The sequence below is a fragment of the Jeotgalicoccus saudimassiliensis genome (genome assembly GCF_000756715.1).
Taxonomy (GTDB): Bacteria; Bacillota; Bacilli; order Staphylococcales; family Salinicoccaceae; genus Jeotgalicoccus; species Jeotgalicoccus saudimassiliensis.
Genome location: NZ_CCSE01000001.1, coordinates 1 through 922,746, shown reverse-complemented (window position 1 = coordinate 922,746; position 922,746 = coordinate 1). Strand labels below are relative to the sequence as shown.

General features: G+C 42.8%; 892 protein-coding genes, 7 tRNA genes, 1 rRNA gene, 3 other RNA genes, 4 pseudogenes, 6 riboswitches and 2 other annotated features (1 of these 915 only partly in view). Of the genes and pseudogenes, 172 read left to right on the top strand and 735 right to left on the bottom strand.

Features of this window, described 5'->3' with window-relative positions; all coding sequences use genetic code 11:
- From RZ44_RS04475 to RZ44_RS04465, 3 genes are all read left to right on the top strand, one after another.
- Window positions 1–503, top strand: the 3' end of a protein-coding gene (locus tag RZ44_RS04475; protein WP_035808955.1) for an ABC transporter permease. 1,111 nt of this gene lie to the left of the window's left edge; the window shows 503 of its 1,614 coding nt (coding positions 1,112–1,614); its start codon lies beyond the left edge, outside the window; its stop codon occupies window positions 501–503.
- Window positions 504–1,359: 856 nt separating this feature from the next.
- Window positions 1,360–1,716: a YflT domain-containing protein gene (locus RZ44_RS04470; RefSeq protein WP_035808953.1), complete on the top strand. Its 357-nt coding sequence runs from the start codon at window positions 1,360–1,362 to the stop codon at window positions 1,714–1,716.
- A gap of 207 nt (window positions 1,717–1,923) precedes the next feature.
- Window positions 1,924–3,018 carry an acyltransferase family protein gene (locus RZ44_RS04465; protein ID WP_035808948.1) on the top strand — a complete coding sequence of 365 codons (1,095 nt, stop codon included), beginning with the start codon at window positions 1,924–1,926 and terminating at the stop codon, window positions 3,016–3,018.
- 583 nt (window positions 3,019–3,601) lie between these two features.
- Here RZ44_RS04465 and RZ44_RS04460 read toward each other — a convergent pair.
- Window positions 3,602–3,925: a hypothetical protein gene (locus RZ44_RS04460; RefSeq protein ID WP_052108799.1), complete on the bottom strand. Its 324-nt coding sequence runs from the start codon at window positions 3,923–3,925 to the stop codon at window positions 3,602–3,604.
- Window positions 3,926–4,060: 135 nt separating this feature from the next.
- On the opposite strand from RZ44_RS04460, the gene pepF (RZ44_RS04455) reads away from it, so the two are divergent.
- Entirely contained in the window at window positions 4,061–5,866 is a 1,806-nt protein-coding gene (pepF, locus tag RZ44_RS04455; RefSeq protein WP_035808946.1) for an oligoendopeptidase F, read from the top strand.
- A 539-nt stretch (window positions 5,867–6,405) separates the two neighbouring features.
- Here pepF (RZ44_RS04455) and RZ44_RS04450 read toward each other — a convergent pair.
- A complete protein-coding gene (locus RZ44_RS04450; RefSeq protein ID WP_035808935.1) occupies window positions 6,406–7,278 on the bottom strand; it encodes a CvfB family protein in 873 nt (290 codons plus the stop codon).
- Window positions 7,279–7,467: 189 nt separating this feature from the next.
- Between RZ44_RS04450 and RZ44_RS04445 the strand changes: the two genes are divergently transcribed.
- From RZ44_RS04445 to lysA, 8 genes are all read left to right on the top strand, one after another.
- Window positions 7,468–9,069 carry an ABC-F family ATP-binding cassette domain-containing protein gene (locus tag RZ44_RS04445; protein ID WP_035808932.1) on the top strand — a complete coding sequence of 534 codons (1,602 nt, stop codon included), beginning with the start codon at window positions 7,468–7,470 and terminating at the stop codon, window positions 9,067–9,069.
- A 62-nt stretch (window positions 9,070–9,131) separates the two neighbouring features.
- Window positions 9,132–9,311: riboswitch (Lysine riboswitch) on the top strand.
- Window positions 9,312–9,408: 97 nt separating this feature from the next.
- A complete protein-coding gene (locus tag RZ44_RS04440) occupies window positions 9,409–10,386 on the top strand; it encodes an aspartate-semialdehyde dehydrogenase (protein ID WP_035808929.1) in 978 nt (325 codons plus the stop codon).
- A gap of 23 nt (window positions 10,387–10,409) precedes the next feature.
- Entirely contained in the window at window positions 10,410–11,297 is an 888-nt protein-coding gene (dapA, locus tag RZ44_RS04435; RefSeq protein WP_035808926.1) for a 4-hydroxy-tetrahydrodipicolinate synthase, read from the top strand.
- Complete coding sequence (dapB, locus tag RZ44_RS04430; RefSeq protein ID WP_035808924.1) at window positions 11,294–12,007, top strand: 4-hydroxy-tetrahydrodipicolinate reductase; 714 nt, start codon at window positions 11,294–11,296, stop codon at window positions 12,005–12,007. Before dapA ends, dapB begins: the two co-directional genes overlap by 4 nt.
- A 14-nt stretch (window positions 12,008–12,021) precedes the next feature.
- The gene (gene dapD, locus RZ44_RS04425; protein WP_035808914.1) at window positions 12,022–12,738 is read left to right on the top strand and encodes a 2,3,4,5-tetrahydropyridine-2,6-dicarboxylate N-acetyltransferase; all 717 of its coding nucleotides are present in this window, start codon (window positions 12,022–12,024) and stop codon (window positions 12,736–12,738) included.
- Window positions 12,738–13,889: a M20 metallopeptidase family protein gene (locus tag RZ44_RS04420; protein WP_035808911.1), complete on the top strand. Its 1,152-nt coding sequence runs from the start codon at window positions 12,738–12,740 to the stop codon at window positions 13,887–13,889. Before dapD ends, RZ44_RS04420 begins: the two co-directional genes overlap by 1 nt.
- A gap of 19 nt (window positions 13,890–13,908) precedes the next feature.
- Window positions 13,909–14,979: an alanine racemase gene (locus tag RZ44_RS04415; protein ID WP_035808906.1), complete on the top strand. Its 1,071-nt coding sequence runs from the start codon at window positions 13,909–13,911 to the stop codon at window positions 14,977–14,979.
- Window positions 14,969–16,285, top strand: a complete 1,317-nt coding sequence (lysA, locus tag RZ44_RS04410; protein WP_035808904.1) for a diaminopimelate decarboxylase — start codon at window positions 14,969–14,971, stop codon at window positions 16,283–16,285. Before RZ44_RS04415 ends, lysA begins: the two co-directional genes overlap by 11 nt.
- A 413-nt stretch (window positions 16,286–16,698) precedes the next feature.
- Here the strand turns inward: lysA and RZ44_RS04405 are convergent, their stop codons facing one another.
- The 3 genes from RZ44_RS04405 to RZ44_RS04395 all read right to left on the bottom strand — a co-directional run bounded on the left by RZ44_RS04405 (window position 16,699) and on the right by RZ44_RS04395 (window position 19,319).
- Window positions 16,699–17,688, bottom strand: coding sequence for a nuclease-related domain-containing protein (locus tag RZ44_RS04405; RefSeq protein ID WP_035808903.1), 990 nt, complete (start codon window positions 17,686–17,688; stop codon window positions 16,699–16,701).
- A 1,007-nt stretch (window positions 17,689–18,695) separates the two neighbouring features.
- Window positions 18,696–18,896 carry a cold shock protein CspA gene (gene cspA / locus RZ44_RS04400; protein WP_026859816.1) on the bottom strand — a complete coding sequence of 67 codons (201 nt, stop codon included), beginning with the start codon at window positions 18,894–18,896 and terminating at the stop codon, window positions 18,696–18,698.
- Between the two features lie 129 nt (window positions 18,897–19,025).
- A complete protein-coding gene (locus RZ44_RS04395) occupies window positions 19,026–19,319 on the bottom strand; it encodes a DUF1033 family protein (protein WP_035808901.1) in 294 nt (97 codons plus the stop codon).
- A 123-nt stretch (window positions 19,320–19,442) separates the two neighbouring features.
- On the opposite strand from RZ44_RS04395, the gene RZ44_RS04390 reads away from it, so the two are divergent.
- Together RZ44_RS04390 and RZ44_RS04385 are read left to right on the top strand one after the other, a co-directional pair.
- Complete coding sequence (locus tag RZ44_RS04390; protein WP_035808900.1) at window positions 19,443–20,168, top strand: 5-bromo-4-chloroindolyl phosphate hydrolysis family protein; 726 nt, start codon at window positions 19,443–19,445, stop codon at window positions 20,166–20,168.
- A complete protein-coding gene (locus tag RZ44_RS04385; protein WP_035808897.1) occupies window positions 20,161–21,351 on the top strand; it encodes a toxic anion resistance protein in 1,191 nt (396 codons plus the stop codon). The genes RZ44_RS04390 and RZ44_RS04385 overlap by 8 nt, the downstream gene beginning before the upstream one ends.
- Before the next feature lie 809 nt (window positions 21,352–22,160).
- On the opposite strand, the gene brnQ is transcribed toward RZ44_RS04385, so the two are convergent.
- The 28 genes and pseudogenes from brnQ to RZ44_RS04255 all read right to left on the bottom strand — a co-directional run bounded on the left by brnQ (window position 22,161) and on the right by RZ44_RS04255 (window position 48,369).
- Window positions 22,161–23,474, bottom strand: a complete 1,314-nt coding sequence (brnQ, locus tag RZ44_RS04380; protein ID WP_035808896.1) for a branched-chain amino acid transport system II carrier protein — start codon at window positions 23,472–23,474, stop codon at window positions 22,161–22,163.
- A gap of 98 nt (window positions 23,475–23,572) precedes the next feature.
- Window positions 23,573–23,767: a DUF6501 family protein gene (locus tag RZ44_RS04375; protein ID WP_035808894.1), complete on the bottom strand. Its 195-nt coding sequence runs from the start codon at window positions 23,765–23,767 to the stop codon at window positions 23,573–23,575.
- Between the two features lie 69 nt (window positions 23,768–23,836).
- On the bottom strand, window positions 23,837–25,075 hold the full coding sequence (odhB, locus tag RZ44_RS04370) for a 2-oxoglutarate dehydrogenase complex dihydrolipoyllysine-residue succinyltransferase (protein ID WP_035808892.1): 1,239 nt from the start codon (window positions 25,073–25,075) through the stop codon (window positions 23,837–23,839).
- 18 nt (window positions 25,076–25,093) lie between these two features.
- Window positions 25,094–27,892, bottom strand: coding sequence for a 2-oxoglutarate dehydrogenase E1 component (locus RZ44_RS04365; RefSeq protein ID WP_035808889.1), 2,799 nt, complete (start codon window positions 27,890–27,892; stop codon window positions 25,094–25,096).
- A 109-nt stretch (window positions 27,893–28,001) separates the two neighbouring features.
- Entirely contained in the window at window positions 28,002–29,375 is a 1,374-nt protein-coding gene (locus tag RZ44_RS04360; protein WP_035808888.1) for a HAMP domain-containing sensor histidine kinase, read from the bottom strand.
- Window positions 29,372–30,046, bottom strand: coding sequence for a response regulator transcription factor (locus RZ44_RS04355; protein ID WP_035808886.1), 675 nt, complete (start codon window positions 30,044–30,046; stop codon window positions 29,372–29,374). The genes RZ44_RS04360 and RZ44_RS04355 overlap by 4 nt, the downstream gene beginning before the upstream one ends.
- A gap of 666 nt (window positions 30,047–30,712) precedes the next feature.
- Entirely contained in the window at window positions 30,713–31,333 is a 621-nt protein-coding gene (locus RZ44_RS04350) for a GNAT family N-acetyltransferase (protein ID WP_141638979.1), read from the bottom strand.
- Window positions 31,334–31,427: 94 nt separating this feature from the next.
- A complete protein-coding gene (locus RZ44_RS04345; protein ID WP_035808883.1) occupies window positions 31,428–32,051 on the bottom strand; it encodes a phosphatase PAP2 family protein in 624 nt (207 codons plus the stop codon).
- The gene (locus RZ44_RS04340; protein WP_035808881.1) at window positions 32,038–33,126 is read right to left on the bottom strand and encodes an undecaprenyldiphospho-muramoylpentapeptide beta-N-acetylglucosaminyltransferase; all 1,089 of its coding nucleotides are present in this window, start codon (window positions 33,124–33,126) and stop codon (window positions 32,038–32,040) included. The genes RZ44_RS04345 and RZ44_RS04340 overlap by 14 nt, the downstream gene beginning before the upstream one ends.
- 101 nt (window positions 33,127–33,227) lie before the next feature.
- A complete protein-coding gene (locus tag RZ44_RS04335; RefSeq protein ID WP_407927282.1) occupies window positions 33,228–34,805 on the bottom strand; it encodes a S41 family peptidase in 1,578 nt (525 codons plus the stop codon).
- Between the two features lie 96 nt (window positions 34,806–34,901).
- Window positions 34,902–35,615 (bottom strand): purine-nucleoside phosphorylase, encoded by a 714-nt coding sequence (gene deoD, locus RZ44_RS04330; RefSeq protein ID WP_035808879.1) that lies wholly within the window; start codon window positions 35,613–35,615, stop codon window positions 34,902–34,904.
- A 13-nt stretch (window positions 35,616–35,628) separates the two neighbouring features.
- The gene (locus tag RZ44_RS04325; RefSeq protein WP_231856253.1) at window positions 35,629–35,886 is read right to left on the bottom strand and encodes a YozE family protein; all 258 of its coding nucleotides are present in this window, start codon (window positions 35,884–35,886) and stop codon (window positions 35,629–35,631) included.
- Window positions 35,852–36,286: a peptide-methionine (R)-S-oxide reductase MsrB gene (msrB, locus tag RZ44_RS04320; protein ID WP_035808875.1), complete on the bottom strand. Its 435-nt coding sequence runs from the start codon at window positions 36,284–36,286 to the stop codon at window positions 35,852–35,854. The genes RZ44_RS04325 and msrB overlap by 35 nt, the downstream gene beginning before the upstream one ends.
- Window positions 36,286–36,807 (bottom strand): peptide-methionine (S)-S-oxide reductase MsrA, encoded by a 522-nt coding sequence (gene msrA / locus RZ44_RS04315; RefSeq protein ID WP_035808874.1) that lies wholly within the window; start codon window positions 36,805–36,807, stop codon window positions 36,286–36,288. Before msrA ends, msrB begins: the two co-directional genes overlap by 1 nt.
- A 13-nt stretch (window positions 36,808–36,820) precedes the next feature.
- Window positions 36,821–37,372 carry a DUF2140 family protein gene (locus RZ44_RS04310; RefSeq protein WP_035808872.1) on the bottom strand — a complete coding sequence of 184 codons (552 nt, stop codon included), beginning with the start codon at window positions 37,370–37,372 and terminating at the stop codon, window positions 36,821–36,823.
- A gap of 3 nt (window positions 37,373–37,375) precedes the next feature.
- Window positions 37,376–37,852, bottom strand: coding sequence for a dihydrofolate reductase (locus RZ44_RS04305; protein WP_035808871.1), 477 nt, complete (start codon window positions 37,850–37,852; stop codon window positions 37,376–37,378).
- A gap of 10 nt (window positions 37,853–37,862) precedes the next feature.
- Window positions 37,863–38,816 carry a thymidylate synthase gene (locus tag RZ44_RS04300; protein ID WP_035808869.1) on the bottom strand — a complete coding sequence of 318 codons (954 nt, stop codon included), beginning with the start codon at window positions 38,814–38,816 and terminating at the stop codon, window positions 37,863–37,865.
- Window positions 38,817–39,016: 200 nt separating this feature from the next.
- Complete coding sequence (locus RZ44_RS04295) at window positions 39,017–39,457, bottom strand: BrxA/BrxB family bacilliredoxin (protein WP_035808867.1); 441 nt, start codon at window positions 39,455–39,457, stop codon at window positions 39,017–39,019.
- A 1-nt stretch (window position 39,458) separates the two neighbouring features.
- Window positions 39,459–40,570 (bottom strand): annotated as a pseudogene (locus RZ44_RS04290) (conserved virulence factor C family protein).
- Window positions 40,571–40,588: 18 nt separating this feature from the next.
- On the bottom strand, window positions 40,589–40,759 hold the full coding sequence (locus RZ44_RS11140) for a zinc-finger domain-containing protein (protein ID WP_074431614.1): 171 nt from the start codon (window positions 40,757–40,759) through the stop codon (window positions 40,589–40,591).
- A gap of 42 nt (window positions 40,760–40,801) precedes the next feature.
- Window positions 40,802–41,209 carry a ribonuclease HI family protein gene (locus RZ44_RS04285; RefSeq protein WP_035808865.1) on the bottom strand — a complete coding sequence of 136 codons (408 nt, stop codon included), beginning with the start codon at window positions 41,207–41,209 and terminating at the stop codon, window positions 40,802–40,804.
- Window positions 41,210–41,214: 5 nt separating this feature from the next.
- The gene (locus RZ44_RS04280; protein ID WP_035808863.1) at window positions 41,215–42,090 is read right to left on the bottom strand and encodes a 5'-3' exonuclease; all 876 of its coding nucleotides are present in this window, start codon (window positions 42,088–42,090) and stop codon (window positions 41,215–41,217) included.
- A 16-nt stretch (window positions 42,091–42,106) separates the two neighbouring features.
- Window positions 42,107–45,490 carry a dynamin family protein gene (locus RZ44_RS04275; RefSeq protein WP_035808862.1) on the bottom strand — a complete coding sequence of 1,128 codons (3,384 nt, stop codon included), beginning with the start codon at window positions 45,488–45,490 and terminating at the stop codon, window positions 42,107–42,109.
- A complete protein-coding gene (locus tag RZ44_RS04270; RefSeq protein ID WP_035808861.1) occupies window positions 45,491–46,615 on the bottom strand; it encodes a THUMP domain-containing class I SAM-dependent RNA methyltransferase in 1,125 nt (374 codons plus the stop codon). It abuts the gene before it with no gap.
- A gap of 104 nt (window positions 46,616–46,719) precedes the next feature.
- An RNA gene (gene rnpB, locus RZ44_RS11135) (RNase P RNA component class B) lies at window positions 46,720–47,111 on the bottom strand.
- A 56-nt stretch (window positions 47,112–47,167) separates the two neighbouring features.
- Entirely contained in the window at window positions 47,168–47,494 is a 327-nt protein-coding gene (gene gpsB / locus RZ44_RS04265) for a cell division regulator GpsB (protein WP_035808860.1), read from the bottom strand.
- Window positions 47,495–47,506: 12 nt separating this feature from the next.
- Window positions 47,507–48,046, bottom strand: coding sequence for an SLOG family protein (locus RZ44_RS04260; RefSeq protein ID WP_035808858.1), 540 nt, complete (start codon window positions 48,044–48,046; stop codon window positions 47,507–47,509).
- Window positions 48,043–48,369 (bottom strand): DUF1798 family protein, encoded by a 327-nt coding sequence (locus tag RZ44_RS04255; RefSeq protein WP_035808855.1) that lies wholly within the window; start codon window positions 48,367–48,369, stop codon window positions 48,043–48,045. The genes RZ44_RS04260 and RZ44_RS04255 overlap by 4 nt, the downstream gene beginning before the upstream one ends.
- 95 nt (window positions 48,370–48,464) lie before the next feature.
- On the opposite strand from RZ44_RS04255, the gene recU reads away from it, so the two are divergent.
- Window positions 48,465–49,055, top strand: coding sequence for a Holliday junction resolvase RecU (gene recU, locus RZ44_RS04250; protein ID WP_035808853.1), 591 nt, complete (start codon window positions 48,465–48,467; stop codon window positions 49,053–49,055).
- 11 nt (window positions 49,056–49,066) lie between these two features.
- A complete protein-coding gene (locus RZ44_RS04245) occupies window positions 49,067–51,538 on the top strand; it encodes a transglycosylase domain-containing protein (protein WP_035808851.1) in 2,472 nt (823 codons plus the stop codon).
- A 240-nt stretch (window positions 51,539–51,778) separates the two neighbouring features.
- Here the strand turns inward: RZ44_RS04245 and RZ44_RS04240 are convergent, their stop codons facing one another.
- From RZ44_RS04240 to RZ44_RS04080, 33 genes are all read right to left on the bottom strand, one after another.
- Window positions 51,779–52,417, bottom strand: coding sequence for a hypothetical protein (locus RZ44_RS04240; RefSeq protein ID WP_035808848.1), 639 nt, complete (start codon window positions 52,415–52,417; stop codon window positions 51,779–51,781).
- A 122-nt stretch (window positions 52,418–52,539) separates the two neighbouring features.
- Window positions 52,540–53,178 carry an endonuclease III gene (nth, locus tag RZ44_RS04235; RefSeq protein ID WP_231856273.1) on the bottom strand — a complete coding sequence of 213 codons (639 nt, stop codon included), beginning with the start codon at window positions 53,176–53,178 and terminating at the stop codon, window positions 52,540–52,542.
- A 10-nt stretch (window positions 53,179–53,188) separates the two neighbouring features.
- The gene (locus RZ44_RS04230; protein ID WP_035808844.1) at window positions 53,189–53,812 is read right to left on the bottom strand and encodes a DnaD domain-containing protein; all 624 of its coding nucleotides are present in this window, start codon (window positions 53,810–53,812) and stop codon (window positions 53,189–53,191) included.
- A gap of 57 nt (window positions 53,813–53,869) precedes the next feature.
- Complete coding sequence (asnS, locus tag RZ44_RS04225) at window positions 53,870–55,159, bottom strand: asparagine--tRNA ligase (protein ID WP_035808841.1); 1,290 nt, start codon at window positions 55,157–55,159, stop codon at window positions 53,870–53,872.
- Between the two features lie 14 nt (window positions 55,160–55,173).
- Entirely contained in the window at window positions 55,174–56,358 is a 1,185-nt protein-coding gene (locus RZ44_RS04220; protein WP_035808840.1) for a pyridoxal phosphate-dependent aminotransferase, read from the bottom strand.
- A 32-nt stretch (window positions 56,359–56,390) separates the two neighbouring features.
- Window positions 56,391–58,910: a helicase C-terminal domain-containing protein gene (locus RZ44_RS04215; protein ID WP_035808836.1), complete on the bottom strand. Its 2,520-nt coding sequence runs from the start codon at window positions 58,908–58,910 to the stop codon at window positions 56,391–56,393.
- Window positions 58,911–58,922: 12 nt separating this feature from the next.
- Window positions 58,923–59,879 carry a biotin--[acetyl-CoA-carboxylase] ligase gene (locus tag RZ44_RS04210; protein ID WP_035808834.1) on the bottom strand — a complete coding sequence of 319 codons (957 nt, stop codon included), beginning with the start codon at window positions 59,877–59,879 and terminating at the stop codon, window positions 58,923–58,925.
- Window positions 59,833–61,053 (bottom strand): CCA tRNA nucleotidyltransferase, encoded by a 1,221-nt coding sequence (locus RZ44_RS04205; RefSeq protein WP_052108790.1) that lies wholly within the window; start codon window positions 61,051–61,053, stop codon window positions 59,833–59,835. Before RZ44_RS04205 ends, RZ44_RS04210 begins: the two co-directional genes overlap by 47 nt.
- Window positions 61,031–62,194, bottom strand: coding sequence for an N-acetyl-alpha-D-glucosaminyl L-malate synthase BshA (gene bshA / locus RZ44_RS04200; protein WP_035808832.1), 1,164 nt, complete (start codon window positions 62,192–62,194; stop codon window positions 61,031–61,033). The genes RZ44_RS04205 and bshA overlap by 23 nt, the downstream gene beginning before the upstream one ends.
- A 953-nt stretch (window positions 62,195–63,147) precedes the next feature.
- Complete coding sequence (locus tag RZ44_RS04195; protein WP_035808825.1) at window positions 63,148–63,846, bottom strand: zinc metallopeptidase; 699 nt, start codon at window positions 63,844–63,846, stop codon at window positions 63,148–63,150.
- A gap of 55 nt (window positions 63,847–63,901) precedes the next feature.
- The gene (locus RZ44_RS04190) at window positions 63,902–64,480 is read right to left on the bottom strand and encodes a DUF1405 domain-containing protein (protein ID WP_052108789.1); all 579 of its coding nucleotides are present in this window, start codon (window positions 64,478–64,480) and stop codon (window positions 63,902–63,904) included.
- Between the two features lie 48 nt (window positions 64,481–64,528).
- The gene (locus RZ44_RS04185) at window positions 64,529–65,329 is read right to left on the bottom strand and encodes a menaquinol-cytochrome c reductase cytochrome b/c subunit (protein ID WP_052108783.1); all 801 of its coding nucleotides are present in this window, start codon (window positions 65,327–65,329) and stop codon (window positions 64,529–64,531) included.
- Between the two features lie 15 nt (window positions 65,330–65,344).
- Window positions 65,345–66,019 (bottom strand): menaquinol-cytochrome c reductase cytochrome b subunit, encoded by a 675-nt coding sequence (gene qcrB / locus RZ44_RS04180; RefSeq protein WP_026858063.1) that lies wholly within the window; start codon window positions 66,017–66,019, stop codon window positions 65,345–65,347.
- A gap of 11 nt (window positions 66,020–66,030) precedes the next feature.
- The gene (locus tag RZ44_RS04175) at window positions 66,031–66,531 is read right to left on the bottom strand and encodes a QcrA and Rieske domain-containing protein (protein ID WP_035808819.1); all 501 of its coding nucleotides are present in this window, start codon (window positions 66,529–66,531) and stop codon (window positions 66,031–66,033) included.
- 146 nt (window positions 66,532–66,677) lie between these two features.
- The gene (locus RZ44_RS04170) at window positions 66,678–67,106 is read right to left on the bottom strand and encodes a DUF2487 family protein (protein ID WP_035808817.1); all 429 of its coding nucleotides are present in this window, start codon (window positions 67,104–67,106) and stop codon (window positions 66,678–66,680) included.
- A gap of 5 nt (window positions 67,107–67,111) precedes the next feature.
- The gene (locus RZ44_RS04165) at window positions 67,112–67,588 is read right to left on the bottom strand and encodes a YpiB family protein (protein WP_035808814.1); all 477 of its coding nucleotides are present in this window, start codon (window positions 67,586–67,588) and stop codon (window positions 67,112–67,114) included.
- The gene (locus RZ44_RS04160; protein WP_035808812.1) at window positions 67,569–68,840 is read right to left on the bottom strand and encodes a tetratricopeptide repeat protein; all 1,272 of its coding nucleotides are present in this window, start codon (window positions 68,838–68,840) and stop codon (window positions 67,569–67,571) included. Before RZ44_RS04160 ends, RZ44_RS04165 begins: the two co-directional genes overlap by 20 nt.
- Before the next feature lies 1 nt (window position 68,841).
- Entirely contained in the window at window positions 68,842–70,131 is a 1,290-nt protein-coding gene (gene aroA, locus RZ44_RS04155; RefSeq protein WP_035808807.1) for a 3-phosphoshikimate 1-carboxyvinyltransferase, read from the bottom strand.
- Complete coding sequence (aroB, locus tag RZ44_RS04150) at window positions 70,128–71,174, bottom strand: 3-dehydroquinate synthase (RefSeq protein ID WP_035808804.1); 1,047 nt, start codon at window positions 71,172–71,174, stop codon at window positions 70,128–70,130. Before aroB ends, aroA begins: the two co-directional genes overlap by 4 nt.
- 1 nt (window position 71,175) lies before the next feature.
- Window positions 71,176–72,342: a chorismate synthase gene (aroC, locus tag RZ44_RS04145; protein WP_035808800.1), complete on the bottom strand. Its 1,167-nt coding sequence runs from the start codon at window positions 72,340–72,342 to the stop codon at window positions 71,176–71,178.
- Window positions 72,343–72,433: 91 nt separating this feature from the next.
- Window positions 72,434–72,880, bottom strand: coding sequence for a nucleoside-diphosphate kinase (gene ndk / locus RZ44_RS04140; RefSeq protein WP_035808799.1), 447 nt, complete (start codon window positions 72,878–72,880; stop codon window positions 72,434–72,436).
- 65 nt (window positions 72,881–72,945) lie between these two features.
- The gene (locus RZ44_RS04135; RefSeq protein ID WP_035808797.1) at window positions 72,946–73,899 is read right to left on the bottom strand and encodes a polyprenyl synthetase family protein; all 954 of its coding nucleotides are present in this window, start codon (window positions 73,897–73,899) and stop codon (window positions 72,946–72,948) included.
- The gene (locus tag RZ44_RS04130) at window positions 73,896–74,597 is read right to left on the bottom strand and encodes a demethylmenaquinone methyltransferase (protein ID WP_035808794.1); all 702 of its coding nucleotides are present in this window, start codon (window positions 74,595–74,597) and stop codon (window positions 73,896–73,898) included. The genes RZ44_RS04135 and RZ44_RS04130 overlap by 4 nt, the downstream gene beginning before the upstream one ends.
- Window positions 74,597–75,103: a hypothetical protein gene (locus RZ44_RS04125; protein ID WP_052108782.1), complete on the bottom strand. Its 507-nt coding sequence runs from the start codon at window positions 75,101–75,103 to the stop codon at window positions 74,597–74,599. The genes RZ44_RS04130 and RZ44_RS04125 overlap by 1 nt, the downstream gene beginning before the upstream one ends.
- A gap of 60 nt (window positions 75,104–75,163) precedes the next feature.
- Window positions 75,164–75,436 (bottom strand): HU family DNA-binding protein, encoded by a 273-nt coding sequence (locus RZ44_RS04120; protein ID WP_035808793.1) that lies wholly within the window; start codon window positions 75,434–75,436, stop codon window positions 75,164–75,166.
- A 116-nt stretch (window positions 75,437–75,552) separates the two neighbouring features.
- Window positions 75,553–76,272: a hypothetical protein gene (locus tag RZ44_RS04115; protein WP_035808791.1), complete on the bottom strand. Its 720-nt coding sequence runs from the start codon at window positions 76,270–76,272 to the stop codon at window positions 75,553–75,555.
- Window positions 76,265–76,471, bottom strand: a complete 207-nt coding sequence (locus RZ44_RS04110) for a DUF2768 family protein (protein WP_052108781.1) — start codon at window positions 76,469–76,471, stop codon at window positions 76,265–76,267. The genes RZ44_RS04115 and RZ44_RS04110 overlap by 8 nt, the downstream gene beginning before the upstream one ends.
- Window positions 76,472–76,482: 11 nt before the next feature.
- Window positions 76,483–77,538 (bottom strand): NAD(P)H-dependent glycerol-3-phosphate dehydrogenase, encoded by a 1,056-nt coding sequence (locus tag RZ44_RS04105; protein ID WP_035808790.1) that lies wholly within the window; start codon window positions 77,536–77,538, stop codon window positions 76,483–76,485.
- A gap of 16 nt (window positions 77,539–77,554) precedes the next feature.
- Window positions 77,555–78,868, bottom strand: a complete 1,314-nt coding sequence (der, locus tag RZ44_RS04100) for a ribosome biogenesis GTPase Der (RefSeq protein WP_035808789.1) — start codon at window positions 78,866–78,868, stop codon at window positions 77,555–77,557.
- Between the two features lie 90 nt (window positions 78,869–78,958).
- On the bottom strand, window positions 78,959–80,209 hold the full coding sequence (rpsA, locus tag RZ44_RS04095; protein WP_035808787.1) for a 30S ribosomal protein S1: 1,251 nt from the start codon (window positions 80,207–80,209) through the stop codon (window positions 78,959–78,961).
- A 69-nt stretch (window positions 80,210–80,278) separates the two neighbouring features.
- Window positions 80,279–80,860, bottom strand: coding sequence for a lysophospholipid acyltransferase family protein (locus RZ44_RS04090; RefSeq protein ID WP_035808786.1), 582 nt, complete (start codon window positions 80,858–80,860; stop codon window positions 80,279–80,281).
- Window positions 80,861–81,514, bottom strand: coding sequence for a (d)CMP kinase (cmk, locus tag RZ44_RS04085; RefSeq protein ID WP_035808784.1), 654 nt, complete (start codon window positions 81,512–81,514; stop codon window positions 80,861–80,863).
- Between the two features lie 18 nt (window positions 81,515–81,532).
- Window positions 81,533–82,681 carry a LysM peptidoglycan-binding domain-containing protein gene (locus RZ44_RS04080; protein WP_035808781.1) on the bottom strand — a complete coding sequence of 383 codons (1,149 nt, stop codon included), beginning with the start codon at window positions 82,679–82,681 and terminating at the stop codon, window positions 81,533–81,535.
- Between the two features lie 179 nt (window positions 82,682–82,860).
- On the opposite strand from RZ44_RS04080, the gene RZ44_RS04075 reads away from it, so the two are divergent.
- Window positions 82,861–83,115 (top strand): ferredoxin, encoded by a 255-nt coding sequence (locus RZ44_RS04075; RefSeq protein WP_035808773.1) that lies wholly within the window; start codon window positions 82,861–82,863, stop codon window positions 83,113–83,115.
- Window positions 83,116–83,929: 814 nt separating this feature from the next.
- On the opposite strand, the gene RZ44_RS04070 is transcribed toward RZ44_RS04075, so the two are convergent.
- From RZ44_RS04070 to RZ44_RS04030, 9 genes are all read right to left on the bottom strand, one after another.
- Window positions 83,930–84,493 (bottom strand): ECF transporter S component, encoded by a 564-nt coding sequence (locus RZ44_RS04070; RefSeq protein ID WP_231856252.1) that lies wholly within the window; start codon window positions 84,491–84,493, stop codon window positions 83,930–83,932.
- Between the two features lie 6 nt (window positions 84,494–84,499).
- Window positions 84,500–86,140: a sensor histidine kinase gene (locus tag RZ44_RS04065; RefSeq protein WP_231856251.1), complete on the bottom strand. Its 1,641-nt coding sequence runs from the start codon at window positions 86,138–86,140 to the stop codon at window positions 84,500–84,502.
- Between the two features lie 44 nt (window positions 86,141–86,184).
- On the bottom strand, window positions 86,185–86,895 hold the full coding sequence (locus RZ44_RS04060) for a response regulator transcription factor (protein ID WP_035808761.1): 711 nt from the start codon (window positions 86,893–86,895) through the stop codon (window positions 86,185–86,187).
- Window positions 86,896–86,913: 18 nt separating this feature from the next.
- Window positions 86,914–88,119 carry a c-type cytochrome biogenesis protein CcsB gene (gene ccsB / locus RZ44_RS04055; protein ID WP_035808759.1) on the bottom strand — a complete coding sequence of 402 codons (1,206 nt, stop codon included), beginning with the start codon at window positions 88,117–88,119 and terminating at the stop codon, window positions 86,914–86,916.
- A 10-nt stretch (window positions 88,120–88,129) separates the two neighbouring features.
- Window positions 88,130–89,767 (bottom strand): cytochrome c biogenesis ResB family protein, encoded by a 1,638-nt coding sequence (locus RZ44_RS04050; RefSeq protein WP_035808757.1) that lies wholly within the window; start codon window positions 89,765–89,767, stop codon window positions 88,130–88,132.
- An 11-nt stretch (window positions 89,768–89,778) separates the two neighbouring features.
- Entirely contained in the window at window positions 89,779–90,309 is a 531-nt protein-coding gene (locus tag RZ44_RS04045; protein WP_035808755.1) for a redoxin domain-containing protein, read from the bottom strand.
- Window positions 90,310–90,419: 110 nt separating this feature from the next.
- Window positions 90,420–91,142 carry a pseudouridine synthase gene (locus tag RZ44_RS04040; RefSeq protein ID WP_035808753.1) on the bottom strand — a complete coding sequence of 241 codons (723 nt, stop codon included), beginning with the start codon at window positions 91,140–91,142 and terminating at the stop codon, window positions 90,420–90,422.
- On the bottom strand, window positions 91,142–91,675 hold the full coding sequence (gene scpB / locus RZ44_RS04035) for an SMC-Scp complex subunit ScpB (protein ID WP_035808752.1): 534 nt from the start codon (window positions 91,673–91,675) through the stop codon (window positions 91,142–91,144). The genes RZ44_RS04040 and scpB overlap by 1 nt, the downstream gene beginning before the upstream one ends.
- A gap of 2 nt (window positions 91,676–91,677) precedes the next feature.
- The gene (locus RZ44_RS04030) at window positions 91,678–92,388 is read right to left on the bottom strand and encodes a segregation and condensation protein A (RefSeq protein WP_035808750.1); all 711 of its coding nucleotides are present in this window, start codon (window positions 92,386–92,388) and stop codon (window positions 91,678–91,680) included.
- 21 nt (window positions 92,389–92,409) lie between these two features.
- Here RZ44_RS04030 and RZ44_RS04025 point away from each other — a divergent pair, with 21 nt between their 5' ends.
- Complete coding sequence (locus RZ44_RS04025; protein WP_035808746.1) at window positions 92,410–92,955, top strand: DUF309 domain-containing protein; 546 nt, start codon at window positions 92,410–92,412, stop codon at window positions 92,953–92,955.
- A 564-nt stretch (window positions 92,956–93,519) separates the two neighbouring features.
- Here RZ44_RS04025 and deoB read toward each other — a convergent pair.
- The 4 genes from deoB to RZ44_RS04005 form a co-directional block, all read right to left on the bottom strand.
- The gene (gene deoB / locus RZ44_RS04020) at window positions 93,520–94,692 is read right to left on the bottom strand and encodes a phosphopentomutase (RefSeq protein WP_035808743.1); all 1,173 of its coding nucleotides are present in this window, start codon (window positions 94,690–94,692) and stop codon (window positions 93,520–93,522) included.
- Window positions 94,693–94,702: 10 nt separating this feature from the next.
- Entirely contained in the window at window positions 94,703–95,590 is an 888-nt protein-coding gene (xerD, locus tag RZ44_RS04015; protein ID WP_035808740.1) for a site-specific tyrosine recombinase XerD, read from the bottom strand.
- On the bottom strand, window positions 95,583–96,041 hold the full coding sequence (gene fur / locus RZ44_RS04010) for a ferric iron uptake transcriptional regulator (RefSeq protein ID WP_035811534.1): 459 nt from the start codon (window positions 96,039–96,041) through the stop codon (window positions 95,583–95,585). Before fur ends, xerD begins: the two co-directional genes overlap by 8 nt.
- 80 nt (window positions 96,042–96,121) lie before the next feature.
- Window positions 96,122–96,676, bottom strand: coding sequence for an NUDIX hydrolase (locus RZ44_RS04005; protein WP_231856249.1), 555 nt, complete (start codon window positions 96,674–96,676; stop codon window positions 96,122–96,124).
- 110 nt (window positions 96,677–96,786) lie between these two features.
- Between RZ44_RS04005 and RZ44_RS04000 the strand changes: the two genes are divergently transcribed.
- The gene (locus RZ44_RS04000) at window positions 96,787–97,731 is read left to right on the top strand and encodes an alpha/beta hydrolase (protein WP_035808736.1); all 945 of its coding nucleotides are present in this window, start codon (window positions 96,787–96,789) and stop codon (window positions 97,729–97,731) included.
- On the opposite strand, the gene rnz is transcribed toward RZ44_RS04000, so the two are convergent.
- On the bottom strand, window positions 97,682–98,608 hold the full coding sequence (gene rnz, locus RZ44_RS03995) for a ribonuclease Z (protein ID WP_035808733.1): 927 nt from the start codon (window positions 98,606–98,608) through the stop codon (window positions 97,682–97,684). The genes RZ44_RS04000 and rnz overlap by 50 nt on opposite strands.
- Before the next feature lie 105 nt (window positions 98,609–98,713).
- Here rnz and RZ44_RS03990 point away from each other — a divergent pair, with 105 nt between their 5' ends.
- Entirely contained in the window at window positions 98,714–99,559 is an 846-nt protein-coding gene (locus tag RZ44_RS03990) for a helix-turn-helix domain-containing protein (protein WP_035808732.1), read from the top strand.
- Between the two features lie 57 nt (window positions 99,560–99,616).
- Here the strand turns inward: RZ44_RS03990 and RZ44_RS03985 are convergent, their stop codons facing one another.
- Window positions 99,617–100,741: a M20/M25/M40 family metallo-hydrolase gene (locus RZ44_RS03985; protein WP_035808731.1), complete on the bottom strand. Its 1,125-nt coding sequence runs from the start codon at window positions 100,739–100,741 to the stop codon at window positions 99,617–99,619.
- Between the two features lie 85 nt (window positions 100,742–100,826).
- Between RZ44_RS03985 and prli42 the strand changes: the two genes are divergently transcribed.
- Window positions 100,827–100,928, top strand: coding sequence for a stressosome-associated protein Prli42 (gene prli42 / locus RZ44_RS11530; protein WP_171816111.1), 102 nt, complete (start codon window positions 100,827–100,829; stop codon window positions 100,926–100,928).
- A gap of 60 nt (window positions 100,929–100,988) precedes the next feature.
- Here prli42 and RZ44_RS03980 read toward each other — a convergent pair whose 3' ends face one another.
- The 8 genes from RZ44_RS03980 to RZ44_RS03945 form a co-directional block, all read right to left on the bottom strand.
- Window positions 100,989–101,426 (bottom strand): BrxA/BrxB family bacilliredoxin, encoded by a 438-nt coding sequence (locus RZ44_RS03980; RefSeq protein WP_035808729.1) that lies wholly within the window; start codon window positions 101,424–101,426, stop codon window positions 100,989–100,991.
- An 80-nt stretch (window positions 101,427–101,506) separates the two neighbouring features.
- Window positions 101,507–102,754: a dihydrolipoamide acetyltransferase family protein gene (locus RZ44_RS03975; protein WP_035808726.1), complete on the bottom strand. Its 1,248-nt coding sequence runs from the start codon at window positions 102,752–102,754 to the stop codon at window positions 101,507–101,509.
- Between the two features lie 12 nt (window positions 102,755–102,766).
- Complete coding sequence (locus tag RZ44_RS03970) at window positions 102,767–103,750, bottom strand: alpha-ketoacid dehydrogenase subunit beta (RefSeq protein ID WP_035808725.1); 984 nt, start codon at window positions 103,748–103,750, stop codon at window positions 102,767–102,769.
- Window positions 103,743–104,738 (bottom strand): thiamine pyrophosphate-dependent dehydrogenase E1 component subunit alpha, encoded by a 996-nt coding sequence (locus RZ44_RS03965; protein ID WP_035808723.1) that lies wholly within the window; start codon window positions 104,736–104,738, stop codon window positions 103,743–103,745. Before RZ44_RS03965 ends, RZ44_RS03970 begins: the two co-directional genes overlap by 8 nt.
- 13 nt (window positions 104,739–104,751) lie before the next feature.
- Entirely contained in the window at window positions 104,752–106,164 is a 1,413-nt protein-coding gene (gene lpdA, locus RZ44_RS03960; RefSeq protein WP_035808721.1) for a dihydrolipoyl dehydrogenase, read from the bottom strand.
- Window positions 106,157–107,239 carry a butyrate kinase gene (buk, locus tag RZ44_RS03955; RefSeq protein ID WP_035808719.1) on the bottom strand — a complete coding sequence of 361 codons (1,083 nt, stop codon included), beginning with the start codon at window positions 107,237–107,239 and terminating at the stop codon, window positions 106,157–106,159. The genes lpdA (RZ44_RS03960) and buk overlap by 8 nt, the downstream gene beginning before the upstream one ends.
- A 2-nt stretch (window positions 107,240–107,241) precedes the next feature.
- Window positions 107,242–108,339: a Leu/Phe/Val dehydrogenase gene (locus RZ44_RS03950; RefSeq protein ID WP_035808718.1), complete on the bottom strand. Its 1,098-nt coding sequence runs from the start codon at window positions 108,337–108,339 to the stop codon at window positions 107,242–107,244.
- 1 nt (window position 108,340) lies between these two features.
- Complete coding sequence (locus RZ44_RS03945; protein ID WP_052108780.1) at window positions 108,341–109,246, bottom strand: phosphate acyltransferase; 906 nt, start codon at window positions 109,244–109,246, stop codon at window positions 108,341–108,343.
- A gap of 238 nt (window positions 109,247–109,484) precedes the next feature.
- Between RZ44_RS03945 and RZ44_RS03940 the strand changes: the two genes are divergently transcribed.
- Window positions 109,485–109,742: a DUF2627 domain-containing protein gene (locus RZ44_RS03940; protein ID WP_035808717.1), complete on the top strand. Its 258-nt coding sequence runs from the start codon at window positions 109,485–109,487 to the stop codon at window positions 109,740–109,742.
- On the opposite strand, the gene recN is transcribed toward RZ44_RS03940, so the two are convergent.
- From recN to RZ44_RS03870, 14 genes are all read right to left on the bottom strand, one after another.
- Entirely contained in the window at window positions 109,743–111,407 is a 1,665-nt protein-coding gene (recN, locus tag RZ44_RS03935) for a DNA repair protein RecN (protein WP_035808716.1), read from the bottom strand.
- A 14-nt stretch (window positions 111,408–111,421) separates the two neighbouring features.
- On the bottom strand, window positions 111,422–111,874 hold the full coding sequence (ahrC, locus tag RZ44_RS03930; protein ID WP_035808715.1) for a transcriptional regulator AhrC/ArgR: 453 nt from the start codon (window positions 111,872–111,874) through the stop codon (window positions 111,422–111,424).
- Between the two features lie 88 nt (window positions 111,875–111,962).
- Window positions 111,963–112,748 (bottom strand): TlyA family RNA methyltransferase, encoded by a 786-nt coding sequence (locus RZ44_RS03925; protein WP_035808713.1) that lies wholly within the window; start codon window positions 112,746–112,748, stop codon window positions 111,963–111,965.
- Window positions 112,726–114,618 (bottom strand): 1-deoxy-D-xylulose-5-phosphate synthase, encoded by a 1,893-nt coding sequence (dxs, locus tag RZ44_RS03920; protein ID WP_035808712.1) that lies wholly within the window; start codon window positions 114,616–114,618, stop codon window positions 112,726–112,728. The genes RZ44_RS03925 and dxs overlap by 23 nt, the downstream gene beginning before the upstream one ends.
- Before the next feature lie 94 nt (window positions 114,619–114,712).
- Window positions 114,713–115,588: a polyprenyl synthetase family protein gene (locus RZ44_RS03915; protein WP_035808709.1), complete on the bottom strand. Its 876-nt coding sequence runs from the start codon at window positions 115,586–115,588 to the stop codon at window positions 114,713–114,715.
- A complete protein-coding gene (xseB, locus tag RZ44_RS03910) occupies window positions 115,578–115,787 on the bottom strand; it encodes an exodeoxyribonuclease VII small subunit (RefSeq protein ID WP_035808707.1) in 210 nt (69 codons plus the stop codon). Before xseB ends, RZ44_RS03915 begins: the two co-directional genes overlap by 11 nt.
- Window positions 115,780–117,120, bottom strand: coding sequence for an exodeoxyribonuclease VII large subunit (xseA, locus tag RZ44_RS03905; RefSeq protein ID WP_035808706.1), 1,341 nt, complete (start codon window positions 117,118–117,120; stop codon window positions 115,780–115,782). Before xseA ends, xseB begins: the two co-directional genes overlap by 8 nt.
- Window positions 117,121–117,126: 6 nt before the next feature.
- A complete protein-coding gene (nusB, locus tag RZ44_RS03900; RefSeq protein WP_035808704.1) occupies window positions 117,127–117,510 on the bottom strand; it encodes a transcription antitermination factor NusB in 384 nt (127 codons plus the stop codon).
- 26 nt (window positions 117,511–117,536) lie between these two features.
- Complete coding sequence (locus RZ44_RS03895) at window positions 117,537–117,887, bottom strand: Asp23/Gls24 family envelope stress response protein (RefSeq protein ID WP_035808703.1); 351 nt, start codon at window positions 117,885–117,887, stop codon at window positions 117,537–117,539.
- A 400-nt stretch (window positions 117,888–118,287) separates the two neighbouring features.
- On the bottom strand, window positions 118,288–119,031 hold the full coding sequence (locus RZ44_RS10985) for an Ltp family lipoprotein (RefSeq protein WP_081962411.1): 744 nt from the start codon (window positions 119,029–119,031) through the stop codon (window positions 118,288–118,290).
- Between the two features lie 233 nt (window positions 119,032–119,264).
- On the bottom strand, window positions 119,265–120,611 hold the full coding sequence (gene accC, locus RZ44_RS03885) for an acetyl-CoA carboxylase biotin carboxylase subunit (protein ID WP_035811530.1): 1,347 nt from the start codon (window positions 120,609–120,611) through the stop codon (window positions 119,265–119,267).
- Window positions 120,611–121,048, bottom strand: coding sequence for an acetyl-CoA carboxylase biotin carboxyl carrier protein (gene accB, locus RZ44_RS03880; protein WP_035808702.1), 438 nt, complete (start codon window positions 121,046–121,048; stop codon window positions 120,611–120,613). The genes accC and accB overlap by 1 nt, the downstream gene beginning before the upstream one ends.
- 107 nt (window positions 121,049–121,155) lie before the next feature.
- Window positions 121,156–121,713 (bottom strand): elongation factor P, encoded by a 558-nt coding sequence (gene efp, locus RZ44_RS03875; protein ID WP_035808701.1) that lies wholly within the window; start codon window positions 121,711–121,713, stop codon window positions 121,156–121,158.
- 28 nt (window positions 121,714–121,741) lie between these two features.
- Complete coding sequence (locus RZ44_RS03870) at window positions 121,742–122,797, bottom strand: M24 family metallopeptidase (protein ID WP_035808699.1); 1,056 nt, start codon at window positions 122,795–122,797, stop codon at window positions 121,742–121,744.
- A 115-nt stretch (window positions 122,798–122,912) separates the two neighbouring features.
- Here RZ44_RS03870 and RZ44_RS03865 point away from each other — a divergent pair, with 115 nt between their 5' ends.
- The 4 genes from RZ44_RS03865 to RZ44_RS03850 are packed head-to-tail and all read left to right on the top strand — an operon-like array spanning window position 122,913 to window position 125,027.
- The gene (locus RZ44_RS03865) at window positions 122,913–123,473 is read left to right on the top strand and encodes a hypothetical protein (protein ID WP_035808698.1); all 561 of its coding nucleotides are present in this window, start codon (window positions 122,913–122,915) and stop codon (window positions 123,471–123,473) included.
- 15 nt (window positions 123,474–123,488) lie between these two features.
- Window positions 123,489–124,397, top strand: coding sequence for a DUF1385 domain-containing protein (locus tag RZ44_RS03860; protein ID WP_035808695.1), 909 nt, complete (start codon window positions 123,489–123,491; stop codon window positions 124,395–124,397).
- Window positions 124,394–124,612 carry an SA1362 family protein gene (locus RZ44_RS03855; RefSeq protein ID WP_035808693.1) on the top strand — a complete coding sequence of 73 codons (219 nt, stop codon included), beginning with the start codon at window positions 124,394–124,396 and terminating at the stop codon, window positions 124,610–124,612. The genes RZ44_RS03860 and RZ44_RS03855 overlap by 4 nt, the downstream gene beginning before the upstream one ends.
- Window positions 124,613–124,640: 28 nt before the next feature.
- Window positions 124,641–125,027 (top strand): rhodanese-like domain-containing protein, encoded by a 387-nt coding sequence (locus RZ44_RS03850; protein WP_035808691.1) that lies wholly within the window; start codon window positions 124,641–124,643, stop codon window positions 125,025–125,027.
- A gap of 111 nt (window positions 125,028–125,138) precedes the next feature.
- On the opposite strand, the gene gcvT is transcribed toward RZ44_RS03850, so the two are convergent.
- From gcvT to RZ44_RS03810, 8 genes are all read right to left on the bottom strand, one after another.
- Entirely contained in the window at window positions 125,139–126,221 is a 1,083-nt protein-coding gene (gene gcvT, locus RZ44_RS03845; protein ID WP_035808688.1) for a glycine cleavage system aminomethyltransferase GcvT, read from the bottom strand.
- Between the two features lie 74 nt (window positions 126,222–126,295).
- A riboswitch (glycine riboswitch) is annotated at window positions 126,296–126,386 on the bottom strand.
- A gap of 66 nt (window positions 126,387–126,452) precedes the next feature.
- Window positions 126,453–126,959 (bottom strand): shikimate kinase, encoded by a 507-nt coding sequence (locus tag RZ44_RS03840; RefSeq protein WP_052108778.1) that lies wholly within the window; start codon window positions 126,957–126,959, stop codon window positions 126,453–126,455.
- Window positions 126,960–127,119: 160 nt separating this feature from the next.
- Window positions 127,120–127,530, bottom strand: a complete 411-nt coding sequence (locus RZ44_RS03835) for a ComGF family competence protein (protein ID WP_052108777.1) — start codon at window positions 127,528–127,530, stop codon at window positions 127,120–127,122.
- Entirely contained in the window at window positions 127,502–127,759 is a 258-nt protein-coding gene (locus RZ44_RS03830; protein ID WP_035808680.1) for a hypothetical protein, read from the bottom strand. Before RZ44_RS03830 ends, RZ44_RS03835 begins: the two co-directional genes overlap by 29 nt.
- Window positions 127,749–128,180 carry a prepilin-type N-terminal cleavage/methylation domain-containing protein gene (locus tag RZ44_RS03825; protein ID WP_052108776.1) on the bottom strand — a complete coding sequence of 144 codons (432 nt, stop codon included), beginning with the start codon at window positions 128,178–128,180 and terminating at the stop codon, window positions 127,749–127,751. The genes RZ44_RS03830 and RZ44_RS03825 overlap by 11 nt, the downstream gene beginning before the upstream one ends.
- The gene (comGC, locus tag RZ44_RS03820) at window positions 128,158–128,481 is read right to left on the bottom strand and encodes a competence type IV pilus major pilin ComGC (protein ID WP_231856248.1); all 324 of its coding nucleotides are present in this window, start codon (window positions 128,479–128,481) and stop codon (window positions 128,158–128,160) included. Before comGC ends, RZ44_RS03825 begins: the two co-directional genes overlap by 23 nt.
- A 12-nt stretch (window positions 128,482–128,493) precedes the next feature.
- Window positions 128,494–129,549 (bottom strand): competence type IV pilus assembly protein ComGB, encoded by a 1,056-nt coding sequence (gene comGB / locus RZ44_RS03815; RefSeq protein WP_035808679.1) that lies wholly within the window; start codon window positions 129,547–129,549, stop codon window positions 128,494–128,496.
- Window positions 129,512–130,504, bottom strand: a complete 993-nt coding sequence (locus RZ44_RS03810) for an ATPase, T2SS/T4P/T4SS family (RefSeq protein WP_035808678.1) — start codon at window positions 130,502–130,504, stop codon at window positions 129,512–129,514. The genes comGB and RZ44_RS03810 overlap by 38 nt, the downstream gene beginning before the upstream one ends.
- 224 nt (window positions 130,505–130,728) lie before the next feature.
- Between RZ44_RS03810 and RZ44_RS03805 the strand changes: the two genes are divergently transcribed.
- Entirely contained in the window at window positions 130,729–130,977 is a 249-nt protein-coding gene (locus RZ44_RS03805) for a DUF2626 family protein (RefSeq protein ID WP_035808676.1), read from the top strand.
- A 132-nt stretch (window positions 130,978–131,109) separates the two neighbouring features.
- Here RZ44_RS03805 and RZ44_RS03800 read toward each other — a convergent pair whose 3' ends face one another.
- Window positions 131,110–131,721 carry an MBL fold metallo-hydrolase gene (locus RZ44_RS03800; protein ID WP_035808673.1) on the bottom strand — a complete coding sequence of 204 codons (612 nt, stop codon included), beginning with the start codon at window positions 131,719–131,721 and terminating at the stop codon, window positions 131,110–131,112.
- A gap of 99 nt (window positions 131,722–131,820) precedes the next feature.
- Between RZ44_RS03800 and RZ44_RS03795 the strand changes: the two genes are divergently transcribed.
- Window positions 131,821–132,057, top strand: coding sequence for a DUF2759 domain-containing protein (locus tag RZ44_RS03795; protein WP_035808671.1), 237 nt, complete (start codon window positions 131,821–131,823; stop codon window positions 132,055–132,057).
- Window positions 132,058–132,115: 58 nt separating this feature from the next.
- On the opposite strand, the gene argH is transcribed toward RZ44_RS03795, so the two are convergent.
- The 11 genes from argH to RZ44_RS03740 all read right to left on the bottom strand — a co-directional run bounded on the left by argH (window position 132,116) and on the right by RZ44_RS03740 (window position 144,261).
- Window positions 132,116–133,489, bottom strand: a complete 1,374-nt coding sequence (argH, locus tag RZ44_RS03790) for an argininosuccinate lyase (RefSeq protein ID WP_035808668.1) — start codon at window positions 133,487–133,489, stop codon at window positions 132,116–132,118.
- Window positions 133,482–134,690: an argininosuccinate synthase gene (locus tag RZ44_RS03785; protein ID WP_035808663.1), complete on the bottom strand. Its 1,209-nt coding sequence runs from the start codon at window positions 134,688–134,690 to the stop codon at window positions 133,482–133,484. Before RZ44_RS03785 ends, argH begins: the two co-directional genes overlap by 8 nt.
- 90 nt (window positions 134,691–134,780) lie before the next feature.
- A complete protein-coding gene (locus RZ44_RS03780; protein ID WP_035808660.1) occupies window positions 134,781–136,190 on the bottom strand; it encodes a rhomboid family protein in 1,410 nt (469 codons plus the stop codon).
- Complete coding sequence (locus RZ44_RS03775; RefSeq protein ID WP_035808657.1) at window positions 136,180–136,752, bottom strand: 5-formyltetrahydrofolate cyclo-ligase; 573 nt, start codon at window positions 136,750–136,752, stop codon at window positions 136,180–136,182. Before RZ44_RS03775 ends, RZ44_RS03780 begins: the two co-directional genes overlap by 11 nt.
- Window positions 136,753–136,841: 89 nt before the next feature.
- Complete coding sequence (gene phoU / locus RZ44_RS03770; RefSeq protein ID WP_035808656.1) at window positions 136,842–137,495, bottom strand: phosphate signaling complex protein PhoU; 654 nt, start codon at window positions 137,493–137,495, stop codon at window positions 136,842–136,844.
- Window positions 137,496–137,498: 3 nt separating this feature from the next.
- Window positions 137,499–138,332, bottom strand: a complete 834-nt coding sequence (pstB, locus tag RZ44_RS03765) for a phosphate ABC transporter ATP-binding protein PstB (RefSeq protein WP_035808654.1) — start codon at window positions 138,330–138,332, stop codon at window positions 137,499–137,501.
- Between the two features lie 21 nt (window positions 138,333–138,353).
- Entirely contained in the window at window positions 138,354–139,232 is an 879-nt protein-coding gene (pstA, locus tag RZ44_RS03760; RefSeq protein ID WP_035808652.1) for a phosphate ABC transporter permease PstA, read from the bottom strand.
- A 2-nt stretch (window positions 139,233–139,234) separates the two neighbouring features.
- On the bottom strand, window positions 139,235–140,158 hold the full coding sequence (gene pstC / locus RZ44_RS03755; RefSeq protein ID WP_035808650.1) for a phosphate ABC transporter permease subunit PstC: 924 nt from the start codon (window positions 140,156–140,158) through the stop codon (window positions 139,235–139,237).
- Window positions 140,159–140,231: 73 nt separating this feature from the next.
- On the bottom strand, window positions 140,232–141,218 hold the full coding sequence (locus RZ44_RS03750; protein ID WP_035808648.1) for a phosphate ABC transporter substrate-binding protein PstS family protein: 987 nt from the start codon (window positions 141,216–141,218) through the stop codon (window positions 140,232–140,234).
- A 144-nt stretch (window positions 141,219–141,362) separates the two neighbouring features.
- Entirely contained in the window at window positions 141,363–143,474 is a 2,112-nt protein-coding gene (locus RZ44_RS03745; protein WP_081962409.1) for a peptidoglycan D,D-transpeptidase FtsI family protein, read from the bottom strand.
- Window positions 143,475–143,658: 184 nt separating this feature from the next.
- Window positions 143,659–144,261: a superoxide dismutase gene (locus tag RZ44_RS03740; protein ID WP_035808645.1), complete on the bottom strand. Its 603-nt coding sequence runs from the start codon at window positions 144,259–144,261 to the stop codon at window positions 143,659–143,661.
- 133 nt (window positions 144,262–144,394) lie between these two features.
- Between RZ44_RS03740 and RZ44_RS03735 the strand changes: the two genes are divergently transcribed.
- From RZ44_RS03735 to RZ44_RS03725, 3 genes are all read left to right on the top strand, one after another.
- Window positions 144,395–145,135: a DUF1189 family protein gene (locus RZ44_RS03735; RefSeq protein WP_035808644.1), complete on the top strand. Its 741-nt coding sequence runs from the start codon at window positions 144,395–144,397 to the stop codon at window positions 145,133–145,135.
- A 78-nt stretch (window positions 145,136–145,213) separates the two neighbouring features.
- Window positions 145,214–146,341: a flavodoxin-dependent (E)-4-hydroxy-3-methylbut-2-enyl-diphosphate synthase gene (gene ispG / locus RZ44_RS03730; RefSeq protein ID WP_141638977.1), complete on the top strand. Its 1,128-nt coding sequence runs from the start codon at window positions 145,214–145,216 to the stop codon at window positions 146,339–146,341.
- Between the two features lie 119 nt (window positions 146,342–146,460).
- Window positions 146,461–146,652, top strand: a complete 192-nt coding sequence (locus RZ44_RS03725; protein WP_035808640.1) for a hypothetical protein — start codon at window positions 146,461–146,463, stop codon at window positions 146,650–146,652.
- Between the two features lie 64 nt (window positions 146,653–146,716).
- On the opposite strand, the gene RZ44_RS03720 is transcribed toward RZ44_RS03725, so the two are convergent.
- From RZ44_RS03720 to RZ44_RS03700, 5 genes are all read right to left on the bottom strand, one after another.
- Complete coding sequence (locus tag RZ44_RS03720) at window positions 146,717–147,130, bottom strand: Fur family transcriptional regulator (protein WP_035808638.1); 414 nt, start codon at window positions 147,128–147,130, stop codon at window positions 146,717–146,719.
- A complete protein-coding gene (locus RZ44_RS03715; protein ID WP_035808636.1) occupies window positions 147,111–147,956 on the bottom strand; it encodes a metal ABC transporter permease in 846 nt (281 codons plus the stop codon). The genes RZ44_RS03720 and RZ44_RS03715 overlap by 20 nt, the downstream gene beginning before the upstream one ends.
- Window positions 147,953–148,735, bottom strand: coding sequence for a metal ABC transporter ATP-binding protein (locus RZ44_RS03710; protein ID WP_035808634.1), 783 nt, complete (start codon window positions 148,733–148,735; stop codon window positions 147,953–147,955). Before RZ44_RS03710 ends, RZ44_RS03715 begins: the two co-directional genes overlap by 4 nt.
- A 113-nt stretch (window positions 148,736–148,848) precedes the next feature.
- Window positions 148,849–149,754 carry a deoxyribonuclease IV gene (locus tag RZ44_RS03705; protein WP_035808632.1) on the bottom strand — a complete coding sequence of 302 codons (906 nt, stop codon included), beginning with the start codon at window positions 149,752–149,754 and terminating at the stop codon, window positions 148,849–148,851.
- A 12-nt stretch (window positions 149,755–149,766) separates the two neighbouring features.
- Window positions 149,767–151,104 (bottom strand): DEAD/DEAH box helicase, encoded by a 1,338-nt coding sequence (locus tag RZ44_RS03700; protein ID WP_035808630.1) that lies wholly within the window; start codon window positions 151,102–151,104, stop codon window positions 149,767–149,769.
- Between the two features lie 141 nt (window positions 151,105–151,245).
- Here RZ44_RS03700 and RZ44_RS03695 point away from each other — a divergent pair, with 141 nt between their 5' ends.
- Window positions 151,246–152,208 carry a 4-hydroxy-3-methylbut-2-enyl diphosphate reductase gene (locus RZ44_RS03695; protein WP_035808626.1) on the top strand — a complete coding sequence of 321 codons (963 nt, stop codon included), beginning with the start codon at window positions 151,246–151,248 and terminating at the stop codon, window positions 152,206–152,208.
- A gap of 39 nt (window positions 152,209–152,247) precedes the next feature.
- Here RZ44_RS03695 and RZ44_RS03690 read toward each other — a convergent pair whose 3' ends face one another.
- The 7 genes from RZ44_RS03690 to RZ44_RS03660 all read right to left on the bottom strand — a co-directional run bounded on the left by RZ44_RS03690 (window position 152,248) and on the right by RZ44_RS03660 (window position 158,876).
- Window positions 152,248–153,327, bottom strand: a complete 1,080-nt coding sequence (locus RZ44_RS03690) for a Nif3-like dinuclear metal center hexameric protein (RefSeq protein WP_035808624.1) — start codon at window positions 153,325–153,327, stop codon at window positions 152,248–152,250.
- The gene (locus RZ44_RS03685) at window positions 153,311–154,003 is read right to left on the bottom strand and encodes a tRNA (adenine(22)-N(1))-methyltransferase (protein WP_035808622.1); all 693 of its coding nucleotides are present in this window, start codon (window positions 154,001–154,003) and stop codon (window positions 153,311–153,313) included. The genes RZ44_RS03690 and RZ44_RS03685 overlap by 17 nt, the downstream gene beginning before the upstream one ends.
- A gap of 58 nt (window positions 154,004–154,061) precedes the next feature.
- A complete protein-coding gene (locus RZ44_RS03680) occupies window positions 154,062–154,442 on the bottom strand; it encodes a c-type cytochrome (protein ID WP_035808620.1) in 381 nt (126 codons plus the stop codon).
- 97 nt (window positions 154,443–154,539) lie between these two features.
- Window positions 154,540–155,646: an RNA polymerase sigma factor RpoD gene (gene rpoD / locus RZ44_RS03675; protein ID WP_035808618.1), complete on the bottom strand. Its 1,107-nt coding sequence runs from the start codon at window positions 155,644–155,646 to the stop codon at window positions 154,540–154,542.
- A gap of 24 nt (window positions 155,647–155,670) precedes the next feature.
- Window positions 155,671–157,422 carry a DNA primase gene (gene dnaG, locus RZ44_RS03670; protein WP_035808616.1) on the bottom strand — a complete coding sequence of 584 codons (1,752 nt, stop codon included), beginning with the start codon at window positions 157,420–157,422 and terminating at the stop codon, window positions 155,671–155,673.
- 4 nt (window positions 157,423–157,426) lie between these two features.
- A complete protein-coding gene (locus RZ44_RS03665) occupies window positions 157,427–158,251 on the bottom strand; it encodes a pyruvate, water dikinase regulatory protein (protein WP_035808614.1) in 825 nt (274 codons plus the stop codon).
- Window positions 158,252–158,258: 7 nt separating this feature from the next.
- Window positions 158,259–158,876 carry a transcriptional regulator CcpN gene (locus tag RZ44_RS03660; RefSeq protein WP_035808613.1) on the bottom strand — a complete coding sequence of 206 codons (618 nt, stop codon included), beginning with the start codon at window positions 158,874–158,876 and terminating at the stop codon, window positions 158,259–158,261.
- Between the two features lie 297 nt (window positions 158,877–159,173).
- Between RZ44_RS03660 and RZ44_RS03655 the strand changes: the two genes are divergently transcribed.
- Together RZ44_RS03655 and RZ44_RS03650 are read left to right on the top strand one after the other, a co-directional pair.
- Window positions 159,174–160,550, top strand: a complete 1,377-nt coding sequence (locus RZ44_RS03655; RefSeq protein ID WP_035808611.1) for a glycine--tRNA ligase — start codon at window positions 159,174–159,176, stop codon at window positions 160,548–160,550.
- A 79-nt stretch (window positions 160,551–160,629) separates the two neighbouring features.
- The gene (locus tag RZ44_RS03650) at window positions 160,630–161,235 is read left to right on the top strand and encodes an SCO family protein (RefSeq protein ID WP_035808609.1); all 606 of its coding nucleotides are present in this window, start codon (window positions 160,630–160,632) and stop codon (window positions 161,233–161,235) included.
- A 46-nt stretch (window positions 161,236–161,281) separates the two neighbouring features.
- Here RZ44_RS03650 and recO read toward each other — a convergent pair whose 3' ends face one another.
- From recO to lepA, 19 genes are all read right to left on the bottom strand, one after another.
- Complete coding sequence (gene recO / locus RZ44_RS03645) at window positions 161,282–162,025, bottom strand: DNA repair protein RecO (RefSeq protein WP_035808607.1); 744 nt, start codon at window positions 162,023–162,025, stop codon at window positions 161,282–161,284.
- Between the two features lie 14 nt (window positions 162,026–162,039).
- Window positions 162,040–162,945 carry a GTPase Era gene (gene era / locus RZ44_RS03640; protein ID WP_035808604.1) on the bottom strand — a complete coding sequence of 302 codons (906 nt, stop codon included), beginning with the start codon at window positions 162,943–162,945 and terminating at the stop codon, window positions 162,040–162,042.
- Window positions 162,945–163,352, bottom strand: coding sequence for a cytidine deaminase (cdd, locus tag RZ44_RS03635; protein ID WP_035808602.1), 408 nt, complete (start codon window positions 163,350–163,352; stop codon window positions 162,945–162,947). The genes era and cdd overlap by 1 nt, the downstream gene beginning before the upstream one ends.
- 17 nt (window positions 163,353–163,369) lie before the next feature.
- On the bottom strand, window positions 163,370–163,705 hold the full coding sequence (locus RZ44_RS03630) for a diacylglycerol kinase family protein (RefSeq protein ID WP_035808597.1): 336 nt from the start codon (window positions 163,703–163,705) through the stop codon (window positions 163,370–163,372).
- Window position 163,706: 1 nt separating this feature from the next.
- On the bottom strand, window positions 163,707–164,168 hold the full coding sequence (gene ybeY, locus RZ44_RS03625) for an rRNA maturation RNase YbeY (RefSeq protein ID WP_035808595.1): 462 nt from the start codon (window positions 164,166–164,168) through the stop codon (window positions 163,707–163,709).
- A complete protein-coding gene (locus RZ44_RS03620; protein WP_035808592.1) occupies window positions 164,165–165,118 on the bottom strand; it encodes a PhoH family protein in 954 nt (317 codons plus the stop codon). Before RZ44_RS03620 ends, ybeY begins: the two co-directional genes overlap by 4 nt.
- A gap of 182 nt (window positions 165,119–165,300) precedes the next feature.
- On the bottom strand, window positions 165,301–165,936 hold the full coding sequence (locus tag RZ44_RS03615) for a hypothetical protein (protein ID WP_035808590.1): 636 nt from the start codon (window positions 165,934–165,936) through the stop codon (window positions 165,301–165,303).
- A 13-nt stretch (window positions 165,937–165,949) separates the two neighbouring features.
- Complete coding sequence (floA, locus tag RZ44_RS03610; protein WP_035808588.1) at window positions 165,950–166,957, bottom strand: flotillin-like protein FloA; 1,008 nt, start codon at window positions 166,955–166,957, stop codon at window positions 165,950–165,952.
- An 18-nt stretch (window positions 166,958–166,975) separates the two neighbouring features.
- On the bottom strand, window positions 166,976–167,638 hold the full coding sequence (locus RZ44_RS03605; protein ID WP_231856247.1) for an NfeD family protein: 663 nt from the start codon (window positions 167,636–167,638) through the stop codon (window positions 166,976–166,978).
- Window positions 167,639–167,784: 146 nt separating this feature from the next.
- Entirely contained in the window at window positions 167,785–167,961 is a 177-nt protein-coding gene (rpsU, locus tag RZ44_RS03600; protein WP_026858185.1) for a 30S ribosomal protein S21, read from the bottom strand.
- A gap of 101 nt (window positions 167,962–168,062) precedes the next feature.
- Window positions 168,063–168,728, bottom strand: a complete 666-nt coding sequence (gene deoC / locus RZ44_RS03595; protein WP_035808584.1) for a deoxyribose-phosphate aldolase — start codon at window positions 168,726–168,728, stop codon at window positions 168,063–168,065.
- 52 nt (window positions 168,729–168,780) lie between these two features.
- Window positions 168,781–169,497: an RsmE family RNA methyltransferase gene (locus tag RZ44_RS03590; protein WP_035808582.1), complete on the bottom strand. Its 717-nt coding sequence runs from the start codon at window positions 169,495–169,497 to the stop codon at window positions 168,781–168,783.
- The gene (prmA, locus tag RZ44_RS03585) at window positions 169,497–170,432 is read right to left on the bottom strand and encodes a 50S ribosomal protein L11 methyltransferase (protein WP_035808580.1); all 936 of its coding nucleotides are present in this window, start codon (window positions 170,430–170,432) and stop codon (window positions 169,497–169,499) included. Before prmA ends, RZ44_RS03590 begins: the two co-directional genes overlap by 1 nt.
- Before the next feature lie 3 nt (window positions 170,433–170,435).
- Window positions 170,436–171,557 carry a molecular chaperone DnaJ gene (dnaJ, locus tag RZ44_RS03580; RefSeq protein ID WP_035808578.1) on the bottom strand — a complete coding sequence of 374 codons (1,122 nt, stop codon included), beginning with the start codon at window positions 171,555–171,557 and terminating at the stop codon, window positions 170,436–170,438.
- Between the two features lie 83 nt (window positions 171,558–171,640).
- Window positions 171,641–173,482, bottom strand: coding sequence for a molecular chaperone DnaK (gene dnaK / locus RZ44_RS03575; RefSeq protein WP_035808571.1), 1,842 nt, complete (start codon window positions 173,480–173,482; stop codon window positions 171,641–171,643).
- Window positions 173,483–173,510: 28 nt separating this feature from the next.
- Complete coding sequence (gene grpE, locus RZ44_RS03570; RefSeq protein WP_035808569.1) at window positions 173,511–174,125, bottom strand: nucleotide exchange factor GrpE; 615 nt, start codon at window positions 174,123–174,125, stop codon at window positions 173,511–173,513.
- A gap of 3 nt (window positions 174,126–174,128) precedes the next feature.
- Window positions 174,129–175,097, bottom strand: coding sequence for a heat-inducible transcriptional repressor HrcA (hrcA, locus tag RZ44_RS03565; RefSeq protein WP_052108774.1), 969 nt, complete (start codon window positions 175,095–175,097; stop codon window positions 174,129–174,131).
- A 95-nt stretch (window positions 175,098–175,192) separates the two neighbouring features.
- Entirely contained in the window at window positions 175,193–176,305 is a 1,113-nt protein-coding gene (gene hemW / locus RZ44_RS03560; protein WP_035808566.1) for a radical SAM family heme chaperone HemW, read from the bottom strand.
- A gap of 55 nt (window positions 176,306–176,360) precedes the next feature.
- Complete coding sequence (gene lepA, locus RZ44_RS03555) at window positions 176,361–178,184, bottom strand: translation elongation factor 4 (RefSeq protein ID WP_035808564.1); 1,824 nt, start codon at window positions 178,182–178,184, stop codon at window positions 176,361–176,363.
- A 161-nt stretch (window positions 178,185–178,345) separates the two neighbouring features.
- Here lepA and rpsT point away from each other — a divergent pair, with 161 nt between their 5' ends.
- Window positions 178,346–178,591 (top strand): 30S ribosomal protein S20, encoded by a 246-nt coding sequence (gene rpsT / locus RZ44_RS03550; protein ID WP_035808562.1) that lies wholly within the window; start codon window positions 178,346–178,348, stop codon window positions 178,589–178,591.
- A gap of 40 nt (window positions 178,592–178,631) precedes the next feature.
- On the opposite strand, the gene holA is transcribed toward rpsT, so the two are convergent.
- Window positions 178,632–179,594, bottom strand: a complete 963-nt coding sequence (gene holA / locus RZ44_RS03545; RefSeq protein ID WP_052108771.1) for a DNA polymerase III subunit delta — start codon at window positions 179,592–179,594, stop codon at window positions 178,632–178,634.
- A gap of 89 nt (window positions 179,595–179,683) precedes the next feature.
- Here holA and RZ44_RS11130 point away from each other — a divergent pair, with 89 nt between their 5' ends.
- A complete protein-coding gene (locus RZ44_RS11130) occupies window positions 179,684–179,818 on the top strand; it encodes a YqzM family protein (RefSeq protein ID WP_074431613.1) in 135 nt (44 codons plus the stop codon).
- Window positions 179,819–179,828: 10 nt separating this feature from the next.
- Here the strand turns inward: RZ44_RS11130 and RZ44_RS03540 are convergent, their stop codons facing one another.
- The 24 genes from RZ44_RS03540 to RZ44_RS03425 form a co-directional block, all read right to left on the bottom strand.
- Window positions 179,829–182,084, bottom strand: a complete 2,256-nt coding sequence (locus tag RZ44_RS03540; RefSeq protein WP_035808559.1) for a DNA internalization-related competence protein ComEC/Rec2 — start codon at window positions 182,082–182,084, stop codon at window positions 179,829–179,831.
- Entirely contained in the window at window positions 182,081–182,545 is a 465-nt protein-coding gene (locus RZ44_RS03535) for a ComE operon protein 2 (protein WP_035808558.1), read from the bottom strand. Before RZ44_RS03535 ends, RZ44_RS03540 begins: the two co-directional genes overlap by 4 nt.
- Window positions 182,546–182,551: 6 nt before the next feature.
- Window positions 182,552–183,181 carry a ComEA family DNA-binding protein gene (locus RZ44_RS03530; RefSeq protein ID WP_035808556.1) on the bottom strand — a complete coding sequence of 210 codons (630 nt, stop codon included), beginning with the start codon at window positions 183,179–183,181 and terminating at the stop codon, window positions 182,552–182,554.
- 106 nt (window positions 183,182–183,287) lie between these two features.
- A complete protein-coding gene (locus tag RZ44_RS03525; protein WP_171816108.1) occupies window positions 183,288–184,010 on the bottom strand; it encodes a class I SAM-dependent DNA methyltransferase in 723 nt (240 codons plus the stop codon).
- Window positions 184,000–184,338 carry a ribosome silencing factor gene (rsfS, locus tag RZ44_RS03520; protein WP_035808552.1) on the bottom strand — a complete coding sequence of 113 codons (339 nt, stop codon included), beginning with the start codon at window positions 184,336–184,338 and terminating at the stop codon, window positions 184,000–184,002. The genes RZ44_RS03525 and rsfS overlap by 11 nt, the downstream gene beginning before the upstream one ends.
- A gap of 4 nt (window positions 184,339–184,342) precedes the next feature.
- A complete protein-coding gene (gene yqeK / locus RZ44_RS03515) occupies window positions 184,343–184,912 on the bottom strand; it encodes a bis(5'-nucleosyl)-tetraphosphatase (symmetrical) YqeK (RefSeq protein ID WP_035808550.1) in 570 nt (189 codons plus the stop codon).
- Window positions 184,902–185,465, bottom strand: a complete 564-nt coding sequence (gene nadD, locus RZ44_RS03510) for a nicotinate (nicotinamide) nucleotide adenylyltransferase (protein WP_035808548.1) — start codon at window positions 185,463–185,465, stop codon at window positions 184,902–184,904. The genes yqeK and nadD overlap by 11 nt, the downstream gene beginning before the upstream one ends.
- Window positions 185,462–185,755, bottom strand: coding sequence for a ribosome assembly RNA-binding protein YhbY (gene yhbY, locus RZ44_RS03505; RefSeq protein ID WP_035808546.1), 294 nt, complete (start codon window positions 185,753–185,755; stop codon window positions 185,462–185,464). The genes nadD and yhbY overlap by 4 nt, the downstream gene beginning before the upstream one ends.
- Window positions 185,755–186,549, bottom strand: coding sequence for a shikimate dehydrogenase (aroE, locus tag RZ44_RS03500; RefSeq protein WP_035808545.1), 795 nt, complete (start codon window positions 186,547–186,549; stop codon window positions 185,755–185,757). The genes yhbY and aroE overlap by 1 nt, the downstream gene beginning before the upstream one ends.
- Before the next feature lie 2 nt (window positions 186,550–186,551).
- Window positions 186,552–187,658 carry a ribosome biogenesis GTPase YqeH gene (gene yqeH, locus RZ44_RS03495; protein WP_035808543.1) on the bottom strand — a complete coding sequence of 369 codons (1,107 nt, stop codon included), beginning with the start codon at window positions 187,656–187,658 and terminating at the stop codon, window positions 186,552–186,554.
- Between the two features lies 1 nt (window position 187,659).
- Complete coding sequence (locus RZ44_RS03490; RefSeq protein ID WP_035808542.1) at window positions 187,660–188,184, bottom strand: YqeG family HAD IIIA-type phosphatase; 525 nt, start codon at window positions 188,182–188,184, stop codon at window positions 187,660–187,662.
- 182 nt (window positions 188,185–188,366) lie between these two features.
- The gene (locus RZ44_RS03485; protein ID WP_074431612.1) at window positions 188,367–189,068 is read right to left on the bottom strand and encodes a 5'-methylthioadenosine/adenosylhomocysteine nucleosidase; all 702 of its coding nucleotides are present in this window, start codon (window positions 189,066–189,068) and stop codon (window positions 188,367–188,369) included.
- Entirely contained in the window at window positions 189,061–189,537 is a 477-nt protein-coding gene (gene greA / locus RZ44_RS03480; RefSeq protein WP_035808540.1) for a transcription elongation factor GreA, read from the bottom strand. Before greA ends, RZ44_RS03485 begins: the two co-directional genes overlap by 8 nt.
- Before the next feature lie 36 nt (window positions 189,538–189,573).
- On the bottom strand, window positions 189,574–190,194 hold the full coding sequence (gene udk / locus RZ44_RS03475) for a uridine kinase (protein ID WP_035808539.1): 621 nt from the start codon (window positions 190,192–190,194) through the stop codon (window positions 189,574–189,576).
- Window positions 190,195–190,208: 14 nt separating this feature from the next.
- Window positions 190,209–190,817: an O-methyltransferase gene (locus RZ44_RS03470; RefSeq protein ID WP_035808537.1), complete on the bottom strand. Its 609-nt coding sequence runs from the start codon at window positions 190,815–190,817 to the stop codon at window positions 190,209–190,211.
- Between the two features lie 103 nt (window positions 190,818–190,920).
- The gene (gene mltG / locus RZ44_RS03465; RefSeq protein WP_035808536.1) at window positions 190,921–192,048 is read right to left on the bottom strand and encodes an endolytic transglycosylase MltG; all 1,128 of its coding nucleotides are present in this window, start codon (window positions 192,046–192,048) and stop codon (window positions 190,921–190,923) included.
- A gap of 59 nt (window positions 192,049–192,107) precedes the next feature.
- Window positions 192,108–192,413, bottom strand: a complete 306-nt coding sequence (locus tag RZ44_RS03460; protein ID WP_035808534.1) for a DUF1292 domain-containing protein — start codon at window positions 192,411–192,413, stop codon at window positions 192,108–192,110.
- 2 nt (window positions 192,414–192,415) lie between these two features.
- Window positions 192,416–192,847, bottom strand: a complete 432-nt coding sequence (gene ruvX / locus RZ44_RS03455; RefSeq protein WP_035808529.1) for a Holliday junction resolvase RuvX — start codon at window positions 192,845–192,847, stop codon at window positions 192,416–192,418.
- Window positions 192,840–193,103 carry an IreB family regulatory phosphoprotein gene (locus tag RZ44_RS03450; protein WP_035808527.1) on the bottom strand — a complete coding sequence of 88 codons (264 nt, stop codon included), beginning with the start codon at window positions 193,101–193,103 and terminating at the stop codon, window positions 192,840–192,842. The genes ruvX and RZ44_RS03450 overlap by 8 nt, the downstream gene beginning before the upstream one ends.
- Window positions 193,104–193,161: 58 nt before the next feature.
- Entirely contained in the window at window positions 193,162–195,792 is a 2,631-nt protein-coding gene (gene alaS / locus RZ44_RS03445) for an alanine--tRNA ligase (RefSeq protein WP_035808526.1), read from the bottom strand.
- A gap of 247 nt (window positions 195,793–196,039) precedes the next feature.
- A complete protein-coding gene (gene recD2 / locus RZ44_RS03440) occupies window positions 196,040–198,403 on the bottom strand; it encodes an SF1B family DNA helicase RecD2 (RefSeq protein WP_035808523.1) in 2,364 nt (787 codons plus the stop codon).
- Between the two features lie 6 nt (window positions 198,404–198,409).
- Window positions 198,410–199,054: a tetratricopeptide repeat protein gene (locus tag RZ44_RS03435; protein WP_035808520.1), complete on the bottom strand. Its 645-nt coding sequence runs from the start codon at window positions 199,052–199,054 to the stop codon at window positions 198,410–198,412.
- On the bottom strand, window positions 199,054–200,157 hold the full coding sequence (gene mnmA, locus RZ44_RS03430) for a tRNA 2-thiouridine(34) synthase MnmA (protein ID WP_035808518.1): 1,104 nt from the start codon (window positions 200,155–200,157) through the stop codon (window positions 199,054–199,056). Before mnmA ends, RZ44_RS03435 begins: the two co-directional genes overlap by 1 nt.
- A 29-nt stretch (window positions 200,158–200,186) precedes the next feature.
- The gene (locus tag RZ44_RS03425) at window positions 200,187–201,320 is read right to left on the bottom strand and encodes a cysteine desulfurase family protein (RefSeq protein WP_035808517.1); all 1,134 of its coding nucleotides are present in this window, start codon (window positions 201,318–201,320) and stop codon (window positions 200,187–200,189) included.
- Window positions 201,321–201,446: 126 nt separating this feature from the next.
- On the opposite strand from RZ44_RS03425, the gene RZ44_RS03420 reads away from it, so the two are divergent.
- Window positions 201,447–202,454 (top strand): LLM class flavin-dependent oxidoreductase, encoded by a 1,008-nt coding sequence (locus RZ44_RS03420; RefSeq protein ID WP_035808515.1) that lies wholly within the window; start codon window positions 201,447–201,449, stop codon window positions 202,452–202,454.
- Window positions 202,455–203,014: 560 nt separating this feature from the next.
- Here RZ44_RS03420 and RZ44_RS03415 read toward each other — a convergent pair.
- The 4 genes from RZ44_RS03415 to RZ44_RS03400 are packed head-to-tail and all read right to left on the bottom strand — an operon-like array spanning window position 203,015 to window position 206,663.
- A complete protein-coding gene (locus RZ44_RS03415; protein ID WP_035808513.1) occupies window positions 203,015–203,452 on the bottom strand; it encodes a DUF2188 domain-containing protein in 438 nt (145 codons plus the stop codon).
- Between the two features lie 58 nt (window positions 203,453–203,510).
- Window positions 203,511–204,389, bottom strand: coding sequence for a homoserine kinase (gene thrB, locus RZ44_RS03410; protein ID WP_035808506.1), 879 nt, complete (start codon window positions 204,387–204,389; stop codon window positions 203,511–203,513).
- A 1-nt stretch (window position 204,390) separates the two neighbouring features.
- Entirely contained in the window at window positions 204,391–205,452 is a 1,062-nt protein-coding gene (thrC, locus tag RZ44_RS03405; protein WP_035808504.1) for a threonine synthase, read from the bottom strand.
- A 2-nt stretch (window positions 205,453–205,454) separates the two neighbouring features.
- The gene (locus RZ44_RS03400; RefSeq protein WP_035808502.1) at window positions 205,455–206,663 is read right to left on the bottom strand and encodes a homoserine dehydrogenase; all 1,209 of its coding nucleotides are present in this window, start codon (window positions 206,661–206,663) and stop codon (window positions 205,455–205,457) included.
- 147 nt (window positions 206,664–206,810) lie between these two features.
- Here RZ44_RS03400 and RZ44_RS03395 point away from each other — a divergent pair, with 147 nt between their 5' ends.
- Both RZ44_RS03395 and RZ44_RS03390 read left to right on the top strand, forming a co-directional pair.
- Window positions 206,811–208,163, top strand: coding sequence for an aspartate kinase (locus RZ44_RS03395; RefSeq protein WP_035808501.1), 1,353 nt, complete (start codon window positions 206,811–206,813; stop codon window positions 208,161–208,163).
- A gap of 75 nt (window positions 208,164–208,238) precedes the next feature.
- Window positions 208,239–209,924, top strand: coding sequence for an ABC1 kinase family protein (locus RZ44_RS03390; protein WP_052108769.1), 1,686 nt, complete (start codon window positions 208,239–208,241; stop codon window positions 209,922–209,924).
- 113 nt (window positions 209,925–210,037) lie between these two features.
- On the opposite strand, the gene RZ44_RS03385 is transcribed toward RZ44_RS03390, so the two are convergent.
- On the bottom strand, window positions 210,038–210,454 hold the full coding sequence (locus RZ44_RS03385) for an RrF2 family transcriptional regulator (RefSeq protein ID WP_035808498.1): 417 nt from the start codon (window positions 210,452–210,454) through the stop codon (window positions 210,038–210,040).
- A gap of 83 nt (window positions 210,455–210,537) precedes the next feature.
- On the opposite strand from RZ44_RS03385, the gene RZ44_RS03380 reads away from it, so the two are divergent.
- Entirely contained in the window at window positions 210,538–211,836 is a 1,299-nt protein-coding gene (locus RZ44_RS03380; protein ID WP_035808496.1) for a replication-associated recombination protein A, read from the top strand.
- Window positions 211,837–212,244: 408 nt separating this feature from the next.
- On the opposite strand, the gene ssrS is transcribed toward RZ44_RS03380, so the two are convergent.
- A non-coding RNA gene (gene ssrS, locus RZ44_RS11125) (6S RNA) lies at window positions 212,245–212,439 on the bottom strand.
- 59 nt (window positions 212,440–212,498) lie between these two features.
- Window positions 212,499–213,194, bottom strand: a complete 696-nt coding sequence (locus RZ44_RS03375) for a Crp/Fnr family transcriptional regulator (protein WP_035808493.1) — start codon at window positions 213,192–213,194, stop codon at window positions 212,499–212,501.
- 120 nt (window positions 213,195–213,314) lie between these two features.
- Between RZ44_RS03375 and RZ44_RS11235 the strand changes: the two genes are divergently transcribed.
- Genes RZ44_RS11235 through RZ44_RS03365 form a run of 3 tightly spaced genes read left to right on the top strand, consistent with a single transcriptional unit; the run spans window position 213,315 to window position 215,651 of the window.
- On the top strand, window positions 213,315–213,479 hold the full coding sequence (locus tag RZ44_RS11235; protein WP_141638974.1) for a cytochrome c oxidase subunit 2A: 165 nt from the start codon (window positions 213,315–213,317) through the stop codon (window positions 213,477–213,479).
- A gap of 11 nt (window positions 213,480–213,490) precedes the next feature.
- Entirely contained in the window at window positions 213,491–213,982 is a 492-nt protein-coding gene (locus RZ44_RS03370) for a cytochrome c oxidase subunit II (RefSeq protein WP_035808491.1), read from the top strand.
- Window positions 213,975–215,651: a b(o/a)3-type cytochrome-c oxidase subunit 1 gene (locus RZ44_RS03365; protein ID WP_052108766.1), complete on the top strand. Its 1,677-nt coding sequence runs from the start codon at window positions 213,975–213,977 to the stop codon at window positions 215,649–215,651. Before RZ44_RS03370 ends, RZ44_RS03365 begins: the two co-directional genes overlap by 8 nt.
- A 21-nt stretch (window positions 215,652–215,672) precedes the next feature.
- Here RZ44_RS03365 and RZ44_RS03360 read toward each other — a convergent pair whose 3' ends face one another.
- The 26 genes from RZ44_RS03360 to RZ44_RS03235 all read right to left on the bottom strand — a co-directional run bounded on the left by RZ44_RS03360 (window position 215,673) and on the right by RZ44_RS03235 (window position 242,815).
- The gene (locus RZ44_RS03360) at window positions 215,673–216,407 is read right to left on the bottom strand and encodes a YwaF family protein (RefSeq protein WP_035808488.1); all 735 of its coding nucleotides are present in this window, start codon (window positions 216,405–216,407) and stop codon (window positions 215,673–215,675) included.
- A gap of 64 nt (window positions 216,408–216,471) precedes the next feature.
- Window positions 216,472–218,235 carry an aspartate--tRNA ligase gene (gene aspS / locus RZ44_RS03355; RefSeq protein WP_035808486.1) on the bottom strand — a complete coding sequence of 588 codons (1,764 nt, stop codon included), beginning with the start codon at window positions 218,233–218,235 and terminating at the stop codon, window positions 216,472–216,474.
- Complete coding sequence (gene hisS / locus RZ44_RS03350) at window positions 218,236–219,498, bottom strand: histidine--tRNA ligase (protein WP_035808484.1); 1,263 nt, start codon at window positions 219,496–219,498, stop codon at window positions 218,236–218,238.
- A 315-nt stretch (window positions 219,499–219,813) separates the two neighbouring features.
- Window positions 219,814–220,557: an N-acetylmuramoyl-L-alanine amidase family protein gene (locus RZ44_RS03345; RefSeq protein ID WP_035808483.1), complete on the bottom strand. Its 744-nt coding sequence runs from the start codon at window positions 220,555–220,557 to the stop codon at window positions 219,814–219,816.
- A complete protein-coding gene (gene dtd, locus RZ44_RS03340) occupies window positions 220,557–221,009 on the bottom strand; it encodes a D-aminoacyl-tRNA deacylase (RefSeq protein ID WP_035808480.1) in 453 nt (150 codons plus the stop codon). Before dtd ends, RZ44_RS03345 begins: the two co-directional genes overlap by 1 nt.
- A 10-nt stretch (window positions 221,010–221,019) precedes the next feature.
- Window positions 221,020–223,194, bottom strand: coding sequence for a RelA/SpoT family protein (locus tag RZ44_RS03335; RefSeq protein ID WP_035808477.1), 2,175 nt, complete (start codon window positions 223,192–223,194; stop codon window positions 221,020–221,022).
- 106 nt (window positions 223,195–223,300) lie between these two features.
- Window positions 223,301–223,819: an adenine phosphoribosyltransferase gene (locus RZ44_RS03330; RefSeq protein ID WP_035808474.1), complete on the bottom strand. Its 519-nt coding sequence runs from the start codon at window positions 223,817–223,819 to the stop codon at window positions 223,301–223,303.
- A 13-nt stretch (window positions 223,820–223,832) separates the two neighbouring features.
- Window positions 223,833–226,073 (bottom strand): single-stranded-DNA-specific exonuclease RecJ, encoded by a 2,241-nt coding sequence (recJ, locus tag RZ44_RS03325; protein WP_035808471.1) that lies wholly within the window; start codon window positions 226,071–226,073, stop codon window positions 223,833–223,835.
- A gap of 57 nt (window positions 226,074–226,130) precedes the next feature.
- On the bottom strand, window positions 226,131–228,410 hold the full coding sequence (gene secDF, locus RZ44_RS03320; RefSeq protein ID WP_074431611.1) for a protein translocase subunit SecDF: 2,280 nt from the start codon (window positions 228,408–228,410) through the stop codon (window positions 226,131–226,133).
- 99 nt (window positions 228,411–228,509) lie between these two features.
- Window positions 228,510–228,767, bottom strand: a complete 258-nt coding sequence (gene yajC / locus RZ44_RS03315; protein ID WP_035808468.1) for a preprotein translocase subunit YajC — start codon at window positions 228,765–228,767, stop codon at window positions 228,510–228,512.
- A gap of 18 nt (window positions 228,768–228,785) precedes the next feature.
- The gene (tgt, locus tag RZ44_RS03310) at window positions 228,786–229,931 is read right to left on the bottom strand and encodes a tRNA guanosine(34) transglycosylase Tgt (protein ID WP_035808465.1); all 1,146 of its coding nucleotides are present in this window, start codon (window positions 229,929–229,931) and stop codon (window positions 228,786–228,788) included.
- A 789-nt stretch (window positions 229,932–230,720) separates the two neighbouring features.
- Window positions 230,721–231,743, bottom strand: a complete 1,023-nt coding sequence (gene queA / locus RZ44_RS03305; protein WP_035808464.1) for a tRNA preQ1(34) S-adenosylmethionine ribosyltransferase-isomerase QueA — start codon at window positions 231,741–231,743, stop codon at window positions 230,721–230,723.
- Between the two features lie 20 nt (window positions 231,744–231,763).
- Window positions 231,764–232,762, bottom strand: coding sequence for a Holliday junction branch migration DNA helicase RuvB (gene ruvB, locus RZ44_RS03300; RefSeq protein WP_035808462.1), 999 nt, complete (start codon window positions 232,760–232,762; stop codon window positions 231,764–231,766).
- Between the two features lie 13 nt (window positions 232,763–232,775).
- On the bottom strand, window positions 232,776–233,369 hold the full coding sequence (gene ruvA / locus RZ44_RS03295; protein WP_035808460.1) for a Holliday junction branch migration protein RuvA: 594 nt from the start codon (window positions 233,367–233,369) through the stop codon (window positions 232,776–232,778).
- A gap of 10 nt (window positions 233,370–233,379) precedes the next feature.
- Window positions 233,380–234,660: a GTPase ObgE gene (obgE, locus tag RZ44_RS03290; protein WP_035808458.1), complete on the bottom strand. Its 1,281-nt coding sequence runs from the start codon at window positions 234,658–234,660 to the stop codon at window positions 233,380–233,382.
- An 87-nt stretch (window positions 234,661–234,747) separates the two neighbouring features.
- A complete protein-coding gene (rpmA, locus tag RZ44_RS03285; protein ID WP_035808455.1) occupies window positions 234,748–235,032 on the bottom strand; it encodes a 50S ribosomal protein L27 in 285 nt (94 codons plus the stop codon).
- A gap of 10 nt (window positions 235,033–235,042) precedes the next feature.
- On the bottom strand, window positions 235,043–235,363 hold the full coding sequence (locus RZ44_RS03280; protein WP_035808452.1) for a ribosomal-processing cysteine protease Prp: 321 nt from the start codon (window positions 235,361–235,363) through the stop codon (window positions 235,043–235,045).
- Window positions 235,363–235,671 carry a 50S ribosomal protein L21 gene (gene rplU / locus RZ44_RS03275; RefSeq protein WP_035808450.1) on the bottom strand — a complete coding sequence of 103 codons (309 nt, stop codon included), beginning with the start codon at window positions 235,669–235,671 and terminating at the stop codon, window positions 235,363–235,365. The genes RZ44_RS03280 and rplU overlap by 1 nt, the downstream gene beginning before the upstream one ends.
- Window positions 235,672–235,683: 12 nt before the next feature.
- Window positions 235,684–235,756: a sequence feature (ribosomal protein L21 leader region), on the bottom strand.
- A gap of 41 nt (window positions 235,757–235,797) precedes the next feature.
- On the bottom strand, window positions 235,798–236,316 hold the full coding sequence (gene mreD / locus RZ44_RS03270; RefSeq protein ID WP_035808448.1) for a rod shape-determining protein MreD: 519 nt from the start codon (window positions 236,314–236,316) through the stop codon (window positions 235,798–235,800).
- A gap of 5 nt (window positions 236,317–236,321) precedes the next feature.
- Entirely contained in the window at window positions 236,322–237,176 is an 855-nt protein-coding gene (gene mreC, locus RZ44_RS03265) for a rod shape-determining protein MreC (RefSeq protein WP_231856246.1), read from the bottom strand.
- Between the two features lie 60 nt (window positions 237,177–237,236).
- Window positions 237,237–238,391 (bottom strand): aminotransferase class I/II-fold pyridoxal phosphate-dependent enzyme, encoded by a 1,155-nt coding sequence (locus tag RZ44_RS03260; protein WP_035808446.1) that lies wholly within the window; start codon window positions 238,389–238,391, stop codon window positions 237,237–237,239.
- Window positions 238,392–239,198 carry a MetQ/NlpA family ABC transporter substrate-binding protein gene (locus tag RZ44_RS03255; protein ID WP_035808444.1) on the bottom strand — a complete coding sequence of 269 codons (807 nt, stop codon included), beginning with the start codon at window positions 239,196–239,198 and terminating at the stop codon, window positions 238,392–238,394.
- The gene (locus RZ44_RS03250) at window positions 239,199–239,858 is read right to left on the bottom strand and encodes a methionine ABC transporter permease (RefSeq protein ID WP_035808442.1); all 660 of its coding nucleotides are present in this window, start codon (window positions 239,856–239,858) and stop codon (window positions 239,199–239,201) included.
- Window positions 239,851–240,864, bottom strand: coding sequence for a methionine ABC transporter ATP-binding protein (locus tag RZ44_RS03245; RefSeq protein ID WP_035808439.1), 1,014 nt, complete (start codon window positions 240,862–240,864; stop codon window positions 239,851–239,853). The genes RZ44_RS03250 and RZ44_RS03245 overlap by 8 nt, the downstream gene beginning before the upstream one ends.
- A 60-nt stretch (window positions 240,865–240,924) precedes the next feature.
- Window positions 240,925–241,027, bottom strand: a riboswitch (SAM riboswitch).
- Window positions 241,028–241,099: 72 nt separating this feature from the next.
- On the bottom strand, window positions 241,100–241,570 hold the full coding sequence (locus RZ44_RS03240) for a SprT-like domain-containing protein (RefSeq protein WP_035808436.1): 471 nt from the start codon (window positions 241,568–241,570) through the stop codon (window positions 241,100–241,102).
- A gap of 381 nt (window positions 241,571–241,951) precedes the next feature.
- A complete protein-coding gene (locus tag RZ44_RS03235; protein WP_035808434.1) occupies window positions 241,952–242,815 on the bottom strand; it encodes a putative RNA methyltransferase in 864 nt (287 codons plus the stop codon).
- 177 nt (window positions 242,816–242,992) lie between these two features.
- Here RZ44_RS03235 and RZ44_RS03230 point away from each other — a divergent pair, with 177 nt between their 5' ends.
- On the top strand, window positions 242,993–244,168 hold the full coding sequence (locus RZ44_RS03230; protein WP_035808431.1) for a chromate transporter: 1,176 nt from the start codon (window positions 242,993–242,995) through the stop codon (window positions 244,166–244,168).
- 49 nt (window positions 244,169–244,217) lie between these two features.
- On the opposite strand, the gene RZ44_RS03225 is transcribed toward RZ44_RS03230, so the two are convergent.
- The 8 genes from RZ44_RS03225 to RZ44_RS03190 form a co-directional block, all read right to left on the bottom strand.
- Window positions 244,218–245,276 carry an NAD(P)H-dependent flavin oxidoreductase gene (locus RZ44_RS03225; protein WP_035808429.1) on the bottom strand — a complete coding sequence of 353 codons (1,059 nt, stop codon included), beginning with the start codon at window positions 245,274–245,276 and terminating at the stop codon, window positions 244,218–244,220.
- Window positions 245,277–245,380: 104 nt separating this feature from the next.
- Window positions 245,381–246,229, bottom strand: a complete 849-nt coding sequence (locus tag RZ44_RS03220; RefSeq protein WP_035808427.1) for an aldo/keto reductase — start codon at window positions 246,227–246,229, stop codon at window positions 245,381–245,383.
- 180 nt (window positions 246,230–246,409) lie between these two features.
- Complete coding sequence (gene gap, locus RZ44_RS03215; protein ID WP_035808424.1) at window positions 246,410–247,408, bottom strand: type I glyceraldehyde-3-phosphate dehydrogenase; 999 nt, start codon at window positions 247,406–247,408, stop codon at window positions 246,410–246,412.
- Between the two features lie 19 nt (window positions 247,409–247,427).
- The gene (locus RZ44_RS03210; RefSeq protein WP_035808422.1) at window positions 247,428–248,444 is read right to left on the bottom strand and encodes a sugar-binding transcriptional regulator; all 1,017 of its coding nucleotides are present in this window, start codon (window positions 248,442–248,444) and stop codon (window positions 247,428–247,430) included.
- A gap of 390 nt (window positions 248,445–248,834) precedes the next feature.
- Window positions 248,835–249,197, bottom strand: a complete 363-nt coding sequence (locus RZ44_RS03205) for a hypothetical protein (protein ID WP_035808420.1) — start codon at window positions 249,195–249,197, stop codon at window positions 248,835–248,837.
- A 13-nt stretch (window positions 249,198–249,210) separates the two neighbouring features.
- Window positions 249,211–249,897, bottom strand: coding sequence for a RadC family protein (gene radC / locus RZ44_RS03200; protein ID WP_081962346.1), 687 nt, complete (start codon window positions 249,895–249,897; stop codon window positions 249,211–249,213).
- Complete coding sequence (locus tag RZ44_RS03195) at window positions 249,897–250,610, bottom strand: prepilin peptidase (RefSeq protein WP_035808418.1); 714 nt, start codon at window positions 250,608–250,610, stop codon at window positions 249,897–249,899. Before RZ44_RS03195 ends, radC begins: the two co-directional genes overlap by 1 nt.
- Before the next feature lie 241 nt (window positions 250,611–250,851).
- Window positions 250,852–252,087: a hypothetical protein gene (locus tag RZ44_RS03190; protein WP_035808414.1), complete on the bottom strand. Its 1,236-nt coding sequence runs from the start codon at window positions 252,085–252,087 to the stop codon at window positions 250,852–250,854.
- A gap of 216 nt (window positions 252,088–252,303) precedes the next feature.
- Between RZ44_RS03190 and RZ44_RS03185 the strand changes: the two genes are divergently transcribed.
- From RZ44_RS03185 to RZ44_RS03175, 3 genes are read left to right on the top strand one after another with little or no spacing between them, the layout of a single operon-like run.
- The gene (locus RZ44_RS03185; RefSeq protein WP_171816107.1) at window positions 252,304–253,494 is read left to right on the top strand and encodes an amidohydrolase; all 1,191 of its coding nucleotides are present in this window, start codon (window positions 252,304–252,306) and stop codon (window positions 253,492–253,494) included.
- 41 nt (window positions 253,495–253,535) lie between these two features.
- The gene (locus RZ44_RS03180) at window positions 253,536–254,240 is read left to right on the top strand and encodes a DUF5058 family protein (protein ID WP_052108764.1); all 705 of its coding nucleotides are present in this window, start codon (window positions 253,536–253,538) and stop codon (window positions 254,238–254,240) included.
- A gap of 15 nt (window positions 254,241–254,255) precedes the next feature.
- On the top strand, window positions 254,256–254,906 hold the full coding sequence (locus RZ44_RS03175) for a hypothetical protein (protein WP_035808410.1): 651 nt from the start codon (window positions 254,256–254,258) through the stop codon (window positions 254,904–254,906).
- A gap of 692 nt (window positions 254,907–255,598) precedes the next feature.
- On the opposite strand, the gene RZ44_RS03170 is transcribed toward RZ44_RS03175, so the two are convergent.
- From RZ44_RS03170 to RZ44_RS03145, 7 genes are all read right to left on the bottom strand, one after another.
- Window positions 255,599–256,267, bottom strand: a complete 669-nt coding sequence (locus tag RZ44_RS03170; RefSeq protein ID WP_035808408.1) for a type 1 glutamine amidotransferase domain-containing protein — start codon at window positions 256,265–256,267, stop codon at window positions 255,599–255,601.
- Between the two features lie 111 nt (window positions 256,268–256,378).
- The gene (locus RZ44_RS03165) at window positions 256,379–256,996 is read right to left on the bottom strand and encodes an SCO family protein (RefSeq protein ID WP_035808403.1); all 618 of its coding nucleotides are present in this window, start codon (window positions 256,994–256,996) and stop codon (window positions 256,379–256,381) included.
- A gap of 96 nt (window positions 256,997–257,092) precedes the next feature.
- A complete protein-coding gene (locus RZ44_RS03160) occupies window positions 257,093–260,095 on the bottom strand; it encodes an AAA family ATPase (RefSeq protein WP_035808401.1) in 3,003 nt (1,000 codons plus the stop codon).
- Window positions 260,082–261,197 carry an exonuclease SbcCD subunit D gene (locus RZ44_RS03155; RefSeq protein WP_035808399.1) on the bottom strand — a complete coding sequence of 372 codons (1,116 nt, stop codon included), beginning with the start codon at window positions 261,195–261,197 and terminating at the stop codon, window positions 260,082–260,084. The genes RZ44_RS03160 and RZ44_RS03155 overlap by 14 nt, the downstream gene beginning before the upstream one ends.
- A 93-nt stretch (window positions 261,198–261,290) precedes the next feature.
- Window positions 261,291–261,410, bottom strand: a complete 120-nt coding sequence (locus RZ44_RS11120) for a YvrJ family protein (RefSeq protein WP_074431610.1) — start codon at window positions 261,408–261,410, stop codon at window positions 261,291–261,293.
- Between the two features lies 1 nt (window position 261,411).
- Entirely contained in the window at window positions 261,412–261,624 is a 213-nt protein-coding gene (locus RZ44_RS03150) for a DUF2922 domain-containing protein (RefSeq protein WP_035808397.1), read from the bottom strand.
- A gap of 40 nt (window positions 261,625–261,664) precedes the next feature.
- Window positions 261,665–261,868 carry a DUF1659 domain-containing protein gene (locus tag RZ44_RS03145; RefSeq protein WP_035808395.1) on the bottom strand — a complete coding sequence of 68 codons (204 nt, stop codon included), beginning with the start codon at window positions 261,866–261,868 and terminating at the stop codon, window positions 261,665–261,667.
- Between the two features lie 116 nt (window positions 261,869–261,984).
- Here RZ44_RS03145 and RZ44_RS03140 point away from each other — a divergent pair, with 116 nt between their 5' ends.
- Window positions 261,985–262,464, top strand: coding sequence for a DUF2621 family protein (locus tag RZ44_RS03140; RefSeq protein ID WP_035811507.1), 480 nt, complete (start codon window positions 261,985–261,987; stop codon window positions 262,462–262,464).
- 435 nt (window positions 262,465–262,899) lie between these two features.
- Here the strand turns inward: RZ44_RS03140 and RZ44_RS03135 are convergent, their stop codons facing one another.
- The 12 genes from RZ44_RS03135 to RZ44_RS03080 all read right to left on the bottom strand — a co-directional run bounded on the left by RZ44_RS03135 (window position 262,900) and on the right by RZ44_RS03080 (window position 277,925).
- Window positions 262,900–263,397, bottom strand: a complete 498-nt coding sequence (locus RZ44_RS03135; protein WP_035808393.1) for a CcdC family protein — start codon at window positions 263,395–263,397, stop codon at window positions 262,900–262,902.
- 1 nt (window position 263,398) lies between these two features.
- Window positions 263,399–264,103 (bottom strand): cytochrome c biogenesis CcdA family protein, encoded by a 705-nt coding sequence (locus RZ44_RS03130; RefSeq protein WP_035808391.1) that lies wholly within the window; start codon window positions 264,101–264,103, stop codon window positions 263,399–263,401.
- A 79-nt stretch (window positions 264,104–264,182) separates the two neighbouring features.
- Window positions 264,183–265,955 (bottom strand): ABC transporter ATP-binding protein, encoded by a 1,773-nt coding sequence (locus tag RZ44_RS03125; RefSeq protein WP_035808389.1) that lies wholly within the window; start codon window positions 265,953–265,955, stop codon window positions 264,183–264,185.
- Window positions 265,952–267,730 carry an ABC transporter ATP-binding protein gene (locus RZ44_RS03120; RefSeq protein ID WP_035808386.1) on the bottom strand — a complete coding sequence of 593 codons (1,779 nt, stop codon included), beginning with the start codon at window positions 267,728–267,730 and terminating at the stop codon, window positions 265,952–265,954. Before RZ44_RS03120 ends, RZ44_RS03125 begins: the two co-directional genes overlap by 4 nt.
- Before the next feature lie 121 nt (window positions 267,731–267,851).
- Window positions 267,852–269,390: an AbgT family transporter gene (locus RZ44_RS03115; RefSeq protein ID WP_035808383.1), complete on the bottom strand. Its 1,539-nt coding sequence runs from the start codon at window positions 269,388–269,390 to the stop codon at window positions 267,852–267,854.
- A 174-nt stretch (window positions 269,391–269,564) separates the two neighbouring features.
- Entirely contained in the window at window positions 269,565–271,244 is a 1,680-nt protein-coding gene (locus RZ44_RS03110) for a glutathione ABC transporter substrate-binding protein (protein WP_035808380.1), read from the bottom strand.
- Between the two features lie 159 nt (window positions 271,245–271,403).
- Complete coding sequence (locus RZ44_RS03105; protein WP_231856245.1) at window positions 271,404–273,074, bottom strand: glutathione ABC transporter substrate-binding protein; 1,671 nt, start codon at window positions 273,072–273,074, stop codon at window positions 271,404–271,406.
- 83 nt (window positions 273,075–273,157) lie between these two features.
- Window positions 273,158–274,837 carry a glutathione ABC transporter substrate-binding protein gene (locus RZ44_RS03100; protein ID WP_035808377.1) on the bottom strand — a complete coding sequence of 560 codons (1,680 nt, stop codon included), beginning with the start codon at window positions 274,835–274,837 and terminating at the stop codon, window positions 273,158–273,160.
- A gap of 129 nt (window positions 274,838–274,966) precedes the next feature.
- Window positions 274,967–275,209 (bottom strand): YneF family protein, encoded by a 243-nt coding sequence (locus RZ44_RS03095; protein ID WP_035808374.1) that lies wholly within the window; start codon window positions 275,207–275,209, stop codon window positions 274,967–274,969.
- 67 nt (window positions 275,210–275,276) lie between these two features.
- Window positions 275,277–277,262 carry a transketolase gene (gene tkt / locus RZ44_RS03090; RefSeq protein WP_035808371.1) on the bottom strand — a complete coding sequence of 662 codons (1,986 nt, stop codon included), beginning with the start codon at window positions 277,260–277,262 and terminating at the stop codon, window positions 275,277–275,279.
- Window positions 277,263–277,294: 32 nt separating this feature from the next.
- Window positions 277,295–277,519 (bottom strand): DUF896 domain-containing protein, encoded by a 225-nt coding sequence (locus tag RZ44_RS03085; protein ID WP_035808369.1) that lies wholly within the window; start codon window positions 277,517–277,519, stop codon window positions 277,295–277,297.
- 91 nt (window positions 277,520–277,610) lie between these two features.
- A complete protein-coding gene (locus RZ44_RS03080; RefSeq protein ID WP_035808367.1) occupies window positions 277,611–277,925 on the bottom strand; it encodes a hypothetical protein in 315 nt (104 codons plus the stop codon).
- Window positions 277,926–278,067: 142 nt separating this feature from the next.
- Between RZ44_RS03080 and lexA the strand changes: the two genes are divergently transcribed.
- Window positions 278,068–278,685, top strand: a complete 618-nt coding sequence (gene lexA / locus RZ44_RS03075; protein ID WP_035808365.1) for a transcriptional repressor LexA — start codon at window positions 278,068–278,070, stop codon at window positions 278,683–278,685.
- A gap of 155 nt (window positions 278,686–278,840) precedes the next feature.
- Here lexA and RZ44_RS03070 read toward each other — a convergent pair whose 3' ends face one another.
- From RZ44_RS03070 to panB, 3 genes are read right to left on the bottom strand one after another with little or no spacing between them, the layout of a single operon-like run.
- Window positions 278,841–279,830 (bottom strand): CAP domain-containing protein, encoded by a 990-nt coding sequence (locus RZ44_RS03070; RefSeq protein WP_035808363.1) that lies wholly within the window; start codon window positions 279,828–279,830, stop codon window positions 278,841–278,843.
- Window positions 279,831–279,842: 12 nt separating this feature from the next.
- Window positions 279,843–280,682 (bottom strand): pantoate--beta-alanine ligase, encoded by an 840-nt coding sequence (panC, locus tag RZ44_RS03065; RefSeq protein WP_035808361.1) that lies wholly within the window; start codon window positions 280,680–280,682, stop codon window positions 279,843–279,845.
- A complete protein-coding gene (panB, locus tag RZ44_RS03060) occupies window positions 280,683–281,483 on the bottom strand; it encodes a 3-methyl-2-oxobutanoate hydroxymethyltransferase (protein WP_035808359.1) in 801 nt (266 codons plus the stop codon). It abuts the gene before it with no gap.
- Window positions 281,484–281,556: 73 nt separating this feature from the next.
- On the opposite strand from panB, the gene RZ44_RS03055 reads away from it, so the two are divergent.
- Window positions 281,557–282,441 (top strand): ketopantoate reductase C-terminal domain-containing protein, encoded by an 885-nt coding sequence (locus tag RZ44_RS03055; protein ID WP_035808357.1) that lies wholly within the window; start codon window positions 281,557–281,559, stop codon window positions 282,439–282,441.
- A gap of 39 nt (window positions 282,442–282,480) precedes the next feature.
- Here the strand turns inward: RZ44_RS03055 and RZ44_RS03050 are convergent, their stop codons facing one another.
- The gene (locus RZ44_RS03050; RefSeq protein WP_035808356.1) at window positions 282,481–283,938 is read right to left on the bottom strand and encodes a protein adenylyltransferase SelO; all 1,458 of its coding nucleotides are present in this window, start codon (window positions 283,936–283,938) and stop codon (window positions 282,481–282,483) included.
- Window positions 283,939–284,110: 172 nt separating this feature from the next.
- On the opposite strand from RZ44_RS03050, the gene RZ44_RS03045 reads away from it, so the two are divergent.
- Together RZ44_RS03045 and RZ44_RS03040 are read left to right on the top strand one after the other, a co-directional pair.
- A complete protein-coding gene (locus RZ44_RS03045) occupies window positions 284,111–285,214 on the top strand; it encodes a YkvI family membrane protein (RefSeq protein WP_035808354.1) in 1,104 nt (367 codons plus the stop codon).
- Window positions 285,215–285,323: 109 nt separating this feature from the next.
- Window positions 285,324–286,400 carry a YkvI family membrane protein gene (locus tag RZ44_RS03040; RefSeq protein ID WP_035808352.1) on the top strand — a complete coding sequence of 359 codons (1,077 nt, stop codon included), beginning with the start codon at window positions 285,324–285,326 and terminating at the stop codon, window positions 286,398–286,400.
- A 624-nt stretch (window positions 286,401–287,024) separates the two neighbouring features.
- Here the strand turns inward: RZ44_RS03040 and RZ44_RS03035 are convergent.
- Window positions 287,025–287,975 (bottom strand): nuclease-related domain-containing protein, encoded by a 951-nt coding sequence (locus RZ44_RS03035; RefSeq protein ID WP_171816106.1) that lies wholly within the window; start codon window positions 287,973–287,975, stop codon window positions 287,025–287,027.
- 265 nt (window positions 287,976–288,240) lie between these two features.
- Between RZ44_RS03035 and RZ44_RS03030 the strand changes: the two genes are divergently transcribed.
- Window positions 288,241–289,311: a YkvI family membrane protein gene (locus tag RZ44_RS03030; RefSeq protein WP_035808346.1), complete on the top strand. Its 1,071-nt coding sequence runs from the start codon at window positions 288,241–288,243 to the stop codon at window positions 289,309–289,311.
- Window positions 289,312–289,413: 102 nt separating this feature from the next.
- Here RZ44_RS03030 and arcC read toward each other — a convergent pair whose 3' ends face one another.
- The 8 genes from arcC to allC are packed head-to-tail and all read right to left on the bottom strand — an operon-like array spanning window position 289,414 to window position 298,339.
- Window positions 289,414–290,352, bottom strand: a complete 939-nt coding sequence (gene arcC / locus RZ44_RS03025) for a carbamate kinase (RefSeq protein WP_035808342.1) — start codon at window positions 290,350–290,352, stop codon at window positions 289,414–289,416.
- 4 nt (window positions 290,353–290,356) lie between these two features.
- Window positions 290,357–291,121 (bottom strand): oxamate carbamoyltransferase subunit AllH family protein, encoded by a 765-nt coding sequence (locus RZ44_RS03020; protein ID WP_035808340.1) that lies wholly within the window; start codon window positions 291,119–291,121, stop codon window positions 290,357–290,359.
- Window positions 291,122–292,387: a YlbE family protein gene (locus tag RZ44_RS03015; RefSeq protein ID WP_035808338.1), complete on the bottom strand. Its 1,266-nt coding sequence runs from the start codon at window positions 292,385–292,387 to the stop codon at window positions 291,122–291,124. It abuts the gene before it with no gap.
- The gene (fdrA, locus tag RZ44_RS03010; protein ID WP_035808336.1) at window positions 292,387–294,138 is read right to left on the bottom strand and encodes an acyl-CoA synthetase FdrA; all 1,752 of its coding nucleotides are present in this window, start codon (window positions 294,136–294,138) and stop codon (window positions 292,387–292,389) included. The genes RZ44_RS03015 and fdrA overlap by 1 nt, the downstream gene beginning before the upstream one ends.
- Window positions 294,139–294,157: 19 nt before the next feature.
- On the bottom strand, window positions 294,158–295,207 hold the full coding sequence (gene allD, locus RZ44_RS03005) for an ureidoglycolate dehydrogenase (RefSeq protein ID WP_035808334.1): 1,050 nt from the start codon (window positions 295,205–295,207) through the stop codon (window positions 294,158–294,160).
- A 17-nt stretch (window positions 295,208–295,224) separates the two neighbouring features.
- Entirely contained in the window at window positions 295,225–296,253 is a 1,029-nt protein-coding gene (gene allD / locus RZ44_RS03000) for an ureidoglycolate dehydrogenase (protein ID WP_035808332.1), read from the bottom strand.
- Between the two features lie 24 nt (window positions 296,254–296,277).
- A complete protein-coding gene (allE, locus tag RZ44_RS02995; protein ID WP_035808330.1) occupies window positions 296,278–297,069 on the bottom strand; it encodes a (S)-ureidoglycine aminohydrolase in 792 nt (263 codons plus the stop codon).
- 46 nt (window positions 297,070–297,115) lie between these two features.
- Window positions 297,116–298,339 (bottom strand): allantoate deiminase, encoded by a 1,224-nt coding sequence (allC, locus tag RZ44_RS02990; protein WP_035808327.1) that lies wholly within the window; start codon window positions 298,337–298,339, stop codon window positions 297,116–297,118.
- Between the two features lie 171 nt (window positions 298,340–298,510).
- On the opposite strand from allC, the gene RZ44_RS02985 reads away from it, so the two are divergent.
- The gene (locus RZ44_RS02985; protein WP_035808324.1) at window positions 298,511–299,347 is read left to right on the top strand and encodes an alpha/beta hydrolase; all 837 of its coding nucleotides are present in this window, start codon (window positions 298,511–298,513) and stop codon (window positions 299,345–299,347) included.
- Window positions 299,348–299,492: 145 nt separating this feature from the next.
- On the opposite strand, the gene allB is transcribed toward RZ44_RS02985, so the two are convergent.
- The gene (gene allB, locus RZ44_RS02980) at window positions 299,493–300,860 is read right to left on the bottom strand and encodes an allantoinase AllB (RefSeq protein WP_035808322.1); all 1,368 of its coding nucleotides are present in this window, start codon (window positions 300,858–300,860) and stop codon (window positions 299,493–299,495) included.
- Window positions 300,861–301,093: 233 nt separating this feature from the next.
- Here allB and RZ44_RS02975 point away from each other — a divergent pair, with 233 nt between their 5' ends.
- On the top strand, window positions 301,094–302,710 hold the full coding sequence (locus RZ44_RS02975; protein ID WP_035808318.1) for a PucR family transcriptional regulator: 1,617 nt from the start codon (window positions 301,094–301,096) through the stop codon (window positions 302,708–302,710).
- 56 nt (window positions 302,711–302,766) lie between these two features.
- Here the strand turns inward: RZ44_RS02975 and RZ44_RS02970 are convergent, their stop codons facing one another.
- Together RZ44_RS02970 and RZ44_RS02965 are read right to left on the bottom strand one after the other, a co-directional pair.
- Window positions 302,767–304,365 carry an SLC13 family permease gene (locus tag RZ44_RS02970; RefSeq protein ID WP_407927287.1) on the bottom strand — a complete coding sequence of 533 codons (1,599 nt, stop codon included), beginning with the start codon at window positions 304,363–304,365 and terminating at the stop codon, window positions 302,767–302,769.
- Between the two features lie 331 nt (window positions 304,366–304,696).
- The gene (locus tag RZ44_RS02965) at window positions 304,697–305,935 is read right to left on the bottom strand and encodes an MFS transporter (protein WP_035808313.1); all 1,239 of its coding nucleotides are present in this window, start codon (window positions 305,933–305,935) and stop codon (window positions 304,697–304,699) included.
- A 225-nt stretch (window positions 305,936–306,160) separates the two neighbouring features.
- Here RZ44_RS02965 and RZ44_RS02960 point away from each other — a divergent pair, with 225 nt between their 5' ends.
- Window positions 306,161–307,384 (top strand): pyridoxal-phosphate-dependent aminotransferase family protein, encoded by a 1,224-nt coding sequence (locus RZ44_RS02960; protein ID WP_035808311.1) that lies wholly within the window; start codon window positions 306,161–306,163, stop codon window positions 307,382–307,384.
- 60 nt (window positions 307,385–307,444) lie between these two features.
- Here RZ44_RS02960 and RZ44_RS02955 read toward each other — a convergent pair whose 3' ends face one another.
- Entirely contained in the window at window positions 307,445–307,642 is a 198-nt protein-coding gene (locus RZ44_RS02955) for a hypothetical protein (RefSeq protein ID WP_035808309.1), read from the bottom strand.
- A gap of 79 nt (window positions 307,643–307,721) precedes the next feature.
- Between RZ44_RS02955 and RZ44_RS02950 the strand changes: the two genes are divergently transcribed.
- Window positions 307,722–308,300 (top strand): pyridoxamine 5'-phosphate oxidase family protein, encoded by a 579-nt coding sequence (locus RZ44_RS02950; protein WP_035808307.1) that lies wholly within the window; start codon window positions 307,722–307,724, stop codon window positions 308,298–308,300.
- On the opposite strand, the gene RZ44_RS02945 is transcribed toward RZ44_RS02950, so the two are convergent.
- The 30 genes and pseudogenes from RZ44_RS02945 to RZ44_RS02810 form a co-directional block, all read right to left on the bottom strand.
- Window positions 308,301–309,011 carry a tyrosine-protein phosphatase gene (locus RZ44_RS02945; protein WP_035808304.1) on the bottom strand — a complete coding sequence of 237 codons (711 nt, stop codon included), beginning with the start codon at window positions 309,009–309,011 and terminating at the stop codon, window positions 308,301–308,303.
- A 158-nt stretch (window positions 309,012–309,169) separates the two neighbouring features.
- Window positions 309,170–309,298: a hypothetical protein gene (locus RZ44_RS11455; RefSeq protein ID WP_269448265.1), complete on the bottom strand. Its 129-nt coding sequence runs from the start codon at window positions 309,296–309,298 to the stop codon at window positions 309,170–309,172.
- Between the two features lie 130 nt (window positions 309,299–309,428).
- Window positions 309,429–309,695 carry a zinc ribbon domain-containing protein gene (locus RZ44_RS02940; protein ID WP_035808301.1) on the bottom strand — a complete coding sequence of 89 codons (267 nt, stop codon included), beginning with the start codon at window positions 309,693–309,695 and terminating at the stop codon, window positions 309,429–309,431.
- 114 nt (window positions 309,696–309,809) lie between these two features.
- Window positions 309,810–310,073, bottom strand: a complete 264-nt coding sequence (locus RZ44_RS02935; RefSeq protein WP_035808298.1) for a zinc-ribbon domain-containing protein — start codon at window positions 310,071–310,073, stop codon at window positions 309,810–309,812.
- A 128-nt stretch (window positions 310,074–310,201) separates the two neighbouring features.
- Window positions 310,202–310,870, bottom strand: a complete 669-nt coding sequence (locus tag RZ44_RS02930) for a hypothetical protein (RefSeq protein ID WP_035808296.1) — start codon at window positions 310,868–310,870, stop codon at window positions 310,202–310,204.
- Between the two features lie 83 nt (window positions 310,871–310,953).
- The gene (locus RZ44_RS11285; RefSeq protein ID WP_171816105.1) at window positions 310,954–311,118 is read right to left on the bottom strand and encodes a hypothetical protein; all 165 of its coding nucleotides are present in this window, start codon (window positions 311,116–311,118) and stop codon (window positions 310,954–310,956) included.
- Window positions 311,119–311,175: 57 nt separating this feature from the next.
- A complete protein-coding gene (locus RZ44_RS02920) occupies window positions 311,176–311,475 on the bottom strand; it encodes a YdcF family protein (protein WP_035808289.1) in 300 nt (99 codons plus the stop codon).
- A gap of 121 nt (window positions 311,476–311,596) precedes the next feature.
- Window positions 311,597–311,968, bottom strand: a complete 372-nt coding sequence (locus RZ44_RS02915; protein WP_035808287.1) for a hypothetical protein — start codon at window positions 311,966–311,968, stop codon at window positions 311,597–311,599.
- Window positions 311,969–312,039: 71 nt separating this feature from the next.
- Complete coding sequence (locus tag RZ44_RS02910) at window positions 312,040–312,609, bottom strand: YdcF family protein (RefSeq protein ID WP_035808285.1); 570 nt, start codon at window positions 312,607–312,609, stop codon at window positions 312,040–312,042.
- A 20-nt stretch (window positions 312,610–312,629) separates the two neighbouring features.
- On the bottom strand, window positions 312,630–312,977 hold the full coding sequence (locus RZ44_RS02905) for a hypothetical protein (RefSeq protein ID WP_141638973.1): 348 nt from the start codon (window positions 312,975–312,977) through the stop codon (window positions 312,630–312,632).
- Between the two features lie 334 nt (window positions 312,978–313,311).
- Window positions 313,312–315,534: an asparagine synthetase B family protein gene (locus RZ44_RS02900; RefSeq protein ID WP_035808279.1), complete on the bottom strand. Its 2,223-nt coding sequence runs from the start codon at window positions 315,532–315,534 to the stop codon at window positions 313,312–313,314.
- 246 nt (window positions 315,535–315,780) lie between these two features.
- Window positions 315,781–317,427: a heparinase II/III domain-containing protein gene (locus RZ44_RS02895; protein WP_035808277.1), complete on the bottom strand. Its 1,647-nt coding sequence runs from the start codon at window positions 317,425–317,427 to the stop codon at window positions 315,781–315,783.
- A 59-nt stretch (window positions 317,428–317,486) separates the two neighbouring features.
- The gene (locus RZ44_RS02890; protein WP_035808275.1) at window positions 317,487–318,635 is read right to left on the bottom strand and encodes a hypothetical protein; all 1,149 of its coding nucleotides are present in this window, start codon (window positions 318,633–318,635) and stop codon (window positions 317,487–317,489) included.
- A 21-nt stretch (window positions 318,636–318,656) separates the two neighbouring features.
- On the bottom strand, window positions 318,657–320,282 hold the full coding sequence (locus RZ44_RS02885) for a heparinase II/III family protein (protein WP_035808273.1): 1,626 nt from the start codon (window positions 320,280–320,282) through the stop codon (window positions 318,657–318,659).
- A 98-nt stretch (window positions 320,283–320,380) separates the two neighbouring features.
- Complete coding sequence (locus tag RZ44_RS02880) at window positions 320,381–321,439, bottom strand: D-alanine--D-alanine ligase family protein (protein ID WP_035808270.1); 1,059 nt, start codon at window positions 321,437–321,439, stop codon at window positions 320,381–320,383.
- A 180-nt stretch (window positions 321,440–321,619) separates the two neighbouring features.
- Window positions 321,620–322,690, bottom strand: coding sequence for a YheC/YheD family protein (locus RZ44_RS02875; RefSeq protein WP_035808268.1), 1,071 nt, complete (start codon window positions 322,688–322,690; stop codon window positions 321,620–321,622).
- A 326-nt stretch (window positions 322,691–323,016) separates the two neighbouring features.
- Window positions 323,017–324,361: pseudogene (locus tag RZ44_RS11400) on the bottom strand (IS3 family transposase); the annotation flags it as partial.
- Window positions 324,362–324,419: 58 nt separating this feature from the next.
- Window positions 324,420–324,749: pseudogene (locus RZ44_RS11110) on the bottom strand (transposase family protein); the annotation flags it as partial.
- A 456-nt stretch (window positions 324,750–325,205) separates the two neighbouring features.
- Complete coding sequence (locus RZ44_RS02865) at window positions 325,206–326,753, bottom strand: glycosyltransferase family protein (RefSeq protein ID WP_035808266.1); 1,548 nt, start codon at window positions 326,751–326,753, stop codon at window positions 325,206–325,208.
- A gap of 14 nt (window positions 326,754–326,767) precedes the next feature.
- The gene (locus tag RZ44_RS02860) at window positions 326,768–328,375 is read right to left on the bottom strand and encodes a heparinase II/III domain-containing protein (protein WP_035808263.1); all 1,608 of its coding nucleotides are present in this window, start codon (window positions 328,373–328,375) and stop codon (window positions 326,768–326,770) included.
- A gap of 46 nt (window positions 328,376–328,421) precedes the next feature.
- The gene (locus RZ44_RS02855; protein WP_035808262.1) at window positions 328,422–330,815 is read right to left on the bottom strand and encodes a heparinase II/III domain-containing protein; all 2,394 of its coding nucleotides are present in this window, start codon (window positions 330,813–330,815) and stop codon (window positions 328,422–328,424) included.
- A 10-nt stretch (window positions 330,816–330,825) separates the two neighbouring features.
- A complete protein-coding gene (locus RZ44_RS02850) occupies window positions 330,826–333,456 on the bottom strand; it encodes a CgeB family protein (RefSeq protein ID WP_035808260.1) in 2,631 nt (876 codons plus the stop codon).
- Between the two features lie 15 nt (window positions 333,457–333,471).
- Window positions 333,472–334,341 carry a GW dipeptide domain-containing protein gene (locus RZ44_RS02845; protein ID WP_035808257.1) on the bottom strand — a complete coding sequence of 290 codons (870 nt, stop codon included), beginning with the start codon at window positions 334,339–334,341 and terminating at the stop codon, window positions 333,472–333,474.
- A 59-nt stretch (window positions 334,342–334,400) separates the two neighbouring features.
- Complete coding sequence (locus tag RZ44_RS02840; RefSeq protein ID WP_035808254.1) at window positions 334,401–335,882, bottom strand: hypothetical protein; 1,482 nt, start codon at window positions 335,880–335,882, stop codon at window positions 334,401–334,403.
- Between the two features lie 15 nt (window positions 335,883–335,897).
- The gene (locus RZ44_RS02835) at window positions 335,898–337,721 is read right to left on the bottom strand and encodes a hypothetical protein (RefSeq protein WP_035808253.1); all 1,824 of its coding nucleotides are present in this window, start codon (window positions 337,719–337,721) and stop codon (window positions 335,898–335,900) included.
- A gap of 53 nt (window positions 337,722–337,774) precedes the next feature.
- Window positions 337,775–340,393: a glycosyltransferase gene (locus RZ44_RS02830; protein WP_035808251.1), complete on the bottom strand. Its 2,619-nt coding sequence runs from the start codon at window positions 340,391–340,393 to the stop codon at window positions 337,775–337,777.
- Between the two features lie 10 nt (window positions 340,394–340,403).
- Window positions 340,404–341,408 (bottom strand): SH3-like domain-containing protein, encoded by a 1,005-nt coding sequence (locus RZ44_RS02825; RefSeq protein WP_035808249.1) that lies wholly within the window; start codon window positions 341,406–341,408, stop codon window positions 340,404–340,406.
- A gap of 101 nt (window positions 341,409–341,509) precedes the next feature.
- On the bottom strand, window positions 341,510–342,763 hold the full coding sequence (locus tag RZ44_RS02820) for a nucleotide sugar dehydrogenase (protein ID WP_035808246.1): 1,254 nt from the start codon (window positions 342,761–342,763) through the stop codon (window positions 341,510–341,512).
- Window positions 342,764–342,794: 31 nt separating this feature from the next.
- Window positions 342,795–343,424, bottom strand: coding sequence for a ParA family protein (locus RZ44_RS02815; protein ID WP_052108759.1), 630 nt, complete (start codon window positions 343,422–343,424; stop codon window positions 342,795–342,797).
- A 10-nt stretch (window positions 343,425–343,434) separates the two neighbouring features.
- Window positions 343,435–343,956: a hypothetical protein gene (locus tag RZ44_RS02810; protein ID WP_035808242.1), complete on the bottom strand. Its 522-nt coding sequence runs from the start codon at window positions 343,954–343,956 to the stop codon at window positions 343,435–343,437.
- A 93-nt stretch (window positions 343,957–344,049) separates the two neighbouring features.
- Between RZ44_RS02810 and RZ44_RS02805 the strand changes: the two genes are divergently transcribed.
- The gene (locus RZ44_RS02805; protein WP_052108742.1) at window positions 344,050–345,249 is read left to right on the top strand and encodes a hypothetical protein; all 1,200 of its coding nucleotides are present in this window, start codon (window positions 344,050–344,052) and stop codon (window positions 345,247–345,249) included.
- 30 nt (window positions 345,250–345,279) lie between these two features.
- Here RZ44_RS02805 and RZ44_RS02800 read toward each other — a convergent pair whose 3' ends face one another.
- From RZ44_RS02800 to hflX, 5 genes are all read right to left on the bottom strand, one after another.
- A complete protein-coding gene (locus RZ44_RS02800; protein ID WP_035808238.1) occupies window positions 345,280–348,099 on the bottom strand; it encodes a glycosyltransferase family 4 protein in 2,820 nt (939 codons plus the stop codon).
- Window positions 348,100–348,174: 75 nt separating this feature from the next.
- A complete protein-coding gene (locus RZ44_RS02795) occupies window positions 348,175–349,083 on the bottom strand; it encodes an ABC transporter ATP-binding protein (RefSeq protein WP_035808236.1) in 909 nt (302 codons plus the stop codon).
- A 9-nt stretch (window positions 349,084–349,092) separates the two neighbouring features.
- Window positions 349,093–349,902, bottom strand: coding sequence for an ABC transporter permease (locus tag RZ44_RS02790; protein ID WP_035808234.1), 810 nt, complete (start codon window positions 349,900–349,902; stop codon window positions 349,093–349,095).
- A 94-nt stretch (window positions 349,903–349,996) separates the two neighbouring features.
- Entirely contained in the window at window positions 349,997–351,259 is a 1,263-nt protein-coding gene (locus tag RZ44_RS02785; RefSeq protein WP_035808232.1) for a methionine gamma-lyase family protein, read from the bottom strand.
- On the bottom strand, window positions 351,243–352,472 hold the full coding sequence (hflX, locus tag RZ44_RS02780; RefSeq protein ID WP_035808229.1) for a GTPase HflX: 1,230 nt from the start codon (window positions 352,470–352,472) through the stop codon (window positions 351,243–351,245). Before hflX ends, RZ44_RS02785 begins: the two co-directional genes overlap by 17 nt.
- 116 nt (window positions 352,473–352,588) lie before the next feature.
- On the opposite strand from hflX, the gene RZ44_RS02775 reads away from it, so the two are divergent.
- Window positions 352,589–353,074, top strand: coding sequence for a glutathione peroxidase (locus RZ44_RS02775; protein ID WP_035808228.1), 486 nt, complete (start codon window positions 352,589–352,591; stop codon window positions 353,072–353,074).
- 34 nt (window positions 353,075–353,108) lie between these two features.
- On the opposite strand, the gene hfq is transcribed toward RZ44_RS02775, so the two are convergent.
- From hfq to RZ44_RS02395, 76 genes are all read right to left on the bottom strand, one after another.
- Window positions 353,109–353,297 (bottom strand): RNA chaperone Hfq, encoded by a 189-nt coding sequence (hfq, locus tag RZ44_RS02770; RefSeq protein ID WP_035808226.1) that lies wholly within the window; start codon window positions 353,295–353,297, stop codon window positions 353,109–353,111.
- A complete protein-coding gene (gene miaA / locus RZ44_RS02765) occupies window positions 353,298–354,206 on the bottom strand; it encodes a tRNA (adenosine(37)-N6)-dimethylallyltransferase MiaA (RefSeq protein WP_035808224.1) in 909 nt (302 codons plus the stop codon).
- A complete protein-coding gene (locus RZ44_RS02760) occupies window positions 354,193–355,077 on the bottom strand; it encodes an alpha/beta fold hydrolase (RefSeq protein ID WP_035808222.1) in 885 nt (294 codons plus the stop codon). The genes miaA and RZ44_RS02760 overlap by 14 nt, the downstream gene beginning before the upstream one ends.
- An 11-nt stretch (window positions 355,078–355,088) precedes the next feature.
- Entirely contained in the window at window positions 355,089–356,972 is a 1,884-nt protein-coding gene (gene mutL, locus RZ44_RS02755; protein ID WP_035808220.1) for a DNA mismatch repair endonuclease MutL, read from the bottom strand.
- Between the two features lie 3 nt (window positions 356,973–356,975).
- Entirely contained in the window at window positions 356,976–359,519 is a 2,544-nt protein-coding gene (mutS, locus tag RZ44_RS02750; RefSeq protein WP_035808217.1) for a DNA mismatch repair protein MutS, read from the bottom strand.
- A 52-nt stretch (window positions 359,520–359,571) separates the two neighbouring features.
- On the bottom strand, window positions 359,572–360,039 hold the full coding sequence (thiW, locus tag RZ44_RS02745) for an energy coupling factor transporter S component ThiW (protein WP_035808214.1): 468 nt from the start codon (window positions 360,037–360,039) through the stop codon (window positions 359,572–359,574).
- Window positions 360,040–360,190: 151 nt separating this feature from the next.
- Window positions 360,191–360,625 (bottom strand): YlbF/YmcA family competence regulator, encoded by a 435-nt coding sequence (locus RZ44_RS02740; RefSeq protein ID WP_035808212.1) that lies wholly within the window; start codon window positions 360,623–360,625, stop codon window positions 360,191–360,193.
- A gap of 128 nt (window positions 360,626–360,753) precedes the next feature.
- Window positions 360,754–360,844: riboswitch (TPP riboswitch) on the bottom strand.
- A 67-nt stretch (window positions 360,845–360,911) separates the two neighbouring features.
- Window positions 360,912–362,729: an ABC transporter ATP-binding protein gene (locus RZ44_RS02735; protein ID WP_035808209.1), complete on the bottom strand. Its 1,818-nt coding sequence runs from the start codon at window positions 362,727–362,729 to the stop codon at window positions 360,912–360,914.
- Window positions 362,722–364,443, bottom strand: a complete 1,722-nt coding sequence (locus RZ44_RS02730) for an ABC transporter ATP-binding protein (protein WP_035808207.1) — start codon at window positions 364,441–364,443, stop codon at window positions 362,722–362,724. Before RZ44_RS02730 ends, RZ44_RS02735 begins: the two co-directional genes overlap by 8 nt.
- Before the next feature lie 203 nt (window positions 364,444–364,646).
- Entirely contained in the window at window positions 364,647–365,405 is a 759-nt protein-coding gene (locus RZ44_RS02725; protein WP_035808205.1) for a TIGR00282 family metallophosphoesterase, read from the bottom strand.
- A gap of 351 nt (window positions 365,406–365,756) precedes the next feature.
- Entirely contained in the window at window positions 365,757–366,740 is a 984-nt protein-coding gene (locus tag RZ44_RS02720; protein ID WP_035808203.1) for a nuclease-related domain-containing protein, read from the bottom strand.
- 580 nt (window positions 366,741–367,320) lie between these two features.
- Window positions 367,321–368,880 carry a ribonuclease Y gene (gene rny, locus RZ44_RS02715; protein ID WP_035808201.1) on the bottom strand — a complete coding sequence of 520 codons (1,560 nt, stop codon included), beginning with the start codon at window positions 368,878–368,880 and terminating at the stop codon, window positions 367,321–367,323.
- Window positions 368,881–369,046: 166 nt separating this feature from the next.
- The gene (gene recA / locus RZ44_RS02710) at window positions 369,047–370,108 is read right to left on the bottom strand and encodes a recombinase RecA (RefSeq protein ID WP_035808198.1); all 1,062 of its coding nucleotides are present in this window, start codon (window positions 370,106–370,108) and stop codon (window positions 369,047–369,049) included.
- Between the two features lie 169 nt (window positions 370,109–370,277).
- The gene (gene pgsA, locus RZ44_RS02705; protein WP_035808195.1) at window positions 370,278–370,862 is read right to left on the bottom strand and encodes a CDP-diacylglycerol--glycerol-3-phosphate 3-phosphatidyltransferase; all 585 of its coding nucleotides are present in this window, start codon (window positions 370,860–370,862) and stop codon (window positions 370,278–370,280) included.
- 6 nt (window positions 370,863–370,868) lie between these two features.
- Complete coding sequence (locus tag RZ44_RS02700; protein WP_035808192.1) at window positions 370,869–371,744, bottom strand: helix-turn-helix domain-containing protein; 876 nt, start codon at window positions 371,742–371,744, stop codon at window positions 370,869–370,871.
- A 16-nt stretch (window positions 371,745–371,760) separates the two neighbouring features.
- Entirely contained in the window at window positions 371,761–372,582 is an 822-nt protein-coding gene (locus RZ44_RS02695) for a DUF3388 domain-containing protein (RefSeq protein WP_035808190.1), read from the bottom strand.
- A complete protein-coding gene (locus tag RZ44_RS02690) occupies window positions 372,579–373,265 on the bottom strand; it encodes an SDR family NAD(P)-dependent oxidoreductase (RefSeq protein WP_035808188.1) in 687 nt (228 codons plus the stop codon). Before RZ44_RS02690 ends, RZ44_RS02695 begins: the two co-directional genes overlap by 4 nt.
- Window positions 373,258–374,553, bottom strand: a complete 1,296-nt coding sequence (gene yfmH, locus RZ44_RS02685; protein ID WP_035808187.1) for an EF-P 5-aminopentanol modification-associated protein YfmH — start codon at window positions 374,551–374,553, stop codon at window positions 373,258–373,260. The genes RZ44_RS02690 and yfmH overlap by 8 nt, the downstream gene beginning before the upstream one ends.
- Window positions 374,543–375,817 carry an EF-P 5-aminopentanol modification-associated protein YfmF gene (yfmF, locus tag RZ44_RS02680; protein WP_035808183.1) on the bottom strand — a complete coding sequence of 425 codons (1,275 nt, stop codon included), beginning with the start codon at window positions 375,815–375,817 and terminating at the stop codon, window positions 374,543–374,545. The genes yfmH and yfmF overlap by 11 nt, the downstream gene beginning before the upstream one ends.
- Before the next feature lie 15 nt (window positions 375,818–375,832).
- Complete coding sequence (locus tag RZ44_RS02675) at window positions 375,833–378,274, bottom strand: FtsK/SpoIIIE family DNA translocase (protein WP_035808180.1); 2,442 nt, start codon at window positions 378,272–378,274, stop codon at window positions 375,833–375,835.
- A gap of 83 nt (window positions 378,275–378,357) precedes the next feature.
- Window positions 378,358–380,031, bottom strand: a complete 1,674-nt coding sequence (locus RZ44_RS02670; RefSeq protein WP_231856243.1) for a ribonuclease J — start codon at window positions 380,029–380,031, stop codon at window positions 378,358–378,360.
- A gap of 37 nt (window positions 380,032–380,068) precedes the next feature.
- The gene (pnp, locus tag RZ44_RS02665) at window positions 380,069–382,189 is read right to left on the bottom strand and encodes a polyribonucleotide nucleotidyltransferase (RefSeq protein WP_035808177.1); all 2,121 of its coding nucleotides are present in this window, start codon (window positions 382,187–382,189) and stop codon (window positions 380,069–380,071) included.
- A gap of 364 nt (window positions 382,190–382,553) precedes the next feature.
- Window positions 382,554–383,534 (bottom strand): nuclease-related domain-containing protein, encoded by a 981-nt coding sequence (locus RZ44_RS02660; RefSeq protein WP_035808176.1) that lies wholly within the window; start codon window positions 383,532–383,534, stop codon window positions 382,554–382,556.
- A gap of 258 nt (window positions 383,535–383,792) precedes the next feature.
- Window positions 383,793–384,062 (bottom strand): 30S ribosomal protein S15, encoded by a 270-nt coding sequence (gene rpsO, locus RZ44_RS02655; RefSeq protein WP_035808174.1) that lies wholly within the window; start codon window positions 384,060–384,062, stop codon window positions 383,793–383,795.
- A gap of 158 nt (window positions 384,063–384,220) precedes the next feature.
- Complete coding sequence (gene ribF, locus RZ44_RS02650; RefSeq protein ID WP_035808172.1) at window positions 384,221–385,159, bottom strand: riboflavin biosynthesis protein RibF; 939 nt, start codon at window positions 385,157–385,159, stop codon at window positions 384,221–384,223.
- The gene (truB, locus tag RZ44_RS02645; protein WP_035808171.1) at window positions 385,146–386,096 is read right to left on the bottom strand and encodes a tRNA pseudouridine(55) synthase TruB; all 951 of its coding nucleotides are present in this window, start codon (window positions 386,094–386,096) and stop codon (window positions 385,146–385,148) included. Before truB ends, ribF begins: the two co-directional genes overlap by 14 nt.
- Before the next feature lie 177 nt (window positions 386,097–386,273).
- Complete coding sequence (rbfA, locus tag RZ44_RS02640) at window positions 386,274–386,627, bottom strand: 30S ribosome-binding factor RbfA (RefSeq protein WP_035808170.1); 354 nt, start codon at window positions 386,625–386,627, stop codon at window positions 386,274–386,276.
- A gap of 2 nt (window positions 386,628–386,629) precedes the next feature.
- Window positions 386,630–388,726, bottom strand: a complete 2,097-nt coding sequence (gene infB, locus RZ44_RS02635) for a translation initiation factor IF-2 (protein ID WP_035808168.1) — start codon at window positions 388,724–388,726, stop codon at window positions 386,630–386,632.
- 14 nt (window positions 388,727–388,740) lie between these two features.
- Window positions 388,741–389,037 (bottom strand): L7Ae/L30e/S12e/Gadd45 family ribosomal protein, encoded by a 297-nt coding sequence (locus tag RZ44_RS02630; protein WP_035808166.1) that lies wholly within the window; start codon window positions 389,035–389,037, stop codon window positions 388,741–388,743.
- Window positions 389,034–389,318, bottom strand: coding sequence for an RNase P modulator RnpM (gene rnpM / locus RZ44_RS02625; RefSeq protein WP_035808164.1), 285 nt, complete (start codon window positions 389,316–389,318; stop codon window positions 389,034–389,036). Before rnpM ends, RZ44_RS02630 begins: the two co-directional genes overlap by 4 nt.
- Before the next feature lie 11 nt (window positions 389,319–389,329).
- Entirely contained in the window at window positions 389,330–390,385 is a 1,056-nt protein-coding gene (nusA, locus tag RZ44_RS02620; protein ID WP_035808162.1) for a transcription termination factor NusA, read from the bottom strand.
- A 16-nt stretch (window positions 390,386–390,401) separates the two neighbouring features.
- Complete coding sequence (gene rimP, locus RZ44_RS02615) at window positions 390,402–390,869, bottom strand: ribosome maturation factor RimP (protein ID WP_035808160.1); 468 nt, start codon at window positions 390,867–390,869, stop codon at window positions 390,402–390,404.
- Window positions 390,870–390,986: 117 nt separating this feature from the next.
- Entirely contained in the window at window positions 390,987–395,270 is a 4,284-nt protein-coding gene (locus tag RZ44_RS02610) for a PolC-type DNA polymerase III (protein WP_035808157.1), read from the bottom strand.
- 71 nt (window positions 395,271–395,341) lie between these two features.
- Window positions 395,342–397,036: a proline--tRNA ligase gene (locus RZ44_RS02605; RefSeq protein ID WP_035808155.1), complete on the bottom strand. Its 1,695-nt coding sequence runs from the start codon at window positions 397,034–397,036 to the stop codon at window positions 395,342–395,344.
- A gap of 12 nt (window positions 397,037–397,048) precedes the next feature.
- Entirely contained in the window at window positions 397,049–398,332 is a 1,284-nt protein-coding gene (rseP, locus tag RZ44_RS02600; protein ID WP_035808154.1) for an RIP metalloprotease RseP, read from the bottom strand.
- Between the two features lie 5 nt (window positions 398,333–398,337).
- Window positions 398,338–399,465: a 1-deoxy-D-xylulose-5-phosphate reductoisomerase gene (gene dxr, locus RZ44_RS02595; RefSeq protein WP_035808152.1), complete on the bottom strand. Its 1,128-nt coding sequence runs from the start codon at window positions 399,463–399,465 to the stop codon at window positions 398,338–398,340.
- Window positions 399,466–399,480: 15 nt separating this feature from the next.
- A complete protein-coding gene (locus RZ44_RS02590) occupies window positions 399,481–400,266 on the bottom strand; it encodes a phosphatidate cytidylyltransferase (RefSeq protein WP_035808151.1) in 786 nt (261 codons plus the stop codon).
- Window positions 400,256–401,017, bottom strand: a complete 762-nt coding sequence (locus RZ44_RS02585) for an isoprenyl transferase (protein WP_141638972.1) — start codon at window positions 401,015–401,017, stop codon at window positions 400,256–400,258. Before RZ44_RS02585 ends, RZ44_RS02590 begins: the two co-directional genes overlap by 11 nt.
- A 119-nt stretch (window positions 401,018–401,136) precedes the next feature.
- Window positions 401,137–401,694 carry a ribosome recycling factor gene (gene frr / locus RZ44_RS02580; protein ID WP_035808147.1) on the bottom strand — a complete coding sequence of 186 codons (558 nt, stop codon included), beginning with the start codon at window positions 401,692–401,694 and terminating at the stop codon, window positions 401,137–401,139.
- 17 nt (window positions 401,695–401,711) lie between these two features.
- On the bottom strand, window positions 401,712–402,434 hold the full coding sequence (gene pyrH, locus RZ44_RS02575; protein ID WP_035808145.1) for a UMP kinase: 723 nt from the start codon (window positions 402,432–402,434) through the stop codon (window positions 401,712–401,714).
- A gap of 72 nt (window positions 402,435–402,506) precedes the next feature.
- The gene (gene tsf, locus RZ44_RS02570) at window positions 402,507–403,385 is read right to left on the bottom strand and encodes a translation elongation factor Ts (protein WP_035808144.1); all 879 of its coding nucleotides are present in this window, start codon (window positions 403,383–403,385) and stop codon (window positions 402,507–402,509) included.
- Window positions 403,386–403,460: 75 nt separating this feature from the next.
- Window positions 403,461–404,228 (bottom strand): 30S ribosomal protein S2, encoded by a 768-nt coding sequence (gene rpsB, locus RZ44_RS02565; protein WP_035808143.1) that lies wholly within the window; start codon window positions 404,226–404,228, stop codon window positions 403,461–403,463.
- Between the two features lie 148 nt (window positions 404,229–404,376).
- On the bottom strand, window positions 404,377–405,147 hold the full coding sequence (gene codY / locus RZ44_RS02560; RefSeq protein WP_035808142.1) for a GTP-sensing pleiotropic transcriptional regulator CodY: 771 nt from the start codon (window positions 405,145–405,147) through the stop codon (window positions 404,377–404,379).
- 20 nt (window positions 405,148–405,167) lie between these two features.
- Window positions 405,168–406,547, bottom strand: a complete 1,380-nt coding sequence (gene hslU, locus RZ44_RS02555) for an ATP-dependent protease ATPase subunit HslU (protein WP_035808140.1) — start codon at window positions 406,545–406,547, stop codon at window positions 405,168–405,170.
- 16 nt (window positions 406,548–406,563) lie between these two features.
- Window positions 406,564–407,091 carry an HslVU peptidase proteolytic subunit gene (gene hslV, locus RZ44_RS02550; RefSeq protein ID WP_035808136.1) on the bottom strand — a complete coding sequence of 176 codons (528 nt, stop codon included), beginning with the start codon at window positions 407,089–407,091 and terminating at the stop codon, window positions 406,564–406,566.
- A gap of 5 nt (window positions 407,092–407,096) precedes the next feature.
- On the bottom strand, window positions 407,097–407,981 hold the full coding sequence (gene xerA, locus RZ44_RS02545; RefSeq protein ID WP_269448298.1) for a site-specific tyrosine recombinase/integron integrase: 885 nt from the start codon (window positions 407,979–407,981) through the stop codon (window positions 407,097–407,099).
- Between the two features lie 417 nt (window positions 407,982–408,398).
- Entirely contained in the window at window positions 408,399–410,462 is a 2,064-nt protein-coding gene (gene topA / locus RZ44_RS02540; protein WP_035808132.1) for a type I DNA topoisomerase, read from the bottom strand.
- Between the two features lie 93 nt (window positions 410,463–410,555).
- Entirely contained in the window at window positions 410,556–411,359 is an 804-nt protein-coding gene (gene dprA, locus RZ44_RS02535; protein ID WP_035808129.1) for a DNA-processing protein DprA, read from the bottom strand.
- A gap of 157 nt (window positions 411,360–411,516) precedes the next feature.
- Window positions 411,517–412,425: a succinate--CoA ligase subunit alpha gene (gene sucD / locus RZ44_RS02530; RefSeq protein ID WP_035808127.1), complete on the bottom strand. Its 909-nt coding sequence runs from the start codon at window positions 412,423–412,425 to the stop codon at window positions 411,517–411,519.
- Window positions 412,426–412,442: 17 nt separating this feature from the next.
- Window positions 412,443–413,612, bottom strand: a complete 1,170-nt coding sequence (sucC, locus tag RZ44_RS02525) for an ADP-forming succinate--CoA ligase subunit beta (RefSeq protein ID WP_035808125.1) — start codon at window positions 413,610–413,612, stop codon at window positions 412,443–412,445.
- A gap of 218 nt (window positions 413,613–413,830) precedes the next feature.
- On the bottom strand, window positions 413,831–414,589 hold the full coding sequence (locus RZ44_RS02520) for a ribonuclease HII (RefSeq protein WP_035808123.1): 759 nt from the start codon (window positions 414,587–414,589) through the stop codon (window positions 413,831–413,833).
- A 4-nt stretch (window positions 414,590–414,593) separates the two neighbouring features.
- Complete coding sequence (gene ylqF, locus RZ44_RS02515) at window positions 414,594–415,451, bottom strand: ribosome biogenesis GTPase YlqF (RefSeq protein ID WP_035808120.1); 858 nt, start codon at window positions 415,449–415,451, stop codon at window positions 414,594–414,596.
- A gap of 361 nt (window positions 415,452–415,812) precedes the next feature.
- Entirely contained in the window at window positions 415,813–416,793 is a 981-nt protein-coding gene (locus tag RZ44_RS02510; RefSeq protein WP_035808118.1) for a nuclease-related domain-containing protein, read from the bottom strand.
- A gap of 360 nt (window positions 416,794–417,153) precedes the next feature.
- Window positions 417,154–417,501 carry a 50S ribosomal protein L19 gene (rplS, locus tag RZ44_RS02505; RefSeq protein WP_035808113.1) on the bottom strand — a complete coding sequence of 116 codons (348 nt, stop codon included), beginning with the start codon at window positions 417,499–417,501 and terminating at the stop codon, window positions 417,154–417,156.
- Between the two features lie 143 nt (window positions 417,502–417,644).
- Window positions 417,645–418,316: a tRNA (guanosine(37)-N1)-methyltransferase TrmD gene (gene trmD, locus RZ44_RS02500; RefSeq protein WP_035808111.1), complete on the bottom strand. Its 672-nt coding sequence runs from the start codon at window positions 418,314–418,316 to the stop codon at window positions 417,645–417,647.
- The gene (rimM, locus tag RZ44_RS02495; protein WP_035808106.1) at window positions 418,316–418,810 is read right to left on the bottom strand and encodes a ribosome maturation factor RimM; all 495 of its coding nucleotides are present in this window, start codon (window positions 418,808–418,810) and stop codon (window positions 418,316–418,318) included. Before rimM ends, trmD begins: the two co-directional genes overlap by 1 nt.
- 49 nt (window positions 418,811–418,859) lie before the next feature.
- Window positions 418,860–419,087 (bottom strand): KH domain-containing protein, encoded by a 228-nt coding sequence (locus RZ44_RS02490; protein WP_035808104.1) that lies wholly within the window; start codon window positions 419,085–419,087, stop codon window positions 418,860–418,862.
- Window positions 419,088–419,092: 5 nt separating this feature from the next.
- A complete protein-coding gene (gene rpsP, locus RZ44_RS02485) occupies window positions 419,093–419,368 on the bottom strand; it encodes a 30S ribosomal protein S16 (RefSeq protein ID WP_035808102.1) in 276 nt (91 codons plus the stop codon).
- A 99-nt stretch (window positions 419,369–419,467) separates the two neighbouring features.
- Window positions 419,468–420,814 carry a signal recognition particle protein gene (gene ffh / locus RZ44_RS02480; protein WP_035808100.1) on the bottom strand — a complete coding sequence of 449 codons (1,347 nt, stop codon included), beginning with the start codon at window positions 420,812–420,814 and terminating at the stop codon, window positions 419,468–419,470.
- A 13-nt stretch (window positions 420,815–420,827) separates the two neighbouring features.
- Window positions 420,828–421,163 (bottom strand): putative DNA-binding protein, encoded by a 336-nt coding sequence (locus tag RZ44_RS02475; RefSeq protein WP_035808097.1) that lies wholly within the window; start codon window positions 421,161–421,163, stop codon window positions 420,828–420,830.
- A complete protein-coding gene (ftsY, locus tag RZ44_RS02470) occupies window positions 421,153–422,262 on the bottom strand; it encodes a signal recognition particle-docking protein FtsY (protein ID WP_035808091.1) in 1,110 nt (369 codons plus the stop codon). The genes RZ44_RS02475 and ftsY overlap by 11 nt, the downstream gene beginning before the upstream one ends.
- Window positions 422,262–425,810 carry a chromosome segregation protein SMC gene (smc, locus tag RZ44_RS02465; protein WP_035808089.1) on the bottom strand — a complete coding sequence of 1,183 codons (3,549 nt, stop codon included), beginning with the start codon at window positions 425,808–425,810 and terminating at the stop codon, window positions 422,262–422,264. Before smc ends, ftsY begins: the two co-directional genes overlap by 1 nt.
- A gap of 6 nt (window positions 425,811–425,816) precedes the next feature.
- Window positions 425,817–426,578, bottom strand: a complete 762-nt coding sequence (gene rnc, locus RZ44_RS02460) for a ribonuclease III (RefSeq protein WP_035808087.1) — start codon at window positions 426,576–426,578, stop codon at window positions 425,817–425,819.
- Window positions 426,579–426,662: 84 nt separating this feature from the next.
- Window positions 426,663–426,902, bottom strand: a complete 240-nt coding sequence (locus RZ44_RS02455; protein ID WP_026867576.1) for an acyl carrier protein — start codon at window positions 426,900–426,902, stop codon at window positions 426,663–426,665.
- A 36-nt stretch (window positions 426,903–426,938) separates the two neighbouring features.
- Window positions 426,939–427,676 (bottom strand): 3-oxoacyl-[acyl-carrier-protein] reductase, encoded by a 738-nt coding sequence (fabG, locus tag RZ44_RS02450; RefSeq protein ID WP_035808083.1) that lies wholly within the window; start codon window positions 427,674–427,676, stop codon window positions 426,939–426,941.
- Window positions 427,669–428,577: an ACP S-malonyltransferase gene (gene fabD / locus RZ44_RS02445; protein ID WP_035808082.1), complete on the bottom strand. Its 909-nt coding sequence runs from the start codon at window positions 428,575–428,577 to the stop codon at window positions 427,669–427,671. Before fabD ends, fabG begins: the two co-directional genes overlap by 8 nt.
- Window positions 428,570–429,553, bottom strand: a complete 984-nt coding sequence (gene plsX / locus RZ44_RS02440; RefSeq protein WP_035808080.1) for a phosphate acyltransferase PlsX — start codon at window positions 429,551–429,553, stop codon at window positions 428,570–428,572. The genes fabD and plsX overlap by 8 nt, the downstream gene beginning before the upstream one ends.
- Window positions 429,554–429,556: 3 nt before the next feature.
- Complete coding sequence (gene fapR, locus RZ44_RS02435; RefSeq protein WP_141638971.1) at window positions 429,557–430,120, bottom strand: transcription factor FapR; 564 nt, start codon at window positions 430,118–430,120, stop codon at window positions 429,557–429,559.
- 602 nt (window positions 430,121–430,722) lie between these two features.
- On the bottom strand, window positions 430,723–431,349 hold the full coding sequence (locus RZ44_RS02430) for a sortase (protein ID WP_035808078.1): 627 nt from the start codon (window positions 431,347–431,349) through the stop codon (window positions 430,723–430,725).
- Between the two features lie 29 nt (window positions 431,350–431,378).
- Entirely contained in the window at window positions 431,379–433,346 is a 1,968-nt protein-coding gene (recG, locus tag RZ44_RS02425) for an ATP-dependent DNA helicase RecG (RefSeq protein ID WP_035808076.1), read from the bottom strand.
- Window positions 433,346–434,221 (bottom strand): L-serine ammonia-lyase, iron-sulfur-dependent, subunit alpha, encoded by an 876-nt coding sequence (gene sdaAA, locus RZ44_RS02420; RefSeq protein WP_035808073.1) that lies wholly within the window; start codon window positions 434,219–434,221, stop codon window positions 433,346–433,348. Before sdaAA ends, recG begins: the two co-directional genes overlap by 1 nt.
- Window positions 434,222–434,224: 3 nt before the next feature.
- Window positions 434,225–434,890, bottom strand: a complete 666-nt coding sequence (gene sdaAB, locus RZ44_RS02415; protein ID WP_035808071.1) for an L-serine ammonia-lyase, iron-sulfur-dependent subunit beta — start codon at window positions 434,888–434,890, stop codon at window positions 434,225–434,227.
- A gap of 60 nt (window positions 434,891–434,950) precedes the next feature.
- On the bottom strand, window positions 434,951–436,606 hold the full coding sequence (locus RZ44_RS02410) for a DAK2 domain-containing protein (RefSeq protein WP_035808069.1): 1,656 nt from the start codon (window positions 436,604–436,606) through the stop codon (window positions 434,951–434,953).
- Window positions 436,607–436,627: 21 nt separating this feature from the next.
- Window positions 436,628–436,996: an Asp23/Gls24 family envelope stress response protein gene (locus RZ44_RS02405; RefSeq protein ID WP_035808068.1), complete on the bottom strand. Its 369-nt coding sequence runs from the start codon at window positions 436,994–436,996 to the stop codon at window positions 436,628–436,630.
- 225 nt (window positions 436,997–437,221) lie between these two features.
- Entirely contained in the window at window positions 437,222–438,046 is an 825-nt protein-coding gene (locus RZ44_RS02400; protein ID WP_035808066.1) for a prohibitin family protein, read from the bottom strand.
- Complete coding sequence (locus RZ44_RS02395; RefSeq protein ID WP_035808064.1) at window positions 438,043–438,309, bottom strand: hypothetical protein; 267 nt, start codon at window positions 438,307–438,309, stop codon at window positions 438,043–438,045. The genes RZ44_RS02400 and RZ44_RS02395 overlap by 4 nt, the downstream gene beginning before the upstream one ends.
- Before the next feature lie 323 nt (window positions 438,310–438,632).
- Here RZ44_RS02395 and rpmB point away from each other — a divergent pair, with 323 nt between their 5' ends.
- A complete protein-coding gene (gene rpmB / locus RZ44_RS11105) occupies window positions 438,633–438,818 on the top strand; it encodes a 50S ribosomal protein L28 (protein ID WP_074431608.1) in 186 nt (61 codons plus the stop codon).
- Window positions 438,819–438,965: 147 nt separating this feature from the next.
- Here the strand turns inward: rpmB and RZ44_RS02390 are convergent, their stop codons facing one another.
- Genes RZ44_RS02390 through rsgA form a run of 4 tightly spaced genes read right to left on the bottom strand, consistent with a single transcriptional unit; the run spans window position 438,966 to window position 441,804 of the window.
- Window positions 438,966–439,667: a DUF554 domain-containing protein gene (locus RZ44_RS02390; protein WP_035808061.1), complete on the bottom strand. Its 702-nt coding sequence runs from the start codon at window positions 439,665–439,667 to the stop codon at window positions 438,966–438,968.
- Window positions 439,668–439,677: 10 nt separating this feature from the next.
- Window positions 439,678–440,292, bottom strand: coding sequence for a thiamine diphosphokinase (locus RZ44_RS02385; protein WP_035808060.1), 615 nt, complete (start codon window positions 440,290–440,292; stop codon window positions 439,678–439,680).
- A 4-nt stretch (window positions 440,293–440,296) separates the two neighbouring features.
- Window positions 440,297–440,941, bottom strand: coding sequence for a ribulose-phosphate 3-epimerase (rpe, locus tag RZ44_RS02380; protein ID WP_035808059.1), 645 nt, complete (start codon window positions 440,939–440,941; stop codon window positions 440,297–440,299).
- 2 nt (window positions 440,942–440,943) lie between these two features.
- Window positions 440,944–441,804, bottom strand: a complete 861-nt coding sequence (gene rsgA, locus RZ44_RS02375; RefSeq protein ID WP_035808057.1) for a ribosome small subunit-dependent GTPase A — start codon at window positions 441,802–441,804, stop codon at window positions 440,944–440,946.
- Window positions 441,805–441,900: 96 nt separating this feature from the next.
- Between rsgA and RZ44_RS02370 the strand changes: the two genes are divergently transcribed.
- Window positions 441,901–442,203 (top strand): rhodanese-like domain-containing protein, encoded by a 303-nt coding sequence (locus RZ44_RS02370; RefSeq protein WP_035808055.1) that lies wholly within the window; start codon window positions 441,901–441,903, stop codon window positions 442,201–442,203.
- Window positions 442,204–442,258: 55 nt separating this feature from the next.
- On the opposite strand, the gene RZ44_RS02365 is transcribed toward RZ44_RS02370, so the two are convergent.
- From RZ44_RS02365 to gmk, 9 genes are all read right to left on the bottom strand, one after another.
- Window positions 442,259–443,527, bottom strand: a complete 1,269-nt coding sequence (locus tag RZ44_RS02365) for a cytochrome P450 (RefSeq protein ID WP_035808054.1) — start codon at window positions 443,525–443,527, stop codon at window positions 442,259–442,261.
- A gap of 65 nt (window positions 443,528–443,592) precedes the next feature.
- Entirely contained in the window at window positions 443,593–445,584 is a 1,992-nt protein-coding gene (pknB, locus tag RZ44_RS02360; RefSeq protein WP_035808053.1) for a Stk1 family PASTA domain-containing Ser/Thr kinase, read from the bottom strand.
- Window positions 445,581–446,327, bottom strand: a complete 747-nt coding sequence (locus RZ44_RS02355) for a Stp1/IreP family PP2C-type Ser/Thr phosphatase (RefSeq protein ID WP_052108739.1) — start codon at window positions 446,325–446,327, stop codon at window positions 445,581–445,583. Before RZ44_RS02355 ends, pknB begins: the two co-directional genes overlap by 4 nt.
- A 24-nt stretch (window positions 446,328–446,351) precedes the next feature.
- Window positions 446,352–447,653, bottom strand: coding sequence for a 16S rRNA (cytosine(967)-C(5))-methyltransferase RsmB (gene rsmB, locus RZ44_RS02350; RefSeq protein ID WP_035808049.1), 1,302 nt, complete (start codon window positions 447,651–447,653; stop codon window positions 446,352–446,354).
- Entirely contained in the window at window positions 447,653–448,588 is a 936-nt protein-coding gene (gene fmt / locus RZ44_RS02345; protein ID WP_035808047.1) for a methionyl-tRNA formyltransferase, read from the bottom strand. The genes rsmB and fmt overlap by 1 nt, the downstream gene beginning before the upstream one ends.
- A gap of 10 nt (window positions 448,589–448,598) precedes the next feature.
- Entirely contained in the window at window positions 448,599–450,980 is a 2,382-nt protein-coding gene (gene priA, locus RZ44_RS02340; protein ID WP_035808043.1) for a primosomal protein N', read from the bottom strand.
- On the bottom strand, window positions 450,980–452,167 hold the full coding sequence (coaBC, locus tag RZ44_RS02335) for a bifunctional phosphopantothenoylcysteine decarboxylase/phosphopantothenate--cysteine ligase CoaBC (protein WP_035808040.1): 1,188 nt from the start codon (window positions 452,165–452,167) through the stop codon (window positions 450,980–450,982). The genes priA and coaBC overlap by 1 nt, the downstream gene beginning before the upstream one ends.
- Window positions 452,168–452,224: 57 nt before the next feature.
- Entirely contained in the window at window positions 452,225–452,419 is a 195-nt protein-coding gene (gene rpoZ / locus RZ44_RS02330) for a DNA-directed RNA polymerase subunit omega (protein ID WP_035808039.1), read from the bottom strand.
- On the bottom strand, window positions 452,419–453,042 hold the full coding sequence (gmk, locus tag RZ44_RS02325; RefSeq protein ID WP_035808037.1) for a guanylate kinase: 624 nt from the start codon (window positions 453,040–453,042) through the stop codon (window positions 452,419–452,421). The genes rpoZ and gmk overlap by 1 nt, the downstream gene beginning before the upstream one ends.
- Window positions 453,043–453,172: 130 nt before the next feature.
- Between gmk and RZ44_RS02320 the strand changes: the two genes are divergently transcribed.
- Entirely contained in the window at window positions 453,173–454,867 is a 1,695-nt protein-coding gene (locus tag RZ44_RS02320) for an Rqc2 family fibronectin-binding protein (RefSeq protein WP_035808036.1), read from the top strand.
- Window positions 454,868–454,974: 107 nt separating this feature from the next.
- On the opposite strand, the gene pyrE is transcribed toward RZ44_RS02320, so the two are convergent.
- The 27 genes and pseudogenes from pyrE to bshC all read right to left on the bottom strand — a co-directional run bounded on the left by pyrE (window position 454,975) and on the right by bshC (window position 482,365).
- Window positions 454,975–455,580 carry an orotate phosphoribosyltransferase gene (gene pyrE, locus RZ44_RS02315; RefSeq protein WP_035808035.1) on the bottom strand — a complete coding sequence of 202 codons (606 nt, stop codon included), beginning with the start codon at window positions 455,578–455,580 and terminating at the stop codon, window positions 454,975–454,977.
- 1 nt (window position 455,581) lies between these two features.
- Entirely contained in the window at window positions 455,582–456,277 is a 696-nt protein-coding gene (gene pyrF / locus RZ44_RS02310; RefSeq protein WP_035808032.1) for an orotidine-5'-phosphate decarboxylase, read from the bottom strand.
- A 21-nt stretch (window positions 456,278–456,298) separates the two neighbouring features.
- Entirely contained in the window at window positions 456,299–457,210 is a 912-nt protein-coding gene (locus RZ44_RS02305; protein WP_035808030.1) for a dihydroorotate dehydrogenase, read from the bottom strand.
- The gene (locus tag RZ44_RS02300) at window positions 457,207–457,965 is read right to left on the bottom strand and encodes a dihydroorotate dehydrogenase electron transfer subunit (RefSeq protein WP_035808028.1); all 759 of its coding nucleotides are present in this window, start codon (window positions 457,963–457,965) and stop codon (window positions 457,207–457,209) included. The genes RZ44_RS02305 and RZ44_RS02300 overlap by 4 nt, the downstream gene beginning before the upstream one ends.
- A 17-nt stretch (window positions 457,966–457,982) precedes the next feature.
- A complete protein-coding gene (locus RZ44_RS02295; protein ID WP_035808026.1) occupies window positions 457,983–459,245 on the bottom strand; it encodes a dihydroorotase in 1,263 nt (420 codons plus the stop codon).
- Window positions 459,211–460,134 carry an aspartate carbamoyltransferase catalytic subunit gene (locus tag RZ44_RS02290; protein ID WP_052108737.1) on the bottom strand — a complete coding sequence of 308 codons (924 nt, stop codon included), beginning with the start codon at window positions 460,132–460,134 and terminating at the stop codon, window positions 459,211–459,213. The genes RZ44_RS02295 and RZ44_RS02290 overlap by 35 nt, the downstream gene beginning before the upstream one ends.
- Window positions 460,135–461,442: a solute carrier family 23 protein gene (locus RZ44_RS02285; RefSeq protein ID WP_407927278.1), complete on the bottom strand. Its 1,308-nt coding sequence runs from the start codon at window positions 461,440–461,442 to the stop codon at window positions 460,135–460,137. It lies immediately after the preceding gene.
- 18 nt (window positions 461,443–461,460) lie between these two features.
- On the bottom strand, window positions 461,461–461,982 hold the full coding sequence (pyrR, locus tag RZ44_RS02280; RefSeq protein ID WP_035808020.1) for a bifunctional pyr operon transcriptional regulator/uracil phosphoribosyltransferase PyrR: 522 nt from the start codon (window positions 461,980–461,982) through the stop codon (window positions 461,461–461,463).
- 230 nt (window positions 461,983–462,212) lie between these two features.
- The gene (locus RZ44_RS02275) at window positions 462,213–463,118 is read right to left on the bottom strand and encodes an RluA family pseudouridine synthase (RefSeq protein ID WP_035808017.1); all 906 of its coding nucleotides are present in this window, start codon (window positions 463,116–463,118) and stop codon (window positions 462,213–462,215) included.
- A complete protein-coding gene (lspA, locus tag RZ44_RS02270; protein ID WP_035808014.1) occupies window positions 463,115–463,594 on the bottom strand; it encodes a signal peptidase II in 480 nt (159 codons plus the stop codon). Before lspA ends, RZ44_RS02275 begins: the two co-directional genes overlap by 4 nt.
- Before the next feature lie 3 nt (window positions 463,595–463,597).
- The gene (gene ileS / locus RZ44_RS02265) at window positions 463,598–466,336 is read right to left on the bottom strand and encodes an isoleucine--tRNA ligase (protein ID WP_035808012.1); all 2,739 of its coding nucleotides are present in this window, start codon (window positions 466,334–466,336) and stop codon (window positions 463,598–463,600) included.
- Window positions 466,337–466,588: 252 nt separating this feature from the next.
- The gene (locus RZ44_RS02260; protein WP_035808010.1) at window positions 466,589–467,068 is read right to left on the bottom strand and encodes a DivIVA domain-containing protein; all 480 of its coding nucleotides are present in this window, start codon (window positions 467,066–467,068) and stop codon (window positions 466,589–466,591) included.
- A 10-nt stretch (window positions 467,069–467,078) separates the two neighbouring features.
- Entirely contained in the window at window positions 467,079–467,864 is a 786-nt protein-coding gene (locus RZ44_RS02255) for a YlmH family RNA-binding protein (RefSeq protein ID WP_035808008.1), read from the bottom strand.
- A 101-nt stretch (window positions 467,865–467,965) separates the two neighbouring features.
- Window positions 467,966–468,271 (bottom strand): YggT family protein, encoded by a 306-nt coding sequence (locus RZ44_RS02250; RefSeq protein ID WP_035808007.1) that lies wholly within the window; start codon window positions 468,269–468,271, stop codon window positions 467,966–467,968.
- A gap of 11 nt (window positions 468,272–468,282) precedes the next feature.
- Window positions 468,283–468,867, bottom strand: coding sequence for a cell division protein SepF (locus tag RZ44_RS11450; RefSeq protein WP_035808005.1), 585 nt, complete (start codon window positions 468,865–468,867; stop codon window positions 468,283–468,285).
- A gap of 10 nt (window positions 468,868–468,877) precedes the next feature.
- Window positions 468,878–469,507, bottom strand: coding sequence for a YggS family pyridoxal phosphate-dependent enzyme (locus RZ44_RS02240; RefSeq protein WP_141638968.1), 630 nt, complete (start codon window positions 469,505–469,507; stop codon window positions 468,878–468,880).
- Window positions 469,500–470,282, bottom strand: coding sequence for a purine nucleoside phosphorylase YfiH/LACC1 family protein (locus RZ44_RS02235; RefSeq protein ID WP_035808003.1), 783 nt, complete (start codon window positions 470,280–470,282; stop codon window positions 469,500–469,502). The genes RZ44_RS02240 and RZ44_RS02235 overlap by 8 nt, the downstream gene beginning before the upstream one ends.
- A gap of 298 nt (window positions 470,283–470,580) precedes the next feature.
- Window positions 470,581–471,534: pseudogene (ftsZ, locus tag RZ44_RS02230) on the bottom strand (cell division protein FtsZ); the annotation flags it as partial.
- Window positions 471,535–471,558: 24 nt separating this feature from the next.
- On the bottom strand, window positions 471,559–473,046 hold the full coding sequence (gene ftsA, locus RZ44_RS02225) for a cell division protein FtsA (protein WP_035807998.1): 1,488 nt from the start codon (window positions 473,044–473,046) through the stop codon (window positions 471,559–471,561).
- Window positions 473,047–473,150: 104 nt separating this feature from the next.
- Complete coding sequence (locus tag RZ44_RS02220; RefSeq protein WP_052108734.1) at window positions 473,151–474,434, bottom strand: cell division protein FtsQ/DivIB; 1,284 nt, start codon at window positions 474,432–474,434, stop codon at window positions 473,151–473,153.
- A gap of 20 nt (window positions 474,435–474,454) precedes the next feature.
- Complete coding sequence (murD, locus tag RZ44_RS02215; protein WP_035807995.1) at window positions 474,455–475,792, bottom strand: UDP-N-acetylmuramoyl-L-alanine--D-glutamate ligase; 1,338 nt, start codon at window positions 475,790–475,792, stop codon at window positions 474,455–474,457.
- Window position 475,793: 1 nt separating this feature from the next.
- Window positions 475,794–476,756, bottom strand: coding sequence for a phospho-N-acetylmuramoyl-pentapeptide-transferase (mraY, locus tag RZ44_RS02210; RefSeq protein ID WP_035807993.1), 963 nt, complete (start codon window positions 476,754–476,756; stop codon window positions 475,794–475,796).
- An 8-nt stretch (window positions 476,757–476,764) separates the two neighbouring features.
- The gene (locus tag RZ44_RS02205) at window positions 476,765–478,819 is read right to left on the bottom strand and encodes a penicillin-binding transpeptidase domain-containing protein (RefSeq protein ID WP_231856242.1); all 2,055 of its coding nucleotides are present in this window, start codon (window positions 478,817–478,819) and stop codon (window positions 476,765–476,767) included.
- Between the two features lie 79 nt (window positions 478,820–478,898).
- Entirely contained in the window at window positions 478,899–479,276 is a 378-nt protein-coding gene (ftsL, locus tag RZ44_RS02200) for a cell division protein FtsL (protein WP_035807987.1), read from the bottom strand.
- 11 nt (window positions 479,277–479,287) lie between these two features.
- Entirely contained in the window at window positions 479,288–480,217 is a 930-nt protein-coding gene (gene rsmH, locus RZ44_RS02195) for a 16S rRNA (cytosine(1402)-N(4))-methyltransferase RsmH (protein WP_035807984.1), read from the bottom strand.
- An 11-nt stretch (window positions 480,218–480,228) separates the two neighbouring features.
- Complete coding sequence (mraZ, locus tag RZ44_RS02190; RefSeq protein ID WP_035807982.1) at window positions 480,229–480,660, bottom strand: division/cell wall cluster transcriptional repressor MraZ; 432 nt, start codon at window positions 480,658–480,660, stop codon at window positions 480,229–480,231.
- Between the two features lie 139 nt (window positions 480,661–480,799).
- Entirely contained in the window at window positions 480,800–482,365 is a 1,566-nt protein-coding gene (bshC, locus tag RZ44_RS02185) for a bacillithiol biosynthesis cysteine-adding enzyme BshC (protein ID WP_035807980.1), read from the bottom strand.
- Window positions 482,366–482,476: 111 nt separating this feature from the next.
- Here bshC and RZ44_RS02180 point away from each other — a divergent pair, with 111 nt between their 5' ends.
- A complete protein-coding gene (locus RZ44_RS02180; protein WP_035807978.1) occupies window positions 482,477–482,929 on the top strand; it encodes an N-acetyltransferase in 453 nt (150 codons plus the stop codon).
- A gap of 172 nt (window positions 482,930–483,101) precedes the next feature.
- On the opposite strand, the gene rpmF is transcribed toward RZ44_RS02180, so the two are convergent.
- The gene (gene rpmF / locus RZ44_RS02175; RefSeq protein WP_035807975.1) at window positions 483,102–483,275 is read right to left on the bottom strand and encodes a 50S ribosomal protein L32; all 174 of its coding nucleotides are present in this window, start codon (window positions 483,273–483,275) and stop codon (window positions 483,102–483,104) included.
- Window positions 483,275–483,796 carry a YceD family protein gene (locus RZ44_RS02170; RefSeq protein WP_035807972.1) on the bottom strand — a complete coding sequence of 174 codons (522 nt, stop codon included), beginning with the start codon at window positions 483,794–483,796 and terminating at the stop codon, window positions 483,275–483,277. Before RZ44_RS02170 ends, rpmF begins: the two co-directional genes overlap by 1 nt.
- 137 nt (window positions 483,797–483,933) lie before the next feature.
- Here RZ44_RS02170 and RZ44_RS02165 point away from each other — a divergent pair, with 137 nt between their 5' ends.
- Window positions 483,934–485,067, top strand: a complete 1,134-nt coding sequence (locus tag RZ44_RS02165) for a nucleotidyltransferase (protein WP_035807970.1) — start codon at window positions 483,934–483,936, stop codon at window positions 485,065–485,067.
- On the opposite strand, the gene coaD is transcribed toward RZ44_RS02165, so the two are convergent.
- Together coaD and rsmD are read right to left on the bottom strand one after the other, a co-directional pair.
- Window positions 485,054–485,545, bottom strand: coding sequence for a pantetheine-phosphate adenylyltransferase (coaD, locus tag RZ44_RS02160; protein ID WP_141638967.1), 492 nt, complete (start codon window positions 485,543–485,545; stop codon window positions 485,054–485,056). The two genes, RZ44_RS02165 and coaD, sit on opposite strands and share 14 nt — an antisense overlap.
- Window positions 485,546–485,554: 9 nt before the next feature.
- Window positions 485,555–486,127, bottom strand: coding sequence for a 16S rRNA (guanine(966)-N(2))-methyltransferase RsmD (gene rsmD / locus RZ44_RS02155; protein ID WP_074431607.1), 573 nt, complete (start codon window positions 486,125–486,127; stop codon window positions 485,555–485,557).
- A gap of 27 nt (window positions 486,128–486,154) precedes the next feature.
- Between rsmD and RZ44_RS02150 the strand changes: the two genes are divergently transcribed.
- Window positions 486,155–486,526 carry a DUF7147 family protein gene (locus RZ44_RS02150; RefSeq protein WP_035807966.1) on the top strand — a complete coding sequence of 124 codons (372 nt, stop codon included), beginning with the start codon at window positions 486,155–486,157 and terminating at the stop codon, window positions 486,524–486,526.
- 1 nt (window position 486,527) lies between these two features.
- On the opposite strand, the gene RZ44_RS02145 is transcribed toward RZ44_RS02150, so the two are convergent.
- Window positions 486,528–486,791: a DUF2129 domain-containing protein gene (locus tag RZ44_RS02145; RefSeq protein WP_035807964.1), complete on the bottom strand. Its 264-nt coding sequence runs from the start codon at window positions 486,789–486,791 to the stop codon at window positions 486,528–486,530.
- Window positions 486,792–486,878: 87 nt separating this feature from the next.
- Here RZ44_RS02145 and RZ44_RS02140 point away from each other — a divergent pair, with 87 nt between their 5' ends.
- Window positions 486,879–487,799, top strand: coding sequence for a glycerophosphodiester phosphodiesterase family protein (locus tag RZ44_RS02140; RefSeq protein WP_035807961.1), 921 nt, complete (start codon window positions 486,879–486,881; stop codon window positions 487,797–487,799).
- An 84-nt stretch (window positions 487,800–487,883) separates the two neighbouring features.
- On the opposite strand, the gene RZ44_RS02135 is transcribed toward RZ44_RS02140, so the two are convergent.
- Window positions 487,884–488,321 carry a YlbF/YmcA family competence regulator gene (locus RZ44_RS02135; protein WP_035807959.1) on the bottom strand — a complete coding sequence of 146 codons (438 nt, stop codon included), beginning with the start codon at window positions 488,319–488,321 and terminating at the stop codon, window positions 487,884–487,886.
- 127 nt (window positions 488,322–488,448) lie between these two features.
- Here RZ44_RS02135 and RZ44_RS02130 point away from each other — a divergent pair, with 127 nt between their 5' ends.
- Window positions 488,449–488,820: a YugN family protein gene (locus RZ44_RS02130; protein WP_035807957.1), complete on the top strand. Its 372-nt coding sequence runs from the start codon at window positions 488,449–488,451 to the stop codon at window positions 488,818–488,820.
- Window positions 488,821–488,875: 55 nt separating this feature from the next.
- Here RZ44_RS02130 and RZ44_RS02125 read toward each other — a convergent pair whose 3' ends face one another.
- The 7 genes from RZ44_RS02125 to cyoE (RZ44_RS02095) all read right to left on the bottom strand — a co-directional run bounded on the left by RZ44_RS02125 (window position 488,876) and on the right by cyoE (RZ44_RS02095) (window position 495,421).
- On the bottom strand, window positions 488,876–489,337 hold the full coding sequence (locus RZ44_RS02125) for a DUF420 domain-containing protein (RefSeq protein ID WP_074431606.1): 462 nt from the start codon (window positions 489,335–489,337) through the stop codon (window positions 488,876–488,878).
- Window positions 489,338–489,348: 11 nt separating this feature from the next.
- The gene (gene ctaG, locus RZ44_RS02120) at window positions 489,349–490,308 is read right to left on the bottom strand and encodes a cytochrome c oxidase assembly factor CtaG (protein WP_035807954.1); all 960 of its coding nucleotides are present in this window, start codon (window positions 490,306–490,308) and stop codon (window positions 489,349–489,351) included.
- 138 nt (window positions 490,309–490,446) lie between these two features.
- Window positions 490,447–490,788, bottom strand: coding sequence for a cytochrome C oxidase subunit IV family protein (locus RZ44_RS02115; protein ID WP_081962341.1), 342 nt, complete (start codon window positions 490,786–490,788; stop codon window positions 490,447–490,449).
- Complete coding sequence (locus RZ44_RS02110; RefSeq protein WP_141638966.1) at window positions 490,789–491,415, bottom strand: cytochrome (ubi)quinol oxidase subunit III; 627 nt, start codon at window positions 491,413–491,415, stop codon at window positions 490,789–490,791.
- Complete coding sequence (locus RZ44_RS02105; RefSeq protein WP_035807947.1) at window positions 491,415–493,334, bottom strand: cytochrome c oxidase subunit I; 1,920 nt, start codon at window positions 493,332–493,334, stop codon at window positions 491,415–491,417. The genes RZ44_RS02110 and RZ44_RS02105 overlap by 1 nt, the downstream gene beginning before the upstream one ends.
- Window positions 493,335–493,336: 2 nt before the next feature.
- A complete protein-coding gene (gene coxB, locus RZ44_RS02100; RefSeq protein WP_035807943.1) occupies window positions 493,337–494,470 on the bottom strand; it encodes a cytochrome c oxidase subunit II in 1,134 nt (377 codons plus the stop codon).
- A 30-nt stretch (window positions 494,471–494,500) separates the two neighbouring features.
- Window positions 494,501–495,421, bottom strand: a complete 921-nt coding sequence (gene cyoE, locus RZ44_RS02095) for a heme o synthase (RefSeq protein WP_035807940.1) — start codon at window positions 495,419–495,421, stop codon at window positions 494,501–494,503.
- A gap of 319 nt (window positions 495,422–495,740) precedes the next feature.
- Between cyoE (RZ44_RS02095) and RZ44_RS02090 the strand changes: the two genes are divergently transcribed.
- A complete protein-coding gene (locus tag RZ44_RS02090; RefSeq protein WP_035807939.1) occupies window positions 495,741–496,640 on the top strand; it encodes a COX15/CtaA family protein in 900 nt (299 codons plus the stop codon).
- A 105-nt stretch (window positions 496,641–496,745) separates the two neighbouring features.
- Window positions 496,746–497,747 carry a cation diffusion facilitator family transporter gene (locus RZ44_RS02085; RefSeq protein ID WP_035807938.1) on the top strand — a complete coding sequence of 334 codons (1,002 nt, stop codon included), beginning with the start codon at window positions 496,746–496,748 and terminating at the stop codon, window positions 497,745–497,747.
- Between the two features lie 50 nt (window positions 497,748–497,797).
- Here the strand turns inward: RZ44_RS02085 and RZ44_RS02080 are convergent, their stop codons facing one another.
- Together RZ44_RS02080 and RZ44_RS02075 are read right to left on the bottom strand one after the other, a co-directional pair.
- On the bottom strand, window positions 497,798–498,976 hold the full coding sequence (locus tag RZ44_RS02080) for an FtsW/RodA/SpoVE family cell cycle protein (protein ID WP_035807937.1): 1,179 nt from the start codon (window positions 498,974–498,976) through the stop codon (window positions 497,798–497,800).
- Between the two features lie 39 nt (window positions 498,977–499,015).
- A complete protein-coding gene (locus RZ44_RS02075) occupies window positions 499,016–499,306 on the bottom strand; it encodes an Fpa/YlaN family protein (protein WP_035807936.1) in 291 nt (96 codons plus the stop codon).
- 155 nt (window positions 499,307–499,461) lie between these two features.
- On the opposite strand from RZ44_RS02075, the gene RZ44_RS02070 reads away from it, so the two are divergent.
- Window positions 499,462–499,947 (top strand): hypothetical protein, encoded by a 486-nt coding sequence (locus RZ44_RS02070; protein ID WP_052108733.1) that lies wholly within the window; start codon window positions 499,462–499,464, stop codon window positions 499,945–499,947.
- Window positions 499,948–499,980: 33 nt separating this feature from the next.
- On the opposite strand, the gene RZ44_RS02065 is transcribed toward RZ44_RS02070, so the two are convergent.
- Both RZ44_RS02065 and typA read right to left on the bottom strand, forming a co-directional pair.
- Window positions 499,981–500,355 carry a YlaH-like family protein gene (locus RZ44_RS02065; RefSeq protein ID WP_231856241.1) on the bottom strand — a complete coding sequence of 125 codons (375 nt, stop codon included), beginning with the start codon at window positions 500,353–500,355 and terminating at the stop codon, window positions 499,981–499,983.
- Between the two features lie 21 nt (window positions 500,356–500,376).
- On the bottom strand, window positions 500,377–502,206 hold the full coding sequence (typA, locus tag RZ44_RS02060; protein ID WP_035807933.1) for a translational GTPase TypA: 1,830 nt from the start codon (window positions 502,204–502,206) through the stop codon (window positions 500,377–500,379).
- A gap of 136 nt (window positions 502,207–502,342) precedes the next feature.
- Between typA and RZ44_RS02055 the strand changes: the two genes are divergently transcribed.
- The 3 genes from RZ44_RS02055 to RZ44_RS11230 all read left to right on the top strand — a co-directional run bounded on the left by RZ44_RS02055 (window position 502,343) and on the right by RZ44_RS11230 (window position 503,584).
- The gene (locus tag RZ44_RS02055; protein WP_035807930.1) at window positions 502,343–502,534 is read left to right on the top strand and encodes a DUF5325 family protein; all 192 of its coding nucleotides are present in this window, start codon (window positions 502,343–502,345) and stop codon (window positions 502,532–502,534) included.
- A gap of 166 nt (window positions 502,535–502,700) precedes the next feature.
- Window positions 502,701–503,261 carry a hypothetical protein gene (locus RZ44_RS02050; RefSeq protein WP_035807928.1) on the top strand — a complete coding sequence of 187 codons (561 nt, stop codon included), beginning with the start codon at window positions 502,701–502,703 and terminating at the stop codon, window positions 503,259–503,261.
- A 68-nt stretch (window positions 503,262–503,329) separates the two neighbouring features.
- Window positions 503,330–503,584: a hypothetical protein gene (locus RZ44_RS11230; protein WP_141638965.1), complete on the top strand. Its 255-nt coding sequence runs from the start codon at window positions 503,330–503,332 to the stop codon at window positions 503,582–503,584.
- Here RZ44_RS11230 and RZ44_RS02045 read toward each other — a convergent pair.
- The gene (locus tag RZ44_RS02045) at window positions 503,572–504,384 is read right to left on the bottom strand and encodes an inositol monophosphatase family protein (RefSeq protein ID WP_035807926.1); all 813 of its coding nucleotides are present in this window, start codon (window positions 504,382–504,384) and stop codon (window positions 503,572–503,574) included. The genes RZ44_RS11230 and RZ44_RS02045 overlap by 13 nt on opposite strands.
- Window positions 504,385–504,462: 78 nt before the next feature.
- Here RZ44_RS02045 and RZ44_RS02040 point away from each other — a divergent pair, with 78 nt between their 5' ends.
- Window positions 504,463–505,077, top strand: a complete 615-nt coding sequence (locus RZ44_RS02040) for a YktB family protein (RefSeq protein WP_035807923.1) — start codon at window positions 504,463–504,465, stop codon at window positions 505,075–505,077.
- 134 nt (window positions 505,078–505,211) lie between these two features.
- Here the strand turns inward: RZ44_RS02040 and RZ44_RS02035 are convergent, their stop codons facing one another.
- The 21 genes from RZ44_RS02035 to RZ44_RS01935 all read right to left on the bottom strand — a co-directional run bounded on the left by RZ44_RS02035 (window position 505,212) and on the right by RZ44_RS01935 (window position 528,439).
- Window positions 505,212–506,189 (bottom strand): threonine ammonia-lyase, encoded by a 978-nt coding sequence (locus RZ44_RS02035; protein WP_035807921.1) that lies wholly within the window; start codon window positions 506,187–506,189, stop codon window positions 505,212–505,214.
- A gap of 23 nt (window positions 506,190–506,212) precedes the next feature.
- Window positions 506,213–506,809: a 3-isopropylmalate dehydratase small subunit gene (leuD, locus tag RZ44_RS02030; protein ID WP_035807920.1), complete on the bottom strand. Its 597-nt coding sequence runs from the start codon at window positions 506,807–506,809 to the stop codon at window positions 506,213–506,215.
- Between the two features lie 10 nt (window positions 506,810–506,819).
- Window positions 506,820–508,232 (bottom strand): 3-isopropylmalate dehydratase large subunit, encoded by a 1,413-nt coding sequence (gene leuC, locus RZ44_RS02025; protein WP_035807919.1) that lies wholly within the window; start codon window positions 508,230–508,232, stop codon window positions 506,820–506,822.
- Window positions 508,233–508,255: 23 nt separating this feature from the next.
- Window positions 508,256–509,314, bottom strand: a complete 1,059-nt coding sequence (leuB, locus tag RZ44_RS02020; RefSeq protein ID WP_035807918.1) for a 3-isopropylmalate dehydrogenase — start codon at window positions 509,312–509,314, stop codon at window positions 508,256–508,258.
- Window positions 509,315–509,329: 15 nt separating this feature from the next.
- Window positions 509,330–510,886: a 2-isopropylmalate synthase gene (locus tag RZ44_RS02015; protein WP_035811487.1), complete on the bottom strand. Its 1,557-nt coding sequence runs from the start codon at window positions 510,884–510,886 to the stop codon at window positions 509,330–509,332.
- Window positions 510,887–510,925: 39 nt separating this feature from the next.
- Window positions 510,926–511,924: a ketol-acid reductoisomerase gene (gene ilvC, locus RZ44_RS02010; protein WP_035807917.1), complete on the bottom strand. Its 999-nt coding sequence runs from the start codon at window positions 511,922–511,924 to the stop codon at window positions 510,926–510,928.
- Between the two features lie 41 nt (window positions 511,925–511,965).
- The gene (gene ilvN / locus RZ44_RS02005) at window positions 511,966–512,481 is read right to left on the bottom strand and encodes an acetolactate synthase small subunit (RefSeq protein ID WP_035807916.1); all 516 of its coding nucleotides are present in this window, start codon (window positions 512,479–512,481) and stop codon (window positions 511,966–511,968) included.
- A complete protein-coding gene (gene ilvB / locus RZ44_RS02000; protein ID WP_035807914.1) occupies window positions 512,469–514,199 on the bottom strand; it encodes a biosynthetic-type acetolactate synthase large subunit in 1,731 nt (576 codons plus the stop codon). The genes ilvN and ilvB overlap by 13 nt, the downstream gene beginning before the upstream one ends.
- 72 nt (window positions 514,200–514,271) lie before the next feature.
- Window positions 514,272–514,509 (bottom strand) — a binding site (T-box leader).
- A 282-nt stretch (window positions 514,510–514,791) separates the two neighbouring features.
- A complete protein-coding gene (gene ilvD, locus RZ44_RS01995; RefSeq protein WP_035807911.1) occupies window positions 514,792–516,504 on the bottom strand; it encodes a dihydroxy-acid dehydratase in 1,713 nt (570 codons plus the stop codon).
- 24 nt (window positions 516,505–516,528) lie between these two features.
- Window positions 516,529–517,524, bottom strand: coding sequence for a bile acid:sodium symporter family protein (locus RZ44_RS01990; protein WP_035807910.1), 996 nt, complete (start codon window positions 517,522–517,524; stop codon window positions 516,529–516,531).
- 244 nt (window positions 517,525–517,768) lie between these two features.
- Window positions 517,769–518,620 carry a DUF4064 domain-containing protein gene (locus tag RZ44_RS01985; RefSeq protein ID WP_035807909.1) on the bottom strand — a complete coding sequence of 284 codons (852 nt, stop codon included), beginning with the start codon at window positions 518,618–518,620 and terminating at the stop codon, window positions 517,769–517,771.
- A 51-nt stretch (window positions 518,621–518,671) separates the two neighbouring features.
- A complete protein-coding gene (locus tag RZ44_RS01980) occupies window positions 518,672–519,742 on the bottom strand; it encodes an ABC transporter substrate-binding protein (RefSeq protein ID WP_035807907.1) in 1,071 nt (356 codons plus the stop codon).
- A complete protein-coding gene (locus RZ44_RS01975) occupies window positions 519,739–520,524 on the bottom strand; it encodes an ABC transporter permease (RefSeq protein ID WP_035807905.1) in 786 nt (261 codons plus the stop codon). The genes RZ44_RS01980 and RZ44_RS01975 overlap by 4 nt, the downstream gene beginning before the upstream one ends.
- Complete coding sequence (locus RZ44_RS01970; RefSeq protein ID WP_035807901.1) at window positions 520,521–521,318, bottom strand: ABC transporter permease; 798 nt, start codon at window positions 521,316–521,318, stop codon at window positions 520,521–520,523. The genes RZ44_RS01975 and RZ44_RS01970 overlap by 4 nt, the downstream gene beginning before the upstream one ends.
- Window positions 521,319–522,404 (bottom strand): ABC transporter ATP-binding protein, encoded by a 1,086-nt coding sequence (locus RZ44_RS01965; protein ID WP_035807899.1) that lies wholly within the window; start codon window positions 522,402–522,404, stop codon window positions 521,319–521,321. It abuts the gene before it with no gap.
- Window positions 522,405–522,470: 66 nt separating this feature from the next.
- A complete protein-coding gene (locus tag RZ44_RS01960; protein ID WP_035807897.1) occupies window positions 522,471–522,746 on the bottom strand; it encodes a UPF0223 family protein in 276 nt (91 codons plus the stop codon).
- A gap of 64 nt (window positions 522,747–522,810) precedes the next feature.
- Entirely contained in the window at window positions 522,811–524,217 is a 1,407-nt protein-coding gene (lpdA, locus tag RZ44_RS01955) for a dihydrolipoyl dehydrogenase (protein WP_035807895.1), read from the bottom strand.
- A 4-nt stretch (window positions 524,218–524,221) separates the two neighbouring features.
- Window positions 524,222–525,532 carry a dihydrolipoamide acetyltransferase family protein gene (locus RZ44_RS01950; protein ID WP_035807892.1) on the bottom strand — a complete coding sequence of 437 codons (1,311 nt, stop codon included), beginning with the start codon at window positions 525,530–525,532 and terminating at the stop codon, window positions 524,222–524,224.
- Between the two features lie 25 nt (window positions 525,533–525,557).
- Window positions 525,558–526,535, bottom strand: a complete 978-nt coding sequence (locus tag RZ44_RS01945; protein WP_035807890.1) for an alpha-ketoacid dehydrogenase subunit beta — start codon at window positions 526,533–526,535, stop codon at window positions 525,558–525,560.
- Window positions 526,536–526,537: 2 nt separating this feature from the next.
- Window positions 526,538–527,644, bottom strand: coding sequence for a pyruvate dehydrogenase (acetyl-transferring) E1 component subunit alpha (gene pdhA, locus RZ44_RS01940; RefSeq protein WP_035807888.1), 1,107 nt, complete (start codon window positions 527,642–527,644; stop codon window positions 526,538–526,540).
- Window positions 527,645–527,809: 165 nt separating this feature from the next.
- Window positions 527,810–528,439 carry a YkyA family protein gene (locus RZ44_RS01935; RefSeq protein ID WP_035807886.1) on the bottom strand — a complete coding sequence of 210 codons (630 nt, stop codon included), beginning with the start codon at window positions 528,437–528,439 and terminating at the stop codon, window positions 527,810–527,812.
- A gap of 110 nt (window positions 528,440–528,549) precedes the next feature.
- On the opposite strand from RZ44_RS01935, the gene def reads away from it, so the two are divergent.
- The gene (def, locus tag RZ44_RS01930; RefSeq protein ID WP_035807883.1) at window positions 528,550–529,101 is read left to right on the top strand and encodes a peptide deformylase; all 552 of its coding nucleotides are present in this window, start codon (window positions 528,550–528,552) and stop codon (window positions 529,099–529,101) included.
- A 50-nt stretch (window positions 529,102–529,151) separates the two neighbouring features.
- Here the strand turns inward: def and RZ44_RS01925 are convergent, their stop codons facing one another.
- Entirely contained in the window at window positions 529,152–529,424 is a 273-nt protein-coding gene (locus RZ44_RS01925; protein ID WP_052108732.1) for a hypothetical protein, read from the bottom strand.
- 281 nt (window positions 529,425–529,705) lie between these two features.
- Between RZ44_RS01925 and RZ44_RS01920 the strand changes: the two genes are divergently transcribed.
- From RZ44_RS01920 to RZ44_RS01910, 3 genes are all read left to right on the top strand, one after another.
- On the top strand, window positions 529,706–529,924 hold the full coding sequence (locus RZ44_RS01920; RefSeq protein ID WP_035807880.1) for a DNA-dependent RNA polymerase subunit epsilon: 219 nt from the start codon (window positions 529,706–529,708) through the stop codon (window positions 529,922–529,924).
- On the top strand, window positions 529,924–531,603 hold the full coding sequence (gene rnjA, locus RZ44_RS01915) for a ribonuclease J1 (protein WP_035807878.1): 1,680 nt from the start codon (window positions 529,924–529,926) through the stop codon (window positions 531,601–531,603). Before RZ44_RS01920 ends, rnjA begins: the two co-directional genes overlap by 1 nt.
- Window positions 531,604–531,699: 96 nt before the next feature.
- On the top strand, window positions 531,700–532,608 hold the full coding sequence (locus RZ44_RS01910; protein WP_035807876.1) for an acetamidase/formamidase family protein: 909 nt from the start codon (window positions 531,700–531,702) through the stop codon (window positions 532,606–532,608).
- 52 nt (window positions 532,609–532,660) lie between these two features.
- On the opposite strand, the gene RZ44_RS01905 is transcribed toward RZ44_RS01910, so the two are convergent.
- The 10 genes from RZ44_RS01905 to purD all read right to left on the bottom strand — a co-directional run bounded on the left by RZ44_RS01905 (window position 532,661) and on the right by purD (window position 543,490).
- Window positions 532,661–533,326 carry a potassium channel family protein gene (locus RZ44_RS01905; protein ID WP_035807873.1) on the bottom strand — a complete coding sequence of 222 codons (666 nt, stop codon included), beginning with the start codon at window positions 533,324–533,326 and terminating at the stop codon, window positions 532,661–532,663.
- 25 nt (window positions 533,327–533,351) lie between these two features.
- Window positions 533,352–534,371 (bottom strand): cytochrome d ubiquinol oxidase subunit II, encoded by a 1,020-nt coding sequence (locus RZ44_RS01900; RefSeq protein ID WP_407927286.1) that lies wholly within the window; start codon window positions 534,369–534,371, stop codon window positions 533,352–533,354.
- 2 nt (window positions 534,372–534,373) lie between these two features.
- The gene (locus RZ44_RS01895) at window positions 534,374–535,756 is read right to left on the bottom strand and encodes a cytochrome ubiquinol oxidase subunit I (protein WP_035807868.1); all 1,383 of its coding nucleotides are present in this window, start codon (window positions 535,754–535,756) and stop codon (window positions 534,374–534,376) included.
- A 121-nt stretch (window positions 535,757–535,877) separates the two neighbouring features.
- Entirely contained in the window at window positions 535,878–537,176 is a 1,299-nt protein-coding gene (locus RZ44_RS01890) for an MFS transporter (protein WP_035807866.1), read from the bottom strand.
- Between the two features lie 83 nt (window positions 537,177–537,259).
- Window positions 537,260–538,984, bottom strand: a complete 1,725-nt coding sequence (gene ptsP, locus RZ44_RS01885; protein WP_035807863.1) for a phosphoenolpyruvate--protein phosphotransferase — start codon at window positions 538,982–538,984, stop codon at window positions 537,260–537,262.
- Window positions 538,984–539,250, bottom strand: coding sequence for a phosphocarrier protein HPr (locus tag RZ44_RS01880; RefSeq protein ID WP_035807861.1), 267 nt, complete (start codon window positions 539,248–539,250; stop codon window positions 538,984–538,986). Before RZ44_RS01880 ends, ptsP begins: the two co-directional genes overlap by 1 nt.
- A gap of 57 nt (window positions 539,251–539,307) precedes the next feature.
- Complete coding sequence (locus tag RZ44_RS01875) at window positions 539,308–539,784, bottom strand: hypothetical protein (RefSeq protein ID WP_035807859.1); 477 nt, start codon at window positions 539,782–539,784, stop codon at window positions 539,308–539,310.
- Window positions 539,785–539,848: 64 nt separating this feature from the next.
- Complete coding sequence (locus RZ44_RS01870) at window positions 539,849–540,742, bottom strand: formimidoylglutamase (protein ID WP_035807856.1); 894 nt, start codon at window positions 540,740–540,742, stop codon at window positions 539,849–539,851.
- Window positions 540,720–541,976 carry a lipoteichoic acid stability factor AuxA gene (gene auxA, locus RZ44_RS01865; protein ID WP_231856240.1) on the bottom strand — a complete coding sequence of 419 codons (1,257 nt, stop codon included), beginning with the start codon at window positions 541,974–541,976 and terminating at the stop codon, window positions 540,720–540,722. Before auxA ends, RZ44_RS01870 begins: the two co-directional genes overlap by 23 nt.
- Before the next feature lie 251 nt (window positions 541,977–542,227).
- Window positions 542,228–543,490: a phosphoribosylamine--glycine ligase gene (purD, locus tag RZ44_RS01860; RefSeq protein ID WP_035807853.1), complete on the bottom strand. Its 1,263-nt coding sequence runs from the start codon at window positions 543,488–543,490 to the stop codon at window positions 542,228–542,230.
- A 172-nt stretch (window positions 543,491–543,662) separates the two neighbouring features.
- Between purD and RZ44_RS01855 the strand changes: the two genes are divergently transcribed.
- On the top strand, window positions 543,663–544,514 hold the full coding sequence (locus RZ44_RS01855; RefSeq protein ID WP_035807850.1) for a bifunctional 5,10-methylenetetrahydrofolate dehydrogenase/5,10-methenyltetrahydrofolate cyclohydrolase: 852 nt from the start codon (window positions 543,663–543,665) through the stop codon (window positions 544,512–544,514).
- Window positions 544,515–544,573: 59 nt separating this feature from the next.
- On the opposite strand, the gene RZ44_RS01850 is transcribed toward RZ44_RS01855, so the two are convergent.
- Window positions 544,574–545,536, bottom strand: a complete 963-nt coding sequence (locus RZ44_RS01850) for a calcium/sodium antiporter (RefSeq protein ID WP_035807848.1) — start codon at window positions 545,534–545,536, stop codon at window positions 544,574–544,576.
- 94 nt (window positions 545,537–545,630) lie between these two features.
- Between RZ44_RS01850 and RZ44_RS01845 the strand changes: the two genes are divergently transcribed.
- Window positions 545,631–546,359, top strand: a complete 729-nt coding sequence (locus tag RZ44_RS01845; RefSeq protein ID WP_035807845.1) for an immunoglobulin-like domain-containing protein — start codon at window positions 545,631–545,633, stop codon at window positions 546,357–546,359.
- A gap of 47 nt (window positions 546,360–546,406) precedes the next feature.
- Here RZ44_RS01845 and RZ44_RS01840 read toward each other — a convergent pair whose 3' ends face one another.
- From RZ44_RS01840 to RZ44_RS01820, 5 genes are all read right to left on the bottom strand, one after another.
- Window positions 546,407–546,919, bottom strand: coding sequence for a type 1 glutamine amidotransferase domain-containing protein (locus RZ44_RS01840; RefSeq protein ID WP_035807843.1), 513 nt, complete (start codon window positions 546,917–546,919; stop codon window positions 546,407–546,409).
- Window positions 546,920–547,023: 104 nt separating this feature from the next.
- Entirely contained in the window at window positions 547,024–547,695 is a 672-nt protein-coding gene (locus tag RZ44_RS01835; RefSeq protein WP_035807840.1) for a hypothetical protein, read from the bottom strand.
- Between the two features lie 97 nt (window positions 547,696–547,792).
- Entirely contained in the window at window positions 547,793–549,574 is a 1,782-nt protein-coding gene (locus RZ44_RS01830) for an SLC13 family permease (protein WP_035807837.1), read from the bottom strand.
- 85 nt (window positions 549,575–549,659) lie between these two features.
- Window positions 549,660–551,132: a polysaccharide deacetylase family protein gene (locus RZ44_RS10970; protein ID WP_052108731.1), complete on the bottom strand. Its 1,473-nt coding sequence runs from the start codon at window positions 551,130–551,132 to the stop codon at window positions 549,660–549,662.
- Window positions 551,133–551,174: 42 nt separating this feature from the next.
- Complete coding sequence (locus tag RZ44_RS01820; RefSeq protein ID WP_231856239.1) at window positions 551,175–551,972, bottom strand: WecB/TagA/CpsF family glycosyltransferase; 798 nt, start codon at window positions 551,970–551,972, stop codon at window positions 551,175–551,177.
- A 96-nt stretch (window positions 551,973–552,068) separates the two neighbouring features.
- Between RZ44_RS01820 and RZ44_RS01815 the strand changes: the two genes are divergently transcribed.
- Window positions 552,069–552,779, top strand: coding sequence for a glycerophosphodiester phosphodiesterase (locus tag RZ44_RS01815; protein ID WP_052108730.1), 711 nt, complete (start codon window positions 552,069–552,071; stop codon window positions 552,777–552,779).
- A 27-nt stretch (window positions 552,780–552,806) separates the two neighbouring features.
- On the opposite strand, the gene tagH is transcribed toward RZ44_RS01815, so the two are convergent.
- From tagH to RZ44_RS01800, 3 genes are read right to left on the bottom strand one after another with little or no spacing between them, the layout of a single operon-like run.
- A complete protein-coding gene (tagH, locus tag RZ44_RS11500; protein WP_035807834.1) occupies window positions 552,807–554,168 on the bottom strand; it encodes a teichoic acids export ABC transporter ATP-binding subunit TagH in 1,362 nt (453 codons plus the stop codon).
- Window positions 554,169–554,180: 12 nt separating this feature from the next.
- Complete coding sequence (locus RZ44_RS01805; protein ID WP_035807830.1) at window positions 554,181–555,002, bottom strand: ABC transporter permease; 822 nt, start codon at window positions 555,000–555,002, stop codon at window positions 554,181–554,183.
- Window positions 555,003–555,038: 36 nt separating this feature from the next.
- On the bottom strand, window positions 555,039–556,232 hold the full coding sequence (locus tag RZ44_RS01800) for a CDP-glycerol glycerophosphotransferase family protein (protein WP_035807828.1): 1,194 nt from the start codon (window positions 556,230–556,232) through the stop codon (window positions 555,039–555,041).
- A 95-nt stretch (window positions 556,233–556,327) separates the two neighbouring features.
- Between RZ44_RS01800 and tagD the strand changes: the two genes are divergently transcribed.
- Window positions 556,328–556,723, top strand: a complete 396-nt coding sequence (gene tagD, locus RZ44_RS01795; protein ID WP_035807825.1) for a glycerol-3-phosphate cytidylyltransferase — start codon at window positions 556,328–556,330, stop codon at window positions 556,721–556,723.
- Window positions 556,716–557,867 carry a CDP-glycerol glycerophosphotransferase family protein gene (locus tag RZ44_RS01790; RefSeq protein WP_035807823.1) on the top strand — a complete coding sequence of 384 codons (1,152 nt, stop codon included), beginning with the start codon at window positions 556,716–556,718 and terminating at the stop codon, window positions 557,865–557,867. Before tagD ends, RZ44_RS01790 begins: the two co-directional genes overlap by 8 nt.
- A 28-nt stretch (window positions 557,868–557,895) precedes the next feature.
- Here RZ44_RS01790 and RZ44_RS01785 read toward each other — a convergent pair whose 3' ends face one another.
- The 3 genes from RZ44_RS01785 to RZ44_RS01775 all read right to left on the bottom strand — a co-directional run bounded on the left by RZ44_RS01785 (window position 557,896) and on the right by RZ44_RS01775 (window position 563,088).
- Window positions 557,896–560,553, bottom strand: a complete 2,658-nt coding sequence (locus RZ44_RS01785; RefSeq protein ID WP_035807821.1) for a CDP-glycerol glycerophosphotransferase family protein — start codon at window positions 560,551–560,553, stop codon at window positions 557,896–557,898.
- Between the two features lie 100 nt (window positions 560,554–560,653).
- Entirely contained in the window at window positions 560,654–561,844 is a 1,191-nt protein-coding gene (locus tag RZ44_RS01780; RefSeq protein ID WP_035807819.1) for a glycosyltransferase family 4 protein, read from the bottom strand.
- Between the two features lie 80 nt (window positions 561,845–561,924).
- The gene (locus RZ44_RS01775) at window positions 561,925–563,088 is read right to left on the bottom strand and encodes a glycosyltransferase family 4 protein (protein ID WP_035807817.1); all 1,164 of its coding nucleotides are present in this window, start codon (window positions 563,086–563,088) and stop codon (window positions 561,925–561,927) included.
- A 108-nt stretch (window positions 563,089–563,196) separates the two neighbouring features.
- Here RZ44_RS01775 and RZ44_RS01770 point away from each other — a divergent pair, with 108 nt between their 5' ends.
- From RZ44_RS01770 to RZ44_RS01760, 3 genes are read left to right on the top strand one after another with little or no spacing between them, the layout of a single operon-like run.
- Complete coding sequence (locus RZ44_RS01770; RefSeq protein WP_035807815.1) at window positions 563,197–564,603, top strand: LCP family protein; 1,407 nt, start codon at window positions 563,197–563,199, stop codon at window positions 564,601–564,603.
- Window positions 564,604–564,613: 10 nt separating this feature from the next.
- Window positions 564,614–565,087, top strand: a complete 474-nt coding sequence (locus tag RZ44_RS01765; protein ID WP_035807812.1) for a DUF2538 family protein — start codon at window positions 564,614–564,616, stop codon at window positions 565,085–565,087.
- Window positions 565,048–565,521: a GNAT family N-acetyltransferase gene (locus RZ44_RS01760; RefSeq protein ID WP_231856238.1), complete on the top strand. Its 474-nt coding sequence runs from the start codon at window positions 565,048–565,050 to the stop codon at window positions 565,519–565,521. The genes RZ44_RS01765 and RZ44_RS01760 overlap by 40 nt, the downstream gene beginning before the upstream one ends.
- A gap of 20 nt (window positions 565,522–565,541) precedes the next feature.
- On the opposite strand, the gene RZ44_RS01755 is transcribed toward RZ44_RS01760, so the two are convergent.
- From RZ44_RS01755 to RZ44_RS01700, 12 genes are all read right to left on the bottom strand, one after another.
- The gene (locus tag RZ44_RS01755; RefSeq protein WP_171816103.1) at window positions 565,542–567,713 is read right to left on the bottom strand and encodes a glycosyltransferase family 2 protein; all 2,172 of its coding nucleotides are present in this window, start codon (window positions 567,711–567,713) and stop codon (window positions 565,542–565,544) included.
- Window positions 567,714–567,722: 9 nt separating this feature from the next.
- Entirely contained in the window at window positions 567,723–567,932 is a 210-nt protein-coding gene (locus RZ44_RS01750) for a hypothetical protein (RefSeq protein ID WP_035807796.1), read from the bottom strand.
- 12 nt (window positions 567,933–567,944) lie between these two features.
- Window positions 567,945–568,853: an ABC transporter ATP-binding protein gene (locus tag RZ44_RS01745; RefSeq protein WP_081962336.1), complete on the bottom strand. Its 909-nt coding sequence runs from the start codon at window positions 568,851–568,853 to the stop codon at window positions 567,945–567,947.
- 22 nt (window positions 568,854–568,875) lie between these two features.
- Window positions 568,876–570,957, bottom strand: a complete 2,082-nt coding sequence (locus tag RZ44_RS10965) for a hypothetical protein (RefSeq protein WP_052108728.1) — start codon at window positions 570,955–570,957, stop codon at window positions 568,876–568,878.
- The gene (locus tag RZ44_RS01735) at window positions 570,957–571,580 is read right to left on the bottom strand and encodes a hypothetical protein (RefSeq protein ID WP_035807792.1); all 624 of its coding nucleotides are present in this window, start codon (window positions 571,578–571,580) and stop codon (window positions 570,957–570,959) included. Before RZ44_RS01735 ends, RZ44_RS10965 begins: the two co-directional genes overlap by 1 nt.
- Window positions 571,573–571,950, bottom strand: coding sequence for a hypothetical protein (locus tag RZ44_RS01730; RefSeq protein ID WP_035807788.1), 378 nt, complete (start codon window positions 571,948–571,950; stop codon window positions 571,573–571,575). The genes RZ44_RS01735 and RZ44_RS01730 overlap by 8 nt, the downstream gene beginning before the upstream one ends.
- Window positions 571,937–573,085: a glycosyltransferase family 4 protein gene (locus RZ44_RS01725; RefSeq protein WP_035807785.1), complete on the bottom strand. Its 1,149-nt coding sequence runs from the start codon at window positions 573,083–573,085 to the stop codon at window positions 571,937–571,939. The genes RZ44_RS01730 and RZ44_RS01725 overlap by 14 nt, the downstream gene beginning before the upstream one ends.
- Before the next feature lie 12 nt (window positions 573,086–573,097).
- The gene (locus RZ44_RS01720; protein WP_035807781.1) at window positions 573,098–573,907 is read right to left on the bottom strand and encodes an ABC transporter permease; all 810 of its coding nucleotides are present in this window, start codon (window positions 573,905–573,907) and stop codon (window positions 573,098–573,100) included.
- A 138-nt stretch (window positions 573,908–574,045) separates the two neighbouring features.
- The gene (locus RZ44_RS01715; protein WP_035807779.1) at window positions 574,046–575,002 is read right to left on the bottom strand and encodes an acyltransferase family protein; all 957 of its coding nucleotides are present in this window, start codon (window positions 575,000–575,002) and stop codon (window positions 574,046–574,048) included.
- 167 nt (window positions 575,003–575,169) lie between these two features.
- Window positions 575,170–575,976, bottom strand: a complete 807-nt coding sequence (locus tag RZ44_RS01710) for a hypothetical protein (RefSeq protein ID WP_035807775.1) — start codon at window positions 575,974–575,976, stop codon at window positions 575,170–575,172.
- Complete coding sequence (locus tag RZ44_RS01705) at window positions 575,973–577,493, bottom strand: hypothetical protein (protein WP_035807773.1); 1,521 nt, start codon at window positions 577,491–577,493, stop codon at window positions 575,973–575,975. The genes RZ44_RS01710 and RZ44_RS01705 overlap by 4 nt, the downstream gene beginning before the upstream one ends.
- 2 nt (window positions 577,494–577,495) lie before the next feature.
- Entirely contained in the window at window positions 577,496–577,984 is a 489-nt protein-coding gene (locus RZ44_RS01700) for a competence protein ComK (RefSeq protein ID WP_052108727.1), read from the bottom strand.
- Between the two features lie 218 nt (window positions 577,985–578,202).
- Between RZ44_RS01700 and RZ44_RS01695 the strand changes: the two genes are divergently transcribed.
- The 3 genes from RZ44_RS01695 to RZ44_RS01685 all read left to right on the top strand — a co-directional run bounded on the left by RZ44_RS01695 (window position 578,203) and on the right by RZ44_RS01685 (window position 580,168).
- The gene (locus RZ44_RS01695; RefSeq protein ID WP_035807770.1) at window positions 578,203–578,670 is read left to right on the top strand and encodes a sigma-70 family RNA polymerase sigma factor; all 468 of its coding nucleotides are present in this window, start codon (window positions 578,203–578,205) and stop codon (window positions 578,668–578,670) included.
- A gap of 74 nt (window positions 578,671–578,744) precedes the next feature.
- On the top strand, window positions 578,745–578,957 hold the full coding sequence (locus tag RZ44_RS01690) for a DUF2187 family protein (RefSeq protein ID WP_052108726.1): 213 nt from the start codon (window positions 578,745–578,747) through the stop codon (window positions 578,955–578,957).
- Between the two features lie 131 nt (window positions 578,958–579,088).
- A complete protein-coding gene (locus RZ44_RS01685; protein ID WP_052108725.1) occupies window positions 579,089–580,168 on the top strand; it encodes an LCP family protein in 1,080 nt (359 codons plus the stop codon).
- A gap of 46 nt (window positions 580,169–580,214) precedes the next feature.
- Here RZ44_RS01685 and RZ44_RS01680 read toward each other — a convergent pair whose 3' ends face one another.
- From RZ44_RS01680 to RZ44_RS01630, 11 genes are all read right to left on the bottom strand, one after another.
- On the bottom strand, window positions 580,215–581,072 hold the full coding sequence (locus RZ44_RS01680; RefSeq protein ID WP_035807768.1) for a metallophosphoesterase family protein: 858 nt from the start codon (window positions 581,070–581,072) through the stop codon (window positions 580,215–580,217).
- A gap of 19 nt (window positions 581,073–581,091) precedes the next feature.
- On the bottom strand, window positions 581,092–582,441 hold the full coding sequence (locus tag RZ44_RS01675) for a TrkH family potassium uptake protein (RefSeq protein ID WP_035807765.1): 1,350 nt from the start codon (window positions 582,439–582,441) through the stop codon (window positions 581,092–581,094).
- A gap of 115 nt (window positions 582,442–582,556) precedes the next feature.
- The gene (locus RZ44_RS01670) at window positions 582,557–584,005 is read right to left on the bottom strand and encodes a S1C family serine protease (RefSeq protein WP_081962334.1); all 1,449 of its coding nucleotides are present in this window, start codon (window positions 584,003–584,005) and stop codon (window positions 582,557–582,559) included.
- A gap of 78 nt (window positions 584,006–584,083) precedes the next feature.
- Entirely contained in the window at window positions 584,084–584,863 is a 780-nt protein-coding gene (locus RZ44_RS01665; protein ID WP_035807761.1) for a TerC family protein, read from the bottom strand.
- Between the two features lie 255 nt (window positions 584,864–585,118).
- The gene (locus tag RZ44_RS01660; protein WP_035807759.1) at window positions 585,119–586,675 is read right to left on the bottom strand and encodes a peptide chain release factor 3; all 1,557 of its coding nucleotides are present in this window, start codon (window positions 586,673–586,675) and stop codon (window positions 585,119–585,121) included.
- The gene (locus RZ44_RS01655; RefSeq protein ID WP_035807758.1) at window positions 586,665–586,919 is read right to left on the bottom strand and encodes a YueH family protein; all 255 of its coding nucleotides are present in this window, start codon (window positions 586,917–586,919) and stop codon (window positions 586,665–586,667) included. Before RZ44_RS01655 ends, RZ44_RS01660 begins: the two co-directional genes overlap by 11 nt.
- Window positions 586,894–588,393 (bottom strand): UDP-N-acetylmuramoyl-L-alanyl-D-glutamate--2,6-diaminopimelate ligase, encoded by a 1,500-nt coding sequence (locus RZ44_RS01650; RefSeq protein ID WP_035807756.1) that lies wholly within the window; start codon window positions 588,391–588,393, stop codon window positions 586,894–586,896. The genes RZ44_RS01655 and RZ44_RS01650 overlap by 26 nt, the downstream gene beginning before the upstream one ends.
- A gap of 129 nt (window positions 588,394–588,522) precedes the next feature.
- Window positions 588,523–589,368, bottom strand: coding sequence for a twin-arginine translocase subunit TatC (tatC, locus tag RZ44_RS01645; RefSeq protein WP_052108723.1), 846 nt, complete (start codon window positions 589,366–589,368; stop codon window positions 588,523–588,525).
- 11 nt (window positions 589,369–589,379) lie between these two features.
- Window positions 589,380–591,110, bottom strand: coding sequence for a GMC family oxidoreductase (locus RZ44_RS01640; RefSeq protein WP_035807754.1), 1,731 nt, complete (start codon window positions 591,108–591,110; stop codon window positions 589,380–589,382).
- Between the two features lie 137 nt (window positions 591,111–591,247).
- Window positions 591,248–592,045 (bottom strand): gluconate 2-dehydrogenase subunit 3 family protein, encoded by a 798-nt coding sequence (locus tag RZ44_RS01635; protein WP_035807753.1) that lies wholly within the window; start codon window positions 592,043–592,045, stop codon window positions 591,248–591,250.
- Between the two features lie 81 nt (window positions 592,046–592,126).
- Window positions 592,127–593,866, bottom strand: coding sequence for a GMC family oxidoreductase (locus tag RZ44_RS01630; protein ID WP_035807751.1), 1,740 nt, complete (start codon window positions 593,864–593,866; stop codon window positions 592,127–592,129).
- Window positions 593,867–594,154: 288 nt separating this feature from the next.
- Here RZ44_RS01630 and RZ44_RS01625 point away from each other — a divergent pair, with 288 nt between their 5' ends.
- Window positions 594,155–594,547 (top strand): hypothetical protein, encoded by a 393-nt coding sequence (locus RZ44_RS01625; RefSeq protein ID WP_035807749.1) that lies wholly within the window; start codon window positions 594,155–594,157, stop codon window positions 594,545–594,547.
- 27 nt (window positions 594,548–594,574) lie between these two features.
- Here the strand turns inward: RZ44_RS01625 and RZ44_RS10960 are convergent, their stop codons facing one another.
- Both RZ44_RS10960 and RZ44_RS01615 read right to left on the bottom strand, forming a co-directional pair.
- The gene (locus tag RZ44_RS10960; protein ID WP_052108722.1) at window positions 594,575–595,351 is read right to left on the bottom strand and encodes a M23 family metallopeptidase; all 777 of its coding nucleotides are present in this window, start codon (window positions 595,349–595,351) and stop codon (window positions 594,575–594,577) included.
- 100 nt (window positions 595,352–595,451) lie between these two features.
- Complete coding sequence (locus tag RZ44_RS01615) at window positions 595,452–596,552, bottom strand: AI-2E family transporter (protein ID WP_035807725.1); 1,101 nt, start codon at window positions 596,550–596,552, stop codon at window positions 595,452–595,454.
- Between the two features lie 141 nt (window positions 596,553–596,693).
- On the opposite strand from RZ44_RS01615, the gene RZ44_RS01610 reads away from it, so the two are divergent.
- Window positions 596,694–597,419 (top strand): alpha/beta hydrolase, encoded by a 726-nt coding sequence (locus RZ44_RS01610; protein ID WP_035807723.1) that lies wholly within the window; start codon window positions 596,694–596,696, stop codon window positions 597,417–597,419.
- Between the two features lie 66 nt (window positions 597,420–597,485).
- A complete protein-coding gene (locus RZ44_RS01605; protein WP_035807721.1) occupies window positions 597,486–597,998 on the top strand; it encodes a 2'-5' RNA ligase family protein in 513 nt (170 codons plus the stop codon).
- Between the two features lie 29 nt (window positions 597,999–598,027).
- On the opposite strand, the gene fabI is transcribed toward RZ44_RS01605, so the two are convergent.
- The 4 genes from fabI to RZ44_RS01585 all read right to left on the bottom strand — a co-directional run bounded on the left by fabI (window position 598,028) and on the right by RZ44_RS01585 (window position 601,712).
- Window positions 598,028–598,795, bottom strand: a complete 768-nt coding sequence (gene fabI, locus RZ44_RS01600; RefSeq protein ID WP_035807719.1) for an enoyl-ACP reductase FabI — start codon at window positions 598,793–598,795, stop codon at window positions 598,028–598,030.
- Between the two features lie 82 nt (window positions 598,796–598,877).
- Window positions 598,878–600,257, bottom strand: a complete 1,380-nt coding sequence (gene mgtE / locus RZ44_RS01595) for a magnesium transporter (RefSeq protein ID WP_035807716.1) — start codon at window positions 600,255–600,257, stop codon at window positions 598,878–598,880.
- A 21-nt stretch (window positions 600,258–600,278) separates the two neighbouring features.
- Window positions 600,279–601,073 (bottom strand): NAD kinase, encoded by a 795-nt coding sequence (locus RZ44_RS01590; protein WP_035807715.1) that lies wholly within the window; start codon window positions 601,071–601,073, stop codon window positions 600,279–600,281.
- 18 nt (window positions 601,074–601,091) lie between these two features.
- Window positions 601,092–601,712 carry a GTP diphosphokinase gene (locus RZ44_RS01585; RefSeq protein ID WP_035807713.1) on the bottom strand — a complete coding sequence of 207 codons (621 nt, stop codon included), beginning with the start codon at window positions 601,710–601,712 and terminating at the stop codon, window positions 601,092–601,094.
- A gap of 153 nt (window positions 601,713–601,865) precedes the next feature.
- Between RZ44_RS01585 and RZ44_RS01580 the strand changes: the two genes are divergently transcribed.
- From RZ44_RS01580 to RZ44_RS01570, 3 genes are read left to right on the top strand one after another with little or no spacing between them, the layout of a single operon-like run.
- The gene (locus RZ44_RS01580) at window positions 601,866–602,453 is read left to right on the top strand and encodes a CYTH domain-containing protein (protein ID WP_035807712.1); all 588 of its coding nucleotides are present in this window, start codon (window positions 601,866–601,868) and stop codon (window positions 602,451–602,453) included.
- Complete coding sequence (locus RZ44_RS01575) at window positions 602,453–602,821, top strand: globin domain-containing protein (RefSeq protein ID WP_035807710.1); 369 nt, start codon at window positions 602,453–602,455, stop codon at window positions 602,819–602,821. Before RZ44_RS01580 ends, RZ44_RS01575 begins: the two co-directional genes overlap by 1 nt.
- Window positions 602,822–602,877: 56 nt before the next feature.
- Window positions 602,878–603,654: a DsbA family protein gene (locus RZ44_RS01570; protein ID WP_052108998.1), complete on the top strand. Its 777-nt coding sequence runs from the start codon at window positions 602,878–602,880 to the stop codon at window positions 603,652–603,654.
- Window positions 603,655–603,817: 163 nt separating this feature from the next.
- On the opposite strand, the gene RZ44_RS11525 is transcribed toward RZ44_RS01570, so the two are convergent.
- From RZ44_RS11525 to spxA, 5 genes are all read right to left on the bottom strand, one after another.
- A complete protein-coding gene (locus RZ44_RS11525) occupies window positions 603,818–604,009 on the bottom strand; it encodes a hypothetical protein (RefSeq protein WP_035807705.1) in 192 nt (63 codons plus the stop codon).
- A gap of 305 nt (window positions 604,010–604,314) precedes the next feature.
- On the bottom strand, window positions 604,315–606,120 hold the full coding sequence (gene pepF, locus RZ44_RS01560) for an oligoendopeptidase F (protein ID WP_035807704.1): 1,806 nt from the start codon (window positions 606,118–606,120) through the stop codon (window positions 604,315–604,317).
- A gap of 55 nt (window positions 606,121–606,175) precedes the next feature.
- Complete coding sequence (locus RZ44_RS01555) at window positions 606,176–607,150, bottom strand: competence protein CoiA (protein ID WP_035807702.1); 975 nt, start codon at window positions 607,148–607,150, stop codon at window positions 606,176–606,178.
- 65 nt (window positions 607,151–607,215) lie between these two features.
- On the bottom strand, window positions 607,216–607,884 hold the full coding sequence (gene mecA, locus RZ44_RS01550; RefSeq protein ID WP_035807697.1) for an adaptor protein MecA: 669 nt from the start codon (window positions 607,882–607,884) through the stop codon (window positions 607,216–607,218).
- Window positions 607,885–608,056: 172 nt separating this feature from the next.
- Window positions 608,057–608,455: a transcriptional regulator SpxA gene (gene spxA / locus RZ44_RS01545; RefSeq protein ID WP_026860018.1), complete on the bottom strand. Its 399-nt coding sequence runs from the start codon at window positions 608,453–608,455 to the stop codon at window positions 608,057–608,059.
- 370 nt (window positions 608,456–608,825) lie between these two features.
- Between spxA and trpS the strand changes: the two genes are divergently transcribed.
- Window positions 608,826–609,827 carry a tryptophan--tRNA ligase gene (gene trpS / locus RZ44_RS01540; protein ID WP_035807695.1) on the top strand — a complete coding sequence of 334 codons (1,002 nt, stop codon included), beginning with the start codon at window positions 608,826–608,828 and terminating at the stop codon, window positions 609,825–609,827.
- A gap of 558 nt (window positions 609,828–610,385) precedes the next feature.
- On the opposite strand, the gene fabF is transcribed toward trpS, so the two are convergent.
- The 7 genes from fabF to RZ44_RS01505 all read right to left on the bottom strand — a co-directional run bounded on the left by fabF (window position 610,386) and on the right by RZ44_RS01505 (window position 618,794).
- Window positions 610,386–611,627, bottom strand: a complete 1,242-nt coding sequence (gene fabF / locus RZ44_RS01535; protein WP_035807694.1) for a beta-ketoacyl-ACP synthase II — start codon at window positions 611,625–611,627, stop codon at window positions 610,386–610,388.
- The gene (locus RZ44_RS01530; protein ID WP_035807693.1) at window positions 611,627–612,583 is read right to left on the bottom strand and encodes a beta-ketoacyl-ACP synthase III; all 957 of its coding nucleotides are present in this window, start codon (window positions 612,581–612,583) and stop codon (window positions 611,627–611,629) included. The genes fabF and RZ44_RS01530 overlap by 1 nt, the downstream gene beginning before the upstream one ends.
- Before the next feature lie 147 nt (window positions 612,584–612,730).
- Window positions 612,731–614,572: an oligopeptide ABC transporter substrate-binding protein gene (locus RZ44_RS01525; RefSeq protein ID WP_035807689.1), complete on the bottom strand. Its 1,842-nt coding sequence runs from the start codon at window positions 614,570–614,572 to the stop codon at window positions 612,731–612,733.
- A 173-nt stretch (window positions 614,573–614,745) separates the two neighbouring features.
- A complete protein-coding gene (locus RZ44_RS01520; RefSeq protein WP_035811460.1) occupies window positions 614,746–615,621 on the bottom strand; it encodes an ABC transporter permease in 876 nt (291 codons plus the stop codon).
- Between the two features lie 226 nt (window positions 615,622–615,847).
- Window positions 615,848–616,810, bottom strand: coding sequence for an ABC transporter permease (locus tag RZ44_RS01515; protein ID WP_035807688.1), 963 nt, complete (start codon window positions 616,808–616,810; stop codon window positions 615,848–615,850).
- Between the two features lie 8 nt (window positions 616,811–616,818).
- On the bottom strand, window positions 616,819–617,751 hold the full coding sequence (locus tag RZ44_RS01510) for an ATP-binding cassette domain-containing protein (protein WP_035807685.1): 933 nt from the start codon (window positions 617,749–617,751) through the stop codon (window positions 616,819–616,821).
- Window positions 617,748–618,794: an ABC transporter ATP-binding protein gene (locus RZ44_RS01505; protein WP_035807682.1), complete on the bottom strand. Its 1,047-nt coding sequence runs from the start codon at window positions 618,792–618,794 to the stop codon at window positions 617,748–617,750. Before RZ44_RS01505 ends, RZ44_RS01510 begins: the two co-directional genes overlap by 4 nt.
- Before the next feature lie 309 nt (window positions 618,795–619,103).
- Here RZ44_RS01505 and RZ44_RS01500 point away from each other — a divergent pair, with 309 nt between their 5' ends.
- From RZ44_RS01500 to RZ44_RS01490, 3 genes are all read left to right on the top strand, one after another.
- Window positions 619,104–619,304, top strand: coding sequence for a YjzD family protein (locus tag RZ44_RS01500; protein ID WP_035807680.1), 201 nt, complete (start codon window positions 619,104–619,106; stop codon window positions 619,302–619,304).
- A 104-nt stretch (window positions 619,305–619,408) separates the two neighbouring features.
- Window positions 619,409–620,908, top strand: coding sequence for a glycerol kinase GlpK (gene glpK, locus RZ44_RS01495; RefSeq protein WP_035807678.1), 1,500 nt, complete (start codon window positions 619,409–619,411; stop codon window positions 620,906–620,908).
- A 23-nt stretch (window positions 620,909–620,931) separates the two neighbouring features.
- Window positions 620,932–622,587 (top strand): glycerol-3-phosphate dehydrogenase/oxidase, encoded by a 1,656-nt coding sequence (locus RZ44_RS01490; protein ID WP_035807676.1) that lies wholly within the window; start codon window positions 620,932–620,934, stop codon window positions 622,585–622,587.
- Between the two features lie 47 nt (window positions 622,588–622,634).
- On the opposite strand, the gene clpB is transcribed toward RZ44_RS01490, so the two are convergent.
- Window positions 622,635–625,223 (bottom strand): ATP-dependent chaperone ClpB, encoded by a 2,589-nt coding sequence (gene clpB / locus RZ44_RS01485; protein WP_035807674.1) that lies wholly within the window; start codon window positions 625,221–625,223, stop codon window positions 622,635–622,637.
- 164 nt (window positions 625,224–625,387) lie between these two features.
- On the opposite strand from clpB, the gene RZ44_RS01480 reads away from it, so the two are divergent.
- On the top strand, window positions 625,388–626,212 hold the full coding sequence (locus RZ44_RS01480) for an undecaprenyl-diphosphate phosphatase (RefSeq protein WP_035807672.1): 825 nt from the start codon (window positions 625,388–625,390) through the stop codon (window positions 626,210–626,212).
- 52 nt (window positions 626,213–626,264) lie between these two features.
- Here RZ44_RS01480 and RZ44_RS01475 read toward each other — a convergent pair whose 3' ends face one another.
- The gene (locus RZ44_RS01475; RefSeq protein WP_376698663.1) at window positions 626,265–626,561 is read right to left on the bottom strand and encodes a metal-sulfur cluster assembly factor; all 297 of its coding nucleotides are present in this window, start codon (window positions 626,559–626,561) and stop codon (window positions 626,265–626,267) included.
- A 134-nt stretch (window positions 626,562–626,695) separates the two neighbouring features.
- On the opposite strand from RZ44_RS01475, the gene RZ44_RS01470 reads away from it, so the two are divergent.
- The 3 genes from RZ44_RS01470 to RZ44_RS01460 are packed head-to-tail and all read left to right on the top strand — an operon-like array spanning window position 626,696 to window position 629,713.
- Window positions 626,696–627,517 (top strand): Cof-type HAD-IIB family hydrolase, encoded by an 822-nt coding sequence (locus RZ44_RS01470; protein WP_035807665.1) that lies wholly within the window; start codon window positions 626,696–626,698, stop codon window positions 627,515–627,517.
- Between the two features lie 14 nt (window positions 627,518–627,531).
- The gene (locus tag RZ44_RS01465) at window positions 627,532–628,374 is read left to right on the top strand and encodes a DegV family protein (RefSeq protein WP_035807664.1); all 843 of its coding nucleotides are present in this window, start codon (window positions 627,532–627,534) and stop codon (window positions 628,372–628,374) included.
- Between the two features lies 1 nt (window position 628,375).
- Window positions 628,376–629,713, top strand: coding sequence for a CoA-disulfide reductase (locus RZ44_RS01460; RefSeq protein WP_035807662.1), 1,338 nt, complete (start codon window positions 628,376–628,378; stop codon window positions 629,711–629,713).
- Between the two features lie 796 nt (window positions 629,714–630,509).
- Here the strand turns inward: RZ44_RS01460 and RZ44_RS01455 are convergent.
- The 18 genes from RZ44_RS01455 to RZ44_RS01370 form a co-directional block, all read right to left on the bottom strand.
- The gene (locus tag RZ44_RS01455) at window positions 630,510–631,949 is read right to left on the bottom strand and encodes an alpha-amylase family glycosyl hydrolase (protein ID WP_052108721.1); all 1,440 of its coding nucleotides are present in this window, start codon (window positions 631,947–631,949) and stop codon (window positions 630,510–630,512) included.
- A gap of 161 nt (window positions 631,950–632,110) precedes the next feature.
- A complete protein-coding gene (locus RZ44_RS01450) occupies window positions 632,111–632,497 on the bottom strand; it encodes a YisL family protein (RefSeq protein WP_035807655.1) in 387 nt (128 codons plus the stop codon).
- A gap of 54 nt (window positions 632,498–632,551) precedes the next feature.
- Window positions 632,552–633,442, bottom strand: coding sequence for a fumarylacetoacetate hydrolase family protein (locus RZ44_RS01445; protein WP_035807654.1), 891 nt, complete (start codon window positions 633,440–633,442; stop codon window positions 632,552–632,554).
- A gap of 50 nt (window positions 633,443–633,492) precedes the next feature.
- The gene (locus RZ44_RS01440) at window positions 633,493–634,599 is read right to left on the bottom strand and encodes a DUF418 domain-containing protein (protein WP_035807653.1); all 1,107 of its coding nucleotides are present in this window, start codon (window positions 634,597–634,599) and stop codon (window positions 633,493–633,495) included.
- Window positions 634,592–638,047, bottom strand: coding sequence for a helicase-exonuclease AddAB subunit AddA (gene addA / locus RZ44_RS01435; RefSeq protein WP_035807652.1), 3,456 nt, complete (start codon window positions 638,045–638,047; stop codon window positions 634,592–634,594). The genes RZ44_RS01440 and addA overlap by 8 nt, the downstream gene beginning before the upstream one ends.
- A complete protein-coding gene (locus RZ44_RS01430; RefSeq protein ID WP_035807651.1) occupies window positions 638,040–641,519 on the bottom strand; it encodes a PD-(D/E)XK nuclease family protein in 3,480 nt (1,159 codons plus the stop codon). Before RZ44_RS01430 ends, addA begins: the two co-directional genes overlap by 8 nt.
- Window positions 641,520–641,590: 71 nt before the next feature.
- Window positions 641,591–642,121, bottom strand: coding sequence for a signal peptidase I (lepB, locus tag RZ44_RS01425; RefSeq protein WP_035807650.1), 531 nt, complete (start codon window positions 642,119–642,121; stop codon window positions 641,591–641,593).
- A gap of 12 nt (window positions 642,122–642,133) precedes the next feature.
- Entirely contained in the window at window positions 642,134–642,733 is a 600-nt protein-coding gene (locus RZ44_RS01420; protein ID WP_035807649.1) for a TVP38/TMEM64 family protein, read from the bottom strand.
- Between the two features lie 112 nt (window positions 642,734–642,845).
- Complete coding sequence (gene trpA / locus RZ44_RS01415; RefSeq protein ID WP_052108720.1) at window positions 642,846–643,634, bottom strand: tryptophan synthase subunit alpha; 789 nt, start codon at window positions 643,632–643,634, stop codon at window positions 642,846–642,848.
- The gene (trpB, locus tag RZ44_RS01410; protein WP_035807648.1) at window positions 643,627–644,835 is read right to left on the bottom strand and encodes a tryptophan synthase subunit beta; all 1,209 of its coding nucleotides are present in this window, start codon (window positions 644,833–644,835) and stop codon (window positions 643,627–643,629) included. Before trpB ends, trpA begins: the two co-directional genes overlap by 8 nt.
- Window positions 644,828–645,445 carry a phosphoribosylanthranilate isomerase gene (locus RZ44_RS01405; RefSeq protein WP_035807645.1) on the bottom strand — a complete coding sequence of 206 codons (618 nt, stop codon included), beginning with the start codon at window positions 645,443–645,445 and terminating at the stop codon, window positions 644,828–644,830. Before RZ44_RS01405 ends, trpB begins: the two co-directional genes overlap by 8 nt.
- On the bottom strand, window positions 645,435–646,211 hold the full coding sequence (gene trpC / locus RZ44_RS01400) for an indole-3-glycerol phosphate synthase TrpC (protein WP_035807642.1): 777 nt from the start codon (window positions 646,209–646,211) through the stop codon (window positions 645,435–645,437). The genes RZ44_RS01405 and trpC overlap by 11 nt, the downstream gene beginning before the upstream one ends.
- Window positions 646,208–647,251: an anthranilate phosphoribosyltransferase gene (gene trpD, locus RZ44_RS01395; protein WP_081962332.1), complete on the bottom strand. Its 1,044-nt coding sequence runs from the start codon at window positions 647,249–647,251 to the stop codon at window positions 646,208–646,210. The genes trpC and trpD overlap by 4 nt, the downstream gene beginning before the upstream one ends.
- Before the next feature lie 941 nt (window positions 647,252–648,192).
- Window positions 648,193–649,437 carry a Glu/Leu/Phe/Val family dehydrogenase gene (locus RZ44_RS01390; RefSeq protein WP_035807640.1) on the bottom strand — a complete coding sequence of 415 codons (1,245 nt, stop codon included), beginning with the start codon at window positions 649,435–649,437 and terminating at the stop codon, window positions 648,193–648,195.
- 65 nt (window positions 649,438–649,502) lie between these two features.
- Complete coding sequence (locus tag RZ44_RS01385; RefSeq protein WP_035807638.1) at window positions 649,503–650,702, bottom strand: ornithine--oxo-acid transaminase; 1,200 nt, start codon at window positions 650,700–650,702, stop codon at window positions 649,503–649,505.
- A 273-nt stretch (window positions 650,703–650,975) separates the two neighbouring features.
- Window positions 650,976–651,353, bottom strand: a complete 378-nt coding sequence (gene ygs, locus RZ44_RS01380; RefSeq protein WP_035807636.1) for a S1 domain-containing post-transcriptional regulator Ygs — start codon at window positions 651,351–651,353, stop codon at window positions 650,976–650,978.
- Between the two features lie 196 nt (window positions 651,354–651,549).
- Window positions 651,550–651,756: a hypothetical protein gene (locus tag RZ44_RS01375; protein ID WP_035807634.1), complete on the bottom strand. Its 207-nt coding sequence runs from the start codon at window positions 651,754–651,756 to the stop codon at window positions 651,550–651,552.
- Window positions 651,757–651,949: 193 nt separating this feature from the next.
- The gene (locus tag RZ44_RS01370) at window positions 651,950–652,540 is read right to left on the bottom strand and encodes a peptidylprolyl isomerase (protein WP_035807633.1); all 591 of its coding nucleotides are present in this window, start codon (window positions 652,538–652,540) and stop codon (window positions 651,950–651,952) included.
- A 207-nt stretch (window positions 652,541–652,747) separates the two neighbouring features.
- On the opposite strand from RZ44_RS01370, the gene RZ44_RS01365 reads away from it, so the two are divergent.
- From RZ44_RS01365 to mnhG, 7 genes are read left to right on the top strand one after another with little or no spacing between them, the layout of a single operon-like run.
- Entirely contained in the window at window positions 652,748–655,147 is a 2,400-nt protein-coding gene (locus RZ44_RS01365) for a Na+/H+ antiporter subunit A (protein ID WP_035807631.1), read from the top strand.
- On the top strand, window positions 655,131–655,598 hold the full coding sequence (locus tag RZ44_RS01360) for a Na(+)/H(+) antiporter subunit B (protein ID WP_052108719.1): 468 nt from the start codon (window positions 655,131–655,133) through the stop codon (window positions 655,596–655,598). Before RZ44_RS01365 ends, RZ44_RS01360 begins: the two co-directional genes overlap by 17 nt.
- The gene (locus RZ44_RS01355; RefSeq protein WP_035807630.1) at window positions 655,598–655,939 is read left to right on the top strand and encodes a Na(+)/H(+) antiporter subunit C; all 342 of its coding nucleotides are present in this window, start codon (window positions 655,598–655,600) and stop codon (window positions 655,937–655,939) included. Before RZ44_RS01360 ends, RZ44_RS01355 begins: the two co-directional genes overlap by 1 nt.
- Window positions 655,929–657,422: a Na+/H+ antiporter subunit D gene (locus RZ44_RS01350; protein WP_035807628.1), complete on the top strand. Its 1,494-nt coding sequence runs from the start codon at window positions 655,929–655,931 to the stop codon at window positions 657,420–657,422. The genes RZ44_RS01355 and RZ44_RS01350 overlap by 11 nt, the downstream gene beginning before the upstream one ends.
- Entirely contained in the window at window positions 657,423–657,902 is a 480-nt protein-coding gene (locus RZ44_RS01345; protein WP_035807627.1) for a Na+/H+ antiporter subunit E, read from the top strand.
- A complete protein-coding gene (locus tag RZ44_RS01340) occupies window positions 657,899–658,198 on the top strand; it encodes a Na(+)/H(+) antiporter subunit F1 (protein WP_035807626.1) in 300 nt (99 codons plus the stop codon). The genes RZ44_RS01345 and RZ44_RS01340 overlap by 4 nt, the downstream gene beginning before the upstream one ends.
- On the top strand, window positions 658,176–658,592 hold the full coding sequence (gene mnhG / locus RZ44_RS01335; protein ID WP_035807624.1) for a monovalent cation/H(+) antiporter subunit G: 417 nt from the start codon (window positions 658,176–658,178) through the stop codon (window positions 658,590–658,592). Before RZ44_RS01340 ends, mnhG begins: the two co-directional genes overlap by 23 nt.
- Before the next feature lie 433 nt (window positions 658,593–659,025).
- Here mnhG and RZ44_RS01330 read toward each other — a convergent pair whose 3' ends face one another.
- The 15 genes from RZ44_RS01330 to RZ44_RS01260 form a co-directional block, all read right to left on the bottom strand.
- The gene (locus RZ44_RS01330) at window positions 659,026–659,400 is read right to left on the bottom strand and encodes a hotdog fold thioesterase (protein ID WP_035807623.1); all 375 of its coding nucleotides are present in this window, start codon (window positions 659,398–659,400) and stop codon (window positions 659,026–659,028) included.
- Window positions 659,393–660,883: a leucyl aminopeptidase family protein gene (locus tag RZ44_RS01325; protein WP_052108718.1), complete on the bottom strand. Its 1,491-nt coding sequence runs from the start codon at window positions 660,881–660,883 to the stop codon at window positions 659,393–659,395. Before RZ44_RS01325 ends, RZ44_RS01330 begins: the two co-directional genes overlap by 8 nt.
- 12 nt (window positions 660,884–660,895) lie before the next feature.
- Window positions 660,896–661,219 (bottom strand): YuiB family protein, encoded by a 324-nt coding sequence (locus tag RZ44_RS01320; protein ID WP_331709020.1) that lies wholly within the window; start codon window positions 661,217–661,219, stop codon window positions 660,896–660,898.
- A gap of 69 nt (window positions 661,220–661,288) precedes the next feature.
- The gene (locus RZ44_RS01315; protein ID WP_035807621.1) at window positions 661,289–662,500 is read right to left on the bottom strand and encodes an NAD(P)/FAD-dependent oxidoreductase; all 1,212 of its coding nucleotides are present in this window, start codon (window positions 662,498–662,500) and stop codon (window positions 661,289–661,291) included.
- Between the two features lie 115 nt (window positions 662,501–662,615).
- Window positions 662,616–662,975 (bottom strand): HesB/IscA family protein, encoded by a 360-nt coding sequence (locus tag RZ44_RS01310; protein ID WP_035807620.1) that lies wholly within the window; start codon window positions 662,973–662,975, stop codon window positions 662,616–662,618.
- 88 nt (window positions 662,976–663,063) lie between these two features.
- Entirely contained in the window at window positions 663,064–663,309 is a 246-nt protein-coding gene (locus RZ44_RS01305) for a YuzB family protein (protein ID WP_035807618.1), read from the bottom strand.
- Between the two features lie 61 nt (window positions 663,310–663,370).
- On the bottom strand, window positions 663,371–663,613 hold the full coding sequence (locus RZ44_RS01300) for a NifU family protein (RefSeq protein WP_026859969.1): 243 nt from the start codon (window positions 663,611–663,613) through the stop codon (window positions 663,371–663,373).
- 95 nt (window positions 663,614–663,708) lie between these two features.
- Window positions 663,709–664,239 carry a biotin transporter BioY gene (locus tag RZ44_RS01295; protein ID WP_035807617.1) on the bottom strand — a complete coding sequence of 177 codons (531 nt, stop codon included), beginning with the start codon at window positions 664,237–664,239 and terminating at the stop codon, window positions 663,709–663,711.
- 97 nt (window positions 664,240–664,336) lie between these two features.
- Window positions 664,337–665,098: a TIGR01457 family HAD-type hydrolase gene (locus RZ44_RS01290; protein WP_035807615.1), complete on the bottom strand. Its 762-nt coding sequence runs from the start codon at window positions 665,096–665,098 to the stop codon at window positions 664,337–664,339.
- Window positions 665,091–665,519 (bottom strand): DUF86 domain-containing protein, encoded by a 429-nt coding sequence (locus RZ44_RS01285; protein ID WP_035807613.1) that lies wholly within the window; start codon window positions 665,517–665,519, stop codon window positions 665,091–665,093. Before RZ44_RS01285 ends, RZ44_RS01290 begins: the two co-directional genes overlap by 8 nt.
- A 59-nt stretch (window positions 665,520–665,578) precedes the next feature.
- Complete coding sequence (locus RZ44_RS01280) at window positions 665,579–665,926, bottom strand: YutD family protein (protein ID WP_035807610.1); 348 nt, start codon at window positions 665,924–665,926, stop codon at window positions 665,579–665,581.
- Window positions 665,927–665,980: 54 nt separating this feature from the next.
- Entirely contained in the window at window positions 665,981–667,564 is a 1,584-nt protein-coding gene (locus RZ44_RS01275; RefSeq protein WP_035807609.1) for a Na+/H+ antiporter NhaC family protein, read from the bottom strand.
- 74 nt (window positions 667,565–667,638) lie between these two features.
- Window positions 667,639–667,805: riboswitch (Lysine riboswitch) on the bottom strand.
- A gap of 43 nt (window positions 667,806–667,848) precedes the next feature.
- The gene (locus RZ44_RS01270; RefSeq protein WP_035807607.1) at window positions 667,849–669,168 is read right to left on the bottom strand and encodes a bifunctional metallophosphatase/5'-nucleotidase; all 1,320 of its coding nucleotides are present in this window, start codon (window positions 669,166–669,168) and stop codon (window positions 667,849–667,851) included.
- Between the two features lie 11 nt (window positions 669,169–669,179).
- Window positions 669,180–670,001 (bottom strand): sulfite exporter TauE/SafE family protein, encoded by an 822-nt coding sequence (locus RZ44_RS01265; protein ID WP_035807605.1) that lies wholly within the window; start codon window positions 669,999–670,001, stop codon window positions 669,180–669,182.
- A gap of 13 nt (window positions 670,002–670,014) precedes the next feature.
- Window positions 670,015–670,863, bottom strand: coding sequence for a DUF72 domain-containing protein (locus tag RZ44_RS01260; RefSeq protein WP_035807604.1), 849 nt, complete (start codon window positions 670,861–670,863; stop codon window positions 670,015–670,017).
- A 46-nt stretch (window positions 670,864–670,909) separates the two neighbouring features.
- Between RZ44_RS01260 and RZ44_RS01255 the strand changes: the two genes are divergently transcribed.
- The 3 genes from RZ44_RS01255 to RZ44_RS01245 are packed head-to-tail and all read left to right on the top strand — an operon-like array spanning window position 670,910 to window position 673,291.
- Window positions 670,910–671,614, top strand: a complete 705-nt coding sequence (locus RZ44_RS01255; protein ID WP_231856236.1) for an ABC transporter ATP-binding protein — start codon at window positions 670,910–670,912, stop codon at window positions 671,612–671,614.
- Entirely contained in the window at window positions 671,614–672,372 is a 759-nt protein-coding gene (locus RZ44_RS01250) for an ABC transporter permease (protein ID WP_035807603.1), read from the top strand. Before RZ44_RS01255 ends, RZ44_RS01250 begins: the two co-directional genes overlap by 1 nt.
- Window positions 672,365–673,291: a DMT family transporter gene (locus RZ44_RS01245; protein ID WP_052108717.1), complete on the top strand. Its 927-nt coding sequence runs from the start codon at window positions 672,365–672,367 to the stop codon at window positions 673,289–673,291. The genes RZ44_RS01250 and RZ44_RS01245 overlap by 8 nt, the downstream gene beginning before the upstream one ends.
- 41 nt (window positions 673,292–673,332) lie before the next feature.
- Here the strand turns inward: RZ44_RS01245 and xylE are convergent, their stop codons facing one another.
- Genes xylE through xylA form a run of 3 tightly spaced genes read right to left on the bottom strand, consistent with a single transcriptional unit; the run spans window position 673,333 to window position 677,602 of the window.
- Entirely contained in the window at window positions 673,333–674,775 is a 1,443-nt protein-coding gene (gene xylE / locus RZ44_RS01240; RefSeq protein WP_035807601.1) for a D-xylose transporter XylE, read from the bottom strand.
- 20 nt (window positions 674,776–674,795) lie between these two features.
- On the bottom strand, window positions 674,796–676,277 hold the full coding sequence (gene xylB, locus RZ44_RS01235) for a xylulokinase (RefSeq protein WP_035807599.1): 1,482 nt from the start codon (window positions 676,275–676,277) through the stop codon (window positions 674,796–674,798).
- 2 nt (window positions 676,278–676,279) lie between these two features.
- A complete protein-coding gene (gene xylA, locus RZ44_RS01230; RefSeq protein ID WP_035807597.1) occupies window positions 676,280–677,602 on the bottom strand; it encodes a xylose isomerase in 1,323 nt (440 codons plus the stop codon).
- Between the two features lie 133 nt (window positions 677,603–677,735).
- On the opposite strand from xylA, the gene RZ44_RS01225 reads away from it, so the two are divergent.
- Complete coding sequence (locus tag RZ44_RS01225) at window positions 677,736–678,926, top strand: ROK family transcriptional regulator (RefSeq protein WP_035807594.1); 1,191 nt, start codon at window positions 677,736–677,738, stop codon at window positions 678,924–678,926.
- Between the two features lie 89 nt (window positions 678,927–679,015).
- On the opposite strand, the gene RZ44_RS01220 is transcribed toward RZ44_RS01225, so the two are convergent.
- The 11 genes from RZ44_RS01220 to RZ44_RS01170 form a co-directional block, all read right to left on the bottom strand.
- A complete protein-coding gene (locus RZ44_RS01220) occupies window positions 679,016–680,020 on the bottom strand; it encodes an aldose epimerase family protein (protein ID WP_035807592.1) in 1,005 nt (334 codons plus the stop codon).
- A 130-nt stretch (window positions 680,021–680,150) separates the two neighbouring features.
- On the bottom strand, window positions 680,151–680,702 hold the full coding sequence (locus RZ44_RS01215; protein WP_052108715.1) for a thioredoxin family protein: 552 nt from the start codon (window positions 680,700–680,702) through the stop codon (window positions 680,151–680,153).
- A 129-nt stretch (window positions 680,703–680,831) separates the two neighbouring features.
- Entirely contained in the window at window positions 680,832–682,253 is a 1,422-nt protein-coding gene (locus RZ44_RS01210; RefSeq protein WP_231856235.1) for a YfcC family protein, read from the bottom strand.
- 151 nt (window positions 682,254–682,404) lie between these two features.
- Entirely contained in the window at window positions 682,405–683,802 is a 1,398-nt protein-coding gene (sufB, locus tag RZ44_RS01205; protein WP_035807591.1) for a Fe-S cluster assembly protein SufB, read from the bottom strand.
- A gap of 26 nt (window positions 683,803–683,828) precedes the next feature.
- On the bottom strand, window positions 683,829–684,263 hold the full coding sequence (gene sufU / locus RZ44_RS01200) for a Fe-S cluster assembly sulfur transfer protein SufU (RefSeq protein WP_035807589.1): 435 nt from the start codon (window positions 684,261–684,263) through the stop codon (window positions 683,829–683,831).
- On the bottom strand, window positions 684,253–685,479 hold the full coding sequence (locus RZ44_RS01195; protein WP_035807588.1) for an aminotransferase class V-fold PLP-dependent enzyme: 1,227 nt from the start codon (window positions 685,477–685,479) through the stop codon (window positions 684,253–684,255). Before RZ44_RS01195 ends, sufU begins: the two co-directional genes overlap by 11 nt.
- 20 nt (window positions 685,480–685,499) lie before the next feature.
- Window positions 685,500–686,813 (bottom strand): Fe-S cluster assembly protein SufD, encoded by a 1,314-nt coding sequence (gene sufD, locus RZ44_RS01190; protein WP_035807586.1) that lies wholly within the window; start codon window positions 686,811–686,813, stop codon window positions 685,500–685,502.
- Between the two features lie 15 nt (window positions 686,814–686,828).
- Window positions 686,829–687,611 (bottom strand): Fe-S cluster assembly ATPase SufC, encoded by a 783-nt coding sequence (gene sufC / locus RZ44_RS01185; protein ID WP_035807585.1) that lies wholly within the window; start codon window positions 687,609–687,611, stop codon window positions 686,829–686,831.
- Between the two features lie 225 nt (window positions 687,612–687,836).
- Window positions 687,837–688,181 carry a DUF4870 domain-containing protein gene (locus RZ44_RS01180; protein WP_035807584.1) on the bottom strand — a complete coding sequence of 115 codons (345 nt, stop codon included), beginning with the start codon at window positions 688,179–688,181 and terminating at the stop codon, window positions 687,837–687,839.
- Between the two features lie 215 nt (window positions 688,182–688,396).
- The gene (locus tag RZ44_RS01175) at window positions 688,397–688,978 is read right to left on the bottom strand and encodes a DUF4352 domain-containing protein (protein ID WP_231856234.1); all 582 of its coding nucleotides are present in this window, start codon (window positions 688,976–688,978) and stop codon (window positions 688,397–688,399) included.
- Between the two features lie 309 nt (window positions 688,979–689,287).
- Window positions 689,288–689,647, bottom strand: a complete 360-nt coding sequence (locus RZ44_RS01170) for a DUF4870 domain-containing protein (protein ID WP_052108713.1) — start codon at window positions 689,645–689,647, stop codon at window positions 689,288–689,290.
- A 156-nt stretch (window positions 689,648–689,803) separates the two neighbouring features.
- Here RZ44_RS01170 and cyoE (RZ44_RS01165) point away from each other — a divergent pair, with 156 nt between their 5' ends.
- Window positions 689,804–690,709 carry a heme o synthase gene (gene cyoE / locus RZ44_RS01165; RefSeq protein WP_035807581.1) on the top strand — a complete coding sequence of 302 codons (906 nt, stop codon included), beginning with the start codon at window positions 689,804–689,806 and terminating at the stop codon, window positions 690,707–690,709.
- A 29-nt stretch (window positions 690,710–690,738) separates the two neighbouring features.
- On the opposite strand, the gene RZ44_RS01160 is transcribed toward cyoE (RZ44_RS01165), so the two are convergent.
- From RZ44_RS01160 to aroD, 12 genes are all read right to left on the bottom strand, one after another.
- A complete protein-coding gene (locus RZ44_RS01160) occupies window positions 690,739–691,986 on the bottom strand; it encodes a zinc ribbon domain-containing protein (protein ID WP_035807578.1) in 1,248 nt (415 codons plus the stop codon).
- A gap of 62 nt (window positions 691,987–692,048) precedes the next feature.
- Entirely contained in the window at window positions 692,049–692,636 is a 588-nt protein-coding gene (locus RZ44_RS01155; protein WP_035807576.1) for a DUF4352 domain-containing protein, read from the bottom strand.
- A 43-nt stretch (window positions 692,637–692,679) separates the two neighbouring features.
- Window positions 692,680–693,387: a protein kinase domain-containing protein gene (locus RZ44_RS01150; protein ID WP_081962330.1), complete on the bottom strand. Its 708-nt coding sequence runs from the start codon at window positions 693,385–693,387 to the stop codon at window positions 692,680–692,682.
- 75 nt (window positions 693,388–693,462) lie between these two features.
- The gene (locus tag RZ44_RS01145) at window positions 693,463–694,218 is read right to left on the bottom strand and encodes a PP2C family protein-serine/threonine phosphatase (protein ID WP_074431604.1); all 756 of its coding nucleotides are present in this window, start codon (window positions 694,216–694,218) and stop codon (window positions 693,463–693,465) included.
- A gap of 572 nt (window positions 694,219–694,790) precedes the next feature.
- Complete coding sequence (locus RZ44_RS01140) at window positions 694,791–695,633, bottom strand: MetQ/NlpA family ABC transporter substrate-binding protein (RefSeq protein ID WP_035807571.1); 843 nt, start codon at window positions 695,631–695,633, stop codon at window positions 694,791–694,793.
- Window positions 695,634–695,672: 39 nt separating this feature from the next.
- On the bottom strand, window positions 695,673–696,365 hold the full coding sequence (locus RZ44_RS01135; protein ID WP_035807569.1) for a methionine ABC transporter permease: 693 nt from the start codon (window positions 696,363–696,365) through the stop codon (window positions 695,673–695,675).
- Window positions 696,362–697,384, bottom strand: a complete 1,023-nt coding sequence (locus tag RZ44_RS01130) for a methionine ABC transporter ATP-binding protein (protein ID WP_035807568.1) — start codon at window positions 697,382–697,384, stop codon at window positions 696,362–696,364. The genes RZ44_RS01135 and RZ44_RS01130 overlap by 4 nt, the downstream gene beginning before the upstream one ends.
- Before the next feature lie 81 nt (window positions 697,385–697,465).
- A riboswitch (SAM riboswitch) is annotated at window positions 697,466–697,564 on the bottom strand.
- Window positions 697,565–697,598: 34 nt separating this feature from the next.
- The gene (locus tag RZ44_RS01125; RefSeq protein WP_052108711.1) at window positions 697,599–697,838 is read right to left on the bottom strand and encodes a thioredoxin family protein; all 240 of its coding nucleotides are present in this window, start codon (window positions 697,836–697,838) and stop codon (window positions 697,599–697,601) included.
- 31 nt (window positions 697,839–697,869) lie between these two features.
- Window positions 697,870–698,277, bottom strand: a complete 408-nt coding sequence (locus tag RZ44_RS01120) for a toprim domain-containing protein (RefSeq protein WP_035807566.1) — start codon at window positions 698,275–698,277, stop codon at window positions 697,870–697,872.
- A gap of 95 nt (window positions 698,278–698,372) precedes the next feature.
- Window positions 698,373–698,753: a glycine cleavage system protein GcvH gene (gcvH, locus tag RZ44_RS01115; RefSeq protein WP_035807564.1), complete on the bottom strand. Its 381-nt coding sequence runs from the start codon at window positions 698,751–698,753 to the stop codon at window positions 698,373–698,375.
- Window positions 698,754–698,820: 67 nt separating this feature from the next.
- The gene (locus tag RZ44_RS01110) at window positions 698,821–699,177 is read right to left on the bottom strand and encodes a Spx/MgsR family RNA polymerase-binding regulatory protein (RefSeq protein WP_035807562.1); all 357 of its coding nucleotides are present in this window, start codon (window positions 699,175–699,177) and stop codon (window positions 698,821–698,823) included.
- Between the two features lie 215 nt (window positions 699,178–699,392).
- A complete protein-coding gene (aroD, locus tag RZ44_RS01105; protein WP_035807559.1) occupies window positions 699,393–700,109 on the bottom strand; it encodes a type I 3-dehydroquinate dehydratase in 717 nt (238 codons plus the stop codon).
- Between the two features lie 94 nt (window positions 700,110–700,203).
- On the opposite strand from aroD, the gene RZ44_RS01100 reads away from it, so the two are divergent.
- The gene (locus RZ44_RS01100; RefSeq protein ID WP_035807557.1) at window positions 700,204–700,779 is read left to right on the top strand and encodes a membrane lipoprotein lipid attachment site-containing protein; all 576 of its coding nucleotides are present in this window, start codon (window positions 700,204–700,206) and stop codon (window positions 700,777–700,779) included.
- 87 nt (window positions 700,780–700,866) lie between these two features.
- Here the strand turns inward: RZ44_RS01100 and RZ44_RS01095 are convergent, their stop codons facing one another.
- The 9 genes from RZ44_RS01095 to secG form a co-directional block, all read right to left on the bottom strand.
- The gene (locus RZ44_RS01095; protein ID WP_035807554.1) at window positions 700,867–701,277 is read right to left on the bottom strand and encodes an Ohr family peroxiredoxin; all 411 of its coding nucleotides are present in this window, start codon (window positions 701,275–701,277) and stop codon (window positions 700,867–700,869) included.
- Between the two features lie 123 nt (window positions 701,278–701,400).
- On the bottom strand, window positions 701,401–701,601 hold the full coding sequence (locus RZ44_RS01090; protein ID WP_035807553.1) for a CsbD family protein: 201 nt from the start codon (window positions 701,599–701,601) through the stop codon (window positions 701,401–701,403).
- A gap of 88 nt (window positions 701,602–701,689) precedes the next feature.
- Window positions 701,690–703,060, bottom strand: coding sequence for an SLC13 family permease (locus RZ44_RS01085; RefSeq protein ID WP_035807551.1), 1,371 nt, complete (start codon window positions 703,058–703,060; stop codon window positions 701,690–701,692).
- Window positions 703,057–704,244, bottom strand: coding sequence for a glycerate kinase family protein (locus RZ44_RS01080; RefSeq protein ID WP_035807549.1), 1,188 nt, complete (start codon window positions 704,242–704,244; stop codon window positions 703,057–703,059). The genes RZ44_RS01085 and RZ44_RS01080 overlap by 4 nt, the downstream gene beginning before the upstream one ends.
- 154 nt (window positions 704,245–704,398) lie before the next feature.
- Window positions 704,399–704,760: a transfer-messenger RNA gene (ssrA, locus tag RZ44_RS11100) on the bottom strand.
- Window positions 704,761–704,830: 70 nt separating this feature from the next.
- Window positions 704,831–705,301: an SsrA-binding protein SmpB gene (gene smpB, locus RZ44_RS01075; protein ID WP_035807548.1), complete on the bottom strand. Its 471-nt coding sequence runs from the start codon at window positions 705,299–705,301 to the stop codon at window positions 704,831–704,833.
- Complete coding sequence (gene rnr, locus RZ44_RS01070) at window positions 705,298–707,613, bottom strand: ribonuclease R (protein WP_035807547.1); 2,316 nt, start codon at window positions 707,611–707,613, stop codon at window positions 705,298–705,300. Before rnr ends, smpB begins: the two co-directional genes overlap by 4 nt.
- A 21-nt stretch (window positions 707,614–707,634) precedes the next feature.
- On the bottom strand, window positions 707,635–708,384 hold the full coding sequence (locus tag RZ44_RS01065; protein WP_035807545.1) for an alpha/beta hydrolase: 750 nt from the start codon (window positions 708,382–708,384) through the stop codon (window positions 707,635–707,637).
- A 130-nt stretch (window positions 708,385–708,514) separates the two neighbouring features.
- Window positions 708,515–708,745, bottom strand: coding sequence for a preprotein translocase subunit SecG (gene secG / locus RZ44_RS01060; RefSeq protein ID WP_035807544.1), 231 nt, complete (start codon window positions 708,743–708,745; stop codon window positions 708,515–708,517).
- A gap of 229 nt (window positions 708,746–708,974) precedes the next feature.
- Here secG and RZ44_RS01055 point away from each other — a divergent pair, with 229 nt between their 5' ends.
- Window positions 708,975–709,877 carry a nuclease-related domain-containing protein gene (locus RZ44_RS01055; protein WP_035807542.1) on the top strand — a complete coding sequence of 301 codons (903 nt, stop codon included), beginning with the start codon at window positions 708,975–708,977 and terminating at the stop codon, window positions 709,875–709,877.
- On the opposite strand, the gene RZ44_RS01050 is transcribed toward RZ44_RS01055, so the two are convergent.
- The 9 genes from RZ44_RS01050 to RZ44_RS01010 all read right to left on the bottom strand — a co-directional run bounded on the left by RZ44_RS01050 (window position 709,840) and on the right by RZ44_RS01010 (window position 717,186).
- On the bottom strand, window positions 709,840–710,550 hold the full coding sequence (locus RZ44_RS01050; RefSeq protein WP_141638963.1) for a hypothetical protein: 711 nt from the start codon (window positions 710,548–710,550) through the stop codon (window positions 709,840–709,842). The genes RZ44_RS01055 and RZ44_RS01050 overlap by 38 nt on opposite strands.
- Before the next feature lie 80 nt (window positions 710,551–710,630).
- Window positions 710,631–711,929 (bottom strand): phosphopyruvate hydratase, encoded by a 1,299-nt coding sequence (gene eno, locus RZ44_RS01045; RefSeq protein ID WP_035807539.1) that lies wholly within the window; start codon window positions 711,927–711,929, stop codon window positions 710,631–710,633.
- A 36-nt stretch (window positions 711,930–711,965) separates the two neighbouring features.
- Complete coding sequence (gene gpmI / locus RZ44_RS01040) at window positions 711,966–713,489, bottom strand: 2,3-bisphosphoglycerate-independent phosphoglycerate mutase (protein ID WP_035807538.1); 1,524 nt, start codon at window positions 713,487–713,489, stop codon at window positions 711,966–711,968.
- Window positions 713,486–714,241, bottom strand: coding sequence for a triose-phosphate isomerase (tpiA, locus tag RZ44_RS01035; protein ID WP_035807535.1), 756 nt, complete (start codon window positions 714,239–714,241; stop codon window positions 713,486–713,488). Before tpiA ends, gpmI begins: the two co-directional genes overlap by 4 nt.
- Window positions 714,242–714,246: 5 nt before the next feature.
- Window positions 714,247–715,443, bottom strand: coding sequence for a phosphoglycerate kinase (locus RZ44_RS01030; RefSeq protein ID WP_035807531.1), 1,197 nt, complete (start codon window positions 715,441–715,443; stop codon window positions 714,247–714,249).
- 132 nt (window positions 715,444–715,575) lie between these two features.
- Window positions 715,576–715,830 (bottom strand): glutaredoxin family protein, encoded by a 255-nt coding sequence (locus RZ44_RS01025; RefSeq protein WP_035807530.1) that lies wholly within the window; start codon window positions 715,828–715,830, stop codon window positions 715,576–715,578.
- Between the two features lie 3 nt (window positions 715,831–715,833).
- Window positions 715,834–716,295: a threonine/serine exporter family protein gene (locus RZ44_RS01020; protein ID WP_035807529.1), complete on the bottom strand. Its 462-nt coding sequence runs from the start codon at window positions 716,293–716,295 to the stop codon at window positions 715,834–715,836.
- 10 nt (window positions 716,296–716,305) lie between these two features.
- Window positions 716,306–717,094: a threonine/serine exporter family protein gene (locus RZ44_RS01015; RefSeq protein ID WP_035807528.1), complete on the bottom strand. Its 789-nt coding sequence runs from the start codon at window positions 717,092–717,094 to the stop codon at window positions 716,306–716,308.
- Between the two features lie 20 nt (window positions 717,095–717,114).
- A tRNA-Arg gene (locus tag RZ44_RS01010) sits at window positions 717,115–717,186 on the bottom strand.
- A gap of 197 nt (window positions 717,187–717,383) precedes the next feature.
- On the opposite strand from RZ44_RS01010, the gene clpP reads away from it, so the two are divergent.
- Together clpP and RZ44_RS01000 are read left to right on the top strand one after the other, a co-directional pair.
- The gene (clpP, locus tag RZ44_RS01005; RefSeq protein WP_035807526.1) at window positions 717,384–717,968 is read left to right on the top strand and encodes an ATP-dependent Clp endopeptidase proteolytic subunit ClpP; all 585 of its coding nucleotides are present in this window, start codon (window positions 717,384–717,386) and stop codon (window positions 717,966–717,968) included.
- A 93-nt stretch (window positions 717,969–718,061) separates the two neighbouring features.
- Entirely contained in the window at window positions 718,062–718,976 is a 915-nt protein-coding gene (locus RZ44_RS01000; RefSeq protein ID WP_035807523.1) for a TIGR01777 family oxidoreductase, read from the top strand.
- Between the two features lie 578 nt (window positions 718,977–719,554).
- Here RZ44_RS01000 and whiA read toward each other — a convergent pair.
- The 23 genes from whiA to RZ44_RS00890 form a co-directional block, all read right to left on the bottom strand.
- Window positions 719,555–720,499: a DNA-binding protein WhiA gene (gene whiA / locus RZ44_RS00995; RefSeq protein ID WP_035807522.1), complete on the bottom strand. Its 945-nt coding sequence runs from the start codon at window positions 720,497–720,499 to the stop codon at window positions 719,555–719,557.
- A gap of 27 nt (window positions 720,500–720,526) precedes the next feature.
- Window positions 720,527–721,501, bottom strand: a complete 975-nt coding sequence (locus tag RZ44_RS00990) for a gluconeogenesis factor YvcK family protein (RefSeq protein ID WP_035807520.1) — start codon at window positions 721,499–721,501, stop codon at window positions 720,527–720,529.
- A complete protein-coding gene (rapZ, locus tag RZ44_RS00985; RefSeq protein ID WP_035807519.1) occupies window positions 721,488–722,372 on the bottom strand; it encodes an RNase adapter RapZ in 885 nt (294 codons plus the stop codon). Before rapZ ends, RZ44_RS00990 begins: the two co-directional genes overlap by 14 nt.
- Before the next feature lie 104 nt (window positions 722,373–722,476).
- Window positions 722,477–723,412, bottom strand: coding sequence for a thioredoxin-disulfide reductase (gene trxB / locus RZ44_RS00980; protein ID WP_035807518.1), 936 nt, complete (start codon window positions 723,410–723,412; stop codon window positions 722,477–722,479).
- A gap of 60 nt (window positions 723,413–723,472) precedes the next feature.
- Entirely contained in the window at window positions 723,473–724,894 is a 1,422-nt protein-coding gene (locus tag RZ44_RS00975) for a tetratricopeptide repeat protein (protein ID WP_035807516.1), read from the bottom strand.
- Complete coding sequence (locus RZ44_RS00970; RefSeq protein WP_035807514.1) at window positions 724,894–725,376, bottom strand: acyltransferase; 483 nt, start codon at window positions 725,374–725,376, stop codon at window positions 724,894–724,896. The genes RZ44_RS00975 and RZ44_RS00970 overlap by 1 nt, the downstream gene beginning before the upstream one ends.
- Before the next feature lies 1 nt (window position 725,377).
- Window positions 725,378–726,262 (bottom strand): prolipoprotein diacylglyceryl transferase, encoded by an 885-nt coding sequence (gene lgt, locus RZ44_RS00965; RefSeq protein WP_081962328.1) that lies wholly within the window; start codon window positions 726,260–726,262, stop codon window positions 725,378–725,380.
- Complete coding sequence (gene hprK / locus RZ44_RS00960) at window positions 726,259–727,188, bottom strand: HPr(Ser) kinase/phosphatase (RefSeq protein WP_035807512.1); 930 nt, start codon at window positions 727,186–727,188, stop codon at window positions 726,259–726,261. Before hprK ends, lgt begins: the two co-directional genes overlap by 4 nt.
- 101 nt (window positions 727,189–727,289) lie before the next feature.
- The gene (locus tag RZ44_RS00955) at window positions 727,290–728,444 is read right to left on the bottom strand and encodes a DUF4097 family beta strand repeat-containing protein (RefSeq protein ID WP_035807511.1); all 1,155 of its coding nucleotides are present in this window, start codon (window positions 728,442–728,444) and stop codon (window positions 727,290–727,292) included.
- A gap of 12 nt (window positions 728,445–728,456) precedes the next feature.
- Window positions 728,457–731,285, bottom strand: coding sequence for an excinuclease ABC subunit UvrA (gene uvrA / locus RZ44_RS00950; protein WP_035807510.1), 2,829 nt, complete (start codon window positions 731,283–731,285; stop codon window positions 728,457–728,459).
- Between the two features lie 5 nt (window positions 731,286–731,290).
- A complete protein-coding gene (uvrB, locus tag RZ44_RS00945; RefSeq protein WP_035807507.1) occupies window positions 731,291–733,264 on the bottom strand; it encodes an excinuclease ABC subunit UvrB in 1,974 nt (657 codons plus the stop codon).
- 77 nt (window positions 733,265–733,341) lie between these two features.
- Window positions 733,342–733,587, bottom strand: a complete 246-nt coding sequence (locus RZ44_RS00940) for a DUF2198 family protein (protein ID WP_052108709.1) — start codon at window positions 733,585–733,587, stop codon at window positions 733,342–733,344.
- 5 nt (window positions 733,588–733,592) lie between these two features.
- The gene (locus RZ44_RS00935; protein WP_035807506.1) at window positions 733,593–734,228 is read right to left on the bottom strand and encodes a YfbR-like 5'-deoxynucleotidase; all 636 of its coding nucleotides are present in this window, start codon (window positions 734,226–734,228) and stop codon (window positions 733,593–733,595) included.
- Window positions 734,229–734,816, bottom strand: coding sequence for a TlpA disulfide reductase family protein (locus RZ44_RS00930; RefSeq protein ID WP_035807505.1), 588 nt, complete (start codon window positions 734,814–734,816; stop codon window positions 734,229–734,231).
- Between the two features lie 109 nt (window positions 734,817–734,925).
- Window positions 734,926–735,096 (bottom strand): hypothetical protein, encoded by a 171-nt coding sequence (locus tag RZ44_RS11275; RefSeq protein WP_171816102.1) that lies wholly within the window; start codon window positions 735,094–735,096, stop codon window positions 734,926–734,928.
- Window positions 735,097–735,311: 215 nt separating this feature from the next.
- Entirely contained in the window at window positions 735,312–737,027 is a 1,716-nt protein-coding gene (locus RZ44_RS11520; protein WP_052108707.1) for a CHAP domain-containing protein, read from the bottom strand.
- 404 nt (window positions 737,028–737,431) lie between these two features.
- Window positions 737,432–737,770: a c-type cytochrome gene (locus tag RZ44_RS00920; protein WP_035807503.1), complete on the bottom strand. Its 339-nt coding sequence runs from the start codon at window positions 737,768–737,770 to the stop codon at window positions 737,432–737,434.
- A 22-nt stretch (window positions 737,771–737,792) separates the two neighbouring features.
- Window positions 737,793–738,894, bottom strand: a protein-coding gene (gene prfB, locus RZ44_RS00915; protein ID WP_197692999.1) for a peptide chain release factor 2 whose coding sequence is annotated in 2 segments (ribosomal slippage) — window positions 737,793–738,830 and window positions 738,832–738,894 — 1,101 coding nt in all. Because the reading frame shifts where the segments join, the coding sequence is not laid out codon by codon here.
- A 15-nt stretch (window positions 738,895–738,909) separates the two neighbouring features.
- Window positions 738,910–741,435 carry a preprotein translocase subunit SecA gene (gene secA, locus RZ44_RS00910; RefSeq protein ID WP_035807502.1) on the bottom strand — a complete coding sequence of 842 codons (2,526 nt, stop codon included), beginning with the start codon at window positions 741,433–741,435 and terminating at the stop codon, window positions 738,910–738,912.
- A 140-nt stretch (window positions 741,436–741,575) separates the two neighbouring features.
- Window positions 741,576–742,136 (bottom strand): ribosome hibernation-promoting factor, HPF/YfiA family, encoded by a 561-nt coding sequence (gene hpf, locus RZ44_RS00905; protein WP_035807501.1) that lies wholly within the window; start codon window positions 742,134–742,136, stop codon window positions 741,576–741,578.
- A 44-nt stretch (window positions 742,137–742,180) separates the two neighbouring features.
- The gene (locus RZ44_RS00900) at window positions 742,181–742,864 is read right to left on the bottom strand and encodes a ComF family protein (RefSeq protein ID WP_035807500.1); all 684 of its coding nucleotides are present in this window, start codon (window positions 742,862–742,864) and stop codon (window positions 742,181–742,183) included.
- Window positions 742,861–744,105, bottom strand: a complete 1,245-nt coding sequence (locus RZ44_RS00895) for a DEAD/DEAH box helicase family protein (RefSeq protein ID WP_035807499.1) — start codon at window positions 744,103–744,105, stop codon at window positions 742,861–742,863. The genes RZ44_RS00900 and RZ44_RS00895 overlap by 4 nt, the downstream gene beginning before the upstream one ends.
- A 58-nt stretch (window positions 744,106–744,163) precedes the next feature.
- Complete coding sequence (locus tag RZ44_RS00890) at window positions 744,164–745,036, bottom strand: DegV family protein (protein WP_035807498.1); 873 nt, start codon at window positions 745,034–745,036, stop codon at window positions 744,164–744,166.
- A 78-nt stretch (window positions 745,037–745,114) separates the two neighbouring features.
- On the opposite strand from RZ44_RS00890, the gene RZ44_RS00885 reads away from it, so the two are divergent.
- Window positions 745,115–745,744 (top strand): YigZ family protein, encoded by a 630-nt coding sequence (locus tag RZ44_RS00885; protein ID WP_035807497.1) that lies wholly within the window; start codon window positions 745,115–745,117, stop codon window positions 745,742–745,744.
- A gap of 5 nt (window positions 745,745–745,749) precedes the next feature.
- On the opposite strand, the gene RZ44_RS00880 is transcribed toward RZ44_RS00885, so the two are convergent.
- A complete protein-coding gene (locus RZ44_RS00880; RefSeq protein WP_035811431.1) occupies window positions 745,750–746,799 on the bottom strand; it encodes a glycosyltransferase family 4 protein in 1,050 nt (349 codons plus the stop codon).
- A gap of 144 nt (window positions 746,800–746,943) precedes the next feature.
- Here RZ44_RS00880 and RZ44_RS00875 point away from each other — a divergent pair, with 144 nt between their 5' ends.
- Entirely contained in the window at window positions 746,944–747,993 is a 1,050-nt protein-coding gene (locus RZ44_RS00875; RefSeq protein WP_035807496.1) for a GGDEF domain-containing protein, read from the top strand.
- A 27-nt stretch (window positions 747,994–748,020) separates the two neighbouring features.
- Here RZ44_RS00875 and ytxJ read toward each other — a convergent pair whose 3' ends face one another.
- Window positions 748,021–748,341, bottom strand: a complete 321-nt coding sequence (gene ytxJ / locus RZ44_RS00870; RefSeq protein ID WP_035807495.1) for a bacillithiol system redox-active protein YtxJ — start codon at window positions 748,339–748,341, stop codon at window positions 748,021–748,023.
- 106 nt (window positions 748,342–748,447) lie between these two features.
- Here ytxJ and RZ44_RS00865 point away from each other — a divergent pair, with 106 nt between their 5' ends.
- On the top strand, window positions 748,448–748,699 hold the full coding sequence (locus RZ44_RS00865) for a hypothetical protein (protein WP_052108705.1): 252 nt from the start codon (window positions 748,448–748,450) through the stop codon (window positions 748,697–748,699).
- Between the two features lie 5 nt (window positions 748,700–748,704).
- Here RZ44_RS00865 and RZ44_RS00860 read toward each other — a convergent pair whose 3' ends face one another.
- Window positions 748,705–749,601, bottom strand: coding sequence for an EMYY motif lipoprotein (locus tag RZ44_RS00860; protein WP_035807494.1), 897 nt, complete (start codon window positions 749,599–749,601; stop codon window positions 748,705–748,707).
- A 131-nt stretch (window positions 749,602–749,732) separates the two neighbouring features.
- Here RZ44_RS00860 and murB point away from each other — a divergent pair, with 131 nt between their 5' ends.
- Entirely contained in the window at window positions 749,733–750,656 is a 924-nt protein-coding gene (gene murB, locus RZ44_RS00855; protein ID WP_035807492.1) for a UDP-N-acetylmuramate dehydrogenase, read from the top strand.
- A 213-nt stretch (window positions 750,657–750,869) separates the two neighbouring features.
- Here murB and RZ44_RS00850 read toward each other — a convergent pair whose 3' ends face one another.
- From RZ44_RS00850 to nrdI, 9 genes are all read right to left on the bottom strand, one after another.
- Window positions 750,870–751,997, bottom strand: coding sequence for a siderophore ABC transporter substrate-binding protein (locus RZ44_RS00850; RefSeq protein WP_035807491.1), 1,128 nt, complete (start codon window positions 751,995–751,997; stop codon window positions 750,870–750,872).
- Between the two features lie 113 nt (window positions 751,998–752,110).
- Window positions 752,111–752,926, bottom strand: a complete 816-nt coding sequence (locus tag RZ44_RS00845) for an iron ABC transporter ATP-binding protein (RefSeq protein ID WP_035807489.1) — start codon at window positions 752,924–752,926, stop codon at window positions 752,111–752,113.
- Complete coding sequence (locus RZ44_RS00840) at window positions 752,923–753,876, bottom strand: iron chelate uptake ABC transporter family permease subunit (RefSeq protein ID WP_035807488.1); 954 nt, start codon at window positions 753,874–753,876, stop codon at window positions 752,923–752,925. The genes RZ44_RS00845 and RZ44_RS00840 overlap by 4 nt, the downstream gene beginning before the upstream one ends.
- Window positions 753,869–754,834 carry an ABC transporter permease gene (locus RZ44_RS00835; protein ID WP_035807487.1) on the bottom strand — a complete coding sequence of 322 codons (966 nt, stop codon included), beginning with the start codon at window positions 754,832–754,834 and terminating at the stop codon, window positions 753,869–753,871. The genes RZ44_RS00840 and RZ44_RS00835 overlap by 8 nt, the downstream gene beginning before the upstream one ends.
- A gap of 146 nt (window positions 754,835–754,980) precedes the next feature.
- A complete protein-coding gene (locus tag RZ44_RS00830) occupies window positions 754,981–755,652 on the bottom strand; it encodes an SDR family NAD(P)-dependent oxidoreductase (protein ID WP_035807486.1) in 672 nt (223 codons plus the stop codon).
- A 46-nt stretch (window positions 755,653–755,698) separates the two neighbouring features.
- Window positions 755,699–756,112 carry a FixH family protein gene (locus RZ44_RS00825; RefSeq protein ID WP_035807485.1) on the bottom strand — a complete coding sequence of 138 codons (414 nt, stop codon included), beginning with the start codon at window positions 756,110–756,112 and terminating at the stop codon, window positions 755,699–755,701.
- Window positions 756,113–756,631: 519 nt separating this feature from the next.
- Window positions 756,632–757,600 carry a class 1b ribonucleoside-diphosphate reductase subunit beta gene (nrdF, locus tag RZ44_RS00820; RefSeq protein WP_035807484.1) on the bottom strand — a complete coding sequence of 323 codons (969 nt, stop codon included), beginning with the start codon at window positions 757,598–757,600 and terminating at the stop codon, window positions 756,632–756,634.
- A gap of 13 nt (window positions 757,601–757,613) precedes the next feature.
- Window positions 757,614–759,719, bottom strand: a complete 2,106-nt coding sequence (nrdE, locus tag RZ44_RS00815; protein WP_035807482.1) for a class 1b ribonucleoside-diphosphate reductase subunit alpha — start codon at window positions 759,717–759,719, stop codon at window positions 757,614–757,616.
- Window positions 759,703–760,098 (bottom strand): class Ib ribonucleoside-diphosphate reductase assembly flavoprotein NrdI, encoded by a 396-nt coding sequence (gene nrdI / locus RZ44_RS00810; RefSeq protein ID WP_035807481.1) that lies wholly within the window; start codon window positions 760,096–760,098, stop codon window positions 759,703–759,705. Before nrdI ends, nrdE begins: the two co-directional genes overlap by 17 nt.
- Before the next feature lie 365 nt (window positions 760,099–760,463).
- Here nrdI and RZ44_RS00805 point away from each other — a divergent pair, with 365 nt between their 5' ends.
- The gene (locus RZ44_RS00805; RefSeq protein ID WP_035807480.1) at window positions 760,464–761,342 is read left to right on the top strand and encodes a DMT family transporter; all 879 of its coding nucleotides are present in this window, start codon (window positions 760,464–760,466) and stop codon (window positions 761,340–761,342) included.
- A 659-nt stretch (window positions 761,343–762,001) separates the two neighbouring features.
- Here RZ44_RS00805 and recQ read toward each other — a convergent pair.
- From recQ to RZ44_RS00775, 6 genes are all read right to left on the bottom strand, one after another.
- Window positions 762,002–763,792 (bottom strand): DNA helicase RecQ, encoded by a 1,791-nt coding sequence (gene recQ, locus RZ44_RS00800; protein ID WP_035807479.1) that lies wholly within the window; start codon window positions 763,790–763,792, stop codon window positions 762,002–762,004.
- Window positions 763,793–763,972: 180 nt separating this feature from the next.
- Window positions 763,973–764,920 carry a 5-oxoprolinase subunit C family protein gene (locus RZ44_RS00795; protein ID WP_035807478.1) on the bottom strand — a complete coding sequence of 316 codons (948 nt, stop codon included), beginning with the start codon at window positions 764,918–764,920 and terminating at the stop codon, window positions 763,973–763,975.
- 1 nt (window position 764,921) lies between these two features.
- Window positions 764,922–765,179: a hypothetical protein gene (locus RZ44_RS00790; protein ID WP_052108703.1), complete on the bottom strand. Its 258-nt coding sequence runs from the start codon at window positions 765,177–765,179 to the stop codon at window positions 764,922–764,924.
- A gap of 13 nt (window positions 765,180–765,192) precedes the next feature.
- The gene (locus tag RZ44_RS00785) at window positions 765,193–765,399 is read right to left on the bottom strand and encodes a hypothetical protein (RefSeq protein ID WP_035807476.1); all 207 of its coding nucleotides are present in this window, start codon (window positions 765,397–765,399) and stop codon (window positions 765,193–765,195) included.
- A gap of 8 nt (window positions 765,400–765,407) precedes the next feature.
- Window positions 765,408–767,087: an aminodeoxychorismate synthase component I gene (pabB, locus tag RZ44_RS00780; RefSeq protein WP_035807474.1), complete on the bottom strand. Its 1,680-nt coding sequence runs from the start codon at window positions 767,085–767,087 to the stop codon at window positions 765,408–765,410.
- On the bottom strand, window positions 767,065–767,667 hold the full coding sequence (locus tag RZ44_RS00775) for an anthranilate synthase component II (RefSeq protein WP_052108702.1): 603 nt from the start codon (window positions 767,665–767,667) through the stop codon (window positions 767,065–767,067). The genes pabB and RZ44_RS00775 overlap by 23 nt, the downstream gene beginning before the upstream one ends.
- A gap of 155 nt (window positions 767,668–767,822) precedes the next feature.
- Here RZ44_RS00775 and RZ44_RS00770 point away from each other — a divergent pair, with 155 nt between their 5' ends.
- The 3 genes from RZ44_RS00770 to RZ44_RS00760 all read left to right on the top strand — a co-directional run bounded on the left by RZ44_RS00770 (window position 767,823) and on the right by RZ44_RS00760 (window position 770,788).
- Window positions 767,823–769,007 carry an MFS transporter gene (locus RZ44_RS00770; protein WP_035807473.1) on the top strand — a complete coding sequence of 395 codons (1,185 nt, stop codon included), beginning with the start codon at window positions 767,823–767,825 and terminating at the stop codon, window positions 769,005–769,007.
- A gap of 94 nt (window positions 769,008–769,101) precedes the next feature.
- The gene (locus RZ44_RS00765) at window positions 769,102–769,362 is read left to right on the top strand and encodes a GlsB/YeaQ/YmgE family stress response membrane protein (protein ID WP_035807472.1); all 261 of its coding nucleotides are present in this window, start codon (window positions 769,102–769,104) and stop codon (window positions 769,360–769,362) included.
- Between the two features lie 178 nt (window positions 769,363–769,540).
- A complete protein-coding gene (locus RZ44_RS00760) occupies window positions 769,541–770,788 on the top strand; it encodes an amidohydrolase family protein (protein WP_035807471.1) in 1,248 nt (415 codons plus the stop codon).
- A 56-nt stretch (window positions 770,789–770,844) separates the two neighbouring features.
- Here RZ44_RS00760 and RZ44_RS00755 read toward each other — a convergent pair whose 3' ends face one another.
- The 6 genes from RZ44_RS00755 to RZ44_RS00730 form a co-directional block, all read right to left on the bottom strand.
- Window positions 770,845–771,969 carry a 5-methyltetrahydropteroyltriglutamate--homocysteine S-methyltransferase gene (locus RZ44_RS00755; RefSeq protein ID WP_035807469.1) on the bottom strand — a complete coding sequence of 375 codons (1,125 nt, stop codon included), beginning with the start codon at window positions 771,967–771,969 and terminating at the stop codon, window positions 770,845–770,847.
- Between the two features lie 105 nt (window positions 771,970–772,074).
- Window positions 772,075–772,515 carry an ASCH domain-containing protein gene (locus tag RZ44_RS00750; protein WP_035807467.1) on the bottom strand — a complete coding sequence of 147 codons (441 nt, stop codon included), beginning with the start codon at window positions 772,513–772,515 and terminating at the stop codon, window positions 772,075–772,077.
- 7 nt (window positions 772,516–772,522) lie between these two features.
- Window positions 772,523–774,253, bottom strand: a complete 1,731-nt coding sequence (locus tag RZ44_RS00745; protein WP_035807466.1) for an ABC transporter ATP-binding protein — start codon at window positions 774,251–774,253, stop codon at window positions 772,523–772,525.
- Window positions 774,253–775,986: an ABC transporter ATP-binding protein gene (locus RZ44_RS00740; protein ID WP_035807465.1), complete on the bottom strand. Its 1,734-nt coding sequence runs from the start codon at window positions 775,984–775,986 to the stop codon at window positions 774,253–774,255. The genes RZ44_RS00745 and RZ44_RS00740 overlap by 1 nt, the downstream gene beginning before the upstream one ends.
- Window positions 775,987–776,327: 341 nt before the next feature.
- Window positions 776,328–777,317 (bottom strand): zinc-binding dehydrogenase, encoded by a 990-nt coding sequence (locus tag RZ44_RS00735; RefSeq protein WP_035807464.1) that lies wholly within the window; start codon window positions 777,315–777,317, stop codon window positions 776,328–776,330.
- A gap of 25 nt (window positions 777,318–777,342) precedes the next feature.
- Window positions 777,343–777,750: a hypothetical protein gene (locus tag RZ44_RS00730; protein WP_035807463.1), complete on the bottom strand. Its 408-nt coding sequence runs from the start codon at window positions 777,748–777,750 to the stop codon at window positions 777,343–777,345.
- A gap of 371 nt (window positions 777,751–778,121) precedes the next feature.
- Between RZ44_RS00730 and RZ44_RS00725 the strand changes: the two genes are divergently transcribed.
- The 3 genes from RZ44_RS00725 to RZ44_RS00715 all read left to right on the top strand — a co-directional run bounded on the left by RZ44_RS00725 (window position 778,122) and on the right by RZ44_RS00715 (window position 781,282).
- Window positions 778,122–778,982 carry an alpha/beta fold hydrolase gene (locus tag RZ44_RS00725; protein ID WP_035807462.1) on the top strand — a complete coding sequence of 287 codons (861 nt, stop codon included), beginning with the start codon at window positions 778,122–778,124 and terminating at the stop codon, window positions 778,980–778,982.
- A 280-nt stretch (window positions 778,983–779,262) separates the two neighbouring features.
- The gene (locus RZ44_RS00720) at window positions 779,263–779,751 is read left to right on the top strand and encodes a DUF805 domain-containing protein (protein WP_035807461.1); all 489 of its coding nucleotides are present in this window, start codon (window positions 779,263–779,265) and stop codon (window positions 779,749–779,751) included.
- A gap of 208 nt (window positions 779,752–779,959) precedes the next feature.
- On the top strand, window positions 779,960–781,282 hold the full coding sequence (locus tag RZ44_RS00715; protein WP_035807459.1) for a PQQ-dependent sugar dehydrogenase: 1,323 nt from the start codon (window positions 779,960–779,962) through the stop codon (window positions 781,280–781,282).
- Window positions 781,283–781,337: 55 nt separating this feature from the next.
- Here RZ44_RS00715 and RZ44_RS00710 read toward each other — a convergent pair whose 3' ends face one another.
- The 6 genes from RZ44_RS00710 to RZ44_RS00685 form a co-directional block, all read right to left on the bottom strand.
- Window positions 781,338–782,306 (bottom strand): asparaginase, encoded by a 969-nt coding sequence (locus tag RZ44_RS00710; protein ID WP_035807458.1) that lies wholly within the window; start codon window positions 782,304–782,306, stop codon window positions 781,338–781,340.
- Window positions 782,307–782,377: 71 nt separating this feature from the next.
- Window positions 782,378–782,845: a GNAT family N-acetyltransferase gene (locus RZ44_RS00705; protein ID WP_035807457.1), complete on the bottom strand. Its 468-nt coding sequence runs from the start codon at window positions 782,843–782,845 to the stop codon at window positions 782,378–782,380.
- 40 nt (window positions 782,846–782,885) lie between these two features.
- Window positions 782,886–784,034, bottom strand: coding sequence for a beta-aspartyl-peptidase (iadA, locus tag RZ44_RS00700; RefSeq protein WP_035807456.1), 1,149 nt, complete (start codon window positions 784,032–784,034; stop codon window positions 782,886–782,888).
- 21 nt (window positions 784,035–784,055) lie between these two features.
- Entirely contained in the window at window positions 784,056–784,997 is a 942-nt protein-coding gene (locus tag RZ44_RS00695; protein WP_231856233.1) for a bile acid:sodium symporter family protein, read from the bottom strand.
- Window positions 784,998–785,021: 24 nt separating this feature from the next.
- Entirely contained in the window at window positions 785,022–785,231 is a 210-nt protein-coding gene (locus tag RZ44_RS00690; RefSeq protein ID WP_035807452.1) for a hypothetical protein, read from the bottom strand.
- A 5-nt stretch (window positions 785,232–785,236) separates the two neighbouring features.
- On the bottom strand, window positions 785,237–786,151 hold the full coding sequence (locus tag RZ44_RS00685; protein ID WP_035807450.1) for a LysR family transcriptional regulator: 915 nt from the start codon (window positions 786,149–786,151) through the stop codon (window positions 785,237–785,239).
- Between the two features lie 124 nt (window positions 786,152–786,275).
- On the opposite strand from RZ44_RS00685, the gene RZ44_RS00680 reads away from it, so the two are divergent.
- The 3 genes from RZ44_RS00680 (at window position 786,276) to RZ44_RS00670 (ending at window position 788,920) form a co-directional block, all read left to right on the top strand.
- Entirely contained in the window at window positions 786,276–787,499 is a 1,224-nt protein-coding gene (locus RZ44_RS00680; RefSeq protein ID WP_052108696.1) for an MFS transporter, read from the top strand.
- A 95-nt stretch (window positions 787,500–787,594) separates the two neighbouring features.
- Entirely contained in the window at window positions 787,595–788,434 is an 840-nt protein-coding gene (locus tag RZ44_RS00675; protein WP_035807448.1) for an SDR family NAD(P)-dependent oxidoreductase, read from the top strand.
- A 24-nt stretch (window positions 788,435–788,458) separates the two neighbouring features.
- A complete protein-coding gene (locus tag RZ44_RS00670; protein ID WP_035807447.1) occupies window positions 788,459–788,920 on the top strand; it encodes a hypothetical protein in 462 nt (153 codons plus the stop codon).
- Between the two features lie 207 nt (window positions 788,921–789,127).
- Here the strand turns inward: RZ44_RS00670 and RZ44_RS00665 are convergent, their stop codons facing one another.
- Genes RZ44_RS00665 through RZ44_RS00655 form a run of 3 tightly spaced genes read right to left on the bottom strand, consistent with a single transcriptional unit; the run spans window position 789,128 to window position 790,106 of the window.
- Entirely contained in the window at window positions 789,128–789,451 is a 324-nt protein-coding gene (locus RZ44_RS00665) for a hypothetical protein (RefSeq protein WP_035807446.1), read from the bottom strand.
- A gap of 6 nt (window positions 789,452–789,457) precedes the next feature.
- On the bottom strand, window positions 789,458–789,919 hold the full coding sequence (locus RZ44_RS00660; RefSeq protein WP_141638961.1) for a hypothetical protein: 462 nt from the start codon (window positions 789,917–789,919) through the stop codon (window positions 789,458–789,460).
- Entirely contained in the window at window positions 789,909–790,106 is a 198-nt protein-coding gene (locus tag RZ44_RS00655) for a hypothetical protein (protein WP_035807443.1), read from the bottom strand. The genes RZ44_RS00660 and RZ44_RS00655 overlap by 11 nt, the downstream gene beginning before the upstream one ends.
- A 113-nt stretch (window positions 790,107–790,219) precedes the next feature.
- Here RZ44_RS00655 and RZ44_RS00650 point away from each other — a divergent pair, with 113 nt between their 5' ends.
- On the top strand, window positions 790,220–790,783 hold the full coding sequence (locus tag RZ44_RS00650) for a DEAD/DEAH box helicase family protein (RefSeq protein WP_035807441.1): 564 nt from the start codon (window positions 790,220–790,222) through the stop codon (window positions 790,781–790,783).
- Window positions 790,784–791,052: 269 nt separating this feature from the next.
- On the opposite strand, the gene RZ44_RS00645 is transcribed toward RZ44_RS00650, so the two are convergent.
- Both RZ44_RS00645 and RZ44_RS00640 read right to left on the bottom strand, forming a co-directional pair.
- Window positions 791,053–791,364: a hypothetical protein gene (locus tag RZ44_RS00645; protein WP_141638960.1), complete on the bottom strand. Its 312-nt coding sequence runs from the start codon at window positions 791,362–791,364 to the stop codon at window positions 791,053–791,055.
- A gap of 174 nt (window positions 791,365–791,538) precedes the next feature.
- Window positions 791,539–792,243 carry a metallophosphoesterase family protein gene (locus tag RZ44_RS00640; RefSeq protein WP_035807439.1) on the bottom strand — a complete coding sequence of 235 codons (705 nt, stop codon included), beginning with the start codon at window positions 792,241–792,243 and terminating at the stop codon, window positions 791,539–791,541.
- Between the two features lie 155 nt (window positions 792,244–792,398).
- Here RZ44_RS00640 and RZ44_RS00635 point away from each other — a divergent pair, with 155 nt between their 5' ends.
- From RZ44_RS00635 to RZ44_RS00615, 5 genes are all read left to right on the top strand, one after another.
- Window positions 792,399–793,655, top strand: coding sequence for a S41 family peptidase (locus RZ44_RS00635; protein WP_035807438.1), 1,257 nt, complete (start codon window positions 792,399–792,401; stop codon window positions 793,653–793,655).
- 40 nt (window positions 793,656–793,695) lie between these two features.
- Window positions 793,696–794,421: a DUF5694 domain-containing protein gene (locus RZ44_RS00630; RefSeq protein WP_035807436.1), complete on the top strand. Its 726-nt coding sequence runs from the start codon at window positions 793,696–793,698 to the stop codon at window positions 794,419–794,421.
- Entirely contained in the window at window positions 794,414–794,905 is a 492-nt protein-coding gene (locus RZ44_RS00625; RefSeq protein WP_035807434.1) for a GNAT family N-acetyltransferase, read from the top strand. The genes RZ44_RS00630 and RZ44_RS00625 overlap by 8 nt, the downstream gene beginning before the upstream one ends.
- Before the next feature lie 27 nt (window positions 794,906–794,932).
- Window positions 794,933–795,379 carry an 8-oxo-dGTP diphosphatase gene (locus tag RZ44_RS00620; protein ID WP_035807433.1) on the top strand — a complete coding sequence of 149 codons (447 nt, stop codon included), beginning with the start codon at window positions 794,933–794,935 and terminating at the stop codon, window positions 795,377–795,379.
- A gap of 188 nt (window positions 795,380–795,567) precedes the next feature.
- Entirely contained in the window at window positions 795,568–796,650 is a 1,083-nt protein-coding gene (locus RZ44_RS00615; RefSeq protein ID WP_035807432.1) for an AI-2E family transporter, read from the top strand.
- A 71-nt stretch (window positions 796,651–796,721) separates the two neighbouring features.
- Here RZ44_RS00615 and RZ44_RS00610 read toward each other — a convergent pair whose 3' ends face one another.
- The 12 genes from RZ44_RS00610 to RZ44_RS00555 form a co-directional block, all read right to left on the bottom strand.
- The gene (locus tag RZ44_RS00610; RefSeq protein WP_035807431.1) at window positions 796,722–797,465 is read right to left on the bottom strand and encodes a class I SAM-dependent methyltransferase; all 744 of its coding nucleotides are present in this window, start codon (window positions 797,463–797,465) and stop codon (window positions 796,722–796,724) included.
- Between the two features lie 47 nt (window positions 797,466–797,512).
- Window positions 797,513–798,706 (bottom strand): erythromycin esterase family protein, encoded by a 1,194-nt coding sequence (locus tag RZ44_RS00605; RefSeq protein WP_035807430.1) that lies wholly within the window; start codon window positions 798,704–798,706, stop codon window positions 797,513–797,515.
- A gap of 107 nt (window positions 798,707–798,813) precedes the next feature.
- Window positions 798,814–800,061 carry an amidohydrolase family protein gene (locus RZ44_RS00600; RefSeq protein ID WP_035807429.1) on the bottom strand — a complete coding sequence of 416 codons (1,248 nt, stop codon included), beginning with the start codon at window positions 800,059–800,061 and terminating at the stop codon, window positions 798,814–798,816.
- Window positions 800,062–800,094: 33 nt separating this feature from the next.
- Window positions 800,095–800,541: a GNAT family N-acetyltransferase gene (locus RZ44_RS00595; RefSeq protein WP_035811420.1), complete on the bottom strand. Its 447-nt coding sequence runs from the start codon at window positions 800,539–800,541 to the stop codon at window positions 800,095–800,097.
- 37 nt (window positions 800,542–800,578) lie between these two features.
- Window positions 800,579–801,796, bottom strand: a complete 1,218-nt coding sequence (locus tag RZ44_RS00590) for an erythromycin esterase family protein (RefSeq protein ID WP_035807427.1) — start codon at window positions 801,794–801,796, stop codon at window positions 800,579–800,581.
- Window positions 801,797–801,823: 27 nt separating this feature from the next.
- Window positions 801,824–802,654, bottom strand: a complete 831-nt coding sequence (locus tag RZ44_RS00585) for an alpha/beta fold hydrolase (RefSeq protein ID WP_035807426.1) — start codon at window positions 802,652–802,654, stop codon at window positions 801,824–801,826.
- A 33-nt stretch (window positions 802,655–802,687) separates the two neighbouring features.
- Window positions 802,688–803,224 carry a GrpB family protein gene (locus RZ44_RS00580; protein ID WP_035807425.1) on the bottom strand — a complete coding sequence of 179 codons (537 nt, stop codon included), beginning with the start codon at window positions 803,222–803,224 and terminating at the stop codon, window positions 802,688–802,690.
- Between the two features lie 893 nt (window positions 803,225–804,117).
- Complete coding sequence (locus RZ44_RS00570; RefSeq protein WP_035807421.1) at window positions 804,118–804,606, bottom strand: TspO/MBR family protein; 489 nt, start codon at window positions 804,604–804,606, stop codon at window positions 804,118–804,120.
- Window positions 804,607–804,695: 89 nt separating this feature from the next.
- On the bottom strand, window positions 804,696–805,181 hold the full coding sequence (locus tag RZ44_RS00565) for a GNAT family N-acetyltransferase (RefSeq protein WP_035807420.1): 486 nt from the start codon (window positions 805,179–805,181) through the stop codon (window positions 804,696–804,698).
- 48 nt (window positions 805,182–805,229) lie between these two features.
- Entirely contained in the window at window positions 805,230–805,415 is a 186-nt protein-coding gene (locus RZ44_RS11220) for a M20 family metallopeptidase (RefSeq protein ID WP_141638959.1), read from the bottom strand.
- 77 nt (window positions 805,416–805,492) lie between these two features.
- Entirely contained in the window at window positions 805,493–807,109 is a 1,617-nt protein-coding gene (locus tag RZ44_RS00560; protein WP_035807418.1) for a gamma-glutamyltransferase family protein, read from the bottom strand.
- 145 nt (window positions 807,110–807,254) lie between these two features.
- Window positions 807,255–808,199, bottom strand: a complete 945-nt coding sequence (locus tag RZ44_RS00555) for a nucleoside hydrolase (protein ID WP_035807417.1) — start codon at window positions 808,197–808,199, stop codon at window positions 807,255–807,257.
- Window positions 808,200–808,384: 185 nt separating this feature from the next.
- Between RZ44_RS00555 and RZ44_RS00550 the strand changes: the two genes are divergently transcribed.
- The 4 genes from RZ44_RS00550 to RZ44_RS00535 all read left to right on the top strand — a co-directional run bounded on the left by RZ44_RS00550 (window position 808,385) and on the right by RZ44_RS00535 (window position 815,101).
- On the top strand, window positions 808,385–809,638 hold the full coding sequence (locus tag RZ44_RS00550) for a sigma-70 family RNA polymerase sigma factor (RefSeq protein ID WP_035807416.1): 1,254 nt from the start codon (window positions 808,385–808,387) through the stop codon (window positions 809,636–809,638).
- On the top strand, window positions 809,631–812,846 hold the full coding sequence (locus RZ44_RS00545; RefSeq protein WP_035807414.1) for a helicase-related protein: 3,216 nt from the start codon (window positions 809,631–809,633) through the stop codon (window positions 812,844–812,846). Before RZ44_RS00550 ends, RZ44_RS00545 begins: the two co-directional genes overlap by 8 nt.
- 55 nt (window positions 812,847–812,901) lie before the next feature.
- Entirely contained in the window at window positions 812,902–814,104 is a 1,203-nt protein-coding gene (locus tag RZ44_RS00540) for a restriction endonuclease subunit S (RefSeq protein ID WP_331709026.1), read from the top strand.
- A gap of 70 nt (window positions 814,105–814,174) precedes the next feature.
- A complete protein-coding gene (locus RZ44_RS00535) occupies window positions 814,175–815,101 on the top strand; it encodes a site-specific integrase (RefSeq protein WP_035807412.1) in 927 nt (308 codons plus the stop codon).
- 28 nt (window positions 815,102–815,129) lie between these two features.
- Here the strand turns inward: RZ44_RS00535 and RZ44_RS00530 are convergent, their stop codons facing one another.
- The 5 genes from RZ44_RS00530 to RZ44_RS00510 form a co-directional block, all read right to left on the bottom strand.
- Window positions 815,130–816,365 carry a restriction endonuclease subunit S gene (locus RZ44_RS00530; protein WP_035807410.1) on the bottom strand — a complete coding sequence of 412 codons (1,236 nt, stop codon included), beginning with the start codon at window positions 816,363–816,365 and terminating at the stop codon, window positions 815,130–815,132.
- Entirely contained in the window at window positions 816,362–817,954 is a 1,593-nt protein-coding gene (locus RZ44_RS00525) for a type I restriction-modification system subunit M (RefSeq protein WP_052108991.1), read from the bottom strand. Before RZ44_RS00525 ends, RZ44_RS00530 begins: the two co-directional genes overlap by 4 nt.
- Before the next feature lie 64 nt (window positions 817,955–818,018).
- Entirely contained in the window at window positions 818,019–820,802 is a 2,784-nt protein-coding gene (locus RZ44_RS00520) for a type I restriction endonuclease subunit R (protein WP_035807409.1), read from the bottom strand.
- A gap of 182 nt (window positions 820,803–820,984) precedes the next feature.
- Window positions 820,985–822,415, bottom strand: a complete 1,431-nt coding sequence (gene nhaC / locus RZ44_RS00515; RefSeq protein WP_035807408.1) for a Na+/H+ antiporter NhaC — start codon at window positions 822,413–822,415, stop codon at window positions 820,985–820,987.
- Window positions 822,416–822,462: 47 nt separating this feature from the next.
- Complete coding sequence (locus tag RZ44_RS00510) at window positions 822,463–823,122, bottom strand: GntR family transcriptional regulator (protein ID WP_035807407.1); 660 nt, start codon at window positions 823,120–823,122, stop codon at window positions 822,463–822,465.
- Window positions 823,123–823,303: 181 nt separating this feature from the next.
- Between RZ44_RS00510 and RZ44_RS00505 the strand changes: the two genes are divergently transcribed.
- Window positions 823,304–824,596, top strand: coding sequence for an NAD(P)/FAD-dependent oxidoreductase (locus RZ44_RS00505; RefSeq protein WP_035807406.1), 1,293 nt, complete (start codon window positions 823,304–823,306; stop codon window positions 824,594–824,596).
- Window positions 824,597–824,654: 58 nt separating this feature from the next.
- Here the strand turns inward: RZ44_RS00505 and hydA are convergent, their stop codons facing one another.
- The 12 genes from hydA to RZ44_RS00445 form a co-directional block, all read right to left on the bottom strand.
- On the bottom strand, window positions 824,655–826,040 hold the full coding sequence (gene hydA, locus RZ44_RS00500; RefSeq protein ID WP_035807405.1) for a dihydropyrimidinase: 1,386 nt from the start codon (window positions 826,038–826,040) through the stop codon (window positions 824,655–824,657).
- 2 nt (window positions 826,041–826,042) lie between these two features.
- Entirely contained in the window at window positions 826,043–826,357 is a 315-nt protein-coding gene (locus RZ44_RS00495; protein WP_035807404.1) for a hypothetical protein, read from the bottom strand.
- A gap of 69 nt (window positions 826,358–826,426) precedes the next feature.
- Window positions 826,427–826,723, bottom strand: a complete 297-nt coding sequence (locus RZ44_RS00490) for a hypothetical protein (protein WP_035807403.1) — start codon at window positions 826,721–826,723, stop codon at window positions 826,427–826,429.
- Window positions 826,724–826,811: 88 nt separating this feature from the next.
- Window positions 826,812–828,170 carry a hemolysin family protein gene (locus RZ44_RS00485; protein ID WP_035807402.1) on the bottom strand — a complete coding sequence of 453 codons (1,359 nt, stop codon included), beginning with the start codon at window positions 828,168–828,170 and terminating at the stop codon, window positions 826,812–826,814.
- Between the two features lie 227 nt (window positions 828,171–828,397).
- A complete protein-coding gene (locus RZ44_RS00480; protein ID WP_035807401.1) occupies window positions 828,398–829,945 on the bottom strand; it encodes an ATP-binding cassette domain-containing protein in 1,548 nt (515 codons plus the stop codon).
- Complete coding sequence (locus RZ44_RS00475; RefSeq protein ID WP_035807399.1) at window positions 829,942–831,507, bottom strand: ATP-binding cassette domain-containing protein; 1,566 nt, start codon at window positions 831,505–831,507, stop codon at window positions 829,942–829,944. Before RZ44_RS00475 ends, RZ44_RS00480 begins: the two co-directional genes overlap by 4 nt.
- Window positions 831,508–831,562: 55 nt before the next feature.
- On the bottom strand, window positions 831,563–832,588 hold the full coding sequence (moaA, locus tag RZ44_RS00470) for a GTP 3',8-cyclase MoaA (RefSeq protein ID WP_035807397.1): 1,026 nt from the start codon (window positions 832,586–832,588) through the stop codon (window positions 831,563–831,565).
- Between the two features lie 11 nt (window positions 832,589–832,599).
- Window positions 832,600–833,166 (bottom strand): molybdenum cofactor guanylyltransferase, encoded by a 567-nt coding sequence (gene mobA, locus RZ44_RS00465; RefSeq protein WP_035807395.1) that lies wholly within the window; start codon window positions 833,164–833,166, stop codon window positions 832,600–832,602.
- A gap of 2 nt (window positions 833,167–833,168) precedes the next feature.
- Window positions 833,169–833,402 (bottom strand): MoaD/ThiS family protein, encoded by a 234-nt coding sequence (locus RZ44_RS00460; RefSeq protein ID WP_035807393.1) that lies wholly within the window; start codon window positions 833,400–833,402, stop codon window positions 833,169–833,171.
- A gap of 1 nt (window position 833,403) precedes the next feature.
- Window positions 833,404–833,847, bottom strand: coding sequence for a molybdenum cofactor biosynthesis protein MoaE (locus RZ44_RS00455; RefSeq protein WP_035807391.1), 444 nt, complete (start codon window positions 833,845–833,847; stop codon window positions 833,404–833,406).
- Window positions 833,834–834,304: a molybdopterin-guanine dinucleotide biosynthesis protein B gene (mobB, locus tag RZ44_RS00450; RefSeq protein ID WP_035807389.1), complete on the bottom strand. Its 471-nt coding sequence runs from the start codon at window positions 834,302–834,304 to the stop codon at window positions 833,834–833,836. Before mobB ends, RZ44_RS00455 begins: the two co-directional genes overlap by 14 nt.
- Window positions 834,305–835,564 (bottom strand): molybdopterin molybdotransferase MoeA, encoded by a 1,260-nt coding sequence (locus tag RZ44_RS00445; protein WP_035807387.1) that lies wholly within the window; start codon window positions 835,562–835,564, stop codon window positions 834,305–834,307.
- Window positions 835,565–835,664: 100 nt separating this feature from the next.
- On the opposite strand from RZ44_RS00445, the gene moaC reads away from it, so the two are divergent.
- Window positions 835,665–836,141 carry a cyclic pyranopterin monophosphate synthase MoaC gene (gene moaC, locus RZ44_RS00440; protein ID WP_035807385.1) on the top strand — a complete coding sequence of 159 codons (477 nt, stop codon included), beginning with the start codon at window positions 835,665–835,667 and terminating at the stop codon, window positions 836,139–836,141.
- A gap of 549 nt (window positions 836,142–836,690) precedes the next feature.
- Here the strand turns inward: moaC and RZ44_RS00435 are convergent.
- Window positions 836,691–837,197 (bottom strand): MogA/MoaB family molybdenum cofactor biosynthesis protein, encoded by a 507-nt coding sequence (locus RZ44_RS00435; RefSeq protein ID WP_035807384.1) that lies wholly within the window; start codon window positions 837,195–837,197, stop codon window positions 836,691–836,693.
- A 12-nt stretch (window positions 837,198–837,209) separates the two neighbouring features.
- Window positions 837,210–838,211 (bottom strand): ThiF family adenylyltransferase, encoded by a 1,002-nt coding sequence (locus RZ44_RS00430; RefSeq protein WP_035807383.1) that lies wholly within the window; start codon window positions 838,209–838,211, stop codon window positions 837,210–837,212.
- Between the two features lie 208 nt (window positions 838,212–838,419).
- Between RZ44_RS00430 and RZ44_RS00425 the strand changes: the two genes are divergently transcribed.
- A complete protein-coding gene (locus tag RZ44_RS00425) occupies window positions 838,420–839,112 on the top strand; it encodes a response regulator transcription factor (RefSeq protein ID WP_035807382.1) in 693 nt (230 codons plus the stop codon).
- Entirely contained in the window at window positions 839,113–840,891 is a 1,779-nt protein-coding gene (gene pnpS / locus RZ44_RS00420) for a two-component system histidine kinase PnpS (RefSeq protein ID WP_035807381.1), read from the top strand.
- 378 nt (window positions 840,892–841,269) lie between these two features.
- Here the strand turns inward: pnpS and RZ44_RS00415 are convergent, their stop codons facing one another.
- Entirely contained in the window at window positions 841,270–841,953 is a 684-nt protein-coding gene (locus RZ44_RS00415; protein ID WP_035807379.1) for a DUF542 domain-containing protein, read from the bottom strand.
- 137 nt (window positions 841,954–842,090) lie between these two features.
- On the opposite strand from RZ44_RS00415, the gene RZ44_RS00410 reads away from it, so the two are divergent.
- Window positions 842,091–843,068: a hypothetical protein gene (locus RZ44_RS00410; protein WP_035807377.1), complete on the top strand. Its 978-nt coding sequence runs from the start codon at window positions 842,091–842,093 to the stop codon at window positions 843,066–843,068.
- Window positions 843,069–843,094: 26 nt separating this feature from the next.
- Entirely contained in the window at window positions 843,095–843,676 is a 582-nt protein-coding gene (locus RZ44_RS00405) for an LOG family protein (protein ID WP_035807376.1), read from the top strand.
- A 26-nt stretch (window positions 843,677–843,702) separates the two neighbouring features.
- On the opposite strand, the gene RZ44_RS00400 is transcribed toward RZ44_RS00405, so the two are convergent.
- The 14 genes from RZ44_RS00400 to RZ44_RS00335 all read right to left on the bottom strand — a co-directional run bounded on the left by RZ44_RS00400 (window position 843,703) and on the right by RZ44_RS00335 (window position 861,521).
- Window positions 843,703–844,266 carry a GNAT family N-acetyltransferase gene (locus tag RZ44_RS00400; RefSeq protein WP_052108692.1) on the bottom strand — a complete coding sequence of 188 codons (564 nt, stop codon included), beginning with the start codon at window positions 844,264–844,266 and terminating at the stop codon, window positions 843,703–843,705.
- A 19-nt stretch (window positions 844,267–844,285) separates the two neighbouring features.
- On the bottom strand, window positions 844,286–844,621 hold the full coding sequence (locus tag RZ44_RS00395; protein ID WP_035807374.1) for a hypothetical protein: 336 nt from the start codon (window positions 844,619–844,621) through the stop codon (window positions 844,286–844,288).
- Between the two features lie 13 nt (window positions 844,622–844,634).
- Window positions 844,635–844,922: a hypothetical protein gene (locus RZ44_RS00390; protein ID WP_035807372.1), complete on the bottom strand. Its 288-nt coding sequence runs from the start codon at window positions 844,920–844,922 to the stop codon at window positions 844,635–844,637.
- Between the two features lie 109 nt (window positions 844,923–845,031).
- Entirely contained in the window at window positions 845,032–846,714 is a 1,683-nt protein-coding gene (locus RZ44_RS00385) for a glutathione ABC transporter substrate-binding protein (protein ID WP_035807371.1), read from the bottom strand.
- Window positions 846,715–847,010: 296 nt separating this feature from the next.
- On the bottom strand, window positions 847,011–848,690 hold the full coding sequence (locus tag RZ44_RS00380; RefSeq protein ID WP_035807370.1) for a glutathione ABC transporter substrate-binding protein: 1,680 nt from the start codon (window positions 848,688–848,690) through the stop codon (window positions 847,011–847,013).
- A 240-nt stretch (window positions 848,691–848,930) separates the two neighbouring features.
- Window positions 848,931–850,601, bottom strand: a complete 1,671-nt coding sequence (locus tag RZ44_RS00375) for a glutathione ABC transporter substrate-binding protein (protein ID WP_035807368.1) — start codon at window positions 850,599–850,601, stop codon at window positions 848,931–848,933.
- 534 nt (window positions 850,602–851,135) lie between these two features.
- Window positions 851,136–853,127: a TRAP transporter permease gene (locus RZ44_RS00370; protein WP_035807366.1), complete on the bottom strand. Its 1,992-nt coding sequence runs from the start codon at window positions 853,125–853,127 to the stop codon at window positions 851,136–851,138.
- Between the two features lies 1 nt (window position 853,128).
- Window positions 853,129–853,602: a DUF1850 domain-containing protein gene (locus RZ44_RS00365; RefSeq protein ID WP_052108690.1), complete on the bottom strand. Its 474-nt coding sequence runs from the start codon at window positions 853,600–853,602 to the stop codon at window positions 853,129–853,131.
- Window positions 853,592–854,602: a TAXI family TRAP transporter solute-binding subunit gene (locus RZ44_RS00360; RefSeq protein WP_035807364.1), complete on the bottom strand. Its 1,011-nt coding sequence runs from the start codon at window positions 854,600–854,602 to the stop codon at window positions 853,592–853,594. Before RZ44_RS00360 ends, RZ44_RS00365 begins: the two co-directional genes overlap by 11 nt.
- Window positions 854,603–855,056: 454 nt before the next feature.
- The gene (locus tag RZ44_RS00355; RefSeq protein ID WP_052108688.1) at window positions 855,057–856,028 is read right to left on the bottom strand and encodes an alpha/beta hydrolase; all 972 of its coding nucleotides are present in this window, start codon (window positions 856,026–856,028) and stop codon (window positions 855,057–855,059) included.
- Between the two features lie 29 nt (window positions 856,029–856,057).
- Window positions 856,058–856,723: a DUF6320 domain-containing protein gene (locus tag RZ44_RS00350; RefSeq protein ID WP_035807362.1), complete on the bottom strand. Its 666-nt coding sequence runs from the start codon at window positions 856,721–856,723 to the stop codon at window positions 856,058–856,060.
- A gap of 2 nt (window positions 856,724–856,725) precedes the next feature.
- Entirely contained in the window at window positions 856,726–858,000 is a 1,275-nt protein-coding gene (locus RZ44_RS00345; protein ID WP_035807360.1) for an alcohol acetyltransferase, read from the bottom strand.
- A 110-nt stretch (window positions 858,001–858,110) separates the two neighbouring features.
- The gene (locus RZ44_RS00340; protein ID WP_035807358.1) at window positions 858,111–859,793 is read right to left on the bottom strand and encodes an ABC transporter substrate-binding protein; all 1,683 of its coding nucleotides are present in this window, start codon (window positions 859,791–859,793) and stop codon (window positions 858,111–858,113) included.
- Window positions 859,794–859,838: 45 nt separating this feature from the next.
- The gene (locus RZ44_RS00335; protein WP_231856232.1) at window positions 859,839–861,521 is read right to left on the bottom strand and encodes a glutathione ABC transporter substrate-binding protein; all 1,683 of its coding nucleotides are present in this window, start codon (window positions 861,519–861,521) and stop codon (window positions 859,839–859,841) included.
- Between the two features lie 305 nt (window positions 861,522–861,826).
- Here RZ44_RS00335 and RZ44_RS00330 point away from each other — a divergent pair, with 305 nt between their 5' ends.
- From RZ44_RS00330 to RZ44_RS00315, 4 genes are read left to right on the top strand one after another with little or no spacing between them, the layout of a single operon-like run.
- Entirely contained in the window at window positions 861,827–862,735 is a 909-nt protein-coding gene (locus tag RZ44_RS00330; RefSeq protein ID WP_035807356.1) for an ABC transporter permease, read from the top strand.
- A gap of 12 nt (window positions 862,736–862,747) precedes the next feature.
- Window positions 862,748–863,668 carry an ABC transporter permease gene (locus RZ44_RS00325; protein ID WP_035807353.1) on the top strand — a complete coding sequence of 307 codons (921 nt, stop codon included), beginning with the start codon at window positions 862,748–862,750 and terminating at the stop codon, window positions 863,666–863,668.
- A 15-nt stretch (window positions 863,669–863,683) separates the two neighbouring features.
- On the top strand, window positions 863,684–864,691 hold the full coding sequence (locus RZ44_RS00320) for an ABC transporter ATP-binding protein (protein ID WP_035807350.1): 1,008 nt from the start codon (window positions 863,684–863,686) through the stop codon (window positions 864,689–864,691).
- Entirely contained in the window at window positions 864,681–865,784 is a 1,104-nt protein-coding gene (locus RZ44_RS00315) for an ABC transporter ATP-binding protein (RefSeq protein ID WP_035807348.1), read from the top strand. The genes RZ44_RS00320 and RZ44_RS00315 overlap by 11 nt, the downstream gene beginning before the upstream one ends.
- Before the next feature lie 564 nt (window positions 865,785–866,348).
- Here the strand turns inward: RZ44_RS00315 and RZ44_RS00310 are convergent.
- The 7 genes from RZ44_RS00310 to RZ44_RS00280 all read right to left on the bottom strand — a co-directional run bounded on the left by RZ44_RS00310 (window position 866,349) and on the right by RZ44_RS00280 (window position 872,832).
- Window positions 866,349–866,831 carry a DUF456 domain-containing protein gene (locus tag RZ44_RS00310; RefSeq protein ID WP_035807345.1) on the bottom strand — a complete coding sequence of 161 codons (483 nt, stop codon included), beginning with the start codon at window positions 866,829–866,831 and terminating at the stop codon, window positions 866,349–866,351.
- The gene (locus RZ44_RS00305) at window positions 866,831–868,039 is read right to left on the bottom strand and encodes a sugar efflux transporter (protein ID WP_035807343.1); all 1,209 of its coding nucleotides are present in this window, start codon (window positions 868,037–868,039) and stop codon (window positions 866,831–866,833) included. Before RZ44_RS00305 ends, RZ44_RS00310 begins: the two co-directional genes overlap by 1 nt.
- Window positions 868,040–868,054: 15 nt before the next feature.
- On the bottom strand, window positions 868,055–868,915 hold the full coding sequence (locus RZ44_RS00300; protein ID WP_035807341.1) for a LysR family transcriptional regulator: 861 nt from the start codon (window positions 868,913–868,915) through the stop codon (window positions 868,055–868,057).
- Window positions 868,916–868,961: 46 nt separating this feature from the next.
- Window positions 868,962–869,498 carry a ribonuclease FAU-1 family protein gene (locus RZ44_RS00295; RefSeq protein ID WP_035807338.1) on the bottom strand — a complete coding sequence of 179 codons (537 nt, stop codon included), beginning with the start codon at window positions 869,496–869,498 and terminating at the stop codon, window positions 868,962–868,964.
- Window positions 869,499–869,595: 97 nt separating this feature from the next.
- Entirely contained in the window at window positions 869,596–871,578 is a 1,983-nt protein-coding gene (locus RZ44_RS00290) for an ABC transporter permease family protein (RefSeq protein ID WP_035807335.1), read from the bottom strand.
- A complete protein-coding gene (locus tag RZ44_RS00285; protein ID WP_035807332.1) occupies window positions 871,550–872,455 on the bottom strand; it encodes an ABC transporter ATP-binding protein in 906 nt (301 codons plus the stop codon). Before RZ44_RS00285 ends, RZ44_RS00290 begins: the two co-directional genes overlap by 29 nt.
- A complete protein-coding gene (locus RZ44_RS00280) occupies window positions 872,452–872,832 on the bottom strand; it encodes a GntR family transcriptional regulator (protein WP_035807330.1) in 381 nt (126 codons plus the stop codon). The genes RZ44_RS00285 and RZ44_RS00280 overlap by 4 nt, the downstream gene beginning before the upstream one ends.
- Window positions 872,833–873,078: 246 nt before the next feature.
- On the opposite strand from RZ44_RS00280, the gene argF reads away from it, so the two are divergent.
- From argF to RZ44_RS00255, 5 genes are read left to right on the top strand one after another with little or no spacing between them, the layout of a single operon-like run.
- Window positions 873,079–874,086, top strand: a complete 1,008-nt coding sequence (gene argF, locus RZ44_RS00275) for an ornithine carbamoyltransferase (RefSeq protein WP_035807328.1) — start codon at window positions 873,079–873,081, stop codon at window positions 874,084–874,086.
- A 22-nt stretch (window positions 874,087–874,108) separates the two neighbouring features.
- Window positions 874,109–875,152: an N-acetyl-gamma-glutamyl-phosphate reductase gene (gene argC / locus RZ44_RS00270; RefSeq protein ID WP_035807325.1), complete on the top strand. Its 1,044-nt coding sequence runs from the start codon at window positions 874,109–874,111 to the stop codon at window positions 875,150–875,152.
- Window positions 875,153–875,167: 15 nt separating this feature from the next.
- Window positions 875,168–876,391: a bifunctional glutamate N-acetyltransferase/amino-acid acetyltransferase ArgJ gene (argJ, locus tag RZ44_RS00265; RefSeq protein ID WP_035807323.1), complete on the top strand. Its 1,224-nt coding sequence runs from the start codon at window positions 875,168–875,170 to the stop codon at window positions 876,389–876,391.
- A 10-nt stretch (window positions 876,392–876,401) separates the two neighbouring features.
- A complete protein-coding gene (gene argB / locus RZ44_RS00260; protein WP_197692997.1) occupies window positions 876,402–877,307 on the top strand; it encodes an acetylglutamate kinase in 906 nt (301 codons plus the stop codon).
- Window positions 877,304–878,512 (top strand): aspartate aminotransferase family protein, encoded by a 1,209-nt coding sequence (locus RZ44_RS00255; RefSeq protein WP_035807318.1) that lies wholly within the window; start codon window positions 877,304–877,306, stop codon window positions 878,510–878,512. The genes argB and RZ44_RS00255 overlap by 4 nt, the downstream gene beginning before the upstream one ends.
- Window positions 878,513–878,894: 382 nt before the next feature.
- On the opposite strand, the gene RZ44_RS00250 is transcribed toward RZ44_RS00255, so the two are convergent.
- The 6 genes from RZ44_RS00250 to RZ44_RS00225 form a co-directional block, all read right to left on the bottom strand.
- Entirely contained in the window at window positions 878,895–879,668 is a 774-nt protein-coding gene (locus RZ44_RS00250; protein ID WP_035811403.1) for an SDR family NAD(P)-dependent oxidoreductase, read from the bottom strand.
- Between the two features lie 33 nt (window positions 879,669–879,701).
- The gene (locus RZ44_RS00245) at window positions 879,702–880,421 is read right to left on the bottom strand and encodes a YebC/PmpR family DNA-binding transcriptional regulator (RefSeq protein ID WP_035807316.1); all 720 of its coding nucleotides are present in this window, start codon (window positions 880,419–880,421) and stop codon (window positions 879,702–879,704) included.
- Window positions 880,422–880,469: 48 nt separating this feature from the next.
- Window positions 880,470–881,384, bottom strand: a complete 915-nt coding sequence (locus RZ44_RS00240; protein WP_035807315.1) for a Rossmann-fold NAD(P)-binding domain-containing protein — start codon at window positions 881,382–881,384, stop codon at window positions 880,470–880,472.
- Window positions 881,385–881,394: 10 nt separating this feature from the next.
- A complete protein-coding gene (locus RZ44_RS00235) occupies window positions 881,395–882,546 on the bottom strand; it encodes an MFS transporter (RefSeq protein WP_231856231.1) in 1,152 nt (383 codons plus the stop codon).
- A 105-nt stretch (window positions 882,547–882,651) separates the two neighbouring features.
- On the bottom strand, window positions 882,652–883,842 hold the full coding sequence (locus RZ44_RS00230; protein WP_035807313.1) for a dicarboxylate/amino acid:cation symporter: 1,191 nt from the start codon (window positions 883,840–883,842) through the stop codon (window positions 882,652–882,654).
- A gap of 69 nt (window positions 883,843–883,911) precedes the next feature.
- Complete coding sequence (locus tag RZ44_RS00225) at window positions 883,912–884,415, bottom strand: GNAT family N-acetyltransferase (RefSeq protein ID WP_035807311.1); 504 nt, start codon at window positions 884,413–884,415, stop codon at window positions 883,912–883,914.
- Between the two features lie 116 nt (window positions 884,416–884,531).
- Here RZ44_RS00225 and RZ44_RS00220 point away from each other — a divergent pair, with 116 nt between their 5' ends.
- A complete protein-coding gene (locus tag RZ44_RS00220) occupies window positions 884,532–884,813 on the top strand; it encodes a hypothetical protein (RefSeq protein ID WP_035807308.1) in 282 nt (93 codons plus the stop codon).
- 59 nt (window positions 884,814–884,872) lie between these two features.
- On the opposite strand, the gene RZ44_RS00215 is transcribed toward RZ44_RS00220, so the two are convergent.
- The gene (locus RZ44_RS00215) at window positions 884,873–885,514 is read right to left on the bottom strand and encodes a DsbA family oxidoreductase (RefSeq protein WP_035807306.1); all 642 of its coding nucleotides are present in this window, start codon (window positions 885,512–885,514) and stop codon (window positions 884,873–884,875) included.
- Between the two features lie 171 nt (window positions 885,515–885,685).
- On the opposite strand from RZ44_RS00215, the gene trhO reads away from it, so the two are divergent.
- The 4 genes from trhO to RZ44_RS00195 all read left to right on the top strand — a co-directional run bounded on the left by trhO (window position 885,686) and on the right by RZ44_RS00195 (window position 890,840).
- The gene (gene trhO, locus RZ44_RS00210) at window positions 885,686–886,669 is read left to right on the top strand and encodes an oxygen-dependent tRNA uridine(34) hydroxylase TrhO (RefSeq protein ID WP_035807304.1); all 984 of its coding nucleotides are present in this window, start codon (window positions 885,686–885,688) and stop codon (window positions 886,667–886,669) included.
- Window positions 886,670–886,894: 225 nt separating this feature from the next.
- Window positions 886,895–887,896 carry an MsnO8 family LLM class oxidoreductase gene (locus tag RZ44_RS00205; RefSeq protein WP_035807302.1) on the top strand — a complete coding sequence of 334 codons (1,002 nt, stop codon included), beginning with the start codon at window positions 886,895–886,897 and terminating at the stop codon, window positions 887,894–887,896.
- Window positions 887,893–889,203, top strand: a complete 1,311-nt coding sequence (locus RZ44_RS00200; protein ID WP_035807301.1) for an LLM class flavin-dependent oxidoreductase — start codon at window positions 887,893–887,895, stop codon at window positions 889,201–889,203. The genes RZ44_RS00205 and RZ44_RS00200 overlap by 4 nt, the downstream gene beginning before the upstream one ends.
- 197 nt (window positions 889,204–889,400) lie before the next feature.
- Entirely contained in the window at window positions 889,401–890,840 is a 1,440-nt protein-coding gene (locus RZ44_RS00195; RefSeq protein ID WP_035807299.1) for a carbon starvation CstA family protein, read from the top strand.
- 117 nt (window positions 890,841–890,957) lie between these two features.
- On the opposite strand, the gene RZ44_RS10950 is transcribed toward RZ44_RS00195, so the two are convergent.
- From RZ44_RS10950 to RZ44_RS00175, 3 genes are all read right to left on the bottom strand, one after another.
- Window positions 890,958–891,926, bottom strand: a complete 969-nt coding sequence (locus RZ44_RS10950) for a LysM peptidoglycan-binding domain-containing protein (protein WP_052108684.1) — start codon at window positions 891,924–891,926, stop codon at window positions 890,958–890,960.
- A gap of 300 nt (window positions 891,927–892,226) precedes the next feature.
- A complete protein-coding gene (locus RZ44_RS00180; protein WP_035807297.1) occupies window positions 892,227–892,976 on the bottom strand; it encodes a DeoR/GlpR family DNA-binding transcription regulator in 750 nt (249 codons plus the stop codon).
- A 573-nt stretch (window positions 892,977–893,549) separates the two neighbouring features.
- Entirely contained in the window at window positions 893,550–893,954 is a 405-nt protein-coding gene (locus RZ44_RS00175) for a hypothetical protein (protein ID WP_035807295.1), read from the bottom strand.
- Between the two features lie 162 nt (window positions 893,955–894,116).
- Here RZ44_RS00175 and ybaK point away from each other — a divergent pair, with 162 nt between their 5' ends.
- Entirely contained in the window at window positions 894,117–894,602 is a 486-nt protein-coding gene (ybaK, locus tag RZ44_RS00170; protein WP_035807294.1) for a Cys-tRNA(Pro) deacylase, read from the top strand.
- Between the two features lie 41 nt (window positions 894,603–894,643).
- Here the strand turns inward: ybaK and RZ44_RS00165 are convergent, their stop codons facing one another.
- Complete coding sequence (locus RZ44_RS00165; protein WP_035807292.1) at window positions 894,644–896,776, bottom strand: ATP-dependent Clp protease ATP-binding subunit; 2,133 nt, start codon at window positions 896,774–896,776, stop codon at window positions 894,644–894,646.
- A 246-nt stretch (window positions 896,777–897,022) separates the two neighbouring features.
- On the bottom strand, window positions 897,023–897,772 hold the full coding sequence (locus RZ44_RS00160) for an SDR family NAD(P)-dependent oxidoreductase (RefSeq protein WP_035807290.1): 750 nt from the start codon (window positions 897,770–897,772) through the stop codon (window positions 897,023–897,025).
- A 171-nt stretch (window positions 897,773–897,943) separates the two neighbouring features.
- Here RZ44_RS00160 and RZ44_RS00155 point away from each other — a divergent pair, with 171 nt between their 5' ends.
- Genes RZ44_RS00155 through RZ44_RS00145 form a run of 3 tightly spaced genes read left to right on the top strand, consistent with a single transcriptional unit; the run spans window position 897,944 to window position 899,874 of the window.
- Window positions 897,944–898,312 carry a GntR family transcriptional regulator gene (locus tag RZ44_RS00155; RefSeq protein ID WP_035807288.1) on the top strand — a complete coding sequence of 123 codons (369 nt, stop codon included), beginning with the start codon at window positions 897,944–897,946 and terminating at the stop codon, window positions 898,310–898,312.
- Window positions 898,305–899,186 carry an ABC transporter ATP-binding protein gene (locus tag RZ44_RS00150; protein ID WP_035807283.1) on the top strand — a complete coding sequence of 294 codons (882 nt, stop codon included), beginning with the start codon at window positions 898,305–898,307 and terminating at the stop codon, window positions 899,184–899,186. The genes RZ44_RS00155 and RZ44_RS00150 overlap by 8 nt, the downstream gene beginning before the upstream one ends.
- Window positions 899,173–899,874, top strand: coding sequence for a hypothetical protein (locus tag RZ44_RS00145; protein ID WP_035807282.1), 702 nt, complete (start codon window positions 899,173–899,175; stop codon window positions 899,872–899,874). Before RZ44_RS00150 ends, RZ44_RS00145 begins: the two co-directional genes overlap by 14 nt.
- A 13-nt stretch (window positions 899,875–899,887) precedes the next feature.
- Here the strand turns inward: RZ44_RS00145 and RZ44_RS00140 are convergent, their stop codons facing one another.
- From RZ44_RS00140 to RZ44_RS00115, 6 genes are all read right to left on the bottom strand, one after another.
- Window positions 899,888–900,868: a hypothetical protein gene (locus RZ44_RS00140; RefSeq protein ID WP_035807280.1), complete on the bottom strand. Its 981-nt coding sequence runs from the start codon at window positions 900,866–900,868 to the stop codon at window positions 899,888–899,890.
- 456 nt (window positions 900,869–901,324) lie between these two features.
- Window positions 901,325–902,284: a VOC family protein gene (locus tag RZ44_RS00135; protein WP_035807278.1), complete on the bottom strand. Its 960-nt coding sequence runs from the start codon at window positions 902,282–902,284 to the stop codon at window positions 901,325–901,327.
- A 37-nt stretch (window positions 902,285–902,321) separates the two neighbouring features.
- Window positions 902,322–903,263, bottom strand: coding sequence for a DMT family transporter (locus tag RZ44_RS00130; protein ID WP_035807276.1), 942 nt, complete (start codon window positions 903,261–903,263; stop codon window positions 902,322–902,324).
- Between the two features lie 90 nt (window positions 903,264–903,353).
- Window positions 903,354–904,328 carry a tRNA dihydrouridine synthase gene (locus RZ44_RS00125; RefSeq protein ID WP_035807271.1) on the bottom strand — a complete coding sequence of 325 codons (975 nt, stop codon included), beginning with the start codon at window positions 904,326–904,328 and terminating at the stop codon, window positions 903,354–903,356.
- 112 nt (window positions 904,329–904,440) lie between these two features.
- A complete protein-coding gene (locus RZ44_RS00120) occupies window positions 904,441–904,770 on the bottom strand; it encodes a GRAM domain-containing protein (protein WP_035807269.1) in 330 nt (109 codons plus the stop codon).
- Between the two features lie 208 nt (window positions 904,771–904,978).
- Complete coding sequence (locus RZ44_RS00115) at window positions 904,979–906,469, bottom strand: MDR family MFS transporter (protein WP_035807268.1); 1,491 nt, start codon at window positions 906,467–906,469, stop codon at window positions 904,979–904,981.
- 115 nt (window positions 906,470–906,584) lie between these two features.
- Here RZ44_RS00115 and RZ44_RS00110 point away from each other — a divergent pair, with 115 nt between their 5' ends.
- Entirely contained in the window at window positions 906,585–907,397 is an 813-nt protein-coding gene (locus RZ44_RS00110) for a MerR family transcriptional regulator (protein WP_035807267.1), read from the top strand.
- A 399-nt stretch (window positions 907,398–907,796) separates the two neighbouring features.
- Window positions 907,797–908,216, top strand: coding sequence for a hypothetical protein (locus tag RZ44_RS00105; protein WP_035807266.1), 420 nt, complete (start codon window positions 907,797–907,799; stop codon window positions 908,214–908,216).
- Window positions 908,217–908,259: 43 nt separating this feature from the next.
- Here RZ44_RS00105 and RZ44_RS00100 read toward each other — a convergent pair whose 3' ends face one another.
- From RZ44_RS00100 to gcvPA, 3 genes are all read right to left on the bottom strand, one after another.
- Window positions 908,260–909,060, bottom strand: coding sequence for a SurA N-terminal domain-containing protein (locus tag RZ44_RS00100; RefSeq protein ID WP_035807263.1), 801 nt, complete (start codon window positions 909,058–909,060; stop codon window positions 908,260–908,262).
- Window positions 909,061–909,283: 223 nt separating this feature from the next.
- Complete coding sequence (gene gcvPB, locus RZ44_RS00095; RefSeq protein WP_035807261.1) at window positions 909,284–910,750, bottom strand: aminomethyl-transferring glycine dehydrogenase subunit GcvPB; 1,467 nt, start codon at window positions 910,748–910,750, stop codon at window positions 909,284–909,286.
- Window positions 910,743–912,095, bottom strand: coding sequence for an aminomethyl-transferring glycine dehydrogenase subunit GcvPA (gcvPA, locus tag RZ44_RS00090; protein ID WP_035807259.1), 1,353 nt, complete (start codon window positions 912,093–912,095; stop codon window positions 910,743–910,745). The genes gcvPB and gcvPA overlap by 8 nt, the downstream gene beginning before the upstream one ends.
- Before the next feature lie 335 nt (window positions 912,096–912,430).
- On the opposite strand from gcvPA, the gene RZ44_RS00085 reads away from it, so the two are divergent.
- Window positions 912,431–913,051, top strand: coding sequence for an NAD(P)-dependent oxidoreductase (locus RZ44_RS00085; protein ID WP_035807258.1), 621 nt, complete (start codon window positions 912,431–912,433; stop codon window positions 913,049–913,051).
- 47 nt (window positions 913,052–913,098) lie between these two features.
- On the opposite strand, the gene glmS is transcribed toward RZ44_RS00085, so the two are convergent.
- Window positions 913,099–914,901 carry a glutamine--fructose-6-phosphate transaminase (isomerizing) gene (gene glmS / locus RZ44_RS00080; RefSeq protein WP_035807257.1) on the bottom strand — a complete coding sequence of 601 codons (1,803 nt, stop codon included), beginning with the start codon at window positions 914,899–914,901 and terminating at the stop codon, window positions 913,099–913,101.
- A 460-nt stretch (window positions 914,902–915,361) separates the two neighbouring features.
- A complete protein-coding gene (locus tag RZ44_RS00075) occupies window positions 915,362–915,556 on the bottom strand; it encodes a YwbE family protein (protein ID WP_035807256.1) in 195 nt (64 codons plus the stop codon).
- Between the two features lie 183 nt (window positions 915,557–915,739).
- Here RZ44_RS00075 and RZ44_RS00070 point away from each other — a divergent pair, with 183 nt between their 5' ends.
- On the top strand, window positions 915,740–916,282 hold the full coding sequence (locus RZ44_RS00070) for a metal-dependent hydrolase (protein ID WP_052108682.1): 543 nt from the start codon (window positions 915,740–915,742) through the stop codon (window positions 916,280–916,282).
- Between the two features lie 45 nt (window positions 916,283–916,327).
- On the opposite strand, the gene glmM is transcribed toward RZ44_RS00070, so the two are convergent.
- Genes glmM through RZ44_RS00050 form a run of 4 tightly spaced genes read right to left on the bottom strand, consistent with a single transcriptional unit; the run spans window position 916,328 to window position 920,431 of the window.
- Entirely contained in the window at window positions 916,328–917,680 is a 1,353-nt protein-coding gene (glmM, locus tag RZ44_RS00065) for a phosphoglucosamine mutase (protein ID WP_035807253.1), read from the bottom strand.
- A gap of 25 nt (window positions 917,681–917,705) precedes the next feature.
- The gene (locus RZ44_RS00060) at window positions 917,706–918,653 is read right to left on the bottom strand and encodes a CdaR family protein (protein WP_035807250.1); all 948 of its coding nucleotides are present in this window, start codon (window positions 918,651–918,653) and stop codon (window positions 917,706–917,708) included.
- Complete coding sequence (gene cdaA / locus RZ44_RS00055) at window positions 918,640–919,461, bottom strand: diadenylate cyclase CdaA (RefSeq protein WP_035807248.1); 822 nt, start codon at window positions 919,459–919,461, stop codon at window positions 918,640–918,642. Before cdaA ends, RZ44_RS00060 begins: the two co-directional genes overlap by 14 nt.
- A 22-nt stretch (window positions 919,462–919,483) precedes the next feature.
- Window positions 919,484–920,431, bottom strand: coding sequence for a helix-turn-helix domain-containing protein (locus RZ44_RS00050; RefSeq protein ID WP_052108679.1), 948 nt, complete (start codon window positions 920,429–920,431; stop codon window positions 919,484–919,486).
- 141 nt (window positions 920,432–920,572) lie between these two features.
- Here RZ44_RS00050 and RZ44_RS00045 point away from each other — a divergent pair, with 141 nt between their 5' ends.
- Window positions 920,573–921,040, top strand: a complete 468-nt coding sequence (locus tag RZ44_RS00045) for an ArsR/SmtB family transcription factor (protein ID WP_035807244.1) — start codon at window positions 920,573–920,575, stop codon at window positions 921,038–921,040.
- 11 nt (window positions 921,041–921,051) lie between these two features.
- Here RZ44_RS00045 and rocF read toward each other — a convergent pair whose 3' ends face one another.
- The 8 genes from rocF to rrf form a co-directional block, all read right to left on the bottom strand.
- Entirely contained in the window at window positions 921,052–921,963 is a 912-nt protein-coding gene (gene rocF / locus RZ44_RS00040) for an arginase (RefSeq protein ID WP_035807242.1), read from the bottom strand.
- Between the two features lie 133 nt (window positions 921,964–922,096).
- Window positions 922,097–922,169, bottom strand: a tRNA-Lys gene (locus tag RZ44_RS00035).
- Between the two features lie 13 nt (window positions 922,170–922,182).
- A tRNA-Gln gene (locus tag RZ44_RS00030) sits at window positions 922,183–922,254 on the bottom strand.
- Between the two features lie 7 nt (window positions 922,255–922,261).
- Window positions 922,262–922,345, bottom strand: a tRNA-Tyr gene (locus RZ44_RS00025).
- Window positions 922,346–922,355: 10 nt separating this feature from the next.
- Window positions 922,356–922,428: transfer RNA gene (locus RZ44_RS00020), tRNA-Val, on the bottom strand.
- Window positions 922,429–922,451: 23 nt separating this feature from the next.
- Window positions 922,452–922,526: transfer RNA gene (locus RZ44_RS00015), tRNA-Glu, on the bottom strand.
- 14 nt (window positions 922,527–922,540) lie between these two features.
- Window positions 922,541–922,615, bottom strand: a tRNA-Asn gene (locus RZ44_RS00010).
- A gap of 18 nt (window positions 922,616–922,633) precedes the next feature.
- A 5S ribosomal RNA gene (gene rrf / locus RZ44_RS00005) occupies window positions 922,634–922,746 on the bottom strand; the annotation flags it as partial.

Here is a 922,746-nt window from a genome sequence, read left to right as displayed (position 1 = left end):
CAGAAGAAAAAAGATCTCATCTCAGTCAGATATTCTCTACGAAAGTGTCGCGGGCGGAATTATATTGGACGACAGTCGGAATTGCATTATTTGCAGGACTGCTTGGTATACTGCTGTCGGTGACTGGTCTCGGCGGTACCGCGCTTTCATTTATGGAAGATGACTCATCCATGGGAATGACGGATTTCTTTGTATCAGGCTTCAACTTATGGCCGTCAGTGCTGTTCTTTACCGGATTATCCGCGCTGATTACCGGCTGGGTGCCGGGTGCGGGAAAACTGGTGTATGTATATTTGGCTTATTCATTTATGCTGTCGTATTTTGGCGGGATCGTCGATTTTCCTGACTGGTTTTTAAAAACAGCCATTCAGAGCTGGCTGCCGAAAATGCCGGTGGATGATTTCGACTTACCCGTATTTATGACCATTACAGCTATCAGTATTACCTTAATGATTGCCGGCTGTATCGGTTATAAGAGACGCGATATGTCAGAGGGTGCATAGTAAGAATAAGAAGAGTAAAAGGCGTGTGTTTGCATGTCTTTTACTTTTTGTATTAATTGTAGTGAATATTCTGATAATTTAGGTTGATAAAAAAATTGCAAACACATTATGTGGAGATTTGGACGAAATATGGAGAAAAACTGTAAAAACTGCATATGTGTACGCATGATAAGGATTGGATCCGGCATGTATTGAAAATCAGCTGAAATATACGTAAAACGTAAATTTAACGTGAAAAATGGAAATATCCGTATATAATCATATAAGACTTAAATACGTAAATTAACATAAAATCAGCTGAATTTAAGGACGATTTTAAGAACTAAACTGAAGGATTATACGTATTAAAAGAATAACTGAGCTCAGAATGAGTCAGGACAATGTGGAATTGAGATGCACATGGACACATAGATGAGAATTTGCAGCACGTGAATGCTGAAACTTAATAAAATGCGCGGTAAATGACATTTAAATACATAAATGAATCATGTAACATAAGTATATATGAACATATGAATTTGCAGTTCTAAATTAATTAACGCACTGAAGTTTACATAACATATATTATAGGAAGTTATACATATTGCCAAATAATGGGTTGTACAGTGACCTATTTACACACTGGTATGTAATTTAGATGATAACTGGTTATATGATACATAATTCACATAAGATATTAACCTATTATTTTTGATGTCTCTTTTTAAATCACGCTGCTCCCGTTTAAACATCTGAGTGTCTCACTTGAGGACACGAGACCTTTGTCGTTTAATTTCATGGTCTATGTTTTAAACGCCCCCGATTGGTTATACATAGTAATGTGTTCAATGAACAAATCATTTGGAGGGATATTATTATGGCACCATTTATTAAAGCGTATCATGATGATGACAAAATCAAGGAAGCGATTGAAATTCTTAAGTCCAACAAAGTTGATTCTAAGGAAATCTATGTTATCACCCACGATGACGATCGTACGAAGCGTATTGCAGACAATTCGGGTGCGAATGTTATCGGCATGAGCGAACAAGGTGTTGCTGATGCTGTGAAAACTTCTTTCAGGAAAAAAGGCGACGAATTACGCAATAAACTTGAAAGTGTCGGTTTCGATGAAAACCAGGCTGTTCAATATGAAGCGCAGCTCGATAAAGGTGTCGTTTATCTGATCGTAACAGAAGCATACGGTGTCGATTTAGATGCTGTATTAGCATAATCATATATAGAGTAAATTCAGCAGGCTGCACCCCACTTTATCCGGGATGCAGCTTTTTTGATGTGTCCGCCCCGCTTTTACTGCATTATAACTTAGAATTAGAAATTTCTTATTGTAAAAGTTTAATCAACTATACCAATTCCTGTCATAAAGCATTATAATAATACATTGTGAATAAAGATACGCACCATTGATAGGAGAAACAGAATGACACGCTTAATTTCTGAAATATTCTGGATGAGAGCCCTCGCCTGTATCGGTATTGTGGTTATCCATGCTATTTCACTTACTATTGCTCATAATCCGGACCTGGTTAAGAACCAGTGGCCGACGTATGTACAACTCTACTTAATGTTTTGCACCCCGCTGTTTGTGTTTATTACCGAGTTTTTAAATGCAAATAAGTACGGAGATCAGCTGAAAAAGGGATTTATTAGAAAAAGACTGCTATATCTAGGCATTCCCTACGTGATGCTTAACTTATTTTGGACGCTCGATAAATACTCACCTGGAAGTTTAATGGAATTAATAGACGGTTTTATTATGGTATCTGTCCGGGGATATTCGGTGACATATTTTATACTGATTATTTTTCAGTTCTATATATTACATATGATTTTTGCTAAATACTTAAGAAAACTGAACCCGTTTGCTGTTATTACCGCATCCATAGTGCTGACATCGGCATTCTGGGGTGTAAGGCTGATGTATCCTGCACCGGAACATATACTTGGTCAGCTGTTATGGGCTAAAGAAGGACAGACGCTCTTTATCGGCTGGATTACATATTTTGTGCTTGGATATTATATCGGTATTCACTATGAAGCGTTTAAAGCGAACATCAGAAAGTACAGCTGGCACATCGTCGGGCTGTTTATCTTCACTTTGTTTTTCGTACTGGTTATCCATAATTCGGGAATTAACAGTGCGATGGGATCCAAGCGTCTCGACACGCCGATTTATACGACGGCTGTGATTTTAATGATGTTCCTCGTTTCTTCATACTATAATTACGTGCCGAAGTTTATTATGTATATCAGTAATTACTCATTCAGCATTTACCTGCTGCATCTGATATTTATAAATGATATGGGCATGATGACAGATATCGTTTTCTGGGATATAACTTACAAAACTATCCTTGCTATCTGTTTATCAATCTTCGTCGCTTATGTATTTAATTTACATAAATATGGTAAGTTCTTTGTCGGCAATATCGGTAAAACACGACACGATCTGCCGCAGGCACCGAATATCAACCTTGATGTCGATGTAGGATTTAAGAAAGATGAGATGGCGTAAATGTTAAAGCTGTCCCCACTGTTAATTTGGGGGCAGCTTTTTTTGTTGTGAATCGAGCGGTCCCGGATGACAACGGCGGTTCCCTGTTGTGAATCGAGCGGTCCCGGATGACAACGGCACTTCCCCGTTGTGAATCGACGATCCCCGGATGACAACGGCGGTTCCCTGTTGTGAATCGAGCGGTCCCGGATGACAACGGCACTTCCCCGTTGTGAATCGAGCGGTCCCGGATGACAACGGCGGTTCCCCGTTGTGAATCGAGCAGTCCCGGATGACAACGGCACTTCCCCGTTGTGAATCGAGCGTTCCCGGATGACAACGGCACTTCCCCGTTGTGAACCGAGCAGTCCCGGATGACAACGGCGGTTCCCCGTTGTGAATCGAGCGTTCCCGGATGACAACGGCACTTCCCCGTTGTGAACCGAGCAGTCCCGGATGACAACGGCGGTTCCCCGTTGTGAACCGAGCAGTCCCGGATGACAACGGCACTTCCCCGTTGTGAATCGACGAGCCCTGAACGACATCCAACCCCAAAACCCCACACAAAAAGACGCCGACAGCGTCGGCGCCCCGCACAATCACTCTAAATTTCTTTCTTACTTTCTGCTTCTTCAATGGTTTCCGCGGGTCCGTCGCGCAGTTCTTTGGCTTTTCGTCTGTTGCGCTTCACGACCCACATCGACATGGCGATGACGAATGACAGCACTGTAAGGAATGCTGCGTATCCGAGCAGCGGCTGCCATTCGAGATTGTCATAAAAGTTCGGCAGCACGAAGGCGGCTATCCCCATGCCGACAAATGTAACGACGGGCATGAGCAGGTATTTATTCGTAAAAAATGCGACGGCCATCGACAGTACAATGACGCCTAAAATGGTGTATAAGTAAAACTGTAAATCATTAATCATATTCCTCACCTCTCATCCAGTTATTTACCCCATTTCCCGGGCTTCATTCACACAACTGTCAGAATATACAATATTCAAAATTATATGTATAATGAGTTTTGTAACAGAGGGATAAAAAACCAGGGAGATGATTTAATGTCAGAGTTACAAAACAGACAGGATGTCGATGTGAATTACACATGGGACCTCGATCCTTTATTCAACGATGATCAGACATGTGAAGCAGCGATTGATTCTGTTAAGGAAAAAATCGATTCATTTGAATCGTCATATGCAGGCAGACTGGATGATGTTGCCACGGCTGTTAAAGCGATTGACAGCTACCGCGAAATTCTGGAACAGTTTGTCTTAATCGGTACATATTCGAGCCTTCGTCTGTCGGGCGACCGCGGTGATCAGGCGGCACAAAAACTGGGTGCACTTGTCGGCAATGCGGGCACGGCTTTAAGTTCAAAAACAAGCTTTTTACAAAGTGAATTATTAGCGAAAGATGAATCTTTCCTGCAGGATATTGCTAAAGAGAAAGAGGAATATACAGGGTATATCGAAGATATGCTCCGTAACAAACCGTATCAGCTGGATCAGAAAGTGGAAAAAGCACTTGCTTCATTCTCTTCTGTGTTCAGCGGTCCGTATGATTTATACCAGAAAACCAAACTGCTCGATATCGATTTCGGCACGTTTACCGCAAACGGCGAAGAGTATTCTTTATCGTATCTTGCATTTGAAGGCGGACTTGAGTCAAACCCTGACAAGGAAGTCCGCCGTGCGGCGTTCAAAAAATTCTCGGAGTCGCTCCGCCAGTATCAGCACACTACTGCTGGCACGTACGATATTCATTTAAAACAGGAGAAAGCGGAAGCCGATCTCCGCGGCTACGATTCCGTGATCGACTACCTGCTCCACGGCCAGAAAGTCGACCGTGAATTATACGACCGTCAAATCGACGTAATTACTGAAGAACTTGCGCCGCACATGAGACGTTACGCGAAGCTGCTTCAAAAAGTTCACGGACTCGATAAAATGCGCTTTGAAGATCTGAAGATTCCACTGGATCCTGCGAGCGAGCCGGAAATCAGCGTCGAAGAGTCGCGTAAATATATTCTCGATGCGCTTGGGATTATGGGTGACGATTACACGGATATGATTAACCGTGCATACGATGAGCGCTGGATTGACTTCGTTGTGAATAAAGGAAAATCTACAGGTGCATTCTGTTCAAGCCCGTACGGCTCCCACCCGTTCATTTTAATTTCGTGGTCTTCTTTAATGGAAGAAGTTTTTGTTCTTGCTCATGAACTTGGTCATGCGGGACATTTCTACAATGCGAACCGTGCGCAGAATATTTTTGATACGCGTCCGTCGATGTACTTTATCGAAGCGCCGAGTACGATGAACGAAATGCTGATGGCGAATCACCTGCTGAAAAATTCGGAAGATCCGAAGTTCAAGCGATGGGTTATCAGCTCAATTATTTCACGTACGTACTACCACAACTTTGTGACGCATCTGCTGGAAGCGGCATATCAGCGTGAAGTGTACAACCGTGTCGATAATTACGAGACGGTGACGGCGGAATCGCTGAACGAAATTAAGCGCGGCGTCATTGAGAAATTCTGGGGAGATGACGTTGAGATTACAGAAGGTGCGGAGCTCACATGGATGAGACAGCCCCACTATTACATGGGACTTTATCCGTATACGTATTCTGCGGGATTGACGATCGCGACGGAAATGTCGCAGCGCATTCTGAACGAAGGACAGCCGGCAGTCGACGAATGGCTCGAAGTCTTGAAAACAGGCGGCAAACAAACGCCGGTTGAATTGGCGAAAATGGCAGGCATCGATGTCACGACAGATGCACCACTTAAAAACACGATAAAATATATCGGCGAGCTCGTGGATGAACTAGAGCAGCTGACAGAAGAAATCGATGGTTAAAATCGTATAATTGATATAGAAGAAGCTGGAGGGGCTGAGCTGCCCTTTCAGTTTTTTGTTTTGAGTGTGGTTTGGGTGTCGTCGTTTTGAGAACGACAACGTTTAATGCGGGCTGGACGTCGTCGTTTAAGTTTTGACGTCGTCCAAAGTAACAATGAGCGCTCTTCATAGTCACGAAAGTGTCCCAAAGTAACAATGAGCGCGCCTCATAGTAACGAAAACGTCCCAAAGTAACAATGAGCGCTCTTCATAGTAACGAAAACACCCCAAAGTAACAATGAACGCCCTTCATAGTCACGAAAACGCGCCAAAGTAACAATGAGCGCTCTTCATAGTCACGAAAGTGTCCCAAAGTAACAATGAGCGCGCCTCATAGTAACGAAAACGTCCCAAAGTAACAATGAACGCCCTTCATAGTCACGAAAACGCGCCAAAGTAACAATGAGCGCGCCTCATTGTTACTCAGCACAACAATCCCCCTCAAATTCCCCACCCTCCACACAAACAGAACCCCGCTACTCCAGCGGGGTTCTGTCTTATTATTTCTTCAAGTGTGTTGCGCCGTTTAGGAATTCGATTTTGCCTTCTTTCAGCAGGCCGCCTAATGCGCGTTTGAACTGGCCTTTTGATAAGTTGAAGGCGGCTTTGATGTCTTCCGGTGAACTCTTGTCTGTGAATTCCATCATGTCGCCGTGCATCTGCATGTATTCGAGGATGCGTTCGCCGTCTGTGCCCATGCGTTTGTATGCTTTTTCGAGGAACGAGCCGTTGACTTCGCCTTTGTCGTTAATGCCGATGACACGGAAGTTTACTTCCTGGCCGAGACGGGGTTCCTGTTCGCGTTCTGATTCATGGACGAAGACTTTGTATCCTTCGTCGGACAAAATAAATGTGCCGACGCGGAGCAGACGGTACGGGCGGCCTTTCAGCCATTTGTTGCCGAGTGTCTGGTAGTCTTCTTTGTTCAGCGGTTCGAATTTCTCTTCCACTTCTGTTTCCGTAATTAAACGTCCGAACATCTGGTCATCTGCTTCGACGCGGATTGTTGCGTAAACTTTGTCGCCGACCTGCGGCCAAACTTCTTTCATGCGCGGCAGATCGATCCACGGGATTAAAATTTCTCGGGGTGAACCGATGTCGAGATAAGCACCGTCACGGTTGACTTCGCTGACTTCAGCGTAGCCGAATTTCGTCGCGGTAATGCTCGGCAGTTTCGGTGTGGCGAATAATTCACCTGAACGGTTCGGGTAAATAAAGACTAAAATATCATCATCGATGTCGTAATCTTTGTCCCCTTCAAGTTCTGATGCGTTCATGCGGATGTACTTTTCGTCTTCTGAAACGAGTGTGTAAGTGGACCCTTCTTTTTTGATCACTTTTAAAAATTGTGTAGTACCTGAAAGTTTTGTCATATAGACTCCTCATTTATATTTGTTTCTATTGTGTATTATTCATATATCAGTTAATGTTTAATATTGTGGTTTTTATCACGTTAAGCATACAGATGAACATACTGGTATATAAATAATACCATAAATATGGTATTATCGCTTATGAATGTAAACTAAAAAACGTAGAGTTTTATATAAAGGAGAATGCACATGCTGCAGGTAAGCAACGTGAGTCTGCGATTTGGAGACAGAAAATTATTTGAAGATGTAAATATTAAATTCACACCGGGGAACTGTTACGGTTTAATCGGTGCAAACGGTGCCGGGAAATCGACTTTCCTTAAAGTGCTGACAGGTGAAGTTGACTCGGAAGGCCACGTAACGCTTGGTGACGACGAGCGCATGGCGTTCCTGCGCCAGGACCACTTCGGCTACGAAGATACGCGCGTCCTTGACGTAGTGTTAATGGGCCACGAAAAACTATGGTCTATTATGAATGAAAAGAACGAAATCTACATGAAGCCGGATTTCTCCGACGAAGACGGCATCAGAGCGGCGGAACTTGAAGGCGAATACGGCGAAATGGGCGGCTGGACTGCTGAAAGTGACGCTGAAACACTTCTTCACGGTCTTGGCGTACCGCACGAATTAGTCGATAAAACGATGGCGGAAATCGACAACACTGCAAAAGTTAAAGTGCTTCTGGCACAAAGCCTGTTCGGTAATCCCGACGTACTTCTGCTGGATGAGCCGACAAACGGTCTCGACATTGAAGCGGTACAGTGGCTTGAAGAATTCCTGATCAACTTTGAAAACACAGTCATCGTCGTATCGCACGACAGACACTTCCTGAACAACGTATGTACGCACATTGCGGACCTCGACTTCGGTAAGATTCAGGTGTACGTGGGTAACTACGACTTCTGGTACCAGTCAAGCCAGATGGCATTACAGATGGCTCAGGACCAGAACAAGAAAAAAGAAGAAAAGATTAAAGAGCTTAAAGACTTCGTTGCACGTTTCAGTGCCAACGCTTCGAAATCAAAACAGGCAACGAGCCGTAAGAAGATGCTTGAAAAAATTGAACTGGATGACATCAAACCGTCATCACGCCGATATCCTTTCGTCGGCTTCACTGCCGAAAGAGAAATCGGTAACGAACTCATTACAGTAAGAGATCTTACTCATACAATTGACGGTGAAACTGTACTCGACAACCTGTCGTTCACTTTATCTCCAAATGATAAAGTTATCGTAACAGGCGGTTCTGAATTACAGCGCACTACCCTCCTCCGCATTCTTGCAGGAGAAGTGACACCGGACTCAGGTCAGGTTAACTGGGGTGTAACAACGTCACAGAGCTATTTCCCGAAAGATAACTCGGAGTTCTTTGAAGGCGTTGATTTAAGTCTTGTTGAATGGCTGCGCCAGTACGCCCCGCCTGAGGAACAGACTGAAACGTTCCTCCGAGGATTCCTCGGACGCATGCTGTTCAGCGGTGAAGAAGCGAAGAAGAAAGCAAGCGTATTATCCGGTGGAGAAAAAGTCCGTGCAATGCTGAGCAAGATGATGCTGTCACAGGCGAACGTGCTTATTTTGGATGAGCCGACGAACCACCTTGACTTAGAGAGTATTACTGCGGTAAACGACGGCCTTAAGAAATTCAAAGGGTCAATTCTTTTCACTTCACATGACCTTGAGTTCATTAATACAATTTCAAACACGGTGCTTGATTTAAGCGACAACAAGGCGCTTGTGAAGGAAATCGGCTACGAAGATTACCTGATTGAAAAAGGTATTATAAAGAAATAGGAATTATCTGTTTACTTTGAATACTTTGTTATGTATAATGACAATCAACATCAAAAACTGAATAGAACGGATGAGGCGCATCAATCATTAGTACTTATATACTTAACTTCTGCAAAGTGTATATAACGAAAGGGTGAGATGCCGAAATGGCCGGTGGTCAGCAGACACCGGCTTTTGGATCCAGTGGTTAAGAGCTGTGGATTTGTCATTATTTGAAAGAATAATGGAGGGCATCGCTTGTATATAAATTAAAGACAAGTCCGGTACCCGGGCTTGTTTTTTTATTTAACTGTAAGAGACTAACTATTCAGAATAAACTATCCAGGAGGCTGTATTTTTATGAAACTCGCAATTGTCGGTGCAACAGGTGTCGTCGGTACAAAAATGATTGAAATGGTGGAACAGTATAAGATTCCATTTGATGAACTGGTACTCTTCTCTTCGAAACGCTCAAGCGGTTCAGAACTGAAAGTAAACGGTGAAGTGTACACGGTGCAGGAATTAACCGAAGACAGAACGAAAGACGGATTTGATTATGTAATTATGAGTGCCGGCGGTTCGACGAGTGAAAAGTTCGCCCCGCTCTTTGAGGCACAGGGTTCGATTGTTATCGACAATTCAAGTTTCTGGAGAATGCATGACGATATCGATTTAATCGTTCCGGAAATTAACACACCGTCGTTAAACCGTAAAATCATCGCCAACCCGAACTGCTCGACGATCCAGTCGGTCATCGCACTGAAGCCGTTATATGACGCATTCGGAGTAAAACGCGTGAACTATACGACGTATCAGTCGGTATCCGGTTCAGGCGCTGGCGGCATCAGAGACCTTGAGGAAGGTGCAAAAGGCGCTGAGCCGACGACGTATCCGAAGCCGATCTACAACAACGTCATTCCGCAGATCGACGTATTTTTAGACGACGGCTACACGAAAGAAGAAGTCAAAATGATTAACGAAACGAAAAAAATTCTCGGAGATGATGCAATCGACGTGACTGCGACGTGTGTCAGAGTCCCTGTGATTTCAAGCCACAGCGTACAGATGAACGTGACGCTTAATAAAGAAACGACGGAAGAGGAAGTCCGTAATTCATTTAAGGACATCCCCCACATCGTCTTAATGGATGACCCGGCAAACGGCGTTTATCCTACTCCGTTTGAAGCGACGGACGAGAACGAAATTTACGTCGGCCGTATCCGTAAGGATCCGACGATGGACAACACATTCCACGTATGGTGTGTCGGAGATAACATTCTTAAAGGTGCAGCGCAGAATACAGTGCAGATTTTAAAAGCATTACTCGAAAACAAATAAGATAAATAAGGAGACAGATATATATGAGTCCGATTTTTGAAGGTGTCGGCGTGGCAATGACCACTCCGTTCAGAAACAATACAGTTGATTACGATGCGTTCAGAAGCCATATCGAATACCTTATTGAGAACAATGTACAGAGTATTATCGTCAACGGCACAACCGGCGAATCCCCTACTTTATCGGCGGAAGAAATTAAAGAACTGCTCCGGGTCGGTGTGGAAACTGCAGCAGGCCGCGTGCCTGTTATTGCAGGGACCGGCACCAACTCAACACAGCAGTCGATCGACCTGTCGGTCTTTGCGGAGGAAACAGGCGCTGACGGCGTAATGCTCATTACGCCCTACTACAACAAGAGCAACCAGCGCGGTTTAATTGCGCACTTCACAGCGATTGCCGACAGTATTAATATTCCGGTTATTTTATACAACGTGCCTGCACGTACCGGCATGTCGATTGAGCCTGAGACTGTACTTGAACTCAGCCGCCATAAAAATATAACGGCGATGAAAGATGCAGTGGGCGATTTAAACTATACAATCAATGTTTTAAACCTTATCGATTCTGAATTTTCACTCTACAGCGGCAACGACGACAACTTAACAGACTTTACCGCACTCGGCGGCAAAGGATTAATTTCAGTCGTCGGCAACGTCATCCCGGGTGAGATGCAGGAAGTATACGAAAGAATTAAATCAGGCGACGCGACAGCAAGACAGCGATTTGCCACTTTAATGCCGGTTATTAACGCCGTGCAGATCGATGTGAACCCGATCCCGGTTAAAGCATTAACGGCTGAACTCGGCTTCGGCAACTACGAACTCCGTCTGCCGCTCTTACCGCTCGAGGAAACGACAAGACAGACGATCGTCGATACGTTTAACGAATTCAAAAAAGGCGTGAGAGTATGAGAATACTCCTAATCGGCTACGGGACGATGAATCAGATTGTCGCCCGTCTTGCAGCACAGGCCGGACACGAAATTGCAGGTGTAATCTCGTCCGGTGAGACTGACTACCCCGTATTTCAAAACATCGACGATGCAGATGCGGACGTTGCAATCGACTTCTCGAATCCCGAACGCATCCTGCCTTTACTCGAACAGGATTTCAAAACACCGCTCGTTGTCGCAACGACGGGACAAAAAGAAGACATTGTTGCCGCGCTTAAAGAGCGCTCGGGCTCGGCCCCGGTATTTTTCAGTGCCAATATGAGCTACGGTGTGCACGTGTTAAACAACCTGCTTAAAGAAGCACTTAACCAGCTCGCGGATTTTGATCTGGAATTCGTTGAACGCCACCACAACAAAAAAGTGGACGCACCGAGCGGTACGCTCGTTAAACTCCTTGATACGGCTTTAGAGTCGCGTGACGGCAGCTATCCGGTCTACGACCGGTCACAGGCCAATCATCAGCGCGGCACCGGCGAAATCGGTGTCAGCGCAATACGCGGCGGTACGATTGTCGGTGAGCACGAAGCGATTTTCGCGGGGCTCGATGAAGTAATAGAACTGAAGCACATTGCACAGTCGAAAGACATTTTCGCAAACGGTGCAATTAAGGCAGCAGAAAGTCTTATAAACAAAGAAAACGGATTTTACGACTATAACAACATATTTTAAGGAGTTTTTACACAATGGAAAAATTTACAGCAGAAGAGATCATTCAGTACATTTCAGATGCGGAGAAAGCGACACCGCTGAAAATTTATATTAACGGGAACTTTGAAGGCGTCGAATTCGATGCGTCATTTAAAGTATTCGGTACGGCGGATTCGAAAACAGTTTTCGCAGATGCACGCGACTGGCAGCAGTTTTATCCTTCTATAGAAGATAAAGTAACGGATATCGTCATCGAACAGGACCGCCGCAACTCGGCCATTCCTTTAATGGATTTAACGAATACGAAAGCGCGTATCGAGCCGGGTGCGTTCATCCGTGAACATGCAGTCATCGGTGACGGCGCGGTCGTAATGATGGGCGCATCCATTAACATCGGTGCGATTGTCGGCGAAGGCACGATGATCGACATGAACGCGGTGCTCGGCGGCCGTGCAACGACAGGTAAAAACGTCCACGTCGGTGCCGGTGCGGTACTTGCAGGTGTCATTGAACCGCCGAGTGCCTCTCCTGTTATGATTGAAGATGATGTATTAATCGGTGCGAATGCTGTAATTTTAGAAGGTGTCACTGTCGGTAAAGGTGCAATTGTCGCAGCAGGTGCCATCGTAACTGAAGACGTTCCGGCAGGTACAGTTGTCGCGGGCACACCGGCACGTGTCATTAAGCAGGCAAGCGAAGTGACAGGTTCGAAAAAAGAAATCGTACAGGCGTTAAGAAAGCTGAATGATTAATGTCTGACGTTTATCATGATGAGCTTAAGTTCGTCACAGAACACCGGAGATATCTGCACCGGTATCCGGAATTAAGTCTCGAAGAATTTAAAACGACTGAATATATTATTGATGTTCTTGAACAACTCGGCATCTCGTATTATAAGGTGCTCGATACGGGTGTCATCGCATATCTTAACGGAAACAGCGAAACGACACTCGGCTTCCGGGCCGATATCGATGCACTGCCTGTGCATGAACAGAATGATGTGGAATATAAAAGCAGCGTGGATAACGTCATGCACGCATGCGGACACGACGGGCATACGACTGCCCTTCTTTTATTTGCACAGCGTGCGAAAGCACTTTTTGACAAAGGTGAACTGAAACACAACTGTGTATTCATTTTTCAGCCGAGCGAAGAATCGAATGCCGGTGCGAACCTGTTAATTAACGCATGGGACAACCGTCCCGGTTTAGATGCGATTTTCGGGGTGCATTTAATGCCCGATGAAGATGAAGGTCTCGTATTATACAGAGACGATGAACTGACGGCGAGCGCCACGGAATACCATTTTACAGTTAAAGGTGCGAGCGCACACGTCGCGCAGAAACATCAGGGCGTGTCGGCGCTTGAGACGATTTTAAAAATTGCATCGGAAGTCGGCAATATCCAGCAGTTCCATCTGGACGGCCTGAACCGGAACATTATTCATATGGGACAGATTCACAGCGGCGAAGCCGTTAACACAGTGCCTGCCAATGCTGGATTGAGCGGTACGATCCGCACGTATGAAGCGTCGGACCTTGCAGTGATTAAGGCGCAACTGACAAAAATAAAAGAAGCTGCGGAATTGCTGTACGGTGCGTCGGTGGAACTTCATTACACCGAAGGCTACCCTGCAGTAAAAAATGACGGTGCACTGCGTAAAACTGCAGAAACAGCGATTACGGCAGCAGGTTTACGGGGTATAGAAAAAGATAAACCCTACCTTTTCGGGGAAGATTTCAGCTTCTACAGCAATATCGCAAAAACGTATTTTGTATTTATGGGATCGCGCAACACTGAAAAAGGTTTTGCATCGAGCCTTCATACTGATACGTTCAACTTTGATGAGCGCGTGCTGATTAAAGTGGCGGATTATTACGAAGCATTGTTAAACAACTATTAATTAGCGAGGAGAATGTTAAATGGGCGGAACATTTCAGATTGATGAGGCGCAGTTTATAAAGCAGGCAGAACAGTTTCAGCTCGCGGGCCGGACGATTGCCGTCGTTAAAAATAATGCGTACAACTACGGACTCGAGTTCGCAGTAAAGGCATTTGCCATTTCAGGCATCCGCGAATTTGCGACGACATCTGTCGATGATGCGGTTAAAATCAGGCAGATGTGCGGTCCGAATGCGGACATTATTTTAATGAACCCGACGACTGACTTTAAACGTGCGCGCATGTTTAATCTCGATGTGACCCTGCCCTCTCCCGGCTATTACGATACATATAAAGAAGAACTCAAAGGGCTTAATATTCATATCGAATACGCAGGACTGTTCAACCGCTCGGGACTGAGCGATATCGATGAGCTCGGGTATATTCTGGATGATCTGAAAGCTCGTAATGCATCGCTGAATTTCCGGGGACTATGGACGCATTTCGGCTACTCCGATGCGTTTGACGGCATTTATGAGACCGAGCGCGCGAACTGGCTGGAGTTTGTCCGGGACGTGAAGGCGCTCGGTGTCGAACCGGAAATGATTCACGCACAAAACAGCGCAAGCTACGTGAGGGACGGTATTTTTGACGGCCATTCACACGTCCGTCTTGGGATCGGCCTGTACGGCTCGAAACCGTATGCGGATCTTGACGATAAAGACTTTATCCAGTCGTCGGTGCTGTCGGCGCCGATTATTCAGTTCAGGGAACTGACTGCCGGCATGACACTCGGCTACGGTGCAGCATTTAAAGCCGACAGCGACTGCAGAATCGCCATTGTCGATATCGGATACGGCGACGGTGTACTCCGTCGCCGCGCCGGCTACGAATGCGAGATCGGCGGTAAATTTTATCCGATTGTCGCACTGATGATGAGTCATATGGCAGTACTGGTCGACGACAACGTGACAGCGGATATGAACGTGTATCTGTATAACAAAAAGCTCCGGATCGACAAATATACACAGCTTGGTGTCGGTGCCAACTCAGAACAGCTCGGCGCATTAAATTATCAATCATTGGGGAGAGAAATTATTTATGACGTTTAATTATTCAGCGGGAGAACTTACAGTCAGAGGACATAAAATAAAAGATATCGCGGCGGAATTCGGCACACCGGTCATCATTTACGACGAAACGTATATGACCGGCATGATGCAGAAATACCACGGCGTCTTAAAGCGTCATAACATTCCCTACTCCGTGTCATACGCGTCGAAAGCGTTTAGCAGCGTCCAGATGATTAAACTACTTGAAGAACAGAACATGGAGCTGGACGTCGTCTCCGTCGGTGAACTCTACACTGCACTTGCTGCAGGCTACCCGGTGCGGAACATTCACTTCCACGGCAACAACAAAACGCCTGAGGAAATTGAATATGCGCTGGCGCACGGTGTCCGTTTTTTCATTATCGACGGACTGGATGAGATTGAATTAATTAATACGCTTGCTTCCAGGCTTGTTGAAGACGATTTGGTCAGCGTGCTGATCCGCATTAACCCGAGTGTCGAAGTGAATACACACGATTACATTGCGACAGGCCAGGAAGACAGCAAGTTCGGCCTGTCATTGTCAAACGGTGCGGCGAAAACAGCGATTGATACGATTTCGAACTGCTCGAAGCTCGAATTTAAAGGGATTCACTATCATCTGGGCTCGCAGCTCGACGACAGCACGCCGTTCATTAACGCGATTACAAACGTGTACGCGTGGCTCGATGAACACGATATCGATATTGAAATACTGAATATGGGCGGCGGATACGGTGTCAGGTACACAGACGACGATGTGCGCTTCCCGATTGAAGAAGGATTCGATGCGATTATCGGCCATCTGAAAAATGTTGTCGCAGCATCGCGGGGTGGCCGCGGGCAGGATGATGGGCGTGATGATGGGCGCGAAATGCCCCATATTATGATTGAGCCCGGCCGTTCGATTGCCGCCGAATCCGCAATTACGGTGTACGAGGTCGGCACCGTCAAGGATCTCCCGGGCGTGGCGCGCTACGTATCTGTGGACGGCGGCATGAGCGATCACATCCGCACACCGCTCTACGGCGCTGAGTACGAGATTATTCCTGTTGCTGAGGATGATGGTGATTCTGGCGTGTCCACACACGTTGTCGGTAAACTGTGCGAATCCGGAGACATTATCGGAAAAGATAAAAACCTCCCGGCCGAATTGAGCCGCGGAGATCTGATCGCTGTACGGACAACCGGTGCCTATCACTACTCCATGGCGTCCAATTATAACCAGATGCGTAAACCCGCTGTCGTCTTCGTCAGTGAATCGGGCGTGCGCGAAGTCATCAGACGCCAGACACTCGAACAATTAATAGAAAACGATGTGAGATAAATGCGACCCCCGTCCAGGCTGTGAGTTTGGATGGGGGTTTTGTGGTGGGTTCGGGGTTCGGTTTACAACGGTGTTTTCCTGTTGTGAACCGGTCGGCGCCGGATGACAACGTCGGTTTCCTGTTGTGAACCGGTCGGCGCCGGATGACAACGTCGGTTTCCTGTTGTGAACCGAGCAGTGCCGGATGACAACGTCGGTTTCCTGTTGTGAACCGAGCAGTGCCGAATGACAACGGCACTTCCCTGTTGTGAACCGAGCAGCCCAGGATGACAACGTCGGTTTCCTGTTGTGAACCGAGCAGTGCCGAATGACAACGGCACTTCCCTGTTGTGAACCGAGCAGCCCCGGATGACAACAGCGTTTTCCCGTTGTGAACCGGTCGGCGCCGAATGACAACGTCGGTTCCCCCGTGATCATCCAAGGACAAGGATTTTATCTTTATAACGTAAATAAACGTCTGACTTTTTCACGGCATCATCAAAATCGAAGTATTTATAAGTATAATGGCTTATATTTCCTTTTTTATGCTGATAACAGTGCTTATTCAGAAACCTGGACACTGTATGAACTGGAATTTCATTATCTATGAACTCCAACAACGAGTTACGGCTCATCGGCTGATTATAAAATAAAAATTTATAGTCACTCATCGCGCGGAGCAGGTGTGTTTCATTGCACTCAGTGCATCCGCATTTATTACATGACAAATGAAATCTTTTTCTGTTCAGATTAAAGCTGCCGCATTGCCCGCAGTACAGCCCAAACTTCAGACGGATTTTATCGGCTTCCAAATTAAAATATGGATTGTCGACAATACAGCTGCTGATAATTCTTGAAATAAACTGGGCTTTGTTTCCGGAACTAATGCCGGCCTGATTAAACTGATAAAAATAATCGCGTAATCCGGAGCGCAGAATAATTTTATTCCAGTTAGTCTGATCATCGGTATTAAACGTAAAAGTATCACTTGGAAAAATAATCTTACCTGAGACATTAAAATCACTTTGGGCAAGATTCCTCATATCCATGAGCTTGCCTACAGATCTGTTCAGCTGGCTGAATGCATCTTTCGTTATCGGAAAATTGTTCAACATCCAATTTCCGCTGCGCACTGTACAATTGCCGGTAAAATTTTTAATCTCATTGGCAATAATCCCTTTATCACTGACAATCAGCGAATCAAACTGGGTAATGGAATTATCGATATTGAGAAACACATCCCTGTAAATGATTATATTTCCATGTCCTGTTTCATCAAAAATCTCGTCATACAGTTTTTCACCGGCGAATCCTTTTCGGATATTCGATAAATCCCTCTCCTCTTTTTTCGTTAATGAAGTCCTTACAGCAAGCGCCTCGTAAAACAGTAATTCGTGTGGTTTTGTTCTTTCATTGATAAACATCCAGCATCCTCCTTTTTTTAAATAAAAACCCTCCTACCCTATATATAGGTGAAAAGTGCTGATTCCTTTTAAAAAAGTTACTTTTAAACAAAAATAGCAAAACTGGTTTACTTTCTACACTAATTTGGCTATTTATGGGAATATATTACAGGACAATTTTTCAGGAAACTATTCTATTTTCTTTGTGTATGAAGGATAATTAAAGTTTAGTGTTATTTTAAATTGAGCGTAAATCATGCAGGTAATTGTATTCTGATGATAAAAGAATTTGTTCAGCTTATAGGTGATGCTGGGATCATGTTAAGATTTTGCTGTTGTGAATCGAGCAGCGCCGAATGACAACGGCATATCCCCGTTGTGAATCGACCAGGCCCGGATGACAACGGCGCTTCCGCGTTGTGAATCGATCAGGCCCGGATGACAACGGCGATTTCCCGTTGTGAACCAACGAGTCCCGGATGACAACGGCGCGCCCCCGTTGTGAATCGATCAGGCCCGGATGACAACGGCGCGTCCCTGTTGTGAACCGAGAAGTCCCGAATGATAACGGCATTTCCCCGTTGAGAATCGACCAGCCCCGGATGACAACGGCATTCCCCCGTTGTGAACCGAGAAGTCCCGGATGACAACGGCGATTTCCCGTTGTGAATCAATCAGCTCCGGATGACAACGGCGTATCCCCGTTGTGAATTAATCAGCTCCGGATGACAACGGCGTGTCCCCGTTGTGAATCGATCAGCTCCGGATGACAACGGCATTTCCCCGTTGTGAATCGACCAGGCCCGGATGACAACGGCGCTTCCCTGTTGTGAATGGACCAGGCCCGGATCACAACGTCGGTTCCCCGTTGTGAACCGACCGCCAGCACAGCCAGTCCGACCGCGACCAACCGCGACCTCGTCCAATCCGACCACCGCCACATCACCCAAAATAAAAAAGCAGCTATCCGGATTATCTCCGGATAACTGCTTAAAAGTTACAAATTATTCTAATGAATCAATTTATAATTATAGTTTAGCAACGTTTGCAGCTTGTGGACCGCGGTCGCCTTCAACTACTTCAAATTCAACTGCTTGACCTTCTTCAAGAGACTTGTAGCCTTCTTGGTTGATTGCTGAGAAGTGTACGAATACGTCGTTTTCTCCTTCAATTTCGATGAATCCGAATCCTTTTTCTGCGTTAAACCATTTCACTGTACCTTGTTTCATTAATAAAATCCTCCAAAAGACGTAAATTATCAATAAGAAGAACTTACTGATGATTCATATTATACAATACGCTTTGTTATATTGCAAACGATTATCCGACTATTTTGTGACGTTTTTCATTAAGATTCATTATTTTCTGTAAATTTCGTTATCTTTAGTCATGATCGGCGTATAGTATATTTGAACATCTTCATCGCAGTCTTCACAAAACTCAATTTCACATGCATTAAAAAATGCATATAGATCATATTTCCCCTGAATGTAGCTGTTATACTCTTTTTTCATCTGGTTAATAATGGAACTGTAGCCAGCTGTCAGTGCTGCATCATCATTAAATTGATGCCTGGTTATAATGTCATCCTGCCAGCCCTCAAAGAGCCACCAGCCTTCATAATCCGCTCTGACAATTACGACTTCATACATGATTAAAACTCCATTCCCTCGCCGATATTATTCATTATTATAAACGCGTATAATTAGCATTATCAAGCAGAACGCTTTATAATTATAATAAATAGGCACTTATAGACTAAGGGGTTTTGAACAATGAAGAGCAATTTTTCACATTTCATTGCTTCTGTGATTGCGGTACCGGCGGGCCTCACCGCCTGGATTTTATCGTCTAATGTATTTGATATTCATATGTTTTTAGACGTCATGATCGGTATCGGCGGTTTTGGGGCATCCTACCTCCCCGCCCAGCACATTTCACATAAAAAGCATTTAGAGAAATTGAAACTCACAAAAAGTGAGTATAAATATATAAAAGAACAGCTCGCTCACGCGAAGGAGCATACGAATCGTTTGCGTTCCAGCTATATTAATATCAGATCGATCAAAGATGCGAAGATGATATTCGATATTAACCGGATCGTTAAAACGATTATTTCATCTGTAGAAGAAGAACCGAAGCAGTTTTACAGCGTACAGCAGTTTTTTCATTCGAATCTGGAGACAGCGGTCAACACGATCGAAAAGTACCTCTACCTGTACAAAATGCCCGGTAAATCAAAGGATGAGCGTATTCAGCTCCACGAGACGCGTTTATCAATGTTAGAATTGAAACGGACGCTGACATCCAACCTGTCTCATATGAACCAGAGCAGCTATCAGGATTTAAATGTCGAGCGCGATTTAATTAAGATGAACTCCCAGCGCGCGAAAAAGCGCCATGCAGCACTCGATAATAAACTGGGTAAAGAAAAAGTGAATTTAAATAAGAAACGTAAACCAGAAAAAGAAAAAGTACACCGGGGTGAAGAAAATGGCTGATGAAAGAAACATTAAAGATGAATTGCTTATGGATCCATTTAAAGAAGCTGATGATACGAACGACAATTTAATACTGCAGCCTGAACAGTCTGTGGAGGAAGCGCCGAAGCAGAGTGAGATACTGACGACGTTCAAAGATCAGTTCAGCGAATCGGACTTAAAATCGATTCGTGAAATTAAAGATAAAATTGAGCCACTGAACAACGACGCACTGATCACTTACGGTGCGAATGCGCAGCAGGCAATGTCGAAATTCTCGCACCAGATGCTGAACGAGGTTCAGTCGAAAGATGTCGGCCCTATCGGCGACACGCTGGAAGAACTGATGAAGAAATTAAAAGAGATTGACCCGGAGGAGCTGACGAACGAAAAAAGCAATATTTTCAAGCGTCTGTTCGGTAAGATGAAACGCTCGGTCAATGAAATGATTTCAAAGCATCAGAGTATCGCATCGCAGGTCGACCGTATTTCCATCCAGCTTGAGCACGCGAAAGAAGTGCTTATTAAAGATGTAAATATGCTCGACGGTTTATACAACCAGAACAAAGACTACTTCGATGCAATTAATATATATATCGCAGCGGCGGAGCTGAAAAAAGAAGAACTTGAAAATGAAACACTCCCCCGCTTAAAAGCTGAGGCGGATGCGTCAAATAACCAGATGGATGTGCAGGACGTCAACGACATGATGCAGTACATCAACCGTCTTGAAAAACGCGTGCACGACCTTAAACTGTCGAGACAGATTACACTGCAGTCTGCACCGCAGATCCGTATGATCCAGAACATCAACCAGACACTGGCAGAGAAAATCCAAAGCTCGATTCTGACAAGTATTCCATTATGGAAAAACCAGATGGCAATCGCACTTACACTGCTCCGTCAGGAATCGGCATCAAAAGCACAGCGTGAAGTGACAAACACAACCAACGATCTGTTAACGAAAAACAGTGAAATGCTGAAACAGAACTCGCTAAGAACAGCGACAGAAAACGAACGCGGCATCGTCGATATTGAAACGCTGAAAACAACACAGGAAAACCTGGTGACAACAATCGAAGAAACTCTCAGAATCCAGTCGGAAGGTACACAGAAGCGCAAATCAGCTGAAAGAGAACTTGTGACGATGGAAAAAGAGCTGAAAGAACGCCTGCTGCAGATAAAAGATAAGCACAGATACTAATAAAACAATATAAAATCGGCTGGCGCCCTCCTGCATTATGCAGAGAGGGCGTTTTTGCGGTTGCTGGAGGAGCGGTTTGGTTCTGGATAAAAAGTTCTGTTCTTGTTCTGGCCCTGGTCCGTCGTGGTCCGCTCGTTGGGTCAAAAGCGCTGATTTTGTCCGTCGTGGTCCGCTCGTTGGGTCAAAAGCGCTGATTTTGTCCGTCGTGACCCGCTCGTTGGGTCAAAAGCGCTGATTTTGTCCGTCGTGGTCCGCTCGTTGGTCCAACAACGGCTGATTTGGTCCGTCGTAGTCCGCTCATTGGTCCAACAACGCCGATTTTGTCCGTCGTGGTCCGCTCGTTGGTCCAACAACGCTGTTCTGGTCCGTCGTCACCCGCTCGTTGGGTCAACAACGCTGTTCTGGTCCGTCGTAGTCCGCTCATTGGTCCAACAACGCTGATTTTGTCCGTCGTAGTCCGCTCGTTGGGTCAACAACGCTGATTTTGTCCGTCGTGACCCGCTCGTTGGTCCAACAACGCTGTTCTGGTCCGTCGTAGTCCGCTCATTGGTCCAACAGCGCTGATTTTGTCCGTCGTGGTCCGCTCGTTGGTCCAACAACGGCTGATTTGGTCCGTCGTGGTCCACTTGTTGGTCCAATAGCGCCGATTTTGTCCGTCGTGGTCCGCTCGTTGGTCCAACAACGGCTGTTCTGGTCCGTCGTCACCCGCTCGTTGGACCACACACCAACACCCACACACCCACACCGCCCCACAAAAAAAACCGCTCTCCCAACACGGGAGAGCGGTCATCATATGGTTTAATCAGTTTTTACGAGTATTCTACTCTCGGTTTCTTCATGCCGATCAGGTATCCTGCGATATAGCCGACAATCATGAATGGAATCCATTCAAAGCTGTAGCCGAACAGCGGCAGTGATTCCAGGAAGCTGAAGTCTGCCCAGCCGTTTCTGTGTACGACAGAGATGATTGACAGTGCCGATACCAGATAGACCGGAATCTGCAGTGAAAGTCTCGGTGACGGTACGAAGTACGTCAGGATCAGCAGCAGTACTGTTGTCATTGCTACCGGGTAAATGATGGACAGAATCGGTACGCTTGTTGCGATAACCTGATTCAGACCCTGGTTTGCAAGTCCGAATGAGATTAATACAAACAGTACTACCCATACTTTGTATGGCACTTTCGGCAGAATGCTGTTGAAGTATTCCGATACCGAAACGATAAGTCCTGTACCTGTAGTAATACAAGCGAATAATACAATCAGGCCAAGCAGAATCGGCCCGAATACGCCGAATACATCGTTACTCATAAATGTCAGAAGGAATGTACCCATGTTCTGATCATCTACTGTTGCGCCGCCAAGGTCTACGCGGTTTGCAAGCCAGCCGAGTGAAATGTAGATTGCACCGAGCAGGAATGCTGCAAGGAGTGCTGATTTTGCCGTGCCGACGAGTAAATCACGACGGTTGGTAACACCGAGCTGACGGATGGAATTCAGTACAAGTACACTGAATGCGATTGCCGCTATGGCATCCATCGTTAAGTATCCTTCGGTAAATCCTGTTGTAAACGGTGAAGACTGATGGAATGACTCTGCAGCCGGATTAATTGGATTGCTGAAGTACGCAATTCCAGCGACTACGATTAAAAGGACAATCCCGATAAGTAACAGCGGTGTTAACACCTGTCCGATACTGTTAACCAATGTTCCCGGTCTAAGACTTAATAATAAGACTACGATAAAATAAACCAGTGAAAAGATCAGCAGCCAGACGCCTGTATTTTCGCTCAGGAATGGAACGATTGACATTTCATATGCAGTTGTAGCTGTTCTTGGAATTGCGAAGAACGGCCCGATTGTTAAATAAATTGCAACCAGAAATATTATTGCAAAAGCCGGATGGATATTTTTCAGTGACTCTCTGTATCCGTCTTTTGATATTGACCCTACGATAACTCCGATCAGTGGAAGACCTACTCCTGTAAGGACGAATGCAATTATTGCAGTCCAGAAGTATTCTCCGCTCCCGAACCCGAGTGCCGGAGGGAAGATTAAGTTACCAGCTCCAAAGAACATGGCAAATAAAGTGAACCCTACCATTATGACTTGTTTTGTACTCATGGACATCGCCTCTTCGTAATAAAAAATTAGTATGCAGATAATAATACACCACAATGGCAAAAAAATCTACAAGTTTTTGAAATTATCTGACATTTTAGTTATAAAAAATAAGTTTTGTAAAATCCGCCGACTTTACCGGAATTGTCTTTAACGAAAATGTATTCTTCGGTTTCATTTACGACTGTGTATTCCTTGCCGACAGTAAGCATATCAGATACTTTGTACTTTTCTGCATCAGTATGTTTTACAGTGACCGTTCTCAAATTATTATTTTCCCATTCATTTTGAAGCATGTGTTTTCCTCCTAATTAAAAAAGAAAAGGTATCGCGCGGATACCTTCTCTTATGAAATTGTTTTAAATTTAGCCTTCTAATAATAAATCTTCAGGGTTCTCGATAAGCTCTTTTATCGTCTTAAGGAAGCCTACTGATTCAGCACCGTCGATAATTCTGTGGTCATAGCTTAAAGCAATGTACATCATCGGACGGATTTCAATGTCGTCGCCTACAGCTACAGGACGTTTTTGGATTGTGTGCATTCCAAGAATCGCAGCCTGGGTACCGTTGATGATCGGTGTTGACATTAATGAACCGAATACACCGCCGTTAGTAATTGTGAATGAACCGCCTGCCATGTCGTCTAAAGATAATTTCTTCTCTTTCGCTTTCTTGGCTAATGATGCGATATCATTTTCAATTTCAGCAAATGTCTTGCGGTCTGTGTTGCGTACTACCGGTACAACTAAACCTTCGTCAGTTGATACTGCGATAGATACATCGAAGAACTCTTTGTAAATTAAGTCGGCGCCGTCGATTTCAGCGTTTACTGCAGGGTATTTACGCAGTGCAGCTGTTGCAGCTTTAGTGAAGAACGACATAAAGCCGAGTCTCGTACCGTCGTTGCGCTCCTGGAAGCTTTCTTTTTTACGTTTTCTGAGTTCCATAACGTTAGTCATGTCGATTTCGTTAAACGTTGTCAGCATTGCAGTGTTTTGTGATACGTCAAGAAGACGTTTCGCAATTGTCTGTCTGCGGCGTGACATTTTTTCGCGTCTGACAGGTTTTTCAGGTGCAGCGTTTGCTGCAGGAGCTGCCTGTTTAGGTGCTTCCTGTTTTGCTTCTGCTTTAGGTGCAGGTGCATTGCCGTGGTTTTCAACATCCTGGCTGCGAACTAAACCGCGAGGGTCAGTCGGATTGATGTCTGAAATTTTGATTCCTTTTTCACGTGCAAGTTTACGTGCTGAAGGCGTTGCAACAACTAACTCATCGCTCTCGTCTTCTTCAGCAGGTGCTGCATCTTCAGATTTAGTTTCTTCAGCTTTTTTATCAGCAGGAGCTTCCTCTTTCTTCTCTGCAGGTGCGCTGCCGCCTTCGCCGATTACAGCGACAACCTGACCAACTTCGACAGTGTCGCCTTCTTCAGCTTTAAGTTCAGAAATGACGCCGGCTTCTTCGCTGACGATTTCCACGTTTACTTTATCAGTTTCAAGTTCAAGAACGTTTTCGCCCTTTTCAACTGTGTCCCCAACTTGTTTAAACCATGTAGATATAGTTCCTTCTGTGATAGATTCTGCTAATTCAGGCACGATAATTTCAGCCATTGTATAATTTACCCCCTATTATTTTAAAGCTTTCCCGATAATGTTTTGCTGTACAAGTTTGTAAGATCCGCCGTTGCCTTCAGAAGTCGAAGCGCTCGGTTTTCTGCCGACATAGTTAAGTTTCGCTTTACCCGGAACGATGTCAAGCAGGTACGGCAGTGCGAAATGATATGAACCCTGGTTTTGCGGTTCTTCCTGTACGAAGCGGACTTCCTTCAGGCCTGAAATATCATCAAGTACTGATTTAATTGCTTCAGCCGGGAACGGATACAGCTGTTCCAGTCTGATAATCATAACTTCGTCGTTAGGTGATTCTTCTTTAGCCTGTGCTTCAAGAAGATCCACTGCCATTTTACCGCTCGCGATGACTACAGTTTTCACTTTTGTTTTCTTGTACTCAGGCACGATAATTTCATGGAACTGACCCTGTACAAATTCGCTTGCAGGCTGGCTTGCTGTCGTATTACGCAGCAGGCTCTTCGGTGACATCACTACTAACGGACGCATTTTTTCTGTGTTAAGGTACTTCGCCTGACGTCGTAACAGGTGGAAGTAGTTGGCACTGCTCGACAGATTTACAACAGTCATGTTGTTTTCAGCACAAAGCTGTAAATATCTTTCAAGACGCGCTGATGAATGCTCCGGACCCTGACCTTCCTGTGCGTGCGGCAGGAGAAGTGTTAAAGCAGTTCTTTCGCCCCACTTGGAATGTGCAGATGATACGAATACATCGAAAATAGGCTGTGCCATATTTGCAAAGTCTCCGTACTGAGCTTCCCATATAGTTAACGCACTGTTGTTTTCAACGTTGTAGCCGTACTCGTAGGCAACGACCGCCATTTCAGTTAACGGCGAGTTGTACAGTTCGAATGAAGCTGTCGAGTCACTGATGTTGTGCAGCGGCGTGTGCTTTTCACCTGTTTCTGGGTCGTGAAGTACTGCGTGGCGGTGTGCGAACGTTCCGCGCTCAGCGTCTTCCCCTGTGAATCGGATCGGCGTGCCGTCCTGGTTAATCGTAGCGAATGCGAGTGCCTCCGCGTGTGCCCAGTCGACAAGTGCTGTATCGTCTTCAAAAGGCTTTTTACGTCTTGATAAAACGTTGTTTAACTTTTTAAGAGGTGCGAAACCTTCAGGATAATCAAGCAGCTCGTCGTTGATCTTCTGAAGACGTTCCAGTGTAATGTCTTCCTCAACTTCGTTTGCCTGTCCTTCAAGAATTTCTGCAGGTGTCTGAATGTCTTCAGTCACGATTGTATCTTTCTTGTCAATCTTATCATGCTCGGCTCTTAATTCGTCCTGAATTGCCTGCATGATGCTGTCTTTTTCTTCCTGTGTAATAACACCCTCTTCAACGAGCTTGTCACCGTACAGGTTGTCGATTGACGGGTATTCGTTTACTTCGTTGTAAAGACCCGGATTCGTCGTCATCGGCTCATCCATTTCGTTGTGGCCGTATCGGCGGTAACCGATAAGATCGATTACAAGATCTTTTTTGAATTTCTGGCGGTACTGAATTGCAATGTCGATTACACGCAGGACGTATTCCGGACGGTCAGCGTTGACGTGGAATACCGGCATATCGAATCCTTTGGCAATGTCAGATGCATACAGTGTCGAACGTGCATCCCACTCTTCAGTCGTGAAACCGATACGGTTATTCGTAATGATGTGCATCGCTCCGCCGACAGAGTAACCGTCAAGGTTCGATAAGTTCATCGATTCCGGGTTAACACCCTGTCCAGGGAACGCTGCATCACCGTGAATAATTACACCGAGTGAATTGTCCACGTCGTGAGCTGCTTTTCCGGGCTGGTCAGTTGTCTCCTGCTGTGCGCGAGTACGTCCCTGAACAACAGGTCCAACGATTTCAAGGTGTGACGGGTTGTTGGCAAGTGTCACAGTCTGTTCGATACCTTTGTCAGTTCTCGTTTTAACGCCGCCAAGGTGATACTTAACGTCGCCCATCCAGCCGTTAGTCAGTTTAAGTGAACCGTCTTCCGGAAGGAATTTCATCGGATCAGTCGACATAAATTCGCTCAGCATCATTGCATACGGTTTTTGAAGCGTGTGCGTTAAGACGTTAAGACGTCCGCGGTGCGCCATACCGATCTGCAGATGCGGAATGTTTTCCTCAGCCATGCGGGTAAGCAGATGATCGAGCATTGGAACGAGTGAATCCACCCCTTCGATTGAGAAACGTTTTGCACCGACGAAGTTTTTATGAAGGTATTTTTCAAAGCCTTCAGTTTTAACGAGCTCTTTGAAAAGATAAACTTTCTGGTCTTTTGTCAGCTCGACTTCACCGAGTCCTTCAATCGTATTTTGAAGCCATTCTCTCTCTTCACTGTTGTTAATATGAGTGTACTCATAAGACAACGGTGATGTGTAAGTTTTTTCCAGGTAACGTGCTGCTTCGAGTGCATTGTCGAATTTGTCGGCAAGCGCTTCGGAAACGATACCTGCAGGCAGATTTTCAAGATCTTCATCTGAAAAACCGTATGCATTGAAATCAAAGTCAGGTGCGTTGTCGATTTCCGGCGTGTAAAGCGGGTAAACGTCCGCTTTTAAATGACCGTATTGTCTGATGTCATTTAACCACTGTAAAATCCCTTTGATTTTGTCCTGACCTGTTGAACTGAGTGCCTGTCCTGATTGACGAGTATTACTGCCATCATTAGAAGCAATGCTGTCGAATAGTAACTGCATTTCTTCAGATACTGAATTTGGGTCTTCTTTGTACATGTCAAAATACTCAAGAATCATGCCTAGATTTGTACCAAATCTAACAGGAGCATTCTCAACTTCATTTTGTTGCATTGTACTGCCACCTCTTTATGTTTTTTAAATACTCAATACGATTAAAATTTTACCATCTTACCGGGCTTCTTGAAAGCACAATTGTAGATTGTAACTAAAGTTTTCGATGTTAATTTTTAGGTTTTGTGAATTTTATATGAACAGTGGCCGATTTTCCTTCAACACTTGTAATCCACACGTCTCCGCGGTACAATTCCACGAGTTTTTTGGCGATGGATAAGCCGAGTCCGTTTCCGCCCTGTTCACGGCTTCTGGATTTATCGACGCGGTAAAATCTGTTAAATACCTGATCGATTTCCGCCTCCGGTATACCGACACCCGAATCGGTAATCGTAATTTCGATATTGCCGTCACGATCCACTTCAGAGCCTACAGTAATATGCTTATTCTCCGTGTCGAACTTAATTGCGTTATCGAGGAAAATAATAAGCATCTGTTCAAAATGATAATTATTAATCGGATACATGACCTTACCCTTATGAAGCCGCGCTTCAAACGTATAGTCCGGATGAACTTTATCGAGACTTTCGAGACGGCTCTTAATCTCATCATTTAAATTAATATACTCGTTGTGTAAATAATCCTGCCCCTCGTTTTTTGTCAGCAGCAGAAGTTCTTCCACGAGTTTGTTAATGCGCTTCAGTTCTTCTATCGATATGCCGAGCGACTCATCGAGTACTTCCGGTGAATTTCTGCCCCACCGGTTGATCAGCTGCAGGTGCCCCTGAATAATCTGGAGCGGCGTGCGGAGTTCGTGGGACGCATCCTCGACGAACTGCTTCTGCTGATTGTACGACTCTTCGAGCGCCGACATCATATTGTTAAACGTTTCAATCATATAATCGGTTTCGACAATGTTCGTCTTTAAATCGAGACGTTCGGCGAACCCCTGATTTTCAATTTTCTTCAGCTGCCCGGTGAACCGTCCGATCGGTTTCACCATTTGGATCGAGAAGAAATAACTGATAATCGATGTAAATGTAACCGATAAAAACCCTATAATCGTAGCGATGAACAGCATCATGCGGATTATCGTATTGTACTCGTTTAACGGGTGCACAACAGACACGTAGCCGTGCCAGTAATCCGACTGCAGCATACGCGTGCCGACGAGATAATCATCGCCGTCGACGCTCGCTGTCTCAATTACCGGATTAATGTTCGCCTCAAACTCCGTATCCACATTCAGCTGTGTGCGGATCGGCCAGCGGTAAACTTCTTCCCCGCTCAGCGTGTACAGCCCCATCTGCTGATGGTCGTACAGACTCGTATAAATATCCCGTTCGGTAATCGAGTTGAACGGCTGATTTTCATACAGCGAGCTCACGTCTTCAAGACTCCGCGAAACTGAACGGTACTCCTGGTCTTTCAGATAAACGCTCGTCGCGTAAATGAGCAGCGAACTGAACAGAATATAAGTAATCGTAATAATTAAAATCGACAGTTTCAGCCACTGGGTGCGGAGCGATGTGACCCGGCTCATTGTCTGATCACGTACCCGACACCGCGGACAGTTTCAATCAGTTTATCCTTGTCGAACGGTTTCAGTTTATTGCGGAGATATCTGATGTATACGTCGACGACATTCGTTTCGACCTCGCTGTCGTACCCCCATATAATATCGAGAATCTGTTCTCGTTTCATAACGATGCCCGTGTTCTTTACGAGCAGATACAAAAGCTCATATTCCGTTTTCGTCAGGTCGATCGGCGTACCGTCAATCTGAACAGTATACGCTGACGTATCAATCGAAATGCCGTGCAGACCGAGCGTATCGTGATTCGCCTCCGCCGTCTTGCTGCGGCGCATAATTACTCTAAGGCGCGCGAGCAGTTCCTCAATCTCGAACGGCTTCACGATGTAATCATCCGCACCGTAATCGAGACCGACAACTTTATCGTACGTATCCCCTTTTGCTGTAATAATAATAATCGGCGTATCCTTTGTTTTTCTGAGACGCCTGCACACTTCGAGACCGTTCAGCTTTGGCAGCATCAGATCCAGGAGGATCACATCGTAATCATTCTCCGATGCGAGGGTGAACCCCTCCTGGCCATCAGCCGCGAGCGTCACATTGTACCCTTCGTGGCCTAATTCCAATTCTATGAAACGGGCTAAATTCGTTTCGTCTTCAACAACTAACACTTCCGGCATAAGCCTCACCTACTTTGTCTACATATTATCATGAAAATGCGGTTGTTTAAAAATGAAAGGTGCGGTGTGCGGGGATTTGTACGGGGATTTGTACGGGGTTCGGGGACAGATGGTGTTTTGGCGGGCTCTGGTGTACTTCGCGGGGTTGACGAGGTGCACCGGCGAGCTTTGGTGTACTTCGCAGAATTAACGAGGTGCACCGGCGGTCTCTGGTGTACTTCGCGGAATTAACGAGGTGCACCGGCGGTCTCTGGTGTACTTCGCGGGGTTGACGAGGTGCACCGGCGGTCTCTGGTGTACTTCGCGGGGTTGACGAGGTGCACCGGCGGTCTCTGGTGTACTTCGCGGGGTTGACGAGGTGCACCGGCGGTCTCTGGTGTACTTCGCGGGATCGACGAGGTGCACCGGCGGTCTCTGGTGTACTTCGCAGAATTGACGAGGTGCACCGGCGGTCTCTGGTGTACTTCGCGGGGTTGACGAGGTGCACCGGCGGGCTCTGGTGTACTTCGCGGCATTAACGAGGTGCACCGGCGGGCTCTGGTGTACTTCGCGGGGTTGACGAGGTGCACCGGCGGGCACGAACCAACCCCACACCGCCAAAACAAACAAAAAACCGGTCAGCTCCTTTCAAAAGGAGCCGGCCGGTCTTTAATTATATTTATTTTATTAACTTACGATTGTATTTGGTGTGTCCATCATATAGCTTTGCTGTTTAATAAGTAAATTCGTTTTAACTTCGGGCCATTCATCGTCGATGATTGAATAGATTATTAAATTGCGCGGCACACCGTGCAGTGCACGTTCTTTACGGATCACGCCTTCTTTTGTGAAGCCGATTCTTTCGATTGCTTTGTTGCTGCGTTCGTTGCGCTCGTCTGCGCGTACCTGGACACGCATGAGATGAAGGACTTCGAAGCAGTATTCAAGCAGCAGGTATTTGCTGTCTGAGTTAATGAATGTGCGCTGTGCTTTCGTTCCGAACCAGGAGGCGCCGATTTCGCAGCTTTGACGTTCGTAGTCAATGTGCTGGATACGTGTGGCACCGACTACTTCGCCTGTCGATTTTAATACGACAACAAAGGGAATCGATTTCAGCTGATTGCGGAGCTCGATGGCACTTTGAATCCATTCGCTCATTGCATCTTCTGTTGTTGCCTGAAATAGCATGTAGGTCCAAATACTGTCATGATTAATAGACTGAAGTTCTGCGGCGTGGCTTAACTGCATGGGCACGAGTCTGATTCTGTCATTTTCAAGCGTAATGTTTTCATATAAATTTATTGCCATATTATCACCTGCCGTCTTAATTTCACCCAAAGTAATCTCATTATAATTCCTTGGAATACTTTAAGCAATGATAATATTTGAAGAAAAAATTCTTTTAAATTAAGCGCGGTTTTCTGAGCTTTTTATGGAGCAGCGCACTTGTGCCAACAACGACTGCAAGGCCGATAACGACGCCTGCCAGCACGTCTGTCGGGTAGTGTACACCAAGGTATACACGGGATGATGAAATCATCAGAATGAATGTTGCACACACCGTCATAAGGAGTGCTTTATTATTCAGATCCGTATGTTTAATTATCGTCGCAAGCGACCCGAAGAATATTGTCGAGCCCATTGCGTGACCGCTCGGGAAACTGAATCCGGAAATTTCAATCAGGCGGAGCATAGACGGACGCTCGCGGTCGAATGAGTTTTTTAATACCGGAATCAGAATGCTTGATGCAATCATTGAAATCAAAATAAACAACGTGTGAATTTTTAATTTGTACAGCATCAGTATTGAAATCAGAATCAGTGACATGACGATCATCGACAGTACTTCGCCGAGCTGTGTAAAGCCGAGCATCAGCGCTGTCGTAATGAAACTTTCTGATGCATAGATAAACTCGTAGACTTCACGGTCGATCCAGCGCCCGAGTCTCGACTCATGAAAGACGGCGATGACGCCGAATATTAAAGTGAAGACGAGAAATAAAGACATTTTCTTACTTCTGCTCACTTTGCGACGCCTCCCCAATCAGTTTAGCGGCAAGTTCATCCGGGTGGAAGCCGTGTTTAAACTGTGTCATTTTATATGTGATTTCACTGTATCTGTTATCGATGTCATCGAGTGTGTTCCCGAGATTTTCAAGGTTCAGATCTTCTTCTTTCAGTACTTCTGCGTAGCCCTGCTTCTTAAAGTGCTTCGCATTTTGAATCTGGTCGCCGCGGCTCTGATCGAGTCCGAGCGGAATTAATACCATCGGCTTTTTAACGTGCAGTAATTCAAATATTGCATTTGAGCCGCTCCGTGAAATGACGATGTCGCTGATTGCCAATAGGTGTGCAAGCTCGTCGCCGACGTAATCGAACTGTTTGTAGCCGGCAGCTTTAACCTTTTTGTTCACGTTGCCCTTCCCTGTTAAGTGGATAATCTGATACTTTTCTGTCAGCGTATCGATGTGTGAGTGAATGAACTCGTTAATTTTCTTCGCACCGAGTGAGCCGCCCATAACGATCAGTACAGGTTTCGCTGAATTGAATCCGGTGAGCGCATAGCCCTCTTCGTGTGAGCCCTGTGTTAATTCCGGACGGATCGCCGGTCCGAGGTATTCTGCTTTCGCATCGGTAAAGTGTTCCGTCGTCGCTTCAAACGTCGTGAATACTTTCGTTGCGAACTTGCTCGCGATTCTGTTTGCGAGTCCCGGTGTTAAGTCAGATTCGTGAATATAGACCGGTACATCTGTTGCGGCCGCAGCGAGGACGACCGGCACGGAGACGAAGCCGCCTTTTGAAAAGACGAACAGCGGTTTTTCACGCTTTAAAATTTTCTTGGCATCCAAAACGCCTTTTACCACTTTAAAAATATCCTTTAAGTTTTCAAAAGAAATATAACGGCGCAGCTTGCCGCTCGAGATACTGTGATACGGAATGTTCATATCCGCAATAATGTCTTTCTCGATGCCATTTTTCGAACCGATGTAGTGCGGCTCAATATTTTTATTTTGTAATTCAGGAATTAGAAGTTTGTTCAGCATTACATGGCCGACTGTACCGCCGCCTGTCAGCATAACTTTTTTATTATCTGAAACCATAAGCGCCCTCCATAATACTTATTGACTTTACTTTAAACTATTTACAAATTGTCTACAACAAAAAATTCCGTACACGGTGATTATGTACGGAATTTGAAGTCTTATTCTTCTTCGTCTTCTGCTTCATCAGTTAAATGCTGTTCATCTTCAGTGACCGGCGGAATGTGCGGTGCATTATTCCGTGCCTTCTGCTCAATTTCCATAATGGACTGGTCACCGTTAATGTAATCGATTAAATAATTCAGCTGGGCGTCGTTGTCGTTAATCTTTTCGCGGATGTCGGACAGAATGCCCGTCGTCGTTTCGCCTGTGACGATACCGTCGGCTGTAAGGTTTTTATCGTTCTGATAAGCCTTCACAGCTGCTGTCAGCCCGGCATCAAAGTGATTGTCAAACGACTTAATATCATAGCCGAGCGCGTCGAGTGCGACTTTAATCGACAGTACCTTCTCGTTTTCCTGGCCTTCTGCGAAGACTTCGTCCTCTGTCAGCAGTTCGATGCGGTAGTAGTCCGGATTAATCAGTTCAATGTCCGGCTTGATTCCATCGTCCTGCACCCATGTCTTGTCAGGTGTCAGCCATTTCGTGTTCGTATATTTCAGCATCGAGTTGTCTTTAAACTCGCTCGTACGCTGCACGACACCTTTACCGAATGAAGTTGTTCCTGCGATCGTCACATCTGTCAGGTCATCCAGTGCGCCTGTAAATACTTCTGAGGCACTTGCTGAACCTTCGTTAATTAAAATGTACACTTCGTTGAATGATTCGGTGTTTTCATTTTTCTCGTTTTCGGTGATGATTTCCTGCTGATTACCCGTATTATCTTCCAGGTACAGCGCCGCTGTTTCCGGTTCGATAAACTGGTTGATCATCGTCACGGCTTCGTTTAACAGGCCGCCCGGATTGTAGCGGAAGTCGATAATGAGTTCCTTCACACCGTCATTGGCCGCCTCATCGATAAACTTGCTGAATTCGTCGGTCGTGCCCTGCTGGAATCTGTTAATGCTGATATGACCCACACCGTCGACTTTCTCATATGTCACACTGTCGATATGAATCGTATCGCGTGTAATTGTAATATCAGTCGGGCTGCCTGAGCCGCGCTGAATCGTCAGTACGACGTCGGTACCCTTCTCACCCCGGATGAGCTGTACTGCTTCTGTCGTTGTCTTACCTTCCAGTGAATCGCCGTCAACAGCAAGAATCTGGTCGCCGGGTTCAATACCCGCCTGCTCTGCCGGTGAGCCTTTCATCGGACTTGAGATAATAATTTTGCTGCCTTCCTGCATGACTTCTGCACCGATGCCTTCAAAATCGCCTGTAATGCTCTCTTCGAATTCATCGGTTTCATCGATACTCATGTACTCGCTGTACGGATCTTCAAGTCCTTCGACCATTCCGCGGATGGAAGATTCAATCAGCGCGTCCGAATCGACATCTTCGTAGTAGTTTTCAGTGAGCGTATCGTAAACGCTGTACAGTTTCGCAAACTCGGTTCTCGTATCGGTTCCGACGTTGACTGCACGTTCCTGGTTATTTGAAATTGAAATTGCTGTAATTACCACACTGGCAATAATCGTCGTTAAAATAATGACGATAAACCAGAATATATTCATTTGAACGGACCGGAGTTTCGGCTGAACGTTCTTATCATTGTTTTCTTCGCTCAAGATATGCACCTAATTTCTACCTATGTATTACTCATATATTATCAGTTTAACCGCTTAATGAAAAGAAAAGAACAGTGAAATCACTGTTCTTCATTAATTAATATATTATTTTCCGATAAACGGCACTGCTGCATCCAGAGCAACTTCGATCATATCGTTGAATGTTGTCTGTCTTTCTTCTGCAGTTGTCACCTCTCCTGTAATCAGGTGGTCAGAGATTGTCAGAATAGCCAGTGCGCGTGCATTGTATTCTTCTGCGATTGTGAACAGTGCTGAAGATTCCATTTCCACTGCGAGCACACCGTAGTCTGCAAGCTGCTTCGTGTCAGTCTTTGTATCGTAGAATGAGTCTGCTGTGTAGACGTTTCCGACTTTCACATCAAGACCGCGTTTTTGTGCTTCGTTGTAGCTTGAAAGAAGCAGTTCGAAGTTTGAAGTCGGCGCGTAGCTCACGTTGCCGAATAATTTTGCATTCTGGTAAGAGTCAGTTGTTGCACTTTGTGCGATAACAACGTCGCGTACTTTAACTTCTTCTTTTAATGCACCGGCAGTACCGACACGGATTAAGTTTTTAACGCCGTAATCACGCATAAGTTCGTGAATGTAAATTGAAATTGAAGGCACACCCATACCCGTACCCTGTACAGAAATTCTCTTGCCTTTGTACGTACCGGTGTATCCGAACATGTTACGTACTTCGTTGTAGCATACAACGTCTTCTAAAAACGTTTCAGCGATATACTTCGCACGCAGGGGATCTCCCGGCAGTAAAATAGTGTCGGCGATATCGCCCTGTTTTGCATTGATATGAATACTCATATTTTCATCTCCTCTATGATTGTAGCCATTGTTTGTAATTTGAAAAACTTTCATCAAACGTATCTAATGATATATTAAGATAAGGGTTCTTTTCAAGGTAATCCGATATTTCTTCGTAATTATTTGAGTACTTCGGGAAAGACATGTCATCGATGATGTGATTTGCGAGTTCACCGATGTCCGTTTTTGCACCGAGTTCTGTTTTCATATACTGGTAATACGGGCGGTCTTTCATATTACTCGCCTGATTCCAGCAGCTTGACGTATTCACCGTAGCCTTCTTTTTCAAGGTCGCTTTTTGGAATAAAATCAAGTGCTGCAGAGTTGATGCAGTATCTTAAGCCGCCGAGTTCCGTTGGCCCGTCCGGGAAGACGTGGCCGAGGTGGGAGTCCGAAGTTTCACTTCTGACTTCCGTACGGCGCATGCCAAACGACGTGTCCACGTGTTCTGATACATCTTCATCGGACAATGATTTGGCGAAGCTCGGCCAGCCGCATGAAGAATCGAACTTGTCTTTTGAAGTGAACAGCGGCTTGCCGCTCAGCTTATCGACGTAAATCCCTTCCTCGAAGTGTTTCCAGTACTCGTTCTCAAAAGGTGCTTCGGTACCGTCTTCTTTCATTACCTGTCTTTCCAGTTCAGTTAATTCGCTGATATCTTTTCTCGCCATTAATTTTCACCCCATACATGATCTATAAATCCTTTACGTCCGGAGCCTTTATAATATGCGTTGTAATGACCCGGATTCTTTTCGTGGAAATCCTGGTGCTCTTCTTCTGCTTCGTAGAAGTTTTTATACGGCAGTACCGGTGTGTTGATCGGACCGGGGAAGATAGCTGCTTCGTCGAGTTCTTTAATTAAATCGAGCGCTGTCTGATGCTGTGCTTCGTCGTGGTAAAATACGGCCGGCATATACTGCGGTCCGCGGTCACCGAACTGTCCGCCGGTATCCGTCGGATCGAATGTCTTGAAAAATACTTCAAGCAGCTCGCGGTAGCTCATTACTTCTTCGTCGAATTCAATCTGTACAGCTTCTATATGTCCTGTTGTTCCTGTTGATACTTCAGCGTATGTTGGATTCTGCTTATCTCCGTTTGAATAACCTGAAACGATTTTCTTTACGCCGTCCCACTGGTCAAACGGTTTGATTAAACACCAGAAACATCCGCCTGCTAAAGTTGCTGTTGCCATAAATAACTGCCTCCTAGAAATTGTTGTTAACTGAAAAATACCATGCATCGTTTTCATAGTCTATTTTATCGGCTTGAAGTTCCCCGCCGATGTACTGTTCAAACAGCGACATGTCGATAACAATCGCACGCTCTCTTTCGCTCAGCTGAATGCCTTCCGGCAGCTCGATGAGTTTTCTGAGTGCTGTATAAACTGTGTCTTCGCTGAGCGGCAGGCCGGCGAGATTCAGGTCTGTTAAATGAATGACAATGTTATCACCGTTTACGACCGGATTGCCGGAAATGCTTGAGTTAATGGGGAAACCGAGCACCTCCTGCTCGATATCGACATCTATGCCCTCTGTATTTATATTAACAGTAAATTCATCGTACGGTATATTGTCGTTGATGAGTGTTTCAACCGTGCTGTTCGTTAAAATAAACTCCAGTTCATTGGGTTCACCGGACGGATTATTTTCACTTGTCTGTTCGTACGACTGGTTAAGGAATGAAGCGATAATGACGATGACAGCGATATTGATTATGAGCAGCACGAAGAATAAAATCATCCATATATTTTTTGCCATCTGTTAAAGCTCTCTTGTCAGGTGAAGGAAACGATGCGGATAGCGGTTTTTATCGTCTACTGTACCGTCGGTCTCTGCTTTCACCGTCCAGCTGTCAATATCATATTCCGGGAAAAATGTGTCGCCGGCAAACTGTTCGTCGATAACGGTAATATACATCTCATCGACAAGGTGCATGGTCTGGTTGTAAATCGTACTGCCGCCGAAGATAAATACTTTGCCCGGCAGGCCTTTAATGTCGTCGATCGAATGAATGACATCGACACCGTCAGCTGAAAAGCCCCTGTTCGTTGTCAACACGACGTTTCTGCGGTTTGGCAGCGGTCGTCCGAGCGTTTCGTATGTCTTACGCCCCATAACTATCGTATTCCCGGTCGTCAGTTTTTTTAATCCTTTTAAATCGGCCGGCAGGCTCCAGGGCATATCGCCCTTAAAGCCGATAACGTTCTGTTTTGCGTGTGCCACTATTAATGAAACCATTCAATTCCTCCTATACTGCAATCGGTGCTTTGATTGCCGGGTGGGATTCGTAATTTACAATTTCAAAGTCTTCATATTCCAGTTCGAACATCGATTTGTCAGAGTTGATTTTAAGTTCCGGTGCTTTGTAGCTAGAACGTTCCAGCTGAGTATTCACCGCATCGAAGTGGTTGGAGTAAATGTGCGCATCACCGATCGTATGGACAAACTCCCCTGCTTCAAGACCGCATTCGCGTGCAACTAGTGCAAGGAGCAGCGCATAGCTCGCAATGTTAAACGGTATGCCGAGGAAAATATCCCCGCTCCGCTGGTAAAGCTGCAGGCTTAACTTACCGTCGGCAACGTAAAACTGGAACAGCGTATGACACGGCGGCAGCGCCATCGTCTCAATTTCAGCCGGGTTCCATGCGCTTACGATGTGACGTCTTGAGTCCGGACTGTTTTTAATGCCGTCAATCAGGTTTTTAATCTGGTCGATCACTACGCCGTCCGGCCCCTCCCAGTGGCGCCACTGTTTGCCGTAGACATTGCCGAGAGTGCCGTACTTTTTACTGAACTCATCATCGGTCAGTACTTTTTCTTTAAAAGCTTTCATTTCTTTTTTGTACTGTTCGTTAAAATTTTCGTCAGCGAGTGCACGGTGACCGAAGTCCGTCATATCGGGGCCGTTGTAATCCGGTGATTCTGTATATTTCTTGAACGCCCATTCGTTCCATATATTGTTGTTGTATTCGAGCAGGTATTTAATATTCGTATCGCCGCGGAGGAACCATATTAATTCTGTTGCCACGAGTTTAAAAGATACTTTTTTCGTCGTTAGCAGCGGGAATCCCCTGTTTAAATCAAAGCGCATCTGATGTCCGAAGACGGATTTTGTGCCCGTGTTTGTACGGTCTGTTTTCTCCGTGCCTGTATTCATGACACGTTTCATCAGTTCGTGATAGGCGTTATCAAATAAATTCATTCAAATCACCCTTTTCTTTTATTGTGCAGTTCTATATAATTAGTATTAATGAGACGAGAAAAATAATTGTGATCGGAGTGTTCATAATGGAAATTTTATTCACAATCGGTTTAACTTTACTTGCAGGTTACATGATTACAATGTGCATCTATGAGTAATATATACTTATGAAAAAAGGAAAGGGTATTCCCTTTCCTTTTTTATTTTGCACAATATTCGTCAAAATCTGCTTTCAGATCCATCATAATGTCTTCAATATTTCTGTTTTCGATATTTTCACGTGCTGTAAATGCCACAAGTTTATCTCCTTTAAACAGGGCAAATGACGGGCTTGACGGTGCAGCATCGATATATTCACGCATGGCAGCCGTCGCCGGACGTTCCTGTCCCGCAAATACAGTTGCCAGACGGTCCGGCTTCACCGGATTCTGGTTGGTTACTGTGACTGCAGCAGGTCTAGCAAGCCCCGCCGCACAGCCGCAGACGCTGTTGATAACGACAAATGTCGTTTCATCTTCTGTTACATTCTTCATAAAGTCATGCACACCTTCAGGTGTCGTTAACTCTTCAAAGTCGTAATTTGTCAGTTCCTGTCTCATCGGTTCTGCAATTTCTCTCATATATGCCTGATAAGCATCCATGTTATCGCTCCCTGTTCTGCATTTGTTTCCATACGCTGCCGAGTGCATCCTCGCCCTGTTCAATACGGGCAATCGCCATTTCAATCTGCAGTCTGACATCGTACTGCGGATCGTTCTGGTGTGCCTTCAGAACTTCAAGGCTCGACTCATCGCCGGTTTCGTAAATGAACATTGCTGCACGCCAGCGGACGATCGGGCTTTTATCGCCGAGTGCTTTATACATGACGGGCAGGCCTTCTTTAAAGCCGAGGTCGCTGTATGCATCAGCTGCAGTACGTCTGACCGGTATTGCACGGTCTTCCATCGCAGTCTGTAAATAGTTCAGAGTTTCCGGCACTTCAATCATTGCTAAAAGTGTGACAGCCATGCGTCTGACCTGCAGCTTGTCATCTTTTAGTGCGTGCCCTAAGAGCGGATAATCGCTCTCATCCGGCGTGTCGAAGTGATTTAGCATATAGAGGCGTTCTTTCCAGTCCTCTGTATTTTCGAACTCGTCAAACGATACTTTAAAGTACTTCATCGGTGCCGGCTGCACACGGTTTTTCGCTTCTTCGACCATGACTTTGAGCGCATCTTTTGGATACAGTGCTTCGATTTCCTCAATCACTTCCGTGAATACGTCCTCCGGTGTACCGTAACGTGTACTTAATGTTTCCCATTTGCGGTCGAAAATAATATTGTCTTCAGGTAATGTTGCATCCGCAACTGCCGCGGTAAAGCGCGCCGGCAGTTCACGGCGGTGTTCAGTGCCGTCATTCAGCTTGACCTGATAAGGGATTCCCTTAAACATGAGCACCTGAGTGTTCACTTCACCAAAGTTTGACTCAGGTGTCAGTCTTTTTTTGCTTCGCCGCCGTCAGCTTCGTTAAACACTGCTTCAATTTTAGGAATCAGCGTCTCCCAGTCGGTTTTAGTACTCTTGTCCACTGAAATGAAATCCAGTGCGTGGAATACGCTTGTCACGTCGTCCAGTTCAAGTACACGTGCGATGAACTGAGGTGTATCTTCTGTAATTTCCTTATAAGTTGAAGACTTCATTTCCTGTTTTGTTTCACTTACAGTAATTTTCATAGTATTCGGGCTTGGTGTCGGTTCTATTCTTACGATATCCATTGTGGTGCCTCCAGTAGTTTATAATTTGTTGCCGTACATTTTCATCTCGATGCCTACGGAACATTCCGTAATGCAGAATGAATGTGCACTTGATTTCGACCCTTCGGTCCGGTTGACTTCTTTTAACAGGCATCCGCTGCAGTAAGTGCGTTCGAGATGGTTAATTTTATCAAGGACTGTCGTATCCATTATCATACCTCATTACTTAAAATTGCAAAATAGCCAATAGAGCTAATTACTGCTTAAATTTTTGCGTTCTTTGTACAAACGGTCTTTTGCCAGTTTGTCTGCACCCCGGTTATTTTTCCTCGGTGTATGAGTAATTATAAACATATCGAGGGCGTTTGTTAAGGGAAGTACCCTGCTGTAGTATGATTTAAAAATTTTGTTTTTCACGTGTTCTTTATCGAATGTATCGACGATGATTTTTGAGTCTGTATATACGATTACCGATTTAATGCCGAGCTTCTCCGCTTCTTTTAAAGCAAACAGCAGCGTCGCCCACTCCGCTTCATGATTATCCATTTCACCGAGCATGACAGACTCTTCGTAATTAATATCACCGTCTTTAATAATGACCCCGCCGCACGCGAGCTTCGGTGTTAAACTCGCTGCCGCATCGATATATATTTTAGCCATTTACATCACCCTAAATTTAAAGTTGATAAATACTTCTCAGCTACTCTGAGATCGTGATGCTGCAATACATTATTAACGTGATCAATATCGAGACTGTGGGTACTTTTGTCCATCAGGCCGTCGAGCTTAATCGGCACATCCGTAATAATTTTCGCGAGACGCTGTGACATGCGGAGTGATTCCATATCGTTGTTAATCTTCTCCTGCATTTTCGGTGTCAGTGTCCCGAGATTATCCAGAAGCCCTTCGACCGAGCCGTGTGTCTGAATCAGTTTCAATGCGGTTTTCTCCCCGATGCCGGCAACACCTGAATAGCCGTCACTCGCATCGCCCATCAGTGCCTTCACATCGATAAACTGTTCCGGGGTAATGCCGTATTGTTCTAAAAATGCATTAAAGTCATAGTAGTGATATTCCGTATAGCCTTTTTTCGTCAGCCATATGCGGTTTGTCTGATTGATCAGCTGCAGCAGGTCGCGGTCGCCGCTCACGATCGTCAGGTTGTCCACGTGCTGTGCGACTGTCCCGATGACATCGTCCGCTTCATAGCCGGCAATCCCGTCCTGGTAAAAGCCGATATCGTGCATGACATCTTTTATCATGTCGAACTGCGGCACCATTTCTTCCGGCGGTGCCACGCGGTTCGCTTTGTATCCTTCGTACCATTCGTTTCTGACAGACTTTGAACCCATATCCCATGCAATGATCACATTGTCCGGTTTTGTCAGTTCAAGCAGTTTGAACGTATGTCTCAGCATACCCTGGACACCGTTCGTCGGAAGGTCCTTACTGTTATACATAAACTGATTGCGGAAACTCGTCGCATAAAAGTGTCTGAACAAGAGGGCCATGCCGTCTATTATTAAAGTGTGCTGTGTCAAAACGTTCCCTCCATTATTATATAGCGATGTCCTGCACTGCTTTTAACAGTGCGGCATCTTCGTCGTAGTCCGTGCGTGATATTTCCTTCGGTTCTTCTTTCAGCGCCTCTGTAATATCTTGACGGTCTTCTTTCAGTTCGTCATCAAGCAGCGCCGTATAATTTTCGGCAAGCTCTTCCATCTGTCCTTTTAATTCACTCTGATCGATTGACCCGACCAGTGTTTCTGAAAGCTCGAGCAGTGTGTCTCTGTACTGCTGGGTTTTGCTCCGGTTCTGGTACAGCATCTTATCAAACGGTTTAAGCACTTCTTCGTCTATATGCACTTTCGGCTCCGGAGCTTTTACACTCGTCACCGACAGTGTCCCCGGTGTGCCCGACAATGCCAGACGTTCGTTAAACTGTGTAATCATCTGCAGCGTTTTCTGGTCCGCCTGACGGTATACCGCATTAAAGGCAATGCTTGTCTCCAGTGTCAGGAAGTCTTCAATATTACGTACTATAATCGGCAGGCTGTTCTTTATATAGTGCTTTTCGCTCATCTGCGACACTGTTAACAGTCCTTTTAAGTGATCGTACAATTGCAGCTCGAGACGTTTTTTCAAATACGTCAGTATAATATCGATTTCCTGTTTCAGCGGTTCGTTAATGCTTTCTGCTTTAATGCCGTTTATATCCTGAAGGAGGCTTCTTCTTAACTCAAGCAGCTTCTCACGCTCTTCCCCGTTATCTTCGAACTGGCGGATATTGCTCTTTAGTGTATTGATCAGCTGCAGGCGTGTTTCCTCTAATGTCTTATACTGTACATTCCCCGACTGACGGTCTGCAATCGTCATTATTTCCTGCTGCGCCGTATTGAAGTATTCGTCGCCTTCATCCAGCGCACGCTTACTTGATACCGGGTACAGGACATGTTTAATGTGCATCGTGTTTAATGCATTGCGCATATAATCCATTACCTTCTCTTTATCCGCTTCAGACTTCATTAAGTCCACCGCGTTGATGATAAAGATGATCGGGAAGTCTTTCCCTTTAAGCGACTGGATATACTGAAGGAATGTCTCATCGGAACGCGAGAACACGTGGTTATAGTACGACACGTAAATAATCATATCGCTCTCTGTAATAATGTCTCTCGTCTCCGATGTATGCCGTGCGTTAATCGAGTTGATTCCCGGTGAATCGACAAGCGTATAAGACTCTGTCATGTCATTATCGAGTGACACGTTCGCCTTATGAATAAACGTCGAGTCTTTGTCATTGCTGATTTTACCGATTAACTCATCCGTACCGATGCTGACCGTCCGGCCGAGCTCATCTTTGTACTTGTCGTAGTTGTCCTGTATACCGGCAAGAAGCGGTTTATATGTCTCGTCCACTTTTGCGATGTTCTTACCGATCCATTTCTTATAGCCGGCCGCTGTGTCATGTGTTTCCCCGGAGAGCGTCTTCAGCGTTTCCGTTAAATCCGCTTCATCCTTATAGACGACAGTACTCGTTTCATCATTGTTGATTTCAGTAATCGTCGCCGTCGTCGGATTGGGACTCGTCGTTAGGTACTTATCCCCCATCAGCGCGTTAATGAATGTCGTCTTCCCGGCACTGAAACCGCCGAACACACTGATGTTCGCCTTGCCGTTATCTATACGCGTGAGCTTATCGTTAATCAGGCGTTTGTAATCGGCGTAGCGCGGTGACTCACCGAGCAGGTTCACCAGAGTTCTGAACGGCGATAAATTCATGGCTTCATCGTTGTTAACGATAAATTCGTTATGTCTACTTTCTGCCGGCTCAACGTGATTGTCCTCATCTGCCTCTAAAGTAATCTCTTCCAGCAGATTAAGCTTATCGATTTCGTCATCCATGTGAATATAGAAGTGACGGTAGTTCTGTGTATCGAGCGATTCGATGAGTTCCAACAGCTCTTTAGCTTTAACGTAGAGCGCCTTCTCTGTACTGAGCGTCGTCTGTGCTTTCACTTCCCCCGTATCTTCCGGTGTCAGCTTACTCATATGACGTACGCTCATATCCGATACTGCTTTAGTCAGCGTTGACTTCAGCTTGTCGAAGTAGTTCGTAATATAAGTCTGGTTCAGTGAAGTGATTTTCTCTTCGCCGAGGAACGCATTATCCCATTCAAATTTAAACGGTTCGCCGATCAGGCCGAGCGACTGAAAGAAGCTGTTGATGTTTGCGTTAATCTCCGTATGTATGACAGGCTGGATGGCATTGTCCACCTCATTTAGTGCGTCCTCGAACATCGCTGCTTCTTTTTTCTTTCTGCCGAACAGTCCGCCTGCTTTCTTCTCCCCTGCCATAATCTTTAAATATTCCGTAATCGCATCTTTGACCTGGTGCGGGAATAAGTAGCTGTCTTTTACGAGTTTCTTCACGGATTCCTTCACATGTGTTTTCAGTTCGTCTTCGTCGCTTCTTATCGCATTGATCTCCGCTTTGTTAATTTCCCCGTTTAAATAGTCGATGCGCTCTTTCGCCCGTTCGATTGTCAGAGTGTTATCGAGCTGCAGCTCGCCTGTCAGGGTCTCGAGTTCACCGCGCAGGTATTCGAGCTGTTTATCTTCTATATTTTTCGTAATACGTGCATCGTATGACAGCTGGAGTGCATCACGGCTGTTTTCTTTTTGTCCGATAAACGCCTTCAGCTCGTCGATACGGTTGTACGGTGACTCATAAATCGATGTCGTAAATAATTCCTCCGGTTCAATGTTCCAGTTTGAGAGCGTGCGTTTTACGCGGTTCAGGAACGTGTCCATCGAAATTTCACGGTCGTCGTGCTTATCGATCTGGTTGATAATCAGCACGAGCGGAATATCGAGTTCTGCAATTTCTTTTAACAGCGTTAAGTTATGCTCGCTCTCCACGTGGTTGTATTCCACCGTAAAGAAAATCAGATCGCTGTTCAGTAAAAAGCGGTTGGCGGATTCTTCGTGGCTGTCCGTATTGGAGTCCACACCCGGCGTATCCTGAAAGACCGTATTGTTTTGATAGTCCGGCGATTTAATGTCCATCGTAATCGCCTGGATATCCATATCCTTTGTATTGAGTGATTTCAACTCGTCGTAATTATCGAGCACCGCGTACTGGTACTGGTTGATAAACGCCTGAATCCCTTTTTTGTCACCGATCTGCACCGACACGGTGTTGCTCGTCGTCGGTACCGGTGATGACGGCAGGATGTCCTGATTTAACAAATAGTTGATCAGGCTCGATTTCCCCGCCGAATAATGGCCGATAAAAGAAAATACCAGCTGTTCGTTGTACGTTTTCTGAATGGCATGGTCAATCTGTGATACGAGTGTATCGTTATCGGATTTAAGAATTTCTTTTTTTAATTTATACAGCGTATTAAGCGTCTGTCTGTTTTCCCCTTGAGATGACAACTATTCTTTCACTCCCCAGTATTGGTAGAACGTCGTTTCGATATAGCCGTTAAACAGCTTTCTGCGTTTCGTAGCTTTTTTGCCGACGATTTCCTCAAACTCTTTATTCGATGTCATTAAATACACGTTCAGTGTCGGGTTATCTTCCATCAGCTGTCCGATTTTACCGTACATTGATTCGACTGCTTTCGCTTCACCGATACGTTCACCGTATGGCGGGTTCGTGACAATCTGTGCATTTTTGTCGATATCGTTTAAGTCGTGCACATCGAGCGTGCTGAATTCGATATCCGCATCAAGCCCGACTTCCTCCGCATTTTTAAGTGCGATGTCGATCATGTCATGCTGGATATCCGTCGCGTAAATTTTAACTTCCTTATCGTAATCCGCTTCGTTCTCACACTGTGTACGGACTTCCGTCCATAATTCTTCCGGAATAATATCCCATGATTCACTGTCGAATGAACGGTTTGAACCCGGAGCGATATTACGGGCAATCATCGCCGCTTCCAGTGCAATCGTGCCGGATCCCGTGAACGGATCATACAGCGTATTGTCGCCTGTATAGTTCGCAAGCTTCAGCATCGAGGCCGCCAGTGTTTCCTTAATCGGTGCATCCCCCTGTGCGAGGCGGTAGCCGCGTTTGTGGAGTGCGTCGCCGCTCGTGTCCACAGTGAGCACTGCTCTGTCTTTTAAAATGTTAATATCGATTTTGTAGCGGGGGCCGTCTTCAGGCAGTTTCCCCGTCATGCTGAAGGCATCTTTTAAATGTTCGACGATGGCCTTTTTCGTAATGCGCTGCACGTCAGGCACGCTGTACAGTGTCGATTTGTGGGAGCGTCCTGTTACCGGGAACTCTGCATTCGGTCCGAGAATATCAGACAGCGGCAATGCTTTCACCGCTTCAAACAGCTCGTCGAACGTTTTGACTGTGAAGTCGCCGAGGACGATTCTGATACGGTCAACTGTACGGAGTTTCAAGTTAGTTTCCACGATTGTGCGTTCGTCACCTTCGAAGTAGACGCGGCCGTTTTCAAGTGTCGTGTCCAGGCCGAGCGATTTGATTTCATCCGATACGACACGTTCAAGTCCCATCGGTGTGTTGACTATAAATTTAAAGTTCATAAGTAAGAAGCTCCTAAAGTTTGATTTGTTCCTATTATAGTATGAATATATACATAAAAAAAGGCTCTCCATCAAAGTGGAGAGCCTTTTGTCTAGTCCGGTTTCTCTATAAGCCATGTTCTGTCCCGCTGTGCTGCTGACGTGCACTAGTATACACTCGCACATTGGTGATAATCATCTGTCTATATTAAATGAATAATATCTCTCCGCCAGTTGAATTTCTGTTGGAAAGTGCTCCTACCTAATTTGGATTGCTCACTCGAGGGGTTTACCGCGTTCCATCTTCATCATTTCTTCAGAAGCTCGTTTCTGTGGCACTTTTAAAGCTACTCTACTCATATGCGTAAGCACTTAGAATATTTCGCAGCCGTCAAGATATAAAATATCATTGCCCAGACTTATTGTTTCGTCTGGCACGAACACTACAGTCATCTCAGACTGTGTGAGCATGGACTTTCCTCTATGCAGTCATGCTGCATAGCGATTATCCGAGTTACCGTTCTGTTTTATTTTAAAATACTTTTAAAATACGTTATGAAATCTCATGCTGTATTACTGCTTCTTTGCACTGCCGAAAACCTGCTTCTCGAGACTGGACAGACGTTTTAAAATGTCTATCTGCTGGCTCTGTCCGCTGCCGCCCTGTGTGCGTGTGTTCGTCGCGACACGGATACGGAGATCTTCAACTTCCTTTTTTAAACGTGCATTTTCTTCTTCAAGCTTTTTAATGTTGTTGTTCATGTCTGCCATCTTCTGATAATCACTGATAACATCGTCAAGAAAACTATCTACTTCTATCGGTTTAAAACCTCTTAGTGATTTTTCGAATTCCTTTTCGAATATATCTTTTGCAGACAGCTTAAGCGTATAGTCACTCATACCTTACACCTCTTAACTATCATATCTGTCATTAATGAAATCATTAATATCATCAAATTGTATTCTTTCAATATTATAATGACTTTTCTCACTTAATTCAAGCATTAGACTGTATATATATTTTAAATTTGTTTCCGTCTCGCTGTCGTAGACGATCAGCCCGTAGTCGGTATTCGCAGTGACGAACCGGTTAATCGCCTTAAACATTCCCGGATCGCTGTACTCCCTTTCAAATATAAACTGATGAAAGTCGGCATGTGCGAGTATATTGTTTAAGTTGATTTTATCGGACTCGTTATACCGGTCATCAAAATTATGGAACGGTTTTAAGACGCCGAGCTTAATATCGTACTCCTCTTTCAGGTCGATAATTTCATTCGCCGCATACAGTTCTATGCCCGTATAGCCCTGGATGATAAACCACTCCGCCCCCTCTTCAGCGAGACTGATTATCCGCTGACGCAGGAAATCGCGGAGCACTTTAACTTCAGGCTGTGAGTCTTTAAAGATGCCGAGCTCGTAATGACGGTATCCTGTAATGAATACTCTCACAAGAGGCCCTCCTCACCGGCATGATTCACCCACATATTAATATATTTGTATTTTTCATGATACAATTTTAAACTGAAGCGGGAGATGTGGCAGCTCATTAACAGCTCCATCAGCTCATCGCTCATGACTTCCCTGATTGTTTCGGTCAGCCGGTCATCGGTCGGAATGTGCTGCAGCTGATCTGCGAGCACTTTATATTTATTTAAAAAAGGTTCGATTTCAGTTGTAAAATCAAACGTATAGCCGGCTCTTGCCTGTTCATAGCGCCGCTGAATTTCCTCGAGCATTTCGCGGTAATCGCTGTACGATGCATTTCTTGACAATTTTGACACACCACCTATAATAATGAAATGTTAATCAGACTCTAATTAATATATAATAATAAGTATATATAATAAAAGTTTGGAGTGCTAATTTAATGAAGTACCCGCAGGGCGTCAAAAAAAACCAGGTAACGTCAAAACAGGCCGGCAGGGAAATTAATTACGGCCAGCGCGGCATGACACTGGAGAAAGATCTCGATAAGACAAATCAGTTTTATCTGGATACAAAACGGGCAATTATTCATAAGAAGCCCACTCCGGTACAGATTGTCAACGTCGATTACCCGTCACGGAAAAAAGCTAAAATTACGGAAGCATACTTTAAAGTGCCGTCAACAAGTGACTATAATGGATTATATAAAGGCAGATACATCGATTTTGAGGCGAAAGAAACACGGAACAAAACACGCTTCCCTTTTATAAACATTCATGCCCATCAGGTCGAACATATGCGTGCCTGTCATAATCACGGCGGCATTGTGTTTATCATCGTTAAGTTTACCGTTCACGATGAAGTCTACCTTTATCCGTTTGAACATTTCATTAAACACTGGGACGATTTTTTGGGCAGCGGCAGAAAGTCCATTCCTTATACCGACATTAAACGGGAGAGTATTTTACTACCAATCAAATACAATCCGCGTTATGATTATTTAGCTGCAGTTGACGAATTTTATTTTGAATAGGGAGAATATATATGGAATCAAATTTTAAAAGGAGTAAACAGCAGGGTAAGAAATCCGGGCAGAACAAGCAGCCGGCATCCAAATCATCGATTATTAAAAAAGTGTTTTTATATGGTGCACTGCTTGCGCTGATCGTTCTTGTTATCGGTGCTGTGCTGTTTGCGTATTACGCATCACAGGCACCGGCCTTCAGCGATGAAAAGCTGAAAGACCCTGTTCCCGCTGAAATTTACGACAATAACGACGAACTCGTGACCACCCTCTTCCAGGGGCAGAAACGCGAGTATGTAAGCATTGAAGACGTACCTGAACAGGTGTCGGACGCGGTGCTTGCAATTGAAGATGACCGCTTTTACGACCACGGTGCGATTGACTTCTTCCGCCTCGGCGGTGCAGTCATCAGCAACTTTACGGACGGTTTCGCCTCACAGGGTGCGAGTACGATTACCCAGCAGGTTGTAAAACGTGCATTCCTGACAGAAGAACAGACGCTCGAGCGTAAGGCGCAGGAAGCCTACCTCTCGTACCGTCTCGAGCAGGAGTATTCGAAAGATGACATTCTTGAAATGTATCTGAACAAAATTTACTACTCCGACGGTATTTACGGTATCAGAACAGCAAGTCTTTACTACTTTGATAAAGAACTCAGAGAGCTGAACATCGCAGAAAGCGCATATCTTGCAGGGCTGTCGAATCTGCCGAACGTCTACAACTTATATGTGGATGCCGAAGCGGGTAAAAACCGTACGAATACGGTACTTTATCAGATGCTGAACCACGGCAGAATTACACAGGAAGAATACGACGAAGCGGTTCAGATCGATATTACGGACAACCTCGTCCAGCGCGATGAAAAGGAACGTGCATCGACAGAACAGGAAGACCCGGAATACGCTTCATACATTAACTATATTAAACGCGAACTTCAGCAGCACGATGAATTCCGTAACAGAGATGTTTCGGAAGTATTATCAAGCGGCATTCAGATTTATACGAATATGGATTCAGGTATCCAGTCATATCTTCAAAACATGACGAACAACCGTAACTACTACTACAATGATAAATTCAAGAGCGATGACTTTAATATCGCTTCGACAATACTCGATACGACTTCAGGCGGACTGATTGCAATTTCAGGCGGCCGTGACTATCAGGAAGTTGTCGACCAGAACCTGTCACTCGTGCAGCATAACGTCGGTTCGACGATGAAGCCGTTTTTAGCTTACGGACCGGCCATCGAACACATGGAATGGGCAACGAATCACCGAATACAGGATGAGCAGTCATACAATCCGAAAGACAGCCCGAACAATACAGTGTACAACTACGATAACCAGGGCCACGGCAACGTGACGATGAGAGATGCACTCCGTCAGAGCTTTAACGTTCCTGCAGTCAAGGCATTTGAGCAGGTTCAGGAAGAAGCGGGACGCAATGCACCGGAAGAATTCGCACGTAATGTCGGCCTCGATTATTCGACTAAGAACGAAGGCGAATATACAGTGTCGTTTAACGATGTACTCGGCGGCGGCGAATCACGCTTCAGTCCGCTGCAGATGGCGCAGGCATACGCGACACTCGGCAACAACGGTGAATTCAATGAAGCGCAGTCTATCCGCTACATCGTTACTTCAGAAGGCGAAAAAATTGAATTCGAGAATGAATCGACGAAAGCAATGGAAGATTCTACAGCATTCATGCTGACAGATATGCTTAAAGACACATTCGCCAATCAGGGAAGCGCCGACTACATTCAGATGAACGGGCTGAACATTGCAGCGAAGACAGGAACAACATCACTTGATACGAGCATACTTGAAAAGAACAACCTGCCGAACAACAGTGCAAAAGACGCGTGGATCGTCGGCTATACACCAGAATATACGATGAGTGTATGGACAGGATTCGACAACGCATCTGCAGGCTACTCCGAAGATAAACTGTTCGTCGGCACAGACGAACACATTACACCGCAATGGTTCTTCAGAGATATTATGCAGTACATCAGCACATTCAACGGCCAGGACTTCGAACAGCCGGACAGCGTTGAACAGATCAACGGCAACGAATTCGCTGTTGCCGGCGGCGGCTTCTGGAACAACGGCGGCAGCAATAATAACAGTAACAATAGTGAGAACAACAGCAATAACAATTCAAACAGCGACAGTAACGCCGGTTCAACAGGCGGCGCCTGGAGCTGGGAATACAACGAAGACGGTGAAATAGAAACACAGGGTGACGTTCCTGAAGGCGAACTGCCTGAAGGCGCCGAACTCGCAGAACCTGAAGGTGGCGGCAGTGAAAGTGAAGATGCCGGCAGTGAAAGTGAAGATGCCGGCAGTGACGGTGATGGCGGGGGTAATGGCGGGAGCGACGACCCTGCACCGGAAGACGAGAGCGGCGGAGATGAATCAACATCATCAGAGCCGGAAAGTCCGGGCTCCGCAGCTGATGAAGATCAGTCCGCAGACGAAGAATAATATTTATATATGAATGAGAGGAACACCCCCGTTTGGGGGTGTTTTTGTTTTGGCATTTTGCGGGTGTCCCGGGACTCTGATTGTCTTTTTTGAGATTGTGAGCTGATGTGGCTTGTGGTGGAGGTTATGCTTCTGTTGGAATGGTTGGTATAACATAACGGGGTTAATGGATCATGTGCCCTGCCTTCTTGTTAATGATATGTACAAGATGAAAGGATTGAGGGGTTTCTCTTGTGAGAATTAGCTGTTTTTGGTGATAAGTCTTGAGAGAAGCCTCCACTTATCACCGTTTAAGCCGTTTTTGGTGATAAGTCCCGAGAAAAGCGTCCACTTATCACCGTTTAACCCGTTTTTGGTGATAAGTCCCGAGAAAAGCCTCCACTTATCACCGTTTAAGCCGTTTTTGGTGATAAGTCCCGAGAAAAGCCTCCACTTATCACCGTTTAAGCCGTTTTTGGTGATAAGTCCCGAGAAAAGCCTCCACTTATCACCGTTTAAGCCGTTTTTGGTGATAAGTGCCAAGAAAAGCGTCCACTTATCACCGTTTAAGCCATTTTTGGTGATTAGTCCCAAGAAAAGCGTCCACTTATCACCGTTTAACCCGTTTTTGGTGATAAGTCCCGAGAAAAGCCTCCACTTATCACCGTTTAAGCCGTTTTTGGTGATAAGTCCCCAGAAATTCGTCCACTTATCACCGTTTAAGCCGTTTTTGGTGATAAGTCCCGAGAAAAGCGTCCACTTATCACCGTTTAAGCCGTTTTCGGTGATAAGTGCCAAGAAAAGCGTCCACTTATCACCGTTTAAGCCATTTTTGGTGATAAGTCCCGAGAAAAGCCTCGACTTATCACCGTTTAACCCGCATCTGGTGATAAGTTCCAAGAAATACCCTCACTTATCACCGACTAACCCGCACTCGTGATAAGTCCGGTCTTTTTATCAAAGTTATCATCACCCGCAACAAAAAAACGCACTCCCCGAAGGGAGTGCGGCCACCAAACTTCTTAATTTTTAACGAGTCCCTGCCTCAAGCGTTTTTGTCCTTCGCGGCACTCGGCGAGCAGCGGACATTCGTGACATTTCGGGTTGCGCGCCAGGCAGTGATAGCGTCCGAAGAAGATCAGCTGATGGTGTGTTTTACTCCAGCGTTTGTCCGGAATTTTTCGCATCAGTGTTTCTTCGACCTGCAGCGGCGAGTCTTTGTACCGGGCGATACCGAGTCGCTTCGATATGCGTTCAACGTGCGTATCGACTGCGATTCGCGGCGTATCAAATGCCACAGAGAGCACAACGTTCGCAGTTTTCCGCCCGACTCCGGCAAGTGATACGAGGTCATCGTAGTTCCCCGGGATTTCGCCGTTGTATTTATCGATTAAATCACGGCACAGCTTTTGTATATTTTTCGCTTTCGTCCGGTAGAGTCCAATTGTTTTAATGTACTTTTCAATCTCAGCAACGTCCACAGCCAGATAGTCTTCCGGCGTTTTAAATCTCTTAAATAGACCTTCTGTCACCCTGTTCACCCCGACGTCTGTCGTCTGTGCACTCAGCAGCACAGCAATTGTCAGTTCAAACGGGTTTGTGTAGTTGAGTTCGGCTTCGGCATCCGGAAACATTTCCGCGATGACGTCGATAAACTCCATCGTTTTTTTCTTACTTGTTGTCAAGTCGGCTACCTCCATCCAGCCATGATATGACAGGCAGGCCTGTCCCTTTCACCGGCTCGCTTTTCGATGTGCTGCTCAAAATACGTTCCACGTACTGCAGCGATGTAATGTTACTTTTATACGCGATGTCCACCGCGTCCTGAATCTGCTCCGGCTGATAGTTCGAATCGTTCATCCAGCTGTTCAGGCGCTGGTATTCATTCGGACTGATTGCCCGTCCGTACAGCTGTTCGATGTATTCAAACAGTTCGCGCAGTGACGTATCGTCTTTCACCGGCGCTTTTTCTTCCAGCATGATAAAGTCCTCGAGTTTCGCATAAAGCGGATCAAAATTATACGTTTCGGTATACTTGCCGTCAATTTCATGCGTGTCGAGCTCCATCAGGCGCTCTTTAATCAGCGACTGAATAATGTGCGTCAGTTCGCTTTCATTTAATGTTGTTCCGCTCAGCAATTCGCTGAAATCAAGCGGCGTGTTGTACGTGCGGTGACGTTCCAGCAGCTTGATTAAAATAATGACGCCGCGTTCATCGAGTCCGATTGCCGCGTAATTATCCAGCAGAATTTTATTGACCGGAACGGTAATGTATTTTAAATAATCGTTAACCATATTTTTCCCTCCAACAGCAGAATGGAGACATTAGGGAACCTAACATCTCCATTGTTTTTATGGGTATAAACGATTTAATAATCTTGGGAACGGTGCAGTTTCTCTCACGTGCTGAACGCCTGAGAACCATGCAACGGCACGTTCAAGTCCCAGTCCGAATCCCGAGTGAGGCACACTTCCGTATTTACGGAGGTCAAGGTACCACTCGTAAGCATCGACGTTAAGTCCCGACTCAATAATTCGCTCTTTAAGCTCGTCGTAGTCGGAAATACGCTCACTGCCCCCGATGATTTCACCGTAGCCTTCAGGTGCAATTAAATCGGCACACAGCACTGTACGCGGATCTTCCGGGTTAGTGCTCATGTAGAATGATTTGATTTCCTTCGGATAGTTGACGATAAATACCGGTTTGTCGAAGCTGTTTGCGATTTCAGTCTCGTGCGGAGAACCGAAGTCGTCGCCCCACTGGATATCGTCGAATCCTTTTTCGTGCAGCAGCTCGATTGCGTCCGTGTATGAAATACGCGGGAACGGTGCTTTAATATTTTCTAAAACTGTCGTGTCGCGTCCCAGCGCCTCGAGGTCGAGTTTACAGTGCTCGAGTACATTTTTCGCAAGGTACTCAACGTACTGCTCCTGGACTACAAGGCTGTCTTCGTGGTTATAAAATGCCATTTCCGGCTCGATCATCCAGAACTCGATTAAATGACGGCGTGTTTTTGACTTCTCTGCGCGGAATGTCGGTCCGAATGTAAATACTTTTCCGTGTGCCATTGCACCGGCTTCAGCGTACAGCTGACCGCTTTGAGACAGATAGGCATCTTCGTCGAAGTATTTAGTGTGGAATAACTCCGTCGTACCTTCCGGTGAACTGCTCGTTAAAATCGGTGAATCAATTTTCTTAAAGCCGTTCTCGAAGTAAAAGTCATACGTGCTCTTAATAATCTGGTTTCTGATGTTCATAACAGCATGCTGTTTTCTTGAACGGAGCCATAGATGTCTGTTATCAAGCAGGAATTCAGGTCCGTGTTCTTTCGGTGTGATCGGATATCCTTCGGCACTCTGGATAATTTCAATGCCTGAAACTTCCATTTCGTAGCCGAATGAAGAACGCTCGTCTTCTTTAATCATTCCTGTCACGTACATCGACGTTTCCTGATTCAGCCCCTTCGCAACGTTGAAGAGTTCTTCGTCGTTTGCTTTAACAACGACACCCTGCATAAAGCCTGTGCCGTCGCGTAGCTGAAGGAACTGCAGTTTACCGCTGCCGCGTTTTTGCAGCAGCCAGCTGCCGATTGTTACTTCCTGTCCAACATATTGTGGTGCCTGGTTAATAGTGATTTTCATAACTTAATACATCCTTAGATTTTAGTTTTTTCTTCGATAAATTCCTTGATGCGGCGAAGCGCATCGTTAAATGTTTCTTCGTTCAGCGAGTAGCTGATACGGGCGTATTCCGGAGTACCGAAGCCCGAGCCCGGAACGAATGCCACATGCTTTTCGCGGAGGACATCTTTAACAAAGTCGTCCACTGTATTGTAGCCGCATTTTTCTGCCACGGTCTGCATGTACGGGAACAGGTAAAATGCGCCTTCCGGTTTAACGCATGTGACATGCGGCAGTTCCATAATTTTTTCATATGCGTTGTCGCGGCGTGCTTCAAAGATGGCGCGGTACTTTTCAGCAGATTCCGGTGCCATATCGTATGCTGCGATTGCACCGTACTGCGCCGGTTCTGCAACGCTTGTTGTAGACTGCGATGTCAGTGACGAGAGCGCGGAGATAAGCTCTTTGTCACCGCAGGCATAGCCGACTCTCCAGCCTGTCATTGCATGTGACTTGCTGACGCCGTTGACGATGATTGTCTGCGCCTTGATTTTATCATTTAATGACGCGATGGATACTTGCGGCTCACCGTATGTAAGCACTTCGTAAATCTCATCGACGACGATAATTATATCAGTATCTGCAAGAACATCGGCAAGTGCCTGAAGTTCCTCTTTCGTATAGACAGATCCCGTTGGATTGTTCGGAGTATTTAAGACGAGCATTTTCGTTTTTTCTGTAATATGCGCTTTCAGAAGTTCGGGTGTCAGTTTAAACTGATTGTCTACCGAAGTGACCGCCGTAACCGGCTCGCCGCCGACAATTTTAACCTGTTCGGTGTAGCTGACCCAGTACGGTGCGGGTACGATGACCTCATCGCCTTCGTCAAGCGTTGCCATGAAGATGTTATACAGAACCTGTTTTGCGCCGTTGCCGACGTAAACTTCGTTCGCTGCATATTCCAGGTTGTTGTCGCGCTTCATTTTACGGGCGATTGCTTCGCGTAATTCAGGGAGTCCGGCAGATGCTGTATATTTAGTATGGCCTGCTTTTGCAGCTTCGTACACAGCTTCGATAATCTCATCCGGGGTGTTAAAATCCGGTTCGCCTGCCGACAGGCTGATTACATCGACGCCTTCAGCTTTTAATTGTCTTGCAGTATTAGTGATTTCTATCGTTTGGCTGGGTGTGATTGACTTTACCTTTTTTGATAATTCCATGCTGCAGTCTCCTAACAATTATGTTTTCCTTATTATAGACCAAAAAGGAGCGCTTTAAAAGTTTCTCTGGTGTCATGAATCACATTTTCTTCAGGAAAATATTTTAAAAATGCATTTTTATACGGTTTCGTCATAATCCGGTCGTCAAACAGCAGTACGACACCTTTGTCTTCACTGCTCCGCTTGACGCGTCCGATGATCTGCCTGAAGTGAATGACAGCTTCCGGCAGGTCCGTCGTATAAAAGTCCCTGAAACTGCTGTCGCCTTTTGGTACCGGGAACGGCAGCTTCGTCAGCATCAGTGCTTTGTCTTTATCGCTGACCAGGTTAATGCCTTCTGTGAAGGTATAAGTCCCGAGCAGCAGACACTGGCTCAGCTGGTTATACTGCCCGAGCAGCTTCTCGTTGTTCGAGTTGTGCGTCTGGCGGAGTACTGGGATTTCATCGAACAGTTCGATGTCCCCTGTGAAACTGTACACCCGCTCAAGCAGTTCGTAGTTCGAAAATATAACGACGAGCTTCGAGTCCGTTTCGCTTAAATACAGCGCAATATAATCGAGAATGTCAATTATATAATTGTCGTCTTTAGGATCATAGCTCTCTATATCATTCGGGATAAAGAGCCTGATATCGCTGTACATCGACGTATTGTTCATGACCGTCGTCTTAAAGTCGTAATCGCCGAACCAGTATTTTAAATGTTTAAAGCTGTCGTGCACTTCAAGCGTGCCGGACAGCAGAATCTGGCACGGAATCGTCCGCAGTGCATCGGCCAGCGTATCGAGCACTTCCGTACGGATGGTCACTTCCGTTTTCTGGAAGTTTCTGCTGCTCTTAATATGATAGTCATCGTACTGAATTGCGTGACGGAGACTTTTCAGCGATGCATCGAAGTAATGCATATGATTGTACAGCGCCTGGTAGTTGTCCGTGCCGCGGATTGTGCTGAGAAACATATCCGTAAATTTCACGATGCTGTCGAGTGTTTCGAGCGCATCGTCAATTTTTTTCCACGACAGCTGCTGGAACACGAGATCGATATTTTTATTTAAATTAATGACGATATCTTCGAGGAGATACAGTGATACCGCACTGTTTGTTTTACTGTATCCCGCAAGCAGCCTGTCCTGATTAATGAGCCCCACCTGCCCGATAAAAAACTTCAGTTCCGGATAGTTGAACGTCCGGCGTTCTTTCAGGTCGAGTGCCTGTTTCAGCTGATGGGCCTCATCGATAATGAGCGCCTGAATGCCTTCCAGGTTATTCAGACAGTCGTTCAGGAAATAATGATTCGTTACGATAATCGGCACTTTTTTCGCATTGGACAATGCACGCTTAAAGTAAAAATGATGTTTTTTATCCCCTGCCTGAATCAGCATCGTTTCATAGTATGACTTCTCCGGTCCGCGCAGATTGACTTCCGACAGATCACCCGTTTCCGTTTCAATGAGCCAGACAAGCATGCGCATTTTAAGGAAACAGATTTCAGGATTCGAATCATCGAGCTGCAGCAGTGCAGTAAATGCGTTCAGATCGACGTAGTTCAGCTTCCCTTTTAACAGTGCAAACGGCGTGTCATACGACACGACCTGACGAAGGCGCATTAACGACTGCTCAATCAATTGATTCTGTAAAATTTTACGCGACGTCGACACGACTACCTGTGCATCATGTGCTGAATAGTAGCTGAGTGCCGCAATGAGAAACGCATCGCTCTTACCGAGCCCTGTATACGCCTCTATCGCGTGATACCTGCCGTCGACGAGTGAATCGTAAATTAACAGCGCAAGCTTGTACTGGTCTTCACGGTATTCGTTCCCCGTCATGTCGAGATATTTATGATAAAGATCGTGAACAGTTACCGGCTCAATGTTTTTATGCGTCACGTCAGACTCTTTAATATAAAACTGATTGTAGCTGATAATATTGTCATCATTGTCGTCTGAATATCTGTTCAGAATTGAAAACAGCAGATCCGTTAAATTCGTCCGCATCATTTTCGAGAGATGATAAATTTTTATCAGCGTTTCACGATGCATGCGGGTCATTTTCCGCATGATGTAAATCAGTACTTCCGCCGTGGCACGCGCATCTTCATCCGCCCGGTGTGCCTGGGACAGTTCAATGCCGAGGTGTTCCGAGACGAGATGCAGCTGGTAACCGGCCACAGACGGCAGAAAGATACGGGCGAGTTCGACCGTATCGAGTGTCTGTACCGGATTATATGTCAGTCCTGCAGAATCAAAAGCAGATTTCAGGAACGTCAAATCGAAGTCGACGTTATGTGCAACGAAGACCGCATCATTCAGCTGTTCCTTAATTTCTGCTGCGACATCTTTAAACTTCGGTGCGCCGATCAGCATGTCAGACGAAATATTCGTCAGTTCACGGATAAACGGTGACACTGTTGTTTCATCACTTAAAAAAGTATTGTACTGTCCGGTAATTTCAAAATTACGCACGAAAGCAATACTCAGTTGAATGATATTGTCTTTTTCCAAATTATTGCCGGTCGTCTCCAAATCGACGACGGCGAATGTTTTATTTAACATTATATCACCAGGTTAAATTTCAATATCGGCACTGATTACCTTATGTATATTATGGTCCCCGTCCAGTATGATCAGGTACCCTTCATCAGTAATGTCGAGAGCTTTACCTCTCAGTTTTTCCCTGACTGTTGTAATCGTCAGTTCGCGGTTAAAAATAATCGCCTGATCCAGCCAGTCTTCTTTAATTTCGCTGAATGATTCATGTAAAAACTTATCGTAGTAATACTCTATTTTCCTAAACAGTACACTGATAAACCGATTTACATCAAATTCATTATCAAGCTCATCCGTAATGGACGTTGCGGTGCCGAGTGCGTCAGTTTCCACCGACGGATTAATATTAATGCCGATGCCGCAGACAATCGTTTCCACGATATTATCTGCGCTGATGACTTCGGTTAAAAATCCGCATACTTTTTTGTCGTTGATAAAAATATCGTTCGGCCACTTAATACCGCTCTCAAGTCCCGTCGCCTCACGTATCGCATCGCTGACAGCAAGAGACAGAAATAAATTAAAGACAATCATATTCTGATTGGTCACGTTCGGCCGCAGTACGAGCGACATATACAGTCCCGTCGCTGCAGGCGACAGCCATTCGCGTTTAAAGCGTCCGCGGCCTGAGGTCTGATGGCCGCTTACGATTACTATATTACCATCATACCGGTCTAAAATCCTGAATGCGTGATTCTGTGTGGAATCAATCGTATTTTTGTAGATTAGGTCATCGAAGAGCTGTGATTCCTGTACAGTGCCGGCGAGCAGGGATTCGTTGATCCTGCCCGACGCTTCGACGAGCCGGTAGCCTTTGTTTGTAACTGCTTCAATGCTGTAGCCGTCTTCTTTCAGGCGCTGAATATTTTTCCATACAGCTGTTCGCGAAACACCGAGCATTTCTGCGAGCTTTGCCCCTGATAAATAATTACCTTCCATCAGTAAAGACAATATTTCCGTCTTCGTTTTTGACATGTGATTTCACCCAATTAATTATTTCTGATTCATTATTATTTACAGTTCCGAGGAGCACCGCCTCTTCCGCGCTGTCGAGACAGTCGCGGAGCCACGGGCCGCCCCGTGCATTCAGCGCGGACATTAAACTGTTGCCGTTAATACGCAGTTCGCTGCGGTTTTTAATGACTAAGTCCGGCTTCGCCGCAATTGACTGTTCAAGAAGTTTTGCATGCTGTGCACCGAGCAGTGCGTTTAATCTTATTATAGCATCTGTGCCGGTTAAAATGCCCGTTTCAAAACGGTATGCAATCAGCTTTTCATCGATGCCGTCTTCCAGCGCTTCGATTACTTTTAAAGACTCTCTGATTGCGGTTTTCTGTTTGTTTGACAGCTTCAGCGCACTTAAATGCTGACTTAAACTGCTGTCTTTGTATATATGAACAGCAATTTCCTGTACGAGCGACTCTGCCTTTGTACTGACGTACTCACCGGCTTCGATATGACGGAAAAACGGCATATATTTTAACAGTCCGGTGTGCGCAATCATCTCTTTCGCACTTTCTACGTTAATACCGCGGTACAGCTTTTCAAGCTCTGCCGTAATACGCTCCACCGCCACATAATCGAGTGCGGCTGCATGCTCTTTAATTGCCTCTCTCGCTTCATCTGCCAGCTTAAAATCGAGCTGCGACATAAAGCGGACCGCACGCACCATGCGGAGTGCATCTTCATAGAAACGCTCTTTCGCAAGGCCGACGGTGTTTATCAGCCTGTTATTTAAATCTTTAATGCCGTTGTGCGGATCGTGCAGCTCCATAGCCTGAGTCATCGCCATCGCGTTAATGGTAAAATCACGGCGGCTCAAGTCCTCGGTCAGGTGCTGTGTAAAGTACACATTATCCGGCCGGCGGTGATCGGTATACTCGCCCTCAACGCGGTATGTTGTCACTTCAAACGGAATATCGTCCATCAGCACGATTATCGTGCCGTGTTCCTTGCCGACGTCGATTGTTTTTTCGAATAAATTCTCGATCTCATCGGGAAGTGCGTTGGTTGTAATATCGACATCGCTTACGCTGCGGCCGAGCGTGTAATCTCGCACTGCCCCGCCGACAAAAAAGCCTTCGTAATTATGTTTTTCAAAGCGCTCGATAATTTTCGCGCCGGTTTTAAACAGATTTTGTTCCGTCATCATTTTCACCTGCTAAAAGCTTAGTATATAAATTTTCATATTCAGTGACGATGCTGTCCATGTCAAAACGCTTCTTAACGTCTTCAAGCATATTTTTCTGCATCTCTTCATAGAGCGCATCGTCTTCAAACAGTCTGATTAAATGCCCGGCTGCTTTTTTGTAATCACCGACGCCGACAACATAGCCGGTTTCATTATGCCGGATAACTTCGGAAATTCCGCCCGCTGTTGAGCCGATCGGCACCGCACCGCAGTACATCGCCTCAAGCATCGCGAGGCCGAAACTTTCCTTCGCGCTCAGGAGCAGAAATGCATCGCTCAGTTTATAATACGAGCTTACGTCGGACTGCTGGCCGGAAAAGTGAACGCGGTCTTCAATGCCGAGCTCCTGAACCAGCTGTCTGATGCTGTACATGTCGGGGCCGTCTCCGACAAGCACAAGATGACATTCGATTTCCTTTGACGTCTCGTGGAACGTGCGGACAATGTCATCCACGTTTTTTATCTTTCTGAAATTCGAAGTATGCATGAGCACTTTCGCACTGTCGGGAATGTTCAGTTTTTCTTTCAATTCATTCTTAATTTCCATTCTGTTATCCGTGTTAAAACGCGTTTCATCGACGAAGTTGTACACCGTCTGAATGTCGCTCTCCGGATTAATCAGCTGGTACGTTTCCTCGGTCAGACTGTTACTGACGGACGTTGTGATATCAGAATTGTCGATGCCGAACTTTATCGCGCTGACGAGTGACATATCGTGCCCGAGTACCGTAATATCCGTACCGTGCAGCGTCGTGACGATGCCGACATCTTTTTTTCGGGACATCTGACGTGCGAGAATGCCGCACACTGCATGCGGAATCGCATAATGCATATGAATGACATCTAAATCATAACGGTCGATGACCTCTGAAATTTTACTCGATAAAGTAATATCGTACGGCGGATATTTGAACACGCTGTAATCGTTAACCTCTGTACGATGCGTGTATATATTATCATAATTATGCTCCAGCCGAAACGGCACACTCGATGAAATAAAGTGCACCTCGTGCCCGCGGCGGGCCATTTGAAGTCCAAGTTCAGTCGCAATGACGCCGCTGCCGCCGACACTTGGATAACATGTTATTCCAATTTTCATAATGATGCACCTCGAAAGTAAATAGTATCTTGTTTATCATTGTTAATTATAATGAATATTACAGTATAAAGGAAATGAATCTGTTTATATACAGTAATAAAACGATAAAGGCTGCGGTGTGTTGGTGTGGAGTGTTGGAATGCTGGGATCTCCAGGAGTTCTATGAGCACACTTCATAGGAACCCGCGCGCTCCAGAAGTTCTATGAGCACGCTTCATAGAAATCCGCGCGCTCCAGAAGTTCTATGAGCACGCTTCATAGGAATCCCGAGGCTTTAGAAGTTCTATGAGCACACTTCATAGGAATCCGCGCGTTCCAAAAGTTCTATGAGCACGCTTCATAGGAATCCGCGCGCTCCAGAAGTTCTATGAGCACGCCTCATAGGAACCCGCGGGCTTTAGAAGTTCTATGAGCGCGCCTCAAAGGAATCCGCGCGCTCCAAAAGTTCTATGAGCACGCTTCATAGGAATCCGCGCGCTCCAGAAGTTCTATGAGCGCGCCTCATAGGAATCCGCCGCCTTTAGAAGTTCTATGAGCACGCTTCATAGGAATCCGCGCGCTCCAGAAGTTCTATGAGCGCGCCTCATAGGAATCCCGGGGCTTTAGAAATTCTATGAGCGCGCCTCATAGAAACCCGCGCCCTTCAGAAGTTCTATAAGCACGCTTCATAGAAACCCGCGGGCTTTAGAAGTTCTATGAGCGCGCCTCAAAGGAATCCGCGCGCTCCAAAAGTTCTATGAGCACGCTTCATAGAAACCCGCGGGCTTTAGAAGTTCTATGAGCGCGCCTCAAAGGAATCCGCGCGCTCCAGAAGTTCTATGAGCGCGCCTCATAGGAATCCCGCAACTCCCCTTACAACCTTACAACCTCAAATCATCCATAATAAGCGCTTCATCCCCAACAAAACAGCCGCACCACCCATAATTGGGTGATGCGGCTGTTTGTAATTATAATTAGTTCGAGCTTCTTGCGATCATGATAAAGCGTAACAGCTCTGCTACTGCGACTGCTGTTGCGGCAACGTATGTCATCGCTGCAGCGTTCAGTACTTTTTTAGCATGGCGGTATTCTTTGCTGTTCACAATGTTTAACTCTTCGATCTGATTCATTGCGCGTCTTGATGCGTCGAATTCAACCGGCAGTGTAACGAGCTGGAATAATACGGCGAATGCCATCAGTCCGATACCCGACCATAATAGAATTTCACCAAGTCCGCCGCCTGCAGCGCTTTGTGCTGCTGTAAGAATCATACCTGCGATAATCAGGAAGTACGAGAAGTTGCTTCCTAATTGTGCGAGCGGGAACAATGCTGATCTGAAGTTTAAGAACTTGTAGCCGGTTGCATGCTGGATGGCATGGCCGACTTCGTGTGCAGCGACTGCTGTACCTGCAACGCTCGGGTTGTCGAAGTTGCCGGGAGAGAGTACGATTTTTTTGTTTTTCGGATCGTAATAGTCTGTCAGAACACCCTGACCGCGTTCTACCGAAACATCGTAAATTCCATTTTCCCGGAGGATATCTTCTGCAACCTGCTGGCCTGTAAGGCCGCTTGTCGAACGTACTTTTGAATACTTGTTAAACGTCGATTTGACGTTCATTTGTGCAAGCATTGGTACAATCATTAAAATTACAAAATAGATTATAAGATACAAGTTATTCCCTCCGTCTGGTTCATAGTACTATTTTACTAAACTGTTTTTACACAAGTCAATTATTATGTCTGCCTGCGAGCTTGTATAGAAGCGCAAGAACAATAACCGTCAGCCAGAATGCGATGTAGCCGATTTCTGATGCATACGGGTGCAGATTGCCGTATTTCGGATACTGCATATAGACGTAATCGATAAAATCATTGTGAAACAGCCATATTGCCGTCGCGTAAAAGTGCCACGGCTTAATTTCTATATAAGGCAGGAACATAAATGCCATAAGTGCCATCGCAGCGTGCGATGCAATCAGCATTAATCCGATCCATGAGACAAAGCCCATGTCGATAAAGTTCCAGATGTTCATGATGACAGCCCAGACACCGTATTTTATCAGTGTCGTAAAAGCGAGTGCGTCGATCAGGCCGAACTTCTTATTGAACAGAATTAATATTATCAGTATGCATAAAAACAGCGTTGCTGTCGGGCTGTCGGGGACGAACGGATAGAAATACCACGGCGTAATTGACAGCTGGCCGCCGTACCATATGTAGCCGTATATTGTACCGACAATGTTGCAGACAAGCAGGAAGACCAGAAATATTCGATTGAACATCAGTTTATATAAGTTGTATATCATCATTTCACCTATAAGAAGACCCTTCTGTTTCCAGAAGGGTCATTATTATTATTCTGCTGATTCTTCAGTGTTGGCTGCTTCATCTTTAGTTGTCAGTTCAAGACCTGCAACGTACTCAGAAATCGCTGTGATTTCTTCATCCGTAAGCTGGCCTTCGAATGCCGGCATGTTTTCTGTACCGTTTCTGACGAAAGCTTCAACCATTTCCGGTGCAAGTTCCGGCTCGATTAAGTTCGGGCCTGACCCTCCGGCAAGTTCACCACCGTGACAGCTCGTACAGTTAGTACGAATCAGGTCGTTAAAGACAGGGTCTTCTGCATCTAAGTTCGAGAAGACAATCTGACCTTGTTTAGCCTGCTGATCCCAGTCGTGATAAGCTACTGATTCCCAAGTTGTGTAGAAAATAATACCAACAGCAATCAGCATCATTCCTGTAGCTACAGGACGTTTCTTCCAGTGACGTTCTTTTTTGCCGTCTAACCAAGGTGCAAGTAATAATGCACCGAAAGCTATACCAGGAATAATCATGGCACCGACAATGTTGAACGGACCTGAAGCGTATGTGTATTTAAGAATCTGATAAAGGAAAAGGAAATACCAGTCAGGTAATGGAATATAACCTGTATCAGTTGGGTCTGCCATACGCTCGAGCGGCGCTGGGTGCGCAACAGTCAAGCATAGGAAACCTATTAAGAATACCGCTCCTACCAGCCACTCTTTGAGCAGGTAATCCGGAAAGAACTCCTCTGTACGACCAGGGAATTCTGAATAGTCACGATTTAATTTTGGTTTGTCATACTTTTGAATTCGTGAGTCACCGACAAAAGTGAGACCTTTACCGCGTTTCATATAGTTACCCTCCCCTTATAGTGGTCCTGAAATACCTTGTCTACGTATTAAAATAAAGTGTATTGCCATTAATACAAACAGTGCTGCAGGCAGGAAGAATACGTGGATGGCAAAGAACCTAGTAAGTGTCTGAGCACCAATAATTGTCGAATCACCCGCGAGAAGTGTCTTAATCCATTCACCGATGAACGGTACACTTTCTGCAATATCCAAGCCTACTTTAGTAGCGAATAATGCTTTCATGTCCCATGGCAGTAAGTAGCCTGTGAATGCCAGACCAAGCATAACTGCGAATAACAGAACACCTACGACCCAGTTTAATTCACGAGGTGACTTGTAAGCACCCGTAAAGAATACTCTGAGAGTATGTAAGAACATCATAACTACTACTAAACTCGCACCCCAGTGGTGCATACCTCTGACAATAACACCCGCTGCTACGTCCTGCTGCAGGAAGTAAACAGAGTTCCAGGCATTAATAATGTCCGGTACGTAATACATTGTTAAAAACATTCCAGATAAAATTTGAATCACTGTAATAAAGAACGTCAGTCCCCCAAAACAGTAGACGAAAGCTGAGAAGTGATAGGCAGGGTTAACATGCTCTGGCACTTCGTGGTCTGCTACGTCTCTCCAGATCGGAGTGATGTCAATTCTGTCATCAATCCAATCATAAATACGATTTAGCATTTAATTCCCTCCTATACCAATTCATTCTCGTGTATAGCACCTATTGTCAGGTAGCCGTCTGATTCTCCGACTTCGAACATATCAAGCGGTCCACGAGGCGGTGTTCCCGGTACGTTCGCACCGTTCTTTTCGTAAAGTCCGTTGTGACATGGACAGAAGAATCTATCCGGGTTAGCGGAATCTGTTGCCCACGAAACCGTACAGCCGAGGTGTTTACACACCGGTGACAATGCAATAATTTCATTGCCTTCGCGATACACCCAAGCGAAATCGGTTACTTCACTCACATACCAACCATCTTTTTGTTCGAATGTGAAGTCTACACTGACCGGTTCTTCTGTGATGTCATCAATTTTTACACTTGTAGTAATCATGTCACCTGCAGACGATTCCGTAAACAGTGGATCGATTGCGAATCTTCCCATTGGCAGAATCATACCTGCCGCCATGAACGACCCGACACCCATTAAAGAGTAGTTCATAAACTGGCGTCTTGTTACTTTTTGCGACATTTTTGTTTCCCCTCCTCAAACGCACATACTTTTACATATAATATAACTAGGACATTTCAATTTTAGCTCATTAAAACTAGGCGGTCAATATGGTTTTCAAATAATTGACACATGTTGCAGACAGAATTGTGTAATTCTACTTTTAATTATTGATTCCACACTGCGATGATTTGTTTAATGACACTTTTAACTTCATCATTGATGATTGAAATTTTCATTTCATTGTCCATATCGCTGATCGGAATACTGTTGATTTTAATATTGTGAATCCCTTCAATTTCAAGATTATCAAAAGACAGGCTCACAACATTTTTAAAGCCGTATTCAGTCAGCTGGTCTCTGTATTGTACGAGTGATGCATGGTCGCCGCCGACAGCTGTCAGCGCCGGTGTGATCATCAGACGCCCTTTCAGCTGTTTTTCAAGCTGGATTGTGATCAGCTGAATCAGTTCCAGATTGTTGGCGTGGTGCAGCAGATTGCCGTCGAAATCCACATTCGAAAATGGAACGATTGCCGTATCCACAAATTCAATTTCATCTTTTAACACACGTAAGTCGCGATTATTATAAAGCACAAATACTAACCTCTTTTATCATTTAATTTTTGGAGTTCATCCGTCAGCTCGTAAAAGCGTTCCTCGTCTTTTAACACGAGCGCTTCATCGATTAAATTTTCGAGTTCTTTAATATCTTCCAATAGAATTTCATCGTTTTTTACAAGCTCTTCGGACTTCGCCTGATTGTAGCGGAGATCGTTTTTCGAAAAGATAAATTCAACGTACAGCTCATCTGTTTTGTTCAGATTCAGTTCGTGGAATATCGTCTCGCCGTTTGCCGTTACCGTACCGCTTTTTTCAAACATCAGCGTCGGGCGGTTCGTATTGCTTTCTGCGATACGCAGTTTCCGGTCGAGGCTTGTATTGGTAAATGAAATATTATGCGTTATCAGAGGATGGGATTTTATAAAATTTAAAATCCACACTGCTGTATGGTCTTTGAATTCATAATTATATAAACAATAATTTATAAAATCTTTTTTAAAGCTCGTCTTCCTCACCTGCTATTCGCTCGTAATCCAGCTGCCATTCAGGATTATCGGGTTCTAGTTTCATTAATTTTTCAAGCACTTCTTTTTTCTTCGGATGGCCGATTTCTATCAGATAGTAGTAGAAATCAGCGTAAAACTCAGGTGTTTCCCCGATGAGTGCTTCGGCATCTTCGTAATACTTCAGCGCTTTTTCATCATTTTCGTTTTCAGCTTCTATTTTCGCAAGAAGATAAATGGACTCCCCGCTCAGCGCGTTCAGGTCGAGATGTTTAACGTACTCGTCAACCGTATCCGTTTCGCCTGTCTTCAGAATACTTTCAAACAGCATGAGATATGCATCGTCGTAATCCTCATCAAGCGCTGTCGCGATACTGAAGTTCTCGATTGCTTCATCCGGCTTGTTCTGCCTGAAATACAGACGGCCGATATGAAAGTAAATCAGCGCGTTCTTGTCATTTTCACGCAGGTAGCCGAGCAGCGTTTCAAGCGCCTCGTCGAGATTGTGTTCTGTTTCGTAGATGTTCATTAAAAGAATATAGGCATTGATAAAGTACGGCTCGTTGTCGATGACTTTATCGAGCAGTGTTTTGGCACGGTCGTATTCTTTTAAGCTGTATTCGAGGAGTGCTTCTTTGTAGAAATCCTCATTTCCGTATGCTTCGTCCGGCACGTTATCGAAATATGCACGGGCGTCGTCGAAATTTAACAGATTTAAATTAATATCCGCAAGACGGAGACTTAAGTAAATGCCGTTTACTTCTTCGAGACCTTCGTTCAGCACCGCTTCGTAAAAACGGATGGCTTCTTCGAGATCTCCTGATGAGTAATAAAGTTCGGCAAGCGCAAAGTCGATAATGATATCATCGGTCATTGTTTTTGCTTCAAACAGCAGTCTTACCGCAACGTCTGTTAAGTTCATCTGCTGGAATATTTCAGATTTCAGCATCAGCACAGTCGGCGTTTCCGGACTGTTGTTGATCAGTGTCAGCGCATCGTCAAGACGCGATTCGTTAATGTACGAATCGACGAGATAGCTGATGACATAATCGTCGTGGTCAACGTTGTCGTTTAAATGTAAAAACACCTGTCTTGCCTGATAGTCAAGGCCTGCCTGCTGCAGTGCATCGCCGAGCAGAAACAGTGCTTCCAGCGACTCTTCCGAGTGGAACTGCTCAAGACTGTTCAGTATATAATTTAAATCTTCTTCCGGATAAGTCCCCTGACGGAGCTTATCTATAATACGGAGTATTTCTTCCTGCATATTACCGGTCCTTTCTTAAACCCTCAAGATCGCTAACGAATGAAGGGAACGATACGTCTATTGCGCTGTCGTCATCAATTTCTATATTAGTATTCACTGCGATAGCCATTACGATCAGCATCATAATAATGCGATGGTCGTGATAGCCTTTAAACAGTTCACCTTCCTTAACTGTACCGTATCCCGGTGTGACTTTAAAGCCGTCTTTATACTCTTCGAACGAGACGCCGAATTTTTCCAGTTCGGAAATGACTGCAGTTATGCGGTCGGTTTCTTTAAATCGCAGTTCCTCAGCCCCGCGGACAGTACTCTCGCCGTTTGCGAATGCCGCAAGAACGGCAAGAATCGGAATTTCATCGATCAGGCGCGGAATAATATCGCCGTCGATGTGGAACGGTTTTAAATCAGGTGTGTACTGCACTCTGATGTCCCCGAACTTTTCCCCTGTCGAATCGTGTTCAGTAATGGCGATATTGCCGCCCATATGTTTCACGACGTCGATAATACCGGAACGCGTTTCGTTCAGTGAGACATTTTCAATCGTAACATCCGCACCTTCTGTGATCAGTGCCAGCACGATTAAAAATGCAGCCGATGAAATATCTCCGGGCACTGTAACATCGACCGCAGTTAAATCTTTGCCGCCGGTTAATGTCACTGTTGAACCTGACACGGCAATATCGGCACCGAACTGCGCCATCATAATTTCCGAATGGTTACGCGACTTGTGTGTTTCGTGCACAATCGTCTTCCCTTCAGTAAACAGTCCCGCAAACAGTATTGCACTTTTCACCTGAGCTGATGCAATCGGCATTTCGTACTCCAGCGGCTTAATTACTGCGGGGTGAATATTCACCGGCGGATACTTTTCATCTTTCAGCGTAATGTCGGCACCCATATGTGACAGCGGTATAACGACGCGGTCCATCGGACGTTTTGCGATTGTCGCATCACCTTCAACCGATGCGGTAATATTTTTAAGACCTGCGAGCAGGCCTGTAATTAACCGTGTTGTTGTGCCGCTGTTGCCTGTATACAGCGTTTCAAGCGGAGACTTCAGCCTGCTGTGTCCTGCTGACACAACAGTAAAATCGTCCCCGTCTCTTGTAATGTCAGCGCCGAGCTGACGCATGTTTTCGAGTGTTCTCAGTGTATCTGCACTGATCAGAGGACGGCTGATATGCGTCGTCCCTTCACTCAGTGCACCGAGCATCAGAGCGCGGTGTGTAATTGACTTATCTCCCGGCACACGGGTTGTACCTGTGAATGTTCCATTAAGTAAATGCTTCATATGCGCTCCTTTAATGCTTTCAGTATTTTTTCGAGGTTTGCTGTATTTATATCTTTAACCTCTAATGTCTGTTTATCTTTAAACACAATATAGCTTATATAATCGTTGCGGTGGTTCTTTTTATCCTTCATCATCAGCTGCATCATTTCGCCGGTATCCATCTCTCTCAGCAGATTTACCGGATAGCCGTGACGGCTCATATAACCGATATGCTCATCCAGGTTAAAGTCAGTGCCGTTTAATTCGTTTGAAATATACAGCGCTGCGATGATACCGAGCATGACCGCCTGGCCGTGCGGAATTTTATACTTGTATTCCACAGCGTGCGCGAGCGTGTGACCGAGATTTAAAAACTTGCGGCTCCCCGACTCGTGCTCGTCTTCTAAAACAATTTTCATCTTCGTTTCAATACCTTTGATGATAAACGGCGGAAGCATAGATACATCGATACTGTCACTGGTCGCCTGTACGAGTTCTTCGAACAGCCCGGGACTGTTGAGCATCGCATGTTTATATACTTCACCGAAGCCGCTTAAAACTTCGGATTCAGGCAGTGAATCGAGAAATTCGAGATCGTAAATCACTGCTTTCGGACGGTAAAAGGCGCCGATTAGGTTTTTACCGTGCTCCGAGTTAATGGCCGTTTTACCGCCGATTGCCGAATCGTGTGCGAGCAGTGTCGTCGGTACGTGAATATAATCCACACCGCGGAGGACGATACTTGCGATAAAGCCGCCGGCATCCCCTGTTGCGCCGCCGCCGATAACGACGATAAGCGAGTTCCGCTTAATGCCGGATGCGAGCAGTTCTTCCATAGTGTGCATTAAAGGAGAAACGTATTTAAACGATTCTCCTCCTGTGACGACCAGCGGTGATTTTATAAATGACAGTTTTGTTTCTTTGTAAATATCATATACGTTCTCATCGATAATATAATATACAGATTCGTATCGGCCGGTGTAAGTTTCCAGCCGGTCTCTTAAAATGTCGCGGGCAACGTGAATTTTATAATTATTATCTTTATAGGCCGTCGAAATATCCATATTAATACTCGCTTAAACGTTTATTGTAAAGTTCAAGTGATGCTTTCAGATCGCCGAAGTCATCGCTTGGGAACTTATCGAGAATTGCTTCTGCGACTTCAATTGCCACCATGTGTTCTGCGACGATCGATGCTGCCGGCACCGCACAAGGGTCACTGCGCTCGATCGTTGCGGTAAATGCTTCCTTCGTTTCGATATCGACACTCATTAACGGCTTGTACAGCGTTGGTATCGGCTTCATGACACCGCGTACAACGATCGGCATTCCCGTCGTCATCCCGCCTTCAAAACCGCCGAGGTTGTTCGAGCTGCGGTAGAATCCGTCTTCTGAGTCAAATTTGATTTCGTCCTGTACTGAAGATCCGGGAGTTTCGGCCATTTTAAAGCCCATTCCGAATTCAACGCCTTTAAATGCGTTGATGCTGACGATGCTGCGTGCAATTTTAGCATCGAGTTTGCGGTCGTAATGAACGTGTGAGCCGAGTCCGACCGGCGGATTTTCAACGATGACTTCAACGACACCGCCCAGTGTATCTCCGGCTTTTTTCGCGGCGTCGATTGCAGCTTCGGCTTCTTTAGTCGCTTCCTGTGAAATCATGCGGACGCTTGATTCAGTATTTTTAGTACTTAATTCCGCGTAATCGTAAGCACCGTCATCTGTTACCCGGCCGATTTTTGTTACGCGTGATGTAATATTAATGTCGAGAGCGTGCAGTAATTCTTTACATAGTGCGCCTACAGCGACACGGGCAGTCGTTTCACGTGCAGAAGAACGCTCTAAAATGTTGCGGAGGTCGCGGTGGTTGTATTTCATGCCGCCGACAAGATCCGCATGACCGGGACGCGGTTTGGTAATGATGCGTTTCATCTCTGCTTCCTGTTCTTTTGTGATCGGTTCTGCACCCATGATGTTTACCCAGTGTTTGAAGTCATCGTTGTTGACTTCCATCATAATCGGGCTGCCGAGCGTTTTACCGTGGCGGACGCCTGAACCGAATTCGAACGTATCTTTTTCAATCTGCATGCGGCGTCCGCGGCCGTAGCCGCCCTGACGTTTAAAGAGCTCTTCCTGCATACGTTCTTTATTGACTGGTAAATTGGAAGGGAATCCTTCGACAATTGCGTTGACTTTCGGGCCGTGCGATTCTCCTGAAGTTAAAAATCTCATTGTAAGCACCTCTATCTGAATTATTAGTTTATATATTTATATGAAAAAAAAGACTGAGTAATGTTATTACCCAGCCTGGTTTTTTAAATTCTTAGTAAATCCAAGCGCTATTAGACAGGTTGTAATCTAATACTTCAGACTCATCGAAGAATAAGTTGATTTCTCTTTCAGCACTTTCAGGTGAATCTGAACCGTGGATGATGTTTTTGCCGACAGTTAAACCGAAGTCGCCGCGGATTGTTCCCGGAGCGGCTTCCTGCGGGTTAGTTGCACCAACTACAAGACGTGCAGTTTTAATTACGTTTTCACCTTCAAGAACCATTGCGAAAACAGGACCTGATGTGATGAACTCTACAAGCTCGCCGAAGAAAGGTCTTTCGCTGTGTTCACCGTAGTGAGTTTTAGCAAGATCTTCAGAAACCTGCATTAATTTAGCACCAACAACTTTGAATCCTTTGTTTTCTAATCTTTCAACGATTGGTCCGATAAGATTTCTCTGGACACCGTCGGGTTTAATCATAAGAAATGTTTTTTCCATTATAATAAGCTCCTTAAATGTGTTTTCGATTATTATTTTAGCATTTTATAGACTATCTGTACAAACTAATTCCGCCTGTTTTTCAACATACCGGCAATTACCGTTAAATAATGTCTGACAGGGTCATCAATATTAACGATTTCTGCTTCGGCTTTCTCTATATGCTCCGTGCTGACTGCCAGTGCCCGGTCCACTGCATCGCTCTGTAATATACGTTCGATGAGTGCATCAGGATTCTCTTTAGTCTGTGAATACTTCTCGAGCATCGCTTTAAATTCCGGGTCGCTGTCTCTAAGGAGCAGCACCGGTAAAGTATAATGCCCGTTTTTAATATCAGCGAAGTTCGGTTTGCCGAGTGTTTTCGTGCTGCCTGTAAAGTCGAGACAGTCATCGATAATCTGGAAACTCATGCCGATATGGTAACCGTATGTGCTCAGCCTTTCCATCGTTTCCTTATCGAGCTGTGCAGCATGGCTGCCGAGCTCGATTGACAGAACGATCAGGAGTGCGGTTTTGCGGTAAATTTTTCTGTAATAGTCATCCAGCGACTGAGCCGCATCGAACTGCGTATCAAACTGAATGAGCTCACCCTGCACAATCTCCCTGATTCCTGCAGCGTATGTTTCATGAAATTCCACATTATCGATTTTACTGATCACCTGCAGCGCCGAAGACAGTAAATAATTGCCCGTATTGACCGCCTGGAAGTAACCGTGTTCGTAATACACAGTCGGTTTGCCGCGGCGGAGCTCACTGTCATCGATAATGTCATCGTGTACAAGTGTTGCCATATGGAGCAGTTCGAGACTCGCACCCGTTTTCAGCACATTGTCGTAATGTGCCTCGTCCCCGAGTTTTCCTGCGAGTATTGTAAACATGGGACGAAGTTTCTTTCCCCCGGAATTAAACAGCTCAAAACTCTTATCGTTAACTATTGTCCCATTCGGTTTAAGTTCTTTCTTAACGATTTTCTTAACACGGGATAACTCCCCCGCCATAAATTTCTTTAAAGATTTCACATTGCAGCCTCTAGCGGTTTATATCCGATATGAGTTGCTGCAGTACCAAATGTATGAGGGATTACTTTGATATTTATATAACCGTTTGTATGCATCATTGATTTCAGTTCAGCCTTCGACAGGAAATTGCTCGTTGATTCATACAGCCATGCATACTCCTGACCGCTGCCGGTGATTTTTTCACCGAGGAACGGCATAATTTTACCGAAGTAAATATTAAAGCCGTAATTAATCAGGGCGTTTTCCGGATTCGACGTTTCAAGAATAACAAGCTGTCCGCCGGGCTTCAGCACGCGGTAGAACTCCTTAACCGCTTTTTCGTAGTCAGGCAGGTTGCGGAGGCCGAAACCGATCGTAATAATATCGAATGCATTGTTGTCATAAGGCAGCTCCGTTGCATCGCCCTGGACGAGTGTAATGTTTTCGATATCAGCTGTTTTTTCGCGGGCAACTTTCAGCATATTTTCACTGAAGTCAAGGCCCGTAATATCAGCACCGGCGTTTTTGGCAAGCTGAATTGTCCAGTCGCCTGTACCGCAGCATAAATCGAGTACCTGGTGGCCGGGTTTTACGAAGATTTCCCTGTTCGTCCGGTTGCGCCATATCGTATGCTGATTGAAACTGATGATGTCATTCATGTGATCATAATCATCCGAAATTGAATTAAAGATAGTCTGAATTCTGTTTTCTGTTTGCATTAGCCTTCACCTTTTGTATTTATTATGTATGCCAGCTCCGAACGGTTCATGTTTTGAATAAAACAGCCGAGTACGTTATCGAGGTCGGTCGTTACATACCCATTATCCATTAAATACAAAAGCGGTGCAAATAGCAGGTACTTCAGTTCGCTGTCGGAAAGTTCAAGTGCATTTTCGTACTGTCTTGATTTTCTCGACGACAGATCTTTCGAGATTTCGACCATATCGTGAACGACCTGCATTTCACCGTGGTTTGCAAGCGCCGAGTAGAATTCGCTGAAATATGCATCTCCTGTCAGCACATGGCTTTCACGGCTGCCTGCAGATGGTATTGTGTCGAGCTGATTTAAAGCATATGTAAATAAAAGAACCGCGTCTGAGACATATCTTTTATGTATAATATTTTTGCTGTCTGAAAAAAAATCAGTAATTTCATTTTGATCGAGCTTTTTAATCAATTCAGTCAGTTCTGAATCGTTATAGGCTTCAACGGCTGAGTATTTCATAAATATCACCTTATAAATGAATAGACCTAACGTTTCAATGTTAGGCCTAGTTTAGATAAATTATTTAACTGCGTCTTTAAGTGCTTTACCAGCTTTAAATGCAGGTACTTTAGATGCTGGGATTTCGATTTCTTCACCAGACTGCGGGTTACGGCCTTTTCTTGCAGCACGGTCACGTACTTCAAAGTTACCGAATCCGATTAACTGTACTTTTTCACCATTTTGAAGTGAAGTTTGGATTGATTCAAAAACTGCGTCTACTGCAGCTCCTGCTTCTTTTTTTGTAAGGTCAGCTTTGTCGCTGACAGCGTTGATTAAATCTGTCTTATTCATCTGATAGACCTCCTATAATCTGTATAATGAATTTATCATTATGTTTTGACTTTACCATACGACCGTAGGTACTGCAACGGATTTAACCGTTTTTTCCTGTAAAAATTCAGCGGAAATTAACTTTTATGCACGCTTGTCATAAATATTGCTTCGTTATTTTCGTCAACTGTCATCTCAGGTGAGTATATCGGGACGACCGGCGTGTATTCATACAATATATTGCGGATATCTTCGCCCGTCTCAAATTCGAGACCTTCATTTTCAATGATTAAGTTCAGATCGTCTCTGTAATCGACGACGAATTCCTGACCGCCGCTGTAGTAAACGTTCAGTTCACGGTCTGAATACGGGCTTGTTACAGTTGGATTCTCAGCGAGATTGTAATGCTCAAGGTCAAGCTGATAAACGTTCGGTCCCACCTGCTCGCCGAGTTCCACGTGCTCCCCCATGCCGTTAATACGGAGGCGGAGCGAACGGAGTTCTTCGATGATTGCCAGATCCGCCAGTTTCACCGCGGGATCCTCTTCAGCATCGAGTATTATATACTGGTACGTTCCGCCGTTTTCATAAGCTGTTACCGGAATTTCACTCAAATAGCCGGGTACAATACGCGTAAAGTCCACCGGGTACTTCATGTATTCTGCAGCGTTCTCAGTCGTCTTGATCGGCAGAATGCCGCCTTCTGACTCCTGGAAGTTGTCCACTGCATTCTGTACGTTCTGGATGTCTGTTTCCGGAGGGATACTGCTCCCCTTCTTCTGGTTATCCGGGTACATACATCCTGTTAATACTAAAAGTGCCAGTGTGAAAATTAAAACAAAACCGAATTTACGCATGGGACGATCCTCCGATGACTAAAATCATCAGCAGAAACGCAAGTATTAACAGGACCCATGAAATTAAAGTAACGATCACGCTGACGAAACGTATAGTAATAACATAACGCGCCAGGTAAATTAATACTGCAGCAAGTGCCATAAATCCGATAGAGACAAACGACACCCACATTAAGTCCATTCTTGAAATATCAAACATACATTTCCCTCTTACTGTTCACTATTTTTTATCTGACTTTCGAGCAGCTGCTTCAGGCCTTCCGATTCCGAAGTTTTTTCACGCTTCATGAGCGCGCTGAATGCTTCGTCTTCGCTGATGTTGTTAAACAGATAGCCGTAAAGTACTTTCGTGATCGGCATATCGACATCGTACTGTTTGGCAAGCTCGTATGTGGCTCTCGTCGTATTGACGCCTTCAACCACCATGCCCATATTTTCCGTTGCCTCATCGAGCGACATGCCGCCTGCAAGCATCTGCCCGCAGCGGTAGTTTCTCGAGTGCCTGCTCGTCGCTGTAACGATTAAATCGCCCATTCCCGTTAACCCGAGGAATGTCAGCGGATTGGCACCGAGTTTCGTACCGAGACGAGCAATTTCATGCAGTCCGCGTGTAATTACAGCTGCTTTCGGGTTATCGCCGAAGCCGTAGCCCGACAATGCACCGACAGCAAGTGCGACGATGTTTTTTAACGCACCGCCGATTTCGACACCGACCATATCATTATTGACGTATACTCTGAAGTAATCCGTCATAAACGCATCCTGTATAACTTCCGCACCGTCCTCACGTATTGACGCGGCAGATACAGTTGTAGGCTGTCTCAAGGCTACTTCCTCAGCATGGCTCGGGCCGCTGAGAACACCGATATCTGTAACGCGGTCTTCATCAAATACTTCTTCAAGTACCTGGGATACGCGTTTGTATGTGTCGAGTTCCAGTCCTTTTGCGACGTGTACAACGAGGACTTTTTTATCTAATTTTTTTAGCAGGCCGTTCAGTTCCCCTGCAACTTTACGCATTGCATTAACGGGTACTGCGAGCACGAGAAGTTCGGCATGTGCCGCTGCTTCCTGAAGTGAGCCGGTGGCACGAATCCCTTCATCGAGCTCGATGTCTTTTAAATAACGGCTGTTGGTGTGTGATTCATTTATTTCCAGGACAGTATCTTGATTTCTCCCGTACATCATTACCCGATTGTCATTATCATTTAAGACCATCGCGAGGCTTGTACCAAAACTACCTGTTCCAATGACTGAGATGTTCATATTGATACCCTACTTTCTAATTTCTTTTGCGGGTGATAATGTGGATCGGCGTACCGGTGAAATCAAACGCTTTACGCAGCTGATTTTCGATATACCTTCTGTAACTGAAATGCATCAGTTCCACATCGTTCACGAACAGTACGAATGTCGGCGGTCCGACACTGACCTGTGTACCGTAATAGATGCTTAAGCGGCGTCCTGTCGAATCTGTCGGCGTCGGGTTCATGCTGACGCTGTCTACGAGAACTTCGTTCAGTGTGCTCGACTTCACGCGTGTGTGGCTCGATGCGTATGCCTGCTGGATTAGCGGGAACAATGTTTTCAAACGGACTTTTGTCATCGCTGAAACGAAAGTGATCGGTGCGTAGTCCAGATACTGGAAGTTCGAACGGATATCCAGTTCGAATTCACGCATTGTCTTCTCATCTTTTTCGACTGCATCCCATTTATTAACGACGATAATAATCGCACGTCCAGCCTCGTGGGCAAGACCTGCAATTCTTTTATCCTGTTCACGTATGCCTTCCTCACCGTTTAACACGACGAGAACGACATCGGAACGTTCAATTGCACGCGTTGCACGGAGTACAGAGTACTTCTCTGTTGCTTCATACACTTTACCGCGTTTACGCATTCCTGCTGTATCAATTAATGTGTACGGCTGATCCTCGAAAGTATATGCTGTATCGACTGCGTCACGCGTCGTACCGGCAATATCGGAAACGATAACACGTTCCTCGCCGAGAATAGCGTTTACCAGGCTGGATTTACCAACATTCGGACGACCGATTAAAGAAACTTTAACCGATGGATCTTCTTCAATATCTGCTTCCAGTGTTTTAAAGTGCTGGACCACTTCATCGAGCGCATCTCCGAGTCCGAGACCGTGTGAGCCGGATACCGGCCACGGCTCACCGAGCCCGAGCTGGTAAAACTCGTATATTTCACTGCGCATTTCATAGTTATCAATTTTGTTAACCGCAAGAACGACGGGTTTCTTTGATTTCTGCAATATACGTGCCACGAATAAATCGTCGCTCGTTACACCGTCTCTCCCGTTCACAATCATTAAAATAACATCTGCTTCAAGAATCGCGATTTCAGCCTGCATTTTAATCTGCTGCTGGAACGGCTCATCTTTAATTTCAATACCGCCGGTATCGATTAAATTAAAAGTATAATTTAACCAGTCACCTTCGGCGTACAATCTGTCTCTTGTAACACCCGGAGTATCTTCGACAATTGCCTTCCGTTCTCCGATAATTCTGTTAAAAAGTGTGGACTTGCCGACGTTCGGCCGCCCGACTACTGCTACTGTTGGTTTATACATTGTTACCCTCCCTGTATGCACATATATTTTAACACAAATAAAATAAAGAGCGATAGTATCATCGCTCTTTATTTCTGAGTGAGTCTAATATTATAAATCTAAGTTTTTAAAACGATCGCCGAACACGTCACCTAAAGTTGGTGCATCGTCTTCAGTATCATCTGTGTAAACCTGTGTATTTTCTTCGCGCTTCGCCTGTTTAGGCTTAGCCGGTGCTGATTCCAGCGCTTTAATTGATAATGAAATTTTCTCATTGTCCTTATCAAGACCGATGATTTTCACTTCAATTTCCTGTTCTTCTTTCAGAACATCTCCCGGTACGTTAACGTGATCATGTGCAATTTCAGAAATGTGCACAAGTCCCTCAACACCAGGTTCAACTTCAACGAATGCACCGAAGTCTACTAAGCGTTTAACAGTACCTGTTAACACATCGCCTGTATTGTGCGCATCGATAAATTTGTTGAACGGAGATTCGCCTGCCTGTTTAACAGAAAGACTGATACGTTCCTGTTCAGGATTTACATCGAGAACTTTAACTTTAACTTTCTGGCCGATTTCAACAGCATCTTCAACGCTGTTAACGCGGCTGTAGCTTAACTCTGAAATATGAGCAAGCCCGTCTACGCTGCCGATGTTAATGAAAGCACCGAAAGTCGTTGTGCGGACAACTTCACCATCGATGATACTGCCGATTTCCAGGTCTTCAAGTTCAGCCTGGCGCTCTTTCGATTTTTCGCCTTCGACGATTCGTTTACGGTTAAGAATTACTCTGTTTTTCTCCTGATCGATATCTTCAACTTTAACTTCAAGAGTCTGACCGTTGAATTGTTCGAGGTCTTCAATATATTCATCAGAAAGAAGTGATGCAGGAATAAATCCTCTGACGCCGACGTCTAATACAAGACCGGCTTTAACTGCTTCAACAACAGTACCTTCCAGCGTTGCATCAGCATCCTGTTTCTGTTTTAAATCTTCGTAAGCTTTTTGTTCATCGAGCTTGCGGATTGAAATGATAATGTTTTTAGCATCATCTTCAACTTTGATAACTGTTGCAGTGACTGCATCGTCAAGTGCAATAATATCGTTCGGGTGCTCGATACGTTTGTTTGTAAGCTGACTGATTGGAATTATGCCTTCGTAATCAGAATCATCTACTTGAACTTTTACAAACTTGTCTTCGATGTTGAAAATCTTACCTGTTACCGTGTCACCAACTGCAAACGGACTGTTGTCAGCTGCTGCAGTTTCGTTCTGTAGTTCTTCGCTGTTGTCAGGTGCATCGTTTACCTGTGTTTCTTCAATGTTTGATTCTTCGTTCTTAATGTCTTCTGTCGCCATGTGCTTGCCTCCAATTACTATCCAATGTATATATTTAACTTCTTACAATTCGAACCATTTGTCAAGTGATTATTCAGAAAATAGTAAATTGTTAAGATTTTCTTCCAATTTACGTGTTAAATCTTTACGGGTATTCCCCGCAGCAAGAAATTCCTTCGTGTTAATCGGCTTGCCGTATATAATTGTAACACCTTTTTTGCGATTGTACTCACCTTTAATAATTACAGGGACAATCGGTGCTTCGGATTTGGAAGCGATAAAGCTAGCTCCCTCCTGCAGCTCCTGCAGCTTGTTCACGTCGCCTTTGTTGCGGCTCCCTTCCGGGAAAATTAGCAGGCAGCGGTTTTCTTTCAATGCACTGATTGAAGATTTAAGTGCTGATCTGTCACTTTTTCCGCGTGACACGGGAATCGCATTTAAACTCGGGAAAACTTTCCCGATGACCGGCAGCTCGAATAATTCTTTCTTTGCAAAGAATGACAGCGGACGGCGGAGTCCGATGCCGATAAGCGGCGGGTCGAAATCCGACACGTGGTTGGAACAGAGCATTACCGGACCTTCCGCAGGCACTCTGTCCGCTCCGATAAACGTCATTTTAAACCTTGCTTTGTAGTAAACTTTAAGTAAAAACTTCGCACCTTCATAAATCATTTACTGTACCTCCAGTTTGTCTTCCACCAGCTGGATGATTTCCGCTTCTGCTTCTTCGATCGATAAATGGCTCGTATCGAGAAGCACTGCATCATCAGCCTGAACAAGCGGTGAAATTTCCCTCGTGCTGTCAATCTCGTCGCGGCGGATAATTTCCGCTGTCAGCGTTTCAAGATCGATGTCGTTGCCCCGTGCAGTTTCTTCAAGCAGTCTGCGCTCTGCTCTAACTTTCGGTGACGCCTGCATAAAGATTTTAACTTCGGCATCCGGCAGCACGGTCGTGCCGATATCCCTGCCGTCCATGACGACGCTTGCGGTTTTGCTTATTTCGCGCTGCATGTCGACGAGATACGTTCTGACCTCGCCGATTGCTGCAACACGGCTTACGTTGTTCGTCACTTCCGGCGAGCGGATTTCCGCTGAGACATCTTTATCGTTTAAGTATACTTCGTCGTTGATGCCGAATGTAATGTGGATATGACTGCCGATATCCTTAATGATGTCATCGCCGTGCTCAAGTACGTACAGGGTGACTGCACGGTACATTGCTCCGGTATCGATGTATAAGTACTCTAATTTTTTTGCGACGCGTTTGGCAATTGTACTTTTGCCGGCAGCAGCCGGCCCGTCAATTGCGATGCTGATATGTGACATTTAATGGCCTACTTTCATTTACGGTATTATAAGTTCCTGCCCGATTGACAGGCTGTCCGGTGTGACACCGTTTGCTTCCATGATGCGCTGAACGTTTTCAGCGCTGCCGTCACCGTAGTACCGGATTGCTATACGGTAGAGGTTATCTTCCGGTGTAACGACATGTGAAGCATTTGCGTTTTGTGTTTCTGCAGAATTGGTATTGGCATCCGTTTCTGTACTGCTGTCTGCAGCTTCAGTTTCTGTCTGCTGCTGTGACTGGGATTTCGATTCCTGAGATTCTGATTCCGACTGCTGTGATGCCTGATCGGAATCGGAGTCTTCTTCTGCATCCGCTGCTGTGTCTGATTCTGATTCAGGTTCAGTGCTGTCAGATTTCTTTTCGTCAGCGTCATCTGAACCATCTTCCTTGCTGCGGATCGCAGCAAGTGCAGCTTCTTCGAGTTCGAGAAGTTCTTCCTGTGAATAATTTGTATCGATGTTCTTCGTACTCAGATCTTCATTGCGGTTTTCTGCAAGGCGGCGTTCGTGCTCGGCTTTTTGAGCTTCAAGTTCTTCGTTGAAACCTTCAGCATTGTCCGTCCCGTCTTCAGCACCGCTATCTCCATTTCCGCTATCAGCTGTTTCTTCTGTTGTGCCTTCGTTCGCCGTCTGAATTTCATCATTCAGCGACGGCCAGAAGTTCGAAAAGATTAAAAATGCCAGTAAGATTGTAATCGGCAGTAAAATCAGGACGCCAAAAACCCACGGAAGCATACGCTTCTTTTTATCTTTGTCACCGCTGTTTTTTTGAGGCCTTTTAACAGTCCCCTTCGCGGCAGTGATGCTGCCGAGTTTCTCTTTTGAAATCTTAAGTTCATTTTTTATGCGTTGCTGATATGAAGCGAGAGTTCCGGCAAACAGTGCCTTCCCTTTTGCTGCGTTTTCAGCGGTGAAATAGCCTTTCAGCTTATCGGTAAAGTTATTCTCTTTCTGCTGCTGTTTTTTCGGCGGCACTTTTTTATCCGGCTGTTTACTGTCGCCGGCATCTTTGGATTTATGTCGTGCACTGCGGCTCAAAGTTTCTTTAGGCTCATTATCTGACTTTTTGTTACCTGCACTTGTTTTACTAGATTTCTCATCCTGTGCACGCTTATGCTTAATATCTTTGTAAAAATCATCTTTCATAGCGCATTCTCCTAGTAACTTGATTCTTGATTTAATTATATATTGTTTGTATGGACATTTAAAGAGTAATCATACTTCAGGTGTATTGTTGACGAATTCAATGATTGTTCATTGATAATTTTTCGATTTTCTCTTAATATTAGTTATGAACTAATCGTAAACGTTAAGAGGTGAAATATATGAGCGCAAAACAGTACACAATAGTAGACCAAGATACTTGTATCGCATGCGGAGCGTGTGGTGCAGCAGCTCCAGATATATATGATTACGATGACGACGGCATTGCTTACGTCATTTTAGATGATAATAAGGGTGTAACTGCAGTGCCGGAAGATCTTCTGGAAGACATGGAAGATGCATTTGACGGCTGTCCGACAGACTCAATCAAAGTTGAGGAAGCACCATTCGACGGCGATCCGTTAAAATACGAATAAAATTTAACCAGATAAAAGGATGGGACCCCGGTGGTTCTGTCCTTTTTTGTTTGATGCGGTTGGGTTGGGTGTTTGGTTTGGCGGTCGCTCCCTGTTGTGAACCGTGTGGTTCCGGATGACAACGGCGGTTGCCTGTTGTGAATCGAGTGGTCCTGAATGACAACGGCAGTTTCCCTGTTGTGAACCAAGCGTCCCCGAGTGACAACGGCAGTTTCCTGTTGTAAACCGAGCGTCCCCGAATGACAACGGCAGTTTCCCGTTGTAAACCGGGCGTCCCCGAATGACAACGGCGGTTGCCTGTTGTGAACCGCGCGTCCCCGGATGACAACGGCGGTTCCCTGTTGTAAACCGAGCAGCCCCGGATGACAACGGCGTTTCCCTGTTGTAAACCGAGCAGCCCCGAATGACAACGGCGGTTTCCTGTTGTGAACCGGGCGGTTCCGAGTGACAACGGCGGTTTCCTGTTGTGAACCGGGCGGTTCCGAATGACAACGGCAGTTTCCCGTTGTGAACCGAGCGTCCCCGAATGACAACGGCGGTTCCCTGTTGTAAACCGAGCAGCCCCGAATGACAACGGCGGTTCCCCGTTGTAAACCGAGCGCTCCCGGATGACAACGGCAGTTTCCTGTTGTAAACCGAGCAGCCCCGGATGACAACGGCGGTTCCCTGTTGTAAACCGAGCAGCCCCGAATGACAACGGCAGTTTCCCGTTGTGAACCGAGCGTCCCCGGATGACAACGGCGGTTCCACGTCCCCACCCCCAATCCCACAAAAAACCCCCCGCCACTTCACTCAGTGCCGGGTGATTTTCCTGTTATTGTCTGTTCATCAGAACAGGAATTGCTTTTTTATAAATGACATAGCATACCAGACTTAAAATGATTCCCTTAACGATATTGAACGGAATAATTCCCGCTGTAATTATCGTACGGAGGTTGTTGATGACGTCCGTCTGGTCGACGATTATACCGTATGCCGGCAGCAGCACAAAGTAGTTGAGTACTGCGAGTGCGACTGTCAGCACAATAGTTCCCGCAATGAATCCCATAATTAGGCTTTTCGCTGTTTTTCGTCTGTAGTAGAAAAAGTATACCGGCAGCAGGAATGAAAATGCTGCGAGCATGTTGGCGATGGGACCGATGGGTTCGCTTGCCATAAGTATGCTGTATAGCACAATTTTCATAATGATGATCAGCGAGCCGCCGATGCCTCCAAAGAGTATGAAACCGATGAAGGCCGGGATGTCCGACAGATCAAGCATTAAAAATGGCGGCAGGAACGGCAGCGGAAATTGTATCAGCATCAGAATGAATGCCAGTGCACTCAATATACTGATGTAAATAATTTTTCTCAAGCGCTGTCTGTCCAAATGGCTCATTCCTTTCTATTCTTTAGGCAGTTTAATTGTAAATGTTGTACCTTCACCGAAGATGCTGTCTGCTGTTATCGTCCCGCCGTGCTTCGTGATAATGTTGCTTACGATATACAGTCCGAGCCCGGTGCCGTGTTTACCTCTCGTCCGTGCTTCATCGGCTTTGTAAAACCGCTCAAATATATGTTTGAGATTTTCCCGTTTTATACCTGTGCCGGTGTCGCTGACTTTGATTTCCACACAGCCTGTGTCATCTTCTGCAATATTTATTGTAATCGTATCGCCTGCTTTTGTATAGCGTATTGCATTGTCGATTAAGTTTGTGAAGACCTGGTTCAGTTTATCGTAGTCGAACGGGAATTCGACCGGTTCTTCACTGCCGGTTACGTTAATACCGATGCCGTTTTCTTTCAGCTTGTAATCGAAACGCTGATAAAGTTCACCGAGCAGCGTGTTAAAGTTCTGCGGTTTAATATCGTACAGCACATCGTCGGAATCCATGCGTGCAATAATCAGGAGTTCCGAGACGAGTTTGTTCATGCGGTCGGATTCGTCTTTAATAATCGACACCATATCCTTAATCTCTTCCGGGTCGGTCACGATGTCATCGAGCAGCGCTTCCGAATATCCGCTCAGCATCACCATCGGCGTTTTCAGTTCGTGGGATACGCTGGAAATAAAGTCGGTGCGCATTTTCTCTGTATTGTATTCGTCGGTAATATCGCGGATCAGGACGGTTACCCCGTTTTGTTCTTCCGCTGATTTTACCGGGGACATCGCAAGCTGCAGATGAAGGTCGTCAATATCCAGACGTTCGAGATGGTTTTCATCGGCTGCCGACACGTCGATAATTAAACGCTTAAAGTATTCGAAGGCTTCGCCGTTTTGCCGGAACATGTCGTAATAAGTCCGGCCCGGTTCGTTCGAATAGACAGGACGTGCTTCGGTATCAAAGTACAGAATACCGTTTGACAGAGATGAGAACACAGTCTCCCGGAGGTTTTTTTCGTGTGTCAGCTCGGTAATTGTATTTTTAATGTTGTCGTTCATCTTGTTAAATGCCAGTGTCAGTTCGCCGATTTCATCGCGCGATGTGACTTTCAGCTGGTTGTAATTTCCTGCTGCTGTAGAGAACGACGAGTTCTTCAGCGCGATAAGCGGTTTTGTAATTCTCGATATAAGAAAGAACGCGAAAAATGTCGTAATTAAAAACAGTATCGCCGCTGTAATAATTAAAATAATCAGGACTGTTAAAAAGGACTGGTTCAGCGCATCGAGATCGCTGTATTTAATAATGGCCGTGTCGGATTCAAAGTACTCGCTTAAATCGGATACCTTAACCATAAATTCACGGTCGTTAATATCGTGTACGATAAACGTGCTGCTCGACAGATTTGACTTCGTCATCTCATTGTAGATTTCCTCGGCGACCTGGCTGCTTCCCGCGATAAACTGCCCGTCCGAGTATATGATCAGATTTTCTTCGGATGCAAGATATGAGTCGTTTAAGTCCAGAGTGTGGTTGCTGAGTACCACGTTTTCTATCCGCGTCAGCTCTTCTTCCAGGTTGTCCTCCGTGCTGCTGAGCGCATAGTTTCTGAAGTAAAAACTCAAAATGATCGATAATATAATTAAAACTGTAGTCACTATCATTAAGATAGTAAACCACAGTTTAGTTACAACGCTGGAGAAAAAACTCATTTTTCATTAACCTCAAATTTATAGCCGATACCCCAGACTGTGTGAATCATCTGGCTCGCTTCCGGAGATACTTTGTTCAGTTTCTCGCGGAGGCGTTTGACGTGCGTATCGACTGTTCTTAAGTCGCCGTAGAAGTCATAGTTCCAAACTTCCTTCAGCAGTTCTTCGCGGTTAAATACTTTATCAGGACTCTTCGCTAGGAATAATAACAGTTCGTATTCTTTCGGTGTTAAATTAACTTTTTTGTCATCGGCAAGCACGCGGTGTGCGTCGTTGTCGATCACAAGGTGTTCATAAACAATCATATCTTTCACTGATGAATCTTTTTCGATAAATGCCGTTTCGGAAGAACGGCGTAATATTGCTTTTACTCTTAAGACGACTTCACGGGGTGAAAACGGCTTGACGATATAATCGTCGGCACCGACTTCAAGCCCTTCAACGCGGTCCGCCTCTTCGCCTTTAGCTGTCAGCATAATGACGGGTGTTGATTTTTCCTTGCGCAGTTCTTTCGCAACTTCAATCCCGTCCATTTCAGGCATCATCAGATCGAGCAGAATACAATGGAAATCTTCCTGTAGTGCCAGTTCCAGTGCTTCTTTACCGTCTCCGGCTTCAGTAATTTCGTACCCTTCTCTCGTCAGGTACAGGTTGAGCAATTTACGAATACGTTCTTCATCATCGACTAAAAGTATTTTTTCTGCCATAATTACCCTCTTTTCATATTATGCGTACGAATGCAGGCCGGCTACAATTAAGTTAATCGCAATCAGGTTGAACAGAATAAGAATGAACCCGCCTACGGCTAACCATGCAGACTTCTCACCTTCATAACCGCGGTTTAAGCGGAGGTGAAGGAAAATTGTATAGAACATAAATGTGATGAATGCCCACGTTTCTTTCGGATCCCAGCCCCAGAATCTGCTCCATGCAATCTGAGCCCATATTGCAGCGAAGAAAATGCCTCCGAGTGCAAACAGCGGGAAACCGATAATAACTGAACGGTAGCCAATTTCATCCATCAATGCAAGATCGGCCTTTTTAGTTAACGGCTTAACAAGCGTGAACAGTCGTTTTCTAATAATCAGACGAACGATCCCGTACGTAATTAAACCGACAATAATTGACCATATTACTGTATTTAAAGTGTGTGCCTTAATTACCGGCGGCAGGTCGATTCCAAGGTGGAAGTGGTCTGCCGGCTCATATTCATTGTCTCCGACATGACTGACCGGAATTGCTTCGTTGTAGTTCACGAGACTCGGCAGGTGATACTCTGCAATTACCTGCTGGCCCTGCTGGTCAGTATAGTAGAACTCATCGTTGTAACCGATAATGTTCTGCATAAATACTGTTGTAACCATGTACATAATGACTGTAAGAATTCCGAACATGATCAGTTCCAGCGAGCGTGCGCGCCATGAATTTTCTTCTGCAGGAATTGCTTTTATCAGGTAGATAAGTCCTGCTACTGCACTCATTGACAGTATACCATAAGACAATGTCACTGTAATAACGTGAATAGCCAGCCAGTTACTCTGCAGTGCCGGAATCAGCGGCTGAACGTCTGTAGAGAACAAACTGCCGTATGCCAGCAGCAGCAGCGAAATTGGAATGGCGAACAGTCCGAAGACTTTCGATTTGAAATAGTGATACGTAATTAAATATCCGCCAATCAGCATGATCGAGAACATCGCGATAAATTCATACATGTTTGAAACCGGTGCATGTCCTGTTGCCATCCAGCGGAGGATGAAGTATGCGAGTTCCATCACGAATGCGATGCTGATCATCCAGATTGCAATTTTTTCGAACTTGTGTGACTCAGATTTTTCCTTAACACTTACCGCCAGCGGCACGAGTGCCACTAAGAGCATAATAAATGCGATATATATCAGTGTGTTGCTCAGTGATAAAAATGTTGCATCCATAAATTAAACACTATCCTTTCAGCTTGTCATTTTCCTCTTTTGCCTGTTTGTCGAACACTTCGTGAAGATTGTGGGATTCCAGTACTTCATCCATTTCCTTCTTCATGCCGAAGTAGTTTTTATTTGTGTGAGCTGCGAGATTCATCGTACCGTCTTCTGCATTAATCCAGATTCTGCGGTGGTTAATGTACGAACCGATAAACAGCCCAATCAGGAAAATAACAAATCCAACAGCAATGATCGGCATTGCCAGGTCTTTTTTCAATGTCAGTACACTCGCCATATGCTGTTCAGCTTCGACGAATTTAATGCTGTACTCGTTGTCCTTGGTAATATTCGTTGAGTTCATAATCTGCAGGAGACTCAGTTCGTTCTCCCCGCCTGCTGCAACTTCAAAGACGAATGCCGGGTTCGTCGGCACCGGTGTGGCTGATATCAGTGTACCGTTCTCATCGATTTCCAGGAAGTCCGGTGAATAGGCCTTCATATTGACAGTAATGTCTTCAGTGATTTTGTAGCTGTCTGCCGGATCGTCGAGATTTACTTCAAAGTTTTCACCGATAACGCTGCCTTCTGAATCTTCAAGTCTGAACGTCATCGATTTCATCTGCGAGTTGTCGTAGCTTGACTGGTACAGTTCGTAATCGTCAAAGCGGTACGGATGATTGACGCGGATGCTGTAGTCTTCAATCTCTTCCAGTTCCGGTTTAGAGCCGACGATATCCGCTGTTTTATTTTCAAACATTGTAATATCCGTCTGGAAGTTACTGATCGTCATGGCCTGGTTATTCTGCAGTGACTCATCAAATACAGTGCCGGCTTCTTCATCGTATGTATCGAGTGTGAAACCGTCGTTACGCATGTAGTACTTGCCGTCTGTTGTCGGAATGCTGACTGTTTCACCTTCCTGTGCATAGATGATTTCATCGATATACACTCCCGGGAAAAATCTAAGCATGCTTCCAATAAGCAGGATGATTAAACCTGTGTGGTTAATGTAAGGGCCCCATCTGGACAGGCGGCCTTTTTCAAACAGGTAGTGCTCTCCGTCAGTTCTCAGTTTGTACTTTTTCTGTTCAAATGACTTTGCAAGTTCCGGTGCTGTGTCTGCTGAATCGTATTCCGAAAACAGACGCTGGCGTTTAAAGAATGAAGCGTGCTTTTTAACGCGCTGATTCTTTAAAGATTTATAAAGCGGCACACCGCGGTCAATACTTGCTGCAACGAGTGACAGTGCAAGCATTCCCATCAGCAGTACAAACCACCATGATGAATAGAGCTGTGTAAAGCCGAGCTCGTAGTACAGACGTCCGAACGTTCCGTAATGTTCTGTATAGTGCTCAAGCGGGTCTGCACCGATCGGAATGAAGTATTCCTGCGGAAGAATCGTCCCGATTGCTGCGGATATCGCGATAACTGCGATAATGGCTACGCCGACTTTAATGGAAGTGAAGAAGTTCCAGATTTTATCAAAGATACTCTGAGAGCGGACTTTCGAACGCACGGCACTTCCGTCGTAGCGCATCAGGTCTTTAATTTTTTTCTTGTCGTAGTCTTCATTGATCATTTTACCGCACGACTGGCACAGCTGGGTGCCGGGCGGGTTTTCATGACCGCAGTGACTGCATTGTATTTCCTTAAGTTCCATGTTAGGTCATCCTATTCCAGAGATTCATCTATAAATGTGTAGATATCCTCTTTAGTCAGTTGATATTCCTGTTTTTTAACGACAACACCGTCTTTGTTAATCGCGATTGTCGTCGGCAGCGGTCCGATATTGTAAGCTTTCGTGACACTGCGGTTTGGATCTAAAGCGATTGGATAATCGAGGTCTTCTGAAAGACCTGAAATAAACTGCTCAATCTGCTGTTTGTTTTCAGAGACGTTTACAGCGATAATTTCGTAGTCTTCATGACCTTCGTTATATACCTGGTTCATTTCCGGCATTTCTTCGCGGCACGGCTTACACCACGTGCCCCAGAAGTTAACAATGACACCTTTGTCTTTTGTTATTTCAGACAGCTGAATCTCTTCGCCGTCCAGTGTTTCCAGTTTAAAATCGACTGCTTCGTCTCCGACATTTACCGTTTGAGAGCCATCCCTCAAATTTAAATACAAAGTAATGCCGAGCAGCGCAGCAATTGTAATAATTGTACCTGTACGAATAATTTTTCTAGTTCCTTTTTTCAACGTCAGGCCCCTTTCCAAATTAATATAAACCGCAATAAAATGCGTACGTAGCAATAATTATAACACTGCACATTTTGTTGCGGTTTGACATTATTATGACATTTAGCAGCTTATTTCTTACTGTTCGCAATAAGCTTTTTCACTTCATGCGGTTTCAGGAAACGGTACTCGCCTTCTTTTAAGCCGTCGAGTGTCAGGAAGTCAAAACGGATACGTGTAAGTTTCGTAACGTTCAGTCCAAAATGTTCAAACATTCTTCTGACCTGACGGTTGCGTCCTTCGTGAATTGTTATTTCAAGAATCATATCTTTGCCGCCCTTGTCGCGGATGACTTTCAGGTCGCACGGTGCTGTTTTACCGTCGTCCAGTTTAATGCCGCGGCGCATTTCATCCTGCTGGTGACGGAGAAGAATGCCGTCTGTTTTTACTCTGTATGTTTTCTTCATTTCGAATTTCGGGTGTGTCATCAGCTGCGTGAACTCACCGTCGTTTGTCACGAGCAGAAGCCCTGATGTATCGTAGTCAAGACGCCCTACCGGATACAGACGTGCGTCGATATCATGAAATGCGTCGATAACTGTGTCGCGTTTTTTATCGTCTTCCGCTGCTGAGATTTCGCCTGTCGGCTTGTAGTATAAAATGTGCACGGGTTCTTCCTTCGTCAGCTGAATACCGTCGACCGTTACGCGGTCTTTGTCGGTAACCTGCAGACCGAGTTCCGTCACGAGCTTGTCGTTGACGTATACGCGGCCTTCTTCGATTAACTTGTCTGCTTTACGGCGTGAAGTAATACCTGCATCTGCAATTTTTTTATTTAAACGTGTAGTTTTCATTAGTTTTGCTCCTTTAAGCTATTGAAGAACAGGTCAATTTCTTCCTGTTCTGCTATCATATCATCTGCCGGTAAGTCATCTAAAGATTTCAGACCGAATGTTTCCAAAAAGCTCTGTGTCGTTTCAAAGTGCGCGGCACGTTCGTCGGTAATGTTTTTCTTTTTCACCAGGCCTTTGTTGATCAGCGTAGAAATCGGGCCGTCTGACACGATACCCCGGACACTTTCTATACCGTTTCGTGAAATCGGCTGATTATAGGCAATAATTGCCAGCACTTCTAATGCAGCCTGTGATAATTTTTTCGCCGGACGGTCTGCGAGCACTCTCTTAATATACTTCTCCATGTTGTCCGTCGTTTTTAAAAAGTACATATCGCCGTGGCGGTCAATCGTTAAATGTTCCTTGTCGTATTTTTCCACTTCTATTTCCAGCTGCATTTTAGTAATCGGCACGTGCATCATCAGTGCCTCCTCACTTAAACCGAGGTCGCCGGCAATATATAATAAACCTTCGATAATGTTTATTTTTTCCATACTTAAGCCAACCTTTCGAGCTCAAAATCATCTTCATCGATGCGTGTAATCTGATAGAGATTCTGACTGATATAATCTAATATAGTAATAAATACCTGCACCACTTTAGTGCGGGGTTCGTCGAAAGTAAGCAGTTCGGTCATTTTTAACGTCTTTGCATTTTTAAACTTCGACGCGATAAACTCGACTGCCTCTTCTTTCGTGTATACCTCGCGCGGGACAACGACGTATGACTCTTCGGTAAGAGAGACGCGAGACTTCACTTTATTATACGCTTCAAGCAGATCGTGAAGACTCAGCTCGAGTGTCTCCGTGTCATCCCCGTCATCTTCAAACAGGTGTGGTGCTTTCACGAACTGAAGTCCGGATTCCTCTTTCAGTTTATTCAGTTCCTCAGCATATAATTTATAATTTTGATATTCTATCAGTTGGGACATCAATTGCTCGCGGGGATCTTCATAATCCTCATCGGCCATCGGCGGCTCCGGCAGCAGCATGTGGCTTTTAATTTTCACAAGCTCGCTCGCCATCACGAGATAGTCGCTCGCAACGTTGAGTTCAAGTTCTTTCATCTGATTGATATATTCCATATACTGCTCGGTGAGCATTTTCATCGGAATGTCGTAAATATCAATTTCAAGTTCTTTTATCAAATGAAGGAGCAGATCGAGCGGTCCTTCAAAAACATCTAATTTAACTTTATAAGCAGTCATTACAAAACCTCAATTTTAGGAGTGATACGTATCGATAAAGAAATACTTTTACAATTCTTTAACGAATTAATTATAAAGCAAGATTACTTCGAATGCCATGAAATCATGGAAGAAGCATGGAAAGATAAGGAAAACTTTACGAAAGAAGACCCGGAAGTGTTCCTTGTGCTGATAGTAACCGGTGAATACCACTACAGACGTGATAATATTATCGGCGCCGCAACATCGTACAAACGCGCCCTGAAACTGTATGAGAAATACGAATACGACGTTGGCGCGTTCGGCTTTGATGCGGAATTTGCCGATGTGATTTCAGAGCGGTTCGAATCGCTTGCCGAAGTGCCATTTACACCGATGCATTATCCTGTCAAACAGTGGGTGTACGAGTCGCTGTACGACATGTACCGTGATGACTATGAGTCATACAGCGCATTCACACTCGAAATACTCAACCGTTTTGAAAAAGACGAGCACATTATCCACCGCCACCGCCTGCGTGACCGCGAAGACGTGATTGAAGCACGATTGGAGGCGCTGAACCGGAGACTAAAACAGCGGAAAGGATAGTTAATTTGGAAACCACCCCGATTCGGGGTGGTTTTTTGCCGGGTACGTGGTTTAGGTGGTTTCCGTGGTTTCCTGGTCCGTCGTGGACTGCTCGTTGCTCCAAAACTGGCTTATTGGTCCGTCGTGGATTGCTCGTTGGTCCAAACCCGGCTTATTGGTCCGTCGTGGATTGCTCGTTGGTCCAAAACTGGCTTATTGGTCCGTCGTGGACTGTTCGTTGGTCCAAACCTGGCTTATTGGTCCGTCGTGGACTGTTCGTTGGTCCAAAACTGGCTTATTGGTCCGTCGTGGACTGCTCGTTGGTCCAAACCCGGCTTATTGGTCCGTCGTGGACTGTTCGTTGGTCCAAACCCGGCTTATTAATCCGTCGTCGCCCGCTCATTGGACACAATCACACTCCCCCGCAAAACCAAAAAACGGCTCAAACACCTTAAAGTGAAGGTGTTTGAGCCGTCTCTTCCATCAGTCGTATTCTTTTTATACTAAAAACATCCAGTACATGAATCCCCAGAAAATACTCATGATGAGTATTCCGAGAAAGATAATGTATTTTGCTTTTTTCATTTATTTAATATCCTTAAGAAAGCTTTCGCCGTGCGTTTCATAGTCGACACCGAAGTTTTCAGCGACTGTTGCGGCGATGTTGCTGAATGTTGCACACTGGTCAATCTCACCGAAGTTAAGTTCTCTGCCTGTCGTCACTAATAAAGGCACATATTCTCTCGTGTGGTCTGTTCCTGTGTATGTCGGATCATTGCCGTGGTCTGCAGTGATGATTAACAGATCATCTTCTGTCAGCTTATCTGTTAATTCAGGAAGTCTGTCGTCGAATGCTTTTAATGCATTGCTGTAGCCGACCGGGTCACGGCGGTGGCCGTATTCTGCGTCGAAGTCCACAAGGTTAAGGAATGACAGTCCGTTAAAGTCGCGGTCCATTACTTCCAGCAGCTTGTTGACTCCGTCGTCATTGCTTTTCGTACGGACTGCGTCTGTAATTCCGCTTCCCGTAAAGATGTCGTTGATTTTACCGATTGCAATCACGTCTTTGTTATCGTCTTTCAGCGCGTTTAATACCGTTCTGCCGAATGGCTCAAGCGCATAGTCGTGACGGTTTTCCGTACGTTTAAATTCGCCTTTTTTAGAGCCGACGAATGGACGTGCGATAACGCGGCCGACAAGGTGTTCGGCTTCTTTCGTCATTTCACGTACTTTTTCACAGATGTCGTAAAGTTCGTCCAGCGGAATCACTTCTTCGTTTGCTGCGATCTGAAGTACAGGGTCGTTTGATGTATAGATGATTAAATCGCCCGTTTCAATCTGATGCTCACCGAATTCCTCGATAATGTCAGTTCCGCTTGCCGGTTTGTTGCCGATAATACCGCGGCCTGTTGCTTCTGTAATTTTGTTCAGAAGCTCATCAGAGAATCCGTCGGGATATACTTTAAATGCTGTGTCGATGTTCAGGCCGGCAATTTCCCAGTGTCCTGTCATCGTATCTTTACCTTTGGATACTTCCTGCATTTTAGTATAGAATCCTGTCGTGCTGTCCTGTTTGTCAACACCCGGAAGTTTATCGATGTTGCCGAGGCCGAGTTTTGCAAGGTTCGGCAATGTGTTTGGATGTGATTCCAATGTATGTTTTAAAGTGTGGGTACCTTTGTCTCCAAAATCCGCCGCATCCGGTGCCTCACCGATACCGACTGAATCAAGAACGATTAAATGAATTTTTTTGTACATAATAATTTACCTACTTTCTTGGATGGAACTGCTTATACATTTCTCTGATTTTCGTTGCAGAGATCTGTGTGTATACCTGCGTCGTTGATATATCGGAATGACCTAGCATTTCCTGCACGGCACGGAGGTCCGCACCGTTTTCGATTAAATGCGTCGCAAATGAATGTCTGAACGTGTGCGGGGTGATATTTTTACCGATGCCGCTAATCAGTACATACTTCTTAATTGTCTTCCATAATCCCTGACGGGTGAATCCCTTACCTCTGTTTGTAAGAAACAGTATATCAGTATTTTCATGTTTTAATAACGTTAATCGCTGATTTTTTATATAATTGTTTAATTTATCCGCCACATATTCGGTCGTCGGTACAATTCTTTCCTTGTCTCCTTTACCGTATACATGTATAAAACCCATATCGAGGTTCAGGTCGCTGAGCTTTAAGTTGATCAGTTCGCTTACCCTGAGACCGCTCGCATACAGGAGCTCCATAATCGCGTTATCGCGGATGCCCTGTGCTGTATTATCCGGTGCATGAAGGAGAGTCTCCATTTCTTCGACGGTTAATACGACCGGCAATTCGCGTTCTTCTTTAGGCGTATTCAGTCTGAGCGCAGGGTTCGTATCGATGACCTGCTCCAGCTGCAAAAACTGATGAAAGTTTCTGAGCGTCGACTGAATGCGTCTGATGGTTTTATTGCTCTTGCCGTTTTCTGATAAAAACTGTAAAAATGTTACGAGGATTTCTGTCGTAATCTGCTCGACACCCGTAACATTTTCATCAGTTAAATATTGACTGTATTGTTTTAAATCCTGTTTGTATGATGAGATTGAAGCATCACTTAAACCACGCTCGATTTTTAAATACGTTAAATATTCATCAACATAACGGTCAAGCATCTGTGTTTCCTTCTTTCCCTTTGCATAATTTGCAGACGCCGTGGAAAGTTAACCTGTGATCGATAATGTCAAACTCGAAATCGCGTGTCACGATTTTTTCAACATCCGTCAGTAAGTCTTCTTCAATTTCTTCCACCGAACCGCAATGGATGCAAATTAAATGATGATGAAAGTGCTGTGCACCTTCTTTTCTTAAATCATATCTTGATACACCATCGCCAAAATTCACCTTGTCGAGTACATTCAGTTCATTTAAAAGCTCAAGTGTACGGTATACTGTTGCCAGTCCGATTTCCGGATACTTATCTTTAACTTTCATAAAAACATCTTCAGCACTCAGATGAGAGCTTTCATTTTCAAGCAAAACTCTCACAGTGACTTCCCGCTGTGGAGTTAATTTATAACGAGCTTCGTGTAAAGCTTCTTTAATTCGCTCAATTCTCTTTTCCACAACTGCACCTTCCAACTTCTTAATCTTATTGATAACAATTATACATAAGAACGGCTCTTTTTAAAAGTTATCTGTAATGATTATAAATAACCTTTTGACAACAGCACATGGTGTACAGCAACCAGTGTTTTACCGTCACGGAACTCGCCGTTATGCATTCTCGTTTTTAACTCCGTCAATGGCACCTTGACGATATCCAGAAATTCATCTTCTTCCAATTGAGAATCGCCGAATGAAATGTCCACCGCTTCGTATAAGTGAATCAGTTCATTTGAGAATCCGGGTGAAACGTAAAACTCATACAGTTTTTTCAGTTCCCCTGCTTCCCCGCCGATTTCCTCTTTCAGCTCTTTACGAGCAGTTTCATCGGGATGTTCGTCAATTTCAATTTTTCCTGCCGGTACTTCGAGCAGAACTTCCTCTGTTGAAATTCTGAACTGTTTAACAAAATACATATTGTCTCTGTCCGCTGCAATGACTGCGACAGCACCTTTATGATAAACAACTTCCCTGAATGATTCATTGCCGTTTGGCAATTCCACCGACAGTTTTTTAACATCGATTATTTTACCGTCATATATATCTTCTTTTGAACGTGTCTTCTCTATTAAATGTTCGTTAGAAATAGTAATCACCGCTTTTTAAGAGTTATAATCAATATATCATATTCCAATACAAAAATAACGATTTGAAAAATAAAACCAGGTGATATAATAATGTGTGTCAGAAAGAATGGAGGATTCCAATGAAAAATTTTTCCAAATGGCTCGCTGCACTTGTTACATCCGCAGTCGTGCTCTTTATATCGCTCGGCTACTTCGCGTCGAGCCAGATAATGTTTTTCAAACTGCGGGACATTGAAATTATTAAACGCCGCGAAACACGTGCAAAACGCATGAATATGGAAGAATACGATAAACTTCCTAAAGACATTGTGAACGTGCCGTCGAGATTCGGCTACAACATCAGCGCGTCGTTCATCTACCCGAACGAAACGAATAAATGGGTTATCATATGTCACGGCGTATCCGAAAACAAACTGAGCTCAACCAAATACGTCAACCTGTTTAATGACATGGGCTTTAACTGTGTCGTCTACGATGCACGCCGTCACGGCAGTTCAGGCGGTGTGGATTCAACATACGGTTTCTATGAAAAGTTCGATCTTGAAACTGTTGCTGAATATCTGCTTGAAAACTACGGCGATGATATCGAATTCGGCGTTCACGGGGAATCGATGGGTGCTGCGACAACACTGCTCTATGCAGGTGAACTGTCGAACAAAGCGAAATTCTATATTTCAGATGCTTCGTTTGCGAAGTTCAGAGATCAGCTGGCCCATATTTATTCATCATACTCGCGTGTGGCATCGCCGGTTGTACTGCTGTTTACATACGTCTTTTTAAAACTGCGCAGTAAATTCAGCATGTACCATGTGTCACCGGTTAAAGTAGTCGACAAAATTGAACAGCCTGTACTGTTTATTCATTCAAAACGCGATTCGTTTATTCCTTATGAAGCGTCGGTTGAACTGTATAACAGGAAAAAAGGACCGAAAGAACAATGGTACCCGGACCGCGGCAATCACGTGGAAAGCTACAACCGCAATCCGAAAATGTACCGTCATACGGTCGCTGATTTTATTTCACGTTACGCGGGATGGGAAGTTCGAAATAGTCACAGGCAATAACTGCACGCCCTTCTATTGAAGCGCTGACCTGTTTAATATCCTCATCCGTATAGCGGCTGCTGATATGCACGATTAACAGCTGCTTGTAATTCACATCTTTAAAAACGTCGAGCACGTGGTTAATTTCCGAATGGAAGTAATCATGTGCTTTTTCTTTTTCGTTATTTAAAAACGTTGCTTCATGCACGAGGAGATCGGAATCCCTGATTGCATCGAGATACACTGTACTGCTGTTTAAACGCGTATCACCGTGTACTGAAATTTTACGCCCTTCAATCGTCTCACCGATAAAGTCCGACGTCTGATAGACTTTACCTTCATGCGTAAACGTTTCGCCTGCTTTAATTTCACCGTAAACCGGTCCGGGTCTGATACCGAGTTCACGGAGTTTATCCGTCTGCAGTTCACCGATTTTGTCATCCTCTTTAAAAATGTAGGCATAGGAATCAATACCATGAGATAATGGAATGACACGAACATCAAAATTATTCAGACGGATGTTCATATCCGGTTCGACTTCAATAATTTCAAGCGGATAGTTTAGCGTACTTTCTGAAATGCGGAACGTTGTTTCAATCCACTCGGCAAGTCCTTTCGGACCGTAAAGCTTAAGCGGAATCCCTTCCCCGCCCTGGAAAGCTCTCGACGATAAAAACCCGGGCAGCCCGAAGATATGATCGCCGTGAAGATGCGTAATAAATATGTTTTTAATTTTAGATGGTTTAATATGGGTATGAAGGATGCGGTGCTGCAGAGCTTCACCGGCATCGATTAAAATGTATTCATTATATTCAAGTACGCAGTCAATGACAAAACTCTGCGTATTTCTATCTTTGGACGGGAGCCCTGCGCCCGACCCCAAAACAGTAAATTTCATTTCGACACCTCGTTAATTAATTGCTTTATTATATCATATAATCAGTTGTGTTTTTCAGCCGCGGGTGGAATAATAAATAACAGTACAATAAGTATAGGTGATTACATGGAAACGATCAGATTTGTAGAGAGATTTATCGTATATATAGAAGACCATCTCCGGGAAAAAATCGACTTCGGTGAGGTTTTGGAAAATATGGGTGTTGAGCCGAAATCATTTATGACGATTTTTAAATCGCTCGTCGGAATGACGCCGGCGCAGTACCAGGAAAAACGCTGCATGACGGAAATTGCATATGAAGTTTACCAGGGACACAGACGTCTCGTTGATATTACTAAATATTACGGCTACCGCGATGTGGACAAGTTTAAAAAAGTTTACACACGTACATTCGGCATTCCGGTGCATGAAACCGAGCGCAACATTAAGAAAATGGACCTGCTCGACTACATTTCATTTGAAGTTGTACCGACGAAACAGCCGAAATATCAGTCATACCGTACATTTGTCGAAAGTTTCCGTCTGATTGGCATTGCGCAGTATTTCGATATCAACACTTACCAGCCGGACTACAAGTATAAGTTTTTAAAAATACTTGAACGCGACGGTCTGATCGATGAAATACTCCGTTACAACGACGGCTTTGTCAAAGGCATATTCGTACAGGAGCGCGTCATCGACGGTGAGATGGAAATATTCGTCGGGACATCGAGCTACCAGCACACCCCGTTTGACGAGACATTTACAGAATCGATGTTGTATGAAATTTTTGATACATCGGGCGCATTTGATGTCGAAATTGATAAAGTATATGAATATATTTTCCGCAGATGGCACTTCAAAGAAGACGTCAATATGACGTGCGATTTCTCGCTTGAATTAATTAAGCATACATACTCACTGGACGACCCTGCAACAAAAATACAAGTGTGGCAGGCGCTGGACGAATAGAAGATGAAACACAAAGAACCGCAGCGCGGCCGCGCTGCGGTTCTTTTTTACTTAAATTTATTTACTCTCGTTTGCATAGTGAACTTTAACGATTTCAATAATGAGTTCAGTCATTTTGTACAGCTCTTCAAGCGGCATGCGCTCGCTCGTCGTGTGGATGTATTCATAACCGACGCCGAGAATTGCTGTCGGTACGCCCTGACCGTGGAAAATGTTGCCGTCGCTGCCGCCGCCGAGGCTGATGATGTCTGTGTTTCTGCCGATATTTTTAATTGCCTCGGCTGCAGTTGTAATAACAGGATCTTCCTTTGGTGCGTGAAGTGCCGGGTACATTACGTCCACCTGCACATCTGCGCTGCCGCCGAGTTCCGCTGCTGTTTCTTCGAATGCTTTTTTAATTTTATCTGATTCAATATGCAGTTTTTCATCTGATAAACTGCGGACTTCCGCTAAAATTTCAACGTTGTCTGCAACGATGTTCGTCGCCTGACCGCCTTTAATCGTACCGATGTTTGATGTTGTTTCCTCATCGATGCGCCCAAGATGCATCTTGCTGATTGCTTTGGCAGCAAGGTTGATTGCACTGACGCCTTTTTCCGGTTCGATGCCCGCATGGGCTTTCTTACCGAAAATCGTCGCTTTAATTTTCGTCTGTGTCGGTGCACGGTTAACAATTGTGCCTACCGGGCCCGTCCCGTCGACTGCATAGCCGAATTTACTCTTAATATTGTTAATATCCAGTGCTTTTGCGCCGATTAAACCTGTCTCCTCACCGACTGTAATAATCACTTCAACGTCGCCGTGCGGAACGTTTTCTTCTTTAAGGACACGTACCGCTTCGATAACCGCAGAAATTCCTGCTTTGTCATCGGCACCTAAAATAGTCGTCCCGTCGCTGTATACGTAGCCGTCTTTAATATGCGGTTTCACACCGATACCGGGCGTCACTGTATCCATATGGACCATGAATGCGACCGGTGAAATATTTTCTTCGCCTTTTAGCGTAAAGATTAGATTGCCTGCACCGTAGCCTGTAATTTCCTGAGTGTCATCTTCAAAACCGGCAAGTTCCAGTTCATTTAACAGGCCGAGAAGATAATCCGCCACCCGGCGCTCCTGTCCTGATTCCGAGTCAATCTGTACGATTTCCAAAAATTGTTCTGTCAGACGTTCTTTATTCATAAAAATATGCCTCCAGCAGTTGATATATTGATTTGTATTCATGTATAGTTAATTATAACAATAAATTCTTAAAGGTGATGGGCAAATGGGCAATAAAAAAGTTCAGAGACTGATCATATGGTTTATGATAGTTCTCATCGTAGTGTCGGGCCTCTTAATGGGCGTCAGCTACTTAACTTCATTCTAAATATATTTCAGTATAAAAACACCCTCTTACGGCAGCTGCCGGCAGAGGGTGTTTTCATTTTTACGCTTCTTTGCCGTGCTCTTCAAACCATGCCTGAAGACCAGTAATCACGCTCATGATTTCGTGGCCTTCAATCTGGTGGCGTTCGATCATATCGACGATTTCACCGTCTTTAAAGAACGCAAATGAAGGAGAAGATGGTAAATAATCAGGTGCTTTGTCGCGCATCTGTTCAGTTGCTTCTTTATCCTGTCCGGCAAATACAGTCAGAATCTGGTCCGGAAGCTTGTCGTAGTTTAACGAGTGAATTGCTGCAGGGCGTGCAATACCGCCGGCACAGCCGCACACAGAGTTAACCATAACGAGAGCAGTACCCTCTTTGTTTAAATGTGCATCAACATCGTCAGGTGTTAAAAGCTGAGTATAGCCTGCTTCAGTTAATTCGTTACGTGCATTCTGAACTAAATCCTGCATGTATAAATTAAAATCTAATTCCATATTGAAAATCTCCTTTGTACGACTCGTATAAAGTCATGTCAGTACTGTATATTTTAGCGAGCGCCTGACTGTTTGTAAAGTTAATAAACCGAATCGGCATCCGGATCAAGATTTTCAATTTTCTCTTTGACTGCTTTCAGGAACTGTCCGGCAACCAGCCCGTCGAGAACGCGGTGGTCAATTGACAGACACAGGTTCACCATGTGGCGTGCTGCGAGCATATCTCCGATAAAGACCGGTTTCTTGATGATAGATTCAACCTGCAAAATAGCAACCTGCGGCTGATTGATAATGCCCATCGACTGAACGGATCCGAATGCACCTGTATTGTTTACAGTGAACGTGCCGCCGGCCATATCATCACCTGTTAATTTATTTGAGCGCGCTTTATTTGCAAGCGTGCTGATAGATTTTGCGATACCCGTTAATGAACGCTCATCTGCATTTTTAATGACAGGTACGAATAATTTATCTTCGTTTGCGACTGCAATAGATAAGTTAATATCGTCGTGGACAGTAATCGTGTCACCGTCCCATGAACTGTTCAGTATCGGATAGTCTTTCAGCACTTCAGATACCGCCTTAACGAAGAAACTGAAAAATGTTAAGTTGTACCCTTCCTGCTCTTTAAAACGTGCCTTATGCTTGTTGCGCAGGTTGACAAGGTTTGTCGCATCCACTTCCATCATAAGCCATGCATGAGGGATTTCTGTTTTCGACTGAACCATGCGGCGTGCAATTTCCTTACGGACACCTGAGACTTTAATCGATTCCCCGCTTTTCACTGAAGATGCCGCCGGCTGAACCGGTGCTTTATCTTCCTGTGCTGCAGCTTCAATTGCCGGCTGTTCTTTCGGACCGTCTGCAAGATATTTTTCAACATCTTTTTTTGTAATACGGCCCTTAAAGCCGGTACCCTGAAGCTCATCGATGTTAATATTATGCTCACCGATTAAACGCATCACTACAGGTGACAGTCTGCGGTCTCCCGGCTGTCCGGCTGCAGCAGGCTTACTCTGTTTAACAGGTTTTTCTTTTGGTGCAGTATCTTCAGACACTGCCTCGTCCTCCGGTTCAGTTTCCTCGGCGGCGCCGTCCACTTCAATTTTATAGATCGGCACGCCGACTTCGACAGTTTCCCCTTCCTGTACGAGGATTTCCGTAATGACACCGTCGTACACTGAAGGTACTTCTGCAGTGACTTTAGCTGTGTTGACTTCACAGACCGGATCGTATTCGCTGACATGATCGCCAACTTTCACCAGCCAGTTTTCTATCGTTCCCTCGGTAACACTTTCCCCGAGTTTTGGCATTGTAATTTCCGTCATGTTTGTCACCTCTTAATACTCGCTCAGTTCGAGCATTTTATTGTAGATTTTTTCCGGATTGATCATAAAGTAATCTTCCATCGGCGGTGCATACGGCATCGACGGCACGTCAGGACCTGCAAGGCGCATAATCGGCGCGTCCAGGTCGTACAGACAGTTTTCACCGATAATTGCAGATACTTCACTGATCAGACTGCCTTCGAGGTTGTCTTCTGTAATGAGCAGAACTTTCCCTGTTTTCGAAGCCGCTTTAATAATCGATTCTTTATCCAGCGGATACAGTGTGCGCAGGTCGAGAATTTCCGCCTGATAGCCGTCGTTTGCGAGCTGTTCTGCCGCCTGCATTGCATAGTTTACACACAAACCGTAGGTAATGACGGTAATGTCATCGCCTTCTCGTTTAACATCGGCTTTGCCCAATGGAATTGTATAGTCGCCTTCCGGCACTTCGCCTTTTAACAGACGGTACGCTTTTTTATGTTCAAAAAATAATACCGGATCGTTGTCTTTAATTGCAGCCATTAATAATCCTTTGGCATCCGCCGGCGTCGACGGCGCAACAACTTTAAGTCCCGGTGTCGAAACAAAAATCGATTCGATTGACTGCGAATGGTAGAGTGCACCGTGAATTCCCCCGCCGAACGGCGCGCGGATAACCATCGGCGCACTCCAGTCGTTATCCGAACGGTAGCGGATTTTCGCCGCCTCGTTTAAAATCTGGTTCACTGCCGGCAGAATATATTCAGCGAATTGAATTTCCGCAACCGGTCGTTTACCCATCATCGCAGCGCCGACACTCGTCCCGACAATATTACTTTCAGCAAGCGGTGTATCGAGCACGCGCATTTCCCCGAACTTCTCCTGAAGTCCTTCTGTCACTTTAAAGACGCCGCCTTTTTTACCAACGTCCTCACCTAATACAAAAACATCATCGTCCTGTTCCATCGCGACAAACAGTGCGTCGCGTATTGCATCGAGATAAGACAACTTAGCCATTGTTGACCTCCTCATAAACGTGTTTTAAAGCATGTTCCGGCTCTGCGTACGGTGCAGCTTCGGCTGCTTTTGTCGCTTTGTTAACAGTATCTTTTATTTCCGACTCGACTGTTTCAAGCCACGCTTCATCGATCACTTTCTCATCGAAGAGGTACTGCTTAAATGTTTCCAGACAGTCGTCTTCTTTATTTTTCAGAAGTTCTTCTGATTCACGGTATTTATCGTCATCATCTGATGAGTGCGGCGTTAAACGGATGGACATCGCTTCGATTAATGAGGGGCCGTCGCCGTTAACTGCACGTTCTCTTGCTTCCTGCATTACTTTATACACAGCAATCGGATCGTTACCGTCGACCTGTTCTCCGTGCATACCGTAACCGATTGCACGGTCCGACAGTTTTTCTGCAGCATACTGCAGGTGTGTCGGTACGCTGATTGCGTACTTGTTGTTTTCAATCAGACAGATAAACGGCAGCTTGTGCACCCCTGCAAAGTTCATACCTTCGTGGAAATCCCCCTGGGAAGTTGAACCTTCACCAAGAGTTGCCAGTGAAACGCGCTTCTCCCCGTCCATCTTAAATACGTAGCTCGCACCGACAGCGTGTGGTATCTGCGTCGTTACGGCAGAACCCTGCGTCATAATATTGCTCGCTTTTTTACTGAAGTGACCGGGCATCTGACGGCCGCCGCTCTGAACATCGGCACCGCGTGCAAATGCCGACAGCATAGTCTCTTCCGGCGTCATGCCAAAATGCGTAACGAGTGCCAGATCTCTGTAGTACGGATTTATAATATCGACTTTTTTATCCAGTGCGAAAGCTGCACCGACCTGAGTCGCTTCCTGACCCTGACATGAAATTACAAACGGCAGTTTACCTGCACGGTTTAACAGCCACATACGCTCATCAAGACGGCGTGAGAGCAGCATCGTTTTGTACATTTCCTGTAAGTCTGTTTCTGTTAAATCTGTTTCTTTATAAGATAACAAGAATTTCACCTTCCTAAACGTGGATTGCGATACCTTCGGCATCGAGTCCGATTTCTTTAATGATTTCTCCGACTGACGGATGTGCGAATACCGCACTCGACAGTTCAAGTGCAGATGCATCCATAAATTTTGCAAGCGACAGCTGGTTAATCAGTTCCGTTGCATTGGCGCCGACAATCGACGCGCCCAATATATCTCCTGACGGTGAGACATTTAATTTAATAAACCCTTCCCCGCCGTCTTCGATTACTGCTTTGGCGATTGACGACAGCGGTAATTTATGAGTTTTAAAATCTGTATTTTGTGCTTTCAGCGCCTCAGTGGTATGACCAATGGAAGCGACTTCCGGTGATGTATAGATACATCGCGGTACATTGCTGTAATTAAGCGTAAGCGGATTATTGTCGGTAATGTGTTCTGCTGCAATTAACCCTTCCTCTATGGCAACGTGTGCGAGCTGCGGTGATGATGTCACATCGCCGATCGCGTAAATGTGCGATTCTTTCGTCTGTTGAAACTCGTTCACTTCGATTATACCGTTTTCGAGTTTGACTTTCGTGTTCTGAAGTCCGAGTTCAGCTGTATTTGCCTTCCGGCCGATCGCAACAACTGCTTTGTCGAATAACGTTTCTGCACCATCGATCTGCAGCGATACACTGTCATCCTTAACCGCTGTGCCTTCTTCTGACAGTTTAACGCCTGTGTGAATCGTTACGCCGCTCTCAGTCAGTGATTTTTTCACCGCCTGTGCCACGTCTTTATCTTCTGTCGGCAGAATTTGTTCTGACGCCTCAATAATCGTTACATCAGAACCGAATGCATTCAGTACAGTCGCAAATTCCACCCCGATTATGCCTCCGCCGACAATGGCGATTTTTTTCGGCACGTCCTCTAAATACATCAGGTCATCGCTCGATAAAATCACTTTGCCGTCAAACGGCATAAACGGCAGTTCTGCCGGTTTTGAACCTGCAGCGATTACGACGAAGTCGTTAACGAGTATGTCGCTTTCTTTTTCTTCATCCGCATAGCTGACACTGACAGCGCCTGCAAGCGGTGAAAATAATGACGGTCCGAGTACAGTTGCCGTACCCTCGTATACGTCCACTTTATTTTTATCGAGCAGATATTTAATACCGTTTTGCATCTTATTAACAATCTCATCTTTACGTTCGATAATTTTTGCTATTTCAACTGACGGTTCATTCGGTGCTATGCCGTACAGGTCCGCATTTTTCATCGTATTGATAACATCTGCACTCTTTAAAAAGCTCTTTGTTGGAATACAGCCTTTGTTCAGGCATGTACCGCCGAGACTGCTTTTTTCAACAACTGCAACCTGATGACCGAGCTGGCTGAGTTTAATCGCTGTCACGTAGCCGCCTGTGCCGCCGCCGATAATGACTGTATCGTAGTTTTTAGTCATGTGAAACCTCCGCTTTATAAGTCTTAAGCAACGATCTGTCCTGTTCAACCGTATATGCACCGTATGCCAGTGCTTCCATTTCCAGTTCACCCGGATACACGGTAACCGGTGCAAGGAATGAAATGTAAGGTTTGATTAAATCCATTACGTATTCACTGTAGCTGACACCGCCGGTGAAAATAATCTGATCGATCTCACCGTGCAGCACCGCTGCCTTTGCACCGATTTCCTTGCCAATCTGAAATGCCATCGCTTCCAGTACTTCGGCGCTGTGTGCATCTCCATTGTCGATATCTGCTGTAATATCACGGACATCCTCAGTGTTTAAATGAGACAGGAGACCGCCCTTTTTTGAAATAAGTTTATTGAATTCCTGATGCGACAAATTATTTCTGTCGATGTATTTTAACAGCCCTGCTGCCGGCAGACTGCCTGCGCGTGTCGGACTCATCGGTCCGTCACCGTTTAAGCCGTTGTTTACATCGATTACACGGCCGAGGTGATGTGCCCCGACTGTAATGCCGCCGCCCATATGAATGACGATTAAGTTTAAGTCTTCGTAATTTTTACCGGCGGAAGACGCATATTTTCTCGCCACTGCTTTTTGGTTCAGAGCGTGGAAAATCGATGTGCGTCTGATGCCTTCAATACCGGTATACTGTGCCTGAACAGACAGCTCATCAACAACGACAGGATCAGTAATTACTGCTTCAATGTTATAATTGCCGGCAAATTCAGCTGCCAGAATACCGCTTAAATTCGAGGCATGCTCGCCGTATTTACCCGATGTTAAATCATTAAGCATATCATCGTTGACTAAATACGTGCCGCCTTCAACCGGCTGCAGCAGACCGCCGCGTGCTGCGACGATACTGATTTCTTCCGGATTAACATTGCTCTCGTTCAAAAATTGAATGATTGTGTCATAACGTACTGCCTTCTGCTCGTTAATGCCCTGACTGATTAGCTCCTTGTCATGGGAGTAGGTCTTAACTATATGGCAATTTAAATCCCGGAAGAGCGCAACTTTCGTCGTTGTACTCCCGAGATTTAATACAAGTATAAACTTTTTCATTACTATTTTCTTCCGGAAAGGATGTTTTTATCAGTTTGAGTGTACACGCTCTTCACGTTCTGGATTGCTTTAATACGGGCTTCAGCCAGGTGATCCGCTGCATGCTGCGGTGAAATGTTCTCTTCTTTTGCAATCGTAAAGATCTTGTCTATCTGGTTGTAAACGTCTTTGACTTTCGCAGTGGCACGTTCTTTGTTGTACCCTTCAAGTTCGTCTGCAACGTTAATTACCCCGCCTGAGTTTACTACATAGTCCGGTGCGTAAACGATACCTGCATCCTGCAGCATCTTCCCGTGTTTTTCAATGTCCAGTAACTGGTTGTTCGCACTTCCGCAGATTGCTTTAACTTTCAGCTCGGGAATAGTTTCGTCATTTAAAATTCCGCCGAGTGCACATGGTGCAAAGATATCAGCTTCAACGCTGTAAATATCATCGAGACCGACAGCTTCAGCACCGAAGTCATCCACTGCACGCTGTACAGCTCTTTCGTTAATATCAGTAACAATTAATTTCGCGCCTGCTTCATGCAGGTGTTTACAGAGACTGTAAGCGACGTTGCCGACACCCTGCACAGAAACTGTTTTACCTGTCAGGTCGTCACTGCCGAATGCTTCTTTAGCAGTCCGCTGCGTTGCAACGAATAATCCGAGAGCCGTGAACGGGCTCGGGTTACCGCTTGAGCCGTATGCTTCGCTGACACCGCAGACGTAATCAGTTTCCTGGTAAATGAAATCCATGTCCTCAACTGTTGTGCCAACGTCTTCAGCTGCGATATAACGGCCGCCGAGGTTGTTGATGTAACGCCCGAGTGAACGGAAGAATGCTTCCGATTTGTCTTTTGAAGCATCGCCGATAACGACTGCTTTACCGCCGCCGAGGTTAAGTCCTGCAGCTGCATTTTTGTATGTCATTCCTTTAGCGAGACGGAGCACGTCTGTAATTGCATCTTCTTCACGTTCGTAGTTCCAGAATCTGATTCCGCCGAGTGCCGGTCCGAGTGTAGTATCGTGGATACAAATGATTGCTTTAAGTCCGCTTGCTTTATCCTGACAAAATACCAATTGTTCGTAATCGCCCTGTTCCATTTCAGTAAAAATCATATTAAACATCCTCCTGGTTGTGTTCCATCATTTTAATTGCCAATTTAATTGAATTATACTTTTCTTCTTTTGAATCAGCACGTGAAGTCAGTACGAACGGTACTTTAAGTCCCGTAATCATACCGGCCACGTGGCCGCCGGCAGTCGTAACGAGTGCTTTATACAGTATATTGCCTGCATCGATGTGCGGCATAATAAGTATATCGGCATCCCCCGCTACTTCTGAAGTGTAGCCTTTAATTGCTGCAGCTGATTTTGACATTGCAAGATCATACTGCATCGGTCCGTCGATAATTGCATTATCAAATTTATGACCTGATACTATTGTATCATTTGTGACGGTAGAAGCTATTTTTTCATTCAATTTTTCCACCGCAGAAAGCAGTGCAACTTTTGGTTTTTCAATTCCGAGCCTGTGTGATGCGGTAACTGCGTTTTCTATTATTTTAATTTTAGTTTCTGTATCCGGATCGATATTCATCGCTGCGTCGCTGATGATTACCGGTTTATGGTAATTAGGCATGCTGAACAGTGCAACGTGAGAGAGCAGTTCCTGATCTAAAAGTTTAAGTTCTTTGTTCAAAACTGCTTTTAAAATGACACCTGTCGAAATGAGCCCTTTCATCAGTACATCCGCTCCGCCGTCTGCAATAAAACGTCCGGCCTGCTGTGCTGCGCCGGTATCATCCGTACTGTGGTGAATCGTGATGTTATGTAATTTATAATCATGGTTTAATTCGCTGAACATTTCTTTAAGCGTCTGTTCATCGTCGAACAGGTGCCATATTATACCGAGTTCCCCTGCAGTCTCCGTGACCAGTTCAAGCAGATCTTCTGAGGCTGCTTTGACGAGTGCTATTGATGCTCTTGTGCTGGAATTTATTTTTAATGTTTCATCAAAATTCATGAATTCGCCTCCCCGGAATTATTATACAATATTTCGTGAAAATACATTTGCAGAACCCCTTTTGAAAGCCCTTACAAAAATCATACAATTAATTTTAGTAAAAGAAAAGCGTATTAAAAATGTTTAAGTATTGAGAATATTTCAATACGTTATTTCATAGATGTTTCATAAATTATAAATTTTACTTTCTACAGTTTGATGTATAATACATTTAGAAATGATTTTAGGAGAATTACTTATGATGAAAATAATCGCCTTAATTATACTCGTCATTCCCGGCATTATTGCGGGAGTTGGAATTAAACTGATGCGGGACAGCATATTCGGTATCGTTATCGATCCGTTTACATACACTGCACTGCAGTTCTTCGCCGGTCTTATTATGACGGCACTTGGTATTTGGTTTATCGGAGGATATCTCCTCTACCGCGAGCGTAAAAACAAACGTGCACAGGAACGTTTCATGAAACAGACAAAAAAATCCGGTGAAGATTAATTAATCTTCACTGGATTTTAGTAATTCCGCGGCATTTAACCTTGCGGCTTCAGTAATTTTCGAGCCGCTGATCATGCGTGCAATCTCTTCGATTTTATCTTCGTATTTAAGATATCCTGCCGTTGAATGCGTGCGTTCTCCGTCAGTATTCTTTTCGACGTGCAGCAGATGATCTGCAGTTGCTGCTGCCTGTGGCAGATGTGAAATAGCCAGCACCTGGCGCTGTTTTGATAACAATTTCATTTTCTCGACCATGCGTGCAGCAACCTGACCGCTGACACCGGTATCGATCTCATCAAAAATAATCAGCGAGTCGCTGTCAAACTCCGAGAAAATTGTCCGGAGTGCCAGGCTGACGCGTGAAACTTCCCCGCCGGAAGCAATTTTGTTCAGCGGTTTTAACGGTTCGCCTTTATTTGTAGCGATTAAAAACTCAACGTCGGTGAAACCGAGCGGATTAAAATGTGATTCTTTCAGACTGATTTCAAACTGCACGTTCGGCATTTCGAGCTCATTCAGTTCACGGCGCAGCTTGCTCTCAAGGAAATGCTTGCGCTCCGCTCTGTACTTATGCAGTTTTTGTGCGGACTGCTCCATTTTTAAATAGAGTTCCTTCTGTTCTTCTTCCAGTCTCGTAAACGACTGCGAAATATTTTCAAGATCGTCGATATCCTCCTGCAGCTCCTGCTGGAATTCGAGCAGACCCGGGTAAGTTTTCGTAAACTTGCGTTTCATCTGGTTAAACTGATTTAAACGAGACTGAATTGAATTCAGCCGCTCCGCATCATAGTCGATTGAGGACAGGTCGTTTGTCACATGCGAATTCAGTTCCGTTAAGAGATAATATGCATCCATCAGTGTATCTTTATAAGATGTATAGGATTCGTCGAACTTTGTCACGGTATCGAGCGACTGATTAATATCGTACAGCATGCCCTGCGGAGGATATTCACTGACGAGCAGTGACTTAATCTGACTGAGAGCGCCGTGAATATTTTCGTAATTGGATAAAAACTCAAGCTCGTTTTCAAGCTCTTCCTCTTCATCTTCTTTCAGCTCGAGCGCAGAAAGTTCGGCATGCTGCATTTTTAACAGCTCCAGCTGCGTCAGACGGTTGCGGTCTTTATACTCGAGCTCTTCAATCCGTTCTTTAACCTGCTGATATGCTTCGTAATGTTTCCGGTAATCTGTAAAAATATTTTCTTTGCCGAGACCGATATAGCGGTCCAGGTATTCGATCTGTTCGCTCTTTTGCAGCACTTCGGTTTGCGAAGACTGGGAGTGAATTGACAGTACCAGCGCCATAATCTGTTTTAAGTTATTCAGCGTGACCATCTGATTGTTAATTTTAATCAGACTTTTGCTGCTCGCCATGACTTCGCGTCTCACGATATACAACTCGTCTTCTTCAATACCGAGTGACTTCAGCATACTGCTTAGCTTGTCACTCTCAGGAAAGTCAAAGACACCTTCAATGACAGCACCGCTGCTTCCGTAACGGATGTCGTCTGCAGAAGCACGGCGGCCTTCAAGGTAACTGACTGCTTCGATAATCTTCGACTTACCGGCACCTGATTCGCCGGTAAAAACGGTCATTCCTCTGGAGAAATCCAGTTCAACATTTTCAAGTACGGCAAAATTCTGCACGCTTAATCTGAGCAGCACATTAAACACCCCGGTTAAATAAGATTAAAAATACGATCCTTAATTAACTGCTGTGATTCTTCATCACGGCAGATTAAGAGACATGTGTCATCTCCGCAAATAGTTCCGATAACTTCTTCCCACTCCAGCTGGTCGATTATCGCACCGATAGATTGTGCGTTACCAGGCAGTGTTTTTAAAACGAGAAGATTACCTGTGAAGTCCAGTTTTACAAAACTGTCCATCAGATAGCGGCCGAGTTTCTCGAGCGGATGATACTGCCTGTCTTTTGGCATACTGTAAACGTATTCCCCGCCCGGTGAAGGTACTTTAATCAGCTGCAGCTCTTTTATGTCTCTTGATACTGTAGCCTGAGTCACATTAAACTTGTGCTCGATAAGTTTATCGACAAGCTCTTCTTGTGTTTCGATGCGGTTGTTCGTAATGATTTCCCTGATTTTAATTTGTCTGATTGATTTATTAGACATTAAAATCCCCCCTTTATAAATGAATTATTGAATATTTATTCATTATACTATCATAAGGTGTTCCAAATGCATAGCAAAAACAAAGACATCAGCCGTACACGACGGTTTTGATGTCTTTGTCTGTTATTGCATATTCAGTTTCGGCAGGTGTCAGATAGAATAAATATTCTACATTGCCTTTTGTTCCGGTAATCGGAGAACGTTCGATGCCGGCTGAATTAAGGCCGAGTGCAGAGCATTCTTTCAGTACGCGTTCGATGACATGTGTATGTGTATCGAGGTTCGTAATAATGCCGCTCTCCTCACGTTCTTCAAGGTAACTTTCAAACTGCGGCTTAATTAAAGCGGCGATTTCCACCGTGTCGGAAAACAGAGACTTAATATGTCTCAGAATCGGAACGATCGATGTAAACGAGACATCGATTGAAATAACTTCCGGCACAGGATTGAAGTTTTCAATTACCGTATCTTTAAAATTCGTCTGCTCCATCACACAGACACGCTCATCGATACGGAGCTGATAAGCGAGCTGGTTCGTACCGACATCGACGGCATAGACATATTTCGCACCGTGCTGCAGTGCACAGTCAGTGAACCCGCCTGTCGACGAACCGATATCGAGCATGACTCTGTCATTTAAATCCAGTCCGAAATGATCGATGGCATGTTTCAGTTTTAAACCGCCTCTTGAAACGAACTGCTTCACGTTTTTAAATCTGACGTTCGCTTTGTCCGGCGCTATTTTATCCGAAGCTTTATAGACCGGTTCGTTATTATTCAATACTTTTCCGGCCATGATCAGCTTTTGGATGACATCGAGTGAACCGACATTGAAATGTTCAAAAATATACTCATCGATTCGTATTTTTTTCATGCGTTTCCCCTGTCAGCTGTTTCGTACGCCCGGCGATGTTTTCCGCTGTAATGCCGATATCACGGAGCAGCAGATTCACATCACCGTGTTCGATATACTCATTATCGATGCCGAGACGCTGCATTTTATTCGTATACATTTTGTCGTGCATATAAGATGAAATCATGCTGCCGAGACCGCCTGTCAGCATCGCTTCTTCAATGACGAAGACAGGAACACCGCTCTCACCGAGCGTATCGAGCATAGCGTTATCGAGCGGTTTAATGAAGCGCGCGTTGATCACTTTAACTTCGATGCCTTCTGCACTTAATTTGTCTGCTGCTTCCATAACAGTCTGCAGTGTCGGACCGTATGAAACGAGCGCTGCATCCGTCCCTTCACGGAGTACTTCCCACGTACCGATTTCAAGCGGCCCGCGGTCTTCGTTCATATCGATGCCGTGCACGTTGCCTCTAGGATAACGGATGGCCATCGGGCCCGGAGTACTAAACGACAGATCGATCATCATTTCAGCTTCCTTTTCGTCTCTTGGCATCATTAAAGTGATGTTCGGCAGCGGTGCAATAAAGCTTAAGTCGAATACACCCTGGTGTGTTTCACCGTCTGCCCCGACAAGACCGCTGCGGTCAATTCCGAGCAGGACGTCGAGGTTCTGTCTGTCGACATCGTGCAGCAGCTGATCGTAACCGCGCTGTAGGAACGTCGAATAGATTGCAAGATAAGGTTTCATTCCTGCAGCTGCCATTCCCGCAGCCATCGTTACAGCGTGCTGTTCAGCAATGCCCGTATCAAAGAAACGCTCCGGCAGTTCGTTCTGGAACTTTGTCAGCTTGCTGCCGACCGGCATAGCCGGTGTCATTGCAACGATCGATTCATCTTTATGTGCACGGTCGAGTACAGTATTCGACATAAATGCACTCCATGATTCGGTCTTCTTCGTACCGAGCACTTCTCCCGTTTCAATCTTATACGGTCCGAGACCGTGCCAGATACCAAGCTTATCGTGTTCTGCCGGATGATATCCCTTACCTTTTTTTGTAATTACATGGATAATAACCGGTCCGTCATATTCCTTCGATGTTTTAATTGCAGCACCGAGGTCTTCGAAATTGTGCCCGTCCACCGGACCGATATATTTAATGCCGAGCTCTTCAAAGAAGATGCCGTCGACAAACATATATTTTGTGCTGTCTTTAAAACGGTCTGCAAGGTCCCGGAGCGTCGTGCCGACCTGCGGCAGACGTTCGATAAACTCTTCGGCACCGTGTTTAAATTTGTTGTACTGCGTGTTTGTTCTCATGCGCCCGAGCATGTTGTGCAGCGCACCGACATTCGGAGCGATACTCATTTCATTATCGTTTAAAATAATCGTCATGTTCGTTTTGTCACTGCCGATATGGTTTAATGCTTCAAGCGCCATACCGCCGGTTAACGCGCCGTCTCCGATAATCGGTACAACGTGATTTTTTTCACCTTTGATATCGCGTGCTTTTGCAAACCCCATAGCTGCTGAAAGAGACGTAGATGAATGACCCGCTTCCCATACATCGTGTTCGCTTTCACGCATTTTAGGAAATCCGCATAACCCTTTATATTGTCTGAGCGTAGCGAAATCCGCACTTCTGCCCGTTAATATTTTGTGTATATAGGCCTGATGCCCTACATCGAAAATCAGTTTATCCGACGGTGAATCAAAGTACTTATGAAGTGCAATTGTCAATTCAACAACACCTAAGTTTGCTCCGATGTGGCCGCCTGTCACTGCACATGACTCGATGAGAAATTCTCTTACGTCACTTGCTAGCTGAACGAGCTCTTTTTCATTTAAGTCTTTCAAAAATGCAGGCTCGTCAATACTATATATATTCATATAGCAACCACCTTTAAATTTACTAATAATAATTATAACACTTTAATGTTCGGACCAAAAAGAAAAATGATAATTCATACTGACATATGAATTATCATTGATCTCTTTCAGCAAACTTCTGAACGATTTTACGTAATCCTGCTGTCGATATTAATTCATTCAGGCTGTCAAGAATACGGTACGCTTCGTCAACTTTGTCAGCTAATGCACCTTTTGCTCCGTCCAGTCCAAGTTCGCTTACATAAGTGACTTTGCCTTTTTTAACGTCACTGCCTGTATTTTTACCTGTCAGTTCAGGATTTCCTTCCATGTCTAAAATATCATCTTTTATCTGGAAAAGCACACCGATTACCTCGCTGAAATTCTCAAGCCGGCGGGTAACTTCCTGCGCAGCATCTGCAATAATGCATGCTGCGGTTACCGGTGCTTTTATCAGTGCGCCGGTTTTATATGCGTGAATCGTTTCAAGCTCTTCCAGCGTTGTTGCCCGTTTTTCAGCCTCGATATCAAGCATCTGTCCGCTGATCATGCCCGACTGTCCACTTGCAGTTGAGATGGTTTCAACGAGTCTGATTCTCACTTCTGCAGTTAATTCCTTATCTTTTGCAATCACGTTAAAGCTTTCGTTCAGCAGATTATCTCCCGCGAGGATCGCAGTACCTTCACCGAAGACGATATGATTCGTCGGCTTGCCGCGTCTTAAGTCATCGTTATCCATCGCCGGCAGATCGTCGTGAATAAGCGAATACGTATGAATCATTTCAATTGCGGATGCGGCGCTGATTCCTTTATCAGGAGATTCTCCCAGCGCTTCAAGTACAGTAAATAAAAGCAGAGGACGCAGTCCCTTGCCGCCGGCTTCAATCGAATATTTACTTGCGTTGTAAATCGTTTCAGAATGCTGATACGTATTCAGGTGATTGAGAATGTTCGCTCTCACTTTAGCGATGCCGGATAAGTTATTCTCCATCGCTGTCAGTGTCCTTATTCAGTTCTTCAACTTTTAACTCTGCATTTTTCAGTATGTTGTCGCATTCCTGTGAAAGTTTAATACCTTCCTGATAAAGCTCAAGCGACTTCTCAAGAGATACTTCCTCTTCGTCCAGCGACTTGACGATTGTTTCCAATCTGGTCATTTTCATTTCAAAAGTCTGATCATTTTTAGTCATCTGTATTCACCTCTGTCACTTTCGCGCTGACTGTTCCCCGATTAAATGAAGTTTCAATCATATCGCCAACTTTTAAGTTTTCTGCTTCTGTGACTATTTTATTATTAAACGTCGTATAAGAATAGCCTCTTTTTAATATCTGCACCGGACTGACTGATTCCAGCATGTTAATATTGCCGGCAAGCCGCTCTGCCTTCTGGCCAAGCAGTGCTTTCATGCGGCGTTTCAGCTCGTCTTCTGTTCTCAGCCGCTCCGCCTGTGAATCTTTAATACGGGGAGCCGGGTTGTTATACGACAGTGATGCTTTTGTTTTATCGAGCGTGTAACGGTGTTCACGGAGCGACATCGACATATAGTTGTCGAGCGTCAAAGTCAGATCTCTGAGTTTTTCCGTCTGCTCTGTATATAATAAATTCGGATTTTTAAACTTATAATAGTTTGATAAACTCTCGAGATGTTTTTTGGAACGGTCAATTTTAGTCAGTAAGAGACTGTCGGACTGCCTCTTGAGTTCACCGAGGCGGAGATGTAAATCCCGCATGTTCGGCACTGCCTGTTCCGCTGCAGCTGTCGGCGTCGGTGCACGCAGATCACTCACGTAATCCACAAGCGTAATGTCCGTTTCGTGGCCGACACCGGTAATTACCGGTGTATTCATATTAAATACCTGCAGCGCGACTTCCAGCTCGTTAAACGTCCAGAGATCTTCAATAGACCCTCCGCCCCGTGCGAGAATCACTGTATCCGCACCAAGCTTGTCCGCACGGCTTAAGTTTGTCAGGACACTCTCCTGACTTCGTCCGCCCTGTACGTATGTATTTAATAATGTCACTTTAACCAGCGGATATCTGCGTGATAAAGTGGTAATCATATCTTTAATAGCTGCACTTGTACTGGAAGACACGATGGCAATGTGTTCCGGGAAAGCAGGAATCGGCTTTTTATGCTCCGGGTTCAGATAGCCTTTTTTCTTCAGCAGCTCTTTATTTTGTTCAAGTTTTAAAAACAGTTGGCCGATACCGTCAATCTGCATCTCCTTGACGTAAATCTGGTACTGGCCGCGGGCTTCGTACAGAGTAATGTTTCCAGCTAAAAGCACATTCTGCCCCTCTTCGGGTTTGAAATTCAGCTTTTCGGCGTCGTATCTGAACATGACCGCACTGATGACAGACCTGTCATCTTTTATAGAAAAATATATGTGGCCGTTCGTATGATGTTTCACATTCGACAGCTCACCTTTAAGAAAGACCCGTTGCAGGTACGGGTCTTTTTCAAATTTATATTTAATATATTTTGTTAAGGACTGAACTGATAAATACTTTGTACTATCCATTTTTACCTAACCTTCATTCTGCACGGCAAAGTTCTTCAGTACCCCGTTTACGAAACGGTGGCTGTCTTTGTCACCGTAGTTTTTAGCGAGTTTAATCGCTTCGTCAATAACGACCTTTACAGGCGCGCCGTGACTTTGCAGTTCGCTTACTGCGAGGCGTAATATATTTCTTTCAACTTTTGATATACGTTCAATCGTATATCCTGTTAAGTAACGGCTGATTTCATCATTTACTTTTTCCTGGTTGTGAATGTAGTAATCGACTACCGATTTAACAAATGTTTCAGTCTGGTACACTTCGTAAAAACGTGCTTCTTTCAGTTCAACGACGTTTTTGTCTGTCTGGAATAACAGCTGAAATGCTTTCTTGCGTTGTTCATGTCTTTTCATGCTTACACCTAAACCTATCTATTAACTTATTTAATAATATTAACGATGTGTACGTTAGTTTCGTTAACTTTGACTTCGAGCATATCATTTACAGCTTGTTTAACATTTTCCTGAATACGCTCAGCTACACTGTGAACGTTCCGGTCAGTTGATAATACGACGTAAATCGCAATGTGAATCTGATCATCTTTAGTCTCGACTTTAACACCGCGACCGCGGAATTTCTTCCCAATCTTTTCGATATTACCACTGGCAAAATTATTTTGCAATGAGTGAACGCCTTTAGTTTCCTCAACCGCAATACTTGCGATTACTTCAATGACTTCACTGGAAATTTCGATGCTGCCTAAATTTGTATTATGATTTTGTAAAATCATACAATCACCTCACTGTTTTATTATATCACGTGATGCCGGTAATATTAAATGGTTTGCTGAATGGATTGATAAACAATAGAGGGCGCTCGGGAAATGTGAAAAATGCTGTTTTTATTACTTTAAATATATGTCTATTTGCGGGTTTAGTCAATTGGGTGCGGGGGCGATTCCGGGGTGAGCGACTTTGCACCCGGGAAAGTGCGTTTGCACCGCAATGAGTGCGCCTCATTCCCGGAAAAGCAACTTTTCTCCGCAATGAACGACCCTCATTCCCGAGGAAGCGACTTTTCTCCGCAATGAACGACCCTCATTCCCGAGAAAACAACCTTGCCCCACCGCAGCCATCATACTTCCAAGGATAAAAAAATGACCGGCTTAAAAAAGCCGACCGATATTTTGATTATTCCAGATTATCAACTGCATATTGCGCTTGTTCCGGTGTGAATTTTTCACCATATTCAGAGACGAGCTGATCATAAATAGCGGAGTGTGACATGTTCATTATATCCTGATAATTTTCTGCTGATTTCAGGGCGTTGGCATTCCAGTCAAATTCAATGTTATCAATTGCGTACTGTGCAGCCTCTTCCGGGAATGCTTCTCCATATTCTGATACAAGCTGATCGTATATACCCGCCTTTGACATGCTCATAATTTCAGCATAGTTATACGCACTGTTCAACGCAGATTCCCATTCTCTCGGGATATCACCGGATTCTGAATCTGAAGATGCAGTTTCTTCCGCAGCGTCTTCTTCGGGCTCCGCCTGTTCTTCCTGATCCGCTTCAGCCGCTGCGAGCTCCATTTCTTCTACTTTAGTTTCGGCTTCTTCAAGCCCGGATTCTAAACTTGCTATTTGATCATCCTTTTCCGACAGTTGATTTTCCAGGTTTGCTACCTGTTCATTAAGTTGTTTGTTTTCTTCTTCGAGCTCACCAGTATCACTATTATCCTGTTCTTCAGAGTTTTGTTTTTCCAGTTCACTGACCTGATTCTCAAGCTCATCAATTTGCTGATTAAGCTGCTCGTTCTCCTCTTCGATAGCTGTTATATTTTCATCGTTTGCAACAGTATCTTCGCTTTCTTCTGCTGCACCACATGCACCAAGTAATAACACAGACGATAAACTACCAATTACCAGCATTTTCTTCAATTTACATATCTCCCTTAAATTCAATATATTTACATTAATTATAATGAATCCGAGGAGAGAAAGCTATTAAATTTTAGACTTTTCTGTTTATTTATGTACAGAAATGCTTCAAACAGGATTTGTGCTGCTCACGCTTACTCAATATTAAAAATTCCCTCGCTTACTTTAACAAGATAAAAACCGCCTATCCATCCCAAAACGGAATGAAAAGACGGTTCAGAGTATTAATTCATAATGTCATGTTCTGCTAAGAAGTTAGTGTTGTAATCATTATTCAGGAAGTCATCGTTTAACAGTATGTTCTGGTGGAACGGAATTGTCGTATCGATGCCGCTGATCTGGAATTCCCCGAGTGCGCGTTTTGCTGTCTGGATTGCTTCTGTGCGGTCTTTGCCGTGTACAATCAGTTTTGCAATCATCGAATCGTAATACGGCGGAATAACGTAGCCTGCATATGATGCAGTATCCATTCTCACACCGAATCCGCCCGGCTGAAGGAAGTCTTTAATCTTCCCTGCAGAAGGCATAAAGTTCTTATAAGGGTTCTCCGCATTGATTCTGAATTCAAATGCGTGTCCTTCGAATTTAATGTCTTCCTGTTTAAACGGCAGCTCTTCATGCATAGCAACCTGGATTTGTGATTTTACAAGGTCAATGCCCGTAATCATTTCTGTTACCGGGTGCTCTACCTGAATACGGGTGTTCATTTCCATGAAGTAATATTTCTGCTCGTTTAAGTCATAGATGAACTCAATAGTACCGGCACCGATATAATCGATGCTTTTCGCTGCACGGACAGCAGTTTCTCCCATTTCACGTCTCGTCTTGTCACTGATCACCGGACTTGGTGCTTCTTCTACGAGTTTCTGCATGCGGCGCTGTACTGTACAGTCGCGTTCACCGAGATGAACGACGTTGCCGTGGTAGTCTCCGAGCACCTGAATTTCAACGTGGCGGAAGTTCTCGATATATTTTTCAATATAAAGACTCTTATTGCCGAATGCACTCTCAGCTTCCTGCTCGGTCAATTTATAGTTTTGTGTCAGTTCATCTTTATTGCGTGCGACTCTGATTCCTTTACCGCCGCCGCCGTGGCTTGCTTTAATAATAATCGGATAGCCGATTTCATCAGCGATTTTATAAGCATCTTCGATGGATTTAACCACACCGTCGCTGCCCGGCACTGTCGGAACGTCTGCTTCGATCATCGTTTTCTTTGCTACGTCTTTAACGCCCATAAGAGAAATCGTCTCAGACATCGGTCCGATAAAGATCAGGCTTGATGATTCACACATTTCTGCGAAATCACTGTTTTCAGCCAGGAACCCGTAACCCGGGTGAATGGCATCACAGCCCGTGGATTGTGCAATCGTAATAATACCGATCATATCCAGGTAGCTGTCTTTGGAAAGTTTTGGTCCGATGCAGTAAGATTCTGTCGCTAGTTTCCGGTGTAAACTATCCTTGTCTGCTTCAGAGTATATACTGACAGTCTCGATACCAAGTTCGTGACATGCACGGATGATACGTACCGCAATTTCCCCGCGGTTTGCTATGAGTACTTTTTTAATCATCGTAATCTGAATAATGGCTGATTGTATTCAACCATATCTCCGTCGTCTACTAGAATTTCAGTTACTTCACCGGATACTTCTGCCTGAATTTCGTTGAACAGTTTCATTGCTTCCAAAATACAAACAACAGACGTGCTTGATACTTTGTCCCCTACTTTAACGTAAGCATCCGCTTCCGGTGACGGCGCTTTATAGAACGTGCCGACCATCGGTGCTCTTACAACGATGCCTTCGTCTTCGGGCTGAACTTCTTTAGCCGGAGCCTGTACCTGCTGCGGTGCTGCCTGTGTCTGTACCGGCTGAGGCGCCTGAGTTACAGCCTGTGTTATTTCTCTTTTCAGTTTAATATCCACATCTTTGTCTTTATAAGAAATCTCAGTAAGCGATGCGCGCTCCATTTTTTCAATTAAAGAATCGACTTGTTCTAAATTCATTAGCTTTACTCTCCCATAAAATAATATGTACTACATTTTACATAGGTGGTCATACCAATTCAAGTATTAATTAAGAGCAGTAAAAAATTACTGCTCTGTATTTGTAATTATGCTCTTGAAACGTAAGAACCTTCTTCTGTGTTAACGACAAGAATATCGCCCTGGTTAACAAACAGAGGCACCTGGATAGTGATACCTGTTTCAAGTGTAGCTGATTTGGATGCACCGCTCGCAGTGTCCCCTTTAATTCCCGGTTCAGTCTCAGTTACTTCAAGCTCAACAGTTTTCGGCAGTTCCACTCCGAGTGTTTCGCTTCCGTACATCATAATCGATACCGGCATATTTTCTTTAAGGAATTTAAGTTCATGTTCCAGCTGATCGGCAGGAATTGAAATCTGATCGTAAGTGTTGTTGTCCATAAATACATAGCTGTCGCCGTCTGCATATAAGTACTGCATCTTCATGTTGTCAATTTGTGCTCTGCCGACTTTCTCGCCCGCTCTGAAAGTTTTTTCCTGGATTGATCCGTTACGCAGGTTTTTTAATTTACTGCGTACGAATGCCGCACCTTTACCTGGTTTAACGTGCTGGAAGTCCATTACTCTCCAGATATTGCCTTCTACTTCTACTGTAAGTCCAGTTTTAAAATCGTTTACTGAAATCATGTTTTTCCTCCTAGATAATCTGTCTCTCTTATACGATAAACAGTTTTTTACTGCTGTGTGTTAATTTTTTTAGACCGGATTCAGTTACCAGTGTGTCATCTTCAATACGTACACCGCCGAGACCGTCTACATAAATACCGGGTTCGACAGTGACGCACATACCGGGTTCTAAAGTCATTGTACTTTTTTGAGCGAGACCTGGCAATTCATGTACTTCAAGTCCGAAGCCGTGTCCGAGTGAATGACCGAAGTTGTCGCCGTATCCGTGAGCACTGATTACATCACGTGCAACAGCATCCGCCTCTTTTCCTGACATACCTGCTTTAATCTCATCCAGTGCTTTGAGCTGTGACTCAAGCACGACGTTGTAGATTTTTTCCATTTCAGGTGATACCGAGCCGACGCCGAATGTGCGGGTAATGTCGGATGCATAGCCCTGGTAATATGCGCCGAAGTCCAATGTTACCATATCGCCTGATTCAATTACTTTGTCCGACGCGACACCGTGCGGCAGAGCGCCTCTGTGACCGCTCGCAACAATCGTATCGAAGCTTGGCCCGCTTGCACCGAGTTTTGTCATGTACGCTTCAAGTTCGTTTTTAACTTCCAGTTCAGTCATTCCCGCTTTAACAAACGTTAAAATGTACTCGTATGACTGATCGGCGATTTCGCATGCTTTCTGAATCAGGTCAAGCTCTGCTTCGGTTTTGATTAAACGGATTTTTTCCACTTCACCTGTTAACGGTACTGTGTCAAAATCTTCTTTAATCCTGCTGTATGTATTGTAGTTTACGTGTTCCCCTTCGAAACCAATACGCTTAATGTTCTTTGATTTCATAAATGATGCTGTGAAATCAAGCAGGCTTCCCTGCTGCAGTACAAACTCGAAATCCTGAGCCTGTTCAGCGCCCTGTGCTTTATACCTGAAATCCGATATAAGATATCGTCCCTTCGGTGTAATGACAAGCGCCCCGCTGGAGCCGGTAAAATTACTTAAATATCTTCTGTTATAACCGTTCATTACGAGTAACGCATCAAGGTTTTCTCTCTCAATCAACTGTTGTACTTTATCAAATTTAATCATTTCTCCGTCACCTCTCCATAACCATTTTACATGAAACCGGTCTCTATTTCATTTTCTTTTTATATTTTAACGTTAACATGTTAAAATAGTCTAATGAAATATAGGAGAATGTGGGATGAAACTTAAACTATCTGCAACGTTACTAGTATTACTTGCTGCGGGGTGCTCCGGGAGTTCGCCTGAGGAGACACTGATCGAGCAGGAAGAGTATAAAAGTGAACTTGAAGGACTGCTGCAGACCGAACAGGTCCGCAATAAGCAGCTGACACTGCATCTCGACAACCTCGAGACACAGATTGTGAACTTCGAACGCGACCGGGACAACCCGAACGTCGAAAAGTATGTTGACATCGTGACTGCTTATGCAGACGGTATTACGAAAAATCTTAATACGTTAAATGAACACATTGCGGCTTACCGCAGCGGCGATCAGGTCAATACCGGCGAAGTGATTAAAACGAGAGATGCGGTTAAAGACACAGTAGAAACTTATGAATCTGCTGTCGGTGAACTTGAACTGACGGAAGTTCTGGAACGCGAACATTCCAATGTCGTTCTTGCCAATGAGGAAATTACCGAAGCTGTAAACCAGATTGCCGATGCACTGGCTGCAGACGACGAGACCCTTCTGAACGAAGCAATTGACAGACTGCAGTCGGCCACAGAATACTTATAGAGAGAATGAAGCATAATGACCAAACTGATATACGGCGGACAGGCAGTCCCTGAAGGCGTCATGTTCCAGTCAAAAACGCATATGGCGACAGCTATACGGCGGACTAACGGCGACATCGACTACTTTGACATGCCCCGCCCTGAAAAACCGTTCTTAAATAAACTTAAAAAAATTCCGCTCGTCCGGGGCAACGTGGCAATACTGGAAGCGAGCGTTTACGGCATGAAGCATATGGACTTCGCCGCCGACCGTTACGACCGGGATCCGAGAGAGGATTACAAAATTGCAGACGAGAAAAGCAGTCAGAATACAGCGAAAGTCGTGCTTTCCACTGTAATTATCGGTATACTTACCTTCTTCATCGGTAAATTTATACTGACACTGATTCCGGTTTTTGTCGCCGAAGTGTTTTCCGGTGTTATTTCCGGAAAATTCGGCCAGGTAGCACTGGAAACGCTGATAAAATTAATTATTCTGCTCGGCTACATATATATATTGTCGCTGACACCGATGGTAAAACGGCTGTTTCAGTATCACGGTGCAGAGCATAAAGTCATCAACTGCTTTGAACAAAACAGGCCTCTAACAGTAGAAAATGTACAGTCTGAATCAAGACTTCATTACCGGTGCGGCAGTTCGTTTATACTGTTTACCGTGCTCGTCGGTTTCGTTCTGTACATGTTCGTGCCGGTCGACCCGCTCTATGTCAGAGTAATCAACAGAATTCTGCTGATACCTGTCGTACTCGGCCTGTCATTTGAAGTGCTGCAGCTGACGAACAGACTTCGTGAAGTGCCGATGTTTAAGTTTCTCGGCCTCCCCGGCCTGTGGCTTCAGTATTTAACGACAAAGCAGCCGCACAACGACCAGGTGGAAGTTGCAATACATTCATTCAACCATCTTTTAGGGAGTGAAAAAAAGTGAAAAGAGCTTTGGTAATTATCGTACTGACCGTTGCTGCAATCGGACTTTTGATGAATCTTGATTTAGTCTTAGCCATGATTGTCAACTCACTGATATTGCTGCTCCTGCTTGCCGCGATTGTTTACGGCATTTATTATTTCTTTATCTTAACTGAAGATCAGAGGAAATATAAAAAAGCATTGCGCAGAGCCAAACGTAAATACCGTAAAAAATAATACATATATAACAAGGAGAGGTTTTTAAGTGGAAAGCTGGATTATTGCATTAATAATTTTAGCAGTTGTCATCATTGCATTGGTGATAAATGCATTTTTAAGTATGAGAGGCGTCAACATGTTAACGGAGACGGAATTCAATCAGGACCTGCGTAAAGTGCAGCTGATCGATTTACGTGAGAAGGATAATTTCGAGCACGGTCATATTCTTGGAGCAAGAAATATTCCAATTTCGACATTCCAGATGAAAAAAGGCGGCATACGTAAAGACAAGCCTGTTTACTTATATGATCAAAATGGACGTACGGCACTGCGTGCTGCACGTATGCTGAAAAAAGACGGCCATAAAGATATCAATGTTTTAAAACAGGGTATTTCCAAATGGACGGGCAAGATTAAATCTAAAAACCGTTAATATTATAATTACAACGTCTGACCTGATTGGGTCAGGCGTTTTTTTGTCGGCTGATTTAAAATAAAAAAATCCTGCAGCTGTACAGCCGCAGGATTAAAAATTTAAATTGAATTAGTTTTTGTGGAATGGTGATTTAACGAATTTGGCAGGTACTTCTTTGTTACGGACTTTGATGATGAATTCCTTATCAAGCTCGTAGAAATCAGTATCCACTAATGCGAAACCGATTGAACGTTTAGTCGTCGGTGACTGCGTTCCGCTCGTAACATACCCTACTTTGTTTCCTTCGTTATCGAAAACTTCGTAGTCTGTACGTGCAATTCCTTTGCCTGTAATCTCAAATGGAGACAGACGGCGTGGAATTCCGTTTTCTTTTTGTGCTTTTAAGACCGGCTGACCGATGAAATCGCCTTTGTCTACTTTAACAGCAAATCCAATGCGTGATTCAAGCGGTGAGATTTCAGGTGATAAGTCCTGGCCGTGAAGTGGAAGTCCCGCTTCAAGACGCAGTGTATCACGTGCACCAAGTCCGCATTCAACGGCACCGTTGTCTTTGAATAATTTCCACAGGTCAAGCGTGTCTTCAGGCTTACAGTATAGTTCGAAACCATCTTCTCCTGTGTATCCGCTTTGTGAAATAATTACATCTTTACCGTCCACTTTCGCATCAGTTACGAAATTGAACATCTTCATGTCTGACAGATCAGTTTCAGTGAATTTTTGTACTAACGCTCTTGCATTCGGACCCTGTACAGCGAGCTGACCGTAGTCTGCAGATACGTTTTCCACTTTCACATCGTATCCTTCGATAGCTGAAAGCCATTCGAAGTCTTCTTCAGTATTGCCTGCGTTAGGAATAAGCAGGTAGTCGTTTTCAGCAAGCTTGTAAATGACAAGATCGTCGATCACGCCGCCTTTTTCATTCGCAATTGCAGTGTATTGAGCTTTTGCATCTGTTAACTTAGAAACATCGTTAGTCAGTGCATAGTTTAAGAATTCTTCAGCCTGTGAACCTGTTACACGGATTTCACCCATGTGGCTGACATCGAAAATACCGACATCTTCTCTTACTGCAGTGTGTTCTTCTTTGATGCTTGAGAATTGAACAGGCATTTCCCAGCCGCCGAAGTCGACCAGTTTAGCACCGTTCTCATGATAGTACTCGTTTAAAGGTGTTCTTTTTAACTCACTCATTACAATTTCCTCCTCAAATAAATAAAACAGGACAGTGACTATTCGCTGTCCTGTTGAAATAATCTTCAGGATTACGTCGCAATACTGTCCTTTTGCCTGAGAGATTCACCGGAATCGGCTTGCTCCTTCGGCGACGCATAATGCGTTCTCTCCAGTATTATTCATCCGTAACTGTCTTGTGAATCCGTATACATTATAGTCATAATTTAATTGAAATAGCAAGCTGAATACTCATGATCCGTGATTCGTACGATTCATATGAGCGATGATTTCAGAGGCTGTTTCTTCTACGGTCTGAAGCGTGCTGACCTCGAGATCTGAAAGTGCTTTATATTTCCCGAGTCTCGACTGATAAAGATCCCGTACTTTTTCGATGTCCTGGTTTCCGAGCGGGCGGTTTTCATCCTGCTGAATACGCTTATACAATTTTTCGAACGGAGCATTCAAAAAATAAACCGGTCTGTTTTTCAGTTCAATTAAAGTGCTGTATGACTTCCCGTACGTCACTACCCCGCCGCCGGTTGCAATAATTACATCTTCCCCGAGGGTTTGTTTCAGCGCCTGAAATTCGTACTCCCTGAAAGCTGCTTCTCCTTCAGACGCAAAAATTTCAGGAATCGTCTGTCCTGCCAGTTCAGGAATAACTGCATCGAGATCGATGACCTTTTTGTTAAGCTGTTTTCCAAGTATGTGTGCGATAGTTGTTTTACCGCATCCCATAAAGCCGATTAATATCATATGCATAATCACCTAGTTTATTATTTGTTGGATTCTAGAAATATAGATTTCAATAAGATTCATGCGGATATCCAGTATCAGCTGAAATCTATTAAAGTAATGATAGTACACTCCGGCTAAATATATAAGTAAAAAGTATACGGATATGCTGAAAAATCCGTCATTGGCTGAAGATAAACGTTTCATTGGCAGCTCCTTTCAGTTCAAGCGTAATCGTTTTATCTGTTTCAGTTAATGTGAATGATTCGATATTAAACATCAGCGTGACAAAGCCGTCACCGTTTACGCTTTTAATAATCCGGCCGTTTGAATAACGGTAGGACACTTCGTCTTTGCCGGTGTTAAAGCTGATTGTCTGTCCGCTGATTTCTATTTCTTCAGCTGCATTGTACGTGTCGATAATATCCAGTGTGAAAATGTCGGTATCATAATAATCAGATACGGGTGTCAGTGACTGGAACATCACCAGTATATTCGGCATTACAGCCATAATCAGCGATGCAGTCATAAGCGACAAAAGTATTTCCATGTAGCTGAAACCGTCAGCTGCATATTTTTTTGAGCCGTTCATCACACGGCACCCCCGCCCCTTCCATAAATTTCCGCGCTGCCTTTATATAGTTTTCGGCCGAGTCATAACGTGTACTCATGTTGTACAGTTCACGGCAGACAGTCAGCTGCTCCATGCTCAGCGAGTCAGTCACTGATATATAAAGAATGCCCGGAATCATTAAAACGACGGCAGTAAATATAATAATTGACAGCAGACTGTCGTATAACAAAAATCCGTCACTGTTCAATTCGGAACCTCCCTTTCACGATCTGGAAAATAAACTTCACGGTCCTGCCGCTGCACGACAGATACACCGTACCAAAACCGCTGGTATCCCCGTTCGGTCTGTAGGAGAAGCGGCTCATCCCCTCTTCGGCGAGAGTGCATGCTTTCAGTTTGTACTGCGATATTATTTTGCGGTCGGGGTCCACGACGTCGATTGACTGTTTATCGTAATCCATCAGAACGGTGTAAGACCTGCCCGTTGCCATCGCATGCATCTGGGCACCCTGAAAAACATAGCTGACAGTCTCGATTTCATCACCGGTGTCATTTTGCCGGTAAACTGGTAAATGCGGCACGGATAATGACAGGATGATGCTGACGAGTAACAGGGTCAGCATCATTTCCATCATCGTAAAACCGTTACTCTCTTGCTGCTTCGCCATTAGTAATCGTAATTGATTCTCCGTTTTGGCAGCTGACCTGTTCAGCTGTTAAGTATTCCGGCACGAGGTCCTGAATGGATGATGGTCTGCCGCCTTCATTCAGCGTGTATGCCTCAATCTGACTCTGAACCATGCGCACCTGTGCTTCGCAGCCTGTGTCCTGTACATTTCTGCTCTGTGCAGCGATATTCGGGATGATCAGTATAATCAGCACGGATATAACGAGAAGCACCAGCAGCATTTCAATCAGTGTAAAGCCCTCTTCTTTTTGCTTAAACTTACGGTTCATCGTTTTTCTCATAATTATTTCCTCCTAGTTAATTTTACTCATCATGCCGAAAATCGGCATGACGATGACTAAATACAGACATACGATTAACAGCCCGAGAATTAAAAATATGACGGGCTGTATTTTCTTCGTTAAGCTTTCGATTTTAATAATGATATTTTCCAATGAGTATTCACTGTAAATAATCAGTTCCCGTCCGACGTCGCTGTTGTATTCACCGTGATTGACGAACACCGCGAGCCGTTTGTCGAGCATCTCCATTCCCGTAATGGCATCTCCGAGAGACCGGCCCTGCATGAGGTCTGTTTCTATAGTCCCTGCCGCAAGACTTAAATAACGATTGATTGTCTGCGTTTTAAACAGCAGAATAATTTCTTTTACTTCGAGTCCGTTATTTAAAAAGTATCCGAATTCACGCGAGAAGGTGTATGTGACGTAATATTTGAAATATGTTTTCACGACCGGTAATTTAAGCAGCAGTTTCGCTGCGAGTGCAGTATTTTTAAGGTTGATGATAATGAAGAGCACCATTGTGCCGAGTAGAACAAAAGCAGTAACGGCCAGTGCCGCATAAGGCAGGTAATTCAGTATGAGCGTAAGCACGTTGACGAGCATCGTTTTCTCTGTCTGCATCGCGCTGTACAGCTCGTTAAACTGCGGAATAACCGTATAGTTTAACAGGATGAGCATAATTATAAATATTGTCACGAGTACGAGCGGATACTGAAGTGTTTTAACAAGCTTTTGAACCGTGTTTTTCCGCGTCGTTAAATATTCTCCGGACTGTTCCAGATTCGATATAATTTCCCCGTGAATTTCAGCGAATGATACCTGCATAATAATCGACTTTGAAAAACCGAGATGTCTGAGGACAGCACTGAGCGATGCGCCGCTGTTTATCAGGCCGAGCATTGCCGTTTTGTCATCGCGTCTGATGACTTCGTACTGCTCGGTCAGAAATATCAGCGCCTGCTGCATCGTAAAACCGTTTTTTAAAAGCGCTGAAAGTTTCAGCAGAAAGTGTGCATCGTATTTACCGAGCTTATTGGAACGACCTCTTGTAATGGTTATATTCTTCATCACTCAGCGCTCCTTCACGGTAGATTTCAAGAAGCTTATCCTGAATTGTCGAATAAGCGGCGGTCCCGCCGTTTAAATATGTTTTAATCATTTCCTGATCCATGTATTCATAAAGAATATATGAACCCTTCGCGGTATGAATCAGCCGCTGATTGACGATAAGTGAAATACTTTCCGCCATTTCCTCTTTGTACAGCCCGTAATCTTTCAGACGTGTCAGCGTGCTCAGTGCACTTTTACTGTGGAAGGTGCTGAGTACCAGATGTCCGGACAGGCTTGTTTTCAACAGCTCTTCTGCGATGATTCTGTCCCTTATTTCCCCGAACATTATAATGTCGGGGTCACAGCGCAGCACACCCCTGATAAGTGGACCGTAGGTTAATTTGGCCTTATCGTTAATTTCAACCTGAACCAGTCCGTCGATATCGAATTCAACCGGGTCTTCAACGCTGATAATCTGTCGCGAGCCTTCTTTAACCACGCCCGCTGCCAGTCTGTACATCACGGTACTTTTCCCTGATCCTGTCGGTCCTGTAAAGAGAATGAGTCCCTGTGAGAGCTTCATGTACGACGAGAGGAAATCATAGTCTTCATCTTTATAAAAAAGATCTGCCGACGATTTTTCTGCACTCGTGTTCAGCAGTCTGATGACTGTAATTTCTTTCATAATCGAGAGCGGAAGTGTGCTGATGCGTATACTGCACAGCAGCTCACCGATATAAAAGTCAGTTCTGCCGCTCTGCGGCACTTTGTGCTCGTTGATGTCCAGTTCTGCAATGAACTTTAAATAGTTGATCAGCCGCTTTAAAATATCCGGCTCCAGTGTTCTGACATACATCATTTTTCCACGGACTCTCTTTTTTACCGAGCCTCCTGATTTTTCAAACGTAATATGAATATCACTTGCGCTGCTGTCATATGCATCCTTAATTATTGATTCTGCAAGTTCCTTCAAAAAAACACCTCCTACCCTATATATAGGCGAAAAGTGCGTTTTCCTTTTAAAAAAGTTACTTTAATACAAAAATAGCAAAACTGGTTTACTTTTTACACAAACCTCCATAGTTTTGGAATTTAATTACAGCGGAATTATGCGAATTGCTATTTACATTGCTCTTGTTATTATCTATAATTGAATTTAATGATATGTGAAATTATTCAGGTGGGAGGATGTATCACATGGATAAAGTATTTAAAATGCTTGGGTTCTGGACTGCAATTTTTGCAATTCTGTTCTATGTAGGAGATATGGTAGGCGTTTCACTGTTCTTCGTAGCACAGACCGGATTCTTCGTGTTACTTGGCTATATGAAATTAACTGAAAGAATGTACATGTACGTATTTGCTGCATATTTAATCTTGTTCTTCATCGGCTTTACATACTTCACAACATTCTTACTTGAACCATCATTTGGTAACGAAATCTAATTAAACTAAAAAGCAGGCGCACTCCGGTGCCCTGCTTTTTTAATTGGTTTACAATGAGTAAATATTAAAATTATTGAATACAGATAAAAAAGCAGTCCGAACATCATCTGATGTTCGGACTGTCGTGTCTGCCTATCTTACGTACGGATTATTTTCTTTCTCATCACCGATTGTTGTCGGGATATTATGCCCTGCGTAAACCGTCGTTTCCGGTGGAAGTTTGTAAAGTTTTTCCCTGATTGAATGCATCAGCTCCGCTGTGCTGCCGCCGTACAGATCAGTACGCCCGACCCCTTTGTTGAATAATACGTCTCCGGAAATGACGAAATCATCGAATTTATAGCTCAGTGAGCCCGGTGAATGGCCTGGCGTATGAATGACATCGAAATTAAAGGCCCCTACAGCCGCTTTACCTTCTTTTAAGGTATTCGGTGTCACCGAGGAAGTAATCTCCTCAGTGAAGCGGATTGAGCCGTTTTTAGAGATGTCTGTGAGCCAGTCTGTTTCTATGTCCGACATATAGACATCTGCGCCTGTAAATGCCTGTACTTCATCCAGTGCGCCGAAGTGATCGTAATGCGTGTGTGTCAGCAGTATGCCGTCGACCGGCAGTCCGATATCCTTCAGCTTGCCGATAATTGCACCGGGTTCCGCCGATGGATCAATTACGAGCAGGCGTTCACCGTTATCGACGATATAGCAGTTAGTCTGTAAAGCCCCTAAAGGCATTCTTGTTATTTTCATTAATAATCACCCTCCAAAATGTTCTCGACAAAAGTATATATTAATTATACAATATTATTAAGTGATTGTTTAAAGAGAAAGATTAGGGGGTCAATTATAATGCCTTTCTTCGATACAGGAGAATTATTTACTATTGGTGGTGTTTCCATCAGAATCGGTATTAATGCACTTGCGATTCTAATGGGCCTGGTAGCAGTATTTGGAGTATTTGGACTTGTTAACTCTATGAAAGCTAAAAACCTTCTTGGTGCAGGCTTCAGCGCAGTAACAGTTCTTGTTTTTGGACTCTGGACACTTGCAACAATATTCACATTCGGCTATCCGGATCTTGGTTAATTAAATTAATGAATAAGAAAACTCCCTTCCGGGTAATCCGGAAGGGAGTTTTTAAATGTTATAAATGATTTTTGGCTGTTTCAAGCTGCTGTCTGACAGCTTCAGTCCCTGTTGAGCCGTAGCTGATTCTTCTGTTTACGACAACTTTAGGTGACAATATTTCATAGATATCTTCTTCAATGACGCTGCTCGCTGCTTTAAATTCATCGAGCGGCATATCTTTCAGATAAATGTTCTGATTAATACATGTCAGCACCAGTTTGCCGACTATTTCATGAGAGTCTCTGAAAGGTATACCTTTCGCCACTAAATAGTCCGCAAGCTCAGTCGCATTCGAAAAGTCTTCAGTCACTGCTTCTTCAAGCACTTCCTCGTTAATCGTAAGCGTGTCGAGCATGCCGTTCATAATTTTAAGAGAGCCTTTAATCGTTGTTAACGAATCAAACAGGCCTTCCTTGTCTTCCTGCATATCTTTGTTGTATGTCAGCGGCAGGCCTTTTAAGAGCATCAGCATAGACATAAGGTGTCCTGCTGTACGCCCGCTCTTACCGCGGATTAATTCAGCCATATCCGGATTTTTCTTCTGCGGCATCATCGATGAGCCTGTCGTAAACGCGTCGCTCAGCGTGACGAAGTTTGCCTCGTCCGTCGTCCAGAAAATCAATTCTTCGGACAATCTCGATAAGTGGACCATCGTCAGCGAGATATTGGATAATGTTTCCACGATATAGTCTCTGTCGCTGACTGCGTCCATGCTGTTGTGGTAAATACCTGAAAAGCCGAGTTCGTCCTTCGTCTGGAAACGGTCGATATTAAATGTTGTACCGCTGATTGCTCCCGCACCGAGCGGAGATACATCGATACGTTTTAATGAATCGTTAAAACGTGATTTGTCGCGTTCAAGCATCCAGAAATAAGTCAGTATGTGATGAGAGAAAAGTATCGGCTGTGCCCGCTGCAGGTGTGTGTAGCCCGGCATGATGACATCTATATGCTTTTCGGCCAGCCTGATAATCGTCTGCTGCAGCAGTTCCACACTTTGAATGACAGTGTTGACTTCTTTTTTAACATATAAATGCATATCCGTTGCAACCTGATCATTTCTGCTTCTGGCTGTATGAAGTTTCCCGCCAGCTGCACCGATTTTTTCAATCAGCTTCGCTTCAACATTCATATGAATGTCTTCCTGCGATACGCTGAATGTCAATTTACCGTTATTATAATCATCCAGAATACTGAGCAGTCCTTCTTTAATAAGACTGTTCTCCTCTTCTGTAATAATATCCTGTGCACAAAGCATGTTTGCGTGGGCAATACTGCCGTTAATATCTTCTTCAATCAAAACTTTATCAAAATGGATGGAAGCGTTAAACTCTTCCACCCATGATATTGACTCTTCCTGGAACCTGCCGCCCCAAGCTTTTTTACTCATCCACAGCAACTCCCTGTTCAAGCATTGCTTTAACTTTAGTCGGAAGACCGAAAATTTCGATGAATCCTACAGATGCTTCCTGGTTGAATGCATCTTCTTTCGTGTATGTTGCAAGTTTCTCATTATAAAGGCTGTTCTCAGACTTACGTCCTTTCACAATTACATTACCTTTGTATAATTCAACACGAACTTCGCCGTTTACAGGCTGCTGCATGTCTTTTAATGTCGCTCTCAGCGTGTCTGATAACGGAGTGAACCATAATCCGTTATACACCTGTTCTGTATATTTCTGCTCTACTACCGGTTTGAAGTGGGCAATATCTTTAGTCAGCGTAATTGTTTCAAGATCGTGTTTTGCAGTCATGATAACTTTCGCTGCGGGTGTTTCGTAAATTTCTCTCGATTTAATACCGACAAGTCTGTTTTCAACGTGGTCAATTCTGCCGATACCGTGTTTCCCGGCAACGCCGTTCAGGTGCAGAATTAACTCGTGAAGTTCAAACTTCTCACCGTTAACTGCGACCGGCAATCCTTTTTCGTAAGTAATTAATAACTCTTCAGCTTCGTCCGGTGCATCTTTAATGTTAACTGTTAAATCGTATGCATCTTCCGGAGGGGCTGCCCAAGGATCTTCAAGGATACCGCACTCGTTACTTCTGCCCCATAAGTTCTGGTCTACAGAGTACGGTGAATCCAGATCGATTGGAATTGGAATGTTGTGTTCTTTTGCGTATTCAATTTCCTCTTCTCTTGACCATGTCCACTCACGAACCGGTGCAAGTACTTTAATTGTCGGATCCAGTGATTTAATCGCCACTTCGAAACGAACCTGGTCGTTCCCTTTACCTGTACAGCCGTGGGCTACATAGTCCGCATTTGTTTCGTGGGCGATTTCCACTAATTTTTTAGAAATTAACGGACGGCTCAATGCAGAAACTAATGGATACTTCTCTTCGTACATTGAGTTTCCGTAAATTGTATATGCAACAAAGTCTTCTGCAAACTCTTTTTGCGTGTTTATGATGTGACATTCGCTGGCACCCATTTTTAGTGCTTTGTCATGAATCAGTTCCAGGTCCTTGCCTTCACCGACATCTAAACATACCGCTACTACATCGAATCCTTTATCGATAAACCATTGAATCGTTACGCTTGTGTCCAACCCGCCTGAATATGCTAATACTACTTTTTTCTGTGCCATATATTGTCACCTCATAAGTTATTTGTTTAATTGATATTTTATATACTATCATCATAAACTTACATAATCAAGTATAATTATACATAAATATTAATTCGCTTCGTCGACGAGTATCTGAAGCTCTTTGTCTTCTACCGGTGTATCCAGTCTGCTTATGGCTTCGTTCATGTTTTCGAAGTCCTGGGCCTTTCTGAATTCAAGTATTTTTTCTTTTGCTGCCAGTTCATTTGCAGGGTTCATTTCGTAACTTTTATCCACATACTCCTGCCCTTTTTCTGGATTACCTGACTCAATATACAGTTTACCGAGTAAATAATAGGTCATGTCTGTTGCGACTTCTTTATTGATTGAATTGTTTACGACTGCAAGCGCTTCGTCGTAATCACCTTTTTTATAATAGTACATCGCTTCATCATCCATCGGGTGAATGGAAGTCTGCTGATTCATGCCGAAGTGGCTGAACATTGCAAACAGAACTAAAACTGCGGCAGCAATCAGCGTGTATTTAAACTTAATCCGGCGGAAATTATATATAACAGCAAGCAGAGCGCCGACAATCAGTCCCCCGATATGTGCATAATGATTAATATTTGCAAGGAACATGGATAACGCTGAAACCACTGCAAATACTGCGATGATTTGGATAATCAGTTTAATTTTAATCTGTCTTGTGATTAATAAATGCATAATAATTAATCCCAGCAGTCCGTATACAGCCCCGCTCGCTCCAAGTGAAATCCCTTCGGTAACGAAAACAAGCGAAAACAGGCTCGCGATGGTGCCTGCTGCAAGATACGTAATCAACAGATGCCACGGAGTGTATATCCCTTCGACAAATTTACCGAGTATATACAGTGCAAAAATGTTAAACAGAAAATGGCTGATGCCGACGTGCAGAAAAGAACTGGTGACGAGTCTGTAGTATTCACCTGACGATACTTCATAATGACTCACAGCCAGCAGATTCGTCAGCTCGTATGTATTAAAGAGATGTACGAAGATTAAATTGATCAGCAGTACAATTGTATTTAATGTAACGAGCAGCAATGTCATCGGCGTGAATTTAATCATATATTTTTCAAATGGGTGACGGGACATCAGACGTCGTTTGTAAAACGCATCATCTTTCGGCTTTTTGTATTTCATATCTATCTTGTAGAAAGGATTGGATATTATTTTTTCCAGATTGTTCACAGTACGGTGATTGACTCTCAATGTTTTCGACTTGAACTTCCGTGTGAACTTTTTCCCTGTCAGATGATACAGATTAATTACCTTAACCGGAAATCCGGCAATACCGGACAGGTTATCCTGGGAGTTAAAAATGTTATCAGTAATTTCTTCCAGTTCACTGTCCGGAAGGTCCAGATCTATCAGACACATCAGCGTCTTCTTCTTACGATCCTTCAGCCAGATAATTTCTGTGTCATTATCATAATGAAGGAAATCATAATTTGTATATTTCGCAACTTCGAATGCTGCCTGCCATTTATTTTTCATTTTCTCTCACTTCTTTAACATTAAATATTTCTTTATCAGTGATTAATGCATCCACCGGCAGGTCATGTTCCATAACGATCGTTTCACCAATCTGCTCACTGAAAATTAAGGACGCAGTCGAACCGCCGAAATTTGTCAGGAAACGGTCGTAAAACCCGCCGCCGTAGCCGATACGGTAACCGTCCGGACTGAAGATCAGACCGGGTACAATTAACAGATCCACATCGTTGTTAACCGGTGCAGCCGTATCAGGTATTGGAATATTCTTCTCGTCTGTCGTCACTTCATCTCTTGAAGTCAGGCGGTGGAATGTCATAGATTTATCGTCGTAATGACACTGCGGTGAATAGACTTCAACATCCATTGCGAGCAGTTCATCGATCAGTTTCCACGTATCATATTCGATTTTCATCGGCAGCACGATGCCGACACTTTTAAATCCGCGTGATGCGATGTATTCTTTTGCATGGACTGTTATATTATCTGCAGCAGCATTTTTATCATCCGTATCCATATTCTTTAAAATACTGATCATATTTTGACGCAGTTCTTTTTTCGACATTAATAAAACCCCTTCACTATTTAATTCTTACTTATTATATATTCTATATGAATAAAGAAAAAACCTCCAGAATTACTGGAGGTTCAGAGCTATTCACTTTTGGATTTTTCGTACGGGTCACCGGTATGAATATAGTAAATATGTTCTGCGATACTTTTGATGTGGTCGCCGATACGTTCGAGGTACTTCGCTGTCAGCTGAATTTGTCCTGTCAGGAATGCATCGGACTCTTCGAATATGTCCGACGTCGTAATCTGTACAAACACTGCGTCGATATCCTGATCTCTCAAAATAATTTCGTGCAGCAGATCCATGTCATCTTCCTTAAAGGCAGTATATACATCTTCCAGCATTAATGAAGCGAGACGCTCCATCGTTTTAAATCGGAGCAGCGTACGTTCATTCGTAATCTTAATACGTTTTCTGACCTCTGCGACATTGCTGATATTGTCGGCAATACGTTCTAAATTATCTGCAATTTTTATACAGGATATGATCATTCTTAAATCTGTCGCGACCGGCTGCTGTGTCGTAATTAAATTAATCGCATGCGCATTGATGTCTGCTTCCATCTTATTAATTTCTGAATCGTCGCGGACGACCTGACGTGCTTCATCGATGTTTTCTGCAACGAGAATTTCCACCGTACGCGCCAGTCGTTTGTGACATTCTTCTCCAAGGTTAATACATTCGTTAATCAGTGCATGAAGCTGCTCATGAAACTTTTCACGGTACAATGTCATATATTAGCCGAATCTGCCTGACACGTAGTCTTCTGTACGCTTGTCAGAAGGATTTTCAAAAATAACATTCGTATCATCTGATTCAACAACGTATCCCTGGTAGAAGAAAGAAGTTCTGTCCGACACACGTGCAGCCTGCTGCATGTTGTGCGTAACGATAATGATGCTGTAATCTTTTTTAAGTTCCTGCATTAAGTCTTCAATCTTAGTCGTAGAAATTGGATCCAGCGCACTTGTCGGTTCATCCATAAGAATAACTTCCGGCTCTACAGCAAGCGCACGTGCGATGCAGATACGCTGCTGCTGTCCGCCAGACAGGCCGTATGCATTGTCGTTAAGACGGTCTTTAACTTCGTCCCAGATCGATGCACTGCGGAGTGATTTTTCAACCACTTCGTCAAGAACAGACTTCTTCTTAATGCCGTGTACACGCGGTCCGTATGCAACGTTATCGTAAATTGACTTCGGGAACGGGTTCGGTTTCTGGAAAACCATGCCGACACGTGTTCTTAATTCCTCAACTGACATACCGCTGTTGAAAATATCATCGCCGCGGAAGTCGATTTCCCCTTCAGTACGGACGATTGGTACTAACTCAGTCATGCGGTTTAAAGATTTAACAAATGTCGACTTACCGCATCCTGACGGTCCGATAATCGCATTGATGTCGTTTTCGTGGAATGTTAAATTAATGTCCTGCAGTGCGTGGTTATCACCATACCAGAGGTTAAAGTTTTTTGACTGAAAGACGATCTTTTTATCTTCCTGGATAATCGGAGACTGCTCTGTATTCTCGTTTTGTGTATTTTGTTTAACTGTAGTTTTTAGTTCTACCATTTTTAAAACTCCTCTAATTAATTAATATCTTTGCGAAAACTTATTGCGGATAAAGATCGCGACCGAGTTCATCAGAAGCAGGATAACAAGCAGGACGATAATGCCCGCTGCTGCAATATACTGGAACTCTTCGTTCGGCATTTTAACCCAGCTGTATATCTGCATCGGCATTGCCTGGAATGAATCGAATACACTTGTCGGTGTGACGAGCAGTGTAGTCGGTACTCCGATAACTACAAGCGGTGCTGTTTCACCGATTGCACGTGAAATTGCTAAAATAATTCCGGTAATAATTCCCGGAATTGCTGCCGGTAAAATGATTCTTGAAACTGTCTGCCATTTCGTTGCGCCCATACCGATAGATGCTTCACGTACAGATGCCGGCACTGCACGAATTGCTTCCTGTGATGCGACGACGATCACCGGAAGAATCATCAGTGCAAGTGTCAGTCCTGCTGCGAGTACCGAATTGCCAAGTGCAAGCGCGCGGACGAACATTGCCAGGCCGAGAAGACCAAATACAACTGAAGGTACGCCTGCCAGGTTTGAAATATTTATTTTTATGAAATCTGTAAATTTATTTTTTGGTGCATATTCTTCCAGATATAAAGCTGTCCCGACTGACAGAACGATTGCTACAGGTGTCGTGACAAGCATCAGCCACAAGGAGCCGATAATCGCCCCGAAAAATCCTGCGTTCGATGCTCTCGACGAGTTGAAGTTCGTCAGAAAGTCCATGTTGAGACGGCTCCAGCCGTCCATCAGTGTATCTGTAATCAGCATTATGAGTACTGCAAGGCCGAACATCGTGCACAGGAAGAACAACCATTTAAAAAGCTGGTTACCAGATTGTCTGCGGCTGCGTTTTCTGGCAATAATATCTTTATCTATTAAAGTCATTATTAATACTCCTCCTTATATTTCTTCGTAAACCACGATGCGATGACGTTCATTAAAAGTGTCATAATGAAGAGTGTCATACCGACCGCAAACAGGCTGTAGTATAAGTTTGTTCCAAATGCTGCATCACCTGAAGTAATCTGGACGATAAATCCGGTCATCGTCTGCAGCGGTTCAGTCACATCGAAACTTGCGTTTGGTGTTGAACCTGCGGCAATTGACACGATCATCGTTTCACCGATTGCACGTGATATTGCTAATACGAATGATGCAACGATACCTGAGAATGCTGCCGGAAGTACTACTTTAACAGCTGTTTCAAATCGTGTTGCACCCATACCGAGTGAGCCTTCCCTCATTGCACGGGGCACTGAACTCATTGCGTCTTCACTTAAGCTCGCAATCATCGGAATAATCATAATCCCTACGACGATACCTGCTGATACCGCATTGTACAATCCGAATCCACTGTATATACCCTGGAGGATGGGGTTAACAAAGTTGATTGCAAAGAAACCGTAAACGACAGTCGGAATACCTGCCAGCACTTCCAATACAGGTTTGATAATACGTCTCACTTTTTCAGTAGCATATTCACTTAAATAAATTGCAGCACCAAGACCGATCGGTACAGCGAATATCACTGCGATTACTACAATTTTAAGCGTGCCCATAATCAGTGCCCAGATGCCCCACTGGCCTTCTCCGACGTATGGCTGCCATGTAGCTGAAGTCAGGAACTCAGTAATCGGCACACGTGAAAAGAATTCAAATGACTCTGACAGTAATGTGTAAAGAATACCGATAGTTGCGAGAATGGAAACTGAAGTAATTAAAAGTAAAATGACTGGAATCAATTTCTCAACAATATTGGATTTACTTCTTGTATTTTTAATAATTTGATCTCTGATTTTGTTATTGCTCATTTTAAAGCCTCTCTTTACTTTAAAAATGGACGGGATAAAAACATCCCCGTCCATCTGTTATAAGATTTTGTTCTTATTGTTCAAGGTTTGGAAGCTTGGAAAGTTCTTCTTCAAGTGCTTCATCTTCAAGAGGTACATATCCAACTTCTTCCGCTGCTGACTGTGAATTCTTAAGTGTATATTCCATAAATGTGTGGAATGTTTCGTTCTCTTCAAGTGCTGCGTTATTTACGTACATATATAACGGACGTGATAACGGGTAAGAGAAGTCCATTACGTTTTCAAATGTCGGCTCAACAGCTTCTTCGCTGTCAGGACCTGAGATTGAAACTGCTTTTAATGAATCTTCGTTCGCCTGGTAGAAACTGAAACCGAAGAACCCGATTGCATTCTCGTCGCCTACTACAGATGAAACGACCTGGTTTGTATCCTGGATAAGCTGAGCATCAACGCCCTCTTCGTCCATTACTTCTTCATTAAAGAAGTCGTGTGTACCATGTGACTGGTCTGGACCGTAAGCTGTGATCGGCTCTTCAGGGAAATCTTCACGAACATCCGACCAGTTTTCAGCTTCTCCTGAATAGATCATGTTCAGTTCCTCAAAAGTTAAATCTTCTACAAAATCGTTTGCCGGGTTAACTGCAACAGTTAAACCGTCAGTAGCTACAAGGAATTCTGTCCATTCAATTCCAGCGTCTTCAAGAGCATCAATTTCTTCCTGCTCGATACCGCGGGATGCGTTAGCAAATTGTGCAGTACCTTCTATCAGTGCACTGAATCCTGAACCTGTACCGTTACCGCCAAGTTCAACAGCTACACCGTGGTCAGCGTTAAAATCTTCTACTAAAAGGTTAAGTATAGGGAATACTGTTGATGAACCTTCACCTGCAATTTGTTCATCATCTTCGTTTATATTACCGCTGACTTCAGCACCTGATCCGTCTTCTGAACCTTCGTCTGTTGATGCCTCTTCACTGCTGTCTGATCCCGAACCGGAACAAGCTGCCAGAATGAACATTAAGCTCATCAGGAGTGCAGCAAGAAATAAATTCTTCTTCATAGCTAAAATTCCTCCAATTGATTTGTCTGTTAAAATATCTTACATACACATACTAACGTGTGATTGTAAATCTAAAATAAATGTATTGTTAAGATTATGTAAATACAAAAAAGACCACAATCCCGCGGATTGTGGTCTTTCATATTAATATCTGCCGTACTCGAGCTGAGTATAAAAATCATCGGCATCATAATTGTAAAGCGGTTCTTTTTCCTGTCCGTAATATATTTCGTAATACTTTTCGATAACATCCTGTCCCATAAATTGTGCCGGGAAGAACGGCACGGTACTCGGCATCGTCGGGAAGATAATTGAAAATGCCATGTCCGGATTATCATACGGAGCGTACCCGAGATATGTCTGGTTCAGTACAGGATCACCATCTCTGAAACTCTCGGCAGTTCCGGTCTTACCGGCTGCTTTCGGTTCCAGCTCATGATAGGCATCCCATCCTGTACCGTACATATCACGTGCCTCATCATGTGTATTAAATACATCGTAGAAGCCTGCTTTTATTTGTGACAGCTGATCTTCTGAGACCGGTACTGTATTAAGTACGTTTGTACCGTAGGAATTTAATACCGGACCTTTGTCATTGGCGTTTGAGCCGCGTATTTCTTTTGCCAGATGCTGCTGTACGCGTTTGCCGTCAGCTGCAAATGTTGAAATGTACTGTGACAGCTGCAGCGCTGTATACGTGTCGTACTGCCCGATACTTAAGTACAGATAGTTCATCGGATTATTCAGCTGGGGTGCAAGACCCACTGCTTCGTTCGGCAGGTCGATTCCCGTTGACACTCCGAGTCCGAACTGATTCAGCCCGTTTCGAAGTGAATAACCGGCAGTCGTCACATCTGTCGGCAGCGGCATGTTTCTCGAATACTCTTCACCCATAATCGCAAGTGCGATTTTAAACATATAGGTGTTGGAAGAAACCATTAATGCTCTCTGATCATCGATAGGCACCTGATCGTTACGGTTAAAGAATGAACTTACCGTATCCGTTCCGGAGAATTTCATCGGTTCATCAATCAGCGTTTCTCCCGTTTCAATCACATCTTCCTGATACCCTGTTGCAACTGTTGCACCCTTTACGGATGAGCCCGGTACATATGTTGCGGTAAACGTACCATAGTCGTAATCGACGATGTCTCCGTCTTCATTAATGTGTTTACCGACCATCGCAAGAATGTCACCGTTTTTCGGGTCCTGTACGACGAGCTGAACTGTATCGATGTATTCCGGGATAATCGTGTAATCGATGTCGCCCTGTCCTTCATCCATTTCAACAATTTCTTCCGCGAGTTCACGGATACCTGTTAAATGATGTTCTGCAATTTTTTCAAGTTCAAGCTGGAGTTCAATATCTATAGTAAGATACAGATCGTCTCCCGCTTTACCTTCTTTAATTGTTTCTTCGCCGGTTACTCTGCCGGACTTGTCAGTCGTGTATTTCACCTGGGGTTTTTCACCGCGGAGCACGTCTTCATACTGGAACTCGAGATATGATTTTCCTACTCTGTCGTTTCGTGAATAGCCGAGTGCCTGGTAATATTCAACCAGTTCACGCGGCAGACCTTCGTCGTTTGTCGATACTTCACCGAATACTGTACGGAGTGCGGGACCATAAGGATACGTACGCTGCCAGTCGAGCCCTGTTGAAATACCTGCCAGTTCATCGAGATCTTCATTTACTTTCGCAAACTCCTCCTCCGTTACATCTTCACTTTTAATGATGACCGGATTCAATTCCCTTGCTGTAACCATTTCCACGTACACAGCAATAATATTTAAATCTTCTTCCTTCAATACAGAATCGGCGAAATCCTCATCTATAATATCGTATGCATCTTCGTTGAACTCGCTTTGGGAAATTCCGCCATTCTCAAGTAACGTTACCTGTTCAGGCATAATCGCCGACAGTTCTCCCGGATAGTTATTAATAATGTAATCCTGCTTATCGCGGAGCGACAGACGGTCAGTGTCCATGGATATGTAGGAACTGAGCGTTTCTGCAACATTCATTATCTCGAAGTTCGACATATTTCTGTGTCTCGTAAAGTATATTGCTTTCTCGGCAGTGTTGCCGACAAGCAGATTGCCGTTACGGTCATAAATTTCACCGCGCGGGACACTCTGATTGATTTCAACATACTGCGCATTTTCCACCTGTTCCTGATATGTATCACCGAGAACAATCTGCAGATATCCGAGACGTATAATAAGAATTAAAAATAAAATAAATATTATCAGCATAACAATATTAATACGTGATCTCAGAACCTGTTTGTTTATAGCGTCCAAGCTTTTAATTTTTGCCCGTTTCAACCTGCATCAAACCCTTTTATAAAGTCCACATCATTTTAACATATTTTAATGCCGCTTTACTAAAATTAAAAAAGACAGTGGAAAAATTCCACCGTCTTTCATGTTTGTATTATTATTTAGCAGCCTGATACAGTTCGTTAACTTTATCCCAGTCTACTACGTTCCAAATAGCGCTTAAGTACTCAGGACGCTTGTTTTGGTATTTAAGGTAGTAAGCGTGCTCCCAAACGTCAACACCGAATACCGGAGTTTTACCTTCAGAAACAGGGTTGTCCTGGTTTGGAGTGCTTGTGATTTCTAAAGCACCATTGTTAACTACAAGCCAAGCCCAGCCTGAACCAAAACGGCCAGCGCCTGCTGCTTCAAATTCTTCTTTAAATTTATCAACTGAACCGAATGCAGATTCAATTGCTTCTTTTAATTCACCTGATAATTCTTTTTTCTCCGGAGAAAGTAACTCCCAGAAGAATGTGTGGTTAAGGTGTCCGCCACCGTTATTACGTACCGCAGTCTTGATGTTTTCTGGTACAGCATCTAGGTTTTTAACAATTTCTTCGATCGATTTAGACTCGAGATCAGTACCTTTAACTGCGTCGTTTAATTTTGTTACATAAGTGTTATGGTGCTTAGAGTGGTGAATCTCCATCGTTTCTTTGTCGATGTGTGGTTCTAAAGCATCATAAGCATATGGTAATTTTGGTAATTCAAAAGCCATAAATAAAAATCTCCCTTCAAAATTGTTTACATCCTAAATATAGCAATTTGATGTTAAAATAACAATTAGATTGCTTAATGTTTCTTTAAATAGGACTAAGGTCCTATTATTATACAGATTTAAGGATGAGAACATGAAATATTTTGAGTTTATTAAACGTCTTGCAACATTTAAAAAGTATCCCCTGTTTCGTACAGTACCCTTCCGGTACCTGTTATTAAACATACTGCTGCTGTCTGTTTTTATTTCACTGCCTTTTATTACTTCACTTCTGGCAACTGTGAATACATTTTCAAATCTGGATGAGGTAAGCGGCGATATTCCGGAATTTGTTATCGACAGCGGTGAATATCGGGGTGATGAAAAAATGATAGCCCTGAATGAACACAAAGTGCTGTTTACCGGTGAAATATCAAAGGACGAAGCAGATTCACTGGATGGTGAAATACTGTTTGCCTTTCTCCGCGACGGTATATTCATCAGCGACATTCAAAACGGTACGTTCAGCTACAGCTTTATCGGGGATATTAAAGATAATGAATCGCTGCAGCAGTTTATCACGGATCAGTCTGCGAGTTTATATTTTTATGTATTAATTTATATTACTATTTATGTCGTGGTTATTTACTTCCTGCTGTTTACTGTAATGCTGTTCCTGTCACTTTTCTTAAGCTTCGTTGCAAGTTTAATGAAAAAGAAAACAGATTACATGAACTGGTTTAAAATCGGCTCATATATAATGATGCTGCTGTCACTGCCGATCGGAATTGCTGCAGTGTATACCGGAATGTTTTACTGGGCAGTGCTGCTTATTGCATTATTCCCGTATATTTATTACTTTAAAAAGCTGCCGGATCAAAAGAAAACGCATTAGTAATGCAAGATGGTTACATTTATCTCAGTTTTTTATTATAATAAGATTATAAATTAGAAAGAATTTTAGATTAGGGGCTTGTATATGTCTGGAATTACACATCGTACACAAACTAGAAAAGTTAAAGTTGGCGATCTTACTATCGGCGGCGCCGATGAAATTATCATTCAAAGTATGACAACTACGAAAACACATGATGTTGAGGCAACTGTTGCTCAGATTAACGAGCTTGAAGAAGCAGGATGTCAGATTGTTCGCGTTGCATGTCCAAAAGAAGAAGATGCACTTGCGATTGCAGAAATCAAAAAACGTATCAATATACCGCTTGTTGTCGATATCCACTTCGACTATAAGCTGGCATTAATCGCAGTTGAAGGCGGAGCGGATAAAATCCGTATTAACCCGGGTAACATCGGACGCCGCGAAAAAGTGGAAGAAGTTGTTAAAGCTTGTAAGGAAAAAGGTATTCCAATCCGTATCGGGGTTAACGCAGGTAGTCTTGAACGTCATATTATTAAAAAGTACGGCTACCCTACTGCCGACGGTATGGTTGAAAGTGCACTGCACCACATTAAGATTTTAGAAGACCTCGATTTCCACGACATTATCGTTTCGATGAAAGCATCGGACGTTAACCTTGCGGTTGAAGCTTACGAAAAAGCTGCTGCGGCATTTGATTACCCGCTCCACATCGGTATTACAGAAAGCGGAACGCTGTTTGCAGGAACTGTTAAGAGTGCTGCCGGACTCGGTACTATTATTTCCAAAGGTATCGGGAACACAATGCGTATTTCACTGTCTGCCGATCCGGTTGAGGAAATTAAAGTATGTAAAGAGCTGCTGAAAGTTTTCGGACTTGCAAGTAACGCAGCCACACTGATTGCATGTCCTACATGCGGACGTATTGAAATCGATCTGATATCAATAGCAAACGAAATGGAAGAATATATTTCACACGTTAAAGCTCCGCTTAAAGTCGCAGTACTCGGCTGTGCAGTAAACGGTCCGGGTGAAGCGCGCGAAGCCGATATCGGTATCGCCGGTGCCCGCGGTGAAGGATTACTCTTCATGCACGGTAAGACTGTTCGTAAAGTACCTGAGGAAACTATGGTGGACGAGCTTAAGAAGGAAATTGATATTATGGCAGAAGCATATCATGAGAAACAGCGCCTTGAAAAAGAGGCGGAAGAAGCAGAAGCCAGATAGTGTTATAAATCCCGCTGCATTTAATATGCAGCGGGATTTTTTAGTTCTTTGCTATTTTGTAAGTAAAAATATATTATTAAACGGTCAGTCAATTACAATATAAAAGTCAGGTGCAGTTCATGAAAAAAAGTTTAAATATAATATTTCTTATCATTATCGCATTAATCCTTATTACGGTACTCGCATTCTGGGTTACGGATACAATTATCCGCCCGTCAACGGCCGTGCTGCTCGTCATTATACTCACAGCAGCAGTTATCTTAAAGAACATCATCGCGAAAAAATCTGAGGATAAAGAGCCGGATAAATAATGATACTTAAAAACCAGCCTGTAGTCTTTTAAAGATTACAGGCTGGTTTTATTTTATCTTTTACTTACTGACACTTTTCACATAAACCGTACAGTTCTATTTTGTGGCTGTTAATTTTAACGCCGTTCAGCTCGTTTTCCCACGTTTCCACCGGACAGTACCGGACGACTTTTGTCTCTCCGCACTGTTCACAGATGAAGTGATGGTGATGATGATCGGTACAGGATATTTTGTACTGCATTTCCCCGCTGAATGTTGTCTGTTCCAGTACATTGATGTCTTTAAGCGTATGCAGATTACGGTAAATCGTATCATAACTGATCCCGGGATAGTCCTGATTCATCATTTCCTGGATTTCTTTTGCAGATAAATATCTTTCGTCTTCCATAAATATCTCTATCATGCGAAGACGTTTTTTCGTTACTTTAAATTTCGCTTCTTTGAGCATCTCTTTATAGTCAACCAGTTCTTTGTGCATTCCTGACAACTCCTACACGATTTAGTACCAGCGTACATAGTAATATTGCGACTGAGACAAGTACAATTGTGCCGCCCGGTGAGATATTCAGGTGGAATCCGAGGAACAGCCCTGCGATTACTGAAATCTCTCCGAAAATTATGCTGACAGCCATAAGCTGTTTGAAACTTGAAGTGATTCTCATAGCACTCGCGACCGGCAGTGTCATCATTGCGCTCACAAGCAGTATGCCGACGATGCGCATGGATGCACTGATAACCAGCGCGACTAGTACGATAAATATAATGTGAATATATTTGCTTAACTTCATTACGCCTGCGTATTCTTCATCGAATGATATGAAAAACATTTCCTTATATAAGAAGAATACAAACAGCAGCACGATAATGCCGATGATTCCGATGAGTATCATATCATTAAAACTCACTGCACTGATGCTTCCGAACAGATATCCGAACAGATCCTGGTTAAAGCCGTTCGCGAGCGACAAAAACAGGACGCTCAGTGCAATACCGAGACTCATAATTATCGGGATGGCGATTTCGGAATAATGTTTATACAGGCCGCGCAGTCTTTCAATGCCGAGAGCGCCGATAACTGAAAACACGATACCCGATATAACCGGATTGATAATGATATTAAACACCGACGTTAAATACACGCCGAATGCGATACCGCCAAGTGCAACATGGCTAAGTGCATCGGCAATCAGCGACAGTCTTCTCACAACGATAAACGTACCGAGGAGCGGTGCAATGAGCCCGACAATAATACCGCTTATAAATGAATACTTCATAAAGTCATAGTTGAAAATTGCCTCGATCATTTACAGCACTCCCTCTGGTGATTATGCGATACAAGCTGCAGCGGGAAACCGTATATTTTCGACAGCTCCGCCTCACCGAGATTTTGGAATTCCGTATTCGTACCGTGGAAATGAAGATGTTCGTTCAGACACGCCACTTTATCGGCATTATCGACGACGACACCGATATCATGTGTCACGAGCAGAATCGTTACATTTTGTTCTTTTAGTTTTAACAGTACGTTGTAAAAATCCTTAACATGTCTGCTGTCGATGCCCTCAGTCGGTTCATCCAGCACTAAAATAGACGGTTCGTTAATCAATGCCCGCGCGATAAACACACGCTGGGCCTGCCCCCCTGACAAATTCGACACGTTCTGGTGTTTAATGTGTTCAATATCGAGCAGCTTTAATGTTTTATCCAGCTGTTCATTGTCCTGTTTAGTAAATCGTCTAAACAGACCTTTTTCTTTTGTCAGACCGCTCAGTACGACTTCTTTTACCGTGGCTGGAAATCCTTTGGCGTGAGCTGCGGCTTTTTGTGAAACGTAGCCGATTTCCTGCCATGCATTAAATGATTTACGGTTTTTACCGTTGATCAGTATATTACCCTGCTGCAGTTTATACACACCGAGGATTAATTTTAAAAGTGTCGATTTACCTGAACCATTTGGCCCGACAATCGCTAAAAATTCCCCTTCATTAATCGAAAAGGAAATGTTTTGAAGAGCCGGTGTTGCTTCCAGCTTATCTTTATATTCATATGTTACATTTTTTATTTCAAATACAGGCACAGCCATTAACAAGACTCCTTTTAATTATGTCCTGATATATATTACAGTAATCGTTCCGTTTTGTAAATAGGAATCATTACGAAAAGGGCACCTCCGATGGAGGTGCCCTGTGAATTTAACTATTCCAGTACTGATACGTCAGGATTAATTTTAATTAATAAGCCCGGGTCGAATTCCCCTGATTTAATCATGTCAATTTCGTGTTTGTAAGGTGCAACACGATTTTTCTTATCCGGACCGACAAATGGAGTTTCTAAAATTTTTGGAATGCCGGTGAATTCCGGATGGTTAATGATATAGTTCAGTGCATCGAAACCGATGTGGCCGAAGCCGAAGTTTTCATGTCTGTCTTTATGTGCGCCGACAGGATTTTTGGAATCATTCATGTGCAGCACTTTAATGCGGTCGATGCCGACAATTTTATCAAACTCATTTAACACACCGTCAAAGTCGTTTCTAATATCGTAGCCTGCATCGTGAACGTGACATGTATCAAATGTCACGCTCAGACGTTCATTGTTCGTGACGCCGTCCATAATGTGTGCAATCTCATCAAAAGTACGTCCGATTTCAGAACCTTTTCCTGCCATCGTCTCAAGTGCAATCTGAACATCGTTATCGTTTGACAGCACTTCATTCAGACCTTTAATAATCTGTTTGATTCCTGCTTCGCTGCCCGCTCCGACATGTGCGCCCGGATGAAGAACAATCTGTTTTGCGCCCAGTGCCTCAGTACGGACAATCTCTTCCTGTAAAAACTCAACACCTAAATTAAATACATGATCTTTTTGAGTATTTGCGATATTAATAATATAAGGCGCATGCACGACGAAATTTGTAATACCAAGTTCCGCCATTGCTTTTTGCCCTTTTTCGATATTCAGATCTTCAATTTTTTTACGGCGCGTATTTTGCGGCGCACCGGTATAAATCATAAATGTAGATGCACCATAACCAGCTGCAGTCGTCACCGACTCCTCCAGCATTTTCTTACCGCTCATCGAAACATGTGATCCCAATAACATTTATATCAACCTCTACTTATTGTCTTTTTTATTTCTTTTCTTTTCGTTGCGTGATTTAGCCTTGGCATAGCGTCTGCGCTCCTGGCGCTCAAGTTCTTCTTTCTGGAACTTGATTTTCTTCTTGTATCCCGGCTTTACTTTTTTAGGAGCGCGTACTTTGTAGTTTTGCGATTTGTTTGTTTTTGAACGTTTGCTTCTGCCTGCACGCATCGTACGGTCTTTAATTGATTTTAATTCACCGCCGCGGATATCTTCATGATTGAATACATATCCTTTTTCTTCAAGTGTATCGATTTCGTTCTCTTCACTCGGTTCGTAAAGTGTAATCGCCACACCGCTGTATGAACCGCGTCCGACACGCCCTACTCTGTGTGTAAAGAATTCTATCTGCTTCGGAATGTCATAGTTAATAACATGTGATGCTCCGTCAAAGTCAAGTCCGCGTGCTGCAAGATCACTTGCAACGACCCAGTGGTAGTCCAGATTTTCAATCTTTTTAATTTCCTGACTGCGCTCACGGGGCTTCAGTCCGCCGTGGAATAACCCGACGTTAACTCCTGCTTCTTTTAAGTAAGCAAACAGTTCGTCGGCACGTTCACGTGAATTGGCAAAAATTAATCCGATATACGGTGTAATATTTTGTGTCAGCTGAAGCGTCTTCTCCAGTCTGCCTGTTCCTTTTACAGGTACAAGACTGTAATGAATAGACGCTTTGTTAAGCGGCGTATCAATTACAATAATTTCCGTCTCGCCAATATATTTTTCCATAAAGTGTTTTAACGGTTCAGGGATAGTGGCAGAAAACACAAGAAACTGACTTGCTGTCGAAATGCGGTTCGAAATATAGTCAACATCCGCCATAAAGCCGAGGTCTACCATCAGGTCTGCTTCATCGATTACGACAGTTTTGGCTGCGTGAATATCGAGTGCCTGATTATCGATTAAATCTTTTATTCTCGTCGGTGTACCGATAACAAGCTGCGGATTTTGACGTGCACGTTCTTCGTCTCGTTTCATTTCCGTTCCGCCGATAAATGCACGGCAGCTGATTTCTTCATATGACTCAAGAACTTTTTTCGCCATACCTTCCAGCTGTTTTGCAAGTTCTCTCGTCGGCGCCATTACGATGACCTGCGGCGTCTTTTGTGTTTCATCGATATTATAAATCAGCGGCAGTAAAAAGGCGTGGCTTTTCCCGCTGCCTGTTGCCGACTGTGCTACGACGTTGCTGCCTTTTAAGATACGCGGTATAACGCGCTCCTGTACCATTGTCGGGTGTGTAAACCCGATGCGCCCGATCGTGTCGAGCATCGTATTGTTAAATTCAAATCTTTTAAATGCATTTGACATATATGTCACCTGTCCCTTTCAAACTCCTCATCAATTATAACCAAAAACGCATATTTACGCTATAATAATCGTTCAGCCATTTGGATGATTTGAATATCCCGTAAAATTAAGTATAATCAAATGTAAGGAGGAGTTCTACTTATGGATATTATTAAAATCTCACCGCGCGGTTACTGTTACGGTGTTGTCGATGCAATGGTGATTGCGCGCAATGCTTCACTGGATCAGTCACTGCCGCGTCCTATATATATTTTAGGCATGATTGTACACAATAAACATGTGACGGATGCATTTGAAGAAGAAGGCATCATCACACTTGACGGTCCTAACCGTCTGGAAATCCTCGAACAGATCGAGAGCGGTACAGTAATCTTTACTGCACACGGTGTCTCACCGCAGGTCAAAGCACGTGCCAGGGAAAAAGGACTTGTCTGCATCGATGCAACTTGTCCGGATGTAGAATTTACCCACGATCTGATCAGGGAAAAAACTGCCGATGATTACGATGTCATTTACATCGGTAAAAAAGACCATCCTGAACCGGAAGGCGCTATGGGTGTTGCACCGGACCACGTTCACTTAATTGAAACTCTCGATGATGTTGCAGAACTGCCGGCGTACCTTACTGATAAAAAACTGATTGTAACAAACCAGACGACAATGAGTCAGTGGGATGTCAGCCATATTATGGATGAGCTGAAAGTTCAGTTCCCGCACATCGAAGTGCATAAGGAAATCTGTCTTGCGACCCAGGTCAGACAGGAAGCAGTTGCCGAACAGGCAGGAGAAGCTGATCTCTTAATCGTTGTCGGCGACCCTAAGAGTAACAACTCAAACCGTCTGACTCAGGTATCGAAAGAAATCGCACATACGAATGCTTACCGTATCAGTTCTTTAAACGACCTGAAAAACGAATGGCTTGAGGGCGTTGAAAAAGTTGCAGTTACAGCAGGCGCTTCAACTCCGACACCTATTGTGAAGGAAGTCATTACGTATATTAAAAATTATAATATCGAACAGCAGGAAGCGCCGAAGTCTTCAGTACCTATGGCTAAAATTCTGCCGAAGATTAAAAACCCTGAACCGGTTAAAATTATGGAATAAAAAAATGCGGAATCTGAATTTCAGATTCCGCATTTTTCTTTATTCAAATGGGTTTGTTGATACGCCGGAAGCACTAACAGGAACATCAATGCGTTCTTTAATCAGTTCTCTCAGTCCTTCTGTCATTAAGACTTCAAGATAATGTCCTGCATCGATAATGTTATAACCGGCCTGTTTTGAATCATATGCTTCATGATACTTCACATCACCGGTAATCAGCACATCTGCGCCGCTGTTAAATACCATACCGGCAAAGCTCATGCCGGAACCCCCGATAATTGCCGCTTTTTTAATGATACGGTCGTTGCCTTTAACGACGTTCACAGTTTTCAGTCCGGTCTTCTCCTCGATTAACTGAACGAGACTGCCTAGCGTATCACCGTAGTCAAACATCACGCCAAGACCTGTATCAGCCTTACGGTCAAGACTGAAAATATCATACGCCGGCTCTTCGTATGGATGATATCGTTTAACTGCATCGATCACGGCTTGTTGATCTCTTCCGTCAAAAATACATTCGATAACATATTCATCCACGTATTCAAGCGTCCCGGGTGTCCCTATTGTCGGATTGGACGTACTGCCCGGCTTAAACTGTCCGTGTACCTCATACTCAAAACTGACTTCTGAATAATCCCCCATGTTCCCGACAGACGCATTTTTCAAAAGATTATCCTTGAAGGTATTTTTATCCTCAGCGTTAATATTCACTCTGAGTTTTTTAAAATTACCGACTTCAGGCAGCAGTATTTCAGTTTCCGGGTAGCCTAATGCTTTGGCAATCATATGGCTGACACCATTTTTTTGATGATCCAGGTTCGTATGCATTGCAATCAGATTAATATCATTTTTAATCAGTTTACGAATCACAGCGCCCGGTCCTTTATTCACGACTTTCGACAAATCGGGAAAAATAAGCGGGTGATGACTGATAATGACATTCGCATTCATCATCACAGCTTCATCAACAGTTTCCATACTGCAGTCGAGCGCCGTTAAAATTCCCGTCACCTCATCATCTTCATCACCGATCAAAAGACCTGTATTATCCCATTTCTCACTGTCTGAAAACGGGGCAATTTCATTCAGCTGATTTAATAAATTACTTACCTTTAACATTCCCGAGCACCTCATCGACATATTTAAGATTAGATTCAAGTCTCGTGACTTTATCTATATTCTTCTCTCTATCGTTGATACCATTTAATATTTTTTCTATATGACTCTTTTCACGTTCCAGCTGGCCGATAAACACCGGTTCTCTCTTGTCAATATTTACAGGTCCGAAACGCAGCTCGGCTTCGCTGTATTCAACAGGGTCCTCCGAGTAATCAAAGACAAGAATATCATAGAAATACGGTCCGTCCTTTAACTGCAGTTCATCTGTAATTTTGTAATTATGCTGTGCCATAATTTTACGTATCGGGTACGGATAAGTATTCGCCTGTGTAATAAAGCGGGGCTTGCCGTGAACAAACTGCATGCCTTCCTCGATAATTTCGGCGATTAACGGACCACCCATGCCGCAAATAGTAATCGTATCGACATCATCCATACTGCGCAGTACGGATAAACCGTCACCCAGTCTGATTTTAATTAACTCCGATAACTTGTGCTGCTGCACGTTTTTAACAGAAGATTCGTATGGTCCGCGTACAATTTCTCCGCAGATTGCTTTTTTAATAATGTTATTTTCAACAGCATAAATCGGTAAATATGCATGATCAGAACCGATATCAACAAGCGCATCCCCGGTAATATAATCCGATACTGCCTTAAGTCTTTGGTTTAACATTTCCTCACTCCTGTATTAAAAAAAGACCCCCATCATTGAGAGTCTTTTTTATAAGTAATTATTGTTCAGAGAAGAACTGGTATAAAGCTGTTAGCTCCTCGTCAGCAATCTGATCTGCTGAGAAGGCAGGCATTGAGCCTTGTCCGTCACGTACGATTGACGTGAATCCTTCTTCATCAAGACTAGTTCCAGCTAATGCAGGACCCATTGCGCCGCTGAAGTCTTGTCCGTGACATGAAGCACAGTTATCGCGAGCGATTCCTTCTGCATCAACGTCGCCGCTTGAAGCTTCTTCGCCGCCGCCTGATTCCTCAGTACCTTCTTCAGTTGCTACATCTTCTTCACCGTCGTCAGTTGCGCCTAAACCTGAAAGTAAGAACACAAGTCCGATTCCTAAGAAAATAATCAGTAAGAATGGAATTATAGGATTTTTATTCATTAATGTTACCCCCTCTTCTGTTATTCATGTTATCTCATATATAATTGTATCTCAAATTGTGTCAAAGTCAAAACAATTTTGATAAAATATTACACTCTTAATCCATAAAGTCTTTTAGTTTCTTGCTTCTTGACGGATGTCTGAGTTTACGAAGTGCCTTCGCTTCAATTTGTCTGATACGTTCGCGTGTAACACCGAATACTTTACCTACCTCTTCCAGTGTGCGCGTTCGGCCGTCGTCCAGTCCGAAACGGAGACGGAGTACATTTTCTTCACGGTCTGTTAAAGTATCGAGTACGTCTTCAAGCTGTTCTTTTAACAGCTCATACGCTGCATGATCCGACGGGCTCTGTGCTTCCTGGTCTTCGATAAAGTCACCAAGATGACTGTCATCTTCTTCACCAATCGGTGTTTCAAGAGATACAGGCTCCTGTGCAATCTTAAGAATTTCACGAACCTTTTCAGCAGGCAGGTCCATTTCTTCACCGATTTCTTCCGGTGTCGGTTCACGTCCTAAATCCTGCAGCAGCTGGCGTTGAATACGAATCAGTTTGTTGATCGTTTCGACCATATGCACAGGGATTCGGATCGTTCTTGCCTGGTCGGCAATCGCACGTGTAATCGCCTGACGGATCCACCACGTTGCGTACGTCGAGAATTTAAATCCTTTTGTAAAGTCGAATTTTTCCACTGCTTTAATCAGACCCATGTTACCTTCCTGAATTAAATCGAGGAAGAGCATTCCACGTCCGACATAGCGTTTTGCAATACTTACAACAAGGCGGAGGTTTGCTTCAGCAAGACGGCTTCTGGCAATATCATCACCCTGTTCGATACGTTTTGCCAGTTCCACTTCTTCTGCTGCGGTCAGTAAATCCACGCGGCCGATTTCTTTTAAGTACATACGCACAGGGTCGTTGATTTTAACGCCCGGAGGTGCACTCATATCAGAAAGATCGAGTTTTTCATCTGTATCAGCTGCGTCTTTTTCATTGATCATCTGAATTTCATTTTCGTTCAGTTCCTCGAAAAATTCATCCATTGCATCTGAATCCAGTTCGAAGTTTGCAAGCTTATCTGCAACTTCTTCGTGGGACAGCTGTCCGTCTTTCTTCCCTTTTTCCAGCAGGAACGCTTTTGCCTGTTCGACAGTTGTGAAATCCACTTCTTTCGGTTCAACTGTAATTGCTTTTTTCTTCGCCATACTGTGCCTCCTAAGTTATAAAAACTACATTTTGTGTATCCGGTTAAGCTCAATCAACTGCTGAGTCAGCTTAATCTGCAGTTCCATATCGTTGTCACGTTCCGCAACTTCCAATTTGCGGTAAATTTCCTGTTTTTCGTATTCACTATTTCTTATACCACTTAAATCTTCAAGATAATCATTTATTTCACTATGTGAGACGTCTTCATGAATCGACATTCCGTCGAGTTCTATGAGTGTGTCCGTCAGTGCAGGATCAAGATAGTTAAGGGCCATCGAAATATCGAATTCTCCGTGCGCCTCAAAATAAGCACAAAGTCCTCTCATTATATCATAATAAGGACGGTACGTTAAGACATTCTCATCAAGCGCATCCCTGTATTCAAGCAGAAATTCGCGGTTAGCCATCATTAATTTAGTTAAGTAGCGCTCTTTTTTCTGACGAAGTGTCATCTGTTCCCTTACAGGTTCAGGAATACGGTAGTCAGGTTCCTGTCTGACGGGTTCCGGTATAATGCCGGAAAGCGCCTGCTTATCCACACCGAAAATCGAACTGATGGTTACGATGAGCCGTTCCGCCGTCAGGTGGTCCCTGACAAACTGCAGGTCCCCTGCCAGCGTGTTCAGGTGCTGCGTCAGTTTCATGTCGTTCTCCTTAGCCTCATGACGCAGCACTTCCGCTTTAAAATGCAGATAATGCTGCTGCTCATCCGCGATAAACTGCTCGAACTTTTCAGCACCGAACGTTTCGATATATTCATCCGGATCCATTTTATCCGGGATTTTCTGTACGTAGACATTCAGTCCGCGTTTCAGCAGTGTGTCCCCGACTTTCAACGTGGCATTACGGCCTGCTGAGTCCCCGTCAAACATAATAGTAACGTTTGAAGACAGCCTTTCCAGCAGGCTCACGTTCTCCTGACTGAGTTCGGTTCCCATCGTTGCAACGATATGTTTAACTTTCGTCGTTTTAACTTTCAGAACATCGAGATGCCCTTCCATTAAAATGATATTATCAAGTTTTCTCACATGCTTTCTCGCATCGTGCAGATTAAAAAACAGTTCGCGCTTTTTGAAGGTTTCCGTTTCGGGAGTGTTTAAATATTTCGGTTCACTGCCGTCTATACTTCTCGCGGTATAACCGACCAGGTGCCCCTGATGATTTTTAATGGGAATCATAATACGGCCGACAAAACGGTCGTAATATGAGAAGTTTTCTTCATTTCTCGAGACAAGTCCGGCCTGATAGGCAGTTTCTTCATTGTAGCCCTGTTCCAGCAGCGCATTCGTTGCAAACTTCGGCATATCCGGCGCATAACCGATCTGTTCCGAGCGGATTAACTCCATCGGGAATCCCCGGTCGAGTAAATACTGCAGCGCTTTTTCACCTTCGTTTGTATTGACGAGCAGCTGATGGTACAGTCCCGTCATATATTCATGCATACGGATAAACGTCATATCGCTTTCTGCAATATTGCTCGTTTGTGTATCTATTTTTATGTTCAGCGGTTCTCCGAGTTTTGCAGCCGCTTCAGCGAATGACATATTCTCAATTTCCATCAGAAACTGGAATACGTTGCCGCCTTTTTTACAGCCGAAACAATGTGCGATCTGCTTTTCCGGGCTGACTGAAAAAGACGGTGTTTTTTCGTCGTGAAACGGACAGAGACCAACATAGTTCCGTCCGCGCCGTTCAAGTTTTATGTAACTTGCCACCAGCTCGGTAATGTCGGTCTCGTCTTTTATTTTAGCTATGGTTTCCTCGGGTATTCTCACATAATCACCCTCTAATATTACTCTCGCTATCCACGTATTTCATAATGGCATTCGCAGTTTCTTCGATTGCCTTATCCGATACATCGATTACCGGACAGCCGATTTTACCGATAATTTCATCGAAGTATGTTAATTCATCCTCGATGCGCGTGCTGTTGGCATACATCGCTGTATCCTTTAAGCCGAGCTGGCTTAGACGCTCTTTACGTATTTTGTTCAGCGTATCCGGGTTAATTCTTAAAGCGACACACTTGTCAGGGTCGACTTCAAACAGTTCAGCCGGTGGCTTCACTTCCGGAACGAGCGGTACGTTCATTACTTTATATTTTTTCAGTGCGAGGAACTGAGACAACGGTGTTTTCGAAGTTCTCGACACACCGAGCAGGATGATATCTGCCTTTTCGAGACCGCTGGTATCTTTACCGTCATCATATTTAACAGCAAATTCAATCGCTTCAATCTTCTTGAAGTAATCTTCATCAAGACGGTGTACTCTCCCGGGCTCATTATACGGTTCAAGGCCGGTCGCATTTGAAATCTCATCCATCAGCGGTCCCATTACATCTATATATGAAATATCTTCTCTGTCCAGCTCTGCAGCCATGTATTTTCTAAGCGACGGTGTGATTAACGTATAAACGACAAGGGCATTTTTACTTTTTGCCAGGTCTATCACATCGTCAACGTCATCCTGATTATCCACATAGGGATAACGGTCAATCACATTATCCGGCGAGTCGATTTTAAATTGTGACAGGCAGGCTTTCGTTACGAGTTCGCCTGTTTCTCCGACTGAGTCTGATGCAACGATAATTTTAAAATTCGACATTAATTATTCACTCCATTAAGTTTACAAATACTTTTGTAATATTGGTTTTGGTAATTCTGCCTGTGACTTCGATTCTGCCGTTCTTCTCCACGACAACGGGCAGTGAATCAATCTGCCTGTCGATAATCTGTTTCGCAACGTATAAGAGAAGATCATCCGGATAGCACATCGCAATGTTGGGACTCCGGGTCATCACTGCGCTGACCGGTGTGTTTTCTGTATCTTTAAAGCTCATCGTGCCTTTTAACAGATCTTTTCTTGAAATTACACCGGTAAGTGACTGTTCGTCATCAATTACATACAGCGTACCCACATCTTCCAGGAACATCTTGACAATTGCATCATAAATACTCGTATCCGCCGTAATTAAAATCGGCAGACTCTGTACGTCACGCACCAGAATATTATTTACTTTAAGCGCTATGACATCATTTGTTTCCTTGCCCGTATAAAAATAACCGACACGGGGTCTTGCATCCAAAAAGCCGGACATCGTCAAAATGGCAAGATCCGGACGCAGCGTGGCACGGGACAATGACAGCTGTGCAGCGATTTTACTGCCGGTGATCGGCCCGTGCTGTTTTACTATGCTTAGAATTTTTTCTTGGCGTTCATTCAGTTCCACGTTCTCACTCCCAACATTTAATATTATATAATATTTATAGCGATAAAGAAATATCATCGTACTTGCATTCATTCTGCTCTAATTATATAATAGCCGTAAGCGAGTTGGGAATGGTGTGAGCCCGGCAACTAAAAATGGCATAATTTTAACAAATATAATTAATTTTATATATAAAAGCGAGTTTTCTTACTAAATTGGGTGGAACCGCGGGCAACGCTCGTCCCTGGATAGCATTTTTTAATGCTGTCCGGGGACTTTTTATATATAAATTAAAAATTAAAAGGAGCTGCATTAACTATGAACATGGACACAATTGTTAACCTGGCAAAAACAAGAGGATTTGTTTTTCCCGGCAGTGAAATCTATGGCGGACTTGCCAACACATGGGATTACGGTCCACTTGGCATCGAATTAAAAAACAACGTTAAGGCTGCATGGTGGAAAAAATTCATTCAGGAATCGCCTTACAACGTCGGACTGGATGCTGCAATCTTAATGAACCCTAAAACATGGGATGCTTCAGGTCATTTAAACAACTTCAATGACCCGATGATTGACTGTAAATCATGTAAGTCACGTCACCGTGCAGACAAACTGATTGAAGATGTTATGCAGAAAGAAGACGATACTTTTGTTGCAGACGGTCTGTCATTCGATGCAATGAAAGAAATTATCGATGACAAGAACATCGACTGTCCGACATGCGGTGCACACGACTATACTGATATCCGCCAGTTCAATTTAATGTTCAAAACATTCCAGGGTGTTACTGAAGGTTCAACTAACGAATTATTCCTGCGTCCTGAAACTGCACAGGGTATTTTCGTAAACTATAAAAACGTTCAGCGCTCAATGCGTAAAAAACTTCCATTCGGTATCGGACAAATCGGTAAATCCTTCCGTAACGAAATTACACCGGGTAACTTCACATTCAGAACACGTGAATTCGACCAGATGGAACTCGAGTTCTTCTGTAAGCCGGGTACTGAAATGGAATGGCAGACTTACTGGAAAGATTTCGCTGTTAAATGGCTGAAAGATTTAAACTTAAACGAAGAAAGAACACGTTTAAGAGAACATGATGAAGACGAACTGTCTCACTACTCGAACGCAACAACTGATATCGAGTACAAATTCCCGTTCGGCTGGGGTGAACTTTGGGGTGTTGCAAGCCGTACAGACTACGACTTAAGACAGCACATGGAACACTCAAAAGAAGATTTCAGATATCACGATCCTGAAACGAACGAAAAATATATTCCTTACTGCATCGAGCCGTCACTCGGTCTCGACCGTATGACGCTTGCATTCTTAACAGATGCATACGAAGAGGAAGAGCTTGAGAACGGTGAATCACGCACAGTATTGCGTTTCCACCCTGCTCTTGCACCGTATAAAGCGGCAGTTCTTCCTTTATCGAAAAAATTAAGCAGCGAAGCGATGGAAGTATACAGCCTGCTTGCAGCTGACTTTAACATTGAATTCGATGAATCACAGTCAATCGGTAAACGTTACCGCCGTCAGGATGAAATCGGTACGCCGTACTGTATTACATTCGATTTCGATTCAGTTGAAGACAAAAAAGTTACAGTAAGAGACCGTGATACGATGGAACAGACTCGTATTGCAATTGACGAACTTCACGATTTCCTGTCATCAAGAATTAAGTTTTAATAATTGCGGTGCCTCAATTTATTTGAGGCACCCTTTTATACATAAAGTTAAGATTATTTAAGTTTAATGGAGGACGCTTATGTTTAGAAGCACGCTGCTGATTGCGCTTGTCTTGTTACTGGCTGCATGCGGCAGTAACAAAGTTGAGCCGATGTCATACTACGGCAATACACTTGAGGAATTTGAAGCTGTTAATCAGCATAATGAAACTTTTACATCCGAAAATATGGAAGGCAGAGTCTGGCTGGCCAACCTGATTTTCACACAATGTATAACAGTCTGCCCGCCCATGACACAGAATATGACCGAACTGACTCAGGATCTTGAAAAAGCGGATCTTGAAAATGTCGGTGTGTTAAGCTTTTCAGTGGATCCCGATACGGATACACCTGAAGTGCTCTCGGAATATATGAGCTGGTACAGCCCGGGAGAGTCCATTGAGTGGCATCTCCTCACCGGATATGAATTTGAATACATGCGGGACTATGCGCTGAACAACTTCAAGTCTATTATTAAGCTGCCGCAGGACGGGTCCAACCAGGTACTCCACGGTACAGCAATATATCTGATCGATGAAAACGGCACGCTGATCAAAGACTATACCGGTGTCGATGCAGGAGATAATAAATTTGAAACAGAAGAAATTATTAAAGATGTTAAAATGATGACAGGTAATTTGAAATAGTATACTTAAAAGCGTCCCGATGACATTATCTCATCGGGACGCTTTTTTATTGCGGGTCTATCATTTTTTTACTTCTGAAATATACACCGCTGTATTCATCGTAAATCACTTCGATAAATTTGAGCAGCTGCCTGCCGGTTTCATTTGACAGTTTAACGCTGTTTATATCATCGAGTCTGACCAACTGCAGGTACAGTGCAAAGTACAGCACCCTGTTGCTGACAGGTATTGCACGCTCCAGCGTGTCATCTGTCAGACAGTCACAGCACAATACATTGTGATATTTAAACGAATAGTGACTGTATTTTTTGTAGTCATTCCTGCCGCAGACAGCACAGCTGCCAAGATTTAGCTGACCGCCGTAAGCGGGCAGCATTTTTACGAGCACGAGCGATGTCACACCATATGTTGAATTGCCTTCATCAAGCAGTTTAAATGCTTTTTTCAGCAGTCTGTAATAACCCGGTTCAGCTATATCATCTTCAAGCGCTCTTGTAATCACTTCCAGTATATAGCTGGCATGAGTATAAACATCGAAATTTTCATTTACATTTTTATACCGTTCAGTGACATCGACATCGTTCAGCGTGCCCATTCCTTTAAAACGGTTGTACGTAAACAGCGCTTCAAGATACCCCTGGCGGAGCGTAATAAACTGGTTTCTCGGTTTATTGAATCCTCTCGCCATCAGCGGTACCTGCTCCCCGCTTTCTGTCAGTATAGTAATAATCCGGCTGGACTCGCTGTAGCTCGTCTGCCGGATCATCATACCAGTCTGTTGATAGATCATTATCTCACCCAGTTTTAGTATTCTTCGTCTTTATACCCGAGCGATCTGATGAACGTCGGTTTATTGCGCCAGTCTTTTTGCACTTTAACCCACAGTTCAAGAAACACTTTGCTGCCGAGCAGGTTCTCGATATCCATGCGTGCTTCACGGCCGATTTCTTTCAGCATCTTACCGCCTTTACCGATAACCATTCCTTTTTGCGATTCGCGTTCAACGTAAATCAATGCTTCAACTCTGACTTTACCGCCGTCGTCGCCTTTCATCTTCAGGACTTCCACACCGATTGCATGAGGCAGTTCCTGACTCAGTCTGTGCAGTGCTTTTTCACGGATTAGTTCACTTACAATAAAGTGTTCCGGATGGTCCGTAATACGGTCTTCCGGATAGTACATCGGCCCTTCCGGAAGATGTGATTCAATGACGCCTAAAAGACGGTCGATATTGTTGCCCTGCAGTGCAGAAATCGGTACGACATCGCTGAAATTCAGCTTATCTTTATATACTTCAATCTGTTTGATTAAATCGTCCGGATGAATCAGATCGATTTTGTTCAGCACTAAAATAATCGGTGTCTTCGTGTTTTTCAGCATATCGATAATAAACTCGTCACCGCGGCCGATTTCCTCTGCAGCGTTAATAATAAACAGAATCACTTCTGTTTCACGGAGTGTGTTGCGTGCGACTTTCATCATATGCTCGCCGAGCTGATGTTTCGGTTTGTGGATTCCCGGTGTATCGATAAAAATCATCTGGGAATTATCTTTCGTATATACGCCTTGTATTTTGTTTCTTGTCGTCTGCGGTTTGTCCGACATAATCGCGACTTTCTGTCCGAGAACCTTATTCATAAACGTGGATTTACCTACGTTTGGACGCCCGATAATGCTGACGAAACCTGATTTAAATCCGCCAAAATCCATTAGTCCATATCCTTCCCGCTAAAACCGAGCGGCAGCAGATCGTCTACCGTCCGTTTTATTACTTCACCTGTTTTACTCGTTAAATACACAGGCATCTCATCATGGCACAATTCTTTCATCACCTGTCTGCAGACACCGCACGGACTCGCAGGTCCGGGCGCATCCGTTACGATAACGATTGCCTTAAACTTCTTTTTGTTGTTTGCATATGCGCTGACAAGTGCAGTCCGCTCAGCGCAGATTGACGCAGGATAAGCTGCGTTTTCAATATTTGCACCGTAAATATATTCATCGTCTTCTGTAATTAACAGCGCGCCCACGTTAAAGTTTGAGTATGGAGTATACGCGCGTGACTGGGCTTCCAATACTTCTGTCAGCCATTCTTTTTTAAAAATTCCGTCGTTCATCTGATGTCCTCCTTATTTTAAACAAAATACGGTATGAGGATGACCATACCGACGATTACAGCATATATGCTCGCGAGGAGTACTGCCGCTGCTGCGATATCTTTCGCATAGCGGGCAAGTATATGGTAATCGCCGGTAACTAAATCCACCGTATATTCTATTGCACTGTTTAATACTTCTGTAATCAGTACTAAAAATATTGCGGTTATAATAAATAACCATTCCACTGCGGTAATGTTTACAAGCGAACAGATAATCACTGCTGCCGCTGCAATTATACAGTGCAGTAAAAATTTTTTATCTTTCCTGAACAGCTGGATTATTCCATGGAGAGGATGTTTAAACCGCTTCAAATTAATCGCGTGTCACACCGAAAGCGTTTAAAATCTCTTCCTGTTTGCCGTTCATTTCCGCTTCTTCATCACTCTCCATATGATCGTAACCCAACAGATGAAGGAAACCGTGAAGGCTTAAAAACAGCAGTTCGCGGCGGTAGCTGTGACCGTAGTCTTCCGCCTGTTCTTTTGCACGGTCGGTACTGATGATGATGTCGCCGAGTGTACGCTGGGCATCTTCATGTATAATGTTCATATCATCTTCTTCCAGCGCAAAAGAAATAACGTCCGTGACACTGTCTTTATTGCGGTAATCCCTGTTGATATTTTGAATTTCCTCATTGGAGACAAATGATACAGAAACCTCTGCATCACCTTCTTCTTCAAGATGGCCGTATGCGAAAGTTAACAGCTCGGAAATTTCGTTAAGTTCGTTGTCATTTACAAAATTATCATCGTTAATAAAATCTATATTAATCATAAGTTTGTGTCCTTTTCATACGCAAGAATTATTTTGGAAACGAGCGGATGTCTCACCACATCTGTTTCATCCATGCGTTTAATAGCGATCCCCTTAATATTCTCGAGGCGTTTAACCGATTCAACCAGTCCGCTCTTCGTCGATCCCGGAAGGTCAATTTGCGTTTCGTCACCTGTCACGACCATTTTAGAACCGAATCCGAGACGTGTAAGGAACATTTTCATCTGCATTTCTGTTGTATTCTGCGCTTCATCGAGAATAACAAATGCTTCATTAAGCGTACGTCCGCGCATGTAGGCAAGCGGTGCAACTTCTATAACACCGCGCTCAATCAGACGGTCAGTCGTTTCTGCACCGAGCACTGCGTGTAAACCATCATACAACGGACGGAGATAAGGGTCTACCTTTTCTTTTAAGTCACCCGGCAGGAAACCGAGGTTTTCACCGGCTTCAACAGCAGGACGCGTCAGTACGATGCGTTTAATCTGGTTTTCACGGAGCATCTGGCATGCGATAACGACAGCGAGGAACGTTTTCCCTGTACCCGCCGGACCGATACCGAACGTTAAATCATGTTTCCGGATGTTGTCGACATACATACGCTGTCCGGTTGTCTTCGCTTTAATGCTTTTGCCTTTTACATCTTTTGCGATTTCCTCGTTATAAAGATCTTGTAAATATTCGATGGTATCGTTTTTAGCCATCATTGCAGCCGACTGTACATCTCTTAAAGAAATCGACATACCGCGCTGGATTATTTTTAATAAGTGAAGCAGCACATCCTCAACAAGTTCAACGTTCTCTTCGATTTCGCCGCTGACTGTAATTTCATTGCCGAGCGTATGAACCTTAACGTCGAATTCCTCCTCGAGATATGTGATGTGTGCATCATTTGCACCTATTAAAGCCTGAGCTTCGTCAAGGCTGTCTATATTAATAATATTAGGCATTTACAAACCCCTTTATAATAGTCTTGTCTATTTAAATTTACCACTATCAATAGCTGACTGCAATTAATTCAGGACATACCGAGAACATAGTTTACCACCCGGTTTTTAACTGCCGGTTCTGTATCTTCCGGCACAAAAAAACGGGCAGGGATTTCTCCCTGCCCGCCTGGTTTTATAAAATATCAGCCAAGTTTTCTGCGTGATTTCTGTTTGGACTTCGGCTTACCGAGGATCTCCGACATAATGATGCCGTTGACAAATGATTTCGAATCAAATGCCAGATCATCTGATGACATTTTACGTTCCGGCTTTTTCGTGCTGCGTTTAGGCATTTTCGTGCTGTCATCGCCGGATAAATGACGTACTTCATCTGCAATATCACTCATTGGTTTCTCAGCTTTGCCGAAACGTCTGTCGTACTCTTCTTTCGTCGTTTCAGCCGCACGTTCCCGTGCTTTCTGGATTGTTTCGCGCGCCGGGCGTTCCGCTGTCTGTCGTTCAGATCTGCTGCGGGACGTTACCTCACGGTTTGCACCTGCTGCCGGCTGAGCAGATTCAGTTTTTCTCTCCCGGTGCTGTTTTGTATTCTCAGTGTTGAATTCTTCATCAAATGCCTCTTGCAGCGTCTGGAAGAACCCTTTTTGTTCATTCGCTGTCGTCTCACGGTCAGGCTGTCTCTTACGCGGAGCAGAGTTTTGTCTTCTATCCAGTTTAGAAGTATCGATGTTTCGTTTACCTTCCTGCTCTTTGTTTTTCTTACTTCCTGCTATTGATGAGACTATACCGAGGACGATAATTAGTAGTGGAATAAGCTCCATACTATATCACACCCTATTCTTCTTCGTTAAACTGTGTAGGGTTTGTCATTTTGTTAATTGAATCTCTCATGCTGGTATCTGCTTCGACATTTTTCAGATCGTAATAATCAGCTGCTGATATATTTCCATCTTCCAATGCTTTGGCAAATGCAAGAGGTACTCTGGATTCTGCTTCTACTACTTTCGCTCTCATTTCCTGTACGCGGGCCTGCATTTCCTGCTCCTGCGCTACAGCCATTGCGCGGCGTTCTTCGGCTTTAGCCTGGGCAATTTTCTTATCTGCCTCAGCCTGTTCCGTCTGAAGATCCGCACCGATGTTTTTACCGATATCCACATCTGCAATATCAATCGAAAGAATTTCAAATGCTGTACCTGCATCGAGACCTTTAGCTAATACAGTCTGTGAAATACGTTCCGGGTTTTCAAGAACCTCTGCGTGTTTCGTTGAAGAACCGATAGTTGAGATTACACCCTCACCGACACGTGCGATGATTGTATCTTCTCCGGCACCACCGACAAGACGTTCGATGTTCGCTCTTACTGTAATTCTTGCTTTCGCTTTAACTTCGATACCATCAACCGCAACACCTGCGATAAATGGTGTTTCGATAACTTTCGGATTAACCGACATCTGTACTGCTTCCAGTACGTCACGGCCTGCAAGGTCAATTGCAGCACAGCGCTCAAATGTTAAGTTGATATCTGCACGCTGGGCAGCGATTAATGCGTCCACTACGCGGTCGACGTTACCGCCCGCTAAGAAGTGGGACTCGAGCTGGTTGGTAGTCAGCTGAATGCCCGCTTTGTGCGCTTTAATCATCGGTTCGATAACGCGTTTAGGTTTAACTCTTCTTAAACGCATACCCACCAATGTAAAGATTCCTACTTTAACACCTGCAGCAACTGCTGAGATCCATAAACCGATTGGAACAAATGACAGGATAAATGCGAATACAATAATTGCTACGACGAAAATCAGCAGCGTAAAAATCGCACCGCCTGTAATAAATGCTAAATTCATTCTCCACTCTCCTTGTTTTTAATCTTCCACTGGTCTGACGACAACTCTTGTACCTTCCACAAAAATAATCTTAACTTTTACATCAGCCGGAATATACGAGCCTTCTGCAACAGCATCGATGCGCTCGTCACCGAGACGGATTGTCCCGGAAGGTCTGAGCACTGTGTGCGATTCCGCGATTTCACCGACTAAATGTGATCTGTCATCGAATGATGTATAACCTGATTCTTTATCTGTCGCATCGTTTAAAATTAAACGGCTGAGAAAAGGAATCTTACGCTTCTTATGTTTCACAAATATCACCCACTCTATAATCACCATAACAAAAATTACGGCTAAGAAAATACTGTACAATAATACATTACCGCTGACTGTTAAAATACTCACACAGAATACCAGTACGCCGAGAATACCGAGCAGTGTTCCGATGATAAAAAACTCAATCAGAATAAGAAAACCGCTCACGAGAATCAGTATCAGTGTCAGCATGTTACCGTCGCCGGAAAGAAGGTGACCCGAAAAGAAGATAAAAATCGATAACACGGCGAGTATGCCGACGATATTTATTCTTTCAGAGAAGAGCTGATACACCAAACCAAGGAAGAATATTGATAATAATAGAAATGCGACAACGGGTGAAGTCACTGCATCTATATAAAATTGTAATATATTGTTTGTCATATATAAATACGAGCCTCCCATGTACATCCCTCTTGATTTCAATTATACATTAACTGCGCTCAAATATGAAATGGAGATGCAAAAAAACAGCGCACAATTATGTACGCTGTTTTATAATATATCACTTATCAGAGGGAAGAGTGATATTACTTGAACTTACGCTTACGCGCAGCTTCAGATTTCTTCTTACGTTTTACGCTTGGTTTTTCGTAAAACTCTCTTTTACGTGCTTCTTGAATCGTACCGTTTTTAGATACTGTACGCTTGAAACGACGAAGAGCATCTTCAATTGGTTCGTTTTGCTTAACAACTGTTTTTGACATTTGTTTTCCCTCCCTCCGATAATGCAAAAGGCTAATTCACATAGTGTGTACTATGTACTTTAGTATTATAATATATTATTTGGTTTTCAGTCAACTGAAATTTAATAATCGCTGTCTGAAACTGCACCGCTTACAATTGCGATACCGCTTGATGCACCAATTCTCGTTGCACCTGTCTCGATCATCTTAAGTGCATCTTCAGCAGAACGGACACCGCCGCTTGCTTTAACGCCCATGTCTTCTCCTACAGTCAGACGCATAAGTGCTACAGCTTCCACTGTCGCTCCGCCGCCGTTGAATCCTGTGGATGTTTTAACGAAGTCAGCCCCTGCTTCTTTTGAAAGTTTTGAAGCTGTAACGATTTCATCTTCAGTAAGCAGTGAAGATTCAATGATTACTTTAACAAGTGCTTCTTTGTTTGCCGCGTCTGCAACGCTCTTGATATCTTCTTTAACGTAATCAAGGTTGCCTGCTTTAAGCTGGCCGATGTTGATGACCATATCCACTTCATCCGCACCGTTTGCAATCGCATCTTTCGTTTCAAATGCTTTTACCTCTGAAGTTGTCACACCGTGAGGGAAGCCGATTACAGTACATACTTTAACTTCACTGTCTGCAAGTTTCTCAGCTGCAAATTTAACCCATGCAGGCTGAATGCAGACGCTGAAGAAACCGTGTTCGTGTGCTTCTTCGCATAATACTGCGATTTCTTTATCCGTCACTTCCGGTTTAAGTAATGTGTGATCAATATATTTTGCTACGTTCATTTTAAAGACACTCCCAATAATTTATATTCCATGTAATAATAGCACAAAACAGCTATTCATAGTAGCTTCCGATAACAGAAAGTGCATAAAGCGGCGCTGTTTCAGCTCTTAAAATTCTGCGTCCGAGTGCGACGTTTTCGTAAGTGCCGAACAGTGCCGCTTCCGCCTCTGTAAATCCGCCTTCCGGCCCGAATACGACCGCCGCTGTTTTGGCGTTATACTCTTTGAGAACATCTTTAATCGAACGTCCTGTAAGATTATTATCTTCATATGCGAATAAGACGAGATCATATTTTGTAAAATCCACCGCTTTTAAACTGCCTGCAAATGATATTGCCGGAATTTTGGTCCGCCTGCTCTGTTCGGCAGCCTCGCGCGCAATTTTTTCATAGCGGGACAGGCGGCTGGCCTCTTTTTTACCATTGAGTTTTACGACGCTGCGGTCCGCTTTATACAGTATAAATTCATGCACACCGAGTTCGGTGGATTTCTGAATAACAACATCCATCTTATCCCCTTTTAATAAAGGTGAATACAATGTTATATCTATCGGAAGCTCCACTTCCGCCTGAAGCGATTCAAGCACTGTGTATGTTACCGGATCAATGTCAGTCAGACGCACAAGATATGCGCTTCCCGTACTGTCGACGACGTTAAACTCATCACCGGTTTTCGCACGCATCACATTTTTAATGTGATGGATATGCTTTTCATCCATCACGCAGTCTTCATTCAGCGATACCGTTCCTTCGATAAAATAACGCTGCATTATGCCACCTTCTCAGCTAAGATTGCAACCCAGCCCTCTTCTTCAAGTACGTCTGTAATTGAAAATCCGGCCTGTTTCATATGATTGATAATGTCATCGCGCTTCTCTGTAATAATACCCGACGCGATAAATCGACCGTTATTATTGAGCAGATTATATGCGTCATCAATCATATCATCTATTATATGAGCAAGTATATTTGCAACAATGACGTCGTACTGATCCGTTTCATCTTTCAGCAGATCTGCAGGCATAACTGTAATATTCTCCTCACAGTCATTCAGTGCGAAGTTTTCTTTTGATACCTGCAGTGACAGTTCATCGATGTCAGTCGCTTTAATATCGCGTGCACCGAGCAGATAAGCGCCGATTGACAGAATACCCGAACCGGTACCGACATCGATAACTTTATCTTCAGGTTTAATGACATCTTCAAGGAATGTCAGACACAGACTTGTCGTCGCGTGATCTCCTGTACCGAAAGCCATACCCGGATCAATTTTAATCACTTTGTCGCTGTCGGCAATATCGACGTCAGCATATTCCCATGAAGGAACGATGAAGAAGTTTCTGCCGACTTTGAAATTGTGGAAGTATTTCTTCCATTCATTTTCCCAGTCCATTTCATCAATCATACTGCTGTTAATTTCAATTTCCTCTTTATGCACGAGCACCGCCTCGTCGATAAACGCCTTAATTTCTGCAAGCTGTTCATCGATATCGTATGTTTCATCAAAATATACGAGAATTCTAATATCGCTGTCCGGATAATCTTTCGGGTCCAGACGGAACTTTTCGTCAAAATTATCTGTTTTTGCTTTTAAAATATCCACGGAGTGCTCGATTGATACACCTTTTGAGATTGTGTTCAGGAAAATCGAAAACTGCTCTTCGTTCTCTTCCTTAGTGCTTATACTGACTTCATGCCATTTCATAGTCTACTCACCTTTAAAGAATCGTTTTGTTTTATCAAAAATATTTTCCTGCTGCTCGCTGATGTCTTCACCGTTAATATCAGCCAGTTTCTTAAATACCTCGCGTTCCTGCTCTGACAGACGTGTCGGTGTAACAACCGTTACAGTAACGTACTGGTCACCGTAGCCGAAGCCCTGCACGTTTTTAACACCTTTTTCTTTCAGTCTGAAGCGTCTGCCCGACTGTGTACCTGCAGGAATTGTCAGCATTACCGACGAATTGATTGTCGGAACTTTCAGCTCGTCACCAAGTGCTGCCTGGGCGAATGAAATTTTAAGTTCGTAGTGAATGTCGTCGCCGTCCCGCGTGAATTTGTTATCCTGTTTCACTCTGAAGACGATATACAGATCTCCGGCCGGTCCGCCGTTAACACCCGGTTCACCCTGACCTGACAGACGGATCTGCTGGCCGTTATCAATACCTTCCGGTATCGTAACTTCGATATCAACATTTTTCGATACTGTGCCGTGTCCGTTACACTTGTCGCAGGCGTGTTCGATTTCCTGTCCTGTACCTCCACATGTCGGACATGTACGCTGCGTCTGTACGCGGCCAAATGGTGTGTTCTGTTCAACTGCTACATTACCTGCACCTGAACATGTTTTACATGTGGATTTTGATGTGCCGGGTTTAGTCCCGTCACCGTCACAGACATCACACACAACGTCTTTTTTAATCGTGACTGTTTTAGTTGCACCGAAAACAGCTTCTTCAAATGAAATTGTCATCGTGTACTGCAGATCGTCACCTTTTTGCGGTGCGTTCGGATCACGCTGTCCGCCCCCGCCGAAAAATGAACTGAAGATATCTTCGAAGCCGCCAAAACCGCCGCCTCCTCCGAATCCACCGCCGCCGAAGCCGCCTTGTGAGTTCATGCCTTCATGGCCGAAACGGTCGTACTGCGCACGTTTGTTATCATCTGACAGTACTTCGTATGCTTCCGCTACTTCTTTAAATTTCTCATCGGAACCATCTTTCATATCCGGATGATATTTCTTTGACAGTTTGCGGTACGCTTTCTTTATTTCATCCTGTGTTGCATTTTTATCTAAACCGAGTATTTCATAAAAGTCTCTTTTAGCCACAATTTTTCCCTCCAACAGTGAATATAATACCATTTAAAAAAGTCAAAGCCAATGCGTTTGGCTTTGACTTGAGTGTTGAAGATTTATTTTTTATCTTCTTCGTCGTCTACTTCTTTATAATCCGCATCGATTACATCGTCATCAGCATATCCTGCTTCTGCGCCTGCATCCGCTGCACCTTCCTGCTGCTCCTGAGCCATCTGTTCATAAAGTTTAGTAGTAACTCCCTGAACTGCCTGCTCAAGTGCTTCTTTCTTAGTCTTGATTTCTTCAAGGTCTGTTCCTTCAAGTGCTGTCTTAAGTTCTTCTTTAGCTTTGTCGATGTCTTCTTTTTCAGAAGCTTCAACTTTATCTCCAAGATCTTCAACAGCTTTGTCAGCAGAGAAGATTAACTGGTCTGCTTCATTGCGAAGTTCAGCTTCTTCTTTTTTCGCTTTGTCCGCGTCAGCATTTTCTTCTGCTTCCTTAACCATTCTGTCGATATCTTCGTCAGTCAGGTTAGAGCTTGATTCGATAGTAATCTTCTGTTCTTTGCCTGTACCTTTGTCAGTTGCAGTTACGTTTACGATACCGTTCTTGTCGATGTCGAAAGTAACTTCAATCTGAGGAACACCTTTTGGTGCCGGTGGAAGATCTGTTAACTGGAAACGACCTAAAGTCTTGTTGTCGCTTGCCATCGGTCTTTCACCCTGTACAACGTGAATGTCCACTGCCGGCTGGTTGTCAGCTGCTGTAGAGAATACCTGTGATTTGCTCGTCGGAATCGTAGTATTTCTTTCGATCAGAACTGTAGATACATTCCCCATCGTTTCGATACCCAGTGATAAAGGAGTAACGTCAAGTAATACGACATCCTGAACATCACCAGTTAACACACCGCCCTGTACAGCTGCACCCATTGCTACTACTTCGTCAGGGTTAACACTGCGGTTAGGTTCTTTGCCAAGTTCTTTTGTAATTGCATCCTGAACTGCAGGAATACGAGTTGAACCGCCGACTAAAATGATTTCGTCGATTTCTGATTTGCTGATGCCGGCATCTTTAATTGCCTGACGTACAGGTCCCATCGTTCTTTCAACAAGTTTGTGAGTCAGTTCTTCGAACTTCGCACGTGATAATGTTGTTTCAAGGTGTAACGGTCCTGCTTCACCTGCTGAGATGAACGGTAATGAGATTTGTGTTGAAGATACGCCTGATAAGTCTTTCTTAGCTTTCTCAGCTGCATCTTTCAGACGCTGCATTGCCATTTTGTCTTTAGATAAGTCGATGCCGTTTTCCTGTTTGAATGTGTCTACAAGGAAGTCGATTACGATATCATCGAAGTCGTCACCGCCGAGACGGTTGTCACCTGCAGTTGCAAGTACGTCGAATACACCGTCGCCAAGTTCTAAAATAGATACGTCAAACGTACCGCCGCCAAGGTCAAATACCAGGATATTTTCTTCTTTATCCTGCTTATCAAGTCCGTATGCAAGTGCTGCTGCAGTCGGCTCGTTAATAATACGCTCAACTTCAAGACCTGCAATGCGTCCTGCGTCTTTAGTCGCCTGACGTTCTGAGTCGTTGAAGTATGCAGGTACTGTAACGACTGCTTTAGTTACTTTTTCACCTAAATAGCTTTCAGCTGTTTCTTTTAAGTTCTGTAAAATCATTGCTGAAATTTCCTGAGGTGTATATTCTTTATCTTCCACTTTTTCTACATGGTCAGTACCCATATGTCTTTTAACTGACATAATAGTGTTAGGGTTTGTGATTGCCTGGCGTTTAGCTACTTCACCAACCTGGCGTTCACCATTTTTAAATGATACTACAGAAGGTGTTGTACGGTTACCTTCAGCGTTTTGAATTACTTTCGGCTCGCCGCCTTCTAAAATTGATACTACTGAGTTAGTTGTTCCTAAGTCTATACCGATTACTTTACTCATTTATATATTCCTCCAATTAATTTAAATATTATTCGCTTACTTTAACCATTGTCGGTCTGATGACACGGTCTTTTAATATATAACCTTTTTGGAATTCTTCAATCACGATGTCGCTGTCTTTGTCAGACGCTTCGGTCATTACTGCCTGATGGAAGTTCGGATCGAATGGCTGATCAAGAGCATCAATCGCTTTAATGTCATGTTTTTCCAGTGTTTCAACAAGGTTGTTGTACACCATTTCAACACCTTTGTTTAAGGCGATAAAACTTTCATCTGTGCCGTCGATTGCAAGTGCGCGTTCCAGATTGTCGAGTACAGGCAGCAGATTTTCAGCAAACTTCTGATCCTTGTACTTGTTATTAATTTCAGCTTCCTGGCGGTTTCTGCGCTTAAAGTTTTCAAACTCTGCATAGAGTTTCAAGTACTTGTTCTCACTTTCTTCGATCTGTTCTTTCAATGCAGAAATTTCGTCTTCTTCTGTAACCTCTTCAGTCTCTTTGGCAGTTTCTTCTGCCGGAGCTTCTTCAGTCTCCGTTTTTTCAGTTTCAGCTGCGGCTTCAGTATCAGCCTGCTCCTTCGTTTCCTCCGGAGCAGTTTCTGAAGTTTCATTAACAGCTGTGTCTTTTTCTTCTTCGTTAGTCAATGCCTACACTCCTTTTTTTAACGAGTGAAGTAATTTAATAACATTTTTGTAGCCCATCAGTTCCGGACCGACAACAATTAAATTACCACTCAGTCCAGCATGCTCAAAATTCGTTGTAACGACTGAAAGTGATTTATAACTTTCATCCAGTTCATCACCGAAGTAAATATCCACATCGTTTGATGCCCGCTGTTCCACCGAGTTGTACAGTGCTTCTGACTCGATATCATCGTACAGGTGTTCAAGCGTCTCCACTTCGTTTCTCATGTCCTGCAGTAAATAATTGAACCCGGCATGACCAATCGTCCGTTTTCCGGCATCGACAGATGCCATAATCTGAGCGGTTACCTGATCATACAGACCTCTTATCTCCGGCGGGATGTGAGCGTTGTTTTTTAAGATGACACGGGTGTCTCCAAGATTTTTATCGAGCAGCAGTTCATTAAAAATATTGCTCAGCTTCTGGAAATCATCAATCGTTACGTCACGGTTCGTTTTCACAGGCATCTGCCTGACTGACCCGCTGTTTAAAACGATTATTGCGATACTCGCTGTATCCGTCAGCGGCGTAATATAGAGACCTTTTACAGTTTCATTATCCGCCTTCAGCGACACCTGAGTTAAATACTTCGTCCGGTCGCTTATTGTCAGCGCAAGTTCATCTGTAAGATTTTCCAGATTGTCAGTGCCCGAATAGAGCTCAAAAGACTTTGCCGGTGATTGTTCAATGTTCTGTTTAAGTTCTTCGATGTAGAATTTAAGCGCTTTTCTCGACGGCATCCGTCCGGATGACGTATGCGTCTTAATTAAAAAGCCTTCTTTTTCAAGTACTGCCATTTCATTTCTGATGGTGGCGCTTGAAACATCGAACTTATATTTGTCGAGTAAATATTTAGAACTTATGGGTGTCATTACATTTAAGAAATCATCTACGATAAATGTAAGTATGATTTCCTGCCTTTCCGTCAGCAAAGAATCACCTCGTTAGCACTCTTGTCTCCTAAGTGCTAAATATAATTTATCAAATAGGTCAAAGAATGTCAACAAGGAACATCCGCATTAATTTTCTACAGCAGAAATTCGACGAAAACATCGTTGCCGATCATGCGCCCCGCTTCGGTTAAAGCAATATATCCATCATGTCTTTTAAGGAGTTTCCGCTCCGTCAGACGATTCAGTACATCGCCGTAAACTGCATCGACAGGCAGGCCGTATTTTTCCATAAAACGCGCCTCGGATACACCTTTATTTAAGCGCAGGCCCAAAAACATTTCCTCTTCAAATTTATCGCTGTCCGTCAGCTCCAGTTTTTCTTTTACGACGGTACCGTGTTCGTTCATATTATTAATATAATGATTCACCGGTTTTATGTTGTAGTATCTGTATTTTCCTGTATAACCGTGACTGCCCGCGCCGGCACCGATATATGGTTCATTCAGCCAGTATGTCTTGTTGTGCATCGATTCGTATTCACTGACAGCGAAGTTTGATATCTCATACTGCGGATAACCGAGTGCGCCCAGTCCCCCGATGACTTTATCGTATTTTTCGCCTTCTTCCAGACTGCCGGCGATACTCATCTTGCCCTGATTGATTTTATTGTAAAAAACAGTGTGCGGTTCAATAATCAGCGAGTACCAGGAAATGTGTTTCGGCTGCAGTTCGCTGACGTATTTTAAACTCATATCGATATCTTCAAATGTTTCACCGGGAAGATTATACATCAGATCCAGCGAATAATTTGTCAGACCGATTTTCTCCAGATGGTTGATACTCTTGAAAATATCATCGAAGTTGTGCGTACGCCCGAGTACTTTTAACAGGTCGTTATTAAAAGTCTGCACACCAAGGCTTACCCGGTTTACACCGTAGTTATGCAGCACATCGAGTTTGTCTGTCGTCAGTTCGTCGGGATTGGCTTCAAATGTAAATTCATCCGTTACCGTAAACTGATCCGTCATAAATTTAAGCAGGCGGTCCAGCTGTTCAACTGTTAAAGCTGTAGGCGTTCCCCCGCCGACGTATATCGTTTTAAGCGTCTGTCTGCCGTGCGATTTCAGTTCGGCAATCAGCGCCGTAATATAATCATCGACCGGCTGATTTTTAATGAGCACCTTGTTGAAGTCGCAATATGTGCAGATGCGGTTGCAGAACGGGATATGGACATACATACTATCCATTAAATTCCTCCTAAAATTAGAGGAGAAATCAAATGATTTCTCCTCCGGGTGTTTTTTATTCATCATCCATTTTTAAGACGGCAAGGAAAGCTTCCTGTGGAATTTCAACACTTCCTACAGCTTTCATCTTCTTCTTACCTTCTTTTTGTTTCTCTAATAATTTCTTCTTACGCGATATGTCTCCGCCGTAACATTTCGACAGAACGTTTTTACCCATCGACTTAATATTCGTTCTCGATACAATCTTCTGTCCGATTGCCGCCTGTACAGGCACTTCGAACTGCTGTCTCGGAATGATATTTTTAAGCTTGTCGACAATTGCTTTTCCGCGGTCGTATGCAAAGTCTCTGTGAACGATAAAGCTCAGAGCATCAACTTTTTCAGAATTAAGCAGAATGTCCATCTTCACAAGTTTCGATTCCTTGTATCCGATCAGGTCATAATCAAGCGATGCGTAGCCTTTCGTGTGAGACTTCAGCTGATCGAAGAAGTCGAACACAATTTCCGATAACGGAATTTCGTAAATGATGTTAACACGCACATCATCGAGATAATCCATCGTCATAAAGTTACCGCGTTTTTTCTGGCAGAGTTCCATTACTGCACCGACATAATCGTTCGGTACCATAATCTGCGCTTTAACGTATGGCTCATGAATTTTGTCGATTTTTTGCGGGTCCGGCATCTGTGCCGGGTTATCCACTCTGACTTCAGTGCCGTCAGTCAGGTCGACGCTGTATATAACAGACGGTGCTGTCGCAATCAGGTCGATACCGAATTCTCTCTCAATTCTCTCCTGAACAATTTCCATGTGCAGAAGGCCGAGGAATCCCGTACGGAAGCCGAAACCTAACGCCTGTGATGTCTCCGGTTCATATTGAAGCGATGAGTCGTTCAGTTCAAGCTTTTCAAGCGCTTCACGCAGGTCGTTGTACTTTGAAGAATCGATTGGATAGATTCCGCAGAATACCATCGGGTTCATCTTCTTATACCCCTGGAGCGGTTTTGGTGCAGGGTTTTCGGCACTTGTAATCGTATCACCGACAAGTGAATCACCGACTTTTTTAATCGATGCCGAAATGTATCCAACATCGCCGACAGTCAGTTCATCGACAGCAAGCTGTTTCGGTGTGTTGATACCGACTTCGTTAACTTCGAATTCCTTGCCCGATGACATCATACGGATTTTATCTCCCGCTCTCACAGTGCCGTCGACAATTCTGATCGATGAAATAACACCGCGGTACGGGTCGAATACAGAGTCAAAAATTAACGCTTTTAAAGGTGCCTCCGGGTCACCCTGCGGTGCCGGAACTTCCTGAACGATTCGCTCGAGTATTTCCTCAATACCGATATTCGCCTTGGCAGAAGCGTAGATCGCATCTTCCTGCGGCAGACCGATAACATCTTCAACTTCTGCTGCAACTCTGTCCGGATCTGCTGCCGGCAGGTCGATTTTGTTTACGACCGGAATCAGCTCAAGGTCGTTATCGAGCGCAAGGTAAACGTTAGCCAGTGTCTGCGCCTCGATACCCTGCGCTGCATCAACGACGAGTATAGCCCCTTCACATGCCGCGAGCGAACGCGATACTTCATATGTGAAGTCGACGTGTCCCGGCGTATCGATAAGATGGAAAGTATATTCCTCGCCGTCTTTTGCCGTATACTTTAAACGGACAGCATTAAGCTTGATTGTAATACCGCGTTCTCTTTCAATATCCATTGAATCCAAAAGCTGCGCTTTCATATCCCGGCCTTCAACCGAGCGTGTGTTTTCGAGTAACCTATCAGCCAAAGATGACTTACCGTGATCTATATGAGCAATGATAGAGAAGTTCCTTATATTTTCCTGTCTTTTCAAACGTTCCATATTGTTCATTTAAAATCCAACTCTCTTCATGTTTACAATGTTATAATTATATCAATGCATGGCACTAACTTCAATTCATTTCGGATTGATTATTGCATAATAAGTTTAGATTTGGTAAAATATCTGTTGTTGCAATAAAAGTTGTACAACTTTATGTCGGAGGTGACATTATGCCTAATATTAAATCAGCAATCAAACGTGTAAAAACTAACGAAGCTGCTCAGAATCTTAATATCGCTCAGAAAAACGCTATGCGTACTGCAGTTAAACAAGCTGAAACTGCTAAGAGTGAGAACGCTGAGAACAAAGCTGAATTAGTTTCTAAAGCTGTCAAACTTGTTGACAAAGCTGCTAAACGCAATCACATTCATGCTAACAAAGCGAGCCGTATGAAATCAAAATTAATGGCTAACTAATAAAAAAACCTTCATTATGAAGGTTTTTTTATTTTGTCTTTTATATTTCAAGAATGAATAATTCAAACAGCGCGTCCCGGTCGAGATAGCTCGATTTAAACTTGTAATCGATATCCCGGCAGATCACCATTTTTTCGAGCAGTACATCGAGCGGATACTTTCTCGTATGTCTCTGAGCGAGTTTCACGCGGTACGGATGAACTTTAAGCGTACGCGCGATATTGTCCTCCTGATACCCTTCCCCGTTTAAAATTTTCACCTGATAGAGCAGTCTGAACTGGCCGATCACGAGGTGAAGCAGCTTCATCGGCTCTTCTTTTTGAAGAATAAGTTCTCTTGCCAGATTAACAGCTTTCTGCTTTTCGTTTTTTAATATAAAGTCAGTGAGCAGAAAAACATTCTGTTCCAGTGACACACTCACGACATTTTCGACATCATCCACCGTAATATTACCGTCAGCATACAGCACCAGTTTTGTCACTTCGTTATGTACCGCTTCGTATTTATAACTCGTTTTTTCAAGGAGCAGCTCCAGTGCTTCTGATGAAATTTCAAGATCGTTTCTGTCAAACACGGAACGGACGTAATTCATCAGCTCTTTTTCGTTCATTTCATTAATTTCAATCTGTCTGCCCCGTTCGGCAATCAGCTTCGTAATTTTTTTGCGTTTGTCCAGTTTCTCTGAAATAACTGCAAAGATAATCAGCGTATCATCGCTCTTATTAGTAATGTAGTCGATAAGCAGATCGATATTATGATTTACAGCCGACCCGGTCTTTTGAGCAGTAAACAGCACAGCCTCTTCAACGACAATGACTTTTTTGTCAGCAAGAAACGGCAGTGTCTGTGCTTCTTCTATAATTTGTTCAACCGGAGTTTCCTTAAAGTTTAATTTTGTATAGTTAAAATCGTCGAGCGTGCCGACGTATTCTTTCGCGATACTTTTAATTTTATCTTCTATGCGGATAATATTTGTGCCATACAGAAGTTGCAGCAGTTCCATAAATAATGCTCCTTAAAGTTTATAAATCTATTATAGCTTTTTAATTAAATTTAGCCTATACTGTAAGTAAGTGTTTAGGGGGTAATTACATGAATAAGTTTGAGAAAAATGTTCAGTCAAAAAACAATGACGTTATCGACGCTGGTCTTGCTTTCATAGTTGGATTCGTGGCACTTACTGTAATTTATGTCATTCCACAAATCTTCGCTATCGTAGCGGGATAATCGATAATAATTAATCGGGCCGGTTATCCGGCTCTTTTTTTATGCCTTTTTTTAAACACTGATCATTAGCAGCATCTAATTTTGCACGGATACATATTGTATCATGATTAATACTAAACTCCACCATGCCTTTTTCTTTCGTACTGATAATTCTGCTCCCGCTTAAAGTTTTAATTACAGTGTCATGCGGATGGTTATACCGGTTGTTTACACCCGCTGATATTAAGGCGATATCCGCGTCCACTTCATTTATAAATTCCTCTCCGCTCGACGTATCACTGCCGTGATGGCCGACTTTTAAAATATCGCTTTTCAGATTATATTTTTTAACCAAACTTTCCTCGGTTACGAGACCGATATCTCCAGTAAACAGTACGCTGAACTCACCGAGATGCACTTTAAGCACCACCGACTGTTCATTTGAGTCAGCAGCAGTATCAGCTGTTAAGTTTTCAAAATACATATTTCCGAGTGTAAAATCGCCTGCCGCTGAACTGTTATGAATTTTCACACGGTCTGATGCCTTTAGATTTACCGCCCACTCATCGAATTTTACATCTTCAGTATTCATGACAATACTGCCGGTCTGTATATTATCCAGTATGTGAAGTACTTCCCCGCTGTGGTCGAGATCCAGGTGGCTGATAATCATTACATCGATAAAATCAATCCCCTGTTCTTTTAAATACGGCAGCAGCGTTTTATCGCTTAAACTGATTCCCTGCTCTTTATGCTGAAATTTACCGCCTGTATCAAGAAGAACCGTCTTACCACTCTGATGATCCTGAATAACAAACGCATCTCCCTGTCCGACATCGGTCATCGTGAGTGTATAGTCATTGTTCCACGTCTTTTGACTGATCATTATGACCGCAATAAATATAACGATGGCAAGCCCCGTCTTTTTAATATTCAAAAGGAGTATGTTTACCATAATGCTATAAGTCAGTACCAACAGTATAATGACAGCTGCAGGCGTCAGATTTTTAACCGGAAGCCGGTGTTTAAACGTCTCTGAAATATAATATATGCAGTCTTTCATCGTCCCAAACAGCACATGATAAAAACCATCCACAACAGATGTCATATTTAAAAACAGCAGCAGATTATAAATAATAACACCGGGAAATATGATGAACGAAAAGAACGGTATAAAAATAATATTGAGCAGCAGCCCGCTTAAGCTGATCTCGTTAAAATGAATCAGCACGATGACGAGAGTAGACAGCTCGCTGATTACTGTAACCAGTATGAGCTGCACTGGCGCGCTGTAATGTATAAACAGCGGACGTGTCAGCAGTATAATATATGTGGTTATATAGGACAGCTGGAAACCGGCATGAAAGATGATGTGCGGATTAACTGCAAGCTGAACGAGTGCACTCAATGAAATAATCGCAAGGTACGGTTTCTTTTTAAAAAATGAGCAGATGAGCAGCAGCACCCCCATAAAAACAGCACGCAGTACACTTGGGGACAGGAAGTTTAAAAAGAGAAACACAAGCAGGGACGTAATAATGACGAGTTTAATTGAATTAAGCGGTACTCTTAAAAATTTAAGTACTCCAAATATGACGGCACTCAAGAAAGCGACATGAGTACCGGAAATGACATAAAGATGATATATTCCGAGTTTCTGCAGAGCATCAAAAAATTCAGGACTGATGTAATTTTTATTGCCGACTGACAGCGTCAGCAGATCAAATTTGTAATCATGCTTCGTTGATTCGAGCATTTTCGACATATACTGATACCGGATGATAGAGAAATACTGTGACAAACTGAGTGTTCCCGGATGGCAGTCCAGAAAATCAGTACTGCTTAAATATATTCTCCCGGAAACCCCGTTTATTCTGAGTGCTGCCTGCCCGTCCTGTTTAATAAAGTTACGCTGCTCGCCGGGCACAGTGACAGGCAGGCTGCCGGAGCACACGCTGCCGATTAAAAGCCGGTGTTCACCGCTCTCATCGTACAGTTCATAGGTTTTACCGCTGCTTGAAACAATGTACTGCAGGCTGTCCGTATAATATTTATAGTCTTCGATAACAACGTGAGTCAGATGACCGCCATCCAGCTGTGTATCCGGTGCTTTGTAATACATTGCAGACAAAACAGCGAGAAGCGTCAGCAGACATTTAAACGGCAGGCTTCCGTTTTTTATATGAACGCTGTACAGTAAAATTGCATAAAAAAATAAGCCCGCAACGGGGCTTACAGTAATTATACATCCGGTTATAACAGATACAAATAAGTAGAACATTTTCATTCGATTGACTCAAAATACATGTTCACTTTTTTATTATCGAGCTCGATCAGCTCATAATTCACATTATTTTTATTTAACAGTTCTATTGCGTACGGATGGTTTTTATAGTCAGCACGGTAATATACATTTTTAATGCCTGCCTGAATCAGTGATTTAGTACAATTTATGCAGGGAAAATGAGTGACATACACCGATGCACCTTCTGTCGACACACCAAATTTCGAACATTGAAGCAGTCCGTTAATCTCGGCGTGTATAGTTCTGATGCAGTGACCGTCCTCGACGTAGCATCCTTCGTCCACACAGTGGACTTCCCCGGATACGGAGCCGTTATATCCGCCTGCAATTATCCGGTTGTCTTTTACGATTGTCGCACCGACGCTCAATCGTTCACATGTTGAACGGAGCGACAGCAGCATTGCCTGTGCCATAAAATATTCATGCCAGTTAATCCGCATAATGCCACCTCAGTCTGTTGTGATGTACGGCTTCAGGTTTTCAAATGTTTTGTCACCGATGCCGGGTATATTTTTAATCTCTTCGGGTGTTTTGAATAATCCCTGCTCCTCGCGGTAAGTTAAAATTGCCTGTGCTTTCTTCTCTCCGATACCATTTAACGTGGTCAGTTCAGTCATACCGGCTGTGTTTATATTCACAAGATCACCGGAAGAATCTTCCGATGAGCCTGCGGGCGCTATTGTATCAATTCCAGCTGCCTTATCAATTTCACCGGCATACGGAATATAAATCACCATTTCATCGGCAAGTTTCGCCGACTGATTCACTGTCATAAGATCCGCATTTTCAGTGATCACCGCAATGTCCAGCAGGTTTGTCACTCTCGCATCTGCAGGCAGTTCGTAGACGCCGGGTGATTCAACGGCACCTTTCACTTCCACAAACACTGTCGTTACGGGCGGTGTTTCAGCTGCTGCTTCTGTTTCCGTTAAAGCCGCTTCTGTAACGTTTTCATCCAAACTTAAACTGTCAGCCGGTGTATTCAAAGCTGTCACTGAAAAATAAATGATTACCGCAAGTATTACACATGCACCTATGACATAAAACCTGTACTGTTCAAAAAATGATTTAATATCCATCCTGTTCCTCCCCGTAAAAAATACCTCTCATACTATATATAGGGAAAAACGGCGTTTTATTTTTTTTTCGTACAAGTTAATTTATAAACCTGCAAAACGTTAAAATTTATTTCTTCAGTACATAAAAGTTTCTTTCAGCCACTTCAGTAATAACATTATTAATATCAAAGTCGCTGAATGATTTATCGATAATAAACCCGGTGTCATTTGCTATTTTTAAAATTTCACTGTGTTTATACGTCTGTTGATAATGAGTTTCTTCGTGTTTTTCATACAGATTTGCACTGTTTCGAATGAAAAATGTCATTTCATGCCAGACGCTCAGTTCTTGTTCACCGGGAATCGTCTGCCATGTATAGAAAATATCCTCTGTACTGTCTGAATACAATTCAAAATTAAAGTCATTCTGCATTTTATGTTCAGTGTGCACATCAAAGACAAATACCCCGCCCTCTGCGAGATGATTATAAACGTTTTTTAATACTGCAGTAAATGCTTCTTCAGACGGAGCGTAGTTTAAAACGTCCGCAGTCGCAGTAATCAGCTCAAATGATTCATTAAGATCCATCGTCACCATATCATGTACGCGATATTCGCTGTCCGGATCATTTACATGTGCAATATTCACCATTTCCTGTGAATTGTCGATGCCGAGTTTTCTTTTAACTTTAAGTGATTTTAAAATTTCTCCGGTACCTGCACCGATATCGAGTACCGACTGTGCATTCCCTTTCACTTCGTTAATAATATCGAGCCACAAATTATACGGCATATCATAATTTAATATATCGTACACTTTGGCGAATGTTTTGTATTCGCTAGCCTCCAATAGTATCACCGGCATCTTTGAATAAACGCTCAAGGTTATAATATTCGCGTTCTGTTTTCTGGAAAATATGAACGATAACATCGCCGACATCACAAAGAATCCATTTTCCCTGTTTTTGTCCTTCGATACTTATATCAAGACCGTTTTTATGTGCAACTTCTCTGACTTCGTCACTGATTGCCTGAGCCTGACGCTCCGAGTTACCGTGACATATTACGAAATAATCCGTTACCGGACTCGTTTCTTTCACATCATATACTTTTATATCTGCAGCGCGCTTATCGTCGCATGCTTCCACCATTAATTCCAATACTTCTTTACTCTGCATTCCGTCACTCCCTGGCCATATTATAATAATTGAGACATTCTATCGTTTTATGGTAAATCGTCTGATCTTTATTCAGCAGATGTTTTACGTTCGCTTTTGTAATTGTATACACCGCTAAGTCCAGATTTTTTTCTTTAAATACAATATCACGGATTTGGTCCACACCGGGCTGTGTACGTTTCGGCTCAATGTAATCTGCAACGTAAATAATTTTTTCGATGAGACCCATCTGTTTTGCACCTGATGTATGGTGTGCCACTGCATTTAAAATTTCTTCATCTATAATGTTAAACTTATTTTTAATTTTTACCGCTGCAACCGGTCCGTGAAGCACTTCCGACTTATACTCAAGCAGTTCAGGATCGAGCTGTTCAGCCGTTACTGTCTGATACATTTTGCTTAAGTCATCGTATTTCGAATAATCGTGCAGTATACCTGCGAGAAAACATCTGTCTTTGTCCGCTTTAAATATTTCCGACATTTGTACCGCTGTTTCAGCTACGCGTTCACAATGCTTAAATCTTTTTTTCGGCAGTTTATCTGCTGCAACTTTCAATGCTTCTTTACGTTTCATATAATCGCTGCTCCTTAATGTATCCGTACACCTCTTCATGCATTAAGTGTCTGACTTCCGTATTTGTTTTCAGCCGCTCCCTTATAAGCGTCGATGAAACTTCAACGATATTCGTATTAAGTTTAATAAACGGTGCTTTCACGTTATACAGCTCATCATTTCTGTCCAGCACGACAAATTTGGCAAGATCATGCAGCTTATCTGCATTCGCCCATTTATCAAATGTAATAAAGTGATCTGTACCGATAATAAAATACAATTCATCGTCCGGGTATTTCTCTTTCAAATACTTCAAAGTGTCAAAAGTATACGTTACTGTTTGCTGGTCGAGTTCAAAAGTATCTATTTCTGCAAAATCGTAATTTTTAACCGCGCGTTTTAACATATTTAAACGATGTCTGTCAGTCGAACCTGTCTTTTTTTTAAACGGCGAAATGAAAGTCGGCACAATAATGACCTTATCGAGTTCAAGACCGATATAAGTTTCTGCAAAAGCATTAATATGACCATTATGTACCGGATCAAACGTTCCGCCGAATACACCTATTTTCATGGCAGTTTTATTTCTTTGTTATCCTTCGATTCTCTGTAAAGTACAATCGTGCTGCCCATTACCTGTACAAGCTCAGAACCTGTTCCCGCAACAAGTGCTTCAACGATTGAGTCTTTATCTTCCATACAGTTCTGCAGTACTGAAACTTTTACAAGTTCGCGTTTTTCAAGAACATCATCAAACTGTTCGACAAAGTTTTCTGTCACACCGTTTTTACCTACCTGGAACAACGGCTTTTCATGATGAGCCAGTGAGCGCAAGTAGCGTTTCTGTTTACCTGTTAATGTCATTATTTTTCCTCCATTAATCCTTCCAGTGCATGCTGCACTGCATCATTTCTGCCTGTTTTGGCAGTCCATATTTCAAACGCATCCAGTGCCTGATTCACAAGCATTGAAAGTCCGTTTGCATTCTTTTTAAAGTAACTCATAAACGGCGTGTGTGCCGGATTATAAATTAAATCCATACCTGCAGTGTCTTCTGTTATAAACGACGGGTCAAGATTCATCATCTTAAAGACGTCTTCACCATTCAGACCGAGCGGTGTCGCATTAATTACTGCATCGTATGTCCCGCCTTCAAACTCGGTATTTAGCACATGTTTAAAGTCATCAGTTTTAAATGATTCAAAACTTTCGGCTCTTCTGGCAAGGATTGTAACATCGTCTCCATTATCCGCATGTGCCCGGTGTACAGCTTTCGCCGCCCCGCCGGCACCGAGAATCAGGATGCTGCGCTTTCCGCTTCCGAAAGCCTCATTAAACGCCTTCATATAGCCGGTGATATCAGTATTATAACCGTAATATCGGCCATTTTTTACATGTACTGTATTGACAGCCCCGATTTTTTCAGCTGCCGGCGCGATTTCGTCCAGATACTGCATAATATTTTCCTTGTGCGGCACTGTAACGTTAAAGCCTGACAGATTTTTCTCCTCCACATACGTTTTAATTTCATTAAGCGCTTCCGGCTTAATTTCAAGTGCACTGTAGTCCGCATCTATATCCAATGCGTTAAAATTGGCATTGTGAATCACCGGTGACAGCGTATGTTTGAGCGGATAGCCGATTACTGCATAATTCATCTTTACTGCACTCCTTTAAAGATAGTTGAACGTACGGATACATTAACGCCTTTCGGAACAGTTACGCTGACTTTCGCCGATTTTGCCACCGACACAAATGTCAGTCCGCTGATTAAAATATCGCTGGCATTTTCGAGTGTAAAGTCGTGGACGTCGAAGTTTGTACTTAAATAAGCTTCTTCAAGTTCCGGCGGTGCGAGAAGTCCATTATAGTGCTTATCGTAAAACTCGGAAGCATTGACTGTTTTCGTACGGTGCACATTCAGATGATGGTTGCAGTATACTGAGAAACTGTTCGCTTCGCCTTCTGTATAATCCACGCGTGCCAGGTTGCCGACAAACAATGTCTGTCCGCTGTTCAGCTGGAAGGTTTTCGCCTTGATTTCCTTCGCCGGAGAAACGTATTTTAAATCGCTGACTTTCACATAATGTGAAATTTGCGATTCAACGACAATTCCCGGAGTGTCATACAACGTCTGTGAGTCTCCGAGCGGAATATCAATCATCCCGAGTGTTGTCCCCGGAATATTACTCGTTGTAATTACATTTTTAAAGCCTGTATTATCTTCCAGCAGTTTGTTGATCAGTGTCGATTTTCCGACGTTTGTCGTGCCGACAATATAAACATCCTTGCCTTTTGCCATCTCGCTGATTTTCTTCATCAGCGTATCCAGGTTCTGCCCTTTTAATGCACTGATTGCAACTGTATCATTTGCTGTGATGCCTGCATCTTTCAGCATTTTCTTTGCACGTTCAACGAGACGGCTTGTATTTGTTGATTTCGGGAATAAATCTATCTTGTTAACGACTGCAAGTACCTTCTTGTCACCGACTATACGGTTAAACGACGGAATAATACTCCCTTCAAAGTCGAAGACATCAATCACTTTAACAATCAGGCTGTCTGTTTCGTACAGCGAGTTCAGCATCGTTAAAAAATCTCCCGAGTCCACGTCCAGCTCCTGCACTTCGTTATAATGTCTTAAACGGTAGCAGCGCTGGCAGATTGGTTCTTCCTTATGAAGCCCGCTTGATGGAATGTATCCCTCTTCATTTTTGTTTTCTGTCTGTAAAATGCTTCCGCATCCGACACATTTTATATCAGTCACATTATTCCTCCCATGTAATCATGTTTTTCTTTTTAAAGTACTTCATTATAACACGTTCTATTCTGCGGTTTAAGTAGGTCGCCCAGCCGTCTTTCTCTTTTACGGGTACAACCAGAATGCTGTTAATTTTTGCGCGGTTCGCACCAAATATATCCGTCATCAGCTGATCGCCCACCATAACAGTATTCGCTTTTTTGGTACCGAGCAGTTTTAAGCCGCGGTGAAAATTCGCAAGCATCGGTTTTTTGGCAGATGAAATATAATCAATACCATGCGGCTCCGCAAAGCCTGCCACGCGTTTGTGATTGCCGTTAGACAAAATAAGCAGTTTAATATTCGATTCTTCCAGTGTTTTAATCCACTTCAGCACATTGTCATTCGCATCCGGTTCATCGAATGCTACGAGCGTATTATCGAGATCCGTCATGACTGCTTTAATATTATGCGCTTTTAAAAATTCGGGCGTAATATCCTCATAACGGGTAACAAAGTGGCTTGGCAGAAACTTATCTTCTATAATTTTCATAAAATCTCCTCGGAAATTAAATTCATATTAACACAAAAAAAGCACCTTAAAAAATTAAGGTGCGCTTCGCTTACTCGATTATTTCAGGATCTTCTGTGTCAGTTTCAGTAAATACAACGAAACCGATAATAACCGTTATTACAATTGAAAGGATCATTAAAAATAACATAGTAACCTCCACATCACAGTTCTCTTAATACTGATTTTACAACTTCGGACGAGTGTACGCAAGCTTTCGCAAGAAATTCTTCATAATTCATATCAGCTGCATCATTTGCAGAATCACTCATCGAGCGGATAATCACAAATGGCGTGTTAAACTGCCAGCATGTTTGTGCAATACTTGAAGATTCCATGTCTACGCACATCGCATCGGGGAAATTACCGTAAATATGATTCTTTTCTTCATCGCTGTCGATAAATGAATCACCGCTTACAACAAGACCGCTGCTGCCGTTAATTTCGTCGTTTAATGACAGTGCCGTTAAAGCACTTTTAATTAACTTGTCATCGCCGGTATAAACTTCCGGCATTCCCGGAACCTGTCCGTAGCTGTAACCGAAGTTTGTCGCATCCACGTCGTGGTGTGCAACGGCAGTTGACACAACCATATCCGTAACCATGAGGTTTTCCCCCATTGCCCCTGCAACACCGGTATTAATAATATAGTCGATATCAAAACGCTCAAGAATCAGAGCAGTAATGATACTCGCATTTACTTTCCCGATACCGGACTGTACAAGCACAATGTTTTGTCCGTTCAAAGTCCCTGCATATGCAGTCGTATGCGCAACAGGTACTTCTTTTTCAATGACCATTGCATTTTTTAATATTTCAACTTCCGGTTCCATGGCACCGATGATGCCGATTGTATAATTAGTCAATTTTAACAATCTTAACTTTCATGTCGCTGCCGTTTGGTAAAGCAACTTTTACTTCGTCATTAAGCTTTGCACCGAGAAGTGACTGTGCCATCGGAGATTCGTTTGAAATTTTCCCTTCAAACGGATCAGCTTCCGCACTTCCGACAATCTGATACGACTCTTCGTCGCCGTCCGGAATTTCTTTAAAAGTAACCGTCTTGCCAAGTGAGACAGTGTTGTTGTCACCGGTATCTTCGATAATTACAGCGTGTCTGATCATTTCTTCAATTTTTGTAATTTCCTTTTCGACGAAGCCCTGCTCGTCTTTTGCTGCATCGTACTCCGAGTTCTCCGAAAGGTCTCCAAAGCTGCGTGCAACTTTAATTTTTTCTACTACTTCCGGGCGTTTAACCGTTTTCAATTCTTCTAAATCTACATGAAGCTGATCATAACCAGCTTGTGTCATTGGGTATTCTTTTTTATTTTCCATCGTAAATCCTCCGTTAATTAAATTACTTCTAATATTTTATTCGTTTACCAGCGAGCGTATCTTAGTTGTAATAATATCTATCGCAACAATGTTTTCGCCGCCTTCCGGAATGATGATATCACTGAAGCGCTTTGTCGGCTCGATAAACTGCAGGTGCATCGGGCGCACGACTGATAAGTACTGTTCAATGACTGATTCCATTGAACGGCCGCGTTCTTTAATATCCCTGCTCAGACGGCGCAGAATCCGTATATCGGAATCCGTATCGACATACAGCTTAACATCCATCAGGTTGCGCAGTTCTTCATTTTCAAGAGCAAATATTCCCTCGATAATGATAACTTCTTTCGGCTCCACTCTGATTGTTTCGCTGCTTCTCGTATGATTTGCATAATCGTAAGTTGGAATATCAATCGTTTCACGGTTCATCAGCTGCTGAATATGTTCAATCAGCAGATCATTATCGAACGCGAATGGATGATCATAATTTGTTTCAAGACGTTCCTCGAAAGTTTTATGACTCTGGTCTTTATAGTAATAGTCCTGTTCGATTAATACAATGCTGTGACCTTCAAGTGATTCCATAATTTTTCTGGTTACTGAAGTTTTACCTGAACCGGAACCTCCGGCGATACCGATAATTGTCGGTTTATCCATTCTGTTACACACCCTTAGTAAATTACGAGCAGGCCGTCACCGACATTTAAAAATGACGTCGTGTACTCGCTGTCTTTCATTGACTGATTAAACGCTCTGACTTTGTCGCGCAGTTTGCGTTTATTTTTATTCTCAACATTATCGTCCGCAATCAGGCCGCGGACAAATATATTGTCGACGATGATTAATGCACCGTCAGCTAAATATTCTTTATATTTATCAAAGAATAACTGATTGTTTCCTTTGGATGCATCGATAAACAGAAAATCGAATTCAGCATCTCCGAGTTCTGCTTCCTTAGCGTCTGCAAGAATTGCTTTAATATTACCGCTGTATGCACTCTCGCCGATATTCCGGCGGGCAATTTCATGACTTGTCTCATCTTTTTCGATTGTCGTCACATGAACACCTTCAGCTGCACTTGCAAAATGCAGTGCACTGTAGCCGATTGCCGTACCGATTTCCAGAATATTTTTGGCACCTTTAATTGCGATGTACTGTTTGACAACGTTCAGTGCATCGCTGTCTATTATCGGCACGCGGTTTTCAACTGCGTACCGGTGAATAGCAGGGAACAATTCTTCATTCGTATTCAGATCTTTAACATAATTTATAAGTTCCATCTAATCACCATATACAAAAAATACAACTGATAACATAAGTTATCAGTTGTTAGTCCATTACAAAAGATAGTACCATATTCAGCGCTTTTTGAAAAGAGCTCTTTTACTGGTTATCTATATATTTTTCTCTGTTTACGAGGTGCTCATCGTATGTTTCCGCGAAGTGGTTATTCCCTTCACTGTCAGCCAGGAAGTAGAAATAATCCGTGTTCGACGGGTTCAATGTGCTCTGCAGTGATTCCTGACCCGGTGCAGCAATTGGACCCGGTGTCAGCCCTGTATTTAAATAAGTGTTATAGGGATCTTCGACTTCAAGGTCTTCGTACAGCACAACTTCCTGATGCTCGCCGAGAGCATAAAGCACAGTCGGGTCAGTCTGCAGCGGCATTGCCGGATTGACTGACATACGGTTCAGGAACACGCTCGCAATTCGCGAACGGTCAGCAAGCGATGTCGCCTCTTCTTCAATCAGCGAAGAGAATGTCAGGAACTCATGGAAAGTCAGCTCCATCGGTTCGCCCTCATACGTAATCGTATACTCAGGTACGGACGTATAGAGGCTGTAACTGTTCTGCTGTGTTGCCGTCAGCATATTTCTGACCAGCTGTTTTAAGTCGGGCTGTTCTGTCGTAATATCATATGTTGCAGGATATAAGTATCCTTCAAGAGGATATTTAATATCTTCAGCAAGTATTTCATCAGTCAGCATCTCAGGATATTCGGCAATCAGCTCTTTAATGAATGCTTCGTCTTCCATCAATGCCATGAAATCATCTGCCGATACCGGTAAATTACTTTCCAGCTGTCCGGCAATTTCCTTAATTGTGTATCCTTCCGGAATTGTGACACGGTGCAGCACTTCCTGATAAACCGTACCGGATTCAAGCGTTCTGGCAATCTGCTCGAAGTCCATCGCCGGCGACATCTGATATGTCCCCGCCTGGTAGCTTGAAATACTGTTTAAGCGTAAATATAGTTCAAACATCGTACCATTTTTAACGATGCCCTGTTCTTCGAGAATATCACCGATATCTCCGGCAGAATATCCCTGGTCGATTGTGAGTTCAACTGTTTCAGTTGAATCCTCATCTACCGGCTGCAATCCGCCGCGTATGTATAAAAAGGCAGATATAATCCCAATTACAATTACGATCAGCAGCGCAAGCACGATGAACAGAGTCAGGTACGATGATACATTTTTCGAAAATTTTACATCATCGTATTTACTCATATTTCTCTCCTGTCTGAAAAAACAGCTTCCAATAAATTATATTGGAAGCTTGAATAATTTTACTCGTCGTAGTCGTCCATTTGTGTGTTAACAACTTCTTCAATCATGTCCCACTCGTCGTCAGTTTCAACCGGCAGGAACTTACCGCCGTCTCCGTCTTCATCCGGCACGTTAATCATCGGAATCAGCTCTATGTCTTCCTCTTCATCGCTGAAATTACCTTCTTCAGCAAGGATTACATAGTTTTTATCAAAATCCGGGTGGTAAAATTCTAACATTTTACGGTAAAGTACTTCGGAACCGTCCTCATCATAAAGTGTGAGAAGTTCTTCTTCTTTGTTGAACTCAGTGTTTTCTCCGCTCATAATTATGCTCCTTTGTTGGGGTTATCCAAATAGCCCTGTAATATAAATACTGCTGCCATCTTATCGATAACCGCTTTTCTTTTCTTGCGTGATAAGTCCGCTTCAAGAAGGGATCTTTCAGCTGCTACAGTACTCAGCCGCTCGTCCCACAGAGTAATTTTAACATCTGTGAGTTCAAGCGCAAGTAATTTGGCAAAATGCTGTGATCTTTCCCCGCTTTCGCCGATAGTGTTGTTCATGTTTTTAGGCAGTCCGACAACGATTGTATCCACTTCGTGTGTCTTTGCAAGTTCTGCCACCTGATCGATGCCGTAATCATCGGCATGCGTATTTACTTTAAGCGTTGTCAGTCCTTGAGCTGTCCATCCCAGTGCATCGCTTAATGCTACACCGATCGTTTTTGTGCCTACATCAAGCCCGAGAACTCTAACCATTTATCTCTTTGGAAACATAGTTTTTAACTAACACTTCCATAATTTCATCGCGTTCAACGTGGCGAATCTGGTTACGCGCTTCATTATGACGCGGAATATAGGCTGGATCTCCGCTTTGAAGGTAACCGACGATCTGATTAATAGGATTATAGCCGCGTTCTTCCAATGTGTTATAAACGTTAGTGAGCACCGCTTTGACGTTTTCTTCTTTACGTTCATCAACACTGAATTTCATTGTTTTATCGAACTGGTCCACAAATAGCACTCCTATTCTTTCTTCTTTATTTATTGGTAATTATATCATTTTACAAGTCCTAAAGAAAATCTTTAATATACTCGTCAACAAACTGTAATGATGCTGTTATACTTTCAACATTTGTACCGCCGCCCTGCGCCATGTCCGGCCGGCCGCCGCCTTTACCATCCACGATGTTTGCCATGCCTTTCATAATATCACCGGCACGCACTTTCGATGTTAATTCTTTCGGTACCGTGACTACGAGAGATACTTTGTCCCCTGTTACTGCAGCAAGTGCAACGACAGAATCCTGGTTCTGGGATTTAATTAAATCCATCTGAGCGCGGAGATCTTTCGCATCGTTTGCCTCAACTTCTTTTCTGATAACCCTTACGCCGTTTACTTCAACTGTTGCATCGCTTAAGTCATTCAGTTTCGACTGCTGCAATTCAGCTTTTAGTTTATCGTAAGCATCCTGAAGTTCTTTCTTCTCATCTAACAGCTGTGTAATTTTGTGCTCCACATTGCCCGGTTTCGATTTTACAGTGCCGGCAATGTTTTCAACTGTTGTTTCATACTCTTTGTACAGTTCAATCGCATATTTGCTCGTTACAGCTTCAATACGTCTGATACCTGCACCGATTCCGCTTTCTGAAACGATCTTGAACACACCGATATCTGCAGTGTTTCTCACATGAATACCGCCGCACAGTTCAACCGAGTACTGATCGATATCAACAACGCGTACGACATCACCGTACTTTTCACCGAACAGAGCCATTGCACCTTTAGCTTTCGCTTCAGCAATCGGCATTTCAGCAATCGCCACGTTTAAACCTGCGTAGATTTTTTCGTTGACGATATTCTCAATCTCAGTCAGCTGTTCTTTTGATAAAGACTCGAGATGTGAGAAGTCAAAGCGCAGACGTTCTGCCTGGACAAGTGAACCTGCCTGATTCGCATGTTCACCGACAACATCTTTTAATGCCTGATGCATCAGGTGAGTCGCTGTATGGTTCTTCATAACGAAGTTGCGTTTTTCCCTGTTTACTTCAAGACTATATGAAGCACCCGCAGTCAGCGTGCCTTCAACAACACGGATGACGTGAACATTCTGGCCGTTAGGCGCTTTATAAACGTAATCCACTTCCGCTTTTACGTGTTCATTTGAAATGATGCCTGTATCCGCAATCTGCCCCCCGCTCTCAGCGTAGAACGGCGTTTCTGCGAATATGACTTCAACCGGTTCCTCACCGCTGTATTCATTGACAACTTTGTCGTCCGACACGATATAAAGCAGTCTGCTTTCAGCTTTAGTGCTGTCGTATCCGGTAAAGACGCTCGCATCTGTAATGCTGTGGAACGTTTCCGACTGCACCTGCATTGAGTCCCCTGCTTTACGCGCCTGTCTTGCACGTTCTTTCTGTGCAGACATTTCTTCATTGAATGCCGCCTCATCGACTGTCAGTCCGTCAAGCGCCGCGTATTCCACTGTCAGTTCATACGGAAAACCGTACGTATCATACAGTTTAAACGCATCTGTTCCTGCAATTGTTTTATCGCCTTTCAGTGCACTGTCACGGAGGCCCTGGTAAATTTTAATACCGTCATCAAGCGTCGCAAGGAAACGTTCCTCTTCACCTTTAACTACATCTTTAATAAATGATGCTTTTTCTTTAACGTTCGGGTAGAATTCGCCCATTACATCGCCGACGACATCGACCAGGTTATACATAAATGCTTTGTCGATGTTCAGATCTTTACTGAATCTGACTGCACGGCGGATCAGTCTGCGGAGTACGTAGCCGCGTCCTTCGTTCGAAGGCAGTGCACCGTCTGCAATTGCAAATGTCACTGTTCTGATGTGGTCTGAAATTACTTTGAATGCAGTGTCCAGTTCAGCAGACTCACCGTATTTTTTGCCGCTGACTTTTTCCACTTCACCGATAATCGGTGTAAACAGATCTGTATCGAAGTTTGTTTTCGCATCCTGAATGACGCTGACAATACGTTCAAGCCCCATGCCTGTATCAATATTTTGTTTGGGAAGAGGCGTGTAGCTGCCGTCTTTATTATGGTTGAATTCACTGAATACGAGATTCCAGATTTCAAGGTAGCGTTCGTTTTCTCCTCCCGGATACATTTCTTCTTTCGGTGTGACTGTATCGTAGTCTTCGCCGCGGTCGTAGAAAATTTCACTGTTCGGTCCGCACGGGCCTTCACCGATATCCCAGAAATTCCCTTCGATACGGATGATGCGCGATTCATCAAGCCCGATGACTTCTTTCCAGATATTCAGTGCATCACTGTCTTCCGGGTGCACTGTAACATACAGCAGGTCCGGGTCAAAACCGATCCAGTCTTTATGTGTCAGAAATTCCCATGCACGGACGATTGATTCCTCCTTGAAGTAATCGCCGATCGAGAAGTTACCGAGCATTTCAAAGAACGTATGGTGGCGTGCAGTAAAACCGACGTTCTCAATATCGTTCGTCCGGATTGCTTTTTGCGCGTTAACGATACGCGGATTTTTCGGGACAACACGGCCGTCAAAATATTTTTTCAGTGTTGCAACACCCGAGTTGATCCAGAGCAGTGAGTCATCATCAATCGGTACGAGCGGTGCGCTCGGCTCAACCATGTGGTCATGTGCTTTAAAGTAATCTAAAAACATCTGGCGTACTTCATTGCCTGTTAAATTTTTCATAGTTATCACTCCTGTTAAATTATAAAATAAAACAAAAAAACCGCCCCTTAAAAAGGGACGGTTGTTACCGCGGTACCACCCAAATTATGACTGTGTCATCACTTTAGTATTTCTTAAACTGACCGAAAAACAGCACATATACGGGGTATCATTGTTTTCACCAGCCACAATGTCTCTAAAATTTTTACCGCATATTCAAAATTTCAGCTTTTATTAATTCCAATTATAATTTTTTAATCTGTTAGTGTCAAACAAATTCATAAGGCGTAACGCCCTCCATGCCGATCATCGGATCAACCGTCATACTTTCGACCATTTCCTCTGTTAAATAATCCGGCAGATCTTCCGGGTTCTTATCGTACACTTTGCAGTACTTTTTCAGAAACTCCTGCAGCATCGTATTTCTCGGAATGCCTTCACGTTTAATTCCCCCGTAAAATGCATTGGCATCCCCGCACAGAATAAGCGATTCTTTCGCCCGTGTAATTCCCGTATAAATAATATTTTTCATCAGCATATGATAATAGCTCGACACGATCGGCATAATCACTATCGGATACTCGCTCCCCTGGGCTTTATGAATACTCGTACAATAAGCATGTGACAGTTCGGTGAGGTCGCTCCGTTCATATGCAATTTTTGTATTGTCGTAATCGACAACAAGCGTGTCTTTTTCAACGTCGTCGGTGTCCTTAAAATAAATGCCGTCAATTATACCCGAGTCACCGTTAAAGATATTATCCTCAGTCCGGTTAATCAGCTGGATGACTTTGTCACCGGTACGGAAAATTTTATCGCCGAACTGAAGTTCTGTTTTATCTTCGGCATGTGGATTTAATATTTTCTGCAGCAGCTGGTTCAGTATGTTGATACCCGCCGGTCCTCTGTAGATTGGCGCCAGCACCTGGATATCACGCATATCGTAACCTTTGTCCACCGCTTTTGAAACGACTGTATCCACCACTTCCGCTATCTGATCCGTTCCGGCAGGTATAAACAGTCTGTCTTTAAACTTATCGCTTATATTCATCGGCACACCTTTGTCGATGTCATATGCGAGTTTAACAATCGATGAACCTTCACCCTGTCGGTACACCGTATCGAGAATTGTCGTCCTGATTGTGCCTGAGCCGATTAAATCTTTAAATACCGTTCCCGGACCGACTGACGGCAGCTGGGCACTGTCTCCTACGAAAACGAGTTTCGTATGGGGCATGACGTTTTGCATAAACTGATAAAAAAGCCACGTATCCACCATCGACATCTCATCGATGATAATCAGTTCCGCTTCGATTTCATTGTCGATAATATCGTCGACCGCAGTATCCTGCCCCCAGCCGATCAGCCGGTGTATCGTACTTGCTTCAATACCGGACGTATCCGCCATCCGTTTTGACGCCCTGCCGGTCGGTGCGACGAGTTTAATGGGATAATTTTTCGGTTTATATGAATCGTAGTCTTCGTACTCAAATATTTCCTGATACAAAGTAATGATGCCCTTAACGATGGTCGTTTTCCCTGTACCCGGCCCGCCGGTAATAATAGACACTTTTTCTGTCAGTGCATTTAGGATGGCGGCGCGCTGATTATCGTTGTAATCGATAGCCAGTGTATTTTCAATTCCGTTAATAACAGCTTTTGCATCATCGATATTAATTTCATCGTGATTATGCGCGAGCAGCTGACTGACTTTTTCCGATGCTTTATGTTCGGAATAATATATATTCGGCAGCGTCACCCGGTCATCGGTAATAATCAGCTTCTTATGCAGCGCGAGCTGTTCGACGGCAACCCGGACATCATCCGTCCGGAAATACATGCCCGATGTATTTAAACGTTCCAGCGTTTTTTCCGCCAGTTCATCGTGCAGAATATAGGTATGGCCGATACTTGTAATTTCATCATTCAGCGTAAACATCACCCCGGCAACAAGCCGCTCGGGGTCATCCGGTTCGATGCCTGCATTCAGCGCTATCTGATCCGCCTTTTTAAAGCCGATACCGAAAATATCACTGACGAGCTGATACGGATGATTCTGAAGAATGTTCAGCGTATCTCCTTTATATGTATCGATAATTTTAGACCGCTTTGACGGCTCGATATTCAGTTTAATCATCAGCAGATATGCCTCGTCCGCAACATTTGAGCTGCGGACGGTTTCCATAATCTGCAGTTTTTTTGCCTTTGTCAGACCTCTGACTTCATTCAGTGCATTGTCATCTTTCGCGATTTTACTGAGCGCATCAAGACCCAGTGCATCGACTATCTTTTCTGCCGACTTTGTTCCGATGCCGGGGAATTTATCGCTTGAGAAATACTGTACGAGTCCGTGGCTCGTATTCGGAATTTCCTTTTTAAATTCCGACGCGCTGAACTGCTCACCAAAACGGGCATGCTGAGTTACTTTACCGGTAAATCTATAGCTTTCAGTTTCCTGAATATCGTGGAAATGACCTGTCACAATCGCATCTTCTTTAAACCGGGTATTTGTTTTAGACACATTTACACGCAGCACATGAAACCGTGTATCTTCACTCATGAAGATAACACGGTCCACGTCCCCCACAATATAAAGTTCATCATAAATTGATGTCTGTGCATCCTGTGTCATATTGATCTACCCCAGCTCTTCAAATTTTTTCAATGCATGCTGCGCCAGATGATGATCGGGCTGAATTTCCGCTGCACGTTTAAAATGTTTACGTGCGGTTTCAACGTCTTCGTCTTTCATATATGTTGCAAGGCCGAGATTATACTCTGCATCTGCGTGACTGGTTTTTTCCGTTACGGATTTAAGCAGCTTTTGTGCCGGCTCATACTGTTCCAGCTGACACAGTGTCAGGCCGTACTCAAAACTAATGTCCGTATCGTTTTCGTTTTTACTGTGCGCGGTATTAAAAAACGGTATGCTCATCGCAAGATCGCCTGTATTTACATATGAACGTGCAATCATAAAGTTCAAATCGCTGTCTTCGAAATGTTTATCGTAAACATTTAAATACAATGTCAGCGCTTCTTTATAGCGTTCAGCGTTAAAGTACAGATTTGCAAGTGTATACCCCGCGCTGAAACTGTCGGGTTTCAGTACAAGAGCCTGCTGCAGGAACCGTTCCGCTTCTTCAAGTTTGCCGATACTGCTCAGAACGATTGCACCGTTAATATAGTGCGTTTCATCCTTCGGGTTGTCGTCAATCGTTTTAAAAATCAGTTCCAGTGCTTTTTCGTGTTCTCCGGATTCGATATGCTTCTGATACTCAAACATTATGCCAGGTACTCCAGTTCTTTACCGTTCCGGAATACTTTATCGATTGTGGCACCGCCGATTACCGTGTTACCGTCATATAAAACAACAGCCTGTCCCGGCGTTACCGCGCTTGCGCTTTCATATGATACTTCGATTTGATCTTCACCGAGCACTTTTACTGATACCGGTACATCTTTTTGGCGGTATCTGAATTTGGCAGTACATTCGAATGACTCTGCAACAGGATTGATAAAATTCACTTCGCTCGCTGTCAGGCTTGTCGAAATCAGCGCTTCGCTGCTGTCACCCTGAACAACGTACAGCTCATTTGTTTCCAGGTTTTTACCTGCCACGAAGTACGGACCGCCGTCTCCGCCGATACCGAGACCCTGGCGCTGGCCGATCGTGTAGTACATCAGACCGTCGTGTTTACCTTTGTCCTCACCGGTTTCCATATTAATCATACGCCCCGGATTTGCAGGCAGATAATTGCCGAGGAACTCTTTAAAGTCTCTTTCCCCGATAAAACAAATACCTGTTGAATCTTTTTTATCTTTTGTTGCAAGATCGTATTTGTGTGCCAGTTCGCGTACTTCCGGCTTCTCAAGGTGACCGAGCGGGAACAGTGTTCTTTTGAGCTGTTCCTGTGTCAGCTGATTCAGGAAGTAAGTCTGGTCTTTGTTGTTATCCACACCGCGGAGCATCTTCGCTCCGTCTTCGCCGTGAACGACACGCGCATAGTGGCCTGTTGCCACATAGTCTGCACCGAGTTTCATTGCGTGATCTAAAAATGCTTTAAACTTAATTTCTTTGTTACACATTACGTCAGGGTTCGGCGTACGTCCTTTTTTGTACTCATCGAGGAAATACTGGAATACACGGTCATGGTATTCTTTTTCAAAGTTTACAGAGTAATACGGAATACCGATTTCTTCTGCAACGAGTCTTACATCTTCGTAGTCATTCGTCGCTGTACATACTCCAAACTCATCTGTATCATCCCAGTTTTTCATAAAAATTCCGACGACGTTGTAACCTTCTTCGAGGAGCAGTTTTGCCGTTACCGAAGAATCGACGCCTCCGCTCATTCCAACAACAACAGTCGTGTCTTTATTAGTCATTAAAAATTCTTCCTTTCATTTCTTTAAAATTATATCGATTCGTGCGTATTTAAACCTGTATAAATAGTTTTCAGTTTTTCTGCGATAAACTTCATATCATCTTCTGTCAGTGCTTCACCGAAGCTGAAACGGATCGAACTGCGTGCGCGGTCTTCATCGTACATTGCTTTAATGACGTGTGACGGCTGTACAGTCCCTGCGTTGCATGCCGAGCCGCCCGATGCGTATATGCCTGCCATATCCATCGCTGTCAGGAGGTACTCCGACGTACTCCATGGAAAGTACACGTTAACGATATGATTCGTCTGCGTGTTTGTGCCGCCGTTCACTTCGAACGGCACACCTTCATTTTTAAGTGCTGTCAGCAGTGTATTTTTTAACGCTTTAAGCGTGTCAGCAGTTTCGGCTCTATTGTCATCCGCCTGTTCCACTGCTTTCATCATTGCGTGTGCGTACAGTGTATTCTCTGTCCCGGCACGGCGTTCCCGCTCCTGCGATCCGCCTGTAATCATTCTTTTCAGATGGGTATTGCGTTTGACATACAGTACACCGATGCCTTTTGGAGCATACAGTTTATGACCGCTCAGCGTGAGAAAATCACAGTTCAGCGCTTCGACATCAACCGGCAGCTGTTTAAATGCCTGTACCGCATCGATATGAAGAAGTGCACTGCTGTCTTTCATCACTTCCGCAATTTCAGACATCGGCTGAATAGTGCCTGTCTCGTTGTTAACCATAATAATCGACACGAGTTTTGTCTGTTCAGTCAATGCGTTTTTCAGCTCATCGATATTAATCTGTCCGTTTTTATCGACGTTCAGATATGTCACATTGCACGTATCTTCCAGTTCAGCGTATGTTTCCTTCACCGACGCATGTTCGACATTCGTCGTAATAATGTGAGGTGCATCGTAAAAAGCCGCGGCACTTTTAATAACCGTATTGTTCGCTTCTGTTGCACTGCCCGTGAACACAATTTCGTCCGGGTGTGCGTTCAGGCGTTTCGCAATCGTTTTGCGGGATGCTTCATAAAAAGCTTTCGCCTCTTTACCGACACGGTGAATGCTGGACGGATTGCCGAATTTACCCGCCGAATCCAGCATACTTTTTAAAATTTCTTCATCTATAGGAGTCGTGGCTGCATAATCCACATAAATTGACATGTTATCCCTACCCATCATCTACTTTTAATTCTTATAGATTTTACCACGTTCAGGCAGATTTTTATACTTTTCTGTTTGATTATAAGAGAATACTATATGACAGTTAATTTACATGGAGGTTTCAAGATGACTAAGAAATTAAATATATCGGTACTGAATCTGGTGCCAGTCCGTCAGGGTTCGGATGCAAAAGGCGCATTCGAAGACATGATAAAGCTCGCCAAACACGTGGACGGCTCAAGTTATCAGCGCTACTGGGTTTCCGAGCACCATAACATGGTGTCTGTGGCGTCGAGTGCGACGCGCCAGCTCATTCAGCATATACTGCACAACACCGAGCACCTGCGCGTCGGAAGCGGCGGTGTGATGCTGCCGAACCACTCGCCGTACATCGTCGCCGAAGAATTCGGGACACTCCATGCAATATTCGGCGACCGTCTGGATCTCGGACTCGGTCGTGCACCGGGAACGGATATGCTGACAGCAAATGCAATCCGCCGCAATAACCATGAAGGCGTATTTTCATTTAAAGATGAAATCGAAGAGCTGCAGCGATATTTATCAGATTCAGGTACTTCATTAATTGCGTATCCGGGTGCAGGCACTGAAATTCCGCTTTATGTACTCGGTTCATCAACCGACTCTGCACACATAGCAGCAAGTCTCGGCCTGCCGTATGCCTTTGCCGCTCACTTTGCACCGGCACAGATGAAAGATGCATTTGAAATTTATGAAGCAAACTTTAAACCCGGCAAACAACTGGCTGAGCCGTATAAGATGGTGTCGAACAATGCGATTTTGGCAAATACGCGAGCTGAAGCAGAATATTTGGCGACAACACATTACCAGACAATACTCGGATTGATCCGCAATAAGCGCGACCAGCTCCAGCCGCCGGTCGATTCAATGGACGGCATCTGGTCACCGCGGGAAGAAATGGCAATCAACAGCTCATTCCCGATACAGTTTTTCGGGACGAAAGACGATGCAGTTGAACAGCTGAAAGACTTCCAGAAAAAATTCGGAGTCGATGAAATCATTATGACCGCATATATATACGATATGGATCAGTTATTGAAGTCATATGACCTGTTTGAAGAAGCCGTGAAGGAATATAACGCGGAAATCGAATGATTTTTGTTATGCAGACAGCAGGACCGCCTTTTTTATGAGGCGGTCCTGCTGTTTTTTGGTGAGTTTGGGAGTGGGTTGAAGTTGGAGTTAGTAAGTTTGGGTGGATTGGGTGGATTGATTGACAACGGGCGTTCGCCGTTGTCAATCCAACACTCCTGGTTCACAACGGGGGATCACTGTTGTCATTCCAGCCCTCCCGGTTCACAACGGGGAATCACCGTTGTCATTCCAGCACTCTCGGTTCACAACGGGCAGTCGCCGTTGTCAATCCAGCACCCATAGTTCACAACGGGGAATCACCGTTGTCATTCCAGCACTCTCGGTTCACAACGGGCAGTCGCCGTTGTCAATCCAGCACCCATAGTTCACAACGGGGAATCACCGTTGTCATTCCAGCCCTCCCGGTTTACAACGGGCGTTCGCCGTTGTCATTCCAGCCCTCTCGGTACACAACGGCACGCCACCGTTGTCAATCCACCACTTCCCGTACATCTCCACATACAAAACGCTCCAACCCCAAACAAAAAAAGGGCTGAAAATCAGCCCTCTCCCAATAGAATTTATTCTTTTTTGCCGTCTTTCGTATACGTCACAACGTTTGAGTTTTTATTCTCGGCAATTTCCTTCGCGCGCTCCACAGCTTCGTTTTTATATTGATAAGTTCCGGCTGCGCGCTCTGCCTTAACGGATTTCACTGTCCATTCGTCTCTTTCGTCGTCGTATTTCACAACAACGTCTTCATCCAGCAGATCCGGATTCGCACTTTCTGTATCGTGTGTGTCGTTTTTAGACGGATTATCTTCGTTTTCAAATTCTTTCTTTTCTTTATCCGACGCGTTTTTATACCAGTCTTTACCTTCGGATGTTGCGATTGGTATCGCACGCTCCTCACTGTATCCGCTGTCGAGCAGTGCATTTGCTATATCGATTATTTTCTTCCGTTCGAGTTCGTCAAAATTCTTCAGTGAATCGGGATAGTCCTGCATATTCCAAGCCATTATATCAGTCCTCTGCGATATTATTTAACTCATATCACTGTTCCCTTTTCACCGGCTGCTAAACTCCCTCTTTCGTATAGACGCTGACAATTTCATGATGCACATCTTCAACTGACTGCAGTTTCTGAAGTACTGTGTCAAGCGCATCTTCTTCTGCAAGGGTCAGCACTGTCGGACCGGCACCGCTGATTACCGTAGCAAGTGCTCCTGCATCCAGTGCAGATTTTTTAATGTCGTCGAATTCTTTAATCAGCGGCTGACGGTACGGTTCGTGGAAACTGTCTTTCATCATGAGCTCGCCCATCAGACCGTAATCTTTGTTATGAAGTGCCAGAATCATCACATTGGCAAGTGCGTTCTGTGCCACCGCTTCACTTCTAGTGTAAGCATTAGGCAGTACGTCGCGTGCCTCTTCAGTATTTATTTCATACTCCGGCACGCTGATAATCAGACCGATATTATCGAGGTCGAGATGATAGTAAAACAGCTCGCCGTCCTGATAATATCCGACGAAAGCACCGCCGGTAATACACGGACCGATGTTATCCGGGTGCCCTTCGATTTCACAGCCGAGGAGCACTTTATCGTGATCGGATAAGTTAAGTCCGAGGAAGTGATCAGCGATTTCGATACCTGCGACAATCGCACTGGATGACGAACCGAGACCGTGGGACAACGGAATTTCGCTCTGCATTTCGATGTGCAGCGCGGGCAGTTCCTTACCGTATTTACCGGCAATATTGCGTGCTGTCGTGAACACTAAATTTGTTTCATCGGACGGCAGCACGGATAATGCAAAGTCTTTAAACGATACTTTAAAAGTATCCGACAGATTCGCTTCAATATACAGAAATTTGTTAACAGCAACACCGATTGAATCAAATCCGAGTCCGAGGTTTGCACTCGACGCCGGGATTTTTAACGATAACTCAGCCATCCTACTGTTCCAGACTTTCGATATATTCTACGATAACCTGCTCATCCATCGGCAGTTTTTTCGGCTGGTCGAGTGCAACTTCCATCGCAGTGTCCGGGTCTTTCAGACCATTCCCAGTCAGCACGGTTACGACTGTGGAACCTTTTTTAATGCTGCCGTTTTCCACGGATTTAATGACACCTGCGAGTGATGCAGCAGAGCCCGGTTCACAGAATACACCTTCAGAAGATGCTACGCGTTTATAAGCCGCGAGAATTTCATCGTCTGTTACCGAATCGATTTTACCTCCTGATTCGTCGCGTGCCGCCACAGCTTTGTCCCAGCTTGCAGGGTTTCCGATACGGATTGCCGTGCCGACTGTTTCAGGGTTTTCGATAATTTCACCTTTAACGATTGCAGCGGAGCCTTCAGCTTCAAAGCCGAACATTTTCGGTAAAGCCGAGCCTTTTTTCTCGTTATATTCTTTAAACCCTTTCCAGTACGCCGCAATGTTTGCTGCGTTACCGACAGGTATACATAAGTAGTCCGGTGCCTTACCGAGTGCATCCACCACTTCAAAAGAAGCTGTCTTCTGACATTCGATACGGTACGGATTTAACGAGTTAACCAGTTCAATACCTTCGTTCTCTGCGGAAATTTTACGGACGATTTTCAGTGCATCGTCAAAGTTGCCGTCTATCGTTACAGTTTTTGCACCCGACATCATCGCCTGGGTTACTTTACCGACAGCCACTTTGCCCTCGGGCAGAATAACGATTGAATTCAATCCGGCACGAGCGGCATAAGCAGATGCTGCAGCTGATGTATTCCCCGTTGACGCACAAATTACAGTGTGTGCACCGTCTTCTTTCGCTTTCGCCACTGCAAGCACCATCCCCCGGTCCTTAAACGAACCTGTTGGGTTCAGACCTTCGAATTTTGCATGCAGTTCTATGCCGAGTTCAAGAGACAGCTTTTCCAATTTAATTAATGGAGTATTACCTTCATACAAAGTCAATTCCGGTGTGTTTTCTGTTACTGGTAAATATTCTTTATATTCTTTTAGGACACCCTGCCAAGTCATGATTATTCAGCTCCATTTATTTTATATGCCGCGGCAACCGCGAATTTATCTTTAATCTGCTGTAATACTGCACCGCTCATTTTAACCGTTCTGAACGCCGCTTCTTCTGTATCTATATTTTCAAACTGCACATCAAGTGAAGCAAGGAATGACTGTACATCGTGTAATGATTCATTAAATCTTAAATAGTATGCACTGTCTGCGAGCTCCTCAGCAAGTTCGCCGTTTTCTGCCGGCACATTTTTCGCTTCCGCTGTAATCACAGCACTGTTGATCATGTCGCTTACGACGGCTGATGCAGTTTCATAACTGCCGGCACCCGGACCGTAGAACATTGCTTCACCGAGCATATTTCCGTTAACGAATACCGCATTCTTTTCATAATGTACGTTCGCCAGCTGATGTGTCGTTTCAACGAAAATCGGTTCAACCGCAAGATTGTATTTACCCTGCAGATCTTCCGCCACACCGAGCAGTTTTAAAGTTAAGCCTGCACTTTTGGCTAGTTCTATATCTTTAATATCCACCCCCGAAATGCCGTTCAGCTTTACCTGATCGAGTGTGAACTTTTTATCGAATGCAAGGCGAGCAAGAAGCAGTGTTTTACGCGCTGCATCGATACCTTCTACATCGGCTGTCGGGTCCGCTTCTGCGTAGCCGATTGCCTGTGCATCTTTTAATGCATCGTCGTATTCCCAGCCGTCAAACGCCATCTTCGATAAGATGTAGTTCGTCGTACCGTTCAGAATTCCCATTACCTTTGATATCTTATTTGCATTTAAACTGTGCTGCAATGTGTGAATAATCGGAATGCCGCCTGCAACTGCCGCTTCGTAGTACAGCGCCGTATTATTCTCCGCAGCGGTCTGTTCCAGTTCATCGATATGAACAGCAAGCATATCCTTGTTCGCCGTCACGACCGGAATGCCTTTTTGTAAAAATCTTTTAATAATTTCTTTCGTGCTGTCGATACCTCCCATTACTTCCACTGCAAGGTCGATATCGGCATTTTCTATTTCCGTAATATCATCAGTCACCCGAATGTTTGATACATCAGCGGTTCTGGTCTTGGTCGTATCCGTAACCAAAACGTGGGTAATCGTAAAGCCCACCCCTGACGATGAATGTATCAAGTCTTCATTTTCTCGTATTAAATTAACGACACCGCTGCCCACAGTGCCCATACCGAGTAAAGCAATTTTCTTATTCATAGTGACCTCCAATATTGAGTTAGTTATAAACACTTATATTAGAGCGATTCAGAAAAAAATTCAAGATGTATTCTGAAAACTCTACACTTTTCTAAACTTTTAATGTATTATAAGACCCTAAAACTAATATAAAAAAAGGTGTTTAATATGAAAGTAGCTAAATTTGGTGGAAGTTCCCTGTCTAATGCAACACAAATTAAGAAAGTCGCATCCATAGTCCAAAACGATAAAAACATTAAAACCATCGTGGTGAGCGCGCCCGGAAAGAGACACGATGACGATGTAAAAGTAACCGATATGCTCATTGCACTCCACGCCAGCAAAATTTCCGGCCTCGATACCGAAGATGCTTTAAGTGAAATATTAAAACGCTATGAATCAATTATTGACGAACTTGCAGTCGACCGTTCGCTGCTCGATGATTTTGAAAACATTTTGCGCAGCTATTTAACGACGATTGAAGACGATGAAGAACTGCTCGATGCACTGAAGTCCCGCGGCGAAGATTTTAATGCCCGCCTGATCAGCTCCTACTTCAACTCGCTTGGTGTAAACGCTAAATACGTATCACCGGAAGAAGCAGGCATAAAAGTTACGAATACGCCTGCGAACGCAAGACTGATCCCTGGTTCATACGAAAACATCAGCAAATTAAAAGACTATCCCGAAGATGTTCTGGTCATTCCTGGATTTTACGGGATCGCAGACAACGGTAACATCGTGACGTTCGCACGCGGCGGTTCTGATATTACAGGTGCTATTATTGCACGCGGTATCCGAGCAGAACTGTATGAAAATTATACAGATGAATCACACATTTATGCAGCACATCCAGGCATTATCGACAATCCATACAAAATCGAGGAAATTACATACCGCGAAATGCGCGAACTTGCATATGCCGGTTTTGGTATTTTCCACGATGAAGCACTTGAACCGCTGTATCAGGAAAAGATCCCTGTTATGATCCGCGATACGAATGCCCCGCATATCGAGGGAACTAAAATTGTACCCGAACGCGACCTTGATCCGGATATTCCGGTTATCGGCTTCAGCTGTGATGAAGGATTTACTTCCATCTCACTGCACAAATATTTACTGAACAAAGAAGTCGGCTTTACGCGACGTATTTTGCAGATTCTTGAAGACTATCAGATTTCATACGAGCATATGCCTTCCGGGATTGATGATATTTCGATTATTATGCGTTCAAATCAGTTCGACAATAATGACTCTCTCGAGAAAATTATCGACGAAATCGATATTCAGCTTGAGCCTGAATGGATTGAAGTCGAAGAAGATCTGAGCATGCTCTTTATCGTCGGACTCGGCATGGCCCGTCAGGTGGGTATCGTCAGCCGTGTTACGGCAGCTCTCGCAAAAGAACAGGTCAACATCCGCATGATGAACCAGGGTTCAACGGAGTACAGTATGATGTTTGCAATAAAAACAAAAGATCATGAACCGGCAATTAAAGCGTTGTTTAAAGAGTTTTTCTGAGGGATTATCCTTTAACTAAAATACTGACACATCTATAATAAAGATTAGTATTTAAACTTTAGGAGTGACCGGCTTATGAGTCTTCAGACACGGGTGAATTATATTAACCGCTATCGTGAAATTGCAATGCAGTTCTCAAAAAGCGGACTGGGCTTCCTCATAGAAGAAATCGGTCTGGACCGCGTAATTTCACTGCCGAGGCGTATTTTACTGCGCCAGCAGAACGATGAAGTACTCGAGAAAACCTATGCGGAAAGAATCCGCATTTTTATCGAGGAAATGGGCACGACGTTTATTAAACTCGGCCAGATAGCGTCGATGAGAGGCGATTTACTCCCTCCGGATTTAATTGCCGAACTGGAAAAACTTCAGAGTCATGTGCCCCCGTTCCCGCCGGACGAAGCGCGCAGATTAATCGAAGAGTCCCTCGAAGCACCGATTGACGAGCTCTTTATGATTTTTGACGATAAACCTGTCGGCTCTGCTTCAATCGGCCAGGTTCACCGGGCAATGCTGCATACAGGTGAAGATGTCGCTGTTAAAATTCAGCGTCCAAATATTGAAAAGACGGTACGGACAGATCTTGAAATACTGCGCCATCTTGCGGGACTGGCCGAGTCGAATCTTGAATGGGCCCGTAACTATCAGGTGACGGATATGATAGATGAGTTTTCCGATGCTCTGATTAACGAGCTCGATTATACAATTGAAGCCCGGAACGTCGAACGTATCGGTAAAACACATAAGAACGACCCTGCCATTAAAATCCCTGAGATTTACTGGGAATATTCGACTAAAAATGTCATGGTCATGGACTTTATAAAAGGTGTGCCCGTGAATAATCTTATGAAGCTCGATGAGATGGGGATTAACAAAAGTGAGGTCGCAAATACACTGGCCCGTGCGATTTTCCAGCAAATATTTGAAGAGGGATATTTCCACGGCGACCCGCACCCCGGTAATGTCAGTGTTCTCGATGACGGCACGCTCGCCTTTTTAGACTTCGGCATGATCGGCCGGCTGACGAGCGACCTGAAAAATAATTTTGGTTCCCTGCTCATTTCATTGATGCGCAAAGACTCAGGCGGTGTCGTTAAAGCCATCGTTAAAATGGGTGTTGTGCCGGTTGATGTATCGATGCGTGATTTAAACCGCGAAGCTGAAATTATGCGGGACAAGTATTACGACGTGCCGCTCGCAAAACTGAACTTCAGCGATGCAGTCAATGATTTATTCGGCATTGCCAATAAGTATAAAATTAAACTGCCGCAGGACTTTACGATACTTGCGAAAACATTGCTCACGCTTGAAAGTGTCGTCAGTCAGCTGGATCCGGACTTCAGCATTATGGATGTTGCCGAGCCATTCGGAAAAGCACTGCTTCTCGAGAGGTATAATCCGAAAAATCTGCTGAATTTCCAGATTGATGAAATCCAGCAGCTCGGAAGTGAACTGCGCGAAGTGACAGAAAACGTTCATCAGTTTTCAAAAGGATTAAAAAATCAGAATCTGCCGATTGAAATTGATGTTAAAGGCCGTTCACAGTTTTCAAAACATCTCGACAGAGTCATTAACAGACTGTCGTTCAGTATTGTCCTTCTTGCTTTCAGTATCGTTATGGTCGGCTTAATCGTCGGTTCTGCGCTGCTTGGCGAGGGCAGTATTATATTCAGAATTCCCATTATAGAAATCGCCGCGATATTCGCAATGATTATGTTTGCATGGCTGTTATGGTCGATAGTCAAATCCGGACGATTTTAGTTTCAGACATAAACATAAACATAAACATAAACATAAACATAAACATAAACCCGTCCGCCGGATTGCTTTTTGGCAGTCCGGCGGACGGGTTTTATCTGTAAAAGTTTAATTGTTTAAATGTAGAACATATAGCCGTCAAAGTCGTCTGTATCATTATCGACTATATCGTGCAGTGTCGTATGGTCCAGCACATCGTTAACTGCATCCCTGATACGCTTCCACAAGAAACTTTCGTTTTTCGTTTCATGATTATCCGCATCGACAATCATAATGTTTTCCTCAACTGCACTGAATACCTGACCGACTGTAATTTCATCGGGCGGGAAATTCAGCTCATAGCCGCCGTAAGCACCTCTCGTACTTTTCACCAGGCCGTCTTTCTTTAAGTTCGCAACGATCTGCTCTAAATACAGGTCGCTGATATCGCGCTCTGTCGCGACTGATTTTACGCTGCGCTTTTTAACGCCGTAATCTTTCGCCAGAGTCAGCATAAAATACAAACCATATCTTCCGCGAGTGGATATTTTCATTCTTACACCTCAATAATTTTAGTTCATCTGTTCTTTGTATTATAATTAAATATAACATATCTTTTAAAATAAGGTGAAATACTATGAATAAACAACCATTAAGTTACCGCATGCGTCCGCAGTCGATCGATGAAGTGCTCGGTCAGCAGCATCTCGTCGGCAAAGGCGGAATTATCAGAAGAATGGTCGATGCAAAAAGACTGTCTTCGATGATTCTCTACGGCCCGCCGGGCATCGGTAAAACGAGTATCGCAAGTGCCATCGCAGGCTCAACTAAATATAAATTCCGCACGTTAAATGCCGTAACGGATACGAAAAAAGATATGCAGATCGTTGCAGAAGAAGGTAAGATGAGCGGCAGTGTGATACTGCTGCTGGACGAAATACACCGCCTCGATAAGGCAAAGCAGGACTTCCTCCTGCCCCACCTCGAAAAAGGCACGATTATTCTAATCGGGGCAACGACATCGAATCCATTCCACGCCATCAATCCTGCAATCCGTTCGAGGACCCGGATATTTGAACTGGAACCGCTCGACACCGAAGATATTAAAACTGCAGTATTCCGCGCTTTGGAAGATAAAGAACGCGGTCTTGGGGAATACAATATCGAAATAGAAGATGATGCTGTAGAACACTTCGTAACATCGGCACACGGAGATGTTCGGAGTGCACTGAACGCACTCGAACTCGCAGCGTTAAGTACGGAAACAAATGATGATGAGATCATTAAAATAACACTGCAGGATGCGCTCGACTGTATGCAGAAATCCGCATTCCTTCACGATAAGGACGGAGATATGCATTTCGATGTTATGAGCGGTCTGCAAAAATCAATCCGCGGCAGCGATGTCGATGCATCACTCCACTATCTCGCCCGCCTCATTGAAGCCGGGGATCTTGTAACAATCGCCCGCCGGCTGCTCGTTATCAGTTATGAAGACGTATCCCTCGCAAATCCGAACATTGCATCCCGTACACTGGACGCAATAATCAGTGCCGAGCGGCTCGGATTTCCGGAAGCACGTATACCTTTATCCCAGGCAGTTATAGAACTCGCACTCTCGCCAAAATCAAACACAGCGATTTCGAGCATCGACAACGCATTATCAGACGTCCGTAAAGGACGCGGCGGCGCTGTGCCTAGACACCTGCGCGACGGTCATTACAAAGGCGCGAAAGAACTCGGCAACGCGGTCGGCTACAAGTTCCCTCACAACTATCCTAACCACGTCGTCGCCCAGCAGTATCTTCCGGATACGCTGATCAACCAGCGTTACTATAAAGACGATGGCATTAGCAAATACGAACAATCATTAAACGAAACTTATCACAACCTTAAAAAAATGAACAAAGATTCGGATTACGGCCGTAAAAAATAATATATTTATGGTAAACCCGCCCTGGATGGGCGGGTTTATTTACGTTTTGGAGGTTCTTTGAGCGCTGCTGTGCCAATGAGCGAATTTCACTGTCACGATATACACCTTACTGTGACAAAGAGCAACGCTCACTGGCACGGTAAACGCACTACTGTGACAAAGAACTACGCTCACTGGCACGATAAACGCCCTACTGTGACAAAGAACACACCTCTCTGGCACAGTAAACGTCCTACTGTGACAATGAACACATCTCTCTGGCATGATAAACGCCCAACCCTCACAAAGAACACCGCTCGGATCATGATAAACGCTATACTCAATCAATGAGCACATCACGTGAGCCCACTCACAGATTCCCCATCAAAATCCACAAAAAATAGCCACCAAGTAAACTTGGTGACTACCGAAATACCCAACGTAAGCCGTGTGTTATAGTTGATTATTTTGGCCTGCTATTTGCAGGTGGGTGCCCTGTTTCCAACTCCAAACGTCCTACTGCGTACATAGGCTTGTTTTTCGAGGGAAAACCAATTAGGCTCCCGATAAAAAAGGTGTTAGGTCAAAATATAAGTCAACACATCACGAACTCTTCAGGAATTTCTATTAACACTATAATACCACATAATATTGAGAAGTAAAACAAAAAGCATGTAAGCGCTTTAAAATACCTGACAGACGTCGATATGACAATTCTCGCAATTGATTAAGTGACGCAGTTTTTCCATGTTATGAATCGTAATAATTTTTTGCTCTACCGAGATGATTCCTTCCCTCTTCAAATCGCCGAGCAGTCTGTTGACAACTTCACGGGATGTACCGCAAATGACGCCGAGTTCCTGGTTGGTAATTTTCGTCGTAATACGTATGCCTTCCGGCACTTCCTCGCCGAATGAGTTCGACAGCCGGATCAGGTTCGAGCACAGTGCACCGAGTTTGCCGTACATTACATTATCACGGATTTTCGTAATCGCACGCTGACGGTCGATTTCCATCCAGCGCATCCATTCGGTTTTTACCGTCTCATTGTCAAGCACCAGCGCCTCAAACTCTTTCTGCGGCAGCCTGCACACAGTTACATCGGTCTTCGCTTTTGCCGATGCTGTATGCGCCTTCGGCCCGCAAAACAGCGTAACTGCACCGAATATTCCCTTTTCTTTTAACAGGTTGGTTGCCAGTTCCGCCCCCTCTTCCTGCATTCTGCTTATAAACACCTGTCCCTGTTGAACTGTATAAATGTAAGCAGTCGGATCACCCGGATGATAAATAAATTCACCCTTTTTAAACGATATGCTGTTGCCGCTTTGTTCGATCAGGCTAATAAGCGTTTCGGGATAAAAGATGGTTTTATTATTCATGGTCGGCTCCTCCGTCATTTTATTAAATATTATCACAAAGTGTGATATTTATCACTTTTTTCCAAATGATTCTATTTTACAATTTAGCTATACAAAACGTATGGAAAAGAAGGTGAAATCATGACTGAAGAAAAGGACAAAATAACAGAGGTAGAAAATAAGCATGATGAGAATGACCATCACAAACTCGATCTGCGCGGTACTTTTATGATGGTTATGGCAATTGGCGGACTGATGCTGTTAAGCTGGTTCGGCGCATTTATTTTATTTATGGAAAGGATGTAAGGTGAACTGATATGCATAAATACGAAAAAATTTGGATTTCACTCGGAACAGCTTCTCTTGCAATATTTTTAATTATATTAGGTATTTCAGCTGTTCACGGCGGACACACGCCGGCTGCAAGCGGTATTGAAACAATACATCCGGAACATATACGCGAAGATGCGCGTTTCAGCGAACCCGGATTAAAAGAAGCGACTGAAGGCAGTCACGATTATGATCTGTACTTTATCGCGAGTGCATTTATGTACGAACCGGGAGAAGTTGAAATTCCGGCAGGTTCAACAGTTAAATTCCACGTCACAAGTCCGGACGTTGTTCACGGTTTCCAGGTCGTCGGCACAAACGTAAATATGATGGCTGAACCGGGATTAATTTCTACATATGAAATGACATTCGATGAACCAGGTGAACATCTTATTGTCTGTAATGAATATTGCGGTGTCGGACATGCAGATATGACATCGGTTATTAAAGTCGTAAATGGAGGTACTGAGAATGAGTAATTATACCGGTTCTGAAATTTTTTCAAGTAAAACAACAGTCGACAAAAAAGACAGCAGACTGATACTGGCCAACATGGCATGGGTTGCATTTGCACTGCTGATCGGCGGAACTGCCGGACTGCTGCAGACACTGGTCCGCTCGGGTCAGTTTGAGCTGCCTTTTGGCATCGGCTATTATCAGCTCTTAACGCTTCACGGTGTTATTCTTGCACTGGTTATGACATTCTTCTTCATAATGGGCTTTCAGATTGCTGCGCTCTCAAGAACTGCAGGTGCACTGAACAATACAGAACGGAGACTCGGATGGGTCGGTTTCTGGGTCATGACTGCAGGTACACTGATGTCAGCTTCGATGATTGCATTAAACGAAGCAACAGTATTATATACATTTTACGCACCGCTTCAGGCACATGCAATCCACTATATCGGTCTGACATTCGTCATCGTCGGGACATGGATTTCAGTAGCAGGCCAGCTGATGAGATACTTTAGATGGAGAAAAGAAAACAAAGGACAGAAAACACCGCTGTTAAGCTACATGACTGCAATTAACAACGTCATGTGGATCGTCTGTACGATTGGTGTCGCTTCAGCCGTCCTGTTCCAGTTTATCCCGTGGTCTCTCGGCTGGGTTGAGACGATAAACATTACGCTCAGCCGTACGCTGTTCTGGTACTTCGGCCACCCGCTCGTATACTTCTGGCTGCTTCCTGCTTATATGGTCTGGTATGCAATTATTCCGAAAGTATTAGGCACGAAAGGTTTCTCTGATAACCTCGCCCGTCTGTCATTCGTCCTGTTTCTGTTTTTCAGTATTCCGGTCGGAATTCACCACCAGCTTGTAGATCCCGGCATCGATGCATTCTGGAAAGGACTTCAGGTTGTACTGACATTCATGGTTATCGTACCGTCTCTAATGACTGCATTCAGTATGTTTGCCGTCTTTGAAACATACGGACGAAAGCAGGGTGCAACAGGTCTCCTCGACTGGTTTAAAAAGCTGCCGTGGACAGATGCCCGTTTTGCGCTTGTGTTTATCGGCATGCTGTTTTTCATTCCGGGCGGACTTGGCGGTATAATTAACGCCTCCGGCCAGATGAACCAGCTGATACATAACACTATATGGGTCGTCGGCCACTTCCACATTACAGTCGGCGCACCGGTTATACTGACGTACTTTGCTGCAATGCTGTTCCTGCTGCCGCACATTACCGGCAGAAAAATTGATAAAATTGCCAACAGACTCGGTCTGTTTCTGGCTTATACGTGGGCACTCGGTATGGGGATCATGTCCCTTGCGATGCACTGGGCAGGACTTCGGGGTGCACCTAGACGTTCGACGTTCTCTGAATACGGCGGAGCTGAAATAGCCGGGGAATGGATTACGTATCAGGTAATGCAGGCTGTCGGCGGTTCGTTTCTGTTTATCGCCATCATTATCGCTATACTGATGTTCCTGAAACTCATTACAGGACCAAAACAAACTGAACCGGAAGAGTTCCCGGTTGCAATGTTTATGGACCAGGACGCACCGCCTGTAAAATGGGTTGAAAACTGGCGGCTTTTAATCATCATTACAATATTCCTTATTTTAATCGCGTACACGGTACCGATTACACAGATGTTTACAGAAAATATACCCGGAGCAAAAGGATTCAGACTCTGGTAAATGCACAAAAAAACACTGGTGTTACACCAGTGTTTTTTCTTCATTTCCTTTGTGTTTTTCTTTACCGGCACTGACTAAATTAATTACCAGCCGTATAATTAAAGCTGTGATTATAAAACCGACGGCAATTCCGAACATGTTCAGAAAGAAGTATACCGGTTCACTTAAGTCGTGCATAAATGGTCTGTCTTCTGTATAAAAATAGTTGCTGCCGATAGCATTGTTTAACAGCTGCATACCTGTTAAATATACCGCAAACAATATTGCAGACTGGAATGAACCTTTCAAAGAAGGTATAAATCCATGCGTGAAATACCTGAAAATCGGATAGACGATTATTAAACTGTGCAGCATAAAGAACGATATACCCAGCATGTGAATTGCCGGTGAGATGCCGACGGGGTATATAAATGAAGCATATGCAAATAATCCAAAATAAAAAATTACCTGATCGAGCCATTCCTTTTTAACGAAAAATTGAATAATGATTAGATAACACACCACTCTGCAAATGTGCAGAGGCAGTGAATCAGTTACTGTAAACTCACCGATGATAACGTAATAGCTCACGCTGACAATCCGCTGAACAACAGCAAAAACCAGTATGCCGAGCATAACACGCCCGGAATTTTCTTTAATCTGATACCTGAACTTAAACAGTAAAAATAAAATGATTGCAATACCCGCGAGATAAATCGCGTGATTGTAATCCCCTATTTGTACTGTCTGTGCATTGGGATCAAGAAATGACTGCATATGCGCCTCCTATAAATTAAAAAAGATAAACTAAGGTCTTACAACCTCAGTTTACCCTTTTTTCTTAGTCTTTATCAACTTGTGTGTCTATATGCAGTTCTTTCAGCTGATCTTCTGACACACCCGACGGTGCGTTCATCATCAGGTCGCTTGCGTTTTGTGTTTTAGGGAATGCGATAACGTCGCGGATATTATCCGAACCTGTTAACAGCATAACGAAACGGTCAAGACCGTATGCAATTCCTCCGTGCGGCGGTGCACCGTACTGGAATGCTTCGATCAGGAAGCCGAACTGGCTGTCGCGTTCTTCGTCAGTAAAGCCGAGCGCTCTGAACATTCTCTCCTGCAGTTCAGCATCGCTGATACGGATTGAACCGCCGCCGAGCTCGTAGCCGTTAAGCACGATATCGTACGCATTGGCTTTCACTTCATGCGGTGCAGTTTCAAGCTTGCCGATATCTTCAGCTTTCGGTGACGTGAACGGATGGTGTGCCGCAAAGTAGCGCCCGAGTTCTTCATCGTACTCAAATAACGGCCAGTCCGTTACCCAGATAAAGTTGAACTGCTCTTTGTCAGTCAGACCAAGATCCTTGCCGAGTTTGTTACGGAGGTTACCAAGTGCGGCATGTACAACCGAATTTTTATCAGCGACGAATAATACAAGATCATCCGTACTTATCGATAATGTATCCGTTAATTCCTGTTTTTTCTCATCGTCGAAGAATTTCGCAATTGGTCCCTGCAGACCTTCTTCGTTTACTTTCATCCATGCAAGACCTTTCGCACCGTAGTTTTTAACGAATGCTTCAAGTTTGTCGATGTCTTTACGTGAAAAGTCAGGTGCAGCGCCCGGAACGACAATCGCTTTCACTGATCCGCCCGACTCAACAGCTGCTTTAAATACTTTAAAGTCAACAGTACTGCTGAACCCGCTTAAATCCTGCAGTTCCAGACCAAAACGAGTATCCGGTTTGTCGACGCCGTAGCGCGCCATCGCATCATCGTACGTAATACGCGGGAACGGTGCAGGAATATCAAGACCTTTAATCGTCTTCATCAAGTGCTGAATCAGACGTTCGTTCATATCGATAATATCTTCCTGGTCGGTAAATGACTTCTCGATATCGATTTGAGTAAACTCAGGCTGACGGTCGGCACGGAGATCCTCATCGCGGAAACATTTTACAATCTGGTAGTAGCGTTCCATACCCGAGAGCATTAACAGCTGCTTGTATATTTGCGGAGACTGCGGCAGCGCGTAAAACTCGCCCGGGTGAACACGTGACGGTACAAGGTAATCACGTGCACCTTCAGGTGTGGATTTCGACAGTACAGGAGTTTCAATATCCATGAAATCCTCTTCTGCAAGAAAATCTCTGACTGCTTTATTAATTTTCGAACGCGTTTTTAAAATATCCTGCAGTTTCGGACGGCGGAGATCAATGTAGCGGTACTTCAGACGCGTGTCTTCATTGATATTGTCATCGCTCACCTGGAACGGCGGTGTTTTCGCTTTAGCGAGAATTTCAATCTCTTTTGCGTACACTTCAATTTCTCCGGACGCGATATTTTTATTGACCTGTTTTTCATCGCGTTTTTTCACTGTTCCTTTAATATCCACTACAAATTCAGTACGGATTTTATCGGCAATGTTCAGTGCTTCTTCTGATACGTCAGGGTTGAATACAACCTGAATCAACCCGTTCTTATCTCTTAAATCGATAAAAATCAGTCCGCCAAGGTCTCGTCGTTTTTGAACCCAGCCCTGCAGATGAACTGTTTCTTCGACTTTTTCAAGTGTTACTTCATTAGAATATATACGTGTCATCTACAATTCCTCCAGTGTATTAATAATTTCGTCAAATGATAATTTCTCTGTTTCGCCTGTCGCCATTTCTTTTAAGCTTGCAGACTGGCTGTTTAATTCATCGTCACCAAGTACGACAGTGTATTGTGCATTTTTTCTGTCAGCATCTTTCATCTGTGCTTTCAGCTTGCGGTTTTCATAATCCATATCCGCACTGATGCCTCTCTTTCGCAGTTTGTGAAGCAGTGTCCCCGCAGCGTCACGCGCTTCATCAGTCATCGTGCAGATATATAAGTCGATTCCTTTATTTTCAGGAATTTCAATGCCTTCAGCTTCAAGTGCCAGCAGGAGACGCTCAATACTTAAAGCAAAGCCGATTCCCGTCTTATCAGGACCGTCCATCATCTCCAGCAGACCGTTGTAACGTCCGCCGCCGCACAGTGTCGTAATTGCACCGAAGCCCTCAGCATCGCTCATCAGCTCAAATGCAGTGTGCGTGTAATAATCCAGTCCGCGTACGAGATTGTAATCCACTTCATATTTAATGCCGAGTTCATCGAGCTTCGTCTTCACTGATTCGAAGTACGCTTTAGATTCATCGTTTAAATAATCGTAAATACGCGGTGCTGATTTCACCAGTTCGTGATCTCTGTCTTTTTTACAGTCGAGAATACGCATCGGGTTTGAATCAATACGCGTCTGGCAATCCTGGCAGAACTCACCGATACGCGGTGAGAAGTGTTCAACGAGTGCTTTGTTGTACTGTGCACGGCTGTCGATATCACCGATAGAGTTAATAACAAGCTTCAGGTTTTTCAGTCCGAATGACTGATATATGTGCATCAGCATGCTTAGCATTTCCACATCGATTAACGGATCTTCAACACCGATTGCCTCAACACCAAACTGAACAAACTGACGGTAGCGTCCTTTCTGTTTACGTTCGTAGCGGAACATCGGTGCAACATAGAATAATTTAACCGGCTGCTCCACGTTGTGCTGCATTTTATTTTCGATGTAGCTGCGCACTACCGGCGCTGTCCCTTCCGGACGCAGTGTTAAGCTGCGGTCTCCTTTATCCTGAAACGTATACATTTCCTTGTTTACAATATCAGTTGAACCGCCGACTGCTCTTACGAAAAGGTCGGTAGATTCAAACACCGGTGTACGGATCTCATCGTAATTGTAGTTTTTTGCGATTTCAAATAGTTTCTTTTCAACGAACTGCCATTTATAAGACTCGGAAGGCAGTATGTCCTGTGTTCCTCTCGGTACCTGTATCATTTCAATCACTCCTGAATGTTTTATATAAAATAAAAAGCCCCTCATACCGAATAACGGTATAAGGGACGAAATGGTCGTGTTGCCACCCTAGGTTCAGCACAAATAAATATGTACTCTCTATTACAGATAACGGCTGTGACCGCTGTATATACAGCTTCTTATACGAAGTGTCGGCAAGTATCATTTGAAGTATTCACTTTCAGCCCGGGGTGAATTTCTCTGTGACTCATTATAGATACTCTCTTCGTTACGAAGTAAATGTATTAAGTTTGAATTATGTTCTTTATAATAGTCAGATTATATATCTTTGTCAAGCTAACGGTTTAAATAACTGTGGATTCCTTCCATAATTGCCGTCACCATTTCGCCCTGATAATCTTCCTGATTTAAAATATAGTCATCGAACTCATTGCTTAAATAGCCGAGCTCAATCAGCACGCCCGGATAATCGAGCTGCCAGACCACCTGGTATTCCATCACCTGGTTGCCCCGGTTATACAGCAGCGAACGCTTATCGAGCGCCGCGTTTAAATGCTGTCCGAATTCTTCCTGATTCGGATAAGTGTAATAGGTCGTAAATCCTGAAATTGCCGGATCATCGAAGGCATCACTGTGCAGGCTGATAAATAAATCCGCCTCTACCTTTCGCCCGTCGAGACTGACCGTTTCGTCTTTGCCGCGCGTCATAATGACTTTTGCCCCGGCATCCGTCAGCTCCTGTTCAAGCTCTGATGCGATTGAATAGACGACGTGATCTTCATCCTCACCGTATTTGCTCGGTGCACCGGGATCATCTCCCCCGTGGCCGGGATCTAGTGCAATTGTTGTACCGCTGAAATCATAATCCATTTCTTCCTCAACATCATCGTTACTGAAATCCATCGTAATTAAATCCTCCGGCTCATGCAGCACATTTTTATAAATGTAAGCAGATGCCAGTACGATAATCAATGCGATGATAATGAAGAACAGCGGTTTAATATACAGATGTTTTTTATACTTCAGAAAATAACCGGCTGCATCCAGCAGTTTTTTGAAGCCTTTTTTTATTGAATCCATCAGACTATTTTACCGCCCTCGGCTTCATAAATAATCGTAATCGGACCGGAATTAGTCAGCTTCACGTCCATATGCTCACCGAAGAACCCTTCTTTTACGACAAGGTCTTCTGCACGCAGTGCTTCGTTAAATACTCTGTAAAGCACTCGGGCGTCTTCGCCTGAAGCAGCTCCGGTAAAGCTCGGACGGTTGCCTTTAGCTGTTGAGGCATACAGTGTAAACTGAGACACACTTAAAATCTCGCCGCCGACTTCTTTAATCGATAAATTAATTTTACCGTCTTTATCTTCAAAAACACGGGCATTCGCAATCTTGCGTGCAAGGACACGGGCATCTTCTTCTGTCGAAGTTTTACTGACACCTACAAGCAGACAGTAGCCGTCGTTTATTTCATTATACATTTCGTTATTGGCAACAAGTGCGTGTGAAACTTTCTGTAAAATGATTTTCATCCTTTATACCTCACTTAAATACGCGTTCAACGCTGTATATGTCTTTTAATTGTTTGATTCTGTCGACTGCACGGTGCAGTTCATGTTTGTTCGGCACCATAATCGATAAGCTGACTTTCGCCTGCTTCGTTTCGTCTGCAAGTCCGTTTACTCGTGTAATCGGCACTTTCAGACTGGAAATTAAGTTCAGTATTTCATTGACGAGTCCGTTCCGGTCGTAACCTGTAATTTCAAGGTCAACCTGATAACGTTTGTCGACACTCTTATTACCGACCCACTCCACATCGATCAGCCGCTCGGTTTCATGAACGATATTCGGACAAGTCACCACGTGTACTTTTACTCCGTGGCCTTTTGTTATATAACCGATAATATCATCGCCCGGGATCGGATTACAGCATTTGGATAAGTTGATGAGCATGTTATCCATACCTTCAACATATACACCGGATTCTGTCGTAATTTCCTTATAGTGGTGCGTGCGGTCGATTTCTTCGATCTGATTGGTCTTCGTTTCCGCTTCTTTAATCTTTTCAAGGAGACGGTTCGTCACCTGGTTTGCAGTGACTCCGCCGAAGCCGATCATTGCAAACAGGTCATCTTCCTCGTTCAGATTATATCGTGAAAGCACACCGGCAACATTGTCTTCCTGAATGACGTCATCCGGATTGTAGCCGCGCACTTTAATTTCCTGATCAACTGCCTGACGGCCCTTTTCGATATTGACTTTACGGTCCTGCTTTTTAAAGAATGACCGGATTTTATTCCGTGCACTGGACGTTTTAACCATTTTCAGCCAGTCGATACTCGGACCGTATGACTGTTTGCTCGTTCTGATTTCCAGAATATCCCCGGTTTCAAGTTCGTGATCTATCGGCACAATTTTGCCGTTCACTTTTGCACCGACCATTTTGTTCCCGACTTCCGAATGGACCTGATAGGCAAAGTCAATTGGAATTGCACCCTGCGGCAGTTCAATAACATCACCGTCGGGTGTAAATACGTAAACTTTATCGCTTAATAAGTCTGTTTTCAGTGCAGCCATAAATTCTTCTGCATCCGGATTGTCTGTTTCATTGCCGACAATATCTTTAAACCAGTCTAATCGCGCATCAAGCGATGCCTTATCGGCACTGACACCTTCTTTGTAAGCCCAGTGTGCTGCGACACCGTGTTCTGCAATTTCATGCATCTCGTGTGTGCGGATCTGGATTTCAAGCGGGTCCCCGTTCGGTCCGACAACAGTCGTATGAAGGGACTGGTACATGTTCGGTTTCGGCATTGCGATATAGTCTTTAAAACGTCCCGGCATCGGTCGCCAGATTGTATGAATAATACCGAGCGCCGCATAACAGTCACGCACATCATTGACGAGCACGCGGATGGCCAGCAGGTCAAATATCTGTTCGAACTGTTTTGAGCTTTTCTGCATCTTTTTATAGATGCTGTATATATGTTTCGGACGCCCCGATAAATTATGACTTATTGCCGTGTCATCGAGTTCCGAATCAATTTTTTCTATGGCTTCGTCGATTACGTTTTCCCGTTCACTGCGTTTCTTTTTCATCAGACTGACGATACGGAAATACTGTCCGGGCTCTATGTATCTGAGCGATATGTCTTCCAGTTCCCATTTAATGCTTGAGATACCGAGACGGTGAGCGAGCGGTGCATATATTTCCAGCGTCTCGCGGGAAATCCGGACCTGTTTTTCTTCAGGCATGGCTTTCAGCGTGCGCATATTGTGCAGACGGTCTGCGAGTTTAACTAGAATCACCCGTATATCTTTTGCTATTGCGATAAACAGCTTGCGGTGGTTTTCAGCCTGCTGTTCCTGCTGCGAACGGTATTTTACTTTTTCAAGTTTTGTTACACCGTCTACGATAATTGCTACTTCTTCATTGAACATGCCAATCAGGTCATCAAAAGTGTACGTCGTGTCTTCAACGACATCGTGCAGAAAACCTGCAACAATTGTCGGTGCGTCGAGTTTCAGCTCTGCTAAAATTCCCGCAACCTGTACAGGGTGTGCGATATAAGGCAGACCATTTTTACGGAACTGTCCCTCATGTGCTTCACGTGCCAGCTCATATGCCTTTTTGATCATCTGCATATCACTGTCGTCAAGATATTCAACACACATATTAAAAACATCTGATGCTTCATACGGGTATTCCTTGTCCATGATCACGCCACCCTTCCGTAAATTCATATATAAAATAATAATACTACAAATATATATCTAAAGAAACAGCACTATAAAGAAAAAAGCCTGTATATACAGGCTTTTCTTAGCTTTCGTACTTGATTAATGAAATTGTATCATAACCTTCAAGTAATTCCATTCCATTTAAATATTCGAGTTCAATAAGGAATGCAATACCCACTACAATGCCGCCCATGGCTTCAATTAGTTTAATCGTCGCCATGATTGTGCCGCCTGTAGCTAACAGGTCATCTGTAATAAGTACACGCTGACCGGGCTTAATTGCGTCTTTGTGCATTGTCAGCACATTTGTGCCGTATTCAAGATCGTATTCAAATTCCAGTACTTCGCGAGGCAGTTTGCCTTTTTTACGTACCGGTGCAAAACCGATTCCCATGCTGTAGGCAACCGGGCAGCCGATAATAAATCCGCGTGCTTCAGGTCCGACAACGATATCTACATCTTTTGCTGCTGCGTAGTCTACAATCTGGTCCGTTGCATATTTATATGCCGGACCGTTGTCCATAATTGTAGTGATGTCTTTAAAACTGACACCTTCTTTCGGCCAGTTTTCAACTTCTGATACATACTGTTTTAAATCCATAATTTCCTCCAATTTACGTTGTGATCAATGTACGTAAATAATCTTTCATATTTTGGCCGGAGGACATTTTAAGTTTTGCCTCGGCTTCAATTTTAGTAGTTAAGCGTTTTAAATATTGACTGTTTTCTATATTAATTACGCTTTGTACCTCATCCTTATATACTATACCACTTTCCAGACGGATTCGTGACAAATCTGCTAAAATATCGATAATTATTTTTAAATTTCTCATCGAGGTGCCGATACGCTTCGCAAGGTGCGGTGCATGAATAGTTAAATCGATTGCGCCGTCTTCTGCATTCATAATAAGCTCATCTGTCTGTTCGATTAACTGCTTTGACGGCAGTCCTTCAAAGAACAGTTCGTTTCTGTCATTAAAAATAACGAAAATCTTGGATGCCTGCAGTCCTTTCAGAGACGTTTTCAGCTCTTCCAGGTCGTAAGGAATATCACGGAGCACGAGAGTATTGACTGCGATAGGCAGTGCTTCGCCATATTTAAAATAATTTTCTTTATCGTTAGTGTCTTCATTTATCAGGAACAAATCATCCTGTTTAATCAGTGAAAAGTCCTGTTCGTTTTTCGACCGCATATCGATAATCTGAAGATCATCAATTCTCGCATCCATGAGCACCATCTGCAGTGTTCGCTTATGGTTAAAGTCGTTAATATTCAGCGTACCGATTAAACTGATTTTATCCCCGCTCTGCACTTCATTGTGCAGAAAACCGAACTTAAATCCAATAATATCGATATCGAGTTCCTGCAGTGTAATTTTTATATGTGATAAGTCCTTGCCGACCTGTCGGATACTTTTAACCGTCTGATTTGTAATCATAAATACCGGCGTATTAAAATCTTTGCCGAACGGCTTCAGGCGTCTGATACGTTCAAATTCCTTCAGGGTCAGGTTATCATTTGTCACTTTGTAATCAACATACTGAACCGGCTTTAAGTTTAAAGCCAGTTCATTGAAATGTCCGGTCACTGTCTTTTTAAATTCTTCAATCGAATCTTCATAAACAGACAATCCGAGCGCCTGTGCATGACCGCCGAGCGTATTGTAGTAATCGGGAAACTTCTTCAGCATGCCGAGAAGATCGATACCCTCAATTGATCGCGCTGAGCCTTTATATACATCGAAGTCGTTTGACATGACAACAGCCGGTTTGCCGAATTCATCGACGAGCCGTGATGCCACAATGCCGAGTACACCCTGGTGCCAGTCATCTCCTGTGACGATATTGATTTCATTATTTTCATCGACCTGTTCAGCCGCTTCTTTATAAATCGTTTCAACAAGCGCTTTTCGTTCCGTGTTGAGTTCTTCGATAGCCGATGCAATTTCGTACGCACGGTTTTCATCGTCCGCCATTAGCAGCTCCACTCCGATTGATGCCTCATCCATACGGCCTGTTGCATTCAGCCTGGGTGCTATAGTGAAACCGATTGTCTCCTCATCGATACTGCCTGAATGGTTGCTCATTTTCAACAGAGTCGATAATCCGAGCGGCATACGCTGGTTCAGTTCCACAAGACCACGTGTTACAAGATATTTGTTTTCATCGGTCATGGAGACGATATCAGCGACTGTCCCGATTGCAACGAGTCCCAGATATTCATCTTTATCGAGTCCGAGAGCCTGCAGCACTTTATATGCCGCACCAACCCCTGCAAGATGCTGAAACGGATATTTGCTGTCAGGAAATCCTGCATGGACGATCACTGCATCGGGAATTTCATCAGCAAACTCGTGATGGTCGATAATCACTGCATCGATATCGTTCTCACGGAGCAGTGCAATCTCTTTCGCTGCTGCTACACCGTTATCTACGGTAATCACAAGATCCACATTGCCGACAACTTCAAATTCAAAGAAATCATAGTTCGGCCCGTAACCGTGTTCCATGCGATTTGGAATAAAATAAAAGACGGTTTCATTTTGTGCTTTCAATGCATCGTACAAAATCGTCGTACTCGTAATTCCGTCAGCATCGTAATCTCCGTAAATTAAAATTCGGGAGTCATTGTCCAGATGCTTTTGAATCACCTGAGCCGCTTCATTTATATTCGGCATATACTGCCAGTTATATTCAGACGGTGCCAGTATTTCGTCGACTTTTTCCGTAGAATGATAGCCGCGGTTTTCAAGCAGCGTTGTTTCCAGATGATTCAGCTTATATTCTTTTTTAATGTCTTCACTCAGCTTTTGTGTACGTTCACGTACCTGCCATGTATATTTTGATGTAAACATAATTATCACCTTTTTAAAAAACGCCCGGGCGCACCCGGACGTTTTGATTTACTATTTTTACACTACCACTTTATCGTCATTTTTTGACTTCTCTGTGTAAACTGTAACTTCACCGCCCAGTTTTCTAAGCTGTCTGCGTTTTAATACGCCCCACAGCTGAATCGCGATAAAGAACGAAGAATACACACCGCTCACAAGACCGATTAACAGTGCGAGTGAGAAGTTGAAAATTGACGCTGCACCGAAGAACACGAGGAACACAACAACGATTAATACAGTAAGTACCGTATTGATCGAACGTGTTGCTGTCTGTCTCAGCGACCTGTTGATGACCATATTAATCTCAGCTTCGCTTCTGAACACTTTAATCTTACGGTTATTTTCACGTATTCTGTCCATCGTCACAATTGTGTCGTTAATTGAATATCCGACGACCGTTAACACTGCTGCAATGATCGTGATATCCACTTCGATACGGAATATAGAAAATACAGCCAGTATAATCAGGACGTCGTGCAGAAGTGCCACCACTGCCGGCAGCGCCATTCTCCATTCAAACCGGATCGAAGCATAAATAATAATACCGACTGATGCGATAATCAGTGCAATAATTGCATTCTGCGCAAGTTCCTGACCGATTACAGGACTGACAGTACTGACCATCGGCTCATGTCCGTACATATCATTAAAGTGAGTCTGCATGGAAGTGACTTCTTCCTGTGCCAGATCCACACCGTAACGTGCTACGACCGTATCTTCTCCCGATACCGTCAGGTTTTCAGGCGGAATGCCGAGCGACTCAAGTTCACTTTCAACCTGCTCAACAGATGCATTGCCGTCCGTAGTAATATCCGCTCTCGTACCGCTCGTGAAGTCGATACCGAGATTCAGCTTAAAGATAAACAGGATTATCAGACCTGCTGCGAGGAGCAGCCCGCTGAAGATGAAAAACTTATTCGCGTGTTTGATAAAATCAAAACGGTCCCACGGTGTGGTTAAGTCTTCAATATCCTTACCTTCTGAAATGCTGTGTGTATTTTTCGTACTGACACCGAACCAGCCGTTTTTACCGCGTGCGTAGTTCGACTGAACGAACAGTGACATAATGACACGGGTCAGGAATACTGCTGTGACAAAGCTCATTATAATCGACAGCATCAGCATTGTTGCAAAACCTTTAACACTGCTCGTACCAAAAATGAACAGTACTACTGCAGCAATTAATGTCGTCAGGTTGGCATCCACTATCGTCCACAGTGAAGAGGATGCCGCTTTTATATAAGCCTGTTTTAAGCTGCGTCCGATGCGCAGTTCATCTTTCAGCCGTTCATACAGTATAATGTTCGCATCGACTGCCATACCGACACCTAAAATCAGTGCCGCAATACCCGGCAGTGTCAGTACACCGCTGATTGCATTAAACCCTGCAAGTGTCAGGAATATATAAACCGTCAGTGTAATGACTGCAACGAGTCCCGGGATACGGTAGAATATCAGCATAAACAGGAAGACGAGCGCAACACCGATTAAACCGGCAGTAACCGTCTCATCTAGCGCCTGTTCACCGAACTGGGCACCTACTGAAGTGGAATACACTTCTGTCAGTTTAACCGGCAGTGAACCGGAGTTTAAGAGCGCGGCTATATTCTGTGCACGCTCTACACCTTCCTGCCCTTCAAATCCGCCTGAAATCATCACGTCAGTCGAGTTGATCGGCTGTGATACTGTCGGTGCAGAGATGAATTTCGGATCTTCTTTCAGAACTTCGGTTTTAAATGAATCTTCACCTTCAACGAAGTCCATCCATATAACCATCAGGTTTTCACCCGGCGGTCTTTTTGAAATTTCTTCAGTCACTTCTTTAAATTTGTTGTTATCCCGCAGTTCAAGAGATACCATAGCGTTATTCATCTCATCATAGTCCTGCGAAGCTCCGCCCTGGACAAGATCTTTACCGGATAACAGAACATTATCGTCCACGTCACGGATTGTCAGTTCAGCCTGCGTACTTAACAGCTCGCGGGCTTCCTGCTGATCATCGACACCTGCAAGCTGCACCCGGATTCTGTTGTTATCCTCGATTTGTATATTCGGTTCGGAAACACCGAGTACGTTAACCCTCGCGTCCAGCGTGGATGCTGTACTCCGGACCGCCTTCTCATCAATCGTATCCCCTTCTTCAAGCGGTTCAACCTGATAAAGCACTTCAAAACCGCCCTGGAGATCCAGTCCGAGATTTACATCATTCAATACATCTTTCAGCGTTAATGCGATTGTTGTAAACAGTACGACAACAATCATCAGAGCAATAATTAATTTACTGGATTTCTTTTTCACGTGTACACCTCTAACTTTTACAATGAGTTAATTATAACGTTAAAAATTCCAAAGTTAAATAAAAAAAGCCGACGAACGCCGACTTTGGTTTTCATGTATTTATTTTACAACTTCTTTTAGTGCAACACGGTCAAACTTAAGAACAGCCGACTCGTCAGTACGTAGGTACATGTGCTTCTGGTCGAATGATTCTACTGTGCCGTGCATGCCGCCGATTGTAATAACTTCATCGCCTTTTTGCAGTCCTGCCTGCATTTCCTGAACCTGCTTCTGTCTCTTTTGAGCCGGGCGGATCATTAAGAAATACATAACTAAAACTAAAACGATTATCGGTGCGAAAGTTACGAGTAATTCCATTGCGCAATTTCCTCCTGCTTAGAAATTTTTCGGATTTTCTTTATTCAATCCATAAGATTCGAAAAATGCTTCTTTAAAATCCAATAAATTATCATTTAAAATTGCAGTTCGAACATCTTCCATTAAGTTTAACAGAAAATAAAGATTATGATAAGTAGTAAGTCTCAATCCGAGCGTCTCATTCGCTTTGAACAGATGTCTGAGATACGCGCGCGTATAGTTTTTACAAGTATAGCAGTCGCAATTCGGATCAAGCGGCGTGAAATCACGTTCGTATATTTTGTTTTTCACAACGACGCGTCCCTGTGACGTCATCGTCGTACCGTTACGTGCAATACGTGTCGGCAGCACGCAGTCGAACATATCGACGCCGCGGATAACACCTTCGATTAATGCATCCGGAGAACCGATACCCATTAAATATCTCGGTTTGTCTTCCGGTAAAAGATGTACTGTTTCTTCCAGCACTCTGTACATGACAGGTTTTGGTTCACCGACGGAAAGTCCGCCGATTGAATACCCCGGGAAGTCCATTGCCACTAAATCTTTTGCACTCTGCTCACGCAGGTCTTTGTACTCGCCGCCCTGGACGATACCAAAAAGCGCCTGGTGTTTATCGTGTCCTTTTTTAATGTGGTGGTTTAAGCCGCGGTCAGCCCAGCGTGTCGTACGCTCAACCGATTTTTTAACGTAGTCGTGAGTCGACGGAATCGCCGCACACTCATCAAAGCTCATCATAATATCAGAGCCGAGATCGTGCTGAATATCCATAGCACCTTCAGGTCCTAAAAACAGTTTTGAACCGTCAAGATGACTGCGGAAATGCACACCCTCTTCAGTAATTTTACGGCGGTGGCTTAAGCTGAATACCTGGAAACCGCCCGAGTCTGTAAGAATCGGCTTATCCCAGTTCATAAACTTGTGCAGGCCGCCGGCTTCCTTAACAATATCGTTACCCGGACGCAGCCATAAGTGATACGTGTTCGATAAAATAATCTGCGAACCGATATCCGCAAGCTCTTCCGGAGACATCGTCTTAACCGTTGCAAGTGTTCCGACCGGCATGAAAATCGGCGTATCTATGACACCGTGCGGTGTATGAAGCTTGCCGAGTCGTGCACCGGTCTGTTTGCACGTTTTAATATGTTCATAGCGAATTGCCATGTTGGTCACCTCTTTAATGATTTTCTGCAGTGTTTTGTAATATTAATTGTAATGAGTCTGCCGTGTGGATGGCTTGGTGCACCTCGTCAAGTCTGCGAAGTACACCAAACTCCGCCGGTGCACCTCGTTAAGTCTGCGAAGTACACCAAAACCAGCCGGGGTACCTCGTTAAGTCTGCGAAGTACACCAAAGCCAGCCGGTGCACCTCGTTAAGTCTGCGAAGTACACCAAAGCCCGCCGGTGCACCTCGTTAAGTCTGCGAAGTACACCAAACTCCGCCGGTGCACCTCGTTAATGCTGCGAAGTACACCAAACTCCGCCGGTGCACCTCGTTAAGTCTGCGAAGTACACCTAAGCCCGCCGGTGCACCTCGTTAAGTCTGCGAAGTACACCTAAGCCCGCCGGTGCACCTCGTTAAGTCTGCGAAGTACACCAAACTCCGCCGGTGCACCTCGTTAATGTCGCGAAGTACACCTAAGCCCGCCGGTGAACCTCGTTAAGTCTGCGAAGTACACCAAAACCAGCCGGTGTACCTCGTTAAGTCTGCGAAGTACACCAAAACCAGCCGGTGCACCTCGTTAAGTCTGCGAAGTACACCAAACTCCGCCGGTGCACCTCGTTAAGTCTGCGAAGTACACCTAAGCCCGCCGGTGCACCTCGTTAATGCCGCGAAGTACACCAAACTCCGCCGGTGCACCTCGTTAATGTCTCGAAGTACACCAGCATCATCAAACGCGAACACAGCCCACACGCAAAACCCCCATACTTCACTACTTACCGCAAAAATATTTAATGTAAGATCATCGCATCGCCGAACGAGAAGAAACGGTATTCCGAATCCACCGCATGTGCGTATGCATTTAAAATGTGTTCACGTGAACTGAACGCGCTGACCAGCATGACCAGTGACGATTTAGGCAGGTGGAAATTGGTAATTAAAACGTCCACTGCTTTGTATTCGAATCCCGGATAAATAAAAATATCAGTAAATCCGGATGCTTCTTTAAATTCTCCGTGGTCGTGAATAATTGTTTCAAGTGTGCGCGTACTTGTCGTACCGACACTGATAATTTTCCCCCCTGCTGCTTTTTTATCGTTCAGCGTTTTCGCCGCATCAGCTGTCATCGTATAAAATTCGCTGTGCATTTTATGGTCTTCGATCGTATCTGCAGCGACAGGACGGAATGTTCCGAGTCCGACGTGCAGCGTAATGTATACAATTTCCACACCTTTATTTTTAATTTCCTGCATCAGTTCCTCAGTAAAGTGCAGTCCCGCTGTCGGTGCTGCAGCTGAACCCGATTCACGTGCAAAGACGGTCTGATATCGGTCTTTATCATCAAGTTTTTCTTTAATATACGGCGGCAGCGGCATTTCACCAAGCTCATCCAGAACGTTTTCCAGAATGCCGTCATAAATTAATTTCATATGATGAATGCCTTCTTCGAATTTCGCAGTACATTCTGCCGTCAGCTTGCCTTCACCGAACACGACACGCGTGCCGATATTCACTTTTTTTGACGGACGGATTAACACTTCGTATCCTTCGTCAATCGGTTTTAAAAGGAGCATTTCAATTTTGGCGCCGGTGTCTTCTTTTACACCGAACAATCTTGCCGGCAGTACTTTCGTATCGTTTAACACGAGTACGTCGCCCGGGTTAAAGTAATCGGCAACATCGTAAAAGTGTTTATCCGAAAGTTCGCCTGCCGCTTTATTAACTGCAAGCAGCCGTGAACTTGTACGGTCTTTTAACGGTGTCTGCGCGATTAAATTTTCAGGCAGATGAAAATCAAATTCTTCCAACTTCATGTGTTTCCTCCTAAACCAGCCTAGTTCATATCAATATTTTTAAAATACTCAAATGATTTGGCTGTGGCTTTACGACCTCTCGGTGTACGCTCTAAAAATCCGCGCTGAATTAAATACGGTTCGTACACATCGTTCAGTGTCACGACTTCCTCACCGATTGATACTGCTACAGTTTCAAGTCCGACCGGACCGCCGCCGTATGTACCGATAATTGTACGCATAATTTTATGGTCGATCGGTTCGAGTCCTTCCGGATCGACTTCAAGCACTTTCAGTGCATAGTTTGTCGTTTCAAGTGTAATTGCTTCTTCACCTTTTACCATCGAGAAATCCCTCACCCTGCGAAGCAGCCTGTTGGCAATTCTCGGTGTACCGCGGGATCTTTTCGCCAGCTCATTCAGGCTGTTTTCCGGAATGGCCACTTCAAAAATATCCGCCGTCCGTTCAATAATCAGCTTGAGACTGTCAAGGTCGTAATACTGCAGTCTCAGCTGCACACCGAAACGGTCTCTAAGCGGTGCAGAAAGGCTTCCAAACCGCGTTGTTGCACCGACGAGTGTAAAAGGCGGAAGGTCGATGCGGATACTTCTCGCTTCATCTCCCTGACCGATTACAACATCGATAAAGAAATCCTCCATTGCAGAGTATAAAATTTCCTCAACAAAACGCGGCAGCCTGTGAATTTCATCGATAAAAAGAACATCACCCGGTTCTAAACTGGATAAAATCGCAGCGAGGTCGCCGGCACGTTCAACGGCCGGTCCGGATGTCGTCTTAATATTAACGTTCATTTCCGCAGCGATAATGTTTGCAAGCGTCGTCTTACCGAGCCCCGGCGGGCCATGCAGTATGACGTGATCCAGCGCTTCTTCGCGCATTCTCGCTGCTTCGATAAATACGCTCAGGTTGCTTTTAAGTGCATCCTGACCGATATACTGATGCAGCTTTGTCGGCCGGAGCGATAATTCCAGCGACGCTTCATTATCGTGCTCATGCTCATCTAAAATACGTTCATCCATTACTTCACCCCGTTTAATTTAGTAACAGTTTCAATCCAAGCTTCACAGCCTCATCGACAGAACCGATATTTTCTTTAACAAGTTTTTTCTCAATGCGTGTCAGTTCACGTTTCGAATACCCGAGTACTTCAAGTGCCATCAATGCTTCCTCTACGTAAACATCATCTTTTGGAGATGCCGGCACCGCTGCTGGTTCTGCCGATCCATCCGGTTTCAGCTTGCCTTTTAAGTCCAGAATGATCTGGCTGGCACTCTTTTTACCGATACCCGGGAACTTCTGCATAAAGGCATTATCTTCTCTTTCGATTGCACTGATTATTTCGTTTGGCGTCGCTGCAGCAAGTATAGCCAAGGCACTCTTAGGACCAATTCCCGTCACTTTCAACAATGATTTGAACATTGATTTTTCGCTTTCACTCGTAAAACCGTAAAGCGTGTGTGAGTCATCTCTCACGATGAGCTCGGTAAAAATCGTTACATCTGTATTGATATGGCGTTCAAGACGAAACGGATTCGGAACGAGCAGCAGATAACCGATACCGCCCGTTTCAACCGTCGCACCTGAAGGTTTGACTTCCGTCAGCTTACCTTTTATATACTGATACATTTATAATCACCTATTCTACAAATTCAAACTCTCCACCTAAGATACGTACAATATCCCCGGCTTCAGCACCGCGGTCACGAAGTGCGTCATCGATACCCATCGTGCGCATCTGTCTTGCAAATCTGCGTACTGCCGCTTCGCGGTTAAAGTCAGTCATCATGAACAGACGTTCAATCGCATCGCCTGAAACGACGTAGGCACCGTCGTCATCACGGGAAATGACAAATTTATCCGGATCTTTCTCGTGACGGTAAATCACACGGCTTTCCGTCTCGATTTCTTCTTTAATTACCGGCTGTTCTTCAAGCAGATCCGCCACTTTATACAGTAACTGATCGATATTTTCACCGGTAGCTGCTGAAATTTGAACAATTTCGCTGTCCGTGTCTGTTCCTTCGATGAAATTATTAATAATCTCTTCATCGTGGTCGATTAATTCAACTTTATTTAATGCAATGACTTCCGGACGTTCGAGAAGTTCCTCGTTAAATAACGCCATTTCATTGCGGATTGTTTTATAGTCTTCAATTGCATCCCTGCCGTCTGTTTCAGAAATATCGACGACGTGAACAAGTACTTTCGTACGTTCAATATGACGCAGGAACTGGTGTCCAAGTCCCGTCCCGTCAGATGCGCCTTCAATTAATCCCGGCATATCAGCCATAACAAATGTACGGCCGTCTTTTGACTGAGCTACACCAAGGTTCGGCTGAAGTGTTGTAAAGTGATAGTCTCCGACTTTCGGTTTTGCCTGTGATACAGTACCGAGCAGCGTTGATTTACCGACGCTCGGGAAGCCGACAATACCGACATCCGCCATCATTTTAAGTTCCAGTGTGACTTCAAGTTCATGACCGGGCTCACCGTTTTCCGCAAAATCCGGTGCCGGGTTTCTGCTTGTTGCAAAGCGTGAGTTTCCGCGTCCGCCGCGTCCGCCTTTGGCGATAACAGCCTGCTGTTCATGTTCGACAAGATCTGCAAGTGTCTCACCGTTTTCTGCGTTTTTCACAATCGTGCCAGGCGGCACTTTTAATACTAATGGCGCACTGTTTTTACCGTGCATATTAGAATTCATTCCGTTTTCACCGTGAGTGGCCTTAAAGTGGCGCTGGAATCTGAAGTCCATTAAAGTTCTTAAGCCTTCATCAACTTCCATAATAATATCCGCACCGTCTCCGCCGTCTCCGCCGGATGGTCCGCCCATCGGAATGTATTTCTCTCTGCGATATGCTACCAGACCGTTTCCCCCGTTACCTGCTTTCAAGTGTACGGATACGTAATCTATAAACATAACACTCACCTCCATATAATTACTCTCTATTTTAAATTATAACATTCATAAAAAAAGACATCAGCAGAAGCTGATGCCACAAAATTATTATTTTGCTTCCTGATATACAGAAACACGTTTTTTGTCGCGTCCGACACGCTCGAATTTAACAACACCGTCGATTTTCGCGAATAGTGTGTCATCTCCACCGCGTCCTACGTTTTCACCTGGGTGAATTTTAGTACCGCGCTGACGGAATAAAATAGATCCGCCTGTTACGAATTGTCCATCTTGTCTTTTAGCACCAAGGCGTTTTGATTCAGAGTCACGACCGTTTCTAGTCGACCCTACCCCTTTTTTCGATGCGAAGAACTGTAAGTCTAATTTAAGCATTCTATACACCTCACTCTTGTTCAATTTTTATAAATTCGTTATATTCTGATTCAATAGTTTTTAATGACACAATCATTGTTTCCAAAATCAATTGAACGTTGTCATCTGATGTATCTTCAAGCTTAACACTTAAATATCCACCTTCATCGGCCATATCGATAGCCGGCTCGTAATCAGTCAGCGCAAATAGCGCATTCACACTTCCGAACACAACTGCCGAAGCACCTGCACATACGAGGTCTTTTCCGTGAACATCAAAGTCCGCGTGACCGTCCATCGTAAATCCGGTAATATGGTTTTTACTGTTACGTGCAACGATAACTCTGATCATTACGCGTTGATTTTGCCGATTGTCAGTTTAGTATATGGCTGACGATGACCTTGTTTACGGCTGTAGTTTTTTCTGCGTTTGAACTTGATAACGTTAATCTTTTTACCACGTCCGTGCTTCTCAACTGTAGCTGTAACAGTAGCACCTTCAACTGTAGGAACTCCAACTTTAACACTGTCGCCTCCAACAAAAAGTACTTTGTCAAACGTGAACTCAGCACCTTCTTCAACTTCCAGTTTCTCAACGAAGATTGATTGACCTTCTTCAACTTTTACCTGTTTACCACCTGTTTCGATGATTGCAAACATACTTACACCTCCTATTATTTAAAGACACGCCACTATAGGTGGGATATATCCGCTTCGACCTATATATGTGCGGTTGATGTTTACGTTTCATCAACTACTGTATTATATAAAATATAATTCAATGTGTCAATTACTTCTCCTGAATTCTTTTCTGACTTTTGCCGTCTGAATCGCAAGCACATAAAGGACTACGAAAAACAGCGCACTGATCAGCACACTCGGTATTGCACGGAGTGTAATATAGTCAAACAGCGGCATCGATATAAAGTCGAGCACACTGTACACTGCGTACTGATAAAGATCGAATAAAAACGAATTTAAGAGTACGACAAATGCCATTGCAACAAAGTCTCTGTAAAACACTCTGAATGCAGCCTGCATAAAAATAACAAACGCAATAAATCCGAAAATATGAATGCCGTACAGAGAGCCGATGTATATATCGAGCATAATTCCGAACAGTACCGCAAACAGCATGCTGATTCTCGGGCCTGCGTAAATCGTCAGCAGCAGGATGTACATAAACAGCAGCTTCGGTACGAAGTAGACTTCAATGCCGAATACAGTCATCGGACTGAAACCGGCAAATGCCATATCCATATACATCAGAATTATTCCGATAATGAAAATTACTATCATCTGCATTACTGTCAGTCCTCCAATGATTCAGGATCGCGTTTTAAGACAAACACGGTATCCACATCATTAAGATCGCTGTTCATCTGTACATACGCATTCTGGCTCAGACCGTACTCATCATTTTCCACTTCCACAACTTTACCGATAACAATCCCCTCGGGGAAAGCGCCCGTCAGACCGGAAGTGAATACTTCATCGCCTTCTTCAAGCTTGACCTTGCTCTTTATATTTTCTACAACAAGTACATCTTTTTCAGTATCGAAGTTACGGATGTTCCCATAGACCGCTTCTTCGTTATGTCTCACTTCCACAGACATATTATTCTGCGAAGCATTCGTCGAAATCATTTCGATAAAACTTGAACCGCCGTTAACCCGGGTTACGATACCCACAAGCCCTTCGGATGTCGACACCGCCATGCCTTCTTTAACGCCGTCTTTTTCTCCTTTATCGATAGTAAATGAGTCCAGCCACTGGTCCGGCGCACGTGAAATAACACGCGCATTTACAGTTTCATACGCCATGCTCGAACTTACTTCAAGCGATTTCCGCAGTTCCTCATTCTCTGCAGCAAGACGTTCGTTATCAGCCTTTAATTGCGGCAGCATGTCGAGCTGCTGTTTCAGCTCCTCATTTTCCTCCAGGGCACTGAAACTTCCGGTAATATTGGAAAATATATTACCGATAAAACCAAACGGTGCGTTAACGGCCTGCTGCGTTGCTGCAACCGTATCACCGGTAAATTGTTCGGCCTTTGTTGTCGAATCTCTGTCCGTCAGCGAAAAACCGATTAGTGCAATGAGCACCACTATGCCAAACAGCACGATTAACATGCGGTTTCTATTAAAAAACTTAGTCACTCTCATGCCGCCCCCAAAAAATTAATATCTGGGTAAATAATACCACATTTCGACATACACAATAAACTAATCTTGCCAGAGTGTTTTAATCTCATCGAGTCTTTCTGCAAATGCTTCCAGATCTTCATCAGGTACAGCGAGTGAGATACGGATATAATTTTCTGCACGGTCGCCGAACGGCTTACCGGGCGTCGCTAAAATCGACTGATTTTTCAGCAGATAGGTAACGAAACTTTCACCGCTGAATCCTTCAGGTACTTTTACCCATCCGAATATGCCGCCCTGAATCGGTTCGATCGGAATATTTAACTGTTTAAGTGACTGATTAACGAAGTCTTTCCGCTTTCTGAAAATTTCATTCTGGGCCGGAATCAGAGTGTCCGCATTATCGAGTGCAGCGATTGCAGCGTCCTGCGTGACGCCGAATACACCGGCGTTCGTATGGTCCTGAAACTTATTAATGCTCTCGATCATCTCTTTATTTCCTGCTGCAAAGCCGATTCTGTAGCCTGACATATTAAATCCTTTTGACAGTGAATAAATTTCCATCGATATTTCAAAATCCGGGTCGCTCGTCAGTATACTCGGATGTTTACCGTTAAAACCGAATGCGGAATAAGCAAAATCATGAACAACCTGTGTGCCGGTTCCTTTAAACCGCTGAATTACATCATCAAAAAATGCTTTATCCGCTGCAGCACCGACCGGATTCGACGGATAGTTTAAATAGATAAGATCCGTTTTTTTAAGCTCTGATTCCAGTGCGTCAAAGTCCGGCAGATAATTATTTTCTTCAAGGAGCGGCATATCTATCAGTTCCGCCTGTGCCAGTTCTACTGCGGTTATATAATCCGCATATCCCGGGTTCGGCAGCATAATACCCGCACCCGGATTGACATGTGCCATCGGGAAATTTACAAGAGCATTTTTCGTACCGAACAATATCGCAATATTTTCATCCTCAAGCTCTACATCGTATGTCCGTTTATAAAAACGTTTAATACTGGCTTTTAATTCCGCCTTTCCGCGGAATGCACCGTATTTCTGGTTCTCTTCTTTATCGATTGCTGTTTTCACTGCATCCGTAATGACTTTCGGAGTCCGTCCGTCAGGAATTCCCACCGCGAGATTTAACAGCGGCTTATTTCCCACTTCAAGTTTCTGATTCATCATACTGCTGAAGTAACTCGGACTTAATGAATTTAAAAGTTCACTTGCCATTTATTCGTCCTCCTCAGGTTTATCAAAGCCTTTAAAGTCTTCATCAATTACCCGGTTAAATTCGTCGGACTGTACCGCATTGATTAAATCCTCTTCCATTTTAGAGCCGGTATCTTCATTGTTAATTACAACCTGGTTTCTGAAGTTTTCGTTCATATTCTCGAGTGCAATTGCATCGCTCAGCTTCATCTCACTGGCGAGTGCAAAGTTACCCGGTACGAGTGACAGACCAATCTGATCCACACTTCTCGGCAGCTGTCCGGCATCCTGGTAAATAAACTCGAGATTTTTCTTATTGTCGATAATATCTTTCTCATCAATCGCAAACATATTTGCATCTTCGCTGATTGTAATCAGTCCTGCATCCTGCAATGTTAAAAATCCGCGGCTTGAGTTAACCGGATCGAGCGGCAGTGCCACTTCACTGCCGGAGGCAATATCTTCCACCGAGGAGAACTCACTGCTGTAAAGTCCCATCGGTGCTGTCGGCACCTGGATAATATTTTTTAAATCCGCACCGTTTTCTTCATTAAAACTTTCCATAAAGAGGACGTTCTGGAACAGGTTTGCATCTAAATCCCCGTTTGCCAGTGCATTATTCGGCTGAATATAGTCGCTGTATTCCACCACTTCAACTGAATATCCCTCTTCTTCAAGTACAGGTTTCAACGCATATGTCGCCATGTCAGCGAACGGTCCGCTGGATGCGCCGATTGTAATCACTTCGCCTTCATCTTCATATAGAAGAAGGCCGGTACCTGCAATAACGACCAATGTACCGATTAAAAATATTATAATTCCCCGCATTTACCGTTCCTCCCGTCTGTTAGATATAAAGTCTCCTGCCCACTGGACAATCTGTACGATAATAACAAGTACAATAACTGTTACGATCATCGTTAACGTATCGTACCGGTAGTATCCGTAACGGATCGCAAGGTCACCGACACCGCCTCCGCCGACAACACCGGCTGTTGCACTGAATGCAATAATTGAAATAATTGTCAGTGTAATCGCCTGTGTAATACTCTTTCTCGCTTCAGGCAGCAGGACATCGGTAACGATTAAGTAAATCGGGGCACCACCGGCAATACTTGCTTCAATCACTCCGTCTTTAACACTGTTAAAGCTCGATTCAACGAGTCTCGCAAACAACGGCACTGCCGCAATGGATAGTGCCACGCTGGCAAAGACAGGTCCGTGCGAAGCATTAACAAGCCACGTTGCAAAAGGCATAATTGCCACAATTAAAATAATGAAAGGAAAAGATCTGATAATATTTACGAGCCAGCCGAGCGTTGCATTTAAAGGCTTAATTTTAAACAGCAGCGGGTGCTGCGTAATATATAGCAGTATGCCAAGCGGCAGACCGATAAGAACTGCAAAAAATATTGAAATTGAAACCATCAGTGCCGTTTCAAGCAGTGCACGGTAAAGTAATGGCCAAAGCTGATTTAAGTTATCCAATATAACCCACCCTTTCTATGCCGTGTGTATTATCGATGTGTGATTTAAGACGGTCGATTTCCGGAGTGTCTCCCGACACCTGGAACATGAGAAAACCGAGCGGTTTTTCTTTAATATATTCAATGCGGCCATTTAAAATACTGATGCTTAAATCAAAGTCGCGGTACAGCTGATTTAAATAATTTTCTTCAGCATTCTCACTCAGAAATTGAATGGTGATGACCTGGTTTTCAGGCGTTTCCTTAATTTGTGCAGGCACTTCAAAATTATATATTTCCTGTACAAAATCCTTCGTAATTTCTTCCTTCGGATGGCTGAACACGCTGTAAGTTTCACCGGTTTCAATAATTTCTCCGGCAGACATTACCCCGACACGGTCCGCGATTTCTTTAATCACTTCCATTTCGTGAGTAATGACAACCATCGTAATTCCGAGCGACCGGTTAATACTTTTAAGAAGGTTCAGTATACTCTTTGTCGTATCCGGATCGAGCGCACTCGTTGCTTCATCACAGAGCAGTATGTCGGGATTGTTGGCAAGTGCTCTTGCAATGCCGATCCGCTGCTTCTGCCCGCCGCTTAAATTGCCGGCACTTATATTTGATTTGTCATTTAAGCCGACGAGGTCAAGCAGTTCTTTAATCCTTGCCGGTACGTCTTTTTTATTGTATTTACTGGCTTTAAGAACAAATTCTATATTTTCATATACCGTTTTTGATTCGATTAAATTAAACTGCTGGAAAATCATCCCGATTTTCTGGCGTCTGATACGGAGATCTTTCGGTGACAATTCTGTCAGAACGTCATTTCCGACAGTCACTGTGCCTTCAGACGGTCTTTCCAGCAAATTAATCAGTCTGACAAGTGTACTTTTACCGGCACCCGAGTAACCGATCAGTCCGAAGATTTCACCGGTTTCAACCGTCAGTGATGTCGGCTTTAATGCTTCAACAGTTCTACCTTTTAAATGATACGTTTTTGAAACGCTGTCCAGCTGAATGCTCATGCAGTCCCTCCTAGTATATAAATAAAAAACCATTTATCTGTATAGACAAATGGCATTGTATGATTATCTTTCAAGCCGCTGCCTGCAGGAATTAGCACAGTACTTAAAAAGCCTGCTGCTGAGATTTCACAGGGCCTGATCCCTCCGTCTCTCTGGATAATTTTCTTATTTAATTGTATTTCATACTAGAGCAACACGATTTAATTGTCAAACAATTTTTAATAATTTGTTTTTATCAGGTTTTGACTGCCCCTTTATATATAAACTTCCCCCGGCAGTGTCTGCATATATAGCGCTTGTTATAACCTTTAACACGTTTCGTAAATTGATAGCCGCACGTTCTGCATTCGTATAAATGAGACTCTCCTTTATATTGATAAGTTCGCGTTTTAGAAATACCGAGACGGTCAAGCGTCTCATTAAATTCACTGTCAGAATCTCTGTACGGTTTTCTTTTGGTATACAGTGCATAGTGGACACATTCGTGAAACAGTACATCGATAACAGCTGATTCATCATTATGTTCGATAAATGTATGGGACATAACGATTTCCTGTGAAATGACTTTACCGTCCCGCATTTTAATCTGAAATGCGCCTAATTTTGATTTCATCCGCTTAGATATTCGGAGTGGTATTTCAAGTCTGAGATTGAAATTTTCCAGCAGAAATTTATCAGCAGTATTATGTAATTGTTCGGCGTTCATAATATACTCACCTTCTCAGCTGTATTAACTATCTAAAAAAAGACAACAAAAAAGGGAGATCAAAGTCTCCCTAACAGATAAATAATATAATATGATATCTAGGCCATAGGCACTATCGAAGAACGAGTTAGTTAATGATATGAAGAGTATAGCTTTAACTTGTGTGTGTTCGTTCTGTTATGTATTTCTTAATGTATTCTCATTATAATTTAATGTTCGGAACATTTCAAGGTTATCGGGCAAATTCTTTCGCTTTGTAACGTGTTTGTAATATTCATGGTAATTTTTCATTGAAATAGGTTTTATATAGTGTAATTATTAACTATAGTCATTTGAATTGCAACCCGTACCTGAAATTAAACTGAAAATATTTCATAAATACTATTTACTTACTGCGACCACTATATGCATATCCACCGTAATATCCTTATCCCCTCTTCTGATAAAATCAGCTGTCTGGCTGTCATCTGCATGCCAGCCGAGCGGCGACATCGTAATCAGATCTTTAAGGCCGACTGCATTCAGGGATTTCGTGTAGGTGATACGTTCTTCACTCACCACGGTAACATTTCTCTTCATCAATTCAAGTGTGTCATTATTCTCATATTCACTTTCCCCGGTACTGCTGAACAGTTCGTTACGCAGTTCTTTCAAATAACTGCTGCCGGGAATTACTTTGATTATTATACCGTCCCCCGTCAGAATCCTTGTGAACTCTGAATAGTTCGCAGGTGACAGAAAGTTTAATATAAATTTGCAGGAATCACCGGCTAACGGCGGATTCGCAAGATCACCGACAACCCAAACATATCCGGCATAGTTTTTAGCGGCCATCAGGACACCTTCTTTTGAAATATCCAGACCGATACCGGTAAGCATGTCTCCATCAATTTTGTGCAGAATTTTATTTAAATGAGAGCCCTCTCCGGAGCCGGCATCAAACAGCACCCCATCCCTCAAGGACTTCTTCATAATAATTTCAGCAATTCTGTCGTGTATCGGACCGTACAGATCAACGTCACTGATAATTCTCTCACGGGAATCAAATAAAGCGTCGTCGTACTGTGTATTGACCGGCTTTTTCAGCATATTGACGTATCCCTGCTTTGCAAAATCAAAAGTATGATTATTAATGCAGACCAGACTCTTAAGATCTTTTACTTCCATACTTTCGTGGCAATGCGGACATCTTAACTCACCGCTTATACTTTGTGCCAGTGATGCGTTTCTTTCTCTTTTCTTCATTATATATCCCCTGCCGTGTTCATAATTTCAAAACAATTATAACATACAGACTTTGTTAAAAATTCATTTTTACAGTCAGTTTCCGTTTGTTAATTTTTTGTAAATGTCATGCGTGCAGTTTAAAAGCAGCTGCAAACATGGTACGTTTGATTAAGAATACATATACAGGAGATATCAATGAATAAATTAAGAATACTTTTTGAAATATTACTGGTTTCAACCAGACTCGGTCTGACGTCGTTCGGCGGTCCGACTGCCCATCTCGGTTATTTCCATACCGAATATGTCCGTCGTAAAAAATGGATGGATGAGAAAAGCTATGCTGATCTGGTCGCACTTTCACAGTTCTTACCGGGTCCTGCATCCAGTCAGGTCGGTATCGGCGTCGGGGTAATGCGCGGCGGTGTCCTTGGCGGGCTCACGTCTTTTATCGGCTTTACTTTACCATCCGTTATCGTACTGATGATTTTCGCTTCACTCCTGACGACATTTGATATCGCTGATGCAGGCTGGATTCACGGTTTGAAAATAGTGGCTGTCGTTATTGTTGCCCATGCAATTATGGGGATGAGCAAAAATCTTGCTCCTGATATTAAAAGAAAAGTCATTGCACTGCTCGCACTTATCGGAACACTTTTATTCCAGTCGGTGTTTACACAGGTCGGGGTTATCCTGATCGCAGCATTAATTGGTTATATTATTTTTAAAGACCATGAAGATGATGGCAAAAAAGCAGCGTCATTTCCAATTAAGAAACGCTTCTCGGCAATTTGTTTAATGTTGTTTTTCATACTGCTGTTTGCACTGCCTGCCTTCCGTGAACTGACAGGTTCATACTGGGTGGCAGTCATCGACAGTTTCTACAGAGCAGGTGCACTCGTGTTCGGCGGCGGACACGTTGTTCTTCCGTTACTCGAACAGGAACTGGTACCGATGGGATGGATTACTGCTGAAGAGTTCCTCGCAGGATACGGTGCTACACAGGCTGTACCCGGGCCGCTCTTTACATTCGCTGCATACCTCGGCACAGTGATGAACGGCTGGACTGGCGGGCTGATTGCTACAGCTGCAATATTCCTGCCGGCATTCCTGTTAATATTAGGCACATTGCCATTTTGGGATATACTTCGCAACAACGATAAAGTTAAAGGTGCTGTTATGGGTGTCAATGCTGCAGTAATTGGTATTTTAATATCTGCACTTTACACACCGATCTGGACCAGCTCCATTTTAAAACCGGTCGACTTTGCACTGGCAGCAATATTATTTGTAATGCTCGTCCACTTTAAACTCCCGCCGTGGGTAATCGTGGTCACAGGTGCAGCCGGCGGTATGCTGATTGGATTTATGTAAATAATTAAAAGTATCTGCAAACTTAGATTTGCAGATACTTTTTTTATGCTTATAATTTTTTCGTATATGACACTATCTCTTCTATTATCTCCGCTGCACTCTGTTCTTTCACAACCGGACGCAGGTTTTGTCCTGCCCACAATGACATGTATTCACCGTTATTAATTTTCTGTGCGCCGGACCTGACACTTTTAGTTGCAGAGTTCTGATATGGATATGGCAGCGGAGCTATCGTAAATTCTTCTATAAATGTATTGCGTATGCCACGCGCCGGCCTTCCGGAAAACACTCTGGTAATGACGGTGTCATCTTCATTACTGTTGAACAGCTTATGTTTATAAGCCTGATGAATGCCCGCTTCTTCTGCCGATAAAAACCTCGTGCCTATTTGAACTCCCGACGCACCAAGTGCCAGTGCTGCAGCCAGACTTCTGCCGTCATTAACCCCTCCCGCTGCAACGACAGGAACCTTTACATTGTCAGCGACCTGCGGCACAAGAGAGAATGTTCCGACATCAGCACCGTTTTTGTGTTTGGTTAAATCAAATGTACTCCTGTGACCGCCGGCATCAGCGCCCTGCGCTATGATGACATCCACACCGTTCTGTTCAGCAAGTACCGCTTCGTCAACAGTTGTCACCATCGATGTAATAACCAGCCCCTTGTCTTTAGCCGCTTTTACTTTATCTTCACAGAGAATACCGAAAGCTGTACTGATGACCGGAACTTTTTCTTCTATTAATACTTTAAATTGTTCTTCAAAATAATCAGCTGCATTAAACTGAATATCCTCTTTATTTATACCGAGTCTCTTCCCTATTCTGACGAGTTCTTCTTTCACTTTATCTTTCATGTCCTGATCCGGTTCAGCCCCGATATCCACACAAAATAAGTTCACGGCAAACGGCTTTTCTGTCAGCTCCCGTATATTACGCACGGCCTGTTTAATATCTTCAGGCTTCATATAGGCAGCGCCGAGCGTACCGAGTCCGCCTGCATTGCTGACATTTGCAACCAGCTCCGGTGTTGTCGCACCCCCGGCCATCCCCGCCTGGATAATCGGATATTCTATATGTAGCAGACTGCAGAGTTCGGTGTTCAGATTCATTTAACCATCCCCTTTTATTACTATTAAGACAATCTTAGTTTAAAATTATACAAATCAACAGTAAAAGACTCCATTCTGATTTTCAAAATGGAGTCTTCACTATATTATTCAGGTGTTTTTGAACTGTTCATGCCGGTAACAATATCCATAATATTGTAGTCCACAATCCGCGGATGTTTACCATCAAGCTCTGCTATTTTTTGCATGTCGGATGCATCCAGTTTAAAGTCATGTACATCGAGGTTTTCTTCCATGCGCTCTCTGCGGACAGATTTTGGAATAATAACAATGTCCTGTTCCAGGTGCCATCTTAAAATAACCTGTGCGACTGTTTTGTTGTACTTCGCGGCAATTTCGTTCAGCATTTCATCTTCAAGAATGCCGTGCTTCGCTTCAGCAAGCGGTCCCCATGATTCCACCTGTACACCGTATTCCTGCATCACTTTCTGCGCTTCTTTCTGCTGCAGGAATGGATGAAGCTCTATCTGGTTTAATGCCGGTACCACTTCATTGTTAACGATTAAATCAACAAGACGTGTCGAATCGAAGTTCGATACACCGATTGCTTTAATTTTACCTTCTTTATAAAGTTCTTCCAGTGCACGCCATGATCCGTAATAGTCGCCGAGGGGCTGGTGTATTAAATATAAATCCAGATAATCTGTACCGAGTTTATTTAAAGTTTTTTCAAACGCTGCCTTAGCTTTCTCATATCCCTGGTCTGCAACCCACAGTTTACTCGTCAGGAAAATTTCTTCACGCGGCACACCGCTTTTTTTAATTGCGCTGCCGACGCCTTCTTCATTACCGTATGTTGCTGCGGTATCGAGACTGCGGTATCCTATCTCCAGTGCGTCAAGAACACAGCGTTCTGTCTCCTCAGGTTTAACCTGGAATACACCGTATCCTTCTATCGGCATTTCAATACCATTATTTAATTTAACATGCTGCATATAAATACCTCCGGTAAAAAATAATATAAATATCTTTCTGTTTCATTATACAGAAATATGTCAAGGCAGCACAGAATACAGCATACAAATAACAGATATTCCCACCGTAATTTTTAAATGATAAACACCTCAAAAAGCTCCTCTGCCAAAATACAGAGGAGCTTTTACAGTCAAACGTTATTATTTAGTTACCAGGTGGTTAAGTGTGCGGATCAGCTGTGCAGTGTAGGACATTTCATTGTCATACCATGCAACGGCTCTAACAAGCTGTTTACCGCCGACTTCAAGGACACGCGTCTGTGTCGCATCAAACAGTGAACCTTCTTTAATACCGATAATATCTGCTGAAACTATTTCATCTTCGTTGTAACCGAATGAAGGGTTTGCTGCATTTTTCATTGCAGTGTTCACATCTTCAACTGAAACATTTTTGTTTAGTGTTACAGTCACTTCAGTTAATGAACCAGTTGCCACCGGCACACGCTGTGCACCGCCGTCCAGTTTACCTTTAAGTTCAGGAAGCACCAGACCGATTGCTTTTGCAGCACCAGTAGAGTTCGGTACGATATTTTCTGCTGCTGCACGTGCACGGCGGAAGTCACCTTTTGCATGCGGGGCATCCAGTGTATTCTGATCACCAGTATATGCGTGAATTGTAGTCATCAGACCCTGCTCGATTCCAAACTCATCATTCAGCACTTTCACAACAGGCGCCAGACAGTTTGTCGTACATGATGCTGCTGAAACAATGTCTTCAGTACCATCAAGTGTACTTTCGTTTACACCGTAAACAATTGTTTTCATATCACCTTTACCGGGTGCCGAAATTAATACTTTTTCAGCCCCTGCATCAAGGTGTTTTCTCGCGTCTTTTTCTTCAGTAAAGAATCCAGTACATTCAAGTACTATGTCGATATCAAGTTCGCCCCATGGTAAATTCGCGGGATCTTTCTCAGTAAATGATTTTACTTCTTTACCGTTAATTTTAAAGCCGTGCTCTGATACTTCAATTTCACCGTCAAAACGTCCCTGCGTTGAATCGTATTTAAATAAGTGTGCTAAAAAGTCATCATCAGTTAAGTCGTTAACTGCCACTACTTCCATGTCCTCATAATTTTGAATCTCTCTCGCTGCAAGTCTTCCGATTCTTCCAAATCCGTTAATTGCTACTCTAACCATTTAAATGGCCTCCCTTATATTATCCTAATAAATATTCTGCGAGCACTTCATCAATAAATAAAATTGTATTTTGCGGTGCCAGTTTTAAATAAGCTTTAACTGCTTCTTTTTTGCCGCTTCCGCCTGCAACAGCGAAAATAGCATCTTTATCTTTAAGGTCTTCAAGTTGTAATCCAATCGTATCGACCTTGTGAACTATATTTCCATCGGCATCAAAGTAAAATCCGAAACCTTCTCCGACAGCATTGCGGTTTTGCAGTTTCGATATAACTTCGCCGGACACATTTCTACGCTCCGCCATCTGCAGTGCATCACCGATTCCGTGAATGACAATTGAAGAACGGTTGTTCAATTCGATAATTTCCCTGACCATCGGTTCTTCTTTAAGTAACTCAAGCGATGCTTTACTGATACTGTCCGGTGCATAGAGCATGCGGTGTTCCCCATTTGCAGCTGCTGCAAGCCGGCTGACAATTGAGTTCGCCTGTAATGCAGCATCTTCACCAAGTCCGCCCCGTGCAGGAATAAACAGTAAATCCTGAAATCCGGGTTTTAAAAATTTACTTACCAGTGCCATAGTTGAACCGCCGGCGACTGAAACAACCATGCCGTCTGTCAGGTTCGATGTCAGTTTCTCAGCCATTAATCTTGCGAGTTCTTCTTTAACCAGAACGTTGTGATCGGCATCGCCTCTTACGACATATATATCTTTTAAAGAATATTTTTCTGTCAGCTGTGCTGCGAGATCATCCCGGCTTTCGATTAATGTCAGAAACGGCTCGACATCAGTTAAAGTCTGTCGGCCTGCTGCTGAAATCGAAATACCTTTCGACTCTACTTTAATTAAATTTAATTCCAACAGGTTATCCACTTCACTGCGCAGAACTCTTTCAGTCATTCCGAGTTCTTTGGCAAGTGACCTTCTGCCTATCGGCTCTTCATTTCTAATACATGTCAGTATATTTATCCTTTTGAGCATGTGAGACAGCATATCCGGTACAAGACTCTTCTGTGTTTCAATCAGACTCTGCCACATTGATTCAATCACCTCACAATCTATCGGGTCATTATTTGTCCCATCAGGGACTGTTTACACCAATAATATATCAGAGATGGATAGGTAAATACAATACATTTACTTATTTTATGATAATATTTTCTTATATAAACAAATAACAAAGATAAGACAGCATATCCGGTACAAGACTCTTCTGTGTTTCAATCAGACTCTGCCACATTGATTCAATCCCCTCACAATCTATCGGTTCATTATTTGTCCCATCAGGGACTGTTTACACAAATAATATATCAGAGATGGATAGGAAAATACAATACATTTACTTATTTTATGATAATATTTTCTTATATAAAAAAATAAAAAAGAAAAGAACCGCCGTATAATTGATACGGCGGTTGAATTCATGCATCACCAGTCCGATGCATAATACAGCTTATATTTACTGTAATCTATAAATTTTGCATGATAAAAATCTATCGCTGCCTGATTTACATAAGAATGATAAAGTCGGTCATACTCATATGTACCAAAAAACGGTCCCGGGTACGAAGGCAGCAGCAGATTCGCTTTTTCCGGAGAATATCTTATTTCATTCAGCCGGATATATAAGTCCGCTATTATGTCTTCTTTTAAAAGTATCTTCCCCGGGTTCGCTATATTATAGTTCTGCTCAAAATAACCCTGGAGTGCATTAAACTTTCTATAATAACTGTATTCAATTATTTCACCCGTTTCGACATCTTCAAGTAGCAAATACATGTCCAGTCCCATACATCAGCCTCCATTAAATATAGTTCATTTCTTTCAGCGATACGTATTTGCCGTCACCGATAATTATATGATCCAGAAAGTCCACACCTATCAGCTCACCGCATTCTTTTAACCGTTTTGTTACTTCAATATCTTCCTGAGACGGGGTCGGATCTCCGCTTGGATGATTGTGCACGCATACAAATGCAGCGGCACTCCTTTTAACAGCTTCCCGGAATATTTCACGCGGATGTACGATGCTGGAATTCAGCGAACCGATGAACAGCGTTTTTTCTTCTATCACCATATTTTTAGTCGTTAAATAAAGAACGATAAAATGCTCCTGATTATAATATCTGACCTTTTCCATTAAAATGTCCGTGACGTCTTTTGGAGACCGGATATACTTATCCTCTTCTCTTGAATGAGTATGCATTCTGACTGCAAGTTCTATGAATGCAAGTATAGTAATCGCCTTAGCCTTGCCGATACCGCTAATCGCGGTCAGTTCTTCAAACGTTATATCCCTGAGTTCACGGACCGATTGTAAATCCTTCAGTATTTTATTCGCGAGACTGATACTCGATTCATTGCGGTTTCCGGTATTAATCAGTATCGCCAGCAATTCCTGGTTCGTTAATTTATCGGGACCGTAATTAATTAATCGCTCCCGGGGTTTATCAGAATTATGCATTTCTCTAATTAGCAGTTCTCCAGTCATTAAAACCCTCCATAGTAAATATCGATAAAATCAGCGTACAGATAAAATGTCGTAAACAAACCTGCAGCTACAAACGGTACAAGTGGTACTTTCGTTATGCGCGAAGCTTCAAAAAGATCCAGTATAATTACAGAAATCCCTCCGATTATATATGTAAACAGGAATGTAAAAATGAAAAAGTCAAAAGGCGTAATCATCGTTAATATTGAAAACAGCTGAATGTCACCGTAACCGATTTTGTCTTTAAACAGCATATAAAAAATATGAAGTATGATTACGGTCAGAAAGTCGATACTGATATCCATATGCTCGAGTTTTGTTAAGTACAGTCCGCACACAAACAGTAATACCAGCATATGCGTCGGAATAAGAAGTGTATCGAAATCATAAACAGCAAGAGGAATGAGAATGCTGACGAGCAGATAATACAGAAGCATATTGTCGTAACCCAGCGGAACGATTAACGGCATAACAAACAGCATAATCGTTATTACTTCTACCAGCAGGTAGTTAATGGACACTCTGCTGTGACAATGACTGCAGCGTCCGCGGTTTTTTAAATAGCTGATGACAGGAATCAGATCTGTGACCTTTAAATGGTTAGAACACGAATCACAACGGCTTCTTCTCGTTAAAAAGGAAATACTGTCCGACTGTGTCAGTGCGTAAATGAAAGATGCAACCAGGCCGCCCATAACAATAATAAGAGACATATTTAACCTCCAGCTCGTGATGATTACAATATAAACTTCCGTTAAATTGTTGTAAAACCGCATAAATTTAATATTTGTCTGCGGATTTGTACAGTTTTGAAATATTTGTATTGAAATAGCTTAGAAAGAAGAAAACCGGGGAGTAAAAAAGAGATTTCGTAAAACCGCGGAATATTTAAATAAAAAATATCCCGCAATCTGTCCGGGCAGATTGCGGGATTAATTGTTACATCATGTCAGATTACTCATAGATTCCCTGCGGCACCGTAATACCGTCGTCAAATTCACCGTAGTTATCAAGGATTGAAGATACTTCAATATACAGTTCTTCCCCTTCCGTTACACCCGGCGCATATGACAGATAGGCAATTTTCAGAAGCTCATTGCTTTCTTTATCAACAACACCCACTACACCATTTTTCTGCTGCTCAAGGTCAGCGTTCGTAAATTGAACATTAAACAATGTACCAAATGTGTCATGCAGTGCCTCCTCTGTACCGATATTGTGAAGGTAATAGTATTCATCATCTTCTGAAACATTCATTACGTCAGCACTGTCCACAAATGCATCATACAGATTTGAGTAGGATGCATAGTACACTTCCTCCGGATCAGCCTGACCTGTGTAGTCATTCCACATACCGCTTTCATACACAAACAATGAATCAGTGTTTGCGTAGGCATATGGCACTATTGTATCCTGCGCCTGATCATACATACCTGATAAAATTTCAAATTCATCAGACTCATCGATTTCTGCAGTCAGACCCACAGAGTCGCTGTCTGCCGGCTGATCAGAATCACCGGTAAAGACATTAATTACCATAAACGTTTCAGCATAATAAGTTGAAACATCTTCTTTTGCCATCAGAATATCTTCAACTGCGGCATCCGATTCTTCGGCACTGTCAAGAAGTGCTCCAATACCTGAGTTTAATTCGAACATTGAAGTCATTTCGGTACCATCAAGACCGGTCACTGTTTCTTCCGTCACATCAAAATTAATACCAACCGGCTCAGATTCACCTGTTACGTCAGAATCAGAGTCCGATGTCAGGCTGTCTTCTGAGTCAGCTGAATCAGTATCCGTTTCTGAAGACGAGGCATCTGATGAATCTTCTTCTTCAGTTCCTTCTTCACTTTCAGATTCGTCAGTTTCTTCGTCAGACTCTTCATTTTCTGCAGAGTCATCTCTGTCACTGTCTTCTGATCCTCTGTCTTCTCCCGTTGTATCTTCTGTTTCTTCAGTAGATTCTTCCCCTGATGTATCACCTTCTGAGTCTGATTCAGATTCTGAATCGGTGCCTTCAGTGTCAGTTTCTGCTTCTTCATCTGCACCTGTACCTTCTTTGTCATCTACAGATGCGTCAGACGCATCATCTTCCGTCTCTTCTACTCCTTCTGTACCATCATCCGCCGGTTCTTCCGTTTCATTGCTTCCACACCCTGCTAAAAATAAGAAACTCGCAAATAACAATAATAGATACCTGATAAATATCCTCTCCTTATTTTTAAGTTAAATAACTTATTTTATATAATTTTACATTCCCTAAAAATTTCTCCATAAACGAAAATCGTCATAATTACGACATAATTGTAATTTTAAACTTAAATTTCAGAATAAATAATTAAATTTGTTATTTAATTTTTCCAGTGATAAACTTATGCCATATATATAAAGGGGGAGTTAATGATGAGCTTAAAAGCAAAGCTTTTCAGTAAACTGGAATCAAAAGAACAGGAAATGATTGAAACGAGAAGGCATCTGCACGCCAACCCGGAACTTTCATTTAAAGAAGAAAATACAGCAAAGTTTATCGAAGACTTTTATAAAGACAAGGATGTTAAAGTTACGGCCAATGTTGGAAACGGTTACGGAATTATTGTTGAAATTAACGGCAAGTCTGCCGGCCGTACAATCGGTCTCCGTGCCGACTTCGATGCACTGCCGATTCATGAAGAGGCAGACGTTCCTTTCAAGTCTAAAAACGACGGCGTCATGCACGCGTGCGGACACGATGTACATACCGCTTACCTGCTCCATTTGGGTGAAGCACTGATTGAATTAAAAGATGAATGGAACGGCACAATTAAACTCATTCATCAACACGCCGAAGAAGTTCCGCCGGGCGGTGCAAAAAGCATCGTAGAGTCGGGGATTCTCGATGATCTGGATGAAGTGTACGGCATTCATATTTTCCCAATGCTCGATGTGGGCCAGGTCGGACTGATTTCAGGCAACTCAATGGCAGGTCGTTCAAACTTCGACTTAACGATCCAGGGTTCAGGCGGACACGGTGCGATGCCGCATACGACGCACGACGCGCTCGTTGCCGGCTCATATTTTGTTGCCGAAGCACAGACAATCGTTTCGCGCCGTATGAATCCGATGGATTCTGTCGTCGTATCCGTGACAGCATTTGATGCGCCGGGCGGCTACAACGTTATTCAGGACAAAGTGACACTGCGCGGAACTGTACGTTACTTAGATGAAGACAACAAAGTACCTGCTTATGAGGCAATGAAGAAAATCGCTGCAGGTATCGAAAGTTCATTTGATGTTAAATGTGAGCTGGATTATGTCTATGACTACCCTGTTGCATACAACCATCCTGACGAAACTCAGTATGTCGAAGATATTCTGTCGGAAAGTCTCGGTTCGTACATAACTGAAATTGTACATCCGAAACCGTCAAGCGGTTCCGAAGACTTCGCCTACTACACACAAAAAATACCTGGAACATTTATCCATGTAGGATCGAAACCTGAAGGTGTAGAAAACCCTTATCCGAACCACCATCCTAAATTCGACGTTCATGAAGGTTCACTTCTGATCAGCGCCAAAACACTGGGAGATGTCGTGATCGGACGTCTGGAAGCTTAATGTAATTTAAAAAACAAACATAAACAAAGGGGCTTGATTACATGACAGGTATGGATTTTGCCAACTCGCCTATTATTTGGACATTTGCAGCCGCAATAATAGTGCTGGTTATTTTTCAGGCATTTAAATTTTTATCATTATCAAAAAAAGCAGCCAGAGACGCTGGCATCAGCGAAGACAACATTAAACGTGCAATTAAAACCGGAAGCATCACCGCAATTGGACCGTCGATCGGAATTATCATCGTTGCGGTTTCACTGATTTCATTAATTGGTAACCCGTTGACACTGATGAGAATCGGCGTTATCGGATCGGCACCGATTGAAAGTATGGGCGCCCAGCTCTCTGCTCAATCTGCAGGTGCGACATTGGCCGGTGACGGATTTACACCTGAAGTATTCAATCTGATTGTATGGACATTATGTATCGGCGGCGCCGGATGGATGGTATTTACATTCTTCGCTACGCCTTACTTAAGTAAAATTCAAGCTAAGTTAACTGAAAAACCAAAAGGTGAATATTTAATGGGAATCGTTGCCAGCGGAGCAATGATTGCAGTATTTGGTTCACTGACAGGTGCTGAAATGATAAAAGGCGCACCTTATATTTTCACGGCAATTGTGGCAGTAATTTCGTCGCTGACATTTAACTATATCGCAAATAAAAAAGGAATTAACTGGCTTAAAGAGTGGTCACTGGGATTTTCAATACTGATCAGTCTTGTTGCAGTTTATTTCTTTATATAAAACGGAGGGGTTTTTATGCAGGAGTTTAGAGCAGCCTCTCATAAATGGGGCCGTATCACTATAGGGCTTGGTATATTAATATCATTTTCCATGCCGCTTTACATTTCATTTGTTATGGGATTTCATCCCGGATTTTCATTAATTATTAACAGCTTTTTAGCATACGCTGCGGTCGTCGCTATCGTTTGGTTTTTAGAACCTATAATGTACTTTCCGGTACTCGGTGTTTCCGGGACATACGTCGCATTCTTTACAGGAAACATCTCGAACATGTGCCTTCCAGCAGTTGCATCATGCCAGGAAGCAGTCGGTGTTAAACCCGGGACAGATGAAGGAGAAATTGTCGGTACACTCGGAATCAGTGCAGCTTCACTCGTCAACAAAATTATACTGATTCCCGTAATCCTTGCAGGATTGTGGCTGTTAACGATCATACCCGAGAGCATTCAGGAAGTTTTCCCGTTCGTGCTGCCGGCAATATTCGGCGCGGTTTTAGCACAGTTCGCAGGAAAATTCCCAATGTACGGAGTCATCGCACTCGGTGTTGGAATACTCATTAACATGTCAGCTCTGCCATTGTTCTCTAAGAACGTTCTGTGTATTGTTATTCTGATTGCAGTCATGCTGACAGTGAATAAGATGAAAAACAAAGAAGCAAGTGCTTAAAATTGTGATTAATGCCCCGGAAACTCAGTTTTCGGGGTGTTTTTATGTCATATGATCAGGTTAATTGACAACGGAAGATGCCTGTTGTCAATTGAGAAATGGTCGGCTCACAACGGCCGGGCACCGTTGTTAATCAAACTCGCCCGGTTCACAACGGCCGGGCACCGTTGTTAATCAAACTCGCCCGGTTCACAACGGCCGGGCACCGTTGTTAATCAAACTCGCCCGGTTCACAACGGCGGATTACCGTTGTCAATCGAACTCCCTCGGTTTACAACACCGAATCACCGTTGTTAATCAGACCCTCCCGGTTCACAACGGCCGGGCACCGTTGTTAATCAAACCACCCCGGTTCACAACGGCCGGCCACCGTTGTTAATCAAACCACCCCGGTTCACAACGGCGGATTACCGTTGTCAATCGAACTCCCTCGGTTTACAACACCGAATCACCGTTGTTAATCAAATCACCCCGGTTTACAACACCGGGCCACCGTTGTTAATCAAATCACCCCGGTTTACAACACCGAATCACCGTTGTTAATCAAACCACCCCGGTTCACAACGGCAAATCACCGTTGTCAATCGAACCACCCCGGTTCACAACACCGGATCCCCGTTGTCATCCAACACCACCCCAAGCAAACACAAAAAACGGCACCTGTAAAAGGTGCCGCCCACATTAATAATTTATTATTGTAATTTGTTTATAACTGCCTCTGCAACAGCCTGAGATGAAGCAGGGTTTTGTCCTGTTACAAAGTTACCGCTCGTAACGACATTTTCTTCTCCAGCTTCGCCTTTAACAAAACCTGCTCCGTTTTCTTCAAGTTTTGTCTGCAGCATAAACGGCATGTATTCTGATAAATTCATTGAGTCTTCTTCAGCATTCGTAAATGATGTGAGTTTAACTCCATCTACTAAATATTTGCCGTCTTTAGTTTTTGCATCAGCAAATGCAGCCGGACCATGGCAGACTCCGCTGATAACTCTGCCGTTATCTTTAAAGTAGGCCATTATGTTTTGAATGTCTGCCTGACCCGGGAAGTCGAACATTGCCCCGTGACCGCCTGCCAGGAATATCGCATCGTAGTTTTCATATACGACGTCTTTCATTTTCAATGTATCCTGAAGCAGTTTCGTTACTTCCGTGAATTTTTCATCATCGTTTCCGCCTTCTACCGAATTCGGGTCTACAGGCACTGAACCGCCTTTAGGTGATGCTATATCAACTTTGAATCCTGCACTTTGAAATGCAATATACGGTTCGGCCGCTTCAGACAGCCACACTCCTGTCGGCATATTCTTGTTGCCTGCGATTGTATCAGCATTTGTAACCATAATTAATACAGATTTACTCATATTGATATCCACTCTCCTTTAAAGCTCTCTTACCCTTAAATATGCGATACTAATCTTAGGAAACAAAAAAGAACACCGGACCTTCAAAAGCCCGGTGTTCACAGGTATTATCTACTCTTCCTCATTCTTCTGTTCAACCAGTTTCTCTACGTCAGACACAACTTCTGCCTGCGGGAATTTATTATCTCCGGAGTCCACACCGGCGTAATCTTTAATGATTATGCCTTTTTCATCTATAAGATAAAATGCTGTGCCATGTGTGACCTGGTTGCTGCCTTTTGGCGGCGGAGCAACGATTGTTTTAAAGTTGTCTTCTGCAAATCCTCTTATAAAACTGTAATCGTAGCCGGTCAGGAATTGCCAGTCCGTATTTTCGGGAATATCATACCAGCCTGCGTACTCTGTCAGTACTGCCGGTGTATCCACTTCAGGGTCTACCGAGAAACTCATAATACCGTAGTCCTCAATTCCTTTTTCTTCAAGTTCCTGCGCGACGGAAGTCATATTTTGAGACATCGGCGGGCATACAGTTGCACAGTTCGTAAAGATAAAGCTCAACAGCCATACTTTACCTTCCATATCTTCTCTCGTGAACGTTTCGTCATTCTGATTCGTCACTTCGAAGTCCTGTATTTCATCACCGTACCGGCTCATCGGCTCCACTGCGCCTGCACTGCACGCTGTAAGAAACATGAGTGCCGCCAAAACCGCGATTAACCACTTTTTCAAGTGTGTCCCCTCCTACTTTTCATCTTACTTCTAATTTTATCAAATTTGAAAATGACTGTACGCATAAATTATGCCCTTTTTATGACTAAACGTTGACTACAGTGTCACAATCTCGGTCGTACTCCGTTCATTTTCAGGTTTAACATATAAAATATGTTCCATGCGCTCTTTTAATTCCTCGACGTGGGAAATGATTCCGATTGTCTTGCCCGTCGTCTGCAGATCAATCAATGTTGATATTGCCACTTCAAGTGTTTCATGGTCGAGCGTGCCAAATCCTTCATCGATCAGCATCGTATCGAGTGTAATTCCTCCAGACTCCTGCTGCAGCGCTTCGTTTAAAGCCAGCGCAAGTACGAGTGATGCCTGGAACGTTTCCCCGCCGGACAGCGAATTGATATTACGGGCCTGGTTATTGTAGAAATCAAACACTTCAATATCGAGTCCGCTGTAACGGTTCACTTTCTTCATGCTCCGCTGCAGCTTGTAACGGTGATTCGTCATCGCAGTCAGACGGACGTTCGCAAGCTCCAGAATACGCTCGAGATAATACGTCAGAACGTATCGTTCAAGCGACACTTTCTGTCCTTTTTTCCCCTGCACTGCTTCAACGAGCTCGTTCAGTTTACTGAACTCTTCGTACGATGCATTGAACGTATCAATTAATTTCGAAAGATACGCCCTTGAGGAAACGTTCTGGTTCATACGTTCCTTCACGGCAGCATAATATTCGCGTGCAGCCTCGAGCTCAGCTTCTGCTGCCGAAACAGCCGCTTTGTCCTCATCGACAGAAAACTTCTCCACAGATTCGAGTGAACTTTTAAGCTCTTTAATATTGTTAGTAAGAGATAAATTCTCATCATCGTGTGATTTCACCTTATCTTTTTTGGCGCTGATCGACTCGTCGTTAATAATATCGTGGAGAACTGACTCACTCGTAAACTCATTTTTTCTCATAAACGAGTCAATTGCAGTGCTGAACTGGATTTTAGAATCCATTGTCTTATTGTAATCCGCTTCAAGTGACTTCACTTTTGCAGCGCACAGTTCATGCTGTTTCGTTAAATCGGTTACCTTTTCTTTCAGTACATTTAAATTGTTCTGGAACTCTTTTATAAACTCACGCTCATTATTCATATGAACTTTAAAGTCGCTGTAATCGGTAAATCCTGTAACATCTTTAAAGTTCTGCTGTTTATCCGCCAGCCCGGCTGCTGTACTTTTAAGTTCCTGATGTTTCAGCTCGAGTGAATGAACCGTTTCATTTTGTTTAGTCAGTTCGGTATTTAATCGTTCTTTCTCTTCCAGTTCTTTATTTGCTTTCTCCAGCTTTAGAGAAACTGCCGCTTTTTGTTCATTTAACTTTTCAAGTTCTGTTTCGAGCGCGGCAGGGTCCTGCGGCTCTTTATCTTTCAGCAGCTCATCGATTACATCGATGCGTATCACATGTTTCTGGTTTTCCTCTTCATGTTCCGCCAGCTGTTCCTGCAGTGCATTCAGACGGACTCTGTCTTCTTCAGAAAACCCGCCTGATTCCGGCAGTTCGAGGACAGTCTGTTCACAGACCGGGCACGCTGTTCCGAGTTCCAGATGATTGATTAAATGATTCAATGTCTGTACGGTTTCCTCATCGTAATGAGCGAGATTGCTGTTAAAAAGCTTCACTTCTTCTTTAAGACCGGCAATGGTTTCGTTGTTTGCCTGAATCTTGTTTTTAATATCGCTGCGTTCATTAAGCAGTTTCTTATCTGAATGTGCGGCTTCAACGTCGTTCTCAAGATCTTTACACTGATCCCGGAGTTCGCTGTGCTCTTCCTGCAGCTCTGCAGCTTCGCTGCGTGTTGCGGTTAGTTTCCCGAGAGATGCTTTTGTTTCTGTAATCGATTCCTTCAGTTTTTCACCGTCTGCAGATTTCTGTTCCAGTTCTGACGAAAGTGATTCAATATCATCAGTCAGCGTTTCATACTCAGTAGATAAAAATGATTCTCTGCTGTAATACTGCTGCTGCCTCTTGTTCATATCCGGAATGTTTCTCTCTGTTTCTTCCAGTTCAGTCTGACTGTTTTTAAGCTTCTCCGACAGCGACTGTTCCAGTTCCCGCTCTTTAGACAAACTGTTATTAATCTCATCTGCTGAAGCTCCAAGCTCCTTATGACGGAGCAGCTCGTATTTAATCGTCGAGACAGACTCAAATGTTGCAATGTCACTGCGCCATTGTTCAATTGACCCGGCCTGTGCGTTAAGTACACTTTGAGACTCAGTCAGTGCGTTCAATTTATCAACCTGTTCATTATGCTGTGTTTTTTTCTGAAGAACCGACTGCTTTTCCTGATATGCCTCTTTCAGCTTTTTACCTGTTTCTGTCAGTTCCTCAAGTTTCTTTTCATAGCTGAATATGACGCCGTCCGCGTATTCCAGCACGATGTTGTAATTCGGGAATTCCTGCTGTTCTGTAATATCGATATCTTCAGTATGTATGTGCTTAACCCGTTCGTTAATTCTCATATCAAGTTTTGAAGCTTCCGCCGACTGTTCTTTCAGCTTTTCTTTTAAGTTCAGCTCAAAGTTCAGGAAACGTCCTGTCTGGAATAACGTTCTTAGAATTTCCTGCTTATCTGTACTCGATGACACAAGCAGCTCCTTAAACTCACCCTGCGGCAGTATTAAAATTTTTCTGAACTGTGCACGGTTCAGCTTCACGATATCCTCCACCGCATCCCGTACTTCATTCAGCTTGCCTGCGAGAATGTTATTTTCGCTGTCATACAGTACAGCTTTCGGTGGTGTGGCACTCTTATTACCCGGCTTATGGTATTTCAGCGTGCGTTCGACCGTATACTGTTTTCCGCGTACTTCAAACGTCAGTTTAACCTGTGCCTGTTTGTCGGCAGGTGCAAACTGACTGCGGAGCGATTCCTCGTCACGTCCGGTCGTCGAGGCACTGCCGTAAAGCGCATAAACAATCGCATCAAAAATCATCGTCTTGCCGGAACCCGTACGTCCGCTGATCAGAAACAATTTGTTGTTCAGACTGCTGAAATCAATTTCTTCAGTTTCAAACGGTCCGAAATATTCTACTTTTAAATTAATCAGTTTCATTATGTTCACCTGCAAAATATGACTTAAACATCGTCTTATCAAAATCCGTTACATTTCTGTCGAGCGTCGTTTCGATAAACGCCTCATAAATTTCAGCATCGCTGGTCGTCGTCATATCAACAGTCTGAAGATCTGACGATTTATCTTCAATTAAAGGTTTCAGCTCAAGCGTATTCGGATAGATCATTTTAATTTTACTCATCGGTTCTGTCACATAACTCATATTCGCCAGTTCAAACTTAAAGTACGCATCTTTATCTTTAAACGTCACTGTTTCATTGATTACTGCTTCATAATCACCGGTAAATACAACGACATCGTGTTTCGGTTCAAGCGGGATAAACGACACTTTCTTCTCATCGGTATCGATAATTCTGTACCCTTTCGGCTGCTTATGCTCAGAAAATGAATACTTCAACAGCGAACCGCTGTAGAATGCTTTTTCGCTGTTTACCGCAAACGGATGATGCAGATGCCCAAACAGCGAGTAATCAAAGCTGTTGAACGTGTCTTCAGATACCGCTTCACTCAGTCCCATCGACAGCGGACGTTCAGAGTCACTTTCGATACTGTCCGATAAGTATAAATGACCGATCAGAATGTTCGTCTTGTCCTGGTCGAGGTTCTCTTCAATCTTCTCAATAATTTTACCGTAAGCATCCTGATGGGAATGAATTTCATCATCCTGGAAATAATTACGCGCCTCAAGTACTTCGTGATGCGGCAGCAGATAAAAATCCGTATCACCAATTGTGACCGGAATGTGTGCCTCATCAAGCTCCGTATTAATATGAAAATCCGTAGCTTTAAACCACTCGCTGCCGTAGTTCAATCTTTCACGGCTGTCGTGGTTACCGCTGATGACAAGGAGCGGTTTTTGGAGCGTAATATTGATTCTGTAAAGCATCTCATTCGCAAGCTTTAATGCGCGCTGCGACGGATTTGCGCGGTCGAAAATATCTCCGGCAACGACAACGATATCAATGTCATTGGTTTCTATTTCAGTCATTAATTTCTCAAGTATGTATGCCTGATCATCGATTAAATCGAGACCGTTCATTTTGCGGCCGATATGCCAGTCACCTGTATGTAAAATCCGCATAGTAGTCACCTCTTAATGTCATTATACTGATTTTATCATACTTCATAACGTACAAAAGACTCTCACCGGTAAATCTCCGGGAGAGTCTCATTTTTATTTGAGCTGCTGGATTGTAATTATTAAATCATCGAGTTTCGTCTCCATACGGTGGAGCAGGAAAAACGTAATTACCGCCGGAAATCCAACATCGCTCACAAAAGGAATCCAGTCCATATTACTTGAGGACTTCAGTTGATGTGTTGACGATTTTTGCAGAATACAGGGAAACCGGGATACCCTGAGACGGACGGAGAACATTCTCTGCAATCAGGCGCGCTGCTTCAGCTTCCACTTCTGCAGCTGTCAGTCCCTCTTTCGGATTGTTGATTGTCAGTGTATATCTCTTTTCCTGGTTCGTAATAAATACCATTACTAGTTTTTCTTCCATTGGTGTTCCTCCTTTCGGTTACTGGTTTTAATCTTTTAAATTACTTCATTACGACGTGAGTGACTACTTTTTCAACGATAGAGTACGTTTCTCCTGTCAGGTTTTCGTAAATTTCCGCAAGCTTGTTAATGTTGTCATCGCTCGTATTGATCGACAGGCTGTGCAGTGAGCGCTGCTTTGTAACTTCGCGTCCCGCTTCGTTTAATACGAAGTAGTGAAATTTGGCACTTAGTTTTTGTATCATGTTCCCACCCCCTTTCATCCTATATATCGTCACAAATTATTAAATGGACAAATAAGTTTTAAAATATGTATAATATGGGGTAAGTAGAGGTGATTACAGTGTCATTTGATATTTTTATGATTTTAATTGCGATATGGACGTTCATAATGCTCGGTGCGATGACAATCGGGGGCTTTTTTATGTTCAGAAAGTTTCTCCGCCGCATGCCTAAAGGCGACGGCTACTCGGAACTCGACTGGCAGGACTATTACATAGAAAAGGCACTGCCGTTATGGAATAAAGATGCGCGCGAACTGCTGAACGAACTGGTGAGCCCGGTTCCGGAACTGTTCAGAGACGTGGCCAAAGAAAGAATTGCCGGCAGAATTTCCAAAATTGCGCTTGATGAAGGTGTTGAAACGATAGAGCTCGATCAGATAATGAAAGGGTACATTATCGCTACACCGAAAAAAGATCACAGATTCATGAAGAAAAAATTAAATCAGCTTGAGATAGATTACACACCATATTTAGAACTGTTTGAACTTGCAGATGATGAGAAACAGAAATTCTCCATCTTTGAGCAGACGGAAAAAGTAAGCGGCAGACCATCATAGGATGGTTTGCTGTTTTTTTGTGGGGCAGATTGAGGGGAATGTGGTGGTTTGATGGTTGACAACGGGGAACTGCCGTTGTCAACCGGGGCTGCTCGGTTCACAACGGGGAATCACCGTTGTCATTCGGGAGTGGTCGGTTCACAACGGGAAATCGCCGTTGTCATCCGGGGCCGCTCGGTTCACAACGGGGAATCGCCGTTGTCATCCGGGGCCGCTCGGTTCACAACGGGGAATCGCCGTTGTCATCCGGGGGTGATCGGTTCACAACGGGAAATCACCGTTGTCATTCGGGAGTGGTCGGTTCACAACGGGAAATCGCCGTTGTCATCCGGGGACGCTCGGTTCACAACGGGGAATCGCCGTTGTCATCCGGGATTCCCACTCCGCCCCGCCGATCCAGCTCACCCCCCCAACCAACAAAAAAACAGCTCACCGTCACACGACGGCTTGCTGTTTTTTAAATTCATTATGTTTGATCAGCATTGATATACGCCAGATTCCGATCATGACAAAAGCGAGCAGGAAGAACATCCCGCCGATTTCGCCAGGTGTCGTATTCAGCGATAATATATACTTTAATGCGATTCTCGCAAGCAGCAGTCCCATTAATATGATAGGGAATGCTTTAGTCTGTCTGACGTAGAGCTCGGAGTTCTTCACTTCGTATTTCGTCGTAATGATTAATACTATTGAAAATACTGCACCGATCGCAATAGTCTCAGCGATATGAAGCCACGACAGTCTGAAGTACGGGAATATATACATCAGCGCTCCCGTTGACATCATCACCGGCGGGATAATTATTTTCTTTAATGTCAGCGGCGATTTACTCGCATGTTTGCGGACAAAAATTACGATAATCCCCATTATAACTGCGCCGATTGATGCTATCAGGAAAAGCAGTTCTTCGATTGATTCAAGAAATTCAATCATATTAGAATCCCTGGAAGTCTCCGAAGAGTGGCTGAAGCCAGATAATAATCTGTGTCAAGCCGTCGAAGTATAACAATATTCCCATCAGTATCATGATAATGCCGCCGGTCTTCATAAGAATATTTGAGTATTTAAGCATCCAGCGTGTTTTCGATACGAAGAAACTTAATACGAAGAATGGAATACCAAATCCGATACAGTATACAACCATCAGCATTAACGCGTTGCTCGGTTCTGACGCACTCATTGCAAAAATCGCACCGATAATCGGTCCGTTGCACGGTGTCCAGCCTGCTGCGAATGCCATACCGATTAAAATCGAGCCGAAGAAACCGGATGGTCTGTTTTTAAATTCAACTTTATGGTTTTTCATCAGAAAATCAAATTTCAGGACGCCTGTAATAACAAGTCCAAAAATAACGATTAAGATTGCACCGATCTGACGGATCAGGTTACCGTACTCAATCAGATAGCCTCCGAAAAACGACGTTCCAAAGCCGAGAGCAATATATATAATGCTGAATCCTATTAAGAAAAACAATGTATGTAAAATGGCGCGGCCATTAAAATTCTGTTTTTCAACCTCGTTGTAGCTCATCCCGGTAATATACGATACGAATGCAGGGAAAACCGGCAGAACACAAGGGGACACAAAACTCAGCACACCTGCTCCGAAGGCGAGGAGAAATGTTACTTCTGATCCCATTAAAATAACCCCCATTCAGACTCAGTATATCAAATCTGACTGGGGGTATGAATATATTAAGTGCTTTAAATATGACAAATTATTGTTTACTGTTCTGCAATCGGTACATTTTATAGTAAATTCCCTTTAATTGTACCAATTCGTCATGCGTGCCTCTCTCAACGATCTCGCCTTTATTCAGAACGAGAATTTCATCAGCGTCCTGAATCGTCGACAGACGGTGCGCTATAGCGAGTGTCGTTCGGCCGCTTCGCATTTTCATCAGCGATTCCTGAATTTTTTCTTCCGTCGATGAATCGATGTTTGCCGTCGCCTCATCGAGTATCAGTATTTTCGGATTTGTCGCCATCGTTCTCGCAAATGCGAGCAGCTGGCGTTCCCCGCTTGAGAAATCCGCACCCTTCTCCACGACTTTCTGCTCGAACTGATGGGGCAGCTTATTAATGAAACTGTCGGCACCGACAAACTCCGCCGCATTTTCCACCATTTCAAAAGTCATCGCACTGTGATACAGCTTAATGTTCGACGTTAAAGTACCGTAGAAGATAAATGGATCCTGCAGCACGAGACCGATATTCCGCTTCATTTCTTCTTTCGGCAGTTCTTTAATCGAATGCCCGTCGATTAAAATTTCACCGTGTTCGTATTCGTAAAACCGCATCATCAGATTAATGATGGAACTCTTACCGGATCCCGTGTGGCCGACAAGTGCGGTCGTCGTACCCGGCGGCACTTCAAAGCTGATGTTTTTTAATACATCGACGTTGCCGTCATAACTGAATGTCACATTTTTAAATTCGACCCGGCCGCCGGTAATTTTAGCAGCGGCCTTATCCTGCTGGACCGGCTCAAGTCTCTTATCATCAAGCAGCGTAAATACTCTGCTCGCTGCAACAAGTGCCTGCTGGAAAATATTCAAATTCTGACTGACCTGGTTAATCGGTTCAAAAAAGCGCTCCATATACTGTATGAATGCAAAAATAACACCTGCTGTTACGCTCGTTTCAAAGCTTAAAAATCCGAAATAGGTCAGAATGACAATGATCGACAGAATGTAAATCATGTCGATGGCCGGTCTTAATAGCAGACCATCGAGTTTTATCGTGCGGAGATTGTACTGATAATGCTCTTCGTTAATTAATTCGAATTCACGCTGGAGTCTCTTTTCCTGATTGAATACCTGAATGATTTTCATCCCTTCGATCGACTCTGCAAGTTTTGCGTTCATATCACTTAACAGCCCACGTGCATGCGAAAAGTAACGGGCGGAATATTTACGGTAAACGAGCAGAATGGTTACGATGACCGGCATAAATAACAGCGCGATAAACGCCAGCTTGACGTCGAGTATGAACATCATCACGAAGCTCGATACGACCATAAACAGTGCCATCAGGAATGTTCCAAGCACCGATGTAAACATATCGACAATTGCCTGAGTATCATTCGTGAGACGTGATACGACACTGCCGGACGGCACTTTATCGAAATACGTCATGCCGAGGCTGCCGATTTTACGAAAAGCATCGATACGAAGCTCTTGAATGACTTTAAACGCCAGTCGCTGAAGCAGGTAAATCTGCCAGTATGTCGTCACAACCGCAAGCACGTTTACGGTAATGAATGCGATAATCAGCCACATAATTTCCTCTTCCGGGAATACGGATGGCGTTAAATATTCGTCGATAAAAATCATGACGAGGTACGGTGTCATGACACCCATTACCGTTGAAATAATCAGCATACTGAATGCGAGGATGATCAGGCCTTTAAACGGCAATGTGTACTTTAAAAGGCGGACGAGTACACGGAGCTGATCTTTCAGCGTTAAGTTAATAACATCTGTCGTCATGACCCGTCACCCCCTTCCAGCGTTTCATCCAGTTCTTTTGTTAAGTTCTGACGCAGCGACTGTGCTTTATACGTTTCGTAATACCATCCGCGCGCCTTCGTCAGAGATTCATGCGTGCCTCGCTCAACGATGCGGCCGTCTTCCATAACGAGTATTAAATCTGCATTTCTTACTGCACTCATTCTGTGTGCTGTAATAACATTCGTTTTGCCCGCCCGGTTTTCTTCGATGTTCCTTAAAATTGCCGTCTCCGTTTCCGCATCAACCGCCGACAGGGAATCATCGAGAATCAAAATATCAGGGTCTGAAATTAAAGCGCGTGCAATGGAAATACGCTGTTTCTGTCCGCCTGATAATGATACACCGCGTTCCCCGACGACCGTATCGTAACCTTCCGGGAAACCTTCAATATCGTTGTGAATATAACTCAAATCAGCTGCCCGGTGAATTGCCGCGGTACCGATCTCCGGGTTCGTAAATGCGATATTGTTTCTGATTGTCGTTGAAAACAGGAAATTATCCTGCGGCACATAACCGAACAGCGCCCGCAGCTTTTTAATATCGTACTGTTTAATATCAAGTCCGTTTATCTCTACAGCGTTATTGCCTGCTGTATCAAACTCACGGAGCAGCAGTCTGATAATTGAGCTTTTCCCCGAACCCGTGCGCCCGACAATCCCGAGTGTCTGTCCTTCTTTTAAAGTAAAATGAAGATCTCGAAGCGACACATCATCCTCTCCCGGGAAAGTGAATTCATCCACGTTAAATGTAATGTCACCGGACGGCACATCGTCTGTTGCCGCTGTATTGCCGATATCGCTTACTGTGTTCATGATTTCTTCGATACGGTCGTAAGAGGCTTTCCCCCGCTCGATTAAGTTAAAGAACCAGCCGAGTGCAAGGAGCGGCCACACCATCATGCCGAGATATGTCGTGAATGTCACCAGCTGTCCAAGCGTAATCTCGTCAGCAACAACCATTCGTGCCCCGAAAAATATTGACAGGAAGTAGCTGATGGCAATAATCGCTGTAATCGTAGGATCAAACAGCGCATCAATTTTTGCCACTTTTAAGTTTTTATGAACGACATCATCGGATAAATTTGTGAAGTCTTTTAAATCTTCTTCTTCGTAGCCGAATGTTTTTGTTACTTTGATACCCGCAATGGATTCCTGGGTTTTATCGTTTAAAGAGCTGAAAGCAGCCTGCGCCACACGGAACAGACGGCTTAGTATCGATCCGTACCAGCTCGTTAAAATAACCATAAACGGCAAAGGAATCATCGCGATCAGCGTCAGTTTCGGGCTGACTGTCAGTGCCATCGTCACGAGCACCGCACCGCCGGTAATAACAGAGTCTGCAATGGTCAGAATACCTGCACCGGCGGTCATCTGAACCGCGTTAATATCGTTTGTCGCGTGTGCCATTAAATCACCGGTACGGCGCCTGCCGAAAAATGCCGGAGACATCGATGAATATTTTTTAAAGAGCTGTTCACGGAGTTTCCGGCCCAGTCTGTTCGACGCACCAAAAATCATAATACGCCATAAAAACCTGAATATGTACGTTAATATCGCTGTAAATAAAAGCAGTACACCAAATAGCACCAGGGCATTTGATGTTAAGGTTTCCGTCGTAATCCTGTCTATGACCCGGCCGATGACCTGCGGCGGCACGAGTTCCAAAAGAGCGACGAGGACCAGCATGAGCAGTCCTGTAATATAACTTTTCTTTTCGAGTTTAAAAAACCATCCCAAATTTTTAAACACCCGCATGCGAAAACTCCCCCTTGTTTCGACACCTCTGTTTCACTTTGAATTTTACCATATATTTCGGAAATTGAAATAATTCCTAAGGATGAAAAAAAGCCGCAAATAATTTGCGGCTCTAACACTTTTAATATGAGAGGTTTGTTCCCGGACCTACCGGAATACCGAGCATCATCCAGATGACGAACATAATCATCCATGCAATGATGAAAATGACTGAATACGGCAGCATTAAGGAAATCACCGTACCGATACCATTTTCTTTTCCGTAGCGCTGCGCAAAAGCAACAACGAGCGGGAAGAACGGCATAAGCGGTGAAATGATATTCGTTGAAGAGTCACCGATACGGTATGCGATCTGTGTGACCTCAGGTGCAATGCCGAGCTGCATAAACATCGGTACGAAGATCGGCGCCATAATTGCCCACTTCGCAGAGTCAGCAGCAATTGCCAGGTTAATCAGCGTAGTAATCAGTATGAACACTATCAGCACAGGTATCGAACCGATATTTAAGTTTTCGAGCAGGCTCGCACCGTTAACCGCAATAATCGTACCTAAATTGGAATAGTTAAACAGTGCAACGAACTGTGCTGCAAAGAAAATCAGCACGATAAACCCTGCCATTGTCGCAAGCGACGAGTCCATTAACTTCACTGCATCCTTATCATTTTTTATCGTCTTATTCACTGCACCGTACACTAGTCCCGGGACCAGGAAGACGAGCATCATAATAAAGATAATACTCGAAATAAACGGGGAACCGATAATTCCGCCGTCTTCACCGCGTAACGGAGAACCCGGGAATACGACTAAACTTAAAATCGCAAGCACTGTGACAAGTACAGAAATATTCGCCCAGCGTAAAGCGCGTTTTTCCTGTTTGTTTAAATCTTTGTTGTCACTGATTTCTTCTGAGTCAAAATCAAATTTCTTCAGTCTCGGTTCAACAATCTTATCCGTAATTAAAGTACCGAGGATAACGATCAGGAACGTTGATACGAGCATAAAGAACCAGTTATCTGTTGCCTGCACAATATACGTTGCATCGAGAATACCGGCTGCCTCAGTCGTAATACCGGACAGGAGCGGATCATTTGTTCCAATCAGCAGGTTCGCAGAGTAGCCTCCCGCAACACCGGCAAATGCCGCTGCCAGACCTGCGAGCGGATGACGCCGGAATCCCAAGAAGATAATTGCACCAAGCGGCACGAGTACAACGTAACCGACACTGGCCGCAACGTTTGACATGACGCCCATAAATACAACGATTGGTGTCACGAATTTACGCGGAGCTTTCGTCACGACATTTGTCATTAATGCACTGATGTATCCGCTCTTTTCAGCGACACCGACACCGATCATCGCAACTAATACGGGACCAAGTGCCACGAACGTCGTAAAGTTCTGAACCACACTCGTAAAAATAAATCTGATACCGTCTCCGGTCATCAGACTGATGGCGTGTACTGTTAATTCTTCGCGTTCTCCCGATTCGGGATTAATTCCTACGTAGCTGACGTTGACACCGAGCGTGTATAAAACGTGAGAAATAAAAATGACCAGCAATGTAAAAATTAAAAATATCGTTACCGGATGCGGCAGCTTATTACCGGTAAGCTCTATCCAGTCGAGAACTGAACGCTTCTCTTTTAAATTCTTATTCATAGTAATCTCCTCTAATTTAATAATCGCTGTTCATTATACTACCCCGTATTACTTTTTACTAGCTGATAAGTTTCAGAAACTCTGTGAATACGTTTTCTTATCATGCACTTTAAACATGAACATAACAAAACACCCGGACAGGGAGTTAATCCTGTCCGGGCGCTTACTTTTATCTTATTCTTCACTGCTGAATGTCGCATTTTCAAGTCTGATGTTTCCTACAGGGTCAAGACCGATATTGCTGACACCTTCTGTATTCACACCAAGCAGGAAGCTCGTATGGTTCAGATAGACTGCCGGCGATTCGTCAATGAGAATCTGCTGTGCTTCGCTGTACGCTTCCTGGCGTCCGGCTTCGTCCGGATTTGTACGGCCTTCATCAAGTAATGCATCGACTTCTTCGTTCTTATAGAATGAACGGTTGCCCGGTGCACCGAAGTTCTTCGAGTGGAATAATGCATACAGACCGTAGTCCGCATCAGCTGTTACAGTTGTCCATCCAAGGATAAACATATCGTGTTCGCCGTTTGCTGTCTGATCGAGGAATGCACCCCACTCAGACTGCTTGATTTCCACTGTAATGCCAATTTCACTTAATGCGTTTTGGATATAAACTGCTGAATCCACGATTGCCGCGTCGTCATTCACCCATAATGTTGTAGTGAAGCCGTCCGGCTGGCTTGATTCACTTAAGAGTTCTTTCGCGCGCTCAACGTCAACGTCGATACTGTCAAGTTCCTCATCATAACCCCAGACATTCGGAGCAAGCGGACTTTGTGCTGTAATACCGTAACCGTCATACACACCGTTAATAATTTCATCACGGTCAACTGCGTGTGCAATTGCCTGGCGTACCAGCGGATCATCAAACGGTTCTTTCTCTACGTTAAATCCTAAATAGTTCATTCTTACCGATTCACTTTCGATCAGTTCTGTTGCATCACCGCTTTGGATACGTTCGGCACTTGCTGTATCGATTTCGTTTGCAATATCAATACCGCCTGTATCAAGTTCAGCTAAGCGGGCCTGTGTTTCAGGAATTACTCTGAAAATAACTTCATCAAATTCACGCTCTCCGTTTTGGAAATCTTCGAATTTTTTCAGTGTTACCGAGTCACCCGGAGAACGGTCAGCCAGCTGCAGGTGGTTCGTCCCGTCTGTTTCAGCACCTGTTACAGTACCGATGTGCTCGCTGATTTCATCAGCAACAGCCTGAAACTCATCTCCGCCTGCTTCACGCAGTTCGTAGTACTCTTCCAGAGTTACATCACTGCCCGCTTCATCCAGTGCAGCCTGGTAGTCTTTGTCGATTAAATCCTTACTCATAATTCCGCCTGCGTTATGTGAAAGGTGTGCAGGTAATGGAGCGAAGGCATATTCTGTATGTAAATTAACTTCGTAATCTCCAACAATTTCAACTTCTTCAATCATTTCGTAAAGAAACGCAACCTGTGATGCAACTGCCGGGTCATTTACGCGGTCGAGTGTTGCCTTCACGTCTTCAGCAGTAAATTCCTGACCGCTGTGGAACGTTGTACCTTCACGTAATTTGAAATTCCATACTGTATCTCCTGTTGCTTCCCATTCAGTTGCAAGTCCCGGTGTTAATTCGAGTGCTTCATCCTGGAAAATTAAAGATTCATAAATATTACGTCTGATCTGTGCACTTGCCGAGTCGTTAGAACCGTGCGGATCGACACTTACCATGTCTTCAGACATCCCGATATTAATCGTTCCGCCTTCGGCACTTTCTCCCCCGCCTGCAGCTTCGTCTACATTTTCATCACTGGAACATGCAGCGAGTACCAGTGCCACAGTCAGTAAAAGAAAATACTTAAATCCTCTTTTTACCATTTTTGTTAACCCCCAAAATATTTTGATAATTTGAATTATATAGAAAATGGTGAATTTATGCAATATGATATTTCGATTTCGTATAATGATAAAAGCAATAAACAAGAATATGCATAAAAATACCCTTTAGCCGCAGCTGCAGCCAAAGGGAGTTTCCAGTTATTTAAATCTGACCTGATCGAGATGTATTCTTCCTGTCGGATCGATTTCTACATCAGAAAGTGTAGCATCATTATAACCCGCTGCATATTGTGAATGATTTAAAAATGCTGACGGTGCTTCTTCTGCAAGTATTTCTTCTGCTTTTGTATAGATTTCCTGTCGTTTTGTTTCATCCGTTTCAGCACGTCCGGCATCTAACAGTTCATCAATCTCCGGGTTATCGTAGAATACACGGTTACCTGCCGCTCCGTGATTTTTAGAATGAAACAGTGCATAAAGCCCGTAGTCAGCATCTGCTGTTACTGTCGTCCAACCGAGCATGAACATATCGTGGCTGCCGTTTTCAAGCGTATCGTAGTATGCGCCTAAATCAAACTGTTCTATTTCAGCCGTTATGTTCAGTTTCGCCAGCTCATTTTGAATGTATACCGCCGTATCGATTACCTGTTGATCATCATAAACCCACAATGTCGTATCAAATCCGTCGGCAACTTCTGTTTCCGATAAAAGTTCTTTCGCCTTGTCGATATCATAGTTCTGTCCTTCAAGTTCTTCTGAATAACCCCACACATCCGGAGCTAAAGGTCCTTTAGCTGTAATACCCATTCCGTCATATACACCTTCGACAATCTCTTCACGGTTAATTGCATACGAAATTGCCTGTCTGACTTTAATATCATCAAACGGTTCCTTATTCACATTAAATCCTAAGTATGCCATACGCACAGAATCTTTTACTGCCATTGCAGTATCCGGCCCGTTTTCAATACGCTCGACACTCGAAGAATCAATATCTGCTGCGATTTGTACACCGCCTGTTTCCAATTCTGCAATTCGTGCACTCGTTTCCGGGATGACACTGAATGTCACCTCTTCAAAATAGCGGTCGCCGCCGGTAAAGTCTTCAAATTTCTCCAGTGTAACGGATTCACCCGGTGAGCGTGAAACAAATTTCAAATGATTAGTACCGTTCGGCTCATTGCCGATTACAGAAGCAAGATGTTCACCGATGTTGTCTTTTACTGCATCGTACGCTTCACCGCCCGTATCCCGCAGTTCATAATACTCTTCTACTGTGATATCACTGCCTGCTGCTTCAAGCGCCGCTTCATAGTCACTGTCTATTAATTCTTTCGGCATGATACCTGCAGTACTGTGTGCCAGATGGCTTGCGAGCGGTGCAAATGGAATTGATGTGTGAATGTTAATCTCATAATCACTGACCACTTCAATATCTTCGATCATGTCGTATAAAAATAACACTGGTGAACCAAGCGCTTCATCTCTCACACGGTCAAATGTCGCTGCCACATCTTCCGCCGTGAAATCTTCACCGTTGTGGAAAGTCGTGTCTTCACGCAGTTTAAAGTTCCACGTTGTTTCATCAATTTGTTCATATGCAGTCGCAAGTCCCGGCTGAAGTTCCATATTTACATCCTGATTTAACAGTCTCTCATAAATGTTAGATCTGACCTGACTGGAATGCGCATCATTCGAACCGTGTAAATCCAGTGATACAACATCCGACAGCATCCCAACAGTAATGTCACCGGTTTTCTCACTGTCTGAACCGGATTGTTCCTCAACTTCCACGTTGTCATTACTTGAACATCCCGCAATGATAAATAATAGCGCAATCATTAATACAGATATAAATTTTTTATTCAATAGAATGCCTCTCCTTTGATGTCCGTTAATTAAAAAGGGCCTTTAACCGAAAATCAATTAAAGGACCTTTTTATTGTTAATCATTATTTAAAGCTTACATCTTTAAAGTGCAGTCCGCCTGCCGGATCCACTTCAATACCGCTTACTTCAGATTCGTTATAACCTGCAGCAAACTGTGCGTGGAACAAATATGCTGACGGCGAGTCTTCTACGAGAATGTTTTCAATGTCAGTGTAAATCTGCTGACGTGCCTCTTCGTCTACTTCTGCACGTCCTGCATCTAACAGTTCATCCACTTCAGGGTTGTCGTAGAACACACGGTTACCCGCTGCACCCTGGTTTTTAGAATGGAACAGTGCATACAGACCATAGTCCGCATCACCTGTTACAGTTGTCCATCCGAGGATAAACATTTCGTGGTTACCCTGTGCCAGTGTTTCCAGGTACGCACCCCACTCGAACTGTTCAATTTCAACGTTGATGTTCAGTTCTTTCAGTTCGCTTTGGATATATACTGCAGTATCGATAATCTGCTGATCATCGTTTACCCAGATCGTTGTATCAAAGCCGTCTGCCACATCTGTTTCAGCCAAAATCTCTTTCGCTTTTTCAATGTCGTATGCCTGTCCTTCAAGTTCTTCAGAGTAACCCCAAACATCCGGAGCTAAAGGTCCTTTAGCCGGCTTGCCCATGTCATCGTATACTCCTGCTACGATTTCTTCCCGGTCGATTGCATAAGAGATTGCCTGACGCACTTTCTCGTCATTGAACGGCTCTTTGTTAATGTTGAAGCCGAGGTATGACATACGTACAGAGTCTGCTGTAGTTACCGCAGTATCCGCCCCGTTTTTAACACGTTCCATGTTTGCTGAATCCACATCAGTTGCAACCTGGATTCCGCCAGTTTCCAGTTCAGCCATACGTGCTCCGTTTTCAGGAATAACTTTGAACGTGACGTTTTCAAAGTAGCGGTCGCCGCCCTGGAAGTCTTCAAATTTCTCAAGCACTACCGAGTCTCCTGCACTGCGGGAAACAAATTTAAGGTGATTCGTTCCGTTTGGCTCATTTGCCACAACAGTACCAAGGTGCTCACTGATTGCCTCTTTGACTGTATCGTACTCATCGCCGCCTGATTCACGCAGTTCGTAATACTCTTCAAGAGTCACGTCACTGCCTGCTGCATCCAGTGCTGCCTGGTAGTCTGCGTCAATTGTCGCTTTTGAAATAATTCCACCTGTGTTGTGGGCAAGGTGACTTGCCAGCGGTGCAAATGGAATAGATGTATGAATATTAATTTCGTAATCACTTACAACTTCAATTTCCTCGATCATTTCGAACAGGAACAGCACCGGTGAAGCCATTGCTTCATCCTGTACTCGGTCAAAAGTTGCAACGACATCTTCTGCGGTGAAATCTTCACCGTTGTGGAAAGTCGTGCCTTCACGAAGTTTAAAATTCCATGTTGTTTCATCAACTTGTTCGTATTCTGTTGCAAGTCCCGGCGATAGTGACATATCCACGTCCTGGAATACTAACGTTTCATATATGTTCGCTCTTACCTGGCGTGATGCTGAGTCGTTTGATCCGTGAGGATCTGTCGTCACCATTTCAGCCATTGTTCCAATTGTTAAATCCCCTGTTTTTTCACTGTCGGCAGCAGCCTCGCCGCCCGCTTCTTCATCGACGTTCTCATCACTTGAACATGCTGCCATGACAAATAAGAAAGCGATTACAAGAAACGCTAAAAATTTTCTGTTTTTCATTGGTGTTATACCCCTTTCGTTTGATAAATGTATTATATCCATGCCGATAACAAAATTGCAATAATTTTCTAAAATTTAAATATATATAAAAAACACGCACTTATAAAAAGTGCGTGTCCTGTAAAGTTCTTACTTCTTCTTCTCTTTTTTAGCTTGTTCTGATGATTTATTCATCATACTCAGCATCTGATTAATTTTCTTCTGCGATGGCTTCTGACCCATCTGCATCATCATAATTCTGAGCATGTCTTCATTAATAGGAGGGTTCTTCTCCAAGTAATCCATCATGTATTTTCTAGAGATCCAAAATCCTAATGCGAAACCACCAATAAGGGCTACGATTACAATTAGTATCCATATCCAAGTCGCCAAAAATGCTCACCTCTTTTCCGTGTAAACCACTATTTAGTTTACATTAACGGACATTTAAATTCAATGCTTATTTATTGCGTACAATGTTTGCAAGATTTTCAACAGTAAAGCCGTAACGTTCAACAACTTCCCCGCCCGGTGCACTTGCTCCGAATGTGTCAATTGTTAAAAGTTTGCCTTTGATTCCGACAAATCTGTGCCAGCCGAGGCTTGCAGCCATTTCAACCGCTGTACGGTTTTCAATGTCAGTATTTAATACCGATTCGATATACTCTTCATCCTGGTTAAGGAATGCCTGTACGTTAGGAATCGATGCAACTTTAATGTTCACGCCGTCTTCAGCTAATTTGTGTGCTGTTTCGACAGCAAGTGATACTTCACTTCCCGTTGCGAATACGATAGCGTCGTCTCCGCCGTCGTAAGCAAGGTATCCGCCGCGGCGAACGCCCTCTTCAAGTTTATCCTGTTCCACATCCAGTACAGTCAGATCCTGACGAGTCAGAACTAATGCAGTCGGAGTATCTTCAGATTCCATTGCCACTTTCCATGCCGCACGTGTTTCGTTGCCGTCTGCCGGACGAATAACGTTCAGGTTCGGAATCGCACGGAGTCCTGCAAGCTGTTCAACCGGCTCATGAGTCGGCCCGTCTTCGCCAACTGCGATTGAGTCGTGTGTAAAGACATATGTTACAGGTAATTTCATCAGCGCGCTCAGGCGTACTGCAGGCTTCAGATAGTCACTGAAGACAAAGAAAGTTCCGGCATATGGATAAAGACCGCCATGTGCGGCCATACCGTTAATTGCCGCTGCCATCGCGAATTCTCTTACACCGAACCAGATGTTGCGTCCGCCGTAGTTATCTTTCGCGTAGTCGGATTCATCTTTAACGTTTGTTTTGTTACTTCCGGCAAGGTCAGCAGCACCGCCGAAGAATGTAGGAATTGATTTCGATAATTCCTGAATCATGTCTCCTGAGTTACCACGTGTTGCTTTTTTGCTTCCTGCTTCGTATACAGGCAGATCTTTTGCGTAATTTTCAGTAAGCTCACGTGTTACAGCAGCGTTGAAGTCGCTGTATTTTGCTTCATCTGCAGCTTTGTATGATTCCAGCATTTCATTCCATGCAGTTTCAGCATCTTCACCGCGTGCAGTTAACGTTTCTTTAAAGCGTGTGTATACTGATTCATCTACATCGAAAGTTTTCGAATGGTCAAGGCCGTATGCTTCATAAGCACCCTGACGTTCTTCTGCACCAAGCGGTGCGCCGTGTGAATCTGACTTACCTGATTTTGTAGGTGCGCCGTACCCGATAACAGTTTTAACTTCGATCAGTGTCGGCTTGTCGCTTTGTTTAGCATCTTCAATTGCTTTGTCAATTGCATCAAGGTCGTTGCCGTCCTCTACGCGCAGATAGTGCCAGTTGTATGCTTTGAAACGTCCTGCAACATCTTCAGAGAAACTCTTATCAAGATCCCCGTCGAGTGAAATATCATTTGAATCGTAAAGGACGATTAATTTATTCAGACCCAGGTGTCCTGCAAGTGACGCAGCTTCATGGGAAATACCTTCCATAAGGTCGCCGTCTGATGCAAGTACATAAGTATAATGGTCAACGACTTTGTGCTCGTCTGTATTAAATACAGAGTTCAGATGTGTTTCAGCCATCGCCATCCCGACGCTCATTGCGAAGCCCTGTCCAAGCGGACCTGTTGTAACTTCTACGCCGTCTGTATGTTTAAACTCAGGATGTCCCGGAGTTTTTGATTCGTACTGTCTGAATTCTTTTAAGTCATCCATTTCTAAAATACCTGAAAGATGTAACAGGCTGTAAATTAACATAGAACCGTGTCCTGCACTCAGTACAAAACGGTCTCTGTTAAACCAGTTAACATTATTCGGGTTAAAGTTTAAATGTTTCTGCCATAATACGTACGCCATTGGTGCAGCGCCCATAGGCAGTCCCGGGTGACCCGAGTTTGCTTTCTCAATTGCATCAATACTTAAAGAACGGATCGTATTGACCGCTAATAAGTCAGTTTTATCAAATGACATTTACTCTCGACTCCTTTAAATTCTCTACATTATTATTTTTTGTTGCGTAATGCCTTAACTTTGTCAGGGGTTACATCTTTACCTTCCGGATCAATCACTTTAGTGTTTTTAATCTGGTTCTTAAATGAATTCCTAAAGTTGGATAAATATTCTTCCCTCAACCCGGTAAGCTCCTTAAGTTCCGTTTTGGATATTTTATCCTCGCGTTTTAACTTAGCAAGCTGGTTGAGACGTAATAACTTCTGATCGTCTAACATAAGCTCCACCCTTTCCAATATAATTTACCATAAAAAAGGTGCGGAAACCAAATGGTCCCGCACTTTAATCGGCAATATATACACTAATTAGTTAATTTCTGCTTGAAACTTCATAATTCAGCTGTTTCGTGAGCATTCCGCTGCTGATAAAGCCCGGCGCTGCACCATTTTCTTCCAGTGAGTTTTCATCCGATTCTTCCTGCTCATTAATGGATGCTGCCGACACTGTGATGTTCGATTCATGTTCGTCTGATTCATCATTACTATTTTCAGAAAATGCAGTCTCTTCATGAGAATGTACGTTCTCTGCGTAATCCGGTTCTACCATATTAAAACTATATAAAAGCCCGAAGCTAAGCATTACTGCGAATAAACCTGTCAGAGTTTTGAAATCTTTCATTGTCATTACTAACCACTCCTTAGAACAAATGTTTGTAATAACAATATAACAGAACACCTGTTCGCAGTCAACAAAAATACGAACAAATGTTTGTAAGTGCATATACTATATGATAAAATTTAATTAATATAAGGCTGGAGGTAACAATATGAAAGATTTAACAGACAGACAAAAAGATATTTTTCAATATATAAAACGCAGCGTCAATGATAAAGGCTATCCGCCAAGTGTTCGTGAGATCGGTAATGCAGTGGGGCTTCAGTCGAGTTCAACAGTGCACGGCCACCTCGCGAAACTGGAAACAAAAGGGTATATTAAACGCGACCCCACAAAACCGCGTGCGATTGAAATTGTCCAGGCATCGGATGACAATTCATCACCTGTGATTCATGTGCCTGTCCTTGGTAAAGTTACCGCAGGTCTGCCTATAACAGCCGTGGAAAACGTCGAAGAGTACTTCCCTCTTCCCGAACACTTCACTGCAAACCACAACAGTGAAATCTTTCTGTTAAACGTTGTCGGTGACAGTATGATCGATGCCGGCATTCACGACGGCGACCGGGTGATCGTCCGCAAACAGAACATTGCGCATAACGGTGAAATCATCGTCGCGATGACAGAAGACGACGAAGCAACGGTGAAACGTTTCTATAAAGAAAAAGGCTATTACCGTCTGCAGCCGGAAAATACGACGATGGAACCTATTTACCTGGATAACGTCATCGTTCTCGGTAAAGTTGTCGGGCTGTTCAGGGAATTTATTTAAATATTGAGTGTATGACCGTTCGGAACTTTTATTCCGGGCGGTTTTTTGTCTGGTTATCCGCTCATGCGGCCGATACACAGCATTCGACCGCATGAACCCGGGAAACTCACAATTCAAAAAAACACCCGGATTAAGCAATCCGGATGTTTCCATGTCTATCTCTGTATATAATTTTCTGTGTAATACGGTATATTCTCACTGCTGTATTCGATGCCGATACCGACGTAATTAAATTCATCGTTCAGCACGTTCACGCGGTGTGACGGGGAGTTCATTAAACTGTGGTGTGCAAATATCGGAGACGTGTGTCCCGTCGCAATATTTTCACCTGCGAGTCTGAAGTCTACAGAACCGTTTATCAATCTGTCTTTCAGCGTTCTGCCGTCGGGTGAATCATGATCGAAATAGTTATTCACTGCCATATCCCTGCTGTGGTGATACGCTGCGGCGTCTGCAGCGGGATCGCGTTCAAGTGCAGAATAGCCGTACTCCGAACGTGTGGCATTTACTAAATAGTAATGCATCAGTTCGTTATTTTCCTGCGGCGGATTATTATAAATGTCATTGATTTCAATCACTTCGTCTTTATTAATAATCAGCATTCCGTTCGCTCTGTAACCGTCATGTATATCGTAAAAGAAATATGCATAGTAGTTGCCGACATCGAACACGTCGTATTCGTCATGGTCGACTTTCAGACGCTTCCACTGCTTACGTATATAATCCACCGGTTCTCCGTATACTTCACGCAGTTTCGCCTGATTCATACCGCCGATGCTCATCTGCCCGATGGAGACATCACCCGAACTGGTGTAGCCGCCTGTAATTATACCGTCTCTTACGAGAAGCATATGAAATGCACCCGGCTGATTCATTACAGCGAAGCTGCCTTCGTATTCTGAATTGATTACGGGCTCGTCCTCCACTCTGAATGAAGCTCCGAGCGAATAGTTAATATTCGTTTCCTGAGTCCCGTGGACCTGTTCTATTTTTGTCGTATCGTAACTTGGAATTACGTTCTGTTCGAGCCAGTGATTAAAATAATCCCCCGTCAGTCCGTCCCGAAAATCGTAGGATTGTACGGCCGGTACGATTAAAAACAATGATGCGTATACAATTAATAGTGCCGTAATTCGCCGTACCATATTATTCCTCCATTAGATGCTGACGTATAAGTTATCGATTAACCGTGCCTTTTCAAATTGCACTGCAATAAATATGATAACATCCCGGTCGATATTATCAACGGTCTTAAGGTCGTGCGCCGCATGAATCGCAAGATCATCCACCTTACCGCCTGTCCGCTGTTCAATATGAAGCCTGATAAACGACTTCACTTTATCCGCACTGACGGTACCGCTTTGAATCTGTTCGGCTGCATTCGTCAACGCTGCATGAATTTCAGCTGCTTCTTCAAACTCCGTCTCACTTAAATACACATTACGTGAACTTTTCGCAAGACCGCTCTCTTCGCGCTTAGTCGGTACGCCGACAATTTTAACTGGCACATTGAAGTTTTCGACGTAGCGCTCGATAATCATCAGCTGCTGACGGTCTTTCTGACCGAATACTGCAATGTCCGGCCGGATGATGTTAAACAGCTTGCCGACCACTGTAACAACACCTTCGAAGTGTCCCGGACGCTTAACGCCGTCCAGTATACCCGCCATTGATTTAATACCGATTGTAAACTCCATCTCATCAGGATACATTTCACCGGCCGTCGGATGGAAAACAATATCCACACCGTGGCGTTCGCAAATATTTAAATCGCGCTCAAGATCTCTAGGGTAGCTGTCGTAGTCCTCGTCCGGGCCAAACTGCAGCGGGTTGACGAATATGCTGACCGCGACGATATCAGCATGCTGTTTTGCTTCTTCAATCAGTGCTGCGTGACCTTCATGGAGAAAGCCCATCGTCGGTACGAGTGCAATTGTTTTATCGCGTTTTTTATCAAGAAGTGCTCTGACTTCCCGAATTTCTGAAGTATGTTCCATTTACTCGTACACCCGTTTCCTGTATGTCGTTTCCTCGGAAGGGAACAATCTGCTCTTCACTTCGTTGCGGTAATTCGTCAGCCCTTCACGTGCCACTGAATTTAAATCGGCGTAAGGTTTAACAAATTTAGGCAGACGGTCGCTGCCGTACTGAAGCAGGTCGTGGTAAACAAGCACCTGGCCGTCTGTATGAACACCCGCACCGATACCGATCGTCGGAATGCTGACTGATTCGGTAACCTTCTTCGCAAGGTCCATCGGAATCGCCTCAAGCACCATCATCGATGCACCCGCCGCTTCAAGCGCCTTCGCATCTTCTATCAGTTTTTCTGCCTGTTCTGTGTCACCCGCCTGCATTTTGAATCCTGTTATTCCAAAGTGCTGCGGTGTTAAACCTAAATGACCGCACACAGGCACGCCCGCTTTAACGAGTCCTTTAATGACATCAAAAGAGTCGGCACCTTCCATTTTAACCATATTGGCATCGCTGTTCTGATACAGTCTGATACCGTTTTTAATGCCTTCGTTAACATCCGTATGATGAGACCCAAAAGGCATATCGACAACGATAAACGTATTACCCGCTCCGCGTCTTGCTGCTTTTGCATGGTGAATCATATCATCCAGCGTGACCTGCACCGGTGATTCGTATCCGAGCACTACCATTCCCAGTGAATCTCCCACTAAAATGATATCTGTCTCCGCCTGTTCTGCGAGTTTTGCAGAGGGATAATCATATGCTGTTACCATCACTATTCTGTCATTGTTTTTCATGCTGATTAAATCTGCTGTCGACTTCATAGTTTCCCTACTTTCTGAAATTAGATATACTTAATTTTACCACAGAAATCAGAAAAAATAACGGAGTGAAATTATGAAAATTGGTATTATAGGCGCGGGTGCAGTCGGCAGCATTATTGCACGGGAATTCTCCCGTCTGCCGGAAAATACAGTACAGCTGACGTTAATGGCGAGAAGTACGCGCGATGGCTTTACAATACTGGAACAGGGGGTTAAAACACATCATGAAATAAAAGTTCACGATGTGAATACTGTTACCGGTCCGTTCGACATTATCTTTATTGCGACGAAGACACCTGCTCTGTCTGTTCTGCAGGGTAAAATCCGCGATTTGACTCATGCGGATACGGAGATTATCTATGCCCTGAACGGCATGGGGTACGACGATGTCTTTAACAGCGGCATTCCGGGCGTTGTTTATATAAGCGGCCAGCAGAATGACGACTATATCGAGCACTTCGTCAATCAGAAAATTATTCTGCCGGAACAGAAATATAAGTATACTGATGAACTGATTGCACTGATTGACAATAATCCATCAGTTAATTTCGAACTGCTGAAAAGCAGTAATTTCAATAAGATGCGCTATGAAAAGCTGCTGATTAACGTCGGTATTAACTCCGTTACGGCACTAAGCAAAAACACTTCAAAAATTTTTGAAGATGAACGTATGGTAAAGCTGACGCGGCAGCTGCTCGATGAATCAATAGAAGTCGTTAATCAGTACAACACAGACGGCATTGTTATCGAGCACGGATTTACAGATTACGCGATGGATATGTATTTCAGCTATCCCCGCAGTATGGGAACGAGCATGTACTACGATGTTATGGCGAACCGGGCGACCGAGTTTAAATATATTCAGCAGTTTATTTTTGATATGAAACAGGATCACAGTATCAAAACTCCTGTACTCGACACGGTAGTCACTCTGCTTCAGGCATACGAAAAAAAATAGTATAAAAAATGGGATAACCGGCCGGTTATCCCATTAATATTATGTTCCGCAATATGTTTTAAAGTCCGGATCGACATCATCTTCACTTGGTGCGTTAATATACTTCCCGCCAAGCTTGTCATTGAACGGCTTCGACACAGCCTTCAGCAGCTGTTTTAACTCCCCGTAATGACCTTCCACCGCGAGATTCAGACATTTCTGCACGAGGTGATTACGCGGAATGAAACTTGGATTCGCTGCATTCATCGCAATATTAACCTCGTCCTTTTTCGCAGACTGCGCTTTCTTTCTCGCCTGGTACTTCTCAAACCAGTTTATAAAATCACTGTCGTTGAACATCGGCAGTTTATCGTAATTTGTAAGATAAAGATCTCTGAACGTCCGCGTATAGTCCGCTTTATATTCAAACATAAAACCGAGCAGCTCGTCGACGAGCTCTACATCGTACTGTTCTTCGTAGTCGAGGTCCAGTATGCCCAGCTTGTCCCCCATCAATGAAATATATTTCCGGTTATAGTACTGCGGATATTTATCAAGCGTTGCCTGTGCGAGCTTCACCGCTTCATCCTGCGAGCTGTCAAACAGCGCACACAGCGACTCGCCGAGTTTGCCTAAATCCCACTGGCCGATCGGCGGCTGATTTTTATACCGGTAGCGGCCGTTTGTATCAATTGAACTGAAGTACGTATCCGGGTTATATACATCCATAAATGCACACGGACCGTAATCAATCGTCTCGCCGGAAATGGAAATATTATCGGTATTCATCACACCGTGAATAAAACCGACACTTTGCCACTGTGCAATCAGCTCCGCCTGTTTACGGACAACGTGGTCGTAAAATAGCAGATACTTTTTATCTTCTGAAAGCGGCGCGAGATACGGATAATGACGTTCAATCGCAAAGTCAGCGAGCGCCTTTAAGTCTTCTGTCGACTGACGTGCAGCATATTCAAACGTACCGACACGGATATGAGAGTCCGCAATGCGTGTCAAAATTCCGCTCGGTGTTACTTTTTGACGGGTCAGCTGTTCGCCTGTATCGACGACAGCCAGGGCACGCGTCGTTGCAATACCGATGTTCGCCATGTATTCGCTGATAATGTACTCGCGGAGCATAGAATCAATCGGTGCCCGTCCGTCACCCTGCCGGGAATACTTCGTCGCACCGGAACCTTTCAGGACAACGTCATATTTTTCTCCATCTGTGTTATGCTCACCTAAGAGGACATTTCGTCCGTCACCCAGCATATTTAACACGCCGAACTGATGGCCCATATATGCCTGTGCAACCGGTTCAGCTGATTCCGGCAGTTTATTGCCGCTGAAAAATTCAGCGTCCTGCTCAAGTTCACGCTCATCAAGATTCAGCAGTCTTGCCAGATGACTGTTAAACAGAACGACTCTCGGAGCTTCCGATTCTTCCGGTTCATACGGGGACCAGAATGTACGCGGCAGCGATTTATAATCATGTGTAAAATTAAAGCCTTTATACATTAAATATTCTCCTTTCAGAAACAAATCCGCAATCTAATCTACAGTATCTGAGTATACTATACCGGGAAAAACTTGCCTAACAGAAAATACCGTTCTGCTGAGTAAAAAATGTTTGTTAAGTTTTCTGAAAAGAGGGTATACTTTTTAACAGACAGAAATAGGAGTTGGAAATATGACAAAAGGTAACAAACGTGCCTCCTGGAAATATGCGTTTGCATATACCGGCATCGTCGTCGGTGCGGGGTTTGCGACCGGCCAGGAAGTACTGCAGTTTTTCGCAAGTCACGGTTTAATCAGTATTGCAGGCGTAATTTTAACAGGCCTGATTATCATGTTCATCGGCCGTCAGGCGGCAAAACTCGGATATTCCACACACGCTGAGTCCCATGTACTCCCGCTGAACACACTGTTCGGGAAAAAAATCGGTTTGATTATTGATATAATCCTCGCATTCTTCCTTTACGGACTGGCAATCGTCATGATTGCAGGAAGCGGCGCAACATTTAATGAAGGCTTCGGACTTCACCCTCAGGCAGGAGCAATCATCCTGATAATCCTTGCATTTATTACATTATTAATGGATTTCGATAAAATCGTATCCGTAATCGGAGTAATTACTCCGCTGCTCGTAATCGCACTGTTCCTCATTGCAGGATACAACATATTAAATCCGATGATACCATTGTCTGAGGTGAATCAGTATAATGATCCATCGCGCACACCGACAGGCAGCTGGTGGTTTGATGCAGTAACATACTCGGGATTCACGCTGGCAACAGCATTCAGTTTCCTGTCGATTATGGGTTCAGAATCAGCACGTCAGTCAATCGTACGCCGCGGCGCAGTTTACGGCGGACTGCTCATTATGTTCCTGATGCTGCTCATCACATTTGGTGTATTTTCGATTCTGCCGGCAGCATACGATGTCGCACTGCCGACAATGCAAATGGCATCGAATATAGCACCATGGTTCGGTACAGCTTATTCGGTAATTATTATATTATTAATCTATAACTCAATCGTCGGATTTCTATTCCCGTTCCTGGCACGTTTTACAAAGCCCGGGTCGAAAAAATATAAAATCCTGCTTGTAACAGCGCTCGTAGTCGGTTATTTCGGTACTTATGTCGGCTTCGTTGAACTCGTTAACATCATCTATCCATTATTCGGGTACGTCGGGTTAATCATCGGACTGATGCTGACTATCCGCTGGGTATTCCTTAAATTGAAAACCCGCAGACTTGCTGAAAGACTGTCTGACAGCAGCGATGAATAATCTCCCCCCGCATTCATAATGCGGGGTATTTTTGTGGTTTGTGAGATGTTTATCTTTTTGAGATTAGTTTATATATAAGTTATGTAAACCACTAACAGGAGATGAATTTATGTCACAAGGTAAAAACCGCGCCTCATGGCGCATAGGATTTGCGTATGCCGGCATCCTTATCGGTGCCGGATTTTCAACCGGCCAGGAAGTGCTGCAGTTTTTCGCAAGTCACGGTATGATCAGTATTGCAGGTATTATTCTCGCAGCGCTTATACTGATGTTCTTCGGAAGACAGGCTGCAAAACTCGGCTTCCGATTAAATGCAGACTCACACGAAACACCGCTCCGCGCCTTATTCGGTGAAAAACTCGGACGTGTCATCGACTACGTTTTAATCTTTTTCCTATACGGAATCGCAGTCGTGATGATCGCAGGAAGCGGTGCTACATTTAACCAGGCCTTCGGAATACATCCGCAGATCGGTGTACTGATAATGATCTTTATTTCATTCTGTACACTGCTGCTCGACTTTAATAAAATCGTCAACATTATCGGCGGAATTACACCGCTGTTAGTCGTTGCGGTAATTATTATTGCAGGCTACAACATATTAAATCCGGAAACACCTTATTCGGAAGTCAACAGCGTCGTTGATCCGTCACGCACACCATCGTCATTCTGGTGGTTCGATGCAATTACTTATGCAGGACTTGCACTCGCAACGGGATTCAGCTTTTTATCGATTATGGGATCGGAAGCGGCACGCCATGCCATCGCAAGACGCGGTGCTATATACGGCGGGCTGATTATGATGGTCATGATGGTACTTATCAATATCGGGGTTCTGTCGATTATGCCGTCTGCGAACAATGTGCCACTGCCGGCAATGGAAATGGCGAGTAACATCGCACCGTGGCTCGGCGCAATCTATTCGATTATCATTATTCTGCTCATATTCAACTCAGTCGTCGGACTGATGTATCCGTTCCTGACACGTTTTACAGAACCATTTTCAGGAAAATACAAAATCATGCTCGTCGGCGCACTGATCGTAGCCTATCTCGTCTCGAACGTCGGCTTCGTAGAGCTCGTCAACATCGTCTATCCGATACTCGGTTACATCGGACTTGCGATATCTGTTGCTTTGTTAATCCGCTGGATAGTGAATAAGAATACGAAGAAAAAACTGCTGTAGACGTTGATACCCCCGTCCTCGCTTAGTGAGGACGGGGGTTTTGTCGAGACCGGTGCACCTCGTTAACGCCGCGAAGTACACCAAAGACCGCCGGTGCACCTCGTTAATGCCGCGAAGTACACCAGAGACCGCCGGTGCACCTCGTCAATGCCGCGAAGTACACCAAAACACGACGGTGCACCTCGTCAATGCCGCGAAGTACACCAAAACACGACGGTGCACCTCGTCAATCCCGCGAAGTACACCAAAACACGACGGTGCACCTCGTCAATGCCGCGAAGTACACCAAAGCCCGCCGGTGCACCTCGTTAATGCCGCGAAGTACACCAAAACCCGACGGTGCACCTCGTTAACGCCGCGAAGTACACCAAAACACGACGGTGCACCTCGTTAATGCCGCGAAGTACACCAAAACACGCCGGTGCACCTCGTTAATGCCGCGAAGTACACCAAAACACGACGGTGCACCTCGTTAATGCCGCGAAGTACACCAGAGACCGCCGGTGCACCTCGTTAATGCCGCGAAGTACACCAAAACCCGTCGGTGCACCTCGTCAATGCCGCGAAGTACACCAAAATACGCCGGTGCACCTCGTTAACGCCGCGAAGTACACCAGCACCTGTTTATTTTGTCAAATAGTCCTTATATTTATAACTCCTCTGTAATTTAACCGTTTTTTCTTCAAAATTACGATACTTCAAAGAGTAAGTCGTCTGATTGCCCTTTTTATCAACGTCACAATGCTCCAATAACACTCTTTGCACAATTCTTCGGCTCAATCTATAACCTATAAACTCCATAAATGACCGGCTCGGCATCGGCTTTCCGTAAAACAGACACTGGTAATCCGCCAGCGCACGTAAAAGATGCGTCTCGTTACTTTCTTTACTGCCGCACGAACTGCACACCAGATGAAATCGCGACTTCTGCAGGCTAAAACTGCCGCAGGCGCCGCAGTAAAATCCTTTCTGCAAGCGCTCGGCATCAACATCAGCTTCAAAATACGGGTTCTCAACTATCCGTTCACTGATCAGCCGCGCGATATACTGCGCTTTATTTCCGACATGTCCGCCGCGGAAACTTCTCATGTACCGTTTCAAATCCATACGCACCACAAGTTTCCGCCATATGGAATCGTCATCGGTCTGCAGATAAAAGTCGTCGCTCACAAATATCAGCCGGCCGCTTATGTTAAAACCTGCGTTAACTGAGTTTCGTATTCTAATCAGTTTGCCTGTCGCACGACTGAGCTGTGCGGCCGGATTTTCAGATATCTGCCTGTCGTTTCGGAACCATTCCCCGCCTTCTATTCTATATTCACCGGTGTAGTTTTTAATTTCATTCACGACGATTCCGTCATCGTTAATAATCAGCGCATCGTACTGAGTGACTGAACGTTCTGTCTGAAGATAAAGATCACGGTATATTAAAACGTCTTCATGACCCGCTTCGTCAAACAGCTGATCGTATAAACACTCACCTGTGAATCCATTCCGGTATGTGTGCAGCCGCCCGCTTTCAACTTTTGACAGTTCGCAGCGCTTCTCCAGTGTTTCGTAAAATTGTAAGTCCATCGGTTTACTTCTCGTGTTTAAGAACATCCTCATGCTCCTTCCTGTAAATGATTTATTCCCTTCATTTATACATCAAAATAAGCAGTAAAAACGGCAACTCCTCCACATCATACAAAAATCGTAAAACTGTATTAATACGATTTAGAAATAAAATTACATAAATTACCTCAAAAGTATATGTGACATTTTACATATTCGCGGTTATTTTCATCAGTTAACTATGTTATTATGTTAACTTGTGTTATTTATTTAGGAGGAGATTTTTGTGCAAGCACAAAAAGATGCAATTAAATTTGCTTTTGCCTACACAGGAGTTGTCGTGGGCGCAGGGTTCTCAACAGGACAGGAAGTATTACAGTTCTTTTCCAGTTTTGGACTTTGGAGTTTTGCAGGTGTTGCAGTAGCAGCAATCTGTGTATTATTTATGAGCAGGCAGACTGCCAAGCTCGGATTTCGATACGATGTGGTTTCCCATGAAGTACCGCTGCACAAGCTGTTCGGAAAAGCTGCAGGGACATTGATCGATTATATTTTCGCATTTTTCATGTATGGAATCGCAGTAATAATGATTGCAGGGAGCGGTTCAGCTTTTGAAGAAAGTTTCGGAATTCAGCCGTGGATTGGTTCTATCGTATTATTAATTTTAGCGTTTTTCACGCTGCTGCTGGATTTCGATAAGATTGTTTCTGTGCTGGGTGCAGTCACACCATTTTTAATTATTTCAGTACTGATTATTTCACTCGTAAACATCTTCAATCCGGAAGTTGCCATTAACCAGGTTAACGAAATTGTCGATATCAACCGCACGCCGACTGGTTTGTGGTGGTTTGATGCAATTACATATTCAGGTGTCGTTATCGGTGTGGCATTCAGCTTCCTGTCTATTATGGGCGCTGATGCTGATAAGCAGTTTATCGCACGACGCGGTGCGGTTTACGGTGCAATAATATTCCTGGTTATGCTGCTGTTTTTAAATACAGGAATGCTCGCTGTACTTGATGAAGCGAATCATGTTGCATTGCCGACACTGGTTCTCGCGAACGCGATTCACCCTGTATTCGGCACGCTGTTTTCAATCATTATCATTCTTCTGATCTACAATACTGTAGTCGGACTGATGTATGCATTCCTCGCGCGTTTTACAAAGCCGTACTCAATGAAATATAAAATGCTGCTCGTTGCCTCACTCGTCATCGGCTACACTTTAACATTCGTCGGCTTCGTAGATCTCGTGAACTTTTTCTATCCTATTTTCGGCTATGTCGGCGTACTGATTGGTATTGCACTTCTCGTCAGATGGGTAATGAATAAAAATACCGATAAAAAGCTCTTATAATTAAAAACAAAAATCCCCGATACTGCGGACATCATCCGCTCTATCGGGGGTTCTTTTATCGTATAAAAAAACAGAGACTTAAAAGTCTCTGCAATAGTAAAATTAAAGTTTAATTCTCGTACCCGCTTTACCTTCAAGTGCCAGTACAGCCTCATCTAATGAACAGATGATACCCTCTTTGCCTTCACGTTTAGCGAATGCGATTGCCGCTTCAATTTTAGGAAGCATTGAACCTGCCGGGAATTGTCCGTCAGCAACGTGTTTCTCTGCTTCTTCTACAGTAATTTCTTCAAGCTTCTGCTCGTTTTCCTTACCGAAGTTAATATATACGTTAGGAACGTCTGTAAGCATCATGAATACATCTGCTTCAGTCTGTTCTGCTAATTTAAGTCCTGAACGGTCTTTATCGATTACAGCTTCTACACCGTGGATAAAGCCTTTTTCGTCGCGGTAAATCGGAATACCGCCGCCGCCTGATGATACGACGATTGATGTGTCGATCAGTGATTTAATTTCGTCCACACCGTGGATAACTTTTGGTTCCGGAGAAGGAACAACGCGTCTGAATCCGCGGCCTGCATCTTCAGCCATTTGGAAACCTTTTTCCTCTGTCATCTGTTTAGCTTCTTCTTCAGTAAAGAATACACCAACAGGTTTCGTCGGGTTTTCGAACGCTTTGTCGTCTTTGTCGACTTCAACCATAGTCAGAAGCGTTACAACGTTAGTTTTGTCTCCGCCTTCGTTCAGTCTGTTTTTCAGAGCTGACTCCATCATGTAGCCGATCATACCTTGAGATTCAGCGTTGTTAACGAAAAGAGGCATTGCCGGAATGCTGTCTTTAGCTGCTTCGTTTTGAGCAATGATGTTACCAACCTGAGGTCCGTTACCGTGAGTAACAACGATTTTGTGACCTGCTTCTGAAATTTCAACCATGCGGTTAGCTGCGTTGATTACGTTCTGGTTCTGGTTTTCGAATGTCGCTTCCTGTTTCGGCTGTAAAATTGCGTTACCGCCTAAAGCTAATACTACTTTTTTACCCATTGTTTCATCTCCTATTTAATGTCATATAAATGCCGTACAGCGTATCTCTGCCCGAGCTTGAACCCAGTTCAAGGAGCGCATCCACGGTGTCTTTCCCCGGTGAATCACCGATGTCCGTAATGCGTCTTGAAAAAATACCCTGCAGTGCCAGTTTAATAAAACTCTCACTGACGATGGTCGTAACACTTTCGCGAATATACGAGGACAGCTGATCCAGATGTTTTTGTGCGATAAAAGGCTCAAGGCGGTCGATATACAGTATGCCTGTAATAATATCGTCGCCCGACGGTGTCAGTCCCTGACCCCTGCCGACTAAATACGCGAGTGGAAAGTCAGCTTCCGGGTCACCGAGGTCCGCAATAATACGGTTCAGTTTCTCTTCGCTGAAATCACTACTATTATAATCGCAAAAATCATAGCCGCTGACAACACTTTTTATTGCATCTGTCGTATTTTTATTTACTTTACTGTATAAATAAACTTCTGAGTTCTTCGTAATCAGCATAAAATCTTTATGATTGACACCGGATGCATCAGTCTTCAGCATGTCACCGACCTGCAGTGATTCTCTAATATAATACATTGTATATTTATTGATTGTAATGCCGAACGGAAAATAACCGTTCTTGTCGGTGCCGATAAAAATCAAATCATTTTTATCATTTACAATATTAAATCCATTGTTGAAAATACTGTGCACACGCATTGCCTTACTTGTTTTTAACAAGGAAAGTGCGATCTCACCGATCGCACTTGACTCATATATCATTTACGCCTCAAAACCAAGTTTTGCAGCATATGCTGTAATTGCTTTTTCGAAACATTCGATTGGCGGGTTAACCGTACCTGCACCAATCTGACCGAAGCCTGCAACTTTGTGTGCAATACCTGTGTTAATTACAGGCAGAATTCCTGATTCAACAACTTTACGTGCATCGATTCCTGTTGGTGCACCTTTGAAGTCCCAAGTCGGGATAATGAAGTTAGGGTTTTCCTGTTCTGTAATTTCAGCCATGTTGTTGCTCGTTTCAAGCGCATCGTTGAATCCGCCTGAACCTACGAAACGTGTTACAGCTGGTGCAGCGATCATCGCCATACCGCCGACACCGATCGTTTCAGTAATTGCAGAGTCACCGATGTCCGTGTTTGCATCTTCTGCAGAGTAGCCTGTGAAGTACAGACCCTGCGGAGTGTTTACAGGTGCTGTGAACCACTCGTCACCCATACCTGCGATACGGATACCGAAGTTTTCACCGTTACGGCACATTGCTGTAACGATTGTTCCGTGTTCGATCGTACGTGCAGCATCCGTCATTGCTTTAGCTGTAGCCATTGCTACGTTTAAGAAGAACTGGTCAGTATCTGCAAGGAACTGCATAACTGCTTCACGGTCTTCCAGTGAAACATCTTCAAGGCTTGTAATTGCCGGAGCAACTTCCTTAAGGAATGCAAGTGATGCAGCAATGTTTCTCTGGTGGAACTCGTCACCCATAGCGATTGCTTTCGCAACAAGAACGTTAACGTTTAAGCCTTCGTCCATCGTCTTAAGAGCTTTCGATAATACTGGTCCAAGTACATCTTTCATCCAGTGAAGACGTGTAAGCACCTGCTCGTTGTATGAACCGAAACGTAGCACCGCACCGATACCTTCGTTCAGCGTACAGTAAGCTTCGTTACCGTGTTCTTTGTTAACTACAACGACAAGCGGCATGTTCATTGAAGTGATTCCGCCCATTGGTCCTACTGCGTTAACATGGTGACATGGGATGAATGTGATTTTACCGTTTTCAAGTAATTCACGTGCACCCTGCTCGTCTTCAGCCCATCCTTCGAAAAGAATAGCGCCGACACATGAACCCTGCATCGGGTCTGTCATGTTTTCATATTTAATCGGAGGACCGGCATGCAGTAATACATGCTCAGTCAGTTCCGGGATTACTGTGTGTGCAGGTACAACATCTGTAAGGAAAGGTGCTGAACCGATCATTTTTTGTACGACTGCTTTGTTTGCTTCATCTATAGTTTGGTAAGCCATTATACATTCTCTCCTTCGTAATTGTTTAAGAATTGAAGTACTTTCATAAGCTTCTCATCGCCGCCTGCAACCGGACGCCAGTTGAACTGTACAACTTCCGCTCCGCTGTTTTCAACTGCTTCTGTAAAGCTCTTAAGACCGATGTTAATTACGCTCGGGTTGTTTGAAATCAGGCTCATCATCTTGTCATCAACTGACAGATCTTCGTTGCCTTTGTCAAATGATTTCATTTCAGCTTCAGGCTGAACTGCTGTGCCGCCGATTAATTCGATTGCTGTACGTACCATCTGATCGTTCGTGTCACAGATTACCGCACCTGCATCTTCAAGAATCTGACGCTGCTTGTCGTAGCCCTGTGCATCTTTATCAGTACCGACAACAGTTGCAAGAACTACTAATGCACGTTCTTCAGAAGCTGCTTTGTCAGTAATGCGTTTAATTGTCGGAGCAAGTTCAGAAGCCATGTCAGCGTGTGAACCGTAACCGATAACGTTGTCCAGCATAATTACTGCTGTATCTTCATCGTCAGCTGAAGTTTCAAGCTTTTCGATACGTTTTTCAGGGTCGATCATCGGGTGAGGCTTACCTTGAGTATACATGTCGTCTCCAAGGTCGATCACTTCGTGTGAAGCCGATTTGTATGTGAATGCATCATCTTCCACTTGTTCTTCGTCAGTAGAGTGTTTGATCAGCATTGCTGCTTCACTTGCAAGCGTACCGCCCGAATAGTAACCTTTAATGCCTTTCTGGTTCTCTTCGAAGTCCGCTTTAATACCTTCAAGAGTTGACGGCGTGAATTTAACTTCTTCACCGTTTGAAAGCTGTACTGAAGCAACTGCAGTTTCTTCAAGAGTATAAGCGTGATAAATGCCTTCTTCCTGGTACTCAGGCTTCGCACCTAAGAACAGAGCAACAACCGGTTTGTCGATACTGCGGAGAAGGTTTTCAACTTTTTCCTGTACTTCTTTAGCCGGCGGCTTAGAAAGAACAGTGATAACTTTAACTTTTGGATCCTGGTTAAGTGCTTTAATGCTGTCGAGCATCGTTACTGCGCCGACTTCTGTAGATAAGTCGCGTCCGCCTGTACCGATCGCGTTTGTTACACCTTTACCAAGACGGTCGATAATTGTAGTGACTTCCTGAATACCTGTACCGGAAGCACCAACAACACCGATGTCGCCCTGTGCAACAGTGTTTGTAAATGCTAAAGGAACGCTGTGGATAATACCTGTACCGCAGTCAGGACCCATCACTAATAATCCTTTTTCGTGTGCAAGTTCTTTCAGACGAACTTCGTCTTCTTTGGGAACGTTGTCACTGAACATGAATACGTGAAGACCGTTGCGTAAAGCATTTTCAGCTTCCATTGCAGCGTACGTACCCGGGATTGAGATCATTGCAAGGTTCGGTTTGTTTGCAAGTTCAAGTGCGCGTGTCCAGTTGTGCGCTTCAGAGCTCTTAGCTGATTCATCAGCACCGCCTCCGCCTGCAAGTTCCGTATCAACTGCTTCGTTTACTTCATCAACTTTTGATTCGTCGTCAGTGTCTACAACGATAACGATATCGTTTGCACTTGCTGTTTCAAGTTCATCAGTACCCAGTCCTGCACCTTTAAAAATGTCTTTGTTCGCAGGTGTACCCATCATAACTGAAGCTTTGTTAACGCCGTCCATAGCACTTAGTTTCTGGCTCAGAAGCATTAAAACGATGGAATCCTGGTATGTGTTTTCTTTAATAATTGTATATAACATCATGTACCTCCATTAATATTTATTCTGCAAATCTGTTCTTGCCGTGGTAACGGTCAAAATGAATGTCGTCACTCACGAGGTAATCATAAATTTCATCGACAATTTCGATGCCTTCTTCGTCGTATTTCTCCGCACGCATTCTGCCGCGCTCTCCCGGATAATTGACTTCTGTAAATCCTGGTGCCGGTGCCTGCTCTTTCAGTTCATCGAGCATCGTTGAAAGCTGGCGCTTGAATCTGTCAATATCTGTGAAATGCGCCGGGTTAATAACGACATGAAGCTGGCCGAGCTGTCTGCCTGCTGTTAAATCTTTATACATGCTTGATACGTGTACACCGTGCGGCAGGCCTAAGAGACTCCCCGACAGAATATCCACCATCATCATCAGGCCGTAACCTTTCGGTCCTGCAACAGGAACGAGTGCGTGAACATCGCGCGAGTTTGTCGTCGGTTCACCTTTGTCGTTTACTGCCCATGTGTCGGGGATATCGTTGCCTTTTGAACGGGCATCGAGGACTTTGCCCCACGCCTGCACTGTCGTCGCCATGTCGAACGTAATTATACGCTCGTCATTCGTCGGTGCACTGAACGCAATCGGGTTTGTTCCGAAGTACGGATCAGTACCGCCGAACGGCACGACCATCGGATCGGACTGGCAGACTGAAATTGCAACCATGTCCTGTTCAGCTGCCTGTTCTACGAAGTAGCCGAGCGCACCGGAGTGGGAAATGTTGGTCATACCGACAACGGCCACACCGTTTTCGCGTGCAATTTCAATCGCTTTGTCCATGCCCTGTTTGGCAACCTGGTGTCCGGGACCGTTGTCGCCGTCAAGAACAGCTGTAGAGGGCCCTGTCTTTTCAAACTTGTATTCCGGATCGTTTGTGATGCCGCCTTTTGCTATACGTTCCGCGTAATACTCGACGCGCACAGCACCGTGGGAATGAATGCCCCGGTGGTCGGCAAACGTCAGTACGTCACTGATGTCCGCCGCTGCATCTTCATTTAATCCTGCTTTATGAAGCTTATTTTTCATTAACTCAAATAGTTCATCTTTAGTTACACGCATTTACAAAACCTCACCTTTTAATATGGTGTATCTGACTTTAAATACTCCATGATATCTTCTGGAATCGGAATGCCTGATTTTTCGTATTCAGCTTTTTGAGCTTCCATTAATTCACCCGGGTAGTATACCTGGTCGAATCCTGTTGCCGGTTTGTTTCCGTGAAGTTCATCAACCATCGTATCCATCTTCTCTTCCATAGCATCTCTTGAGCTGAAGAAGTCAGGATTGATTACGAGGTGGAACTGGCCTAAACGGCGGTATTCGCTTAAATCTTTGTACATGCTTGATACGTGTTTTCCGTGCGGCAGGCCTAAGAGACTGCCTGACAGAATATCAACCATCATCATTAAGCCGTAACCTTTCGGTCCTGCAACCGGAAGCAGTGCGTTTACTGCGTATGGATCAGTTGTCGGGTTACCGTCTTTGTCGACTGCCCACGTGTCCGGAATATCTTTATTTTTCGAGCGTGCGTCGAGGATTTTACCCCATGCCTGCACTGTTGTCGCCATATCGAAAACGATTGGTGTATCGTTTTTACGCGGTGCTGCGAATGCAATCGGGTTCGTACCGAAATACGGTTCCGAGCCGCCGAATGGTACTACCATCGGGTCCGACTGACACATTGATAAAGCAACCATGCCTTCTTCAGCTGCTTTCTGAACGAAGTAGCCGATAGCGCCGGAATGGCTCATTTCACTTACACCCACTGCACCGATGCCCGATTCTTTCGCCATTTTAATTGCTTCTTCCATTGCTTCGTAAGCAACGTAGTGTCCGACTGCGTTATCACCGTGATAGACACCTGTTGACGGTCCTGTTTTCTCGAATTTCAGTTCAGGCTCGTTGTTGAATCCGCCTTTTGCACAGCGTTCAGAGTAATACTGCATACGTACTGAACCGTGTGAGTGAATACCGCGTTCGTCTGCCCAGACGAGAACGTCTGCGGCACGATCCGCAAACGCCTCAGGCATACCGTTAAGCATCAGTTTCTCTTTAAATAAACCGCGGAGTTCTTCTGAATTGGAAATTACCAGATTTTCTGACATGTCTTTGCCTCCTGAAATGTTTAATTAAATTTCGATGTCTCTGTTCGCATCTTTAGAGTAAATGTAAGAGAATGACTCATCCAGACCGACAGCGTAAGTTGCCTGCAGTGCGTATGCACCCATGAAGATGTAGTCTCCTTTGTCAACCGGCATCCAGTTGTTGTCAAGGTTGTACATTCCGCGTCCGCTTAATACGTAAGCACCGTGCTCCTGTACGTGTGTTTCGATATAACCGTGTGAAGCACCCGGTTTGAATGAAAGAATGTGGAAGTTCATGTCGTATGCGATGTCTGCAGGAAGAAGATCCTGTACAAGCACTTCATCCATTCCTTCGTAAGCTTTTTGCTGAATGTCGTTGACATTGCCTGTAACGATTTCAGGTTTCCCAACGCCTTCTGCTTCCTGATAGCGTTTTTTGTAAAGGAATAAGCGGCTGTCTTCACCGTTGTTGTTGTTTACGAAAGTCAGTTCAAGGTGTGGTGGCACGTAAACGTATCCGCCTTCTGCCAGTTCGTAAGACTGTCCGTCAACTGTTGCAGTAACGTTTCCGTATACTACGTACATGAAAGTCTGAACACCGTTTCCGCCGAACCCCTGAGTGTTTCCACCCTGGTTTTTAACTGTTACAAGGTAGTCAACAAAACGTGCACCCATGCGTGGTGAACCTAAGATTGACATGTCACAGTCGTCGAATCCCGGTACGACGTTATTTACTAAGCCGTCCGGAGTCAGTACTGCGAATGCACCATTTTTAACGATTGAACGTGTTTCCAATAATCCTTCTCTGTATCCCTGCTGATGATTTAAGTAACCCATTATTAAAATCTCCCTTTCATAATATCCAAATATTTTTAAGTTTTGTTTAGTACGCTAATTTGTAAAGTGTTTCAGCCAATACTTCAATACCTTTAACAAGGTCTTCAACATCTGTTGCTTCCTCGATGTTGTGAGAAATACCGCCGATTGACGGCACGAAAATCATTCCTGTCGGCATGTAGCCTGAGAAAATCTGCGCATCGTGCCCGGCACCTGAAGGCATTACTTTGTATGAACCGCCTGCAACTTTTTCAGCAGATTCCTCAATCATCTTAACGATTGATTCATCCATTAATGCAGGTGACTGTTCCATCCATAAGTTAATGTCAGCTGTGATACCGTACTTGTCCGAGACTTCATTTATCGTTCCCTCGACAGTTTTTGCGAATGCGTTCAGTTCCGCTTCATCGATGTGACGCGTATCGATTGAGAATTCAACTTCGCCCGGCACTACGTTAACTACACCCGGAACCGGTTTGACACTTCCGAAAGTGATTACTAACGGATCGCCGATTTCACGGGCTTTTTGAACGAGTGTCTGGACAATTTCAGTAAATGCGACAACCGCATCTTTACGGTAGCCCATCGGAGTAGTACCCGCGTGGTTCGCTTCACCTTTTAGGTTGATTGTATAGCGTTTCTGACCGACAATGCCTGTCACAACACCAATCTGTTTTTCTTCTTTTTCAAGAATCTGGCCCTGCTCGATGTGTACTTCTACGAATGCTTTGATGTCGTCTCTCACTTTATCGTCTGTTTTAAAGTCAAAGCCCGACTCTCTCATTGCATCGACGAATTTAATGCCGTCGCCGTCTGCAATGTCTTTAACATCGTCGTTGTTCTGAAGATTGAAGAAGTTCTTAACGCCCCAGAATGTGTACGGGAAACGTGAACCTTCCTCTTCGGCAATCGACAGCACTTCAATGCTGCGTTTCGGCTGACCGTATTTTTCTTTCAAGTAAAGTGTTGCGACTAATGCTGCTAAAATTCCGAACTGACCATCCAGGTGTCCGCCTTCAGCAACAGTATCGATGTGTGAACCGCTCATGATAGTTTCATCAGGGAATTCACTGCCGACTAAACGTCCTGAAACGTTGCCGACAGCGTCGCTTGAAACTTCCAGGCCGTTCTCTTTGAAGATGTCCTGCAGTGCACTGACTGCCTGGCGCCATTCTTCAGAATATAATAATCGTGTTATACCGCGGGGTTCCAGTCCGCCGTAACTTGTAAACTGTTTATCCAGTTTTTCAAAGGTTTCACGAATATCCATTGATTATCCACTCCACTCATCTTATTTCACTTATAATTATAGATTTTATAAATTATGATGACATTGACAGTTCTAACAATCATCATTTTTTAAATTATTCACTTTAGACAAATACACAAAAATTCATTAGTCTGTATAATAGTACAAGTAAATAAAGGAGGTTAAACCATTATGACTACAGTAACGATAAAAGAAACAGATGCTTATACTCTCTACGGTGATCTGTATGAAAACACCGCACAAAATGAATCGGATGTGCTCGGCACTCTTATTTATTTACACGGCGGCGGTCTCGTATTCGGAGAAAGAACAGACCTCCCTTCAGAATATATAGACGTACTCAGACATAAATTTAACGTGCTGGCTGCAGATTACAGATTAGCGCCGGAATCTGATATCGATGATATCTTTACCGACTTACAACACATATATCACTTTGCAGCTGCTTTGAAACACGGCCCTGTCTATATAATGGGAAGATCTGCCGGCGGATATTTAAGCCTGATCGCTGCACGCGACTTCGATATCGCCGGCGTCATTGACTTCTACGGCTATTTCAACTTTACCCACAGCGACTTTAACTACCTGCCCCACGACCAGAAACATCTGGACGTAATGCTGACGGAAGAACTCGCAGGCCGGAACATCCGCGATTACGTGACCGTGAGCGAATCACCGGATCCGAGATATCTGCTCTATCTCTACTATAGAAAAGCCGGTAACTGGCAGAAGATGATCGGTATTGATCTAGAGGCCAATAATGATAAATACCGCCTGACGAAAGAAGACATGGGCGGGCTGCCGCCGGTCTTCGCCGTGCACGCCAAGGGCGATCCGGATGTTCCGGTATTCTTCAGCAGAAAGGTCACAAAATCTGCACCGGTTGCGGAATTCGTCGAAGTCGATACCGCCGTGCATAACTTCGATCAGGAAGTTACCGCTGAGAATATCTCATTATATGAACGTGCAGTCGAGTTTATGAGTAAACACGCTGAACAACAGACTTAAATTGAATTGGTTATAACACCGGTCCATGTCGGGCCGGTATTTTTTTGAAGTTGTGGTTCGACGCATTACAATGTGAGTGCACATCGTAAACCAGCCCTTTCTAAAAAAACACCGCACAATAAAAATTGCGCGGTGCCCCTCTTAATTATTTATAAAATTTACCGATTTTAACGTCGCTTACGCCGTTTTCAAGTGAATATATTTCTTCACCGCGTAAAATTGTACCGGCAACCTGAGCGCCGATTTCACGTCCGATATACGGACTGATCTTGTTGCGGTATTCAAGTTCTTCTTTTTCAACTGTGTACGGAGAATCGCCTTTAATCAGCACAAAGTCAGCATCGTATCCAACTTCGATGCGTCCTTTTCCTTCAAGTGCAAAGCGTTCTGCAACGTTTGTTGCGATAATGTCAGAGAACTGTACAAGTGACATACCGCGTTTTTGAACTGCTTCATCAAACAGCATATCCACGTTGTTCTGGATTCCTGAAATTCCGCCCCATGCTTCAAACGCGTTGTCCGTATCTTTAAGATCCGGTGTACATGGTGAGTGGTCGCTCGTTACGAACATTACTTTACCGTCGAATACGCGGTCCCACATTCCTTCAAGGCGTGATTTTTCACGGATTGGCGGTGAGCATTTCACAACCGGTCCGATATCATCCAGTTCTTCTTTATAGAAGTACAGGTAGTGCGTACAAGTTTCACAAGTGATGTCCACGCCTTCACTTGCAGCCTGGTGAATCAGGTCTATACCTTCTTCACATGCCACGTGTACGATGTGCACACGGCATCCTGTTTCGCGTGCAAATAAAATAATTTTCTGAATCGGTTCGACTTCAGTAAATACAGGACGCGAGTCCACGTAAGCTGCAAGTGATGTTTCACCGCGTTCCTGTGCAAGCTGACCAAGTTTATCTGTAATCGGTCCATTTTCCGCGTGGATTGATAAAAGTTTGCCTGTCTTCGCAATCTGACGCATTCCTTCATATAGAGAATAATCGTCAACGTTCATGAAGTCGCCTTCAATTGTTCGGTCTCCGGCAGTTGCTACGAATGCTTTATACGCAACAACACCGTTATCATCCAGCTCCTGGATTCCGCCGTTAAGGTTAAACGGTACTAATCCGCCGTAGCTGTAGACGTCTACTGAAAGTTTGTCTTCACCTGCGTCGAATTTCTTCTGAATAGATTCTGCATCAACTGTTGCAGGGATTTGGTTTAAAGGCATTTCGATAAATGAAGTCACGCCGCCTTTAGCTGAAGCGCGTGTACCTGTATCATACCCTTCCCAGTGATCGCGAATGCTGCCGCCCGGTTCACTGATGTGTACGTGAGCGTCAATCATACCAGGTGATACTATTAAGCCTGCTGCATCAACAACGCGGGCGTCGCCTGCATCGATATCCGTACCGATTGCTGCGATTTTACCGTCAGTTACACCGATATCGACATTCTTTTCTCCACCCGGTAAAATTACCAGGCCGTTTTTTACAACTAAATCAAAAGCCATTTATAATTCCTCCTGACCATTTCTGTAAAACGCAAAATCTTCACACGGCTGTCTGTATACTTTACCCATAACTTAAGCAGTGAAACCGGCAGCCAGATTAATATATTTACGTTTTAATTATTATTAGTGTACTATTATATGAAGAAATAAATATAGTTAATATATTATGTCTGATTTTTTATTTTGTGCAATGTGTACAAAATTTTATCAATACGATTTTAGGTGATGAATAATTGGTATCTATTAGAGAAATTTTATCATTGGAACGCTTCAGCAACTTCAAACTGATTAATAAAAATGCCGATTTGTCACGCGAAGTGACAAGCGTCGATATTACAGAAACACCCGATGTTAAGGATTATACATCACAGCATACGCTGCTTCTGACTACTGCGATGAATTTTAAGGGTGATCAGCAGTCGCTGATTAATTTTATCAGCGAACTCGACAGCGTACCGGTTGCCGCCCTCGGCATAAAGCTGTCACGCTTCATCCATAAGATCGATCAGGACGTGATTGACCACGCTGACAAACTAGGATTCCCGCTCATAGAAATACCGGAAAACTGGAAACTGGGACAGGCGACCCACAGCATCTCAACCTACATTTCCCAGGATGAAACTGAAAAGCTTTACTACGCACTGGAAGTCCAGCAGCGCATGAATTCAATGCTTATAAAAGAATTCAGTGTCGAACGTATGCTGAATCAGCTGAGCCAGTTTTTACGCCTGCCGCTCGTACTGATTAACCCGTTTTATAAAGTGGAAGTTACAAGCAATGATTTTAACAATAATCAAAAACTGCTGAAAGAAAACCTGAGATATTTCAACGATGTATATCTCCCGGATAAAGACAGTGTTAACGTTGATTTCAACAGTAAGATTGCTGTGTTTGAAGTACCTGCATTCAGCTACTTCCCCTACTATTTAATCGTTTCGAACCTTGAAACAATCAGTTATCCGTTCAGTCATCTGGCAATTGAGCAGGCGATTAACTCACTGTCCTTCGCTATTTATAAAGATTCAAGAATCCGTGCAACAGAACAGGAAGACGTCAATCTGCTGTTCAGCGCACTGATTAATACAAATGAAGGATCTCCAATCAGCTTTGAAAGTAACCCTGAGTTTTTCGAACGCTATCAGCTGAAAGACTCCAGTTATTATAAAGTGATTATTTGCGGCATTGATGCCGGCAGTGATATAGAAAACTCAGAGTACGTCAACGAACGGTACCAGCTGACATTTGAATGGCTGAAAAGCGTACTGGTCACACTCGATCCGAACATCAGTATTTTCGGCTTTGGCGATTCAAATAAATTCGCTATTCTCCTGCAGGAAAAACACGAATATTATCAGGCATACTGCCGACACCTGCAGCAGGAGTACAAAAAGTTCTTTAAAGAATCTCTGTCATTCGGGATCGGGAATGAAGTATCCGACTTTACACAGATTCATTCTTCATTCGTCGAAGCACTGGAAACATTTGAACTGTGCCAGTCCGAAGGGCAACGGGAATTTCTGGAAGTATACCGTCCAAGGAATTTCGAGGAGTTACTGCAGCTGCTGCCGCCGGACAAAGTCCGTCCGTTCGTACTCAGCACGCTCGGTGAACTTGCATTTCCGCAAAATACTAAAGACAAAGAACTCAAAAAAACGCTGCAGATTTACATGGATAACCAGTGTGATATTACGAAAACATCCAATGAGATTTTCGTCCACAGAAATACGGTAAAATACCGTATTAACAAATGCGAAGAGCTTCTGAACGTTAATGTGATGGATTCTGTTCATTCATTAAATATACGTCTCGCCCTCTTTATTTCACAGCACATACAGGATTTAAATCAGTAATTAAAGTTTAAAAATAGCCGTCGGAAAATTTCCGACGGCTATTTTTAAACTTTAATTTAGAACGGGAATGTATGAAGATCGACACCGAATACAACCGGTACCCAGAAATAGACGACTACTATAATAATAACTGTCGCTATTACATTCAGTCCGAACCCTGTTTTTACCATTTCTGTGATAGAAACTTTATTTGTACCAAAGACAATCGCATTTGGCGGCGTCCCTACAGGAAGCATGAACGCACAGTTGGCAGCCATCGCAGCAGGCGCCATTAATGCCAGAGGATGAACGTCAAGTGCCATTGCGAGACCGGCAAGTACCGGTAAAATCATCGTTGCTGTCGCTGTATTTGACGTAAACTCTGTCAGGAATAAAATTAAGATCGCAACAATTGCAATCATTAAAACGATTGGCATACCGCTTACACCCGACAGCATTTCCCCAATCCATTTATCAACACCCGTTGCAACGATTGCTCCGGCTAACGCAAGTCCTCCGCCGAATAGCAGCAGTACGCCCCACGGCAGATCTCTTGAAACAGACCAGTCCAGGACACGGCCGTTTTGTTTTTTAGATGGAATAATGAACAGAAGAACTGCTGCAAACATCGCGATTGAACCGTCACCAAGCATTTCTGTAAATGCAAACTGGTCGAAGAAGAACCCGCGCATAATCCATAGCAGTGCTGCCAGGATAAATACAGCCAGTACCCATTTTTCTTCTCTTGTCGTTTTCCCAAGTTTATCCAGTTCATCCGTAATAATTTTACGTCCACCCGGCAATTCTCTCATACCGTGTTTAAAACTGAAGAAGTTCATGTATGCCCATGCAATAGCAAGCAGTACAATAACAACCGGTATACCAACAAGCATCCATGTTGCGAAGTTCATCTCGTAATCAAAGATTTCTTTCATCTGACCTGCCAGAATAATTAGCGGCGGTGTACCAATCAGTGTACCGAGACCACCGATAGTACCCGCATAACCGATACCAAGTACTAAAGCCTTTTCAAATAACTTTACATCTCTTTGCAATTCCGGTGTAGACAGTGAATGCGCCTCTTTAATAATTGCCAGACCAATCGGAATCATGATCATAACCGCTGCTGTGTTCGAAACGAACATAGACAGTAATGCAGTTGAAATCATGAACCCTAAAAGAATTGTCGCAGTCGTCGTACCGATTGCTTTAATAATCGACAATGCGATACGCGTATGTAAGTTCCACTTTTCCATCGCTACTGCTAACAGGAAACCACCAAGGAATAAGAAAATAATATCATTTCCGTAGAAACTCGCGGCATCCTGATTGGTCATAACCCCGCCCATCGGGAACAACACTAAAGGCAGCAGTGACGTTGCCGGTATCGGAATTGCTTCAGTAACCCACCACGTAGCAATCCACAGTGCTGCAGCGACTACGAAAACTCCGGAACTGTCAAGAGAGACTGAGTCTATAAACATTAAAGCCAGTACAAAAAGCAGCGGCCCTAAAATTAAACCGATTAACTGAGCCGGTTTATAGGCTATTCTATGCTCACCAGGTGACGGTGCACCAGATGCCGCATTTCTTAATTCTTCAGAACTGAAAAATTTTAATAACGACTTTGTCCTTTTTGATTCACTCCATAAGTTGTCGTAACTTCTCTGGACAATGCCTCTTTTCTTAAGCTCACTCACAAAAATATCCCCCTTTTTAAATAAACATGTTTTGAATTTATCATAAATATTCAGATAAATCTATATAAATTTAATTACCTGTAATAAGTTTATCTTATAACTTTTGGGATGTAAGCGCTTATAGTAAGAATTTTCTAGTCATTTCGGTCTGTTTTTAAGTTTTTCAATGCTTTGCCGAGGGTGAATGACAATACATGCAGTTCATCTTCAGCGCCGGATAAACATCAGTCACTCTGCTGCTGTCCCTTTTTACAAATTAAAAAACTCCGAAGCTGCACTGCAGTTTCGGAGTATTCCATCAATATATTTATTTAACTTTTTCCACGTGTCCGACTTTCTTATAACCTGATTCATCAAGCATGAATACCGCAATAATACCTACAACCAGCAGTCCGCCTGCCAGGTAGAAGCCCATATCCAGGTTTCCTGTAACATCCGTAATGAATCCTGTAATGTACGGCGCCAGTATCGATGCCGACATTCCGATGAAGTTATAAATACCGAATGATGTTGCGAGTCCGACGCGCGGTGCGTTGTTCGCAACTACTGCGATCAGTACAGGGTTCGTACTCAGCTTACCGACGATACCGTAAACAATCAGTGATACGTACAGTACCCACATCTGCTCAAAAAGGACAATTGATACTGTCGAGATAAATGCCAGCGGCACCATAACCAAAAGGACCGGACGCTGTTTCCCCAGTTTATCAGACAGCCATCCGAAGAACAGCATTCCCGGAATTGATGCCCACGGTACTAATGATGACACGAATGCAACGCTTGATCCGCTGATGCCGCGAGCTGTTTCAAGGTAGTACGGAAGCCATGTAAGAATTACGAAGAATCCGTAAATCGAACAGAATATAGTAATAAAAGCTAAAATAAGGTTTCTGTTTTTAAACAGTTCTGACATTTTAAGTTTCTCCGGAACACCGTTTGCACTGTCCGGCGCTTTATAGCCCGGCGGGTGTTCTTTAACCATAATCCACATCACAATACCGATTACGATTACGATAACACCCATAATCCAGAATGGTGTTCTCCATGACATGTCCATTTCCTGTACTGTAATACTTGAAATCCAGTAACCTGCTGACATACCGATTGCCATACCGCTGTTAATAATCGCACTGCCGAGTGTTAAGCGTTTCTGAGGAATTGCTTCAGATGATAAACCATACTGCGGTCCGTAGAATACCCCCTGGAACATACCAGTCAGGAACCACATCATCAGGAACATATAGAATGTAACCATCTGTCCTGAAATAATTGCCAGTATACCAAATCCGATAAATGCCGGAATAATCATTTTCTTACGGCCGAATTTATCTCCTAAAAATCCTGAAGGTATTTGAGTCGCAGTATAACCGAGGAAGAATAGACTGCTGATCAGACCTAATTGAGCTGCGTTAATGGCGAATTCCGACTGAATATTTGTCATAATCGGGTTTAAAATTGTACGCGTTGCATAAATTGCAACCCAACCGAGCGTAAAGACAATGACAATTTTTATCCAGTAATTGTTGGAAATGTTTTTGTTGTCCATCGTTCTGTCTCCTTTAAATTTAATTTTGTATTATTTTCACTTATTATTTTACAGCATCACCATGCTAAATTCTTTATCTATAGTAGATAAAATTTTTCTATACTTTGTGCATAATATCACAAAATATAGGCGCAAATATTGGTATATATAAAATGTTTGTATAATTGTCCGAATAATTATATTATTAATAGTACAAAAAAATAAAAGAGAAGGATGATGCGCATAATGGCAAGTTTAAAAATAAATAGAAGACTTATAATGACACCGGGTCCAGTCGCAGTTGACCCCAGAGTTTCACAGGCGATGAGCAATTCAATTCTTGGACAGTTTGATCCGGATTTCACGGATATAATGAATGAAACGATGGAGTTAATCCGTGCATCATTTAAAACCATAAATAAATGGTCATTCCCTGTCGATGGAACGAGCCGTGCAGGAATTGAAGCTGTTATTGCCAGTATCGTTGAACCGGGAGATAAAGTACTGGTACCGATTATCGGACGATTCGGCTATCTCGTTACTGAACTCGCTGAACGTGCCGGCGGTATCGTGCATACAATTGAAGCACCGATGGGTGAAGTAATTCCGCAGGAAGACATTATACAAAAACTGGACGAAATCGAACCTAAAGTACTCGCAATTATTCACGGGGAAACGTCTTCAGGACGTCTGCAGCCAATTGATAAAATCGGCCATGCAGCGAAAGAGCGAGGTATATATACAGTAGTCGATGCAGTCGCTACATATTTGGGACAGGACATCCCTGTTGATGAGTGGGCACTGGATGCTGTTATCGGCGGTGCTCAAAAATGTCTGTCGGTACCTTCAGGTATTACCCCCATTACATTTAACGAACGTTTCAGTGAAGCAATCAATAAACGTAAACGCGTTGAAAAAGGAATACGTACATCAGATGACAAAGCGACATCTCATTTCATTACGAGCAACTATCTCGACCTGACACAGCTTCAGGATTACTGGGGTGAACGCCGTCTGAATCACCACACTGAGGCAACGGTGAATATTTATGGTCTGTATGAAGGACTGAAACTTGCAATCGATGAAGGCGTCGAAGCACGTGCACGCCGTCACAGCTATCACCATGAGGCGATGAAAAAAGCAGTTACAGCATTAGGACTTGAGATTTTTGGAGACGAAAATCACGAAATGCAGATGGTAGTATGCGTTAAAATACCTGAAGGTATTAACGATGCAGAATTCCGTACAGAACTTCTGTCACGCTTTGGAATTGAAATTGCAGGCACATTCGGATCAGTCGCCGGACAAATCTGGCGTATCGGTACGATGGGCTACGTTGCAGAAAAACAGAATCTCTTAAACTTCATTACAGCGTTTGGAGTATTCCTCCAGTCGAAGGGTACAGAAAATATCGATCCTGCTGCTGGACTTGAAGCAATGACAAACTATTATGATGAACACGAACTTTAATATGTAATCTATATAATTGAAGAACAAAAATACCAGCCGCATTAACGCGGCTGGTATTTTTTATATGGAACGCACTTCGATTGATGTTATCAGACTTAAATTAATATAGGCCTCGCCGCCGCTTCGATTCGGAAGTTTCACAAAATGGTTGGCTTCAAACTTGCCGTTAATCAGCCGGATCAGTTCATCTACTGCTTCTGTCTTGTTGACTTCCATCGTGGATCCGCCGATAAAATGCACTGTAATAATTTGTTTCATTTCCTTCACCTCTTTGTAAACTATACCCCATTTTTTAAATCTTAATAATGGTAAAATAAAACTGTTAAGGAGTGATAATATGTCACAGGGTGAACGTGATTTACAAAAAAAGCATAATACAGAACGCCGTGCAGATGCTTTTTACAATAATCAGATGATTGATTATTTAAACGGTGAAATGCAGCAGTTTATTAAAGAACAGACAATGTTATTTATCGCAACAAGTGATAAAAACGGCAATTGTGATTCATCATTTAAGGCCGGAGAACAGAGTTTTATACACGTGATTGATGAAACCCGTGTAATGTATCCGGAATACCGCGGCAACGGCGTGATGGCATCTCTTGGTAACATAATCGAAAACCCGCATATCGGTCTCTTAATGATTGATTTCTTTAATGAGCAGATCGGTCTTCATATAAACGGTGCTGCTGAAATTATAGAAAATGAACACATTCATGAGATTGCACCGGGTGTAACTGATGAGCGTGCGGAACGCTGGGTGGTCGTCACAGTACATGAAGCGTATATTCACTGTTCCAAACATATCCCCCACCTCGTCGATACTAAAAACCTGAGAGATTGGGGTACCGATGATACAGCTAAAAAAGGTGGAGACTATTTCAAAGTCAAACAGAGCAATAAAGAACAAAAATAATTACTGTTTATTATCCAGTACGTTTTTGGCAGTCTGTTTCATTTTTTCAACATAAGAGCCTCCCAGTTCGTTCTCAATAATTTCAAAAGCTTCTTTAGACATAAACGGGCGGTATTCTGCATGATGGGCATCACTTGCCACTATGTGAATCAGCCCTTTTTCTATTAAATCAAGTGAATTCGCCTGCAGATCACTGCCGAACTCCCCGCATACAGACGCAGCGGTCACCTGTGCCAGCGCACCGTCTTTAATTAAACGCGCAAGGATCTGCTCATTCTGGACGAGCGGGCGGCAACGTTCCGGGTGCGCAATAATCGGTGTCAGACCAAGTTCACGCAGTGCCGTAAACACTTCATCGACATCTTCATGCAACTCGGTAAATGAAAACTCTACAAGAATGTAATTACTGCCCGCAAGCGTCAGTGACTCCCCGCTTCGGAGTTCGTCAATTAACACATCGTTAATTCGAATCTCCTGTCCGGGATGCACATTAACCGGTATATTGTTATCTTTAATAATACTTTCAACTTCATGAAGCTTCTGTTTTACAACATCAGCCGGTGTGAGGTACGATCCGCTGTGATGGTGCGGTGTCACAATAATATCAGTAATCCCCTGTTCAACTGCCTGGTTGAGTAAATTCAATGTTTCTTCAGATGACTTAGGACCATCGTCCACATTTATTAATAAGTGATTATGAATATCTATCATTAAACTCTCTCCATTCACTGTAGTTACCTTCATTATAACGCGGATAATACATTAGTTAAAAACATCCGTCTGACCTTAACAGTAACATTACAAATGATAAAACCCCGGAACCATGAATGAGTCCAGGTGAGAACTCTATGTAAAACTGATTAAATATATTATTTCCTCAGCTTAAAAAACATAAGCAGACTTAAACCAAGCAGCAGAACACCTGCAATAACCATTACCCAGTTGATTCCCGGAGCCTCTGTACTGTTCAGTACAAGCATGTTTAAACTTTCATTCATTCCTGTCCCACCTTTCATAAACCTTGTATGATGTTATTCATTATATATAACTGAGGTATGAATTCAAATAGATGCACTGTAAAAAAAAGAATCCTCTCCTGCTGTGCCGGAGAGGATATCAATTCAATTGTTATTCAGTTGATTTACCGAACTTTCTGCGTTCCGCTTCAAGTTCCAAATCATCCACCTCGTCATCCAGATATGTTTCGTCGGGAAGATTTTCTATCGGTTCATTGAACGACACAGGACCGTCCAGAATTTCTTCTTCCACTGCCACGTTCTCTATTCTGTCTTCGACATCTTCGGCTTGTTCTCCGCCATAAGTATATGCTCCGCAGTTGGGGCAGATATCGGTTTCTTCGGCGATTTTCACACCGCAATTTTGACACGCATCCATATAGTAAACCCTCTTTTCTGTTAATATTCTCTTACTACAAATACCCCTTTGTGAGATATCTAGTCATTTCAGAATGAGAAAAAAACTTCCCGGTATTAACGTGAAGTATAATCACTATTTATCGTCACTACGCCCAAAATCACTGCGCTCTTTTTTCTGCTGTTTATTCAGCTCATCTTCCGGATAATTCTCTTCCGGCATATCTTCTATCTTATTATCCTTACCAGGCCCATTTAAGAACTCCTCTTCCGGTGCTCGTTCCTGAATCAGTCCGTTAGTATCAGTATAATTTTCATCTTCTCGGATAAACTCCCCGCACGCCGGACATACTCTTGTATCTTCCAGTACTGATTCACCGCAGTTTTGACATACAACCATTACTATCACTCACTTTCAGTAAAGTATTTATTAATAGGTAAATACCCATGTTTCATAGAAATTAGTCATTTTAGTTTTATAGAATAAAAAAAGCGTACTTTAAATTAATAAGTACGCCCTGATTAATATTAAACCAGCTGATCTTTAAACATATCGTCGTAGAACGACAATGTAAACATTGAATAGAATGATACCAGCGGTGACTGGATTAAATTGTTCTTCCATGCATTTTCAAATGCATTGTCGATGTTGTAGTCAAGTACTGTTGTATAGAAAACATCGTCGTAAATCTTACTTAAGACATGGTTGTTGCTCTTTTGAACCTGAGTAGCAACAACTTGAAGCGTCTCGTTCATATCGCCTGTATTCTGCTCTACGAGTCTTAACAGCGGTTCAAGTTCTTTAGTTAACTTAATTAACTGTTCGCGCATTTCCTGGTTCTTCTCTTCAAGCTCTTTAGGAAGATCTAAAGGATAGAAATCCTGTGTGATTTTTTCAAGAGTGAATCTTTCAAGTACTTCCAGCTCAGTAGGATACTGGACTTTTTTATCTGCAGTCATTACACCGTGTGTACACTGCATCAGTGACAGCCTGATTAAATCTATTCTGATAAAAGCACGGCACAGTTCAACGACTGATAAGTGGTTAAAACCTTCTTCTTTAAATTGAGCAAGAATATCGTCCAGTTTTTTAGACTGATCTTCAATCATTTCCGGAATGCGTGTCATTCGGTATGTGAAGCTTTTATAGTCTGTTGCTTTTAATAATTCTTCTTTAGTTTCTTTATAGCTCTTCATGTAATCCCCTATTCTTTTCTTTATGTTATTAGTAATAGTTTAACATATGGGACTATATTTTTAGCCTATTCAGAGAGATTTTGTTACTGATATCTCAAGCGCGATACTCTGCGGTATCTGCTCTTGCTGTACAACAGCTTATCTTTCGTATAGAACTTATAATTTTTCATCAGATAAAGTATGAGCTTCGCCGCTTCTGACAAATATTCCACTATCGTTGTCTGAGGATTAACACCTAAGAATTTCAATTTATTATTCTGTTCAAATACATTATTAAAAATCAATTCGGTGCGAAATTTATGGTATTAGCTCGTAACTCCGATAACTTGACCGTAATTAAGCCTTTTGAGGATCTGCTGAATTTCCACTGCGTTGTTGTAGGTGGTCGTTGAGAAGTATTCTGTGAGGATATGACATTCGTCTATATAGTCGTAGCTGGGGTTTAAAAGATCTTTCGTACCGCGGAGTTCGTTGTCATCATTAAATGATGTAATTAGGATATGCGCCTTGCCGTAATCAAATTTCTGATAAAGATCTGCGACTGCTTTAAAGCGGCGATAATCGCCGTCAAGGTAGACAATTAGTGTTTTATTTTCATAAGACATAACAGTACTCACCTCATCTGTATTGTTACCTGCAGTATAACAAGCCAGTATTTAGATACAGTTTTACAGAAGTAAAATTAGTGTAAATAAAAACCGTGAGATATCCTCTCACGGTTTTCTGTTATTCTGCGGTTGTTAAATTAATAGAATCTTCATTGTACTGATTGAAACTCACCATAATGCGGTCCGCTTCTTCTACAGTATTCAGTGTCATCGGCGGCTCTCCGCTGTATTGAATCGTTTCAATAAAATCTTCCCCGTTAAAATAAGATACGTAGCTTGAACGGTTAATCTCATAAGTATTAGATGGATCGTAGTCAATATAATCAGTAGTCATCATTTCTTCATTTTCAACAGCTTCACCATTGTAGCCCATCCAGCTGCCTTCAGTGAGCGAGCCCATATCCATCAGATTATCATCTGAACCGCCGCTGCACGCTGATAAAAGCATAATTCCCACTAGTAAACTCATAAAAGACAATTTGGTTTTCATTGATGTTCCCCTTTTCTGTTTAAAGTAAGTAACAGTTAAATAATAGCATAATACTGCTGCCTGTCTAACTGTTAACCAAAGAGATTATATAAGCCGAAGCGGTAGCCCCATATTTTTATAAACTCTCTAATCCAATGGGAAAAAGCGTCTTCTCTATCGAGTCCTTTTTTACCTTCTAAATTTGAAGCGGAGATATAGTTAAAGGTCTTGTCATTATCATTGAGCCGTTCAAAGGCTAGTTTGGCTCTTTTAAGATGGTAATCACTAGTAACAATCATTGCGGACTCAAAATTATTATCGTCCATAATTTCTAGAGTTCTTTCTGCGTTTGAATATGTGCTTGTAGATTCAGTATCAACGATTACATCTTCCTCTTCGACACCGTAATGGCGAACGATAGATGTAAGTTCTTCAGCATTGTATCTGTCACCTGCTGGGGTAATCAACACCTTATCGGCATAGCCTGACTGATATAAATCAGCAGCCTCCTTCACTCTGCCTTGGTCACCGCCGCCGAGAGTCACAATCACATCGCTGTCTTCAGGCGTGTCAGACTCTCCGGGTATAAAACTTTCTATTAAAATTGCTATAAATGTAAGAGCAAGAATAACAAGTAAAGGAATTGCAATTTTAATATTCATGAGTGCCTCCGCATTTAATATTAATCAATTTCAACGAGCTGCATGCCGTTTTTATTATTTTTATTAAAGCTGAGTATTATACCATCAGCCTCTTCAACTGTATTAAGCATCTCAGGTGTATCTTCATAGAGCTCTGTTTTGATAAAGTCTTCACCATTGAAATAAGATACATAAGTGTCACGGCTGATTTCATAATCTTTTTCTGGATTATACAGAATGAACTGCGACTGCATCATTGCCTTATTATTTTCTGAAGTACCTTTATAATTAACCCAGCGGTCTTCTACAGTATTTATTTTGTTAACTAAATTATTAGACGTACTCTCATCGAATATAATAAGAACACTTAATATTATTATAAGTATCAAAGATAACCCTATTATAAATAGCTTGCGGTACATTGCTGTTCTCCTTATAATGTTTTAATTAAAGAGACTAGTTAAAAATTCCAGAGATGATAACATACTTTATTTAATACATATAAAATCCGTACATCAGAGTACTTGGATAATAGCATCAACGTAATACAACATACTTGTACAGCGTCCCAAGAAAGCTAACATACTGATTATTTTTCAAAAGAAATTCATGCCCAGCCTATTTTAAAATTTATAACATATTAATTTCTCTCAACTATCTTTTTTATTAACTTTAAATAAAGACTCTACTTATTCAACCAACTTTTATAAACTTAACATACTATTAATAATTTATACGAGCATATGAATAATTTAACTTACAGTGAGCCTCTTTATTAGTTTTAAACAGTAAAATAACTCTATAATATTTTGCACCCTTTGGAACTGGAACTTCATCGAAAATTGATAAGGTGCTTTCGTTAGTTTTCTCATTTTCCAAAACAACAGTTTTAAATCGTTTTTCATCTGTATAAAAAATGACACTTTTTCTAATCTCACCTTCATAATTTAAAAGATTGATGGACGTATTAAGTTTTAGACTTTTTGCTTTTTCGATAATCTTAGAATTAGGTATGTTCTTAAAAGAACCTTCATATGTTTTAATATATGCATTTTTATCGGACTCATGTAGAGTAATATCTTCACCTTTAACAGTCACTGCTTCATTTAAAGAGATATAATCTAATGTATAATCAATTAATTCTGTAGATTTTTGCATTGATTTTAAATTATCACTTGCTACAGTCAATGTTAGATGGGATTTCGGTATTTGGTAGCCTTTTTTAGTCATAATATTTATATACTGAATCATGGAGGCAAGCGACCATATAAATTTATTAGTACGATTGTTCAATTTCGAATTCATCAACTCTTCAATTTTACTGTACTCAATAATATCAAACATAGGATTGTTTCTAAATTCTAATATTAAATCTTTAAAAGCATTAACAAGAGCTTGATCATTATTACCAAGTGATTTCCAATTGTATTTAGCGACTTGACTAGTCGCCTGTATTGGTTCCCGTTTTAACCAATTAACATAGTCTTCTGGTGATTGTGGTCCATTTTTTTCAAATGTATATCTTGTATTAAAAAAAGGCAATTTATTAAAGTCACTATTTAATCTTTCAATAATTTCGTAATGTATTCTTTCTTTATCTAAATCTTCTATATTCAACTTCATAACAGATTTTGTGAATTGATTATCCATAAAAACTGAATATGAGTTACTTGAATAACTTTTTGGCTTTCTTGAATCACTTGTCCATCGTCCAGTTCGATATTTCAAAAAGAATATGTGAAATAATTCGTTAATGTTATCATATTTAATAGAAAAATCATCGAGAAACGTGCTAAATTTATTCTGGTCATCTAAGTAAAAATCTTCAAATTTATAAAATGGTTTTTTTAATGGATTTTTAAGAACATCTTTATTCTTAGGTATATGGGTACTATATCCGCCCTTTAAAACAGCTGCAGCAATTCCATTAAAATTTTTATTATCTACGAATTCAGTTTTAGTGTTTACTGTATCGTATGCACTTATCAATCCTGAAGAAGCTGTCATTATTGATTTTATTCTATTATCTAAAGAGACACTTAATTGATTTTTTTTTGATAACTTCCTTTCATTTACTTCGTGTGGAATTTCTGATAATCCAGCTAATTGTTGAGCAATTATTACATCGGGATGGTCAGGAAAACCTGTAGTATGTGCTTTAATGTTATAGCCTTTATTCAACAAAGCAAGTAAGACAATACGACTGTCTTTCCCACCAGTAAGACCTAATCTAATCGATTTTTCTTTATCTTTAACAATATCAAAACTTGATAATAAATCTTCCGTGACTTTATCATAAAAGTCTTCCGTAGATTTTACATTAAATGCGGAATGATATGTATCATCTATTTCTTTAGATGTGATATTACCATCTGCAATTCTAATGTGAGAGTTTTCGGGTAAACATAAGACATCTTTAAATGGAGTAAGTTCATCTGAAAAATATCCTTGTTCTAAGAATGAAATGAAATTGGCCGGATCAAAAATTGGTTGTATTTTTTCATTACCCAAAACACTGATTACCAATGGATCAGTTCCAACAATTATATGATTTTCATCTTCATAGTAATAGACACTTTCAGCACGTACAACATGGGTGAAAATATCGATACTATTATCTATAAGATTAGCTGTTGATAATGCAAATGCACCTCTTAGTTCCCTTATAATGGAATGTTTTTCATCAGCATTTGAAGTCATCAATATTTTTTGTATATCTAATTTTCCTTCTACAAATTGGCCAACGGGACAAAATAAGTGGTTCTCATATTTATTGTAAGGATATTCTCTATATTCATTTGTATAATATACTGATATTAATTGTTCATTACTTACGGATTCGAAGATATGCGAAGTTTCTTTATAAAAGTTGATAGTTTCAGAAACTTTATCCTCAGTTATATAATTATTTTTCTTTTTATTATAGATATGCAAAAAACCTTCCATTAAATCATCCATCCTAACTTTATTAATTATTAAATAAATTATATCATTATTAGATCGAACATAATTAAGAAAAACTTGAATTTCCTAAACATGTTGTGAATTATAGAATAGCTTTACATCTTAAAGAAAAAAACCTCAATATATAAACTAAATTATTCCTTTATCAATTTAGTTTTTTAGCTATCTTACTGATTACAAAATAAGCACACATACTGAAAAATTATCAGGATGTGTGCTTAAAATTTATTAAACGCTAATATTAAACTCTTCATTATCTATTAATATTTTCAACATTTTATTTTTAACAACTTTAATATCTATACTATAATTTTTCAAATTTAAAGCTGTTATAAAATCAAAGTCATCATTAGATGATAACTTTGAAAATTGAAGCTGTTTTGTGTTAATTTCTTTCCCGGTTTTTAATGTATTTTTAGCAATAACCTTTTCGTCTTCACCTTTTATTAGTTTAAGATTAGTATTTAGAAATTGCTGTATTTTAACTGAATCACCTTTATTTCTAAGAAGAGCTTCATTTCTCCCCTTTTTCACTAAAACATCTTGATGTAAATTAAAGTTTTGTATAAGAGTTGAGGGTTTTTCTATGTGTCCTTTATCAATCAAAACTATTAAATCATAGTGTTTAAATACTATTACCTTTCTTTCTAACTTTACACCGTTGTTAAAACTCTCATTTATTCCTGATAGAATCGAAAAATTTTCACCGTGATAATATCCATTTGTACGCACTTTTCTTGTAAATCTATTTTCATTCGTTCTTTTATATTTATATTTCTTAAAAAATAAAGTTGAATGAGAAGTTTCTCTCATCATATATTTTCGTATTGGAGAGGAACTATAATTATACTTACCTGGGTCAACTAAATAATTTTTAAAATTATAATTTAGTGTGATACTTAAATCATCTAGATGTTTATGTACTCTTGATGAATAACCGCTAATAAAGGTAAGATACAATGGGATTTCATTATTTCTTTGATAAATATTTAAACCAAGCTCTCCATCATTTAGATGTTCATAGTGTTTATTGGATAAATCATATTTAATTTCACTCGAATCACCAATAGGAGGTAAGTATCCATCTGGCCTTACTAAAACGTTAAAGTAATTATCTGCTTTTTCTAAATAACTAAGTATATGTTCACTATAACTTAAACTAGATAACTCAAGGTATTTTTGGATTTTTTTATATAGTTTAGTTACTAAAAGATGATATTCAGGGGAGTTTTCTAAATGAATACCCTTTGAACTATAGTTATACCAGAATGCTTCCGTAGATCTCGAGATTCCTGTAGTCATCAAATCTTTTCTATTTAAGAAGTTGCCTATTAATAATAAACTTCTATCCATCATTAGACCGTGATTATTGAAGTTATAATTTTTAGAGTCTGTTAACACATCTATATGTGATTCTAATATATTAAAATATTTATCTAAGTTAATATCTATGTTCTTTTTAATGACTATATACATAAACTGGATTAGAATTTGAGCTCTAACTGCTGTCGGATGATCATACCAAATCATATCATTATTTGGTTTTAATCTAGCATATTCTATCCAAGAAGATGATATTTCATAAATTTTATTCAGTACTAAATCATCGTTTTCTTCATAATAAATAACAATTAAATCGTTTAAGAATCTCAATGATTGTAAATATAATTGGAATGTATTACCACTCTTATCATCCTGTTCATCCCAATTGAAAGTACTTGAAAATTTTATATCAGGTAGGTTTGGCCAAACTTGAATAACATTATTTAAAACGTTATCTACTTTTACCTTTTTATCTTTATTATGATTTTCAAAACTCCTTATTAGTTCTTCGGGTAATGATTTAATATGTTCATGTAGCGCTATGTTTGACATAAAACTCTTCCTTTTTTAAAAAATTAGATTAAATTTTTTTCCTAATTTAAATCTATTGTTTATATAGTTCTAGATGAATAGTAACTTTTCATTTCCAAGAATGTATAGATGTGTTTAGAAAGTTCACGCTCTTGTACAGTTAAACTTAAGCCAGTTCTTAATTTATGCTTGATGACTAAGCTTTTTATTAATATATCAAAAGGTTGTCGTACTGTTCCTTTATAAGGAACATGATGTTGAGTGTGATTACCATTTGTATTAACTTCTATTATATGACCCGGCCCTTTGCTATAATCTTCACACATAAAATCGATACTTGCTGAGTGTAAGCCCGGGATCGCTGCTACTGCTTTAATAGATTCTTGGATTATTTCATCTGACAATTCGTCAGTTATATCAATACTTTCTGCACCTAGCACCATGTTAGACATCTCGTTTAAAATATAAACTTCATTTTTTTTAAGAACATAATCTAGACTCTTATTATTTTTTTCTAATTTTTCTAAAACAACTTTATTTACAGGAATTAATTTTGATTTAAAGTAATGTATTTTACTACGGATTATATTTTTCTCTTCAATTAGACGCCTTATTGAACTTTCTCCATCTCCAACTACATGAGGAGGTAACCGTATTTCGGCTGCAGAATATATACCTTCAATAACACTTACTCTAATATCAAAACCATCTATATGTTTTTGTATAATAAATTCAGGGGTTATTATATTATTATCTCGTTGAGCGACTAAACTTCTATCCCAAGAACTAGAGAAGTTTTCAATTGATACATTTGTTTCAATACCTTTTCCACCAAATAATGATATTGGTTTTATAACAATATTAGCTCCATCGAGAGTTCTTATATAATCAAAAGCTTTGTCTTTTTCATCTTCCTTAAACAACTCAGATTTTAAAACATTTATATCAAATTGACTCAAATAATTTTCAAGCTTATATTTATTTCTGCACAATTTTAAAGCGCTTTTGTGTGTTGTCGATATATTAAGTCCCCGTATATTACCAATGTTTTTTCTTTTGTAGAATAAGTCAATTCTCTTTCTTTTACTATTCTTTATTTTTGAAACTTTGTATACAATATTGTTATTAGATGCAGCATCTTGTAAAAGTAATTGTGAATTAACCTTTGAGTCTAGCATATTTACATCTTGTTGATTAAACAATAATATTGCTTTCGTAACTTTGTTCATATTATCCCCTTTAATTTTTTATTAAAATTCTAAAGTCTTTATTTGACTGTTATATTCATAAACTATTGTTCTATTCTTGAATGAATAACTTACAATAGCAACATCATCGATATTGTTATAAAAATATGTTAAAAACTTGCTACTTTTACCTTTTTTAATAAAAGCAGTTTTATGGTTAGGTGTATAATTACCGAATTTTTTGGAGATTTTCCCACTTGTAATTTCTGTAGAGGTCTTTACATTATTTACTTTGACAGTTTCAAGTGTATATTTCATATTTCCTACTTCTATCAATATACTTTTTTCATCTTTATATTTAACTTTTGCATCTGGGGCTAAATTGAAATTTTGATAATATAATTGTTTATTTTGAGAATCAATTTCGTCAACTATAAATATAATACCTTCTTTAGTATTTATTAGCGTTCTTGAAATATTAGTATCCTTATAAAGATTATTTATTCCTCTAACTTTAGTATAATCTTCTGTTTCTTTATACTCTTTAATTCCTAAGTTTTCTTTATCATTTTCATAATCACTGTATTTATATTCCATATCTTTTATAAGCAATGTATTATGTGCGGAAGGAGAAATTATATACTTCCTGACTTCATTATTTTTATTGTAACTATATTTACCAGAATCTATAAATATATCATTACCATTTTCAAAATAAACAAAAGATAAATCATCATAGTGTTTATGTGTGAGTTTACTGTATCCAGATATGAAAACCAGGTGTTTACTATTTAGATTATCTAATTTATCTTTATATTGTATAATGCATTGGCCAGCTTCAGTATCTACGAAGTTTTTATATATTTTCTTTGTAGTTTGTTCTTTAATTTGTCCTGTGTCACCGATTAATGGATAATACGAATCCGGTTTAAGAATCAGTTGATTATAGTTATATGTTTTCTCTAGTTTATCTTTCAAAGGTGTTGGGATTTTTATATCAATAGAGTCCAATAAATATTCAGTTCTTTGAAAAAGAATTCTTACTAACTTATGATATTCTGGAGAATTTTCTAAATGTACTCCCTTTTCACTAAAATCTCTATTGATAGTTTTATAGAGTCTGCTTATTGATTTTTCTTGATACATTTTCTTTTTCTTAGTATCGTTTATGAAAAAACTGGTGCAAAGAAGCGCATTATCCATCATAATTCCATGATTATTTTCTTTATAATTCTCATCTTCAAAAAGAAAATCTGCATGTTTTAATAGTAAATTCTGAAATTCTTCCTCTTCGAATTTAGACGTGTTTTTATAAGCAGATTGGAAAAAAATAAAATTTATAATTCTATATGATACCGCATGTTCATTCCACGCTAAATTATTTTCTTTTAAAATATAACTTTCTTCTAAGTGATATTTAATCCAATCATCAATTATTGCACGCGCTAATTTGACCTTCATGGTTTTAGGCGATTTTATATGAGACCAAGTGATATCATTTACAAAATTTAAACTATGCAAATATACTTGATATGTTCTAGGATTTCTGTGGTGGTTAAAATTCCAGTCAATTTCTTTTTCATATTTAATCGGATCAAGATTACGTTTAATATATAATCTCCCTCTTAACAATCTTCTAAAATTTGTTTCCATTCTTTTATTATATGGAACTAATTTTTCAATATTCATAATTTCACCTGTTCAGTTTAATTATTATAATTCAACTATTGATAAACTTTAATAGCTTCATTTTTTAATCGTCCTTAAATATAATGTTAATGCAAAATTTATTTAATCAGACTTTTTCTTAAATCGGTTTTTAATTTATGAGTTTGCAAAGCTAATTCAATCAGTCGTTCAATAAGACTAGAATATTCAATACCTGATACTTCAAGTAATTTGGGATACATACTAATATTTGTGAATCCGGGAAATGTATTAACTTCGTTTACAAAAATTTCGTTATCATCAGTCAGAAACATGTCAACTCTTCCAAGTCCTTCACAGTCCAAAATCTTAAATGTTTTCAATGCAACTTCTTGTAAAGCTGTGACTTGGAAAGAGTTTAGTTTTGCAGGTATTTCTAGACTGGCACCTTTTTCATCTATGTATTTCGATTCATATGAATAAAATTCTGTATTAGATATAATTTCACCAGGTAACGATACAAATGGATCCATGTTCCCAAGAATAGCCACTTCAATTTCACGTCCATTTATTGCACTTTCAACCATTACTTTTGTATCATATTTAAATGCTTCATCAATAGCATTATAGAAACTTTTTTCATCAGTTACCTTCGAGACTCCAACGGACGATCCCTGATTGACTGGTTTAACAAACATTGGAAGACTAAGTTTTTCTTTTGTTTTATTGAAGTTAGCTTTATTTTTCTCGTTATATTTAAACACTACTGATTTAGCCACATCGATACCTTCACTTTTCAGTAATTTCTTAGTTATATCTTTATCCATACAAATAGCTGAGCTTCTTACATTACAACCAACGTAAGGAACTTCTGCAAGTTCAAGCAATCCTTGAACAGTACCATCTTCACCCATAGTTCCATGAAGTATTGGAATAACAACATCCAATTGCTTATTAATATCTGTACCTTCAATCCTGCCTGGAGAAACTATTCTTACTTTTTCTGCAGACTTCTCTTTCCAATTGAATAGATCTTCAGCTTTAGTCAAAAGCCATTCACCAGATTTGGTAATATAAATTAAGTTGATATCATATCTTTTTTTGTCCAGAACAGTTAAAACACTCTCAGCAGAACGCATAGAGATTTCATGCTCTGTTGATTTCCCTCCGTATATTATTCCTATACTTATTTTTGACATCCAATCACTCCAATTTTTAAGAATTTCAATATTATATATAATAATTTTATCATAATTAAAAAGTATTACTCATCAAATTTAAAATCAGACTTTAAAGTATTTTTCTTTAGATATTATAAGAAACATATTTAAAAAAGCTGGATACTATCCAGCTTTCCAAATTAAATATTAAAATAGAAATTATAAAATATAATCTTCTTCAGTTGCATTTAAAGCAATATATCTTGCATAGCCTATACCGTTTAACGCAAGATCAAAACCTGCATAAAATTCAGCAGGCTTATTTACATTATATTCGACAAAATAAATACTATTATCTTTATTAATTACAAAATCAATACCAACTTCAGTTATTTTAGAATCAAAAACTTTTTCCATAACTTTTACACTTTTCAATGAAATCTCTCTAATATTTCTATTTATTTTTTTATAATTTTCCTTGCTGAAATTTCTACTAACAAACCCTTTCCATTGACCAATATAACCACCATTGCTAAGCATTGAAATTTTAGCTATATCGTGACCAACCCGCGGGACTATTGCTAAAAATTCCCATTCATTATTAATATTACGTATCATATGAACTCTAATATCAAAAGGATGGTTATCTAATGTTTTAGAGGGAATAAATTTTTGAAGTACATAGTTATCCCTACCAGAGAGGTTATCGAGCCATTTGCTAAATTCTTCTGATGAATAACTTATTATAGATTTCTCTAGAGCAACTTCAATATTTTTATCATTAAAGTATATATAATATAAATTTTTACCGCCAGAGGACGACTGAGGTTTCAAAATAATATTTCTATGTTTTTCTAAAAAATTTAATGTGGCCTTAGTACTCAAAAATCTTTCATAAGGAATTATATTTTCAAGTAAGGTTCCTTCTTCGTAGAATTTATCGTAAAAAGTTAATTTATTCATTTTTTGACCAAAATTAGGGTGTGTCGTTGGAATATGTTTTATTTTGTCATATACATGTTTATATTTTGGAGAAGAAGCTGTTCTTAAACGATCAAAAATAACATCTATACCATTGCTTAAAGAATAATCCTTCCAAATCCATCTCCCATTTTGAAATGTTTTACCTTTAATTAAGTCATTAGAACTATCTATATTAGAATTGGAAAAATAAAATACTTCACAATCATAAAACTTTGAAACAATAGCACAATGATTATAGAGCTCTTTATGAAATTCTGACTGCGCTAGTATACCAATCACAGGTTGTATATTTTTTAATTTATTCATTTTTGATATCACCTTAATTAATTTTATATAATTATTTATTAGAAAAAATTCACTCGTATTAACTAATATAACTTCATATTTAGCATTATATGAACACTGATTAAATAAATTATATTGACTTTATATCTAAGTATTTAGATTATACCATAAGTATATTCACATAATTTCATTGCTTTATCACATTTTGTTATAAATTTATTTTAGTAAAAGTATAATCTAATACCAGACTAAATGTATTTATATAAACTATTTATGGAAAAAATCTAATACATTATCTTTTAAAATAGATAAAAAATTAACTGTTATTAATTTTTTATTTTATTTAAATATAGAAATTTTATACTCTCTAACCGTCCAAAGAAGCCCTCACATGGAGGGTTATCGGGAAAACATCCTTTTTTGGACATTGAACGTATTAAGTTATTACTATCCTTTCGATCAATTCATCCATGCCAACGATAATGCGCAACCCGATCCGTATTAACAATTTGTTTCTCTCCCTCTTGTAACATTTGCATCGCCTGATCAAGCACTGTATTAACTAACTCTGCATTAGGGGTGATACTCTCATTGTCCAACCCACGATAACACCGTATTCAATCCTTGGAGATAGATATACCTTACCGCTAAGTATACAAAATTCCGTAACCCATTTATCATTTATTTTATCTACTTCAAAATATTAGGGACAACAGGTGATATCTCTCCATCATACGAACTATATTTTCTCATTTTAATGGATTTCGCAACGAGATTTTTTCCTGCATTATACGTCGCACTTTTTTTCGACAGGATAATCTCTATATTTTTTAATGACGCATGTATCCAACGGTAGGCGTAAAGACACTTTCCTACTTTGAAAATATCAATAATTTGAACCCGCACATAGTTGTATTTATTCGGCAGAGCAAGTTGTTTCTTATGGTAACAATAACTACTTTTGGGAATGTCAATAGATGTTAGTAATTGATAAAGTTTGTACTTTGGACGAAGGGCATGGATCAGGGTTGTTTTTTCTTGGTTAGTCAGCGCTTCCAGAAAGATGCCTTGGTCTTTTTTTATAATTTCTCCTGCTTTCTCTAGTATATCTTTTTGCATTTGAAGTTGAGATAGCTCATCCTGAAGTTACTTGACTTGGTCTTTCAATTTATTACGTCTGTATCACTAGGTTTCTTCATTTTATTGATAGACACACCTTTGCCAAGCAGCTGGACTCTATACTGGTAAAGAGGCTCTCGGCTAACCCCATATCATCCGCTATTTTCTGTGCAGATGTATTACGAGTGAGTAAAACACCAGCTTCTTTTTCTTTTGATGTTAAGTTTATCCCATTTCTTTTAAATTTACGAGACTGAGGTGCCATTTCCATTACCCAATTCGTTAAAAGCCCATGACTTGGATACCCTAGCATTCTAATTGTACGAGAATAACACTTACCATGCTCTAAATAATGATCCACTGCCGTCTTTTTCTGTTTTTCTGTGTTAGACCGACTCGTAATTTCCTTTTTAACGTCACCATGCCGTTTATGTTCTTCTATCCAGTTTCTAAGTGACAAACGTGAGAGTACCCGAGTTCGTTTATTACAGCAGCGTATGATTCGTATTTAAAATAAAGATTTATAGCTTTTAATTTTTCCTTATAAGCATACTTCGACTTCCTACTAACCAATTTGGTCTAAGATTTTGTCCGCATGCCCATCTGTACATATTTATACTAGCATTTATAAGATATGACAATGTTTTTCGACCACTTGTGTCTCTGCAGTAAAACTATGTCCGCAGTCTTTACAGAGATAGCGCTGCTTAGACAGCTTTAAGAATGCCGGCAGACCAGAGATGTGCGGCAAAGTGATTCGAGAGGCACGGGTGCCATTGTTAACTATACTGTAATCCGCATTGATGCATCCGCAATCTGGACAATGCGTTGGATTGTACGTGAGCTTGGCCGTGATAAACAGTGATTTAATACCTTTATGACTGACTTCTTCGACCGTGATCTGGATAAAATCAATATTGTTCTCTTTTATTTGGAGGAAAGATAGTATAAAATTCTTCATAGGCGTAAATGTTCCTTTTTATGAGTTGTGGTGACTTCATTATAAAGAACATTTGCGCTATTTTTATACCTTTTTACAGAAAAATACGATTGATGACGTTTTAGTCATCAACCGTATTTATTATAGAGCTAAATTACTATACAAAAAAGGTTAGAACATAAATAACTCTATAATAAATAATCCGTACGCTAGCTTCCCAGAGGCATCGCGTAAGTCTGAAGTCTTACGCTGATGCTATTCTCCAAGGAGTTTAACGTACGGATTTTTTCAGTATTTTATAACATATATTATCTTCTTTAGGCTTTTGTCCCAGCCTCGCATGTTATTACTTGATAATTCATTCCATTACACTCATAGAAAAACCCTCATAATAAATATTTTTATATAGTTTTAATCATGACTTATTCCAAATTTCTTTCATAATCAAAAGTCATTTTAGAATAAAGCACTAATACACTACAATTTCACTTGTTTTTCTAAGTTTCCTCTAAAATCTGGATGAAGGAATGGTCTTTTATTTACATGAGTATCTCCGAAATTAAAACTTTCAAACTTCTCTTTTATATAATAATAACCAAATGAAAGTGCATTCTGATCAAGTGTCCATGTATGTTCATTTTCGTATTGATTGAGAATATAAGCTGTTGTTCCTCTCATAAATTCTTTTGACACTTCTTCATTTTTTAAATAGACTATTCCTGCCATAAATCTTCTCCAAGGGAAGATAGATAAACCAATACTTGAGCTAGTAGTAGCTATATCGCTTTCTCTGCATTTAATTAACAATTCATCTAAGTCATTTATGAACATAAAATCTGCATCCAGTATTAATATTTCGTTTTCAAATTTTTCAAGAAAATAATCAGCATGCATAAATCTAGCACACGCATAATAAGTAGTAATATTTTCTACGTTTTTAGGAATATCTTCATAAGAAAAAGTTGGTAAAGTAACTGTTTTAATTTTTCGAAACTCTATAATATTATTAAATAAATTTAATGTATCTTTAATAATATTCTCTGCATTATCTGAAATAACATGGAAATGGAAATGTACTCTTTCCAGTGCAGTTATACTATAAAGTAAGCTTGGTCCATATACTCTCAAGAATACTTCGTCAACTGAAAATACTAAAGTAGTTTCTTTATCATTAGGTATTTCGTCTGAATAAAATTTAAAACTATCAAATACCTTTTGACGATCATATTTAACATCTTCTAAATCTAAGTTATTAAATGTACTGATTCCCCCTAAATCGAAATTCAGTAGTTTAATTAAATCAAAATCTTCATAATTTTTTGCAGCTTCACTATAATATGTCAAAGCTTTGCTTCTCTCTCCCAGAAAACTATAATAATTCCCTATTAAATAATTATCTAACTGCAGTTTTGATTCCTTAATTCGATCTATTTCCTCTGACATAAATATTGCTAATCTAATATCTTTACTTTTCTCTATATCTAAAAAAGATTTTTCTAATAAATTTAATTCTTTTAACTTTTCATACAGATTTATTAGATTATTATAGAATGAGAAAATATTTTCCCATAAAGTCGAGATTTCCATTTTATATTTTTGAGTTAATAAAAGAGATTGTTTAAGGTTGCTAATTTTATTAACTCGATTTATCCAAATATGTTCTAAAACCTTTTTAAATATAGGTCTTAGTACTTTGACTTTTAAATTAGATTTCCAATACTGTGACAAGAGATCATAGGCTTCTTCATCAGTTATTTTAATGTTATTCAGTAAAAAATCTTCTAGTTTCTTGACGTCGATAAAATATATATACTTGGTAACATTCCTAAATTTACCTTCTTTAAATACTTGAATTCTAAATTTAAAATTTTCAGGGTTGGCTAAAATATTATCATCTTCAATCTCTAGCACTTCACCCTCTTTTACTTCTATCACAGAGACAATTTCATCAGATATATCATCTCTAAACATTATCCTGCAATCTTCTTTAATTTGATGATCTACAGGGTTTATTTGTAAAGTCATACTATTCCTCCTATTCAGTCAAAAAGATTAAATTCTTTTATCTTTGAGTTAATTTCATAAGTTAAAATATTATTTTTGTTATTATACTGAACATTTTTTATACCTTTATTTTCATTATATATACAAGTAACTATATTTGAATTTATCATACTCGAAGTAAATGATATTTTTAAATTCTCATCATATTCGTTAAATCTATAAGATATTTTAGACTCACTCACACTACTCTCTAAATCATCAAAATTTTTGTTTAAATTCTGAATAACAAATGTATTCTTATTATCTACCATTGAATATGATTTATTATCAATTTTGGATACAGAAAGCTGTTCAGAAAGTATAAAATTTTGAATTATATCTACCTTCTCCTCAGCTAGAACTTCGTCTAGAATTATAACTAGATGATCTGAAGTTACTATTACAGTACGTTTAAGTTTGCAGTTTGGATACAGATTATTAATGCCTGTGGCAACCTTCAAATCATCGCTAATCTTTACATTCTTAATTTCTAAATCAAATTGATCACTTATGGGGTTGCCATATGAGTAATCTTTATTAGATATTATTATAGTACTGTGAGCATTTTGAGACGTAAAATAATCTCTTAAATTATCTTTTTTATCATAATTGTATTTACCAGAATCCGTGATTATATCCGAACCATCCATGGTTAAGATAAAAGATAAATCATCTTTATGTTTATGGGTTTTTCTCTTGTAACCTGATTTGAAAAATAAATAGAAACTTTCTTCTAAGTTATCCTTATGTTCTTGTTGAAAAATAACAGTCCCTGAATCATAATCTACAAAGTCTTCAAAAGTTTTTTTAGTATATTTATCATAAATATAGCCAGTATCTCCTATTAATGGATAAGAACTATTTGGCTTTAGCATAATCCTATTAAAATATTTAGCCAAATTAATAAGCCTATGTTCTTCACTGCCTATTTTAATATTTTTCTTTATTAAAGTCTGATTGGTTATATGCAGTATCTTTTGAACCATCCTGTGATATTCTGGTGAATTTTCAAGATGCACCCCACGTCTTGAAAAATCTCTGAAAATTGCTAGCTTAATACGGTATAACGCTTTACTTAAATATAGTTTTTTTATTTTTTCATTTCGTATATAAGAAACACTTTCAATTAAAGCTTTGTCCATCATAATCCCATGATTATTAGGTCTATAATTATTTTCATCAATTAAAAAATCACAGTGTTCTTCGATAATTGTATCAAAATATTTTTGATTATCAGCAGTCAGTTCGCCAAGCTTCTCAAAATAATATAGAATATTATGCAGTCTATTAGAAACAGCATGTTCATTCCAAACAAATTCATCTATGTCTTTACGAATTTCATTATATTCATACCAGCTAGTCAAAATTTTATTCGCTAATATGACCAGGTCTTCCTCTTTTGTTTCTTCGTATACCATTACAATACTTTTCAAAAAATCTAAAGTATGGAGATATACTGAATAAGTTCTAACATTCGAAGTATGTTTGTATCTCCAGTCTATACCATTTGATATATCAATCAAATCAAACCCTATTTTTAGTAATAATTTATTCTCTTTATAATTACTGACAACCTCTTCAGCAATTTCATATCTAGTTTTCATCTATATCCCACCACAACAATTAACTCATTAATTATGAGTAATTTTATTATTCAAAACTATAATTCATTAAGTACTTAATAAATTCCTCTTTGTCTTCTGGAAAATAAGTTCCTGGATAAACATGCAGATTATAAGTGATAGATTTTTCCGTTAAAAATTTTAATAAATAACCAACATGTTTACCTTTATGGTAATCGTTCTCACCTACGCAAATATTAATATTTTTAAGTTTTGAGAATTCACGTATATTACTGAGATAATCATTTAAATAATATTTTAAGCTTTCTTTTTCTTCAAAACCTAGAGTATCAACCATATTATCAAATTTTTCATGTCTTGTATAATAGTCTCCTATCAAAATCAGAGGAGAAGAAACAAATACATTATCAAACCCTGAATTCAGTGCATAATATATGGCTGCAAACCCAGCTTTAGATCGCCCAAAGAAGTATGTACTTTCGTTGCTGTAATTATTTTCATTTATTATTTTATTAATCACCATAAGCACATCTACCTCTACTGTACTTGATGAATTCCCTTGTATAAAGGATCTTCCCACTATAGATTGATTATCATAAAGATATAAGATATTGAATCCTTTTTTATGAAGGTCATTAAATTCATCTAGTTTATAAATATACTTATCCTCTGTAGGACTGAATATAACAGCTAACTTATTATTGTTGTAATCTTCATATACATAGGAAATATCTCTAAAGGATTTTATTTCATTTTTTTTACTAAAGTTAGCAGTTCCTTTTATTTTAAATTCTTGAAGACGTATTTCCGTATCAATAACTGCTTCAGAATTATTATTGTAACCCTCTATTACTAAAGTATTTGAATGCTTTGGTTCTTCTATTTTAAGGAATTGGTAGCCCATAATTTTAGGGTGTTTTTGCCCACTAACATTATATACTTTCATTTCTGAAAGTCCGCTATGGTGATTAACTTCAAGTTCTGCTACTTTAGCGTTATTCTTAAAAATAGAGGCTATGTTGCCATTCAATAGAACATCAAGATCACCGTTTATTTGAAAAAGCACTTTGTATTGATTAGAATCTGAAGAATGTATTTTATCTGTTATTTTAAAATTACCTTTATCTAGATCACCAGATATTCTTCGTATATGTTCTGTATTTTTATAGCGTTTATTAGTACCTTCTACAGAAAATGTGTTGTTAGCAGTGTCAACTTGACTATCTGAAATATAAACCTCTTTAAATTTATAATCAGTTCGCGGTAAAGAATTATTATTAACTATTAAGGTAGAATGTGCAAATTGAGAATACGCATATTCAGTAAATGGTTCTTTATAATTATAGTTATGAGGACCGGAATCAATAAATATAGGTCCGTTTTTGTATAGAATAAAACTTAAATCATCTGTATGTTTATGGTAATGCATATGATAACTTGCCAGAAAAAGGAAATAAGTGGACGTTTTCTTCCAACCATCTCTGGCTATTAAATAACCTGACTCCGGGAAGTTTTTTATCAATGGGAGAGGTTGTTTTCCTTCCTTGCCCCCTGAAGTAATAAATTTGTATTCTTCACTGTTGAAAAGATTTCTATAAACACCTGAAGTAGACATATTTATTTGTGTGCTATGAGTACTATCAGAAATATTAGGTAATTTAAAATCAGGCATGGTTATATTTATTGTGTAAATTTCACCTTTTTCGAAAATATCTTTCAAACTATCCGTTCTGAAATCAGAGTAATCTGCTAAATTCAGTGAAGTTAGTATTTGTTTTAAACTGTGCAGTAAAAGCACATGGTAAGAAGGCGCGTGCTCTTTATGAACTCCTTCACTAGTAAATACTTCTCTAAAATATATATATATTCTTTCCAGTGCTTTATTAAAAATAGCACTTTCTGAAAAATCTTCGTACTTATAAAATGAGTACGCTAAAAGAGACATATCTTGAAACATACCGTGATTATTTAATCCTGCATAAAATTCATCTGAATTTAGTAAAGTGACTGTTTCTTCAATTTTTGATTCAAAAAGTGATAATTGTTCTGGTTGAAATAACTCTATAAATTGATTATAGTACTTGAACCAAAATAGTAATCTGATAGCAGTACCTTCATCGTGATATGCTAAAGGATCTATACTGTCAATTTTCTCAATAGGAAATGTTTCAAACCAATCAGTTAATAATTTAAAACTCTCAGTAAAATATCTTTCATCTTTTGTCTCACTATATGCACGTGTAAAGTCACTTAAAAATATATGTGTATGTAACCATCTTCTTAAACTCCGAGACTTACTCTCAGTTTCCCAATTATTATTAACATTAACAGATATATCATAATTATTATTCAAATTAAAAATATTATTATTAATAATATTTTCAGAAGCTAACACTTTATTTTTAGAAGTACTATTACCAGTCATAGGCATAATATATTTTAATCTAGTTCGTTTATCCATAATTTTCACCCTATACTAATACATTATATTTCTGATTGTCAGAAATCTCATTACCATTTTTAATATAGTTCATCTTATCATTTGAATAGATTTTAAATCCAAGATAATTAAGCTCAGTTATATCTTTATTACCTTTAAGGTAATTAAAAGTTTCCTCAAGATTAAAATTAGAGAAAAGACTTGAACGGATGATTGCTGAATTCATATTTATATTTTCAGTATATTCGTGTTCAGAATTCTCATTAACTTCATCAAGGTTATAATTCTTAGACACAAAGTAATTGCTCTTACCGATAACACTAGCATCAGTGTACTGCACAGCCAGCATCAAATCCTTTAGGTAGTTAGGTGCATAATAATCATTCTGACTCAGCAGTGAAATATAATGAGTTTCTGCGAGTTTAGACAGCGTTTCAAAATTTTCAGTCAGCCGTTTTTCGTTCAGAATTGAGATGTTTTTATTTATTATACTGTAATCATTTATTTCATCTGTTACCGCAATGATTAACTGTTTATTTGAGTAGATAATACTTTCGAATTGATCAACTATACTGGAAATTTCGTCTTTATTATCAATAAACGTTATAAAAGTCACCGTTTTCTCTTCTAAAGTAAACTCATAACCAAGTGTATCAGCAATTTGCAGCAGGCGCTGTTCATAAGTATGTTCAGACAGTACTTTTCTAACACCAAGCTGTTTTACCTTATTATACTCACTTGGACTATTATTGAGTTTCGCTAAGTAATCATTAAGTTCATCTGTATTCTCTGAATACCCTATAATATCACCGAACTGTTTCTCCATACCTAAACTATAATTACTGATAATTGGAGTCCCAGATGCAAGTCCCTCGTATACTCTACGTGCATACATGGTAGGAGAGGTTTTCACAGTATTGATGTTTATCATATACTTATAGCCTTTATAAGCTTTTTCAATTTCATAAAATGGTAATGTACCGAGAATATACTTTCTGAATTCTTCAGGGAAAAGGAAATTTAAACGCTCACCTTTCTTTGTATATTCATAATTACGATCATAGATATACAGATTATGAGGAATTGAGGCTTTGAATAATCTGTTCATATCTTTTGATCGTTCTTCTCTCAATCCGTAATAAGAACCAGCAAATGAAATTCCATCGACTCTTTCTTTTTGAATCTTCAATGGATTATGGTTTACCGGTTGTGCTGCAAATTGAAGAACATCAACATTCTCATGATTACATGCAGCTTTATAGTCATCGACTCTATCTTGGTCTGTGGTAAATATATAATCACATAATTTAGCAGTATGAATAAAATGATCATAATGTACAGGATCTTCTTTATTCCAAAAAACTACTGGGATATTTAATGATTGTGCAAAAGCAATCAAATCTTTAATATAGCTATGTTTCTCATCGGTAACATAAGCTATTTTCTTAGACCAGTCTCCATTGTTTCCATGCCAGCTTGACTCTATAAATATAAAATGTGGCATAAACGAATTTATTTCATTTTTCCAGTTATCAAATGTCAATCTGAGTAAATCTGCTTCATATTTATAAGAATGATATGTAAACTCATCCATTATAACTGCCATTCTTAAATCTTTTATGCTTTTAATTGTTTTCATATGAGTATCAATTTCATAACGGCTATTCCATTCAACAATTTCATATTCCGTTTCTGTTTCATATTCAATAATATTGATCGGCTGTATTTCGACCTTACCTGTACCAGTAAATCTATAGCTTAAGCGGATAGCAGTTGTGTCTTTTTGAAATCTGATAAACTCGCTTTCATTTGTCAGTTTAATTAAATTTGTTTTCCCAGTATTATTGTATTCAATTACAGTCGGTGTGAAATCAATTTCATCATGTAATTTAAATGGCGTTATTAATTTATAAAGGTTTTTCGTATTAATATTAATTAATGACTGTTCGGGTAATTTATTGAAACTGTTGTTCTGAATTCCATAAGAAAAGTAAATGAAATTTTTATTTAATTCAGGAACTGAAATTAATAAATTATCATTATCTTTTTTCATTGTTACCCGAGTGTCCGGATTATACATTACATCTGTATTTAATTCTAAAAACGTATTGCTTAAAACTGTCATGTTTTCTTTTACTACATTCATTTCTAAATTATAAAAAAATCCTTTATTTTCGGGGACAATAAAAGCTCTCAGGTAGTTAGTTTCTTTATTTGGTAAAATACGTACATCATTCAAATTCGAATATTTCCTCGCTAAAATACCTTTTTCTGTAGAAAATTCGATAACTATAAAATGACAGTTAATATCATCATGATTGTCATAGTTAAATTCAAATTTTAAAATTTCATTCTCCCTGAGACTATAGTTCTCTACTTCTATATCATAACCAATACGATAATATTTTTTATATTCAGAATCGACATAGTAAATCTCATTTTTACTATTTGTGAATGCATCAAGTATAGTCTTATTACCTGTTGAATTCTCTAATATATGTTCAGGTATACTTATAGAAGTCCGTCCAATTATAATATTGTTCTTATTAATTCCTGTAATATCACTAAGCGGTAGATTATATGATAAATCTTCAATATGCTTCACTCTATTTTTATTGATAAAGTAATCATTAAACTGCTCAACAACCGATTGCTTATTCAAAAATTCACCCTCTTGTTACAGAATTTCTTTTAATTTTTTAATATTTTGCTTAGTTTTCTTTTCCTGTTCTTTCAATTCTTTAATATTATCTCTGAGTTTGATAATTTGATTACTATAGAATTCATTCTGTGTCTTAACTTTCTCCTGCAGCTGATAAATCAAAGCATCTATAATCACTTCGTCCAACGTTTCAACGACTGATTTTTCTATACTTATATTTGTATTATTAATATCGGTCCAATATCTTTTTCCATTAATAATTACTCTTACACCATTAAACTTTTCAAATCCGCCTAAAGAACTGTATAGTTTGCTGTCATGTTCAAAATTTTCTATAACTGTTTTCTCCAGCTTGCTATCCTTGTATAAGTTCACTTCATCTGCTATAAATTCGAAATCTTTTTTATAGTTTATAAAAAATGAAATATCCTTCAAATTGATAAATCCTAATAATTCATCTTTCAACATGATTGAACAATAAATTTCATTATTAAAAATTGCGTAAAAATCACTAATGAAAATTTTAAACCAGTTTTCCTTTAATTTTTGTGTATCTATTTCTAATAATTTATTAAGATCATTTTCTATATTCTCATCGTTCACAATTTTAGTTTCTTGTTTTTTATTCTTAATATAAGCTATTGTATCGTTTTTTGGACTGCACCAGCCGATTAAATTATCTTTATACTTAAATTTAAAATAATACTTCTCATTTATTTTAGCAGTTGAAATAACATCCACCACTGTATTATTAAATGTCGATAAATTCTCTGTAATTTCCTTTAAGTCTATCTGCTTATAGATAGGGCTATCTTCAAGTTGTGTGATATGTAATTGAAAATTTAAATTGTACTTCTCTATCCAGTCCATATAAGATAATGACATTAAATTACTCCTCACTGTATTTATTAAAAAAGTGAAGAATATAATTCTTCACTTTTAAATTAATCTATTTCTTTAACAGTTATCTTTCCTGCCTTTTGCCATGATGCCGCATCATAATTTCGTTCATAATACATTTTAATATTTATCTCTGAATTTGCTTGTATAAACTTTCCTTCCAGAAATTCATCGATATTAAAAGTTTCATTATTTAATTCAATTTTGATTCTGTGAGCATTCTTAGGGTTGTTAAAGTAAGTTTCAACAAGAATCATGCCCGGGCCGTTTTTAACATAAGTCATTTCATAAATATCATCTTTACTGATAAGCTGGGATGCCGGATGAACAGTAATTCCTTTATCCAGAATTTTACCGTCCAGATTCTCAGATACACTAATCCCTTGTGCTTCAGCTTCCCGTAGGAATTCCTGATTCACTACTACTTTCTTCAGCTCTTCTGACATTTTTTGATTCTGTTTCTTCATTTTTGTATATTTCTGCAGTAATGTCACGCCCTCAGAAAAATCATAAAAATCAATTGACGGATGCATTATTTTAATAATTCGTGTTAGAGGATTAAATACGGCAGCATCGTTAAAGTTGTATATGATTTCCTGTATTGCCAATACATTAAACGGATCATAAATCAGCTGAGGCTTCTGGTCATTTCTGTAATTCAGTTTATGCAGCAGATTATATTCTATACTAGAGCGATCTTCTAAATTTCCATCATTCAAATTGTATAAATTATTAAAGTTATTCAGTTCTTTATCTGCCAAATCAATATCTTTTCTCATATAAAAGCTGTAATTCATCAGATGGGTATTGGCAAGATAAGTTGATGAAGCTTCTGCATCTTCTTCCAGGATATTCATTTTATACTCACGTGCCATCCAGTGCCCGATTTTAACAGTCAGTTCATCATTCTCTCTGAGATTCAGTGTCTGATTCATAAGAACCGGGCGCAGTATAGAAATAATCGCTTTGTTCATTTTATTTCTTCTGAAATTCAAAGTTACATCTTTATCGATGAAATATTTATATTGGTTGCTTACAAGATCCAACACAGTTCTTTCAATACGTTCATCCGTCAGCCTGCTGTCGCTTATACTGATTCTCGATAATGTAAAGTCTTGCAGATCTAGAATAGATACACCGTTTAATGTCGGCAGTGTAACTGTATTGTGTACTGTCACAATTTTCTCAGCAGCATCAAAATAAACAGGTGTCATTCCTGCAGCATCTGTGATCAGTTTCCAGCTATTGTTCGTTTTAAATACCAATATAAAATGTCCGTTTAAATATTTAATATTTTCCAGAATCTCAGAGGGATTATTTAAAAGATTACTTAATGTTTCTTTCATGTTTTGATTTGGATTTCTGACATCGAAACAGTAACCGTAGCTGATGATTGTACTGTTATTTTTTATAACCCTGTTAAAAATATCTTCATGGTCATAGCTTATAACCAAGTCATCCTTTAATTTATAGTTACAACTGTATTGATTATTCACTTCATGTGATATTTCAAAACTGTTTAACATGACTGACCTCCGATTTTATACATTACTTATTTGAATACGTCCTGCCTGCTGCCATGATGCTTTGTCGAATACATTACTATAATCTATTCTAATCATAAACTGCTGGAAAGGTTCAAGTGTGACATCATAACCTTCAAATAAGTCGACGATATCGATACTCTTAAAAGTTTTATTATCAAGTTTCATTATTTTAACATTAATATACTTTCTGCCGCTTTCTTTATTAAAAAGACTCTTTAGATGCAAAGTTTTTGATTCATGCGTATTATTTTTCGCTTTAAATACATACTGATTTTGCGGACCCACGAACTCTGAATCCGGTTTAATCGTAAACACATTATCTGCATTTTTTTCTAACTCCAGGTTATTCAGCTCATAAATCTTCAGACCATTAATATACTGATTGGTCAATCCGATTTTATCATAATCCACATTAATCGTTTTCTCATTTACGCCTATAAACAAAAGTGCCGGCCAATATTTATTTATCAAAGTTTTATACAGCACTTTATCTTTACGTTCCTGAATCGAAGGCGACTGCAGGAGATCGATAATTCTGCGTGTATTTACAAAAATGAAATCCAGCAATTCAGGATCTGTCTCCTGCGTTACATTACTGTGCCAATTCCCCATACGGCTCTCCAGATGGAAAATTTCAAAGTAATGCCTGCCTTTCCCTACACCTTCACTATGAAGATTACGTTTATAGTATTCTTTAACGATATCATTATAATTCGGAAATTTAACCGCTTCTTTTGAAACACCGTGTATGAAATCGTTCATCTCTTCATAAGTAGCGGGATTATGATTTTTCTTTAAAGGAAAGTCCGATTTCCCCATTCCATATACTGTGGACTTAATATGAAGAGCTTTATTAAATTTTCTTTCATTGCGGAAATAGTCTATTAAAGAGAATGAATGTGCAGTCTGCAAAGTCTGCAGGGCATTTTTCCTTTCATTCCCCTGTAAATTATAATCCGCCAGGTCCACCATCGTATGATTCACATTTAAGTTTGTCCCAATAGCTTTAGTTATAAACATATCAATATCGTATATTTCCTGCGCACGTTCACTTAAACGTGCAAGATTCGGGTGCAGATATGTAATATACTCTACCTTTTCACTGAAAGAATTCGTCAACGCCATCGATACACGGGAATCATAGCCCCCTGTTAAAGTGAGTATAATTTCTTTCTGCGAATGCTTTAGCCATTTAATCATTTCATTAAAATATACTTCCAGTTCTTTAATAACAAAATCGATGCTTTTATGAACAATGTCTTTATCCGGATAGTATCTTTTAAATTCCCATGTGCTTAAATCAAGTTTTAAGCTGGGATTGAACTTAAAAATACTTTCATATCTTGTAAAATCAAATGAACCTTTCAGTTCCTCTCTCAACGGTTTAACTTCGATATTATTTTGTTTCAGCACTTCTTCAATCAGAATATCATGTGACGAGATTACTTTCTCATTCTCTGCATAGTTAATCGGCAGCAATGCGCTCGCATCTGTATAGACTTCCGCCTCAGCTTCCTTATTAACGATAAGCACATACCGTCCATTAATATAATCCAGTTCCCTGTCAATATCATTTGATACTGACAGGTTTCGAAGGATTTCTATATCTGTTAAGTCACCATCGCGAATATCAAGCATATAACCCAGTACAATCAGCTGGCTGTTATTCTCTTCATATAATGTAACGTCCATATCATTACTGTAATGTAAATTATATTCCCCAATACTTACTTTAGAACTCTGTGTGATATTGTCAGACTGCAAGGATTGATGCAGCAATACGTATGAATACGATGTTTCGATATTATTTACTAACACGCTGTTCCCCCCACAAAACGATGTTTCTCATAGAAGTGATTATCTGAGCAACATTATTTTTGATATTCTAAAATTTTCTCTTCCACAAGTGCATATTCATCGCCGATATAATCTTTGTAAAGACTAAATATTTCATGCAGCTTTTTTGCGGCTTCAGGCTGATTTGCTTCTTCTACTCTTTCCAGTCTCGGAAGGTACCAGTTCATGAGATAATACTCAAAACGATCTTCTAAATACTCGTTAATTAAGTCATTTTCAGTCAGGAAGTTAATACGGTATTTTTCTAATTTCAAGTACTTATCAAAGAATGACAATCCTACTGTATTCGTTACAGAATCAGCAACCGCACCATAATACATGTGAATGACTTCATCAATTGCTTTCACCTTATTAGAATGCAGCAGCAGTTCCTGATAGTAAATCGTATCCTGTCCGATAGCGCCTTCGACCATTTTAATATTATTGTCATCAATAATACTCTTACGCACAATCATAGCCTGGATACTCTGAGCTTTTAAGAACGAACGTTTAAGGAAACCTTTCGTATCATCAATCAGATTGTTCTTATAGTTATAATGCTGAACAGTCTTATAATAATTAAAAATACTCTTTTCATTCTGGTCTTCTTTAACCATGTTACCGACAACCATATCAAGAGTGTCATCCGCTTCAATTTCCTCTAGGAGCCTGCTAAATCCGTCTCCTGTCGCTTCGTTGTCCGGATCAAGGAATGTAACCAGCTCTGTTGAAGCAAGCTCTACGCCTTTATTACGCGGCGTTGAAGCACTGCCTGATGCTTTTTCAAATTCATAGTAGACAATATCAGGATTACGTCTGATCAAACGGTTCACTATATTGATCGTTTCTTCATCTGTTGAACCGTCATTCACAAAGATAATTTCCATATCTTCATATACAGACTGGCGTTTTAAACTGCGCAGGCATTTGTTTTCAAGATATCTTCCATTATTGTGAATCGGTACAACAACACTCAGCTTATGCTTTCTGCTGCTCATCACCGGCAGTTCTGTGTGAAGAACAACTTCAGTATCATCGATATTCAATCCTGATAAAACTTTATTTTTAACGGTTTCAATATTTGCATCCGGTAAAATGCTCAGGTCAAACATTGTTAATGCTATATCTGAAAAATTATTTGTAAAGTTGTATTTCTCTTTCGAGTTATCTTTTGTAACAAAATCTACGTCAGCATATTTAAATCCACTGACCAGTTCTTCTATATAATTTTCTTCATAGTAATACTTTTCATTGTCGAAATATGTCACGAAACGATACGGTGATAATCCAATATCGTTTAATTCATCTTTATTAATGAAGTCAATATCTTTATATGACTGTGCTTTAACCATCTGATCCGCTTCGTTATCTTCTGATTTTAAGACTACAAGCACTTTTGCATTATCAACATCAAGTGTATGTCCGAGTATTTCATACATATATTTAATTCTATGGTACGTCGTTTCATAATTCATTGTCTGACGTATACCCGCAGATGAAATTTCTCTTATTGCTCTGTCTGATGTATGTGTCAGGAATTGAGGAACATCAGTTTTGTAATTATAAATAAATACGTGGGGGAATTTACTATTCACTCCAACTGAGAAGTTAGATAACAATATGTTTCCAAATGCCTGCAGTTCATACACTCTGTTTGCAAACATCGTGTTTGAGTATTTAACTGAGTTGACGTTAATCGCGTTTCTGTATATTTTATGAGTCTTCATAAGTAAGTCATGCGGCAATGGGTATGATAAGTATTCCATATATTTCGGCGGGAAATGATAGCGCTTATTCTCAAGCTTCAGATTACGGTCAATAATCGTTAGATCCTTTCCTGCTTTAATCACTCCGTCAAATGCCATTGCTGATTCCTGGTTTCTGACTGGATATTTCACCATCCAGCTGCCCGCAAAAATAACGTCATCTTTGTAATCTTTAAATTCAGGTGCATTAATCCCAATTGGATTATGTTTATGAGGATTGATTCCAAATTCCAATTTATACACTCTGTCGTGGCCGACTGCTTCAATGTAACGTGGAATTATTTCTTCTGCTGAGGTAAAGATATAATCACACTTCTTGGCAATTTCAACAAACTGGTCATAGTTAACAGGGTCTTCTTTTGAGTAGAACAATGTCGGTATATTTCTCTCCTGCAGTTCTTTAATCAGTTCATACAGATGATGACGTTCTTCCGATTTGTCTTTAGAAACATTCTGCCAGCTGCCGTCAATACCTTTCCAAGTCGTTGCTACGATAACAAAGTCAAATTCAATTTCTATATTGTCTTTATCGTAGTTAATGTAATGAAGATTCACTACATCATTATATGCTTCATATAAAAATTCATCACAAATAATCCCTATATTTAAATCTATCTTTTTAAACACGCGGGAACCATTTGATTCTGTTACATACTCAGACAATTCCTCAACTTGATTGATGAGTTCTGGTTTGCCCTGTTCATTGAATAACTTATAGTATTCTTCCAATGACAAATCATGATACTGAGTTGATGTAGAAACATCTTTATTAAAAAGATTCCCATATGTATCAACATCATGGAACTTTGCCAGCTGATACAAACCAAGTAAGTAATTATCTGAAATACTTACATGAGGTAATACTGATTCATTATTATTTGTCGTCAATACAAGACACCTACTTTCTCATTTTCCAGTATTTAGTCTGCAGTTTGCCGAAGAACGATTTTTTAAGATTATTATATCTGCTTTCAATATTTTTACGCTTTTCTTTTTCAGCTGCCAATTCTTCCTGCAGCAGTTCGATATCCTTATCGACAATTAAGTCATTTACTTCTTCAGTGTTAGAAGGCTCGATTTCAATATCTGTATCTCTGAACTGGCTTTTCAGACGTTCAACCAGCGCTTTTGTCATTTTACGTTCTTCTGAGACATTCTGAATCAAATCATACACGACTGTTTCGTCAAAAGTATATGGCGGTTCATATTCCGGAAGACTTTCCTTGTCATATTTCAGCTGACTCATATCTGTCCAGTAATTGCCCATGCCTGTTTTAACTTTAGCCAGATTTATATCTCTGAACATATGCACAATAGTAATCGGATATATTTTTGTTTCATCAACACGCACTTCAGATGTCAGGTTATTAAATTCATATAATTTAAAGTCGTCGGTATAGCCAGTTACATTAATTTTTGCTCTTTCAGAGCGCACCAGCGTATCCGAAGAGAACCAGCCTTGCAGACGATGTTTTTTAAACAGCGCCTCATATTCAATCCCGTCTTTAATCATAATAAATCTGGAATCGAGCATTTGGTCTTTTAACAGACTTAAGTTATTTTTAGCTACAACGAAGATTTGTTTGTCCTGTTCCTGCATAAATTTATCAAGATCAAGTCTTACATGTTCACGCGGCTTTGAGTAAACAACAATAGATGTTTTTAATTCAGCCCAGCCCAGTTCATTGCCCTCATACTCCAAATAGTAGTAATCTTTCTTATCCGCTTTTCTGTGAGCCAGGACACGCATAATCTGTTTCTGATAATCTTTCAGTTCTCCAAGTTTTTTCATTGACTGTACTGACTGCAGTAAAGGTTTGTTCCCCTTTTCATAAATCCATACGTAATGACTGACATCAAATTCTTTAACATGTCTTAAAAATTTATCTAATTTATGTTCCATTTCTCTACCCCGCATTTATGTATTATTAAATTATAAAAAAAAGAAAACTGCAGACAGGTCAGCTATTAACTTTGTCTACAGTTTTTATATTTATATTTATACTAGAATTTTTGAATATTACCGTAGTTGAAGTATTGCACTTCAGAGAAGTTATTAGGTACTACATTCTTAGTATCAAAGATCACTTTGTCTTTCATTGTTTCAAAATCGTTATCAGTTAAGATTTTGAACTCACTATGGTCACTTAATACTAATACTAATGAAGAATCAGTCACTGCAGACTTCATATCTTTCTCAACAAAGTCCATTTTCACGTGCGGATCGTAAGTATTTACTTCCAGTCCTTCTTCTTTACGAAGCAGTTCGTAAATATCAAACGCTGGTGATTCACGGATATCATCCACATCACCTTTATATGTTAAACCGAAAACAGTTACTTTGTTGCCATTCAGTTTAGACAGCATTTTTTTAGTAATGTTCACTACATATTCAGGCATAGACACGTTGATTGATCTTGATAACTGAATTAACGGAGATTCTTCCGGCGCTTCAGCAATAATGAAGTAAGGATCTACAGCCAGGCAGTGTCCGCCGACACCAGGTCCCGGTGTGTGCAGGTTAACACGCGGATGCTTGTTAGCCATTTCAATTACTTCATGTACGTTAATATCCAGACGGTTACAAATCATTGCAAGTTCATTCGCTAGTGCAATATTCACGTCGCGATAAGTATTCTCCATCAATTTAGACATTTCCGCTGTCTTAGCGTTTGTCTCAATCATTTCACCCTGTACAAATGTACCGTACACTTTTTTACCAGCTTCAACACATTGAGGGGTCATCCCGCCGACAATACGGTTGTTATAAACAAGTTCGTGCATAATCTGACCCGGCAGTACACGCTCAGGACAATGTACTAAGTAAATGTCTTCTCCAATTTTAAACCCTTGCTCTTCAAGGTAAGGTGCCACATGGTCATCCATAGTACGGGGTGCAATTGTTGATTCAACGATTACCGTATCACCTTTTTTAAGTAGTGGAACGATTGACTCAACACCGCTCATTACGATAGAGATGTCTGCTGACTTGTACTCATCGTTTTTGTTTGGTGTAGGTACAGCAATAATGTATGCATCTGCTTCTTCAGCAGTCGTTGATGCTCTGAATTTACCAGTTTCAAGCACTTCTTCCAGTGCATCCTGTAAACCAGGCTCTTCGATGTGGATTTGTCCTCCATTAAGCATATCTACTGCTTCCTGTTTAATATCGACACCAACTACATCTACGCCATGTTTTGCGAACATGATTGAAGTTGGTAAACCGATATATCCTAATCCGATTGTTGTTAGTTTCACTCTGAAACACCCTACCTTTTCTTAAATAAATTTAATCTGCTTTTCTTAGTATACCAAAACTTTTTACATTAAAAAGGTTAATTTTTTGTAAATAGTGATTTAATTCATGTCTGTCATTCTTTTTCGAACTTATTACAGTGACCGCACTGTCAGCAAGCTCTAAAATCGGTCCATAATTTTCCATACTTTGAAATTCCGGACCGATAAGAAAAATGTGATTATAATAACTTTTCAGCGGACTCAATTTGGACAGCACATTATACTGACTGAATTGCTTCATCAGTTCTTCTTCTGCCATATCTTCAACATGAATAATATCCAGTTTTTCATATTTAGAATGCTGAATTGCTTCACTTAGGAACATGGACGTACTTAAAGTTGTGAACAAATTCGGTTTTGCTTTTGAATGAATGTAACTTTCAATTTTTTCGGTACTGCTGCTGTCGAGATTGACGACCAGCACTTTGTCTTTAAGTTCCGTCAGTATATATGCGATATGCATTGCCGCTTCTACTGTCGCCATCCCCTGATCCACTGAAGAGAACAATGTTTTGTTGTTCGGGTTGTCGTGGTTTTCATTTCTGATGGCAATTGCTGTATCATACAATTTATTTATAACATCTTCGTTAAAGTCCATTAATCTTTCTTCATTTTCGTTCATCATATCACTCCTAGAAAGTACCCAGTGTTCTTTCTCCAAGATAGTGCTGAATATCTTCTTCAGTACTTATATTTCTGTTATTCAGCGCAATAATTATACCAGCTGCAGCACCGATTAATAATGATATAAAAATTATAATCAGTTTAAGTGCAGTGTTGGGCGTTTCAAACGTATTCAGCCCTGCACTGTCAGCAGTCACTATACCTTCACCGGCAATAATGTCCATTGCCTGAGCATGAATTGAGTTGTAATTTATACCGCTCTCGGTGCCGATAACAAGTTTCAGCATATCAGAGCCAGACTGTCCTTCAACACTTGCTACTCTAATATTATCTGATACATTATTAACCGTTTCATTTAACTGAATATTTAAATTTGCAATTGAATTTGGTTCCAGACCGCTTTCTAATGTATAATATTCTTCGTACGTTGTACCGGCCGGTGGTATGAAGAAATTCACAGCGGTACCAATCACGCCAAATGCTAACACACAGATGATAATATTAAGTAAGTTTTTCTTTATAAAATACATCACGCCGACTCCTTATAATTGATTCATTCTATATTATACTATTAAGGCAATAAAATAGAAAACATTCTAAGAAAAATCTTGAGGTGCAAATTAATGAAAATTGATATAATAGGCAGCACTTTCGCCAGCCGCTTAACGGAATTCAGAAATTTTCCGTATGACGTGAATATTTTTGTTTCAGGACAGAGTTTCCTTTCTCTTCTTTCTAAACCCTATCCCGTTTCTATGAAGGATATAAATACATCTGATATCGTTGAAATTTCTAAAGCTCACAGAGATTTAAATAAAGCGAATCTAGCCAAGCTCCAGGAATCCCGTTCAGAAGTATTAATGATAGACCTTTTAAGCGAACTGAATCCGCTTGTAAAATATAACGGTTCATACTTTAACAGAGAATCATTTGAACTTATCGATGAGAAAATAGAATATGAAGACCTGCGTAAAATAGATCAGTTCAAAGCATTGAAAAAACATCTGGACAAAATTATTGAACTGACAAGCTTTTACGAGCAGATCATTCTTCTTAATGTAACACCCGGCAATGAACATGATGATTTTATAAAAGGCATGTATGAATTGCTCTATAACAGTATCGGCAATAAACTGGTCATCAGTGCTGATAATACAAATATAAAAGATATCTTTAATGCTCCTATAGAAGCATACGACAGTATCGTCCAGCAGCTGAGAAAGTTTAATTCCGACAACTATGAAAACCAGCTGCTCTTTGATGAGAAGCTGGAAGATGATATTCTATCTGTTTACATGAACTATATTGAACCGAGACATTACGTCTACGAACTGTATAAAGATGGTCATCCTTATAAAAAGTCTCACAAGACGGACTCCAGATACTGTCAGTTTAAACTCGATGAAGGCGGCAAGTACCGAATCAGAGTCACACCTGATACGGAAAGTGTTAAACCGAGATTTTCACAGACATATGAATACCAGCCTGGAAGTATATCAAAAAGTGGAAATATTGCTGAATATGCAGAAATACCTGGTAAAACAGGTGAATGGATGCTGCTGTTAATTTTAGCTCGTATGAATATTAAAGGCTTTGTCGGCAATCCTTACAAATATCCAGAAGGATTTAAAAATTTGAATGTTTATCAGGAAGAGGAAATGACAGCACCCTATATTAAACGAGAAGAGTTAATTGAACTATCGCTGTCATTATTGGAAGATATGCCAAAAGAAGAATTAACCGATTTTGTAAATCAAAACCAGCAGGTTATCACTCAGGCATCTTCAGGCATTCAAAATTATATAAATTTCCTGAAGCAATAAAAAAAGAGCGCACTTTTGTGCAGCTCTTTTTTAATTTGCTTTAATATCCATTTTTTCATAGACTTTTGCAAGTTTTTTAAGCAATACTGACCAGTCACGGTTATCCACAACCCACTCGCGTGCGGATTCACCGATTGAATCGTTGTTAAGTACACTGATTACCGCTTCTTCAAATGCTTCCTGATTATCGGCTTCGAAGTACACACCGTTCACCTGATCGATAACCATTTCTTTCAATGCATTAACATCGCTGACAATAACGCGTTTCCCCATTGCCATTGCTTCATATGTTTTAATCGGTGTTACAAGCTGGCAAACCAGCTTATCCTGACGCGGAAATGGCGCAATATCAATTACAGAATAATAATCTTTAACCGTCTCAAACGGCACTTTCCCTGTAAAAATAATATCTTCGCTTAAGTTCTGATTGAGAACTTTACGCTGCAGGGTGGCACGGTGCTGCCCATCGCCCACTACGAGCAGTTTAAAGCGCTGCTTATACTCACCGGTGCTGTTCAGCGCTTCTACAGCATCGATAATCAGTTCAATGCCTTCATAGTTAGTAATTGATCCGATAAAACCTAACACAATACTGTCTTCAAGCTGATAGCGCTCAAGAATATCATTAGATTTCTCAAGAGGTGACAGCACTTCACTGTCCACCCCGTTAGGCAGCACAGTAATTTTCTCTGCTTTAATACCTTTTAATATTAAATATTCTCTTAAGCTTTCACTGATTACGATTACTTCATCCGCATACTCACAGCACAATATTTCATATTGTTCCTGCATATTAAAACGGTCCGAATTAAAGAACTCAGGTACTTTTGAAGTCTGCGTATGATGCCACAGACCGCGGACTTCATAAATCGTTTTAATATTCATCTGATTGCCGAGACGAATTGCAGGCAGTGCATTTTGAAAATTTGACGCAGCGTGTATTACCGCCGGTTTTTCTTTCAGCACGATTTTTAATAATTCCTCTTTATAAACATTGAAGTACTTTCTCATCGGTGTACGGTTTGTTAAATATTTATCCGACTTATCTATATAGTAAGTTCGGTAATCCCCTTCATCCAGCCCCGGTTTAGTGTAATTCTCATGTTCCGGGGACCAGCCAAGTCTTGATGTTGCGACAGGACGGTAGCCGTAATCCCGCACTCTTGAAACGATTTCATTCGTACGGATGGTATAGCCATTAATAGCAGGCATTGCCTTATTCAGTACGAACAGCACTGTTTTACCGTCATCTTTATAGACAATATCATCAGTCAGCGGTTTAGGCTGCCATTCACTGTGGAAAAGCTCATGCTCTTGTTCCGCCATTAAAAATTCTCCGGGATAGACTCTGGACGGAAACTGCTTTCTCATTTCCTGCAGCATTTTATATCTTTCATCTATGTTCCCCATGACATGATGTGAACGGATTAATGAACGAAGCACATCTGCATTGCTCGGTTTTATATTATAAGCTTCCCGTGCATGCTGCAGTGAGCAGGCATACATTTTTAAATTGAACAGATACATTGATAAGTTAATATGTATTTTTAACTGCTTATCCAATGTGTTTGATAATATCAGACTGTTCAGCTTTTCTTTTTGATCTTCAGTTGCATAAAATCGTGCCAGTATATAAGTATGATTTTGTTTCCTGGCTGCTGTTTTTTCAAGATAGGAAAATATATAAAACGGAAGCTCATAACGCTTATTCACGCGCTGCAGCTGATTAATTACAGTATTATAAATTCTGGTGCGTTCTCTTGTACTGAAATTGTGATGTACAAACTTATCAGTCATTGAACGGGTCTCTTCATCTATAAAGAGTGTCGCACTGTGAAAGACATTTTCCAGACGCTTATCGGAATTAAACATCTTTTTAATCACTGAATCATTGAAATTTAAATGCCCGTCCAGCACCAGTCTTCTGATACTCATTATATGCTGAGCGTTGAGTGTAACTTCCGGGAGCAGCTTCATGATTTTATTCATGAGCATTTTAGTCCCTTTGCCGAAATGATAATAATTCAGCAGGTTCTGCAGCCGGTCGGATTTCTTGTCATTGGCGCTTAAATTAAAGTCCAGCGTATCCACTGCTATCGGATCTATGTATTTAAAAAGTTTTTCATTGTTATTAATATAATCTACAAATAATTGATTCAAATCATCGAGATTCTGCTCTTTGACAAAGTAATTATTTATAACCAGCACATATCCCAAATCGCGCATATTATCGTCAGTTGCATCTATTGCAACTTTAATTTCTGAAAATGGTGCATTCGGGTCGATGTCTTCCAGTATCATCGTCCGGTACTGAGACCATGAATACTGATAATATAAATCATCTTTTTCCTGGTGATACAGCTCTTCAAGCTGCATTTTATTCTTACTGGTCCGCTCAATCATTTTTTCAATTGATTCATATTGATTGTTTTTCATTAAGTTGCGCACAATGACCAGCTGCTGTTCTTCTGTCAGTTCAGCGAGTACATCATGCCCTGAGTCTGCAATGTGTACTATATCATCATAACGCTTCAAATTATAATATAACTTAGTCTTAAAAGGCACGAGAGCCTTATTACGGTCATTTGCTACCATTTCAAGAGAACCCTTGTAATTCTTTTCGTGACGTAAAATAAGCGCCTTTAAATACGCCTCGTAATCATTTTGGAGACGCATGTTGTCTATCAAATCCATCAGTGTTAAATGCTCGGACTTACGCAGAAAGAAACTTAAGCCCGGTTCCTGACCTCCGATTTTCTTCGACAGACTTAATTTCAGAATGTGTCTTGAGACAACCGGCATATTATATTTTAAAGTCACGTATGAAATGATTCCCTGAAGGTATCTCATGAAAATTCTCCTAATGTCTAATCTTAAATGTATGAACCCCAATATTACATATATTCATACTAATTTACCATACCTTTACAAACTAAATATCTGAAACACAATTCCGAGCATCATAAACAAAAACAGCAATGTGCCGATGGCGACACTATTCATATTTATCTTTTCTTTTGGCAGATCCAGATGCTGACTCTCTTCCATCTGAATACCTACCATCTTATCTTTGTATTCAATCTGCTCGTCTTTTGTAAGATTTTTATACTGGTTTACAAACTCGGCATAACTTTTTGTAACTTCTTTCATGTCCCCAAACTGTTTCATTTCGCCATATTGCACCCAGACTGCCTTATTGCAGAACTGTCTGATCTGTCCCGTTGCATGGGAGACAAAGAAAATCGTCTTGCCCTGCTCCTGGAAGTCGCGCATGCGGTCGATACATTTATTGGCGAAAGTGTCATCTCCGACCGATAATGCTTCATCGACAATTAAAATATCGGGATCAGTATGAATCGCAATGGCAAAACCCAATCTCGACTTCATACCACTCGAATAGTTTTTAATCGGCTGCTTAATAAATTCACCGAGTTCGCTGAATTTCAAAATATCATCGTAGCGGTCTGCAATCTGCTTTTCACTTAAGCCGTGCATGAGACACTTGATACGGATATTTTCTTCGCCGGTCAGTTCCTGATTCAGTCCCGCACTGATTGCAATTAAGGAAGTACGTCCATTAATATGAATTTTACCTTTGGACGGGACTGTCGCTTCAGCGATTAAATCTGACAGCGTGGTTTTACCGGAACCGTTTAATCCCAATATACCCACAGAATCCCCTGCATTAACTTCAAAATCGATATCTCTTAAGGCATAAAATGGTTTTGCCTTATAAAGTTTACCGAAAGTCAGCAATGATAATACTTTTGCTATGCGATTTCTATTAATATCATATATTTTAGAGACGTTCTCTACTTTAACTTTATACATAATTATCCACCTTTATAGGTAATCCACCAGTCTGTCTTTATAGCGGTAATGCACCTGTACTCCTATAAAGAACAGGAAGAGCGTAATCGACCAGAAGAAGATATGGTCGGAAACATCACCGTAAAAAGCCGGACCGTCAAATATCAGAGCATATCTGAAGGTCATTAAGAGATAAGCCAGCGGGTTAAACGCCATAATCGTTTCCATTAACGGCGGACGTCCTGCCGGTTCCCAGAAAATCGGTGTAATGAAGAAAAACATTCTCATGACGTTAGCCTGAATATTTTTAAAGTCTCTGATGAGTATATTAACTGACGACATGATTAAACCGATGCTGTATGTAAAAATAATGGTCGCAAACATAAAGTAAAACCAGACCAGGTAATGCAGCGGTTCCGAGTAGCCGTTAACAAGACTGATGACGAGAACGATAACAGACATAATCATAAAAGTAATAACATTATTCGCCATCGACATAGATAACAATACACTCGACGGGAACTTCATTTTAGTCACGAGCCCGATCTGGCTGCTGATCGCATTCGACGCGGCATTTATACAGCCTGAAATAAAGCTGAAGGCAAAAATACCCGTTATCAGGTAAACCAGGAAGGGTACGTTCTGCACATCGCCCCGGTCCCCCCTTAGGCCGAGTCCGAAAATCACATAGAAGACTCCGACCTGCGCTGCAGGCATCAGTATCGCCCACAGTATCCCCAGATAATGGTTTGCATACTGCGCTTTTATATTATAGAGACTTAACTTCCATATTAAATGAAGGTTCTCAAAGTTTTCTTTTAGTAAAGCAAAGACATTTTTCATTAGGTAAGCTCCAATTTATAATTTCGAAGTTAATTATACGCTTAATTTAAATAAGTGTCACTATCCAATAGCGACACCTATCCATCACAATTCATTATAGTTCTATCATATTCTTCTCAGCCAGTTCCGTCAAAGACATTTCCAGCGCATATTTTACATGCTCAATATGCAGTCCGCCCTGTGCATAAACTGTAAACGGCGCTCTGACCGGTCCGTCTGCCGACAGTTCAAGTGATGCGCCCTGCACAAATGTTCCTGCTGCCATAATTACAGGATTCTGATATCCCGGAATTAAATCGGGAATCGGCATAAATCTCGCATTCACCGGGCTTGCTTTCTGGATCATCTGCGTAAATGTAATCATTTCTTCTTCGTTGTTGAATGATACACTCTGGATTAAATCCGTACGGGGCTCAGTATACCTCGGTGACGGCTTCATGTTCAGCTGTTCAAACACATAGCTCATCATTAAAGCACCGTTAATCGACTCCATTACAGTATGCGGCGCCATAAAGAAGCCCTGATACATATCAGTCAGAGCGTTCAGGCTCGCCCCCATCTCTTTACCGACTCCCGGCACTGTAAGACGATAGCTCACACGTTCCACGAGTTCTTCTTTCCCTGCAACGTAACCGCCCATCTTCGCAATTCCGCCGCCCGGGTTTTTAATTAACGAACCGGCCATAATATCCGCCCCCGCTTCAAGCGGTTCTCTCGTCTCAGCAAATTCACCGTAACAGTTGTCCACGAAGACAATGATTTCCGGATGTTTGTCTTTAATTGTTTTTATAACTTCTTCTATTTCATCAATATTCATCGATTTACGTGATGAATAGCCGCGTGACCGCTGAATACCGACAATTTTCGTTTTGCCGCTGATACTGTTTAAGACAGCTTCTGTATCAAACTGATCATCTTTAAGGTCCACTGTATTAAACGTCACACCCATCTCAAGCAGGCTTCCGACATCAGCAGCACTGTTGCCGATTACTTTCTCAAGCGTGTCATACGGCTGTCCAGTAATGTAAAGGAGCTCATCTCCATGTTTCAGCAGGCTCAGCAGTACAAGACTGATAGCATGTGTCCCTGAAATAATCTGTGTACGGACAAGCGCATCTTCTGCTTTGAATACATCTCTGTATATTTCTTCGAGCTTGTCACGGCCGACATCGTCATAACCGTATCCTGTCGTACCGCTGAAGTCACTTTCCGTTACAGAGTGTTCGGTAAATGCTGCCATTACTTTTTTAAAGTTTTTATAGGCAGTATCCTTATTTTTTTTAAAATACGGCTGAAGTGCTTCTTCAGCACCGTTCATAATGTTTAAGATTTTTTCTTCGTTATTCACTGTCGTCATCCTTCTTTACTATGCGTTCTACAAAATTACCCGCAGGTTCGTACCCGCTGACGTTAACCGACGCTTCATCAAGCTCCACGTCTTTAACGATTGTCTGTCTTTTTAATCTGTAAAGCTTATCCTGGCGCGCTAATGGTATCGACGTATTATACGCATCGAATGTCTTCGTCATAAAGTTTTCGATATCCATTAAAATATCCTGTGCCGGCATATTCATATTTACAAACTTATGCGGCTTCATCGGCAGCAGTCTTTTCTTATCATTTAAATCTGTCTTATTAAACAGAATCAGCTGTGGAATATCCTTCATATCCAGTGAATCAATTAAATCCAGCACTGTATCGTACTGACTCACAATATCCGGTGCGTTATTGTCAATGACATGAATGATAAAATCACTGTCCGCCGCTTCTTCAAGCGTTGATTTAAAGCTTTCGATTAAAGTTGTCGGCAGTTTCTGGATAAAACCGACCGTATCCGATATTATACACTGAAATCCTGACGGCAGGACCATTTCACGCGTTAACGGGTCCAGTGTCGCAAACAGCTTGTCTTCCTGCATCGTCTCCGCATTCGTCAGTTTGTTAAACAGCGTCGACTTGCCGGCGTTCGTATAACCGATCAGAGACACCTTTGTCACCTGATTTGAACGGCGCTTATCGCGGTATCTTAAACGGTGCTCTTCAACGACTGCCAGCTGTTTTTTAATATCACTGATACGGGAATTAATATGACGGCGGTCTGTTTCAAGCTTCGTCTCACCCGGACCTCTCGTCCCGATTCCGGCCCCCAGTCTCGACAGATTAATGCCCTGTCCTTTTAAGCGCGGCACTAAATATTCCAGCTGCGCCAGCTCCACCTGCAGCTTACCTGCTTTTGACTGCGCACGCAGGCTGAATATATCGAGAATCACCTGTGTACGGTCGATAACACTCGTATCCAGTATGTTTTCTATTTTGCGGTTCTGACTTGCCAGTATTTCATCGTTGACGATTGCATAATCGATATCTTCATACTGCATTTTGACCTCTTCCAGAAATCCGCTTCCCACATAGCTCTTTCTGTCTATCATCGTGCGGTTCTGAATGTGTGTGCCGATGATCTCTATACCAATCGACTCGCTGAGCTCTTTCAGCTCTCTGGCTTCCGACTCAACATCTTTGTTTTGTACAGTATTCGTCGCAAGTATTATTCCGGTATGTGTCATTTCCATGACAGACACCTCCAGTTTCTTTGTTTAATATTACAATATCATGTTTCAACAATATTAATAAGGCTATATTATAATAACGAAAAATATGCGAAGTGAACAGGAAAGGAGGACCATGGATGAAACACACATTCTATGATCTCTCGGCACAGGATGCAGACGGCGACCATTTTCAAATGAATGAACTGGAAGGAAAAGTAGTACTGATTGTTAATACAGCGAGTGAGTGCGGCTTTAACAGTCAGCTCAATGAGCTTGAAAAGTTATATAAAAAGTATAATGATATCGGCCTTGAAATACTGGCATTCCCGTCAAATAACTTTATGAACCAGGAACCATGTTCTGCAACAGAAGCACGTGATGCATACAGCAGTCAGCACGGTGTATCATATAAAGTGATGGAAAAGACAGATGTTAAAGGTGAACACATTCATCCTTTATTTAAATACTTAACTGAAGGCAAATCCGGTTTAATTACCAATTCAATAAAATGGAACTTTACTAAATTTCTCGTGACTCGTGAGGGCAAGGTGGTTAAACGCTATCCCCCGCAAAAATCACCGCTTGATATCGAAGAAGATGTTAAAAAATATCTCGCAGGATAATAAAACATCCGGACAAACTGTCCGGATGTTTTTCTTATGCACGAATAAATGTACTGATTGCGTGCTTATATATGATTTGAACTTTCCCCTCTGAATCCAATTCAACGACATACTTGTCAAAGTCGCTGATCTTCCCCTGTAACTGGAAACCATTCATTAAAAATACCGTGATTTCCTGTCCTGATTCTTTGTACTCCCCTAGAAACGAATCTTGCAAATTCATTTAATTCTCCCCTTTTGTTTGTAAGAATTGATATATATCTTCAAAGATTATATCTGTGTTTGAATGTGCGATATCATACCAATTTACATCGAGCTGGTTACGGAAAAATGTCAGCTGCCGCTTCGCATACTGCCGAGAATGAGCCTGAATGCGCTCCATCACGTCAGATAATTCTGCTTCCCCTTTAAAATACGGCAGGAACTCCTTATAGCCGATTGCCTGTCCGGCTGTTTTAGACAGCCCGTCATTCTGCAGTCCGGTTACCTCTTCCACAAGCCCTGTTTTAAACATTTCAGCCACCCGTTTGTTAATCCGGTCGTATATCACACTTCTGTCTGCTGTGAGACCTATTAAGAATGTATCATATTTCGGCTTTTGTGTATACGCTTTCTTTTCTGTTGTATCAAGGTTTTGCTTCACAAGCTGACGGATAATCCTCTTGCGGTTATTCGGATGTATTTCATTATCCGGCTGAAGTCTGGTCAGTTCGCTAAACAGCGCTTCGTCTGTCCACGATTCAAATTCCCCGGTCAGACGGTCGATATCATCCCTGTTTTCATCGTTAAATTCATAACCGTCAATCAGCGCTTTAATGTAATGGCCGGTACCGCCGGCAATCATCGGGATATTGCCTCTCGATTCGATATCTTTAACGAGATGTTCCACCTGCTGCTGGAAATCTGAAACTGAAAAAGTCTCATCCGGATTCAAAATATCGATCATATGATGCGGCACACCGTCCATTTCGTCCTGTGTAATTTTTCCGGTCCCAATATCCATTCCTCTGTACACCTGCATGGAGTCGCCGCTTATAATTTCAGCATTAAATTTTTTTGCGATATCGATCGATAGAGCTGTTTTGCCGATTGCTGTCGGACCGACTAATATTAGTAATTTACTTTTCAACATTTTGTTTCACCCATTTTACGATATTAGAATACACTGCACCCCTGTTTTCCTCAAACAGTACTTCATGGCGTGCGTTCGGTACCAGTTCCAGCTGAACATTGTCAAAGTGACGCTGCAGACGCCAGTTTAACATTTCATAATCCCTGCCGAAATGAGAAAACGGATCGTCCATTCCGCCAATTAATAAGTAAGGGATATTTTTGTATTTCTTTAATGTTTTTGAAGTATCCACCGTACGGATATTTTTCAATATTTCAGCAAGCGCCCTGACGCTCATTTTCTGACCGGCATGCGGATCTGTATTATACTGAAGGACGTGATGCTCATCTGCTGACAGCCAGCGGTTTTTCACTGTACCTTTAAAGTTCCCGTCATACCCGAGAAACGACAATTTGTTAATCAGCCTGGATTTCGTACTGGGGATCAGTTTCGACAGCGGCTGAATTAATACGTTGGCAACAGTATCGGACAGTTTGACTTTACTGCCGGTGCCGACGATAATCCCCGCATCGTAAATATCTTCTGTCAAGAGTCTTCTGAGTAAAATAGACCCCATGGAATGGCCAAGGCCGATACGCGGCACATCTTTTGGCATTGATGTACTGACAATTCTCGCATCGTCCAGCAGCTCATCAAACGAATTGAAATGGCCGAGACTGCTCTTTTTTTCATCACAGCCGTGGCCCCTGTGGTTATGAATGACGCAGTGAATATCATTTAACGCCAGATACATTAAAAATTCCTTATATCTGTCCTTATGCTCCGCCATGCCGTGCAGTATTTGAATACTTGCTTTCGGACGCTCCGGAACGTAATGCGTCACTGAAATACTCCTGTCTTTATTTTTCATCGTACGGTTTAAAATCTTCAATTCAGAACCCCCTACTTCATAATACGGTTGAACAATCTTTCAATTTCGTACGTTGTCATGTGAATAATTACCGGCCGGCCGTGCGGGCACGTATACGGTGAGTAACACTTACCGAGTTCTTCAAGCAGTGCCGCCATCTGGTTTTTATCGAGGTAGTGATTCGCTTTAATGGACTGCTTGCAGCTCATCATAATCGACATTTCCTCGCGGTATTTCTTCACATCAAAATTATCTGTCTGTGAGATAAAATCGATTAAATCGTTAATATCTTCTTCCGGATTATCCGCTTTAATCCATGACGGATAACGGGATACCGTATACTGCTTAATGCCGCTTTTTTCGATATCAAAACCGAGCGACTGCAGTTCAGCCAGTTTCTCATCGATTGTAATCACATCGTCAAAACTGAACTCAAACGTATACGGAATCAGGAGCGGTATACCGTCAGCTTCTTTGATGATGTTCGCGTAAATATATTCGTACTTAATACGTTCCTGCGCAGCGTGCTGGTCCATTAAATACATGCCTGTTTCATTCTGCATAATAATATACGTACCATGCAGCTGACCGATTATTTCAAGGTAAGGCAGCTTCTCTTTTTCAGGCAGCGGTTCATGCCCGGCGAATGATGGTGTATCTTTCTGTTTTGGCTGCGGCTGTATTTTTTCAGTCTGTTTGAACGGACTTGTATACGTTGTTTCCGGTTTTTCTGTAACACGCCGGCGGGTCATTTGCTCTTTTTCGGTTTCTTTACGAGGTTCAGTAAACGTCTGTTTCGGCAGCTGACGTGCAGGCGGCTCATACGTATCGATATGCTCTCTTATTTTATCGTGGCGTTCTGTAAAGTCGATTGCGCTTTGTTCCGGTTTTTGCTGCTTCGGTTTTCTGTGCGCCACTTCCGGAATCAGTTCAGTTTCCATCAGTGCTTCTTTTACTGCAGCTTCCATCAGCTTTAATAGTTCCGTCTCTTTCGACAGTTTCACTTCGACTTTTGACGGATGCACGTTAACATCGATCAGTTTCGGATCCATCCTGATGTTTAAAAATGCGAGCGGGTATTTGTCTTTCGGCTGCAGCGTGTGATATGCGTTAATAATACTCTGTGATAATTTAAAGTGCCGGACGTGTCTGTTGTTGATGCTTAAGTTAATGTAGTTGCGGTTGCTCCGCGTGACTTCGGGTCTTACGATATAACCGTCAATCGTATAGTCCGGACTTTCGGCGTGAACTTCCAGCGTATTACTTGATACCTGGATGCCGTAAAGAATATTAATGACTTCTTTTAAGTTGCCGTTCCCCGTAGTTTTAAAGCGGTCTTTGCCGTCAAATACGAGACGGAAGCTGACTTCCGGGTAATTCAGCGCCATGCGCTGCATAATATCGATAATCTTTCCCGCTTCAGTGCGCAGATTTTTAATATATTTTAACCGTGCAGGCGTATTAAAGAACAAATCTTCAATTTCAATAATCGTCCCGCGGCGTTCATGCCAGACGGTATCCTCATCGTATTTCCCGCCGCTGTACACAATTTTAAACGGTGTTGAATCGCCCTGCATGCTCTCAAGCGTTACTTTTGAAACTGCACCGATACTCGCAAGCGCCTCACCGCGGAAACCGAGTGAACGGATTTCAAACAGCTCGTAGGCTGTATCAATTTTACTCGTCGCATGTCTTTCAAAAAGCAGTGTACGGTCCTCATAATCGATACCGTGGCCGTTGTCGACAACTTTTATCGATTCCATGCCGCTGTTTTTAATGAATACTTCAACGACAGTGGAGCCGGCGTCGAGCGAGTTTTCAACAATCTCCTTGACGATTGAACTTGGACGCTCGACAACTTCACCAGCTGCGATTTTATTTTGTATATGAGCGGGCAGCACGTGAATCTGTCCCATAAATTATCCCTCCCCGCGTGCTTTGTTTACTAATCCGTGCAATGTATTCAGCGCCTCCATCGGCGTCATATTATTTAAGTCAAGTGCAGTTAATTCCCCGAGGAGCTGTTTATCGTCTTTTGAAACAGTTTCGCTGTCATCGAGCGGCAGTTCCAGCTGGAAGATATCATCCTGACGGTGTGGTGGTTCACGGTCGTGTTTCTGGTTTTCAAAGCCGCTTAAATATTCGGCTGCCAGTTCGGTAACACGGTCCGGCAGTTCTGCCAGTTTCGCCACATGAATACCGTAACTTTTCTCGACTGCACCCGGTTTTACTTTGTGCAGGAAAACGAGTTTGCCGTCGTATTCCGTCGCTTTAACGTGGACGTTCTGCAGTCCGGTCAGTTCATCTTCCAGGTTCGTCAGTTCATGGTAGTGCGTTGAAAATAACGTTTTCGCGCCAATCTCTTCATGAATGTACACGAGCATTGCCTGTGCAAGCGCCATACCGTCGTATGTGCTCGTTCCCCGGCCGATCTCATCGAATATTAACAGCGAGTCTTTCGTCGCGTGCTGCAGCGCTGTATTGGCTTCCATCATCTCAATCATAAATGTCGATTTACCGCTCGATAAATCATCGCTCGCTCCGATACGTGTATAGATCGCATCAAATATCGGGACCTTCGCGCTCGCGGCAGGTACTCTCATGCCTATCTGGGCCATAATGATGATTAATGCCACCTGACGCATATACGTTGATTTACCGGACATATTCGGACCTGTAATCAGATATATAAAATTGTCTTTCGACATCGTTAAGTCGTTTGGCACATACGTGTTTTCGTTCAGCATGCGTTCCACGATCGGATGACGCGCATCGACGAGTTTAATCGATTTGTCTGAGGAGAATTCCGGCGTTGTCAGATGGTAGTCGTTCGACACGAGCGCGAATGAAATCAGCGTATCGAGTGTCGAAATCTGCTCCGCCGTCCGCTGCAGACGCGTGATGTATTCCATCATGTCTGTACGGAGTTCGGTAAACATGTTGAATTCAAGCTTAATGCTGTCATCTTCTGCAGTCAGTATTTGACTTTCCATCTCTTTAAGCTCCGGTGTAATAAAACGCTCGGCATTCGTCAGTGTCTGCTTACGGTTATACTCGAATTTTTCCGCATCGAAGTTCATTGCCTGTACTTTGGAAATTTCAAGGTAATAACCGAATACTTTGTTAAAGCCGATCTTCAGATTTTTAATGCCTGTACGTTCTTTTTCTGTCTCAAGATAGTTGTTCAGCCATGTACGCGCGTTCGTGCTGATATCTCTTAAGTTGTCCAGCTCTTCGCTGACTCCGTCTTTGAAAATTTTTCCTTCACGGATAGTTTTCGGCGGAGTATCCGTCAGTACTTCGAGACGTTCATACGCATCTTCCATACTGTCGAAGTTGCTGAATGTTTTGTTGTCTGTCAGTTTTAATGATTCGAGTACCGTCTTTAACTCAGGCAGACCGTAAAGAGAATCACGGAGCTGCACTAAATCTTTAACGTCAACGTTGTTGAATGCAAGCCGTCCGACAAGCCGTTCGATATCGTAAACATCGTTTAAAATGTTTGACAGCTGCTCCCGCTCGGTAAAGTTGTCGATTAGCGTCGTCACGATACTCTGGCGGTTTTCAATTTCCTTCTTCGAGACGAGCGGCCGCTCGATCAGTTTTCTGAGCATGCGTTTACCCATCGGTGTTTCAGTACGGTTTAAATACCAGAACAATGAACCTTTCACTTTTTTCGTCTGAATATTTTCCAGCAGTTCAAGGTTCGAGATGGCTGCATAATTCAGTTTCATAAACGTATTGATGCGGTGTTTTTCAACCGTTTTTAAATGCTTCAGTTCCTGCATGTTCTGCTTTCGTATATAGTTTAACAGCAGATTGATTGCACGATGCTCATCGATATCATCTTCATAGTCGTAATCCGCCGGCTCATCCGCTTCAAAAACCGTGTAAAGCGGCGGGTCATTATAAATCCGGTGAATGATATGTTCACTTTCAGCGTTCGTGACAAGTTCACGGGCACCGAGCGTTTCAATTTCACTCTTCAGTTCCGTCTCGTCACTTGTTGAAAACGCAAAAATTTCACCTGTCGAAATATCCGCATAGCTGACTTCTGTTCTCTCATCCGTCTCATGCACTGCTAGAATGAAGTTGCTCGCCCCGTCATCCATGCCGAAGTCATCAATTAATGTTCCGGGCGTTATGACACGGACCACTTCTCTTTTGACCATGCCTTTTGTCTCTGTCGGATCTTCCATCTGTTCACAGATTGCTACTTTATATCCATTGTCGATCAGTTTCGCTATATAGTTACGCGCAGAATGGTACGGCACGCCGCACATCGGTATCGGATCCTTGCTTTTATCGCGTGAAGTTAATGTAATTTCGAGCACTTTCGCTGCAGTGACTGCATCGTCGTAAAAGAGCTCGTAAAAATCTCCAAGTCTGAATAAAAGCAGACTGTCCGGATGATTATCCTTAATTGAAAAATACTGCTTCATCATCGGTGTTGGTTCCCGCATTTTAACACTTCCTAAATTAATCTTGTCGTATTATTATAACACGCGTGCATGCTTATATCCGCAGTAAGACCCCGTGTTTTTCCAATTGTTTCAGGATGATAAAAGAGAGCCCCGCACCGATAAAGCTCGATACGAGAAATGCTGCTGCGACAATCGTGAACAGGCTCTCATCGAGTTCTAAAACGATGATGAGCGGGTACAGGCTGAGGGCACCGATGACGCCGGTGCCGAGTACTTCACCCATGGCTGCGAGCGACAGCTTTTTAGTGTATTTGTACAGGAGCCAGGCCGCGAGCGCGCCGATCATACTGCCGGGGTACGCGAACACTGTACCCGTACCGAATAGTACTCTGATGGTCGACGAGATAAACGCCTGCACGATGACCCACGGCCCGGTTAAAACCGCACCGAGCACATTGATGAGATGCTGAACCGGTGCTGCCCTGATAATGCCGATGGGAATCGTAACGACTGTACTTAAAATTACGTTTAAAGCGACGAAAGCTGCGGTGTAGGTCATATTTTTAGTAAGTTTATTAATTGTAGTTCCTCCTTTTTAGTCTGGCTGTGCTGTTTGTTTATGGGGCCGTATGAGTTCAATTAAATAAAAAAGAAAAATGGTGCTGAAATGCTCTTATATCAAGAGATTTCAACACCATTTAATATGCGGCTTATTTAAACTGATCCGGATCGCGGTTCGGCTTGTTGCGGATTGCAGCACCTGTTTCGCCCTGCATCAAATCTCCGCCTGTTGATTCGATAATTTCGCTCGTTACAGTTGAGCTGATTGCGTGCGAAACCATTTGAAGAAGCTCGTTCACGCCTGCCTGTGATTCTTTGAACTGGTCTACAAGCGGCATGTCGTCTAATTCCTGTTCGATTTTAGCAAGTTTTTCTTCCGTCATTTTGTAAGCACGTTCCTTACCGTAGTTTTGGAAGTTTACTGCCTGCTGCTGAAGACTTTTCAGGCTGGCCATTTTTTCACGGATTTCCTGATTCTCATGAATTTTTTCTTCCGCTTTTTTAAAGAACTCGACCTGCTCAGTTTCAGACATCATTTTACCAAGCTTTTTCGCCTCTTCTATTATTTCATCCTTTGTATACATTTAGAAGTTCCACCTTTTAGTTGTTATATATCATTCATTATATATGAAAGCTCCCATTTATTAAATGTAAATCTCCTGATTCGCTTGTCAAAGTACAAAAATGCACACTCTAGTCCTGGAGTGTGCATAACGAATCTATGCCACTTCCCTACGCTGGCATAATCCAGATCAGGTATTAAGAGTGTTTCTCAGCCCATAAGGGCACCTCCAGTGGTGTGCTTTATTCAGTTGATTCCATCTTAACTCAAGTTTGTGCAGCTTGTAAAATTTCCGGCAACCGGTCTATTTACTGATTGACCATATCGTAGTATTTGCCTTCCAGTTTCAGCAGCTCCTCTTCTGTTCCCGCTTCAAGCATTTCTCCCTGCCCGAGCACGAATATACGGTCGACCGCTTTAATGGTATTCAGCCTGTGGGCGATAATAATACTCGTCCGCCCTTTCATCAGACGTTCGAGTGATTCCTGAATCTTCAACTCGGTAATCGTGTCGATACTTGACGTCGCCTCATCAAGGAGCAGTATTGCCGGGTCTGTAATTAACGCACGGGCAATTGAAATCAGCTGCTTCTGCCCCTGTGAGATAAAGCCCTCATCCAGATCGAGCACAGTGTCGTAACCCTGCTCGAGCGTCATAATGAAGTCGTGGGCATTAGCCACTTTCGCCGCTTCAATTACTTCATCGTCTGTCGCATCCATTCTGCCGTAACGGATATTTTCGCGGATGGTCGCTTCGAACAGATACGGGTCCTGCAGCACGAATGCTGTCTGTGAACGGATATTCGTTCTCGTATAATCTTTAATGTTTTCACCGTCGACGAGAATGCGTCCTTTGTCCGTCTCATAAAATCTGGCGAGCAGCTGCATGACAGTCGTTTTCCCTGCACCTGTCGCACCGATTAATGCGACCGATTCGCCTGCACTCACGTCGAATGACAGATTTTTAATCGTCGGTTTCTGCTGCTGTTTACTGTACGAGAACGTCACATTTTCAAATTCGATATGCCCGCGAATCGTTTTATCAGTAATTTTACCGTCATCTTTTTCGGCAGGTGTATCGAGAATGTGGAACACGCGCTCTGCCCCTGCGACTGCCGAGAGCACCTGGTTTAACTGGTTCGATAAATCAGCGAGCGGGCGCGTAAACTGGCGGGCGTATTCCGCGAATACGACAATTATTCCGACAGTGACAACACCGTTTGTCGTCAGTGCGAGAATCCCCCCTGCCCCTGCAACTATCGTAAATGACAGGTTGTTCAGCATGTTCATTATTTTAGGAATGAACCCCGAGTACAGGTTGGCCCAGAACGTCACTTCTCTTAAGTTTTTCGCACGGCTTTCAAAATTATCCACCGCACGCTCTTCCTGCGAGAACACTTTAACAATTTCCTGCCCTGAAACGATCTCTTCAATGTAGCCGTTCAGTTCACCTGTACGGCGCTGACGCATTTTATACAGCGGCCCGGTGCGGTTTGTAATGAACCGGACGCTGACAATCAGTATCGGAATAATGAGTGCTGTCAGGAATGTTAACAGCGGGCTTAAGTAAAGCATGACCGAAAACGTCCCGACCAGCGTGACGATACTCGTCGTAAACTGAATGAATGACGAGTTCATCGTCTGTGACAATGTTTCTATATCATTCGTCATCCGGCTCATTAACTCACCGTGCTGACGCTTATCGTAAAAAGTCACCGGCAGCTCCTGCATATGTTCAAACAGGCGGTGCCTCAATTTGTAAATCGTCCGCTGCGACAGACCGACCATCAGATACGCCTGAATAAATGTCGTTGCCGACAGCATGATATACGATGCGAGCAAAATCATCAGTATGCGTAACAGTCCGTCAAACTCACGAGGGATAAAGTAATCATCTACGATACGACCGACTAAAAACGGGCCGACAATGCTGAGAAGACTCGTAACGACAACGAGCGCAATGATGAAGTACAGACGCTTTCGTTCTCCGCGCATAAACTGCCAAATACGTTTTAGCGTCGCTCCCATGTTTTCCGCTTTGTTTTTGTTGGTCCGTCTCGCCTTTTTAATATCCGCCTGCGTAATCAGGCGCTCATGCCCGAATGGCCTTGCAAAAAAGTTACTCATCGAGATGGCCCCCTTTTTTCTGCGATTCGTAAATCTCTCTGTAGAGCGGTGACGTTGCCAGCAGCTCATCATGAGTCCCGAGTGCTGAAATCTCACCATCGTCAAGCAGCAGTACACGATCTGCCTGTTCAGCAGTCGAAATCTTCTGCGTAATGACAATACGCGTAACATTCTCCCCATCCAGCGCATCCCACAGATTATTCTCCGTTCTGACATCGAGCGCCGATGTCGAATCATCCAGTATGAGAATGGACGGCTTTCTCACAAGTGCACGTGCAATAGACAGGCGCTGTTTCTGACCTCCGGATAATGTGACACCCATCTGTCCGACCGGCGTTTCATAAGTATCATCAAAGTTCATAATATTATCGTGAATCTGTGCTTTTTCTGACGACATGAATACGTCATCCTCTTCAGCCTGCAGATTCCCCCATAACAGGTTTTCGTATATACTGCCGGTAAAAAGAATCGCACGCTGCGGCACGTAACCAATCGCCTGTCTGAGCTCTCCTGTATGCCAGTCCTGTACATTTTTACCGTTAACGATTACTTTACCGGCTGTTGCATCGTACATATTCGGTATGAGACTGATTAAAGAACTCTTACCGGAACCGGTCCCACCCATTATGACGAAGTTCTCATTATCGTGAATTTCAAATGAAACATCTTTCAGTACGTAGCGTCCCGTATTCGGATATTTAAATGACACATTCTCAAACTTAACAGTGCCGGTACTGTCTGCTGATTCAAACGTTTCCTTTTCCAAAACAGCAACCGGTGCATGAAGGATTTCACTGATACGGTCACTGGAAGCTTTCGCACGTGACGTCGCGATAATCAGAAACGCAAACATCGAAAAACCGCCCTGCATACGGAGAGCGTAGTTAATGACTGCGACAATTTCACCGACTGCGACTTCATTCGCCTGCAGAAGATCTGACGCCACCCACAGAACGAGCAGCAGACTGCCGTTCATTATAAGAAGAAGAACCGGAAGTATAGATTCCATTAAACGAAGTGCAAATACTGTATCGTCGCGCAGTTTAGCTGCAACTTTCGCAAACTTCCCGGTTTCGTAATCTCCCGTATCATTAGCTTTTATCAGTCTGACAGCTTCTAAATTCTGCTGAATAAAACGGTTAATTCTGTCCAGCCAGTGCTGTACTCTTAAGAAAATTTCCGCACCCTTTTTCGATGCAAAAAACAGAAATATTACGAGAACCGGTGTCAGCAGCGATAAATATATTCCGAGCGTCGGGTTGACGAGGAAAGACATGACGAGCGACCCGATAACGAGCAGCGGTGCACGGAGCAGTATGCGTAAACTCATAAAGAGCAGCATTTCAGTCTGCAGCACATCCTGCGTCATGCGGGTAATCAGACTCGACGTTGAAAAGCGCGATAACGTCGCCAGCGTAAAATGCTGTACACGGGTAAAAATCGCCATTCTGAGGTCGTAGCCGAACATGTTCGTTAAGTGGCTCGTAAAATATGTATTTAATATCCCTGCAATGAGCGCAATTAAAGACACCCCGAACATGATGAACAGGTACAGTATGACATTGTCGATACTGTTAACCATAATCCCGTTGTCGATCACCTGCTGGATAAACAGCGGCTGAATCAGCTCGACGATTAACTCGACGAACATAAAGAATAAAGCAATAACAATCATCCATTTGTATTTCATGGCATAACGGTAAACTGTAATCATTGTGAAACCACCCTTTGTATCTGTGACGTGTCTGCCAAATTGTTACAAATCCCCTTCGATGATATTCTTTCGAAATCCGAATTAATTATATTATGCCATAAAAGTGACATAATTTTCACTAAACTTGTCCGGATTAGCTGATTTTATTTTTAAATGTAAAAACGGACGCCCCATTTTTGGTGACATCCGTTTTTGCTCTCGTACTACTCTTCAATTTTAAAGTTTTTAATCGTTTTGCTGTCGGTATCGATAATGACACCGCTGATGACGCCTTTACCTTCATCCGGTACAACATGGCGCTCTGGCAGATTCGTAATAAATCTGCGGATGACTTCGTCTTTACGGATTCCGAGAATGCCGTCTTTAAAACCGGTCATGCCGACATCGGTAATATATACTGTCCCGTTCGGCAGACGGGTCGCGTCGTTTGTCTGCACATGCGTATGCGTGCCGACCACCGCATTGACACGGCCGTCCAGATGATAGCCCATCGCAATCGACTCACTCGTCGTCTCGCTGTGGAAGTCAACAAATGCAGCATCGTATTCATTCTCTTCCAGAATTTTATCGATTACTTTAAACGGATTCTCGATTGGCTCAAGGAAACTCCGCGCCTGCAGGTTAACGATTAACAGTTTCTTGCCGTTAATATTAACGATGCGGCTGCCGTCACCCGGTGTTCCTTCCGGGAAGTTCGCCGGACGCACCATTTTGACATCTTTCTCAAGCAGTTCATACACTTCACGCTTCGCAAACGCGTGGTTGCCCAGCGTGATAAAATCCGCACCGCCATTTAAAATTTCCTTATAAGTACTTTCAGTTATCCCTTTACCGTGGGCCGCATTTTCACCATTAACAATAGTAAAATGTGCACCATGTTCCTTTTTAAGCTGCGGTAAATAATTTTTGATCATGCGTCGGCCAATTTTTCCGACCACATCTCCAATGAATAAAATCCTCATCAAATCACCCTATCTATTGTGCTAATTATACATTATTTTCGTGTGGATGGTTAGAGGGAGTTTGGGGGGGTGGTTGTTGTTTCGGTGCCTTGGTCCGTCGTCGGTTGTTCGTTGGATCAATCCGCTCGTTTTGGACCATCGTCGGCCGCTCGTTGGGTCAACAGCCCTGTTTTGGGCCGTCGTCGGCCGCTCGTTGGGTCAACAGCCCTGTTTTGGACCGTCGTCGGTCACTCGTTGGGCCAACAGCCCTGTTTTGGTCCATCGTCGGCCGCTCGTTGGATCAATCCGCTCGTTTTGGTCCGTCGTCGGCCGCTCGTTGGGCCAATCGAACCATACAAACTCCATCCCGCTTTATTCACTCTGTTTTCTAATTGTATTTTTATATCTTCCACCGGTTATTGTCTTTACTGCATCGTTAAAATCATAATATTTAAAAGTATGAGTCGACCTCGAGCCTTTCTTTATCAGGTTACAATGTTTATTCATAAATCTTAACAATGTTGTTTTACTCAGCTGGTTGTCTATTAGATGACTGATAGATTTTTTTGTTACCGGTTCATTGTAAAATAAAAATTTATGGTCACTTAATGCACGAAGAAAATGTGTTTCTTTAGTTTCTATCGTTTCACAGTTATTACACTTAAAGTGGAAACGGTATTTTGACAAATCAAAGCTCTTACATTCACCGCAATAAAACCCCAACCGAAGTCTCGAAGTATCCGGTCTCTCATTAAAAAATGTATTCCTAACTCTGTATTTATTAATAACATTAGCAATTTCCTTCGCCTTTTCACCACGATAACTATTATTTAGATTGCGGAGGTATTTTCTTAAATGACTGCGTACTATTGTTTTCTCCCAAATATCATCATTTTCACTTGATAATCTGAAGTCGTCATTAATAAAAATTAATGCGTTTTTCACTTCAAATTGCACATCAGAGTCTTTATTTATTTTCATCAAATTTCCTTTTGCCCTTCTTAACTGAGTAAAAGCATCATCTTCAAGCAGTCGTTCATCTTTATACCACATATCTTTTGAAAATCTGAAATCACCCTGAAAATTTTTGATCTCGTTTATAGTCACACAATCATCAGAAATCACAATACTGTCATACTGCGCAGTTGTGTTTTTTATTTTCAGATAAACATCTCTAAAAATATATAAATTCTTATGTCCGGTTTCATCAAATATTTTATCGTATAAACACTCACCTTCATATCCCTTTCTAATTGACTCCATTTGATACCTTTCACTCGTGGTTAAGTCAGTACGTGCTGAAAGCGCATTGTAATATAAAAGTTCAACTGGTATTTTACGATTATTAATAAACAAATTCATCGCCTCCCATTTATAAAAAATACTTCTTACCCTATATATAGGAGGAAATGGCGTATTCCTTTTAAAAAAGTTACTTTTAAACAAAAATAGCAAAACTGGTTTACTTTTTACACAGGTTTATTGATTTTTTCCTTTTTATGTATGTGAGAAATTCATCAAGACTATATACCGGATCGGTTGTCAGGTTATATAATTAAAGATTAGGTATATTTTTAATTCATCCGTTTTGTCTGGTTATTGTATAGTTTAGGCAGCATGTTTTGTCTTTCTAGGTTGGTCCGTCGTCGACTGCTCGTTGGGTCAACAGCCCTGTTTTGGACCGTCGTCGGTCGCTCGTTGGGTCAATCGGCTCATTTTGGACCGTCGTCGGTCGCTCGTTGGGCCAATCCGCTCGTTTTGGACCGTCGTCGGCTGCTCGTAGGGTCAATCCGCTCGTTTTGGTCCGTCGTCGGTCGCTCGTTGGGCCAACAGCCTTGTTTTGGACCGTCGTCGGCCGCTCGTTGGGCCAACAACCCTGTTTTCCCTACACCCACACCAAATAAAAAAAGATCAGAGACTTCCGTCTCTGATCTTTCTATTTTGCGTATTCTATGGCCCTCATCTCGCGGACAACTGTCACTTTTATGTGTCCTGGATATTGCAGTTCATCTTCTACACGTTTCTTAATGTCTCTTGCAAGACGGTGTGCTTTTAAGTCGTCGATATCTTCAGGGCTTACCATTACTCGGATTTCGCGTCCGGCCTGAATTGCAAATGTTTTTTCTACGCCATCGTAGCTTTCTGCAATATGCTCGAGTCTCTCAAGTCGTTTAACGTAGTTTTCAAGCGTTTCACGACGGGCGCCCGGACGGGCTGCTGAGAGTGCATCTGCTGCTGCTACGAGAATTGAAATGACACTTGTCGGCTCAACATCACCGTGGTGTGACTGAATCGCATTAATTACCGTATCCTGTTCTTTATAACGGGTTGCGAGTTCGACTCCGATTTCTACGTGGGAGCCTTCAATTTCGTGGTCGATTGCTTTACCGATGTCATGCAGCAGTCCTGCACGGCGGGCTAAAGCGACATTTTCGCCGAGTTCACTCGCAAGAATTCCTGCGAGGTAACCGACTTCAATCGAGTGCTTAAGCACATTTTGTCCGTAACTTAAGCGGTATTTCATCTTACCTAAGTGTTTTGCAAGCTCAGGATGAAGATTGTGAATATCGAGTTCAAACGCTGCAGCTTCACCTGCGTCACGGATTTCAGTTTCCATATTGCGTCTTGCCTTGTCCACCATTTCTTCAATGCGTCCGGGGTGAATTCGGCCGTCCTGCACTAATGCTTCCAGTGCACTCTTCGCAATTTGTCTTCTGATTGGATCAAATCCTGACAGAATTACTGCTTCAGGTGTGTCATCGATTATCAGGTCGACACCTGTCAGTGTTTCGAGCGTTCGGATGTTTCGTCCTTCACGGCCGATAATACGGCCTTTCATTTCATCGTTCGGCAGTGAGACTACTGATACTGTAGACTCACTGGTATATTCGGCTGCGTATCGCTGCGCTGTTAATGCGAGCAGTTCACGCGCTTCTTTGTCTACTTCCCGAGCCGCTTTTTCTTTCTTTTCTTTTACCATTACAGCCATATCGTGTGACAGTTCGTGTTCTACCTGAGAGAACATTTCCTGACGTGCTTCATCGCGCGTCAATCCGGAGATGCGGGATAATTCTGTTTCTTGTTGACTTATCTTTTCATTAATCTCGTTATCCTTGGCATCTACCATTTGCTGTTTTTCTTCAATTTTAGCTTCTTTGTTTTCCAGCATGTCATCTTTCTTATCGAGTGTTTCACTTTTACGATCCAGTGATGTCTCACGCTGCAATAATCTGTTTTCAAACGCTTTCAAGTCGTTGCGTTCCGCATTCATTTCCTTATCGAATGCTTCTTTCAGATTTTGGTTTTCTTCTTTCGCTTCGAGCAGTTTTTCTTTCTTCAGGTTTTCGGATTCCTTTTTCGCTTCATTTATAATATGTTCAGCTGAAGTCCTTGCCTGACGCTGCTTGTTAGTCAATATGTTATTGACAATAAAATATCCGATAACAACACCCAGAATAATACCAAGTAAGATTAAGAGAATGTCTATTAAGTCCACAATAAACACCTCCCTAACTAAGGTTCTAAAGTGTGTTAAATATAATATGAGTATTAATTAAATATTATATAATTCAATTCTAAATATAAACATAAAGAAAATCAAGCACGAGTATTTATAATACCGGTGCTTGATTCAGCTGCCCGACTAAATCAGGCTTTTATTATTATTTTAATTCGTCCTCATCAAATAAACCCGTCGCTTCGTCGTTTTCATCGTCCTGTTCTTCTTCAGGAATATCTTCGCCGAATCCGAGTGACGAACGTAATTTGCGTTCGATTTCCGCAAACAGTTCCGGATTTTCTTTCAGTGTCTTCTTGGCATTTTCTTTACCCTGGCCGAGACGTTCGCCATTGTAGGAATACCACGCACCGCTTTTCTCAACGATGTCTTCTTCAACACTTAAATCGATTACTTCACCTGTGTGTGAAATACCTTCCCCGTACATAATGTCCACTTCTGCAACTTTAAACGGCGGTGCCACTTTGTTTTTAACTACTTTAATCTTCGTACGGTTACCTACGATATCCTGACCGATTTTTAAGCTTTCCGCACGGCGGACTTCAAGACGTACCGAACTGTAGAATTTAAGCGCACGTCCGCCGGTTGTCGTTTCCGGGTTACCGAACATTACACCGATTTTCTCGCGGACCTGGTTAATGAAAATTGCTGTCGTATTACTTTTCGAAATGGCACCTGACAGCTTTCTTAATGCCTGTGACATTAAACGCGCCTGCAGACCCATGTGAGAGTCTCCCATTTCACCTTCGATTTCAGCTCTTGGTGTCAGTGCTGCAACCGAATCGACAACGACCATATCAACCGCGCCGCTTCGTACGAATGCTTCTGTAATTTCAAGTCCCTGCTCACCTGTATCCGGCTGTGAAATATAAAGGTTGTCGATGTCGACACCTAGTTTTTTAGCGTATTCGGGATCGAGTGCGTGCTCCGCATCGATGAACGCACAGATTCCGCCGTTTTTTTGCACTTCTGCAATGGCATGCAGTGATACTGTCGTTTTACCTGATGATTCCGGTCCATAGATTTCTATAATACGGCCCTGCGGATAACCGCCTACCCCTAATGCTCTATCTAATGTAACTGATCCCGATGAAGTGGTTTTAACTTTGCGTCCCGCATCGTCCCCAAGCTTCATAACGGCACCTTTACCAAATGACTTTTCCATGTTTTTAATAACTGTATCTATCGCTTTATGTCTCTCGTCCATAATGTACCTCCAGTCGTAATCTCATAAATTATTATATCATGCACAAAATAAAAAAGCGAATATATGTTCGCTTTTAAAAACATAAATTTAATAATTGCGGACAGTATTGCTATAACCGTAAAGTTAACCGCCAAAACAATAAAAACTGCAGTGAAGTCACCGCAGTTTTTTATTTCTTATCCGCTTTAAACACGTCGCGGCCTTTATAGAAGTATTCTATTGCCGACAGTATCGTAAAGAACACTGCGATATACATAAACCACTGCCCCGGTGAAATTGGCAGATATGCCGTAAAGATATCACCGAATAATAGGAATACAAGTGCAAGCATCTGGAAAACTGTTTTAATTTTCCCGAGCTGTCCCGCTGCAGAGACGAACCCCTGCTCTATTTGTAACAGACGCAGACCTGTCACTGCGAACTCTCTTGCGATAATAACAACCGCAATCCAGCTTGAAATTGTGTGCCATTCGACCAGCACGATCAGCCCTGCTGCAACGAGCAGTTTATCAGCTAAAGGATCGAGGAATTTACCCATGTTCGTAATCATGTTCCACTTACGGGCAAGGTAGCCGTCCAGAAAATCAGTCAGTGCTGCGATAACGAAAATTACTGCAGCGATAAACTGCTCAACGCGGATGACTTCACCGCCTAAAAATGACATGGTGCCGAATCCGAAATCAAGGAGTGCAAAAACCAGAAAAACCGGTATTAAAACTACTCTGAAGACTGTCAGCCAGTTAGGTATGTTCATTTATTGTCACTCCCTTGTGATGTTAAATTGATAATAAACTGTTACGGTATCCCCGCGCTGCGAGTTGTCGATTGCCGTACCGTTTACCGAAATATCAAATGTTGTGGAATTGCCGAGCGCGAGATTGACTATCTTCGCGTCCGGATCGATGTCAAAACTGCCGCCGTCCGACTCTTCGTAAAGATAGCTGTTGTCAAGATCATCGGTCATACTGACCCATGAAGTTTCATCACCAGACAGTTCAATCGTCAGGTCTTCTGGTGCAGTAATGTTGTAATTCAGTGTATTGCCTTCACGGTTAACGAAATTCACTTCAGCTGACGGCTGTTTTGGTGCTTCTTCTGCAGCCTCTTCTTCGGTTTCCGCTTTTTCTTCGGATTCACCTTCAGCAGACTGTTCTTCTTCCGCTGCCTCATCCTCATTAGATGCTTCATCATCCGATTCGTTGTCCGCCACGCTTTTTGTAACTCGTTCATCGGTTTCGTAGACTCTTTTCGTTTCGAAAATATCACCCTGGGAACCAATTTGCAGCAGAACAAGCCAGACGGCAAACAGTACGACAATCATTGTTATAAAACCGAGCAGTACTTTTTTCAAATACTGGAAATCCTGATTGGATTTCTGATTGCGTTTCTGGTTTCCTCCTGAAGTATCCGGAATTTCATCTTCAAAGCGCTCAAGTAACTGTTCGGCATCCAGGTTCAGAAAGTCCGCATACTTTCTAATCAGAAAGCGCGTATGTCTCGGTTCAGGCAGCAGCGTCAGGTCACCCGCTTCAATAATCTGAATCACGCTCCGTTTAATACCGGAACCGTGTTCCATTTCTTTTAATGTGACACCTGATTTTTCTCGTTTATTTTGTAAATATGTCCCAAGTTTCATAGTTTGTTATCTCCAATTAGAAAAAGTCCATATTGTCACTTTCGAACCAGTGACGTTTCTTATGTTTTTCATAAGTAATTTCCTGATCTTCATGCTCGCGGATTTCGATAATGTAATCAAAATCGTCCTGCGTCAATTTAAAGAAAGGATCGTCGATTAATAAATCCGGGTGTTCGACAACTGTCGTGCCGTCGTAATTAATCACCTGGTTAACGAGACGTTTATGGTCGGTGCTTGTCGATTTCGATGTCACCGCACCGTCGATAATGTAAACGTTGCCCTTATCAAATTCCTGCTTGTGAAGGCTCGTGCGCTCTGTCTGTTTCAGCATTGTCGATGATAAAAACAGCCATTTGTCGCCGGCAGAAACACTGCCTGCAACGACAGACTCTGTTTTACCGACACGCGGCATACCGCGCACACCGATCAGGAACGTATCATCGATATCGAACAGTATTGCGAGAAAGTCTACAACAACACTGATTTCGGCACGTGTAAATCTGAAAATATTCTTATTTTCTTCCGCCCGTTTAATGAAGCGTCCATGACGGAGCGTCAGCCTGTCCGTAATTGTCGGCGTCCGCATTTTGCCGACTTCAATTTCATCGACATGCTCGCATATCCATTTAAAACGTTCGAGCTTCCACAGATTATCAGTCCGCACCAGCAATGCACGCTGTGATACTTCCACACCGTTAATCGTTTTAATGCTGAGACCGATATTCCCCATCAGACTTAAAATATCACCGAGCAGTCCCGGACGGTCGTCCAGATTTTTATACTCGAGATAAACTTCTTCATTGCGCTCCGGATAAAAATTAGGTTTTTCAGTATTCACGTATACCATCCCCCGTTAATTTTTAATACTTCTCCCGTAATGCTCCTCGCATTATCAGATATTAAGTACTCCACTGCAGATGCAACTTCCGACGGCTCGATTAACCGGCCCTGCGGAAGATCTTCAAGCATCATTTCAATGTCTTCTTCAGTCAGCTTTAATGTCATTTTACCACGGACGACACCGGGTGCTACAGCATTAACTGTAATATTTGACGGTGCCAGTTCCTTGGCAAGTGATTTTACGAGTGTTTCCTGGGCCCCTTTGAACGTACTGTAGATGCTTTCCATGCTCGCACCGTACGTCCCCCAGACACTTGAAATGACGATAATGCTCGCCCGTTCACTCATGCGTAATCTCGGCAGCATCACTTTAATAAAGGTAATCAGCGCTCTCACACTGACGTTGTACTGCCCGTCGACCTGTTCGAGCGTCGTATCCTGAATCAGTTCAAACAGTGCCTCACCAGGTGTAAAAATCAGCGTATCGACTGAATCCACACCGGCAAATGCAGCTTCCAGTTCACTTTCTGTAAACGGACGGGACAGATCGAGATAATGATGTGTACTGGCGAGTTCAGGTGTATTGCGGTTTGAAAATGTGATGAGGTTTTCATCTTTTAAGCACTCGTGAATGCTCTTGCCGATATCACCTGTTGCACCGACTAAAACGACGTTACTCATAAGATTTCACGATCACTTCGACCATGTTTTTTGTATCGATGGAACTGTTGAAATAATTTTTAACGTCATCGAGTGTAATGCTGTCGACAACCTGCGGCACGTTGTAGAGATCGTAGCCGTCAAAATAATATTTAGTATACTGGTTCGCGATATATTCCGGTGAATTCAGACTTGTTAAATAGTCTCCCATTAATTCGCGTTTCTGGCTTTTCAGACGTTTCTCCGTAAAGAAATCAGTCGATTTTACTTCTTCAATAATGCGGACAATTTCGGATGTAAATGTTTCGTAATCATCCGTTTCAACTGCCATCAATGTGTGTCTGACCATTTCCTCTTCCTGATAGGCAAAGTTAAATGAATCATCGATAATTCCGCGTTCAACGAGTGTTTCATAATACGGAGACTGTTCGCCGAACACCATATCCAGCGCAAACAGCATTGCCGCATCGCGGCGCTCACGCGTTTCGTTATCGCTGTCGTCAGGCAGTGCTTTAAAGCCGAGCATTACTTTCGGCGTCGATACCGCCAGTTCCATAACCGTCTTTTGTGTTTTCACACCGTACGGTTCTTCCGGAATAAAACGTTCGATTTCAGACGATTCAGCTGACGGACGTGAATTCTGGTGATTTTCTATATAGTTGAAAGTGTCTTCTATATTAAAATCTCCCGCAAGAATCATAACCATATTGTCCGGCGCATAAAACGTCTTGTGGCATAAGTACAGATGCTCTGCCGTAATTTCCGAAATCGATTCAAGCGTTCCCGCAATATCAATTGCCACCGGTGAATTTTCATACATTGCGCTCAGCGTTTCATGGTACAGACGGTATCCCGGATTATCCTGGTACATTTTAATCTCTTCGTTAATAATGCCGATTTCCTTCTCCACTTTTTCAGGTGTGAAATATGGAATTTCCACCATATCCATTAACAGCTGCAGGTTTTCAAAAAAGTTTTCCGTTGTACTGAACAGATAGCTCGTCCGGTCGATCGATGTAAATGCGTTCGCACTTGCACCCATTTCAGAAAACTTATTGAACACATCGCCCGATTCTTTATCGAACATTTTATGCTCTAAAAAGTGTGCGATTCCGTCCGGCACGTTGTGAACTTCACCGTTTGCCTTAAAATGATTGTCCACAGAACCGTACTTCGTCGTGTACGTTGCAAACTTTTTATTGTATCCTTTTTTATCGATGATAAAGACCTCAAGTCCGTTATCCATCACCTGCTTATGAACAATTTCGTCCAGGTGATCATAGCGGATTGTCGTAAATTTATTTGTCATTATCTATACCGCCTTTCAGCGTAAATACTGTATCGAGCTTAATTTTCTCTGCAATTTGTATGACGTCGTCTTTCGTAATTGCATTAAGCTGCTCCGTCCAGCTTCTGACCGGAGTTTTAACCGACTGTTCTCTTAACAGCGTATTGTAGTTTAATGAAATGAGACCGCGCGGTTTGTCCATCGACTCTTTGCGGCTCGACTGCATATTGCGTTTAATTTCTTCGACGAATGATTTTTCAAAGTCGCCGTCAATTACACGCTGCAGTTCGCGTTTCACTGCATCTTCAAATACCTGTACGTTTTCGTTGTCGACCCCGGCAAGTACAAACATATAGCCGTTTTTCACGTCGACCTGAGAATGAATCGAATATGCCAGACTCATTTTCTCGCGGATATTCGTAAATAACAGTGACGCCGCACTGCCGCCAAACAGCTGATTAAAGACGTTCAGCGCCATAATATCACCCGGCGTTGAATACTGAACACGGAACCCGAGATTTACTTTTGCCTGCTCGATACGTTCGTAGGCTGTTTCGTACTTCACGTCACCAGTTTCACGAATCGGATATCCTTTATATGGATACATTTTCGCTTCAACGTGCTCATGGAGCTGCGACAGGTAGTCAAATACGTTATCCTCCACTTTACCCGCAACGAGAACTGACATATCATCGTCCTGCATCATACGGCTGTGGGCATCTTTAACGTCAGTGAGTGTCAGCGCTTCAAGTGCATCCAGATCACCAAATGATAAATATTTATAGTCTTCATCTTCAAACATCGTACCGAGCAGCATTTCGAAAGCACGCTGTGCGTGATTGTCTTTCATGCTCTTCAGACGGTTTTTCATCAGTCGTTTTTCACGCTGGAAAAATGCTTCATCAGACTCATCGTAATTAAACGGTGTGTACAGTACGTCCTTTAACAGCGCTGTAATATCTCCAAGCATATCGATATCTTCCATAATGAATTTATCATTCACAAATTCTATGGAGAACTTCACAATATGGTCGCTGCCTTTTTTGACGACATTCGATGTTAAATGCGCACCGTAATGTTCTGCCAGATACTCAAGCAGCACCGCATTTGATGTCAGTTTATCCGTCTGCTTCACCATCATGCGGCTTAACAGACTGCGTGTCGTGACATCAGAACCCGTGAGCGGTGCTCTGAAGTACACGCTCACGACAACTGTTTTGAATTTCTCTGTATATATTTTTACGATTGGCACATTGTTTATGACTCTTTTGTCTACACCTGACATTTATAAAACTCCTAACTAGTCTTCGTGGTTTTCAATCAGCACGCTGCGCGGTTTCGATCCGCTCGCAGGTCCGATAACCCCGTTCGCTTCCAAATCATCGACGAGACGGGCTGCACGGTTGTAACCGACTCTGAACTGGCGCTGCAGCAGACTCGCCGACGCACGCTGTTCCTCGATAACAAACCATTTCGCGTCCGGATAAAGTTCGTCCTCCGACTCAACCGGCGCTGCAGCAGTCTCTTTCTGATTCATTATAACTGATTTCTCATAATTTGCTTTCATTTGATCCGTAATGAACTTCACGATATCCGTAACTTCGTCATCGTCGAGGAATGCCCCCTGTACACGGATCGGCTTCGAGCGTCCGGATGGCAGGAACAGCATGTCCCCGCGGCCGAGCAGTTTCTCAGCACCCATCGAATCGATGATCGTACGCGAGTCCGTCTGCGAGCTTACGCTGAATGCAATTCTCGACGGAATGTTCGCTTTAATAATACCTGTAATAACATCCACTGAAGGACGCTGTGTGGCGATAATTAAATGAATACCCGCTGCACGTGCCATCTGTGCAATACGTGTAATCGATGCTTCGACGTCTTTCGATGCCACCATCATTAAGTCCGCAAGCTCATCGACAATAACGACGATATAGGGCAGTTTCTGAACTTTCTCCGGATCGTCCGCCTGACGCGTCAGATACTGGTTGTACGCTTCGATATTTCTCGTATGCGATGCACTGAACAGATCGTATCTGCGTTCCATTTCACTGACGATACGGTTTAACGCATCGCTCGCTTTTTGCGGGTTCGTTACAACCGGTGCAAGCAGATGAGGAATGCCGTTATATACATTAAGCTCAACCATCTTCGGATCGATCATCATCAGTTTCACTTCGTGAGGTTTCGCATTCAGCAGAATACTGATGATAATGCCGTTGATACAGACGGATTTACCGCTTCCGGTAGAACCGGCAACAAGAAGGTGCGGCATTTTGTTCAGTTCCGCCATAATCGGTGCACCGGAAATATCTTTACCAAGCGCGACTTCAAGCGGATTGTCCGATGATTTACGCTTGATTACTTCACGCAGCGTGACCATGCTCACTACCGAGTTCGGCACTTCAATACCCACTGCAGATTTACCTGGAATCGGTGCTTCGATACGAATATCTTTCGCAGCAAGACTGAGTGCAATATCATTTTGTAGGTTAATAATTTTCGATACTTTCACTCCGACATCCGGCTGAATTTCAAACTGCGTAACTGCCGGACCGATTCTGATTTTCGATACTTTCGCATTAACATTGAAGTTTTTCAGAGTTTCTTCCAGTATACGTCCCTGCTGGATGACTTCTTTGTTGCTGACTTTTTCCGTCGGCTCCGCATCGTTCAGTAAATCAATCGACGGCAGTTTATACTCTATTAACTGTTTGAGTTCTTTATCGTCAAATTCTTCGAATTCACTGTCTTCTGTCTCACCGTCCGGAATATTCGAATCAAACCCTTCGTCATCCGGATTCTCGTACTCAAGTTCTTTTTTCTCTTCCACTTCTTTTTCGATCTGCAGTGCGTGTTCTTCCGGTGTCATGTTATCCGGCACCGGTTCATCTTTATATTCTTCCATCAGAATTTCCGAATCGTACACTTCCGGTTCCACGTATTCATCTTCTTCAAAGAGCGGATCTGATTCCTGTTCCTCTTCTTTTTTGCTGAAGCGTGCTTTACGTTTCTTCTCTGTACGTTTTTCCACCGGCTCATCATCGTCAGGTGATTCGATAATCGGTTCTGATTTCTTCTGCTCTTTTTTAGCTTTCGGTGCTTTTTCTTTCTTCGGACGGTTTTTAAACCATTCAGAGAGTTTCATAAACATGCCGGCAAGACCTGCACCGATCGCTGTCAGCCCGCGGATAACAAAATTGAAATCGTTGCGGAGTGATTCCTCGATGCTCTTATGACGCACGATAATAATACTCAGATAAATAAATATTAAACCGATTAAAAGTGTCCCGAAGAAACTGATTCCCGTAGCCGAGAAATTAAACAGTGTCTGTCCGATAATTCCCCCGCCGGTAAAATCAAACCCTGGTTCCCGCGTCATATTCATCATATCTTCAAATGTGAAATAGCGGTCTGTTCTGCCACGGTCCGATAAATACAATATCGAATGCAGGAGGAACAACAGGCCGAACTGCATCATTAAGTAGCCGAGCATGCGTTTAGTAAACGGAAATTTTAAATGTGTCGCCAAATAGAAACTCGCGAGCAGTAACACGAGGTATGTAAAGTAGCGGCTTGTACCAAAAAGAAAATTAAAAGCTGCATCGGCATATTCCCCGACCAGGCCCAGCTGAAATACTGTAATGATAAGTAAAATAATAATGAGTAAAGCAAAACTCGCATAATACGTTTTTTTATCATTATTTTTCTTTTTCGCAGTGCGCTTTCGTTTAGTCGCCATCTTTTACCACCTTCATTTTCACTTTTTAATTATAACAACGGAGATATAAGGTTATCCTAATATCTCCGTCGCTTTAAACTATATTATATTTCAGAAATGATTGGAATAATCATCGGACGACGCTTCGTTTCATCGTATAGGAATTTACCGAGGTCATCTCTGATATTTTGTTTTAAGACACTCCATTCAATTTTGCCGGCACTGATATTGTCTTCGACAATACCTTTGACGTGCTCGGAAGCTTCTTTCATAAGCTCTTCCGACTCTTTCACGTAAACGAAACCGCGTGATTGAATTTCAGGACCTGCCATAATTACTCTTGATTCACGGTCGATTGTTACGACAGCGATAAAGATCCCGTCTTCCGATAACAATCTGCGGTCGCGCAGGACGATGTTACCGACATCTCCGACACCGCTGCCGTCGATCAGTACGTTGCCTGCTTCGACTTTGTCCGTGCTGAACATTTTCTCGCCGTCATACTGAACGACGTCCCCTTTCTCGAGAAGGAAAATGTTTTCCGCTTTAACACCGGTTTCAGTTGCCAGACGTGCGTGTGCAATCTGATTTTTGAATTCACCCTGTACAGGAATGAAATGTTCCGGTTTGAAAATGTTAAGCATCATTTTCAGTTCTTCAGCAAGACCGTGACCTGAAGCGTGAATATTTCTCGAAGGCGTATTGATGACTGCACCGGCTTTAACGAGTTCGTTAAGTGTCGTGTACAGTACAACTTCCATATTAGATGACGGTGTCGTCAGAATAAACACTTCATCGCCTTCTTTTATATTCGTTACTTCATGCTGGCCGCGCGACATTTTACCAAGTGCTTCAATCGGCTCACCCTGTGAACCTGAAGCGATAATTACGACTTCGTTGTCCGGATAGTCTTTAATTTCATGGCTCGGTAAAAGCAGCCCGTCCGGAATATCGAAATATCCGAGTTTTCTTGCCACTTTAAATGATGATTCAAGCGTACGTCCGAGGAACGATACTTTACGGTTAACTTTCGCCGCATTAGTCAGCACCTGCTGGATGCGTACGAAGTTTGATGCATAGCACGACACGATAATACGGTTTTTCGATTTCTGGAACGCATCTAAAATCGTTCCTTCAATCAGGTTTTCCGCCGTGTTGTAGCCCGGTTTCTCAGCTTCTGTCGAGTCGCTGATCAGCGCAAGCGTTTTGTTTTTGGCTGCAAGTGAATACATCTTCGACATGTTGTAGTCGTAGTTGCCTTTTAAGCTCTGGTCGAATTTGAATTCGCCTGTATAAACGACTGAACCATAAGGTGTATTCATGCTGATACCGTATGAATCCGGAATACTGTGTGAAGTTTCAAAGAACTCCACGTTCGTGTTGCCGAACTTCATTACTGATTCATTGTTGATTGCGTAAAACTTAACCTTCTTTTTAACGTTCTTCTCTTTCAGACGTTCTTTAATTAGAGCAAGCGTTAAACGGGAGCCGTAAACAGGTACGTTTAATTCTTGAATAATGTATGGAATTGCTCCGATTGAGTCTTCATGTCCATGTGTAACAAAAATCGCTTTAAGGCGATCCTTGTTTTCCAGAACGTATGAAATGTCAGGTATGACAATGTCGATACCGAGCATTTCATCTTCCGGGAACATCAGACCCGCATCGAGAATAAACATATCGTTGTCGACTTCAACAACGTACATGTTTTTTGCAATCTCACCAACGCCGCCGAGAGGAACGATTTTCACATGTGCTTTTTTGTTATCTTTCTTCACATTAATGTCCTCCTTGTTAATTTCCGGCAGTTATATTTTAGTCTTCTTTGTTCTCTTTTGCTGCTTCAAGCAGTACTTTGCGCGATGCATTCACACGGCCCTGTCTGTCGATTTCAGTTACTTTAACACGCATTTTATCGCCTTCTTTGACGATATCCTCAACTTTGTTGACGCGTGATGTGTCGAGCTGTGAAATGTGTACGAGCGCATCTTTGCCCGGGAACAACTGTACGAACGCACCGAACTTCTCGATACGGCGTACTTCACCTTCGTAGATTTCGCCGACTTCCGCTTCGCGTGTAATATCTTCGATAATTTTACGCGCTGCTTTGATGGCATCCTGGTCGCTTGAACCGATGTACACAGTACCATCCTGTTCGATGTCCAGTTTAACGCCTGTTTCGTCGATAATTTCGTTGATTTTCTTACCACCCGGTCCGATAACGTCGCGGATCTTCGCAGGTTTAATATGCATTACTTCAACTTTCGGCGCATGTGCTGATAATTCGCTGCGCGGCGTGTCGATTGTTGCAAGCATATTTTCTAAAATGTGCAGACGTCCGATGCGCGCCTGTTCCAGAGCTTCCTCCAGAATAGATTTGCTCAGGCCGTCGATTTTAATGTCCATCTGAATTGCAGTAATACCTTTCGGTGTACCTGCTACTTTAAAGTCCATGTCTCCAAGCGCATCTTCCATGCCCTGGATGTCGGAAAGAATTGTGTAATTCTCACCTTTTTTAACAAGACCCATTGCGATACCTGCAACCGGTGCTTTAATCGGTACACCAGCATCCATTAACGCAAGTGTCGATCCGCAGATTGATGCCTGTGAAGATGAACCGTTTGATTCAAGTACTTCAGATACGACACGGATTGTGTACGGGAATTCCGTTTCGTTTGGAATAACCTGCAGTAATGCACGTTCTCCTAATGCACCGTGACCGATTTCGCGGCGTCCCGGTCCGCGGATCGGACCAGTTTCACCGACTGAGAAGTTCGGGAAGTTATAGTGGTGCATGTAGCGTTTGTTCTCTTCAACGCCGAGCCCGTCGATAATCTGGTGTTCACCAAGACCGCCGAGTGTTGCTACAGATAACGCCTGAGTCTGCCCGCGTGTAAATAACGCAGAACCGTGTGTACGCGGCAGTAATCCAACCTGTGAATTTAACGGACGGATTTCCGCAGGCTCACGGCCGTCAGGACGTACTTTATCGTCAGTAATCAGACGGCGCACTTCAGCTTTAACAAGATCGTCGAATACTGTTGATGCATCCGCAACTAATAAGTCGTAGTCCTCAGCATCTTCGTCGATACTGTCGATAATGCTCTGCTTCACCGCAGTAATATTTTCTTCGCGTGTCTGTTTATCATTTTCCTGAATCTTAGCGTAAAGATCCATCGCTTCAGCCTGTGCTGTAATCTGTGCGCGGTACTCTTCGTTAATCTGTTCGATTGTCACTTCACGTTTGAGAGGATTGATCTGTTCAATAATTTCGTTCTGGAACTGAACAAGCTCCTGAATGTTTTTGTGACCGAAAAGAATCGCCTGTAACATAATATCTTCAGGAACTTCCTGTGCCGCTGCTTCAACCATGTTTACCGCATCGTAAGTACCCGCAACCTGAAGTTCAAGCTCCGACTGTTCGAGCTGTTCAGTTGTCGGGTTGATGATAAACTCCCCGTCGATTAAACCTACAGTAACACCAGCAATCGGTCCGTCAAACGGAATATCCGATACGCTTAGCGCCATTGAAGATCCGAGCATTGCTGCCATTTGCGGAGAAGCATCATTGTCGACAGATAGTACCATCGACATTACCTGTACATCGTGACGGTAACCGTCCGGGAATAACGGACGAATCGGTCTGTCGATTAAACGGCTCGTCAGCGTAGCATCTTCACTCGGACGCCCTTCACGCTTGTTAAAGCCGCCCGGGACTTTCCCTGCTGCGTACATCTTCTCTTCGTAAGCTACTGTTAACGGGAAGAAACCGATGTTCTTCGGTTCTTTCGACGCTGTTGCTGTAGAGAGTACTACTGTATCGCCGTAACGTACAAGTACAGAACCACTCGCCTGCTTAGCCATTTCCCCGTACTCTATAATAAGCGGGCGACCGCCCCACTCAGTTTCAAACACTTGTTTAGTCTGTTCATTCATAATTTGTTTTCTCTCCTTAGCTTTGGCACTTATAATTATCATATCATTTTTGTTGTAAAATATATATATAAAAAGGTGATGGGTTTTAGTGCGGCGTCATGCGTTTTGAGAGCATGGCGCAGGTGTCGTGACGGGTCGTCGGGTCTTGTGTAACAATGAAGAGCGCTCATTGTTACTTTGGGGCCGCTCCGTTACTATGAAGAGCGCTCATTGTTACTTTGGGGCCGCTCCGTTACTATGAAGAGCGCTCATTGTTACTTTGGGGTCGCTCCGTTACTATGAAGAGCGCTCATTGTTACTTTGGGGCCGCTCCGTTACTATGAAGAGCGCTCATTGTTACTTTGGAGCCGTCCAATCACTGCTTCTAAATAAATTCTCCGGATTTATCTTTATATCTTTGGAATTTCCGCACGTTTTTAATCGCATCATCATAATCGTAGTATTTAAACAGATATGAGGTTTGCCTTCCCTTCTTCGTTACATCACAATGTTTCTGAAGTGCACGCAATACTGTAATATTGTGAAGCTCGCAATCTATAAGCTCCAGTAATGACCGTTTGGTCATCGGCTGATTGTAATATAAAAATTTATGATCACTCATGGCTCGAAGCAGATGTGTTTCATTGCTTTCTATTGTACCGCACTTTGTACATGTTAACTGGAATCTCCCTTTCTTCAGCTCAAATCCGCCGCACTCTCCGCAATACAGTCCTTTTTTGACCCGGGCCGTATCCGGACTGCCGTTAAAATACGGATTTGGAGTCATGTTCGCCCGGATGAGTGAGATGATCCGGTCAGCACGGTCAGTGTTGTATGTGCCTTTAAACTGTCTGAAGTATTTCTTCATGTCCATACGGATGACGACATTCTTCCAGATGGAGTGATCTTCGGAATACAGTCTGAAGTCATCGTTTGGGAATATGACTTTTCCGGTTATTTCAACAGGCACTCTCCCGCTCAATCCCCTGAATATGCGGTACAGTTTGCTTACTGCACGGTCGACCTGGGTAAACGGATTGTCCGGCACAACTTCATTATTTTTAACGAGCCGCCCGTCTGTAAAAGAGTACTCTCCGCTGTAATTTTTAATTTCATTTACCGTTACATTGTCGCCGGAAATAATAATACTGTCATACTGTGCGCCGCTTTTTCCTGCAGTAAGATAAACGTCACGGAAAATATAAAGATTATCATGCCCGACTTCGTCAAAGAGTTTATCGTATAAACACTCTCCGAGAAAGCCGTTCTCATAAATCCTCAAATTCCCCTTATCGAATACAAGCCGTCTTTCGAGTGTTCTGTAATGCAGGAGCTCAGGTGTCGTATTTCTGTCGTTTAAATACATCGGTATTTCCTCCTTATATAAAAAGTTCCCTCTACCCTATATATAGGCGAAAACCGCGATTCTCTTTTAAAAAAGTTACTTTAAAACAAAAATAGCAAAACCGGGATGCTTTTTACTAAAAGCAGTCGGATATTCCCATTATATGTATGCACAAATAAAGTAAAATATATTCCCGAAACTACTCACTGCGTTATATAATAAAAAGTTAACACAACAAAAAAACCGCTCCTCAGTGAGGAACGGTTTTTAAAATATAAATTAACGACGAAGACCAAGTTTAGCGATTAAGTCGCGGTATCTTACAACGTCTTTGTTACGCAGGTAAGTAAGCAGGTGCTTACGGCGACCTACCATTTTAAGAAGACCTCTTCTTGAGTGGTGGTCTTTCTTGTGCGTGCGTAAGTGGTCGTTTAACGTGTTGATTTCTGCAGTTAATACAGCGATTTGAACTTCTGGTGACCCAGTATCAGTTTCGTGTACGCGGTATTCTTCGATTAGTTCTGTTTTTCTTTCTTGTGAAATTGCCATTGTAATTCCTCCTAAAATTTTATATACACCTGTATCCGAGCATGCGTCGGAGTTTCAACAATGCCAAGATACGGTACTCGTAATATTATATACGTTTCCGGACGGTTTTTCAAGTATTCATTTACAAGATAAAAACCGGTCCTGTTTGAACGGCAGGACTATTTGTCTTCGAGCATCCGGCGTGCAATTTTCGCATCGGAGTCGATTGCTTCAATCAGCGGTTCGATGCCGTCGAACTTTTCTTCTCCGCGGACGAAGTGGTGCCAGTGAACCGTCACGTTTTCACCGTAAATATCGCGTGAAAAGTCGAAGATGTAGACTTCTGTCGTCAGGCGTGCGTTTTCATGGAATGTCGGTTTAACACCGACGCTCGCCACACCTTTGTAAAGCGTATCGTCGTTTTCAATTGTCATCGTAACAGCGTATGAACCTTTAGCCGGCATAAAGTAGCGGTAGTTCGGTTCGATGTTTGCTGTCGGGAAGCCGATCGTACGGCCGCGCTTCTCCCCCTGCACGACTATCCCCTCGATATCATAAGCGCGGCCGAGTGCTTTGTTGGCCTCATCGAGCTGATGATTATCGAGATATTCGCGGATGCGCGTCGTCGACACTTTAGCGTCGCCCTGTTCGTGTTTTGACACTTCCGTCGTATTAAATTCGTCATACTGCTTTAAGTCAAAAACGGTACCGCTGCCTTTTTTGCCGTATGTATAGTCAAATCCGGCAATCACTTCTTTAATCTTGCTGCCGATAATATATTCCTTAACGAAATAATCTTTATCGAGTCCTGCAAACGCACTTGAGAAATTAATGACAAATACGTAATCTATGTCCAGTTCTTCCAGCTTTTTCATTTTAATATCAAACGGCGTTAAATAAGTTGTACGCTGTTTTTTTGGGTCCAGTACGACAGACGGATGCGGATCGAATGTCATGACTGCTTTTTTTAAGCCGCGTTTTTTGGCAATCTCCTTCATCTTATCGATTACATCGATATGACCTAAGTGGAGACCATCAAAAAAACCTAATGCTGCTGCTGACGGCTCTATGTTTGAAAGTGCTTCATCATTTGGATAATGCAATTTAATTATTTCCATAAGTCCCCCATACGTTGTTAAACATTTTAGATGGTTTTAACTGATCAGGTTTTTCCGGATGTGTTTTGTAAATTCCGAGCGGCATGTCACCGCGGGTAAATAATATAGTATCGAGTTCAGTTAACCCCAGCATTGTTAATATATCACTTTTTACTACTTTTTGCCCGTGTGTGATTTGAAATAATAAATCTTCGTCTGTAATGTCGTGCTGTAGCATACCTGCCAGCATGTCGATAATCGGAATTGGTTCCGCTTTAACAGCACCGCTTCGTAAATCATCCAGCCTGATCGACTGCTCGATTGAGAAGCCGCATGAGCCTGTCCGGCGGAGGTATGACATATGCGCCGGGTATCCCAGCGCTTTGCCGATATCGACTGCGAGTGTGCGGATATACGTTCCTTTCGAACACGTTACATCAATATCAAAAGAAATTTTACCGTCTTCATAACGAACATCGCCGGTCAGCTCCAGGTTTTTAATCTGTACCGTGCGTGACGGGCGTTCAACTTCGATGCCTTCATGTGCGTACCAGTACAGTTTGCGGCCGTTTACACGAACCGAGCTGTACAGGGGCACCGTCTGACTGTAGTCCCCTTTAAACTGTTCGATTACTGCCAGCACATCTTTTTTTGTCACACTGCCTTCTTTAACTTCCTCCGACTCGAGTGTTTTGCCTGTCGCATCTTCTGTGTCAGTCGTATAGCCGAGCGTTACCGTTGCACTGTAGCGCTTGTCGCGCTCCTGCAGAATTTCAGTCAGTTTCGTCGCGTCTCCGATAACGATCGGCAGGACACCTGTAACTGCCGGGTCAAGCGTACCTGTATGTCCGACTTTCTTCGTACCGAGTACGCGGCGCATTTTATATATAACATCGTGTGAAGTCATGCCTGCCGGTTTGTCTACCGGAATAACGCCGTGAATATTATTATTTGTCATTAAAACTCACCTGCTTAATTTATGAATAGTATATTACAAAATAATAAAAACCGCACCCGGTTTCCCGGGGACACCGCATGAGTAAAGTCTCATACCGGTAATGTCCCTCTCGGAGTCGGGTGCGGTTTTATCTGGTCATGCTGGTGACTGCTTTCCCGCTCCACCAGCCGTTATTATTTACTGCTTCTCGTCGCGCTCTTTAATGTCGCTTAAGAGTGATTCGATTTTCTTGCCGTAATCGATTGAAGTATCGTATTTAAACTTCACTTCAGGCGCTTTACGGAGACGGATGTTTGATGCAACTGCTTTTCTGAATAAGCCGTTGAACTTATCAAGCGTTTCCTGTACGAATTCTCTGTTATTGTTCAGCGCTGTATAGTACGCCGTTGCAGTTTCGTTTTCCTTTGTGACTTCGACTTCGGTAATTGTAACCATACCGATGTCAGGTTCTTTTTCTGTTACTGTTGTACGGATTTCTTCGCTAAGCACTTTTTTAATTTCTTCTGCTATGCGTTCATTTCTCGTTGACATAATTATTTCCTCTCAATCTCTACCATAATGAATGGCTCTATTTGGTCGCCCTCTTTGATATCGTTGAAGTTCTTAATTGTAAGTCCACATTCGTAACCTGTTGTCACTTCTTTTGCGTCGTCTTTGAAACGTTTCAGCGTGTCGAGTTCGCCTTCGAATACGACGATGCCGTCGCGGATAACACGGACACCGCTGTCACGTGTAATTTTACCATCTGTAACATAAGCCCCTGCAATTGTACCCACTTTGGATACTTTGAAGATTTCACGTACTTCCACATTACCGATAACCTGCTCTTCGTATTCAGGGTCAAGCATACCCTTCATCGCTGATTCGATTTCTTCGATAACTTTGTAGATAATACGGTGCAGTCTCATGTCTATCTGGTTCTGCTCAGCCGCACGTTTCGCGTTGACATCCGGACGGACGTTGAACCCGATAATAATTGCGCTTGAAGCATTAGCCAGTGTAACATCCGATTCGTTAATTGCCCCTACACCCGTATGGATGATGCGGACGTTAACGCCTTCCACGTCGATCTTCATCAGTGAAGCAGCGAGTGCCTCAACCGAACCTTGTGCATCACCTTTAATGATGACGTTAAGATCTTTCATTTCGCCCTCTTTCATCTGTTCAAACAGATTGTCGAGCGAAACTTTCTGGTTCACTTCTCTGTCACGCATTACTTTGTCTTCGTGACGCGCCTCACCGATCTGGCGGGCTTTCTTATCGTCTGCGAATACGACGAAACGGTCGCCCGCTTCAGGAACGTCGTTAATACCCGTAATTTCAACCGGTACAGACGGTCCTGCTGATTTAATGCGCTGACCTGTATCGGAAACCATCGCACGGACTTTACCGAATGTAGAACCGACAACGATTGAATCTCCGACGTTCAGCGTACCGTGCTGTACGAGCAGGCTCGCCGCCGGCCCGCGTGATTTGTCGAGCTCAGCGTCGATAACAGTACCGATTGCCGGCATGTCGCTCGTCGTTTTAAGCTCGGCCATTTCACCGACTAAAGTAATCATTTCAAGAAGCTCGTCAATACCGTCGCCTGTTAATGCTGAAAGCGGTACGAAGATCGTGTCGCCGCCCCAGTCTTCAGGATAAAGACCGTGTTCACCAAGCTCAGTCATTACGCGGTCAGGGTTTGCTGTCGGCTTGTCAGTTTTGTTTACCGCTACGATAATCGGCACTTCAGCCGCTTTCGCATGGTTAATTGCTTCAATCGTCTGCGGCATTACACCGTCATCCGCTGCAACAACAAGAATAGTGATATCCGTTACCTGTGCACCGCGTGCACGCATTGTCGTGAATGCCGCGTGTCCCGGTGTATCAAGGAAAGTAATTTTCTTGTCGCCGTGTTCGATCTGGTAGGCACCGACATGCTGTGTAATACCGCCGGCCTCGCCTGCAGTCACTTTCGTGTTGCGGATCGAGTCAAGCAGCGTTGTTTTACCGTGGTCAACGTGTCCCATAATTGTAACAACACTTGGACGTTCTTCGTCAAGGTTCTGCTCTTCAAGGTTAAAGAAGTTCGTCAGGTCAGTGTCATCCACAAACACTTCCAGTTCAGAAGTGAAACCGTAGTTTTCCGCAACGACTTCAACCGAGTCCTGGTCAAGCGACTGGTTAATGTTCGTTACGATACCGAGCATGAATAAATCTTTAACAATGACTGAAGAGTCTACGCCGATTTTTTCTGCAAGTTCGCCCACTGTAATGCCTTCTTCATATGTGAAGTGCTTTTCGGCAGGTTTCTCCTGTTTTGGTGCTTCTTTTTTAGCTTCCGGTTTTTTAGGAGCGCTGTTTTTCTGGTTTTTCTGGTTTTTATTGTTTTTCTGATTTTTGTTTTTGTTGTTTTTCTGCTGGTTCGGTTTGCTGTTTTGTTTTGCAGCAGGTTTGTTGCCGGCCGGTTTTGAGTCTGCTTTTTTCGCAGCTTTGTTAAACTCGGCATCGAGTACTTTCAGCACGTCGTCTTCCAGTGAAGACATGTGGCTTTTAACCTCGATATTTTTCGACTCAAGGAAATCGATAATCTCCTTGCTTGTTAAACCTTTTTCTTTGGCGTACTCATGAATTCTAATTTTACTCATTGAACCAATCCCTTCTATAGGAGCTCTTTTATCTTCCTGGCGAATCCTTTATCGGATATTGCCATTACGACCCTGTTGTATGTGCCGGTCGCCTGAGACAGCTCTTCGTTTGTGTACTTGTCAATTACCGTGACATCATACGTTGCACATTTGTCTTTAATTCTCTTCGCTGTACTTTTACCCGCATTTGACGCAAGTAACACAACTTTTGTTCTGCCGGTTTTTATAGCCTCGAGAGTTTTCTCTTCACCGGTCACAGTTTTACCTGCACCCGTTGCTAAACCGATATAATTTAAAATTCTGTCATTCATCGTTTTGGAATATCCTCTCTGTATATAAGACGGATAATCTCATCGTATACCGGGTCCAGTGTTTCGGTGGATTTACCGATGACCTTCTCCAGCACTTTTTTGGCGCGGGCATCGTTCACTTTGTCGAGATCTTTTACGACATAGCTGCCGCGGCCGTTCAGTTTACCTGTTGCATCTGCAGCAACTTCGCCCTCTTTGTTGACAACGACGCGGATTAAATCTGCTTTAGGATGCATTTCGTTTGTCAGGATGCATTTGCGCATCGGAATTTTCCGTGCCATTCAATTCACCTCTAGTCGTTACTGATGCCTGATTCTTTGGCATCAGTTTCGCTCTTGATATCGATCTTCCAGCCAGTGAGTTTTGCAGCAAGGCGTGCGTTTTGTCCTTTTTTACCAATTGCCAGTGACAGCTGGTGGTCAGGTACAACAACGACTGTTGACTTATTTTCCTCGTCAACGTTTACGCTGACTACCTGAGACGGGCTCAGTGCGTTTCTTACGAATACTTTCGGATCTTCATCCCACAGGACGATATCGATTTTTTCGCCGTTAAGCTCATCAACGATCGCTTCAACACGCGCACCTCTCGCACCCACACATGAACCGACAGCATCAACATCTTCGTTTTTGGCGAAGACACTGATTTTCGAACGTTCGCCCGCTTCACGTGCAACGCTCATTACTTCAACAGTACCGTCAAAAATTTCCGGCACTTCTTCTTCGAATAAACGTTTTAACAGATTCGGGTGAGTTCTCGATACGAAAATCTGAGGTCCTTTCGTCGTCTGTTCCACTTTGTTTACGTAAACTTTAATACGTTCGTTCGGAATGTATGACTCATTCGGCATACGCTCTGATTCGGCAAGTACTGCATCAGTTTTGCCAAGCTGAACGTAAACGAAACGGTGGTCGACACGGTCGATAAGACCAGTCAGCACTTCGTCTTCCTTGTTGATAAACTCATCGTACAGAATGCCGCGCTCAGCATCGCGGATACGCTGCATTACAGCTTGTTTTGCTGCCTGTGCACCAACGCGGTTAAAGTCCTGCGGTGTTACGTCTTCATCAAACGGATCACCGATTTCATATGCAGGATTGTAGTTTTGTGCTGTTAACAGATCGATTTCCGCAGTCGGGTCCTCGACTTCAGCCACAACATCCTTACGTGAAATTACGCGGTAGGCACCTGATTCCATGTTTAAATCGATCGACACGTTTTTGTGCTCTGTATAGTTTTTCTTGTATGCAGTAATCAGTGCCGCTTCAATTGCGTCCACAAGCACTTCCATCGGAATATTTTTCTCTTTATGAATAAATTCAACTGCATTAATTAGTTCCTGATTCACTCAATTTTCCTCCATTCTAGAATAAGACGGCTTTTCTAATTGTTGCTATTTTGTCCCGTTCAATTGTAATTGTTTTTTTGCGTGTTTTTACTTTGTAGTCAATCGTTACAGAATTTTCATCGTAAGCAGTTAATACACCTGTCCACTCTTTTTCACCATCAATTTGCTGGTATGTCTTAACGTAAATACCTTTGTTCAGTGTGAGCTCGAGATCTTCTTCATCTTTGATTGGACGTTCTGCCCCGGGAGATGACACATCTAAGTAATAAGCGCCTTGAACAATATCCCATTCATCAAGCTTCGCGCTGATGATTTCCGAGAACGCTGCACAGTCATCGAGTGAAATCCCGCCTTTTTTATCCAGGAAAATTCTCAGGAAAAAATCCGGTCCTTCTTTAACGTAGTTAACTTCAACCAGTTTTAAATCGTTGTCTTTAGCAATTGGCTCGACATGAGTAAATACTTTCTGTTCGGTTGCATTCATGTCAAAGTCCCCCTTTCAAAACTAAGAGAAGAACGGGGTAAACCCGTTCTTCTCCTGCAGACTGAGTATTTTTAATCATTAATATTATACCATAGCCGCTACAGCCGTGCAACAATGCTAGATGTCAAAGATTGACAGCTGGGCTTTGTCAGGCAGGTGATCAAGACTGCCGAGTTCCGTTAAGTAATCAATCAGCTTTTGAGAGACACCCGCTTTTTTGTTTAAATCTTCTTTTGAGATGAACCCCTCGTCCTCACGGGCTTCCACTACCCGTTTAGCCACCGAGGCGCCGAGTCCCGGCACCGCGATAAACGGCGGAATCAGCGTGTCCCCTTCGATAATAAAGTCAAATGCATCCGACTTATCGACGTTGACAGGCTGCATCTTAAAGCCCCGCTGCGTCATTTCGTTAACGAGTTCCAGTACGACGAGCGTATCTTTCTCTTTTTTCGACAGCTCCTGGAAGTTCTGGTTCAGTTCGTTGACGCGGTGACGGATTGTATCTTTATCCTTCACCATCGTTAACAGGTCAAAATCCGATGCACGTACAGTAAAATAGCTTGCGTAGTAAAACAGCGGGAAGTGCACTTTAAAGTATGCAATCCTTACCGAGTTCAGAACGTAGGCAGCGGCGTGGGCTTTCGGGAACATGTACTTGATTTTCTTGCATGAATCGATGTACCACTTCTCAACACCGTTGTCCTTCATAGCCTGCTCGTGTTCTTCTGTCAGTCCTTTACCTTTACGCACTTTCTCCATGATGTTAAATGCGAGACTCGGTTCGAGTCCTTTATACATCAGGGTTACCATAATATCATCACGGCAGCCGATAACGTTTGACAGGTCGCAGGTCCCTTTACGTATTAAGTCCTGCGCGTTACCGAGCCATACGTCCGTACCGTGCGACAAGCCGGAAATCTGTACGAGCTCGCTGAACGTCGACGGTCTCGTATCTTCCAGCATCTGACGGACGAAGCCGGTACCAAATTCCGGAATACCGAGTGTTCCGGTCTTACATAAAATCTGATCCTGCGTCACGCCGAGGGATTCGGGTCCGCTGAACAGTTTCATCGTCTCCTCATCATCGGTCGGAACGGTTGTCGGATCAATGCCCGATAAATCCTGCAGCATGCGTATCATCGTCGGGTCATCGTGTCCGAGAATATCGAGCTTTAATAAGTTGTTGTCGATTGAATGGAAATCAAAATGCGTCGTCTTCCATTCCGCTTCAACGTCATCCGCCGGATACTGTATCGGCGTAAAGTCGTATATATCCATGTTGTCCGGTACTACGATTATACCGCCCGGGTGCTGACCTGTCGTACGTTTAACGCCGGAGCAGCCGAGTACGAGACGGTCGATTTCTGCGCCTCGTTTATGCAGACCGTTGTCGTTTAAATACCCTTTAACGTAACCGAATGCTGTTTTCTCTGCGACAGTACCAATCGTTCCTGCACGGAAAACGTAGTCTTCACCGAACAGATCTTTCGTATAGTTGTGGGCATTCGGCTGATACACACCACTGAAGTTTAAATCAATATCCGGGACTTTGTCCCCTTTGAAGCCGAGGAACGTTTCGAACGGAATATCCTGTCCCTCTTTAATTAGATCAACATTACACTTCGCGCATTTTTTATCCGGCAGGTCATAACCGCTCGACACCGAACCGTCGGTAAAGAATTCCGATTCCTTACATTCCGGACAGACGTAGTGCGGCGGCAGCGGGTTCACTTCGGTAATTTCTGTCATCGTTGCAACGAGACTGGAACCGACCGATCCCCTGGACCCTACCAGGTAGCCGTCATCCAGTGAACGTTTAACAAGTTTGTGTGAAATCAGGTAAATTACCGCGAAGCCGTTACCGATAATACTGTCGAGTTCTTTTTCCAGACGGTCGACTACGATCTGCGGCACTTCTTCACCGTACAGAGCCTTCGCATTATCGTAACTCATCTGCCTGATTTCTTCTTCCGCTCCGTCGATTTCCGGAGGATACAGATCTTTTTTAATCACTTCAACTTTGTCGATCATATTAGCAATTTTTTGCGTATTATCCACAACGATTTCAAATGCCGTGTCCTCATCCAGGAAGTCGAACAGTTCAAGCATTTCCTCTGTTGAGCGGAAATGTGCTTCCGGCAGATTGCCGCGTGACAGCGGGTTACCCGGGTTCGCTCTGACTAAAATATCACGGGACAGTTTATCTGACTCTTCCAGATAATGAACGTTCCCTGTCGCCACAACCGGTTTGCCGAGTTCTTTGCCGAGCTCGACAATGTTCGTAATAATTTCTTCAAGCGTGGCTTCATCGCGCACGACTTCCCTTTCTAAAAGGCGCTGGTACAGAGGTTTCGGGAATACTTCCAGATAATCATAAAAGTGCGCTTTTTTCTTCGCTTCCTCGTATGACTTCTGCATCATTGCCGTAAACACTTCACCGTTATCGCACGCACTGCCGATTAACAGCCCTTCGCGGTGTTCTTCCAGCACCTGGCGTTTTATGCGGGCTGAACGGTAAAAATGATCGGTCAGTGACAGGCTGACAATTTTAAATAAGTTTTTTAAGCCGGTATTATTCTGTACGAGAATGGACACGTGAGTCGGCATTGCCCGTTTATACGAGTCACTGTTTGACAGGCTCAAGTTAATATCCTTATGGTTCGTAATGCCGTAGTCCGCTTTCAGCTGAGCCATCATTTTAATGAAAATGTAAGCTGTTGCCTCCGCATCGTAAATCGCTCTGTGGTGCTGTGTTAAGTCTACGTTGTAGTGTTTTGCCAATATGTTGAGGCCGTGCTTTTTCATCTTCGTGTTAATCGTACGCGACAGCTCCAGCGTATCAATTACACCGTTCGTCGATTTGCCGAACCCTTCTTTTTCATACGCTTCGTCGATAAAGCCCATATCAAAACTCGCATTATGTGCAACGAATATTGCATCGCCGACCCAGTCTTTAAATTCGGTAATTACAGAACTGATATCCGGGGCACCGACAAGCATGTCATCGGTAATTCCCGTTAATTCCTTAATCAGCTCCGACAGCTTTTCACCCGGATTACTGAAACGTTCGAATTTATCGATCACTTCGCCGTTTTTCACTTTAACCCCGGCAAGCTCGATAATTGAATCGTATTTTGACGACAGCCCCGTCGTCTCAACGTCAAACACGACAAACTCGTGATCTTCCAATGAATAATTCTGAGGACGGTAGGCAATCGGTGCACCGTCATCGACGAGCATCCCTTCCATACCGAAAATCATTTTAAAATCATCATCGCCGTTCGTCGCATTAAATGCATCAGGGAATGCCTGCACGTTATTGTGATCCGTCACAGCAAGCGCTGCATGTCCGTACTGTTTCGCACGGCTAATATATTCTTTAATATTCGTCATGCCGTCCATCTGACTCATGGCAGAGTGCAGGTGCAGCTCAACGCGTTTTTTCTCCGCATTGTCACGCTTTGGTTTTTTATTGATTGCAGTCAGATTACGGATATTTAATACCATGTCTCTAGTGAATTCGTCGTATTCCACACGGCCTTCGATAATGACCCAGTCGCCTGCTTCAAGAACTTCGAATACTTCATCGTCGTTCTTGCCGTGACGCGAGAACATTTTAGCCATAATTGAATCCGTATAGTCCGTGAGTTTCAGCTGCAGAATTTTACGTCCGCTTCTTAAATCGCGAATTTCTTTCGAGAAAATATGTCCTTCAATTTTCACGCTGTGTTCCTCATCGAAGATATTTTCAAGCGGACGCACTCCGTCAAATGTCTGGGGCTTACCGATTTGTTTAGGCACATTGCCCTGACGCTCCATCTGCTCTTCCTGTTTTTCCCTGTCTGAAATAAACTGTGTAATGAGCGTTTCCCGTTCTTCACTAATCCGGTTTTCGAGTTCTTCCGATAACGATGACTGCAGGTCATCATCAATCGTTACTTCGAGTCCCTTTAAGTGAATACCGAAATATTTATACGCATTCAGGAGATTGCCGTTTATATGTTTGTTGAAATGGGACTGTTCGATGGAATTTTTTACTGCGATATAAAGAACTCCGTCATCGAGCTTTTTAGCAGTGCGTTCGAGCTGATGCTTAATGTTGTCGTTAATCGACAGACTCTGCACCGCACTCGTAAAATAATCGGCAACGAGCTGCTCGTCAAACTCGCCCGGTGACATTATTAATTCAGTCTTCGCAATATCTTTAAATGCTTTATTTATATTATTGCTCATCAGCTGGTACAGCGTACTCGGAATAATCCGTGCCGTTTTAAGGTGGAACTGCCACACCCGTTTGTCATCATCGACGACAACGCGTTCAAGTTCCGCATCTTCCAGATAGTTGTTTTGAGTTATATTTGCCTGTTCAAGTAAAATTTTTAATTTATCGTGGCTTTCCAATTAGAAAACACTCCCAGTAAAAAATTCCATATCTGCACAGGTCTTCTTAGAAAAACGCGTAAATCTAAGATTTACGCGTAGTCATTGTCTGCCAGATATGATGTTAGTTCTGCAATCTGTACTTCTTGTGATTCTTCATCGAGACGGCCTTTTACTTCTACAACGCCGTCTTTCGCACCGCGCCCGACTACAATTCTGACGGGCAGTCCGATCAGCTCTGAATCGGCGAATTTAACACCTGCACGCTCGTTGCGGTCATCGTACAGTACACGGTTGTTTTTCGATAAAATATCGTACAGTTCTGACGCTGTATTTGTTATCGTCTCATCTTTCGTATTCGCTGTAATGAGATGAATATCGAATGGTGTAACTGATTTCGGCCAGTAAATGCCTTTGTCATCGTGGTGGCTTTCGACAATCGCCGACAGCACCCGTGAAATCCCGATACCGTAACAGCCCATTAATACAGGTTTCGCACGGCCGTTCTGATCAAGGACGTTTAAGTTCATTGACTCGGAATATTTAGTGCCGAGTTTGAATACCTGTCCAACTTCAATACCGCGCATAAATTTAGCCGCGCCTGAACCGTCTGCAACCATTTCTCCTTCGTTAATAAATCTGAAGTCTCCTCTGCCTGCCGCTTCAAAGTCGCGCCCGTTGTTTACGTTTAGAATGTGGTAGCCTGTTTCGTTGGCACCGACGGGATAGTTTCTCATCGCTTCAACCTGGTAATCGATATATACAGGAATCGGGGAGTTAACCGGACCGAGAGAACCTGGTGATGCATTCAGTTCAGCCGTGATTTCATCATCCGTTGCCATATCAAGAATTTCTGAGTTAAAGTATGCTTTTACTTTAACATCGTTCAGCTCCTGGTCTCCGCGGATAACGATCATCTTAAGGCCGTCATCTGTTTTAACGACCATTGTTTTCGTCGTTAACGTCAGGTCCTTTTCAAGGAACTCAGCAAGATCTTTAACTGTAGCGATGTCAGGTGTAGCGATTTTTTCTGTCTCAAGCATATCCGCAATACTCTTCTCTACAGGTATTGCACATTCAGCCTTCTCGATGTTTGCAGCATAGCTGCTGTCATCTGTATAGACAATCGTATCTTCACCGATATCAGCCAGCGCCATAAATTCGTGTGTATGACTGCCGCCGATAGAACCGCCGTCTGCTTCAACTGCTCTGAAGTTCAGGTCCAGTCTCGTAAATATACGGCTGTATGCATCGTACATATCGTTGTAAGTTTTATCGAGTGATTCTTCATCGACATGGAAAGAATAAGCGTCTTTCATTATAAATTCGCGTCCCCGGAGGAGGCCGAATCTAGGTCTCAGCTCATCGCGGAATTTAGTCTGGATCTGGAATAACGTCAGCGGCAGCTTTTTATAGCTTTTCAATTCATCGCGGACAAGTGCAGTAATGACTTCCTCGTGCGTCGGCCCTAATGCAAATTCCCTGTCGTGACGGTCACTGACTCTCATCAGCTCTTTGCCGTATGCCTGCCATCTTCCTGATTCTTCCCATAATTCACGCGGATGCAGTACCGGTAAGTGCACCTCTGCACCGCCGATATTCATCATTTCCTCGCGTACAATATCCTGAATATTGTTCAGTACCAGCTGTGTAATCGGCAGGTATGCGTAAATACCGCGTGCGAGCTGTTTAATCATGCCTGATTTCAGCATCAGGCGGTGACTTAAACTTTCGGCTTCTGTTGGTGTTTCCCTAAGTGTCGGGATAAACATTTGTGATTGCCTCATATTGATTCACTCCTATAAGAAAAATGTTTTAATGTCGTTCCAGGTGACAAGCACCATAATTACAAGGACGAAAAGTACGCCGAGCAACTGTATATTTAATTCTACTTTACGGTTTAGCGGGCGTCGGAAGATTCCTTCATATAATACGAATAAAATCCTTCCGCCGTCCAGTGCCGGAATCGGCAGCAGGTTCATAATACCGAGGTTTACACTTAACAGTGCAGTAAACTGCATCAGAACCATTATACCCTGTGACGCAACAGTTTCGGTCACTTTATATATTCCGACCGGGCCGTTCAGCATATCAAAACTGAACGTGCCGGCAAAAACAGTACCGATCATGTTAACGACGAGCTCAAAGATCAGTGACATGCTGGACACTGTCTGCTCAACTCCCCACCACAGCGGTGCAATTATACCGTGTTCGAAATCTCTGCCGACACCGATAATCAGGCGTTCTTCTGTATTACCGTCAGGCAGTTCCGTCGTATCCACAATCGGTTCAAGTGTTTCGGTACGCGTTTCTCCGCCCGACTCAATAAGAAGTACCTGCGGATTACCTTCACCTTCCTGAATCAGCTGTGTCATGTGACCCCAGCTGTCGACTTCAGTACCGTCAATTGACTGGATACGGTCGCCTTCTTCCAGGTTGATTTCAGCTGCCGGTGTATTTTCCACCACTGTGCCGACAACCGGTTCATCCATCGGTTTACCCTGGATATAGAACAGAATTGTAAAGAGCACGAATGCAAGCAGGAAATTGAATAACGGCCCTGCAAACAACGTGATGAAACGCTGCCAGACAGATTTCGTCTCAAATCTGCCGGACAGCGGAGCGATGCGCTCGAGTTCAGAGTTCTCAACGAAGTAGCATTCCTCACTGAAATGATAAATAACTTCACTGTTGTCATTCAGCTTAAGTCCTCTGACATACATCTGTTCTGAAATGTCGCTTGCAACCACTTCAATTTCTTCAACGTGCTGGAAGTTATGTTTATCATCCAGCAGAATATGTGTAATTTCGTCTTTTTGGTTCAGCTTAATATTGATACGCATACCGGCGTTAAGCGGATTTACTTCCATATCTTTTGAAGCCATGCGCACGTAGCCGCCAATCGGCAGAAGACGCACTGTGTACTGCGTATCATTGTACTTATATGAAAAAATTTTCGGCCCCATACCGATGGCAAATTCGGGACACATAATTCCTGCGCGTTTTGCGAAGAACATGTGGCCATATTCATGAACGGTAACAAGCAGACCGAAAACAACTATAAATGCTAAAATCCCTGTCACTTACTTCACCTCATATTCGATTTGTAGCGCGCGTCAAGGCTCAGTATCGTTTCAAGATCCGGGTTTTGGATATTGTCGTGCTGCGTCATGCGGGATTCCACGATTTCTTCAATTTCCAGAAACTTAATTCTGCCTGCGAGAAACTCTCCGACTGCGTATTCGTTCGCAGCGTTCATTACCGTCGGCAGTGTACCGCCTGCTTCCAGCGCATCATAAGCGAATTTTAACATTTTAAAGCGGTCAAAATCCATTGGTTTGAAGTTCAGCTGTGATAATTCATCGAGTGACAGCGGATTATTTTTATGTATCCGCTTTGGATGCGTAAATGCGTACTGAATAGCCGTTCTCATATCCGAGTTGCCAAGCTGTGCCATAATGCTGTTGTCGATAAATTCAACCATCGAATGAATAATACTCTCTTTATGAAGCACCGTTTTAATTTGTGAAATCTCAACGTCGAATAAGTGCTTCGCTTCGATGACTTCAAAACCTTTGTTCATCATCGTTGCTGAATCGATTGTAATTTTCTGTCCCATCGACCAGTTCGGATGGTTCAGTGCGTCTTTTAACGTTACCGAACCGAGTGCCTCACGCGTCAGCTCTCTGAATGAGCCGCCGCTCGCAGTAATTATCAGACTGCTGATTTCCTTTTCGTCTTCACCCTTCAGGCACTGATACAGCGCAGAATGTTCCGAGTCCACCGGAATAATCTGTACATTTTTCTCACGTGCACGGTTCATAACGATATCTCCGGCTGCGACCAGCGTTTCCTTATTGGCAAGTGCAATATCAATACCCGCATCGATCGCCGCAAGCGTCGGACGTAAGCCGACACTGCCCAAAATAGCAGTCAGCAGCAGGCTGCTGTCATATGTTGCAACTTCGATAAGACCTGCGTCACCCGCAGTAAATTCAATCTCCGGATATTTACTCTTCAGCTCTTTTACAGCACTTTCATCCTGCACCGATACGAGCGGCGGATTAAAGTCCGATAAAATTTCTTCAAGCTTTGCCATGTTGCGTCCGGCGGAAATCGCGCCGAGTTTAAAATGTTCCGGATTGTGTTTAATAACATCCAGTGCCTGGGTTCCGATAGAACCTGTGACACCCAGTATAGAAATGGTTTTTGTCATAGTTTTCACCTGTTATTATGAAATAATCGGTAAGATGTTCATCAGGGGCAGTACGAAGATGAAACTGTCAAAGCGGTCTAATATACCGCCGTGTCCCGGTAAAAATGTACCTGAATCTTTAACGTCAAAGTGACGTTTCAGTGCGGATTCCACGAGGTCCCCCATCTGCCCGAATATGCTGAGAACAATCGTAAACGGAATTAAGAGCCACAGTGAACCTTCCATCACTCCGAGCAGAACGAAAACCACCGGAATAATTACCGATACGAGCGTCCCGCCGAGCGATCCTTCAATGGTTTTATTCGGACTGATCTGCGGCCACAGTTTGCGTCGGCCGAAAGCTTTTCCGAACAGATAGGCACCTGTATCCGTCAGCCAGACAATCAGAAGTGCATATAAAATATAGATCAGACCTGATTCACGCGTTTCAAAAAAGTACATGAAGCCGATACCTATATATGCAACCGCAAGTACACAGAAACCCATATCAACAAAAGTAAATCTGTTTTTTGATACAACTGTCGTCGACAGCATAATCAGTGCCAGAGCAACGATAATTTCGAGCTGAAAGTCAGCGATTGCCGGTGAAAAGGATTCCTTTGGAATCAATACCATACAGAGTGCAATTAAAGATAAAAAACCCGGCAGTGAAAAGATATGAATCCGGTTCATCTTTAAAATTTCGTACAGACCGGTAATTGCCATGAGGTAGACTAATATTAAGAGTGGCCATGAGCCGATAATTACAACCGGTAAAAATAACAGCAGTGCGATGACTGCAGTTATCGTTCTAGTCTTCATCTGGTTCATCCTCCTCATTCAGGCCCCCAAAACGCCTCTCTCTCTTCTGATACTGGCTGATCAGTTCATCCAGTTCTTCAGTAGAAAATTCCGGCCACAGCGTATGTGAGAAGAAAAGCTCGCTGTAGGATGCCTGCCATAATAAGAAATTACTCAGCCGGTATTCACCTGAAGTTCTGATAATCATCTCAGGATCCGGCATGTCTTTTGTCATTAAGTAATCATCAAAAGTACTGCTGTTAAGGGAGTTTCTGTCGAGCGTTCCCGCCTGTACATCAGCGATCATTTCCTTCACCGCCCCAATCAGTTCATCACGTCCGCCGTAATTCAGCGCAAAGACGAGTGTCAGCCCGGTGTTATCTGCTGTTTTGTCCATTGCTGTCTGTACTGCTTTTCGCGTATGCTTCGGCAGTGCACTGAAGTCACCGATCGTTTTCACGATGACATTCTTTTCAATCAGCTCCGGTAAAAATGAACCGAGGAAGTCCGTCGGCAGTTTAAGCAGGTAGTTCACTTCACTCTTTGGACGGGACCAGTTTTCAGTTGAAAACGCATAGAGCGTTAAGTACTTAAGTTTTATATCCACAGCATGCCTCACAATGCGTTTAACATTCTGCATTCCTTCGTAGTGACCTTTAATACGCGGCATACTGCGCAGTTTAGCGTACCTGCCGTTGCCATCCATAATAATCGCAATATGTTCCGGTAGTGGTCTCTCTGTCAGAGATTTATCTTTAGTCGCTTTAAACATGACGATCCTCCGTGCCAAATATGTATCTTTGATAAATTTTTATATACTTCTTCAATTATTTTATTTTAACATAGTTATACAATAAAAAAACAGGTAAGTCCCCTTACCTGTTTTTAAGATTAAACTTCGAGAATATCTTTTTCTTTAGCATCACACATTGCGTCAACTTCAGCGATGTGTTTATCTGTTAGTTTCTGAATATCGTCAGTCAGGCCTCTTAATTCATCTTCTGAAATATCGCCTGCTTTTTCTGCAGCTTTAAGATCGTCATTTGCATCACGGCGTACGTTACGGATTGCAACTTTGGCATTTTCGCCTTCTTTGCGTGCATCTTTAACAAACTCTTTGCGTCGCTCTTCTGTCAGCTGAGGCACAGTGATGCGGATCAGTGTACCGTCACTTGTCGGGTTCACACCTAAATCTGCCATCTGTATTGCTTTTAACACACTGTCGACAGAACTTTTGTCGTACGGTGTTACAACAAGCATACGTGCTTCAGGCACAGTGATGCTCGCAAGCTGATTTAACGGTGTCGGTGCACCGTAATATTCAACGTTAACACGGTCAAGCATGCTTGAGTTTGCTGCACCTGTACGGATTGAAGCAAGTTCTCTTGCAAGACTGTCGATTGATTTAGACATTTTGTCTCCGGCTGTTTTCAAAACGGATTCACTCATATTAATATCTTCTCCTATTATTTTGTAATAGTCGTACCGATTGTTTCTCCTGAAACGGCACGCTTAATATTACCCTCTTCTGTAATTGAAAATACCATAAGCGGGATATCGTTGTCCATACAGAACGATGATGCAGTTGCATCCATCACCTGAAGGTTTTCCTGTAACATTTCAATGTATGTCAGCTCGTCGTACTTAACTGCTGACGAATCGGTTTTCGGATCTGCAGAATAAACACCGTCTACGTTGTTTTTACCCATCAGGATAACATCTGCTTCAATTTCCGCTGCACGCAGTGCTGCTGTCGTATCTGTTGAGAAGTACGGGTTACCGATACCTGCTGCAAAAATAACAACGCGTCCTTTTTCAAGATGACGGATTGCACGTCTTCTGATATAAGGTTCTGCAACCTGTTTCATTTCGATGGAAGTCAGCACTCTTGTCTCATGACCAAGCTGCTCTAAACTGTCCTGTAATGCAAGCGAGTTCATTACTGTAGCAAGCATTCCCATATAATCTGCTGTACCGCGGTCCATACCCAGATCGCTGCCGATTTTACCGCGCCAAATGTTGCCGCCGCCGACGATAATCGCCATTTCAACGCCTAATTTTTGTGCCTCGGAAACCTGTGAAGCGATATCTTTAATGACAACCGGGTTAATTCCGAAACCGTCGTCTCCTGCAAGTGCTTCCCCGCTGAGCTTTAACACGATACGTTTAAATTTAGAAGATTCAGCCATGTTTTTCAATCCTTTTCATTGAATTTATTACTTAGAAAAAAAGACACCGAAGTGTCTTTTTTTAAAATTAATTTATTTTTTAACTTGTCCTAAAACTTCATCGGCAAAGTTTTCTTCGCGTTTTTCCATACCTTCACCAAGTTCGTAACGAACGAAAGTGCGGATTGAAGCTTTTTGTGAATCCAGGTACTGCTTAACAGTCTGATCAGAGTCTTTAACAAACGGCTGATCCACGATGCAGATTTCTTCTAAGTACTTGCGGACTCTACCTTCAACCATCTTGTCGACGATTTTTTCAGGTTTTCCTTCGTTTAGTGCCTGCTGACGCAGAACTTCGCGCTCGTGATCAAGTTCTGCCTGATCAACCTGGTCGCGTGAAACATATTTAGGGTTAAGTGCTGCAGCGTGCATAGCAACATCTTTGGCAACAGATTCTTCAGTTGTACCTTCTACAACAGTTAACACACCGATGCGTCCGCCCATGTGCATGTACTGACCGAATGCGTCGTTGTCAGTTTTAGTTTCAACTGCGAAGCGTCTGATGCTTAATTTTTCACCGATAGTCGCAACTGCACTGTTCATTACTGAAGTAACAGTTTCACCGTCTAATTCAGAGTTGTAAAGAGCTTCTACATCTGCAGGTTTTGTTGCAAGGATGTGTGAAGCGATTTTCTTAACAAGCTCCTGGAATGATTCGTTACGTGCAACGAAGTCTGTCTCAGAGTTAACTTCAACGATTACTGCATCGTTGCCTTCAGAAGTAATGTAAACAGCACCTTCTGCAGCGATACGGTCAGCTTTTTTAGCTGCTTTCGCAATACCGTTTTCACGAAGATAGTCGACCGCTTTGTCTAAATCTCCATCAGTTTCTACAAGCGCTTTTTTACAATCCATCATACCTGCGCCTGTTTTATCACGTAGTTCTTTAACTAATTTTGCTGAAATAGCCATTGTTCAGTCCTCCATATAATTGTTTTAAAAAAGGTGATAAGTATTACGCTTATCACCTGAATTCTCAATTAATTATTACGCGTTTTCTTCTTTAGTTTCAGCTTCTGCATCTTCTTCTTTTAAGTCGATGTTTTGTTCAGCTGCAACTTCTTCATCAGAAATACCACGCTGACCTTCTAAAACAGCGTCTGCCATTTTGCTAGTCATAAGTCTAACCGCGCGGATAGCGTCGTCGTTAGCCGGGATTACGTAGTCAATTTCATCCGGATCACAGTTAGTGTCAACCATTGCTACGATTGGAATTCCTAGTTTTTTAGCTTCTGCAATTGCATTGCGCTCTTTACGAGGGTCAACGATGAAAATAGCGCTAGGCATTTTCTTCATGTTGCGGATACCGCCTAAGAATTTGTTTAAGCGTGCATACTCTTTACGTAATTCTACAACTTCTTTTTTAGGAAGTACGTCGAATACGCCGTCAGCTTCCATTTTTTCGATTTCAGAAATTCTCTTGATACGCTTGTTGATAGTCTGGTAGTTAGTTAAGATACCGCCTAACCAGCGCTGGTTAATGTAAAGCTGACCTGCACGTTCTGCTTCTTCTTTGATAGCGTCCTGTGCCTGCTTTTTAGTACCGACAAATAGAACTTGTCCGCCTTCTTCAGAAACTGACTTAACGAAGTCGTAAGCTTCTGCAACTTTCTTAACTGTTTTCTGTAAGTCGATAATGTAGATGCCGTTACGCTCTGTGAAGATGTATCTGCTCATCTTAGGGTTCCAGCGACGTGTCTGGTGTCCGAAGTGTACACCTGCTTCAAGCAATTGTTTCATAGTGATTACTGCCATGATTTGTTTCCTCCTAATTGGTTTATACCTCCAGCATCGTGCTGAATAACCACCTGTTTAAAGGCACCGGTTAATCCCTTACTCTGCTGTGTGTATTTGGTCTTTTGACCATTTAATACTATAGCATATTTAAAATATCTGTGCAACCTTAGTTATCTTTCCTTAATTCCGGTAGGAAGTCTTCTTTTTTAACTTTGATAAATGTCCCTTTCATACCGAGTGAACGGGACTCGATAACACCGGCACTTTCAAGTTTGCGCAATGCGTTAACGATAACTGAACGCGTAATACCTACACGGTCTGCAACTTTAGATGCAACAAGAAGCCCTTCGTCTGCATCAAGCTCGTCAAAGATATGTTCGATTGCTTCACGCTCTGAATATGACAGCGAACGGATTGCCATCGCGATGCTCGCTTTGTCACGCGCTTTCTTTTCAACTTCTTCGTTCTTCTCACGCAGAATTTCCATGCCGACAACTGTGCCCGCGTACTCGGCAAGTACCAGATCATCTTCTGAGAATTCATTTTCTCTGCGTCCAAGTACTAAGGTACCTAATCGGTTGCCGCCGCCGTAAATCGGCACGATGCATGTTTCTGAATCCTGGTACGGGTCTTCTGCAGGGAAGATTGTCAGGTCATCTTCAAACGCGATGTTTTCACGCGTTTCAGTAATGCGCATAATCTGGTTTACGTAATACTCCGGGAACTGTCTGTTATCAAGCATATCAACGATACGCTCGTTTTCGATTGTCTGAACGACACCGATTCCAAGTAATTTACCTCTTTTAGAAACGATAAATGTATTACATTCGATAATGCGGCTTAATTTGTCCGCTACTTCCTCAAAGTCTACCTTAATATTTGAACTGCCCTGAATTAAATTGTTAATCTCACGTGTTTTCTGTAATAAAGTTGGCATAATATTTCACTCCTGTTAAATTATAAAATAAATTCGCTTAAGTCTTTATCTGTGGAAATGTGGTTTAGTTTTGAATCGACGTACTGTTTCGTAATCTCAACGTGCGCACCCTGCATATTGCTGGCTTCGTAAAGCAGCTCTTCAAGCAGCGTTTCCAGAATCGTGTGGAGACGCCGTGCACCGATATCGTCGTTTGACGAGTTTACTTTATATGCAATTTCAGCAAGTGCCCTGATTGCATCATCGGTAAATGAAACGGATACGTCTTCTGTTTTCAGCAGTGCCTCGTACTGCTGAAGCAGTGAGTTTTTCGGTTCTTTTAAAATACGTTCGAAATCATCCGTCGTCAGCTTGTTCAGCTCAACCCGGAGCGGGAATCGCCCCTGCAGTTCCGGAATTAAATCGCTCGGCTTGGCAACGTGGAACGCCCCCGCACCGATAAACAAAATATAATCCGTTTTAATCGAACCGTATTTCGTCTGCACTGTGGAACCTTCAACAATCGGCAGAATGTCGCGCTGCACACCTTCTCTCGAAACATCGCCCGAGTTCTGGCTGCCTTTTGCAATCTTATCGATTTCGTCGATGAAAATAATACCTGTCGTCTCTGCCAGTTCAACAGCTTCGTCGTTTACATTATCGAGGTCGATCAGCTTTTCAGCTTCTTCATCGATTAAGTACTGACGTGCTTTTTTAACTGACATTGTACGCTTGTGGGTTTTCTTCGGCATTAAGTTCTGCAGCATGTCTCCCATACCGTTATTATCCATACCCGGCATCATCATGCCAAGCTGATTTGAAGTTTCAGCAACTTCGATCGTCACCTTTTCATCTTCGAGCTGTCCGGCAAGCAGTTTCGCTTTGATGTCGCGGCGCTTCATTCTGACCGTGTCATCTATTTCTTCAAGCTCTTCATCCCGGTTTTGCTGATTCATCAGCATTTCAAAAGGATTCGTACTTGTCTGTTTTTGTTTTTTACGTCCCGGTGCGAGAAGCCCGGTGAGTCGTTCATTCGCTAATTCCACTGCATCGTCGGCTACTTCTTTTTTCTTAGTTTCTTTAACCATGCGCACCGCATTGTCCACAAGGTCTCTGACCATCGATTCAACATCGCGTCCGACATAGCCGACTTCCGTATACTTCGTCGCTTCGACTTTCGTATAGGGACTGCCTGTAATTTTAGCGATTCGCCTCGCTATTTCTGTCTTACCGACACCGGTTGGACCGATCATTAAAATGTTTTTTGGAATGACTTCCTCTTTAAGTTCATCATCGAGCAGCATTCTTCTGTAGCGGTTCCGCATCGCAATTGCGACTTTTCGTTTTGCTTCCTGCTGTCCGACAATGCTTTCGTCCAGCCGTGCTGTAATTTCTCTCGGAGAAAGATTATTGTTTGGCATTTAATTCACGCTCACTTTAATCAATTGTTTCTACTATTATATTGTCGTTAGTAAAGACGCAGATTTCACTTGCGAGGAGCAGGCTGTCCCTGGCGATTGTTTCAGCGCTTAATTCATCACCATGCTTTTTCATCGCACGTCCTGCTGCAAGCGCATAGTTGCCGCCGGAACCGATTGCGAGTATGCCGTCATCCGGCTCAATCACTTCACCCGTACCCGACACGAGCAGCAAATGGTCTTTATCCATTACGATTAACATCGCTTCAAGCTGGCGGAGCATTTTATCGCCGCGCCACTCTTTTGCCAGCTCCACTGCAGCACGCTGCAGGTTGCCGTTGTACTCGTACAGGTTCGCTTCGAATTTTTCAAACAATGTAAAAGCATCTGCCACACTGCCCGCAAATCCTGCCACCACCTGTTCATTAAATAAACGGCGGACTTTTTTTGCTGTATGTTTCATTACGACCTGATTGCCGAGTGTTACCTGGCCATCACCTGCAATCGCCATTTTGCCTTTGTGCTTAATCGCGAATATCGTCGTCATCAACGTCACCTCTTCTTATTACTCGGGTGTGCATTTAAATAAGTCTTCTTAAGCTGTTCTGTCGTCACATGCGTATAACGCTGTGTCGTCGATAAAGACTCGTGGCCGAGCAAATCCTGCACTGCCCTTAAATCTGCTCCGTTGTTCAGTAAATGTGTTGCAAACGTATGTCTGAAAGTATGAGGATGAATGTCGAGGTGAAGCGCACTGCGCTTCACGGTCATATCGATTATATGACGGAGCCCGCGTACTGTCAGCGGTCCCCCTCTATGGTTTACCCACATTGCATCATTTTTAAGTATGTCTTCGCTGTAAATTTCAGCATAGTTTTTGAGCGCTTCGGCTGCGCGGTCATGAAAAGGCACGACGCGCCATTTACGCCCCTTTCCGAGCAACCGGACAATCTGCACTGTAAAATCGATATCTTTCAGCCTCAATGAAATAAGTTCGCCTGCCCGCATACCGGTTGCATAAAGCAGTTCCAATATCGCGAGGTCTCGCTCATACATTTTGTGATTCTGATCCAGGCTGTCAAACAGTCCCTCGATTTCGTTCGGATACATAAAGTCCGGCAGAACTGCTTCCTTTTTTGGGAAAGGCAGTGCCGTAAACGGATTGATATCGACGCATGCCCGGTCCGCCAAATAATTATAGTAGCTCCGGAGCGTCGATATTTTTCTCGAAACGGTAGTTTTTTTAAAATTGCGCTCATACAGCATTGCCAGGTAATTTCTTGCATCAATATATTTAAACGTCTGAACAGATAAACTTTCTGTCTTCAAAAAAGTTATGAACTCATGAATGTCATGATCATAACTTTTTATAGAATGATCCGAAAAATTACGCTGATATTTTAACATTCGTAAAAAGTCATTGACGTAAATTTCAATCACCTCATTCTTTGTCTGAATTTTATCATAATTTAAAATATTTATCCAAGTAATACAATGTAAACCTGTCCAATAAATAAACAACATTAGCTATTTTAAACTATTTCTTATTAAATTGCACTTAATTGTGCAACTATTTATAATTCTGTCGGAATGGAAGACAATAAGGCGCTTTCATTTCGATAATGGCGGGATTCAGAGAAATACGAACATTTAATGAACAGAAGGGGCATATGGGGCCAGGACCTTTTTGGGTATTGCAAAATATTCCTGTGACGGTATATCGCAGAGCGTAACGGTTCGTGGTGTTAATAAAATATTGCAACCACATATGAAGCGTTCGTGCGGCTGAAAACAGATGACAGACTCCACTTACACAAAAAAACCGCACCCGGCATACCGGATACGGCTTTTAAATCAGCTTGCGTCTTCTTTGTAATCGCAGTTCGTACATTTAACCTGCGCTTTTTTGCCTTTCTTCGTTTCGACCAGGTGATGTTCGCATTTCGGGCAGTCGCGTCCGATTGGACGATCCCACGAAACGTAATCACATTCAGGATATCGTTCACAGCCGAAGAAAATTCTGTTTCTCTTCGATTTACGTTCTACAACCTGACCTTCTTTACAAGTCGGGCACTTCACGCCGATTTCTTTAACGATTGCTTTTGTATTGCGGCAGTCAGGGAAATTAGAACATGCCATGAATTTTCCATAGCGGCCCATTTTATATACCATTGGTGAACCGCATTTCTCACAGTCTTCACCGACCGGTTCGTCTTTGATTTCGATTTTTTCCATTTCTTCTTCTGCACGTTCCACCTGCGGACTGAATCCTTTATAGAATTCATCGATGACAACTCTCCACTCTTTATCGCCTTCGGCAACGGAGTCGAGACTTTCTTCCATATTACGCGTAAACGCAATATCGATAATGTCCGGGAAGTATTCCACAACCTGCTCGTTAACGATTTCTCCCATTTCAGTCGGGATAAAACGCTTCTGGTCCATACGGACGTAGTTGCGTTTTTGAATCGTATCAATCGTCGGTGCGTATGTTGACGGACGTCCGATTCCCGATTCCTCGAGCGTTTTAACTAAACGCGCCTCGGTAAATCTCGGCGGCGGCTGAGTAAAGTGCTGAGCCGGTTCAATCTTTTCCGATTTCACCGTATCGCCTTCATGCATTTCAGGTAGCTTGCTGTTTAGATCATCTTCCTTGTCGTCGGTACCTTCGATGTAAATCTGCATGAATCCTTTAAATTTAATAGTCTGACCTGTACTTCTGAATAATACACCGTTATTGCTCAGATCAATTTTAACTGTATCGAGAACAGCAGGAGCCATCTGACTCGCGATGAAACGGTCCCAGATCAGTTTATACAAACGGTGCTGGTCGCGGCTTAAATACTGTTTCATATTATCAGGTGTACGGTTTGCAGATGTCGGGCGCACCGCTTCGTGTGCATCCTGCGCTGCCTTTTTCGATTTCTGTACACCGGTAAATTCCTTACCGTATGTCGACTGTATCAGATCATACGCTTCGTTTTTCGCCGTATCTGATATACGCGTCGAGTCCGTTCTCATATAAGTAATCAGACCGACTGTACCTTCTTTTTTAATATCGATACCTTCATACAGCTGCTGGGAAAGCATCATTGTCTTACGCGCTTTAAAGTTCAGTTTGCGCGCCGCTTCCTGCTGCAGCGAAGATGTCGTAAACGGCTGTGCCGGGTAACGTTTCTTTTCTTTCTTTTCAACGGAGTCGATGTGGAATTCGTCACCTTTAATTTCAGCCATGACTTTGTCGACATCGGCTTTCGTATTAAGCTTCGTCTTCTGTTTATCAGAAGCAAGCTTGTTGAACTTGCCTGTGAATTTCGAACGGCCTGTTTTAAATGTACCTTCAATAGACCAGTATTCTTCAGGTACGAATTTACGGATTTCATTTTCACGGTCGATAATTAATTTAAGTGCAACTGACTGCACACGCCCCGCGGATAATCCTTTTTTGACTTTCTTCCATAATACAGGTGAGATGTTATAGCCCACCAGGCGGTCAAGTATTCGGCGCGCCTGCTGTGCATCAACAAGCTGCATGTCGATCTCAGCCGGTGTTTTAAAACTCTCTTTCACTGCATCTTTTGTAATCTCGTTGAAGACCACGCGGTAATAATCGTTGTCGGGTCCGAGTGCGTGGCTCAGATGCCATGCTATCGCTTCCCCTTCTCTGTCGGGGTCACTTGCGAGAAATACTTTCTTTGCTTTTTTAGCTTCTTTTTTTAATTCTTTTAACAGCGGACCTTTCCCGCGTATAGTAATATATTTTGGTTCGTAATTATTTTCTGTATCAATTCCAGTCTGACTGCGTGGAAGATCTCTCACGTGTCCCATGGAAGCAATTACTTTATAACGTTTACCGAGGTACTTTTCAATTGTCTTTGCTTTCGCAGGTGATTCTACGATAACTAAATTGTCTGCCACTCTGCTGCCTCCTAATTTGCTTTTAATCTATTCAAGTCCAAATGATACACAGTAAAATTTTACTTTGTCAATAAAAATCGACTTATAAAAATTTCACAGCTGCCCGTTTTCATCGAAATCACGCTGGATATCTGCTGATTCAGTAACTGCTTCAGCGCCTTCCTTAATACGTAAATTCGTTCCTTTCGACAGGGCTGATGTAATGTTTCCCGGCAGGCAGTATACACTCCGGTTATCATCGAGTGCCATTTCCAGAGTAATTAAACTCCCGCTTTTTTCTTCCGCTTCAGTGACCAGCACACCTCTCGCACAGCCCGCAATAATTCTGTTCCGTGCAACAAACTGCCACTTCTGAATCGGCGTATCCGGCGGATATTCACTGATTGTTAAATGTGTTTTTTCCATCGTATTTCGAATATCCGCCGTCGTTTTCGGATAGTGCGTATTATGCCCGAATGCGAGCACACCGATTGTGTGCAGTCCGTTTTTAACTGCTATCCTGTGAGCTGCTTCATCAGCACCGTACGCAAGTCCTGATATAATAGCAATATTTTCCAAAGACGGCAAGAGGTGTTCCAGTGATTTCGTCGTATAATCCGTCGCTTTACGGCTCCCGACTACCCCGAGCATCTTTAATGTAAGCAGCGATGGATTTCCACGATAATATAATATGTAGGGAAAATCATAAATTTCTTTTAATAATGACGGATAAAGCCTGTGGTTATGCGTGATATAGCCTATGTTTTCCCGTTCCAGAACAGCCAGAATTTCAGCTCTGTCGAGTGTTTCCGCGACTTTGAGTTTCCGTTTCAGTTCCGGTGAAATCCAGCCGTTATTAACGAGTGTCAAATATTCTTTTGACGTTACACCTGCATGACTCAAAAGCAGTAAATCCATTCTCATCACTCCGTAATCGTATTACTTCTATTATATGAGTTTCCGGGAGAAATCAGATTTCATTTTACCGACAAAAACTTCCAGTAAAAGACAAAAAAAGACGATAATCCGTCAGGATTACCGTCTTTTCCACTCACTTAAGCGAGTTATATTAAATTTATTTTACAGTCAGACATTTTTCGTAAAGTCCGTCTTCTTTCTTAATACGGCTGATCAGCGTTTCACCGATTTCAGATGGTGTAGCAGCTGTTTCAATTCCGCATTCGTTCATGATACGGATTTTCTCGTCTGCAGTACCTTTACCGCCTGAGATAATCGCACCGGCATGGCCCATACGTTTCCCTGGAGGTGCAGTTTGTCCGCCGATGAAGCCGACTACAGGTTTAGTCATGTTATCACGAACCCACTCTGCAGCTTCTTCCTCAGCAGTACCGCCGATTTCCCCGATCATTACTACAGCGTATGTTTCAGGGTCTTCGTTGAATTCTTTTAATACATCGATAAAGTTTGTTCCGTTAACAGGGTCTCCGCCGATACCGACAGCAGTTGTCTGGCCGACACCTTCCTGAGTTAACTGATGAACTGCTTCATAAGTTAACGTCCCTGAACGTGATACGACACCAACGTGTCCTTTTTTGTGGATATATCCAGGCATAATACCGATTTTAGTTTCGTCGGCAGTAATAACACCAGGACAGTTCGGTCCAATCAGACGCGTGTTTTTACCTTCCAGGTAACGTACTACTTTAACCATGTCGAGTACCGGGATATGCTCTGTAATACAAATTACCAGATCAAGTTCCGAGTCAGCAGCTTCCATAATTGAATCTGCTGCGAATGGAGCCGGCACGTATACTACTGATACAGTAGCGCCAGTTTCTTTTTTAGCTTCTTCTACAGTGTTAAATACAGGTACGCCTTCAACTTCCTGTCCGCCTTTACCAGGTGTCACACCAGCAACGATCTGAGTACCGTACTCAAGCATCTGCTTCGTGTGGAATAGTGCTGTTGAACCCGTGATACCCTGTACCATAACTTTAGTATTCTTATCTACAAATACAGCCACAATATATTCCTCCGTTATTATTTATTTTCGTTTACAGCAGCGATGATCTTCTGAGCACCTTCAGCCATTGTGCTTGCCGGTGTGATTGCAAGACCTGAATCTGCGAGAATTTTCTTACCAGCTTCTACGTTCGTACCTTCTAAACGAACAACCAGTGGAATTTCAAGTCCTACGTTATTAACTGCTTCTACTACACCTTCAGCAATAACGTCACACTTCATGATTCCGCCGAAAATATTTACAAAGATACCTTCAACAGCTTTGTCGCTTAAAATAAGCTTGAATGCCTCAGTAACTTTCTCAGCAGTCGCGCCGCCCCCTACGTCAAGGAAGTTAGCAGGTTTTCCGCCGAAGTGGTTAATAGTATCCATCGTTGCCATTGCAAGTCCGGCACCGTTAACCATACAGCCGATATTACCTTCTAAAGCGATATACGCTAAATCGTGTTTAGATGCTTCGATCTCTTTTTCATCTTCTTCATCGAAGTCGCGTAACTCAACGACATCTTTGTTTCTGAAAAGAGCGTTAGCATCGAAGTTAACTTTCGCATCAAGTGCGATAACTTCACCTGCACCTGTAGTTACAAGCGGGTTAATTTCCATAATTGCTGCATCTTTTTCCATGAATACATCATATAAAGCAAGCATTAATTTAGCAGCTTTGTTTACCGATGCTGTTGGAATGTTGATGTTGAATGCCAGTCTCTTAGCCTGGAACGGCAGAAGACCTACAACCGGATCAATAACTTCTTTAAAAATCTTTTCAGGAGTTGCTTCTGCCACTTCTTCGATTTCTGTCCCGCCTTCTTCAGAACCCATTAATGTAACGCGGTTCGTCGCGCGGTCAATTACGAAACCTAAGTAGTATTCGCTGTCGATATCGCACCCTTCTTCAATAAGAAGACGTTTGATTTCAGTCCCGTCCGGACCGTTCTGATGAGTTACTAATACTTTGCCTAATAATTCTTCAGCGTATTCTTTAACCTCATCGACAGATTTTGCTATCTTAACGCCGCCTGCTTTCCCACGGCCACCTGCGTGGATTTGAGCTTTGACAACGTAGACATCTGAATCAAGTGTTTTTGCTACTTCAACTGCTTCTTCTGGTGTAAGAGCAACGTTACCTTTAGGTACGTTTACACCCATTGAGCGAAAAATTTCTTTTCCCTGATACTCATGGATATTCATGATTTTCCTCCTAAGACTTTTTAATAAAGCTTACATTCCTAATTATAGGAAACAGTTACCTGATTGTAAACGTGTAAGTGGTAACTATTCAAACAAATTATTGTTATTTTGAGAAAGTTTGAAAAGTATTTCACAAGTTATAAAGAATATAGTTCGAATACGCACTATTATCATGTTTTTCACTGTTTTATGAGCATAAAGATTGTGAATAATATTACTTAAAACTGCATACCGAACATACTTTTAACCGGTTCAAATGTCTTTCTGTGAATCGGTGCCGCACCGTATTTTTCAAGTGCTTCAAGATGCGCTTTCGTGCCGTATCCTTTATGATTTCCAAAGCCGTATTCCGGATATTCAGTATCGTACTTTTCCATCATCATATCCCGTGTCGTCTTCGCAATAATCGAAGCCGCCGCAATTGAATTGGACACAGCATCCCCTTTAATCAGCGACGTCTGCGGAATACCGTTGTCGAGGGTCATCGCGTCGATCAGTAAATGTCCGGGTGACACAGGTAAATTATCGAGCGCACGCTGCATCGCAATTTTCGTTGCGTTATAAATGTTGTGCGTGTCGATTTCTTCAGCCGTGACGATGCCGATACCGTACGCCGCATGCTCCATTATCTCTTCACGAAGTGCGAGGCGTTTAGCGAGCGGGACTTTTTTCGAGTCGTCGAGGCCGATGATTTTACGGTCTTCCGGCAGTACTACAGCGGCCGCAACCACTTCGCCCGCGAGCGGTCCGCGGCCCGCCTCATCGATGCCGGCAATGATGACACCCTGATGTTTGTTTTCATGCTGCAGCATCGTTTCGTAGTGTTCGAGCAGTGCCCTTTCTTTTTCGAGGAGGCGCGCCCTTGATTTAAGCGCGCTCTGTACACCTTTGCGCTCGTCTTCGTTAAATGGAGAGGCCGTTAAATCTTCGATGGTTTTTATCTTGTTGATTTCGAGTTTTATATCGCTTATCTTCATATAATTATTCTTCTTCCTGTGCAAAATCGAATGTCAGCTTACCGATTTTCGCATCACGTGTATCGTAGATTACTCTTTCTGTGACGCGCTCGTAGTCGATTTCGTTGCCGCTCATCTTGAAACCGCGCGACCGGCCGATCGCATCAAAGATTTCCACGATTTCCGTGTTCGCGTCGATATTGATGTTGTAAAATTTGTTCAGCCCTTCGAGATGGTGTGTCTGCATGAATTTAAGTGCATATATCGCGATATCGTCGAGGTTTACGACGTTATCCTTGATTGCTCCGGTAAGCGACAGTTTCTGACCGATAGACGCGTCTTCAAATTTCGGCCACAGCACACCCGGCGTATCGAGCAGTTCCATTTTCGTTCCCGCTTTAATCCATTGCTGGGCCTTCGTAACACCCGGTGTGTTACCTGTTTTCGCAACTTTACGCTTTGCAATATTGTTAATAATCGTCGATTTCCCTACGTTAGGAATGCCGACAATCATCGCTCTGATTGCGCGCGGATTAATACCTTTACGCTCCATGCGCTCGAAAATTTCCCTCGTCGCTTCGACTACCGTATTCTCTATTTTCTTCAGAACATTCGGCTCCTTGCCGTTCAGCGCTACAGGATAAACACCTTCAGCTTTCAGGCGTGCAATCCAGCGGTCTGTCTCCTTGCCGTTTGCCATATCTTTTTTGTTCAGGACGACAACTCTCGGTTTGTCGCCGATTACATGATCTAGCATCGGGTTTTTCGACGCGTACGGAATACGCGCATCGAGAATCTCGATTACAACATCCACTTTTTTCAGGCTTTCTTCAATTTGACGGCGAGCCTTCGCCATATGTCCCGGGAACCAGTTAATAGACATCTTTGGTTGCCCCTTTCTTCTGTAAATTATTTTAGTTTTGCTGGTTAGTTGAATGGTTGGTATATTCCCCTTATATTTTATCATGATTTTGGGGCGGGATGTGAGAGGGATTGATTGCGGGGTGCAGTGAGGTGTCGACATTTAGCAGTTTTCACTATATTAATTCTGGAAATCGATAAACTTCCTGTACAAGCATTCAACATTGTCAGTCAAACTAACTTGAGTGACAATGTCGATTCTATACTGTCACTCAATTCCATTTGAGTGACTATGTCTTTTTCACACTGTCAGTCAAAACAATTTGAGTGACAGTGTGAAAAACAAGATATATTTCAATTCATATTTACAGGATGGTCATATTTTATTTTTTGATATAATCTTTATATTTTCTATTTGACCTTTCTTTTATCATTGCTTCTTCAAAATCATAGTACTTGAATTCGTAACTGGTTGATTTCTTTTGTCCGTGACTATAGCAATACTTAGCAAGGGCTCGCAACACTGTCCTGTAATTCACCATTCCGCCTGTAAATTCCGTCATCCGCCTGCTCGTCATCTCAAGCGGTCCGAACAGATATTTAAAGTCACTCATCGCGCGGACCAGATGGGTTTCATTGCTTTCACGTGATCCGCATGTCTGACAGCGTAAGTGAAATTGATGTTTTTCGAGCTTAAAGCTCCCGCACCCGCCACAGTACAGGCCGTGCCTGACCGAATCGAATTCGACACGCTGTTTAAAGTACGGGTTCGGCACGATGTGCCGTTCGATTATATCGGCAACCTGTGATGCGTATGTTCCGCTGTACTCGTTACGGAATCCGCCAAAATACTGCCGGAGATCCACCCGCAGCACTACTTGTTTCCACACATTTTCCTCATTACTGAACAACCGGAAACTTTCATTCGGAAATACAAGTTTGCCGCTGACGTCGAAATTCATTCCGTGAGCAGTGCCGAGGCGCATCAGTTTGCCGACGGCGCGCCTGAGCTGGCTGAGCGCGTCGTCCGGAACCGGTCCGCTTCCCTCTCTCGTCCACATACTGCCTGCCACCCGGTAATCTCCCGTAAAATTTTTTATTTCGTTTACAACAATGCCGGATTCACTGATGATTAAAGTATCGTACTGTGTAACAGAATTCTCTATCTTTAAATAAATATCGCGGTATATGTACAGCCCGTTATGCCCTGCATCACCAAATATCCGGTCATACTCTCGTTCACCAGTCATCCCGATTTCCAGTCTGTTCAATTTATCGGCATCATATACAGATAGTGCAGTACGCCTGCCAAGCGCATTTAAAAACAGCAGCTCTTCCGGTTTCTTACGGATTGTTATAAACAAATGCCATCCTCCCTTAACATTTCTGTTAACACTTTTATACAACAAATTTAAATATAAATGCAACAAAAGTTAACAATATAAGCCTGATACAATGAATCTCCAGATTCATTTACGGATAAAAACCTGTTAAACACACATTAAAATACCGGAACAAGGGGGAGAACAGTAATTGAAATTACTACTTCAATTAATTAGATACGTTTGTTACAGCGTTACGGCCGGCCCACACTCCTGATTCTTATAATTCCAATAAACATCAAAAAATTCACGGAGACACTTCTGTCCACAGCCCGGAAGTTGATAGAGGAAAACAAAAAAATACCCGGGCCTCTGTGAGGTCCGGGTATTTTATAAGCAGTCTTATCGGATTTCTCTGATACGAGCAGCTTTACCGCGCAGGTTACGCAGGTAGTAAAGTTTAGCACGACGTACGCGTCCACGGCGAACAACATCGATTTTCTCGATCTTAGGCGTGTGAACAGGGAATGTACGCTCAACACCAACACCGTAAGAAATCTTACGTACTGTGAATGTTTCTGAAATTCCGCCACCGCGGCGTTTGATTACAACACCTTCGAATAGCTGGATTCTTTCGCGGTCTCCCTCAACGATACGAACGTGTACTTTAACTGTGTCTCCTGCTTTGAATTCAGGGATATCAGTTTTAAGCTGTTCTTTAACGATAGAATTTAATAATTCCTGTGACATAATATATCTTCTCCTTCTTCCAATTATCTTGCCCGAAGTTCTTTGGCAGCGGATGATTGTGATATTTACGTGTATTTACACTCGTATAATATTATCATACTAATGGTGACCATTCAATCACTTTTAGAAATAAAGTTAACCTTTTACCCGTCCAGTAAATCCGGACGGCGTTCTCTTGTGCGTTTTAAACTTTGTTCATGACGCCATTCTTCAATGTGCTTATGGTTGCCTGACAGCAGTACTTCCGGCACTTTCATGCCGCGGTATTCTCTCGGGCGTGTGTAATGCGGATGTTCAAGCATTCCCGTTGAGAATGAGTCTTCCTGATGGCTCGCCTGGTTGCTCAGCACATCGGGAATCAGACGGACGATTGCATCGGTCATTGTCATCGATGCGAGTTCGCCGCCTGTTAAAACGTAGTCACCGATTGATACTTCATCGGTAACGAGCGTACGGATACGTTCATCGTAACCTTCGTAATGGCCGTTTATAAAGACGATGTTGTCCTCTTCAGCGAGCTCTTCTGCAAGCTTCTGATCAAACGGCTTGCCCTGCGGACACATTAAAATAACGCGCTTGTTATCGCCGATATTAAGACTGTCCATCGCGTTGAATACAGGTTCCGGTTTCAAGACCATGCCTGCGCCCCCGCCGTATGGATAATCATCGACTTTATTGTGTTTATCGCCTGAAAAATCACGGAAATTAATCATGTGATAATCGACGATGCCTTTATCTTTTGCACGCTTTAAAATAGATGCACCGAGGACACCTTCGTACATGTCCGGAAACAGTGTTAAATAATATATATTCATTAATCCAACAATCCTTCGAGTGGTGTAATTTCTACAATGCCGCGTTCGATGTCGACAGTTTTAACAACCTGTTCGATATACGGAATTAAATATTCGCGCTCCCCCTGGATAACCCAGACGTCGTTTGCACCGGTGAACATGACTTCGGAAATTTTTCCGAGTTCTGTATTGTCGTCGAGATTGATTACAGTCAGCCCGACAATATCTTTAACGTGATATTCATTGTCATCGAGATCAAGATCTTCATCGCTTTCTTCGATAAAAACATCCTCGCCTTTTAAATGAAGAATATCGTTCATGTTCGACACGCCTTCAAACTTCAGCATGTGGAAGTTTTTGTGCGTACGGTACGAATCAATCGTCAGCGTACGGCCGGCGATTTCGACTGTATTGCCCGCTGCAAAGCGGTCTTCCAGAAAATCCGAGTTGCTTAATATTTTAACTTCACCGCGTACACCGTGGAAATTTACCAGTTTACCAATTTTAATTCGCAAGATGAACACCTCTTATAAAGAATAAAAAGACACACTGTTAAAGTGTGTCTTAATGCAAATCAACAAACACTTTCTTTGACGCGTCTCTGTCAGCGTTTGAAACTACGATGCGGAGCGCTTTAATAAAACGGCCGCCGCGGCCGATTATTCGCCCGACATCTGATTCATGTACGCTTATTTTATACGAAACTTTATGCGGCGTCTCATCACATGTAATGACGAGTTCTTCCGGATAATCCAGCATCGGTTCAAGAATTGTTTGAAGTAATTTGTCCATCGGAATTATTTCCCGAATTTAGCATTGTGGAACTGTTCCATGATGCCTTTGTCACTGAAGATGTTACGTACAGTGTCGCTTGGCTTAGCACCATTTTGTAACCACTCTAACGCTTTTTCGTTGTCTAATACAACGTTATCTTCAGATTTAGAAACCGGGTTATATGAACCGATTTGTTCGATGATTCTACCATCTCTCGGGCTGCGTGCATCTGCAACTACGATACGGTAGAAAGGATTTCTTTTAGAACCCATACGAGTTAATCTAATTTTTACTGCCATGTGTGAAAACTCCTCTCTATACTTCTTTTCGACTTTCTTATCATAACAAATGAAAACACACATGTAAAGAGTTTTTCCTTTACATGTGTGTTTTTTATTTTAAAACGGCAGACCCATGCCGCCAAACGGATTTTTACCTTTACGTTTGCCGCTTGTCATCTGTTTCATCATTTTCTTCATGTCGTTAAACTGTTTTAATAAGCGGTTGATTTCCTGCAGTGAACGGCCGGAGCCTTTCGCAATACGTTTCTTGCGGCTCGCGTTCAGCTTTTCAGGATGTTCGCGTTCTTCCAGTGTCATCGAACGGATAATCGCCTGGACGTGGTCGATTTCCTTGCCGGTGAACTGCATTTTATCGAGCCCTTTAATTTTGTTTGCACCCGGCATCATCTTAAGCAGATCGTCGAGCGGCCCGAGTGTTTTCACCTGATCCATCTGAGACAGGAAGTCGTCGAGTGTAAAACTTGAGTCTTTCAGTTTTTTCTCAAGCGCCTTCTGTTCATCTTCGTTAACGTTCGCCTGTGCTTTTTCGATAATGGATAAAACGTCACCCATACCGAGAATACGCGAAGCCATGCGTTCCGGGTGGAATGCTTCCAGTCCGTCCATCTTCTCGGAAACCCCGATAAACTTAATCGGTTTTTCAGTCACGGAACGAATTGACAGCGCAGCCCCGCCTCGCGTATCACCGTCCAGTTTAGTCAGTGTCACGCCCGTAATATCCAGCAGCTCGTTAAAGCTTTCAGCAACGTTAACTGCATCCTGACCCGTCATCGAGTCGACAACGAGCATGATTTCATCGGGGTTTGACAGTTCCTTAACGTTTTTAAGTTCGTTCATCAGAGCTTCATCGACGTGCAGTCGGCCTGCCGTATCGATGATTACTGTGTCGAGGTGTTCCTCTTTTGCGTGTTTCATCGCATTCTCAACAATTTCTTCAGGTTTAACCTGATCACCCATCGAGAATACCGGAATATCGATTTGTTTACCGACCGTCTGCAGCTGGTCAATCGCTGCCGGACGGTAGATGTCTCCCGCTACGAGCAGGGGACGCTTATTGTGTTTTTTACGCAGGTGAAGGGCAAGCTTACCTGCTGTCGTCGTTTTACCTGCACCCTGCAGGCCGACCATCATTATGACTGTCGGCGGTTTCTGCGCCAGATTAATCTTCTGGTTTTCCCCGCCCATCAGCGATGTTAATTCTTCCTGAACGATCTTAATGACCTGCTGGCCGGGTGTTAAGCTCTGCATAACATCCGAACCGAGTGCGCGTTCTTTAACGTCGTTGACGAACTGTTTCACAACTTTAAAGTTAACGTCGGCTTCGAGCAGTGCAAGACGCACTTCGCGCATCATTACTTTTACGTCGGATTCAGTTACTTTACCTTTACCTTTAATGCGGTCCATAGTGGACTGCAGACGTTCTCCTAGACCTTCAAAAGCCATAGTGCCGTCCTCCTTAATCCAAATTCTCTAACTTGCCGATTATCTGTTCAACATCGTCTGTCATGTTATTACCGAGTTTTGATTTCAGCTCGGCATATAGTTCAAGACGCTTATTAAAGTTTTTATACATTCCAAGTGTTTCTTCATATTGTTCGAGCATATCGCGTGAACGCTTAAGGTTATCATAGACAGCCTGACGTGTCACATTCATCTCTTCTGCGATCTCACTGAACTGAAAATCTTCAAGATAATATAATTCGATATATTTCTGCTGTTTGTCAGTTAACAGAGACTGATAAAAATCATACAGATAATTCATCCGCATCGTGCGTTCTAAATCATTCGTCATCTTTATCTTCCTCTAATTTTTCTTCGAGCGTCTCGCTCTCCTGAATCATATCAGCAAACAGTCCGTACACATAGTTTTCCGCATCGAACGGCTGCAGATCATCGAGCTGCTCACCAAGTCCGACAAATTTAACCGGAATACCAAGTTCGTTTTTAATTGCCAGTACGATTCCGCCTTTTGCAGTACCGTCCAGTTTCGACAGAATAATACCTGTTACGTCAGTGACTTCCTTAAATGCCTTCGCCTGACTGAGTGCATTTTGTCCTGTCGTCGCGTCTAAGACAAGCAGTACTTCGTGCGGTGCTTCAGGCACAACTTTCTGAATAACTTTTTTAATTTTTGACAGTTCGTTCATTAAGTTGCCTTTGTTCTGCAATCGTCCTGCTGTATCGCAAAGCAGAATGTCCGCCCCGCGCTTTTTCGCAGCGTTGACTGCATCGAACATTACAGCAGCAGGATCTGAACCTTCCGCCTGTTTGATAACGTCAACACCTACACGGTCGCCCCATACCTGCAGCTGGTTAATCGCACCCGCACGGAACGTATCCCCCGCAGCGAGCATTACCTTTTTGCCTTCCTGCGTATACTTGTGTGCGAGCTTGCCGATCGATGTCGTCTTCCCGACACCGTTAACGCCGACCATTAACACGACAGTCAGACCCTCTTCGTTAATCGTCATTTCATCGGAAGCATCACCATTCCGTTCGTAAATCTCAACCATCTTCTCAACGATCGTCTCCCGGAGATCCGATGTTTCCGTAATATTTCTCAGCTGTGCTTCGCGGCGCAGCTCTTCTGTTAATTCCATCACAGTGTTAAAACCGACATCGGCTGAAATCAGCACTTCTTCCAGTGCCTCGAAGAAATCCTCATCCACCGTACGGTAGCGTGACATTAAAGCATTGATGTCCTGCTGGAATTTGTCACGGCTCTTTTTAAGTCCGACTTCAAATTTATAGCTGAGCTGTTCCTGCTCCCATTCCTCGAACTCATCGAGGGATATCAAGCCGTCATCGAGTTTGTCTGTCTGTACTTCGAGTGACGCCGGCTGTTCTTCCTGTTTTTTCTTCTTCCGTCTAAAGCGGTCAAAAATACCCATTAATTTCCGTCCTCTCTTACCGGTTCTTCATAATTTTTTAAATCGACGCTGATCAGTTTCGTTACACCTTTTTCCTGCATCGTGACGCCGAACAGGCGGTCCGCTTCTTCCATCGTTCCTTTACGGTGTGTAATTACGATAAACTGCGTATCAGCTGACAGTTTTTTCAGGTACTTCGCATATCTTGTCACGTTGGCTTCGTCGAGCGCTGCTTCCACTTCGTCGAGAATGATGAACGGGCTGACTTTCACACGGAGTACACTGAACAGCAGACTGATAGCAGTCAGTGCACGCTCGCCGCCGGATAACAGCGACAGTGATGACAGTTTTTTGCCCGGCGGCTCGGCAAATATTTCGATGCCGGAATCCAGGTAGTTGCCTTCTTCAAGGAGACGCAGTTCTGCACGTCCTCCCCCGAACATGTCCGTGAACACGTCCTGGAAATAATGGTTTACCTGATGGAACGTATCTTTAAAGCGTTCCGATACCGCCTCATCCATCTCGCTGATTACATCGAGCAGCGTCTGGCGTGCTTCGATTAAATCATCTTCCTGTTCTTTTAAGAATGTGTAGCGTTCGTTGACTGTACGGAACTCTTCGATTGCACCGATGTTTACCGGTCCGAGTTCTTCGATGCTCTTCTTATTCAATGAAATCTTCTGACGTTTCGCTTCTATATTTTCAAATGTTTCAAACTGCCCTCTCGCAAGTTCGTAAGTCATTTTGTAGTTGTCGCTTAAGTACGTCATTTTGTTTTCGATCTGCGTATCAAGACCTTCCCCGGCCGCGGAATCTGTGCGCAGCTGCTGCTGGCTCAGATCCGCTGCTTTACGGAGTTCATCTTCTTTGTCTGTCTGCTTCTTGTGATCTTCTTTAATCGCTGTCAGCTTGTCCGTAATTTCTTTCAGACGGCTGTCAGTCTTTTCGAGAGATGCTGTGAGATTTGATTTGTTCTCCTCGAGTTCGGAAATATCCATTGCCCCGAGATCCTCATTAATCATTTCCGCTTCAGCCTTCGTGTTATCGATATTGTGCTTCACATTATCGATATTCACAGTGATGCGTTCAATTGCCGCACCGGTAAAGCGGATTTCACCGTCTAATGTTATTTTATCATTATTCAGCTGCTGGAGTTCACTTTGAAGCTGTGCAATCTGCTCATCTTTTTCACTTTGAGAGCGGCTCATCATATCGATGCGCGTATTTATGTCGCCCATCTGATGAGTATAGTTCTCAATTTTAGCATCGAAGTCATGGGCCTCTTCAGCCGGAGTGAGTCCGTCCACTTCCTGTTTCAGTTCGGCTGATGCATCTTTTTTGTTCGTCAGCGTAAATTCAAGCTGAGTCACTTCATGCTGCAGCGCATCGTGGGTTTCACCGAGCGTTGTCCCGGCCTCTTCAAGCTGCTTCAGTTCAACTGTTGCATCTGCAATTTGTGCGGACGCATCGTCGACTGCTTTTTTAAGCGCAGATGTCTGCGATGTATATTCTTTAATTTTTTCGCTGATTTCCGCAATTTCTTTTTTCGATTCCATTATCGAACCTTTGCGGTTACGCGAACCGCCGCTCATCGCCCCGCCCGGCATAATCGTTTCACCGTCGAGCGTTATGATGCGGACACGCTGGCCGGTTGCACGTGCCAGTGCCGAGGCATCACTCATATTTTTTACGACAACAGTCGTATTTACGAGGTGCAGCAGCACTTTCCGGTATTCGCGCTTAATATTTGCAACTTCGGATAATATTTCATAATCGATATTCGATGATGCGAGAGATTTTTCAACATCGACTGATAAGTGACGTTCGCGAATCGTATCAAGCGGCAGGAACGTCGCGAAACCGAGATTTTTCTGTTTTAAAAACGTAATAGCTGTACGTGCGTTGTGTTCGACATCCATAACGATGTTCTGGCTCGCCTGGCCAAGCGCCGTATCGAGTGCTGTCATATATTCAGACGGTGCCGATATCAGTTCTCCGACAGCACCGATGACGCCGGGAATGCTGTCCTTATTTTTAAGCACTGCACGGACACCCGGATAATAGCCCTGATAGTTCTCTTCCATATTTTTCAGCATATCGAGTTTTGACTGCTGGTTCTGGATAAAGTTCGCTGCCCGGTTGTAATCATTTTTTGATTTGTCATACTGCGCATTCAAGTCGTTCAGTCTGATGCGTACGTCCTTATAATCATCACGTGCTGCCGTTAATTTTTCAGCTGCAGCATCGAGCGCTGACTTTTTGTCAGCGAATGTACGTTCCAGCTCTTTAATCTCTTCAGCGAGCGATGCGAGTCTCTCTTTTTTATACTGAATATTGTCAGCGAGCTTCGACTGTTCGTCGCGGCTTCTTCGTTTATCGTTCTCGAGTGTGGTCTTTTTAACCATCAGCTCGTAATATTCGTCTTTCAGCTTTTCGATATTGCTGTCATCTGTCGACTGCACGACATTCAGCTCACGTTTTTTCTCTTTTACTGTTTTAATCAGCATACTCTGCTTTTCTGTCATACCGTTCTTTTTTTGTTCTTCCTGCTGCAGTGAAGCTGTTAAAGTTTCCAGTTCTTCTTCGTAACCTGTGAGACGCTTCTTAAGATCCTGTTTCAGCGTTTCCTTGTTCGTTTCACGCTCTGCATACAATGCTATACGTCCTTCGATTTTCTCAAGTTCACGCGTCGTTTCAAGGAGCTGCTGATTCTGCGTCCGTTCTTCCTGCTGCAGGGCATCGCGTTCTTTTTCCAGTGCATCCAGTGCAGTCAGTACTTCTTTTAACGTTTCCCGTGCAGTTTCAAGATTTGTCTCTTCTTTTTTAATCCGCGCGGTAATTTCATCGAGTTCTGTTAACAGCTGCATCGTATCGAAGACATTCACTTCGATATCGCTCTGTGTCATTTCCTCTTTCAGTGCCAGGTACTCTTCTGCTATCGCACTTTCGCGCTCCAGACGGTTGACGCGGGAACTGATTTCCTCGATGATGTCGTGAACACGCGCAAGGTTCTGCTTTGTTTCATCGAGACGTTTTTCAGACTCGTGCTTGCGGTTTTTATATTTCATAACGCCTGCTGCTTCTTCGATAATTTTACGGCGTTCAACCGGTTTTGCTTTCAGTATTTCATCGACCTGGCCCTGGCTGATAATATTATATGCATTTTTGCCGAGCCCGGAATCTAAAAACAGTTCCGTAATATCTTTCAGCTTCGACTTTTCATTGTTGATAAAGTACTCGCTGTCACCGCTCCGGTACAGATTTCTTGAAATAACGACTTCTGCTGATTCACCGAGCACACGGTCGTCGTTGTTTAAAATCAGACTGACCGAAGCGTAGTTCATCGGTGTACGGTTTTCCGTACCGTCGAAGATGATGTCTTCCATTTTCGCACCGCGCATCACGCGTGCCGACTGCTCACCCAGTACCCATCTGATAGCGTCGGTAATATTACTTTTGCCGCTCCCGTTGGGACCAACGACAGCAGTCACACCGCTGTCGAACTTTATATTGACTTTGTCTGCAAATGATTTAAAACCATGTGCATCGATCTGCCTTAAAAATACCATTTGTCCCTACACCTCTTGGCCGAGCGCATGTAATGCGCTTCTCGCTGCTTGTTGTTCTGATTCTTTTTTCGATAAACCTGTCCCCGTACCGCGCACTTTGCCGCCGATGGATACTTCCGTATCAAACTTGCGGTGGTGGCTCGGTCCAGATGCGCTCACCAGTTCATATGTGACACTTTCGGAAAACGCCTGATGCGAATATTCCTGCAGCATCGTCTTATAGTCGATGACTGCATTATAGTCTTTTGAAACGATGTGCGGGAAAACAAAGTCCTCTAAAAATTTCCACGCACCGGCGCTTCCCTGGTCGAGATACAGTGCACCGAGAAATGCTTCAAACGCATCACTGACGATTGACGGGCGGTTTCTGCCCCCGGTCTTTTCTTCGCCGCGTCCGAGCAGAATTAATGCCGGCATATCGAGTTTCGAGGCAAATACTACAAGTGAAGGTTCACACACGATATTCGCACGAAGTTTAGTCAGCCTGCCTTCAGGAAGTTCTTCGTACTTGTTAAAAATATGATCTGATACCATCAATTCTAGTACTGCATCGCCGAGAAATTCGAGACGCTCGTTGTTGTATCTCTTATCGAGCCCGAGATCATTAATATAAGAGCTGTGCATAAACGCCTGCTGATAAAGACCTGTTTTATCGACTTTAATATTAATTTTGTCCGCGAATTCTTTAAATATAACGTTAAAATTATCGAGTTTATTTTGTGCCGAAGCATCGGTTTTAACTTTGTCCAGCACTACTTTAAAATCCATATATCCACCTCATTTATTTTACTATTTTTTGTATTTATCCACAAAGAAAAATCCACTTCATCATAAGTGGATTTTTCAAGTGTTTTATTGTTCTTTTTCAATTTTGTCAATGAAATCTAATGCGTCGCCTACTGTGTTGATTTTTTCAGCTTCCTCATCAGGGATTTCCATATCAAACTCATCTTCAAGTTCCATCACTAATTCAGCGATGTCAAGTGAGTCTGCTCCAAGGTCATCTTTGAAAGATGCTTCTCTTGTTACTTTTTCTTCATCGATGCCAAGTTTGTCAACGATGATGTCTTTGATTTTATCAATATTAGCCATTGTTAAATTCACCTCCCTTAAATAATATCACAGCTTTTAACCCATGTACATACCGCCGTTGACGTGTAATATCTGACCTGTAATGTACGATGCTTTGTCGCTTGTTAAGAAGCTTACAGCGTTTGCAATATCCTTCGTTTCACCGAAATGTTTCAATGGAATCTGCTGCATCATGCCGTCTTTAATATCATCTCCGAGGACGTCTGTCATATCGCTCTTGATGAAGCCCGGCGCAACACCGTTCACTGTAATGTTTTTCGAAGCCAGTTCACGGGCAACGGATTTTGTCATGCCGTCAATTGCAGCTTTCGTTGCAACGTAGTTCGTCTGTCCGGCGTTGCCGAGTGAACCGACAATGCTCGAAATGTTGACGATACGTCCTGATTTCTGACGGATCATCGGACGCGACACGCTCTTAATTACATTAAATGCACCTTTAAGATTGACGTCGATTACATCATCGAATTCTTCTTCTTTCATGCGCATTAACAGATTGTCGCGTGTAATGCCCGCGTTGTTAACAACGATGTCGATTGAGCCGTACGTATCCGTAATGTGTTTAATCATCGCTTTAACGTCGTCTGCGTTCTGCACGTGGCACTGGTAGCTTTCAGCTGTGCCGCCTTTTGCTTCGATTTCTTTGACAACGTCGTCCGCTTTGTCTTTTGATCCTGAATAGTTCACGATTACCGTATGGCCGTCTTCAGCCAGTGTTAATGCAATCTCACGGCCGATACCGCGAGATGCACCTGTAACCAATGCAATTTTACTCATTTAAAAACACCTCTGCCTGTTCGAATGTATCGATATTTGAAGTAGATATTTCTTTTGTAATTTTACGCACCAGACCGGACTGGACTTTCTTCGGTCCGACCTCCACTGCTTCTGTCACACCAAGCTCGGCAGCAGTTTCCACACACTCAACAAAACGTACCGGATGTGTAATCTGCTCAACGAACTGATGTTTGATTACCGACGCATCCGTTTCAGCTTTCGCGCTGACGTTTTGAATGACCGGAATTTGTGCATCTTTAAAGTCAATCGTATCGACGAATGATTTAAACTCGGCGCGTGCCGGCTCCATTAAGTGGGAGTGGAATGCACCCGATACTTTTAATGGGATGATGCGGCGTGCACCGCGTTCTTTCGCAAGTTCCTTAAAGCGTTCAACTGCATCAGTATCACCTGACACAACGACCTGGTCCGGTGCATTGATGTTTGCCGGTGCAACTTTGGAGTTGTCGTCCGATACGCTGATACACGCTTCTTCAAGATCTTTAAAGCCCATGCCGATTACAGCTGCCATTGCACCGCTGTCCGCCTGACTCATCAGTTCACCGCGGGTCGTTACAAGCTTAACCCCGTCTTCCAGTGACACGACACCTGCGTGTACAAGTGCCGGAAGTTCACCAAGTGAATGACCGAGCAGGTAATTACCTTTAAGACCTGTTGCTGCAAGAACCGCCAGGCTGTGTGCGAATAATGCCGGCTGCGTGTATTTCGTATCGTTTAAACGCGCATCATCTTCGCTGAACATAATCTCTTTTAAGTCAAAGTTAACATATGAAAAAATTTCATCGAGTACGGCGCGGGATTTATCGTTCTGTTCATATAAATCTTTAGCCATTCCTCCGTACTGGGCACCCTGTCCCGGAAAAATAATTAATTTACTCATTTGTTTCACCTATCAAATCTTTAATTTTGTCGATCGTGCCTGAGTCAGCCATAATCTTAGCCTGTTTAACCGCGTTGACAATCGCAGTCGCATCCGAAGAACCGTGGGCTTTAATGACGTTGCCCTGCAGCCCCATCAGCGGTGCACCGCCGAATTGTCTGTAGTCGAGCATGTTTTTAAGCTCCTGGAAATCATTTTTCATTGCCAGTGCCGCAAGTTTGTTCACCGGATTCTTCATCATGATTTTCTTCACTTCGCCGAGCAGGCTTGATGATGTACCTTCAATTGTTTTTAATACGACGTTCCCTGTAAAACCGTCAGTCACTGCGATATCCACATCACCTGTTAAAATATCACGCGTTTCAAAGAACCCGGCGAAGTTCAGTCCGCTGTGTTTTAACAGCTGATAAGTTTCTTTCGTCAGTTCTGTGCCTTTAATTTCCTCGCTGCCGTTGTTAATTAAACCGATTGTCGGATTTTTACGCCCTTCAATATTTTCCATGTACACGCTTGCCATCTGTGCAAACTGGAGTAAATGGTTCGGTTTGTTTTCAGAGTTCGCACCCATATCAAGCATCAGCATACCTTTGCCGGATGTTGTCGGGAGCATCGTCGTAATTGCAGGTCGTTCGATTCCTTTAATCCGTTTGACGCCGAAGAGCCCCGCACTCATAATCGCACCGGTGTTCCCCGCTGAAACGATTGCTTCTGCTTCACCGTCCTCAACAGCTTTAACCGCTCTGACAAGCGAGCTGTCTTTTTTGCGTCTGACAGATTTGACCGGATCATCTTCCGATTCGATTTTTTCCGTCACTTCGATGAAAGTAACCCGCGGATGGTTTCCGCTGTAGCTTCCCGCCATGCCGTATGCCAGAATCTCTACATCTTCAAACGTGTCCACCGCCTGAAGTATACCTTCTTCTATCGCTTTCGGGGCGTTATCTCCACCCATTAAATCTACAGCAATTTTAGCCATCGTTTATTCACCTTCGTCTTTATAATACATTTCAAATTTACCAGTAAAAATTACTTTGCCATCGACTTTTGATTCCACTTCGATGTGCGCTTTATTATTATCCATCGCTGTAACTTTCGCTTTTGCAATTACTTTATCATGCAGCTTCGCCGGACGCTTGAAATCCACAGCCGCACTTTGCGTTAACGCAAGCGGCTCATCGATCAGCGCGACACAAAGCGAGTTCGCCTGGGCGAACAGGAAGTGTCCCCGTGCGATGTGATTCTTTTCGAACACGTGACCCTCTTCTATGATAAACAGCGACAGCGCGCTCTCATTCAGTTCAATATCGATAATTTCTCCGACTACTTCCTGAATAGACAGTGAGCGGATCTTGTCGACACCTTCACGCGCTACATTTTTAATGCGTGCACGCAGCTCAGGAATGTTCAGTTCCAGCCGGTCGAGACGTATCGTCTGAATCGATACACCGAAAATATTTGCAAGCTGCTCATCCGTTAAAAACGGGTCCTCGGAAATATGAGACTCCAAACTCGATTGACGTTCCTGTTTTTTTAGCTTCACCATTCTGATTCCTCTTTTAGTAGTTGGTATTAATATCTATATATAACACTAGAATCAGTATATAAAACCTGGCTCATGATTTCAATTAATTTGGGAAAGTATTTTTATATTAGCGTTAAAATTGGCGGTAGATGAATGATTTTGGGGGTGGATGGGTCTTGAGGTAGGAGGGATGGGGGGCGACACTGTCACTTAAATGGTTTTGACTGACAATGTAGAAGCGACACTGTCCGATAAATGGGGTTGTCGGACAATGTGGAAGCGACACTGTCACTCAAACGGACTTGACTGACAATGCAGAAGCGACACTGTCACTCAAACGGACTTGTCTGACAATGTGGAACCGACACTGTCACTCAAACGGACTTGACTGACAATGTAGAACTGACACTGTCACTTAAATGGTTTTGACTGACAATGTGGAAGCGACACTGTCCGATAAATGGGGTTGTCGGACAATGTGGAAACGACACTGTCCTATAAATGGGGTTGTCGGACAATATGGAAACGACACTGCCACTCAAACGGACTTGACTGACAGTGTCGCCCTGCCAAAACAACAAAAAACACCCAAACCCGCCCATAATACGGATTTGGATGTTAGTTTATTCTGCCTCAACAAGCTCGGCTGTTACAATCAGCCGTTTCTCAAATAATAGTGTGTCCGGATTATAATCTTCACACGTCACAAGCGTCAGCTCCTGGACGTCGCCTTCGTTCTGGTCCAGCACACTTACTTCCGACGGCTCAACTTCGAACATTTCGGTTATTTTATAGACGCGCGTTTCGTCACGGGTAATTAGATTAATTTCATCGCCGACTTCAGCTCGGTCGATATAGTTGAACCGGATGCCGGCTCCTTCAACCCGGTGACCGGCAATCGGTATGTTCTGCATATCGAGGTGATCCGTTTCTTCAAGCATGCTGACGCCGTTACGGAGTTTTTCTTCTGTCAGCGGGCCATAGTACAGGGGCTCAAGAATATCTGCACTGGCAATTTCCAGTACACCGGCCATGTTTTCACCGATATTAATGCCTTTAGTATCCTGTTCGACACCGGTGACGAGCGTTTCTATCGGATTCAGCTTCACATCATCGTCACCGTCCTGATAGGCTGTAATTAACCGGTCATTGACCTGATCTGTAAAATACTCGCGGATGTCCTGCCAGAAAAACAGTACAATCGCAGCCAGTATCATCAGTATTCCAAGACTTCTTATAAAGATTCTCAACAGATATTCCCTCCCGTCAGCATCCTGTGCTATAAATTATTACTCTCATATACTTTAACTGCTTCATCGCGCGCGACTTCAAGTATTCTGTAGTCCTCGGTAATATCGGCCACTTTAAACTGCGGCAGACCGCTCTGGCGCACTCCGAAATAATCTCCGGGTCCGCGCATTTCGAGGTCGCGTTCGCTTAAGACAAAGCCGTCCGTCGTACTCGTCATAATATCCATACGCTGCTTGGCGTTTTCCGTTGCGGGGTCGCTGACCAGTACACAGTAACTCTTTTTACTGCTTCGTCCGACCCGTCCGCGCAGCTGATGCAGCGTTGACAGTCCGAAGCGCTCGGCGTTAAAAATTACAATCGCCGTTGCGTTCGGCACGTTAATACCGACTTCGATAACCGTTGTCGATACGAGCAGTGGTTTTTCAAGTGCTTCAAACGAACGCATCGCTTCATTTTTCTCTTCAGCCTTCATCCGCCCGTGCACGAGCACGACATCTTCCGGACTGAAATACTCTTCAAAAATCTCATGAATTTCGTAGACGTTTTTTAAATCGAGCGTCTCCGACTCTTCAATTAGAGGCGCGACGATGTAGGCGCTGTGCCCTTTATCGATTTCAGATTTAACGAAACCGAGCACGTAGTCAAGTTCTTTAAAGCGGCGCCACTCCGTCTCAATCGGAATGCGTCCGGCAGGCATCTCACGAATAACTGAGACGTCCATATCGCCGTATGATGTAATCGATAAAGTTCTCGGTATCGGTGTCGCCGTCATGTACAGCACGTTTTTACGGTATGCCTTATTATTCAGTTTATCGCGCTGATTCACACCGAACCGGTGCTGCTCATCGATAATTATAAACGACAGACGGTCGAACAGCACATCGTCTTCAATCAGTGAATGCGTACCGACGAGCAGGTCGATTTCACCGGCAGCAAGCCGTGCCAGAATGTCCCGTTTCTCCGCCGGTTTCGTGGTCCCCGTCAATTTCGCAATCACAAGTTCATCACCGTAAGTATCTTTAAAGCTTTCATAATGCTGGTTTGCGAGCACTTCTGTCGGTACCATCACGGCACTCTGCTCGCCGATTGTCTTCACCGCGTATACACAAATACCGGCAACAATCGTTTTACCGCTTCCCACATCCCCCTGCAAAAGGCGGTGCATGGAAATATTCTGCTTAAAATCGCGGCATATGTCGTTGACACTTTTTTTCTGATCGCCCGTCAGTTCAAACGGCAGCGTATCGATAAAGAGCTTAAGCTTATCAATATCATAGTCGACGATAAAACGGTCGCTTCTGACACGTTCTTTCTGACGGCGTTCCATAATTTTAAGCTGGTAGTGATACAGCTCATAAAATTTAATAGTGCGGCGCGCTGCTTTGACCGTATCCGGACTGTCCGGAAAATGCAGTGCGTGCAGCGCGTCTTTAATCGGCATCAGTTTATATTTCGCTTTCAGCGTATCCGGCAGATCGTTGTTAAACGTTGCCGTCTCAAATGCCGAACGGACAATTTTCTGGAATGTCTTCGCCTGCATGACACCGCCGAGCGGATACTTCACCTGATAGCCGCCGCCCGCTTCAAAGATCAGTTTTGTGCCGTTAATTTCAAGTTTGTTGCGGTTAAATTTACCGTACAGACGTGCAAATTCACCGTTGATAATTTTGCTCTTTAAGTACGGCTGATTAAAGAAAGTAATTTTAACGTAAATGCCGTCGACATCCATAAAGAATGTCAGACGGCTTTTGCCTTTTCTAAAAAAAGCAACCTGCGGTTCTGTTTTCACCGTACCTTCAATCGTAATATTCGCACCGTCCGGTGCTTCATTTAAATTGACCACGCTGTGATCTATGTAGCCGGCAGGCAGCGTAAAGAGTACATCGTTCATACCCGTAATGCCGATGCCGGACAATTTTTCCGCTACTTTGTCGCCGACGCCCTTCAGCTCTTTAATACTTCTGTCAGGACTTTGCACGACATGAATGCCGCTCATTATTTCGCACCGAACAGTTCAGCTTTTAAGCGTTCTCCCGTCGGAGTTGCAGCCAGACCGCCGCGTCCTGTTTCGCGTAATGCCGACGGCATCGTTAAGCCGATTTTGTACATTGCTTCGATGACTTCATCGGCAGGAATACGTGATTCGATACCCGCGAGTGCCATATCTGCAGCAGTCAGTGCATTTGTTGCACCTGCAGCATTACGCTTAACACACGGCACTTCGACCAGTCCTGCGACCGGGTCGCAGACGAGTCCGAGCATATTCTTCATGGCAATCGCAAATGCGTGCGCACTCATCTCCGGCGTTCCGCCTGCAAGTTCCACGAGGGCGGCTGCCGCCATTGCGCTGGCACTGCCGACTTCCGCCTGGCAGCCGCCTGCAGCACCCGAGATGCTTGCGTTATTTGCTACGACAAAACCGAATGCACCCGACGTGAACAGGAAACGGATTTTCTGTTCTTCTGTAATAGACGGGTCTTTTTTCACCATCGCAAACAGTACACCCGGCACAACGCCTGCAGAGCCGGCTGTCGGTGTGGCACAGATTTTACCCATTGCCGCATTGACTTCGTTCGTGCTGACTGCGTTCGCAATCGCCAGTAAGTTCAGCTCACCGCTTAACCCTTTACCGGATTCGATGTACTTCTGCATCTTCACTGCATCCATACCCGTCAGGCCTGTCGTTGAATGAACACCTTCAAGCCCTTCTGCAACAGCACCTTCCATCGTCGTTAAGTTTGTTTTCATTAAATTGTATATATCGAGATAACTCTGCCCCGTCGCTTCCATTTCCTGTCTGATCATAACTTCCGACAGTGAAATGCCTTCTGACAGTGCACGTTCTGTTAATTGATTAATACTGTTAAACATGGATTAGCCTCCTGTCATTTCAATTACACGGTCTACACCTTTAACCGCTCTGATTTCCTCTAATGCTTCCACTGAAATTGTATCGTCGAGCTCGACAGTCATTAATGCGACCTGTCCTTTTTCTTTACGGGACACACTCATCTGGGAAATATTCAGCTGTTCATCGCCGAGTTTCGTCGTGACGCGTGCAATCGTACCGAATTCATCTTTGTGGAACACCAGAAGCGCGTGATAGTTACCTGAAATATTAATGTTGTAACCGTTAATGCTCACGAGCTCTATCTTACCGCCACCAATGGACACGCCTTCGATGACGAGCTCTTCTTCTCCTTTATAAAGATGCAGCACTGCCGTATTCGGGTGCGAGCGTTCCTCGTTCATTTCGATGAAGTTATACGTAAGATCATTGTCCGCAGCTTCCTGTTTTGCATTTATTATTCTTTCGTCGTCTGTGTCATAGCCTAAAATTCCGCCGAGCAGCGCCACGTCTGTTGCGTGTCCCTGGTAAGTGTCGCGGAATGAGCCGTACAGGTAAATGTCCACTTTGTCCGGCTGACCGCCGAACAGACTTCTTGCAAGCAGTCCGATGCGGGCTGCACCTGCTGTATGTGATGATGACGGTCCGACCATAACTGGACCGATTATATCAAAAACGCTTTTAAATTTCATAGTTTCCCCCTCCTAAAGTACAAAAAGCCACATCGGTATTAACCGATGCGGCTGATATTGTTATTCAACAGATATTAGATAACTGTAGACTGGCTGAGCACCATTATGAATTTCAAATTCAACATCCTCATGCGTGCCTTCAATATCTTCAACTACTGCTTCAACTTCCTCTTCAGAGCCGTCTTCACCGATAAGAATCGTAATGATTTCAGTATCTTCATCAATCATCCCGGTGATTAATGTGTGAAGCGTATCTTTTTTAGAGTCGTTGGCAGTAATAATCTTACCTTCGGCAATACCCATATGCTGATCTTTCTTTATGTCGACACCGTCTATTTTAGTGTCACGGACCGAATATGTCACCTGTCCTGTTTGGACATGCTCCAGCGACTCGCTCATTGCAGCTTTGTTGTCTTCAAGTGAAGCTTCCGGATTAAAGCTTAACATACTTGCAAGTCCTTCCGGAATAGATGTTGAAGCAACCACTGCTGCAGGAATATCCAATACTTCTACAGCCTGTTCAGCTGCCATAATAATATTTTTATTGTTCGGCAGTATAATAACCTGCTTCACATCTTCGTCTTTAATAACGTTAACGATGTCTTCTGTTGCCGGGTTCATCGTCTGTCCGCCGTTGATCACGTGCGTCACACCGATGCTCTTGAAGAGTTCGTTAATTCCGTCACCTGTAGAAATCGTAATAATCGCTGTGTCGTAAGACTGCTTTTCGACTGCAGCTGTATTCGTTTCCCCGTGAACAGTTCTGAATTGTTCGCGCATGTTTTCAACTTTCATCTTGATGAGCTCTCCGTATGTTGCAGCATACGTAAATGCTTCACCCGGAGTCTCTGTATGAACGTGAACTTTAACGATTTCGTCATCGTTGATTACAAGCAGCGAGTCACCGAATTCGCTCATTTCACTGCGGAATTCGTCTTCGTTGAATTTGCGTTTATCGTCTTCAAAGCGAACCATAAACTCAGTACAGTAACCGAACTCGATATCATCAACGCTCATAAAATCGTTAAAATCATTATCGTGGTCGTGATCATGTGCGTCAGCTGCAAAAGATGCCTCTGCCTGTGCAGGGTCTTCCTCAATTTCCTCACCTGTCATTGCACTCAGAAATCCTTCGTAAACGTACACAAGTCCCTGGCCGCCCGAATCGACAACGCCGACTTCTTTCAGTACCGGCAGCAGGTCCGGCGTGCGCTGAAGTGCAGCTTTTGCCTCTTCAAGCGTCGCAGTCATCACATCGATCATCGATGCACCGCTGTCTTTAAATTCTTCCGCTTTTGTGCCCGCATCCTTAGCGACTGTTAAAATTGTACCTTCAACAGGTTTCATGACTGCTTTATATGCAGTGTTTACACCTTGTCTTAATGCTTCGATAAATTCCTCTGCATCGATAAATTCCTTGGATTCAATCGCTTTAGAGAACCCTCTGAATAATTGCGACAGAATTACACCCGAGTTACCGCGTGCACCCATAAGCAGTCCTTTAGAGAAATGTTTTCCTACGTTACCGATATGCGCGTCTTTTAACGGTTCAACCTCTGCTGCACCTGAAGACATCGAAAGATTCATGTTCGTACCCGTATCACCGTCCGGAACGGGGAAAACGTTTAATGAATCTACATAATCAGCATTTTTTTTCAGATTACGCGCCCCGCTCAAAATCATCTGGCGGAACATCAAGCCATCTATCTTATCCATTGTATTGTAAATCCTCCCCAACTATTCGTCTCCGCCGATAATACGTACACCCTGTACGTGTATGTTTACAGCTTCAATACTTAAGCCTAGTGTTTTTTCAAGTTTATATTTTACAGTTGATTGTACGTTTGATGCCACTTCCGAAATTTTCACACCGTAACCTACGATAATGTATAAATCGATTTTCAGCTTGTCTTCGTTGTGTTCAACGATAACACCGCGTGAATAATTTTCTTTACCAAGCAGCTCCGCAAATCCGTCACGGACCTGGTTTTTAGATGCCATACCGACTACGCCGTATGATTCTACGACAGTACCCCCGGCAATGTTTGCTATTACGTCTGTAGAAATTTCAATTTTACCTAATTCATTTTCAATTTCCAGCGCCATTTATTTCGCCTCCCAATACATCATTTAATTATAAGCAAATACCGTGCGGAAATACAAGTGTTATTATCGTATTTCCCCGGCTGCAAATGAACCTTTTCCAATGTTCTTCATCGTTAATATTATATCATACTGCATTTTGCTTAAACACACATATATCCGCCGGTATAAAAAATACCTGCATCCAGCTTTTTAAACTGCTGAATACAGGTATATTTTTCGTCAAGTTTATTCTTCCGACTTGTCTTCTTCTGTCTGCGGTGCCGGTAAATCAATCATTACACCTTCGCCGCCGATTGATATCGGCTGAGTGCCGCTCCATTTTTCGATCAGCTGCTGCATCAGCACTTCCTCACTAAGCGATTCCTGAATCACTCTGTTTGCTTCTGCTTCACCTTCAGCTTCAATACGTTTACGTTCTGCCTCTTCTGTTGCAATCAGTTTATCGGTTTTCTTACGTTCCAGTTCCTGAGTTGCTTTCACACGGTCGTCGATTGCTTTTTGAGTTTCCGCATCAGGCTGCGGCGCGCTCAGCATGATATCCTCAATAATAATACCGTCATTTTCAAGATCCGCTTTAGCGACATCAATCGTTTCTAGTTTAATGTCTCCGATGCGTTCACCGAACGCTTCAATTACAGTATACTCTGACACCGTCTGACGCAGTGCGTCATTAATACGGGTTTTTATGTAACCTTCTTCCAGGTCTTCAATTGTGACGTTACCGAATTTCTTATACACAGCAGCCGCTTTTTCGCTGTCCACGTGGTAGTTCAGAGATACCGGCATGTTGATTGTTTTACCGTCAATCGTTGCAACTGCAAGCGATTCGTAGTTTTTGTTCTGCGTACGGACCGGATATTCAATCACGCGCTCAGTCGGATAAACGATGTGCCATCCCTGACCGAGCACTTCATCCTGCACTCCGCCGTTAATACTGTAAATTACACCGACGTGTCCGTTTTCAACTTTTGAAATCATTAAAATCAGTCCGATAACCAGACCCGCGAGGACAAGCACCCCGACAGCTATTGCCGAATACATTTTCTTCATTTTTTCTGCTCCAATTCTCTCTTAAGTTGTTTCAGTTCTTTTATTTCCTCTTCGAGCATCTCTGCTTCAACCGTGGCTCCGAACTTTTTTATGTGTGCATCATACGTAATATTTTTACGTTTAATGTCATGCCTGAGCTTTTTAATCCTGTCACGCTCTTCGTATTTATGCCCCAGTGTCCCAAGCTCATGACGGAAAATATAAGCCAGTGCAATGACTAATATGGCCAGCATAATTCCTGCAAACAGCAGCAATTTCAACATTTATTTGTCCCTCCTCCCGGCGATTTAAAAATCTTTAAAGATAGTTCCTGAACTGAATCATTCCTTCTCTGCACCTGACTATTGTACCATTTACAAAGCCTGCGTAAATGATTAATTTTACGTACAGCATATAATATGAGGTATAAATTGATTGTAAATAAATTCACATCAGTAACTGAACCTCTGTTCACGGACGTTTCCGAGGTGCTGATTTTGTACGAAATATATAGACAATAACAGTGAATTAATGTATCATATTGGAGTATGCATAAAGAAGAGATGAACATGATTATGTAAATTAAATTAAAGGAGTGGGATACAAGGTGAAAGAATGTTATGTAACAGGACGCAGATCAAGATCTGGTAACAACCGTTCTCACGCGCTTAACTCAAGCAAAAGAACTTTTGGTGCAAACCTTCAAAAAGTTAGAATTTTGGTTGACGGCAAACCTAAAAAAGTTTGGGTTTCTGCTCGCGCGCTAAAATCAGGTAAAGTTGAACGTGTTTAATACTTCAATTTAAAAACTGGTATCACTTATAGAAGTGATACCAGTTTTTTTATAGATATATACTGATCTTTCGGAACCCCGATTAATTCCCTCCTTCCGGCCGCAACAAAACAACCCCTTCTGAAAAATCAGAAGGGGTTGTTACGTTCAAAAGAATGACAGCAGCCAGACGATAAACATGCCGATAAATATCGCCGGTATCATGTTGCCGACACGCATGTGTGTTACGTTAAGCATGTTCAGCCCGATTGCAAGAAGGATAACCCCGCCTGTCGCACTGACCTGGTCGACCATCATATCAAGTATATCTGCCGGTATAAAGTTCGCAATCTGTCTTGCACTGATAATAATTGCCGCAATGTACAGGAATGTCGGAATACTGGACAGTATAACACCACGTCCATACGCTGTGGTCATTACGAGTGCGATGAAGAAGTCCATTGTCGCTTTCGTATACAGAACGTCATTGCTGCCCTGCAGTCCGGCGTCCAGACCGCCGACAATTCCCATTGCCCCGACAATAAAGATCAACATCCCGGAAATCAGTCCCTGGGAAATATTACCGCCGTGTTTGTCACCGAGCCGGACCTCCATTAAGTGCCCGAAACGGTTGAGCAGTTCTTCGAGTTTAACGACTTCCCCGATAACTACCCCGATGATGAGTGATATAAGCGTCGTCAAAATATCGGTTGCCCCGACGACCATCTGAATACCCATCGTAATAATAAATAATCCCTGTATTTTCATAATCGCGTCTTTGATATGCTCCGGAATAAATGTAAATATCATCCCGAGCGCACCGCCGATAATAATCGCTAACGAGTTAGCGAGAGCACCTGCAAATATCATTCACTCACCTCTAATCTGTTGATTTAATCATCAATATATCTTTATCCGTCCTGACTGTTACCGACGGTTTTTCAAACTCATTGCTCACTGTTAAAGTTTTTCCGATATACAGATATGTATCCTCTATATCATATTTAAAACCTTTCAGAGAAACTTGCGTCTGATCATGAAGCGGAATAAACGACACATATTTCTTCGTACCATCCGCTTCAATCATATGTTCACCTGCTGTCAGCAGCGTGATTTCGTTCGTTTCATTCAGGAGACGGATATCGAGCGTCCGTAATTTCTCATGTGCGAGCAGCTGGATGTTCATAAGTTCATGGTCTTTTCTGCCGCCGAGCGCACCATATACATCAATTGCAGTGTATCCGAGTTCCGCGAGAGACAGCAGCGCCAGTTCACTGTCGGTAAAATTTTTAGCACTCGGTACAATATCGAGTGCTAAACTTTGCCTGAACAATTCTATATCATCCGGGGTCACGCTGTCAAAGTCTCCGTATGCTTTTTCCACTTTAATTCCTGCACCAAGCAGCCCTTTCACTCCTCCATCCACACCCGTCCACGGTGCATCGTGTTCTGGAGTAAAAGGTACGTCCCTCAGCAGCACGTTCATACGTCTCATAAAATCATCCTTTTAAAGCACTGATTACAGCAGCTTTATCGTCTGCTTTAAATAAATATGAACCGCTCACCAGCAGGTTTGCACCGTGTGTCTTAACGATTTCTGCCGTTTCACCGTTAATGCCGCCGTCGACTTCAATATCAAACTTGTTGTCCATGTTTTTTCTGAGCTCAACAAGCTCATCGAGTTTTTCAACGCACGAATCGATAAAGCCCTGTCCGCCGAAGCCCGGATTAACTGTCATAATCAGGACAAAATCAACGTCGCCGAGCAGATGTCGGACTGCTTCTACCGGTGTCTGCGGGTTCAATGCAATTCCCGCCTTCATACCTTTACTTTTAATCAGCTGCACCGCGCGGTGTGCATGCGGTGTAGCCTCAATGTGAAACGACAGCATATCGACACCCATATTTTTAAAATCATCGACAAATTGTGTAGGATCATAAGTCATTAAATGAACATCAAGAGGAATCGTTGCTTCTTTGGCAATCGCCTCACATACGGGAATACCGTATGAAATATTCGGCACAAACTGACCGTCCATTATATCCAGGTGGAAAATGTCCGCACCTGCTGCTTCCATCGCTTTAATATCCGCACCAAGTTTTGAAAAATCACCTGCAAGTAATGATGGTAAAATTTTAACCATGTCTAATACCTCTCTTTTCTGTTATCAATTTCATTATAAATTTTTACATAGCTGTCGTAGCGTGACTGTGCGAGCTCTCCTGTTTCAACAGCCGCCTTAACGCCGCACTTCGGTTCGTTAATATGCAGACATTCCCTGAACTTGCAGCTGTACTCATTAAAGTCAATGAAGCAGAATTTAATATTGTACTTATCGATATTTAAAAAGTCGATCGTTGCAAAGCCCGGAGTATCCGCGATAAAACCGCCGCTGATATTAATCAGTTCAACGTGGCGTGTCGTGTGCTTTCCGCGATTTAATGCATTGGATATTTCATTTGTCTTTAAATCCAGATGCGGCAGCAGCGTGTTCAGAAGTGTCGATTTCCCTGCACCGGACTGCCCTGCAAGCACACTCGTTTTGCCGTCAAACACATCCGCCAGATCTTCATTAATGTGATTTTTATCAGTAAAGTGAACTTCATATATCGGTCCGTAGACCGATTTAATTTCTTCGATCAGCGCTTCATCGTCGCTTAAATCATTTTTTGTCACGATAATAACCGGATTAATGTCGTTTGCTTCACTGTACGCGATAAAGCGGTCCAGCAAATAGAAGCTGAAATCCGGTGATTTTAAACTCGTCGTTAACAGCAGCTGGTCAATATTGGCAACCGGCGGACGGATAAGCGAGTTTTTACGCGGTTTAATGGCTGTAATGTACCCTTCGTCGACGTTTTCTATTTGAAATTCAACGTAATCACCGACAAGCGGGCTTTCCGCTGTTTTTCTGAAACGGCCGCGAGCGCGTGTTTCGTACACTTTATCATTTGATTCTACATAGTAAAAGCCGCTCAGTGCTTTAATAATTTTTCCTGTCTGCATATAACACCTCGGGTTAATTTAAATACTATTTTATTATAACAACAATTTAACTGTGATAATATTGAATTTGTAAATTAGACTATGGAGGATGTAAAAATGGATATAAATATTTCACAAATTGATACTGTTCAAAAAGATGACAACAGCGTTATTATTGACGTTCGTGAAACGGATGAACTTGAGTTAACAGGCTTTCTGCCGGGTGCTGTCCACTACCCGATGAGCACGTTCAATCTCGATGAATCATCTCTTGATAAAGATAAAAGCTATTATCTCGTCTGTAAAGCCGGGGGACGTTCAAAACGCGTGCAGGAGTATATGCAGTCACACGGTTATGAAGCGCATAACGTTGAAGGCGGTATGATGGAATACACCGGCCCGAGAAATTATATACGGTAATTAAAATAAACGCGCAGTCCGAATAAACGGGCTGCGCGTTCTTTATATACTACAATTATTTTCTGTCTACTACTTCCTGAACGTTGCTGATGATGAATCCGCTCTTAACGTATCCCGGGATACTGTTAAGATCAACTGTTAAGTCCTGTTCCGGTACATCATAAGTTACTTTTTCTGCGAAGTACTTCATAGTTTCTTCCATGATAATTACTGTAATCCACTCACCTGCACAGCGGTGGTTAGTCCAGTAGTCTCCGCCGCCCTGTGGAATAAGGTCAAACGGTGAACCGTCCCAGTCTTCGAATCTTTCCGGACGGAATTCATTTGGATCTTCCCAAAGTGTTTCGTCATGCATTGTTCCGTATACGTCTAATGCAAGACCGTGACCCGCAGGAATTGTAACACCCTGGAAGTCGATATCTACTTTGGCTTTACCAGGTAAGAATGGCACGAACGGGTAGAAACGGCGGACTTCCTGTGCAAATTTGTATGCATAGTCAGGCTCGCTCTTAATTTTCTCACGTGTAATCGGGTTGTCATGCATAGCAAGCAGTCCGAATGACACAAAACGGTTAATAGCGATTAATGGACGGAATGTGTTCATTAAGTCGATTGCACAATTTCTTGAGTCCATCGGGTTGCCAAGGTAGTCTTCCCAATGAGCGAATTCGTAAAGTGCAGTGCCTTCCGGCGGATGAATGTTTCCTTTACGAGTTTCAAGAATCTGTTCCTCAAGCCAGTCTTCAACGCGGCGGCGTGCAGCTTTGGATTCTTTGTATCCTTTGAACGCGCCCCCGAGACCTTTGAATGAGTCGATCATGATATCCATATCAGTTGCAATTCTTTCGATGTCTTCAGGCGGTGCCTGGACTCCGGCCCAGCGGGTACCGACTTTAGTCAGAAGAACGATAGATTCGCGGTAAATGTTTACCTGATCCATGCTTTCCATACGCTGAGTGTTTGCACGCCATAAAGTACGTGTCAGTTCACGGACGTAGTCAAGGTTTCCTTCTGTCATTAAACTCATGAATAATGCTTTTCTGTCGATGTGTTTTTTACCATCGATAGTGTGGATTGCACCTTTACCGAAAAGTGTATTAACGATACGTTTCGGAAGCATGCCCTCACGCTGAACAACGTCGTTGTTGTAGAACATTTCAGCGCCTTCTTTACCTGTAACTACAGCGAAAGGCTTACCGCCTAATACTTTCGTTTCAAACACAGTCGTGTCTAAACGGTTGCGCTGGTTAGTCGTGTAAAGATATCCCTGTTTCATTAATTTCAAAGTGTTATCCAGGCCTTTATCCCTCTTAAGTGATGCCATAATTCATTCCTCCAATTCGAATGTACCTTACCATTATATATAAACAGCAAAGCCAATGCCAATATTTACTTATTATCTACAGTTTCGCTTATTACTTCTTCTCCGTCAACCTCTACACGGTATTGCCCCGATTCACCTTCCAGGAGAATCAGAGAAATGGTGTGGTTGGTATCTTCGGTGATTTCAATCGTTTCAGCAACCTGTTTGACGTCATTATCCTTATCGCCGATAAAGATTTCCGCTTCCACCGGTTCAGGCTTCTGTTTCTTGTCTTTTTTCTCCTTGTCATCATCTTTAGATGAAGATGATGATGAACTGTCCGTCTCTTTTGGATACGGTATGTTCAGCGAAATCTGGTATGTCGTTTCTCTCGGCGGCTCTTCACCAAGAGATACGATGACGTTAATATGTGAACCCGGCAGGAAGTCCCCGTAACTCGGATCCTGTGACACAATTGCGCCGGCAGGCACTTCACTGCTGTATATTTCATTCGTTACATTGACGATAAAGCCCCGGCTCTCAAGTTCGGCACGGGCCGCTTCAAGCGATGTCCCGGCATAGTTTGTAACCGGGACCGGCTCGGGACCGTCGGATACTGTAAATGTAATTTCAGTTTCATCCGGATAGACCGCCTCACCTGCTGCGACATCCTGATCGATAATCGTACCGGCAGGTATTTCACTGCTGTACTGATTCTCGCTGTCTATTGTAAATCCTGCAGCTTCAAGGTCCGCTTCGACATCTTCATACATTTGATTTGTGTAATCTTCTGTCGTATACGGTTCTTCACCTTTACTCACAAGCATATCCACAGTGCTGCCACGTTCGACCTCGGCACCGGACACCGGTGACGTTTCTATAATACTGCCCTCTTCAAAGCTGTCGTCGTAAATTTCAGAAATATTCCCGGTAACGAGATCTTCCGACAGCAGATATTCCTCAGCTTCTTCAACTGTCATATCCTGCAGGTTCACGAGGCTGACTGTCGGTGACTGTCTCGGCCACAGCAGATAGACGATAACTGCCGCAGCTGTCAGGAGAAACAGCAGGAGGAACACTATCCACGGCCACTTACGCCTTTTTTTCTTTTCTTCACCGGCGGGTGGTTCAGACTGGGGTTCTGCTTTTGGTTTATGCACCGGAACCGGTGCTGCCTGCGCTTTGTTTTCAGGCTCTTCTTTTTTAGGAACCGGTGTCACCTTCGTTTTTTCCTGCTCGTGTTTTTTAGCCGGTACATACGGTTTTGAAACATCTTTATAGTACACGAGCGCCGACAGTACATCATCTGCATGTCTGTATCTGTTCATCGGCTCTTTTTCCGTACATTTCATGACGATATTTTTTAAACCGACTGGAATATCACGGTACTCGGAAATATCCGGAAACGGCTCTGAAATATGTTTCAGTGCTACCGATACAGCTGTTTCAGCTTCATAAGGCAGTTTACCTGTCAGCAGTTCAAACAGCATAACACCAAAAGAGTATATATCGGTACGTTCATCCGTGTTCTGACCTTTCGCCTGTTCCGGTGAAATGTACTGGACGGAACCGATGACCTGATTCGTCTCTGTCATTCGTGTTTCACTCAGTGCTTTTGCAATACCGAAATCGGTTATTTTAACTCTGCCGTCAGCATCGAGCAGAATATTCTGGGGTTTTATATCACGGTGAATAATACCCCGGTCGTGTGCGTGCTCGATACCACGCAGTGTCATCATTGCAATGCTGATGACTTCGTCGATATCAAGCGGACTGTTTTTAACGATATGTTCTTTTAAGTTCGGACCGTGTACCACTTCTGTAACGAGAATATGGTACTCCTCTGTTTCATCCACATCCATCACGCTGACGATATTCGGATGTGACAGCTGGATTGTACTTTCCACTTCACGCTGGAAACGCTGGACTGATTTTTCTTTATGCAGCGGATCCGCCTTAATCATCTTAACGACAACTTCACGGTTCAGAATAATATCCGTCGCCAGATAAACTGAACTCATGCCGCCGCCGAGATACTTCTCTATTTTATAACGTTCGGAAACAACTGTACCGATCACGTGTCTCCACCTGCTTTCAGGTCAGCGAGGACGACACTGATATTATCCCGTGAATTGTTCATTTCTGCAGTTTTTGTCAGTTCCTCCGCTTTTTCCTGAAGCGTCAGTTTCGTGCTGTACATTAAATGATGTATTTCATCGGTTCTGACTGCATCTGTCAGACCGTCAGTTGCGAGGACGATGTAATCATACTGGCGTCCGCGAAGACGGAATACATCCGCCTGAATGACTTTCTCCGTGCCCATCGCCTTTGTAATCAGATTACGTCTCGGATGTGTCAGTGCTTCTTCTTCTGTAATTTCACCGCTCGAGACGAGAACGTTCACGAAAGTATGATCTTCCGTCACCTGCTCGATCTTACGGTTATTCATAACAAACGCACGGGAGTCACCGACATTTAGAACGATAATCGATGACTCGATAACTGCCACAAGTACGAGCGTCGTGCCCATCCCATGATACTCTGGATTTTCTTCCTGGTAATCGTACAGTTCGTGATTTGTTTTCATCACGAGGTCGCGCAAATAGCGTTCCGCTTCGTCCATGTTAAACAGATTATTGCTTTCCCATGCCGCTTTTACTTTATCGTAAACAAATTTACTCGCAACTTCTCCGTATTCGTGACCGCCCATACCATCCGCAATTAAGAGGAGCGGCTGATTTGTCCGGTTGTAAAAATGTCCTGTTAAATCTTCATTTGTATCTCTGTAATTACCGCAAATACTTTTTTCAATTACTTTCAAAATTAACCCTCCTGCTCCGTGGCATTAGCTGTCAGACTTTTTAAATCTCGCAATGAAAAAACCGTCGGTGTGATGTTCATACGGAAGGATTTGTCTGTACGGCCCCGTAAAGTTAAATGCCGGGATACTGAAATTATCAAATTCAATGTCGTCGTGGCGTTTTTTAAACGTGTAGGCAACATTTTCATTTTCCAGCTGATGAATTGTACAGGTAGAGTAAATTAATACCCCGCCCGGTTTCAAATACTTTTTAACATTATCTAAAATTTCAAGCTGCAGTTCAACTAATTCGTTAATGCTGTTTTCATTGCGCTCGTATTTAATTTCAGGTTTGCGCTTTACAACACCGAGTCCGGAGCATGGTGCGTCAACAATAATACGGTCGTACCGGCGATCGTAGTCATATGCTGCTGCGTCCGCAACAAATGCCTCGTAATTAGTATGTTTCAGCCGCGCCGCTTCATTATCAATCAGTGTGATTTTATGTTCGTGCACATCTCCAAGTGAGACGCTGCCACCATCCATCGATTCAAGCGCATGAAGACCTTTGCCTCCCGGTGCACTGCATGCATCGAGAATATCGTCATTATCTTCCGGATCCAGTGCCAGATTGACGAACATTGATGAGACATCCTGTATCGCAAAAAAGCCGTCTTTATAACTGTCGCTGTGCGTAATGTTCTGTCCGTTGAATTCAATCGCGTCCGGATGGAGTGCGGATTCCCTGACATCATATCCTTCGTCCAGCAGCATTTCGATCAAATTGCTGCGGTCGACACGCTTTTTATTGACGCGGAGATACATTTGCGGTTTTTCATTCAGCGATGAAATAATCCGTTCTGTTTCTTCTGTACTGTAATGTTTAAACCAGTGGTTTACTAACCATTTCGGCATACTGTATTTTAACGACAGACGCGCCGCATCATTTTTAATGCCGTCGATATCCGGCCGTTCACCGCGTAAATACGCGCGGAGAATTCCGTTAATCTGTTTACCGGCCTGCAGACCGCCGCGCTCTTTTGCGATTTCAACTGCTTCATTGATCACAGCAAAATCCGGAACGCGGTCAAGATACTCCAGCTGATACACTGAGATAAGCAGCAGGTACCGCTGCCAGCGGCGCAGTTTCGTTTTAATAAACGGTCTGACATAATACTCAAGTGTCAGTTTGTGCTGCAGTGTGCCGTACAGAATTTCAGTCAGAAGACCTTTATCCTGCGGATTCAGTTCTTCAAAACGCAATGCATCGTTTAATACGATATTGCTGTATGCTTTATTATCGATTACTTCTTCATATAATTCCAATGCCAATGCTCTGACTGTCATTAGTTCTCACCCAGTTTCGTGCCGATTAAATCACTGTTGTTATTAATAAAATCGAGCGCATTATTTTTCTTCCTGCCGGCAAGCTGGACTTCGGTAATGTTTACGAGCCCGTCCGCTGCCTGGACAAAGAAGCCGTTGTCACTTTTCCCTGTAATTGTCCCCGGTGTTTTCCCCGGATTCCCTTCAGCGGGTTCAGCTGCAAATATTTTCAGGCGCTTGTCACCGAGTATCGTATGTCCGACCGGCCACGGTGCCAGGCCGCGTATATGATTAAACACTTCCCGTGCCGGTTTGTTAAAGCTGATCACTTCATCGCTCTTTAATATATTCGGACTGAACGTTGCTTCGCTGTCATTTTGCGGTGTACGTCCGTTTGTGCCGTCGATGACAGCCGGCAGTGTATCCATTAACAGTGAGGCACCGATACTGCTCAGTTTGTTGAACAGCGTTCCCGTGTTGTCACTGTCCTCTATTTTAATGCTGCGTGCAGAAACAATATCTCCTGCATCGAGCTTTTTAGCCATGTACATAATCGTTACGCCGGTTTCTTCATCACCGTCAATCAGTGCACGGTGAATCGGTGCACCACCGCGGTGTTTAGGCAGCAGCGAAGCGTGCACGTTCAGCGACCCCAGTGCCGGAATGTTTAAAATTTCTTCCGGCAGAAGCTGTCCGAAAGCCGCTGTAATAATCAGGTCCGGATTTAAGTCCGAAACGATCTTAAACGCTTCTTCCGACTTCATCGTTTCCGGCTGGTACAGTTCTATGCCGAGCAGTTTTGCAGCTGCGGCCACCGGCGGATCCGTCATTACTTTTTTGCGTCCGACAGGACGTGCCGGCTGTGATATCACCAGGTCTACTCCGTACTCTTTATGAAGTTCTTTTAGTATCGGTACCGAAAAATCCGGTGTACCCATAAAGATAATTTTAGTCATATGAAATCTCCTACATAATATATTGTGGATCGACGTCAATTTTTAAAGACAATCCTGTCTTTTTATAAATCTGTGTATACTTTTCATCAAGTGCGTCGAGTACATGTTTCAGTTCAGGTTCCCGTTTGTATTTCAACAGTATCTGGAATCTGTTCTTATTTTTAATCCGCTCAATCGGACTTGGCGACGGCCCGATAATAATACAGCTTTCACTCACATTGTCGACGAGTGTTTTATGAATGTCGGTCGTCGCTTCAAGACAGTCGTGAATCCGTTCTGCCGATACGGTAAACAGTATATGGAAATAATACGGTGAGTATCTCGCGAACTTTCTGAACTGCATTTCCCTGTCGTAAAACTCCGTATAATTGTTCGTCATCGCAAGCGTAATCGCATAATGTTCCGGGTTATATGTCTGAAAAATCACTTCACCGGGCAGCTCATGACGTCCGGCACGGCCGGCCACCTGCGTCAGCAGCTGGAACGTCCGTTCATTCGCCCTGAAGTCCGGCAGATTTAACATCGTATCCGCATTCAGTACGCCAACGAGCGTTACATTCGGATAGTCGAGCCCTTTTGCAATCATCTGCGTTCCGAGCAGTATCGGCACATTGTCGCTTTCAAAACGGCTGAGCAGCTGTTCATGCGCGCCTTTACGCTGTGTTGTATCGACATCCATGCGGATAATATCAACGTTAAAAACATCGCGTAAAATTTCTTCCACTTTTTGTGTACCGGTTCCTCTGAATGTCACGTCAGTTGAACCGCAGTCAGCACACTTACGTGTCACCTGCTCTTCGTAGCTGCAGTAATGACAAAGAAGGCTGCTGTTATTTTTATGATATGTCAGTGAAATATCGCAGTTTGGACACTGCGGCACATGACCGCAGTTCTGACAGATCTGGAAATTCGCAAATCCTCTTCTGTTTAACAGCAGTACGGTCTGTTCGCCTCTGTCAATTCTGTCCTGTATCGCCGCTTCAAGCCTGCGCGATAAAATACCTGAGTTGCCGTCTTTATGTTCATCGCTCATATCGACAATTTCCGCCTTCGGCACCTGCTGCATACCCGGACGGTGCGTCAGTTCGAAGCGCTTGTACACTTCTTTTGAACTCCGTGCGTATGATTCAAGAGATGGTGTCGCAGAACCCAGAACGACCGGACAATGATGATATTCCGATCTGAGTTTCGCGACTTCTGCTGCATGGTACATCGGACGTTCAGATTGTTTGTACGTCGTTTCGTGCTCTTCGTCGATAATAATAATCCCGATATTTTTAAACGGTGCGAATATTGAAGAACGTGCGCCGACGGATACCCGTGCGCGCCCACTCTGGATTTTACGCCATTCATCGTATTTTTCACCATGCGACAGCGCCGAATGCAGCACCGCCACATCGTCGCCGAAACGCGCTTTAAACCTGTTGACCATTTGCGGTGTCAGTGCGATTTCAGGGACGAGCATAATTGCATCCCGGCCGTTGTTCAATGCAGTCTGGATCAGCTGCAGATATACTTCTGTTTTCCCGCTCCCTGTAATACCGTGAAGCAGAAACGTTTCATCTTCTCTGTTGTTAAGTGCATTATTGATGCTGTTAAATGCCGCCGTCTGCTCTCCTGTCAGTTCCTTTTCGTAATCCGCTTCAAACACTGCTGATTCATACGGATCACGTTCGACGATCATATCGAGTTTTTCCACGTAACCTTTTTTCTCCAGTTCCCGGACAAGCGCTTCCGAGTATCCCTGTGCTTTAAGGTCAGCGAGCAGCACCGGCTCATTGCTGTCTTCGATAACATGCAGCGCCTCGTACTGTTTTGGGGCACGTTCCAGCGGTGCTTTATTTAAGTAGAGTGAGCGCACGCCTTTTTGGATTTTTTTACGCGTATGCTGCTTGATCAGAATATCTTCATAAATTTCCCCTGTGTCGATATACGGCATCAGTTTTGCGAGATCACGCGTATGGAGACTTTTCGTTTCCAGTTCACCGTTAACAGCATAACTTTCATAGATAAATTTTGCTTCACCTGATGCTGAATCATCAAGCATCAGGACTTTTTTCGACTTTGTTTTCAACGCCACCGGCAGTATCGTTTCAATAACAGATATATACGGCTCGATGTAATAGTTCGCGAGCTTTTTCGAGAGTTCAACGAGTTCATCTGTCAGCACCGGCTCAACATCCATCACCTTGACAATTTCCTTCACTTTGTCCTCAGGGACACCGGTGTCGTCATGAATACTCATAACGTATGCCTGAACATGTCTTGGACCAAATGGTACGAAGACGCGGTGCCCGACTTTAATAACATCCGTGAGGCGGTCAGGAATTTTATAATCGAACAGCCGGTTAACGTCTTTGCTGTTGACTCCGACGATTACTGCAGCAAACATCAGTCCATCACCTTATTCATCAGTTCATCCGCTATTTTTTCTGCAAGTTCGGTCTTTGCCATTTTTTGAAGCGGCACTTTGCCGCCGTCTTTATAAATAATCGTTACTTCATTATCGTCACTGTTCATGCCGATTGACGTATCCGATACATCGTTCATAATAATTGCGTCAGCCTTTTTTGACTCTAGTTTCCCCTGTGCATATTCTTCAACATTATTTGTTTCTGCGGCAAAGCCGACGACATACATGTCTTCATTGTTATGACCGACATACTTTAATATATCTTCAGTTTCGGTTAATTCGATTGCCGGCACACTGCCTGCCTGCTTTTTAATTTTATGCTCACTTTTATCTTTAACGGTAAAGTCGGACACAGCTGCGGTAAAGATACCGATATCCGCATTCATGTGCTGTTTCACCGCTTCGAACATCTCGGCTGTGGATTCCACGTCGATGCGCGTCACACCCGGTGGTGCCGGCAGATTTGTCGGTCCGCTGACGAGAATAACATCGGCACCGCGTCGTTTAAAACTGTCTGCGATACTGTAACCCATTTTCCCGCTTGAAAAATTGGACAGATATCTGATCGGGTCAAGGCGTTCCCTCGTCGGCCCTGCCGTAACCAGCACGCGTTTATTTGCAAGCGTCTGTTTTACATTCAGCATATCGTTAATTTTCGCCATTATATCAGGCACGGCTGCCAGACGGCCTTTTGCGTTGTATCCGCATGCAAGAAAACCTGTTTCCGAGTCGATAAACTCCACACCCTGGCTGCGCAGTTTATCGATGTTTTCCTGAACGGACGGCTGGTGCAGCATATGAACGTTCATTGCCGGCGCCATTAATACGGGTTTCGTATTGGCAGCGAGCACGTTCAGCAGCATGTTATCGTAGATGCCGTTTGCAAATTTACCGATCGTATTTGCCGTAACCGGAACGACTGCGATAATGTCAGCCCACTCCCCGATATTAATATGTGCAATATGACTTGGATTTTCTTCTAAAAAAGTATTGGTATAGACGTGGTTTCTGCTGATTGCCTGAAAAGCGAGCGGCGTCACGAACTCCAGCGTATTATCCGTCAGGACAACGCGGACCTCATGCCCGGATTGAATGAGTTTACTCGTTAAATCGATTGCTTTATAACTTGCAATTCCCCCTGTAACTCCGAGGACAATATTTGCCAAATTAATCACCTCTTTAAAAAAAGCTGACAATTTCTTGTCAGCCTCATTATATCTCTTTTATTTGTGTACTGTAACTTTGCCTGCTGCAATCTCTTCAAGAGAGTAGCCGACATTTGTTTTCGAACGGTATGAGTCGAGTAATGCACCTTCAGGATTTTCCTGTAACTGTCTTGCGCGCTTAGCCGCCATCGTTACAACAAGGTATTTGGAATCGACATTTTTTTTAAGTTCATGACCAGCTGGGTATAACATTAATTATTTGCCTCCAGTAAAAGTTTTCTTAACTTGTTTTCCACTCGTGAACGTTCGAGGTGGCTCGCTTCAACAATGCACTGAATTTTCTGGCGTGCTGTATCCACATCATCGTTAATTACGACATAATCGTATAAGTTCATTAAGCTGAGTTCGCGTTTCGCTTCTTTAATACGGTGGTTGATCACTTCCTGTGAATCCGTACCGCGGCCGATTAAACGCTCTTCAAGCTGCGCCAGAGTCGGCGGTGCAAGGAAGATAAATAAAGCGTCCGGGAATTTTTCCCTTACCTGTTTTGCACCTTCAACTTCAATTTCCAGAAACACATCGTGCCCGTCTGCAATTGTGTCTTTAACGTAATCTACCGGCGTGCCGTAGTAGTTGCCTACATATTCAGCGTACTCGATAAACTTGTCCTGTGCGATCAGCGCTTCAAATTCCTCGTGCGACTTGAAAAAGTAATCTATGCCATCACGTTCGCCTTCTCGTTTCTGTCTTGTTGTCATAGAAATAGAGTATTTAAAATTCGTCTCCTGGTGGTCGAAAACAGCTTTTCTTACTGTGCCTTTACCGACGCCCGAAGGGCCCGAGAGAACGATGAGCAATCCTTTATCAGATACCATAGAATGTAACCTTTCTAATTTTGATTACTTCTTAATGTACCATAGATTGCATAAAATTTCATCCTTAAACCGGACATTAAATCCCCATTCATGCTAAAATAATATGTAATCATTTTGAGGAGGAAAACCCATGGCTTTTGACGGAAATTTTACACATGCACTGGTAGATGAACTCCAGTTTCTGGTGCGCGGTAAAATAAATAAAATACAGCAGATGGATAATACATCTCTTCTATTTAAAATGCGCGCAGGCGGTAAAAACCATCAGCTGCTTATGAGCAGTCACCCGATGTACGCCCGCTTCCATATCACAGAACAGAAATATGAGTTCCCTTTTGATCCGCCGATGTTTTCACGTATTTTAAGAAAACATATCGAGGGCGGTTTTATTACGTCTATTGAACAGCTCGGCAACGACCGGCAGGTGCACATTCATATCCGTGCAATTAACGATATCGGCGATGATATTGAACGCATACTGATACTTGAAATTATGGGGCGTCATTCGAATATTATTTTAACAGACAGCGAATATAAAATTATCGACGGCATTAAACATTTAACGCCGAACAATAATGTCCGGACAATTATGCCGGGCTTCACATACGAAGGCCCGCCGACAGATAAGAAGCTGAATCCGAGAACCGCAGAACTCGACGAGCTGCCGAAGTTTATCGACTTTAACTCAGGCAGGCTGAAACGCCAGATATTGAAAAACATTGAAGGCTTCAGCCCCGTGTTTATCGACGAGGTGGAATCGCATGTAAAATACTTCAACACGGATAATATCGTACCGGCAATTAAAGAGACGTTTAAAGCGGCTGAGAATATCCAGGCGGTTTATTACGAACGGAAGAAACCTGTATTTTACTTTACGCCGCTGACACATCTCGGCGAACCCGATAAGACGTATGAAACGCTGAGCGGGCTGCTCGATGAGTTTTACCACCGGCGCAACCAGATCAGCGCCATCCGCCAGAAATCGTCGGACTACCTGCAGGTCATCGAGCGTGAGCACGATAAGACTGTACGTAAAATAACGAACCTTGAAGCGGATTTAACAGAAGCGGCGGAAAAAGACAAGTACCAGAAATACGGTGAGCTGATTACAGCTTATATGCACAGCATCGGCAATTATCAGGAATCCGCAGTCGTGATGGATTACTATACAAATGAGGATATAGAAATTCCTCTCGATAAACAGCTCTCGCCTGCAGAAAATGCACAACGCTACTACAATATGTACAATAAGTTGAAAAACCGTGAGAAGCTTGCGGAAGAACAGCTTAGAATTGCACATATGGACGTTGAGTATTACAGTAATCTGCTGCATCAGATGGAAAATATCACGACGGCAGATGAAGTCGAGGAAGTCCGACAGGAATTAATCGAACAGAAGATTATTAAAGAGCGCGGCAGAGGCAAAAAGAAAAAGAAAACACATAAAATTCAGCTGCATGAGTTTGAAACATCGAACGGTCTGCCGGTTTTTGTCGGCAAGAACAATAAACAGAACGACTATTTAACGAACCGGAAAGCACAGAACAACCATCTGTGGCTCCATACGAAAGACATCCCGGGCTCACACGTCGTCATTGCACATAACGCTCCGGACATACCGGAAGAAGACATACTTGAAGCGGCAATGCTTGCCGCATTTCACTCGAAAGCGGGCCAGTCAGCAGGCGTGCCCGTTGACTATACGGAAATCAAACACGTTAAAAATATCCCGGGCACGAAACCCGGCTTCGTAACATACAGTGAACAATCGACGGTACTCGTCGATCCGGACCCTGACAAAGTTAAACAAATGAAAAAGGATTAACGAAAGCGCCGATAATTCGGCGCTTTTTTGTTTCCGGTGCCGGCGGTCACACGCAGTCAATCCACAACAAAAAACCGTCAGACCAATCAGTCTGCCGGTTCCAATTATTATAACCCGTCTCTGAATCGACGTACCTCGTCTGCACCTTTTGCATCCAGTACCTTACGTTTTTCTGCCACTTCAAGCAGCGTATCCAGATCGCACAGCACAGAGTAAGCACACTCGGCTTCCTCAAATTTCTCTTTTGCACCCTCGATGCCGTATGAGAATATTGCAGCAACACCGATGACTTCAGCGCCGTCTGCCCGAAGTGCTTCGACAGCATTCAGACTTGAGCCTCCTGTTGAAATTAAGTCTTCGATAACGACGACCCGTCTGCCATTTACCGAAGCCCCTTCTATCTGCCTTGCAGTACCATGCGCTTTTTTAGAACCGCGCACATACGCTGACGGCTTGTTCAGCCTGTCGGCAATCAGTGTCGCATGGGGAATACCCGCTGTTGCTGTACCGACAATAACATCCGCTTCATCGAATTTTGACAGCTGTTGTGTAAACAGTTCGATTACTTTACGGTGGGCTTCAACATCACCGAGAATCTGTCTGTTATCACAGTAAATCGGTGATTTGATGCCGCTCGCCCACGTAAACGGTTCTTCAGGTGACAGTTTGACCGCATCGATATCCAAAAGTATATGTGCAACTGACGGATACATATTATACACCCTCCCACAGATGTTTAATTTCTTTATACGCTTCTGCCGGATTGCTGCTCTGTGTAATCGGCCGCCCGACGACAATATAATCGGAACCGAGTAATTTCGCTTTGTCCGGTGTCACAACACGGACCTGATCATCGTTATTATTGTCCGGTAAACGGATGCCCGGTGTCACTGTTAAAAAGTGTTCCGAGATTTCATTATGAATCAGTCTGCTTTCAAGCGGTGATGATACTACACCGTCCAGTCCCGCTTTATATGCCAGTTCTGCATAATGAAGCACGCTGTCTGTCAGAGACAGCGGTGTCTGCTGCTCGCGCTGCATCGTCCGTTCATCCATGCTTGTCAGCTGTGTCACCGCAATTATTTTACCATCTGCATTTTCTTTTCTGAAAGCTGCCGCGGCGCGTTTCATCATTTCAAAACCGCCGGATGCGTGAACGTTGACCATATCCACATTAAGTTTGCCGAGTACCGACATTGTACGTTCCACTGTTGTCGGAATGTCGTGTAATTTTAAGTCCAGAAAAACGTCGTGCCCGTATGCTTTAATTACATCGATAATCGCCGGCCCGCTCTGCATATACAGTTCCATGCCGATTTTGACGTACAGTTTTTCATCGAAGCCGGCAAGAAATATTTTAGCCTCTTCGTACGTACTGAAATCCAGTGCAATAATTGGTTTCGCTGTCATCTTAAAATTCCTCCTAATGTGTTAAAGAAACGCCCGACCTTTTATGTCGTGTATGTGATTCAGATTCATATCTTCTGCTCTCACCGCGAGTTCATCGATCAGTTCTTTGCAAATATAAGGGTTCGTAAAATTCATCGTGCCGACTGCCACTGCGTCTGCTCCGACACTGATAAAGTCCAGGACATCGTCCACAGACGCTATACCGCCCATACCGATTATCGGAATGTCCGGCAGTGCCTGTCTTACCTGGTAAACCATGTTCAACGCCACAGGTTTTATCGCCGGGCCGCTTAAGCCCCCGGTTTTATTAGCGAGAATCGGGCGTCCGCTGTTGTCAAGACGCATGCCGATCAGCGTGTTAATCATCGTAATGCCGTCTGCAGCTTTCGCCACACTCTCTGCCATTTCCACTATGTTCGTTACGTTCGGCGACAGTTTCACATATACCGGTTTTTCGCTGACTGCTTTTACTGCCGCTGTTAAACGGTATGCTGTTTGTGGATCGGTACCAAATTGAATACCGCCTTCTTTTACGTTCGGACATGAAATGTTCAGTTCCAATGCGCTGACGTTCGGTGCAGCTGAAATTTTCCTTGCCACCTCAACGTAATCCTCAATTTTAGTACCGGCAACATTGGCAATGACCGGTACGTCAAACTGCTCGAGAAATTTCAGTTCATTGTCAATAATGTGGTCCACACCCGGATTCTGCAGCCCGATTGCGTTCAGCATGCCGCTTGATGTTTCTGCGACACGCGGCGTTTTATTGCCCGGACGCAATTCATCTGTCGCCGCTTTAATCATTACCGCCCCGAGTTCCGACAGGTCATACAGATGTGAAAACTCCTCACCGAAACTAAAGCAACCTGAAGCCGGCATCACAGGGTTTTTCAAATCAAGACCGGGTAAGTGAATTTTTAGTCTGTCCGTCACAGTACAACCGCTCCTTTTTCAAATACGGGACCGTCCGTACAAATTTTAACCTGGCCGCCTGCTGTCGTCTCGCATACACATGCATAACATACTCCAAAACCGCAGCCCATTCTTTCTTCCAGGGAAATGAATCCGTCCATTGGCATCGTTTCATCGAGCACTTTCAGCATCACTTTCGGTCCGCATGCATAAAATTTATCAAATGCCGTACCGGTTGTTTTAATCACATCAGTGACAAATCCCTTCGTGCCGTATGTTCCGTCTGCTGTTGCGACATACGTTTCACCGAGTACCTTAAACGCCGCTTCGTAAAACACGTCTTTTTTACTGTTAAAACCAAGTATATGAGTCGTTTTAACACCTTTAGCATTCAACTGTTTTGACAGTTCATACAACGGCGGTACTCCGATACCTCCTCCGATGATCAGCACATGTTCTCCCGGTTTGGCAGAATCAGTATTATATCCGTTGCCGAGCGGCATCAGCACATCCACTGTATCTCCGGCAGCCGTTTCCGCAAGTTTTTTTGTGCCCGGACCTTCCGCCCTGAATATTATCGTAATTTCATTATTGTTCTGATCAATATTCGATATGGATATCGGACGTCTCAGCATATGTTCTGTCGATTTTGACACTCTCACATGCACAAACTGTCCCGGACGGAGCGTATATTTATCAAGTTCAGTTTTCAGTACAAGTTCATAAATATTATCGGCAATTTCAGCTTTGGATATTGCGGTCGCAAGTTGAAGCATGTCAGCACCCCTGTATTTTACTTATTCTCGTACACTACTTTTCCGTCAACGATTGTCATCGCGATATCGCTTAACAGCGTCTCACCGTGGAACGGCGTATTTTTAGAATTCGATAAAAATTCGTTTTTATCGAGCATATACTCGCGGTTTAAGTCAATCAGTGTAATGTCTGCCGCTCTCCCTGTTTTAAGCGTCCCGCTGTCCAGTTTAAATACTTCACTCGGCTTGACTGTCATCCAGTCGACCAGCTGCTGCAGCGTAAACACCCCTGTTTTAACAAGTTTTGTAAAAATGAGCTGAAATGCATTTTCAATACCGACGATACCGAAAGGTGCCGTTTCAATGCCTGCCGCTTTTTCATCATCCTGATGCGGTGCGTGGTCAGTTGCGATAAAGTCGATTGTGCCGTCAAGCAGCCCTTCAATTAGTGCTCCCCTGTCTTCAGAAGCTCGGAGCGGCGGGTTCATCTTATAGTTTGGATCTTTTTCTGTAATATCGTTCTCATCGAGTACGAGGTGATGAGGCGTCACTTCCGCCGTCACTTTAATACCGGCACGTTTCGCGTCACGGATTACTCTGACGCTCTCTTTCGTTGAAACGTGACATACATGGTAATGACAGTCAGCCGCTTCGGCAAGCAGCACATCCCGTGCAATCTGCGTCGACTCAGTAATTGATGGAATACCTTTTACACCGAGCTTTGCACTCGTTTTCCCTTCGTGTATCGCGCCGCCGTATATCAGTGAATTTTCTTCGGTATGCGCAACAATCGCCATATCGAGTTTTGATGCGCTCTGCATCGCGCGGTACATCATATCCGCACTCTGTACGCCGACACCGTCGTCAGTGAAAGCAAACGCACCTTCTGCTTTTAACTTTTCGAAGTCTACTAGTTCCTCGCCTTTAAGACCCGTGGTTATCGACACGTAAGGCAGTACTTTAATGACAGCATCGCTTTCAATTTTTTCATTTAAATCACGGAGTATTTCCGGTGTATCGATAATCGGATTCGTATTCGGCATCGGACAGATTGTCGTAAATCCGCCGCGCGCCGCTGCTTTCGTACCCGATTTAATCGTTTCTTTATGTTCGAATCCCGGTTCTCTTAAGTGCACATGGACATCGACAAGACCAGGTGTCAGCAACAGCCCTGTACAGTCGATAACTTCACCGTCTCCTGTCAGGTTCTGTCCGACACTTTCAATCTTACCGTTTTTAATATACACATCTGATACCTGCTCTTTGTTATTGAGTAACAGCGTAGCGTTTTTCAAAAGCATTGATGCTCGTCCCCTCTCCGTCCAGTACTGATTCTAAAATACTCATGCGCATAAATACGCCGTTTGTCATCTGCTCAAAGATTACGCTCTTATCGCCTTCTACTGCTTCGTCAGTAATCTCCACACCGCGGTTAATCGGTGCCGGGTGCATGACAAGAGCATGCGGTTTCATCTGATCCATACGTGCTTTGTTCATGCCGTACAATGCATTGTATTCTTCTTTCGGCATTTCGGAGTAAGATTCATGGCGTTCATGCTGTACGCGGAGCAGCATAATAACATCGCATACCTCCACCGCTTCATCGATGCTGATTTGTGAAATCTGAAGTGAATTATCCTGCAGTTCACGAGGTCCCGAGAAGTACACTTCAGCTCCCATTTTAGTCAGTGCCTGCGCATTTGATTTTGCGACACGCGAATGTTTAATGTCTCCGACAATCGCAATTTTCAGTCCGCATATTTGACCGAGATTTTCGTAAATTGTCATCATATCGAGCAGTGACTGTGTCGGGTGTGAACCGCTGCCGTCACCGCCGTTAATGACCGGGATGTTGAGATTTTCGAGTGTTTCATAATACTTATTATCCGGATGTCTGATCACCAGTGCGTCCGCGCCGATTGCTTCAAGCGTTTTACATGTGTCGTACAGTGACTCCCCTTTTGATACCGAGCTTGTCGCCACATCGAACGGCAGGCGCTCAACGTTAAGGTTCTTCTCCGCCATTTCAAAACTCAGCTTTGTTCTCGTAGAGTTCTCATAGAACAGATTCACAACTGTTTTGCCGTTTAATTTCATTACCGGTCTGCCGTGTTTAATATCGATTGCTCTCGTGATTAATGCTTCGATTTCTTTCGGAGTGACATGTTCCATAGATAATAAGTTTTTCATTTAGTTCGTCTCCCTCTCAGGTAAAATTAGATTTAGAATAATTCCCGCTACTGCCGCGAGCGCCATACCTTCCAGATTGAAAGGAATGTTGCCTATTGTGAAGTCTAAATGTGCTTTACCGATCCCGATAACTAATATCACAGATGCGATAACCAGGTTGCGTTTATTATCAAAGTCAATTTTTGCGTCGACCAGCATGCGAAGTCCGCTTGATGCGATGATTCCGAAGAGCAGTATGGACACACCGCCCATCACCGGTGACGGAATGCTCTGCACTACTGCTGTGAACTTGCCGACAAAGCCGAGTATGACAGCGAGTACCCCTGCCCCGCCGATCACCCAGACGCTGAAGATTCTCGTGATTGCGAGTACTCCGATGTTTTCACCGTAAGTTGTCGTCGGCGGCCCCCCGATTGTGCTCGCAAACATCGTTGCGACACCGTCACCGATAATCGAACGGTGAAGTCCGGGTTTCTTAAAGAAGTTGCGCCCGACAATTTTGTTTATAACCATCTGATGTCCGATATGCTCGGAAATTGTAACGAAGACGATTGGCAGCATGACCATAAACAATCCGATATTCATTGCCGGTGTATAGTCCTGATAAGGAATGTAAAGGTCAGGCAGAACAAACCAGCCGGTGTCCCTGATCAATTCAAGGTCAACGATGCCAAACATTAGTGCTGCGATGTAACCGCCAATAATACCGATAAGTATCGGAATCAGGCCGAGCACACCTTTAAGAAAAATTGAGGCAAGTATTGTAATCGTCAGTGTAATCAGTGCAACAGCGATGTATGTCATACTGTAGCCTTCCTGATTTCCGGAGTCCGTATACATGGCCATATCCACTGCAACCGGTGCGAGACCAAGGCCGATTACCATGATGACAGGCCCTACGACTATCGGAGGCAGCAGCCTGATTATCCAACCGGAGCCTGCCAGTCTGATAACGAGCCCGATGAGTACGTATAGCACCCCGCTGAAAAACAATGCTGTCAGCACTTCACCCAGTGTGTTTGCACCGAGTGCGATTGTAATCGGCAGTATAAAAGCAAAGCTTGAGCCGAGATATGCCGGTATCTGGCCTTTTGTTATAAGAATGTAAAGCAGCGTTCCGATTCCGCTTGCTATGAGTGCCGCACTGACCGGCAGCCCCGTCAGGAACGGTACAAGTACTGTCGCACCGAACATTGCAAACAGGTGCTGCGAACTTAGGAGCAGTCCCTGTAAAAACCTCGGTCTTTCGTGTACATCAAGCTCAGGTTCCACGCTGCGCTGAAAAATTTCATCTTCAAACTTTGCCATCATCCAATCCCCTTTTAATTAAAGTATGGTAACACTCGTTTCCCCGTCCACTTCTTCCACTTTCACTGAAACTTTTTCCGCTTTTGATGTTGGAATGTTTTTACCGATATAATCCGGTCTGATCGGCAGCTCTCTGTGTCCTCTGTCAACGAGTATCGCAAGTGAGATTGTCGTCGGTCTCGCCGTGTTGAGTATCGCATCAATCGCTGCTCTTATCGTACGTCCCGTCTGCAGTACATCATCCACTATTACAACGTCTTTATCCGTAAAGTCAGCATTGACCACTACCGAGTTATCCGCTTTAATATCTTCCGGACGGTCATCCCGGAATGCGCTGATATCAATCGTGCCCGTCGGGAGCTTAACCCTTTCTATTTCTTCAATGCGTTCCTGAATGCGGACCGCAAGATGTTCACCTCGTGTTTTAATGCCGAGCAGTACGATGTTTTCGCTGCCTTTATGTTTTTCCAGTATTTCGTGTGACATGCGTGTAATTGCTCTTTTAATCTGAACGCTGTCCATAATTGTTTTTGCCGTCATTTCCAATTCCTCCATTTTTGCATAAAAAAATACTCATGCCAGAAGACATGAGTATATAGTTATCCTATATTTTTGCACAGAGCATCGCCGTAATCTGCCCATTCCGGCCCAGATTACTGTCTTTGTGCAGTTCACGTCTTCTCAGCCTCACAGGACTAAAATTTAAAGACTTCGTATTCATTTGATTGAAATCATCATACCAATCCCGAAGTTTTAAGTCAAGCAGTTATTTATTTTTCAGCCTGACGCATTTCTTCCAGTACATCGGTAAAGTATACAGGCAGTTCTGATTTAAATTCCAGACGCTCGCCTGTTTTAGGGTGTGTAAATCCGAGTGTGCCTGCATGCAGCAGCTGTCCGCCGACATCCAGTGTTTTTCTCGGGCCATATTTCGGATCTCCCGCCAGCGGGTAACCGATATACTTCATGTGTACTCTGATCTGGTGCGTACGGCCAGTTTCAAGAATGCATTCCACAAGCGTAAACTTATCAAAACGCTCAAGTACATTAAAGTGTGTAACCGCTTCTTTGCCATCATCGACAACAGCCATATCCTGACGCTCTTTCGGATTGCGGCCGATCGGTGCTTCAATCGTTCCGAGGTTATGCGGGATAACACCGTGCACAAGTGCTGTGTATTTTCTCGTTACCGATTTTTCAACAAGCTGGTCAACTAAATGACGGTGTGACACGTCGTGTTTTGCAACCATCAGGAGACCTGATGTGTCTTTATCGATTCGGTGAACGATACCCGGACGAAGCTCGCCGTTAATGCCTGACAGGTTATCGAGCTGTGCCATCAGTCCGTTAACGAGCGTACCGGATGCATGTCCTGCCGCAGGGTGAACAACCATGCCGCGTTCTTTGTTAACGACCGCGACGTCGTCGTCTTCATACACAATTTCCAGGTTTAAATTTTCAGGTTCAATATCAGCTTCCACGTTTTCACGTTCAAAGAATTCGATATGGTCACCGTCTTTTACTTTATAGTTCGGTTTAACCGTTTTGCCGTTCACTGTAATGTGACCCGACTTCACGCGGTTTTGTATATCTGTACGGGATGTGTCTGGAACGATGCCTGCAAGTACTGTATCCAGTCTTGTGCCTGCATTTTCTTCAGTTATAGTTACATTCATTTTTCTTCTTTACCTCTTCCCGTTATAAATACTTCGATTAACATTATAATCACGCCGACAGTAAGGGCACTGTCCGCCACATTAAAAATAGGGAAATCATAAGTGATCAGAAGTACGTCTGCAAAATCGACCACTTCCTGAAACAGCAGACGGTCGATAAAATTACCGAGCGCCCCTGATATCAGCAGTGTGATGCCGAGCTGCATTAATAAATTATTCTTCGCTTCCGTCTTATAGAAATACGCTAAAAATATTACTACAAAGACGGTAATGATATAGAAGAACATCATACGTCCTTCAAACATCCCCCATGCGGCACCGCTGTTGCGGTGGGAAGTTATCTTAAAAAACTCCCCGAGAACCGGAATGGACTCTCCAAGTTCCATCCGTGTTGCCACTAAATATTTCGTCAGCTGATCTATTGCAAGAACAATAATTCCAACGACAGCCATAGGCAGTATTCTGTATTGTTTCATCGCTTACTTTGCGTCCACTACTTCACGGCATCTTGGGCAAATGTCATCTTCGCCGTTTACAATTGAATCTGCAGTTGAGTAGTTCCAGCAGCGGTCACAGCGTTCGCCATCAGCGTGTTCAACTTTAACCGTAACTACTTCGTACTCAGTGCCGCCTTCAACGGAATCAGCCACTTCGACCTGAGACACGATGAAGAACTGTTCCAGGTTGCCCCGGATATCATCCAGGTTAAAGTCTAAAGGCTGCGTCAGTGTGACTTTAGCATCTAGAGATTTACCGATTGTCTTCTCATTGCGGGCAGATTCAAGCGCTTTGTAAACATCGTCGCGCACCATCATGAATTTCTGCCATTTGTCGATTAAGGCAGCATCTGTTTCCTCACGCTCAGGGAAATGCTCGAGGTGAACACTTTCCTTCTCAGTGTGCGGTGTGTGCTCATAAATTTCTTCAGCTGTATGAACAAGTACAGGTGCAAGCACTAAGTTTAATTCCTTAAGAATTTTGTACAGTACAGTCTGCAGACTGCGTCTGATCGGTGCATCTTCAGCTTCAATGTACAGAATATCCTTGCCGTAATCGAGGTAGAAGTTAGACAGGTCAACGTTGATAAAGTTCTGAACCGTCTGATACATCGTTACATAGTCATAACGGTCATATGCATCAAGCATAAATGTTTTCAGCTCGTTAAAGCGGTTGTACATATATTTATCGACTTCGTATAAATCTTCGTATGCCACATTGTTTTCTGCAGGATTAAAGTCATTGACGTTACCAAGCAGGAATCTGAAAGTGTTGCGGATCTTACGGTAAACTTCCGATACCTGTTTCAGAATGTCGTCAGATACACGGACATCTTCCTGGAAGTCTGATGACATTACCCACAGGCGGATAATATCTGCACCCATCTGCTGCATAACTTTTGTCGGAAGAATCACGTTGCCGAGAGATTTCGACATCTTCTTGCCCTGACCGTCCATTACGAAACCGTGTGACAGTAATTCTTTATACGGCGAATGGCCTTTTGTTGCAACACTTGTAATCAGTGATGAGTTGAACCATCCGCGGTACTGGTCCGAACCTTCAAAGTAAAGGTCAGCCGGGTATGTTAAGTTCTCTCTGTAGTCAAGTACACCGCGGTGCGTTGAACCTGAATCGAACCATACGTCCATAATGTCTGTTTCTTTAGTGAAGACACCGTTTGGAGCACTTTCATGCGTGAATCCTTCAGGAAGTAAATCTTTCGCGTCCCACTCGAACCAAATGTTGGAGCCGTGCTCTTCAAACAGAGTTGCCACGTGTTCAAGTACGTCAGCATCGATAATTTCCTCACCGTTTTCACCGTAGAAAAACGGTAACGGCACTCCCCAGACGCGCTGGCGAGAAATAACCCAGTCGCCGCGGTTTTTAATCATGTTGTACATGCGTTTACGGTTCCATTCAACCTGGAATTTCGTCTCCATTAACGAGTTCAGAATGTCTTCACGAACCCCTTCAATTGATGCGAACCATTGCGGTGTCGCACGGAAGATTACAGGTTTCTTCGTACGCCAGTCATGCGGGTACGAGTGTGTGTAGAATGACAGCTTTAATAATGCGCCTGCTTCTTTCAGATCTTCTGAAATCACTTTATTTGCATCATCGTAGAATAAGCCTTCGTATTTTCCTGCTTCATCAGTGAAGACACCTTTGTGGTCGACAGGGCTTAATACATCAAGACCGTACTGCTGACCGACTTTAAAGTCATCGTCACCGTGACCCGGTGCTGTGTGAACCACGCCGGTACCCGCTTCAGTCGTTACGTGGTCGCCGAGCACTACAAGGCTCTCACGGTCGAATAACGGGTGTGATGCAGTAATATATTCAAGCTCTGATCCTTTAAACTCTTTCGTGCGTGTAATCTGTTCCTTATCGAATTCGACTTCTTCAGCAAAAGTATCGAGCAGATCTTCAGCTACGATATATTCCTCACCGTCATAGTTAAACTGTACGTAGTTTAAGTTTTTGTGTACAGCGAGTGCAAGGTTTGACGGAATTGTCCACGGTGTTGTTGTCCAGATAACAAAATTTACACCTGCATCAACAGTGTCTTTGCCGTCTTTAACTTTAAATGACACATAAATTGATGGGGATTTTTTATCCTGATACTCAAGTTCCGCTTCAGCAAGTGATGATTCACTTGTCGGTGACCAGTAGATCGGCTTCTTACCTTTGTAAATTAAACCTTTTGATACCATGTCTTTTAACACGCGTACCTGTGAAGCTTCGAATTCAGGCTTGTACGTTAAGTACGGATTATCCCACTCACCGTCGATACCCATGCGTTTAAAACCGTCGCGCTGGATGTCGATCTGAGAATTGGCAAACTCGATACATTTGTTTCTGAATTCTTCGATTGTCATCGACTTGCGGTCAACACCTTTGTTTGTCAGCGCCTGTTCAATCGGCAGACCGTGCGTATCCCAGCCGGGAACGTAAGGTGTGTAGTATCCCTGCATCTGCTTGTTGCGGTTAATAAAATCCTTGATGATTTTGTTCAGTGCGTGCCCCATATGCAGATTACCGTTGGCATACGGCGGGCCGTCGTGAAGCACAAAAGGCGTGTTGCCTTTGTTTAATTCAAGTTTTTTGTTGTACAGGTCGATGTCTTCCCAGTGCTGCTGCATTTTTGGTTCTTTGTTAACTAAACCGCCGCGCATTTTAAATGCTGTTTTCGGCATTAATAGAGTGTCTTTATAGTCCATAATGATTCTCCTTCTTTTAAAATAAAAAGACTCTAAGCATATTAAGGGGCGAATGACCGCGGTACCACCCTTCTTGACTGCTTAGAGTCCACTTTGTTGTTATATTTTTTATAAATCATTAGTGATTTCAAAGCGTTCATCGTCGCCGGGGCTCCCACCGTCCCCCGGTCGCTGCATTCGAATGAAAGTTTGCATGTCTAATAATACATATTAATTATGCTAAATATCTTACAATCCGTCAATGTAAATTTGCTATTTTTCGGAATCGTCACCGTCAAATTCAAGTAATCTTTCCCAGTCTTCTGTTTCGAGCAGATCGAGCTGCGCCTGAATCAGCATTTTATAACGGGCTCTGAAGATTTTAGCCTGGCGTTTTAAGTCTTCGTTGTGTTCCATCATATGATTTTCACGCTGGCGGGCACGGCTGATAATCTGCTCGCCTTCAGTCTCTGCTTTCTGGATAATACTGTCACCGTAATTCTGTGCACGCTGTTTAATTTCATCGCCGGCTTTCGATGCGCTTAAAATAGCTTCCTGAATCGAAGATTCAACACTCTTAAAGCTGTTCAGGTTTTCTTCTCTTTCATTCAGCATCTCTTCCAGCTGTGCAATACGTGCATCTTTCTTATCCAGTGCATCCGCTATTTCTGTTAAATGCTGTCTTACCGCCTGTTCGTCCAGTCCGCGGTACACTGTTGAGAATTTTTTATTCGTAATATCTTCTCTCTTCATTCCGTTCACCTCATTTATCAGTTACTATCATTACTTCGAGTCTGTATTTGCCTTTTTTCGTTTCCGCAATTTGTTCCGTAACGACAAATCGCCCAAATCCGCGTACCGAAATTATATCTCCGGTTTCTATTATAAACGATGGCTCATCGACTATCGAATGATTCACTTTAACTTTTTCCTTTTCAACCCGCTCTTTAGACTTTGCTCTTCCCTCTTTTAAGACGAGTGAAACGATTGAGTCGAGGCGGTATGATGAGCTGAGTATAGCCACAGGTTTCATATTAACAGCGGCATCGATAAACTCACCGTGAGGTATTTCGGTTAATTTAAGCGGTGCATTTTTTATTTTTACAAGTTCAGTTTGAAACAGTTCCTTAAATGGTGATGCAACAGCAAACTGGATTGTATCCCCGTTGACGATATCACCGATAATCCCCCGGTCCACTCCGATGCTCATTATTGCACCGAGCAGGTTGCGGTGTGACAGTGTCACAAACTTATCCGGGTACGACACTTCAAAGACAGTAATTTCAAAATCATCCGCCGTATGCTCAAAATATTCCGGCAGAAGCAGCGCCCGGAGCCGTTCGCGTTCACTGTTATTTCCGCCGCCGTAGTACGCGACTGTTATATCCGGATAGCCGCCGCTTAAACTTTCAATCATCTTCTGTTCACGCGGATTTAAAAAATCCGTCAGCACAGCATAATAGTTATTTGAAGCCTGTTCAAACTTACTATTTAATAATGTAAGCATCTCCCGTTCTTCGGGTCTGAAATGCTGGTATATACCTTTCATCAATATCACACCTTAATTAATAATTTAAAACTGCCGGGAATAAATAATCCGTACGCCAGCTGTTCCATCAGGAAACTGTCGTACGGATTGTTCAGTCCGGTTTATAGAAGCCAGTTAAAAATCACTCTGAAGATTTCGTTCATACCTCTGCCGAACAGATTGAAAATGATAATTAAAATTATCGGTGATAAATCCAGCACACCGCCGAGAGGCGGAATCATGCGTCTGAACGGTTCAAGCAGCGGTTCGTACACTTTTCCGAGAAACTCGCCGAATGATGATTCGCGTAATGCCGGAAACCATGAAGACAATATGTAAATAATTAATCCCCATGTAAAGATCGGCCATGCGAAGTTAAAAAACTGCCATACATATATTAATATCGTTCCAATTAATGAATTATCCAAAGTAACTCTCCTTACATTTCATCGAAAAACTCTTCTTTGTCGGAGATTTCACCTTCAACACCAAAACTGTTTGGCGTGCAGAGAAAAATGTCCGCACCTACCTTTTGAATATCGCCTTCTAAAGCATAAACTGTTCCGCTTAAAAAGTCCACGATACGCTTCTTCGGAACCGAATCAATTTTAGTCAGGTTAACTAATGCAGCACGGTTGCTTTTCAGTTCATCTGCAATATCCTGTGTTTCTGCAAATACTCTCGGTTCAAATAGACATACTTTTGTATTCTGGTCATTTACAGGCATTGTTCGACTCTCCCTGTTTTGTGTTGGTGCTGCTTTTGTTTTTGCTTTTTTCTGATCCTGCTGTACACGTGCTTTAGGTGCCGCCGGTTTCTGAGCCCCTTGTTTAGCAACCGGTAGTTTCTTGCCGCTTTGTACCGCTTTTTTAGGTGCCGCCTCTTTTTGACGGCTATTCGGCTGTTTATTCGTATTCAGATTCGTAACTTTCGCCGGAGTTTTTGTCTGTTCTGTCTTCTTATCATTCACAGGAACTTCCTCTTCTACGACAAATAAATCTTTTATAAACTTAGTAATAGCCATTTTCACTCACCTAGCTCCCCATAATTTTACTGCCGATACGTATGTACGTTGCTCCGTATTGCACTGCAATTGGATAGTCGTTGCTCATACCCATACTGAGTTCCGTTACTTCCGGATAGTTGACTGCAATTTCATCACGCAGTGCACGTAAACCTTTAAATGTGTTTTCGATAATTGAACTGTCTTCAGTATTCGGTGCCATTGTCATAAGGCCGATAACCTTAACATATTTGTAGTCTTTCAGCTTACCGATGAACGCTTCAACCTCTTCCGGCTTAAGACCGTGTTTTGAAGCTTCGTCGGACACATTCACCTGTATAAAACAGTTTACAACATGTTGACCTGCCTGTTCAATTTTTTTCGCTACACTTTCACGCTCAAGTGAGTGTAAATAATGAAGATCACCGATGACCTCTTTAACTTTTCTCGACTGCATTGTACCGATAAAGTGCACTTCTGCATCGTCAGGCAGTGCTGCGCGTTTTTCAATGAACCCTTCAATCCTGTTTTCACCGAAATGTCTCACACCCGCCGCGTAAGCTTTAAGCGTTTCTTCCACCGTGTGATATTTAGTAACGGCAATAATTTTAACACCGTCGCCTGTTTCATTTTTTACCTGTTCATAGTTTTCCTTAATCATTATTACGCCTCCCAATAAAAGCCAGTGCACGGCCGGTTTGTCCCTGTTCCATTCTGAAAGAGAAAAACTCATCCGATTCTGTGCCGAGACCGGTTACGCTTATATGTTTTTCATAGATGCCTGCAGACAGTGCCTGGTGCTTATTAACCTCTTTCAAGTCCAGCTGCCAGCCCGTTTTTGTCTGTTCATAAGAACTGTCAGGCAGAGGCTTCAATGCATCGATTACTCTGTCGTCCACTTCATAGAACGACTTGTTGATACCGACACCTATAATCACTCTGAGATCCTCTTTACTGCCTTTATAACAGTCTATCAGCTTTTTTGTAATACTTTCTGACGTTCCCCGCCAGCCCGCATGCGCAAGACCGGTAAAGGTGTCAGTTACACTGTAAACGTATACAGGAATACAGTCGGCATAATTCATCGTTAACAGAACACCGCGTTCATACGTATAAAGTCCATCCACATCGTACAGACTGCTGCCGAGTGTTTTAATATTTGTGCCGCTGTCTGCTGATGTTACTTCTTCAATATTACCGCCATGCTTTTGTATCGGCAGCACCCACGAACTGACCGGGAAGTTAATTTCACCGGCAAGCTGTTCCTGATGGGCATGGACATTTTTACTGTCGTCACCAATATACAGCGCCATATTAAAACTGTTTTCCGGATATGCGCTCTGTCCGCCGTGACGCATCGTGTAACCGAATGTCAGCTCATCCGTCATATCTCCAACGAAATTTTTATGTAGTTTAAATAAATGATTATTAGTCAAATTATCTCCCGCCTATAAAATAAAGGAGATATTGGGTCGCCAATATCTCCGATATATATACAATGCAAAATTATCTTCTGCGTCTTTCTCTTCTAGAGCTGTTCCCTTTAAGGAAAGTCGGTACATCCGGCTCTTCCTGAGAACGTGTATCGAATCTGTCCGGCTCACGAGTGAATCCGTCATCTTCAGCAATATCTCTTGAATTGTATGCAGGTGGCTGGTTAAAGTTGCTTCCGCCGCCACGTGTCTGTGTAGGTTCAGGCTGTTCTGCAGGTCTTTCGGCAGAACGCTGAAGTGACTTCTCATTGAAACCTGTAGCGATTACAGTGATTACAATTTCATCTTCCAGTTCAGGGTTGATAACCGTACCGAAGATCATATTTACATCTTCATCCGATGCATCCTGAACGATGTCAGCTGCTTCCTGTGCTTCAAACAGTGACAGTGATTCTCCGCCTGTGATGTTCATAAGAACACCCTGAGCGCCAACGATTGACGTTTCAAGAAGCGGACTTGAGATTGCTTTCTTAGCTGCTTCAACTGCGCGGTTTTCACCAGCTGAAATACCGATACCCATTAATGCAGAACCCTGGTTTTGCATAATAGTTTTAACGTCTGCAAAGTCAAGGTTAACTTCACCGCTGACAGCGATAAGGTCAGAAATACCCTGGACACCCTGGCGAAGTACGTTATCTGCTTCTTTAAATGCTTCCATCATCGGAGTAGATTTATCTACGATATCTAATAAGCGATCATTTGGGATAATAATCAGAGTATCTACAGCAGCTTTCATCTGCTCAACACCGGCAGCAGCCTGTGTTTGTCTCTTTCTTCCTTCGAAGCCGAATGGACGTGTAACTACACCTACTGTAAGTGCGCCCATTTCCTTAGCGATCTTAGCAACTACAGGTGCAGCACCTGTACCTGTTCCACCGCCCATACCAGCTGTAACGAACACCATGTCCGCGCCCTGGATGGCATCTTCGATTTGTTCGCGTGATTCTTCCGCAGCTTTTTTACCGATGTCAGGGTTTGCACCTGCACCTAAACCGCGAGTTAATTTTTCACCGATCTGGATTCTTGACTCAGCCTTTGAAAGGTTAAGTGCTTGTCCGTCAGTATTAATTGCTATAAATTCAACGTTGGACATACCGTCCTCGATCATACGGTTAACGGCATTATTACCGCCACCGCCAACACCGATAACTTTTAATGTCGCCATGTGGTTAAAACCTTGTTCAAATTCTAACATTAATCTTTCCTCCCAAATGTACTTCTACTCAAATAGATTTTTAAATATTTTTTTAACTTTACTGCCCAGATCGCCTTGCTCTTTAGGTTCCTGTTCGGAACGTTCAGAACGGTTGTCGGCGTCATCATAAGTGTAATCCTCGTATTCGTCTTCAGCAGCATCTTCATCAGCCTGTGATTCTTCAACGCTGTCTTCCTCTGGATAATTGTACTCATCTTCCGCTGAGTCTTCATCCCGGTTAACCTGAAGTTCATTCTCTTCTTTACGTTTTGCAAAAAGCCCTGTAAAGAAGTTTGCAGACTGTGAATCCTGGTCATCATTCACTGCATTGTGTGAATCTGCTTCAGGATAGTCATCATGATTATCAATTGTAACATATTCCAGTAACTCATCAAACATAATTCCGCTTGACAGTACTGAGATAGCGCTTGTAAATTCAGGTTTTCTTGCACCCATCTGATTCGGTATGTGGACTCTTACTTTTTCAGCAACAAGGTCCTGCATCAGTTCTTTGATGCCCCGGATGTTTGCAGAACCGCCTGTCAGAACGAAACCGCCCTGGACATTGTTGATGCCGTTTTTGGCAAGGTCTTCAAAGACAGCCATAAACGCGTCTTCTACAACGAGCTCGATAACATCTGCGAGGTCTTTTGAAGTCACCTCAGCAGGCTTGCCTGAATCGTTCTGTGCAAGCATCATCTTCTCATCATCACTTGCAAGATCAAAGAATGCATGTCCGTATTGTTCTTTGGCCTGGTCTGCTTCATCGTATGATGTATTGAACTCATCAACCAGGTCCAGTGTAATATCACGTCCTGCAATACCCACGCTGTTTGCATATTTTAATGAACCGCGTTCGTAATATGCAAACTGGGTAATGTCAAGGCCCATGTCAATAACGACAGCTCCCAGTTCAATCTCAGCGTCTGTCAGCACATGCTGATAGTTAACCGCATCGGAATATACATCCAGTATAGTTAAACCGGCAGCCTCAACACATTTAACAATGTTGATAAGCAGCGTACGGTTCGCAGAAACAACACCGGCTTTAACTGCCAGACTTTCTTCTGCAATCATTTCTTTCGGATCGTTAACTTCGTGCAGACTGTCTACGACAAAAGAAACCGGATAAACGCTGACTGTCTCATGCTGTCCTGCAGGATCATTCATGCGGACATTTTCGAGCAGTTCCTCGATATGTTCACCGGTAATCTCCGTCGCTTCACCGCCGAAACGTATTGCATCTTCTGTAAAGTGAATGTGAGTATCCGCGATTGGAATTTTAACAAACACTTCATCAATATCTACACCTGAAGCGATTTTCGCTTTTTTAATTGTATCTGTAATTGCATTTTTAGCCTGATCAAAATCATTGATCATCCCTTTAGAAACCCCATCAGTGAAGGTTTGGCCGGTACCAATAACGTTCACACCGTTGTGAAATTTTTCTCCGACCACCACTTTGACACTAGACGAGCCGATATCAAGGGCAACATAATAATGTTCCTTCACCTTATTGCCTCCTACACAGCCATTTTCATAATACTATTTCTAGTTTACATTATACTCTGATTAATGTGAACTATTTCAAAACATTTGTTTCACTTTATCTGATTTTATTCATCAGAAGCACTGTCAATTTCACCAAGTGCTGATCTTACACCGTCGAGCGCCACATTTATATCCTCAATATAGCCGACCTGCGAAGGTTCATTGTAAATATTATCTTTAATTTCCCGTGCATCGGCACTGTCGTACGGAAGATAGCTCGTTCCCACTTCCATATCGATAATACCGCCGGTGTCATCACCAATTTCCTGGCGGATGCCGATATAGTAATTCATTTTATCACTGAACGTTTCATAATCTGCAACGATTTCCTGTCCGTCATTCATAAACACGTGGATGCGCCGCATTGAATTGTCTGTCGGACGGAAATATATTTCTGAAATACTTTCCAGTATGTCGACTTCAATTTCGTTCAGCGCTGCAACCAGGGCGTCGAATTCCTCGCCTTCGAAGTTGTAAATAATCGGTGCATTTCTCGGAGCACTCGGGTAACCGCGCTGGATTCTGCTGTTTTCGAGCACCGGGAAATAAAGATCTTCACTATTAATGTAAGCAATCGCTTTATATTCATTAACATTAACTGTAACACTGTTCGGCCAGTCACGCTCTACTGAAACCTCTTCAATGACAGGAAGCAGTTCCACGTTTTCTTCAGCTTTGCCGGCAGAAATACTGAACATCTTATCCCCTTTACTGAAACCGATGCGTTCTTCGAGTTCTGCTTCGGTTACCAGGCTGTTGCCTTCAAATTTTATTTCCTTTACATCACTCGCACTCGTAAAAACGTACCAGAGCAGTGCTGCAAGGAGCAGTACGAGGAATACGACAATCCCGATATACATATGTATCCGCTTAAATTCAAATTTTTCTTTTTGTTTAAGCGGCTTACCCTTACGGTCATTTTCTGATGCCGTTTTATTGCCCCACTTTTTCTTTCCTGATGCTTTCTCTTTTTTTCCTGTGACTGTTTTATTTTCTTTGCTGTCACCGGAGTCCTGTGCTTCAAAATCTTTATAGTGTTCAATTTTCAAAGCAAGTTCATCGTGCGGTGTCGGTTCTTTTTTTGCTTTTACACCGGGTTTATCATCAGATTTCCCGCTGGTTTTTTTATCGGTTCGCTTCCTTGCGGGTGTATCTTTTTTTACAGCATTGTTTTTCTTATCGTTAACAGGTTTGCTGTCCGCAGTTTTTTTAACATCCTGATGCAGTTCTTTCTGCCCGCTGTCTTTCTGCTCAGGAGTTTTGGCAGTATAGCCGACATATTCTGTATCCTGACGTTTCTTTTTAAGTTTTTCTTTTATGTCATCGATATTTTCCTGATCTTTGTTCATCGGCTATACCTCCTGTTCTGTCAGCTGAGCTTTGCAAAGCCTTCTTTAAAATGATCGCCGCGCTGCTCATAGTCTTTATACTGATCCCAGCTTGCGCATGCCGGTGAGAAAAGTACTGTATCTCCCGGTGCTGCGTGCGCCTGAGTCAGTTCAATGCCCGTATACGGGTTTTCCGTCGTTACCGAGGGAATGTTCATCTTGTCAGCCAGCGCTACGAATTTCTGCGCTGTTTCACCAAAGGTCACTATACGCTTAACATGTCCCGCATACTGCATCAGTTCATCGAGTGACTGTCCTCTGTCCAGTCCGCCTGCAAGCCAGATTACCGGCGTATCAAAGCTTTTCAGTGCAAATGAAGTCGCGAGATTGTTTGTCGCTTTCGAATCGTTGTAATACACGACATCATCGACCGAACCCAGGCGTTCCAATCTGTGTGAAATACCGCTGAATGTGCTGAGCGTGCGTTTGATTGCCCCGTTCGCAACGCCGTGTGCTTTTGCTGTGAGCAGTGTCGCAAGGATATTTTCAATATTATGATCGCCTTTTAGCACTACATCCTGAACCGGCATAATCACTTCACCATGCACGATAAAGTTCCCGTCTTTTACATATGCATCTGCTTCATTGTCTGCATCGAAATACTGCACACGGCAATTTATATCAAGACCGTCCAGCATATGCGCCTGCTTTCTGTTAAAAATCAGCAGATCTTTTGCAGTCATATTTTTAAATATTTCTAATTTCGCATGTCGGTATTCCTCAACAGAACCGTGATAATCAAGATGCGCTTCATAAATATTCGTAATAACTGCGATATTCGGTCTGAATTCTTCGATGCCCATCAGCTGGAAAGACGACATCTCCATCAGCAGCGTATCATCCGGCGTGGCCTCCATCGCCGCATCTGTTGCCGGGTATCCGATATTGCCGCATAAAACCGGTGTACCGCCGTCCTGCTCAAGCATCTCCCCGAGCAGATGTGTACACGTCGTTTTACCATTCGTACCTGTCAGAGCATAAATTGGTGCCTCACTCACATGATGGGCAATTTCAACTTCAGTAATAATCGGGATATTCCGTTCCGCTGCTTCTTTTAAAAATGGAATGCTGTATGGTATACCCGGATTTTTAACGATTAAATCGGCACGGTTTAAAAGGTTTGACGGATGGTGTCCGTCGACAATTTCAACACCCCATGCGTTGTATTTCTGTTCCGCTTCTTCATCGGAAAAAACTTCGTTTGTTGTCAGTGTAACGTTGGCTCCTAAAGTCACCAGTGCATTCACGGCACTTTTGCCGCTCCGTCCGTATCCGAGTACGATAACGTTTTTATTTTCGTAGCCGCTGTATGATTTCATCCTACATCACTCCCAGTACTACACCGAGCACACCGGCAAGTAAACCGGCCGACCAGAAGACGATAACAATTTTCCATTCGTTCCAGCCCGACAGCTCGAAATGATGATGAATCGGAGTCATCTTAAAGATACGTTTCCCCGTCGTTTTAAACGATGCCACCTGCATCATTACACTCGCTGTTTCAATAACAAAGACGATACCAATAACGAGAAGCAGCAGGCTGCTGTTTAACAGGATCGATACTGTTGCGATAATACCGCCGAGTGCAAGTGAGCCTGTGTCACCCATAAAGAGTTTCGCCGGATATTTATTATAAATTAAAAATCCGATCAGAGAACCGATTAAAATAAACAGGAACAAAGCAACTTCTGTTTCACCTGTAATCAGGCTGATTACAAGAAATGAACCGAACGCAATAATAGATGTTCCCGTCGACAGTCCGTCAAGGCCGTCCGTTAAGTTAACCGCGTTTGAGAACCCGACAAGCCAGAACACAATCCATACGACAAAGAATATGCCGAGCGGGATAAACAGTTCCGTGCCCGGAATCTGAATACCTGCATCAATCGATGGAATCCAGTTCATCATAATAATAAAGATAATGACTGCAACTGCAATCTGTGCAAGAAACTTCTGTTTTGAAGACAACCCTGCGTTATCTTTCTTCACGACGATAATATAATCATCTATAAAGCCGATTAACCCAAAACCGACAGTGACGATAATCAGTACAAGCAGTTTGTATATATCATCGACGAACAGCAGTCCGATAACGGACAGAATAATTGTCACTGAAATAAATGACAGTCCGCCCATTGTCGGTGTGCCCGTTTTAATTAAATGACTTTCCGGCCCTTCTTCACGGACTGTCTGTCCAAATTTCATGCGTTTTAATAAAGGTATTAAAATTGGTATCAGTATTGCAGTCAGCACGAGTCCGGCTGCTAAAAATATATAGTTCATAGCTCCTCCTAGTCGTTCGGGTCATTTGACGATAAAGTGATTTCCACAGTTGTATCTTCCGTTACAGCTGTGCCCGCATTTTGAGACTGGCTCTTCACGTACCCTTCGCCTTCGACTGTAATGTTAATTTCCATAAAGTCGGCAAGCAGCAGTGCTTCCCGCTTCGACAGTCCTTTAAAGTCAGGCAGTGTCGGATCCCCGTCTGTCTTCACAAACAGTGAGTCGTACGGCAGCAGTCTGTCATCCTGCGGGAAGTGATCGGTAATCTCTGTACCGTTCCCGACTATTTTCACATCAATTGTATCATTTAATTCATCATTTAAGGCGTCAATTTTCTGACCCCGGTAATCACCGATTTCAACGATCCCCTGATCTCCGGAAACATCAGCTTCAGATACTTCAAGATACTTCAGCGTGCGTTCCATCAGCGGGTTAAATCCTCGTGCAACACCGTTATCCCAAGTTTCACTCTTGTTTTTACTTGCAAGTTTTATACCGTAGTAGATGATTACTTCAGGATCTTCCTTCGGAGCATAACCGAGAAATGAGGTAAAGAACTGGTAGTCCCCGTCCATGTATCCGCCCGTTTCCGGATCGTAAATTTGTGCAGTCCCCGATTTGCCGGTCACTTCATATTCGTCGGATTTATACTGCGGGTTATGGTCCAGTGAACCGTCTATCAGCGTATTCATCTCAGTCATCGTTTTTTCGGCCGCCTCTTTTGAAATGACCTGTCTGACTGTTTCTTCCTTACCGTCGTAAACAACTTCACCTGAATCGTCCGTAATTTCGTCGACGACGTAAGGTTTTTTCATCTTGCCTTCATTCAGCAGTGCCGTCATTCCCTGAATCAGCTGAATCGGTGTTACAGTGGATGTCTGACCGAATGATGTTGTTTTCTGCTGAAGTTCATTATCCCATGCCAGCTGTCCGGTAACTTCGGTCGGGAACTCAGAATCTGTCGTCTGGCCGAAACCGAAGTCTTTATAATAATCGAGCATTTTATCTGCTCCGACTTTATTTTGCAGAATCATCATAAGTACATTCGAAGAATACTGCATTCCTTCATTATACGTAATGTCTCCCCAGCCTTCAGTTTCCCAGTCGTAAATCGTTGCATCCATAACATCCATAGAGCCGGACGTGTAAACTGCATCCGGATCGTAGACGCCCTCTTCTATAGCTGCGGCAAGTCCGAAGACTTTAAAAGTTGAACCGGGTTCAAATGAATATTCGTAAAGCATGTTCAGCCAGCTGTTACCAAATCCTTCCCGTGTTTCCGGGTTAAATGACGGACGCTGGCCGCTTGCAAGAATTTCACCTGTCTCGGCATCTGCAACGACAGCTATAAGCTCTTCCGGCTCAAAGTGGTCATCCATATCATTTAATGTCTCTTCAAGATAGAGCTGGATATTCGGATCGATTGTCAGTTTTACATCATGTCCGTTAACCGGCGGTTTAACATTGTCCGAATTCGGTACAATGTATCCCCACACATCCTGGGCATAATCCACACTCCCAGGCTTTCCTTTTAATAGGTCGTTATATATACGTTCGAATCCAAGCTGTCCGTCAAGTCTGCCGAGTTCATCATTTAATTCGGCAAAACCGATAAGATGGGAAGCGAACTTGCCATTCGGATAAAAGCGTCTCGTTTCAGGTTCAAAAACTATACCCGTTGCTTCCGATTCTTCCAGAAACTTCTTATCGTTATAGGATATATTGCGTCCGGCCTGTCCGAGTTCCATTTGGAACTGGCCTTTCTCAATGTTCTTTTCAATCATTTTCTGTATTTCCGCTTTGTCCATATCGACAACTTCAGACAGCAGCGCCGCAGTTTCCTCCGGGTTGCTTACGTGATTCGGATAATTTTCATCAGTAATAATTGCGATACGGTATGCCTCCATGTCTGCAGCGAGAATATTCCCTTCGCGATCCAGTATTTCACCCCGTTCAGGTTCACTGATCGAGCTGACGGCATACTTATCCTGTCCTCTTGCAATTAAATCCTCTTCATCTATCGTCTGAAATATCATCAGTTTTGTAAACTGACCGATAATCAAAAGAAAAAGCACTCCTATACCGAAATATATCAGGAGTGCGCCAATTGTTACCTTGCTATTTTTAAGACTGATTTTCCGTCTAATCTTCGCCATACTTTTCTACAACCTTTACATTGCTATTATTCAAATCAAGGCCCAGTTCCTGAGCTTTTTCATAAATACGATCGTAGGAAGCAAGGTAAGTGACCTCAGTATTCAACTCACTGATTTCACCATTTTTAACTGCGATAGACTGTTCTAATGATGTTTTTTCATTCTGATAGTTGTACGCTTCCATTTTTAAAGATAGCACATATATGGAAACTGCCGCAATCAGAACGGCAAGTATTATGTAGACGGCCATTTCCATGCGTTTAATACCAACTACTTTTTCTCTTTTACGTGTTTTCGGCTGACGGTCAGGTTCTCTGTATACTTTCTTCGCGGGATTCACTTCAGTATATCTTTCTACTACCATGTCAACACATCCTATACTTGTTTCTCGGCAATTCGAAGCTTCGCGCTGCGCGCGCGCGGGTTCGCTTCAAGATCATCGCCCTCTGCAATAATCGGTTTGCGGTTCACCCTTTTTAATACCGGTTCATATCCTTCGGGGATAATCGGCATGTTTTTCGGAAGCTCCGGCCCCTTTTCATATTCTACGAACATCTGCTTACAAATTCTGTCTTCCAGCGAGTGGAATGTAATTACTGATACACGTCCATCTTTGTTCAGGAGTTCAATTGCCTGTTCCAGTGAACGTTCAAATACGCCAAGTTCATCGTTAACTGCAATTCGGAGCGCCTGGAAAATACGTTTCGCAGGGTGTCCGCCTGTACGCCTGAATTTCTGCGGAATCTGAGACTTAATAATGTCGGCAAGTTCCGTCGTTGTTTCAATCGGCTCAATTTTGCGTAAGCGTTCGATTTCCCGTGCAATCTTTTTCGAAAATTTTTCTTCACCATATCTGAAAAATATGCTTACCAGTGCTTCGTATGAGTACTCATTAACAATCTCGTAAGCATCGAGTTCCTGTGTCTGATCCATTCTCATGTCGAGTCTCGCTGTTTTTGAGTGACTGAAACCCCGCTCTGTAACGTCGAGCTGAGGACTTGAAACACCCAGGTCATATAAAATACCGTCGATGCCTGTCACACCGATGTCGTTTAGTGCTGAAGTTATATTTTCAAAATTAGTATGAATTAACGTTATATTGCTGTGATCTTTAAATTTTTCGCGGGCATTATTTATCGCTGTCATATCCTGATCAAATGCATAGACATGCCCCGTTTCAAGCTGTGACAATAAATATGAAGTATGTCCGCCTCCGCCGAGTGTTGCATCGACGTATATGCCGTCGGGTTTAATATTTAAACCATCGACTGTTTCTTTTAGTAAAACTGAAGTGTGGTTGAACATCCTGTCACATCCTAAAGGTCAAAATCGATTAAATCTTCTGCTATATCTTCAAAGTTATCTTCAGATTCTGTATAAAAATCTTCCCATGCTGCCGAATCCCAAATTTCAATTCTGCTTGAGACTCCAATTACCGTACAATCTTTCGACAGTCCCGCATATTCACGCAGATTCTGCGGAATATTAATACGTCCCTGCTTGTCGATTTCCACGGAAGTGGCACCTGAGAAAAATAATCTCGTAAACTTACGCGCGTCTTTTTTTGTCAGCGGAAGTGTTTTAAGTTTATCTTCAATACGGCTCCATTCATCCACTGTATACGCGAATAAACAGCGGTCGAGGCCACGCGTAATAACGAATTGTTCATCGAGTAATTCTCTGAATTTACTCGGCACAATTATACGGCCTTTCGTATCCAAATTATGTTTGTACTCACCCATGAACATATTCTCACCCCGCTATATATATTAATTTACCACATCTCCCCACTTTCCTCCACAAATTATAAAAAAGATTGGTAAATAATTTTCCAAATAAAAAAAGCGATTTCTTCTAACGAAGAAATCGCGCGGTATACAGCAATTATTAACTTTTTATCAATGTTAATTTGTCGGTGTAACTGAGTGGGGAGTAATCCCAATTTCCGTTCAGATACTGCCATGGATGGTAGAGCCGTTCCTGCAGCGCTCCATTCGGCATCAGCTTTTCACTCAACTCATCCAGATTGTTCAATTCCGTTCTTAACCTGCGTTTAATATCGACAGTGTAACGTTTTTTTAAATAATCCAGCTCATTCATATGAATTTTCTTATTGCCGTCGATAATGCCGCTGCTGAAGTATTCATCTGCGTGATTGTAAAGCGGTTTAAATGCCTCTTCAACCGTCGCCTTAACACGTTCAATTTCATCGATTATGTCGTCATTTGTATGCGTCTCAATAAGCGTTTCCTTTCGCTCCTGAATCTGTCCGGTAATCGTATTGTCGAGTGTCAGCCCGTATCTGTCGAGCAGTTTTTCCAGACGGTCATCCACGTGCATAAATTCCATACGCTTCATAACAATCGGCATCGGCGTATGCATCACTTCAAAGACTTTGTGGAGTTCACCCCAGTATGACACTTCCGCACCGCCGCCTAAAAAGACTGCTGTATTAAACAGCATTTCCTGCATCAGCGGACGCGTTACAACGTTATTCGAAAACTCTGCCGGAGTCTTTTCGATACGTGAAATAATATCAGCTGCGCTGAATATTTCACCGCCGAGTTCATATCCCGATGCTGTTTCTGCTATCAGTTCGCGTGTCGATGATGCATTGCCGAACAGATGGACCTCTGTATCCGTCTGTATCACCGGGGATTTATTCACCGCACTTAAGAATTCTGACTGTCCTGTTTTAAATGCTTCATCAATTTTATGGTGATTTTCGAACATATTTTTAAGCATCGGTACTTCGAGTTCCCTCACCGCTTCAAGATGCGAATTAAAAATTACGAGACCGTCTTCTTTAAATGTGTCGTGGACCAGGCTGTGAAACAGCTCTGTCCACGTTGTACACCGCTCAATCGCAGCAGCAGTTTTCTTTTTTAAATCCGCTGTGTAATTTGAGTCACCGAGATATTTCAGCACTTTATCTAGTACAGCAGTCATCGCTTTTTTATCGTACTGATAAAATCCGATGCTCATCGGCACTGTTAAATTCGGCTTGTAGTGTACTTTCACACGCCTGCGGTGATACGTATCGTATAGATGCGTATGGTTCACTTCATCGAAATCATGATCCTCACCTGCAATCCAAAATACAGGAACTGCATCGTAATCGTATTTTTCCTTAAGCTCTTTAGTCACGACTAAAATTGACACTATCTTATGAATGATATAGGAAGGACTCATGAAAAGGCCTGCCTGCTGGCCGGCAATAACAACCTTGTTCCCTTTTTTAAGCAGTTCAATATTACGCCGCCCGGCATCTGTCAGACCGTACCGCTCCATATCCGCTTCGATAATACTGCCAAGCTCCCCGGTATGACTGTGCGCCGGACGCTGAAGCACTTCTCTGATTCCTGCTTCGTCGTACGATAAACCGCCGTAGAATTGTTTATTGTCAGCTGTATTATGTATGTTCCCTGAAAAATCAATAGTCTCAAAATGCATAAATCTTTCTCCTCAATTAATCGTTATTCAAAGTATAAAATTTATTTAACTATAAAACAATTGAACGGCTTGGCAATTATGAATATACTGTATGAAAAGGAGCGTTGCCATATGTCAAAAGTAAAAAACTTAGCTATTAATTACAAAACAGCAGAAGAATTTAAAAAGTTCCGAGAGTATGGTGCTCAGGAACTGCATATGATTGATGAACTCGAAGCCAACGTAATCGATGCCAATATCGATTCACCATTTTACGGAATCTACCAGGGAGATGACCTGGCTGCACGCATGTGCCTGTATCGCCGGGAGGATACAGATCATCCGATCGACAACGATACAGCAGATTATTTAGTAATATGGAAACTCGAAGTGCTGGAAAAATATCAGGGCAGAGGATTCGGCAGTGAACTGATCGACTATGCCAAATCATTCAACCTTCCTATAAAAGCCATCAGCCGCTTCCAGAATTCCCGCAACTTTTTTGAAAAACATGATTTCGATGCACACGAATACGATATCGAACGTGATCTCGCCGATGAATCATTAATGTGGTACCCAAATTAAAAAGAATACTTAATACTTTCATGTCCGGAATGGCTTTTGCCGTTTCGGATTTCTTTATTAACCCGCATAATGAAATCCGCTTCGATAAACAACTTTCATACGACCACACAGCAAAAAAACGGCCCGAAAACCTTAGTACTAAGATTTTCAGGCCGTTTTCTTATAAAGGCAATTAGTTGGCTACAACTTCTTCGCCTTTGTAGCTTCCGCACTCTTTACATACACGGTGAGCTAATTTAGTTTCACCGCAGTTTGAGCATTCTACCATTCCTGGTAATGAAAGTCTCATGTGTGAACGACGTTTATTTTTACGTGTTTTTGATGTTCTTCTTTTAGGTACTGCCATTATTTTTCCTCCTCATCGCTTAGCTTTAAAGCTTCTAGTTTTTGTAATCTCGGATCCACAGCCGGCTTTTGGCCGCTGACTTCCGCTTCATCCATTACTGTCCAACCACTTGCTCCTGATGACCCGGGTAGTTCATCACTCTCAGTATAAACTGTCGGTAAGTTAACGATCAGCAGTTCTCTGACTACAGGCTCGAGATCCAGCGTATGGATCAGCGGATGCATGTTGTCATCTTCTGTTTCCTCGTCTTCTTCAAGTGTTTCATCAAACACTTCGACAGATTGTATCTCGAGTGGCAGACTAACGGTATCACCGCTCCGGCTGTCGATCATCTTAACAACCGCCGATATATGCAAGTCAACATCTACTCGATGACGTCCGAAAAACATATCTCCGTAGACATTAACATCTTCTACAGCGAGTATGTCCGCACGATCCAACAATGTGTCTAACTGAACAGTTTCATTAAAAGTGAATTTGTCACTGGCATACTTTCTTAGTTGGGAAAGTGACCATTTCATATAAATTCCACCTCTTATGAGCACAACAGATATTGTACAATTATAAAGAAAAAGTGTCAAGTTTTTTTCTTAACAAATAACTTCAATCTGTCTAATAATTTGATACACTTAGTATAACATTTATCGGGGGTTTATGTATGAAAATTTTAGCATTAATTACAGAGTACAACCCATTTCACAACGGACATATTTACCATATCGAACAGGCAAAGGCTCTGACAGAGCCCGATGTGACTGTCGCGATTATGTCGGGCAGCTTTACCCAGCGCGGCGAAATCGCAGTGACAGATAAGTTTACACGTACAGAAGCCGCGCTTCAGCACGTCGACCTGGTTGCCGAGCTGCCCTTTTTAAACGCGGTCAGCTCAGCTGACGACTTTGCACGGGGCGGCGTTCACATTGCCAATCTGCTGCAGGCAACGGATCTTGTTTTCGGAAGCGAATCCGGTGACATCGATGCACTGGTGAATGCCGCAGCAGAGTCCCGCCGCCTTGAACATTCTCCGGAATTCACGGAACTGTTAAAGCAGGGCTACAGTTATCCGCGGGCACTGAGTACGCTTGCAGACAATGCACTGCTCGCTTCACCGAATGACACGCTCGGCATTGCATACATTAACGCTGTCAATGAGCTCGCCTCTCCGATTCGCCCGGGTACTGTTAAACGTGTCGGCAATAATTACAGCGATACCGCATTGTCGGACGCCGGGTTTTCCAGCGCGACAAGTCTCCGCGGTGCACTGTTTGCCGGTGAAACCGCAGAAGCTGTGAAATTTATGCCGGAAAGCCTAGTGAAAAAAATGATGTCCGGCCACCTCGCATCAAACGAGGACTTTTACAGCACACTGAAAACAATCATTCTGACACGCTCACCGGAAGAACTGAGAAACATTTATATGATGACCGAGGGACTCGAACACCGGCTGCAGGATAAAATACGCAGCGCCGGCAGCTACGATGAATTTTTATCAGCAGTCAAAACAAAGCGCTACACATGGACACGACTCAGCAGACTGATGATTTCCATTCTGCTGAATATTACAGATGAAGTTATGAAAGAACACACACTTACCAGCAGCGTCCGTATTCTCGGTATGAACGACAACGGCAGAAATTATTTAAAATCTCTTGAAGATGTCAGCATTATTACTAACGTCAATAAAAAAAGCCGCGACCTTGTATCACACGAAGTGACGGCCACGGAAGTCTACAATACATTCACCGGTTCAAAGAAAACCGATTTTAACACACCGGTCATTATTCTCCGTTAAATTTTTTCTTTAATGCCTCTTCAATCAGCGGCGGGACGATGTCTTCGATCTTGCCGCCGTATTTTGCAACTTCTTTTACGATGGATGACGAAATAAACGAATAGTTGTTATTCGTCATGATATACATCGTTTCAATCTGGCTGTCGAGCTTTCTGTTCATGCTCGTCAGCTGCATTTCATATTCAAAATCACTGACTGCACGCAGCCCTCTGATAATCGCATCCGCCTCTACCTGCTGACAGTAGTCGATTAGCAGACCGTCGAACTGAACCACTTCGACATTATCCAGATGCTTTGTCACCCCGGATATTAAGTCGATACGTTCAGCCGGTGAAAACAATCCTTTTTTAGATGAATTTCTTAAGACCGATACATAGACTTTATCGAAAATTTTGCATGCGCGTTCAATAATATCCAGATGGCCGTATGTAATGGGATCAAAACTCCCCGGCACCACTGCAATTTTCTCTTTCGCCACACTGTTCCCCTACTTTCCTTCTTTAATAAGCACCCATACTTTAATTGAACCGTAATTATGTTCCTTGACGATTTCAAATCCGGGATGTTTAAATGTTTCATTTTTACCTGCTTCAGCGACAATTCTGCCGCCGTCATGTAAAATATTATACTCTTCTATCAGTTCGAGACTTTTATCGATAAGTTTTTTATTGTAAGGCGGATCCAGGAAAATTAAGTCAAACGACTTTTCCCGTTTTCCCATCGCCTTCAGTGCGCGGCGGTAATCATTTCTGAAAATCTCCACAGGCTCATCGATGCCCTTCGTATTTTCCTTAATAATTTTAATTGCATCGCCGGCACCGTCGATTATCATCGCACTGTCCGCCCCGCGGCTCAGCGCTTCAATGGCAAGGCCGCCTGTCCCCCCGAAAAGGTCCAGGACGCTCCCTTCAATGGAGCCGAGCATACTGAATACACTTTCCCGTACTTTGTCGCTTGTAGGCCGTGTATCATTGGATTTTAATGTGTTCAGTTTCTTCGCTTTATATTTCCCGCTTATAATTCTCATAAGTATTGCCCTTTCATTTGGCTCTCTGGTCATATATTATAATTTATAGGAGTTGATTACATGCAAAAATTCATCACGATGGGTGAAGGTTACCACGAAATATTTGAATTGCAGGCATTGATTGAATATAATCATGAACGTGTCCGGCACGCAATATTTTTAGACAACGATAAATCACCTGCAACATTCCTGCTGATTATGAAACCTGTTGAACAGGACCTGCAGGCAATATACACGATTTATAACGGCATCGCCATTAAAGACGGCGAAGGTAAAAAATATCAGTTAATAAAATCATGGTGTGAGGATAAAAACCTCAGCATCGTTGAATTCTCAACAAAATCACCGGAAGATTTTTATGAACGTGAACAGTTCTACCAGTATTTAACCGGCATTTTAAGACTGAATCACCTGATTCTGCCGATGACATAAACTATATCACGCGATAATCCTGTTTTTCTTTATCTTCAGTGTGATATTCGCGTTTTATATTCGGGTACTCACTGAGAACTATATCCGTGACAAACTTCAGTTTGCCAAGATCTGTGAGCGTCTTATCCAGTTCGGCTTCATCGACATACAAAAGAACATATTTCTTCGTTTTATTAACGTAAATTAAATGTCCGTGCCGTTTCAATTGTCGAATGAATTTATTTTGTTTAAAATAAACATATATACCAAGTCGGTTGACTATCATTGACTGACCACCTATCTAAATCTTTAGAATCATAATAACATATATTCTGTATGTTTTTTAAATGAATATCTCATGGAGGTTTCCAACATGGCAAAATGTATTAAAAGAATGGCAACAGCAGTCGGCGTCGCAACCGGTCTGACACTCGGCCTCTGGGCAGGTACTAAATTATTAAAAGAAACGAAAGTCCGCGATATTAAACCATACTTCAAGCAGCGTTCACCGTATATTTTTGCACACCGCGGCGGTATGGGTCTTGCGCCTGAACATACACGCATCGCTTTTGACAAAGCATCGGAGTTTAACGTTGAGGGATTTGAAATTGATATCCGTCTGACAAAAGATGAAGAAATCGTCGTTTTCCACGACGCATACGTAGACAGAACTTCCAACGGTGCAGGTAAAGTAAGCAACCTGACGCTCGCAGATTTAAAAGAGCTTGATTTCGGTTACCACTTTACTGATGTTGAAGGCAATCACCCGTACCGCGGACATGACAAAGCTAAAATTGTTACACTCCGCGAACTGATTGAAGAATACCCGGGAACGTTAATCAACATCGATATTAAAGATGATCCCGAATCCTACGCGGGCAGCCTTGTTCCAAGTCTGCTCTACCGTTTAATTACAGAACTCGGTGCGGAAGACCGTGTACTTGTAACAAGTTTCCACGACGCACAGATTAAACAGTTTAATCTCTACGCTGAGGATTCTGTGGCACTTGGTGCCGGCGTTGATCAGGTCAGCCGTGCATTCTTTATCCACCGTGCAGGCTTCGGACATATGTATGAACCTGCGGCAGATACGTTCCAGATTCCGGCAGAATATAACGGCATCCGCCTGGATACGAAAGGCTTTATCGAATTCCTGACGAGCCTGAACATCGCAGTCGGCTACTGGAATATTAATAAAATGGATAAGATGGATGAACTCATCCAAAAAGGTGCACACACTATTGTGACCGACTATCCGGACATCAGCTACCACCTGTTAAAAGACAGATACTAATAATTCCGACCCGCATCGAGCGGGTCTTTTTTTTCAGAAAAAAGAACACGCACCATCCCGGTACGTGCTCTTCTAAAGTATATATTAACCTGCGCAGCTGCAGCTTCCGCCTGTTGCACAGCCGCTGTTTGAACTGTTTGAGAAAAATGGATTGCTGCTGACGATATTAGCATGCGGACTGACCGACTGACCGATAATAAAAAGCACTTCATCCAGCAGTGACTGCAGCTGAAATTCCGCTCTTCTGTATTCCATAATAATCGGATGCATATCCAATGCTTTTTTATACTGGTTGATTTCTTTTCGTTTCGAACTGAAATCCGGGTGATATTTACCGAACCGTTCAACATCGGTAAAATCCTCTTTTAACCGTGCAAAATGTTTAATCATTTTACTGACTTCATCATCCGTATCGAGGAGTGCTTTATATTTACAGTAGTTATAATACTCTTCTGTCTCAGTAATCATATCGTTTAGAGAGTCTAGTGAATCCATAATTTCAAAATCTGTTGTCATTATCATATAATCACCTCTCCCCAATCATTTTATCATATTGATACATTTGTTACTATATGATAAATACCATTTGCAACTGGTATTGTAATAGATTAAAATTAGGGTAATGGATAAATGATAGGGGGCAAAAATGATGGTTTTTGAAAACTCAGGTATTGAAAATATAGTCATTCCACAAGGCTCACTGCAGGATATTATGAACCACAATGGTTGTGTTCTTGGCGGCAGCTGGGATTATGAGCGTATGACTTTCGATTATAAATACGAAATTCCTGAAGGTATTTATTACTTACGTTTTCCTGGATATGCAGTGAACGGCGACGTTGGTGCAAACAATGCAACAATGCAGCTGATGGACCCGTACATGGGTAAACACTACTACCCGACTGGTATCGAATACGGCAGTGATGAAGTATTCCCTGAACGCATCGTTGAACATGCGATCAGCAAGATCAGAGCAATAAGCAAAGAATTAACTGAAGTTGCAGCTTACCACCAGCAGTAATCGCTGCTACATAAAAAACCTCTTACAGCATAACTGTAAGAGGTTTTCTTTAATTTTAGTGGAATATCGCATCCCATAAACCTGTCGTTTCTCCACCCGGATATAAAACATAAAGAATAATGTAAACCATAACTCCGGTAATTGCAGTAAGCGACCAGATAGCCGCTGCAGTCATACCGAATTTTCTGTGCTGGCGCAGCTTGTTCTTTTTGCCTGTAAACACCTGGATTCCTCCGAATATCCCACCTGTTGTCGACAGTATAATATGACTGATCAGGAAGATTACGTAGTAAATTTCAAGCCAATCAGGACCGCCGAACTGCGTGTTACCGAGGAACACTGTTTTTGAAATATAAACAATGAAAAATGCCAGAGCAGAAATTGCAGCAAATGTCATGAACTTCTCATGAGTCTGCACATTTCCTTTTTTAACATGATAAATGCCGATTGCCATAAATATCGCACTCAGTACGATAAATGATGTACTGATTGTCGGCAGGATAAAATATATGTCCAAGTTGTTGCCTCCTATACTCTAAAGCGTTCGTTCATTTCTTTTTGCGCCTGAGCTTTAGCTAAAGCACGTTCTGTAATCTGATCTTCATTCTGGCGCTCTTCGTTAAACCACTTGAAGAAGATGTGCGCAAGCATTACACCAAAGAAAACTTCCTGCAGCACTTTCATAATAATTCCGCCCGTCTGCTGATCGATCAACGGTGTGGTATTAGTGAAATATTCAGGACCGGAGATCATACCCGCTCCTGCAATGCTGTCAAGAATACCGGCAGGTACACAAAGTGCCATCGCATTCAGCCACGCTTCTCCTTCAGTAAATGTCGCATACATCGGAGATCCCGCAAAGATAATGAGAGCACACGCTGGTGTAACAAATGCACCGATACCGAATACGTAAAGCAGCTTAAACAGCCCGCCCATGTGTTTTTCTTCAGGTTCAACCTTATTGAATATCGGGTAAAATGCCATTACTGCTGTCAGGAACATAATCGCGAGAACGAGTGTATGTAATGTGGAACTCATCTTCAGATTATCCATGACTACCGGCAGGTGATAAATTGAAAATGCAGCTATCAGCAGCATAAGTGAAAACAGCGGCTTGTTTGCTCCAAGACGCAGTACCGGTCCGATTACCGGCAGTGATACTAAATATTTCTGTAAATATTCAGGAATACTGAAATACACTAACGGTGCAATTAAAAACAGCACAAAAGCCATCTGCACCATGTGGAATGTAAACAGTATATGACTTAACAGATCGATTGGTGCCCCGTACATCGCATATAGTAAAATCATATTGACTACAAACAGTGCGCCTTCTTTTTGAGTCAGCGGGCGCCCGCCTTCAAATTCCCTGTACCATCTTGTCGTCACAAGAAAAAATACTGCTGTCAGTAAAATGACGAAAGCCAGGAAAAATGGACTCCAAAGTGCCATGAAACCAAATATTTTTATTGAAGTTATATTTTCCATCCGTACCACCTTAAATTTGTCCTTATTACTTCTATTATAAAATCATTGCCTTTATAACTCAAGACGATAAAAACACACAAAGTGACAAACTGTTGACCAAAAAAAAGATGACCTCTTACGAGGCCATCTTTTTTTGTATTAAATCGGTGAACCGATCCATACGATATAAATGAATGTTACACAGAATGCAATTGCAAAGAACATTCCCACAACCATGAACAGTTTGGCGAAATCATGCCCGTCATCTTTCATGTGCATGAAATAGTAGAACTGAAGAATAACCTGGATGAATGCGAAAAGCATTACAATCCCTAAAATGAATGTTGCGTTAAAGTCCAGTGCCACCATGCCGAATGCCATGAATGTCAGGAAAATCATAAGTCCAAATCCTGTAAGCTGCAGACGCATTTCTTTAGTTCTCTGGCGTCGAAGATTTCTCAGCTGAGTTTCTGTCATTGTTTTTGCTTCTAGTTCTGCCACTTATATCACTCCTAACAGGTAAACGATTGTGAAGATGAATACCCACACAACGTCAATGAAGTGCCAGTATAATGCTGCAGTGTTAACTTTTGCTGCAGTGTATACTGATAAACCGCGCGATGCGTTACGGATAATAAGACCCGTAATCCAGATCAGACCGATAATTACGTGGAAACCGTGTGTACCGATCAGAATGTAGAATGCACTACCGAATGCGCTTGATCTGAATGAATGTCCAAGGTGAACATACTCATAGAACTCGTAAATTTCAAGTGCAAGGAACCCTGCACCAAGTAATACTGTAACGGCTAACCATAACTGCATCTTGCTGAAATTGTTGTTACGCATGTGGTATACAGCATATACACTCGTCAGTGACGATGTAAGAAGTAACATCGTCATGACAAATGCAAGTTCAAGGTGGAACAGGTCAGCTGCAAGCAGGTGATCCGAGCTTGGCACGCTGTCTTTCAGTGCAAGGTAAGTCGCAAATAGTGATGCGAATAGTACAGTCTCTCCGCCTAAGAATGTCCAGAAACCGACGAATTTATTCTTACCTTCGAGTGTTGCTGTCTCCGGGTGCTCAGGCCACTGTTCGTTAGGGACATTATATTTCATTTCAGCCATTATTTTGCACCCCTTTCAAGTTCTTCAAGATCTCTTAAAACTTCTTCTTTAGTTACATAGTAGCCAAGGTCGTCTTTGAATGAACGTACAATCATTGAAATAAATGTAATTGCAAGTCCGATTACAAGTACCCAGAACGCCCAAGGTCTTACCGGTAAATCTGCCACTGCATCGATTGCCCACTCTTTACCTGAAGCAAAGTAGAGCGCACCGAATGAAGCGACGAACAGTCCTAATGACATTACAAATGGAATGATTGAGTTGTTCGGCATGTGGAAGTCATCCAGTGATTCAGCCGGAAGCATTTCTCCGTTGCCTTCTTTCTTCTCAATCCAGAATGCGTCAAGTCCGCGGATTAACGGAATCTGTGCAAAGTTGTAATACGGTACCGGAAGTGGAAGTGACCACTCAAGTGTACGTCCGTCGCCCCATGGGTCGCGGCCGACTCTTTCGTTTTTAGCTACTGTAATAATAATGTTGATTACAAGTACGATAACAGCCAGTGCCATAAACAATGCACCGATTGTTGATATCATGTTTGCTGCGTTGTAGCCCTGTCCATCGAGATACGTAAACACTCGACGCGGCATTCCCCATAGTCCTAAGAAATGCTGGATAAGGAATGTCAGGTGGAAACCGATAAAGAATAACCAGAATGTTATCTTACCTAATTTTTCACTCAGCATAGTAGCGAACATCAGCGGCCAGTAGTAGTGAAGACCGGCAAGCAATGCGAACACTACCCCGCCTACGATTACGTAGTGGAAGTGAGCGACGATAAAGTACGAGTCATGGTACTGGTAGTCAGCCGGAGCTACTGCCTGCATGATTCCCGTTACCCCACCCATTACGAATGAAGGGATAAATGCAAGTGCGTACATCATCGGTGTTGTGAACTCGATGCTTCCGCCCCAGATCGTGAAGATCCAGTTAAATATTTTAATACCTGTCGGTACTGCGATTGCCATTGTTGCTAATGCGAAAATAGCGTTAGCTGTCGGTCCCAGACCAACTGTGAACATGTGGTGTGCCCATACCATGAATCCGAAGAAACCGATAAGCACTGTTGCGAATACCATTGCCGAGTAACCGAACAGACGTTTACGGGCAAATGTCGAGAATATTTCAGAGAATATCCCGAATGCCGGAAGGATTAGAATATAAACTTCCGGGTGACCGAAGATCCAGAACAGGTGCTCCCAGATAATCGTGTTACCGCCGGCTTCAACAATAAAGAAGTTGGAACCGAACATACGGTCAAAAATCAGTAGGAAAAGACCAACTGTTAACGGTGGGAATGCAAAGACAATCAGTACACCTGCAACAAGTGTAGTCCATGTCATAAGCGGCATTCTCATATACGTCATACCAGGTGCTCTCATCGTAATAATTGTCGTTACAAAGTTAATACCCGAGATTAATGTACCCGCCCCTGAAACCTGAAGTCCAAGTGCGTAGAAGTCAATCCCGTGTCCAGGTGATGCAATTGACAGTGATGCGTAGCTTGTCCAGCCGGCATCCGGTGCTCCGCCTAAGAACCATGACAGGTTAAGGAAGATACCACCAAAGATAAATAACCATACACCCAATGCGTTCAGGAATGGGAATGCTACGTCACGCGCACCAATCTGGAGCGGTACGGTAGCGTTCATAAACGCAAATAAGAGCGGCATCGCTGCAAGGAATATCATCGTTGTACCGTGCATCGTAATTACTTCGTTAAACAGTCCTGCTGAAAGGAAATCGTTATTCGGCACTGCAAGCTGAATACGGATCAGCATTGCTTCAATACCACCGAGTACGAAGAAGAATCCACCAGCAATCAGGTAAAGTATACCAATTTTCTTATGGTCAACGGTTGTCATGTAATCCCAGATTACCGACAAGAAACCGCGTTTTTGTGCTGTTGCCTGTGACATTCCTAGTTACCCCCCTCTTCTGACTCTTCATCTGCAGCTGATTCAGTTAATGACGAAACGTCACCTGAACCTTCCTCAACTTTAAGTTCCATTAAGTATGATGCTACTGCCTGAATTTCTTCGTCAGTTAATTCATAAGTACCTGCCATTTTGTTATCCGGTTTAAATGACTCCGGATCTTTAATCCATGCTTCAAGGTTTTCCTGATTGTGTTCCATGAATCCGGCGATTAAATCACGGTCACCGAAGTTCGTTAAGTTAGGACCCATGGCACCCGGGCTTGTCGGTGTAGCTGCGTGACAACCCATACATGAGTTATTGAAGATTTCCTCTCCGCGCTGTGCATCTTCAGATGAAGCCTGTACAGGTTCTTCAACTGCTTTCATATCTGCAAGCCACTGATTGTACTCTTCTTCAGGTAATGCTTTTACTTTAAAGTCCATAAGTGCGTGTGACGGTCCGCAAAGCTCGGCACATTTGCCGTAGAATAAACGGTCCGCTTCCTGAGATGCTTCATCGTCGAATACTAAGTAGAAGCTGTTGATACCGTCGATATTAGTATCGAGCTTACCGCCTGCTGCCGGTACCCAGAATGAGTGTTTAACATCTGCACCCTGAAGGTTGAAGTAAACTTTTTGGTCTGTTGGAACGACAAGTTCCTGAGCTGTTACAACTTCTTCGTTTGGATATTCAAATTCCCACCAGTACTGGTATGCTCTGACATTGATTACTGTTTCTTCAGCGTTTACATTGCCGTCAGCATCTGTCATTGCTTCAGTGTCTGCCTGTTTAAATACGTAGTAAACAGTCGGAATAGCTAAAACGATAAGCAGAAGAATCGGAATCGATGTCCAGATAACTTCAAGTGTGTGGTTACCGGAAACATCAGCCGGTTCAAAATCCTCACCTTTTTTACTTCTGCGGCTCTTCAATACTGCAACTGTGAACAGTACAGTAACGACTGCAATTACAAGCACCATAATAATGATTGATAAAATCATTAAGTTAAACTGTTCCTGTCCAACTTCACCTGCAGGTCTTAAAGTACTTAATTCATTCGTACCACAACCGGCAAGGAAAAGAGTAAGAGCTGAAACTAATAATAGTGCCTTACCTTTAAGAAAACTTAAATTCATTGTTAGACCCCTCTTTCATTCATTTACTTTTTAAATATTCACAAGTAAGCCGGCTACGATGATCATGACGAAAAATATCACAACGTAGTTAAGTGAAAAGACAAATATTCGCCCGGCATAGCGATTATAGTCCGTAATCCGTTTGAACCGGTTAACACTTAAGTAAAACCAGATAATATTAAGTACGGCTGTCAGTGCAACAAACCATGTTCCGAGTTCAAACATCATCAGTGGTGTGAACAAAAGAAGTGTCACCCAAAGAATAATGGAGTTTCTGGTGCGAACATTCCCCTTCACAGAAGGAAGCATCGGAATACCCGCCTCTCTATACTCATCACTGCGTCTGATGGCAAGTGCATAGAAATGAGGCATCTGCCAAAAGAACATTACGATGAACATCGACCACGCTAATATATGTAGTTCAGGCTCAAAAACAGCCCAGCCTATTAGCGGAGGCATCGCTCCGGGGATCGCTCCTATAATTGTGTTTGAGACAAGATGTCGTTTTGCGAAAATTGAATATACAACTGCATAACCAAACGCTGCGGTTAACCCTAGAACCCCGACAGTCGGATTGATTAAAAATAACATTGCCAGACCGATCCCGACCATCGTAAATCCGATTGCCAGAATCTCTTTGCCTGAAAATGTTCCGTCAATACTCGGTCTTTCCTGTTTCGACTTCATCAGTCTGTCAATATCTCTGTCGTAGAAATTGTTAAGGGCACAAACGCCTCCGATGACTAGTGTTGTACCGAGCAGCATCAACAGCATGACAGGTATTGCTTCGAAAAATGAAATGTTATAATACATAACAGCAAGAAAGCCAGCTGCAAATGCAGGTATTAAATTCGCTTTAATTATGCCGTCCTTGATGAGTGTTTTAACTGCTTTCCAATCTTTACTGCGTGCTGTCTGATGTACCTCTTGCTGGTAAACATCACTGTGCATCTATACGCCCCCCTTTCATAAACAAACACATTTACCTTTAATAATAGATTATCCCGGTCACATTTTCTATACATATTTGAAATTAAATTGTTACTTTTTGCATTGTTCATGAATTATTCATCAATATGCCTCATTATGATACGGGATCTGATTTATACTCAGAAGAGTATGGTATGAATCTCTACACTAATTAATTTTACCATAGTTTTATAAATTGTTAAGAGCTATTCAAAACTTTGCACATTGCAAAGAACGCTGTACTGATATATATTTATTATTTGTATAGCGAACAGAAACGCGATTGTTTGAGGTGTTGCATTTGTATAGAAATTTAAAAATTGTAGCAGTTATTACGACATTGATTATGGTCTTCGTCCAGATTGGTGGCGCACTTGTTACAAAAACAGGTTCTGAAGACGGCTGCGGAGAAACCTGGCCGCTGTGTCACGGACAGCTTATTCCGAAAGACTGGCCGCTCGATACGATTATTGAACTCGCACACCGTGGAGTTTCAGGCATTGCTATTATTTTCCTGCTGGCGCTGGGATATATGGCCTGGAAACAGATTGGACATGTCCGTGAAGCGAAATTCCTCATCTACCTGTCACTCAGTTTTATTCTGATTCAGTCACTGATTGGAGCAGCAGCTGTTATTGGTATATGGGAAGGTGACTTCGTACTTGCAGCCCACTTCGGTATTTCATTAATATGTTTTGCTGCGGTGTTTCTGCTGACAGTACTTATTTTTGAAGTTTCCTACGGACAGCACGAACGCAAAATTGTGGTCAGTCCTTTCTTAAGGTACAACACGATACTGCTGACTATCTACATATATTTTGTAATATACAGCGGAGCTCTTGTCAGACACACAGACTCTTCACTGGCATGTACGGAATGGCCTCACTGCATGCCGGGTACAATTATGCCGGCTAACTTTTATCAGTCAGTGCAGATGGGTCACAGATTCCTCGTTGGAATTTTAGCAATCTGGATGCTGCTGATTCTTATCCATGTACTGAGAAAATACAGTGACAAGAAGCTGATTAAGTACTGTTGGATTATAGCATTTACTCTGCTGATGATGCAGGTAATTACAGGTATGCTTTCAGTCTTTACAATGGTTAATATTTTCATCGCATTATTCCATGCTTTATTTATCACACTCCTGTTCGGACTGTTATGCTACTTTATTATGCTGTTATCGAGAAATAAAGATTAGAACTGTTAAAACCGCCAATCCTAAAATTGGCGGTTTTTTTACATATATTTCCCTCTTTTTGGGTATTGCATTTTAATGTCTTTATTATTAAGGAGAGGGATTTTATTGAAAGAAATATTTGCTTTACTTAAAAAAGGGAGTATGGCAGCGCTGACTGCCGCTATCGTAAACTTTGTTCTTGCAGGTCTTAAAGGCCTCGCCTTTCTGTTTACGGCAAACGTCGCTATGTTCGCCGAAATGATGCATTCACTCGGTGACGCGATTAACCAGCTTTTCGTGTTTGCAGGATCCAGCCTGTCAAAGAAAGCACCGACTAAAAGATTTCCGTTCGGGTTCGGCAGACTGGTCAACCTCGTCTGTCTCTTCGCCATTATTATCGTTGCAATTCTTTCATACGAAACAGTGAGGGAAGGTATTCACCATATTGTCGAGCCGCTCCCAGCACAGACCGACACAACAATGCTGCTGATAAACCTCGGTGTCCTGTCAATCGCAGTTATACTGGAAGGTTTTGTCCTCTACAAAGCAGGCAAAGAACTGCTGCAGCAGGCTGAGCAGCCATATGACGGAATTAAGCCGCTCACACTGAGTTATAAACATATGAACCGTGCCAAACCGGCAACCAAGCTTGTCTTTTTAGAAGATACAGTAGCGACTTCCGGTGCGCTGCTCGCTATTATCGGTATACTGCTCGGCCGTTTCGCAGGCATCGAACAGGCAGAAGGTGTCGTATCGGTAATGATTGGTCTCATGATGTTCTATATTGTTTATAAAGTGTTTATGGAAAATGCGGCAGGTGTGCTTGGTGAAAGCGATCCGCAGATGGAACAGCGCATTTCACAAATCGTCTTCAATCACAATGATATTAAAGATATACAAAGACTAATCGTGATGAAAGAAGGAGATGACCTTCACGTAGAAGTCGTAGCAGAAATCGCTCCGGACTTAACTGTCGAATACACAAACAAATTACGTGATGATATTGAAGAAGTCATTATGAAACAAAGTCATATCGCTGATGTGAACCTGGAATTCGAAGTTGACGACGGCCGCCGGTCATGGCCGAAAACACAAAATCAGCTCGATAATAAAACAGGTAAAATATAAAACGGCATAACAAAGCCTCCGGAAAAAAATTTCCGGAGGCTTTGTTACAATTATTTCTTCAGTTCAATTTCTTTCTGCTTAACGTGTTTGGCCGCGATAATCAACAGACCTATCGCAATCGACACGCTGAGGAATGATGATCCGCCGTAACTTAAGAGCGGCAGCGGCACTCCTGTCAGCGGGATAATTTTTGAAATACCGCCGACGTTTATAAATACCTGCATCGTAATATACATTGCGACACCGATACAGATGATTCTGTAAAATGTATCCGTGGAACGGTGGGCATAGGATAATGCCTTCAATATAATTACCAGGTACAGCAGGACGATAAATAATACGCCGATCAGACCGAGTTCTTCCGCGATAACCGCCATTATAAAGTCCGTATGCGGTTCCGGAAGATAACCGAGTTTAATTATTCCATTGCCTATGCCTGTACCGAACAGGCCGCCGTGGGATATCGCGATCAGTGAGTTGGTCAGCTGATATCCCGTTCCCATCGGGTCGTTAAAGGGATGGAAGAACGTCTCGATACGGTGCATCTGGTAATTCGACAGCACGGAGCCGTTCACCAGATAGAGTACACCTGCGATGACTCCGAGCGTTACTGTTCCAAGCGCTGCTGTCCAGCCTATTACCTTCAGCGGAATACGGATATATAAAAACATACTGAGAATAATCGCAGCAATAACCATCCACGTACCGAAGTCGTTAATCATAACCATCCCTGAAACCACGAGAATAAATACAAGTGGAATTATACTCGTCAGTTCATCGTTGTCGATTCTTTTTTCTCTTCTTGAATATATGTACGCTAAATACAATATCGCAACGACTTTAAAAAATTCAGATGACTGAAGGCCAAAACCTCCGACTCTGATCCAGTTACGCTGCCCGTTGACCTCGGTACCGAAAAACATCGTTACCAAAAGCAGAATGATAATTGCTCCGAGCATCAGCAGCTGGACACCTTTCATCTTAAAAAAGTTCCCGCTCATAAAGTACGTCATAAAAAATACGAGGCCGAAACCGAGAATGATAAACATCAGGTGTCTGATATAGTAATGTTCAGAATTACCCTCGTTCATCTGTGCAGGTACCATACTCGCACTGTATACCATGACCAGACCGATGAGCGATAGTGCAACATATGCGATTAATATTAAAAAGTCAACGTACTTGGAATACGATTTAACGTAGTTGAAAAAGTTTTTTATAAATTGCACGGCTGGTCCCTCATTTAAAAAAGTCTAAAGAAATATTCTTTAGACTTGATTCTTTTCTTTTTCCATATATGCTTCGTGTACTTTGGATACTTCAACTTCAAGATGATCCAGTATATCACGGCCGTCTTGTGCGTCAACCAAACCAAGTCTCACTGCAAAATTTATTTCTTTCGATAGTCCGAACATTTGTGTATCCAGTACTTCTTCAAAAACCGGACACTGGGGCATCGTTAAATTTTCCATTTGAACTTCGATTAGTTGGAGAATTCTGTCGGCGTCTTTGTCCAATTGATCATAAGCAGTTTTACTTAATTGTTTTTCAGCAGACACGCGGTTCCCCCCTCATTTACTCTTCATAAAATTTTATCTTAACGTTCGGCAAAAAGCAAGTGACATTCAAGGACGTAATCGTGAATGTTTATGTTTCCATTGTATAATTTTATAGAAAACTTTGCTATAATTTTTAAGCAAAGGGAGCGATATTTATGATTATTCAACTTACCGGCAATGTCCGTTATCAAATTACCCTGGATCCATCGACATGGATATTCGATGACCGCAAAATTGTCCTCGAGGATTTACTGTCACATGGGGAAGACAGCGAGGAAATCACTTTTAACGATGAATCTGAATGGAACCGCCAGATTATCGAAGGCGAAACTAAACCGCCGACTTTGAAATCCGAAAAGAAATTTAAGAAACGCGAACTGCTGGAAAGTTCATTCGTTATCAGTCTGGCACCATTCCTTGAATATGCCGAAGCATATGAAGACGAGAATGCTAAAATTGTTTTTGTACATAATGACGGTGAAACAGAACTGCTCTATAAAGACCGCGAAACGTTTTATGCACATTTCTCAAACAAAGGGAAACGTCTGCACGAAGACGGATTATTTGATCTGCTCGTCGTCGGCGAAGACGGCATCGAAAAAGAACGTCTGGTTTACGTAACTAAAATTGAGTTCCAATAAAAAAAACGCGAACATAATGTTCGCGTTTTTTATTTATTGCGCCGGCGGCCCTTTCGGCTGTGCAATGTTTCCTTCTTTTCTTTCTTTATGCAGTCTGTATCTGTAGCCGGCAAGAATAATTGCAATAACAATTAAACACTCGGCAACAGGATAAAATGCTCCGAAAAACGTTAGGAATATTACACCGATAAACATCAGTATATAAATAACCACCGTTTGCCACAGCTTCACTTTGCGGGCAAATCCCAGCTGATACACGATAGCACACAGCACGAAAATCGTAATGAATAAATACCACATACCTGCCTCAGGATTGGAATCCAGACCATATAATCTCCCAAAGAAAGTGAGACGCTCAGTTAAGCCTGTCCCACTTTGTGTGTTCAGGAGAATGAGAGGATTAAACAACTGCCTCACTCCACTTCACTATTATTGCTTATTTTTCTTATACGCTTTTTCACGGGCGTTTTTCTCTAAAATCTTCTTGCGCATACGAACTGTTTCAGGCGTAATCTCAACAAGCTCGTCGTCATTAATATATTCAAGCGCTTCTTCCAGAGTCAGACTTCTCGGTTTCTTCATCGTAGTCGTCTGCTCTTTTGTTGCTGAACGGATGTTGTTTGCAGCTTTTACTTTAGTGATATTTACTGCAAGGTCATTTTCACGTGAGTTTTCACCGACGATCATTCCTTCGTAAACTTCTGTACCCGGCTCCATAAAGTTCGTTCCGCGTCCTTCAAGTGCAAGGATTGAGTACGTGCTTGCAGCACCTTTATCAATCGATACAAGTACACCGTTTCGGCGTCCGCCGATACGTCCTTTAACTAACGGTCGGTATTCTTCAAAAGTATGGTTAATAATACCATAGCCGCGTGTCATTGACATAAATTCTGTACGGTATCCGATAAGTCCGCGTGCAGGAATAAGGAATGTCAGACGAGTCTGTCCGTTACCTGTTGTTACCATATCGAGCATTTCACCTTTACGTGCGCCCATAGATTCGATAATGCTTCCCGTATTTTCTTCATGTACGTCGATTTGTACACGCTCAAACGGCTCACATTGAACTCCGTCAATCTCACGGACGATTACTTCAGGTTTTGAAACCTGAAGCTCGAACCCTTCACGGCGTAAATTCTCAATAAGAATAGACAGGTGAAGCTCACCGCGTCCTGCCACTTTCCATGCATCCGGCTGATCTGTCGGATCTACACGAAGCGATACGTCAGTCTCCAGCTGAAGGTGCAGACGCTCTTCAATTTTTCTCGCTGTAACGTGTTTACCTTCACGGCCTGCAAACGGTGAGTTGTTTACTGCAAATGTCATCTGCAGTGTCGGCTCATCGATATGCATTATCGGCAGTGGTTCCTGAACATCAGTAGGAGTAATCGTTTCACCTACATTGATGTCCTCCATACCGCTAATTGCAATCAGATCCCCGGCTTTCGCACTGTCAATTTCTACACGTGTCAGTCCAAGGAAACCGAAAATTTTCGACACTCGGAAGTTTTTAGTCGTTCCGTCCACTTTAATTAATGATACTGTTTCACCAACGTTAATCGTACCGCGGAATACGCGTCCGATTCCGATACGGCCGACATAGTCGTTATAGTCCAGCAGTGACACCTGGAACTGCAGCGGCTCGTCACTGTTATCAACAGGTGCCGGTACGTAATCTAAAATAGTATCGTAGATTGACTGCATGTTTTCATCCTGCTGACCCGGTTCAAGACTTGCTGTACCGTTCATTGCAGATGCATATACAACCGGGAATTCAAGCTGTTCATCATTCGCATCAAGTTCGATAAATAACTCAAGAACATCGTCTACTACTTCTTCAGGACGTGCACTCGGTTTATCAATTTTGTTTACTACTACTACAGGTTTTAAGTTTTGTTCCAATGCTTTCTTCAGTACGAAACGCGTCTGAGGCATTGTCCCTTCATATGCATCGACAACGAGGATTACCCCGTCAACCATTTTCATAATGCGTTCCACTTCACCGCCGAAGTCAGCGTGACCCGGTGTGTCTAAAATGTTTATACGCGTATCTTTATAATCGATTGCCGTATTTTTTGCCAGAATTGTAATTCCTCGTTCACGTTCAATATCATTCGAGTCCATGGCACGTTCTTCAACGTGTTCATTTTCACGGAAAATACCGGATTGTTTTAAAAGCTGGTCTACCAGCGTCGTTTTACCATGGTCTACGTGTGCAATAATTGCTATGTTTCTAATGTTTTCTCTCAGGTTCATCAAGAGGATTTTCCCTTCGTATATAGAATATCTTTATAACCGTATCAGTATACCACATTTTTTACCAGTTTGAACATTCAGAGATTTATTTTTTGTGATATAATTCAAAATAAGACAAATGACTTTTAGGGGACTACTTATGGAAAAGAAAAAATCAAAAGCTGTATTTTTAATACTGGCTGTTCTCGCAGTGGCAATGATGGTTGCATTTTCAGTGTTTATCGCCGAAGAAATGATAGTTATGGCAATACTGTCCGTCGTGGTGTTTATCGCTATTTTCGGTGCGGGTTTTACACTGAAAAAAAAGTATCGTGAGAATGACTGGCTTTAACTTCAGTTTTAAATTAACTGCTTGTTAATTATAACAGATTTCCTTATTTGTATTGAAGAAACGGGGAAATCTGTTGTATTTTTTTGCCTTTTTTTAAGTTTCTGTGTTTTGACCGTATTATACGACCGGTTAATAATGTATCTATCATTATTAAAGGAGCTTTGCCGTGAGACAAAAAAATGAAAAACTGAAAGTCTACGAATTTCTGTATAACCGGTTGCCTTTTAGCGATGACGAAACTGAAGAATACGAAGCAATGCAGCGGATGGATCTGCTGGAGGAGCATTTCGATTTGTATCTCAGCAAAATTAATAAGGAAAACATGGAGCTGTTCTGGCATTGCGAAGTAATCATCGGCACAGATCACGAGCTGATAAACGTACTTCTGGCTACGGAGTACTGCTACTACCTTTTCATTCTTCACGATTATGCAGGCGAACATTTTATTAACCCTTTCAACATTCTGATCGACAGCAGTTACGAAGCAGTTTACGATTTAAACAGAACAGAAAAAGTATATGAGAAATTTAAAGAAGCACTGATTGATGATGGAACATTCCAGCGCCCTATTATTATTAAACATGTCGTGATGAATGAGACGTTCAGACTGGTTAAACGTCCGTCGGATCAGTTTTTATCGCTTAAAAATCTGCCTTACTATTTAAAGGCCATCGAGCACAGTGCAGTCATGAGAAAAAAGCAGCCGCGTCCGGGATTGCAAAGTTAAAAAACCGTGCGGTAGTCTCGAACGCAGCTGCCAATGAATTTACGCACGGTTTTAAATGCACCGCATGCATGGAGTTTAAACTCTCACTTCTGAGCAGTAAGCTGGTAATATGCGAAGCCTGTCATACCATCCATAACCTGGAGAGTATATTTACCAATTACTTTGATATGCTGAATCTCTTAAACATTACACAGCCATACAGTAAAAAGGATATTAAAAAACATATTAACGTGCCGCTCAGTAATTATGCACTGCTGAAATACATCGGAAAATTATTTACAAAGCCTTCAAAACACGCCCAGCAGTATTATTATAAATCGTGAAATGCATCATGGAACTCATGCAGAGATTTATCTTCTGTAAAATGCCCGATAATTTCAGAGTGAATTTCCGGATTTCCGCTGATGACACTTGTCGAGCTTAAGAGCGGCAGGTCTTTACCGTATATATCCGTTGTTTTGTATCCGAGTTCACCTGTAATTATCGAACCGCCGGTATAATCCCACGGGTGCAGTTTGAAAAACATCAATGCCGAAATCTGGCCTTTTGCAAGCATTGCAAATTCCAAGGCTGCCGAGCCGTATGAACGGACGCTGCGAGACTTCGCCATAATTTCAAAAAATGGATCCCGGGTCGCTTCTCTGAGAATTCTCTTAGGATTAACAGCAACGAGAGACTGATTTAACGGAACGTTCTCAGCCTGATGCAGTGCACTTTCATTTAGAAAGGCACCACTTTTATATTTGGCATGATAGAGATCCCGCTTCATACAATCATAGATTAACCCGCAGTACGGTTCACCGTCGATAAACACGCCGATGGAAATTGCAAAATTCTCTCCCTGATGTACAAAATTTAAAGTACCGTCAATCGGATCGACAATCCAGATGACACCATCAGTATCACTTATATTTTCACCATGTCCCTCTTCACCGATAATGCGGTGTTCCGGAAAACGTTCCAGTATTCTGGCGTATAAAAACTGCTCTGTTTCTTTATCGACATCCGTAACCAGATCATTTGGATTTGATTTGCTGTCGATCTGAAAATTCTGAGTCATGCGTGTTTCGATAAATCTACCTGCTTCAACGATTAATTCTTTGCCAAAGTTATATATATCCATGAATACACCTCAATCATTTGATTGCTACTCAAGTTTATTTTATCATAAGAGAGACCTTTTGAAAGGAGCTCAACCTCAATGAAGTATACATTTACACAAACAGACTTTGATGTCTTTAATATCGACGGTCTAGAAAACAGAATGGCAGCCCTTATTGAAAATACGCGTCCAAAGCTTGAACAGCTCGGTGAACACTTCAGTGACTATATAACTGAAATGACCGGTGACGAAACATATGCACATGTCGCAAAACACGCACGCCGTACAACGAATCCGCCCGATGATACATGGGTTGCATTCAGTACTAACCCGCGCGGTTATAAGATGATGCCGCATTTCCAGATTGGCGTATATAACAGTCATGCATTTTGCATGTACGGCATCATCTACGAATCAAAAGACAAGCAGCGCCTCGCTGAAAACTGGCTTAAAAATATGGACAAATTCGAGAACCTGCCGCAGGACTATCAAATTTCACTGGATCATATGAAGCCTGCTAAAACAGCGCTTAACGAAATGACTGAAGATGAACTTGAAAAAGGGCTCATCAGACTGCGCGACGTTAAGAAAGGTGAATTTTTAGTCGGGAAAGTATATAAACCGGGCGACGAAGAATTAAGTTCTGACGATGTTTTTGTAAAAGATCTTGAGCAGGTTATGGAAAACCTTCTTCAGTTCTACCACCAGAATTAATATAGTATTGCTGACGCAGAACCGTAAAGGTTTTGCGTTTTTCATCAGCTGAATTATTTTTGACGGTCATGAAAACTTAAACACAAAAACAGCCGTCGGACACTTTCCGGAGAAAGGTGACGGCTGCTATAAATCTACAGTGCAGTAATTTGTTCTTTCGTTATTGTTTTATGATTTGATTTCAGCGAAAGTGCCTGAATTTCCCCCATTTTACCGAGGTCCAGATTTCCTCCGCTGACAATAACTCCTGTATGTTCAGAGTCTATTTTGTCGTTATATGCCAGGAGTGCTGCGAGTGCTGATGCACCTGCACCCTCTACCAATGATTTCGTACGCTCAAGCAGATAGATCATTGCGTACGCAATTTCACTTTCCGACACGCAGTAGATTTCATCTACGTACTGACGGACAACCTGCTGTGTCAATTCACCGGGCTGTTTAACCGCGATTCCTTCTGCTATCGTACTGCAGCTGTCCAAGAGCACATGGTCGTCTTTAGTATAATATGATTTAAACATCGAAGGTGCATTTGCTGCCTGCACACCGATTATTTTAATAGATGGTTTAATCATCTTCGCTGCAACCGCGATACCGCTTATTAATCCGCCGCCGCCAATCGGTACGATAATCGTATCCAGCTGTGGAATTTCTTCCAGCATTTCAACACCGATTGAACCTTGTCCTGCCATGATGTCATAGTCATCAAAAGGATGAACGTATGTTGCACCTGTCAGTTTTTTATGTTCCAGGGATGCAGTGTATGCTTCCTGGAAACTCTGTCCGACAAGCTTAACAACAGCACCGTATCCTCTTGTTGCTTCAACTTTGGCTGAAGGTGTTCCCTCCGGCATAAAGATTGTTGCAACAGCATTCAATTTCTTCGCTGCAAGCGCAACGCCCTGGGCATGATTCCCGGCAGATGCAGTCACCACACCCGCTTCAAGCTGTGCCGGAGTCAGTCTCGACAATTTGTAAGAAGCACCCCGGTATTTAAATGCGCCCGTTTTCTGATGATTTTCCAACTTCATATAAACTTTCTTGCCGGTTTTTTCATTTGTAGTCTGCGATGTTACCACCGGTGTCTTGTGTACGTTTCCGCGCAGATATTCCATAGCATCTCTGACTAAATCATTATTTAACGAATTCCCAAAAGACCACGCTCCTCAAAAGCTGTTATTTTTTCTTCATTTAATAAAGTTAATGCAATATCATCCCAGCCGTTAATTAATTTTTCTTTATGATAGGCCGGAATTTCAAAGTCCAGTGTTTTTCCGCTGCTGTCTGTAACTTTCTGTGTCTCAAGATCAACTGACAGAGTAAAATCTCCGTCCTTTGACTGCTCCTGCCACTCTGCCACCTGCTCTTCCGGCATCTTAATTAGGATGATGCCGTTCTTAAATGCGTTTGAATAGAAAATATCCGCAAATCCCGGTGCAATAATTACTTTGTACCCGTAATCAAGCAGTGCCCACGGCGCGTGCTCCCTCGATGAGCCGCAGCCGAAGTTATCACCGGCAACAAGTACCGAAGCACCGTCGAATTTCGGATCATCCATATCGAAGTCTTCCCGCTTCGAACCGTCGTCATTAAAACGCCAGTTGTGAAATACGAACTGTCCAAACCCGGTACGTTCGATACGTTTTAAAAACTGCTTCGGGATAATCTGGTCCGTGTCCACATTGGAACGGTTCAGCGGATAGACTTTACCCTCGTGCTTTGAAATTGCCTCCATAATTACCCTCCTATGCAGTGACTCTGCTCTGATATTTTCTGACGTCTACGAAGCGACCGTTAATCGCTGCAGCAGCGGCCATTTCAGGGCTGACAAGGTGAGTTCTTGCACCATTACCCTGGCGTCCTTCAAAGTTGCGGTTTGATGTGGATGCACAGCGTCCGCCCGGCGGTACAGTGTCTTCGTTCATACCAAGACATGCACTGCACCCGGCATTCCGCCATTCAAATCCTGCATCGATAAATACTTTGTCTATGCCAAGTGCTTCCGCTTCCTGTTTAACGAGAAATGATCCCGGTACAACGATTGCTTTCACACCTTCTTTAACTTTACTGCCCTGAATAATATCCGCTGCACGCTGTAAGTCCAGTACACGGGAGTTCGTGCAGGAACCGATAAAGACATGGTCAATTTCTATATCTGTAATTGCCATTCCCTCTTCAAGTCCCATATACTCCAGAGCACGCTTCGTTGAATCTTCATCTTTTGAGCCGCTGACAACAGGAGTGGTCGAACTGATTGGAACGACCATACTCGGGTTTGTCCCCCATGATACCTGCGGTTCAATTTCAGAAGCATCAATTTCAAGTGTTGTATCATATTCAGCACCTTCGTCAGTACGAAGATCCAGCCATTCTTCTGCAAGTGCATTGTATTCTGCTTCATCTCTCGGAACATAACGGCGCCCGCGAAGGAAGTCCACTGTCGTTTCATCCGGGGAGATTAAACCGGCACGTGCACCGCCTTCAATCGACATGTTACATACCGTCATACGGCCTTCCATCGTTAAGTCCCTGATCGCCTGTCCGGTATATTCCACAACATGACCGGTACCGAAATCAACACCGAATTTCGCAATAATAGCGAGAATTAAATCCTTCGCTGTTACACCGACACTTAATGCTCCATTAACTTTTACATTCATCGTTTTAGGCTTCGACTGAGTCAATGTCTGCGTTGCAAATACGTGTTCCACTTCACTCGTCCCGATGCCGAATGCGAGTGCACCGAACGCACCGTGTGTCGATGTATGCGAGTCACCGCAGACAATCGTTTTACCCGGCTGCGTCAGACCGAGCTGCGGCCCGATGACGTGAACGATTCCCTGATCCGGGTGGTACATATCCGCCAGCTTAATACCGAATTCCTCACAGTTTTTCTTTAAAGCATCCATCTGCTTTTGGGCGATGGCATCCTGTGTGTCTTCTCTGTTTTTTGTCGGTACATTATGATCCATCGTTGCAAACGTTAAATCCGGACGGCGGACTTTTCTGTTATTTAAGCGCAATCCTTCAAAAGCCTGAGGTGAAGTCACTTCATGGATTAGATGCTGATCGATATAGAGCAGATCCGGTTTGCCTTCTTCTTGATGAACGACATGCCGTTCCCAGATTTTTTCGATAATTGTTTTTTTCTGAGCCATGTTAATCTTCTCCTTTAACTTTTTTACAGAACGCTGATAATTTTTTCAGTCATTTCCGTCGTAGATAACGTTACTGCTCTGTCAATTTGTAAATCTCCCGTTTTAAAGCCGTCTGCCAGGACCTGGTTCACAGCTTTTTCAATCGCTGCTGATTCTTCATGCAGCCCGAATGAATATTTCAGCATCATGCCGACGGACAACATCATACCGATTGGATTCGCTTTATTTTCTCCTGCAATATCAGGTGCTGAACCGTGAATCGGTTCAAACAGCCCGAGTCCTTTATCACTTAAACTCGCTGACGGCAGAACACCGAGAGAGCCGGTGATTACAGATGCTTCATCACTTAATATATCTCCGAACAGGTTTTCTGTGACGATGACATCGAAATAAGAGGGATTCGTTATCAACTTCATTGCAGCTGCATCAACCAGTTCGTGTTCGACTGTCACTTCGGGATATTCACTGCTTACTTTATTGACGATCTCCCGCCACATTCTGCTGGATTCGAGTACATTTGCCTTATCCACCGATGTTAAATGTTTACGTCTCGACATCGCAGTATCAAAAGCAGTTCGAACGATGCGTTCGATTTCCCCGTAAGTGTAAGTCAGAGTATCTACGACGCTTTGACCACCGTCACGGCGCTCACTCGGCTGACCGAAGTACAGTCCCCCTGTCAGCTCCCTGACAATCATTAAATCACTGCCGCGAACTACATGCTGTTTCAGCGGTGAAGATGCTTCCAGTGAATCAAAAATTGTTACGGGACGCAGGTTTGCAAAGAGATTGAACTGCTTGCGGATTTTTAACAGTCCCTGTTCCGGACGGATTTTGCTGTCGGCCCATTTTGGGCCGCCGACTGCGCCGAGCAGAATTGCATCAGCAGATTCACATGCTTCAATGGTTTCAGCCGGCAGCGGATCGTTATGTTTATCTATAGCGATCCCGCCTATGTCTTTTGACTCAACTGTAAATTCGTGATTATATTTTTCTCCCACAGCCTTCAGCAGTTCGTGAGCCGAGTTCATAATTTCCGGGCCGATACCATCGCCGGGAAGTGTAATTATATGTTTTTTCATTGCCGTTTCTCCCCTTTATGCATTTACGCTGATTGCAGGTTCTGTCGCATGTTCACTCATCAGATAACGGTTGACTGCATTAAAATATGCATTCGCCGATGCTGCAAGAACATCCTGTGCAGTACCCCGGCCGGAAAATTTCTGACCGTTAATATTAATTTGAACACGCGATTCCGCGAGGGCGTCTTTACCGCCGCCGACAGAACTTAACTGGTAGTCGAGCAGATTTGTCGATTCCGACAGTATCTCCTGGATTGCTTTATATAACGCCTCCACGCTGCCTGAACCTGTTACTTCGTGCGATACTGGCTCTCCAGCCGGTGTGACGACATCGATATGTGCTTTCGTCTGTCCGTCCTGTTCGTAATTAACATAGAAGTTGTCGAGGACATAACGTTCAATATTCGATGCATCTGTTTTAATCTCCATAATGATTGAATAAATATCATCATCTGTGACTTCTTTTTTATGATCCGTCAGTGCTTTAAAATTCTTAAATGCTGCTGACAGCTCTTCATCGGAAAGTTCAACGTTAAATGATTTTACTTTGTCTTTAAACGCATGTCGTCCGGAATGTTTACCCAGGAACAGCGTATTTGCCGAGTCCGCCGAAACACCGACCAGAGCCGGGGATATAATTTCATAAGTTTCCGCATTTTTCAACATGCCGTCCTGGTGAATACCCGATTCATGAGCATAGGCATTGCGGCCGATAATCGCTTTGTTCGGCTGCACCGTCATGCCTGTCAGTTTAGCCACAACATCACTTGAACGTTTAATTTCCTGAAGGTTTAAGTTTGTCGTATACGGATAAGCATCTCCGCGTATATGAAGTGCGACTGCAATTTCTTCCAGCGCTGCGTTTCCTGCACGTTCACCGATACCGTTAATGGAACATTCTATCTGTGTCGCTCCATTTTCTATACCTGCGATGGAGTTTGCAACTGCCATCCCAAGATCGTTATGGCAATGCGTCGACAATATTGCCTGATTGATATTCGGTACGTTTTCACTTACATACCTGAACATCTCTCCGTATTCCTCAGGTGTTGTATAGCCGACTGTATCAGGCAGGTTAATAATGGATGCACCTGCTTCGATCACCGCTTCAATAATCTCTGCTAAAAATGGAAGCTCCGTACGGGACGCATCCTCAGCTGACCATTCCACTTCATTAAAAAGTGTCTTTGAATACTTCACCATTTCTACAGACGTGTCGATCACCTGCTGTTTATCCATCTTCAGCTTGAACTCGCGGTGAATCGGACTCGTTGCCAAAAAGATGTGAATTCTTGGACTCGGCGTGTTTTTCAGCGCTTCGTATGCACGGTCAATATCGTGCTTTTTAGTTCTGGCAAGTGCTGTAACAGATGATTTTTTAATCGTATCCGCAATGAGCTTCACTGCCTGGAAGTCACCTTCTGAAGATGCAGGAAAGCCTGCTTCTATAACGTCAACGCCGAGTCGCTCGAGCTGCTTTGCAATCTCCAGTTTTTCCTGCTTATTTAAGTTTACTCCGGGTGACTGCTCACCATCTCTCAGCGTAGTATCAAAAATTTTAATATCAGTTATATCAGTCATATTGACCTTCCTCTCTTCAGTTTTATTATTTTATCTGATCGGGTTTTGAACAAATGGCATTAAATCTCTTAATTCCTGACCGACTGCCGTAATCGGATGGTTATATTCGCTGTTGTTGATCGCATTGTACTGGGGACGTCCAGCCTGGTTTTCTAGAATCCATCCTTTAGCGAACTGGCCGTTCTGGATTTCTGTCAGTACTTCACCCATGCGCGCTTTAGTTTCTTCATTAATTACGCGCGGTCCGCTGACGAAGTCACCCCACTGTGCCGTATCGGAAATTGAGTAGCGCATGTTTTCCATTCCGCCTTCGTACATTAAATCCACGATAAGTTTTAACTCGTGCAGACATTCGAAATATGCAACTTCCGGCTGGTAGCCTGCTTCAGTTAACGTTTCAAATCCTGCTTTAACTAATGAAGTCAGTCCGCCGCACAGTACTGCCTGTTCCCCGAACAGATCCGTTTCTGTTTCTTCCTGGAATGACGTTTCGAGAACGCCTGCACGTGCAGCTCCGATTCCCTGAGCATATGCTTTTGCAACATCCGCTGCACTGCCTGTAACATCCTGGAATACACCGAATAATGCAGGTACACCTGCTTCTTCCTGATACGTACGGCGTACTAAGTGCCCGGGTCCTTTCGGAGCAACTAAAAATACATCTACGTTTTCCGGCGGCACAATCTGATTAAAGTGAACGTTGAAACCGTGTGCGAAAGCCAGTGCACTGTTTTCTTTTAAGTTAGCCTTAATTTCCGCTTCGTATACTTTCGGCTGACCTTCATCCGGCAGTAATACCATCGTTACATCTGCATCTTTAACTGCTTCTCCGACAGTTCTTACATCAAAGCCGTCTTCTTTCGCTTTATCGAAAGATTTACCTTCGCGGAGACCGACGATTACATTATGGCCTGAGTCTCTTAAGTTCTGCGCATGTGCGTGTCCCTGCGAACCGTATCCTACGATCGCTACTGTTTTACCTTGTAAGCCTGCTGTGTTGATATCTTTGTCATAATAAACTTTAGCCATAATTTAATTTCTCCCTTTTATACATATATTATTTATTTAATTTAAACACTTAGTGTTTTTAAATCCTGAATACCTTTTTGCTGTCCGCGTCTGAATGCTGTTACACCGGTACGGGATAAATCCTTCAAACCGTATGGTGTCAGCAGCTCGATTAACGCATCCACCTTATCCGGTTTACCGGTAACTTCTATAATGAGTGAGTTTCTTGAAACATCGAGCACCCGTGCTCTGAACGGCTCGATAATACTTTGAATTTCGCCTCTCGATGTGCTGTTTGCCCCAACTTTAATAAGGGCGAGCTCACGGGAGACAATTTTAGAATCCGTAATATCATCGACTTTAAGTACATCGATTTGTTTGTGCAGCTGTTTGGTCAGCTGCTCGGAGCTCTTGTCGTTGGAAATTTCAACGACAATGGTCATTTTGGATATTCCGGGTGCCTCCGATGCACCGACTGTAATACTTTCGATGTTAAAACCGCGTTTGGCGAGCATACCGGTAACTCTGTTTAAAACACCGCTTGAGTTTTGTACTGTCAGTGTAATTACTCGCTGCATTGTCTCACTCCTATCATTTCATGATTCCCCTTACCTGCCGGGACCATCGGATATACAAGGTCAAGTTTCACAACTCTGGCATCAATCAGTACCGGTTCATCAGATGTCATTGCTTCTCTCAGTTCTTCCGACACTTTATCTTCCTCAGTAAATCTGTATGATTTAACGCCGAAGCTTTCACCCAGTTTCACAAAATCCGGATTCGTCTGCATCAGGGACTCTGAATAACGTTCATCGTAAAACTTCTCCTGCCACTGTCTCACCATACCGAGTGCTTCGTTGTTGACGATGACTACTTTCACCGGCAGATTGTACTGCTTCAGCGTGGCAAGTTCCTGCATTGTCATCTGGAATCCACCGTCTCCGACTACAGCCACCACTGTTTTTTCCGGGAATGCAAGCTGTGCACCGATGGCTGCCGGAAGACCGAAGCCCATCGTGCCGAGACCGCCGGATGTGACGAAATGATTCGGCTGGTTAAAGTGATAGAACTGTGCACTCCACATCTGATGCTGACCGACATCTGTCGTTACAATCGCTTCACCGGCAGTTGCATCATATACCTGTTCGATAAACCACTGCGGTGAGATTAAATCTTCGCTGCGATCGTACCAGAGTGGATTCTGTTGTTTATCAGCCTGTGTTTTGTGTCTCCAGCTGTCAATAACTTTCATCTCGCATTTGCCGCTGTTTAACATTTCAAGTGCTTCTTTCGCATCCGCAACGACCGGTATTTGCGTTTCCACGTTCTTACCAATTTCTGCCGGGTCGATATCTATATGTGCAACTCTGGCATGCGGTGCAAAATCTGCAATTCTTCCTGTCAGTCTGTCATCAAACCGGGCACCGATATTAATCAGCAGATCTGATTCATGAATCGCCATGTTGGCAGCGTACGTACCGTGCATTCCCGCCATACCGAGGAAATTTTTATCGTCTGCGTTAAAAGTACCAAGACCAAGCAGCGTCGATACTACCGGCAGATCATACTGTTTAACGAACTGACGAAGTTCTTCTGAAGCTTTTGCAAACTGAACCCCGGCACCTGTTAACACTACCGGACGCTCTGCTTTCTGCAGCGCTTCAAGAAGGCGGCTGATCTGCAGCGGGTTCGGCTTTGTTGTCGGCTGGTAACCGGGAAGATGAATTGCATCATCTGCCGCCTCTTCCACCACTGCCTCCGAAATGTTTTTCGGAATATCCACAACGACCGGACCGGGACGGCCGGTAGATGCGATATGAAATGCTTCTTTAACTATTCTTTTTAAATCTTTTACGTCAGTTACCTGATAGTTGTGCTTTGTAATCGGTGTTGTCAAACCGATGATATCTGCTTCCTGAAAAGCATCTGTACCGATTACTTTGGTAGATACCTGACCGGTAAATGCCACTATAGGCAGTGAATCCATCATCGCGTCGGTTATGCCCGTAATTAAGTTTGTTGCACCGGGACCGCTCGTTGCGATAACAACGCCCGGTTTACTGCTCACTCTTGCATATCCTTCTGCTGCGTGGATTAAGCCCTGTTCATGTCTACAAAGAATGTGTTTGAATGAACTCTCATGACGGTAGAGCGCATCGTAAATCGGAAGGACAGCACCGCCCGGATATCCGAAGACAGTATCTACTTCTTGTTCCGCTAATGCTTCTACTAATAAGTCAGCACCTGTTTTTATATTCGCAATAACTTCCTGTGAGTGTTCAACTTCAACCTTCATATTATTTCCTCCTTATAGCATAAACTTAAAATAAAAAACTCCATTCTCCCTATCGATCATTGTAATCATGATCAATGGGGAGAAAGGAGCTTTCACGGTACCACCCAAATTTGTACACACATTTCTGTGCATACCTCTGCAACTGGCATAACCAGTTAAAATTAATAACGAGTTTTAACCCGTCCCTGCCTACTTCTTTTCAGCCGGGCACTCAGGGATGAGATTCTCAACTGCTGCATTCCGGATTCACACCATCCACCCGGTCTCTGAAAATGCTCTGCAATATCGAAGTTCCCTTCAACGCTTTAAGTTCTGAACTATTTAAATTGTTTGATTATTTAAATTTCTTAATGAATGTATAATACCCCGGATATAAAACAAAAGCAACAGCAAAAAGCCAATTATTTTAAATAATCTAACATTTCTGATAATGTAATCGTTTCCAATGCTGATATGTCCGTCTTCTCATAAAATCAATGTTTTTATTACTTTTTACACCTTTCCAGGTTTCTTTATAAAAATATAAAAACCCGTACATAATTTTCATTGGAATGTTTTATGTACGGGTTTAGGAGTAATTTTATTTAATTGATTAGTTTCTTCCTGGCAAATCATCACGATTGAAGAAATCTGTAATTGCACCTTTCGATGATGAAGATACGATATGTGCATATTTACCAAGTACGCCTTTACTGTGGAGCGGAGGCAATACTAAATCTTTACGGCGTTTTTCAATCACTTCATCAGAAACATTGAACGACAGTTCTTTAGTATCCTGATCAATGGTAACGATATCTCCTGTCTGAATCAGGGCAACATTCCCCCCGTCCTGCGCTTCCGGTGCAATATGCCCGACTACAAGTCCGTGGGTTCCGCCGCTGAATCGGCCATCCGTTAAGAGTGCGACATCCTCACCGAGACCCTTGCCGACAATTAAACTGGATAATGAAAGCATTTCCGGCATCCCCGGTCCACCTTTAGGTCCTACATAACGTACAATAACCACGTCACCTTTAACAACCTCATTAGCCATAACCGCTTCGATTGCAGCCTGTTCCGTATCGAATACTTTAGCCTCGCCGACATGACGGCGCACTTTAACTCCCGACACTTTTGCCACCGCACCTTCAGGTGCCAGGTTTCCTTTAAGGACAATTAACGGACCGTCGGCACGTTTTGGATTTTCAAGTGGAAGAATGACATCCTGTCCTTCTTTTAAATGTTCAACATCTGCAAGGTTTTCAGCAACCGTTCTGCCGGTAACTGTCAGACAGTCTCCATGAATATATCCTTTTTCATACAGATACTTCATAACACCCTGTACTCCGCCGACATTAAACAGATCCTGGAAGACGTATTTACCGGACGGCTTCAAATCTGCAAGATGCGGTACTTTTTCCTGGAAGTCATTAAAGTCGTCAATAGTCAGCTCGACTTCCGCTGCATGTGCAATTGCAAGTAGATGAAGAATTGCATTTGTCGAACCGCCAAGTGCAAGAACGACGGTGATCGCATTCTCAAAAGCTTCTCTCGTTAAAATATCTTTCGGATAAATTTCTTTTTCAAGAAGATTCAGTACAGCTTTACCCGCCTCGTAGACATCCTGTTCTTTTTCTTTCGTAACCGCAGGATTTGATGCTGATCCCGGAAGACTTAAGCCCATCGCTTCGATGGCTGCAGCCATCGTATTTGCTGTGTACATACCGCCGCAGGCACCCGGACCCGGACATCCTGCACATTCCACCCGTTTTAATTCTGCATCATCGATGTCGCCGTTGTTCCATTTGCCTACGCCTTCGAACACTGATACAAGATCGATATCCTGGCCGTTGTGACGGCCCGGTGCAATCGTTCCCCCGTATACGAATACGGCCGGAATGTTAGTATTCGCAATGGCAATTGCACAGCCCGGCATGTTTTTATCACAACCGCCAATAGCTACAAATGAGTCAAAGTTCTGTCCCTGGACCATTGTTTCAATTGAGTCTGCAATGATGTCTCTTGACGGCAGTGAAAACCTCATACCCGGTGTTCCCATGGCAATACCGTCTGCTACAGTAATAGTATTGAATTGCACCGGCACACCGCCGGCTTCCGATACACCCTCTTTAGCAAATTGTGCCAGATCATTTAAATGAACATTACATGGTGTCGTTTCCGCCCAGTTGCTGACTACGCCGATCTGCGGCTTTTTAAAACTTTCATCGTTAAAGCCGACAGCCCTGAGCATTGCTCTGTTTGGTGCTTTTAAGCCAGTATCATCATATACATGTGAACGAATTCTTATATCTTTCTTCTCTGTCATAATTTCCCCCGCCTTTTTAATCTTTTAAATTTCTGATTTTTTTACTTCTTTATGCTGTTCAATTGTTGCTTTATCTTCTTCTGTCAGCTCCTGACCTTTTCCAAGCTTACTGAGCCAGTTCGCTGCAAGTGAGCCGGAAATGTTGTGCCATACGCTAAACAGTGCACCCGGTACTGCAGCTATCGGTGAAAAGTGCGTCGCAGCAAGTGTTGTTGCGAGCCCTGAATTCTGCATACCAATTTCAATAGATAAAGTTTTAGTATCTCTCAGATCAAATCGGAACACTCTCCCCAGCAGATACCCTGTTAAGTAGCCCAGTAAATTATGGAGTACGACTACTGCAAAGATAAGCAGTCCTGACGTCAGTATATTTTCAACGTTATTTGATACTACAGCTGTAATTACACCGATAATACCGATTACTGAAATCAACGGCAGCACGCCGACAGCCTGCTCCACTTTGGAACCGAGCAGATACTGTACTGCTACACCGAGGGCAATCGGCACAAGTACAATCTGAATAATCGATATAAACATTGCCGAGAACGAAACCGGCAGCCATGCGCTTGCAAGAAGCAGCGTCAGCGCCGGAGTTATAACAGGTGCTAGTAAAGTCGATACAGATGTTGCCGTAACCGACAGCGCCATGTTCCCTTTTGCCAGGAACGTCATTACATTACTTGATGTTCCGCCGGGTGCACATCCGACAAGGATGACACCGATGGCAATTTCCGCCGGCAGCTGGAATAGAAGTACCAGGCCGAGTGCAATAAGCGGCATTATTGTATACTGCGCAATTACGAGTGTAATCACTTCTTTCGGTGCTTTGACCACTTGTTTAAAATCACGGAATTTTAAAGTCAGGCCCATGCCGAACATAATAATCCCAAGCAGCAGATTTATGTATGGTGCAATCCACGTAAAACCTCCAGGCAGAGCAAAAGCCAATGCTGCAAATAAAATGACCCAGACAGCGAACGTATTACCGATAAATGTACTCAATTTGATTAAAGCTTTCACATGAATCACTCCATTTTCAATTGTTATTTAGTTATAACAGGTATCATAACAGAAATTTTCAAAATTTAGAACTCGGATATTTGATTATTTAATAAATTCAGACAACTGATAATAAATATAATATTCTTCAACTATTGAAACAATCATGTTGTTAACGTTTACATATCACTTTTATAATTATGTGTAAAATTTTACAAAATAAAAAACCGGAAGAGCTTTTAAACTCTTCCGGTCAAAATAATTCTTAATTACGGTTTCTGCGGTCTACGTTATCTCTTCTCGTACGTGCAGGGTCTTCCCTGTCCGCTTCGTCAAAATCCACACCGCTGTTACGGTTATATTCATTTTCGGTTACCGGACGGTTAATGTTCCGAGAGTCAATGTTATCATCCACTGCGTTCACTTCATCTTCGTCGATACGGCTGAACTTGCGTGTACTTTCAATATCATCATGACTTGATTTATCATCGTAGCCGTATTCAGAATCTCTTTTTTCATGCAGTTTAACATCATCGTCAGCCGGAACTGCTGTACGGCGTTCCTCATGTCTGTGGCTCTGTTCATGACGATAGTCATCACGTGCATTGTAGTCATTACCTCTCCCGCGGTCATCACGCGGATAAGCATCTTCAGGATGTTCATTTTTCACTACAAGGTCTTTACGTGCAAACAGCAGAATTGCTGCGATAACGAAGAACAGTGAAGAAATTAACGTCACTACTAACGGTGCTGCTAAAATTGCTGCGAGCAGCAACAGTATTCCTGCTAAAATTCTGCGTCGCATATTCAGTAAACCGATTAGTGAAATAATTAAAGGCAGTACCAGATACAATGAAATCATCCAGAAATTACCGAGGAAGCCAAGTGTCATATCGATAACAGCCTGCGGATCGGCACCCTGCAGTTCCATCGTCTGAAGTTCCGCTTCCAACTGTGTTGTAACATTGTCAATTGTTGCCTGATCATTCATAGTAACTAATGAGAAAAACAATATTCCTGCTGTAAATGCCAGCAGCAGAAGCCAGCCGAGCCAGCCGAAAATTCTTTCAGCGATACGGCTGACAGGTTTTACTGTTTGTGTGTACTCTTTTGCCATAATAATCCTCCTAATTTGTCTTTATTGATTAATACCCATACTGAACCTTCTTTAATCAAGTGATATTTTAAATTGTAAAAACAGTTCATTGTATCGGCTGATCATCTCCGGACCGAGGTCTTTGTACATTTCCAAAGTTTCCAGCTGCGTATCTGCAGGGTAGAATCTTTCATCTTCACGTACCGTTTCGTCCATCAATTCCAGCGCGGCTGCATTCGGTGTCGCATAGCCGACCCAATCCGTATTCTGTGCCGCATTCTCACTGTCCAGCAGGAAGTTAATAAACTGATAGGCACCGTCCTGATTGGTCGAACTTTTCGGAATCACCATCGCATCGAACCAGAGATTCGACCCTTCAGACGGTATTGTATAATTCAAATCTTCATTTTCCCACATAATATCCTGCGCCATACCGCTCCATACGACAGCAACTTCTGCTTCGTTTTCCGTCATCATCGCAGCAATTTCATCGCCGACAACACCTCTTATATTCGGCGAAAGTTCCAGCAGTTTATCCGTAGCTGCAGTCAGCTTTTTGTCATCTGTTTCGTTGAGTGATTCCCCCAGGCTGTTTAAGGACATACCCAGCACTTCGCGCGCTCCGTCCACCATTAGAATTTCATTCTTCAGAGATTCATTCCACAATGTGTTCCAGGTTGAAAAATCAAGGTCAGATGCAGTGTTTTCATTATATAAAATCCCGACTGTACCAAAGAAATACGGTACAGAATATTCGATAAGCGCTTCAGGCATCCGCGCTGCAATGTCCGGATCGATATTTGCAGCATTCGGAAGCCTGCTGTAATCGAGTTTCATAATTAAGTCGTCCTTAACCATTTTCTCAACAGTATACTCACTCGGAAAAATGACATCGTAAGGTGTACCGCCCTGATTCACCTTAACCATCATTGCTTCGTTTGAATCAAAGGTTTCGTAGACGACGCGAATTCCGGTTTCATCATAAAAGGCATCCAGCAGTTCAGGATCGATATATTCTCCCCAGTTATAAACATACAATGTATTGTCTGAACTTCCTTCAGACTGTTCAAGCATATCTGCAGCAGCAAACAGCAGTAATCCTGCTGCAACGGAGACTGTAATTAAGCTGATAAATGTCTTCATTTCACCGTACCTCTTTTCATCTGGTTACGCGTACTCAGTAGATAGTATATAAATACGAGAGAAAGGACAAATATAAATATCAGCGTGGATACCGCATTAATTTCCAGTGTGATTCCTCTCCGTGCCATAGCATATATTTCAACTGACAATACGGAAAATCCGCTTCCCGTCACAAAAAATGTCACGGCAAAGTCATCCAGTGAATATGTCAGTGCCATAAAGAATCCCGCTATAATACCCGGCTTTATAAAAGGAATAATTACTTTTAGTATTATCGTCTTTGAATCCGCACCGAGATCTCTTGCTGCATCGACAAGTGAACGGTTCATATTGTAGAGCTTCGGCAGTATCATCAGCACGACAATCGGTACCGAAAATGCAATGTGCGCAAGTATTACAGAAACCGGCCCCAGTGAAATACCGAGAACTGTAAAGAGAATTAACAGAGATGCACCGATTATCACATCCGGCGACACGATCATTATATTGTTAATACTTAACAGCAGATGTCTCGTACTGTGTTTCACATTGTATAAAAACAATGCACCGCCGAGGCCGATTAATGCTGCAGCTGCACTTGAAATTAATGCAACCGCCAGTGTATTAAGAATAATCACAATCAGGCGCGTATCGGTGAATATATTCAGGTAGTGTTCGACAGTAAAACTATCAAAACTGCTCATGCTGCCGGCACTGTTAAAAGAGTAAAACATTAAGTAAAAAATCGGGAAATACAGCAGAATTACAACCAGTGTCAGATAGTAATTTGAAAGTTTCCTCATATCTTACCCGCCTGCTTTCTGCTGCCGCCGGTAAAGATCATAACAATCAGCATAATTAAAATTAAAAATACACCGATTGTCGAACCCATTCCCCAGTTTTCGTTAGTTAAAAACTGCTGTTCAATTGCTGTGCCGAGAGTGATTACTTTATTGCCGGTAATCAGTCTGGTAATCATAAACAGACTGAGTGACGGTATAAATACAACCTGGACGCCGGTTTTTACACCTTCCAAAGACAGCGGCATAATCATTTTGAACAGCACTTCCATGCTGTTCGCCCCAAGATCTTTTGCTGCACTGAGCAGATTATTATCGATATCATCAATTGCATTAAATACAGGCAGCAGCATAAACGGCATAAATATATATACGCTCACTATGATAAAAGCTGCATCGCTGAACAGAAGCGGAAATTCACCAAGCCCGATATATGCGGCAATATCATTCACGACACCCCTGCGGCCGAAAATACCGATAAATGCATACGTTTTTAACAGCAGATTAATCCATGTCGGCAGTATGATAATCAGGAGCCACATCGCTTTTCTTTTCGTGCTGCTGATTACAAGAGCCAGCGGATAACTGACAAGCAGAGTAAACAGCGTAATTAAAAATGCATACCAGAAAGATGAAACGGTCATTTTTATATAATTTTCAGACAGGAATGCAGCATAGTTTCCAAGCGTAATATTTCCGGATAAATCAATAAAACTGTAACCGGTCATTAACAGAAGCGGAACGATAACAAACAGCAGCATCCAGATAAAATAAGGAACGGCTATTAAACGCTTCATCTACTGTTCCTCCTGGAATGACTCAAGCCGTTCATTAAATTCATCTTCGTCCTCACCCGGAATCATTATATGAATATCTTCCGGCTCAAAATTCAGCGATACCCTGCTGCCTGTTTCTGCATTTTTCGTCGAATGAAGCACCCATTCATATCCATCTTCGTCGATACAGCATATTTCATAGTGTACACCCCTGAACAATGTTGAATCGACAGTCACGTTCAGCTTTCCCTCATTATGTTTAACGATAAAAATATCTTCGGGACGAATCATTACATCGACCGGAGTACCGGGATTAATGCCCCCGTCAATACATCCGTATGTTTTCCCGTATATATCTACTTTCATATCTTCCACCATCGTGCCTCTGACGATATTTGATTCACCGATAAAGTCCGCAACATATCTGTTAAGCGGTTCATCGTATATATCTTTCGGTGTACCGGCCTGGACGATATTCCCTTTTTGCATCACGATAATTTCATCACTTAAAGCGAGCGCTTCTTCCTGATCATGCGTCACAAAAATAAATATGATTCCCAGTCTTTTTTGCATTTCCTTCAGTTCATACTGCATATCCACACGCAGTTTCTGGTCAAGTGCTGACAGCGGTTCATCGAGCAGCAATATGTCCGGCTCATTTACGACTGCCCGTGCAATTGCAACACGCTGGCGCTGACCGCCGGATAATTCACTGATGTCCCGGTATTTATATTCCGTTAAGTTTGTGAGCTTTAATACTTCCAGTACTTTTTCATCGATTATTTTTTTGTTTACTTTTTTAACTTTTAAGCCGAATGCGATATTCTCGTATACATTCAGATGGGGAAACAGTGCGTAATCCTGAAAGACCGTATTTACCTTCCTTTTGTTCGCACCGACACCGTTCATTTTTGTATTGCCGAAAAAAATCTCACCGCCGGTTGGATGAATAAAACCGCCGATGAGCTTTAATACAGTTGTCTTCCCGCAGCCCGAAGGACCGAGAATTGTATAAAACTTATTATTTTGAAACGTATAATTTATATTATGCAGTATCTTATTATCATTATATGATTGCGTAATATTGTGAAGCTTAATAACTGTCATAGCTGACCTCCCCTGTAATCATTCAATTTATTATATGCGAGGACGCTGCAGTATGACAATCTTTTTTTAAGGCTTAATTATATCTGAAGGTGCTGCATCTTTCAGCTGTTTAATCAGCAGATACGGGACCATGCCACTGACTTTTTCATACTCTTTAAACAGTGTTTTTTCTTCTGATTTTGACGGGACGATTTCTTTAAAATCCCTGTATGCTTCCTCGAACTTTCCTGCAAGCACACCTTCCTCATAACCGATCTCAACAGCCTGATAAAACGACATTACATGCAGTATTTCCTCAGTACTCCAGTCATAATCGAGCGGATACGAATATTCATTATTCATTATAATTACCTCCAAATAAAATAAAGGCCAGAGTAATTAACCCTGACCTTTAAAATTTATAAAATTACATTGAGTGAATCGGACGTCCTAAAGCAACTTCAGCTGCTTCCATAGGAATTTCACCTAATGTAGGGTGCGCATGGATTGTTAGAGCGATATCCTCAAGTGTCATACCAGTTTCAACTGCAAGACCAAGTTCAGAAATAATATCCGAAGCTCCGTTACCTGCAACCTGAGCACCGATCACGAGACCGTCTTCTTTACGTGCGACAACTTTAACGAAACCGTCTGTTTTGTTAAGTCCAAGTGCACGGCCGTTAGCCTGGAACGGGAACTTGCCTGTAACAACTTCAAGACCTTTGTCTTTAGCCTGTTTTTCATTGTAACCCACTGTAGCCAGTTCCGGCTCAGTGAAACATACTGCTGGCATAGCGATGTAATCAACTTCTGATTTTTCGCCTGCGATTGCTTCAGCAGCAACTTTACCTTCGTAACTTGCTTTGTGGGCAAGTGGAAGTCCGTCAACGATATCACCGATAGCATAAATATTGGATACGCTTGAACGTGACTGTTTATCAACTTCGATTAAACCTCGGTCAGTCATTTTAATTCCTAACTCTTCAAGACCAAGTTCATCAGTGTTTGGTCTGCGGCCTACAGTAACAAGTACGTAGTCAGCTTCAACTTCATGAGTTTCATCTTTAGCTTCGTAAGTTACTTTAACTCCGTTGTCAGTTTCTTCAGCAGATTTAGCCATTGCTTTAGTTACAATCGTAGCATTTTTAGATTTAAGGTTTTTCTTAACAAGCTGAGTCATCTGTTTTTCGAAACCGCCTAAAATATCAGGTGTTCCTTCAAGAATTGTCACTTCAGTACCAAAGTTGGCATAAGCAGAACCAAGCTCAGTACCGATATATCCGCCGCCGATAACGATTAGTTTCTCAGGCGCTTCTTCAAGTGACAGTGCACCGGTAGAATCTAAAATACGGCCGCCGAATTTAAATCCTGGAATTTCAATCGGACGTGAACCAGTTGCGATAATTGCATTTTTAAACTCGTAAGTCTGTGACTGCTTGTCATCCATAACTTTTAGCTTGTTGCTGTCTACAAAGTAAGCTTCACCTTTAACAACGTTGACTTTGTTTCCTTTAAGGAGCATGTCAACACCGCCGACAAGTTTGTTTACTACGCTGTCTTTAAACTCCTGAACTTTAGAGAAGTCTAATTTAACGCCTTCAGTAATAACACCCATGTCTTCAGAGTTTTGAGCTTCCTGGTAACGGTGAGCTGATGAAATCATTGCTTTTGAAGGAATACATCCGACGTTTAAGCATACTCCGCCCACGTTGCCTTTCTCAACCAGTGTTACATTCTGGCCAAGCTGTGCAGCTCTGATCGCAGCGACATATCCGCCGGGACCTGCACCAATTACAATTGTATCTGTTTCAATAGGAAAATCTCCAACTACCATTTTACTACCCCTCCATTAATAATAAATCCGGATTATTAAGCAGACGCTTAATGTGATTTAAAGCATTTTGAGCTGTTGCGCCATCAATTTGTCTATGGTCGTAACTTAGTGATAGTGCGAGAACACGCGCTGCGACAATTTCTCCGTCTTTGACAACAGGCTGTTCTTCGATGCGTCCGATTCCTAAAATAGCAACTTCCGGCTGGTTGATAACAGGTGTGAACCATTTACCGCCTGCTGAACCAAGATTCGAAATCGTTACTGAACCGCCCTTCATCTCATCTGATGAAAGTTTGCCGTCACGTGCTTTTGTAGCCAGTTCGTTTATTTCATCAGAAATTTCGAACATTGAAAGTTTGTCAGCATCATTTACAACAGGTACTACTAAACCTTTTTCAGTATCTGCCGCAATACCTACATTATAGTAATGTTTCTGAATGACTTCAAATGTTTCATTATCAATTGAAGTGTTAAGTTCAGGATATTTCTTAAGTGCTGATACAAGTGCTTTAACAACATAAGGAAGGAATGTTAATTTAACACCCTGCTCCGCTGCAATTTCCTTGAACTTCTTACGGTGATCCCACAGTGCATCAACTTCCACTTCGTCGATGTGTGTAACGTGAGGAGATGTGTGTTTAGAATTAACCATTGCTTTCGCAATCGCTTTTCTCATACCGCTCATCTTCTCGCGTGTTTCAAGATCGCCCGTCGCCTGTTTGGCAGGTGCTTTCTTCTCAGCTGCTGGTTCAGCAGTTTCTTCTGAAGATTCAGTTTCAGCCTCTGCAGGTTTAACAGATTCTTTTCCGAAGTTCTCGATATCTTCTTTCAGGATTCGGCCGTTCTTACCAGTACCTGCAACCTCTTTAATATTTACACCGTTTTCACGTGCAAATTTACGTACAGAAGGCATTGCAATAACAATTTTATCGCTGTCTGCTGCATCAGTATCTGCTTTTTTGTCTTCTTTATTCGGAGTTTCTTCAGAAACCTTCTCTTCTTCAGCAGGTTTCGCTGCATCATCTGCAGGTTTTTCAGCTTTGTTTTCTGACTTTTCATCAGAACCTGAATCTTCGCTGCCGTCATCAATCGTTACAATTGTCGTCCCGACAGTAGTAACTTCGCCTTCTTCGACATGGATTTTAGAAATTGTCCCATCTACCGGAGATGGAATTTCTACGACTGCTTTATCATTTTGAATTTCTACCAATACATCATCTTCGTTAATTTTATCGCCTTCGGCTACTAACCATTTTGCGATTTCCCCTTCGTGAATTCCTTCACCGATGTCCGGGAGTTTAAATTCAAATGCCATAACTATTCCTCCTATTTATTAGACTTTAGAAATCCAGCACTTCTTTTGCACGTTCAATGATATCATCTTTGTTCGGCAGCCACACACTTTCAGCTGCAGTGAATGGATATACTGTGTCCGGTGCAGTAACGCGTTTAATCGGTGCTTCAAGGTGCAGAATTGCGCGCTCTGATAATTCAGATACGACGTTTGCTGCAACACCGGCCTGACGCTGTGCTTCCTGGATAACTACTGCTCTGTTTGTCTTTTTAACAGATTCGATTAACGTCTCGTAATCAACAGGTGAAACAGTACGAAGGTCGATAACTTCCGCACTCACGTCCTCTTCAGCAAGCGCTTCTGCAGCTTTCATTGCTTCCTGGACCATTGCACCGTAAGCGATCAGTGTAATGTCAGTACCTTCCTGTTTAACGCTTGCTTTACCGATTTCCACTTCGTAGTCCTCTTCAGGAACATCTTCACGGAATGAACGGTATAACTTCATATGCTCAAGGAAAATGACAGGATCATTTGAACGAATCGCTGAAATTAGCAGACCTTTTGCATCTACCGGGTTTGACGGGATAACAACACGTAAACCTGGAGTCTGGGCCATCAGACCTTCCAGTGAATCTGCGTGCAGTTCAGGCGTATTAACTCCGCCGCCGAATGGTGCACGGATAACGATTGGAGCAGACTTCGATGCACCTGAACGGATTCTGTGACGTGCAATCTGTCCTGCAATACCATCCATCGCTTCAAATAAGAAACCGAAGAACTGTATTTCAACTACCGGGCGGTAGTCTTCTAAAGTTAAGCCTAAACCTAATGACACCAGACCACTTTCTGCAAGTGGTGTATCGAATACGCGGTCAACACCGAATTCTTCCTGCAAACCTTCTGTTGCACGGAATACCCCGCCGTTAACACCAACGTCCTCACCAAAAACAAGAACGTTTTCATCATTTTTAAGTTCTGTTGCCATAGCATTAGTAATAGCTTGAATCATCGTCATTTGTGCCATAATTATTTAGACTCCTTTCCTTTATAGTACTCATACTGCTCTTTCAGGTTAGATGGTTTTACATCGTACATCAGATCCATCAGTCCTGTTACTGTTTGTTTTTCAGTTGCGTCGGCTTCTTTAAGTGCAGCTTTCACATCTGCTTTAGCCTGCTCAATCACTTCTTCTTCTTTTTCTTTAGACCATAGCTTCTTGCCTTCTAAATAAGTACGGAAACGTACGATCGGATCTTTTTTCTCCCAGTCTGAGTCTTCGTCGGAAGTTCTGTAACGAGTCGGATCGTCCCCGGCCATTGTGTGCGGTCCGTAACGGTAGCACATTGTTTCAATGAGTGTCGGGCCTTCTCCCGCAACTGCACGGTCACGTGCATCTTTTGTAACTTTGTAAACTGCAAGCGGGTCCATACCGTCTACGACAACGCCTGGAATACCTGCTGATACTGCTTTTTGCGCAAGAGTTGCAGCTTTACTCTGCAGCTCTCTCGGTGTAGAGATAGCGTAGTTATTATTTTGGATAACGAAGATTGCCGGTGCATTGTATGCTCCTGCAAAGTTAATTCCTTCATAGAAGTCACCCTGTGAAGTACCGCCGTCACCAGTGTACGTAATTGCTACGTTCTCTTTGCCGCGTTTTTTAATCCCAAGTGCCACACCAGCATTTTGTACGTACTGTGCTCCGATGATAATTTGCGGGCTCAGCGCGTTTACACCTTCAGGGAACTGGTTTCCTTTGTAATGTCCGCGGGAGAATAAGAATGCTTTTGTCAGCGGAAGACCGTGCCAGATAAGCTGTGGTACATCACGGTATCCCGGAAGTACGTAATCCCCTTCAGATAATGCATAGTGACTTGCGATCTGAGAAGCTTCCTGACCTGCTGTCGGAGCATAGAATCCAAGACGCCCCTGACGGTTAAGTGCCGTCGAACGTTCATCCAGTACTCTTGTCCAAACCATTCTCGTCATTAACTCAACGAGTTCCTCATCAGATAATTTTGGATCCATGTCTTTATTGACGATTTCGCCTTTTTCATTCAGAACCTGAAGCATTTCAAATTTCGCTTCGATTTCAGAAAGAACATCAACCGGATTCAATTTCTTGTTTGCTGCCATGTGTGTTCACAATCCCTTCTAATTTGTTTGTTATTACCTTCAGTTTATCACACTACTGTTCTAACAGTAAACCAAGCTAAGGTATAACAGTTTGGAACAGAGTTGATATGTCAGTATTTTCAGTAGTAGTACAGTTATAACTGTTATAGTAACACTTTTAAATTCTTAGTTGTTTTCAAGGATTTGTTCAATTTCACCTTTCAGCTGATTAATTTTTTCCGTTTCTGCCGAAAATGTTTCTGCCGCTTCGTTAATCGGTTCGCTGTACTCTGCAATTTTGTTTAAATGCTCGTCGACTGCATCCTGAGTAATCTCTTCTTCACCTAAATACTCGAAAAGTGCCTGTTCTGCTTCAAGTGCTTCTGTATATGTATCAGTCATCGTTTCATGCGCCTCAAAACGCGCATTCATCGCTGCGACTAAAGAGTCTGCTTCTTTTTTATACTCTTCATTGGAAATCTCTTCCGCTTTTTCATGTGCTTTTTCAAAAGCTTCTTTTGAATCTGCAATCAGACCGCGTTCTTCTTCGAGCAGGTCAAGGCGTTCCGACGTGTTACTCTGAAGCTCACCGCTGATATTATTAATTGCTTCAATGTCAGCATTGTTCAGATCTTCCTGAAGTGATGCTTTCTTACCTTCAAGTTCATTATATTGGTCATTCAGTTCACCAAGTCCCTGTTCTTCACTCAGGCTCCCCGTGAATGCATCATAAAATTCGTTCAGTTCCGCCTCAGCGCTGCTGCACGCAGATAAAAACAGTGCCGCTCCGCCCAGCATTAAAATAAGTTTCTTCACCTAAAATGTACCCCCATGTTAATTTAATTGTTTAACAGTATTTCCAATACCATTTTAACGCAAATATATTGTATAATAAACCGAGTGTTTGAAACGGAGGAGGTTTTATCGTGCTGACTATGGAAAATATTGTACGCGACGGTCATCCGATACTGCGTAAAAAAGTAAGAGAAGTGGCTGAAATTGACCCACAGACTATATCAGAATTGAAAAGTATGAGGGAATACCTTATCAATTCACAGGATCCGGAGTTGAGTGAAAAATACGGACTGAGAGCCGGTGTCGGACTTGCCGCGCCGCAGATTGGTCTCGACAAGCGTATGCTTGCTGTCTACGTGACAGATGAGAACGGAGATCCGGAATATGATTATATGCTGATCAATCCGAAAGTAATCAGTCATTCTGTTAATGAAACTTATTTACCGGGCGGCGAAGGCTGTCTGAGTGTGGATAAGGAAATTGAAGGCATCGTACAGCGTAAGAAGCGCATCCGCGTCAGCGGGCTGTCGATTGACGGTGAAAAAGTCGAAATTAAAGCCAAAGGCTTTTTGGCTGTCGTACTGCAGCATGAACTCGATCACCTTGACGGGGTTATGTTCTACGATCACATTAATAAAGAAGCACCATTCGATCCGACCGGCGACGCACAGCCGCTCGAGTAAAATGACAGTATAAAAGACGGCACCTTTACCGGGTGCCGTCTTTTGCTCTGTTAAATAAAATCGTCTTTTCTGATATTATATCCAATATTTTTATCGCGCAGTTTCTCAATGAGCATATTCATTTCTTCCTCACTGATAAATTCCGGGTCCCCACCGTGCGGCATGTACATCTCGGTATTCGTACCCTCACCGCTTCCGTAGTCCGCATAAACATAGTTCATGACCACCTGTTCATCCCGCACATTGAACTCTATACCCGTGAACATTTTATCGCTTCGCATCTTCTCATTTTTAACCTTTGTCATTATCTGTTCTATCTTCACAGTTTCCCCTCCCCTCTTCCTATTATAAAGTCTTTGCAAGTACAGAGTCTATATTGTAAAATGATAGTAAGTATATAAGGGTGTGATAGTATGCTGAAAAGGTTACGAGAGAAACTGATGAAAAAGTTGAAAAGCATCCTGGGCAGAAAAGGTTTATTGCGCAATGAATATATGAAGGGTAAATAAGTTCCCTAAATAATGTGCTTAAATATTTAGGCACATATTTTTATTTTTTACGTTTAATTTAATAATGATAATAACTAATAAAGGAGTCATAAATTATGGCAGTATTTAAAGTATTTTTCCAAACAGACATGGACACGCGTATCATTAGAGAAGACACGCAGATCCGCTATGTCGAAGCAGAAACAGAAGAAGAAGTTCGTAAATATTTAAAAGCGAACAATAACAACATCGAGTTTATCCAGGCACTTAGTCCCGCGCATCTGGAATACGAACAGAACAACAACGACGATTTCAAAGTCGAGACTATCGCGTAATGACACTTGAATCAAATGAAGTAGGTGTATTCGCTCTTGGGGGACTGGGAGAAATCGGGAAAAACACATATTGTGTCGAATACAAAGATGAAATCATTATTATCGATGCGGGGGTCAAGTTCCCGACAGATGATGAACTTGGCGTCGATTACGTAATTCCTGATTACACTTACTTAAAAGAAAACGAAGATAAAATCAGCGCACTTATCGTGACACACGGTCATGAAGACCACATCGGCGGTATTCCATTCCTGCTGAGACAAATTTCAGTGCCTATCTATTCGGGACCGCTTGCGTTAGGATTAATCCGCAACAAGCTTGAGGAACATCACCTCCTTAATCAGACTGAGTTAATTCCAATCGAGGAAGAGACAGTTCTGAAATTTAAGCACATGGATATTGAGTTCTACTTAACAACTCACTCTATCCCTGAAGCCTACGGTGTTATTGTCCGTACTCCGGAAGGCAACATCGTTCACACAGGAGACTTCAAATTCGACTTCACTCCGGTCGGCGAACCCGCAAATCTTGCAAAAATGGCTAAACTTGGTGAAGAAGGCGTGCTCGCACTTCTTTCCGACTCGACTAATGCCACTGTTCCTAATTTCACAATCAGTGAAAAAGAAGTCGGTCAGAACGTTGAGGATATCTTCCGTAAATGTACCGGCCGTATTATCTTTGCAACATTCGCATCGAACATTTACCGTGTTCAGCAGGCCATTGAAGCAGCGGTGAAATTTGACCGTAAAATTTGTATTTTCGGACGAAGCATGGAAAATAACATTAAGATTGGTCAGGAACTCGGCTATATCACTGCTCCGCCGGAGACGTTTATCGAACCCAAGATGATTAACAAGATTGAAAAGCATAAAGTTATGATTCTTTGTACCGGTTCTCAGGGTGAGCCGATGGCTGCCCTGTCCCGTATTGCAAACGGTACACACAGACAGATCAGCATCATTCCGGATGACACTGTAGTCTTCAGTTCATCTCCGATTCCGGGCAACACTTTAAGTGTCAACAAAACGATCAACGCTTTATACAAAGCAGGCGCAGATGTTATTCATGGCAAACTTTCAAACATCCACACATCAGGACACGGTTCACAGGAAGAGCAGAAATTAATGCTCCGCCTGATTCAGCCGAAGTACTTTATGCCGATTCACGGTGAATACCGTATGCTCGATCTGCATAAGAAACTCGCAGTATCTACTGGTGTCAAAGAAGAAAATGTTTTCGTCTTTGAAATCGGTGATGTCCTTGCTCTGACAAAAGACAGTGCAAGATTCTCACACCGCGTTCCTGCAGGTACGGTATTCGTCGACGGTAACGGCATCGGGGATATTGGTAACATCGTTCTCCGCGACCGTAAATCGTTGTCTGAAGAAGGTCTTGCAATCGTAGTCCTGACAATCGATTTTGAAACCGGCGAACTGTTAAGCGGACCGGATATTATCTCCCGCGGTTTTGTCTATATGAGAGAATCGTACGGACTGATCCGCAGCGCAGAGAAAAAAATCCGTGACGAAGTCAGAACTCTGCTCGATTCGAAAGAAAATGTTGAGTGGTACAACGTCAAACAGCTGATTATTGAAGAACTAAGCGGCTTCCTTTACAACAAAACGAAACGCCGTCCGATGATTCTTCCAATTATTATGAGAGTTAACGACGATAAATAATATATTCAGAGCACCGGTCCTCCGGTGCTTTTTTTGTCTTTAATTTTGTTTACTCTATAATGAAAGATGAATACATATTATGGAGGAGGAACTTCAATGTCACATCACAAGCTTTCAAAAGATAATCTTTTCTATGCAATGAGCAAAGATAATGAACCAGCATTAAAAGTCAGCCTCGGGGATACTGTCGATATTGAAACACACGACTGCTTTACAGGCCAAATTACAGACGAGGAAAGTTCGTTCGGCGGACTCGACTGGGAAAGAATTAATCCCGCATCAGGTCCTATTTACATAGATGGTATTTATGCCGGAGATGTTTTAAAAGTAACAATTAACAAAATCGACATATCAGACACCGGCGTGATGGTTACCGGTCCCGGTATGGGCGTTATGGGTGATATACTGGAAAATTCACTCGTGCGTATTTACGATGTCGATACGACTAATAATAGAGTCGACTTTAACGGCCTTTCAATTCCTGTAAACAAAATGATTGGTGTCATTGGAGTTGCACCGCCGGATACTCCGGTAAATAACGGTACACCGGATACTCACGGCGGAAATCTGGATTCACTTAAAATGGCAGAGGGTATTACATTGTACCTGCCTGTGTATCATGACGGTGCTCTGTTCGGACTCGGTGACGTTCACGCTGCAATGGCAGACGGTGAAGTCAGTGTTTCCGGTCTTGAGGTCACTGCCAATGTCAATGTTACATTTGAGAAAGCCGAAATCCTCAAAACAGAACACCCGGTCATCATTAACAGAGACGGTATCTACCTCAATGTTTCCGATGAAAGTCTCGATACAGCTGTCGATACTTCTGTTCGTAAAATGGCAGAACTCCTCCAGCCGAAAACTGATTTAAGTATGGAAGAATTTACTATGCTGATGAGTCTTGCCGGACAGGCGGAAATCAATCAGGTGGTCGACCCGAAAAAAACTGCACGCTACTTTGTTCCGAATTATATTCTCGATCATTACGGTATTCATTTTAAATAACACAAAAGCAGCATCTGTCCGTCTCGGACAGATGCTGCTTTTATATAACTGCTTATTTAAGACGTTCCATTGTATTCTCAAAGTTGTTCAGCTGTGCATCGCTGCCTATAAGAATCAGTATATCCCCTGTCAGTATTGTAATCTGTCCGTCGGGGCTGACGATAATATCGTTATCCCTGTTAATGGCAATAATACTGATACCGAACTTGTCTTTAAGGTTCAGATCGTTAATTCTCTTATTCTCAAGTTTTAGATTGGCACTATATTCAATAATTGAATGACTGCTCGATACTTCCAAATATTCAACTACTGCTGAAGACACCAGTCTGTGTGCAATTCTGCGTCCCATATCACGTTCCGGATGCACGACGATATCTGCGCCGATTTTCTCAAGCACTCTGCCGTGATATGCGTTCTGTGCTTTTGCGGTTACCTTTTCTACACCGAGATCTTTTAGTATCAGCGTCGTCAGAATACTTGCCTGAATATTATCGCCGATTGCAACTATGACATTGTCATAATTATGAATCCCGATGCTTTTCAGCATGGCTTCGTCTGTCGAATCTCCGATAATACCTTCGGAATAATACTCCTGATATTCATTAACTCTCGCTTCATCTGTATCGATGACCAGCACTTCGGCATCCATTTCGCTTAACTCCATGACAATACTGCCGCCAAATCTGCCAAGTCCGATTACTGCTATTTCTTTTTTCATAGTATCAACCTATTCTTTTAAGTAACTAATATTTTTTCTTCCCTTTTACATAATCCTTATCGAACAAGAACAGTCTTGCAAGGAGGAATAATGATGGAATTAATAATAGTAAACCTAACACGAACACAACTGTCAATGCAAATGCCATATTTTCATTCACAACAGCATCATTAATATTTACATACGGATAAAGAATATATGGCAACTTGCTTATTCCATAGCCGTAAAATGCAAAACCGTACTGCAGCATAATCATAATAAATGCGGTACCGTAATTGCGGCGTTTCCAGACCAGGAAAACGGCAGTCATCATTGCCAAAAGGCTCAGTCCGAATAAATACCAGTAATCCTGCGCCCGCACGAAGTGCTCGTAGTTATGCTGTCTGAGACCGAGGAATGTAAACTGTGTAATAACCAGTGTCGGAATTGTCCAAATGAGAAACCATGTTCTCGTTAAATTACTCGCTTTTTTATCCTCTGCTTTTGCTGCATAAAATGTCAGAAAACCACTGGAAATATACAGAACCGAAATAATTGCAAGAAACACGACCGACCATCCGTACGGGCTGAAAATCAATTCTTCAACATTCAAATCAATACCTGCTGCAGTTTCGTTAATATAACCGCCTTCTGAAATAACAAGCGCGACAGACAGTGACGCAGGAATCAGCAGACCTGTTATACCATACAGCGCCGACCACGACAATTTGCTTTCGGTATTATACGAGTTAAACGCATAGTACGAACCGCGAATCGACAGCAGTATTAATGCCACAGAACCCGGGATTAACAGCGTTGTGCCTAAATAATACGCTGTGTCCGGATAAAATCCGACGATGCCGACGAAGAAGAACACAAAGAATACGTTGGTCGTCTCCCATACCGGACTTAAATACCGTGCGATAATCGGGCTGATAATATTGTCGTCACCCGTCAGTTTTGAATAAAAGTTAAAGAATCCTGCACCGAAATCAATTGATGCGATAATGACGTACAGATACAGGAACGTCCACAGAACCGTGACACCGATAATTTCATAATCCAGGATCATGGCAGCCGACCTCCTTCACCTTTCGATACAATACCGGACTCACCGTACCAGTTCAGCTTATCTTCCTCCGCTGACCGGCCTTTAAACATTCTTAAAAGTACATAAACACAAGTAACACCGAGTACCATATACAAGAGCGCAAATGCAATCAGTGTAATACCGAGACCGCTCGCCTCTGTCACTGCTTCAGATACTCTCATATAACCTCGTACAATCCACGGCTGACGTCCCATCTCTGCCAGGAACCAGCCCGCTTCTATTGCAAGGAATGACAATGGACCCGCCAGCGCATACATATATAAGAGTCCCGGATGATACTCATGTATTTTCGTCCATCGTTTCGTAAGCTTAACGATAAAGTACACCGCTGCAATACCGAAACCGTACATACCGAAAAACACCATAAGATCAAAGAAGTAATGAATGATGAGCGGCGGGTGTTCATCTTCCGGGATATCATTTAATCCTGTAACTTCAGTGTCAAAAGAGTTGCCGGCTAAAAAGCTCAGCGCCCATGGAATACGCAGCTCATATTTAATTTCCTGTGTTTCTTCATCCAATATACCGAAGAGCACGAGATCCGCACGTTCTTCTGTTTCAAAATGCCATTCAAAAGCGGCAAGTTTTTCCGGCTGATGCTCATGCAGGAACTTAGCAGACAGGTCACCTGCCAGAATCGTCAGACCGGCCATAATGATACCGATTGACATCATCACTTTTAAGCCTTTTTTGTGATATGTCTTATCCTCTTTATGCGATGCACGCAGCAGTTTAACTGCACTGACTGTCGCCATTAGGAATGCAATTGTCATATACGCCGTAACGACAACGTGAAATACTCTGACCCATGTGGAAGGGTTGAACATCGCGGCAATCGGATCGATATTTAAAAACTCTCCGCCTTCAAAATCAAATCCGGCCGGTGTATTCATAAATGAGTTCACAGTTGTAATAAACACTGCTGATAAAGTAGAACCGAGAACAATTGGTATGTTTAAAAGCCAGTGATACCAAGGGTTTTTAAAACGATCCCACGTATATAAAAATATTCCGAGGAAAATAGCCTCAAAGAAAAACGCAAATGTTTCCATAAACAAAGGCAGCGCTATAATCTGACCGCCGAGCCTCATAAAGTCAGGCCATATTAACGACAGCTGCAGACCGATAATCGTACCGGTCACAACACCGACAGCGACTGTTACCGTATAACCTTTCGCAATACGGCGTGCCATTGTTAAGTACTGCGCATCTTTGTTTCTTAATCCTAAAAATTCAAGAACCATAAATACGATTGGAACACCGACCCCGATAGTTGCAAAAATAATATGAAAACCTAATGTCATGCCGGTCAGGACCCGTCCAATTAATACCTCATCCATTTATATTCACCCCATATTCATACCTATTATTATAACTGTTTTACCATCATCTATTAAATGGTTAGGTCTATAATTTAGTGACATATTTGTGAATAAATTAACATACTTTTATTTCTAACTATTAAACTGTCCCATCGTGAGGTATTTTCACTTTGCTGTGGAAATATAATCCGATAATGACCATAATAAGCAGACTCGTTATTGCAATACGGGATGCGAGTGTACCGAAATCGCTCAGCAATAATGTAATTGTGCCGTATATAAATGGTCCGACGATTGCACTCATTTTTGCACTGAAGGCGAATAAACCAAAAAACTGGCCTTCCCTGCCTTCAGGTGACAGTTCGATAATAATCGTCCGCGACACTACCCAGACCGATCCCATCGCAATACCGAATAAACTCGCCGCAATCCAGAATGTCCACATCGGGAGCGGCAATGCCGCGATTGTAATCGCGAATGCGAGCAGCAGACCGATTATGCTGAAAGTAGGTTTTGAACCGTACTTCTGATTTACGAAACCAAATACGAGTGCACCGATAATACTGAACAGCGTTGCCACCATAAAGACGATGAGGAATGCCCCCGCCTCAAAGCCGACGACTGTTGTTGCATACGGCTGCATCATCGCAATTGCTGTTGCGAGCGCATCGTTAATAAAGAAATAGGCAATCATAAAAAAGAATATTGAGGGATAGTCCCTCGCTTCCCTGAACGTTCTGTATATATCTTTATAGCCTTTAAGAAACTGTTGTTTCGGTTTTGGTTTCTGAACAGGATCTCTGTTGATAAAAAACAATGGCAGCGCAAAGAGCAGAAATAGAATACCGCTCAGCCAGAATGCGTTATGAATACTGTGGTCTCCAATAATTATCAGCACTGAGAATATACCAAACAGTGTGCCCAGATAACCCAGCGCTACACCGAACCCTGATATAAGAGGCACCTCTTTTTTATTCCCGAGAGAGGACAGCATGCCGTCGTAAAAAACATTGCCGGAACTGTATGCAAATTTAGCAAAGACAAAAAGAATAATCGTCAGGAACAGTCCGTTCGGAATACCGAATATCGTTCCTGTATTCACACCGCCAAATATCCCCATCAGAATTGATGACCCTACTGTCAAAAGCGTAAAAATGATAATGTATTTTTTACGTTTCCCTGTTCTGTCCATCAATACTCCGAATAACGGTGAAAATAAAATAAGCAGTAACGCACTGGCGGCGTTGGCGTATGCAATAACCGTCGAAGATATCTGTTCCAGACGCGCATCCGTACCAATAATTTCAGTTATGTATTGCGGGAAAAATAATGTCACAATATTAGCCGAAAATATCGTGTTGGCAAAATCAAATAAGGCCCAGGCTAGAACAGGCAGTGATAAAAACAAAACGGCCGGTTTACGGCTTTGTCGCTGCATATATTAAACTTCCCTTCATTTTTTGTAAAAAAAGACATGCAGAAAAACTTCTACATGCCCAGTGTACTATACAATATTTAAGATTAAGTTAAGTTTAAGTGTTCCTCGATTAAATACAAAACATCTTCCGCACTGTCACATGTCAGCACCTGTTCGCTCAGCTGCTCCATATCGGTCTTTTTGATGTTTGAAATATATTCACGGATGCCGAGAATATTTCCAGGTGACACTGACAGTTCGTCGATTCCGAAACCTGTAAGCAGTGCAATCGATTTATGATCACATGCCATTTCTCCGCAGATTCCAACCCACTTGTCATTATTTCGGCCGCTGTCAATCACTTTTTTAATCAGGCCGAGCACGCTCGGATGATAAGGCTGATATAAGTCACTTACCTGTTCATTCAGCCGGTCTGCAGCCATCGTATATTGAATTAAATCGTTGGATCCGATACTGAAAAAGTCTACGTGTTTTGCCAGCTGATCACTGATCATCGCAGCAGAAGGTGTTTCCACCATAATTCCCGCGGCGATATCATTTAATGTTTTGCTGTTTTCCGTTTCGTAGCGTTCTTTTTCTTCCACAAGCAGTGCTTTTGCCCGGTTAAACTCATCGATTGTCGTAACCATCGGGAACATTACTTTTAAATTCCCGTGTTCACTTGCTCTGACCAGTGCACGCAGCTGCGTTTTAAAAATTTCTTCATTCTTTAACAGGAAACGTATGGAGCGCTCTCCGAGAAACGGATTGCTCTCTTTCGGAAGATTTAAATATGACAGTTCCTTATCACCGCCAATATCAAGCGTGCGGATAATAACCGGTTTATCGCCCTGAGAAGACAGGACTGCCTTATACGCTTTATACTGCTCTTCTTCCGACGGCAGGTTCATTCTGTTCATATACAGGAATTCCGTGCGGTAAAGTCCAATGCCCTCAGCATCGTTGTCAGATACATCTTTAACATCTTCCGGCCCCTTAATATTCGCATACAGGCTAATATTAATGCCATCGAGCGTCTTCGTTTCTTTACCGATGTAATCCTTCAGCTTTTCTTCCCGTTGTTCCTGCGCTTTTTTCTTTTCGCTGTATGCCGCCATTTCAATTTCTGTCGGCGCGAGTACGATATCTCCCGTAAAGCCGTCGAGAATAATATCATCGCCGTGATTCACTTTCGACAATATATCCCCGGCTCCGGAAACAGCAGGTATGTTCAGGCTGCGGGCAATAATAGCAGAATGGCTGGTGATGCCCCCTTTTACAGTAATAATACCTCTTACATATTTACTGTCCAATTGTGCTGAAGCGGATGGAGTCAGTTCCTCCGCCACAACTACTACAGGTTCGTCCACGCGCGATAAATCAGTCAGCTGCACACCTTGTACATTCGCTATTAAACGCATACAGATATCTTTAACATCCAGTGCACGTGCTTTCATATATTCCGAATCCAATGATTCGAATTTAGTAATGTACACCTCTCCGGCAAGCTGAATTGCTTGCTCTGCGTTGTTAAGATTGTTGATATGATTAATAATATGCTCATTAAAGCCTGGATCATCCAGCATCATAATATGCGCATCAAAAATTGCGGCGCTGTCCTCATCGAGGTGTTCACCTACATTTTCTCTCAGTTTGCGCAGCTGGATATGAGCTTGTTGAATACTGTCTTTGTACGACGATATTTCCGCATCAATTTCAGCAGCTTCGATTTCCCTTTCCGAGATTTCGATATCTGCTTCCGTTGAAATAAAAATACTTCCAAAGCCGATTCCTTCACTCAATTTTAAACCTGTAATAATTTCCGGCATTATTCAGTCAGTCCTTCGCTAGATAAAGTTTCAGAAATTGCTTCAATCGCTTCTGCTTCGTCTTTGCCGTCCGCATGAATCGTTACTTCTGCTCCTTTTCCTACTCCAAGTGACATTACACCCATAATTGATTTAAGATTCACTTTTTTGCTGTTATGTTCCAACTCGATATCCGATTCGAATTTCGTTGCTGTCTGCACTAATATTGTCGCCGGGCGTGCGTGGATACCCGTTTCATCTATAATTAGAAATGACTTTGCTTCCATTATGTTTTCTCCTTTAAGTGTGAATTTCACAGTGATTACACCTATTTTACACCACTTTTAAGAATCTTGCACAGAACCGTCTAAATTTTTAGACTCTAAATACTCCACGCATTTATCAATGTGGTTATGCCCGAGTTTTTTCATCAGAAAATAGCTGATTAATGCTGTTGATCCCTGGGTAACGAGCGGTATCATTCCAAAGCGACCGCTTTCTTTACGGTTTTTCCTGCTGATTTTATTTACTGCATAGCCAATCGTTTTACGGGCAATAATTTCACCGCCCATACTTGAAATCATTACTGCAGCTCTCGTCTTCATATCATCGGTATATTTCGATATTTCATCGTGTGTAACACCAAATATCTCTTCAATCTCTCCGGTAATTTCATTCAGCAGTTTCATATCTGTCCCGATATCAAGCAGCGGTATCGGTAATGCAGCTGCCAATGCTGATGTACCGGCTTTTGATTTTACAAGCGCACGTGCTTCTTTCGTACGTTCTTCTATTTGTGCGTGTGTTAATGGTCCGGCCATAGTCAATACTCCTTTGTCTGTAAAGTGATATTATATGCTATACCCGTTTTTTTATTTTTCGAACTTAATATGACTGCCTGACGGTTAAAAATTTATAAAGAATGCTTGCTGCCATCGCACTTGTCCGGTCATTCTCGTCAAGCGGCGGTGAAACTTCCGAAATATCGAAGCTTTTCAGATTCGGGAGGGCGGCAAATCTCTTTATAAGATTGTGAATTTCAGCTGCCGTGTAACCGTTCGGGCTCGGTGCACTGACCCCCGGAGCAATCGACTGCTGGAGTGAATCCATACACAGTGTCATGACGACTGCATCGTATCCTTTCAGTGCTTCCAATATTTCTTCCGCTGCGTCGGTTTCACGAATCTCATCAATTGAATAGTACTTAACACCAAATTCATCAGCAGTGTCGTAAAGTGTTTTCGTATTGCCCTGCGGCTGCAGCCCAAGACAATAATAATCTGCTTTTTTATCCTGAGATAAAATCTGATAAAACATCGTGCCGGATGACGGTCTCTCATTGCGCAGATCAAAATGCGCATCGAAATTGACTATCGCTATTTTCCCTGAGAACACCTGTCTCGCTCCGAGATAGTGGCCGTAAAAGGTCTCGTGTCCTCCGCCGATAATAAGCGGGAAACTGCCGTTGTTATAAATTTCAGCCAGCACATTTCCAAGATTCTGCTGGGAACCTTCGAGATCCTCAGTGCCGATTACTGTACCTGCATCGTACAGCTCACCGGTAAATGCATAAGAGCCCATCTTTTCACGTACTTTAAACGGACCTTCTGCTGCCCCCTGCGTTCCCTTGTTCCGCCTGACGCCTTCATCGGAACTGAATCCTGTAATTACATGTACACCCTGTTCTCCGCCGTATTCCTTAATAATCTGATGCACTCTCTCATGCACTGACGCATCATCCGTACGGCCCGAGTAGTTAAATTTTTCTGTCCGGTTCATTTTTATCTTCCCCTTTAAATTCCTTAAATATGCTGATCAGTAAAAGCGGTGTCAGCAGTAATACCAGAAACACGTTAAACGGTAAAATAAACAGAGATAACTCCACATCCTTAAACAGAGTTATATACAGACTTACCGTTACATTCAGCCAGAGAACGAAAATAACGATCATCTGGCGGTGATAGTATTTATTTTTCACGAGATTCATTATCGTAAACACTAAATACAGCACGGCAAGCACGAGTGTAATAAACAGATTTACCCACTCGTATATCGTCTGCATCTGGTTCAATCGGAAATAACCTTCGACAAAGACGCCGTTGCGGTTATTAAATTCCAAAAAGACGAATATCAATACGATAATGCCGAAAAGTACTTCGAGGTAATTGACTTTAAACCATGACGGCAAATCTGTTTCAAAGAACCGCTTCAGCTTATCGAGAATCGTATTGCGGAAATCGTATAACTTTCCGGAGAATCCCAGATATTTATCCGGGGTAAAATTCATCTTTTTATTTTTCTTATTTAATCTCGATAATTTTTCCGGTTCTGCAGCTGCCGGTTTTTTCAGGAGGTTGTTCGCCTTAAGCATGAACACTCCAACCCAGAGTGCCATAAATGATGATACCCAGACGAGTGCAAAGAATAAATTAATCGACAGTACATCCGTCGGTGTAATTGTCGATTCTATATTTGAATACACCGCATTCTGCGTAAAGAAATATGCAATACCGTAAAACAGCAGTATTATCATGTAATGTTCTTTACGGTGTTCAGGATTTAAATACTCATTAAAAATACTGAACAGTAAGTGTATAATAAATGCTGCAAGGAATAAGAGTGCCCATAATCCGTATGCCTGTGTCATTAATACCGTTGTGACGATAAACAGCACCAGTGACAGCCCGATAAAGAAAAATGTCAGGGGCACATCGTATTTGGTCGTCGTATTAATCCACGACCCCACTTTAAACATAAACAGCCCGAACAGAATAATCAGGATTCCTGCCAGAATAGGAAATCCGCCAATCATTACCGACAGCATATTTGATACTTCAACGAAAAATGCATTGATTAAATCAAATATGGTTTCAATCTTATCTTCTTCCACAGGTTCTTCTTCGTTTCTGATCTGACCGGTGTTAAATAAAATAAAAAGACCTAATACAATAAAAAATACACCGAGTACAAAACTTATAATCACTTCACTGCGATTTCTTAATTTACTTATCATCGTGTCACCTCAATCTTCTCCATTATATAAAATTCACATATAAAAATCATTCTTCCGCATATTTATGTTTACTATTCTGAAATCCGGATATATATTAACCAACAGATAATAATATAATTAATGATATCAGCCGACAATTAACGACTAATATACTTAAGATTTCAACATGAATGATAAGGAGTAATTATATCATTTAATTGTTCTTTACTCATGCAAAAGAGGTTAGCATTCCGCTAACCTCTTTTAATTTTTTACAGTGCACGGTGTGCAATGTCAGTTCTGTAAAACACTTCATTTTTATTAAATTCAATTCGCTCAACACCGCTGTATGCGGAGCTGAGCGCTTCTTCGATTGTGCCGCCTGTGCCTGTTACGAGCATAATCCGGCCGCCTGATGAGATATAATCCCCGTTTTCCGTCTGTGCCAGTCCGCTTATAAAACTCCGGTCCATAATTTCATCGGTAAACGCAATACCAATGCCCCGCTTATACTCGTACGGATAGCCTTCGGTTGCGAGCATAATACCAACTGTATAACCGGCTTTCCAGTTAATTTTAACGGGTTCTTTCCGCTGCACATGTTCAAGAATACATGCAAAATCACTGTCTATCATTGACAGTAGCACCTGGGCTTCCGGATCTCCGAAGCGCGCATTATATTCAAGAACTTTGACACCGTCATCTGTCAGCATTGCACCGAGGTAAAGTATACCAAAATAACTCATACCTTCTTTTACCATCGCAGCTGCTGTCGGTTCGATAATATTTTTAACAGCTTCCTGCCTGACTGCTTCACTGATATGTGTCACCGGTGCATAGGCACCCATACCGCCTGTATTTGGCCCTTTTTCCTTGCCGAATGCACTCTTATGATCCTGTGCGATTACTTCGAAGGCATGCGTGTACTCCTCGTTCACCATAACCATTAGCGAGAACTCTTCGCCCTCTAAATATTCTTCAAAAATGAGAGGCTCCATTTCACCTTCGTCAGAAAACTCAGCAAGGTCTTTCAGAGCTTTTAAGCCTTCCTCGCTCTCTTTTACAATCACAACACCTTTGCCTTCTGTCAGACCGTCTTTTTTAATGACATACGGCGGTACTGCCGTTTCAATATATTGTTCAGCTTTTTCATAACTGTTAAACACTTTAAAGTCTGCTGTAGGAATATTATATTTCTTCAGCAGATTTTTTGTGAAAGACTTGCTCGTTTCCATGCGCGCTTCATGTTTACGCGGTCCGAAAACAGTCAGGCCGTACTCATCAATCAGAAAATCTGCCAGGCCCAGTGACAATGGTCCGGCATCCCCAATGACGACCCAGTCCACCTGCTTTTCTATACATATTCCTGCAATGGCATCGAAGTCATCTTCATTGACTCGATACATTACTTCGCATATTTCACGCATGCCCGCGTTCCCCGGTATTGCATAAATATTATTAACACTTTTAGAATTTGCCAACATCTTGACAATGGCATGTTCCCTGCCGCCCTTGCCAATTACTGCAACGTTCATAATTATTCCCCTTTCATACTGTCACAATTATGTAATATGAACTTAATATCAGTATAACTTAAATAGATAAACTCTACTAATTTCCTGATGCACATATTAAATGATATCTATAGCTTTTTCTTATGTTTTTCGAGATAATGAAATAGACAAACTTTTAGGGAGGATTTTTTTTATGACTGCAGAATTATTAAACGGCCGTGAGATCGCCAAGGATTACCGTGCCGGATTACAAAGTGAAGTTGAAAAATTAAAATCACAGGGAATCGTACCAAACCTTACAGTAGTAATCGTTGGAAACGACGGTGCTTCATTAAGCTACGTCCGTTCTAAAAACAAAGCAGCTGAAAAAATCGGGATGGAGTCTTCTATCGTACATCTTGATGAGGATACTTCGGAAGAAGAAGTTCTTGCAACAGTTGAAAAACTTAACAATGATGATAAAGTAAATGGAATTCTTGTTCAGGTTCCACTGCCTGATCAGGTAGATGAGAATAAAGTGCTTGAAGCAATCGCTCCGCATAAAGATGTTGACGGCTTCAGCCCGATTAATATCGGACGTCTGTATACAGGCCAGCGTACGTTTGTGCCTTGTACACCGCTCGGTGTTATGGAACTGCTAAAACATACTGGTTCACTTGAAGGTAAAACTGTCGCAGTTGTCGGGCGCTCTCACATCGTCGGTCAGCCGGTTGCCAAATTACTGACTGATCAGAACGCAACAGTAACACTGATGCACTCACGTACTCAGAACATGGTTGAACAGCTTAAAAACTTCGACGTTGTCGTAAGTGCTGTTGGTAAGCCTGGACTGATTACAGGAGCTGACTTAAAAGAAGGCGCAATCGTAATCGACGTGGGCAACACAGTCGTTGACGAAAAATTAGTCGGAGACGTTGACTTTGAAAGCGCGAAAGAAGTTGCAAGCTACATTACACCGGTTCCGGGCGGAGTTGGTCCGTTAACTATTACTATGGTATTAAACAACACGCTTCTTGCTGCCAAGTGGCACAACGAAGATAAATAAGCATTAAGCAAAGCTCCCTGCATGTGCAGGGAGCTTTTTATTTGTATATACAAGAGAATTTATCCCCTTATAATTATATATATAAAATAAACCGCATATAATACAACCAGCAATATGCCGCCACTTCGTGACAGTTTATTTTTCCACAGTGCAATTATAAGCAGCACCAGTGATACTGCGATCAGTACCCAGGCGTCTGTGAAGAGTGAATCACTGACACTCAGCGGGCTGATTACAGCTGAGATACCAAGTACAAATAATATGTTGAATATATTACTCCCGATCAGATTGCCAAAAGCCATTTCCGCTTCACCTTTTCTGGCAGCAGATATCGAAGTTGTTAACTCAGGCAGCGATGTTCCAATGGCAACAATCGTCAGACCGACAAGCGCCTGGCTCATTCCAAGCGACAGAGCGATGGCTGAAGCACTGTCTACAACCATATCACCCCCGAATATAATACCGGAGAGACCGATTACAAACAATACAATATTTTTAAACCAGCCCGAATCATTCCCTGATTTTCTCGCTTCATTATCAAATGTTGCTGCTCTCGATCTCCGTGCTTTAACAAAAATATAGTACAGAAATAATACAATACCGGTCAAGAGAATTATCCCGTCAATCCGCCCTATAATACTTGTATTTGCAGACAGCAGAAACCGATCGGACATCAGCAGTAATAATAATACCGCAGCTGCAAGTGCAAATGGAATTTCCCTCGTACGTGTTTCCCGTTCAACCAGTATCGGTGATATTAATATAGTTACACCGAGCATCAGGGAAATATTTATAATGTTGCTCCCGACGACATTTCCTATTACCATATCACCGTTATTTTCCAGTGCGGCAATAATACTGACGACTGCTTCCGGAGCACTCGTGCCAAGCGAAACGATGGTCAATCCGACAATCAGCGGTGAAACATGCAGCTTCCCCGCTATTGCCGATGCCCCGTCGACAAAATAGTCCGCTCCTTTTATCAGCAGGACAAAGCCGAAAATTAATAATATATAAGTCAATATTCTTCTCTCCCTGCTCCCTACTATTCTTGGTCACCCGGTAAATAGTATGATAAAATAAAAAAAAGTATTGTGAACCCAGAGGTGTAATTAAATGAAAGCAAATACGCTCATAAAATTTATGATTGGCGCCCTGCCCGTTGCTCCGATAGTCGGTGATTTTGTCAATACAGACATCGAACCTGTGTCAGACGGACCGGATGAGGCTTATGAAAATTACAGCGGCCCGACTATGAAACAGGAAGTCGAAAGTCACAGCGGCAACATTCCTGCTATTAAAGGGGTCAGCAATATCAATGTTAAAACCGGAAGTGATTTTAATCCTCTGGCCGGTGTTTATGCGCTGGATAACCAGGATGGAAATATAACCGATAATATAGAAGTAACCAGCAACAGTGTGAATACGGACAGACCCGGAACTTACAGTATCACTTACCGTGTTGAAAATAACCGCGGTGGGTATTATGAACACGTTCGCCAGGTTACTGTCTCGGACAGAGACAGTGATCCGGTACCGCTTATTCCTCCTACTGCCGCACAGCTCGGCGAGAGTGGCTCAGACCAGGATACACCATCAGCTGAAGAATCGAATAACTCTGTCGTCTTTAGCGGCACCGGAGACTTAACAATTACAACAGGCGAATCGTTTGATCCTAAAGACGGCGTCCGCGTACTCGATATTGACGGTACCGATATAAGCAACCTGCTTTATATTTCCGGTGAAGTTGATACCGAGACTCCCGGTGAATACACGATTGCCTATGCTGTATTTGACAGCTTTGGTGATCCGGCTGCAGATGCCAGAACGGTAACTGTACAGTAAAATGTAAATGAACAGGCTGCAGCGAATTCCGCTGCAGCCTTTTTTATTTAACCTAACTGTCTTTTAATTTCAGCATTAAACTGATCTAAATCGGCAGGTGTACGGCTCGTTGCGAGATTACTGCAAACTGCCAGCGCGCTGTCTTCCCATTTCGCTCCCGCATTGATTAAATCATTCTTAACATTTTTTACACTCGTAATTTTTCTGTCTTTTAACAGCCCTGTGTCTACAAGAAGCTGAGGACCGTGACAAATTGCAAATACCGGCTTGTCTTCTTCGAGGAAGTGTTTCGCAAAGTTACCGAAACGGTCTTCTTTATCACCGCGTAAAATGTCCGGTGAAAATCCTCCGGGAATTAATAAAGCATCGTAGTCGGCAGGTGTAACGTCTCCGATAGCTTTTTCCGCTTCGAATTTACCGCCCTTTTTACCTTCAACTGCAGATCCGTCCGGTGAAATGAGCACCGTTTCATGACCTGCTTCTTCGATTGCTTCTTTCGGGCTTGTGTACTCTATATCTTCTGCCAAGTCCGTCATAATAACAGCTACTTTTTTTGCCATAAATTAATTCCTCCTGTAAGTTTCATTCTAATCCGTCTTTTTCCCGATTCTCTCCGGAACTAAACATAAAAAAGAGCACCGCAATGCGGTGCTGAACAGTCTTCTTATTTTGCCGTAACCAGATCTTCATTTTTAAGTGCGAGCTCGGAATTCACTATCTTTACTTCGTTCAAATACCGGTCGCTGTTGTTAATATGAATATCCATAAATGCCTGATGTGTCATATCATCGCTGCCGAGCATTGATTTAAATTCAATTACCGCGAGCGTCCGGTTAGAAATTGCAAGAAGCAGATCGTCCTTAATTTCCTGTATGCGCATCTGTTCATTCAACGGCAGATCTTCCGGTATGGAAATACCCTCGACCTCTTTTTGAAGCTCCCCGTAACTTTCATTCAGGTTCGTAATTTCGTCCGCTGCATAATCCACTTCCAGATTATTATACTGATATGCATTGTAAAGCGGAATAAATTCGTTGTCCCAGACAGTTGAAATGTCGTTATGAGTCTCATCAATTTGTCCGAGCAGAGGCTCCAGTAATTTACTGTCCTCGTTACTCATATGATTTTTCATTAGGTTTTCAGTATCGTAATTGCCGTTCCCGGCTGTAGTATTCGATATTATATTTGCAGTATTTCCTGATGTCGATATAACCAGGTTACTTGCAGTGAAATGTGTTTTAACTACTGCCGATAAATCTTCAGCTTTTGAAAATTTATCGTTCTGATTACATCCGATTAGAAATAATACAAATATCGATAATAGTATTTGTCTCAAGTTAGGACCTCACAAACAATGTCTTTTCATTTCGTTCATAAAGTATTGTAACACAGTTGTAACCTTGTTGAAATATATTCTTCCGCCGTACTTTTTGTCAGACAAACCAGACAAAATAAATAACAGATGAGGCAATTGTCATCGTCAGGAGTGACAGCGGTGCACCAACTTTAATATAGTCGCTGAACTTATAACCGCCCGGGCCATAGACGATCAGATTGGTCTGATACCCGATTGGTGTCATAAAGCTTGCCGATGCTGCGACTGCAACAGTAACAATCAGCCCCATATAATTAATTCCCATCACTTCAGACACCTCAAGCGCAATTGGAAACATCAGTACTGCGGCTGCACTGTTCGTAATAATTTCTGTAAATATGTTCGTTACTATATAAATAATGACAACTACACCGAGTATGCCAAGCGGTGTGGCGAGTGATACCAGTCCGCCCGCTATATATTGTGCCAGTCCCGACTCTGTCATTGCTGCTCCGACTGCAAAGGCGCTGGCAATCAGCAGAATAACATCAAACTGGATGAATTTTTTTATCTCAATTGGTGTGATAAATTTAAAAGCAATTAAGAGTACTACGAGTATGAGCATCGCTTCCAGCATCGTCACGAAACCAATTGTCACGGCCAAAATCATAGAAATCAGTGCAATTAAACCAACCCAGCCTTTACGCATATCCTGGTTCAGGTTTTCAGGCGGTGCAACATCGGTAACGAGATAAAAGTCTGCCGAGTATTTATTCCTGTTGATAAACTCATTATCTGCAAGCAGGAGAAGTGTATCCCCTGTTTTTAAAACGATATCCCCGACCCTGCTTTTAATCCGCTGGTTGTTACGATGAATTGCAATAACACCGGCATTATACCTTGCTTTAAAATCTGTCTGTTTCAGTGATTTATTCAACAGTGACGAGTTATGTGAGACAACTGTTTCAATGAGAGTGCTGCCTTCATTAACCACGTCATCCAGCGTCAGCTCGGTGCCCGTCTTAATCGTAACACCTTTGAATTTCTGAATTTTTCCGATTGTATTCAGCGAGCCTGAAAAAATTATATGATCTCCGCTGATAACTTTTGTATGCCCTGTAACCGGGTATACTCTGCTTTTATTTCTAATAATTTCGATAATGTATATACCGTCAAGCACATTTTGCCCAAGCTCTGTAACCGTCTGACCTTCATACTCGAAGTTTTCTTCAATAATTGCCTCCGCCAGAAACTCTTTTGTTTCCGTACTGATCTGATCTTTTGCACCAAGATGTTCCGGCAGCAGCTTATACCCGATGGTAAGCAGATATAACAATCCGGCCATAGTAATCGGTACACCGACAACTGCCAGCGTAAAGAAAGAAAATCCGTCGAGGTTCTCACTGATTAAGAGACCGTGGACAACAAGTATCGTCGATGTTCCAATCATAGTAATTGTTCCACCGAGTATTGTAATATAGGATAAAGGAATTAAAAACTTCGAAGGACTGTAACCATTGTCAATCGCCCAATCCCTAATAATCGGTGTCAATGCAACGACAATCGGTGTATTGTTCAGAAATCCTGAAGACAATCCGACCGGCAGCAGTACTTTAAGCATACTGGATTTGACACTCCTCGATTTCCCGAGCAGTTTATATACTGCGAGTTCAATAATACCGTGCTTTTGAATCGCACCCGCTACGATGAACAGCAGCAGCACCGTCAGCATCCCCTCATTCGAAAATCCGCTTAACGCCTGGCTGCTGCTTATCACTCCGGTAATTAAAAATATGACCAGGACAAGAAATATTAAAAAATCAGCACGAATAACCTCAAATGATAAACCTATTAACATTAATACGATGATGACTGCGACAAAAATCATTTCTCCGGTCATTCAATCTCCCCCGCTGCAATGGTGTTCTGAATCTTAAAAATATTTTACCATAAAAGACTGTTATTCCATATAAAAACAGGACAGATTACTCTGTCCTGATATCTTCTTTATAGTGTAAAATTTCAGATACTGTCACAAGCTGATAACCTTCATCTGTTAAATAATCCAGCATATCGGCGAGTGACTGCACTGTCATTTCATGCACATCGTGCATCAGTATAATATCTCCGTCACTGATATTATTTCTGACCATTTCATTAATCTGAACAGGATCATGCGTCAGCCAGTCTTCCGTATCGATGTCCCAATCTACTTCAGTCATCGGTACAAACTGGTCAACCGCTTCTGTATTTGCCCCAAACGGTGCCCTGTATACCGCAGGTTTTGCACCTGAAGACTTACCGATAACTTCATTCGTCCGGACAATTTCTTCCGTGATTTCATTAAATGAAATCGTCGTTAAATCTTTGTGACTCCATGTATGATTTCCAACCTCATGACCACTCTTAACCGTTTCCTCCACGATAGCCGGGAACAGGTTCACTTTCGTTCCGAGGAGGAAGAAGGTCGCTTTCGCATCGTACCTGTCAAGGAGAGACAGTACCTGCGGTGTGAGTACATTATCCGGCCCGTCATCAAATGTTAATGCCGCCATTTTGGTACTTTCATCGAGTTTCCTCACTTTATATGCAGACGGCTCCGGTTCTTTTCCCCGTTCTTTCAAAGCCGGTTCATCCCGTTCAATATATTCCCCGTCAATCAGCCGGGTAATACTCTCAGGCATGGCTTTCAGCAACTCGGACATTTGTAATGAGACAACGGGACTCCCTGCTGCCCTGGACGCAATTTCACCCTGTTCAAATGTAAATTCAAGCACATTATCTGAAAAACGCACATTACTGAAATCGTTTGATTCATCAAATACCCATCTGCCGAGCTTCTCTTCATTGAGATAAGGTGCAATGCCCCCGTCGGACTTCATGCTCCCGAGCAGTGTATTATATAAGTGGTCACGGCTGTTCAGATTATCTGAAAACAGCGATTCACCGGTTAAGACACTGTCGGTTCCGGCGTTCACCATGACGATTTCGGTTTCTGAAAATGTCTTATCTTCTGAAATATATGTATCGATTACAAACTGCAGTGCATATATATTTTCAGCGAGCATGTTTGCATCAAATGTCATATTAAGCTGAGGCACAAATTTTTTTGAAACATCTTCCGACCTGATCAGCTCATTAAATATATTAAGTTTTGCCGCTTTATATTCGTCCAGCTGTTCATCTACATTTTTCAGCTGAAATTCCGGGTAATACATGGCGACGGATTTCTCATCATTTTCTGCTGTATATGAGATGATATTCATGCCGTCTGCCGCAGCAATCGACTGTTCTGCAGTCGTTTTCCCGCTTTGTTCTTTCTTCTCGTACTTACCTGAAGTCAGCATACTTTTCGCTTCTTCAGCCCCGTGCGGGGCGTTCTCACCTGCCCCGCCGCATGCCGATACTGCAAAAACCGATATCAGTAAAGCGCCTGTCAATAGTATTCGTTTAAGCATTAAAAATAACTCCTGTCCGGATATTCAATTTATATCTTTCTGCTAACGTATGCCGTCCCGGGTTGATCTCGGTTTCGTCTTGGAAAACCCAAGCCACTTCATTACCGTTTTAATGACGGGCACATGGAGCAGCATAAATTCAAATACTTTTAAATCCCTTCTCAATCGGTGCGGCTCTTTAATTAAACGGTACAGCCATTCCAGCTGCATTTTAATCCATATTTTCGGTGCACGTTTAACATGTCCGCTCAGCACATCAAAACTTCCGCCTATACCGATAAAAATCCCTTTCTCAAACTTGTCCATATAATGATGAATCCAGCCTTCCTGGCGTTTTGCTCCAAGAGCGACAAAAATAATGTCCGGTTTTGTTGCCGCAACAGAATCTGCAATCTTATCATTATATTTGTTAAAATAACCGTTTTTACGACCGGCAATTACAACTCCCGGATAATCTCTTTTAACGATGTCTATCACTTTAATATTCACTTCTTCGCTCGCACCGAGGAAAAAAACGCGCTTCTTATTATCCGACGCATACTTCAGCAGATCGTACATAAGATCCACACCTGTAACACGTTCCTTAATCGGGTCATTTATCAGGCGGGATGCATTAACGACGCCTATACCGTCGGCGAGTACATAATCAGCACTTTGAACTGTCACTTTAAAGTCGGGATCGTCCCTCGTTGCAATAACAACTTCGGGGTTGGCTGTGACGATAAAACATTTTTTTTCCTGCTCAATCGACGGATAGATTATTTTTTTAAGAAACGAATATCTGGATATATTTATAAAATCGATATCCATCAATTTAACTTTATTATATTTTACCGTCACGTTAATCCTCCCTTTCTTACATAATCTTAATAATTTATTTACTCTTAGATGTTACACTAGAAATATTAAAGTCTAATGAAAATTGGAGTGAAATTTATGGTTCTCGTATTTGCACACCGCGGAGCGGAGTCCATCGCGCCGGAAAACACTGAAGCTGCATTTAAAACAGCACTGGAACATGGTGCCCGTGCGATTGAACTCGATGTACAGCTGACAAAAGACGATGTCCCTGTAGTCGTCCATGACTATAAACTGAAGCGCTATAACAAAGATGCGAAGCTCGCAGTCAACCAATATACATTTGATGAACTTCAAAAGATCGATGTAGGCAGTTACTTTGATAAACAATTTGCAGGAGCAAAAATACCATCGCTAGAAAATATACTTCAATTTATACCTGAAGACATTATTATCAATATTGAAATTAAGAATTCACCGGTTGCCCATAAGGGCATAGAACCTAAAGTCGCAGCACTCGCAGCACAGCATCATAATCTCGATAATATTATCGTGTCATCATTTGACCATACTGCTCTGCTTAAAATTTCCAAATGTAATCCTGATATTAAACTTGGATTCCTAATGCATTATCCGATGATTAATGCCGGCAGATATGTCAGTATGACCGGACTGAATGCCGTCAGCGTTCATCCGTTTAAAAAAATTACCGATGCGGCCTTTATCGAAGAATGTCATAAATACGGTTTAAAAGTATACCCTTATACTGTTAAAAACCAAAAGGAAAAAGACCGCTTGATTAAACTTGGTGCAGACGGCGTCTTCACGTCACTTGAAACATTATATTAAACAAATAAAGAGGTGCCCGTGCACCTCTTAATTTGTTTCACTGTCATTCAATTCTTCAATCTCACTGATTACGTTGTTACTGTGTATCCATGCAGCTTCTCTTTCACCTTCGATAATACCTCTGTACCAGATATTATTTCCGACCAGTATCGTTTCATCCACATTAAATAACAGTCCGCCGTGATGTTCCAGTGATTCATGAATATACTGGCGCTTTCCGCCCCACGGTTCTGTCGATGCGTAACCGCGGCCTTTTAAATAAAATGTTTTTTTGTCATTGTCCACCAGTGTATGAACATGCGAAGATGTTTCAATCCCCCTGATCCAGCCGATGACACCTTCTTCACCGCTCGGTTTCGTACTCAGGAGATAATAATTTTCAAACTGGTATGTTGCTTCCCGTTTAACATAATACACTTTGTTTTTTAAATGCTGTGCATCCTGTTTATCTTCTTCCACATTCGGCGAAGAATAGATAAACGTCGTATAAGCTTTTAAATGCGCCAGTCTGCTGACCTGACGCACTGAATAAGTGTGAGAAGCATCAAGTTCCTCCTCATCATCCAGTACCATTAAGTCACCGAGCTTTTTATATTTATTTTCACTCGGATCTTTCGACATTATTTTTGTTCTGTATAACTCTCTTTCTTCTTTACGCATATTCTGCCACTTCAGAAGAAATGCTTCGTACAGCGGCAGCACATCTTTAACTTCTCCGAACGCTTTGACTCTGCCGAATTCAAGCCAGAGAATTTTATCGCAGAATGTTTTCATCTGGCCGATGGAATGACTGACAAATATCATCGTCTTCCCCTGATCTTTAAACTCGAGCATTTTCTTTAGACTTTTATCCGCAAATGCCCTGTCCCCAACCGACAGCGCCTCATCGATAATCAGTATATCCGGATCGACTTTAACGCTGATGGCGAAGCCGAGTCTCGATTTCATTCCGCTTGAATAAGATTTCACCGGCTGGTCGATAAAGTTTTCAAGTTCTGCAAATTCGATAATTTCAGGTTCAAGCGCTTTTATCTCTTCTTTTGAAAAACCGAGCATTAAACATTTCAGTTCGATATTGTCACGGCCTGTCAGATCATCGTTTAAACCGGCAGCGACAGCAATCAGTGCCGGCTGTCCGTTCACCTGAACTTCACCGCTCGTTTCCGGCACGATTCCTGCAATAATGTTAGACAGTGTGGATTTCCCGGAACCGTTAATGCCGATAAAACCGACAACATCACCTTTATCCGCTTCGAAGTTCACACCGTTCAGCGCATAAAAATCATCACCGTATTCTTTCGGACTGATCAGGTCCATCATGCGCTCTTTCTGGTTTTCATACAGCCTGTATTTTTTTACGACATTTTTAGTAATAATAGCTTTAGTCATTTTTAAACCCCATTATAAGTAATCGATAAAATTACGTCTGAATTTAATATGCAGCACCGAACCGATAAACAGCATAACGAGCATCAGTCCCCAGAAATATAAGGAGTACTTCCATTCTGTAACGAGGAACCATTCAGTACCGAAAAATGCAGCACGGTACCCTTCAATTAAATATACCAGCGGATTCAACTGCATAACAATCATCAGTTTCGGGAAATCCGCAAGCATGGACAGCGGCCACAGCACACCTGATAAATAAAGCCCCATACGCAGAAATGAATTAAGCACCAGGTGCACATCCCGAACCAGTGTCGACAGTGTCGATGTAATCAGTCCAAACGCCAGTATCAATACATACGTTGCAAAGATGAAATACGGAATCTGAATAAAGTAAATACTGACGTAATACCCCGCCAGCTGAAATACAATAAATGCAATCGTCAGCATAATCAGATGTGTATAAAACTTTGAGAATATCGGTATGTTCGGTATGACGCTTAATGGGAAGTTCATTTTTGCAAGCATCTTCAGTCTTGTATAAATGGACTTCGATGCTTCAATACTTGCCTGGAAGAAAAATGTCCAGACGACAAATCCTATAAACAGCCAGAAGAAGAACGGCACTTCCATACCATCCATTTGAATCGGTGCACGGGAACGCAGCGTACCGAATACGAACCAGTATATTAGAATACTGATTACCGGCGTCAGCACTTCCCAGACAATTCCTAAATAGTTATTCTGGTTTTTACTTTTCATATCATAGAGCGACAGACGCCTTACTAAATAAAAGTGTGCAATCTGTTCCTGCAATACTTTCCACATGGATTTCATTAGTTACTCACAACCTCAATTTTCATCAATGGTGAATTATACAATTTTGTTTCTTAAATAACAAATAACTTCATCTGCTACGCGCTGCGATGCCTTGCCGTCTTCAAGTGCACCGAATCTGCTGCGGAATTCCGCTGTATTGTATATTTCGTTAAAGTCTTCAGTTTCCGTTTCCCCGATTGCCGCGAGCAGGTCATCAGTCGTAGTAACTAGCGGGCCCGGGGCTTTCTTCTCAAAGTCAAAGTAAAAACCTCTGAGTTTATCGCGGTAATTATCAATATCATAGACGTAGAAAATCATCGGGCGTTCGAGATTCGCATAATCAAAGAAGACCGACGAATAATCGGTAATCAGCATATCCGAAATTACATATAAATCCCTGATTTCTTCGTACTTGGAATAATCGTAAATAAACCCTTCATATTTACTGATATCCAGATTTTCACTTACAAGATAATGCAGCCTCAATATAATGATATATTCATCAGAAAGCGTTTCGTACATTTTTTTCATATCAAATTCCAGATTAAACTTATATCTGCCCTTCGCATGGTATGAGTCATCACGCCATGTCGGTGCGTATAAAATCACCTTTTTGTCCTCAGGCAGTCCGAGATCTTTCTTCAGATTACTAATTGCTTCGTCATCGCTGTTCGTAAATAAGAAGTCATTGCGCGGATAACCGGTCTCAAGCATTTTATCTTCAAACTTAAACGCTCTTTTAAATATTTCCGTTGAATATTCATTCGGTGAGATTAAAAAGTCCCATTTCGCCGATTCACGCGTAAAGTTTCTCTTGTAGCGCTCCGTATCCGTTCCCGGCATGTGCACTTCTTCCATATCCACAGCAAGTTTCTTCAGAGGCGTGCCGTGCCACGTCTGTAAATAAGTCGTTCCTTTTGGTTTTGGTATCCACAGCGGCAGTCTGCTGTTTGACACCCATAATGTTGCCTTGTTCATATAAATCATCCAGCTGAGCGAGAATCGTTTAATATGCGGAATATCGTACCGTTCAAATACATCGGCATAACGTTTGTCCACGCTCCATAAAAATCTGTATTCCGGATAATGTATCGACATGTATTCGTACAGTGCCCTCGGGTTATCGCTGAACTGTTTGCCGAGAAAGCTCTCAAAGACAATCAGCGAATGGTCTTTGTTAAAAGACTTGCCGCACAGCCAGAATGATATTTTATATAATTTTAATGCTAATTTTTTAATTTTTTTCATATCCACCACACCTGCAAAGTTTTCATAATTATCTTATGCTATAATTCATAATACTACAAAATACTATAATAATGCTTTAACGGGGGCAAATTATCATGAAAAAAGTAATTACTTACGGCACATTCGATCTGCTTCACACAGGTCACATTAATATTCTGCGACGTGCGAAAGGTTTGGGGGACTATTTAATTGTTGCGGTATCAACTGATGAGTTCAATACTTTAAAGCACAAAGAAGCATATCATTCATTCGAGGAACGTAAACAGATTCTAGAAGCTATTAAATACGTAGATGAAGTAATTGGTGAGAATGACTGGGATCAGAAAGTAAAAGATGTTCAAAAATACGGTATAGATACTTTTGTTATGGGAAATGACTGGGAAGGAGAGTTCGATTTCCTGAAAGAGCATTGCGAAGTCGTTTACCTGCCGAGAACAAGCGGAATATCAACGACTAAAATCAAAGATGAGCTGAAACAGAAAAATGATTAAAGAAGGTCTTATCTTTCTTTATCTGACTGTACTCCGGATCTTTTTCAATATTTTTAAAGTGATGCCGCTGCAAAAGAAAACTGTTATGCTTGCATCGTTCGGAGACAACATTGAGTATGTGGCTGCCGAAGTGAAACAGCAGACAGCCTCAAAAATTATTATTCTGAAAGAACCCCGGTGCATAAAGAAATTTGACGATACCCGTGCGGACAGTGTTTTGAATTTCACACCGAAAAATATCACGGCTTTTATACAGGGAGTATATCATCTCGCTACTGCCAGATATATTTTTGTCGATAACTATCATGTCGTACTGGCTGCCTGTAATTTCCGCCGTGCGGTTAAATGTACTCAGCTGTGGCATGCCAACGGCGCGGTAAAATATTTCGGCTGCAGAGATAAGACAATCAAAAAACGTCCAAACAGTGCACATAAACGCTTCAGAGAAGTATACAGCCGTTTCCGTTACATCGTCGTCAGTTCAAATGAAATGGCATATATTTTTAACGAAGCATTTGGAGCCGGCCCTGAACGCATAATTAAATCAGGAGTACCACGAACAGATTTCTTCTATGATAAAGAACAGGTTACCGCTGCCGCAGACAGTATTTATAAATCTCTGCCGGAGCTGAAAAATAAAAAGGTTCTGCTCTATGCACCGACTTTCAGAGACGATGAGTTCGATGTTAAAAATATTCAACTCGACATCACACAAATGAAAAAAGAACTGTCAGATGAATATCATCTGCTGTTAAAACTTCACCCGGCAGTTAAACTGTCAGGATTCACGAACGATTTATTCGTTACAGACGTATCTCACGGCTTTAATATTAACTCGCTTCTTGCTGCTGCAGATATACTGATTACGGATTATTCATCGATTCCATTTGAGTTTTCAATATTAAAGAAACCGATGATTTTTTATCCGTATGATCTAAATGACTATTCCGAATCCCGGGGGCTCTGGTTCAACTACCAGTCCTATATGCCGGGACCTGTTGCATTCGATACAAATGAAATTATTGACGCGGTTAAAAACAGCAGTTTTGATATGCAGAAAATAGAAGCATTTAACAATCAGTGGAATAAGTATTCAAACGGTCATTCATCATCACAACTGGTTAAAAAAATATACAGAACGTAAAAAACCTTCCGGTGACCCGGAAGGCTTTTTACTCTTCTTCAGAATGACTGATCTTATCAATTACACTGTCGTATATACGTTTTGAGTTATGATGATCCTGATATTTGAATATCCCGGAAATATCGGGTTGTTCCGATTGGAAATTCAATTTAATCTGCTGTTCGATTAAATCAATCAGATCATCCTCTGTGCGGGCAATTTCACCGATAAACGTCTGGAACAGCGGGCGGAGTTTCCCCTGTCTGAAGAACTTTCTCACGTCAAAGTGATAATATATTACAGGTTTATTCATAAGTGTGAAATCAAAGCTCACGCTCGAGTAATCCGTAATAAGCAGTGAGTGGTCAATCAACAGCTCCTGCACGGTTTTTGTTCCCAGCTGAATAAAATTAATATTGCTGCTCGGGTTCAGAATTTCATCGTTAAAGTACGACTGTGCTCTGTAGTGAGGATAAAAATTCAGCTGAACATCATTATCTTCCAATATTTTAATCAGCCGTTCGTTATGAATCAGGCCGTTATAATTATGGAAGTACTTACTTGTCATAAATGCCTCGTCTGTATTAATCCAGTCACGCCAGGTCGGCATCAGTAAAATATCTTTCGTTTTGTTGCCGCGGGGCAGCGAATCAAATCGTGCCAGTCCAGTTATTGCAACGTTCTCCTCTTCATAACCCAGTTTCTTCATGACTACATTGTATTTCTCCGGTTCACTGCTGACAATAAACAGATCAAACGGCAGGTCGTAATATTTCTTATGGTACTCCACTCTTTTACGTCCAAGAACACCGTGCTGCAGAAATACTTTTACCGTATCCTCATAGTTGAAAAATCCACGGGCCGGTTTATACGGCAGCAGATTTTCAAGGTCGTGGGTACCTAAAAGCACACCGGCTTTAAATGATATTTCAAAATGTTCTTTCGATCCGAACTCAAGCACATGAGGATCCGATTTTATCTTTTCATAATCAGGCGCACTGCCTTCAATTGCATAATATGCATTGACATCCGTATTTTCACGCAGGTATTTATAGAACGCATAACCATTATCCTGAGCAGTATCATAGCGTTCTCCCACGAGCCATGTATTAAAATCTTTATCTTTTGTTTCTTCCGGTATAACCACTTCTTCAGGAATTGCAAAAGTTTCTATTTTAAGGTTGTCAAAAGGTGTTGTCGTAATTAAGTGATAGTGGGCATTGCCTTCATCATCATACTCCGAATGTCTGCCGTAATAGTTATCCTTCTTATAGTCGGAAAACTTATACTTAATCTTTTCTTTTCGTACTACCTCACCGTCACTACGGATCATCGCAACAAATACATCCAGTATCGTTTTGTCCTTACTCTTTATGGATTTTAAATCGAGTTCCGTTAAATCGATATTAAATTCCTGTTCAATCGGAAGAAAAATGCTTTCTTTACTGTAGCGGTCTTCAAATATCATGTAAGTATCACAGTCGGTAAAGTTTTCCTGACCTTCAATAAACCCTTCAAAATTAAAGCTTTCAATCCAGATGACCTGTCTCTTCATTCTCGGACGCGTCACTTTAAAACCGAGCGCTTTATCTCTTCTCTTGTAAAACCAGAGTTTAATATTCTGATTGCAGTGGGTGATTACACGGCGTTCGCCGAAACCAAGAGTTTCCGGATAATTTACATTCGGCTGCAGTGTAATCGGTTCATCTGACAGCGTAATCAGCTTGAACTTCTTCCGTGTGAAATTATTAACCAGCGTACTGACAAGTATATCTGCTGTAAATTCACCCTGCACTACATATTTAACCGGATATTCTTCTTCTTCGCCTGAAACAGTATCTGAAACGACAAGATATTTAATTTTTAAAGGTGCATCATACGACATTGTTATACGTATGCTTCCCTCTTCTTCTGACACAGCAGCATCGGCCGTCAGTATTTCCATTTCATGATTTTCAATAAATACAACCAGCTCATCATCTTCATTCATAAACTGCAGTTTATGATTTTGAGTCGTTAAGTCAGCTTCATGAATGTCCAGTTTAACCGGTGTCATCTCATAACCCCTGACGATATAAAGTGTTGCACGTCCCATTGTGACATTACTGAAATCATCAGCAGTTACGGCTGTGCCTTTATCCTCATTCGGCAGTTCAACTATTTTATTAGGATACAGCAATGCCAGACTGCAATGTTCCATATTCTGATTTTCCGGGAATACCACTGTCAGATTTTCATACGCAACGCGCATACTTTCTGCCTGAATATGCGACGGATTAAATGTATACTCTGCCAGCAGATGTTCAAGTACCAGCGTACCGTTAACCAGTATATTATAGTATTTTCCTTCTTTGAAAAATGATGTCTGACTTTCAATACCTGCATCCGAATCGATAATCATATTTTTGCCGTCGACAGATATTTTAATCGATGAATTTCCCGTCGTATTTTTCAACACACTGTCAGTCAGCTGAATAGACAGCATATTTTTATCCACAGTAAATCCGAGTGTTTCTATATATTCACCATTTGATAAAGTGATGATCATTTTATCTGTAAGATTAAAATTATAAAAGTTTTTCAGTGACAAATTAATTTCTGCATAGTTTTCATGAAGACTGATGTCCTGTAATGTCACCTTCCTTATTAAACGCTCTCTCATGCTGCGAGGTATTACAGTTTTTAATGTATTAATAATTGAATTCATTGTTTTAACCCCTAAGAAAGATTTTAGTATATACTCAGTAAATTCATTTTACATTAAATTATCTTTACTTAACATTAATAAAAGAGTTCAAACAGTAATATTACCGTTTAAACTCTTTATCAAAGATGAAACTTTCCAGCTTCCCAATATTTTCTTCCCACAGAAAATGTGATTTAAGCAGCTGTTTTGCGTTGTTTCTTAATGTTGTTTCCAGCTCGCTGCTGCTTTTGATTTTCAATATAGCTTCCGCCAGTTCGTCAGCAGTTGCCTTTTCTTTAGCATAGCCGACGTCATATTCATTTATCAGCTCACTGGTATAGCCGCCGAGATTCGTCACGACAGGTACCCCCGATGCAATGCCGTCGATTACTTTTCCGGGCAGCACATTCAGGAAAACCTCACTGTCTTTCAAAATGGACAGCTGGATATTTGAATTGCGTATTTCAGCAAGACATTCTTCACGGGTTTTTTCTTCTTCAAACGTCACATATTCAAAGTCGTTGTACTCGATATATGACTGGAATAAGTGGGCATTCATACCGTAACCGATAATTTTAAAGTTAATTTTGCTGTCTTCCAGTTTATGAGCCATTTCCTGAAGCTTTTCATAGCTTTGTGCAAAACCGATATTACCGGTATAAATGACTCTGAACTCTTCTGGGGCAGCTTCGAACCTTGTTTCTTTTTCAGTAAAAGCATTCGGCAGAAATAACACCGGTTTATTTCTAATCATACGGTTTATGTACTTTCTAAACCCTTCGTTGTTGATGACTATTTTATCCGATTGTTTATACAGCATTTTTTCCATGAATTTCAAGACGGGAAAGAATAAATCGATATTCATCTTTTCCACATCACGAACGCTGTCCGGCCATAGGTCACGTACTTCCAGGATTCGCTTCACGCCTTTTTTCCTCTTCTGGAAAAATGCAGCCCACGGCAGAAATATATTTGGCGTCGTTACATAAACAGCATCATACAAATGCTGATATTTCTTAACATAGACACGCACTTTAAAAGCAAGTTCAAAATAATATAAGAGGCGGGAAACCATGGATTTACTCTGCTTATCCATTCTCATTTTCAGTCTCATAATATCCTTTGAATCATTGATCTGCTCTGTGCTCCAGTACTTGTCTTCCTCATACATTTTTGCATTTGGATAAGATGGTGCAGTCGTCAGCACTTCCACATCATGATTTTTTGACAGCTGGATATATAAGTTTTTTAACCTGTTCGCACCGGAACCGATTTCCGGATAGAAATTTTGTGTGATTAATAATATTTTCATAAGTCACCTTAACTTACTTTATAATTGGGTACATTTCAAAATACTTGTTAATTATATCAAAGTTGTTCAGGCAATGAAAATTAAAGTCTTCCGTATAAATCTGTGATAATACCTTTTTCCTGTTCCCAGTTATACTTCTCTTTTGCTGATTTAGTATTGTCTTTAAATTCCATTCTCAGCTTATCATCGCTGATCATTTTTTGAAGTGCTGCTGTCAGTTCTTCAACATTGCCTTCTTTCACAGTCAGACCTACACTTTCCTCTTCGATTACTCTTTCTATTTCAGGCAGTCTCGAACCGATAACCGGTACGTGTGCCATAATATATTCAAACAGTTTATTGCTCGACGCGGAGTAATGATTGAAGTTTGTATTCTCTAAAAACTGAATACCGATATCTGCCGCTTTCGTATACCTTCGCAAGTCTTTGTATGGAACACGTTCGATAAATATCACTTTGTCTCCCAGTGAGAGTTCCTGATGATAATTAATCAGATTTTGCCTTTCCTTGCCGTCGCCGATCATAAATAATACGGCATTGTCCACTTCCTTAAATGCCTTAAGCAGCTTAAACAGTCCTCTGCCGTCCTGCATGCCGCCCTGATACAGAACAATCTTTTTATCATCGGGAATCTTATATACTGTTCTTAAAGGGAAAGTTTCTACTTTTTCAATGTCGTACAGTTCCGAGTAATTATGTACAGCTGCCGGGAGCTCTTTATATAAATCCCTGTGATATTCTGCTCTTGTTCTGTTTTCTACAATTACCGCATCTGTAAAATTGAGTAAAAACTTCTCTATTTTATAAATCTTATCAAAACTGTAATGCGTACGGCTCGTCTGTACTTCATGGGAATCGTAAATCAATTTCTTTCTGTTCAGACGGAGTTTTGCACTCGCAATGCCCTGAATTAAGGTGTTTAAGTCATGAGCGTGGTAAATGTCCGTCTCATATTTCCTGCCGAGCATAATCATTTTGAACATCAGCAGCATATTTGGTATGTGCTTGGTGAGAACAGATGATTTCATACGTCCTGTTACTTTGTCTGGAAGCTCCAGTTTTAAAGGTCTGTTTACAAAAACACCTTCCCTGATTTTTTCAGCTGCAGGAAGACTCATCTCTGTCAGTTCTTTTTTTGCAATTATCGTTACTGTATATCCTGAATCTGCCAGGGCCGATGCTTCTCTCAGTACTCTTGCATCATTAATAAAGTTATTCCATACGAACATCGTTACCTTTTTCATTTGCAACCCTCTATATTTTAATATATTGTTTTAAATTATGTCTTATAAACATTATAATAGAAGTTAATGCATTTTAAAATCTAAACAAGAAATGGGTCTATAACATTGATGAAGAAAATAATATGGACAATTGTCGTTGTCCTCGTACTGATTTTAATCGGTGCCGGTATTTATATTTACAACCTGTATAATACATTCGATGAGGGCGTGAGCAGTTCATACGAACCGGCTGACCGGGAACGTTCCGATCTGCGTAAAGAAGATGCCACAGTGGATGACAGTTTCACTGTACTGATTCTCGGAACAGACGAAAATAAATCACGTGCGGAAAAAGAAAATCTCGGAGGTGATGATTTCCGTACCGACAGCATGATACTTGCTACTTTTGATAAGAATGATGACGATGTTAAGCTCGTTAACATTCCGAGAGATACACTTTCATACATCGAAACAGAAGGATACTTTGATAAAATTAACCATGCACACATGTACGGCGGTCCGTCTGCTTCAATGAAAGCTGTTGAATCTCTGCTTAACGTACCTGTTGACTACTACGTTCGCATTAACATGGCCGGAGTGGTTGATATAGTGGATTCTGTCGGCGGCATCGAATTCGATGTACCGTTTGACATGAATGAACCGGATCAGTTCGACACAAGCAGAATTATTCTTGAACAGGGTGTTCAGGAACTGAACGGTGAAGAAGCACTGGCTGTAGTACGAAGCAGACGTGTCGACTCTGACCTTGGACGCGGAAACAGACAGATGGAACTCGTTGAGGCAGTATTAAATAAAGTTAAGTCTTCCGGCGGCCTAAGTAAAATTGACGACTTAATTAAAGTCGTTGCTGATAATACAAGACATAACTTTACAGCCAAAGATATCCGTCAGCTGGCATCATATTACGCGTTTAACGATATATCATTTGATTCTACCCAGCTTCGCGGTACCGATTACTGGCACCAGAGCAACGGTGCATATTTCTACAGAGCCGATGACGAACATCTCTATGTCCTGTCGAATACAATACGCTCCATTTTGGAAATTGAGCCTTCTGAACCGTACGACCTGCTGCAGCTGAGATTGGGTGATTATCTCGTTCCTTACGAGTATATGGACGACTATATGCTTACTGAACACAGACCTGAAATGATTCCTTACTATGCCGAAGACGATTATGAAAGCTCGTACGGCGACGGTTTTGAAACTGAAGAGTTTAATTACGAAGAATCCGATATCGAAGGTGAAGGAGACCTTGAAGACACTACTGACGGTGAATACGATCCCGGCAGCCAGTCGCAGGAAAGTGAAAATACAGAAGAACAGACACAGCAGAATAACTACAACAATAATGGCACAGATAATTACAATGATGGAACAAACAATCAACAGGACGGTTATTACGACGACGGTACGAATAATTCCGAAGACAGTTACTATGATGACGGTACCGGCAATCAGGATGAGTACTATGAAGGCAGCAGCGATTCAGTAAATAACGATTATTATTATTAATTAAAGCGAGGTGGCTGTTTTGAGAAAATCATATGACAAAGTAACAAATATTCATGAGATGATGGATAATCTCGAAGAACTGATTAAAAACAGCAATCAGCCAAAAATTGAAAATGAGTACTTTTATTTGAATCATGAGCATAAGGAATTATATCTATCCCTGAGAAGCTATTTTTCAGAGTCTGAAAATAATCCGTCTGTCGATGCAGCGTGTTATATTACTGCCATTCCTGAAATTTATGAAGTGGTAAATATTTTCGATCATATTTTCCCGCTTGACTGGATTAATCATAATGGGAAACTTTCCGATGAATTTAAGAAGCTCCGGCCGCACATGCAGTACATTGCACTTGCTGCGGCTGAAGCAAGCAACATTAAGTTTAATACTCGCCCTGCTCTGTCACTCGGGATGGATTACTGGAATATAGAGCAGCTTAAAGTCTTTTGGCAGTACACGATTATACGAAGAAAAAATGCGATGTAGGTGATGACATGGAACTGAAAATTACAGATGATAAAAGGAACTACAATCAATGTCTTGAAATCAGAAAAGAAGTATTCGTCGATGAACAGAATGTGCCGATCGAAATCGAACTGGATGAGTATGAGAAAGAGTCGGTAAACATTCTTCTGACTCTCGATGATCGTCCGCTCGGTACAGTAAGATACCGTGATATTGGTGACGGTACTGCAAAAATTGAACGTATGGCTGTCAGAAAGATTGCACGAGGCCTCCACCTTGGACAGGCGCTGATGAACTTCGTACACATTCATGCTGAAGATAACGGTTTTAAACGTACGAAACTCGGTGCACAGGTTCATGCACTTAAATTTTACGAAAAGCTCGGTTACCATGTAGTATCGGATGAGTTTGATGATGCAGGTATCCCACATAAATACATGGAAAAAGAACTATAAAAAAATTGAGCCCTGATTAATCAGGGCTCAATTTTTTTATTCATTTTAACAAGTTCAAATAATGTTTTTTCAATTTCTTCAACATTTCCGAGCTTACTTCCGAAAACATTATTGCCGTCATTTTTAACTATTTCGCTGAGCACACTGCCATCTTCATAAAGCGACCAGATTTTCGTGCCGGATGACACATAGTCACTGTATTTTGATGCGAGGTATGGATTCTTTTTCATATAATCTTTCGTATTTGCGTCACTTAAAATCAGACAGTCGAACTCTTTTGATGCGTTAAGAAATTCGAAATATTTCAAGTATGTATTAACCTGAACGATTTCAGAAACATCCTGGGTGATGACCTGACTTCTGACTTTTGACGTATCATTTGTAAAGATATACAATCTTGCCTTAATGTTATGTTCTTTAATCTTTTTGGCAATATTAATAATATCAATGGCACTTCTCGTTTCATAAAAGTTGCCAAAGTAACCGATATTAAATTCATTCTGGTTCAGCGAAACGTAATGTTTGTCTATATCATAATAATATTTATCAAGTGACGGATGTTTTGAAATAACAGATTTCTTATACACCATGTTTTTAAACTCATCACTGAAGCGCTCGAGCATTACTTCCTGCTGGTTAATATTTGTAAACACTATCTCATCCGCGAAGATAAAAGGCAGTACTTCACACATATTAAACAGGTTTGTATTAATATATTCCTCAAAATTTTTCGGCACTTTTTTCTTCAGTCGTTTAACTTCTTTCACAGTAAAATATCCGGCTTTACGTGCCTCATTTTTAATATCATATAAAATTGGATCTGAAAATTCAGCTGTCCATTTCAGGCTGCTGTCGTCCATTTTAAATTCAAATGCTGCCATATGTGATCCCGGCCAGAGCGCACGGCTGTAGATCTCATCATACTTCTGCATTTCAACACGTTTTTTCACTTTGTCTACAAATGACTGAATGTAGCCCGCATTTGAAAACGACGATGCAGTATTAATCATATACTTATCATCAATATAAGGGTTGGCAATGACTTCAAGAGAAGGATCCATGCCCCTTACGTCGGTCATATCATTAAACACGACATCGACAGGCTGTTTCCCCTGATTGATACGTTTTGCCATTACAACACCGCTGGTATCAACAAACGGCGGAAAACAGTAGCTGATATATAACGTTTTAGCCAGATCTTTATTGACCTGCTGATACGGATAAAATTCATCCTGCTTGTACTTAATCAAATCTGTTACTCTGCCGTAGTCATCCATATTCAGCACCAGATACTTATTAATAAACAGCGCCTGTGAACGCATTCTGTCTATAATCAGATTTCTTACATCGAGATCATCTTCATATTTCAACAGGTCCTGCAGTGCATCAATCACATTAATTCTGTCCAGAACATTAAACTGGAACGATACCTTTGCACGGGATAATGTCCCCTGACCTTTATATCTGTAATACACAGCAGACTGCTGATTTATTTTAACAATTGGTTTAAATTCAGTGATTAATGCGGCGTAAAGAACGACATCTTCCCCGTTATTCAGTGCTTCGTTAAATTGGGTATTCAGTAAAAAACTTGTCGGAACAATCTTTGCACCGTTCAATGACAGATTTTTCCCTACTTCAAAGTAACTGTTCGGATACTGATTAAGTCTGAGCAGTTCTTTGTTTATCACGTTATTGCCGTGATCATCTCTCGTTTCAACGATTTCATGCAGCTGATTCAGCAGAATTGTGTAGGGTTCAGCTTCTGAAAGTGAATTTTTTAAATATTCCTCAGATAAAGTATCATCGACGTCGAGAAAAGTTATATAAGAATACTGCGCATTGTTAATACCGAGATTACGGGCAATACCGACACCCTGTTCAGAATAAAGAACTTTATGATTAAACGGTATCTGAAGCTTTTCAAGTACTGCTTCACTCTTTTCATAATCTCCGTTAAAAACAAATACCACTTCAAATAAACCTGTTTCCAGTGTCTGTTTCTTTAATGAATCAACAAGGCCTTCTATAAAAGTCTCTCCCTGATGAACCGGAATAATAACACTTATTCCGCATTTCAAATTACCGGCAGGGAAAAGTGGTGTTTCCTCTTGAACTTTTTCATCGGAAAGTACTGAGTTTTTAATTTTATTTATTTCTTTTAGACGCTCTCTAATTTTTAAATTAGACATACTCATACACTACTTTCTGACAAACTTTTTCATCTTCAAACCTACTTTGATAGGCAGAAAACTTTGATATTTTTTTATCTGTCTGTTTAATCTGTCGTTCTCATTTTTTAAAACTGATATTTGTCTGTCTATATTTTTCAGTTCGTTTAACGCCCGTTCTTCTTTTTCCAAGGACTCCAACGCTATTTCTTTTAATTCTTCATAAGTTAATTTATTCATTATATAAGCACCTTATAGATATTGAATTGCTTGTAAATAACCCATCACAACTATAATAACCGAAAAAATCATTAAAAGTATACTATTCGATATACCAAATTTCGTATCATTTTTGTCTGCATCAAATGTGGTAGTTCTCTGCCCTTCAATCATCGCTTTTTTATAGCGTTTCTGAATGTGCTTTGGTTTAATATTGTAGCCTCTGACAAATCGTGCATACAGTCCGACTACAGGTATGCAATCTCCGTATTCACGCAGTTCCCCGAAGTGAATCCATGCTGCTTTGTTGCACATCTGCTGTATTTGGGGAATCGAATGGCTGACAAAGAAAATAGTTTTACCCTGTTCTCTGAAATCTTTCATTTTATCAATACATTTGCTGGTAAATGTATCATCACCGACCGACAGAGCCTCATCAACAATCAGTACATCCGGATCAGTGTGAACCGCAATCGCAAATCCGAGACGCGACATCATTCCGCTAGAATACGATTTAATCGGCTGATTCAGAAAATCTTCCAGTTCACTGAATGCCACGATATCATCGTAACGCTCTTCAATCTGCTTCTCGCTGAGACCGTGCATTAGACATTTCATGTGAATGTTCTCTTTCCCGGTCAGTTCCATATTCAGACCTGCGGAAATCGCAATAAGTGACGGTTTTCCGTCGACGCTGATTTCACCAGATGACGGTACTGTCACTCCGCCGAGCAGATTCGACAGCGTTGATTTACCGGAACCGTTTAAACCGACAATGCCCACCGAATCACCCGGTTCCACTTCAAATGAAACATTCTTCAGTGCGTGATAATATTCCTGTTCTTTATTCATAAACGGGAACAGTATTTTCCACAGTTTCTTTTTATTGCTCGTTGTATTAAAGACTTTTGATACATTATCAACTTTAACTTTATAAGTCATTTTTTCCACTTCCAAGTCAGTGTTAATTTAGGCATTTAATATTAGCTGCATTATATACCGGCTTGCCGATATCTTCTGAAATCTGCACAAATGCCTCACCGTACTTATAATAATCATGCTGCTGAACAGTATAGAGGTTTTCTTCATCCGTTAAATCAAGCACACTGTCCTTTTCCGTAAATGCCCATATTTTACTCGTACTGCCTCTGTAGTCGCTCAATTTTGACGGGACATATGGATTGTACGGTTTAATGCCGACAGTTTCGGCATCGAATATAAGCAGTACATCCATCAGATCCGTTAAGTTGAGGAACTCAAAATAAGGGACATACTGATTCATTTCAATATATTCCTTAAACTCACTCTGCCTGTAGAATCTCATCGTTTTTTTATTCAGGTTTGTAAAGACATGGATTTTGAAATTATTAATATTCGTTTCATAAAGCTGTTTTGCCACCAGTTCAATCTGTCTGAAGCCGCGTGTGTCGTAAAAGTTTCCAAAGTAGGCAATATTTATTTCTTCCTGCTTAACTTTATAGAATGATTTAACAATATCGTACATTTCACGCGGCAGTGTCGGATGCTGGCTGATTACCGCTTTACTCTTAACCATTTCTTTAATACTGTTATCGAAGCGTTCCATCATATACTCCATCTGATATTGATTCGTAAAAATCAGTTCATCGGCATACAGGAAAGGAATAACTTCACATACATTGAACGAGTTATCATCGATTTGACGGCTGTATTCTTCGCCGGTATATTCCTTCAGCATTTCAATATAATCATCGTCTTCAATCGGGGCATATCTGAGATTTGAAGAAACATCCGTATAGAGCGGGTCTGAGAACTCAGCCACCCATTTTATACCCGGATTTTCTTTTTTTATTTCGAATGCTGCGAAATGCGAGTGCGGGAACATTACTCTCGAATACACTTCATCATATTTGTCCTCATAAAGCTTATATTTATCATAAACACCCTGCATATATTCTTCGATGCTCGTCCAGCTGCTGAATGCCTGGGGCCCGGTCAGAACAATTTGCGAATCCAGGAGATGCGACATAATATGAAGCAGCTTATTGTCCTTTTTACGGATACGGCTCATATCGTTGGAAATAACATCGACGATGTCACCCGCTTCAAAAATTCTTTTAGCCATAACATTGCCGCTCGTATCATTAAACGGCGGGAAACAGTATGCGAGAACCAGCTTGCGCGCATCTCCTTTATTTAAGGCTGAGTAATATATATTTTCAATGCCGAGAGATTCCATCTCCATAATAAGGTCATCTCTCGTAATTATTCCCTTGTCGATATAATTTTTCAAATTGGCTGTAAACACTTTATTGAAGTACTGCAGCACTTCCGACACTGCATCATCAAAGCGCTTTGTAATTTTACTGTCGATATATTTAATACACATTAAAGTCTCTTTGTAGTTTTCAGGTATGCCTCTCTCAGTTGCCCCGTGAACACAAATCTCTTCTGCTGTAACTACTTCGCCGTTTAAGTTGACAATTGCCATTAAATTCGACATCCAGATATTAAAGCGGAACGAGAAGTTATCAGAAAAGCTGTGATGAAATATAAGGTCCGACGGAATGATACAGTTGGCTTCCCTGATCAGTTTTTCGACTGTATGTGAATCGAAGTTATATTCATCAATATTGTTATCTGCTAAAAACTTCCTGTAAATTTTCGCATCCAGCGCATCATTATCCCGGATGTCAGTAAGGTATAGCCGATTACTTAGTAAATCCGGTATTCCGCCGTTAAACTTAACAGTCAGGCTCCCCCCGGTAATCAGAACGTGTGAATATTTAATATACATTTTTGCATCTTCAACCGTCCCAAAAACAGCAGTTGTCCGTTCATCTGCCCGTTTTTGTACCAATTCGTATACTTCTCTGCTGTCAGCTGCAATCACAACATTCATATTAGCGTCAGCAGCTGCAGGCTGCACATTTTCCGCTTCATGAATATCTGAAATATACTGAATCACTGTCAGCCCCACGGGTCGTGACTGCGACAACGTCGATATCACCTTATTTATATATTGTGAGTTTGCATCGGCTGTATTGATTCTATTAACCAGCTTCATTAATATCCTCTTTTCCTGTTCCAGTATGCAACTTGCATTTTACCAAGTTTAGAGCTGCGCAGCTGTTCGAGCCTGCTCAGTGACTGTTTATACTTTTCCATTAAATCCAAATAGCGTTTTTCAAGATCATCGTCATCAGCTCTTGAACCTGTCATCTGCAGCTGCTGCTTTTCTCTTTCGAGAGTGCTGATGACTTCATTGTTCTTATCGTGCTCTCTCAGCAGGCTTTCAACGATTTCCAGTTCGTATGATTTACTCTTTTGCTTAACATTAATATTAAGCATTTTGTACTTTTCCAAAATACCGGATTCCTGTACTCCGGATTGTAAATAATACCGGTTATTCTTAAAGTCTATATCCGCTATATTACGGGCATTATCAAGCAGTTTTTCATTGATCTGTATATCGCTGATAATAAAGACGGCATCCATTTCTTCAGATGGAAATTCATCGATTATGCTCCATACATTACCGGTATCAAGGGCGGTTAAATCGATAAATTTAGACATATCATAATTGCCGAGTCTCTTATATAAGTTCTGGATTCCTTCGTTTTTTGCAATTGTCAGTAATACTGACAGGCCGTTATCTCTGTTGTCCAGTTCCATATAGAATTTATTCATTACTTTGCACCCGTTTAAAGTTTACTGATATTTTTTCAAATACTCTCGAGTTATCTTTGGCACTTTCTTTCGCATATGCGGTAATTGAATACCTTCCGTCAGGAATATCGAAAGAAAATGTATTGGACTTCTGATAACCGGTTTTAATTGTTTCCATTTTTCCTTTACGGTCGATCAGATCGATTGCATACTCCATCCGCTCACCTGTTGCATCAATAATGACATCCAGTGAGTCCGTCTTTGTTATATATACATCATTCAGCTTTAATTTTGGAGATGCATTGTTTACCAGATTACTCGTTTCCCGCATAATGGCTTCAATATGCTCTTCCAGATCATGATATGCTTTTTCCCAGTTAACTCCAGCCATTAGTGATCACCTCAATTTCCCTGCTTATTACAGTATCCAGACCTGCCTGTTTTTTAATGCTTTTTGAGGCCTGTGCACTCATCTTTTTAAATTTGCGTGCGTGTTTATATAAATAATCAATATGTTCGACCATTTCACTTACATCATCCCTCGCTGCCAGCATCCCGGTTTCTTTATGTGTAATGAATTCGGGAATACCTCCAATGGCGTTTGATACCGGTACGAGACCGCTGCTCATAGCCTCACCGAGTGATACACCCTGTGAATCGTGCCGGGACGGTCCGAGATAGATGCCGTGCTGTTTGTGTATTTCAGGTATATCATCCTGTTTTACAAACCCTTTATGGAGGTGGACATTATCAAATTGTTTTAATGAGTTTGTCAGCACATTAAATAATTTTCCGTCTCCGTAAATGTTGAATTCAAGTTTGTTAAAATACCTTTTCCTGCTTAACTGTTTAATAACATCGACCGTAATATCGTTCGCATAGTTGCGGGCAGTGAACGGTCTGATTGAACAGATCTTCAGACGGTCGTCCGCTGACTTCTTATGATATTCAAACAGTTCATCATCGATAATATTGTGGATAATATGATAGTTGTCAGGTACAACACCGACATAAGGGTCCACATAAAGTTCCTTGAATCGCTTTGAGACATAAATAAATTTAATATTTAAATCCTGTCTCGTCATAATGTCTTTTAAAAACTCCCTCTGCGGTTCAAAGACAGTGTCTTTCCGTTCCAGCGCATTATCCAGCTGGCTGATATTCTCGAGGAAATTGTAGTATCTCCGGTGCCATGCTTCCGCTTCAAAGCCATGCAGCCATACTGCGATATTCGGCCGCTTTTCCTCTTCCAGCTGATCGATGCCGTAAAACATTTTTCTGTTGATAAAGTGAAATAACACTGTGGAATAATCATTCTCTTGTAAAAATGATGCAATCTGATATTCATCCATGTATTTAATGTGTACACCATCGTAATATTTATCTTTAAGTACTTTTGTTGTTATGACAACAATATCGACTTCGAGACCTTTTTGCTGATAAGCCTTGACTCTTCTGTGAAGAAAGCTGTTTGCATACAGGTTCTGCAGTGTCGGATATGCATTACATATCATTAAATACTTCATCGTTTTACCACCTTATAGATAATCAATTAATTTGTAACGGAATTTAATATGCAGGTAACTTCCCACGAGAAGGAAAGTAACGGTAATTGCCCAGAAATAAATATGCTGCTCCATCGTCCCGTAAAACAGACCGTCTCCGTAAATTAATGCGTTACGGAAGTTCTGTACAAGATATGCAAACGGATTTAAATCCGATATTAACTGCAGCAATCCGCCTCTTTCACCCGGCTGCCAGAAAATCGGTGTCAGGAAAAAGCCCATGCGTATTACATTCTGCAGTACATTTCTAAAGTCCCTTACCAGTATAATAAGCGTACTCATAATTAAATTGATTGCAAAAACAAGTGCGAATGATGCAATCACAAAATATATCAGCATTAAGAAATACAATGGATTAACAAAGCCGCTGAATACTGAAATCAGCATTATAATAAATGTCATAAATCCGAGATTTATTAAGCTGTTTGTAAATGAAATTGACAGCAATACGCTGGATGGAAATCTCATTTTAGTGACCAGTCCGAGCTGTGCGTAAATAGCATTTGACCCTATGTTAATCGCCTGTGAAATAAACAGCCAGGGGAACAGTCCCGAAATAAGATAAACTATAAATGGAATTTCTGAATCCGGTGCTGTGGCACCTCTCAGGCCGAGTCCGAAGATAAGATAGTAAATCGCGGCCTGCATCAGAGGCTGCAGAATGTTCCAGAACAGCCCCAGGTAATGATTTGAGTATTCACTCTTAACATTGTAAATCGACAGTTTCCATATTAAATGGAGGTTTTGAAATTGTTCTTTAAGTAAAGTTATTACGTGATTCATTACATTCCCTCTTATATGTTAACTTTTTAATTTATAAATTTGTATCTCATTTATTATAATGGTAATTCATATCGGTGTCATTTAAAAACCCATAATTACACAAAAAGAGCAGACCTGAGTCTGCTCTTTTTTATTCTGTTATTTCTGTCCGAGAAATAACAATCTCGTCGGTTTCGTCAGGCTGAAAATATAGCCGGTTATTACAGGAATCATCACACCAAGCACTGTAAATTCAAACGATGTTACATCGTATTCCAGTACTGTTCTGAAGAAAATATTAACCGGTAAATGCAGATACATAATTACTATGGAGTACTGCCCGAAAACTTTAAATACTTCCTTAACAGGAAACTTCGCTATTATACTGCTTATATAAATTACCGGCATAAAGAACAGCAGAGGAACAATTATATCCAGTATAAAATGATTGTATGAACTCATTTTCAGATTAAGATAATAGTCCATATACCCATTTGCATACAGTATAATTACAACAGCTGCGAACACTGTTGACGATGCAGCAAGCAGGAAAGAGTCGTGATATTTTTTTATTATACCGCTGCCGTAGTAACCCAGCGAATAATAAAACACAGCAATCATTACCACGTTGGCATTCCACGGCCAGTCATACGCGATAATAAACTCGCTGTGTCCGGCAACAAACAACACTGCAACAATTATTATTTGCAGCCATTTGTATAAATTGCTCATGAGGCCCAGCAGAATCTGTGTTAACAGCAGCACAGTTATAAACCAGAATACCCCGTACGGCCCCTGCAGTCCGCTTCCTCCGTACAGCAGATTATAAAGATGATCAGGCAGCATGTTCAAGTTCTCTAAATTGAATACTGCAAAAATCGCTGTACCGTATACGAAATACGGTACCATCATTCTGTAAGTTTTCCTGCCTGCCCAGACGCCGAAGCTCTTAAACATTACCGGTTTAAATAAAATACCCGATAAAAAGAAAAACAGCGGCATTCTGAACCAGCCTAAATATACATCTAAAAATGGATGGCCGGAATGCCCGAGTACAACCAGTACAATACTGATTGCTTTTGCAATATCCAGCCATTCTATACGTTTTTTCTCCACCAAATCACCAATCTAGTACTTTATAAGTTTAATGCGATCTTGACGACACGCTACAGCAACACTTCGAATGTTTCGGCAAATGATTTTATCATATAAACATCATCTCTGCCTCTTTCAGTCCAAAATTAAATCAGTATATTATTGTACCACATTTAAAAAGCTGCAGCTTACGCTTCCACGATCCGCTTCAGCTGTTCGACTTCTACAAAGCCGATTGAATTTCTTTCGTTCAGCTGTACATATGACGGCAGCCTGCCTTCTGCTTCCAGGGATGTTTTTGTCACCTGGAATTTACCGATGATTACCATCACGCGGTGAACGAGTGTTGCGAGCTCATCGACTATGCCCTGATTCAGTTTTGACACTTCGAGATGAATAATCGGATTCTTACGTTCTTTCGACGGGAACATTATCGTTCTCGTCCATTTCAGTTCACTCGCCGTCAGTTCCGCCTTTGTTTTCAGCTCGAGTATCATAAAGGGGAATCTGTCTTCATCTTTAAATGCGTTATCGTACTGCAGTTTAAAGTGATACAGTTCAAATCCGTGTTCCTCATATCTGATCAGATACTGGTGTTTTTCCTGCTGCACAAAAAATACCGTGCCGTACTGAACACCGAAATCCGATTCCTGGTCCTTGAATTTATCAACGACGTTGACCAGCTGCGAGTAGTCCAGCAGCAACTGCCCTGCTTTATGTCCCTCACTCGATTTTTTCTGAGTGATTGTTATTTCAACTTTGTCGGAAGTCAGCACTGCTTTCTCCTTGCCGTGAAACAGGCTGGATGTTTTTAATTTATGAAATTCCCCATATGTATAGCCCATCGTTTTAATAGCAGGTAAATACGAATCAAATAACAGGTCTTCCTGCACCAGTTTTCCAAGCAGCAGATCGACTGTCGATTCACCGGGCACATCTATTTTTGTAATTGATATCCCGCTTTCGTAATCTCTCACTTTAACTTTTAGCTTCAAGTTGCTCTCTCCTTCTCAAACTGAACAAATGATTTTAAAATATCCACTCTCAACGCAACGAGTTCAGCGTCTTCATACATTGATTGTACTTTAACATCGCGCAGTTGAGAACTGTTTGCCGGGATTTTCTCCGTAATAAACTTCATAAAAGTGATTGCGTAATCTTCCTTAACATTCGTCGCCTGATACGGCACATAAAAATCGGTCACATTATTATTATAAAATCCTTCTACTTGCAGTGTGCTCTTTTCTGAGTTTTCGTGCCAATGCTCATCATACTGCGACCAGAAACGTTCCCGGTGATTATTAATAACCGAGCCTTCTTTTGCGCATGAAATGTCCGTACTGCTGCATGATTCATCAAAATCTTCAATCGGCAGTGAATAAATATGTCCGAATTCATGTATCAGGTTACGGTACTGGGTTGCCTTATGTGTGTTGTCCCTTACATCCATCGCAAGGACCGTCCCATCTCCTCTAATCGATACATAGGCTGCTGTATTCCCTTCTCCGTCAGAGAACAGGCGGTATTCATTTATATCCCTGATGTAACGGCGGGGAAACACATACCGAAAGGCATCCCACATCTCTGTGAACATTTCTTCTTTCCCGAACGGCAGCGGATTAACTTTTTCACTCCCGGTTATGTTAAAATCGCTGATCTCATAATTAATGAATGTTGTCCGCGTCCTGTTTTCAAAAAAGATATACGGCTCATCCTGCAGATCCACATACGATTTCAGTTCTTCCAAATACTCATCACCGAGCGCTGCACATGTTTTTACAGTATCACAGTCATCGTGCATCACTTCCTGATTCCAGCTGATATCAGCTTCAAACAATGCTCTGTCACTGCTGATATATTCAAGCAGTTTAAAGCCTCCCGTAAACACCAGCACTATTACTGCCGCCAGTACGAACAGCTGCATGACCGTTCTCCCGGTCCGCTTTACCGCAGTTTCAGGTATATTTCTGTCTGCTGCATGTTTTCTGCTGATAATCCCCCTGTCAGCAAGAATATTTTTAATGGTGTCAGCATACAGATGATAGTTCGGGATCCCCGACTCTTCAAGTGTTATTATATCCGCTACATCAACATTTCGGGGAAGATATTCACCGCATGAAAAGATGATTATTTTTAAATGATTTCGCCGTGCAAAGTTCAATATGTACCGGAAATCCCGTTCTCCGATATCCGTCGTTAAAATAACCTGTTCTATGCTATTTAAATATTTATCTTTCTGATTGAAAGTATCGTATACATTTGAATTTACCGTAAATCCGTGTTCATCCATTTCGCCGTATGGTTCAGAAACCGACCGGCTGCTGCTGTACGTGACACCATTTTGTCTGAGCGATTCTTTCAGCCATGATGTCAGCGTTGTTTCATCCGAGCTGAAGTTCGTATGTATAAACACTTCATCATAAGTATATGCGGCCGCGAGGGCGGATATCAAATGGCCGCCGGTCAGCATATTTTTATGTTTATAAATTCCGCCGGCTGCGAGTATCGCCATAGTTATCCCTCCCTGTCTCTGTAATACTTTCTCAGTGCATTTTGGTGTTTAACCGTTCTGTCCAGTATGAACAGCGTTTTCTCATACTGTTTCTTCGAAAAATTGAAATCAAAATCCGTTTCGACTTCACGTCCGTCTATAAATATAATGACCAGTTTGCCGTTCACGAGTTTAAAATCGATCAGCTGGCGCAGGTTTACAAAAAACGGATTTTTGTATTTGCAGCTCTCCAGAGGAAATAATACAAACTGATATTTCTCATCAATTATTATCGGCTGGAGTTTATGAATGTTATGAATCAGTTTAACATTTTGTCTTCTCACTTTAATACTGCTCGAATAAAAATAAATCAGTGTGTCATCAATCCAGCGTTCTGATGTCTGTCTACAGTATATTACACCATCAGTATGAACAGCACGGCATAAGTACTCCGGATGAACTACCGGTTCGATATAGAGCACCTGCGGCGTCAGTTCAGGAACAGTCAGCATATTCTCACCTCATCATCAAATTAACTAATTATCATTATTATATCCTTAAGTTAACTTATTTAATATATTTTTAACTTTTGTTAACAAAAATAGCTTTTAAGTTGTTTTTAATGATGAATTTCGTCGTTTTTACTGCTTTATATACGGTTTGTATTTTCATATATTACTCATATCCGGAAATACATGCATATGAATCGATTCATTTAAGGACTGCTTAAATGACACTAAATGATAAGATTACTTCCTATGAACCAATGATTTACAGTATTATTAATCAGCTCAATATTTTATACGATAAAGACGAATACATGCAGATCGGCCGCATCGCTGTATATGAAGCCGTGAAAAAATTCGATCCTGCTAAAGCATCATGCAGCGAATCCCGGTTTGTCTATACGATAATCCGACAGCGGCTGATTGACGAAATACGGAAAGTATCGAGACAGCAGGAAAGATACGGGACATCTTCCGGTACGCCGGACACACACCCCTCAACTGATGACACATACAATCTGGAAAACAATTCACTTCGTATATTAAATGAACGGGAATATCGATGGCTTACGCTCACCTTGTCCGGCTATACTCTTGCCGAAATTTCCATACAGCTCGGTGTCAGTCCGTCCACGGTTAAAAACATACGGAGAAATGCAAGAGATAAACTCCGGGGGTCATTTACTCCATAAGGGATGTTGCTTGTAATTTTTTGTATTTATAGTATAATGTCAGTCATTATCGCTATTGCAGTGGAGGAATATACATGGACGCTAAGAAGAAGGAAAAAGAAGAACTGGACGTTAAAGTCGGCAACATCGTTTCATTCGATGACCTGATTGGGAAAGTTGAAAAAATTAATGATAACTCAGTTATTGTAGACCTTACTATTAATGATCATTTTGACGAGCATGAAATGTTCGAAAAAACTGTAGTTAATCATAAAAGATACAAAATTATTGACGACTCCACGGATTAATAAGAGTAACTAAGAGAAACAGGCAGGCAGCTTCGGCTGTCTGTCTTTTTTATTCGTTTCATTGACAACCGCTGTGCATTAAATATATATTTGAGTTAACATTGAAAAAAATTCCAAAGTGGGTTATTAATATGAAGAAAATTTTATGGACCATCTTTATCATTTTAGGTGTCGTGCTTCTTGCAGCAGTCATCTATATTCTTTATCTGTTTAATGCATTTAACAGCGGAGTATCAGACTCCTATGAGGAGATTGACCGCGAACGTTCGGAACTCCGTGTCGAAGATGTCGATGCATCCAACGACAACTTTACGGTTCTGATCTTAGGTATTGATGCCGATGCTGAAAGAACTCAGGGCGGCGAAATCAATGCAGACCACTTCCGTTCAGATACGATGATTTTAGCGACATTTGACCGCGATAATGACGATGTAAAAATGGTCAGTATCCCGCGTGATACGCTCGCTTACGTAGAATCTATGAACTATTTCGACAAAATCAACCATGCTCACGCATTCAACGGCCCTGTCGGTGCGATGAATGCAGTCGAGTCTCTGCTTAACGTACCGGTCGACCATTTCGTCCGTGTTGATATGAACGCAGTCGTCGAGATTGTCGATGCAATCGGCGGTGTCGAATTCGAAGTGCCGTACGCCATGAACGGCCTACAGCCAGGAGTACAGCACTTAAGCGGTGAACAGGCATTAGCAGTTATCCGTAACCGCAGCGTCGACTCCGACCTTGGACGCGGTGTCCGTCAAATGGAACTGATTGAAGCTGTATTTAAACAGGCACAGTCTTTCAGCACATTGTCACAGGTTGATGATTTAATCAACATCTTTACGAGCAATACAAGTCATAACTTTGAGACAGGCAACATCCGTTCACTCGCATCATACTATCTGTTTAACGATGTTGCATTCGAATCAACACAGCTGCAGGGCACGGGCTTTACAGCCCAGTCAAACGGTGTATACTACGCATGGCCGGACGAAGAGCACATCTTCGCACTGTCCAACACTATCCGTGATATACTGGGGCTCGATTCTTCTTCAGCAAATGATTTAATCAGTATCAGACTCGGCGATCAGGTACAGCCGGTTCAGGAAGTCAGCCAGGATCTGCTTCAGAACTTTACATTGGATAACCCTCCTGCATATGCAGAAGACGGTGCTTCAAACCAGTACGGTGACGGTTTTGGAATTGAATAATAACAAAAAAACATCTGCTGATGCAGATGTTTTTTTACGTTCATATTCATAAGTACCTGTGAATCAGATCCAGATACTCAATGTCTTCCGCTACCTTTGAAAATTCTTTGTCCCTTATTGCCATACTGTGTCCAAGATATTCAAACGTATTTACTCTGGTTTTAAATCTGATATCGAGCTCCATTATATGCCCGTTGTGCACATGGTGATAAAGCGGTACTTTTTCACCGTGAATACGTGTCGTAGTAAATGACATTGTCTGTTCTTCATAGTCTCCGGTATATTCTGAACCTGTGATAACAATCCCTACACCTTCCAGACTGTTTTTAAGTTCTTCTATTTCTTTTTCATCCTGAGTGAAATCTGATACGAACACAATGACGTAGTCCGGGTTTTCCTTACCGTGCATAAAGCGGATCCACTTTTTTAACGATGCTGTCAGGTTAACCGATGAAATCTGCTCTGTTTTTTCCTCTGCAGGACCACCGTACCCGCCTACAACAGCCAGTTTCATTTTGTTCACATTAAAAATTTTATACGGCTGGCCGTAAAACGGTTCATTCGTAAACTTCTGAACGATATTTGTAGTGATCCACGGAAAGTATGATGTTCTCATCGCCTTGCTTGCTGCACCGATGTTTTTCAAATCATTCACATTCAGCGTGGCAAACTTATACCGTAGATGATTCATACTCATAACATACGGATTTTGCGGTCCGCGGGTGTTTACTGCTTTTCCGACAGCACCGCCGAGATCACAAAATATAGGCCGTTCATATTCTTTAATATTCATACTGTTGACCGCGCTTGAAATCTTGCTGAATGTCACACCTTCCTTTTTACCTAGCTGCTCATTCATATGTTGTGTAATATACAGTTTGACGTTAAAAAACTCAGATACCATTTTGTTCACCTCCGCTGCTTTAGCCTACCATCAGGCGTTCTTCAGAATATTTATAAGTCAGTTCGCGCTGTCTGCCGGAGATTGACAATAGAAATGATACGAAACCTATTCTGCCGACAAACATGAATATCATTATTACCGTTTTACTGAGTGTCGATAACTCTCCCGTAATACCTGTCGATGTACCGGTTGTACCGAAAGCGGAAGTCACTTCAAAGATAATTTGAGTCAGGGTAAATTTATCACCGTCTGCAATTAAGACTGTCAATACACCCGTAAACACCAGACCGACTGCGAGAGTGAACACGGCAAAAGCACGCTCAATATCTTTTTTTGCAATCCTTCTGTGAAATACGTTAATGTGCTGCCGGCCTCTTGAAAATGAAATTAAAAACAGTATAAGTATTGCAAATGTCGTTGTCCGTATACCGCCGCCTGCACTTGATGGTGACGCTCCGATGAACATCAGCAGACTCATAATCAGCTGGGTTACTTCACTCAGCTGTTCCACGGCAACAGTTGTAATACCCCCGCTTCTCGTACTTGCAGATAAAAACAGGCTTGTCACAACAGACGAAAAGATGTTTTTATCTGAAAAATATTTAAACGACTCCAGTATGAATATCAGCGCACCCCCTGCGAACAGCAGAATGCCGTATGTTGATACCGTTACTTTTGTAAATAGTGAAAAGCGGAATCCGGGTGAATTTCTGCTGAAGAAATGCTTCAGCTCTATCAATACAGGGTAACCGATTGCACCAAGTATAATCTGGCACATTACCGGAATTTCTATTAAAATATTTCCCTGCAGATGCGTCAGAGAATTACTGTACAGATCCAGTCCGCCGTTTGTCGTAGCTGACACCGACAGAAATGTACCATGCAGAAATGAATAGGCTAAATCGCCTGTTTCAGAATAAAAATAAGCAATATAAACGACTGCACCTGCGGTTTCTACGGCAAGTAACAGCGTGATAATATCCAGTACCAGTTTTACTGCACCTGACATTTTGTACTGTGCGTTATCGGCAATAATCTGCCGGCGCTCTCTGACCCCGATTCTCCGTCCAAGCAAAATCCACAGCAATGTACCGAGCGCCATGATTCCGATTCCACCGAGGTTCATTAAGAACATCAGCAATAAATATCCGGAAACGTTGAATGTTTCCATTATAGTGACAGTACTCAGCCCGGTAACGGAAATTGCCGAAGCAGCAACGAACAATGTATCTATAAACGGAATAGTTTCCTCCTCGTAAAAAAACGGAAAACTGAGCAGCAGCGTCGCTGCAGCCAATGCCAGAAAATAATATATCAGTATGCCCCGCTGAGGGCTTAAGTTTGTAAACCAGCGGCGTAATTTTTTCAAAAGATTATCCCCAATCTGTCTATCGCTTTATAAAAGTTTATAGCCACATTATACAATAAAATGAGATGAACTGATTAAAAAAACGGAATCCCGTACGGGATTCCGTCTGACTATTTTATTCCAGCACTACTGTTACTGATTGCTGTTCGCCGTTGCGGTAAAAATCAATAGTCATTTCTTCACCTGATGATTTCGCATAGTAAAGGTGCTGTCTCAATTCAACCATATTATTTATCTTTTCGCCGTCGAGATGTGTAATAACATCAAGTGCCTGCAATCCTGCCTGTGCAGCCGGAGAGTTTTCCTGGACGCCGCTAATAATTACGCCGCCTTTCACATCTTCAGGCAGCTGCAGCTGGTCGTACACAGGAGATGATGCAACCGTCAGTAAGTCCTGCAGTGTAATACCGAGGAATGGTCTGGATACTTCACCATTTTCTTCAAGCTGCGCTGCAACCTGTTTTACCTCATCGACAGGAATAGCAAAACCGATTCCTTCAACGCTTGCAATACCAATCTTCATGGAATTAATACCGATTAAACGCCCGTTAGCGTCTATCAGAGCGCCTCCTGAGTTACCCGGGTTAATTGCTGCGTCAGTTTGAAGAACACTCGCTTCCCAGTCTGTTGAGCCGTCTCCATCGAGATCAACCGGTACTGAACGGTCAAGACCGGATATTATGCCCTGTGACACTGATCCGGAAAAGATTTCACCAAGCGGTGAACCGATGGCAATAGCCGGTTCACCGACAAGCAGATTACTGCTCTCGCCGAATTCAATTGTTGTTTCGACAACATCCGACGGAATACTCAATACTGCAAGGTCTGTCCAAATGTCTGTTCCAACAAGCTCTGCATCGACAGAGTCGCCGCTTTCAAGATTAATTTTAATCTCTTCTGCACCTTCGACTACATGGTGATTCGTGATGACATAAGCTCTGTCACCTTCAGTTTTATAAATCACGCCTGAACCGCTGCCCGCTTCTTCAGCCTCTTCGGATGAACTGTTAATCCCGGGTATAACTGACTGAATGCGCTGCATGTTAATTACAGATACAACTGCCGGCTTCGCTTTTTGAACAGCTGCCGTCACATCTGTAATTACCTTATCAGAATTTTCTTCCTGAAGCTGTTCTTTAACTTCCGATAGGTCCTGATTTGAATCAACTTCAGAAGCTGTCTCTCCGCCGGTTTGTGCCGAATCATCTTCCGCATCATCACCACTGCCGGTAAACAGCATGTATGCGCCAAGAACCAGCAATGCACCGATAATTCCTGCGATAAGCGGCATCAGAAACGACTTGAAGCCCCCGCCACTGTCCGGATTTCTCCGCTGATGTCCGCTGTATTCAGAAGTTACACTGTCATCCCGTCCGTTTTCCGGATGAACATCTTTATTTTCAGGAACATCATTATCTGTTCCAAATTCACGCTGTTCTTCACGTGACCGTGTAAACTCAAATCTGTTATCCGACTCTTCTGATGTCTGATTTTTATCCGTGAAATTTCGTGCTGTCCGTCTGTATTTCTCTCTGTCAATCGGTTGTTTTCTTTCATCGCTCATAATAATCACTCCATCTCAATGCTCTACGAGATAATTATAATGCCTTTCAAAAATTCTTGCCAACGTTAACCGTTATACTTATGCTTCCTTCGAGTCTCCATCGTCTTTTTTACTGCCGCCAAACCAGCCGGCAAGAACGATAATAACCATCACAGCCCAGAAGATTATCTTCCATGTTGTTGAATGCGGGAATTCTGCGGGAATAATCCCGATTGCTTCGTGTGCAAGTGTCAGCACAGCAAGTTTAACACCTACCCAGCCTACGATAACAAACGCTGCCGCTTCGAGTGTCGGACGTTTTGCCAGCAGCTCCACAAAGTAATTAGCAAAGAATCTCATAATGATTACACCGATCAGACCACCGATGAGCATCACTGAATACTGACCTGCGTTTACACCGAAGAAATCCCCGCCGACTTCGGGAAGTGCAAGTGCAATTGCTGCCGCTGCCAAAATTGAATCTACTGCAAATGCGATATCTGCAAGTTCAACTTTAAATACAGTCATCCAGAAACCTGACTGTTTCTTGTCCTTTTGTTCTTCAACTAAATCATCTGCTGATTCACCTTTATGTTTGTAAATCGCGATTAAGTGCGATATTGAAACGTAGAATAAGTACAGTGCACCAAGCGCCTGAACCCACCACCACTGTACGAGCCAGACGAGCAGTAAAATCGCGATAACACGGAACACAAAGGCTCCGAGCAGCCCGTAAAACAGAGCTTTTCTTCTTCTTACAGGATCCAGATGACGCACCATGACTGCAAGAACAACTGCGTTGTCCGCTGCAAGCAGTCCTTCAAGACCGATTAGTACAATCAGCACCCATGCGTATTCCAGTATAATAGCTGTATCCATTTTTATTTCCTCCTTTTTTATATCAAACACAAAAAGAGACCCAAACAGACAGCCCGCCTTATTAATTGCAGGACTGTCTGTTAAGGTCTCACGATACAATATATTATATTGCTCGGCGCACCGGGATTTCTCCGTAGTGACGACACACCGATAGTCTCCTATTCGTTACTCCCCTTAAAAACAGGTTCGTTATATGTGTTTTTCAATTCTTATTAAATATAAATTATTCAATGTCAAAAGTAAAGTGAAATTTGTTTACAGCAGACTGTATAATTTAATTTCAGGATACTTGTCCGAGAACCAGCGCATTGCGAATTCATTTTCAAACAGGAATACCTGTCTGTCGAAACGGTCATACACAAGGTTGGCACGCGGTGAGTTCATGGAATCTTTAATATCTTCCTCATTCTCAACCCAGCGTGCAATTTTCTTGCCGACCGGTTCCATAATAATATCCGTATTGTACTCGTTCTTCATGCGGTGCTCGAACACTTCAAACTGAAGCTGTCCGACTGCACCGAGAATCGGCTGATTCGTATGCATCGATTTATAATACTGAATCGCACCTTCCTGTACAAGCTGCTCGATTCCTTTATAGAAGTGCTTCTGCTTCATGACGTTCTTGGCAGAAACTTTCATAAACAGCTCCGGTGTAAACTGGGGAAGGTCTGCAAAATCAACCTGTTTTCCGCTATACAGAGTATCACCGATCTGATAATTACCTGTATCGTACAAGCCGATAATATCACCGGCATATGCTTCTTCAATCGTTTCTTTGTCATCGGCCATAAACATCGTCGCACGTGTAATTTTTGACTTTTTCTTAGTACGCGTCAGTACCGCATCCATTCCTCTTGTGAATTTACCTGAAACGATTCTCATAAATGCAAGGCGGTCGCGGTGTCTCGGATCCATGTTGGCCTGAATTTTGAAAATAAATCCTGAGAAATCTTCGTTTGTCGGGCTGACTTCAGCGCCCTCTTTCGTTTCGCGTCCAGTCGGCTGCGGTGCAAAGTCAACGTACGTATCAAGAAATTCCTCAATACCGAAAGTCGACAGTGCGGAACCGAAGAATACCGGTGTCAGATCACCTGTTGCAATTTTCTCTTTGTCAAAGTCATCGCCCGCTTCTTCCACGAGCATAAATTCCTCGATTGCATCTTTATATGCAGCATCTTCTTCAATTTTGTGCGGTTCAGTCAGCTGATAATCATCATCCAGCGTCAGTTTTTCTTCTTCCCTGAACGGGTTAATCGTACGCTCACGGCGGTTAATAATACCGAAAAAACTCTGCCCCATACCTATCGGCCATGTCATCGGATAAGTTTCGATTTCAAGAGTCGACTCGATTTCCTCAAGCAGTTCGAAAGGTTCTTTACCGACACGGTCCAGTTTATTAATAAACGTAAATATAGGAATGCCGCGCATTTTACAAACTTTAAACAGTTTCAGTGTCTGCGGCTCAATACCTTTTGCAGCATCGATAACCATTACAGCTGAGTCCACAGCCATAAGTGTACGGTACGTATCTTCCGAGAAATCTTCGTGTCCCGGTGTATCCAGAATGTTTATTTTATAGCCGTCAAAATCAAACTGCATTACCGAACTCGTAACACTGATTCCGCGCTCCTGTTCCACTTTCATCCAGTCACTCGTTGCAAATTTCCCTGTTTTCTTACCTTTAACCGTTCCGGCCTCACGTATCGCACCACCGAATAACAGCAGTTTTTCCGTCAGTGTCGTTTTACCGGCATCCGGGTGTGAAATAATACCGAACGTCTTGCGTTTCTGTATTTCATCTTTAATATCCATTATTGTCTCCTTGCTCAGCTTTAATTGCTGATTGTATTACTTCTGCAGCATAACTGCTTTCATCTTCATCGAGCAGCGTAAAGAGATGCATGATCAGTTCTTCAGTCATCTCCTCATCGCTCTGATTACTGTCCATCTGCATACTGAATCCCAGTTCAGGTATGCTGATAATATACGTATCTTCGTATTTTGCTGTATAAGCTGTACAGTCCGTACCGTTAAATTTTATTGTCTGTGTCAACATACTCTTCACTCCGGTACTTTCTGTATGCAGCGTCCAGTGCAATTAAATCGTCCCTGTGCGGCACTTTTACGTAATTTTCCATAATCTGATACGGTTCACGGCCTTTACATGCCAGAATAATCGTATCACCGGGCTCGGCAATATCCACCGCGTGAATAATCCCTTCTTCCCTGTCCGTATAAGATATATAGTTACCGTGAGCTGCCCCGTCTGCGAGCAGTTTTACGAGCATATCCGGGTCATCATTGGCAGGATTATCCGGTGTAAACACTGCGTAATCCGCAAGCGTTGCAATCTCACCCATTTCTGCCCCTTTTGAATAATCACGTTCTCCAGTCATTCCAATCAGACAGATCAGTCTGCCTTTTGCAAAAGGCTTCACCGTTTCGATTACTTTTCTTAATGCATCCGGTGTATGTGCAAAGTCGATAATAATATCGATTGGCAGTGACGGATCCAGCACTTCAAGTCTGCCTTCAACCGGTTTCATTTCAGGTACTGCAGAAAGAATGCGTTCAATACTATACCCCTGCAGCCATTCACTTATAATCGCACACATCAGATTTTGAATATTGTATTCACCGACGAACGGGGAATTCACTTCAAAACTGCCTTCCGGTGTATTTAACGTAAAGCTAAAGCCTTCCAGACTCCCTATAATATCCGACGGATAAAAATCCGCACTCTCATCCATGCCGTAAGTAATCGTCTCGAACGGAGTCATGTCGCTGTATACTTTAGACCATGCATCATCGTTATTCAAAACGACGTACTTATGTTTTTTAACATCCTGACCGAGCTGTGAAAACAGCAGGCCTTTAATATGTCCGTATTCATCCATGCTGTTATGAAAATCAAGATGGTCCTGAGTCAGGTTTGTAAAAATTGCAATATCAAAATCTATGCCGAACGTCCGGCCGAGTTTCAGTCCGTGTGACGATACTTCCATCGTAAACACTTCGGTATCATTTTCATGCGCTTCTCTTATACGCTGGTGCAGCCGTGTCGTTTCAGGTGTTGTATTTTGAGACACCATATGCATTTCGTTAATCATAAAACCATTCGTGCCAAGGTAGGCACTTTTCTTGCCGAGTGCCATGCTAAGATTATGAATCATCGTCGACACTGTCGTCTTGCCGTTTGTGCCGGTGACTCCGATCATCGTTTGCGATTCGTGCGGAAATTCATATATATACTCAGCAAACAGCGCTGCTGTTTTTGACGGATCTTTTACGATTAACAATCCGATATTTGCAGGAAGTTCAATATAGCGGTCCGATATGATAAAGCGGCAGCCGCGTTTAATTACATCTCCGGCAAACTTCAGGCCGTCGGTCTGATGACCTTTTATCGCTACAAATACGGCATCTTCGTGTGTTTCCCTGGAATCTGTCGTGATATCTTTAACAGTTTCCGGAAAATTTCCGTATGTGGTTTTTATTTTTAAAAGAGACAGAAGCATTGTCGTTTTCATCTCGGTTACCACCTTTCAACTTAAGTAATTATACATGAAAATACCCGCTTAAAGATAGGGATATGTAGTTTTTCATTAAAAAACAAGCGGACATGGCAATGCTGCCGTATCCGCTTGTTTTAACTTATATTATTTTTGTGATTTCTTTTCCTGTTTTGCACGTGCTTTTTCTTCTTTAGCCGCTTTTGCAGCTTCTTTCCGTTCCTTTCTTTTAATGAGTATAATACTCAGCTCATATAAAAGAATCATCGGGAACAGCGTTACCATATGTGTGAACACATCCGGCGGTGCAATCAGTGCCGTAATGACAAGCAGTGCGAAATATGCATACTTACGCATCGAAGTCATTACTTCCACTGTTAACAGTTCTATGTGATGAAGGAATAATGCAACAACCGGAAGCTGGAAAACCAGTCCGAACGGAATCGTCGTTATTAACAGGAACGACATATATTCATCAGCAGTGACCAGCACGTCAAAGTTCTGTTCCCCCATTGAAATAAGGAAGAAATAACTCAGCGGGTGTACAATAAAATATCCAAATGCCAGACCGGTTACGAAAAGCATCAGCATAACCGGCAGTGAGCCTTTAAGGAATTGCGTTTCCTTTTCCACGAGTCCCGGTCTCATAAACTGCCACAGGAACCAGCATATAAACGGGATTGAAAATCCAATACTGATTGCTCCCGACGTTCTTAAATAGAAGCGGATTACTTCAAACGGTCCAAGGACAACGATATCCGCACCTTTTGAGACGACGGGAAACCACCATCCGACAGTTGAGAAAATAATCAGGAACCATATTGTAATTGCAACCGCAGACTTAATGAGAACTGATCTCAAGTCCTCGAGATGATCAGTCAGCGGTGCATACGGATCTTCTTTCGTTACCTTTTTGCGTTTGGTAACGAGTTCAGGCTCATTATTCACATTTCTATTTTCAGGGCCTTGATTTTTAGTTTTCTTCGGCTCCATTTTATATCACCTTATTCTTCTTCTAGGCGTCCGCCATCTTCAGCATATTTAATGATACCATCTGCACAGCGGTATGCAAGTGCACCGACAGTAGCTGTCGGGTTATAACCGCTGTTGTGCTGGAAATTTCCTGCACCGACTACGAATAAGTTATCACGGTCCCAATGCTGCAGATAATTATTGACGACACTTGTTTCCGGGTCAGCACCCATCGTTGTACCGCCTGTGTTATGCGTAGACTGATAAGGAACAATATTATAATCCGTAATCTCAGGTGCCGGATCGACTTGTGACGCACCCATTTCTTCTAAAATTTCAGCCGAACGTTCTGCAAGGTATTTTTGTCTCGCTCTGTCCTGGTCGGTAAAGTTATAAGTCAGACACACAAGCGGTACACCATATACATCCGTATATTCTGTATCCATACTTAAATAGTTTTCTTTGTGCGGACTTGTTGCGCCCTGGCCGGAAACCGACAGAACTCTTGTGAAGTTTTTAATAGATTCTTCTTTAAACTCTTCACCCCACGCAGGCGTACCGCTCGGTACTGGATTGCTGAGTATCGGTCTTGCACCGGTTTGTGTAATTGATATATTACCCCCGTGCAGAAAATCCAAATCTTCGTGATCGAAGTTGTCACCGTTGTAATCATCGAGTGCCATACCTAATGCACCGGCACCCATGAACGTGTTGAATTGTTCATCAAAGAATCCTGTCGCACCACCAAATACCTGATAACAGTAATTGCGTCCAAGTGTGCCTTTTCCTGTTTCAGGATCGTACTGTTCACCGATATCAGATACCGCAAGCAGTTTATAATTGTTAAACATATAGCTTGTCAGAGCTACAATTTCAGCAGGCTGAATAAATTCCTCACCTGTTAATGTATCGACAAATTTTACTCCTGATACTTTTGAATCATCATCTTCATCTGTAATTATTTCTACAACGTTAGCTTGTGTACGCAGCGTAAAATTGTCGTTTTTTTGTGCAGTTTGTATAACTGTAATTTCCGGTGTGGATTTCGCATCATATTCACATGCAAAGCGTTCACAGAACGCACAATACTGACAGGCATTAATTGTTTCACCGTCCGGATTTTCATATTCCTGACTCAGGTTCGCAGACGGCATCATAATCGGATGAAGATCCAGATTGCTGGCTGCTTCTTCAAACATTCTCAAACTGCGCGATTTTAACATCGGCGGTGTCGGATAGGATTCGGAACGGAATCCTCCAAGCGGATTTTCCTCACCGGAAATTCCCGCTGTTTTTTCAAATGCGTTGAAATACGGTTCGAGTTCTTCGTATGTAATACCCCAGTCCTCAAACGTATATCCATCATCTTCCTGCAGTTTCTCTTTACCGTAACGCTCTTCTGTCATCGACTTAATTTCAAAATCGTAAGGCAGGAATCTCCATGTCTGACCATTCCAATGTGTCCCGGCTCCGCCAAGGTTTTCTCCTAGCAGAAATGAACCCTGCTGACGCATTGGCAGTGCTTTTTCTTCTTTTTTATTTCTAAAAGTTATTGTCTCTTTAGAAGTATCCTGCATTAATTCATAGCGTACCGCATATTTCAGCTCATCGTGTACATGCTGATAATCAGGCGTACCGCGTTTTCGTCCGCGCTCAAGACCCATAACTGTCAATCCTGCTTTAACTGCTTCTGCTGCTATAATTCCGCCTGTCCAGCCAACACCAACCGTTACTACATCAACCTTATCTAACGTTGTTACCATAATTTTTCCCCCTTGAAAAATTTTAATACTGTATCTTTTAAACAATCCCCTAAGTCATTCTTTGTCTTGTTCTGCCGTTTAATCAAATCCAGACCCCGATGAATTTCACCGGAGCCTGAGAATTATTGCACATTATATTAGTGAGCCATACCAAATACCGGTTCCGGATCGATTTCATGGAACTCATCATCTTCAATATACTGAATATATGACATCTGGTGACCTGGGAACTTTTTCATCTTCCAGCCGGCCATATCGCGGTTTCCGCGGTATACAGGGTCTGCATAAGCTCCTTCAATTGTCGCTGAACGCAGCATTGTGAAGAAGTAGCTTGCTGTTGCAGTATGCGCAGGCACACCGAAGTCTACATCTCCCGATTCAAAGTCAGTCAGAATTTCATCCATCTGACCATCTTCAAGATCCGGGAAGTTTGCATCATGACGCTTGTTTGCCTCTTCATTCAGCTTGTTAATACCAAGCATGAAGTATTCGCGTCTGTTTAAGTTCGACTGGTAGCCCTGTGTCGGTAACGGTTCGCGGAAAGGTCCCTGCATGTACTCTTTAGAGTTAAAGCCGTACTGTCCTGTAAGCTGACCATCTAAATAATATGCACAGCCTAACCCCACAGCACCCGGGCCTGTTTCAGTTTCCGGAAAAATTCTTTCCATAGCTGCTTCAACTGTGTTGAAATCCAGGTCATTCGAGAAAAATACACGTGAATTATCTGTTAGTCCGCCTGTATTGCTTCCTGATGATGTTTCTTCTGAAGCTGTCTCTTCAGATGTTGAAGTTTCTTCCTCACTGGATGAGCTGTCGAGATTAAAACCGACCAGCCCGCCAAGTAAAGATCCACCGATGATTCCACCTGTTGCCACACCGGTAGTTTTCAGAAAGTCGCGTCTTGAAAACTCTTTTTCTTTTGGTGTTTTCGCCATTTTATACTCCCCCTATTTTAATATATATTTATTATAAACCTGTTTTCACAGATTGTTGCCAGTTTTAAAAAAACATGATTCTTATGATTCAAGTCTTTTTGGTGATTTAGAATATTCAATAATACCTTCTGCACAGCGGTAAGCTAATGCACCTACAGTAAGAGTCGCGTTGTATCCGCTCATGTGAGCGTAGCTTCCGGCACTTACTGCAAACAGGTTATCGCGGTCCCAGTGCTGCAGCCAGTTATTAACAACACTTGTTTCCGGATCAGCTCCCATAATAGTTCCGCCCGCATTGTGCGTAAACTGGTAAGGGACGATGTCGTAATCACTTGGTGTTTCTTTTACCGATACAGTATCCGCACCCATTGCTGTCATGATTTCTTCACAGCGGTCGTTAAGGAACTCGAATCTTGCAAGGTCCTGCTCGTGGAAGTTGAATGTCATTTCAACAAGCGGATTGCCGTAGACATCATCGTACTCATCACTTAAATCAAGATAGTTATTACGGTGCGGCGACGTTCCTGCCATACCCCCGATGCTCAGTGACTGAGTGTAATACTTGATTGATTCCTCTTTAAACTGTTCTCCCCATGAAGGTGTTCCATCTTTAACTGTGTTGTTCAGAATCGGACGTGCGCCCATCTGCAGCTGGTCAATTAACCCGCCGTGGATAAAGTCAAGATCTTCGTGGTCGAAGTTGTCTCCGTTGTAGTCATCCAGACACATACCAAGCGCTCCTGCCCCCATGAATGTGTTGAATTTCTTCTCTTCGAAGAATCCTGTTGCACCCGAGTGAAGCTGGTAAGTGTAGTTTCTTCCAAGTGTACCCTCTTCTGTTTCAGGGTCGTACTGTTCACCAATATCCGAAACTGCAAGCAGTTTGTAATTGTTAAATACATAACTTGTTAACGCGACAATGTCAGCCGGCTGAATGAATTCTTCGCCTGTAATTGTGTCTACAAATTTAACTCCTGTAACTTTTGAATCATCGTCTTCGTCTGTAATGATTTCAGTCACGTTTGAGTGCAGACGCAATGTGAAGTTATCAGTCTTCTCAGCTGTTCTGATTACTGTAACGTCCGGTGTTGCTTTTGCATCATACTCACATGCGAAACGTTCACAGAATGCGCAGTACTGACACTGGTTAATCGTTTGTCCATCCGGATTTTCGTACTTCTCGCTCAAGTTCGCCGAAGGCATCATAAATGGATGCAGGCCAAGGGATTTAGCCCCTTCTTCAAACAATCTTAAAATCGGTGTCTTTAACAGAGGCGGTGTCGGGAAGTCTTCAGAACGTTCTCCCCAGAACGGGTTTGTCCCCTTGTCTTCACCCGAAATACCCATTGTTTTTTCGATTTTAGTATAGTAGGGCTCAAGTTCGTCGTATGTAATGCCCCAGTCCTGCCAAGTATAGCCGTCATCTTTCATCAGCTTATCTTCGCCGTATTTTTCTTCAGTCATCGATGCAATTTCAAAGTCATAAGGAAGGAATCTGTTTACCATTCCGTTCCAGTGTTTACCTGCGCCGCCAAGTCCGTCACCCATAAGGAATGATCCAAGCTGCCGCATCGGTAATGCAGTCTGATCCGGTTCGTTTCTGAAAGTCAGAGTGTCTTTAGACACATCCTGCATCAGCTCATAGCGGATTGAATATTTTAATTCATCGTGCACGTGCTGATAATCTGATGTATCATAATTTTTACCGCGTTCAAGCCCGACTACTTTAAGTCCTGCTTTTCCCGCTTCCGCTGCGATAATACCGCCAGTCCAGCCGACCCCAACTGTGACTACATCTACTTTATCCAATGTTGTTACCAATTAAAACTGCCTCCAATAAATTCAAAAACAAATATTTTGTTTTTATATAATGTATTTGTGTAATAAAAAATTGACATACCACTACAGCAATAATGGTATAATCAGAAAGAACTATCTTGCTGATATATTCATTATATTACAAGTAAAGTCAACTTGCTGTTCACCTGTCTGGATATTACAATATATTCTTCGGGTGTGCTGTCAGCCGTATTGACCACCCTTCTAAAATATAATATGATTAGATTATATACTAAATTTTACAATTTTAACATAGGTGGTGGAAACTTAATGTCATTCTTTAATTTACTCACGTGGAATAACAGCCATATGGATTTACGTTTCACAGAAGACGATTTACACGGCAAGGTAAATATTACTAGTGTTTATAACGACGACCGTTACGTAAATATGGAAAAAGTGAATCAGAAATATGATTCAAGACTTGAAGATGCCAAGCGCAGCATCAGCTCAAACAGAATTATGATGCTTGTTCTTTTCACACTTGCAGTATTCCTTCCGGCCCTACTGTTAAGCGTAATTCAAAGTAACCTGCTCTTGATCGGCGGTATTATCGTATACGCTATTATTGCTTATTTCTTAATGGAAGCAGTCAATCAGGTTGAAATCAACAAGGTGCTTCACGAAATTACCAACGACAAAGAAATCCATACGCAGCCTTAATCAGGTGCGCATGGATTTTTTATTTTTTTATTCTTTTCCTTTTGACGTATCAAGGCTGTCAACACTCCCGTAGAGCTCCGTCTCCTTAAACACTTTCCCCGGGACCTTCTTTCCGCACGCAATAAACACAGTACGTCCGTTATGTATGCATCTGATCCACCAGTAACCATCGTTGTCATACAGCTTATCGAAATAAAATTTTGAATTTACCACTGTAAAACTGACTCTACGTCCCGTTAAAGATGGAAAATCCCTGATATTTATAATTTTTTTGGCAGTGAACATACCGCTCCACAGCCAGGCTGCATTATAAACGCGCTGATTCACATTTATCGTAAGAGGATTAATACCAGTACAGACAAAATTCCGTTCAGAATTTATATAGCCGTAATTTTGAAACTGTATATGAAGGTGGCTGTCCATCCTGATATTCTGGTAATTCGTATTGCTCTGATAACCAATAATATCTCCCTGTTTAATATACTGTCCCAGCCGTACATTAAGCGGCCGCGAGAGATGCCCGTATATGACCTGGACACCAAGATTCTTATTCGCAATTACAACAGTGCCGCCGAAATTCCCGTAACTTTTTGTTCCTGAAGAAACAACACCGTCAAACACTGCAGGCACCGGTGCCCGGTCGTACTTCACAAGATCATAAGCGCGGTGGTAGCCGCCGCAGTAATTATCATAATTGTAACCGTTGACTGTATAATTTCTGAGTCCCCATATGCCGCTTTTGTATCGCCCCGGATCGGATGTGACTTTAAATCCCTGACTGATTAAATATGTAATCGGATCCATTTGACTCCCCCTTTGTCTTCTAAACTGTATATCGTACGGGAGAACAAAAATGGACAATCAAAATAAGACCCCATCCGGGATTCCGGACAGGGTCAAAATGTTATCTGCTGGGTTTCGTCATATCTGTCAGCATTGTATCTTTCAGGTTTGTACGGTACTTCCATATATTCTGGATAATCGTCTTAATTACAGCATATGTTGGTATTGCAACAAGAATCCCGATAAATCCGGCAATATTCCCCGCAGCCAGCACGATTGTAATAACTGTTAACGGGTGCAGTGCAAGCGACTGTCCCATAACGTTCGGTGTAATCAGATTACTTTCAATCTGCTGGGCGATGAGAGTGATAAGCGAGACCCATATAAACATAATCGGATCCTGGATCAATGCAAGGAGTCCCGCCGGAATAAATGCCACCCACGGTCCGACAAACGGCACAATATTCATAAACAGTGCGAAGATTGCAAGCAGCAGCGCATAATCCAGTCCAATAATCGTGTAGCCGATATATAAAATAATACACAGGATGAATGATACGAGCATCTGTCCCTGAATGAATGAGCGCAGTGTCTTGTCGATATCGTACAGCAGACCCATTAAAAATTCCTTAAACTTACCGCTGAACGGAGATGTCATTGCAGGAATAAACTTATTGTGGTCTTTAAGCATAAAGAAGAAGAAAAACGGTCCGAGAACTAATGTTAACAATACACTCACTGTGCTTGTCACAATTGTTATAGCATTCGAGACAAAGCCGCTCAGCATGTTTGTCCCCATATCGAGAGCATCCTGTGTAACAGACTCCAGATCGATGTCGAACGGCAGGCGCTCACGCTGGCTCAGCAGGTAATTTGTTATATTCTGTACTTCACTTTGCAGTATCGGCAGCCTTGAAATTAAGTTCTGTACCTGCTCTGTAACCATCGGTGCTACAGTCAGTGCAACAATCGTAATAACTATCATTATAATTATAAATATTGCCAGAATACTGACGAGTCTGTGTGCATTGCGTTTTTCAAGAAAACGCTGAATCGGTTCGGTTATGTAGTATAGCAGCCCGCCTATCAATACCGGGAAAAAGATTGTCATTATAATCGTGATAAACGGTTCAAAAATAATTTGAACCTGCATCACAAGAAGAATTAAAACAAAGGTAATAATGAGTGCTATACCGCTTTGAAACCAAAGTTTATTAGTCATAAAGTGGCACCTCTAAAGTCAGTTAGTTTGTTCATATTGTATCATTACTGTATGTAATTTCATACTATATAGGCGCTGTTTCATAAATACATGTTATCTCTTATCCCAAATTGGTAATATACATTATAAGGAGGCGTTAATATGGATAAAACACCAGGAAAAGTACATACCGTATCCCTCGATTCGGAGGTTTGCGGGGAAACATTTGAAATACAATATTACCTGCCGAAATCCTATTCTGATCTTTATAAATATAATGTCATTATTACTTTTGATTCACAGGATTTCTTTAAATACGGGCAAATTGAACGGCTGATTGAAAAAATGGAGCGTGACGGCGAACTTGACCGGACGATAATCGTCGGCATTCCTTATCCGTCGGTTGACTGGCGCAATCATTACTTCAGTCCGAACGGCGAACAACATGAAAAATTTGTCACTTTCGTCGGACGCGAGCTGAACGCTTTTATCGACAGCAATTTTAAAACGTTAAAAATGGCCAACAGCCGGCTGTTAATGGGTGAAAGTCTCGCAGGAAGCTTCGCACTGTCCGTGGCACTGACTTATCCGAACACTTTCAGCCAGGCGCTTGCATTCAGTCCGTTTGTCGATGATGCATTCATGGAACGGTTTAAAAACAGTATGAGCCTGATAAATTTAAATATTTACCATACAATAGGACTTGAAGAAGATAATTTTAAAACGATTATGGGTAAACAGGCAGATTTCCTGACACCGAACCGCGAACTGAATGAGCTGCTCGAAGATGAACCGCTTGAATACACGTACCGTGAACTGGAAGGCGGACACATTTGGAAAACATGGAAACCCGAACTCAAAAACGTACTCATGCATTTTTTCGGATAGAAAACGTATACATTTAATTTCGTAAAATGATATACTTGAAACAAATCGTTTAGGGAGGCATTTTAAATGAAATTTGGAATAGCATTATTTCCATCTAAAAAACTTCAGGACACTGTGAACCAATATCGTAAGCGTTATGATGCTAGATATTCATATATCGCACCGCACATTACAGTGAAAGAAGCTTTCGAAGCAGAAGAGCACGAAAAACCTCAGATTGCAGAGTTTATTAAACAAGTGGCGGCAAAACACCAGCCTACGGAAATTGAAATTAAAAAAGTTTCAAGCTTTGCTCCAAAAAAGCAGGTTGTTTACTTTAAAGTTGAACCTAACGAAACACTGAGCTCGATTCACGATGCATTCAACGAAGGCGGATTCTACGGTAAAGCTTCACATCCATTCGTTCCACACTTCACACTTGCTCAGGAAGATACTGCACAAAAATTTGAAGATACTTTAAGCCACCTTCAAATGATTGGAATCGAACATTCTGAAACACTGGATAAAATCAGCCTGTGTGTGCAGCTTGATAACGGCATATGGCACGTTACGGAAACATTTAAATTAGGCCAGCAATAATAAGAAAAAACTCCCTTTCGGGAGTTTTTTTATGCCATAATGTGGTAACCGCTGTCCACGTGAAGCACTTCACCTGTAATACCGCTTGATAATTCACTTAACAGGAATGCTACTGTATTCCCGACTTCAAGCTGGTCAACGTTACGTTTTAACGGTGCACGCTGTTCAATTTCTTTAAGAATTGACTTGAATTCACCAACAGCTGACGAACTTAACGTACGGATCGGGCCTGCTGATACTGCGTTGACACGGATACCCTGTTCCCCAAGATCATAAGCAAGGTAGCGTACACTTGCATCGAGTGCTGCTTTAGCTACACCCATGACGTTGTAGTTAGGCATTGCGCGTTCTCCGCCAAGGTAAGTCATCGTTACGATGCTGCCGTTTTCATTCATAATTTCTTTGGCATATTTTGAAACGATTGTTAATGAGTAGGCACTGATGTCGAGCGCCATTTTGAAACCGTCACGTGAAGTTTCGCTGTAACCGCCGGTTAATTCGTTTTTATCTGCGAATGCAATCGCGTGAAGAACACCGTCGATACCGTCAGTTTTTTCACCGATTTCCTTAAATGCTTTCGAAACATCCTCGTCGCTTGTAACATCACACTCGACGATAATGTCGTGGTCACCTTCAAGTTCAACGAGAAGCTTATCAAGCTCTTTGCGGAAACGTTCGCTTAAAATTGTGAATACCAGTCGTGCACCCATTTTGTCCAGAGCGCGTGCTGCACCCCAGGCAATACTTCTTTTATTTGCTACACCCATAATTACGTATGTTTTACCTGATAAATCCATTCAGAAATCCTCCTAATTCATCCCTAGTATTAGTACCTACTACTAATCTACATTCTATTAGGCTTTATTGCAAGAAATATCATTATAATAAGCTCGACATAAATATATTTGCGAGTGCAAAATAAATCAGCAGACTGATAATATCGTTTGCCGTAGTAATAAACGGACCGCTCGCAATCGCGGGGTCAATGCCCATTTTATTCATGAGGAGCGGCACAACAGTACCGATAATCGTCGCTACGGACATGGAAGCAATCAGACTCCCGCTGACAATAATTCCGAGTACAGGCTCGCGGTACATTACGATAATTATAAGAAAAATAACAATACCGCAGACAATACCTGTAATGAATCCGGAACCGAGTTCGCGTCCGGCGAGCTTCAGTTTGCTTGATTCTTTAATTTCTCCTGTGGATATCCCCCGGATAGCAACAGCCAGAGACTGTGTACCCGTGTTCCCCGCCATCCCGCTGATGACAGGAATAAATGCACTTAAGAGTACAACACGTGCCAGCGTGTCTTCAAAGAACGACAGCATCCATGCTGTCAGCATACCCATAAATGTCAGGCCGATCAGCCACGGCAGACGTTTTTTTGCCGTTTCCACAGCATTGTCGGATGTACTTTCATTGTCACTCATACCGGCAAGTCTCGAATAGTCTTCCCCGGCTTCTTCATGAATAACATCCATAATGTCATCGGCAGTGATTATACCGACGAGATGGTCCTGAAAATCAACAACCGGCACTGCAAGGAAGTCATAGTCGCGTACAATCTGCGCGACTTCCTCCTGGTCATCAGACACGCGTACGGAAACAACGCGTTCAGTCATGACGTCACCGATATACTCATCATCATCGGCAACTATCAGCTCTCTCAGGGAAATAATTCCTGCCAGATGATTCTTCGTGTCTGTAACAAAGAGATAGTAAATCATTTCTGAGTCAGGCGCTACTTCTTTTAAGTACCGCATTGCTTCACGGACAGTCATCTGGCTGTTAATACTTACTATCTCTGTCGTCATAATACCGCCGGCAGTGTCTTCTTCGTAGTTCATCAGACTCCGTATTTCACCAGCGTCTTCTTTATCCATAAGCGGCAGATATGTCGTCATCTTCTCACGAGATATTTCATTTAAAATATCAACCGCGTTATCATACTGCATCGCGCCGATAATATTTGCTGCATAACGTGCATCAATCTTATCGAGCAGTTCCTCGTATTCATCCGCTTCAAGTTCAAGCAGATCGAAGAAGTCCGACACTTCCTTTGGACTTAAAAAATTATATAATGTATTCCTTTGTTCATCTGTTATCGTCTGGTAAATTTCACCCTGTTCATAATTGTGCAGCTCCATAAAAACTTCTCTGAAACCATCGAGATTCTCTTCATCAAGATATTGCACCAGAGTCTGTCTTACTGCTTCGAAATCTATTTCTCTATCGTCTCTTGACATATTCATACCCACTCTCAACAAAAACTTTTATGAAATGAATGAATCGTGCACTCGTTGCCAGAACGGAAACGGTCTGAAGCGTGCAAAACGGATTTTCTCCTCCGCTACCGAAAATTGAATCGATTTGACACCCTTATGCACCAGATTCACGTGATCAATCGTCATCTGATACTCTTCACTGTTAACTGGTCTGACGTTAACGAAATGGTGTTTCGGCAGCACGAGCGGTGAGCCCACTGTACGGAACACACGGTTGTTTATCGATGCGATTTCAGTCATCTGCACGGCTTCGATGGACGGATGAATAATTGCTCCGCCAAGCGCTTTATTGTATGCTGTCGAGCCCGACGGGGTCGATATACAGAGACCGTCCCCTCTGAAACGTTCGAAGTGCCGGTTTCTGATATCCACGTCCATAACGAGCGTCGAACCGTTCGTCATTCTGAGTGTCGCTTCATTCAATGCGAGATACTTCGTTTCCATACCGACTTTATCGTAATGAATCATCACTTCGACAAGCGGATATTCGACAACTTCAAAGTCATCGTTTTTAAGGGCCATAATCAGCCGCTCGACTTCGTCCTGCCCCCAGTCCGCATAAAACCCGAGATGTCCTGTATGCACCCCGACAAACGATACATCGCTGACGATGTGCTGATAACGGTGAAACGCCTGCAACAGTGTACCGTCCCCGCCGACAGAAACGACGATTTCCGGTGACTTTTCATCCAGCACCATATCCATGCCGAGCATATAGTTCATCATCTTATCAGTCAGTGCATTTGATTTTGTATCTCCTTTTGAAACTACAGCAAACCTCATATCATCACCTGATTTCTTTTATATATTGCGCTTTTTCGAAAAGTATTTCTGTGCTTCCTGAACTTCTTCCCTGATCTCTGACATTTCCTTATCCAGTAAATAAGCCGCTTCAGCTGCATTTTGCAGCCGGTCTTTAATTTCCGGCGGATACTCCCCGGAATATTTGTAATTCAGAGTATGCTCAATCGTTGCCCAGAAGTTCATTGCGAGCGTACGGATCTGGATCTCGGCCAGAATATTAATTTTACCGTTCACGCTCTCTACCGGATACTCGATAATAATGTGATAGGAACGGTAGCCGCTCTCTTTTGTATTCTCAATATAGTCGCGTTCTTCAATGACTCTCATGTCATTACGCGATCTGATGTGATCGGTGATAACACTGATGTCATCCACAAACTGGCACATAATGCGGATTCCGGCTATATCGTACATCTGTGCACGCAGATTATCATAAGGAATATTTCTCGTACTCGCCTTCTCTATAATGCTCTGTACGGGTTTAACTCTAGACGTCACAAACTCTACTGGCGAGGACTGACTCGTAATCTGATAATCTTTACGGATCCCTTTAAGTTTAATTTTAAGTTCTTCCACCGCCTGTCTGTACGGTGCTAAAAATATACTCCATTCTTCCAATTCAATTCATCCTCCAGACTCCTCTGTATAGGCCGGTATTTTTTACATCTGACGTAATTTATTCTACCATATCACGGGAATTCTTATATATAGAATCTGTTTGCTTTACAGCTTTTAAATATTTAAGGATAATAACTTTAAGGAGTGAAGTTGATGTTCGAAAAAGAAATAGAATTTAAAAACCTGCTGACGGAAAATGAATACGGTAAAATTCAGAACGATCATTTCCCCAGAGTAAAACCGATGCATTTAACTAATTACTACATAGATAACGATGAACTTCAGCTTATCGGCAATTTATTAATGCTCCGCATACGCGTCGAGGACAGCAGACAGCTGATGACGGTAAAAATTCCTGATGAGCAGCACGTCGTATATGAGTATTCGGGTGTTACCGATATCAGTCTCACAGAAGGTGTCCGGATAGATGAAGAAAGCATTCCTGAAAACATCCGCGAACAGTTGACGAAACGCGGCATCCCGGTAAACAATCTGGCAATCCAGGGTTCGCTGATAACAGAACGTCTCGAAAAACCGTCTCACAGCGGTCTGCTCGTGCTGGATAAGAGCTCATATCTCGGAACTGCCGACTACGAACTTGAATTTGAGGCGCCCGATGTCGGGACAGGCAAGTCGGAATTCGCGCAAATACTGAATAAATATGGTATCGTACGACGAGAAGAAATTGTTAAAAGCGCCCGTTTTTACAATTTATTGAAGCAGCAGAAAGGGGTAAACTGATGCCTTTAGCATACAATGATATAGGTGAAGAAAAACTTCACAGGATGATCGATATATTTTATGATTATGTGAAGCATGACGACCGGATTAATCATCTGTTTCCCGAAGACTTTACAGAAACAGCCTACAAGCAGAAACTTTTTCAGACACAGTTTCTCGGCGGACCTAATTTATATAATGAAAAGTACGGTCATCCGATGCTCCGGGCGAGGCATATGCCTTTTCGCATTACCCCTGCAGGTGCAGAAGCATGGCTCGAAAATATGAATCAGGCAATACTGGACGTCGGTATAGAGGACGAATTACGTGAGTATTTGATGGCACGCTATACCCTCACTGCGAATCATATGGTTAACAGTGAAAACTGACAGCCGTCAACAAAAATACAGAGGTGAAATACGTGAGCAAAAATAATAGTGAAGACATGCTGTTATTGGAGCAGTCGGATCGTACAGTCGAAATATTTTATTTCTTTGATCCATTTTCAAATGACTGTATTGCTATGGAGCCCATTATAAATAAATTACTGATTGAATACCGCGGACATATAAGTGTTAAAAAAATACTTGCACCGTCGCTGTCAGTGCTGACAAAGTGCCAGGCACAGTCAACTTCGAGCGACGATAACGTTGCACTTGCATATAAAGCGGCGGAAATTCAGGGCCAGTCGAAAGCCCGTGCCTTTATCAGGTATATCTTTAACCGGATTAGTCCGTCAAATACGATATGTACGAAAGAAATGATTGATGAGAGCGCCCGGCTTGCCGGAATTGACCTTCAGTCATTCCATGAGGATCTGCAATCTCCGACACTGGATGCGATGCTTAAATACGATTTGTCGGTGTTCAGGGAAATGGATATTGAAAGCCTGCCTGCAATGGTCTTCTTCTCCGGCGATGTAAAGTCGGAAGGGGTAAAAGTTGAAGGATGTTATCCGTATCACATTTACACTTATATCATCAACGAACTGATCGGTATCGAAATAGAAAAAAGACAGCTGCCGAGTATTATTGATTATATAAGAGCCCACGAACTCGTCAGTTTCGAAGAACTGAAAACTATTTTTGAATGGCGTGCAGGGTTACTGCTGAACGAACTCAAAAAACTTCGCCTGCAGCGTTTAATCGATGAAGTGAATTTAAACAACCAGTCTTTCTATCAGTTAAAACAATCATCGATACGGCTGCAGACGAAAGTATAAACTTAAAAACGTCCCGCTGAAGCTGAAAACAGCTTATACGGGACGTTTTTGTATTATACTGGCCTTATAAGGAGGGAGAGATTTATGCTTAAAGAATTAATATCTCCAGTTTCATATACTCCAGGCTTATCGAAAGGTGCTGTCGTTTCCACCTTTCCAGGATCTATCGTCTCTTTATGGCTCGGCGGTCCCATGCCAAGTGCGAACGCCTGATAAATAAAATAAGCAATACAAGCGTCCATAACACAATTGCTCCTCCGACGATGACGACAGTTGCAAAAAGCGTTCCTTTTAAAGACTGTGTTTCATCATGAATCTGCTGTTCTTTTAATTCATTTACAGTATTCTTTTTCATAGTCGTCCCTCCCTGTACTTTTATTCTTAACTTAATTATAAGTAAAATAAAAAAATCATCTGTGATATATATCACAGATGGTTCATTTTTATAATATTCTGTTAAAACTGCGCATAAAAAAAGTAGCACATCTTCTATAATGTGCTACTCAAACAAAGGGGATGGGAGAAATTTCTCACTGTTAACAAAGGGGTATGTTTCAGTGATAAAATTTTCATGAGTTAAATATAGCACGCTATCAAGCTTCTATCAACACTTTGAACAGTTTTTCACATTATTGTCATAATGTAAACGAATTCACAAACTTATTTTTGTAAATCTGCGAGTAATTCTTCAAATTTTGTTAATTGAGCTTCAAAAACATCCAGTGCATTTTTTATCGGTTCGCTCGTTGTCATGTCGACACCGGCATTTTTCAGTATTTCAATCGGATAGTTCGAAGATCCTTTTTTCAGGAATTCATCGATGTAACGCTTTGCAGTTTCTTCGCCTTCTTCAAGAACCTGTTTGGACAGACTTGCAGCGGCTGCATATCCAGTCGCATACTGATATACATAATAGTTCATATAGAAATGGGGAATTCTTGCCCACTCCACGTTAATTGCATCGTCGTAATTTACCGCTTCACCGAAATATTTTCTGTTCAGTTTGCCGTATACTTCACTCAGTCCGCCTGCAGTCAGCGGTTCACCTGATTCTTTCATGACATGAATCGCGTGTTCGAACTCAGCAAACATCGTCTGGCGGAATACAGTGCCTCTGAATCCTTCAAGCTGTTCGTTTAATAAGTACAGCTGCTGCTTTTTATCTTCAAGCTTGTTAAACATATAATCCGCGAGCAGAGCTTCGTTAAATGTACTTGCAACTTCTGCGACGAATATCGAGTAGCCGCTCGTATTTGCAGGCTGGTGTTTGCGTGAATAGTAGCTGTGTACTGAATGACCGAACTCGTGTGCCAGTGTAAACAGATTGTTCACGTTATTCTGCCAGTTCATCAGGATAAAAGGATTCGTTCCGTAAGTACCTGATGAATATGCACCTGTCCGCTTCCCTTTGTTTTCATAGACGTCCACCCAGCGGTTCTCAAGCCCTTCCTTAACGATGTTTACATATTCCTCACCAAGCGGCTGAAGTGCGTTTACAAGCCATTCTTTGGCGTTATCGTAAGACATTTCAAAATCTGTATCTTCAACTAAAGGCACGTACATATCGTACATTTTTAGTTCATCGACACCGAGAAACTTCTTGCGCAGTTCTGTGTATCGGTGCAGAAGATGCAGATTATCGTTTACGGTATTGACGAGATTGTCGTAAACAGATTCCGGAATGTGATTATTCGATAAGGCCTGCTGACGGCTCGATTCATAACCTCTGACATCCGAGCTGAATGCATGTGTACTTACCACCCCGGCAAGTGTCTGACTGAGTGTATTTTTAAATTTATTGTATTCGCCGTATAAATTGATGTAGGCAGATTCCCGTAAACTTCTGTCTGATGACTTCAGCATTTCTACATAATTCCCCTGCGTCAGTTCATGCTCCTTGCCATCTTTATCAACCGCCGGTTTAAAGTCAACATCCGCATTATTGAACATGCCGTAGACCTGTGTCGGCGTGTGCATAACTTCTCCCGCCGCGGCAAGAAGCTGCTCCTCTTTATCACTTAAAATATGCGGGCGCTGTTTATTCAGCTTTTCAAGATCGAACTTGAAATCGCTGAGTCGTGGATGTTCTGCATATTCTTTTAATGTCTCTTCAGGAATCGCCATAATTGCCGGAACGAGGAAGCTCCATGCTGTCGAATATTTTACCGCCAGTGATCTCGCACGGCTTTCAAGCGCGCTGTATGTATCATTTGACGTATCCTGATCATGTTTTAAGTGAGCGTACACAAAAAGCTGTCCAAGCTCTGTATCCAGCGTGCGCTCAAGTTCAAGGGCATCCGCCAGTTTTTCTGCTGAATCAAATCCGTCCTTAAACTGGTCATTATCAGCAATCTTTCCTTCAAGCACTTTATATGCTGCTTCAAAGTCCTCATCCGATTTAAAAATTGTCGTTAAATCCCATGTATTTTCGAGCTGCTGCTCTTCTCTTGTAATTAATTTCCCCATGTATAAAAACCTCCGTTTATTAGTAACACAATTTTCTCAATAAATTAATTTTATTTCAAGCAATATCTTTCGAAATCCGAAAAACTTTCAAGTAAAAAACAAGAAGTGACCGGACGACTGTTTTTTTGTCCGGAATGTTGGAAATGCTGCGCAGTCTGATAAAGTCCGTAAATTGATCACGGTCAAAAATACCATTCGATAAATGGTAATAAATATATAACTTCCACTCGATTGGTGAATTTAAAATATATCTTTCTTCAAAACTGGTAATATAAAGAAATTCCGGAAAATCGTCAGATGCCATTGCCAGCTGATACATATACGTTAAAGTCGGGTTCAGCACTGATTTCTGAGCCTTCTCTCTTTGAATCAGACGCTTCACAGCAGACTTTGACAAGAGGTGGGTCTCGCTCCACTCCGGACACGGCTTATATGCCAAAAGCTCCGCCGTCACGAGACGCTCAGTCTGGTACGTAAAACGATTCAGCCCCCCGCTGTGTCCAATATGCCATGCTGTGATGACGAGCGTTTCCGTATCGACAGTATATATTGCATTACCGGTCATTGTTGCCAGCTGAAAATGATTTAAATGGATGTATGTCCCATCCGTTTTAATTTCCTTCTCGTCAAGCAGCCAGATTACACGCATACCGAGCTTGTAATAACCTTCTGTACGAGACAATATTAATTCCGGACTGATTCTTGACAGCTGAATTTCAAGTGCAAGATCATACTCAATAAGGAGATCGGGTATCTGCTCTATACTTTCAAGGTAATACTCCATAGCTGTGTTGTAATGGCGATTCAGTTCCAAATATAAATCGTGTTTTAACTTTAAATGCAGCACCGATTCCCGTTTGTATAAATATCTGCTGCACTGCAGTATATGATGGTGCGAAAAATGCGGCACCTTTATGTTCCCCGCTTTCAGGACAACCGGCATACTGCACACCGGACAGAAATACTTTGCAGATTTTACAGCATCGTGTGCCAGTACCTGAATGCCGTCTTCATCGTTTGCTATAAACATAAAAAAACCTCCTTTACCTATATATAGGCAAAAAGGAGGTTTTATTTTTTTTTCGTACAAGTTATTTAATTTTCCTGAAAATATCTTCTGACCTGTGATCTCACATTATTACTCATGATAATTTTTCCATATTCATCCAGAAGCGCACTGGCAATTGTTGTCGGCTCACTGTATTCAAGCAGCTTTGACTCAATCCCTTCCATTCTGTCGAAATGCGTTCTGTAGTCGAAGAACATCTGATAGTAGTATTTACCGTCAATAACGTACAGTAAATCTTCATACAGTGTTTCATCCACTTCAACTTCATGGGAATATTTTATAAGATTTTCAAAATCATTAAAGTGAACCATCAGAGGTTCGCTAATGACTGGAACATCAAATTTATTATTGTCTGTTTTACGTTCATCGATGGCTTTATCGATAAATGATTCGATATCACGGTTTTCAATATTCATGGCATACGGCTCCATGCCATACGGATCATGTTCATTCTGGGACTTAGACACAACGACTTCGATACCTTTGTCGAACGCATGCACCTGGATCCATAAAGGGCCATCCATTGCAAAATCATCTGTCTGCTCATTATTAACTTCGTCCATGATCGTCCAGAAAAATTCTTCGCCGCGCTGACGGTTCATCCATAAATCTTCTTTGTTAAAACCGCGGCTCTCAATGTCGCTGTATGTTAAGAAGAATTTAATGGTTGAGTCGTTCACTCTCTCAATTCTCATCCTGCTCACTCCCTTACCATCATTTCTGCCTATTATACTAGGGATTACAATATAATACCAAATTCTAGATTTGTCTTACTATTATATGTTAAAACGCCCGCAGATAGCAAATCATCTGCAGGCGTCCCGAACTTTATATATATATCAAATTAGTCATCTTACAAATATTAAATTACAGTTCTGCCAGGCGTTTAGCTTCGATTAGATGCAATGTTCTTATGCTGCGTGGTAAAAATCGTCTGATCTCATCTTCGTTGTAGCCCACTTGTAAACGTTTCTCATCCATAATAATAGGACGTCTCAGTAAACCAGGGTTCTCCATAATTAAAGTATACAGCTCATTCATAGGAAGGCTCTCAATATCAACGTTTAATTTTTGGAAAGTTTTAGAGCGAGTCGAGATAATTTCTTCAGTCCCGTACTCTGTCATTCTTAAAATAGATTTAACTTCGTCTAAAGTTAACGGTTCGGAAAATACATTGCGTTCCGTGTATGGAATATCGTTTTCCTGCAACCATGCTTTTGCCTTACGACATGACGTACAACTTGGAGAAGTAAATAGTACTACCATGTAACTCACACTCCAATTTTTTAATTCTAACAAGAGTCTATACCCGTTTGGAGCAATATCCAAACATCTCACCAGTATGTAACTATGCCTCTTGCTGACAATTCTTATTATAGGTAACAAACATTAAAATAAAATGAGAATATTGTAATAATCTTAAAAATTATTAATTAATCTGAAATTAATGTGTAACATCTGTTCCTTGTGTTTATTATAACATCAAATAAGGTCAAAGTATATACAACCTGAGAATGAATACTCCCCCTGAACAAATATTTTCCTATATATACTCATTTATTCAGCCACTTGATTGCACTGCGGCAAAAAGAGTATTAATATTAAGAGACTAACTAAAACTATGTAGGTGACATTAATGAAAACATTATTCTCAGGCGTTCAGCCAAGCGGTATTCCAACAATCGGAAACTACATTGGCGCGTATAAACAATTCGTTGAATTACAGGACGAGTACGATTCATATTTCTGTATTGTGGATCAGCACGCAATTACTGTTCCCCAGGACCGTTTAAAACTGCGTGAAAACTCACGTGCACTCGCTGCAATTTATCTTGCCAGCGGTCTTGATCCGGAAAAAATTTCACTCTTCATTCAAAGTGAAGTTTCAGCACACTCAAAAGCAGCATGGATGCTGCAATGTACTTCATATATCGGTGAACTCGAGCGTATGACACAATTTAAAGATAAAGCACGCAAACAAAATCAGCGCGACGGTATATCTGTCGGCCTGCTGACATACCCCGCTTTAATGGCGGGAGATATTCTTCTATACAGCGCTGACGTAGTACCTGTCGGTGATGATCAGACTCAGCACATCGAGTTTACGCGAAACGTCGCAGAACGTTTCAACGCTAAATATAACGACATCTTCACACTGCCTGAAATTAAAACACCGGCAGTCGGCGGACGTATTATGAGTCTGAATGAACCTACGAAAAAAATGAGTAAGAGTGATGATAATCAGAAATCGTTCATAACTCTGCTTGATGATCCGAACCAGGCAGCGAAGAAAATCCGTTCTGCTGTTACCGATTCAGATACTGAAATTAAGTTCGACAAAGAAAACAAACCAGGTATTTCCAATCTGCTGACTATTTACAGTTCATTAACTGATAAAACGATCGATCAGCTTACCGAGCAGTATAAGGACTCGAGCTACGGAGACTTCAAAAAAGATCTTGGCGAGGTCGTTAAAGAATTCCTTATCGGATTCCAGGAAAAATACAACTACTACTTAAACAGCGAAGAGCTGGACGACATTCTTGATGCGGGCCGCGATAAAGCAGCACGCAAAGCTGACAGAATGGTTGAAAAAATGGAACGTGCAATGGGCCTCGGCCGTAAGCGTAAAAAATAAACTTTAAAATGGGAACCTGCACGCGGACATGATCTGTCGTGCAGGTTTTTTTGTTGTCTGCGTGGCGGAACAGGCGACGCACGCTCATTGCGGTGCAAACGCGCTTTCCCGGGGATGACGCTCGCTCATTGCGGAGTAAACGTCGCTTCCTCGGGAATGACGCTCGCTCATTGCGGAGTAACGCCGTTTTCCCGGGAATGACGCTCGCTCATTGCGGTGTAAACGCCGCTTCCTCGGGAATGACGCTCGCTCATTGCGGAGTAAACGCGCTTTCCCGGGAATGACGCTCGCTCATTGCGGAGTAAACGCGCTTTCCCGGGAATGACGCTCGCTCATTGCGGTGCAAACGCGCTTTCCCGGGGATGACGCTCGCTCATTGCGGTGTAAACGCCGCTTCCTCGGGAATGACAGACGCTCATTGCGGTGCAAACGCGCTTTCCCGGGGATGACGCTCGCTCATTGCGGAGTAAACGTCGCTTCCTCGGGAATGACGCTCGCTCACGCATAATAAAAAAAGCATTTCGTCCTCTTCGGACGAAATGCTTTTTACTATTTAAATTACTCTTCGTATTTTTTGAATACAAGTGATGCGTTATGTCCGCCGAATCCGAGACTGTTTGAAACAGCATACTTAAGATCTGCTTCCTGTGCACCGTTCGGCACGTAATTAAGGTCACATTCCGGTGCCGGGTTTGTTAAGTTGATCGTCGGGTGAACTTTACCTTCACGAAGGCTGTATGCAGTAATGATTGCTTCCATACCGCCTGCACCGCCAAGCATGTGTCCCGTCATTGACTTAGTTGAGTTAATCAGCAGATTATCCGCATGTTCTTTGAATACTGAACGGATTGCCAGTGTTTCAAATTCATCGTTATACGGTGTGCTCGTACCGTGTGCGTTAATGTACTGAACGTCTTCAGGGTTAATTCCTGCGTCTTTCAGTGCCTCCGACATTGCACGTGCGCCGCCTTCACCGTTTGGTGCCGGGGCTGTAATGTGATGTGCGTCTCCTGTCGAGCCGTACCCTACAATCTCAGCGTAAATCTGTGCACCGCGTGCTTTTGCATGTTCAAGTTCTTCAATCACAAGTACGCCTGCGCCTTCTGCCATAACGAACCCGTCTCTGTCTGCAGAGAATGGACGCGATGCATAATTCGGGTCATTCGAGCTTGATAATGCTCTGTTTGCCTGGAATCCTGCAACACCCATATTCGTAATCGGTGCTTCGCTTCCGCCTGTAATCATTGCATCCGCCTGACCGCGTTCGATAATTTTGAATGCATCACCGATTGAGTTTGTCCCCGTCGCACATGCTGTTACCGTCGCACCGTTTGGTCCTTTTGCACCTTCACGGATTGATACCTGGCCGCTCGCCATGTCCGGAATCATCATCGGAACGAAGAATGGACTTACACGTCTGGGCCCTTTAGTTGTCAGCGCGATAAACCCGTCTTCAAGCGACTGGATACCGCCGATTCCCGAACCGATCCATACGCCGACACGATCAGCATTGCTGTCGTTAATTTCAAGCCCTGAATCTCTGACCGCTTCATCTGCAGCAATAACGGCAAACTGTGTAAATTTATCCATTCTGCGTGCTTCTTTTTTATCGATAAAGTCTTCTATATTTAAGTTTTTTACTTCTCCTCCGATATGAACATTAAACTGTTCCGTATCGATGTTTGTAATTTCTGCAATACCATTTTTACCCGCTAATGCATTCTGCCACGTTTCCTTTGCTGTATTACCAATCGGTGTCACTGCCCCTGCACCGGTAATTACAACTCTCCTTCTAGTCATTAAGAGTCCTCCTTCTTAGTACCCCAAGTTAAACAAACTGCGCCCCATGTTAAACCGCCGCCAAATCCGACGAGAACAATATTGTCTCCCGGTTTAATGCGGTTTCTTTTCACTTCATAATCTATACTGAGCGGAATTGATGCCGCCGAAGTGTTTCCATATTTATTGACAGTTACACTCATTTTATCATATGGAAGCCCCATACGTTCTCTCGCCGCATTCATTATTCTAATATTTGCCTGATGTGGAATCAACATATCGATGTCTTCTTTGGCAAGTCCTGCCTTTTCTGTCACTGCAACACTTGATTCACCCATTTGTCTGACTGCAAATTTGAATACTTCACGGCCGTTCATACGAATGTAACCTTCTTCTCTGTCACCGTATAAATATTTGCCGCCGGAACCTTTACTGCCGAGTTCAAATGATTTAATACCGAAGCCTTCCTCAACTTCACCGACAACTACAGCGCCTGCCCCGTCACCAAACAGCACTGCTGTCGAACGGTCTTTGAAGTCTGTAATCTCTGTCAGCTTATCTACACCGACTACAAGTATATTTTTGTAGTTGCCTGATTTAACGAACATTTCTGCAGTTGCCAGGCCGTAAATAAATCCTGAACATGCTGCCAGCTGATCCACCGACGGGATGTTGTTCAGACCAAGACGGTCCTGTATCATATTCGCCACAGACGGAAATTTGTGTTCTCCGGTTGATGTAGCGACAATGACGAAATCAATATCCTCTTTCGCCACACCTGAGTTTTTGATCGCTTCTTCTGCTGCGTAAAACGCCATATCGCTCGTTTCCATATCCTCAGCGAAACGTCGTTCCTCTATACCTGTCATTTCTCTAATCCATTCATCAGAAGTATCGAGAATTTTTTCGAAGTCAAAATTCGTAAATACTTTTTCTGGTGCATATGAACCAATGCCGAGAATCCCTACATTTGTCATGCTTATCACACCTTATAGTCTCATTATATTACTAGGTACTAATTTATCATAATTCGATGTTTTGTTCAATTAAAAACAAAGCCCTGAATCGATAAACATAAAAAGAACCGGAGACAAATTGTCTCCGGTTCCTGTCTGTTAAGACTATTATTCTGCGTCTTCAACACCAACGCGGTACCATAACAGATCTTCATTCCACTCGTAATCTTCAGAGTAGTTGATTACTCGTTCGTTTACAGGTGTAACGAATGCACGGTATAGAGTTGGAATTACAGGGATTTCTTCAGCCATAAGTTCAGACCACTGGTTGTAGATATCTTTTCTGTACTCAACATCAAGTGCTTCCTGTGAGTTACCTTTAGTTAATAAGTCAGTGTTTTCTTCAGATGCGTAACGAGTGTAGTTAAATGGAGCATCCTCGCCGTAAAGACCTGATGGGTCTACGTCAGAACCAACACCCCATGCACCCTGGTAAATATCGATTTCAGGATCGTCGTTTTCAACCATGTCGTAGAACGTGTTAAACTCGATCAGACGACCATTAGTTAATTCAACGTTTAAGCCGATATCTCTCCAAGACTGGATGTAGTAGTTTGCTAATGGTTCAGCAATGTCTCCACCTGACATAGATGCGAAGTTAATTGATAACGGTTCGCCTTCTTTGTCTTCTCTCATGCCGTCGCCGTCAACGTCTTCGTATCCAGCTTCGTCAAGAATACGGTTTGCTTCTTCAGGATCGTAAGCCGGAACATCTACTTCCTCATGCCAGTTAGCATGGTAAGGAGTAATTAATGAAGTTGCTTTCCAGCGAAGTCCGTTGTAGAAACGCTCTCCGATAGCATCGTTGTCAATTGCGTGCCACATAGCACGGCGAAGTTCAACGTCACCCATCTTCATTTCTTCCGGTTTGTAGTCTACTTTACCTGCTTCAGCATCCCATGAACCAAGTTTGAAACCGATATAAGTGTATGCACCATCGATGTTAGCTAACCATTCCACACCTTCCATATCTGCAACATCCGGATACTGGTCAGTCGGGAAGCTCTTAGCGATATCGACATCTCCTGATTCAACTGCACTTGCAATTGAAGATGGAGCGATTACGCGTACTGTAACTTCTGAAAGACCCGGCTCACCGCGCCAGTAGTCTTCGAATTTAGACATAGTGATTGATTCACCAGAAACGATTGAATCAACTTTGTACGGCCCGATACCGATCGGGTTTTCGCGAGTTTGCGGAGCTGCTGCCATTTCTGAAACTTCCATTCCCTCATAGTGGTGAGTCGGGAATGCATATGACCAGAACCCGCCCGCTGTTAATGATGGAGCAAGTTCAGTATAAGTAAATACAGCTGTTTTTTCGTCGACGATTTCGATACCTGAGATAGAATCAGCTTCGCCGTTTCTATACTCTTCGTAACCTTCGATTAATGTAAAGCCGTCAGTTGAACCACGCACACCGTCGTAATCCGGGTGTCCAATGATTTCATATGAAGAAACGTAATCCTGGATCTTTAATGGCTCGCCATCGTGCCATTTAACGCCGTCGCGTACTGTGAACGTAACTGTGTTGTCTTCTTCGTTCATTTCGTACTGTACAGCACCTTCATTTGTATACTGGAAATCTGCATCCATTGCAAGAACTGCCTCATCAAAGTGAGCCATCATATCTGCATCCGGAGCCCCTTGATAGAATGCCCAGTTCAGCGTACCTTCAAATGGAGTATCTGATGAATAACCAATGTTTAAAGTTCCTTCACCTGATGGTTCTCCTGTATTAGATACTGTTTTAGCGAAGTCTTCGTAGTTGTAGACATCGCCTGAAGCAGAATCACCTTCATCTGCCGACTCTTCGTCACCAGACTCTTCTGATGAAGCATCATCCGAAGATGTATCTTCTTCTGAAGAATCTCCCCCACATGCTGCCAGCGCTAATACTAATGCCAGCGTCATGAGGAATAAAAACCTCGACCAAGAAATTTTAGTCATTTTATTTCCTCCTTTGTTTTTTACTGCTTGATATATATACAAAGTTCAGCTAACCGAACTTTAGTACCAAATTGAACTTCTTCCAAAATATGTTTGTAAAGTTTTCTTAATATTCATAATAGCATAGTTATGCATTATTTCAATTAAATTTTTAGAAAATTGTGTTATCAATTTTATGCATTTCTCTGACGGGCATCCCCTGCACGTCTGAATGCTTCCCCGATGTTTCTTACACACAGCATTAATACTAAAATCAGTATCGCAGCAGGTGCCCAGATCCACCATCTGTTTTGCAGTGTCTGAGTCTGAATAGCGTATGCCATCAGCGTACCCAGTGAAGGAGTACTCTCAGGGAAACCGAAACCGATGAACGACAGTCCGGACTCAATTCCGATGTTCGCTGCAAGTGACAGTGTAGCGTTAACGATTATCAGTCCGACAAGGTTCGGCATCAGCTGCTTAAAGATTATTTTAATATGCGAACTGCCGAGTGTCTTAGATGCATTAATGTAATCAAGTTCTTTCTCCTGCATTGCCACTGAACGAATCAGTCTTGCAGTCCCTGTCCACAGGAATGCTGCCATAATCAGTGAGAATGTCCAGATGTCGTATGACGGAACGATTGTTACGAATACTACAACAATCATCAGGAATGGAAGTACCATAAAGAAGTCAACAATACGCATCATCGCGTTATCAATATGTCCGCCGAAATATCCTGACACAATCCCGTAAACAACACCGAAACCGACACTGATTGCTGTAACGAGGAAACCGATAGCAAGCGAGTTTCTCGTTCCGATAATCAGCTGACCGAATATATCACGGCCGCCGTAGTCGGTACCGAGTCTGAAATCATCGTTCGGCGGCTGGTTAATCGAGAATAAATCGACTTTAACGATTGCCGCCTGGTTAAGGAACATAGTCAGTCCAAATACATAAGATGTAATAATAATTAAAAGTATAAGTGAGAACAGTGCCAGTTTGTCGCTGATCAGTTCTTCAAATATAATTTTCCAGCCCGGCTTCGAGCGCGGAAGATTTTTCATATCCAGCGCACCGTGCCCTGTCGCGCCGTGCGGTAAATCCGCTTTAACGCTCATGTCCAGTTCTTTTGATTCACTCTTGTCATTGTCTTTCAGTGAAAACCCGTCGCCCTTTTCAGGCGGGGTGTGTTCTTTATTTTCCGATGTTTCATTATACTTATACGTATTATTTTCGTTGTCATTGATTCTGCTTTTTTCTTCTCTTTCGTTAGCCAATATACACCCCTCCTTACTTAATGCGGATACGAGGATCCACAATACTTAAAATAATATCCGACAGTAACGTACCGATTATCGCGAGCATGCCGTACATGAGAATAAGTACGTTCGCTACCGAGAAGTCACGGATTGAAATTGATTCAAGGAACAGTCGTCCCATTCCCGGATAACCGTATATCTGTTCAATAAACAGTGAGCCGGCAAGTAATGCAGTAATTTCATAACCGAAAAATGCTGCAATTGGTAAAATTGAGTTTCTGAAAACGTGTTTTGTATATACTTTACCTTCCGACACCCCTTTAGCACGCGCTAAAGTAATGAAGTCTTTTTGTTTTGTTTCGATAATACCGCTTCGTAAGTACTGAACTGTTCCTACCAGTCCGATTAAGGCAATCGAGAAGCTCGGCAGGACAAGGTGCTGTATCTTACTGATGACATATTCCAGTGTTCCCGGAGTTATACCTGCCCCGACAGATCCACCGGTAGGCAGCCAGCCAAGTGTATAACCGAACAGTAAAAGAACAACTAAACCAAAGATGAAAGTCGGTGTTGCGAAACCTAAGTATGTGTATCCTGTAATAATGCTGTCGAGCGGTGAGTCATTCCAGCGTCCTGACACAAGGCCAAGTGGAATACCGATTAAGTAAATTAATACTGCCGAGAATAATGACAGCCATACAGTATTCAGCATTCTGTCCCCGATTACATCGAGTACCGGCTGCTGTTTAAAGAACGAGTGACCGAAGTCTCCCTGGAGCATTGAGAACATCCAGTCTCTGTACTGGATATACCATGGATTATTTAATCCCATCTGTTCGCGCAGACGTTCAATCTGTTCAATAGGCACCGTCGGGTCAATCAGACCGCTCAGTGCATCCCCCGGCATTAAAGAACCCAGGAAGAATATTAAAATACTCAGTAAAATAATTTGCGGAAACGATATAATCAGACGTCTAATAGTAAATTTTAACATTCAGCTCTTCACCCCTTTGCCGGCAATGCTGCTTTATGTGTCGCCGATATGTTAATCAGCGGCAATGCTCTGCCGTCTTCATCTAAATATTCGTGAAAATGCTGATCGTACTCTTCTTTAACCGACTGGCGGATGTGAAGATTTTCATCAATTTTATCAACATTTGTATCTGGAATTGCCGCAATCAGACGTTTCGTGTAGAGATGCTGCGGATTATTAAAAATTTCTTCCGCTGTCCCCTCTTCGACGAGGCGGCCCTGATACATAATTCCGATATGCTGGCACATGTGACGGACTACACCGAGGTCATGTGCGATAAACAGCATCGTTAAATCCATTTCTTCTTGAATCTCCTGCATAAAGTTAAGCACCTGCGCCTGAACCGATACGTCCAGTGCCGATACTGGCTCATCTGCAATAATCAGTTTTGGATTCAGGGCAATCGCTCTTGCTACACCAATTCTCTGTCTCTGACCGCCCGAAAATTCATGCGGATATTTGTAAAGAGAACCCGGTGGAAGGCCGACTTTCTGAAGCAGACCTAAAACTTCGGCAATCAGTTCATCTTTCGTACGCTTATGGTAGTTTCTGATCGGCTCGCTGACGATATCAAAAACTCGTTTACGCACGTTCAGTGATGAATATGGATCCTGAAAAATCATTTGTATTTCCTGGCTGTTTTCAACCGACTTTCCGCTGCCGCTAATCGGCTTGCCGTCGAAAAGTATTTCTCCCTCTGTTATATGGTTCAGACCGATAACTGCTTTACCGGTAGTTGTTTTACCTGATCCCGATTCCCCTACAAGACCGTAAGTAGTCCCCTGAGGTATGTTCAGTGACACACCGTCTACTGCTTTAACATGGTCTTTAACTGTATTGAAGAATCCCCCTTTGATCGGGTAATACACTTTTAAATCTTTGACTTCGAGTAAATTGCTCATTCCGTCACCTCTTCTTCGGCGTTTTCCATTTGTGCCTGTTCTACTTGTATTCCTGTATCAGAATCTGATTTTAAGTAGAAATCTTTGTAGCACGTACAGCGGACGTGGTGCCCCGGGGAAATTTCGCGAAGTTCCGGATTATGCTCATGAGCTTCAGCCGGAATCCACGGAATACGCGGAGCGAATCGGCATGATTCACGTTCCATTTTATTCAGTGCAGGCACTACCCCTTCGATAACATGAAGTTTACTGCCGTGCTGATCTTCGTTCGGCAGAGAGTTCAGCAATGATCTTGTGTACGGGTGCTTCGGATTTTTGAACAGTTCTCTTACCGGAGCAATTTCCACAATCTGTCCTGCGTACATAACTGCAACACGGTCAGCCATTTCAGCTACGACTCCGAGGTCGTGTGTAATGAGAAGTACACCCGAGTTCAGGTCTTCCTGCAGTTCTCTGATTAAATCAAGAATCTGTGCCTGGATTGTTACATCCAGTGCCGTTGTCGGTTCATCTGCGATTAACAGACGCGGTCTGTTGGCAATCGCAATCGCGATAACAACACGCTGTCTCATTCCTCCTGACAACTCATGAGGGAACGCTTCACCGACACGTTCCGGGTTTGGAATACCTACTCTCGACAGAAGTTCAATCGCATAGCTTTCCCTTTCACTTTTAGCTTTCGTCTTATGTATTTTCAGCGTTTCCATAATCTGATGCTTTATTTTCATCAGCGGATTCAACGCAGTCATCGGATCCTGGAAAATCATCGCCATTTCCCCGCCCCGAATATTATTCATCTTTTTTTCATTATATTTAAGGAGGTCCCTTCCTTCAAAATTAACCTGCCCCTCGATACGTGCTTTACGGTGCAGTTTCATTAATGAAAACGCCGTTGCACTTTTACCTGAACCCGACTCCCCTACGAGTGCCACCACTTCGTTCGGTTTAATATCGAGTGATACACCGTCAACCGCGGGATAATAATTCCCGTCGATTTTAAAGGATGTCGTCAGATTTTTAACGCTCAGTAGCTCTTCTCCCACTTAAATCACCTTAACTTTCCCTTTGTCAAAACTTTTCCTCTTTTTCAAATTATGTAAAATCTAACGTTTGTTTTTCTATTGTATAAAGACACAGTCAAAAAGGCAATACGAATTGTCTAAAAATTACAAACTCTTCTGTATATTATTTATGAATATGCAGTTATGCATAATCACTTGCACTCTTATTTTATGAGACCGTTTTCAATAATGCAAGCGTTTTCAGTAATTATTTTTTTCGTACTATACTTTGAACACTTTTTAATGTAAAATGAATATATAAAAATACGTTAAATCGGAGGCTTCTCACTCATGAGATATCTCGTTACATTTTTCTGGGCATTCCTGCTCACTCAAATGGTTAACTTCATACTAAACAGTCTTGCTGGAGGCGGTCCGATTAATTTCTGGATCGGTGTTGTTTTAGCTGTTGCAATTACATTAGCAATCTTCATTCTTGACGGATTGACTAAAATGTCAGCTGACCACACGCATGCGGGCGACGAACACTAAACTGGATTTCATTATGAAATCCGGTTTTTTTATTTTATTTAACTTACCGTAAAACGGGTATAGTCATTTATTATTTAATTTCACCTTTGTGGAGGTTATAAAATATGAAGAAATATGTCATGTCCATCGACCAGGGAACGACGAGTACACGTGCTGTGCTTATCGGCAGGGACGGACAAATTGCCGCTTCCAATCAGCGGGAATTTACACAGTACTTCCCCCGCTCCGGCTGGGTGGAACACAACGCCAATGAAATATGGAGCTCTGTCTTGTCAGTCGTTGCCGGTGTAATGATTGAAAACAATGTTACTCCTGCAGAAATCGACTCCATCGGTATTACAAATCAGCGGGAAACGACGGTAATATGGGATAAAAACACAGGGCTTCCCATATACAATGCAATCGTCTGGCAGTCGAGACAAACCGCTGATATATGCAGCACTTTAAAGGAGCAGGGTCATGAACCGATGTTCCGTGAAAAGACCGGTCTCCTGATTGATCCTTATTTCTCAGGAACGAAAATTAAGTGGATTCTCGATCGTGTCGAAGGTGCCAGAGAGAAAGCTGAAAACGGCGAACTTCTTTTCGGTACGATAGACAGCTGGATCATCTGGAAATTTACAGAAGGCGAAACTCATGTGACTGACTATACGAATGCGAGCCGGACACTTTTATACAATATACATGAACTCAAATGGGACGAAGATTTATTGTCAGTACTGGATGTACCTGCTGCACTGCTTCCGGAAGTAAAATCTTCGAGTGAAGTATACGGCTACACGACCAAATCCCATTTCTTCGGGTACAATATTCCGATTGCAGGTATTGCCGGTGACCAGCAGGCAGCACTGTTCGGCCAGACTTGTTTCAAAGAAGGCGACGCCAAAAATACGTACGGTACCGGCTGCTTCCTGCTGCTGAATACCGGTGAAGAACCGACCACGAGCAGCAACGGTCTGTTAACGACAATTGCCATCGGTATTAACGGCAAAGTGACTTATGCTCTGGAAGGTTCAATCTTTGTTGCAGGCAGCGCGATTCAGTGGCTGCGCGACAGCCTTGAATTTTTCAGCGATTCAAAAGTCAGCGAACAGTATGCACTTGAGATTGATTCGTCGGATGGTGTCTATGTAGTTCCAGCCTTTACCGGTCTCGGTGCCCCCTACTGGGATTCAGAAGCGCGCGGTGCGATGTTCGGGCTGAGCCGGGGTGCCACAAAAGCGCATATAAGCCGGGCGACACTTGAAGCTGTTGCCTACCAGACAAAAGATGTACTGGATGCAATGCAGCTGGATGCAGGTATTGCGATTGACAGACTCCGCGTTGACGGCGGTGCATCGGCGAATAATTTCCTGATGCAGTTCCAGTCGGATATCTTGCAGACTAATGTTGAACGCCCGGAAATACTGGAGTCTACAGCACTCGGTGCCGCATATCTTGCCGGCCTTGCCACGGAATTTTTTGAATCACAGGAGGCACTGGAGACACTTAAAAAAACAGACTCCACATTTACTCCGCTGATGGATGATAAAGAACGTCAATCTCTGTACAGCGGCTGGCAGAGCGCTGTACGTGCCACCCAGATGTTTAAAGCAGACAGTTAATCAGGTTTATATACAGGAGGAGAATTATGTTAAACGCTCTCACTAGAAAACACCAGCTCGAGCATATGTCAAAATTTGAATACGATCTGCTTATTATCGGCGGCGGTATTACAGGTGCCGGTATTGCTCTCGATGCATCGATGCGCGGGCTCAATGTTGCACTTGTCGAAATGCAGGATTTTTCTGCCGGTACGAGCAGCCGCAGTACAAAGTTAATTCACGGCGGTCTCCGCTACTTAAAACAAATGCAGGTAAACGTCGTCCGTGAAACCGGGCGCGAACGTGCTATTGTTTATGAAAACGGTCCGCACGTTACTACACCGGAATGGATGCTGCTGCCGTTTCATAAAGGCGGGACATTCGGTGAGTTTACTACAAGTCTCGGGTTAAAAGTTTACGACGCTCTCGCACAGGTCGATAAAAATGAGCGCCGCAATATGCTTTCTAAAAAAGAAGTCATTGAACGCGTCCCAAACATTAAAACCGACGGGCTCCGCGGCGGCGGCCATTACGTGGAATATAAAACTGACGATTCACGGCTGACTATCGAAGTTATGAAAAAAGCTGCTTCATACGGTGCAGATGCAGTCAACTATGTCAAAGCTGAAGGGTTCCTGTACGACAACGGGACTGTAACGGGTATTACCGCGACCGATGTTCTCAAAAATGAAACGTATGAAATTAAAAGTAAAGCTGTCGTCAATGCCTCAGGACCGTGGGTCGATGAAGTCCGTGCAAATGACCAGGCAGGCAAACAGACTAAAAAGCATCTGGTTCATACTAAAGGTGTTCATATTGTCTTTAAGCAGGAGGACTTCCCGTTAACCCAGGCGGTGTACTTCGACACGAAAGAAGACGGCCGGATGATTTTTGCAATTCCCCGTGCAGGAAAAACATACGTCGGCACAACGGATACTTTTTACGGTGAACAGAAGGAAAATCCAACTGCTGATGCCGAAGATAAAACATATCTGATCGATGCCGTTAATTTTATGTTTCCTGATTTAAATCTGGATGTTTCTAAAATTGAATCTTCATGGGCAGGCATCCGTCCGCTCATACAGTCCGGCAGCAAAAATGCTTCCGACATTTCCCGTAAAGACGAAATATGGCACAGTACGAGCGGCCTGATTACTATTGCCGGCGGCAAACTGACAGGCTACCGTCATATGGCAGAGGAAATTACCGATGAAGTTTCGGAATATCTGAAAAAACATCATAAAATGCATTTGAAGAAAGTATCCACTAAAAACGAGCCGGTCTCCGGCGGAAAAGTCGGAGGCAGTGTCGGCTATCAGAACTACGTCGACAATATCAGCCGCAAAGCACCGAGCTACGGCCTTTCACTGGATGAAGGTCATGTGCTCGCCATGAAATACGGCAGTAATGCCGAAGCTGTTTATCAGTATGCGGGCATTACGAATAACAACCATGAAAAATACGGTCTTTCAAAGCCGCTTTATGCAGAAGTTATATACGGTATACTGCATGAAATGGTAATTAAACCGACAGACTTTTTCGTCCGCCGTTCCGGCAAGCTGTACTTCGAAATCGACGATGTGCTCATGTACCGGAGCGGTGTTGAACAGCTGCTGCAGGATACGCTTGGATTCGGTGATGAAGTAAAAAACAAATACAGCAAAGAACTCGATGCTGCAATCGAAGATACGAGGAGATAACAGCAAAAGAGCGTCTGAAATTTTCATTTCAGACGCTCTTTATTTTATTATTTAATATCGAATACCAGTTCATCATCCACATAATCTGCTTTAATATGCAGTCCTTCAGTCAAATCTGACGCAATCAGTTTTCTCGCAAGCGGTGTTTCGATATGTTTCTGAATAAAACGTTTCAGCGGACGGGCACCAAACTGCGGCTCATATGCACTTTCAGCCACCCAGTTTTTCACGCTGTCCGTTACTTCAAGTGACATGTGCTGATTATCGAGACGTCTGTTTAGGTCAACGAGCAGACGATCGACAATCGCACCCATATTTTTCTTGGTTAACGGACTGAACATGACAATATCGTCCATACGGTTAATAATTTCAGGTTTAAAGTACTGATGAACTTCACCCATAACAATATCTTTCGTTTCATCGCTCAGTTCACCATCGACAACGACCGTGTCCAGGAGATGCTGGGAGCCGATATTCGAAGTCATAATAACGATTGTGTTTTTAAAGTTAACACTCCGCCCTTTTGAGTCAGTCAGCCGGCCTTCATCGAGAAGCTGTAACAGAATATTGAATACGTCGGAATGCGCTTTTTCCACTTCATCCATCAGGATGACTGAATACGGCTGACGGCGTACCGCTTCAGTCAGCTGTCCGCCCTCTTCATGACCGACGTATCCCGGCGGTGCACCAATCAGCCTTGAGACAGAATGTTTTTCCATATATTCACTCATATCGATGCGGATTATATGTTTCTCCGAATCAAACATCGTTGCGGCAAGTGCTTTCGCGAGCTCCGTCTTACCGACACCCGTCGGTCCTAAAAACAGGAAGCTTCCGATTGGTCTGTCAGGATCCTTAATTCCTGCACGTGCTCTGATTACAGCATCAGCGACAAGATCCACCGCTTCATCCTGGCCAACGACACGCTCGTGAAGTATATCAGAAAGTTTAAGCAGTTTATCTTTTTCGGTTTCAACGAGCTTCGTTACCGGAATACCGGTCCACTGGCTGACGATAAAGCCGATTTCCTCCTCGGTCACAACTTCTCTTATTATACGTCCTTCGTCCGATGCGGTTTCCATTTCAGCTTCAAATTCCGCAAGTTCTTTTTCAAGCTGAGGCAGTTTACCGTGGCGGAGTTCCGCTGCACGTTCAAGTTCGTAATTGTTTTCAGCTTCTTCAAGCTCCTGACGCACTTTGTCGACTTCGGCACGCTTGTCATTCACTTTTTGAATCTGTTCTTTTTCTTTTTCAACTTTGTTCTGCAATGTTTTCTGTTCTTCTTTTATATCGCCGAGCTCTGTTTGCAGTTCAGCCAGACGATTTGCAGATACTGTATCCTTTTCGCCTTTTAATGCCTGCTCCTCAATTTCAAGCTGCATAACACGGCGGTTAATCTGATCGAGTTCTGTCGGGTTTGAACCCATTTCAGTACGGATTGTCGCACTTGCCTGATCCATTAAGTCAATTGCTTTGTCCGGCAGGAAACGATCCGTAATATAACGGTCCGATAATTCCGCTGCAGCGACGAGTGCACGGTCGGTAATGCGTACACCGTGGTGTACTTCGTAGCGTTCTTTAAGTCCGCGCAAAATGGAAATCGTATCTTCGACATCCGGCTCCGGCACCTGTACTTTCTGGAAACGTCTTTCGAGCGCCGAATCCTTTTCAATATATTCCCGGTATTCATTTGTCGTCGTTGCGCCGATGCAGTGCAGCTCGCCTCGTGCCAGCATCGGTTTCAGCATATTGCCGGCATCCATTGCACCGTCTGTTTTACCGGCACCGACCAGCATATGAATTTCATCGATAAAGAGAATAATTCTGCCGTCTGATTCCTTCACTTCTTTTAAAACTGCTTTCAGTCTTTCTTCAAATTCACCGCGGTATTTAGCACCTGCAACGAGCGATGTTAAATCGAGCTCGAATACTGTTTTGTCGAGCAGGCTGTCCGGCACGTCTTTACGCACGATACGCTGTGCCAGTCCTTCAACGATTGCTGTTTTACCGACACCGGGTTCACCGATCAGCACCGGATTGTTTTTACGTTTACGGCTCAGTATACGGATTGTGTCGCGGATTTCCTCATCGCGACCGATTACAGGGTCTACATTGCCGTTTCTGACTTCTTCGACCAGATCACGGCCGTATTTTTCCAGCACTTCATACTGGTTTTCAGGATTTTGTGTTGTCACATGGTTTCCCCCTCTGATTTTCTTTATGATTTCTTTAATAATGTCCGCTTTATTGACGACGGCCTCTTTTAATATATTGTCTTCTTCAAGCGCTGCAAGAAGCATATGCTCCTGGGAGATAAATGAGTCTTCCATTTCCGCCATTTTCTTTTCAGCTTTGTTATACAGCTTCGAAAAGCCGTCCGACATATATACGCCGTATTCAACGCTGTCTCCGGTTACCGAATTGTATTTACTTAATTTTTCATCGTAAGCTTCAATAATATTGTCTGTATTAATTTTTGCGCGGGTCAGTATATCAGCACTCATACTTTCATCTGCCGTCAGCATCGCTTTTATGACCGCTTCGGGTTCGATCGACTGCAGTTTCAGTTCCTGTGAATACTGCTGCGCACGTTCAATTATGTTTTGCACTTTCACTGTCATCTTGTTAATATCCAATTTACTTCACCTCGGTTAAGTAAAATTAAGGTTCAAATTAGTTTGACCTTTTTTGACCTTAATTTAATTATACGCTTTTCCATCTTTAAATCAAGTAATTAATAGCAATATTGTGCAATTTATCATATATTTATTGATGGGTCTTTTAAGGAGGATTTATAAAGTTGGATATCATTACTATTATTAAATATGTATTTTTAGGATTGCTTCAGGGAATTACCGAGCCGATTCCGGTTTCATCCAGCGGCCATCTCGTTATTGCACGCGAGCTGTTTGGAATTGAAGCTTCAGGATTGTCGTTTGAAATATTTTTAAACACAGCTTCACTCCTTGCAATTCTTACAGTTTACAGAAAAGATATTATCAGTATCATTAAAAACTTATGGAGATTTGTTTTTAACGGTGCCAGAGATAACGACGCAGTGACCGATTTCAAATATATAATCTGTCTTATTATCGCTACTATTCCTGTCGGTGTTGCGGGTTTGTTATTAAAAGATGTCATCGGGGATAATATTTCTGTCGGGTTTGTCGGCTTAATGCTTCTTGTTACAGGTGTTGCCTTATTATTCATTAAAAATAAACGCGGAGTTAAACAGGATGGTGACCTGACTGTAAAAGATTCAATTATTGTCGGTATAGCCCAGTGTATGGCATTAACACCCGGTATCAGCCGAAGCGGTGCATCAATTGTCGGAGCAATCGCTGTCGGCCTGAGTCAGAAAAATGCACTGCGTTTCGCTTTCCTGTTATATATTCCGGTATCTCTCGGAACTGCAATGCTGTCCGTTGGGGACATCGTTAATGATCCGAACATGAATACGTTATGGCTTGCCTATCTGCTGGCGTTTATCGTTTCGGTAATCGCAACGTACTTTGCAGTTAAATGGCTGCAAAATGTTATGGAGCGCGGTAACCTGATTATTTTCGTATACTACTGTTTTGCACTTGGAACATTTTCAATACTTTACCAGTTCATCTGGGCATAGAAAAAAGCCGCGAAGAAAATTCTTCGCGGCTTTTTTGTGCTGTTAAGTTAAATTAGCTGACCCCAAGTGCGATTTTCGCATAACGTGTCATCTTGTCTTTATCCCATGGCGGGTTCCAGACGATTGCGATTTGTACATCTTTAACTTCGGGCAGTTCCAGCAGGCAGTGTTCCACCTGTCCCATAATCTGAGGTCCCATCGGGCACCCCATCGAAGTTAATGTCATTTCCACACCAGCATTACCTTCGTCGTCGAGGTTTACACCGTAAACTAAACCAAGGTTCACTATATCTATACCAAGTTCGGGGTCAATAACGTTCTCTAACGCACCGTACATGCTTTCTTCCATTGCTTTATCCAAACTAATCACTCCTTACTGTAGTGTATGTATCATAACTATAACAAAAATTATACATTCAATAAATATAAATGCTATTATTAAGAAGAAACATTTTAATTAACACAAATAAAAGGGAGATTTATATGGACAAGCATTTAATTTGTTTAGATTTAGACGGTACTCTTTTAACGGATGAAAAGACAATCACTCCGTATACGAAAGAAGTGCTCACAACACTTAAACAACAGGGGCACGAACTGATGATCTCCACCGGGCGTCCCTACCGGGCAAGTGTTCCATATTATAAAGAATTAAAAATGACGACGCCTGTCGTTAACTTTAACGGTGCATTTGTCCATCATCCGACAGATTTCAACTTCCAGATGAAGCATGAAACACTGGATCTTGAAGTAACCAGGGAAATCGCCAAAATTGTACCGGAGCTTAATATTAAAAATATCGTTGCTGAAATAAAAGATAATATATATATTCACTACCACGACAGCGTGCTCTTTGATGCATTTAAGATGGGTAACCCTGAAATAAGCGTCGGTAATCTGTATGAAACAGTCACTGAAGATGTGACGAGTATTCTCGTTCAGGCTGAGGAATCCGAAATGCCGAACATTAGAAAGACACTCGATGACCTGTTTGCCGAAGTTATTGAGCAGCGCCGCTGGGGTGCACCTTATCCTGTACTTGAAATTATTAAAAAAGGGATAAACAAAGCAGTCGGTGTCGACTATGCCAGAGAATATTTAAACATTCCGCAAAGCCGCACTATCGCTTTTGGTGACGAAGACAACGATACTGAAATGCTTCAGTACGTTGAACACGGTGTTGCAATGAAAAACGGGATTGATGATATTAAGAATATTTCCAACTACGTAACAAAATCAAATAATAATAATGACGGTATCGGTCACTTCTTAAATGAATTCTTTGACCTGCGTCTAAAACCATAAGGAGGACTTTATAAATGAAACTTATAATCGACAGCTGTTCAGACCTGTCGCTCGAAAGAGCACGTGAACTTGGTGCTGACGTACAGCCGCTGACAATCCAAATCGGAGACAAGAGCTACAAAGACCAGTTTGAAATTACGAGTGAAGAAGTCATTCAGGCAATAAAAGACGGCAAACGTCCGATGACAAGTCAGCCAAATCCGGAAGCATTTGCTTCCATGTTCAAAGAATATACAGACAAAAACGAAAGTATTATTTACATCGGTTTTTCAAGCGCTTTATCAGGTACATACCAGAGTGCTTCAATCGCGAAAGACATGATTCTTGAAGAGCAGCCCGATGCGGACATCACACTGTTCGACACAGAAGGTGCGAGTTACGGAATCGGTTTAATTATCGAAAGAGCTGCAGGCTACATCGCTGACGGCGACGATAAAGATACTGTCACTGCTAAAATTCAAAAAGATATAAGCAATATCAGACATCTGTTTACAGTAGATGATCTCGACTACCTTGCAGAAGGCGGACGTTTATCGAAAGGTTCTGCATTCGTCGGCGGTCTGTTAAATATTAAACCGCTCCTTCATCTTGAAGGCGGAAAATTAATTCCGCTGGAAAAACACCGCGGACTTAAAAAAGTATTTAAGCGCATGGTTGAAATTTCAAACGAAGAAGGCGCACGAGCAACGGGACATATCGTTCACGCCGACGCTGAAAAAGCTGCAAATGATCTGAAGAAACAGCTGCTTGAAAAAACTGACCTTGAAACGATAAACATCTCAAGTATCGGACCGACAATCAGTTCGCATACCGGAGACGGCACTATCGGTCTGTTCTACTTTAAAGACGGCCAGTAAGATGGCTAAAGCAATAGTAGTTGGCGGTGTTGCAGGCGGTGCCACTGCAGCATCCCAGCTCCGCCGTTTGAACCCGGATATCGAAATCGTTATTTACGAGCGATATGATGACATCAGCTACGGGTCATGCGGTATGCCGTACTACATCGGCGGAGACATTGAAAACCGGGACAGCCTTATGAATATGACACCTGGAAAATTCATGGAGAAAAACATCTTTGTGAAGACGGGACATGAAGTCCGGTCAGTTAATTCAGAAGAAAATACTGTGACTGTGTTTAATAAAAACAGCGGCAAAGAATTTACCGACACATATGACTGGCTGATTCTGTCACCGGGCGGTTCACCGAAACAGCTTGAGGCGGTAAAAGATGCCGAACAGGCATTTTCACTCCACCGGCTGGCGGACCTTGACCACATCATGTCATACATCGAAAAAAATAACGTCAAAGAGTCCGTACTCGTCGGTTCAGGTTATATCGGACTTGAAGTGACAGAAAATCTGACTGAAAGAGGCATTCACGTTACTGTACTCCAGCACGATGAACGAATTTACAAAAACATCGAAGCTGATATGAACGGTGTGCTCTACGAAGCGATGACCGAACACGGTGTCACGCTGAAGCTGAATACGGAAATCGATTATGTCGACGGCAAACAGGCCGTACTGTCAAACGGTGAAACTATTAATGCGGAGCTGATTATAACAGGTGTCGGTATCCAGCCAAACACCGGATTTTTAAACGGTTCCGGGGTTGCACTTCATAACGGTCAAATTCCGATTAATAAGAACTGCCAGACGAACATCAGTAATATATATGCACTTGGGGATGCGACAATCACTCACTATCAGCATATGCCTGCCATGCTGATGCAGGCTGCACTCGCATGGCCTGCACACAGACTCGCACACATAATTGCAAATCAGATTTCAGGCGATAAAACCATTACGCATGAAGGATTTCTCGGTACCAACATCGTTAAGTTCTTCGACTATCATATTGCAACATTAGGTTTATCAGAAAAAGAAGCGGCAGACGTCCCCCACTTCGTTGTCGATCAGAAACAGAAAAATAAATCCGGGTATATGAAAGACGCAGCACCGATACACGTGCGCGTGTACGTTTCGGTTGAAACCGGAATTATACTGCGAGCAGCAGTCGTCGGTACTGCCGGCGTGGATAAACGCATCGACGTCTTATCCGCACACACGCGTTTAGGCGGCACTGTTTATGATCTGATCAACATTGAAGTCGGTTACGCGCCACCCTTCTCCAGTCCGAAAGACGTTATCAATATGGTTGGATACAAAGCGATAGAGAAAGCTCAGAAACTGTAGAGTTTATATTTAGGGAACCGAATCCATTTTTGATGGATTCGGTTTTTTTGGTGTGGAGTAGGCGGTTGTTGGTTGTTGTTTGTTGGTTGGGACGGGTTGATTCACAACGGGGGATTGGTGTTGTCATCCGGGACTGCTCGATTCACAACGGTGGATTGGTGTTGTCATCCGGGACCGCTCGATTCACAACGGGAAACCGCCGTTGTCATTCGGGACTGCTCGATTCACAACGGGGAACTGCCGTTGTCATCCGGCAACGCTCGATTCACAACGGGGAACCGCCGTTGTCATCCCGCAACGCTCGATTCACAACGGGGAACTGCCGTTGTCATCCCGCAACGCTCGATTCACAACGGGGAACTGCCGTTGTCATCCGGCAACGCTCGATTCACAACGGGGAACCGCCGTTGTCATCCGAGACTGCTCGATTCACAACGGGAAACCGCCGTTGTCATTCGGGACTGCTCGATTCACAACGGGAAACCGCCGTTGTCATCCGAGACCGCTCGATTCACAACGGGAAACCGCCGTTGTCATTCGGGACTGCTCGATTCACAACGGGGAACTGCCGTTGTCATCCCGCAACGCTCGATTCACAACGGGGAACTGCCGTTGTCATCCGAGACTGCTCGATTCACAACGGGGAACTGCCGTTGTCATCCGAGACTGCTCGATTCACAACGGGGAACTGCCGTTGTCATCCGGCAACGCTCCTCACCCCTAGCACACTCACACCAGTCTTCCGCAGACAAAAAAACGCACTCCCAATCCGGGGAGTGCGCTCACAATCTATAAATTACTTATTATTTTGTTCGTTTTGTTCTCTTTGCAGTCTCGCTTTTTTACTGCGGCTTGCGGCAACCCAGACGAATACTGCGAAGATACCAAAGATGAGTACTGCTGCGTAAAGATAACCGTTGTTGAATCCTGCCTCATCGATGATTGAATACAGTTCTGTTTCTTCTCTGTCGAGTACTGCGATGAATTCGCCCTCGTGCGGGCGGATCATATCTCCGATAAGCATTCCGCTCAGTACTTTGCCTTCTTCTTCTGCTGTCTGTTTAAGTGTATTGGATTGTGTTTCTGTCGTGTTGTTAATATTGAGCAGGTAGTCCACGTCGTCCGTGTAGTACTTAACGAGGTACTGTCCCGCTTCGTTTAATATCGTTTCAGTTTCTGATTCGGGAGACTGCATAATTTCATGGTTGCGGTAAACGACTGCGATATTCTCCATGAATTCGATGACTTCTTTATCGCTTCGGAAGTCCATCTGCGGGTGTACTTCCGGATATTCTGAACCGTTAAACGCAACTTCTGTACCATATGTCATAGCAATTGGTCCACGGTATGCGTATAAATAATTCACCAGCTGCTGGACTCTCGTACCCGGGAACATGTTCTGTTCTGCCGCGTGATGAGTGAAGCGCTCAGAGAACCAGTGATCGGCCATAATCAATTGTTGATCTTCCGGGAATTCAGGAATATCCTGGTTAATTCCACCGTATGTTTCTGCAAGTTCAGCTCTGAATTGTTCTGATGCTGTCGTATCAAATCCTTCGGACGTCAGTTCCCCAGTCGATAAAATTCCGTAGGTTTCAATGCCTTCAGGCATGAATTCCTCTGCATTTAAACCGTCCTGGTTCACAAACATGCTGATACCGTCAACATCGTAAGTATCGATAAAGTTCTGGACCATCGCCCGGTATGTTTCCTGGTTATCCGCATCGTTCAAATCGATAATCTCTCTACCGATATCCTCGTAGTAGTCCGCCTGCACGTCGTTGAATACAGGTGATTCAAGTGCTGTATAATCATCTGTTGCCACTGCGGGCATATCAACGATTACTTTCATATCCAGTTCATGTGCTTCACCGATAAGATTGTTGAAGTCTTCCGGGCTGCCGTATGCTTCAGAGATTGCACCGTAGTCTGTGACGTCGTATCCGAGATAGTCATCTTCAGCGCGTTCTGTTACAGGTGACAGCATAACCGTGTTGAATCCCATATCCTTAATGTATTCAAGATACGGTTTAACCCCGTCAAAGTCCCCGCCGAACGGGTAGTACGGATCACCGTCTGCAGTTACGCCGATATCATTTGACGTATTATTATTTAAAAAGCGGTCGACAGTAATCATATAAATTCTGTCATATGTATTTTCTTCAGCTGATACAGGACCCGTGCTCATAAACAGCACTGCCAGAACCGTGCTCATAAACGCTAGCATTTTCTTCATAATTTTATCCTACCTTTTACTTCGTATAATAATCAGTATACTAAACTTCACATCATTAGTTCTTCGTTTCACTAATTGTTCATAAATTTTATTTTAACACGAAATATAAAAAGCCGGCCCGTTAATATATAACAGACCGGCTTTGCCATTCAGTATACAGTTTAGAAGCTGAGCATGCCAAGCGGCAGCGTAGCACCCATAATAACTGTTGCGATAATTACTGCAAGACAAATGACCATAAGTACAGTTGCTTTTGCAGAGTTTTTCTTAAGTCTTACAATCGCCATTTCCATGAATCCGATAGTAAGAATACCAAGCAGAACTTTAATGCCGTATGTCATGTGACCGCCGGAGTTGCTGATTCCCTCCATGTTGCCGACATAAACCATAAGTCCGCTGAACAGTACAATCAGATAGAACACTCTTAATACCATATGCGTTATGAACGCAGCTTTGTTATCGCGGGTATTGTTCTTCTTGTACATACCGTAAACAGCGATAAATAAAATAACTGCGACAATAATAGCTGTTAAGTGTAAATGTAACACAGTCTGATTCCCCCTCTACATTAATGATTACTGTAGTATTATATCATGGAATCTTTACTCAATGTGTGTCGTTAAAGTGCCAATTCCGTCTATAGAAATACGTACCGTATCTCCTGATTTCAGGAATCCTGCGGGATCCATGCCTGCACCGACACCTGCTGGTGTACCTGTTGCAATGACATCACCCGGTTCCAGAGTTACATATCTGGAAAGCTCCGCTATCATTTCATCAATTTTTCTTACCATCAGTGACGTGCTGCCGTCCTGACGGATTTCATCGTTCACTTTAGTAACGATTGTCGTGTTTTGCGGATTTGGAATCTCATCTTTAGTTACGATATAAGGTCCCATTGGAGTTGCAAGGCTCTTCGATAAGAATGCCTGTTTGTGTGACTTCTGCAGTTCTCTTGCTGATATATCATTAACGATTGTATAACCGTAAATGTGATCAAATGCCATTGAGCTGTCTATGTTTTTTGCTTCTTTCCCGATAACAACACCGAGCTCCCCTTCATAGTCCAGCTGTTCAGTCAGTTCGCTGAAATCAGAAATTGTATCCTCATCACCGACTAGGCTTGAATTCGCTTTTGTGAATACATACAGTTCAACTTCATTGTTCATCTCTTCTGCGTGAGCTTTGAAATTGCGTCCGAAACCGATAGTATTATTCGGCGGTTTCACCGGTGCAAGTATATTAATTTCTTCAAATGGTGCTTTATACTGTTCAGCATTGTCAGATGCTTCTGCACTTTCAACGAGCTTTCTGACAAGTTCCTGAAAATCCAATGTGTGGTACTCAGTAATACCTTCAAGCAATGTTCTCGGATAATCTTTAACATCGCTGAAATCCTGGAATAAACGCGGAATAATCCACGCACTGTCTTCACGTTTTACTTTGACACCATAATAATTCTTGTCTTGATACTCAAAAGTTAAAAATTTCATTGGACAATCTCCTTTGTTTTCTTTCATACAGTATAACAAACATTATTTAATTATTCCCGTCTCATTTTCTTATTTGTCTGAAAAGTCTGTTCCAGTAACGGAATATTAAATTTTGCCGCAAGATTCATAAGAATCATAAGCAGTACATAAAGTGCTGCAACGATTAATATAAGCATCTGTACTGATATTTGTCCATACAATGCGAGACCGAAACCGTAGAAGATAAACATCATAAGAATATTGAATATTATATATGAAGTTAATCCATATTTACCGAGGTTATAAAATACTTCGAATACCGGCTTTGGCAGACTGTCTGCAATATATGCCAGAATCATAAAGTACCCGATTGCTGTAACCGGTCCGCCGAATCCTTCACCGAGCGTTTCTCCTGTAATTGTTCCCAGTGAAAGTACCTGCAGCAGTTTCGTCGCAATACCGCCTGCAAGAAGCGCCATTATAATACCGGCACTGAGAAACGGGCTGTCCTTAATGAAAGTTGTAAAGTCCAGCTCTTTCAGGGCCACACCGAGCAGAATTGACGGCAAAATGATAAAGAGTGCACTGTACAGCGATTCTGCACCGGCTCCTGAAAGTATATCCACGTTCATATTCACCATGGATAAATAATCGCTGCTTCTGTATGTGCTGATAAATTCATTCACACGCTGAATGCCCGAATACATATGCTGAATGTTGGAATTCAGCCCGGATATTATTTCCAGTACAACGTTGAACATTAAATGCAGTGCAAACAGTGCCAGCGATGCAGCAAGTGAAATAATCCAGTGACGCCCGACAAAGAACAAACCGATAAATGCTGTTAAAATCACATAGGGCATTTTATCAAAGCCGAAGATCAGCACTGTATTTAAAAGCAGGATAAGCATCATAAATGCCAGTACTTTGGCAATATGCTTTTTGCCTTTGTAACTGTACTGGCTGATTATATAGCCCGTAATAATGCTGATGAGCGGCAATATCGAGCCGCCTGTAATAATATCCACGATATTATAAACATTCAGGTCTCGTCCGAAAAAATATTCGAACGGATTGATTTCGTGCAGCGGCATCATGTAAAACAGGCCGCTGTATAAAAATAGTAAACTCAGCGCTGTACCGCCGATAAAATAAATATGTCTGTTTGAATCATTCAACTGGAATCGCCCCATAATCAAAAAAGTAAAGTACGGCTGTCACAGGTTTTCCAAGCGATACCTGCGCCGATTTCGTGTAGATATCCATCTGCGTGCTGTAGCGTCCGGCAAGGTCTGAAGCGGTTAAGTCCGTTCCTTTTACACGGTCAGTTTTATAGTCAATAATAATATAACGGTCGTCATATTCCAGCAGACAGTCGATAATCCCCTGCACTATCTGCTCCGGATGCTCGGCGTAACCGATTGCTTCCTGACTCATTATAAACGGCAGCTCTGTATGAATGCCTTTTTGTGTATTTAACAGGCCATTCATCATTTCATCATTGAAAAACCGTGCTGCATTTTCTTTCATCTTCTTAATGTGAACACTGCTCAGCAGTTCATAATTAGCGCTGTAGTTATCGATCAGCGTATCGATATAAGCGGTTCTCGCGGCTTCATCCATTACGCTCAGCGTCTGCCACTGGTGCATAATATGCATCATCATCTCGTGCATAATTGTCCCGAAAACAGGTGCTTCCAGTGAATCGCCGAGGAAGTTCGGCTCACGCAGCTTCACTTCACTTGTATGACTGATATACTCTGCACCGTCCGGAATTGTTTCGTTCCGGCGTTTAATCGATGTGACCGATTCCTTCGTCGTCACTTCGGCATCATCCTGATTCGGATAATTGTAAAAGAGACGCTCCCGGACTTCCGGTATAATATCAGCATTCAGCGCATCGATATCTGACAGTCCGGCGTATTCAGTACGTTCGTTCTCTTCACCATCCGTGATTTCCGCTTCCTTCACTTCGATAAAAGGTGCACTCGACTGCATGAGGACAGGCGCAAGGAAATCCATTGCCGACTTCAGTTCCGCACGTGTTTCAAATGACGGCTTTTCCATTCTGCTGAAATCATACTTGTATTCCTCTTCGCCTTTAAACATAAGCGGCAGGTAAAGTTTCTCCTCTGCCCTCGTGAGTGCAACGTAAATCAGACGGAGTTCCTCGCTCAGCTGTTCGATGGTCAGAAAGTCGTTGGCAGTAAAGCCGTGAATGCTGTCGTAATGATAGTTTAATTCATCATTAAAGTTGTTGAATACGATACCGAGCTTCGGATGGACGTACACACGGGTTACTTTCGTCAGTGTAAAATTCTGCTTCAGATCTGCGTAAATAACGTGCTTAAACTCGAGCCCTTTTGAACTGTGCACCGTCATCACACGCACCGCGTCATCCGTGTTTTCAAGCGGGCCTTCCTCACCGAAATCCTTACCTTCTGAAATCAGAAAATCAATATAACTGATAAACTGATACAGACTCGTATTGTTCATCGACTGGAACTCCAACGCCCTGTCGATCAGTCCGTTTAAGTTGGCGCGTCTTGCAGAACCGCCGGGCAGGCCGCTGAAGAACTCCAGTATGTTCAGCTCAAAGAAAATCTCAGCAATGAGTTCCGGCACACTTAAGTATTTCGCATGAAGTTTCAGTTCTTTAAATGTGCCGGTGAATTCTTCGATTTTCCTCATTATCTGTTCCTTGCCGCTGTATTCCGTCAGCGCTTCATAGAGATATTTTTCATCGGATGAAATACGGATTTCCGCTATTTCCTCTTCGCTGAAGCCGAACATCGGCAGTCTCATGACACCTGCAAGATGATCATCCTGCAGCGGGTTGTCAATCAGCGATAAAATGCTCCGCATCGTTAAAATCTCAAACGTTTCAAAATAGCCTTTATTAACATCGATACTGATTGGAATATCTGCCTTTTGGAATTCATGACGCATTATATCCGGTGCAAAACGGTTGCGGTTTAAAATAACGATATCCTGATACGACGCACCTTTTTTATACAATTCCTGCACAAGTTTAACAATCTGTTTAATTTCCAGCTCATCTGCATCGGCAGACTTTAAATTTTTATCATAAATGACCGGCAGCACTTCTACCGGAGATTCCGGCTCTGCTGCTTCAATGCCTTTAATTAATTTTTCTTCGTCGGTATATTCAATTTCACCGAGATTTTTATCCATAATATTTTCAAATATTAAATTTGTTGCATCGAGTATCTCACTGCGCGAACGGAAGTTTCTGTTCAGCTGAATCAGCCTGCCGCTGTCCGCATGATTGAAGCGTTCGCTTTTATCGATAAATAAGTCCGGTGCCGCCTGTCTGAAACGGTAAATGGACTGTTTGACATCCCCTACCATAAACAGGTTACCGTCGTGTTCATCTCCTGATTTCAGCAGCTGGATAATCGCTTCCTGCACCCTGTTAATATCCTGATACTCATCGATCATTATTTCCTTAAACTGTTCTTTGTAACGTTCCGCGATTTCATTGTCATTCGCCGTAAGAATATCGAGTGCATAATGCTCATAGTCGTTAAAGTCCATCTCATTGGCCGACTGTTTGTCTTTTCTGTATGCCTCAATAACTTCTTTTGCGATATTAATCAGCTGGTTGTTCATGCCGTTTAACGGTGCGAGTTCCGCTTTAACGTCCTCATGAGTATACTGCGTCACTTTACTGAGTTCCTGATACAGTGTATTGGCCGGTTTGTTATAACGGTCATTTAAATCATTACCGTATGCCGTTGCACTTTTAATAAATGCATTCGCTCCTGTTACCAGTTTGGCAGCCGGCAGTTTAAAACTGCCTTCTGTACTGAATGATTCGAGTGCCCCAGTCACATATTTATGCATTACCGCCAGTTTTTCATATGCATCGTCAATTGCTTTTTCTTTTAATTCCTCATCGCGTTCGGCATTATCGTATTCCGTCTTAAGAATATAAAGGTCCTGATCGAGCTTTCTCAGCCTGCGTCCAATAACCGCCCTGTAACTTCCGAGTATCTCTTCAAGCTTTTGGTCCGTAATATACTGATCTGTCATGCCGTTAAGAAAATTCATCGGTTCCTTCGTCGCAATGGCGACATGGTAAAGCTGTGTCACGAGTTTGTGCAGTGCGCTGTTGTCTTTGTTGCTCGTTACGAACTGGTCGAGTTTCAGGAAGTCTTCATCAGCTGCAATATAAAACTCCTCAAGTACGGCGGTAATAATATTCTGCAGCCGGATTTCTGTTTCGACCTGACCGAGTGTACGCATATCCGGCGGCAGCCCGACAGCGTTATAGTGCGTCTGGATTAAATATAAACAGAAACTGTGCAGCGTTGATATATGTGCATCGTTCAGTTTAATAATCTCATCGTTCAGCCGTGGATCAGGTGTCTCATTGTACGTCTGACGGAGTGCCCGTTCGATTTTGTCCTTCATGTCTTTGGCACTTTTGTTCGTAAATGTCGATACGAACACTTCATCGATGGAATAGTTGCCGTCGATAATATTCTGTTTAATACGTTCAACCAGTACCGCGGTTTTCCCGGAACCGGCCGCGGCGGACACTAAAATATCCGAACCTTTCGTATTGATTGCCATACTCTGTGCTTCGGTAAATTTAACCATTCTGCACCTCACTTTCAAATGCTTCTATGTCATCATCAGTAATTCTGTTCGTCCGGTAGTCTTCTGCATTTATTAATTTATCGATATGGCATGCTGCTTTAAAGTCGCAGAACTGACACGGCAGTCCGCCGTTCGTTTCGATTGGATTGGCAAGCGTGCTGCCTTCATATATTTCATCCGTTGCCGTTTTAAATTTCTCCATTACGTACGCTGAATAATGTTGAAACATGTCTTCAGACAATACACGTTTTTTCGAATGATTATCAAACGTACCGTCTTTTTTCTCTTTCAAAGGGAAGTATTCATTAATATTTTCAGTCTCTGTAATTAAATTCTCAAGCCCTCTGTTTCCATCGATGTTTGACGTCGTTCTGTCCGCAACGAAAAGCCCTTTCGGTTTCAATGCATTCTGACGTTCTTTGTACGCCGTTTCAGCGTCTTCCGCTTTCACTTTCGGTTCATTGACGTGGTAAAACAGCATCGAGTTCGGTACAACTTCACCGCCAATCAGCGTTTCAGCTTTATTCATCAGAACGTACATATACGTAATTATCTGCAGTTCCACGCCGTTCAGCACATCGGATTTTCTTAAATCTCTGGCGCTCGATTTATAGTCGATAATATTGACGTATACTTTGCCGTCTTTATGGAACGTATCGACTCTGTCAATTTTACCGCGCAGAATAACTTTTTTTCCGTTTGGACTTTCGAGAGCCAGTTCCCCAAGATCATCGGATTTTTCCCCGAAAACCGCTTCAATGAGCGTCATCTTATAGTTGCCGAGAAGCTCGATATCTTTCATAAAAAGAAGTGTCGTTGTAATTGCCTGCACCGCTTTTTCTTTCAGCGATAAATAATACTCCGAACGTTCGAATATACCGTAGCTGATCGTTCTGAGTACAGTCTCCACTGCATTTTTAACGGCATTCTTAATCTTGTCGTCCGCGTGGTTTAACGTCATACCGAGATCCACTGCGACTTTTTCAAGTGCATTGTGATACAGGTTACCAATTTCAAGCGGTCTTACCGTGTAGTTCTGACGGACATTCAATTTTAAGCCGTAGTTTGAAAAATGCTGAAAGCTGCAGTTGAAATACGACTGAAAACGGGACACGCTGGCTTTCATTTCCGGACCGTATAGTGCTTCTGCAGTTTCATTTGTCAATTTCTGCGCTTTGTTATCGTATGTCAGATTGCGGGTCAGTCGTTTAATGACCGTCTGTCTGTCCCCTGCTTTCAACAGCTGATACACGGAAAGAAAATGTCTGTACTGCGGTACAGTGCTTAAATCTTCGAGATATGCTTTGTCAGTCGACATCAGCTGGCGCAGTTTAAAGTGTTCCAGTGCCTCCATGCTGCGGATACTCGAAATCAGGCGTATCGAATTGTTCACATCGTAATGCGCTGTCTTTCTGTACGTATAGTTCAGCACGTTTTCATCTTCGTCCGGTAAAAATTCCGCGACGAACGGACTGATTTTTGTTGCTTCTTTATTTTGCAGTGTCGACGACCAGCTGATGAAAAGTTCGTCTGTCGGGCGTGTTACACCGAGATAAAAGACAAACCGCTCATCCTGCGCAAGCGTCCGGGCACTCGGTGACAGTGTAATGCCCCGCGCACTAAGGACGAGTTTTTCTTCGTCTGTAACAATTGACGTGCTGCGTGATTCCTGAGGCATTACGTTATAGTTCATTCCCAGTATAAATATATATTTTTTGTTCTCTACTTTCGCAAGGTCCATCAGACCGATAATGACCTGATCAATCGTTGCCGGTCTCGTATTGAATGTTGCCGATTTCAATCCTTCGATAAACGTTTCATAGAACAGTGAGAATGGTGTTTTCACGTCTTTAAATACCGTGTAGCTGTCATCCAGCAGCCGGATAAACAAATTAAAGGACTGCTCCGTCTCGTTCCGGAGACGGACATCGGTTTCTTCCAGTTCATGAATTTCGTCTTCCAGTCTGATCAGTATCCCGTTATCTGTAATAAAGCTGTAAATCGCACTGACGTAATCCCTGACTGTTTCGCCGTCGTTCAATGCGTTAAAGAATGATTGCAGCTGACCGAGTTTCGCATTTTTATAGTCGATCATTTCTTTAAGGGATTCGGTATTATCAATACGGTCAATCAGACCTTCAGCATCCAGTCTGTATTCAATCGCAAAGCGTTCATCGTCAAACAGTTCGCTGCCTGTCAGACCCCGTTCGATAATAATATTTTCAAGATGAGCGAGCAGCCGGTCGTCATGGCCGGTGTTTAAATATCCGGTCTTCAGCACGTTCAGGAATGCCGAACTCTGGAATCTGCTTTTGTAGCATTCGAGCAGTGCAATAATAAGCTGGGTAAACGGGTTACAGTGCATAAAGTGTTCTGCATCCATATGATAGGAAATGTTAAATCGTTTAAATGTCGTTTTAATATGTTCCTCGTAGCCGGCATCACGATATAAAATACCGATATCCGAATACTTCGCGCCTTTTTCCCTGACGAGCGTTTCGATGTTCCGGGCAACTTCAATGACTTCCTCCTGTACGGATGGTGATTCTGTTATTGTAATCCCGTCGAAGTTCGTCATCTTCTTACCTGTCGTTATATATTTCTCAAGCTGTGTCAGACCGGTACTCTTCGCACGCAGAAACTCATCATCGAAATGACGGAATTCAACGTAGTGCTCACCGAACATTTCCTGCAGACGCGTGATGACCGCTTCTGTTTTTCGAAACAGCATAATATCCCGTGCCGACTGTTCACTGTCGTCCGACTTGCTGTGGGTTAACAGCAGATTAATTTGTGCTGCTTTACTTTCCAGTGCATAAATTAACTCAAACTCGCTTTCAGTAAAGTTATGGAAACCGTCGATATAAATCGTCGCACCTTCGAGCGTCCGTATATTCTCCGCACGGTTTATAGTATCGATAAAGCTGTGAATCATATTTAAATCTTCTATATTATACCCGTCGATCTGTTCGCTCCACATCGAGTATATTTTATTTAAGTCTTCATATTTTTCCGTCGTTCTGCCGCGTTCAAACTCGAGCTCTGCCAGATGTTCCGGACTGACACTGTATGCTCTGAACTCAGTAATCTGGTCGAGCACCTTTTCCGAAAATTTTATGTATCCGCCGGAAGTGTGGTAGTAATTCAGGTTTTCCTTCATATCGTTCATCAGCTTATGCATGAACATTACGTGACCCGCTTCAGACAGCGACTCTTTATCCGGCTGACCCAGTTCGTTGTACACGTGCCACATCAGACGTGTGAAACTGAACACACTCGTCCGCATGCTGCCGGTCACAACGCCGTCTTTCGGCTGTGTAATCAGCTGCTCGTAACTCAGCGTATTCTGAGTCGGTGTGACAATATATATATTGGATCCAAGTGGTGAATCTTTCGTTAACTCTTCTATTTCACTAAACATTCTGCTCGTTTTACCGGTACCGCTCGTACCGGTCCATACAGTAATACCCACTCTGTCTGCCTCCTTACTTGAATAAAGGAGATATTAGATTCACTAATATCTCCTTTTAGTAATATTTATAATTAAAAATCAATTGCGATTTCGTTCAGCGGCCAGAACCTGAGCTGGACTTCGCCGATAATTGATGCCTCTGTTATTAAACCGAAGTCCCGCGAGTCACGGCTGATTGGACGATTGTCCCCGAGAACGAGGTAGTGTCCTTCCGGAATAACCTCTCCTTCAACACCAAGATCGCTTAATGTGAAGTTATCCATATACGATTCACCGCGGTGTGTAACGTAATCTTCCTGCAGCGGCTCGCCGTTTAAGTAAACAGTTTTGTCCTTCATTTCCACAGTATCTCCCGGCACGCCGATAATACGTTTAACATACGCCGAATCCTGACCGGATTCAAACACGACTACATCGTCCTGTTCCACTTCGCCTATATCATATATAAATTTATTCACTACTACTCTGTCGCCGTCTTCAAGTGTCGGATCCATACTGAGCCCGTCCACTGCGAATGTGACGAACAGAAACATTCTGATTACAGCAATGACAACGATCGCAATAAATATGGCTACTGCCCATTCACGTATTTCTTTTGCCAATTATGACACCTCTTATTTTTTCATTTTGCTTTCCAGATATTTCTGATACCACTTGGAAAGTAAGTACAATACTGTTAAAAATACCAATGAGATGATAAGTTTTACCGGTGAGTTAAAGAATGAAGTTATGTCATAACCGACCAGTGTCATCGATAAAATCATAATAAATTTTGACGCTAATAATATATACAAGTATACATGTCTTCTTATATTAGATAAAGCTGTGATGACGTTGACAACCGACGATGGTGTGAACGGCAGCGACAGCAGTACAAACAAAAATGAAAATCCGCGTTTATCGATAAAACGGAGCATGACCTGCAGCTTTTCATGCTTATCTATGTAAGCCTGAGCCGGTGTTCTGAAAATATTTCTGACTGTCAGAAATACCAGATAACTGCCTGCGACACTCGCTGTATAACTGACGAGAAATCCGACGATAATGCCGTATGAGTTAATGTTTAAAATCACAATTACGACAAGCGGTAAAAACGGCAGGAACGCCTCGATAAGCACAAGCAGAAATCCAACGATAAAACCCAGCTCTTCAAACCTTTGAAATAGCTCTTCAATTCCCTGTTCAGTCGTCAATAGTTCGATTAATTCGTTCAAGTGTTTCCCCTCGTTAAGAAAATACTAAAAGACTATATTAATAATATAGTCTTTTAGTATAGAATATCAGATTATTTTTATTTATTATAACACGACCGGTGACGATTTATCGTTATTTAGCACGCGCAGCATGCTTTTTTGGAATCAGGTTTTTAATGTTTTCCTCCTCGTTCCGATTGAGCATTTCGACAATGGCCGATCCGACGATTACGCCGTCGCAATGTTCACCGAGTGCCTCTGCCGCTTCACTGGACGTAATACCGAAACCGGCACAGACCGGTACAGCGCTCTTCTCTTTAATACGTGCGAGGTTATCATATACTTCTTCACTGTAGCCTGCCTGTTTTCCTGTCACACCGTTCACGGTGACCGCATAAATAAATCCTTCCGCCTCATCAACGAGCTGTTCCAGACGTTCATCTGTCGTTGTCAGTGTCGCAAGACGGATAATCGCAAGTTCCGTGTCTGTCAGTGCATTTTTTAATTCCGGCTCTTCATCGAGCGGCACATCCGGTACGATCAGTCCGCTGACATTGGCAGCCTGTGCGTCTTGTGCGAATGCTTCAAGACCATAGCTGAATACAGGGTTGTAGTATGTCATGAGTACATAAGGTACATTGATGTCGTCTTTAATTTCAGTCAGCTTATCCAGAATGTCTCGGAGGCTTACATTTTCTTTCAGCGCACGGATTCCTGCTTCCTGAATGACGGGACCGTCAGCAGCAGGGTCACTGAATGGGATGCCGATTTCAATGAGATCAACACCTGCTTTTTCCAATGTTTTAATCTGCTCCGGCAGTTTATCCAGGCCGCCGTCCCCGGCCATCATATACGCGATAAATGCCTTATCGTCCGTTTCATTCAGCTTATTGAACATGTCATTAATATGGGCTTTAGTCATTTTTTCTCGCCTCCAGTTCCGCTTTCACCATTTCTACATCCTTATCCCCGCGTCCGGACAGACAAACGATAATAATGTCGTCTTTTGGAAGTTCCGGTGCAATTTTCATCACATGGGCAATCGCATGTGAACTTTCAAGAGCCGGGATAATACCTTCTGTTTTAGAGAGCTCCTGAAATGCTGTCAGTGCCTCTTCGTCAGTTGCATATTCGTAATCCGCCCGTTTTGTCTTAAACAGGAAGCTGTGCTCCGGTCCGATTCCCGGATAATCAAGCCCTGCGGAAATTGAATGCGTTCCCTGCAGCTGTCCGTTTTCATCCTGCAGCATGTGCATCTTCGCACCATGCGCAATACCGACAGAGCCGCGGTTAATCGCAGCAGCTACTTTACCGCTGTCGATGCCGTCTCCTGCTGCCTCAACACCGATCAGCTCCACTTCTTTATCTTCGATAAAGTTATAAAACATACCCATGGCGTTGCTCCCGCCGCCGATACATGCCACAACTTTATCCGGCAGACGCCCTTCTTTTTCTAAAATCTGCGCTCTCGCCTCTTTTGAAATAACACTCTGGAAGTCGCGGACAATTTGCGGGAAGGGATGGGGTCCGAGCACTGATCCGAGCACGTAATGGGTATCTTCCATATGCTGCACCCAATATCTCATCGTTTCATTGACCGCATCTTTAAGCGTTGCAGTCCCCTGTTCGACTTTTACCACTTCCGCTCCGAGAAGTTCCATACGGAAAACATTCAGTTCCTGACGCGCCGCATCTTTTGCACCCATAAAAATTTTACATTCCAGCCCCAGTAATGCTGCGATAGTTGCTGTTGCGACACCGTGCTGTCCTGCACCGGTTTCAGCAATAATCTTTGTTTTCCCCATGTATTTTGTTAACAGTCCCTGACCGATGGCATTGTTAATTTTATGTGCACCGGTATGGTTTAAATCCTCGCGTTTTAAATAAATTTTTGCACCGCCAAGTTTTTCAGTTAAACGTTCTGCATAAAACAGGGGATTTTCGCGTCCGACATATTCTTTCATTAAATAATCGAATTCTCTTTGGAATTCGGGATTCTGCTGCGCCGCTTTATATGCCTCTTTTAATTCTTCCAATGTATTAATTAATGATTCCGCAACGTACGTACCGCCAAATTCACCGAATTTACCGTCCGTTCCCGGAAATTTATAAGTTTCAGTCATTGTGTCCACCTCTTATATTTTTAATAAATGCTCTGACTTTGTCCGGATCTTTTTCCCCGCCGGTTTCAACACCGCTGGAAACATCGATTAAAGCAGGTTTTACCTGTTCGGCCGCTTCAGCGATATTGTCCGGGTTTAATCCGCCCGCAAGTGCAAGTCTGGAACGGTCTATCGTTTCAAGCGGCAGTTCCGACCAGTTGAATGTGACGCCGCTGCCGCCGTAATATTCCTCCCTCGGACTGTCGATCAGTATATAATCCGCCTTAAAGTCAAAGCGTTCACTGTAGGACAGTTCCGAATTCGACGGGAATGCCTTAATCGCATGTCCTTTATACTGTTCTACAAATTCTTTTGATTCATCTCCATGAAACTGTATATAATCGAGCCCGCCTTCATTTAATCCGGCATCTGCTTCTTCCTTCGTCGGATTGACATATACACCGACTACTTTGATTCCCGTGCCTTTCAGACTGTCAGTAATCTCCCTGACTGTCTGAAGCTTAACCCGGCGTTTACTCGGTGCGAGTACTACACCGATAAAATCCGGCCGTTCTTTCGCAACGAGCTGTGCTTCTTCAACTGTTTTAATACCGCAGATTTTAACTTTCATGTACTTTACCTGCTTTCAGTTCCTGAATTTTATCTTCGATGCTGTCAGACCGCATCAGCGATTCTCCGACCAGCATGCCCGACGCGCCCGCGAGTTGCATGCGCTGTGCGTCTTCCGCTGTATGAATCCCGCTTTCGGCAATGAAGTGAATGTCATCCGTGCCGTATTTTGCAAGGAGCTGTTCTGTATTGCCGATATCGACCGTGAACGTTTTTAAATCTCTGTTGTTAATCCCGATAATTGCCGGTGCAATCTTTAATGCACGTTTCAGCTCTTCTTCATCGTGAACTTCAACGATAATATTTAAGTCAAGTGATGATGCATAGCTGTATAAATCAGCGAGCGTCCCGTCATCGAGAATCGTGACGATCAGCAGCACGATATCAGCTCCGTGATTGTATGCACAGTCAATCTGCCGTCTGTCGATTATAAAATCTTTGTTCAGTACCGGAACATCAACCGTTTTTGCAACGCGTTCCATATCGTCAAAACTGCCTTTAAAGAACTGTTTGTCCGTCAATACACTGATGGCATCCGCACCGCCTCTCACGTATGCATCAGCCTGTTCCAGCGGATCCATGATGTTATTGATGTCGCCCTGTGACGGTGAAGCCCGTTTCACTTCACTAATCAGAGCGATGCCGTTGTCAGCGTCAAGTCCGCCTTTAAAATCCAGCGGTTTTTCTCTTGTAATTAATTTAATTTCCGTCGGATAATCCAGCAGTTCCTGTTTTTTTACTTCAACGATGTCATCAAGTATTGTCATTGTCCCGCCTCCTTATTATTACGGATTACTTCCTGCAGTTTCGCATATGCTTTTCCTGTTTCCACTGCTTCTCTTGCGAGCTGGATGCCCGCACCGATTGAATTCGCTTTGTCTGCTACAAACAGTCCGATACCTGCGTTCAGCAGCACTGTTTCTAGTTGTGCTCTCGTCGCTGTGCCTTTCAGTACCGCTTCAAGTATCTCTTTATTTTCATTGCCGTCGCCGCCTGCGATATCTGTTTTGTCACACAGTGTTAAGCCGTAGTCCGTCGGATCAAGGACGACTTCTTCTATCTCACCGCCGCGTAAAAATACGAGATGGTTGTCACCGAGCAATGTCGCTTCATCCATGTGTCCCGCTCCGTTCATAACCACTGCATTTTCACGGCCGAGTCGTTTTAAGACCTGCGTAATTGTCATCAGTTTTTCACGGTCGTATATACCGAGGAACTGGTAATCCAAATTCAGCGGGCTGATGCACGGACCGATAAAGTTAAACACTGTCGGACGTTTCAGCGTCTGTCTGACTCTCATGATCTGACCCATTTTAGGATGTACATGCGGAGCGCTTAAAAATGTAATGTTTGATTCGTTAAGTTCGTCTGCCACTCTGCCGGCATCAAATTCTAAATTCACTCCCAGTGCCTGCAGCACGTCAGAGCTTCCGGTTTTGCTTGTGACACTTTTGTTGCCGTGTTTTGCAATTGTCACACCGCAGCTTGCGAGCACGAATGCGGACGTTGTTGAGATGTTAAAGCTCTGTGAACGGTCGCCGCCTGTCCCGCAGTTGTCCATCACTTTATCGTTTACATTCGGAATATCTTTTGCATATGACTTCAGTACTTCCGCAATCGCTGTAATCTCATCGACTGTTTCACCTTTGTCGCTTAAAGCAACGATGAAATCTCTCAGCTCGTCATCCGTAACACCGCCGTTTAATACTTCCGTGAAAAATTCGTGCATTTCTTTATAAGATAAATTAGTGCCTTCCTGTACTTTCATCATTGCCGTTTCAGTTACTGTAGTGATATTTAATGTCATAATATATTCCTCCTTAAAATTAAAAATCCTCCATGACAAAACTGTCATGGAGGACGATGTTAACCGCGGTACCACCTCTGTTGAAGCATTCGCTTCGCTCTAATGCATAACGGCATTACCCGAGCAATAATTAAAACCGGAACCCAATTCACTGCAGAACACGCTGCCGGTTTCCACCAAATCCGGCTCTCTGTGAAACGTAAAACTGCTGCTACTATATCCAATTGCTGATATTAAATTAGTGTAATAAAAAAACTCTCCATGCTTAATATAAATATATATTAAGGACGGAGAGCCGCGGTGCCACCTATATTGACCGGTTGAAGCCGATCCACTCATTAAAAGTTATATTAATTAAATTGTTTTATGAAAGAAGTCCATTCGCATATACGACATACCGGTTTGCAGCACCACCGGCTCTCTATGAAATCGAAATATGTTACTACTCTTCCCTCGAATTGATATTAATATTAACAACATAAAATTATAAATGCAAGGGATATTTTCAATTTATCAGAAAATTAAGTCTTAATAGTGTGTTCGAGACACTGGTACGACAATGTTTAAGACATGTAATAAATTTTTATATTATTTGTATTGGGATGATGATCTGGTGATTTGAACCGCGATTTATTTATGTGCCGCGGCAGATATTTTTTTGTCGCAATACTAAGTGACTATGAACGGCTCTCATTGTTACGAAAACGATCCTAAGTAACTATGAACCGCTCTCATTGTTACGAAAACAGTCCTAAGTGACTATGAACCGCTCTCATTGTTACGAAAACAGTCCTAAGTGACTATGAACCGCCCTCATTGTTACGTAAACGGCCCTAAGTAACTATGAACCGCCCTCATTGTTACTTAGCACCACACCAGCCTCTCCAAAAAAAATAAAAAAGACAAAACCCCGAAAGGTTTTGTCTTTAAGACTATTCAGTTTATGCCCAGCCGCGGTAGCGTGAACCTTCGGCTGTGCGCTTAAGACCTACAATGAATGCTGCAAGTCTCATATCGATTTGGCGGTTTTCGTGAAGGTCGTAAATTTCATTAAATGCTGCAACGAGTTTTTGTTCCATCTTCTCGTTGACTTCATCTTCACTCCAGTAATAACCCTGGTTGTTTTGTACCCATTCGAAGTAGGATACTGTTACTCCACCTGCTGATGCAAGTACGTCCGGTACAATCAGAACGCCTCTGTCAGTCAGGATGCGTGTCGCTTCAGTTGTAGTTGGTCCGTTTGCTGCTTCACATAGAATTTGTGCTTTAATGTTAGGCGCATTGGCTTCTGTGATTTGGTTTTCGATTGCTGCCGGAATAATAACGTCACAATCCAGTGAGAATAACTCGTCGTTTGAAAGAACATCATCAAACAGGTTCGTTACCATACCGAAGCTGTCGCGTCGCTCTAACAGATAATCGATGTCAAGTCCTTCCGGATCGTGAAGTGCACCGTTGGCATCGGAGATACCCACGATTTTCGCACCTCTGTCAAAGAGGAATTTCGCCAGGAAGCTTCCTGCGTTACCGAATCCCTGAATAACAATACGAATGTCTTCCATCTTCAGATCGCGTTTCTTCAGCGCCTGTTCAAGACAGATTACAACGCCGAGTGCTGTCGCTCTGTCACGGCCTTCAGAACCACCGAGTACTAATGGTTTACCGGTAATGAATCCAGGTGAGTTGAACTGGTCAATCGCGCTGTATTCATCCATCATCCATGCCATAATCTGTGAGTTCGTGAATACGTCCGGTGCAGGAATATCTTTAGTCGGTCCAACGATTTGAGATATTGCACGTACGTAGCCGCGTGAAAGTCGTTCTACTTCATCCATGCTCATTTCGCGGGGATCACAAATGATTCCGCCTTTACCGCCACCGTATGGCAGGTCAACAATACCGGCTTTAAGTGTCATCCACATGGATAATGCAACAACTTCATCTTCCGAGACGCTCGGGTGGAAACGGACTCCGCCCTTAGTAGGACCCACTGCATCGTTGTGCTGTGCACGGAATCCTGTAAATACTTTGACAGAACCATCATCCATTTTCACCGGGATACGTACTTTTAGTGTACGTAAAGGCTCTTTGATTAATTGGTACATATCGTCATTATAACCAAGCTTATCGAGCGCTTCTTTAATGATGCGCTGTGTAGATTCAACTAAACTAATTTCTTCTGACATTTTATCCGCCTCTTTTTGTAACTGTTTTCATCTTTTCATCTCATATTGTATCATAAAGATTATTTTTAGAAAGTATCTTTGCTAAAAACTTTTTTAACTTTATCGAGGGCCCAGTCGAGTTCTTCTTTAGTTACTACAAGCGGCGGTGCAAACCTCACAACAGTACCGTGAGTTTCTTTGCACAGCACCCCTTCATCTTTCAGCTGCTCACAGAATCCACGTGCACTCTTATCCAGCTCTAAACCGATAAAGAGCCCTTTGCCGCGAATGTCCACGATTGATTCATGTTTGATTTTCTTAAGTTCATTAAGCAGGTATTCACCAAGCTCAATTGAGCGGTCGGCCAGCTTTTCGTCGATCAGCACATCAAGTGCTGCTTCAGATACTCTCGCTGCCAGCGGGTTCCCGCCGAATGTGGAACCGTGAGATCCCTCATTAAGTACACCGAGCACTTCATCGTCACCGAGAACTACTGATACCGGGAATACCCCTCCGCCGAGCGCTTTTCCTAAAATATACATATCCGGTACTACGTCATCCCAGTCCGTTGCGAACATTTTACCTGCCCGGCCGAGTCCTGCCTGAATTTCATCGGAAATAAACAGAACGTTGTTGCGGTCACAGATTTCTCTTACTTTTTTAAGATATCCTGCCGGCGGAATATTAACGCCCGCTTCCCCTTGAATCGGTTCCAGAATGACTGCTGCCGTGTTGTCATTGATTGCATCTTCCAATGCTTCCGGATCGCCGTAATTCACGATTTGGAAACCGTCACCGAGCGGTCCGAAACCTCTCCGGTATTCCGGTTCCGACGACATCGACATTGGAATCATCGTTCTGCCGTGGAAGTTGTTCTTCATGGCAATAACTTCCGCCTGGTTGTCGGGCACCCCTTTAACTTCATACGCCCAGCGTCTCGCCGCTTTGACTGCAGACTCAACCGCTTCAGCGCCTGTATTCATCGGGAGCACTCTTTCCTTGCCTGAGATTTTGCTGAGCTTTTCAAACCAGTCGCCGAGACAATCCACATGGAATGATCTTGATGTCAGCGTCACTTTATCCGCCTGGTCTTTTAGAGCCTGGATAATTTTCGGATGACGGTGCCCCTGATTCACCGCAGAATATGCACTCAGCATATCCATATATTTGTTACCTTCCGGATCTTTAACCCATACGCCCTCAGCTTCTGAAATTACAATTGGCAACGGCTTGTAAATATCCGTATCGTGCCGTTCTGTCTGTTTAATAATTTCTTCAGTTCTCATTAATTTCTCCCCCTCTGTGTGTTTAAAAAGTCATTTAAATATACATTTTTAATTATGTATTCATAACCATAATGACTGCATTTATCAATATTTTCAAGAGTTTTATTAGAACGCATAACAATGCGGTTTATTAAGTTTGGAAACGTATACAAAAATACGGTGTTTTATACTTAAAACGATTGATGTTTACAGCACTTTATGAATTATATATGAATATATATACATTGAGAAAAATTAAAAAAACCCGTGAAATTCACAGGTTTTATACTGGCATTATTCTTTCATACGTTCTTTTGCCTCTTCTATCCAGACCGGCATTCTTTCGGCCAGCGTCTGGAAGCCGTATTTCTCGCTATCTTTGATCTTCTCCAATACAGAACGCTTGTCTCTTTTTTTCTCTTCGTTCTTAAAGTATTCGTTTTCTTTCAGTGATAAACTGATTTTGCCGTTCTCATCAATGCTGACAATTTTAGCCTTTACTATTTGGCCTTTTGATAAATATTGATTCACATCGTGGACGTAATCGTTCATCACTTCAGATATATGGATCAGACCATCACGATTATCAGGAGTTTTGACAAAAGCACCGTACGACTGAATACCAGTAATTTTCACTTTGACGAACTGGCCGATCCGGTATTTTTTTGCCATGTTATCCCTACTTATTTTTACTTCTTTATTAAATCCATCACCATTTTAACACAGTTGTCTGAAGTAACCAAAATAAACACAGCAAAACACATATACCGGAACGGCATATGTGCGCTTATTTTTAATATAAGTTATGTAAGTCTGCGGTTCTCTAGGGTCGCACACAGAAATAACAGCATAAGTATTTTTTAATTTATTATTTCCGTGTGGGATGATCCTGATGTTCATGCTCGAGTCTTTCAAGAACTTTCTCTTCGAAATCTCTCATCTTCTCTTCTTCATTGCGTGAGTATTTTCTAATAAGTTTATACACGATAAGCGCAAGTAATATAAATAGAAGCAGCATGATAATTGCTGGAATGTATTCCGTTTTGTCTTCCGGGAAATAAAGGAACGGCATCATTTTTAAATCACTCACCTTTACACAAACAAGTATATCAGAGTGTTTTACTATATAAATAATATAATAATGACTAATTTGTGATACTTTCAAAGTTATTTCAGAAAATCCTTCCACATATATGTATATATTTCACTCTATATAAAAAAGTGCACAGCCAGTTATTAACCGGACTGCGCACCTGAAAGCCGCTCTGTTATTCAGTTACTTCGATCGTTTCGATGATTACATCTTCAACCGGCTTATCCTGTCTGCCTGTTTCAACATCCGCAATCTTCTCGATAATATCCATTCCTTCGATAACGTGGCCGAAAACAGTATGTCTCTGGTCAAGCCAAGGTGTTCCGCCGTTTTCTTTGTAGCTTTCGATAATTTCAGCAGGGTAGCCTGCACCTTCAAGCTGGGAAATCATATCAGCCGGTACATCTTTCAGCTGAACGATAAAGAATTGTGAACCGTTTGTGTTCGGCCCTGCGTTTGCCATTGACAGCGCACCGTAAAGGTTGAATGCATCTGTTGAGAATTCATCTTCAAAAGCCTGTCCCCAAATACTTTCTCCGCCCATACCTGTTCCAGTCGGATCTCCGCCCTGGATCATGAAGTCTTTAATCACTCTGTGGAAAATTAAACCGTCGTAGTATTTATTTTTTGCATGTGTCACGAAGTTTTCTACAGTTTTCGGCGCAACGTTATTTAACAGTTTAACTGTTACGTCACCCATGTTTGTTTTAATTACCGCTTTAGTTTCTCCTTCTAAAAGCTCTGTTGTTAACTGTGAATATGCCATAAATTTGGCCTCCTGAAAAATTTTATTAATTTCAAATTAGCAATAGCAATACTGAAATTTAAACTTACATAATTCTAAATTTAATACTACTTACTACCATATATACATTATACGAGAATCGTCAAAAATTTCAAACCGTATGCGTTTATTTACAATTAATATTAATGTATAATGGTTAAATATAATAACGTAAGAGGAGGATACACTTTGACATTGATACATTTAGCAATATTTCTGCCTGTAATTGCTGCGGTCGCAATCGCAATAATATACAGGTATGTTAAAGATGTACATCTCGGTTGGTTTGTTTTACCTATTCCGGCTGTGATAGCTGCATACTTATTTAGCTTAATACCTTCTGTTGCGGATAATCAAGTTTTCCATCATACATTGAATTTAATGCCCCGGATCGGGCTGAATTTTGACGTCTACATAGATGGTCTCGGCTTACTATTCGCAATACTGATTTCTGGTATAGGCTCACTGGTAGTTTTATATTCTATCGGTTACCTTTCTAAAGACGAAAGACTGGGTAATTTTTATGTCTATCTTCTTATTTTTATGACGGCAATGCTTGGAGTGGTATTGAGCGATAACGTACTTATGCTCTATTTTTTCTGGGAGCTCACTTCAATTTCAAGTTTCCTGCTGATTGCATTCTGGTTTACGAAAGATAAATCGGTTTACGGTGCACAGAAATCCATGCTGATTACTTTCTTCGGCGGATTTATGATGCTCGGCGGATTCATTATACTTTCTATTATTACAGGTTCGTTCAGTATAAGGGAAATGATTGCTAACGTTGATTTAATTACGGCAAGTCCGCTTGCTCCATTGGCAGTTGTGTTAATTCTGCTCGGTGCATTTACTAAATCAGCACAATTCCCGTTCTACATCTGGCTGCCGGACGCTATGGAAGCCCCGACTCCTGTCAGTGCTTACCTTCACTCAGCTACGATGGTTAAAGCAGGTCTTTACCTGGTTGCAAGATTCACACCCGTTTTCGCATTCAGCGAACTGTGGGTATGGCTGATTCTCGTTACAGGACTCGTCACATTGTTCTGGGGATCATTCAACGCAGTTAAAAAAGACGACTTAAAAGCTGTGCTTGCATTCTCAACTGTTTCACAGCTGGGTATGATTATGAGTCTTCTCGGTGTTGGTGCGCTCGCTGTTGCAAGCGGTGCCAATGAGCAGCTCTTTACAGTGGCAGTCGTTGCTGCAGTGTTCCACATTATCAACCATGCAACATTTAAAGGTGCGCTGTTCATGGTGGCGGGTATTCTCGACCACGAAACAGGCACGCGCAGTATTAGAAAACTCGGCGGTCTGATGACTTTAATGCCTATTACTTTTACGATGACGATAATTACATCCTTATCGATGGCAGGTCTGCCGCCGTTTAACGGATTCCTGTCTAAAGAGTTATTCCTTGAGGCAATGTTTGAAATCAGCCAGGCAAACTTCAGCGCGCTTGCTGAATGGAGCGTCCTGTTCCCGATACTTGCTATCGCCGGAAGTATTTTCACATTTGTGTATTCAATCAAATTAATTCACGGCGTATTCTTTGGTAAACGTACACACGATACACCGAAGGAACCCCACGAAGCACCGGCTCTGCTGCTCGCTTCACCGATTATTTTATCATCGCTGGTTATTATTTTCGGCCTGTTCCCGAACATTCTGTCAGGCAGCATTATTGACCCGGCAGCAATGAGCATTCTTGCTTCGGATACAGCTTTAAATACGAAAATTTCACATTGGCACGGGTTTAACAACCCGGCACTCTGGGCAACAGTTGCGGTCGTAGTAATCGGAGCGGCACTGTACTTATTCAGAAACAGCTGGATGTTTATATACGACTATCATAAGGAACAGTTTACGCTGAACTACCTCTACGATCAGGGGTTAATCTACAGCGAACTGGGTTCTGCAAAAGCTACAGACGGTATCATGACCGGTTTCCTGAGAGAATATATGGTTTATATTTTTGGATTCTTCGTAGTAATCGGAGTAATCACTACATTCTATGCTGGTCTGCCTATCGTTTTTGATAACTTTGCCGAAGTCGGTCTACAGGATATGGCACTCGTTATAATTATGCTTGTGTCACTAGCAATTATTATGATGACACGTTCACGCATGGTATCGATTATTATGCTCGGTGCAATCGGCTTTTCAATGGCACTGTTCTTTGCGTTCTTCAGAGCGCCGGACCTTGCGCTGACTCAGCTGGCAATTGAAACTGTTACGACGACGTTATTCCTCGTATGTTTCTATCATCTGCCTAAACGTTCAAAACATGAAGAAAGTATGCAATTCAAGTTCATAAACTTTATCGTGTCGGTAGGTGTCGGCGTCATCGTAATACTTTTCGGTCTCGCTGCCTACTCAAACCGCCTGTTTGATTCAATCAGTCAGTACCACATTGACAATGTGTACGAGCTGGCAGCCGGTGGGAACATGGTAAACGTTATACTCGTTGACTTCCGTGGATACGATACTCTGATGGAAACACTGGTATTCGGTATTGCGGGAATCGGAATTTATGCTTTAATGAAAGCAAAAGTATCCAGAAAGGATGATGATAATGAAGAGCACGCTTAAGAGAGCTGGCTACAGTAAAGTACAGCGCCAGATGAACGATGTGTTTATCCAGTTCACTTCAAAAGTGATCTTTCTCATCGTCCTGCTGTTCTCTGTTAATTTATTTCTGGCAGGCCACTACACTCCCGGCGGTGGATTCGTCGGCGGGCTGCTGGCTGCCTCTGCCATCATTCTTTTACTGATGGCGTATGATTATGAAACTGTAAAGAAAATGATTCCGGTGAATTTTCACCTGATGATCAGTATCGGACTTGCTTTTGCAATCGTGGTACCGACATTGTTATTTTTCTTCGGTGTTCCGTTTTTCACTCATCAGCACACTTATATTAACGTGCCGGTGTTTGGAGAGGTTGCACTGCATACCGCAGTACTGTTTGACATCGGTGTATTCCTTACGGTAGCCGGTACTTCCCTGTTGATTATTACGTTAGTCGGAGGTGCTGAAAAGTAATGGAACTCGTCACTATAATTTTATCCGGCATACTGATTGCCAGTGCGACTTACTTAATTTTGTCAAAGAGTGTTTTACGTATAATTATCGGACTTTCCATTCTGTCTCACGGAGTTCATTTAATGATTCTGACAATGGGACAGCTGAAACGCGGTAACGTGCCGGTTCTTGACGATTCAGTAAGTTCGTATTCCGATCCATTGCCGCAGGCTTTAATTCTGACAGCAATTGTAATTTCATTTGCCTTGACTGCATACAGTCTCGTATTGCTGCTCAGAAACTATAAAGAGCTCGGCACAGATAATACCGAAGATATGAAAGGAGTTCCACATGGCGATTAATGTATTACCTATGCTCCCAATCATTCTTCCATTTCTGGCTGGTGTCATTATGTTGTTTGTCGGAAAACGACCGATGCCCCACAGAATAATATCTGCAATAACAGGACTGGTTATGGTTGGTATAGCAGGCTATAACATCTATTATGTTTATGTTAACGGTACGATGGTGTCATATATGAGTAACTGGTCGGCGCCTTTTGGTATCAGTGTTGTCTATGACATGATTGCCGCACTGCTCGTATTCACTACGTCACTCGTGATGTTTTTTACAGTTATTTACTCTTTTCAATCTATTGGTTATGAAAGAGAAAAATATTACTATTACCCGATGATTTTATTTATGATCACAGGGATTAACGGTGCATTCACAACGGGAGATATTTTTAACATGTTCGTATTCTTCGAAGTGTTTCTTCTCGCTTCTTATGTACTGATTACACTCGGCAGCCGTAAAGTTCAGCTTCAGGAAGGATTTAAATACCTTGTTGTTAACATCGTATCTTCCAACTTCTTCCTCGTGGGTCTGGCCTACCTGTATTCTATTACAGGTTCGCTGAACATGGCTGACATTCACATTAAGCTGTCGAACTACGAAGGCAATCTGATAATAATGACGCTGGTTGCCGTTGTATTTATCTTTGTATTTGCAACTAAGGCCGGATTGTTCCCGCTGTATTTCTGGATGCCCGGTTCTTACAGTGCACCACCGATTCCGGTTATTGCACTGTTTGGCGCCCTGCTGACGAAAGTCGGCGTATATGCCATCGCACGAACATTTTCACTGTTCTTTACGACAGATACTGCATTTACACACCAGCTGCTTCTGCTGATGGCTCTGTTAACAATCGTTGCAGGCTGTATTGGAGCACTTGCCTACACTGACATGAAACAGATTATTATTTATAACATCATGATTGCAGTCGGTGTTATAATCGTCGGGTTCTCAATGATGGACTACGCGGGAACAGTCGGCGCAATTTACTATCTGATTCACGACATGATTATTAAAGCAGCATTGTTTATGATGATCGGCTTTATCATCTTCCGTACAGGTAAAAATGATGCAGCCGACCTCGGCGGCTTGATAAAACAGCATCCGTTTGTCGGGTGGATGTTCTTTGTCGCTTCACTGTCACTTGCCGGTGTACCACCGTTCCCGGGGTTCTTCGGTAAACTGTTTATCGTCGAATCCGCATTTGACAACGGCCATGCAATCTCTGCAGTAATCGTACTTCTGTCGAGTTTAATCGTGTTATACAGTATTATGAAAATATTTATTAAAGTATTCTGGGGTGAACCGGCAGAGCCGATTGAACTCAAGAATATCAAGGCGGATAAACTGCTGTTCTCAGCTGTTGGTCTCGTTATCGTTTCAACGATTTTTGGTCTTTCAGCAGACTTTTTATTCCCCGCTTTCGAAATGGCGGCTGAATCATTCTTTGATCCGTCATCATACTCAAACTATTTGATGGGGGTGGAATAATTGTCTTTTCAACTGATGATTAACGTCTTACTTGCATTCCTATGGGTGTTTATGAATGGTGATTTTACAGTAGGTACATTTGTTACAGGTTATCTTATCGGTTTAGTTGCGGTATACGTACTCCGTAACTTCCTGCCGGGTCGCTTTTATATCAAGCGTCTCTACTGGATAATCAAGCTGTTCTTTATCTTTATCATCGAACTGACAAAAGCGAATCTCGAAGTTGTACGTATCGTTATGTCACCGAAAATCGATATTCATCCGGGATTCTATGCTTATCCTAGTGACCTGGAAGAAGAATGGGAAGTTGCTCTGCTTTCCACGTTAATTACATTAACTCCCGGGACGGTAGTTGTGGCAATTTCTGAAGACTATTCCAATATTTATATTCACGGACTTGATATGGAAGACGCCGATGAAGAAATTGAAAACATTAAAACTTCTTTTGAAAATGTAATAAAAGAGGTGTCTAAACCATGACAGGTTTTATTAATATAATTGTTATCATAAGCGTTATTGCATTTGCGTTTGCGATGCTGGGTATGATTTACAGAGTTCTGAAAGGACCTACACTGCATGACAGAGTTATTACACTGGATGCATTCGGTGTAACACTGATGGGTATGATCGGACTGCTTTCAATGGCACTTGATACATCGTACCTGCTGGTTGTAATTATGCTGATCGGTATGATCGGTTTCGTCGCAACAATCGGTTTTGCGAAATTCCTCGAGAAAGGTGTGATTATTGAAAATGACAGAGATAATAATAGTTAGTCTGATAACATTTTTCTTAATCGCAGGTGCCTTTTTCACAGTAGTTGCTGCAGTCGGAATAATCCGTCTCCCGGATACATATACACGGCTGCACGCTGCATCTAAAAGTTCAACGTTCGGTGTTGGACTGACACTGATTGGAGTATTCATTTACTTCGGATACTACCATGCAGAATTTGATACACAGCTGTTACTTGCTGTACTGTTTATTTTCATCTCTGCCCCTGTTGGTGCGCACTTTATTGCGAGAAGTGCCTTCCACTCGGATGTTGAACCTTACAAACTGACAATTCTTAATGAATTGAAACGTGCAGAAACTGGTTCGGAAGTGGATACTGAAGAAACAGCCAGATTGAAAATCGAACGCAGCAAAGACAAAGAACTTGATGATTAATTAATAGTAAATGCACTCCCCGGGTTTGATTCCGGGGAGTGTTTTTTGGTTTTGGCCGGGATTGATGCGCGCTCATTGCGGAGATAAGCCGGTTGTTCGGGAATGAGGCGTCCTCATTGCGGTGATAACTCACTTGCCCGGGAATGACGCGCGCTCATTGCGGTGATAACGTGCTTGTTCGGGAATGACGCACGCTCATTGCGGTGATAACTCACTTACCCGGGAATGAGGCGTCCTCATTGCGGTGATAACCCGGTTACCCGGGAATGACACACCCTCATTGCGGTGATAACTCACTTGCCCGGGAGTGACGCGCGCTCATTGCGGTGATAACCCGGTTGCCCGGGAATGACGCACGCTCATTGCGGTGCAAATGTCCACACAAGCAAAAAACCAGGAATCCGTGACCGGATTCCTGGTTCAACATACATATTTATCTTTTCTTCCTGATTGCGACTGTACATCTGCTCAGTGCGACCAGTTTATCTTCTTCGTCAGTCACTTCGATTTCCCATACCTGCGATGTGGAACCGCCGTGCTTTAAAAGTGCTGTCGCTGTCAGTACACCTTCCTGTTTTGCTCGCAAATGATTGGCGTTGATTTCCATGCCAAACGCAATTTCATCATCCGAAATCATTTTGTATGCACCCATGCTCGCTGCTGTTTCTGCAAGGAGGACGTTCACACCGCCATGGACGTATCCAAACGGTTGCATTACTTTTTCAGTAATCGGCATTTCCACTGCACATTTACCAATCTCGTCAACTGTAATTTTAATACCGAGTGCCTTCAATACACCTTTATTCATACAGTGTACCCGATTCAATTAAGTCGAGTATCGTACGGATCATGACACCTGTAGAGCCCTTTTTAGCAAATGGTGTTGAGCGTGATGTGTTGCTCGTCCCTGCAATATCAAAGTGTACCCACGGTGTGCCTTCTGTGAACTGATTAATAAATGCTGCAGCAAATGACGCACCGCCAGGCTTAAAGTCAGCATTAAGCAGATCCGCTATATCCGATTTTTTCACTCTTTCATCTTCCTGCTCTGACATTGGCAGATGCCAGATGTCTTCACCTGTCACTTTACTGCTGATTAACAGATTGTTGATGAACTTTCTGCCCTGGTTTGTAAATACTCCGGTACGGTTTTCACCAATTGCCTGAATGACTGCACCCGTCAGAGTTGCAAAGTCCATCATAATTTTAGGACTGAATTTCGTCGCTGCATAGTACACTGCATCTGCAAGTACCAGACGGCCCTCAGCATCAGTATTCGATACCTCAACTGTTTTTCCTGACAGTGATTTGTAAACGTCATCCGGACGCATACCGTTACCGTCGACCATGTTTTCTGCAAGGGCGAGAACAGCCACTGCGTGAACAGGAAGTTCCAGTTTAGTAATTGCATCCATCATACCGACAACGTTTGCCGCACCGCTCATATCGTACTTCATCGAACGCATGCCGTTGCGCGATTTAAGTGAATAGCCGCCTGAGTCGTACGTAATTCCTTTTCCGATTAAAGCAATCGGCGCATCATCGGTTGCGTCAGGATGCTTATACTCAATCGTCACGAGTCTCGGTTTTCTGACAGAAGCTTTGCCGACTGCTGCAAGAAGACCGAAACCTTCCTGAATCAGTGTATCAAAATCTTTGACCTCACCTTTAACATGTGGACGGTCTTTAAAGTGAACTGCCAGTTGATCTGCGAAGCTTTCCGGGTAGAGCATGTTCGGCGGCATTGTTGCAAAATCTCTCGCAAGTGTAATGCTGCTGCCAAGTGATGCACCGTGTTCGTATGCACTTTTCACATCAGCTTTTGTAACAAGTGTGATGTCCAGTTCATCATGGAACTGTTTTTTATCAGATGAATCGTATCCTGTCAGTTTGTGGCTGCTTACTGCAGACATCATACCGACAGCATCCGCCACGTCTTCAGGTTCAAATGAAAAAGTATCCAGTATAATCTGTATTTCAGTGTCTTTTTCACCGGCCATAAACTGGAACAGTTTACCGACAGCTTTTTGTACTTTCAGCGCAGTCAGTTCGCTGCTGTCTCCAAGACCGACAGCGATCACTTTACGGTACTGACGCTGGATAGTCACACCGGTTGTCGTTACTTTACCGTATTTGTCAGACAGTACGTTTGCCGAAATAATCTCTTCAGTCAAACCGTTCAATAATGTATCGAGCTCGTCAAAATTCTTCAGTTCTTTAATATTTTCAGGTAAACCGATTACTATTGCCGCTTCATCAGCAATATACTTCTCTTCAAATTTAATATTCAAAATGCGTTCCCCCTAAAACATTTGGTAGCCTGCTTTTCTCAAGTAGCGTATTGTCATGCCCGCTAAAATAATTCCGATAAATCCGCTGCCTAAAATCACGATGTCAAACATCGATATTCCGATAATGTTGTCCCACAATGTATTGAAAGATTCACCGGGACTTGATATGTAGTCAAATAATGAGACTCTGCCGATGATCCACAGTACGATTACAGGATAAACGAACGCCATAATCCATGTCATTTTCAAAATCATATTCAGAATGAAGCTGATTCCGTAAAACAGGACAAAGTACAGCAGTACAGAGATAAACAGCTGAACGATATTCATTGTCATAATTGTTGCCTCCAAAAAAATAAAAGCATGGGCATTATATATACCCATGCATAATGCTGATTTTTTAAATTACAGGAATTTACCTTTTGTTGCACCTAATACTATGCCGCCGATTTTAAGTACCGCACGTGTATCGATGACTTTCTTCATGAATGCTGCTGATTTACCTTTGATTTCACGGCCTAAAACTACACCGACACCATCATTGGCACCAAGTGAACATACTGTTCCCTTGTCATCATATTCAAATCCTTCAGTTTTTTCACCGTTTAACTGAAGCTTAATATTCTTAGCAGTGTGCTCACCTAACTGCATCGCAATTTGAGCTGTTGTCGGATACGGACGGGCATTTTCGCCGGTGCCGTTCATAACTGCTGCAACGTCTCCGATAGCGAAGATGTTCGGATAGCCGTCAATAGTTAAATCTTCTTTAACTACGATGCGTCCGCGTTTAACGCCTTCGAATGATTCTTCCATCAGACGTGAACCGCGTACTCCCGCTGTCCATACTACGCTTGAAGCTTCCAGCTGCTTCTCTTCGTCGTTGACTTTAACAACGAATCCGTTTTCGTTCGCTGCAGTAATTGCAGTGCCGAGCATAAATTCAACTCCGCGTGCCTCAAGAAAATCAACTGCGTGTTTAGTTAATTCATCAGAGAACATCGGAAGCATTGAAGGCATTGCTTCTACACATGTAATCTTAACGTTGTTGTAGTCAATACCGTGTGCTTTACATAGTACAGGTAATGTTTCAACAAGCTCACCAAGGAATTCAACACCTGTGAACCCTGCTCCTCCGACAAGAATAGAAAGATCTTTAGGATCTTTTGAAGTTTTATAATTGATAAAGTTCTTTTCAATTTCTTCACGTGTTTCAACAGCAGTCTGAGGGCTGACGATTGTCGTTGCAAACTCGTCCATGCCTTTAATACCGAATGATTCACTTTCAAATCCAAGTGCCACTACAAGCGTATCGAATTCGAATACACCCTGAGTCGTTTCAACAGTCTGCTCATCGCGGTTGATTTTCGTAACCTCAGCCGGGATGAAACGCGTTTTCATGTTGTCTACAACTTTAGCAATCGGGTATACGCCCTCTTCCCAGTTCATAGAACCTGCTGCCGTTTCGTGCAGCCATGTTGATTCATAGTGATACTCATTTTTGTTGATTAAAGTGATGTCCGCTTCCTGGACTCCAATAATTTTTTGAAGTTTTGCAACTGTAGACAGGCCAGCGTAACCTGCACCTAGTACCAGGATTTTTTTTCTTTCATAGCTCATAATTTATTTCCCTTCCTGCGAAAAAGTTTTATATGTTGTTAAACTGTTGTTCCAGTTTCTATACCAAGTATTATATTAGCACTAAATGGTAATATTTCAAGCGTTTCCACGAATTTTAACAGTCCCCGGGAGCACCCGCATTTGCTTCGGTTCTAAACGATGATCCGCAGCCGCATGACAGGCTTGCATTCGGATTTTCAATCGTGAAGCCGCCGCCGATAAGCGACTGTTTAAAGTCAATTACAGTACCGTCTACAACAGGCAGGTCCATCTTGGCTACAAGCATTTTCACACCGTGGTATTCAAACACTTCATCTTTGTCTGTAGCTTCGCTTTCTGCAGCCATACCGTAAGTTAAACCGGTACAGCCTCCGCCCTGTATTTTAAATCGCAGGAAACCATCTGCCATGTCATTTGCTTCCAGCATATCTTTTACTTCGTATGCTGCACTTTCAGTCAGTGTTACCGATGACATATAAATCACTCCTGTTCTTAATACTTTGTTACATAATTCTCAATATCCTAATTATACTACACGTAAAACATTAGCACCAACGATGAGTTCACTCATCTAATGCCTGATTATTTTTGTCTATCCGCTTATAAGTTTTCTCAAGCAGCTGCTCACTGTTTTTTGCAGCTACGATTTCCCCGTCTACGAGAACAAAATAACTTTTACTGCACAAACCGCAATTGTTTGTGCATTCATAATCGACGACATCGATTCCCGGATTTCCATCCAGCTGAGCATACACATCGTGAGTTCCTTTTTGCATATTGGCGTTACAAAACTCGACAATTGTATACATTGGTCATTCTCCTCACCTATATAAATAAAAAAACTAGAGACGGCACGTCTCTAGTTGCGATTTAAAACACTTGTTCGATCTCAACAAAACCTGGTACTTCTTCTAGAAGTGCACGTTCGATACCGGCTTTAAGTGTAATCGTTGAACTTGGGCATGTTCCGCAAGCTCCAAGAAGTCTGAGCTTCACAATACCGTCTTCAACATCTACGAGTTCAACGTCTCCGCCGTCACGCAGAAGGAATGGACGTAATTTATCTAATACTTCTTCAACTTGTTCGTACATAGTATCCTGACTTACTGCCATATGAGTTCACTCCAATCAATTTATGAGCATTACTTTGTATACACTATATTATAATAGAAATACACTTAAAAATCCATCATTTGAAAGTCCTATTTTTACGTCAGCAGAAGCCCTCTCATTGTCAATGTTCTTGCAAACATTACCGTCATCACTGCAAGTATTATATCTTTAATTAAAAACGGCACGACTGCTGCCATTAATATTTCCACAAGTGTCATCGGCGTGCCGATTACAGCGTTCATAATAAATGAAAAGTAAACGACACCGCATATGAATATTGCACACATACCGAGAATCGTAAAAGTCATCATGCGCACGGGCTGAGTGTTGCCGCCCATCGCTGTAATTACGACACCCGGTATAAATCCTAGCACAAAGCCGAACGACGGCGACACGAAGGCGCCCGGTCCTCCGGCACCGGCAAATACAGGAATACCGATCAGGCCGATAAATATGTATGCTGTAACTGTTATCAACCCGAGCTTTCTGCCGAGAAGCAGTCCTGCAAGCAGCACCATCGGCACCTGCAATGTAAAAGGAATAGGCCCGAGCGATATTCTGAGCTGTGCGCCGACGGCAATAAGCGCAGTAAACAATGCGGCAAAAACGAGGTGTTTGGTTTTCATATTGTTACTCCAGTCTGTTTGATTATTTACATCATAACAGAAAAAAACGCTCGTGTTAACCGTAATTTATTTACGGTTAACACGAGCGTCAGGTGAATTATAACTGCCAGTCCAGAAGTGTATCCACCGTATGGGACGGCGGTACATTTTTCATCATGACTTCTCTTTTTGTATGCACGCCTGTGCCGACGTGAATGGTATAGAGTCCGCCGTTAATGCCTGTCAGTATATCTGTGTCGTAATTATCCCCGACCATCGCCACATCGTCAGCTGACATATTCAGCCGCTTCAGTGCACCGTCCAAAATATAACGGTTCGGCTTTCCTGTAATGAGCGGCTCAACACCTGTAACTTCGCTGATCAGTTTAACGAAAGAACCGTTTCCCGGTGAAAAACCGAAATCCGTTTTAATCTTTATATCCGGATTGGTTGCCAAAAAACGCGCACCTGTCTGTATCAGTCGGCACGCAGTTGTAATTTTTTCAAACGTAATCGATGTATCAAGCCCCATTACAACAGCATCCGGTGCAGAATCATTCAGCGTAATTGTACCGCCCTCTGTCAGCGTATCACGAAAACTGTCCGTGCCGATTAAATACACGGACGGTGCATCAAACTCCGCTTCGAGATACGTTTTCATCGCTTGAGCTGACGTATAAATATGATTTTCTGTCGTCGTAAATCCCATACTCACAAACTTCCCGAGAATTTCCGACGGACGTCTCGTCGCATTATTCGTTAAAAATAAGTACGGAATACCGGCCGTGTTCAGCCGGTCAATAAAATCGACGGCACCGTCGATAACAGCATCGCCGTTAAACATCGTGCCGTCGAGATCTATTAAATATCCTTTATACATCCGACTCTCCGCTGAATGCAGTGACCGCCTGCGGGTCATTTTTATAAAAATGTTCGATGCTCGCTTTAAAGTTTTTATACGCACTGATGTTTTTCTTAAACTCCGCACGCATTGCTTCATGTTTGATTGATTGGTAGTTTCTTGTCAGCTCTTTTCTCCAGACGAACGTGCTTTTAAATTTTTCGGCATCTTCTGCATCGATTACTTTTTCCTGTGCGAGAATATCCATAACATCCTGATAGTTTCCCGGGTCTCTTAATATAAATGCATCGATAATCATATTGCCGACATCCACAGTCGCTTCAATGAGCATATGACATGCTCTTTCGAGCGCGAGTTCATTGCCGGTATCAATAGTTTCAGCCAGTCCCTCAATATAGTCGAGACGCGTGTTTAAAAGGTTTTTATCTACAAAATACATTTCTACACCCCATCATTATTATTCACTCTTATCATATCATAAACAAAAAAGACCGTGTCCTAAGACCCGGCCTCTTCATTAACTTCTTCAGTTGGTTCCGGAACAGACTTTTCAGCCTGTTCTTTTAATTCCTGTTTCGAAACTTTTCTTAAGATAAAGTACGCACAGCCGAAGTTGCAGTATTCATTTAAATACTCTTCGATCGCATTAACCCGTTTATCCGGCTCAACTTTGCGTTTTGAATTTTTATAAAATCCGGCAAGCCTCAGTTTTTCATAACCGACATCGCCGACAATATAATCATACTTATTCAGCAGTTCACTGTACTTTTCAATAAACACTTTTTCATCAAATGCATCGCGGTAATTTTCCACGAGCTCAAAGTTCATATGATCAATTGTAATCACAGAAGCACACCCTTTAATCAGACTGATACTTCTATAATATCACAATAATTACCATTATGCGTTCTGTTTAGCGACCGGACGGTAGATAAATTTAACGATCACAAACACGATTAACAGTCCTCCGAGTACTCCGAGCAGACCGTACATAACACTCGTTGTCAGACCGAGAATAACGAAACCGGCAAGTGCGATTAATGCACTGATTACCGAGTACGGCAGCTGCGTCATAACGTGAACGATGTGGTCACTGCCGGAACCTGTCGATGACAGAATCGTCGAATCGGAAATCGGTGAACAGTGGTCCCCGAATACCGCTCCTGCAAGTACAGCTGCGACAGTCGGCAGTAACAGCTCCGTTTCACCAAGTGAAATAATGATTTCACCCGCTACCGGAATAAGAATACCGAATGAACCCCAGCTCGTTCCTGTTGCCATTGCCATAATACATGCAACGATAAAAATAACAGCCGGCAGCAGCGCAACAGAAAGACTTGAATTCTCAACCATTGTACCGAGCAGTTCTCCTGTACCAAGTTCACTGATCAGTCCGCCGATCATCCATGCGAATGTTAATACCAGCATCGCCGGGAACATCGCAAGGAAACCTGTTTTGATTCCAAGCAGAATGTGTCTGCCGCTGAAATCATTATCATTTTTCGTATGTTTGAAGTAGTAGACAAGCGTCAGGACAAGGCCGACAATTCCACCAATTAACAGCGCATGTGTAATCAGCGTGTTTTCCATGACTGTGAAGACGCTCCAGTCCCCGCCTTCCATTGCGCCTGTAATGTACATTGCAACTATAACAGTCAGTGCGAGAGCAACAATCGGCACGATTAATGCACTTGCACCCGATCCTTCATGAACCGGCAGGTCTTCATCCTGCTCAGCAAACTCCGGAACTTTGTCACGCAGAACACCTTCGTTAATCGCTAAATCTTCCTGTTTTCTCATCGGACCGATATCGAATTTAAAGATAATAACGATAAACATCATAACGACTGCTGCGATGACATAGAAGTTCATCGGTACCATATACATAAAACTCTGGAATGGTGAAATGTGCGTCATGCCGGCACCGATTAACAGCGGTGCTGTCAGACCCATAATTCCCGCACCCCAGCTGGATACCGGCGCCATTACTGCAACCGGTGATGCTGTCGTATCGACAAGATAAGCGAGTTTTGCTCTTGAAATATTATATTTGTCAGTAATCGGCTTTGCCACCTGACCGACAATTAATGCACTGAAATAGTCATCGATAAACACGATAATCCCGAGCAGTCCCGTTACGAGACCTGCACCGCGGCGGGATTTAACTTTAGTCAGTGCCCAGTTTGTGAATGCACGCGCACCGCCTGACATATTCATAAATGCCGTCATAATCCCAAGAAGTGTTAAGAATATTAATATGTATGCATTCCACGTGTTCAGACCGCCGTCTTCAATAAAGATTGCCAGAAATGAATCGATAATCAGTGTGAAAAATTCACCGAACCGGCCATTCGCAATGACAAATGCCGATGTAATAATTCCTGCCCCTAAACTGATTCCCACTTTTCTCGTAATAATGACGAGCAGCAGCGTAAGCAGCGGCGGGATTAAAGGCATGTATTCCCAATTTAAAAATGCTTCCATGTTTCTTCCTCCTAGTTTTTTTCAATAAAAAAAATCACAAATACGCTAACAGTGCACGCATTTATGATTTACCTATTAAATGTAGCGCATCATGTTACTGACAGTGCCCAGCCTGTTAAACTGAACCCCAGAATATATACCTGCCGGTATCATTCTTCGGCACTTTCCCCTTTTAAGTATCTTTTAAACGCATGCCTGCTAAAATACTTTACTCTTGAAAAGTGCAACCTCTACTTTTATTTATTCAATTGTTATTCATTATAGCATATCCATACCGGAAATGACTACAGTTCATCGAGATAGTTTTTAACAATGTCCCGGAGAAGGTCCGGCATAATATAGTCTTTTTTCGAGTATCTGAACTGCGGAAATATTCTGCCGAACGTATACATATCAAGTGTTCCAAGCTTATACTTCTTCTGGTCTTCGATCAGTTTTCCGCCGATATAATACTCCCTTTCCGACTGGATATACTGAATATTATTCGTGACAAAACAACCGAAAATATCGCCGCGGAACCCGAGTCCCCGGACAATTTCATCTTTATACTCGTGCCGGGCGGCCTGGGTAAAAATCTCTTTCATCTCGCGTCCGGTCAACTCTATCTGCACAGCGTTAATTGCATGCGGCAGCACTTTATGAAGTGAATACTCAGTCAGCTCTCCGCCGTCAAACGGGCTCGCAATCAGACCGGTATGAATCAGACCGGCATCACTGTCTGTAAAATCTTTCAGAATGTAGGCAAGCAGCGAACTGAATTTCCCCGCCGAATACAATCTCCGGTCGATCGGCAGCGCATCTTCTTTTATGACCGTATTTTTAAGTATCGCCTTGCCTTTATTGTAATAATCATTCTCCACCTGTGATAAAATGTCGGATTCAATCAGTGCGGCTTTCTTCCCGACGAGTGACCGGCCGTCGAATTCGAGCGTCACTTCACCGATATATTCACCGTATCTGCCTGCTGCAGCCAGCAGTACACCGTTCACCCGGTCACCATGTTCGAAATGATGATGCGTATGGGATGACAGTATTAAATCGATTTCAGGAAATTTGTTCGCCAGCGTTTCATCATCGTACATGCCGAGATGGCTCATCATTACAACCGCATCCACCTGAGGCTTTAATTCGTGCAGGTATTTTTCAATCCAGTCAAAAGCATCCGCCACTTCCCAGTCGAGCGCCAGGTAAAACGGGGTGAATTCAACCGTCGCAGCAATAAAGCCAATATTCACGCCGTTGATTTCCTTAATCGTATACGGTTTAAAATAAGGCTCCCCGGAACCGACTTCGCGAAGGTTCGCACAGATCACATCAAAGTCCGCTTCGTCATATAAATGTTTCAGCTGCTCTTTTGTAAGGGTAATGCCTTCGTTATTGCCAAGCGTTGCCACATCACATGTTGCATCGTTTAACAAATCGATATTACCTTTTCCGAGTGTCGCTTCTGTATATGGATGCGAACGGTCCACATGGTCGCCGATATCCACATAGAACATATTATCTATGTACTGGCGTCTTTTATTTTTAATGAAGCTCGTAAACTTCATATAGTTATGTAATGCACTGTGTATATCATTCGTGTGATAAATTTTCACTTCCATACGAGCACTCCTTAAAGAATTGTTTGTAAGATTAAATACACACCCAGCATAAACAGAACGGTGCGGAGTATAACAACCAGGCCGTCCGAACTGAAGCGCTGGTTAATTTTCACACCGATATTCGCTCCGATTACAGCTGCCGGAACGAGCATCAGTATATACATGTACACGACGTTATTCTGCAGCACGTGACCGAAGGCTGACGACACACCGGAGAAAAAGACCATCATCATGCTCGTACCGATGGCAATAGTCGGCGGCATACGGAATACCATCAACATTAACGGCGTCATCAGAACACCCCCGCCAATACCGAACAGGCCGGTAACAAAGCCGACCATAAACGTAATTACAATACCGAGATAAGGTGGGAAACCGTAATGATACACATTTCCCATGTTATCGCGGTGAGGTTTTAAATATTTTGGATTCTGGAATACTTTCATCGGCTTAATTTTATTTCTCACTACAAGAAGAATACTGATAAAAATTAAAAACATACCGAAATAGAGGTTAAAACTGTCCACGGTAAACAAACTGCTGGCGTATGATCCGGCGAATGCCCCCGGCATCAGACCAATCAGAAACAGTATGCCGTTTTCCCTGTCCACCTGCTTGTTCCGGGCATAGGAAATCATTGCGCTCATGCCGGTAAAAATAAGCAGCATGCTCGACGTACCGACAGCTGTCTGCGGCGTGATGGCCGGCAGAAGCCCGAGTGTCAGCCCGAAGAACATCAATGCGGGAACGACAATAACACCCCCGCCGATACCGACGAGCGAGCCCAGTACAGAAGATAGAAAACCAATCAGTATTAGCACGATAAATTCCATGAACCTCAGCCCCTTAGAAAAGTTTCAGCTGCTTTGGCGCAAGTCCGCTGTATTCGATATTAAGCATGCTGATTAACTGTTTTGCATTGCCAGCCGCGTGACCCCCTGAGTTATTGTTAAAGACGATATAGATATCTTTCGTTTTATGCTGTAATATGCCGATCTGTTTTTGTAACCACTCGAGTTCCTGTCTGTTATAATCATATAAATAACGGACATCCCGCCACTCTTCGGACGTTCTGTTCTGCTGTGTCCAGCCGTGAACATTACGGCCGTGCAGCCGGATAAACGCAGTATTATCGGTGATCCGGTTAACGAACGGTACCGAACCGATACCGGCCTGCGGTTCATCACAAATACTGTGAATGACGCCGCTGTCGTGAAGAAACGACAATGTATCTTCTTTATATTCGTCGCTGAACCACGTCTGATTGCGGAACTCGACCGCCACTTTGAACGGTTTCAAAAGCTCCGTTGCAAATTTTACATAGCGGATATTTTTACTGGTGCAGTCAAGCCACGGCGGGAACTGCAAAAGTACAAATGCAAGCTTGTTTCTCTCATACATAGGCAACAGCATCTCTTTATATGCATCGAAGACATCACGTATGGAATCATAATGTTCCCTGTAGTCGCTGTGCCCTGTCATAAACTGATGGGCCTTGACTGCGAACTTAAACGTGTCAGGTGTCTGATCGCACCATTTTTCTATTGTTGACTGGCGCTGTACTGCATAGTATGTTGAATCAAGTTCAACGATTGGAAAATGCGAAGCGTATGTAATTAATTTATCTTTTTTATTTGAAAGTTCGGTGTACAGCGAGTCGTGGTCGCCCCACCCTGTCAGTCCTATATAAATCATTAAATCACCTTACTTCATTTTAGCACATTTACATTGGAGGATATGAATGATGGAGATTATTGAGTTTAAAAATGTCAGTCACCGGGATATACTGCATAACATTTCCGGTTATTTCCGTGAAAATAAAATCACGACATTTATCGGTCCGAGCGGCGCCGGGAAAACAACATGCCTGAAACATATTAACGGTCTCCTGTCTCCCGCTTCCGGCGATGTATTTTACCGCGGAGAAAACATCAACGACGCCGATATCGTGAAACTCAGAAAGAAAGCCGGCATGGCATTTCAAAGTGCACCGATGCTTTCCGGTACTGTTTACGATAATTTAAATCTGCCGCTTAAAATATTTAACAAAGAACTGGAACAAGACCGTGCCATTGAACTGCTCGGTATGGTCGAACTCGACGGGAGTTTTCTCGAACGTAAAGTCAGTACGCTCTCCGGCGGTGAAAAAAGCCGTATTGCCTTAGCCCGGACGTTTGTGTCAAAACCGGAAGTGCTGCTGCTGGATGAAATTACATCGAGCCTCGACTATACACTTGTCCGGGAAATTGAACGTCTTGTCCAAAAACTGCAGCAGGAACATAACCTCACGGTTATCTGGATTACACACGACCTCGCACAGGCCGAACGCGTCAGTGATGATATATGGTTCTTACACCGCGGCGAACTGCTGCTGCAGGGCCCGATTGACACACTGTACAGTTCGGATAATACAATTATACAGCAATTTTTAAGGGGGGAACGCTGATGGGTTTTCAGGAACTGCTGCTCTCCGGCATTTTTGTTATTATTCCACTCGTCATTGCCGTCGTACTGAAGCTCGGTCTGACTAAAGATATTGTCATAGCTTCCGTCCGTTCCATCATACAGTTGCTGATTGTCGGTATGATACTGACACTTGTATTCGACAGCAGCAGCAGTATTTATATGATATTAATGATTATCGTCATGATTGCTGCTGCGAGCCAGAATGTTATTCAAAAAGGGACGCGCATTCCCGGCATTAAATGGATTATTATTTTAACGCTGACGGCTGTTGAAGTGGTTTCCATGGTGATAATGCTGTTGACCGGTATTCTGGACTTTGTCCCTGAACAGATTATTCCGATCAGCGGAATGATTATCGGCAACTGTATGGTTCTTTCACTCCTGTTCGTCAGTAAATTTACCGATGAACTTGAAAACAGCGAAGAAATGATTGAATTGATTCTGTCGTTCGGCGGTGAACCGAAAGATGCTGTTGCCCGGAGCTTAAAATCAGCAATACAGACGAGTATGATTCCGACGATAGAGTCCCAGAAAACAATTGGGCTGGTCCAGCTGCCAGGAATGATGAGCGGTCTCATCATCGGCGGTGCCGCACCGATGGAAGCGGTCATATATCAGCTCTTAATTCTGTTTCTTCTGCTGACAAGCGCGACTGTCGCTTCTGTCATGATCGGTTATTTATCTTATCCCAAACTGTTTAACAGCCGTCTGCAGTATACGGGGTTAAAAAATGAGTAAAGGCAGGACTGCTATGAGAAATTCTCTTCATATTAAAGGATTAATTTTTGTTGTTATCGGCGCCTCACTATGGGGAATCGGCGGCACAGCCTCCGACTTTATTTTTACAACGACACCGGTCGATGTAAACTGGTACGTTACAGCCAGACTGACAATCAGCGGTATTATCTTATTATCTATATACACTTTATTTTTCCGCCGGAAACATCGAACTGTCTGGAATAAACATACCGTGCTGATGTTCGCCATCTACTCCATCTTCGGAATGACGATGGTACAATACACGTTTATGGCTGCAATCGGCTTCGGCAACGCGGCCATTGCGACTGTACTTCAATGTACGGGGCCGATTTATATTATTCTGTATGCGGTGATGAAAAAGTACAGACCGTGGACGAAAGCAGAAGCTCTGATTATTGCTGCAATGATTGCCGGGGTGATTCTGATTGCGACAAATGGCAATATTACCGCACTTGCCGTCTCACCTCTTGCACTGATCTTCGGACTGGCATCCGGCGTTGCACTTGCATATTACACACTTCATGCCCCCGTGCTGCTGCAGGTCGTTCATCCGCTTCAGCTCGTCGGAGGTTCAATGCTGACCGGCGGTATTCTGATGAACTTCGTCCATCCGATCTGGATGTTTGATTTTTCATTCGACTGGACTGCCTTGCAGATTATTGTTTTAATCTTGTCCATACTGCTCGGTACAACTCTCGCGTTCTATCTGTATATTACAAGCATGAAATATATCAGCTCCACAGAAGCCGGTATACTCGGACTGCTGGAACCTGTATCGGCGGTACTGACTTCGGTTGTCCTGTTGAATGTCGGGCTTGGACTGTACCAGTTCGCCGGTATTATACTGATTCTCGGTGTCGGGGTATTTATCAGTACAAGAAAAGCCGAAACCTCATAAAAAAATCTGTTCCCGCGATGGGAACAGATTTTTTTGTTATATTATTTAGTTTCAAGTACAGCATCTGTAACAAGTTCATCCGACGAAACCTTTTTCTTCGTCCAAAGATTCTCAAGTTCCTCAAGCGTTTTACCTTTCGTTTCAGGAAGGAATTTCCATACGAACAGTCCGGAAAGAACACACATCAGACCGTAGAAACCGTATGTCATCGCTCCGCTGACTTCCATCATATACGGATAGAATGAAGTAATGGTAAAGTTTGCAAGCCATTGTACAGCAACTGCAATCGCCATAGCGCCGCCTCTGATTCTGTTAGGGAATATTTCCGATAATACAACCCATGTAATTGGTCCCCAGCTCATCATGAATGAAGCTGTGAAAATAACGATAAAGATCAGTGTGGATATACCGATGATGTTAAATCCGGCAAGCAGGCTGACCCCGCCCATACCGATTGCCATCCCGATAGAACCGATAATAAGAAGTGGTTTTCTTCCAATTTTATCTACATATCTGATTGCAACAAGTGTGAATATTACGTTGACAAGACCCATTACTACAGTCTGCACCATCGATGCATCAGCACCTGCGCCAAGATCTTCAAAGATTCTCGGTGCGTAGTAAAGTGCTACGTTGATACCGATAAACTGCTGGAAAATTGACACCATAATACCAACAAAAATCACTTTTTTACCGAATGAAAACAGTGGTGTTTTCTTAACGTTTTTCTCAAGGTTACGCGTTTTAATAATATCTGCAAGTACTTTTCTCGAATGGTCTGCCGAATGATAAATTCTGTTCAGCACAGCCATCGCTTTGTCATCCTGCTTGTTAAGTGCAAGGTATCTCGGCGTTTCAGGTACTGCAAACAGCAGCACGAAGAACAGAAGTGCCGGCACTGCCTCTGTCAGGAACATATATCTCCAGCCCATCGTTTCGATCCACGTTGCCGATTCTCCAAAGGCGATACCGTAGTTTACAAAGTATACTACAAGCATACCGAAGATGATTGCGAATTGATTCCATGATACAAGCCTTCCGCGAATACCTGACGGGGCCATTTCACCGATAAACATCGGTGTAACAGCCGATGCCAGTCCGACACCGATACCGCCAAGTACACGGTAAATGTTAAACATGATTAAAAGTCCGAGACTCGCTTCCCCGACTTCGAAAAACAGAAGTTCAGGATATGCTGAAAGCAATGCTGAAGCTGCAAGTAATACAGCAGCAAGCTGAAGAGATCTCTTTCTTCCGAGTTTCCCTGCAATTTTACCTGACAGCAATCCCCCGATAACACACCCGATTAATGCACTCGATACAGTGACTCCGTGTATGAATGAATTATAATCGGCAGTTATGTACTTTTGGAGGGATTGTTCTGCACCGGATATAACAGCTGTGTCATATCCAAACAGTAATCCTCCAAGTGTTGCTATTAACGTCATAGTGATTAAAAACTTCACATTATAATGTGGCCCCATCACATGACACCCCCAAAGTTTTATTTAAATTCCAATAGTTTTGCTGTAAGCCCCTGCGTCTTCTCATAAACTTCTCTGTATAATTCAAATAACTTTCTGTACTGTTCTTTGTTTTCAGCAATTGGAGTGAATGTCTCTTTGTAATCAATCCATTTCTCAGTAATTACCGAGAAATCTGCGAACCATTCTTCACCTACAGCTGCGATCATTGCCGCCCCGTAGGCAGGTCCCTGTTCTTCAGTACGTGTCATAATTTCAGCATCGAAAATATCAGCCTGCATCTGAAGCCATTGACGGTTCCCTGCGCCGCCTCCGATAGATACAATTTTACTGATTTCCTTGCCGTTTTTACGCATGATTTCAATGCTCTCATTAAGTGAGAATGTAATTCCCTCAATAACTGCTCTCTTCATATCTGCAGTATTTGTGTTCGCATCGAGACCGATAAAGCTCCCGCGGATTTCCGCATCGTTATGCGGCGTTCTTTCACCGAGAAGGAACGGCGTGTATAACAGCCCTTTTGCTCCAAGTGGTGAAGTTTCTGCGTCTTCCATAAATTCCGCGAATGTCTGCTCATCAGCAAGTGTTTTCTTCAGCCATGCAAGACTGTAGCCTGCCGACAGCGTTACGCCCATTACGTAGTTCTGACCGCTGACACAATGATTAAAGTAATGTACCGAGCCGTCATTTTGGAAATCGTCTTCTTCCTCAGAAGACAGAACAACACCTGATGTACCGATACTTACAAGCTGTCTGGATGAGTCGGTAATTCCCGCACCGAGAGCACCGCAGGCATTGTCCGCCCCGCCCTGGTAAAGTGTGATTTCCTGCTCAAGATTAAACAGCTCTTTGTCCAGTACACCCGATTTGCCATGTGACGGAATTACTTCGGGACAGATTTTTTTATCTATTCCAAGCTGCTCCATCAATGTTTCAGACCATTCACCTTTTTTCACATCGAACATTACCGTTCCTGCTGCATCAGAAGGTTCTGCATAAACATTACCTGTCAGACGGTAGATGACGTAGTCTTTCGGCATCATAAACTTGTCGATCTTCGCATAGTTTTCAGGTTCATACTTTTTAACCCACATCAGTTTCGACAGTGTGAATCCTTCGAGTACCGTGTTCTGAACCTGACCAAGCAGATTATCGAGACCGATATTCTCAATGATTTCCTTACACTCTTCTGATGTTCTCGTATCATTCCACAGAATTGCAGGTCTGATAACTTCACCGTCTTTGTCGACGATTACAAGACCGTGCATCTGTCCGGAAAAGCTGATACCCGTCACTTTACTGCCGTATTCAGTCCCGAGCAGACGCCCGAGACTTCCTGCTGCAGCTTCGTACCATTCTTCGGGATTCATTTCACTGTATCCCGTTTTCTCATGTACAGTATCGTATTTAACTTTGTCGCTTTTGACGACTTCTCCGTCACTGCTGACTATAATACTCTTCAGTCCGCTCGTTCCGATATCAATGCCAATTACGTATTCCAATATTAGACACCTCTGTTGATATTAAGAATATACTGGTTGATTTGTGATTTCACAAGTTCAAGGTGATCTGATTTGTTAGTGATTTCGCTGTTTTCCAGTGCATAGGCTTCAAGTTCTTCAAGGCTTGTTTCACCTTCAACAATCTTCTGACCGATACCTTCAGTGTAAGATTTGTATTTTTCATCGACGATATTTTCAAAGAAGTTATCTTCGATCATTTTATGTGCAACGCGCAGACCAAGTGCAAATGCATCCATACCTGCGATATGAGTGTGAATCAGATCTTCCTGTGCGAATGAAGTACGTCTAGGTTTCGCATCGAAGTTCAGGCCGCCTTTATCAAGTCCGCCGTTTTTAAGAATTTCATACATTGCCATAGTAGTTTCATACACATCTGTCGGGAACTCATCTGTATCCCATCCTAATAATGGGTGACCCTGGTTGGCATCCACCGAACCAAGCATATCGTTGTCACGGGCATAACGAAGTTCGTGCTGGAACGAGTGACCCGCTAATGTTGCGTGGTTTGCTTCGATGTTGAATTTGAAAACATCATCAAGTCCATGCTTCTGTAAGAATGCATGTCCGCTTTCCACGTCGAAGTCATACTGGTGAGATGTCGGTTCTTTCGGTTTAGGTTCGATCAGGAACTGACCTTCAAAGCCGATTTTCTCTGCATATGCTTTAGCAAGTTTGAAGAAACGTGCCAGGTTATCTGTTTCAAGTTTCATATCCGTGTTCAGCAGGCTTTCGTAACCTTCACGTCCGCCCCAGAATACGTAGCTGCTTGCGCCCAGTTCTTTAGCGATATCAAGCTGTTTTTTAACTTTAGCTGCTGCGTACGCAAATACGTCTGCGTTTGAAGAAGAAGCAGCACCGAGAACGAAACGTTCGTGTGAGAAGTTGTTTGCTGTGTTCCACAGAAGTTTCTTGTTTGTTTCAGCCATTTTCTCTTTAATAAGTGCAACGATTTCATCAAGGTTTTCGTTAGTTTCCTTTAAGTCCTTACCTTCAGGTGCAATATCTGCATCGTGGAAGCAGAAATAGTCAACGTTCAGAATTTCAAGAAGCTCGAACATCGCTTCAACTCTTGCTTTAGCTCTGTCCATTCCATCAAGGTGATCCCAGTTACGTACTGCAGTACCGCCGCCGAACGGGTCAGAAAGGTCTTCAGTGAATGTGTGCCAGTAAGCAACACTGAATTTCATATGGTCTTTCATAGTCTTTCCGCCGATTACTTCTTCCGGGTTAAAATATTTAAAACTTAAAGGATTCGTTGAATACGGTCCTTCATAGTTAATTTGTTTCTGATTAAAATAAGTCATTCCTGTTCCTCCTGAAAATACTTTGTTTATTGGTTAAACAAAGAATACAGGTAATTGAAACCGGTGTCAAACTAAATTTGAAATTTGTGCTATACTTTTAAGAAATCTCATCAAACAGACACAGGAGAGCGCAATGAATAAAAGTATAGTTAATCAGCAAAGCATCAAACAATTCAATACGAATAAAATTCTGAAACTGCTCACGTCGACTGAGATGATATCAAGAGCACAGCTCGCAAAACAGACCGGTCTGAACAAAGCGACGGTATCAAAGATTACAGACGAACTGCTTAATGAGAACCTGATAATCGACCTCGGCTACGGCATGTCGAGCGGCGGACGAAAACCAAAACTGCTTAAATTTAATCCGGATGCAAAATATATTGCCGGCATTAAAATCGGCGGCAGCGATATATACTTTACGGTAATGAACCTGCATCTTGAGGCCGTATTTACAGAACGGATTGAAATCGACAACAGTGATACGGCTGTTATAGCAAAACTGCTCCAAAAATCATTTAATCAGGCTCTCAAAGAACTGAATATCAGTTCCGATATTATTATCGAAGTTGCCGTTGCGGTACCTGCCACTGTCACTCTGGAAGGTATGATAATACACGCACCGAACATCGGCTGGAAAAACATTGATTTGTCAGAGGAATTTAAAGATGTGTTTAACGGTATTCCGATAAACACATTTAACGAAGCGAACGCCGGTGCCCTCGGTGCACTTCACCACATATCAGATCCGGAGAATACGAATCTCGTATATGTCAGTGCCGGCATCGGTATCGGTACAGGTATTATTATCTCGGGGAATCTCTATCGCGGAAAAATGGGACTGGCCGGTGAATTCGGTCACAACGTTATCGTGGAGAACGGCAGACAATGCCATTGCGGAAGAAAAGGATGCTGGGAAAGATATGCCTCCGAACAGGCATTTTACGACTCTCTTGAAAAAAAGGGGCTGAAGATGGACAAGAGCATAACAAAGGTCCTGGAAGAGCTGGATAACCGCAATCCCGCTGCACTTGATGCGATGAACGAGTTATCGTCATACATGAATATCGGTCTTGAGAACGTTGCCCGTGCAATGAGTCCGGATTATATTATTATCGGCAATAAGCTGAGACATTTTAAAGAGCATCTGGACATCCACGATGATATTCAGGGATCCAAAGTGTTATTTATAGATAAAGACAGTCATACAACTATAGAAGGTATGGGGTTTGTTATTGCGAGAAAATACCTTTACCGCGACCGCTACGAAAATAATCGTTTAAAAAGAACAGGACAAAAATCTTCAGAAAATAATTTGATTTAAGTAATATAAATTAAATCCGTACGTCAGACTTCCCCGGAAAATCTGATGTACGGATTATTTATTTTAAATATACTTATGTCTCAGACTTTTTATTCCCGTGAAAAACTGAATACTGTTTCGTGTTTATACGGTACGCCCGCTTCTATTCTGACTTCCTGATTTAAAGAAATGTTTAATGCTGCAGGCGTACATTGTGTTTCAACGCAAAAACCGGCATATTTTTGCGCCTTTCTGTCTTTAAGCCGGATTCTTTCATCCATGTTGTTCCCTGTATAAAGAATCGTTCCCGGAAAAGTTGTCGATACTTTCATCTTCCGGCCGCTGTTTATATCAGTAATTACAGCTGACTTATCGTCTTCATCAAAAATAAAGTAGTGATCAAATCCGCCGTTTGCGATTTTAATCTGTTCGTCATCGCTCTTAAACACTTCACTGAACAGACGCCCATCACTCAAATCAAACAGCCCTTCAGCCGGTTCAACATGAGTTGGAATCAGTGATTCATTCATTTTCAGCCAGCTTTTTGCACTGCTTTGAATGACATGGTTTTCTGCAGATTCTTCCGGTGAGCTGCTGAGATTGAAATAGGTATGATTCGTCGGAACAGCAACAGTTGCCGATTCCGCAGTCACTTCGTATTCAAGTTTCAGTTCGTTATTATCGGACAGACTGTAAACGACTTTAAACAGCGGACAGCCCGGGTACTCATTTCCCATCCGGTATTTAAAAATAACTTTATCGTCTTTAATGGAACTGCCCCAAATTTTGTTATACGGGTTAACATCACCGCTGTGAAGCATATTTGTTCCCTCATTCGGAGTAAATGAATATGTTTCATCATCAATTGAAAATGATGCATTCTCCACTCTGCCGGCAACCGGCACAATAACAGCGCCGAGAAAATGATCATTACTTAAATACTCGTCAAGCGATTCATATTTCAGTACGACATTAGTGAAGTCACCATTACTGTCAGGTACATTTATTTCTGTAATACTGCAGCCGGCATTAATTACGCTGACAGTCATACCGTTATTATTTTTAAGTATATATTCTACTATTCCTTTCTCATGTTCTTTATATGTCACACTCACAAAAACATCCCCTGTCATCTATCTTTATATAATGATTTAAAGTTTAGCATATTTTTATCAAGCAGATAAAAATATTTATATAATAAAAATCTCCTCCTAAAGCCTGGCTTTAAGAGGAGACTGTTTTATATTATTTTACTGCCAGCGTTTGTTTTAAATCGGTTTCAACAGCATCCCACAGTTCCGGAGATGTTTTGAACTTCTCTTTCATTTCTTTCTTCGCTGCTGTAAATGCCGCGTCGTATTCGTCAGTACCTTTTTCAGGCATATCTTTCATAATATCTTTTTGAATAACTGCAGTCATCGGTGCACGCGGTCCCCATACTGCCGCTTCTTTTTCTTCGTTATCAATTGCGATAACTTTAGGAATTACTTTATTCCCGTTTGTAAGATAGGCATTAATTAATTCTTCGTTATCATCTCTAAGTGAGACTTTCACATCAATTCCTGCTTCTTCAGCAAGCTTGAACAGAACCGGAATGTTCAGCATGCAGTGACCGCACCACGGCTCTGCGATAATGAGCAGCTTAATATCGCTGTTTTTAAAAGCGTCAAAGTCGCTGTCCTTTGTAACTGTATGTTCGTCATAGATCTTATCGAATCCTTCTTTTAGATCTGTGAGCTTTTCACGATACTCATCCGGCGTTAAAGCGATGTCGTAAAATACTTTTATGTTCTCCATTAATCTCCCTGCCTTTATAAGTTGTTAGTTCTATTATAAGTCTTCCCGGGTAAATCATACAAATATTAAATACCTTTCCTTCATTACAACAATAAAAAAATGGACAGCGCATGCTGTCCATCAATCGTTTTACTGTAAGTTGATCAGTGTCGCAACGACTAATGCTGCCGCTGCAATAATTAACCATATAATTACTAATTTCCAAACGAACTTCACCCATTTAATATACGGAATACCTGCAACTGCAAGCACACCCATTAACGATGCCGATGTCGGAATAATACTGTTTGTGATTGCATCACCATACTGATAAGCCAGGACCGCGACCTGTCTCGGAATATTTTGCAGATCCGAGAGCGGAACCATTACAGGCATCGTCGTCATCGCCTGACCAGAACCTGACGGAATAAAGAAGTTGATAATTACCTGTACGGCAAGCATGCCGAGAGCAGTTAGTGAATTAGGAATATAATCCAATACTGAACTCATGCTGTAAATAATCGTGTCAATAATCAGACCCGATTCAAGCACTACAAGAATTGCTCTCGCAAACCCGACGATAATTGCGCCGTATACGACAATTTTCATGCCGTCGATAAATGCATCGAATATTGCATTCAGCTTCAGTCCGCCAACGAACCCGATAATAATACCTACTGCGAAGAAATTGGCTGCAAGTTCTGTCAGGAACCAGCCGTGAACGAAAATACCGTATACGTTAATCGCAATTGTCAGTGCAAATAATATAACGATAACAATGTGACGTTTTGTCAGCTTTTTATACTCAATTTCGCCTTCGACGAAGTTCAGCTGACCATTTTGACTTTCATTATAAACAATACTGCGTGTTGGATCTTTTTTGACCTTTTTAGCATAACTCATTACGTAAAGTATTCCCGCTGTCAGTACTGCAAGATAAACTACCGTTCTGAATCCCCATCCCGAGAATATAGGCAGTTCAGCAATACCGTGCGCAATACCGACTGTGAACGGATTAAACATACCGCCGACAAAGCCGGCAGCTGCACCAAGTGTCACCATCGCAGTACCGACTAATGCATCGTAGCCCAATGCTACAGCAAGCATAATACCAATCGGCACGAAAATAATTGTCTCCTCAGCCATTCCCGTCGTAAAACCGAGAATTGAGAATACCGTCATAATAACCGGAATTAAAAGCATTTCATTCTTTTGTACATTATTCATTACTTTTTGAATGATTGCTTCAATAGCCCCTGTTGCACGGATTACCCCGAACGCTCCACCGATAAGGAATATGTAGAAAATAATAGATGAAGCTTCATTCAATCCTGTCGGAATTGCCATAACCAGCTCCATAAATGATACCGGACTCTGTTCAACGCCATGGAAACTTCCGCTGACCACCTCTACTCTGTCATCAACTTCCTGCCTGTCAAACTCACCTGCAGGAATTATGTAGCTGAGTGCTGCTCCTAAAATTACAATGAACAGCAGTATCGCATATGTATGCGGAAACTTCTGACTGATGTCTTTAGTGCTCTTCCCTTTTACGTTAGTACTTTCTCCCAATATAATCACCCCTGAAATTATACTTAAATATATACCCTGTAAAACAAAAAATACTCTTATTAATTGAATATTTTTAATAATACATTACATTGCAGTAAAATACAAAAAACCGTCACATTTGCATGTGACGGTTTTGAATATATAAAATATATTAACCGATTGATCCTTCCATCTCGAAGCTGATTAAACGGTTCATTTCCACCGCATATTCCATCGGCAGTTCTTTTGTGAATGGTTCGATGAAGCCCATAACGATCATTTCTGTCGCTTCTTCTTCACCAAGTCCACGGCTCATCAGGTAGAATAACTGCTCTTCTGATACTTTCGAAACTTTCGCTTCGTGTTCAAGAGAGATGTTATCATTTAAAATTTCGTTGTATGGAATCGTATCTGAAGTCGATTCGTTATCCATAATTAACGTGTCACATTCGATGTTTGAACGTGCACCCTGAGCTTTACGGCCAAAGTGTACTACACCGCGGTAAGATACTTTACCGCCGCCTTTAGCGATTGATTTGGAAACAATTGTTGAGGATGTATTCGGCGCAAGGTGAACCATCTTGGCACCGGCATCCTGTAATTGTCCTTTACCAGCTAAAGCGATTGATAATGTCATACCGCGTGCACCTTCACCTTTAAGGAAGATAGACGGGTACTTCATAGTAATTTTCGAACCGATGTTACCGTCAACCCATTCCATAGTTCCGTTTTCATCAACGAAAGTACGTTTAGTTACGAGGTTGTATACGTTGTTAGCCCAGTTTTGGATTGTAGTGTAACGGCAGTATGCATCACGCTTAACGATAATTTCTACTACAGCAGAGTGCAGTGAGTTTGTCGTGTAAGTCGGTGCTGTACAACCTTCAACGTAGTGAACGCTTGAACCTTCATCACAGATGATTAAAGTACGCTCAAACTGACCCATGTTTTCAGAGTTGATACGGAAGTATGCCTGTAACGGTGTATCAAGCTTAACTCCCGGCGGGCAGTAAATGAATGATCCGCCCGACCATACAGCCGAGTTTAATGCAGAGAACTTGTTATCAGAATACGGCACTACTTTACCAAAGTGCTCTTTGAACAGTTCTTCGTTTTCTCTGAGTGCAGAGTCAGTATCCTTAAAGATAACACCTTTATCTTCAAGATCCTGCTCCATGTTGTGGTAAACAACTTCAGACTCATACTGTGCAGAAACCCCTGCCAGATACTTCTGTTCAGCTTCAGGAATACCCAGTTTGTCAAACGTACGTTTGATTTCCTCAGGTACTTCATCCCATGAACGTTCTGTCTGTTCAGACGGTTTTACGTAGTACGTAATTTCATCGAAATCAAGTTCCGATAAATCTCCGCCCCATAAAGGCATTGGTCTGTCATAGAAGTGCTGCAGAGATTTAAGACGGTAGTCCAGCATCCACTGCGGCTCTTCTTTCATTTTAGATATTTCACGGACGATTTCGTCAGTTAATCCTCTGTCAGAACGGAAAATAGAAACGTCCTTATCGTGGAAACCATATTTGTAATCGCCAATATCCGGTGCTTGCTTAACCATATATGATCGCTCCTCAATACTAAATTTTATTCGGATTCCTTGAATCCTTTTTCCAGTGCTTTCCAAGTGAGTGTTGCACATTTAATGCGTGCAGGGAATTGGCTGACTCCCTGAAGCGCTTCAATATCGCCCATATCTTCAGTGATATGGAAATCCTCACCAAGCATCATATTCGAAAACTCAGCAGCCATTTCTAATGCTCTGTCTGCAGGCTGATTCATGATAGCTTCTGTCATCATAGATGCGCTGGACATGGAAATTGAGCAGCCTTCTCCTTGAAACTTAACATCTTTAATGATGCCCGCTTCAACGTTCAATGTGAGCTGAATCTCATCACCGCAAGTCGGGTTATTCATTTCAACTGTCATCGAACCATCTTCAATAACACCTTTATTACGCGGGTTTTTGTAGTGGTCCATTATTACTGAGCGATACAGCTGATTCAGGTTGTTAAAATTCATATGAGAAAAACTCCTTCGTTTTTTCCAGACTTTCAATAAACTGATCGATTTCCTCGATCGTGTTGTATATATAGAAACTTGCTCTTGCTGTCGACGATGCCTTGCACCACTTCATCAGCGGCTGTGCGCAATGATGTCCGGCGCGAACGGCAATCCCTTCTGAATCCAGCGCAGTTGCCAGATCATGCGGGTGCACACCTTCGAGGTTGAAAGTTATCAGACCGGCACGCTGGTCCTTGCCGGGACCGTAAATTTCAATTCCCTCAATTGCAGACATTTTGTCATAAGCATATGCGACAAGTTCTTTCTCATGCTGATAAATATTATCGATACCGAGTTCGTTAATATAATCGATTGCTGCGTTCAAACCGACAGCTTCGGCAATCATCGGCGTACCCGCTTCAAACTTCACAGGTAAGTCCGTCCATGTCGATTCGGTTTTATAAACATAATCGATCATATCTCCACCGTATTCAATCGGCTCCATTTTATCAAGCAACTCAGCTTTGCCGTATAAAATACCGATACCTGTAGGCCCGAGCATTTTATGTCCGCTGAATGCGTAGAAATCGACGTCAAGATCCTGAACGTCCACCGCCATGTGAGGTACAGCCTGTGCACCGTCGACAGAAATATACGCATCATGCGCGTGGGCAATCTCTGCAATTGACTTAATATCATTTACAGTGCCGAGTACGTTGGATACGTGTGTAATCGCAACGATTTTAGTTTTGGCGCTTATCGCATCTTTCACGCTGTCTAGTGCAATTGTGCCGTTTTCTTCCAACGGAATAAAGACAAGTTTTGCACCTTTGCGTTTGGCAAGTTCCTGCCACGGTACGATATTGGCGTGGTGTTCCATTTCGTTAACGACAATTTCGTCGCCGCTTTCAATAACGAGGTCACCGAAACTGCGGGCAACCAGGTTGATTGCCGCTGTAGTTCCGCGTGTATAAACGATTTCTTCAAAGCGTTTTGCATTAATAAAACTGCGTACGTTCATACGAGCTTTTTCATATGCATCTGTCGCTTTCGTTCCGAGTGTGTGCACACCGCGGTGAACGTTCGAGTTATACTCTCTGTAATAGTCGTTCATTGCCTCGATTACTTTTAATGGTGTCTGACTCGTTGCTGATGTATCTAAATATATGAGGTCTTTTCCGTTTACCTGTTCTCCAAGTATCGGGAAATCCTGACGTATTTTATTTATATCCATGCGTCAGAGCCCTCCCTTCCTTAAGATAATACCTTAAGCTCGATAATCTCTTTGAGTTGTTTTCTTACTGATTCAATCGGTAATGCTTTAACTACCGGGTCCAGGAAACCGTGAATAACAAGACGCTCTGCTTCACGCTTCTCGATACCGCGGCTCATCAGGTAGAAGAGCTGCAGTTCGTCAACACGTCCGACTGATGCTGCGTGTCCTGCTGTAACGTCATCTTCATCGATTAGAAGAATCGGGTTCGCATCACCGCGTGCTTTTTCACTCAGCATAAGAATACGTGATTCCTGCTGTGCGTCAGCTCTTGTTGCACCGTGCTTGATATAGCCGATACCGTTAAAGATGCTCGTTGCGCTGTCTTTCATTACACCGTGTTTAAGAATGTGTGCATTCGAGTCTTTACCGTAGTGGATAATCTGCGTAGTAAAGTTTGCTTTCGTTTCACCGCGTCCAACAGTTACGATTTTAAGATCTGATTCAGAACGGTCTCCGTTCAGGTAAGTTGTGTTGTCGTAAATGATGTTTGAATCGTTCATCAGGCCTAGAGCCCAGTCGATGTTTGCATCATCAGAAGCAACACCGCGACGGTTAACGTATCCAGTCATTTCCTTCGGCAGGAAGTCTACAGAGCCGTAAGTTACTTTGGAGTTGTTTAACGCGATAACCTCAGAAACGATGTTAAGTTTCTCTGTTGATGATTCAAGATTAGTGAAGTAGTTTTCAACATACGTCACTTCAGAACCTTCGTCTGCTACTAACAGAACATGGTTGAATAATGAAGCTTCTTTGTCGTCATGAAGCACTACCATCTGGATTGGATCTTCAATGTGTACGTCTTTAGGCACGTAGATGAAAACTCCGCCGTTTAACAACGCAGCATGGTAAGCTGTCAGTTTGTTCTCATCAATTTTAACGCCTTCAGTCATAAAGTACTTCTCAAGAAGTTCAGGATGATTGTCTGCTGCGTCAATGATGTTTTCAACAATTACGCCTTTTGCTTTAAGCTTTTCGTCGATGCGAAGGAAAGCCGGTGTATTGTTGTGCTGTACATATATATTTTTACTGTTATCAAGGTCAATTAGCTCTTTAACACCTTCAGGAAGTTCGTCAAGAGAGTTATATGTGCTGCTCTCAACAACCGGTGAAGTAACGTTAAAGAAGTCCCATTTGTCTACCTTAGTCTTGTCAGGTTTAATCATGTCAAGACTATCAAATTTATCTACTGCTTCTTTTCTTTTACCGATAAGGAATTCAGACTCGCCTCTTGTGTTTGCTTCAGCAATAATCTCTTCCTTATTCAGTTCGAATGCATTTAATTCAGTAGCCATAGTGATCCTCCCGTCTTATTTGTCTTCAGTGACAGTTACGTCGTCAATGCCAAGTTCTTCTTTAATCCAGTCGTACCCTTCAGCTTCAAGGCGTTCAGCAAGTTCCTTACCGCCTGTTTTAACTACTTTTCCTCTCATCATTACGTGAACAACGTCAGGTTTGATGTAGTTAAGTAAACGCTGGTAGTGAGTGATGATTAAAGAACCGAATTCCTGGCCGCGAAGTTTGTTGATACCTTCAGATACTACTCTTAGAGCATCAATATCAAGACCGGAGTCAATCTCATCTAAAATACCGAATTTAGGTTCAAGCATCATTAACTGAAGAATTTCGTTACGTTTCTTCTCTCCGCCTGAGAATCCTTCGTTTAAGTAGCGAGTCGCCATATCCGGATCCATTTCAAGGTATTCCATGTTTTTATCTAATTTCTTAATGAACTGCATTAAGTTGATCTCGTCGCCTTCTTCACGCTGTGCATTCATAGCAGAACGCAGGAAATCAGAGTTAGTAACACCAGAGATTTCTGATGGATACTGCATACCAAGGAATAAGCCGGCCTGAGCGCGCTCGTCCACTTCCATCTCAAGAATGTTTTCGCCGTCAAGAAGAACTTCACCTTCTGTAACGTCGTAGCTCGGGTGGCCCATGATAGCCTGTGCAAGTGTAGACTTACCAGTACCGTTAGGTCCCATTACAGCGTGAATTTCACCCTGCTTAATAGTTAAATCAACACCCTTTAATATTTCTTTACCGTCTATTTCAACGTGTAGATTCTTAATTTCTAAAACAGATGCCATGTCTAATCCTCCAATTGAAATTTAAGATTTTCTAATACTTCTATAGTTTATAATAATTCTAATCTATAGTCAAAGTACCAGACTCTTTACAACACCTATACATTATACCCGAAAAGTCGCGCAGTTTAAAGGGTTCAGCCTATCAAACCAGTTAATCCCGGCAAAAACACAAAAACACTTCTAAATGATTTCTCTATCATTTAGAAGTGTAATTTTACGATTGATTTATTTGAAAATATCGATAGTAAACGGCGGTTTATACACTTCACCATTTACCGCTTTAACGATACCGATAATTGCAAATACGTAAAATGCAATTGTTACAATCGGTCCGAGTACAAGTCCGATCAGTATGAACGATGTTAACCAGGCAATAAACATATAAATCGTATAAGACAGACCAAAGTTTGCCACGTGGCGGAGTGCATCCGCAGTCAGTGGTTCTTCATCCTTTTTCAGTGCCCAGATAATCAGAGGACCTACAACCGCAGTAAAAAGAGATACAACATAGGAAACTAAAACAAGCGTGCTGTCGAAACCGGCTTTCGATTCATTATTAAATTCATTCATTATTAGTTCCTCCTGTTCTTTTCGAGCAAATTTATACTTTAATTATACCATTTCTAAAAAACGGCCACAAATATTCCCATCGGTTATCATTGATAATCTTTATTTTAAATAGCCCGCCATCAGTCACTTCCGGAACACCAATGAAATTGCTTATATAAAAATTCTCAATTTGATGTTTTAATATTTTCTCTAATTTCTTTTATAAGTATATATTGTTACTCAATTGGTAATCTAAATACTGTTTCAGTAGGCATACCATTTTCAAACTTCAAGCTGTACTGTCCGACTTCGGCATCTGTCACCATTGAATAAACTAAATCAAATGTTGCTTCTTGATCAGGCTGCAGTTCTTTTGATAAGTCTTCTTCTGATAAATCAAAGAGGAATTGATCGCCGCCTTCTCTAGTGCCCTGAGTAACATCAGGATACACATATTCACCGATTACTATTGGTTCATCTGAAATATTTTTAACTGTCATGTTTACCACACCTAAAAATGCAGTATCAGGTGCATTACCTACGAATTCATCTAAAGCCTTTCCATTATATTCCGGAACCTGATCAAAAGAATTAACTGTTACTTCATACTCAATTTCCCATTCAAAACTCTCTACTTGTGCAGTGTCTCCAATTTCATAAACTGCACCTGACTGATTTTCATCCTCAGTTTCCGCCGTTGCTTCAGTAGAATCATCCATACTTTCTTCATTATCTGTCTCTTCCGATTCATTACCACATGCTGCTAAAGCCAGAGAACTCATTAAAGCCAGTAAAATTAATTTTTTCAAAACGTACACTCCTTAGTAGTTATCATGTTTTATAGTATTATTTCTAAATAAATGTATAATGTACAAACTTTTCATGGATTTATCATACTTGTTATCCCCTTACATTTCCACGTTTTTTTAGTAAACTACTTTCTTGAAGCTACTCTGTCATATTGACATAGTAATAAAAGTTACCGTACTCCTATTTACAGTATAGTTTTTAGCATGTTTTAAACAATGAAATCAAAACATTACAAAGTACTATAGAGATAGTATTTATCATAAATATTTTCACAAAATTAAAAAACCAGACAGCTTCTGCTGCCTGGCAAAGGGGTTTTACTTTATAAAATCAATCGTAAACGGTGCTCTGTAAATCTCACCGTCCGATGATTTAACAATACCGATGATGATAAATATATAAAATGCAAGACCGATAAGCGGTGACAGTATATAGCCAATCAGAATTATCGTCGTTAAGCCTGCAATGATTAAATAAATCGTGTATGAAATACCGAAGTTTAACAAATTGCGTAAAACAGCTTCTGTTGCAGGATCTTCATCCTTCTTAATTACCCATATAATCAATGGTCCGATAACTGCAGTAAAGAACATAAGCACATAAGTAACAATGACAAGTGTTTTATCGAATCCGTTATGAACCAGACTGCTGCCGGGCTGCTGTTCCTTGTTCTCCATATCAACTCTCCTCCTCCGGTTGATTGTATTTATACCCTGTATTATATTTACAGAAACATTTTAGTTCACATAATTTATCTATTCGTACATTTCACGAATAAGACTCTACTGGTATAATGTAATGTGAATGATTACAACACTTGTGAGGGAATCTTTTTGAATACAAAACATGCTTCAGCCGACAATTCGTCAAAACTGATTAAATTAATAACCGACATAAAATACCTTTTAAAAGGAAAAGTGCTCGTTGCCAATGTATTTCCTGTTTTCACAGCATACTGGCTGGCCTTGTATTTTAATGGAGAGAATTTTACCGATTACTGGCTGCTGTTTTTCTTAACCATGATCGGCAGCACACTTGTTATCTCCGGTGCACTGATGTTCAACAACTGGTTTGAATACGATCTCGATAAAAAAATGGACCGCACACAGCGCCGACCGACCGTAACCGGTTCTTTCTCCTTAAGAGGCGTACTTACTGCCGCTGTTGTGACAACAGTAATCGGACTCGGCATGATGCTCATGACAACAATTGAAGCAGCCGTCTATTCATTCCTCGGCTGGTTTTTCTACGTTGTTCTGTACACATTCTGGTCGAAACGAAGATATACGATTAATACGATTATCGGCAGCATTTCCGGTGCTTTCACGCCGTTAATCGGCTGGGCAGTCATTGCACCTGCCAATCACGTCGTGCCGATTGCATTATTCTACATATTAATTATATGGCAGATTCCCCATACGCTGGCTATCGCTATTAAACGCCTTGACGATTATACGAGAGCCGGGGTGCCGATGCTTCCTGTCGTTATCGGTGTTGACGCGACAATCAGACAGAATCTGTATTACGTCATTGCACTGCTGCCGGTTCCCTTCCTGCTGCTCGGAACATTCGGCTGGATTTTCTTTACTGTATCGATGGTGCTAACAATCTGCTGGATCATTTTATCAGTAAAAGGCTACAGCACCCAACAGAAACAGCACTGGGCTAATATGAACTTAAAATACTCATTAATATATTTAATCACCATGTTTACACTGATGATTGTGCTGACAATATAAAAAAAGTGCTGATTTTATCAGCACTTTTTTTATTCAAATGTTATATCACTCACTTTAAAATTTCCTTCACCGGTAGAATCCTGTAATTCTACTTGGTGATGCTCTTTTACTATTTGCTCATTTTCAGATTGTATTTCTATCTCGACATTATATTTCAATTCAGAGGTATCATTATTTTGTTCTACAAGTTCATGCTTTATTATTTCGATGTTTGGAATGTTTTCTGGATCTAAGTGTTTGTCAACATAACCAAGAACCTTCTCTGTTACATTGTCATTCATAAAGTTATCTTTAAGAATATTTTCCTGTCCTTCTCGAGAATTTCGCTTAAAAGCAATTTCAAGAGTATCATACAATGCAGTTATCCTGCTTTTTGATCTTGAAATATTATAATTTTTCTTCTTTTCAGTCTCCTCTTGTTCCGATATTAACCTATCGATTCTGGTCAGTTCATTTTGATCATAGCTTAATTCTACATATACATATCTAGTACCTTGTTCCTTGGAGTCTAATCTGGCTACATTAGTCTTCACTGTTTGACCTTCATACTCACCAGTAAAATAGACGTTTGTGTTATTAGGAAAAATCGGACCATACCCCACATTTCCATTACCTAAGTCAGTGATTTCTTCATCACCAGCAAACGCTTTCTGATTTTCAACTTTAAAATCATTATCGACTGCAAAATTCAAAATTACTGCATCGTCAGTGACTCTGGTAATATCTTTTTCATTAAAGTTCACATCAACTGTCATTTCAAAGTCAATTCCATTCATTTCTGCCATACCTTCGAATCTGTATATTCCAGGTATTAAATTATCTATGACACTATGGTCATTTTCGTTGTCACCCACAGTTAACTCTTCACCATTAAATTCGTATGTAAATATTGCACGTTCCAGGGGCGCTCTAACCTCTTCACGATTAACAGAAAGAACCACTTCTCCATCTACACTTTCAACAACCATAATCGTCTTAAACTCTCCAGGTAAATTATGAGAAGAATCGCCTTCTATATTTTCTATATTCTGTATGATTTTTTCTAATGCTCTATTTAGTGATTCCTCACTATAATGTTCGTTAACCAGTTTAGAGTGAGCCACTGCTTCTTCTTTAGTTACTTTAACATTCTCATCACTTAATAGCTCAATTAGTTTATCCGCGTCTTCATTCAATACCGCTTCTTTGTATTCATCTAACGTACTCTTAGGATTTGTACCGCAAGCTGTTAATACCAGAACAATTACTGCTAATATAATAAAATTAATTCTTTTCAAGAATAGCACCCCAAACTCTCATTTCCTTTATAAAAAAAGTGCTGATTTTATCAGCACTTTTTTTATTCTGCATTTATTCCTGGTATTTCAACAAATACATGCCCTTCTAATCCATCTTTGATATTCATAGAAATAGTATCATAGCTATTACTAGTTGAAGTTGTGAAAACAAGTGTTCCGCTAATTTCATCTCCAGGTTCTACAGGCTGTTCAAATTCAGTAAACAAGTCAGTTTTAGCGCCATCATTACCACTTCCATCTTCTTGTTTTGTAGTTGGAAGCTCACTTACTGGAATAATTGATTCTTCTCCGTTATTAGTAATTGTTACATCAGCAACTAATAATCTTTGTTCAGGTAATGGATTACTTATATAATCTTCTATTGATTTCCCTTCAACTTCAGTTGTTAGTTGAAGATCGTTTACTGTTAGCTCTACAGGCTGTTTAGATGGGAATGTTTGAATATTTATAGTTTCTCCGATGTCGAATGCACCTTCATGGAAATCGCCTGAACTTGAATTATCACCTGATTCTTCTGTTTCTGTGTCGTCTGTTCCTTCTTCAGAACCTTCATTTGTTTCTTCTGAACCACATGCTGCTAATACTAGAACGAATAAAGCTGATAAAAATGTAATTAATATTTTTTTCATAATTTTTCTCCTCTTTATCAAAGTTTTATAATATATCTATTGATCAACCAAATATTTTGTTGAATTTAAAGTCATAACGATTCGTTTCCAAGTCAATAATCAGCTGTTCAATAGAATTATATCTGTTTTTAATTTCATTGCGAGTTGAACAATGAATAAGATTTTTTAACTTTTTAGATTTTATTTTTTTTATCATTACTTTTTTATTGACTGTGTAAATATTCTTACCTGCTGTTTTCAGATAGACAGCCAGTGAACCAATAGCAAAAATATCGACATCGTTAGTTAAACCAGTTCTTTCAAATTGTTCTGGAGATGCAAAACCAATCGTTCCAATGGGTTTGTTTCCCAAAATAGAAGTTTCAAAGTAAACTGTTCCAAAGTCACATATGGAGATTTCCTTATCTTTAAAATCATAAATAATATTAGAGGGTTTTAAATCCCTATATATTATTTTATTTTTATGAAAGTCTTTAATTATGTAACTGACTTGTTTTAAAATTAAAAGTATTTCTTTGTCATCAAATTCATACCCGTGTTCAACAAGATATTGAAGTGACAGTCCTCTTAGTCTGGTCATAACCAGACCAATTCTGTCATCAATGTTTATTTTTTCGATGATAGCCGGAGTATGTTTAATATCGAATTTCTGAAAAAAATCATATTCGTTCAGTATCAACTTGTTATTAAAATTGTAAGGTACTTTTGTGATTTTTAAAATATACTCAACATTTTTTTCACTACGATATATATGTCAGCTGTACCAGCTTCCATTATTTTTTTAATGTTAGAATACCCTTTTATTTCCACAGTGCCACCTCACTTCCTAATTATTTACTGCAATAAAACAAACGTCATCATCTAAGGGTGTACCTAAGAGTGCATCGTAAATTTCATCTGCAACACTTTGTAATTTTCCACCATTCCCGATTTCATTTTCAATTATGTTATATATTTTATCAATACTCAGATTTTTATATACACCATCTGTCATTAATATAAATTTATCACCCTCTGCGTAAGTACCGAAACTATAGAAAGGATTCACACCGACTTTAATACCCAGACATTCATATATTAAATTGGATTTCTTGTGATTCAAAGCTTCTTCATGGGTCATTTTATTTTGTTTAACTTGTAAATTGACCCATGACTGATCTTCAGTGATTAAATTAAATTTATTGTTATATTCAAGATCCTCAGTTTTAGAGATATCTTTCGCAGCTGAATCTCTCATAATATAAATTCGTCCGTCGCCAACATGTGCAATATAATAATATTTTTCTGCCATAAGCAAGATGCTGAGTGTTGTTCCCATCTTATCTTCTGGATTCTCATTCAATTTAATATCGATATTTTTTAAAAGTTCAGGAATTGCATTCTCAATTTGTGAGATTATTTTATATAAGCTAGTTTTTTTCTGTGTTTCGAAAATCCTGAACCAAAGATTTTCCAGTTCCTCGATAGCCATGTGGCTTGCCTGTTTCGCTTGACTGTGACCACCCATACCATCTGCGATCGCCACTATAGTAATCTGTTCACTTGAATCAGTTAATGATATACGAAATGTGTACTTTAACAATAAGTATGTCTATTATTTTACAAATTATTAAGATATGTAATCTTCCTGTAATATTATGCCTAATAAATGTCAATATAATAAATTATTGGTTTTCAAATGAATTTCATAATTTACTGTTCAGTATTGAATTTTTCGTGCCCTATTTGAATATGGATTGAAGCTAATAAGAGAATAGCTAAAGATTAACCTTCAAAATTAAATCCTATAATATGAAATTTTCTACAAAATACCTTTCATAATAGGATTACTTTATGTAAGTTTTAGATTTTTTATTTCATTATAAATTTAATAATATTGTAATTTAGATTTCTAAGTACTTTTCTGAAACATATAGAACATGAAGTGTCCGTAAAAAATTAGCGATTGAATACTCTTCATATTCTTCAAAATGAGAAATGACCTTTAGCAGGTCATTCTTTTTTTATATGGGGTGGTTTTTGAAATTTGTGTGGTTTGATGGTTGGGTCTTCCTGCCGGATGACAACGGCGGTGCACCGTTGTAAACCGACACAACCCAATTCCAGTCCAATAAAAAAAAGACACCCCCGCCAGGGGTGTCTGCAACAATACTTTTATTGAGCCGGTATAATCGTACCGCCGTATTCTTCTTCCATGAATGTTACCATTTCTTCCGACTGCAGTACTTCGATCAGTCTTTGCAGTTCAGGGCGTTCTTCATCGCCTGCTCTTACTGCTACAAGGTTCGCGTATGGCGAGTCGCCTTCTTCCACAGCGATTGAGTCTTCAACCGGGTTCAGTCCTGCATCGATTGCAAAGTTGGCGTTGATAATTACTGCAGGTGCTTCATTGTTTTCGTACATGTTTACAAGGAGTTCCGGTGCAGTGTTGTTGTCGAACTCAAAGTTGTGCGGGTTTTCTGTAATATCGTCGAATGTTGCATTTTGAATGTCGATGCCTTCTTCGATTTCAACCAGTCCTGCGTTTACGAAGAATGACAGGAAGCGTCCTTCTTCAGCGGGGTTGTTCGATACTAAAATAGTCGAACCGTCTGGAATGTCTTCAAGTGAGTCGTAGTCGTTTGAGTAAACTGCCATCGGCTCAATATGTACGTTTCCGATACTTTCAAGTTCATAACCGTGTGATTCAATCTCGCCCTCAAGGTACGGTGTGTGCTGGAAGAAGTTCGCATCCACTTCTTCATCTGCCAGTAATCTGTTCGGCGTTGTATAGTCGTTAACGATTTCCACGTTTACTGTAATATCTTCTTCAGCTAAAATTTCAGCTGCTTTTTCTAAAATCTCAGCGTGTGGTGCAGGTGATGCCGCAACCGAGATTTCAGCCGGTTCGCCTTCTGCACTTTCTTCTGTGCCTTCTTTTGAATCAGAACCGCTACCGCATGCTGCTAAAACTAATACGAGTGCAAACAAAGTGACAATACTAAAAATCTTCTTCATGTGACAACCTCTTTTCATTATAGTTTTTTATTTGTCAGATCAGCGTTTATCGACTGCTTTGGAAACAGTGTCTCCAAGTATCTGGATGATAAACACAATGATCAGAATGACTACAGTTGCTACGAGTGTGACATCGGGCTGGTTGCGCGTAAAACCGACCATATATGCAAGGTTACCCAGACCGCCTGCACCGATAACGCCGGCAATCGCAGTTGAGCCGACAAGCATAATAGATGTCACGGTAATACCTGAAATAAGTGCAGGCAGTGATTCCGGAATGAGGACTTTCCAAATGATGGTCCACGTACTTGCCCCCATCGACTCGGATGCTTCAATTACACCTTTGTCGATTTCCTTCAGACCGATTTCAACGAGGCGTGCAAAAAACGGTGCCGCACCGATAATCAGTGCAGGCAGCGCGCCGTTTGAGCCCATAACCGTTCCCATAATTGCTTTTGTGAACGGCATAATTAAAATAATCAGGATGATAAACGGAATCGCTCTGAACAGGTTAACGATAAACGACGTTGCCCCGTAAACAGGTTTTGATAATCCGCTTTTGTTCTTGTTCGAAAGAAAAAGGATAATCCCAAGTATTAAACCAATTATAAACGCGAGTGCTGTTGCGATAGCCGTCATATATATAGTTTCGTAAGTCGCTTCAAGGACCGCATCCCACTTCACGTTTTCGAAAGCGAACATTTCTTTAAATGCTGTCAGAATTTCATTCATCTGCTTTCAACCTCCAACGTGACATCGTGCTTTTTAAATTCCGCTGTAATCTTTTCAAGCGTTTCATTATTAATATCCAGTGCTATGTACAGATGACCGTATGATTCCTGGTTCGTCTGTTTAATATTCCCGGAAAGAATGTTTACATCGAGACCATAGTCCCTGATGACCTGTGAGACGATCGGCGACTTCGTTCTCGTGCCTACAAATGTCAGTTTCACGATAGTCGATGTCGGGAAAGCCGCTTTAATCTCTTCCATTGCCACAGCATGATCGTCATCGGAAATATCGTCTTTGACGAAACGTTTCGTCACACCTGACTGCGGGTTCTGGAATAATTCGATGACCGGGCCGACTTCAACCACTTTACCGTTTTCCATTACAGCTGCTCGGTCACAAATCTTTCTGATGACGTGCATTTCATGTGTTATCAGTACGATTGTTAAACTCATTTTTTTCGTAATGTCGACGAGCAGATCGAGTACTTCATCCGTCGTTTCCGGGTCCAATGCACTCGTCGCCTCATCACACAGCAGAACCTGCGGCTCATTAGACAGCGCCCGCGCAATACCGACGCGCTGTTTCTGTCCGCCTGAAAGTTCACTCGGATAGTTATTTTCACGGCCTTCAAGTCCGACCAGTCTGATTAACTCAGCCACACGTGCGCGGCGTTCTTTTTTCGGCACCCCTGCGATTTCGAGCGGAAAACTGATGTTTTCAGCTACTGTCCGTGACCAGAGCAGATTGAAATGCTGGAAAATCATCGATACTTTCTGGCGTTTCCTGCGAAGGTCCTTCAATGACATACCGCTGATTTCATCACCTGTGACAGTGACTGTTCCCTCAGTCGGCTGCTCCAGACCGTTTAAAAGACGGATCAGCGTCGATTTCCCGGCACCGGAGTATCCGATGACACCGAAAATTTCACCTTTTTTAACGTGAAGGCCGACATTATCCACTGCCGTTATATTCTGGTTTTTAGTTTTAAATATTTTAGTAACGTTACTGATATCTATCATGTCAATTTCCTTTCTCCCCCGCCGGACTATTCAAAAAAGCCTGCTCCAAATAATGAGCAGGCTTTTTAACGTTCATTCGGCCTCTCATCTCTGGAAATTCATCCGGTGATTTGGCACCTTGTCGCAGTGACGGTTGCCGTGGCTTCAAAGGGCACTTCCCTCCACCACTCTTGATAAGAGTAAATATTTAATTAAATCAATATTATCAGACAATTTAATCCTCGTCAATCAAAAATTCCGTCAGTACTTCGTTTAAATAAGTGACCGACTGGAATGCATAAACTTCCTTCACCAGTCTGCCGTTTTTAAATAGCAACAGTGCTGGTGCAGAACGAATCTGATAAACTTCGATCAATGTTTTATAAAAGTTTAAGTTGATACGTTCGTAGGAAATGCCTCTCGTACTGGCCGCAACACTCAGCATCGTTTCTGCAATATCACATGTTTTACACATCGTTGCGTAGCCGAAAATAATGTACCGTTCCCTATCCCGTATGTTCCCTAATATATCTTCCGTTGAAATTGTTTCCTTCACGATAAAACTTACCTTTCATTATTAAGCTTGTATCTACATAAAATCCGTGCCTGAAGAGGAGGTTTGCGAGATAGTCATGCGGACAGCGTCCGACTTCCCCGAATTTGGGATCTATATAAATATGTGTACTTTCACTTAAATGTTTTTTAAACCACTTACGAATTTTTCTTCCTTCCTTATCCGCATCGGATAAGATAAAAATTTGAGAATCACCAAGCTGTTCGATAATTTCGTCCAATTTTGAAATACCCATGGTTCCGAATGTGCAAATAATCTGTACCGGCTCCACCAGTACTTCTTCCAATCTGCGCTTATCAGTCTTACCTTCAACAATGAGTACTTTATCAGAAAGATTCATTCGTATCACCCTTAGTTAATTTTTTATATAAATTCACTTTAAGCAATAAATACAAATTTGAAAAAAACTCCGGACAAATGCCCGGAGTTTAAGTATTATTTCTCGATTACTGCCTGGTAACCAGCAGCGTCAAGAAGATTATCTAATTCGCTTTCATCTGAAAGTTCAACTTTCAGCATCCAAGCACCTTCGTATGGACTTTCGTTTACAAGTTCAGGACTGTCTTCAAGCTCTTCGTTCACAGCAACTACAGAACCAGAAACTGGCGCATATAGTTCAGAAACAGTTTTCACTGATTCTACGCTTCCGAAAGAATCACCTGTAGAGATGTCGTCGCCTTCTTCTGGAAGTTCAACAAACACGATATCTCCAAGCTCAGACTGTGCAAAATCAGTAATCCCGATAATTGCAGTATTTCCTTCAACTTTAATCCACTCATGATCTTCACTGTACTTTAAATCTTGTGGTAATGACACGCTAAAACCTCCCTTTTAACTTATCATACTCATTGTTACACATTTAACATACTTTAATCAAGCGGAATTAATTCAATAATGCATTTTTATAAGTTTCTTCTTTAAAACCTAACAATACATCGTTATCAAGTACTGCCATCGGACGCTTAATAAGCATTCCGTCACTTGCAAGCAGTTCCAGCTTTTCCTCTTCACTAAGGTCGTGAAGGCGCTCTTTTAAACCGAGCTCCTTGAACTTCGTACCGCGTTTGTTGAAGAAGTCATCGATTGAATGTGATGATTTGTCCAGTATACCTTTCAGCGTATCTTTCGCCGGCACATGTTTAACCATATCGATCACGGTGAATTCCAGATCATTATCCGTTAAAAACTTTTTACCTTTGCGGCAGGTGGTGCATTTAGGGTATTCATAAAATGTAATCATAGTTATCCTCCCGAATAAGAAATTATTCTTACCCTTATAATACCCCAGATATATTATTTTAGACATAAGTAAAAATGAAAAAAGTCCGAAACCTCAGGGGAAGGTTTCGGACACAGGGGCCGGGGAGAAGAGTTATATTTTCATATCTTCTGATTCTTACACTACCACCTGTTTATTGTATTTTTATTAAGCCGTTGTAAAGATTGCTTAATATTTTATTTTGTAAAAATTTTACGGAGTTCCGTGACGTGAATTTGCCCCGGCGCTGCGTCTCTTGCTATAAAACCGTACGTAAGTGCCGAAGCCGAGTCGCCCTGTGCAGTACGTGTACGTTTACCGGATTCCCCCATCGAAATGCCGATCACTTTATGGCCGTATTCTTTTCTGGCCGCCGTTACCGCTTCTGTTACACTGTCCACATCCGCTTCATCCTGCGGGAAATATGCGACTTTATAAAGATCGCCGCCAAGCTCATCCATCTTGTTAATCACCGATAAAATATCGTCTGTATCCGGCGTGCGTTTAAAATCGTGATGGCTCATCAGACACTTCACGTTATTTGCACGGGCCGTCTCGATAACAGATGCAGTAATTTTATCGCCGGACTGAACTTCAATATCGATATAGTCGATATCCATTACTTCACAGACCGCCTTCAACAGCGCTTCGTATTCAACTGTCGTCTTCGAACCGCTGCCGCCTTCACGTGCTGTGCGGTATGTATAAATTATCTCTTTGTTAAACGGTCTGAATGCATCGATAATGAAGCGCACCTTTTTACCGTGATCCTCACGATTCAGTGCATCGAACACATCCCCGCGTATTTCCACAATATCAAAATCATCTATATTATCCTGTGCTTTTTGTATTTCTTCTCTAATTTCGTCGTCATTATGACCGGAAAGTGTAACGACAATTTTTGTTGTATTCATAAGTTTTCCCCTTTGTACGTACTGAATGCGATTGATAGATATTTCAATCTAATGGTATCATAAAACCATTATAGTATCCCGGAGGTTAAAGTAAATGAAAAAAATAATTCTGCCGGCATTCGCAGCCCTGATACTCACGGCATGCAGTGATAATACCGAAGACGAAAACAGCAATGCTGAAACACAAGCTGCAGAGGAAGAACAAGAGGAAAACCTGTTTACCGGTGAAAATGACAGCGAAATAGAAATCGATGAAGTCGATGAGGAAGCAGTTGAATCTGCTGAAAAAGAGAGCGATAACCATCAGCTTGGTGAAGCCGCGGAAATCGACGGGATTACACTAACCATTAACGATGCCTATATGACAGACGAACGCAGCGATGAAAGCATTATCGACGTGAGCGGCGTACTCGTACTGGACGTTACATATGACAACGGCACGGATGAAACATTCCCGGCCGGACGGGATATTACCGTGGAATCTGACGGTGAACACATTCGAAGTTATGATCTTGACAGCAGCCTCCCTGCCGATATTGCTCCCGGAGAATCGATCACCGGGAAAATGGCATACGGACTGGTCAATGAACCGGGTAAAATGACAGCCGTATTCGAACCGCTGATGAACTCGGAAGGTGAACAGGCAGTATTTGATATTACTGTTGAGTAACACATGAGCGGTGCTTCTGAACGACTGCACTAATAACTTCCGCCCGCAGCAAACCGAAAAAAAGAGCCCTCAGCGGGCTCTGTATTTTTATTCTACTACTTCTACTGATAAGTCCACATCGATATTGCCGCGTGTCGCTTTAGAGTACGGGCAGAAATCGTGTGCCTGCTCTAAATACTTTTCAGCGTCTTCCTGAGACATGTTTTTAACTTTAGCTTTAATGTCCACACCAAGTTTAACGCCTTCGCCGTCTTCTTCAAGACGTACTGTTAAATCTACTTCAGGCTCTGCGTCACGCACGCCGCCTTTTTTAATCATTAAATCGAAAGCACCGTTAAAGCATGATGCATAGCCTGCAGCAAATAACTGTTCCGGGTTTACGCCTTCGCCGCTTTGATCCGGCGGGATTACCGGTGAATCGATTGCTTTGTCTCCTGTTGTAACATGACCTTTACGGCCGCCTGTGTTTACTGCATTGATTTCATATTTAACTGCCATTATAACTGCCTCCCAATATTTTGATTACAATTCCATCATACTCTGAATTTCCGTTTATATTCAAATTTAAAAATTATCACAAAAATGAAGCCGCATAAAATACAGCTTCATCTTTGTTAAATATTATTTTTTAAATCTGTCTGAAAGGTTATCGATAGATTCGTTCGCTTTATCGCTGCCTTTTTCTACATACTCTTTAGCTTTGCCTGCAGCCTTATCCTGGATACCTTCTTTTTCCAACTTCTCGTTTCCGACTGCATTACCAATCGTTTCTTTTGCGTTTCCTTTTAATTGATCTAACTTGCTGCCTTTTTCTTCAGCCATGTAAAAACACTCCTTAATGAATTAAATAGTATTTTTTGTACATTTGGTATATTCCCATACTAATCATCTTTAAACATAAAATTTAAAATTAAATCAGGGAAAGTCCGATATGCTGCCAGTAAAGATAGTACGTTAATACCATCAGTATCACGTATACCGGCATAAGCAGCAGCCCGATTTTCATAAGTTCACGTGTTCCAAACGGACAGTTGTCACTCTCATAAAATATGAGCAGCGCTTTTGAACTGACCGGCAGCATGACACAGAAATTAATTCCGAGCAGCGCGATAAACACAACCGCTTCCGTATTGAGATTAAATGACTGCGCGAGAATTATGAACACCGGTATCAGCACGACCGCCCGCGTTGTATGGCTCGTAATTAACAGATGCGACAATACGCTGACAAGTATTATGAGGATTAACACCGGCAGACCGGAAGCGAAGTTCATGCCGCTGAACAAGCCCATAAGTACGTGCTGGAAATAGTCAGTCACGCCGTAATCCACAAGCAGTTTACCGAGTGCAGCTGCACCCGCCACGAAAAATATTAAACTCCATGACACACTCGCGAGTCCTTCTTTCCAGCTGATTAATTTCAAAGACGGCAGCATCATAATCAGACTCATCAGTATTGTGACAAATGCAATATCGAAACCGTGCACAGGTTCTGTCAGCCAGAGCAGTATCGTTAAGCCTGTCAGAAAAAGTGCATATTTCTCTCTTAAAGTGAACGGTTTTTTATCCTGCTCAGCCGGTATTTCAAAGTCGTAATTAAACTCTTTAAAGTACATCATTTTTAAGACAAAGAGTGTGATCAGACCGATAGTCAGACCGAACGGCAGCGCGTAAATGAGAAATTCAGCATAGGAAATCGACTCTCCTGTTTGTGCATTCAATATTCCGATACCGATAATGTGACTGCCTGCACCGAGCAGCGTCGTATTCGCACCCATCAGTATCAGCACCGGAATGCCGATGCCGAAAAACTTTTTATGCTGATGAAATCTGCTGCTTAAAATATTATAAACCGGCAGCATTGCCGATGCTCTTCCCGACGTCGACGGTACAGCAACAGACAGAATCTGGATCAGCAGAAAAGTAAAGAATGTCACCCTGCCTTTCGTATAGCAGTTCTTTTCGATCCATCTTGTCAGCCTGTCGACGAGTCCGCTCTTTACCAGCACTTCCGCTATAATAAATGCACCGATCATCAGCCAGACGATGTCGATGCTGAATGATTCAAAAATAATCTCTTCAGGCAGACCGAGCAGCACACCTGCGCATAGTGCAAGCCACGCGACCAGACCTGCCGGTATCGATGAGAATATAAACATACCGAGAGCGAATATAAATATGATAAAACTTAAGTAACCCCGGTAGTCCAGTTCCGGTGACAGACTGATCAGCACAGTAATAATCAGAAATCCAATAGAGAGCAGCTTTTGTATCCGTGTCATTTAACCGGCTGCTCCGATAATCTTTGAAGGTTTTGTGCCACCTGTGTGCCGATCATAATTTTTCTGATTGTATTCTCTGTGCATTTTTCCAGCCATTTCGCTGCATCTGCCATGGATTTTTCAAGTGTCGCCGGTTTTGGAATGATACTCGCATACGCATCGATGCCGCTCTTATAATTCAGGCTCGCCTTTTTACCGATAGTTCCGGCAAATGCCACGACCGGCTTATTATATTGTTTTGCGATACGCGCGACTTCAGACGGTATTTTATCGTTTGGTGTCTGATAATCGATGCACCCTTCGGCAGTAATGACTATATCGGCATTCTGAATCGCGTCTGATATTTCGATATACTTGCGGATAATATCAAATCTCGGATGCAGCTCCGCACCGATAAATCCGGCAAGTCCCGCACCAAGACCGCCCGATGCCCCGCCGCCGTTTACCAGTGAATAGTCATTGCCGGTGAGTTCTTTCAAAAGCTTTGCCAGATGGTCAAAGTTGTCTGATAAAAGTTCCACATCCGATTTTGATGCTCCTTTTTGGGGACCGAACACTTTTGCCACACCGCGTTCACCGCACAGTACGTTTTTCCAGTTTACTGCGACATCGATATCGATATCCAGCACGCGCGGATCAATATCCGACATATCCACCCGGTGAATTTCACCGATATACGCACCGCCTGTAACATTTAACAGTTCATTGTTTCTATTGTAAAACTTCACGCCGACCGCCTGTGCCATTCCGGCACCGCCGTCAGAAGTACCGGAGTCCCCGCAGCCGATTAAAATTCTCTCTGCCCCCTGATTGACAGCTTCAATGATCGTTTCACCCACACCGTACGTCGTCGTGTACAGCGGATTTCTCTGATCGTGCGGTACATGACGCAGTCCTGCGACTGCCGCCATTTCAATTACAGCAGTTTTCACACCGTTCTCATGGAAAATTCCAAAGTACGAATTTATCGTTTTGCCGACCGGTCCCGTCACTAATGTTTTTACTGTTTTACCTTCTTTTAATTTAACAATCGTCTCAACGAAACCTTCACCGCCGTCAGCCATCGGGATGACAGTGACATCATGCTCCCGGCTGACACGGTAAATTCCTTTTTCAATTGCACGTCCCACTTCTTCTGAGCTTAACGATTCTTTAAACCCTGACGGGATAACTACCATTTTCATAATACATCTCCCTCTCTCTATTTCTTAATTTATAAGTTACACAGGAAAAGTTATGAATCGGTAGACGAATGATTAAAGGTTAATTAAATTACTCAGATAAAATTCTCATTTTAAACAAAAAAAGACCCAATCCCGTTTAAGGATTGAGCCTTTTATATGGAGACGGCGGGAGTTGAACCCGCGTCCAGAGACCTCGTAACATTTCTTTCTACGTGTGTAGTTCATTATTAAGTTTCACATGGATGATGGTAATGAACGAACCTCATTCCATGCTAGTCCGGTTAATCTCTTCCTTTCAGTCTTCAGACTGCAGACTGAAAAGCGTATCCTATTATAGTTGAATCATCGTCACGGGCCATAGGCAAGCTCATGGGATGATGCAGAGCGCTCTTAGGCAGCTACTGCGAAATTGTTTTGTTTGCCAGTTATTATAACTGAGTATCGTTGATGACGAAGCCGAAACCTCCGACACGCTTAAAATGCCCGAATAGCCCCTGTCGAATCCGGAACGTCCCCGGATTATTTAATATAACGGCTGTTTAGCCGAGCATGTAACATTATAACACGATAAAAACCGGCTGACAAATTAACGGTACTGCTCCTTCATCGCACGGTCAATCTCGCGTTTCATCTGCTTCTTCTTCAGATCTTCGCGTTTATCGTATTTCTTTTTACCAGTTGCAATGCCTAAAAGCATTTTGCACACACCGTTTTTAATATACAGTTTCAGCGGAATAATCGCATTACCCGGCTCCTGCATATGGCTTCTCAGCTTGTTGATTTCCTTGCGGTGCAATAGAAGCTTGCGCGTACGGAGCGGTTCGTGGTTAAAACGGTTCCCCTCTTCGTACGGCGCAATGTGCATATTATAGACATACATTTCGTCCTGGTAGACACGTGCGTACGAGTCTTTTAAGTTCGCAGACCCGCGGCGTATCGATTTAATTTCTGTACCGCGGAGCACAAGACCCGCTTCAATCGTGTCATCAATCGAATAATCGTGACTCGCCTTGCGGTTTTGTGCAAGCGGCTTTGTTTTCTGGTTGCTTTTACTCATAAGCCTCTACTTCTTTCCTTTGCTTTTTTCGCCACTGATTTATAGAAAGGTTTTTTCTTTCCGCCTTTTCTGAAGCTTCCTTTCTTTTCACGTGAACGTGTTTTTTCCTTTTTGTTATCTCTCGCATCACCTTTAATCGTAACGGATGACTGTCTGCGTTCCGGACGTTTTTTTCTGTCAGGCATGCCGACGACTTTAAAGTCAATCAGACGTTCTTCAAGATTTACACCGAGCACTTCGATTTCAACCTTGTCACCGATGCGGAACATCGTACCGGTGCGCTCACCGATCATCGCCATCGCACGTTCATTAAAGTTGTAATGGTCATCCGTCATATGACTGACGTGTACAAGTCCTTCAATCGTATTCGGCAGTTCAACGAACATGCCGAAGTTCATCACACCTGCAACCACGCCTTCGAAAGTTTCGCCGACATGTTTCATCATGTACTCCGCTTTCTTCAGGTCATCGGTGTCGCGCTCTGCATCCTGGGCGCGCCGCTCTCTTTCCGACGTATGCTGCGCGATATCAGGCAGTTCGCTCTTGTTGCGTCGGATTGTCTTCGCATCCGTCTTGCCGTTGAACAGATATTCACGGATTAATCTGTGTACGATTAAATCCGGATAACGTCTGATCGGTGACGTAAAGTGCGTATAGAATTCCGTCGACAATCCGAAGTGTCCGAGTGATTCAGGTGAATACTTCGCCTGCTGCATCGAGCGGAGCATCAGCGTTGAAATTACCATCTCTTCCGGACGGCCTTTCACTTCCTCGATAATTTCCTGCAGTGCATGAGGGTGAATCTGATTGCCTTTTCCTTTGACGACGACACCGAAACCTGTCAGGAAGTCGAAGAATTTGCTCAGTTTTTCTTCCTTCGGTTCTTCGTGAATACGGTACATAAACGGCACATCCATCCAGTGGAAGTGTTCTGCGACCGCTTCGTTCGCTGCGAGCATAAACTCTTCGATCATTTTCTCGCCTGTACCCCGGTCACGGAGAACGATATCTTCCGGTGTGCCGTCGTCGCCGACAACTACAGCCGCTTCATCGAAATCAAAGTCGATGGCACCGCGTTTCTCACGCTTATTGCGTAACGCTGCAGCCAATTCTTCTGCGATCAGCAGCGGCTCGTAAACTTCTTTGAACTCGTCGATGACACCCTGGTCTTTATCTTCGAGCATCAAGTTAACGTTATCGTAAGTCATACGGTAATCCGAATTGATAACACTTTCGAAAATCTCGTGGTCGACTGCTTTACCGCCCGGAGTAAATTCCATGCGGCAGCTGAGTGTCAGACGGTCAACGTGTGGATTTAACGAACAGATTCCGTTCGATAAACGGTGCGGAATCATCGGTATGACACGGTCCACCAGATAGACACTCGTGCCGCGGTTATACGCCTCTTCGTCCATCGGTGAGTTTTTCGTAATGTAGTGGCTGACGTCGGCAATGCTGACTGTCAGCTCAAAGTTGCCGTTGTCGAGCCTTTTCACGCCGACTGCGTCATCCAGATCTTTTGCATCTGCACCGTCAATTGTAATCGTAAACTCATCGCGCAGATCCGTTCTGCCTTTCGCATCATCCTGATTAATTTCTTCGGGAACCGCTTCGGCCTGTTCAAGCACTTCATCAGGGAAATCGATATCGATTCCGTGCTGATAAATAATAGACAGAATGTCGACACCCGGATCATTTTTATGCCCGAGAATCTGAACGACATGTCCTTCAGGATTGCCCTGATCTTCGCTTTCCGGATACTTTGTAATTTCAACAAGCACTTTGTGCCCGTCGATCGCACCGAGGTTGTTGTTTCTCGGAATGAACACGTCCGTTTTGAATGTTTTCGAGTCAGGCACAACGAAACCGTAGTTTACGTTGGCACTGTATTCGCCGACAAACTTCGTAACTCCGCGTTCCAATATACTGACAACATGACCTTCTGTCTTGTCGCCGCGCGTATTCGTTTCCACTTCAACGAGCACAGTATCCCCGTCGAATGCACCGTTAACCGCGTTTGGCGGAATGAACACATCCTCGATATCGTCCTCTTCCGGACGCAGGAAACCAAATCCGCGCTTGTGCATGGATAAAGTCCCTTTTACTTTGTTCGAGTCAGGCGACTTCATATATTTGTCTTTCTTCGTGCGTACTAATTTACCGGATTCTTCAAGAGAGACTAAAGTTTTCACCATATCTTTGAATTCATCCGAATCATCCGCTCCAAAAGATTCTTTAAACTCATCTGTTGTCATCGGTTTATAGTCATTGCTGTTTACAATGGCCAATATTTCTTCTTTAAAGTCTCTCATTGTAATCCTCCATATCTGTTATTAATTCTGTAAGTCGTGCTGTTCAATAAAATTGTATATATCTTCAAATAATTCTTCCTTGCTCTCATCAATAGTCAGTACGTGACCGCCTTTATCGTACCATTTAATTACTTTTTCATCAGTCCCGGCGCCGTCGTAAATGACGTTGGCACTGTCCGGATCGATCACTTTGTCATGCACCGCCTGGGCGGTAAACAGCGGGACGCTGACATCTTCCAAATTCCCTCTTACCGAATTTATAAACGTCCTGATGTCATCGAAAACAGCTGTCATTTCCAGTTTATCCGTCACTGTTTTGATCTCTTCAGGCGACTTCTGTTCGAACATCTTTAAGTACTTTTCTGCGTACGCGATAAACTGCGCATACAGCGTTGATGCTTCTTTCATATACATCGGACTGCATATCGTCGCAACGCCTGTCACATCGCGCTCTGCTGCAAGCTTCAGCGCAAACACGCCGCCGAGAGAAACGCCCGCAACAAAAATATTGCTGTAGCCTTCAGCGCGGAGGAAATCGTATGCTTCAACCGCCTCTTTATACCAGACAAACGGCGTGGACTCCGTAATCTTCCGCGGATGTTCGGCATGCCCCTCGTAGTTTATCGAATAGGATGTCATGTCCTTTTTCTGCAGGTAGCGGCCGAGCTGTCTCACATCGGATGTATTCCCCGTAAATCCGTGGAGCAGCAGCACCGCATAATCCCCGCTGTCTTTTTTAAAATAAAATTTTTCGGGCAGTTTGATATTCATGAGGTCACCTCAAAATAGTGTTGCTTTTATTGTACGCTAAATTTCAAAGATACTAAAGAATCAACGTTCCAAACATAAAAAAAGAGCCTGAATCCGGGATTAATCGGATTCGGGCCCACCTTTTAACGTATTAACCTAAGTATGTCAGTAACAGCATTATCATAAAGAACAGAATTGCTAAAATTACAGTTGCTCTATGTAGAACCATGTCCATACCGCGCGCTTTTTGCTTACCGAACATTTGCTCAGCACCGCCGCCGATTGCTCCTGACAGGCCGGCACTTTTTCCGGATTGTAGTAACACTACAGCGATAAGCGATATACACACGATGATTAACAGAACGATGAGTAGTGTCTGCATGAAGATACCCCTCCGATTTATATTAACAGTATAAATAGTACCAAAAATTTACTGTATGTGCAATGTATAGCGTTGTTTTGTAATGTAGTTGTTATATTGGCGTATTGGTATGGGGGTGGCAGGGGTCCGGGAGTGGCGGAGGTCCGGCTGCTGAGAACTGTTCATTTTTTGCGCAGTTTTTAAATTACTGTCATTTGGAGATAATTTACCTGTCGATTATGTTAGTGCCATGCGTAAACTTCCATTAAAACTCAAACAGCTGAAAATTTTGTCGCGCCGCACACTGCTCGGTGAAACCGAAGAAAAAGAAAAGGAGAAATTAGCCCGAGGATTTGAAGGTGAACTTTTATTTGATAGACTGCTCGATGAATCCGTTCGGGCGCTGGATGTTTTTCATTTAAAAGACTACCGTTTTAAAATTGATGCCGGAACCGAGTATTTGAAAGTCGCCGGCGGCCTTGGCGAAGTACAGATAGATAACGTGCTTGTCGCCGGCGACCGCCTCTATACTTTTGAAGTGAAAAACTTCGGCTTCGATCTGGTGTACGGATCGAAATCCTGGTTCTTCACCGGCGGCCGGGAGTACAAGGACTTAAGCATGCAGGTGAACCGCCAGCGCACTTCACTCGATTCCCTTATACGTGAAGGCGGATTTAAAAGTGAGATTACACCGCACCTCGTATTCGTGAATCCCCGCCAGACCATCTACAACATGCCTAACTTAGAAAATTTGATGATACCAAGCAATACACACCGGCGGCTTGCTGCGATATGTACTTCCAATCATTATGATCACAGCACGCTCATCGATTATCTCGACAGCCGCCGGCTCGTACGTTCGATATATGACCTGCCGGCCAATGTCAGTTTCGGGGAGCTCCGCCCCGGCGTATTTTGTTATCGGTGCGATTCGGTCGCGGAGCTGGTGCGTGTGAACCGTCATTTGTATCATTGCAAATTTTGTAAAACTGCATACAAAACTTTAAATATTGTAGAATGTTTAATCGATGAACTGCGTACGTTAAATGACACCTGGGTCATCACTCCGGCGATGATTTCAACATTAAGCGGGGGTGCCGTCAGCAAAGCAGTCGTTAATAAGTACAGGAGGGAAAATAAAATATCGTTTTGATAGTATTCGTTATCTGAAGTTGAGAGTTATTGGTTTGCGGTGATAAGTTGCGATTTTCCTCGGGACTTATCACCGTTTTAGTGCCTTTTGGTGATATGTCGGGTGGTTTCACAAGACTTATCACCGTTTTAGTGCCTTTTGGTGATATGTCGGGTGGTTTCACAAGACTTATCACCGTTTTATCGCTTTTTGGTGATATGTCGGGTGGTTTCACAAGACTTATCACCGTTTTATCGCTTTTTGGTGATATGTCGGGAAGTTTCTCAGCACTTATCACCGTTTCATCCTCTTTTGGTGATATGTCAGGAAGTTTCTCAGCACTTATCACCATTTCATCCACTTTTGGTGATAAGTCGAGAGTTTTCTCAGCACTTATCACCATTTCATCGCTTTTTGGTGATATGTCGAGAATTTTCACAGCGCTTATCACCGTTTCATCCTCTTTTGGTGATAAGTCGGGAAGTTTCTCAGCACTTATCACCATTTCATCGCTTTTTGGTGATATGTCGAGAATTTTCTCAGCACTTATCACCGATTCATCCACTTTTGGTGATAAGTCGAGAGTTTTCTCAGCATTTATCACCGTTTCACCCTCTTTTGGTGATAAGTCGAGAGTTTTCTCAGCACTTATCACCGTTTCACCCCTTTTAAGTGATATGTCCACGAATTCCACGCCACTTATCACCTCCCCCACATCACCCCGAAACAAACAACAAAAACCCCTCTCAAAGAGGGGTTTTCACTGTAATAATATTATTTGTTAAGGTTGTAGAATGATGCTAAACCTTTGTATGTGCCTGTTTCGTATAATTCGTCTTCGATGCGGAGCAGCTGATTGTATTTAGCAACGCGGTCAGTACGTGACGGTGCACCAGTCTTAATCTGACCTGCGTTTGTTGCAACTGCGATGTCAGCGATTGTTGTGTCTTCTGTTTCACCTGAACGGTGTGAGATGACTGCAGTGTAACCTGCACGCTGAGCAACTTCGATTGCTTCGAATGTTTCTGTCAGTGTACCAATCTGGTTCACTTTAACAAGGATTGAGTTGCCGACACCCTGCTCGATGCCCTGAACTAACTTCTCAGTGTTCGTCACGAACAGATCGTCTCCGACAAGCTGAACTTTATCGCCGATTTTGTCTGTAAGAAGTTTAGTTCCTGCCCAGTCGTTTTCGTCCAGGCCGTCTTCAATTGAGATAATCGGGTACTTCGCAACCATGTCGCCGTACCAGTCAACAAGCTCTTCTGATGAGTAAGTTTTACCTTCACCTTTAAGCTCGTAGTTACCTGTTTCCTTATTGAAGAACTCGCTCGATGCCGCGTCCATCGCAAGAACGATGTCGGTACCAAGGTCGTAACCAGCGGCAGCAACTGCTTCACCGATTACTTCCAGTGCTTCTTCGTTTGATTTCAGGTTCGGAGCGAATCCGCCTTCATCACCGACAGCAGTGCTGTAGCCTTTTGCTGATAAAACTTTCGCCAGGTGGTGGAAAATTTCTGTACCCATGCGAAGTGATTCCTTGAATGTGTCAGCGCCAACAGGCATAATCATGAATTCCTGAATGTCGATACTGTTGTCAGCATGCTCTCCGCCGTTAATAATGTTCATCATCGGCACAGGCAGCTGAACCGCGTTGAATCCGCCTAAATATTTGTAAAGCGGCTGTCCGAGAATATCTGCTGCTGCTTTCGCTACGGCAATCGATACACCTAAAATAGCGTTGGCACCCAGTTTTTCTTTATTTTTTGTTCCGTCTAACTGAATAAGCATTTTATCGATTGAAACCTGTTCAAGAACAGAAAATTCCCCGTCGATTAATTCCGGTGCAATAATGGCATTGACGTTTTCAACTGCCTGCTCGACACCTTTGCCTAAGAAGCGTGATGAGTCACCATCACGGAGTTCTACCGCTTCATGTTCTCCTGTAGAAGCGCCTGAAGGAACCAGTGCGCGGCCGAAAGCACCGCTTTCTGTTAATACCTCAACTTCAATTGTCGGGTTTCCTCTAGAGTCTAAAACTTCACGTGCATATACATCTGTAATTAATGGCATGTCATCCTACTCCTTTATTAGTTAAGTTCGAATTTATTATAACGTATTTTTAATTAAAAGGCTTGTGCCTGTCATGTCTTCAGGCTGGCTGATATTTATAATATCCAGCATCGTCGGTGCAAGGTCCGCAAGGCGTCCGCCTTCACGGAGCATTACTCCCGTATCGGTCACGATAACCGGTACCGGATTGACCGTGTGTGCTGTCATCGGCTCACCTGCAAGTGTCACGACTTCATCGGCGTTGCCGTGGTCCGCTGTAATAATTGCAGTCCCGTTAAGTTCGAGAATTTTATCGACAACTTTACCGAGACACTCGTCCACGGCTTCCAGCGCTTTAACCGTCGGTTCGAGCATGCCGCTGTGACCGACCATGTCGGGGTTCGCAAAGTTTAAAATCACCATATCGAGATCCCCGCCGTCCAGGGCGCCTGTGAGCTGGTCAGTTACTTCGTAAATACTCATTTCCGGCTGCAGATCGTACGTTGCCACTTTCGGCGAGTTAACGAGAATACGCGATTCACCGTCAAACTCCTCGTGGCGGCCGCCGTTCATAAAGTATGTCACGTGCGGGTACTTTTCAGTTTCCGCAATGCGGAGCTGTGTCTTCCCTGCGTTCGACACGACTTCACCGAGCGTATTTACAAGGTCCACCTTGTCGAATACAATATCTGCAATAACCGCTTCACTGTATTTCGTAAATGTTACGTACTTCAGATTATCGATTTTACCGCGGCAGTCAAAGCCGTTAAACCCGGTCGCTGTAAATGCTTCACTCAGCTGAGCGGCGCGGTCCGGTCTGAAGTTGATGAAAATCACTGCATCGTTATCGCCGATCGTGTTTGCTTCGCTGACGATAAACGGCTCGACGAATTCATCGAACACTTCGTTCACATAGCTCGCTTCAACACCGGCCGCCGCACTTGGAAACACAGCCGCTTCACCGTGAACCATTGCATCGTATGCCGGTTTTTCCCGTTCCCAGCGTTTGTCGCGGTCCATCGCATAGTAACGTCCGCTGATCGTTGAAAACTTTCCGACACCGATATTTGAAAACTGACGTTCCGTTTCTTCTATGTAAGTCAGCGCCGACGTTTTCGATACGTCGCGGCCGTCTAAGAAGCCGTGCACGAACACATCTTCGAGACCGTTAATCTTCGCCATTTTCAGTATTTCAAACAGATGGCTGTAGTGCGAATGCACTCCTCCGTCACTTAACAGTCCCATAATGTGAAGCTTGCTGTTGTGAGTTTTCACATGATTCAGCGCATCGAGCAGCACTGCATTTTCGTGAAAGTCACCATCTTCAATCGACTTGTTAATACGCGTTAAGCTCTGATACACAACACGGCCTGCACCGATATTTAAATGACCGACTTCGGAGTTCCCCATCTGCCCATCAGGCAGACCGACGTCCATTCCCGCAGCGCTTAAGCTTGCATGCGGAAACATCTCCTTATATTTTTTAAAGTTCGGCATATCTGCATGTGCTATTGCATTGCCGAACGTTTCTTCACGTTCGGCAAAACCGTCCAGAATGATTAAGGCAGCAGGCTGTTTCATCGCAAAGCTCCTGCAACCAGTGCAGTATAGTCATCAGTTTTCAGAGCTGCACCGCCGACTAAGGCGCCGTCCACATCACTTTTAGACATCAGCTCTTCGACCGTTGCCGGTTTTACCGAACCGCCGTATAAAATACGCACGCTGTCTGCAACACCTTTATCGTAAAGCTTTTCAACTTTTGTTCTGATTGACTTGCACATGGCATTCGCATCATCGCTCGTTGCGCTCTTGCCGGTACCAATCGCCCAGATCGGTTCGTAGGCAATCACAAGGTCACCCGCCGCTTCGGCTTTGACGCCCTGAAGCGCCGCTTTCACCTGGTTTGCAACTTTTTCAGTATGCTCGCCGTTGTCGCGCTCGGCTTCAGTTTCACCGACACAAATAATCGGCACCATACCCGCTTCAATAACAGCATGTGCTTTTTTGTTAATGTCGCTGTCCGACTCACCGAACAGTTCGCGTCTCTCGGAATGTCCTGCAATGACGTAATGTACTCCAAGCTCCTTCAGCATCGGTGCAGAGATTTCTCCCGTAAACGCACCACTCTGTTCGTAGTACACATTTTGTGCACCGACTTTAATGTCAGTGTCTTTAAATTTCTCTATAAGTACAGGCAGGTCGATAAACGGCGCACATACCGCCGCTTCAACCCCTTGATTTAATTTATTATTTAACAGTTCGTCAGCAAATGCTCCCGCTTCCGATACTGTCATATTCATTTTCCAGTTACCCGCAATTAATGGTGTGCGCATATGACTTACTCCTCCTCAGCGTTATCAATTGCCTTCAGACCCGGCAATTCCTTACCTTCCAAATATTCCAGTGAAGCACCGCCGCCAGTTGAAATGTGGCTGAATTTATCTGCAAAACCGAGCACCTGTGCCGCGCTTGCAGAATCGCCGCCGCCGATAATCGTTACTGCATCTTCAAGGTCGGCGATTGCCTGGCAGACACCTACAGTCCCCTGAGCAAAGTTCGACATTTCGAATACGCCCATCGGTCCGTTCCAGACGACAGTTTTTGCACCTTTAAGTGTGTCTTCATATAATTTAACAGTTTCAGTACCGATATCGAGCGCCATCATATCGTCCGGAATCTCATCGACTGAAACGATACGGTGGTCTGCGTCATTCGAAAATTCAGCAGCTGCCACAACATCGACCGGCAGAACAAGTTTACCGTCGGCTTTTTGCAGCAGTTCTTCTGCAATTTTAATGTTGTCTTCTTCGATTAATGACGTTCCAATTGCATGGCCCTGTGCTTTCAGGAAAGTGTTTGCCATTCCTCCGCCGATAAGAATTTTATCAGCTTTAGTCAACAGGTTGTCGATAACGTTAATTTTGTCGGATACTTTTGCTCCGCCTAAAATTGCAACGAACGGTGATTTCGGATGATCGACTGCACCGCCGATAAACTCGATTTCTTTTTGCATCAGGAAGCCCGATACCGTCGGCAGGTGTTCACTGATACCGACGTTCGATGCGTGTTCACGGTGCGCTGTACCGAACGCGTCGTTGACGAATACGTCGCCGAGTGATGCCCAGTATTTACCGAGATCCGGATCGTTTTTACTTTCTTTGGAACCGTGCAGATCTTCGTAGCGTGTGTTCTGAACGAGAAGAATTTCACCGTTCTTCAGATCCGCGATACCTTCTTCCAGGTCTTTGCCGCGCGTCTTGTCGCTGAACAGCACTTCTTTCCCCATAATATCGCTTAGACGGTCTGCAACCGGAGCCAGGGAGTATTCACGCTTGTCCTCTTTCGTTTTAATACGCCCGAGGTGTGAAAACAGAATCACTTTCCCGCCTTTGGCCAAAACATAAGAAATTGTTTTTACAGCAGCTTTAATACGTGTATCATCCGTAATCTTACCGCTTTTCATCGGCACGTTAAAATCTGCCCGTATTAATACCTTTTTGCCTTTTAATTCAACATCTTCAAGAGTCTTCTTCATGAATGCGCCTCCAAATTTATATTCACTCTAATTATACATATGTCGGCCTCTTATGAAAACTATAAAAGTATTTTGGGCCGCAGACGCAAAAAAAGCAGCGGACATAAACTGTCCGCCGCCTTACTGTATTTATTATCTGTAATTGTCTTTTACGTAATCGTATATAGTTACAAAGTCGAGAATGCCTTCCTGAATCACGTTGCCGCCGTCGCTCAGAACGGGTATGCGCACCATGTATTCCTCCTGCAGTTCATCGTCGTTATCAATATTCACTTCTGTCAGTTTCACTACGTTATCCCTCAGTTCAGACAATGCAAGTCTGATCTGGAGTTTTCCTTCATTACACAGCTGACAGTTGTCGCGTGTGTAATAAGTAAGATTAAGCATTGGTTAAGCCTCTTTCTTCCGCATATTTTTAATTTCGCGTTTCAGTGTCTGGAATAGTGAATCTATCATTTCTGTCGAAATAATTCCCATCGCAATGGCCATCGATATTAATGCCACCTGGAAGCCGTAGGCAAGTGCCAGGTCGTAATTCTGGAGCACGACGCTCCGCATCGCATTGTATGCCATACCGCCGGGAACGAGCGGAATAATACCGCATGTAATGAAAATAATAATCGGCGCCCGTAAATAACGCGCACTCATTATCGACAGTAGTGTCAGCATTATCGCACCGAAAAATGTCGCAATGACCGCCTGAATCTCGAACTGGGTCGCGATAAAATAAATGAGCCAGCCGAAAGCCCCGCTCAGCCCGCCGGCAAGTATCGTTCTCCTCGGTGCATTGAACAGTATTCCGAATCCCGCAGAGGCAAAGAAACTGAGTATAAATTGTACAACGTATAACATCGTTTCCCTCCTAGATTGCCATGAATACCAGTCCGACACCGGCACCGATTGCAATCGCCGTCAGCGAGGCTTCTGCGCCTTTCATCGTCCCCGCCATCAGATGACCGCGTATCATTTCACGTATCGCATTCGTAATCAGTACACCGGGTACGAGCGGCATCACCGCTGCGATAATAATCGTTTCGAGCTCGGTTCCCGGTCCGAACTCCACATATAATACGGAAATCACAGCGATAAAGAACGCTGCGAAGAATTCGTTGAAAAATTTAATTTTAGTATAGCGCTGAATACTTTCCGTAATCAGCACCCCTATCATACCGCCTGCAGCAGCGACCGGAATATCTCCCGGCACACCGTTAAACAGCAGCAGAAACATTATCGCAACCATTCCGCCGGTAAAGACGATCAGCCAGAACGGAAACATTTTTGTTTCGTGAATGTTTTCAATCGTATTAATCGCATCCCGGATCGGTAATCCTTTAGTGATGCTTCTCGATAAGTCGTTAATGTTTACGACTTTTTGTAAGTTATTGGCTCGTTCATCGATTCTAATCGTTTGAGACAGCGCGTAGTCATTCATCGACAGAATGATTACTGTTGTTGTGACAAAGACCTGCACATTATCGATCCCGTAATTGTTTGCCATGCGGATCATCGTATCTTCGATACGGTATGTTTCCGCGCCGCTTTCCAGTAAAATCTTCCCGCTGTTTAAACAGACATAGAAAACTTTCCGGACAAAGGCATCGTCTAAACTGTCATCGGGTTTATCGACTGTTTCTAGTTCTTCGACTGACAACTGTCCCACCTCTTTGTTAGCACCCCCGAGAAGAATTGAACTCCCATCTTAAGAACCGGAATCTTACGTGTTATCCATTACACCACGGGGGTAGATTAATATATGTAAAGCACATTTTATTATAGCAAGGAAGTATTGAGGAATAAAGACTAATTATTGACGAAATACGTAATAAAATAATATGATAAACTGAATTACAGCAGAAGTTCTTTCTTTTGACCTTATTTGACTAACGTGTTATAAATATATTATCAAATAAAATTTAGTTCACCAAACAGGAGGCAATATAATGAATTTAATACCTACGGTTATTGAACAGACAAATCGTGGCGAACGTGCTTACGATATTTATTCAAGACTCTTAAAAGATAGAATTATTATGATCGGGAGCGCAATCGATGATAACGTTGCAAACTCGGTAGTCAGCCAGCTGTTATTCCTGCAGGCTCAGGACTCGGAAAAAGATATTTACCTTTATATCAACTCACCGGGCGGAAGCGTTACTGCCGGCATGGCAATCTACGATACAATCCAGCACATTAAGCCGGATGTTCAGACAATCAGCCTCGGACTTGCTGCATCGATGGGATCATTCCTGTTAACAGCAGGTGCAAAAGGAAAACGCTACGCGCTTCCTAACGCTGAAATTATGATTCACCAGCCGCTTGGCGGCGCTCAGGGTCAGGCAACTGAAATTGAGATTGCAGCGAAGCACATTTTAAAAACACGCGAGAAGCTGAACCAGATTTTAGCAGACCGCACAGGTCAGCCTCTTGAGAAAATCGAGAGAGATACTGACCGCGACAACTTCATGACAGCTGAAGAAGCTAAGGAGTACGGCTTAATCGACCACGTCATGGAACCAGAAAAATAATATTTAACTTTGCCGGACCCGGGTCACATACGTGACTTGGGTCCTTTTTTCAATTAGTATAAAGTTAATCATATGTATTGGGAGGCCATAAACTTGAATATACTAATTACAGGCGGTACCGGTTTTATCGGCACGAAACTCGCCTATGCATTCCGTAAAGACCGCCATCACGTTTACATTTTGACGCGTCAGGAACAGACGAGCGAACACCCTTATATACATTACGTTAAATACGATGACAGCAATTTAAACAACCTGGACTGGGCCGGGGCACTGCCTGAAGACTTTGACCTGATTTACAACTTTGCAGGCGCACCGCTGAACGAAAAATGGACAGAAGAATATAAAGAACTGATACTGGACAGCAGACTCGGTGTCACGAATATGCTTCACCGCTGGCTCGAGACGTCGGATATAAAACCACTTGCATTTATTAATGCCAGCGCTGTCGGTTATTATCCGGCAAGTGAGGTCGCCGAATACAATGAACTCGACAAATTATCATCGACGAACTTTTTATCAGACGTCGTGAACCGCTGGGAATCGGCCGCCCGGAAAATTGGCGACCTCGGCATCCGCGTCGTGTTTTCACGCTTTGGTCTGGTACTCGATAAACACCGGGGAGCACTGCCCGTCATGGAAAAACTGTATAACGCAAACGTCGGCGGGGAAATCGGGAGCGGCCGCCAATGGTATTCCTGGGTGCACATCGATGACGTGGTCAATGCACTCTTATTTATCGGCGTGAACCAGGAAATCAGCGGCCCGGTCAACATCACCGCACCCGTGCAGGTCAGACAGCGCGAATTCTCAAAAGTGCTGAGCGCCGTACTCGGAAAAACCAATTTCTTTAAAACACCCGGATTTTTAATCGATAAAGTACTCGGCGAACGCTCACTACTCGTCACCAAAGGACAGAAAGTCCACCCTGTCGTACTCTTAAATAACGACTTTAAATATTTATACCCGACTCTGGATCAGGCATTGGAAGAGATTTACGGAGAATAGTGCTGGGTTGATGTTGTGGTTGTGGTCGGTTCACAACGGGGAATTGCAGTTGTCATCCGGGACGGCTCGGTTCACAACGGGGGAGCGCTGTTGTCATCCGGTACTCCTCGGTTCACAACGGGGGAGCGCTGTTGTCATCCGGTACTCCTCGGTTCACAACGGGGGAACGCTGTTGTCATCCGGGACCCCTCGGTTCACAACGGGAGAACGCTGTTGTCATCCGGGACCCCTCGGTTCACAACGGGGAATCGCTGTTGTCATCCAACGCTCCTCGGTTCACAACGGGGGAACGCTGTTGTCATCCGGTACTCCTCGGTTCACAACGGGGGATTGCCGTTGTCATCCAACACTCACCGATTCACAACGGGAGAACGCCGTTGTCATCCAACGCTCCTCGGTTCACAACGGGAGAGCACCGTTGTCATCCCGCACTCACCGGTTCACAACGGGGAATCGCTGTTGTCATCCAACGCTCCTCGGTTCACAACGGGAGAGCACCGTTGTCATCCGGCACCACCTCATCCCAACAAAACACCAAAAAAAGCGCACCCGGATCAAAAATCCGGGTGCGCCTCTTTTTAAAACACCATTTCCTCGCCGGCACGCAGTTTATCTGCGATTTCATCGAGCTTTCTCAAACGGTGATTGATACCTGATTTTGAAATCGTGCCGGTCGAGACGGCTTCCCCGATTTCTTTTAATGTCATGTCCTGATGTTCAACGCGAATGCGCGCAACTTCCCGCAGGCGCTCAGGCAGTTCATCGATACCGATCTCCGCATCGATAAATTTTATGTTTTCCACCTGACGCATTGCTGCGTTAATCGTTTTGTTTAAGTTTGCTGTTTCACAGTTCACAAGACGGTTTACTGAGTTACGCATGTCTCTGACGATACGGATGTCCTCGAATTTTAACAGCGCCTGGTAGCCGCCGATCAGACTCAGGAATTCCGCAATCTTCTCCGCTTCTTTCAGGTAAATAATATAGCCGCGTTTACGGTCGATGTATTTAGCGTTCAGCGCATAGCTGTTCATCATATCCGTTATTTCCTGTGCGTGTTCTTCATAAAGCGAACCGATTTCCAGGTGATATGCTGATGTTTCCGGATTGTTCACGGAACCTCCGGCTAAAAATGCGCCTCTTAAATAACTTCTTCTGCAGCATTCTTTCTTTTTAATTTCATCGGTTACTGTATTTGTCAGCACACCGCCTGAGAAGATTCGTAAATCCGCCAGCACGTCTTTCGTTTCATTTTTAATGCGGCAAATATAAACGTTGTTCTTTTTCAGCTTCATCTTTTTTCTCACGAGGAGATCGATTTCTATTTTATATACATTTTTGATTAACGAGAAAATACGGCGTGCAATCGCAGCGTTTTCCGTCTGGACGTTTACGACCCACTGGCCGTCAAAGTAACTGACTGCACCGTTCATTTTAATCAGTGCGGACAGTTCACTCTTCATGCAGCACTCATCCACTTCAATTCTCGTTAATTCATTTTTCATTTCGGAAGCAAATGACATGCTACCACGTTCCTTTCAAAATCTTCCCTAATACTTCAGTGTCTCCGACTCATCGATGACAATGTCGTAAATAATTTCTGCGAGTTTTTCATTGTTATGGCGCACTACCCGTTCGTCGTCAACGATAATCAGCTCATCGTCGGTAATGACTTTGATTCCGTGCGCTTCAAGTTTTTCCCGCTCGCTTTTAATAATATGGACACCTCTGTTTTTATAAGTGTCCGCCATTTGTTCATAGACGTCGCGTTCGTTTAAAATCACATAATCGATGACCCGGGCTTTTAAATGTTTCTCTATCGCATACAGATGATCAAAAGCGCTCATGCCCATCGTTTCTCCCGGCTGTTCCAGCAGGTTTGACACGTAGACTTTTATACCATTGGAATCGGCTAAAGCTTCTGCGATGCCTTTTGGCAGCAGGTTTGGAATGATGCTCGTGTACAGAGAGCCGGGTCCGAGTACGATAATGTCCGCTTCAAGTATCGCTTCCACCGCTGCGGGTGTCGCATCGATATTCGTCGGAATTAAGTACATCTCCCGTATTTCCTTTTTCACTTTCGGAATATAGCTTTCACCGATAATAATCGAGTCATCGGCCATTCTGGCTGCAAGCTTCGGACTGACGTTTGTCGACGGAATGACCGTCCCTTTAACGTTCAGTATTTTTGACAGTTCACTGACTGCTGTGGCAAAGTCCCCGCTTATATCGTACATCGCCGCAAGCATTAGGTTGCCGAGCGAATGTCCGGATATTTCATCTTTTTTAAAGCGGTAGGTAAACAGGTGCTCAAGTTTCGTTTCCACTTCGCTTAACGCAGACATGACGTTCCGGATATCACCGGGTGCCGGCATATCGATCTGATCGCGGATAATTCCGGTTGACCCACCATCATCCGCTACTGATACGATCGCTGAAATATCGACGGGATATGTTTTTAATCCGCGTGATAAGACAGCGAGGCCCGTACCGCCTCCGATAATTGCGATTTTAATCTTTTTCATTGACTGTGCCTTCAATTCTCGCATCACGGTGGGTCGTGTTAACCGCAAATGTGAACTTTTCGTCCAGTTCTTTTGCCAGGCGGCGTGACAGTGCAACCGAGCGGTGCTGACCGCCTGTGCAGCCGATCGCAATAGTCAGCTGGGACTTGCCTTCTTTAATATATTGAGGAATTAAATATTTAATCATATCGTACAGTTTGTCATAAAACGTATCGGTATCCTGCCACTTCATGACGTAATCGTACACTTCCTTGTTCAGACCGGTTAACGGACGGTATTCGGGAATGTAGAAAGGATTCGGCAGAAAGCGGACATCGAACATTAAATCCGCATCGATCGGAACGCCGTGCTTAAATCCGAAACTCAGCACGTTCACAGCAAAAAACTGCTCGCGTCCGCCGCTGTATAAAGTGAAGATGTGGTCTCTCAATTCTTTCGGGGACAAGTCTGTCGTATCGACGATTACAGATGCGCGTCCTTTAAGATCATCCAGCAGTTCGCGTTCTTTTTTAATTGCCTGCAGTACCGAAACTCCTTCGTTTAACGGATGGGAACGGCGCGTCTCTTTGTAGCGGCTGACGAGTCTTTCATCGTCCGTATCAAGAAAGACGATGCGGAGCATAATGTCTTCGTTAACCAGCACGGTTTCCAGTTTCTGAATTAACACATCAAAGAATTCCTTGCCGCGGAGGTCGATTCCAAGCGCGACCTTGTTCATCTTGCCGTCGGTCGTTTCCATCAGTTCCACAACTTTCGGAATAAGAATCGGGGGGAGATTGTCGATGCAGAAATAACCTGTATCTTCAATCGCTTCCAGTGCAACAGATTTTCCCGAACCGCTCATACCTGTAATTATGATTAAATTTTTCATAAAGCACACCCTCAAATTTACTTATTTTCTAAAATTACCATCAACTATATTATAACGGATAACGTTACGAAAAAACCCCCTTTCGGGGGATTTCATTCGATTAATTATTCGTTGTCTTCAAGCTGTTCCAAATAGTGCTGCGCATTCTGCGCTGCAAGACTGCCGTCTCCTGTTGCAGTAACAATCTGACGCAGTGATTTTTCTCTGACATCCCCTGCGGCAAAAATCCCCGGGATTTCAGTTTCCATTTCTTCGTTCGTTACGATATAGCCGTCCTCATTTAAAATACCCAGTTCCTGGAACGGTGCCGTCAGCGGCAGCATACCGATATAGATGAATACGCCGTCTGCATTAAAGTCGTATGTTTCACCAGTGTTTTTGTTTTTCAGCGTCACTGATTCAACGCGGCTTTCACCGTTGATTGACTGCAGTTCAGTATCCCAGATAAACTCAATTTTATCGTTTTTAAAGGCACGGTCCTGTAAAATTTTCTGAGCACGGAGCTCATCGCGGCGGTGAACAATCGTCACTTTGCTCGCGTATTTAGTCAGGAATACACCTTCCTCAACCGCCGAGTCTCCCCCGCCGATAACGACAAGTTCTCGTTCTTTAAAGAATGCACCGTCACATACAGCACAGTAACTTACTCCACGTCCGCGAAGCAGGTCTTCACCCGGCACACCGATTGTTTTGTATTCTGCGCCTGTTGCGACGATAACGCTCTTCGTATAAATATCTTCAGATGACGTTTTCAGTATTTTGATGTCACCGTCGAGTTCAACACTCTTAATATCTCCATATTTATACTCTGCACCGAATTTCTGCGAGTGTTCAAACATTTTAGAAGACAGTTCCGGTCCCGTGATCATGCTGAAGCCCGGGAAGTTTTCAACTTCTTCAGTGTTGGCCATCTGTCCGCCCGGCACACCACGTTCGAGCATTACAGTTTTCAGTTCTGCACGCGATGCATAAACTGCGGCCGTCATGCCGGCAGGTCCTGCACCGATTATTACAACGTCATATATCGTTTTCTCTTCCATAATCGTTCTCCTTTTAAAAATTGCTACATATAATTATATAGACTTTCCGACTGTAAATCATTAAATCTGCTTTATTCTGTCGATTGCTTTATTCAGTCTGTACACCGTCGTATTAAACAGTTCCGCGAGACCTTTTTTCGTCAGCCTGCGGCCGCTGGGATACAGGTACAATGCTGCTGCCGTATGGCTTTCCACATCTTCAAACTCTTTATGTTTTTCGTACAGATCGTGAAACACGTTAATCCACATCAGCAGCGTTTCCTCATCTCTGAAGGACTGTTCATATAACAATTCGAGGCCGATATGCATCCGTCCGAGACGAACGAGCTTTAAGCCCTGGAATAAAAACGTTACGTAAAGCTTTTCGTAATCATCAAGTGTTTCAATATGATCCCATATCGATAAACCGATAATTGCTTCACGCGGCTCGATCTTACTGATTAAATACAATGCCAGCAGACGTTTGTGCTGGTCTTCATCGTGCAGATACATGCTTTCCAGCTTGAGTATTTCCGCCGCCGCTTCATCTTTTTTCCACGGACTGAATTTCTCATCGACCGGATGGAAGTTCTGCATACGCGTCCAGTAAATTTTCGATTCTTCATGCTTTCCGAGGTGATAGCTCGAAAAACTGAGTGCATGGAGCAGCTGGAAGTTAACGATTTTCTGTTTTTTGTAGAGCGGAAACAGCAGTTTGTATGAATGCTCGTATTTCTGCAGAAAGTTCAGTACGAGACCCACTTTAAACCTGGCATCATCGTCAAGCGGTTCCACCACTTCCAGTTTCTTTAAATACGCCTCGTACTTATCAAACTGTTCTGTATGATAATGCAGCAACGTCATGTGGCTCAATGCATGCATGTCCGTCTGGTCATCTTCCAGCAGCTGTTCAAGCAGCACCTGTGCATCTTCGAACTTATTTAAAAACAGGTAGGCCATCGCTTTTAAGTTTCTGAATTCGGGCTCCTCCTGAATGTTCATCGGGAGCGAGTCCAGATACTCCAGCGCTTCAGACACTTTCGCATTCATAAATAAATGCTGGAAAATCTGCTGGCCGATAAAACGCTCTGCCTCTTTTTCAAGTTCATTCTCATCTTCGATTTCAACATCGAACATTTCTTCAAGCGTGTCATCATAATTCGATTCAGGATCGTAGTTCGAATATTGAACACCGTATAAAAATGCTTTATTCGCATCGTGTTTTATAATATTAATCTGGCTCAGTATATAAAAATATTCCGGGTCGTAGTTGTCCTTAACGAAAGTTTCTATAATTAAATGTTCCGCCTCGTTACCGAATCCGTTCTCTGCCATAACGTAAACATACTCCGACAGATAATCCATGTTTCCCGGGTTTTTATCGTATGCTTTTTTCAAAAGCGCGAGTGCTTCCTTTTTTAAATTCTGCTGCCGTTTTTTAATACCCTGCCTGTAGTAATGCTCTCCGTTTTGATCGAGAGAGATTACTTTTCTGTTATTCATTATGCTCTCTCCCTTATTATCATCGGATTGCCGTAGACGAGTGCGTTATCGGGAATGTCTTTTGACACGACTGTACCGGCGCCGACTTTGACGCTGCTGCCGATCGTCACACCCGGCAGAATTGTTGCATTGGCACCGATCATCGTATTATCGCCGATTTCAACTTTGCCGATTCTGTATTCATCTGTTAAATACTCATGTGTCAGTATCGTCGCATTATAGCCGATAATCGTGTTTTCACCGATAGTAATTAATTCCGGAAACATTAAATCGGGCATCGCCTTGTAGGCAAATGACACGTGTGGACCAAGATTCATTCCGAGTCCGCGGGCGTACCATTTATGTTTCATTTTAGTCGATGGCATAAAACGCCCCGCTTCGATTACGATAAAGTTTTTAGCCACTTTAACGAGTGAAACAGTGCGGTAAAGATGCCACAGCGGATTAATTTTAAAGCCCGAATGCCGGGTTAATTTCCTCATGCTACTTCTTCCTTTTTTTCTTCTTATTGACTACTGATGATTTATTGAAATGTTTCGGTTCATCTTTTGCTGCATAGTTGCCGTATACTTCACCGTATTTCGGCAGTTCGTATTTCATCCCGCGGTAAATCATTAACGCGAGTGCGCCGACAATCGTAATAACTGAAATAACCTGTGCTGTTCTTAACAGCTCACCGATCATTAAACTGTCAGTACGCATACCTTCGATAAAGAACCTGCCGACTGAATAGTATATCAAATAAACGAGCACTGTGTGGCCAAGCGGTAATTTCGGACGGATTAATAATAATATAACCACTCCGATGATACTCCAGACCGACTCGTATAAAAATGTCGGATGATAATAAGTGCCGTCGATATTCATATGGTTAATAATGAATTCCGGCAGCATTAAGTTTTCAAGGAATTCTCTCGCTACCGGTCCGCCGTGGGCTTCCTGGTTAATAAAGTTGCCCCAGCGCCCGATTGCCTGGCCGAGCAGAATACTCGGCGCTGCAATATCTGCCACCTGGAAAAAGCTGTAGCCTTTCGTTTTCGTATAAATCAGACCTGCAAGGAATCCGCCGATCAGTCCGCCGTGAATGGCCATACCGCCCTCCCACACTTTAATAATGTCGAGCGGGTTAAAGAAATAATAATCCAGATTAAAGAAAACATAATACAGACGTGCACCGATCAGCGAGAAAATAATGATGTACATCATCAGATCCATAAATAAATCATCAGGCAGTCCTTTTTTTACCGTTTCCCTGTTGGCTATAAAATACCCGAGTATCATACCGCTTAAAATAATAATGCCGTACCAGTGAATGGACAGCGGGCCGAGCGATACTGCAACCGGATCAATGGTGTTTAAAATTATCATTGGCTGCCTCCGTTGTTTTTAATCTTTTCGTTCAGACGGTCGTTAAATTCGTGTGCCGCATTGTGCCCCATCTGATTGAGACGGTGGTTCATCGCAGCGACTTCGATAATACCGGCGAGACTGCGCCCCGGACGTATCGGAATGACTTTTTTCGTCACTTCCGAGTTCAGTATTTTAATCTTTTTATCTTCGAGTCCGAGACGGTCGTATGTATTATTGTCCGTCCAGTTTTCAAGGTGAACGTTCAGCATAATACGTTTTTCCGTCAGAATACATCCTGCACCAAACAGCGTCATAACGTTAATAATGCCGAGGCCCCGTATTTCAAGCAGGTGCTGAATCAGTTCGGGCGCAGAACCCATCAGCACATTCTTATTGACCTCTTTAATTTCAACGTTATCATCCGCTACAAGACGGTGTCCGTTTTTAACGAGTTCAAGCGCGGTTTCACTTTTACCGATGCCGCTTTCACCCGTTATCATCACACCGATACCGTATACATCGACAAGCACACCGTGCATGTTCGTTTCCGGAGCCAGTTCCTTTTCAAGGTAGGTCGTAATACGGCTCGTAAAGTTCGTCGTATTATCTTCCGTAATAAGAAGTACCGTATTCGTTTCGTTGCACGCCTCAATTAATTCAAGAGGCGGCTGCTGGCTTCTCGTGACGATAATACACGGTGTTTCTTTTCTGCACAGCCGCTTCGCACGATCTTCGCGGTCCTGATCCGACAGCACGCGCTCAAAAAATGAGATTTCCTTCATACCGAGCACCTGCACCCGGTCGGATGAATAGTGGGAGAAATACCCTGCTATTTCAAGTCCCGGCCTGGAGAGGTCAAAGCTCGGAATTTCATTCTCGAGGCCTGCATTCCCGCCCCATATCTTTAAGTCGAACTCCTCGACTAAGTCTTTTACCAATAACATCGCTGCACCTCCGTCCGTTCTTCAACGAGTAAGTTTACTGTTTAGTTATATTATAGCAAAAAATGGGCTGGCAATCGCCAGCCCAAACTTATTAATAATTTTTAACTGCGGTGCAGTGTCACACTTCCCACTTTAGTACCGACTTCTAAAAACATTCCGGGTTCGTCAGTGTTGTTGACGAGCATCAGTTCTTTAAATCCGATGTCCTGCTGTTTCATGTAGCGTGCATCGAGTTCAGGCGGATAATTAATCTGTCCGAGCACTGTGGACAGACGGCCTTCCAGCTCTCTGCCGTTCGGCACGCTGATGTTGATGCTGCCCATGTTCGAATTAATTGTCGCTTCTTCAGTTTCTTTTTTCAGTGCAATATTTACCGAACCGTTTGACGAAATATCAATCGTTTTCGCATCGAGATTATCCGTCATAATCGTACCGAGCATTGAGACAATCTCAATACCTTTGTATTGTCCTTCCGTCACTTTAATGCTGCCGCGTGAAGTACGGACAAATGCATTTTTGGCATCGAGATGATCCAGTTCAATATCGCCGTTTAACAGATCAACCGTCAGATCGGTAAATGCTTTATCAGAAATTTTAACATTGCCGTTTGACGTCGATAAAATAATGCGTCTCAGTGTTTCTGCCGTCACTTCGATGACGACGTTGACACGTGCGGATTTAACATCCGATACAATGACAAGTTCGTCGTTTTTAACATCGCAGATGATGTCCTGGAAGTAATTTTTCTTCGTATCCAGTTTACGGTAAAACGGCGTCACTTCAAATTTAACGACATCGCCGCGTTCAGCCGGTTTCAGTTCAACGTTGCCGTTTGCTATATCGACTGAAATGCTGTTGAACGGCTGGTCAACTGTTTCGATTAAACGGTTTTTCGGACCCTGCGAAAAAACTGAGTCGAAAGATGAGCCGACTGAGTCAAATGCTTTCTCCAGTCCGTCAAACATCTGTTTAGTCTGACGGCCGGTTGAAAACTTCCCTTTAACGTTCGTATACGCATCGTTTACTTTATCTTTGTTAACGTACTTGTTGAACTCATCGACAAATTGTCCGACGTAGTCGCCAAACAATCCGCTGCCCGAGTCCGTACCGCCTGAAGGTTCACGTTCTGCACTGCTCTTTTGCTCATGCTTTCCCTGGTCTGATTTCCCGTTCATTGCCGACATCAGTTCGATTGCTTCTTCGGAAGTGATTTTGCCTTCCTCAAGCATTTTTAATATGCGTTCTTTACTGTCCACTGATATTACCTCCTAATGGTTTCTGTTTAACCACTTCTTAAGATGCTGTCCCGTGTGGCTGTTTTCGTTCGCAATTACATCTTCTACTGTACCACTGACGACGATGTTTCCGCCACCTTCCCCACCTTCCGGGCCAAGGTCAATAATATGGTCCGCGACTTTAATGACATCCAGGTTGTGTTCGATAATAACGATAGTGTCGCCCTGGTCTACAAGACGCTGAATAACGCCGATTAAGTTTTTAATATCTTCAGAATGAAGTCCGGTTGTCGGTTCGTCGAGAATATAAAGCGTCTTGCCGTTTGAACGTTTGTGAAGTTCGCTAGCGAGCTTCACGCGCTGCGCCTCACCGCCCGACAATGTCGTTGCAGGCTGACCGAGACGCACATAGCCGAGTCCGACATCGACAAGTGTTTTAATCTTACGTTTAATTTTAGGCAGATTTTCAAAGAAATAATATGCTTCTTCTACTGTCATTTTTAACACATCTGCTATACTTTTGTCTTTATATTTCACTTCCAGTGTTTCTCTGTTATAGCGTTTGCCGTGGCACACTTCGCACGGTACGAAAACATCCGGCAGGAAGTGCATTTCTATACGGAGTATACCGTCACCGCGGCATGCTTCACAGCGTCCGCCTTTAACGTTGAAACTGAAACGTCCCTTCTGATAGCCGCGGACTTTCGCTTCGTTAGTCTGTGCAAATACATCGCGGATATCGTCGAATACCCCCGTATAAGTCGCCGGGTTACTGCGCGGCGTACGGCCGATCGGTGACTGATCAATGTCGATGATTTTATCGATATACTCAATGCCTTCCACTGTGTCGTGCTCACCTGGCACTTCTTTTGTTTTATACAGCTGTGTGTGCAGACTCTTATATAAAATTTCATTGATCAGCGTACTCTTGCCGGAACCTGACACGCCGGTAACGAGATTAAGTACGCCAAGCGGAATATTCACATCGATATTTTTAAGGTTGTTTTCACGTGCACCTTTAATTTTAAATACTTTTTTCTTATCCGGTTTGCGGTAGTTTTCCGGCAGTGCAATTTCACGTTTGCCGCTTAAATACTGCCCGGTTAATGAATTTTCATCCGCCATAACTTCTGCCGGTGTGCCGGAGGATACTACTTTCCCGCCGTGTTCGCCGGCACCCGGACCGATATCGATCAGATAGTCACTCGCAAGCATCGTATCCTCATCGTGCTCAACGACGATAAGCGTATTGCCGAGTTCTCTCATATCTTTCAGCGTATTGATTAACCGCTCGTTATCGCGCTGATGAAGTCCGATTGACGGTTCATCGAGAATATAAAGTACACCGCTTAAACGTGAACCGATCTGTGTAGCGAGACGGATACGCTGTGCTTCACCGCCGGATAACGTTCCGCTCTTACGGTTCAGCGTTAAATAGTCGAGCCCGACGTTGCGGAGAAACGACAGTCTGCTGTCGATTTCCTTGAGAATCGGTGCGGCAATTTCTTCATTTTGTGCCGATAAAGAGATGTGGTCGAAGAAGTCGATGCCGTCTCTGACGGAACGTTCCACAACCTGGCCGATATGGGTACCGTTAATTTTTACCGCGAGGGCTTCTTCATTTAAACGGTAACCGTCACAGCGGTTGCACTCGCTCTCCCGCATGTACTGTGCCATGACATTTCTCGTATATTCAGAGGGACTTTCGTTGTAGCGTCTTTCGATATTGTTAAATACACCTTCAAAGGCCATTTTACGTTCGCGGACGACACCGTTATCCTGGGCAAACCTGAAAGTTATTTCATCGCTGCCGCCTTTTAGTATAATATCCTGTTCTTTTTTGCTTAAATTTTTAAACGGTACGTTCATATCAATACCGTAATGGTCCGCCGCCTGAGTAAGAAGCTGTGTGTAATACGTCGAACTGATCGGCTGCCACGTAACGATTGCACCTTCTTCAAGCGACAGATTCTGATCCGGTACGACGAGGACTTTATCGACTGACATTTTCATCCCGAGTCCATCGCATTCAATACAGGCACCGTACGGTGCATTAAATGAAAACAGGCGCGGTTCCAGTTCGGAAATTGTGAATCCGCACTCCGGACATGAAAAGTTTTCCGAAAAATGCAGGTCTTCGCCGTCGATTACGTTAATCGTCACATTGCCTTCTGTTTTCTCGAGCGCCACCTGCAGTGAATCCGCAAGGCGTGACTCGATACCTTCACGTACTGCAAGTCTGTCGATAACGACATCGATATCGTGTTTTTTATTTTTGCCGAGCTCCGGCACTTCTTCGATGTCGAACATTTCACCGTCGACAACGACACGTGCGTAACCCTCTTTACTTAGATCGGTAATCAGTTTTTTGTGCTGCCCTTTTTTACCGCGGACAAGCGGTGCAAATACCTGAATACGGGTACGTTCAGGCAGCTGCATAATAATATCTGTCATCTCTTCAACTGTCTGGGATGAAATCTCAATGTCGTGAATCGGACAGTACGGCGTGCCTGCACGTGCATATAACAGGCGCAGGTAATCGTATATTTCCGTTATTGTCGATACTGTTGAACGCGGGTTGTTGCTCGTCGTTTTCTGATCGATGGAAATTGCCGGCGACAGTCCTTCAATCGTATCCACATCCGGTTTTGACATCTGTCCTAAAAACTGACGGGCATACGAACTGAGTGATTCAACGTAACGGCGCTGGCCTTCGGCATAAATTGTGTCGAAAGCAAGCGACGATTTACCCGAGCCGGATAAGCCTGTCATTACGACAAGCTGATCTCTCGGGATGTCGAGATCGACACCTTTTAAATTGTTTTCTCTCGCACCTCTGATACTGATGAATGGATTCTTCATGTAACTCACCCTTCTGCCTGAATCTCAAATATTGCATCTCTTAACTCGGAAGCTGTTTCGAAATCGAGTTCTCTCGCAGCTTCTTTCATTTCCTGCTCAAGTTTTTCAAGCAGTTTTTCGCGTTCTGACTTCGTCAGCTTCTTCGTTGCCGACTTCTTCCTGCCTTTGTCGTCTTCTTTAATTTCTATATGTGCACTGATGACATCGCGTATTTCCTTATTGATTGTCGTCGGTGTAATATTGTGTTTTTCATTAAATGCAATTTGCGTTTCACGGCGTCTTGCCGTCTCATCGAGTGCATAACGCATCGAATCGGTAATTTTATCAGCGTACATAATAACGTGTCCGTTACTGTTTCTCGCCGCACGGCCGATTGTCTGAATCAATGCACGGTCCGAACGGAGGAAGCCTTCCTTATCTGCATCGAGTATCGTCACGAGTGATACTTCCGGAATATCCAGCCCTTCACGAAGCAGGTTAATACCGACGAGTACATCGTATGTACCGATGCGGAGTTCGCGCAGTATTTCAATACGTTCGAGCGTTTTAATTTCCGAATGCAGGTACTGCACTTTTATGCCGGCTTCTTTTAAGTACGTCGTTAAGTCTTCCGACATTTTCTTCGTCAGCGTCGTAATCAGTACACGTTCGTTTTTGTCGATTCTGTCCTGAATTTCCTCCATTAAATCATCGATCTGATGTTCCGACGGTCTGACATCAATCGTCGGATCCAGCAGTCCTGTCGGACGGATAATCTGTTCGACCATCTTGTCTGTATGTTCAATTTCATACGGTCCGGGAGTTGCTGAAACGTAAAGCAGCTGTTCTGCTTTTTCCTCGAACTCCGAAAACATAAGCGGTCTGTTATCCAGTGCACTCGGCAGCCTGAAACCGTGATCGACGAGCACCTGTTTACGCGCCTTGTCTCCGTTATACATTCCCCTGATTTGCGGAACTGTAACATGCGATTCATCGATCATAATAAGAAAATCCTTAAAATAATCGATGAGCGTGTACGGCGTTGAACCGAGGTCACGGAGCGTCAGATGTACCGAATAGTTTTCGATTCCTGAACAAAAGCCCATTTCACGCATCATTTCAAGATCGTAATTCGTGCGCTGTTCCAGACGCTGTGCTTCGAGCAGTTTGTCTTCTGCACGGAATTTCTTCAGCTGTTCCTCCAGCTCTTTTTCAATGCGTTCAATGGCCACTTTCATCTTCTCTTCACGCGTAACGAAGTGGGATGCCGGGAAAATAGCAAAGTGCTCACGTTCAGCATACACTTCACCTGTTAAATAATCGATTTCACGGATACGATCGATTTCATCGCCGAAAAATTCAACGCGGATACACTGCTCGTCACGTGATGCCGGGAACACTTCAACGATATCCCCGCGCACTCTGAACGTCCCGCGCTTAAAATCGATGTCGTTGCGTGAGTATTGAATATCTACAAGCTTCCTTAAAAACTGGTTGCGGTCGAGTTCCATGCCTGTCCGTATGCTGACAACGAGATCCCGGTATTCATCCGGATTACCGAGACCGTATATACAGCTGACCGATGCAATAACGATAACGTCATCGCCTTCGAACAGCGAGCTCGTTGCGGAGTGGCGCAGTTTATCGATTTCGTCGTTAATAGAAGCATCTTTTTCGATAAACGTGTCGGTACTCGGCACGTATGCTTCCGGCTGGAAATAGTCGTAGTAGCTGACGAAATATTCCACCCTGTTATTCGGAAAAAATTCTTTAAATTCACTGTACAGCTGTCCTGCGAGTGTCTTGTTATGGGCAATAATCAGCGTCGGTTTACCGACTCTCTGTATGACCTGGCTCATCGTATATGTTTTACCGGTACCTGTTGCACCAAGGAGTGTCTGGTGGCGCTGCCCGGAATTAATCTGTTCCACTAACTCTTCAATTGCTTGAGGCTGGTCACCAGCCGGCTCAAATTTGGATACTAACTCAAAATCTGCCATTGTTTCGCCTCCACTTATTAATCTATACTATTTTAACAAATAAAGAGCAGAAATAACAAACATTTGTTCGGTCATTTCTACTCTTCATCTTCATTATTAAAATTGTCCAGGTCAAAAATTTCTACTATTATATAACCGGCAAAAATTGATGCCGAGTCTATGTATATTACCCATTCACTCGGGTAAAATCCTCTGTATATCGATGCTCCGAATAATATAAACGTAAGCATCACTGCAACGTATTTATTGTGCGTAAGCCGTGCAAATACTACGACGGTCGCTGCAGGTACGACCATAGCCATCATGTACCAGTATAAATCCATGACGGCTACTCCCGGTTCAGAATTGAGTTTGTTATTTCAAACAGTTCATCTTTCGGAATAAAGCGTTCCGACAGCATCTCGGTTAATATGTTCCCAAGAAAATCCTGAACGGAGACCATGTGGTCAAATCGCTTAATCGTTGCGAGCGATTCTTCGTATATTTCAAAAAACAGAGGTTCGGGGTTGCGCTTTTGTATTTCACCGAACGATTCATACAGCAGGTCGATTTTATCTGCCACTGAAAGAATCTGACCTTCAAGTGTGCTGTCTTTGCCCTCTTTCAGACGGTCTTTGTAAATCTGCTGGTACTCCGGTGGAAATTCAGTTTCGATAAACTTCGTCGTCATCGTCTCTTCCACTTCCATAAACAGCGTGTTCAGTTCAAGCGAAGCATATTTAACCGGCGTTTTAATGTCACCTGTAAAAATTTCAGGATAGTCGTGGTTTAATGCTTTCTCATATAAAGAACGCCAGTTAATTTCATTGCCGTGATGCTCTTCAACAGTACCGAGGTACTGCGCGATCTTCGTCACTTTAAATGAATGTGCGGCGACGTTGTGCTCCTGATATTTAAACTTGCCCGGACATCTGACAAGTTTCTCCAGATCATTTAAACTTTTAAAATACTGATGTACTCCCATTTATTGACGCTCCTTTACATAGTTAATGTAATTCGTAATCAATTCCGGTCCGATTTCCCCAATATAAGCACGTACCACTTCACCATTTGAATCAACGAAAAATGTCGTCGGCATTAAGCTGATTTTAAACTCGTCGGTCATGCCGGCTTCATCAGTCAGTTCGAATACCGGGTACTGTACGTCGTAAGTATCCAGAAATGCATCGCGGTTTTTTACACTGTCATCGATATTTATACCGACGACCTGAATATCACTCTCCGCAGTTTCCATTGCGTACTCATTCAACTCCGGTGTTTCCCGTTTACAGGGTTCACACCAGGACGCGAAGAAGTTAACGACAGTTACTTCGTTATTTTTAATAATCTCTTCGAGCGGTTCATCGCTGTTAATCACTGCTTTATTTCCTGTATTCAATAAGTTCAGGCCGACAGCATGATGATTATCCCGCCCTTCGGAATCCTGCAGCGTCTTAAGACTCCGCTCTCTCATCTGATCGTCCGACATGTTTATGACCGCACCGATACTGATACCGATGAGCAGGAAGAAGGCGATAAAAACAACCGCTATAATAAGCTTTTTACCTGTCATCCAATCCACTTTCCCTCTAATATCATTTTAATCATTTTAACATACAGTACTGAGAATGTACCGTTCCGGAAGGTTAAGAAAATGTGAAGAGAAAAATACAGGATAATCGTTAAATTTTATGATTCTCACTCTCTCTGTCCTTCTTCCACTGTTCGTGCATTGCAGTGACTTTATCATCCAGTTTTTTAAACTTTTTAAATGTAATCAGATTGAGAAAACCGAGAATAATTAAAGAAGTCAGTGCAACAGCCGTATTGTGATCCTGCGAAATAATATTCAATAATGCCCCTCCTTTTTAATTTTGATAAAAATTAAGATAGCCACACTGTCCGATAAATCATTTTGTCGGACAGTGTACTTATTTATACGTTGAGTTTTTTTCCTTCTATATAATACACAATAACCTAATCACAGTAATATATTCAAAAATATAAAAAAGCGGGAAACAAATCTATATAACATAGACCTGATTCCCGCCGATTCTATTAATGTATATTAGTGAATGAAGTTGTGGCTTGAAACTTGAGAAGCACTGATTGTTCTAGTGTTCTTTTCGCCTAATCCGCCGCCGAACTGCATTTCTGATACTAAGATTGATCCGTCGCCGTTAACACGTTCAACGATTGCAACGTGCCCCTGGCCGTAAGCTCCGTTTGTGTATGCAGGAGCCTGCATTACCGCACCTACTGAAGGTGTGTTGTTTACTGAGTAACCCGCCGACTGTGCATTTGAAGCCCAGCTCTTAGCATCTCCCCAGTTATTTCCTACGCTCATGCCCATTGCTGAACGTTTTTCAAACACGTACCATGCACAAGTTCCCCATGAGTACCAGTTCTTACCGTTTGAAACACTTGATACCGGAGTTGCTGCTGCAGGCTGCTCTGCTTCTTCAGCCTCTTCGGCTGCAGCCTGTTCTGCTGCTCTTTCAGCCGCAGCTGCTTCAGCTTCTTCAGCTGCGATTCTGTCTGCTTCAGCTTGTTCTGCTGCTGCTTCTTCAGCTGCTGCTTCTTCAGCTGCCTTTTGAGCTGCCGCTTCTTCAGCTGCCTTTTGAGCTGCCGCTTCTTCAGCTGCCTTTTGAGCTGCCGCTTCTTCAGCTGCCTTTTGAGCTGCCGCTTCTTCAGCTGCCTTTTGAGCTGCCGCTTCTTCAGCTGCGATTCTGTCTGCTTCAGCTTGTTCTGCTGCCGCTTCTTCAGCCGCGATTCTGTCTTCCTCAGCTTGTTCTGCTGCCGCTTCTTCAGCTGCGATTCTGTCTGCTTCAGCTTGTTCTGCTGCCGCTTCTTCAGCCGCGATTCTGTCTTCCTCAGCTTGTTCTGCTGCTGCTTCCTCAGCTGCAATTCTGTCTGCTTCAGCTTGTTCTGCCGCTGCTGCTTCCTCAGCTGCGATTCTGTCTGCTTCAGCTTGTTCTGCCGCTGCTGCTTCCTCAGCTGCAATTCTGTCTGCTTCAGCTTGTTCTGCTGCTGCTTCCTCAGCTGCAATTCTATCTGCTTCAGCTTGTTCTGCTGCTGCAATTTCTTCTGCTGTCGGTTCAGCTGGTTCTTCTTCAACAACCTCTGCAGCCGGTTCAACTTCCTGTACTTCTGCTACTGCTGGTTCTTCTTCAACAACCTCTACAGCTGGTTCAACTTCCTGTACTTCTGCTACTGCTGGTTCAACTTCCTGTACTTCTGCTACTGCTGGTTCTTCTTCAACAACCTCCACAGCTGGTTCAACTTCCTGTACTTCTGCTACTGCTGGTTCTTCTTCAACAGCCTCTGCAGCTGGCTCAACTGCCTGTACTTCTGCTACTGCAGGTACTTCTTCAACAGCTGGTGCAGCCGTAGCTGTTCCATCAATTGAAAGTTCCTGACCAACGAAGATAAGATCAGATGACAGGTTGTTTAACTTCATGATTTCATTGTAATCCATTGAAAGTTCCGCTCCGATTGCCCAAAGCGTATCTCCCGGCTTAACTGTATATGTAGATTCATTATTTGCAGGAGCAGGTGCTTCTTCAGCTGCCTCAGCTTTAACTGTAAGAACATCCCCAGGGAAAATAACGTCACTTGAAAGTTTGTTATCAGCTTTCAGATCTGCAACTGTTGTGCCGACTTCGTTAGCTATTCCCCATAAAGTGTCTCCACTTGATATTGTGTACTCATCTGCTGAAACTGTTGTCGCCGCTACACCTGTAATTGCTGTTAAAGTTGCTACTGAAACTACTGTCTTTTTCATATAGTGAATTTCCTCCTGCCAAATAATTTGTTTTAAAGTTATATGTTTTTAATCTTTAAGTATGTTTTTGTCTGATGTTTTTCATTCGAATATATCTATTAAGACACGATATAAACTATAGCATAATGAAAATTGAAAAGGCGCATTGTAATATACTTGTAATATAAAAGATATTTAACGGAAATGTTGGAGGTGTTTCTTTACAATTTATATATTTAAACAACATCATTATTAGGTCAAAGACTGATATCATCACTAGTAACTTTATTTACTCATATAACTTTACAAAAATATTGATTCACATTTAATTTGATATATAAGTAATTATTTCACATTCTTGTTTTTGAACATGCAAAAAGACACGGACATTTTTCAGATGTCCGTGTCTTTTAAAATCTATTGAATTATTTTTGTTCCGACAGCCATTCAACCAGTGCATCCAGGTCTTTTGGATCTTCTACCATACCGCCTGGCATAACATTTGTTCCGTCAACAATAATCGTACGGATCTGCTCTCTATCCAGCCTCGAACCGACTTCCTGCAGATTCGGTCCCGAGGCACCTTCGAGGTCAGCCCCGTGACAGCTGAAACACGACGATGCACGGTATACTGCTTCACCGTCTTCCGCCGATGCCTGTCCGGCACCCGGAACGCGGGCTTCTTCCGAGTTTTCTTCATTTCCGCCGCATGCCCCGAGTAAAAGTACCATACTAAAGCCTGCAGTCAGCAGCATTTTTTTCATTAAATACAGACCTCCATATATATTACATACTCCAGCGCAGATACGCATGAATAAACGGCGATAAATCCCCATCCATGACTTTATCAGTGTTACCTGTTTCGTGATTTGTTCTATGGTCTTTAACCATTGAGTACGGGTGGAAGACATAACTTCTGATCTGGCTTCCCCAGCCTATTTCTTTCTGTTCACCTTTAATATCATCAATTTCCGCTCGCTGCTCTTCCAGTTTACGCTGATAAAGTTTTGCTTTCAGCATCTGCATTGCCTGTTCGCGGTTTTTAATCTGTGAACGTTCATTCTGACATGTTACGACTACGCCGGTCGGAAGGTGCGTAATACGTACAGCTGAATCAGTCGTGTTGACGTGCTGTCCGCCGGCACCGCTCGAACGGTACGTATCGATTTTAATTTCATCGGTATTGATTTCAATTTCAATATCCGTATTTTTAAACTGCGGCGTCACTTCACATGATGCGAATGACGTATGACGGCGCCCGGATGAATCAAACGGTGATATTCTCACCAGTCTGTGCACACCTTTTTCAGCTTTTAACAGGCCGTAGGCGTTCGGTCCTTTAATCGATATAGACACGCTCTTTACGCCCGCTTCGTCTCCGCCCTGGTAATCCAGCGTTTCCACTTTAAAGCCTTCCGACTCGCTGTAACGCTGATACATACGCAGCAGCATTTCCGCCCAGTCCTGTGATTCTGTACCGCCGGCACCGGAATGCAGCTCTAAAATCGCATCGAGAGAATCGTGTTCACCGCTCAGCAGCAGGTTCAGTTCATACTCTTCTATTGCTTCCGACGTTTCTTTAACGGATTCTACCAACAGTTCGGCCAGTTCCTCATCGTATTCTTCACGCAGCAGTTCGTGCGATGTTTCAATATCATCCAGTGAACTTTTCAGCGAGTTGAATCCGTCGACAATTTTCTTCAGATGGTTATTTGAAGCAATAACCTCCCCTGCTTTGTCGCTGTCATTCCAAAAATCCGGATCGAGCATAAGCTCTTCATTTTCCTGTATTTGAGTCTCTTTTTCTTCTAAGTCAAAGAGACCCCCTGAAGTCATTTATTTTATCTCTGCCGTGCTGTAAAAAGTTTTTTACTTCGCTTAATTCCATATAATTTCCCCTAACTTATTGTCCGTGACAGTTTTTATATTTTTTTCCCGAGCCGCAAGGACACGGATCGTTTCTGCCGACTTTAACCTGGCGTTTTACCGGCTGCTTTTTCGCTTTCGGTTTGCCGTCGCCGGTCTGCATCTGTTTCTTGTCGACGACCTGTTCACGTTTCATTTCCTCATCCGTGCGCACTGTCGTTTTCAGTACGAATTTCGAAGTGTCGTCTTCAATACTTACAAGCATGTTTTCAAACATTTGAATACCTTCATTCTGGTATTCGCGGAGCGGGTTAATCTGACCGTATGAACGGAGATGGATTCCCGTTCTCAGCTGGTCCATGCTGTCGATATGTTCAACCCACTTCTGGTCCATCGTGCGGAGCATCATCATACGTTCGAATAAACGCATTTTCTCAGTACCGAGCGTCTCTTCTTTTTCAGCGAGATGCGCTTTAATTTTATCCATGACAACCGTATAGATTTCTTCCGGACCGCGGCCGCGGATATCATCAATACTGATGTCATCTTCAGAGAGATACATATCAGTCAGAGTTTTTACATACTGTTCGTAATCGATATCTTCTTCATTATCTAAATCGTAAAACTCAACCGTACGCTGCACCGAGCGTTCAATCATGTCGTTTAACAGTTCCGACACATCGTCGTGATCGATAATTTCATCTCGTTCACCGTATATAATCTCACGCTGTTTACGAAGTACTTCGTCGTATTCAAGCAGTCGTTTACGCGCATCAAAGTTATTTCCTTCAACGCGTTTCTGCGAAGATTCCACACCGCGTGAAATCATTTTGCTCGTCAGTTCTTCTTCGCTCATACCCATGCGTTCCATCATCGCCTGAATTCTTTCAGAACCGAAACGGCGCATTAAGTCATCTTCAAGCGACAGGTAGAAAGTACTTTCCCCTACGTCACCCTGACGTCCGGAACGTCCGCGGAGCTGGTCGTCAATACGGCGCGATTCGTGGCGCTCCGTACCGATGACTGCAAGCCCTCCGAGTTCTTTCACACCTTCGCCGAGTTTAATGTCCGTACCGCGTCCGGCCATATTCGTCGCAATCGTAACCGCGCCTTTTTTACCGGCTTCTTTAATAATTTCCGCTTCACGTCCGTGGTTTTTTGCATTCAGTACATTATGGCGAATTCCGTGTTTTCGCAGCAGATTTGAAATCAGCTCACTCGTTTCAACCGCAACGGTACCGATTAAAATCGGCTGCCCCGCACGGTGACGCTCTATAACATCTTCAACAACTGCACGCAGCTTAATTTCTTCCGCTGCGTAAATTCTGTCAGTATTGTCGATTCTCTGAACCGGTTTGTTCGTCGGAATCTGAGTCACACGCATATTGTATATATTCATAAACTCTTCTTCTTCCGTTTTCGCCGTCCCCGTCATACCTGACAGTTTGTGGAACAGACGGAAGAAGTTCTGGAACGTAATCGATGCCATCGTGCGCGATTCATTTTGAATGTCCACACCTTCTTTTGCTTCGATTGCCTGGTGCAGTCCATCTGAGAATCTGCGGCCTTTCATCGTACGTCCTGTAAACTGGTCGACGATCAAAATCCCTTCATCTTCAACGACGTAATCCACGTCGCGCTCCATCGAGAAGTTCGCTTTTAACGCCTGGTTTATATGGTGCAGCAGGCTCACGTGCTGAACGTCATACAGGTTGTCGATCTTAAACCATTTTTCCGCTTTCTCCATGCCGGATTCATTCAGCTGGATGTTACGCGTTTTAATGTCGTATGTGTAGTCCTCTTCTTCTTTAAGCATTTTTGAGAACTGATGCGCCTGCACATAATACGTTTCGCGCTCTTTGGCCTTGCCTGAAATAATTAACGGTGTACGCGCCTCATCGATTAAAATCGAGTCGACCTCATCGATAACAGTAAAGTTTAAGCCCCGGAGTACACGGTCCTGTTTATAAGTCACCATGTTGTCTCTTAAATAATCAAACCCAAGTTCGTTATTTGTCGTATACGTAATATCCGCCGCAAATGCTTCGCGTTTCTCCGTGCTGTTTTTCGCATTCAGGTTTAAACCGACAGTCAGACCGAGGAAGTTGTAAAGCACTTCAAGTTCAGCCATCTGAATTTCAGATAAATACTCGTTGACTGTAATAACGTGCACGCCGCGGCCTGTCAGTGCATTCAAATACACCGGCATCGTCGCAGTGAGCGTCTTACCTTCCCCGGTTTTCATCTCTGCGATGTCGCCTTTATGCAATGCGATACCGCCCATGATCTGTACTTCAAACGGCTCCATGCCGAGCGTACGTTTCGATGCTTCACGGACAATCGCAAAAGCTTCCGCCAGCATGTCGTCGAGCATCTTCTCTTCTTTCTTTCTGTCTCCTTCAGCAGTCTTTAACTGTTCCTGGAACTCAGCAGTTTTATTTTTAATATCATCATCGCTTAATTTTTCTATTTCCGGTGCAAGTTCAAGCACTTTCTGTGCCTGTTTACGCAACGTTTTTAACTCTCTTTTGTTGCCGTCGAACAATTTATCCAAAACACCCATGGATTTTCTCTCCCTCGTGAAAAATTACCTGTTTATACATCATTACATTTTACCACCATTATATAGGAAAATAAAATATGTAACATTAAAAAACCCCGAAGGCAGTTAAACTGCCGACAGGGTTTCATGTAATTTCATCATTAATTTGTTTCAATTAAACCGTATTTACCGTCTTTACGTCGGTAAACAATACTTGTACCGTCAGTTTCTCTATCATTAAAGACAAAGAAGTCATGTCCGAGCATGTTCATCTGCAGTACCGCTTCTTCTGAATCCATCGGTTTTAACGTGAATTCCTTAGAACGGAAAATTGCAATCTCGTCATTGTTTCCATTGTCTTCCTGCGCACCATTTTCAAACGCTGATGCATTGAAGAAATCGGCCTCAGGATTTTTCTCTCTGAATTTGCGGTTGATCTTAGTTTTATGCTTGCGGATTTGTCTTTCCAGCTTGTCGACGACTAAGTCAACTGCCGCATAAAGATCATCGTGTCCTTCCTCAGCACGCAGCGTTAAATCTTTCATAGGAATCGTAATTTCAACTTTACCCCGTTTGTTATTACGTACCTTGATGTTTACGTGTGCATGAGTATTTGGTACATCGCTGAAGTAACGTTCAAGCTTTGCAACCTTATCCTCGATATGCTCGCGGATCGCATCTGTTACCTCAATGTTTTCGCCTCTGATTTCAACTCTAATCATGATGAGCCCTCCTTATAAGTACCTCTGTTTCTATCTTTATTATATCAAATGTGCTGCGTTTTTGAAAACGTTAACACATCAATATTCTGAAAATTTAAAGATTTTACCGCAACAGCCGCCTGGTGCATCGTAATGCCCGTTGTGTATATGTCATCGGCTATGAGTAATCTCTTACCCGATAAGTTCATGTCTCTAACATTTTCCAGCAAATAAAATGGATTTGTACTTTTCAGCCGTTCAGCCCGCGACAGTTCCGACTGTCTTTTCACCTTTTTTGTACCGAGCATATCCGTGTATTTAACCCCGAGCGCTTTAAGTATCACGGATGTCTGATTGTACGTCCGTTCTTTCATTCTGGAATCTGACACCGGAACCGGCACAACATAGTCATACTGTTTAAAATTAAAGTCGGTTAACAGTGCAATGACTTCACTGAGTGCATAGTCCCCGACAAATTTATACCGGTGCAGGAGAAGCTTCATTTCCTCGTTATAGTCTGTCACTGTATACATCTTATCGACAGCAGGATAAAGTTCTCCGAGCAGACGGCAGTCGCGGCATATATCAACTGCGGTTACGACGAGCTGATGGCACCTGCCGCACCGTTCACCCGGATATTTAAACAGAAGTGCACTGCGGCAATCCTGACAGAGCGGCACATCTCTTTGAAAAAACGAAATCAGCGTCGGTTCCCCGTTCACTTTATGATGACAGTACAGACATCTCATAATGCGGTCCTCCCTCTGTTAAAGTCCCGTATTACTTTAATCGTCCGCCTGATGTCTGTCGTATTAAACACCGTGAGCAGCCATATATTTCCCGTCGGGTCTTTCGGTTTTCTGCCGACGCGCCCTGAAATCTGTATCAGCCCCGCACTGTCAAACCGGTGCGCGTCGACGACGATGACATCGAGATACGAAAAAGTAACTCCCCTTTCCAGTATTGTTGTCGTTAATAGTATATCGAGTTCCCCGTCGCGCATCCGCTGCACTTTTTCAAAACGTTCCGCATCCCCGCTGTATACAGACTCCATGCGCGGATATTTATTTTCAAGCACTGCTTTAGCCCGCTGCATCATTTTTATATCCGGAAAAAATACGAGCACTCTTCTCTGATTATTAACTATTGTATCGAGCAGTGATTCCAGTTTCTTCGGCATCCTGTTTTTATTTATATATTTTTCAGCATTGTGAAAAATAACTTTCGGCACTGCGAGATCATGGCCGTGGTAGCGCCGTGCAATGGTGACGATATTATCTTTTCCCGCCATTTTTTTCATCGGGGCTGCCGGTGTGGCTGTCATCAGAATAATAGACCCGTCAGCTGCTGCCGCGCGTTGAATTGTCTCCATTAACAAAGGCTCTTCCGGCAGCGGAAAGGCATCGACTTCATCGATGATAATAACGTCGTAATGATCCTTGTAATTAAACAGCTGATGGACTGTACAGACGGTAAACATATTAGTAAATACCGATTTGACGCCGCTGTACATTAAATCGATGCGTACCCCTTTAAACGCTTCAGCGAGTCTTAAATACACTTCCTTTACGACGTCGATACGCGGTGAGACAAAAGCGACATTCAGTCCGTTCCGCCGCGCATACTTTATCCCTTCAAATGTAATCTCGGTCTTCCCTGCCCCGGTCACCGCATAGAGCATCAGATTATGCCGCTGTTTAATTGCCTCCGTCAGTCTCGCGCTTGCCGACTTTTGTATTTCATTCAGTTCAAATTCAAGCCTGTAATCAATATTGTCACGGGCTCTAACTGTCGGATAACCGTACAGCGGCGTCACAGAATCCGAACGGCCGAGCGTAATACAGAACAGACAGTAGGTAATGTCTCTTTTGTGATACTCTGAGTAATACGTATAAAAAAGCGTCCTGTCTTTATTGCCGCAGCGGTTGCAGTGGTCATTTTCCACTCCCGCCTCAAACATGATGTCCGGTGCACTGTGATTTAATATCATAATATTCCCCCAATAAAAAAACCGCAGCCTGAATAAGCTGCGGTTTAAAAATATAAAATTATAAGCCTGTCGTATCAACTTTGTAAGTGGTAAAACCGATGCCGAGTGCGCCTTCCCCCAAATGCGTGCCGACTACCGGACCGAATTCCTGCAGTACAAATTTCACCTGCGGAAATTTCTCTTCAAATTCCTGTTTATAACGTGCACCCATCTCCGGTGCATTGCCGTGAATAATACAGGCAGTCAGTTTCCTGCCTTCGTGCTTTTCAAATTCAGCCTGCAGCAGCGCTTCGATTTTCGCCATCGCTTTTTTATGCGTGCGGATTTTTTCGATTGCTACAATTTTACCGTCCTGGAATTCCAGTATCGGTTTAATTTTTAACAGTCCGCCGATAAATGCCTGTGCATTTGATAACCGGCCGCCTTTTTGCAGGTTTGTCAGCGTATCGACAAGGAAGTATGCATTCATACTGTGCTTCTGTTTCATATCATTGACATCAGCGAGCACTTCTTCCAGCGTCTTATTATTAATGTTCTGCGCTGCATACAGCGCCATAAAACCGAGCGGTGCCGCCGCAATTTCAGAATCAACAACGTGTACGTTAATACCGTCGACACTCGCTGCCGCCGCTCTCGCATTCTGGCACGTACCGCTGATTTCCGCTGACAGATGGAAACTGATAACATCCGTGTAACCGTCGCGGTACAGCGACTCGAGCAGTAATATATAATCACCGATTGACGGCTGACTCGTTGTCGGCAGTTCATCCATCGCAGCCATTTCTGCGTAATACCATTTATTGTCTATTTCATTTTCTTTATATATTTCATCACCCACCACTACGTTCAGCGGGATTGTATATATGTTATGTTCAGTTAAAACATTTTCGGGTATATAACTCGTTGAATCTACCACAACCGCAACTTTCATATGCGTCTCCTCCCATTCATCTCGTAACTATTCTACTACATTACAGACATATGATAAACTATTATGGAGGTGTTTTTAATGGAACAAAAATACATGAATTACAAAACTGCGGAAACTGAAACAGACATTAAAAAGTCCCGGTTTTTATCGTTTATCAAACGGACGGAATCCGAAGAAGAAGCCAAAGCATTTATTAATGAAATTAAAAAAAAGCATAAAGCGGCAACGCATAACTGCAGCGCCTATATCGTCGGCAAAAGTGCGCTGATTCAAAAAGCTGATGACGACGGTGAACCCCAGGGCACGGCCGGCGTGCCGATTCTTGAAGTTCTGAAAAAAGAAGAGCTGTATAACGTGGCTGTTGTCGTTACGCGGTACTTCGGCGGAATTAAACTGGGTGCCGGCGGACTGATCCGCGCGTATTCACAAGGGGCATCGAGCGCTGTCGAGGCAGCAGGCAAAGTTATCGAAGTACCAATGGTCCCGCTTAAAGTCACACTCGATTATACATTTACGAGTAAATTCGAACATTTCCTCGGCACCACCGATGTAACGATTGTGTCCCAGGAATATACTGATAAAGTCAGCTACCTGCTTCACATAAAAGAAGAAGGCGTTGACGACATCGTCAACACCTTAAAGGAAATTACCAGCAACAGTTTTGAATATGAAGCCGGTGATATTATTACTGCAGAAGAAAAAATCTGATTCTGCTATGGAATCCGGTCAAATATTTTCTGGAAAAAGTTCAGTACGGGACGGCGGTTTGAACCGATCAGGTTCGTCGCTTCGACGACCATGTTCATCGTGAACAGGAGAAGCAGCCCGATAATAACCGCTCCCGGTATAGTTGCCAGATACATAATGACGCCGCCGATCGCAAACAGCAGTGCAATGAAGTAAATCAGCACAACCGTCTCCCTGTGGGAAAAACCGAGCTGCTGCACTCTGTGATGCAGGTGGTTTTTATCTGCCCGCATAACGGAGACACCTTCCCTGTACCGCCGTATTGCAGCAAAGAAAATATCCATGAACGGGACGCCGAGAATAATAATCGGGAAAAACAGCGAGATAAATGTAATGTTTTTAAAGCCGATAATCGACAGGACACCGATAATGTAACCGAGCATCATCGCACCGTTATCACCGAGAAATGTTTTTGCAGGGTGAAAGTTATACGGCAGAAATCCGAGACATGCACCAAGTAAAATAATGCAGAGCATCATGACAAATATATTCTGCTGGAATATTGTAATGACGGCGATGCTGGCCAGTGCAATAATCACGACACCCGTCGCCAGACCGTCGAGTCCGTCGATCAGATTAATCGCATTAATAATTGCGGCAAGCCAAATAACAGTGACCAGAATTGAAAAAATACCGAAGTTGATTTCAATGCCGAACGGCGTTATCGTATCGATGACAATACCGTACGAAATCGGTACTGCAATCGCCACAAGCTGACCGAGAAACTTAATAAACGGCTTCAGGTCATACTTGTCATCGATAACACCGATCAGGCAGATCACAAATGCACCGATAATAATCGGTTTATATTCAGTTTCAACCGGCTGGGCAAACAGCGTTACAATCGTAAAACTGAGCAGTATTGCCACACCGCCGAGGTACGGCATCGGCACTTTATGAACTTTGCGGTAATTCGGATAATCTACAAACCCGAAGCGTTTCGCAATAAATATAAAAAGCGGCACGATGACTAAAGATATCGCGAACGATATACATAATATAAATAAAGTATACATATTCTCACCCGTATTTTTAATCCAATTAAATATACCATATCCGGTATAAAATGTTTCCTTTTTAAATAATCCAATGATAATTTTCCTAAATGTATAAATCATTGTATAATATAGACAATAATTCATCCGGTCAGGAGGCGCGCTATGTTTGTTGATTTTCTGTTAAATATCGCACTGATTATAAGCGGTATATACCTCTTTTACCGTATTCAGTTTTTCGAAGAAAAAAAGATTGTGGAAACAGGTTTATTTCAGTCGCTTTTAATGACTACATTATCTATCTTATCACTGCTCGTGCCGATCAGCACTTTGCAGGGCGAATTTGCATTATTCTTTATTCCGCTGTTAATACTCGCGGCCTATAATACATTTTACTACGGTCTTCTGTCAGCTGCCGTCGTGTTTTTTTTCTATCATTTCATTTTTGACCACAGCATCGCACCGTACGTCGTATTTATCGTACTTTACATGCTGTTTCTGATGATTGTACCGTTTATGCGTAAAATTACGCATACGAATCTGGTTGTGACGAACATAATCTTCTCTTCTTTATATATGATTATTCTGAACCAATTCTTCTACAATATATCATTAATGACGGGTATAATACTACTCGTTGTAACATCGCTGATTATATTTGTTGCACATATGATGTACGAGGATATTAATGCCATTTACAAATTAAACAAACGCATCGACGACGATGAGTTCATCGATCATCTGACACAGCTCGGCAACGTTAAGTCGCTCGATAAGCTGGTCGATGATCACTTTGAAAACGACGACTCGCTGAGTCTCCTGCTCATCGATATCGACAGCTTTAAATCATATAATGACAAACACAGTTACGATTCAGGAGACAAGATTATAAGCCAGATGGCGTCGCTGTTAAAAAACTACGTGCCGACCGGCGGTCATCTGTTCCGGAATTCGGGCGAGGAGTTCGCAATGGTCATTCCGAACCTGTCATTCGATAAAACCGTGCGTCTTGGAGAAGCGATCCGCAACAGTGTGGAATTTTCGAAGTTCCACATTAACGAAATTGATACGGTCGATGCGACGGTGTCGATCGGCGTCGGCTATAAAAATACAGCCGGTGCAACGAAACGCGACCTATTGAAAGAAGCGGAAGGTGCACTGTTTGAAGCGAAAAAACTGGGACAAAACAGAGTAATGTTTGCCCCAATCGGATAATAAAAAAACGAGCCCCGGCTCGTTTTTTTAGTCTTCCACACTCGCCAGAGTGCTTAATGTAATTTTGCTGTGCGAATCATGCCATTTCACTTTTTTTCCTGAGAAATAAAATGCCTGCGGTGATTCGTGTTTTATTTCATAAGTTTCAGAGATATAGTTTGATAGTTCACGGTGATCCTGGACGATTAAATAATACCCGTCCATGTCTCTTTCATAGTGGAATTTTTGAAATTCTTCAAATGCCGATGCAGAAATCGGACAAGTGTTACTGTGTTTTAAAAAATAAAATTCATTTTTATCTTTAATTAGATTTTGAAATGCATCTATATTGGTTATTTTAGTTAACATTTCATCACACCTTTCATTAACTTTATATAATTTATCACTTATTTAAAAATATAGCAAATCACATTAATGACATATGATATAATGCAACTGAACTGGAGGTTTATTTATGACTAAAAAATTAAAACGCTGGACATTCCTTGATTCTGTTAATGCGATTCTGTTTATCGTTGTTTTACTGTTCCTGCTGGACTTTCAGAACGAAGGTCTGATGTCCTGGATTCTGCTCGCGGTATTTGCGTTCTGGCTCATTACAGTAGTGATCAGAAATATAATGATTTCGAAAATCGTAAAAGATCCGCAGCATCCTTTACATAACATACAGACAGGCAAAAATTCCGGCAGCAATATAAAAAAATGAGACTCCTAACGGGTCTCATTTTTTTTGCTTTCAAGCGTTTCTTTGAACTGGCTGTCGAGCGTTGCAGCTGTTTCGACTAAAGGCAGAACGTTCTGCAGCGATATTTCCTGCAGGTTTTCCGCCGACATCATTACATTTTTACGTTCTTCAAAATACGTGCGGTAATTATAATACATCTCCAGTGAAATCGTACGGGCACGGGTTGCTTTACCCGTTGAAATATTCAGTGCATTCAGTGCGGAAATATGATCATCGAGCATCGGCAAAAGAATCTCGTTCGCATACTGCTCTTTCTCTTCAACACTTTTCTTGTTATGGAAGGCCGTTGAATGTTCGTCCAGTTCAGCACTGTTGTCATTCAGCACATCGATCAGCTGGTTAATCTCATCAATCTCCTCAGCGGTTTCCGCTGATTCGATAATATTGTCGCGTTCTTCCTGATGTGTAATAAACGACTGGCTTAAAGAAACGAGCTGTTCGTTTGAATCAATGGATAAGACATACGAGTTTAAAAACGATGACATCTGCCTTGTAAAATCCTGTTTTACCTTAACACTCTCACTTAAAGTACTGTGCAGTTCCTCAAGTTCGCTGTTTGTCACTTCGATGCCGTCGAGTTCCTCGGCCATGCTCTTTGTGATCGGCACGAGGGTTTCATCGACTTCAGTTTTTAAGTTCTGCAGATATTCGATATCCGTCTCGCCATCCCCGTAATACATCGTCTGAAGTTTTGTAAAATCCATATTATTTACAGTTTTATTAAATTCATTATTAAGTCCGGTCAATTTCTCTGTACTTTTTTCATAAGTATGTAAATCAGCTTCCAGATTATTGCCGCATGCTGCAAGCACTGCTATTAAAAGCAGCATCAGCGGTCGTAAAATCAGCGATTTGCCATTCATATAAGAACCTCGCTTTATGAATAATTTACTTTCTTTTAATACGGTATATTATATCATATATTATGTTAGTTTAAATTTTTTGGTATTTAAACTATAATATACAGTAAGTATGATTTGAGAGGACAATTGATTTGGATAACTTACAGCTTACCCAGGAGCTTAAAAAGATACTGACTTCATCAGCCGTTAAAGTTGATGAACCGTTAAATAAATATACTTATACAAAAACAGGCGGTGCGGCTGACATATACGTCGAAGCCGGTTCTATCGATGACACGGCAGCGGTGATCAGGTTCGGTAAGAAAAACAATCTTCCCGTTACATATCTCGGCAACGGCTCGAACATTATTATTCGGGACGGCGGCATACGCGGCATTGTCGTCAGCCTGTTAAACCTGAACCGTATTTCTGTCGACGGCGTTACGCTGATTGCTGAAAGCGGTGCGGCAATTATCGAGGCATCACAAACGGCACTGAAGCATGAACTTTCAGGACTTGAATTTGCATGCGGCATTCCGGGCTCAGTCGGCGGTGCGGTCTATATGAACGCAGGCGCCTACGGCGGCGAAGTCAAAGACTGTCTGAAGCACGTTACTGCCATTAATGAAATGGGCGAGTTTGTAACGCTGACACTCGATGAGCTTGAGCTCGGCTACCGTACGAGCCGCGTGCAGACAGAACACCTCGTTGTGGTTTCTGCCGAATTCGAGTTATCAAATGAGAAAACACACGAAGAAATTAAAGCAGTCATGGACGAACTGACAGAAAAACGCGAATCCAAGCAGCCGCTCGAATACCCTTCATGCGGCAGCGTGTTCCAGCGCCCGCCGGGCAACTTCGCAGGCAAGCTGATCCAGGACGCAGGACTGCAGGGCCACCGCATCGGCGGTGTCGAAGTTTCTAAAAAACACGCTGGCTTTATGGTCAACGTCGACGGCGGATCAGCAAGCGACTACGAAGAATTAATTAAACACGTACAGGATACAATCCAGGATGAATTCGGTGTTGTGCTTCACCGTGAAGTCCGCATCATTGGAGATAAACTGGAAAAATAGAATCTGATTCAGACCGGCGAATATTGAATTCGCCGGTTTTTTTGCTGCGCTTTTAGTGCAGCTTCGTGAAGGGAAACAGCATCATTGTATTACTGCAGGCTTACGCTATGCCCCGGAAAGCTGACGTACGGATTGCTTACTCTAAAGATAATTATATAAAAAACCGGAAACCCCTCAGGGTTTCCGGCCGTATATCATCATCATATTTAATTTTTATTCTGCTGTTGCTGCGTCTACTGCTTCATTAATCTCTTCAACTTGAGATAATGCAGTTAAGTAACCGCCTGAGTTTAAGTACCAGTTCTGAGGGTTCAGTTCATATACGTTGCCGTTTTCGATTGCGTCAACGCCTGAAGTCACTTCATTTTCCAGTACGTCTGATGATGTTGCCTCACCTTCAGATACTGCTGCACCGCGGTCCATTACAAGAATGATTCCCGGGTTGGTTTCTGCGATGAATTCAAAGCTGATTTCGTTACCGTGTCCGTCTGTTGCTTCTTCTGTCTGTTCACCTGCTGATGTGAATCCGAAGTCATTGTAAAGGAAGTCGTAACGTCCGCCTACACCGTGGAATGATAAGTTTCCGCCGTTAGTCTGAATGAACAGCATCGGCAGTTCTGATGCTGCAACTTTCTCGTTAACTTCTGCAAGTTTAGCGTCCAGCTCGTCTACAAGTTCCTGTGCTTTGTCTTCCACTTCGTACATTTCACCGATAAACATCGTCATTTCTTTAACGTCTTCAAAGTAGTTTGAGCTGTCTGCAGCAACGTGAATAATTTCAGCGTTAGGTGCTGCTTTTTCAAGTTCACCCACTACGTTTGAGTTTGCCTGACGGCCGTGAATCATAATGATTTCAGGATCGAGCGCTGCCAATGCTTCATAGTCCGGCTCTTTCAGTCCGCCAAGATTTACGTAATCTTCGTCTGATTCATATACATCAGAGATTGTGTTTCCAAGTGAAGCATTGTTTTCACCTTTTGGAAGTCCCATAATGTTTTCTTCAAGTCCAAGTGCTGCGAATGTTGAAGCGACACCAAGGTCAAATACTACAACTTTGTCAGAATTTTTTGGAAGTTCTACAGTTTCGTCGATTTGTGTCCCCTGGCCTTCTTCACCGCGTTCACCGGTTCCGATTTCGAATTGGTTGTCATAAGCAATTGTGCCGGCTGATGCTTCTTCTGAAGATTCTTCGTCAGCAGACTCTTCTCCTGCTGATTCTTCTGTACCTGTTTCTTCTGATCCTTCTTCTGTCGATGTATCTTCTTCTGAACCGCCGCTGCACGCAGCAAGTACTAAGATTACTGCCATAGTCAGTATTAAGTATAATTTTTTAAATTCCATTTTATCTCTGTTCTCCTCTTAATATGTTTTTTAGCCCCCACTAAAAAAATACTGCGCTACTTACTGAACACATTCGAATATCGAAACCTCACCTCCTTTAATGGACGCTGCTGTTACGCGTTGCCGATTAAATAGTTTGCTGCGAGTTCTGTCGAATCCCCTTCGATGACCCCATCGAAGTAGAAACAGATTCTGTGTCCGCAAATTGACTCTATATTAATTTCCATTTCATAGATGCCTTCAAGCACTTCTTTAGTAATTACTTCATTCGCTGTGCCGCTGATTGCAATTTTACCGTCCTTCAGCGCAACGATGTTATCCGAGTAGCATGACGCAAAGTTAATATCGTGAATAACGATAATAATCGTCTTGTTCTTGTCGCGGCAAAGTCTGCGCAGAATCTGCATAATCTGCACCGAGTGCTTCATATCCAGGTTGTTCAGCGGCTCATCGAGGAAAATGTACTCCGTATCCTGCGCAATTGTCATTGCGATATAAGCGCGCTGGCGCTGACCGCCCGACAGTTCGTCGAGATAACGGTCTTCAAATTCCTTCAGTCCCATATAGCTGATTGCTTCGTCGATGATTTCCTCATCTGTATCGTTCAGTCTGCCTTTTGAATACGGGAAACGCCCGAATGAAATTAACTCTCTTACTGTAATTTTCAGTTCGAGGTGGTTCGACTGCTTTAAGATTGTAATCTTTTTAGCGAGCTCACCGTGCGGCTGGGTGAAAATGTTGTCGCCTTCAAGTAAAACTTCTCCGCTATTTTTATCAAGTAAACGTGTGATCATTGAAATGACTGTACTTTTACCGGCGCCGTTCGGTCCGATAAGTGAAGTAATCTTACCCTTCTCTATGTCAATTGAGACGTCATCTACGACTGTTTTACTGCCGTATTTCTTAGTGATTCCCTTAACACTAATCATGTACGATTCCTCCTAAGCATTAAGTAAATGAAGTAAACTCCACCTACTAAATTAATAATAACACTTAATTCAATGTTATTCCCGAATACGAACTGCACGACCATCTGTCCGATGACCAGCGTAATAATGCTGATCAGTGCTGTACCGAGTATCAGGTATGAATGCCTGAATGTTTTCAGAAGTTCGTGCGCCAGGTTGACGACGAGAAGTCCGAGGAACATAATCGGTCCGACAAGCGCTGTTGATACCGAGACCAGTATCGCTACAATAATTAACAGTCCCGATACTTTGCGGTCATAATTAATGCCTAAGTTTAATGCATGATCGCGGCCGAGCGACAGAACGTCCAGCGCGCGGAAATCTTTAAAGATAATGATCAGCATCAGTATAACGATGATTCCCGTAATGCCGAGCAGCGATTCATCGATTGCATTAAACGAACCGAACAGCGTGCCCTGCAGAATTGAGAAATCTTCCGGACTGATTAAAATCTGCATGAACGTCGATAAATTCCCAAAGAATGTACCGAGTATAATACCGATTAAAAGCAGCAGAAATATGTTGTTTTTCGTTAGTTTAAATAAAAACTTAAAGACAAATAATGTAAACAGCACGAGTACACCCATACTTAAGAAGTAGTTGTACTGCGAGTTTAATAACAGCGGCGAGCTCACGCCCGCTAAAAATACGATTGCTGTCTGAATGAATGTGTAAACCGAATCCAGTCCCATAATCGACGGCGTTAAAATTCTGTTTTTAACGATTGTTTGGAAAATAACCGTGGACACGGCAATTGCTACTGCGACGATAACGATTGCAAGAATGCGTTTAAGTCTCGACGGCAGCTGATAAAAATATATGTCCGGATTTAATCCATATAGTGTGTAAAACGCAAGCAGTCCAATCGACAGGAGTGACAGCATAATAATCACTTTAGTATTCTTATGCATTTTTAACCCTCCTGAATATGAGGATCAGGAAAATGGCACTGCCGATTGTCGCGATCATCAGACCGACTGATACTTCATACGGCGCGATAATAATACGCCCGAGAATATCACAGATCATAACGAAAATTGCGCCCGTAACCGCTGTAATGGTCAGCGTGCCTTTCAGATGATCTCCCCGGAATATCGAAACGATATTCGGTACAATCAGTCCGAGGAACGGCAGCATCCCGACTGATACAACGACGATTGCCGTCATCGCAGCAGTTAAAAACAGACCGATGTTAACGATTAACTTGTAGTTCAGTCCGAGGTTCGTCGAAAAGTCCTCCCCCATTCCGGCCACAGTAAACTGTGCGGCATAAAGGAATACGATGATAAACAGCGGAATACTGATATATAGAATTTCATATTTACCCGATATAAGCGTTGAGAAGCTCCCGTGCATCCAGCCTGAAATCGCCTGGAGCATATCGGCACGGAGTGCAAGAAACGTTGACACACTTGCCACCACACCGCCGAGCATCATTCCGATAAGCGGTACAAATATAACATCTTTAAATTTAATACGCGTAATTATACTCATGAACAGCATCGTTCCAAGCAGTGCAAGCGCGACTGCGAAAAATAATCTGCCCATCATGCTGATCGCCGGGAAAAAAATCAGTCCCAGTAAAATACCAAGCTGTGCCCATTCTGTCGTTCCTGCTGTCGTTGGAGATACGAACTTGTTACGTGTCAGCTGCTGCATAACGAGCCCGCATACTGCGAGCGATGCACCTGCGATGATGATTGACACGGTCCGCGGCATGCGGCTATGTATAAGAATAGACATCTGATTTTCAGTTAAAGTGAAGATGTCCGTAATATGTATTTGGCTGACTCCGACAAACATAGATAGTATTGATAGTACGATCAGTAGGAAAATTAATATATCTAACCTAAACAACTTCTGAATCATGTCTTCCCACCTTAATTGAAAATGATTATCACTGATAACCATACATGCATTATACACTGTCAGAATTTGCAATTCAAACCCTTTATGTATATTTATTGTTTATTATAAAAATAAGCTGCCTGTAAGGCAGCTCACCCGGTCCCGTCTTAACTGATAATGATTGTTTCCCCGGTCGGTATATCTTTATCGTGACTTAAAATTGCTTTAATTTTTTTAATTGCTTTATGATTCGCACGTTCTTCTTCGGTAGTTTTATACGTCGGACGGTAACTTAATGCATACACGTCGACATCTTCGCGGCGCAGCTCGACAGATGTTGAATGCGTCAGCGCCTCAATCGCACCCGTTACTGTGTAGTACAGGTTGCGTTCAAACACTTCTTCAAACGCGGGTTCGATAACGTTAATAATCTTCGCATCGTTCTCAACTTTTAATAACGGACGCAGCGTGCGGATTCCGAGGTAAGTCCCCCACACGTGCTCATACATCACATCGTTAAACTCGTTAAAGCTGACGTTGTACACCGTTTTATCGTCTGTGAAAATGGAGTGAACAAGAATGATGCCGTTCAGCGACTCATAGTTTTCTTCAATCTCATCGACGATATCGAGCCAGTCAATTTCCTTCGACTGTTCCAGCAGAACGATTTTATGCTGACCCGGCGTACCTTCGAGCGTTTCATACACTTCTTCAAGTTCGGCGTAATCAAGCCCTGCCAGTATAAGGTTCGCATTATTCTGAGCTAATTCCAGCGCAGTCTCCCTGCCGAGCAGAGTGGCTGCACCCGACACGATATAAGTTTTACTTGTTAGATCCATAATATCCTCCTAGAATTGCCCGTAGTATTACTATAATAATACACTATTATTCAACAGTCACGGATTCTTCAGGCATTGTGTGAAGCTGGAAAGCATCGACATGTGCAATCACACTGTACTCGCCCGGTTCTTCAAACGTATACTCAAGCACATACTCGCCGTTTTCCGAATGTTCCACTTCAATCATTTCAAGTGATTCGTCACCTTTCAGCACTTCGAACATCACCTGGTCAGCATCAGTGACATCCTCTTCGTTTGAAGTCACGTGAGCAGTAAACTCTGCAGCTTCACCCGATGAAATGCTTTCAGGCGTCTGCAGATCCACCTCAAGTGATCTGATTTCATCGTTTGACGGACTGTCGTGATTCATATCGCCGTGATTTTCGCCCTCATCAGAACATGCTGCGAGTGTTAACCCTGCTAGCAGCATTGCTGATAAAAGTCCTGCTTTGATTTTCATTTATGTATCCCCATTTCCAATAATTCTCTCCCATTAATCATACATTATTTGGGGGTAAGTTTAAATTCATGCTCATGACATTTTTATGACTGGAATGTAAAGATTTTGGGGAGGGAGGTGGTTTGGTTTGGCTTTGGGCCGTCGTCGCTCCCACGTTGGTCCAATATCGCGGGTTTGACCCGTCGTCGCCCCCTCGTTGGTCCAATAAGCCGGATTTGGGCCGTCGTCGCTCTCTCATTGGTCCAATAACCCGGGTTTGACCCGTCGTCGCCCCCACGTTGGTCCAACAACCCGGGTTTGATCCGTCGTCGCTCCTACGTTGGACCAACAACTCAAATTTGACCCGTCGTCGCTCCTACGTTGGACCAACAACTCAAATTTGACCCGTCGTCGCTCTCACGTTGGTCCAATCACCCGGGTTTGATCCGTCGTCGCTCCTACGTTGGACCGCAACCATCAGCAGCACTCCCACCAACCAAAAAATCCTCCCCCGGCTTTCCGGGGGAGGATTCAAATATTTTAATCGTTAAATACGAAGTCTTCGTCGCGTAACGGTTCAACGTTTAACGCAAGGACATAGCCGTCACCTTTAACACTGAAGAAGTCGTGGTTCTTCGTCGTCGTATCGAGTGCGTTCTCGATGATCGGGTTGAAGCCTTTTTCTTCAAAGTAAGGTTCAAAGCCTAAGTTTGCCAGTGCCTTGTTGGCGTTGTACTGAAGGTAGTTCAATACATCGTCAGTCAGACCGAGCTTGTCGTACAGGCTCTTCGTGTAAACGACTTCGTTCTCGTACAGCTCGTCGAGCAGTTTGTACATCGCTTTGTCCGCCTGCTCCTGCTCTTCTGCTGTCAGTTCGCTCTTCATTTCCTGTGCATCGAGTCCGGTGAAGACACCGTGAATCGATTCGTCCAGTAAAATCTTACGGATAATTTCACCGCTCGTTGTCATGCGGCCGTTCCCCGCTAAATAAAGCGGATAGTAGAATCCTGAATAGAATAAAAACGATTCGAGGAAGACCGATGATACGCGTGCCATATATCTGTCGTAGGCTGACGGGTTTTTATCGAGTAATTTATAGTAGTTTGTAACAATTTTGTCTGCTTTAAATTTTAACTGTTCGTTTTTCATAACCCAGTTATCCAGTAAATCATCTGTTTCTTTAGTCGGCAGCAGCGTCGTAAAGATGTGCGAGTATGATTTTGCGTGAACCTGCTCCATCATGCCCATAAATGAGTAAACTGCTTTTTTACGCAGATCAGGAGTATGCAGCATAATCAGGGGCATGCCGTCATCTGCCTGATGTGTATCCAGTCCTGTTAAACCTGCCAGTACCTTTTTAAAAGTATCTTTCTCATCGTCGGACAGTCCTGCCCATGACGATAAATCTTTTGACACTTTAAACTCTGTCTCGACCCACATCTGTGAGATGTTTTGGCGCCAGAAGACATTAGTCATGTCATCTTCTTTGTTCCAGTTAACTGCAATCATTGTCTAATCTCCTTTATACTGCACAACTCGTACATTCTTCAACACTGAGTAATTTGTTTCTCGTGTAGTAGAGTGACTTCAATCCTTTATGATGTGCGTAGATGTAATATTTCGCAAGCTCTCTCGTTGAGATTTCCGAGTTTACGTAAAGAATCGTACTGATTCCCTGGTCGATATGCTGCTGAATTGTCGCAATCATATCGATTAATTTCATCTGATCTGTATTAAACGCGCTCTTGTAGTACCACATTGACTCTTTCGATAAGAACGGCATCGGGTAGAACGTTTCGGAGTTGCCGTAAGTTCTGCGCTCGATCATATCTACGATCGGCATTACCGAGCTCGTTGCGTTCTGCACGTAGGAAATACTCTGTGTCGGTGCAATCGCAAGTCGGTACGCATGATAAAGTCCGTGCGCTTCAACTTTCGCCTGCAGCTCCGCCCAGTCTTCTTTCGTCGGTACGTGAATGTGCTCAAACAGTTCTGCAACTTTGTCCGACTCAGGTTTAATATCTTCCTCAGTGTAGCGTGTGAAGTATTTGCCTGTCGCATAGTCTGAACGTTCGAAGTCTTTAAATGTTACACCGCGTTCTTTAGCGATTTCCATTGATTTTTCGATCGAGTGGAAGTTCAACATCATGAAGAACACGTTCGCAAAGTCTCTTGCTTCCTGGGATTCGTAAGAAATTTTATTTTTTGCGAGGTAACCGTGAAGGTTCATCGCGCCAAGTCCTACAGAGTGCAGCTCATCGTTTGCTTTCTTAACGCCCGGTGCGTTTGCAATTGAAGTATCGTCACTTACAAGTGTCAGTGCTTCGATACCTTCATGTACAGTTTCTTTCACTTTCCCCGAATCCATTACGTTCGCAATGTTCATCGAACCAAGGTTACATGAAATGTCGCGTTTGATTACATCGTCTGTACCGTAGTCGTTAATTTCGGATGTTTCCTGCAGCTGGAAGATCTCAGTACATAAGTTACTGATTTTAATCTGTCCGATATCGCCGAGCGGATGTACTCTGTTCGCATTGTCTTTGAACATTAAGTACGGGTAGCCCGACTGCAGCTGCGTCTGGGCGATTGTATTTAACATATCGCGCGCATCGTATTCGCGTTTTTTAACGTTGTCATTCGCCACAAGCTGATCGTACATTTCGTCCATGTCCATATCATCAAGTGCCACACCGTATTCACGTTCCACCGTGTGTGGTGCGAATAAGCTGAAAGGTTTGTTGTCGCGTGCCAGTTCAAAGAACTTCGACGGTACAACGAGTCCTGTCGAAATTGTCGACAGACGGATATCTTCATCCGCGTTTACTTTTTTCGTATCGAGGAATTCAGGCAGGTCATAGTGGAAGATGTTTAAGTAAACAGCACCTGCACCCGGACGCTGACCCAGCTGGTCCGCGTAGCTGAATCCGCCTTCCAGCGACTTCGCTACAGGAAGTACTCCCTTGGCTACACCTTCGATACCTTTAATCGCTTCACCGCGTGCACGGAGTTTTGATAAGTTAATCGCAACACCGCCGCCGATTTTACTTAACTGCTTCGCAGTCGAGTCGATATAGTTGATCGAGTTCAGTGAATCGTCAACTTCAAGCAGGAAACATGAAACCATTTCACCGCGGCGTGCGCGGCCTGCATTCAGGAACGTCGGCGTTGCCGGCTGGTAACGCTGCTCCATCATCGAAGTGATAAAACGCTTCGCAGTCTCGATATTTCCTTTGGCAAGGTACAGGCTGACGATGACTACGTGCTGTCTGTAATCTTCCAGGTACTGTTTTTTATCGTTTGTTTTTAATGTGTAGTCTTTAAAGAACTTACTCGCTGCCATGTAGCTCTTGAAGTTAAACTCAATAGCACCTGCATGATCAATAATATCCTGAAGTGCAGCTTCGCTGTACTCCTGGAATAAATCGTAGTAGAAATCGTTATCCACGAGGTAGTGCAGTCTTTCAAGCTCCGACTCAAAATGAATCGTCTTCGCTTCGACTTCTTCCATAAATACATCAAGCGCCTCAAGGTCTTTTTCAAGTTTGTAGAAACCTGTTTCATCGCGCTGTGTGACTTCGTTGTTCAGTTCAACGTGGTTATATGTTTTCTCATCCAATACTTTCATGCAATTCCCCTGCCCTTTCTAATTCAACTACAAATTGTGCGCGCTCTTCCGGAGTTCCGTGAAGCTCGAACTTCATTAACAGCGGTACGCTGTAGTCGTTACTTATATACTCTCCTGCTCTGGCAAAGTTCTGCCCCCAGTTGCGGTTGCCGCTCGATGCGACAGCGAACATATTATAGGAGTTAATCTTTAAAAATTCCTTAACAGTATCAGGCACAGCTCCAAAGCCGTATGTCGGTGTGACTAAAATAAATGTATCGTCGATTTTCTCTCTGACATTGGCGGCTGTTATTTGATATAATTCATAGGTGTCTGGAATGTCCATACTATTTAAGAAGCGACGGATATTACCTGTCATCGAATAATAAGCAATAATCACTTTGTCATCTCCTTTCAAGGATAGCATAAACCGAACGTATGTTCTATGTTTATATTTATTCTATACTTGCTTTTTCCGGCTATATTTGGCAATACCACTACATATTGTGTTTCAAACTCTTTATCAGCACAATATCTATGGTTTAACATGTTCTATAATCTCATATTAAAATGCTTCAGGCAATGTTAAAAAATGGATAAGATAAAAATTTCATGCCTAAAATTTTTATTCGGGGAGCCGTAATGCACGGTGGATATGTGATAAACAGATTGAAAATTTTATCATAAAAAATTAACGAAACTTTTCCCCTGTCTATTTGATGAAAATAGTGAAATTATCGTACAAATAAATTTGGAGTGTTGTTAATGAATAATGTTGTAAAAGGTATCATCGCTCTGATTATTTCTTCTCTTGGATTCAGTCTGATGTCCCTTTTCGTAAAATACTCAGGTGATCTGCCGACTGTGCAGAAAACCTTCTTCAGAAATTTTATCTCGATGCTGATTGCGCTGGCACTCGTTCTCTATTACAGAGAGAGCCTTTTTGGCAAAAGGGAAAACCAGGGCTGGCTGCTGCTCCGTTCAGCACTCGGACTGTTCGGAGTACTGTTAAATTTCTTTACCATCGACCGGATGGTGCTGAGCGATGCCGACATTCTGAATAAACTGAGCCCGTTCTTTACTATAATACTCTGCGCCGTATTTTTAAAAGAATACATACTGAGATTCCAGATAATCTCGATTATTATAGCTCTGATCGGTGCGGTGTTTATTATTAAACCGTCATTCTCGAGCGATACGATGTACGCGCTTATCGGAGTGCTCGGCGCTATATTCGCAGCCGGTGCCTATACCGTGCTCCGGATTCTCGGAAGCCGCGAGAAATTTTATACGGTAGTATTCTACTTCTCGTTCTTCTCGACCGTTGCGCTGCTGCCGTTCTTTATCTACCAATTCGAACCGATGACGGTGAGCCAGTTCTGGATGCTTGTGCTGGCGGGCGTATTTGCCGCCGTCGGACAGTTCGGCCTGACCATTGCATACAGCTTCGCACCGGCGAAGGAGATTTCAATCTTCTTCTACTCGACGATACTGTTTACCGCACTGTTCAGTATAATCATCTTTAACGAAGTTCCCGATATGCTGTCGATACTCGGTTATATCATTATCTTCTCGGCGAGTTACTACATGTATATGAAGAACCGCCCGGTGAAATTAAAAGTTGTCGGTAAAAAAGCAAGATAGAAATTTTTTGGATCCCCCGTTTTGTGTGAGCGGGGGATTTTTTGGTTGGGTTGGGTTGGGTTGGGGAATTGAAGGCGTCCGGAGTAATATATCAGGGATAAAGATCTCATATCGGGAAGAGGGATGTCTAAGTGACTATGAGCGCTCTTCATTGTTACGATGGCGCGCCTAAGTGACTATGAGCGCTCCTCATTGTTACGATAGCGCGTCTAAGTGACTATGAGCGCTCCTCATTGTTACGATAGCGCGTCTAAGTGACTATGAACGCTCCTCATTGTTACGATAGCGCGCCTAAGTGACTATGAGCGCTCCTCATTGTTACGATAGCCCGCCTAAGTGACTATGAGCGCTCCTCATTGTTACGATAGCGCGTCTAAGTGACTATGAGCGCTCCTCATTGTTACGATAGCCCGCCTAAGTGACTATGAGCGCTCCTCATTGTTACGATAGCGCGCCTAAGTGACTATGAGCGCTCCTCATTGTTACGATAACGCGTCTAAGTGACTATGAGCGCTCCTCATTGTTACGATAGCGCGTCTAAGTGACTATGAACGCTCCTCATTGTTACGATGGCGCGCCTCCTCCCCGTCAGCAACATCCCCAAAATCAAAAACCGGGACTCCCCAGAGTCCCGGTTTCCACAGTCAATCATATCAATTTTATCCGCTCGTCACACCGCTGCCGCCGTGTTCCCGGATTTCTTCCAGGAAATACGGGCAGTAGTGTTTAAGTTTGTAGTTGCCGACGCCCTGGATGTGCATCATGTCCTGTTTCGACTGAGGCATTTTCTTCGCGAATTCTTTCAGTATCTGATCTGTAAAGATCGCATCTTCGTCCAGTTTATGTTTGTCTGCGAGGTTCTTACGGGTGCTGAGCAGTTTATCGTATAATATTTCGTTCGGCGATGAGTCGGTCGAAACGTTCACGCGCTCGTTGTAATGTTTGCGGTACGGTACCGTGTACAGTTTCACCTTACGGTTCAGTATATCGAGACTTTTCTCAACGAGGTGCATGCGATTGCCGGCACAATGCACATAGCCGCGCATAATCAGTTCTTCAACGAGATGATTCACGTCGCTCGTGCGGTATGAATCGAGTACGCCGAAGCGTTCCTGCGAATCCAGGCCGCGTGCCACGATATTATCGGCATTCTCGCCGCGCAGCACCTGAATGACAAGTTCTTTCGACAGCTGCCCGTCTGTTTCCTGGACCAGTTCCAAAATCAGACGCGCCTCCGATGTCATCGGCTCGGTGCGCTCGGCTGACAGACAGCTCGAACACTGGCCGCACGCTTCCACATACTCGTCGTGGTTAAAATACTTCACGATAAAACTGCTCAGACATTTGCTCGTCTTGTTGTACTGCAGCATCAAATCGAGTTTTTCGCGCATATGGTCCTTGTACTGATCCGTCGCGGTCGCACGGTCGATAAAGAACTGCTGCAGGTTGACGTCCCGCTGTGTCGACAGCAGTATACAGTCACTCGGCCGGCTGTCACGGCCGGCACGCCCGATTTCCTGGTAGTAGCTCTCGAGGTCTCCCGGCAGGTTGAAGTGAATGATATAACGGATATCCGGCTTATCAATCCCCATACCGAATGCGTTCGTTGCGATGACGATTTTCACTTCATCCGACACAAATTTCTGCTGGTTGTCGTTTCTCTCTTTTTTGCCGAGCCCGCCGTGGTAAATTACGTTTTCAATATTATTGTCCGTTAAATACACAGACAGTTTTTCCACTTCGGCACGCGTCGAAACGTAAATAATCCCCGACTGTTCGAGACGTTCTTTTATATAGGATAAAATAAACTGCTCGCGCTGGTACGTGCCGTTCACAGACAGTTTTAAGTTGTCGCGTCTGACGCTCGTTTTAAAGACTGCGTTGTTTTTAATGTTCAGCAGTTCCTGTATGTTCTCTTCCACTTCTTCAGTTGCCGTCGCCGTCACCGCAATAATCTGAACGTCCGGCAGCAGTGCCTTCAGCTCGGGAATAATACTCTGATAGCTCGGTCTGAAATCGTGTCCCCATTTGGAAATACAGTGCGCCTCATCAAATGCAACAAACGGTATTTCCGCATGACGGACCGCTGTTTTAAACTCTTCGTTATTAAAACGCTCCGGAGCCACATATAAAAACTGCAGTTCCCCGCGTACAAGGCGTCCCATTACATCGTTCAGGTCGCGCTTTGCCATTGTCGAGTTGATGCATTCCGCACTAATACCGCGGCGCTTCAATGAATCCACCTGATCCTGCATTAAAGAAATCAGCGGTGAAATGACAAGCGTCGTGCCCTCGAACATTAAGCCCGGGATTTGATAGCACAGCGACTTACCCGAACCTGTCGGTAAAATGCCCAGTGCATTATCACCCGCTAAAATGTTTTCGATGATTTCCTGCTGGCCGTATCTGAATTTTTCATACCCAAAATATTCTTTTAAGATGGCTTCCATAAAATATCATTCCTATATTTATGTATGTCGTTCTTATATAATTTATCTGCTACATTATACATTATTTTTATTAAAGTTTGTTGTAATTTGCGTTAATAAACACACGAAAAAATCTCCCGTCTGCAGTTTGCACCATTCAGTGCCTGCTGAAACAGGAGATTTATAATATTAGTGTAAATGTTACATTTTTTCTTTTACGAGTTCTTTTGAAATTTTGTAGTCGATCGCTTTAAACAGACTGTTCACCCATAAATAGTGACCGTACGTTTCCGCGTGGGCATCGCTGATATCCACCGCTTTAAATTTAATTTTAGAACCGCGGCGCTTCTGGCCGAGTTTGTGCATGTGGTAGCTCGGAATTGTCCCGATATGTGCCAGTTCCGTTTCCTGCCCGAAATCGTTCAGTGCGATAGTCGGCAGACCGTTTTCGAGATAAACGCCGCCCAATACGCCCGGATTCACACAGGCAGGTGCCTTAAACTCAATTTCCTGTCCTTCGACAGACAGCTGAATGCGGTTCTCCTCCTGAGTTACAGTGTATTCGCGCTCTTCGAGACGCTCGTACACTTCAGCAGGTACATCCGGACGCTTCACGATGTGATAAGTATCCGATAAGTAGACTTCGACAAGTGAATAGATGCCGATTCCCCAGCTGACTTTACGCTTGTTGTTCATCATGTGGAAAATTTCATCGTGCAGCGCTGTGTAGTTGCGGCGCATAATCACTTCATCGCCCGACTTCAGCACGTTTGACTTTTCAACAGCAATGCCGCCGGCAATTGCCAGGTACAGTCTGTTGCCGCGCGTTGACCCCTGGAACGATAAAACATCTCCGCGGTCCACGTGATAAATACGGTTCGGCTGAATGTCATCGTCGCTGACGCGGCCGTTAAAATCCCCGCCCGAATACGCGATGATTGTCGGTTCCGTAAACTGGATGACAGCAGGCTGCCCCGACATTTCAAGCGTCGGTTCATTGACATCGTTGCCGACAAGTTTGTTTGCAAGCATCGGTGACAGGCTGTCGACCGCACCGTTGTATTCATTATTTTTCTGTTCAGTATTTGTCTGTTTTTCGACCGTCTGCAGAATCGTTAACAGACCGCCCTCCTGAATAATTAAGCTCATCTTATTTACCCCCGCTTACACTGCCGAGTACAGGCTCTACTACAGAAATAATATAAGCCGCCGGCTCAATTGTATTTTCGTTTTCCATTACTTCGACCGGGTCATAGTAAAAGCTGACTGTATTTTTCGTAAATACCGTGTCACCGATATAAGGATTATTAATGTTCAATCCGTCTTTATCGTACTGCGCTTTAATATTTTTAATGACTGACGCATCTTCCTGGTACGTGATTACTTTATCTCCATTTGCAAAAATCATGAGTCCACTCCTCTTATCGGTAAAAGAATTCCAATTCGCCTGCAACGTATTCCGTAAAGTTGCCCATGGCGATGCCAAAAACAATTATTGCAATAATGACGCCGACGAAACCGATTGCGATTCCGACGATTTTAACATCATTTTTCAACAGGTACGTGACTACAAAATGCGTCAGTACAACAATTGCAACAATGAGTAAAATTAAAAGTATTGTAAACATAAGCCACCTCATTCCGCGAGTGTGATTGCCACCCATTCCCGCGCACTGTTTATCATGAATAAGTCAATTTGACCATTTTCGTATTTATAACGCAGATCCTTCATCGTTATGTTCTGTTCAGTGATTTTCTGCTCATCAATCAGGGACTGGCGCATGACACCGTTCAGGATGCCCGCGGACAGCGGAGGCGTGTAAAACGCGTCCCCTTCCTTAATGACGATGCTGCCGATATTAAACTCTGTAATATCTAAGTTATCATTATAATATAAAACGACGTCAGAATCATTTGTTTTCCCGCCGTACTGATGTCTGACCGTTGTTTTATGCGCGATAAAATCCGGTGCCCCGTAGAGCGGCGCTGACGCAAGGACAGCTGTCACCGGCTGCTTGTTCTCAGCGAGTGCGGCGTGCGAAATGTTCAATTCACCTTCACGCGACAGCGTCGCGCGGAGTTTAAACACACCGGAGTCAATGCTGTTTTTTTCTATATAAGACTGCAGCGCCTGTATGAAATCCGGTTTCCCGAACTTAAAGTGCGCTGCACTGTTGTTTAATCTCTTCGCGTGGTAATCGAGACGCTGGATTTTACCGTCCTGTAAACGCATCGTCTCGATGAGTTCGTACTGCCCCTGCTCCAGGAATGATGTTTTGTGCAGTATTTCCTCGAACTCGGCAGACGGAATCGAATCGTATGTAATCCCCCCGCCCGCACTGTAAATATAACGGTCACCCGTAATTGTCAGCGTGCGGATCGGCACGTTGAACACGCATGACGCATCGGGATATAAAATCCCGAGCGCACCGCAGTAAAATCCGCGCGGCGTTTTCTCAAGTTTTTCAATCAGCCGCATCGTCATTTCTTTCGGAGCCCCCGTAATCGATCCGCACGGGAACAGCGCATCAAACTCACCGCTTAGCGTCACGTTATCTCTGACGTCCGCTTCAACTGTTGAAATCATCTGGTAGACTGTCTGATACTTCTCAATCGTAAACAGTTTCACCGCTTCTACTGTATCCGGCTTCGCTATTTTGGATATATCGTTTCTTAACAGGTCCACAATCATAACGTTTTCCGCCTGATCTTTTTTCGAGTGCCTTAAAAATTCATAGCTCTCCTGATCTTTTTCCGGGTCTTCCGATCTCGGCGCCGTGCCTTTCATCGGCTTCGTTTTGATTCGTCGTTCCGGATCCATTTCAAAAAACAGTTCCGGCGACAGACTCACGATCTGCCTGCCGTCATAATCGATATACATCGCGTAGTCACCGTTGTTCTGGCTGCTTAATTTTAAAAACAGCTGGTGGCTGTCGCCGCTGAAATCACCGTACAGACGCGTCGTGTAGTTCACCTGATATGTATGGCCGTCCAGTATGTAATTTCTGACCGCCTGTATATTATTCTCAATTTCTTCTTTTGTTTCGCTGAGTTCCGGTCTGCTCATCCGATACATTTCCGGCTGTCTGCCGCCTAAAAATTCGGCGTACGACACTGTTTTATCGTATATGCCGATGACGTAATCATCTTTTTCATAAGTAACGCCGATGACAGCGTAGTATCCTTCTTTCTGATAATGTTCCGCCCTGTCCAGTGCTTCGTCAAACGGCGTGCCGGCCGTAATGATTTCGACCGGATTCGTAAAGTACAGATTTTCGACTGTACCGTTCTTTTTAAACTTTGTATGTGCTCTCATGACTTTCCTCCACTGCAATTCGTATAAAGTTATTGAGCTGCGCTCTGCCGTGTTCCGATAAAATGGCTTCCGGATGATACTGGACACCGAATACCGGGTAATCCTTATGGCGGATTGCCATGTTCGTACCGTCTGCTGTCCGTCCGGCAATCTCGAAATCTTCAAGCTCGCCGTAACATGTTAATGAATGGTAGCGGCATCCCCGGAGCGGTGACGTCAGTCCTTTGTACAGTCCTTCACCGTCATGGTGCACGTCGTACGGATGGCCGTGAATCGGACGCTCACCGCGCGACACTTCTCCGCCGAACATATGCCAGAGCATCTGATGGCCTAGACATATGCCGAGCACCGGCAGTGTCTTATAATGTCTGTTTATAAATTCGATAACTTCCGGGCGGTCTTTTGGATGTGACGGCCCGGGAGAAATAATCAGTCCGATAATATTAAATTCTTCTATTAAATTATCGTCCAGCTGATCCGGTGTGACAACTTTAATACCGGCATTATATGGATTGCTCTCGATGTAATGAACGAGATTATATGTAAATGAATCGTAATTGTCTATCATTAATAAATTCACTGTTCTGCTCCCTGTATGTAATTTCCTTAATAATATCATATACAAATCAATTTAAATAACACTATCCGCATTGCCCGGGATGAAAAACTTCATACTCTGATGTAGACTTAATATTAATGAAGACAAATATCGTTACTTATTAAGAAGGGTGATCTATGTCTGCCACAAGGTCCAGAATATGGACAAGGGATTTTATCATTATCGTCATCGCCAACTTTTTTATTTTCACGTCGTTTCAGATGACGCTGCCGACGCTGCCGTTATACGTGCAGGAAATCGGTTCAAATGAAACGTGGGTCGGAATTATCGTCGGGATATTTACATTCTCGGCACTGTTAATCCGGCCGTTTGGCGGTAAGCTTCTCGATACGACAGGACGGGCGCCGGTATTTCTTATCGGCCTTTTGATTCTCGTGCTGTCTCTTTACTCACTCGCAATCAGTACGACAATACTCATTCTTGTTGTCGTCAGAATTGTGCAGGGAGTCGGCTGGGGACTGTCGAACACAGCATCCGGTACAATCGCGTCAGACCTCGTTCCAAAAGACCGGCGCGGGGAAGGTCTCGGATTTTTCGGGCTGAGCGGTAATCTCGCACTCGCAATCGGTCCGGCACTCGGACTGTTTTTAGTGAACCATATTGAGTTTTCTACACTGTTTATCATCTGCGGGACACTCACAATGATTGCACTCGTACTCGCATTGAACGTGCGCTACGTTAAACCGGAGCCGCTGACGGATTCTGAAATGAAGGAAGATGCCGCGTCCCGGACGCGCTTTAACTTCATTGAAAAAAGAGCACTGCCCGCATCGGCACTGTTATTTTTCATTACATTTACGTTCGGGGGCATCGCAACATTTCTCCCTGCCTACACATTTCAGCAGGGCTTCGCCCCCCACTACATTCAAATTTACTTTGTGCTGTATGCACTTGCCCTCGTCACGACACGTTTTTTTGCAGGACGCATATACGACCGGCGCGGACTGACGATTGTATTCATTCCGGGCATACTGTTAATCATTCTCGGTCTTACATTGCTTGCGATGCTCAAGAGCCCGGTATATTTATTTGCCGGCGCCATTTTATACGGACTCGGTTTCGGTACAGCCCAGCCCGCACTCCAGGCAACTGCGATAAATACGACACCGCTCAGAAAACGGGGCATGGCCAACGCTACATATTTTTCGGCATTTGACCTCGGTGTCGGCCTCGGGGCAATCACATTCGGTCTCGTCGCAGAGTATGCGGATTACAGTTCGATTTACTGGATCAGTGCGGCGAGCGGTGTCATGTCGCTGCTCCTGTTTTTCATACTGAAAAGTACGAAAAAAATTATATAAAATTTACGCGTGAATGTTTATTACTTTGAAAAACAGGCAATGTATTCAAGTAGAACACCGCATTTATTTATATATTTTCTAGGAGGTAATTAGAATGGGTTGGTTATGGACTATTATCGTCGGCGGTATTTTAGGCTGGCTTGCAGGTGTAATCGTAAGTAAAGATGTCCCATTTGGTATTATCGGTAACATTTTAGCCGGAATCATCGGTGCATCAATCGGTAACGCACTTGGTTTAGACATCGGGCCGACATTAGGCGGCATGAGCATTATCGGTACACTGCTTGGTGCGATTATTTTAATCCTTGTAGTATCGTTCATCTTTGGACTGCTTAAAGGAAACAAAAAAGCTTAAACACCTCATGATAACCAATACAGAAGATTACGGCGGAATTCCCGGTTGCGGGAATTCCGTTTTTTTGTGCAGTGATAATGAAATGACTGATTTAAACAGTGTCAAACCGGCTATTTTCCGCCCTGTTTGCTATAATCGGAACTGTATCACATCAATATTCAGGCAAGGAGTTTTACACATGAAGAAGTTTATCAACGCAACGATTTATGGTGATGCGGAGTCAACGGAAATTTTAGTTGAAAATAATAAATTTAAAGCTGTCGGCACAAACCTCGGCGATGCCGATGAGGTCGTCGATCTTGAAGGCAGACTGGTTCTGCCGCCTTACGTCGATCCCCACCTGCACCTCGATTATATTTTCTCCGGTCTCGGTGAAGGCAACGCGAACGTGTCGGGTACGCTGTTCGAAGGTATTCAGCGCTGGAGCGATAACAAGAAAGATTTAACAGAAGATAAAGTTCGCGAGTCCGCTTTAAAGGGCATTAAAAAAGAAGTGAGTCACGGCGTTCAGTACATTCGTACGCATGTAGACGTAACGGATCCAAACTTAACGGGAATGAAGGCACTGTTAAAGCTGCGTGAAGAGTTAAAAGATATTGTCACATTACAGCTTGTGGCTTTCCCGCAGGAAGGGTTTTTCCGTTATAAAGGCGGCCCTGAGCTCGTAAGAAAAGCACTTGAAATGGGGGCTGACGTTGTCGGCGGCATTCCCCACTTCGAAATTTCATATGAACACGGTGTCGAGTCGTTAAAACAAATTGTAGATCTGGCTTTGGAGTTCGACGTTATGATCGACATTCACTGTGATGAAAACGACGATCCGAACAGCCGCTTCCTGGAAGTACTGAACGCACTCGTTATGGAGAAAGACTACGGTGCGAAAACGACTGCCAGCCACACGACGAGCTTCGGTGCGGTTGAAGCGAGTTATGCAAACAAAATGATGGGGCTGTTCAGAGAATCGAAAATCAACTTTATTTCATGCCCGACAGAGAATGCGCACCTGCAGGGGCGCGGAGATGCGTATCCGAAACGCCGCGGTCTGACTCGCGTAAAGGAACTGCTTGAAAACGGGAACAACGTTGCATTCGCACAGGATTCCATCGCGGATTACTGGTACCCGCTCGGCAACGGCAATATGATGAATATTCTCGACAATGGGATTCATCTGGCGCACTACACACACATCGATGAAATCAACAAAGCACTTGATTTGATTACGTCAAACGGTGCGAACGTATTGAACATCGAAGATTACGGCATTAAAGCAGGCAACTCTGCAAACTTTATCGTCCTGGATGCACACGATGCATACGAGGCAGTTCGTGAGCGCGCCGAAGTGCTCGCATCAGTGAGAAACGGCGAGTACTTATTCAAACGCGAAGTCCGTAAAAATGAAATCGAAGTCGATTTTTTAAGTAAATAACAATAAAAAGACGCTGCACGGGTTTATTTAAAATCCCGTACAGCGTCTTTATTATTTTATGATCCCCATACTTCTTCGGAAATCTCTTTCACCAGCTGAAGTTTCGCCCACTGTTCTTCTTCAGTCAGATTATTTCCTTCTTCCGTCGATGCAAATCCGCACTGCGGACTCAGGCATAATCTGTCTTTATCGATGTATTTCGCCGCTTCTTCAATACGTGAAATAATCTCCGCTTTACTTTCAAGCTCAGGCACTTTCGATGATACGAGCCCGAGCACCACTTTTTTGTCACCGCTCACTTTTTCAAGCGATTCAAATCCGCCGGCACGTTCCGTATCGAACTCGAGATAATACCCTGCAACATTTTCCCTGCCGAATAACTCGTCTGATATTTTATCGTATGCACCAGATGATGCCCACGTTGAACGGTAGTTCCCGCGGCAGACATGCGTCGTAATCGTCAGTCCTTCAGGTTTTTCTTCAATCGCGCTGTTGTTCAGTTCAACGTATTGTTCGGCGAGGATATCGATCGTCAGTCCGTCCGTTCTATTTTTCCAGAAGTTCTCATCGACGATCATGCCCCACGTGCAGTCATCCAGCTGTAAATTCGTACAGCCTGCTTCATGCAGTTCCTGAATGAACGTGCGGTACGCTGCTGCGATATCTTTAACGAGTTCCGCCTCATCCGGATAAATGGCTTCCGTCGCTGCTTTAATTTCCGGGCGCGTCAGCTCTCTTAAAAACTGTGCCGGTGCCGGAATCGTCTGGCGCGCGATAATATCTCCGTCCGCAAACTGGTTAATATATTTAAAATGGTCGATAAACGGATGATTCTCACCGCTGATTTTGCCTGTCAGGCGCGCAGTCTCGGCTCTCGTTTCAATCGCAACGAAGTTATAGCCGTTTTCAACATCGGATTTTTCAACCCCGTTCAGTCCCCAGAAGAAATCGAGATGCCACCATGAACGGCGGAACTCCCCGTCCGTAATTGCCTTCAGACCGATGTCCTTCTGTTTTTGGACCAGATTTTTAATCGCTTCGTTTTCAACTGAAGTAAGTTCCTCCTGAGTAATGCTGCCCGCTTTAAAATCTTCACGTGCCTGCTTTAAATCAGCGGGACGTAAAAAACTCCCGACGTTATCAAATTTAAACGGTGCTGTTTTAACTGCTGTGACTGACATAACTGACCACTCCTTCATTTGTTATATGAATTTATAGTAGCACGGGGGCGGAGTAATAGCATTACCGTTTAAATTCATGGTTCGCTATAACTTTAAGCTATAACCTTATACGTAAATTAATTTAAACTCTTCGACGACGATCTGCTCATCTTCGCTGAACACGAGTCCCATTTCAGGGTACAGCCAGTTAAAGAAATCGATGTGTGCCTGTCTCCAGTAAGATAAAGACCGGTCGCCCTCGCCTTCTTTATAAGCGATTTCTTCGTCTGCGTCTTTAAAAGCAATCGTGTACACGTTCGTGTTTTCGATAATACATTTCGGTGTACTGTCAGCACCGAGCACGATACTGACATCACCAGCCCCGGGGAGACTTTCGTTTTCCACTTCATATTCTTTTAAACTGCTGCACGTTAACGTTTTCGTGCCGTTCGCTGTGAGTGCTGCAAGCTCATCCGGTTCTGCACCGAACGGCCATGCCGTATAGCTTTTTTCCGCGTATGCCGGATGCTTATTTATAAACGCGTTCCAATATTGTTCTGTATTCATTCAAAAATCATCCCATCTGCATTTCATACATTTTGTAATAGTCTTTGCCAAGTTCCATTAACGAATCATGATTGCCCTGTTCTTTAATTTCACCATTTTCAAGCAGTACAATTTGATCCGCATGCTGAATCGTCGACAGTCTGTGCGCAATAATAAATGTTGTCCGGTCTTTTGACACGACGTTCATTGCGTACTGAATCAGCTGTTCAGTTTCCGAGTCGATATTGCTGGTTGCTTCATCGAGCACGAGCACTGTCGGATTAAACGCGAGTGCCCGGGCAAATGAAATCAGCTGTCTTTCCCCGAGTGACAGCGTCGCACCCCGCTCTGCTAATTCCGAGTGAATGCCGTCCGGAAGACGCGCGATAAGCGGTCCCGCCCCGACATCTTCCAGCGCTTTTAATACTTCTCTTTCCGTAATGTTCTCATTGTTCAGCCTGACGTTATACAGCAATGTCCCGCTGTATATAAACGGATCCTGCAGCACAATCGACATAAAACGGCGGAGACTCTGTTTATCAATCTGCTTCGTATCGGATTCATCGAAGTAAATCGCGCCGTTCCCCGGATCATAAAAGCGCATGAGAAGATTAATAATCGAACTTTTGCCGGAACCTGTGTGGCCGACAAGCGCAATCGTTTCACCCTGAGCCGCATCGATATTAATATTTTTCAGTACATCCCGTTTACCGTCATAAGAAAAGCTGACGTTTCTAAATGAAATGTTGCCGCTGAACGTATCGAGTGCGTGCCCTTCTTCTTTTTCAGGTTCCGCATCGAGCATTTCCAGCACTTTGTCCGCTGCGACACGCGCCTGCTCGAATATGCTGAGCTGATTAATAATGTTAAACAGCGGGTTGAAGAATCTCGTAATGTAATCGACGAGCAGATACATCAGCCCGACTGTCAGTGCACCGGTACCGTTTAAAAATGCGCCTGCAAATATATACACCAGTATCGCAAACACGAGTGAACGGATTGAGTTCGCCAGGTTTTCACCTGTCAGACTTTCCAGTTTCACGAGACTGCTTGCACTGTCGTAGTATTCACTGTTGATTTTTTCAAACTCTTCTTTGATCTGGTCTTCGCGGTTGAACACCTGAATGATCGGCATCCCATTGATCGATTCATTAATCATGGCGTTCATATCGCTGTTTCTTTCGCGTTTAATATGATTGTTTTCATTGGAATATTTTTTATACAGCACACCCCATATAATAATTACCGGAATAAACAGCAGCATGACAATCCCTGTCCACATGTGAACGTAAAAGACGATTGCCGTAATGCTGAAAATCGTTAATATACTGACCATAAACATCGGAATAACCGAGGCAAACAGCTGGAGTATGGACTCAGTATCATTCGTAATTCTCGCCACCACTTTACCTGCCGGCAGATTATCAAAATACCGGATCGGCAGTTGCTGGACGTGTTTAAAGACGTCGAGACGCATCTGCTGAATCGCTTTCGTTCCTGCGGATATGAGCACAATCTGTGCAAAGTAGCTCGCCGCTGCGTGCATGAGTTTTATCGCAAGAAACAGTGCAATGAGATATAAAATCGGCCGGATTAAAATATTGCCCTCTCCAAGTTTAATATGGTTATCGATAATCGCTGCTGCGATCAGCGGGCCGGCGAGTTCAAAGCCGACCATTAATATCATGAGTAAAATGCCGCCTGAAAACATTCCTTTGTACTGCTTAACGTACGGCAGTAATCTGAGCATTTCCTTCATTACGACTCACCCCCTGTAATGAAATAATCGTTTTGTGCCGAATACCAGCCGCTGCCTTCAGACAGCTGCTCATGTGTGCCGGATTCAACTATTCTGCCGTTATCGAGCACGATAATTTTATCGGCATGATGCACTGCTGACAGGCGGTGCGTAATAATAATCGTCGTTTTGCCCAGACGGTTGTTTTTAATATGGTTAATAATTCTCTGTTCAGTCCGTGCATCGACGGCGCTTAACGCATCGTCCAGAATTAAAATATCGGGCTGTCTGATCAGACTGCGCGCAATTGAAATGCGTTGTTTCTGTCCGCCGCTTAACGACACCCCTTTTTCTCCGACGAGCGTATCGAGACCTTCCGGCATGCGTTTTAAATCTTCATCGAACGCACTCAGACGGATGGCTTCCATCATTTCCGCTTCTGTCGCATCCGGCTTCCCGAACATAATATTTTCTCTGACCGTGCGCGAAAACAAAATGTTTTCCTGGGAAACGTACCCGAGCTTCTCGCGCAGTTTCTCCCGGTTAAGATTTGAAATATTAATGCCGTCGATAACTAAATCGCCGGTCCCTTCCGGATAAATTTTTAACAGCTGCTTGATAAACGTCGACTTACCGCTGCCGGTCCTGCCGACAATTCCGAGCGTTTCGCCTTTGTTCAGTTCAATAGTTATATTTTCCAGACTGTTGTGTTTACCGGTCGGATATTTAAACGACACTTCGTTAAAGTTGAAATTCGTCTCTTTTACCGTCTCTTCCCCGCCTGCTTTTAAATCATCGGTCTCATCAAGCACATGCTGGATCCGGTCGTATGACGCATTGCCGCGCTCCATAATGTTAAACAGCATGCCGAGCGCAAACATCGGCCAGATCAGCATGTTCAGATACACATTAAATGTAATCAGTTCACCGACGGTAATCGCGCCGCTGTTAACGAGTACTGCACCGTAGCTGAACGAAATCGCAATACTGGATGACACGACGATAATCGTCAGCGGCTGAAAGAAAGCATCGAGTTTCTCGACTTTCATAAATTTATTTAAATAGTTATCCGTCAGACGTTTGAATCTGTTATTTTCAGCGTCTTCCTGCACGTAGCTGCGCGTCAGTCTGACACCTTCGACGACTTCCAGCACCGCATCGTTCATCACACCGAATGCTTCCTGTGATGATTTATGCCTTTTGTTAATCATTTTGCCGAGACGCTGTTCAATAATCGCAAGGAGCGGCAGCGGTATGAGCGCAAAGAACGTCAGCTGCCAGCTGATTGTAAAGCCCATCACCAGGACGATTGTCAGTAAAAATGTCGTGGCATCGAGCAGTGTAATAATTCCGAATCCCGTCGCCATATTGACTGTTCTGAGATCATTCGTTGCTTTCGCCATTAAGTCACCGGTCTTGCTCCGCTCATAAAAGCTCGGCGACAGGAGCAGAAATTTACGCATCAGCCTGCTGCGTAATATGGATTCGATTTTAATTGCCCCTTCAAAGAGCAGATAGCCCCACCAGTAACTGACCGTGTAGGATAAAATAATGACTGCTGCAAAAATAATTAATATATTGCGCGTCATTTCCTGCGTCAGTTCACCGTTGTTAATTAAATCGATAGTCCGGCCGATCAGCTGCGGCGGAATAATATCGAGTACGTTCGCAATCAGTAAAAAGATAACGATAAATGCATAACGCTTTTTGTTCGAGAAAATATACCAGCTGATTTTCCTGATGTAACCAAACATAATTCACCTTTTTCCCAAAGTTCCCCTTTGAATTATTCGTTTTTCCGTCCGTATCCCCTCGTAAAAGCGCAAAAAAGCGCGCACTATTAATGTGCACGCTAAAAACAGGCATAAAAATAGAGAGGATATGCCTCTCCATTTTCAAAATATATAATTATCCCGAATAATTTATAGTTGTGAAATTAGAGAGGTACCGATATTTGGTTGTGAAATTGTAATCTGTGTAGTTTTGTTGTGTAGAAATTTCATAACGCCTTACCTCCTGTTCATATTTTTGTCACAAATCAATCATAAATTATCTTCTTACAATTTGCAATAAGAATTTTCGAATAATTTAAATATTATAAAGTAAATGCAATTTTCCCCATCATGCCGGCTTTGTCGAGACGGTCGAACGCCTCTTTAAAATCTTCCATTTTATAAGATTTGTCCATTACCGGTTTAATGTTATGTTTTTCAATGAAATCAAGCATGTCGTTAAGCTCATCTGTACTCGCCATCGTCGAACCGAGCAGATTAAACTGACCGTAGAAAAATTTGCGCAGATCAAAATCGACGGTGTCTCCTGCAGAAGCTCCGAACGCCACTAAAGTGCCGCCGCGCTTCAGCTGGTCAACAGATTTGTTGAACGTTGCCGCGCCGACGCTTTCAATGACTAAATCGACTTTTTTCCCGTCGAGCTGTTCGTGCCAGTCACGTTCTGAATCAATCGCTTTATCGGCACCGAGTTTCAGCGCTTCCTGACGTTTTTCTTCAGAACGGGAAGTGATATAGACAGTCGCACCTGCAGCTTTGGCAAACTGCATGAGAAACGTCCCCGCACCGCCGGTTGCACCCGGAATCAGTACCGTCTGCCCCGCTTCAAGCTGACCGCGTGTAAACAGCGCACGGTAAGCTGTCATCGCAGATAATGCGAGCACACCTGCTTCCTCCCAGTTTAAATGCGCCGGTTTCGGTACGGCATTCTCTGCCGGAATCGTCATGTACTCTCCGAAAGTGCCGTTAAACGGAAAGCCCGTAATTTCAAACCCTTCAGGCGGCACCGCACTGTTTTTCTCCCAGCCGAGCGACGGATTGATAATGACTTCGTCGCCGACTTTAACATTTTTGACGCCGGCACCAATCTGCGCCACAACCCCTGCACCATCCGAACCGAGTACAATCGGCGGATCATTTTCGTTATGCCTCGCCGGGATAAATAAATCCCTGTGATTTAATCCGGCAGTCTTCATTTTCACGACGACTTCGCCGTCGTCGATTTTATCCTGTTCGACTTCACCGTACTGAATCCCTTCGAGACTCTGCACACCTTCATGGTATATAGCCTTCATTAAAAATAACCTCCTTCGTAATTGCTTACTTTGTCGGTTTGACAGTTACGCCGCCAGCTTCACTTTCCAGTGTCCAGTTCGCAGAAAGGATGTTTTCCAAATCCTGCTGCTGGTCTTTATCGAGTTCAAGACCTGAAATGACGAACTCATCCACCTGGTAATCCTCATCGGCAAACTTGCCGAATTTCATCTTGATTAAATTCTTCAGGCCGTTGAAAGTCAGGAACTTCACTTTGTAGCCGTCGTTCACAATCGCTTCAAAATCAGCATTTTTGCTCAGTTCCACTAAGGCATCAAAGTCCATATTTTCTTTAACAGCCTTGAATTCCTCAAGATCGTTGGCTTTAATATTTTGAATAATTTTATCATTGCTGATGCCATTTCCTCTTAAAGTTTCAATCGCATAAGCTTCCATTAACGTAATCGATTCCATGTGTGTGCCTCCTAAAATAATGTTAACGCCATTGTATCATTTAGAGGCTTTTATGGAATGATAAATGGCTTGGTGCGGCGAGATTCAGGTGTGATTTTTGTGCTTGTCGGCGCTCATGCGGCTGAATGCTGCGTTGCGGCTGTATGAAGATTCCGCTCATTGAGACAATGAATGGCTTTCTTCCCGATGAACGGCTCACGATGGGACGATTATCAATATTTGACTCAATGAGCTCACCACAATGAGAAGATACACAATTATCTTCCCAATGAGCAAGTCACAATGAGACAAAAAACAGTCTACGTCTCAATGTCGTTTATCAAAACTGTGTATTTATGGGTATAGACACATAAAGAAGGAGATTGATAATCATGAAAAGTCATTACATAACTATAGATAATACAAAACTGCATTACGTTACAGGCGGAATCGATGACGGTCCGGTCTGCCTGCTGCTTCACGGTTTTCCGCAAAGCTGGATTACTTGGCGTAATGTAATTCCTCATCTTGAAGAACATTATAAAATTATCGCAGTCGATCTAAGGGGTTACGGTGATTCTGACAAACCTGAAGGTATTGAAAACTATACAAATAAAATTATGGCTCAGGACATCGCTGAAATTCTCGCTGCACAAAATGTCACGGATGCTTACGTTGTCGGTCATGACCGCGGTGCACGTGTTGCACGCAGACTGGCCTATGACAATCCGGAGTTAATTAACCGCCTCGCTTTAATTGAAATTATGCCGATGGAATATGTCTATTCTTTATCGGCACAAGAAGCTGCGAAAAAATATTGGCACTGGGTATTTCAGGTTGTGCCTGATTTACCGGAGACTTTAATCTCAGGCAAAGAAGAAGAATATTTAAAATTTCTGTTAAGCCGGGGTGATGGTTTATTCGAACTATTAAGTTCAGATGGTTCGTGGGATGAGTATCTCTCACACTGGAAAAAGCCGGGAGCAGTAAAAGCAGCATTGAGTGATTACAGAGCCTCGTACAAATTTGATTTACCGGAATATCAGGAAAAGCTGGAATCAGCAGACAAATTAAATATAGATACACTGCTGCTTTGGGGAGAAAAAGGCAATCTGTCCGGCCTGCCGGTTGAAGATATATGGCAGCAATCCATAAATAACGTGACCGGCTATGAACTTAAAAGCTGCGGTCACTACCTGCTTGAAGAAAAAGGCGAAGAAGTCGCACAGCATATTCTTGAATTTGATAAATAACAAAGCAGTCTTGCTGATATTCATTCACATGCGGTTGAAAACTTCGCTGCGTCCGGATGAGCTTGGTTCATGCGGTTGATAATTGCCTTACGGTCGTATGAAAACATCACATACGGTTGAATAATAATTTGCAGCCGGATGGAATAGTCTCATCCGGTCAATTGTTAATTTACGACCGCATGAGCAACAGCATGATTCGGATCCTGTTTACAACTAATTATTGTATAATGTAATAAAAACATACGTGAATAATTACACTCTACAATTTTAGGGGGATTACATGATAATTAAAAGTTACATTGATTTCTGGAAACGTATTTTCGACTTCACTGGAAGATCGACCCGTTCTGACTTTTGGGTACCTTTTCTGACTCACATTTTTATCTTTCTTTTCTTTTTTTACTTTGGAGCAATCATAGACGTTCCGCTTGGAAGATATGTTGTGCTGATTACGATGGTGCCTTCATTTACTGTAACGGTCAGGCGTCTGCATGATACAAATCGTACGATGCTGTTTGCAATCCTTTTTCCTATCAGTGCTGTCGCAGCGCCTATAGGAGGTGTTGTAGCTTTTATAGGAATGTTTGCCTGGGCCGGCACTGGCGGTACTAATACAATTGCTGCTGTATTAATAGTCAGCACATTAAGCCTTCTTCTCGGCGTGATAATCGCCCTGTACAGTTTATTCTTGTTCATCCTTCCCGGTAATAAAACATCGAATAAGTATGGTTCAGGCGGAAGCTGTGTCACATCCACTACAGAGATATAAAGACAAAAATACCGAAGTGAATCCATTCCTAAATTTATAAAACTCATGTGCAGTTCCAGAACTGGATTCTTTATTTTTCTGAAAATTGTGATAAAATTAATTTAAAAGAAGCTTCGTATTCCCCTTTATGATTTAAACGTTCTAATAATTTTTGGTACCAGGTTTCAGGAAACTAAACTTGAATATATTAGAAAGGGAGAGGAAAAAAATGCCGAAGGTTTCATGGTCAAGATTCATGTTCCTTACATTGCTGATTTTCGTATTGGGTTTGGCGGCATGTGACAATAGCGGCAGTTCAGACGAAGCATCAACTGATGATTCGGAGATGGCAACTGAAGAATCTGAGACTGCAACAGAGGAATCAACTGAGGATTCAGAGACTGCAACTGAAGAAAGTGCTGAGTCCGAACCAAAAGTGACTGAGTTTGAGCCGGCATTTCCGGAGCAAACAAGAGCACCTGCAGTAGAGACTGAAACAGAATTAAATGTAGAAGTTATTGCTGAGGGTCTTGGGGTGTCCTGGGGTATGGAAGAGTTTGATACAAACCGCTTACTTGTTACACAAAGAGATTCGGCAGAACTTCTTATTGTAAACCTTGAAGATGGTTCTGTTTCAGAACCAATCACAGGTACACCGGAGGTAAATAACGAAGATCAGGGCGGTTTACTTGATGTAACTATTGCACCTGATTTCGAAGAATCAAGATTAATATTTATGACATTTGCTCAAGATGTTGATGAGGGTACCTTAACTGCTGTCGGTAAAGGTGTGCTGTCAGAAGATGAGACATCGCTTGAAGATTTTGAAGTCATCTTCCAGGCAGAACCGGCGTATGATGGTACCTTACACTACGGCGGACGTATTATGTTTGATGATGATGGCAACCTGTTCTTAACAACCGGGGAGCGTTCAGATGATCCAATTCGCGAACGTGCGCAAGACTTAGATGCTTACCTGGGTAAAGTAATTCACATTACGCAAGACGGGGAAGCAGTAGATACGAATCCATTTATCGAAGATGAAGACGCACTGGATGGTATTTACAGCTACGGTCACCGTAATATTCAAGGTGTGGACTTCCATCCTGAAACCGGAGACTTATGGATTGTTGAATTCGGTCCGCAAGCCGGGGATGAACTGAATATTATTGAACCAGGTTCTAACTATGGATGGCCAATTGTGTCTTATGGCATCGAATATACCGGGGAATTAATCAATGATGGTATTTCAGAACACGATGCACAGGGCTTTGTTGAACCAAGATACTATTGGGATCCAACAAGTGCACCAAGCGGTATGTCATTCTATGATAACGATGCAATTCCTGAATGGGAGAACAACCTGTTCATCGGCGGTTTAGCACCGAACTATATCGTCCGTGTCGTCATTGAAGACGATATGATTGTCGGGGAAGAACGTCTCTTAACTGACGAAGGCGAACGATTCCGTGATATTCTTATCACCGAAGACGGCGCGCTTATTGCAGCCACTGATGGCGGTATGATTTATAAAGTTACTGCAGCAGAATAACTCCTAAATCAAAAAGACCGTAGCAAATCCCCATTTGCTACGGTCTTTTTATTGCTTAGTATTTAAAATCTTCTGCAGTGACTTCTTCTCCTGCAGCTATCATTACTGCGAGTTTCAATCTCGCTTTTTTGCTGTCGTACGAGCCACCATTTACAGCACCGTCTTTTTCGAATTTTGAAATCCCGCCTGAAAAGTCATACGCGACCTTAACGTCACCTTCGTCGGATGCGCTCGTAATTACAACTTTAATACCTGCATCAACTGCTCTTTTCACGCCGGCAGCCACGAAATCATTCGCATGCCCGCGCCCCATCGTTTCAATGACGAGCCCTGCAACTTTATGATCGATGGCACAGTCGATAAATTTCGCATCCGTACCTAATGCACATTTAATAATATCGACTTCCGGCAATTGCCCTTCTACATTATATGTATTGCTGTGAGCCGGATGCTGATAGATTTTCACATCGTGTCCGTCCACCAGGCCTAAATAACCGGTGCCTCCGCCGCCAAAACCGTCGACGTTCATCGCGCTCATTTTCTTCACGAATCTCGGCATGAATATTTTTGAGTTAAATAATACGCTGACGCCGATTTTAGCGGCATCGGCATCTGCAGCCAATGTAATCGAATCCTGGAGGTTCGCATAAGCATCGGTACCGATTAACTCCGGTCCGCGCTGTGAACCTGTAACGACAACAGCCTTCCCTGCCGGAATAACCTGGCTTAAGAAGTAAGATGTCTCTTCCAGCGTATCTGTGCCATGTGTAATAACGATACCGTCCACGTCATCATCCTCAAGTGCATTGAGCACTGCGTCTTTTATCGTTATCAGATTCTCGAATGTGATGGCACTGCTTGAGACTTTAATAATCTCTTCCACACTGATATTAATATTCTCGTGCAAATTAAGTTTTTCTGCGAGTTCTTCGCCGCTGATTAAACCCGTTTGCTGCAGTCCTGTCTCGGGATCGCGTTTACTGGCAATTGTTCCGCCCGTTGTAAGCAGTTTAATATGTGACATACTCCATTCCCCTTTATGTAAAACTTTTTAATCTTCCTCAGTATAACAATAATTACAAGTATGTAACCGTTTTACAGATAATATTTCATCACAATCATCTCGCCCTTGCTGCCCATAACACGGTTGCCTTCGTCGACATAACCGCACTTTTTATATAAGCCCTGGGCTGCAGTGTTTTTGACGTTAACTCCAAGAACAATACCGTCGATATGCGGGATATGCTCTTTCATAAAGTCAGGCAGCAGTTCGAGCGTTTTTCTCGCGTAGCCTTTGCCCTGATGTTTGTAGTTGGTAGAAAACGAACGCAGTAAAATATCATTCGGCTGATTGGAATAAGGCTGCACCGCATCATTTTCATGGAGGATAAAGAACGTAACTAGTTCGCTATCGTCCAAACCGAGAATGGTGTGCCTGTCGTTATTGTTTCTTGAAATCTCAACCGCTTCACTAGGCATGGCACTGTAGTAAAGCTGATCTTCCGGTAAATAATAATCGTTGATGAGATTGTCGTACTGCGAATTGTATTTTACGAGTTCCATAATGTCCTCCTTTTCCAAGTAATTAAAATCCATACAGTTATTACTCAAACGTTCCCCTCACAAGCACTTCACCGTTTTCAATCATGTGCTGTCCTTTGGCGATGACATGCTCGATTTCATATGTGTCTTTAGACAGAACAAGCAAGTCTGCATCTCTGTCTTCTGCTATGACACCTTTATTTTCCAGCTTCAATGCTTCTGCTGTATTGGCTGTAACCAGTCTCAATGCTTCTTCCACTGTCAGCTTTCCAGCTTTAATCGTCTTAATCAATTGTTCAAACATCGTTCGTGTACTGGCTACTCCCAGTCCAAGCAGTTCGCCTTCTTCATTAAACACCGGCAGGCTGCCGTTGCCGTCTGTTGAGATTGTCAGTTTCGACATATCTCCATTGTTCTCTTTATAATACGAAATCCACTCAAATGTTTCTTCATCTGCAGTAATATCTACAAATGCGCCTCGTGCTGCGAGTTTGATTGCATCATCAAACAGTTCTTTGCTGCGTGTGACATGTGTGACGTGCAGATTCGATGCTGGCAGTTCATATTCATCCAGCAATTGATGCAGTATCGATAGATAAGCTTTTCCAGGTCCTGTATGAAAATGAGTGATGCCTGCTTTGCCGCTCAGCATGCCGCCGACTCTTGTCTGTCCGACAATCTTTGCCAGTTCATGGACACTCGGCTGTCCCGAGCGTGAGTCTGATATAGCGATTTCTGCAGTACCGATAACTTTATCAATTAAAATCGCATCGTCTTTAACATTCCCTGTAATCGTCGGTGTCGGCACATCGTAATTTCCCGTGTAAATATATGTAGAGATACCTTCAATTTCAAGTCCCCGTGCTTTAGCTAACAGTGAACTTAAATGGCGTGTTGTACCGTCTGTTCCTAATAATCCTGCTACTGACGTAATGCCTGACTGAATCAGATCACTGAGCTGAACTTCGGGAGTACGCGTTGCAAATCCGCCTTCTCCACCACCGCCAAGCAGATGGATATGCGGGTCGATAAAGCCAGGTGTAACGATATTTCCGCTAGCTTCGATGATTTTATAATCCACACCAAGGCCGGCAAGTGATTCTTCACTAACCTCTCCAATTTTCGCAATCTTGTCGTTGAGCAGCAGTATTGATTGTCTGCCTAAACTTTCCGGTGCATACACTTCAGCATTTTTTATTAAAGTAATCATTAAATCATCTCCTGTAATTAATTACACTTCATACTTCACCTGATATTTATTGACGACTTTGGCATACAGCGATGCGAGTACTTGCTGGAATAGCATTCCAAATACGACAGGCATAGCAACTTTTGGCGGGAAGTAAGTTACAGCAATAACTGTACCGATGGCAATATTTCTCATACCGCCTAAAAAGACGAGTGAAGTGACAGTCTGTGTATTTCTGAAAAGTAAATGTCCGAGTATTAAAGCGAGACCGTAACCGGATCCGGCAAGTATAAAGACGAACAGAATGACCCCGATCAGTTCCAAAGTAATATCTGTTAAAAACGGCGCAACAGCACTGCTGTTAATGGCAACAATACCGAACAGACAAAGTTTTGAGAACGGTGCGAGCATCTGGCTCATCTCTTTCACCTGGCCTTTTCTTAATTCACTGATTACCAGGCCTAAAATCGACGGCAGGACGATCATCCAGATTAGATCCAGGATAATTGATGCGGTATCAAGCTTTATCGCTTCGCCGGCAAGTGCATCCAGAATGACCGGCAGTATAAACGGCGCAAGCAGCGTATCGATTAAGATAATTGACAGCCCGAGCGGAAAGTTCCCCCTGCATATGCTAATCCAGATAATGCTCGTGACCCCCGTCGGCACTGCAACTGAAATCACAAATCCGATGACGAGCAGGTGATCGTCAAAAATAAAGGATGATAAAAAATACGCCCATACCGGCATTAAAATATGTAAAAATAAAATAACAAATAAAATAGCGCCGGGATGTTTTTTAAATACTTTTACATCGGTGAATCTCATTCCTAAACTGCCTGTAAATGTCATAAACGCAAATAGAATCGGCACTAAAAATAACAGATGTCCGCCGATATTATGAAATATTACGCCAAGCACCACACACAGCGGTGTGAGTATCGGCATCAATGACTGTATTTTGCTGTTAAAGCTGTTCAGCACGTCTATATCCTTCTCTCTGTTTGATTAATATTTTTTATATTTTTTCAGACCATCCAGTGCTTTCTGATATTCTTGACGTTGGCACATCGTGAGACCGGGTTCTGCCAGTCTCTCTTCTGCTGCTTCAATATTTCTGTTCACTTTTTCCTGGTCTACATTATTATTATATGCTTTATCTTTCTCGACATCTTTTCTCTTAATCAGCTTTGCGGCACCTGCAAATAAATTCTTCATAAACCTCACCTCTTGTATAATTCTTCATTCCCCGGTTTCTCTCTTACAGCTGCTGTCAGCATATCTGCGAAGTTCTGTGCTGCTTTTGACAGCCTGTGGTCTTTCAGCCAGATTAAACCGACGTCTCCTGTCAAACTTTCTGATTCTGGGATTTTATGAACATTGACCGGATACTCGCTGTACAGATGAAGCAGTGATTCAGGCACAATTGATATACCGAAGTCGGTGGATACGAGTTCCATCATCAGTTTTAAATCGGAGAACTCAGCAATAACGTCCGGCTGTATTTTTGCTTTTGAAAATGCTTCGTGTATTGAATAATATACCCCAAGTCCTTCAATACTTGGGAGAACCAGCGGATATTTACCAATTTCTTTCAGTGTCGCATTCCCTTTAAACAATTTCTTCTCTTTTGAAGTCACAACATAAAATGGCTCGCTGTATAAATGCTGCAGCGTAAAATCGTTAATTTCCAGAGGCAGTCTCACGATTGCCAGCTCTATTTCCCGCTCTTTCAGTAAATAACATAACAGAGATGATTCGTTCTGTTGGATTCTGTATTTTATTTTCGGGAATCTGCTTCTGAAGTCATGAAACACTTCGTTAATATTGGATAATGAAAATGTATTAATACCGACTGATAATCTGCCGTCCATGCCGGCACCGACGTCTGCGACTTCACTTTTTGCTTCTTCCATCATCTGTGTAATTTCAATAGCGTATTTATATAATGTTTTACCCGCTTCTGTCAGTTCCAAAAACTTTCCGCTTCTCTCAAACAGTTTTTCTCCGAGAGACTGCTCCATATTTTTCAGCTGCTGGCTTAACGGAGGCTGTGACATAAACAGTTTCTTTGCTGCAGCGGAGACCTGCTTCTCCTCAGCAATGACTATAAAGTACCGTAATTGACGAATGTCCATGTTCCCACCTCATGTATATGATAAAAGTAACTAAAACCAATTATATTAATATTTTATGTATATCAATTTCAATGCTATCATAAGTATAAAGATATGAATAACGGTAAACACTGGGGGACAAGATTTGAATAAAATTTATAATAAGAATACTTTTCTGCTGCTTTTCGTCATTGCTGCCATTTCACTTAATCTCCGTTTAGGCATTACATCCGTCGGCCCGCTTATGGATACGATCCGCACGTCACTGTCCCTGTCCAATGCACAGGCCAGTCTTCTGACTACTGTTCCCGTTCTATGTATGGGAATCTTTGCATCACTTGCTACTGTTCTTAATAAAAAGTACGGTTCTAAATTTACATTAATACTTATGCTGTCAGTTTTAGGTGTTGCAACTGCACTTCGCGGTTTTGTACCCGGATTCTCAACATTACTGATTACTGCATTTCTAATCGGTCTCGCGATCGCAGTACTTGGTCCGACAATGTCTTCTGTCATTAAGAAGTATTTCCCGGGACACGCAGCTATCGCTATCGGAATTTCAACGTTCTTTATGAGTCTGGGTTCTGCAGCAAGTGCTGCTTTAACAGGAATCTTTTTTGAGGTATCCGACTCATTTATGTTTGCACTGGCAATATGGTCGGCATTCGCTTTATTCGGCGTCCTCGTTGTAGCTTTCGTTTTGAAAACCGGCGATAAAAGTAAGCTCCCTAAGCAGGAAGTCTCTAAAGTTAAGTACAAATTTCCTTCGCCGTGGAAACAGATTAAACCTTATCTGTTCATGCTGTTTTATGCTCTGCAGGCCGCTCTCTATTTCTCGACAATCACATGGCTTGTACCGATGTCAGTCGAAAACGGTATGACAATGATTCAGGGCGGTATGCTGTTAAGTGCTGTGATGTCCGTTCAGGTTATCTTTAACCTGCTGCTGCCAATAATGATGGAGAAATATCCGGCACGAAGAAACTGGATTTATTTTATCCTTGCTGCAGGAACTGCTGCGACATTATTGTTCTGGACAGGAGATCACACGTTAATGTGGATCGCTGCATTTATGATGGGTATCCCGCTTGGCGGATTATACTCTGCAGCGTTAATGCTGCCGCTTGATGAAACACTGACTGCAAACGGTGCGAACTCGTGGACTGCAATGATGCAGACAGGCGGCTGTATTATCGGCGGACTGTTCCCGTTTGTAATCGGCTTTATTTATGACTCAACACAGAATCACAATTACACGATGACGATACTGCTTGTTATATATGTACTGGCATTTATACTGATTACGATTATCGGCAATAAAAAAGAGAATAACTTTGATAAGTTTATAGTAGAACCTTCTGACAGCTAAGTCAGAAGGTTTTTTTGTTCTTTAAAGATAATTGAGTTTATATTGCTTGTAAGGGTAATAAGTAAATAACAAAACTAACAGCAGAGGGTGATCAGATGAAGGAAAATATACTGGCAATTACAGGCCCGACTTCCGGCATCGGAAGAGCAACAGTAATGGAATTAACGGATAAGTGCGACCGGATGGTGTTGCTTGTCCGTAATTTAAATAAAGGCGAAGAATTAAAAAATGAAATAGCAGCTCAATCTGATGTTAAAGTGGATTTAATTCACTGTGACTTAAGCGATTTGTCTTCAATAGAAAAAGCAGCGGCTGAAATGAAAGATAAGTATGATTCCATCAATCACCTGATTTTGAATGCAGGAGTCGTTTCGTTAACAAGACAGGAAACAAAAGACGGATTTGAAATGATGATGGGAACAAACTACATCGGTCATTTCTATCTGACACATCTGCTCATCCCGCTTGTACTTAACAGTGAAGTAAAACAGATTGTCGTCGTATCATCGGATGGATATAAGTTCTCGCCGATTACCGCACCGTACTTTAAACGGAAGAAATTCAATCCGGTTACGAATTACGGTAAATCAAAACTTGGAACGCTGTATCTGATGCAGGCACTTTATGATTCATATCAGGACCAGGGCTTAAAAACGACCGCGGTTCATCCCGGTGCTGTATCGACTAACTTAGGTAAAACACCTGAAAATGAACGCATTGGCAATATAGTTTATAAAATGCTTGATCCATTTTTCCTGTCACCAATAGAAGGCAGCACCTCAACAGTAAAAGCTGTGGAAGCCCCTGAAAGGTATAATGGTAAATATATGCATAACGGAAACATCGTCAAAATTAAAAAACACGGTAATGATATAGATGCACGTACCTCTCTAATATCAGCAACACTTGATGTGCTGAATTTAACTCATCTGTAAATCTAAATCGTCGGGAATGATGCTATGACTGTTTTTTTAATGTTTCTGTTAATTTTATGTATATACCCGATAGTTAAAGTAATTTTCTATATACCAGTTTCTGCACTATTGAAGAATCATCAGAACAGAAAATCACTTTCACTTATCATAACAGCAGTACTGACAATCATTCTGTTTATAATTTTACTCGTATTGGCATATGTCACGATGGGATATACTTTGACCAATAACCGGAGCATTTTTAATTCAGGTCCGGAATTTTATTACTTCATTGGTTTCACATATGTCCTCGGACTGTTTGCTGCAGTCGTACTTTTAGTTCTGAAAGTCATTAATGTGAGATCAGTTGAAACCGTTCCTCCGGAATCACTTAAAACACCGGAAAATGTGCATGAGGGGACTGAAGCAGGCTTTGAAAATATCATTCTGATTCTCGTAATCGGGGGATTCGCAGCACTTATTCTTTTTATCTTTTATATTGCATAAAAATGGTGACAGACAAAATATCTGCCACCATTTTTAATTAAAGATTGCTCTAATTACCTGAATAAGCAGACGAGGTATATAGAATATTATCTCGAATATCCCGAATGCTGTATCAGCCTTACTCATAGGTTCTGCAAGTTGTCTTTTATTCTTTGAACGTAACTTGGCTGGATCAATGTATTCATCATCTTTTGATCGGTTCATAACCTATCCCTCACTTTTTAACAGAATCATCTCCTGTTTTTTAATTTTAAGCTGTCTGAGTTTCTCTTCGTCTGCACTGTCTGAAATTAAAATATCAAAACTGGTATCGTAAATTTCTTTTGCTTTCAATTTCACTTCTTCAGACTTCGTCTCACCTGTAATTTCATATTGCGTATTCTGTATCTTGTTGAATAAGTCATTTGCCCTGACTTGTGTACTCAGCTTGGACTCATTTACTTTTGCTTCAATAATCGCCTGTCTGACTGCATATTTAATCACAAAATAAAATACGAATGCTGCGAATAATATTGCGATAAATGTATCCATTATGAATTACTCCTCAGATGAATTATTTTCTATTACGAATTTATATTGATTAAAAAATAATGTTGTTATTCCAAGAATGACTACCATTGTTAATAATATTAAAGCTATTACACTTACAGCACTAAAATTATTTAGAAAACCATTCTGAAAAATCTCCTGTCCCATTGCAATGTAGTAAATGACAGTAAGAAAGAAGAAAAGATTTGAGAACATACCGAATTTCGTTTCTTTTAGAATAACTGTGTCTCCAGGACGAACTTGAATCTGATGACTTCGGTCAAGCGGCTGAGTATATTCCAGTTGTGATGTACCCTCTGTTACCGGGATAGATTTCCCCTGATTAATGTAAAGTGAGGAAACAATTTTTCCATTCAGTTTTAAATTGACAGGCATCATCGCTCCTTGTAACCAGGTTCTCCTTTTAACAGTAATCTCCCTGCTTATCCCCTTTAAAGCATTATTCCGCAATATCCGCTTCTGATGATTTCTTCGCTTTAACCGCTCTGTAAGTAATCGTAAAGATTATTACCAGTAAGTTCAGACTGAGCATTGTAATGTAATATGAGCTTGAGTGACCTTCCAGGATGTAAGTTCCGTAACGTAAGGCGTTGAGTGTGAGCAGAACATATAAAATAATAACCGACCCATTATTCATAGTCTTTATCCCCTTCGTTATTACACTCTTCTCTATTTATGTATTTATACTTATCTTATCATATTTTATATGTGGTAAACTCCTAATAACACAAGTGTCAGGGGGATATTCTTATGAAGATTATATTGATATTTGGTCCGCAGGCTGTGGGTAAGATGACTATAGGAGAAAAAGTTGGTTCAGCGTTTAATCTGCCGCTGCTGCACAATCATGTCACGCTGGATGCGATATGGCCGTATATCGGCTGGAATAAGGATACGTTTAGATTATCTGATCAAATCCGTATGGGTATTTTTGAACATATTGCCGAAGATGAGTCACATGCAGGAATAATTTTTACCTTTGTTTGGGCGTTTGATATGCAGGAAGACAGGGATTACATCAATACAGTTAAAAACATCTTTAAGAAAGACTCACATGACATTTACTTCGTGGAACTGGCAGCTGATTTGGATGAGAGAATCAGACGGAACACGACTGAGTACAGGCTGAAGAAGAAGCCTTCGAAACGGAATGTGGAGTTCTCACATGCAGAACTGACGAGTTCGGCTGAGAAGCACAGACTGAATTCATACGACAATGAAATTCAGGAAGATAAATATCTCAAGCTGGATGTGACATCGTTAAGCGTTAAAGAGTCGAGTGAGAAAATAATTGGTTGGATTAATAACAACTAGAATAGATAAGAGGATTTTAAAATGGAAGTAGTTATAGAATAGCTTATTATTTTCCTTCTTTTTCTTGCAACAACCTTTGCAGTTTCAACTTTTGTTAACTTTATGAATCGTGATGACAAAAGACTGCCGTGGAAAAATGTAATTATCTTTGCAGTGAGTTTTAGCGTAATATTCTGCGGCGTTGCATTAATTTTGGAAATATTTAGAACTTATTAATTAAAAATTAATCCCACAATCCGGGCTTTCGGTTTGTGGGATTTTTGTATCTCTTACTTGTTCAGCAAGACCAGTTTATGTGTTTTAAAGAAGAAGCCAATTAATGCGACAATCAGTAATCCTCCCAATGCAATACGTTCGGCACTGAGCAGCTGTTCATAATTGGAATAGCTTGTAAAATCTATCACCTCAAATATACTCAATGTTAAATAAAGAAAGAATAGAATCAGAAGAGTACTCAGTACTTTTCCAAACATTGTTTCTTCAATCTGTACAACATCACCTGCTTTAACTTTCAGTTGATCATCCCAACCAATTGGCTGATGGTACTTCAGTTCACCTTCGTCTTCTGCTGGAAATTCCAATTCCTGTGAACCATATAGTGTACCGACTGATTTATTGTTATATCTTATCCGCAAAGGAATGAATGCTGCAAATATCCACAACTTCCTTTTAACTTTAACACTCATATTTTCCCATCCTTTGTATCTGGTTAACTAATAGTAAAACTATCATAATGATTAGATTTGGATTTTTTATTAATGTTTTCTTTTGAAAATTTTAGACAAACATTTCTTTCTAACATGGTATGTTTTTCTGCTGGGTAACTCCAAACAATTTAACTGACCGCCATATGTCGCAGCTCCATCAATTCCTATAATATTATTCTCACCAAAGTAAATATTGTGATTTTTCTTTTTACGGATTATAGAGACCGGTGTATGACCAAAGACAACTGTTTTATAATCCGAGTATTTCTCATAAAATAATTCACGGATCCATAGAAATGTGTGACGTTCGTTTTCTTCAAACAGAATATCCGGTCTGATACCTGCATGAACGAATATATAATTATCCTGTTCATAAAAATAATCCATTTCTCTTATGAACGCTACATGTTCTTTAAACTCATCCGATTCAGGCAGCTCCATGCTCTTGATAGATGAATTGTAACTCTCCAATGTAGAAAGTGCCCCTGCTCTTTCCCATCGTTTCCATGCATCCGGTTTATTATCCACAGCAGCGATCATCATGTCATCATGGTTTCCTTTTAAAACAATTGCACCCTGTTTCTTTAATGCCATCACACGGTCCAATACTCCTTTGGAATCCGGACCGCGGTCTATGTAATCACCAAGTAAGATTAGCTGATCTTTATCAGCATTATATTTTATCTTTTTCAGCAATTTATTAAAAAGCTTTAACTCCCCGTGAATATCACTAATAATTAATGTTCGCTGCATGAATTGCCTCCATGATGTTTTTGATTATCCGTGCATTTGCGTTCAAGTCTTTATTTAAGATTACTATAATTAGTAAACGTTTACAAAACAGATAGTAAAGCTATAATTGAATAAAATCGTATTTACTAGTTCTACTTAAAAGACAGGGTGAATTTATGTATATAGATATTTTTAATGAAGTTGTTGATATTATGCAGAATGATTATGCCGGACATAAAGATAAACAAGGATGGGATTCACCTGATAGATATCGTGAGAATATTCGAGAATTAAGTAATCAACATCAGTTAGATGATTATACTTTTATAAACATTATTAATGATTATCTACTAGACTTTAAAGATCCACATATGTTTTTCATTGCTAAAGATGAGCAATCCAAAACAAATAAGGATATCGGCTTTAAAGTAAGACGTTTTAACGATGTTCTCTACGTTACTGAGGTTATGAGCGAAACAAGATTGAATGCAGGAGATAGAGTAATCGCTTTAGATAAGCTTACAGTAAGTGAGTTATCTCTTAAACATAAAAGAGAATTGAGAGATGAAATACCTGAACGGCAGAGATGGGAAAATATTATTGAAAAGTACAATACATTGTACATAGAGAATAATTATCGCGAGGTTACAAGTTTCAATCTGAAACTTTATGATAAGCAGCAGTACACACCCATTCATTCTTTAGAAAAGCTAAATCATAATACTTTTAATATGACTTTAACTGATTTCTTTTCACCGGATCCTATAGAAAAGATTATAGCCTCTAATCAGGAAAGATTAAGTGATTTGGAAAACTTAATTATAGATGTACGTCAAAACAGAGGTGGCAGCGATTCAAGCTTTGAACAGCTTTTACCTTTACTTTTTCCAGAAGGAAAAACAATTATTAACCTCGATAATTATAAAATGGATTTTAATATCACAAAAAGAACGGCAGATTTGCAGATTAAGGGGCTTAAATCATTACAAGACAAGACAACAGATACATCTTTTAAAGAAAGCTTAGATAACATGATTACTTTCTTTCAAGACAATTCCGGTAAAGGTTTCGTTTCTTTTGAAAATGGTGGAGAATTTGAAGTTGAAGGTTCTGAATTCCCTAAAAATATAATTGTACTAGCCGATGCATATTGCGGCAGTGCAGGTGATATATTTGTAGACATTGCCAGCAGATCGGCTAAAGTGGCTGTCATAGGAAGGCCTACAGCTGGGTTAAACGATTATTCCAACTTAATTAATAAAGATTGGGAGGAAAAATTCTCGTTGTATTACCCAACGTCCAGAATGGTTTCTCTCGATAGTGGAATCAAAGACACGGGAGTAAAGCCTGATACTTACGTGAAATGGACACCAGAACATCTTCAGGCAGATATAGATATGAACATTGCTTTAAATTTTTTAGAAGAACGATAATTTAAAATCTACTTATTTTATACTTTGAGGAGAGACCAAAATGAAACCGGAAATTATGATTGTAGGCACTCAGCATTATCATGAAATTTTCAGTCACTCTGACCCAGATGAGCAGTTTTTAGACAGTGTGAACATTTTCAGAGATTCATTAATCAAATTCCAGCCAACTCGTATATGTATTGAACAGGAAGAAAAAATACAGGACGTTATTAATGACAGCTTCAATAGATATAATCCAGTTGTTTTCTATAAAAATGAAGCTTATGATTTGGGATTTTATACTGCTAAACAGTTAAATCTTAAATCTGTCATTGCAATGGACTGGATGGAACAAGGTTACGGGGTTAATGGAATGAGTGGTGTTTATGAATGGGCTCAAAACAACGATGTATCATTCATTGAACTGATTGAAGAGATACAGTCTCATCATGATAAACTCAGTAAATTGAATGACTCATATAAAATCACTTTGGAACTGAATAAACCTGAAAGCTATAAAATGGATGAAGTATTGTATGGTCAAATGATGCTGCTTGGGGATGATTGGAATATTTCAATCCCCTGGCTGACATGGTGGTATAAAAGAAATATGATTATGGTTAATAACATCACTCAGAATTTAAATAACAATGATCAAGTAATAGTTATAGTCGGTTCTGGTCACGTTTATATTTTAAAACAATTTTTGGAAGCATCGAATAAGTTCAATGTCATGACTTTTTATGACTGGGTTGAAAATAATAATATGGGAGGCACTTATGATTAGAAAAGCAAATTTAGATGACGCTGAAAATATTGCACAGATTTTAGTACATAGCTGGCAAGTAAATTTTAAAAATATTGTTCCTAAAGACTATTTAAATCAAATGAGTGTACATAAGATTACCAGGGGTATTAAAAAATCGTTAGAAGTAAATACTTTATTCGTATATGAAATCGATGAGATGATAGTTGCCTTTGTCGGATGCGGTTCAAACAGACTTCAAGAGCATCCAGAATTTGAAGCAGAATTGCACGCTATTCATGTTCTACCTGATCAAAAAGGTAAAGGTATCGGCAAAGATTTATTCGAAATTGTTAAAGTAACTTTAATCGAACAAAATTATACAAATATGATACTTTCCGTATTTGAAGATAATCTCTCTACAATATTTTATGAAAAACTAGGCGGAAAGTTTATAGGTACGAGAACAGTTGAATACGGTGGAAAGCAGTCTATAGAAAGATTATACGGTTGGAATCTTAGCTAAATATCAATTATTTTTTCGGAGGTCACCATGTCCAAAGCAGAAAAAACGATAATTACCAACATGTGTATGATAGAAAACGATAAGGGTCAAATATTAATACAGGATCGGGTCAGCAGTAATTGGCCGGGTGTTACTTTCCCCGGTGGAAAAGTTGAAAAGAATGAGTCTTTTGTGGATTCGGTGATTCGTGAAGTGTTTGAAGAGATAGGTCTGGTTATAAAAAATCCGCAAATATGCGGTACGAAACAGTTTCAGACTGAAGATGATGAAAGATATATTGTACTGATGTATAAAACAAATCAGTATTCCGGTAATCTCCGTTCATCTGATGAAGGTGAAGTATTCTGGATTGATAAGTATGAACTTGGTACATATAACCTGGCCAATGATTTTAATGAGATGTTCCGGGTAATGGATTCTGATACTCTTTCCGAATTTTATTATGATGAATCTTGGAATGTGCAGCTTAAATAATATCGAAATTACACACTGTATATAGTATACCGTATACAATCTTATTCTTGCTGGAACCTCTTTAATAGTTAACATATATTATTTGTTACTTTTATGAATTTCCTAGCCAGATGCGTTTACTAAATCTCTATTCCTCCCATATTCTACTCTCATTTGGGTATATACATAAGATATGAGGAGGCTTTTCTATGACACAAAAACGCTGGTTTCAAACAGCAGTCGCTGTAATTTTTACTTTAATTATTATTTTATTACTTATTCAACTGCAGGCGATTTTCTCTCCAATTTTCACCGTGATACAGACTATATTTGTACCTCTGCTGATTGGCGGAGTACTTTTCTATTTAACCCGCCCGATTTTGCATTTTCTGATGAATCATAAATTCCCAAAGTGGTCAGCTATCATCATTATTATTGCTTTGATGGGATTACTTATTTGGTTATTTTATATTCTTATCGCACCTATCGTTACTCAGCAGGTCAATTCGCTTATCGATAATGCTCCGGAAATTATTAACACTGTAGAAGGTTATGTAGAATATTTCCTGACACAGCGTGAACATATGCCAACCGCAGTTCAGGATCAGATCAGCAACGTGTCCGGGCAATTAACAGACTGGGCAGCAACTATCGGCTCAGGTATCGGTTCATTCATAATGAGCCTGTTTTCGGGAGTGCTTGCACTGGTACTCGTGCCGTTTTTCCTGATTTATATTATGATTGACCACAAGAAGTTCGCACCTTTTGTTTCAAAATTCTTCTCCGGAGACAGAAAAGCATGGGTTCGTAAAACACTTGGCGATGTAGACCACACTTTAAAATCATATATTGTCGGGCAACTATTAGTCAGCTTAGTTGTAGGAATTCTGCTACTGACTGGTTACTTAATCATCGGTCTGGATTATGCATTCTTACTCGCACTTATTGGTGTAGTAACCAATGTTATTCCATTCCTAGGACCTTATATTGCAGTAATTCCGGCAATCATTATTGCACTGTTCCAGGATCCGATTATGGCTGTATATGTAGGAATCATTATGCTTATTGCACAGCAAATTGAAGGGAACCTCATAACGCCGAATGTGATGGGGAATGCGCTGAGTGTTCACCCATTGACGGTTATTACTTTGATACTCGCAGCAGGTAACATCGCAGGTATTTGGGGAATAATCCTGGCAATTCCATTCTATGCTGTAGTTAAAACTATCGTTATTAACATCTACGAGAAACGTCAGGAAATTAAAGACACCGCAACAGAAAATGTCTCATAACTGAAGAAACAAGAAGAGCACACTCTCCAAATGGAAAGTGTGCTCTTCTTATGTGTAAATTTATTGATTGGCTATTTAACTACTTTAATCCTATACGACAGACACTCTTTCAGCGAAGCATGTTCATGATACTTCATACTTTCATAATCCATCGCGCCATGCGGAAAATATCCAGTGATATTTAACCCTGCCTGTTTGCACAGATTATATATTTCGTCAGGTGTATAGCATTTCAAATATTGAGTATTGTTCAGCTTCTCATCTTTTTTATGCCACCATGTGTCCATCATGACATTTTCTTCAAAATCGTATGAATATCTTCGTTTTATATGCGGCATATTTTCAGGATCAGGGTACATTTCAACACCATCAGCCTTTTTCCAGTGCTCCGGCTGATAAATATCAATGAGTGCACAGCCGTCATCAGCCATCCAATGTTTAATATTCCTAAGCAGTTTTAACTGAGCATCATCCGTACCGACACCAAAGCCGTCGATATAAATAACTGCATCAAACTTCTCTGTCAGTTGTACATCATAAAAACTGCCGTGAATCGTTTCGATATTATCCGGATTGAGAGATTCAGCTTTGTCTGTCATTTCCTTAATTAATTCAACCGTAGTTATTTTATTTACATGCTTTGAAAGCGCACGTGCCAGACTGCCGTCCCATGCACCAAGTTCAAGCGCTGAATATACAGGTTTACCAGCCTGCTCCAATATTTCAAGTGTAGATTCTTTATAAAACTCCACCGGATAATCACCTATAAACTCATACTGCATTTTATAAAATTCGTTTGCCCAAGTAGTTTCCATATTTTTATCTCCCAGAATTTAATATGACTCTTATTTATTCCTTTAAATCATTCCAGCAGATGATCTAGATAAATTAATCCATCATATTGTTCTTGCGGGACCATCTTATAATCATAAGCACCAATGACAAACGCTGTATATAATTTTTCTTCAAGAAATCCACTCGTCTCAAAGTCTATAAATACATCTTCCTGAACCCTGTTGCCAATGTATCCCTCTAATGTATCATCATCAGTTTTTCTTGGTGTTTCATAATGTTCCGGCAGTAATTTATAAGTGTCCGCTTCATTATAGTAAAGGCCAATGTTATAGACATCGTGTTCACTGTCTCTCAACAATGCTCCTAATGATTCAGTTCTTTCGTCTTTTCGTTCTACTTTAAAAACTTCGTGGGTATTATCTATTTTAGTGACATCATAGTTTGAATGTCCGTTCGCCACCCATACAATTGCTTTATCATCATCTTCCATTTGTGCCAGAACCTTATCGGCCATCCCTATTTCACGATAATCATAATACTCGACAAGTGCATTATCAAAATTTATTTTTGAATAATAATTCTTGATATTCTCATGTCTTGATTCTATGTAATCCTGGGATGCTTGCGGGAGTTCACTAAAGAATGTTTCATTTCTAATCTCTTCATAGACGTCTCTTGGTCTTTCCAGATTCCCAACGTGCTGGTTTAAAAATAATCCTTTACTGAACCAATCTCGTAAAGCAAACTCAGATTTTTTAAATTCCTCAGCTAAATCCTTACTATACAAACTGATTTCTTCTGTAATGTTTTCTTCAAGCAGAGAAATATGACTCGCTCTGTTAGTCGTAAATACTGGCGCCCAATCCATAGGTAATGCTTTAATATTTTCATGGTCACCCGTTAAATAATCATTAAATATTGACTGATGATACTGTTCAGCCACTCCTTCTTTCATATCCAATCCTTTGTTTTTATAATAATTAAATTCCGAATCCCCGGTTTCTAAAAACAGTTTATTAAAGCCGTGTTCTTCTGCCAGATAATTTATAAGCTCGACTTTTTTCTCAGTGATATCTGCAGACCAATGTGTACTTTCACCTAAAATTACAATATCCTGACTCCCTAATATATTACCTATTTCTTGAAATTCTTCATTTAATACATAATAATCTTTAGATTTAGCAGCGCCTGTTTCAGAATTTGAGTCACAACCTATTAATAATATTATTAATACAACTGTAAAAAGAAGTTTAACTTTCATTAGATATTTTCCTTCCATATTTGATTAAAAATCCTTATAAGTATAATATTAACACTTCAGTAAGCGGTTACATTTAATGATTTCTTAAATAATGTTGTGAAGTAACCTTATAAAGAATACTTCCTCTCTATACCTTCAAACTCTTTCATCAGACTTTTTCCATCAACAGTATATTGTGCAATATCATTATGTTTAAACCTTTTCCCATCAACAAAAACTGTATTGATATCCAGTATGTTCTCAAGTTTTTCAACAGGGTTACTTTCTAGCAGCAGATATCCGTTATCTTCACCAATAACTTCTTTCGATTCTACCGCAGCTTTCTTTAGAATTTCAAAGTTATTCAGATTGAAGTTCTTAAACTCATTTAACTCTTCAATCATACTTAATCCAGGATAGACCCATGTACCGGCCGGTGCATCTGTACCGATATATACTTCTCCACCGATTTCCAGGTACTTGCCGGTTATGGCTTTAACCTGTTTATACTCCCATTTTTGACGACTTCTAAAGTCTTCATTCAGCTGAGCATCAATTGCATTGAACTGATCATTAACCTTGAACACTTTATCCTCATCCAGCAGTTTCATCTGCTTCGATGATTCCAGTTCCTGCGGATTAAAAATACGTCCTTCTGCCAAATGTCTGTACAGCGTTAAAGTTGGTACAATCTTTACTTCTTTTTCTATTAAATGAGCCAGTACGTCTGTTAATCTCTCTTCATCCATTTCGATTTGACTGATACGATTGAACTCATCTTGAGAAATTTGAGTATTATAATTCGGATAAAGACTGTGAACGATGCTCGAAGCATGCTCCAGCCATTTCACGCCGTAATCTGCAGCTTTGATTGAATCAATAGACTTTGTATGAAGCAGATCAGCAGCCACTTCCAGATTCATTTCACCGCTCTTTTTACCGACTGCTTCCAGAACTTCCTCCTGGATATTACCGTAGACTTTGACGAACTTTGCGCCCTGCTTATGCAGCTCATCAACAGCAGCCAATGCGGTTTCAATATCATTCGTAGAAATATTGCCGTATGACGTCGGACCCCATAATCCTGGTTCACCGTCTATAAAACGATACGTTGCATAGACATTCGGTGTAACATCATCAATAAGATTAAGCATCTCAAAATTACCGCCTGTATTTCTGACAGACGTTACACCGCTGTATAAATAATGCTTCGCACTCGTCGGCGTGATATGCGTATGCATGTCCACAAGACCCGGCATCAGAAATTTACCTGAACCATCAATCTCTAAATTATCTTCTGATGGAATATTGACATCCTTCACTTCAATTTTCTTATCTTCGAGATTAATCCAATTAACATTTATAATTTCTATCAAGCATTCCCACTCCCCAGTGTTGTTTTGACATTCCTATGTTAAGTCGTACTTGTATATCAATTCCCCTTCAGGATCATATTCTCCTGTGAATTTGAATCCCAGTTCTTCATATAATTTACGGGCGATGCCATTACTCTCAACAAAACTCAAATAAACAATGTTTACATTATATTTTTCTGTCACAATCTCAATTAATTCTTTCATAGCTAGTTTACCGAAACCTTTACCCTGATACCTACCATCAATAATGATTCTATCTATCCATACATCCGGGTTTTCACCAAAAGCACCGTACATGGCAAAACCGACTATTGTTTTATCATTATAAATTGCAACTGGACACCATTGTTCATATATTTTTGCTTCTTCCATACATTCCTCAACTGTCTCAATAAATGACTGCTGATTTTCTTTAACACGTATTTTTCTCACTTCGTTAATATTATATTCATCAATTTTTTTAATGTTAATATTAGTCATATTATCTACCTGATCCTTAAAAACGTTATTAAAAGCTTTAGTTTTCAATCTTATCGATATAAATTATCCCGTCATATTGTTCTCTTGGTATAAACTGTTGTTCTATAAAACCTTCGTGATATGAGTTCAATGTTTCTTTAGACCACTCTGCAGAATCTAAATCGATAAATATCTTTTCCTTGTCATATCCAGACAAGATACCTTCCAAATAATTTTCATCTGTAATATGTTCTAAATCTTCATTCTCAAAGTATAGTGAATCAAATTGATTCGCTTGATTAAAGTAAACCCCAATCATGTATGTTTTAAAATCTGCCTGGTCTAAATATAATCCTAGAGAATTAAACTCTTGTGCCATGTACTCCCCTTGTTCATCATTGGGATAACTGACAGAGGACGGATTTTTTAGGATGTGGAAATTATGTACCCACAGTATTACTTTATTTCCATCTTCAACGAGCTCGCTGACATTGTTAAACATCCCAAGCCCTCTTCTTGAATAGTAATCATCATCAGCATTATCATATTGCCCTGCAAAGTCTACAGAAAGTGGTCCATCTAAAATAGTTATTCTATTTTTAATAAATTCACGTGTACTTTCATCTAATTCATTAAAATATTCACTTGATAAAATCTTTTCATAACCTGTCTGTATTTCATTTAATTCATCAAACGGCAAATTATAGCCGTCAATAAAAACCGTGTCTTTGGAGATTTCTCTGATTCTGTATTCATTTTGGAGAAACGAGTTGGCACTATCTTCATTATAAGGAGCAATTTCTTTTGCGATATTTTCTGAATAATAAGCATTAAAATGAGAGTTATTATAGACAACCGGCTGCCAATTAATTCCCTGAATCTCGAGTTCTATTGAACGGCTATAAACATCCTCAAATAACTGATTAAATGAATCACGTCTGAACATATCTGCTACAGCTTCATTTTGAATAATTTCAGGCGTTAAATCATTTGCTTTACTGTTATAGTAATTGAGTTCAGCTTTTGAAGATTCTAAAGCCAGAACGTTGTAATTACTGTGCTGATTTAAATATTCAATTAATTCCAGCTTTAAGTGATCAATATCTTCTGAACCATGCGTTGATTCACCTAGTACTAAAACATCATTCTGATCCAGAAAATCAGCAATTTGTTCAAATCCATCGTCACTTTGCAACTCTATTATTTCTTCCTCAGTATTCGAACAAGCAATAAGAAAAAACAAAAGAATGAAACTAAAAATAAGTTTTGTTTTCATTAATTTCTCCTTTATCTAAGAATGATGTTAGACTGTCTTTTCTATAAAACTTTCAAATTTATCTTCCTCTTCAATATCAGGCATATGATTACTGTATTCAAAAGTTTTTAATGTTGCGTTAGGCATTAAATCTGCTGCTTCTTTACTGAAGACATAAGGACACTGTGCATCATGACGTCCGCAATAAATATATGCACGCACATCACTTTTTTGGAGTTCATCTCTTAGGTCATAATCTTTTAATTCTTTCGTAAAGTAATCAATTTTAAACATTAACGTTCTGCCGCTGTTCTTTCGTTTCAGCATGTCATAGTATGCATCCTTTCGGTAGAGTGACATCATTATCCATTCTTTAGCCAGTTCAATTCTTTCTTCACGTGTTACTTCAGGTACTCTCATTTCTGCAAAGATATTTTTCATTCGCTGATTATTTGGATTGTTTTTGCAGTAAATACTTTCAGGATGATTCATATATTCACCGGATGCACATAACCCGCCTGCAATGATTTTAGTCAGTGATTTCGGATACATAACAGCATATTTCAATGCCAGAAAGCCTCCAGTAGAATGACCTGCAAACGTCCATTCTTCTACACCGAGTGTTTCTCTTACCGCTTCCAGATCATGAATGGCATCATCCATACTGTATGTGTATTTCTCTGTCTTATCATCAGACTGCCCCGCACCCCGCAGATTAATCACATATACTTTGTAATGTTCACTTAGCTGCTGCGACATGATATCTCCGTTTGAATTATATTCGCTGTACAAATGAGTGTATGCCAACGGCTCTCCCTGACCATATACAAATACTTCAAAAGTTCCTCTTTTTGAATGCACCAATTCTGTATTAAACATGACTAATCCCCTTTGACTATGTTTACACTATTTTTAAATCCCATCCACATTCTCACTAATAATTCTCTTAACAAACGCTTCTTTAAAATCTGTGTACTCTAATATACCCTCGGATTTGTTATTCAAGAACTCTTCTTTAATATTTAAATACTGTCTTCTTGCTTCCTCATTTTCATTTAAATAATCTCTAAAGAATATGAGGTCATCCCATAGTTGTTTCCGATATTCAACAAGGTGGATAAAATGAGTCTTCACCTGATAAGAATCATCTTTAAACTTAGCCAGTACAATTTCTCCAGATCGTTCCACTTTTAATCTTAAAAAGCCTTCTTTACCAAAGCACTGAAAAAGTGACTTATCAACGGAGTTCAAATCATTAACTCCAACGAGAATATCGATAATCGGTTTAGCCGGCATACCTTTAATCGCCGTACTGCCGATATGCTCAATTCGTTCATCTTCAAGACCTGTACTGTCAATCAGTCCTTGTTTCACTTTCTCAAACTCGTCAGCCCATTTATCTGTGTAATCCACAATTCTTACTTCGCTATGCTCAAGTCCTAATTCCATCAAATACATCCCCTTTGATTTAGATGTGTGCAGAACTTCTATCTTTCCTCAAGTATATAAATCTGGCTAAAGATTTAGTAGTCTTAAATAATAAAAACAAGTTTGCTATAATGGATGTAATGAATTTAGATGGCAGTGATTGAGTAAATCACTGTCTTTTTTTACTTCAATTAATGATGAAGGCAGATGTTTAATATAATCAATATGAGAAATAATAAATTCAGGACGTTATCTTTCGTATGTTTCACAGCATGTGTTCTGGTTTGGATACCTAATGTAGTCTTCCAAACATCAAGCCCCTTCTGGTTACTGACTTTCATAGTTGCACCTATAGGAATTGCTTTTGGCCTGCTCGCTAAAAATAAGTTGCTGACTATATTAAATATAATAATGTTCTTTAGTTTCTTTATATTAATGGCGACTGGTTACATTTTAAATTCGCTTTTATAAAAAGAGACACTTCATATTTTATACAATGATGTTCCTGGGCGATGTTATCGGACTAAGTATGAGTGCAAATTTTTAAAAATAAAACTCTAAAGGAGTTTTCAAAATGAAACTATTACTGCTTTTTATATCTGTTTTAAATCTAATCTATGTATTTATAACTTCAGTTTCAGATGAGTTTGATAATATTTTTCTGGTTCCATTTGGATTTCCTTTAATAACGACTACAATATTGTTTATTTTAAGTGTCGTATCGTTCATATTTGATGAGAATGGCACAAGTAAAAGAACGTTAAGTATCCTAAATACAATTATTAATACCCTGCCCATACTACTTGTTGCTCAAATGTTTATATTTTTATAATTTTATAAAATCAACATAAAAAGAGCAGCCGTCATATTATTTATAATGGCTGCCTTCCTTCCTATATAATCCTGCACTTAAATTAAATATCTTCTGCATACTCTTCCTTATCCTGGTTCAATGCAACAAATCCTGCATTCAGATAAGTTGCATATGCTGTCCATGCTACATATGGTACCAGCAGTAATCCCGCAACTTTATTTGTTTTGTAAAATGCGACTGTTGTCAGTAAGACGCTCGCAAATAATACATAGCTTTCAATCAGCGCTGTGCCTCTCAATTTAAACTTGAAGTACAGCAGACTCCATAAGTAATTCAGCCCGAGCTGCGAGTGATACAGATAAGCATTTGCAGAAGAGTCTTTTCTTGATGACTTAGTAATCGTACGGGCAATTCCCATTGTCGTATAAAGGATTGGCCATACAATACCAAACGCTTCTTTCGGCGGTGAAAACGGCGGCTGCTTATACTTCTGAAAATCTTCCTTTGCATATTGCGTTGTCAGTAAACCCACAACACTGCCTCCTATAACCGGCAGAGCAATATCAGTAATACGTTCCAGTTTATTCATCAAAATCCTCCTTCTAACATTAGTCTTCTATACCCTTAAATAACGAATAAAAAAACAGACCTTTATGAAATCATAAAGGTCTGAGCAATTTATAAAGTTAATACCATTCTTACTGTCTTTAGAATATGTCCATCAAAATTATCATCATATTCGTCAACTGTTCTAAATCCTTTTACTTTATAGAATGCCATACCGATTGTATTCTCTTTCTCCACATCAAGATGAATTTCTTTCACATCTTTCAGCTTTTCAATTCCTGTATTTAACAATGATGATCCTATTCCTTTGCCCTGATATTCTGGAAGAAGATATATCGCGCTTAATTCTGTTTGTCCCTGCTCATTCACCGGCGTAAAGTTAGCAAAGCCTGCGATAGTATTCTCCTCTTCAGCCACCAGTATTAGCGAATGCTCCAAACGTCTTTCCATCATCTCATCGTTATAGGCCCCCTTTAAAAAGTTCTCCTGAATTTCAATTGGAATAATACCTTCATAAGTCGTATTCCAGCTCTTTTTCGCTGCGTACTTAACCTGCTTTGTATCTTCTTTTACCATTTCACGGATGATGCAGTTCATAACGAGGCCCCTTTTCTTCTTCTGATATAATCATTAGATCTACGTCTGTTATTTAGACAAATAATCAAACGCAGTTAAAGTATGGATTTTCGCTAAATCTATCAGCTCTTCTATTTCTATATATTCATCAGGTCCTCCAAGGTTATATGGATTAAGACCACAGTTCACAGTTGGGACATCTTTAAATATCCTGTAATGTCTGGCGTCTGAAGCTCCCACTCTTACTGTATTCACAGGTTCTTCACCGGTTATATACTTAACATTATCAGCGGTATAAGAAAAAATCTCTATGAAGGAATTCTTTCTCCCTTTTAATACGCCGCCACGTGTCCGTCCGCGCGGTTTTCCGTGCCACCGTAGAGTATGCCTGTTTCCGGGTCTCTCCATATAATCTGTCCCCGACCAAATGAGCCTGAGTCTAATTTCATTTCAATATTATGCCCCCGTTTAATCAGGTCTTCTGCGATCTGATGAGGGAAGTTTTTCTCCACCCATACTGTCTTATCTTTAACCCACTGCCAGCGCGGTGCATCCAGTGCTGTCTGCGGGTTATGGTTAAAGTCAATTGTATTCATCGCCACCTGCACATGTCCCTGCGGCTGCATAAATCCGCCCATTACACCGAATGGCCCGAGTGCGTCTTTCCCTTTAGTAATGAAGCCCGGAATAATCGTATGGTAAGAACGTTTATCAGGGCCCAGTGCATTTGGTGATTCCGGATCCAGGTTAAAATCGCATCCTCTGTTCTGCAGACCGATGCCAGTCCCAGGTACAACGAGTCCTGAACCGAATCCCATATAGTTGCTTTGTATAAACGACACCATATTCCCTTCTTCATCTGCCGTAGACAGATATACCGTGCCGCTCGCTTTCGGTTCACCTGCTTCAGGCTGTCCTGCTTTGTCCGTAATTAATTTCAGACGTTCTTTCGCATATGCTTCGTCCAGCATATCTTCAGCTGTAACGTCCTTCATATACGCCTGATCTGCAATATATTTCTCCCCGTCTGCGAATGCCAGTTTAATTGCTTCAATCTGTTTATGATATGTATCCGTCGATTCCTTATCTGCAATATCCATATGTTTCAGTATATTTAAGGCCGATAAAGCGATAATGCCCTGGGTATTCGGCGGTATTTCCCAAACATCATATCCTCTGTAGTTTACCGATATCGGGTCCACCCATTCAGGTTTGTATTTCGCCAAATCCTCTTTCCTTATGTAGCCGTCGTATGCTCTCGAATATTCATCTATTTTCCGGGCAATATTTCCGGTATAAAACGACTCGCATTCAGTTTCTCCGAGCTCTCCCAATGTATCTGCCATATCCTGTGACTTCCAGATCTCTCCAACCTTCGGTGCTTGCCCGTCTGGCGCAAACGTTTCAAACCAGTGATCGAACTCGTCGCCTTCGAACGCTTCTTTAAATCTGACAGCCGCCCTGTTCCATAACTTCGCGAGAACAGGTGAAATCGGATAACCCTCTTCCGCATACTGAATCGCCGGCTGCATTAAATCTTTAAATGGCAGTTTGCCGAACCGTCTGGAAAGCTCGGCCCATGCACCAGGCTGTCCCGGAACAGTGACCGGAGTAAATCCGTATTTAGGAATCTCATCGTAGCCTGCTGAGCGGACTTTATCGATTGAAATAGAAGCGGGTGATTTACCGCTGCCGTTTAAACCGTAGAGCGTATCCTTGACCCAGACGAGTGCAAACGCATCGCCGCCGATACCGTTAGTCGTCGGTTCAACGACAGTGAGTGCTGCAGCAGTGGCAATCGCAGCATCAATAGCGTTGCCGCCGTTCTGCATAATGGTGAGCCCGGCTTGAGCCGCTAGAGGCTGCGACGTGGCAACCATCCCCTTTTTAGCGACGACAGGATTACGCTGTGAATGATAAGGATTGTAGAGCGTGTCGAAATTTTTCATTAAAATATCCCCTTTGTTATGTAGCGGTTGTGTATATAAAGATTATCACAACGGAAATGGTGGAACAATTTTTAGTCAGAATTTTTAAATAATAACAGATATAAAGAAGCTCACTCCTCAAAAAGGAACGAGCTTTCATTAATTTCTATTTAATTGCCTGAAGCACATCATACAAATGTTCCTTAAATAAATCCCTATCCACTTTTTCACACACTCTGACATTCGGTTCCTTACCTAACCGTCCATTGATATCAACTAAACTGTAACCGCGTGTCAGTTCTCCTTTTGTTTCCACATCAACGTAATACTTAGTATACTTCTCCATAATTCTTTCATCAGCTGCGATTGCAACCAGCAATGTATCAGGATGAGTCGTTCCATTCAGTTTATGTACTTCTTTATTAAATTTCTTCACTACTTTGTTCACGTCTTTAAAGAACTGTGAACCTGCTGTACCAAAACTTTCAATTTCAGCATGCTCTTCATCGAACATCAGAGAGTAATCTGTACACATATCCCAACCGACCATAGTCATTTCAATACCTGACTGCAGCACTAATTTAGCAGCTTCAGGATCAACGTAAAAGTTATACTCAGCAGCCGGCACTATATTGCCTAATGAATTGTTCGTTCCACCCATAATATACAGATGTTCAATCTTCTCTGTAATACCCGGATCCTTTTTAATCGCCATAGCAATATTCGTTAAAGGCGCAATCGCAAGAAGCGACACTTCACCTGGATTATCGTTAATCATATCGATGATAAAATCAATCGCATGCGTCGATTCGGCAGAACGCTCAGGTTTAGGGAAGAAAGAATCACCCATACCATCGCTGCCATGTACATCCTCAACTGTCGTATGCGCCTGTTCAGTATTACCAAAAATCGGTCCGCTGTACCCAGGAAAAACAGGAATATCAGCCTTACCAGCAACCTGTGTCGTATATAACGCATTATCAATCTGCTGATTAAAATCAACGTTACCGCCGGTGATTGTAATACCGAGAACGTCGAAATTATGTAGAGCAGTTAAAATTGCTATCGTGTCGTCTCCAGCGGTGTCAGTGTCTATGATTACTTTTTTCAAACTTTCTCCCTCCAAATTTAAATTATGTAAGTGATTCCAGTCATATCTCACCTTATATTATGTCAAATTTATTAATATATTTCGAATTAAAAATTAATTCGTTCCAAGATCTTTATAAAAAGAATTAATCAGGTATAATTAAGTTAACATAATCAGAATATTAAATTTAATAGGACGTGAGTTTTATGAAAAACGAAGTTGATTTAGTAAAGTTTTTTACTAATAATTCTCATGAAAAGATATTAGAGTTTGACTTCGAAGATTTCTTGTCAGATGTCAATGATGGGAGAATATCTATCACCAGTGCTTACCTCTATGAGAAGTTATTTTTTGATAAAGAAAAAGGAATAAATTTCATTGAAAAACTCGGATTTCAATTTGAGTCTAAAGATGAAATAGCAAAAATAGATGGTGATTGTACAGTTCAACAACAGAATATTTCATCTCCGGAAGAAAATAATTCAGAAGATAAAAATATTAGTGTTCCTGATGAAATTAAAGATACTGAAATGGATGATGATTTTGATTTCCTTACAGACCTAGAAGATAGTGATGACTTCAAAGAAATGGCTGATATAGAACTCACTGATGTAATAGTTCATCATGATTATAACGAAGTTTACTTTGATAGATTAAATACTAATAATACCGAAAAAGATATAGATACAGTTGAGCAAATAATACTGGCAAATCAAGGACTTGTACAAAAAATTGCTTCTCACTATGAAAAAATAGTTGAAAATTCGATACTCGATATAGATGATCTAATTTCTAGCGGGAACTGTGGTTTGAGGACTGCTATACAGAAGTTTGATCCAACACTCGGATATAAGTTCTCTACTTATGCTACTACTTGGATAAGACAAAATATTCTTAGAGATATTGCTAATTATAAACTAACTATCCGTCTGCCTGTTCATATTCACGACAAAATAAACTCACTAAATAAAGCTTTTAAAGAATCCGGAAACGATGATTTCATGGAGCAAGTTAATTATAGTATGACCGCTCTAGACATGAGCGAAGACACAATTATGAATTTCTTAAGAATTGATAAACAATTTAATCAAGGGATCGCTTCTTTACATCATTTAGTAGGTGAAGACCAATCCACTCCACTGGAGAGCTTTGTCGATGCTTCTAATAGAATTAATGGAGATTACATCAAGACTCCTGATGAAGAATTAATGAGAAGTTCATTCCTCGACGAAATTAATGTAATCTTCGATGATAGACTTGATGAGCGAGAAAAATATATTCTTTCAATGAGAATAGGGTTAAATAATAAAGAACCGATGACTTTGGAAGAAATCGGAACAGAGTTGAATGTAACTCGGGAGCGAGTTAGACAAATAGAGGCAAGGTCTTTTAGAAAGTTAAAAAATCAATTTACGAAATTAAAGTTCAATGAATATTTGGAGGAGTTTTCTAATGTCTGAAGGGTTTATAGACCTAATAAAAACTAAGCTAACAGTGCTAGTAGGATTTACTGAAGAAGAGTTGAAAGTATTTCCTGAAAAACTATTAGATATACCAATTGCAAATGGATTAGATAAATTCCTAAACTCTGAAGTACAATCCAGAGATTTTATTTCTAATTTCCAAAATATTACCTCGCCAAAATGGATCACTTATGAAGAGTTCATCCAGTTTCGAGACCTCATCAATATTCTTCTAGATGATAACGATATATCGATCTTATATAATAATAAATTTATTTCAATTTATCCTTATAATCATTCCTTTAGTAATATTGATTTGTATTATAAATCTTTATATGAAGATGATGATTATCAAGCAACTCCAATAGATGAAGCTATAAATTCAGTATATCCTTCAATCCATAATATAAATGGTGAATACTTTATAAGTATAGATGACGATCTGTTGAATAAATTTGTTCAATATGGCTTCTATAATATAGACAAGGATCTCGATGATAAAGACGAATTAGATGATGTTTCATTTAATTATTCATTTGAATATAACGGTGATCCTAGGACTATAGTGGAGTTAAATCAATTTGTAGATTCTCATAACAAACAAATTATTGCGATAAGCTCAACTATTACAGAAGAAGTTCTCAACGTTGTAAAAGCCTTATCTTCATATAGAGAGGATCACTCTTTTTATATTTATCATCCCAAGCAAAAGAAAAAGATTATTAGTCGAGAAAAAGAATATCAGGAAATTCTAAACAAATATTGGGGATATGACAGCTTCTTAAATTTAGATATATATACCGATACACGAAAGCGAGAAGCTTCAAAAATTAGCCAGGCACAAATCATTGATGATATTGTCACACAGATGGAATCCTCAATCGAAGGAGCAACTCCTCGTGATATCTTTGTAACGTCATCTACGGGTGCAGGGAAATCTGTTATGTTCCAAGTCCCCTCCCTTTATATTAGTAAAAAATATCCTGATGAAAATCCCTTAACATTAGTTATTTCACCATTGATTGGTTTAATGAATGACCAAGTTGAAAATTTAAATAAGAGAGAAATCAACAATGCCAAAACAATAAACTCAGGTCTCACACCGACCGAAAAAGCAGTTATTTCTCAGGATATTAAGGACGGTAAAATTGATTTACTATACATTTCTATTGAAACTTTAATAAATAGATCTGATATTCAAGATCTCATCGGTGATAGAAGAATTGGATTATTTGTAGTAGACGAAGCTCATACAATTACTACGTGGGGACGTACTTTCCGTGTTGATTATTGGTATATGGGCAGTTATTTAAATAAACTTCGTAAAGAACATCATTTTCCAATAGTCACATTTACCGCTACTGCTATAATTGGTGGACCAGATGATATGTATGGTGAAATTAAAAAATCACTAAATCTAGTATCACCGATTCAATATATAGGTAGAGTTAAGAAAGACAATATTTCAATCAACGTCAAGAAAATTCAAGATGATGAAAAGAAAAAAAGTGGAAATGATGCAATAAGTATTAAACATAACGCAACTTTAACTAGAATTAAGCAAGTTGTTAAGAACGAAAAAAAGATGCTTATTTATTTCCCAACCGTTTCTAGTTTACGACATTTTAGTAAGTACATTTCTGGCTTAAGTCCAGATCTAGAAGATAAAGTTACTACTTATCACGGGCAATTGACACCTGAAGATAAACAAATAAATTTCAAAGCTTTTAAAGATGGAAATAGCAATATAATGCTAGCTACAAAAGCTTTTGGTATGGGAATAGATATACCTGACATTCAAATTGTTTACCACTATGCCATTACCGGAAATCTGTTAGATTATATTCAAGAGATTGGCCGAGTTGCTAGAAAAGAAGGCATGAATGGTTTAGCAATGCTAGATTATTTACCGAATAGAGATTTCAACGAATACAAACAGTTAAGGGCTTTATCATCTACAAAAAAAAATCAATTAATCGATGTGATGGATAAAATCCTGACTCTTTATAAGAAATCAGGAAATAAGAGACACTTAAATATAGATATTGAGTCCTTTGACTACTTATTTAATAAAGATGATGATGATCAAACTGACGATGAGCTAGAAAAGAAAGTTAAACTTGCCCTGCTCACCATTGAAAATGATTTTAGGGACAAATTAAACTACCCTCCATTTGTTTCAAGACCAGGCTCCGTTAACAGCCAAGACTATGTCATTGCAAATAAAGAGCTGATTAATCAAATAGAAAGCCCAAGATATAGAGGATATTTTTCTAAAATCTCAAATTTAGAAAACTCTTTTTATCAAGCAATATATATTTTTCGAACTGAAGATTATTGGAAGAAAAACTTTAGCACTATCTCATACAGACAATTTAAATTCTTCCTTGCCAAACGTGGAGATGAGATTCGTAGAGATCCCATACTAAGAAATTTAACTTTTGCTATACAGTATAAAGTAATCTTTGAACCTTCGGTTTCAGAAGAAAACATTACACAAAAACTTGATAATATTATTAGTAATACTGAAAAATCTTTACGATCATTTGCCACATCCCAGTCCCACTTCACTATTAAAGAATTTAAATCAAAATTATCAAGAACCATGTCTATAAAAGATCGAACAGCAGAAAAGTATGCCTCTATAATTTTAAGTACTCTGGTGCAACTAGATTCTATAAAAAATACCAGGTCCATTACACGCTATGATAATGACAAATATAAAATTACTAATAACTATGAAGATTTATTAGAACTACTTAAAGACTCTCTCAATAAATTAATTAATAAAGTAGCAAAACATGATAAAGGTCCATTTACAAATTATTATCTTCCTAGAATTTATAAGAGTGAAGAAACAGATTATCAGAATATATTGCTTGGATTTTTAGAAACTTTTGGTCTTTTAGCATTTGAATTAAATGGGGGTAATAAACCTAGTATTTCATTAAGAATTAACTCTATTGCGCAAATGCAACGTTTTGTCGAAAACCCTAATAAATATAACAATAAAATTCTAACTGATCAGTACTTTACTTATTTAAGAGCATTAGAAATGTATAAGCATTTATTCTCACTGGAAGTAGATGGGGAGAATCCTAAAGAAAAACAACAAAACTATACAAATGAATTTTGGAGAGTTGTTGAAGACTACTTCTTTGGGCAGATACCTTCTAAGGTACAGCATGCAATTCATAAAGATTAATATGAAAAGGCCTAGGAAATATCCTAGGCTTTTTTAATATTATCCAGAGTTAGCCATTCATATTTATGATTGGGAACAGCGTGAACTTTCTAAGGTATCTTCAATATCAAAGGGGAAGTTTTACAGTAAGAAAGATTTGATTAATGAAGGAAATCAAATAATACTTTATGGGCAGTTATATACAAACTATACGTCTGAAATTAGTTTTACTAATCAATTCGTACATCCGAAATCAGGATCTATTTACAGTAAAGGTAATGAGGTAATAATACCTGCATCTGGAGAATCTTCTGAGGACATATCAATAGCGGCATCAGTAACTTCTCAAGGCATAATATTGGGTAGTGATTTAAATATAGTTACACCTAAAAGTTCTTTAAATAATACTTTTTTAGCTCTAACACTTTCACATGGTAATACGAAAAAGAGACTATCTAAATACGCTCAAGGAAAAACTATTGTTCATTTACATGGAAGTAATTTTAAAAAATTATCAATAAAATTCCCGAGCATTGATGAGCAGAAAAAAATTAAAGATTTAATATGTAAGGTGGACAACTTAGCTTCTCTTCATCAGGAAAGTATTACTAAAACTCATCAGATATTTCAAATATTTCAATCTAAAATGTCCGCTAATCTAGAAGAAAACACACCTAAAATACGAAATATAAATTATAGTAATCAATGGAATCAATCAAGACTCGGAGATATTGGCAATACATTCACAAGCCTATCCGGTAAAACAAAAGATGATTTTGGACATGGGGATGCAGAATATGTTCCGTATCTAAATGTGTTTAACAATCCAATTGCCGACACATCACTTACTGATAAAATAATGAAAGATCCAAAGCAAAATAGTTTACAATATGGCGACATCCTCTTCACTGTTTCATCAGAAACACCTAACGAGGTCGGAATGTCTTCCGTATGGTTAGATAATAGACCTAATGTCTATTTGAATAGTTTCTGTTTTGGCTTTAGACCTGTAATGAAATATGACCACTTGTTCTTAGCTAATCTTTTACGTAGTGATAGTTTTAGGAAACAAATGTATATATTAGCACAAGGGGTCTCCAGATATAATATATCTAAGATAAAAGCTATGGATATTAAACTTAAATTACCAATATATGAGGAACAAGTTTATATAGGAGAATTTTTTAAGTTACTAATTCTAAACCTCCAATTACGAAAAAAGAAAATTAAAATTTTACAAGAATTAAAAGGGGAATACCTCCGCAAAATGTTTTTATAATCACTTCAAATCTTCTAAAATCAGTAACGTTGATTTATTAATCAACGTTACATTTTAGGAGGGTTTTTTTATGTCAGTGAAAAAGAAAGAGAATCAATTATTTTTTAGATATTTCGAAGATTGGATCGAATTATACAAAGTCGGAGCTGTTCGTGATGTGACTTTAAATAAGTACTATATGACTCTTCAAAAGTTGGAGTTATTGGCACCTAATCTACGTATGTATGATTTAGATCGCCAAAGTTACCAGCAGATTCTAAATGATTACGCTTTTACTCATGAGAAACAAACAACAATGGATTTTCATCATCAGTTAAAAGGGGCAATACTTGATGCCGTGGATGAGGGAATTATTGATAAAAATCCTACCCGTAAAGTTATTATTAAAGGAAGAAAGCCGAAACCTAAGAAGATAAAATTTCTTAATCAATTTGAGCTACAGGGATTACTTAAAAACTTAGATCTTAATAATCAGATTAATTGGGATTGGTTTATCCTGCTTGTTGCTAAAACGGGATTACGTTTTTCAGAAGCGCTTGCCTTAACGCCAAATGATTTTGACTTTTCGAAACAAAGTATTTCTATAGAAAAGACTTGGGATTATAAATCTTCAAAAGGGAGCATGCAGGAAACTAAAAATAAATCATCAAACCGTAAAGTGATAATGGATTGGCAGGTAGCAATGCAGTTTTCACAAATGATTAGAGAATTAGACCCTGAGAAACCTATATTCGTTAAAGGTAGAATCTATAATTCTATGGTAAATAATAGATTGAGAGCATTATGTATTAAAACTGATATCCCCATTATTTCAATCCATGGACTTAGACATACACATGCCTCTTTATTACTTTTTGCAGGTGTATCTATCGCCAGTGTAGCAAGAAGACTTGGACACTCCAGTATGATAACTACTCAGGAAACATATTTGCATATAATTAAAGAGTTAGATAATCAGGATAACGATAAAATTATAAGACATTTATCTACCTTGTAATAAAAACATCTAGAGAGAATTATTCTCTCTAGATAAACATTTTATTAATATACAGAGATTTAATATCACTAAGATATTTCAACCTTTGTGAATAATCATTAACTAAATCATCGATTTCACACATTAAATTGGCAATCTTTCTTTGTTCTGATATTATTGGGGCTTTTATTTTAAAATCTAATAATGTATCTTCGTGTATACGTTTACTACCTGTACCTGAAGAGTATGCTTCTGTTCGCTTATAATAATTCTCTCTTGAAATATAGCTTAAGAAAAAATATCTATCTATAATTTCTGAATTGAATTTCAATGTTGGAACGTCTCCAGAACTATAATAACCATCGAGATTTTTGTCTATAAAACCAAATGCGCCATTAAAAAAATTTTGTTTGCCGTAAATGAAGTCTCCTGCGTATCTTTTATAGTATGTTGTTGCTCCAAGCTTAAGTGCTCGATTTTGATTGGCTATCGTTATACCTTTTCCAAAAAGTTTGACTGTTAAAAGTTCATTCTTACCGATATTTTTGGCTTTTAATAAATTTTTAGGTCTATACATGAATTCATTAAATTTTATCTCTTTCCAATCATTCTTTCCGTCTTCAAATACTAATTGCTGATTAAATATTTTCTTAAGATATACATTTTTTAATTTCACGAGATTTACATATTTACGCTGATGAAGGGTAATTAAGTTATCAAAATTTTGAAGTAAACTACTAATCTTTTGTTGCTCATTATAATTAGGTACGTGAAAATTGTACTTCTTAAAATCTACAGTAGTAAAACTAGATTGGTTCACTGCGGGTTTCGTAATGATTTTAATATAATTCTTATACTTACCTGTTAATGTTTGTTGAAATATAAAATAAGGATGATATTCTTTTGTATTTACTTTTAATTTCATTATATTAGTCGTATAAATTGTATCTCTCACTGGTTCTTTTAACACTATTGCTGTTGTTCCCATTTTTGATTCACTATTTATAAAATTAACAAGTATATCATTTCTTTTCACCAAATAATTAGAAGTTTTTGCACCTTGTGGATCGTGTACGTACCAATATTTTATATCATTAATTAAATCAAGTTTTCCATTGTTTATATTATTAGCACGAATAACAGGTAGACCAATATCAGTTACAGATAGTTTTCGTGACAATCCACTTTTCATTTGTAACAGGACGTCGTTTAACTTACGATGTTCCCAATCGTCATGAAAGCCTTTAAACCGCAGTTCAGGGACTTTTCTTTCTTCTTTACTCATCGACGAAACACCTCTTTCGTTGCTTCTATAAGTGCCATTCCGTCTTCATCACCCTCAAGCTCATCTAACATTTCAAGCAGACTTGCTTCCGCTTCAGCTATTTCTTTATTGATAGTTTTAATTTCCTCATGAAGTGCCTTTATATCTACTGGCTCTTCTTCTTCAAACGTGTCGACATATCTCGGAATGTTTAAGTTATATTCATTCTCTTCAATCTCTTCACGCGTTGCTACATAACTGTATTTATCTATAACTTCACGATTTCTATATGTTTCAATTATTTTGTCCACATCTTCATCAGACATATGGTTTTGGTTTTTACCTTTTTCAAATGACTGTGATGCATCTATAAACAACACATCTTCTGTCTCACGTGACTTTTTAAAGACTAGAATCGTTGTTGGAATACTCGTTCCAAAGAAAATATTCGCAGGCAGACCAATAATCGCATCCAGATAGTTCTTCTCTTCTATAAGATACTTACGGATAACTCCTTCAGCAGCTCCTCTGAAAAGTACACCATGCGGTAAAACAACAGCCATAGTCCCTTCATCATCCAAGTGATGAATCATATGTTGAACAAATGCAAAGTCTGCTTTAGATTTTGGTGCCAATTTACCATAGTTACTGAAACGCTCATCTTCTAAGAATGATGGATCAGCACTCCACTTCGCACTGTATGGTGGATTCGCTACAATCGCATCAAACTTCTCGTCTGGGAATGCAGGTTCTTCTAAAGTGTCTCCATTTTCTATAGAGAAAGCTTTAAAGTTCACATCATGCAGCAGCATGTTCATTCGCGCCAGGTTATATGTCGTACTATTGTATTCCTGCCCATAATAGTGTCTTACATGAGCTAAACGACCTACACGTAATAGTAATGAACCGGATCCACATGTCGGGTCATAGACACTGCGTAAATCCTCTTTATCTGTCGTAACAATTTCTGCTAATAATTTAGAAACCTGCTGCGGAGTATAAAATTCTCCAGCTTTTTTACCAGCTGTTGCTGCGAACTGACCAATCATATACTCGTAAGCATCACCGAGCATATCAATTTCCATATCACTATGTACAAACGGTAAATCTGCTAGATTCAACATGACTTTAGAAATTAACTTCGTACGGTTAGAAACGTTATTACCTAATCGGTTAGATGTTAAATCCATATCGGAGAACAAATGAACAAAGTCATCTTCACTCTTTGTACCTAGTGTAGATTCCTCTACTTTATTTATTGCTTTAGACAACTGCTCTATATCAAATTTACCCGCTTCAATATCACTTACTAAACTGCTGAACAGGAATTCCGGTTCAATTAAATACCCTATTCTTTTGATAAGTTCGTCCGATAATGCTTCTTTTATTTCTTCATCTTCCCAAGCTTCGCTGAAAGTTATATTATCTTCTCTTAATAACCTTTCAACTTCCTCTTCCATCTTTTCAGATAAGAATCTATAAAAAATTAATCCTAGTATATAGTTACGGAATTCACTCGCATCCATGTTTCCTCTTAAGTCGTTTGCGATACTCCATAGTTTTTTCTGTAATTCAGCCTGCTGCTGTCTTTGCTTTTCTGTTACTGTCATCATTGAAAAGTTTCCTCCTGTAAAACAAATATTAGAAACCCTCAAGTTTTACTTGAGAGTTAATTTAAACGCCGTATTTCTCTGTTACTTCGCGGATGTAGCTCTGAATCTTATCCACTTTTTTACGTCTCACTAAGAACGAACCGGAGATACCTTCCTCTATATCCTTCCGGTAAACTTGTCCGCTGAACTGGAACTCTGATAACAGAGTATTTAATTGTTCCTGCGAATAGTCATTCTCTTTTGCAAATTCCTGTATTTCTCTGATTCGCTGCTCTTCTTCAAAATCTAGGTACTCCGCTGCAACGTTTGCGTCTTTACCAAGTGTAGGAACCACTGTATCCAGGAACTCTTTAATCAGTTCTGACTTCAGGCGCAACTGTTCATCATCCGCACCGTCCAGAATGTTTCTGATACTCGCAATTTCACGTCGCTGATTATCTTTGTCTTCCAGATCAATATTATTAATCAGATTTATAATATAGCTCACATTAATCATTTCGTTCCGGATGATCTCAATCTCAAAGTCAATGTCATCCAGGATAGATGCTTTTTCAGGATCAGGTTTTTTAATATGCTCATTATACAAATCAATATAATGACTGCGGTAATCCTGATGTTCCTGTGAATCGATGCCGGTGACTTCTTCTTTAAATTCAAAGTCCATAAATGTTTTCAGTTTAACCAATGCTCTGCTCAGCCTTCTGAATGTTTCAACGAAGAATTTAATTTCTTCTTCTTTTTCAATACGTGGAACATCGATTGGACTTGGTGCAATGCCTTTTAACACAACCAGTGCCTGTTTAAATTCTTCCAGGTATTCTTCATAAGGTCTCTGAAGTACTGTATCAGTATCATCTGTTCTCGAGAACAGCTTAATTGCATCATCAGTTTCCTGCTTAAGATTTCTGAAGCAAACTATGTTCCCGTATGGTTTTGTTTTCTTCTCTACACGGTTTGTTCTTGAATAGGCCTGTATTAAATCATGATGTCTTAAGTTTTTGTCCACATACAGCGTATTTAACTTTTTACTGTCAAACCCTGTGAGGAACATACCAACAACTATAAGTACATCTATTTTTCCACCTTTGAGCCCTTTTTTAACACGCTTGGAAATATCATTGAAGTATCCATCATAGGTCTCAAGTGAGAAGTTGGTATTGTACATCTCGTTATAGTCAGCAATAACACGGGCAAGCTGATCTTTACCAGCTTCCTTGATTTCGCCCTCCCGTAAACTCTGATTAGCTTCATAAGAAAAAATAGTCGCTACTTTTAACTTTTTCTTTTTATGCTCCGCTTCACGCGCTTTAAATGTATCGTAATATTTCATCGCCATTTCTATGCTTTGAGTCGCGAGAATTGCCGAGTATTCCTTTTGCGCTGTCTTTTTGGAATGGATATTATATATATGGTCTGTAACCAGATTAATTCTGTCATCTGCCAACCATATTTTATTCGCTTCTATTCCAGACACATATTCATCATCAAGAAACGGATTTTCTCCTTTGAATGTGTTGATATATTCTACGGAGAAACCCAGCACGTTTCCGTCTCGTATCGCATCTTTAATTAAGTAATAGTGCAGGCACTTATCAAAAATATCAGCTGTAGCTCTGCCGTCTGCACTTCTGTTCTCTTCGAACCTCGGGGTACCCGTAAATCCAAAGAATTGAGCATTCGTGAAGTGTTTGGCAATCTGAGTATGCATGTCTCCAAACTGCGATCGGTGACACTCGTCAATAATGAATATAACCTTATCTGTTTTGTACTGGTCCATTACACTGTTGTTTCTCTTAACAGCATTATTCAGCTTTTGAATTGTTGTTACAATCATCGGCTGAGACTTGTCCGCTAGCTGACGTTCCAGTTTTGCCGTATTAGTCGTGAAATCCACTGAGTCCTTTTGGAACTTGTTAAACTCCGACATTGTTTGTGCATCAAGGTCTTTACGGTCTACGAGGAATATTACTTTTTGTATTTCCGGTCTTTCGGATAACAGCTGACTTGCCTTAAATGAAGTCAGTGTTTTCCCGCTTCCCGTCGTGTGCCAAATATATCCGTTATTATTTGTCTCCGTAGCACGCTCAATCAATGCTTCTGTTGCATAGACCTGATAAGGCCGCATGACCATTAAGTTGTGGTCCGTCTCATTAATAATCATATATCGGCTGATCATTTTCGACAGTCTGCATGGTGTACAGAAGTCCCCCAGGAAATCCGACAGTCTGTTAATAGTATTATTCTGATCATCTGACCAATAAAACATACTGCTCTTATAAATCTCTTTGTCACTGTTGGCAAAGTACCGTGTATTTTGGCTGTTGCTCACAATAAATAATTGGACATACTTAAACAGACCTTTGTAGTTATCTCTTCTATAACGCTCAATCTGATTGAACGCTTCCTCAATTGCTACTCCACTGCGTTTAAGCTCAATTTGCGTCACAGGCAGTCCGTTCACTAAAATTGTGACATCATAACGTCCTTTATACTTATCACTCACTGCAACCTGATTTGTTACCTGATATATATTCTTACGCCATGAATCTTTGCTGAAAAATTCCAGATAAATATCCGTCTCATCATCTCTTCTGAGAACAAACTTATCGCGTAATATCTGAGCACTGGTAAATACGTTTTTACCGTTAATCTGAGTCATCAAACGGTCAAACTCACTGTCAGTGAGAGGTTTACCATTCAATTTATCCTGATGTCGCTCATTCAATATTTTTCTGAAGTTATCAATAATTGCTTCAATGGAATACAGCTTCACATTTTCAAAACCTTGTCGTCCAAGCTGTTCCATTACTTGATTTTCAAGTGCTGCCTCGCTCTGATATCCCATAAAACAACCCTCGTTTAATAAATATTGGTAGTTATTACTATTGTACTACATTATTAGAATTTTATTGTCATTTTCTGTTCGATTTAGAAGTATCTGCACTGATGATTTTTAGTCAATAACAAAACACCCACCACGTGTAAAGAATGCTTTACACGTGGTGGGTCAATCTATAAATATTTACTTTATGCTTCCGCTTTTTCTTCTTTGCTCAGTTTATAGATACCGATTCCCGTAAAGGCCAGGAATATTGCGACGAGCGGTGTTGCATATGTCATAACCGCCCATACGGCATAGCCGTCTGATCCATAAATGGCAACTCCGAGAGTGCTGATGTAAAACGCACCTGACGTTCCCCACGGCACAAGTCCTGCCATAACCGTACCAACGTCTTCCATCGTTCTCGATAAGTTCTTCGCAGCCATTCCGGCTTTCCTGAACGGCTTTTTAAACATTTCCGGAATGATTATCGCTACAGTATAAGAAGTCCCCGAGAACACAAGAAGTATTAGCGATGTAAAGATTGTCGTTAACATAAGCGGTCCGCGGTTTTTAACTCTAGATGTCAGTGGATGTAACGCTCTTTCCAGGAAACCCGCTTCACTTATAATCGATGTATACGAATAACCGGCATATATAATGATTATTACTCCCACCATGGATAAGAGTCCGCCACGGTTTAACAGAGTCATTAGTGATTCCGACCATTCTGCTGTTGCCAGAATTCCAAGCAGTTCTATATTAAATCCACTGTAAGCTGCTGTCACTCCGCTCTGCAATGAGAATCCCTGTACAAAAACCCCTAATATTAATGACACAATACATCCCAGCAGCATCACCGGAATTGGCGGTTTCTTCATTAGTGCACCAATTAAAATAATTACAAATGGCAGCAGTAACAGGATATTCCAGTTAAAAATCTGGTCCAGCTCATCTAATATTAAAGTTGCTTCTGATGTATTCGCTCCTGCAGAAATCCCTAAGTTCAATCCTGTAATGAAAAACACAATTAAACATATGATTGAGGCAGGGACTGTTGTCCATAGCATTGATTTTATATGTTCATATAAATCAACACCGGCGGTTGCTGATGCCAGATTGGTAGTTTCCGATAATGGTGATAACTTATCCCCGAATATCGCACCACTAATAACAGCTCCCGCTGTAATATGAAGCGGGACGCCAATACTTGCGGCGATACTCATCATTGCTATTCCCATCGTTCCAACCGAACCCCATGCAGATCCTGTGATAATCGAGAACAGCACATTTAACAGAAACGCAGATACCAGTAAATACTCCGGATTAATCACGTTAATCCCATAATAAATCAGCATTGGTATTGAGCCGCTGAAAATAAATGTACCGATAACAACTCCGATAATCCAAATGATCAGTATGGCCGGCGTTGCCCCTGTGATACGTTTACTGATAGCCTGCTCCATTTCATGCCATGTCATACCTGCACGCCTTGCGAGCAGTCCTGCACCAATAGCAGCTGCAACCATCATTAACTCAACACGCAAGCCGAATATTAAATAGCCTACAAAAACAAAAAAGACCATTAAGAGTAATGACAATATCGATTCAAAAAAAGTTACTTCTCTTTTTTTCATAAAATCCCCCTTATAGTTTGAAGATAATTCGTATTTATAAACACGCTCTACACATCAAATATTGATATCGGGTTATCCAATGACTTAAGCGTCGTATTCAGATGCACTCTGACTGCTTTTTCAGCCGCTTTGCCGTCCTTTGATTCCAATGCTTTCACAATGTTTTCGTGCTCTGGAATGTTCATCGCTGTGTCTTCCGACCGTTCGTAAAAAGGGTCTTTTAAAATAATGTAGCAGTTACTCCAGTGAATAAGTGAACGGACCTGATGTATCAAAACTTTGTTTTCCGTTATTAAAGCAGGCATTAAATGAATTTCACTGTTCACCTCGATGAACTTTTCAAAGTTTTTCTCCCTGTAGGACTTCTTCTCCTCGTCCAACAGTAGATAGAGCTTTTCGATATCCTCTTCCTTTATATGCTCTGCTGCCATTTTAGCCGCATGACTTTCCAGCAAAATCCTGACATCAAAAACATCTTTAATTTCCTGCATATCGGGTTTATAAACAAATGCTCCGCGATTGGCAATCAGCTCCACTAATCGCTCTTCTTCAAGTTTTTTTAGCGCTGCCCTTACCGGGGTCCTGCTCATTTTTAAGTTTTCACTTAGCCACTGTTCGGTCAGCCTTTGACCCGGTAAAAGTTTCTTTAGTAATATAGCTTTTTTAATTTGCTCATAGGCTATAGTTTCAGAGTTATTATTCCGCATAATATCACTCCTTCAAAAATAATTGTATACGGTTTCAACATACTGTTTGGCTATTATATATACACTTTTGCTGTAAAGTCAAATAACGCTTTAAAATTTCTTATTATTAAAACTATTTTGACATATATAATTGTATACAATATACTGATACAAAATAATTTATAGAAAGGGGTAAAATTAAATGTCTGTTGTCAATTCATATTGGGAGAATACGAAGAATAAACAAAAAGCTTATCCTGAATTAAAGGGGAATCATGATACTGACGTTACAGTGATCGGCGCAGGGTTCAGCGGCTTGTCTACTGCTTACTTTTTAGCTAAACAGGGGATTAAGGTTACTCTTATAGAACAGAATTCAGTCGGCTGGGGAGCCAGCGGGAGAAATGCAGGCATGCTCACAACAGGATACAAAAATTCTATTATGAGCCTTGCTAAAAAACATGGAATGAATCAGGCCAAAGAATTACTGGAAATGTCCAGAGACTGCATCAAACTTGTGGATCAGGTTGCAAAAAGTGAAAATATTGATTGTTCGATTGATTATAAAGGCGGCCTTAAGCTGGCATACAAAGAAAAACACTTTGAATCACTAAAACATGAAAACGAATATATGTATAAACACTTTAATTATGAAACTGAGATTATTAATGCATCTGATTTAAAGAAAGAAATTAATTCACCACTTTATAATTACGGTGCCCTACTCGATATGAACAGTTTCTCATTTCACCCTTTGAATTATGCCATTGGTTTAAGCAATGCTGCTGAAAAGCACGGTGCTTCAATTTATGAAAATTCTAAAGTTCTGTCGATTAAGAAGGAGAACAGTAAGTTTACTGTGCGAACAGAAGGCGGCTCAATTACTTCTGAAAACATAGTAATGGCTACAAACGGATATTCGACTTACGATACCCACAAAGGCCTCACTCGCTCATTAATGGCTATAGACAGTCATATTATTACAACTGAACCGCTGGATAATGAAACGTTCAATTCAATACTTCCAAATAACAGGGTGGCTAGTGACACTAAAAACTTTTTATATTACTTCAGAAAAACCACTGATCAGCGGCTATTGTTTGGAGGAAGAGTCAGCTTCGGGCAGCAGCAGGATTCTCAAAATGATTTAAGTTTATACGAGATCCTCAGAAAAAACATGGTTGGTGTATTTCCTGAATTATCATCGGTAAAAATTGATTATAAATGGGCAGGCACTACTGCCTTTACTATGGATTTCATGCCTCATGTCGGCAGAACAAATGAAGGCGTTTATTATTTAACGGGATATTGCGGACATGGTGCCGCGATGTCTACACTGCTTGGAAAAGTAATTTCTGATGCCATTTCAAATGAATCGAAGCTCGATAACAGTCTGTCCAAACTCAAATTGGAAACTATTCCTTTCCACAGCCAGAAAAATCTCATGCTGAACATGGCGGAAAACTACATGAAATTTAAGGATATTATTTCTTAGTTATATAATCGAAATTAAAAAAAGCAAAGCTTTAGCAGCTTTGCTTTTTTATATGTCTCTATCTAAACGCCGTACCAAATGCTGTTCCTTTTATAAACGCACCCTGGCCTTTTTCACCAACGTATTTACCGTCTTTAACGACCTGTGTGCCTCTCAGGAACACCGCATCACATTCACCGATCTGGTCGAATCCTTCATACACCGTATAGTCCAGTGCATTCAGGCTGTCTTCCACCGTAACTTTCTTCTCCACCATCGGATTATATATCACAACATCGGCATCATATCCCGGAGCGATATATCCTTTACGGTGATCCAGTCCATTATTTTTCGCCGGCATCGTCGAGTAGTAATCCACTAACTCCGATCGCGTAATTCTCCCCGCTTCAACGCCGTATGTCCATAACATCGGCAGACGGTTTTCTAGTCCCGGTGTACCGTTCGGAATCAACCTGAAGTCATCCAGTCCCATCTTCTTCTGCTCAAACGTAAATCCGCAGTGGTCCGAACTTACCGCATTGATCGAACCGTCTTTTAACGATTTCCATAAGTATTCCTGGTCTTTCTTATCTCTTAACGCCGGTGAACATACATATTTCGACCCTTCAAAATCTTCTTTCGCCAGATACTCTTTGTCGAACAGCAGATACTGCGTACACGTCTCACCATATACCGGCAGTCCTTCTTCTTTCGCTTTTTTAATCGCGTTCACTGCACCTTCAGTCGTAACATGAACAATATAAATCGGTGCTTCAGCAAATCTCGCCAGATTAATCGCACGTTCCGTCGCTTCCGTTTCAACAATCGGCGGACGTGTCAACGCGTGATGGTACGGATCAGTTTCCCCGTTCGCTATCGCTTTTTTCTGCATTAAATCAATTAAGTCTGCATTCTCAGCATGCACCATTACAGTCACACCTGCATCTTTAGCTTCAAGCAAAGCATTCGTTACCGCTTCATCATCCGAATGGAAGAACTGCCCTTTATACGCCATAAACAACTTAACCGTCGGATATCCCGCAGCAGGCAGGTTTTTAATGTCCTTAAACGTTTCTGGTGTCGGGTCCGTAATCACCGGGTGGAAACTGTAGTCCACCATTGAGATACCCTCTGCCCACTCTTTACGGTATGCCTCAACCGTTTCAACAAGTCCTTTGCCCTCTTCCTGGTTAACGAACTCAATCACCGTCGTCGTTCCGCCAAGTGCCGCAGCATCCGTCGTTTCAAATCCTTTCGTTCTCTCTCCCATAAATTCAAACGAAAAGTGCGCATGCTGATCAATACCGCCGGGTAAAATATACATCCCTTCAGCATCGATGACTTTGTCCGCTTCCATCGTTAAATGTCTGCCGACCGCTTCTATTTTAGTCCCATCGATAAAAACATCGCCTTTATATTCATTATCCGTCGTTACGATAATCCCATTTTTAATTAATGTGCTCATACTTACATCCCCTTTTCAATTTCCTCTTCTTTCCTGTCTTCTATCAGCCAGCGGCGGTTCTCTGTCGCACCCAGCGCTTTTTGTTCCCGCAGTTCCCGCTCTTCTTTAATTTTCTCAAGCTCGAGCGCCATCACTTTATTCTCAAGCAGATAATTATCCTGCTTAATCTGCTCGAGTTTACGCTGCTCAACCAGCTTTTTAATTTCAAGTTTCTCGTCGCTCTGGTTGTATCCACGGCGCATTGCATATAACGGAATACTCGCAATACCGCCTACGACTACCAGAGTCGTGAAAAATATAAACTCAAATACCCCCATGTCATCCCTCCGGTTTTCTTAGTTACAGTCTAACATAAGGCAGCACAGCTGATTAAAAAAGACAAAGCATTATTCCGCTCTGTCCTTCTCTTTTTCCTCACTATCTTCAATCAGCCAGCGTTCGTTTCCTGTATGCTCCAATGCTTTAAATTTCTTTGCATTTTCTTTTCTGATCTTATCCAGTTCAATCCGCATCGATTCGTTCTCAAGCAGGTAGTTTTCCTGTTTAATCTCTTCAAGTCGTCTCTGTTCATACAGCTTTCTCGCTTCCACTTTGTCGTCACTCTGGTTAAAGAATCTGTAAATAGCATAAGCTGGTATTCCAAACGCTGAGAGAACAGCGACCAGTCCAATGATTTCTTCCACTGACCATCACCTATTATATTTGATTCCATTTTACCATAATCTAATATAAAAAAACCGGGACAGTGATGTCCCGGTTTCTCATTAATTATTATTTTTCCTCATCCGACTCAGCATCTGCTTCAGACGCTGCATCATCCGATATTCTGTTATAATCTCTCAGGAAAGCAACCTGTTTAATCGAGTGGTTTTCAACTTCCAGCACCTGCCAGCGGTCAAATTCCGTATCGATATACTCGCCTTCTTCGATGTCGGTATTAATGCTCTGCATCCATCCGCCGATCGTATCGATATCTTCACTGTCTTCAAACACAATCTTAAAGTCGTCTTCCAGATCATCAAGCAGCACACGTCCGCTGATGTGGTAAATATCATCATCAACCTGAGTAATATCCACCTCTTCATTCTCGTCAAACTCATCGCGGATTTCCCCGACGATTTCCTCAAGAATGTCTTCCATTGTAACCATACCTGCAGTTCCGCCGTACTCATCAATGATTAACGCAATATGCACGCGCTCTCTCTGCATTTTAACCAGTGCATCGCTGATACGCGATGACTCGGTAATAACAGGAAGTTCGTGAATATAGTCGCCTGCAGCGACGTGTTCATCCGAGACGTGGTTTGTTAAATACTCCCTGACGTTAATGAAGCCGATAATATTATCCTTGTCACCGTTACTTTCAGTCACAGGATATCTCGTATAGTTGTATTCTTTAATTGTTTCAATTACCTGGTCCACCGTCACCGGTTCTTCAAGTGTAATCATCTGTGTCCGCGGCACCATAACATCTTTTGCCGTACGCTCATCAAATGAGAAGATATTCTGCATATAGGCAAGTTCCGTCTGGTTAATTTCACCACTCTGGTAACTTTCCGTCATGATCACTTTAAGTTCTTCTTCCGAGTGCGCCTGTTCCGTCGGCATTTCCTTAATACCCACCAGACGTACCAGTCCTCTTGCTGCACCGTTCATCGTCCAGATAAATGGCTTTAAGATGAGACCGAAGAAGTATAACGGTCCGCTTAATGACATCGACATTTTTTCTGCATATTGAATTGCAACTGTCTTAGGTGCAAGTTCACCCACAACAACGTGAATGAATGTAACGATAATAAACGCAGCTGCAACAGTCGTGACTGTCTGCATGGAATCAGGTACTCCGACTAAGCTGAACAGCGGATGTAAGATTACTTCAAACGTAGATTCCCCGATCCAACCCAATCCAAGTGCCGTTACTGTAATACCCAGCTGACATGCTGATAAGTAGTAATCCAGGTTGTTGATCATTTTCTCTACGCGTATTGCTCTTTTGTCTCCCTGTTCAACCAGTGCGTGTATTCTCGACATACGTGCTTTAACAAATGCGAATTCCGAACCTACAAAAAGCATTGTAAGTCCGATTAAAATTATAAATAGTAGTAAATTAGTTATAGTGGATATATCCAATCAGTTCCCCTCCTGTGGGGTTCACCTCCGATAATTTGTGACCGCCAGGGTCGTTTGTTCATGATTTTGAATTTGATAATTTATATTATTTAACAGAGTATTCTCTGTAATTCTTTTCAGATACACCTTCCCAACAGCCGTCACCTCCACTAAATTAGTTAAATTAATAATATTATATCATAATTAAATCCGGTTTCATAAGGATATCGTCCCCGTTTAATTCATCTTTACAATGCATCATGATAACGTTTATACGCTTCTGACACAGGTCCGTCAGACGCGAGTGCCTCCGTTACTTTTTTACTCTCGGTAAGCGTGCCGTTTTCAAGGTAATGCACATAGTCAAACTGCTCAAGTTGACTCAAATCGTGCGTCGCTGCAATAACCGTTTCTTTTTGGAATATTTCATTCCAGATCTTATCTCTTAAGCGCGTGTTTAAACTCGCCGTCGGTTCATCCAGTATCCAGGTACTCCTGTTTTCGATATACATACGAATCAGATGCATCCGCTTCTTCTCACCAAGCGATAAATATTCCGCCGATGTAATATAATCATCCGGTTTAAAATGCTCCAGCTCAAATTGTTCGAGCAGTGCCCTCATTTCACTTTCCTCGGATTCAAAGTGGTTAAACATCGTAATGTTCTCTTGAACCGTCGCATTGTAAAAGTCCAGATGCTGCGGCATAATTCCTGCGTCAGACTGTTTAATCAGCTGATTAAGGAGCGTCGTTTTCCCTGAACCGCTTCCCCCGATCAATGCGTGTTTCTCACCCGGTTTAATATCGATATTAATGTTCGTCAGCACATCGCGTTTCGTTGACGGATAGCGGAATGTCATATCTGTCAGCGACAGTGCAGTTTGTTTTGCCGATTCAGCTGCTCTTTCGGTATCGCTTACGGCTTCGACACGTGCCTTAACCGCTTTGTATCTGCTTGCCGGCTTAATGACCGGAACAGCCAGTTCAAAGAAACTCATCAGCAGTAAAATAATCATCGGTATTAACAGCGGATAATCGCCGCTGAACAATATAATAACGAGAATAATAACGCCGAGCTGAATCAGCAGACTGACGATATCAATGACCGCATCGAGCACAGCTTCTTTGTTTTCATTGTCAGTAATTTTTTTATAAGTCCTTTTAATGTTCCGGTTCACCTGTTTATCTTCTTTAACGGCAAACAGGTTCGTGAAATCGTGAATGTAATGGTACAGCTGCGTAAACAGCGTATCTTCCGCTCTGTTTCTGTCGTCGTAAAAGCGCCCTGAAATACTGCTGATGACAGTCGGCATAACGACAAGCATTACCAGTACTGATACAAGCAGTATAAAGAGTAGTTTCGGATCGATGAGCAGTGATAACACTGTCAGTATTAACGAAATAAATACCGCAACGATATACGGGTAAATAATCCGGATATAGTAATCTTCAATATCATCAAAGTAGCTCGTCAGCTTTTGAATGTAGCGTACACTGTGCGTATCCTCCGCACTGTTTACCGACTGTTTGAAGTACGCCGCTCTTAATCTGCCGATCATTTTAAACGTCGCATCATGACTCAAAAGACGTTCCATATATTTCGCAGTACCTTTAGTCAGGCCGAACATTTTAATCATCGCGATAATTAAAATAATTAAGAAAAACGGTGGTTCAAAGAAGCTCAGGCTGATCATATAACCGCTGAGTCCGAAAATCGCCACGCCGACGAGGCCCCCGATAATGCCGAGAACGATACTGTAAAAAATATGCATCCTTTCACCTTTTAAATACATCATACTGCGTCACCTCTTTTCAGTTCGCCGTTATCCATAACGTAGTGGCTGTCAGCAATCGACAGCAGCTGGCGGCGGTGAATGACTGCAATAATTGCAGATGTTTCTTTCAGTTCGGTCAGATATTTCATAACCAGTTGTTCGGTTTCCGCATCCAGAAACTCCGTCGGTTCATCCATAATAATCACTGCAGGTTTGTTAATCAGCACCCGCGCCATTTTAAGGCGGACAATTTCCCCGCCCGATAACGGAATGTCATGGTTCACGATTGGAGTGTGAATCCCATGCTCCAGATTGTCGATACTGTTAAATAAGTTCAGCCTGTTTAATACATCGTTCACTTTATCTTCAGAATGGTTCTTTGCCGAGACGTATTCGTAAATCGTCGTATCGGAAAAATATACCTGATCCGAGACATAGCCGATATCCGTCGTCAGTACATTTAACTGTCCGGACACCGGTTCATGCAGACCTAACAGCGTGCGGAGCAGCGTCGTTTTCCCGGCTCCCGATTCACCTGTAATCGCAGTCAGTCCGGTTTTATCGAATGTAAAGTCCGCATTGTTCAGAAGCACTTTGCCGTCGTGGCCGACTGTCAGATTTTCCGCTTCGGCAGAATAATGATCTGTGTGTCCTCTGTAAGATGTATTCATCTTCGGTTTGTCTATAATATTCTGCGCTTTTTCAAAACTCCCCAGCGCAAGTTTGCCGTTATGGAACTCAGTCCCCAGCACTTTTAATGCATTGTAGAATTCCGGGGCCAGGAGCAGTACGAAAAATGCAGTATAAAATGAGATATTTTCAAATATAATAATCCGCAGTGCCACTTCCAATGCCACAAGACCGATACCGAGTATCGTTATAAACTCAAGCATCATCGTCGACTGGAACGCATATTTTAAAATGTGCATCGTTTCTTTAACGAAATCTTTGTTATCATCTTCAAGTCTGTTAATGACCGTCTCTTTTGAATCCGTATTTTTAACCGTGTCTTTACCGCGGATCAGATTTAAAAATAACGTCCCGATATTGTCAAAACGCGTCGCCTGCTTTACCGATTCCTCCTGCGTCTGCAGCCCGACCAGTACGTAGTACAGCGGAATAAACGGCGCCGTAAACAGCAGTATCGATGCGGCAAATCCGTCTATAAAAAATAACGCCGCAATGATGAGTGTCACTTTAACCATCGTTTTAATAATCGTCGGCACGAACGATGTTTCATACGGGCGGTATGATTCCAGATGCACGAGCAGTGCATTGATCAGACTCTCTGATTCTCTCTGTGTTTTAACGTCGATACGGTCGATTAACTGATTTGCTTTCAGTTCAATCGACTTGTTCGCGACGATTTTCGTATACAGGCTGTATAATTTGTCCGTCAGTATAAACAGCACAAAAAACGCGCTCATGTACATGAGCGGTGCTGTAAGTTTTACGCCCGTATCCATCACGATACTTTCCAGTATACGGGACAGATGGTGGCCGAACGCGATATAGAATACAACGCTGATTACCGCAATAAATCCGTATAATACAGCGTGTTTTAAGTTTAAATTCAGTTTCATTTTCTCACCTTCAGACACAAAAAACGTGAAGATTCCCCTTCACGTTTTTCGTAATTTATCCGCCGATGTAGCTCATGTTGATTTTCTTTCTCTTCTGGCGCATTTCTTCTGTAATTTCAGTTCTGATTTCCGAATAACGGTCATCACGTTTGTCCCATACACCCGTCAGCACTTTCGTCAGTTCCTCATCGCTGATGCCATCCCGCATCAGTGTCTTAATATCGAAACCGTCGACAGCAAACAGACAGCCGTAGAATTTACCGTCGGATGACAGTCTTGCTCTCGTACATGTTGAGCAGAAGCTTTCCGATACACTCGTAATAAAACCGAGGTACGAATCTGCAGCATCGTTATGTTTGTACACTTTCGCCACTTCTCCGTAATATGCAGGGTCCAGCGGTTCAAGGTCAAATTCCGTCTGCAGTGTTTCAAGTATTTCTTTTTTGCTGACTACTTTTTCGAAGTTCCAGCCGTTGTCGTTGCCGACATCCATAAATTCAATGAAGCGCAATGTGACCGGCAGATTTTTAAAGTATCTCGCCATCGGCAGTATTTCCTGCTCGTTTAAGCCTTTTTGCACAACCATGTTGATTTTAATCTGGAAGCCGAGACCGATCGCATACTCGATCTGTTCAAGAATGCGCGACGTGCCGATACCCCGGTCGTTAATCTTACCGAACAGTTCGTCGTCCATTGCATCCAGACTGATATTGATGCGTCTGAGTCCCGCATCATATAATTTCTGACCGTGCTTTTTAAGCAGCAGTCCGTTCGTCGTTAAACCGATATCTTCAATCCCTTCGATAACAGTTAACCTTTCGATTAACTCATGAAGGTCTTTTCTCATCATCGGTTCCCCGCCTGTTAAGCGTAACTTCTTCACACCAAGACTTGCATAAATTCTTGCGAGCCTTTCAATTTCATCAAATGAAAGCAGCTGTTCGCGCTTTAAGAATTCAAAATCATCTCCGAAAATTTCTTTCGGCATGCAGTATCGGCATCTGAAGTTACATTTGTCAGTGACCGAAATTCTTAAATCCCTGATCGGACGTCCGAATTTATCTGTAACTACCTGAGCCATGTAATTCCTCCTTATTTAATATCAGTCTTCCGATTGATATTAACCAGCGTCGTACTATTGAGATTATAGGACTCAATGTTTATGTAATCGACATTGAGATTCTCGAAAAACGCTTTTAAACTTAATCTTTTCGTCTCTAGCTGTCCTTTCAGCAGGTCAGCAAGCGTGTCATGCTGATACACTCCGATGAGCGGATGCTCTCTGTCGTTATCAGTCGTAATTGTCGTATTGCCTGTTTTCACAGCTTCTTTCGTCAGTATATTCAGCCACGCTGAATCCACATACGGTGTATCGCATGAAATAATCATTAGCGGTTCTCCGGGATACGATTTTGCTGCAGCATACAGTCCGCCGAGCGGACCGTGGTCGATATAACCCGGATCATCGACAATTACTTTATAATTTTTAAAGCTTGTCTTCAGTTTATCATTTGTATTGATGACAATCTCGTCTATTGCCTGAACATTTTTCAACGATTGTGCGACATGTTCATACATCGGCTTACCGTCCAGTTCATACAGTGACTTATCTTCTCCAAAACGGCTTGATTTACCGCCTGCTAAAATAACACCAATCATTTTCAGCCGCCGCTTACCGGTGGAATTAATGCCACTGTATCTTCCGATGTAACGACTTCGTCATCTTTTACAAATGATTCATTTTTAGCGACCTGGAACACTTCACCGTCCAGTTCGGGATAATCCACAAAAATATGGTTCTTCAATTCACCGACAGTAATTGAGTCGCCGACGAATAAGTCGATTGTGTCGCTGCCGATTTTTTCTTTTATACTTGCAAATACTTTAATTTCCATATTAGTTTTCCTCCACATCCGGATGATATTTACGGGAATCGCCAATCCATTCTTCGCCGTCTTCCCAAATTTCTTTTTTCCATATCGGAACGATTTCCTTCAGTCGTTCCACTGCGTATTCATTTGCACGGTAACTGTCTGTACGGTGCGGTGAACTCGTCACGATGACCACTGCGATATCGGAAATTTCGAGCTTGCCGATACGGTGGCCGATCGATGTAATCACACCCGGCCAGCGTTCCGATATTTCGTCGCCGATCTGTGCCAGCATCTTTTCCGCCATCGGAATATACGCTTCGTATTCCAGATGCACGGTACGCGTGCCTTTCGTCCATTCGCGGACGTGTCCTGTAAATGTACATACAGCACCCTGGTGCTCATTTACAGTCATTTTGTGATACTTGTTTATATCCAGTTCGTCAAATATGACTTCAAACATTTTCATCGCCAATATTGCTCCATTCTTTAAACCAGTCCATTGCATTATCCATATCATAACGCATATCAAAACGGTTTAACACGTTCGTCAGACCGATTTCATTTATATCTGTCTCACCTTCTGTAAATGAGTAGGTCAGAATAATCTTCGAGTAGTTTTCCTTTTTGTAGCCTTCCACGAGCACAAAGTCCACACCTTCCGTCTGGAACCGCTGCAGCTGTACTGTCAGCGGCTTTTCCGGACGCTCGGTCATAACAGCATGCCCCGGCATATTGAACGATGTGTAGTCTGCACCGGCTTCAAAGAACCGTCCGGTGTCCGTATCGTTCGGCACCGCTTCTGCCAGATGGTGATGTTTAATTATCGCAACAGTATAGCCGTGCTGTTTTAATAACTTCACAAAATCGAGAATCAAAGTGGTCTTCCCGGTGTTTTTATAGCCTGCTATCTGTAGTGTTTTCATTTACTCCACCCCGAAATTATCTGCGCCGGTTGTAACATCGGTCATCATCACTTTAACCGCGTCACCTTTAACGAATCCCCGCGTTCCACCCGGCAGTACTATCACGCCGTTGCTTCGTGCAATCGATGTAACAGCGTTGGATTTATTGAACCCTGACGGGCGTGCATATATTTTACCTTCTTTAAAGAAGAGCTCCGCGCGGATAAAGCGCGAGAACGGATTCGGTTTCGGGTGGTCTTCGTCGAGTATTGCGTCAACAATTGGTGCGAACGGCAATGCTGCTTCCTGCATTAAATTCAGGGCAGGACGTGCGAATAATTCGAACCCGGAATAACATGCTGACGGGTTGCCGCTTAAGCCGAAGAGCAGTTTATCGCCTAAAGCACTGACGGTTGTTACACTGCCCGGACGCATTGCCACTTTGTTGAACAATACTTCCGCACCGAGCTCATCGTAAATTTTCGGCAGCAGGTCGTAGTCCCCGACCGATACACCGCCTGTCGTAATAATAACGTCCACTTCACCGAGCATCGACTTAATGCGCGTGTGCAGCGTATCAAAATCATCTGTCTCGAGCTTATAGTGTTTTCCTTCGATGCCCATCCGTTTCAGCTGGCCGAGTACCATCGGTGTATTCGAGTTGCGGATTTTCCCGCGCTCAAGCTCGTCTTCAACTTCCAGCAGTTCCGTGCCTGTAGAGAGCACACCCACAACCGGCTGTCTGAACACTTCAACTTCACTGTAGCCGAATGTTGCGAGTGTCGCGACCGTACCCGGGTTGATCATTGTACCTTTTTCGACGATCACATCGCCGACTTTACACTCTTCACCTTTTTGCGCGATGTTTTCGCCCGCTTTAAATTCGCGGCGGATCGTAAAGCCCTCGTCTGTTTCTTTCGTCTGCTCAAACATCACAACAGTATCCGCAGATTCCGGAATTTCCGCACCGGTCATAATACGGAATGCTTCATTGTCTTTTAACACGTAATCACTTGAACTGCCTGCAGGTACTTCCTCCACTACTTTGAAAGCAACTCTGCTGTCGCCTGAAGCACCTGTGGAATGTGCTGAATTTATCGCAAAACCGTCCATCGCAGATTTAGTAAATAACGGGACATCGGACGTCGCTGTTAAATCCTGTGCAAGCACTCTGCCGTAGCTGTCGTTATAGCTGACAGTTTCCGTACCGAGCGGTTTCACACGCTTCATCAATTCAGCCACTGCATCGTTTACATGAACCGGTGTTCTGTTTAAAGTCATTTCTATCATCCTCGCTGTGTTTAAGATATTTATCGTTTTGTCTTAATGTCTGATATAATTTGATTACTTACTACTTATTGTACTAAATGGGAGGATTAAAATGTCCAATTTTACGCATTTTAATGAAGAAGGCCGTGCCAGAATGGTCGACATATCAGATAAATCGGTGACGAAACGCAGTGCCACAGCACAGGCGAAGCTCGTCGTACCGGAGAACATTTACCTCGGTATTACCGAAGGTACGTTAAAAAAAGGCGACGTCCTCGGCGTCGCGCAGGTTGCAGGTATCATGGCTGCCAAAAATACACATCAGATTATTCCGATGTGCCATCCGCTGTCACTGTCAGGCGTTGACGTCACGTTCCGCTGGGAAACGGACGGCGATTATACGCTCGTTATTGAAGCGACAGTGAAAACGACGGGCAAAACCGGCGTTGAAATGGAAGCACTGACGGCAGCAAGCGCTGTCGCACTGACCGTGTATGATATGTGTAAAGCCCTCGATAAAGGCATGATTATTAAAGAAACAAAACTCCTTGAAAAGTCAGGCGGAAAATCCGGCGACTACAAGGCGTAAATATGATTGAATCCGTCTGCTCGGGTGAGCAGGCGGATTTTTTGGTTGGGTGGTGCGGGTTGTGGTTGGATTGGGCGGTTGGGCGGTCCGTCGTCGGCTGCTCGTTGGGTCAGTTGCCTTGTTTTGGACCGTCGTGGGCTGCTCGTTGGACCAAACACGCTGATTTGGACCGTCGTCGGCTGCTCGTTGGACCTAACACGCTGATTTGAACCGTCGTCGAACGCTCGTTGGACCAAACACGCTGATTTGGACCGTCGTGGGCTGCTCGTTGGACCAAACACGCTGATTTGGACCGTCGTCGGCTGCTCGTTGGGTCAAACACGCTGATTTGGACCGTCGTCGAACGCTCGTTGGACCAAACACGCTGATTTGAACCGTCGTCGGCTGCTCGTTGGACCAAACACGTTCGTTTGGACCGTCGTTGAACGCTCGTTGGACCAAACACGCTGATTTGAACCGTCGTCGAACGCTCGTTGGACCAAACACGCTGATTCAACCCGTCATCGCCCGCCCGTTGGACCTAACAACCTAATTCAGACCAGCAACTCCCTAGTTTTCCTTATTCAGTTCATAAACCAGGTGGTTAAGTTCGGGCATCACAAGTTTTTCCATGCCGAGTTTTACCGCGCCGCTTGATCCCGGCAGTGAGATGATCAGCTGGTTGCCGTATGTGCCGGCTGCTGCTCTTGATAACAGGCTTCTTGAGCCGATGTCTTCTGTATAGCTCAGCATGCGGAAGAGTTCGCCGAATCCCTGGATGTCTTTATCGAACAATGGTGTGACTGCTTCGATTGTCACGTCGCGGCGGGCAATGCCTGTGCCGCCTGTCGTGATAACAGCGTCCACGCCCTGTTCGAGGTATTTTTTTACCGCACTCTGGATGATGCCGATTTCGTCTTTGACGATTTCGTAGTGTTCTTCCGGTACGGATGCGTTCATCTTCTGAATGTAGTCGATGACGAGTTTACCGCCCTTATCCGTTGATTTGTCCCGCGTGTCACTGACTGTCAGTACCGCCACTTTAATATCTCTGTCTATTCTGTCCACAATACTCATTAAAATCAGCTCCTAGCCAAATAATTGATTGACGATCGTTCGTGCCTTATTTAAATTTTCGACGTTATGCATCAGCATTCTGCCGTTAGAAAAACTGACGATTCTCGTCTCTTCGTAATTGAACTCGATAAAATACGGTGTCTCTTTAAAAGCGATGTCCGCCTGTTTCAGCGTACTTTTAACGACTGGTTCCGTCAGCCTGCCGTCGATAAACTGAATCATATCCCTGCCGCAGAATTTCATCGCATTGGCTTCTGTACGGTTCAGTTCAGGGTATTCATGCGTCTGGCATGTCGGACAGTCTGTTTCTGTCATATTGCCGATATTGAATTTCATATAGTCCATATCCCAGACGTTGCCGATATGCAAATGGTACGGTGCGTTAAACTGCTCTGTCAGTATTTTAAGTGCAGTCGTGACCTGATTGCTGACGGCCATATGAACTGCCGGCCCGATAATGCCTGCGGTATCGCACGTCAGCGTTGTCGACGGCAGTACCGGTGTCAGGCATCTGAAGCACGGCGTGTCACCCGGCACGAATGCCGCACTCGAGTACGAACCTTCGACGCATGCTGCGTATATCCACGGAATGTTGTGTTTGAATGCCGCGTCGTTAATCAGCATGCGCGTATCGAAGTTATCTGTTCCGTCTAAGATGAGATCCGCATCTTTTGCGACCGCTTCAATCAGTCCTGCATCACAGTGGGCAATATGCACTTCGATGTCGATGCTGCTGTTGATTTTTACCAGCTTGTCGTGTGCGGCAGCGGCTTTCGGTTTTTTCTCCGCTGCATCTTCTTCGTTGTATAACGTCTGGCGCTGCAGGTTCGTCGCTTCCACGTAGTCGCGGTCGATTAAAATCAGCCTGCCGACGCCTGCTCTCGCGAGCATTTCCGACGACAGCGAACCGAGCGCCCCGAGGCCGACAATAACGACTGTCTTTTCCCCGAGAAGCCGCTGTCCCCCTTCGCCGATATTGGAATAAAGCAACTGTCTTGAATATCTGTTATCCATTATTTTCACTCATTAATATATTAAATTTAAGTAAACTATTCACCTCTGATTTTAGCACAGACACCCGGTGAAATCATTTTATTGATTTACAATATATGGGCATGCACGCTGATTGTTAAGATGGTGTAAAGTTCGTCTGTTAATTGTATGAATTGTGCTAAAATAAAGTTGTTATAATATATAGAAATTTACGGAGGGCATTAAAGTTATGAAAAAGCTGCTAGTCGTTGATGACGAACCATCAATTTTAACATTACTGAAATTCAACCTGGAACAGAGTGGATTTGAAGTACTCACAGCTGAGAACGGCAACGATGCACTTGAAATTGCTACGAACGAAGACCTCACGTTAATCGTTCTTGACCTGATGCTGCCGGGCATGGACGGCATGGATGTGTGTAAAACACTCCGCCAGGAAAAAATTAATACCCCTATTTTAATGCTGACGGCAAAAGACGATGAGTTCGATAAAATTCTCGGTCTCGAGCTCGGCGCCGATGACTATATGACCAAACCGTTCAGTCCGAGAGAAGTGGTAGCACGCGTGAAAGCTATTTTACGCCGCACGAATCTCGTTACGGCTGAAGCAAAAGATGAAGTAATTAAAATCGGCGAACTGGAAATTCATCCGGATAAATACATGGTGCTGTTTAAAGGTGAACAGCTCGTATTAACACCGAAAGAATTTGAACTGCTGCTTTATCTGGCAAACCACCGCGGCAAAGTATTAAGCCGTGACCAGCTGTTAAACGGCGTGTGGGATTTCCATTACGACGGCGATACACGTATTGTGGATGTGCACATCAGCCACCTGCGTGAAAAAATTGAAGCGGACACGAAGCAGCCGGTATATATCAGAACAATCCGCGGCTTCGGGTATAAGATGGAAGGACAGGATTAAATGCAGAGACTGTGGCTTAAAATCACAGGATCGTATTTAATATTATCGATTATATTTGTTTTCGTATTGTGGTTTTTTATCAGCTCAATCATACAGAATACATATAAGGATATGACAGAAGAACATCTGATAGAAAACGCCCAGCTGCTGACGGAGGTCATTTCGCTCGGCGGACTCGATGAGGACCGTGAACTGTTGAATGAATGGACGAGTCACTTTAATGAGGAGATTACACTCCGCTATACGATTATCGGGAAAGATGGCACGGTCATTGCCGATTCTGAAAGTAATATTGAATCGATGGATAATCATATTGACCGCCCGGAAATCGATGCGGTGCTCGTGCGCAATCAGGACGTCGGAACATCGACACGTCTCAGTGATACGAAGGATACGTCGATGATGTACGTCGCGATTCCGGTTAAAGCCGATGGTGAAATTATCGGTGCCGTCAGAACGTCTATTACGACAGAATCAATCGATAATGCCATCAGTGCCATCTGGACGACGCTGAGCGCAATTCTGTTTATCATTCTGCTCGTTTCTGTAATTTCCGCCGCACTGTTAAGCTATAACATTACGAAGCCGATTAACAGAGTGATTAACGTAACGAAGCGCCTGCAGAACAAAGACTACAGTGCGCGCATCAATGCAGACTATTCCGGGGAAATCGGTAATTTAAATACATCCGTTAACGCGCTCGCGGCAAGTCTGCAGGCGCATGTGAATGAAATAGAAGAAAGCGAAAAGCAGTTAAACAGTATACTGTCGAACCTGGTGAGCGGCGTTGTACTGATTGACGATAAAGGCTTCGTCGATTTGACGAACCATGCAACAGAGCGATTTTTATCGAAACACACTTCGAAAATTACAGGCAAGGAATACAGCTATGTATTCGGTCCGCTCGGTATCGATCATTTAATTGAAACAGTGATTGAAGACAATGTGAAGCGGCATGACGAAGCCCATATTTACTTCCCGGAAGAACGCATTCTGGACGTGCATATTGCGCCTTACTACAGTCAGGGCTGGCAGCAGCGCGGGGCGATTATAGTACTGCATGATATTACTGCTATCAGACGCTTAGAGAAAATGCGCAGTGAATTCGTTGCTAATGTGTCGCACGAGCTGAAGACACCGATTACTTCGGTGAAAGGCTTTGCTGAAACACTCCTGAGCGGCGATGTGCCGGATGAAACGACAGCGAAGCAGTTCCTGCAGATTATTTACGATGAAAGCGAGCGCTTAAACCGTCTGATTACGGACCTGCTTGAGCTGTCGAAAATTGAAAAGCAGGCAATGCCGCTGAAGATAACTGAAGTCAACGTGAATGAAATTATTCACAACTCAACGCAGACGATATCCAAGTTCGCACGCGATAAAAATATTACGCTGCACATGCCGGATGATTCGGCTGGACCGGTTCACGTTGAAGCCGATAAAGACAGACTTGGCCAAATCGTGCTGAATCTGGTGGCAAATGCGGTGAACTACACATCGGATAACGGCGAGATTTTTATCAATGTTGAAGAACGCACATCTAAGGTTGTAATTTCGGTGCGCGACACCGGAATGGGCATACCGGAAGAATCACTCGACCGGTTATTTGAACGCTTTTACCGCGTCGATAAAGCCCGGAGCCGCCACTCCGGCGGTACCGGACTTGGCTTAGCTATTGTGAAACACTTGGTCGAATCCCACGACGGGAAAATATTCGTCAAAAGCGTGGAAGGCGTCGGTTCCACATTTACGGTGGAACTGCCGAAGACGCAGGGTTAGAGATTACATTATGGATTTGTGGATGCCGGACGCAGGAGATGCGTCCGGTTTTTTGGTTGGGTCTGGGAAGTTTTTGGGGCTCATCCGCCTGTGAGACGATGTTGCGGGCAGATGAGGGGTGTTCTTCAACCCGTGAGACGATGTTACAGGCAGATGAGGGGTGTTCTTCAACCCGTGAGACGATGTTGCGGGCAGATGAGGGGTGTTCTTCAACCCGTGAGGTCATGTTACGGGTCGTTGAACACTCTATCGTGCCATTTTGATTCTCACAACGACCCGGCAGCTCTCCCATCGGATCATTGTCGAAATCCCTACGCCTCTACATCACCATAAAACAACAAAAACCCGCTCACACGAGCGGGTTTTCATATCTCTAATTTATCTAAACGGCGTAAACAGCAGGTTGTTCTCGAGATGAAGCAGGGTCATAATATTTTCTTCGTTTTCTTCGAGTTTTTTCATTACAAAGACGTTTAATGGTTCGTTGCTGTCAACCGGTGTGTAGCCGTTTGTCAGCGAACGGATCTGCTTGAACCAGTTGACGATGTTTTTGTGTTCATCCAGCAGTCTTGTAATATGCGGTTTCAATGCTTCATATACGACATCACTATTTTCTTCGTAATACGTGAGCAGCAGCGGATATACATCCGACTGTTCCGTTTCGATATGAACCGTCATTTCCCGGTAAATATTATAGAAGAGTTCGGCTGCTTTATCGTATTCGACATCTTCTTTTTTATACTGCTTGCTAAGTTTTTCAACGTAATCATTTAATACTGGCAGCTCGTCGAGCAGGTCCTCGTAGTATTTGCGTTCAATATACTTAATAATGCTGATCTGATCCATGTACGACACATCGATGCCATCGATGCGCTCTTTATCCAGTTCATTTAATTCATATAAAATATTTTCCAGATTAAAATTACCTTCTTCATGTGCTTCTTTTAATGTGCGGTCTCCGTGATTCACAAAGTCGATATCAATTTCGCGGAAAACGCCCGTAGCCGCCGGCACTTTAAATAAAATATCTTTTAATTTCATCGTTTCATTTATATTTGACATGTTGAATCCTCCTCGTCTATTCTTTATATTCATACCATTAAATGAAATTATTTAAACCTCGATATTCGTTTAATTCATTATTCCCGAGGGTATTGTATAATTAATCTAAACAGCTATTTATATGGAGGTCAGTCCCAGTGAACAAAAAATTAAAAATGTTAGCGACAATAATACCATTAATTGCAGTGCCATTATTTAATGAACGTAAAAAGATAACGAAACATCCGGACATGCAGAAACTTGGCTCGGTATCGGAATCTGTATACAATCGCGTGAAAGACAGTACGACAGATGCTGCATCAACTGCTTATGAAACGACTAAAAACACAGCACAGAATATCGGCTCGAAAGTGAGCAATACACTAGAGGAGCGCAGCTACAACAAAGAAGTTAAAAGCTACCGGAAGAGTCTCGAAAAAGAAGAATCTTTAGAAAAACGTTTTGAAAAAGACAAGGCAGCTCATAAAGAAAAACGCAATGCGGATAATGACGATAAAAGCCGTTCATTCGTACCAAAAATCTTCCAGTCGCACAGTGAGAAATCTGCCGAAGAAATTAAAGACGGTATGACTGTGTCAGATGAATTGATGGATGCCAGCGAAGAAACTCCGGACATTAACACCGGCAAACTGACGGAACCTGACAATCAGGAACCGGATTACGGCGAAATGTACATGTTTGAAGACATTGAAGAAGAGCCTGAAAACACGCTGGAAGATGACAAAGTTCAGAACGAACTGGTACCATATACAGGTAACGAAATTCAAATTAATGAAAGCAGTGAAAAAATGACTAACATCCAGGAAATTAATGAAGAAAAAGTTCTCAATAACACTGAATTTACAAGAGATTCCAATGAGCAGCCAGATGAGACTTTGCCACTTCGCCAGCAGCACAAAAACATCTTAGATCCGCGCAGTGCGGCACGTGACAAATACGTTGCAGAGAAGAAAAAAGAAAAAGAAGAACTGCGCAACAGTAATAACTTATTCAATAAACACCGCCGCATGAACCTTGAGCACTCTAACAAACGTACGCGTACTGTTACAGACGGCAGCGCATACGTTAAAGACAAATCAATTAAAAACTACGAAGAGTTAATGTTTAATAAATAAGTTTAACATCATAGGAGCATACCTTTATGAACGTTAAAAAAATTACTGTGTTTTGCGGGGCAAAAACCGGCAAAAACGAAAACTATGAAAAAGCTGCATATAAACTTGGTGCAGATGCTGCAAAGAAAAACCTGACCGTCGTTTACGGCGGCGGCGCGACCGGCCTTATGGGCGCAGTCGCAAATGGTGCGCTGTCTGAAGACGGCCGCGTTACCGGTGTAATTCCGCAGTTTCTTGTCGATCGTGAAGTTGCCCATCCCGGCGTTCGTGATATGCGCATCGTGCAGTCAATGCACCAGCGTAAACTTGAACTTGAAGCCGAAGGCGACGCAATTATTATGATGCCCGGCGGTGCCGGCACGCTTGAAGAGTTCTTTGAAGTCTTCACGTGGGGCCAGCTCGGTCTGCATGAAAAACCAATCGGCATATTAAATGTTGACGGATATTTCGATGCTTTAAAAAATGTTATTTATAAATCGATCGAAGAAGGTTTTTTAGAAGAACGCTATCTCGATATGCTGTTCATTCACGATAATCTGAACGATATACTGGCAGGGTTCGAAACGTATATTCCTGTCAAAGTGAGAACTTACGAAGACTTAAAATAAGCAAAAAAAAGAGCGTGGATTCAAAGTTATAACTTGAATCTGCGCTCTTTTTGTGTGGATTTTTTAAACAGCACATGCCGTTTTAAAGAATGGCCGTCCATAATACCCGGATGGTCAAAAGTTTTTACAGGCTCCATGCCGATTTTCTCCATTATATTGATCGATGGAATATTGCGTACTGACGTATAGGCATACACTTCTTTAATATCAGTCTGGCGTTCGACGAACTTCAGCACACCGCGGGCGGCTTCCGTTGCGAATCCCTGGTTCCAGTGTTTCTTCTGAAGCCGCCATCCGATTTCGATGGCCGGCAGAAAATCAAAGTCCAGTGTACCGTCTGCTTCCAGCACGTGAATTCCTGTAAAACCGATAAATTCGTTCGTATCTTTCCGTTCCACAGCAAACAGACCAAAGCCTCTGTCAACAATGCACTTTTGTGCCGTGCGTGCATATTCAACAGATTCTTCAGGTGTCTGAAGAGATGGGAAATAGCGTCTGACATCCGGATCCTGATTCATCCTGATAAATGTTTTTAAATCACTTTCCTGCCAGTCGCGTAAAATTAGACGTTTGGTCTTAATATACTTCATTTTACCTCAGGCCAATCTATTAAAGTTCTGCTTCATTTTTCATCGGCACATCGCGGCGGATGTAGCTGATTAAACGCACGGTAAATTCATTGTTTTCGAAGTCGTAGTCTGAAAGATTTTTCTTCTTGTTGTCAGTCGTCACAACTGCATCGACGAGATCTACTGTATGTTTCATTTTAAACGTAAGGTTAAATGCTTCAAAGCCTTGTTCCGGCGCCGGTTTCTTAACGACTACACGGTTGATTGAACCACGGACATCTTCCAGCTGGCCGCCGGTTGCCGATTCAATTTCCTTCGCCAGTTCTTCGAGCTTCATTTTTTTTCCTTCTATTAAATAAAATTTCTCTTCATGCATTCATAAAACTCCTTTACTCTTCGTTTTCTTTATCTTCTTCAGTTTCTGCTGATTCCTCAGCTTTTCCCTCTTCATCAGGCTGCTGGTTTTCTTCGAATTCCTTCTCGAGTTCTTCGAGCTCTGATTCTTTTGCATCAACTTTTTGCTGGAGTTCTTCATTGTCACCCTGCATATTGTTAATGTTTTCTTCCAGCTCAGTGATTTCCTTGTTGATATTTTCAAGATCTTTTTCTGCCTGGGTGGCTTCACCGCTGCACGCTGCAAGTCCCAGTACAAGTATTAGCATCATCAGTTTTTTCATTATATCCACCTATAGTTTATCTTACCCAATATTATACCATTCATATGCCTGTTTTTAAATTTTATAGAAAAGAACCCGGCAAAATTCTGCCGGGTTCTTCAATATTTTACTATTCTTCAATTGTTACCTGATCTACATGATAAATACCCTGTGCATCAACCCAGAAACCTTTAACATTGCTGTTTAGGCCTGTCAGGTAATTCTGGTGGTGAATGTACGCCATTGGCGCTGCTTCAACCAGCTGTTCCTGAAGTTCAGAGTAGATTTGCAGACGTGCTTCTTCGTCTGTTTCACGACGTCCCGCTTCAAGTAATTCGTCCACTTTATCGTCTGATAAGAATGAACGGTTACCCGGATCACCATGCATTGATGAGTGGAATAATGGGTAAGTACCGTAGTCCGCGTCACCTGTTACAGTTGACCAGCCAAGGATGAACATGTCGTGGTTACCGGCTGCAGTTTCTTCTAAGTACGCGCCCCACTCCATCTGCTGAACTTCTAAGTTAATACCGATGTCCTGAAGTGATTCCTGCAAGTAGATTGCAGTGTTAACACGTTCCGGTGAATCGTTAGTCAGAATTGACACATCGAAACCGTCTTCGTATCCTGCTTCTGCCATTAATTCTTTCGCACGGTCAAGGTCATAGCTGATACCTTCAACGTTTTCGTCGTAACCGAATACACCTGGAGCAAGTGGTCCGTTAGCCGGAATACCTACGCCGTCGTATACACCGTTAATAATTTCTTCACGGTCAATTGCGTAAGAAATTGCCTGACGTACTTTTGGATCATTTAATGGTTCTTTTTCGGTGTTGTAACCAATGTAAGAAAGTGACATTGACTCAGTTTCGTCAAGTTCAGTATCTGCGCCGTTAGCAATACGGTCTGCGTTGCTTGATTCTACAGCACCTGCAACGTGTGAAGTGCCTGCTTCGATTTCAGCAATACGTGAAGCTGTTTCCGGAACTACTTTGAACGTTACCGTATCAAGTGTTGCCACTTCACCGAAGTAATCGTCGTTGCGTTCAAGTACAACCTGTTCACCCGGTGTGCGTTCCTGCAATTTGAATGCGCCTGTTCCTACAGGATTTTCTGTAACATACTGACCAAGATCAGATGAAATAGCATCCTGTACTTCTTCAGCTTCGCCGCTGTCGCGTAATTCGTAGTACTCTTCTGCAGTCATATCTTCACCGGCAGCATCAAGTGCCTGCTGGTAATCTGCATCGATAACATCTTTACTGATCATTCCGCCGCCATCGTGTGCAAGGTGTGCAAGTAATGGTGCAAACGGATATTCAGTAGTAATTTCAACTGTGTACTCGTCTACTGCTTCAACGTCTGTAATCATTTCGTATAAGAACATACGAGGTGATGCCATAGCCGGGTCAAGAACACGGTTAAGGTTGGCAACAACAGCTTCAGCGTTGAAAGGTGTGCCGTCATGGAATGTAACATCGTCACGGAGAGTAAAGCTCCATGTTGTGTCATCTACAGGTTCCCATTCAGTCGCAAGACCGGGTTCCACTTCCATATTTTCATTCAGGACAGTCAGTCCGTTGTATAAGTTGTAACGTACGTTTGATGATGGTACGTCGTTATTACCGTGCGGGTCCATTGATACGATGTCACTCATTTCAGAGATAACAAGATCCTGGCCGCCGGCCGGTGTACCTTCAGCTGCGCCGTCTTCCGATTCCGGTTCAACGTCGCTGTCGCTTGTACAAGCTGCCAGTACTAATGTGAACATCAGCACTAAACCTAAAGTAAGCATTTGCTTAAGGCTTTTCATTATGTATTTCCCCCTCAAATAGTTTTAAATTTTAAGACTATTTAGAATCCTAAAATTTCACTCTTATAATACTACCGTAAAACAATTTTTCTTACAAGCTCGAATTTTGAAAATATTAACACCATAATTATTTGCTGTTAACTTATCAAATCCTAGCCACCTATCACTATAGCATTACTTTTATTCAAAATAAAGCGCTTTCAAGTAATTTTATGAGTGTGTGCATAATTGATACAGTTAAAATAATACAGCTGTGACATTTCACATTGTCACAACTGTATTGTGAAATTTTATACTTACTCCCCGTCGATATAAGTTTCACTGAAATCTAGCATATTGAAACCGTTCGCTTTAAATTCATGAACATCGCTGTTATGCGCATTCAAATATTCTCCGTGACGGATAAAGATCGACGGCGCTTCTTGTATAATGATTTCCTGTGCGTCGATGTACATTTGTTCACGTACTGCTTCGTCAGTTTCCTGTCGCGCATTGTCTAAAATCTCATCGAGTTCAGGATTGCTGTAAAAAGCACGGTTGCCGTTATTGCCGGCGTTATCCGTATGATACAGCGACGTAATCGTCTCATCGGGGTCGCCGGTTGTGTTACCCCATCCGAGGATAAACATGTCATGTTCGGCGTTACCAGTAGCATCGAGATACGCACCCCACTCGACCTGCTCCACGTTCAGCGTGACGCCAATTTCATTTAATGATTCCTGCAGCCACAATGCAACGTCCAGTCGTTCAGGATTATCATCGTTCACCATAAGATTTATCGTTAAGTCTTCAGCGCCTGCTTCAGCGAGCAGTTCTTCTGCACGTGCCATATCATATTCCCGCCCCTGGAGTTCTTCAGAATAACCGAGCAGGACCGGTGCCAATGGTCCATTAGCCGGCATGCCGGAACCGTTATATACACCATCGAGTACAGCTTCACTGTTGAACGCATGTGAGATTGCCTGACGGATTTTCGGATCATCAAATGGTGCTTTGCTCGTATTAAAGCCGATGTAGTCAACGTTGACCGCATCACTGCGCATTAATGTCATGCCGTCCGTCTGTTCCACACGATCGGTGTTGCTCGTTAATGTGGAAATAATTGCATCGGATGAGCCCGATTCAAGTTCTGCGATACGGGATGCCGGTTCTGTGACGACTTTAAATGTAATGTCATCGAGCAGCGCCGGAGTATCCCAGTAATCATCATTACGTGAAACAACTGTTTCTTCACCCGGATTTCTTGATTCAAACTTAAAGTAGTTCGTGCCTACCGGTCCGGTTTCAACTTTCTCACCAACATACTGGCTGATGTCTTCAACAACTTGTCCGTGTTCTTCGCCGCCTCTGTTTCTGAGTTCGTAATATTCTTCAAGCGATAAATTACTTTCCGCCTGTTCAAGTGCATTTTGATAATCTGCGTCGATTAGTTCTTTACTGATCATCTTCCCTGCGCCGTGGGATAAATTATTTAAGAGCGGCGCATATGGATATTCAGTAACGAGTTCTATATTGTAATCATCAATAATGTTTATTTCGCCGACCATATCAAAATACGACTCACGGGCAGATGCTCTTGCCGGATCCTGAATACGTTCAATATTCGCTTTAACAACGTCAGCATTAAAATCACTGCCGTCGTGGAACTTGACACCTTCACGCAATTTAAAACGCCACGTTGTCTCATCGACCTGTTCGTACTCTTCGGCAAGCGCCGGGACGAGCTTTAAATCCTCATCGTGAGTAACAAGCGGTTCGTAAATGGTGTCCCTAATCTGTTCCGACGGATCATCGTTGCTGCCGTGCGGATCAAGCGACACAATATCCGACGGAATTGAAATCGTCATATTGCCGCCCTGTTCAGAGTTACCTGAATCGCTGCTTCCTGCCTCTTCATCAACATTGCTGTCATCTGTACATGCCGCGAGAATGAACAGTAAAAATACTGTCAGTGAAATAAAACCAAACCTCTTCATGAACAACCCCTCCGGATTTTTATTTAGTTTTATATCACTAATACCCTGTTGCGCGGAAAATATTTCGGTGTACGATAAAAAATTGAAGTTTTTTACAGGAAGATTGTGCGTTCAGGCTACAGGACAGAGGTGGGTCAATTCGTAGATTTGACGAAGGAAACCAGTCCGGCGGAAAAACACAAAAGAGCCCGCAAACCTCATCAATAAGGTTACGGGCTCTTTATCGTGTTTAATATTCTGTTACTGGATTGAAGTTCCTCTGAAATCGAAGATGTTGTATGCATCGCCTTCGAATCCTTCAACATGATTACCGTGTGCATTTAAGTTTTCACCGTGGCGGATAAAGATTGCCGGTGCCTCGTCTACTAAGATCTGCTGAGCGTCCATGTAAAGCTGTTCGCGTTCGCTTTCTTCAGTTGACTGACGGGCTTCGTCTAAAATGCTGTCCAGCTCAGGGTTGTTGTAGAATGAACGGTTACCAGTATCACCGATGTTATCGCTGTGGAATAATGGTGAAATTCCGTTATCCGGGTCACCTGTTGAGTTGCTCCAGCCCAGGATGAACATATCATGTTCACCTGCACCAGTCGCTGCAAGGTATGCACCCCACTCAACTTGTTCCACGTTCACTGTAATTCCAAGTGTGCTTAATGATTCCTGTAACCATAATGCAACGTCGACACGTTCAGGGTTATCATCGTTAACCATTAAGTTAATAGTTAAGTCTTCAACGCCTGCTTCATTAAGAAGTTCCTGTGCACGTTCCATATTGTAGTCTAATCCTTCAAGGTCTTCAGAATAACCAAGTACTCCGGGTGCAAGTGGTGCTTCTGCCGGTGTACCTGATCCGTTGTAAACCCCTTCAAGTACAGCTTCACTGTCAAATGCGTGCGTGATTGCCTGGCGTACCTTCGGATCATTGAATGGTTCTTTTTCAGTATTGAAACCGATGTAGTCGATTGATACTGATTCATTGCGTAACAGTGTGACATCTTCGTTGCTGTCCACACGTTCAATATTGCTTGAAAGTGTCGCAAGAATTGCATCTGATGAACCTGACTCCAGTTCAGCAATACGTGAACCCGGTTCTGATACTACTTTGAACGTTACACCGTCAAGCAGTGCAGTATCTCCCCAGTAGTCGTCGTTGCGTACTACAGAAGTCTGTTCACCGGGGCTTCTTGAATCAAATTTGAAGTAGTTTGTTCCAACAGGCTCGGATTCAACAAGCTGGCCGACATATGCGCTGATTTCATTCGCTACATCTTCGTGCTCACTTCCGCCTGCGTCGCGGAGTTCGTAATACTCATCAAGCGATAAATCGCTCCCTGCCTCGTCAAGTGCCTGCTGGTAATCAGCATCGATTAAATCTTTACTGATCATTTTACCTGCACCATGCGTTAAGTTGTTCGCAAGCGGCGCGAATGGATACTCAGTTACAAGTTCAACAGTATAATCGTCGATAATATTAACTTCGCTTACCATATCGAGCAGGAATGAACGCGGTGATGCCTTCGCTATATCTTTCACACGTTCGATATTCGCTTTAACTACTTCCGCGTTAAATTCACTGCCATCATGGAAAGTCACACCTTCACGGAGTTTGAACTCCCATGTTGTATCGTCAATTTGTTCATACTCTTCAGCTAAAACAGGAACGATTTCAAAATTCTCATCCTGAGTTAACAACGGCTCATAAATTGTATCGCGGATTTGTTCAGACGGCACATCGTTACTGCCATGCGGGTCCATCGATACTGCATCACTAGGTAGTGCCAGAGTCAGAGTACCGCCTTCGGCAGCAGTCTCTTCACCTTCAGTCGCTTCCTCTTCCACATTACTGTCATCAGTACATGCAGCGAGAATAAGTATTAATACACCGAGTAATGCGATAAAACTAAACTTTTTCATTTAATTCCCCCCAATTCCCAGAAGTCAAAATCAACTTCTTATAATATTCAGAATTTTACACTAGAATATGAAATTGTACAACCGTTATTTCTGAAAAGTCTCATTATTGGATACGCTTACTAATATGGCGGTGACGGGGATGGTATTTAGCACTGTTTGAAGTGGAAATTCATTTTTGTTGTGAATCGGGATCGTTGGATTAACAACGGCGGGTGCCTGTTGTGAATCGGGGCCGCTTGATTAACAACGGCGGATGCCTGTTGTGGAGCGGGGCCGCTTGATTAACAACGGCGGATGCCTGTTGTGGAGCGGGGCCGCTGGATTGACAACGGTGGGTACCTGTTGTGGAGCGGGGCCGCTGGATTAACAACGGTGGATGCCTGTTGTGAACCGGTAACACTAAGGCTGGAAAAACTTTTAAAATACAACACCGGAATGCTATCATCATCGAACAAACACTCTGCCCTCACAATCAAAAGCACCCCCGAACCAAACTTAAAGTCCGGTTTCAGGGGTGCTGCGATTTTTATCAATTTAAACTGCTGCAGGTTCTTCTTTTTTCCATTTCGCATAGTTTAGCACAAAAATTATTATTGCAACGCTTAGTCCAATAATGTCCGTGTACGTTTCCGGAACGACCAGCAGAACTGCTGATGCGATTAGAACCGCCCGGATTACCGGATTAATGTGTGTTTTGAAGAATCCTTCAAGTCCCGCTGACAATGCTGTCAGTCCAATCGCGGTACTGATGAGCACTATGACGATGTCCATAATACTTGCAAACGGATATTCCCGCGCATTAGTCATCAGCCCTTCAACGTCAACGAGCAGCATAGCCGGTTCATAGATGAAGATAAACGGAATCAGGAATCCTGCGAGTGACAGTTTCAATGCCTGGAATCCGGTTCTCATCGGATCTCCGTCGGCGATTCCCGCACCGGCGAATGCCGCAAGTGCTACCGGCGGTGTGACGTTTGCAAATATACCAAAGTAGAATACGAACATGTGCGCTAACAGAATCGGCACACCGAATTCTGCTAGTGCCGGTGCCGCCATTGTTGCTGTGATGATGTATGCCGGAATTGACGGCAGACCCATACCGAGCACCATTGATGCAATCATCGTAAAGAATAATGTCAGAAGTAATGAACCTCCGCCAAGTCCTGCAATCGCTGATGTCATAATCGCACCGAAACTTGTTAATGATACAACTCCGATAATGATTCCGACAACCGCACAGGCAATCATAACCGATAACGCCTGCTGGGCACCAAGTGCAAGACCATCGAAAATATCTTTAAATGACATGCGCGTCGTTTTTCTTAATGTCGCAATGATAATTGTCAGGAAGATTGTGAAGATCGCCGCTCTTGGAATCGGCATGTTCATAAACAGCATCACAATTAAACCGACCAGCGGAATCAGCAGATGTCCGCGTTCTTTCATGACCTGTTTCACTCTCGGCAGGTCTGCTTTCGGAATTCCTTTTAAATCCCGTTTTCCTGCTCTGTAATGTACCTGCAGGATTACTGCAAAGTAATATAACAATGCCGGGAGCAATGCAGCGAGAGCGATAGTACCGTAATTAATACCAGTCGTTTCAGCCATAATGAATGCACTCGCACCCATAATCGGCGGCAGTATCTGTCCGCCGACAGAGGCACTGGCTTCAACTGCTCCGGCAAAATTTCTGTGATAACCGATTTTTTTCATTAAAGGAATTGTAAATGCACCGGTACTTACAACGTTCGCAACTGCTGCACCGTTAATACTTCCCATAAACCCGCTCGATACTACAGCAACTTTAGCCGGTCCGCCCCGCTGGGCACCGGCCAATGCCATCGCCAGATCATTAAAGAATTGACCCATCCCGGACTTTTGAAGAAAGGCACCAAATAAAATAAACAGGAAGATAAAGTTTACAGATGCACCGATAGCTGTGGAATACAGTCCTTCAGTTTTTAAATACAGCTGCCCAAAAATATCTCCAAGGTCGAACGGACGCGTCATCATCATATTCGGCAGAAAATCGAGATGACTGATAAATGGATAAACTAAAAAGATTAATGCCAGTATCGGCAGTATCCAGCCCGTAACACGGCGTGCCGCTTCAAGTATTAACAGCACGGTTACAATCGCCATCACTATATCGACATTGTTCGGAATGCCGCCGCGTTCTGTCACAATAGCCTGGTACTCAATTAATATGTATCCGGCTGTAAATAAACTTGCTGCTGCCAGCACCCAGTCTAAAATTGGAAGTTTCGATCTATCCTGTTTTTTAAACATCGGGTACAGCATATAAACTAATGCCAGTCCGACTGCGACGTGAATCGAGCGCTGCTGCAGTGCAGGCATCGGGTTAAATACCATATATAAATGGAAGAGCGAGTACAGCACCGCTAAAATTGTTACTGTCCATATGGTGCCTTTACTGCTGAATTTCCGCGTTCGTGCATCTTTATCATATTTCTCCTGAATCGCCTGCGTATCAGGAGCGACTGCCGGTTCTGTGCGCTTGTTCATATTAACCCCCCAGAATTTGTTTTATTAAAGGTATATTTTTAACAGTAATCTCAACCGCTGTATACGGTTTATACAATTCGTACAGCAGGATTTCTTCTTGATTCTGGACAATTTTCGTTTCGACATTATCAGAAACGTTCAGATAAATATCCGGATACGGGTCGTTTACCGTGTACTTTACGAAACCGTCCTCTGTCATTTCAGCCGGCTCATCCGAATCACTTGGTACACCGGCACCAAACGTTTTAAAATGCGACTCCGTTAAAATAAAACCGTCGTTTTCTATATCGTAAACTTCGAACCATTCTTCTTTCTCAATGGAATGAATCCAGTGAATTTCAAAAGTGTCCGGAGGAAGATAAAGATCTCCGGCACTTTCAGCATCAATTACAATCTTTTTTTGCGGAAGCAGAAAGATGAAAAGGAGCACAACGAGCATGCTCCCCATAATCATCCATTTTAATTTACTGCTCATCGTAATACTTTTGTGCTCCAGGGTGGATATCAATAACGGCGCTGTCTTGTGCCGTTTCAACATCGATATCTCCAGCTGCCTGATGGGCATTGCTTAAAGTATCCAGATTTTCAAACAGGTATTTCGTTAAGTTGTAGACATCATTTTCACTCATATCCGAACGGACAACGAGTGCGTTCATAATTGCTACAGTCGGTACAGCTTCTTCGTTGCCGTACGTATCTGCAGGGATTTCAAGTGCTTCGAAGTAATCTGCATCTTCGCTCAGTACATCTACAGCTTCCTGTTCAATCGGGACAATTTTAAGATCTACTGAGTTTTGAAGTTCCATTACTGATGCGTTAGGCAGACCGCTTGTTAAGAATGCCGCATCAAGCTGTCCGCCCCGCATTGCTTCAGATGCTTCCGCATAACCTAAGTAGTCGACTTCAATATCATCGTAAGACAAACCGTGAGCTTCCAGCACCGCACGTGTTGCGATTTCAACACCCGAGTTCTGGTCACCAACTGCGACGCGTTTGCCTGCAAGATCTTCAACACTTTCAATCCCCGCACCGTCAGTTGAAATTAACTGAACAAAGTTAGGATAAAGTGCCGCCACCTGCTGAATGTTGTCAATCGGTTCAGAGAACGTCTCTTCACCGTTAACCGCCTGAGTTAAAGCATCACTCATTACAAATGACATTTCGACTTTCTCTTCCGCCATTAAGTTTAAGTTTTCCGCTGAAGCACCAGTTGTTTGTGTTCTTGAGTTCACATCGAATTCACTGCTGTAACCCTCTGCGAGCGTTGTTGCAATAATATTGTAAGGACCCGATGAACCGCCGGTAGCGATAGTTACGATATTTGTATCAAGTGAAGCTGCATCACCGGAAGACTCTTCACCATCTGCCGCTTCTTCTGTATCTGCCGCTGAATCCTCTTCACCCGAGTCATCACCACACGCAGAAAGTACTAATGTCGCACCTAGTAACATTGCTAAGTATTTATTAAATTTCATAGTATGCCTCCTCCTTATGTAATTAACTAGAAGTATAACAGAATTATCCCGTCATGAAAACGCTAACTTTTTTAATTTTCTAATAACTTATTGGGGATTGTCACAGTTTTTAAGGACAAGCTGAGATGAGGGTGGTCGGATTAACAACGGCGGATGCCTGTTGTGAACCGGAAGGGCTGGATTAACAACGGCGAATGCCTGTTGTGAACCGGAGCCGCTGGATTAACAACGGCGAATGCCCGTTGTGAACCGGAAGGGCTGGATTAACAACGGCGAATGCCCGTTGTGAACCGGAGCCGCTGGAATGACAACAGCGGATGCTTGTTGTGAACCGAGAACGCTCAGATTATAAAACCGATTAAGTTACGACATAAAATCACCGTCGTTCCAACAGACCTCGCACACCCGCCCATACAAAAAAGCGCAGCCTCAGCTGCACTCCCCATTCCAACACCTATTCATCATAACCAATCAGTATTTCACCGATCTGTTTTCTCGCATCGATACCTTCTTTTATCGGATACAGCGGAAAGACGTGATTCTGCATCTCGTATTCGTAATATTCGTAGTCTGCACCGGCCGCTTCAAGCAGCTGCACGTATTTCCGTGCGTCGGGCAGGATAATCTCACGTGTCCCGACAATCAGATAAAGTTTCGGCAGCCCCGCCAATTCACCATACATCGGCGATACTTTATAGTAATCCGGATCTGCATCGCCCGACCAGATTTTTCCGATAATTTTCAGGTTGTCGGGTTTCAGCATCGGTTCAACTGTTTCGAACGCTTCTATATCCGGGTTCCCCAGTGTAATATCGAGCCACGGCGAAATCACAATCTGCGCTTTCGGCATCGGCAGCTGTTCTTTCTTCAGCCACTGCACTAACCCCAGTGTCAGCCCGCCGCCTGCCGAGTCTCCCATAATAATGATATTGCCGTTCTCACTCACGAGCTGTTTATATAATTTCTGCACCTGTTCGTATGCTTCATCGTAAGTATGCTCCGGTGTTTTCGGATATATCGGCACGATAAATTCCATTGCTGTTTCTTTAACGAGCTTGCTTAAAAATCGCCAGTGGAATACTGACGGCTGGTTTATGTATCCTCCGCCGTGCAGGTACAATACCCGCTGCTTCCGCTTCTCATGTTTAGGAGAAATGGTGAATATTTTCATACCATCCAATTCATAACTCCCGATATGTGACCTTAAAATGCTCCTCGGAATTTCGTACTCCTGCCGGTTTTCTTCAGCATTACGCTCGAGCATTTCATCATCCACATCAGCGATATCAAAGTTCGCCACTCTGATTAAGTCTTCGGCGAGTTCGCTGCCGATACTCCTTTTATTTACAAACAATGCCCGGTAGATATACATAAAAACACCGGATATTGCGGTCAAAACCGCCACACCTCTGAATAGTACTTTCATCTCATCCGTCCCTTTTATCTTCTATTATATTAAAAATGAAATCTTCTGCCGAGCTGGGTCATTACTGACTGGTTGGCAACGAGCAGCATTGCGATAAACGTCGCCACGCCAAATGATCCTGCAGAGACGCTCGGCCAGAGAACATCTGCGACGCCTGATAAATAAAGTATAAGCGGCAGAAATCCAAAGCCGATCATCATCAATAAGAAACTGATGTAGCCCGTCCATTTCATGCGGACTTTCAGCATCATGATTGAAATCAGCAGAATGCCTGCAATAATCACGAACGGTACGACGTAATTAACTGACCACTGCATTGAGCCGGACATGCCGTCGATAACGAGCAGCAGTATGGTCAGACTGATGACCTGCGCGGTTATTTTACCGCCGAGGTGCGATGCCGACAGTATCGTATGGTTCAGTGATACGAGCAGATAAAAGACTGCGACCGCCACGTAAAATACCCACAGGAAGTGCGGCATAACGATTAAGTTCACGGCGAAGCAGATCAGCGTAGCAAGTAGGCCGCCGATAATTGCGAGTTTTGAAATACGTGCACGGGTTTTATATTCCTGCTGATCATAGACCGGGTACGCCCGGTTTTCTTCAGCATTTCCGTCCTCAGCCAGCACTCTATGGCACAGCCGACATGTATTTTCTGCCGTGATGATTTCACATTCCGTGCATCTGTTCATTGCTACTCACCCCATCCGTTTGAAGATACTGTCACATCGAGCCCTGTAAGTCTTGTAATTTCTTTGAAAAATGTTTTTATAACTTCATTCTCTTCTATTGACCGTGAAAATGTAATGGTTAATTTATCGTTTACTGTTGCCGTGCCGCAATTAATTGGACTTTTATTCGTCGGATAAAGTACGACATCCATCGAATCAGCATATGGCCGCATCGATTCAGGCAGCTGCACATTGCCGAGGTTCGATACCGTAATCGTCTTAGCTCGTTCACCGAACTGGTTAAATGCAAAGCGCATAACCGGATATTTAATAAATACAGGAACGATTCTGAGCCATAAGTGACTCTGAAAAGCGACGAACCGGTTAATGCCTTCCTGCAAAAAGTTCTTATCGGTTTTAGCAATCAGCTGCTGAGTCACCTCGTCGATAATTTTTTCAAGCGGTACATCGTCGTTCATCTTCACGCCGATATTCGATACCGAGAAAAAGTTGCGGATTGAGACTGAAGGGAAATGTCTTCTGAGGCTCACCGGCATTGCTACAGTTATCAGCGATGATTTGGTTTTTTCATGGTGTTTTTCCATATGAATGACCTTAATCAGCACACTCGTAATGAATCCCGTCAGCGACGTGCCCTGTGCTTTTGCGAATGTATTAAGTGCTTTGGCATCCACAACACCCTGGATAACGTTAATACCCGGCGGGTTTAATGCCGTCCCTTTCAGCTGGTACGCTTTTTTATCGCTTGATCCCGGATTCTTCACTGTCCGTGATGTTGCATATTTCTCGAAGCTGTCTTCCACTTCTTCGCGTTTCGGTATATCATGCGGCAGCATAAGATATGTGCCGTCCGCCTCAACAGGTTCGCCTTTTAACGTTAAGTATTCGTACGTTAACGTTTTTAAAAACTCCGTCGCGCCGCCGCCGTCTGTCAGAGAGTGGAACACTTCCACTGAAATACGTTTTTTAAAGTACAGCACACGGATTAAAAATGCATTATTTTCTTTTCTGTCTATCGGTGCACACGGATAGTCCGTTTCTTCTTTAACAAGCAGCACCTGATCATTCTGCTCGAGGAAATCCCAGAATAGTCCCTTACGCACTCTGACCGTCAGTGTCGGGAACCGGAGCGCCACCGTATCCAGCGCTTCCTGCAGAATTTTAGGATCAATCATTTCGTGAAGCGTCATCGATACACGGAACACTGCAGAGTTCGAAGCATTCGATACTGCGTGAAATATTTTCCCTGTATTATCTATTTTATACCACTGATCCATATTACTACCTCCGCCGTGCAATTTTTATATTAGTTAAATTGTATATGCTGAAGGAAAAAAACAGAAGCAAAACCCGCTAGATTAATAGCAGTTCCGCTTCTGTTTCATTTTTATTCCTCCGGCTGTTCTTCCAGTGTGACCGTTCTGAAATCCGGTTTGCCGAGAGCTCCCGGATTAAAATTACCGACTTCTTTACGGTAAGCCTGCGGCCCCTGAGCCTGTCTTATAAAGACAGACGGCTGTTCTTCAACAAGTATTTTGTCGACCTGCTGATAAATCTCCTCGCGTTTTTCCGTATCCGATTCCCGGCGTCCGGCTTCAAGCAGTTTATCGACTTCTCTATTGTCAAAGAATGCACGGTTACCGGCCGATCCTTTCATCGATGAATGGAATAATGGCCATAAGCCCTGATCCGGGTCGCCTACTGCGTTCGGCCAGCCGAGTATAAATAAATCGTGCTCGCCGTTCGAGATTGCTTCAAGATACGTTCCCCACTCAAGCTGTTCAACTTCCAGGTTAATGCCGATTTCTTTCAGTTCTTCCTGCAGCAGTATCGCGATATCGACACGCTCCGGTACATCATTCGTCATTATTTTTAAGTTCAGATCTTCTTCGTAGCCCGCTTCTTTCATTAACTCTTTTGCACGTTCAGGGTCATATTCAAGGTCAACGAGGTCCTCGTTATATCCGAGTACTTCTTCCTGCAGCGCACCTTTCATCGTGCGCCCCTGTCCGTAATAGACGCCTTCCATAATCGCTTCTTTGTCAACCATATGAGCAATTGCCTGACGCACTCTCTTATCTTTAAGCGCACCTTTTTCTGTATTCATGCCGATGTACTCATTTGAAATGTTGTAAATGCCGTCTTCTGTCTGCAGCTCCGGATTGTTTGCCAGTCTGTCCCACTGGGAGTTTTCAATGCCGTATATAAAGTGAGACTGTCCTGTTTCAAGCTCCGCCATACGTGCTGTTGATTCAGTAACAACTTTGAATGTCAGCGTATCGATTTTTGCCGGTTCACGCCAGTAGTCATCAAAGCGTTCAACGACGACCGATTCCCCCGGAGTTCTCGACTGGAATTTCATGTATCCTGTACCGACTGGGTTCTGTTCAATCACTGCACCCGTATCGCCGCCGATTGCATTCGCAGTTTTCTCGAATGCTTCGCCGCCTGTTTCACGGAGTTCGTAATATTCATCCGCTGTCATATCAAGCCCTGCATTATCGATTGCGTTCTGATAATCTTCATCGATAACTGCTTTTGAGACAATACCGCCGGCATCATGCGCCAGATAGTTCGGCAGCGCTGCAAACGGATACTCCGTGATCACTTCAACCGTGTAATCGTCGATGATATTAATTTCAGTAATCATTTCAAAAATATTTGCACGGGATGACGCGACAGCCGGGTCAACAATTCGTTCAATGCTCGCTTTAAAAGCTTCTGCATTAAAATCTGTGCCATCATGGAACTTCACATCATCTCTCAGACTGAATTTCCAAGTCGTATCATTCACCTGTTCAAAATCCGCTGCCAGTGTCATTTCCGGCTCCATATTCTCGTCTATATCAAATAACCCTTCATATAATACGTCTCTCCGCTGATCGGAAGGCAGATCATTCTGCCCGGCTGGATCAAGCGATGAGGTATCACTCGCATATGATGCGATGAAATCTCCCCCTGAAGTATTCGTTTCGCCGTTTTCATCTGCAACTTCCACATTCGCATCAGTCGTACATGCCGCAAGTCCCAGTGTCATTGCAGCGATTGTAAAACGTTTCAAATACTTCATATTATATATCCCCCTGAATTAAGACTGATTTTTTATGATAAACACCTATTGCTCATTGATAGTGACATTTCTGAAATCCGGTTTGTTGAAGTGGTTAATGTACAGTCCGTCCACTTCCGTGCGTACTGCGTTTGCGCTCTGTGACTGTCTGATAAATACTGCCGGCTGTTCTTCGACGAGTATTTTATCGATTTCCTGATAGATTTCTTTACGTTTTTCTTCATCTAATTCTCTGCGTCCTTCTTCGAGCAGTTTATCGACTTCCGCGTTGTCAAAGAATGAACGGTTACCCGGTGCACCTTTCATAGAAGAATGGAACAATGGCCAGATGCCTTGGTCAGGGTCACCGACCGGGTTCGGCCAGCCTAGGATGAATAAATCGTGTTCGCCGTTTGAGACTGCTTCTAAGTACGCGCCCCATTCAAGCTGTTCAATGTTTAATGTAATACCGGCTTCCTTAAACTCTTCCTGCAGGTAAATCGCAAGGTCGACACGTTCAGGTGTGTCGTTTGTCATAATGTTTAACTCAAATCCGTCACCGTAGCCCGCTTCTTCAAGCAGTTCTTTGGCGCGTTCCGGATTGTATTCCAGATCTTCAAGGTTTTCGTTGTATCCGAGAATCTCTTCCTGCAGCGCGCCCTTCATCGTGCGGCCGACGCCGTAGTAGATACCTTCCATAATTGTTTCTTTGTCGACCATGTGTCCGATTGCCTGACGCACTCTCTTATCTTCGAGCGGTCCTTTTTCGGTATTCATGCCGACATATTCATTTGAAAGGTTGTATACCGGATGAGTTTCCATTTCCGGATGGTTTTCAATACGTTCCCATTGTCCGTTATCGAAGCCCTGAATGAAGTGTGACTGTCCGCTCTCCAGTTCTGCAATGCGTGACGCATCTTCTGCGACGACTTTAAATGTAACCGTGTCGAGTTTTGCCGGCTCATCCCAATAGTTATCGAAACGTTCAACGACAACTTTTTCACCCGGTGAACGGGACTGGAATTTCATATAGCCTGTACCGACAGGTTTCTGTTCGACGATTGTTCCCGTTGCACGGCCGACTGCGTCAGCTGTTTCAGCGTACTCTTCTCCGCCTGATTGACGCTGTGCGTAAAATTCATCGAGTGTAATGTCGAGTTCCGCTTCATCAATCGCGTTCTGGTAGTCTTCATCGATCACTGCTTTTGAAACCATGCCGCCGGCATCGTGTGCCAGATATTTCGGCAGCGGCGCAAAAGGATATTCTGTGACGATTTCCACTGTGTAATCATCGATAACATTTACTTCTTCAATCATTTCGAAAATGTTCGCACGTGATGATGCGACTGCCGGATCGACAACACGTTCAATATTCGCTTTAACTGCTTCGGCAGTAAATTCAGTGCCGTCGTGGAATTCAACACCTTCACGGAGATTGAACACCCACGTCGTGTCATCCGTCTGCTCGTAATCAGTCGCAAGACGCGGTTCCGGCTCCAATTCATCGTTTAAATATAAAAGTCCTTCATATATAACGTTTCTGCGCTGGTCCGACGGAAGGTCGTTCTGTCCTGCCGGATCAAGTGACGATACATCAGTTGCATATGAAGCAACGAGGTCTCCGCCTGATGACGTTTCTCCAGTATTTCCTTCTTCATCCGCAACTTCCACATCTGAATCGTCCGTACATGCAGCGAGCACCATTATCATTGCCGCCATTAATAGATATGTAAAATATTTTTTTGCCAATTTACAGCCTCCGTTATTGTGATACTATTAATTCATAGTTATCTTGTATGTATTGTAATTCAGATTATAGCACTAGGAATTAAGGGAATGCAACATCTATTTTAAAGATTACATATTGATGAACCCCTTGATACACGTGAGGAAACGCTTTCAATTATGTAGAGTTTTGTGAATATTGGCAGTAAAAAGTATAGACTAATGTATTTCTTTCTTGTTATAGTCTATACAACGATGTATTATGAGTAAATATGTCTGTTATTTTTTGAGTAGTCTAAATATTTAGTTACAAGAGGGGGTTAAGTTGTATGTCCAATATACAACCAAGTCAGGTTCCAGTAAGAAAACCTGCCAATCGTAGACTCGACAATTTCAAAGACTTCTACAAGAAGCTTCGAAAAAACAAAGCAGCACTCGTCGGTCTTTACGTATTGGTGTTTTTATTTTTTGTTTCAATCTTCGGCGCACTGGACGCCAACTATAATATATTAGGCGTGAATTCAAACGCCACCAACCTTACTGATAAGCTGATGGGTCCTTCAGCACAGTACTGGTTCGGTACAGATCACCTGGGCCGCGATATCTTTTATCGTATTCTGCACGGTATGTACATAACACTGGGTGTAGGTTTCGCAGCAACATTTATGGCTGCACTGGTCGGAGTGCCAATCGGTCTTCTCGCAGGTTATTACGGCGGATGGCTGGATACAGTCATCATGCGTTTAATGGACGTACTTCTCGCGTTCCCTGGTATCTTACTTGCTCTTGCAATCGTAAGTGTACTTGGCGGAAGCACGTTTAACGTAACAGTTGCCATCGCAATCGGGGCACTGCCTCAGTTCGCACGTATTGTCCGCGGGTCAACACTGACTACGCGCAAACTAGAGTACATCGATGCCATCAGAGCATTGGGTGCACGCGACGGAAAAATTATATTCCAGCATATTCTGCCGAATATAATGTCACCGATTATCGTTAACACAACATTATTTATCGCAACAGCGATTTTATCAGCAGCGGGTCTGTCTTTCCTTGGTTTAGGTGTACAGCCGCCGACTCCTGAGTGGGGAGCTATGCTTAACGACGGACGTAACTACATGTATCAGGCAGCACACATTACGTTCTTCCCCGGTATGATGATCGTTATCGTCGTACTCGCATTTAACTTATTCGGGGACGGTCTGCGCGATGCGCTCGATCCGAAAGCGAAGAAATAGGAGGAGGATATCATGACTAAATTTATAATTCGCAGATTATTTCAGCTTATTCCCGTACTCCTCGGAGTTACGGTACTCGTATTCAGTCTGATGCACCTCACTCCGGGTAACCCGGCCGTTATTATGGCAGGGGAAAGTGCGCCGGAAGCGACTGTTAAAGCGATTGAGGCAAGACTAGGGTTAAATGACCCGCTTTACGAGCAATACTTTAGATTTTTAGGGAACGCGGTACAGCTGGATTTCGGTTCATCTATCCGTGACAACATTCCCGTCTTTAACCATATAAGTGCACGTTTCGCTATTACTTTTGAACTTTCTGTAATGGCTATGATCTTCAGTGTATTCTGGGGTCTGCTTGCAGGTATTATTTCAGCAGTAAGAAGATATACATTCGAAGACGTTGCAATGATGGTTGTTGCACTATTCGGTCTGTCAATGCCAAACTTCTGGCTTGGACTGATGTTAATTCAATGGTTTGCAATTGAGTTCCAGATCTTTAAACCTACGGGCTGGGGCAGTATTGATCAGAACGTCCTGCCGGTAATCACACTCGGTACGGCCGGCGCTGCCATAATCGCACGTATGACACGAAGCAGCATGCTGGACGTCATCGACCAGGATTACATCCGTACAGCACGTGCCAAAGGTGTTAAAGAAGGTACAGTTATTTTACGCCACGCGCTTAAAAACGCGATGATTCCTGTAATAACTGTAATCGGTATTCAATTCGGTTCATTCCTTGCAGGTTCAGTATTAACGGAAAGCGTATTTGCGATAAACGGTCTCGGAAGACTGATCATCGATTCAATTCTGCAGCGTGACTTCCCTGTCGTTCAGGGTGCAATTCTTGTTATTGCGGTAGTATTCGTTATCGTTAACCTTGTCGTTGATATTACGTACAGACTGCTTAACAAACGAGTGGACTTAAACTAAGAAGGAGTGAAAATCATGTCAGAAGAAATTATTCTCGATATAAACGATCTCCGCACGTCCTTCTTCGTTGATTCCAACGAAGTAAAGGCAGTCGACGGAGTGACATTCCAGGTACCTAAAGGTAAAACTTTAGGTATCGTTGGAGAGAGTGGTTCAGGGAAAAGTATCTCTGCCCTTTCAGTATTAAGATTAATTGAACAGCCCGGTAAAATTATCGGGGGAAGCATCAAATATAAAGGTGAAGACTTAACAAAAGTTAAAAACTCCCGTATGCGCCAGATCCGCGGTAACGAAATCTCAATGATTTTCCAGGAGCCGATGACGTCGCTTAACCCGACATTCACTATCGGACAGCAGCTTCGTGAATCGTATAAAATCCACGAAGGCCTCGGTAAAAAAGAAGGGACAAAACGCGCGATTGAAATGCTTGAACTCGTCGGGATTCCTTCACCGGAAAAGCGCGTTGACCAGTACCCGTTCGAATTATCGGGCGGTATGAGACAGCGCGTTATGATCGCGATGGCACTCGCATGTAAGCCTGAGCTGCTGATCGCCGATGAGCCGACTACCGCACTGGACGTTACAATCCAGGCTCAGATTCTTGAACTGATAAAAGAACTTCAGGAAGAAATCGGCATGAGTGTTGTAATGATTACACACGACCTTGGTGTTGTTGCAGAGACATGCGATTACGTCGCTGTAATGTATGCAGGTAAAGTCGTTGAATATGCTGATGTTTATACATTATTTGAAAACCCGAAACACCCTTACACGGTCGGTCTGATTAACTCACTACCGCGTCACGATAAGTCGCAGGATGAGCTCATTCCGATTAAAGGTAATGTACCCGCACCGGATGAAATGCCTTCAGGCTGCCGTTTTGCACCCCGCTGCCCTTTCGCATCGGATATATGCAACACGCTTCCTGAACTCGAAGATCTTGGAAACGGCAACGAAGTAAGATGCTGGATTCATACAGATCAGTGGGACGGAGACAAGGAGGTACAATTAAATGCCAAGTAAACCATTATTAAATGTTGAAAACCTCGAGCAGCACTTCCCGATCAAGGGCGGTTTCCTCGGACGTACAGTCAACCACGTTAAAGCTGTAGACGGCATCACTTTCTCAATCGATAAAGGTGAAACTGTTGCAGTCGTTGGAGAGTCAGGCTGTGGTAAATCAACTACAGGCCGTGCCATCCTCCGTCTTGACGAACCTACCGGCGGTAAAGTTGAGTTTGAAGGTAAAGATGTTCTTGCAATGTCAAAAGACGAAATGCGCAAGATGAGAAAAGACATGCAGATTATTTTCCAGGATCCATACGCATCGCTTAACCCGCGTAAAACTGTCAGACAGACTTTATGGGAAGCGATGGACATTCAGAAAGTCGTTCCGCGCAGAGAGCGTAACGAACGCATTTTGGAATTGATGGAAACTGTCGGACTGCAGCGCCACCAGATCGACCGCTACCCGCACGAATTCTCGGGCGGACAGCGTCAGCGTATCGGTATTGCACGTGCCCTGTCAGTTAACCCTAAACTTATCATCTGTGATGAGGCGGTATCTGCACTCGACGTATCAATCCAGGCACAGGTCCTTAACCTGTTAAAGAGATTACAGCGCGAGCTCGGCTTAACTTATCTCTTTATCTCACATGACCTTGGTGTTGTACGCCACGTTGCAGACCGCATTATCGTTATGTACTTAGGTAAAATCGTTGAGGTCGGAGATACAGAGTCAATCTTCAATAACCCTCAGCATCCGTACACGAAAGCATTGCTGTCAGCAATCCCTGTACCGGATCCAAGCAAGAAATCGGAACGAATCTTCCTGCGCGGTGACGTGCCGTCGCCAATCGATCCGCCGACAGGCTGCCGGTTCCATACAAGATGCCCGTTCGCGACAGACCACTGCCGCACGGAAACACCGCACCTTGAGCAGAAAGACACTGACACGGAACACTTCCACAAAGTTTCATGTCACTACGCACTCGACATTCAAAGCGGCAAGCACGAACCGCAGTACGAAATGTACAACGTCCGTGATATCCTTGATGACGAAGGCGAAGAAGCAGCAACAGACAGTGGAGAAGAATACACGAAAACTGAAAAGTAATATAGTAGTGAGGAACCCCGCCAGGTGCGGGGTTCCTTTTTTGGTATTTGGGGGGGGTGGTGTTGCAGGGATTTTGTACTTGGGAATTCTATGAGGAGGGTTCATCGGATTCCCAGCGCCTCAGAAGTTCTATGAACAGCGCTCATAGGAATCCCAGCGCCTCAGAAGTTCTATGAACAGCGCTCATAGAGTTCCAGCGCCTCAGAAGTTCTATGAAGAGCGCTCATAGGAATCCCAGCGCCTTAGAAGTTCTATGAACAGCGCTCATAGGATTCCCAGCGCCTTAGAAGTTCTATGAACAGCGCTCATAGGAATCCCAGCGCCTTAGAAGTTCTATGAACAGCGCTCATAGGATTCCCAGCGCCTTAGAAGTTCTATGAACAGCGCTCATAGGAATCCCAGCGCCTCAGAAGTTCTATGAACAGCGCTCATAGGATTCCCAGCGCCTCAGAAGTTCTATGAACAGCGCTCATAGAGTTCCAAACAACAACAACCCACCCCCAAAAATAAATTGCACCAAAAAACACCCGCCCTCATCACTGTGAGGCACGGGTGTTTATCAACTTAGTATAAGAACACATCCAGCAGGAAGAATACAATCAGGAAGATGTAAATGATGACATCGAAGATTGCGCTCGAGATGAATGCAAGGAACGAACCGATTGATGCTTTGAAGGCTTTGTTCATGTCTTTGATTTCGATGAATTCGACGACGAAGACAAAGATGAATGGTACGAACAGCACCCCGAACGGCGGGTAGATAAACATGCCGACGATGGCACCGATGATGGCTGCCCACTCGCCTTTTTTGCTGCCTCCGAATTTTTTAACGAAGTAGCTGTTTGCTGCGACGTCGCTTATTAATGCGACGATTGTCAGTGCACCTGCGATAACCCAGAACATCCAGGACAGTTCGTCGCCGATGAAGAAGTTATATACTAAAAAACCGACCCAGAACATCAATACGGACGGAAGGACCGGGTAGATAATTCCGGCGAATCCGAGTATGAACGATGCAATGACAATGAGCCATAAAATAATGTCCATCAAATTTCTCCTTTTTTAACTTCCTTCTTAGTGAAGAAGAACAGTATAAATGCGATAAATAAAAATGCGCCGCTCACGTAGAATGAATTTTCCACGCCGAGTGCATCGTTGGCAATACCGCCGAGTAAGTTCCCGACCAGCTGCCCGGCGATCATTGCGTTTGCGAATAACGTTGATGCGTATCCCGGGAACTGCGGCAGGAGGTCCTGGAAGTAGCTGATTCCGAGTCCCAAAAGTATCGCCAGGAATAACGCAAGAGGCAGCTGCCCGATCAGCATCATTGTGTAGCTTTCGAATATTCCAATTGATAAAAAGTACATACTGCCGATGAATCCGGCAATAATCAGTAATGTCTTCGATGACACACGCGATGCGACATATCCCATAAAGATCATCAGCGGCACTTCAAGTCCCGCACATAAACTCGCGAGTATTCCGACCGCACTGTCCGCTTCCCCGAGATAGCCTGTCACAAACAGCGGCATGTTCAGAAGATACATCCATTGTCCCACGTGCAGAGAGACGAATGCAATAAACGGAATAAGTAATGCCGGGTTCGTTAACAGGTTCGGGCTTTTCGGTTCTTCATAATTCGTAATTTCAATCGCCTGTACAGCCTCGGCAGGCGGTGCTGAGTTTTTAATTAAAAAGCTCGACATAAAGACGACTGCGAACATAATGACCGTTCCGAAAAACAGTCCGGTAAAGTCGTAGCGTGCAAGAAGTACCGAACCGACAAGCGGTCCGAACAGGAAACCGAAACTGAACATCGAGCGAAGCACCATGTTTGCCATTACTGCGATGCCGGAACGGTACTGATTAATTGATTCACGTGCCGATGCGTACAGCTGGGGCATTGCGGGAGCTCCAAGTGAAAAGAATATAATATAAGAAATGATAAGTATCCACGTATTCGGGATAATCAGGAAGCTCAAAAATGCGAGAATCTGCATCAACAGCGCTGCGATAATTAAATACTTGCGGTCGAATTTCAGCCGGTCGCTGTAACGTCCCATAATCGTATTGACAAAAAAACTTCCGACAGCGGCCGCAGCCATAAATATACCGTAGCCGGTAGAGGATAACCCGTGGGTTTCCGTCATAAAAATAACGAGGAACGGCGCGGTAATTGCGACAGCCATCCCGAGCATCGTCATATTCGTTAAAAACAGTTTATAGTTTTGTATTTGAAACAGGTCTTTCACCATATTAGTCCCCCGATTTTAATTTTCGCCGGAAATTGAATCTTTCTTGATTAAATTGATAAAAGACTCTACCTGCGGCAGCATGAGCACACTCTTGTCGTAAGAAATGAAAGTGTCCCGTGTCAGCGGTTTATCGCCGACAAGCACTTCTTCGATGTGGTAGTTATCGAGGTCGAGACCGTCGAGCACAAGCTCCGGCAGCACTGTTATACCGACCTTTTTCCGCAGCAGTTCGCGGCACGTCGTAATCTGGTCGACGAATATCTGAGGTTCATACTTAATATTGAAGCGTGCTTCAAAATAATTTTTAATGTGTGTAATGTAATCAGGATCCGCCTGGAATTCGATAACGGCAAGATCTTCAAGTTCCACGTCCTTCGGTGTGACGAGGTAGTGTTTATCGCTGTAGAGCAGTTCATTTTCCTTATTCAGAACACGGGAACCGCGAATAATCGATAAGTGATAATCGCCCTGGTTCGCGATAATTTCGTTCGTCGAACCCACGTCAATTTTAACGTTGACGTTCGGGAAATCGTTTAAATATTTAGCCAGTATATCCGGCAGAATTGTATAACCGATCAGCGATGATACGCCGATTGATATTTTACCTTCAACTGCACCTTCGTTCGCCGCAATATAATCTTTCACGAGACGCTCTTCATCCACGACTTTCTTTGCGTGTGCGATAATACGTTCCCCGACACCTGTCGTATAAAGTGCCTTTTTTGTTCTGATAAAAATCTGTACACCCCACTCGTCTTCAATCGACTTCAGACGCTGACTGACTGCCGGCTGTGATATGTACAGTTTTTCGGCAGCTTTACGCAATGTTTTCGCTTCGCTTAATGTTGCAAGTAAACGATAGTCATCTACTTTCACGACAATACCTCCATTGAATAAGCCATCCTTAACAGTCCGGATGGCTCTACATTAATTTTTTAAGTTCTTTCAGGCACGCTGCCGCAAGTGTTTTAAACTGATTAAAATCCTTATCGATTTCGTCCATTAATTCACGCGCGGTCTGATATGCAAATTCTTTTTCTTTCGCATTGATAACTCCTTTTTTGAAGGCGCGTTTTATGTCCTCTTCATCTACGAGCTCATAACGGCCGTCCGGCAGTACCAGCACATCAAGATATAAATCCTGGCGTCTCGCTTTACCGAGCTCGAGCGTATGGGAATAGTTTATGTCAAAGTAATATTGAATTTCCTGCCATCTTTCATCGTACATGACAGTGATACTGTAATTGCGTTTTTCAGGCAGGAGCTGCATCCATTTGAAATTGTTGGCCACGACTAATGTATCTTCCCCGACCACGGGAACGCTTAACGGTTCACGGACTTTATGCATATGAATCATACCGGCAAGAAATCTCTCACCATTGATGGTAATGATTATTTCATCATATTTTGAGCGCACCAGCCGCCGCCATTTTTTCTTATCCAGATACTTAGTTTTCATGGCATTCATCTCCTACAGATAATTATACAAAAAAAAGAAAACAAAAGTATAGAGATAGGCATTAATTTTACCTATCTCTATAACTTTTTCTTATATTTTATTGTATTGCCAAAATGCTGAAGTCTATTCCGGCCGGTGTTTCGTGCATTGGTCCGCCAAAGTACGGATAGCTGTATATCAGCAGTTTATTTCCTTGTGGATTAAGTCCTTCTTCATTTATATGGTCTATCATATCTTTTGTGCCGCCGTTTGACTCATGAATTTCCCCGAGCTCGTATTCATCAGCCAGATCGTAAATCGGCATCGTTTTAAAGTCTTCGAAAAATGTGTACATCTGCTCATCGCTGAGCTCCGCTGTATACATCGCTGACGTTTCATCTATATCAAGTATGTCCGTATAGTTGAAGTAGTCGGCGCGTACCGCATCCATTATTGCCTTATTGTAAATAGAACTTTCACCGTAGACGTAGCTGCCGCTGAATGCACCATCGTTATGGAAGTACAGCTCGACACTGACTCGTCCGGTATTGTTCACAATATCCGGTCTGTATGTTTTTAATGTCCCGAGTTCCTCCTGATATTCCGCCGTCAGGTCATCACCCTCTCTGACATCATTCATACCGAGTGCAAGAGTGAATTCACTGTCTTCTTTCAGATTGGCAAGTATATCCGAGTGCACATCGTACTCTGCTGAATTTATTTCCGATACAGACGCGATTGCCTGTGAATCAGCTTTAATCGTATCAAACTCTCTCGATACAAAACTGCCGTCCGTCATTTTATAAGTGATCTCTATATTGCCGTTCTCACCCATGTAATCGACACCCGGACGTTCTTTTTCTTCAATTGTAATCTCATGGACTTTTATTACAGTCTGAATTGTATTTTTATCGCTGTGAAGCAGATAACCTTCTTTGAAATTTTCCGCTGTCATTTCCGGATTATCATTTGAGTATACTGTTGAAATATACACACTGTCTACTTCATCCGCAGCAGGTACGAAGTTGACGTATCTGTTCCAGCCGAACAGAAAGATCCCCCAGAATACGATAATAATAAAGAGTGTTGTTAATACAGATTTCCATTCCAGCTGGATTCGTGCATTACGCTGGAACAGCATTTCAATAATAATGTAACTGATGACTCCGCCAATAATAAAGCCGATGACAGTGACCGCGGCTGATGCTGCAAGGAACATTGAAATGCCGGCACCAATAGCAAGCATGCCTGTAATTGTAGTTACCGCAACGAGCAGCGCTCTCAGCCATTTGAAATTAAAGGTATGCGTGACATTTTCATTGCGGCGCGCTTTGTACAGTACAAAACTTAATGCAATCAGCACAATGGCTGTAATACCCCAGATGGTACTTTTTAAAATGCTGATGCCTTCATACAGCTGCATTACTGCAATATAAGGGAATGTCGCATTCAGTACCGGCTCCGAGTTAACAAAAAACTCAGTTGGAATACCATCGTATAGAATTGAAGCAGTGACATAAGTCAGTCCCCATAATGCGAGAGGCAGAAATACGATCAACGTAATGATCTGCATGTGCAGAAACAGTCCGTTGACTAAAAACCCTGCAAAAACTGCGATTGAAAATATTACACAGTGGACAAACAGAGCATACAGGAACCATTTGCCTATGTCCGTCATTGTAATTTCAGGTATGAAAATCATACGTTCTGCTATTAATAGCAGCGCTGTAATCACAAGAGGCGCGACAATTGCAGTGAATCCTGTAATTAGTGCATGTATCAGCATTGCTGTTCTTTTAACCGGCAGCCCGTGCATAAAGTCCGATGAGCCTTCATCGTTTAAATAATTCAGTATAAACATCGCTAAAAACACTGTGAAAATCATTCCGATAATCAGCTGACCGGCCGACAGCTGGAATAAAACATCAGCTGCATTTTGCCGGACCGCATCCGGGGCTGCCATCGGATCATAAGTCACTATCCATATCGATACCGGCAGCGCAATAATGTTCAGTGCCATAAAGACGACTGTCAGCCAGAATACTGTTCCGCTGAAATGGGAGAGTAATGTTTTATTCAACAATGATGTTTGAGATTTCATAACCGAGTTCCCCCATTTCATAAGTAAATATTTCTTCCAGTGTGAGCGGCAGTATGTCGTACATTAATGGATTATATTTTGTTACTTTCTCTTCCAGGTTCGATATATCACCTTTGACGATACATGTAATAATTCTTCCTTTGACATGCTGGTGAACGACATTCAGATCTGTGAAGAACTGCTCTTTTGGAAGTTCCCTAAAGGCAATTTGCAGTTTGCAGTGTGTGCCTCTGATGTCACTCAGTTCTTTATGAAAGAGTATCCTGCCGCCATGCATAATCGAAACCGCATCGCACAGATCTTCCATCTCACGTAAGTTGTGGCTCGATGCGACGACAGTCATACCGTGATTGGCGATGTCCTGCATCAGAATATTTTTAATCTGCTTGCGCATAATCGGGTCCAGACCGTCGAACGGTTCATCGAGCAGCATTACTTTCGGTCTTGCCGAGAACGCCAAAATGAATGCCGCCTGGCGCTTCATGCCCTTCGACAGCTGATTCAGCTGTCTGCCCGGTTCTATGCCAAAGTGCTCCGACAGCTGGGTAAAGCGTTCATCCGACCAGTTTTTGTACATCGCTTTATAAAACTTTGCCATTTTCTTTAATGTCACGCCTTTAAAGAAGAACGGAATATCATGCATGAAGATGACATCGCTTTTAACATCCGGATTTTCATAAACGTGTCTGCCGTCGTAGTTAACCTGACCGCTGTCTGCTTTATAAATACCGGACATCACTTTCATTAACGTCGTTTTCCCGGCTCCGTTCGAACCGAGCAGTCCGTGTATCGTGCCTTCTGCAACCGATAAATCCACAGCAGTGACGGCTTTCTTTTTACCAAAATTCTTGTCCACAGAGTTCACTTCAATCTTCATTCATGTCCCTCCTTTTCGCGTACCGCTTTATCTACAATCTCTTTTAAATTCACTCCGGGTACATCCAGAAATACCAGTTCCCTGATCAGGCGTTCGACTTCATCGGTTAACGTTTTAATGTGCTCTCTGTTCATCGTTTCTGTCATATCATTCACAAAGCTCCCTTTTCCGGGACGGGAAATTAAATACCCTTCCCTTTCCAATTCTCTGTAAGCTTTTTGGATCGTGTTGGGGTTAATCGTAAGTTCCTGAGCGAGACTTCGTACTGACGGCAATTTTTCATCCGGCAGCAGCACACCCTGCATGATCAGTCGTTTTACATTCTCTGTTATCTGTTCGTATATAGGCATGCGGCTTTTCTCATCGATATCAAACACGTATCCACCTCCTGTCGGTTTGCTGTACTAACTGTATTAATTAACATAGTACAGTTGATACAGTGATTAGTCAACAATTAATTCAGCTCATTAATAATTTAAAAATATACAGTTTGCAGTAAGTTTATACGATAAAGGGCTTGATTTCTAAATTTAACAGGTATATTATATACAACAACCATTAATTATATTTATACAGTTTAACGAATATTAATTAGATAAATGTACTAAAAAAGGAGTGTTTTGATGCATTTTCAAGGTAAAAGTTTTTTAAAAATAAGTGATTTCAACAAAAAGGAAGTCGAATATTTAATCGATTTTGCCATTCACTTAAAACAATTAAAGAAAAATAATATTTCCCACACGTATTTAAAGGGACAAAATATAGCGCTGCTGTTTGAGAAATCTTCCACGCGCACACGTGCAGCTTTTACAGTCGCAGCAAATGATCTCGGTGCTGCACCTGAGTTTTTAGGTTCAGGCGATATTCAGCTCGGCAAAAAAGAATCGGTTTCCGATACTGCGAAAATTTTAGGCAGCATGTTCGACGGCCTTGAGTTCAGAGGTGCGAGCCAGGCAGTCGTTGAAGAACTTGCAGCACACGCCGGCGTCCCCGTATGGAACGGTCTGACAGATGACTGGCACCCGACTCAGATGATCGGTGACTTTATGACGATTAAAGAAGAGTTCAGTACTTTCAACGGCGTTAAACTTGTCTACTCCGGCGACGGACGTAACAACGTGGCAAATTCACTGCTCGTAACTGCAGCACTGCTCGGTGCCGACGTTACGATTGCAGCACCCGAATCACTGTTTCCTGAAGAATCATACGTGAGCCTTGCGAAAGAATACGCAAAAGAGTCCGGCTCAACAGTGGAAATTACTTCAGATGTTAAATCAGCAGTCAAAGATGCCAACGTCATTTATACAGATGTATGGGTGTCGATGGGTGAAGAAGAACACTTCGAGGAACGCGTGAATACACTCCTACCTTATCAGGTCAACAAGGCGCTCCTTGCAGATGTCAGTGAGAAGTTTATCTTCATGCACTGCCTGCCGGCATTCCACGATACAAATACGGTTTACGGTAAAAATGTTGCCGAAGAGTTCGGTATTGAAGAAATGGAAGTTACATCTGAAGTGTTCGAAGCAGATTACGCAAGACAGTTTGAACAGGGCGAAAACCGCATGCATTCCATTAAAGCAATTATGGCGGCAACTAACGGCAACTTATTTATACCGGATTTACAATGATAAATAATCAGGAGGTCATTACATGATCAAAGTCAGTATTATCGGTGCAACAGGTTACACAGGAAGCGAGCTCTTACGTTACTTAATTCCCCATCCCGAAGTTGAACTCGTACATTTAACATCACGCAGCCATGTTGATACGAAGGTGGACAGCTACTATCCGTTTTTAAAGGGCAGTACAGACAGTAAAGTATTTGCAGAACTTAATCCGGATACTGTATTCGGCGACAGTGATGTTGTGTTTATCTGTCTGCCCCACGGCCATTCGATGGAACTGGCGGCAGCCGCTTCAGCATACGATGTAAAAGTCATCGATTTAGGGGCGGATTTCCGCCTGAAAAATATCGATGTCTACGAGGCGACGTATAACGTTGAGCAGGCTGCACCGAATTTACTGAAAGATTTTGTGTACGGTCTGCCTGAAAAATACAGAGATGATATTAAGGATGCGAAGTACATTGCAAATCCCGGCTGCTTCGTCACCGGCGCCCTGCTCGGCATTCTTCCTGCAGTCGGTGATGCGCTGGTCGATGAACAGTCGATTATTATCGACAGCAAAACAGGTGTCAGCGGTGCCGGGCGAAGTGCCTCGGTCGATAAACTGCTGACGGAGCTGATGGGCAACTTCAAAGCATACAATCCTCTCGCCCACCGTCATATTCCGGAAATCGAGCAGGAACTGAACAGCTCGTCGGAAAACGCGGTGCAGGTGCAGTTTACACCACACTTAATTCCAACGGAACGCGGAATCTTCTCGACTATATACGCCACTGTTAAAGACGGCATTACAAAAACAGATATTATCGAAAGCTATACGAAAGCCTATGAAAACGAACCGTTTGTTCATGTCCTCGAATCAGGAGAACTGCCGCAGATGAAACACGTCGCAGGCACTAACGGCTGTCAGATTGCAGTACAACTGGACGAACGCACAGGCCGGCTCATCGTTTTAACGGTGATTGACAACTTAGGAAAAGGCGCAGCGGGACAGGCGGTACAAAATATGAACATCATGTTTGGCTTACCTGAGAAATCAGGTCTGAATACCATTGCCATGATGCCTTAGAAAGGGTTTTTTAATATGTATATTACAGAGAAAAAACTATCGGTGATGACAGGCGGGCTGTGTGCAGTTGACGGAGTTGTGGCAAACGGTATACATACCGGGTTTAAAGCGCAGGATAAAGATCTTGCGCTCATATATTTTCCGGACGGTGCAACCGTCACAGGTGTATTTACGAGAAATAAAGTTAAAGCGCACTCGGTGCTCTACGATATGGAGATGCTGGAAAGCTTTACGGACTTTAAAGCGATTCTCGTCAACAGCGGCAATGCAAATGCATGCAACGGCCGAAATGGCGAGGAAGATGTCGAGGCGATGACTGCCGCCCTTTCTGAAAAACTGAATATCGAAGCACATGAAGTACTGGTCAGCTCCACAGGTGTTATCGGTGAACCGCTCGATCTAACACCGTTTTACTCGGGGCTTGACACACTCGTCGGCGGACTCGGCACAACAGGTTCAACTGCTGCTGCAGAAGCCATTATGACGACGGACACAGTGCCGAAGGAATTGTCTTTTGAAACGGAAATCGGCGGTGAAACAATTCATTTCGGTGCCATTATTAAAGGTGCCGGAATGATTCATCCGAATATGGGCACGATGCTCGGCTACATCGTCACAGATGCCGGCCTGCCGCAGGATGCACTGAACACCGCACTGAAATCGGCAGCGGACGACAGCTTTAACGTGATGACAGTCGACGGTGATACGAGTACAAATGACACGGTGCTCCTCGCTGCGACGAATAAAGTGATGCTTGATGAGTCCCATATCGATGAATTTACACATGTGCTGACAGAGATGTGCAAACAGCTGTCCCAGATGGTTGCACGAGATGCTGAAGGTGCGACGAAGTTCGTAACAGTCAATGTAGTCAACGCTGCCAGTAAAAGCGACGCGGTCAGCGTTGCAAAAACGGTTGCCACTTCAAGCCTTGTTAAAACTGCGGTCTACGGTCAGGATGCCAACTGGGGACGCGTCATTATGGCAGTCGGCAACAGCGGTGCAGAAACGCTTGATCCGAATGCGATTACGATTAAATTCACTTCCGGAAAAGACGAAGTACTCGTCTGCCACGAAGGACTTGCCGTACCGTTTGACGAGGCACTTGCATTCAATATTTTAGGATGCACGGATGTTGAGATCTTTATCGATTTAAATAGCGGAGAATATTCCGGTGAAGTATGGACCTGCGATATGTCGGTCGATTACGTAAAAATCAATGCGGACTACAGAAGTTAGGATGATAATCATGAATGATACACAGAGAATAGATACACTCATCGAGGCGCTTCCATACATTAACGTGTTTCAAAACAATATTATCGTTTTAAAGTACGGCGGTAACGCCATGGTTAACGACAGCTTAAAAGAGTCCGTCATGCAGGATGTCCTGCTAATGAAGTCAGTCGGCATTAAACCGGTGATTGTACACGGCGGCGGGCCGTTCATTAACGACATGCTGTCCAGCCTCAGCATCGAATCGGAATTTAAAAAAGGACTCCGCGTCACCGATGATGCGGTAATGGAAGTCGCTGAAATGGTGCTTTCCGGACAGGTGAACAAGGATATCGTCAAGCACTACAATAAAATCGGCGGCAGCGCGGTCGGTATTTCCGGCAAGGACGGCAATCTGATTAAAGTGAAGAAGAAGTTTATCGAAGAGACGGGTGAAAACGGGGAAATTGAAACGATTGATATCGGTCTTGTCGGGGAAATCGAGACGATCGATACGACTTTACTGACGCTGCTGATCAACAATGATTTCGTGCCCGTGATCTCACCCGTCGGTGTGGATATGAACGGCGACACATATAATATAAATGCGGATTATGTCGCAGGGGAAGTTGCAGGTGCCATCGGTGCCGATAAATTTATTCTTTTAACCGATACAAAAGGGGTATACAGGGATAAGGACGATGAAACGACGCTGCTGTCAGAACTGACACTGGCTGAAGTGGATGCACATATCGAATCCGGCATCATTTCAGACGGGATGATTCCGAAAGTCGAATGCTGCTCACACGCCATTAAAAAAGGCGTTAAGCAGGCTCATATTGTCGACGGGCGCATTAAACACTCTCTGCTGCTCGAACTGTTTTTTGATGCCGGAATCGGCACGATGATTATACCGCATGAAGGAGGAAGAGTTTTATGACAACTGAAGATTTGATTGAACTCGGAAACTCGGCGCTGTTTAATACTTACAACCGCGGCGATAAATTATTCGTCTCCGGTAAAGGGGTCTGGCTGACAAATAATGACGGCGTGGAATATCTGGATTTTGTCTCGGGTATTGCGACGAACATTTTAGGGCACGCCAATGAAAAAATCGTTGATGCTGTATCAAAACAGGCGGCAACGCTGATGCATACTTCCAACGTTTACTGGAATAAGCCTTCGATTGAGCTTGCTGATAAACTCGTGAGCTGTAAAGGTGCAGGCAGTCTCGCCAAAGTATTCTTTGCCAACTCCGGTGCCGAAGCGAACGAAGGTGCACTGAAGCTCGCCCGTAAATACGGTAAGGAAGTCAACGGCGAAAACTGCTTTGAAGTCATTACACTGACGGATTCATTCCACGGGCGTACGATGGCGACACTGTCTGCGACAGGACAGCCGGATATGCATAAAGACTTCGAGCCGCTGCTTCCCGGCGCGAAGTACGCACCGCTGAACGATTCAGACGCGCTTAAAGCAGCCGTTACAGCTCAGACATGTGCAGTACTCGTTGAAACGGTACAGGGTGAAGGCGGTATTAACGCGCTGAGCGATGAATTTGTTCAGACGCTGAAAGAACTCCAAAACGACGGACTGCTTTTGATTATTGATGAAGTACAGACCGGCATGGGCCGTACGGGTACACTTTATTCGTTTGAACAGTTCGGACTTCAGCCGGATATCGTCACGCTTGCCAAAGGGCTCGGCGGCGGTTATCCGCTCGGTGCATTTATGGCAACGGACAAAGTCGCTGCACACTTTAACTCGGGCGATCACGGTACGACGCTCGGCGGAAATCCGCTGGGTACTGCCGTCGGCAATGTGATCTTCGATGAGATTATGGAGGCAGGCCTGCTGGAAAACACAGCCGCCCGTGCCGAACAGCTGAATGCAGGCCTGCAGCAGATTGCCGATAAGACCGGTGCGATTGCTGAACTTAAAGGGCTCGGACTGCTTATCGGTGTCGAGTTTAAAGATGAAGTACAGGCAGCTGACGTTATTGCAGCAAGCTATGACGAGAAACTGCTCGTCGTTCCGGCGAAGCACAACGTTGTGAGGCTCCTCCCGCCGCTCAACGTTACTGCCGCTGAAATTGATGAGGCACTCGTCAGATTCGGTGCGGCAGTTGAGAAAGTGAGTAAATAAAATTAAACAAGCATCAAATCCGGATTGGATTTGATGCTTGTTTTGTGTTTGCATGTATTTTTGACTGTACATTGTCAGATAAATAGTTTTGTCTGACAGTGTCCGTTTCACATTGTCAGATAAGTAGTTTTGTCTGACAGTGTCGATTTCACATTGTCAGATAAATAGTTTTGTCTGACAGTGTCGATTTCACATTGTCAGATAAATGGTTTTGTCTGACAGTGTCGGTTTCATATCGTCCGATAAATGGTTTTGTCTGACAGTGTCGGTTTCACATCGTCCGATAAGTGATTTTATCGGACAGTGTCCGTTTCACATCGTCCGATAAGTCAATTTATCGGACAGTATCGCCCGGCAATTACAGCCTTCAATCAAATATCATTTACCACGCGTGACCGCTGCCGCCGTCAATGTTTACTGCAGTACCGCTCACGTATGATGCGAGGTCGGAACACAGGAATGTGATAACGTTCGCGGCCTCGGCGGTATCACCGATACGCCCGAGCGGAATATTCCCTCCGCTCTTCACAGAGAACTCTTCCCACGATAATTCCGGCGCCTGTTTCTGCCAGCGTTTTTCGATCTGATCGCTCCGGATTAAACCGATACAAACTGCGTTCACACGAATATTGTGCTTCCCAAGATCTTTACTCATCGCTTTCGTAAGCGCAAGTCCTGCACTTCTTGATACTGTTGTCGGCAATGAATTCGCCTGCGGTGTTTTACCCATGACCGCAGTTAAGTTTAAAATAGCGCCGCCCTGCTTCTTTAAATGAGGCAGTGCCGCTTTAGACATTTTCACTGCTGCCATGACTTTCAAGTCAATATCTTCTTCCCAGCCCGCCACTTCAACGTCTTCAAAGCTTTTTGCAAACGAACTGCCCGCGTTATTTACAAGTACATCCAAACGTCCGAATTTCTGAACGGCCGCTTCAACGATTGCTTCAGCTGCACCGCTCTCAGTAATATCCTGTGCAATATAGTCCGCTTCGCCGAATGCACTGATTTCAGACACCGCTTCTTTCAATGCGTCTTCCCCGCGTGCCACAAGCAGCACTTTCGCACCGAGCTTCACCATCTGCAGAGCGGTTTCACGCCCGATACCTTTACTTGAACCCGTAATGACTGCAACTTTACCTTTATAACCGAAATCCATTAATTCTGACACAGTACCACTCCTTCATATTGTTTACTCACCTAAGTTTACATTATGAAACACATTAGATACATCTTCCAGGTCTTCAAGAACATCAATCAGCTTCTCAAACTGTTCGAGATCTTCATCTTCCAGCGTGACTTCGTTCTGTGCAATCATCGCGTGTTCTGCCACTTCGAAGTCTTCCACACCCAGTTCATCCAGCGCAGTTTTAATGTTATTGTATGCCTGCGGTTCACCGTACACGACTGTCATGCCGTTTTCTTCCGCCACGTCGTTAACGTCGACTTCCGCTTCCATTAAATGCATCAGCACTGTCTCTTCATCAAAGCCTTTAAACACAAAGACCGACACGCTGTCGAACATATAGCTGACCGCACCGCTGACACCCATGTTTCCTCCGTTTTTACCAAATGCCGCACGGACGTCTGATACTGTACGGTTCACGTTATTAGTCAGTGCATCGACAATAATCATCGAACCGTTCGGACCGAAGCCTTCGTAACGGAGTTCGTCAAATGATTCATCGTCCCCGCCTTTTGCTTTCTCGATTGCCTTGTCGATAATGTGTTTTGGAACCGAGTAAGTTTTAGCACGTTCGAGAACAACTTTCAGCGCAGTGTTTGATTCCGGATCCGGTTCGCCTTTACGTGCAGCAACGTATATTTCTCTGCCGAACTTCGCATATATACGGCTCGTGTTCTGGTCTTTCTGTGCTTTTTTCTCTTTAATGTTATTCCATTTTCTTCCCATCGGTCATCTTCCTTATTTCAGTATAATTGCATTTATATTTTACCACTTTTATTTATTGTTGTGCGGACGGTGTTCCGGCACATCTTTATTGATAATCATTTCCACCTGATAAATTCTGCTTACCAGCGCATGAATCGGCGCCTGGGTCATTTTAAATACCGGCCACGGCAATGACGGCTCGAAATCGTGCAGTGCCATAATGAACTCTTCACGTCCCGGCAGTTTTCTGAATTCAAAACGCTGCTCCTTGTTCGTCGAACGTTTTTTCAGACTGCCGCCTGTAATTTCAAACAGTATGATATCATCTTCCGAGCGTTCCTTATTAAATGTCAGCTCGAGTACCGGTCTTGGTTTATCAAGCAGCCTGATATACACTTTATTGTTTTCTATCGTCGTATTGACAAGTCCGTAAACTATTTCATCAATCCACGTGAAGTAGTACCATGCGACATCTGCAACAGACCAGCCCGGCGGCAGCGGTGCACGCTGAATGCTGCGGACGCTGTTATAGTCCTTCATTCTGTATGTCAGGTTTTTACCGTAGCGGCGAATCGGCGTTTCCGTAATTTTTACGTCTGCACCGTACGACCCGAGTATCGAGACGATACTGCCGTCTGACAGCTCGTCGGCAATATATATAATCTGTCCGACATTGTTCTTCTCTGCAGCCCGTGCAATATTGTCGGCAATCAGCATATACAGGTCGTTAAACTTCCCCTGCGTCAGTCTGTTGAGGCGCATAATCGGATCTTCAAAAAAGATAACAACGTCGATATCTTCAAGCGCCTCTTCAACTTCCGGCAAAATGAATAAATCTTTTTTAATAAAAGTAATATTGTCGAGCGCCGGTTCCTGATTCGGACTCGAGAAGGCGAACAGATTCGCCGATTCGTTCAGTTCGAGATACAGATGCTCCCCGATTCTTCCGTGAACACCCATAAGCAGTACATTTTTGTTAATCATAATTTCCCTCCTATGGACGGTTCATGTCCAGTCTCCAGCGGACAAACATTAAAATCATCAGCATGACGAGCGTGATGATACCTATACCGAGAAACGGCAGGCTGAACACCGCTGCAAAGTAGCCTGCAATAACCGATCCCGCAACGGAACCGAGAGAGAAATACGAATAGAAGATTCCATTCGCCTTGCCCCGCTCGTTCATTGCGGAATGTTCTGCAATAATTTTATTCATCGACGGGAAGACGAACCCGAAGCCGAAACCGTACAGCACCATTACGATAAAGATAAAGGCCGGTGACGGTGCGAAGTGCAGAATCATCATGCTTACGCTTAATATTAAAATACCGGCGGCAACAAGACTTTCACTTTTATACAGCGAGAAGACTTTGTTGACCGGTGATGCAAAGACCACGATTGCAGTAATACCGAAGACGCTCAGCATTATTCCGGTCATCGATGATTCCAGTCCGAGCAGACCGGTTTTTATCGGCAGACCGAATGCCAGTGTGCCCTGTGCAATCATCAGCGTAAATGATGAAATGTATGCGACGTTCAGCGCCGGACGAAGCAGCAGGTCTTTAAACGGCGTTGCCGCATGATGAGTTCTGCTGTCGTCTGTCGAACTTTCCTTAATCGCAAAGAACGTTAATACCGTTCCGAATACATATACCCCGGACAGAATGTAGTACACCATTTCATAGCTGACGGCGCTTGAAATAATACCGCCTGCTGCCGGTCCGAGTATTGCTGCCGTACCGATGGCAACTCCTGTCAGTGCCATCGATTTACCGATAGCAGACCTACGTGAAATGTCGGCGATTAAACTGAATGCCGCCGGTGTTAACAGTCCGCTTGAAAAACCGTGCACCGCTCTCACTGCAAGTAAAATGGCAATCGACGGTGTCGTCGTATAAATCAGTACGAAGAATACCTGCATAATCATACCGGCGAGCAGCGTGTTTCTCCGTCCGAATTTATCGGACATATAACCGCCGGCCATGTTACCGGCCATGTTAAACAGTGAGTACATCGCAACAACGATGCCTGCCATAAATTCAGAGGCGCCGAGCTCAAGTGCAAACGGCGTAATGATCGGCAGCTGTATAAATAAGTCCAGAAAACAGATGACTATAACCAGATATAAAATAATTTTTGACTTCACTTTATTCCCTCAATCTAAAATTAACTTTTTCTATCTTTCTAATTATAACGAAAAAAAGACAGCATGGCACGTATGCCAGACTGTCTTTCAGTTTATCAATATGAATTATGATTTTTTGTTCAATTTTTGTTCATAAGCATCGATAATAGCTGCTACCGCACCGTCTCCGGTAACGTTCGTTGCAGTACCGAAACTGTCCTGAGCCACGTAAAGTGCAATCATAAATGCAACTGCCGCTTCATTGAACCCGAGGTTCGCCATCAGCACACCGCTCGCTGCCATAATCGCACCGCCCGGTACACCCGGTGCTGCAATCATTACTACTCCAAGAAGCAGAATTACACCGGTCATTTCCCAAAGACCAGGCATGTCATATTCAGGCAGGATAGTCATTACCGCGATTGAACAGCTGACAATTGTAATCGTACTTCCCGACAGGTGAATCGTTGCGCCTAACGGAATAACGAAGTCTGCGATACGTTCGCGGATGCCGTTTTTCTTCGCACGTGACAATGTTACCGGAATTGTTGCCGCACTCGACATTGTTCCAAGTGCTGTAAAGTATGCCGGAAGCATTGTTTTAAGCATTTTGAACGGATTTTGTTTTAACAGTGAACCTGCGATTGTGTACTGCAGCGTCAGCCATACCCAGTGCAGCAGTATTGCTACAAGCAGTACTACACCGAAGACAAGCAGTGTATCGAATACAGTACCTGTTGCCGCCATACCTGCGAATACACCTGCAATGTAGAACGGTAAAATACGGATGATTACTTTTTCAATAATGAATTCCGTAATGTCTTTCCCCTGATCAAAGAACTTAATCATTAAGTCCAGCTTAAGAATGTTCATCACGATACCGACTGCAAATGCCAGTACAAGCGCCGGTAAAATATCCATTACAGGCGGAATGTCAAACTCCAGATACGGTGCAATTTCAGCACCCTCAGCAGGAACTTCACTGTCCCCTGTAATACGCGGCATTACGAAACTTGCCACTGCAAACGCCAGAAGTCCGGCACCAAGCGTTGACAGGTAAGCCACACCTAAAGTTGCCCCGACAACTTTACCTGATCCCGTACCGATTTTTGAAATACCCGATGCAATGAAAAATAGAATGATGAATGGAATCGTGAAGAAGATAAATGCCCCTAAAACCGATTGCATCGTTACGAATACTCTGACAATGAACTCCATAACAGTGCCCATTGCGCCGCCGTCACCAACGAGGTAATAAATGCCCCCGACTGCGATACCGGCAATGATACCCGCAATTAATTTTGCTAATAATTTCACTCTGAAATCCCCCTTGATTTTTTTATCTCAACAAACATATCTTTTTACACTCCGGATTGCAACCGTTTCCTAAAAAACTTTTTCGTATGCTGCATACCAGTCATTCAGATTGTCATCGAGGTTCAGATGCCCCTTATATTCAAATCCGAGCTTAGAAAATAACTGCTGCATCGGTTTGTTTTCCTGCGATGTATCCGTATGTATACCAAGATAAGATTTGTCTTTCCCGATTTTAATAATGCCTTTTAAAATTTTTTGTGCAATTCCCTGACCCTGAAAAGCAGGATCAACAGCAAGTCTGTGCAGTGCAAGACAATCCATTCGTGCAAGCTCCCACGGAATATCATCATAGGCAAACGCGTGATTATTATCCGCAACGATGCATCCTTTAATTTCCCTCTTCTCTTCATAAACATAAAGAGTGCCGTTTTTAATATCTTTCTTAAAAGTTGCCTCCGTCGGATAATACTCATCCCACTGATAATTTCCTGCTGCGTGCATTCTTGGAATGACCTTTTTAATAATTTCCATTATATAAGGTACATCGTCGCTCTCTGCTAAACGTAAAGACATTTAATTTCCTCCATTATTCACTGATAATTTATTAAAATACCTTCAATAAAGCTGTGCATATAATTATACATTGTTGTATACTATGTTAAAAGACTAAAAATGTAAGGGGTTTTATGATGTTCAAGTTTGATAAAAACACTGTTCCATATCATATTTTAAATATGATATTTTACGTAGTTACACTAGCAGTTGTCGGACTTATTTATTATTTCGCATTTTTACCGCCGCTTCTCGAAGTTACAACGGATGAGTTCTTTGCAAACTTCGGTTTCGGTGAATTTATCGGAGCGCTGTTCTTCCTGATTTTAATTATCGTGCCGTTCCTCTTAGCTGCAGGTATTGTGTACCATGTAATTAAACTCGCCAAACCGGACAAAAACGTTCCGGCAGAAAATTAATTTCCATGGGGATGGAAGTTTTTAAAAAGCTCCGCAGTCATATGACTGCGGAGTTTTTTCTATTCTTCCGGCATCAGTGTTTTGTTTAAGGCAATCGTATAGTGACGCGGTTCCCTTGCACCGCTGATCGCAAATTTGTCGTCGAATATGTAATACGGCAGCGTACGTACTTTGTTGACTTTCGCCATATTAAAATCGCCGATAACATTTTCGAGGAATAAGCTCGGATCGTTAATCACTTCTTTCGCCGGTACTTCAGGCATCCCGTTTGCTTTCGCGATCTCAAGCAGTACATCCTTATCGCTGACGTTTTTGCCTTCTGTGAAATATGCCCGGTACAGTGACTCAAGCACGCCTTCTTCCAGTCCGAATTCATACGACAGCTTTAATAATCTGTGTGCATCTCTCGTGTTCGCAGGAATCACTTTATCCATATTGAACTCAATATCGGAAATTTTACCCTGTTCGACGATATGGCTGACCATTCTTTCAATCTCTTCCATCGGCTGTTCGTGCTTTGCAGCCAGTACTTCGTATATGTTTTTCTGAGGCTCCTTCGGCGCCTGGTTATCCAGCTCATAGCTTGCATATTCTATATTAATCTTCTCATCTGTTTTGTATTCGGCGAGCGCTTTTTCAAAGTTCTTCTTGCCGATATAGCAAAACGGACATGCGATATCTGTATAAATTTTAACGTCCATCAGACCACTCCTTATCTTATTTAAATTTTAACACATTCAGCGGAGAAAATAGCCAATCTGTCACTATCTTGTAGATTTTTCCGTATTAAACTGTGTGTGAATCTGATACAATAATGTCTGTAAAACTATCAGGATTTATCCTGCAAATAAATTTGATAGGTGGAAAATATAATGAAATATCGAGTTTTACTTTACTATTACTATGCGGATGTAGAAGATCCGGAAACATTTGCGGCAGATCATTTAAGATTTTGTAAGGACCTCGGCTTAAAAGGCCGTATTCTCGTTGCACATGAAGGTATCAACGGAACGGTGTCGGGTGATTACGAACAGACTGAACGCTATATGGAATATATGAAAGCACACCCGTTATTTAAAGACATCGTCTTTAAAATTGACGAAGCAGAAGAACATGCATTTAAAAAAATGTTCGTCCGTCCGCGCCCCGAGCTCGTTAACTTAAGTCTCGACGCTGACATTGACCCGCGCGAGCAGACAGGCGAATACTTATCACCTGCAGAGTTCTACGAACAGATGCAGCGCGACGATACAGTTGTACTGGATGTACGCAACATTTACGAATATGATGTCGGCCATTTCCGCGGTGCGATTAAACCTGAAGTGGAAACTTTCAGAGATACACCGCAATGGGTACGCGACAACAAACACTTATTTGAAGGTAAAAAGATCCTGACATACTGCACAGGCGGAATCCGCTGTGAAAAATTCTCAGGATGGCTGAAAAACGAAGGCTTTGATAATGTGGCACAGCTTCACGGCGGTGTTGCAACCTACTCTAAAGACCCTGTTGCCAAAGGTCAGCTGTGGGACGGTCAGATGTACGTCTTTGATGAAAGACTGACAGTGCCGATCAACCAGGTTGAGCACGTTGTAGTCGGAAAAGACCACTTTGACGGCGAACCGTGCGAACGCTACATCAACTGTGCCAACCCGGAATGCAACGCGCAGATTTTATCATCCGAAGAAAACCAGGCATACCACCTCGGCGGATGTTCAATAGAATGTGCCGAGCACTCACGTAACAGATATATCGTTGAGCAGAACATGACAGGCGAATTCGTTAAAGCACGTATCGAAGAATTAAAACAGACAGATTTTGCGAAGACAGAACCTGTACTGAGCCATAAAGGTTAATAACGTATTATATAGAAGAAGCCGGTCCAGAGGACCGGCTTCTTTGTGTTTAAAATGCTGATCGGTACCCTCCTTTCGTCAATTCATAGTAATTCACTAAGTTTTCAGCCGGAACTTATTGAATTATTAGAAATAAGTGATATGATTATTTTAATTCATAGTTACGAAGTAGGAGAATGCGGTGTTACATATCCGAAAAAACATAGATATAGGAAGGGGTATTTTATGGAGTTCAATATTTTAAATCAGAGTCCTGTGCTGGAAGGCCACTCTGTCGAAGAGTCACTCGGTCATACGGTGGAACTTGCGAAGCTCGCAGATTCACTTGGCTACAAACGCTATTTTGTTTCTGAGCACCACAATATGGAAAACCTGATCGGCACTGCACCCGAGGTGCTGGTCACACATTTGATTAATCATACGAAAAATATAAACATCGGTGCCGGCGGTGTGATGCTGTCGCATCATAACCCGTTCCACGTTGCCGAACAGTTCCAGCTGATCAGTCACCTTGCACCGGGCCGCGTTAATCTCGGTGTTGGCAAAGCACCCGGCGGGACGCCGCTGTCGACTGCTGCTCTCCAGCATGAACTCCGTCCCGATATCGATTCTTTCAACGACCGTTTTTTAAAACTGAAGTCGTATATCGACGGCACACACGAAAACAGCAGATCGCTTAAAATATCAGTGGATACTGATTCGTCGAAGCCGGAAGTTTTCCTCCTCGGCGGGAGTTTATCGTCTGCGGAGTTCGCAGCGGAGAACGGCGTAAACTTTATATTCGCCCATTTTATTAAGAACGACGAATCGCTGTTAAAAGAAGTTGCGGCAGCTTACAAAAGCTTAAATCCGGACGGCAGATTCATTACCGCTTTAACGGTACTCATTGCCGAAACAGAAGAAGATAAAAAAACTGCAGCCGAAAAAAACGCGCTGTACTCCCTGACATTCAAAGACGGTAAAACATTACGCGTCACGACGGAAAAACAGGTGAATGATTATATTAGAAACAGCAATGAAAAAATCGATGTTGAGAAAACAAAACTGGATATGATTCTCGGCACACGGGATGAAATTCTCACAAAACTCGATACACTTGCCGATGACAGTCCGATTGACGAGTTCATGTTCCACATTCCGTCACTTGATCCGGCACTCCGCAATCATACAGTGGAAACACTTGCACCGATTCACACCATACACAAAGAAAAGGCTGGGATATTATGAGTAAGAAAGTACAGTTCGGAGTCATGCTTCACGGTCCGGGCGGACATATGAACGCATGGCGTAGCGCTGACGTCGCTGCTGATGCAAGTGTTAATTTTGAGCATTATAAAAACATTACGCTGACAGCGGAAAATGCAGGATTTTCATTTGTTTTCGTTGCTGACGGCCTGTTTATCAACGATAAATCAATCCCTCACTTCCTGAGCCGTTTCGAGCCGCTGACACTGCTCGGAGCCCTTGCACCGATCACCTCTCATATCGGTCTCGTTGCCACTGTATCGACATCATACAGCGAACCGTTTACGATTGCCCGCCAGCTGGCTTCCGTTGACATGATGAGCGGCGGCCGTGCCGGATGGAACGTTGTAACGTCACCGCTTGAAGGCAGTGCAAAAAACTTCAGTAAAGATAAACACCCGGAACACAGTCTCCGTTACGATATCGCTGATGAACACCTTGCAGTCGTACAGGGACTCTGGGATTCATGGGAAGACGATGCGTTTATCCGCGATAAGGAAAGCGGACAGTATTTCGATAAAAGTAAAATGCATGAACTGAACTACGAAGGCGAGTTCTTTAAAATTGCCGGACCACTGAACATCGAACGTTCACCGCAGGGCCAGCCGATTATCTTCCAGGCGGGTGCCTCACCGAAAGGTTCTGCCTTTGCCGCGCGAAATGCCGATGCGGTATTCACACATGCCGGTTCACTCGAGAAAGCTAAGAAAACATATGCAGATCTTCGCAAACAGGCTGCCGACAACGGACGCAATCCGGATGAAATTAAAGTGTTCCCGACGCTGCAGCCGATTGTCGGTAAAGACCGCGAACAGGTGAAGGAACGTTATGAGTATATTAAAAACCTCGTCACAATCGAAGAGGCATTGGCCTACCTCGGCCGTTACTTCGATCACCATGACTTCAGCCAGTACGATGCAGATGCACCGTTCCCTGAACTCGGTGACATCGGAAAGAACAGTTTCCAGTCCACTACGGATGATATTAAAGCACGTGCGAAAGAACACAATCTGACACTCCGTGAAGTCGCGCTCGAAGAAACGACTCGCGAAAGTCCGTTTATGGGAACATACGAAGAAGTTGCGAACCAGATTATTGAATGGATTGATAATGATGCTGCTGACGGATTCGTGCTGACACCGCATATCCTCGGTGAATTCTTCCATGACTTCATCGACAAAGTCATTCCGATTTTAGTCGAAAAGGGATACTACGATACGTCATACGAAAGTAAAACATTACGCGATGAACTCGGTCTTCCTTTTAAGAAAAACAGATACAGTAAATAAGTGATTATATTAAACACCTGAGTCCCCCCGGCTCAGGTGTTCTTCTTCGTTTCAGCATCAATTCCCCGCTCTTCTCACAATGTAAACGCTTTAATTTTCTTTTTAATCGAAATTATCTGAATACTTGTTGACGTATCCCGTTCGGCTTGCTACACTTATCATTAAATTTTTATAATTCGTTACGCGGGAGGACTGCCATGCTTACATTTTTTACAGCCCTGTTTTTACTAATTGCAGGCTATATGGTATACGGAAAAATAGTTGAAAAGATTTTTGTTATAAATGATAAAGAACCCACACCGGCATACAAAACAAACGATGGTGTTGACTACATGCCGATGCATCCGATTAAAGGATGGCTGATTCAGCTCTTAAACATCGCAGGACTCGGTCCGGTATTCGGTGCTGTTGCCGGTGCAGTTTATGGACCGCCGGCGTTAATCTGGATCGTTGTCGGATGTATATTCGCAGGTGCCGTGCATGATTACTTTGCCGGCATGCTGAGCCTGAGACATAACGGTTCACAGTTCCCTGCGCTCGTTGAGAGATATTTAGGAAAAGGTGTTAAGGCGTTTATCTATATTGTCTCTCTTGCATTAATGATTCTTGTTGCAGCTGCATTCACTGCAGGTCCTGCTGAACTGATTTCATTAAAAACAGGCGGAGCAATTCCATTTTTTGCAGCTCTGGTTATTATCTTTGCATATTTCGTAATGGCTGCCGTCTTACCGATTAATAAAATTATCGGACGTATTTACCCTTTCTTCGGTGCGGTACTGATCATCATGGCAGTCTCTGTCATGATTGGACTGATTTTCTCAGACACACCAATTCCGAACCTGACTTTTGAAAACCAGCATCCTGCAGGACTTCCTGTGTGGCCGCTGATTATGGTTACAATTTCGTGCGGTGCAATCAGCGGATTCCACTCTACTCAGAGCCCAATCATTGCACGTACTGTTAAAAAAGAATCTGACGGGCGCAGAGTATTCTTCGGTGCGATGATTGCTGAAGGCGTAATTGCCCTGATCTGGGCAACTGCAGGTATGACGTTCTTCCATGGAACAAGCGGCCTGGCGGAGGCACTGGCTGCAGGCGGACCGGCAGGTGTTATCGATACAATCTCTATTGAAATGCTCGGTTCTGCAGGTGCAATTCTTGCTTTCCTTGGTGCAATAATTTTACCGATTACTACCGGGGATACAGCACTCCGTTCATCACGCATGATGCTGACTGAAGCTGTTGCAGGTATTAGAAAAAGCGGTAAAGCACCTAAAATGTTATGGATGACACTGTGTGTCGGTATTCCGGCATTCCTGCTATCTACGATTGACTACACATTCTTATGGAGATATCTCGGCTTTACGAACCAGATGGTCGCAGCGACGATGTTATGGGTTGCGGCAGTTTATCTTCTGAAAGAAGCTAAGTTCCATTACATTGCAGGTATTCCGGCACTGTTTATGACAGGTGTTGTCGGCACGTACTTCCTTTACGCGCCTGAGACGCTGAATCTCGATTACAACATCGCCATCATCGGCGGACTCGTTCCGGTTGCCGTGACAGGTTACCTGTACGTTAAAGCGATTCTGAAGCAGCGTACTGCGGCAGTTAAAGATCCCGCGTACGAACATTAATATTTAAAGGAAGACCGGCGTGAGCACAGCTCATGCCGGTTTTTCTATATGATGAATATGAATGAACAAAAAAATGCCCGGTCTTCTTAGACCGGGCATTCTGTATTGATATAGTTATTAGAATCTGTAGTAACCGTCAACGTGACCGTGTACGTATGATACTGCGCGCTGTCCAACACCTTCAGAAGGGTTAAGAGCATCTACCATTTGGCCGTTTCCGATGTATACTCCAACGTGTGAGTAGTTGTTAAAGAATACTAAGTCACCTGGCTGCGGGTTAGAAACCTGTGTACCTGCTGCTCTTTGACCGTAAGTATCTCTAGGAATTGATTTACCGTTGAACGCTGCCATGAACTGCTGAGTGAATGCTGAGCAGTCTACTGCTGTAGCAGAGTTTCCACCGTAAACGTAGTGCTTGCCAGCTGCTAATGAGTTAGCAATTGCCGCTGCGTTTCCGCCAGTTACTGCCGGTGCAGGTTCAGCTGCAGGAGCTGCCTGTGGCTGTTCAACTTCCTGAACTTCCTGAACTTCCTGTACTTCTTCAACTTCCTGAACTGCTGGAGCTGCTTCTACTGCTGGCGCTGCTTCCTGTACTTCTTCTACTGCTGGTGTTTCTTCAACAGCCGGTGCTGCAGTTTCCTGTGCAGGAGCTGCTTCTTCTACTGTTTCAACAGCTGGTGCTGCTTCTGCAGCAACTGCGATGTCTTTACCAGCGATGATAAGGTCTGATGAAAGGTTGTTCCACGCTTTAAGATCAGCAACTGTTACATCAAACTGGTTAGCAATAGCGAATAAAGTGTCGCCTGCTTCAATTGTGTATGTAGTAGCAGATTCTTCTGTTTCAACTTCTTCAGCAGGAGCTGCGCTTGGAGCTTCAGCGTCTACTTTAAGAACGTCGCCAGGGAAAATAAGGTCTGAAGTTAAGTTGTTTAGAGCCTTAATTTCTTCAACTGATTGTGATGCACCTTTAGAAATACTCCAAAGCGTGTCACCTGATTCTACTGTTACTTCTGATGCTGATATGTTAGCTGCAGCTACTGCTGATAAAGCTGTAAGTGATGCTGCAGAGATAATTGTTTTTTTCATGTTTAAATCCTCCATAGATTGGGAATAATTTTATTGAACTCTGTTCCCGAGTCATTCCACGAGTAATACTATAGCACATGACACAAGGGATTTGGCGTTTGTAACTGACTTGTAACCTAATAGCAAAATTAATGATATTATGCTTATAAAAAATAAGCGCCTTCACATATGTAAAATTTAAGTAAAACACCCGCAACCGCTGATACATCAGGGGGTCGGGTGTTTTATCGTATATATTGAATTCAAAGTTATCAAATTTTTGTAATATAACTGTAATGTAGTTAATACTGCGTTACACCGTCAGATGACTGTTGTGTATGATGACAGTGCATCTATTTCCTGCTGACTCAGCCGGTCGTCTGTAATGATTGCCGTAAACTCATCGAAGTCGCTGATTTTTGCAAACGAAGTATGATTCATCTTGCTCGAATCTACAACGAGATACGTGTTTTGTCCGCAGTCCATCATCAGACTTTTCACTTTTGCTTTTTCTATCGTCGGTGCGAAAATACCTTCACCGATCATCATCGCCTGCGTACCGACAAACGACACATTTACTTTAATATTTTTCAGTACATCAATCGTCTGCGCACCGTACATCGAACCGATATTCTGCTGCACAGTCCCTCCGAGAATGATCACTTCATGCCGGCTGTCAATCAGCTCCGCCGCCGCTTTAATATCATTTGTAATAATCCTAACTGTGAAATCCGTATTTTTAAGAAGTTTGCAGATTTCAAGCGTCGTCGTACCCGCATCAAGCAGAACCGTCTGATTCGGTTTGATAAACTGCATCGATTTTTTCGCGATCAGCCGCTTCTCTTCTATATTAACCAGCTGTTTTTTCACGAAAGGCACTTCATTCAGGAATGAATCCTTTAAAAGAATTGAATTGGACGTTCTTATAATCTGTTCATCATCCTCAAGTTCCTTCAAATCCCTGCGTACCGTCATTTCAGATACATTCAGTTCCTCAGCAAGCAGCTCAATCGTAACGCTGCTGTCGCCTGCGACGCGGTTTATAATATACTCCTGTCTTTTTCTCTTCATATATGTTCTCACCCTGGAATTCATTTTAATATTTGCTCTTTATATTGTACCCCAATTAATGTGATTAATTTACATTATGTTTATCATTGTGTGATTTTTTCACACTTAAGTTGTAAATATGGTGTGTGTGGTGGTTATATGGCTGTGTAGTTTCTATGAGCGGCGTTCATAGAACGCCGGGAGCGGTCGAAGCTCTATGAGCAGCCTTCATAGAACGCCAAAACCATCAGAAGCTCTATGAGCAACGTTCATAGAACGCCAAAACCATCAGAAGCTCTATGAGCAACGTTCATAGAACGCCAAAACCATCAGAAGCTCTATGAGCAACGTTCATAGAACGCCAAAACCATCAGAAGCTCTATGAACAGCCTTCATAGAACGCCAAAACCACCAGAAGCTCTATGAGCGGCGTTCATAGAACGCCAAAACCACCAGAAGCTCTATGAACAGCCTTCATAGAACGCCAAAACTATCAGAAGCTCTATGAGCAGCCTTCATAGAACGCCAAACTCACCGCCCATCCCCCACCCTCCCAAAATAAAAAATAAAACCCGGCTCCCCGGGTTTTACTTTTTATTTCTTAATGATGACGCCGCGCGCTTTCAGCCATGCTGCCAATTCTTTCATGCGCGCGGTATCGCCGTTTTTTTTAGCTTCATGGTATTCGCCGAGTTTATCGGTAATCTCATTTTGCTCTCCCTGCGGTTTACCGCGGAAATCACTGTCGTCCTCTAAGTATATCATTTCCACACGAAAGGTTATAAACAGCATTATTATCCCGAAGATAATCGCGAGTCCGATGCTCGATATACCTGCGATATTTTCGAGTGTATTATTTTCAATAACATTTTCGGATAAAAACCGCGCTATTTCCGGGGTAATAAATCCAACGGCCATTCCTATCAGTACTTTCGTCGGATCAAAGTGGTATTTTTTCTTCAGCGGTCGTTTATCGTCTTCTTCTGATTTTAAAAACATAGTTAACTCCTCATAAAATCACTTTGACTTAAATTATACTAAATCCCTCACCCGAAAAGGCAAAAAAGATGCCGATTTTCATTATAAATCTCTCCGTTATGATATGATTTTAACTACTATAATGAATACCCGCCTTTATTTACTGATGAGGAGTGCAGACAAATGAAGAAAAAGAAAATCCAGAAAACCAACGCAATGCGCGCCCTTGAAAATCATAAGATCAGCTACGACGTGCATGAATACGCATGGAACGAAGAGCATACAGACGCAAAAACAGCAGCTGAACGGGTAAACATGCCATTTGAGAAGATTTATAAAACGCTGGTGGCCGTCGGCAATAACACGGGAGTTATCGTTGCGTGCATCCCCGCTTCCAACGAACTCGACTTAAAAAAATTCGCCAAAGCAAGCGGCAACAAAAAAGTCGATATGCTTCAGATGAAGGACCTGGAAAAGACGACGGGCTACATCCGCGGCGGCTGTTCACCCGTCGGTATGAAAAAGCAGTTTCCGACCTATATCGCTGCGGAAGCTGAAACGATGGAGACAATTGTCGTATCTGCCGGTAAGCGCGGTATGCAGATGGAACTTCCTCCGGCGGATTTAATCAGTGTTACTGACGGAACCTTCGCCGATATTACAGAATAAAAAAGCTCTGACCATCAAAAGGCCAGAGCTCTTTATCTATATTAAGCTTTTACAACGGTAATTTCCCCGTCTTTAATATGCGCTTTAACATTTTCAAGTTCGTCTTCTTCTAAAATTAAGTCTGTCAGCTGGTCTTCAATCTTATCCTGAATGACTCTGCGCAGCGGTCTTGCACCGAAGCGTTTGTCGTAGCCCAGGCTGACGAGTTTTTTCTTAGCGTCATCTGTAATTGATATCTTAATTTCGTTTTCTTCCAGTGCGTCCTGTAATTCAGTCAGCATCAGATCGACGATTTCCATTAAGTTTTCTTCTGACAGCTCGTTGAAGTTAATAATAGCATCAAATCTGTTTAAGAATTCCGGTTTGAAATAATCGCTTAAGTTTTCAAGCGTGCTGACTGATTCATGCTGGTCTGCGTTAAAGCCGACGCTCGCGTTATTATCTCCTGTACCGGCGTTACTTGTCATAATGACAACTGTTTCTTTAAAGCTGACTGTTCTGCCGTGGGAATCCGTTAACTGACCGTCTTCCATAATTTGCAGGAACATGTTCTGCACGTCAGGGTGCGCTTTTTCAATTTCATCTAAAAGAATAATTGAATAAGGGTTGTGACGTACTTTCTCTGTCAGCTGTCCAGCCTCTTCGTGGCCAACATAACCCGGAGGCGACCCGATAATTTTAGAGATTGAATGTTTCTCCATGTACTCACTCATATCGAGTCTGATCATTGAATCTCTTGAACCGAATAACTCTTCAGCAAGTGCTTTCGTTAATTCAGTTTTACCGACACCAGTCGGACCGACGAACAGGAATGAACCAATTGGACGGTATTTAGATTTAAGACCGGCGCGGCTTCTTCTGACTGCCTTCGCGATCTTTTCGACTGCTTCCTGCTGGCCGATCACTTTACTGCTCAGGTTCGTACCGAGATCTCTCATCTGTGCCTGTTCTTCAGACTGGAGTTTCGTTACAGGAATACCTGTTTTCTCTTCGACAATCAGCTGAATATCAGCGATATCTACATCCATGACCTGTTTGTCGTCTGCTGCAGCCTCCAGCTGTTTTTCAAGCTGCAGTTCCTGATATTTCAGGCGTGCTGCCGTTTCGTAATCTTCCTGCTCTGCTGCTGCATCTTTTTCTTCAGCAATTTTTTCGAGCTTCTGTTTAATGGATTCAGTATCGTTCTCCGCATTCGCAAGATTTAATCGTGCACCGACTTCATCCATTAAGTCGATTGCTTTATCCGGTAAGAAACGGTCCTGAATATATCTGTGCGATAAATTCACAAACGCCTCAACCACTTCGTCGGAATAACTGACTTCGTGGAATTTTTCATAGCGGTCTTTAATACCTTTAAGGATTAAAACCGATTCCTCGAGCGTCGGCTCTTTAACGATAATCGGCTGCAGACGGCGTTCAAGGGCTGCGTCTTTCTCGATTTGACGATACTCTTTCAGTGTTGTTGCACCGATAATCTGCAGTTCACCGCGTGCTAATGCCGGTTTAAGAATGTTACCCGCATCCATTTGTGAGCTTTCAGCAGAACCTGCGCCGACAATCTGGTGAATCTCATCGATAAAGAGAATGACATCCTGACGCTCTTTCAGTTCTGCAATAAGCTGTTTCATACGCTCTTCAAACTGACCGCGCATTGAAGTGTTCGCAACGAGTGATGCGACGTCCAGAACGTAAATTTCTTTATCCATCAGTTTCGTTGGCACATTGCCTTCTACGATTTTCAGTGCCAGCCCTTCAGCAATTGCTGTTTTACCGACACCCGGCTCACCGATTAATACCGGATTATTCTTATTGCGTCTGTTTAATGTTTCAACGACGCGTTTTACTTCTTTGTCCCGTCCGATAACCGGATCGATATTACCTGCTCTTGCCTCGTCCGAGATGTTATTGCCGAGCTGGTCTAAAAGGCCGTCACGTTTATTTTCACGTTCTTTAGTTTGTGTACTTGTTCCCTTGTTTCCTTGTCCATTGAAATATTTATTGTTCATATTATTATTTTGGAAAGATGATCCTTTAAAGAAGTCATTTGAATTCATCATTTGACCCTGGATATCCTGGAAACAGCTGTCACATAAATGAACCTGCATTTTTTGATTGTTAAAATTCATTGCAAGGTTTACATTCGCTTCGTTTAATCCGCAATTTTGACATTTCATATGTGTTTCCTCCTATTGATATATTCGCGTTCACAGTCAATTTGACTTTGACTATATTTGACTATGAATACAGTATAAAGGCCTCAAAAGATATTTTCAAATATGATGCTTACAAACAACTTTCTTTTTGACTATCTTTGACCTTATATATTTATTATACATTGACCTTCTTTGACTTTCAAGTATTTTATTTGTTTTTTTAATATAAAAACCGGCTTTCCAAAAAGGGAAATACGGTCGTAATCATTACTTGGTATTTGTGAATCCGCCGTCGATACGGATGACTTCACCATTAATATATTCTGCTTTCGATGTTAACAGGAAGCTGACAAGCTCTGCCACTTCTTCCGGTGTACCGAGACGTTTTTGCGGGATGCCCGCTTCTGCGTTCTCTTTCATTTCCGGGTTATTTGCGTAAAACGCTGCAACCATCGGTGTCTCTGTCGGACCTGGAGCGATAGAGTTTACACGCAGTCCGTCTTTTGCGTATTCAGCTACAAGGCTTTTCGTCATGCCGACGATGCCGTGTTTCGTTGCTGAGTAGGTGACAACAGAATCCTGACCTGTTACCCCCGCACTTGAAGCAGTGTTCACAATCGAACCGCCGCCCTGTTCCAGCATTACTTCTGCAACGTAGCGGATACCGTATAATGCACCCAGCATGTTGATGCCGACAATTTTATCGATTTCTTCTATATCTGTTTCAAGGAAGTATTTGCCGCTTCCTGAAATACCTGCGTTATTAAAGAAGTAGTCGATTGTACCGAACTTCTCAACCGTCTGATCAACGTAATTTTTTACATCTTCAGCTTTAGATACATCCGCTTTAATGAAAATCGCATCTGCACCCGCTTCTTTTGCCTGTTTAACCGTTTCATTTCCTCCTTCTGCGTTAACATCGACGACTGCGATATTAATGCCCTGTTCAGCAAGACTCAATGCTGCCGCCTGGCCGAGACCGCTCCCGGCACCTGTAATAATAGCTGTTTTTGTCATTAAATTACCTCCTGTAATTTCTTTTCATTACCAATTGTAAACCTTTTAAATTTAAATTAAATTATTTCGCTCGCAGGAAAATTCATTATTTTTATTTACAAAATCTTTTTCACATAGTATAGTTGATTACACAACTAATCAACCGAACACCAACAGAGGAGGCGGGAATTTGTGAAAGCCGTATTAGATGACTCCAGACCAATATTTCAGCAAATATACGAAATGATAGAAGACGACATAATTGAAGGTGAACTTGCAGAAGGTGATCAGATTCCTTCTACAACAGAAATTTCGAAGTTTTATCAGGTAAACCGTGCAACTGCACAAAAAGGACTCGGGGTGCTGGTCGATGAAGGTTATGCATATAAACAGCGCGGTGTCGGTATCTTCGTCGCAGAAGGCGCGACGAAGAAATTGATAGAACAGCGTAAAAAAGAATTCCGTCTGCAATTTGTTAAACCGCTGCTTGAAGAATCAAAGCGGCTTCGCATGACGAAAGAAGAAGTAATCAAATTTATAGAGGAGGCCAATAATGATTAAAGTAAATAATTTATCTTTTGCCTATGACAAAAAGAATATCTTAAAAGATGTTAATTTAACAGAAACTGAACCGGTGATTATCGGATTGTGGGGACGTAATGGTTCCGGGAAAACAACTCTAATGAAAATTTTATCCGGTATGGAACAACCGAACGACGGCACTGTCGAAGTAGACGGTATTGTGCCATATAACAATAGTGATGCAATGAATCACGTTGCATTTATGCAGGAGGATCATCCCTATTCCGATATGTGGGATATAAACGATGCTCTGAAGTTCGGACGTGACTTTAATGAAAATTGGGATCAGGAGCTGGCTGATAAACTGATAGATATTTTTCAGCTGCCAAGGAAGAAAAAAATACGTACCTTCTCAAAAGGTATGAAGACGATGATTACGATTGCTATCGGTCTTGCGAGTAAAGCACCGCTGACAATTTTTGATGAACCATCAAATGGTCTCGATGCACATATGAGAAAGCAGTTTTATGATGTGCTGCTCGATTCCTACGATGAACACCCGCGTATGATTTTACTGTCGTCCCATCACATTGAAGAAGTAGAACCATTATGTGAAAAGATTGCAATTATCGATAACAATACACTGGTGCACTATGAAGAAACTGATGTTTTGAAAAATAACGGAGTTCATATTAGCGGGACAGCAGAAGCAGTACGCGCCGTAGTTGGCAATAAGCGGGTGCTTGAGGAACGCAAACTCGGTAAACAGCTGAATATCATGCTGGATACGCCGCTGACAGATGACTTAAAACGCGAGGCTGAACAAGCAGGCGTCATGATAGAAAAAGCACCATTCCAGGATTACCTTGTTAATTTAACTACAAAGGAGGCTGAATTAAATGAACACGCTTAAAGGACCTTTTAGTGTTGTCTTTAAAGAAATGAAACTGACATTTTATATTAATACCGGAATTACAATCGCGCTATTCGCACTTTATATTTTTCTCAGCACTCAGCTTGATGGAAATGAAATGCTCGGATTAATATTCGGACCGTTCTACATTGTGTTTCTGACATATGCGTTTATATTTTTTAAGAGCTATAAATTAATACTGTCATTCGGCGGAACACGCAAGCAATTTATGCTGTCATCGTTTATCGCGGCTTTTCTGTACATTACCGCAGGAACTATTGTTTTAACCGCTTTGCATTATATCGGTGAAGTAACATTTCAAGATGGGTATGTATTTCACATGGCAGACATACTCAATGATGCAAATCCTGCAATGTATTTCTGGGTAGATTTTCTGTGGCTGTTTATCCTATTCGGAATAGGAATGTTCGCTCAAGTTATTAACTTCAATCTCGGTGCACTACGCACACTGATTTTAGCGGCAATAATTATACTCGGCTCAGTATCAGCATACTTCTTTATAAATTTAACACCGCTGTTTGAATTTATTATCAATGAATATCTGCTGTTTCTTCATCTGCTTGCGCTCGGTTCATTAGTACTGCTGGCAGCATCTTATTTCATGATGAGAAATGCACCACTTGAACGCGGCGACAGAAAAATATTTAAAGCCAATACTGTAAACTAATAACGAAGAACACTTAATGCTTAATGCAATAAGTGTTCTTTTTAATTTCCGATATTGTTTCATCTATAACCGTTTCGATTAGCTTTACCTTCTCGTAATAATCATCAACGCTCTCTTCGAGACTGTTTTGATTAACAGGTACTGCCGCGGTTAAGAGTGAAGTTCTCTTCTGTGTCGCGTCCGGAATGACCTGCTGCAGTTTTCTGTTTAAGACTGCAGCGAAGTTATTCTTGTTCTCGATAAATTTATCGTATCCTGGAAGGTCTTTAATCTGATTATGCGGTTTGTATGGATTCGTTTCGTAACGAATGCCGATATCTTTGACAGTATTCCCATTCTTGGAAAGCAAGTTGATGTATGTATCCACATGAATATAAAGTGTATTGTCGAGCCCGGTTTCTTCAAATGACTCGTCGGACTTCCAGTTCGGCTTTGAAATTAAAAAGATAAAGTTATTGCGCCCTGCACCGCCGGCTTCTCCCCAGCTGATATTAAGTTCTGTCTCATCTTTAAATTTCTCCATTAAAATATTCTGCCAGCATATCTTCTGCTGCACTGTATCCATGGGAATTCCTTCCGTCAGAGCTTTCACAGGATCACTGACAGGTATGTAGAATTCATTGAGCTTCTCTTTAAAATCTTCAAGCAGCCGATTCAAGGCAGCGTTATTCACACTTGAGCCTTCATTTAGAAACGAACTGTAATGGACACTCTTAAATTTCGAACTGCCGGGCAGCACCGTCGTATCAAGTGTTAAAAAGATAAAATGAAACTCAGCCGCTTCAAGATTCAGTTTTCCTAAAATTCTTTGCTGGGCCAGTTCCGATTCATAGCGGAGTGTCTGCTGAATCCCTTCACCTGTGCCCAATTTATTTTCAATGATGATAATCTTCGGCACCTGTTTTTCTGTTTCATATATAACCATGTCAGGTGTACCTATTGGTTTGCCAAGTCCCACTCGGTTAATCACTTTGTAGTTATAATTGTTATCCATATTTTTGGTGAATAGTATTCACCAAAGAATAAAATTTTAATTATAACCTTGGGCAGATTGTCACTGATCCTAACACCTGTCACATTATCACTCCATAAATGAGACAGATCAGCTTAAATTACAACATCTGTCACATTATCACTCCATAAATGAGACAGATCAGCTTAAATTACAGCATCTGTCACATTATCACTCCATAAATGAGACAGATCAGCTTAAATTACAGCATCTGTCACATTATCACTCCATAAATGAGACAGGTCAGTTCAAATTACAGCATCTGTCTCATTATCACTCCATAAATGAGACAGATCAGCTTAAATTACAACATCTGTCACATTATCACTCCATAAATGAGACAGATCAGAAAAATTCGCTCGATTTAGCTTGTCAGCTACTCTGAAACACAAAAAATCAGGGTCCTCCACCGAGGGGCATGCTCAAGCTTCACTATATTCACTTATTATTATCACCCAGCATATCAAGCGGGCTGAGTTTTGCTTCAATCTCGGCTCTGTCTGCTTCCATAAACGGAGGCAGGTCTAATTTTTCTCCTGCTTCGATGCCAGGTGTCGTATCAACCAGCCCCGGACCATTCGTAGCAATTTCAAACATGATGCCGTTGGATTCCCGGAAGTATAAACTTTTAAAGAAGTGTCTGTCGACTACGCCTGTTGAACGGAATCCTCTTTCCGTCACCTTCTCGTCCCAGTACTGAAGTGTTTCTTCATTCTCTACATTAATCGCAAGGTGATGCACGCTCCCGCGTCCCGGCCGTTCGCGGTCGCCGTCTTTAAATTTAACTAGGATTTCGCTGTGCCCGTCACTCCCCGAAGGTCGGTACAATCGCTTATTCTCATCGCCCGACACTTTCACGTAATCGAACAGTGTCGTCAGCGTTCTTTCCATCTTCTCAATTCTGCGGACGGTCATCTCCACAGTCCCCATGCTCATAATCTGATATTCTTCCGGCACATCTGAGCCGTCCCAGCTTTCGAATCTGCTGACCGCTTCATCATCCACCACCTGCAGTGCAAGTCTCAGTCCGTCGCCATCTTCAAAAAGCAGCGATTTTCTGCCGCCGTAGTTTGTTACATCACTGTACTCCACGCTGTACTCATCAAACCGCTTCTGCCAATAGGATAAACTGCTCTCACCTCTGACGAACAATCCTATCCGTGTAATAGCATTCGTTCCGCGTCTGGTGTTCGCCGCCATCGGCATCTCAAAAAACGACAGTTCTGTTCCCGGGCGCCCTTTATTATCACCATAAAATAAATGATACATTGACGGATCATCCTGGTTTACCGTCACTTTAACTCTGCGCATGCCGAGCAGTTTATTATAAAATGTATTATTTTCCTGCGCATTTTTCGTCAGCATTGAAATATGGTGGTGTCCTAAAATTGTTGCCATTATATTGACCTCCGTATATTTTCACTGTAATTACATCTTAAAATAAATTAATCAGCACAACACCTGTCAGCATTATAACGAGTCCAATCAGCTGCACCGGTACAATTGTTTGTTTTGCCGAACGAAACATGCCGAACTGCTGTACAAGAATACTGCCGGTAATCTGGCCGAATAATACAAGTACAATCGTCGGGCCTGTACCGATTTCTCCGACAAGGAAGATATTAATCAATACGTAAAACCCGCCGAATATTCCTCCAAGCCAAACCCAGAACGGTGCCTTTTGTGTAATCGGAGATTTCACCGGCACAAATGTTTTATCTCTTAAAGCAACAATTATAACCAGCGCTGCCGCACCGACAAAGAATGAAATAAATGCTGCAGTAAATGGCGAGTTCACCGCACTGCCTAGTTCTCCATTAATCGCTGCCTGGATTGATAACAGTGCACCGCCGGTAAAGCCTGCTGCTCGCCACGGCCACTTATTAATATTTTCATTCGCCTGTTCGAGTTTATAACGGCGCATCTTCATAATGTCCTGCAGCACAACCGCCAGAAAGACTCCCGCAAAAATCAATACGACCCCAAAAAAGCGTGTAATCCCAAACGGTTGAATCATCGAGTTAAACCAGCCGAAGTTATCGATAATCATACCTGTGATAATCATGCCGATAATCGGCATAATTGCAGTTTCGACACTGCCTATTTTTGGAAATATAAATATGTTCGTCGTCAGCGCAATAACACCGCATACTCCGCCAAGCCATATCCAGGCCGGCTGTTCAGTAAACACTGACAGCTCCGGTGTCAGCGGCAGGCCGTTTATCAGCACGATAATACTTAAAAATACGGTGCCGATGACAAATGAAATCATCGATGCGGTAAACGGAGATTTCACATAACTCCGGAGTCCTGAGTTAATCGCAGACTGCATTGACATCCCCGTTCCAATCGCAGCTCCGAGCAGTGCTGTAAACATCGCACTCACTTCCTCTTTATATTTGCATATAATCGTATCATTTATTAACGCAAAAATCCCTTTTGATTAATTAATCAAAAGGGATTTTTGTTATTCTGTCGGCTGCATCTGCGCTTCAAATTCATCAAGCAGTGCCCGGACTTCATCTGTAGAGTTCGTGCTCATCAGCTGGTGTCTCAGTTCACCTGCGCCTCTGATGCCGCGAACGTAAATTTTAAAGAATCTGCGCAGCGGTTTGAACAGACGCGATTCTTCTTTTGAATATTTGTCGAACAAATCAAGGTGCAGTCTCAAGAGACCCAGCAGCTCTTCACTTGTATGTTCTCTCGGTTCTTTTTCAAATGCAAACGGGTTGTGGAAAATACCGCGGCCGATCATCACGCCGTCGACGCCGTACTTCTCAACAAGCTCCAGTCCTGTTTTTCTGTCCGGAATATCGCCGTTTATCGTTAATAATGTATCCGGTGCAATCTCATCGCGAAGCTGTTTAATTTCTCCGATTAATTCCCAGTGCGCGTCCACTTTACTCATTTCACGACGCGTACGAAGGTGAATTGACAGGTTCGCAATATTCTGTTCCAGTACGTGTGTCAGCCAGTCTCTCCACTCATCAACTTCAGTATAGCCGAGACGCGTTTTCACACTCACCGGCAGGCCGCCCGCTTTAGCCGCCTGAATAATTTCAGCTGCAGTTTCCGGACGCTGAATCAGTCCTGCACCTTTACCTTTTGCTGCAACGTTCGGTACCGGGCATCCCATGTTCAGGTCTATGCCTTTAAAGCCCATTTCGGCCACGCCGATACTCATCTCACGGAAATGCTCCGGTTTGTCTCCCCAAATATGGGCAACAATCGGCTGCTCATCTTCCGTAAACGTTAAACGCCCGCGTACACTGTGCACCCCTTCAGGGTGGCAGAAGCTTTCTGTATTCGTAAACTCAGTGAAGAACACGTCGGGTCTGCCCGCTTCACTGACAACATGACGGAATACGACGTCTGTTACGTCTTCCATCGGCGCCAAAACAAAAAATGGACGCGGTAATTCACGCCAAAAGTTTTCTTTCATATATATTTAAACCTTCTTATCTATTAGTATCTCGAATTTTAATCCATGACGATATTACCACAAAAAGACAATTTACACAAAACTATAATGACGATTAAAAAGCCTGCAGATTTTATTCTTCTGCAGGTGTGGACAGCGCTTCACGCTTTTGATTAATAGCTTTAATCCAGTCTTCCCTCTTGAAAACACTGAATTTAAACACATCGTTGTTCTGCATAATAATCTTAATTACATCCGGAATAACGCCCATGCTCTTCTTCGTTTTTATTTCTTTAATGTCCTTTAAATCAATAATCGTTTCAACCGATTCTATATACGGTCCGACTGCGCCTTCATGAAACAGCGCAGTTTCCGTTAAATATAACGGACCTTCGACACCTCTCATCGGACGTCTCATGTGTGCATGTCCTGCGCGGACGATATCTCCTTGATTCAATCTCATAATGCGTCACCTCAACCAACTGTATGTATTATACTCCGCCTAATGCTATCACAATTGTGAATATCAGCAATCCGGCAAGGACTAGAATCAGAAACCCCATAAACCATTTATTCATAAATCTCCGCTCCTTTAAAAGTCACCATATATATATTATACACGTAAAAAAATCACTTCATTTCGAAAATGAAGTGATTTCATAAATTATTCATTATTTGTCTTCTTTTTTAACCGGTGCAGAGACCAGATCTTCAATCGGTTTTGCACGGTAAACGAAGAACGACATCACTGCCGCGATTAATGTGATGATGAAGATTACAAAATAAACAAACTCGACACCAGTTACCATCGCTGCAGTCACAGCTTCCTGTGCCTCCGGATCCGGAGTACCTTCAAGGTAAACTGCCTGTTTCGAGTTCAGCATGCCGATAAACACCGACACACCGATTGCACCCGCCAGTGGCTGAAGTGTCGACATCACTGCCGTTCCATGAGGGTATAAATGTTTCGGCAGCTGGTTTAAACCGTTTGTTTCCGCCGGCATCATGGTCGCTGATACGCTCAGCATAATCAGCATAAAGCCGATAATAATTACCCACTGAGGCGTCTCCGCGTTCAGCGTGCTGAACATAAACATCGTCGCAGCGAGAACAATCGTTGCCGGAATCATCATAATTTTAGGACCGACTTTATCGAATAGAGCACCCATAAACGGACTCATTGCACCGTTTAACAGACTTCCCGGAAGCAGCAGAAGACCTGCTGCAGCTGCAGTCAGCCCCATCGGTCCCTGCATAAACACCGGCAGAATCAGCTCGGATGCAAACATCACCATTATAATGATGACAAACAGCACAACCGCGTGAGAGAACATCGGAAATTTGAACACGCGTAGGTCCATCAGCGGCTCATCCAGCTTCAGCTGGCGGAGTGTAAACATTACGAGTGCGATTACACCGATAATAATCGGAATAAATACGGACGGCGTCATAAAGCCGTTCGCACTTTCACCCGCGTGGCTGAACCCGTAAATTGTCGCTCCCAGACCAATCGTTGAGAAGACGATTGAAAGCCAGTCGATTTTCGGCTTAGTCTGCTCCGTAATATTTACGAGATATTTTAAAGCAAATAAAATAGAAAAAATCGTAAAAGGCATGACGAAGATAAATAAAAATCTCCAGCCGAAGTATTCGACGATAATACCTGACAATGTCGGGCCGATTGCCGGTGCGAACATGATAACCAGACCGACGATTCCCATAATTTTTCCGCGTTTATGCGGAGGATAGATCAGCAGGAACACGTTAAAGATAATCGGCATAATCAATCCTGTACCGACAGCCTGAATCATGCGGCCGAGCAGCAGCACGGAAAACGTCGGTGCCATTGCGGCTATGACGGTCCCGATAAAGAATGTGGCCATCGTGCCGACGAACAGCTGTCTCGTCGTAAACCATCCCATTAACAGCGGTGACACCGGAATAACTATTGCCATGACGAGCATAAAGCCTGTCGCAACCCACTGTACTGTCGATAATGTAACATCGAACTCAGCCATCAGAGTCGTCAGCGCGATATTCAGCAGTGTCTCATTTAATATAGCGAAGAATGCTCCGATGATTAACGCAACCATAATCGGCATTGTTTTAGCATTCGGATCCTCCGATAAAAATTCGTACTTTATATTTTTAGTTTCAGTCATTATGCACCTCTTAAATTTTCTTCATACCGGAACGTGAGGTTCCCGGTACACATCATAATGATGACTTAGTATAATATAAGGTATATGGTAACCATATAGTCAAGAGGTGAAGCTTATGAAATCCGAAATATATTTTACGACAGGCGATTTTGCGAAACTGTGCGATGTAACAAAGCAGACGTTATTCCATTACGACCAGATCGGGCTGCTCCAGCCGGCCCATAAAGACGAGAAGGGATACCGCTATTACTCCTACACTCAGTACGACGCGATGTACGTCATTGAGTCGCTGAAAGAAATGGAAATGCCGCTGAAAGAAATTAAGGGCTTTATCAGTGAAACAACACCGGCAACGATGATTGAACTGTTTAAAGAAAAATCCCGTCAGATATCCGAAAAAATAGACACACTCCGGAGCATCCAGAATACGATTGAAAAGAAAATTGCCATTACAGAGCAGGCGATAAAAACCGACTTCGGTGAAATCGTGCTGACTGAAGCCGACGCCGAATACTTATATTTGAGTGCGCCGCTCCTAAGCAGAAATGACAGTGAAAACCGTGCCGCTATATCCGACTTTTATAAAGTATGTATGAAAGAGCTGCATGAAAAGTATTCAATCGGCGCAATGATTAAAATAGATAACATTGAGCAGGATGACTACGATAGTTTTGATCACCTGTTTGCGAAAACAGATTATACCGATTCACTGCCGCTCATGAAAAACGATAAAACACTGCAGGTCACCGGCTATCATACCGGTCAGTACGAAGATGCCTCCATAACTTACGATGCAATATTCGACTTTATAAAAGACCACCGGCTTAAACCGCTCGATTACTTATACGCCGAACCGATACTCGACCGTATTTCAGTCAGCGACAGCGATGAATACGTGACGAAAATTACGGTCCCTGTTGTGGAGTAAAGACGCTTGTTGCGGAGGAAACGTACTTACCCGGGAATGAGAAGCGCTCATTGCGGAGGAAACGCATTTAACCGGGAATGAGAAGCGCTCATTGCGGAGGAAACGTACTTACCCGGGAATGAGGAGCGCTCATTGCGGAGGAAACGTACTTACCCGGGAATGAGGAGCGCTCATTGCGGAGGAAACGCATTTAACCGGGAATGAGGAGCGCTCATTGCGGAGGAAACGTACTTACCCGGGAATAAGGAGCGCTCATTGCGGAGGAAACGTACTTACCCGGGAATGAGGAGCGCTCATTGCGGAGGAAACATACTTACCCGGGAATGAAGAGCGTTCATTGCGGATGAATCGCGCTTAACCAGGGTATATAAAAGGTAAATAATAACAAGGAGTGTTTCGATGATCACTTTTATAAAATTAATAATAATCGGTTTCCTTTCCGGATTGATTCTCGCGGCATCCGGCAAGGTTATCCGTCTCATCACAGGCAACAAAGCGGAAATCCTCTTATACAACATGGAGTATATGCCGGTGTTTAAACGCTGGAGCGATAAATGGATTACCGGTATTATTTTTCATTACATGACATGCATCGTGAGCACCGTTGTATTGTTCTGCATGCTCATTCCTTTTGGATGGGAAATGCACATCTGGCCATACATTCTCGTTTACACTGCCGGGAGTGCCGCACTTTATTTCCTCAGTCTCCTTACTGATAAACCGCCCGCATTCAACAGTTTTTCGTCCTGGTTTTACTGGACGTTCAGCCATGCCGTTTTCGGTTTTGCTGTTGCTGTCTTAATCAGATTTTGGGTATAAAAAAAGACTGACGGCGGTAACGCTACGTCAGTCTTTCATTATTTTAAAGATGCACTTTCACATCTGCACTTTCTTTTAGATCAGCTACTAATGCCTGTGCTGCTTCGCCTTCTTTTTGCGCTGTAACCTGCTCTTTAAGCTGCGGTTCCATTTCTTCAAATGACGGCGGCTCTTCTTCTGTTTCCATCTGTTTCATCTGTTCAATCTGAGCATCGTATACTTCCTGCAGTTCTTCTTTCGAAGGCTCGATATCTCCCGCTTCTTCAGCGATCAGTTTATCAATTTTAACCTGCATTTCAACCTGAGACATCACTTCTTCTTTAGGCATATCCTGCTCTTCAAATGCTGCGAACAGATCATCCTGTGATTCCATCTGGTTCTGCTCGACTAAATCATCAAGCACGGCGTTCGTATCTTCTTCCGTTACTTTGAGTTTACGGTTGTCCGCTTCCTGATTTAACAGTTCCTGGGATACCAGTCCATCAGCCACCTGTTTTTTCAGATCGTCCTGATTCAGTTCCTCACCTGACATCTGGGACATCATCGCCATTTGCTGGAACTGCATATTGTATGCTTCCTCAAATGCCGGCTTTTCAATTTCTGTGCCGTTAACTTCCGCTACTACATCAGGAACCCCTTCAAGGTCGGGTTCCGGTGCTTCAGGCTGTTCGCCCGCTGCACTTTTCTCACCGGCAGCCTCTTCGCCTTCTGCTGCAGCTCCTGTGTCAGGATGTGACTGTTCTTCTGCCTGACCTGTATCCCCGGCAGCTTCTTCATCGCCATTACATGCGCCGAGAAACAGTAATGAACCTATTATTGTTACGCTTGATAACCATTTTTTCATTTTGTAATTCTCCTTTGTTTACTTACTTGTCCGTCATTCTAACGTATATTACGGCAGGAGGCATTTAAAAAGCGGCTCAAAGGAAAATTATTTTCACAGTTTATGACTATTCAATGACAATCTATTTCTGATAAACTCCAGTAAACCTTTATGCACCGGCACTTCTAACGATAGCTCACAAAAAAATACAGCAGACACCAAACGGTATCTGCTGCATCATATATTATTTCTCTTCTTTGTTCCAGCGGAACACAGGTTTACGTGACGCTCTTGTTTCGTCTAAACGTTTAACCGGTGTTTTGTGTGGAGCTTCGTGGATGATATCCGGATTGTTTTCCGCTTCATCTGCGATTTGAAGCATTGTGTTGATGAAGTGATCAAGAGTTTCTTTAGACTCTGTCTCAGTCGGCTCAATCATCAGTGCTTCTTCTACGATTAACGGGAAGTAAACAGTTGGCGGGTGGATGTCGAAGTCCATCAGACGCTTGGCGATATCCGATGTTCTGATTCCAAGTTCCTTCTGTTTGTTACCCGAGATAACGAATTCGTGTTTACAGTGCTGTGTGAATGGAAGTTCGTATTTCTCCTGCAGGCTTCTCATAATGTAGTTAGCGTTAAGTACTGCGTATTCACTTGCTTTCTTAAGTCCTTCTGCACCAAGTGTACGGATGTACGTGTATGCACGGACGTTGATTCCAAAGTTACCGTAGAAGTTCTTAACCATACCGATTGATTTCGGACGGTTGTAGTCAAGGTCGTATACGCCGTTTTCTTCTGTTACTACCGGTTTTGGAAGGTATGGAGCAAGCTCATCAGTTACACCGATTGGGCCTGAACCAGGTCCGCCGCCGCCGTGTGGGCCTGTGAATGTTTTGTGTAAGTTAAGGTGTACTGCGTCAAAGCCCATGTCGCCAGGACGTGCGTAACCCATAATAGCGTTAAGGTTTGCACCGTCATAGTACATTTTACCGCCCGCTTCGTGGATAATATCTGCCATTTCAAGGATTTGAGTTTCAAATAAACCTAATGTGTTAGGGTTTGTCAGCATAAGTGCTGCAGTGTTTTCGTTAACAACTTTCTTAAGGTCTTCAACGTCAACTAAACCTTTATCATTCGATTTAACCTCAACGATTTTGAATCCTGCGATTGCAGCAGATGCCGGGTTAGTACCGTGCGCCGAGTCAGGAACGATAACTTCGTTACGGTGAGACTCTCCGTTAGCTTCGTGGAAAGCTTTGAACACCATAAGTGCAGTCCATTCACCTTGTGAACCTGCAGCGGGCTGTAACGTGATTTCATCCATTCCTGTAATTTCTTCAAGGTGAACCTGAAGATCGTACATTAACTCTAATGCACCCTGGATTGTTTTAGTATCCTGGTACGGGTGAATGTGGCTGAAGCCCGGTAATCTTACAACATCTTCGTTAATTACAGGGTTGTATTTCATCGTACAAGATCCTAAAGGATAGAATCCAGTGTGGATACCAAAGTTGCGGTTCGATAATCCAGTGTAGTGACGCATTAATTCCAGTTCATCAACTTCCGGAAGGTTTGCATCTACCTTACGAACGTAAGCATCACCAATTTCTTCTTCTAAATTAACTTCTGGCACATCAAGTGCAGGAAGGTTGTAACCTACTCTGCCTTCTTTACTGCGTTCAAAAATTAATGGAAAGTTTTCATTAGCCATTGTTGATATCCCCCAATTCTTTAACAAATGCATCGATTTCTTCTTTCGAACGGATTTCTGTCGTTGCGATCAGCATGTGGTTTTCGAACTCAGGGTAAACGATACCAAGGTCAAATCCGCCGACAATCCCTTTTTCAAATAACTTCTCGTTAACTTCTTTAACAGGTTTAGAAAGTTTAACTACGAATTCGTTGAAGAATGATCCGCTGAATGCCGGCTCTAAACCAGCTTCTGCAAGCTGCTGCTGAGTGTATCTGGCTTTTTGCATATTCAGTTTAGACATATCTTTAACACCGTTCTTACCAAGTGCACTCATTGCAGCTGAACTTGCTACTGCGTTTAATGCCTGGTTTGAAGTGATGTTTGAAGTCGCTTTTTCACGTCTGATGTGCTGCTCTCTCGTCTGAAGTGCAAGCACGAATCCGCGCTGGCCGTCCTGGTCAACAGTTTCACCAACGAAACGTCCCGGTACTTTACGCATTAACTTTTCAGTTGTAGCGAAGTAACCACAGTGCGGTCCGCCAAGCTGTGCAGGGATACCGAATACCTGTGTATCACCGACAACGATGTCTGCGCCGAATTCTGACGGAGGTGTTAAGTATCCTAATGATAACGGGTTGCTCGAAACAACCATCATAGTCTTAGGCTGTGCTTTGATTAATTTATTAATTTCTTCAAGCGGCTCGATCTGACCCAGGAAGTTAGGGTACTGAACGATTACTGAAGCTGTGTTTTCGTCGATTTCTTTCTCAAGCTGCTCCAGGTCTGTCTTCCCGTCAGTTAAACCGATTTCAACAATCTCAAGGCCTTTACCTTTAGATGCAGTTTTAACTAATTCACGGTACTCAGGGTGAAGCGCTTCAGATACTATGATTTTCTTCTTCTTTGTTTGAACATTGCTTAAGTACATTGCTTCTACAACAGCAGTTCCGCCGTCATATAATGAAGAGTTTACGATAGGCATACCAGTAATTTCAGAAACCATCGTCTGGAACTCAAACATAGCCTGCAGTTCACCTTGTGTCATTTCAGGCTGGTAAGGCGTGTAAGAAGTGTAAAATTCTTGTCTTGAAATAACATGGTCAACTACTGAAGGGATAAAGTGATCGTATACCCCGGCACCTAAAAATGAAGAGTATTCCTGCAAGTTGGCATTTTTAGCAGCCATTGCAACCATTTCTTTTTTAAGTTCGTACTCACTAGTTGGTTCTTTCAGATTTAATTTTCTGTCCAGTCTTACTTTTTCAGGAATATCTTGAAAAAGCTCGTCTGTGGATTTTGCACCGATCTTTTCTAACATCTGTGTTTTATCAGCTTCGGTAGCTGGTAAATAACGAAAATCCATTACAATTTCCTCCCTGTTCTTCACATTTATAATATAATAATTAAATATTATTATTTTATTTCCACACTCTATACTACCATATCGAACTAAATAAATAATCAATTCAGCAGCAGAGTTTATATGGAAACTGCTGTTTTTATACAGCGCTTTCAGAAATAACTGGTTATTATCTGATATTTCTCCATACAACGTTTATTATAGTGTTTATTTGGGTATAATGCTAGTCGCATCTATTATAAAGCGGTTTCTTTTGTGCAAAAGTTATAAACTGTTCACATATCCATAAGTGAAAGTGATGTTAAAATATAAGTAGTATTGTAGAAAGGGCTGCTTTTATGAAAATTGTACTATTCGGCATGACCGGAAGAACAGGCAGTGAGATTGCCAGACTTGCGCTGCAGGACGGACATCAGGTATCAGCCTTGGTGCGCACACCTGAAAAGATTGCTGCACAAGATAAAAACCTCTCGATTATAGAAGGCGACGTGACCGTTAAAGAAGACGTGGCCCGCGCTGTGAAAGACGCTGATCTGGTAATCAGTGCATTAAATACTGACGGCGGAGAAGTGCTGACTGAGAGTATGCCGCTGATTATTGACGCGATGAACGCTGAAGATATTAAGCGGATTATCACGATAGGTACTGCAGGAATACTGCAGAGCAGAGTCGAACCTGACGTGCTGCGCTATCAATCCAGCGAGTCAAAACGGAAGTTAACACGCGCAGCAGAAGAACACCATAAGACATACCTGCTACTTGAAGAGTCGTATCTCGACTGGACAGTTGTCTGTCCGACATATTTACCGGACGGCGAGGCAGTCGGAACCTGCCGCGAAGAACGTAACTATCTGCCGGAAGACGGGAAGAAAATTACGGTTGGAGATACTGCTTTATTTGTGTACAGGCAGATCGACAGTGACAAATATATTAAATCCCGTGTGGGAATAGCATATTAAACAAAAAATACCGGAGCTGATATATTGTTATCAACTCCGGTATTTTATCATTCCACTGTTACAGATTTCGCGAGGTTACGCGGTTTATCTACATCGTTGCCTCTGTGAAGTGCTGCATAGTATGAAATCAGCTGGTAGACAACTACTGATACTAACGGCGTCAGCATGTCATCCACTTTCGGTATAACGTACGTGTCACCCTGCTGCTCCAGTCCCTCCATTGCAACGACACATACATTCGCACCGCGCGCTTTTACTTCCTGCGCGTTGCTCCGGATGTTTAAGTCCACTTTTTCCTGTGTCGATAACGCAAATACAGGTGTGCCTTCTTCTATTAAAGCAATCGTTCCGTGCTTCAGCTCACCGCCGGCAAATCCTTCTGCCTGGATGTACGAGATTTCTTTCAGTTTCAGTGCGCCTTCAAGTCCGACATAGTAGTCCATTGCTCTGCCGATAAAGAACGAGTTTCTCGCTGTTTCAAGGTAGCCCGTTACGATTTCTTCAATCTTCGGAGCATCTTCGATTACCGTCGTAATGGCTGTCGTCACTTTTGCCAGTTCAGACATTAAATTCATATCCGATACTTTGTTCAGCTCTCTCGCCGTTACTGCCGCTGTGATTGCAAGTACTGCAATTTGTGCCACATAAGCTTTCGTCGATGCCACAGCGATTTCCGGTCCGGCATGAAGGATGAGTGTTTCATCCGCTTCACGCGATAATGTTGAGCCCGGCACGTTCGTAATCGTTAACGATTTATAGCCCTTCTCTTTAATATCGACGAGTACAGCACGGCTGTCCGCCGTTTCTCCTGACTGAGAGATAAAGATAAATAACGGCTTTTCCGATAACAGCGGTGTGTTATATACAAATTCTGATGCCACGTGCACTTCCGTCGGGACGCCCGCCCATTTTTCGAAATACTCTTTACCGATCAGACCCGCGTGATAACTCGTTCCTGCAGCGATAACATACAGTCTGTCCGCCTCATTCAGCTGGGTAATGATATTTTTATCAATCTTAAGTTCACCGTGTTCGTCCTGATACTCTTTAATGATTTTACGCATGACCTGCGGCTGCTCATTGATTTCCTTAATCATGTAATGCGGGTAAGTGCCAAGCTCGGTGTCGCTTGCATCGATTTCCGCAATATACGATTCACGTTCAATTTCCGTACCTTCGATATCTCTTATAATCAGCTCGTCTGCCAGCAGCTGGATAACTTCGCCGTCCATTAATTCTACAAACTCATTTGTTAGAGTAAGCATCGCCATCGCGTCTGATGTAATAACGTTAAAGCCGTCCCCTTTACCTAACAGCAGCGGTGATTTGTTTTTCGCTGCATAAATCGTATGATCATCTTCGTTATCCAGAAGACCGATTGCATAAGAACCGTGCAGTAACGACAACGTCTTTTGAAATGCCTCAAGTGTCGACGATCCTTCCTGTGCGAACTTCGCAACCAGCTGTACAATAATTTCAGTATCCGTATCAGAAACTAGCTCAATATCGTTTAAACAGTCTTCTTTAAGCTGTCTGTAATTTTCAATTACGCCGTTATGCACCAGCGTAAAACGTCCGTCAGCACTCTGGTGCGGATGGGAATTCGTCACACTCGGCTCACCGTGCGTTGCCCAGCGTGTATGACCGATACCGATTGTACCCGAGAAATCTCCATCCACTTTTTTACGCAGGTCGGCAATTCTGCCTTTCTCTTTAAACACTTTCGTTTCCTGATTATTCTTTACTGCAATACCTGCTGAATCGTAGCCGCGGTATTCCAGTTTTTCAAGTCCCTTTAATAATATTTCCTTCGTATCTGATGTTCCAATATAACCAACAATTCCACACATAAGATAAACTCCTCTTTATAATTTAGTTTAAGTTCTGTGGGATATCTGCTTTGTCAGTCCGGTTGCCCGGAAATTTTAACAGATACACTTACGAATACTTCAGTATCCGGGACAGCATCCGCCGAAAGTTCGATCGCTGTCCTCCTCGTCAACAGTACGCGTGTACTGCTCAGGCGCTATTCCGATTAAGTTTACAAACTGCCCTCCTTTTTTATTCAGAATAAAAGTGTAATTTATTTTTTTCTGGATTACAAGATTTTTTTACCTTTTAATGGAAAAAGTTTGGGGATCTACTGGTTGAGTGACTGTGTCCGACTCACATTGTCAGTCAAATCCCGTTGTGTGACAGTGTCCGACTCACATTGTCAGTCAAATCCCAATATCGGATTGTCCCCCGCCCAATTTAGCTCCCAACAAAAACAGGAACGATAAAAGTATCGTTCCTGTCCGGCACATCATGCTATTCAATTATTTCTTTCACTCTGCCGACGATTCCGTCTTCCAGCTTCACTTTAATACCGTGGTGGTGGTTTGCCGAGTTTGTCAGTATTCTCGCAACGGTGCCTTCTGTAAGTTCTCCGCTTCTCTGATGGTGTTTCTGCACGACTTTTACCGTACTGCCGATTTTAATGTCGGCTCTTTTTGTTCCGTCCATATTCATTCTCCTTATTAACCAAAATTAAGTATATTCATCATACCATTTCCGGTATAAATTTATCGGCTTCATACCGGTTCTCTCCCGCCCGTTAATAACTTAACATCTTATAATTAATGTTTAGAAAAAGTTATGTTTATGTCTAAAAAGTGTTATAATATACAGGTCAGAGGAGGTCACATCATGAAAGGTAAAACTCATATCATCGGTGGTGTCGCATCCAGTCTGGCAGTCGCTCATTTTACATACGCCGATCCGGTTTTATTAATTGGCGCCGGTATAGCGGGTTCATTACTGCCCGATATTTGCCACGGCGGCAGCAAGATTGGTAAGACGTTTCCGGTCATTTCGAAATTAATCAATTTCGTTTTCGGTCACCGTTCGTTTACACACAGCCTGCTGTTTATCGTACTTGTTGCTTTTCTTGTCGACTACTTTATTCCCAATGACGCATTAAAGCTCGGCCTCATTACGGGCATGATCAGTCATTACATATTGGATATGGCGACTAAAAGCGGCATTCAGCTGTTCTTCCCAATCAGTTTTAAAGTGAGATTTCCGGTCACTACACGAACGGGAAGCTTTACAGAGAATATTATTTTCAGTCTGCTGTGTCTCGTCTCTTTATATTTCGGCTTTCAGGTTTTAGGTGTATACATATTTAATTTTATTAACGATTTCAACATGGGTGAGCTTATGGCAAAACCCGTATACTTTATTTCATAACAAAACGCCGTCTGAAGATTTTCTTCAGACGGCGTTTTTAATATATTATTTGTCGAGGCCCATTTCAGCTTCAACTACTTCAGCAATTTCTCTGCTGTAGCCCGCCGCGAGTTCTTCTGTTTCCGCTTCAACCATTACACGTACTAACGGCTCTGTACCTGATGCACGAACGAGAATACGTCCGTTACCGGCCATACGCTCTTCCACATCGTCCATAATCGCTTTAACTGCTCCGTTGTTCGTTACGTTGTGCTTATCGCTCACACGTACGTTTACAAGCTCCTGAGGGAATGTTTCAACCATCGCTGCAAGTTCGCTCAGCTTCTTGCCTGATTCTTTAACAATTGCTGCAAGGTGGATTCCTGTTAACAGACCGTCACCAGTAGTGTTGTAGTCCATCATTACGATGTGCCCTGATTGCTCTCCACCTAATGAATAGCCGCCTTTACGCATTTCAGCAACAACGTATCGGTCACCAACCTGAGTTTTGTCAGACTTCATACCGTGCGCTTCCACCGCTTTGTAGAAACCGAGGTTACTCATTACTGTGGATACAACTGTATCGTCTTTCAGTTCGCCTTTTTCTTTTAATGAATGTGCGAGGATAAACATGATTTTGTCACCGTCGACAATTTCACCGTTCTCATCCACTGCAATAATTCTGTCCCCGTCTCCGTCAAACGCAAGGCCGAAGTCACATTGTTCTTCCTTAACGAGTTCCTGAAGTCTTTCAGGGTGTGTTGAACCGACACCGGCATTAATGTTCGTACCATCAGGGTTGCTTCCGACTGTTGCAGTGTCAGCTTCAAGATCACCAAACAGATATGGTCCGAGGTGGTACGTCGAACCGTGCGCACCGTCAAGACCGATTTTAAGTCCTTCAAAATCAGTATCAATTGTCGATTTAAGGTAGCTCAGGTATTTCTGTCCGCCTTCAAAGTAATCCGAAATTGTACCCACTTCAACACCTGTCGGTCTTGGAAGGTTATCTTCTTCGCTGTCCAGCAGCGCTTCAATTTCATTTTCCTGTTCGTCAGTCAGCTTAAATCCGTCCGGACCAAAGAATTTAATCCCGTTATCTTCAACCGGGTTATGTGATGCAGAGATCATGACACCTGCATCTGCTTCCATGTCTTTCGTCAGGTAAGCGACACCCGGTGTCGAAATAACGCCTAAGCGCATAACTTCCGCACCGATTGACAGTAATCCTGCAACAAGTGCAGATTCAAGCATTTCACCGGAAATACGAGTATCTCTTCCGACTAATACACGAGGATGTTCCGAACCTTTTTTAAGCAGTGTGTATCCTCCGAAACGTCCTAATTTAAACGCCATTTCAGGTGTTAATCCTTCGTTTGCAATACCTCTAACTCCATCTGTTCCAAAATACTTTCCCATAGTAATCTCCTTTTTTAAGCAGCAATTATTCGTCTTTTTCTATCGTAACATCTGCTTCCAGTACAGCAGGTTCACTTTTCGTTACATTTTCAGGCAGTTCTATCCGGACGTCTTTCGTGCCCGATGATGACATGCCTTCTACATCAACTTCCGCTGTTACGGAAGATATGGCTTCCAGCGTCTGGCTGTCACCGAATATTTCAATTGTATCATGATTTAATTTCACTTCCGACAATGTTCTGTTATCGGCAACTTCACCGGCAGTTTCGAAGTGCACCGGCACTTTTTTACTCAGTTCCTCGACCTGGATTTCAATCCTTACTGTCGAAGGTTCAATCGTTACATCAAGCTTATTATACTGTGCATCGAATGCACTTACTTCAGCTTCTTCCACACGTTCATCCGTAATACTCGACGTATCTGTCATCATCGCACGGACATACTGTATACGGTTCATCGTACTCTCTCCGCCGCGGACTGTGACAGTCGACGGTTCCACGTTTACCGAATCGAGCTGGTAGCTTGATCCGACGCGGCCTTCGCTGACTTCAGCCTGGATTTCAAATGTTTGTGATACCAGGTTTTGTATTGTAACATTTGCCGTTTCCGGCTGCACAGTTCCCGATACATTTTCAGGCAGACCATTTACGGTGAAGAATACTTCGTGCTCACCCGGTTCGCGGTTTCTGAGATCCAGAATTATTTCAAAGTTACGCGTCGCCTGCAGGCGTTTGACGTTTGAGTTTGCTCCGCCGAGCTCTACAGTCACTTCCTGCGGAACGCCGGATACGTAGTATGATTCCTCATCATAAAGTACTGTGACAGGCACACCTTCGATAAATTCCGTATCCGATTCTGTTTCACTGTCATCGTTAAAGAGGTTAATATCTTCAAAGACATTGTTTGCATTGACAAACATAAACAGCGCGAGAAGCAGTGCAACTATACTGAGGCCCCATTTATTTTCGAGCAAACAAACCGCCTCCTTCCTTGCTTCCGGCAGTTACCATCCAGTGTTTCTGAAGGAGCTCTTCAAGTTTCTCGAGAGTAATTTCCTTGGATAGTTTGCTGTCGTATGTAACTGACACGTTACCTGTTTCTTCCGATACAATAATCGTAAATGCATCGGTAACTTCTGAAATACCGACAGCGGCTCTGTGCCGTGTACCGAGATCTTTTGCTATTTTATTGCTTTCCGACAGCGGCAGATAACTTCCGGCTGTCGCAATTTTGTCGCCCTGAATGATCATTGCCCCGTCATGCAGCGGTGTATTCGGTATGAATATATTGATTAAAAGCTGCGACGTAATTTCGGCATTTAACGGTACTCCCGTTTCAATATAATCTTTCAGGCCGGTTTCTTTCTCAAGCACAATCAGTGCACCGATGCGTCGCTTCGCCATATAGCGGACTGCTGTAACCATGTCCTGACGCATCTTCTCGTGCTCCGACGCATCGCCGGCAGCACCGCTCCTGAACAGGCTGCCGCGCCCGAGCTGTTCAAGCGCGCGTCTCAGTTCAGGCTGGAAGATAACAATGACGGCGAGGAAACCCCATTGGAGCACCATGTCGAACAATTGTGTCGTCGTTGTTAAATCTAAAAAATTACTTATTGCCCGTCCAATAATTATGAAAAATATCCCTTTGATTAACTGTACAGCTTTCGTCCCTTTAATGACCGTCAGTATTAAATAAAAAACGTACCATATAATCAGGATGTCAATGATGCTGGTTATTACAAATGACGTAGAGATATTATCAAAAAAGTTGGCTGTTTCCATAATGATTTTCCTTTCTATTATGTTATAAGCCACCTAATCTCCCGGTAAGTTCTTTATACAGACTACCTATTTGCGGTATGCTGGAAGTTTCCTCATCAGGCACTGGTGTCGCTTTTAATAATTCATCAGCTTCTTTTACTCTGTCCAGCTGCCACAGACTGTACGCCCGCATAATATTCTCATCAGTTTCTGCAGTTTCTCCCGCAAGCTCCAGCGCTTCTTTATAGTTGCCGAGCTTCACGAGCAGCAGTATTTCATACTTCTTAAGATCTTTTTCTTTATAAGTGATGTTAAGTCTTGATGCTATATGATTAATATCTGCAATCAGTCTGTGCGCAGTGTAATACTGTTTAAATATAATATAACATTTCACAAGTGCAAACCGTAACTTAATATCGGAAATATTCAGTTCACCAAACTTGGTCATCAGGTAAACAGTGTCCTCAAGTATATCTATCGCCGCATCGGCTTCACCGTCTTCTGTAAGCAGCTCCGCTTTTAACAGCACAGCGTTAACATAGTGTTGATTGACAGCCACCGTCGACAGTTTCTGCAGCGCTTTATCAGCGTGCAGTCTCGTCCGTTTTAAATCCCCTTTAAATTTAAAATAGCGCGCATAGATTAAATGTATTCTTCCGCTGTCCGGCAGCGGTACATCTTCAATCTGTTCATATTCCTTGTCGATAAAATGCTTCACGATCTCAAAATCTTCATTATCCACTTTAAGTTCGTAATGGCCGATTTCGCGCAGTATTTCAAAGTTATTGTATTTGAAATGCGATACTTCAGCCATAAAGTCATTGACCGTGCAGTTCAGACGTTTGCTCAGTTTTACAAGAACGTTCGTCGACGGCTGCACCGTGCCCTTTTCTATCAAACTTAAATAAGTTCGGGAGATGATCCCGTCAGCAAGCTCTTCCTGGGTTAAATTGTTATTATTGCGGATTTCTTTAATTCTTTGACCTATCATACTCATCCCCCTAAGTACTTAACATTTTAATAATACCAAATTCACAATTGTGTAACAAATATTCTCATTTATTAAAACAGTTTAATTGACTGCATTTACATTTTACATGATAATTAAATAAAAAGTATATGGAGGATATTAATGGAAAAATTGCTCATCATTAATGAGTTGGATCAGCTTAAGTCAATCAGTGACCCATTTAGACTGCAGCTCGTCGGTATGATGGCGGATGAACCGAAGACCGGTCAGATGCTTGCCGACGAACTTGGACTGCCGAGAGCTAAAATACATTACCATTTAAACCAGCTGCTCTCTCATAATATTATCACCGTATCGCATACCGTTGAGAAAAGCAGTATTATCCAGAAATTTTACCGGCCCGCTGCAGAAGCAATCGTGCCTTCCATCAATATTTTTAACTTTAACAATAAGAACGGTGCTGTACCTTACGCAGCATATACTATTTCGCCCGATGAACATGAGCTTGAAATACTCAATTCCCGTCTCACGGCACTCGAAAACAGCAAAAAAGATAATGAAAACAAAAAAGAAACAGCTACTGCAGATGAGTATGCTGTTTACATGTTGAAAACTATGAGAGAAGCCTGAGGCTTCTCTTTTTATATCTGACTCTGTCCGAATATGTACTCCGAAAGGATTACCGCTTTTTCTGCAGTTTCATTACAATTGTCTATCAGCGGATTAACTTCGACAAGATCTGCCGACACGAGACGTTTTGTACTGCTCAGTATATTTAAACCAGACAGCATATCCGAAAGGAAAATACCGCCGTCAACTTTCGTTCCCGTCCCTTGAATTTCGAGCGGGTCCAGACTGTCCACATCAAGTGACAAATGAATACCGTCGCAGCTTTCCAGATGCTTTAGTGCTTTTGTGATGACTGCATCGAGTCCCAGTCTTTTGACATCGCTCATCGTGTAGCATTTTATTCCATGTTCTTTAATATATGCTTTCTCACCTGTATCTAGATCACGCACACCGATCAGTACGATATTCTCATGTTTCAGTTTTGCACCTTCATGATGAATATCCACAAGACGTCTGCTTCCTTCCCCGAGGAGCACACCAAGCGGCATACCGTGTATGTTACCCGTAGGTGATGTATCGCTGTTATTAATATCCCCGTGAGCGTCGATCCACAGTACCCCGAGATTGCTGTACTTTTTCGTAATTCCGCTTATGGAACCGATAGACAGACTGTGATCACCGCCGACGATGAATGGAAAATGCTTATCATTCAATGACGCTTCCACGGTATTTGCAAGTACTTCACTAAAGTCTTTAACCTGAACGAAATTCATCAGTCCTTCTTCATTTCTTTCGCTGTGATTACCGTACTCTGCACGGTACTTTCCATATACATTTCCCTTATCTGACACTTCATGACCAAGTGCTGTTAAACGCGCTTTTAAACCGCAAAGACGCACCGCATCCGGACCCAAAGATACCCCTAACTTCGGTTGTCCAAAAGCTGTCGGCGCGCCTATGATGTCTATTTTAATCACTGACATCCCCCCACCAGTTATTCCTTTGTATAGTTACAATATACTAAAGAAAGCGCTTTTATACAACCCCTTATAAATATAAATTATATAATTATTTATGCATAAAAAAAAAACACTTACTATAGTAAGTGTTCCACGATGAGCCATGCAGGATTCGAACCTGCGACCCTCTGATTAAAAGTCAGATGCTCTACCAACTGAGCTAATGGCTCTAAATATATTAAACTGGGCTGGAAGGATTCGAACCTTCGCGTCACGAGACCAAAACCCGTTGCCTTACCGCTTGGCTACAGCCCAAAATCTATGGTGGAAGGGGGCAGATTCGAACTGCCGAACCCGAAGGAGCGGATTTACAGTCCGCCGCGTTTAGCCACTTCGCTACCCTTCCAGACAAAAAATGGAGAATGACGGGCTCGAACCGCCGACCCTCTGCTTGTAAGGCAGATGCTCTCCCAGCTGAGCTAATTCTCCATATTGAACTATAAAATTAAAAATGGTGACCCGTACGGGACTCGAACCCGTGTTACCGCCGTGAAAGGGCGGTGTCTTAACCGCTTGACCAACGGGCCATCAGATAAAAAAATGGCTCCACAGGTAGGACTCGAACCTACGACCGATCGGTTAACAGCCGATAGCTCTACCACTGAGCTACTGTGGATTAATTATAAAAATATTCGCCTGGCAGCGTCCTACTCTTGCGGGACGTCAGTCCAACTACCATCGGCGCTGGAGAGCTTAACTGCTGTGTTCGACATGGGAACAGGTGTGGCCTCTCCGCCATCGCCGCCA

What these genes read in the sequence shown, in the direction of transcription:
- RZ44_RS04470 (WP_035808953.1), top strand. Translation starts at nt 1,360, where the DNA reads ATGGCACCATTTATTAAAGCGTATCATGATGATGACAAAATCAAGGAA.
- RZ44_RS04465 (WP_035808948.1), top strand. Translation starts at nt 1,924, where the DNA reads ATGACACGCTTAATTTCTGAAATATTCTGGATGAGAGCCCTCGCCTGT.
- RZ44_RS04460 (WP_052108799.1), bottom strand. Translation starts at nt 3,925, where the DNA reads ATGATTAATGATTTACAGTTTTACTTATACACCATTTTAGGCGTCATT.
- pepF (WP_035808946.1), top strand. Translation starts at nt 4,061, where the DNA reads ATGTCAGAGTTACAAAACAGACAGGATGTCGATGTGAATTACACATGG.
- RZ44_RS04450 (WP_035808935.1), bottom strand. Translation starts at nt 7,278, where the DNA reads ATGACAAAACTTTCAGGTACTACACAATTTTTAAAAGTGATCAAAAAA.
- RZ44_RS04445 (WP_035808932.1), top strand. Translation starts at nt 7,468, where the DNA reads ATGCTGCAGGTAAGCAACGTGAGTCTGCGATTTGGAGACAGAAAATTA.
- RZ44_RS04440 (WP_035808929.1), top strand. Translation starts at nt 9,409, where the DNA reads ATGAAACTCGCAATTGTCGGTGCAACAGGTGTCGTCGGTACAAAAATG.
- dapA (WP_035808926.1), top strand. Translation starts at nt 10,410, where the DNA reads ATGAGTCCGATTTTTGAAGGTGTCGGCGTGGCAATGACCACTCCGTTC.
- dapB (WP_035808924.1), top strand. Translation starts at nt 11,294, where the DNA reads ATGAGAATACTCCTAATCGGCTACGGGACGATGAATCAGATTGTCGCC.
- dapD (WP_035808914.1), top strand. Translation starts at nt 12,022, where the DNA reads ATGGAAAAATTTACAGCAGAAGAGATCATTCAGTACATTTCAGATGCG.
- RZ44_RS04420 (WP_035808911.1), top strand. Translation starts at nt 12,738, where the DNA reads ATGTCTGACGTTTATCATGATGAGCTTAAGTTCGTCACAGAACACCGG.
- RZ44_RS04415 (WP_035808906.1), top strand. Translation starts at nt 13,909, where the DNA reads ATGGGCGGAACATTTCAGATTGATGAGGCGCAGTTTATAAAGCAGGCA.
- lysA (WP_035808904.1), top strand. Translation starts at nt 14,969, where the DNA reads ATGACGTTTAATTATTCAGCGGGAGAACTTACAGTCAGAGGACATAAA.
- RZ44_RS04405 (WP_035808903.1), bottom strand. Translation starts at nt 17,688, where the DNA reads ATGTTTATCAATGAAAGAACAAAACCACACGAATTACTGTTTTACGAG.
- cspA (WP_026859816.1), bottom strand. Translation starts at nt 18,896, where the DNA reads ATGAAACAAGGTACAGTGAAATGGTTTAACGCAGAAAAAGGATTCGGA.
- RZ44_RS04395 (WP_035808901.1), bottom strand. Translation starts at nt 19,319, where the DNA reads ATGTATGAAGTCGTAATTGTCAGAGCGGATTATGAAGGCTGGTGGCTC.
- RZ44_RS04390 (WP_035808900.1), top strand. Translation starts at nt 19,443, where the DNA reads ATGAAGAGCAATTTTTCACATTTCATTGCTTCTGTGATTGCGGTACCG.
- RZ44_RS04385 (WP_035808897.1), top strand. Translation starts at nt 20,161, where the DNA reads ATGGCTGATGAAAGAAACATTAAAGATGAATTGCTTATGGATCCATTT.
- brnQ (WP_035808896.1), bottom strand. Translation starts at nt 23,474, where the DNA reads ATGAGTACAAAACAAGTCATAATGGTAGGGTTCACTTTATTTGCCATG.
- RZ44_RS04375 (WP_035808894.1), bottom strand. Translation starts at nt 23,767, where the DNA reads ATGCTTCAAAATGAATGGGAAAATAATAATTTGAGAACGGTCACTGTA.
- odhB (WP_035808892.1), bottom strand. Translation starts at nt 25,075, where the DNA reads ATGGCTGAAATTATCGTGCCTGAATTAGCAGAATCTATCACAGAAGGA.
- RZ44_RS04365 (WP_035808889.1), bottom strand. Translation starts at nt 27,892, where the DNA reads ATGCAACAAAATGAAGTTGAGAATGCTCCTGTTAGATTTGGTACAAAT.
- RZ44_RS04360 (WP_035808888.1), bottom strand. Translation starts at nt 29,375, where the DNA reads ATGAGCCGGGTCACATCGCTCCGCACCCAGTGGCTGAAACTGTCGATT.
- RZ44_RS04355 (WP_035808886.1), bottom strand. Translation starts at nt 30,046, where the DNA reads ATGCCGGAAGTGTTAGTTGTTGAAGACGAAACGAATTTAGCCCGTTTC.
- RZ44_RS04350 (WP_141638979.1), bottom strand. Translation starts at nt 31,333, where the DNA reads ATGGCAATAAATTTATATGAAAACATTACGCTTGAAAATGACAGAATC.
- RZ44_RS04340 (WP_035808881.1), bottom strand. Translation starts at nt 33,126, where the DNA reads ATGGTTTCAGATAATAAAAAAGTTATGCTGACAGGCGGCGGTACAGTC.
- deoD (WP_035808879.1), bottom strand. Translation starts at nt 35,615, where the DNA reads ATGAGTATTCATATCAATGCAAAACAGGGCGATATCGCCGACACTATT.
- msrB (WP_035808875.1), bottom strand. Translation starts at nt 36,286, where the DNA reads ATGGCGAGAAAAGATATCAGCGAATTAACTGAACTGGAAAGACAGGTA.
- msrA (WP_035808874.1), bottom strand. Translation starts at nt 36,807, where the DNA reads ATGGCAACAGCAACTTTAGCAGGCGGATGTTTCTGGTGTTTAATCAAA.
- RZ44_RS04310 (WP_035808872.1), bottom strand. Translation starts at nt 37,372, where the DNA reads ATGGCAAAAAATATATGGATGATTTTATTCTTCGTGCTGCTCATAATC.
- RZ44_RS04305 (WP_035808871.1), bottom strand. Translation starts at nt 37,852, where the DNA reads ATGGTTTCATTAATAGTGGCACACGCAAAACAGAACGTTATCGGCTTT.
- RZ44_RS04300 (WP_035808869.1), bottom strand. Translation starts at nt 38,816, where the DNA reads ATGAATTTATTTGATAACGCCTATCACGAACTGATGAAACGTGTCATG.
- RZ44_RS04295 (WP_035808867.1), bottom strand. Translation starts at nt 39,457, where the DNA reads ATGGATGCTTATCAGGCATATATGAGAGAAATTGCAGAACCGATGAGA.
- RZ44_RS11140 (WP_074431614.1), bottom strand. Translation starts at nt 40,759, where the DNA reads ATGGATACGACAGTCCTTGATAAAATTAACCATCTCGAACGCACTTAC.
- RZ44_RS04285 (WP_035808865.1), bottom strand. Translation starts at nt 41,209, where the DNA reads ATGGCTAAAATATATATCGATGCGGCAGCGAGTTTAACACCGAAGCTC.
- RZ44_RS04270 (WP_035808861.1), bottom strand. Translation starts at nt 46,615, where the DNA reads ATGAACTTTAAATTTATAGTCAACACACCGATGGGACTTGAACGTGTC.
- gpsB (WP_035808860.1), bottom strand. Translation starts at nt 47,494, where the DNA reads ATGAGTGACTATACGCTTAAGCTGTCTGCAAAAGATATATTCGAAAAG.
- recU (WP_035808853.1), top strand. Translation starts at nt 48,465, where the DNA reads ATGAAGTACCCGCAGGGCGTCAAAAAAAACCAGGTAACGTCAAAACAG.
- RZ44_RS04245 (WP_035808851.1), top strand. Translation starts at nt 49,067, where the DNA reads ATGGAATCAAATTTTAAAAGGAGTAAACAGCAGGGTAAGAAATCCGGG.
- nth (WP_231856273.1), bottom strand. Translation starts at nt 53,178, where the DNA reads ATGGAGTTTATCGACGTCATCGCGGAAATGTTTCCGGATGCCGAAGCC.
- RZ44_RS04230 (WP_035808844.1), bottom strand. Translation starts at nt 53,812, where the DNA reads ATGGTTAACGATTATTTAAAATACATTACCGTTCCGGTCAATAAAATT.
- asnS (WP_035808841.1), bottom strand. Translation starts at nt 55,159, where the DNA reads ATGAAAATCACTATTAACCAGGCACCACAATATGTTGGACAGGAAGTA.
- RZ44_RS04220 (WP_035808840.1), bottom strand. Translation starts at nt 56,358, where the DNA reads ATGGAATTATCAAAAAAGGTAAAGTCAATCACACCCAGCCAAACGATA.
- RZ44_RS04215 (WP_035808836.1), bottom strand. Translation starts at nt 58,910, where the DNA reads ATGTTAAATAAAACATTCGCCGTCGTCGATTTGGAGACGACCGGCAAT.
- RZ44_RS04210 (WP_035808834.1), bottom strand. Translation starts at nt 59,879, where the DNA reads ATGTCAAAAACGAAGACGGAAATATTGTCTTTACTGATGGAAGGTAAT.
- RZ44_RS04205 (WP_052108790.1), bottom strand. Translation starts at nt 61,053, where the DNA reads ATGACGGAACAAAATCTGTTTAAAACCGGCGCGAAAATTATCGAGCGC.
- bshA (WP_035808832.1), bottom strand. Translation starts at nt 62,194, where the DNA reads ATGAAAATTGGAATAACATGTTATCCAAGTGTCGGCGGCAGCGGCGTC.
- RZ44_RS04190 (WP_052108789.1), bottom strand. Translation starts at nt 64,480, where the DNA reads ATGATATACAACTTATATAAACTGATGTTCAATCGAATATTTCTGGTC.
- RZ44_RS04185 (WP_052108783.1), bottom strand. Translation starts at nt 65,329, where the DNA reads ATGAAACGCGGTAAAGGTCTCACTTTTGTCGGTGACTCACGAATTCAA.
- qcrB (WP_026858063.1), bottom strand. Translation starts at nt 66,019, where the DNA reads ATGCTAAATCGTATTTATGATTGGATTGATGACAGAATTGACATCACT.
- RZ44_RS04175 (WP_035808819.1), bottom strand. Translation starts at nt 66,531, where the DNA reads ATGTCGCAAAAAGTAACAAGACGCCAGTTTATGAACTACTCTTTAATG.
- RZ44_RS04160 (WP_035808812.1), bottom strand. Translation starts at nt 68,840, where the DNA reads ATGCAGGAAGAAATACTCCGTATTATAGATAAGCTCCGTCAGGGGACT.
- aroA (WP_035808807.1), bottom strand. Translation starts at nt 70,131, where the DNA reads ATGAAGCATTTACTTAATGGAACATTCACAGGTACAACCCGTGTGCCG.
- aroB (WP_035808804.1), bottom strand. Translation starts at nt 71,174, where the DNA reads ATGGATATTTCGACGGCCTATAAAGATAATAATTATAAAATTCACGTT.
- aroC (WP_035808800.1), bottom strand. Translation starts at nt 72,342, where the DNA reads ATGAGATTTTTAACTTCAGGAGAATCGCACGGCCCGAAAGTCAACGCA.
- ndk (WP_035808799.1), bottom strand. Translation starts at nt 72,880, where the DNA reads ATGGAAAAAACATTTCTTATGATTAAACCCGACGGTGTCCAGAGAAAT.
- RZ44_RS04130 (WP_035808794.1), bottom strand. Translation starts at nt 74,597, where the DNA reads ATGCAAACAGAAAACAGAATTCAGACTATCTTTAATTCAATTTCGGAT.
- RZ44_RS04125 (WP_052108782.1), bottom strand. Translation starts at nt 75,103, where the DNA reads ATGAAATACTCAGCCGTTGAAGCCTATAACGATTCAGAACTGACTGAA.
- RZ44_RS04120 (WP_035808793.1), bottom strand. Translation starts at nt 75,436, where the DNA reads ATGAATAAGACAGATTTAATCAACGCTGTCAGCGACAAAGCTGACCTT.
- RZ44_RS04115 (WP_035808791.1), bottom strand. Translation starts at nt 76,272, where the DNA reads ATGCGTAAATTCGGTTTTGTTTTAATTTTCACACTGGCACTTTTAGTA.
- RZ44_RS04110 (WP_052108781.1), bottom strand. Translation starts at nt 76,471, where the DNA reads ATGTTTGATATTTCAAGAATGGACTTAATGTGGGTGTCGTTTGTCTCT.
- RZ44_RS04105 (WP_035808790.1), bottom strand. Translation starts at nt 77,538, where the DNA reads ATGAACATCTCAGTCATTGGAACAGGTAGTTTTGGTACAAGCCTCGCG.
- der (WP_035808789.1), bottom strand. Translation starts at nt 78,868, where the DNA reads ATGTATAAACCAACAGTAGCAGTAGTCGGGCGGCCGAACGTCGGCAAG.
- rpsA (WP_035808787.1), bottom strand. Translation starts at nt 80,209, where the DNA reads ATGGCGACAGAAGACATTAAGAACGAAGAATCAAACATTGAAGAAACA.
- RZ44_RS04090 (WP_035808786.1), bottom strand. Translation starts at nt 80,860, where the DNA reads ATGATTTATGAAGGTGCGAAGTTTTTACTTAAAGTTTACTACAAAGCA.
- cmk (WP_035808784.1), bottom strand. Translation starts at nt 81,514, where the DNA reads ATGTCACATATCAGCATCGCAATTGACGGGCCGGCTGCTGCCGGCAAA.
- RZ44_RS04080 (WP_035808781.1), bottom strand. Translation starts at nt 82,681, where the DNA reads ATGAAAGATGATTTTTACAAAGATATTAAGCATAAGCGTGCACAGGAT.
- RZ44_RS04075 (WP_035808773.1), top strand. Translation starts at nt 82,861, where the DNA reads ATGAGCGCAAAACAGTACACAATAGTAGACCAAGATACTTGTATCGCA.
- RZ44_RS04070 (WP_231856252.1), bottom strand. Translation starts at nt 84,493, where the DNA reads ATGAGCCATTTGGACAGACAGCGCTTGAGAAAAATTATTTACATCAGT.
- RZ44_RS04065 (WP_231856251.1), bottom strand. Translation starts at nt 86,140, where the DNA reads ATGATAGTGACTACAGTTTTAATTATATTATCGATCATTTTGAGTTTT.
- RZ44_RS04060 (WP_035808761.1), bottom strand. Translation starts at nt 86,895, where the DNA reads ATGGCAGAAAAAATACTTTTAGTCGATGATGAAGAACGTATTCGTAAA.
- ccsB (WP_035808759.1), bottom strand. Translation starts at nt 88,119, where the DNA reads ATGGATGCAACATTTTTATCACTGAGCAACACACTGATATATATCGCA.
- RZ44_RS04050 (WP_035808757.1), bottom strand. Translation starts at nt 89,767, where the DNA reads ATGGAACTTAAGGAAATACAATGCAGTCACTGCGGTCATGAAAACCCG.
- RZ44_RS04040 (WP_035808753.1), bottom strand. Translation starts at nt 91,142, where the DNA reads ATGAAAACTACACGTTTAAATAAAAAAATTGCAGATGCAGGTATTACT.
- scpB (WP_035808752.1), bottom strand. Translation starts at nt 91,675, where the DNA reads ATGGAAAAAATAAACATTATCGAAGGTTTATTATATATTGCCGGCGAC.
- RZ44_RS04030 (WP_035808750.1), bottom strand. Translation starts at nt 92,388, where the DNA reads ATGACTGCTTATAAAGTTAAATTAGATGTTTTTGAAGGACCGCTCGAT.
- deoB (WP_035808743.1), bottom strand. Translation starts at nt 94,692, where the DNA reads ATGTACAAAAAAATTCATTTAATCGTTCTTGATTCAGTCGGTATCGGT.
- xerD (WP_035808740.1), bottom strand. Translation starts at nt 95,590, where the DNA reads ATGCTTGACCGTTATGTTGATGAATATTTAACGTATTTAAAAATCGAG.
- RZ44_RS04000 (WP_035808736.1), top strand. Translation starts at nt 96,787, where the DNA reads ATGAAAAATTTTTCCAAATGGCTCGCTGCACTTGTTACATCCGCAGTC.
- rnz (WP_035808733.1), bottom strand. Translation starts at nt 98,608, where the DNA reads ATGAAATTTACTGTTTTGGGGTCGGGCGCAGGGCTCCCGTCCAAAGAT.
- RZ44_RS03990 (WP_035808732.1), top strand. Translation starts at nt 98,714, where the DNA reads ATGGAAACGATCAGATTTGTAGAGAGATTTATCGTATATATAGAAGAC.
- RZ44_RS03985 (WP_035808731.1), bottom strand. Translation starts at nt 100,741, where the DNA reads ATGAATAAAGAACGTCTGACAGAACAATTTTTGGAAATCGTACAGATT.
- prli42 (WP_171816111.1), top strand. Translation starts at nt 100,827, where the DNA reads ATGGGCAATAAAAAAGTTCAGAGACTGATCATATGGTTTATGATAGTT.
- RZ44_RS03980 (WP_035808729.1), bottom strand. Translation starts at nt 101,426, where the DNA reads ATGGAATTAGATTTTAATTTATACATGCAGGATTTAGTTCAGAATGCA.
- RZ44_RS03975 (WP_035808726.1), bottom strand. Translation starts at nt 102,754, where the DNA reads ATGACGGAAATTACAATGCCAAAACTCGGGGAAAGTGTTACCGAGGGA.
- RZ44_RS03970 (WP_035808725.1), bottom strand. Translation starts at nt 103,750, where the DNA reads ATGGCTAAGTTGTCTTATCTCGATGCAATACGCGACGCACTGTTTGTC.
- lpdA (WP_035808721.1), bottom strand. Translation starts at nt 106,164, where the DNA reads ATGACTAAAAACTACGATACAGTCATTATCGGCGGCGGCACAGGCGGC.
- buk (WP_035808719.1), bottom strand. Translation starts at nt 107,239, where the DNA reads ATGAAAAAGTTTATACTTGTATTAAATCTCGGGAGTACAACGACGAAA.
- RZ44_RS03950 (WP_035808718.1), bottom strand. Translation starts at nt 108,339, where the DNA reads ATGATTTTTACTGAAATGGAACAGGGCGATTACGAACAATTGGTATTT.
- RZ44_RS03945 (WP_052108780.1), bottom strand. Translation starts at nt 109,246, where the DNA reads ATGAATTTTGATGAAACATTAAAAATAAATTCCAGCACAAGAGCATCA.
- RZ44_RS03940 (WP_035808717.1), top strand. Translation starts at nt 109,485, where the DNA reads ATGATGAAAATAATCGCCTTAATTATACTCGTCATTCCCGGCATTATT.
- ahrC (WP_035808715.1), bottom strand. Translation starts at nt 111,874, where the DNA reads ATGTCTAATAAATCAATCAGACAAATTAAAATCAGGGAAATCATTACG.
- RZ44_RS03925 (WP_035808713.1), bottom strand. Translation starts at nt 112,748, where the DNA reads ATGAAAAAAATACGAATCGATGAGTATATTTTTGAACATTTCAATGTC.
- dxs (WP_035808712.1), bottom strand. Translation starts at nt 114,618, where the DNA reads ATGAATATATATAGTATTGACGAGCCTGCATTTTTGAAAGACTTAAAT.
- RZ44_RS03915 (WP_035808709.1), bottom strand. Translation starts at nt 115,588, where the DNA reads ATGGAGAATAACTTATCCGGCATCGCTAAAGTGAGAGCGAACATTCTC.
- xseB (WP_035808707.1), bottom strand. Translation starts at nt 115,787, where the DNA reads ATGACTAAAAATGATCAGACTTTTGAAATGAAAATGACCAGATTGGAA.
- xseA (WP_035808706.1), bottom strand. Translation starts at nt 117,120, where the DNA reads ATGGATAGTACAAAGTATTTATCAGTTCAGTCCTTAACAAAATATATT.
- nusB (WP_035808704.1), bottom strand. Translation starts at nt 117,510, where the DNA reads ATGAAAAGACATGAACAACGCAAGAAAGCATTTCAGCTGTTATTCCAG.
- RZ44_RS03895 (WP_035808703.1), bottom strand. Translation starts at nt 117,887, where the DNA reads ATGATTTTACAAAATCATAATACAAATTTAGGCAGCATCGAAATTTCC.
- RZ44_RS10985 (WP_081962411.1), bottom strand. Translation starts at nt 119,031, where the DNA reads ATGCTGGTAATTGGTAGTTTATCGTCTGTGTTATTACTTGGTGCATGT.
- accB (WP_035808702.1), bottom strand. Translation starts at nt 121,048, where the DNA reads ATGAATTTAGAACAAGTCGATTCTTTAATTGAAAAAATGGAGCGCGCA.
- efp (WP_035808701.1), bottom strand. Translation starts at nt 121,713, where the DNA reads ATGATTTCAGTAAACGATTTTAAAACTGGACTTACAGTAGAAGTAGAA.
- RZ44_RS03870 (WP_035808699.1), bottom strand. Translation starts at nt 122,797, where the DNA reads ATGATTAAATTTGATAAAGTACAACAGTTGATTGAGAGAGAAAACCTT.
- RZ44_RS03865 (WP_035808698.1), top strand. Translation starts at nt 122,913, where the DNA reads ATGAAACTTAAACTATCTGCAACGTTACTAGTATTACTTGCTGCGGGG.
- RZ44_RS03860 (WP_035808695.1), top strand. Translation starts at nt 123,489, where the DNA reads ATGACCAAACTGATATACGGCGGACAGGCAGTCCCTGAAGGCGTCATG.
- gcvT (WP_035808688.1), bottom strand. Translation starts at nt 126,221, where the DNA reads ATGAGTGAGTTAAAAAGAACACCTTTAAACGAGTACTATCATGAGAAC.
- RZ44_RS03840 (WP_052108778.1), bottom strand. Translation starts at nt 126,959, where the DNA reads ATGATATTAATCGGCTTTATGGGATGCGGTAAAACAACTATCGCACAC.
- RZ44_RS03835 (WP_052108777.1), bottom strand. Translation starts at nt 127,530, where the DNA reads ATGAACGGCTCAAAAAAATATGCAGCTGACGGTTTCAGCTACATGGAA.
- RZ44_RS03825 (WP_052108776.1), bottom strand. Translation starts at nt 128,180, where the DNA reads ATGGCGAAGCAGCAAGAGAGTAACGGTTTTACGATGATGGAAATGATG.
- comGC (WP_231856248.1), bottom strand. Translation starts at nt 128,481, where the DNA reads ATGAGAAAAACGATGAACCGTAAGTTTAAGCAAAAAGAAGAGGGCTTT.
- comGB (WP_035808679.1), bottom strand. Translation starts at nt 129,549, where the DNA reads ATGAAGAATATAACCATTACAAGAGGTCGTTCCAATAAGCTCGGTAAA.
- RZ44_RS03805 (WP_035808676.1), top strand. Translation starts at nt 130,729, where the DNA reads ATGGATAAAGTATTTAAAATGCTTGGGTTCTGGACTGCAATTTTTGCA.
- RZ44_RS03800 (WP_035808673.1), bottom strand. Translation starts at nt 131,721, where the DNA reads ATGAAAATAACAAGAATGCCTTTAGGGGCTTTACAGACTAACTGCTAT.
- RZ44_RS03795 (WP_035808671.1), top strand. Translation starts at nt 131,821, where the DNA reads ATGCCTTTCTTCGATACAGGAGAATTATTTACTATTGGTGGTGTTTCC.
- argH (WP_035808668.1), bottom strand. Translation starts at nt 133,489, where the DNA reads ATGAGTAAAAAAGCTTGGGGCGGCAGGTTCCAGGAAGAGTCAATATCA.
- RZ44_RS03785 (WP_035808663.1), bottom strand. Translation starts at nt 134,690, where the DNA reads ATGGCACAGAAAAAAGTAGTATTAGCATATTCAGGCGGGTTGGACACA.
- RZ44_RS03780 (WP_035808660.1), bottom strand. Translation starts at nt 136,190, where the DNA reads ATGAAAAATAAATGGCAGGCAGCATTCGAAGTTGCGAAATATACAAAT.
- RZ44_RS03775 (WP_035808657.1), bottom strand. Translation starts at nt 136,752, where the DNA reads ATGTCGAAAAAAGAACTGCGTCAAAATATGATCAGTATTTTAAAGAAT.
- phoU (WP_035808656.1), bottom strand. Translation starts at nt 137,495, where the DNA reads ATGACATTGTACCGTGAAAAGTTTCATGAGCAGCTTCATGCACTGATT.
- pstB (WP_035808654.1), bottom strand. Translation starts at nt 138,332, where the DNA reads ATGGTAGAACTAAAAACTACAGTTAAACAAAATACACAAAACGAGAAT.
- pstA (WP_035808652.1), bottom strand. Translation starts at nt 139,232, where the DNA reads ATGACTTTAATAGATAAAGATATTATTGCCAGAAAACGCAGCCGCAGA.
- pstC (WP_035808650.1), bottom strand. Translation starts at nt 140,158, where the DNA reads ATGAGCAATAACAAAATCAGAGATCAAATTATTAAAAATACAAGAAGT.
- RZ44_RS03750 (WP_035808648.1), bottom strand. Translation starts at nt 141,218, where the DNA reads ATGAAGAAGAATTTATTTCTTGCTGCACTCCTGATGAGCTTAATGTTC.
- RZ44_RS03745 (WP_081962409.1), bottom strand. Translation starts at nt 143,474, where the DNA reads ATGCTGATAATATTTATTTTATTTTTAATTCTTATTATACGTCTCGGA.
- RZ44_RS03740 (WP_035808645.1), bottom strand. Translation starts at nt 144,261, where the DNA reads ATGGCTTTTGAATTACCAAAATTACCATATGCTTATGATGCTTTAGAA.
- RZ44_RS03735 (WP_035808644.1), top strand. Translation starts at nt 144,395, where the DNA reads ATGAAATATTTTGAGTTTATTAAACGTCTTGCAACATTTAAAAAGTAT.
- RZ44_RS03725 (WP_035808640.1), top strand. Translation starts at nt 146,461, where the DNA reads ATGAAAAAAAGTTTAAATATAATATTTCTTATCATTATCGCATTAATC.
- RZ44_RS03720 (WP_035808638.1), bottom strand. Translation starts at nt 147,130, where the DNA reads ATGCACAAAGAACTGGTTGACTATAAAGAGATGCTCAAAGAAGCGAAA.
- RZ44_RS03715 (WP_035808636.1), bottom strand. Translation starts at nt 147,956, where the DNA reads ATGATCGAGGCAATTTTCAACTATGACTTTATGAAGTATTCATTTATA.
- RZ44_RS03710 (WP_035808634.1), bottom strand. Translation starts at nt 148,735, where the DNA reads ATGGCTGTGCCTGTATTTGAAATAAAAAATGTAACATATGAATATAAA.
- RZ44_RS03705 (WP_035808632.1), bottom strand. Translation starts at nt 149,754, where the DNA reads ATGTTATTGGGATCACATGTTTCGATGAGCGGTAAGAAAATGCTGGAG.
- RZ44_RS03700 (WP_035808630.1), bottom strand. Translation starts at nt 151,104, where the DNA reads ATGTCAAATGCATTTAAAAGATTTGAATTTAACAATACGATGCTCGAC.
- RZ44_RS03695 (WP_035808626.1), top strand. Translation starts at nt 151,246, where the DNA reads ATGGATATTATTAAAATCTCACCGCGCGGTTACTGTTACGGTGTTGTC.
- RZ44_RS03690 (WP_035808624.1), bottom strand. Translation starts at nt 153,327, where the DNA reads ATGTTAAAGGTAAGTAATTTATTAAATCAGCTGAATGAAATTGCCCCG.
- RZ44_RS03685 (WP_035808622.1), bottom strand. Translation starts at nt 154,003, where the DNA reads ATGTTAAACCAAAGACTTAAGGCAGTATCGGATTATATTACCGGGGAT.
- RZ44_RS03680 (WP_035808620.1), bottom strand. Translation starts at nt 154,442, where the DNA reads ATGAATAAAAATCCTATAATTCCATTCTTACTGATTATTTTCTTAGGA.
- rpoD (WP_035808618.1), bottom strand. Translation starts at nt 155,646, where the DNA reads ATGGCGAAGAAAAAAGCAATTACAGTTGAACCGAAAGAAGTGGATTTC.
- RZ44_RS03665 (WP_035808614.1), bottom strand. Translation starts at nt 158,251, where the DNA reads ATGTCGAATTTTAAAATTATCGTTGCATCAGACTCAGTCGGAGAAACA.
- RZ44_RS03655 (WP_035808611.1), top strand. Translation starts at nt 159,174, where the DNA reads ATGAACATGGACACAATTGTTAACCTGGCAAAAACAAGAGGATTTGTT.
- RZ44_RS03650 (WP_035808609.1), top strand. Translation starts at nt 160,630, where the DNA reads ATGTTTAGAAGCACGCTGCTGATTGCGCTTGTCTTGTTACTGGCTGCA.
- recO (WP_035808607.1), bottom strand. Translation starts at nt 162,025, where the DNA reads ATGATCTATCAACAGACTGGTATGATGATCCGGCAGACGAGCTACAGC.
- era (WP_035808604.1), bottom strand. Translation starts at nt 162,945, where the DNA reads ATGGATTTTGGCGGATTTAAATCAGGTTTCGTCAGCATTATCGGGCGT.
- cdd (WP_035808602.1), bottom strand. Translation starts at nt 163,352, where the DNA reads ATGAACGACGGAATTTTTAAAAAAGAATGGCTGACAGAAGTATTGGAA.
- ybeY (WP_035808595.1), bottom strand. Translation starts at nt 164,168, where the DNA reads ATGATTAATATAGATTTTATTAACGATGATAATTTTGTAAATGACAAC.
- RZ44_RS03620 (WP_035808592.1), bottom strand. Translation starts at nt 165,118, where the DNA reads ATGCCTAATATTATTAATATAGACAGCCTTGACGAAGCTCAGGCTTTA.
- RZ44_RS03615 (WP_035808590.1), bottom strand. Translation starts at nt 165,936, where the DNA reads ATGGAGCTTATTCCACTACTAATTATCGTCCTCGGTATAGTCTCATCA.
- floA (WP_035808588.1), bottom strand. Translation starts at nt 166,957, where the DNA reads ATGAATTTAGCATTTATTACAGGCGGTGCGATTTTTACGCTGCTGATT.
- RZ44_RS03605 (WP_231856247.1), bottom strand. Translation starts at nt 167,638, where the DNA reads ATGACAAACAATATATTACAATTTTATATAGATGCAGTGACTTCACCC.
- rpsU (WP_026858185.1), bottom strand. Translation starts at nt 167,961, where the DNA reads ATGTCAAAAACAGTTGTTAAGCAAAACGAACCAATTGAAGATGCTCTT.
- deoC (WP_035808584.1), bottom strand. Translation starts at nt 168,728, where the DNA reads ATGAACGTAGCAAAATATATTGATCACACATTACTTAAACCGGAAGTG.
- RZ44_RS03590 (WP_035808582.1), bottom strand. Translation starts at nt 169,497, where the DNA reads ATGCAGCGTTATTTTATCGAAGGAACGGTATCGCTGAATGAAGACTGC.
- prmA (WP_035808580.1), bottom strand. Translation starts at nt 170,432, where the DNA reads ATGAAATGGCATGAAGTCAGTATAAGCACTAAGGAAGAGAACGAAGAG.
- dnaK (WP_035808571.1), bottom strand. Translation starts at nt 173,482, where the DNA reads ATGAGTAAAGTAATCGGTATAGACTTAGGAACAACTAACTCAGTAGTA.
- hemW (WP_035808566.1), bottom strand. Translation starts at nt 176,305, where the DNA reads ATGGATAGTATGTATGTCCATATCCCGTTCTGCAACCGCATCTGCACA.
- lepA (WP_035808564.1), bottom strand. Translation starts at nt 178,184, where the DNA reads ATGAACAATATGGAACGTTTGAAAAGACAGGAAAATATAAGGAACTTC.
- rpsT (WP_035808562.1), top strand. Translation starts at nt 178,346, where the DNA reads ATGCCTAATATTAAATCAGCAATCAAACGTGTAAAAACTAACGAAGCT.
- holA (WP_052108771.1), bottom strand. Translation starts at nt 179,594, where the DNA reads ATGGAACTGCTGCAACTTCTGTATGGCACAAATATTATCCGCATAGAA.
- RZ44_RS11130 (WP_074431613.1), top strand. Translation starts at nt 179,684, where the DNA reads ATGAATAAGTTTGAGAAAAATGTTCAGTCAAAAAACAATGACGTTATC.
- RZ44_RS03540 (WP_035808559.1), bottom strand. Translation starts at nt 182,084, where the DNA reads ATGAAAATGTTCTACTTATTTGTATCTGTTATAACCGGATGTATAATT.
- RZ44_RS03530 (WP_035808556.1), bottom strand. Translation starts at nt 183,181, where the DNA reads ATGGATATTAAATCATTTTTTGAACAGTACAGGTTTTATGTCATAGGT.
- rsfS (WP_035808552.1), bottom strand. Translation starts at nt 184,338, where the DNA reads ATGCAGAGTAAAGAAGTATTGGAATTAATGGTGGAAGCATGCGACGAT.
- yqeK (WP_035808550.1), bottom strand. Translation starts at nt 184,912, where the DNA reads ATGAAACGTAAAGAAGCATTGAAAGTTGCAGCAGATAAACTGCCGAAA.
- nadD (WP_035808548.1), bottom strand. Translation starts at nt 185,465, where the DNA reads ATGAAAATAGGTGTATTCGGCGGAACGTTTGATCCGGTACATAATGGT.
- yhbY (WP_035808546.1), bottom strand. Translation starts at nt 185,755, where the DNA reads ATGACATTAACAGGTAAACAGAAACGCTACTTGCGCTCACTGGCTCAT.
- aroE (WP_035808545.1), bottom strand. Translation starts at nt 186,549, where the DNA reads ATGAATTATGCAGTAATCGGCTATCCGCTCAAACATACGCTGTCACCG.
- RZ44_RS03490 (WP_035808542.1), bottom strand. Translation starts at nt 188,184, where the DNA reads ATGAAAATTATAGAAGATAAGTTTCTGCCAAGCCACTTTGTTACCCGT.
- greA (WP_035808540.1), bottom strand. Translation starts at nt 189,537, where the DNA reads ATGGAAAATAAAAAAGAATACCCAATGACACAAGCTGGTTATGATCAG.
- udk (WP_035808539.1), bottom strand. Translation starts at nt 190,194, where the DNA reads ATGGATAAACCGACAATTATCGGTATCGCCGGAGGTTCCGGTTCAGGT.
- RZ44_RS03470 (WP_035808537.1), bottom strand. Translation starts at nt 190,817, where the DNA reads ATGGAACTTATAAATTATGTTAAAGATCTGAATACGAATGAAGAATTG.
- mltG (WP_035808536.1), bottom strand. Translation starts at nt 192,048, where the DNA reads ATGAGTAAATACGATGATGTAAAATTTTCGAAAAATGTATCATCGTAC.
- RZ44_RS03460 (WP_035808534.1), bottom strand. Translation starts at nt 192,413, where the DNA reads ATGAGCGGAGAAAACACTGAGTTCAACAAAGAAGAAGAACTTCTCACA.
- ruvX (WP_035808529.1), bottom strand. Translation starts at nt 192,847, where the DNA reads ATGGTTAGAGTTCTCGGGCTTGATGTAGGCACAAAAACGATCGGTGTA.
- alaS (WP_035808526.1), bottom strand. Translation starts at nt 195,792, where the DNA reads ATGAAAAATTTAACAGGCAATGAAGTACGCCAGATGTTTTTAGATTAC.
- recD2 (WP_035808523.1), bottom strand. Translation starts at nt 198,403, where the DNA reads ATGACACAGGATGCACAGACATCAATTTATGATGAACTTTATATTGTG.
- RZ44_RS03435 (WP_035808520.1), bottom strand. Translation starts at nt 199,054, where the DNA reads ATGTTTGAGTATCAGAAGCATATCGAATCCGGAGAACACGAAAAAGCA.
- mnmA (WP_035808518.1), bottom strand. Translation starts at nt 200,157, where the DNA reads ATGACTAATAAAGACACGACTGTTGTTGTTGGAATGAGCGGAGGCGTC.
- RZ44_RS03425 (WP_035808517.1), bottom strand. Translation starts at nt 201,320, where the DNA reads ATGTCAATTTATGTGGATTATGCAGCCACGACTCCTATAGATGAAGAA.
- RZ44_RS03420 (WP_035808515.1), top strand. Translation starts at nt 201,447, where the DNA reads ATGACTAAGAAATTAAATATATCGGTACTGAATCTGGTGCCAGTCCGT.
- RZ44_RS03415 (WP_035808513.1), bottom strand. Translation starts at nt 203,452, where the DNA reads ATGGCTTGGAATATGCAGGACTATCCCGATTCACTGAAGAATTTTGAC.
- thrB (WP_035808506.1), bottom strand. Translation starts at nt 204,389, where the DNA reads ATGGCTGAGTTATCGTTAAAAATCCCGGCGTCGAGTGCAAACCTCGGA.
- thrC (WP_035808504.1), bottom strand. Translation starts at nt 205,452, where the DNA reads ATGACTTGGCAGGGTGTCCTAAAAGAATATAAAGAATATTTACCAGTA.
- RZ44_RS03400 (WP_035808502.1), bottom strand. Translation starts at nt 206,663, where the DNA reads ATGAATAAGAAAATTGCTTTACTCGGTATGGGCACTGTGGGCAGCGGT.
- RZ44_RS03395 (WP_035808501.1), top strand. Translation starts at nt 206,811, where the DNA reads ATGAAAGTAGCTAAATTTGGTGGAAGTTCCCTGTCTAATGCAACACAA.
- RZ44_RS03390 (WP_052108769.1), top strand. Translation starts at nt 208,239, where the DNA reads ATGAGTCTTCAGACACGGGTGAATTATATTAACCGCTATCGTGAAATT.
- RZ44_RS03385 (WP_035808498.1), bottom strand. Translation starts at nt 210,454, where the DNA reads ATGAAAATATCCACTCGCGGAAGATATGGTTTGTATTTTATGCTGACT.
- RZ44_RS03380 (WP_035808496.1), top strand. Translation starts at nt 210,538, where the DNA reads ATGAATAAACAACCATTAAGTTACCGCATGCGTCCGCAGTCGATCGAT.
- RZ44_RS03375 (WP_035808493.1), bottom strand. Translation starts at nt 213,194, where the DNA reads ATGAATAATAAAACCATCTTTTATCCCGAAACGCTTATTAGCCTGATC.
- RZ44_RS11235 (WP_141638974.1), top strand. Translation starts at nt 213,315, where the DNA reads ATGACTGAAGAAAAGGACAAAATAACAGAGGTAGAAAATAAGCATGAT.
- RZ44_RS03370 (WP_035808491.1), top strand. Translation starts at nt 213,491, where the DNA reads ATGCATAAATACGAAAAAATTTGGATTTCACTCGGAACAGCTTCTCTT.
- RZ44_RS03365 (WP_052108766.1), top strand. Translation starts at nt 213,975, where the DNA reads ATGAGTAATTATACCGGTTCTGAAATTTTTTCAAGTAAAACAACAGTC.
- RZ44_RS03360 (WP_035808488.1), bottom strand. Translation starts at nt 216,407, where the DNA reads ATGCAGTCATTTCTTGATCCCAATGCACAGACAGTACAAATAGGGGAT.
- aspS (WP_035808486.1), bottom strand. Translation starts at nt 218,235, where the DNA reads ATGACACGTATATATTCTAATGAAGTAACACTTGAAAAAGTCGAAGAA.
- hisS (WP_035808484.1), bottom strand. Translation starts at nt 219,498, where the DNA reads ATGATACAGGTACCGAGAGGAACACAGGACATACTGCCTTCCGAGTCT.
- RZ44_RS03345 (WP_035808483.1), bottom strand. Translation starts at nt 220,557, where the DNA reads ATGGATTCAATAAAAAAAGGCTTCAAAAAACTGCTGGATGCAGCCGGT.
- dtd (WP_035808480.1), bottom strand. Translation starts at nt 221,009, where the DNA reads ATGAAAATCATTTTACAGAAAGTTTCACACGCACTTGTTGCCAATAAC.
- RZ44_RS03335 (WP_035808477.1), bottom strand. Translation starts at nt 223,194, where the DNA reads ATGGACAAGGAATACCCGTATGAAGCATCAGATGTTTTTAATATGTGT.
- RZ44_RS03330 (WP_035808474.1), bottom strand. Translation starts at nt 223,819, where the DNA reads ATGGATTTAAAACAGTATGTATCAGAAGTTGAAAACTGGCCGAAAGAA.
- recJ (WP_035808471.1), bottom strand. Translation starts at nt 226,073, where the DNA reads ATGTTTACATCAAAATATACATGGCAGGTACGTGAACGTACACAAAAG.
- yajC (WP_035808468.1), bottom strand. Translation starts at nt 228,767, where the DNA reads ATGGAATTACTCGTAACTTTCGCACCGATAATCGTTTTAGTTTTAGTT.
- tgt (WP_035808465.1), bottom strand. Translation starts at nt 229,931, where the DNA reads ATGGCAATTCGCTATGAACATATTAAAACGTGCAAACAGACCGGTGCA.
- queA (WP_035808464.1), bottom strand. Translation starts at nt 231,743, where the DNA reads ATGAAGTTGGAAGAATTTGATTTTCATCTGCCTGAAAATTTAATCGCG.
- ruvB (WP_035808462.1), bottom strand. Translation starts at nt 232,762, where the DNA reads ATGGATGAACGTATTTTAGATGAGCATGAGCACGATAATGAAGCGTCG.
- ruvA (WP_035808460.1), bottom strand. Translation starts at nt 233,369, where the DNA reads ATGTATCAGTATATAAAAGGTAAGCTGACGGAAGTCAAACCTTCAGGT.
- obgE (WP_035808458.1), bottom strand. Translation starts at nt 234,660, where the DNA reads ATGTTTATAGATTACGTATCCGTACACTTGAAAGCAGGTAACGGGGGA.
- rpmA (WP_035808455.1), bottom strand. Translation starts at nt 235,032, where the DNA reads ATGCTTAAATTAGACTTACAGTTCTTCGCATCGAAAAAAGGGGTAGGG.
- RZ44_RS03280 (WP_035808452.1), bottom strand. Translation starts at nt 235,363, where the DNA reads ATGATCAGAGTTATCGTTGCACGTAACAGTAAAAACCATATTACCGGA.
- rplU (WP_035808450.1), bottom strand. Translation starts at nt 235,671, where the DNA reads ATGTTTGCAATCATCGAAACAGGTGGTAAACAGGTAAAAGTTGAAGAA.
- mreD (WP_035808448.1), bottom strand. Translation starts at nt 236,316, where the DNA reads ATGCAGATGATAGTAATTTTCATTATCGGAATAATTCTGATGTATATG.
- mreC (WP_231856246.1), bottom strand. Translation starts at nt 237,176, where the DNA reads ATGAGAGTGACTAAGTTTTTTAATAGAAACCGCATGTTAATCGTGCTG.
- RZ44_RS03260 (WP_035808446.1), bottom strand. Translation starts at nt 238,391, where the DNA reads ATGGCAAGTGAACTTTTAAATTCATTAAGTCCGAGTTACTTCAGCAGT.
- RZ44_RS03255 (WP_035808444.1), bottom strand. Translation starts at nt 239,198, where the DNA reads ATGCGGGGAATTATAATATTTTTAATCGGTACATTGGTCGTTATTGCA.
- RZ44_RS03245 (WP_035808439.1), bottom strand. Translation starts at nt 240,864, where the DNA reads ATGAGCATTCAGCTGGACAGCGTTTCAAAAACGTATCATTTAAAAGGT.
- RZ44_RS03240 (WP_035808436.1), bottom strand. Translation starts at nt 241,570, where the DNA reads ATGAACGCCGAACAATTACATAATACTGCTGATAAATTTCTGCTGGAA.
- RZ44_RS03235 (WP_035808434.1), bottom strand. Translation starts at nt 242,815, where the DNA reads ATGAAGAAAAGAGAAAGAAACGCATCACTGGCACAAAGTATAAGCGGT.
- RZ44_RS03230 (WP_035808431.1), top strand. Translation starts at nt 242,993, where the DNA reads ATGAATAAATTAAGAATACTTTTTGAAATATTACTGGTTTCAACCAGA.
- RZ44_RS03225 (WP_035808429.1), bottom strand. Translation starts at nt 245,276, where the DNA reads ATGAATCTGAACACCGAACTCTGCAGTCTGCTACATATAGAATATCCG.
- RZ44_RS03220 (WP_035808427.1), bottom strand. Translation starts at nt 246,229, where the DNA reads ATGCAGCATGTTAAATTAAATAATGGTATTGAAATGCCGATAGAAGGA.
- gap (WP_035808424.1), bottom strand. Translation starts at nt 247,408, where the DNA reads ATGGTTAGAGTAGCAATTAACGGATTTGGAAGAATCGGAAGACTTGCA.
- RZ44_RS03210 (WP_035808422.1), bottom strand. Translation starts at nt 248,444, where the DNA reads ATGTGGCAGAGTCTGATTGAAACACAGAAGAGTCTTGTACCGGATATG.
- RZ44_RS03205 (WP_035808420.1), bottom strand. Translation starts at nt 249,197, where the DNA reads ATGGGACTGGACATGTATTTGCTACTTGAAGATGTCGAAACGGGTGAA.
- radC (WP_081962346.1), bottom strand. Translation starts at nt 249,897, where the DNA reads ATGACTGGAGAACTGCTAATTAGAGAAATGCATAATTCTGATAAACCC.
- RZ44_RS03195 (WP_035808418.1), bottom strand. Translation starts at nt 250,610, where the DNA reads ATGTCTCTTATTATTGTTATGGGCGGCCTGGTTGCATCTTTCATTTAC.
- RZ44_RS03185 (WP_171816107.1), top strand. Translation starts at nt 252,304, where the DNA reads ATGAGCTTAAAAGCAAAGCTTTTCAGTAAACTGGAATCAAAAGAACAG.
- RZ44_RS03180 (WP_052108764.1), top strand. Translation starts at nt 253,536, where the DNA reads ATGACAGGTATGGATTTTGCCAACTCGCCTATTATTTGGACATTTGCA.
- RZ44_RS03175 (WP_035808410.1), top strand. Translation starts at nt 254,256, where the DNA reads ATGCAGGAGTTTAGAGCAGCCTCTCATAAATGGGGCCGTATCACTATA.
- RZ44_RS03170 (WP_035808408.1), bottom strand. Translation starts at nt 256,267, where the DNA reads ATGAGTAAATCTGTATTAATTATGGTTACAAATGCTGATACAATCGCA.
- RZ44_RS03160 (WP_035808401.1), bottom strand. Translation starts at nt 260,095, where the DNA reads ATGAAACTGATTAATTTAAAAGTAGAATATTTCGGACCGTTTGAAACT.
- RZ44_RS03155 (WP_035808399.1), bottom strand. Translation starts at nt 261,197, where the DNA reads ATGCGGATTTTACATACAGGTGACTGGCATATCGGCCGCAAAATGAAC.
- RZ44_RS11120 (WP_074431610.1), bottom strand. Translation starts at nt 261,410, where the DNA reads ATGGACTGGATTCCTTTTGTGAGCGATGTTGGATTTCCGGCGGTAATT.
- RZ44_RS03150 (WP_035808397.1), bottom strand. Translation starts at nt 261,624, where the DNA reads ATGGAAGAAAAACTAGTAATGGTATTTATTACGAACCAGGAAAAGAGA.
- RZ44_RS03145 (WP_035808395.1), bottom strand. Translation starts at nt 261,868, where the DNA reads ATGATACAAAAACTAAGTGCCAAATTTCACTACTTCGTATTAAACGAA.
- RZ44_RS03140 (WP_035811507.1), top strand. Translation starts at nt 261,985, where the DNA reads ATGATTTTAATTGCGATATGGACGTTCATAATGCTCGGTGCGATGACA.
- RZ44_RS03135 (WP_035808393.1), bottom strand. Translation starts at nt 263,397, where the DNA reads ATGATTGAATTTCTTGAATCAATCGAAGAACTGCTTTTCCTGATAGCA.
- RZ44_RS03130 (WP_035808391.1), bottom strand. Translation starts at nt 264,103, where the DNA reads ATGGGATCAGAAGTAACATTTCTCCTCGCCTTCGGAGCAGGTGTGCTG.
- RZ44_RS03125 (WP_035808389.1), bottom strand. Translation starts at nt 265,955, where the DNA reads ATGACGACAGATGTTATTAACTTAACGCTGAAAGATCAGCTCCGTGTA.
- RZ44_RS03120 (WP_035808386.1), bottom strand. Translation starts at nt 267,730, where the DNA reads ATGCGGGTGTTTAAAAATTTGGGATGGTTTTTTAAACTCGAAAAGAAA.
- RZ44_RS03115 (WP_035808383.1), bottom strand. Translation starts at nt 269,390, where the DNA reads ATGAATAAGAATTTAAAAGAGAAGCGTTCAGTTCTCGACTGGATAGAG.
- RZ44_RS03110 (WP_035808380.1), bottom strand. Translation starts at nt 271,244, where the DNA reads ATGGTAAAAAGAGGATTTAAGTATTTTCTTTTACTGACTGTGGCACTG.
- RZ44_RS03100 (WP_035808377.1), bottom strand. Translation starts at nt 274,837, where the DNA reads ATGAAAAACAGAAAATTTTTAGCGTTTCTTGTAATCGCTTTCTTATTT.
- tkt (WP_035808371.1), bottom strand. Translation starts at nt 277,262, where the DNA reads ATGTCATTTGATAAAACTGACTTATTAGCGGTCAATACGATCCGTTCT.
- RZ44_RS03085 (WP_035808369.1), bottom strand. Translation starts at nt 277,519, where the DNA reads ATGTTAGACGATCAGAAGTTATTACGTCTCAACCAGCTTGCTAAGTTA.
- RZ44_RS03080 (WP_035808367.1), bottom strand. Translation starts at nt 277,925, where the DNA reads ATGACAATGAAAGATTTCAAAACTCTGACAGGTTTATTCGCAGTAATG.
- lexA (WP_035808365.1), top strand. Translation starts at nt 278,068, where the DNA reads ATGAAAGATTTAACAGACAGACAAAAAGATATTTTTCAATATATAAAA.
- RZ44_RS03070 (WP_035808363.1), bottom strand. Translation starts at nt 279,830, where the DNA reads ATGGTACGGCGAATTACGGCACTATTAATTGTATACGCATCATTGTTT.
- panC (WP_035808361.1), bottom strand. Translation starts at nt 280,682, where the DNA reads ATGGAACATACTTCAGAAATTCGGGAAGTCAGAGCACTTCTTGATAAA.
- panB (WP_035808359.1), bottom strand. Translation starts at nt 281,483, where the DNA reads ATGAAGTCGACAGCAGATTTAATCAGCATGAAAAACAATGACAGAATA.
- RZ44_RS03055 (WP_035808357.1), top strand. Translation starts at nt 281,557, where the DNA reads ATGAAAATTGGTATTATAGGCGCGGGTGCAGTCGGCAGCATTATTGCA.
- RZ44_RS03050 (WP_035808356.1), bottom strand. Translation starts at nt 283,938, where the DNA reads ATGTATAAAGGCTTTAATTTTACACATGATTATAAATCGCTGCCGCGT.
- RZ44_RS03045 (WP_035808354.1), top strand. Translation starts at nt 284,111, where the DNA reads ATGACAAAAGGTAACAAACGTGCCTCCTGGAAATATGCGTTTGCATAT.
- RZ44_RS03040 (WP_035808352.1), top strand. Translation starts at nt 285,324, where the DNA reads ATGTCACAAGGTAAAAACCGCGCCTCATGGCGCATAGGATTTGCGTAT.
- RZ44_RS03035 (WP_171816106.1), bottom strand. Translation starts at nt 287,975, where the DNA reads ATGGACTTACAATTTTACGAAACACTGGAGAAGCGCTGCGAACTGTCA.
- arcC (WP_035808342.1), bottom strand. Translation starts at nt 290,352, where the DNA reads ATGGGTAAAAAAGTAGTATTAGCTTTAGGCGGTAACGCAATTTTACAG.
- RZ44_RS03020 (WP_035808340.1), bottom strand. Translation starts at nt 291,121, where the DNA reads ATGATATATGAGTCAAGTGCGATCGGTGAGATCGCACTTTCCTTGTTA.
- RZ44_RS03015 (WP_035808338.1), bottom strand. Translation starts at nt 292,387, where the DNA reads ATGGCTTACCAAACTATAGATGAAGCAAACAAAGCAGTCGTACAAAAA.
- fdrA (WP_035808336.1), bottom strand. Translation starts at nt 294,138, where the DNA reads ATGTTATATACAATTATTAAAGAAAACACATACCAGGATTCCATCGTT.
- allD (WP_035808334.1), bottom strand. Translation starts at nt 295,207, where the DNA reads ATGCGTGTAACTAAAGATGAACTATTTGAGTTAATGAAAAATAAGCTT.
- allD (WP_035808332.1), bottom strand. Translation starts at nt 296,253, where the DNA reads ATGTCAGAAAATCTGGTAATTTCCAATTCAGAAGAACTCCGCGGTTTA.
- allE (WP_035808330.1), bottom strand. Translation starts at nt 297,069, where the DNA reads ATGGGTTACTTAAATCATCAGCAGGGATACAGAGAAGGATTATTGGAA.
- allC (WP_035808327.1), bottom strand. Translation starts at nt 298,339, where the DNA reads ATGGATATTCGTGAAACCTTTGAAAAACTGGATAAACAGTTTACAAGT.
- RZ44_RS02985 (WP_035808324.1), top strand. Translation starts at nt 298,511, where the DNA reads ATGACTACAGTAACGATAAAAGAAACAGATGCTTATACTCTCTACGGT.
- allB (WP_035808322.1), bottom strand. Translation starts at nt 300,860, where the DNA reads ATGGCTTTTGATTTAGTTGTAAAAAACGGCCTGGTAATTTTACCGGGT.
- RZ44_RS02965 (WP_035808313.1), bottom strand. Translation starts at nt 305,935, where the DNA reads ATGGACAACAAAAACATTTCCAACAATTACTGGATAAAAATTGTCATT.
- RZ44_RS02960 (WP_035808311.1), top strand. Translation starts at nt 306,161, where the DNA reads ATGGCAAGTTTAAAAATAAATAGAAGACTTATAATGACACCGGGTCCA.
- RZ44_RS02955 (WP_035808309.1), bottom strand. Translation starts at nt 307,642, where the DNA reads ATGAAACAAATTATTACAGTGCATTTTATCGGCGGATCCACGATGGAA.
- RZ44_RS02950 (WP_035808307.1), top strand. Translation starts at nt 307,722, where the DNA reads ATGTCACAGGGTGAACGTGATTTACAAAAAAAGCATAATACAGAACGC.
- RZ44_RS02945 (WP_035808304.1), bottom strand. Translation starts at nt 309,011, where the DNA reads ATGATAGATATTCATAATCACTTATTAATAAATGTGGACGATGGTCCT.
- RZ44_RS11455 (WP_269448265.1), bottom strand. Translation starts at nt 309,298, where the DNA reads ATGAATGAAAGTTTAAACATGCTTGTACTGAACAGTACAGAGGCTCCG.
- RZ44_RS02940 (WP_035808301.1), bottom strand. Translation starts at nt 309,695, where the DNA reads ATGGATGCGTGTCAAAATTGCGGTGTGAAAATCGCCGAAGAAACCGAT.
- RZ44_RS02935 (WP_035808298.1), bottom strand. Translation starts at nt 310,073, where the DNA reads ATGGTTGTATGTCAAAACTGCGGTGAATCAGTACTGGAAGATACAAGA.
- RZ44_RS02930 (WP_035808296.1), bottom strand. Translation starts at nt 310,870, where the DNA reads ATGAAGAGCTATAAAGAAACTAAAGAAGAATTATTAAAAGCAACAGAC.
- RZ44_RS02920 (WP_035808289.1), bottom strand. Translation starts at nt 311,475, where the DNA reads ATGTCTTATGAAAATAAAACACTAATTGTCTACCTTGACGGCGATTAT.
- RZ44_RS02915 (WP_035808287.1), bottom strand. Translation starts at nt 311,968, where the DNA reads ATGAAAACCAAATTGTCTTTTATGAGTTTACTAGTGGGAATTATGCTT.
- RZ44_RS02910 (WP_035808285.1), bottom strand. Translation starts at nt 312,609, where the DNA reads ATGAATATTAAAATTGCAATTCCTTTACTTGTTATTCTTGCTCTTACA.
- RZ44_RS02900 (WP_035808279.1), bottom strand. Translation starts at nt 315,534, where the DNA reads ATGGAAGGTTTTTTGCATATCTATAATAAAAAGAAAAATAATTATATA.
- RZ44_RS02895 (WP_035808277.1), bottom strand. Translation starts at nt 317,427, where the DNA reads ATGTCAAACATAGCGCTACATGAACATATTAAATCATTACCCGAAGAA.
- RZ44_RS02890 (WP_035808275.1), bottom strand. Translation starts at nt 318,635, where the DNA reads ATGAACAAAGTTACGAAAGCAATATTATTGTTTAATCAACAAGATGTA.
- RZ44_RS02885 (WP_035808273.1), bottom strand. Translation starts at nt 320,282, where the DNA reads ATGAATATTGAAAAATTAGTTCCATATAATAAAAGAATGGAAACAAAT.
- RZ44_RS02880 (WP_035808270.1), bottom strand. Translation starts at nt 321,439, where the DNA reads ATGTCAAAAATAAGTATAGGAATAATATACGGAGGGAAATCAACAGAG.
- RZ44_RS02875 (WP_035808268.1), bottom strand. Translation starts at nt 322,690, where the DNA reads ATGAATAAATTAAAAAATATACAACCTGTGATTGGTATACTAGCGCAG.
- RZ44_RS02865 (WP_035808266.1), bottom strand. Translation starts at nt 326,753, where the DNA reads ATGACTTTACAAATAAACCCTGTAGATCATCAAATTAAAGAAGATTGC.
- RZ44_RS02860 (WP_035808263.1), bottom strand. Translation starts at nt 328,375, where the DNA reads ATGAAAACTAGATATGAAATTGCTGAAGAGGTTGTCAGTAATTATAAA.
- RZ44_RS02855 (WP_035808262.1), bottom strand. Translation starts at nt 330,815, where the DNA reads ATGGATAAACGAACTAGATTAAAATATATTATGCCTATGACTGGTAAT.
- RZ44_RS02845 (WP_035808257.1), bottom strand. Translation starts at nt 334,341, where the DNA reads ATGTCATTATCTTATATGGACTGGATAGAGAAGTACAATTTAAATTTT.
- RZ44_RS02840 (WP_035808254.1), bottom strand. Translation starts at nt 335,882, where the DNA reads ATGTTAAACAGTTTTGAAATATCACATGAAGTGAATAATCAATACAGT.
- RZ44_RS02825 (WP_035808249.1), bottom strand. Translation starts at nt 341,408, where the DNA reads ATGGAACATAAATTAGATAAATTTTTAAGACATGTTAAAGAATTTGAT.
- RZ44_RS02815 (WP_052108759.1), bottom strand. Translation starts at nt 343,424, where the DNA reads ATGAACGAAAATGAAGAAAGATTAATGGACTTTAACGAAGATGTTATA.
- RZ44_RS02810 (WP_035808242.1), bottom strand. Translation starts at nt 343,956, where the DNA reads ATGTATTTTATAAAGAAAAACTTACTTAATATTATCATCTGTGTGTTA.
- RZ44_RS02805 (WP_052108742.1), top strand. Translation starts at nt 344,050, where the DNA reads ATGAAAATTGATATAATAGGCAGCACTTTCGCCAGCCGCTTAACGGAA.
- RZ44_RS02800 (WP_035808238.1), bottom strand. Translation starts at nt 348,099, where the DNA reads ATGAGATACCTTCAGGGAATCATTTCATACGTGACTTTAAAATATAAT.
- RZ44_RS02790 (WP_035808234.1), bottom strand. Translation starts at nt 349,902, where the DNA reads ATGAAAAATGTCTTTGCTTTACTAAAAGAAAACTTTGAGAACCTTCAT.
- RZ44_RS02785 (WP_035808232.1), bottom strand. Translation starts at nt 351,259, where the DNA reads ATGACGACAGTGAATAACGAAGAAAAAATCTTAAACATTATGAACGGT.
- hflX (WP_035808229.1), bottom strand. Translation starts at nt 352,472, where the DNA reads ATGGAAATGACACATACCGGAATAATACTTGCGACGAATACTGTACAA.
- RZ44_RS02775 (WP_035808228.1), top strand. Translation starts at nt 352,589, where the DNA reads ATGAAACACACATTCTATGATCTCTCGGCACAGGATGCAGACGGCGAC.
- hfq (WP_035808226.1), bottom strand. Translation starts at nt 353,297, where the DNA reads ATGAATTTGCAAGATTCGTTTCTAGGGGAGTACAAAGAATCAGGACAG.
- miaA (WP_035808224.1), bottom strand. Translation starts at nt 354,206, where the DNA reads ATGTTGAAAAGTAAATTACTAATATTAGTCGGTCCGACAGCAATCGGC.
- mutL (WP_035808220.1), bottom strand. Translation starts at nt 356,972, where the DNA reads ATGGGACAGATTCACGTGCTGCCCGCTCATATACAAAATAAAATCGCA.
- mutS (WP_035808217.1), bottom strand. Translation starts at nt 359,519, where the DNA reads ATGCGGGAACCAACACCGATGATGAAGCAGTATTTTTCAATTAAGGAT.
- thiW (WP_035808214.1), bottom strand. Translation starts at nt 360,039, where the DNA reads ATGACCTACACCGCAGCTTTCGTCGCTTTAAACGTAATTTTAAGTACA.
- RZ44_RS02740 (WP_035808212.1), bottom strand. Translation starts at nt 360,625, where the DNA reads ATGTATACAAAGGATGAAATAATAGAAGAGGCGAAAAAGCTTGGTAAA.
- RZ44_RS02735 (WP_035808209.1), bottom strand. Translation starts at nt 362,729, where the DNA reads ATGAGTAACTTTTTTGCAAGGCCATTCGGGCATGAGCGCCTGATTACG.
- RZ44_RS02730 (WP_035808207.1), bottom strand. Translation starts at nt 364,443, where the DNA reads ATGATTACAGTTTACCGTTATGCCATGAAATACAAATGGATGATTGTT.
- RZ44_RS02725 (WP_035808205.1), bottom strand. Translation starts at nt 365,405, where the DNA reads ATGAGGATTTTATTCATTGGAGATGTGGTCGGAAAAATTGGCCGACGC.
- recA (WP_035808198.1), bottom strand. Translation starts at nt 370,108, where the DNA reads ATGGACGAGAGACATAAAGCGATAGATACAGTTATTAAAAACATGGAA.
- pgsA (WP_035808195.1), bottom strand. Translation starts at nt 370,862, where the DNA reads ATGAACATACCTAACTGGCTGACAGTCTTCAGAGTAGTTTTAATACCG.
- RZ44_RS02700 (WP_035808192.1), bottom strand. Translation starts at nt 371,744, where the DNA reads ATGAAACTTGGGACATATTTACAAAATAAACGAGAAAAATCAGGTGTC.
- RZ44_RS02690 (WP_035808188.1), bottom strand. Translation starts at nt 373,265, where the DNA reads ATGAGTAACGTCGTTTTAGTCGGTGCAACAGGTGATATCGGCAAGAGC.
- yfmH (WP_035808187.1), bottom strand. Translation starts at nt 374,553, where the DNA reads ATGACAAATAAATTTACGACAATCCGCTATGATCACCTGGACGAAATT.
- yfmF (WP_035808183.1), bottom strand. Translation starts at nt 375,817, where the DNA reads ATGTCAGGTGTAGACAAAAGAGTCATAAACAATGTGCCAATCGTAAAA.
- RZ44_RS02675 (WP_035808180.1), bottom strand. Translation starts at nt 378,274, where the DNA reads ATGGCGACTAAACGAAAGCGCACTGCGAAAAAGAAAAATAATGATAAA.
- pnp (WP_035808177.1), bottom strand. Translation starts at nt 382,189, where the DNA reads ATGAATGAACAGACTAAACAAGTGTTTGAAACTGAGTGGGGCGGTCGC.
- RZ44_RS02660 (WP_035808176.1), bottom strand. Translation starts at nt 383,534, where the DNA reads ATGTATTTAAACGACAGAAATACGACACCTGAGCTCCTGCATTACAGA.
- rpsO (WP_035808174.1), bottom strand. Translation starts at nt 384,062, where the DNA reads ATGGCAATTTCACAAGAAAGAAAAACAGAACTAATCGAAGAATACCGC.
- ribF (WP_035808172.1), bottom strand. Translation starts at nt 385,159, where the DNA reads ATGGAAATAATTAAATTGCATTATCCAAATGATGAAGCACTTTCAAAC.
- truB (WP_035808171.1), bottom strand. Translation starts at nt 386,096, where the DNA reads ATGACAAATAATAATATTCACGGCGTTATTCCGGTAGACAAACCGGCA.
- rbfA (WP_035808170.1), bottom strand. Translation starts at nt 386,627, where the DNA reads ATGTCAACGAGAAATGAACGCATAGCAGAAGAAATTAAAAAAGTGCTT.
- infB (WP_035808168.1), bottom strand. Translation starts at nt 388,726, where the DNA reads ATGAGTAAAATTAGAATTCATGAGTACGCCAAAGAAAAAGGTTTAACA.
- RZ44_RS02630 (WP_035808166.1), bottom strand. Translation starts at nt 389,037, where the DNA reads ATGAATGACAGAATTTTAAATTATATCGGTTTAGCAACGGGTGCAGGT.
- rnpM (WP_035808164.1), bottom strand. Translation starts at nt 389,318, where the DNA reads ATGGCACGGAAAATTCCGATGCGCAAATGCATCCTGACAAACGAAATG.
- rimP (WP_035808160.1), bottom strand. Translation starts at nt 390,869, where the DNA reads ATGAATGCAACCGAACAGAAAGTATTTACTCATGTCGAGCCAATTGCT.
- RZ44_RS02605 (WP_035808155.1), bottom strand. Translation starts at nt 397,036, where the DNA reads ATGAGGCAATCACAAATGTTTATCCCGACACTTAGGGAAACACCAACA.
- dxr (WP_035808152.1), bottom strand. Translation starts at nt 399,465, where the DNA reads ATGACAAAAACCATTTCTATACTGGGTGTCACAGGTTCTATCGGAACC.
- RZ44_RS02590 (WP_035808151.1), bottom strand. Translation starts at nt 400,266, where the DNA reads ATGAAGACTAGAACGATAACTGCAGTCATCGCACTGCTGTTATTTTTA.
- RZ44_RS02585 (WP_141638972.1), bottom strand. Translation starts at nt 401,017, where the DNA reads ATGTTTAAAGCGACTAAAGATAAATCTCTGACAGAGAGACCACTACCG.
- frr (WP_035808147.1), bottom strand. Translation starts at nt 401,694, where the DNA reads ATGAGTGAATCCGTTTTGAAAACAGCCGGAGACAAAATGTCTAAATCA.
- pyrH (WP_035808145.1), bottom strand. Translation starts at nt 402,434, where the DNA reads ATGGCTGAATCTTCTAAATTTAAACGTATCGTGTTAAAGCTCAGCGGG.
- tsf (WP_035808144.1), bottom strand. Translation starts at nt 403,385, where the DNA reads ATGGCTATTTCAGCAAAATTAGTTAAAGAACTACGTGATAAAACAGGC.
- rpsB (WP_035808143.1), bottom strand. Translation starts at nt 404,228, where the DNA reads ATGGCAGTAATCACTATGAAACAATTGCTTGAAGCAGGTGTACACTTC.
- codY (WP_035808142.1), bottom strand. Translation starts at nt 405,147, where the DNA reads ATGCCAACTTTATTACAGAAAACACGTGAGATTAACAATTTAATTCAG.
- hslU (WP_035808140.1), bottom strand. Translation starts at nt 406,547, where the DNA reads ATGCCAAACAATAATCTTTCTCCGAGAGAAATTACAGCACGGCTGGAC.
- hslV (WP_035808136.1), bottom strand. Translation starts at nt 407,091, where the DNA reads ATGACGACGATATTCGCGATTAAGCACAAAGGCAAAATGGCGATTGCA.
- dprA (WP_035808129.1), bottom strand. Translation starts at nt 411,359, where the DNA reads ATGGATTTACTGCTTTTGAGTCATGCAGGTGTAACGTCAAAAGAATAT.
- sucC (WP_035808125.1), bottom strand. Translation starts at nt 413,612, where the DNA reads ATGAATATCCATGAGTATCAGGGAAAAGAAATTTTTCGCTCAATGGGT.
- RZ44_RS02520 (WP_035808123.1), bottom strand. Translation starts at nt 414,589, where the DNA reads ATGAAGATAAGCGATATAAAACTCGAAATCAACAAGATAAAAACCATC.
- ylqF (WP_035808120.1), bottom strand. Translation starts at nt 415,451, where the DNA reads ATGTCTATTAACTGGTTCCCGGGACATATGGCGAAGGCTCGCCGTCAA.
- rplS (WP_035808113.1), bottom strand. Translation starts at nt 417,501, where the DNA reads ATGTCACAGGAATTATTAAATTCTATCGTTAAAGAACAGCTTAAAACT.
- trmD (WP_035808111.1), bottom strand. Translation starts at nt 418,316, where the DNA reads ATGAATATATATTATTTAACACTGTTTCCGGACATGTACGAAGGTGTC.
- RZ44_RS02490 (WP_035808104.1), bottom strand. Translation starts at nt 419,087, where the DNA reads ATGGACAAATTACTTCAAACAATTCTTGAACCGATGCTGGATTATCCG.
- rpsP (WP_035808102.1), bottom strand. Translation starts at nt 419,368, where the DNA reads ATGGCAGTAAAAATTAGATTAACTCGTATGGGTTCTAAAAGAAATCCT.
- ffh (WP_035808100.1), bottom strand. Translation starts at nt 420,814, where the DNA reads ATGGCTTTTGAAGGTCTAGGAGAACGTCTGCAGTCCACTATGGACCGC.
- RZ44_RS02475 (WP_035808097.1), bottom strand. Translation starts at nt 421,163, where the DNA reads ATGACGAATGATTTAGAACGCACGATGCGGATGAATTATCTGTATGAT.
- ftsY (WP_035808091.1), bottom strand. Translation starts at nt 422,262, where the DNA reads ATGGGTATTTTTGACCGCTTTAGACGGAAGAAGAAAAAACAGGAAGAA.
- smc (WP_035808089.1), bottom strand. Translation starts at nt 425,810, where the DNA reads ATGGTATTTTTAAGGCAGATCGATGCACATGGTTTTAAATCATTTGCA.
- rnc (WP_035808087.1), bottom strand. Translation starts at nt 426,578, where the DNA reads ATGGATTTTAAAGTAGTGCTGGACAAAGTTAAAACCGATGCTTCGGCA.
- RZ44_RS02455 (WP_026867576.1), bottom strand. Translation starts at nt 426,902, where the DNA reads ATGGCTAATATTGATAAAATCAAAGACATCATCGTTGACAAACTTGGC.
- fabG (WP_035808083.1), bottom strand. Translation starts at nt 427,676, where the DNA reads ATGAGTAAAATTGCATTGGTTACAGGTGCATCTCGCGGTATCGGCCGT.
- fabD (WP_035808082.1), bottom strand. Translation starts at nt 428,577, where the DNA reads ATGAGTAAATTAATTATTTTTCCGGGACAGGGTGCCCAGTACGGAGGA.
- plsX (WP_035808080.1), bottom strand. Translation starts at nt 429,553, where the DNA reads ATGGCTAAAATTGCTGTAGATTTAATGGGTGGAGATAACGCCCCGAAA.
- fapR (WP_141638971.1), bottom strand. Translation starts at nt 430,120, where the DNA reads ATGGTGAAGCTAAAAAAACAGGAACGTCAATCGAGTTTGGAGTCTCAT.
- recG (WP_035808076.1), bottom strand. Translation starts at nt 433,346, where the DNA reads ATGAGCGGCATTCATGTCGTGCAAAGTCCTGACAGAAGTATTAAAGAG.
- sdaAA (WP_035808073.1), bottom strand. Translation starts at nt 434,221, where the DNA reads ATGTTTAACAGTATTAATCAATTAACAGAACGTGCACTGTCAGAAGGC.
- sdaAB (WP_035808071.1), bottom strand. Translation starts at nt 434,890, where the DNA reads ATGAAATTTAAAAGCGTTTTTGATATAATCGGTCCAGTTATGGTCGGA.
- RZ44_RS02410 (WP_035808069.1), bottom strand. Translation starts at nt 436,606, where the DNA reads ATGGATAAGATAGATGGCTTGATGTTCCGCCAGATGATTTTGAGCGGG.
- RZ44_RS02405 (WP_035808068.1), bottom strand. Translation starts at nt 436,996, where the DNA reads ATGGCGCTGGAAATTGAAAATGAATTAGGTAAAATTGAAATTTCTACA.
- RZ44_RS02400 (WP_035808066.1), bottom strand. Translation starts at nt 438,046, where the DNA reads ATGAAGAAAATGTATTCGGCAATAGCTGTCGGGGTGCTTGTCCTCGCG.
- RZ44_RS02395 (WP_035808064.1), bottom strand. Translation starts at nt 438,309, where the DNA reads ATGTTGAAATTGCTGCTGTTTGCAGGAATTATGCTGGCCATATTAGTC.
- RZ44_RS02390 (WP_035808061.1), bottom strand. Translation starts at nt 439,667, where the DNA reads ATGATATTTGCAGGTGCTCTCGCTAACTCGTTAGCGATTATTATCGGC.
- RZ44_RS02385 (WP_035808060.1), bottom strand. Translation starts at nt 440,292, where the DNA reads ATGAGACGTATGAACGTGCTGCTGAGGGACGTACCTTTTACTCCAGAA.
- rpe (WP_035808059.1), bottom strand. Translation starts at nt 440,941, where the DNA reads ATGGTTAAAATTTTACCATCATTACTTGCAGGTGATTTTTCAAAACTT.
- rsgA (WP_035808057.1), bottom strand. Translation starts at nt 441,804, where the DNA reads ATGCAGACAGGAAAAATTATTAAAGCACTGAGCGGCTTTTACTATGTA.
- RZ44_RS02370 (WP_035808055.1), top strand. Translation starts at nt 441,901, where the DNA reads ATGGATATAAATATTTCACAAATTGATACTGTTCAAAAAGATGACAAC.
- RZ44_RS02365 (WP_035808054.1), bottom strand. Translation starts at nt 443,527, where the DNA reads ATGGCATCACTTAAGAGGGATAAAGGCCTGGATAACACTTTGAAATTA.
- rsmB (WP_035808049.1), bottom strand. Translation starts at nt 447,653, where the DNA reads ATGACAGTCAGAGCATTGGCATTGGAATTATATGAAGAAGTAATCGAT.
- fmt (WP_035808047.1), bottom strand. Translation starts at nt 448,588, where the DNA reads ATGACTAAAATTATCTTTATGGGTACACCGGATTTTTCGGTACCGATA.
- priA (WP_035808043.1), bottom strand. Translation starts at nt 450,980, where the DNA reads ATGTTTGCTGCAGTAATCGTCGGAGTCAACAGCAAAGACGTTAACCGG.
- rpoZ (WP_035808039.1), bottom strand. Translation starts at nt 452,419, where the DNA reads ATGTTATACCCAGCTGGTCATGAACTTAAAAAAAATGTCGATTCCAAA.
- gmk (WP_035808037.1), bottom strand. Translation starts at nt 453,042, where the DNA reads ATGGTATCTGATAAAGGATTGCTCATCGTTCTCTCGGGCCCTTCGGGC.
- RZ44_RS02320 (WP_035808036.1), top strand. Translation starts at nt 453,173, where the DNA reads ATGGCTTTTGACGGAAATTTTACACATGCACTGGTAGATGAACTCCAG.
- pyrE (WP_035808035.1), bottom strand. Translation starts at nt 455,580, where the DNA reads ATGTATCCGTCAGTTGCACATATACTTTTGGATATCGATGCGGTCAAA.
- pyrF (WP_035808032.1), bottom strand. Translation starts at nt 456,277, where the DNA reads ATGACAGCGAAACCAATTATTGCACTGGATTTCAGTACGTACGAAGAG.
- RZ44_RS02300 (WP_035808028.1), bottom strand. Translation starts at nt 457,965, where the DNA reads ATGCTTCAACTTGCGACCGCAATATCCAAAGCTGAAATTGCCGATAAT.
- RZ44_RS02295 (WP_035808026.1), bottom strand. Translation starts at nt 459,245, where the DNA reads ATGCTTTTGAAAAACGCTACGCTGTTACTCAATAACAAAGAGCAGGTA.
- RZ44_RS02290 (WP_052108737.1), bottom strand. Translation starts at nt 460,134, where the DNA reads ATGAAAAACTTATTATCTATGGAACATGTCACTCCGAAAGAAATCGAA.
- RZ44_RS02285 (WP_407927278.1), bottom strand. Translation starts at nt 461,442, where the DNA reads ATGGCAAAGTTTGAAGATGAAATTTTTCAGCGCAGCGTGGAACCTGAG.
- pyrR (WP_035808020.1), bottom strand. Translation starts at nt 461,982, where the DNA reads ATGACGGCAAAAACAATTATGGACAGCGTTCAGATTAAAAGAGCAATT.
- RZ44_RS02275 (WP_035808017.1), bottom strand. Translation starts at nt 463,118, where the DNA reads ATGAATGTAACTATAACTGAAGAAAATGCAGGCACAAGACTGGATACA.
- lspA (WP_035808014.1), bottom strand. Translation starts at nt 463,594, where the DNA reads ATGAAACAATACAGAATACTGCCTATGGCTGTCGTTGGAATTATTGTT.
- ileS (WP_035808012.1), bottom strand. Translation starts at nt 466,336, where the DNA reads ATGGACTATAAAGACACTCTATTAATGCCGAAAACAGCATTTAAAATG.
- RZ44_RS02260 (WP_035808010.1), bottom strand. Translation starts at nt 467,068, where the DNA reads ATGAAGAGAGAAGATATTACGAATAAAAAATTCTCAACAGTGTACCGC.
- RZ44_RS02255 (WP_035808008.1), bottom strand. Translation starts at nt 467,864, where the DNA reads ATGAAAGGTATATACCAGCATTTCAGACCCGAAGAACGGGAGATGCTT.
- RZ44_RS11450 (WP_035808005.1), bottom strand. Translation starts at nt 468,867, where the DNA reads ATGGCTATTACTAAGTTTATAAAAGATTTATTTGTCGTAGAAGAGGAA.
- RZ44_RS02240 (WP_141638968.1), bottom strand. Translation starts at nt 469,507, where the DNA reads ATGATTAAGGAAAACTATGAACAGGTAAAAAATGAAACAGGCGACGGT.
- RZ44_RS02220 (WP_052108734.1), bottom strand. Translation starts at nt 474,434, where the DNA reads ATGAACAAAGATCAGGAAAATATCGATGACATAAAAGAAAAACTTAAA.
- murD (WP_035807995.1), bottom strand. Translation starts at nt 475,792, where the DNA reads ATGAAATCATACAGCGGCTACGAAAATAAAAACGTTATCGTACTCGGA.
- mraY (WP_035807993.1), bottom strand. Translation starts at nt 476,756, where the DNA reads ATGAACTATATATTTTTAGCAGCCGGACTCGTGCTGACTGCAATACTG.
- ftsL (WP_035807987.1), bottom strand. Translation starts at nt 479,276, where the DNA reads ATGGTAGTAGAAAGATATACTGAAGTGAATCCCGCGAAGAAAGTATAC.
- rsmH (WP_035807984.1), bottom strand. Translation starts at nt 480,217, where the DNA reads ATGTTCAACCACACTTCAGTTTTACTAAAAGAAACAGTCGATGGTTTA.
- mraZ (WP_035807982.1), bottom strand. Translation starts at nt 480,660, where the DNA reads ATGTTCATGGGTGAGTACAAACATAATTTGGATACGAAAGGCCGTATA.
- bshC (WP_035807980.1), bottom strand. Translation starts at nt 482,365, where the DNA reads ATGCATTTTGAGACTATTGATTTTTCAGGGAACATACATAATACAGCT.
- RZ44_RS02180 (WP_035807978.1), top strand. Translation starts at nt 482,477, where the DNA reads ATGTCAAAAGTAAAAAACTTAGCTATTAATTACAAAACAGCAGAAGAA.
- rpmF (WP_035807975.1), bottom strand. Translation starts at nt 483,275, where the DNA reads ATGGCAGTACCTAAAAGAAGAACATCAAAAACACGTAAAAATAAACGT.
- RZ44_RS02170 (WP_035807972.1), bottom strand. Translation starts at nt 483,796, where the DNA reads ATGAAATGGTCACTTTCCCAACTAAGAAAGTATGCCAGTGACAAATTC.
- RZ44_RS02165 (WP_035807970.1), top strand. Translation starts at nt 483,934, where the DNA reads ATGAAAATTTTAGCATTAATTACAGAGTACAACCCATTTCACAACGGA.
- rsmD (WP_074431607.1), bottom strand. Translation starts at nt 486,127, where the DNA reads ATGACCAGAGAGCCAAATGAAAGGGCAATACTTATGAGAATTATAAGC.
- RZ44_RS02150 (WP_035807966.1), top strand. Translation starts at nt 486,155, where the DNA reads ATGCAAAAATTCATCACGATGGGTGAAGGTTACCACGAAATATTTGAA.
- RZ44_RS02145 (WP_035807964.1), bottom strand. Translation starts at nt 486,791, where the DNA reads ATGATAGTCAACCGACTTGGTATATATGTTTATTTTAAACAAAATAAA.
- RZ44_RS02140 (WP_035807961.1), top strand. Translation starts at nt 486,879, where the DNA reads ATGGCAAAATGTATTAAAAGAATGGCAACAGCAGTCGGCGTCGCAACC.
- RZ44_RS02135 (WP_035807959.1), bottom strand. Translation starts at nt 488,321, where the DNA reads ATGATAATGACAACAGATTTTGAAATTATGGATTCACTAGACTCTCTA.
- RZ44_RS02130 (WP_035807957.1), top strand. Translation starts at nt 488,449, where the DNA reads ATGGTTTTTGAAAACTCAGGTATTGAAAATATAGTCATTCCACAAGGC.
- ctaG (WP_035807954.1), bottom strand. Translation starts at nt 490,308, where the DNA reads ATGGAAAATATAACTTCAATAAAAATATTTGGTTTCATGGCACTTTGG.
- RZ44_RS02110 (WP_141638966.1), bottom strand. Translation starts at nt 491,415, where the DNA reads ATGGCTGAAATGAAATATAATGTCCCTAACGAACAGTGGCCTGAGCAC.
- RZ44_RS02105 (WP_035807947.1), bottom strand. Translation starts at nt 493,334, where the DNA reads ATGTCACAGGCAACAGCACAAAAACGCGGTTTCTTGTCGGTAATCTGG.
- coxB (WP_035807943.1), bottom strand. Translation starts at nt 494,470, where the DNA reads ATGAATTTAAGTTTTCTTAAAGGTAAGGCACTATTATTAGTTTCAGCT.
- cyoE (WP_035807940.1), bottom strand. Translation starts at nt 495,421, where the DNA reads ATGCACAGTGATGTTTACCAGCAAGAGGTACATCAGACAGCACGCAGT.
- RZ44_RS02070 (WP_052108733.1), top strand. Translation starts at nt 499,462, where the DNA reads ATGATTATTCAACTTACCGGCAATGTCCGTTATCAAATTACCCTGGAT.
- RZ44_RS02055 (WP_035807930.1), top strand. Translation starts at nt 502,343, where the DNA reads ATGGAAAAGAAAAAATCAAAAGCTGTATTTTTAATACTGGCTGTTCTC.
- RZ44_RS11230 (WP_141638965.1), top strand. Translation starts at nt 503,330, where the DNA reads ATGGAGTTTAAACTCTCACTTCTGAGCAGTAAGCTGGTAATATGCGAA.
- RZ44_RS02045 (WP_035807926.1), bottom strand. Translation starts at nt 504,384, where the DNA reads ATGGATATATATAACTTTGGCAAAGAATTAATCGTTGAAGCAGGTAGA.
- RZ44_RS02040 (WP_035807923.1), top strand. Translation starts at nt 504,463, where the DNA reads ATGAAGTATACATTTACACAAACAGACTTTGATGTCTTTAATATCGAC.
- RZ44_RS02035 (WP_035807921.1), bottom strand. Translation starts at nt 506,189, where the DNA reads ATGGAATATCTGCGCGGAAACGTACACAAGACACCGGTGGTAACATCG.
- leuD (WP_035807920.1), bottom strand. Translation starts at nt 506,809, where the DNA reads ATGGAGGCAATTTCAAAGCACGAGGGTAAAGTCTATCCGCTGAACCGT.
- leuC (WP_035807919.1), bottom strand. Translation starts at nt 508,232, where the DNA reads ATGGCTCAGAAAAAAACAATTATCGAAAAAATCTGGGAACGGCATGTC.
- leuB (WP_035807918.1), bottom strand. Translation starts at nt 509,314, where the DNA reads ATGAAAAAACATATAATTACACTTCCCGGCGATGGTATCGGCCCGGAA.
- ilvC (WP_035807917.1), bottom strand. Translation starts at nt 511,924, where the DNA reads ATGGCTAAAGTTTATTATGACAAAGATATCAACACAGCAGGCTTACAA.
- ilvN (WP_035807916.1), bottom strand. Translation starts at nt 512,481, where the DNA reads ATGCAGCGAGTAATTACACTGACAGTACAAAACTCAAGCGGTGTTTTA.
- ilvB (WP_035807914.1), bottom strand. Translation starts at nt 514,199, where the DNA reads ATGAAGGTTGAAGTTGAACACTCACAGGAAGTTATTGCGAATATAAAA.
- ilvD (WP_035807911.1), bottom strand. Translation starts at nt 516,504, where the DNA reads ATGACAGAGAAGAAAGATATAAGAATTCGTTCACATGTATATGATGAT.
- RZ44_RS01985 (WP_035807909.1), bottom strand. Translation starts at nt 518,620, where the DNA reads ATGGCAAAAGAGTACACACAAACAGTAAAACCTGTCAGCCGTATCGCT.
- RZ44_RS01980 (WP_035807907.1), bottom strand. Translation starts at nt 519,742, where the DNA reads ATGAAGACATTTATCAGCTTAATTACAGTCTCCGTTGCAGCAGGATTA.
- RZ44_RS01975 (WP_035807905.1), bottom strand. Translation starts at nt 520,524, where the DNA reads ATGAGGAAACTTTCAAATTACTATCTGACACTGGTTGTAATTCTGCTG.
- RZ44_RS01970 (WP_035807901.1), bottom strand. Translation starts at nt 521,318, where the DNA reads ATGAAGCGTTTAATAGCCGTTCCTTATTTTATCTGGATGCTGCTGTTT.
- RZ44_RS01965 (WP_035807899.1), bottom strand. Translation starts at nt 522,404, where the DNA reads ATGACAGTTATTAAGCTTCACAATATTACGCAATCATATAATGATAAT.
- RZ44_RS01960 (WP_035807897.1), bottom strand. Translation starts at nt 522,746, where the DNA reads ATGAATAATGAATATTCGTATCCGCTCGATTATGACTGGAGTACTGAG.
- lpdA (WP_035807895.1), bottom strand. Translation starts at nt 524,217, where the DNA reads ATGGTAGTTGGAGATTTTCCTATTGAAACAGATACAATTGTAATTGGT.
- RZ44_RS01950 (WP_035807892.1), bottom strand. Translation starts at nt 525,532, where the DNA reads ATGGCATTTGAATTTAAACTCCCGGACATCGGTGAAGGAATTCACGAA.
- RZ44_RS01945 (WP_035807890.1), bottom strand. Translation starts at nt 526,535, where the DNA reads ATGGCACAAATGACGATGATTCAAGCTATTACTAATGCTATGGCAACA.
- pdhA (WP_035807888.1), bottom strand. Translation starts at nt 527,644, where the DNA reads ATGGCAGCAAACAAGAAATTGAATCCGGTTGATGTTCTTTCTGAAATC.
- RZ44_RS01920 (WP_035807880.1), top strand. Translation starts at nt 529,706, where the DNA reads ATGGCAGTATTTAAAGTATTTTTCCAAACAGACATGGACACGCGTATC.
- rnjA (WP_035807878.1), top strand. Translation starts at nt 529,924, where the DNA reads ATGACACTTGAATCAAATGAAGTAGGTGTATTCGCTCTTGGGGGACTG.
- RZ44_RS01910 (WP_035807876.1), top strand. Translation starts at nt 531,700, where the DNA reads ATGTCACATCACAAGCTTTCAAAAGATAATCTTTTCTATGCAATGAGC.
- RZ44_RS01905 (WP_035807873.1), bottom strand. Translation starts at nt 533,326, where the DNA reads ATGAAAAAAGAAATAGCAGTAATCGGACTTGGCAGATTTGGCGGCAGT.
- RZ44_RS01895 (WP_035807868.1), bottom strand. Translation starts at nt 535,756, where the DNA reads ATGGATGAGGTATTAATTGGACGGGTCCTGACCGGCATGACATTAGGT.
- RZ44_RS01890 (WP_035807866.1), bottom strand. Translation starts at nt 537,176, where the DNA reads ATGCAGCGACAAAGCCGTAAACCGGCCGTTTTGTTTTTATCACTGCCT.
- ptsP (WP_035807863.1), bottom strand. Translation starts at nt 538,984, where the DNA reads ATGCCGGAAATTATTACAGGTTTAAAATTGAGTGAAGGAATCGGCTTT.
- RZ44_RS01880 (WP_035807861.1), bottom strand. Translation starts at nt 539,250, where the DNA reads ATGGAAGCAAAGTCATTTCTAATTATAGATGAAACGGGTATCCACGCA.
- RZ44_RS01875 (WP_035807859.1), bottom strand. Translation starts at nt 539,784, where the DNA reads ATGGCCGGACCATTAACACACGCACAAATAGAAGAACGTACGAAAGAA.
- RZ44_RS01870 (WP_035807856.1), bottom strand. Translation starts at nt 540,742, where the DNA reads ATGAACCGGACAGAAAAATTTAACTACTCGGGCCGTACGGATGATGCG.
- auxA (WP_231856240.1), bottom strand. Translation starts at nt 541,976, where the DNA reads ATGATAAGTAAATTAAGAAATCGCAGTGAAGTGATTATAAGTTTTGTA.
- purD (WP_035807853.1), bottom strand. Translation starts at nt 543,490, where the DNA reads ATGAACGTTGCAGTAATTGGCAAGGGCGGCAGGGAACATGCCATTGTC.
- RZ44_RS01855 (WP_035807850.1), top strand. Translation starts at nt 543,663, where the DNA reads ATGACTGCAGAATTATTAAACGGCCGTGAGATCGCCAAGGATTACCGT.
- RZ44_RS01845 (WP_035807845.1), top strand. Translation starts at nt 545,631, where the DNA reads ATGAAAGCAAATACGCTCATAAAATTTATGATTGGCGCCCTGCCCGTT.
- RZ44_RS01840 (WP_035807843.1), bottom strand. Translation starts at nt 546,919, where the DNA reads ATGGCAAAAAAAGTAGCTGTTATTATGACGGACTTGGCAGAAGATATA.
- RZ44_RS01830 (WP_035807837.1), bottom strand. Translation starts at nt 549,574, where the DNA reads ATGACCGGAGAAATGATTTTTGTCGCAGTCATCATCGTATTAATGTTA.
- RZ44_RS10970 (WP_052108731.1), bottom strand. Translation starts at nt 551,132, where the DNA reads ATGCTTAAACGAATACTATTGACAGGCGCTTTACTGATATCGGTTTTT.
- RZ44_RS01815 (WP_052108730.1), top strand. Translation starts at nt 552,069, where the DNA reads ATGGTTCTCGTATTTGCACACCGCGGAGCGGAGTCCATCGCGCCGGAA.
- tagH (WP_035807834.1), bottom strand. Translation starts at nt 554,168, where the DNA reads ATGACTAAAGCTATTATTACTAAAAATGTCGTAAAAAAATACAGGCTG.
- RZ44_RS01805 (WP_035807830.1), bottom strand. Translation starts at nt 555,002, where the DNA reads ATGAAATCCATGTGGAAAGTATTGCAGGAACAGATTGCACACTTTTAT.
- RZ44_RS01800 (WP_035807828.1), bottom strand. Translation starts at nt 556,232, where the DNA reads ATGAAAAAAATTAAAAAATTAGCATTAAAATTATATAAAATATCATTC.
- tagD (WP_035807825.1), top strand. Translation starts at nt 556,328, where the DNA reads ATGAAAAAAGTAATTACTTACGGCACATTCGATCTGCTTCACACAGGT.
- RZ44_RS01790 (WP_035807823.1), top strand. Translation starts at nt 556,716, where the DNA reads ATGATTAAAGAAGGTCTTATCTTTCTTTATCTGACTGTACTCCGGATC.
- RZ44_RS01785 (WP_035807821.1), bottom strand. Translation starts at nt 560,553, where the DNA reads ATGAATTCAATTATTAATACATTAAAAACTGTAATACCTCGCAGCATG.
- RZ44_RS01780 (WP_035807819.1), bottom strand. Translation starts at nt 561,844, where the DNA reads ATGAAAATATTATTAATCACACAAAATTTCTATCCGGAAATCGGTTCC.
- RZ44_RS01775 (WP_035807817.1), bottom strand. Translation starts at nt 563,088, where the DNA reads ATGAAAAAGGTAACGATGTTCGTATGGAATAACTTTATTAATGATGCA.
- RZ44_RS01770 (WP_035807815.1), top strand. Translation starts at nt 563,197, where the DNA reads ATGAAGAAAATAATATGGACAATTGTCGTTGTCCTCGTACTGATTTTA.
- RZ44_RS01755 (WP_171816103.1), bottom strand. Translation starts at nt 567,713, where the DNA reads ATGTCTAATTTAAAAATTAGAGAGCGTCTAAAAGAAATAAATAAAATT.
- RZ44_RS01750 (WP_035807796.1), bottom strand. Translation starts at nt 567,932, where the DNA reads ATGAATAAATTAACTTATGAAGAATTAAAAGAAATAGCGTTGGAGTCC.
- RZ44_RS01745 (WP_081962336.1), bottom strand. Translation starts at nt 568,853, where the DNA reads ATGACTTATAAAGTTAAAGTTGATAATGTATCAAAAGTCTTTAATACA.
- RZ44_RS10965 (WP_052108728.1), bottom strand. Translation starts at nt 570,957, where the DNA reads ATGAAGCTGGTTAATAGAATCAATACAGCCGATGCAAACTCACAATAT.
- RZ44_RS01735 (WP_035807792.1), bottom strand. Translation starts at nt 571,580, where the DNA reads ATGAATAAATTCTATATGGAACTGGACAACAGAGATAACGGCCTGTCA.
- RZ44_RS01730 (WP_035807788.1), bottom strand. Translation starts at nt 571,950, where the DNA reads ATGGCTGGAGTTAACTGGGAAAAAGCATATCATGATCTGGAAGAGCAT.
- RZ44_RS01725 (WP_035807785.1), bottom strand. Translation starts at nt 573,085, where the DNA reads ATGAAGTATTTAATGATATGTAATGCATATCCGACACTGCAGAACCTG.
- RZ44_RS01720 (WP_035807781.1), bottom strand. Translation starts at nt 573,907, where the DNA reads ATGAATCACGTAATAACTTTACTTAAAGAACAATTTCAAAACCTCCAT.
- RZ44_RS01705 (WP_035807773.1), bottom strand. Translation starts at nt 577,493, where the DNA reads ATGGCGATACTCGCAGCCGGCGGAATTTATAAACATAAAAATATGCTG.
- RZ44_RS01700 (WP_052108727.1), bottom strand. Translation starts at nt 577,984, where the DNA reads ATGCTGACTGTTCCTGAACTGACGCCGCAGGTGCTCTATATCGAACCG.
- RZ44_RS01695 (WP_035807770.1), top strand. Translation starts at nt 578,203, where the DNA reads ATGACACTAAATGATAAGATTACTTCCTATGAACCAATGATTTACAGT.
- RZ44_RS01690 (WP_052108726.1), top strand. Translation starts at nt 578,745, where the DNA reads ATGGACGCTAAGAAGAAGGAAAAAGAAGAACTGGACGTTAAAGTCGGC.
- RZ44_RS01685 (WP_052108725.1), top strand. Translation starts at nt 579,089, where the DNA reads ATGAAGAAAATTTTATGGACCATCTTTATCATTTTAGGTGTCGTGCTT.
- RZ44_RS01680 (WP_035807768.1), bottom strand. Translation starts at nt 581,072, where the DNA reads ATGGTATCTGAGTTTTTTAACGTCAAACTGTATATTACACAACATATG.
- RZ44_RS01670 (WP_081962334.1), bottom strand. Translation starts at nt 584,005, where the DNA reads ATGAGCGATGAAAGAAAACAACCGATTGACAGAGAGAAATACAGACGG.
- RZ44_RS01665 (WP_035807761.1), bottom strand. Translation starts at nt 584,863, where the DNA reads ATGGATACAGCTATTATACTGGAATACGCATGGGTGCTGATTGTACTA.
- RZ44_RS01660 (WP_035807759.1), bottom strand. Translation starts at nt 586,675, where the DNA reads ATGGATATTAAAGATGAAATACAGAAACGCAAGACGTTCGGTATTATT.
- RZ44_RS01655 (WP_035807758.1), bottom strand. Translation starts at nt 586,919, where the DNA reads ATGTTGACACAGACAATAAAATTTAACGGTACGGACTGTACAGCTTAT.
- RZ44_RS01650 (WP_035807756.1), bottom strand. Translation starts at nt 588,393, where the DNA reads ATGAAAACGACAATGCTTCTGTCTCTTTTAAAAATAAAAACCACATAC.
- tatC (WP_052108723.1), bottom strand. Translation starts at nt 589,368, where the DNA reads ATGGAGCCGAAGAAAACTAAAAATCAAGGCCCTGAAAATAGAAATGTG.
- RZ44_RS01640 (WP_035807754.1), bottom strand. Translation starts at nt 591,110, where the DNA reads ATGGTAACAACGTTAGATAAGGTTGATGTAGTAACGGTTGGTGTTGGC.
- RZ44_RS01635 (WP_035807753.1), bottom strand. Translation starts at nt 592,045, where the DNA reads ATGGCGAAAACACCAAAAGAAAAAGAGTTTTCAAGACGCGACTTTCTG.
- RZ44_RS01625 (WP_035807749.1), top strand. Translation starts at nt 594,155, where the DNA reads ATGTCATTCTTTAATTTACTCACGTGGAATAACAGCCATATGGATTTA.
- RZ44_RS10960 (WP_052108722.1), bottom strand. Translation starts at nt 595,351, where the DNA reads ATGGATCCGATTACATATTTAATCAGTCAGGGATTTAAAGTCACATCC.
- RZ44_RS01615 (WP_035807725.1), bottom strand. Translation starts at nt 596,552, where the DNA reads ATGACTAATAAACTTTGGTTTCAAAGCGGTATAGCACTCATTATTACC.
- RZ44_RS01610 (WP_035807723.1), top strand. Translation starts at nt 596,694, where the DNA reads ATGGATAAAACACCAGGAAAAGTACATACCGTATCCCTCGATTCGGAG.
- RZ44_RS01605 (WP_035807721.1), top strand. Translation starts at nt 597,486, where the DNA reads ATGAAATTTGGAATAGCATTATTTCCATCTAAAAAACTTCAGGACACT.
- fabI (WP_035807719.1), bottom strand. Translation starts at nt 598,795, where the DNA reads ATGGATTTATCAGGTAAAACATACGTAATTATGGGTGTAGCAAATAAA.
- mgtE (WP_035807716.1), bottom strand. Translation starts at nt 600,257, where the DNA reads ATGAATATGTCAAGAGACGATAGAGAAATAGATTTCGAAGCAGTAAGA.
- RZ44_RS01590 (WP_035807715.1), bottom strand. Translation starts at nt 601,073, where the DNA reads ATGAGGTTTGCTGTAGTTTCAAAAGGAGATACAAAATCAAATGCACTG.
- RZ44_RS01580 (WP_035807712.1), top strand. Translation starts at nt 601,866, where the DNA reads ATGTTCGAAAAAGAAATAGAATTTAAAAACCTGCTGACGGAAAATGAA.
- RZ44_RS01575 (WP_035807710.1), top strand. Translation starts at nt 602,453, where the DNA reads ATGCCTTTAGCATACAATGATATAGGTGAAGAAAAACTTCACAGGATG.
- RZ44_RS01570 (WP_052108998.1), top strand. Translation starts at nt 602,878, where the DNA reads ATGCTGTTATTGGAGCAGTCGGATCGTACAGTCGAAATATTTTATTTC.
- RZ44_RS11525 (WP_035807705.1), bottom strand. Translation starts at nt 604,009, where the DNA reads ATGAAAAAGAATACTGTAAATGAATTAAAAGAACAGCAGATTCATGAT.
- pepF (WP_035807704.1), bottom strand. Translation starts at nt 606,120, where the DNA reads ATGGGGAAATTAATTACAAGAGAAGAGCAGCAGCTCGAAAATACATGG.
- RZ44_RS01555 (WP_035807702.1), bottom strand. Translation starts at nt 607,150, where the DNA reads ATGTTTATAGCAAACGATGAAGACGGCATTCAGGTACTGGCACACGAT.
- mecA (WP_035807697.1), bottom strand. Translation starts at nt 607,884, where the DNA reads ATGAGAATTGAGAGAGTGAACGACTCAACCATTAAATTCTTCTTAACA.
- spxA (WP_026860018.1), bottom strand. Translation starts at nt 608,455, where the DNA reads ATGGTAGTACTATTTACTTCTCCAAGTTGTACGTCATGTCGTAAGGCA.
- trpS (WP_035807695.1), top strand. Translation starts at nt 608,826, where the DNA reads ATGAAAACATTATTCTCAGGCGTTCAGCCAAGCGGTATTCCAACAATC.
- fabF (WP_035807694.1), bottom strand. Translation starts at nt 611,627, where the DNA reads ATGACTAGAAGGAGAGTTGTAATTACCGGTGCAGGGGCAGTGACACCG.
- RZ44_RS01530 (WP_035807693.1), bottom strand. Translation starts at nt 612,583, where the DNA reads ATGACAAATGTAGGGATTCTCGGCATTGGTTCATATGCACCAGAAAAA.
- RZ44_RS01525 (WP_035807689.1), bottom strand. Translation starts at nt 614,572, where the DNA reads ATGACTAAAATTTCTTGGTCGAGGTTTTTATTCCTCATGACGCTGGCA.
- RZ44_RS01520 (WP_035811460.1), bottom strand. Translation starts at nt 615,621, where the DNA reads ATGAAAAATCTTCCGCGCTCGAAGCCGGGCTGGAAAATTATATTTGAA.
- RZ44_RS01515 (WP_035807688.1), bottom strand. Translation starts at nt 616,810, where the DNA reads ATGTTAAAATTTACTATTAGACGTCTGATTATATCGTTTCCGCAAATT.
- RZ44_RS01510 (WP_035807685.1), bottom strand. Translation starts at nt 617,751, where the DNA reads ATGAGCAATTTACTCGAAGTCAAAGATTTAAAAGTGTATTACCCGATC.
- RZ44_RS01500 (WP_035807680.1), top strand. Translation starts at nt 619,104, where the DNA reads ATGAGATATCTCGTTACATTTTTCTGGGCATTCCTGCTCACTCAAATG.
- glpK (WP_035807678.1), top strand. Translation starts at nt 619,409, where the DNA reads ATGAAGAAATATGTCATGTCCATCGACCAGGGAACGACGAGTACACGT.
- RZ44_RS01475 (WP_376698663.1), bottom strand. Translation starts at nt 626,561, where the DNA reads ATGGAAGAAAGCATGTACGGTGCGTTAGAGAACGTTATTGACCCCGAA.
- RZ44_RS01470 (WP_035807665.1), top strand. Translation starts at nt 626,696, where the DNA reads ATGGACAAGCATTTAATTTGTTTAGATTTAGACGGTACTCTTTTAACG.
- RZ44_RS01465 (WP_035807664.1), top strand. Translation starts at nt 627,532, where the DNA reads ATGAAACTTATAATCGACAGCTGTTCAGACCTGTCGCTCGAAAGAGCA.
- RZ44_RS01460 (WP_035807662.1), top strand. Translation starts at nt 628,376, where the DNA reads ATGGCTAAAGCAATAGTAGTTGGCGGTGTTGCAGGCGGTGCCACTGCA.
- RZ44_RS01455 (WP_052108721.1), bottom strand. Translation starts at nt 631,949, where the DNA reads ATGAAGAAAATGCTAGCGTTTATGAGCACGGTTCTGGCAGTGCTGTTT.
- RZ44_RS01445 (WP_035807654.1), bottom strand. Translation starts at nt 633,442, where the DNA reads ATGAAATTTTTAACTTTTGAGTATCAAGACAAGAATTATTATGGTGTC.
- addA (WP_035807652.1), bottom strand. Translation starts at nt 638,047, where the DNA reads ATGGTTAAATTTACCGAAGCACAGAGTATGGCAATCAATACGAAAGGT.
- trpA (WP_052108720.1), bottom strand. Translation starts at nt 643,634, where the DNA reads ATGACTAAAGCCCATATTAATGACATGTTCAATAAGCTGAATGAAACG.
- trpB (WP_035807648.1), bottom strand. Translation starts at nt 644,835, where the DNA reads ATGACTGAAACTTATAAATTTCCGGGAACGGACGGTAAATTCGGTGAA.
- RZ44_RS01405 (WP_035807645.1), bottom strand. Translation starts at nt 645,445, where the DNA reads ATGAAAGTTAAAATCTGCGGTATTAAAACAGTTGAAGAAGCACAGCTC.
- trpC (WP_035807642.1), bottom strand. Translation starts at nt 646,211, where the DNA reads ATGACAATACTTGATGACATCGTTGAAGTAAAAAAACAGGAACTGCTG.
- trpD (WP_081962332.1), bottom strand. Translation starts at nt 647,251, where the DNA reads ATGACATTAAATATCACTACAGTAACTGAAACGGCAATGATGAAAGTA.
- RZ44_RS01390 (WP_035807640.1), bottom strand. Translation starts at nt 649,437, where the DNA reads ATGTCAGAAGAAATTAGTTTAGTTGAATCTACACAGCGCATCATTAAA.
- RZ44_RS01385 (WP_035807638.1), bottom strand. Translation starts at nt 650,702, where the DNA reads ATGAGAACTGAAGAAATTATTAAACAGACAGAACGGCACGATACGGAT.
- ygs (WP_035807636.1), bottom strand. Translation starts at nt 651,353, where the DNA reads ATGGCAAAAAAATACCGGATCGGCCAGTTCGTCAAAGTGAAAATTACT.
- RZ44_RS01375 (WP_035807634.1), bottom strand. Translation starts at nt 651,756, where the DNA reads ATGATGCCGTTCCTTTATTTCCCGGAAGACAAAACGGAATACATTCCA.
- RZ44_RS01370 (WP_035807633.1), bottom strand. Translation starts at nt 652,540, where the DNA reads ATGGCATATTCACAGTTAACAACAGAGCTTTTAGAAGGAGAAACTAAA.
- RZ44_RS01360 (WP_052108719.1), top strand. Translation starts at nt 655,131, where the DNA reads ATGAAGAGCACGCTTAAGAGAGCTGGCTACAGTAAAGTACAGCGCCAG.
- RZ44_RS01355 (WP_035807630.1), top strand. Translation starts at nt 655,598, where the DNA reads ATGGAACTCGTCACTATAATTTTATCCGGCATACTGATTGCCAGTGCG.
- RZ44_RS01350 (WP_035807628.1), top strand. Translation starts at nt 655,929, where the DNA reads ATGGCGATTAATGTATTACCTATGCTCCCAATCATTCTTCCATTTCTG.
- RZ44_RS01340 (WP_035807626.1), top strand. Translation starts at nt 657,899, where the DNA reads ATGACAGGTTTTATTAATATAATTGTTATCATAAGCGTTATTGCATTT.
- mnhG (WP_035807624.1), top strand. Translation starts at nt 658,176, where the DNA reads ATGACAGAGATAATAATAGTTAGTCTGATAACATTTTTCTTAATCGCA.
- RZ44_RS01330 (WP_035807623.1), bottom strand. Translation starts at nt 659,400, where the DNA reads ATGAATAAAGGTGTATTGAAGGCACTCGGTATTAAAATTACAGTTGAC.
- RZ44_RS01320 (WP_331709020.1), bottom strand. Translation starts at nt 661,219, where the DNA reads ATGACAATGAATATCGTTCAGCTGTTTATCTCTGTACTGCTGTACTTT.
- RZ44_RS01315 (WP_035807621.1), bottom strand. Translation starts at nt 662,500, where the DNA reads ATGAGCTATGAAAGAAAAAAAATCCTGGTACTAGGTGCAGGTTACGCT.
- RZ44_RS01310 (WP_035807620.1), bottom strand. Translation starts at nt 662,975, where the DNA reads ATGTCATCGGTAACACTGACTGAAAGTGCAGCATACGAAGTAAAAGAT.
- RZ44_RS01305 (WP_035807618.1), bottom strand. Translation starts at nt 663,309, where the DNA reads ATGTATACAATTGTCGAGTTTTGTAACGCCAATATGCAAAAAGGAACT.
- RZ44_RS01300 (WP_026859969.1), bottom strand. Translation starts at nt 663,613, where the DNA reads ATGGCAGTAAGTCAGGATACTATGTACGAACAAGTTGAAGAAGTATTA.
- RZ44_RS01295 (WP_035807617.1), bottom strand. Translation starts at nt 664,239, where the DNA reads ATGAAAACCAAACACCTCGTTTTTGCCGCATTGTTTACTGCGCTTATT.
- RZ44_RS01290 (WP_035807615.1), bottom strand. Translation starts at nt 665,098, where the DNA reads ATGTATAAAGGATATTTAATAGATCTCGACGGCACGATGTTTAACGGC.
- RZ44_RS01285 (WP_035807613.1), bottom strand. Translation starts at nt 665,519, where the DNA reads ATGTATTTTGTAGATAAAAACCTTTTAAACACGCGTCTCGACTATATT.
- RZ44_RS01275 (WP_035807609.1), bottom strand. Translation starts at nt 667,564, where the DNA reads ATGGAAGCATTTTTAAATTGGGAATACATGCCTTTAATCCCGCCGCTG.
- RZ44_RS01270 (WP_035807607.1), bottom strand. Translation starts at nt 669,168, where the DNA reads ATGGAAGTGAAAATTTATCACACGAATGATATACACAGTGCATTACAT.
- RZ44_RS01265 (WP_035807605.1), bottom strand. Translation starts at nt 670,001, where the DNA reads ATGGAATTTATCGTGCTAATACTGATTGGTTTTCTATCTTCTGTACTG.
- RZ44_RS01260 (WP_035807604.1), bottom strand. Translation starts at nt 670,863, where the DNA reads ATGATTTATATAGGACTGACAGGGTGGGGCGACCACGACTCGCTGTAC.
- RZ44_RS01255 (WP_231856236.1), top strand. Translation starts at nt 670,910, where the DNA reads ATGATGGAGATTATTGAGTTTAAAAATGTCAGTCACCGGGATATACTG.
- RZ44_RS01250 (WP_035807603.1), top strand. Translation starts at nt 671,614, where the DNA reads ATGGGTTTTCAGGAACTGCTGCTCTCCGGCATTTTTGTTATTATTCCA.
- RZ44_RS01245 (WP_052108717.1), top strand. Translation starts at nt 672,365, where the DNA reads ATGAGTAAAGGCAGGACTGCTATGAGAAATTCTCTTCATATTAAAGGA.
- xylE (WP_035807601.1), bottom strand. Translation starts at nt 674,775, where the DNA reads ATGGGGCCACATTATAATGTGAAGTTTTTAATCACTATGACGTTAATA.
- xylA (WP_035807597.1), bottom strand. Translation starts at nt 677,602, where the DNA reads ATGACTTATTTTAATCAGAAACAAATTAACTATGAAGGACCGTATTCA.
- RZ44_RS01225 (WP_035807594.1), top strand. Translation starts at nt 677,736, where the DNA reads ATGAATAAAAGTATAGTTAATCAGCAAAGCATCAAACAATTCAATACG.
- RZ44_RS01215 (WP_052108715.1), bottom strand. Translation starts at nt 680,702, where the DNA reads ATGGAGAACATAAAAGTATTTTACGACATCGCTTTAACGCCGGATGAG.
- sufB (WP_035807591.1), bottom strand. Translation starts at nt 683,802, where the DNA reads ATGGTTAAGCAAGCACCGGATATTGGCGATTACAAATATGGTTTCCAC.
- sufU (WP_035807589.1), bottom strand. Translation starts at nt 684,263, where the DNA reads ATGAATTTTAACAACCTGAATCAGCTGTATCGCTCAGTAATAATGGAC.
- RZ44_RS01195 (WP_035807588.1), bottom strand. Translation starts at nt 685,479, where the DNA reads ATGGATATAAATAAAATACGTCAGGATTTCCCGATACTTGGAGAACAG.
- sufD (WP_035807586.1), bottom strand. Translation starts at nt 686,813, where the DNA reads ATGGCTACTGAATTAAATGCATTCGAACTGAATAAGGAAGAGATTATT.
- sufC (WP_035807585.1), bottom strand. Translation starts at nt 687,611, where the DNA reads ATGGCATCTGTTTTAGAAATTAAGAATCTACACGTTGAAATAGACGGT.
- RZ44_RS01180 (WP_035807584.1), bottom strand. Translation starts at nt 688,181, where the DNA reads ATGAATGAATTTAATAATGAATCGAAAGCCGGTTTCGACAGCACGCTT.
- RZ44_RS01170 (WP_052108713.1), bottom strand. Translation starts at nt 689,647, where the DNA reads ATGGAGAACAAGGAACAGCAGCCCGGCAGCAGTCTGGTTCATAACGGA.
- RZ44_RS01155 (WP_035807576.1), bottom strand. Translation starts at nt 692,636, where the DNA reads ATGAAAAAAATATTAATTACATTTTTATCAGCTTTATTCGTTCTAGTA.
- RZ44_RS01140 (WP_035807571.1), bottom strand. Translation starts at nt 695,633, where the DNA reads ATGAAGAAGATTTTTAGTATTGTCACTTTGTTTGCACTCGTATTAGTT.
- RZ44_RS01135 (WP_035807569.1), bottom strand. Translation starts at nt 696,365, where the DNA reads ATGAATGAAATTCTGACAGCATTTAAAGAAATGTTCGCTTTCGAAAAC.
- RZ44_RS01130 (WP_035807568.1), bottom strand. Translation starts at nt 697,384, where the DNA reads ATGATAGATATCAGTAACGTTACTAAAATATTTAAAACTAAAAACCAG.
- RZ44_RS01125 (WP_052108711.1), bottom strand. Translation starts at nt 697,838, where the DNA reads ATGTGTAAAACATGTGATATTGCAGAAACGATGCTGAGTGTTGCGGCC.
- RZ44_RS01120 (WP_035807566.1), bottom strand. Translation starts at nt 698,277, where the DNA reads ATGAATCTTTCTGATAAAGTACTCATTGTTGAAGGTAAGACTGATAAG.
- RZ44_RS01110 (WP_035807562.1), bottom strand. Translation starts at nt 699,177, where the DNA reads ATGATTACATTTTATGAATACCCTAAATGCACCACCTGCCGCAAAGGT.
- aroD (WP_035807559.1), bottom strand. Translation starts at nt 700,109, where the DNA reads ATGAATACAACAAAAATTGTCGTTACACTTTCCGGTCATAATGACGAC.
- RZ44_RS01100 (WP_035807557.1), top strand. Translation starts at nt 700,204, where the DNA reads ATGAAAAAAATAATTCTGCCGGCATTCGCAGCCCTGATACTCACGGCA.
- RZ44_RS01095 (WP_035807554.1), bottom strand. Translation starts at nt 701,277, where the DNA reads ATGGCAGTTAAATATGAAATCAATGCAGTAAACACAGGCGGCCGTAAA.
- RZ44_RS01090 (WP_035807553.1), bottom strand. Translation starts at nt 701,601, where the DNA reads ATGGCTGAAGAAAAAGGCAGCAAGTTAGATCAATTAAAAGGAAACGCA.
- RZ44_RS01085 (WP_035807551.1), bottom strand. Translation starts at nt 703,060, where the DNA reads ATGACACGGATACAAAAGCTGCTCTCTATTGGATTTCTGATTATTACT.
- RZ44_RS01080 (WP_035807549.1), bottom strand. Translation starts at nt 704,244, where the DNA reads ATGAAAATGGTAGTTATCCCGTCAGGGTTTAAAGAATCGTTAAGCTCA.
- smpB (WP_035807548.1), bottom strand. Translation starts at nt 705,301, where the DNA reads ATGAGTAAAAGCAACCAGAAAACAAAGCCGCTTGCACAAAACCGCAAG.
- rnr (WP_035807547.1), bottom strand. Translation starts at nt 707,613, where the DNA reads ATGAGAGACTTTAAAGAAGAAATATTGGCCATTGTAAACAGCAATGAC.
- RZ44_RS01065 (WP_035807545.1), bottom strand. Translation starts at nt 708,384, where the DNA reads ATGAATATCAAACTGCCCGAAAAATTTTATTTTAAAAAAGACAGCGGG.
- secG (WP_035807544.1), bottom strand. Translation starts at nt 708,745, where the DNA reads ATGCAGACACTACTCATCGTTCTGTTAATCATCGTGTGTATATCGCTT.
- RZ44_RS01055 (WP_035807542.1), top strand. Translation starts at nt 708,975, where the DNA reads ATGCGTAAACTTCCATTAAAACTCAAACAGCTGAAAATTTTGTCGCGC.
- eno (WP_035807539.1), bottom strand. Translation starts at nt 711,929, where the DNA reads ATGCCATTAATTACAGATGTATATGCACGTGAAGTTTTAGACTCTAGA.
- gpmI (WP_035807538.1), bottom strand. Translation starts at nt 713,489, where the DNA reads ATGAAACAGCCTGCTGCCTTAATCATTCTGGACGGTTTTGCCGAACGT.
- tpiA (WP_035807535.1), bottom strand. Translation starts at nt 714,241, where the DNA reads ATGCGCACACCATTAATTGCGGGTAACTGGAAAATGAATATGACAGTA.
- RZ44_RS01030 (WP_035807531.1), bottom strand. Translation starts at nt 715,443, where the DNA reads ATGAAGAAGACTCTTGAAGATGTTGAATTAAAAGGCAAAAAGGTATTA.
- RZ44_RS01025 (WP_035807530.1), bottom strand. Translation starts at nt 715,830, where the DNA reads ATGCTTAATCTTACTTATTACACACGCGACAACTGTCAGCTGTGTAAT.
- RZ44_RS01020 (WP_035807529.1), bottom strand. Translation starts at nt 716,295, where the DNA reads ATGTTATACGTTGTACAATTTATACTCAGTTTCTTTGCCTCTGCGGGA.
- clpP (WP_035807526.1), top strand. Translation starts at nt 717,384, where the DNA reads ATGAATTTAATACCTACGGTTATTGAACAGACAAATCGTGGCGAACGT.
- whiA (WP_035807522.1), bottom strand. Translation starts at nt 720,499, where the DNA reads ATGTCATTTGCTTCCGAAATGAAAAATGAATTAACGAGAATTGAAGTG.
- RZ44_RS00990 (WP_035807520.1), bottom strand. Translation starts at nt 721,501, where the DNA reads ATGAAAAAGATTAAAATCGCAATTATCGGAGGCGGTACGGGCCTCGCT.
- rapZ (WP_035807519.1), bottom strand. Translation starts at nt 722,372, where the DNA reads ATGAAAAATTTAATCATAATTACAGGTATGAGCGGTTCGGGAAAATCT.
- trxB (WP_035807518.1), bottom strand. Translation starts at nt 723,412, where the DNA reads ATGGAAGAGAAAACGATATATGACGTTGTAATAATCGGTGCAGGACCT.
- RZ44_RS00975 (WP_035807516.1), bottom strand. Translation starts at nt 724,894, where the DNA reads ATGAATAACAGAAAAGTAATCTCTCTCGATCAAAACGGAGAGCATTAC.
- RZ44_RS00970 (WP_035807514.1), bottom strand. Translation starts at nt 725,376, where the DNA reads ATGAGGAAATTAACCCGGCATTCGGGCTTTAAAATTAATCCGCTGTGG.
- lgt (WP_081962328.1), bottom strand. Translation starts at nt 726,262, where the DNA reads ATGATAATTTTAAACACCATTGATCCGGTTGCAGTATCGCTCGGCCCG.
- hprK (WP_035807512.1), bottom strand. Translation starts at nt 727,188, where the DNA reads ATGTTATTGGTAAAAGACTTAGTCGAGGAGTTCGACTTAAAGATATGG.
- uvrA (WP_035807510.1), bottom strand. Translation starts at nt 731,285, where the DNA reads ATGAAGAATCCATTCATCAGTATCAGAGGTGCGAGAGAAAACAATTTA.
- uvrB (WP_035807507.1), bottom strand. Translation starts at nt 733,264, where the DNA reads ATGGCAGATTTTGAGTTAGTATCCAAATTTGAGCCGGCTGGTGACCAG.
- RZ44_RS00940 (WP_052108709.1), bottom strand. Translation starts at nt 733,587, where the DNA reads ATGGATTTATACTGGTACATGATGGCTATGGTCGTACCTGCAGCGACC.
- RZ44_RS00935 (WP_035807506.1), bottom strand. Translation starts at nt 734,228, where the DNA reads ATGGGAGTACATCAGTATTTTAAAAGTTTAAATGATCTGGAGAAACTT.
- RZ44_RS00930 (WP_035807505.1), bottom strand. Translation starts at nt 734,816, where the DNA reads ATGACAGGTAAAAAGCTTATTATAGCGGTTGTTTTTATCGCCTTCTTC.
- RZ44_RS11520 (WP_052108707.1), bottom strand. Translation starts at nt 737,027, where the DNA reads ATGAAAAAGACAGTAGTTTCAGTAGCAACTTTAACAGCAATTACAGGT.
- RZ44_RS00920 (WP_035807503.1), bottom strand. Translation starts at nt 737,770, where the DNA reads ATGAAAAAAATGCTGCTGACTGCAGGCTTTAGTATGGTACTTTTACTC.
- secA (WP_035807502.1), bottom strand. Translation starts at nt 741,435, where the DNA reads ATGGGTGTTTTGGATAAATTGTTCGACGGCAACAAAAGAGAGTTAAAA.
- hpf (WP_035807501.1), bottom strand. Translation starts at nt 742,136, where the DNA reads ATGATTAGAGTTGAAATCAGAGGCGAAAACATTGAGGTAACAGATGCG.
- RZ44_RS00900 (WP_035807500.1), bottom strand. Translation starts at nt 742,864, where the DNA reads ATGAGATGTCTGTACTGTCATCATAAAGTGAACGGGGAACCGACGCTG.
- RZ44_RS00895 (WP_035807499.1), bottom strand. Translation starts at nt 744,105, where the DNA reads ATGATATTAAATCACAGTGCACCGGACATCATGTTTGAGGCGGGAGTG.
- RZ44_RS00890 (WP_035807498.1), bottom strand. Translation starts at nt 745,036, where the DNA reads ATGAAAGTTGCGGTTGTGGTAGATTCAACGAGTTATATACCCGAAAAT.
- RZ44_RS00885 (WP_035807497.1), top strand. Translation starts at nt 745,115, where the DNA reads ATGGAACAAAAATACATGAATTACAAAACTGCGGAAACTGAAACAGAC.
- RZ44_RS00880 (WP_035811431.1), bottom strand. Translation starts at nt 746,799, where the DNA reads ATGTATACTTTATTTATATTATGTATATCGTTCGCGATATCTTTAGTC.
- RZ44_RS00875 (WP_035807496.1), top strand. Translation starts at nt 746,944, where the DNA reads ATGTTTGTTGATTTTCTGTTAAATATCGCACTGATTATAAGCGGTATA.
- ytxJ (WP_035807495.1), bottom strand. Translation starts at nt 748,341, where the DNA reads ATGTTAACTAAAATAACCAATATAGATGCATTTCAAAATCTAATTAAA.
- RZ44_RS00865 (WP_052108705.1), top strand. Translation starts at nt 748,448, where the DNA reads ATGACTAAAAAATTAAAACGCTGGACATTCCTTGATTCTGTTAATGCG.
- RZ44_RS00860 (WP_035807494.1), bottom strand. Translation starts at nt 749,601, where the DNA reads ATGAATGGCAAATCGCTGATTTTACGACCGCTGATGCTGCTTTTAATA.
- RZ44_RS00850 (WP_035807491.1), bottom strand. Translation starts at nt 751,997, where the DNA reads ATGGAATTTAAAAAATTATACTTAATACTGACTATGGCAGTAATCTTA.
- RZ44_RS00845 (WP_035807489.1), bottom strand. Translation starts at nt 752,926, where the DNA reads ATGATTAGTGTTAAGGGAATCACTAAGAAATACGGCAGTAAAACAGTC.
- RZ44_RS00840 (WP_035807488.1), bottom strand. Translation starts at nt 753,876, where the DNA reads ATGCATAAGAATACTAAAGTGATTATTATGCTGTCACTCCTGTCGATT.
- RZ44_RS00835 (WP_035807487.1), bottom strand. Translation starts at nt 754,834, where the DNA reads ATGATTCAGAAGTTGTTTAGGTTAGATATATTAATTTTCCTACTGATC.
- RZ44_RS00830 (WP_035807486.1), bottom strand. Translation starts at nt 755,652, where the DNA reads ATGGATCTAACAAGTAAAACTTATATCGTGTCGGGTGCAGCCACTCTG.
- RZ44_RS00825 (WP_035807485.1), bottom strand. Translation starts at nt 756,112, where the DNA reads ATGAAAATCAAAGCAGGACTTTTATCAGCAATGCTGCTAGCAGGGTTA.
- nrdF (WP_035807484.1), bottom strand. Translation starts at nt 757,600, where the DNA reads ATGATTGCAGTTAACTGGAACAAAGAAGATGACATGACTAATGTCTTC.
- nrdE (WP_035807482.1), bottom strand. Translation starts at nt 759,719, where the DNA reads ATGAAAGTATTGGATGAGAAAACATATAACCACGTTGAACTGAACAAC.
- RZ44_RS00805 (WP_035807480.1), top strand. Translation starts at nt 760,464, where the DNA reads ATGAATAATGTTGTAAAAGGTATCATCGCTCTGATTATTTCTTCTCTT.
- recQ (WP_035807479.1), bottom strand. Translation starts at nt 763,792, where the DNA reads ATGGAAGCCATCTTAAAAGAATATTTTGGGTATGAAAAATTCAGATAC.
- RZ44_RS00795 (WP_035807478.1), bottom strand. Translation starts at nt 764,920, where the DNA reads ATGAGCTTAATTATTCAGGAGGGCGGTCTGTTAACGATTCTGCAGACG.
- RZ44_RS00790 (WP_052108703.1), bottom strand. Translation starts at nt 765,179, where the DNA reads ATGATTTTTGCAAATGGAGATAAAGTAATCACGTACCAGGAAGATGCG.
- RZ44_RS00785 (WP_035807476.1), bottom strand. Translation starts at nt 765,399, where the DNA reads ATGTTTACAATACTTTTAATTTTACTCATTGTTGCAATTGTTGTACTG.
- pabB (WP_035807474.1), bottom strand. Translation starts at nt 767,087, where the DNA reads ATGAGAGCACATACAAAGTTTAAAAAGAACGGTACAGTCGAAAATCTG.
- RZ44_RS00770 (WP_035807473.1), top strand. Translation starts at nt 767,823, where the DNA reads ATGTCTGCCACAAGGTCCAGAATATGGACAAGGGATTTTATCATTATC.
- RZ44_RS00765 (WP_035807472.1), top strand. Translation starts at nt 769,102, where the DNA reads ATGGGTTGGTTATGGACTATTATCGTCGGCGGTATTTTAGGCTGGCTT.
- RZ44_RS00760 (WP_035807471.1), top strand. Translation starts at nt 769,541, where the DNA reads ATGAAGAAGTTTATCAACGCAACGATTTATGGTGATGCGGAGTCAACG.
- RZ44_RS00755 (WP_035807469.1), bottom strand. Translation starts at nt 771,969, where the DNA reads ATGTCAGTCACAGCAGTTAAAACAGCACCGTTTAAATTTGATAACGTC.
- RZ44_RS00750 (WP_035807467.1), bottom strand. Translation starts at nt 772,515, where the DNA reads ATGAATACAGAACAATATTGGAACGCGTTTATAAATAAGCATCCGGCA.
- RZ44_RS00745 (WP_035807466.1), bottom strand. Translation starts at nt 774,253, where the DNA reads ATGAAGGAAATGCTCAGATTACTGCCGTACGTTAAGCAGTACAAAGGA.
- RZ44_RS00740 (WP_035807465.1), bottom strand. Translation starts at nt 775,986, where the DNA reads ATGTTTGGTTACATCAGGAAAATCAGCTGGTATATTTTCTCGAACAAA.
- RZ44_RS00735 (WP_035807464.1), bottom strand. Translation starts at nt 777,317, where the DNA reads ATGAAGGCTATATACCATGAAGGTGTGCAGAGTCTCGAAGGGATTCAG.
- RZ44_RS00730 (WP_035807463.1), bottom strand. Translation starts at nt 777,750, where the DNA reads ATGGAATCGATTACGTTAATGGAAGCTTATGCGATTGAAACTTTAAGA.
- RZ44_RS00725 (WP_035807462.1), top strand. Translation starts at nt 778,122, where the DNA reads ATGAAAAGTCATTACATAACTATAGATAATACAAAACTGCATTACGTT.
- RZ44_RS00720 (WP_035807461.1), top strand. Translation starts at nt 779,263, where the DNA reads ATGATAATTAAAAGTTACATTGATTTCTGGAAACGTATTTTCGACTTC.
- RZ44_RS00715 (WP_035807459.1), top strand. Translation starts at nt 779,960, where the DNA reads ATGCCGAAGGTTTCATGGTCAAGATTCATGTTCCTTACATTGCTGATT.
- RZ44_RS00710 (WP_035807458.1), bottom strand. Translation starts at nt 782,306, where the DNA reads ATGTCACATATTAAACTGCTTACAACGGGCGGAACAATTGCCAGTAAA.
- RZ44_RS00705 (WP_035807457.1), bottom strand. Translation starts at nt 782,845, where the DNA reads ATGGAACTCGTAAAATACAATTCGCAGTACGACAATCTCATCAACGAT.
- iadA (WP_035807456.1), bottom strand. Translation starts at nt 784,034, where the DNA reads ATGATTACTTTAATAAAAAATGCTGAAGTGTATGCACCGGAAAGTTTA.
- RZ44_RS00690 (WP_035807452.1), bottom strand. Translation starts at nt 785,231, where the DNA reads ATGAAGAATTTATTTGCAGGTGCCGCAAAGCTGATTAAGAGAAAAGAT.
- RZ44_RS00685 (WP_035807450.1), bottom strand. Translation starts at nt 786,151, where the DNA reads ATGGACATTCGTCAATTACGGTACTTTATAGTCATTGCTGAGGAGAAG.
- RZ44_RS00675 (WP_035807448.1), top strand. Translation starts at nt 787,595, where the DNA reads ATGAAGGAAAATATACTGGCAATTACAGGCCCGACTTCCGGCATCGGA.
- RZ44_RS00670 (WP_035807447.1), top strand. Translation starts at nt 788,459, where the DNA reads ATGACTGTTTTTTTAATGTTTCTGTTAATTTTATGTATATACCCGATA.
- RZ44_RS00665 (WP_035807446.1), bottom strand. Translation starts at nt 789,451, where the DNA reads ATGGATACATTTATCGCAATATTATTCGCAGCATTCGTATTTTATTTT.
- RZ44_RS00655 (WP_035807443.1), bottom strand. Translation starts at nt 790,106, where the DNA reads ATGAATAATGGGTCGGTTATTATTTTATATGTTCTGCTCACACTCAAC.
- RZ44_RS00650 (WP_035807441.1), top strand. Translation starts at nt 790,220, where the DNA reads ATGAAGATTATATTGATATTTGGTCCGCAGGCTGTGGGTAAGATGACT.
- RZ44_RS00640 (WP_035807439.1), bottom strand. Translation starts at nt 792,243, where the DNA reads ATGCAGCGAACATTAATTATTAGTGATATTCACGGGGAGTTAAAGCTT.
- RZ44_RS00635 (WP_035807438.1), top strand. Translation starts at nt 792,399, where the DNA reads ATGTATATAGATATTTTTAATGAAGTTGTTGATATTATGCAGAATGAT.
- RZ44_RS00630 (WP_035807436.1), top strand. Translation starts at nt 793,696, where the DNA reads ATGAAACCGGAAATTATGATTGTAGGCACTCAGCATTATCATGAAATT.
- RZ44_RS00625 (WP_035807434.1), top strand. Translation starts at nt 794,414, where the DNA reads ATGATTAGAAAAGCAAATTTAGATGACGCTGAAAATATTGCACAGATT.
- RZ44_RS00620 (WP_035807433.1), top strand. Translation starts at nt 794,933, where the DNA reads ATGTCCAAAGCAGAAAAAACGATAATTACCAACATGTGTATGATAGAA.
- RZ44_RS00615 (WP_035807432.1), top strand. Translation starts at nt 795,568, where the DNA reads ATGACACAAAAACGCTGGTTTCAAACAGCAGTCGCTGTAATTTTTACT.
- RZ44_RS00610 (WP_035807431.1), bottom strand. Translation starts at nt 797,465, where the DNA reads ATGGAAACTACTTGGGCAAACGAATTTTATAAAATGCAGTATGAGTTT.
- RZ44_RS00605 (WP_035807430.1), bottom strand. Translation starts at nt 798,706, where the DNA reads ATGAAAGTTAAACTTCTTTTTACAGTTGTATTAATAATATTATTAATA.
- RZ44_RS00595 (WP_035811420.1), bottom strand. Translation starts at nt 800,541, where the DNA reads ATGACTAATATTAACATTAAAAAAATTGATGAATATAATATTAACGAA.
- RZ44_RS00590 (WP_035807427.1), bottom strand. Translation starts at nt 801,796, where the DNA reads ATGAAAACAAAACTTATTTTTAGTTTCATTCTTTTGTTTTTTCTTATT.
- RZ44_RS00585 (WP_035807426.1), bottom strand. Translation starts at nt 802,654, where the DNA reads ATGTTTAATACAGAATTGGTGCATTCAAAAAGAGGAACTTTTGAAGTA.
- RZ44_RS00580 (WP_035807425.1), bottom strand. Translation starts at nt 803,224, where the DNA reads ATGGAATTAGGACTTGAGCATAGCGAAGTAAGAATTGTGGATTACACA.
- RZ44_RS00570 (WP_035807421.1), bottom strand. Translation starts at nt 804,606, where the DNA reads ATGAATAAACTGGAACGTATTACTGATATTGCTCTGCCGGTTATAGGA.
- RZ44_RS00565 (WP_035807420.1), bottom strand. Translation starts at nt 805,181, where the DNA reads ATGAACTGCATCATCCGTGAAATGGTAAAAGAAGATACAAAGCAGGTT.
- RZ44_RS00560 (WP_035807418.1), bottom strand. Translation starts at nt 807,109, where the DNA reads ATGAAAAATTTCGACACGCTCTACAATCCTTATCATTCACAGCGTAAT.
- RZ44_RS00550 (WP_035807416.1), top strand. Translation starts at nt 808,385, where the DNA reads ATGAAAAACGAAGTTGATTTAGTAAAGTTTTTTACTAATAATTCTCAT.
- RZ44_RS00545 (WP_035807414.1), top strand. Translation starts at nt 809,631, where the DNA reads ATGTCTGAAGGGTTTATAGACCTAATAAAAACTAAGCTAACAGTGCTA.
- RZ44_RS00535 (WP_035807412.1), top strand. Translation starts at nt 814,175, where the DNA reads ATGTCAGTGAAAAAGAAAGAGAATCAATTATTTTTTAGATATTTCGAA.
- RZ44_RS00530 (WP_035807410.1), bottom strand. Translation starts at nt 816,365, where the DNA reads ATGAGTAAAGAAGAAAGAAAAGTCCCTGAACTGCGGTTTAAAGGCTTT.
- RZ44_RS00525 (WP_052108991.1), bottom strand. Translation starts at nt 817,954, where the DNA reads ATGACAGTAACAGAAAAGCAAAGACAGCAGCAGGCTGAATTACAGAAA.
- RZ44_RS00520 (WP_035807409.1), bottom strand. Translation starts at nt 820,802, where the DNA reads ATGGGATATCAGAGCGAGGCAGCACTTGAAAATCAAGTAATGGAACAG.
- nhaC (WP_035807408.1), bottom strand. Translation starts at nt 822,415, where the DNA reads ATGAAAAAAAGAGAAGTAACTTTTTTTGAATCGATATTGTCATTACTC.
- RZ44_RS00510 (WP_035807407.1), bottom strand. Translation starts at nt 823,122, where the DNA reads ATGCGGAATAATAACTCTGAAACTATAGCCTATGAGCAAATTAAAAAA.
- RZ44_RS00505 (WP_035807406.1), top strand. Translation starts at nt 823,304, where the DNA reads ATGTCTGTTGTCAATTCATATTGGGAGAATACGAAGAATAAACAAAAA.
- hydA (WP_035807405.1), bottom strand. Translation starts at nt 826,040, where the DNA reads ATGAGCACATTAATTAAAAATGGGATTATCGTAACGACGGATAATGAA.
- RZ44_RS00495 (WP_035807404.1), bottom strand. Translation starts at nt 826,357, where the DNA reads ATGGGGGTATTTGAGTTTATATTTTTCACGACTCTGGTAGTCGTAGGC.
- RZ44_RS00480 (WP_035807401.1), bottom strand. Translation starts at nt 829,945, where the DNA reads ATGATGTATTTAAAAGGTGAAAGGATGCATATTTTTTACAGTATCGTT.
- RZ44_RS00475 (WP_035807399.1), bottom strand. Translation starts at nt 831,507, where the DNA reads ATGAAACTGAATTTAAACTTAAAACACGCTGTATTATACGGATTTATT.
- moaA (WP_035807397.1), bottom strand. Translation starts at nt 832,588, where the DNA reads ATGGCTCAGGTAGTTACAGATAAATTCGGACGTCCGATCAGGGATTTA.
- mobA (WP_035807395.1), bottom strand. Translation starts at nt 833,166, where the DNA reads ATGATTGGTGTTATTTTAGCAGGCGGTAAATCAAGCCGTTTTGGAGAA.
- RZ44_RS00460 (WP_035807393.1), bottom strand. Translation starts at nt 833,402, where the DNA reads ATGGAAATTAAAGTATTTGCAAGTATAAAAGAAAAAATCGGCAGCGAC.
- RZ44_RS00455 (WP_035807391.1), bottom strand. Translation starts at nt 833,847, where the DNA reads ATGAAAATGTTTGAAGTCATATTTGACGAACTGGATATAAACAAGTAT.
- mobB (WP_035807389.1), bottom strand. Translation starts at nt 834,304, where the DNA reads ATGAAAACACTACAGATAGCAGGCTATAAAAACACCGGGAAGACCACT.
- RZ44_RS00445 (WP_035807387.1), bottom strand. Translation starts at nt 835,564, where the DNA reads ATGACTTTAAACAGAACACCGGTTCATGTAAACGATGCAGTGGCTGAA.
- moaC (WP_035807385.1), top strand. Translation starts at nt 835,665, where the DNA reads ATGTCCAATTTTACGCATTTTAATGAAGAAGGCCGTGCCAGAATGGTC.
- RZ44_RS00435 (WP_035807384.1), bottom strand. Translation starts at nt 837,197, where the DNA reads ATGAGTATTGTGGACAGAATAGACAGAGATATTAAAGTGGCGGTACTG.
- RZ44_RS00430 (WP_035807383.1), bottom strand. Translation starts at nt 838,211, where the DNA reads ATGGATAACAGATATTCAAGACAGTTGCTTTATTCCAATATCGGCGAA.
- RZ44_RS00425 (WP_035807382.1), top strand. Translation starts at nt 838,420, where the DNA reads ATGAAAAAGCTGCTAGTCGTTGATGACGAACCATCAATTTTAACATTA.
- pnpS (WP_035807381.1), top strand. Translation starts at nt 839,113, where the DNA reads ATGCAGAGACTGTGGCTTAAAATCACAGGATCGTATTTAATATTATCG.
- RZ44_RS00415 (WP_035807379.1), bottom strand. Translation starts at nt 841,953, where the DNA reads ATGTCAAATATAAATGAAACGATGAAATTAAAAGATATTTTATTTAAA.
- RZ44_RS00405 (WP_035807376.1), top strand. Translation starts at nt 843,095, where the DNA reads ATGAACGTTAAAAAAATTACTGTGTTTTGCGGGGCAAAAACCGGCAAA.
- RZ44_RS00400 (WP_052108692.1), bottom strand. Translation starts at nt 844,266, where the DNA reads ATGAAGTATATTAAGACCAAACGTCTAATTTTACGCGACTGGCAGGAA.
- RZ44_RS00395 (WP_035807374.1), bottom strand. Translation starts at nt 844,621, where the DNA reads ATGCATGAAGAGAAATTTTATTTAATAGAAGGAAAAAAAATGAAGCTC.
- RZ44_RS00390 (WP_035807372.1), bottom strand. Translation starts at nt 844,922, where the DNA reads ATGAAAAAACTGATGATGCTAATACTTGTACTGGGACTTGCAGCGTGC.
- RZ44_RS00385 (WP_035807371.1), bottom strand. Translation starts at nt 846,714, where the DNA reads ATGAAAAGCCTTAAGCAAATGCTTACTTTAGGTTTAGTGCTGATGTTC.
- RZ44_RS00380 (WP_035807370.1), bottom strand. Translation starts at nt 848,690, where the DNA reads ATGAAGAGGTTTGGTTTTATTTCACTGACAGTATTTTTACTGTTCATT.
- RZ44_RS00375 (WP_035807368.1), bottom strand. Translation starts at nt 850,601, where the DNA reads ATGAAAAAGTTTAGTTTTATCGCATTACTCGGTGTATTAATACTTATT.
- RZ44_RS00370 (WP_035807366.1), bottom strand. Translation starts at nt 853,127, where the DNA reads ATGAACAAGCGCACAGAACCGGCAGTCGCTCCTGATACGCAGGCGATT.
- RZ44_RS00365 (WP_052108690.1), bottom strand. Translation starts at nt 853,602, where the DNA reads ATGAGCAGTAAATTAAAATGGATGATTATGGGGAGCATGCTCGTTGTG.
- RZ44_RS00360 (WP_035807364.1), bottom strand. Translation starts at nt 854,602, where the DNA reads ATGAAATTTAATAAATACTTAGCAATGTTACTAGGTGCGACATTAGTA.
- RZ44_RS00355 (WP_052108688.1), bottom strand. Translation starts at nt 856,028, where the DNA reads ATGAAAGTACTATTCAGAGGTGTGGCGGTTTTGACCGCAATATCCGGT.
- RZ44_RS00350 (WP_035807362.1), bottom strand. Translation starts at nt 856,723, where the DNA reads ATGAACAGATGCACGGAATGTGAAATCATCACGGCAGAAAATACATGT.
- RZ44_RS00345 (WP_035807360.1), bottom strand. Translation starts at nt 858,000, where the DNA reads ATGGATCAGTGGTATAAAATAGATAATACAGGGAAAATATTTCACGCA.
- RZ44_RS00340 (WP_035807358.1), bottom strand. Translation starts at nt 859,793, where the DNA reads ATGAAGTATTTGAAACGTTTTACAATCGCTGCAATGACACTGGGACTT.
- RZ44_RS00330 (WP_035807356.1), top strand. Translation starts at nt 861,827, where the DNA reads ATGTCCAATATACAACCAAGTCAGGTTCCAGTAAGAAAACCTGCCAAT.
- RZ44_RS00325 (WP_035807353.1), top strand. Translation starts at nt 862,748, where the DNA reads ATGACTAAATTTATAATTCGCAGATTATTTCAGCTTATTCCCGTACTC.
- RZ44_RS00320 (WP_035807350.1), top strand. Translation starts at nt 863,684, where the DNA reads ATGTCAGAAGAAATTATTCTCGATATAAACGATCTCCGCACGTCCTTC.
- RZ44_RS00315 (WP_035807348.1), top strand. Translation starts at nt 864,681, where the DNA reads ATGCCAAGTAAACCATTATTAAATGTTGAAAACCTCGAGCAGCACTTC.
- RZ44_RS00310 (WP_035807345.1), bottom strand. Translation starts at nt 866,831, where the DNA reads ATGGACATTATTTTATGGCTCATTGTCATTGCATCGTTCATACTCGGA.
- RZ44_RS00305 (WP_035807343.1), bottom strand. Translation starts at nt 868,039, where the DNA reads ATGGTGAAAGACCTGTTTCAAATACAAAACTATAAACTGTTTTTAACG.
- RZ44_RS00295 (WP_035807338.1), bottom strand. Translation starts at nt 869,498, where the DNA reads ATGAAAACTAAGTATCTGGATAAGAAAAAATGGCGGCGGCTGGTGCGC.
- RZ44_RS00290 (WP_035807335.1), bottom strand. Translation starts at nt 871,578, where the DNA reads ATGAAATCTCAAACATCATTGTTGAATAAAACATTACTCTCCCATTTC.
- RZ44_RS00285 (WP_035807332.1), bottom strand. Translation starts at nt 872,455, where the DNA reads ATGAAGATTGAAGTGAACTCTGTGGACAAGAATTTTGGTAAAAAGAAA.
- argF (WP_035807328.1), top strand. Translation starts at nt 873,079, where the DNA reads ATGCATTTTCAAGGTAAAAGTTTTTTAAAAATAAGTGATTTCAACAAA.
- argC (WP_035807325.1), top strand. Translation starts at nt 874,109, where the DNA reads ATGATCAAAGTCAGTATTATCGGTGCAACAGGTTACACAGGAAGCGAG.
- argJ (WP_035807323.1), top strand. Translation starts at nt 875,168, where the DNA reads ATGTATATTACAGAGAAAAAACTATCGGTGATGACAGGCGGGCTGTGT.
- argB (WP_197692997.1), top strand. Translation starts at nt 876,402, where the DNA reads ATGAATGATACACAGAGAATAGATACACTCATCGAGGCGCTTCCATAC.
- RZ44_RS00255 (WP_035807318.1), top strand. Translation starts at nt 877,304, where the DNA reads ATGACAACTGAAGATTTGATTGAACTCGGAAACTCGGCGCTGTTTAAT.
- RZ44_RS00250 (WP_035811403.1), bottom strand. Translation starts at nt 879,668, where the DNA reads ATGGATTTCGGTTATAAAGGTAAAGTTGCAGTCATTACGGGTTCAAGT.
- RZ44_RS00245 (WP_035807316.1), bottom strand. Translation starts at nt 880,421, where the DNA reads ATGGGAAGAAAATGGAATAACATTAAAGAGAAAAAAGCACAGAAAGAC.
- RZ44_RS00240 (WP_035807315.1), bottom strand. Translation starts at nt 881,384, where the DNA reads ATGATTAACAAAAATGTACTGCTTATGGGTGTTCACGGAAGAATCGGG.
- RZ44_RS00225 (WP_035807311.1), bottom strand. Translation starts at nt 884,415, where the DNA reads ATGTCTTTACGTTTAGCAGAGAGCGACGATGTACCTTATATAATGGAA.
- RZ44_RS00220 (WP_035807308.1), top strand. Translation starts at nt 884,532, where the DNA reads ATGTTCAAGTTTGATAAAAACACTGTTCCATATCATATTTTAAATATG.
- RZ44_RS00215 (WP_035807306.1), bottom strand. Translation starts at nt 885,514, where the DNA reads ATGGACGTTAAAATTTATACAGATATCGCATGTCCGTTTTGCTATATC.
- trhO (WP_035807304.1), top strand. Translation starts at nt 885,686, where the DNA reads ATGAAATATCGAGTTTTACTTTACTATTACTATGCGGATGTAGAAGAT.
- RZ44_RS00205 (WP_035807302.1), top strand. Translation starts at nt 886,895, where the DNA reads ATGGAGTTCAATATTTTAAATCAGAGTCCTGTGCTGGAAGGCCACTCT.
- RZ44_RS00200 (WP_035807301.1), top strand. Translation starts at nt 887,893, where the DNA reads ATGAGTAAGAAAGTACAGTTCGGAGTCATGCTTCACGGTCCGGGCGGA.
- RZ44_RS00195 (WP_035807299.1), top strand. Translation starts at nt 889,401, where the DNA reads ATGCTTACATTTTTTACAGCCCTGTTTTTACTAATTGCAGGCTATATG.
- RZ44_RS10950 (WP_052108684.1), bottom strand. Translation starts at nt 891,926, where the DNA reads ATGAAAAAAACAATTATCTCTGCAGCATCACTTACAGCTTTATCAGCA.
- RZ44_RS00180 (WP_035807297.1), bottom strand. Translation starts at nt 892,976, where the DNA reads ATGAAGAGAAAAAGACAGGAGTATATTATAAACCGCGTCGCAGGCGAC.
- RZ44_RS00175 (WP_035807295.1), bottom strand. Translation starts at nt 893,954, where the DNA reads ATGTTTTTAAAATCAGAAGAAGACGATAAACGACCGCTGAAGAAAAAA.
- ybaK (WP_035807294.1), top strand. Translation starts at nt 894,117, where the DNA reads ATGAAGAAAAAGAAAATCCAGAAAACCAACGCAATGCGCGCCCTTGAA.
- RZ44_RS00165 (WP_035807292.1), bottom strand. Translation starts at nt 896,776, where the DNA reads ATGAAATGTCAAAATTGCGGATTAAACGAAGCGAATGTAAACCTTGCA.
- RZ44_RS00160 (WP_035807290.1), bottom strand. Translation starts at nt 897,772, where the DNA reads ATGACAAAAACAGCTATTATTACAGGTGCCGGGAGCGGTCTCGGCCAG.
- RZ44_RS00150 (WP_035807283.1), top strand. Translation starts at nt 898,305, where the DNA reads ATGATTAAAGTAAATAATTTATCTTTTGCCTATGACAAAAAGAATATC.
- RZ44_RS00145 (WP_035807282.1), top strand. Translation starts at nt 899,173, where the DNA reads ATGAACACGCTTAAAGGACCTTTTAGTGTTGTCTTTAAAGAAATGAAA.
- RZ44_RS00140 (WP_035807280.1), bottom strand. Translation starts at nt 900,868, where the DNA reads ATGGATAACAATTATAACTACAAAGTGATTAACCGAGTGGGACTTGGC.
- RZ44_RS00135 (WP_035807278.1), bottom strand. Translation starts at nt 902,284, where the DNA reads ATGGCAACAATTTTAGGACACCACCATATTTCAATGCTGACGAAAAAT.
- RZ44_RS00130 (WP_035807276.1), bottom strand. Translation starts at nt 903,263, where the DNA reads ATGTTTACAGCACTGCTCGGAGCTGCGATTGGAACGGGGATGTCAATG.
- RZ44_RS00125 (WP_035807271.1), bottom strand. Translation starts at nt 904,328, where the DNA reads ATGAAAGAAAACTTTTGGCGTGAATTACCGCGTCCATTTTTTGTTTTG.
- RZ44_RS00120 (WP_035807269.1), bottom strand. Translation starts at nt 904,770, where the DNA reads ATGAGATTGAATCAAGGAGATATCGTCCGCGCAGGACATGCACACATG.
- RZ44_RS00115 (WP_035807268.1), bottom strand. Translation starts at nt 906,469, where the DNA reads ATGACTGAAACTAAAAATATAAAGTACGAATTTTTATCGGAGGATCCG.
- RZ44_RS00110 (WP_035807267.1), top strand. Translation starts at nt 906,585, where the DNA reads ATGAAATCCGAAATATATTTTACGACAGGCGATTTTGCGAAACTGTGC.
- RZ44_RS00105 (WP_035807266.1), top strand. Translation starts at nt 907,797, where the DNA reads ATGATCACTTTTATAAAATTAATAATAATCGGTTTCCTTTCCGGATTG.
- RZ44_RS00100 (WP_035807263.1), bottom strand. Translation starts at nt 909,060, where the DNA reads ATGAAAAAATGGTTATCAAGCGTAACAATAATAGGTTCATTACTGTTT.
- gcvPB (WP_035807261.1), bottom strand. Translation starts at nt 910,750, where the DNA reads ATGGCTAATGAAAACTTTCCATTAATTTTTGAACGCAGTAAAGAAGGC.
- gcvPA (WP_035807259.1), bottom strand. Translation starts at nt 912,095, where the DNA reads ATGGATTTTCGTTATTTACCAGCTACCGAAGCTGATAAAACACAGATG.
- RZ44_RS00085 (WP_035807258.1), top strand. Translation starts at nt 912,431, where the DNA reads ATGAAAATTGTACTATTCGGCATGACCGGAAGAACAGGCAGTGAGATT.
- glmS (WP_035807257.1), bottom strand. Translation starts at nt 914,901, where the DNA reads ATGTGTGGAATTGTTGGTTATATTGGAACATCAGATACGAAGGAAATA.
- RZ44_RS00075 (WP_035807256.1), bottom strand. Translation starts at nt 915,556, where the DNA reads ATGGACGGAACAAAAAGAGCCGACATTAAAATCGGCAGTACGGTAAAA.
- RZ44_RS00070 (WP_052108682.1), top strand. Translation starts at nt 915,740, where the DNA reads ATGAAAGGTAAAACTCATATCATCGGTGGTGTCGCATCCAGTCTGGCA.
- glmM (WP_035807253.1), bottom strand. Translation starts at nt 917,680, where the DNA reads ATGGGAAAGTATTTTGGAACAGATGGAGTTAGAGGTATTGCAAACGAA.
- cdaA (WP_035807248.1), bottom strand. Translation starts at nt 919,461, where the DNA reads ATGGAAACAGCCAACTTTTTTGATAATATCTCTACGTCATTTGTAATA.
- RZ44_RS00050 (WP_052108679.1), bottom strand. Translation starts at nt 920,431, where the DNA reads ATGATAGGTCAAAGAATTAAAGAAATCCGCAATAATAACAATTTAACC.
- RZ44_RS00045 (WP_035807244.1), top strand. Translation starts at nt 920,573, where the DNA reads ATGGAAAAATTGCTCATCATTAATGAGTTGGATCAGCTTAAGTCAATC.
- rocF (WP_035807242.1), bottom strand. Translation starts at nt 921,963, where the DNA reads ATGTCAGTGATTAAAATAGACATCATAGGCGCGCCGACAGCTTTTGGA.